Below are 652,053 nucleotides of genomic sequence, written 5' to 3' on the forward strand. Positions count from 1 at the left end.
TCACCGAAACCACGGCCATGAGTGATGCCGATGCCAGTCTGGCGGTGCTGCAGAAGCTCGCCGACATGGGTGTCGACCTGTCCATCGACGACTTTGGTACGGGCTACTCAAGCCTGATGTACCTCAAGCGCCTGCCCGCCAACGAAATCAAGATCGACCGCGGCTTCGTACGCGATCTGGAGCACGACAGCGACGATGCGGCGATCATCTCGGCTATCGTCGCGCTAGGGCAGGCGTTGGACCTGCGGATCGTCGCCGAAGGGGTGGAGACCAGCGTCCAGCGCAACTTTCTGACCGATCTGGGGTGCAGCGCGCTGCAGGGCTACCTGCTCGGACATCCGTTGCCGGCCCAGCAATTTCTGGCTCACGTCCGCTCTGCCGCTGCGCCGGGCACGCTGGCGACAATTCCGTCGGTTCGCAGGATGTGAACGGCCGGATGGCGTTAATGTTAAAACGCTGGCAGGATCGTGCGTGGCCCTCGCCGGTTCCTGGTCGGCGCGGGGCCAGCCGTTATCTTTGACCCGAAGAGCGTACGAGACTCAAACATGGAAAAGGTTCTCCTCATCACTGGCGGCTCACGAGGGATCGGAGCAGCCACCGCGCTACTCGCCGCTTCACAGGGTTATCGCATCTGTATCAACTACCTCTCCGATCATGGCTCGGCCGAAAAGATCTGCGGGCAGGTTCGCGCACTGGGCGCGCACGCCATTGCCGTGCAGGCCGACGTCAGCAACGAGGATGAAATCATCCGCCTGTTCTCCCGTATTGACGCTGAACTGGGGCGGATCACGCATCTGGTCAACAACGCCGGGACGCTGTCCACCGCCTCGCGCCTGGAGGATATGTCGGAATTTCGCCTGCTCAAGATGATGATGACCAACGTCGTCGGGCCGATGCTGTGCAGCAAGCACGCGCTGCTGCGCATGTTGCCGGGCCACGGCGGCAGCGGCGGCAGCATCGTCAATGTGTCATCCGCGGCGTCGCGGTTGGGTGCGTCCAACGAATACGTGGATTACGCCGCGTCCAAAGGGGCTATCGACACCTTCACCATCGGTCTTTCCAAGGAAGTCGCGGGAGAGGGTATTCGGGTCAACGCGGTGCGGCCGGGCTTCATCTTCACCGAATTCCATGCGCTGAGCGGCGACCCATCTCGCATCAGCAAGCTTGAAGGTGCGCTGCCCATGGGTCGGGGCGGCACTGCGGAAGAAGTGGCGGAAGCCATTTTGTGGCTGCTATCGGACAAGGCGTCCTATGCAACGGGCACCTTCATCGATCTGGCTGGCGGTCGCTGACGCCACCCTTCAAATGGCGCCGCCTCGGTCCACCGTGTGATGGCGCTGATCATCGGCGCCATGCACGGTCAATGCATCCGCCTCTGCCTCGGTAACCGGCACCGCCGTGCCATCGATCAGCGCTTCAGACATATGCGTCTGGTCGTTGGTGGTGATGATCACTTCGGCGACTGTGCTGATCAGCAAGCTGTCTTCGAACTTGGCTGAGCAGGTCCTTCTTGTGCTGTCTATTTCCACCGCCATGGCTTGTCTCCTGTGAGCGCTGTTGTCAATTCTGGTCGATTCCCGACGTTCCGCCACTGACTTCGATCCCCGCACGTCAGCACTCCGCCGCTTCGCTGCGGTCATACGGCGTATGCAGATCGAGGAGCATGAATGAACAGTTGGTGGCAGGAAGTCATAGACACGTTGCAAGCGGAATTTTCAGATATAACCGACCCCGCCCAGTTGACCCGCATCACGGTTCGCCTGCTGATCGCAGCTCTGCTGGGCGGCATACTCGGGTATGAGCGTGAGCACCGGGGCAAGGCGGCAGGGATTCGCACGCACATGCTGGTGTGCATGGGCGCGGCGCTTTTCGTACTCGTGCCGCGACTCGCCGGGGCCGACGACGCGGCCCTGAGCCGGGTGGTGCAAGGCCTTGTTGCCGGCATCGGTTTTCTGGGTGCGGGTACCATCCTCAAGGACGGCGTCAGAAGCGCGGCGCAGGTCAAGGGCCTGACCACCGCTGCCGGACTGTGGATGACGGCGGCAATTGGCGTGGCGGCGGGCATGGGCCGCGAAGCGACCGCAGTGCTCAGTACGCTGCTTGCCCTGGGCGTATTGAGCCTGGTCCCGCGCTGGATCGAACATGCTGTGCCCGAGTCGGAACCGACAAAAAAAGCGGGCAAGCAGGGCGCCCAGACCGATGATGAATGGCGGGCGCCCTAAGGGATGGTCAGAGAATGACAGGCTGTTCCTGAGCAGGCGGATCACCCACCGGCGGTTCGATGACCGGCGGCATCGTCGGTGGCGGCTCTTCGTCGGGCGGTGGCACGGGAAGGCTCGGATCATCAATGTTCGGATCGGGTGCTTCGGGCGGGATCGGGATGTTCATGAGCGATTCCTTCTGCAGGTTCTTGGGAGACGCGCAATACAGACTACCCGTCTTTGCACATAATCGCCCGGTCGCCTCCTGCACAACTGTGTGAATGCTGCCGAACGTGATTGGCGTCCGGGCGGGCGATGTACGTAGAAATTGCTTGATCGTGCACGAGCCGACCGCTTCCAGCCGCTGCCTTCCCGCACTCTGGTCTACGCTCGTCACGACCCGAAACTTTTTGAACTTTTGCCGATGCGGGCGGCTCGGAAAGTCAGGCGACCCGGTCAAGTGCAGTCGTACACCTTGGCTGTCGGCCACTGCATGACCAATCTTTTATTGCATGGATCCGCACAGGAGCGTCCCTGGGGCGTGAGGAGTGATGCTCGATGAATGATCAGCCATACGGCCCGGACAACCTGGCCTCCGATGTTCCGAATACCGCTTACCCCTTGACCCTGACTCAGGCCCTGCAATTACCGCGTATCGTGATCGAAGACACGACACCGGTAATTGAAGGCGGCACTTTTGCGGCCAAGGGAATCATCGGGCAACCCGTCAAGGTCACCAGCAAGGTATTCGCCGACGGGCATGACAAACTGGCCGTGCGCATTCGCTGGAGGGCCGCCGACGAAGAGCATTGGCATACCACGGCTATGCGTGACCTGGGTAACGACAGCTGGGTCGGTGAGTTCACCCCGGTATCGGTAAGTCGTTACCTCTTCCGTATCGAAGCGTGGATCGATCAGTACGCCAGCTACCGCTACGAACTGGAGAAGAAGTATGCCGCCGGTGTGCCTGTCGAGCTTGAGCTCGAAGAAGGGCGCATCCACCTGGTTCACGCGGCCGAGCGTAGCCAGAGCCCGTTGCGCGGGCAACTGGAAGACGTGGTCGCACATCTGGCCAAGGGCGACAAGGAAGCCCGGGTTGCGCTGTTGTTGCACAGCGAAACGGCGGCCCTGATGGAGCAGGCTGACAACCGCATGTTCCTCAGCCGCAGCGTGGAGTTCCCGCTGGATATCGAGCGTGAGCTGGCGCAGTTCGCCAGCTGGTACGAGCTGTTCCCGCGCTCCATCACCGACAGTCCCCAGCGGCACGGGACCTTCCAGGATGTACATTCGCGTCTGCCCATGATCCGTGACATGGGCTTTGATGTGTTGTACTTCCCGCCGATCCATCCAATCGGCCGCGCCCATCGCAAGGGGCCGAATAACTCGCTGACCGCCGGCCCGAACGATCCGGGCAGCCCATATGCAATCGGCAGCCCCGACGGTGGGCACGAAGCCATTCACCCTGAGCTGGGCAGCCGCGAGGACTTTCGCGAGCTGGTGGCAGCGGCCGCGGCGCACGGCCTGGAAATCGCCCTGGACTTCGCCATCCAGTGTTCCCAAGACCACCCGTGGCTGCAGCAGCATCCGGGCTGGTTCTCATGGCGTCCGGACGGCACGATTCGTTACGCGGAAAACCCGCCGAAAAAGTATCAGGACATCGTCAACGTCGACTTCTACGCACCGGACGCCATTCCAAGCCTGTGGCTTGAGCTGCGTGACGTGGTACTGGGCTGGGTCAACGAAGGCGTGAAGATTTTCCGTGTCGACAACCCGCACACCAAGCCGTTGCCGTTCTGGCAGTGGATGATCGCCGAGGTGCGCAGCCAGCATCCTGAGGTGATGTTCCTGGCCGAGGCCTTCACCAAACCGGCGATGATGGCGCGTCTGGGCAAGGTCGGTTATTCGCAGAGCTACACCTACTTCACCTGGCGCAACACCAAGGCCGAGCTGTCGGAGTACCTGACCCAGCTCAACGAGTCGCCGCTGCGCGAGTGCTACCGTCCCAACTTCTTCGTCAACACACCGGACATCAACCCGGTATTTCTGCACAACTCCGGGCGCGCCGGGTTCCTGATCCGCGCCGCATTGGCAACCATGGGCTCTGGCCTGTGGGGTATGTACTCGGGCTTCGAGCTGTGCGAATCGGCGCCGATTCCGGGCAAGGAAGAGTATCTGGATTCAGAGAAGTACCAGATCCGCATTCGTGATTTTTCGGCACCCGGCAATATCATCGCCGAGATCGCGCAGCTCAACCGCATTCGCCGCCAGAATCCTGCGCTGCATACCCATCTGGGCGTCAAGCTGTACACGGCCTGGAACGACAACATCCTGTATTTCGGCAAGCGCACGGCAGATGGCAGCAACTTCATTCTGGTGGCCGTCAGCATGGACCCGCACAACGTGCAGGAAGCGCACTTCGAGTTGCCGTTGTGGGACATGGGCCTGCCGGAAGACGCCGCAACCTCGGGTGAAGACCTGATGACCGGGCACCGCTGGACGTGGTACGGCAAGGTGCAGTGGATGCGTATCGACCCTGCGTATCAGCCATTCGGCATCTGGCGCATCAAGGCAGCCAACTGAATAATAAGGAGCCGTCATGGCGAAGAAGCCCGCTACTGATGCCACGTTTACGCAAGACCCGCTCTGGTACAAGGACGCGGTGATCTACCAGGTTCATGTAAAGTCTTTCTTCGACTCCAACAACGACGGAATCGGTGATTTCGCCGGCCTGATCGACAAGCTCGACTACATTGCCGGGCTTGGGGTCAATACGATCTGGCTGCTGCCGTTTTATCCGTCGCCGCGCCGCGATGATGGATACGACATTTCCGAATACCGTGCAGTCCACAGTGACTACGGGACGATGGCCGACGCCCGCCGGTTCATCGCCCAGGCTCACAAACGCGGATTGCGGGTCATCACCGAACTGGTCATCAACCACACCTCCGACCAGCACCCCTGGTTCCAGCGGGCCCGGCACGCCAAGCCAGGCTCGCGCGCACGGGACTTCTATGTGTGGTCGGACACAGACAGCAAGTACGACGGAACCCGGATCATCTTTCTGGACACCGAAAAGTCCAACTGGACCTGGGACCCGGTCGCCGGCCAGTATTTCTGGCACCGATTCTATTCCCACCAGCCGGACCTGAATTTCGATAATCCGCACGTGATGAATGCGGTACTCGGCGTGATGCGCTTCTGGCTGGACATGGGGATCGACGGGCTGCGCCTCGACGCGATTCCCTACCTGATCGAGCGCGATGGCACCAATAACGAAAACCTTCCTGAAACCCACGACGTGCTCAAGCGCATCCGAGCCGAGATCGACGCGAATTATCCGGACCGGATGCTGCTGGCCGAGGCCAACCAGTGGCCGGAGGACACCCAGTTGTATTTCGGCGACAGCCACGGCGGGCCCAATGGCGATGAATGCCACATGGCGTTCCACTTCCCGCTGATGCCGCGTATGTACATGGCCCTGGCTCAGGAAGACCGTTTTCCCATTACCGATATTCTGCGCCAGACTCCGGAAATTCCGGCCAACTGCCAGTGGGCGATATTCCTGCGCAACCACGATGAACTGACGCTGGAAATGGTCACCGACCGTGAACGCGACTACCTGTGGAACTACTACGCTGCCGACCGCCGCGCGCGCATCAATCTGGGTATCCGCCGCCGGCTGGCACCGCTGGTGGAGCGCGACCGGCGCAGGGTGGAACTGCTCAACAGCATGCTGCTGAGCATGCCGGGCACGCCGACCCTGTATTACGGCGACGAAATCGGCATGGGCGACAACATTTATCTGGGCGACCGCGACGGCGTTCGCACCCCGATGCAGTGGTCCATCGACCGTAATGGCGGGTTCTCGCGGGCCGACCCGGCCAGTCTGGTTTTGCCGCCGATCATGGACCCGCTTTATGGTTTCCAGTCGGTAAACGTCGAGAGCCAGGAAAAAGACCCGCACTCGCTGCTCAACTGGAACCGCCGCATGCTGGCGGTACGCAAACAGCAAAAGGCCTTTGGTCGCGGCACGCTGAAGATGCTTTCGCCTTCCAACCGGCGAATACTGGCCTACCTGCGCGAGTACACCGCGCCCGACGGGCACAGCGAAATCGTGCTTTGCGTGGCTAACGTGTCGAGCGCGGCCCAGGCGGCGGAGCTGGATCTGTCCGGCTATGCCGGTACCGTGCCGGTTGAAATGCTCGGTGGCAGCGCGTTTCCGCCAATCGGGCAATTGAACTATCTGCTCACCTTGCCCCCTTATGGCTTCTACTGGTTTCTTTTGGCTTCGGAGAATCAAATGCCCAGCTGGCACGTAGAACCCGCCCAAAGCATGCCCGACTTCCCGACGCTGGTACTCAAGAAGCGTCTGGAAGAGCTGCTCGACGAGCCGCTTCGCGGCACCATGGAAAACACCTCGCTCGCAGTTTATCTGCCCAAGCGCCGATGGTTCGGCGGCAAGGACAGGCCTATCGAGCGTGTCCATATCGCCTATGCCGTCCGGTTCGGCGATGCGGCACATCCCGTGCTGCTTAATGAGATTGAAGTGACGGCAGGCGGGCAGACGGAGCGCTACCAGTTGCCATTCGGTCTGCTCGCGGAAGACGAAATCGCCAGTGCATTGCCGCAGCAACTGGCACTGGCCCGCGTGCGCCGTGGCCGTCAGGTAGGGCTGATCACCGATGCGTTTACCTTGGAAACCTTTATCCGCGCGGTGATCCATGGCATGCAATCGCACACCGTGATTCATAGCAACGATGGCGATCTGCGTTTCGAGCAGACCGCGCAACTTGCTGCTCTGGGCCTGAATCAGGATTCGGAAGTTCGTTACCTGTCCGCCGAGCAATCCAACAGTTCGGTCGTGGTCGGCGGTTCGCTGGTCCTCAAACTGATTCGCAAGGTCAGCGGTGGCGTTCACCCCGAACTGGAAATGGGCGCGTATCTGACCAATGCCGGTTATCAGCATATTTCGCCGCTGCTCGGCTCGGTGGTTCGCGTCGACAGCGACGGCCAGCCACACCTGCTGATGATCGCCCAGGGCTACCTGAGCAATCAGGGCGATGCGTGGGAATGGACACAGAACAATCTTGAACGGGCCGTCCGCGACGAGCTGGCTCATGGCGTGTCCGGCCAGGAGCAGCATTACAACGCGCTGCTGGAGCTGGCCGATTTCGCGCGGCATCTGGGGCAGCGTCTTGGTGAGATGCATCAGATCCTTGCCGCGCCTACCGACAACCCGGACTTTGCTGCCGAGCAGACCGGCGAGGAAGAAGGTCGAGCATCAGGTCAGAGCGTCGCCGAGCAGCTGGAGCGCGCCTTGCAGCGCCTCGAACAGCGCAAGGCAGACCTGGAGCCGCAGGATCAGCAGCTGGTTGCCGACCTGCTTGCCAACCGCGAGCGTATCCGCAAACACGTAAAAACCCTCGCGATGCGTTCGGTAGGTGGACTGCGCATGCGCGTGCACGGTGACTTGCATCTGGGGCAGGTGCTGGTAGTCAAAGGCGACGCCTATCTGATCGACTTCGAAGGCGAGCCGGTTCGCCCGCTGCAAGAGCGACGCGCCAAGCACAGCCCGTTCAAGGACGTCAGTGGTGTTCTGCGCTCATTCGATTATGCGGCCGCCATGGCGATCCGCAGCGCGCAGAGTGTCGATACCTCGGACGAAGCGGCCGCCGCGCGCCGCCGCGTCGCTGACACTTATCTGGCTCAGGCCCGCCAGGCATTCATCGAAGGCTATGGCGCCGCAACCGTCGGCATGGCCCACCAATGGAAAGACAAAGACGGGGAGAGCGCCGCGCTGGAGCTGTTCACCCTGGAAAAAGCCGCTTATGAAGTGATCTACGAAGCTGAAAACCGTCCCAGCTGGCTGGCGGTTCCGTTGCAAGGGCTGCGTGGGTTGCTGCAACTGTCTGATGGAGAGTCACTATGAATGCACCTGACAAAACCGGCACGGGTCGCAACGCAATGCCTGCTTCGGTGGACATGGATGCGTTGATCCGTGCTGAACACCACGACCCCTTTTCGATCCTGGGCCCGCACGGCGACGGCGACAGTGGCCAGTTCGTCCGGGCTTATCTGCCCGGCGCGCTTAGCGTGCGGCTGCTGGCCCGCGACGACCAGCGAGAGTTGGGCGAGCTGGAGATGAGCGAGGTGCCGGGCTTCTTCGTCGGGCATCTGCAACAGCCACAGCCGTATCTGCTGAAAATCAACTGGGCGGGCGGGGAACAGATCACTGAAGACCCCTACAGTTTCGGCCCGCTGCTCGGGGAAATGGACCTTTACCTGTTCGCCGAGGGTAACCACCGGGATCTGAGCAGCGCTCTGGGTGCGCAGGTCGTGACAGTGGACGGCGTCGAAGGCGTGCGCTTTTCGGTCTGGGCGCCAAATGCCCGCCGCGCTTCGGTAGTCGGCAACTTCAACAATTGGGACGGGCGCCGGCACCCGATGCGCCTGCGCCATCCTTCCGGCGTGTGGGAAATCTTCGTGCCTCGCCTGCAGCCGGGGGAGGTGTACAAATACGAGTTGCTCGGCGCGCACGGCATTCTTCCGTTGAAGTCCGACCCGATGGCGCTCGCGACGACGCTGCCACCGGACACGGCCTCCAAAGTCGCACGAACTCTGCAGTTTGACTGGCAGGACCAGCAGTGGCTGGAAACCCGTGCCCAGCGCCATACGCCGGCTGCGCCGCTGTCCATCTACGAGCTGCATGCAGGCTCCTGGCAGATGGAGCAGAACGAAGAAGGCGAGTGGCGCCAGTACAACTGGCGCGAACTGGCCGACCGGCTGATTCCGTATATCAAGGAACTGGGCTTCACCCACATCGAACTGATGCCGATCATGGAGCACCCGTTCGGCGGGTCCTGGGGTTATCAACTACTTGCCCAGTTCGCGCCGTCTGCCCGCTACGGCACGCCGGAGGACTTTGCCGCGTTCGTCAATGCCTGCCACCAGGCAGAAATTGGCGTCATTCTGGACTGGGTTCCCGCCCACTTCCCGACTGATGCCCACGGACTGGCGCAGTTCGACGGCACGGCGCTTTATGAGTACGGCAACCCGCAGGAAGGTTTCCACCAGGACTGGGACACACTGATCTACAACCTGGGTCGCACCGAAGTTCATGGCTTCATGATTGCGTCGGCCTTGCACTGGCTCAAGCACTTCCATATCGACGGCCTGCGCGTGGATGCGGTGGCGTCAATGCTATATCGCGATTACTCGCGCAAAGCCGGCGAGTGGGTGCCCAACCGTTTCGGCGGCCGGGAAAACCTGGAAGCCATCGACTTTCTGCGTCACCTCAACGACGTGGTCGCCGTCGAAGCACCGGGCACTATGGTTATCGCTGAAGAATCCACGGCATGGCCGGGTGTCACCCAGACTCCCCAGCAGGGCGGCCTGGGTTTCAACTACAAATGGAACATGGGCTGGATGCACGACTCGCTGCACTACATGCAGCAGGACCCGATTCATCGGGCGCATCACCACGGCGAGCTGAGCTTCGGCCTGATGTATGCGTGGTCCGAACGCTTCATCCTGCCGATTTCCCACGACGAAGTGGTGCACGGCAAGCACTCGCTCATCGACAAGATGCCCGGTGACCGTTGGCAGAAGTTCGCCAACCTGCGTGCGTACCTGACGTTCATGTGGACTCATCCGGGCAAGAAGCTGCTTTTCATGGGCTGCGAATTCGGCCAGTGGCGCGAGTGGAATCATGACGAGCAACTGGACTGGTACCTCATGCAGTATGCCGAGCACATTGGGGTGAAGAAACTTGTCAGCGACCTGAACCGGTTGTATCGCGACGAGAAGGCCCTGCATGAGCGCGACGCGGAGCCCATGGGCTTCCAGTGGCTGATCGGCGACGACGCGACCAACAGCGTCTATGCATATATGCGCTGGAGCAAGGAGGGCGAGCCGTTGCTGGTGGTGGCCAACCTGACACCGGTGCCGCGCGAGGGTTACCGCGTGGGCGTGCCGTTCGAGGGCACTTGGGTGGAATTGCTCAACAGCGATGCCGAAAGCTACGCCGGTTCCAACATGGGCAACGGCGGCGGCGTGCACACCGAGCCGGAAAAGGCGCATGGCATGCCGGTTTCAGTGTCCCTGAGCTTGCCGCCATTGGCGGTGCTGATCCTCAAGCCCAAGGCTGCCGAACCGGAGCAATAAGCTGACATGACGGCAGACGCCGTGTTCGGGCCTGGAATAATCCGGGGCCGGACACGGCGTTTTTTGTTGCCGGTTACCAACTGACCCGCATGCCCAGGGTGCCGCGCAAGCCACGGTAGTCATCGTCATCGAGATTCTGGCTGTAGTCGCCGCTGGCATACAGACTGATCTCCGGAGACAGGCGTGCGGTAAGGCCCAGGCCCAGATCCGCGCGTGTCGCAGCCTGTCGGGTTTCGATGCGTTCGGCATGATTGAAGGTCACGCGGTCCTCGCCACCGAAGGTCCGCCACAGGTTGGCGCGCACCCAGGGCTCCAGCACAGCGCCGGGAACGGGGTAACGGCCTTTGAGCCGGGCACCCAGCCGCCCGGTCGTGCGTGGGTCGGCATCGAAGGACTGCAAGGAAATCCCGTCGTGTTGGCTGTCGAGCTCGATGCGTTGATGGATCGCCTGGGCCTGAGGTTCCAGCACCCAGTCGGCGCCGAGCGACAACGGATAACCCGCCTCGACAGAGGCACTGAAGCCATGGCCTTCGGTGCCGAGCCGCACCCCGCGTGCGGACCGCGAATCAACGTCCAGACGGGTGCCCATCAGCAGCGCATCCACATACCAGCCCGTGAGGCCGATCAAGGTCCAGTAAGCGCCAAGGCTGTCACCTTCGACTTCCAGCCTGCCGCTGCGCTGATCTTCCAGGCCTTGGGCAAATCCATCGACGTCGCCTTCCAGACGACTGTGCGCGACGAACAGCCCGCCGCGCTGCAGCTGCCCGCTGTCGTCGCGGCGTGCGTACAGATCGTGGCCGATCTGATAACCGTCCACCGTCGCGTCCAGCTTCGGTGAAACCGTGCCGGACCAACGCTGCCGAATCTCATCGCCTAGTAGCCGTGCCCAACCTGCGGGCGCCGCACCCGTTTCGGTCAGCAGGCTTTGATCGCCCTGACGCTCATGGAAAGTCCCGAGCGAAGCCAGGGTGAGTATCGCTGCCGCGGGCTGCATCACAGCGTAAGTCGGGACCTCCAGCCGATAAAGCGGCACAGGTTCCGCGCCAAACGCTGCGGCTGGCAGTGGCGGGGTGCCGATGGCCGGGACGGGCAGTGAGGCAGCTGGTTGCACTGGCTCGGGTTGTGGTTGTGGTTGTGGTTGAGGTCCGGGTTCCGGCGCTGGAGCGGGCAATGGAGCGGGCGGCGGCGCAGGCTGACCGGGTTGCTCCGGCATCGGGACAGCCGCACTCAACACAGGTGACACTACCGCTGAACGCAGAAACCAGCTGTTTTCCGAGCCTGCGGTCGCCCCGCCTTTGAAAAGGTAATACTGAAAGGGCCCGGCGGAAAGTGCGCTTTTCAGGGAAAACGCCGTGTTGTCGCTGGCCGCGCCTTCGGTAGCCTGCACGACCTCGATGCCGTTGAGCCGGGTTGAAGCACCTGCGCCGGCAAGATTGGTCACCGTTACCTGAGTGCTGCCGCTGATGCTTCCGCCTGCAACCGTAAGACGGTCGCTGGCGGACGCATCGTCGCCCAGTACCGTTTGCAACCACAGCTGTCCGTTGTTACCGAGATAATTTCCGTTGATGCGTAGGTTGTCTGTGGCCACGTCGCTTCCGGTGGTCATGTCCAGTGTGCCGGAGTTGATAACCGTGACACGCCGGCCCGGAAGAAACGGCGCGATGCTTGCGGCCGTGGACGTCAGTCGGCTGCGGGCATCGAGCTGCAGGGTACCGGTGCCGGTGCCGCTGTCGCCCAGGGTGAAAAGGCCGGCCAGTGCGATGTGGGAGTTGTCGGTCAGGCTGACCGCTTCCCACCGAAGATAACGCTCTGCGCCTGACTGAGCCGCGCCCGCGCTCGTTGTGTTGCTGAAGATCAGTGAGTCGTTGCCCGGCCCTGCATCCAGAAGGGGCGTGGCGCAGGTGTGCCTCGTCGAGGCTTTCCAGCGTTGCGCTGTCATCGCCGTCGGCCAACAACACGTTGTTACGCAAGTACCCGTCGCCTCGCCAGGCAAGACGGTCATTGCCGAAGCTGGTCCGGACCTCGCCGATGATTTCGCCACCGCTGACGGTGACCTGATCGTCGCCGCCGCTGACACTGACGGCTCCGCCGATGCTCCCGCCGCTAATGATGATGGTGTCGCGTCCGAATCCCGTCACCAGGTTGCCAAGGATCCGGCCACCGGACAGGTCGAACAGGTTGTCATCGAGCTTCATGTCGACACGGCCTATGGTGCCGCCGCTCATGGTCGCCGAGTCGCCGTCCTCGAACGCGTTGCTGATGGTGCCACCGATCATCGTGAAACGGTCCAGTCCGTCGCCCTGCAATAGTGAGCGCACACTACCGGCGCTCATGCTGAAGGTGTCTGTGCCAGGGCCCTGAGAGATGTCGCCAGTGATCGTACCGCCGCTCAGGGCGAAGGTATCCTCGCCAGCGGCCTGACTGACGTTTCCGCCAATAAGGCCTGAGCCCATGTCGATCCGGTCCTGACCGTCGCCAAATACCACGTTGCCGGAGATCGAGCCGGTTCCGCCGGCGGGGAAAGTGAGGCTGTTGTTTCCTGCGGTGTCGAGCAATGCCGCGGCACTGCCGCTGTCGCACACATTTATATCGTTGCCCGGCGTCGAGGCCAGGCTGCACGCACCGTGCAGGTCCTGAGAAACGAAAGCGAGCAGGGTGACCGGCGCTAACTTGAGTGCCGTGCCGAGAGAAAAACCGAACTTCATAACTGCTCTCCCTGATGATGTGGTCAGGAAGGCAAGTAAGGGGTCTACCCCGATGAGTGCCCGGCCGCCACAAAGAGTCGGCCGCAAAAGGGCTGCGGCGAAATCCTGCCAAATCAAAGGCTGGACGGGGAAAGTCAAGATTGGATCCAGACCAGCGTCAACAACTTGACCGACCAGCGGAAAAACAGTTGTTCATAAGGCCTGGAGCAACTTTGCCGACTTGGGTATATCCCGTCTGCTCAGCCTTGGGCGCGGCTGCGACGCGAGAGCCAGACGGTCAGCAGCAGCGCACAGACCGAGAGCAGCGAAGCGTAGAAAAAGATCCAGTCATAACCTTGACCCGAGGCGATCGCACCCATGACCGGGCCAGCGACAGCAAGCGCTAGGTCGAAGAACACCGCATAAGCACTCAGGCCCGCACCGCGACTGGAATTCGGCACGTTCTTGATCGCCTCGACGCCCAGTGCCGGGTAGACCAGCGATAGCCCAAGTCCGGTCAGCCCTGCGCCCGCCAGGGCGAAGCCGGTGCTGGGTGCCAGCCAGAGCATGACCAGACCGCAGGTTTCCACGCCCATGCAGCTGATCGCAGCGTTAAAACCGCCGAGGCGGTTGATGGCCCCGATAAACACCAGCCGCGCGAGAATGAAGCACACGCCGAATACGGACAGGCAGTAGGCCGCGCCTTCCCAGCCTTTACTGAAATAGAAGAGGGTGATGAAGGTAGTCAGCGTGCCGTAGCCGATGGATGACAGCGTAAGGCCCAGCCCGTAAGGCGCGATCCGGCCGAACACCGACCAGTAGGGCAGGCGTTCACCGGCGACTATCGGAACCGATGGCTTGTTGCGGATGAGCCATAGCGACAGCGCGGCCATGACCATCAGTGCGATGCCCAGACTGTTGAAGCCGACCTGATCGATGACCACCACACCAAGCGGCGCGCCGATGGCGATTGCCCCGTAGGAAGCAATGCCGTTCCAGGAAATCGAGCGGGCGGTATGCTCGGAGCCTACTTTGGCGATGCACCAGCTGATGGTGCCCACGCCGATCAGGCCCTGCGCCACGCCCAGAAACAGGCGAGCCACGATCAGAATCGACAGGCTGGCCACCGGAAAGCTTTCCAGCAATGTTGCCAGCAGCGTCAGTGCACCACTGATCACGATGCCGATCAGCCCGTAAACGATGGCGCGCTTGCTGCCCAGACTGTCTGTCGCCCTGCCTGCAAACGGGCGGCTGAGCAACGTGGCGAGATACTGCGAAGCGATGGCCAGACCGGCAATCAGAGCGCTGAAGCCCAGCTGGTCGTGGACATAACCCGGCAGCACGGCGATTGGCAGGCCGATGCACAGAAAGGCGACGAAGGTATAGAAAACGATGGACACGATCTGCAGGGTGATCGTCATGGAGCTGGGCTGCGCGGAGTTTTTATTGCTGGAGGCGGCAGACATCGGGCTCTTTCCCGGGCAGGCGGAGGAAGAACTCATGATGGCGGCAGCGCGGAGAAAAAGAAAGCAGCCTAATGATTTAGCTGGCAGAACGGTAATCGGTTTGGAGATGTCGCGGGCAAGCGCGCTCCTACAGGTCCGTGACCCTGGAGCGGGCTTGCCCGCGACCGGGCAGGCTACTTAGATAGCGACGCCCTGGCTGCGCAGGTAGTCGTCGTAGGTACCGCTGAAGTCGATCACGCCGCTCGGGCTGAGTTCGATGATGCGCGTGGCCAGCGAGGAGACGAACTCGCGGTCGTGGCTGACGAAGATCAGGGTGCCCGGATAGTTTTCCAGCGCCAGGTTCAGCGCCTCGATCGATTCCATGTCCAGGTGGTTGGTTGGTTCGTCCATCACCAGTACGTTGGGCTTTTGCAGGATCAGCTTGCCGAACAGCATGCGGCCCTGTTCGCCACCGGAAATCACCTTGACCGATTTGAGGATCTCGTCGTTGGAAAACAGCATGCGACCGAGGGTGCCGCGAACCAGTTGCTCACCGCCTTGCGTCCACTGACCCATCCAGTCGAAGAGGGTGCAGTCGTCTTCGAAGTCATGGGCGTGGTCCTGGGCGTAGTAGCCGATTTCCGCCGACTCGGTCCACTTGATCGAACCCGCGTCCGGTTGCAGCTCGTTGACCAGGGTACGCAGCAAGGTAGTCTTGCCGATGCCGTTCGGGCCAATGATCGCCACGCGCTCGCCGGCTTCGACAGTGAAGCTGAAGTCCTTGAACAACGTAGTGCCATCGAAACCTTTGGCCATGCGCTCCACAACGACCGCCTGACGGTGCAGTTTCTTGGTCTGCTCGAAGCGGATGAAAGGGCTGACACGGCTGGATGGCTTGACTTCGGCCAGCTGGATCTTGTCGATCTGCTTGGCGCGAGAAGTCGCCTGCTTGGCTTTCGAAGCGTTGGCCGAGAAGCGGCTGACGAAGGATTGCAGTTCGGAGATCTGCGCCTTCTTCTTGGCGTTGTCGGCCAGCAGTTGCTCGCGGGACTGGGTGGCCACGGTCATGTATTCGTCGTAGTTGCCCGGGAACAGGCGCAGCTCGCCGTAATCCAGGTCCGCCATGTGCGTGCACACACTGTTGAGGAAGTGACGGTCGTGGGAAATGATGATCATCAGGCTGTTGCGCTGAGTCAGCACGTTTTCCAGCCAGCGGATGGTGTTGATGTCCAGGTGGTTGGTCGGTTCGTCGAGCAACAGCACTTCAGGATCGGAGAACAGCGCCTGCGCCAGCAGAACCCGCAGCTTCCAGCCCGGAGACACTTCGCTCATCGGCCCGTTGTGCTGTTCGATGCCGATGCCCAGGCCCAGCAACAGTTCGCCGGCGCGGGATTCAGCGGTGTAGCCGTCCATTTCCGCGAACTCGGTTTCCAGTTCGGCCACGGCCATGCCGTCGTCTTCGCTCATTTCCGGCAGCGAGTAGATGCGGTCGCGTTCGGCCTTGACCTTCCACAGCTCTTCGTGACCCATGATCACGGTGTCGAGCACGGTGAACTCTTCATAGGCGAACTGATCCTGGCGCAGCTTGCCCAGACGCACGTTAGGCTCAAGCATCACCTGACCGCCGGATGGCTCCAGATCGCCACCGAGGATTTTCATGAAGGTGGACTTGCCGCAGCCGTTCGCGCCGATCAGGCCGTAACGGTTACCGGCACCGAACTTGACCGAGACATTCTCGAACAGGGGTTTGGGGCCAAACTGCATGGTGATGTTAGCTGTGGAGATCAAAGTGCTTGTCCTACCGGAATTTCAGGTGTGTATTGAGGCGCCAGATTCATATTTGGGCCGGTGTCGGGCCAATCAGACCTTCGCAAGCAACTTCTCCAGCACCGTCCACAAGGAGGAGCCGATCCGTTTCGCGCAGGGGAGAGCAGCATTGCGACGCTGTGGCCAGGCTGGCCGGCGATGAATGCGGGATCAGACATCGAGTACAGGGTGCGCGGGTGTGACGCTGTCGTACTGACGGCGCTCATGGATGCCCGAAGCCTTGAGCGCAGATTTGAAGCGGCGGATTGTACCACCAGCTTGCCGAATCCACATCCCGCGCGTAGCGGATCAGCGGACAAAAAGGCCCGACAAGGTACTGCGGGCCGGATAGCGGGTCAGTGCGCCAGGCGCAGTTCCAGTACTGTGTCAGGCGCACGCATCAAAGGTGGTGGCTGAATCTGCCGGGTTTCATCGATGGCCTGTAACAGCGACTCGCTCAGGCGCGGGTAACGCAGCTCGCTCAACTGCACCGGTGCTGCTTCAAGTTGCTGGGACTTTTTCGCATGGTTTTCCGCGATTTCACTGAGCGTCGACACGGTGCTTCTCCTGAATGTGGCGGGCGCTTTACCGCGTCCTGGCCTGTTGACCCCGTCAGAACTCCGACGTTCGGGGCAACCTGAAGATTTCATTGCAAAGCTCCGGCCAGAATCAGGGAGTAGCCCGGACCCTTCGTCCGGAATGAGTGCTGTAACGCGTCATGATCCCTCCGCTGTGGCGTGCGGGCCTGCTTGCCAATTGCGGCTGACCACCTAGGCTGTCTGGCAGGTTGCCCGGCGCTCTCTCCCGGCCCGTATTGAGGACTCAGCCAATGTCGAACGTAACTCCGCTGTTTGCCGATGAAATCCAGGCATGGGACCACTATGCCGCCGCTGCGCTGGGCAGCACCGCCAGCACCGCCGTGTCTGCCGAAGAGGCCGCGAGGGCAGCTGCGACGCTGGCCGATGAGTTACTGCGCGAGCGGCAAAAGCGGATCAAGGCGATGAAGGAGCAGCTCTTCCAGCACTGATCCAGCACCCATGCAGCCCTGCAACTGCGGCGTCGTGCATCCGCGTTGTGGCAGCGATATAGACAGCGAGCCAGCCACCCCGGCCTGGTATATCCTGCTCCGCCATTCGCAGATGAATATCGAACGTCCCATTTGAAGGAGTTTTCGTCGTGACCACCATCAAAATCACCGCAGGCGGGTATGAGTTTCTGGCAGAGCCCAACCCGGATGCGCCGCAGACCGTCGCGGCGTTTCTGAAGCTTTTGCCTTACCGGCAGAAATTCATCCACGTGCGCTGGAGCGGGGAAGGCTGCTGGGTACCGCTGGACGATTACCAGCTCAAGCTCGATGACCGCCTGATCGGCTTCGAGAACGCAACCAGTCATCCTTCGGTGGGCGACATTCTGTTCTACCCGGGCGGATACAGCGAAACCGAAATTATTCTGGCCTACGGCTCGTGCTGTTTTGCGAGCAAGATGGGGCAACTGGCGGGCAATCACTTTCTGACCATCGTCCAGGGCAAGGAAAACCTGCGCAATCTGGGGGTCAAGACCCTGTGGGAAGGCGCCCAGGACGTCGTCTTCGAACTGGCCTGACTCCGTCATCCTGCGCGGTGTTAAAGGGCCAGCAGCTTCGGAACTGCCAACCGGTCCGCAAGGTCTAGTCATCAACGGTTCCGCTTTCGGAAGCCATCTGGAGACTGCCCTTGAATATTTTTGAAGCTCTGCGTGAAAGTCATGAACGTCAGCGTCGCTTTGCCGAAGCACTGGTCCAGACCCATGGCGACAGTGAAGAGCGTGTACAGGCCTACAAACAGCTCAAGGATGAGCTGCACGCCCACGAAACCGCGGAAGAGCGTTTCTTCTATATCCCGCTTATGGCCCACGACAGCGGTGTGGATCTGAGTCGCCACGCCATTTCCGAACATCATGAAATGGACGAGATGATCGAAGAACTCGACGAGACCGAGATGTCCAGCCCGTCGTGGCTCGCCACCGCTAAAAAGCTCTCGGACAAGGTGCATCACCATCTTGAAGAGGAAGAGCACAAGTTCTTCCAGATGGCAGGCAAGATTCTCGATGACGGCCAGAAAGAATCCCTGGCCAGCCAGTACTTCAAAGAATACGAAGAGCAACTTGCCGAAGCTTGAGCGGCGCAGTGCTAGACTTCGCTTTTTTTTGAGCGGCGAAGGCAATCATGAAGTTTCCGGTACTCGTAGTTGCAGCAACGGTGTTGGCAGGATGTGCGGCACCGTCCGCTTCGGATCGCTCGGCAGGCCCCGCCAAGGTCATGTCCAGCGCCAAGCAACAGGTCGCGGTTGCCCAGTGCATTCAGGTGTCGTGGCAGAACGAGTCGATGTTCGGCTCGACCGCCGATGTCTTCATGCACAAACTGGCCGACGGCGGCTTCACAGTGTTCACCACTGAGGCCCGATATTTCGCCGATGTGCGCGGTAGCGGTTCAGGAACGACGGTGGAATTCTACGCACCCCGTGAAGACAGCCAGGCACCGCTGCGGGCTGCGGCTGTCGCGACCTGTCTGTGACCGGTTGCGGCGTGTTTCAGGTCAGGGAAACCGCCCGCGCTACGCGAAAGGCGCTTGAGAAAGCACTTTAAGAAAATCTCTAACGAACATGCAGTTCATCGACTAAGGTCATGACTACTAAGCATTTTGCTGGAGATTGCAGGCGAATAGGGCGACCATGGACGCCCTTTTTTCTGCAAGCCACTACCCGGAGTCTGCGTGCCTGACGACTTGCCTTGCGCCCCCGTATCCGATCTGGATCTGGAACTCGATCCACCCGAGCAATTGCCGTTCTTCAAGCGTTTGCTGTCACGTCTGGTTGCCAGGGCGCTGACCGGGCTGGGCGCGCAGCATCGGCCATCCTGGTTCCAGGGACATGCCGATGGCTATCTGAATGGACATATCGAAGGGGTGCGCGAGGGCTACGCGGAAGGCCATCTGGACGGCATCGAGCAGGGCAGACAGGTGCTGGTCATCCGCGACACGCGGCCCACCGAACATCGCGGCCCAAAGATCGATGATCATTTGTTCGACGACTGGCGGCTGGCCCTCACCCCCGAACTGAAAAAGCGCATCAAGCAGGACGTCGCTCAGAAATTGCCATCCCATGCCCAGCCCAGTGCGGCGCAATGGAAGATGATTCTCAGCGATACGCCTTCCACGAATGTCATCGCTGGCGCCGGTGCCGGCAAGTCCACCTCGCTGGTGCTGCGCATCCTGCTGCTGCATCACTATCTGGGCTACGAACTGAACGCCATGACCGTAGTCACGTTCACCCGCGAGTCGCGCAAGGACTTCATCGCAAAGCTGATCGATGTTCTGGCCCTTTGGGGGCACGGCATCAGCATGGCGCAGGCGCGTGACCTGGTTCGCACCTTTCATTCCCGAATCCTGCCGTTGGTACGCAGCCTTCCGGGGTTCGAGCAGGTTCGTGCGTTCGAGAATCTGGGCAACTCCGCTGTGGGCCGCGAAGCCGATGTCGACAGCAACCCCTTCGATCTGCGTATCAACGATGCCCAGCGCCAAGAGTTGAACCATTGTTACCGCGATCTCTACGCCGGCAACCAGCGCTTCCGTGAAGTCATCGCGCCGCTGTATCGCCACGCGATGCAGCTCAAGGAGCTTGATCGAGACCATCCCGATGTGCAGAAGCGCATCACCGTGACCGAGCTTTCATCCAGGCGCGATGAAGAGCTGTGCGACATCATCGAGGACCTGTGGATTCGTGCCAGAGCCTGGCCGATCAAAGGGATCGAGCCGATGCGCCAGACGGTCGAGATCAATGGCTTTGCGTTCCATGTCCACGGTTACAGCGCCGAACTGGATGCGTGGATCGTGCTGGGGCTGGACCCGGGCGAAGACCAGCAAATGAAGCGGGCAGATGCCAAGCTTCCGGTCTGGGCGGAATGGGTGATCAAGCGCACCCTGTTTCAGGCTTTCTGCCGCAAGCCACTGATCTGGCTGGATAATTACGAATCCGGAAGTCAGGTGCTTCAGTCGCTTGCGGGAACAGCCGTGGCTGGGCCGGGTTTCGACTATCGTGTCAAGGGCGAGCTCGGCGCGGCGCCATTGCTTGATGCTTTCGTCACCGCGGCGAACTTCATCGAAAACCTCGGCCTTGATGTACCCGCCGCGATCGCGCAGATGAGCTTTGCCAGCGACGATCCGGACCGGTTTTTCTTCGAGGGTCTGAGCCTGTTCTGGAAGGCCTTCGAGAGCCATCTGCTGACCCGGAACCCGCCCATTCTGACCTACAACCGCATGTTCGCCCTGTTTGGCGAGACGTCACCGGAGAACCTGCGTCAGGTCGGGGATGAAGTCTTGCGGCCATTGGCGCACCTGATGATCGACGAGTTCCAGGATGTCTCGCCGCAGATCGTTTCCTGGGTCCGCGCCAGCCTGCGAGAGATTCGCCGCCGTGGCCCGGCCATGCACACAGGAAGAATCGCGCAGCATTCGTCGCTGCTGAGCGTCGGCGATGACTGGCAGTCGATCTACGGTTGGCGAGGCAGTTCACCCAAATTTTTCATGGAATTCGCCAAACAGTTCCGGACACCGGCGACCACCCGGGTACTGCTCAGCGACAACTACCGCAGCCACCAGCACATCATTGACGCCGCCGAGCACATCGTGCGTGCCGCTCCGGCCATTCCCGGCAAGAAAGCCAAAGCCAGTGGCGCCGAGCAGCAATTGCTGCCGGTACGTGTCCTGGATCGGGATGAAACGGCGCTGGCTGAACGTGTGGCTGCGCATTACAGCAATGGCGACTCGATTCTGTTGCTGTACCGCAAGGCCAGCGAAAAAGAGCGCTTCTCGGCGCATTTGCAGTCGATCATAGAAACGGATCAGGCTCGACCACCGGAAGCGCGGCAGATCAAGCTGCTGACCTATCACAGCTCGAAAGGACTACAGGCGCAAGCGGTATTCCTGCTCGGGGATTGCCAGCACCTGACCGTATCGCCCTACAAGAATCAGGTCTATCGACTGGCCGGTCTGGGCGAAGCCAATGACCTGCAACCGTTCGATTCAGCCCAGAAGGACGAAACCCTGCGTTTGGCCTACGTCGCCATTACCCGCGCGGTGCGTCATTGCTACTGGTATGTCGAGAAAGCCAGTGGCAACGGCGAACATGCTCAGATGCCCAGGGCATCGGATCGAGTGGCTCAGGACAAGCCGTTCTTCGAAGATCTGCGCGGCCGCTCGTGAAGGCTGGCGGCAGCGCGGGGGGATCAGGAAAAGTGCGCCATGGGCTGGACACTGAACAATTCCAGCTCGGCCTCGATGGCTTCGATGATGCGCTCGACATCCGTCGCGTTCATGACCGTCGAACAGGGCAAGCCCGCAATAGCCACCACGGTTTCGCCGCTGGCCCTGTCGAACAGGCGGGCGATCATGCTGCTGGGCGCATCCATGCTGGCTTCGAAGCCAACCGGGTGAAAGTGCCAGCGCATCAGCTGGCAAGCGTTGGGAAACGTGACCTTGTTCATGACGGCAGCCCACCTGCTTCAATCGAGCACTTGCTTGACTCCAATGGGTAGGTAAGACCACTCCAGCCACAAGCGACTAAGCGTTATTGAAGGATCCGTCATCGGGTCAGTTCAAAATTCGTGCGCTTTGCCATGGGTAATGGAAACGGTCTTGACGAGAACTAAAAATAGCACCTGTCCGTTGACGCAACGAAGAAATTTTCTTGACGCCGGAAAAAAGTTTCCTTTTTCTGACATACGTCAACTTCTGTGGGGGGAACGGACGCCTCCGAATCGTGGCAAGCGGCGTACCTGAGTCGTAATAGTGGCATCTTGCAATTGCGAGCCGGAAACGGTTCCGTTCAGCGATAAGCTGGCGCAACAGGGGTGTAGCCCGATCAGAAGTGTGGCGCGTCAAAAGCTGTGCAGGGTGCAGCAGCTTGTTGAAGCGCTGTTGCCGGGCAAACAGCTACAAATTCCGCCCATCAGACACATCCGCATACAGGATGGCGCTCCCTCGGCAGCGTGTTTGCTGCACCGTGCATGAACCTCGTCGGGTTTCGGGGCTCCTATCGTCCGTATTCTTCATTCAGAAACATTGCCGGACTAGACTTTCCCGGTGATCAAGGAACCTGTAATCGACTGATCCGTAATGGAGTTCAAGGGCCGCGAACCCGCTCATGGCAGGCACCTTCGCCGCATCGATGCCGTTCCCCTTAACCGCATACCGGGTTCACAACACAATGATGAGTCACAAAACACCAGCAAGTCGGATACCGCGCCGCATGGCTTGGCTGTTCCTGTCCACATTGCTGATCGCGTCTGCAATATTCTGGTTAGCCATGGTTGGTCGCGTGCAGGCCGAAGCCAAGAACGGCACTCAGACACTGGTCTTCCTGCGCCATGCGGAAAAACCCGAAATGGGTCTGGGCCAACTGAACTGCAAGGGACTGAACCGGGCGCTGGAGCTTTCCGAATTGCTCCCCAAGGAGTTCGGCAAGGCTGACTTCATTTTCGCCGCCAATCCGACGCGCCATGTGGAAGAGGGTGAAGGCGACCTTTCCTATAGCTATGTGCGCCCGCTGATGACCGTGGGCCCAAGCGCGATCAAGCTCGGATTGCCCATCAACATCGACTTTGGCGCCAATGACACCAGCGACCTGGCCAACGAGTTGATGAACGACAAGTACCACAACTCGACGATCTATACCGCCTGGTCCCACGGGTATCTCCCCGAGCTGATCAATGCGGTTGCAAAGGAAGCCTCGGGCAAACGCATGAATCTGGTCGATGACTGGACGGGCGACGATTTTGACTCGGTGGTGGTGGTGACTCTCACATGGAAAAACGGCAAGGCCTCGCTGGATTACCAGAACCACAAGCAGGGCCTCAACGACGGTGCCCACACCTGTCCGGCCTCGCCTACGACAGCGGCAGCGCCTTCGACTCCTGCCTGACGCGCCGATTGTCGGGCTGCGAAAACCGGCACTAGCCAGAAAAATAACGATGGAGTACAAATGTACTCCATGAATACATTATCTCCTCGTCGCTCCGCCATATTGACCTTCATTCGCGACCGCATCGCGCAGCAGGGCCAATCGCCGAGCCTGGCTGAAATCTCCGAAGCGTTCGGCTTTGCCTCGCGCAGTGTCGCCCGCAAACACATCATTGCCCTGACCGAAGCCGGTCTGATCGAAGTGGTGCCCAACCAGGCACGCGGTATCCGGCTGGTGCAAACCACCCCGCGGCCTGAACTGCTGGAAATCCCCGTATTGGGCCGCGTGGCAGCGGGCGCGCCGATCGGGCCCGATGTGGACGTTCATGACACTCTGCTGATGGATCGCGGCACCTTCAGTCGCGTGCCCGATTACCTGCTGCGAGTGCGCGGCGACTCCATGATCGAAGACGGCATCCTCGATGGCGATCTGGTTGGCGTGCATCGCAATCCGAACGCTAACGACGGCCAGATCGTCGTCGCTCGCCTGGATGGAGAGGTGACCATCAAACGTCTGCAACGCGGCGCGGATGCGCTACGTCTGTTGCCCCGCAACCCGGCCTATGAGCCGATTACTGTCCAGCCTGATCAGGATTTCGCCATCGAAGGCGTGTTCTGCGGGCTGGTAAGGCGCGAGTGATGGGCGCGGTCATCAGCCTTGACGCTTTGCTCGACGAGCAAAGGGTCTGGAAAGGCCGGACCAGTGCGCCGCCGCGCAGCCCTTATCCCAGCGGGCATGCGGCGCTGGATCGGGCCTTGCCCAGTGGCGGATGGCCGGCTTCAGCGCTGACGGAAATCCTGATCCCCGCCGATGGCAGCGGTGAGTTGCGTTTGCTGTGGCCTTCACTGGCGCAGCTGTCCGCCGGCGGCGAGCGCATCGTGCTGGTCGCGCCACCTTACGTGCCTTATCCCCACGCCTGGCAGGCGGCAGGCGTGGATCTGCAGCAACTGGTGGTAATCGATGCAAGCCCGCGTGACGCCTTGTGGGCTGCCGAACAATGCCTGAGGTCAGGCAGTTGCGGTGCCGTCGTCTGCTGGCCCGGCATGGTGGACGACCGTGCATTGCGACGCTTGCAGGTTGCCGCTGAAACCGGTCAGACCCTGGCGTTCGCCTGTCGACCCAGCCAGGCCGCCATCAATCCGTCTCCAACAGCCTTGCGGATCGTCCTCGACAGCCGGCCGCAACAGTTGCGCGTACTCAAATGTCGAGGCGGGCTGGCGCCTGTCTCTCCGATTCCTTTCCCGACTGACGCTTGAGGTTCTTATGTTGTGGGCCTGTGTCTTGTTGCCACAACTGGCACTCGACGGTGTCATGCGCCGCCATCCCGATCCCGATCAACCGCTGGCCTTGCTGTGCGGCAGTGCCCAGCGCCGGGTACTGCAAACGGTCAATGCATCCGCGCGGGCGCTGGGCCTCAAACCCGGGCAGACCCTGACGGCTGCGCAAACACTGGTATCCAATTTCACAGCCATCGAACACGACCCCGCTGAAACCGAACGCTTGCAGCGGCTGCTGGCAGCCTGGGCGTACGGGTTCAGCTCCCACGTCAGCCTGAAGTACCCGCGCGTGCTGCTGATGGAAATCGAATCCAGCCTCAACCTGTTCGGCCCCTGGCCCGTGTTCGAAGCCCGGTTGCGCAAGGAATTGACCGATATGGGCTTCCGTCATCGCATCGTGGTAGCACCAAACCCGGTGGCGGCGCGCATGCTGACCAATGCTCACGATGGCCTTGCAGTGCTGAATACATCAAGCCTGCGACCGATCCTTGAGCGCATGCCGCTGGATCGCATCGGCCTTGCTCGTGAAGTTTCGACGGCTCTGGCGCGCATGGGGCTGCGCCAGGTGCACGAAGTGTTGGCACTGCCGCGCAGCACCCTGGCCCGGCGCTTTCCCGCAAGTGTGCTGCAGCATCTGGATACCTTGCTCGGCGACCGGCCGGTTGCGCTTGAGTACTACACACCTCCGGACAATTTCGATCTGCGCATCGAGCTTAATTTCGACGTTGAGTCCACTCAGGCCTTGCTGTTTCCGCTCAAGCGCCTGATTGCCGATCTGGCGGTGTTTCTGGCAGGAAGGGACAGCGGTGTGCAGCGGTTCGTCCTGCATCTGGAACACCATGAGCCTCCTGAAACCCTGGTGCCGGTCGGGCTGCTCAGTGCCGAGCGCGACGCCGCGATGCTGTTCGAACTCGCGCGGGGCCGGCTGGAGCCTGTGCAGGTCACCTCGCCGGTGCGCGCCATACGCTTGCTGGCCCAGGATCTGCCCAGCTTTGTGCCGGCGCATCGAGAGCTGTTCGAGGAGCGTCTGCAACAGACCTTGCCCTGGGATCAGTTGCGCGAACGATTGCGTGCGCGGCTAGGTGACGAATCGGTCAATGGCTTGTGCGCGCTGGCCGACCATCGCCCGGAGTTCGCCTGGAAGCCAGGTAATCAGGTGGCCGCCTCTACCTTGCCGGCTGGCATCCCGCGGCCCGGCTGGTTACTGCGTGAACCGGTACCGCTGCATGGCCAGAGCATGCAGGTGCTGGCCGGACCGGAGCGGATCGAGTCGGGGTGGTGGGATGGCGTCGATGTGCGCCGTGATTATTATCTGATCGAAACCCTGGGCGGGCAGCGCGGCTGGGCTTATCGACAGGTAGGTGACGACGGGTCACTGTTGTTGCACGGCTGGTTCTCGTGAACATTGAATACGCTGAGCTGCATTGCCTGTCCAACTTCAGCTTTCAACGCGGGGCATCCAGCGCGCTTGAACTGTTCGAACGCGCGAAGCTTCACGGTTACACGGCGTTGGCGATCACCGACGAGTGCACGCTGGCCGGGATCGTCCGGGCCTGGCAGGCCTCCATGCAGACCGGGCTGCCATTGATCATCGGCAGCGAAATGTGTATCGAACAAGGTCCGAAAGTGGTGCTGCTGGTCGAAACCCTGGCAGGGTATCAAGCGCTGTGCCGGTTGATCACGCTTGCCAGGCGGCGGGCAAAAAAAGGCCAGTACCGTTTGTTGCATGATGATTTTCTCAATCCGCTGGACGGACTGCTGGCCGTCTGGCTGCCAGGCCTTGATGAGCGTGATCAAGAGCAGGGCGCCTGGTTGCGCAGCCGGTTTCAGAGTTCGCTTTGGCTGGGCGTCGAACTGCATTGCGGGCCCGACGATCGACAGCGGCTGATTCAACTGCAGGCTCTGGCCCGCACGATGGGCGTCGAGGCCGTCGCGATGGGCGACGTGCACATGCATGCTCGTGGGCGTCGCGCGCTGCAGGACACCATGACCGCCATCCGGCACCACGTCACCGTCGCGCAAGCCGGCCACCGCCTGTTTTGCAACGGAGAACGCCATCTGCGTCCGTTGCAGGCGCTGGCAGAAGTCTATCCCCAGGCTTTGCTGGCCGAATCGGTGCGCATCGCGCGCCGCTGCACATTCGACCTCAGCCAGTTGCGTTACGAGTATCCCCACGAACTGGTGCCGGCCGGCCATACCCCGAGCTCGTGGCTGCGCGAGATGACCGAGCAGGGTGCGCGCCGTCGCTGGCCGGACGGCATGAAGCCGACCACTCGCACACAGATCGACAAGGAACTCGCGCTGATTGCGGAGATGAAATTCGACAGCTACTTCCTCACCGTCCATGACATTGTCGAGTTCGCCCGTCGCCGTCACATCCTCTGTCAGGGGCGCGGATCGGCCGCCAATTCTGTGGTGTGTTATGCGCTGGGTATCACTGAACTGGACCCGGAAAGATCAAACCTGCTGTTCGAACGTTTCATCTCCAGGGAACGCAACGAGCCGCCGGACATCGACGTGGATTTCGAACATGACCGGCGCGAGGAAGTCTTGCAGTACATCTTCAAGCGCTACGGCCGGGGCAGGGCGGCGCTGACCGCCGTGGCCAGCACCTACCATGGCGCCGGCGCGGTGCGCGATGTGGCCAAGGCACTCGGTCTGCCGCCCGACCAGATCACCGCGCTGGCCGATGCTTTCAGCCGCTGGAGCGACAACCTGCCTGAGCCCGCCCGGTTACGAGAGGCCGGGTTCGACCCCGATACGCCGATCCTGCGCAGGGTGCTGGCACTGACCGGAGCCCTGATCGGCTTCCCTCGACACCTGTCGCAGCATCCCGGCGGCTTCGTGATTTCCGAGCATCCACTGGACACCCTCGTGCCGGTCGAAAACGCCGCCATGGCTGACCGCACCATCATTCAGTGGGACAAGGACGACCTGGATCAGGTGGGTCTGCTCAAAGTCGATATTCTGGCCCTGGGCATGCTCAGCGCCTTGCGTCGCACCTTTGAGCTGGTCAAGCGCTACCGGGACAACCACTGGCAATTGTCATCGTTGCCCCATGACGATCCGCAGACCTTCGAGATGATCTGCCGCGCCGATACGGTGGGCGTGTTCCAGATCGAGTCCCGTGCGCAGATGGCGATGTTGCCGCGTCTTCAGCCGAAAAAATTCTACGATCTGGTGATCGAGGTCGCCATCGTGCGGCCGGGGCCGATTCAGGGCGACATGGTTCATCCCTACCTGCGCAGGCGCAAAGGCGACGAGCCCATTACCTACCCGCCGCAGCTGGAAAAAGTATTCGAGCGCACGCTCGGCATTCCACTGTTCCAGGAACAGGTAATGGAAGTCGCCATTCTGGCGGCGAACTACAGCCCGGGCGAGGCGGATCAGTTGCGCCGCTCGATGGCTGCCTGGAAGCGCCATGGCGGTCTTGAGCCGCACCGCGAACGGCTGGCCAAAGGCATGAAGGCTAACGGCTACACCGAAGAGTTCGCCAATCGTATCTTCGAGCAGATCAAGGGCTTTGGCAGTTACGGATTCCCGGAGTCCCATGCGGCGAGCTTTGCCTTGCTCACCTACGCAAGCTGCTGGCTCAAGTGCCATGAGCCGGCTGCCTTCACCTGCGCCCTGATCAACAGCTGGCCGATGGGCTTTTATACCCCGGACCAGCTGTTGCAGGATGCGAGGCGGCATCAGATCGAAATCCACCCGATCGACATTCGCTACAGCGATTGGGATTGCTCGCTGGAGCCGGTCGAGCACCCCGACTACCGCCGCAACCTGGCAATCCGCCTGGGACTGCGCATGGTGCGCGGCTTTCGCGAGGAGGATGCCCGTCGCATTGAAGCCGCCCGCGCCGTTCGCGCCTTCAGCGATGCCACCGACCTGACCCTGCGAGCCGGGCTGGATCGGCGGGCTGCCGAGCTGCTTGCCGATTCGGGTGCCTTGCGCGGGTTGGTCGGCCACCGCCACCGGGCGCGCTGGGAAGTGGCCGGCGTCGAGGCGCAACGGCCTTTGTTCGACGAACTGCCCACCGAAGAACAGCAGGTCGCCTTGCCGCTGCCTACGGTCGTCCAAGACATGCGCGCCGATTACGACACGCTGGGCACGACATTGGGCCCGCATCCGTTGTCCATGCTGCGCCGTCAGTTGGCGGCCAGGCGCTTTCGCAGCTCCAGAGACCTGCTGAGTCTGGAGCATGGTCGTACGCTGAGCGTGGCCGGAATCGTCATCGGCCGTCAGCGGCCCGGCACGGCCAGCGGGGTGACGTTCGTGACCCTGGAAGATGAGTTCGGGATGGTCAATGTGGTGGTCTGGCGCGACCTGGCAGAGCGGCAGCGCAAAGTGTTGGTGGGCTCGCAGCTGTTGCAGGTGTTCGGCAAGTTCGAATCCAAAGATGGCGTCCGCCACCTCATCGCCCATCGTCTGTACGACCTCACACCGCTGCTGGCCGGACTGGATGTGCGCAGCCGGGATTTCCAGTAGATCCCGTAGGGCAGATAGGGCGGCGATCCGCCGGGCGGCGATCCGCTTGTCCTCGAAGAGCCTGGTACATCCACAACAATTGCCTGGTCTCAAATGCCGCCTTCGCGGACAAGTCCGCTCCTACTTTGGGAGCGGACTCGTCCGCGAAGGGGGATACATCCACACCAATTGCGCAGCCTGGATGCGGCTTTCGCGGACCAGTGCGCTCTGAAGGGTCAGGCCAGGGTGTTCTTGCGCACGTTCCCCGCCTGAACAATCATCGCCAGCCGCTCGCCCTGGCCGACCAGGCAATTGATATCGGTCAGTGGATTGCCATCGACCACCAGCAGATCGGCGAGCGCACCGGGTGCGATGCAACCCAGTTCACCCTCGCGTTGCAGGATCTGCGCGGCCACGCTGGTCGCGCTGCGAAGGGCCGCCAGGTTGCCCAGTACCTCGGCGCGAATCTTCAGCTCGTGGCTCTGGTACTCGTGCATTTCGCCCAGCAGGTCCGAACCATAGCCCATCGGCACGCCCGCCTCGGCGAACAGCTTCAAGGCATTGCGTCCTGCCTGACGCACGTCTTCGATCTTGGCGACCGAGTCCGCTGGCAACCCGAAACGTTCGCCATACTCTGCCAGCATTTCGTAAGTAACCTGCGTCGGTACGGCAAAAGCGCCTTTTTCCGCCATCAGTTTCGCAGTATCGGCATCCACCAGATTGCCATGCTCGATAGTGCGCACCCCGCACTCGATGGCACGGCGAATGGCGCGCGCGGTGTAGGCATGGGCCATGACGTAAGTGTTGGCCGCCTCGGCCTCGTCGACGATGGCGCGAATTTCCGCCTCGCTGTACTGCGTGTTGGCAATCGGATCGGTGGGTGAAGACACCCCACCCGAAGCCATGATCTTGATCTGGCTGGCACCCTGTTGCAGCTCTTCACGCACCGCAAGGCGCACATTGTCCACGCCGTCCACCACCCGCGCGATTGCCCCGGCGCGGAAGCAGCAGGAGCATGGCTCATTGAGCAGTAGTTCACCGCGAGCACGCATGTCGCCATGCCCGCCGGTTTGCGACAAAGCCTTGCCGGAGGCAAAGATCCGCGGGCCGGGAATCAACCCCAACTGGATGGAGCGCGCCAGTGCCCAGTCGGCACCACCGGCGTCGCGCACCGTTGTGAAACCGCGCTGCAGCATGGCGGCCAGGATTGGCAGTGCGCGGTACATGGTGATTGCGTTGGGCTGCAACGCGTTCAGACCCAGGTTGGCGTTGGAGGCCAGCACATGCACGTGGCAATCGATCAGTCCGGGCATCAGAGTCATGCCGCCCAGATCAATGACCTGCGCATCGGTCTCGGTTTGCTGTGTGACGGGGCGCACGGCTACGATCCGCTCCCCTTCGATCAGCACTTCCTGGCCATCGAGCAGCTCACCGGCCTGAACGTCAAGCAGGCGGCCATTGCGCAGAATAAGTCGCGAAGCATTCGGGGTATTCATTGATAAGCTCCAGTCAAAGAACGGCTGACGACAGGCGCGCGGTCGCGATAGAGCATCGCGCCGGCACCGCTGATCAACGCGGCAAACATGATGTAGAACGCCGGCGCGACGTTGCTGCCGGTCGAGGCGATCAGCCAGGTGATGGTGAAGGTGGCGAAGCCGCCAAAGAGGGTGACCGCGAAGTTGTACGCCACCGACAGCCCGGTCGAGAGCACGTGGGTGGGCAACAGCTCGCCGAAAGCCGCCAGGATCGAGCCGATGTAGCCCGATATCAGCAGACCCAGCACCAGCTCGAAGATCAGCAGCGAGAACAGCCCGGGCATCTGGTTGATGAACAGGAACATCGGATAAGCGCTGAAGAAGATTGCCACCGCAGAGCCGAGCAGCCACGGCCTGCGACCGTAGCGGTCAGCGAGGGCTCCGACCAAGGGTGTCGCGACGATCAGCACCGCGCCGCCCATCATCCCGGCACTGAAGCCCATCCACGACGGCAGACCCAGCACCCGCTGCGCGTAGGACGGGATATAGAACAGGATCGCGTAAGTACAGACGGTCCACAGCACCACCAGCGAGAAACTGATCAGCGTCTCCCTCGGATAAGTGCGCAGCACTTCTCGCAGTGGCGATTCCACCGGTTTGCTGGCGCTGTACGCAGGTGTTTCGTCAACCCGGCTGCGGATATAGAAACCGACCGGTCCGATCAAGGTGCCGATCAGGAACGGCACGCGCCAGCCCCAGCTTTCCAGCTGCGCCTGGGTCAGGTAGCTGGACAATGCAGCACCCAGCGCCGAGCCGAGCAATACCGCCACGCCAATGCTGGCTTGAATCCAGCTGGAGTAGAACGCCTTCTTGCCCTCAGGCGCATGCTCGGTAAGAAACGCGGTCGCGCTGCCCATCTCGCCGCCCGCGGAAAAGCCCTGCAGCAGCCTGGCCAATACGATCAGCACCGGCGCCATCAGGCCGATCTGCGCATAGCTTGGGGTAACGGCGATGATCAGGGTGCCCAGCGCCATGAGCAGGATCGTCAGCGACAACGCAGCCTTGCGCCCGTGTTTGTCACCATAGATACCAAGGACGATGCCGCCTACCGGACGCATGAAGAAGCCGACACCGAAAGTGGCCAGGGCCAGCAGGTAGGAAGTCAGTTCGCTGTCGGTCGGGAAAAACACCTTGGCGATGATGACGGAGAAGAAGCTGTAGACCGTGAAGTCGAACCACTCCAGACCATTGCCGATCACCGTGGCGGTGACCGCACGCCGGGCCTGCCGGTTATGAGTGGAGGAATGATCAGTCGGCAGATCGTGTGACGGGTTTTGTTGTGTAGTGCTCACGTTCGTCTCCTGCATGCGACACACGCAGGGAACAACCCTGCAATGGACATGGGGCAGAGTTGAAGGGTGAAACAGCCCGCGGGTCTCATGCCCGCTAACGCCGACATTAGAGCGTGTGACGATTTAGTGAAAACGATCATTACGCAGATTTGCATGCGCCAAACGCATGCAAGAGCGGTCGATTACCCTGCGACTTGCCGAGTCAGCCACTGCTCGAACGCGCGCGCGGCACGACGCGGCAACTGCCCGCTGGGGGTCAGCAGGTAATAACCTCCCACCGCACCGACATTGGCCTTGCAAGCCGGCACCAGCGCACCGGACTCAACGTGACGGTCAATCATCGGCTGCCAGCCCAGCACCACACCATGGCCGGCGATGGCCAGGTCGACCAGCACGGGGTAGTAGTTGACCGTCATGCGCTTGCGTATCAGTGACGCATCGACCCCCTGACGGCCGAACCAGTCGCTCCAGGAAAGCCACTGGCGCTGGCCGTCTTCGAGCATCAGCAGGCAATGGTCCAGCAGTTGCTCAGGTTCCAGCACTTGCCCGTCGAGGTAACCCGGCGCGCAGTACGCATTGACCGCCTCGGGAAACAGCAGACGGCTGTCCAGCCCCGGCGGCGAAGCCTCTCGCAGAAAATACACAGCCAGATCGAATTCCGCGCGTACCAGCGAATCCAGCCCGTCGACAACGCGCAGACGAATGTCCACGCCTGGGAACTCGTCCCGATAACGCCCCAGCAGCGGCCCCAGCCATAACGCGGCCACACCGCTCGAACTGGCCAGTGTCAGCTGTTGCTCACCGCTATGGGTGATGACTTGCGCGGTGGCCTCGGCGCATAGCGTCAATACCCGGTGGATCTGCTCGGCATATATCTGCCCCGCGACTGTCAGGTGGATGCGTTTGTGCTCGCGGCGAAACAGGGCCCGACCCAGGAATTCTTCGAGCTGTGCGACTTGTCGGCTGATCGCGCTCTGGGTCAGGTGCAGCTCGCTGGCTGCGCGCGTGAAACTGCCGTGACGCACGGTCGCCTCAAAGGCAATGAGATTCTGCAGCGGAGGGAGGGGTTCGATTCGCACGAGAGCTCCTGTTTAAAGGCTGTCAGGGAAGGGCGTGGACATCAGCCAGTCCCGGAAGACACACAACGAAGGCAGATTCTGGAAACGGGTCGCGTAGGCAAGCCAGTAATGGCGGCCGCTGTCCATGGGTTCGAACAAGGTAACCAGCTCACCGCTGTCGATTTCGTCCTGGACCAGGATTCGCGGAACCAGCGCAATGCCTATCCCGGCCGCGACGGCCTGGATCAGATGCGAAGTCAGTTCGAAGCTGGGGCCGGGACGCATGACATGGTGGTCCAGCCGATGCCGCTCGAACCAGTCTGACCAGGCATTGGGCCGGGATACCACGCTGAGCAGCGAATGCTGCGCCACCTGGGCAGGGCTCATTGCGCCGTGCTGCGGCAAGGCCGACGGGCTGGCGATCAACACCAGTTTTTCAGTCACCAGCCGATGGGCGATGTAGCCCGGCCAATTGCCGGTGCCGGCGCAGATGATCGCGTTCATCTCACTGGCCGCGGGGGTCAGGTCGGCGTGCACGATACGCGAATGGATATGCACCACATAGCCGGGATGCCGAGTGTAGAAATCGTTCATGCGCGGCAACAACAACTTGGAGCCAAAGGTCGGCAGCACCGCGAGGTGCAAGGTACCGCCTTCGGACTTGTGGGCAATGGTCTGAAGCGTCGCGCTGCGTATCCGGCCCAGCGCCGCCGCCAGTTCGTGCTGGTAAAGCGCGCCGGCGGTGGTCAGCTCGATCCGGCGCCCATCGCGCTTGAACAGCTCGACCTCAAGTTGCGCTTCCAGCGCCTGGACCTGGCGACTGACTGCGCTCTGAGTGAGTGCCAGTTCATCGGCGGCTTTGGTGAAGCTGCCATGGCGCGCCGCTGCCTCGAAGGCGATGAGCAGCGACATGGACGGTGTCAGACGTCGTGGATTCATTCATAAAACTCATGGAAAACCGCCGGCTTTTACGTTTGCGCTCGGCGGCGGCAGGCTGGAGAATCCGGCCAACCGTTGATAAGCATGGTGATTCGGCACGATCCGAAGCATACGTGTTCTGCATACAAAAAGCCTGCGCACAGAGCGCCAGACTTGAGGAACCCCCATGATTGCGCTGCTCGAACCTTCCGCCACCCAGACCGATCACTACGACCGTTTTCTCGACGTTCTGGTGCAGGAAGGCTTTGCAGGCGAAGTAGCCCGCGATCGCGGTTCACGAACGGTGCTTGCCACTGACAACTCGATCTACCAGCGTCTGCCGCAGGCAGCGGTATTCCCGACCGGCAGCCATGATGTGGCAATCCTCGCGCGGCTGGCGGCAAAGCCTGAATTCAAGCAGGTCGTGCTGACTCCCCGTGGTGGTGGCACAGGCACCAACGGCCAGTCGCTGACCGATGGGCTGGTCGTGGATCTGTCCCGGCACATGAACCGGATACTCGAAATCAACGTGGAGGAGCGCTGGGTGCGCGTCCAGACCGGCGTGGTCAAGGATCAGCTGAACGCGGCGCTCAAACCCCACGGGCTGTTCTTCGCCCCGGAGCTGTCGACCTCCAACCGCGCCACCATTGGCGGGATGATCAACACCGACGCCAGCGGGCAGGGCAGTTGCACCTATGGCAAGACCCGCGACCATGTGCTGGAGCTGACGACTGTTCTGCTGGGCGGCGGCTATGTACACAGCCATGCGCTGGATGCCGGGAAACTCAGCGACGAAAAGCAGCGTACCGATCGCGCGGGCGAGGTGTACCGCTGTGCGCAGTCCATCGCCGACGATCAGGCGCAGCTGATCCGGGATATCTTCCCGCCGCTCAACCGCTGCCTGACCGGCTACGATCTGGCGCACCTGCGTGAGCAGGACGGACGTTTCAACCTCAACAGCGTACTGTGCGGTTCCGAAGGATCTCTGGGTTTCATCGTCGAAGCCAGACTCAACGTGTCGCCGATTCCCAAGTATTCGATTCTGGTCAACGTCCGCTACGCGGGCTTCATGGATGCGCTGCGCGACGCCAAGGCCCTGATGGCACACAAGCCGCTGTCCATCGAAACCGTGGACTCCAAGGTGTTGATGCTGGCGATGCAGGATATTGTCTGGCACGGCGTGGCTGAATACTTTCCCCAGGATCCGCAGACTCCGACGCTGGGCATCAACCTGATCGAGTTCAGCGGCGACGAGCAGGACGAGGTCGAGGCGCGCGTCCATGCGTTCGTCGCGCATCTGCAAAACGACACCTCAGTGGTGCGTCTCGGCCACACGCTGGCCGCAGGCAGCGCCGCGGTGAACCGCGTTTACGCCATGCGCAAGCGCTCGGTCGGTCTGCTGGGCAACGTCAAAGGCGAAGCCCGGCCACAGCCGTTCGTGGAAGACACCGCTGTGCCGCCCGAAAACCTCGCCGACTACATCCAGGAATTTCGCGCTCTGCTCGACAGCCACGGCCTGCAGTACGGCATGTTCGGTCATGTGGATGCGGGCGTACTGCACGTGCGCCCGATCCTGGACATGAAGGACCCGGCTCAGGCTGCGTTGATCCGCCCGATCTCCGATGCCGTGGCGGCGCTGACCCGCAAGTACGGCGGCCTGCTGTGGGGCGAGCATGGCAAGGGCCTGCGTTCGCAATACGTTCCCGAATACTTTGGTGAGCTGTATCCAGCGTTGCAGGCGCTTAAAGGCGCCTGCGATCCGTTCAACCAGCTCAACCCCGGCAAAATCGCCACGCCCTCGACATTGCCGGCAGCTGAGCTGACCCGCGTGGATGAGGTCACGCTACGCGGCGATCTGGATCGCACCGTCGACGAGCGGGTCTGGCGCAGCTACGACACCGCGCTGCACTGCAACGGCAACGGCGCCTGCTACAACTACGACCCCGACGATGCGATGTGCCCGTCCTGGAAGGCGACCCGCGACCGCGTTCATTCGCCCAAGGGGCGCGCATCGCTGGTGCGTGAGTGGCTGCGCCTGCAAGGCGAGCAGAACGTCGACGTGTTGACCGCGAGCGCCAGGGCCCGCTCGGCCAATGTGTTCACCAACCTCATGAACAAGACTGTCAACAGTGTGGCACGAGCCGCCGGACAAAAAGACTTTTCCCATGAGGTCTATGACGCCATGGCCGGTTGCCTGGCGTGTAAATCCTGCGCGGGGCAGTGTCCGGTAAAGGTCAACGTGCCGGAGTTTCGTTCGCGTTTTCTGGAGCTGTATCACAGCCGCTACCTGCGACCGGTCAGGGACTATCTGGTCGGCTCTCTGGAATCCACCATCCCGTTTCTCGCGCGCTTTCCAAGGGTCTACAACGCGGTGATGAAGGCTGCGCCGGTGCGCTACCTGCTGGAACGGGTGGCGGGCATGGTCGACAGTCCGTTGCTGAGCCTGGTGGATTTCCGCGCCGCCTGCGCACGCTGGAACGTCGGCCTCGCCACACCGCAACGGCTCGCCGCGTTGAGCGAGCAGGAACGTCAGCGTACGGTAGTTCTGGTTCAGGATGCGTTTACCCGCTATTTCGAAACGGACCTGACCGCGGACTGGCTGGAGCTGCTGACCCGTCTGGGCTATCAGGTTTACCTGGCGCCATTCGCACCGAATGGCAAGCCGCTGCAAGTCCAGGGTTTTCTCGCGGCATTCGAGAAAGCCGCACTGTTCAACAGCCAGGCTTTGCGCAAGCTGCAGGACAGCGGAATTGCGCTGGTTGGCCTCGACCCGGCCATGACGCTGGTTTATCGCCAGGAATACACCAAAGTGTTGGGCAGCGAGCAGGCACCCAAGGTGTTGCTGCCGCAGGAATGGCTGAGCGCCGAGTTGCTGGCCAATGAGTCGCTGGCCGCCGGCTTGCAAAAGCTTGATCAGTCCGCCGCGACCGACGAGACCTGGTACTTCCTGCCGCATTGCACCGAAAAAACCAACGAGCCGGGCAGCGTCGGCCTCTGGCAGAAAATCTATGCCGGGAGTGGGATGAAGCTCGAAGTGCTGGCGAGCGGGTGCTGCGGCATGTCCGGAACCTACGGCCATGAAACCCGTAACGCCGGCAATTCGCAGACCATTTACAGCCAGTCCTGGCAGCCCCTGGTAGCACGTTACGGCGCGGATGATCGACTGCTGGCCGACGGGTATTCGTGCCGCAGCCAGGTCAAGCGCCAGGACGGAAAACAGGTTCGCCATCCGCTGCAGATTCTGCTTCAGCGGGTCAGGGCCGCATGATTCAACCTGGCCGCCGACTTTTGCAGGATTGTGCAAGTCTCCCGGACTAAACGGATAACGCCGTGTGCGCCCGACTGCCTACTCTTGATTCACGTCCTCGCTCGCAGGGCTGCAAATCGAATCAAGACAGGAGCAGAGATCATGCAAGATTTTCAAACCGCAGGCGTGCAGAACAAAGTCATCGTCATTACCGGCGCGAGCAGCGGCATTGGCGAAGCCACCGCGCGACTGCTGGCCGAAAAAGGCGCTCGGGTAGTGTTGGGAGCCCGGCGCACCGAGCGCCTGGAAACACTCGCGCATGACATCCGCGAAGCAGGCGGCATCGCCGACTTCCGCGCACTGGATGTCACCGACGCCGCTGACGTGCAGGCGTTCATCGATTTCACCGTGTCGCTGCATGGTCGTGTCGATGTGCTGATCAACAACGCAGGCGTTATGCCGCTGTCCCGGCTGGACGCGCTGAAAGTCGAAGAGTGGAACAGGATGATCGATGTCAACATCCGTGGCGTGCTGCATGGCATCGCCGCCACACTGCCGCTGATGCAGAACCAGCGCAGCGGACAGATCATTAACATTGCCTCCATTGGCGCGTATGCGGTAAGCCCCACCGCAGCGGTGTACTGCGCCACCAAGTACGCAGTGCGCGCGATATCCGAAGGCCTGCGCCAGGAAGTAGGTGGCGATATCCGCGTCACGGTGATTGCGCCCGGCGTGACCGAGTCCGAACTGGCCGACAGCATTTCCGACGAAAGCGGCCGCAATGAAATGCGCGAATTCCGTCGCATCGCCATCCCGGCTACAGCCATTGCCCGCGCCATTGCTTATGCGGTTGAGCAACCGTCCGACGTCGACGTCAGCGAACTGATCGTGCGGCCGACCGCCAGCCCTTTTTAGGATCGGACAGGCGCCGGGCATGCCCTGACAACCGGGCGGTCAATCAGCGGGGCCGGGGCGCAAGTTCGCCTCGGCCCGCACTGCTCGGAAAACGTTTTTGCCAGGTGCATCGCAGGACGACTAACGCGGGCTCTGCAACTTGTAGCCCGTGCCATGGACGGTATGCAGCAATGGAACTTCAAAAGGCTTGTCGATGGTTTTGCGCAGCATGTACATCGTGGTTCGCAAGATGTCCGAGTCCGGAACATCCTCACCCCATATGGCCCGTTCAAGTTCCTTGCGTTTTACCACTGCGGGGCTTTTGCGCATAAGCAGCTCAAGCAGGGTCATCGTGGCCGGGTTGAGCTTGAGCAGTTTTCCTGCCCGCCTGGCTTCCAGCGTATTCAGGTCGAAAGACAGGTCATGTATCTGCAACACCTGTTTTTTCAGACCGGTGAAGCGGCGTGTAACCGCTTCGACGCGCGCAAGTAATTCAGAAAGGGCAAACGGTTTGACAATGTAATCATCCGCGCCAACGTTAAAGCCCTTGATGCGGTCATTCAACTCATCCCGCGCAGTGAGCATCAGAACCGGCACGCTGTTTCTGGTATTTGCCTTGAGGGCAGTACAAACAAGAATCCCGTCCATGCCTGGCAACATGAGGTCCAGGATAATCGCGTCATAGTGACCGGTTTCCGCCAGATGCAGGCCGGTGACTCCGTCCAGCGCGCCTGTCACTTCACAACCTTTGAGCGTGAAGTACTCTGAAACATTGGCGAGAATATCTTTGTTATCTTCGATAACCAATATGCGCATCAACCGGTCCTTCATATCCTGCTCAACTTCTTCAATGGCACCAGCCTGGCGAGTCGTATCCGGCTGACATTGCAAATATCCGCGATCTGCAAAGACCCGATGGCGCTCAGGCGGCGAAATTACCCGGCTATAAGTCAAGTTTTGGTGAAAGCCCTGTCAACACTTCCTTCGGCCGTCGAGTCCGCTTCAAGCGGTTCACCGAGCGCTGAGGGCTGTATCGACTGGCGCGCGTCTGCATCCTGCGAAAATATCCAGCGCCGGGTCATGGATCCGGGCGTCGACCTGCAAAAGACCCAGCATCGAGTGGAATAGGTTGTCCTGGCTCAGTGCGGTATTGCGCGAGCGTTGCAGGCATTGCGTATCGACTGCGAAAGATCGCTGATAGCCGTCGGAGAACCAGGCAAGCATTGGCACATGCTTTTGTTGGTCGGGAGCCAGCACGTAAGGCGTGCCATGCAGAAACAGGTTGTATTCGCCCAGCGACTCGCCGTGGTCGGAAATATAGAGCATGGCGGTATCTATCTTCTGCTGATTGTTGCGCAGGATCCTGACCAGACTGGCCAGGACCTGATCGGTGTACAGCAGCGTGTTGTCATAACCGTTGATGATGCTTTGTCTGGTGCACTGGTCCAGCGCATTACTTTCGCAGACCGGAGTGAACCGCTCGAATTGCCTGGGGTAGCGTTTGAAGTAGGCCGGACCGTGGCTGCCCATCTGGTGGAGCACCAGGACGGTGTCGTTGTCCAGATGATCGATAAACTGCTGGAGCCCCTTGAGCAGTATTTCGTCCCTGCATTCATCATCGGCGCACATCTCAGTGTCTGTGGAATGACTGACATCCTCAAACCTCACCCGGTCGCAGACCCCTTTACACCCGGACTGATTGTCCCGCCACACGACGTCCAGGCCGGCGCGCTTCAGCACGTCGAGCAGGCCTTCCTGATTTTTCGCGGTCGAGGCGTCGTAGTTCCTGCGGCCCATGCCCGAAAACATGGACGGCACCGAAACGGCTGTTTCAGTACCACACGACGTCACATTGCTGAACGAGATGAGTCCTTGTTCCTGTCGTAACTGCATGGTCGTGTCACGACTGTACCCCAGGATTCCAAAGTTTTCGGCGCGCGCACTTTCACCCACAACCAGCACAGTCAGGGATTTTCTTGTATGCCGCTTCCACTCGCCACTCAACGCCGCGTCTTCGCCTATCCGTTGAAAAGGTTTGCGCGCCGTCACGACCTGCTCACGCAAGTAGCCGACAGAGGCGCCGAGGTAATTGCTCGGGACGACCATAAGTCTTAATTCGTGGTGGTTGCGAAAGAGCGAAGCCAGTCCCTGGTAATTCAGGATCGCCAACGTGCAAATGACCACCAGGCAGCCGGCGCACACAGAAGCCTTGGTAACCAGTTCCCGGTGCCAGTGACGGTAATGAACAGGGGTTTTCCACAGCAGCAGAGACGGCAGAATTCCAAGCACGAGAAGGTAGCCGAGCAGTCTGGGAGAAAGCAGGTCCCGGACCTCGGTGGCATTGGTTTCGACAAAGCTGCGCAGCATCCCGGTATCTATGACTACCCCGTATTGGCTCATGAAATAAGTAACGCCCGCGCTGATCATGAACAGGGTAATTAGAACAGGCTTCAACAGACCTCTGAATGCAAACAGGCTGATCACTATATTGAACAGGCTCGCGACCATTACGCCAAAAGCAAGTATCAACAGCATGCCCGCGAAGCCGCTGTCTACGATTGCTAAAATATGGCGCCATAGAAGGGAGTTGAATCCGAGTAATAGAAAGCAACTGGCGAGCGCCGTCACCAGCTCCGCCCGAACGGGTTTTATGCTAAGCATATAAGTCTGCTGCTCCATCAGAGGAAGCCAGGCGGAGCGTAAGCCCCGCGCTATGGATGGGGCGGACTGTAGGTTTGCAATAATCAAAAAACGTCAAGGCTTCGCCAATAATAAGTAGCGCAGTTCGATGCCGGCGTATGTCCTGCGCAACCGGAATTCTTATTCGATCAATAACCACGTAACACTTCGCTCCAACTTATTTTTGACAATTCCTTCACTGATCAAGCACAGCGTCGACTGCATTGTCGGGTCTCGGGGCAGTAGTCCAGACAACATCCCTAACTACCAAAATCCGACGCTGGAGTTAATCGAGTGGCACACACCCATTTTCATCCTCTACAGACCATCAGGAGCCCGTTCTGGAAGCGAAAGATCAGCAAGCGCATGCTGAAGCGGATCGGAACCGCGCTTTCGTTTCTGTTGCTTTGGGCAGTGGGTGTCTGGCTACTGAAGTCGACGCCCGTTGTCGATCTGGCCGCAGGCGGCCACTGGGTCGAGTCCGGGGTTTCCTCCCGATGGGCTGATGGACAGGTCGTGGTAATGATTCGCCACGCCGAGCGTTGTGATCGATCGGATAACCCATGCCTTGCCAGCCCTGACGGCATCACGATGCCGGGCAGCCAGGCGGCAAGAGCAGTCGGAGATGGTTTACGCCGGACCCTGGGTCTGGCAAACGCCAACCTGATCGCCAGCCCGTTGACCCGCACGCAGCAAACCGCTGAATACATCTATGGAAGCGCAGTTCCGTCCCAAAGCTGGGTGGGTGAATGTGACAAAGGGTTTGAGGATGCAGTGTTGGCTCACAAGAAAGCGCACGAAAATCTGGTGTTGATCACCCACAGCGGCTGTATCGACCACTTCGAGCGCAAGTTGGGAGTGCGCGCGGGGCAGCGCGACAGCGCCTACGCCCAGGCTTTTTTCGTCGCGGTGGATGGCAAGCATGCCCCAAGGATTCTCGGCACGCTGGGCCCGGAGCAGTGGGCGGAACTGGCCGGTAACTGAAAGGGCTCATGGGGTCGAGAAAAACCGATGGCAATTGCAATTCCGTTTCTACCTACACAACGCTTTGATTTCCGGATTGCTCTGGGCATACCGATCCTGCTGATGGCAGTGATGCTGCTGGTCGACCCTACCGACCTGGATTACTCCCTTGCCAGCCTGTTCTACGTAGACGGCGCAGGGTTCATCGGCCGCCGAAGCTATTGGCTTGAAACCGTGCTTCATGACTACGCCAAGCAGGCCGTGATACTGCTCGCGCTCTCATTTGTTCTGGCCTACATCGCCAGTTTTCGATCCCGTACGCTATCCGCCTGGCGCCGCCCGCTGGGCTATGTGGTTTTGACAATGGCATTGACGACATCCGTCGTTCCGCCGCTCAAGGCTCTTACTGCTGTCCAGTGTCCCTGGAGCCTGATGGAGTTCGGCGGCGGCGAAACTTATTCACCTTTGCTCGGGACTCGCCCCGAGACGGCCAAGCCGGGTCGCTGTTGGCCGGGTGGCCATGCTTCGACAGGTTTCTCGTTGCTGGCTTTGTTCTTCGCGTTACGTGACCGCCACCCAAAAGCCGCCCGAGTCGCGCTTGCGGTGGCGCTCGCCCTCGGGTCCGTGTTCTCGGCAGCCAGAATGGCTCAAGGCGCGCATTTCCTTTCCCATAATGTCTGGACGCTGTTGATCGACTGGGTGATTTGCGTGCTCTGTTACCGCGCCGTGCTATATCGAAAAGAGCCTTACAGCAGGTAGCGTGGGAACCGGCCCAATAAGCTCTTCGCCAGCAAGCTGGCTCCCCAGGTATATGCAAAAGTACAGGCACAGCATGCCCATGTGGGAGCAGGTAGCGTGGGAACCCGCCCAGTAAGCTCTTCGCCAGCAAACCGGCTCCCCCAGGTATATGCAAAAGTCCAGGCACAGCATGTCCATGTGGGAGCCAGCTTGCTGGCGAAGAGGGCGGTAATCTCCCCGCAATCACAGGGAGTACTAAACCCCGACGCTAACCACCGGCGCCCAGATAGCGCCGAAACCAGTCAATCGTCCGATCCCACGCCAGCTTGGCATCAGCCTCGTCGTAGCGGGGCGTGGAGTCGTTGTGAAAGCCGTGGTTGGCACCGGGGTAGATGAATGCCTCGTAAGTCGTGCCTGCTGCCTTCAACGCCTGCTCGTACGCTGGCCAGCCTTCGTTGATGCGGGTGTCGAGTTCGCCATAGTGGATCATTACCGGTGCCTTGATGCGCGGTACGTCCTCGGCCTTGGGCTGGCGACCGTAGAACGATACGGCTGCGCCCAGTTCGGGATAGGCGACCGCTGCCGCGTTGGCGACGCCGCCGCCGTAGCAGAAACCGACGATACCTACCTTGCCGGTGCTCGCATCGTGTTTCATCAACCACTCGATGGCGGCGAAAAAATCATTCATGAGCTTTGTCGGGTCCACGCCTTGTTGCAGTTCCCGACCCTTGTCGTCGTTGCCGGGGTAGCCACCCACCGAGGACAGGCCATCCGGCGCCAAGGCAATGAAACCCGCCTTGGCGACCCTGCGGGCAACGTCTTCGATGTAAGGGTTGAGGCCTCGATTCTCATGGGCAACGACAATGGCCGGCAGCTTGCCGCTGGCCTTGGCCGGGCGCACGAAATAGGCCCTGACTTGGCCATGACCCTTGGGGGAGGGGTAGGTCACGTACTCGGCGACAATTTCGGGATCGGTAAAAGCCACCTGTTCGGCCATTGCATAATTTGGACTGAGCGCGGCGAGCAGCGCGGTAGCGGTCAGGCCGCCCAGTGAAAACAGCGCCGCGCGGTCCAGGAACTCGCGTCGATTGATCTTGCCGTGGGCATAGTAGTCGTAAAGTTCGAGCAATTGCGGGTCGAAGTCTTTGGCGCTGAGACGTTCCATCGATAGACATCCTTCGCTGAGTCAGGAGACGGGCAGTGGCGACAGTAAAGCAGAAACACTCGACTTTGCCTGCCACCCGTCCCGAGGTCATGCGATGTCTTAGGCCGATTCTTTTACCGGCCCGTCCGCCGCGATCACCACCCGCTCGAAGCGGCCCGCCAGCACCACGTAAGCGAAGATGCCGATCAGGCCGTGCGCTGCCACAAACCACAGCGCCGAGTTGAACGAGCCGGTGGATGCGACGAAATAACCGATCACCACCGGCGTCACGATCCCGGCTATGTTGCCGATGCCGTTGAACACGCCGCCACTGAGCCCGACCATGCCTTTGGGCGCGGTGTCCGACAGCACGGCCCAGCCCACTGCCGCGAGGCCCTTGCCGAAAAAGGCCAGCGCCATCAGCGCGATCACCATCCAGTTGGCATCCACATAGTTGGCTGAAACCAGACTGGCCGCGAGCCCCATGCCGATGACGAACGGTGTCTTGCGGGCACGCGAGGGGTGCATGCCGTTGCGGATCAGGTAGTCAGACACCATGCCGCCCAGCACGCCGCCGGAGAAACCACAGATGGCCGGCAGCGCCGCGACCCAGCCGGCTTCCATGATGGTCATGCCGCGGCCTTTGATGAGGTAGATCGGAAACCAGGTGATGAAGAAGTAGGTAAGGGCGGTGATGCAGTACTGGCCCAGATAGATCGCCCACAACGTTCGATTGGTGAACAGCTGCGCTACCTCGCGCATATTGGTCTTGGGCTTGGTGGTTTTGCGGTTGGCTTCCAGGTCCACCAGGGCGCCGCCTTCGCGCATCATGTCCAGCTCCGCCTTGCTCAGACGCGGATCGCTGAGCGGATCGCGGTAAAGCGCGAACCAGAACACCGTGGCGACGATACCCAGGCCGCCCATCCACAGAAACACGTGTTCCCAGCCCCATGCATGGGTGAGCCAGGCCATCAACGGTGCAAACACCACCACGGCCATGTATTGAGCTGAGTTGAACAGCGCCGAGGCTGTTCCGCGCTCGCGGGTCGGGAACCAGCAGGACACGATGCGGTTGTTGGCGGGGAAGGCCGGCGACTCCACCAGGCCAAGCATGAACCGCATGATGAACAGGGTAATTGCGGCACTGGCCCCGACCAGACCGATCCAGCCGACCGTGCCTTGCAGCATGGTGAACAGCGACCAGAGAAACAGACTGCAGCCATACACACGGCGCGCACCGAACTTGTCCAGCAGCCAGCCGCCGGGTATCTGGCCCAGCGCATAAGCCCAGGCGAAGGCCGAGAAAATCATGCCCAGCATGACCGGGTCGAGCCCCAGGTTCTTCACCACCTCGGTGCCGGCGATGGACATGGTGGCGCGATCCGCATAGTTGAGGACCGTGACGACAAAAATCAGCGAGAGAATGACGAAGCGGTGCCGACCCACACGGGTGTCGGCGAGGGGGACATCCATCGAAGCGGTCTTGACGTTCATGGCGATCTCCGGCCTTCCTCGGGGAAGGCTTCATTGTTGGAATGGTTACCGCTGATGCTGGAACTTCGGCCTAGCAGGCCACGGCGGTCGGCAAGGGCGTACCGGCGAAGCACGCCTGCAGGTTGGCCAGCACGATTTCGCCCATGGCCAGACGCGTCTGCTCGGTGGCGCTTGCCCGGTGCGGCTGCAACACCACGTTGTTCAACGCCCGCAGGGCCAGCGGAACATTGGGCTCGTCGGCAAACACGTCGAGTCCGGCGCCAGCGATGGTGCGCGTGCTCAAGGCGGTGATCAGTGCCTGTTCGTCCACCAGCTTGCCGCGCGCGACGTTGATCAGGTAACCCTGAGGGCCCAGCGCTTCGAGCACCGCTGCATCGATGATTGCGCTGCCCTGGTCGGCGGACGCCGCGAGCATCAGTACGTCACTGCGGCGTGCCAGCTCGATCAGCTCAGGCACGAACTCGTAGCCACTGGCCGGTTGCTCGCGCAGATCGGTATAGCGGATGGTCATGCCAAAAGCGCCGGCACGGCGGGCGATGGCATGGCCCACCCGGCCCAGTCCCACAATGCCCAGCTCGATGCCGCTGACTTTGCGGGCCAGCGGCTGAACCACCGAACCCCACTGCGCGGCGCGTACGATCCGGTCGCCACTGGCCAGGTCGCGCAGGGTCATGATCAGCAGGCCAATGCCCATATCCGCCACGTCATCGGTCAGCACGCCCGGCGTGGTGGTGACTTGCACGCCACGGCGCGCGGCATGCGCCAGGTCCACTGCATCGGTGCCGATGCCGCTGATGGCGATTACTTGCAGCGCGGGCAGACGATCCATGATCGAGTTGCTCAGGCCCTTGGCGCCGCCGGTGACGACACCGCGAATGCTTGCGCCATGGCGGCTGAGGAAAGCGTCCTGATCGGCTGACTCATACAAACGATGGACGACGTAAAGCGCTTGCAGTTGTGCGTCAACGGGAGCGGGCACGGGTTGCGTCAGGAGGATATCGATATTCAATTTGGCCTTCCTTCACTTGTGATTGTTATGTCGAGCAGCCGGGGTGATGGGGCCTAGAGTAGGAAATCAATCGATACCGGTCTAACATTGATACTGAATTGATCAATACAAGAATTGAATCGTGGAACTGCACCAACTTCGTTGTTTCGTGACCGTGGCCGAGGAGCTGCATTTCGGGCGTGCCGCCAAACGTCTGTTCATTACCCAGCCGCCGCTGAGCAGACAGATCCAGTTGCTGGAGCGTTCGCTGGGCGTCGAGCTGTTCGACCGCAGCAACCGTCAGGTCAGGCTGACCCTGGCAGGCCAGCACTTTCTGCGCGATGCCCGCCATGTGCTGACCTATACCGAACAGGCCGGGGCTTCGGCACGCCGCCTGGCTCGGGGCGAAACCGGGCAGCTGCTGCTGGGGTTCACGGCGGTCAGCGGTTACAGCCTGATTCCGGGCCTGCTGGAACATGCGGCGCAGGCGCTGCCCGATGTAGGTGTCGAACTCCGGGAAATGGTCTCCGGCGCACAAATGGAAGCCCTTGAAGCGAGCATGATCGACATCGGTTTTGTGCGAAAAGCCGTAACCCGCGCAGGCTTCGACTATCGACTGGTGTGCAGGGAGCCCTTGCTGGTCGCGATGTCGCAACGACACCCGCTGGCCAGGCAGGCGGATATCGCGATTGCCAATCTCGACCAGCAGCCTTTCATCATGTACTCGCCGGACGAGGGCCGTTATTTCTACGACTGCATTGTCGGCCTGTTCGCTATCGCCGGTGTCTCGCCGCGTTATCGGCACCATTTGGGGCAGACCCATTCGGTGCTGGGGCTGGTCCGCGCAGGGCTCGGGCTTGCTATCGTTCCGGCCGCATCGCAGGAGCTTTATCCGCAGGACCTGCAATTTCGTCCGCTCAGGGATGCAGCGCCGCGGGCCGAGATTTACATGGCGACCCGCCGGGACAATGACAATCCAGCGCTCACACCTTTCATCACAATGGCCCAGTCTTATTTCCAGACCCAGGGCGGCCGCCTGCGGACCGGCCATGGCACTGGTCTGCTAGAAAAGGCGGAATGAAGCGAGCACGCGGTGGTCACAACCGGTAAGTGACTACAGCCCGGAGACCACTCATGACCGACATTACCTTGCTCGAACGTTTGCTCTACGCCAGAGGACCCGGCGGGGAAGAGCATGAAGTGCGTGATATCTGCCGCGCCGAGCTGGAAAAACACTGCGACGAAACCTGGGTCGACGACGCCGGTAACCTGATCGGTGTCATTCGCGCTGCCGCCTCGCAAGCGGGTTCGCCCAGCGCGCCTGGGACCCTGGTCATGGCGCATCTCGACGAAATTGCTATGGCGGTCCAGCGCATCAACGACGACGGTACTCTGCAAGTCACTGCATTGGGCGGTATCAATCCGGTGAACTTCGGCATGTGCCCGGTGGATATTCTCGGCGACGTCCACGCCTGTCCCGGCGTGCTGTCTTTCGGCAGCATGCACTCCACCGCGCAATCCCGTCAGGGTGCCGATGTGCAAAGCGGTAACGTTCACTGGGAGGACGTGCATGTGGTCACGCGCCGCAATCGCCAGGAGTTGAGCGAAGCGGGCGTGCGTCCCGGCACTCGCGTGGTGATGAGCCAGCACTGGCGCAAGCCCTTCGCGCTGGTGGACGCCACGGCCGCGCATTTTCTGGACGACCGCGCGCCTATCGCAGCGGTGTTGCAAGCAGCCCCTGCGCTGGCGTCTCGCAGGTCCGAATTGAATGGCGATGTGTTTCTGGCCTTCACCACAATGGAAGAAGAGACAAACGCCGGCGCCTTGTTCGCCGCGCGGCATTTGCCGTGCCGGACGGCTATCGCGGTGGAAGTCGGGCCTATCGTCGAGGAGTACGGCACAGAATTGTCGGTCAACCCGATCATCCTCGTCGGCGACGAGAAGGGCCACTACAGCCGCAACGTCACGGATCGGTTGATCGCAGCGACCCGCCGCGCGGATCTTGAACCGCAGGTGGCGCTGCCCATCGATTTCGCCTCCGATGCCAGCGCCATCCTGAGTTCAGGTGTGCTGGGCCAGACCGGGTGCATCGCCATCCCGACGGAAAACACCCACGGCTACGAGATCGTGCTCAACGCCGCGATCGATGCATGCGCGGCCTCTCTGACCGAATTTCTGACGGATCAGCCCGACCAGGATTCGGAACAGAGTTCCGACAAATGATCCTTTGCGGTGTGGCGATGCGCACCGCGCCGCCCGTCGCGTCGGCGGATCGACGGCGCGGCCTGCAGAGTCGCTAGCTATATCTGACAACGGAGCGAAAGCCGTGCGCGTACATCATCTGGACTGTGGTTGCATGTGTCCCGTCGGCGGGGCGCTTTTCGATGGATTCAGCCGCGGGCTGACCGCCCACCTGGTTTGCCATTGCCTGCTGATCGAAACCGATACCGAAGGTCTGGTGCTGGTCGACACAGGCTTCGGCAAACGCGACGTGGACCACCCCGAACAACGCCTGAGCCGTTTCTTTCGCTACTTCAACAACATCCGTCTGGAGCATCGGTACACGGCGGTGGAACAGGTTCGCGCCTTGGGCTTTCGTCCCGAAGATGTGCGGCACATCGTGCTGACGCATCTGGACTTCGACCATGCCGGCGGGCTGGAGGATTTTCCGCTGGCAAGGGTTCATGTCATGCAGACCGAGATGGATGCCGCTGCCGCCGCTTCCGGCTGGCGCGACACGCGCAGGTTTCGCGCCCGGCAATGGAACGCGGTGTCTGACTGGGCATTTTATCGACCCGACGGGGAACGCTGGCATGGGTTCGAGTCGGTAAAGGCGCTGATCGGAACGCTGGATGACATTCTTCTGGTCCCGTTGCAAGGTCATACCGCTGGCCACGCGGGCGTTGCGGTGCGAACCCAGTCCGGCTGGATGCTGCACGCCGGTGATGCGTATTTCTATCGTGGCGAAGTAGGTCAGCCCGAGCGGCACTGCACCCCGGGCCTGAGGTTTTACCAGCGCATGATGGACCATGACCACAGCCAGCGCATGACCAATCAGAATCGGCTGCGCTCGCTGTCGCTCACCGCCGACAGCAGCCTGCAGATGTTTTGCAGCCATGACGCCAAAGAACTGCAACGTGCAGTGGAGCGCAACACCGCCCACGCATCGACGGCTGCAGGCAGCAAGTAATACAAAGAGGAAAGCGGGCATGCACCTGATCGAAATCTTCCTCCCGGTCAACGATAACGAAGGGCGCAAGCAGCCTGTTGAGCTGTTCAGCCAGGTCCGGCAGGAACTGGTCGATCAGTTCGGCGGATTGACGGCCTTCACCCGCAGCCCGGCAAAAGGGCTCTGGGATAACGACGGTGACGGTCGCCATGAGGACGATATCGTGATTTACGAAGTAATGACCGAAGAGGTCGACCCTGGCTGGTGGCGTAATTACAAAGCCGAGCTGGAACGCAGGTTCAAGCAGGAAGAGTTGATGATCCGCTCGCAGCAGGTAGAGCTGTTTTCCGGTAGCTAGGAAAAGGTCGCTCGTCGGGCTGCGGTGCATCGCTTGCATGGCCCGGCGAAGTGTCGGGCTAGGTTGCCCCACACTTCGCCGGTTCGATCCCGCCTGGTGCTGGACGCCGTTATATCGTCGAAGCTGTCTGTACTTTGGCGCGACCTTTGAACGTCAGCCAGAAGCAGACAAGCACGGCGAAAGCGAAGCCTGCCGGGAACATCCAGATGCTTTTCCAGTCATGACTGCCGGCGACGGAGTAGTGGTCGGTGACCTTGCCCGCTACCCAGAACCCGATCAGCATGCCCAAGCCATAGGTCGCCAACGTGATCAGCCCTTGAGCGGAGCTGCGGAACCGTTCAGGTGCCTTGGCGTCCGTATAGATCTGCCCGGATACGAAAAAGAAGTCGTAGCACACGCCGTGCAGGGCAATACCGGCCAGCAGCATGAATGCCTGGTCGCCATTGTTGCCGTAGGCGAACAGCACGTAACGCAGTGCCCACGCGGCCATACCCACCAGCAGCGCGATCTTGATTCCGAACCGGTGGATGAACAGCGGCAACAGCAGCATGAACAGCACTTCGGAAACCTGACCGATCGCCATCTTCGCTGTCGGGTTCGCCATACCGATCTCGGCAAGAAACGGATTGGCGTTCTGGTAATAGAACGCCAGGGGAATGCAGATCAGAATCGAGGCAATGAAGAACACCAGATAGCTTCGATCCTTGAGCAAGCCCAGGGCGTCAACCCCGAGCAATTGCTTGAGCCCTGCGGAGTCGGGGCCGGATTTCAGAGGAGCGGTAGCCGGCAGGGTAAAACTGTAGAGCCCCAAGCACAGTGACGCAGCGGCCGACATCAGGAACGTGTTGCGCAGCCCACCGGACGCAATGGCCTGTTGAGAGTCCCAGGCGAATACGAAGCTGATCACGACACCGGCTACGATCCAGCCAACCGTGCCCCACACGCGCACCCGGGAAAACTCCGCCGCCGGATCTTTCATCTGACGGAATGCAACGGCGTTGACCAGTGCCAGCGTCGGCATGTAGACCATCATGTACGCCAGCACAAAAGGGTAGAACGCCTCGAAGTCCGTGGCCCGATAGAGCTGATACAGCAGCACCGCGCCCACCAGATGCAATATCGCGAGGATGCGTTCGGCGTTGAAAAAGCGGTCCGCGATCAGGCCTATGACAAAGGGAGCCACAATCGCACCCCATGACTGTGTCGAGAATGCCATTCCGACCTGTCCGCCGCTCGCGGTCAGGGTTGTGGCCAGAAACGTCCCGAGGGTGACGAACCAGCCACCCCAGATAAAGAACTGCAGAAACATCATTGCGCTGAGCCGCGCGTTCATGTTGTTCATATCGATCACCTTTTTATTGTTATGTCGGTAGCGGCTGTGAAGTCAGTCGTCTTGCAGTCCCAGTAGTTGCCGATTGAAGTGCTCATCGGAAGACACGCTGGCGAAATCGTCGAAGGCTTTCCGGGCTCTGGTGATCATGTGCCGCTCGATGAACGCAGCGCCCTCCGCGGCGCCTTGGGCGGAGTCCTTCAGGCAGCATTCCCACTCCAGCACGGCCCAGCCGGCGAACCCGTGTTGCGTCAGCTTGCTGAAGATGGAGGTGAAATCGATCTGGCCGTCGCCCAGAGAGCGGAAGCGCCCCGGCCGTTCGACCCAGCCCTGATAACCGCCGTACACGCCGGAGCGCGCGTCGGGCCTGAATTCGGCGTCCTTCACATGGAACATGCGGATGCGCTCGTGGTAGCGATCGATGAAGCCCAGATAGTCCATTTGCTGCAACAACAGGTGGCTGGGGTCATACAGGATCGCGGCGCGGGGATGGTGATCGACGGCCTGCAGGAAACGCTCGAACGAGGCGCCATCGTGCAGATCTTCGCCGGGATGAATCTCGTAGCACAGGTCAACGCCTGCCTCTTCGAAACAGTCCAGAATCGGCAGCCAGCGCCGGGCCAGTTCGGCGAAGCCGTGCTCCACCAGTCCGGCGGGACGCTGTGGCCATGGGTAGACATAAGGCCAGAGCAGGGCGCCGGAAAAGGTCGCATGAGCCTTCAACCCCAGGCGCTGGCTGGCACGGGCCGCGAGCTTCAGCTGCTCGACGGCCCAGGCGGTGCGCGCCTGCGGCTGGCCACGCAGATGCTGCGGCGCGAACTCGTCGAACAGTGAATCGAAGGCCGGATGCACGGCCACCAACTGGCCCTGCAGGTGCGTCGACAGCTCGCTGATTTCGACGCCCGCCTGCGCGCAGGTCGCTCTGAGTTCGTCGCAGTAGGCTTGGCTTTCGGCAGCCTTGGCCAGATCGATGTAACGGGTCCCGCTGGTGGGCAACTGGATCGCTTTGTAGCCTTGGGACGCGGCCCAGCCGGCAATATTCGCGAGCGTATCGAACGGCGCTTCATCGGACATGAACTGGGCGAGAAAAATACCCGGACCACGCATGCCAACGTTTGGGTTTGGGGCAGGGGACATGTGCGGGCTCTCCTGATTCAGAGGGGGCATATCAGATCGCTCCACTTGGTTTGGCCGCGATGATTGGCGATCACTGTCTCGATGAACGCCATGCCGCGCAGCCCAACCTCGATTCCGGGAACACCCGGGGCGCTGCTGCCGGGCACGCCGTGCGCGATTGCGTCCGCCAGATCGCCGTAAAGGTTGGCCATGGCTTCGAGGTAGCCTTCCGGATGACCGGCGGGCAGGCGCATTCGTCGGGTTGCGTCGTCACACAGCCAGGGCTGGCCGACACCTGCCCGCAGGATGCTCAGCGGCGCATTCAGTGGGCGATGTATCAGGCTGGCAGGGTCTTCCTGACGCCACTCCAGCCCGCCCTTGTCGCCATACAGACGAATCTTCAAAGGGTTTTCTTCGCCGGCGCACACCTGACTGGCGATCAGAACGCCACTGGCACCGGCGTCCATTTTGAACAGCATCGACACATCGTCATCCAGCTGGCGGCCTTCGACATGCACGCCGAGCATCGCGCTGATCCGCTGAATCTGCTGATCGGCGACAAACTCGGCCAGTGAGAAGGCGTGGGTGCCAATATCGGCAACGCAGCCTCCGATTCCTGACTGATCCGGGTTATCCCGCCAATCCGCCTGTTTGTTTCCCAGGCTCGCGAGATTTTCGCTCAGCCATCCCTGAGGATATTCGACGAACACTTTGCGTAAGGTTCCCAGGGTGCCGCGGCGCACCATCTCGCGCGCCTGCCAGACCATTGGATAGCCGAGATAGGTGTGGGCCAGCCCATACAGGCGATGGCTGCTGTCGATGACTTGCCTGAGTTCATGCAGCTCGGCGAGGTTGAGCGCCGCCGGCTTCTCGCTGAACACATGAAAACCGGCTTCAAGAGCCGCTCGGGCGACCGGGGCATGCAGATGATTGGGCGTAACGATGATCAGCAGTTGCATACGCTGGTCGGCCGGAAGCGTACTTTCCGCCGTCAGCATGTTCTGCCAGGAGTCATAACAGCGCGCATCCGACAGGCCTAGCGAGGCACCGGTTCGTCGATTGTTTTCCGGGTCGCGGCTGAATGCTCCACAAACCAGTTCGAAGCGCCCGTCGAGCCCTGCGGCCTGGCGATGTGCTTTGGCGATGAAAGAGCCTTCACCACCACCGACGAACCCCATTCTTGTTTTTGTTGCTGTCACGGTCATGGCAACACATCTCGGTTGGATGGCAAATGGCAGGCGCGACCTGCGATGTAACCGGTTACATCCGAGCAAAATCTAGGCTTGAATGGTAAGCATGTCAAACGCGGCCGCGACATTCCGATAGCGTTCCCGGGCGGGGTGACGTGCGGTAAGCTGGCCGACCTTCCGAAGATGAAGAGGTGTCCTTGTCCAACATTCGCGAAGTGGCCCGACTGGCCGGCGTTTCTGTCGCCACGGTCTCCAGAACCTTGAAGTCTCCCGAGCGTGTGCTGGCTGAAACCCGGGACAAGGTGAACGCGGCCGTGGAAAAAGCCGGCTACCGCCCGAACCTGATGGCCGTGCAGTTTCGTTCGCGAAAGACCGGCAATCTGGTGATCCTTGTCCCGGCGATCGCCAACACGTTTTTTGCGCGCGTGATCAGCGGGGCCCAGCGAGCGGCGCAAGCGGCGGGGTACCGGCTGCTGCTCTGCGACACGCAGGGGCAGGAGAGCATCGAGCGTCAGTTCGCCGAACTGGTGTATGCCTATCAGGCCGATGGCGTGATTCAGCTGCGAGCCTTCGATCCGTTCGAACAATCGTCTGACGGCGCGGCGATGCCTCCGATCGTCAACGTCTGCGAAGTGATCAGACAAGGCCGCCATCCCACGATCAGCCTGGACAATCAGGCTGCGGCCAAGGCGATGACCGAGCACCTTTTGCAATTGGGGCATCGTCGTATCGGCTTGATCAAGGGGCCCAAAAGCAGCCCTTTGACCCGTGATCGTGTCGCGGGCTACGAAGAGGCGTTGCGCCAGGCGCAGATCCCACTGGATGACGCGCTGGTCAGTCACGGGGACTTCACCCTCAATGCAGGCTATCTGGGCGCGTCGGCGATGCTGAAACTCAACCCGCGGCCTACGGCGCTCTTTTGTGAGAACGACGAGATGGCCATCGGTGCGCTCAGGCGTATCAGAGAAGAAGGGCTGCGAGTGCCTCAGGACATCTCACTGGCGGGTTTCGACGACATCCCGATGGCCGCCTATTGCGACCCGGCGCTTACCACCATTTCCCAGCCCGCCGAAGCCTTCGGCGAAAAAGCTGTGGAAATGCTGATTGCTCTGATGGATGGCAAGCCAGTGACCGAGCGTCACCTGGTTTTACCTTTCGAACTGACTGTACGTGAAAGTACAGGAGCGCCTGGGGGCTGAAGAGCGGTGAACCAAGGACCGGCCCGCTTACTCAACGGGCCGGTGTCACGCTCAGGCCTGGTCTGTTTGTGCCTCCGGCTCCAGCTTGACCTTGATCCACCCCGGCTTGTGCTCATCGAATTTCTTGAAGGCGCTGATGGCATCGGTCAGGGGTTCGTGCTGCGTCAACACCCGGGAAGGGTCGACGCGTCCAGCCAGGGTCATATCGATCAGCTTGGGAATGTATTTGCGGTGGTGGCAGTTGCCCATGTTCATGCGGATGTTCTTGTTCATGGCCGTCCCGATCGGAAAACTGTCGAACCCGGCCGGATACACGCCGATTATCGACAAGGTGCCGGCCTTGGCCAGGCCCTGCACAGCCCATTCCAGGGCTTGGGAAGGTTCGTCGCCTGGTTGCCATTGAGCGTGGTCCGCGTGGCCATGGTGGGTATGGTTGGCGTCGATGCCCACGGCATCGATGGCGCTGTCCACGCCGATTCCGGCTGTCAGCCGCTGAAGGGTTTCGACCGGATCTTCCTGCTCAAAGTTGATGCACTCGGCCCCCAATTCTCTGGCCCTGTCCAGACGGTCCGTGAGCCCGTCGATGGCGAATACGCGTCCGGCGCCCATCAGTCTGGCGCTTACGATGGCGAACAGGCCCACCGGCCCGCAGCCGAATACCGCGACGGTGTCGCCGTCCTTGATCTCAGCCATCTCCGCGCCAAACCAGGCGGTCGGGAAAATATCCGACATCGCAATCGCCTGGTCGTCAGTAATTTCGTCAGGTAGCTTGATCAGGCCGATGTTCGCAAAGGGAATACGCGCCTTCTCGGCCTGCAGACCATTGAACGGGCCTGTAGTTTTCGGGCCGCCAAAGAACGAGGTGCCCGCCGATTTGCCATTGGGATTAGCCACATCGCACTGGGCGAAATAGCCGGCCCGACAGTAGGAACAGTTGCCGCAGGCAATGGTGGACGGGATCAGTACCCGGTCGCCTACATTAAGGTTGCGTACGTCCTCGCCCAGGGCCTCGACGATTCCGACCGCTTCGTGGCCCAGGATGGTGCCGGGAAGCATGTCCGGTGCGCTGCCGCGGATAAAGTGCAGATCGGTGCCGCAGATGGCCGATGCGGTTATGCGTACGATGGCGTCGGTGGGCGCCTGTAGAGTGGGGTCGGGGACTTCGTCCAGACGGATGTCGCCGACGCCGTGAAATACGACTGCTTTCATTGTTCACCTCAGATGCTGGCCCATGGATGAGGTGTAGAGAAACCGCGATCGCGAAAGGTTTAACCCTATGGGTAAAAACATCGACAGGCGGGCCGACGCCCCCTTTGTCCGCCAACCAGATCAGTCCGCCTCAGCTTTCGGTCGCACGCCCTGAACATTCGCCCGATTCACGATGTCCCGTGTCTATTCATAGCCGTTATGGAGGGTGCAGCATGAATTCGTCACGCAAAGGTCGTCTTGGATCTCGCGCCGTGCAGGGCGCCGATGACGCCACCGAGGATTTGCCGGGCCTGTTGCGCCAGTATGCCGAGCCATTGCCCGACATCGGCTCGCCTGAATTCGGCGAGCTGTTCGACCGCTACGGGGACGCCAGAGTCGTGCTCATTGGCGAGGCGAGCCACGGCACCAGCGATTTCTATCGGACCCGTGCCGCCATCACCAAACGCTTGATCGAGCGCCATGGCTTCAACATCGTCGCGGTGGAGGCGGATTGGCCGGACGCGGGGCACATCGACCGTTCTGTACGCGCGTTGACACCTGCCGGCGAGCGGGAGCAACCCTTCACTCGCTTTCCAACGTGGATGTGGCGCAACACTGATGTTGCGGAATTTACCGACTGGCTAACGGCCTATAACCAACGCCTCGAACCGGCCGAACGGGTCGAATTTCGTGGGCTCGACATCTACAGCTTGCGCAGCTCGATTGTCGAGGTACTGAGTTATCTGGACCGTACCGACCCGGACCTGGCTCGTGACGCGCGGCAGCGCTATGGATGCCTCATGCCCTGGCAGGACGATCCGGCGCAGTACGGGCATTTCGTCGAACGACAACGCCAGACGCCCTGCGAAAAGGCCGTGGTCGAGCAACTGAACACGCTGCTCAGTGACCGATTGAAGGATTTCGCCCTCGACAACGAAGGCTTCTTCAACGCTACTCAGAACGCCCGAGTGGTGCGTTCCGCCGAGCAGTATTACCGCGCCATGTATCGAGGTGGTTCGGCGTCCTGGAACCTGCGCGACCGGCATATGTTCGACACCTTGCAGGCCTTGCTGACTCACCGCGGCGCGGATGCCAAGGCGGTGGTGTGGGCGCACAACTCGCATATCGGTAATGCCGCAGCGACTGCCATGGGCTGGAACGGCGAGTTCAACATCGGCGAACTGTGCCGCACTGCCTACGGCCGGGACGCGGTATTGATCGGCATGGCGACGGACTCCGGGCAGGTAGCGGCGGCCGACGACTGGGGCGAAGAGATGCGGATCAAGGACGTTCGGCCTTGCCGAAGCGACAGCTGGGAATATCAGTTTTTGCAGGCCGGGGTGCCAGCATCGCTCACCGACTGGCGGGCCGCCGAGCGTCAGGCGCTGCGCGAAGCGCTGGCAGAGCCGTTGCTGGAACGAGCCATCGGCGTCATCTACCGCCCCGAAACCGAGCGCTGGAGCCATTACTTCGAAGCGGTCCTGGCTGAACAGTTTGACGCGATGGTCTGGATCGAACGCACCGAGGCCGTGACACCGCTGGCAAATGGCGCCCCTGAAACGCCCAGCCACGAAGAAGACGCGTTTCCGCACGGGTTGTGAGGGGGGACTGGTGAAGTAGCGGTCCCGCGATTTCTCGATGCCGCCGCGCCTGGCCTACGCCAGCGCGGCGGCTCGCCGACATACTGCGGCGATCATGCCTTTTTGGTTTTGCGTCGCGTTTTAGCGGCGGAGGGCGGTGGCGCTTCTGACTCTTGAGGCGAATGATTCACGCCTGGAGGTGTCACGCTACTGGATACAGAGCCAGGCAGACCATCGCTCTGCTCATCTTCGTAATCTTTTTTCGCCTGCAACCAATGCTCGAAATCCATGCCCTGAGGCCTTCCCTGTTCTTCCCAGATCCGGTAGGCCGCTTGCTTGATCGTTTCTTCATCCATTCCAGATGCTCCGGCAGATTGATAGCGTAAACGCGTGGTGAAAACGAATGCAGCGAGCCTGAGCGCCCGTCGCATCGGCATCCTCAACAACGCATATCGTTGAGGCAGTAGTAGTTCATATACGGGCATGCTTCAAGTTCACCGAAGGCTGGGCTCATGTGGTGATTCAGCAGGAGGAGGGGTGGGCATTACCGAACATCCGCACCTCGGAACTGGTGCGTTGGCCGCCGCTCTAGGAAATTGAACGCTTATCCGTCGTGCACTTCCTGCTGGCGGGCCGACTCAAGGTAGAGCCATGGCTGTAATCGGATACCACGCTTCACACGAGCAGTTCTCGCCGGGCGAGCTTTTGCAGCTGCTGCAACAGGCGCAACACGCCGGATTCACCGCTGGCATGTGCTCGGATCATTTCCATCCCTGGAGCGAAGAGCAGGGTCATAGCGGCTTCGCCTGGACCTGGCTTGGTGCCGCGATGCAGGCAACCGACCTGAGTCTGGGCGTGGTCAACGCGCCTGGCTGCCGCTACCACCCGGCCTTGATTGCCCAGGCCGGCGCGACCCTGGCGCAGATGTACCCCGGCCGGTTCTGGCTGGCTGTCGGCAGCGGTGAGCTACTTAACGAGGGTATTACCGGCGAGCCCTGGCCGCCCAAGCCGGAACGCAACGCTCGTCTGCTCGAAGCAGTGGCAATCATCCGGGCTTTGTGGGCCGGCGAGGAAGTGTCCCACAACGGTTTGATAAAGATCGACCGGGCGCGGCTGTACACGCTGCCGCCAGTTGCGCCTCCGATCTACGCCGCGGCGCTGTCCCCCGAGACAGCGCGCTGGGCGGGCGCCTGGGCCGATGGACTGATAACCGTCAGCGCACCGAGAGAAGCCCAGCAGCGCATCATCGATGCCTTTCAGGAAGGCGGCGGCGAGGGCAAGCCCATGGTGCTGCAGGTCAAGGTGTCTTACGCCGCGAACGATGAACAGGCACTTCGTGGCGCGCATCAGCAATGGCGCACCAACGTGCTTCCAGGCCAGCTTCCGCACACTTTGCAGACGCCCGACGACTTCGCGGCGGCCGCCAGTCTCGTACGTCCCGAAGACCTGTCCGACCAGGTTCGCATCGGCTCGGACCTGGGGTGGCATGCCGCGCAGCTCCAGGCAGACCTGGATCAGGGCTTCGACGGTCTTTACCTGCATAACGTCAACCGCGATCAGAAGCAGTTCATTGATGCCTTCGGAAAGGCCGTGCTACCGGGGTTGCGCCAGGTAGGCCAGTCAAATTGACCGGAGCGAGGAGGGCACGGCGCTGAATCGATCATGTACCGACTGTCGATCCTGACCTGCTTTTTGAAATCGTACTGAACGCATGGCTCCGGATGTCACTCAGGTTAATAGCAGCATGGAAAACTTGAGGAGTGACTGGAGCAATGAATGGCCCCGATGCAGGCAATGGCGACGATCCGATTCCAGTCCTTGAGGAAATCGCTACCGTTTCCAAGCGTACGGTCACTACCGGTATCACGACGGTGGAAAAGCAGGTGCAGTCCCGTGAGCACCAGGTATCTGAAGTGCTGCGGCGCGAGACAGCGTCTGTTGAAACAGTGCCCATGGGCATCGCCGTGGATCCTGATCATCCGCCTGTGGTCCGAACCGAAAACGGGGTCACCATCATTCCAGTGCTTGAAGAAATACTGGTCGTCGAAAAGCGACTGGTTCTCAAGGAGGAGCTGCATATCCGGCATAACGTGGATGAGGTGCTTGCCACGCAGGACGTAACACTGAGAAGTGAAACGGTGGCGGTCAAGCATACCGAAGGGCCCCGGACTGAAGCACCGAAGGAGCCACCCGCGACTCGTTCATGGCCGAAACCATTCGAATAAAAGAGGTTAACCATGACACATACTCTCGTAGCAGCATTCGATTCCCTGGACGAAGCTTTGGCGGCAAAAACCGACCTGCTTGCCGAACGCGTCCTGGAAAGCAATATTCAAATATCTTCCTCAAAAGCACAGTCGCCAACTGCTGGCGAAACCTCCGGCGCCCAGCACGAGGATGATGAATCGTTGGGCCACAAAATCAGTCATTTTTTCAGCAACCTGTTCGGAAGCGATGACGACCACAAGCCACATCGATACGCTGTGGCGTATCCAGAAGCCTATCGCCGGGGAGCAACGTTACTCACGGTTGTTGCCACTACTGAGGATGAGGCGGAAAGCATTGAGGACATCCTTGAGCGCAACGGAGCATTTGATATCGACGAACGATCAGCAACATGGGAAAACGATGAACTGAGCACTCAACCTGATGCAGGCGTAACTACTCATATTGCCGGCACCCATGTAGCGGCTGACCGCGCTGACGTCGTTGATCGTTCCGTCGAAAATGACGCTGCGCGTACGGCAATACCCGTGATCGAAGAGAACCTGCGGGTCGGCAAGCGTGAGGTAAACAAAGGCCGGGTTCGCGTTGTTTCAAGGGTGTCCGAACGACCTGTTGAAGAAACGGTGAGTCTGCATGAAGAGCATGCGCATATAGAACGTCGCCCGGTAGATCGTCCGGCGGCCGCTGACGAACTCAACAGCTTCAAGGCTGGCTCCATCGAGATCCAGGAGACGGCCGAGGAAGTCGTGGTAGAGAAGTCAGCTCGGGTTGTGGAAGAAGTCACAGTTGGTAAACAGTCGACCAGTCATGAGGAAACAGTGCGCGATACGGTCCGTCGTACGGATGTCGAGGTACAGAGCGAGCCAGCGTCATCAGTAAAGCCAGGCACACCGGGTACAGAGTCGGGTACCGGGCGGAAAATCTGAGGCAAGGATCTCAGTCCTGTCAGGTCGGCAGGACTGAGACAGCCGACAGCAATCAATTACAAAGGGAGCAGTTCATATCCGCGATTTAACATAATATACATTATGCGCACTTATGTATTCCGTAATTAGAGGCAATGCCAGCCAGATTTCAGCCAGCAGAACCTCTCGATTCGCACTTGCGCAAAACCACCACCTGCAAACATTTTGCTTACGGTCATCAAGCTGCTCTCATCCAGTGCCGGCAACATTGCCGCAGTCGCGACTTCTTTCGCTTGCCCGATTCGACCCAGTGGCAGCTGTCCGATCATTGCCTTCGTTACCAGCGATGAACCATGGCCTGACGTCGAGATCGGTCTGGTGGAAGTACGTTGCCGCGAATGCCTGTGCCTTCCAGAACCATGATCAGCTTCTTGCGAAACTACGTAATGCAACCTTGGTCGCGCTGTGCACGCTGTAATGTTGCGGTCGAGCTGTTCAGGATCACTGAACCGCCGGCGCTTATCAGTGACAGCGGCTACCGAAGCTTACTGGATCGCCAATGCATCGAAGCTAATCAGCCGGGGCTTTGATTATTGCCCTTGAACACTCCATACCGTGGAAAACACTATATTCAAAGGTACGCCGAAGCCGCGCTGACTCTACTTGCCAGTGAATGGAAGCCAATTAGTGCTATATAGTTTGGCCCGCAATTCACCGCTACGGCGAGTTTGAAAGGTGCGATCCCTCAGGAAACAGTGCCAAAAGTTGAAGATTTGCTGACGTCTTTCGGAAAGCTCCTTGCCTCGGCGCCATCAGCATGGCGCTTGGCGCTCGGACCATATGCAGACAGTGCAGCGATTCTGCTAATATCGCTTGTCTGTTCTCACCTGCTCTGAATTACCAGGGTTAATATCCAACTCGACTAAATGACTCTTTAGTTGAGTTATTATCCATCCTGCCACAACCTTTATATATGCCCTGTTCTTCTCGTTGATAATTCACTGCCCGGAGTTTGTTTGCCCGCCTATGAAACGCTACGAGAAACTCGCCGCCGACATTGCCGACATGATTCGCAGCGGTATATTGCCCGCCGGTGAAAAAGTACCCTCGGTCCGCGCGGCCAGTCGGTCTCATTCGGTCAGCCCTTCGACTGTTTTCAAGGCTTACTACCTGCTCGAAGACAAAGGGCTTATTCAGGCGCGGACTCGCTCGGGCTATTACGTGCGAGAGCTCGCGGCGGCTTCAATGAACGAGCCCGAACCCGCCCGGCACACCAGCGAAGGCACCGAGGTCGATGTCAGCGAGCTGATCTTCTCGGTGCTGGCCTCGCTCAAGGACCCGGATACTGTGCCGTTTGGCTCTGCCTTTCCGAGCCCGCAGCTGTTCCCCCTTCCCCGCCTAGCCAAGTCCATGGCCGCCGCCGTCCGCGGCATGGCACCCGCCGCAATCCTCAGTGACATGACCAGCGGCAATCCGGAGCTGCGCCGACAGATCGCGTTGCGCTATTCCATGCACGGCGTGCGCCTGGCTGCCCATGAGCTGGTCATCACCAACGGTGCCATGGAAGCGCTGAACCTGTGCCTGCAATGTGTCACCCAGCCTGGGGATCTTGTCGCTATCGAAGCCCCGGCGTTTTATGCGTGCCTGCAAGTGCTTGAACGCCTGAAACTCAAGGCTGTGGAAATTCCGGTGCACCCGCGCGAAGGTGTCGATCTCGATTTACTGCGTGACAGCATGGCCCGCCTGCCGATCAAGGCATGCTGGTTCATGAGCGGCCTGCAGAATCCGCTGGGCGCAAGCATGAACGAGGCAAAGAAAGCCGCCCTCTACGATCTTCTGGAGCAGCATCAGGTGCCGCTGATCGAAGACGACGTCTATGCAGAACTGCATTACGGCACCACGCAGCCTCATCCGGTCAAGAGTCTGGACCGTGCCGGTCTGGTCATGCACTGCGGCTCGTTCTCAAAGAATCTTGCGCCGGGGTACCGCATTGGCTGGGTGGCCGGCGGCCGTTATACCGAACAGATCAATCGCCTCAAACTGATGACGACGATTTCGCCATCGCTACCTGCCCAGGCCGCCCTGGCCGACTATTTGAACCATGGAGGTTATGATCGGCACCTGCGCAAGCTGCGCGACACACTTGAATTGCAGCAAGGCGCGATGCTTGCCGCCGCGGCTCGTTACTTTCCGGCGGGGACGCGGGTTACCCAGCCCTCTGGCGGGTATTTCCTGTGGTTCGAGTTTCCTGAACAGGTCGATTCGCTCCAATTGTTCCAGCTGGCGCTCGCTCAAGGCATCAGCTTGGCACCCGGGCCGATCTTTTCGCCGACCCAGGGTTTTCGCCATTGCGCACGACTGAACTACGGCAGCCCGTGGAACGAACGGTCCGAGCGGGCAATGGCCGTTCTGGGAGAAATTCTGGCGTCGTTCTGAACGGTACTGCGCCGAATCTGATCCGCTTTTTTAACTGCTTTCTGAATCTGTACCAGACTTCCTCCGGTCTCGATAATGGCGCGGTCACTCCCCATCACACATTGAACGGCCTGGAGGCTTTCATGGGCAAGCTTGCACTCTATCTGCTGGGTTTTCTGGCACTCGCCATCGGCGTCGGCCTGCTGGGCACCATCTCACCGCTCTGAAACTTCAATCCTGGTCGCGCAAGCGACTGCGCTTGCGCAGCAGGTCGATGAACTGCTGAAGTTCACGACTTACCGGCTCTCCGGTCCGGCGCAGCAGCCCGAACGGCGCCATCTGCGCGTCCAGGTTGAGCGGCAACGGTTTTACCAGGCCCATTTTCAGATAATCCCGCAACGCAGACTCTGAAAGCACCATCAGCGCACTGGTCAATTGCACCAGTTGCTGCATGGAGTACACCGAACCGCACTCGATGATGTCTGCGGGCACCGGCAGTTCAAGCTGCTCCAGGGCCTGGTCGAAAGCGATACGCGCGGGGCTGGTCTCGGGTTGCAGGATCCACGGCCAGTCGCTGACCAGTTCCCGCCAGTCCAGCGTTTCTCGCGCCAGCAGCGGGTGATCGCTGCGCACCACGGCGAGCAGGCGCTCGTTGCCCAACGGCTCGAACTCATAATGTTCCCGGTCACTGGCACGGCTGCGCCGGGTGATCGCGATGTCTGCCCTTCCCTGTTCAAGCAACTGCACCACCTGGTCACTGGTATCGCCCATGATGCGAATACGCAGTTGCGGGTTCAGCGCCTTGATTTCGGCGACCACGTTCATCACCAGATCCGGCGCGGCGCCCATGATGGTTGCAATCGACAGGTAGCCGTAGCCGCCTTGCCTGCGGGCGGTCAGATCGGTCGCGCAGCGATCAAGCCCGGACAGCGCGGACTCGGCAAAGCGCAGCAGCTCCCGACCCAGCGCAGTGGGCCGCATGCCTCTGGGCAGACGCTCGAACAGCTCGCAGCCGAACATGTCTTCGATTTCCTGAAGCATTCGGCTCGCCGCCGGCTGCGACATGTTCATGGTCATCGAAGCGCGGTGCAGATTGAGACTTGAACCCAGCACCATCAGCATCTGCAGATGCTTGTAGCGCAGACGGCTGGACAGATGCTGTGTTGATCGATCGACGCTCACTGAATTGCTCCTGTGCTATTCGGAAGCCGCGTGCCTGGAAACTCCGATACATAAAAGGTATCGATTGTAAGCTTAAATTGATTAGTCGTGCATCACAGTCAGCGCTACAGTTCGTCCAACAACAAAAATCACCCAATGAGGTGCGCGTCATGATTACTCCTGCCTGTGCCCCGTCTTATGCAGCGCGCCTGCCTGTTCACAAGGCTGACCGTTCGCCCTAGTTCTCTCCGGCTTTATCCCTGGCTCCGCTACTTCCGTTACGCAGTCCAACAATTCCAAAAAGGAAACTGTCGTGAACACACTCCCTGCGTCCTTGCTGACCAAGGTTTCCTGGCGGCTGCTGCCGTTTCTGTTGCTGATGTACATCATGGCCTTTCTGGATCGCGCCAACGTAGGCTTCGCCAAGCAGGCATTCCAGGCCGACACCGGCATCAGCGATGCGGCTTTCGCGTTCGGGGCAGGCGTTTTCTTCGCAGGCTATGCGCTGTTGGAAGTGCCGAGCAACCTGATCATGCACCGGATCGGCGCCAAGCTCTGGATGTGCCGGATCATGGTGACCTGGGGTCTGGTCTCGGCCGCCATGATGTTCGCCCATGACGAAACCAGCTTCTATGTCCTGCGCTTTCTGCTCGGCGTCGCCGAAGCCGGCTTCTTCCCCGGAGTGATCCTTTACCTCACGTACTGGTTTCCCGGTGCGGCGCGCGGCAAGGCAATGGGCTTCTTCTACTTTGGCGCTCCGCTGGCGTTCATCTTCGGCAGTCCGCTGTCAGGCCTGCTGCTGGAGCTGGACGGCCTGCTCGGCGCTCATGGCTGGCAATGGTTGTTCGCGGTCGAAGGCCTGATGGCAACGGCGGTCGGAATCTGGGCCTATTTCTATCTCGACAACCGCCCCAAAGATGCCAAATGGCTGAGCCCGCAGGAACGCACTCAATTACAGGCGGTGCTCGATGCCGAAGACAGCCAGAAACAGGCGCATGGCTCGCTGCTTAAAGTGCTCTGCCAACCCGCCGTTCTGTACCTGTGCCTGATTTATCTGTTGATCCAGGCCAGCGTCTACGGCGTGGTCTTCTATCTGCCCACTCAGGTTGCCGGTTTGCTGGGCACCAAGGTCGGGCTGCTGGTCGGCGTGGTCAGCGCCCTGCCCTGGCTTTGCGCGCTGTTTGCAGCCTGGAAGGTGCCTGCGCTGGCGGATCGCACCGGGCACCGCCGTACCGTTGCCGCGCTGACGCTGGTGGTGTCCGGACTTGGCATCGCCGCGTCAGTGACCTTCGCCAGCCCGCTGCTCGGCATCCTGGCCTTGTGCTTTGCGGCGTCCGGATTCATCGCCGTGCAACCGGTGTTCTGGACCTTCCCCGGGAGCTTCCTGGCAGGCTCGGCGGCCGCTGGAGCCATCGCCCTGATCAACTCGTTCGGCGCGCTGGGCGGTTTCATTGCGCCCATTCTCAAGAACTGGGCTGAAGGGGCATTCCATTCGCCCGCGGCAGGCCTTTATCTGCTGGCGATGACCACCTTGATCGCTGCGGCACTGGTGATGGGCATTCGCCCTCCCAGGCAGCGCGCTGCACATGAGCAATCCACCTTCCCTACTGCCAACTCAAGGAATCTGTAATGAGTACTCCGACCATCAAGCATGTACGCGCTTACGTTCTGCGTGGCGGCGGCGCGGACTATCATGACCAGGGCGACGGCCACTGGATCGACGACCACATCGCCACGCCCATGAGCAAATACCCCGAGTATCGGCAGAGTCGCCGCAGCTTTGGCATCAACGTGCTGGGGACGCTCGTGGTAGAGGTCGAGGATTCGGATGGCAACGTAGGATTTGCGGTGACCACTGGCGGCGAGCCGGCTGCCTACATTGTCGAGAAACACCTGGCGCGCTTCGTGGAAGGCGCGAAGGTCACCGACATCGAGCGCATCTGGGACCAGATGTACTTTTCGTCCCAGTATTACGGCCGTAAAGGGCTGGTGATCAACACCATCTCCGGCATCGACCTCGCGCTCTGGGACCTGCTCGGCAAGGTTCGCCAGGAGCCCGTGCACCAGCTGCTCGGTGGTGCGGTGCGCGATGAGCTGCAGTTCTACGCCACCGGAGCAAGGCCGGATCTGGCGCAGAAGATGGGGTTTATCGGCGGCAAGCTGCCGCTTCACCACGGTCCTGCCGAAGGTGAAGAAGGCCTGCGCAAGAATCTTCAGGAACTGGCTGAAATGCGCGAGCGCGTCGGCAAGGATTTCTGGCTGATGCTCGATTGCTGGATGAGCCTGGACCTCAACTACGCCACGCGTCTGGCCCACGGCGCTCACGAGTTCGGACTGAAATGGATCGAGGAAGCGCTGTCACCCGACGACTATTGGGGCTACGCGGCGCTGAAGAAAAACGTGCCCACCGGCATGCTGGTCACGACCGGCGAGCATGAAGCCACTCGCTGGGGTTTCCGCATGCTGCTGGAGATGGGTTGCTGCGACATCATTCAGCCCGACGTCGGCTGGTGTGGCGGCATCACCGAGCTGATCAAGATTTCCGCGCTCGCCGACGCGCATTCGGCGATGGTCGTGCCCCACGGTTCGTCGGTGTACAGCTATCACTTTGTCGCGACCCGCACCAACAGCCCGTTCGCCGAATTCCTGATGATGGCGCCCAAGGCGGATGAAGTGGTGCCGATGTTCCATCCGCAGCTGCTGGGCGAACCGGTGCCGGAAAACGGCCGGATGCGCCTGTCGCGTCTGGATCAGCCGGGCTTTGGCGTGACGCTCAATCCTGAGTGCCAGTTGCACCGGCCTTACCAGCACTGATCGTGATCGGCCTGCCGGGCGAGCGACACAGCTCGCTCGGCTCACACATGGAGTGACGCATGAACAATAACAACAGCAATGTGAATGCCTCCGTTCTTGAAACATCGTCTTCAGCCGCGAAGCCTGCCCCGATCAAAAGTCTGAGCAAAAGCCCCCGCTTGCGACGCATTCAGTGGATCGCACTGGCCTTGCTGGTACTGGCCGGATTCGTCAATTACCTGGATCGCAGCACTCTGGCGATTGCCAACCAGACCATCAGCCAGGAACTGCACTTCACCCCAACCGAAATGGGCCTGCTGTTATCGGTGTTTTCCTGGGCCTATGCCATCGTGCAGCTGCCCATCGGTGGCATTCTCGACCGATTCGGTGCGCGCCTGACGCTGGGCATCGGTATCTTCCTGTGGTCCATTGCCCAGGGAGTGCTCGGCCTGTTGAGCACCCTGCCGGCGATGATCATGGCCCGCATCGGCCTGGGCATCGGTGAAGCGCCACAGTTCCCAGCCGGAGCCAAGGTGGTCAGCGAGTGGTTCAACATCCGCGAACGCGGTCTGCCATCCGGCATTTTCAACATGTCGTCGTCGCTGGGGCCGGCGATTTCTCAGCCGATTCTGACCGCTCTGCTGCTGTGGATGGGCTGGCGTCAGATGTTCCTCGCCATGGGTCTGCTCGGCGTTGGCGTGGCGATTGTCTGGTATCTCAGTTACCGCAACCGCAGTGAAGTCTCGCTGACTCAGGAGGAGCAGGATTACCTCAACGAAGGCATTCGCCAGCAGGACCGTGAAGGCCAGCTGAGCTTTGCCGAGTGGCGCGGGCTGTTTCGTCTGCGGGTGACCTGGGGCGTGGTGTTCGGCTACATCGGCATTATCTACATGCTCTCGCTGTTTCTGACCTGGATGCCCGCTTACCTGGAGCGCACCCACCAGCTATCGCTGGCCCACGCTGGCTGGGTCGCCAGCCTGCCGTTCCTGGCCGGCGCTTTCGGCGTCATCAGCGGCGGTCTGCTGGTTGACCGGGTCATCCGCAGTGGCGCGAGCGTGAGTGCCAGCCGACGCTGGCCCATCTGCATAGGCATGATCGGCTCTGCGCTGTTTACCCTGGCAGCGGCTTACGCGACGGGCGTCGTGCGGCCGTGTCGCTGTTCTGCGCGGCGATGTTTTCCCTGAACGTGGCGGTGGCTGGCACCTGGTCGCTGATCAGTGTGGCGGTGCCGTCGCGCATGGTCGCTTCGCTGGCAAGCATCCAGAACTTCGGTGGCTATTTCGGTGGCGCGTTCGCGCCTGTCGTTACCGGCATTGTCGTCCAGCAGACCGGCTCGTTTACTAACGCGCTGGTTATCAGCGCGGTGATCGCAGTGATCGGTGCTGCCTGCTACTTCTTCCTGGCCAAACTGCCGGCGACTCCGCTGGAAGCGCCAACCGCTCCCAACGAGGCGGGTCTGGCTCCCGAAGCGCAATGAGACGACCAGGAAGCCAACCATGAGCCACACATCAACAGGTTTCACCAATCCTATTCAGCAAGCGCCGGCCCTATGCGCCGGCATCGAAGGGAGTTCCACATGAAGTTGCCAACCAACACGTTCAAGGCCGATCTGGCCAAAGGCAATCCGCAATACGGTATCTGGGCCGGCTTCGCCACCGGTTATGGCGCGGAGATCACCGCAGGCTTCGGCTACGACTGGATGCTGATTGACGGCGAGCACGCGCCCAACACAGTGCCGTCGATCCTCGCCCAGTTACAGGCGGTTGCGCCCTACTCGACCGCGCCGGTGGTGCGCGCGGTCAGCCACGATCCGGTGCTGATCAAGCAGCTGCTTGATGTGGGAACCCAGACCTTGATGATTCCCATGGTCGAATCCGCCGACCAGGCCCGCGCGCTGGTCAGTGCAATGCGCTACCCACCGCATGGCATGCGCGGCGTCGGCGGCGGCCTGACCCGCGCCACGCGCTGGGATTCGGTGCCCGATTATCTGCAGACGGCTCACCAGGAGTTGTGCCTGATCGTGCAGGTTGAGTCCCGCGCCGGCGTCGAGAATGCCGCGCAGATCGCCAGTGTGGAAGGCGTGGACGCGGTGTTCATCGGGCCGTTCGACCTCGCCAGCGGGCTGGGCCATCCCGGCAACCCGTCGCACCCAGAGGTGCAGGACAAGATTCGCCACGCCATTGAGGCCACTCTCGCCGCAGGCAAGGTGTGCGGAATCCTCGCACCGGTCGAGGACGATGCGCGTCGTTACCAGAGTTGGGGCTGCCAGTTCATCGCAGTGGGCATCGATATCAGCCTGATGCGCCAGGCCGCGCTGAGCAATCTGGCGCGCTATCGCGAAAACAACGATGACCGGCCGCTGTCACGCGGCTATTGATCAGTCGGGTGACCGGCCCGACCGGCACTCATCTCGCCCCGACAAGCCCGAGGAGCACTCCCATGGCGTCAGTACCCGTTTACGAAAATTACATCAATGGCCGGTTCATGCCTGCTACCGAGCATCTTGACGTGCTCAACCCGGCGACCGGCGCCCTGCTGGCAAAGGTTCCTGCATCGGCGCCCGAGCAGGTGGACGCCGCTTTGGCAGCCGCGCGTGCCGCGCAGAAGGATTGGGCGCGCAAGCCCGCCAATGAGCGTGCAGGTTACCTGCGCAGGATCGCCGCCAAACTGCGGGAAAACGTCGCGCACCTGGCGCGCACCATTACCCTGGAACAGGGCAAGATTTCCGCGCTGGCCGAGGTCGAAGTCAACTTCACCGCCGACTACCTCGACTACATGGCCGAATGGGCCCGGCGAATCGAAGGTGAAATCATTACCAGCGACCGACCTGGCGAAAACATCTTCATGTTCCGCAAACCGCTGGGCGTAGTCGCTGGCATTCTCCCCTGGAATTTTCCGTTCTTTCTCATCGCCCGCAAGATGGCCCCAGCCCTGGTGACCGGCAACACCATTGTCATCAAACCCAGTGAGGAAACGCCCAATAACTGTTATGAGTTCGCTCGTCTGGTGGCCGAAACCGACCTGCCGGCCGGCGTGTTCAACGTGGTGTGCGGCGACGGCAGCGTCGGCGCGGCGCTCTCCGCGCATACGCAGGTGGACATGATCAGCTTCACCGGCAGCGTCGAAACCGGCGCGCGGATCATGAGCGCCGCCGCCGGCAACCTGACCAAACTGAACCTGGAACTGGGCGGCAAAGCCCCGGCCATTGTGCTGGGCGACGCGGACCTCGACCTGGCGGTCAAAGCCATTCGCGATTCACGCATCATCAACACCGGGCAGGTGTGCAACTGCGCCGAGCGGGTCTACGTCGAACGTAGCGTCGCCGACCAATTCATCGACAAAATCGGCGCCGCAATGGCAGCGACGCGTTATGGCGATCCGCTGGCCGACACTTCGGTGGAGATGGGGCCGCTGATCAACCGCCAGGGCCTGGACAGTGTCCACGCCAAGGTCAGAACCGCGCTGGCCCAGGGCGCGCAGCTGGTGACCGGCGGTGATGTCGCCGACCGTGGTCAGGGCTTCCATTATCAACCCACGGTGCTGGCCGGCTGCTCCGCCGAGATGGCAATCATGCGCAAGGAGATCTTCGGCCCGGTATTGCCCATTCAGATCGTCGACGACCTGGACGAAGCCATCGCCCTGGCCAACGACTGCGAGTACGGGCTGACGTCGTCGCTGTATACCCGCGACCTCGGCAAGGCAATGCAGGCCATGCGCGAGATCGATTTCGGCGAGACCTACATCAATCGTGAGAACTTCGAGGCCATGCAAGGTTTTCACGCCGGGGTTCGCAAGTCCGGCGTCGGTGGCGCCGATGGCAAGCACGGCTTGTACGAGTACACCCACACCCACGTTGTCTATCTTCAGGCCTGACGCCCACGGGCACGTCAAAGCCAGGCGTGCCCTTCTCTCCTGTCAGATACGCGGTGCCCAAACGGTGCACTCGCGAACCAGAATGAATCATCACGCACGGTTTCAGCCCCCTGTCCGGGTCGTCAAGGTGCGCTGTGCACGCTCTCTGGTGCAGCCCCTGCCCGCTTTTCCGGCGTTTGCGCAGCGATGAACGTTGGGCCTGGATCTTGCTCCCGCACTGTTCAGACATTGAACCCAACCTGCGTGCGATCTGGAGAAACCTGACATGAGTTCACCTGGTGAATTTCCCTTGAGCGAAGCGCCCCGAGAAGGACGCAAAGGTCTGCTGTCGATTTCCATGGTGCTGATCAGCTTTACCTTCTTCACCGGCACCATGTTCGCCGGCGGCAAGCTGGGCATGGCATTCGGCTTTGTCGACATGTTGTGGATCGCCACCATCGGCAACATGTTGCTGGCCATATACGCGGCGGCGCTGGCGCTTATTGCCTCACGCAGCGGCCTAAATACCGTGCTGATGGGCCGCTTCTGCTTCGGCGAGTCGGGCAGCCGGCTTTCCGATTCCCTGCTCGGCTTTGCCGAACTTGGCTGGTACGCCTGGGGCACGGCGACCGTCGCTATCGTGCTGGTGAAAATGCTGGGTCTGGCGGACGGCTTCACCGTGCCGCTGATGATCTTCTTCGGTCTGGGTTTCAGCATCACCGCCATCGTCGGCTACAAGGGCCTGGACGTGCTCTCGCGCATTTCGGTGCCGTTGATGTTCATCCTGTTGCTGATCTCGATGTACATCGCCACCCGGCAGATCGGCGGCTTCGAGCAGCTGGCGGCTGTGGTGCCTCGCGAAACCATAAGCTGGTCGGCCGCCATCACCATGGTCTTCGGGACATTTGCCAGCGGCGCGACCCAGGCCACTAACTGGACGCGACTGTCACGGACCGGGCGGATCGCGGTTATCGCCAGCGTGGTGAGCTTTCTGCTGGGCAACGGCCTGATGGTCGTCGCGGGAGCCTGGTGCGCCATTGTTTACCAGCAGGCCGATATCGTCGAAGTGATGGTGCTGCAAGGCCTGTCGTTCGCGGCGGTGGTCATGCTGTGCCTGAATCTGTGGACCATCCAGGGCCCGACCATTTACAACGTTGCCGCCGCGGCCTGCCACATGGTACGCAGCGAGCGCCGCCGAACCATGACCCTGGCGGCGGCCGCGATCGGCATCGTGCTCGCCATTGGCGGCATGTACGAAATGCTGATCCCGTTCCTGGTGCTGCTAGGCTCGATCATCCCCCCGGTGGGCGGCGTGATCATGGCTGATTTCTGGTATCGCCATCGGGGCAAGTACCCGGCTCTGTCCAGCGTCAACCTGCCTCGTTACAACTGGCGCGGGCTGTCGGCCTACGCCGTCGGCGCTCTATTGGCCTGCCTCTCACCCTGGATCGCGCCGCTGGTAGGCATCGCCGCGTCGGCGCTGTGCTATGTAGCGTTGTTGCAGGTCGCGGCTCGGGGCGCACCGGCTAGTGGCCGCCGCGCGGACGTGCATTGACAGGCACTGATGATCGCGCCCGCTCAGTCATGCGCGAGGGTTTGCGCGACCCAGAGTGACTCATAGACGCCACCCTGGTTGCGCAACTGCTTGGGCGGGCCGTCTTCGATGATCTTTCCGTCGTGGAGCACGATCACCCGGTTGAACTGGGCGACTGTCGAAAGGCGATGGGCGACCACCAGCACGGTGCGGCCGATCATGAGCTTGGCCAGCGCCGCCTGAATCACCGCCTCGGAATGCGAGTCGAGCGCCGACGTCGCTTCGTCGAGAATGAGGATGGGCGCATTTTTCAGGAACGCCCGGGCCAACCCCAGTCGCTGGCGTTGCCCGCCGGAGAGTTTCACGCCGCGCTCGCCCACCAGCGTGTCATAGCCGTCGGGCAGTTCGCGGATGAACTCGTCGCAATAGGCGTTTCGTGACGCCCTGATCACGTCTTCATAGCGTGGGTCCGGATGGCCGTAGGCGATGTTGTCGAAGATGCTTCGATTGAACAGGGTCGGCTCCTGAGGCACCACGGCAATCTGGCGGCGCAGGCTGTCCTGGCTGACAGAGCGGATGTCGCGGTCGCCAATAAGGATCGCGCCGCCAGTAACATCATCAAGCCGCTGCAACAGGCTGAGCAAAGTCGACTTGCCGGCGCCCGACGAGCCGACAATGCCAACGCGCTGGCCGGCCGGGATGTCCAGATTCAGGCCGTCGAAGATGGTCCTGCCTTCGGGATAGCTGTACACCACGTCGACGAAACGTATCGCACCCTGATTGGGGGTCAGCTCCTGCTTGTTATCGCTGAGCGCATGGGGCTGCATGATGATGCGCAATGTTTCGGCAATCACCCCCATCTGCTGCGACGTATCCACCAGCGCCAGCGCCAGATCCCGCGAGCCATGCAGGATTCGGAACGTCAGCGCGCTGATCATCACTACGTCACCGGCCGTTACCGCGCTGTCGCGCCACAGCATGAGGGCCCAGCCGAGCATCCCGCCCGCCATCACGGACAGACACACGTCATGCAACAGCCTGGCTTTTTCCAGATAGATCCAGCTGCGCCGCTGCGCCTTGGCCTCTCTGCCAATCGACTGTTCGAGCCGCTGACGTTCGCGCTCACGAGCGGAAAAGGCCTTGATGGTCCAGATATTCGACACCTGGTCGACCATTTCGCCGCCGACACGCGCCGAGTGCGCAGCAAAAGCCACGTGCTTTTTGTTGCCCAGCACACCGAACACCATGATCAGCACGCCGACGAACAATACACAGCCCACCAGCGCAAGCGCCATGTTCACGCTGACGGTACACAGCACGACAATCGCGCCAAGGAAATCGACACAGGGCGGGATGATCTTCCACGCCAGGCCGCCATATATCGATCCGGCCGCGGCGCCCGCCGCCGAGATGCGATTGGCGAGCGCGCCGGAAAAATGCTGCGAGAAATAGCGCATCGGGTGGCCGGTCAGGTGATTGAACAGGTCCACCCGCAGGTCCGCACAGCTGGCCACAACGGTACGACAACCCAGCCAGCCACCCAGACGCCAGAACAGGTTCTCGACCACGATCAGCCCTATGAACAGAAAGAACGGAAACCAGATGTGCTCACTGTTGCGATCGCCGATGGTCATGACGTCGACCAGCATTTTCATGCCGTACTGCACGGCCACCGCGCAGCTGGCGGCGCCGACGATCAGCAGGAACATCACGCCGAAATGCCAGGGCCGCAACGCAACGTAGCGCAGCAGAAAGCGGACCGGTCGTGCGGGCAACGGTGTTGCGGCCGTGGTTTTCATGGGTCAAAAGCCTCTGCTGGTGCCGGCGGTAGCCAGGCGCAACGCATCAAATTCTTCAGCGCCCCTGCGCAGTTCGGCCTGCAGCGGGTGAAACGGCGCGCGCCGCCCCTCACCATCTGCGTAACCCAACAAGCCGGCCGGGCAATAACGCCCGTCGTCCCAGCCAGGGTAATCGAGTATCGGGTACCAGCAGATGCCTTCAATAGGTACGCCGCCGGACAGTGCGGCCATGACCTGCTCATTCACATAACGCAGCCATGGCACGCGCTGTTCATTTTCCGCGCCGGTTTCAGAGATCACGATCGGCCGCTTGTAGCGCGCGTACAGCTCGCGCAGCATGCCGCACAGAGGCCGGTAGTTTTTCTCGCCGCGGTTGATGCGCTGGCCGTTGAATACCCACTGGTTATGCGGGTAGTAATTGGCACCGAGGACGTCCAGGTATTCCGGCCCACCGCCAAGCCCCGGCCATTGCCGCCCGCTTAACAGGTCCCAGGCCTCGAACTGCGCCTGACGATAATTCTCTGCCGCTTCGATCTCATCACTGCGTCGCGAGCCGGGGATTACATGAATCAGCGGGTCGGCCTGAACAAAGCGTGCCCGCGGCTCTACGGCACGTACTGCGTCGATGGCAGCGATGCTCGCCCGCACCAGCTGATGCTTGAGCTCCATGCCGCGTCGCTCGCTGCCGGGATTGAAGTACGCGACATCGCCCCCGGCCCAGCTCCAGAACGAAATCTCGTTGACCGGCGAGTAGAACGGCACGCTTTCGCCTTCGTCCTGAACCACCTGCGCGGCCGCAGCGGCGAAACGCGCGAAGCGTTCGACGAACTGTGGTCGCCAGATATCAAGATCATCCGGGTAACCGTAATGACACAGATCCCAGATCACCTGCGTGCCCTGCCGACGCGCCTCGCGCAACATCGGCACAAAGCTGCTCCAGTCGTAAACGCCCGGTCGTTTTTCGATCAGGTGCCAGCGCAGTCCGTCGCGCACGGTCCGTATCCCCATGCCGGTCATGGCGGCGAAATCTTCCCCCGCCCAGCGCCCATGGCCTGTCGAATTCACCAGATCGAGCCGTACGCCGTCGCGTCGCCGATGCGTCGAGCACTCGAAACCGCCGATGAAAAAACTCTGGAATACACCCGACATGGTCATTCCTCCGCAGGCTGTGTGGTCGCCAGCGGTGCGTGGGCTTCAGCCAGCCGTTGGTAAAGCGCCAACGCCTGACCGACTACCTGATCCATGTTGTAGTACTTGTAGGTGCCCAGCCGGCCAAGAAACGTCACTTCGTCCGATTGATCGGCCAGGGCCTGGTAGCGTTTGTAGAGTTCGGCATTTTCCGGCCGCGGGATCGGGTAGTACGGGTCGCCATCGGCACACGGGTACTCGTAAGTGACGCTGGTTTTTGTGTGCTGCTGGCCGGTCAGGTGCTTGTATTCGGTGATGCGCGTGTAGGGAACTGCTTCGTCCGGGTAATTGACCACCGCCACAGGCTGGAACTCGGCCTGGTCCATGGATTTATGCTCGAAGCGCAAGGAACGATACGGCAGCCGGCCATAGCAATAGTCGAAATATTCGTCAATCGGCCCGCAATAGACCAGATGCCGGAACTGCAGCTGTTCGCGCAGCTCGGCGAAATCCACGCCCAGCAGGATGTCGATATTGGGATGACTCACCATCCGCTCGAACATCCGTGTGTAGCCGTGCAGCGGCATCACCTGGTAGCGGTCAGTGAAATACCGGTCGTCGGTGGTGGTGCGCGTCGGTACCCGCGAGGTGACCGATTTGTCCAGTTGCGAAGGATCCAGCCCCCACTGCTTGCGGGTATAGCCGCGAAAGAACTTCTCGTAGAGTTCGCGTCCGATCTGATTGACGACCACGTCCTCCGAAGTGCGGATGTTGTCCACCGGCTCGGCACGGCTGGCCAGGAACGCTTCGGCCTCTGCCTCATCCATGTTCAGACCATAGAGTCGATTAAGCGTGTCGAGGTTGATCGGGATCGGCACCAGTTGCCCATCCACCCGAGCCAGCACACGGTGCTCATACGAGCGCCACTCGGTAAATCGCGACAGGTAATCGAAAATGCGCTCGGCGTTGGTGTGGAAAATGTGCGGCCCGTAGCGGTGCACCAGCACGCCGGCGCTGTCGAGGTGATCATAGGCGTTGCCGCCGATGTGTTCGCGCCGATCAATCATCAGCACCTTTTTGCCCAGCCCTGCCGCAAGACGCTCTGCGAGCACGCTACCGGCAAAACCCGCGCCGACGATCAGGAAGTCATACACCGCACCCTGGCCATTGGTGGCCGACTCTCTGGTTATCTCAGGCATTCGATCTGCTCCTTCATGCTTGCGCAGGTTTTGTCCCAGGACATGCCGGCCAGTGCGGCGTCGACGCGTTCCAGAAATTGGGTGGAGCCTTTTTGCCCGAGCGCCTTTTCGATTGCCGAGACAAACTCGTCCGCGGTGGCGGCAATGGTCACCACGCCGCTGTCACCATAGCTTCTGATCACGTCGGTAATCGGCGTCGATACCACCGGGCAGCCGCCGGCAAGGTATTCCGGAGTCTTGGTGGGGCTGATAAAGCGGGTCGACTCATTGAGCGCAAAGGGCATCAATGCCACGTCCCAGCCCGACAGGTAGACGGGAAGCTCGTCGTAACGCTTGCCACCCAGATAATGAATGTTGTCCAGACGCGGAAGCGTGTCGGGGTCGATTTTGACCACCGGGCCGATTAACACTACCTGCCAGTCAGGCCGGGAAGTGGCCAGCTCGCGTACCAGCTCGATGTCGAAACGCTCGTCGATCACGCCAAAAAAGCCCAGGCGCGGGTGCGCGATATGCTGCTGATCAGGCGGATCTTCCTGTGCGTCGCGCGCGGCTGCAAAGTGCGCAATATCGACGCTGCTGGGCATTGCGTGGGCATTGGGGTGTTGCTGACTCTTGGCGTCCCATAGGCTATAGCCGCCGGTAAACACCACGTCGGCCCTTTCCATCAGGTCTTTTTCCATGTCGACCAGCTCTGGAGGCGCCCCTTTGAATGCCGAAAGTTCATCCATGCAGTCAAACACAGTGACACTGGCCCACAGATGGTCGGAGAACGACAGGCTCATGGGCGTGTAGTACCAGAGAATCAGCTCAGCCGCGGAGTGGTCATGCAGCCACGCGTCGAGGAGCATGCGCTGCTCGCGATTCACCTCCTGTGCACTGAGCCCGTGCGGCAGATGCGGCACGAGCACGATGACCCCTTCGGGCTGCGGCAGCTGTTCCAGCCATGATCGTGGCGACTCCGCCGAGCCGGTCTGCGCGGCGGCCAGCTCTTCGAAAACCGGCTCCTCGAAAAATGCCACGTCATATCCTTGCGCCAGCCGTGACATCACATGCTGCGGGCGCTGGTAGACAAAGCCCCAGCGCAGGTGCGACAGACAAAGCAATAAAGGGCGCTGCGCAGGCTCGGCGGTCTCGGTCGAGGCTGAGTCAGAGGGGCTGGCTTGTTTCGTCTCGTCTTGATGCATGCAGTTCTCCTCTCGTTGAAGCTTTCGTTGAAAAAAGTACCTGGACGAATCTGAAGGTCACGTCAGGGGGACGGAACTTCGACCGCATTCTCGGGAAATGGACGCGCACATGGCCTGTGCGCTGCGCGTTGTGCAGGTATTGAGAGCGTTTGCGTGCCAGCCGTTCAAACAACCCGATGAAGTGTATGCACCACTGGGAGGTATTCGCGGAACTCGTGGACGTGGACGCGCCCATAATCTTAGGCGAAAGCTTTTCCGGCACCTGACAGATGTAGGTCGGTAGGGTCGGTTGCTGCTGATTTTCGCTCGTAAAGGCTCCGCTTCGAGTCTGCCGGTCAGGCAGCGATGGGGTCGTCAGCCTCTTCCCGAGGCCGCGAAAACAATGGAAGGAAAAATAACCATGATCCTAGTGACCGGTGGTGCGGGGTACATTGGCGCTCATATAGTGCTGGCGCTGCTGCAAAGCGGTAAAGACGTAGTGATACTGGACAACCTGTGCAACAGCTCGCGCGAGACGCTTGAGCGAATCACGAGGATCAGCGGACGACATTTCCAGTTCGTCCTGGGGGACGTACGCAGCAAGGCGACGCTCGCAGCGCTGTTCGCCGATTATCCTGTCGAGGCCGTGGTGCACTGCGCAGGTCTGAAAGCGGTGGGTGAAAGCGTTCGCGAACCCTTGCGTTACTTCGAGACCAATGTCAGCGGCAGCGTCAATCTCTGCCAGGCCATGGCCGAGGCCGGCGTATTCAACCTGTTGTTCAGTTCATCGGCCACCGTCTACGGCCAGTGCGAAAAGATGCCAGTGGACGAGCACTGTGCGTTGGGTCAACCGACCAATCCGTACGGCCATTCCAAGCTGATGGCCGAGCACGTGATGAAAAGCGTTGCCAGCTCGGATTCGCGCTGGTCAATCGGCTTGTTGCGCTATTTCAACCCCATCGGAGCCCACCCCTCCGGGCTGCTGGGCGAGTCGCCGCGCAATGTTCCCAACAATCTGCTGCCGTACCTGCTGCAGGTTGCCACCCGGTTGCGCCCTGCTCTGCATGTCTATGGCAACGACTACCCCACACCCGACGGCACCGGCATTCGTGATTATCTGCACGTCGTCGACCTGGCTGACGGCCATCTCAAGGCCCTGGAGAAGAACCGGCGTCAGCGTGGTGTCTCAGTCTGGAACCTGGGGACCGGGCGCGGCTATTCAGTACTGGAGGTGGTGCGCACCTTCGAGAAGATCAGCGGCGTTTCCGTGCCATTGGTCTTCGAGCCGCGTCGCTCCGGGGACGTTGCGCAGTGCTGGTCCGACCCCGGCAAAGCCCTGCGCGAGCTTAACTGGCGAGCCCGGCATAACCTTGAATCGATGTTGCGTGATGCATGGCGCTGGCAGTGCCTGAACCCGCAAGGCTACGAACTGGATGTCATGGTCGGGTGAACACGCCATCTGACCGCTCGTCATGCACCGGTCAAAATATCTGAACCCGAAAGCCACTGATTTTTCTACCCCATACCACTCACTCGGACGAGGTATTCATCATGGCTACAAAACAGGACAATCTGCTGGATTGGCTTCGCGATGCGCACGCTATGGAGCAACAGGCCGAAAGCATGCTCAAGGCCCAGGCTGACCGCCTGGAACACTACCCGATGCTCAAGCAGCGCATCGAGCAGCACATTCAGGAGACACTGGGCCAACAGGAATTGCTCAAGGGCTGTATTGAACGCTTGCACGGCAGTACCTCAGCGTTCAAGGACATGGCGGCCAAGCTGATGGCGTTCGGCCAGGCAGTTGGTGGTATGGCCGTTTCAGATGAAGTAGTCAAAGGCGCAATGGCCGGCTATGTATTCGAGAATATCGAGATCGCCACCTACACCGTACTGATTCAGGCAGCCAAAGATGTCGGCGATGTCGAGACTCAACGGGCCTGCGAGCAGATCCTGCCTCAGGAAGTCGCCATGGCCGACTGGCTGCGCGACCACCTGCCGGAAATCACCACGGCGTTCCTGCAACGTTCGCAAGACCCTGACGCAGTCGCCAAGCGTTGATAGCGCGCGGCAATACTGTGCGGCAACGCCGCACGGCGCGCGGTAACGCTAAATGAGAGCTTGACCGTCGAGCGGACCGTCAGATGTCGCCGCTCGACATCCTTGAAACCTGTCAGTTCGAGGTCGCCATGAGCGAAGCCCACCAGAGCCAGGCCCCTTTGATTGCGGCGAAGTCCACGCCCTATCGCATTCATCATCCTGACATTGCACCCCCTGAAAGAACCCTTTCGGTATTGGCCGGAAGCCTGTTGTTGATCAATGCCTTGCGCAGTGGCGGCATCAGCGGCGTCCTGCAAGCCGCTTTGGGTGCCTACTGCGTGTATCGCGGCGCATCGGGCAATTGCGTGATTCAACGCAAGCTGACGCCCACCCCGTTCGAACAACAGTTTCAGCGCACGCATGGCTGGAAAGCCAGCGAGGCCGTGACCCGCAGCGTCACTATCGCCAAACCGCTGGAACAAGTACTGGAATTCATCAAGCAGCCGCAGAACATCGGCCCGCTGATTCCCTGGGTCGACACCCTTGAAGCCATCGACGATCACACCAGCAAGTGGACCGTCCGTGGCCCGTTGGGCCGCACGCTGACCTGGACCCTGAAAATGGACGAACCCAGCGACGGCACCACCCTGCGCTGGCGGACCGTACCGGCCGGCAGCTGGCAACACGAGATTTCCGTATACCTCAAAAACGCGCCCGGCCATCGGGGCACTGAGGTGAAAGTGATCGCGGTCTGTGAGCCGGCGGGCGGCAAGCTGGGCTACGCGCTGGCTTCGGCGGTCGGGGCATTCAGCGAAAAAGCCCTGCTCAACCTTTTGGCCAGCCTTAAACAGCAGATGGAAACCGGTGAGGTCACCACCAACCAGATGCGCTCCAGCGAGATCCGTGACTTCCTGTTCCTGCATGCGCCTGCCGGCAACGCGTCGCCTGGCAATTCCCGACCTGATTCGGTGCATGCAGGCGACCATCCGCCGGTTGCCGCCGTTAACCCGGCGTCCGCCGCGTCCGCCAACCTGCAGCGAGGGACTCTCTGATGCGTGCACTGACCTGGCAAGCTCCCAACCATCTGCAAGTCGACACTGTTCCCGATCCTGGCATTCTCAATCCCAAGGACGCCATCATTCGCGTCACCCTGTCATCGGTCTGTGGCTCGGATCTGCATTTGCTGGGCGGTTATGTCCCGGCGATGAAGCCTGGCGATATCATCGGCCACGAGTTCATGGGTGAAGTGGTGGAAACCGGCTCGGCGGTCAAGTCGGTCAAGAAAGGCGACAAGGTCATCACTATTTCCATTGTCGGTTGCGGCGACTGCGAACCGTGCAAGCGGACCGACTTCTCCTGCTGCGACAACTCCAACCCCAATCCTTCGGCAACCGACATCGCCTATGGCCAGCCATGCTGCGGCATTATCGGCTACAGTCATGCCTTCGGCGGCTACGCGGGCAGCCACGCCACCTATGTGCGGGTGCCGTTCGCCGACGTCAATCTGTTCACGGTGCCTGAAGGCGTTACCGATGAACAGGCGCTGTTTGTCTCCGACGCTGCGCCGACCGGCTACTTTGCCGCCGACAACGCCGATATCCAGCCAGGTGACATCGTTGCCGTGTGGGGTTGCGGCGGTGTCGGACAGATGGCTATTCGCAGCGCATTCCTCATGGGCGCCGAGCAGGTCATCGCCATAGACCGCTACCCGGACCGCTTGCGCCTGGCTCAGCAGAAAGGCGGCGCGGCCGTTATCAACTATGAAACGACTGACGTTCACGAGGCTTTGCTGGAGTTGACCGGTGGCCGCGGGCCGGACCGCTGCATCGACTGCGTCGGCATGGAAGCCCACGGCACGGAAATCGACTACGCCTACGACAAGGCCAAGCAGATGCTGCGCCTGCACACCGAGCGCGGCACTGTGCTGCGCCAGGCCATCCGCGCCTGTCGCAAGGGCGGTACGGTTTCGGTGGTCGGCGTCTACGGCGGCCTGCTGGACAAATTCCCGATGGGTGCCATCGTCAACAAGGCTCTGACGCTGCGCTCGGGCCAGCAGCCGGGCCAACGCTATGCGAACAAGCTGTTCGAGCACATCCAGAAAGGCGAACTGGACCCTTCCTACTTGCTCACTCATCCAATGAGCCTGGAGGAAGCGCCCAAAGGCTACGCCATGTTCAAGGAGAAAATGGATAACTGCATGCGTGCGGTGTTCAAACCCTGAGCATTGATGAAGCTGGCAACACACCGGAGCGGGGTTCAATGCCGCCCCGCTCCGGTTGCAGTCTGATTCAGACTCGCATCTTCCCGAAGCTCGCTGCGCTGATCCGCCTGGCTATTCCTTTATCCAGCTGTTGACCAGAAAGCCGCCCTCGCCGGTCACCGGATCCCGGCCCGGCACGCTGACAGCGGCTATGCGCTTGAGCGATTCGGCATGGTTGGCAGTTTCAGGGCGCTGGATATCGTAGTCTTCCTGACCTTTCGGGTACGCGCCGACCACCAGAAAATCCTCGCTCTGCCGCAAGCGGCAATGCCCGGTACCTGCCGGCAATATCAGTACATCGCCAGCCTCGACCTGCACATCTTTGCCCTGCTCACCGCCCAGACGCAGCAGCGCGTCGCCGCGTGCGACGCCCAGTGCTTCGTGGGCAGTCGAGTGGTAATGGTGATAGTCGAATACTCCGTCGCGCCATAGCGCAGGCCAGCCATTGCGGGCAAACAGTGATTCGAACGCCGTGGCGGCATCTTCGCTCGGTTGCAGGTGGCCGGTCGGTTGCAGGTGATACACAAGCACCGGAAAGCGACTATTGGGCGTAGCGCCATCGTCGTGGAAAAACATTGCCTCCGGCACTTGGAGCGTGAGGTCCTGGTCGTTGAAACCCGGATCAAGGACGGGCTGGGTCATGGGTTCTCCTCAGCGGTTCTCATCAATAAGGCTGATCGATGCACGATGGATGGCTGCACGAGCCGTCAGGGTGCCGGTGACCGGCTATTGGTGCCTTTTGCGTTCGCCTCCGGCGAGGGAGCCGGATGATGGTGCGCGGTGCCGGTCGGATCCTTCAATTGGATGACCTTGCCGGTGGTCCAGGCATTGGCGCCCGGTAACACCGGCTGCGGTTTGATGTCCTTTCGAGACTCGCGCTCGGCGACGCTGTCCAGCCCCATCCGTTCATCCCGCGCCTTGACCATCGCCGGATCGGCCTGGCCGTCGGCGGTGAAGCCCATCATCAGTTGCGGCACGCCAAGCGGCAGGCGTTTGTCCTTGTCGGTGTGCCACGTGTGCCAGGTCTTGCCATAGGTGTTGGCCAGTTTGCTCATCAGCGCGTGCTCGGCCGGTTCCGGTACTGCCGGGGCAATGAGCTGGCCTGAGGTCACCTCGTGAGCATGGCTGTGCCAATAGGCCTTTTCCGCCTCCGGCAATTGGGCGAACAGTCGCGCGCTGATGATGTACTCAACGCCCATGAGGTGCGATTCCTTGACGTTGCCGTCGAAGATCACGCACTGGGTGACTTCTTCGTTGAGCATCGAGCAGTAGTGATGCGCCTCCATCTGCGAGTCGGGCGCTCCGTTATAGAAATGGAAGCCGTCCAGATAAGTGTTCAGCTGTTCCAGCGGCGGCTTGTCCTGAAGCAGGTCCGCGCCGGCTTCGAGGACCTTGGTCGAGGTCTGTTTCTCGGAACCCGGCGAGGTGACATTTGGACGGGTATCGTCCGCACCGCAGCCCGCCAGACCGAGGATCAGCAGAGGAACGGTTTTGCGGGCAAAGGATGTAAAACGCAACGGAATCATGGGCAGGCTCGTGTGCATACGCTCTTGTTGAGATACTCGCGGCAAATGCTGCGTCTATGGGACGGGTTGACCACGCTGCATCACGGCGAGATCGGATCGCTGGCCGGGAATGTTTCTTCCAGCGCTTCGTCCAGCGTCGAGTTGGTCACCGGTCGCCCTTCCACTTCACCGGCGTTCTCGCAGTGGCAGTCATCGCCTGGGCAGGGTTCGCCATCGGGATGCTGGTCGGCGCAGGCCGGGCTGCAGAAGCGCTGATTGTCCCGCTCCACCATCAGGTCACCAGTGGTGCCGCATGTGCAATCCGGGCAAGCGCAGGTCTGGTCTGTCATGAGATGTCTCCTGATATTTCAGCCATCGATGCAATTTGGAAGCGACCCACGGCCTTTAGTTGAACGAAATGCGCAGTGCGGCGACCAGCGGTTGTGTTTGTCTGGAGGTCGTGAACGACGCGGACGTGACGCGCCGGGCAGTCCGGGCATCGAAGACCTGTCCTCGGGCACGCTCTCGCGTGTCCGCATCCCCATAACGCATGGCTTCAGGCTTTGCGAATGCTGTCGTTGGCACCTCTGCAGGACGACAGCCCAAGCCACGAGGCGAAAACACGTGCACCACACCGTCCCTTTCCCGTTGTCGCTGATTGCTTCGCTGTTGCCTCCGGGCGCCGCCCGACGTGGCTGCATGACAGGGCTGGGACTCGGGCTCATGCTGGTGTGCTCGCCCGGGGCGCAAGCTGACGAGACCGGCACGCTGAATCTTTCCAGTATCGAGGTACAAGGCGCGGCGGCCAGTCCGGTGGAACAGGCGCAGGAATCCCTTCGCCAGGTGCCGGGCGCCAGTAACGTTGTCGACATGAACAGCGTTGCGCAGGGGCGAGTCGCCAGCAATGAAGATGTGTTCCGCTATCAGCCGGGCATCTACGCCAAAGCGGCCAATAATGAAGGAGCGAAGATCTCCATCCGCGGTTCGGGCCTCAACCGCGCGCCGGGCGCCCATGCTTCCGGCCTGTTCGAAACCATCGACGGCCTGCCACTCACCGGCCCCGGCGGTACGCCTTACGAACTCAAGGAGCCGCTGTGGCTAAGCCGTGTAGAAGTGCTGCGCGGTGCCAACGGTCTTGAACGCGGTTCGCTGGCGCTGGGCGGCGCCGTGAATTACGTCACCCACACCGGCTACGACACTCCGCGTTTGCGACTGCGCTACGAGGCAGGCAGCCATGGTTACGCCAAGCGCGAGATCAGCTCCGGCCAGGTGCTGGGCGACCTGGATTATTACCTGAGCCTGACTGACTCCAACTACCACGGTTTTCAAGACCAGAGCGCAGGCGGCGGCAAAGGCATGGCGGCGAATGTCGGCTATCGCTTCAGCCCGAATCTGGAAACGCGCTTCTATTTCCGCTATCGGGAAACCGACAACGACACCCCCGGCCGCCTGACCCGCGACCAGATCCGCCACGATCCACGCAGTGCCAATGCGCTTAACGTGGCGCGAGATTCCAAACGTCTGCAACCGGGCAGCACCTGGCTGGGCAACACCACGACCCTGTACCTGGACGACTCCTCGCGGATCGAAACGGGGCTGGTGTACCACGACTACCCGATGGACCTGCGCGAAGGCACCAACCGCCTGAAAGTCGCTTACACCGATATCAGCGGGACACTCAAATACATCCGCAACGACACTCTGTTCGGGCGCCAGAGCACCACCACGCTGGGCCTGCGGACCACCAAAGGCCTGCCAAACAACGGCGCGTCCGAGTATGTCCGCATTCCCACCGGCAACACGGCGGGTTATGCCAGGGGCACCAAGACCCGGGACTACAGCTACCTGGGCTCCGACTCGGTCCTGCAACTGTCCAACGAGCTGGAGCTGGTGCCGGACCTGTGGCTAAGCACAGGCATTGCGGCGGTCTACACGCGGCGCGAAACCGAGGTGACCTACCCTGACACCGACGATCTGACCAGCACCCACGCATGGGACTACGCCTCACGCCTTGGTCTGCGCTACGACTTCACGCCTGATTTGCAGGTGTACGGCAACCTGAGCCGCTCGGTCGAGCCACCGCATGCCTGGTCAATGATCTGGGGTTCCAATCGCTACTTCCCGGCTGGCAGCGGTGCCGCGACGGGCTTGCAGAGCGGCGGCGTCAAACTCGACAACCAGACCGCCACGACGCTGGAGCTGGGCGGCCGTGGCACTGCCTGGTTCGGTGACTGGGATCTGGCCTGGTATTACTCACAAGTACGCCACGAGCTGTTGAACGTGGAAACGCAGGCCGCGACCGCGACCACCTCGGCGATCATCGCCGAGTCCAATGCCAGCCCCACGGTGCATCAGGGCGTGGAGCTGGGGCTGGACAGCCCGCTCTGGGAAGGCGGCGCGGCTGGCAAACTGGCGTTGCGCCAGGCCTACACCTACAGCGACTTCCATTACCGTGACGACGACCGATTTGGCAGCAATCGCCTGCCGGGCATCGCAAGACATTATTATCAGGCTGAACTGCGCTACAGCCATCCAACCGGGTTGTATGCGGGCCTTAACACCGAGCACTCCTCGGACATGGCCGTGGACTACGCCAACTCGTTCTACGCCGATGCTTACACCTTGCTCGGCGCGACGTTCGGCTACGCGTCGCCGGACAAGAAGTGGCAGACCTGGCTGGACCTGCGCAACCTGACCAACCGGCGCTATGCGAGCACGGTCACGCCGGGCTACGACGACGGCGGCCGGGACGTCGCCCGCTCAACGCCCGGCGATGGGCGCGGGATTTACGCTGGAGTGTCGTGGAGTCTGCTGTAATCCGCTCGTCCACGAATGCGCCATTGCAGACACAACCTATGCGTCGCCGGTCGGTCTTCGCGGACAAGCAGAGCGCCGCCCGATCCCACGAAATGAGCCCTTACATCGTCAGCCCAGACACCGCCAACCGCGACGTTGGTGCAGGCCGAGTGGAGGTGTCGCGGAGCCGGGGAGCGAGGCAGGACGCCGAGCCAGCGCCGCTGGGCCGTCCCTGGCCCTACGGCGCTAACTCGCCATCCATGGCTCGTTTCCCCCTGCGCAACGCCTCCGCTCGGCCTGCACAAGTCGCGTTCTGCGTCGCCTGCGAGATCCGGCTTTGGCCTGAGAGCGGACTCCGCTTGTCCGCTCATCAGAGGATGACAAAAGACAGTTGACTCGCACCGGGCAGCGATCCGTCAGGCGTCGCTCCGCTCGCCCGCGAAAGCATCGGCATGAGCACCGCATATGTCACGGGCGAGCGCGTTTTAAAGAGATGTCAGAAATTGGCCGGGGTATTGGCACTGATGATTTCGGCTTCATCCTGGCCGATATTGCGAAAGCGATGCGGCAAGGTGGTCGGGAAGTAATAGCCGTCGCCCGGCCCGAGAATGTTGACCTGCCCGTCGATGGTCAGCTCGATCGTGCCACGAGTCACCAGCCCGCACTCCTCGCCTTCGCCATGCACAATCGGCTCTTCGCCAGAGTCGGCACCCGGCGCGTACTGCTCGCGCAAAAAACGCATCTGGCGCTCCGGTAGCGTCGCGCCAACCAGCAACAGACGCACACCGTTGCGCCCCAGATCGGGTTGATCACCGGCGCGGAACACATATTGGTCGCGACCTGGCGGCTGGTCGAAGGTGAAGAAATCCGCCAGCGTCATGGGAATGCCTTCCAGCAGCTTCTTGAGCGAGCTGACGGATGGGCTGACGCGGTTTTGCTCGATCAGGGAAATGGTTGCGTTGGTCACACCACTGCGTCTGGCAAGCTCGCGTTGAGACAGCTTGTAGCTTTCGCGCACCAGCTTGAGTCGTGCTCCCGTGTCCATAATCGCCTTATGTGAGAAATGTCCGCAATGGGCCCGACAATGTCATTGCGGGCCGTGGAAGCGGGCTATTAAATCACGTTTGCGAGCACACCTCAGCACATCATCGCGACCGTACGCGGGCATGCTCCGCGCAGGCATCGCGGAACGCCTCGAACAGGCGCAACGACACAGGGTTGTCGCGCAGTGCCCATTCAGGGTGCCACTGTACGCCGAGTACAAAGCCCGGCGCGTCTCTTACAGAGACGGCTTCCACCAGACCGTCCGGTGCCAGGGCTTCGGCCCGCAACGCAGGCGCCAGCCGGTCGATGCCCTGACTGTGCAGGCTGTTGACTTCAAAGTTCCGGCCCAGCCCCAGCGCCTCCAGCACCCCGCCCGGCTGGACCTGCACGCCGTGGCGCGCGGCATATTTGACTTCCAGCGAATCGCTCTGCGGCTCGCGATGGTCCAGATAGCCCGGCAGATCCTGCACCCTTTGGTGCAAGGTGCCGCCGAGCGCCACGTTCAGCTCCTGAAAGCCACGGCAGATGCAGAACACTGGCACGCCTTGAGCGATGGCCTGCCTGAGCAGCGGCAAGGTGTAGCGATCCCGATGCGGATCATGCAACGTTCCTTCGATGCTCGGTGCGCCCTGGTAATGGCCGGGTTCCACGTTCGATGGCGAGCCGGTGAACAACAGGCCGTCCAGGTTTCCCAGCAGTTGCGCTGGCTCTATCGGAGTTTCGAGCGCTGGCAACAGAACCGGCAGTCCGGCGAAACGCGCCGCCTCGACATATTTGTCGCCTACGGTATGTGAAGCGTATTTCCCCAGTTGCTGACGGCAGGACGTGACACCGATCAACGGTAGAGCTGACATGTTCGGACCTCGATGCAAAGCGTTGGAGCCGGGTTCGAATGCGCTCCCCGGCTTGATGAAATCAGTCTAGGATAGTCAGCGACGCATTGAGTATGGGCATTCAGGCAAAGGATTAATGCAGCAGTGCAATATGAACTCACGCAAGCCGATCTGACCCTGGTTCTGGCGCTGGCTCGCGGGCGTACCCTTGCGCGGGCCGCGGAGTTGCTGCAGGTCGATGTCTCGACGGTGTTCCGTTCCATCCGCCGCCTGGAAGCGGCGCTAGGCGCGGCGCTGTTCGAGAAAAACCGAACCGGCTACGTCGCAACCGATACCGCCCAGGCGCTTGCCGAGCAGGCCGAACGCGCGGAAATGGCGCTTCAGGCAGCGCGGCTGGCGCTGCGACAGGGCGAGCAAGTAGTCAGCGGCACGGTTCGGGTGACCTGCACCGAGTCGGTGCTGCATAGCCTGCTGCTGCCCGCACTCGCTTCGTTCATGCCGGGCTACCCGGGGCTGGCGCTGGAACTGGCGACTTCCAACGCTTTTGCCAACCTCAGCCGCCGCGACGCCGATATTGCCGTGCGCCTGACCAACACCCCGCCCGAACACTTGGTCGGGCTGCGACTGGGCACCGCGCATTACGTGATTGCGGGTCGGCCGGATTATCGCGAGGCGTTTCGGGAGTCGCCCGCCGCGTTGCCGTGGATCAGCCTCGATGACTCGATGTCCGAACACCCCTCGGTGGTCTGGCGCAGGCAAACCCATCCGGCCGTGGTGCCGCGTTACCGATGCAGCAGCATGGCGGCGGCCAGTCAGTTGGTGGAAGCCGGCCTGGGCATCGCGCCGTTGACCCATTTCACCGCGCAGCGCCTGCAAGGCGTGGAGCAACTCAGCCAGCCGCTGTCAGGCTGCGACACGGACCTGTGGCTCCTCACCCGCCCCGACTGCCGCGCACTGCGCTCGGTGCAGACCCTGCTGGATCAACTAACGCCATTGCTCCGGGAAGCCTTGGAATTCACCGTTGGCCAGTAAAAAGCGGCGCTGTACGTGTGGGAGGCAGCTTGCTGGCGATAGCGTTTGATCAGGCAATGAAGATGTGTGGGTGAAGTGACGCTGTCGCCAGCAAGCTGCCTCCCACTTTTTGAATCTGGCTTGAGGCCAAGGACAGTAGCCTGCCGCCCGACGGGCTCGACAGGGTGCGAACGCTCAGGCTCAATGAACAGTCTTCGCAACCCGCAGTCCTATGCCGGGTCTGGCACTGAGGTTTAACGATGCTGCTCAACACACTCGTATTTCTGGCGACCCTGGCGGGCATGGAAGGTTTCGCCTGGTTTGCGCACAAGTACATCATGCACGGTTGGGGCTGGGGCTGGCATCGCTCCCACCATGAGCCGCGAAACGGCTGGTTCGAGAAGAACGATCTGTATGCGGTCGTGTTCGCCGGCGTCGCGATCGTGCTGATTGCCCTCGGCACGCAGGGCATGCACCCGCTGGAATGGATCGGCGCAGGCATGACTGCCTACGGCTTCCTCTATTTCCTGGCTCACGACGGGTTGGTGCACCGGCGCTGGCCTCTGCGCTATGTGCCGCGCAATGGCTACCTCAAACGCCTGTATCAGGCGCATCTGATGCACCACGCGGTGGAAGGCAAGGAACGCTGCGTGTCGTTCGGTTTCCTCTACGCGCCCTCGACTGCCCGGCTCAAGGCACAGCTACGGGCGATGCATCAGGGACCACTTCGCAAGGCCGATGAGGCCGCCGCCACAGGTTCGGGTCCCGCGGCGGCCAGTTCCGGCCACGAGAAGCCAGCGCCCGCCAGCCACCGCTGATCACCAGCCTGATCTTGTCGGCCTTGGTCGTCGACACGCGCTCGTCCCAGGCCGCCTGCCCCGCTGCCCGCAGCTTGACGCCGATTTCTCGATAGACAGCGCTGGCGGTGGCAACTGCCCAGGCCGAACGCAGTGGCAAAGCGGTGATTCCCGCCTCGGCGCTCTGGTAGAACGGCTCTGCCAGATCCACCAACCGCGCCGCCAGCACGGCCAACGCCGGGCGGAACTCGGCGTCGGTCAGGCGATGACGGTCAACGGCCATTTCCTCCAGCCACTGCATAGGCAGGTAACAGCGGCCAATGGCAGCGTCTTCCACAATGTCCCGCGCAATATTGGTCAGCTGGAACGCCATGCCCAGATCACAGGCGCGGTCCAGGGTCAGGTCGTCCTTGACGCCCATAACCTGCGCCATCATCAACCCGACCACGCCCGCCACGTGGTAGCAATATTCAAGCAGGTCATCGAGGCTTCGATACTGACGCTCTTCCACATCCATGGCAAAACCCGCCAGATGATCCAGTGCGTAGGCCTGGCGCAGCTTGTGACGACGCACCACCTCCTGAAACGCGGCGAACGCCGGCACGCTGGCCGGAACGCCCGCGTACACGGCGTGGGTCTGCTCGATCAACCCGGCCAGCCGCGCCCGTACTTCGTCAGCGCCGACCGGCGCAGCGTCGCGACCGCCCTCCTGGCCGTCGATCACGTCATCGCAGTGCCGACACCAGGCATACAGCATCACCGCACTGCGCCGGGTGACCGGATCGAACAACCGTGAAGCGGCAGCAAAACTCTTGGAGCCCACGGTAATGCTGTTGACGGCATGCTCCATCAACGCTTGGTCATGATCGACGGTCACGGCTGAAGGTCCTCCAGCATCAGCCCGGCAGTGGCCTTGGCCGAACCTATCACCCCGGGCACCCCAGCGCCGGGGTGCGTGCCGGCGCCGACCAGATAGACATTGGTCAGCTGCGCATCACGGTTGTGCGGCCGGAACCAGGCACTCTGCTGCAGCACTGGCTCCAGCGAGAACGCGGAACCCAGATGCGCATTCAGCTCGTCACGGAAATCGTGGGGCGTGAAGATGCGACTGGTGACCAGATCTTCGCGCAAGCCCGGCATGTAGTGCTGTTCCAGATACTCGAAGATCCGGTCGCGATAGCGCGGCCCTTCCACCGCCCAGTCGATGTCGGCGTTGCCCAGATGCGGCACCGGCGACAGCACGTAGTGGCTCGAACAACCTGGCGGCGCGAGGCTCGGATCGGTGATGCATGGCGCGTGCAGATACAGCGAAAAATCCTCGGCCAGCGTTTGCCCGTGGAATATCTCCTGAATCAGCTCCCGATAGCGATTGCCGAAACAGACGGTGTGATGCTGCAACTGCGGCTGCGGGCGTTTGAGGCCGAAATGGATCACGAACAGCGAGTTGCTGAAGCGCTTGCCCTTGAGCCGGGTGCTTTCGGCACGGCCCCGGGCATGACTGCCCAGCAGATCGCCATAGGTGTGCACCACATCGGCATTGGACGCGACGCTGTCGACCGCCCAGCGGCGGCCGTCGCGAAGCACGACCGCTCGGGCACGGTCGTGCAGGACTTCAATGTTGGCGACTTCAGCGTTCAGCTCCAGCTTCCCGCCCAGATCCTGAAACAATCTGACCATGCCCTGCACCAGCGCACCGGTACCGCCCTTGGGAAACCACACGCCCCACTGCCGCTCCAGCGCATGGATCAGCGTATAGATCGACGAGGTGGCGAAAGGGTTGCCACCCACCAGTAGCGAGTGAAAGGAAAACGCCTGCCGCAGCTTGTCATCCTCCACGAAGCTGGACACCATCGAGTACACGCTGCGCCAGGCCTGCAGCCGCGCCAGTTGAGGGCCGACGCGGACCATGTCGCGAAACGACAGGAACGGCACCGCGCCCAGTTTCAGATAGCCCTCGCGGAAAACTGCCTGCGAATACGCCAGAAAACGCTGATAGCCAAGAACGTCTTTGGGATTGAGAGCATGGATCTGGCGATCAAGCTCCGCCTGATCGTTGGCGTAATCGAACCGGGTGCCGTCCTCCCAGGCCAGTCGGTAGAACGGCGCTACCGGCAGCAGCTCGACGTAATCGGCCATCGGCCGGCCCGCAAGCGTGAAAAGTTCTTCGATGGCGCTGGGGTCTGTGATGACCGTCGGGCCCGCGTCGAACGTGAAGCCCTGATCCTCATACACATAGGCGCGCCCGCCCGGCTTGTCGCGCTTTTCAAGCAGCACGGTCTGGATACCGGCGGCTTGCAGGCGAATCGCCAGAGCCAGGCCGCCGAAGCCTGCGCCAATCACTGCTGCTGTTTTCGGTGACGTCATACTGGATTCTCGAAGTGCCGGGGAGAAAAACGCAACGCGGCCTGCATGGCCTCGCCAACCGGGACCGGTGGCTTGCCCACCAGTACCCGCAACCGATCCGGCCAGTGACTCTGGCCGGCATAGAAACGCTCGATCAACCTTTCCGGCAGGCGGTAAAAACGCTGCATGACCTGCCAGCGATCCTGAGGACGGCCGGCCAGGAACAGCATGCGGTTGAGCAAACGATAAAATCCTTGGCGCCGCCATTCTTGCCATGCGTATTCACGCAGGGCCGGTGCCAGGCGCACGGCATCGAGCTGCGCCGCGCTGCGTGTCGCCAGCCAGTCGGCCAGGCGCACCGCATGGGGCAAAGAGTAACCGGTGGTGCAGTGAAACAGTCCGGCGCGCAGTCCCGACTTCGGCTGCCCGGCGCTCTGGTCCCAGAAGGCGGCGAAATCGCCAGCCAGGGTAATCGGCAGGATGCCCTGCTCCTCGCGCAGACACCGCGCGATCTTCCAGCCCTGCGAGGCCGCGTACTCGGCGATATGGCCGCGCAGCTCCTCAAGGCTGGCTGACTGGTGCTCGACGTAGTGGGTGTCTTCGATCAGCACGGTGTCGGGGGTGAACGGCAGCACGTAGACGAAACGATAGCCGTCCTTTTGTTCAACCCGCGCATCCATGATGATCGGCGCTGCCAGCCCGTGCGGGCGTTCCATTTGCAGAAACTGCCCAACAAAGGCCTGCTGCCCGAGTACCAGATGCGCGCTGGGCTGCACGCCACGCCCGTCGATCACCGCAGCGGCCTCAAGCGTTGCGCCGTTTTCCATCAGGACCCGCGTGGGCTCGACCTGAGCGATACGCTGTACGAGCCGGAGGCTGTCACCCAACGCCGGGCCGATCACCTGCGCGAAGCGTTCTGACGTCACGCTGGCATAGCCGCTGGGCATTTTTCGTGACAGGTTAGGAAAGTGCACGTCATAGCTGGGCCATTGCTGGACGATCAGCGGCGCGAGCCACTGGCGCTGCGCCGGACTCAGGTCGCCGTCGTGGAATGACCAGGTATGGTTTCCGCCGAGCGTCGGCTGTTCATCGATGCACAGCACCTTGAGTTCCGGGCGTAGCTGTCGCAGCCGCCAGGCAATCAGCCCGTTGGCCAGACCGCCACCGGCCAGGATCAGATCGTAACGTGCGACCGAGGTCTGGTTCGATGCGCTCATCCGGGCAATCCCTGCGCGAGCACAGGACGCCTGCTCGCGATAGCCGCTTCGACGATATCCGCCGCTTTGGACGCGCCACCGGCGTTGGCGAGGCTCAGCGCCATGGTATCCAGCGCTGCAACGGGCTGCGCGAGCAGCCGCTGCAGATGCGCGGCGATTCGCGGTGCCCGGGCGCGGCGGCTCAGTTGCAGGCCTATGCCGCTATGGCTGACCCGCGCCGCCACGCCCGGCTGGTCGAACGCCACCGGCATGATCAGCATCGGCGTGCGCGCAGCAATCGCATCCATCACGGTATTAAGCCCGCCGTGACTCACCACGGCGTCGGCCTGTTGCAGCGCCCATTGCTGGGGCGCGAAGTCGGTGACCCAGGTAGCGCCGACCTGCAGCAGCCGCCGTTCTTCGATACTGCCAAGCCCGCCGCAATGGGCGATCAGCAACTGGGCGTCGAGCTGCCGACAGGCAACGGCAATCTGTTTGAACATTCCGAAACGCGATCCTTGCAGAGTCCCGAGGCTGGCAAAAACGAAAGGTCGCCGCGGGTCAACCGGCCAGAGGCCGTTGTCCGCCGCACCAGGCGAGCGTAACGGGCCTACGGCATGGAAATGGCCAGGCAGATCGCGGCGCGGAAAATCGAATTCGGCAAGCGTCTGGCTGATCTGCGCCAGAGGCGACAGGCACTCATGCAAACCGTCCCGCGCCGGCACGCCCAACCGGTGAGCGGCGTCGTGCAATGTCCGGCGCAGGGGTTTCATCAGCCAGTCATACACCTGCGTGCTGCCTTGATACATGCGCTGACTGTAATCGTCCGTGCCGTACGCGAACGGCATGACCGGCAACGGCACGCCCGCTTCGCGATTGACCGGCAGCGCGCAGGCCACCGACACGAACGGCAGTCCCAGCCCTTCGGCAACCAGCCCACCGGCGGCTTCCATCTGGTCGCAGAGCAAAGCGTCCACGTCGTGCTCGGCGAGCGCCGCTGGCAATTCGGCGCAGAGCATGGCGGTGGTGGCGCTCAACTGCCGAATGATCGACAACAGCCCGAGCGGCCCGGACGGGTTCGCCGCTTGTTGCAGGGCCTTTTGCAGGCTGCCGGGCGGGTGGCTTTTCAGCCCCAGAGCCTGAAATCCGACGCGCGGGTCGGTCAGCCAGCGTCGGGCATCGCTCTGGTGAAAGAACGTGACCTGATGCCCCCGCTCAATCAAGACCTGAGCGAGTGCCTGCAGGGCCTGGAAGTGACTGTAGAACGGCGGTGCGACGACCGCGAAGTGGCTCACGTCCAGGACTCGGTGTGCGTGCTTGCCAACCGGGCATGACGAAGCGCGGCGAGATTGGCCGAGCCTGTGCAGAAGCAGGCGATGCGCAACTGGCGGATAAGCACGTCGAAGTGCTCGATCACCGCTTCGGTAGACAAGGTGGCACCGACCAGCACGCTCGCCGCCTGCCCGACCAGATCCGCGCCCAGACGAATAGCCTTGGCGGCATCCACCCCGTCGCGAATGCCGCCGGAGGCAATCAGCTTCACGTCCGGCAACGCTGCACGCACCTCAACCAGGCTGGTGGCCGTGGGTATGCCCCAACCGGCGAACGCCATGGCCACCGCGCGATCAGCTGGATGTCGGGCGCGCTCAGCCTCGACTGCCGCCCAGCTGGTGCCGCCGGCGCCGGCGATGTCGAGTACCTGCACGCCCGCATCCACCAGCGCTCTGGCGACGGGCGCCGACAGCCCGGCACCGACTTCCTTGACGATGACCGGCACGCTGAGGCTCTGCGCCACCCGCCCAATGGCGTCAGTGATACCGCGCCAGTCGCGGTCACCTTCGCCTTGCACGGCTTCTTGCAGCGGATTGAGGTGGACGATCAGCGCATTCGCTTCCAGACTCTCGACAGCGCGGCGCGCGAGATCGATACCGTCGGCACCCAGCAACTGCGCGGCACCGATGTTGCCGAGCAGCGGAATATCCGGCGCGATCCGGCGCAGTTCCAGGGTCAGGCCCTGATGGCTGCCGCCTTGCAGGCTTACTCGCTGCGAGCCGACGCCCATCGCGATGCCCAATGCCTGAGCGGCTTCGGCCAGGTGCCGGTTGATCGCGGTGGCGCGCCTGGCGCCACCAGTCATCGAACTGATAAGCAAGGGCGCACGCAATGCTACACCCAGCAACGAGCTGCTCAGGTCGATCTGGTCCAGATGCAGCTCGGGCAGCGCGCAATGCTCGAAGCGCAGCGCGTCGAAGCCCGACGCAACACGTGTCCGAGCGCGCTGTGGGTCGAGTACGATGTCGAGATGGTCGTCCTTGCGCCGGCTCAGATCGCTTTCAGTCATGACCGCTCCATCGTCAGGAATCATTTTGGGGTCTTGGTGGTCTTTAAACAGCTTAGACTTGTACATCATGACCCAACTTGCATAAGTTATGTACATGTAAGCGCTTCATCAGGCACTAAACAACACCAGTCGTTCCGTTTTGTCCGCCGTATTGAATGATCCGCCGGAAAACCAGAGGACGCGTCAATCCAGCTTCCAAAAGAAGCCAGCGTCAGAACAAGGGTAGAGTGAACGATGACATCGAGATCGGCCGCAACACTGGAGATGGATTTCGCAGGCCGGCTGGCAGGCGTGCGTGAAATGATAGAACAGCGTCTGGCGGCGTTGCTGCCGGAAGCAGGCAACGAACGCGACCTGGTCGCGCTGGCCATGCGCGACAGCACCCTGGCGCCGGGAAAACGCGTGCGGCCGATTCTGCTGGTGCTGGCCGCGGAAGGCCTGGGCCATACCGGAGAACAGGCGGTGGAACTTGGTTGCGCGGTCGAAATGGTCCATGCCGCCTCGCTGGTGCTGGACGACATGCCGTGCATGGACAATGCAAAACTGCGGCGAGGCCGGGAAACCGTGCACGTGCGCTTTGGCGAGGACGTCGCGATTCTCACCGCCGTGGCACTGCTGAGTCGCGCGTTCGGCGTGGTCGCAACAATTCCCGGCCTGCGCCCGGAAGTTCGCACGCAACTGGTGGAGATCCTCGCCAATACAGTCGGTATGAAGGGATTAGTGCGCGGGCAGATGCAGGATCTGCGCGACGGCAGCCACGCGCGCTCGGCCGAGGAGATCGCGCTGACCAACGAGTTGAAGACCGGCGTTCTGTTCGGCGCGGTAATGGACATGGCCTGGCTGGTCAGCGACGCACCGGACAGCATCCGCCCGGCGCTGCAGAGTTTTGCCATCGAACTGGGCCAGGCTTTTCAGCTGTACGATGATCTACAGGATCACTGCACCGACACCGCCAAGGATCGCGGCAAGGACGATGGGAAATCCACACTGGTCGCCTTGTACGGCCGGGAAAAGGTCCGCGAAAGGCTCCACGTTCACCTCTCTCTGGCCGACCAGCATTTGCGTCAGGCTTTCAAGGGCGAACAGTGCATCAACGGCTTCGTAGCCTCGATATTCGCCAAAGCGGCGTTGCTGGGCTAGACGGCCTAGCGCGCCAGCGTTTGCAGAGCCTGCTGCAACGCTGGCGCATCGGTGTAGCGATGCTCACGGGTGATAGTCCCGTTCTCCAGCTCTAGCCACTGCACGCTGTCGCGGTCGTCGCCGTAACGCGGCGCGACGCTGCCGGTCTGATCCAGCATGATCCGGTATTTGGCCGACCGCATGGCCGGCACCATGACCATTTTGGCAATCGACGGCAACTGTTCGATATCGGCGACGTACACCACGCGTCGCGCTTCCAGGTATCCGGCGGGCTGGTCTTCCAGCGCCGCGTTGACCAGCTTGGCGGTGGACATGCTGCGCGCGATCAATAGCACTCGGGCCTTGTTATCGAAGGTGTACGCCTGTTCGAACTGATCGAGCAGCGTCCACGGCGCAACGGTGCGAGCGGCGTCGGCCGCCCAGGCAGTGGTCGAGAGCAGACAGGCAAGCAGCGTGACGGACAGCTTCATGAATGAGCGCCTTTTTTCGGGAGTCAAAGGTGTGTTCGGGGTCGCGCTCTTGGGCCGCTTCGCGGTGGGCAAGTTCCGTGACCGAGTCGGTGATCAACGATACTGTAGCTTCAAACCGACGTGCAGTCGGGTCTCCGTGGAAGTGCCGCACGGTCCGCTCCTGCAGCGATCAGCTTTCCTGCGTTCAGAGTCAGTCCATACACCGAAACCAAAGTGACGCGCCGTAAAGGCGCGAAGCGATCTCAAGCCGGGCGCGCGGTCCGCTGACGACGCGAATTTGTCGTGCAGATCCGAATACGGCTGGGCGGCCACCACCGGTTTCGCCTTTACGGCGACCCCCTTTTGTTTTCGCAAAAGGGGGGAAAACCATTTGCTCCTGGTTCCGGCCCCTTCGGGGTCCCCTCCCTCCGGCGCTGCTCCGGGGGCCGCACCGATGGGCCGTCCCTGGCCCTACGGCGCTAACTCGCCATCCATGGCTCGTTTCCCCCTGCGCAACGCCTCCACTCGGCCTGCACAAGTCGCGTTCTGCGTCGCCTGCGAGATTGTTGTGGGAGCGGACCCCATGCATACATCGTCAGCCCAGACACCGCCAACCGCGACGTTGGTGCAGGCCGAGTGGAGGTGTCGCGGAGCCGGGGAGCGAGGCAGGACGCCGAGCCAGCGCCGCAGGGCCAGGGACGGCCCATCGGCGCGGCCCGGTGGAGCGGCGCCGGAAGGAGGGAACCCCGCAGGGGCCCAGCCCGGAGCAGTGGCTTTGGTTACTTTGGCCGAAACCAAAGTGACGCGCCGTAAAGGCGCAAAGCGATCTTAAGCCGGGTGCGAAAGCCAGTAACTACGCGGTTGAGGCCCGTGGGCAGATCCGGATGCTGCATCACGGCCACCACCGGTTTCGCCTTTACGGCGACCCCCTTTTGTTTTGGCAAAAGGGGGGAAAACCATTTGCTCCTGGTTCCGGCCCCTTCGGGGTCCCCTCGCTCCGGCGCCGCTCCGGGGGCCGCACCGATGGGCCGTCCCTGGCCCTACGGCGCTAACTCGCCATCCATGGCTCGTTTCCCCCTGCGCAACGCCTCCACTCGGCCTGCACAAGTCGCGTTCTGCGTCGCCTGCGAGATCGGGCTGTAGTGTGGGAGCGGACCGGGCGGCGCTCCGCTTGTCCGCGAAGACGTTCTTATGAATGGTACATCTGCCGTGCCTGCACCGGTCCTTCGCGGACAAGTCCGCTCCCACAAAGTCAGCCGTCACATCGCCAGTCCAGACACCGCTAACCGCGACGTTGGTGCAGGCCGAGTGGAGGTGTCGCGGAGCCGGGGAGCGAGGCAGGACGCCGAGCCAGCGCCGCTGGGCCAGGGACGGCCCAGCGGCGCGGCCCGGTGGAGCGGCGCCGGAAGGAGGGAACCCCGCCTGCAGGCGGGGTCAACCCGGAGCAATGGCTTTGCTTACTTTGGCCGAAACCAAAGTGACGCGCCGTAAAGGCGCAAAGCGATCTCACGCCGGGCGCGCGGTCCGCTGACGACGCGAATTTGTCGTGCAGATCCAAATACGGCTGGGCGGCGCTCCGCTTGTCCGCGAAGACGTAATTATGAGCGATATGTCTGCTGCGTCTGCACCGCCCTTCGCGGACAAGTCCGCTCCCACAATTTAATTTAACTGCGTATACCGTCAGTGCAGACACCGCCAATAGCGATTCCGGCGCGGTCCGGTGGAGCGGCGCCGGAATGAGGGAACCCCGCCTCCAGGCGCGATCCTTCACCCCTTCCCCCGGCCCTCGACCATCTCGCTGACCCTGCTTGCCAGTTGCGCCATGACGAATGGCTTGGTCAGTACTTCCATGTCCGCTTCCAGATAACCGTTACCCACCGCGGCGTTTTCCGCGAAGCCGGTGATGAACAGCACTTTCAGGTCGGGCCGGCGCACGCGTGCCGCGTCGGCTACTTGCCGACCGTTCATGCCACCGGGCAGGCCCACGTCGGTTACCAGCAGGTCCACCCTCGGGCCGCATTCCAGAATCTTCAGCCCGCCTGGTCCGTCGGCCGCCTGAAGGACGTTGTAGCCCGCATCCTCCAGCACCTCGACGATCAGCATGCGCACTGTTTCTTCGTCGTCGATCACCAGCACGGTCTGGCCGGTGCCATGGGATGCTGTCGCCGGCTCCTCGACAATCCCTTCCGCGGTCAGCTCGCCGTCATAGCGCGGCAGATACAGCGAGACCGTGGTTCCCACGTCAACCTCGGAGTAGACCCGAACCTGCCCGCCCGATTGCCGGACGAAGCCGTGGATCATCGACAGGCCCAGCCCTGTGCCCTGCCCCAGTGGCTTGGTGGTGAAGAACGGATCGAAGATTCGGTTGATCAGGTGCTTGGGAATTCCGGTGCCGTTGTCGGTGACGGAAATCACCAGATACTGCCCCGGCGGAAGGTCGTGGGCTCTGGCCACGCGTCGGTCCAGCGTCCGGTTGTGGGTCTCGATGGTAATGCGTCCGCCATGAGGCATGGCGTCCCGCGCGTTGATGGCCAGGTTGAGCAAAGCGCTTTCCAGTTGCGCGGCATCGAGTTTCGCTGCCCACAGATCCGGACGCTCCACCACGTTCACCGAGATCGACGGGCCGACCGTGCGGCGGATCAGCTCTTCCATGCTCAACACCAGGCGATTCACGTCGGTGGGCTTGGGATCAAGGGTCTGCCTGCGCGCGAACGCCAGCAGGCGCTGGGTCAGGCCCGCGGCGCGTTGCGCGGAGGTCAGCGCACCCTTGATGAAACGCTCGATACCGACCGTGCGCTGCTGGCCGATGCGCTGCTCGATCAATTCAAGACTGCCCATGATTCCGGCGAGCAGGTTGTTGAAGTCATGAGCGATGCCGCCGGTAAGCTGGCCGACCGCTTCCATCTTCTGCGCCTGACGCAGCGCCTCGTGGACTTCCATCAGTTCGGTAGTGCGCTCGGCGACTCGCCGTTCGAGGGTTTCGTTGGCGCGCTGGACTTCCTGAAACAGCCGCACATTGTCCAGCGCGATGGCCACCTTGGCCGCCAGCGCCTTGATGACCTGGTCATGACGTTCGGTGAAATGGCCCTCGTTGCGGTGGGCGAACATCAGGCGCCCCAATGCTCGCCCGGAGCGGGATTTCACCACCGCCGAGAGACAACTGCGCAGCGGCTCACCAGGGCGTGCGCCCAACGTGTACAGGGCGGTTTCACCCTTCATTGGCCCGGAAACATGGCAGTCATGGCGCACATCCGGCTCATCGACGTGTTGCTCCCTGCGGAAATAGGCACCGGCGTGGGCATCAAACAGATCCATGCCTGCCTGAGTAACCGCCTGAGCCACCTGTTGCACATCCAGATTGCCGGCCAGTTCAGTGCTGACCCGGTTGAGGGTTTCCAGCGTACGGGTCTCCTCGCGCAAAGCGGTTTCTGCAACCACCCGGTCTGTGATGTCGATGACGAACTCGAAGATTGTGCCGTCCGGAAGTTGCTTGGCAGCAAACAGTGCCCACCAGCGTGAACCGTCCTTGCGCATGTACTCTTTTTCGTAAGGTGTGGTTTCGCCCCTGGCCTTGAGTTCGGTGATGGCCTGGACGGAGACCTTCATCCATTCAGGCGGTGTCAGGTTTTGCCAGGAGAGCCGATTATCCAAAAGGTCTTCACGGCTGTAGCCGCTCATGCGCAGGAACGCGTCATTGGCGTCGGTGAGCAGCCCGTCGGGCGTGCAGTAAATCGCGCCGACGGTCTGGATTTCCAGCGCCGCGCGGAAACGCCGCTCGCTGGCTTCCATGGCCGTGTGCAGCAAATGTGCCTCGGTCACGTCATGGCCTTCGCAGAAAATGCCGATTACCTTGCCCGATTCATCAGTCAGCGGCTCATAGATGAAATCCAGAAAGCGTTGGTCGGTAGGCGCGCCGGGAAATTCGAGCTGAATCGGGGTGTGGTGCGAGACGAAACGCTCGCCGGTGGTGTAGACGCGGTCGAGCCACTCGTAGAACCCTTGGCTCGCAAGTTCCGGAAACGCCTGGCGTATGGTTTTGCCGGTGAACTCGCGGTTGCCGAACAGTCGCCGGAAGGCAATGTTGACGAACTCGAACATGTGCTCCGGGCCGCGCAGGATGGTCATGAAGCCCGGCGCCTGTTCGAACATGCGTCGCTGCTGCGCCGCATCGGCCTGGCGCTGGCGGGCGGTCAGGACGACCTGGGTGGTTTCGTGGCCCTGGTTGAAGATCCCGGCCACTTCCTCGCTTTCTCCGCGTACCGCCGTAAAGCTGTAGTTCCACCAGGTCTCCGTCACCACCCCGTTGCGCCGCAGCGCCAGCGGCTGGTCATAGGTCGAGATGCCGACGCCTGTGAGGCGCACCTCATCGAACTGCGGCCCCACGACATCCCAGATATCGTCCCAGACTTCTTGCGCGTGGCGACCCAGCGCCCATGGATGACGCTCGGCGGGGATGTGCGACCAGGCATCGTTGTAAAGCAGGGTCAGTTCCGGCCCCCAGTAGATGGCGGTCGGGAAGCTCGAATTCAGGCAGATGCTCAAGGCTGACCTGAGCGACTGCGGCCAGCTGTCGAAGTCGCCCAGCGGAGTCGAAGACCAGTCATGAGCGCGAATTCGCGCACCCATTTCCCCGCCTCCGGATAGAAAGTCGTACATGCGTTCTTCCATAAATTTTGCGCGGGCGATGCGGCGGCAAACGCCACCGGCAGCGCGATACGTGCGATCTGCATATGGGACAGACGGCGCGCCCAATAAGTCCTTTTTATGCGACAGGAAGTGTTGGCTGCACGAACCTTCTAGAATCGCGCCAGCAGTGGCAGCATAAAGCGCTCTCGTACTGAGGATGAGTAACCGACATGACCCCGGAAAACTGGATTGATCTGGCCCAGGACCGGTGCACCGGCATCGAGACCCTGCGCGCGCATTTCAAGGGTCATGCCTACGATCCCCATTGGCACGACAGCTATCTGGTGGGCGTTACCGAACAGGGCGTGCAGCAGTTCAACTGCCGACATCAGCGCCACGCAAGCACGCCAGGCCAGGTGTTCCTGCTCGAACCCGGCGAGATTCATGACGGCGAAGCGCCGACCGAAGACGGTTTCACCTACCGGATGTTGTACCTCGACCCGGGCTGGATCGCCCGCGAACTGGGCTCGTTGTTCGAGGAAGCGCCAGCCGGCCATCAGCCGGGGTTCGCTTCGACACTCACTCAGGACCCCCGGTTGGCGAGCGCCACCTGGTTTGCCTTCTCCGCGCTGCACCATCAGGAACCGCTGATGGTTCGTCAGGGCGCGGTCGACGCACTGCTGGAGCGGCTGACCGCCCATTTGCACTGGCGCCTGCGAATCGACCCGGACCCGCGTTTGCCCGCGGTGGCGTTGCGGGCCCGTGACTATCTGCACGCGCATTTTCGCCGCGACGTCGGCATGGACGAACTGGCGCTGTGCTGCGCGACAGACCGTTTCCGCCTCAGTCGGGCGTTCAAGGCAGCGTTCGGTCTGGCGCCCCACGCTTACCTGGTGCAACTGCGCCTGGCCCATGCCAGACGCCTGCTGGCTCAGGGCGCATGGCCGGCGCAAGTCGCGACGGACACAGGGTTTGCTGATCAGAGTCATCTGGGCCGCTGGTTCATGCGCGTCTACGGCCTGACGCCGGCGGCGTATCGCAGACGCTGCACCGGCCTTCCAGACTGAGCCAGCCAAAAGCGCGAGCATGCAGGCCTCAGACTCTGGAGCCTCAATCATGCTGTCCTTTGTGTTATTCGCCTTTGTCGCGTCCATTACCCCCGGCCCCACCAACATTCTGGTGCTGAGCAACAGCGCCCGGTTCGGCCTGACCGCCAGCCTGCCGATTGTGCTGGGCGCTTGTCTTGGCGCATCAGCCCTGGTGCTGTTGGTGGGCACCGGCGCAGGTCGGTCGCTGATGCAGGTTCTCGGCGCGCAGTCGATCATGGCTCTGGCCGGAGTGATCTGGCTCAGCTGGCTGGCATGGAAGATTTATCGCAGCCCTGCTGAACCGGTCGAACGCAGCAATCCTGAGCGCCGGCTGGGGTTCTGGGGCGCGGCCGGGCTGCAAGTGGTCAATCCCAAGACGTGGATGATGGCGCTGGCGGTGGTGAGCGTGTTCAGCCAGGGCTCGGTGGCGCATCTGGCGCTGGCGTTTCTGCTCGTGTCCTTGCCATGCCTGGGCTGTTGGGCGTTGCTGGGCGCGGGGTCGGCGCGCTGGCTGACGTCACCGACCCGCATGCGCTGGTTCAATCGCGGGATGGCTGTACTGCTGTTGATGTCGGCCTGGACCGGGTATTTGTCCAGCCAGGCGCTGCCATTCAGCCTTGGAGCGCAGTTCTAATAATTGAAATCGTGGCCCAGCTCTTTCTGCATCCATTCCAGAAAGCGCCTCACTCGCGGAAAGTTGGAATGCGCCCGTGGGAACACCAGATGGTGCGCCGTGACCGGCGCGCTCAATTCTGGCGCCACCTCGACCAGATCGCCGCGAGCCAGGTAATCCCTCGCCAGCAGGTTGCTTTCCAGCGCAAAACCCAGACCGTGGCTGGCGGCCTCCAGCGTCATGTAGGAGCGGTCGAAGCTCAGTGAATAAGGCTTGTCCGGACGTGACAGGCCGTGCTGGGCGAACAGCTGCGGCCACTTGATCAGCGTGGCTTCCGACATGATCAGGTTCTGGGCCAGCAGGTCCGCCGCACAGCCGATCGGTCGCTTGGCCAGCAGACTCGGCGAAGCCATGACCATCACTCGCTCATCGCGAATGGTGCGCACCTCGAAGCTGGGCCAGTTGGGCATACCGTGACGGATGTCGACGTCGATCTTGTCCCGGCTGAAATGCAGCGACTCATAGGAGCACGACAGGTTGAGCTGGATGTCAGGGTGATTGAGGCGGAACTGTTCCAGGCGCGGCATAAGCCACAGCAGCCCGAAGCTGGGCGACGAATGCAGGCGCAGGCAGTCTAGGCTGACGTCGCTCGCCGCCCGCTCCGTCGCCACGGCCAGGCTGTGCAGAATGCCGGACACTTCGGTCAGGTACTGTTCACCCACCGGGGTCAAGGTCACCCCTCGGGCGGTACGCAGGAACAGCTGTCGGCCGATCATCGCTTCGAGCTTGGCCAGCTGATGACTGACCGCGGAAGGCGTCAGGTCGAGCACTTCGGCCGCGCGGGCCAGGTTGCCGAAGCGTGCAGTCTGCTCGAAGGCCTGAATGGCTTTCAGGGGTGGCAGCGCCATCGGCGCATCAGAGGGGTTAGCCATGATTATTGTTATTCCGCTGGTTTCTTGGAAGTCCGGGCGCTGCAGGCATTCAAGCAGCTGAAGCGGCTTATGGCGAGCAGTGAATTTTTTTCACCAACAAGTGACGCCTGCGTCATTGCTCATGATTGCGTCCGGGGACAAGCTCAGCCCATCGATTCGTCAGCGGGTCGTCATAACAACAATCAGCAACGAGGAATACTTCATGTCTCAAGCCTCCCCGCTCCTGCAGGACAAAGTCGCCATCATTACCGGCGCCGCCTCGGCCCGAGGCATCGGCCGCGCCACCGCGATCACCTTCGCCCAACACGGCGCGCGGGTAGTGGTTCTGGATCTGGACGAATCGGCCGCGCGTGACGCCGCCGCCTCGCTGGGTGAAGGCCACCTCGGTCTGGCCGCCAGCGTCGCCGACGAAGCCCAGGTCCAGGCGGCGGTCGCGCGGGTCATCGAACACTTCGGCAGGATCGATGTGCTGGTCAACAACGCAGGCATCACCCAGCCACTCAAGACCCTCGATATTCGCGGCTCGGACTACGACAAGGTGCTGGACGTGAGCCTGCGCGGCACCCTGCTGATGTCCCAGGCGGTAATCCCCATCATGCGCCAGCAGTCCGCGGGCAGCATCGTCTGCATGTCGTCGGTATCCGCCCAGCGCGGCGGCGGGATTTTTGGCGGCCCTCACTACAGCGCCGCCAAGGCCGGCGTACTCGGTCTGGCGAAAGCCATGGCGCGGGAACTGGGGCCGGATCAGGTCCGGGTCAATTCCATCGCCCCCGGCCTGATTCATACCGACATCACCGGTGGCCTGATGCAGGACGATCGCCGTCACGCGATCATCGATGGCATACCGCTGGGCCGTCTGGGCGCAGCCCAGGATGTAGCCAACGCTGCGCTGTTCCTGGCCAGCGACCTGTCGTCGTATCTGACCGGCATCACCCTTGATGTAAACGGCGGCATGCTGATCCACTGAGCCCGTCTGAACGGGCCATACGGCCCGTGCTGTTCTGTATCGACGATTCAGCCGGGCTTCGCAGGCCCGGCGGTGAATAAAAACAAGAGATCAGACCATCATGACAACCCTGTCGCTCGAAGCGGTTTCGACCGTGCGCTCCAACGCCTACCGCAAGACAGCCTGGCGGCTGATGCCCTTCCTGATGCTGTGCTACCTGTGCGCCTATCTGGATCGGGTCAACGTCGGATTCGCCAAACTGCAGATGATGAACGACCTGGCCCTCAGCGAAACCGTGTACGGGCTGGGCGCCGGCATGTTCTTCATCGGTTACTTCCTGTGCGAGGTCCCCAGCAACATCATCCTTCACCGCGTGGGCGCGCGGATATGGATCGCCCGCATCATGATCACCTGGGGCATCATCTCGGCGCTGTTCGCTTTCGTCGAGACCGCCTGGCAGTTCTATATCCTGCGCTTTCTGCTCGGTGTGGCCGAAGCGGGCCTTGCGCCGGGTCTGTTGCTGTATCTGACCTATTGGTTTCCGTCCTATCGCCGCGCAAAAATGACCGTGCTGTGGTTTATCGCCATTCCGCTGTCGGGAATGATCGGCGGCCCGCTGTCCGGCTGGATCATGAATCACTTCGCCGGCTTCCACGGCTGGACCGGCTGGCAGTGGATGTTCGTTATCGAGGCGATCCCCACTGTAGTCGTCGGGCTGATGGTGCTGGGTTATCTCAAGGACGGAGTGCATCAGGCCAGCTGGCTCGATGACGAAGAGAAAGCCCTCATCACTCGCGAGCTTGAAGAAGACAACCAGCAGAAAGTCACCCACGCGTCCCCTGCTGCCTTCATTCGCGACCGGCGTCTGTGGTTGCTGGCGGCCATCTACTTCTGCGTGGTCATGGGCCAGTACGCGATCACCTTCTGGCTGCCGACGCTGGTACGCAACGCCGGGGTCTCCGACCCGCTCAATATCGGCTTGCTGACCAGCCTGCCTTACATGTGCGCCATCGTCGCGATGCTGCTGGCGGGCCGCAGCGGCGACAAACACCGCGAACGCCGCTGGCACCTGATCGTGCCCATGCTGCTGGGCGCGCTCGGGCTGACGCTGGCCGCCGCGCTGGGCGGTAACGTGGTGCTGTCAATCCTCAGCCTGTGCCTGGCTGCTTCCGGGATTCTCTCCGCTTCATCGATGTTCTGGATGCTGCCCACCACCCTGCTCGGCGGTGTGTCGGCGGCGGCGGGAATCGCGGCGGTCAACAGTTTTGCCAACCTCGCAGGGTTCTGCTCGCCCTACCTGATCGGCTGGATCACCACAGTGACCGGTTCCAGCGCGATCGGCATGTACCTCATTACCGGCGTGCTGGCTGGCGGAGCCCTTCTGGTGCTGCGCGTCCCTGCCGCTCTGGTCAATCGCTGATTCACAGGAGTTCTCGACATGACTGCCACACCCTCCACCGCTCCGGCGCTGACCCTCGCGGACCGCGCCCATAACATCCGTCGACACGCATTACGCATGGGCCAGGTGCAAGGCCAGGGCTACGTTGGCCAGGCGCTGGGCGCCGCCGACCTGCTGGCCGTGTCCTACTTCCACGCGCTGCGCTATCAGCCACACGACCCTGAATGGGAAGAGCGCGACCGCTTCTATCTGTCCATCGGTCACTACGCCATTGCCCTGTATGCCGCGCTGATCGAGGCGCAAATCGTGCCGCTGGAAGAGCTTGAAACCTACGGTTCCGATGACAGCCGCCTGCCCATGTCGGGCATGGCGGCCTACACCCCCGGCATGGAAATCACCGGCGGCTCATTGGGCCACGGCCTGGGGATCGCCGTGGGCGCGTGTCTGGGTCTCAAGCGCAAAGGCTCCTCATCCTTTGTCTACAACCTGCTGTCCGACGGCGAGCTGAACGAGGGCTCTACCTGGGAAGCGGTGATGTCCGCTTCGCACTGGAAACTGGATAACCTGATCGCCATCGTCGACGTCAACAACCAGCAGGCCGACGGCTATTCGAGCGAAATCCTGTCCTTCGAACCGATTGTCGACCGCTGGCAGGCGTTCGGCTGGTTCACCCAGCGCGTTGACGGCAATGATCTGGAGGCGCTGGTCGGCGCGTTCGACGCGGCTCGCCAGCACCCCGGTGCCCAGCCTCGCGTCATCATTTGCGACACGCGCATGGGCAAGGGTGTGCCGTTTCTGGAAAACCGTGAAAAGACCCACTTCATCCGCGTCGAAGAGCATGAATGGGATCAGGCCCTGAACCACCTTGAAGAAGGCAAAAGCGCATGACTATCGCCAACAACACCGCCGCTGCCGTCAGCGCGCCAAAAAAGAAACTCACCACCTCAGCGATGATTGCCTCGATTGCCGCTGAAGGTCAGGCCACCCGTTCCGCGCCATTCGGGCATGCACTGGCCGCGCTGGCCGAGCAGCGCTCGGACATCGTCGGGCTGTCGGCCGACCTGTCCAAATACACCGACCTGCACATATTCGCCAAGGCCCATCCGGATCGTTTCTATCAGATGGGCATGGCCGAGCAGCTGCTGATGAGCGCTGCGGCCGGCATGGCCCGTGAAGGCTGCGTACCCTTCGCCACGACCTATGCGGTTTTCGCGTCACGCCGCGCCTATGACTTCATCTGCATGGCCATTGCCGAGGAAAACCTCAACGTCAAGATCGTCTGCGGGCTGCCCGGCCTGACCACCGGCTATGGCCCCAGCCACCAGGCGACGGACGATCTGGCGATCTTTCGCGCCATGCCCAACCTGATGATCATCGACCCTTGCGATGCCCATGAAATCGAACAGGCGGTGCCAGCCATCGCTGCACACAACGGGCCGGTCTATATGCGTCTGCTGCGAGGCAACGTGCCGCTGGTGCTTGACGAGTACGGTTACACCTTCGAAATCGGCAAAGCCAAGACCCTGCGCACCGGCAACGAAGTGCTGATCATCGCGACTGGCCTGATGACCATGCGCGCACTGGAGGCCGCCGCGCAGTTGCAGACTGACGGCGTGGACGTGGCTGTGTTGCACGTGCCCACGATCAAACCGCTGGACGAGGCCACGATCCTGGCCGAAGCCCGTCGTCCGGGCCGTCTGGTAGTCACGGCGGAAAACCACTCGATCATCGGTGGCCTGGGCGAAGCGGTGGCTGGCGTGCTGCTGCGCAACGGGGTGACGCCGACGTTCCGGCAGATCGCATTGCCCGATGCGTTTCTCGATGCCGGCGCCCTGCCAACGCTCCATGATCGCTATGGGATTTCGACTCAGGCGGTCGCCGCACAGATCAAAGCCTGGCTCTGAATCTGTCAGGCGGATCCGCCGATTAAAGCCCTCAGCCGAAGCTCGACTCGACCTCTGTCGAGTCGAGCCAGGCCAGAGAGTCCTCGAAACTCAGCGGCCGGCTATAGAAATACCCCTGGACCATCGTGCAACCCAGGGATCGCAGCGACTTGAGTTCCTGCTCAGTCTCCACCCCTTCGATGACGCAGCCCAGCGCCATGTCCTGACTCAGAGCGACCAGCGACTTGACGATCTTGTAGCTGGCCGGATTCGCGTGCACACCGGTCACAAAACTGCGGTCAATTTTCAGCTTGGTCAGCGCCAGGGCGTGCAGCTGACTGAGGCTGGAGTAGCCGGTGCCGAAGTCGTCCAGCGAGATTCCGCAACCCAGCGCCCGGAACCGGGCGATGGCGCGCTGTACCTGAGCGACATCCTGCATGATCGCCGTTTCGGTGATTTCCAGATCCAGTCGCGAAGCGTCAAAACCGCTGGACTCGATCACTTCAACGATCAGCCTTACCGTTTCCATGGTCGCGCAATCATGGGCCGACAGGTTGAACGCCAGGCGGACTGGATCCGGCCAGGCGCGAGCCTTGTCCAGCGCCTGGGCGAGCAGCGGCAGGGTCAGCTTGTTGATCATGCCAATTCGCTCGGCGATCGGAATGAAGCGTGCCGGTGAAACAGGGCCCAGCTCCGGGCTTTGCCAGCGCGCCAAGGCCTCGAACGCGACCGTGCGTAAGGAACAGCTGTCGATAATAGGTTGAAACAGCACATAGAATTCGCTGCTCAGGTCGGCTTTGCGCAAGGCCTGCTCGGTCAATCCGTCGTTGTACAGCTGCTCTCTGTGCGCCAGGGAGAACAGGCAGGTGGTGCCCGCGCCGTGGCTTTTGCCTTGGTACAGCGCGTAATCGGCGTACTCGAACAGCTGAGTGGCGTTCTCGGCCGTGGTCGGAAAGGTCGCGACACCCAGCGTCGCGCCGATCTGCACCGGCATGTCCGGCAGCGCGAAGCTGCCGCGCAGCTCATCGCACAGCCGGTTGCCAAAGGCTGTGAGTTGCTCGTCAGACAGCCCACCCTTGATAACCAATGCGAACTCATCGCCGCCCAGCCGGGAAACCATCACGCTATCACTAGCGATTGTCCTGAGCCGCTCGCCGACCTGCGTCAGCACACGGTCGCCCACACTGTGGCCGTACAGATCGTTGACCGGCTTGAACCCGTCCAGATCCAGAACACCGACGGCCAGCCCCGTGCCGTGCTCCACCGCTTCGCTCATGGCCGCTTCCAGACACTGGAAGAACTGCCGACGGTTCGGCAGCCCGGTCAGGCTGTCCTGATTGGCCAGGCGCAGGTTCTCATTGCTCAGCCGTTCGGTCTGCGCCTGAACGTTCACCAGCCGGGTGAAATCCTGATACTGATGCTGGAGGATCACCAGCATGCCCACTGACACCAGCAGGATATTGACCGCCGTCGCAATGAACGTCGGGTTACGGGTCGAGGCGAAGAAAATCACGAACGCCAGGTTGACCACCACCGTGGTCGTCAACGCAGCCGGACGCAGGTGCATCATGCAGAAAATGCAGACGATGACCGTGATCCCCATGAAAAAAGCGACGTGCGCCTGGGCGTAAGCGTCGCCATAGGGGTAAAGCGCCAGCGACCAGGCCGTGAAGCCCGTGGCGATCAAGCCTGACAGCGCATTGGTACGTCGCAATGTCGCCAGGACCACCGCCGCGGACGGCGGCGCCTTGATCGCGCGCAGCCACATCCGCGCGCGTGCGCCGCACACCACGGTCAGGAACGTGGGCACGACCAGCGTCAGCCAGAACGGGGCCGTCTGGTGATGGGTAAACGCCAACGCCCAGGTGTTGACCAGCAGCACGAAATACATAAGCGGTAGTTGCCGGGACAGCGCCTTGTACTGTGCCTGTAGCAACCTCGGGTTATCGCAAGGCACGGACATCAGAGTCCGTAGCGCATCCAGCAGGTTTTTCAGCATCGCAAAGCTTCTCTATCGCTGCGGTCGTGAATCCGCGGCTTATTGGGCCTGCCACAGACAAGTGGCTCGCTGGCAGTTTCTCGGCCCTCTGTGCGCTTTCTTGAACGTTTCATGACAGCGACGAGTGTCGAATCGACGGACGGAAATATCGAACCCCGCGATGGCCGGCTGGTCTGCTTGAATGTCTTTATTCAAGGAATCTGCCTGTATGTCCGCTCAACGTGGTCTCATTCTGCTCGCTCGTGGGGGCTATGCCGCTCGCGGTGTGGTGTACCTGATCATCGGCATCTTCGCCCTGCTCGCTGCCCGAGGCGCGAGTCAGCCAGCCGACAGCCGCAGCAGCCTCGAAGCCCTGCTCGCGCAGCCGTTCGGCAACGTCCTGGTCGGTCTGGTAGTTATCGGCCTGCTCGCTTTCGCCGCCTGGCGTGTGCTGCAAGCGACCCGTGACGTCGACCATCACGGCAAGGAACTCAAGGGTCTGGTGATTCGTGGAGGTTTGCTGGTGGGCGGCGTGACGTATGGCCTGCTGGCATTCTTTGCACTGGGTCTGCTGGTCAGCGGACTGCGCCGGTCGGGGGGTTCGGGCGGCGGGCAGGCCAACGATCTGCTGGCCCATATCCTGTCCTGGGATCACTCCAACCTGCTGGTCTATCTGGTAGCGCTGGTCCCGCTGGGCCTGGGGATCGTGCACATCATCAAGGGCTGGAAAGCTTCGTTTGAGAAGTACTTCGAGGCCGATGAAGAGGTCATGCGCTATGTGCGGCCTGTCTCTCGCTTCGGCCTGATCGCTCGCGGTGTGGCGTTTCTGGAAATCGCCGCGTTACTGGCGATCAGTGGGTCCAGCTACCAGGCCATGCACCCGCCGGGGATGAAGGATGCACTCAACGGTCTGGAGCAGCTGCCGGGCGGCAGCCTGATTCTCATGATCGTCGCGCTTGGGCTGATTGCCTTCGCGGCCTACAGCTTCGCCGAAGCCACCTGGCGCCGGATCAACATGGACGTACCGGACGCGCCCGAGGCCGTGACGCGTCATTTCCGTTGATCCAGCTGCACCCCCCCGCAAAAAGTCAGGCGGTCATACGACCGCGCTGACGACCCGCAAGGCCAGCCCCTCATAAGCATCAAGGGTAATTGTGAATTCGCCCTGCTCGGTCAGGTCGCCTTCAACCCTCTCATTGATGATGTCCACCACCGGGCCAGGCGCGATGTCCGGCAGGTGGAGCGTTTCAACGATGGTCTCACTGCTGAAGTTCAGCGCAGTGATTTGCGTCCCCTTGCCGGCTGGCAACTCGTGCACCATCACCAGCAGGCCCGGATGGGTCACGTCCGGAATCAGGATCTGGCGGCTCGCGGCGATGTCATAGGCGCGGCGTACCGAGAGGATCTTTTTGAGTTGCGACGCAAAGGAGTCCGGCCGCTGCAGCTGATCGACGAGGCTGCCGTAGAGCGCCCTGGAGCGCGGCATGTTGCCGGCTGAGAATTCGGCGTCCGGGTCCAGATCCACCAGATCGTAGGCGCCGCGGTGAATCCAGCGGGTATCGCCGTCCTTCATCAGGTGCTCGACCTGCTCGGGCCGCAGCGTCAATGCGCCGACCAGATCCCAGCCCGACAGCGCGAATACGCCCGGCTGCATGGCGTTGAACATCACCAGCAGCAGATGCACGTGCTGAATCTGCCTGATGTCCGCCTCGGTAATCGCATCGAGGTCACGAATGCCCAACGCAGCCGTGATGATGCTGGCGGTCGTGCAGGACACCCCGTTGGTCACGAACTTCAGGTTGTAGGGCGCGTGTTCCCCGGCCAGACGTTCGTACATTTCTTCGCGGATGTGCTCGCGCAGGATGTTGCCGGGGAACGTCTGCCCCTGATAGTGGTAGGTGTCGTGGGCATGCAGCGTCCAGAAATGCACCAGTTCCAGAGTCAGCTCATCGTGGTTCTGCATGGCGTGGATCAGCGACGCAGGATCGATGCCGAAGGCATGGACCTGACGCAGCATCAGGCGCAGGAATTCCGTGGTACCGGTCACCAGCGCGTGCTGATAGGCCGGTCGGGTAATGAAGTCGTAGGACAGATCCGCGCCGCCATGGCCCATGGCAGCGATGTCATCCAGCGTCAGGTTCAGTTCCTGGAAGCTGAAGCCGCCAGCCTTGCGGATCGCGCCGCCCAGCAGCTGGTTCCCGGTGATCGACAGCGGATGGCTTTCCGACCAGGCCGTACCTTCGGCGCGCCGTTCCACGCCCAGAAAGCCGTTGGCGTCCAGACGCAGTACCCGCGCACCCATCACGTCGATAGCATGCAGCGCGTCGCCGATGATCATTTGCTGCGCGGCAAAACTCGGGTCCAGCCAGTTCAGCGAAGGCTGGCCTTCCTTGAAGTAATGCAGATACACCCAGCGCCGAGCCTTGCCGTCGACGCCTTGCACGACGGTGGTCGCACTCCAGTCGGTCTCCTTGACGCCCGGTTCGAAAAAGATCACGCGCTGTAACTGGCCGACGATGTAATGCTTTTCCTTGAGCTGATCGACCACTTCCGGAGGAAGGTTGACCGCGTCCCGTCCGACCGGCACGTCAGGCAGCAAGGGCCAGTCCTCTTCGCGGATTTCTACCATGTGGTAGAGGCCCGGGTAATCCTCATAGGCCAGCTCGGCCAGCCTGAAATCGGCGCCCTTGCCGGTGTGCGAAGGAATCACGTCGTCGATGATCACGGCGTTGTGCGCCGCCGCGATACGCGACAGCTTCAACAACTGGGCTTCCGTGCCCAGATCGGGGTCGATACCAAAGCTGATGCGGTCGAAGTTGCCGTCGATGCTTGGCGTGCGGTTACGACCCTGCAGCCCGCCCGACAGCTTCAACGGGCCGTTGTGGATGCCCTGAATGCCGATTTCCGACAGCGCATGCCACAGCGTCTCGTCACCGAGGGCTTCCAGTACCGTGCCGCCCTCGCGGGTGATGATTGACGCCGGATAAGCCGTGAACCAGACCGAAGCGATGGCCGATGCATCCCGTGGTCGCGCCTGGGCGAAAGGCCGCTGCCAGAGCCGGCCCTGCCCCGAATAGGTTTTCGAACGCTGTCGTGCGGCATTGAGCATGGATTGTTCGACCAGCCAGTCTACGTACTGCTTGTCCGGTATCGTCATAGCGTTCAGTCATCCTGTGGTTCGGGGGGTGCCATCTGTTCGGGTGCGGACCGGGCGCTCAACGGCCCGGCGCGAATCAATTGCTTATGGGTATGAGCCTGACGAAGGGAAAACGTTGCATCCGTCTGCGGACTTCGCACAACGCTTCAGCAGCGCTGTACCGCCATCAGCGGCGGCTTGCGCAGCGCCTGAATTACCACACTCGCGGCGCTGGAGATCAGCGACATCGGGCGCGCAACCACACTCACATGACGCGGCACGCTGACCGGCAGCGGCAACTGTTCCAGTTCCTTGTGATGCCCGCTGAGCAGCGTGCTGGGCAGGATCGACATGCAGTGCCCCTTGGCGACCAGATCCAGCAGCGTATCGACACAACTGAGTTCGCCACGCTGGCTGAGCCGCGCCTGCGCCGCCGCCAGCTGACCATGCAGGCGGTCCAGCCCCGGGTGGCGCCAGGCCACGTAACGCGTCGTGCGCGCCAGGTCTGCAAAATTTCGCGGCGCGCCCTGCCGATCCCTGGCGACCGCCAGCGTGTAGTGATCCGACCAGCGATGGTGTTCCATGAAGTGCTCGCCCAGTAAGGCGCCGGGCAGGATCAGGATATCGGCGGCCTCGCGGCGCAGCGCATCAACGGAGGGAACAGGGTCGTTGCTGTGCAGGACGCTCAGCTGAATATCGGGGTACAGGCGGGCAATCACATCGAGCGAACCGCTCAGCGTGGTTTCGCGAATGTGTGTGAAGTACTGCAGGTTTACGCTGCCGCTGACCCCATTTTTTTTAGCTGTTCGAGGGTGGCGAGCATGTTTCCCAGCGTCTGCGCTATGAGGGCGCCATCCGGCGTCAGCGCGCATCCCGTTCGGCTGCGCACGAACAGGCGCTTGTCGAAGAAGTCTTCCACCTCCTTGACGGCGTAGCTGATGTTGGACTGGCTGCATCCCAGAACAGCCGCAGCCTCGGAGAACGAACCGTGCAGCGCAACGGTTTGAACGACTTTGAAGAAATGGGTTTTCATGTTTCCTGCACTCTGAACGGGGCAATGAGTCGCGCGACCTGCATCTGGCAAGTCAATTGGGGGATTGGAAGGAACACAGGAACCCCGGCGAGCACAGCGGGCGCCGGTCAGTCGGCGCCCGAGGTTTCAGGCAAGGGGAATGCAAGGCCGACAGCGACAACGGGCCGGCGCGACAACCAGGGCAGCGATGTCAGTCGTTTTCAGTCCAGTCAAAATCCAGCTGCAACGCGGTGCGCTCCGCCAGTTCCCGACTGTGCATGCGCTCGACCAGATGCAGGCACATGTCGATCCCCGCGGAAATCCCGGCCGAGGTCACAAACGCGCCTTCGTCGACCCAGCGCAGGGTGCTGAGCACGTCCACCGAGGGGAACATCTCCTTGAGGTCGTCGATGTCTTCCCAATGGGTGGTGACCTGCTTGCCCGACAACTTGCCCGTCTTGGCGAGCATGAACGCACCCGTGCAGACCGCGGCGACGACTCGCCCAGGTGTGGACTGCCGACTGATCCAGTTGATGACCTCGGGCTTTTCCAGCTCGGCGGTGACCACGCCGCCGGGCACGATCAGGCAATCCATCGGCGGATGGTCATGAATCGAATAGTCCGGGTCGACCTTGAGCCCGGCACGGGCCCGAACGGGCGCGGTGCTGGTACCGATGGTGAACACTTTGAACAAAGGCCGGTCATCGCGGTTGGTGCGGCCATGCATGCGGGTGGCAGTGGTGAACACCTCGTAGGGGCCGGCGAAGTCGAGCACTTCGACCTCGTCATAAACATAGATACCGATATTGAGTGACACGATTGGCTCCTGGGCCTGCTTGCCAGACCCTGCGGCGGATTAAGGTTTCACCTTGGTGACAGCAGGCAGATTACCCAGTAGGATCAGGCCGGACTACTGTCCGAAATGCCAATATCCGGTAACATCGCGCCATGAAAAATCACCTCGTTGTCGCCTTGATCTACAACCAGCTGTGCACCTTCGAATTTGGCTGCACAGTCGAGGTGTTCGCGCTCAAACGCCCGGAGCTCGGGGTCAGCTGGTACGAGTTCGCCACCTACCCGGTGGACGATGGGCCGATCACCGCGGCGGGTGGCATTACCATCGTGCCAACCCCAGGCGAAGTACTACTGGAACACGCCGATACGATCATCGTGCCGGGCTGGCGCGGCGTGGAATCGGCCGTGCCGCAGCGCCTGATCGAACAGCTCCAGGCTGCCCATGCTCGCGGCGCGCGAATCTGTTCGATCTGCACCGGTGCATTCGTGCTGGCGGCTGCCGGTCTGCTCGAAGGGCACAAGGTCACTACGCACTGGCGCTACACCGATTTGCTGGCCACGATGTACCCAGGCCTGACCATCCAGCCCAACGAGCTTTATGTGGATCAGGGCAATATCGTCACGGCGGCGGGTTCGGCGGCGGGCCTGGACATGATGCTGCATCTGGTGCGCAACGATCATGGCGCGCGCGTGGCGAACATGGTCGCGCAGCGCATGGTCATTCCGCCGCACCGTGAAGGCGGTCAGTCGCAATACGCATCCCGCCAGCTGGTGTCGGCGTCCAATGGTCCGATTTCCACTCTGATGGACTGGATTCGCAGCGACCTGCAGCGGCCCCATACGATCAAGGAGATGGCGGCGCGCGCGGCCGTCAGCACCCGCACCCTGCACCGCAGCTTCATGGACAGCACCGGGCTGACGCCTTACGAATGGCTGCTGGGCGAACGCGTCGCCTACGCCAAGGAGCTTCTTGAGTCGTCGAAGCTGCGCCTGAACGAGGTCGTGGACCGCGCCGGGTTTGGCTCGGAAGAATCCTTCCGCCGTCACTTCCGCAACACCGTCGGCATCAGCCCGAGCAGCTACCGCAAACAGTTCGCCAGGGCTTGATGACGTAATCCGGCCGGCCAGTTCTCCTTGCTCGCCTCTGCCCGCAGGGCGTGGGAGTCAGCTTGCTGACGATCTGGCGCGAAGCGGCAGTAAGGGCGGTGGATGCGGTGTTTCAGGCGTGGCAGGGATAGCAGTTTTGCTGCCGCTACGCGCCAGATCGCAGGCAAGCCAGCTCCTACGCCCTGCGGGCAGAAGCACCATATCCGCTTTTGATTCTGCCCGCAGGGCGTAGGAGCGGATTTATCCGCGATCTGGCGCGAAGCGGCAGTAAGAAGCCTGAAGCTCCCACAACCTGCGGGCAGTATCAAAAGCGCCAGGGCATTGCAGGATAAATCGCCTCAACCACCTCATCGGCCAACGCACCCCATGCACCGGCGACAGCCGTATTGGTCAGAGCGACCAAGGTTACTTCCGCGACCGGATCCACCCAATAATGGCACCCGTAAAGCCCGCACCACGTCCAGGTGCCCGGGCCCTGCCGATGTCCGGCAGCCGCCGGACTGGTCAGCAGCGCCGAGCCCAGGCCGAATTTCCAGCCAGCCCCCCTGCCCTCCATGACAGTGTTGCCTATTGCGTTACCCAGCAGCAGCGCCGTGCTGGCAGTACTCAGCAACGGGCTGCCGCCCAGCCGCAGGCATTCGAGCAAGCGCAGGTAATCATCCGCCGTGCCCAGCATCCCGGCACCCGCGGACGGATATTGGCTGGCGTCCAAAGCCCGGGCGCAGGAAACCTGCGCGTGTCCGCTTTCCAGCTCAAGCACATCACAGGCGCTGATCCGTAACGGTTCAGGCAGCCCGTCTTTGTAGGCGAGCGCCAGCCCATCCGGAAAGTCGCAGGCGAACCCTGTCGCGTTCATGGCCAGAGGCTCCGTCACCCAGCGCGCCACCACTTGCGGCAGCGGCACGCCCGCGGCCTGTTGCAGCACAGCGCCCAGCACGTCAGTGCCCAGCGAGTACGCCCAACCACTGCCCGGCTCGAAAAGCAATGGCGCTTGTGCCAGGCGACGCAGGTTCTCTGCAAGATCAAACGCTACCCGATCCAGCCCATCCGACACGCCGGCTCGCTGGTAAGCATTGCCGGGCGTCTGTTCGAAGCCATAACCCAGCCCGGAGGTATGCGACAGTAAATGGCGCAAAGTGATCACCGGCTGGCGTCCGTCCGCCAATGCCGGCCGAAAGTCAGGCAGCCAGGTGGTAACAGGAGCATCGAGCGCCAGCAGCCCGCTCTGACACAAACGCAGTACCGCAACCGAGGTCAGCAGCTTGGTCAGTGAGGCAAGCCGAAAACGGGTATCGCGTCGTATTGGCAGCCGGTTTTCCCGGTCAGCCCAGCCGCGGGCACTGGCATAGCGCACCGCGCCGCCCTGAGCCAGCAGCAGAACGCCGCCGACGATACGGCCCTGGTCGACAAAGCCTCGCCAGACCTCGTCGACGCGTTTCACAACACCGCTGTCGACACTGAGCATGGGTCAGTCCCCCTGCACCGCGCGGCAGAATATCTGCGCATAGGTCTGTGCCGAGTGCCGGATCGGGTTGGTGTGCGAACAGCCGTCCTCGAACGCCATGCGCCCGACCCGCTCGGCCTCGCCCTCGTCGATGCCAATGGCAGCAAGGCTGTGCGGAATGCCAAGCTGCTCGCGCAGGTCCAGCAGCCACGCCATCACGCCGTCGAAACCCGACTGCGGCAAGCGCAGATAGAGCGCCAGATCTTCCATCTGCCAGGTCAGTGCCGACCGGTTGGCGCGCAGCACATACGGCAGAAGGATCGCGTTGAGCAAACCATGATGCAGGTCATACAGCGCGCCGAGCGTCTGCGCGATGGCATGCACGCCGCCCAGCCCCCGTTGAAAGGCCGCAGCCCCAAGGCTCGACGCCACCAGCATCTGCTGGCGAGCCTCCATGTCGTTTCCATCGGCCACGGCGCGTGGCAAGTGTTCCTTGATCAACTGCATGCCTTTGACCGCAACCGCCTCGGCCATCGGGTGATACACCGGTGAGCACCAGGCTTCCATGCAATGCGTGAGCGCGTCGAGCCCGGTCGCGGCGGTGAGCGGCGCGGGAAGATCGCGGGTCAGTTCGGCATCCAGAATGGCAATGCGCGGCATCATCCGGCTGTGCAGGATGGTGCGCTTCACCTGCGCCTGTTCGTCGGTGATGACCGAAGCCCGCCCGGTTTCCGAGCCCGTTCCGGCGGTGGTGGGCAGCGCGACGACAGGAGCGATGCCTGCCGGATCGACGCGCAGGTGGTTGTGCCCGATGTCCTCGAAATCCCACAACGGCCGGGTCTGCCCGGACATCAGCGCTACCGCCTTGGCCGCATCCAGCGCCGAGCCGCCGCCAAAAGCGATGACACCGTCGTGGCCGCCGCTTTTGAAAGCCTCAAGACCCTGGGCCACGTTAGTGCCGGTGGGGTTGCCCTTGACGTCGTCGAACAGGCCACAGCTTCCCAGCGACTCGCGGCAGCCTTGCACCGCGCGGTCGACCATGGCCGTTGTGCCCAGAAACCTGTCAGTGATCAACAGCGGCCGCTGTATCCCTGCGGCGCGACAGGCGTCGGCCAGTTCGCCAGCGCGGCCAAGGCCCACGCGAATCGAAGTCGGGTAGTTCCAGTCATTGCTTTGCATGCGCAGCTCTCCTTTGAATGGCGCGGCTTGAGGTGAACGACATCGATTCAGCCGACCAGACCGGCCGGCAACAGACCGATCAGCAGGCGCAGGCCAAACACGATCATGAACAGCCCGGTGATCACATCGATGGCCTTTTTCATGCGCTGATAACGGTGCTGAACAGCCGGAATCGAAAACAGCGTGGCAAGCAGCACAAACCAGGAAACGGCCAGAATGGCAATGATCGATACCCCGGCGGTTCGTACCCACATCGGCATGCCGGGCGTAGTCACGGTGGTGAACACGCTGGTGTAGAACGCCAGCGCCTTGGGATTGGTCAGGTTGGTCAGCAGGCCGAAACGATAAGCCCGACGCAGGCTGCCGATGCCCAGCGCGCCGATGTCGCGCGGTTTGGGCTGGCTGCCGGCGCTGCGCAGGCTTTTTGTTCCCAGCCAGGTCAGGTAGGCGCCGCCCAGTAGCTGCAAAGCTGGCTGCAGCCAGGGCAACTGCTGAAACATCAGGCCCAACCCGGTCGCCGCCAACAGCGCCCAGATGATGCTGCCCGACGCAACGCCCAGGCCCGCGCAGATGCCCTGCTGGCGCGACTGGCTGTAGGAAAGCTGGGTAATAACCAGGAAATTTGGGCCGGGGCTGATGATCAAGACAATGAACGCGCCAGCCAGCGCGGTGAGCAAAGTGATCTCGTACATGAGACAGGTTGTCCTTTCAGTGAGTGGTGGATGCAGGTTCAGGAGCCGAGGCTCGGTGTTGCTGTGGCACTGGGCTGCGCAGGTCGGCGGTCAATGTGCGCAGGCAGGATTGGACGGCGGCGCGCGCCTGCAACGGCGCCAGACAGGCAGGGTCCGGCGTCGGCACGTAGTGGTTGTAGAAAGTGCAACCCTCAACCAACGGACCGAGCACCCAAAGCCGCTCGTTGACCGCGCCGTCCTTGCGTACCGCCCGTGCGCAGCGGTCCGTTTCGAGCCCGTCCGCAGGGTATGCATGCGCCGCGCGGATCAGCCCCTGATCGAGTAGATCGTCGAGCAGCGGCTGGCGGCCCGCGCTCAGGCCGTTGTGGATGGTCCGCGCGCTGATTACCGTGTCGTCACAGGCCGGATGACCGACACCGGGCGGCAGCAGCGTCACGACACCCGCCTGAATCAGGGCCAGCAGATCCTCGTAACGCTCATGCTGCGGACCGCCGACCAGACGGTTGGAAAGCCCGGCCCAGGTGGCGTGGAAGTCGAGCGTCGAGGTTTCGGTCAGCCCATTGTGGTCAGCGACCCGGCGCAGCAGGTCGCGATAATCGCGCCAGACTTCCAGTGCCTGCTTGACCGGGCTTCGCGCCGCGCCCAGGCGACTGAGCGCAAGATCGCGTTCGATCCATTGCCGAAACCAGCGGGCATAGTCCGCGGGATCTCCGGCCCACGGCTCGGTCGTCAGCCAGTCACGAGGTTCGAACGGTCCCCATTGCTCAGCAAGCCAGGCGAACAGCGTCCGGCGCTTTGCGCAATCCGTTGCCTGCAGCAATTGCTGTTGCACGGACCGCAGTTGATCGGGCGCGTCCAGCCGGACCCGGGCCTGATAGAACACGGCACGCATCTCGGCTTCGATCAACGGCAGCACGTCTTGACGAAAATCCAGGCGGCCACGGGCGCTGCCCGGCCGCAGGGCGTCGATGGCCTGCGCGGTGAAGTACAGACGAGGCAGCACGGCTTCAATGTCCGTACGCTCGTCGTTCAACCGAGGCCGGGCGTGAAATGGCAGCCCGCTGCGCGAGTACATGAACACGCGAGGTTCGCGGCCAGACGCCTGGTAGCGCCAGCCCGCGAGGCTGCCGTCGCGAATAAAGCGACCGCCGCGACCTTCGGTGAGCCCTGCAAGCGTATCCATCGCCGTGAGCCCCAGGCCTTCGATGGCCACGCATTGCCCGACGGTTTCCGACGTGGCAGCTGCGCCGTGGCCGGTGGTCAGGAACAGTGCGTCGCAAGCCAGCTGCCAGCCGCTGGCCGTGGCCAGTCGCCAACCCTGCTGGCCGCCCAGGCCCGCCAGTGAGCCGCACTGGGTGACAGCTTCAGCATGGTGCTGCACCTGAACATGTGCCGGGCATTGTTGAATCAGCAAGCGGTAACAGTCCTGCAGATATCGGCCCAACAGCTTGCGCGGCACGAAATCGCCGAACCGGACCCCTCGCCCGCCCTGCACCGCCACATGCCCACGCTCATCGAGCCGGACCTGCCGGGCGTTGCACCATTGCAAAAAGGTCATCCCGAGGTGGTCGGATGCCGGGAACGCCGAGCTGAAAGCCGACAGTTGCCCGGCCATGGTATTGAGCATCAGGTAATCCGGCTGCTCGCTGTGGTGCAGGCCGGAGCCCGCCATCCGCGGGTCAAACACGTCGATGCGCAGCCGCAAGCCGCTGGTATCGCGCATGAGCCCGATCACTTGCTCAAGAATGCTTAAGCCTCGGGAGCCCATACCAACAATCGCGATCCGCAGTTGCGGCGGCGCAGCGGCGGGTTTGTTCAATGTGAGGTCCGACGGTGGAAAGTTGTGCATGGCCTTCACCACCGGTTCGATTCAAAGAAAAAGTCGGGCACCGCCAGCGCGCTGCCGTCGGCCATCGCCTGCCGGTAAATCCGCTGGCCGACGGCGAGGTCGAGCACACCCAGACCGAACGGCGAGAAAATCGCGGGCTTTTGCGGGTCCAGCTCGATCTGGCCGCGCATCAGCCCGGCCAGCGTTCCTGTGATGAACGCGCGGCTCTGGTAATGCCGCACCGCCAGATCCGCGGAGGTCTGCGCCTTCAGGCAATGCTCGACGTCATCGAAAATGTTGTTGGCGGCGGCGATGACTGCCGGGCCAAGGTCGCGCAACGAGACGTTGAGCACGATCTGCCCTGCCCGGAATATCGGTTCCAGCACGTACGGACTGGGTGCCGTGGTCGCGAACACCACGACATCGGCGTGCAGGCTGTCGTGCAGATCGGCACGTACGGCAGGCAAGCCATGTACGTCGGCGGCATGCCTCAGCAATGCCTTCTGCGAGGCCGTATGGGTGTCGTAGACGCTTACGTCGCGCACCTCCCAGCCGTCGCTGATGAACATGTCGAGAATGGTGCGGGCGATGAAACCCGCGCCAACGAAGGCGATTCGTCCTGTTCTTCGCTGCCGGCGGTTCATCCAGCGCGCGCCCAGCACCGCCGACGCCGCAGTGCGCATGGCGCTGATGCGCGAGGCTTCCAGACAGGCGAAGGCATAACCGGTTGCGGGGTCGTTGAGCAGCAGAACCGCCGAAGCGCGTTGCAGGCCCGATTCGGCGTTGCCTGGAAAGCTCGAAATCCATTTGATACCGCTGACCGGCTGGCTACCCGTGAGGCTCGCCGGCAACGCAATGATGCGGTTGGCCGGCGCATCCGGGAAACGCAGAAAGTAGCTGTCGGGGTTGATGGTCAGGCCAGCGTCGTGGTCCAGGTAAGCCTGCCGGACATCGTCGATACAGGCCTGCGGGTCGGCAGCCAGCAGGCGCGCGACCACCTGACCATCGACCACATGGAACGGCGCACGTCGCTGGCGTTCGGCTGCCAGCCAGGTTGTCCAGCCAGGTTCGATGTGCATGTCGGCCAGGGTCATGTCCAGCACTTCCCTGCCGAAACGTTGCTCGACCCATTGGTCGTCATAGAGCGTATCGAGGTAGCGCTCGCCCCAGTCCGGCGATAGCGCCACCACCACCGAGCCCGGCTCGATGCGTTCCCGCCAGGCATGCACGGCAGCGATGACCGTCGCCGTCGAGCCGCCGACCAGCAGGCCCTTGGTCCGGGCCAGTATTCGGCACATGGCAACGGTGCGCGACTCCGGCACCATTTCCAGCGCATGAATCTCCTCCATGTTGAAGATCGGCGGACGCTGACTGGTGCCCAGGCCAGGAATGAAGCGTCGGCTGGCCGCCGTGTCGAAAGTCACCGAGCCGATACTGTCGACGGCAATGATCCGTGTGGCCGGATGATGCTTGCGGAAGTACTGCACGCAGCCCATCAGCGTCCCGGTGGTTCCCGCGCCGACGAACAGGTAGTCGACGTGGCCGATGTGCCGGGCAATGGAGCGCGCGGTGGTGCGAGCGTGGGCGCGCGGGTTGGCAGCGTTTTCATACTGGTTGAGCCACACGTAACGCGGGTCGCCGGCGACCTTGTCGCGGATCAGCGCGATGCGCGTGCCGAGAAAACCGCCGTTGGCGTCAGGCGTGTCGACCCGGATCACCTCGGCGCCGTAACTGCGCATCATGCGGATGTTGTGCGCGGAGGTGTTGGGGTCGACCACGCAGGTGAACGCGATGCCGCGTTCGGCGCAGATCATGGCCAGCGCCACGCCGAGGTTGCCGGACGACGACTCGATGAGAACGGTGTCCGGCATGATCAGGCCGCGGGCCTGCAGGTCGTCCACCAGCCCGACCGCAGTCTTGAGTTTGATGGAGCCCGCCGGGTTGAGCGATTCCATTTTCAGCAGGAAATCGTGGCCAAGCCCTGACACCTTGAGAAAGGTCTGGTCGTGGACGATATCGCTGGCTGCCCGGTAAACGTGCGCATCGTGCGCAGTGTCACCAAGAGAAGTGTCGAGGATGTGGGTGTCGTTCATGGGTTCACTTCACTGTGCCAGGATCGAATCGGAGGTGATCGCACGAACGGCCTGTTCGAGGCCGGCGGCGATACGTTCGGCGCGCAGCGCCATCAGCGAGAACGACTGGCTGTCGCTGATGCCATGGCTGCGCTCGGACAGCCCGTTGACCCAGAGCTTCACATCGCTGTCGCTCTGAGTGGCCACGCGGTAATCACGGTCGATCAGCAGGCCGCCGTCGATGTCGGCCTTGAGCCACGGCTGCAGGTTGGCCAGCAGCGGCGGGATCAGGTACTGCTGATAGCCGGTGCCGAGCACCACCGCGTCCACTTCCAGGGTTTCGCTGTGCCGACTGAAGGTGTCGGTCAGCACCACCCGGTAACCACTGGCACATGCCTGAATGTCCGAGACGATCCGGTAGGCGTGGGTGTGCAGCCGCTTGCGGCCGGTGATGCGGTCCTCGTAGGCCAGCGAAAACAGCTTCTGGCTTTCGTCCGGGTCGATGCCGGCGTAGTTGGTTGACCGGCTCCAGTCCAGGAATCGGTGCCGTGCGCCCTGCTCCAGGCTATGGAAGTAGTCCACGTGATCCGGGGCAAAAACCCGATTGGGGAACTGCCCAAGCTGAGTCAGCTTGAAACCGGCGGAACGGTGGACCGAATGCACTTCGAGACCATTGTCCCTGCCGATCAGCTCCAGCACCGACTCGCTGGCGCTCTGCCCGGAGCCCAGCACCAGCCAGCGTTTCGGCAGTTCGGACCCGAAGGCTTCAAGACGCGTCAGAAACTGCGACGTGTGGAACAGCCGCGGCCCGAGCAGCGGCAAGAAAGGCTCCGGAATACGCGGCGCGCTGCCCGTGGAAAGGACGATGTTGCGGGTGTTGAAAACGCCGGTCGGGGTGCGCACCTGGGCTTCGTGCAACCGCCCATTGCGCATGACCGGCAGGATCTCGCTGACCGGTGCATTGAAATGGGTATGCGCATCGACCTGGCGGGACACCCAGGCGACATAGTCGGACCATTCGTGACGACTGGCCGGGCGGCCCAGCAGGCCGAAGTCGAACATCCGGCCCTTGGCCTTGAGGTACATGGCAAAGGAAAAACGACTGCGCGGATTGCGCGGCGTCACCAGATCGCGGAACACATGGTGGTTAATGTCGGTGCCGGCGAGCAGCAACTCGGGGTGCCACTGCGTATGGGCCGCGGCTTCAAGGTAACGGACCGAGAGCCGGGACAGCGGCGCGTCGGCCTCACGCGCATCCTCGAATGCGCAGGACAAGGCAATGCCCGCAGGGCCGAAGCCGATGCAGACGGCGTCCGTGCAAACGGCGCCTGGTGTAAAGGAATGTGGCAAGTCAGTCATGATTCCCTTCCGTGGAGGCAGGTGTGTGGCTGGTTATGGTTTGCAAGTGGTGACCGCAGGCGTCTATCCGGTGAGCGGGATCAGCCCGGCCGGGCCGATTCGCCAGATCCGGTTGAAGGTCCCCCGGCACTCGCCCTGGTCGAAGCCGACCTTGCCCAGCGGCGTGTCGAAGGTCGTGTGGTTGAGCGCGTGCGCCAGCTCAGCCTTGCGCCAGGAACTTGTGGCCAGTTGTTCCAGGACGTGAAACATCAGCAGGCTTTCGCGGTAGTAGGTTGATGTCGCTGACCCGAACAGCAGCCGATGTCGGGCATGACTGGCGCATGACCCGGAATCCGGCTCAGCGAAGCCGATGACGTAGCTGTCCAGATCGCCGCCCTGAGCGACACCGATATGCGGCGAGAGCGCGTCGTCGGTGAAAACCAAGGGCCGCTTGCTGCCGGCGGCCCGGCGCGCGCGCCAATGGTCACGGCTGGCTCGCAGACGCCCGGCGAAGATTTCCACCTGCGCCTTTTCCGGATCAGTGACCTGACGAAGCCCGGCCCTTTCTGCCGCTTCGGACAGGCTGGCGGCCAGCGACCGGCCGTGGGCACTGTCGTCGGCCCCGATGTGCAACACCCGCCAGCCCTGCATCGGCAACCAGGCCAGCAGATCGGCGGCGAGCTGGCGGTCGGACGGGCAGAATCTGAGGGCGTTGGGGTTTTCCAGCGTCAGGGCATCAATGGTGGCGGCTGGCGTAAGCAATGGAATGGCCGCCTGGCGGTACAGCGCTGCCGCGCTGATTGCCGCGTCGGACGAGAAATGGCCGACGACCACGTCTGCCTTCCACTCGATCATCTGCCGCGCGACTTCCGCGCCGCGCGATGCCGAGGCGCCGTCGTCGAGAAAATGCCACTGCACCTGGCTCAGCGCTGGCATGAAGTTGCGTGCGACACAGAGCGCGCGCAAAAAGGTTCCTGCATGAGGCGTATCGGCCGGGTTGAACAAGGCACTGACGCCAACGCGCAGCGCGGGCACATCACGACAGGCGCTCATGGCTGCACGCTCGCGGCCTGCCTGGCAGGTGCGACGCTGTCGCGTATCAGGCGCGTGGGTGAGAACGCGGACCAGCGTGCAGACGGTGCCGCGCCAGTCAGGTGGCATTGCAGCTGCTCGCACGCGATCTGCGCAATGCCGGGCGCGAGCTTGAATCCCAGGCCCGACATGCCTGTTGCGAGGTACAGCGGACTCGCACCCGGTACAAACCCGAGGACCGGCCTGCCGTCCGGGCTGTAACAGTCGAACCCCGGCAGCACATCAAGCACGCGCTGATGCGGGATGTCGCTCGACGGATGCAGCAGGTGCCCTACGCGCGCGCAGGCATCTTCGGCATGCCGAGCGTCAGGCGGCGCAAGCGTTTCCGGCGAGGCGGCGGTGTTGCGATAGCCGCAGCCGGTCTGGACGATTTCGCGGGTCAGCGGAATGCCGTAGCTCTGCGTCACTTCGTCGATGATCGGCATCGACCAGTCACTTTCAGTCAGCACCCTTGCCAGAGGAATCAACCGGGTCTGCAGCCCGGCCTCCTCAAACCAGCGCGGGCTCCAGGCACCGGCCGCCACCACCACCGCCCGACAACGCAAAGTCGCCTGACCGAGCGACAGCAAGACCTCGTCGTGCGAGCGACAATCGATGGCCGTGACTTCGCAGTGTTCGAGCAGCAGGCCGTCGCGGCGCACCAGATCGCCAAGCGCCGTGACTGCCTGTCTCACGTTGCCGACGCAGGCGCCGGGCTCGTAAAGGCTGATACGCTCGCCAGCGGTACAGCGTGGGAAATGGCGACCGTCCAGCTCACGCTCGGCGACCAGGCGCATGGGGTAGCGCTCGCTTGCATAGCGGTCGATGGCGTTGCGCATTTGCGTCAGCTGATCCGGCGCGGCGCGATAAAGCACTCCGGTCCGACGCAGCGCGCTTGCGTAGGTGCCGGCAAACGCGCCCTGGTCCATCAGGCCGATCGACCAGGCGGCCAGCTCCATGAGCAACGGATCGGTGTCGTAAAGGCGCACCAGCCCGCCGGAATAACTGCTGGCGCCCAGGCTGCCCGCCGCGCCCTTGTCGATCAGGGCTACGGAAACGCCGCTGCTGGCGAGCCTGGCGGCAATGCTGGCGCCGATGATACCGGCGCCAATTACCGCGATCTGGTAATCGATGAACATGGTATGAGTCCGTTCAGATGGAATATTCGGCGGCCGAGCCCGACATCAGCGTGGCGTTGACCCGCGCTTCGGGCAGGTCGAAAGCACTGACGATGGCCGCCGCCGTATCCGGAATCAGCGCCTTGCCCAACACCGCGATGCACGCGGCCAGATGGCGAACCGGTCGTCCTTCGGCGAGGCGGGTGCGGGTAATGGCGATGACGTCCAGCAGCGCCTGGGCCATGCCCTTCATGGAGAAATGCTCGGGCTCGGCTGCGCGCGACCATTGCAATCGCAGCGCTTCGAGCAAACCGGCGTCCGGGCCGCACAACCCGCTCCACCAGTCGTCCTGGCTGCGCGGACCGGCTTCCAGCAAAGCCGGGATGAAATCGATGAATAGCGCCTGACGCCAGCTCAGGAAATGCTGCAGGCGGAAGTCGCCTTCGGTTTCCTCCGGCGCGATGCTCGCCAGGTACAGACGCGCACTGTCGGCGCAGGCATCGCGTGCCAGATCCCCGACCCAAATGGCGTGGTTGCGGCTGGTGGACAGATTGAGGCCGTCGAGCTTGAGAAACTGGTTGGGGACAAAGCGCTGTTGCACCTTGAAGTCGTCGAGCACGGAAAGCTGTGCCGGGTACACAATGGCGTGACTGAATACACAGTCAAAGCCCAGAAAGTGCACCAGACTCCCCTGCCCCGATTGCCAGTACTGGCGGAAAAGATCCGGCTGGCCGGTATTGGCGGCATGTTCCCGGAACGCGGCCATGTAGCCTGCCAGCCCCATGAACCAGGTATGAACCCGGCATGATCCGTCCGGCTGCAGATCCAGCCCGCCGTCGCCTGGGCGCGTGACGCCCCAGTCGTGCAGGTGCTCCAGGGTATCGGTCAGCCAGCCATTGAGGGGCGCGCGCCATTTGCGGTCGAGCAGTCGCGCGCGCAACACCGGTCTGAATGCCGCTAGCTTGAGGAACGCCCGATGCGCGGGTTTCCATTGCGAAGGCTGACTGCACAGCTTGCAACGCAGCTCGGTCATCAACTCTGCGTCCGGCGCCTGGGCGCAGTTCTCGCATTGACTGGCGTCGGATTCCGCGCCGCAATAGTTGCAATTGCCGCGGGCAAATGCCTCATAGCCCCAGACGTCACAGTGCGAACAGTAGGCTTCGAGTGAATCCCGGAACTCGATGAAGCCGGCATCACGCAACTTGCCGAACACTTCGGTGACCGCTTCGACGAACCATGGATTGCCGTGAGGGCGCATCCAGTTGTCCGGTCGTATGTTGATCGCAGCCAGCGAGGCTTCGATGCGATCGGTGTTGCGGCGGGCCAGCAGCACCGGATCGACGCCGGCCTCCAGGCCTTTGCGCAGCATGTAGGACTGGTAGTCGTCGGAGTACGAGACCAGCACGCAGTCATGACCGCGCTGACGCTGCACGCGAGTAAACACGTCGGCCGCCAGGAACGGCCCGGCGATGTGGCCGATGTGCAAGTCGCCATTGGGGGTCGGCGGCGTGATGGTGACAATGAACTTAGTCATCGAGGCACCCCGTGGTTTCGTTGTGCCCGGCTACGAACGCGTCCACGTAGTTCATGTCCCACCACACCACGTAGAAATGGAAGTCCTCGACGGAGTCGTTGATCATGTAATGGTTGGTGTGTTTGGGGATCGCGGCGATATCGCCGACGGCAAAGTCCATCTCGCGTTCGCCGACTACCAGCCTGGCGCGGCCCTTGATCGCGATGAAAATCTCCTGATCGACCTGGGTATGCGCTTCGCTGGTGGTGCCTGGGCGGACCACGCACCAGCCGCCAGCGAACGGCATCGGATAACCTTGCCACGGCAGCAGGCGGCTGCCTTCCAGTCCGTATTCCGGTACCAGGGCGTCGAAGTTGATCCTTCTGTGAATGTCGAACTTTTCCATGCTCAAACCCGTGCGTTGAAGTCAGGCTCAAGGATGAAATCTGGTGTTCCGATTGGCTATTCGATCCCTCGATACTTCACGGGCCACGAATTGAATTTTTAGTCAGCCGAATGTGTGTTGTCTCATCTATCAGTTTTGATGATGGCGGGCATCGATAGCCACTATTTCCGGTTCGCCAACCGACGCTCCAGAATGACCTCCATCGCAGAGCACACTTACCGCCTCTGCAAACAGTGAATAAATGGAGTTCATAATGAAGTATGCAATGTTTGCCGCCCTGTCCATGTTCAGCCTGTTCGCCTCCGCCGCCGAGATCAATGTGCCGGCCGAGACGGCCGCCGCCAGTCAGTCAGTGCCCGCGGTGCAATACGATTACTCGCAGAAGCTGGATATTGCGCATGTGATCAATATCTCCACCGCATCTTCTCTTGAGTGCGAGCCGGTGAAATCCAACATGATTTATGTGGACAGCCACGGCGTGCGGCATAACCTGGAATACATGCGTCTTTCCGACAGCTGCGCCGATAGTTGAGAACGTCTGAAAATTGCGAGGGCGCGTTTTATGAGGGCTGGAGCGACAAGTAGCGGATGATGATAATGACTATCAACAGAGCTGATAATCATTGTCCGGGCAGCGGTGTTAACGTTGCCGTCGATGGTTGAACACGTTCCAGCCTCTTGCGAATCCGCATCGCAAGTCGGATGAATACATGCTCTTCTTCATCATTCCTTTGGTTAGATCTTTTGGCCACCTCACTGACGTGCGGTGGCCTTTTTTTGTTCAGAGATCGAACCGGTCAACCACCCTGCGGCGCTCGTTCTCGCTGCGCATGTCATAGCTGGCGGTCGTGGCGATGTGCGTATGGTGGGCAAGTTTCTGGGCGATGGACAGGTCATATTCTTCGATCACGCGGGTGATGAAAGAGCGCCGGAAATCATGCGGCATGATGTCCACGCCGACCTGGCGACCGCGCTGTTTGGCGATGAAGTAGATGGCGTGCTTGGTAATTCGGTCCCGGGTGATGTGATTGCCACGGCGGATGCGATTGAACAGGAAGTGATCATCCTCCTGTCCGGCCGGCAGGCAGGACCGGCGCAATTCGAGCCAGGCATTCAGTGCATCGAAGGCCCAGGCCGGCGCGTACTTGACGAGTTGTCTGTTGCCTTTGCCCATGACCTTCAGGCTGCGCTCGGTGAAGTCGACCTGCGACAGGTCGATATTGACCGATTCGGACTTGCGCATGCCCGAGCCATACAGAATCGCGATGATCGCCGCATCGCGCCGCCCTTGCGGTCTGGGGTCCGCGGCGCAGACGTCCATCAGCTCGCGAATCAGCGTGCGTCGCATGTTTCGGCCCTTGCCCAGCCGTGTACCGCTCACCCCCGGGATCGAGCGGATCTTGAGCAACTGGTCGTGGGTAATCAGGTCCTGCCGCCACGCTTCATTCATCACGCCGCGAATCGCATTGACGTAGAGCGAAGTGGTGTTGGGCGCGTAGTCGTCGGCGCGCAGCGTCGCCACCAGCGCAGTGACATGCCCCGGTTGCAAGGTGTGCCAGGGCACATCGCGAATGTCGACGTCGGCAAGCCCCAGCCGGTCAGTAGCATCCTGCAGCACGTAAGTCATGGTCAGACGGCTTGAAGGCGCAAGACGGTCGAGGTAGAGCTTGAGTGGGTTGCTGACGTCTGGAAGTGCCAGCGGCGCGGTTCTTTCCGGCCGGGCTGTGGGCCGGGCTTCGGGCTCAGCCGCAAGGTGCGCGGAATCGGGATCATCGGGCATGTGACGCAACGCCTTTAGTGCACGGGCAGAGCAGCCGGACGGCCGCTGCGCGGTTGATTCAAAGGCCTGACTTTAGCACGCTCGGCTTCGCCCTGCGTTGCCCGGCGGGCGGTCGCGCTCATCGTCGGACGTCGACCACGACTCGGCCTCTTACCTGGCCGGCCAGGAGTAGCGGCGCAACGTTGATTACCTCGCTCAAACCGATCTCCCGGCTGATCAGCGGCAGCAGCGCGGGGTCGAGGTCGGTCGCGAGCCGGCTCCACGCTTCCAGCCTGTCTTCCCGGGGCCGCGTTACGCTGTCGATGCCGGCGAGCGTCACGCCCCGCAGAATGAAGGGCGCGACCGAGCCTGGGAACTCCATCCCCTGGGCCAGTCCGCAGGCAGCGACGATGCCCCGGTAGCGAATACCCGCGCAGACATTCGCCAGCGTATGGCTACCCACGGAATCGATGGCCGCCACCCACTGTTCTCTGGCCAACGGGCGGCCGGGCTCGGACAGGCTGTGCCTGTCGATAATCCTCGCTGCGCCCAGTCGCGTAAGGTATTCAGCCTCGTCCGGACGCCCGGTCGACGCCACCACCTGATAGCCAAGCCGACCCAGCAAGGCAATGGCAAAACTGCCAACGCCACCATTGGCGCCGGTGACCAGCACTTCCCCGTCGCCGGGCGCGACGCCGTGACGTTCCAGCGCGAGAACGCTCAACATGGCGGTGTATCCAGCGGTGCCGATCGCCATGGCCTGAACGGGTGTGAACGCTTCGGGTAACGGGATCAGCCAGTCAGCCTTCAGCCGGGCCGTTTCAGCCAGGCCGCCCCAATGGGACTCGCCGACTCCCCAGCCGTTGAGCAGGACCGCGTCCCCCGCCTTGAAGGCCGGCGAGTCGCTGGCCTCGACCGTTCCTGCCAGATCGATGCCGGGGACCATCGGGAAACTGCGCACGATGGGGCTTTGCCCCGTCAATGCCAGCGCGTCCTTATAGTTCAGCGTGCTGTGCGAGACGCGTACCGTCACGTCTCCGGCCGGCAGCAAAGCTTCGTCGATTTCCTGGAGCCGCGCGTGGTAGCCGTGCTCATCCTTGTCGATCAAGATGCCTCTGAACATGCCGCCTCCGATTTAGACCGATTGTTTATTAATGTTTGGTCGCTGCTCACTGCGGCAAACCACGCAGAAAGCCCGCGATGAACGTGTTGAGTGGTGCGTCGTTACGGACCAGCCGCGCGCGCAGCACGGCGCCTTCCCAACCGATCCAGAAATAGGCGGCAAGCTCTGCACAATCAGCCTTGTGGCTCAGCTCGCCAGCGCGCTGCGCCGCTCGCAGACAGTCGGCAAGTCGGGCCTGCCAAGCCAGCAGGATGTGTTCCAGCGCATCGCGAAAGCCTTCGGGCAACACGCTGACTTCCTGTCCGAGATTGCCAACCATGCAGCCACGTCGATAGCCGTGACGCGCCATGCCAGCCTTGGCGCTTTGCACAAAACCCACCAGACGTTCCAGTGGCGATAGCGTCTCGTCCAGCAGCCAGCGGTCCAGCTGGCGCGCAAAATACAGAGCGTATTCACCGAGCACGGCGCGGCCGAACACTTCCTTGCTTTCGAAATAGTGGTAGAACGAGCCTTTCGGCACGCCGATTTCCTTGAGCAGAAAATCCAGACCGGTCGCCATATAGCCCTGTTCCGTGAGGACTTCCAGCCCTCGACGCAGCAAGACTTCGCGGGTCTCGTGAGGTTCACGGTCAATCTTGGGTGGCCGGCCTGGACGGCGCGGCTTGGGTATTGATTCAGTCATGAGTGCAAAGATTAGACTGATCGTTTCTAATGTCAAACTCCCTGTCCCGAAACGGCTCGCTATACTCGCCCGACGATAAAGAAGACCGACCATCCGTTTGCCGATCACCTTCCCGCCTTCCGACAGGAGCCTGCCGCATGTCCACCTGGCCAGACCGCCGCTTGCTTGAACTATTCAATATTGAGCTCCCTATCCTGCACGCGCCGATGGCCGGAGCGACCGGCTCCGCCATGGCCATTGCGGTCGCCAAGGGCGGCGGGCTGGCGTCACTGCCCTGCGCGCTGCTGACCCACGAGCAGATTCGCGAAGAGGTGGCGGTTTTTCGTCAGAACAGCCGCTCGCCTTTGAACCTCAACTTTTTCTGCCACACGCCGCCGCCCTTCGACGCCGAACGCGCGGAGCGGTGGAAGCAGGCGCTCAAGCCCTACTACGCAGAGCTTGGCGCGGATTTCGATGCGCCAACGCCGGTCTCCAATCGCGCGCCATTCGATGAAGCCAGCTGCCAGTTGGTCGAAATGCTGCGCCCGGAAGTAGTGAGTTTTCATTTCGGTCTGCCTGACGCCGGCTTGCTGGAACGTGTTCGGGCCAGCGGCGCCAGAATCATCTCATCGGCAACCACGGTGGATGAAGCGATCTGGCTGGAGCGCCATGGTTGCGACGCGGTCATTGCCATGGGTTACGAAGCGGGCGGCCATCGCGGCATGTTCCTCAGCGACGAGCTACACACCCAGGTCGGCACCCTGGCGCTGGTTCCTCAGATCGTCGACGCAGTCCGGGTTCCAGTGATCGCAGCGGGCGGAATCGCCGACGGGCGCGGCGTCGCTGCGGCGTTCATGCTCGGTGCGGCCGCCGCACAAGTGGGCACGGCTTACCTGCTCTGCCCTGAGGCAAAAACAGGCAACGTTTATCGCGAAGCGCTACGCGGCGCGAAGGACAGTCAGACAGCGCTGACCAACCTGTTCACTGGCCGCCCGGCCCGCGGCATCGTCAACCGGGTAATGCGTGAGATCGGTCCGATGAGCCCGCTCGCGCCCGCCTTCCCGCTTGCCGGCGGAGCGCTGATGCCGCTACGCGCCAAAGCCGAACCAGCGGGCAACGGCGATTTCATGAACATGTGGTCAGGCCAGGCTGTGGGCATGAAACGCGAGTTGCCCGCCGAAGAATTGACCCGTCTGCTGGCCGAGGAAGCTCTGCAGCGCCTGCGCGGCGTCTGAATCCTCGCTTCCCTCCCGACACAGGATCGCTATATATTCCCGTATATAGCGAAGGGCCGCCTGCGGGCGGCTCGTTCAATTCCTGCTGTATCCGGAGCCTCCCATGCAAGCCAGCGCCCTGCGCCCGCCCCTCAAACTTATCGCTGTCGCTCTGGCAGCCCTGGGCGCCGGTTCGGCCCTCGCCGACGAAGTCCAGGTTGCGGTAGCGGCAAACTTCACCGCGCCGATTCTGGCGATCGCCAAGGAGTTCGAGAAGGACACCGGCCACAAACTGGTGGCGTCCTTCGGCGCCACCGGGCAGTTCTATGCGCAGATTAATAACGGCGCGCCGTTCGAAGTGTTCCTTTCGGCTGACGACTCCACCCCGGCAAAACTGGAGCAGGAAGGCGCAACGGTCAAAGGCTCGCGCTTTACCTACGCAACCGGCACCCTGGCGCTGTGGTCTCCCAGGCCGGGCTACGTGGATGACAAGGGCGATGTATTAAAGGGTCAGGATTATCGCCATCTGTCCATCGCCAACCCCGTAAGCGCTCCCTACGGCCTGGCCGCGACTCAAGTGCTGGGCAAGCTCGGCCTGAGTGAAGCAACACGCTCGCGTCTGGTAGAAGGCCAGAGCATCAGCCAGGCGTATCAGTTCGTTTCCAGCGGTAATGCCGAGCTGGGTTTTGTTGCGCTGTCGCAAGTCTACAAGGACGGGAAGCTCAGCAGCGGCTCTGCCTGGATAGTGCCGGCCGCCCTGCATGACCCGATCCGCCAGGACGCCGTCATCCTCAATAAAGGCAAGGACAGCGTCGCGGCGAAGGCGCTGATGGATTATCTCAAAGGGCCACATGCTGCCGAGATCATCAAATCGTATGGATACCAGCTGTAAATGCCGCTGGAAAGCGCCGACCTGGCGGCGATCTGGCTGACGCTCAAGCTTGCCTCGCTAACGACCCTGATCCTGCTGGTGATCGGAACGCCCATCGCCTGGTGGCTGTCGCGAAGCCGTTCGTGGCTCAAAGGGCCGGTCGGGGCGATCGTCGCGCTGCCGCTGGTGCTGCCGCCAACCGTGATCGGCTTCTACTTGCTGCTGTTGCTCGGCCCGCACGGTCCGGTCGGGCAAATGACTCAGGCGCTGGGGCTGGGCACCTTGACGTTCAGCTTCAGCGGGCTGGTGATCGGCTCGGTGTTGTACTCGATGCCTTTTGTCGTGCAGCCGCTGCATAACGCATTCGCGGCCATCGGTCCGCGACCGCTGGAGGTCGCCGCCACCCTGCGGGCCGGGCCTTGGGACACGTTTTTCAACGTCGCACTGCCCCTTGCTCAACCCGGCTTTGTGACTGGCGCGATTTTAGGGTTTGCGCATACCGTCGGCGAATTCGGGGTGGTATTAATGATCGGTGGCAACATACCTGACAAGACTCGGGTGGTTTCGGTGCAGATCTTCGATCACGTCGAGTCGATGGAATACCTGCAGGCGCACTGGCTTGCCGGCGCAATGGTGGTTTTTTCGTTCGTGGTTTTGCTGGCGCTGTATTCGAGCGACAAGACACGGGCCGGGTGGAGATAACCGATGCCGATGCCTCTGGAAATCCGGCTGCGCATGACCTTCCCCGCCTTCGAGGTCGATGTCGACCTTACGTTGCCCGGCTCGGGTGTGACCGCGTTGTACGGCCCGTCCGGCTCGGGCAAGACCACTTGCCTGCGCTGCATTGCCGGCCTGGAAAAGGCGCAGCACGCGCTGATAAAGGTAAACGGGGAAACCTGGCAGGATTCTGCGCGCAACCTGTTTGTTCCCCCCCACCGGCGCTCGATGGGTTATGTGTTTCAGGAGGCCAGCCTGTTCACCCACCTGTCTGTGGCCGGCAACCTGGCTTTCGGCCTGAACCGCATAGCCCGAAGTCAGCGTCGTCTCCAGTTGGCCCAGGCTGCGGAACTGCTGGGTATCGAGCACTTGCTTGAGCGGCGGGTGGACACTCTCTCGGGCGGAGAACGCCAGCGTGTGGGCATCGCCCGCGCACTGCTGACCAGCCCTCGCCTGCTGCTGCTCGATGAGCCGCTATCGGCGCTGGACGCGCGACGCAAGGCAGAGATTCTTCCCTATCTGGAGCGGCTGCACAGTGAACTCGATATCCCGATGCTGTACGTCAGTCACGCGCAGGATGAAGTCGCGCGGCTCGCCGATCATCTGGTGCTGCTGGAACAGGGCAAGGTTCTGGCCAGTGGGCCCATTGGAGAAACCCTGGCGCGTCTGGATCTTCCGCTGGCGCTGGGTGATGACGCAGGCGTGACCATCGAAGGCACCGCGACCGCCTATGACGCCCACTACCAACTGCTGAGCCTTGCCCTTCCCCGCAGCGAACTGATCGTTCGCGTCGCGCACGTGGCCATCGAGACCGGCAGGAATCTGCGCTTCAAGGTGCAGGCGCGGGACGTGAGCCTCACTCTGCTGCCCGACGGACACAGCAGCATTCTCAATCGGCTTCCAGTAACCGTGGTCAGCACCGCACCCGCCGACAACGGCGCCCACGTGATGGTGCGACTCGACGCACACGGCACGCCGCTGCTGGCACGTATCACCCGATTCTCGTCTGATCAGCTACAGATTCACCCGGGCCAACTGCTCTGGGCGCAGATCAAGTCCGTGGCGGTGCTGGCCTGAGCAAACGCGGGCCGGCATTAAATATTCGGCACCACCCGGCGCGGTCGAGGTCAATGACGTTACCTGCCTCTGGAGTTTCGCCATGCCCGAATCGACCGCTGTTGCCCCCATCCCATCGGATCTGCATTACGTGGACGACAGCCAGCCTGGATACAGCCGCAAGTTGCTGAGGGGCAAGTTCGCTTACTTCGATACCAACGGCGAGCGCATTCGCGATGAAGAGCAGATCAAGCGCATCAACGCTCTGGCGGTACCGCCCGCCTACACGGACGTCTGGATCTGTGCCGACCCCGCCGGCCACCTGCAGGCTACCGGTCGTGACGCGCGTGGCCGCAAGCAATACCGTTATCACCCACGCTGGCGGCAGATCCGCGACCAGAACAAATATGCTCGTCTTATCCAGTTCAGCGAAGCGCTGCCCAAGGTGCGCAAACAGATCGAAGCGCAACTGGCGCAGCCGGGCATGGGCCGCGAAAAAGTCATGGCGACTGTCGTCTCGCTGCTGGACGCAACGCTGATCCGCATCGGCAACACCCAATACGCCAAGGAAAATCGGTCCTACGGTCTCACGACACTACGTAACAGGCATGTGGAAGTACGCGGCGGCAAGATACTTTTCGAGTTTCGCGGCAAGAGCGGCGTCGAGCACCGCGTCAGTGTGAACGACCGACGCCTGGCCAACGTGATCAAACGCTGCATGGAGCTGCCCGGTCAGAATCTTTTTCAATATCTGGACGAAGACGGCGTGCGCCACAACGTGACGTCATCGGACATCAACGCTTATCTCCACGAACTGACCGGCGCCGACTTCACCGCCAAGGATTACCGTACCTGGGCCGCCAGTGCCATGGCCTTGGCAACCTTGCGCAAGCTGCAATGGGAGCCTGAGGCCGACGCCAAGAAACACATCGTCGAGATGGTCAAGCAGGTATCACGGCTGCTGGGCAACACACCGACCATCTGCCGCAAATGCTATATCCACCCCGCCGTGCTGGACGGCTTTCTGATGGGCAGCCTGGCAAAGCTGCCACGCATCCGGGAACGCAAGGGCCTGCGCCAGGAAGAAGTCGCTTTGGCAAGTTTTCTGCGGGCACTGAACGAACAGGTCGAAGAAGCCATCGAAGAAACTTCAGTCTGAAGAGCAGCGCGACTTACTCTGGACAGGTTAATCGAGGAATGAAGACCAGCTACTCTTGCACCGCCAACGGTAACGGCGGTGATGTCTGTCGAGCCTCGACCTTGTAGGTAGTAGATATCTGCTCAATCGTGCTGACAAGCTGACTGACCGCCTGCTGAACCTGAACAAACATGGCTGCGGGCTCACCACCTGTGGCAGTCATCCGCTCGACGAAGTCGCTCATCACCAAAGATGCCGCCCTCCGATCGGTCAGCACATAAAGTATGTCCACACCGATGTACGCAACCGCCGCCAGATAATCGGCTTTTGGCACTCGCTCGCCGCTCTCGTATCGACCCTGTGCGTTAGCTGCCACCCCACCAAGTTGTCCCAGTTCTCTTTGCGAGAGTCCTAAACGTTTACGCTCCTGTCTCAGACGTGAACCAATGTCGCTCATGGCTATCCCCCTCCCCGTTTCAAGCGGTCAGACCTTTCTGACCGATTGTCTTGTCCCCAGGGTTTTACGGCGCCACAGCCCAATGCTTCACTCTGCCGTTACCGTCGACCCTGATCAGGTTTCTCCTACATTACTCGGAAACATTCAACTAGCGTTTATCGGCTGTACCTTATGTTCGACGGGCCGGCCTGCCCCTGCGACAGAAGCATGTCGTCCATCTTGAGAGACAGTTATAGGCGAGGTGTAAGGGCCTGTCAGCAACAGCGGAAGATCGTTGCGTTTATCGCGGTTCGCTTTCCCGGCGCGGGCCATTGCCAGAACGGTGCCGTCCGGACTGCCACCTCGCTGGTGCGCGGCGCGCGGCGCGCGACAATGCTCGACGCGATGTCCGCCGTTTTGCGTAGATTCATGATTTCTCGACAGTTTTATCCAACTGGAAATGACGCCTCGCAGGCTATCCGGATCATCTGCGAGCTTGCTTCATGGGGTCGGGGTGTATATATTCCCTGCTCTTGGCGCTACCGCCCCGATGGCGAAATTGGTAGACGCAAGGGACTTAAAATCCCTCGCCCTCTGGGCGTGCCGGTTCGACCCCGGCTCGGGGCACCATCTACAAATCTAAGGGTTGCGCACGTAATGTGAGCAACCCTTTGTGCTTTCTGCCTTTCTCAGCGTTTCAGCCACAGCTGAACCCGCCCGCCGATCAAGTGGCCGCCACTGGCGCACAGAGCGTCGAACGCTTGCCCTGCACCAGTTCGAAGGCGTCTGTCCCGGACGCGAAGGTGATCAGGTAGCCAGGCAGCGTTGCTTCGATCTGATACAGCTCGATGCAGCTCACCTCATGGCCGTTAGTCTGCGCGGTCACCCTGAACGGGCCAATAATTTCGTCTGGCGCTATGGGGCGCGCCGCCTGCAGCTCCAGATTGGCTCCCGGAATCGGCTGGCCCTCGCCGTCGCGCGGCACCAGATGGATGTTCAGCCCTTGCAGGGCAACGGGATAATGATTGTGTACGGTGAGGTGCAGGTCGACTGTGCCGGAAGCATTGTCGATTTCTGCGCTGAAATCGCGAACAGTCAGCTGGATACCTTGCGGCGGAGCCGTGTTCGCGGGATTGGAACCGCAGGCGGCCAACATGCCAGCTGCCAGTAAAACCAGAACGTACTTCATAAACCTCCGGATTACATAAACCTCAGAATCAAGGCCAGCCAGCGCGGTCTGTTACAGCATTCGCGCGTTTAGGATCCAATTCCCGGTCCTTATCCTATCGGCTGTTGCCAGCCCTGGATGAACTAATAAACCCCCGTCCGTCGGTGCACACATATCGAATGAATCGAATGAATTGAAGTGCTGCCAAGCAAGTTGTCGATCGAATGGAATCTCTGCAATTGCGGTCGGACTAACGTTGACGAGGCCCATGCAGATTCAACGGCTCGGCAAGCAGTGCCGATAAGGACGCCAGAGTGCGGATCAGCGACAAATCATCGGTTACGACCTGGCTGCAACTCGCCTTCCTTGGCGTGTTCCTGCTGCTTGGCTGGGAGCCCGCCGACCGAAAGACGTGGCTGATGGAAAATGCTCTGGTAGCGATTGGCGCAGCGGCGGTCTGGCTCGCCAGGCGCCACTTTTACTGGACGACTCGTTCCTGGGCGCTGGTTGTGGCGTTTTTATGTCTGCACCAGATCGGCACCCACTTCACCTACCCCGACGTGCCTTACAACATGGCTGTCGCAAGGCTGACGGGCGTGAACATCGATCAGCTACTGGGCTGGGATCGAAACCACTATGACCGTCTGGTTCATCTGGGCTACGGTCTGCTTTTCGCCCTCCCCATCCGCGAAATCGTCGTGGACAGGTGTCGTCTGCAGGGCGCCTGGGCGTCGCTGATTGCCTGGTCATTCGTGCTGTCCACTTCCATGCTTTACGAGCTGATGGAGTGGATCGGCGGCCAGGGTAACTCCTCATTTCTCGGTGCCCAGGGCGACCCGTGGGACGCGCAGAAGGACATGGCTCTCGCCGCCGGCGGAGCTCTGCTGATCCTTGTATGCCGTGGCCATTCGATACGAAACGCGCTTCGAGCACCTTCGCCGATGCGCTGAATGCGCCTATGTCCGGCTGTGTTGCGCCCATAAAAAAGCCCTGGGGGACGGCGGCCCCCAGGGCTTCTTCTCTCAGCGGTATCCGAGCGCGTTACGCCAAGTCTTGCGCCGGGCCGAAAAACTCGTAGTGAGTCTGCGCCTCGGGTACGCCCAGCTCTTCAAGCGACCGCTTCATGAACGCCATGAACGGCTTCGGTCCAAGGAAATAAGCGTCGACATCTTTGTCCGCAGGCAGCCATTGCGCCAGATGCCCCAGCGCTGGACGCCCGATCGCACTTGGCCGCTGGAGAGAATCGGCACTCTGCTCCTCATGAACCACATGGGCCTGGAACAACGGATAACGCTGCTGCCAGTCGTTAAGCACAGCCTGAAACGCCTGAGCCTTGGCATTGCGTGCGTAATGGATAAAGACCACTTCCCGGTTGCCCTCACCGAGGGCCGCCTCGGCCATTGCGAGTGTTGGAGTGATGCCGACGCCGCCACTGATCAGTACCAACGGTTTAGAGCTGTCGCTCAGGGTAAACGCCCCTGAAGGTGGAAATAGTTCCAGCACCGCCCCCACTGAAACCTCATCATGCAGGAAGTTGGAAACGACACCGCCTGGTTCACGCTTGACGCTGATACGCAGCCCTGTTCCCGACGACGCTGCGGACAGGGAGTAATTCCTGCGGACTTCGGCACCGTTTACATTCAGGCGAACGCCGATGTACTGACCGGGCTTATAGGCAATGACAGGTCCGCCGTCCACAGGCTCAAGATAGAACGAAGTGATCTCGGCGCTTTCCGGAACCTTGGCCGACACCCTGAAAGCCCGTCCGCCGCGCCACCCACCGGGCGCGGCAGCGATGCTCTCGTAGACATCGTGTTCCGCATTGATGAGGATATCGGCCAACTGCTGATAGGCCGCGCCCCAGGCAGCAATCACCTCACCCGTCGCGACATCCTCGCCCAGCACCTCGCGGATCGCCCGCAACAGGCATGCCCCCACAATCGGGTAGTGCTCCGGCAGGATCTGCAGCGCGACGTGCTTGTTCACGATCTGGCCAGCCAGTGGCCCAAGGTTCTCCAGCCGGTCAATGTTCCTGGCGTACATTAATACGCCGTTGGCCAGCGCCCGCGGCTGAGCGCCGTTCGCCTGGTGGGCCTGATTGAACAGCGGTCGCACTTCAGGGTGCCCGTCGAGCATGATCCGATAGAAATGAGTGGTCAGAGCCTCGCCGCCGGTTTCCAGGAGAGGAACCGTGGCCTTGATGATGTCTCGCTGTGCCGAACTGAGCATGCTAACTCCAGGGTTAGAGGTTTATCTCCTGTAGAGCAAGGGCTGTGCCACTTGGAAACAATTGATTATTCAGGGTGTTAGGGTTAGGTGGAGTCAGATTGACTGAGTCATGATGACTCGCTCTGGAGGATTAGAGTCAGATTGACTCGTCTGGCATGCGCTGCTTTCTTCGCGCACAAGAAAAAACCCCGCAGACGTTAATCTGCGGGGCTTTTAGAGTGGAGGCCGAGGTCGGAATCGAACCGGCGTAGGCGGATTTGTGTCCTACCGGAGCGAGAAATGCTCCGATACGTAACCGTATCACAAGCTGATACCGGCCCATGGCGGTGTCGAGAAGAAGAACAAAAACGCCCGCGGCAGTGCAGGCGTTTGGCAAGATCTGCAGCAACTGCTGCCAGTTGATGGGCAAGATGATTTCTCCAACGATGGGCTTGGCATCACCTCAGGCCGGTTACAAATGTGAACTTGAGATCACACGACGTGAACGCTAACATCCCTCCCAAATTGGGAGGATGTGGTTTGAGAGTAATCGCACGAGGGACCTTGCGAGACTTTTGGGAGAGCAGTTCTTCTTATGCAGATGCCATGATCCCATTGGTGGAGTGGTACCGGCATATGGAGAAGGCAACGTATCGGACGCCCCAGGAAGTCAAAGCTGAATTACGCACCGCCAGCATCCTGAAGTGTGGTCGAGTGGTGTTCAACATTGCCGGTAACAAGTATCGGGTCATCCTGGCTATCGATTACGAAAGACAAATCGCTTTCATACGGTTTGTCGGCACGCATGCCCAGTACGACAAAATGGACGCGGAGACCATTTGATGGATATCAAACCTATTCACACAGACAGCGACCTCACCGCAGCGCTGAGCCGCGTCGAAGCCCTTTGGGGGGCGCAACGCGATACACCGGACGGAGACGAGCTGGAGATCCTGTCGATTTTGATTGAAAAATATGAGGCAGAACGGTACCCGTTCCCAAAGTCGGACCCCATTGAGGCGATCAAATTTCTCATGGAGCAACAGGGGCTGACGCCTACAGATCTGGAGCCTTATATAGGCAGTAGCGGGCGCGTGTCGGAGGTGCTCAATCGAAAGCGCAAACTCAGCCTGGCCATGATCAAGCGGTTACACGATGGCTTGCGCATCCCTTACGAAAGCTTGCTGGCCGGCAACACTTGACGTCCGCTCGACGGGATCGGAATAACCGGAAACACGAGCGAGCTTGCAGTGAGCATCATGCAATTTCAGTTTCGGGAAATACGGCCTAAAACCGCCTCGGAGGTTGTTGATCTATCCCATGCGAGCTTGCTCTTGGGGCACACTAAAGAGGAGATCACACAGCGGGTTTATCGGCGGGTCGGCGCTATCGCGAAGCCTTCGAAATGACTGCCGGCACCGTTCCGACAGGCAGCTCAGAAACCTCAAAAAACGCAAAGTCAGGGAGCACCTTCCCAAAAATCAGGGAACACCTGCCCTTTTCGCGCACAAGAAAAAACCCCGCAGACGTTAATCTGCGGGGCTTTTAGAGTGGAGGCCGAGGTCGGAATCGAACCGGCGTAGGCGGATTTGCAATCCGCAGCATAACCATTTTGCTACTCGGCCTCAAAACACACGATGCCCGACTAAACATCAACTTCGGACATCTAAAACTGGAGCGGGAAACGAGACTCGAACTCGCGACCCCGACCTTGGCAAGGTCGTGCTCTACCAACTGAGCTATTCCCGCTTCTTGGTAACGTGCGCCATTGTATACACTTGCAAACGTCCGTCAACCCTTTGATTCAAAAACTTATTTTTTTTCCGCAGTGGTTTTCAGGTGTGGCCAGGCTGCACGCAGGTACTGCAGCATCGACCATAGCGTGAGGCCGGCGGCCACCAGCAATAGCGCATAACCAAGTACCACCCAGAAGGTAACGGCGGGCGGATTGGCGAGCAGAATGACCAGTGCGAGCATCTGCGCTGCGGTCTTCCACTTGCCCATGTTCGACACGGCGACCTGAGCGCGCGCCCCGATTTCCGCCATCCATTCGCGCAGCGCGGAGATGACGATTTCGCGACCGATGATCACGGCTGCCGGCAGCGTCAGCCAGAGGCTGGCATGGACCTGAACCAGCAATACCAGGGCGACCGCCACCATCAGTTTGTCGGCCACCGGATCAAGGAACGCACCGAACGGGGTGCTCTGTTCAAGCCGGCGCGCCAGGTAACCATCAAGCCAGTCCGTTGCCGCAGCGAACGCGAATACCGTACTGGCCGCCATGTAGCTCCAGTGATAAGGCAAATAAAACAGCAGAATGAAGATCGGAATCAGTACAACACGTAGAACGGTAATCAGATTAGGGATATTCATCGGCACAACTGGCTACGAGGTGAGCGGGCATTCTACTCGCTGTGCAGGCTCGCATAAATCGACTCTGCCAGCTTTTTGCTAATTCCCGGTGCTTTTGCGATCTCATCAATGCTCGCGCGGGACAATTCCTGCAGGCCGCCAAAGTGTTTGAGCAGATCCCGGCGCCGTGTCGGCCCGACCCCCGCGACACCTTCGAGCGTCGATGTGCGCCGCGTCTTGCCTCTTCGCGCCCGGTGGCCGGTGATGGCAAAACGGTGGGCCTCGTCACGTATCTGCTGAATCAAGTGCAGCGCCGGCGAGTCGCCCGGCAGGGTGAACTCGTGCGCAGCGTCGTTGAGATAAAGCGTTTCGAAGCCGGCCTTGCGGGTCACGCCTTTCGCCACGCCCAACAAAATGAGGTCTGGAACGCCCAGCTCGTCGAGCACGTCGCGCGCCATGGACATCTGGCCCTTGCCACCATCTACCAGAAGCACGTCAGGCAGCTTGCCCTCGCCGTCCATGATTCTGCTGTAACGGCGCGTCAACGCCTGATGCATGGCCGCGTAGTCATCGCCGCCAGTAACGCCTTCGATGTTGAAGCGACGATAGTCTGACTTGATCGGGCCTTCGGGCCCGAACACCACACAGGACGCGACGGTCGCTTCGCCACTGGAGTGGCTGATGTCGTAACACTCCAGTCGCATCGGCGGTTCATCAAGATTAAGGACCTGGCCCAACGCTTCGAAACGTGACGCCACATGCTGTCGATTGGCCAGCCGCGCGGCCAGGGCCTGCTCGGCGTTGGTCACAGCCAGTTGCTGCCAGCGCGCACGCGTACCCCGCACGCGGTGGCTGATCAAGAGTTCGCGCCCGCGAAGCTCCTCGACCGCCTCCACCAGTGCCGGAAAATCTTCATTGATCACGTTGACGATCAGTTCGGTCGGCAACTCGCGATCCACACCCCCAAGGTAGTACTGGGCCAGGAACGCGGACATGACTTCCCCCACCTCTTCTTCTATACCCACCTGAGGAAAGAAGTTCTTGCTACCCAGCACTCGCCCACCACGGACGCTGATCAAATGCACGCAAGCGCCGCCCGGATTGACGAAAGCGGCGATGACATCGACGTCACCGGTGCCGCCTTCCATGCTCTGCTGGTCCTGTACCCGACGCAGCAACGCGACCTGATCGCGAAGCTCGGCAGCCCGTTCGAAGTCGAGCGCCATCGCGGCTTTCTCCATCGATGCGTTGAGCTCGTCACTCAGCGCATTGCTGCGCCCTTCAAGGAACATGACCGAGTGGCGCACGTCTTCGGCATACACCTGGGGCTCGACCAACCCGACGCAAGGCCCCTTGCAGCGCTTGATCTGATACTGCAAACAGGGGCGGTTGCGGTTCTTGTAGTAGCTGTCTTCGCATTGACGGACCTGAAAGGTCTTCTGCAGCAGACTCAGACTTTCGCGGATGGCTCCGGCGCTGGGGTAAGGGCCGAAATAGCGTCCCTTGGTCTTTTTCGCCCCACGATGAATGCTCAGGCGCGGGAAATCACCGTCGGACAGGTAGACATAAGGGTACGATTTGTCGTCCCGCAGCAGGATGTTGTAGGGCGGTCGCCACTCCTTGATCAGCGTCTGCTCCAGCAGCAGCGCTTCCGTTTCGTTGGCGGTAATGGTGGTTTCGATCTGCGCGATTCGCGCTACCAGCGCGCCGGTCTTGGGTGCATGACCGGTCTTGCGAAAGTAGCTGGCCAGACGTTTCTTGAGGTTCTTGGCCTTGCCTACATAGAGCAGGCGCCCCTCGGCGTCGAACATTCGATACACGCCGGGCCGACCGCTGCAGGTCGAAAGAAAGGCACTGGGGTCAAACGCAAGGGTCATATTCAAGCGCTGGCATCGACCATGCCGTGACGTACAGCCAGCAAAGCCAGCTCGACATCACTGCCGATCGAGAGCTTTTCGAAGATACGGTAACGGTAGGTATTCACAGTTTTGGGCGACAGGCACAGCTTGTCGGAGATCGTCTGGACTTTCTGGCAGCCCACGATCATGAGCGCAATCTGGATCTCACGCTCGGACAGTAAATCGAAGGGAGAATTGTTGACCTGTGGCTGGAAGGATTTGAGCGCAAGTTGCTGGGCAATCTGCGGACTGATGTAGCGTTGCCCGGCGAATACCAGGCGAATCGCCTGAACCATTTCCGCCAGCCCCGCCCCCTTGGTCATATAGCCAGCGGCGCCGGCCTGCAACAGACGCGTGGGAAACGGATCATCCTCACACGCCGTCACCGCGACAACCTTGATCTCGGGATGGCTGCGCAGCATTTTGCGGGTTGCCTCAAGGCCACCGATGCCAGGCATCTTGACGTCCATCAGCACGACGTCGGGTCTCAGTTCCCGAGCCTTCTTTAAAGATTCTTCGCCGGAATCGGCCTGCCCGACCACCTGCAGGCCGTCGATATCGGCCAACATGCGGGTGATGCCTGTCCGAACAAGATCATGGTCATCGACAACTAGCACCCTAATCAAGCAGACACCTCACGCAACAGTCATAACGAATCCGGTCACCATACCAAAAACCGCGATCCAGACCTAGCATCGTAGTGATCTGTCTGGCGGCTGATACGATTCGACGGAATCCGGACAACTGTCGTTCGTTCTACAACCACTCGTTGTTTGCGCGGCATCCGCGCCGCGCCCCTTATTCACTGTCGGCGGAGAGCCCCTTGCCACTGGCATAGGATGCAGACAGCTCGGCCATGGTCGTGGTCAACCGGCGGATCGCGTCCTGATCTTCGCGATTGAGCACGCGATAGCTACCCAGCACTTTTTCCTCGGCGACACTCAAGGCGTCGACTGGCGTAGGGGTATGCGTCCCGGTCAGTACATAAAGCACGTCGACGCCTTTGGCAGCGACCGCGGCGAGATAATCAGCCTTAGGGGCCCGGTCACCGCTTTCGTACTTTCCCTGGGCATTCGCCTCCACACCACCGATTTCACCAAAGGCACGCTGAGAAAGCCCAAGACGTTCCCTTTCTTTTCTTAGCCGGTAGCCTATTCCACTCATTTGAATGCATAACCCTGTTGACCCCATTCTTACGAATGGTAGAATCCAGATAAATTAAACTGATTTGAACGGTTTTGAACTATGCCCGGAATCCGTACTGCTGCACAAGCCAAGGCCTGGCTGGAACAACAGGGAAAATCCGTTCAGGAATTCGCGCGTGAAAACAGCATTGATCCGGCTACTACCTATCAGGTTCTGGCAGGTCGAAAGAAGGGACGGCGCGGTGAGGCGCACAAAGTGGCGGTTTTATTGGGCATGAAGATCGGCAGCATACCCGCATCGGGAATCGAGCATGACGTTGTCACGGAGTAACGTTCCCCGCTGATGCACAGCTGGGGGAAAAAGACGGCGCCGGCGATCAGCAGATGCAATTGCTGAAGTTGCCTTTTCGGACAACCTTTGTCAGTAGCTCGATCATCGATGATCGACTGCCTGCGAGTGTATAGGCCTGTCGAATGTTCCGCGTGGCTTTTGGCTCACTTGAGCTTACGTCCGTCCGATTTTTCATTTGAATCCGCAACAGTATCTGACGTAAGCTCGACCCCGACCTTGACGGAACCTTTCATGTCGCCCTTCTGTTCCACACCATCGCTATCGCACACGCTCGACGCTGATCGTCAGGCGCAGACTGCGGCTGCATGGATGGAACACACGGCGATCTGTCTGCCGGTCGAGTTTTATTATGGGTATTGGTTTAGCCACTGGCGCGCCTGATACCCACACGGCGCCCATTTGAACGGGACGCCAACCAGAGATTTCTCTAACCCCCGGTCGGCTCCCCGACCGGGGGTTTTGTTTTTTCAGGGCTCGAATATCGGGGCCCGGCATGTGCAACACCTACTACAACGCTCCAGCTATCCATTCGAGGACTACGCCATGACCTACGCCACTTATTACCGCAACGACATCGACTTCGCCTGGCGATTTACCAGCCTCCGTTCGGGACAGCCTGCCGCCTCCGTTCGGTCACTGCCTGGTGGCGCACTAACACCCACAGCCCATCCGGCTGATTGTCGAACATCCCAATAGGGCCTGCGCGGGAGACGCCCGCCAGCCCAGGAAGCCTGAATATGAATTCGTCCGTTGCCGTAAAACTGTCCAATTTGCCCGCTACTGCCGTCGCCTTGAACGACGATGCCCTCGCTCACCGACGCCTGCCCAGCGCGTTCGAGCTCAAGAACCGATTGCCGCTACCCAGCGCCAGGGCCGCGCAGGTCGACGACCACCGCCGTGCCGTGCGGGCCATCCTCAACGGTGATGATTCGCGTCTGTTGATCGTAGTCGGTCCTTGCTCAATTCACGATCCGCAGTCAGCACTCGAATACGCCGAACGCCTGGCCGCGCTCGCCGCACAGGTCAGCGACCAGATGCTGATCGTCATGCGTGCCTACGTCGAAAAACCTCGCACTACTGTCGGCTGGAAAGGTCTCGCTTACGACCCGCACCTGGACGGCAGCGACGATATGGAGGCCGGCCTCAGCCTGTCGCGCCACCTGATGCTGGAGATGATCGGCAAGGGCTTGCCGATCGCGACCGAGCTGTTGCAGCCAATGGCTGCCGGTTACTTCGATGACCTGCTGAGCTGGGTCGCTATCGGGGCACGCACCACGGAATCGCAGATTCATCGGGAAATGGCGAGCGGGCTGCCCATGGCCGTCGGCTTCAAGAACGGCACCGATGGCAGTGTTGATGTGGCCTGCGATGCAATACGCTCGGCCTCCCACCCGCACCGCCACTTCGGCATCGACGCACAAGGTCACCCGGCGATTATCGAAGCACGCGGCAATCCGGACACCCATATCGTGCTGCGGGGCGGGCACGGCGGTCCGAATTACGATGCGCAAAGCGTGGCTTGCGTCTCCAGCGCGCTTGAAAAGAACAAGGTCCGCGCCCGGATCATGGTCGATTGCAGCCACGCCAACAGCGGCAAGGACCCGTTGCGCCAGCCGCACGTCTTCAATGCGGTTTTAGACCAGCGCATGCAGGGTAACCGCGCGTTGATTGGCATGATGCTCGAAAGCCATCTGTTCGAAGGCTGCCAGAGTTTGAACCAGAGCCAGAATTTGAACCAGAGCCAGACGCCGGCCCAGAGCCTGCGCTACGGAGTGTCGATCACGGACGGCTGTCTGGGCTGGGACGCGACTGAGCAATTATTGCGCGCCGCGGTGGACCGGCTGCGTTACAGGTAGCCTCGACCGCACGAACTTTTAGCAGGAAATGGCGCGCTGAATCCGGTAGGCTCTTTCTTTTTTGATTGGAGACACTTTCCCATGGCTAAAGCCACTGCCCGCCACATCCTGGTTTCGAGCGAAGAGAAATGCAACGAGCTAAAGGCTCAGATCGAAGGCGGCGCTGATTTCGCCGAGATCGCCAAAGCCAATTCCAGCTGCCCTTCGAGCCGTCAGGGCGGCGACCTGGGCTCGTTCGGTCCAGGCCAGATGGTCAAGGAATTCGACACTGTCGTATTCAGCGCGCCAGTGAACGTGGTTCAGGGTCCGGTCAAGACCCAGTTCGGTTACCACTTGCTGGAAGTGACCAGCCGCCAGGACTGATCCTGAGCTGTCGGTTGCCCTGAAACGGCCCATCCCTGGATGGGCCGTTTTCGTTGGGGGCAGTTTTATCGGCGCGCCTTTTTCGACAGCACCGCGGGCGGCTGGCGGAGTCCCGCAAAGCCGGTTATAAAGCGGGACGCTGGCGATACCTTGCGATGCAGCACCTTCCCCCGTCAGGATTCGATTGATGCGCTTCATTTTTTCATCGTTGATCGCTGCAACTCTCGCCCTGCTCTCGGGCCTTCAACCACTGTCCGCCGCACCGCAACATGCCCTCACCGTTTACGGCGAGGCCCCTCGCTATCCCGCCGATTTCCAACACTTCGATTACGTGAATCCCGATGCGCCCAAAGGTGGCAGCATGCGGCGCTCGGCGCTGGAGATCGGCCAGTTCGATCACCTGATGCCATTCACTGACAAGGGCATGGGCGTCGCGCAGATCAATGGCATGCTTTATTCACCTCTGGCAGTGCGCTCACTGGATGAGCCATACACCGTCTACGGCCTGATTGCCGAGCGGATGGAACGCGGCGAAGACGGGCTGTCGCTGCGGTTCTATCTCAACCCCAAGGCGCGGTTCGCCGACGGCACGCCCATCACCGCCAACGATGTGAAGTACACTTTCGAGCTGCTCATGAGTCAGGGCAGCGTGCAATACCGCACGGAGTTCGAGGCGGTCAAGGATGTGCAGGTTGAGTCGCCGAGTCGGGTGCGCTTCGATTTCAAACATAATGAAAGCCGCACGCTGCCGCTGGACCTCGCTTCGCTGCCGGTTTTCCCGGAGCACTGGTGGAAAACCCGGGATTTTGCCGGCGGCGCGGGTTTCGAAGTGCCGCCCGGCAGCGGGCCGTACAGAATCGGCCATGTCGATCCGGGCCGTACCATCACCTTCGAACGTGACCCGGACTGGTGGGGCAAGGACCTGCCGGTCAGTCGCGGCCTGTACAATTTCGACCGTTTCAGCATCGAATATTTCGGCGACATCGATGTGGCGCGTCAGGTGCTCATAGGCGGTGCCTACGACTACAACCGCGAGTTTTCGGCGACCGGCTACTCGATTCGCTATGACGGTACGGCGTTGTCGCAGGGCAAGCTGCAGAAGGCCCACCTGGCCAAGGGCGCGGTCCAGAGCTCACAGGGTTATGTTTTCAATCTGAGCAAGCCGATATTCAAGGACCGGCGGGTGCGCCAGGCGTTGTCGCTGCTCTGGGACTTCGAGTGGACCAACCGGCAGATGATGCGCAACATGTATATCCGTCAGGACAGCTTCTTCACCAACTCTGACCTTGCCGCCACTCGACCGCCAAGCCCGGCCGAGCTGAAAATTCTCGAACCGCTTCGCGCCATGGTGCCGGAACAGGTGTTCAGTCAGGTGTTCACGTCCCCCAAAACGGACGGCACCGGCTTCATTCGCGACAAGCAGCTCCAGGCGCTGGCCTTGATGGAACAGGCCGGCTGGATACCCAAAGGCGATCATCTGGTTAACGCCCAGGGCGAGCCGTTCAGCTTCACGTTCCTCAACGCCCAGTCCGGCATCGAACGGATGCTGCTGCCTTACAAACGCAATCTGGCGCAGATCGGGATCCAGTTCGACATCCGCCGCATCGATCCCGCGCAATACCTCAATCGAGTCATGGCCCGCGACTACGACATGATCGTGACCGGCTATTCGGTGTCGACGTCGCCCGGAGCCGATCTGTACAACAACTTTGGCTCCAGAGGTGCCATGGACCCCGGATCGTCGAACTACATGGCTTTACAGGACCCCGCCGTCGACACGCTGATCGACGGGCTGGTCAAGGCCGACAACAAGCAGACCATGACGGATTACGCCCGTAGCCTGGATCGGGTGCTGCAATGGAATTACTACTGGATCCCCAATTACTACCCACCAGGCTCCTCGACCGTGTGGTGGAACCGTTTCGGTATCCCCAAGGTACAAGCGAGCAACAGCGAGGCCATCGAGACCTGGTGGGAAGTCAGCCCGGTGCCGTTGAGCAACGAGGAATTCGCGGCCAAACGGGGCGCATCCGCGCTCGTCTCGGAGATGAAATGATGCTGGGTTACATCGTCCGCCGCCTGCTGCTGATCATCCCTACCCTGTTATGCATCCTGCTGGTCAATTTCTTTATTGTTCAGGCCGCGCCCGGTGGCCCGGTCGAGCAGGCAATTGCGCGCCTGCAGGGCATCGGCGGCGCTGGCGTGGGCACATCTTCGGAGACTGCCGGAAGCGGACACTCCCGAGCATCGCGCGGGCTGGACCCCAAGCTGATCAAGGACATCGAACGCCAGTACGGTTTCGACAAACCGCTGCACGAACGGCTCTGGCTGATGCTGCGCAACTATGCGCAACTGGATTTCGGAACCAGCTTTTTCAGGGGCTCGACGGTCACCGACCTTATCCTGCAAAAGATGCCGGTGTCGCTGTCGCTGGGTCTATGGGCCACGCTGCTGACCTATGTTGTGTCCATCCCGTTGGGTATCCGGAAGGCCGTGCGACATGGCAGCCAGTTTGATATCTGGAGCAGCACCGCGATCATCATCGGTTACGCCATGCCGGCGTTTCTGTTCGCCATGCTGCTGGTGGTGGTGTTCTGCGGCGGCACTTCACTCAACTGGTTCCCGGTCCGCGGGCTGGTGTCGGACAACTTCGAACAATTGTCCACGCTGGGCAAAATCGCCGATTACTTCTGGCATCTGGTGCTGCCCGTTTCCGCTCTGGTGATCGGCGGTTTCGCCACGCTGACGCTGCTGACCAAGAACGCCTTCCTCAATGAAATCACCCGCCAGTACGTCACCACTGCCAGAGCCAAGGGCATGAGCGAACGCCGCGTGCTGTACGGGCACGTCTTTCGCAACGCGATGCTGCTGGTGGTGTCGGGAATTCCCCAGGCATTCATCAGCGTATTCTTTGCCGGTTCGCTGCTGATCGAAGTGATCTTCTCCCTCGATGGCCTGGGACGCATGAGTTATGAGGCGGCGGTTTCCCGGGATTATCCGGTGGTATTCGGTTCGCTGTTCATCTTCACGCTGTTCGGGCTGCTGATCAAACTGGTCGGCGACGTCTGCTACACACTGGTCGACCCGCGAATCGACTTCAGCGCGAGGAACGCCTGATGCGTAAATGGTCCCCGGTGGCGCAACGACGCCTGGAGCGTTTCCGCAGCAACCGCCGTGGCTGGTGGTCCTTGTGGCTGTTCTGCGCGCTGTTCGCCCTGACGCTGGGCGGCGAGCTGATCGCCAACGACAAGCCCCTGATCGTCAGCTATCAGGACTCGCTGTATTTCCCGGCATTCAAACGCTACACGGAGCGCGAATTCGGCGGCGAGCTGCCGTTCCAGCCTGACTACCGCAGCGAGTACGTGCGCCGCTTGATCGACGAGGGCGACGGCTGGATGCTGTTCGCTCCCATACCCTTCAGCGCCGACACCCCCAATTACGATCTGACCCTTCCGGCCCCAAGCCCGCCCTCGTCCAGCAACTGGCTGGGCACCGACGACCAGGCCCGGGACGTACTGGCGCGGGTGATATTCGGCGCGCGAGTGTCGATCCTGTTTGCCCTGGCCCTGACGGCCATCAGCGCGCTGATCGGTATCACTGCCGGTGCACTGCAAGGCTATTACGGAGGCTGGGTGGATCTGCTCGGTCAGCGCTTGCTGGAAGTCTGGTCCGGCCTGCCGGTGCTGTATCTGTTGATCATCCTCTCGGGCTTCATCGAGCCCGGTTTCTGGTGGCTGCTGGGCATCATGGCGCTGTTTTCCTGGCTGGCGCTGGTGGATGTGGTACGCGCGGAGTTTCTCCGTGGTCGCAATCTGGAATATGTGAAGGCCGCTCGCGCGCTTGGCCTGGGCGACCGCACGGTGATATTCAGGCACATCCTGCCCAATGCGATGAACGCCACGCTCAGCTACCTGCCGTTCATTCTGACCGGTGCCATCTCGACGCTCACCGCGCTGGATTTCCTCGGCTTCGGCATGCCGGCCGGCAGCGCCTCGCTGGGCGAACTCATTGGCCAGGGCAAGCAGAACCTGCAGGCACCCTGGCTTGGGCTGACGGCGTTCTTCGCCCTGGCGCTGATCCTGACCCTGCTGGTATTCATTGGCGAGGCGCTGCGCGATGCCTTCGACCCGAGGTCCTGACATGTCCGATAACCTGATCGAGATCCGCGACCTGAATGTCGCTTTCAGCGGCCAGCAGGTGGTCCGTAATCTGAGTCTGGATGTGCGGGCCGGAGAATGCCTGGCGCTGGTCGGGGAATCAGGCTCCGGCAAATCGGTGACCGCGCACTCGATCTTGCAACTGCTGCCAAAAGCCGGCACCCAGTGCTCAGGGAGCATCACCTACCGCGGCCACCAACTGCTCGGTGCCAGCGACCGCACCTTGCAGGAGCTGCGCGGCAACCGGATCGCCATGATCTTCCAGGAACCAATGACCTCACTCAATCCGCTGCACACGGTCGCGCGGCAGATCGGCGAAACCCTGCTGCTGCACCGGGGCATCGCCGGGCGGCAGGCCCAGGCGCGGATTCTGGAACTGCTGGAGCTGGTGGGTATCCAGCAGCCGCAGAAGCGCCTGAAGGCCTACCCGCATGAGCTTTCAGGCGGTCAGCGGCAACGGGTGATGATCGCAATGGCACTGGCCTGCGAGCCTGAGCTGCTGATTGCCGACGAGCCGACCACCGCTCTGGACGTGACCGTGCAGCGCAAGATCCTGTTGCTGCTCAAATCGCTCCAAGAGCGCTTGAACATGTCGCTGCTGCTGATCAGCCACGACTTGAATCTGGTGCACAGCGTGGCCCAGCGGGTGTGCGTGATGCGCGCCGGGGAAATCGTCGAGCAGGCCGACTGCCACCTGCTGTTCAAGTCGCCCCGACACCCCTACAGCCGCCTGCTGCTGGACGCCGAGCCTGTGGGCGAACCGCTGCCGCGCGACACGCGGGAAAAAGTGCTGGAGGTCGACAACCTGCGGGTCTGGTTTTCGCTGGCCGGCGGCCTGCTGCGCCGCCACAAGGAATACCTCAAGGCCGTGGACGACATCAGTCTGAGCATCGAGCGCGGCAAGACGCTGGGTATCGTCGGCGAGTCCGGCTCGGGCAAGTCGACACTTGGTCAGGCAATCCTGCGCCTGCTGGAATCTCGTGGCAGTATCCGTTTCCGGGGCCAGGCGCTGGACGGGCTGAACCAGAAGCAGATGCGGCCCTGGCGCAAGGAGATGCAGGTGGTTTTTCAGGACCCGTATGGAAGTCTGAGCCCCAGAATGTCGGTGGCCCAGATTATCGCCGAAGGGCTGGAAGTCCATGGCCGGCTGGATGCAGTGCAATGCGAAGTCGAGGTGATCCGCGCCCTGGAAGAAGTCGGCATCGATCCCCAGAGCCGCCATCGCTATCCTCATGAATTCTCCGGCGGGCAACGCCAGCGCATCGCTATCGCGCGGGCGCTGGTCCTCAAACCGGCGCTGATCCTGCTCGACGAGCCGACGTCGGCGCTCGACCGTACGGTCCAGAAACAGGTAGTCGCGCTGCTGCGCCAGCTTCAGGAAAAACATGGCCTGACCTACCTGTTCATCAGCCACGACCTGGCAGTGGTCAAGGCGCTGGCCCATGACGTGATCGTGGTCAAGGATGGCCAGGTCGTCGAGCGCGGCGCCAGCCACGAGGTGTTCGATGCTCCCCAGCATCCGTATACCCGGGAGCTGCTCGCGGCCGCGCATCCAGGCTTCAACTGAAAATCGAACGGGCATTCTGTGCGGCCAGACGCCGGCTCTCAACGACGGAACACCCTTATGAAAGACAGCGACACCCTCAACGACTACAAGCGCGTGCAGCGCCTGGCGATTCGTTCATTGTTCGAGATTATCGAGCAGTCAAGCGAGGGCACGGTCATTGTCGACAAAGATGCGCGCATCGTCTGGATCAATGAACGCTACGCGCGACGCTTTGGCCTGCAGGACCCTCGCCTGGCCATTGGTCAGCCCTGCGAGAGCGTCATCCCCGGCAGCCTGCTGCGCCAGGTGGCGAACGACGGCCAGCCGATCCTGCTGGACATGATGGACACCGCCAAGGACCCGCTGGTAGTCATGCGCCTGCCGATTCATGACGGCAGCGGCGAGCTGATCGGAGCCATCGGCTTTGCGCTGTTCGACGAGCTGCATACGCTGACCCCGCTGCTCAAGCGCTACCTGAGCATGCAACAGGAGCTGGCGACCACCCGCTCGCTGCTCAAGGAGCGCCAGGCCAAATACAGCTTTGCGCATTTTATCGGGATCAGTCAGGCGACCCTTGAGGTCAAGCGCCGCGCCAGACGCGGTGCCGCCGCCGAGTCACCGATCCTGCTGCTCGGCGAAACCGGCACCGGCAAGGAACTGCTTGCTCATGCCATTCACAGCGCATCGCCAAGGGCCAACGGGCCATTCGTCTGCATCAACAGCGCGGCGATCCCGGAAAGCCTGCTGGAGGCGGAGTTTTTCGGCACGGCACCGGGCGCTTTCACTGGCGCGGAGCGCAAGGGCCGACCGGGCAAGCTGAAAATCGCCCAGGGCGGCACGCTGTTTCTCGATGAAATCGGTGACATGCCGATGGCTTTGCAAAGCAAATTGCTCCGCGTCTTGCAGGAAAAGGAATACGAGCCCGTAGGCTCGAACGAAGTGCTGCACAGTGACGTGCGCCTGATCGCCGCGACCTCAACCGACCTTGAGGCGGCCATCAAGCGCGGCGAATTCCGCGCCGACCTGTATTACCGGCTTAATGTACTGCCCATCAACGTGCCGCCGTTGCGCATGCGCCTGGAAGATGTGCCCGCCCTCAGCGAAGCGATCCTCGAAGAGCTGCGCAGCCGACACGAGCTGGACCCCGGCGCCCAGGCCCTGCTCGTCCAGCACGCCTGGCCCGGCAACATCCGCGAGCTGCGCAATGTGCTGGAACGCGCCGCGCTGCTCAGCGACGATCTGCTGCTGAGCGCCAGCGACATACGCGCCGCGATCGGCACGGTGTTGCCGGTCAATACGGTGAACGTCACTCGCTGCCTTGAAGCCAGCGCTGACGAAACGTTTGCACAGGCCCGACAGCGTTTCGAACGCCAGCTGATCGAATCGACACTGCTGCGCTGTGGTGGCAGCGTGGTGCGTGCCGCCACCCAACTGGCCTTGGGCCGCTCCACGCTCTACAAAAAGATGGCCATGCTGGGCATCGTCGAGTCTCCCTGACGGGACGCTGCGTCCCGTTTCAGAGACAACGCTCCGCCCGCGGCCTGGCGGCGGTTTCGGCAGCCTTTTCGAGCTTGCGCGGGCACCCGGCTCGCGCTGCGTCTACGCTTCGAGACGTCGACCGGCGTTTTAGCTGCGGACTTCCCCGAAATTTCCTTGTATTTCAGTCAGATAGCGCGATGGCACGAATCCCGCTAGGCACAACTGCGGCTTGGCCGCGCAGTACAAAAACAATAACAACTGGAGATTCATGATGAGCGTACTCATCGCACTGGCAGCGCTTGCGCTGTTGATGCTCGCGGCCTACCGAGGCTACAGCGTTATTCTTTTCGCTCCCATCGCCGCTCTGGGTGCTGTTCTTCTGACCGACCCGGCCGCCGTGGCACCCGCCTTCACTGGCGTGTTCATGGACAAGATGGTCGGCTTCATCAAACTGTACTTTCCGGTATTCGTGCTGGGTGCCGTGTTCGGCAAGCTGATCGAGCTTTCAGGATTTTCCCGCTCGATCGTCGCAGCGGCCATCGGCATGCTGGGCACACGCCAGGCAATGCTGGTAATCGTGCTGGTCTGCGCGCTGCTGACCTACGGCGGCGTTTCGCTGTTTGTAGTGGTGTTCGCGGTCTACCCGTTTGCGGCGGAGATGTTCCGCCAGAGCAATATCCCCAAACGGCTGATTCCGGCGACCATCGCCCTGGGTGCGTTTTCGTTCACCATGGACGCACTGCCCGGCACTCCGCAGATCCAGAACATCATCCCTACCACGTTCTTCAACACCACCGCCTGGGCTGCGCCGTGGCTGGGCCTGATCGGCACCGTGTTCGTGTTCTGCGCCGGCATGCTGTACCTGCAGCGCCAGCGCAACAAGGCGCAACGCGCGGGCGAAGGCTACGGCCATGAACTGCGCAACGAACCGGAAACGGCAGAAGACATTCGCCTGCCCAACCCCTGGATCGCTTTGTCACCGCTGTTGCTGGTCGGCGTGATGAACCTGCTGTTCACCTGGTGGATCCCGCAGTGGTACGGCAAGACCCACACGCTGGCACTCCCTGGCATGGCCGCGCCGGTGCAGACCGAAGTGGCCAAGCTCACGGCGATCTGGGCGGTGGAAGCGGCGTTGCTGGTGGGCATTCTGATGGTCCTGGCGTTCGCCTTCGGCACCATCCGCAGCAAGCTTGCCGAGGGCAGCAAAAGCGCGGTGAGCGGCGCGCTGCTGGCGGCAATGAATACTGCGTCGGAGTACGGCTTCGGCGCGGTGATCGCTTCGCTGCCGGGCTTTCTGGTGTTGGCCAACGGCCTCAAGAGCATTCCCAATCCGCTGGTCAATGAGGCGATCACTGTCACCCTGCTGGCGGGGATCACCGGTTCCGCTTCCGGCGGGATGAGTATCGCCCTGGCCGCCATGTCGCAGAGTTTCATTGCCGCGGCCAATGCCGCCAACATCCCGCTGGAAGTGCTGCACCGGGTGGCCGCGATGGCGAGCGGCGGCATGGACACGCTGCCGCACAATGGCGCGGTGATCACTCTGCTGGCCGTTACCGGCCTGACGCACCGGGAGGCATACAAAGACATCTTCGGTATCACCCTGATCAAGACGCTGGCGGTGTTCGTCGTCATCGGCGTTTTCTACGCGACAGGCATCGTTTGAGGAATGAGCATGAATCTGCAAGGCAAGACCGCACTGGTCACCGGCTCCACCAGCGGCATCGGCCTGGGCATCGCCCTGGTGCTGGCAAAAGCTGGCGCGAACCTGATCCTCAACGGCTTCGGTGACGCTTCGGCGGTCATCGCACAAGTGGCTCGGTCCGGCACACGAGTCGGACATCACCCGGCCGATGTCAGCGATCCGGCCCAGATCGCCGACATGGTCGATTACGCACAGCGTGAGTTCGGTGGCGTGGACATTCTGGTCAATAACGCCGGCATCCAGCACGTCGACAATGTCGAAGACTTCCCGATCGAGCGCTGGAACTCGATCATCGCCATCAACCTGTCTTCGGTATTCCACAGCACTCGCTTGTGCCTGCCCGGCATGCGCGACAGGAACTGGGGGCGGATTATCAACATTGCCTCGGTGCATGGCCTGGTCGGCTCGACCGGCAAAGCGGCCTATGTGGCGGCCAAGCACGGAGTGATCGGCCTGACCAAAGTAGTCGGGCTGGAAACCGCGCGCACCCAGGTGACCTGCAACGCGATCTGCCCCGGCTGGGTGCTGACACCGCTGGTGCAGCAGCAGATCGACAACCGCGGCGGCGATCCGGCACAGGCCCGTCAGGACCTGCTGGCCGAGAAGCAGCCGTCCCTGGAGTTCGTCACCCCCGAGCAGTTGGGGGAACTGGTGCTGTTTCTGTGCAGCGACGCCGCGACGCAGGTGCGCGGCGCTGCCTGGAACGTCGACGGAGGCTGGCTGGCGCAGTAGCCCGGCGCTGGCGGTCGGTTCAGGCCTGACCGCCAGGCTCATCCTTTTCGTCCAACAGCCCCCAGCTGGCGGGGTTTTCGCTGGACGTCGCGACAGGCGCGGGCGGCGCGGTGGTCAGGCTGATCGCTCCGCCTTCGCCATGCAGCTTCAGACGCAGGCGCAGGTTGTTGACCGAATCGGCGTTCTTGAGCGCCTCTTCTTCGCTGATCGCGCCCTCCACCACCAGGTCGAACAATGCCGCGTCGAACGTGCGCATGCCCAGGTTGGCCGACTTTTCCATGATGCCCTTGAGCTCGGTCAGCTGATTGCGATGGATCAGATCGCGAATGGTGGGGGAACCCATCATCACTTCCACAGCGGCCCTGCGCTTGCCATCGACTGTCTTTACCAGTCGCTGGGAAACGAACGCCTTGAGGTTGTTGCCCAGGTCGTGCAGCAGTTGGTCACGCCGTTCTTCAGGAAAGAAGTTGATGATCCGGTCCAGCGCCTGGTTGGCGTTGTTGGCGTGCAGGGTCGATATTGCCAGATGGCCCGTGTCGGCGAACGCCAGCGCGTGCTCCATGGTCTCGCGATCACGAATCTCGCCGATCAGAATCACGTCCGGAGCCTGGCGCAGGGTATTTTTCAGCGCCGCATGAAAGCTGCGCGTGTCTACGCCCACTTCGCGCTGGTTGACGATGGATTTCTTGTGCCGATGGATGAACTCCACCGGGTCTTCGATGGTGATGATGTGCCCGCTGGCGTGGCGGTTGCGATAATCGATGAGCGACGCCAGCGAGGTCGACTTACCCGATCCGGTGGCACCGACGAACAGCACCAGCCCGTGCTTTTCCATGATCACGTCGAGCAGCACCGGCGGCAGGTACAGGTCCTCGAAGCGCGGAATGTCGAGCTTGATGTTGCGCGCGACAATGGACACCTCATTGCGCTGCATGAAGATATTGATGCGGAAACGGCCGATGCCAGCCAGCGACACCGCAAGATTCATCTCAAGCTCACGCTGGAACTCAAGCTTCTGCTCGTCGTCCATCAGGCCTTGGGCAATCACTGCCACTTCGCCCGGTTTGAACGTTTCGGTACCCAGCGGCTTGAGCACGCCGTTGAACTTGGCGCAGGGTGGTGCACCGGTAGAAAGATAAAGGTCCGATCCATCCTGGCTGGCCAGAATCCTCAACAACGCCGGAAAATCCATAATCGACACCGATTTCAGAATTAGTGTGAACGGCAGGCATAATGGCAGCCTTTTTCGACAGGTGATATCGCGACATGAAAGCCCAAGCCCGCCACATTCTGGTGAAGACCGCCGAAGAAGCCGAACAGCTCAAACAGCGTATCGCCAAGGGCGAGGCTTTCGACGTGCTGGCGAAAAAGTATTCCACCTGCCCTTCCGGCAAACGCGGCGGCGACCTGGGCGAAGTCCGGCCCGGCCAGATGGTCGGCGCTATCGATCAGGTGATTTTCAAGAAGCCGCTGCGCGTGGTGCATGGGCCGATCAAAAGCAAGTTCGGTTACCACCTGGTGCAGGTGTTTTACCGGGATTGACCAGCTCCCAGAATTAGCCCGTGGGAGCGGACTTGTCCGCGAAGAGACAGGTACAGTCGATACAGATGCTTTGACTGGACCGGCCTCTTCGCGGACAAGTCCGCTCCTACAGAGGCACCACGGGGTGTTACTTCGGTGCGATTGCCCCATCCACCAGCACCTGGGCTTCGGCTACCAGACGCTTGAGGTGGTCTTCGCCGATAAAGCTTTCGGCATAGATCTTGTAGATATCTTCGGTGCCCGAGGGACGCGCCGCGAACCAGCCGTTCTCGGTCATGACCTTCACGCCACCGAATGCCTGGCCGTTGCCCGGCGCGTCGCTCAGGACCTTCTGAATCGGCTCGCCTGCCAGCTCGGTCGAGGTCACTTGATCCGGCGACAGCTTGCTCAGCAGCGCTTTCTGCTGCGGATTGGCCTTGGCGTCGACGCGGGTCGAGAACGGCTCACCCAGCTCGTCAGTCAGGGCGCGGTAGATCTCGCTTGGGTCACGGCCCTTCCGCGCCGTGATTTCGGCCGCCAGCAGCGCGGGAATCAGGCCGTCCTTGTCGGTGGTCCAGACGGTCCCGTCGCGGCGCAGGAATGACGCGCCGGCGCTCTCCTCGCCACCAAAGCCCAACGAGCCATCGAACAGGCCGTCAGCGAAATACTTGAAGCCCACCGGCACTTCATACAGGCGGCGACCCAAACGGGCCGTGACCCGGTCGATCATGCCGCTGCTGACCACGGTCTTGCCGACGGCCGCATCGGCGCGCCATTCAGGACGGTTCTGGAACAGGTAGTCGATGGACACCGCCAGATAGCTGTTGGGAGTCATCAGGCCGCCAGTCGGCGTCACGATCCCGTGGCGGTCGTGGTCCGGATCGCAGGCGAAGGCGACCTGATAACGGTCCTTCAGGCCGATCAGGCTTTGCATCGCATGGCTGGAAGACGGGTCCATGCGGATCTGACCGTCCCAGTCCACGCTCATGAAGCGGAACGTGGCATCGACAAAAGGATTCACCACGTCCAGGTTCAAACCGTAGTGCTCGCCGATGGCCGCCCAGTAGCGCACGCCCGCGCCACCCAGCGGGTCGACGCCCAGACGCAGACCGGCGTCGCGAATTGCGTCCAGATCGATAACGCTTTTGAGGTCCGCGACGTAGGTGTTGACGTAATCATGGCGATGCGTGGTATCGGCACGCAGAGCTTTTTCGTGGCTGATGCGCGACACGCCTGCCAGCTTCGCGGCGAGCAGTTCGTTGGCCTTGTTCTCGATCCATTTGGTGACGTCGCTGTCAGCCGGGCCGCCATTGGGCGGGTTGTATTTGAAACCACCGCTCTGTGGCGGGTTGTGCGACGGGGTAATGACGACACCGTCGGCCAGCCCGGAAGTACGGCCACGGTTGTAGCAGATAATGGCGTGGGACACCGCCGGGGTCGGCGTGTACTCGTCGCCTTCGGAAATCATCACCTGTACGCCGTTGGCCGCCAGTACTTCCAGGGCGGTGGCCGCCGCTGGAGTGGACAGCGCATGGGTATCGGCGCCGAGGAACAGCGGGCCGTCGATCCCTTTGGTCTGGCGGTACAGGCAGATCGCCTGGCTGATCGCCAGAACGTGCCATTCGTTGAAGCTCAGCTCCAGCGACGTGCCTCGGTGGCCCGAGGTGCCGAAAGCCACACGCTGGGTCGCGACCGAAGCGTCCGGCTGGCCGGTGTAATAAGCCGTGACCAGCCGCGGGATATCGACCAGTAACTGCGCAGGTGCCAGCTTGCCGGCGAAAGGACTGAGACTCATACAACCTCCATGGAGAAACGGACAGCGGAAAAAGGGAGTGCGACGCCGGCAACGCGGGCAGCGGCCTGACGATTGAACCGACGTGGCAGTTTACTGGCAGTTCGACCGTAATGCTCGGCTATCGATCCCTAAGTCTCTGATGATCCAAGCCGCCACCATTTCGGCAGCAGTTGCTGCACCTGGCGCTCGGCGAAACGGTCGTCGATCAGCATGACCACGCCGCGGTCGGTCTGGCCGCGGATGACCCTGCCCGCCGCCTGCACGACTTTCTGCACGCCGGGGAAAAGGTAGGTGTAATCGTAGCCTGCGCCATACAGCCCGGCCATGCGCTGTTTGAACTGTTCATTGACCGGGTTGAGCTGCGGCAGGCCGAGGGTGGCGATAAATGCGCCGATCAGCCGTGCTCCCGGCAGATCGATGCCTTCACCGAATGCACCGCCCAGCACCGCGAAACCGATGCCGCGGCTGTCCTGGGTAAAGCGATCGAGAAAGCCCTGGCGTTCGCCTTCGCTCATGCCGCGCGCCTGCTGCCAGAGGCAGATGTCGGGATGCTCGCGCTGAAACAGCTCGGCAACCTGTTGCAGGTAATCGAAGCTGCTGAAAAACGCAAGATAGTTGCCCGGGCGCTGCCGAAAGGTTTCAGCCATCAGCGCCACGATAGGCGCCAGCGACGCCTGACGATGAGCAAAGCGCGTGGAGATCCGGCTGACAATACGCACGTCCAGCTGTGCATGGTGAAACGGCGATTCCACGTCGATCCACGCGGTGCTGGCTGGCAGCCCCAGCAGGTCGGCGTAGTACTGGCGAGGGCTGAGGGTCGCGGAAAACAGCACCGTGGTGCGCGCGGCGGTCAGGCGCGGCTGGATGAAGCGCGCCGGTACCACGTTGCGCAGGGTCAGTCGCGACAGGCTTTTCGAGCGACCGGCGTCACGTTTGGCGATATCGAAAATGAAGTGCTCGTCGAACAGCTCGGCGATGCGCACAAAGCCGATGGCATCGAAGTAGAAATTCTGCAACGCGCCGTCCACCGCCTGCGGGTGCTCGTTGAAATAATCCCCTAGGGCGGCCATGCACAGGTTCAGGTCCTCGACGAACTTGACCGGCACCTGACCATAAGCCTGGTAGGCAGCGGTCTGCTCCTTGTGTAACGCGTTCCACTGGCGACTCAGACGCTGCAAGGGCTTTTTCAGCACCTCGGGCGCGACCTGGCGCAGCTCGTTGAGCCGATGCTGATCGAGGCTGGCGCTGTACATGCTGCGGGCACGCTCGACCATGTTGTGCGCCTCGTCCACCAGCACCGCCACGCGCCACTGATTGAGCTGTGCCAGACCAAACAACATGGCGCTCAGGTCGAAATAATAGTTGTAGTCGCCGATGACCACGTCCGACCAGCGCGCCAGCTCCTGACTCAAGTAGTACGGACACACCTGATGAGCCAGGGCCACCGCCCGCACCTGTGCCTGGTCGAGGCGCGACAACTGAACGGCGGCCTGCCGCGCGCCCGGCAAGCGGTCATAAAACCCTTTGGCCAACGGACAGGAATCGCCGTGACAGGCTTTGTCGAGGTGCTCGCAGGCTTTGTCCCTCGCGACGAGTTCCAGTACCCGCAGGTGGAGGTCCGGTGCGCTGTCACCGATTACGCTCAGGGCGTCCAGCGCAAGCCGGCGACCGGGCGTTTTGGCAGTGAGGAAGAATATCTTGTCGAGCTTCTGTCCCGGCCGGGCCTTGAGCAACGGAAACAACGTGCCGATGGTTTTGCCGATTCCAGTCGGTGCCTGAGCCATCAGACAACGGCCGGTGCTGGCCGCTTTGTACACCGACTCGGCCAGCGTCCGCTGCCCGGTGCGGAACGTCGGATGCGGAAAAGTCAGCGCGGTCAGTCCGTCGTTCAGCGTTTGCGTGTGCGCAAGCTCCTGCTCTGCCCAGGCGAGGAAAATGCCGCATTGCTGTTCAAAGAAGTCTTTCAAGGCCGCGGCGTCGTATCGCTCACGCAAAACGGTTTCCCGCTCGGTGACGATGTTGAAATACACCAGCGCCAGAGTCACCTCGCTCAGTTCGAGCTGCCGGCACAGCAGCCAGCCGTAAACCTTGACCTGCGCCCAGTGCAACTGGCGATGGTTGTCCGGCATGCGATCCAGTTCGCCGCGATAGGTCTTGACCTCTTCCAGCTGGTTGCGCGCCGCGTCATAGCCGTCCGCCCTGCCCCGGACCCTGAGGTTTCGGTAGTCGCCGCTGAGCGACACTTCAGCCTGATAGTCGGCGCCGCGCCGCGAGGCGACCGTGCGGTGCCCGGCAATACCTTCCTGCGCCGTCGGCGAAGGTGTGAAACGCAGGTCCAGATCACCAGCCTTGGCCGTGAATTCGCAAAGCGCCCGGACGGCCACCACATAGCGCCCCGCTTCGCCATCGAGTGCCGGCTCGGCGGGGGGAGTGGTCAGCGGGATGAGTGCAAGCTCGGAGCTGGCGGGTTGGCTGGGAGTCACTGCGCGGGAGGGCCGTCATGATCGGTACTGGATGGGCGTACAGATACCAGCCAGGCCTGCTTCTGGCAAATATAAATGGATCGATGGCCGGCTGGGGGGTGTTCAATGTCGACGTGCCTGACACACCGCCTCGCCCAGAGCGGTCATCAAGCGAGGCAGATCCAGCTGCCGGTCGAGCGTGTAGCCGATCCGCAGGTGTTGAGAGTAGCGCTCGTCGAGACTGAACAACGCACCGGGGGTTATCACAATGCGCTGCTGCACCAGGCTGTCGAATACCGCGCGCATGTCGACACGCGCAGTACTCCTGGCCCAGATCGCGCTGCCGCCTGCCGGTCGCTCGACCTGCAGCAGTGGCCCGAGGTGCTCATCAAGCAGACGCGCCATCGCCAGCATTCGTCGGGCCAGTGCCTGTTGCAGTTCATGCAGGTGAGCATCCAGCCGACCGTTGCCGCAGAGTCGGGCGATGGCCTTCTGGCGGATCGGCGCCCGTTCGAAGGCGCGAGCGAGAAAATACCGCTGCCATTGCGGCGCGAGCTGACGACACAGCAGGTAGCCGTAAGGTGTTTCCAGACTCAGGGTCTTGTCGAACGCACCGAGAATGATCAGGCGTTGCGGGTCGATCAGGTCGCGCAGCCGGCCGCGCCCACCGGCAAAGGTCAGATCGCCGTGGGTGTCGTTTTCCATCACCCACACTCGGGAGCGATTGAGCAGTCGGGCAATGGCTTGTCGGTCGGGCCATGGCAGAGTGTTGCCGGAGACAGGATTGACTGACGAAGACAGCATCGCCATGCCGATGTTTTCGTCGAGCAACAGCTGGTCAAGCCCCGCCATGCTCACAGCTGCGTTGTCGTCCATTGGCAACTCGATGACCCGGACATTCAACGACTGCAACAGATGCAGCACGTTCCACGGACAGGGCGACTCCACCAGTACGGCGGCACCGCGCAATTGCAGGGTCTCGACTACTGCCTGCAGCATCGTCGGCAGATCGGGCCCGACATAAACATTTTCCGGGTACCAGCCGTGCTGGGCATCGCTGGTGTAGCGCGCTGCCAGCACGTTACGCAGTTCCAGGTCGCCGAATGGCTGGAAGCCGGGGTCGTGGGGCCGCGGGTACTGGCGCAGCAACTCACGTTCGGTGAGCAGCAGCTGCTCGTCCAGCGACTGCACCATCGTGGGTTCGTCATTGCCGAGCAGTGTCATGCCGGGGCGGCGGGCATGGCGCAGGTACAGGTCGAGCAGGCGGCCCTCGCCGGGACCGTCGAGCTGGCAATCATCGCCACCGATCAGAGGCACGGCGAAGTAACCGGACTTTGGCACCGAGCAGACCCGGCCTTCCTTTTCCAGCAGCGCGTACGCGCTCTGGATCGTCGATATCGAGACCCGCAGCCGGCGCGCCAGCTGGCGCAGCGACGGCAGCTTTTTGGTCGAATCGGCCTGCACCTCGTTTACCAGACGGGCGATATAGCGGTACACCGCCTGATAGGCGAAATCCGTTTTACTTTTCATGATTGCTCGACGGTAGAGCGGCTGCCGAAGCGGCAGCCGTTTGCACAAGGGAAAGGGATTCAGCGACCGGAAATGATTTCCAGCACCGGCTGACCATTTTCAGGATCGACCGTATGTACCCGGCACTTATCCGGATCCGAGGCGCGGATGCGGGCAATGATCGAATCGGGGTCTGTGAAATCGACGCGCCGCTTGCGATAAAGACTCTGCGCGCCCGCAAGGCTCATGCCGCTGATGTCCGTCAGCCATTGCAGTACCTGCTCCGGCGCGCCGCTGCCCTGCAACGCTTTGTGCAGATCAGGCAAAGCCACCAGCATGCCGGGATGGCAGCGCCGCAAAAAGGCTTCGAGTCCGCGGCCCTCGTCGACAAAAGGCGAGAACAACAGGCATACCAGTTGCGACTCATTCAGACCGAAACCTTCCTGCGCGTAGCTGGCGGCGAGCAGACGCCGCGACTCGATGCGTTCGGCACCTTGCCAGGCACCGAGCGCCTGATCGATCAGGCGCTGCGGCATCTGTTTGCGGCGCATGAGCACGGCGGCCAGTTGAAGGTACTCGGCGATGCCGTCGGCGTAGCCGCGCTGCTGCAGGTACTGAGCATGGAGGCCGCGCATGTGCGCCATCAGCAGCGGGTTGGCGCAGTCGGACTCGCTGAAACTGAACGCCAGATCGGTGAAACCGAAACCGAGGAACTCGGTCAGCAGGTTCCAATGCTCGTCAACCCGGCAACGCACCAGATCGGCGATGGATATCAGCGCGGGCACAGCCGACTTGCCAGGCTGAACGAGCGGCCGTGGCGCAGGTCCGTGGCTGTCCTCGGCCTCGTCGTAAAGCTCCCGATGCCAGGCCTGACCGATGTCGTCGACAACCCGCAGCGCCCCGCCCAGGCTTTGCAGCGTCCACGAACCACCCTGCCCGCTTGCCTGCGCGAGCCGCGAAAGCCAGGTGCCGTACTGTTTCTGCTCCTTGCGCGAATCGCCGCTGACCAGCGCGTCTACGCCTGTGCCCCACCCGGCCGCGCGCGTCAGGAACTCCGCGAGGTTGAGGTAACAGCGATTGCAGAACGTCGTTCGTCCGTCACCTGCCGAGAGGTGCCCGGCAATCAGCATGTCGGCCCGATTCTGCTCGCGACCGGCACTGGAGAACGGCAGATCGGGCTCGAAGGCCTGGATGTACTGGTTGTCGATCACCAGCGTCTCGACACGCGGGTCATCGTAAAGAAACAGTGCCGAGTAGCTGCGATGGATATTGTCCATCACCGCTGGCGTGATCCCCACATGCCGCATGGTGGCGACGCGCAGGTTGAACGTCCCTGGCGCCCGGCAGGCGATACTCAACTGGGCGGCGCGCATGAAGGCCAGGGTGTAGGCGCTGTCCTTGCCGCCGCCGAACGCGACCAGCGCCTTGAAGCTGGTAATACGCTCGATACCGCCTGCCGCAACGATCAAACGCTGAATCAACAGTTGCAACGCGGTGCGCTCGGCGCGAGTGAAGTAGCTCAACAAGCGTTGCAGTACTTGCTGGTAGACGTAATTCATCGCCTGTTCGTGGATAGTGCTCATTGGTTCACGCCCGCCCCTGATCGTACGCGCGAAACAGCGCAAGAGCAGTTTTCGACAGCAGACCGGTAACCGGCTTCATAATCAAGCATGACTCATTCCCTGAGTAATATTTACCAAACTATTATCAGTATCTGCCCGCCGATTACAATGCACAGATACGCCGCGAAAACGGTACAGTCTGGGCGGATCAAGTTGCTGGAACAAACATAATGTTTAACGGTAGCCTGTGCCGGAAGCGGCGTCCGCAGCCCTGTGGGCGCCAGCTTGCTGGCGAGAAGCCCGTTGATTTTCTCCCCTGACAGAACAGAACTTCAGACCAGAGACATTGCTAACGTAGGAATTATCAAGTTACCGACCAGTGTTTTAACTAACGACTATAAACGCTCTGGTCTAACGCCAGAAAACAACTAAACATAAAGCACTACCACCGCGATCATGCTTTGGTGTCGACAATAAAAAAGCCTTCCATGCAATGGAAGGCTTCAGAGATCAACAGACATTTTCAGACGTCAGGGTCGAGTACAAGCACCGCCCGCCCACCTATCGGGCAGTTGTCCATGTACCGGTGCGCCTGCACCACTTGCTCGAAGGTGAAGGTGCGTGTCAGCTGCGCCGTGAGCACCCGGTCGGCTGTCAGCTGGTTGATGTCGCGCAACGCACGCTGCAGTGCTTCGGCGTCCTGCTTGATCGACAGCTCCGGCTTGCCGGTGAAGTTGCTCAGGCAGTGCACGAAGAACTGGATGTTCTTCTGGAACGCCGCGCAGGCCGGAAACGGCGTCTGGTTGCCACCTTGCAAGCCATACAGCACCAGGCTGCCGCGCGGTGCGAGCACGTCGCCCATGATCGACATCTGCGGGCCGCCCAGACCATCGAACACCGCGTCCACGCCGCGGCCCTCGGTGAACTTGTTGACCGCCATCAGCAGGTCCTGCTCCTCGGTGACCACCACCTTGTCCGCGCCCAGCGACAACAGGTAGTCCCGCGCATCACTGGTCTTGGTCGCGGCAATCACCCGCACGCCCAGCGCCTTGCCAAGCTGAACGAAATTGGGCCCGGCGCAGTGGCTCGCATCGGTGACCAGCACGCTCTGACCGGCCTTGATACGCGCCAGATCCTTGTAAGCGAAGTACGCAATCAGGAACGGCGTGTAATGCACGCTCGCTTCAAGCGGCGTCAGCAAATCCGGATAGCGGGTCAGCGCGGTGCGAGGCAGCACGATGACTTCGCCATAGACCGGGTGCTGATTGGCATCGGCGGCGGGAAAACTGGCGACCCGGTCGCCGATCGACAGATCATCGACGCCGGTGCCAAGCGCGGTCACCACGCCTGCCATTTCATAACCCAGACCGGCCGGCAGACGTGCATGGGTCGAGGCCAGATTTTGCCGCCAGAGAACGTCATACCAGCTGACGCCGATGGCCTGCACACGCACCTGCACCTCGCCGGGAGCAGGCAGCGCGACAGGGTGCTCTTCGACCTTGAGCACCTCGGCCGGGCCGAACTGGTGAAAACGGATCATGCGGGACATTTAGAACCTCGCCTTGGAAACCTTGATGCCATGAACTCTATCCGGGCACTGCCGATAACTCTATCAGCAGCTATTAATAGTCGACATGCCTGTAATCGATTGTGTTCGCACAGACCCTGACAGCTCAGACAACGCTGTCACGCCATGGTGCGGCCGGCCGCCATTGTTCGCATGTCGACACAACATTGCAACCTGCGAGGCTGTAGAAGCGCCTTCCCACACAATTGGATGAATTTTCGGTGCGCGGCATCCGCATTTGCTCGTACTATCGCAACCTGCCACGTTCTCCCTCGACAAACGGCCCCGGACCTCCTGTATGAATCGCAATGATCTGCGTCGCGTCGACCTCAATTTGCTCATTGTTTTCGAAACCCTGATGCATGAGCGCAGTGTCACTCGCGCGGCGGAGAAGCTGTTCCTCGGGCAGCCGGCGATCAGCGCCGCATTGTCACGCTTGCGCGGGTTGTTCGATGATCCGCTGTTCGTGCGCACTGGCCGCAGCATGGAGCCGACCGCCCGCGCGACGGAGATTTTCGGCCTGCTGTCCCCGGCGCTGGATTCGATTTCCACGGCGGTCAGTCGGGCCTCGGAATTCGTGCCAGCGACCAGCACGACCGTGTTTCGCATCGGCTTGTCCGACGACGTGGAATTTGCCCTGCTGCCCACCCTGCTCAAGCGCCTGCGCTCCGAAGCGCCGGGCATTGTGCTGGTAATCCGTCGGGTCAATTACATCCTCATGCCGGCACTGCTGGCATCCGGTGAAATCTCGGTGGGTGTCAGCTATACGCAGGACCTGCCGGCCAATGCCAAGCGCAAGGTCCTGCGCCGCAGCAGGCCGCAGCTGCTGCGCGCCGATTCGATTCCGGGCAAGCTGTCGCTGGACGACTTCTGCGCCCGGCCCCATGCGCTGGTGTCGTTCGCCGGAGACCTGAGCGGCTTCATCGACGAGTATCTGGAAGAGTTCGACCGCAAGCGCCACGTGGTACTGGCCGTCCCGCAGTTCAACGGTCTGGCCACCCTTCTGGCCGGCACCGACATCATTGCCACTGTCCCGGATTACGCCGCCCAGGTGCTGACCGCCGCCGGCGGCGTGCGCGCCGAAGACCTGCCGCTGGAAACCCGCACCTTCGAACTGCACATGGCGTGGCGCGGCGCGCAGGACAACGATCCTGGCGAACGCTGGCTGCGCTCGCGGATTCAGATGTTCTTCGGCGATCCGGACAGCCTGGCTTGAGACGCTCTGGCCCGCGGCCCTCGCCTCGGACCGACATGACATTTCTTTTACGGAACTTTTATCAATCCGAGTGATATTGACCTTCGGTTTATTCGATTCGTTAATAACACCCGCGCAGCAACAGAATCCGCCCATTCTTACCATCGGCGGATTTTCCCATGTCTCAGTCATTCTCCCATTTGCGCTATCCCCTCACTGCCCTGGCCCTGATCGTGATAACCGCCTGCGGGCGTGCGCCTGAGGCCACGACGGCACCGGCGGCTGCGAAAGTCAGCGTCGCCAAGGTGCTGGAACAACCAGTCAATGAATGGGACGAGTTCACCGGCCGCCTTGAGGCGCCGGAGACTGTTGAAGTCCGACCTCGGGTTTCCGGCCAGATCGACCAGGTGGCTTTCACCGATGGCTCGCTGGTCAAGAAAGGCGACCTGTTGTTCCAGATCGATCCGCGCCCGTTCCAGTCTGAAGTACGCCGCCTCGAAGCACAGCTGCAACAGGCCCGCGCCGTGGCCACCCGCAGCCAGAATGAAGCCGAACGCGGCGAGCGCCTGCGCACCAACAACGCCATCTCGGCTGAACTCGCCGACTCGCGCGCCACCGCGGCGCAGGAAGCCAAAGCCGGCGTCGCTGCCATTCAGGCTCAGTTGGACCTCGCCCGCCTCAACCTCAGCTTCACCCGCGTGACTGCGCCTATCAGCGGCCGCGTCAGCCGCGCCGAGATCACCGCCGGCAATATCGTGACCGCCGATGTCACGCCGCTGACCAGCGTGGTGTCCACCGACAAGGTCTACGCCTACTTCGACGCCGACGAGCGCGTGTTCCTCAAGTACACCGAGCTGGCGCGCAAAGGCCAGCGCGGCCAGACCACACCGGTCTACCTGGGCCTTTCCAGCGAAACCGGCAACCCGCACCTGGGCCAGATGAATTTTGTCGACAACCAGGTCAACCCGCGCACCGGCACCATCCGCGGCCGTGCGGTGTTCGATAACACCGACGGCAGCTTCACCCCAGGCCTTTACGCGCGGCTCAAGCTGGTCGGCAGCGGCACTTACTCTGCGGTGCTGATCAATGACGAAGCGGTCGGGACCGATCTGGGCAAGAAATATGTGCTGGTGATGGACCAGGACAACAAGCCGGCTTACCGCCCGGTTGAACTGGGTCCGAAGATCGAAGGCCTGCGCATCGTGCGCAGCGGTCTGGGCAAGGAGGACACCATCGTGGTCAAGGGCCTGCAGCGCGTACGCCCGGGCCAACCGGTGGACCCGGAAGTGACGCCGATGGCCAGCGCCGAAACCCTCGCGCTGCTGCTCAAACAACGCCAGGCCCTTGAGGCCAGCACCCAGCCACACGTGACGCCCAAAGCGGCCGTCAAACTTGCCAGCGCCAGCACGCCTCGCGGCTAAGGGACTTGTCCGATGAACTTCTCCAAATTCTTTATTTCCCGGCCGATCTTCGCCGCGGTGCTCTCGCTGCTGATCCTGATCGCCGGCGCGATCTCGCTGTTCCAGCTGCCGATCAGCGAATACCCCGAAGTCGTGCCGCCGACCGTGGTGGTACGCGCCAACTTCCCGGGCGCCAACCCGAAAGTGATCGGTGAAACCGTGGCCTCGCCACTTGAGCAGGCGATCACCGGCGTGGAGAACATGCTGTACATGTCCTCCCAGGCGACCGCCGACGGCAAACTGACCCTGACCATCACCTTCGCGCTGGGCACCGACCTGGACAACGCGCAGGTGCAGGTGCAGAACCGCGTAACCCGGACCGAGCCGAAGTTGCCCGAGGAAGTGACGCGGATCGGCATTACCGTGGACAAGGCGTCGCCCGACCTGACGATGGTCGTGCACTTGACCTCCCCGGACAACCGCTACGACATGCTGTACCTGTCCAACTACGCCGTGCTCAACATCAAGGATGAGCTGGCGCGACTGGGCGGCGTGGGCGATGTGCAGCTGTTCGGCATGGGTGACTATTCGCTGCGGGTGTGGCTGGACCCGAACAAGACCGCGTCGCGTAACCTGACGGCGACCGATGTGGTCAATGCCATTCGCGAACAGAACCGTCAGGTCGCTGCCGGCCAGTTGGGCGCCCCGCCCTCGCCGAGTGCCACCAGTTTCCAGATGTCGATCAATACCCAGGGCCGCCTGGTCAGCGAGGAAGAGTTCGAGAACGTCGTGATCCGCTCGGGCGCGGACGGCGAAATCACTCGCCTCAAAGACGTCGCTCGCGTGGAACTTGGCTCCAATCAATACGCGCTGCGCTCTCTGCTCAACAACAAACCCGCGGTCGCCATTCCGATCTTCCAGCGTCCCGGCTCCAACGCCATCGACATCTCCAACGATGTGCGGGCGAAGATGGCCGAGCTGAAGAAGAACTTCCCGCAAGGCATGGATTACAGCATCGTCTATGACCCGACGATCTTCGTGCGCGGCTCCATCGAGGCGGTGATCCATACGCTGTTCGAAGCACTGATCCTGGTTGTGCTGGTAGTCATCCTGTTCCTGCAGACCTGGCGTGCGTCGATCATCCCGCTGGTCGCGGTGCCGGTATCGTTGATCGGTACCTTCGCCGTGATGCACATGTTCGGCTTCTCGCTCAACGCGCTGTCGCTGTTCGGGCTGGTGCTGGCCATCGGTATCGTGGTCGACGACGCCATCGTGGTGGTCGAAAACGTCGAGCGCAACATCGAGCTCGGCCTCACGCCGGTGGATGCCACTCACAAGGCCATGGGCGAAGTGACCGGGCCGATCATCGCAACCGCGCTGGTGCTGTGTGCCGTATTCGTGCCGGCGGCGTTCATCTCCGGCCTGACCGGGCAGTTTTACAAACAGTTCGCCCTGACCATCGCAATCTCGACGGTGATCTCGGCCTTCAACTCGCTGACCCTGTCTCCTGCGCTGGCCGCGGTGTTGCTCAAGGGCCACGACGCGCCGAAAGATCGCTTCTCGCGATTCCTCGACCGCCTGCTCGGCGGCTGGCTGTTCCGTCCATTCAACCGCTTCTTCGAAAAAGCCAGCCATGGTTACGTGGGCACGGTGGCACGGGTCATCCGCAGCAGCGGCATCGCCCTGCTGGTCTACGCAGGCCTGATGGTGCTGACCTGGATGGGCTTCGCCAGTACGCCGACCGGTTTCGTACCCAGCCAGGACAAGCAGTACCTGGTCGCGTTCGCCCAGTTGCCGGACGCCGCCAGCCTGGATCGCACTGAAGACGTGATCAAGCGCATGTCGGACCTGGCGCTGAAACAGCCGGGCGTGGAGAACGCGATTGCCTTCCCGGGCCTGTCGATCAACGGTTTCACCAACAGCCCGAACAACGGTGTGGTGTTCGTGGCGCTCAAGCCCTTTGACGAGCGCAAGGACCCAAGCCAGTCGGCCAACGCCATCGCCGGTGCGCTGAACGGCCAGTTCGCTTCGATTCAGGAAGCCTACATGGCGATCTTCCCGCCACCACCGGTTCAAGGTCTTGGCACCATCGGCGGCTTCCGCCTGCAGATCGAAGACCGCGGCAACCTGGGTTATGACGAGCTGTACAAGGAAACCCAGAACATCATCGCCAAGAGCCGCAGCGTGCCGGAACTCGCGGGCCTGTTCACCAGCTACACGGTCAACGTGCCGCAGGTAGACGCAGCCATTGACCGCGAAAAGGCCAAGACCCATGGCGTGGCGATCAACGACATCTTTGACACCTTGCAGGTGTACCTGGGCTCGCTGTATGCCAATGACTTCAACCGTTTTGGCCGTACCTATCAGGTCAATGTCCAGGCTGAACAGCAGTTCCGTCAGGACGCCGATCAGATCGGTCAGCTCAAGGTGCGCAACAATCTGGGCGAGATGATCCCGCTGGCAACCTTTGTGAAGGTCAGCGACACCGCAGGCCCGGACCGCGTGATGCACTACAACGGCTTCATCACCGCCGAGATCAATGGCGCGGCGGCACCCGGCTACAGCTCCGGCCAGGCTCAGGCAGCGGTCGAGAAGCTGCTCAATGCCGAGCTGCCCAACGGCATGACGTTCGAATGGACCGACCTGACCTATCAACAGATCCTGTCGGGCAACACCGCGCTGTTCGTCTTTCCGCTGTGCGTACTGCTGGCGTTCCTGGTGCTGGCCGCACAGTACGAAAGCTGGAGCCTGCCGCTGGCGGTCATCCTGATCGTACCGATGACCCTGCTCTCGGCCATTGCCGGGGTGATGATCGCGGGCAGCGACAACAACATCTTCACCCAGATCGGCCTGATCGTACTGGTCGGCCTGGCGTGCAAGAACGCGATTCTGATTGTCGAGTTCGCCAAGGATAAACAGCAGGAAGGCATGAGCCCGCTCGATGCGGTGCTGGAAGCCTGCCGCCTGCGTCTGCGACCGATCCTGATGACCTCGTTCGCGTTCATCATGGGTGTAGTGCCACTGGTGATCTCCAGCGGCGCCGGTGCGGAAATGCGTCATGCCATGGGTGTGGCGGTGTTCTCCGGCATGCTCGGGGTGACCTTCTTCGGCCTGCTGCTGACGCCGGTGTTCTATGTCCTGATTCGAAACTTCGTCGAGCGCCAGGAGGCCCGCAAGGCGGCCCGCGCGCAAAAACTGAACATGCTGTCCGCGGAGATGCATTAATGAGCGCGCTGAAACTCTTTGTCCCCAGCCTGCTGGTATTGGCGCTGGCCGCCTGTGCGGTCGGTCCGGACTACAAGGCGCCGCAAACCGCACCGGCGGCCGTGGCGTCGGCCAGCCACGGCAACTACGACCGCTCGAAACTGGACGCACTGTGGTGGCACCAGTTCGAGGATCCGACGCTCGACAAACTGGTCGCCCAGTCGCTCAGCGGCAACCGCGATCTGCGCGTCGCCTTCGCCCGACTGAAATCGGCGCGGGCGATACGCGACGACGTCAGCAACGACGCAATGCCGGTGGTCACCAGCCGCGCCAGCAGCGACATCGGCAAAGGCCAGCAACCGGGCGTGACCGACCGCCGCGTCAACAGCGAGCGTTACGACCTGGGGCTGGACATGGCCTGGGAACTGGATCTGTTCGGGCGCATCCAGCGCCAGCTCGAAGCCAGCGATGCGGATCAGGAAGCGGCCGAGGCTGATCTCTATCAGCTGCAGGTCACGCTGATCGCCGAGGTGGTCGATGCGTACGGCCAGCTTCGCGGCGCGCAGCTGCGCGAAGCCATTGCCCGGGATAACCTGAAGAACCAGCAGAACTCGCAAGGCGTTACCACTCAACTGCGCGATGCCGGCGTCGGCAACGAGCTGGACGTGGTGCGCGCCGACGCTCGCCTGGCGGCGGTCGAAGCAACGGTGCCGCAGTTGCAGGCTGAACAGGTGCGGCAACGCAACCGCATCGCGACGTTGCTGGGCGAGCGCCCGGAAACCCTGAGTGTCGATCTGAGCCCAAGCAAATTGCCCGCGGTGACCAAGGCGCTGCCGATCGGCGACCCTACCCAGGTGTTGCGCAATCGTCCGGACGTGCGCGCCGCCGAGCGTCAGCTGGCGGCGGCCACGGCTCGTATCGGCGTGGCAACGGCGGACCTGTTCCCACGGGTCAGCCTGAGCGGCTTCCTGGGCTTCACCGCCGGGCGCGGTTCGCAGATCGGCTCGTCGGCGGCCAAGGCCTGGTCGCTGGGCCCGAGCATTACCTGGGCGGCGTTCGACCTGGGCAGCGTGCGGGCGCAGATCCGCAGTGCCGATGCCGATGCCGAAGGCGCGCTGGCCAATTACGAACAGCAAGTGCTGCTCGCGCTGGAAGAATCGGAAAATGCGTTCAGCGACTACGACAAGCGCCAGCAGCGTCTGCTGTCGCTGATGCGCCAGAGCGAATCCAGCCGTGCGGCTGCCCGACTCGCTTCCGTGCAGTATCGTGAAGGTACGGCCGACTTTCTGGTGCTGCTGGATGCCGAGCGCGAGCGTCTGGCCGCCGAGGATTCGCAGGCGCAAGCGGAGATCGAGCTGTATCGCGGAATCGTGGCGATCTACAAGGCGCTCGGCGGTGGCTGGCAGCCCCAGGCCTGACAGGCCGCTACGCCGCAGAAATGAACCGCGCCCCGGGGCGCGGTTTTTTTATGCCTTGCAGGCCTGGTCCGATTGAAGTTTGACAGCCCTGCGCAGAGCCCCGAAGCTAGACGCCGTCAAGAAATGGATTCTGATATGCCCAAGCTGCCGACACAGGGCGCCTCGCCTTCCATCTTTACCGCGCGCCGCAAGTGGATTGTGCTGGCGGTCGTTGTTTTCCTTGCAGCGCTTTGCCTGCTGGTCTGGTCATGGCGAGATCGCTCGGCGAGTACCGCGCCGGTCCGGCTCAGTCACACCTATGCCCAAGCGCTCGATCTGGCCCATCACGGCAAACCCGGCGCGGCCCGGGTGCTGTATCAGCAGCTGGCCCGCACCGACATCAGCGATGACCGGCGCATCGCACTGCTGGCCGAGCTGCACAACTACCCGAGCCCGCAGGCGCTCAAGCTGCTCGACACGCAACTGACCTACCCTTCATCGACGGTACGACTGGCCGCAATAGACGCCAGCATAAAGCTGCTGAGCAATGACCAGTGGAGCCTGCTGCTCGGACCATTGCTCGAAGACCCAGAACAGGCCGTGCGCTTCGGTGCCACGCGTGCGCTGCTCGGTCTCACGCCCGACCAGCTGGGTCTGTACTTCGGCGTGCTGCAACAAAGTGCCGAGGCCTATCAGGAATTCCTCAAGGCACAGCCGGCCTCCGCCGGGAATCAGCTCCAGCTTGCCCGTCTGTATCTGCAAACCGGCGACACTGCACCCGCGCTCGCCGCGTTGCAACAAGCCATCACGCTGGATCCGGAAAATATCGAAGCCGCGCTGGCCCACATCGAGCTGCTGGACAGCCAGGGCCAGGCCGATGAAGCACGCGCGCTGTTTGCCCGCCTGCTGCAGCGTCACCCCGACTCCGCACAGCTGCAGCATGCGCTGGGCACCTGGCTGCTCGCACATGACCAGAGTGAATACGCGCTGCTCAGCCTGGCCAAGGCGTCGGAGCTGGCGCCGGGCAACAACGACTATCGCTACGATCTGGCGCTCGCACTGCATGACTTGCAGCAACTGGAAGCCGCGCAGAAGCAACTGACCCAGATCCTGCAGAATGAGCCCGCCAACCGCCGGGCGCGTGTCCTGCTGATCCAGTACTGGAAGGAAAACGGCCAGCTGCAGAACGTGCAGGTGCTGCTGGCCGAGCTGGAACAGCAGAACCCTGATGACCCGGCGCTGCAACAAGGGCTGTGAGGCACCGTTCGTCTACTGCGCCGCCCCGGTCATCACCCGCGGAATCGGCGCAAGGATCTCGCGCGTTACTGCTTTTCGGAAATAACTTACAACCTCCTTCATCAGATAAGACAAACCTTTGACGAAGTAACGCTCAAAATTGCGAATTCATATAATCAATTTCACGCAGACTATTTTCTATCGCGAAAAAAACGTGCATCATTTGTCCGCTACTGATTAATAACTACCCGCTATCTTCTGCGGTACTGGCTGGAACGTTTAGTTTCATCATCGACATCGCTGGGGACCGGGTAGCAACGAACGAGCGAACCGTGCGGCACTGACGTTTAATCGCTCTATTTGGGCCGGTAACGGCCACTACACTGTCGGAGTATGTTATTTGTCCAGACTTGCCGAGTTTCGAGCAGCAGAAAAGGCCCTTCAAGAACAGCTGGCACAGCTGGAAGCACTGAAGAATGACGCGGGGCTCAAGAAGGAGATCGAGTTCGAGCAGAAGCTCAAAGAGCTGATGGGCGCCTACGGCAAGAGCCTGCGCGACATCGTTGCGATTCTCGATCCGGTCAGCACGTCCACGCTGATCGCTCCGGCCGGCCCCAAGCGCCGTCGGGCGCGCGTCGTCAAGGTCTATCAGAACCCACACACCGGCGAACTGATCGAGACCAAGGGCGGCAATCATCGCGGCCTGAAGTCCTGGAAAGAGCAGTACGGTGTAGATACCGTGGACTCCTGGTTACGCGCCTGACCCAAGCTGCGATACCCCAAGCCCTGCACCCGCAGGGCTTTTCTTTTGCCTGGACAATAACCAAAAAGTCGGCCCATGTTGCCGCGCCAGCGAGCCCTTACAGCCTGTTCGCCTATATACGCTTTTCAAGCCTGAGGCTGCATATGTCGTGCGTATATAGAAAGTGCATCCCACAAACATCTCCGCCGTAAAAATACTGACGCCAATAAACTTTCCGCCGCTGTCGAAAAGTCGGCGCGCCTTTAAAAATGCATAAAAAATGGTCCGGGTGTTGGTGCCGACCTACAGTCGCCTCGCCGGATAGTTTTTGTTTAGTGAAGGAAATTTCCTAACAAGCGGACGGACAGATCCCAATTGAGGCCGACGGACGTCGCAAAGCTTCACGCTTTTTTCACATACTTTCTTACATGATGAAGACCGCTAAAGGAATAGCGCCCCAATGCCCGCTTCGGCGGGCTTCTTTTTGCCTGAAGAAAATCCCCTCACGGCGCGCTGTCCAGCCTGACACTTTCACGAATCCGCAAAACCTCCTCTTTGCTGTCCGCATAGGCCTTGGCTGAACCTGCGTAAGACAGCGACCAGGCCATTTTCTGGCTGGCTGCGGCAACCAGGGTCTGGGTCAACACATGCACGCCATTCTGGGTAACGGTGCAGGTGGTCTCCAGCGCCGGTACCTCGCTGAGCCGCGTTTCTCGCACCTGAGTGCAGGCGCTCTGCAACCCGCTGCGGGCGAAGTTGATCTGAACGGCTTTGCGCATCTCCAGCAGCACGCCCTGAACATTGACCTGATGCCCCGGTGCCAGAGGTGTCTGGGTCAACTCCATGACCATGCCGGGATTGCCCGCCTGATCGTTTTTCACCGCCCGCTGTCTGACCTGAACAGGAGACGTGGCGGGCGTATCAGGTGGGGCCGGCAACGCCTCGATCTCCCAACCGGCCGGCCAGGTAATCGCAGGGGCCTGCGCCTGGGCGAAGGTGGTGATGGCGGACACAGACAGCGCCAGGCACAGCCTGCGCCCCGGCAAGGTATATAGCGCAAAATTCATGGTTGAGGTTACCCGGAAAGCAGACCCTGAAGTCTGAGCCCCCTGCCCTGCACGATCAAGCTGCCTCGCGCGCCGATGCCCATATCGGTGTTTGGCACTGGCCCTCAGGTTCCGTATCATTTGGACGTATTTGAACACTCAGTTGGAGAGACTCATGAGCTTGCAAGCACTCAACACATTCCCGGGCGTCACTGCCGAGCCCGAGGCTGCGACCCAACAGTTCGTGTTCAACCACACGATGCTGCGCGTCAAGGACATCACTGCCTCGCTGGACTTCTACACCCGCGTGCTGGGCTTCAGCCTGGTCGAGAAGCGTGACTTCCCGGAAGCGCAATTCAGCCTGTATTTCCTGGCGCTGGTCGACAAGGCGCAGATCCCCGCCGACGACGCCGCGCGCAACGAGTGGATGAAGTCGATTCCCGGCATTCTGGAGCTGACCCACAACCACGGCACCGAAAGTGACCCGGATTTCGCTTATCACGACGGCAACAGCGACCCGCGCGGGTTCGGCCACATCTGCATTTCGGTGCCGGATGTCCACGCTGCCTGCGAGCGCTTCGAAAAACTGGGTGTGACCTTCCAGAAGCGCCTGGCCGACGGCCGCATGAACAGCCTGGCTTTCATCAAGGACCCGGACGGCTACTGGGTTGAAATCATTCAGCCGACGCCGCTGTAAAGCGCTGCGCCTGACCAGCGCCTGTGGCCCACAAAAAAAGCCCCATGATCACTCATGGGGCTTTTTCATTTGACGCGGTTTATATCTACAGCGGGTCAGGCCGGCGCGGAAGTGCGGATCAGGTGATCGAAGGCGCTCAGCGACGCCTTGGCACCTTCGCCCAGGGCGATGATGATCTGCTTGTACGGCGTGACAGTCACGTCACCGGCAGCAAAGATCCCCGGCACCGAAGTTTCGCCACGTGCATCGACAACGATCTCGCCACGCGGTGACAGCTCGATTGCGCCTTTGAGCCATTCGCTGTTCGGCAACAGACCGATCTGGACGAAGATACCCTCCAGCGCAACGGTGATTTCCTCGCCTGTTTCGCGATTCTTGTAGCGCAGGCCGTTCACTTTTTCGCCGTCGCCGGTTACTTCCGTGGTCTGCGCGTTGGTCAGCACGGTCACGTTCGGCAGGCTGTGCAGCTTGCGTTGCAGGACAGCGTCAGCGCGCAGTTTCACGTCGAATTCCAGCAGCGTGACGTGGGAAACAATGCCCGCCAGGTCGATGGCTGCTTCGACGCCCGAGTTACCACCACCGATGACCGCGACACGCTTGCCTTTGAACAGCGGACCGTCACAGTGCGGGCAGTACGCCACGCCCTTGTTGCGGTATTGCTGCTCGCCCGGAACGTTCATCTCCCTCCAGCGTGCGCCGGTGGCGAGGATCACGGTCTTGGCCTTGAGGCTCGCGCCGCTGGCGAATCTGACCTCATGCAGCTCACCGGCCTTGCCAGGGATCAGCTTATCGGCACGCTGCAGGTTCATGATGTCGACTTCGTACTGCTTGACGTGCTCTTCGAGCGCGACCGCCAGTTTCGGGCCTTCGGTGTGCTGCACGGAAATGAAGTTCTCGATCGCCATGGTGTCCAGCACCTGGCCACCGAAACGTTCAGCCGCGACGCCGGTGCGGATACCTTTACGCGCCGAGTAGACGGCGGCTGCGGAACCTGCAGGTCCACCGCCAACGACCAGGACTTCGAAAGCTTCCTTGGCGTTGAGTTTTTCGGCCTGACGAGTACCGGCACTGGTATCGATCTTGGCGAGGATTTCTTCCAGACCCATGCGGCCCTGGCCGAACAGCTCACCGTTGAGGTAAATGCTGGGCACCGACATGATCTTGCGATCGGTGACTTCGTCCTGGAACAGCGCGCCGTCGATAGCTACGTGCTCGATGTTCGGGTTCACCACTGCCATCAGGTTGAGCGCCTGGACAACGTCCGGGCAGTTCTGGCAAGACTGTGAGAAATAGGTTTCGAACTTGAAGTTGCCTTCAAGCGAGCGAACCTGTTCGAGGGTCTCGGCGCTGACTTTCGGCGGATAACCACCGACTTGCAGCAAGGCCAGGACCAGCGAAGTGAATTCGTGTCCCATCGGGATGCCGGCGAAACGCAGGCTGATGTCTTTCCCGGGGCTGTTGAGCGAGAACGACGGAGTACGCGCGTCGGTACCGCTGTCATTCAAGGTAACGTCTTTGGAAACGCTGATCACATCGTTCAGCAATGCAAGCATTTCCTGAGACTTCGCGCCGTCATCAAGGGACGCGACGATCTCGATGGGGCGAGTGACCCGCTCCAGGTACGACTTCAACTGGGCTTTAAGATTGGCGTCCAACATGTGTCGGCTTCCTTTTTTCAGAGGGTAGAAATAACAACGCCCAGGCGAGGACCGCCCGGGCGTTTTTTAGGGGCGATGCGGTTTACTTGCTCAAGAGCTCAACGCCCCCAGCCGTTTCATGCGACTCAGATCTTGCCGACCAGGTCCAGGGACGGAGCCAGAGTGGCCTCGCCTTCTTTCCACTTGGCTGGGCAGACTTCGCCCGGGTGAGCAGCAACGTACTGAGCTGCCTTGATCTTGCGCAGCAGCTCGGAAGCGTCACGGCCAACACCGCCGTCGTTCAGTTCAACGATCTTGATCTGACCTTCAGGGTTGATGACGAAGGTGCCACGGTCTGCCAGACCAGCTTCTTCGATCAGCACGTCGAAGTTGCGGGAGATAGTCAGAGTCGGGTCGCCGATCATGGTGTACTGGATCTTGCCAATGGCTGGCGAAGTGTTGTGCCAGGCAGCGTGTGCGAAGTGGGTGTCGGTCGAAACGCTGTAGATTTCAACGCCCAGCTTCTGGAACGCTTCGTAGTTGTCAGCCAGGTCTTCCAGTTCGGTAGGGCAGACAAAGGTGAAGTCGGCTGGGTAGAAGAATACGACAGACCACTTGCCTTTGAAGTCAGCTTCCGAAACGTCAACGAAAGCGCCGTTCTTGAATGCGGTTGCCTTGAACGGTTTTACTTGGCTGTTGATGATAGGCATCGGTATATCTCCTGATGGGTTGTGAAATTCGATGGAGTGAAGCTTACGCATGATCGATGACATTCGCTCATTGGCAAACCTCATGTCACTGATCGCTTTTGCCTATGGCACAAGCTTATCAATAGAAGGAATCTTCAGGCCGCCGGACCGGTTCTCCGGCCCGGCGACAGCGCCGTGGAACGGCGAGGCGTCAATGTAACGCATCGCGGACTTCATGTCCTTCCAGCCCACGTACGTCATCAGCGACTTTATGTCCCAGCCACTGCCGTGCGCCCAGCTGGCAAAACCACGCCGCAGCGAGTGGCTGGTGTAGCCCTCGGCGGCGATGCCCGCGCGCTCCAGCGCCTGACGCAGCAGCGGAATGACGCTGTTGGCGTGCAGCCCCTCCTCCTTGAGATTGCCCCAGCGGTCGATGGCACGGAACACCGGCCCTTGGACCAGCGCCGAGCAATCTGTCCACTCGATATAGGCCTGCACCGGGCATAGCCGCTGCAACGCCGGCGTCTGAAAGGTCCTGCCCAGATTGTCACGGTCACCCTTGCTGCGCGGCAGATACAGGCTGATCCCGGAATTGGCCACCGCCTTGACGTCCTGCACCTGCAAGCGACACAGCTCGTCGCTGCGGAACCCACGCCAGAACCCCAGCAGGATAAGTGCGCTGTCGCGACGGCAACGCAGCAGCCGCGCATGATCCTGGCGCGCCAGCGCCTCAGCTGCTTCAACATTCAGCGACGCAATCACCCGTTCAAGATCCAGCAACTGCAAGGGCTCGGCCTGTTTCTCTTGAGCGGGATGCAATGCCCGGATGCCCTTGAGCACCTTGCGCACCATGGGCGCCTTGGTCGGGTCGACAAAGCCCTGGCTGGCATGCCACTGCGCGAGTGCGGACAGCCGTAGCTTCAACGTATTGACCGAAAGGCTGCCGGCGTAATGCGCCAGATAACGGGCAACGCTCTCGCCCGTTGCGGGCAGAAAACCGCCCCACGTCACTTCGAAATGCTCGACGGCCGCGCGGTAGCTGCGTCGCGTGTTGTCACGCGTTGCTGCATCAATGTAGCGATCCACGTCGTTCATGGGGGTGTTGACCTGTTGCCGTACCGGTTTTACGGGCTCCGAGCATGGGCCCGCCCTCTGACACGGGATAATACGCCAATACCCCGCGTCAGATAATCCAAAATAAAGCTCGATACATGCACGCGAAATAGTATGTAATTACAGAGTACATACCACAGTATGAAATCGTAGGAGATGGCATGGCTCGGGGCGGCGTTAACAAGGCAGTGGTGCTCAAAGCACGCAATGCGCTATTAGCTCGGGGCGAGCACCCGAGCATCGACGCAGTACGTATTGAGATGGGCAATACCGGCTCTAAAACCACGATCCATCGCTATCTCAAAGAACTCGATCAAGGTGACCTCACGCCACCCTCGATCAACGACGAGCTGGCCGAGCTGGTCGCTCGCCTCGCTCAGCGCCTCAATGAGCAGGCTGATGAACGCGTCGACCAGGCGCAGGTTGCGCACAATGCCGCACTGGAAAAACTGCACCTGGAGCTGACCGCCACCCAGCGACACGCCGCAGAACAACAGGCTCGTCTTGAAACCTTGAATCAGACACTGGAGCAGCAAGCGGCCACGCTGCTGTATACCGAGCAGACGCTGGCCAGGGAGCAGACCGACAATGTGCGGCTGGCTCAGGCGAATCAGGATCTGGAGACGCGGCTTGCGGACAAGGCGGAGCAGATCCGCTCACTTGAAGATAAGCACCAGCATGCCCGGGAAGCGCTGGAGCACTACCGTAATTCCATCAAGGATCAGCGGGATCAGGAACAGCGCCGCCACGAGGGTCAGGTTCAGCAGTTGCAGATGGAGCTGCGTCAGGCACAGCAAAGTCTGATGATCAGTCGTGAAGACATCACCCAACTGAACCGCGACAACGAGCGACTGTTGGCGGAAAGCCGGGCCTTCCAGCGCGAACTGAAAGCGCAGAAAGAACTGCTGAACAAAGCGACGACAGATGCCAGCGAGGCGACTCGACAGCAGCAGCACTCCCAGACGCAATCCGCCCTGCTCGAAGAACGGCTGCGCGCGGCGCTGGATGAAAGCGCCACCCTCAAGAAGACTGTCATCGAAGAACAGCAGCAGAACCGGATGCTGGAACTGCTGCTGATCAAAAAGGAAGTCGCGCTGGAGGCATTGCAGAAGCCGGTGGAGGCGCCCGAGCCAAGCCAGTCTGGTCTAGCCAGCCAGCCGGCCGGAGCGACCAGGCCGGGAAAACGCAAATCCTGATCATGGCGTCGATACAGCAGCGCCGGTCAGGCGCGCCCGACCTCATTCGACTCAAGCGGGCAGCGCAGGTAAAGGCGAATGCAGGTGCCCTCGCCTTCCACGCTCTCGATCAGCACATGGCCGCCCGCCTGTTTGACGAAACCGTAGACCATCGATAGCCCAAGCCCCGTGCCCTGACCCACCGGTTTGGTCGTGAAAAATGGATCGAACACCTGGTCAATCACCTTGGCCGGTATGCCGCATCCGTTGTCAGTGACGCTCAACTGCACGTAGCTTCCCGGCGCGACATGTCCCTGCTGCTGAGCAAACTCCGAAAGGTGACTGCGGACCGTTATCCGCCCGCCCGCAGCCACCGCGTCGCGCGCGTTGATCACCAGATTCAACAAGGCATTTTCCAGCTGGTGCTCATCGGTCCGAATGATCGGCAGACGTTCCTCCAGCTGAAGGTCCAGCTCGGCACGCTCGGCACAGGTCTGACGCAGTAGTTCCTGCATAGACCTCACCATGCGATTGACGTCCACCGGACTCGAACTCAAGGGATGGCGCCGGGCAAAGGTCAGCAGCCGATGGGTCAACGCGGCGGCGCGATTCGCCGAAGTGACGGCCGCTTCGATGTAGCGACCGATTTCGTTGGCGCGACCGGATGCTATCCGCCGCTTTATCAGATCCAGAGCACCGAGCACGCCAGATAACATGTTATTGAAATCGTGGGCTATGCCGCCGGTGAGCTGGCCAATGGCGTCCATCTTCTGCGCATGGCGCAGCACCTCTTCGGCCTGCGCGCGCTCGGCGATCTCGATCTGCAGCAGCTGGTTGGCGGCCGCCAGCTCGCGAGTGCGTTCGGCAACCCGCAACTCCAGACTTTCATTGAGTTCACGCAGGGCTTCTTCGGCGTTCACTTGCGCGGTGATATCGGTGTGAGTGCCGAGCCAGTGGGTGATGTGACCCTGATGGTCGCGAATCGGCAAGGCGCGGGACAGGAACCAGTTGTAAGCGCCATCCTTGCGGCGCATCGGGAAGGTGTCTTCCCAGATCGAACCGGTGGCAAGACAGTGCTGCAGGCGCGCGACGACACGCTCGCGGTGTGCCGGATGTAGCACAGAGCGCCAGCCCAGCGCATGCATTGCCTCGGTCGAGGCCCCGGTGTAAGTGCTCCAGCGCTGGTTGTACCACTGCACGCTGCCGCGCGGATCCGCCGTCCAGGCCAGCTGGCTCATGTTGTCAGCCAATGTCCGAAAATGGCGCTCGCTTTCGCGCAGCTGATTGAACTGACGAAGGAAAGCGGCGGCGTCCTGCGCTGCGTCGAAGGTCACAGGTGCCGGATTGTTGCGATTGAACATGGGGTCCTTCCTTGTGCTACGTGTTGACCGGCACTCTTCCTGAGTGCCGGGTTTGCATCAGTCGCTCAACGCTCGACGGGGGTGCGCATGGTTACAAACTCTTCCGCAGCTGTTGGGTGAACCCCGATGGTGTCATCGAATATCTGCTTGGTCGCGCCAGCCTTGATGGCAATGGCGAGGCTCTGAACGATTTCCCCGGCATCCGGACCCACCATGTGGCAGCCCAGAACCTGATCGCTGTCGGCGTCAACCACCAGCTTCATGAGCGTGCGCTCCTGATCGTCAGTCAGCGTCAGTTTCATGGGCCGGAAACGGCTCTCGAAAATCGTGACCCGATGTCCGGCTTCGATAGCAGCTTGCTCGGACAGGCCGACCGTGCCGATATTGGGCAGGCTGAACACGGCAGTCGGAATATGGTTGTAGTCCACGGGGCGGTATTGCTCGGGCTTGAACAGACGACGCGCAACCGCCATCCCTTCGGCCAACGCTACCGGAGTCAGTTGCACGCCGCCAATGACATCGCCAATCGCCAGAATCGACGGCTCGCTGCTCTGGTACTGCTCGTCGACCTCGATGAAGCCGCGCTCGTCCAGCTTGACGTCAACCGTTTCCAGTCCCAGGTTGTCGAGCATCGGACGCCGCCCGGTTGCGTAGAACACGCAGTCGGCCTCCAGAATTCGACCGTCCAGCAGCGTGACCTGCAAGCTCCCGTCGGGCTGCTTGTCGATGCGCTCGATATCGCTGCCGAACTGGATGTTCATGTGTCGCTTGAGCAGCTCTTGATGCAGATGGGTCCGCACGCTGTCGTCGAACCCGCGCAGGAACAGCTCACCGCGATAAAGCAGCGAGGTGTCTGCACCCAGGCCGTTGAAGATCGAGGCGAACTCGACAGCAATGTAGCCTCCGCCCACTACGACGACGCGCTTGGGCAGATCCTTCAGGTAAAAGGCCTCGTTGGAGGTAATGGCGTGTTCGCGCCCCGGAATCTCGGGAACCTGCGGCCAGCCTCCTGTAGCGATCAGGATGCGCTCGGCGCTGTAAGTCTGACCGTTGATCTCGACCTGCTGGGGCCCTGACAGCCGAGCATGCCCTTCAAGCAGCGTGACGCCACTGTTGACCAGCAGATTGCGGTAGATGCCATTGAGGCGCTGGATTTCGCGGTCCTTGTTGGCGATCAGCGTGGACCAGTCGAAGTCAGCCTCGCCCATTGACCAGCCGAACCCCTTGGCATGCTCGAAATCCTCAGAGAAATGCGCGCCGTAAACCAGCAGCTTCTTGGGCACACAGCCAACGTTGACGCAGGTGCCGCCCAGATAGCGGCTCTCGGCCACGGCCACTCGCGCGCCGAAGCCCGCCGCGAAGCGCGCCGCCCGGACTCCGCCGGAACCAGCGCCAATTACAAACAGATCAAAATCGAAAGCCATCGTTGCCTCCTCAGCAGGCGCACAGCATAACCGCTCCGCGACCAGTCAGAAACGACAAAGCCACCCGAAGGTGGCTTTGTCAGACATTGCGCGGACGTAGAATCAGTACGCTTTGCCGGTCTTGTAGAAGTGCTCGAAGCAGAAGTTGGTTGCTTCGATGTAGCCTTCCGCGCCGCCGCAGTCGAAACGCTGGCCCTGGAATTTGTACGCCAATACGTTGCCTTCGGCAGCCTGCTTCATCAATGCGTCGGTGATCTGGATCTCGCCACCCTTGCCCGGCTCGGTCTGTTCGATCTTCTCGAAGATGTCCGGAGTCAAGATGTAGCGGCCGATGATTGCCATGTTCGATGGCGCGTCTTCCGGCTTTGGCTTCTCGACCATGTCGGTCACGCGGAACAGGCCAGGCTTGATCTCGTCACCGGCGATCACACCGTACTTGTTGGTTTCTTGCGGGTCGACTTCCTGAATCGCGATGATCGAGCAACCGTAATGGTTGTGCAGCTTGACCATCTGAGCCAGCACGCCGTCACCTTCCAGATTGACGCACAGGTCATCCGCGAGCACCACGGCGAACGCTTCTTTACCAATCAGCGGGCGGCCGCTGAGGATCGCGTGGCCAAGGCCCTTCATTTCGGTCTGGCGGGTATAGGAGAAGCTGCACTCGTCGATCAGCTTGCGAATGCCGACCAGGTATTTTTCCTTGTCCGTGCCCTTGATCTGGTGTTCCAGCTCGTAGCTGATGTCGAAGTGGTCTTCCAGAGCACGCTTACCGCGACCGGTAACAATGGAAATCTCACTCAAACCAGCCGCAAGCGCCTCTTCCACACCGTACTGGATCAACGGCTTGTTGACCACCGGCAGCATTTCCTTTGGCATGGCCTTGGTCGCTGGCAAAAAGCGAGTGCCGTAACCGGCTGCAGGGAACAAGCATTTCTTGATCATAAAGGTCCTTGTTAAGGGCTATGGGCATTAGCGGCGCAGTCTAATCAGGCGGCGGTCACCTTACAATGCCCCGCCGTTGGCCGGCCGATGCCATGATAGAGGAAGCCTTGCGCGGATAGTTCCGCACAATCATAGATATTGCGACCATCGAACAGCACGGGCATGCGCATCGAGCCACGAACCCGAACGAAATCCGGCTGGCGAAACTGCTTCCACTCAGTCAACAGGACCACTGCGTCGGCGCCTTCGGCACAGCTGTACAATGATTCGCACAAGCGTAGCTGACCACTGCGAACCGCGTCGGAATAAAGCGCGGCCACTGCGCCCATGGCCGCCGGATCGGTCGCCTGGATCCTGATGCCCGCAGCCAGCAGTGCGTCGATCAACACCAGGCTCGGCGCCTCACGGATATCGTCGGTGCCCGGCTTGAACGCCAACCCCCAGAGCGCCACGACCCGGCCCTGCAAATACCCGCCGAAGTGCTGCACCAGCGCTTCGAACAGCAGGGTTTTCTGAGTCGCGTTGCGCGCTTGCACCGCACGCAGAATCTGCGGTTCGAAGCCCTGCTGTTCAGCGGTGCGAATCAGGGCGCGGACATCCTTGGGGAAGCAGGAGCCGCCGTAGCCACAGCCGGCGTAGATAAAATGAGTGCCGATGCGCTTGTCGCTGCCGATGCCGCGCCGCACCTGCTCGATGTCCACGCCAAGATGCGCGCACAGACCAGCCAACTCATTAATGAAGGAAATCCTGGTCGCGAGAAACGCGTTGGCTGCGTATTTGCTGAACTCGGCCGCACGCACATCCATCACCATCGCGCGCTCCCGGTTGCGCAGGAACGGCGCATAAAGACGTTGCAGCAGCTCGGCCGATTCCGGTTCGGCGCAACCGAGGATGACCCGGTCAGGGCGCATGAAATCTTCAATCGCCGCGCCCTCCTTGAGAAACTCCGGATTGCTCGCCACAGTGACCTTGTGCTTGAGGCCGCGACGCAGCAGGTGACCGTTGATGCGCCTGGACACCTGTTCGGCGGTGCCGACCGGTACGGTGGATTTGTTGACCACCAGGCAAGGCCTGCCCAGGCACTGGCCGAGTTGATCGGCGACGGTCATGACGTGGGAAACATCGGCAGAGCCATCTTCATCGCTTGGCGTCCCCACCGCGATAAAGATGACATCCGCGCCACTCACTCCCAAGGCCAGACTGGACGTGAACGACAGCAGTCCGCTGGACTGATGCTCCCTGAGCATCGACTCAAGGCCTGGCTCGTAGATCGGACACTGGCCCCGACGCAAGGCCGCCATGCGCTGCGCGGCGGCCTCGACGCAGATTACCCGGTTGCCCATCTCGGCGAAGCACGCCGCCGCCACGAGCCCTACGTAGCCCGCCCCGATTATGCAAAGCCGCATGTGCCGACCCTCGCCCTGAATATGCATCGATTGCAACTCAGGGTGATTGCAGACACATGACGCGAGCACGACAAAGCCATGACGGGCGAATATGATGCAGACATGGCGGAACGATGGCACCTGCGACCAGTCCAAGCCGTTACACGTCAACCACACGGCCTTTTGAAGCGAACCCTATGATCAGACTTTTATCTCTCATTGCAGTACTGGGCCTGACCGGCTGCGCCACGGCCTCCAACACCTACCTGAAAAACGGCCAGCAGGCCCTGAACATCGACTGCTCGGGCGAAGCCATGTCATGGGCCGGCTGCTATGAAAAAGCCGATGCTTCGTGTGCGGGCACCGGCTACGAAATCGTCGGCACGGATGGCACGCCGCAGCCCGCCGAGAGCGAAAAGACGTTGGGCGTGGATGTCGGCAACTACAAGAGCCGTAACGTACTGGTGGTCTGCAAATCCTGAGACGATCACCCGCTTGCGTCACTGGCCTCAACCGTGATCAGCCAGAAATACAGGCTTCCGCTGCGTGCTGGACATCGCGAAAACGGATCGGCAGATTGGACAGCCGCTCATAGACCTTGATAGCGCTGCCGCCGGATCGGCTTTCGATGTCCACCACCGCCGCTGGCGCATCGCTGAATTTTTGCGCCACGATCAGACGCAGCCCGTCGTGGCGCGTCTCTGTCAGCGGCTGATCCCGACTGCTGCTGATCTTGCTGGCGAAGCAGTCGGCGTATTCCCGCGGATTCTTGCCTGAAATCACGCTCATGGTTTCCGGGGTACGTTCGATATCCGAGACGGTCGCACAGCCGGTCATCGCCAGGGCCAGGATTACAACAGGCAGTTTCATACAATCCTCCAGATAAAGGTGCTACGACAAGCAGTGGGGTGATTAAATCCCTCTGCGGCTGAATTTTGCGTGAAATCCCGCATTTAATGCCGCATCGGCGGCTATTGCAGCGCACCGCGTGCTATCGTTTTGATTTTTAAGAAAACTGCCGTTTCGGAGACACCCATGAAGTTTGTACACCAGCGTGAGCACCTGAACGAGGACGATCTGGTCGTCATCGAATGCTCACAGACCTGCAACATTCGCCTCATGAACGACGCGAATTTTCGCAGCTTCAAAAATGGTGGTCGCCACACTTACCACGGCGGCGCGTTTGACCGGTTCCCGGCCAAGATCGCCGTGCCCAGCACCGGATTCTGGAATATCACCATCGACACCAGCGGCCGTAAGCCCGACGCCAGCCCCAGCAGAAAACCGCCCTTCACTCATTCGATCAAGATCGTCCGCCGCTCTTCATCGCGACTGCGTTGATTAAAGGAGTTTTTGTGAACAACCCTGCCCCACGCACCACCAAATACGCCGTCAGCTATAAACTCAACGGCGAACGACGCTTTGAGTTCGCGAACCTGCAATCGGCCTCGATCGACGAAGCCCGCGCTGCACTGGAAAAGATGCACGATCAAAGCGGCGATCAGATCACCGACGTCAAAGTCAGCAAGGCGCTTTGAGCCCGACAGCCTAACCCTAGCAGCCGTCCGGTGTGAGCATGCAACCACAATCCCATTTGCGCTACCTTCGATCTGTTTGCCGATCACGAGCCCACGCTCCCGGCCAGCGAACGGCTCGGTCCGGGATCGATGCTGTTGCGAGGCTTTGCATTGCAACATGCGACCCGCTTGTGGACCGCACTGCAGACCGTGATCGCCCAGGCGCCGCTGCGACAGATGCAGACGCCTGGCGGTTTCGTCATGTCGGCGGCCATGAGCAGTTGCGGCACGCTGGGTTGGGTTACCGACCGCACCGGTTACCGGTACAGCGCAATCGACCCGCAAACCGAAGCGCCCTGGCCGGCGATGCCCGATGTATGCCGGGAACTGGCCCGCAGTGCGGCCGCTGCCGCCGGTTTCGAGCGATTCGAGCCCGATGCGTGCCTGATCAACCGATATGTGCCGGGTGCCCGGATGTCGCTGCATCGGGACAAGGACGAGCGCGATCACGGCGCGCCCGTGGTTTCGGTATCGCTGGGAATTCCAGCCATATTTCAGTTCGGAGGAATGCTGCGCAGTGACCGACCGCAACGCGTTCCGCTGTTCCACGGCGACGTCGTGATCTGGGGCGCGGAAGACCGGCTGCGCTTTCACGGGATTCTGCCGGTCAAGCCCGCCATTCATCCTTTGCTGGGCGCACAGCGTATCAACCTGACATTTCGCAAGGCCGGTTGATCTCGGTCCATCAGAGTTGCAGCTGTCAGCTGGCTGACAATATGAAGCGTTCGATGGCGCGGGCTACGCCGTCCTGCTCGTTGCTGTCCGTTACCCTGTCCGCCTGGCTGGCGACGCCGGTTTCTGCCTGACCCATCGCAATCGAAAGCCCGGCCTTACGGAACATCGCCACATCATTGCCGCCATCGCCGATGGCCGCTGTCTGCGCGAGCGGCACGCCAAGGTATTCGGCCAGTGCGACCAGCGCCGAGCCCTTGTTGGCCGCAAGCGCAGTAACGTCCAGGTAATAGGCCTGCGAACGCGCCGCCAGGGCAGCGCCAGCAATAAGCGGATTCAGGCGGACTTCCAGAGCCTTGAGCAGATCGAAATCCGCGCTGGAGGCCACGATCTTGTCGACCCGATCCAGCCATGGCTCGAAACTGTCGACCAGAACCGGCTCGTAGCCGAGCGCGTCCCTCTCATGACCGACATAGGCTCCGTCAGGATCCTGCAGTAGCCACTCGTCATCAGCGAACACCCAGATTGAAACGTCCTGCGCCGCAAACAGCTCAAGACAGGTACGCACCGTGGGTTCAGGAATACGGTGCGCGGCCAGCAGACGGCCATCGGCATGCGTGATGGTGCCACCATTGAACGCCACGGTTGGCAACTCGATACCCAGCGCCTCGCTCACCTGGCGCATGGCGCGCGGCGGGCGACTACTGGCCAGGGTGAACTGAACGCCGGCCTCGCGCAGACGCCGTACGGCCTCGATCGTCGCCTGTGACAGGCTGTGGTCAGGGCGCAGCAATGTGCCGTCGATGTCCGAAAGCAGAAACCTGATGGCGGGCAACGTCGAATCACACATCAATCTGGCGCCACTCACGATCATCGCGATCAAGCAGGTCGTCGACCGCCGCCGGACCGTTCTCGCCGGCGCGATACAGGTGCAGCTCGGGACTTTTTGCCCAGGCGTCCAGAAACGGCTGCACTACGCGCCAGCCGTTCTCGATGTTGTCCGCGCGCTGGAACAGCGTCTGGTCACCGGTCAGGCAGTCGTAGATCAACGTCTCGTACCCGGTGGACGGCTGCATTTCGAAGAAATCCCGGTAAGCAAAACCCAGCTCGATGTCTTCCATTTCCAGCGTCGGACCGGGCCTCTTGGCGAAAAGATCGAACCACATGCCTTCGTTGGGCTGGATCTGAATACGCAAGAAGTTCGGCTTGAGGCGGTCGACCGCGGTATCACGGAACTGCGCATAGGGCGCGGGCTTGAAGCAGATGGCGATTTCCGTGCTGCGAGCGGTCATCCGCTTGCCCGTACGCAGGTAAAACGGCACTCCGACCCAGCGCCAGTTATCGATCATCACCTTGAGGGCGACGAAGGTTTCGGTGCTGCTGTCGGCAGCGACACGTTCTTCCTGACGATAGCCAGGCACTGGCTTGCCATTCACCAGACCGGTTTCATATTGCCCGCGAACCGAATTGGCCAAAGCCTCCATTTCGCTCCAGGGGCGAATGGCACCTATGACCTTGGCTTTCTCGCTACGCACGGCGTCGGCACCGAACGCTGCGGGTGGCTCCATGGCAACCATCGCCAGAAGCTGAAAAAGATGGTTGGGCACCATGTCACGCAGTGCCCCGGTGTTCTCGTAAAAACTGCCGCGGGTTTCGACGCCCACGGTTTCGGCAGCAGTGATCTGCACATGATCGATGTAATGATTGTTCCAGAACGACTCGAACAGCCCGTTGGAGAACCGACTGACCAGAATGTTCTGCACGGTTTCCTTGCCCAGGTAATGATCGATCCGATAAATCTGGTTTTCACTCATGACCTTGAGCAGGCAGGCGTTGAGCGACATCGCGCTGGCCAGATCGGAACCGAAGGGTTTCTCGATCACCAGCCGGCGAAACTCGCCCTCGGCTTCCTGCATCAGCCCGGCAGCTCCCAGCCGCGTCGCGACTTCACTGAAGAAGCGCGGCGCCGTGGCCAGGTAGAACACTGCATTGCCCGTGCCGGTACTGTCGATCTTGCGGGCGATAGCCTCGTAGGTGGAGTCATCGAGAAAATCGCCCTGCACATAACTGATGCGACTGGCCAGCTTCCCCCAAAGCACAGGGTCCAGCGGCTCCTTGCCGCTGTCGGCGACCTTGCTGGCGGCTTCCTGACGGATGAAGTCCTCCAGTTTTTTTGCAAAGTCCGCATCGCTGATCGGGTTGTGGTCGACGCCGACGATGTGCAGACCGTCGTCGACCAGCCCGTCGCGGGCCAGGTTATAGAGCGCGGGCATTAACAGGCGCTTGACCAGATCGCCATGCGCCCCGAACAGGAACAGCGTCGCGGCGGGTGCCACCTCAGGCGTTTGCTCGGTTGCTCCGCGCCCCAGTTCCATTACTTGGGTTCCTTGTGACCACCGAAGCCGAAACGCATCGCCGACAGCATCTTGTCCGCGTAGGAGCTGGTCTGACGGGAACGGAAGCGTGCGAACAGTGCGCTCGACAGGACAGGAACCGGAACGGCCTGTTCGATGGCGGCCTCGATGGTCCAACGGCCTTCGCCGCTGTCGGCCACGGAGCCGGAAAATGCATCCAGTTGCGGATCGGTGGCCAGCGCTTCGGCAGTCAGGTCAAGCAGCCAGGACGACACGACGCTGCCACGACGCCAGACCTCAGCGATATCGGCCGTATTGAGGTCGAAACGCTGATCGGCGGGCAGGTGTTCGGAATTCTTCTGCTTGAGCAGATCGAAACCTTCGGCAAAGGCCTGCATCATCCCGTACTCGATGCCGTTATGGATCATCTTCACGTAGTGGCCCGAGCCGGCGGGACCCGCGTGGATGTAGCCGCGCTCGGCACGATCATCGGCCGAAGTGCGGCCACGGGTGCGCTCGATCGAGCCCATGCCCGGCGCCAGTGTGGCGAACAGCGGGTCCAGACGCTCGACGACCGAGGCTTCGCCACCGATCATCATGCAGTAACCGCGTTCCAGACCCCAGACGCCGCCCGACGTACCGACGTCGACGTAGTGCAGACCTTTGGCAGTCAGCTCCTGTGCGCGACGGATGTCGTCCTTATAGAACGTGTTGCCGCCATCGATGATCACGTCGTCCGGATCGAGCAGATCGCTCAGCACCTGGATGGTGTCCTCGGTAGGCGCGCCAGCGGGCAGCATCACCCAGACTGCGCGGGGCTTCTCCAGCCCCTGGACCAGCGCCGCCAGATCTTCGGCTGCCGTCGAACCTTCGTTGGCCAGGGCGCTGCGCGATGCTTCGTCGCGGTCATAGACCACGGTGGTATGCCCATCGAGCATCAATCGCCGTGCGATATTGCCGCCCATGCGGCCCAGTCCAACAATCCCAAGTTGCATGAAGGTGCTCCTAAACTCGTAAAAAGATGCCCTGCCTGAAAAACCGGCAGCGAAGCGGTAATGCTTGCAGGTTAGTCAAGAAAGGCCGAAATCGGTTCCCGCACACGGCGAGACGACCACGCGGGCGCGGTCGGGTGGTGCATTTTGTCGTGATCGCGAAGCGTTCGCGACAATTAAAAATAAAAAAGTTCCAATCCGGGGCAAAAGAAATCAGAATCTGTGCCGATAGAGAGGTAAGCAAGGACATTCTGGGACTGATCGTCGTTGCCACGGGCCTCTCTGAGGTTGAATCCGCCATTTGCGAGGTGAGCAATGGGCACTGTAATTCCAGCACTTGCACCACAAACCCTGTACGTAACCATCCGTCGTGACGAACTGCGCGCCTTGAAAGAAGAACGCGAGCAGCTGCAGCACAAAGTCGCACACCTGAGCATGATGTTGCAGCAAGCGCAACTCGTCGGCCAGAGCACTGCCCTGCAGGCCTGATCCGCCTGCGCAGAACTGACCACAAAGGATAGCGCGGCGAGCCTGAATCGCAGGCTTGCCCGGAGCAATTCCTTCCAGCAACTTTTCTTCAGACAGCCAGGCCGGGAACACTCCTGAAGACTGGCCGTTGCCAGTCCTCAAAATCAATCGTAGAAATCAGCTCCGGATTCAGCCCTGGATCAGAGCGCTTTCTGCCAGAACATCGCTCGTCCCATCTCTGGATCGAGCTGATAGTTGTCGAACCCCAGCTTGCGATAAGCCCCCTGCGCCACTTCGTTGCCTTCCAGCACCTCAAGCGTCAGCTTGCAGCAGCCGCGCTGACGAGCAATCTCCTCGACCTTGGCCAGCATCTTCTGGCTGATGCCCAGCCCGCGGAACTGCGCGATCACCACCACATCATGGATATTGACCAGTGGCCGGCAGGCAAACGTCGAAAATCCCTCAAAGCAGTTGACCAGCCCGACCGGCTCCCCGGCGATGAACGCCAGTACGCTGAACGCGTGCGGGCGCTTGCCCAGTTCGATGGCCAGTTGTTCACGAGTATCGGCAGAGATCGGTACACCACCTCCCATCGCGTCCATTGCGTATTCATTCAGAACGAATCCAATCGCTTCGGCATGCACCGGATTGGTGTAGCTCGCCTGCAGTACCAGTACCTCTGGGGATTCCATTGCCAACCTCTTTAACGCTTCGATACGGATTGATGCGATATCGCCCGCTTCGGTCTGAATGCGGGCCAGGGTGCCAATTCTATCGTGCCCAGCTGCAAAATGTGCCAGTACAGCTGTAGGATTTTTCCACGCACAGTGGGCGATCACTGGATATCGCACCACGGAAAGGCACAGCGCCCGCAAACGCGACGCAAAAAGGGCATCTTGAATACCGGGTTCACCCCCGAGTTCCGGGGGTGCACCCGGCAAACTCAAACAATCTGACGACCGGCTATCCGATTTTCTACCGGGCGAATAACGGCCCATTCCAGTGCACATTCGTGCAATTTGCTCAGCAAGGCGTTCGCAACGCTCTTGTTCTGAATCAAGTGCCAGACGTTTCAGCATAAAAAAGTCGAAACTTCTCCAGAACGGGTAGGTCATCTGCTTAGAGCGCCTATGCTGTTGGCTGACCGCCTGCATTTGGCTTCTTCTCGTCGCTCATCCGCTTCGCAAAATCCACTCCGGTATCGATCTTGCGTATTGCCCTGAGGAGCGACCCGGCCATAGGAAATGGCCAATAAGAAAATCAATTGACGTACCAACACAGTTTTGTATGGGAGAAATCGATGATTAGCGCCGCTGTCAAAACCCAGCAGGGAGAGAGTTTTAATCAGACGGCCAGCGAGCTGACTCATCTGCCGGTCTTTGCCACGAAGGTTCCGATGTTGCAGATTCCGCCTTCGGCGGTTCAGCCCACCATGTCTCAAGTCAATCGCCGCAAGGTTCTGTTCGTGACTTCCGAGCTGGCTGACCTGGTCAAGACCGGTGGCCTGGGGGACGTATCCGCCGCGTTACCCCGCGCCATGCGCCACCTGCATGATGTCCGGGTGCTGATTCCCGGTTACCCGCAAGTGCTCAATAGTGGCAACCCGATCCATATCATCAGCGAGCTGAGCGGTTATGCCGCACTGCCCTCGTGCAAGATCGGTCGGATGGATATGAAAGACGGTCTGGTCATCTACGTGCTGATCTGCCCTGAGTTGTATGAACGTGAAGGCACGCCGTATGCAGATCCGCAGGGTCGCGACTGGTCTGACAACCACATTCGCTTCGCCCGTCTGGGCCTGGCCGCTGCCGACTTCGCCGCGGGCGCGGTCAAGAGCCAGTGGTGCCCGGAACTGGTCCATGCCCATGACTGGCCTGCTGGTCTGGCACCTGCCTACATGCGCTGGCGCGGCCAGACTACGCCAAGCATCTTCACCATCCACAACTTGGCCTACCAGGGGACGGTGAGCACGGGGTCCAGCCGGGAACTGGGAATTCCGGACGAGGCAATCACCACCGAAGGCATGGAATTCTACGGCAAGCTGTCCTTCATCAAGGCCGGCATGGCATATGCCAGCCACATCACCACAGTGAGCGCCACCTATGCGCGGGAAATCACTACCCCGGATTTCGGATGCGGCCTGGAAGGCTTTCTGCAGAGCAAGGCCGAACAGGGCAAGCTCAGCGGCATTCCAAACGGCATTGATGCGAGCTGGGACGCCGCCACCGACGACCACCTGATCTGCCACTTCGGCCCCAACGAATGGCTGCGCAAGGAAATCAACACCGATTACGTGCGCGAGCTGTTCGAACTGGAGCCGTCGACCGGTCCGCTCTTTGCCGTGGTTTCGCGCCTGGTCTACCAGAAGGGTCTGGACCTGACCATCGGTGTAGCCGAGCACATCGTCAATAACGGCGGCCAGATTGCAATCATCGGCCGCGGCGAGCCGGAAGAGGAAGACGCCATGCGCGCCCTCGCCGCCCGCTTCCCGGGCAAGATCGGCGTACGCGTCGGCTTCAACGAAACGGACGCGCGCCGCATGTTCGCCGGCAGCGATTTCCTGCTGATGCCTTCTCGCTATGAGCCATGCGGTCTCAGCCAGATGTATGCGCAACGTTTCGGCTCTCTGCCGGTGGCGCGCAATACGGGCGGCCTGGCCGACACCATCGAAGACGGCGTCACTGGTTTTCTGTTCAACGAATCGACTGTCGAAAGCTATACCGAAGCCTTGAATCGCGCGTTTCAGGTTTACGCCCACCCTGAACTGCTCAACGCAATGCGCTGCCGGGCCATGGCGGCGCCCTTCAACTGGCATCAGGCGGTCGAGCCTTACGCAGAGCTCTACCAGGACCTCCTGAAAAAGAACACGGGCAATTCGCTCCACTATTGATAGAAAGGGGTTTATGGATGCCGCAGCGTATTGAAGAAATCTGGCGCCACGGCGCAGTCCTGCTGGACCCTGAACACACCCGGTTCGCCCTCTGGGCGCCGGACGCCTACTACGTAAGTGTCGAATTGGAGCATGGCCAGTCACTGGCCATGCTGCCGCAGCAGGACGGCTGGTTTGTACTTGAGGTCCGCTGTCCGGCGGGCACTTGCTACCGCTTCAACATCGATGGCGAGCTGGAGGTTCCGGATCCGGCCTCCCGCGCGCAAGTCGACGATGTGCATTCGCACAGCATCGTCGTCGACCCGCTCGCCTACCAATGGCAAAACCCCAACTGGCAGGGTCGTCCGTGGCATGAGGCGGTCATCTACGAGCTGCATGTCGGCGCGCTCGGCGGCTATGCCGGTGTCGAGAAGCATCTCAAGCGACTGGCGGACCTCGGCGTGACGGCCATTGAACTGATGCCGCTGGCGCAATTCCCAGGGGACCGGAACTGGGGCTACGACGGTGTCCTGCCCTACGCCCCGCAGTCTTCGTATGGTACGCCCGACGAGCTCAAGCACCTGATCGACACAGCCCACGGCTACGGTCTGGCGGTGATTGTCGATGTGGTCTACAACCACTTCGGCCCGGACGGCAACTACCTTGGGCGCTACGCCAAGGGTTTTTTCCGCAGCGACCTGCATACACCCTGGGGCGATGCCATTGATTTCCGGCGCAAGGAAGTGCGCAGCTTTTTCATCGACAATGCACTGATGTGGCTGCTCGAATACCGTTTCGACGGTCTGCGCATGGACGCGGTGCACGCCATCCGTGACGAAACTTTCCTGCCGGAATTCGCCGAGCGGGTACGCGAGCATATCGACCCTCAGCGCCACGTGTGGCTGAATCTGGAAAACGAGTTCAATCAGGCGCACCTGCTCGAACAGGGCTTCGATGCGCAATGGAACGACGACGGCCACAACACCCTGCACGTGCTGCTGACCGGCGAGACCGACGCCTACTACTCGGACTTCGCTACTGAGCCGACCCAGAAGCTTGCACGCCTGCTTAGCCAGGGTTTCGTCTACCAGGGCGAAGCCACTCGCCACGGTCATACTCGCGGCGAACCAAGCGGTCATTTGCCACCGAGCGCGTTCGTGCTGTTTCTGCAGAACCATGATCAGATCGGCAATCGGGCCTTTGGCGAGCGTCTGCCTGCGCTCTGCCCGGCTCCGGCACTCAGGGCCGCCACGGCTTTGCTGCTGCTGTCACCGATGATTCCGCTGATGTTCATGGGCGATGAATGGGCGGCCAGCGAACCGTTCCTGTTCTTCACCAGCCATCACGGTGAACTGGCTGACGCCGTCCGCGAGGGCCGCCGCAGCGAGTTTGCAGACTTTGCCGCGTTCGCCGACGAGAAACGTCGCGAGACGATCCCGGACCCGAACGACCCGAAGACCTTCGAAGCTTCCAGACCGGCGTTCGACGCCGTGGATCTGGAAACCGACATCGGTCTGGACCATCGCAGCTGGCTGGAGCTGTACCGCGAGCTGCTTGCGCTACGGCACCAGCACATCGTTCCGCGCCTGCCAGGCGCCCATGCGCTGGGCACCGATATTCTTGGCGAAGGCGCGGTCAGCGCCCGTTGGCGGATGGGCGATGGCAGCGTGCTGCGGATTGATCTCAACCTGACCGAACACCCGGCTGCGGCGCCTGCTCTGGAGGGCGCAACCCTGCTGTTCGCCAGCCACGCCAATTCCGTCGAACTTTCCCGGCAAGGCACCCTCAATCCCTACACGGCCGTTGTCAGCCTGACAGCAAGCGATGTTTCGGAGAACCGGGGATGAGCAATGAGCAATTGGAGCGGCTGGCGACCGAAGTCGGAGTGTCTGTGCATTGGGTGGATGCCAATGCACAGCCTCAGACCGTCAGCCCTGATGTCCTGCGCAAGGTACTGGAAGCACTTGGATACCCCGCCGATGGCAGCGAATCCATCGACGCCAGCCTGACCAGGCTGAACAACCAGCGCCACGGGGCGAGCGCCCCGCCACTGCTGACGGTGGATGAAGGCAAGAACCTCGACCTGTCGGACTGGTTCGCGCCGGAGACCCCGTTCACGCTACATCTGGACGGCGGGTCCTCGCTCGAAGCGCGCCTCACAGCCAATGCCGAACTGCCCGCCCTCGCGCCCGTCGGCTATCAACAGCTGGAGATTGACGGTCAACAGTTGACCATCGCGGTCGCCCCCAAGACCTGTTACAGCGTGGCGATGGCGACCGACTCCGAACGCGCGCATGCCTGGGGCCTCACGGCCCAGCTCTACAGCCTGCGTCGTGACGGCGACGGTGGCTTCGGCGACACCCAGGCACTGGAAAACCTGGCCCGTGCAGCGGGCGAGCGTGGCGCGGACGCACTGGGCATCAGCCCTATCCACGCAATGTTCGCCAACGATGCGCAGCGCTACAGCCCGTACTCGCCTTCCAGCCGGCTGTTCCTGAATGCGCTGTACGCATCGCCCGGCACCATTCTTGGCGAGCGGGCCTGGCGTCAGGCGATCGAAGACGCCGGTATGGTCGAGGAATTCAAGCGCCTGGAACAGATGCCGCTCGTGGACTGGCCCGCCGCGGCGGCAGCGAAGTGGAAAGTCCTGCATACGCTCTATGAAGCCTTCACAGCCGGCGCGCATCCGCTGTCCGAAGACTTCTGCAGCTTTCGCCACAGTGGCGGCGAAGCCCTGGAAAACCATTGCCGGTTCGAAGCGCTGCGCGCTGAAAGCCCCACGCTGGGCATCAGCGACAACTGGCACGAGTGGCCGGACGAGCTTAAGGACCCGCGCAGCGAAGCGATCAGGCGTTTTGCCGCCGAACACAGCGAGCAGATCGGCTTCCATGCGTTTGCTCAGTGGCTCATCGCCAGAGGACTGGAGCGCGTACAGGTGGCCGCCCGCAGCAGCGGCATGCGCATTGGCGTGATTGCCGACCTGGCAGTAGGCGCTGACGGCGCGGGCAGTCAAGCCTGGAGCCGTCAGGACGAATTGCTGTCCGCGCTGACCGTTGGCGCGCCGCCTGACATCCTCAATCGTGCCGGCCAGAGCTGGGGCATTTCGGCGTTCTCGCCGGACGGCCTGAAACGCAACGGTTTTCGCGCATTCATCGAAATGCTGCGCGCCAATTTCGCTTACGCCGGCGGGCTGCGCATCGACCATGTGATGGGCTTGCAGCGCCTGTGGGTGATACCGCTCGGCGCGCCGCCCAACGAGGGCGCGTATCTGAACTATCCGCTTGACGACATGCTGCGCTTGCTCAGCCTGGAGTCCTGGCGTCATAAGGCAATCGTGCTGGGGGAGGACCTCGGAACCGTTCCTGAAGGGCTGCACGAGAAGTTGTCGGAGCGGGAAATTCTGGGCATGCAGGTGCTGCTCTTCGAGCAGAACGATGGACAGTTCAAGCAGATTCTGGACTGGGCCGACGATGCGCTCGCAACCACCAGCACCCACGATCTGCCGACGCTGGCTGGCTGGCTCAGCGAGCTGGATATCGAGTGGAACGCCCGCCTGGGGCAGATCGACGACAAGGCCGAACGTGACTGGCGTGAGCAACGCGCCAGAGAATTCAAGGGCCTGCGCCGCGCTTTGAGCCAGAACACCGACGGGCTTGCGGCAGATACCCGGGATCCCCAGTTGATCATCGATGCGAGCATCCGTTATTTGGGCCACACCCCTGCCCCTCTGGTGCTGCTGCCACTGGAAGATGCGCTAGGCGTCCAGGAACAGGCAAACCTGCCGGGGACGATCGACAGCCATCCCAATTGGCGCCGACGCTTGCCCGGAGACAGTGCCACCTTACTTGATAATGATGATGCCGCGCGCCGCCTGGAACTGCTCTCCCAGGCCCGGCTGCAAGCGGCGGAGCGTGACCGATGAAGACACCTGTACAGCAGCTGCGCGCGACGCAGCGTCTGCAATTTCATAAAGATTTCACCCTCGATGACGCTGTCCCGCTGATCCCTTATTTCGCCAGACTCGGCATCAGCCATATCTATGCGTCGCCGCTGCTCAAGGCCCGCGCCGGTTCGATGCACGGCTACGACGTGGTCGACCCGACCATCATCAACCCCGAACTGGGCGGCGAGCCGGCGCTGCGGCGCCTGGTAGCCACGCTGCGCGAGCATGGCATGGGGCTGATCCTCGACATCGTGTCCAACCACATGGCGGTGGGCGGGAACGACAACCCCTGGTGGCTCGACCTGCTGGAATGGGGTCGCCGCAGCCCATACGCCGATTTTTTCGACATCCAGTGGAATTCGCCGGACCCGCTGCTCGAAGGCCAGCTGCTGCTGCCGTTCCTGAGCACTGACTACGGCACTGTGTTGCAGGCCGGGGACATTCCGTTGCGCTTCGACGCCGAGCGCGGTGCTTTCCACATCGAGCATTATCAGCATCATTTCCCGATCAACCCGACCACCTACGGGCCGTTGCTGCACCTGATCGACCATCCGAAGCTGACCGAACTGGGGCAGCGCTTCTCGGCGCTGGAGCAATACCCCCAGGCCTATGAACGTGCACGTCAGGCCAAGGCGGAACTGGCCGAGCTGGCCAAGGATCCGGACATCCTCGGCGCGATCGAGCGCGGCCTTGCGCAGTTCGATTCGAGCCAGCCGGACGGCTTCAAGCGTCTGCATCAGCTGCTTGAGCGTCAGCACTATCGCCTCGCCAGCTGGCGCACGGCAGGCGACGACATCAACTGGCGGCGCTTTTTCGACATCAACGAACTGGGTGGCCTGCGGGTCGAGCGGCCGATGGTGTTCGAAGCGACCCACGGCAAGATTTTCGAGCTGATCACCGAAGGGCTGGTCGACGGGCTGCGGATCGACCATATCGACGGCCTTGCCAACCCGCGCGGCTACGGTCGCAAGCTTCATCGCCGGGTGCAGACCCTGCTCGCCAAGCGGCCGCCCGAGGCGCAGCTGGATCATCTGCCGATTTTCGTCGAGAAGATCCTTGGCCCCGATGAGCCGTTGCGCGAAGACTGGAGCGTAGACGGCACCACCGGCTACGAATTCATGAACCAGGTGTCGCTGCTGCAACACGACCCCAAGGGCCAGGCGCCACTGGGCGAGTTGTGGAGCCGCCTGAGTGAACGCACCGCCGACTTCGATCAGGAAGTGCTGGTGGCTCGTGATCTGGTTCTGCATGGCACACTGGCCGGCGATTTTGAAAACGTGGCGCAGTCGCTGCTGCAAGTGGCGCGCAGCGACCTCATGAGTCGCGACCTGACGCTCGGTGCGATCCGCAGGGCACTGCTGGCGCTGGTGGTCAATTTCCCGATTTATCGGACTTATATCAGCGTGCGTGGCCGCTCAAGCGAAGACGAGCGTTTTTTCCAGCAGGCCATGCAAGGCGCGCGCTCCATGCTCAGCGAAAGTGACTGGCCGGTGCTCGATTACCTACAGCGCTGGCTGGGCGGCGAAGCCTGGCGGGATCTGCCGCGCGGAAAGCAACGCAAGCTGTACAAGAACGCCTGCGTGCGCTTCCAGCAACTGACCTCGCCGGTGGCTGCCAAGTCAGTCGAAGACACCGCGTTCTATCGTTCGGCCGTGCTGCTTTCGCGCAACGATGTGGGCTTCCACCCGCAACATTTCAGCGCGCCGGTTGAAGATTTCCATGCGGCCTGTCTGAAACGACACGCCTCGTTTCCGGACAACCTGCTGGCGACCGCAACCCACGACCACAAACGCGGCGAGGATACTCGCACCCGTTTGGCGGTACTGAGTGAGTGCGCCGGCTGGTACGCCGAGCAAGTCGAGCGCTGGCGTCAGCTGGCGATCCCGCTCAAGGGCGAAGAAACTGTCATCAGTGCGGGTGACGAGCTGATGCTCTATCAAGCGCTGCTGGGCAGCTGGCCGCTTGAGCTGGAAGGTGAAGAGGCTCACCAAGCCTACGCAAAACGCATGGTGCAATGGCAGGAAAAAGCGCTGCGTGAAGCCAAGCTGCAGAGCAGCTGGAGCGCGCCGAACCAGGCCTATGAAACAGCTTGCCGCGAGTTCCTGGAACGCCTGCTGCTGGCACCCGAAGCACTGGCTCTGCGTCAGTCGCTCGGTGCCACGGCGCACCGCATTGCCACGGCAGGCGCGCTCAACAGCCTGGCGCAAACCTTGCTACGCTTGACCGTGCCGGGTGTTCCAGACCTCTATCAGGGTACCGAATTCTGGGATTTCAGCCTGGTTGACCCTGATAACCGTCGCCCGGTGGACTACGCTGCTCGCGAGCGCGCGTTGAGCGAGTCGGCAGACGTGAACGAGTTGCTGAGTCACTGGCAGGACGGTCGGATCAAACAGGCAGTCATTGCCGCCGGACTCAACCTGCGGTCCCGCCATCCGATGCTGTTCAGCCGCGGCGAGTACACACCACTGGAAGTAACCGGCAGCCAGGCGGATCGCGTGGTGGCGTTCGCGCGCACATGGGAACAGACGCAGGCTATCGTTGTGGTTCCGCGCATTTGCAGTGAACTATTGGGCACCGCACAAACTCCATTCATCAACGCGACCCACTGGGGCGACACACGCATCATCGTGCCGTTCGCTGACTCGGGTTCCGAGTGGACCGGACTGTTCAATCGAGTCGTGGCGATCCGTGACGGGGAGCTTCCCGTCAGCGCAGCGCTCGAAGATTTTTCTGTAAACCTGCTAATTAAAACCAAGTAATACCTGGGAGTGTCGAGATGAGTGCCGACGAAAAACGAATTCGCGAGTTTGCGTATCAAATATGGGAATCGGAAGGCCAGCCTACCGGTCAGGAAGAACGTCATTGGGAAATGGCGCGCAAGCTGGCGGAAGCGGAGGCACTGGCTCCGGACAAATCGTCGGCTCGCAAGGCCAGCAAGCCCAAGCTGCCTGCCGTAGACAGTGGGAAAGACCCAAAAGCGGGTTCCAAGACCACGGTCAAGTCGGCGCCTGTGCCCAAGCCAGCCGATCCTGCGAAAGCCAAGCCTGCCACCAAGCCCGCTGACCCTGCCAAAGGCAAGTCCGCGGCAAAACCCGCAGCCGGCAAGGCCAAGGCCGCTGCGGCGCCTGCACCGGCACCGGCGCAGGCCGAGCAACCCGCCAAGCCTGCTGCAAAGAAATCGCGCAAGCCATCGGCTTCTTGAAACTCTGGCGGCTCAGCGCCTGTCCATTGCCGCAGGAGCCGCACTAGTTCACTAGGCGGCCTGCGGCTCCCAACCTTTTTCTACAGCAATATTGAAGCCGTCCAAGCTTCGATAGCGGTTCTGGCCGCTCAAAAACATTCGTCGTCAGGAAGGCCTCATGAATAGCAAGACAAAGAAAGTGGAAAAAGAAACCCCAGCGTCTCAGGACAAACCTGCAGCGTCGACCTCGCGAATCCGTGAAGGCCTGCCCTTCCCGCTCGGTGCCAGCTGGGATGGTCTGGGCGTCAACTTCGCCATCTTCTCGGCGCACGCCACCAAGGTTGAGCTGTGTCTGTTCGATGCCAGCGGGGAAGTGGAACTGGAACGCATCGAGCTGCCTGAATACACCGACGAGATCTACCATGGTTACCTGCCTGACGCCCATCCAGGACTTATCTATGGCTACCGTGTCCATGGTCCGTACGATCCGCAGAACGGCCACCGCTTCAACCCTAACAAGCTGCTGATCGACCCCTACGCCAAACAACTGGTCGGCGAACTGAAATGGTCCGAAGCCTTGTTCGGCTACACCATCGGCCATCCCGACGGCGACCTGAGTTTCGACGAGCGCGACAGCGCGCCGTTCGTGCCCAAGTCCAAGGTCATCGACCCGGCTTATACCTGGGGCCGCGATCAGCGCGTCGGCACGCCTTGGGACAAGACCATCCTTTACGAAACCCACGTACGCGGTTTCACCAAACAGCACCCGGACGTGCCGGAAGAACTGCGCGGCACCTTCGCCGGCCTGGGCGTCGAACAGGTGACCGATCACATCCGCAAGCTGGGCGTGACGTCGGTCGAGCTGCTTCCCATCCATGCCTTCGTGAACGATCAGCATCTGCTGCAGAAAGGCATGACCAACTACTGGGGCTACAACAGCATCGCGTTCTTCGCTCCTGACCCTCGTTACCTGGCGCACGGCAAGATCGCCGAGTTCAAGGAAATGGTCGCGCACATGCACCATGCCGGGCTGGAAGTCATTCTCGACGTGGTCTACAACCACACCGCCGAAGGCAACGAGCTCGGCCCGACCCTGTCCATGCGCGGCATCGACAATGCGTCCTACTACCGTCTTATGCCGGATGACAAGCGTTACTACATCAACGACTCGGGCACCGGCAACACACTGGATCTGAGCCACCCTTGCGTCCTGCAGATGGTCACCGACTCGCTGCGCTACTGGGCGTCGGAAATGCACGTCGACGGTTTCCGCTTCGACCTGGCAACCATTCTTGGCCGTTACCACGATGGTTTCGACGAGCGCCACAGCTTCCTGGTCGCCTGCCGTCAGGACCCGGTGCTGCGCCAGGTCAAACTCATTGCCGAGCCATGGGACTGCGGTCCGGGCGGCTATCAGGTCGGTGGTTTCCCGCCGGGCTGGATGGAGTGGAACGACAAGTTTCGCGACACCGTACGTGCGTTCTGGAAAGGCGACGACTCGCAGCTCGCCGATTTCGCGGCACGCATGACGGCGTCCGGCAACATGTTCAACCAGCGCGGTCGTCGTCCGCAGGCCTCGGTCAACTTCGTCACGGCTCACGACGGTTTCACGCTGCATGACCTTGTGTCTTACAACGACAAGCACAACGAAGCCAACGACGAGAACAACCAGGACGGCAGCAACAACAACCTGTCGTGGAACCATGGCGTCGAAGGCCCGACCGACGACCCGGAAATCAACGCGTTGCGCCTGCGCCAGATGCGTAATCTGCTGGCCACACTGTTGCTGGCCCAGGGCACGCCGATGCTGGTTGCCGGTGACGAATTCGCCCGCACTCAGCACGGCAACAACAACGCCTACTGCCAGGACAGCGAGATCGGCTGGGTCAACTGGAACCTGGACGCCGACGGCAAGGCACTGCTCAAGTTCGTCAAGCGCGTCATCAAGCTGCGTCAGACTTACCCGATCCTGCGCCGCAGTCGTTTCCTGGTTGGCGACTACAACGAGGATATCGGCGTCAAGGACGTTACCTGGCTATCGCCTGACGGTAACGAAATGACCATCGAGCAATGGGAAGACAGTAATGGTCGTTGCCTGGGCATGCTCATGGACGGACGCGCGCAGGAAACCGGTATCCGCCGCCCCGGCGCGGACGCAACCTTGCTGTTGATAGTCAACGCGCACCACGAAGGGGTCAATTTCACCCTGCCGGAAGTGCCGGAGGGCAGCCACTATGTCTGCCTGATCGACACCAACCAGGAACAGGTCAGCGGCAAGGAAAAATTCGAGTTCGGCACCGAGTACACCGTGACCCCGCGCTCGCTGCTGCTGTTCGAACTGGAGCGTCCCGATCAGCAGTGATCGACCGTAAGCCAACCGGCGCGCAGGCCTCTGTGCGCCCACCGGAGGCAGATGTGATGAGCGGACCTTTGTTGTGAACGAGGACACGTCAGGACAAGGAACTCCGCTCCTCGCATGGAACGCCTCAAGGAAACTCGCGGCTGTGCCCGTCACAACCGCGGATATTCTGGTACCTCCCAACTGCCGGGCAGTGGTTGTCGCAGCCCATCCGGACGACGAAGTCCTGGGTTGCGGTGGCCTGCTGAGCCAGCTCGCGCAGTTGGGACGCGGTCTGATGTTGATCTCTGTCACCGACGGAGGAGCCAGCCATCCGGGCTCGCCGCTCTGGCCAGTGCAGCGTCTGAAAACGATACGTCCTCAGGAAAGCGCGGACGCGCTGCATCGGCTGGGCGTGCCGATGGACCGGATCGAATGGCTGCGGGGTGATTTTCCCGACGGCCATCTCGCAGACCGGGAAGATCAACTGGTTACCTTTCTTGAACAGCAGCTGGGCCCGACCGACGTGGTGTTCACAACCTGGGCGCAGGATGGTCATCCCGATTATCTGGCCGTCAGCCAGGCTTGCGCCCGTGCCTGCTCAGCCATTTGCGCCCAGATGCACGAAGTTCCCGTGTGGGCGTGGCACTGGGCCGACCCTGAAGACGAGCGGCTACCCTGGGACCGGGCGCGCAAGATTCTGCTCGACCCTGCGGCACTGGCGCGCAAGCGCGATGCGATTCACGCGTTCGCCAGCCAGCTGCAGGGCGATCCAGTCATCGGTATGCCGCCTGCCCTGCCCGCCAACGTGCTGGAGCGCCTGCTCCAGCCGTTCGAGCTGGTATTCACCTGACGGTCTGCCCTGTCTTCCGCGCACTTGTCTGCATTGCCATTAATGGTGGGCAGTTTGCATGCCGGCATTGTCGTCATCCGCCGAACCCAGGGCACCGGCAAAAAAGCGCACGGCTTCGGCGCTGAGCGTGCGGTGAATTTCCTCCCGGTCGACCCCGTCACGATCGGTGCACAGCGCTGCCATCCGTTCCTTCTGCTCGTCAGTGCACGGCGCCATGAACACAAAATGCCCTGCGCCCGCCAGCCGACGATAATCCGGCGCCTTGGGCAGCTTGCGCGCAAGCGCCTCGGCATTTTTGTCCACTGCCAGCAGCTGATCATCGTCGCCCACGAACATGAGCACAGGGACGTGGACTTCGCCCAGCGTATGCCTGCCGAACATCAGGCTCAGCGGCGCCATCAGCATCAGCGCCCGTACTCTGGGATCGGCCTGCGCATGCAGATCGTCGCGGTCGGCGAGCAGCTCGCCCTGGGTCTTGCAGGCGTCGCGGTCATCGGGCCGCTCAAGGCAGTACTGACGCAGACGGTTCAGGTCCGGCTGGGCGCCCGCCAGAATCAGGGCCGTCTCGCCACCCGCCGAATAGCCAATGACTCCCACCTGCTGCGCGTCGAGATAAGGCGCAAGCACCGGGTCCAGCAAGGCAGCGGTGATCGCTTGGGAAATCTGCAGAGGCCTGCCGTAGAGATTACTCAGGCTGCCGAGGCGGCTGTGGTCACGGTCATTGTCGCCGGGATGCACCACGGCAACTACCACAAAGCCCTGACGCGCCAGCGCGGTCGCCAGATCGTGCAGCGCCAGCGGGTTCCCAGTGTTGCCGTGGGAGAGCATCAGCAGCGGGAAACGCCCCATTGCCACCGAAGCGTCCTTGCCCGCTTCGACGCGATAACCCTGCAGCGTGCTGACCTGCCGGGCGTCGGTGGACGGGTAAAAGGCAATGGCGTGCATCGGCCGAGAATCCAGCGGATCGGGAAATTTCAGCGGATGGAAGCCCGCGCTCCAGTGGTCCGCTGCCTGGGCCTGCACCGAAATCAGGCCGTTCAGCAGGCAAATCAGCATCGCTGCACAAAGACGTACCATGGCCAGGCTCTCCTTTTCGCGCCCTTTCGCGCCCCGGAACCGCTCACACTTTCATGAGAGCGCCGAAAAGCAAAATAGTGCATAAGCCGGGCCACGGTGCGTGGGCCTGGAGTTCCGGACCTCTCAGAGGCCGCTTTTCAGAAAGTCCAGAACCGGAGCGGTGAACGCCTCACCGGCCTCCACGTTGGATAGATGTGCCGCGTGCAGTTCGATCATTTGCGCATCCGGAATACGCTCGACGATGTAGCGGCCATCGTCAGGCGTGGTCACTGCGTCGTGGGCGCCGCACACCATCAAAACAGGCAGGCGAACCGAGCCGATCTGCTCGCGAAAATCAGCGTCGCGTACCGCCGCGCAGTTGGCGGCGTAGCCTTGAGGGGAGGTACTCGCCAGCATACCGACCACCGCATCTACCGCGGCTGGCTGTGCCTTGCCAAACGCCGGCGTGAACCAGCGCTCGATAGAGGCATCACGCAACGCGCGCATGGCGGCCTCGCCGTCCTTCAGCACGGTTTCGATGCGCGGGTTCCAGACCTGCGGCGTACCGATCTTGGCGGCCGTGTTGCACAACACCACGCGATGCAGACGCTGCGGGGCATTGATCGCCAGCCACTGACCGATCAAGCCGCCCATGGACAAGCCGCAGAAATACGCCTTGTCGACGTTCAGCGCGTCGAGCAACGCCAGAACGTCGCGGGCATTCTGCTCGATGCTGTAGACACCGGGCGTGACCAGTGACTGACCATGACCGCGGGTGTCGTAGCGCAGCACCTGGAAATGCCGGGTAAATGCAGGTACCTGGGCGTCCCACATGTGCAGGTCGGTGCCCAGCGAATTGGACAGGACCAGCACCGGCGCGCCTGCCGGACCTTCGAGCTGGTAGTTGAGTGAACCATCGGCAAGTTGCACGGCGGGCATTGGAGTCTCCTCAGGCAAAAGCTCAACATTAGCCAGCGCGGAAGGCCTCGACAATCTGCGGGAGACGCAACCGGGCGGCTATCGCACACTTCGTGCGCGCACCATCCCGTGGGAGATTCTATGTTTGGGGGGTAGCCCTAAACCGCCCTTGGGCAGAAACTCCTGGTGCCCGCGAATCCGCTTTTGATTCTGCCCGCAGGGCGTGGGAGTGACCGGGCGGCGATCCGCTTGCTCTGGGCGGCAATCCGACGATCTGGCGCGTAGCGGCAGTAATCCTGGCGACCCTGTTTGTACCGCATGAACCATCTTGCTGCCGGTTCCCGGCAGATCGCAGGCAAGCCAGCTCCTACAGTTCGTGCAGCGCTGCGGTTCTTGTGGGAGCCAACGGGCGGCGATCCGTCTTGTTGGCGAAGGCGCTAGAGCAGACGACAAAGATGTGTGGCCTGAACTGGCGCTGTCGCCAGCAAGCTGCCTCCCACCTTCCTGAGGCTGACTTGAAGCAAGGGAAAGCTGCCTGCTGCCGCTTCGCGGCAGCCATGCAGCGGCGTGAAATCTGTTCACCGGACAGATCAGTCAGCCCGCATCCCAACCACCCACGCCGCTTGATGCGCCAGCACTATCACCCAGAACACCACCTGGAAAGACGCCTTGCGCGTCTTGTGCCGGTACAGCTGCTGGGCCAGCAATGCACCGGGCCAGCCGCCGAGCAGTTCGGCGGCGTGCAGCCAGTTTTCCGGAATACGCCAGCCGCCATCACCTGCTCGCATCTTGTCATGGCGGTACAGGATGAAGGTCAGCAGACTGACACCCAAATACCACAGTGCAACGACTGGCAGACCGCCTTGCGGCACCAGCCGCAGGGCGCCGTACCCCGGAATCAGGCACAGCACGAGCAGCGCCAACATTTTCAGACCGGGCTGCTGCACCGCTCGCGCATCTCTCTTGCCGCGCCGCGAGACCTTGCGCGCCGATGATGGAGTCATGCTTTTGCCGACGCCCAGTCGATCCAGCCGAACTGCCACGTTGCGAGAATCAGCAGACCGAAAACAATGCGATACCAGGCAAACACCGCGTAGCTATGGGTCGCGATGAACTTGAGCAGGCCGCGAACAGCGATCATGGCGAAAATGAACGACGTCACGAAGCCCACCACGAACACCATCAGGTCATCGGGGCGGAACAGGTCGCGATACTTGTAGCCCGAGTAGACGGCTGCGCCAACCATGGTCGGCATCGCCAGAAAGAACGAAAACTCTGTGGCCGCCTTTCGCGACAGCCCGAACAGCAGGCCGCCGATAATGGTCGAGCCGGAACGCGAGGTGCCGGGGATCATAGCCAGGCACTGCACCACGCCGACCTTGAGCGCATCGCTCCATTTCATGTCATCGACGGTGTCGACACTCACCACGTGCTCGCGGCGTTCGGCCCAGAGCATGATCACGCCGCCAATCACCAGCGCCGTCGCCACCGTGATCGGGTTGAACAGGTAATGGTGAATGGTATCGGCGAACAGCACCCCCAGCACCACTGCGGGCAAAAAGGCGATCAGCAGATTGGCCGTGAAGCGCTGCGCTGTCTGTTGCTTTGGCAAGCCCAGCACCACGTCGAAGATCTTGCGGCGGAACTCCCAGACCACCGCCAGAATGGCGCCCAGCTGAATGATGATGTTGAACGCCATTGCCCGCTCGCCGCCAAAATCGATCAGATCGGCGACGATGATCTGGTGCCCCGTACTGGAAATCGGCAGAAACTCGGTCAGCCCTTCCACAACACCCAAAATCAACGCCTGAGCGGCTGTCCACAGATCCATCATTCCTCCATGCAGCGGCGCCTGCGCCCCGCCGGTTACGTTGTTATATAAAAAATGGCGATCACTATGAGCGCTCGAACCTGAACGGCACTTGACCGGCCGACAGATCGGCGCAAAAACCCGCCGATGCTAGCAGACCTGCACCGGCAAAGCCTGCCGGGCTTGCTGTCTGACACAAAGCCGCCGGTGAAGGCTCCCCGTGAACCCAGTAACCGCTTACAATCGCCGCCCCAGATCACTACCGCACCGATGGAGCCCCCATGTCCGAGGTTGAACTGTTCGCTGCCGCCCTCGGCGTGATCGCAGTCTGGCTCACCGTCAAACAGAACCCCTGGTGCTGGCCGATCGGGCTGGTCATGGTGGTGATCTACATCTGGATCTTCTTCGACGTGAAGCTTTATTCAGACATGCTGCTGCAGGTGATCTATGCCGGCCTGCAGGTGTATGGCTGGCTGCAGTGGACTCGCCACGGCAGCAACCTGCCGGCGCGCGCGGTGACTGTGTTGCAAGGCAGCTCAGTGATGGCCGGGCTTGCGGTTGGCGCGCTGATCAGCCTGACGCTGGGCGCCGCGATGGCGCACTTCACCGACGCCGCTCAGCCCTGGCTGGACGCAGCGCTGACCGGTTTCAGTCTGGTCGCGCAGGTCTGGATGGCGCAGAAGCGCGTCCAGTGCTGGCCACTGTGGATTGTCCTCGACGTCATCTTCGTAGGCCTGTTCATCTACAAAGCGCTGTACCTGACGGCCGCACTGTACGGATTGTTCACGCTGCTGGCCGTGCAAGGCTGGCGCGAATGGCGCAATGATCTGGCGCCAGCCCGATGAAAGTCCTGGTTCTCACAGGCCCTGAGTCGAGCGGCAAGAGCTGGCTGTCCGCACAGATCCAGCGGCGTTTCGGCGGCGTTCTGGTCGGCGAGTACGTGCGCCATTTCATCGAACAGCAAGGCCGCGATACCTGCTACGCGGACATCCCGGACATCGCCCGGGGCCAGCTGGCCTGGGAAGATGCCGCGCGCGCTACCGCGCCCGAGCTGCTGATTCTCGACACGCATCTGTTGAGCAATCTGTTGTGGAGCAAAACCCTGTTCGGGGATTGCCCACCGTGGATCGAGCAGCAGCTGCTGGCCAGGCACTACGACCTGCATCTGCTGCTATCGCCCGAAGGCGTGGACTGGACCGGCGACGGACAGCGCTGCCAGCCGCAATTGAGCGAGCGTCTGGCATTTTTCGACGCCAGCCGGCAATGGCTGGACCACTGGCACCAGAACTACCGGGTCATCGACGGCGACTGGACTGCTCGCCGCGAGCAGGCCATGACCCTGGTGACGCAGCTGTTATCCGGGTCACCGGATCTGGTGCTTGTGCAACAGGCGGTAGAACGTGGGTCGGGAAATACCTAGCACCCTGGCTGCCACGCTCAAATTGTCGCTGTGGCGGGTCAGCACGTCGCAGAGTGCCTGACGCTCGGCCCGGGACTTGTAATCGTCCAGTGTGCCCATGCTGCTGGCAATGTCTTCCTCGCCCAGCAGACCAAGGTCTGCCGCTTCGATCTGGCGTCCTTCGGCAAGCACCAGCCCACGCCGCACGCGGTTCGCCAGTTCGCGGACATTGCCGGGCCAGTCATGCTTGCCCATTGCGATCAGCGCATCCTGGCTGAAATTGCGTGCCCGGCGCCCAGTCTCCTGACTGTAGAAATGCGCAAAATGGTTAGCCAGCATCGCCAGATCACCGTGCCGCTCGCGCAGCGGCGCGGTGCCGACCTGCAACACGTTGAGCCGGTAATACAAGTCCTCGCGAAAGCGCTTCTTGCGGATGGCCGCTTCCAGATCCACATGGGTTGCGGCCAGCACCCGTACGTCGACCGGGATCGGCTCGCTGCCACCAAAGCGCTCGATCTGCTTGTCTTGCAGAAAACGCAAGAGGTGGGCCTGGGTTTCCAGCGGCAGGTCGCCGATTTCATGGAGAAAAAGCGTTCCGCCGTCCGCTGCTTCAATGCGTCCGATCCTGGCTTCCTGAGCACCGTTGAAGGCGCCCTTCTCATAGCCGAACAGCTCAGCGTGAATCAGGTGCTCGGCAATGGCGCCGCAGTTCACGGAGATGAACGGTTTGTTACGGCGTTGTGACTGCAGGTGTAGCGTGCGCGCCACAAGTTCCTTGCCCGTTCCGCGTTCCCCGCGGATCAGCACCGGTGATTCGGTCGGTGCGAGCTTGCCGAGCAGCCTGCGCAGCTCGCGGATCGGTCGGCTTTCGCCGAGCATTTCGTGATCGCCGCTGGACGTCTGCGCAGCGCCCTGGGCCCGCAGTCGCGCCATGCCATAGGCACGACCCAGCGTGACCTGCATGCGTGCCACATCGAACGGCAACGTGTGAAAATCGAAAAACCACTCGCAGACGAAGTCTCCGATCTTTTCCCGGCGCAGGTCTTCCGGGGCAAGAACCGCGATCCACTGCGTGCCGCTGCGGGTAATGAGCTCCTTGACCACTTCGGGATGCTCGAAATGGTTAGGCATCAGGCGGATGAGTCCGACATCACAACTGAGGTGGAGCGCTGACTCGATCGTACTGCTATCTACCGCCCATCCGGCGGCATGCAACACTGGGATCAGCTGATGGCAATCGTCACAAGGGTCCACAATCAAAAGGCGTCGCGTTGGGGCCGATTCATGCATAGAGGTTCCTTGGCGCCCGGCGTCTGGTAAAAGTTATAAAAAACGTTTTATAAACAGCATGTTGGCGAGCCCGACTGTTACATTAGCAAATATTTGACACAGCCTTGTACCGTTTACATCTAACGTTCATAACCAAACGTAATTAGGACTGTTAAGCCGGTTTTACACCTGCGCTGAAACGCCCGCCTGAGCCACTCGCCGATCAACGGCAAGAACAAACCTTCGTGCCTTGAGTCAATACGCACGGCTTGCAGTTGTAAAAAAATTGAAAATAACGCGCGGCCGTGTGACTCGACCCACCCTCTTCGGCATCAACACCAATAACCAGCCGGACGGTAAGCCCGCCGACGGCACTGGATTGATATGGGCACCCTGAGGAAATGACCATGAACGCCCCACTGCGCTTCAACGATGCACTTCTGATCGCTGGACACGCTTTTGAACCCTTCCGCTGTGTCGCCTGGGCACCTCAGGACGGGAATGGCGAACTGAGCCTGACCGTGATCGACCGCACCAGCGCTCGCATCGGCCGCAAGCAACTTCCAAGCAGCACATATTCCGACAAGGCCCAACTGGCCAGTGCGCTTGAGCAGGCCCGTGCGGAACTCAGCAGTGAGGGTTACACCCTTGAGCCATGGACCATGCCGGCCTGATACCGCGGCCGAGGGAGGGCGTTGCGCCCTCCAGCCTTGCAGCTGCGCTGCTCGATCCGGCGTCGGCTCAGCGCAAGGCCAGCGCCAGTTCGCCGATATGGCGATAATCGGCGCCCAGATGCTGGGCCAGTTGCCGGGCGCGCCCCAGTCGAATCGGTCCCGTTTCGATATCCACTAGAAGACTCTCGCAATCGAATGCCTGCAAATCGGGCATTGCCTTGACGCGCCCGTCTGTCAGTACCAGCACACGCTGATGCTCGGCTGGATAACGCTTTCGCCGCTGCGCCAGCCATTGTCCCGCCTGCTCCAGCGCCAACTGCAGCGGTGTGCCGCCACCGGCACCAAGCGCCTGCAGCCAGGGGGCCGCCGAAGCTTTGAGTCCCTGATGCTGCCAGCGGGGCGCGGCTCCGCTGGCGGTTAGCAGCGCCAGACGCGCGCGTCGGCGATAGGCATCATCGAACACCTGAGCCAACAGACCTTTGGCCTGACTCAGGGCGCTGTTACGGCGCGTCGAAGCCGATGCATCGACGATCACCAGCAGCAGCTCCGTGGGCCGGCTGCTACGGGGCTGGTGAACCAGGTCATGGCGCGTGCGCGGGCGACCGCGCAGCAGGGTCGGCACCCAGGCCACCGGCCCGCTGATGCCGGAGCGTGCCGCGCCTTGTTTCCCGGTATTGAGTCGGCCAGGTCGGGGGCTGGCATCCGCTCCCTCGACCGAACGGGGGCGGATGCCTAAGGCTTTTTTGGCCAGCTCGGCACTTCACGCCGGGCGCCGGTTGCGACGGGTCTGGCGGGCAGGCTACCCCATTGGCCCTGCCCGGCCTCAGGCTCGGCGGCATTCGGGCGATCAGGCTGCTCAGGCGCAGGGCTCTGGTCCTGGCGGGGCTCCTGCGGCGCCGTTGTCGATCGTCGACGGTGGCGCAGCGCGAATTCGGCGACTGTGTCGATATCAATTGTCTGGATGCGGCTCTCGCCACGCCACGCCGCGTGGGCCCGGGCCGCCCGCAGCCACACCAGATCGGCGCGCATGCCGTCGACGCCCGCCGCGAAGCAGCGCTGAGTGACCTCGGCAACTGTGTCGTCATCCAGCTCGATGGCCGCCAGCAAGCGGCGCGCGGTTTCACAGCGTTGCTCCAGCGCCCGTTGTTGTTCCTGCCATTGCCTGCAAAAACCCTGAGGATCGGCATCGAACGCCAGCCGACGACGGATGATATGGCCGCGCTCGGCGGGCGCTGTGTGCCCGTCGAGGGCGACGTTGAGGCCGAAGCGATCCAGCAGCTGCGGGCGCAGCTCGCCTTCTTCGGGGTTCATGGTGCCGATCAGCACAAAGCGCGCGGCGTGCCGGTGGGAAATCCCGTCGCGTTCAACCACGTTGATGCCGCTGGCCGCCACGTCAAGCAACAGGTCCACCAGATGATCGGCCAGCAGATTGACCTCATCAACGTACAGCACGCCACCATCGGCCTTGGCCAGCACACCCGGCGAAAATCGCGCCCGGCCTTCGGTCAGCGCAGCGTCCAGATCCAGCGTCCCGACCAGACGCTCCTCGGTGGCGCCCAAAGGAAGGGTCACGAACTGGCCGCCGCCGAGCAAATCCGCCAGACCACGGGCCAGCGTAGATTTGGCCATGCCGCGCGGTCCTTCGATAAGCACACCGCCGATGCGCGGATCGATGGCCGCCAGGCACAGCGCCAGCTTCAAGTCATCGGCGCCAACCACGGCGGCCAGCGGGAAATGCGGAGTCTCAGTCATGGGTAAGTCGGCCAGGGTCATTAGTTCTCTTCTATATCCAGCAGCAGCTCTTCGAGCGCTTCGCGGTACTCGCCCGGCTCCTGCCACAGCCCTCGCTGCTGGGCTTCGAGCATACGCTCGGTCATGTCACGCAAGGCATCGGGATTGTGTTCGCGAATGAAATCCCGGGTCGAGGCATCGAGCAGGTAGGCATCGGCCAACAGCGCATACTGATGGTCATCGATCAGCTCGGTGGTGGCGTCGAAGGCGAACAGGAAATCCACCGTCGCCGCCATCTCGAACGCGCCTTTATAGCCGTGACGCTTGACCCCGTCGATCCATTTGGGATTTGCCGCGCGCGAGCGGATCACCCGGTTCAGCTCTTCCTTGAGTGTGCGAATTCTGGGCAGGTCCGGCTGGCTGTGGTCGCCGTGATAGCTGGCGGTCTTGCGGTCGCCGAGGCTGTCCGCAGCGGCGAGCATGCCCCCCTGGAACTGGTAATAGTCGTTGGAATCGAGCAGGTCATGCTCGCGGTTGTCCTGATTCTGCAGCACCGCCTGCACCTGAGACAGACGCTGGGCGAAGTGCTGGCGCGCCGGCGTGCCTTCGTCGCTGCCGCCGTACGCATAACCGCCCCAGTTCAGGTACACCTCGGCGAGATCCTCGCGGCTCTGCCACAGGCGACCGTCGATGGCGCCCTGCACGCCCGCGCCGTAGGCGCCGGGCTTGGCGCCGAAGATCCGCCAGCCGGCCTGGCGCTGCGCCTGCTCTTCGTCCAGACCGGTCGCCAGCAGCTCGCGGCGCTCTTCGCGCACTCGGGCGGCCAGCGGGTTGAGGTCGTCCGGCTCATCCAGCTCGGCTACCGCCTGCACGGCGGCGTCGAACAGGCGGATCAGGTTGGCGAACGCGTCGCGGAAGAAGCCTGACACCCGGAGCGTGACGTCAACCCGAGGTCGGTCGAGCAGGCTAAGCGGCAGAATCTCGAAGTCATCGACCCGCTGGCTGCCGGTCGCCCATACCGGACGCACGCCCATCAGCGCCATGGCCTGGGCGATATCATCGCCGCCGGTGCGCATGGTCGCAGTACCCCAGACCGACAGCCCCAGCTGGCGCAGGTGATCGCCGTGGTCCTGAAGGTGACGTTCCAGCAACAGATTGGCGGACTGGAAACCGATGCGCCAGGCCGTGGTCGTTGGCAAATTGCGCACGTCGACAGTAAAGAAGTTGCGCCCGGTGGGCAGCACGTCCAGCCGTCCGCGGCTCGGCGCGCCGCTGGGGCCGGCGGGCACGAAGCGACCGTTCAGCGCATCCAGCAGGCCCTGCATTTCCGCCGGGCCGCAGGCATCGAGGCGCGGCGCGACCACGTCTTGCAGATGGCTGATGATCAGTTGCAGGTCTTCGCCAACCGGCAGCTCATCGACCGCCTCGCCACGCCCTACGCGTTCGATCAGCGCGGCGGCGAACACTTCCAGGCGTTCGCGGGTGTCGCCGGCCGTGCGCCACAGCGCTTCATTCACCGCAACCAGTGCGGCCGGCCGCGGGCCATGCCACGGTGCGCCAAGCTCACAGTCCAGCGGATCGAAATCCAGCGCGAAGGCTTTGCTCAAGGCGCGCAGCAGGCTCGAATGCGCGCCGCGCCCGTCGCCACGGGGAATGCGCAGCAACGCCAGCAGCGTGTCGGTGCGCAGTCGGCCCTTGGGCGACTCACCGAACACGTGCAGGCCGTCGCGGATCTGCGATTCCTTGAGGTCGCACAGGTATGTGTCAAGACGCGGCAGCCAGACCGCCGCGTCGGCTTCGCTGTCAACGCCGGCGTCGAGCGCCAGCTCGCGGTCAATACGCGTTTCACGGACCAGCCTGAGGATGTCGCGCTGCAGCTCCTGCGCGCGGCGCGGATCAAGCAACTGCGCTTCGTAATATTCGTCGGCCAGCAATTCGAGGTCACGCAACGGGCCGTACGTCTCGGCGCGGGTCAGCGGCGGCATGAGATGGTCGATGATCACTGCCTGCGTGCGGCGCTTGGCCTGTGCACCCTCGCCCGGATCGTTGACGATGAACGGATAAATGTTGGGCGTCGGGCCGAGCACCGCGTCCGGCCAGCAACTGTCCGACAGTCCCACGCCCTTGCCCGGCAGCCATTCGAGGTTGCCGTGCTTGCCGACGTGGATGAGTGCGTGGGCGCCGTAGACCCTGCGCAGCCAGAAGTAGAACGCCAGATACCCGTGCGGCGGAACTAGGTCCGGGTCGTGGTAGACCGCGCTCGGATCGACCTGATACCCGCGCGCCGGCTGGATACCGACAAAGGTCAGCCCGAAACGTACTCCGGCGATCATCATTCGCCCGCTGCGAAACATCGGGTCGTCCTCGGGCATCCCCCAGCGTGCGTTCACCGCGTCACGGTTGGCCTGGGGCAACCGCGCGAACGCCGCGTGATACTCATCCAGCGCCATGCTTTGCTGACAAGGCCGCAGATCCAGGCTGTCCAGATCGTTGGTCACCCCGCCGAGCAGCAGCTCGATGAGCTCAGTGCCGCTGCCGGGCAACGGCGCGAGCGGATAGCCTTGGCTGTCCAGCGCGCGCAGGATATTCAGCGCCGCCGCCGGGGTGTCGAGGCCCACGCCGTTGCCGATGCGACCGTCGCGGGTCGGGTAATTGGCAAGAATCAGCGCTACACGTTTTTCGGCGTTGGGCAGCCGCGCCAGTTCGATCCAGCGGCGCGCCAGTTCGGCGATAAAGTCCATGCGCTCAGGGTGCGCTCGATAGCAGACCACATCGGACTGACTGCGCTCGCTGCGCCACGCCAGATCCTTGAAGCTGATCGGGCGGCTGATGATCCGGCCGTCCAGTTCGGGCAAGGCGATATGCATTGCCAGATCCCGGGCGCCGAGCCCCTGCTCGCTGGCCTGCCACGCCGGCTGGTTGTCCTGGGCACAGATCGCCTGAATCACCGGCACGTTACGTCGGAAGGGCCGCAGATGCGGTGCTTCCGGGCTGGACTGGGCAAAGCCTGTGGTGTTCAGGATCAACTGGGCGCCAGTCTCGTCGAGCCAGTCCTGCAGCAATTCCAGACAACCCGTTTCCTTGAGACTGGCGACCGCCACCGGCAATGGATTGAGGCCCCGAGCCTGCAGCCGGGTACAGAACTCGTCGATGAAGGCGGTATTCGCCGCCTGCAGGTGCGAGCGGTAAAACAGCAGCGCCACCACCGGCTGATCCGCCAGCCATTCGGCCCGCCAGCGCGCCAGTGTTTCGCTGGCTGTGCGCGGGTGGTAAACGGCGGTGCGCGGCAGCGTTTGCGGCTCGCCCCAGCGGTAGTCGCGACCCAGCCACTGACTGGCGATGCAGCGATACAGATCCAGCGCGTTGTGCAGCCCGCCCTGACGCAAAAATTGCCAGAGTCGGTCGCGCGCCTCGGCGGGTACGGTGCTCAGATCGCTGAGTTCAGGGTCCGGACGGTCGTCGCCCGGCACCAGAATGACCTGCACGCCGCGCGCCGCCAGCTCCATCAGCCGCTCCACGCCGTAGCGCCAGTAACCGATGCCGCCATGCAGCGAAATCAGGATGACCCTGGCGTGGCGCAGCACCTCATCGACGTAGAGGTCCACCGACGCATGGTTCTGCACCTGCATCGGATTGGCCAGACGCAGGCTCGGGTAGTTGTCGGGCAACTGCTGCGCCGCTTCGGCCAGCAGCGCCAGGCTCGAATCGCCGCTGCAAAGAATCACCAGCTCGGCGGGCGTCTGCCCGAGATCGGCGATGCTGTCGTCCGGCACAAAGCCACCGGGCTGGGTTCTCAGCAAATGCATGGGTCGGTCAGCCGGCGAGCGCAGCGTTGAGTTGCGCTTCCAGTGCCACCGCGTCCAGCTCCTGGCCGATCAGCACCAGACGCGTGACGCGAGGTTCACCGGCGCTCCAGGCACGGTCGAAGTGCTTGTCGAAACGGGTGCCCACGCCTTGAATCAGCAGGCGCATCGGCTTGCCGGGAATGGCCGCGAAACCCTTGACCCGCAGGATGCCGTGCTGCACGACCAGCTGCGTCAGCGCGTCGAGCAACAGCCGCTCTTCGCCTTCGGGTAGCGTGATGGAAATCGAATCGAAGGCATCGTGATCATGGTCATCGTGGTCGCCGTCGTCGTGATGGTCATGGTGCGTCTTGCGACCATCAATGTGCACTTCGGACTCGGCGCCCAGGCCCAACAGCACGCTCAGCGGCAAGCGACCATTGCTGGCTTCGACGACCTTGACCGCCGGCGGCAGTTCCTCGCTGACCTCGGCACGAACGGCGGCTAGCCCTGCGGCGTCCAGCTGATCGGCCTTGTTGAGAATGACCAGATCGGCGCTGGCCAGCTGATCGGCGAACAATTCGTGCAGCGGTGATTCATGATCGAGGTTGGGGTCCAGCTTGCGCTGCGCGTCGACCTGCTCGGGAAAGGCCGCGAACGTACCGGCCAGCACCGCCGGGCTATCGACTACGGTGATCACCGCGTCAACCGTGCAGGCATTGCGGATCTCCGGCCACTGGAACGCTTGAACCAGCGGCTTGGGCAGCGCCAGCCCGGAGGTTTCGATCAGGATGTGATCGAGATCGCCACGCCGTGCAACCAGTTCGCGCATCACCGGGAAGAACTCTTCCTGAACGGTGCAGCACAGGCAGCCGTTGGCCAGCTCGTAGACCCGGCCACTGGCCTCTTCTTCGGTGCAACCGATGGTGCATTGCTTGAGGATTTCGCCGTCGATACCCAGTTCGCCGAATTCGTTGACGATCACTGCGATACGTCGTCCTTCGGCGTTGTCCAGCATGTGCCGCAGCAAGGTGGTCTTGCCCGAGCCCAGAAAGCCGGTGACGATGGTGACGGGGAGCTTGGCCAGTGTTTTCATCAGGTGCCCTTTGGCGAGACGGCGGGCAAACGGGACGAGAACCGTACGCGCGGCGCGCGGTTCGAATCGCCACCGGATCACCCCGCCCGGTTGTCGTGAGAATTCGCGGGCAATGGCCCGGTTCGAGGCAGGTCTCCTGGCTCACGGCGGCACGCCGCCGGGCTCGAACCCGGCTGGCGCACAGACGTCGCGCCTTCCCGCTTGAGCAGTGGCTGTGCGACGATCCTGACCGTTTACAGTTGCGGGGGCAGCTGCGGCATTGACCGCATTCCCGTCTTAGCTCTGCCCAAACCTGAACAGAGAACCTCAAGGCGCAAGGCTACGCAGTGGCCGAAGTCAGGTCAATCGTTCAGATTGACGCTTTGCGCCCGAGCGTGGTCTCCTGTCTCGCTGTAGCGTGGCGGCGCGACCAGTCGTCACGCATTCATTCGCGCCGCCGCGCCCGGTACAACCGACTTGGCACGGCTGGACGTTTCAACCGGCACCAGGCGGCTATCTATCAGTACTGATCTGCAACCTCCAGCGCCCGATCCTTTACTGGTCGTCGGCATCGGCTGCCGCAGCGGCTGCGCAGCCCTGCAGTTGCTGGAGCTTGTAGAGTCCGGTTTGCACGAGCTCGGCCTGGAGACGGGTGCGATCAGGGCCGTGGCTTCCATCGATCTGAAAGGCGAAGAGCCGGGGCTGCTGGCTCTGGCTAAGCAGTTGCAGGTTCCGTTGATTCTGCTGAGTGCGATCACCCTGCTCCCTTACGAGGCACAGCTGACGCATCGTTCCGCGCTCGCCTATGCCCGAACCGGCTGTCATGGAGTCGCGGAGAGCGCGGCATTGGCAGCCGCCAGCCAACTGGCCCGAGCTCCGGCGCGTCTGCTGATCACGAGACGCCAGTCGGCGCACGCCACGTTTGCTCTGGCAGGTGCCGTTGTCGAAGGCTGATAATGGCCGGCGACGAGTACCCCAACCTGAATGGAGAGTTAATTGACCGTCTTTTTCATTGGCGCAGGTCCCGGTGATCCGGAGCTGATCACCGTCAAGGGGCAGCGGCTGATTCGCAGCTGTCCAATCATCATCTACGCCGGTTCGCTGGTGCCGCTTGCGGTTCTTGACGGACACCAGGCTTTGCAGGTGGTGAACAGCGCGGAGCTGCATCTGGAACAGATCATCGCCCTGATGAAATCCGCTCATGAACAGGACCGTGATGTGGCGCGGGTACATTCCGGCGACCCCAGCCTCTACGGTGCCATCGGTGAACAGATTCGGTGTTTGCGTGAGCTGGATATTCCGTTCGAGATAATCCCTGGGGTGACTGCGACCGCAGCCTGCGCGGCGCTGCTGGGGACCGAGCTGACTCTGCCGGACATTTCCCAGAGCGTGATCCTGACCCGCTATGCCGACAAGACGACGATGCCTCCCGGTGAAGAGCTGGCAAGCCTCGCCAGCCACCGGGCAACCATGGCGATTCACCTTGGGGTCAATAACTTGGAGAAGATCGTCGCCGAGCTGCAGCCGCACTATGGGGCGGACTGTCCGATCGCCGTGGTGCATCGTGCCAGTTGGCCGGATCAGGACTGGGTGCAGGGCACGCTGGCGGATATCGCCGAGAAGGTGCGGGCCAAGGGATTCAGGCGCACCGCATTGATTCTGGTGGGACGGGTATTGGGCGACGACCCGTTTGGGGAATCATCGCTGTACCGGGCCGGGCATGCGCATCTGTACAGACCGTAGGACTACCCGTAGGAGCGCGCTTGCCCGCGACAACCGTAGCCGCAGAGATAATTCTGCGACCGGAACACCGCCGTCGCGGGCAAGCGCGCTCCTACAAGCCTGATGCGTCAGTAGTAAGCGTTTTCTTTCTGGGTGTGGTCGGTCACGTCGCGAACGCCAGCCAGTTCCGGAATGCGCTCCAGCAGCGTGCGTTCGATGCCTTCCTTGAGCGTGACGTCGGCCTGGCCGCAGCCCTGGCAGCCGCCGCCAAATTGCAGCACGGCGATGTTCTGCTCACCCTCTTCCACCACGTCGATCAGTGTGACCTGGCCGCCATGACTCGCCAGACCCGGGTTGATCTCGGTTTGCAGGTAATAGTTGATACGCTCGTTGATCGGGCTGTCGGCGTTGACCATCGGCACTTTGGCGTTCGGTGCCTTGATGGTCAGCTGTCCGCCCATGCGATCGGTGGCGTAATCGACTACCGCATCGTCCAGAAACGCTTCGCTGAAGCCGTCGATCCAGGCGGTGAAGCTCTTCAGGCCGATGGCCTTGTCTTCAGGCTTTTCTTCGCCCGGCTTGCAGTAAGCAATGCAGGTCTCTGCATACTGAGTGCCGGGCTGAGTGATAAACACGCGGATGCCGATACCGGGGGTGTTCTGCTTTTCCAGCAGATCGGCCAGATAATCGTGGGCGGCATCGGTAATAGTGATAGCGGTCATGAAAGTTCCTCGCAGACGTGCCGGCAGTTTACGCCAAACCGATGCCTCACACAAAGTCCCAGTAATTTTGTCAGGAAAGGCTTTGCGCTTCCCGAAGGCTCTGGCGCTCGTCAAGCCAGCCCTTCATCCGGCGATACAGGCCCTTTTCAATCCACTCGTAACTCAGCCACGCGCCGATGGCAATCACCGGCACGCAGAACGCAAACACGACATAGGGATTAAGGCCGAAGCGCTGCGCCATGAGCAAGCCGCCGTACAGCACCAGCACGTGCAGCAGATAGACCGAATACGAGCAATCGCCCAGCACCTTGAGCAGCTGGCTGCCGCGGAAATACGGTTCCAGCGAAACACAGGACACCACGATCAAGGCACTCGGCAACCCCCAGTTGAGCAGACGCTGCTCGTTGCTCAGCATATAAATGGTGACCAGCCCCAGCACGACACCCGCCAGCGGCACCCACAACCCCTGCTTGACCCAGCCACGGCGATAGACCAGACCGATGCCGATTCCAAGCAGAAATTCGTACACGATGTCGTTGCCGTAGAACCGACTGATCAGACCGGTGCGAGCCAGCACTTCGGTCACCGTGAACAGCGCGGCGGCAATGATCAGCGGCCTGTGCCTGCGCTCGAACAGAAACACCATCGAGAACAGCAGGTAAAACAGCATCTCGTAGTTGAGCGTCCAGCCCACATTCAGGGTTGGGTACAGACCATAGCCACCGGGGTTTTCCGATGGAATGAAAACCAGCGACAGCAGGAAGTTCTGCCAACCGATGACCTGATGCGGCAGGAATGGCGCCGCCACCAGCAGCAACAGGCCCATCGCTGCGGTGTAGAGCCAGTAGGCAGGGACGATGCGGATCAGCCGGTGCATCAAAAAACGCCCGGCCGGCATGTCGCTGTTCTGGGTGGAAAGGAAAATCACCAGACCGCTGATGACGAAAAAGATATCGACGCCGACCGCGCCCTTTGCAACGAAGAACTCACCGACTGGCCCACTGGCCTTGAAATCGAAAAAGATCTGCATGAAGTGGTGACACACAACGACCCACGCGGCGAACGCCCGCAGGGCTTGAACCGAAATCAACATCCAGAAACCTCTACCGCCTGTTTTCGCTCCTCGACCGACGCTATCGAGCCGATGGTTCGCATTGCACTCCACTCGGACCGCGTTCTGCCGGAAATAGTCGGCCCATCTGTCGAGTCGTTCAGGAAACAGCAATGGCTGCGGGCCATGTTCCGCAAGGGTTTACGCCTTAAGCGCCCGGTCCGACGGGGTTAGCTGGCGATGCAAATGCCAAGAGCGCCGTTCAGGTTCAGCAGTCTCATCTCCGCGCCCCAACATGAGCGATTTTCATGAGAAAGCCCGAGCACCAAAAAAAGCGCTCGGGTTTGCTATGATTCGGCCTTTCTGTAACCGCCTTCCCAAGGTAGCTCTCATGTCCGATCGTAGCGCCCGCCATCAAGCTCTCCTCAATGCTCTGAATCAGAGGATCCTGATCCTCGATGGCGGCATGGGCACCATGATCCAGAGTTATCGCCTCGAAGAAGCCGACTACCGTGGCACGCGCTTCGCCGACTGGCCCAGCGACGTCAAGGGCAATAACGATCTGTTGATCCTGACTCGTCCCGATGTCATTGGCGCCATCGAGAAGGCGTATCTGGATGCCGGCGCCGACATCCTCGAAACCAATACTTTCAACGCCACGCAGGTTTCCCAGGCCGACTACGGCATGGAATCGCTGGCGTACGAACTGAACGTCGAAGGCGCGCGTCTGGCGCGTAAAGTGGCGGACGCTAAGAGCCTGGAAACGCCGGACAAGCCGCGTTTCGTGGCAGGCGTGGTCGGCCCGACCAGCCGGACCTGTTCGATTTCGCCCGACGTCAATGACCCCGGCTACCGCAACGTGACGTTCGACGAACTCGTCGAGAACTACACCGAAGCCACGCGCGGCCTGGTGGAAGGCGGCGCCGACCTGATCCTCATCGAAACGATTTTCGACACGCTCAACGCCAAGGCGGCGATCTTTGCCGTGCAGGGCGTGTTCGAGGAAATAGGCTATGAACTGCCGATCATGATTTCCGGCACCATCACCGACGCTTCCGGCCGGACGCTTTCGGGGCAGACCACCGAAGCGTTCTGGAACTCGGTGCGTCACGCCAAGCCGATTTCCGTGGGCCTTAACTGCGCGCTGGGCGCGAAAGACTTGCGTCCGTATCTGGAAGAGCTGGCCGCCAAGGCTGACACACGGGTCTCGGCGCACCCCAACGCCGGCCTGCCGAACGCGTTTGGCGAGTATGACGAGACGCCGGCGGAAATGGCGGTCGTGGTCGAAGAGTTCGCCGCCAGCGGTTTTCTCAATATCATCGGCGGTTGCTGCGGCACCACGCCCGCGCATATCCAGGCCATCGCCGAAGCGGTAGCCAAATATTCGCCGCGGGCGATTCCGGACATCCCCAAGGCCTGCCGACTGTCCGGTCTTGAGCCGTTCACCATCGACCGTCAGTCGCTGTTCGTCAACGTCGGCGAGCGAACCAATATCACCGGTTCCGCCCGTTTCGCCCGTCTGATCCGCGAAGACAACTACACCGAAGCTCTGGAAGTCGCGCTGCAGCAGGTCGAAGCCGGTGCCCAGGTGATCGACATCAACATGGACGAGGGCATGCTCGACTCGAAGAAGGCCATGGTGACCTTCCTCAACCTGATCGCGGGCGAGCCGGATATCTCCCGCGTGCCGATCATGATCGACTCCTCGAAATGGGAAGTCATCGAAGCGGGCCTCAAGTGCATTCAAGGCAAGGGCATCGTCAACTCGATCAGCATGAAGGAAGGCGTCGAGCAGTTCATTCACCACGCCCGCCTGTGCAAGCGTTACGGCGCGGCCGTGGTGGTCATGGCGTTCGATGAACAGGGTCAGGCCGACACCGAAGCGCGCAAGAAGGAAATCTGCAAGCGCTCTTACGACATCCTGGTCAACGAAGTGGGCTTCCCGCCGGAAGACATCATCTTCGACCCGAACATCTTCGCCATTGCCACGGGTATTGAAGAACACAACAACTATGCCGTGGACTTCATCAATGCTTGCGCCTACATCCGGGACGAGCTGCCCTATGCATTGACGTCGGGCGGCGTGTCCAACGTATCGTTCTCGTTCCGTGGCAACAATCCGGTGCGCGAAGCGATCCACTCGGTGTTTCTGCTGCATGCGATCCGCAATGGTCTGACCATGGGCATCGTCAACGCCGGTCAGCTGGAGATCTACGACCAGATCCCCAGGCAGTTGCGCGACTGCGTCGAGGACGTGGTACTCAACCGCACCCCCGAGGGCACCGAAGCGCTGCTGGCCATCGCCGACCAGTACAAGGGCGACGGCAGCGTCAAAGAGGCCGAAACCGAGGAGTGGCGCAGCTGGCCGGTCAACCAGCGGCTGGAGCACGCGCTGGTCAAGGGCATTACCACACACATCGTTGAAGACACCGAAGAATCGCGCCAGTCGTTCGCCCGGCCTATCGAAGTGATCGAAGGGCCGCTGATGTCCGGCATGAACGTGGTCGGTGACCTGTTCGGCTCGGGCAAGATGTTCCTGCCGCAGGTGGTGAAATCCGCCCGGGTAATGAAGCAGGCCGTGGCGCATCTGATTCCGTTCATCGAACTGGAAAAAGGCGACAAGCCCGAAGCCAAGGGCAAGATCCTGATGGCGACCGTCAAGGGTGACGTGCATGACATCGGCAAGAACATTGTCGGCGTGGTGCTCGGCTGCAATGGCTATGACATCGTCGACCTGGGCGTGATGGTGCCGGCCGAGAAGATCCTGCAGGTGGCGCGCGAACAGAAGTGCGACATTATCGGCCTTTCCGGCCTGATCACCCCGTCTCTGGACGAAATGGTCCACGTCGCCCGCGAGATGCAGCGGCAGGACTTCCACCTGCCATTGATGATCGGTGGCGCGACCACCTCCAAGGCACACACCGCCGTCAAGATCGAACCCAAGTACAGCAATGACGCGGTCGTTTACGTCACCGATGCCTCGCGTGCGGTCGGCGTGGCGACGCAGCTGCTATCCAGGGAACTGAAACCGGCGTTCATCGAAAAGACCCGCCTGGAATACATTGAAGTCCGTGAGCGCACTTCGGCTCGCAGCGCGCGCACCGAACGCCTGAGTTACGGCGCGGCGGTCGCCAAGAAGCCCAAATTCGACTGGGCCACTTACACACCGGTCAAGCCGACATTCACCGGCACGCGCGTGCTGGAAGACATCGACCTGAACGTCCTGGCCGAATACATCGACTGGACGCCGTTCTTCATTTCCTGGGACCTGGCCGGCAAGTTCCCGCGCATCCTCACCGACGAGGTGGTGGGCGAAGCGGCTACCGCGCTGTACGAAGATGCTCGCCAGATGCTGCGCAAGCTCATCGACGAGAAACTGATCAGCGCCCGCGCCGTGTTCGGTTTCTGGCCGACCAATCAGGTCAATGACGACGACCTGGAGGTCTACGGCGACGACGGTCAGCCGCTGGCCAGGCTGCACCACCTGCGCCAGCAGACCATCAAGCCTGACGGCAAGCCGAACCTTTCGCTGGCTGACTTCGTCGCGCCCAAGGACAGCGGCGTGACCGATTACATCGGCGGATTCATCACGACCGCCGGCATCGGTGCCGAAGAAGTGGCCAAGGCTTACCAGGACAAAGGCGACGACTACAACTCGATCATGGTCAAGGCCCTCGCCGACCGTCTAGCCGAAGCTTGCGCCGAATGGCTGCACCAGCAAGTGCGCAAGCAATACTGGGGTTACGCCCGGGACGAGCAACTGGACAACGACGCGCTGATCAAGGAGCAGTACCTGGGCATCCGCCCTGCCCCGGGCTACCCGGCCTGCCCGGATCACACCGAAAAGAGCACGCTGTTCAGCCTGCTCGATCCGCTGCCGGAGGGCACGCCCGAGCACACGCCGGGCAGAAGCGGCGTGTTCCTGACCGAGCACTATGCGATGTTCCCGGCGGCGGCTGTCAGCGGTTGGTACTTCGCCCATCCGCAAGCGCAGTATTTCGCGGTGGGCAAAGTCGACAAGGATCAGGTGCAGAGTTACACCGCTCGCAAGGGACAGGACATCAGCGTCACCGAGCGCTGGCTGGCTCCAAACCTGGGATACGACGAGTAAGCCTGGCTGGTATGGCCTCGCTGACTATGCTTGAAACTTCGGCATGGTCAGCGAAGGCTTCTTTATGGAAGACCCATCCAAGGGCGAGCCCGACGGTAAACCGCCCACGTTCTGGCAGATGGTGCAGAGCGTTGCTCGCCGCCGCTCTGGGCGTGCAGAGCCACAAGAACCGTCAGCGCGACTTCACCCACGGCAAGCCTGTGCACTTTCTGCTGCTGGGGCTGCTGTTTACCCTGATGTTCGTGCTGATTCTGTTTGGCATCGTGCAGCTGGTGGTCTATTTCGCCGAAGGACGAAACCCGTAGGAGCCAGCTTGCTGTGGGCGGCAATCCGACGAGACGTGGCTTCAGCCAACGAAGATGCGCCGAATGTACCGACCTCTCGCCAGCAAGCTGGCTCCCACAATGTTCCGCGCGCAGTTTAATAATGCGGGGTTGCAGCTACTGCCCGCTGATCCAGAACACCGCGCCACCCACCACCAGCACGATAATGAAGAAGATTGCCCACGCATCGACGCTGCTGTCGGGCTTGGCCATTTTCGGGTGCTTGCTCATTGCATCGCCTCTTGTCGGTCTTGTAGGTGATTGCATACGAACAGGCCCAGGCTGCAAGCCCGGACCCGACCCGACTGAGTAAAGACCAGCCATGCCCACACGGCAAGCAGGGCCTTGCCCAGCCGACCTTCGGCTTATCGTTTTTAGCGATTTGCTTATATATAAACATCACTTTTACCGATATCACCAAGCTGGTATCTTCGCCACCGCTCCGCAGGGAGTGCGCGACCGTGCGCGCAGAATTGTTGGATGTCGCAGGGGCCAGAGAGCGAGATGCTCAGCATCCGATGCCGTTGCCCCCTGCTTCATGACGAAGCCTGAGAACAGGACCTATATGTACGTATACGACGAGTACGATCAGCGGATCATCGAGGACCGCGTCAAGCAGTTCCGGGATCAGACCCGACGCTATCTGGCAGGCGAGCTGAGCGAAGAAGAGTTTCGACCGTTGCGCTTGCAAAACGGTCTTTACGTCCAGCGTTTCGCGCCCATGCTGCGGGTCGCGGTGCCTTACGGCCAGCTGACTTCGCGCCAGACGCGCATGCTGGCGAAGATCGCGCGCGACTACGACAAGGGCTATGCCCACATCAGTACCCGCCAGAACGTGCAGTTCAACTGGCCAGCGCTGGAAGACGTGCCGGATATTCTGGCCGAACTGGCGACCGTGCAGATGCACGCCATCCAGACCAGCGGCAACTGCCTGCGCAACGTCACCACCGACCAGTTTGCCGGCGTTGCCGCGGACGAACTGGTCGACCCGCGCCCATGGTGCGAGATCGTCCGTCAGTGGACGACCTTCCACCCGGAATTCGCCTACCTGCCGCGCAAGTTCAAGATTGCGATCAACGGTGCAAGCAGCGACCGCGCAGCCATCGAAGTCCATGACATTGGCCTGGAGCCACTGCGCAACGCGGCCGGCGAGCTGGGTTTCCGCGTGCTGGTCGGCGGCGGTCTTGGGCGCACGCCCGTGGTCGGCTCGTTCATCAATGAATTTCTGCCTTGGCAAGACCTGTTGAGCTACCTGGATGCGATACTTCGCGTCTATAACCGCTACGGTCGCCGGGACAACAAGTACAAGGCGCGGATCAAGATTCTGGTCAAGGCGCTCACCCCTGAAGTCTTCGCCGAAAAGGTCGAGGCTGAAATGGTCCATCTGCGTGGCGGTCAGACCACGCTGACCGAAGCCGAAGTGCAGCGCGTTGCCACGCACTTCGTCGACCCGCAATACAAACAGCTGGCCGATCAGCACGCCGAACTGGCGGCGCTGGACGCGCAGCATCCGGGCTTTGCCCGCTGGCGCCAGCGCAATGTGCTGGCCCACAAGCAGCCGGGTTATATCGCAGTGACCCTGTCGCTCAAACCGACCGGCGTTGCGCCGGGCGATGTGACCGACAAGCAGCTGGACGCGGTTGCCGATCTGGCCGACCGCTACAGCTTCGGCCAGCTGCGCACGTCCCACGAGCAGAACATCATCCTCGCCGACGTCGAGCAGGGCCAGCTGTTCGCGCTGTGGAACGAGCTGCGCGATAACGGCTTCGCCACGCCGAACATCGGCCTGCTGACCGACATCATCTGCTGCCCCGGCGGGGATTTCTGCTCGCTGGCCAACGCCAAGTCGATCCCTATCGCGGAGTCGATCCAGCGCCGCTTCGACGATCTGGACTACCTGTTCGACATCGGCGAACTGGACCTCAACATTTCCGGTTGCATGAACGCCTGCGGTCACCACCACGTCGGCCATATCGGCATCCTTGGCGTGGACAAGAAAGGCGAAGAGTTCTATCAGGTGTCGCTGGGTGGCAGCGCCAGCCGTGACGCGAGCCTGGGCAAGATCCTCGGCCCGTCCTTCGCCCAGGAAGCCATGCCGGACGTGATCGAGAAGCTGATCAACGTGTACGTCGAACGACGTACCGAGGACGAGCGCTTTATCGACACCTACCAGCGCATTGGTATCGACCCTTTCAAGGAGCGCGTCTATGCAGCGAATCATTAAGAACAACCAGGTCATCGATGACACCTGGCACCTGCTGCCCAAGGACACGACCTTCGACAGCCTGTCCAACTGCGACGACCTGATCGTGCCGCTGGTGCTCTGGCGCGAACACGGTCACGCACTCAAGGCCCGCGACGGCGGCCTTGGCGTCTGGCTGGACAGCGACGAAGAAGCCGAGGAAATCGGTGACGACGTGGATCAGTTCCAGGTCATTGCCTTGAACTTCCCGGCGTTCACCGACGGGCGCAGCTTTTCCAACGCGCGCCTGCTGCGTGACCGTTACGGTTTCAAGGGTGAACTGCGGGCCATCGGTGACGTCCTGCGGGACCAGTTGTTCTACATGCATCGTTGCGGCTTCGATGCCTTTGCGATCCGCGCCGACAAGGACCCGTACGAAGCGCTGGAAGGTCTGAAGGATTTTTCGGTGACCTACCAGGCTGCAGCCGACGAACCGCTACCGCTGTTTCGCCGCCGCTGATCCGGTAACAGCAAAAAGCCCGGGCCTTCTGAGAAGGCCCGGGCTTTTTTGTGTCTCGCGGAATACGCTGTTCCGGAACCGGGACAGGTTCCTGTGGGAGATTCTATGTTCGGGGGTTACCCCTAAACCGCCCTTGGGGAAAAGCTCCTGGTGCCCGCGAATCCGCTTTTGATTCTGCCCGCAGGGCGTGGGAGTGACCGGGCGGCGATCCGCTTGCTCTGGGCGGCAATCCGACGATCTGGCGCGTAGCGGCAGTAATCCTGGCGACCTTGTTTATACTGCATGAACCATCCTGCTGCCGGCTCCCGGCAGATCGCAGGCAAGCCAGCTCCTACAGTCCGTGCAGCGCTGCGGTTCCTGTGGGAGCCAGCTTGCTGGCGAGACGGTATTCAGCCCGACATACATATTTCGCCTGTTTAGGTCCCTCGCCAGCAAGTTGGCTCCCACAAGTGCAGGAGCGCGTTTACCCGAGACGGGGTCTCACCAGAATCGCTGCTGAGTCAGGCGGCTCCACACTTTGCTGAGCAAGCCGTCCGCGGTGACTGCCGCGGCCATGCCCATGCGTTCCTGAAGGCTTTTGCGCTGCACGTAGTGCAAGTGGAACACATCAGCCTGTTTCGCCCGCTCGGCCAGGTATTCGTCGCTGGTCTTGAGCTCGTCGACCAGTTGTTTCTCCAGCGCGGCCATGCCCAGCCAGACTTCACCGGTGGCCACTTCGTCAATGGACAGCTGCGGGCGGTAACTGGCGACGAAGCGCTTGAACAGGTCGTGAGTAATGTTCAGGTCCTGCTGGAATTTCTCGCGGCCTTTCTCGGTGTTTTCGCCGAACACCGTCAGGGTGCGCTTGTATTCACCGGCGGTGAGGACTTCTACGTCAATGTCGTGCTTCTTCAGCAGGCGGTTGACGTTTGGCAACTGCGCCACGACGCCGATTGAACCGAGGATGGCAAACGGCGCGCTGATGATGCGGTTGCCGATGCACGCCATCATGTAACCGCCACTGGCCGCGACCTTGTCGATGCAGATGGTCAGCGGAATGCCCGCCTCCCGGATACGCGCCAGCTGCGAAGAGGCCAGACCGTAGCTGTGAACCATGCCGCCGCCGCTTTCCAGGCGCAGCACGACTTCATCCTTGTCCGTGGCCAGGGTCAGCAAGGCGGTGATCTCATGGCGCATGCTTTCAGTCGCCGAGGCCTTGATATCACCATCGAAGTCCAGCACGTACACACGGGACTTCACTTCGACCGGCGTCTTGCCCTTTTTCTCTGCCTTGTCGGCCTTGCCTTGCGCCTTGCGCAGCGCCTTGAGCCGGTCCTTGTCCAGCAGCGACTGTTCCAGCCGCTCGCGCAGCCCTTTATAGAAATCGTTGAGACGGGTCACCTGCAGCTGCCCCGTCGTGCGCCGGCGGCCTTTGCCACGCAGGGCCGCGATGGTCACCAGCACGGCGACGATGGCAATGACCAGCGTGACGGTCTTGGCCAGAAAACTCGCGTAGTCGGCAATGAAATCCACGGATACTCCTTACTTGCGTTGCGCCCTTACCAATCAAGGGCCGCGATGCCGCCAGCATACCGACGCGACCTGCGTATCACCAGCGGCGCACCTGTAACCGGGGGTTAAACGCTGATTTCAAACGGGCGTATGTTTTTTCATTGACAGCCCACCGGCATCGGCCATAACCTCGCCCAACCTTCAACGCGCCGGGACACGACGGACGTGGGCAGCATCTATCTGATACGACATGGCCAGGCTTCATTCGGTGCCGATGACTACGACGTGCTGTCGACCGTCGGCATTCGTCAGGCGCAGGTACTGGGCGCGCATCTGGCAGAGCTGGGCCTGGAGTTCGATCGCTGTCTGTGCGGAGACCTGCGACGTCAGAAAGACACCGCCCGCCACGCCCTCGCGCAGCTGGCTGAAACTGGCTTGAAGGTTCCCGAGGTCGTGATAGACAGCGCGTTCGACGAGTTCGACGCCGAAGGCGTGGTCCGCGCATTGATACCGGCGATGCTCGAAGACGAACCCGATGCACTCGATATCCTGCGCAACGCCGCGGACAATCGCGCCGAGTTCCAGCGGCTGTTCGCGCTGGTCATTGCCCGCTGGCTGGGCGGCGAACACGACACGCTGGGCCTGCAGAGCTGGCGCGGATTTGTGACCCGTGTCCAGGCCGGCCTGCAACGGATCATCGAGACCGCCGGCGAGCACGAACGCATCGCGGTCTTCACTTCCGGCGGAACCATCACGGCCCTGCTACACACTATTACCGGTATGCCGGCTCAGCAGGCATTTGAGCTCAACTGGCACATCGTCAACACTTCGCTGCACCAGCTCAAATTCAGGAACAGCGAAGTGTCACTGGCTTCCTTCAACAGTTACGCGCATTTGCAACTGCAGAAGGCGCCGGAGCTCATCACTTATCGCTGAGCCCGGCCACTTGCATCCTCACGGATGCGAACGACATCACCGAAGCGGCACACCTCCGAACATCACATACGAACATCACACCCAAACAGCACAAAAGGATCGATACATGAGTTCAGTAGGCGAAGCAGTCCAGACCATGCAGGCCAAGTTCAACCCAGCCGCCGCTACCGGCCTGGACCTGATCTACGGCTTCCACATCACCGACGTCGACAAGCATTACGCGCTGCACGTGAAAGACAGCACCTGCCAGCTTGAGGAAGGCGAAAACCCGGACGCCAACGTCACGCTGATCATGGACAGCACCACGCTCAAAGGCATCGTCAGCGGTGAGACCGATGGCATGCAGGCCTTCATGGGCGGCAAACTGCGCGCTGAAGGCGACATGATGCTGGCCATGAAACTGAGCGAACTGTTCCCGGTCTGATCCGCGCGCATTCCGCTCCATGTCCTGCTGCATAAAAAACCGAAGCTCTGGCTTCGGTTTTTTTTTGGTCCGGGGATTTTCCGACCGCGGGCGGCCATCAGAACCGTTGATCCACCGGCAACACGCTAGCCTATAACGCCGCGCCAGAGTTGTTCGCCAACCCTGGCGTCATTAGATTAGCCAATGATCCATGCACACCTTGATAAGCATCCACTAATAAGAACATCGGGCAAAAACATGGGGTCCAGCATGACGCTTACCGACCAGTCCACCGATATCCGTGCAGGCGAAGAACTGGACGCGCACCTGATCGACGCTTATCTGAAGGCCCATATCAGCGGCCTGAGCGGAACGCCTGTGGTCAGCCAGTTCCCGGGCGGTGCCTCGAACCTCACGTATCTGATTCAGTATCCGGAAAAGGAGCTGGTGCTGCGCCGCCCGCCGTTCGGACGCAAGGCCCGGTCGGCACATGACATGGGCCGTGAGTTTCGCATTCTCAACGGCCTGAAGACCGCGTTTCCGTATTGCCCGCAAGCATATGTGCATTGCACCGACGAGAGCGTGCTCGGCGCGGAGTTTTACGTCATGGAGCGACTCAAGGGCATCATCCTGCGCTCCGACCTGCCGCCCGCGCTCAACCTGGACAGCGCCCGCACCGAGGCGCTGTGCAAGAGCTTCATCGACAAGCTGGTGGACTTGCATCAGGTGGACTACCAGGCCTGCGGGCTGGGCGACCTGGGTCGGCCCGAAGGCTACGTCCAGCGCCAGATTCTGGGCTGGAGCGAACGCTACGAAAAAGCCAGGACGCCCGATGCGCCCGGCTGGGAAAAGGTCCGGGACTGGCTGGTCTCGAAAATGCCCGCCGATCATCCGACGTCCAGCATCGTGCACAACGACTACCGCTTCGACAACGTGATCCTCGACCCCAACGACCCGATGCGCATCATCGGCGTGCTGGACTGGGAGCTGACCACCCTTGGCGATCCGCTGATGGACCTTGGCAACACCCTCGCCTACTGGATCGAGGCCGATGACCCGGCCGCCGTCCGGCAGATGCGCCGCCAGCCCAGCCACGCGCCAGGCATGCTGACCCGCCGGCAATTCGTTGACTATTACGCTCAGCGCGCGGGAATCCGCATCGACAACTTCGACTTCTATTACACCTACGGCCTGTTCCGGCTGGCGGGCATCGTTCAGCAGATCTATTACCGCTTCTACCACGGCCAGACGCAGGACAAGCGCTTCGCGCCGTTCGTGCAGATGAATGCTCTGCTCGAACACATGAGCCTGCAGGTGATCGCGCGTTCCAGTCTCTGACACCTTCCCACCCTTTTTTCGTTAGGAGGCACTATGTCCCGGACCCAACTGTTCGACCTGGACGGTAAGATCGCGCTGGTTTCCGGCGCCAGCCGCGGCATCGGCGAAGCCATCGCACGGCTGCTGGCCCAACAAGGCGCCCATGTGATCGTTTCCAGCCGCAAGGTTGAAAGCTGCCAGCACGTCGCTGACGCGATCATCGCCGAGGGCGGACTGGCCACGGCCATCGGCTGTCATATCGGAGAGATGGAGCAGATCACCAGCGTGTTCCAGCAGATTCGCCAGCAGTTCGGCAGGCTCGACATTCTGGTCAACAACGCGGCGACCAACCCGCAGTTCTGCAACGTACTGGATACCGACCTGAGTGCGTTTCAGAAAACCGTCGACGTGAATATCCGCGGCTACTTCTTCATGTCGGTGGAAGCCGGCAAGCTGATGCGGGAAAACGGTGGAGGCAGCATTATCAACGTAGCTTCGATCAACGCCGTTTCGCCGGGTGCCTTTCAGGGCGTCTACTCCATGACCAAGGCGGCAGTGGTCAACATGACCAAGGTATTCGCCAAGGAATGCGCGGGGTTCGGCATCCGCTGCAACGCACTGCTGCCGGGCCTGACCGACACGAAGTTCGCCTCGGCACTGGTCAAGAATGACGCGATCCTCAATGTGGCGCTGGCGCAGATCCCTCTCAAGCGTGTGGCGGCGCCGAGCGAAATGGCCGGAGCGGTGCTGTACCTGGCCAGCGACGCGTCCAGCTACACCACCGGAGCTGCGCTCAACGTCGACGGTGGTTTCCTGTCCTGAGCGCTTTTCAATACGACCTCTGTCGGTAGCCTGCAACTTCCTGCAACAAACGCTTAAGGGGTAGAATGCGCGACCTTCGGGCAGCCATTCTGCCCCCTAGCGGATAAGCCCTGCCGACCATGCCTTTCGAACTGAGCGTCGACCTGACCACCCTTGCCGTTCTTGCTGTCGTAGCCTTTGTTGCCGGATTCATCGACGCCATCGCCGGCGGTGGCGGTCTGCTGACCACTCCCGCGCTGATGACCGCCGGCCTGCCGCCGCACCTGGTGCTGGGCACCAACAAGCTCAGCTCGACTTTCGGCTCCGCCACGGCCAGTTTCACCTTCTACCGCCGCAAACTGTTCGAGCCGCGTCAATGGCTGCATGCGCTGATCGGCACGGCCGTCGGCGCCCTGATTGGCGCGGTGATTGCCCATTATCTGCCGGCCGAGTGGCTGAACCAGATGCTGCCGGTGATTGTGTTCGCCTGTGGCCTGTACCTGCTGTTCGGCGGCACGCCCAAGGCGCCGCTGGACAGCAACGCGCCCATCAAGAAGAAGTGGCAGTTGCCCCAGGGCCTGGGTCTTGGGTTCTACGACGGCGTTGCCGGACCCGGCACCGGCGCGTTCTGGACCGTCAGCACCCTGCTGCTCTACCCGCTCGATCTTGTCAAGGCCAGCGGCGTGGCACGCAGCATGAACTTTGTCAGCAACGCCGTGGCATTGTCAGTGTTCATCTTTTCCGGTCAGGTGGATTTCGTGATCGGTCTGGTGATGGGCGTTGCGGTGATGCTCGGCGCCTACTTCGGCGCCGGCACGGCGATCAAGGGCGGCGCAAAATTCATCCGCCCGGTGTTCATCACGGTGGTACTGGGTCTAACCGTTCGCCTGGCCTGGCAGCACTGGTTCGGCGGCGCCTGAGCGCCGGGCCAGCCAGACGTCGATCAGATAGCGCGCGATTGAGCGATTGGCCGGCAGGGGCGGCAGCGCGTCGATATGGAACCAGCGCGCATCTTCAATTTCATCGACCTGCGGGACGATTTCGCCGCTGTCGTACTCGGCGTGAAACCCCAGCATCATTGAATGCGGAAACGGCCAGCACTGGCTGCCCATGTACTTGAGGTTCTTGATCCGCACCCGCACCTCCTCCATGACCTCGCGGTGTACGCAGTCTTCCACCGATTCGCCCGGCTCGACAAAACCGGCCAGGGTGCTGTACATGCCGGAGACAAACCGCGGCGACCTCGCCAGCAGCACCTCGTCGCCACGGGTGATCAGCACGATCATGCTGGGCGAGATGCGCGGGTAGAAACGCAGATTATCGACGTCGCAATGCATGGCCCGCTCGCCGGGTATCTGCACGGTCGGTTTGCCGCACGCGCCGCAGAAGCGGTGCTCCCGGGCCCAGGTGCTGATCTGCGCGGCGTAGCCGAGCATCTGGAATACCGCGAATTCGCCTTCGAGCATGAACTGACGCAGCCCTTGCCAGACGCAGCCGTCGACCACCACTGGCTGTTCCAGCACGAGCAGGTAAACCGGCTCCCCGTCGAAATGGCCGATGCCGTGTTCACTCTGAACCGGCAGCTCCAGGCGCTTGAGCCACTGCCTTGGAAACAGCGTACCGTTACCGTCCAGCAGGAAACCCTCCTGGCTATGGACCACGGCCAGGCCGCCGCTGGCCTCGATATCGAGCACGGCGGTGGTCCAACGTTCCGGGCGTGTCATGGAAAACTCCTTACCTGCACGCGCAAGACGTGTCGTCAGTTATCGAATACGGGTTTCTGCTTGCTCAAGTGTGCCGCCATGGCCAGCTTGAGATCGACCGATTGCAGCATGGCCGAGTTCCAGATGGCAACATGTTCCAGCCCGTCGTCGACCCGATGGTCACGCATATAGCTGATCATCTCCTTGGTGCCTTCGATGGCGATGGGCGACTTGGCGGCGATTTCCCGGGCAACCCCGAGCACGCCTTCAAGCAGGGTCTCATGGTCGGCGAAGGCGCGATTGATCAGCCCGATACGCTGCGCTTCTTCCACCTCGATCATGCGTCCGGTGTAAGCCAGCTCACGGAGCATGCCTTCGCCGATGATGCGCGGCAAGCGTTGCAAGGTGCCAACGTCGGCGGCCATCCCCATATCGATCTCAAGAATCGCGAAGCGCGCATCGGCAGCCGCGTAACGCATGTCGCAGGCCGCGATCAGATCGATGGCGCCGCCCAGGCAGTAGCCATGAATGGCCGCCAGCACCGGCTTGCGGCAACGGTCCACCGCGTTGAAGGATTCCTGCATGCGCAGGATGGTCTGGCGCAGGCGACGGGCATTACGGCCTACGTCATCACCCAGCTCCGCGGCCACCGACGCCAGCAGCGCCAGATCGATACCGGAAGAAAAATGCTTGCCCGCTCCGCTGAGCACGACGACACGAACGTTATCGCTGTTGTCTATCCACTTGAAAACCTCGACAATTTCCGCCCAAAACGCCGCATTCATCGCGTTGAGCTTATCGGGACGGTTGATTCGCACATGGGCGATATGATCGGTAACATCGATCAGGAACGCTTGATAGTCGGACACGGCATCTTCCTTATTTCGTGTGGGTTTGTGTGGGCGCGTGGACATGGCCGGCTTTGTGAGCCAAGGGCGTCAAAGGTCCAACTATAACAAGCTGTAAAACCGCGACGCCCGGCGCGATCAGGGCGATCCGGACAAGAGCCGGACCGCTATCGGAGGCACCGGCCGAGGCGCGGGCCGAAACAAAAAGTATGAACCGTCCAAAGCCGACGGGGTCTTGTACTCTGGGCGATGTGACCTTCCAAGCCATCTGAGGGCAATACTTGGATACATCAAAAGCTGCAACCGGCATCGCGGGTCTGGACGACATCCTTTCGGGCGGCCTTTCACGCGGGCATGTTTTCCTTCTTGAAGGACAGCCGGGCACCGGCAAGACGACCGTCGCGCTCCAGTTCATGCAGGCAGGCGCACGGGCCGGTGAAATCTCACTGTATATCACTCTGTCCGAGACCGATCGGGAACTGCGTGAGGGGGCGCGCTCCCATGGTTGGGAGCTGGACGACTCGATCAAAATCTACGAGCTGACGCCTCCGGAAAACCTGCTGGACTCGGAGCACAGCCAGTCGTTGCTCTACTCTTCCGATCTGGAGCTGGGTGAAGCGACCCGGCAGATTTTTGAAGTGGTCGAGCGGGTCAAGCCTGCGCGGGTGGTGATCGACAGCCTGTCGGAGATCCGCTTGCTGGCGCAAAGCTCGCTGCGCTATCGACGCCAGATCCTGGCGATCAAGCATTATTTCAGCCGCTACGACGCAACCGTCCTCCTGCTCGACGACCTCACCACTGAACTGCTCGACAAGACGGTTCACAGTGTCGCGCACGGGGTCATCCGCCTTGAAGAGCTGACACCCAACTATGGCGCGGAGCGACGTCGCCTCAAGGTGCTCAAATACCGTGGCCAGAAGTACCGCGGCGGTTTCCACGACTTCACCATCGTGCAAGGCGGCATCCAGGTATTTCCGCGCCTGGTCGCGGCGGAGCATCGCAACCGCTATGAGCGGCTGCAGCACAGCAGTGGCATAGCGGAACTTGACGCGCTGCTCGGTGGCGGTGTCGACGGCGGTTCGAGTACGTTGATTCTCGGCCCGTCGGGTACCGGCAAGTCGCTCATGGCGATGGTATTCGCCGCCAAGGCGGTGGCTCGTGGCGAGCGCGCCGGGCTGTTCATCTTCGACGAAGAACTGGGCCTGCTGTTTGACCGTATGAAGCTGATGGGTATCGACCTTGAAGCGTTGCAAGCCACCGGAAATCTGGTGATCGAGCAGATCGACGCAGCGGAGATGTCGCCTGGGGAATTTGCACACCGGGTGCGCCACGCGGTAGATGAGCTGCAGATCAAGACGCTGGTGATCGACAGCATCAACGGCTATCAGGCAGCAATGCCGGAAGAAAATGCGCTGATTCTGCACATGCACGAGCTGTTGCTGTATCTCAACCGCAGCGGCGCGGCAACCTTCATGACGGTGGCGCAGCACGGGCTGGTCGGCGACATGAGGATACCGGTCGACATCACCTACCTGGCGGATACCGTCATCCTGCTTCGATATTTCGAAGCACTGGGTGAAGTGCGCCGGGCGATTTCCGTGATCAAGAAGCGTACCGGCACCCACGAGTCGACCATCCGTGAATATCGCATCGGCTCCCAGGGACTGAAGATCGGCGAGCCGCTGGGCCAGTTCCAGGGCGTGCTGAGCGGGATACCCTCCTACCACGGCGACACCGGACCGCTGCTGACGGATGATGATTTGTGAACATGCGGGGATTGCTATCAGAGCGGGCGATAATCCTGACCCCTAAAGGTCGGGACAGCCAGATCGCGTTGCGAATCCTTAAGGAGGCCGGTTACCCAGGCCACGTTGTGACCAATCTCACGGAACTGCTGGCCGAGCTGAACGTGGGTGCCGGGCTGGCGATTATCGCCGATGAAGCCCTGCGCAATTGCGATCTGACGCCTTTGATTGACCTGCTGGCGCGCCAACCCACGTGGTCGGACTTGCCCATCGTCGTGTTGACCCACCACGGCGGACAGGACCAGACCCCTGCCGGCCGGCTGGGCAGCAAACTGGGGAACGTCACTTTCCTTGAGCGCCCTTTCCATCCGGTCACACTGGTCAGCCTCGTGACCACTGCGATTCGCGGCCGACGCCGGCAGTACGAAGCCCGGGCGCGGATGGAGGATCTGGTCGAAGGCGAGCGGCGCCTGCAGAACGCACTGACCGCTGGCCGGCTCGGTTCATGGCAGCTTGAAACCGGATCGCTGGAACTCAGTTGCTGTGAGATCACAAAGTCGCATTATGGCCGTGGCAAGCACGACCGCTTCGGTTACCACGACTGGCTGGACGCGGTGTACCCGCAGGATCAGCCACGCATGCAGTCGGCATTGCAGCGCAGTCTGGATATTGGCGTCGACTTCATCCTCGAGTATCGCAACCTGTGGCCGGACGGCTCGCTCAATTGGGTCGATGTTCGCGCGCGGGCGGTGCTGGACAAGAGCGGCAGAGTGTCATCGCTGGTCGGTGTAACCTCGGACATTACCGAGCGCAAGCTGGCCGAAGCCCAGTTGCGCAGCCTCAATGAAACCCTGGAACAGCAGGTCGAGGAACGCACTTCCCAGCTCCTGCATAAAGAAGAAGTGTTGCGCCAGTCGCAGAAAATGGAAGCGGTGGGCCAGCTCACAGGCGGCATCGCCCACGACTTCAACAACATGCTGACCGGCATCATCGGCAGCCTGGAATTGATTCGCCGTCGCCTGGCGCGCGGTCGCGTGGACGACCTCGACGGCCTGATCGATCTGGGTGTGACGTCCGCCAACCGGGCGGCCTCCCTTACCCACCGCCTGCTGGCGTTTTCCAGACGCCAGTCGCTGGACTCCAAGCCATTGGAGATGAACCACCTGATTACCGCGATGGGCGAGCTGATTCGTCGCAGCATCAACGAAAACATCAAGCTGGAAACACACCTGGACGAGCACCTCTGGACGGCGGTGGCTGACGCCAACCAGCTGGAAAATGCGTTGCTCAATCTGGTGCTCAACGCCCGCGATGCCATGCCGGGTGGCGGCCTGCTGCTGATCGAGACCTACAACCAGCGACTCGACAAGCAGTTCACCGACGCCCACGACAATCTGCTGCCGGGCGAATACGTGGTGTTGAGTGTCAGCGACACTGGCAGCGGCATGCCGGAAAACGTGATCAGTCGTGCGTTCGATCCGTTCTTCACGACCAAGCCGATCGGCCAGGGCACAGGCCTGGGTCTGTCGATGATTTACGGGTTCAGCAAACAGTCGCATGGCCACGTGGCGATCCAGAGCGAGGTCGGACGCGGCACCACCGTGCAGCTCTATCTGCCACGCTTCCAGGGCGTACAGGCCGACGACGAGGAAAACTGCCAGAGCAATACGCTTCAGGCCAAGCCAGGCGAAACCGTGCTGATCGTCGAAGACGATCCCGCGGTGCGTACCCTGGTGAGCGAAGTCCTCAGCGAATTAGGCTATTTGTACATCGAAGCGGCCGACGGGCCGAGCGCGGTACCGGTTCTCGAATCGGACCAGCGCATCGACCTGTTGATCAGTGATGTGGGCCTACCGGGCATGAATGGCCGGCAACTGGCTGAAATTGCCCGTCAATTGCGTCCGGCGCTGAAAGTGCTGTTCATCACCGGCTACGCCGAGCATGCGACGGTACGGGGCGGGTTCCTTGATACCGGCATGCAGATGATCACCAAGCCCTTTGCTTTCGATCACCTGACCTCCAAGGTCCGGGAGATGATCGAAGAGGCCTGAGCCGCGTCAGACGCCGAGGCGTCCGACGCGGGGAGTCAGGCCAGCAGGACCTGGATCTGCGACTGAAGGGTTTCCATGGTGAAGGGCTTGGCGAGGATTGGCGCCTTGGCGGCAATCGGACTCCCCGAATCGACGATTTCAGCCGGGTAGCCGCTGATGAAAATCACTTTGAGTTCCGGGCGCAGCTTTACCGCGGGCTCGGCGATCATGACTCCAGAGATGCCGCCGGGCAGGCGGTAATCGGTAATCATCAGATCCAGATGGGGCTTGGTCGCCAGAATCTCGAAAGCCTGCTCGCCGTTTTCGGCCTGCAATACCCGGTATCCCTCACCCGACAGATAATCTGACAACAGCATCAGAATCAGGGGCTCGTCTTCGACGATAAGTACGACGTTTTCTGCATCAGCGCTCATTGAACTGCCTTTGATCTTAAGTAGCTGCCATTACGACCGCGGCGCGTATCGTAGGTTGCGCCAATCTTCGGATAAATCGACAAGTTTCGTAGGTTTGTCTTACAAAGGCAGGCAGACCCTGAACGTCGAGCCCTTCCCCACTTCGCTCTCCACCTCGATCTGCCCGCCGTGGGCCAGCACGATCTGCTCGGAAATGAACAGCCCCAGCCCCAGACCGGCGACTGCGTGGTTGGCCGATACTCGCTCGAACTGCTGGAAAATACGCTTCTGGTTTTCCGGCGTGATGCCAATGCCTTGGTCGGTCACTTCGACGCAGGCGCGACCGTTGTCACTGAACACCTTGACGGTGATAGGCTTGCGGGCCCCGTAGCGCAAGGCGTTGGTCAACAGATTGGAAATCACCTGCTCGATACGGAACTCGTCCCAGACGCCTATTACCGGATCATCGGCAATCAGTGAGATCGATGATTCAGCGGCGGCGATCTGCGCGGCATAGTTTTCCAGCAGCTGGCGCACCAGCTCGCTGAGATCGAACGGCTGAGGGCGGATCGACAGCTTGCCGGTGCGGATGCGGGACACGTCGAGCATGTCTTCGATCAGGCGGATCAGGCTCTGGATCTGCCGCTCATCGCGCTCGACCATGGCATTGAGCTTTTCCATGGTGAACGCTGAAGCATTGCCTTTGGCCAGGTGCAACTTGCGCAGCTGGGTTTCCAGGATCAGGCCGTTGAGCGGCGTGCGCACTTCATGGGAGACGATGGACATGAAGTCGTCGCGCATGCGCACCGCATGCTCCAGATCGGCCTGGGTCGCCTGCAGGCGATTGAGCAGCACCTCCTGCTCGCGGCGGCTTTGTTCCAGCGCCTCGACCTGCAGTTTGACCGCCTTGCGCTGACGGTACAGGTCGACGAACACGTTGACCTTGCTCTTGACGGCATGGATGTCCAGCGGCTTGTGCAGAAAATCCACCGCGCCGCTTTCATAGCCCTTGAATGCGTAGTTGAGTTCACGGCCCGCCGCGCTGACGAACACGATGGGAATGTTCTTGGTCTTCTCGGTGCTGCGCATCAGTTCGGCCAGTTGAAAGCCGTCCATGCCCGGCATCTGCACATCAAGGATGGCCAGCGCGAACTCGTGCTGTAACAAAAGCGACAGGGCTTCGTCGGCTGACAGCGCCTTGAACACCGTACGGTCTTCGCGCTTGATCAGCGCTTCAAGCGCCAACAGGTTCTCCGGCAAATCATCGACGATCAGCAATTTTGCCTGGATGTCATTTAGCATGCGATTCGTTCCAGCTGGACCAGCAATTGGCCAATATCGTTCAAAGGTAGAAGGTAGTCCGGAGCCTGCAACGCGAGGGCAGCTTCGGGCATGGTACGCGCCTGAGACTGATCCGGGTCCTGAATTACCGTGAAACCACCATACTTCTTGATCTGCGCCAGTCCTTGCGCTCCGTCATTGTTGGCCCCGGTGAGCAACACCCCGGCGAGTCCGGGGCCGAATGCATCGGCGGCGGAGTCAAAGAGAATGTCGATGCTGGGCCGTGAGTAGTACACCCGGTCTTCCTGACTCAGGGAAAAGCTGTAGTCGTTCTCGACCGACAAGTGATAGCCCGCCGGAGCGAAATACAGCGTGCCGGGGGCGATGCTTTCCTTGTCGTCGGCTTCCTTGACCGGGATCGGCAGGCGACTGCCGAACACATGCGCCAACTGACTGCGGCGATCGTCCGGCAAATGCAGAACAGTAATGATCGGCAAGCGAAATCCGGGCGCGATACGGCTGAAGATGCGCAGCAACGCTTCGACACCGCCTGCCGAAGCCCCCACGACAATCGCCTCGACCCTGGGCAGCGGGTCGCTGGCCGAGCCCGCCATGAAGGATTTTTTCATGATTTGCGGTAGATCCGCTCGGGCTTGACCAGGGTCTCGAAGGCGCCGCTGTAGGCCGAGAAATCCAGCGTTTCCTTGCTGCCCAGCGCGAGAAAACCCCGATGACACAAAGAATCGTGGAACAGACCAAAGGCCCGGTCCTGAAGTTTCTTGTTGAAATAGATCAGTACGTTGCGGCAGGAGATCAACTGGGTTTCGGAAAACACGCTGTCGGTCGCCAGACTATGGTCGGCAAAGGTGACATTCTCGCGAAGCGTCTTGTCGAAAATCGCGTATTCGTAGGCTGAGGTGTAGTAGTCGGAGAAATCCCGCTGCCCGCCTGCCTTGATGTAGTTCTGGTTGTAGGCCCGCACGTTTTCCATGGAAAAGATCCCTTGCTTGGCTTTCTCCAGCGAGGTGGGATTGATATCCGTAGCGTAGATGATCGTGCGGTCAAGCAAACCCTCTTCGCGCAGCAGAATCGCCGTTGAGTAGACTTCCTCCCCCGTGCTGCATCCCGCAATCCAGACTTTGATCGACGGGTAGGTGCGCAGTAACGGCACCACTTCCTGGCGGATCGCGAGAAAATGCGACGGATCGCGGAACATCTCGCTGACCGGGATGGTGAGCAGTTGCAGCAGCTGCATGAATGCCGCCGGATCGTGCAGCACCCGCTCCTGCAACGCAGAAATGGTGCTGCAATCGAACTGACGAAGGGCATGCGCGACGCGCCGCTTGATCGACGCGCCGGAGTAGTCGCGAAAGTCGTAGCTGTATTTGAGGTAGATCGCCTCAATCAACAGCCGCAACTCGATGTCAGCGTTGCGATCGAGAAGCATGCTTGAACCTGAAGATACTCGTAAGGATGGTGGCTTTGGCTACCATGGCTCAAATACGTTCCATTTTTGGCAGCCAGACCCGGATCAGGGAAAACAGGCGATCCAGATCGATGGGCTTGGCCAGGTAGTCGTTGGAACCGGCCTGCAGGCAGCGCTCCTGATCGTCCTTCATGGCCTTGGCGGTCACGGCGATGATCGGCAGCTTGCGCCAGCGCGGGTCCTTGCGGATCTCGGTGGTGGCTTCATAGCCGTCCATCTCCGGCATCATCACGTCCATCAGCACAAGATCGATATCCGGAATCTCGTTGAGGCGGGCGATGGCCTCAAGACCGTTGCGGGCAATCTCGACCACGGCACCCTTGTGTTCCAGCGCGCTGGTCAGAGCAAAGATGTTGCGCACATCGTCATCTACCACCAGGATCTTGCGCGCCTCGAATACCTTGTCGCGGCTGCGCGCGGTGCGCAGCATCTTCTGCCGCTCGTTGGACAGCTGCGACTCGACCTTGTGCAGGAACAGCGTCACTTCGTCCAGCAACCGCTCTGGCGAGCGCGCGCCCTTGATGATGATCGAACGCGAATACTTCATCAGTTCGGCTTCTTCATCGCGGGTCATGTTGCGGCCGGTGTAGACAATCACTGGCGGGAACGCGCAGATATCCTCGGTGGACATGCGCCGCAGCAACTCGTCGCCGTGCATGTCGGGCAACTTGAGGTCAATGATCATGCAGTCGTAGACATGGTCACGCAGCAGGTCGAGCCCTTCCTGCGCCAGGCCCACCGCGGTGATCTCGATATCATCGTCGCCGATCAGCCGGGCAATGCTGTCTCGTTGCAGGGCATCGTCCTCGACCAGCAGGATGCGTTTGACCTTCTGGGTCAGCTTGGCTTCCAGCTTGGCGAAAACATCCTTGAGTTCTTCGCGGGTGGTCGGCTTGACCGCGTAGCCGATGGCGCCCATGTGCATGGCCGCTTCCTGGCGGTCTTCGACGGAAATCACGTGGACCGGAATGTGGCGGGTGGTTGCCAGCTCCTTGAGGCGCTGCAGTACCGTCAGCCCTGAATGATCCGGCAGACGCATGTCCAGCAGAATGGCGTCGGGCGTGAACTGCGCCGCGAGGTTAAAGCCTTCATCGGCCGCATGGGCGACCAGGCACTGGTACCCCAGCTCATGGGCCAGGTCGTAAAGAATGCCCGCAAAGGAAATGTCATCCTCGATGACCAGAATGCAGCGCTGGCCAGTGCGGGCCATGTCGCGGTCGTCATCGAAGGAGGCGACCGGCTCGCTGACCGGGGCCGCGAGCACAGGCGTTGGCACCGGTGCTGGCAGTGGAGCCGGGGCCGGCGTGGCGACCACCGCCGTTACAGGCGACTGCGCCGCTGTGGCCCCCGGTTCCTGCGGGGTCTGCTCGACGTAGCGCTCCGGCAACACCAGGGTGAAGATGCTGCCCTGCCCCGGCGCGCTGGTAACGCTGATCGAACCGCCCAAAAGCGCCGCCAGGTCGCGGGAAATCGACAGGCCCAGACCCGTGCCGCCGTAACGACGGTTGGTGGTGCCGTCGGCCTGACGGAACGCTTCGAAGATGCTTTGCTGATGTTCTTCGGCAATGCCGATGCCGGAGTCGCGCACCGTGAACGCGATGCCTTCGCCCGGCTGGCGCGACACGATCATGCTCACCGAACCTGCCTCGGTGAACTTGATGGCGTTGGACAGCAGGTTCTTGAGAATCTGCTCCAGGCGCTGACGGTCAGTGTGCAGCATGGTCGGCGCGCCCGGCTGCAGCTCGATACTGAACTCCAGACGTTTTTCGGCGGCCAGTGGCTGGAACATGCTGCGCAGTCCTTCCACCAGACGCGACACGCTGCTGTTCTCCGGGCGCACTTCCAGCTTGCCGGCCTCGACCTTGGAGATGTCGAGAATGTCATTGATCAGATTCAGCAGATCGTTGCCCGCCGAGTAGATCGACTCGGCAAACTTGACCTGCTCGGCGGTCAGGTTTTCGGTCGGGTTCTCGGCCAGCAGCTTGGCGAGGATCAGCGAGCTGTTGAGCGGCGTGCGCAGCTCGTGGGACATGTTGGCGAGGAACTCGGACTTGTACTTGCTGGAGCGTTGCAGCTCATCGGCGCGCGCCTGCAGCTCAATCTGCGCCATGCTCAGTTCTTCGTTGTTGCGGTCCAGCGCGTCACGCTGATCGGCCAGTGCCTGGCTCTGCTCGGCCAGTTGTTCGTTGGTCTGCTCCAGCTCGGCCTGTTGGGTCTCGAGGTTGACCTGGGATTCCTTGAGAATCCGTGACTGTTCTTCCAGCTCTTCGTTGGCGGTGCGCAACTCTTCCTGCTGGACCTGCAGTTCTTCGTTGAGCTGCTGGGTTTCGGTCAGCACCTCTTGCAGGCGCTGGCGATAGCGCGCGGCTTCAATGGAGGTGCCGACGTTGTCGGAAATCAGCTCCAGAAACTCGACATCGCGCTCGGTAAGCGCGCGCAGGAAGCCCAGCTCGATCACGCCGTTGACCTGATCATCGTTGCTGGTAGGCACGATCACCACGCTGCGCGGCGAACCGTCACCCAGGCCGGAAGCGACCTTGAAGTAGTCACCGGGGACTTCGTCCAGCGTGATGATGCGGTCCTGCTGCGCAGCCTGACCGACGATGCCTTCACCGGCGTAGATGGTCTGATCCTGCTGTTCCTGTTCGCGGGAGAACCCGTACGTCGCCACCCGCACCAGGCTGCCATGCTCCTGGCGCACATAGAGCGCGGCCACCACAGCGCCCAGATGCCGGGCGATAAATTGAAGCGTATTGCGGCCGAGCATGTGCAAGGTCAGTTGGCCCAGCACTTGCGCGGCCAGTTCGGTCTGGCCGTTGCGCAGCCATGCGATCTTCTGCAGGCGCTCGGCGTTGAGCTCCTGCTGCCTCATGTTTTCGCTGTAGGTGTCGGACAGCGTCAGTAGATCCTTGCGGCCAACGTAGGCCAGGATGCCGCTCACTACCAGGACGAAAATCAGGTACAGGGTCACCGACAGGATGGTGGTGCGGGTGACCTCGGCGTTCCGGGTCAGACGCAGCTGCTGCTCCATGGCGACGGCCTGGTCGTACTCCATGCGGATTTCATCGGTAATGCGCTTGCCGCGCCCCGACTGCACGGGGCTCAGAAAGTCACCGTTGCTGCGCCGCAGGTCTATCATGCCCTGAGCGAAGCGATTCCACTCTTCCTGCAAAGTCAGCAGGCGTCGGAAGCGATCCAGCTGCGTGGGATTGTCGACCACCAGTTCTTTGATACCCGCGAGTTCCGCGAGCAGCACCGGCTTGGCCACCTCGTAAGGGTCGAGGAAATGCTGCTCGCCAGTCAGCAGGTAACCGCGCATGCCGGTTTCCATGTCGATGGAAAGCTTCATCGCCCGGTTGGTGTTATTAATGACCCGGTCGGTGTGCTCCACCCACTGGATAACCGACAGCAGGTAGCTGATCAGCAGAATGAAGAACACCGCACTCAATACGCCGACACCCAGAGGTAAACCGACGTTACGCCCCAGTAATTTCCGGAAGCGTTGCTCATCGACTACAGACGTCCGATTCATGAAAAGTCCTTGGCGGGATAATCAAAACCATGGAGTTTGCCGTAAATCGATGAAAAAGACTCTGCTTTCTCGCATAGCATGTTGAAATTTCACACATAAATAGGCGATAAGCTGCCGCCGATTCCACAAGGCATGCTTGGTGGCGCTCAGCAGCGCAATGCGCGATGTGCGAGTGGCGAAATGGAACTTCCGGGCCGGTTGATTTACTGATGCACAACCCCCGCACGAAAACCGGGCAACGGAATCTGGAGTCCTGCGTCAGGACGGCGCGGCGAGCCCGACCCTGGAGCGGCTGGATCTCGTCCGGGCCGCAAAAGCGACCGCCACTATTTTTTATACCTTAGAGGAAGCCAACCATGTCTGAAGCAGCCAGTACCATCCTGGTGGTCGAGGATGACAACATCGTGCGCATGCTCATCGTCGATGTGCTCGAAGAACTGGAATACCGCGTACTGGAAGCCGCCGACGCTGCCGAAGCACTGGCTTTCGTCAAGGACGAAGCCAACGGCATCGACCTGCTGATGACCGACCAAGGCCTGCCGGATATGCGCGGCACCGACCTGGCGGCTCTGGTTCGCGAGCTGCGCCCGCAGTTGCCGGTGTTGTTTGCCAGCGGCTATTCGGACACCATCGATGTACCCGACGGCATGCACTCGATTGGCAAGCCGTTCTCCATCGACGACCTCCGCGACAAGGTAAAAAGCATTCTTGAGTAAGCACGATCCGCAACACTCCGGCGTCCGGCCCTCAGCCGCGACCCGCCTGCTGATTATCGGCTATGTATGGCCGGAACCACGCTCATCGGCCGCCAGCGGCCACGTCATGCAGTTGATCCGGTGTTTTCTGGAACAGGACTGGCAGATCACCTTCGCCAGCCCCGCCACCGAAGGCGAGCACAAGGCCGATCTGGCCAGCCTGGGCATCGACGAAGTGCGTATCGAGCTGAACAACAGCAGCTTCGATGCTTTCATCAGTGAGTTGAAGCCTGATGTGGTGCTGTTCGATCAGTTCATGATTGAGGAGCAGTTTGGCTGGCGCGTCGAGCAACATTGCCCGGACGCGCTGCGAATTCTCGAAACCTCCGATCTGCAAAGCCTGCGCCACAGCCGCCATCAGCTCCTCAAAGATCACTTGAATGAATCTCCGCAACAGGATGATTTTTCGGGTTTTTTCTCCACAGTCGAGGCAGCGCTTTTCGCTTCGATGGCGGGTACCGATCTGGCACAGCGCGAGATTGCCGCGCTTTACCGTTGCGACCTGAATCTGATGACATCAGACGTGGAGATCGACCTGCTGACGCGCCGGTTCGGCATGCCGGCGTCGATCCTGCACTGGTGCCCGCTGATGCTCGATGCGGTCGCGGACGAGGTGCCGGGCTTTGACCAGCGCGCGCATTTTTTGACCATCGGTAACTTCCGGCATGCGCCCAACTGGGACGCGGTGTTATGGATGAAGAATGCTGTCTGGCCGCTGATTCGTCAGCGAATGCCCGACGCGCAGTTCCATATCTATGGCGCCTACACCCCGCCCAAGGCCACCGCACTGCACAACGCCGCCCAGGGTTTTCATGTCATGAACTGGGCCGAGGATGCATTGCAGGTGATGTCGGCGGCGCGGGTCTGCCTGGCGCCGCTGCGGTTCGGCGCGGGCATCAAGGGCAAGCTGATCGATGCCATGCAATGCGGAACGCCGTCGGTGACCACGCCGGTCGGCGCGGAAGCCATGACCGGCGATAGGGCCTGGCCGGGTTTGGTGAGCAGCAGCGCCGGGCAGTTTGCCGACGCGGCGGTGCGGCTTTATCAGGACCGGGACCTGTGGAACCAGGCGCAGGCGGCCGGCCTTGCACTGTTGAATGCGCGCTATCTGCATCAACAGCATTGCGCCAGCCTGATCGAGCGCATCCACGCCCTGCGTGAGGACCTGCCTCGCCACCGGCTGGGTAATTTCACCGGCAGCATGCTGCGACACCACCACCTCAAAAGCACCAAATACATGGCGCAGTGGATCGAGGCGAAGAACCGCCCCGGGCAGCTGTAGTGCCGCTGTGTGTGTGTGTGTGTGCTTCTGCCCGAAGGGCGTAGGAGCGGACTTGTCCGCGAAGGGCCAGTGCAGGTGCAGCAGATGTATCGCTGGTGACCACGCCTTCGCGGGCACGCGAAGAGGCCGGGGCATACACAAGAATTGCTTAACCCAGGACCCTCACCCCAACGGTTTGCGCAGCAGGTAGGTGTCCATGATCCAGCCTTTGCGCAGCCGTGCTTCCTGGCGGCGTTGCCTGATCGGTTCGCACAGGTCGTCGAGCCTGCCCGCGAGCAGGATTTCGTCGTCGGTGCCCAGGTAGGCGCCCCAGTAGATGTCCAGACCCTGCCCTGCGAAACGCTCGAACGTGCAGTGCGCGTCGAGCATCACGACCGTGTTTTCGACCTCATCCGGACGGCAGGTCGCAAGCCGCCGCCCCGTGGTGATCCGCACCGGCTCGCCGATGCGATTGAGCGGGATGCGGTGCCGGGCGGCGAGCGCCTGAACGCTGCTGATACCGGGGATCACTCGATAGTCGAACACTTCCCTGCCCCGCGCCAGAATCCGGTCGATGATCCGCAAAGTGCCGTCGTACAGCGCAGGGTCGCCCCACACCAGCAGAGCCCCGGTTTCCTCAGGCCCCAGATGCTCGGCAATCAAACGCTCCAGCAGCAGTGAACGCTGGTCGTGCCAGTGCGCCACGCTGTGTTCATACGCCTGCTCCCCAGCCCCCACCCGATCGTCACGCTTCGGATCGCGGACCCGCACCCAGCGGTAACTTGAATGGGTGATAAGGCGCCGACAGATTTCTTCGCGCCAGCGCAACAGGTCGCCCGCTTCAGGCCCTTTGTCCAGCACGAAGAACACCTGCACGCGATTGAGCGCATTGACGGCCTCGACCGTAATTTGTTCGGGGTTTCCGGCACCCACGCCGATCAGCAGGATCTGTTTCATCGGACACACTCTGGGCACATGCAAGGCAAATAAGGCACATTAGCCGCCTGGCAATTTTTCAAACGGCCAAACGATGAATAAAACAACAAAAATCACCGACCCTTCCTACGAGCTGATGGATGACCATAACGGCCTGTCCATCATCTACCGCGAACACGGGTTTCCCTGCCCGCTGGTGCGCTGGCATTTCCACAAGGAGTACGAGCTGCACTTGATCGTCGCGAGCTCGGGCAAGGTCTTCGTCGGCGACTATATCGGTAATTTCAACCCTGCAAGCCTGTTTCTCACAGGCCCCAACCTGCCGCACAACTGGATCAGCCAGATCGAGCACAACGAGGTAATCGACAAGCGCGACATGCTGGTCAATTTCACTGACGAGCTGTTCGAAAGCGGCAATCAGGTGTTCGCGGAACTCAAAACCCTGGCCCCGCTGCTGGAGCGCGCGCAGTACGGCATCGAGTTTCGCTGCAAGCGGACGATTCGTCAGGCCACGAAGCTGATGCAGAAGATCGCCGATTCGCGCGGCATTACCCGTCTGGGGCATTTTCTTATCCTGCTGGAACTGCTGGCCGCCAGTGACGATTACCAGCTGCTGTCCGGGACCGCGGGAATCCAGATGGCCGACGAGCAGAGTGTCGATCGCACCAACCGTGCGGTGGATTACATCTTTGCTCACTACGGCCGTGAGCTGCCGCTCGAAGAAGTGGCCGAGTATCTGGGCATGAAGCCGACCTACTTTTCCAGGGTGTTCAAGCAGGCCACGGGGCGCTGCTTCGTGGAGTTCGTCAATCGGTTGCGAATAAGCAAATCCTGTGAGCTGCTGGCCGACGGTAACAAGCCGGTGACCGACGTCTGTTTCGAGTCCGGATTCGGCAACATCTCCAACTTCAACCGCCGCTTTCAGCAACTGAAGGGCATGACTCCTTCGCATTACCGGCGCCTCGCCGTGCAGCGCCTGACCGAACAGAACCTGTACTGATTCGTCCTGCGGCGCGGCACATCGACTACGCTGAATGGGCTCTGACCCTTGATGCTGGGCGTTCGCGGGATGCTGCCCAGCCTCCGGCCAGTGCAAAAAAGTATCGGTCGGAGTGCGGTGCAGGATTTGTCATTCCCCGTCAAGCCCGCTGTAATCGGTCCACATCTTCCTCCCCTCCGGAAGAGACAAAAACAATAACCAACCTTCTATCGCTCACTGGGCATGGAAGAGGAGTGATCAATGAAGACCTCAGCAAGACTTCTGCTCGCAAGTTCCGTCCTCAGCAGCTGTTTCCTGGCCAGTGGCACCGCCGCAGCCGGCACCGTGACCATCGCCACGGTAAATAACAGCGACATGATCCGCATGCAACGCCTCTCCAAAGCCTTCGAGCAAAAGCACCCCGACATCAAACTCAACTGGGTGGTGCTCGAAGAAAACGTCCTTCGTCAGCGCCTGACCACGGACATCGCCACCAAGGGCGGCCAGTTCGACGTGTTGACCATCGGCATGTACGAAGCCTCACTCTGGGGCTCAAAGGGCTGGCTGCAGGAAATGAAAGACCTGCCGGCCGATTACCAGCTCGATGATGTGTTCCCGTCGGTCCGCGACGGTCTGTCGGTCGACGGCAAGCTTTTCGCCCTGCCGTTCTACGCCGAGGCGTCGATTACCTATTACCGCACCGACCTGTTCAAAGCCGCCGGCCTGACCATGCCTGAGCGCCCGACCTGGACGCAGATCGCCGAATTCGCCGGCAAACTCACCGACAAATCGAAAGAGCAGTACGGTATCTGCCTGCGCGGCAAAGCCGGCTGGGGCGAGAACATGGCGCTGATCACCACGCTTGCCAACGCCTATGGCGCACGCTGGTTCGATGAGCAATGGAAGCCGCAATTCGACCAGCCGGAATGGAAGAACGCGCTCAACTTCTACGTCAACACCATGAAGCAGTCCGGCCCGCCCGGCGCGTCGAGCAACGGTTTCAACGAAAACCTGGCGCTGTTCAACAGCGGCAAATGCGCCATGTGGGTGGACGCCAGCGTCGCCGGTTCTTTCGTCACCGACAAGTCGCAGAGCAAAGTTGCCGACCACGTCGGCTTCACTTTCGCGCCGACCGAAGTCACCGACAAGGGCTCGGCGTGGCTGTATTCCTGGGCTCTGGCGATTCCGACCAGCGCCAAGAACAGCAAGGATGCGGCAGCGTTCACCCAGTGGGCGACTTCCCGGGAGTACGCCTCTCTAGTGGCCGAGAAGGACGGTGTAGCCAACGTTCCGCCAGGCACCCGCGCCTCGACCTACAGCGACGAGTACAAGAAGGCCGCGCCGTTCGCCAATATCACTCTCGAATCGCTCAAGGCCGTGACGCCCAAGTCGCCGACCCTCAAGCCGGTGCCATATGTCGGTATCCAGCTGGTGACCATCCCCGAGTTCCAGGCCATCGGCACCAGCGTCGGCCAGCAGTTCTCCGCCGCACTGATCGGCCAGACCAAGGTCGAGGATGCTTTGCGCGCCGCGCAGACCGCCACCGAGCGCGACATGAAGCGAGCGGGTTACGCGAAGAAGTAATCGCCCAGGACACAGGGCGGGACGCCTCGGCCTCCCGTCCTCCCGCGCAACGGCGTATCCAGGTTCGGAGCTGCTCATGAAAACGTCAACGCTTTCCCCTCGCTCGGACGAATCCGCCGAGCCCCAGGCGGCCGTGCGCCGTCGCTTCAAACCCGGCTGGTTTCTGGTCAGCCCTTCGGTTGCCCTGTTGCTGGTCTGGATGATCGTGCCGCTGGGCATGACCATCTACTTCTCGCTGATCCGCTACAACCTGCTCTCGCCCGGCGAGAACGAGTTCGTCGGCCTGGAGAATTTCGAGTATTTCGTCACCGACACCGGTTTTCTGCCCGGTGCCGGCAATACCCTGCTACTGGTCGGCAGCGTGCTGGCGATCAGCGTGATCCTCGGCGTACTGATTTCCGCGCTGCTGGAAGCCAGCGACTTTTTTGGCCGAGGCATCGTGCGGGTGCTGCTGATCTCGCCGTTCTTCATCATGCCGACGGTCAGCGCGTTGATCTGGAAGAACCTGATCTTCCATCCGGTGTCCGGCGTGCTGGCAGCAACGTGGAAATTCTTCGGCGCCGAACCCATCGACTGGTTCGCCCATTACCCGATGCTGTCGATCATTGTCATTGTGTCCTGGCAATGGCTGCCGTTCGCCATCCTGATTCTGATGACCGCCATGCAGTCGCTGGATCAGGAACAGAAAGAAGCCGCACGCCTGGATGGTGCCGGCCCCATCGCGATCTTCTGGCACCTGACCCTGCCGCACCTGGCCCGGCCCATCGCCGTGGTGGTGATGATCGAGACGATTTTCCTGTTGTCGGTGTTCGCGGAAATCTTCACCACCACCAACGGCGGGCCGGGCTTTGCCTCGACCAATCTGGCGTACCTGATCTACATCCAGGCGCTGCTGCAGTTCGACGTGGGCATGGCGTCGGCGGGTGGCCTGATCGCGGTGGTCATCGCCAACATCGCGGCGATCATCCTGATCCGGATGATCGGCAAAAACCTCACCGACAAGTCCTGAGGACCCGGCCATGATGACTCTCAAGCAATCCCGCCGCGTTCAGAGCCTGCTGCTGGGCACCCTGTCGTGGCTGGTGGCGGCACTGATCTTCTTCCCGATCTTCTGGATGGTGCTGACCAGTTTCAAGACCGAGATCGATGCCTTCGCCACGCCGCCGCAGCTGTTTTTCACGCCGACGCTGGAAAACTACCTGCACATTCAGGAGCGCAGTGATTACTTTCACTTTGCTTGGAATTCGGTGGTGATTTCCTTCAGCGCAACGATCCTGTGCATGCTGGTGGCAATCCCGGCCGCCTACTCGATGGCGTTCTTCGAGACCAAACGCACCAAGAGCACGCTGCTGTGGATGCTGTCGACCAAAATGTTGCCGCCGGTGGGCGTGCTCATGCCGATCTACCTGCTGGCCAAGACCTTTGGTCTGCTGGATACGCGCCTGGCGCTGATCATCATCTACACGCTGATCAACCTGCCGATCGTGGTGTGGATGATTTACACCTACTTCAAGGACATTCCCGGCGAGATCCTTGAAGCCTCGCGCCTGGACGGCGCCAGCACCGGGCAGGAAATCTTCCGGGTCCTGATGCCGATCTGCAAAGGTGGCCTGGCGTCGACCGCGCTGCTGTCGCTGATCCTGTGCTGGAACGAAGCGTTCTGGTCGCTGAACCTGACGTCCTCCGGTGCCGCGCCACTGACCGCGCTGATCGCCTCCTACTCCAGCCCCGAAGGGCTGTTCTGGGCCAAGCTTTCGGCGGTCTCCACCCTGGCCTGCGCGCCGATTCTGATCTTTGGCTGGATCAGCCAGAAACAATTGGTGCGCGGCCTGTCGTTCGGGGCGGTGAAATGAAAAACACTCGGTCTGCGAAAACCGTGGCTGCCATCTGCGCCCATGCGTCCGCTATCGCCAGCAAGCTGGCTCCCACAGATGATCTGCAAACCCTGTGGGAGCCAGCTTGCTGGCGATAGCAAAGGCTCAGACGCAACCGATAGTGTGGCGTGCGAGCAGGCCCAGATATCCAATAACAAAAACCGGAGCCCACTATGGCTAACCTGACAATCAGAAATCTGCAGAAAGGCTTCGACGGCCATCAGATCATCAAGGGCATCGACCTTGAGGTCAAAGACCGTGAATTCGTGGTGTTCGTCGGTCCGTCGGGCTGTGGCAAGTCGACCTTGCTGCGGCTTATCGCCGGGCTGGAAGAAGTGACCTCCGGCACCATCGAGCTCGATGGCCGCGACATCACTCAGGTCACCCCGGCCAAGCGCGACCTGGCCATGGTGTTCCAGACCTACGCCCTGTACCCGCACATGACCGTGGGCAAGAACCTGTCTTTCGCGCTGGACCTGGCGGGCGGCGACAAGGCCGAGATCAAGCGCAAGGTCGACGAGGCGGCACGCATTCTGGAGCTGGGTCCGTTGCTGGAACGCAAACCGAAGCAGCTGTCCGGTGGCCAGCGCCAGCGGGTGGCGATCGGTCGCGCCATCGTGCGCAACCCCAAGATCTTTCTGTTCGATGAACCGCTGTCCAACCTCGACGCCGCGCTGCGGGTGCAGACCCGTCTGGAGCTGTCGCGCCTGCACAAGGAGCTGCAGGCGACCATGATCTACGTCACCCACGATCAGGTCGAAGCCATGACGCTGGCCGACAAGGTGGTGGTGCTCAACGGCGGCAAGGTCGAGCAGGTCGGCTCGCCGCTGGAGCTGTATCACCACCCGGCCAACCTGTTCGTCGCGGGCTTTCTCGGCACGCCAAAAATGGGTTTTCTCAAAGGCCGGATCAGCCGCGTCGACGGCCATGGTTGCGAAGTCGAACTCGACGCCGGCACGCGCATCAGCCTGCCGGCCGGCAACGCGGCGCTCAGCGTCGGCGATCCGGTCACGCTGGGCATTCGCCCCGAACATCTCAACCTCGCCCAGCCCGGACAATGTCAGCTGCAGGTGGTGGCGGACGTCAGCGAGCGTCTGGGCAGCGATACCTACTGCCACGTGCGCACCCATTCGGGCGAAGCACTGACGATGCGCATCCGCGGAGACCTGGCCAGCCAGTATGGCGAAACCCTGAGCCTGCATCTGGATAGCACCCAGTGCCACCTGTTCGACGCCAAGGGCCTGGTCATCACCAAAGCCCTGCGGCTCGCGGCCTGAGCCCAGACGCTGGCACCTGAAACCGGAGAGCCGTACATGAAACTCAACACACCGAATCTTTCGCAACTTGGCCCGGATATCGCCCTGCCCGGTTACTCGACCGCCCGCCTCGGCCAAGGCATCGCCCATATCGGCGTCGGCGGCTTCCACCGGGCGCATCAGGCGTTTTACACCGATGCGCTGATGAACACCGGCGAGGGCCTCGACTGGGCCATTTGCGGCATCGGCCTGCGCCCCGAGGATCGCGGCGTGCGGGATGCGCTGGCCGGTCAGGATTACCTCTACACGCTTTACGAACTGGGCGACACGCCCGATACCGAAACGCGGGTCATCGGCTCGATCACCGGCATGCTGCTGGCCGAAGACGGCGCTCAGGCGCTGATCGAGAAGCTGGCCAGTCCGCAGATTCGCATCGTTTCGCTGACCATCACTGAAGGCGGCTACTGCATCGACGACAGCAACGGTCAGTTCATGGCCCATCTGCCGCAGATACGCCATGACCTGGATCACCCCGACGAACCGACCACGGTGTTCGGCTATCTGTGCGCCGCCCTGGCCCGGCGCCGCGCTGCAGGGATTCCGGCGTTTACGCTGATGTCGTGCGATAACCTGCCGCACAACGGAGCGGTGACACGCAAGGCGCTGCTGGCCTTCGCCGCGTTGCGCGATGCCGAACTGCACGACTGGATCGCGCGCAATGTGAGCTTCCCCAACGCGATGGTCGACAGGATCACGCCCATGACCAGTGTCGGCCACCGCCTGCAACTGGCCGACGACAAGCACATCGATGACGCCTGGCCGGTGGTCTGCGAGCCGTTCGTGCAATGGGTCGTCGAAGACAAATTCGTCAATGGCCGCCCGGCCTGGGAAAAGGTCGGCGTGCAGTTCACCAACGACGTCACGCCCTACGAAGAAATGAAGATCAAGCTGCTCAACGGCAGCCATCTGGCGCTGACCTATCTGGGCTTTCTCAAAGGCTACCGCTACGTTCACGAAACCATGAACGACCCGCTGTTCCGCCGTTACATCCGCGCCTACATGGATCTGGATGTCACGCCGCAACTGGCCTCGGTCCCCGGCATCGATCTGGAAGGCTACAAGGACACACTGATCGAGCGCTTCTCCAATCAGGCCATTGCCGACCAGCTAGAACGGGTCTGCTCGGACGGCTCGTCGAAATTCCCTAAATTTACCGTGCCGACCATCAACCGCCTGATCCTCGACGATGCCAGTCTGGAACGCGCTTCACTGGTCGTCGCGGCCTGGGCGCTGTACCTCAAGGGCCTCGACGAAACGGGCATGACCTATCGCATCCCGGACCCTCGTGCCGAGTTCTGCCAGGCGCTGGTGGCTGATGACGTGCTGATCACCCAGCGCTTGCTGGAAGTGGAGGAAATCTTCGGCCTGGCGATTCCGCATTCCGCCGAGTTCGTTGCCGCTTTCGAACAGAACCTCAACAACCTTCGTGAACTGGGCGTGAGCGGTACCCTGGAAAAGCTGCTGGCTAGAACCCTCTGAGGCCCACATGAACTCTGCGAACCTTTTTCTTGGAATCGACTGCGGCACCCAGGGCACCAAGGCCATCGTCCTGAACGCCGACAGTGGACAGGTGCTGGGCGAAGGCTCGGCGCCGCACCGGTTGATCAGCGACCACCAGGGGCGGCGCGAGCAGGAGGTCGACGACTGGCTGTCGGCGCTCGAATCGGCTACCCGTACAGCGTTGAACTCGGCTGGCGTGTCCGGCCAGCGCATTCAGGGCATCGGTGTTTCCGGCCAGCAGCACGGCCTGGTGCTGCTCGACGCGCAAGGTCAGGTACTGCGCCCGGCCAAGTTGTGGTGCGACACCGAAACCACCCCGGAAAACCAGCGCCTGCTGGATTATCTGGGCGGCGAACGCGGATCGCTGGAGCGTCTGGGCGTGGTGATTGCGCCCGGCTACACCGTCTCGAAACTGCTGTGGACCCTTGAGCAGCATCCGCAGCTGTTCGCGCGTATCGACAAAATCCTGCTGCCCCACGACTACCTTAACTATTGGCTCACCGGGCGCAGCTGCACGGAACCCGGCGATGCGTCCGGAACCGGCTATTACAAGGTGCGCAGCCGTGAGTGGGACTTGCCGCTGCTGGAGCATATCGACCCTGAAGGCCGACTGAGCCGTGCATTGCCGGAGCTGATCGAATCCCGTCAGCCGGTTGGCAGGATTCGTCCGCAGATCGCCGATCTGCTGGGGCTCAATCCGGATGCGCTGGTGTCCAGCGGTGGCGGCGACAACATGGTGGGCGCCATCGGCACCGGCAACATCCAGTCAGGCCTGATCACCATGAGCCTCGGCTCGTCCGGCACGGTGTACGCTTACGCGGACCAGCCGCAGGTCAGCGAGCACGGGGCGGTGGCGACGTTCTGCTCGTCATCCGGCGGCTGGTTGCCGCTGATCTGCACCATGAACCTGACCAACGCCACCGGTGCGGTGCGCGAGCTGTTGGGGCTGGATATCGCGGCGTTCAATCAGGCATTGCACGAAGCACCGGTCGGCGCTCAGGGCGTGCTGATGCTGCCGTTCCTCAACGGCGAGCGTGTCCCGGCGCTGCCGCAGGCCACCGGCAGCATTCTGGGTCTGGACAGTACCAACCTGACCCCCGCCAATCTGTGCCGCGCCGCTGTCGAGGGCACCACCTTCGGACTGCGCTACGGGCTGGACCTGCTGCGCGCCAGCGGCATTGAAAGCCAGACCATCCGCCTCATCGGCGGCGGATCGAAGAGCGCCATCTGGCGTCAGATCGTGGCTGACATCATGGACACCCCGGTGGTCTGTCCGCGTTATGCCGAGGCGGCTGCGCTGGGTGCCGCCATTCAGGCCGCGTGGTGCTGGTCGGCGGGCCGCGACCAGGCGTACGATCTGGCCGCGTTGTGCGAACGCTGCGTCGAACTGGACCTCGACAGCGAAACCCGCCCCATCGCCGAGAACGTTCTGGCCTACCAGGATGTTTATGATCGGTATCGCGCTCAGGTACAGACCCTTCAGCCTCTCTAGGCCTAATTATCCATGGAGCTTGTATGTTTCTTGTTTGCGGCGAAGCGCTGTTCGATATTTTCACCCGTTCCGACACCGGTGGTTCCCCCAACAAGCTGGGCCTGGACGCCATCGCCGGGGGCTCACCCTTCAATGTCGCCATCGGCCTGCGCCGGCTCGGCGTCGATGCAGCGTTCTTCGCCGGACTGTCCACCGACTACCTGGGCCGCCGCTTGCGCGCGGTGCTGGAGCAGGAATCGGTCAGGCCGGATTACCTGACCGACTTCGATGCGCCCACTACCCTGGCCATGGTCGCCGTCGGTGCCGACGGTTCGCCCAGCTACAGCTTTCGCGGCGACGGCTGCGCTGACCGGCAACTGCGTCACGAGCATCTGCCGGAGCTGGATGAGAAAGTGCGTGGTATCCATGTCGGCTCGTTTTCGCTGGTGGTACAGCCGATTGCCGACACCCTGCTGGCACTGGTCGCCAGGGAAAGCAGTCGGCGGCTGATCAGCCTGGACCCCAACGTGCGGCTCAACCCGGCACCGGATATCCGCCACTGGCGGACCCAGATCAGGGCTTTCGCCGAACACGCGCACCTGATCAAGGTCAGCGACGAAGACCTGCACCTGCTCTACCCCGGCACTGATCCGCAACTGATTGCCGAGGGCTGGCTGCGCAAGCACTGTCAGCTGGTGGTGGTCACCCGAGGCACGCAAGGCGCGAGCATTTTCTCCCGGCACCAGGGCAACTGGTCGATCCCGGCCCGTGAGGTGAAGACCGCCGATACTGTCGGCGCTGGCGATACCTTCCAGGCGGCGCTGCTCACGTTCCTCACCGAACGGCATCTGGACACCCCGGCCGGCCTCGCGGCAATACCACGCGACACCCTCGATGAGATGCTGCGCTTTGCCGCCCAGGCCGCAGCCGTGACCTGCACCCGAGTCGGGCCGGATCTGCCGTATCGGCATGAGTTGGGGTGAGTGATGGCGGGTTTAGCTGCGCCTGCAGACGCAGGAGCGCGCTTGCCCGCGACGGCGCAGGTGCAGACGACACATCGGTTTCGACTGTACCCGCGCCTCGCCAGCAAGACGGATCGCCGCCCGCTGGCTCCTACAGGTTCCGCGAAAAGAAGGTAGACCAGAAGCGGGTCAGGCTTTGCTGAAACCGCTGAAGTCCAGGCGTTCCTGAGGCTGTGGTCTGGCGAAGTAGTAACCCTGGGCCTGCATGGTGCCGATCTGACGCAGCAGCTCCAGCGTGGCCAGGTCTTCGACGCCTTCGGCGACTACCGTCAGATCCAGTGACTCGGCCATGCGCACAATAGCCCGGACGATGGCCCGGCTGCGCGCGCTGGTGCTCAGTTCGAGGATGAACGACTTGTCGATCTTGAGGCCGCTGAAATGGTACTGGTGCACGTAGCTGAGCGAGGAAAAGCCCGAGCCGAAGTCATCGAGCACCACCGACATGCCGTGGTCCGCCAGCTTGCGCATCGACTGTCGGGCCTGTTCGGCATCCGCCACCAGCGCGCCCTCGGTCAGTTCCAGGCATAACCGGGAAGGCGACACGCAATGCTCGGCGAGCATCGCCAGCACTTCGGAGGCAAAGTCGGGCCGTGTGATGCTGTAGCTGGAGCAATTGACGTGTACCGGCGGCCAATGCGCATTGGCAGGCTCGGCCAGAATCGAAATGACCCGCGCCAGCATGTAGACGTCCAGTCGACCGATCAGGCGCAGGCCTTCCAGCGCTGGCAGGAAACTGCCCGGCGCCACCACCCGGCCGTCCGGCTGATGCCAGCGAATCAACGCCTCAAGCGCGAGCAGCTTGCCCGTCTTGACGCACACGATCGGCTGGAAATACGGCACCAGCTCGTCGGTGCGCTTGAGTGCGTTGCGCAGCGCGGCTTCCTGCTCAACCAGATCCGAGACCTCCCGTCGCAACTCCTGGTTGAATACGGCATAGCTGTCGCGCCCGCCATTCTTGACCCGGTACATCGCCGCGTCGGCGTCGCGCAGCAGGTCGGCCGGTTCGCAATGGAACTGCTCTTCCGCGCCGACGATGCCGATGCTGCACGACGAAAAGATCGAATGCCCGTCGATCAGGAACGGCAGATCGAACGCAGCCAGGATACGCTCGGCGATATCGACGCCGGCCTCTTGCGACGCCCCGACCGCCAGCACCGCGAACTCGTCACCGCCAAGCCGCGCCAGCAGGTCGCACTCGCGCATGCATCCGCGCAGCCGGTCGGCGGCCTGGACCAGCAGGATGTCGCCACAGTGGTGACCCAGGCTGTCATTGACGATCTTGAAGCGATCCAGGTCGATGAACATGACCACCAGCTGGCTGCCCTGCGCGCAGAACTTCAACCATTCGCTCGCCAGACGCTGCTGCAGATGGGTGCGGTTGGGCAGCTCGGTCAGTGAGTCGTGGAAGTTTTCGTGCTGCAACTGGGCGTTGGCATGGTCCAGTTCGCGGGTGCGGTCCTGCACGCGCGCTTCGAGTTGCAGGTTGGCGGTATGGATCGCCTGCGCGGCGCTGCGCCGTGACAACGCGGTGTCGATGTGGCGAGACACGAACGTCAGCAGTTCCTGATCGCGCAAGGTATAGCGCACGTTCTGCGAATAGCTTTGCACCACCAGCACGCCACGCACCTTGTCTTCCTCAAACAGCGGGATGCCCAGCCAGGATGAGGAGCGAGCGTAGTCCTGCTGCACCTCGATCTCGCCCAGACGCTCCAGCTCGAACGCGTAGTCCCGGTCGATCAGGCACGGCCGGCGCTGGCGAATGACGTATTCGGTAAAGCCGCGCTGACCGCGCCGCGGCCTGGGTGTAATCGCCGTGCGCTCGTCGACGTAGTACGGGAAGGTCACTTCGCCGGTGCTGCTGTCATACAGCGCGATGTAGAAGTTGAGCGCGACCAGCAATTCGCCAACGATCATGTGCAGGCTGTGAAACAGCTCAGCCATGTCGCCCGGCTGGCTGGACAGCTCGGTGATCTGAAACAGCGCGCTCTGCAAGTGCTCGGCCCGCTCGCGGTCCGCGACCTCCTGGCGCAGCGCATCATTGGCGGCTGACAGTTGTTGGGTGCGCAGCAGCACTGTCTGCTCAAGATGCGCCCGGTGCAGCAGCCGGTCCAGCGCCATCGCTACGTGCCCGGACACCACCGAAAACAACACCCGGTCCTCGACGCTATAGATGCGCGACACGTCGTAGACCTGCATGGCGAGCATGCCGAACACTTCGTCGGAGGCGTTCTTGAGCGGCGCGCCCATCCAGAACTCGGGACGACGCCCGACGCAGAAGAAGCGTTCCTCGGCCTGGGCCCGCTCGATTGCCGCGGCGTCGACGAACAGCGACTCGCCGCTGACCAGCACCTGGCCAGTCATCGACATGCGCCCACGGTCCAGATACTCGAAGGTTTCCGGCTCCATGGCTTCGGCATCGGCCTGGTCGACATAGTATGGATAGGTGATTCTGTCGGATTGACTGTCGTACAGCGCCAGATAGAAGTTCTCGGCGTCAATCAGTGTGGCCAGCTGTGCGTGAATGCCTTTGAGAAACGTACTGCGATCGCGGGTCGAACTGGCCAGGTAACTGATTTCGTACAGCACTTTCTGAGTGTTCTGCGCACGGATCAGCGCCATGCTTTGCAGCATCGAGCCAAGCCGCAACGCGAAGTCGGCAAACGCCGGATTGCGCACCTGGGTCTGCGGCGCGAGGACCCAGCCCAGGGCGTCCTCGCCTCTTCCGGCGACCCAGCGGCACAGCCGTCGTTCACGGCAGAACGCGTCGAAGGCGTGCTCATCGATGTGCTCGGGCCAGTCCGCGGACATCTCGCCGCTGCCCAACAGGCAACGCACATGCCCGGCGCCATAGGCAGCCCATGCATGGCCCTTGAGCCGTGCTCGCTGTACGTCGAGCAAGGCCTCGACCGTCTCCGGGGGTGAACAGATATCAAGGCCGGCGTCCGCTGCCGTGTGAAGGTGCTCATCGCAAGACGAGTGCGGGTTCGAGATCGTGGGCGAAACCTTCATGTAAGCACCAACTCCATATACGACTGCGGCTATATTCCTGTGCCATCACTGTAGTGGCAAGCAGGAACTGCGCCGACGTCGCAATTGATATCCTGCCGTCGGTCATATCCACCACTATGACGCCTCCGTTTACGTTGTAACACGAATGTTGCAACCACATCGCGCATGAGGCGCGTGTCGATTTCGCACATGCCTGCAACCTCGGCACTGGTTGCATGATCATGTTGGTAACCTCTTTGAAATCTGCGCGAAACCGTTCGTCTCACAGCGTGCTCACGTAAGCGTTCTGCCATTGACATGCCCTGTTATGGGGCGCGCAATGGGGACTTCATTGAAAGGACGGAGAAACGCTCATGGCTAAGATCAAGGTTTTAGCGGGTGATTTTCTTCAAGGTGATGGGGAGTATCGTTCTGGCACCATTACTCTTGTAACTGCGCTTCACCCGTGGCCTGGCGTCAGCTTGAAACAGAGCGACATCAAGCACATGGAAATCGCCAGCGAAGCTTCAAGCACGAAGATGGAAAATGCGTTGAGCCTGGGACTGGCTGGCGCGCTCATGTTGGGACCGGTGGGCGCTGCCGCGGGAATGATGTTTGCCAGCGAACAGAAGGAAATCACGTTCATGCTGACCCTCAAGGACGGTCGCAAGTTACTGGCCGCAACCGACGACAAGACCTATCAGAGACTCGCCTTGCATACGACGCCTCCTGAATTTGTCAAAACCTTCTGAATACCGCGAACGCCCGGCTCTTGCCGGGCGCTTTCGTTGGCCTGTGCGCAACCCTGCGCAGTGATCGGAAAATTCCATGGAGCTTTCCCGATTCACCGCTGACTAAACCATGTGTCCGAGAACACTCAAGTTAACGAGTGCCATGCAGATACGAATGGCGAACGAGCATTACGGGTGGCCAGCAATATGAAAAAACGCGCGACGGTTATTTGCACCCGAGACGGTCAGGTGCTTTATGTACGCAAGCCAAAATCCAAGTGGAACCTGCCGGGCGGCCGTATAGAAGCGGGCGAGACACCCGAACAGGCGGCCATGCGCGAGCTGAGCGAGGAGACGGGCCTGGAAAACCTGGAATTGTGCTGGCGAGCCGAGTACGAGCGCAATCAGGTTACTCATCATGTATTCATGGCGTCGGTACCCGCCAACAGCGAGCCGTTTCCGCAGAACGAGATCGCCAAATGCAAATGGCTGGATTTCAACAGCATCAGTGATTTGAAGGCCAGCACGGCGGTCAAGAACATCGTCAAGTCATTCGCTGTCATCGGATGAAGCGAGTGCGCTGAAACTGAACGCGGAAATCCTGAAACGAAAAAGGGCGACCCTTTCGGATCGCCCTTTTCTTTACCGCCCAGCAGAGCGGATTTGTTTGGTAGGCGCGATTGGACTCGAACCAACGACCCCCACCATGTCAAGGTGGTGCTCTAACCAACTGAGCTACGTGCCTGCTGTGGGTCGGCATTCTACGGATATTCGAATGTGTGTCAACGGCTTTTTTCCAGTAACTGACTGAATACCTGTATTTTTTCGCTGGTCAGAGCAACCGGCTTTGCCGACCCACGCTGCCTCACGCCGCTACCTCATACAGCTTCGGTGCCGCCGCCTCGCCTTTCTCCAGGCTTTGACGCAACACTTGCGCCTGCAGGGCTGCCGCGTTCATGGCTTGCTCCTTGATATAGCCGTAACCACGAATGCGTTCGGGCAAGCGCGCAAGGCTCAAGGCGGTGTGCCGGTTGCGGACGTCCAGGCGCTGAAGGATCAGCTCGACATCGCTGACGTACCTTTCGATCAGTTCACGCTCCTGCTTGCGTTCAACGCTGCGCCCGAACGGATCGAGCGCAGTGCCACGCAGGAACTTGAATTTTTCCACCACGCTGAACGCTCTTAACATCCAGGGCCCGAAGGCACGTTTGCGAGGCTTGCCGGTGTGCGGATCACGCTGGGCGAGCCACGAAGGTGCCAGGTGGAATTCCAGACGGTAATCGCCTTCGAACTGCTCCTGCACCTGACGCGCGAAGTCTCCGTTGGTGTAGAGGCGCGCCACCTCGTACTCGTCCTTGTAGGCCAGCAGCTTGAAGTAGTTGAAGGCCACGGCCTCCGTCAGCGCCAGCGGCTGCCCCGGGAACAGCCGCGACTCGGCGTCTCGCACCCGCTGCACGAGTTGCGCGTAGCGCTCGCCATAGGCTTTGTTCTGGTATTGCTGCAAAGCCGCGACATTGGTGCGCAAGCGCTCCTCCAGATCCATCCGTGCCGGCGCTTCGCCCGTCTGCACCGACGGTTTGGCCACCGCTTGCACGGCGGGCAGATCATGAGCGGCACGGCGGCCCCAGAGAAACGCCTGCTGATTGAGACTGACCGCGACGCCGTTGAGCTCGATGGCTTTTTCGATGGCCGCCGAAGTCAGTGGAATCAGCCCCAGCTGGTAGGCATAACCGAGCATGAACAGGTTACTGGCGATGCTGTCGCCCATCAGCCGGGTCGCCAGACCGGTGGCTTCAATGAAATGGGTCTTGTCGGCGCCAATGGCATCGATGATGGTCTGCTTCATCGCATCGGCGGGAAACACCGCATCCGGGTTGCGGGTAAACTCCGCAGTGGGCGTCTGCTGGCTGTTGACGACGGCGTGGGAAATCGCGCTGTCGAGCTTGGCAACCGCGTCCGGACCGGACGCGACCAGCAAGTCGCAGCCCAGCAGCAAATGCGCTTCACCCGCCGCAATGCGCACGGCAAACAGGTCCTGCTGTCGCGCCGCGATGCGGATGTGGCTCACCACCGGCCCGAATTTCTGCGCCAGGCCTGCCTGGTCGAGCACGCTGCAGCCCTTGCCTTCGAGGTTCGCGGCAAAGCCCAACAGGGCGCCGACGGTGGTGACGCCCGTGCCGCCGACACCCGGCAGCAGGATGTTGTACGGCCTGTCGAGCGATGGCAGCACCGGTTCAGGGAGCTGCGCGAAAGCCTGGATCTGATCAGGAAGCCTGGGCTTGCGCAGCTTGCCGCCGTGTACCGTGACGAAGCTCGGGCAGAAGCCTTCGACGCAGCTGAAATCCTTGTTGCAGGCGCTCTGATCGATCTCGCGCTTGCGACCCTGGGCCGTCTCCTTAGGCAGCACCGACAGGCAGCCTGACTTGACCCCGCAGTCACCGCATCCTTCGCAGACCGCCGGATTGATCAGCACGCGCTTTTCCAGATCGGGCATCGTGCCGCGTTTGCGACGGCGGCGTTTTTCGGTAGCGCACGTCTGCTCATAAATGATCACCGACACGCCCTTGAATTCGCGAAGCTCGCGCTGCACGGCATCGAGGGCGCGGCGATGATGGAAAGTGGTGATCGGTGCGAACCCCTCGCGATTGGTGTGCTTGTCCGGATCATCGGACACCAGAGCGATGCGCTGCACGCCCTCGTTGAACACCTGGCGGCTGAGCTGATCGACGCGCAGAACACCGTCGATGGGCTGGCCGCCGGTCATGGCGACGGCATCGTTGTAGAGAATCTTGTAGGTGATATTGACTCCGGACGCGACTGCCGCACGCACCGCCAGATGACCGGAGTGGAAGTAAGTGCCGTCGCCCAGATTCTGGAACACGTGCGGCGTTTCGGTGAACGGTGCCTGACCGATCCAGGTCACGCCCTCGCCGCCCATCTGCGTGAAGGTGTCGGTCTGACGGTCCATCCAGATCGTCATGTAGTGGCAACCGATACCGGCCAGGGCGCGGCTGCCTTCCGGCACGCGCGTGGAGGTATTGTGCGGGCAGCCCGAACAGAAGTGCGGCGTACGTTGGGTGTTGAACAACGGCGCCTGCAAGGCTTTCTCCTTGTCGCTGAGAAAGCGCAGACGCGCTTCGATCTGTGGGCTGCTGTAAAACGGTGCGAGCCTTCTGGCGATCACGCGGGCGATCATCGCTGGTGTCAGCTCGCCCAGGTTGGGCAGCAACGACTGGCCTTGTTCGTCGAATTCACCGACCACCACCGGGCGCCGATCCACGGGCCAGTTATAAAGCTGGCCCGTCAGCTGGTCCTCGATGACGCTGCGCTTCTCCTCTACCACCAGGATTTCGTCCAGCCCCTTGGCAAAGTCATGGACCGAAACCGGCTCCAGCGGCCAGCTCATGCCGACCTTGAGCACGCGAATGCCGACCTGAGCGCACAATTCTTCATCAATGCCGAGCTCTTCGAGCGCTTGGCGGACATCCAGATAGGATTTGCCGGTGGTGATGATGCCAAGTCGCGGCTGCGGCGTGTCTATGACCACCTTATTAAGCTGATTGACCCGCGCGAACGCCCGTGCGGCGTAGATCTTGTAGGTATTGAGGCGTGCTTCCTGCGCCAGCGGCGGGTCCGGCCAGCGGATGTGCAGGCCGCCTTCCGGTAACTGAAAGTCTTCGGGAATCTGCGTCTGGATGCGCAGCGGATCGACCTCGACCACAGCCGAGGAGTCGACGTTCTCGGCAATGGTTTTCATGGCGACCCAGCAACCGCTATAGCGCGAAAGCTCCCAGCCGATGATGCCGTAGTCGAGAATTTCCTGAACGTTGCAAGGGTTGAGCACCGGAATCATCGAGGCGATGAACGCATGCTCGCTCTGGTGGGCGATGGTCGAGGATTTGCAGCCGTGGTCGTCGCCGGCCAGGATCAGTACGCCGCCCTTCTCGGCCACGCCAGCCGAGTTGCCGTGTTTGAACACGTCACCGCAACGGTCCACCCCCGGACCCTTGCCGTACCACAGGGCGAATACGCCATCGTACTTACCGTGGGGAAACAGATTTACTTGCTGGCTGCCCCATACCGCGGTGGCCGCGAGCTCCTCGTTGACACCCGGCTGGAAATGGATGGCGTTCTCTTGCAGGTACTGCTTGGCGTCCCACAGGCTCTTGTCCAGATTACCCAGCGGCGAGCCCCGGTAACCGGAAATGAAACCCGCAGTGTTGTAGCCGCGCGCTTCGTCGCGTTGCTTCTGCAGCATCGGCAGGCGCGTCAGCGCCTGGGTGCCGGTCAGGTACAGGCTGCCGGTGGCGAGCCGGTACTTGTCGTCCAGACGAATATCAGCCAAAGACATACGGATACCTCTGTTGTTTTTATTAGGGATGACCTTCGCCGGTACGGTCAGCCGGCAGTCTTGACATTAGACTGCCTGTACAAAAGAGGCTTTTTCTTTCTAAATTCGGGATTATCTGCTGATATTGAACATGCTTTTTTCGATAAAAATAAAAAACAGGGACAATTCATGCAGCCAAAGCTGAGCCCCATCGACCGCAGGATTCTGCGCCTGCTTCAGCACGACGCCGACCTGTCGGCCGCCCAGATCGCCGAGCGTGTCGAGTTATCGCAGTCTCCGTGCTGGAGGCGTATCCATCGATTGCAGGAAGAAGGCGTGATCGAGCGCACGGTGGCGCTGCTCAACGCCCAGAAACTCGGACTGGGCATGACCGTATTCGTCGACGTCAAGCTTTCGGGTCACGGCAGGATGTACCTGGCGGAATTCGAGAAGGCGATCATTGGCCATCCCGAGGTGCTGGAGTGCTACACGATGGCGGGCGGCATGGATTTCATGCTCAAGGTCGTGGCACAGGATATCGCCAGCTATGAACGCTTTCTTCGCGACCACCTATTACAGCTTCCGCACGTCCATGAAGCCCATTCGAAAATCGCCATGAGCACGGTCAAACGCACGACAGAATTGCCTTTGGATTGAAAGACTTGCGTTGAAAACGACACGAAATGAAGCGATCCGGTGCCCGCAGCGCTGGATTGTTTCTTTCTATGGAGGCGAGAAAAACGTTTGACTTGCAAATGATAATGATTACTATTGCAGCAGCTGGTCGCGAGATCAGCTGGATAAACCAGGAGTCTTAGGTCGACTCCCGGATTATCTCCTCATCAGGCTAATCACGGTTTTTGACCCGGCTCTATGGCCGGGTTTTTTTTGTGTTCGTTATGGCCGACCCCATTTTCGGGTAATCCACACATTTGCGAACACGACTAACGCTGACGGCGGCGATCATAGCAAAACGTTTCGCAATGTCCCTCCCGGCTGTCAGCGCCATCGCGTATTAATCCGCAATAGCTGTCTGTTTTCGCTTGAGAATGATTCTCATATTGACTACTCTGTGACGAGCATGGATGCAAACTATCGGCTTGAAGGAAAATATCTATGGAAGACCAGCGAGCGAACATCATGAGCAGGCCACTCACACCTTTGATGCATCTGCCCTCCTTCACATCCGGGGTGGATGCCACACACCCTCTGACCGATTCAATCGCCAGCGACCCGCAGGTTATCGAGCTGCGTCGCAGGCTGGAAAAGCTTTCGCGACGCACGCGCCAGGTATTCCTGCTCAGCCGCCTCGACGACTGTTCTTATTCTCAGATCGCCACCTTTCTGGAAATCGATCCGCAGAAAGTCGAACGCGCCATGGAGCGCGTCATGCGACACGCCGCGGGCCACGAATCGCGGGAACAGAACCCGGTGCAGGCGCAGGCCCATGCGTGGTATGTGCATCTGCAAAGTCCGGCGGCCACCGCGAGCCAGCGTATCGAGTTCCGCCACTGGCTGGATGCGGACCCCGCGCATTTACAGGCGTTCCAGGTCAGCGAACGCCTGTGGCGTCAGCTGCGGGCTCCGGCAGCGATGCTCGGCGCGTCTGGCTGGCACCGCCGCAAACGTCGCAACGGACTTGTCTGGTTCCTGACGGCGGCTTTCGTCTGCGGCCTGATGATGACTGCCGAGGCGTTCACCTGACAGGCACCTGCTGCCGTGCAAGACATCGCCCCGAGGGTCGTTCGGTGTAAAGTAGCCGTTTCAGGCGGCACTTAACGCACACAGGAACGTACCGTGACCCTCACCATCAGCGCCGACTTCGACAGCGGCAATATTCAGGTCCTCGACGCCAGCGACCGGACCCGCATCAGCTTGGCTATCCGTCCCGACCTGCAAAGCCCTCACTTCCAGTGGTTCCACTTCAAGGTGGAAGGACTGGCAACAGGCGAACCGCATCACTTCAGTCTCGGCAATGCCAGTGAATCGGCCTTCAGCAGCGCATGGACCGGCTACAACGCCGTCGCTTCCTACGACCATGAAACCTGGTTTCGAGTCCCTTCCAGCTTTGACGGCACGGCGCTCAACTTCAGCCTTGTGCCTGATCAACCGCAAATCTGGTTCGCCTATTTCGAACCCTACAGCCGCGCGCGGCACGAGCGACTGGTGGCGCGGGCAATCGAGGAGGCCGGCATGCAACTGCTCGCCACCGGCAAAAGCGTCGAGGGACGCGATCTGCCGCTGCTGCGCAAGGGCGACGGTGCGGCCGGCAAACGCAAGATCTGGATGATCGCTCAGCAGCACCCCGGCGAACATATGGCCGAGTGGTTCATGGAAGGCGTGATCGATCGTCTGGCGCAGGACGCCGACCCGGTCGTCGCGGCCTTGCTCGACGGCGCGGACCTGTATCTGGTGCCCAACATGAATCCGGATGGCGCATTCCATGGCAACCTGCGCACCAACGCCAAGGGCAAGGATCTCAATCGCGCATGGCAGGACAGCACCGAAGCGCTGAGCCCGGAAGTCTTCTTCGTCCGCCAGCAGATGGAGACCTATGGCGTCGACATGTTTCTTGATGCCCATGGCGACGAGGAAATCCCTTACGTGTTCACCGCCGCCTGTGAAGGCAATCCGGGATACACCCCGCAACAGGCGCAGCTCGAAGCCCATTTCCGCCAGCGCCTGGGCGAGATCACCGTCGACTTCCAGAGCATCCACGGCTATCCGCGCAGCGCTCCGGGCCAGGCCAACATGAATCTGGCCTGCAACAGCGTCGGCGAACGCTACAAGTGTCTGTCGCTGACCCTTGAGATGCCATTCAAGGACAACGACAACGCGCCGGACGCCCTGACCGGCTGGAACGGCAAGCGCTCAGCCCAATTGGGCAGGGATGTGCTGACAGTGCTGAGCGAAATGGTGCCGATGCTGCGCTGATCCGGCGGCACAGATCTGACGACACTGATCCGCGCTGGCGAGAACAAATGCCCACCTACGCGTGGGCATTTTTCCGGATGCTGGAACGGTGATTGATCAACCCCGTCAGAGCCAGCGCAGCGAGCACCATGATCGCCACTCCGTACACGTTGCTGGTGGCGACCAGGCCGAAAGTACGGGCGCTGAAACCTGCCGCCAGCGCAGGCACGCAGAACGCCAGGTAACTGAGCACCAGAAACGTCGACATCAGCCCCGCTCGCTCATGGGCATGGGCCAGCGGCATCAGCATGCGCAGCGCGCCGAGGAAACCTCCGCCGAAACCGACGCCCGCTATCACCGCCCCGGCGAAAAACAGCGCCAGCGTGCCGCTGTTGATCGCGATCAGAATCACCGCGACGCCGAGTGCAAGAAAGCCTGCACCCATCCACAAGCCCAACGCTGGAGGCCGCTGACGCAGGTTGAAGATGGTCAATGCTCCGCTGAGCGTCAGCGCGGCAACCGCCACCCCGCCATTGAGCGGCGAGTCCGAGCCGGTGGCCGCAGCCAGCAGAGACGGGCTGAGCGACAGAAAGAAACCACCCAGCGCCCAGGCCGCAATGTCGACGGGCAACACCAGCCACAACATGCCACGAGCCTGGACCGGAACCGCCAGTGAAGGTTTGAGGGACTGCCACACGCCCGGCTGGCGGCTTACGGTTTCCGGCGTGCGCCACAGATAAAGCGCTTGAAAGACGAACGCCGCCAGCAGCACCCAATAGGCCAGCAACAAAGGCAGCGGCGCGAAACGGACCAGCACTGCCGTGCCAAGCGCGCCCAGCGCCATGCCGAACATCGGCGAGATGCTGTTGATAAGCGGCCCTTGATCGCGGTCGGTATCCAGGAGCGCGGCGCCCAGTGCACTGGCGGCAAGACCGGTGGCAAATCCCTGCACCAGTCGCGCCGAAATCAGCCAGGTGGCGTCGGCGGCGAGAATGAACAGCAGCATTGCGCCGATCTGCAACAACAAGGCACCGAAAATTACCGGACGGCGCCCCAGGTAATCCGACAACGACCCGCCCGTGAGTAGCGCCACCAGCAGGCTCGCAGCGTAGACGGCAAATACCAGAGTCAGCGTGCCCGAGGAAAATCTCCAGGCTTGCTGATAGAGGTGATACAAGGGTGTCGGCGCGCTGGAAGCGGCAAAGAAACTCAACGTGGTAAAAGCCAGGAAACCGACGTTACCGGCCCGGTGGCCATCGGCAGGCAACTCGTTCAACGAAGCGGACATGGTTACACTCTCCTCCAGGTAACTCACTAAAAGCTAAGATGTAGCTTTTAGCGAGTGTGGAACCTCGTCATGCTTAAAGCAAATACTTTGTGTTAAGGTTTTTCGGATGTCCATCAAGGAACCGATCCGCACGGGCGGTCGCAGCGCCCGCGTCCAACAATCGATACATCGAGCCGTGCAGGACCTGCTGGCGGAACAGTCGCGCTCGGAACTCAGCGTTCCGCTGATTGCGGCTCGGGCCGGGGTCACCCCTTCGACCATCTACCGGCGCTGGGGCGACCTGACTGCCCTGCTCGCGGATGTGGCCATCGAGCGCTTGCGACCGGATGAACCCATCGACCACGGCAGCCTGGCTCAGGATCTGTTGAGCTGGAGCGAAATGTATCTGGACGAAATGTCGTCGGCAGCCGGTCGGGAAATGATGCGCGACGTCGCCGCCAGCCAGACCGGCTGTCAGGGCAAGTGCGCCGCCATGGTTCGTGAACAGTTGCAGACCATCATCGACCGTGCCGCGGCCCGTGGCGAGTCATCGCCTGCCGTGGAAGATCTGGTCGACGCGATCGTCGCGCCGATGATCTACCGGATTCTGTATTCCGAGCTGCCACCGACCCCGCAACAGGTTCAGACGTGGGTCAAACGCTGCCTGGGTTGAGCCTCGCTGCCATGGGATAAACCTCGCGCTTTGCACCTGTCGTCTCACGCAGCGGCTATCATGGCCGCTTTTTCCGTATCGACCGAATTGACCTATGCATACTCTCGCAGACCTGCGCGCCGGCAAACTGGCCGGTATCAAACGGCTTGACCTGTCCTGTGGCCTGACCGAGTTCCCGCGCGAGATCTTCGAGCTGGCCGACTCTCTCGAAGTGCTAAACCTGAGCGGCAACGCCCTGGACAGCCTGCCCGAGGACCTGCACCGCTTGCGCAAGCTTGAAGTGCTGTTTGCCTCCGACAACGATTTCAGCGAGCTGCCGGCCTGCCTGGGGCAATGCGAAAGGCTACGGATCATCGGCTTCAAGGCCAACCGTATCGAGCAGGTTCCAGCGCAATCACTGCCGCCGCGCCTGGGCTGGCTGATTCTCACCGATAACCGCATCGCAACGCTGCCCGAGGAGCTCGGTCGCCGGCCGGCATTGCAGAAGCTGATGCTGGCCGGCAATCGCTTGACTGACCTTCCAGCGAGCCTGGCCGATTGTCACCAGCTTGAACTGATTCGTATCGCCGCCAACCGGCTCGACGTCCTTCCCGACTGGCTGCTCGGTTTGCCAGCCCTGGCATGGCTGGCCTACGGTAACAATCCGCTGTGCACCCAGCGGATCGACAGGCCGATCCGGCAAATACCCTGGCAAGCGCTGCATCCCGGCCAGCGTCTCGGCGAAGGCGCCTCGGGCATCATTCAGCAGGCGCTGTGGCACGGCGACGGCGTCGCACAGCAGGTTGCCGTCAAACTCTACAAGGGCGAGGTGACCAGCGACGGCTCGCCGCTCAACGAAATGGCGGCATGCATCGCGGCGGGCGAACATCCGCAACTGATCGGCGTGCTGGGACGAATCGCTGCCCACCCGCAGGATGTGCAAGGGCTGGTCATGCAATTGATTGCTCCGACATTCCGCAACCTCGCCGGCCCGCCGAGCTTGATCTCCTGCACGCGGGACGTCTACGCCGCCGACCTGCGGCTGGAGTTGCCGGTGCTACTGCGCCTCGTGACCGGCATCGCATCGGTAACCGCTCACCTGCACGCGTGCGCAATCACGCACGGCGATCTGTATGGGCACAATATTCTGTGGCAGGACGATGGCAGCTGCCTGCTGGGAGATTTCGGCGCAGCGTCGTTCTTTCCTTCGGCCGAAACAGGGATTGCGCTACAGCGCATCGAGGCGCGGGCGTTCGGAATATTGCTGGGCGAGCTGCTGGAGCGCTGTGACGTCCGTGCTGCCGAACAGAGCATCATCGATCAGTTGCAGGATCTGCAACAACGCTGCACTCAGCCGGCCACTGCGCTGCGACCCTCGCTGAGCGAGATTCATGAGCAGCTGAGAATGTGGAGCGCCTGACGCGCTCCACATTGCAGTCAATCAGCCCGCCAGCCCGACGTACACGTTCTGGACGTCGTCATGGTTGTCGATGGCCGCAAGGAACGCTTCGACCTCGGCCATTTGCTCGTCGGTCAGGCCATCCACCGTGCTTTTCGGACGGTAGCCCAGCTGCGCGGACTGCACGGTGAAGCCGAATTCCGGAAGTTTCTTGCACACCGCGTCCATGTCGGTCGGCTCGGTGAGGAACAGGGTTGCGCCCTCTTCACCGGGTTCGCAATCCTGCGCGCCCGCTTCGATGGCGGCCTCGTCGGGGTCGGCGTCCGGCGAGGCCGGCACTGCCTCGATCATGCCCTGATAGAGGAAATCCCAGGAGACCGAACCGGCGGCGCCGAGCTGACCTTTGCGAAACAGCACGCGGATCTCGGAGACGGTGCGGTTGATGTTGTCCGTCAGGCATTCGACGATGACCGGCACCCGATGCGGGGCGAATCCTTCGTAGGTCAGGCGTTCGAACGTGACGCCATCGCCCAGCAGCCCGGCACCCTTCTTGATCGCGCGCTCCAGCGTTTCACGCGGCATGGATGCCTTCTTGGCCTGCTCGACGACCAGACGCAGGCGCGCGTTCATCTCGGGGTCGGCGCCGTTGCGCGCAGCAATCATGATTTCCTTGGACAGCTTGCCGAAAATACGCCCCTTGGCGTTGGCAGCCGCTTCTTTATGCTTGACCTTCCACTGTGCGCCCATGTTCTGCTCTCTTGATTCGTAGCGCCCCGCTTCTGGCCCGCAAGGCATGCAGGCCATTACCTGGCGGGGCGCTGAAAAATTGGTGACCGCTGACGACGCGTCGGCGCCGCGCGCATTTTATACGCGATGGCCACAGATGAAACCCCTCCCGTGCTCCGCAGCCGGCCAACACGCGCTTTGGCTTGTAGTCCTTTTCTGAAAAATCCGGCAAGCATGCCCAACGGGCCGCGCATTTCGTACCCTGCGCACCTTGAATTTCGAGGTGGGAGAGCCCGTGCATGCGCGATGACCAGCCAATGCCAATCACATTGGCGATTGCCGACTGCCAGGCGGAGCTGCATGTCATCAGCTTCAGCGGCCTGGATGCCCTGAACGAAGTATTTCGGTTCGACATCGACCTGATCAGCCCCGACCCTCTTCTGGATGCCGCCAGCTGGTCCGGGCGTGAGGCGTTTCTGTGCCTGGGGCCGCCCGACCACTGCATCCATGGTCGGGTCTTTCATGCCCGCCAGCATTATGCAGGGACCTGCCTGAGTCATTACCGTCTGAGCCTGATGCCATGCTTGCAAAACCTGGCGCAGCGCCGCCAGCGTCGCGTGCATCAGGACCTGGCGGCCCCGGAGCTAATCGGTGCTCTGCTCCGCGAGCATGGTATCGCGCCCGGCGCATACCGCTTCGACCGGACCGTCGGCACCTATCCACGGCAGGCGACGCGCATTCAATACGATGAGACCGATCTGCACTTCCTCCAGCGGGTCTGTGAAGAAGAAGGCATTCATTTTCGTTTCGAGCATAGTCGCAATCGGCACCTGCTGGTGTTCGCCGACGACCCTGCAAGCTTCGCAGAGCACTCGCCGCCGCTGCGCTTCAACGCGGCCGGCTGCTTTTCCGATAGTGCACCCGACAGCACGAGGCGGCAGACGCCTTCGCTCCAACATCTGGCGGAACGATGGCGCGCCCCGCCTGTTCGGCTCACCGCCCTGCTCCCGGTGCGGCATGCCACCACCGACCTGACCGCTGTCCCCCGCAGCGCCAATCAGGGACGAGCGGCCAATCAGCCGCTTGACGAGCCCGCCGCCGGCCATGCCGCACAAGGGGACGGCATGATCGAACGCCAACGCAGCGTTCGTGAGCTGGAGCGGCTGCGTTGCGAGCGGCGCGGCTTCCAGGGCCGCAGCGATGACACCGGCTTGCGCAGCGGCGTGGTGATGCCGGTGCTGGGCCACCCCGAGCCGCTGTTCAATGATCACTGGCTGCTGACCAGCGTCAGGCACTGGGCCCTGCAGCTGGACGTGCTGGAAGGCTATGACCCTCACGATATCGCGGCGGTCGTCAACAGCAGTCGGGGTGACGCGGATCTGCCCAGCGCGGTCATCCCAGGACACTGTCGGGAACAGGACCGGAAACGCAGATACGGCAACAGTTTTCATGCACTGCCGTGGGCAACGCCCTATCGCCCGCCGCTCAAACGCATCCGGCCGCGCATCACCGGCGAACAGACCGCTACTGTGGTACAGCTCGAACGGGATGAGCAGGGACGCCTGCCGATACGTTTCGACTGGCAACACACGTCATCTGCCAGCCACGGGCAGCTGCCGAGCCTGCCGATGGCGCACATATTTCGGGCAATTGACAAACCGCTGGACGGACTGCGACCGGGCGCGCGGGTGGTCGTGGCTCATCTGGATTGCGACCTCGACCACCCGGTGATCTGCGGCTTGCAGCCTGCGGTGGAGAACGACACCAAGGCACAGCTTTATCTGGACGGCCAGCGAATCGACAACCCGCAGAGCAATCTTGAACTCTCAGCCGGCCAGCACTTGCATGTGGAATCCGGCCGGGCGCTGGTTCTGCGCGGCGACCGGGCCACCCTGGTGCTGGCCGCTCAGCGCATTTCAATCAACGGCCCGCGCACCGTCCACGCCTCGCCGCTGAGCGACGCCATGCAGAACGACCTTGACCCATCCGGCGCCAGACCGGATTTGCGCCTGACTCGCGAGCCCGGCCTGCAAGGCGGGCCGCTGGCTCATTGCACGTGGTACATCGTGCGCATGCCGCAGCCGGGGTTGGAGCATCTGCCGCGCCTGAACCCGGAAGACATCTTGTTCGAGGGTACGACCGATGCGTTGGGCTATCTGGGGCTTTCGGCCCGCCAGCGCGAGCAACTCGCGGTGCTCTATAACCGAAGTGCTGATGGCCGCGCCGCTGATGGCCGCGCCACTGATAGCCAAGCGGGCGCAAACCGCGCCGACCACCAGCTGTGTCTGGTCTATCCAGGGCATTGCCTGACGCTCCACGCCTGGTTCCAGCAGAACTGGACCGAGCGCCAGCGTCAGGCGTTCATGCTCAGCGGCCTTTGAAACGCGGCTCGCGCTTTTCGACGAAGGCGCTCATGCCTTCCTTCTGATCTTCGCTGGCGAAGGCGGCGTGAAATACACGTCGCTCGAAGCGAATGCCTTCGGCAAGGCTGACTTCAAAGGCCCGGTTGACGCTTTCCTTGACCATCATGGCCACCGGCAGCGATTTGCCGGCGATGCTCGCCGCTGCCGCAAGCGCTTCGTCGAGTAACGTTTCAGTCGGCACCACGCGCGCCACCAATCCGGCGCGCTCTGCTTCGTCAGCGTCTATCAGGCGACCGGTCAGACACATCTCCATGGCCTTGGCCTTGCCGACCGCGCGCGCCAGACGCTGGGTGCCGCCCATGCCCGGCAGAACGCCGAGATTGATTTCCGGCTGACCGAAGCGCGCATTGTCGCCGGCCAGAATGAAATCACACATCAGCGCCAGCTCGCAGCCGCCTCCCAGCGCAAAACCGGCCACCGCCGCGATGATCGGTTTACGGCGCGCGGCCACACGGTCGCTCTCCACGAACAGATCGTCCATATAGATCTGCGGGTACGTCAGTTCCGCCATCTCCTTGATGTCCGCACCGGCAGCGAATGCCTTGCTGGAACCGGTAAGCACGATGCAGCCGATACCCGGATCGCGCTCGAAGCCGTCCAGAGCGTGATTCAGCTCGTCGATCAATTGCGCATTCAGCGCATTCAGGGCCTTGGGTCGGTTGAGCGTAATGAGCGCAACGCGATCTCGAACCTCTGTAAGGATTGTTTCGTAAGTCATTGATTATTAACCTTTTGAACAAACTGCCGAGCCAACGGCTTATTCGAAGAATTCACGTTACATATCTATCTCAAATAAATGATCCATAACGAATTAATCGATCAACTCAACCGCCATGGCTGTCGCTTCCCCGCCCCCGATGCAGATGGCCGCCACGCCCCGTTTGAGTTGCCGATGCCGCAGCGCCGACAGCAGCGTGACAATGATCCTGGCACCCGATGCGCCTATCGGGTGGCCCAACGCGCAGGCGCCGCCATGGACATTGACCTTGCTGTGCGGCAACTCCAGGCGAGCCATGGCCACCAACGGCACCACGGCAAATGCCTCGTTGATTTCGAACAGATCGACGTCATCAACGGTCCACCCGGTCTTGCCCAGCAGACGCTGGATGGCACCAATCGGAGCGGTGGTGAACAGGCCCGGCTCGTCGGCGAAGGCCGCGTGGGCCAGGATTTTCGCCAGCGGCTTGAGGCCACGACGCTGAGCTTCAGACTGACGCATCAGCAGTAGCGCCGCCGCGCCGTCGGAAATGGAGCTGGAGTTGGCGGCGGTCACCGTCCCGCCTTCGCGGAAGGCCGGTTTGAGCGTGGGGATCTTTTCCGGTCTGGCCTTGGGTGGCTGCTCGTCCCGGCTGACCTGGCGCTGCTCCTTGCCGACCGTGACCTGGACCGCGACGATCTCGTCATCGAAATAGCCGTTGGCGATGGCCTCCTGAGCCCGGCTCAACGAGGCCAGGGCGAAGGCGTCCTGATCTTCACGACTGAACCCGTTCTGTTGCGCACACTCCTCGGCAAACGTGCCCATCAGGCGACCGGGTTCGTAAGCATCTTCCAGTCCATCGAGAAACATGTGGTCCAGCACGCGGCCATGACCCATGCGATAGCCGCCGCGAGCGCGGTCCAGCAGGTACGGCGCGTTGGACATGCTCTCCATGCCGCCGGCGATCACCACCTTGACGCTGCCGGTCTTGAGCAGATCGTGGGCAAAAATTGCGCTCTGCATGCCCGAACCGCACATTTTGTTGACCGTGGTGCAGAGCGTGGCCGTACCCAGCCCGGCCCCGAGCGCGGCTTGCCGGGCAGGCGCCTGACCAAGGCCTGCGGGCAGCACGCATCCGAACAGGACCTCTTCGACGTCCTGCGGATCGATTCCGGCGCGTTCCACGCTGGCACGGATCGCGGCAGTGCCAAGGCCAATAGCGCTCAGACTCTGGAGTTCGCCCTGAAACCCGCCCATGGGCGTGCGCACGGCACTGACGATGACGACCGGATCGTCCTGATCAACTGGCTGAGGGTGATTGGAATCGGGGTTTTGGTTCAGAGACATGATTTATCTCCTGACTCTTGTTGTTATGGGACAGCAATGATCATCGGCCGACGCGCGGCGTCGGGCAATGGACAGAACAGGCAGATTAGCGGGTATTTGAGCAGCGGTGCGCGCAGAGAATCCTCCACGCCTGTCACAAAGGGCGAATATCCAGACCCGGCCGCGGTCTGAGCCGGTATCCCTCGCACAGACAGCGGAGTCACCGAAATGCCATTCCGTACGCTACGCACGCTGACCGCCGCCCTTGTGCTGATAACTCTGAGCGCCTGCGCGCTGCTGCCCAACCGTGACCCGCTGAATATCAACGTGGTCGGCATCGAGCCGCTCCCCGGCCAGGGTCTGGAGATGCGCATGGCGGTCAAGCTGAGGTTGCAGAACCCCAACGAAACGGCGGTCGACTACAACGGCGTGGCGCTGGAGCTGGACGTCAATAGCCGCCTGCTGGCGTCAGGGGTGAGTGACCAGCAAGGCAGCATCGGCCGTTTTTCCGAAGCGGTACTGGTAGTGCCGGTCAGTGTCTCGGCGTTCGCCGCGATACGCCAGGCGGTCGGGCTGACGCAGAGTCAGCGGCTGGACAACCTGCCCTATACCCTGCGCGGCAAGCTGGCCGGCGGCGTGTTCGGCACGATGCGCTTTGAAGACAGCGGCACGCTGAGTCTGCCGCAGAGCTACGGCAGCGGCTGGTAAGCCAGCGGGCTCAAGGCCGCTTGCGGCAAGCGCGATGCCGGGGCCGGATTATCGGGCGGCTGCCATCAGGCGGTTGACTTCACTGCGTACCATGTTTGCGTACTCGGGCGGGCTCATGCCGTCGAGTTCCGAACGAACCCACTCCGACCATTTGCCCTTGCGCTTGGCCCGTTCACCCATCAGTCGGGCCGCCTCGCCCTTGGCCTTGCCCAGATTGCTCTGCCACAGGTCAAACAGACGGGACTTTTCATCCTCGATAGCGGCACGTTCAGGAAGAGACCGATTGGCCAGATTGAAACTCATAGCGATCACCTACGACTAAAAACGGCTGCATCTTACACCCGTGCGTTTGGTCTTCCGATGCAAAAACGTTCGAAATCGCTCTGTCGCTTGTTGCAGAGCGCCGCACCGGTGCAACTTTTTTCAAAGTCGCGGACTCCATAGCTCACTACGGCCATCAACAGAAGGAAAGCACCATGTCCCGTAACCACACTGCCCAGAACGCCGACCAGATCAAGGATCAGGCCTTCAGCGACCTGCAGTCGTTGATTGAAGAATCGGACAAGTTGCTCAAGGACAGTTCGACGCTGGCAGGCGAAGAAGCAGAGACGCTGCGCGCGCAGGTAAGCCTGAAGCTCAAGCAGGCGATGGAATCGGTGGCCAGCGTGCGTGAGCGCACCAAGCCGGTGGTCGAGGCGACTGAAACCTATATCGGTGTGCACCCATGGCAGACGGTTGCCGCTTCCGCCGGTTTCGGGCTGATTGTCGGCCTGCTGCTGGGCCGTCGCTGACAGGCAACGGTGCGGGTGGCTGCTGTCACCCGCACCCGTCTCGCTATTGGGCCCTCTGAATCACCGACGGAGCCGCCAGACGGTGGGATTTTGCAACCTTGGCCTGCAACGCTACGCGCTGGGCCTCGGCTTCCGCTTCGCTGGCATAGGGCCCGATCAGCATCTGTTGCTTTTCGTCGATCACGACAATCACTGGCGCATAGCCACGTTCCAACAACCAGGCGCTGGTATCACTCACCGCTTCCTTGGTATTCATCTGAATGAACCACTTGGGGCTCGCCGCCTGTGACGCGGGCGCGTCGGCCTGAGCGTTCGTCCTGGTGTCCTGGGCCACGGCAGGCTGAGCGGCCTGCCGGGGAGAATTTTTGCCGCTGCCAGCATCACATCCGGCCAATGCCAGCACTGCCATGATCATTACGGTCTTGCGCACGAAAGTCTGCTCCTCGTCTGAAGTGCGCGAGTCTAGCACCGCCGCCCGGCGCTGTGCCCGGCCGCGTCGAGGTGACGCATGGGCCGGCAGGCGACCGATTTCATCACGAGGCCCGCGGAACACGGCGCAGGGTGCGACCCTCGATCCTGTAATCAAATATTTCCCGACGCCACAATCGTCAATTTAGCGGCCCCGACACATCAGCCGTCTATGCTGACCGCTGGCTTAATGCCGTCGTACTGAATTGCAGGAGTCTGACTATGTGCAATCGCAACCCGCTTCATTGCATCATCCCGCCATACATCCTGGAACACATGGCCCGCTCCCACGGCGCGGCCGCCATCGCCAACCTGACCAGCAGCTCGGCGTTCGTCGCCTCGCGCATGACCGCCCGCGCCATGCCGACCCTGCTCGCGGTGCAGTCGCCGGATGGTCGAAAGCACCGCATGGCCTATGACGCCAAGGGCACCAACCAGCTGCCGGGCACGCTGGCACGCTCCGAGGGTCAAGACGCGACGGGCGACCTGGCGCTGGATGAGGCGTTCGACGGGTCGGGCGATGTCTACGACTTTTATCAGGAGCTGTTCGAGCGCAACTCACTGGATGACGCCGGTATGACGCTGGTCTCCACGGTGCACGTGGCGGAAGTCGATTTCGACGGCGATTACGTTCCCCTGAGCAACGCCTACTGGAACGGCAGCCAGATGGCTTACGGCGACGGCGATGACGTGGTGTTCCGACGCTTTACGGCGAGCCTTGAAGTCATCGGCCATGAACTGACCCACGGTGTGCAGGCGTTCAGCTCCAATCTGGAGTATCAAGGGCAGTCTGGCGCACTCAATGAACACTTTGCTGACGTGTTCGGTATTCTGGTCCGCCAGTGGAAGGAAGGCACCAGCGCCGAGCAATCCAGCTGGCTGGTCGGTGCCGAACTGCTGGTGCCGGCCCCTACACGACGGGGAATCCGCGACATGGAGAATCCCGGCACGGCGTACAATAACGACCCGGATCTGGGCGACGATCCGCAACCGGCGAACATGTCCGACCTCTACACCGGTGCCAAGGACCGTGGCGGTGTGCATATCAATTCGGGGATTCCGAACCGTGCCTTCGTGCTCACGGCCAAGGCGCTGGGCGGGAATGCCTGGGACATTGCCGGCAGGATCTGGTACGAAACCATGTTGCAGCTGCGGCCCGATGCACAGTTTGTCGACTGTGCCAGAACGACTGTCAGGGTCGCCGGCGATCCGCGTTTCGGCTCCGCGGCGAAGAAGGCAGTGCAAGCGGCCTGGAAAAAGGTCGGCATCAGTGTTTGAACCACAGGAGGCTGAAGATGAAAGTGTGCCTGGTGCAATCCGGCGGATTCGTCGGCGCCATCAAGCGGTGTGAGGTCGACACCGATACGCTGGAGAAGCCTGAAGCCGAGCAGGTTCGGCGTCTGGTGCAGGAAAGCGGTTTGCGCCAGTCCGGGCAATCGTTTTCCGACCCGGCTCGGGATCTGAAGCAGTACGAACTGACCATCGAAGACGAAACCCGCGCCATCTGCCTGACGTTCGATGATCAGAACGTTCCTCAGGCAGCGCGCAGGTTGTTGGGTTACATGCAGAAGCGCGCCCTTCCCGGAAGACTGTGAAAACAGCAGGTGGCCTGCAGCCGCCAGGCTGAGGGCCACCAAGGCATCAGCACTGGCCCCTTCGCCGGCAAGCTGGCTCCGCAGGACCGTGGCAAATAATGGCGCAATGACATTGGAACGACGGTCGTCGCCCGCGGTCCATGACTCAACGCCCTGATGATCCCGGCGCGCACAAAAAAATGCCTTGCAGACGCGAAAAAGGTATCTTCCCGTGCCGTCCGGTATCACCACTCTCTGACAGCATCAAACGGCGCCCATGACCCGCGAGCATTCCATACTACATCGGCAAGGCCTGATTATCTGCGAGCACTGTGATTCGCTCTATGAAGCGCTGCCGCTCAAGGCTGGTGAGTCCGCGCATTGCCTGCGTTGCAAGGCGCTTCTGGGCCGCGGCCACCGCCTGAGTATCGAACAGCTACTGGCGTTGACGATTGCCGCTGCGTTGTTCTTTCTGTTCGCCAACCTGTTCCCGGTCATCAGCATCAATATGAAAGGGCTGACCAACGAAGTCACTCTGTGGGAATCGGTCGAGGCGCTCGCCCAGGGACGCATCACCCTGATCGCGCTGGTCGCCGGCCTGTCGATCATCTTTGCCCCGCTGCTGCAGATCGCCCTGCTCTTCTGGGTGCTGCTGCATGCTCAGAAAGGGGTGATCGCACCGGGCTTCAAGACCTGCATGCGGGCCCTGGAACACCTGCGGCCCTGGAGCATGCTGGAGGTATGCATGCTCGGCATTCTGGTGGCAATCATCAAACTGTCCGGCATGCTCGACGTGCACCCCGGCGTCGGTTTGTGGGCCATGGCGATGCTGATGGTGCTGATCCTGCTGATCGCCAATCGCGATATCCGCAGGCTGTGGGACGAGCTGGGAGTCCGTCCCGAATGAACGGTGTTCCCTTTGCCCGCGAACAGCACCTGTGTCTGTGCCATATCTGCGGTTACGCCTGCGATGAGGACGCGACACAGTGCCCACGCTGCGATTCACCGGTGCATCGCCGCAAACCCAACAGCATCGCGCGCACCTGGGCATTTCTGATCGCCGGGCTGATTTTCTATCTGCCGGCCAACCTGTTGCCGGTCATGTATACAACGCTGCTTGGCAACAGCAGCCAGAACACCATCATGAGCGGCGTGATCGAGTTCTTCCAGGGCGGTTCGTGGGACATCGCCATCCTGATTTTCATTGCCAGCGTGGTGGTGCCATGCGCAAAGTTTCTGGTGCTGGGCATGCTGCTGATCACCTGCCAGCGGCGCAGTCGCTGGGCCATGGTCGAACGCGCCCGGATGTACCGGTTCATCGAGCTGATCGGTTACTGGTCGATGCTCGATGTGCTGGTGGTCGCGCTGGTGGCGTCTCTTGTGCAGTTCCGTGAGCTCAGCACCATCGAGCCGCGTATCGGTATTCTGTTTTTTGGCTTGGTAGTGGTGATGACGATGTTCGCCGCCATGAGTTTCGATCCCCGGCTCATCTGGGATGCAGAGGTTGAAGATGTCTGACAGTACTCCCCCTCCGAACGCTTCGACGCCCGCGCGGCCTGAAGTCAAACGTCGTCGCATGCGCGTGTCGCTGATCTGGCTGGTGCCAATCGTGGCCGGGATCATCGGCCTGACCATGGCGTTCAACGACTGGATGAATCTGGGGCCGCGAATCACGGTCAGTTTTCTGACCGCCGAGGGTCTGGAAGCCAACAAGACCCAGGTCAAGTACAAGAACGTGGTGATCGGCGTCGTTACCGAAATCGAGCTGAGCGATGACCGTACCCACGTGCTGGCGACCATCGAGCTGAACAACACGGCAGGCCCGTTCACCCGTGTCGACAGTCAGTACTGGGTGGTACGGCCGCGCATCGGTGCCCATGGCGTATCCGGCGTCGATACCCTGCTGTCGGGCGCGTTCATCGGCGCCGACGCAGGCAGTTCGGAAGACACCAAGACTGACTTCACTGGCCTGGAAACCCCACCGCCGGTGACCTTCGGCGAAAAAGGCAAGCGCTTCACGCTGCACACCGATGATCTGGGATCGCTGGACATCGGCTCACCGGTGTACTTCCGCCGCATTCAGGTCGGCCAGGTGGTGTCCTTCAACCTGTCGCAGGACGGCAAGGGCGTTGACGTGCAGATCTTCATCAATTCGCCGAACGACCAGTTCATCACCACTGACACCCGTTTCTGGAACGCCAGCGGCGTCGATGTCACGGTCGGTGCCGCGGGCCTGAAGGTCAACACCCAGTCATTGACGTCGATCCTGTCGGGTGGCATCGCCTTCCGCGAACCGAACTGGAGCCCCAACGCCGTTCCCGCCGACGAAAATGCCGAGTTCAAGATCTTCGACGATCAGGCCGCCGCCATGGCGCCGCCCGACGGCGAACCGATCTACGTGCGCATGCGCTTCAATCAGTCGCTGCGCGGCATGGCCGTCAATTCGCCAGTCGAATTCGTGGGCGTGAACATTGGCCGGGTGGTCTCGGTAGACCTGGACTACGACGCGGCGACCCAGACATTCCCCGGGATTGTCGGCGCGGTGATTTACCCCGACCGCCTGGGCATCGCCCAGTCCAAGATCAAGGAATTGGCCGGCAAGGGCAATGAAGAGGAAAAATCGGCCCGGGTGCTGGGCATGTTCGTCAACAACGGCCTGCGGGCCCAGGCGCGGACCGGCAACTTGCTGACCGGCCAGTTGTACATTTCTCTGGATTTCGATCCCAAGGCGCGCAAGATCGCCTTTAACCCCAGAGCGCGGCCGATGGAAATTCCGACCGTGGCGGGTAGTTTCGACAAGCTGCAGGAACAATTGCAGGCGCTCGTTGACAAGATCAGCCGTCTGCCACTTGATGAACTGGCTGGCAATCTCAACGGCAGCCTGAGCGAACTGCAAAAAACCCTCAAGCAGGTCAACAGCAGCGTGCTTCCGCAAATGCGCGGCACCTTGCAGCAGGCCGAGAAAACGCTCGGCTCGGCCAACGACGCGCTGGGTGAAGACTCGCCGGGTCGTCAGCAACTGGGCCAGGCCATGGAAGAAGTTCAGCGCACCGCCCGTTCGGTCCGCGTGCTGACCGACTTCCTCAGCCGTCACCCTGAAGCGCTGATCCGCGGCCGCACCAGCGAAGCCGCGCCCCGCTCTTTCAACGCTCCGTCTTCGTCCCGTGCCATCGACCTGGAACCCAACCAATGACCTTGCGCCTGAAACTGATCGTACTGGCCACCGCACTGGGCATGGCCGCCTGCTCGTCCCCGCAGACCCGCTATTACACGCTGATCGCGCCGATGGGCAACGCTCAGGCGCCTGCCGTACAGGCAGCGCCGTTTCAGTTCGAGATGCAGCCTGTGCTGATGCCGGTCCAGGTCGATCAACCCCCTCTGGTAGTGCGTCAGGGCAACGGAACCCTGGGCATTCTCGATACCGAACGCTGGGGCTCGCCGCTGGGCGATGAGTTTCACGACGCCCTGACCGCCCAGCTGGAACGCCGCTTCGGCGCTCGCGACATGGCCGGGCTGCCCAAGGACACTGGTCGGCCCGTGCTGTCCGTGCGCACCGACGTCCGGCGTTTCGAGTCGGCACCGAACAACTACGCGCTGATCGATGTGGTGTGGACGCTCAGTCTGCGTGACGCCGGCGCCCAGTCAGGCAGCAAGCGTCGCAACCTGACCTGCAGCAGCGTCATCAGCGAACAGGCCGGTGAAGGCATGGACAACCTGATCGCCGCGCATCAGAAAGCCGTCGCGGAGCTGGCCGACGCCGTTGCCACGACTGCGCGCCAGTGGACGCAGAACGCCGAGGCGCGCTGCCTGTAACTCGTTTTTTTATTTTTTGCCCGCCAACGGGCTCCGCGACCGGGGCCCGACTCGCTTCGAGGCGTCTAGGGCCAGCCCTGCGACTACCTCGGGATTTCTGACGCCAGAGTTCTGCAATTTCGCAGCGACCCGCCCCTATTACCTAATTTTTGCAACTCGGTATAATGTGCCACCATCTGGCTGTCATTGGCCGGGCAACGGACATGCTGTAGGCATACCTCCTTACCAAAGTGCGCAGTCGGGCACTGGCGGGTGCGCCTGTTCCTTCCCTTAAAGTGCGGTAACCCAGGACTCAGGTCCGGCGAGCGATTTCTTGAGGACAAACGAATGACAGGAATAGGCCCACGACTAAAGCGCGAGCGACTGCGGCTCAAGCTGTCGCAGAGCGCGATGGGTGCCATTGGCGGCGTGGAAACCAATGCCCAGGGTAATTACGAAAACGGCATCCGCTCACCGCGCGCGGACTATCTTTCGCGGATCTCCGAAGCCGGGGTCGACGTCACTTATGTCGTGACCGGCTTCAGCCTGGAACGCTCCATCTCGGCCAACGAAACCCTGGAAAAAGACAGCCCTGAACTGCTCAACCGCGCGATCAACCGGCTGCACGGCAGCCTGCATGAAGTGACCCAGCACCTCTATCACATGACCCGCCTTGTGGAAGCACGCGCGCAGAATGTGGAGATCGACAAGGCGCAGCTGGAGCACATCAAGGGCGACGCCGAGGCCATCACCATCGCCACCGTCCGGCTGATCTACATGACCTCGCGATTGATCTGAAGCCATCAGGGTCGACAATCTCATGCACTTTCTGACGGCCGTGCCGCGTTGATGCGGGCGAGCGCCGGCCGTAAGACTATGCTCAATGATTGTCAGCGAGCTCCCGACGCCCGGGCCCCTTTGTATTACCCGTGAGCCAGACCGTCTCACCGCGCTGCCCGAGTTGCAGTGAAGGATCCTCGCATCCTCGAACTGCCACGACAGGTAATGACTCATGAATACCCCCGATCTACAGGCACTCAAGGAGCGTCAAAGGGAGGCATGGAGCAGCGGTGACTACGCGATGATCGGCACTACGCTGGCACTCACCGGTGAACTGCTGGCCGAAGCCTGCGACCTGCGCTACGACGAAAAGGTGCTGGACGTTGCGGCCGGCAATGGCAACGCCACCCTGGCCGCCGCACGCCGCGGTTGCGTGGTCACCTCGACCGACTACGTCGCCGGCCTGCTGGAGCGCGGCCGGGAGCGTGTTCGCGCAGAACGTTTCGACGTGACTTTCCTTGAGGCCGATGCCGAAGCACTGCCGTATGCGGACGCCAGTTTCGATGCAGTACTGTCGACCTTCGGCGTCATGTTCACCCCCGATCAGCCACGTGCCGCCGATCAACTGTCCCGAGTCTGTCGTCCTGGCGGGCGCATCGGTCTGACGTGCTGGACGCCCGACGGCTTCATAGGCCAGATGTTCAAGGTACTGGGCCGTTACGCGCCCCTGCCTGCCGGCGTAGCGTCGCCGTTGCTGTGGGGCGTGGAGTCGCACCTGCAGACCTTGTTCACTGGTAATGCCAGCCGGGTGGACGTGACCGCGCGCCTGTTCAACTTCCGTTATCGGTCGCCAGAGCATTTCGTGGAAATCTTCCGCCACTGGTATGGGCCGGTGCACAAGGCGTTCGCCAGGCTGGAAGCGGATCACGCCAATGCGCTGCAGGCCGAGCTGACCGAGCTGATTTCGAGCAGAAACCAGGCCGGGCCCGGCTCGCTGGTGGTGCCGTCGGAGTATCTGGAAGTGGTGGTTCATCGGGCCTGAACCTTCGCATTCCCGTGGAAGGGAGCTTGCTCGCGACAGCGTCATCCCAGACCACACATCTGTAGTGGCTGAACCGACCGCGTCGCCAGCAAGCTGCCGCAGCACATGTGCCTGCACCTGACTCCGTGGGAGCCAACTTGCTGGCGAGGACACAAGAACAGGCGACACAACAGCTGCGCCTGTACCGGCCTCTTCGCCAGCAAGCTGGCTCGACACACCCGTCAGCGGCGTTTCATCCGGTCGATGATCACCGCCAGCAGCAGGATGGTGCCGCGGATCACGTACTGATAGAACGTGTCGATGTTTTTCAGGTTCATGGCGTTCTCGATGATCGCCAGAATCAGCACCCCGGCAATCACGTGGCGGATCATGCCGATGCCGCCGCTGAGCGACACCCCGCCCAGCACGCAGGCGGAAATCACCGTCAGCTCGAAACCCTGGCCAATCATTGGCTGACCGGATGTCATGCGCGAGGCGAGAATCACCCCGGCCAGCGCGCCGATCAGGCCATGGACGGCAAAGATGATGATCTTGGTGCGGTCGACATGAACACCGGCCAGCAACGCCGCCTCCTGATTACCGCCAATGGCCATGGTATTGCGGCCGTAGGTGGTGTAGTTGAGCAGCCAGCCGAAAAAGATGAAGCAGGCGATGGTAATCAGGATCGGCACCGGCACGCCGTAGAACTGCCCGTTGCCGAAGATGAAGAAGTCTTCGTTGGAAACGCCGACCGCCTTGCCGTTGGAAAAGATGTAAGCCAGGCCGCGCACGATCTGCATCGTCGCCAGCGTGGTGATCAGCGCATTGATCCGCAGTTTGGCGATCACGATGCCGTTGATCAGCCCGACCACCACACCCATTGCCAACGCCGCGCTGACACCCAGCACCACGCTGTCCGTGTCGCGGATGACAATCCCGGCGATGACGCCGGCGCATGCCAGCACTGAACCGACCGACAGGTCGAAATGGCCCGACGCAAGGCAATAGAGCATGGTGCAGGCGGCAATGCCGACGGTGGAGATCGCCAGTCCCAGCCCGCGCATGTTCAACGGCGACATGAAGTTGTCGATGAACACCGCGCAGAGCACGAAGATGCCCAGCGCGGCCAACAGCATTACCCATTCATCGACGAACCGGCGCAGGTTCAAGCCCTGGCGGGGAGCCCGCAGGCTGGTTTCGGTAGACATACGCACCTCTTTTTTATTGTTCATGGTCACACTGACTGTTCAGGTTCGCAGGCCAGGGTCAGCTGCGCGTGCGTGGCAAAGCCAGTTGCAGGAGTCGCGACTCGTCAGCCTCGTCGCGGTTGAGTTCACCGGTGATTGCGCCTTCGCTCATCACCAGAATCCGGTCGGAAATGCCCATCACTTCCATCAGGTCGCTGGACACCACGATCACGGCAATGCCCTGTTCGGCCAGGTTATGGATGATCTGGTAAATCTCCGACTTGGCGCCGATATCGATGCCGCGGGTCGGTTCGTCGAGCAACAGCACTTTCATTGGCATCGACAGCCAGCGACCGAGGATTGCCTTCTGCTGATTGCCGCCGGACAGGTACATGATTTGCTGCTCGGGATTCGGCGTCTTGACGTTCATTGCCTGGATCTGGGAGCGCGCATTCTCGCGTTCCCAGCGCCCCCGGATCAGACATCCGAAATTCACATGCCGGGGCCGCGCGCCGATGTTGATGTTCTCGGCGACGCTGGACAGCGGCACGATCCCTTCTTTCTTGCGGTCTTCGGGGCACAGCAGGATCCCGGCAGCGATTGCGTCGCGGGGCGACTTCAATTGCAGCGCCTTACCATCGAGCTGCAAGGTGCCGGCCTTGCTGCGCGCAAGCCCGGACAGCAAGCGGAACAATTCGGTACGGCCCGCACCGACAAGACCGAAAAAGCCCAGTACTTCGCCTTTCTGCACGGCAAAGCTCACCGGCTCCTGCAAGCCAGGCCCCAGCAGACCGGTCACCCGCAGGCTCGGGCCCTGATGCTGGCGCGGGCGGTAATTGTAAATGTCCTGAATGTCACGACCGACCATGCAGGTCACCAACCGGTCATGATCCAGATCCGCCATCTGTTCGAAGGTGCGCACAAAGCGCCCGTCCTTGAATACGGTCACCGCATCGCAGACGCGAAAGATTTCTTCCATGCGGTGCGATACATACAGAATCACCCTGCCCTCGTCGCGCAGCCGGACGATGATCGCCATCAGCCGGTCGATTTCGCGCGCCGACAGGCTGCTGGTCGGTTCGTCAAAGGCGATGACGTGCGCGTTGCGCGACATGGCCTTGGCGATTTCCACCAGTTGACGCTGCCCCAGAGACAGGTCGCCCAACCGGGTGCCCGGATCGATTTCATCGGCCAGACCTTTGAGCAGCTGGCTTGCCCGGCGCTGCAACGCGCGGCGGTTGATCAGCCCGAAGCGATTGGGCATATGACCCAACAGCAGGTTCTCGGCCACTGTCATTTCCGGCACCAGATGCAGCTCCTGGTGAATCACGGCCACACCGGCAGCAATGCTGTCGGCCGTAGACTTGAAGTGATGCGTCTGCTCGCCAATCTGCAGAGTGCCGCTGTTGGGCTGGTAGGAACCGCCCAGAATTTTCAGCAGAGTGGATTTACCCGCCCCGTTCTCGCCCATCAGCGCGTGAACGCTGCCGGGCCGCGCCTCGAAGCTGATCTCCGACAGCGCCTTGACGCCGGGGAACACCTTGCCGATGCCGTTGAAGCGCAGGGCACCGCCCGCAGGTTGTAGCTCGATAGCTTGTTGCATGACTCCGCTCTCCTCGCATGACCTTGCTCGCAGGAAAAAGAGGCCTGGGATCAGGCCCCTCGATTACCTCACTTCCACAAGCCGATCTTGGTCAGCACTTCCTGGAAGTTGTCGCGAGTGATCAGCGTCACGTCGTCCATCGCGGTGTACTTGGGCGGTTCCTTGCCAGTGGTGACCCACTGAAACATCTGGTAGGCGGTGTCGTAGCCTTCCTTGTCCGGGCTTGGGAGCATCGAACCGTGGAAACCGCTCTGCTTTTTCTTCAGCTCGTCGATCGCGTCGGTGCCGTTGATGCCGATGCCGATGACATTGGCAGGCGCGAAGCCGTTGGACGCGGTGGCGCGTACGCCGCCCAGCACAGTGTTGTCGTTCATGCCGCCGATGATCAGGTTCTTGGCGTTGGCCGGCAGTTTCGGCAGCGCCGAGCTGGTGGCGTCCATGCTGCCAGGGACGTCGAGGGTTTTCTGCGCGGTGAACAGGATCTGGCTTTCCGGCAGGCCGGCTTTCTTCAGCGCATCGACCGAACCGTCAGTACGCTTCTTGCCGGTGTCCAGCTCGTTGTAGGTGTTGATGATGGCGTAGGTGTCTTTCCAGTCCCAGCCGCGATTTTTCGCTTCGGCGGCCATGGCCGCGCCCTGCTTCTGGCCGACTTCGAAGGCCGCCATGCCTAGATACGGCACGTCTTCCATGAAGTTGCCCTTGGCATCGACGAAACGGTCATCGACCGCCATCACCTTGAGCCCGTTGGCTTTGGCCTTGGCAACGATGGCCGGGCCGAGCGAGACATCCGGCGGGCAGATCACGAAACCCTTGGCGCCGTTGGCGGCCAGGTTGTCGATGGCTGCCAGGGTTTTTTCGCCATCGGGAACGGCGATCTTCAGCACCTCGAAACCGTGCTCCTTGCCGGCTTTCTCGGCAAAGGCCCATTCGGTCTGGAACCAGGGCTCCTCGGCTTGTTTGACCAGAAAGCCGATCTTCACTTTCTCGGCGGCGAATGTAACTCCACTGCCGCCCAGGATGGCGGTGGCAACGGCGGCACAGCACAGGGAACGAATCCCGTGACGTCTCAACATAGCTAACTCCTTATTGTTATTGAATAGCTACAGCGTCCAGCGATGGGAGGATTGGCGTCCTCCGACGACCGCCAAACCTGTTAAATAGTCATACCATATTGCGAATGATCGCAATGTAACCGAGTGTCACTCGTGGTAGAGCACCGACCGCCCGCCATCGATCATGATGCAGCTGGCGTTGATGAACGGTGCTTCGTCGGTGGCGAGGAACAGCGCAGTCATCGCCACTTCAGAGGGTTGGCCGATACGGCGCGGCGGGTGCAGATCCAGCGCGCGCTGGCGTTCGGCCTGGGGATCCGCGAAGCCGTTCCAATAATCGACGTTCAATTGAGTTTCAATGTAGCCGGGAGCGATGGCGTTGACCCGGATTCCCTTGGGCGCATACTCGATGCCCAGCGCTCGGGTCAGCCCCAACAGCCCGTGTTTGGCCACCGGGTAGGGAAAGCAGCCGGGAATGATGTGGCTGGAATGGGTCGAAGCAATGTTGATGATGTTGCCCGCGCCCTGCTCGATCATGCTCGGCAGCACGCTGCGACAGCCGTACCAGGCGCCGTCGAGGTCGATGGCAAAGCAGCGTTTCCACTCTTCGTCGGCCATTTCCAGCGGGTCATGAAACACGTTGACCCCGGCGCAGTTAATCAGCACATCGATGCGGCCGAAACGCGCCTGCGCCAGCTCGACCATGGCGTGCCATTGATCCTGCCGGCTGACGTCGACCGCCAGCGCATGCACTTCGGCGCCCTGTTCACGCCAACGGGCGGCGACGGCCTCGACCTTCTCGCCCTGTATGTCACTGATCACCAGCCGGGCCTGCTGCGCCTGGAAGCAGGCGACGATTGCCTCGCCAATACCCTGCGCGGCGCCGCTGACCAGCACGACTTTACCCTTGAGACGCTCGCCGCGAACCGGTTCGGGAACCGGGGGAAGCGAAAGCGGTAATGCCATGTCAGGTTCTCCTGCATGCACGCTGGCCATCAGCCGGCGAAACGGTGACTGGCCAGGCCGGTCACCCCCACATCGGCCTTGAGCAGCGCACCATCGAACTGCCCATGGGCGTCGGCTGGTGCTGCGCTAGTGACGTATAGCGTCGTGAGGTCCGGGCCGCCGAATACACAACTGGTCGGGTGGCTGACCGGCAGCTCGACGACCCGGTCGAGGCTGCCGTCCGGCGCGAAGCGAAGCAGGCAGCTGCCACCCCAGCGGGCGTTCCACACATAGCCCTCGGCGTCCATGGCCGAACCGTCCGGCGATCCGTGAGGCTGCTGCGCCGCCCAGACACGCCGCGGGCCCAGGCTGCCGTCGTCGCGCAGCGGATAACCGTAAATCACATCGTCCAGCGTGTCGGCGCAATAGAGCTCCGTCCCGGCGGCGTTCCATAGCAGCGTGTTGACGATGCCCTGACCTTCCAGCAGGCGGGTGACAGCGCCGTCGGTGTCGACCCGTGCGAGCGCACCGGAGCGGCGGGTAATCGGCAGGTCGCCGCCCTCAGCGTCGAGATTGTTCTGCATGCTGCCCACCCACAATCGACCCTGCGCATCGCAGCGCGCTTCGTTGGCGCGATTTCCCGGGGTTGGATCGGCGATGCACAGACGCTGCAGGCTGACAGTCGGGGCTTCGAGGTCAAGGCGATATACGCCGCTGGCCAGCGTTACCAGTGCGTCGCCTCGATCGGTCGGAATGAACGCGGAAACCGGCTCGGGCATGCGCCATTGGCGCAATTGTCCGTCGGCAAGTCGACAGGCCAGGCGTGCGGCGATATCGACCCAGTAGAGGGCTTGTTGCGGGCCGTCCCAGAACGGGCCTTCGGCCAGCATGAAACGGTGCTCGGAGACGGGCAACCATTGCATGACGATGTCCTTTTTATTGTTGTAAGGCTTTTATCGTTGTACGGGGCTCTACGAGCGGCCCTGACGCTCCACCCACTAAATAGTATTACGATTTATTTTTCAAGCGGCATTTTATCGTCTATAAATCCTTCCATCGGATGAAAACCGATCAAATAGTCTTACCAATGCGTGAAACGGGCAGCACTACGATGGCAGCCCGGCTGTCATTGACCTTTCACAACAACAATAAAAGCGGGTAGAACAGATGAAAATACAGGCTCTTGCAGGCTCTATAGGACTGTCTCTGATGATCGCCACCCTCACCGCCCAGGCCGCGTCGCTTTCCAGCGAGCGCAGCAGTTTCGGCACCCTGCCAGATGGCACCGCCGTCGAAAAATACACCTTGCGCAACAGCCATGGCGTGCAGGCCAGCATCATTACCTACGGCGCCACGCTGCAATCGCTACTGACCCCGGACAAACAAGGCAAGGTCGCGGACATTGTGCTGGGTTTCGATGACGTCAAGGGTTACCAGGACAATGGCACGGTGTATTTCGGCGCCACCATCGGGCGTTTCGGCAACCGTCTGGCCGGCGGCACGTTTGAACTGGATGGCAAAACCTATCGCGTGCCGCTCAACGACAAGACCAACGCGTTGCACGGCGGCAACCAGGGTTTCGACAAACGTATCTGGAAAGCCCAGGACACCCGGACCGACGACTCGGTCGGCGTCAAACTGAGCTACCTCTCACCTGACGGCGAGATGGGCTTCCCTGGCGCATTGCTTACCGAAGTGACCTACAGCCTTAATGAGCGCAACGAGCTGAAGATCGACTATCGCGCTACCACCGACAAGCCGACGGTACTCAACCTCACCAACCACAGCTATTTCAACCTGGCCGGTGCCGGCAGCGGCGACATCCTCAAGCAGGTCGCTACGCTGCACGCCTCGCATTACACGCCGGTCAACGACAAGCTGATCCCCACTGGCGAGCTGCCCGCCGTGGCCGGAACAGCGCTGGACTTCCTCAAGCCAACGGCGTTCGGCCAGCACATCAAGGACGACCATCCGCAGTTGAAATACGCCGAGCCCAAGCAAGGCGGATTCGACTTCAACTGGGTACTGGACACCAAGGGCGACGTGAAAAAACTCGCTGCGGAAGTTCGCGATCCGGATTCCGGTCGACGCCTGCAGCTGTACACGACCGAGCCCGGCGTGCAGCTCTACACCGGCAATTTCCTGGATGGCAGCATTCGCGGCAAGGCGGGCAAGATTTATCCGCACTGGGGCGCGTTCACGCTGGAAACCCAGCACTACCCGGATGCGCCCAATCAGCCGAAATTCCCGAGCACGCGCCTCGATCCGGGCAAGACTTACACCCAGACCACCATCTTCAAATTCCTCAACAATTAAGGCATTCCGTCGCACAGGACCCGATTACCGGGCCTGTGCGGTGAAAAACGTCTTAAGCTCAAGCGGTCGCTATCTGAGCAGTACGACATCCCACAACCTCCAGCCAGCGAGGATGACGATATGTCCACTCAGTACACCGACCACGACACGCTTGAACGTACCGCCCCGCAGCGCACTGCGCTTCGCAACACCCTCCACGGCACTTCCCGTTCCGCTCAGCCCGTAACCGAACCGTTGCTCGACCATCACCAGCTGGCCACGCGCTGGCTGATTCAAGAAGAGTGCATTCAGGCCCTGCGCGTCGCCGACCCCACGCGTGCACGCTTCACACCGTTTCGGCAGACACCTGATCCTGATTCGCCTCAGCAGCGGCTGCCCGATGCGCGCCGCAACCTCAACGTGAACGCGCCGCGCAGCACTTATCCAGCGCCGCTGAACATTCAGCTTCGCTGGGTAATCTGGCGCAACCCCTACGGCACCCACGAATGACAGGCGCCATTCATCGCCCGGCACCGTCCTTGAGCGGCTGCTGCTTGTGAGCCTGCTCGCGACCCGATACTGTACATGCAAACAGTGACGGGATTTTTCATGCAGCTTATCGACAAGCTCAGCATTCTGGCGGACGCCGCCAAGTACGACGCGTCGTGCGCCAGCAGTGGCGCACCCAAACGCAGCTCGCAAGGCAAATCGGGGCTGGGCTCGACCGATGGCATGGGCATCTGCCACAGCTATACGCCGGACGGTCGCTGCGTCTCGCTGCTGAAAATCCTGCTGACCAATTTCTGCCTGTACGACTGCCAATACTGCGTCAACCGCCGTTCCAGCGATGTGCCCCGGGCGCGCTTCACCCCTGAAGAAGTAGTCACCCTGACCCTCGATTTCTACCGGCGCAACTGCGTAAGCGGGTTGTTCCTGAGTTCGGGCATCATTCGCTCGGCGGACTACACCATGGAACAACTGGTGCAGGTCGCGCGGCTGTTGCGCGAAGAACACGAGTTTCGCGGTTATATCCATCTCAAGACGATTCCGGATGCCGACCCGGCGCTGATCGAGCAGGCCGGGCGCTATGCCGACCGCCTGAGCGTCAATATCGAACTGCCCACCGACCAGAGTCTGCAGACACTGGCGCCCGAAAAGGACGTGGCTTCGATCAAGCAAGCCATGCATACCATCTACACCGGCGAGGAAACGGTACGCAACGAACCGCGCTCGCCACGTTTCGCACCGGCCGGGCAAAGCACGCAGATGATTGTCGGCGCCGATGCCACCGACGACAGCACCATCCTGCACAGTGCCCAGACGCTGTACAGCAACTTCAAGTTGCGCCGGGTTTACTACTCGGCGTTCAGCCCGATCCCGAACAGCCCCGACAGCGTCCCTCTGGCGGCGCCACCGTTGATGCGCGAGCACCGTCTGTATCAGGCCGACTTTCTGCTGCGCGGCTACGGCTTTACCGCAGGCGAACTGCTCAAGGGGCCGGGTGACCTGGCGCTGGACATAGACCCGAAGCTGGCCTGGGCACTGGACAACCGGCAGGTGTTTCCGCTGGATCTGAATCAGGCCGACCCGTCGCTCATCGCGCGCATTCCGGGGATCGGCATCCGCACCACGCAGCGGCTGGTCGAACTGCGTCGTCAACGGCGCATCCGCTATGAAGACCTGACCCGCCTGCGCTGCGTGCTGGCCAAGGCCAAGCCGTTCATCATCACCAGTGACTACCATCCACCCCAATCCGAAACCAGCAGCGAATTCCTGCATCAGCAGCTTCGGGATCGTCCGCAGCCACAGCAGATGGGGCTCTGGGGATGATCTGCCTGGACTGCGACGACCTGTTCAGTACCTGGCGCCAGCAGGCGCGCTGGCTGTTGAGTCATGAAATCGACCCCAGCCGGGTGAGCTGGAAAGCGCCGGACGCCGCCGATCTGTTTGCCAGTGACGAAGACCTTCCCGAGCATGTCGGCCCGTTTCAGGCGCGAGTGCCACTGGAGCTGCTGACGATGCTGGAAAGCGCCTCTGCCTATCGCGGCGATCAGCGCTGGAGCCTGCTCTATGAGGTGCTATGGCGGGTCTGCCACGGTGACCGGACCGCGATGCTCGCGGGCGACAAGCTGGGCAGCGAGCTGCATCGACGCCTGAAGTCCATCAGCCGTGAGGCGCATCATCTGCATGCTTTCCTGCGCTTCGTGGCGTTGCCGGAATCGGGACGGGACGAAACGTTACTGCGCCCTGAATACGTTGCCTGGCATGAGCCGGCGCACGACATTCTCTATAGCGCCAGCCAGCACTTCATCGGACGCATGGGCAAACACCGCTGGTTGATCGCCACGCCCCAGGACGGCGTTTACTACGACGGCACGCAGCTGATTCATGAACGCAGCTGCCCCCAGGCCTGGCAGCAAATGGCCCGGCAGGTGGACGATCCCCATGGAGAACTGTGGCTGACTTACTACAGCCACATCTTCAATCCAGCGCGACTAAACCCCAAAGTCATGCAGGGCCACCTGCCCGCTCGCTTCTGGAAAAACCTGCCGGAAGGCCCGTTGATCCCGGCGCTGATCACTCAGGCGCGCACCGGCAAGCAACGCGACGGCCAGGCCAGCGACATCGGCGCCCGGCGCGGCAAGAAGATTGCGTTGAAGGAATGAGTCTTCGAGGACAAGCGAACGCCGCCGACGGATCGCCGCCCGGACGGTTCCATTCATGTGCGGGCGCGGGCGCAGGATATCCGTGTGGGAGCCAGCTTGCTGGCGAAGAGGCCGGTACAGTCGCAGCTGTTGTGTCGTCTGTTGTTATGTCCTCGCCAGCCGCCTGCTACATCGAAACACTGCCATCAATGCAGGTCACGGTTTCGCCGCCTATCCAGATATCGTCACCGACTCGCTGCACATGCACTCTGCCCCGACGTCCCATCGCCGTACCCTGGCTGGCGATGTAGCTGTCCGGGGCCAGGCCTTCGGCCAGAAGCCATCGCGCGATTCCGGCATTGAGGCTGCCGGTGACGGGGTCCTCCGGCATGCCGTCACCTGGCACGAATGCCCGCACCTCGAACTGCGCGTCATCGCCATCAACCTCAGCGTCCCACGGGGCAAACACGCCCACCACCTGCCCTTCGAGCCCGGCGTAGTCGGGTCTGATCGCCAGCACGCTGGCGCGATCGACAAGCCTTAGCGCCAGCCAGCCGGGGCCGTTGTCGATCCACTGCGCGTCAACAATCGCGTCGTGCTCCAGCCCCAATGCCCGACGCAGACGCTCGACATGCTCAGCGTCCACCGGGCCTGAACGCAGCAGTGGCGGCGCGGAAAACGCCAGTTGTTCACCGACCCGACGAATCCGCACCAGGCCTATCCCGCATTCCTGAATGACTTCCTCGCCCTTGGGCAGGCCGCCTTTTTCCAGCCAGGCGTGACAGCTGCCCAGCGTGGGATGGCCGGCGAACGGCAGCTCGGAAAGCGTGGTGAAAATCCGCACGCGATAATCTGCGCGCGGGTCGGCAGGTTCAAGCAGGAAAGTGGTTTCACTCAGGTTGGTCCAGCGAGCGAAGGCGGCCATGCGTTCGTCGCTCAGCCCATCGGCCTGCAGCACAACGGCCAGCGGGTTGCCCAACAGGGGTTCACGGCTGAACACATCCACCTGTTTGAAATTGAACTTGCGCATCCTGCTGCCCTCTGCCTGAAAAGGCCACGAGATTGCCACGCAGCGGCGCAAACGCAAAGGGGCGGACGCAGCCCGTGCGCATACGCGCTTCCATCGTTTACCGCCCTATGGAGACCGACATGCCTGTAGAAACGCCTCTCGAAACGCTCGGCCGGGCCATGAGCGGGCAGCCGCTGCTGGTACTTACCGGCGCGGGTATCAGCACCGCATCGGGCATTCCCGACTACCGCGACAAGGACGGCGTACGTCGCGGCAAGCAGCCGATGATGTATCAGGAGTTCGTGGGCAATCCGGATGCGCGACGCCGTTACTGGGCGCGCGCGATGCTCGGCTGGCCGCGCATCGACGCCGCCCGGCCGAACGCCGCGCATCAGGCGCTCGCCACGTTGCAGATGGCAGGCCGAATCAGCGGTTTGATTACCCAGAATGTCGATGGCCTGCACAGCAAGGCCGGTAGCCAGGCTGTCGTCGAGCTGCACGGCAGCCTGCAACGCGTGCTGTGTCTGGATTGTCGCCAGCGCAGCGAACGTGCCGATATCCAGCAGCAATTGCTCGCGCACAACCCCTGGCTGGCCGGCGTCGACGCGACACAAGCGCCGGATGGCGACACGTTGCTGGACCCCGCGTTCGAGGCTGGCTTTCAGGTGCCGCACTGCCCGCACTGCGAAGGCGCGCGCCTCAAACCGGACGTGGTGTTCTTCGGCGAAAACGTGGAGCCGCCCACGGCCGCCGACGCCATGGCACGCGTCGGGCAGGCCGCAGGCTTGCTGGTGGTGGGCAGCTCGCTGATGGCCTGGTCAGCGTTTCGTTTATGCCGGGCGATGTCCGAGCAAGGCAAACCGGTGATTGCCCTCAATCACGGCAAGACGCGCGCGGATGATCTGTTGACGCTGAAGATCCAGGAGCCCTGCGAACAGCTGTTGCCTGCGTTGGCCGAGCGGTTGCTCGCCCCAAGCTAGCCGGGTAGTCAGAACAGCCCCAGCTGACCGCCGATCAGTTTGCCGAAATCATCGCCAACGAAGGGCAGAATGGCGTCCGCCAACGGCTGAAGCTGGCGAGTGACGTAGTGATCGTAATCGATGGGCGCCCGCCGTACCTCCAACGGCTCGGGGCCTGCCAGAGTCATGACGTAGCTGATCCAGCCGCGACTCTGATACTGGCGCGGCCTGCCCTGCTGATCGTTGTATTCGTCCGCGATGCGCGCTGCCCGAACGTGCGGTGGCACCACCCGCTCATATTCATCCAGACGGCGTCGCAGCCTTTTGCGGTAAACCAACAGGTCGTCCATCTCGCCTGCCAGGGTGCGACGTACGTAATCGCGGACGTAGTCCTGATACGGCTGGCGCTTGAAAATGCGCAAGTACAGCTCCTGCTGGAACTGCCGGGCAAGCGGCGACCAGTCGGTGCGTACCGTCTCCAGCCCCTTGTAAATCATCTCCTCGGTTCCATCCGGGCGCACCACCAGCCCGGCATAACGCTTTTTGCTGCCTTCTTCGGCGCCGCGCACCGTGGGCATCAGAAAACGCCGGAAGTGAGTTTCGAATTGCAGCTCCAGGGCGCTGTGCAAGCCATATTCGTCACGCAGGTGCTCACGCCACCAGTCGTTGACCCGGCGGACCAGCGCCTGGCCGATGTCGCTCGCCTCCTGCTGGCCATGCGGACGCCCCAGCCAGACGAAGGTCGAGTCTGTATCGCCATAGATCACGGTATAACCCTGCGCTTCGATCAACTCGCGGGTCTTGAGCATGATTTCATGCCCGCGCAGGGTGATGGACGACGCCAGCCGCGGGTCGAAGAATCGGCAACCGCTGGAGCCGAGCACGCCGTAAAACGCGTTCATGATGATTTTCAGCGCCTGTGAGAGTGGCGCGTTGTGTTCGCGCTTGGCGGCTTCGCGCCCCTGCCAGACCCGCTCGACGATGGCTGGCAGGCTGTGCCGGGTGCGGGAAAAGCGTGCGCCACGAAAACCCGGCACCGACCGGTCCGGGTCAGGATCATGCAGGCCCTCGATCAGCCCGACCGGGTCGATCAGAAATGTGCGGATGATCGACGGATACAGGCTTTTGTAATCCAGCACCAATACCGACTCGTAAAGACCGGGCTGCGAGTCCATCACAAAGCCGCCCGGGCTGGCCTCCGGCAAACGTTCGCCCTGATTGGGCGCGACGAAGCCCTGGCGGTGCATCAAAGGAATGTACAAATGACAGAATGCCGCGACCGAGCCGCCGCTGCGGTCGGCGGGCAGGCCGGTGACGGTGGCGCGTTCGAGTAGAAACGTCAGCAGCTGGGTCTTGGCGAAAATGCGCGTGACCAGCTCGCAGTCCTTGATGTTGTACCGCGCCAGCGCGGGCTTGTCCTGCGCGAACATGCGGTTGATCTCGTCCATGCGCTGGTACGGCGTGTCGATGGCCTTGCCATCGCCGAGCAGCGTGCGTGAGACGTTCTCCAGACTGAACGAGGGAAAGCTCCAGGTCGCCGAGCGCAAGGCTTCTACGCCGTCAATCACCAGCCGGCCACTCACTTCGGCGAAGAAATGATTGTTGCGGCTGCCATGTTCCCGCCAGCCCATGGCCTCGCCGCCGCGCCCCAGTTTCAATGGCACTTGGAGGCGCTGCGCGTGTTCATGCAGGACCCGCAGGTCGAACTGCACCACGTTCCAGCCGATGATCGCGTCGGGGTCGTGGACCGCCAGCCACTCATTCAGGCACTCAAGCAGCTGCGCGTGGGTGTCGCAGTAGTCGAGCTGAAAGTCCAGAGTCGCGCCGCCGCTCTGGGTCGGCGCATCAGCTGGCCCGTTCGGTGGCCCGAGCATATAGACCTGACGCTGGCCGCAGCCCTCTACGGCAATCGAATACAGCTCCCCTCGCTCGGTCGTCTCGATATCCAGCGATGCCAGCTTCAACTGCGGCCGGTAATCGGGCGCCGGTTTGATCTGAGCGTTACATAGCACACCCTCGGCATCGGGCGTGCCGCTGAAATAGACCGGGGCGGTGATAAACCGCTCCATGAGATAGCGTTCCGGCGGCCTGATATCTGCTTCGTAAACGTCGATGTTGCCCTTGCGCAGCAGTCTTTCGACGTTCATCAGTTGCCGGTACTGGAGGCAATACACGCCCAGCACCGGTCGGTGCCTGAAGTCGCACAGCGCCAGTTCACGCAACTCGACACCCTGCTCGCCGCGCAGCAGCGATCTGGCGCGATCACCCTGATCGGCCGGTATGAAAGCGACGGATGGCTGGCATGGAAGGCGGATCCGGCGCGGCCCCTGATCGGTCGCCAGCCAGAATTCGATTTCCGTGCCCGCAGGGGTGTCTTGCCAGTGACGGCTCAGGATAAAGCCCTGCTGTAACTCCAACGCGGCGACCTCATTGACGGTGTGGTGGCCATTCTACGTGGCATTGACCGCCCGGGTCACAACCGATGCCCGGTTCAAGAACCCGCCGCTACAGCCGATAAGACAGGAGACCCCGACGCCTGGCCATCAGCCTGCCGCAGGTTCACGTAACCCATTGATTGGCCGCCGAAATTCACCCGCTACCTGTTGCCCGGTGCGTCAGTGTTGCCCCTGGCGCCCTTTTTATTAGCTATCGATTCTGGAAATGGCAGTCATGAAGTCGCCGACGATGCCCGAGCCGAGCCACGGGACAGGCTCCAGCCACATCTTTTTCGCCAGGCGCACGCTGGTTGCCGTGGTGGGCCTGCTGATCGTCATCTCGGTGACCATGATCGGCTCGCTGCTGTTTGTCGCCTCGCAGCTCAACCAACATGAACTCCGGCATAGCCAGCACATGGTTGAGCAGGTCTGGGATTCCCACCAGAAGGATCTGATCCGGACGGTCAGGGACAACGCGTTCTGGGGTGACGCCTATCAGCATCTGCATATCACGACAGACAGCGACTGGGCGTTCGTGCGCGGCAACCTTGGCGCGTCGCTGTTCAACGACTTCCATTTCGAAGGCATGTTCGTTGTCAATGGCGAAAACCGCACGACCTACGCGGTCATCGGCGGGGAACTGGCCGAGCGGCAGATCGAGACGTGGCTCGGCGCCTTTCCTCGCAAACTCATCGAAAATGCCCGCGACGGCGCCGAAGACGAACAAGCCTTTACCCAAGTGCAACCGATGGGCGAGTATCCGGTGTTTCTTGCCGCCGCCGCGTTGACACCCAGCGATAGCCCCGACGTGGAAACAACCGACGGCCCCCAGTCGGTGCTGGTGCTTGCCTACCGCCTGACGCCCAACAAACTCGCTCAGCTTGGCAACGATTACGACATCGCCGAGCTGCGTACTCCCATCGACGCCACGGACGCTGCCGCATCGCCGGCACTCAGGGCTCCGGAACTGGTCCTGCGCTGGAACCCGGAGCAACCGGGCGCCAAGCTTATTAATGGGTTGCTCCCGGTACTGCTGGTGTTCCTCGCAGCATTGGCGGTCGGCACCTTTTTTGTGTTCAGAAAAAGCCTGCGCAACGCGCACCTGCTGGACTCGCAGTTCGAGGCCATCAGCGCGGGTCAGGCCGCGCTGCTGCATCTCTCCAGGCACGATACGCTTACCGGCCTGCCGAACCGCATTCACATGCAGGCGTTCCTGCTCGCACAGCTTGAACGCTCGCCTACCCTCGACTCGCCGGTGGTGATGTTCAATCTCGACCTGGATAACTTCAAGTCGGTCAACGACGTATTCGGCCACAGCGGCGGCGACAATGTTCTGCGAGAGGTCGCGTCAAGGCTGTCCGCCTGCCTGGATAGACGCGATCTACTGGCACGCCAGGGTGGCGACGAGTTCATTCTGGTCGCCACCAGCCTGGCGGGCGTGCCCGACGCCGAACAGTTGAGCAGACGGCTGATCGAACGGATCAGCCAGCCTTTCAGCGTGAACGGCCAGGACATGTTCATCGGGCTGAGCATAGGTATCGCCATCTGCCCGGCGCATACCTGCGAGGCCGGTGACCTGTTGAAATATTCCGACCTGGCGCTGTACGAGGCCAAAAAGGACGGCCGCAATACCTGGCGTATCTATCAGCAGTCCATGACGACGCGGGTCATCGAGCGACGCGAACTGGAAAACGACCTGCGTGCCGCTATCGAAGGTGACCAGTTCAAGCTGCACTATCAGCCGCGCTACGACATCTCCAGTGGCCGCATCGCTGGCGCTGAAGCGCTGATACGGTGGGAGCATCCGACTCGCGGCCTGTGCATGCCCGACCGGTTCATCGGCCTGGCCGAAGAAAACGGCTCCATCGTCGCACTCAGCGACTGGGTCATGCACCGCGCCTGCAGCGACGCGGTGCTGTGGGACGACGAAATGGTCGTCTCGGTGAACATCTCGGCCACCGAGTTCCGCACGCCAGGCCTGGTGGATCGGGTGAGAGCGGTGTTGAACACCACAGGCCTGCCCAGCCACCGGCTGGAGCTGGAGGTCACCGAGCGGGTAATGATCGATGATGCCGAAGCCGGCCTGCGGGTCATGCGGGCGTTGAAATCATTGGGCGTGCGCCTGTCGATGGACGACTTTGGCACCGGCTATTCATCGCTGAGCTATCTGAAGACCTTCCCGTTCGACGCGTTGAAGATCGACCGCAGCTTCATCAGCGAGATTGACCATAATCCCCAGAGCCAGTCCATCGTGCAGGCGATCATCAACCTGGCCCGCTCGCTGTCGCTGACCATCACCGCCGAAGGCGTCGAGACGGCGCAGCAGCTCGATTGCCTGGGTCGCTTCAACTGCGATCAGGCGCAGGGCTATTTCCTCAACCGGCCGATGCCGCTGGCAGCGTTCGTCGAGGCCATGGCCGCCGAACCCGCGCCGGTTCTGGCGTGACGTTTTTCGCCAAATGGCCGCCGCATTGGCGCTTGCCCGGACGGCCCTGCTCCACGATGCTGTAGCAGCCCCGACCGGGGCCTACACTCACAAGGTCACTGACCCCGGAGAGCGCCATGAAAACCGTTGCCCAGCTGCTGAAACTCAAGGCCGAACAGCATCAGCAAGTCCACACCATTGGCTCGGGCCAGATGGTGCTCGATGCACTGCGACTGATGGCGGACAAGAACATCGGCGCCCTGCCCGTGGTCGACGACGGGCAACTGGTCGGTGTCGTCAGCGAGCGCGACTATGCGCGCAAGATGATTCTCAAAGGTCGCTCCTCGGTGGGCACACCGGTCAGCACCATCATGAGCAGCAAAGTGATCACCGTCGATTCACAGCAGAGCATCGACGCCTGCATGGGCATCATGACCAACAACCGCCTGCGCCACCTTCCGGTACTGGAAAACGGCCAGTTGCTGGGCTTGCTGTCGATCGGTGACCTGGTCAAGGAGGCCATCGCCGAGCAGGCCAGCCTGATCCAGCAGCTCGAACAATACATTCGCGGCGACGTCTGACCGCGACGTTACCCTTCAGTCATCCAGCGCCTTGCCCGGCGCCGCACCCTTGGCCGGCTTGACGGGTTTGTCCGTGGGCGCAGCAGGCTCGGGGGCCGGCGCGGGCGCGGTGGCTTCCTGCTCGCGCATCGGCATCTGGTCGATGGTCGCGAAGATCTCCTTGGGATCGACCTCGCCGGATTTTTCGATCTTCTTCTCGCCATCCTTGCCGACCAGGATGACCTTGGTCTGCACGCCCGCGCCAAGCTTGAGCTCGCGAATCAGGGCCATGGTGGCCTGCGCGTCCATGGTCTTGCCGTTACGCTCGCCGATGGTGTTGACCACCGTGTAGAGAACCATGTTGCGCTGCGCGAACGCCTCGCGATTGGCCGGTTCCTGGAGGGCTTTCTTGAGGTTCACCAGCGCGGGATCGACTGAACTGGGCGCAATGATGATCAGCGGGCGGGTCTTGCCGCGCTCCTGGGCCAGCGGTGCATCGCCGTCGGCCGCATATGTCGGGCCGGCAGCGACAAGCAAGGTGGCCAGCGCCAGTGACCGGGTGAGCAGTGACCGGATGTACATAGAAGGCTCCTGTTGAATCCGTGGGTGGACGTATGCATAGAGACTCTGGATGTCCAGTGCCGTTCTACCGCATCTGTGCCCTCACGGTATAGCCCAGGAACGCTCGCCCTCCCACTGGATTCAGCTTACGCGCAGCGCTCGGCTGGCTCGGCGGATACGCCATCCAGGGTATCGAGCACGCCGCGAGCAATCATCTCTACCTCGGCAGCGCTGAGGGTCAGCGGCGGAAGCAGGCGAATCGTCGTGCCGCGCGTCACGTTGATCAGCAGCCGATGGTCCAGCGCGGCACGCAGCGCAAGGTCCGGCACCGGCTGATGCAGTTCGACGCCGATCATCAGTCCGCGGCCGCGTATCGCCTTGACCCGCGGATGCTGGCCCAGCAGTTCGATCAGCAGATTCAGCAGTTGCTCGCCGCGGCGACGAGCGTTGTCGATCAGGCTTTCACGCTCGATGATCTCGATCACCGTGCACCCGGCGCGACAGGCCAGCGGATTGCCGCCGAACGTGCTGCCATGGCTGCCCGGCGTTAACAGACCCGCTGCCCTGCCCCGCGCCAGACAGGCACCAATCGGCACGCCATTGCCCAGCCCTTTGGCAAGGGTGACGACGTCCGGCACGATGCCTTCGTGCTGAAAAGCGAACCACTGGCCGGTACGGCCAATTCCGGTCTGAATCTCATCAAGCATCAGCAGCCAGTTGCGCCTGGTGCAGCGCTCGCGCAGGGCTTTGAGGTAACCGGCTGGCGCCGGATGCACGCCACTTTCACCTTGCACCGGCTCGACCAGAATCGCGGCGATTCGCGGGCCGTGCCCTGACAGACACGGTCCAGTTCAGCCAGATCGCCAAAAGCCGCTTTGACATAGTCACCGGGCAGCGCGCCGAATCCCAGGCGCACAGCCGGACCATTGCTGGCCGATAACGTGCCCAGAGTACGACCATGAAAGGCGTTGTCCATCACCACCACCAACGGCCGTTCGATGCCCTTGTGCCAGCCGTGCAGGCGAGCCAGTTTGAGCGCAGTTTCGTTGGCCTCCGCCCCGGAGTTGCTGAAAAACGCGCGATCCATTCCGGACAGCCTCGCCAGCTCGCGCGCCAACCGTTGCTGCCAGTCAATGCCGTACAGGTTTGAGGTGTGCAACAGCAGCCCCGCCTGCTCGCGCAGCGCCGCGACGAGCGCCGGATGGCTGTGCCCGACATTGGTCACCGCGACACCGGCCACGGCATCCAGATACTCGCGGAGTCAGAGCAACTGGCGGAGCAAGCTCAGGACGACCCGGCGGGAACACTGCGGATCACCGCGCCGCTGACGTTCGGTTCCGAGGTGCTGTCGGCAGTTCTGTGCGAATTTTCTCAGCGTTTCCCGAACGTGAAACTGGACGTGCTGTTGAGCAATCAACGACTCAACCTGATCGACAACGGTTTCGACGTGGCCATCCGGCTAGGCGTTGTGCCGGACTCCGGGCGCATCATCGCAAGGCCGCTGGTGGATTACACCCTGACGATCTGCGCTTCGCCCGACTACCTGGCACGCCGGGGGGCGCCGCAACGGCCCGAGGATCTGAGCAGCCACCATTGCCTGGCGTTCGCCTACCCGGCCGGCGATGACTGGAGCTCGCTGGAAAAGCATTGGACACTGACCGGCCCGGAAGGCGAACTGACGGTGGACGTCAGCGGTCCCATCGTCATGAACACCTCGTCCGGGCTGCGTCAGGCGGCGCTGGCCGGCGGCGGCATCGTGATGCTGCCCGATGCGCTGGTCCAGCGGGATCTGCGCGAAGGCCGACTGGTCGCGCTGCTGCCCGACTACCGTCTGCCGTGTCGCCCGATGCATCTGCTTTATGTGCAGGACCGTTTTCGCCTGCCCAAGCTACGCCGTTTCGTGGACTTTGCGATGGAACAGTGGGGTCGAGGACAGTGAGCCATGCTGCTCGACATCATCCGAGCGCGGCGCTCCTGAAGAAACACGATCATGCTTCTGCACAAAGGGCGCAGGAGCTGGCCCGGCGGCGCTCCGCTTGCCCGCGATCTGCCGGGAACCGGCAGCAAAATCACAGCACGCGGAGTGCCTGAAGGACCGCGATCGGCTATAGGGCTGCCGCTATGCGCCAGATCGCTAGCAAGCTAGCTCCCACGCCCTCCGGGCAGAATCAAAAGCCTAATGCGATCCAGTCTGCGCTCATGAACAAACACGATCATGCTTCTGCCCGAAGGGCGCAGGAGCTGGCCGGGCGGCGCTCCGCTTGCCCGCGATCTGCCGGGGACCGGCAGCAAAACCAAAGCACGCGGGGTGCCAGAAGAACCGCGGTCGGCTATATGGCTGCCGCTACGAGCCAAATCGCCAGCAGCGGAGCGCCGCCCGGCCATCTCCCAATCACAGCCAGCGCCGATCCGCACGGTACGGTGCGTCCTGAAATGCCTTGCACAGCTCCCGAACACTCACCAGCCGCTCGTGGGCGTCGAGCGACAGAGCACGACGCAATGCAGAGCGGCACGCCGCGGGTAGATGGCGAGGCACACGCAGGCTGCGGTCCAGTCGTTCCGCACGGGCACGCAAAGCGTCCAGGCGCATATACGGATGAGTGCCGCAGGCAAGTTCATGGATGACGCACGCCACAGCGAACACGTCAGCGGCCGGCGTCAGCACGCCGCCTTCCAGCAACTCCGGTGCCGCATAGGCCGCCGTCCAGGCCTTGCATCGGTTACGGTCCAGTTGCGGTAAGCCGTCCAGCGGCGCTTGCTCGGCTCTGCCCAGGCCGAAATCGAACAGTCTCAGTCCTCGTTCGGTCAGCATCACGTTGCAAGGCTTCAGGTCGCCATGCAGGACGCCGCTGCCATGGGAATGGGCCAGGGCATCCAGCAGCGCGATGGCGATATCCCGCAATTCCGGCCAGGGCAAACCCTCGGGCCGCTCACGCTGCAGTTGACTGAGTGTCAGGCCGCGCATCAGCTCCAGGGTGAAGAATGCGCGCCCGGCCGCGAGATCGACGTCGAACTGGTAAACATGCACCACGTTCGGATGGTGAACATGCCGGGTCAGTGCGAACTCGCCATAGAGCAACAGGCTGGCATCCGGCAGGCCCGCATACTCGTCGTTGAGCACCTTGATCGCGACGTAGGGATCCGGCTCACCGAGCTGCTCGCTCAGCAGGTCGCAAGCCTGGTAAACCCGGCTTACCCCGCCGACACCGAGCAGCCGCTCAAGACGGAAGCGTTCTTTCAACACCTGGCCGATGCTCATCACAGTTGCGCCGGCAGCCGGAAGCGGCGCAGCACCGCCATGTCGAACGGATTGGGCGAGCGCTGGCTCGTCAGCAGATAGTTGGCGCGAAGACCGCCGACTTCAGCCTTGAGCACCAGCACGTCTCGACCCTGAAGGTATTCGGTGTCCATCAAATCCAGAAGACGGAACAGCGACCACGGGCCGGTCTGTTTTTCGATGCCGACGGGACGCCCCTCGATCCTGTCCAGAACCAGCGCCGCCCGCCCGTCGTCGACCTCGCTCGGCCATTTGAACGGCGTCGCCAGCACCGGTCCGTGACGGTATTCGATCACCTGATCGCCGAGGCGAAACTCCGCGCGGCTGACCGCCGGGTCCAGGGTGTAGGGTTCAAGTTTGAACTGCACCTGTGGCTCGTCCGGGCCGTGGGCAAAAAAGCTTTTACGCACTACATGGACAGTCGACATCTGTTCGAGCCAGGCATGACTCATCGGCAGGCCGAACCCATCGACCGATCGCAGACGGTAGCGGCCCGGTTCGCCCGTCACGAACGGCTTGATGTAGGTGTCGAAAAAGCGATCGGCAATACCCTGGGCCTTGAAGAACTCGCGAAAATCATTGAGCGCCACGTCACTGCTGCTGTGCGCATGGAACGGATAACGCTTGTCCAGCGCCTGACCGTAGAATCCGTACACCTCGTCCTGATAGCGCTGGTTCAGGTGCCGGTAGGTTTCCTGCAGCACGAAAGCCCAGCTGTCCTCGGCCAGCGTGTTGAACCAGCCGCTGACCGGCTGCGGCAGACGCCCCGCGCTGCTGCGCAGCTGGCTGTAGGCATCACGCTGGCCGCTCATGCGCGATCGGGCCATTTCGAACGCGGCGAGTTCCGGCTGGCCGGAGCGGCCCAGGGCGGCTATCTGCTGCTGAACGTCATTGAGCGCCTGGAGGACCGGAATCAGGTCCGCGGCCGGCCCGTTGTCTTCGTCAAGTAACCGATGCAATGGCTCGAACCGGCGTTGCAGGGCCCTCCTCGCTGTATCCGGCACTGCGGCCGCCAGCGCCTGGGTGGCCTGCGCCGCCGCAGCCGAGGCGAGTTTGCCGACCCCGGCGTTCGCCGTTGCGGCCTGAGCCGGGGCGTCCGTGTTGGCCTCCGGGCTGGGTGCCGGCAGCGTGAACCGGGTGTGCTCACGCACTTCCACCAAGAGCTGCAGCAAGCCGGAATTCGCCGCCGTGAGCGCCGCCATCTGCGCCGCGCCCTGACGCGCGTTCTCGAACGGTTGCAGCGCGACCTGGCCAAGCGCTTCGCTCCAGTGATTGGCATAGTCGCGAAAGTACAACTGCTCCAGTTCGACCAGCAGACCGCGCAGCGCGAGCGGACTGAGACTGCCGCTTTCCCCCAGCACCCAGTTGTCGCGCAGAATATCGGTGACCGCGCCTGATCCTCGCGCTACGAGAAACTGTTGGTAGCCCTGGCGGGTGTAGAAGCCCGGAATGATGTAGTCGGTGCCGCTGAACAACGTGCCCTGACCGCTCGCCAAGTGCTGAGCGAGACGGTAGTCGGGGCTGCTGCGCGCCTGATCGCGCAACATCCGATACACCACATTTGCCAGCGACTCTCCACGCAGGACCTGTCTCGCTTGCGCCACCAATGCTTCATCGACCGGCTGCACGAACGGCTGGTCGAGCAAGCGCTGCAAATGACCATTCAACTCGCCCTGCACCTGTTCTTGCCCCGCAAAACGCAGCGCCCAGTCAGTGCCGATCCATTCCTGCAGCCAGGCGCGATCCCGGTGCCCGGTCAGGTTCAACATCAGATAGGCGCGCAGACTGGCCAGCAGCTGTTCGCGGTCAGCGAGGCTTGCCTTGATCTGTGCTTCGAGTTGCCGCGCCAGCCGTGGCAACAGCTGGCGCTGCAGCTCGGCTGCGTAGACCTGGTTCAAAACCGCATTGGTCGCTTCGCCCTGGTACAGACCATTGTGGGCGTCCAGCCAACGGTCGTCGGCATGGAACACCCGGGTCGCTTCGAACGCGGTGTTCAGAGGCGCAAGCATCGCCAGCAGATCCTCGCCGGGCTCCAGAGCTGATCGTTGCTGAATCAGCTGCGCCGCCAGGCCGCGGATACGTTCGAGGCGTTCGTGATTGCCGGAGAAACCGCTGGCCCATAACGTGCCGCACAACGCCAGAATGACAGCGGCCGCGGCGTAGCAGGCCCGTTGGCCCCAACGCAGACGCCGCTGCGCATCCTTGTCGAGCGTCGCCAGCTCGGACTCGGGAAAGATAACCCCGCCAAGCAGGTCATGAATGAAACGTGCCCGCCCCGGCTGCAGCAAGGGCAACCGGCTGCTGCCGCCGGCCGGCGCATCGCCGATGGCTGCGTCTGCTTCGGGCGCCGGGCTCAGGTGCGCGGCGCGGGTCAGGTAATAGCCGCGCAGCTGGGTAGCGCGTTGATAACGGTTGCCGGCGAAGGCCAGCTCCACGAACAGGCAGAGGTTGTGCCCGATGCCTCCCAACTGTTGAGGAAATTCGAGAATCAAACCGCGACGCCGGGTTCCGAGTTCGTGATGCAGCCTGCCCAGCACCTGGCTATTGAGCCGTGCCAACAGGGCATCGAACGCCTGCTTGAGCAGACCGACATCGCTGCCGTTCTGGCCCGCCGCGAAGGTGGTCCCCAACACCTGCTCGGTCTCCTCCCGGGACAACTGATCGAAAAATTCATCGAAGCCGGGCACCGCATCGGCTTTGCTCAACACCAGATAGACAGGCACGTCGATCTGCAAATGCCGGTGCACTTCCTGCAGCCGCCTGCGCACCGTCGCGGCGAGCGCTTCGACCTGCAGCTCATCAGTACCGAGCAGCACCTCGACCGGTAGGGTCACCAACACGCCATTGAGGGGCCGCGCCCTGCGCCGTTGGCGAAGCAGTTTGAGGAGCGCCATCCAGCCGCCGGCATCGACCTGCGGCTGCGTCTGGCTGAAATAGCGCCCGGCGGTGTCCAGCAGCACTGCCTGATTACTGAAGTACCAGTCGCAGTTGCGGCTGCCAGCGGTGTCGCGAGTCAGTTTGCGCTCGACCTTGTTCAACGGAAAATCCAGACCGGAAAAGTCCAGCAGGCTGGTCTTGCCGCTGCCCTGCGGTCCGATCAACAAGTACCACGGCAACTGCTCGCTCGCCCGGCCGCGGTGCCCGGCATACAGACTCGATTGCGTCAGCACACGTCTGGCATCCCGGAAGCGGCTGATCAGGTCCTTGCGCTCGTCGGCGAGCAACGCATTCAGGCGCAAGCGGTCCTCGTCGGCCTGACCATCCGGCACCACCCCCGGGCGCGGCCTGCTGAACACCAGCACGATGCCCCAGCCAAGAAACAGCAGGCTGATGGTCGTCAGCCGGGCCGTCGGGCTTTCCCAGATTCTGTACTCGGCGAACCCCAGCAGCGGGCCGATCAGCCAGATTGCCAACGTTAGCAACAGGACCAGCAATAGCGTCCAGACCCGGGCCTGGCGCAACAGGGCCATGCATTTATCAAAGAAGTTTTTCATTTCAGATCTCTGTCACGACCGACGATCCGGCTCGGCCGTCGCTAACTGCTGATAGGGCTGGAGAACGGCTTCGCGGCGCTCACCCAGCATCCAGGCAAACCCTCCATACATTGCCGCCATGCAGATGGCGGTGAACAACACCAGTTGCCAGAGGGGAATCAGGCGCATCACGCTCTGCTGCGGCTGCTCCAGCGCTCGCCATTGCGGCGAAAGCCCACGGGGCACCTCCCCGCGCAATTGCCGGATCTGCCTGTACAAGCCGTCGCGAATGTCATCGAGTTCGCCGCCGCCACGCGTGATGACGCGGTATTTGCCTTCGAACCCCAGCGCAAGGCACAGGTACATCAGTTCAAGCATGTGCAGGTGCCTGGCGGGGTTGACCGAAAGACGCTCCACCAGCTGGAAGAACTTCTCTCCGCCAAAGGTTTCCTTGTGATAACGGCTGAGCAGGCTGATTCGCGGCCAGTCGCTGGCACCGCCCCAGGGCGTATTGAGGACCGTCTCATCGAGCACGGTACACAGCACGTAGCGCGCCGCCGTCATCTGCTCGCTGGGTATGCCGTAATGCCGGGTGCTGGCTTCGAACCTCGTTATCTGATCGCAAAGACGTTTGTTCAGCACCTGAATATCACCGGGGTCGCCGAGTTCGGCCAGCCTGACAACCTGGGCAAGCAGCTCGGCGGCGGCCGCTACCAGCGGGTTGATATGGATATTGAAACGCTCCCCCGGCCCCAGTCGGGCGGCGTGATTCAAGCGTTGTTCAAGTTGTTCCAGGCTCGGCGGATTGGGATGGCCGGTCAAAGAGCCGTTAGGGTCGCCATCGCGGATTTCGAGCGCCGTGAGTTCGCCCGGCTGGTAAATCGTCATGGGATTCAGCTCCTGATTGCCCAGAATTTCAGTTCAAGGTCGGCGAACTCTCCGGAAACGTGGAAGGCGAAGCCGCCGGACTTCTCCACCTCGGCTTTTGCGCCGCTATCGAGATCGAGCACGAAGTAGGTTTTGTTGGCGTGGTACGGGATCTGGCGCGGCGCCACCGACAGTGCCTTGAGGCGAATGCCCGGCAAATGCAGGTTGACCAGCTCGCGGATGCCCTCGACCGAGCCGACCTTGAGATGGGCTGGCAGGCGACGGCGCAGCTCCTCGGGCTCGCAGCTGGCAGACGCGGCCAGTACGAAGGCCGCGCTGCCGAGCAGCTGCGGGTCGACGCGCGGAGACACCAGCATGCCGTACTGACGGGCCTGCAACTGGAGCTCCACGGCATGCTGCTCCAGCACCATCGACATCAACTGCCGGATGGCCTGCATGAGCGACGTGAAGCAGGCATGCTGATCACTGTGGCGGTATTGCGCGGTCTGCGCCGGGCGCTTGCCTTCGCAACCGAAAGTCGCCAATTCCCCGTACATCCCGAGCAGCGCCCGGTACAGCTCTTCAGGGTGGATGTCCTTGATATCGTGGTAATGCTGCAGCACCAGCTCCGTGCGGTTGATCAGCTGCAGCATGAGGAAATCGCCCACTTCGGCGCTGCCCACCTCGCCGTTGGCGCGAATCCGTCTGGCAATGGCATCACCCCGGTGGCCCAGCATGCCGATCACTTCTTTCAGGCACGACATGAGGTGGCTCGAACCGCGCGCGGTGATGAACGTCGGGCTGAACGCAGGTGATAGATTGACTGCCTGGTCTGAGGTGGTGGCCTGTACATGGCAGAGCTTGAGCTTCACGTAGGCCTGCTCATCGCTTTGCTCGCCCAGCAGCAGACGAAACTCGGGACGCGCACAGAGAATCTGCGTGCTGCCGGCTTCCCCTGCATTGCTGTCGGCAACGGTCTGCGCATAAGCGGTATAGCGCGCCAGCACCTCGGGCTGCTCCGCGCTGCGCGCTTCGATGCAGTTGCCGGCTACCAGCGGCAGTGCCAGGTACACCGCGGTGTCGCCGGTGTTTGCCGGCACATCCAGCACCAGCGGCTGGTTGCGATCGCGCAGATCGAAGACACTGCCGTCCGGCAGAATGCCCGCCGCCGTGTTCAGCACGATCTGCCCGGAGGCAAGAAACTGTGCGTCGATCTCCAGCTCGGTGAATCCCCACAGAAACGCGCCGCCAAGACGGGTGCGAATCTTCAACTGCTGATCGTAGTACCGATCGTTCTGCTGGAAGTGCTGAGGGCGCAGCAACATGCCCTCCTGCCAGATAACCTTGTGAGCGTTCATGATCACAAGGCCTCCGCGTCGAGACGGTGGATGCCATCGTCACTGAGGCTGAGCTCGGCCCGGGTGAGGCCTTCAGGCGCCAGTTCAATGACATACCGCCAGCGGGTATCAGGCAGGTTTCTGTACGCCGCCATGACGCCGACATACCGGCTTCCGGGTGCGACGCGCAGCTTTAGATCAATGGTATCGCCGGGCCGCAACTCCAGCTCCTCCCGGGCCACCAGATCCTGCGCCAGCGCCTCCCCGCCGCGCTCGTAAAGGCTGAAGAAATCCCGGGTTTCGAATGCCACGGGGTTCTTGAGCTCCAGAAGACGGACCACGACAGGCGATGGGCGACCGTTGATATCCGGGTTGAGCAGATCGTTTCCAGTCAGCTTCATTTCCAGACGGGTCTGGGTCGAATACGGCGACAGCGCCGCGCAACCCGGCAGCAGCAACAATGCGGCCAGCAAAATCGCCAGCAGCGCGGGCGGCAGGCCGATTCGTTTCAGGAAAAACATGCAGATCATCCTTGGGATTCCAGATGGAGGGTGTTCATCAGCCGGATCTGGTCTCGATACGCCTGGGTAAAATGGCGGGCCAGCAGATCGTCGGCCCAGTCAGGATCACGGCTCAGAGCGTGGTGAAAACGCAGATACGCGCGCCATCGGCCGCCTGCGGTGCTGATCACCGGTCTGCTGCTGTCGCGCTCGAATTCCCAGTTCAACTGCTTGGGCGAAAAATGCTCCAGGGCAGCTCGGGCCGTTGCGCGCGCGCCCGCGACCAACGCCACTTCATGCGCTTGAAACGTCCGAAAGGCTGGCCCGATGGCCGATCCGCAACGATCGTCGGCCGGCTCGCCCAGCAGCATCTGACGAATTGCGGCGCCCGCCTCGACGTTCCAGTCCAGCGCTGTGCGGCGGACATCGGGCGGCGATTGGATAGCGCGGCCGATATCCGCTTCCATATCCTCGCGGTTGCGCAGCGTGCGCTGCAGCCCAGCGATGCATTCGCGCAACAGGCTTGCAGCCTTGAGCACGACCGCCTCGCGACCCGCGTCATCCAGAGCGTGCAGGTCGACGCCGAGCGCCTCGCCCAGCTGTCGCCAGAAGTCGTCGGCAAGCCCGGTCGCGGCCTGCCAATGGTCGGGGCCGGGCTCGTCCTCAGTAGCGGGAACCAGGCGGGGCATCAGCAAGTGGTCGCAATCGGCCGGGGTGTGGTCCGCTATCTGGTGCAACGGGTCAGTGCCAGCCGGCAACATCGACCATTCATCGATTAGCAGGCCGGGGCTCGGCTCGCCTGTCACCGCCAACGGATCGAGCTTTGCCGCATCGGACCGCTGATCCTGCACAAAGGCCACCGACGTCAGCCGGGCGGTGACCACGATGCCGCCGAACCGGAATCCGTCGCCGTCGCGAATGGGAGTCGCCTCGCCTTTGCGCAGCAGCTCCCCTTCCCCGCGTCCGGTGCCGTTGCGGCTGATGTCGGTCAGCCAGTAGGCCCCGTCGCGCCAGCTGACTTCGGCATGCCGACCCGATATGTGCCGATGCCGGTCCTCAATGGACCAGGTGCAATCCGGATCACGGCCAATGACGCCGCCGCACTCGTCGAAGACCCCTTGCGTGGCATTGCCGCGTTGCAGCGCTTGTGGATCGAGGAGTTCAAAAACCAGTTTCATGTCAGCTCTCTCCGGCCTTACTTGCCACGGTTGACGGACGCCGGATCGCCGAGCGGGCGATAGTCGTCATCGCTGAATTTGAACGGGCCGCCGCAGCCGCCAAGCACCAGAGACAAAATGAGCAGCATGGCAAGCGACCAGCGAGTGAGGGTCATGGGTGAGTCTCCGGAATGGATGGGGAAACTGTGGGCCGGGCGTTCATCCTTTGGCCCTTGAAGCGCAAGCGTCGATTTGCAGATGGGCCATGCGATACAGAAGCGTGCGGCGCGCAACCCCCAGCTTGCGTGCGGTCAGGCTGCGGTTACCGCCCGAACTGCGCAGGCACTGCAAAAGAATGTCGCGCTCGTACGCATCAAGCTGCTCGCGCAGCTTCAATGGCTCGCCGGGTCCGGACGGGTGTTCTGAAATCAGGAAATCCTGCGGGCATAGTTCCTCGCTTTCGCACATCAGCACCGCCCGCTCGACCATGCCTTTGAGCTCGCGCACATTGCCGGGGAAATCATGGCCAGCGAGCAGTGCCAGCGCCGCGTTCGACCAACGCAAGGGCTCGCGCTCCAGAACCTGACAGGCTTGGGCCGCGAAGTGGCGGGCCAGGTCGACTGCATCGCCGTCACGCTGACGCAGCGCGGGCAACGCGACCGGGAACTGCGCCAATCGGTAATACAGGTCCGCCCGGAACCGACCGTCGGCAATCAGCCCCTTGAGGTCTCGGTGGGTGGCGGCAATGATTCGTACATTGACCTTGCGCGTCACGCTGGAGCCAAGCGGCCGGATCTCACCCTCCTGAAGCACGCGCAGCAGCTTGGCCTGCAAAGGCAATGGCATGTCGCCGATTTCGTCGAGCAGCAGCGTGCCGCCGTGCGCCGTTTCGAACAGCCCTGCACGATCACGATCCGCGCCGGTGAATGCGCCCTTGCGGTAGCCGAACAGCTCGCTCTCCAGCAGACTGTCCGGGAACGCCGCGCAGTTCTGCACCACAAAAGGCTTGTCCCGACGCGGGCCGTGGTCATGGATGGCGCGAGACACGACTTCCTTGCCGGTTCCGGTCTCGCCGGTAAGCAGCACGGTATGCTGGGTGTGCAGGGCTTTTTCGATCAGTCGGCGAAGCTGTTGCACAGCAGCGCTGGTGCCGATCAGCCCATAGCCTGTCGCACGGTTCTTTGCGCAATACGCGGCGCTTGCCGTGACCTTGTTGGCAGGAGCGGTGTCACCCGGCAAGCGGTGCAACAGATCAATTTGCGCAACTGCTGAACTGCCGAGCAGGCGTAATGACGCCACAAACATTTGCAGCGTCTGGGGCCGCTGGGTGGCGCACAGCAGCAAGCCCTGAACGCGATCTTCGCGGTCTGCCAGTGGCACGCAGATCAGCGAACTCCACGCCGGCTCGCTTGCCGGCAGAAAGCCGGTGTCGTAGATGCCCTGCGCGATCTCGGCGATGCTCACCACCTGATTTCGGCTCAGGCAAAACCGTAGCAGCTTCTCCTCGTTGCAGTCGGCCTGCACATCGGCCGACTGGCTTTGGCGCAGCACGCCATCGAGGCATTGGCTCGCCAGCACCAGCCGGCCATGCTGTGCTTCCACAAGATAGAGCTGCACGAGTTCGCAGCCACTCAGCAGTGAGGCGCCAGCGACCAGTTCGTCGGCAACGGTCCGGGTGTCGCACGCCTGTGCGAGCCTGGCGTACTGCGCGCAGAAACACTGCGCGTAGACGAGGGGTTCGGGAATCAACGCAAACATCGGCGGCACCTTATGCAAACTCACAGACCACGGTGCCAGCGCTGTCCAGCGTGGCGTGCACACGGGTCAGTGTGTCGCCACAGGCCATGGCGTCGAGCAGACGATTGGCGATCAATGGCAGGACCTGCTGATCCAGCAGGCGATCCACCAGTCGCGCACCGCTGTCGCCCTGAACACAACGTTCGCTGAGATATCCGACCAGCGCATCGCAATGGCTGAACACCAGCCGACGGGCAGCCAGGCGCTCCGCGAGGCGCTGAAGCTTGAGCGTGACCAGTTCGCCGAGCACCGCATTGCCGACCGGGAAGTATGGAATGACCTGCATGCGCGCCAGCAGCGCCGGCTTGAAATGCGCGCGCAAAAGCGGATGAATGCTTGCTTCCAGCGCCTCGGTTACAGGCCGTGTGTCACCGGGGCAAAGCCGCTCGATCTGCTCGCAGCCCAGGTTGGAGGTCATCAGGATCAGCGTATTGCGGAAATCGATCTCGCGCCCTTCGCCATCGTTGGCGATGCCCTTGTCGAAGATCTGGTAGAAAAGGTTCATCACGTCCGGGTCGGCTTTCTCGACCTCGTCCAGCAACACGACCGAATAGGGCTTCTGCCTGACGGCCTCGGTCAGCATCCCGCCCTCTCCGTAGCCGACATAGCCGGGCGGCGCGCCGATCAGGCGGGAGACGCTGTGCCGCTCCTGAAACTCCGCCATGTTAATGGTGGTCAGAAAGCGCTCGCCGCCGTACAGCAGATCCGCCAGCGCCAGAGCGGTTTCGGTTTTGCCCACGCCGCTTGGGCCCACCAGCAAAAACACGCCGACCGGCGCGTCAGGTTTGTTGAGCCCGGCTGCCACCGCGCGCATCGCGCGGTCCAGCGCATCGATCGCCTGGTCCTGACCGCGAATACGCTGGCGAAGACCAGCGGCGAAACCGGTGACCTGCGCACTGTGCTCCTGGGCCAGTTGTGACAGCGGCACACCGGTCCAGGCGCTCACCACTTGGGCCACCAGTCGAGGGCACACTTCAAAGCTCACCAGACGCTCGGTCTGCTGCGCCTCGCTCAGTTGCAGGTACGCGTGCGCCAGCTCTGCACGCAGCTCGGCGGCGCAGACCTTTGCCCCGTCGTCGTCCGGCGTCTGGCCGACCTCAGCCGCGGACAGCGCCGCCAGCTGCTGGCGCAAGTGGACGACACGCTGCGCCGCCGCGCGCTGTCGCTCCCAGCGCTGTTGCTGGTCGCAGAGTTTATGCTGCGCGACGTCCACGGCCGCCTCGGAGGTGCTCAGTGTTTCGGCTTCCACGGGTAAACCTGCCGCCGCGTCCCGTTTCAATGCTGTGAGTTTGCGGGTCTGTTCAGCCACTTCGCTGCGCAGCCGCTCCAGACTTTCCGGCGCGGCGGCCTGGCTGATGCGGACCCTGGCGCACGCGGTGTCGAGCAGGTCGACCGCCTTGTCGGGCAGCTGGCGGCCGGTGAGGTAACGTGCAGACAGCCGCGCGGCCGCCACCACCGCGTCGTCGCGCAGGTACACGCCGTGACTGCGCTCGTACAGCGGCGCGAGCCCGCGCAGAATGGTGATGGCTTCCTCGACCGTCGGTTCCAGGAGCTGAACGGGCTGGAAGCGCCGGGCCAGCGCCGGGTCTTTTTCGAAGTACTTCTTGTATTCGCTCCAGGTGGTCGCGGCGATGGTCCGCAGCTCCCCGCGCGCCAGCGCCGGCTTGAGCAGATTGGCGGCGTCCGAGCCTCCGGCTTGACCGCCCGCACCGATCAGTGTGTGCGCTTCGTCGATGAACAGAATCACTGGTGTCGTTGAGGCCCGGACTTCATCAATGACACCTTGCAGGCGTCGCTCGAACTCACCCTTGATGCTGGCCCCGGCCTGCAACTGGCCCATGTCCAGGCACAGGAGTTCGACGTTGCGCAGCGGCTCGGGCACTTCGCCCTGGGCAATCCTCAGCGCGAGACCTTCGACCAGCGCGCTTTTGCCGACACCGGCTTCACCTACCACTATCGGGTTGTTCTTGCGCCGCCGCGCCAGGATATCGATCATCTGCCGGATCGCATCGTCACGACACAACACCGGGTCCAGCTTGCCCTCGCGGGCCTGACGGGTCATGTTGTGGGTGAAACGGGCCAGCAATGACTCTGCCGCAGCGCCCGGTTGCCGGGACTGCGTTTCGGGCTGCTCGCCCAGCGCATAGTCGAGCAAGCGTTCGACGTTGATCCTGTTCAACAACGGCTGGTAGCGCGTTCCGGCGTAACGGACCGGGTTGCGCAAGATCCCGAGAATCAGCGCCGCCTGATCAATACGGCTCTGGCCCAGTTCGAGGTTGGCGACCAGCAATGCGTCCTGCAGCCACTGAACCAGTTCCGGCGCGAACACCGGATTTCGCGTGACGTCCCGGGATTCCACCGGCGGCTGCAATGCCGCGGTCAACCCGGCCGCCTCGACGCCTGCGTCGGCCAGCGCTGCCGCCAGCATCCCGGATGGCCGCTCCAGCAGCGCCAGCAGCATGTCCTCCACGACGATTTTGCTTGCGCCGCGGGCGACACATCGTTCGGCGGTGCCCTCAAGGTCCTTGCGGGTCGCGGCGTCCAGTGCATTGACGAGTTGTTGCAGGTCGACGTTGATCATGAGTTTGCGTCCTTGATTAAGTGGCTGCCGAGGGTGATCACACCGTCGGCCCGCTCACGTCCCAGCCAGGTGGTCCAGCCCAGATGGCAGGTGTTCTGCTCACCGATGTGCAGCGCCCGTATGTCGCCGTGCAGCATTTGCAGCCGAACGTCATGGTCCAGAGGGTCACGCTGGGTGAATCGAACCAATGCATTCAGTGGTTTGTGGCCCGAGCCGATCGGCAGGAACTTATGAAAGCTGTCCCAGTCGAGGGCGCGGATATGAATGCGAAACCTCCCGCTACGGTCTCGCACCCGCTCACCGAGCACCGCGTCCTCGCCCAGGCGGCTGTTGGCGCGGCCCAGGCGATTGAGTTGCCGGTCGCTGATAAGGACGGCACGCTCGATGCACTGCTCGATGCACAGGTCAGCGTGTTTGAAGTAGTAACGCAGTACCGCTTCGATCAGCGCAGCGGAATGCGCCCGCAGGCTCAACAATCCCAGGTACGGCAGCAGACGCTTCCAGTTGATTTCACTGCTCTGGCGTATGTGCTTTCCGCCCAGGCCAATCAACGCGAACAGCTGCGCCGAGAACGGGTCTCTGGCACCGCCACGAAACCGCGCGTGATAGCGATACTTGCGCCAGATCGGCAGCAGCAGGCGCAGCAGGCGGTGGTTGAACACGTCAAGAAAATCACGCGTCGCGCACGCAGCCTGGCCGTCCCCCAGCGCCTGCTCGCTGTAGAAGACCGGCAGCGGCGAGGCGGCGCCGAACAGCCCCAGAGGGTTGAGCCGCATACGGGCGCGCGACCGCCCCGCCGCTTCGAAGAACTCAAGCTCGTCGATATCGCTGGCCGCAAACCCCAAGCTGGAATTGGCCTGCAACAACAGAAGTTCTTCGAGCTGACTTTCGTCGAGTTCCGGGTGGCGCAGGCGCAAGCGTTCGATGACCAGCGGGATGGCCTGATACACCGAGAACTCGCGAACAGTAGCGTCCAGGCGATTCAAAGCAGGGGCTGCTGACCCATGCGGGGCGTCCATTCGTACACATCTCCATCGACGGTTTGCACATGCAACTGGTGGAAGGAATTGAGGCTGGCGTACAGCGCGAAGAACTCATCGAGCACTGACGCGAACAGAAAGAGCGCGCCCTGCCCCAGGCCCTCGGCATCGACCATCAGGTGGGTGCGCAGACCACGAACAGGCAGGCCACGAAACAGCCGATCCACGGGTCGATGACTGATCGATTTCAACCCGTTCAACAACTGTCGGCTGACCTTTTCGGCCTGCGGATCGTAATAGCGCGGCAGGTCGTAGGTTTCGAGAATGACTTTCAGCGCGTCGACATTGGCCAGCGACAGATAGTTGAGCGACATGTTGCTGATCAGCTTCCACAGAAAATCCCGATTGATCGGCGGCGCATAACTGCGAGTCACCGGCGTGATATTGCGAAAGTGCACGAAATCCGGGCCGCTCTCGGCGAAGCTTGAGATCCCGTTGGCCGGAATCTGCAAGGGCAGATTGTTGTTGGTGCAGGTCAACTCGATGGAGATCGTTTCGTGGCGCTCCACATCGCGGAGGTCGAAACTGAGGTAGGTGTCCAGCCCTTCATGCGCCAGCGCGGCACGCTGGCGGATGCTGTAGTACGGGCACGCCTGCTGAACGTCGAAGCTGGGGTCGTGTTCGAATGACTCGAACAGAACGTAATCCTGACAGCCCAGCGCGCCGGGTTGCCATCCCGTCACCTTGTCCACCGAATACACACTGCAGTGTTGCGTGCCGTACCCTCCGGGCATCACCAGATATTCGTCCTGCTTGCCTTCGAGTCGCACAGGCAGCGCGTCCTGCTTGAACAGGTTGACGACTGGCGTGCAGTACAGCCTGACGTTGTCGACGGTGGGCCGCAGACGCAGGATGTCGCCGTTCGCGATGTCGAAGCTGAGGGTAAGCCCGCGTGCCTGCTCCAGGATTTCCCTGGGCAGCGACTCCAGCGTGTCCAGCCCGAGGATATCGACGAACATGAATTTGTCCGCGAAGGCGAAATACTCCTGAAGGTAGCGGTAACCCCGGAAGGTATTCAGCGGATAAGGAATCAGCGCTTCATCTTCGGCAAAACCGACCGGACGAACACGGTCAACGGGAATGCTCAGTTCCGCCGGCGCACCGACGCGGGACAGCGGTTGCCCGGTCTCGTCGAGCAACGTCACTCTGATCCCCGTCAGCTGGCGCAGCAGACCCAGATAAAGCGTCTGGCTGATGTAACGGTCCCCGGCAAGATGCAGACGCAAACGATCCAGCTGCACGTCGCCCAGATGCCCGTCGCTCGTCATGTCCAGGCGCAATTCCAGAACCACGCCAGTGCCTTTGGCGGCGCAGTTGAGGGTCTGCAGCCTTAGCGGCAGAACCGGCGTCGTGTAACAGGTCCGAAACCGGCACATCATGCCGTCGACCGGCTCGCTTTCCATTGCCGTGTCACGGTTGACGATCACGCCCGGGCCCGGCTGGGTCATCGGGTCGAACTGGACGATGCTCATTGCTGGAAACGGCCGCATGTAGTTGGGCCAGAGCAGTTGCATGAGCGAATGCGTCAACTCGGGAAGCTCGTCATCGAGCTTCTGGCGCAGTCGGCCGGTGAGAAACGCAAAGCCTTCCAGCAGCCGCTCGACATCCGGATCACGACCCGCCTGCCCGAGAAAGGGCGCCAGCGCCGGATTACGGTCGGCGAATTCACGCCCGAGCTGGCGCAGGGCAGACAGCTCGCTCTGGTAATAATGATTGAAAGACAAAACGTAACTTCCTGTCAGGTAAACCTGTCCCTGTGACTGAGCGAATCTGCCGCTCAGGCCGATCCGCGTTCGCGGCAGTGGAACTCAATCGTGTCGGACACTTGCCTCGCCGCTGGCGCCAAGGCTCACCGAAAAAACCGCGTGACGCTTCCTGCCCTCGACTTCCAGTACGCCCTCGATGGCAAACAGCAGCCTGAGCGAGTCATGGCTGCAGTCCTGTCGCGTGACGCTCACGCCGGACAGACGCGGTTCGTACTTTTCGACGAAACGCTCGATGGCGACGCGCGAAGCTTCCAGTGTCGCGTGGAGGCTCTTGCTCATATCATTCAGGTCAGGAAGGCCGTAGTCAGGCAGCGTCTGGACACTGCCTGACCGGGTGCTCAACATCCTGGAAAGATGGGCGGCGACCGAAGCGATGACCTGCTGTTCATGGGGCAGACCCGCGCGCTTGGCAGATTCACCCGCCAGACGCTCGAAGAGGCTGCCGTAAGATCTGATCGCCACTGCCGTTTCCTCACTCCTTGTCCAGCTTGCCGACAAGCGACAGCGTGAAATCGGCGCCCATGTATTTGAAATGCGGGCGCACGTTCAGGCTGACCCGGTACCAGCCCGGTTCCCCCTCGACATCGCCGACCGTGATCTGCGCGGCGCGCAGCGGGCGCCGACCGCGCACGTCGGCGCTCGGGTTATCCTGGTCGGCCACGTACTGGCGGATCCATTTGTTGAGTTCGGTTTCGAGATCGGTGCGCTCTTTCCACGACCCCAGCTGTTCGCGCTGCAGCACTTTGAGGTAGTGAGCCAGCCGGTTGACGATCATCATGTAGGGCAGCTGAGTGCCGAGTTTGTAGTTCAGCTCTGCGGTCTTGCCCTCGGCGCCCTGGCCGAAGAACTTGGGCTTCTGAACCGAATTTGCCGAGAAGAACGCTGCGTTGTCGCTGCCCTTGCGCATCGTCAGGGCAATGAAACCCTCCTCCGCCAGCTCGTACTCACGACGGTCGGATACCAGCACTTCGGTTGGAATCTTGGTTTCGATGTCACCCATGCTCTGGAAATGATGCAGCGGCAGATCCTCGACCGCGCCCCCGCTTTGCGGGCCGATAATGTTGGGGCACCAGCGGAATTTCGCGAAACTGTCGGTCAGCCTGGTGGCGAACGCATAGGCGGTGTTGCCCCACAGATAATGCTCGTGGCTGTTGGCGACCGTCTCGCGATAAACGAACGTCTTGACCGGGTTTTCCAGCGGGTCGTAAGGGTTGCGCAAGAGGAAGCGCGGGACCGTCAGGCCGAGGTAACGCGCATCTTCCTGCTGGCGAAAGCTCTGCCACTTGGCAAAGTGCGGACCGTCGAAGTGATCTTTCAGGTCCTTGAGGTCCGGCAGGCCGGTGAACTGCTCAAGGCCGAAGAATTCAGGCCCGGCCGCGGCAATGAACGGCGCGTGAGCCATGCAGGCAACGCTGGATACATACTGCATGGTCTTCACGTCCGGCGAGCTGGGCGAGAAGAAGTAGTTGGCGATGATGGCCCCGACCGGGTTGCCACCGAACTGGCCGTACTCGGCGGTATATACGTGCTTGTAGAGCCCGGACTGCATGACTTCGGGCGAGTCTTCGAAGTCTTCGAGCAAGTCCTGTTTGGAGACGCTGAGGATTTCGATCTTGATGTTTTCGCGAAAGTCGGTGCGGTCTACCAGCAGCTCAAGACCGCGCCACGCGGATTCGAGCGACTGGAACTCGGCATGGTGGAGAATCTCGTCCATCTGCCGGCTCAGCCTGGCGTCGATCTCGGTGATCATGCGATCGACCAGCGCCTTCTTGACCGGCTCTCCCTGGTTGTGCGGTTTGAGCAATTCCTGGATGAAGGCCGCGACTCCGCGCCTGGCGATGTCGTAGGCTTCGTCGGCGGGTGTCAATCGGGTCTCGGCGATGATCTGGTCCAGCACACCGAATGCCGGGACTTCCTTGTTGATCTGCTGCGCAGCTGTCTTGCTCATCGTTATGGCTTCCTGATACGACTGGGGTTCAAGCGTTAGGGACTGGATCGGCGTTCAAACCCAGCTCATCGAGAACGCGCGCGCGGGACTCCTCGTCGTTCAGTACCTGCTCAATGGCCTTGCGAAACGCAGGCGCATTGCCCAGCGGCCCCTTTAGCGCCACAAGCGCGTCGCGCAACTCCATCAACTTCCTCAACTCCGGCACCTGCTCGACCACACTGGCCGGGTTGAAATCCTTCATGGAGCGGATTCCGAGAGTCACAGGCAACTCGTCGTCGGTATCTTCCTGCAAGCGACCTGGCACGCTCAGCGTCAGCGAGATCTCCTGTTTGGCCAGAACTTCATCGAAGTTATTCCGGTCAATGCTGACCGATCTGCGGGTTTCAAGTTTTCGCTCATCGGCACGCTGCGTGAAGTCACCGAGTACCAGTAACTTCAACGGCAGTTCAATCTCTTCCTGGGCACCGTTAGTGGCAGGTTTAAAAGTGACGTTGATACGTTCCTTGGGTGCTACCGAGCCTTCTTTGGCCATAGCCATTCTCCTTTGATGTTATGGCCATGCGGCCTATTGCAGTACGCTTTCAATATCGAGGTGACATAATCTGCCGTACAGCTCTTCCTTGTATTCACGAACTACTTTGTTCTGTGGAAGCAGCTCGCAACAACTGTAAAGCAGGCGCAGAACATCCAGATAAAGCTCTGGCTCCCAATCGGCCAGACCCGCTGATTTCATTTGCTCGTGCAGAACGTCAAGTTGATTTCTCGCCAATTCATACTTCTTCGCCTTGTAACAAAGCCGGGCCAGTGCCAATCGCCAATAAAACTTTTCGCGATTGCCGGGCGCCTTCTGAATATGTTCCCGGAGCTGCTGGGCGACAGGTCTGACACCCTCGGCCTCCAGCAATGGAATCATTTCATCCATGACAACTTCCCAGGTCGGTCGCAAACTTGGGCCCTCCATTGTTTCGGGCTCTCGGTCGACCTGCGGCTGCGCGACGACACGCTCGGCAATCCAGCTGTTGGTCGCGGCGTCAGCAAAGGCCCGGCCGTCTTCGAATCGCAACTCGGTAACACCTGGGAGCCGGGAGAGAAACGTTGAAAAGCAGGTTTCCAGCTCAGCCATGGCTGCTTCGGCGTTGAGAGCTTTTAAACACTTCCAGACCATGAACTGGCCATCGAACCAGAACGGCGCCGTGACAAGGCTGGCTTCCAGATCGACGATCAGATCAGCGTAATGGCCCTGCTGAAAACGTTCGTCGTAGCTCTTCAGTTTTTCGGCGGGTAGCCCGCGCAACATTGTTATCTGCTCGCTGTTGCACTCTGGCAGCCTGTCGATTTCCAGCCAGCTGATCGCTCGATTCAGCCGCAATGCACGCAAGTCGGAAGCCTTGTTGCGCAACCACCATGCGCACAGCGGCAAAGCGCTATCCTGCTGGGCTTTCCATGCGCTGCGCGCGTCCTTTTCATTGTCGATCTTCACTACGGGCGCAAACAGAGTGGCCGCCGCCTGCTTGATCTGGGCAACGACCGTAACCGGCCTGCTTTCGGCTTCCCGGGCCTTCTGCAGCATGCGTGTCAGGCGTCGCCGCAGCGGCAGGAGCAGCGGCGCTTCATCCTTCAGGTTAGTGGTGAAGGTTTCGTCAATGCCTTCGAGGTAAGCCTCCAGCTTCTGGAACAGTGGCAGCTGATCCTTTACCGAAACATCCTCGACGAGCACCTTCTCAAGTCGTGCAACAAACCAGCCCAGCGCGGCGCAGCGGGTACGTGGCTTGCGTGGCGAAAAACTGTCCCACTGCCGCTGACAGAGATGGTTGATCATCCCGCAACCGGCAAGCAGCCCGGCAAACGATTCCGTTTCATACAAGGCCCAGGACAACCAGCAGGCAACGCGCAGATCCTTGGCAAGATTCTGCAGAACCGCTTCGCAGCCCTGCCGCACCCGCGGCCAGTCAACCGGCCCTGATTCATGCATGGATCGGGTCTTGCCCACTTCGCGCTCAAGCGCTTCGAACTCAGCGGAAAATCTGACTTCCTCCCCCATGAAGCCCTGTTCCTGAACCGGTCGGGCCGCGAGGGAGAGATAGTGAGTCAGTAACTGATCCGAATAAGTCATTTAATCCGTCAACTCGCTTTGATTGCACTTCACGCCGCGAGTAAATCCGTATCCCGCAACTCGGTGGACGCAAACATTAGTCATACACATCGTGAGTAACAAGCGCCAAACCCAGGAAAAACGCTCTTTCAGAAATGTCCTACGATGTTTGTCTGGGTTTTGGTAGGAAACAAAGTTTTACAGCCAGCTCCCCCACAAGGCCCGGACATCTACGACCGGTTATATCTATGGGTCTGCGCAACTGTGCAGGTTCTTGCGCAGTTTCTGAAACGGCGAAGCTATAGTTTTGAGGCGCAGCCCTTGCGCACCAAAGCTATTGAGTCAAGAGCGCAAGAATCTGCACAGACTGCGCAGCTTCTTGCGCACTTTAATCTAATAAATATGGAAAACCGGACAAGCTTTCAATAGCAATTCAAGCCAACCCCCTATTTTTAAAGGGTAGAAAAAAAGCTGGCACGATTAATGTAACCACAAACATCGCTCCCCGAACGAAACCACTACGCGGAGAGCTTTATCTTTATCAGGAGATTTATAATGGCTTCACCTCTTTACATGACAATTGCCGGCGTAAAACAGAACAAAATAACGGACGGCGCTTCCAGCGAAGACTCACTTGGCGAAGCCTTCGAAGAGAAGCGCCAGGATGAAGTCATGGTTATCAGCTACGAGCACGTGATCGAGTCACCCCGCGATAGGGTAACTGGCTGCTCGAGCGGCACCTGCGCACACGGGCACGTAAAAATAACCAAGGTTATGGACAAATCCTCACCCCAACTGATGCAGGCACTGACGGAAGGCGAGCCCCTCACCGAGGTAACCATCCGTTGGTATCGCACCGTTCAGGGCCAACCGCAGCACTACTTCACAACGACCCTAGAGGACGCGCGCGTGGTCAAGAAGCATGACTACATGCACAACCGCCAAGATCCGAACCTCGCTCACTTCACCCACCTGGAGGATGTGTCTTTCAGCTACGGCAAGATTATCCAGACGCACTTAGCCGCTGGTAGTGAAGCCTCTGCTGTCTGGCGCGAAGCTGCGCCTGCGCCGGCCGGCTGACGAGCCAGCCGCCCATCGCCCTTCGGGGCGATGGGACCTATCCCAAACCCTCGACTGACACTCACCCATCCAGGAGGAAGCAGAGTGGTCGTACCTGACACGCAAGCCCTGTTCGAACTCAGCATCCCAGGCGTTACCCATGACCTGCAGGTGTTGGCATTCACCGGCCATGAAGCCGTCAACCAGCTTTTCTCTTTTGAGCTCAAGCTTGTAAGCCGGCGGCGCCTGGAAGACCTGGAAACCCTGCTGCATAAGCCGGCTTTTCTGCGCATGGCCGGCAGCGGTGTCGGCATCCATGGGTTAATAGATCTTGTCGCCGAGGCCGATACCGAACGCGACATCACGCATTATTCGCTGACCCTGCGCCCGAAACTCGCCTACCTGCGCCATCGATTCAACCAACGAATTTTCCAGTGCCTGACCGTGGAACAGATCATCCGGCAGGTGCTTAAAGAACACGGCATCGTTGCCGGATACAGCTTTGAACTGAGCGGCACCTACACCGAACGTGAGTACTGCGTGCAGTACAACGAGTCGGACCTGCACTTCGTGCAGCGCCTCTGCGAGGAGGAAGGTCTGCACTTCCACTTCACGCACAGTCCCAATGGCCATCATCTGGTATTCGGTGACGACCAGAGGTCCTTCCCGGAACTGCCGAAAATCCCCTACCGGCAGGACAGCGGCATGGTGGCCGAGGAACCCGTGGTCAGCCGCTTCAGCCTGCGTCTGGAAACCCGCACCAGCCGGACCACCCGCCGCGATTATGATTTCACCAAACCACGCTTTCGCCTGGACAGTGCTGCGACTTACGACGCCAGTCCGGATCTCGAAGATTACAGCTACCAAGGCCGTTACACCGCCCGCGAACGCGGTGAGCAGCTTGCCAGGCGCGCACTTGAAAGGCATCGCCATGATTATCGACTGGCCGAGGGCCGCAGTAACCAGCCCGCCCTGCTCAGCGGTCATCTTCTGCGACTGGCCGATCACCCCAACGACCAGTGCCACGGCGCGTGGCTGCTGACCGAAATTCACCACGAAGGTCGACAGCCGCAAGTTCTGGAAGTGGCACCGGTAGCGGCGGCACGTGAAGGCGCCTTCAACCAAGGCTACCGCAATCGTTTTTCCGCTACGCCGGGCGACGTTTCCTACCGTCCGCCGGTGCTGCATCCCAAGCCCCGGCTCCTGGGCAGCCAGACCGCACTGGTAACGGGCCCGGCGGGCGAGGAAATCCATTGCGACGATCGGGGCCGGGTCAAGGTGCAATTTCACTGGGACCGGGACGGCAAGCGTGACGCAGCCAGCAGTTGCTGGCTGCGGGTCGCTTCAAGCTGGGCGGGCAACCGTTACGGAAGCCTGGTCATCCCGCGGGTGGGCATGGAGGTGCTGGTAACGTTTCTTGAAGGCGACCCCGATCAACCGCTGATCAGCGGCTGCCTGTACCACGCCGAACACGTGCCGCCCTACGAGCTGCCGGCCAACAAGACGCGCAGTGTCTTCAAGTCCCTGAGCAGCCCGAATGGCCGAGGCTACAACGAGCTGCGCATCGAAGACCGCGCGGGCCAGGAACAGATCTTCATCCACGCCCAGCGCGACTGGGACGAGAACATTGAGCACGACCAGAAGATTCGCGTCGGCAACGAGCGGCACGACCGTGTCGAAGCCAACAGCTACAGCGAATTCAAGGCTGAAGAACACCGCGTTATCCACGCGGACCGTCTGAGCGAAGTTCGTGCCAACGATCACCTGACCGTGGGCCAGTCCGCGCACACCCAGGTGGGCGCTTCCTATTTGCTGCGTGCCGGGGAGCAAGTGCATCTACAGGGCAGCGATATCGTCATCGATGGAGGTATGGAAGTCACTCTCACGGCTGGCGGCAGCTTCATCAAGATCGACCCCAGCGGCGTCACCCTGTGCGGCCCGCAGATCAGGCTCAATTCGGGCGGTGCGCCAGGGATAGGGGTCCCGGCGGCGCCAGTCTTGCCGGAATCGACACAGCCGACGGATGCCGATACAGCGGGCGAACCGCTGATTCCGGCGCAGGCGACAACGTTCAAACGCACTGCGCGGTGTGAGCAATGTGAAAAGGCCGCGAGGGACGCCGCAAAATGAATTTCGCCAATTACCTGCTTATCGACGGGCTGCTTCGCCCGGATGCCATCAAACAGCTTTACCAGCGCAGCGAGCCTCTCTCGATAAAACCGTTGTACGTCGGCACTCGCTGGGCGCCGCTCAAGGAGCGCGGCCCGATTCTGGTCGGAGCCGATGCCCCTTCCCAGCTTATCCATGACTGGCGCACCTCACCGGATCAACATCTGGACGCCTGTGCGCTGTACAGCCAGGCGCCGACGCAAACTGTCGCGGACCATTTGCGTCAATTCCTTTCGCCACCTGATCACCTGGGTCAGTGCAGCCTGTTGAGATTCGCCGACCCGGTCGTGCTGCATTACTGGCTTTCCAGCTACAGCCCTGAGCACCTGGCCCAGGTGCTGGGGCCGGTGGAGCAGATCTGGGTCCGTCAACCGGTACACAGCTGGCACCCGCTGCCACAGACCCCGTTCACCAGTTTTGTGCGATACGGCCCGGTCCACGCCTGGGAGGCAAGGTTCTCGCTGTTGGGCGAGCCGCAAAACGAGGCCTTCGAACAGGCCTACTGGTGGGTATTCCAAGAGCGCCTTCATAAATGGCTCACCTCCCTCAAGGCAGAGGCATTCGCGGATAAAACCGGCACGCAGATAGACAACTGGATGGAGCATGCCATCGAGAGCGGCCGGCGTTGGGGCCTTGTCAGCGAATACGCATTTGCGACGTGGGCAGAGCTCTGCCTGCTCTGGGGACTGGATTTCACCGATCTGGAGGGCGGCCCTTATCGACGCTGGCAGTGCACGCATCCGGAACAGGCCCGCCTCGCGCCCGAGTTGCGCCTGGAAGCTCTGGACAATTTCCGCTTGAACGCAGCCAAGGAGGCTTCGCATGAATGACAAGCAAGGCACGGACCGGGACCGTCGCGGCACCGAGTTCGACAAAAAACCCGCGACGGCTACCAGCACCTGTCCGTTCAAGCAGCGGGAGGTGGCCATCGTTCCGGTTCGTTATGCCCTGGACCGCTCTCGTTATGACCCTGCGCCAGACAAGCTCAAACCCTTGGCAAAGAACGGCAACTGGACCCGGTTGCCGCCGCTGAGCACACGAAGCTACACACTGCGCCAGCTATACGATGGCTATGTGTATGTTTTCGATGAAACGGCCCGTACCTTTCACGAGTACGTCGTTAGCGGCGCAAACGCGTGCTTTACGCGCATCGTCTGGACCGAGGCCCACCTGGGGCAAGACACTCGCAGCAGTACCGGCCAGGCAAGCCGTTATCTGCTCTACCCCCGGACCAGCCGCCTGCATCTGGCCTTTTCCCCGGTGCAGTGGACGTGGCGGCTCTGCGAACACATGCGTTCTAACGCCGACAGCCGGGGCAAGTGGATGAAAACGCTCGACCTGGCGGGCTACTGCAACACCATGGCCGAACCTGGCACCCTGCCGTTGGGCAGGATCGCTGAAGCGGTTGCCGATGTCGACGCAGGCAACGCCAACCAGGACGGTCGTTTCGACGACTCGTCCGTGCCAACTTTCAGTGCGGGTATGACGGAGACGGATACCAACTGCAAACCGCAGCTATCGCCGGTTGGTGCCGAGGCCTACTGGCTGGGTAGCGTTCCGGACAAGGACAGCGCCCTTCTCATCGCCCTCGACGACCCAATCGCCATCCTCAATGACCTGGGCTTGCAACTGGCCGCGGACCAGGCGGCTCATGGCGTATGGCGGAACGAGCATGGGCACAAGCTGGAGATGGCGAAGACGGTTACCAATCTGTGTGCCAGCAGTGATAACCCTGAACGATTACCGGCGTCGGTGAAGGGAGATGTGGTGCGGACGCAGAGATACCTTCAGGATGTTGACGAGTATCTGGACCAGCTGCTGTTGGAGGACGTCGTCGCGACCGGGCCGAGCCACGACTCACATGTCGGCCCGGACTTCTTCAAAAGTTCGGAAATGAAAAGTGCCCTACTGCGCAAGTACGGCACGGCTCCCGAAGCCAAGGATTCGGAAAGCTGGGATAAACGCGCGAAATGGCGCCGCGAGATAGACCTCAAGGGCGCGCGAGCCTATATCGCCAGGCACCAACCGACTGGCGACACGCTGCTGCGGCAGATTAGGGAGACACAAGCTGACTTTCGGCAATGGGCTGAACACATAGGCCTGGACCCGGCAGTGCTGTTCGTGGACACCACGAATGTGAAAAGCCTGCTGTATCTGCAGACCGTCATGAGCGAGCTGCTGACCGTATACAGCCAGGATATCGAGGCCCACGACTGGTTGCTCGCGCAAGAAAAAAACGCCAACAGCCTGTTTGGCACTTTGCGTTACGGATTTTCTCCAGCGATCAAGGAAGCCCTGCATCAAGAGGCCGACGAGGTTCTTAAAGGGATAAACGACTACACCAACCTAGCGACGCGGGTTGGAGAGCTTAACGCAGCTTTGAACCATCCCGACGTGGCCGATAAGGCGTGGATGAAAAAGCTTTCGCAATCCGCCCGCGACACCTACGGCGCGCTTCGAGAACTGGCGAGCGGTAAAGGTAAAGCTGTTGCCGAAAGCATCATGGTTGCCTTGATCCCTGTCGACGCCAGGTACAGCAAAGGCAAACAAAAAGACGTCCTGTCGCTGTTCCGAAGTCTGATCATCGGCCGGGCACTGCTTGGCTCACCGCACAAGCTGGCGATCGACGCCGAGGTTGGCGCCAGGCTCAAGTCCTGGAAAAGCAGACACCTGCTGTTGAACAACGAACTCACTAACCTGAGACGCAATTGGCTATACCCGCACACCACGTATGACCGTAGAAGCCTGTCCCGTCAGATATCCCAGGTTGAAGATGACATTCAGAAACACCTGATCAAACTGCCTCTGGTGCTGGATTATCAGGAAAACCGATATGCGCTTGCACTTCAAAATGAAATGGAGGCACACGCGAAGTCTGGATTGAAAACCCTGAAAGATTGGGAGGCCCGGGCAAAAGACTGGATAAGCCGCCTGGGCGCTGCAACCGCGACCACGATCACGTGGGGCGTCATCATGATCAACTTCATCAACACCGCCCTGCTTTACGATGAATTGACGCGCGACGGCGAATTCAGCGAGCGGGACATGATCAAGATCGGTTATGGGCTGGGTTATAGCTTTAACTTGTTGATGGGTGTGTTTGTGGAAGCGCCCTGGGCCGTTATCAAGGCTGCGCAGCCAGTAATTATCGAAGGTAAGACCATCGGCATACTCCAGCGCTCATCAACTTACTGGATGGGACGGGGCAATATTGAATGGGGCAATGCAGTCAAAGGATTTCGGGTTGGGATGGTGGCGGTAGGGGCGTTTGGGATGATGGCTGCCGTATTAGAGCTCTTTGACCTTTATGAGGATCTCGACAACGCGAAAACTCCCGGGGAATTGCTTGGCACAAGAATCAAGTCGACTGCCGTTTTAACGATGGCAGCAGGGAGCCTCGCTCAAGTCTTCGCCGGACTTTCACCTTCGACTGGAGCTGCCACGATAGTTTTAAGTTCATGGTTTACATTTGCGCTGGCAATCGCCGGCGCCGTCTATCTGATCGCTTCAATGGTAGTGAATTACCTGCAACAAGATAGCGTAGGTTGGTGGCTACGCAAGTCGTCATGGTCCGTATCTAGTGAGCTTCGCATTTCAGATAATCCTGTTGGACACGCTGAAGAAATCAGAACACTGCTGGAAATCCAGAACAGTCCGTCCATCTTCGTAAAGAGCACCTACGAGGATCGTCTGGAGTTGGGCGAATCCGGGTATGCCGTCCAAAGTGTCCAAAGCGGAGCATGGATCCAGCTTTCTTTGCCAGCAACTGTACGAGGGGCGACACTAAACCTCAGCGTCATCAGCACTGAGCGACCCTATGCCGTACTAACTGTTGAACAAAACAAAAACGCTATTGCCAAGCACTTCCTAGACAATGGACGTTTTAGCAGCACAAGTACCTTCAGGACCGTCGATGAGCGGTATGGGAAAAGCTCAGGAGAAATGTACTTCCCGGTAATTCCGCCATCGGAGGAAGAAATTCTGTGGCAAGCATGGGTTCCGCTTTCCAAGACAGCCAGATTCATTGAATTCCAGATCTGGCCACCCGCGGAATCTCCAGCCAACTCAAAAGCCAGAACATATCTCTATCAGGTAGAGCTGAAACCCAAGGGGCAGCTGGCATCGGACGGGCTGATTAAAACCAGGCTGGCAGTACAGGCTGCGAACCCGACGGAGACCATAGCACTGGAAGTACCTCTTGACCCGAAAGGAGACCAACCATGAGTTCTGATAACAGCCAAACAGGCCGCAGCTTAGCTTGCGTAAACAAAACGAATCAAGGCCAGGCGATTTTTTCGTGGACAACCCACCAAATGCCCGGATCTCCACTCATGGTACTGCAGCGCCAGCTATTAATGACTTCTGCAGTCGTAATCTCTTGCGGAATTTACATTATGATTTTGAAGGATGCTTTACTGAACGAGCCGTCATTTTTCATAAGCTTTATATTTGTAGCCATCGCACTCCTAGCCTTCTATCTAAAAATGGCAAGACAGAAGACTGCCTACCACTATCAGATTTATGAACATCTCGCGACACTTGACCATCATGTCTATTACTCTGATCTCGAAATCAGCATAATAAAAACCCTTGCAGCAATCTGTATGCTCGTGTTCGTGGGAGCGGCTGTGATCACCGGCTCCATACTCTTTCTGGTCGGGCCAGCCGCCATCGGATTTCTGGCCGCGCTACGACTATTGAACTGGCAGAACCCGATAACCCATGAAAAAAGTCTTCCCTTCAAGGAGTACAACTTCGTCACCGTCGACCGCAAGCGAAGAATCATTGTCACCCATTTCACAGACCGCTCCCTGGGTTTTGAGGCGCGGCTTCCGGATGACGCGCTATTTGAACAGTACCTGAACTTGCTACAGAGTTCGCTTCCGCCGACGGCTGAGTTTACGGAGAAAAAATGGGATCAGGATTTGCTTTGAAATGTCAGATAAGCAAGCTTTGTTCGCGTTCGATACTCAGCGATCAAAACCTTGCAGCAATCTATATGCTGGTGCTCGTGGGAGCCGCTCTGATCACTGGCTCCATACTCTTCCTGGTCGGACCAGCCGCCATCGGATTTCTGGCCGCGCTACGACTATTGAACTGGCAGAACCCGATAACCCATGAAAACAGCCTTCCCTGGCACGAGTACAACTTCGTCACCGTCGACCGCAAGCGAAGAGTCATAGTCACCCATGTCAAGGACCTGAGCCTGGGCTTCGAAGCGCGGCCACCCGACGACAAGCTGTTTGAGCAGTACCTGGACTTGTTAAAACGGTCCCCGCCCCCTACCGCTGAATACATAGAAAGAAAGTGGGACTCTGACCTTCTTTGAACACGTCAACAGAAGTCACCCCGTCATGTTTGATACAAGCAGCGTCTGAGCATTGCAGATGAAACCTTCCGAAACAGTCCTTTATGCTTCAACTTGCTACCGCAGCGATGACATTACCCTCATGCCGTTAGCGCAATTTGCTAGTGACCGGGACCGCAACGGTATCTTTGACACGCATATCGCCTACGGCCACTACGCGTTTCTGGACCCTGTAACAGAGATCTCGCTGCAACTGGAAGTAATGAACATCTGATCTATGAGCATCAGATAGATTCAAACTCCGAGCCAGAATTATATTGCGATGCAAAGCGCTGGAGGCTTCGTAATTCCAGTAAAACCGTTCATCTTCTTCTCGTCGCTAAACTGCTATCTTTTCCGTGCACTTGGCTCTTCTGGGGCTCAGGCTTTCTCACGCAATCCAGCCTGGAATTTGAGTCGAGGTTTATGCGAGATCATATGCTACCCATCGGACTGGCCACGGGAGTTGCAATGATCGCTTCGCTGATACTAGGCTTGATGAATCACAAATCCACTCATTTCCTTCAGCTAACCGGCCTGGTCATCTGCACCGCCATGCTTCTATACCTCAGAGGCACGATATGGGGGACCAGTCCATTATTCCTCGCCTATTGGAGCAGCGTATTTATTTATGTCATGGGCGTAATCGGCTGCGATTTATTGCTACGACTATACGGCCTGTACGCCAGCCCCGACGGGAGTGAATTCAATAGAATCGACGGGATGGTTCGCTTCAAACGGCGGTTTAGTCGTCCGTTCGTAGCACCTTTTGGAGAGTTCGATCCCGTGCTGCGAGCTCTACCGACAGGATTCGGCTCGAGCGATTACACAATTGTGCTACGTCACCGATACACCAGTGACTCGCTGACCTTGGCGGCGAAAATGCATACGCTCGGACTGGACAAGGTCAACGCTTTGGCGTTCTGGGATTGCCTGCAGCGGTATATGGATGTCACTCAACCGCTTCCGGATCTCCCGGTGCTGGAACAGAGCCGGCATCTTGACCCAGTGACGGCAGAACATGATCTGCAGACCGGCCGGCCTGAGCGACGCTGGCGCGATCAGACGCTGCTCGGCTGGAAAACCGGTGGGGAAAGGCGACTGCGGGCCCAGCTGGAACGTCATTCTTGGCAACAACACGACTGCATTGTCAAAGCTCGGCTGTCCGGCACGCTGAGAATTCAGGACTACTACCGCGCACTGGAAGCCAAGGGTCTCAAGATCACTCCTGACTCTTGTGACTACGCATGCATGCGCATGCCTGAGCGTTAGATGTTTTGCATCGTGCTCGCCCGCCGGGATAGATATATCGCCGATCGGAGGCATTTCCCCTGACTTGCACAGCCGTCCCCGGAGCGAATAAGGTGGCCGCCGAAGCCCGCTTGCCTGGCGGCACCCGACTAAAATCCGAGGACCCCCATGATCCACATCCGCCCCATGACACCCGCCGACTTCGATCTCTTCTGGCCGACGTTCCAGGCCGTGGCAGCCGCTCGACAAACCTACGCCTACGACCCGGCCGTCACCAAAGAACAGGCTCGTGCGTTATGGATGGACTTGCCGCTGCATACGCTGGTCGCCGAGGAGGATGATGTGTTGCTGGGCAGTTACTACCTCAAGGCCAATGCGGCAGGGCCTGGGGATCATGTCTGCAATTGCGGTTACATGGTTACCGAAGCGGCTCGCGGTCGAGGTGTGGCGCGGTTGATGTGCGAGCACTCGCAACAGTTGGCGCGAGACAGTGGCTTTCTCGCCATGCAATTCAACTCGGTAGTCGCGAGCAACGAGGTGGCGGTCGCGTTATGGAACAGGCTGGGGTTCGAAACAGTCGGACGCCTGCCGAAGGCCTATCGCCATGCCGAGCAGGGGTTGGTGGATTGTCTGGTGATGTACAAATGGCTGGCCGAGCCGCAACGGCCGATGCTGATTGGCCGCAAGAACATCGAATCGGTGGTGTCGCGCCCGCGTCGCGGTTGACACGGTTTTTCGCGCCCTGCCTGTCGCCTGCTCCCGGCTCGCTTCATACGACTGTCGATGGCGTACTCAGCGAGCCTGTTGCGGTGGGTTGGACAGTAGCTGTACGTCCCGTCAGTCCTTGACCTCGCTCAGCGCGAACCTTTGCCCTTTGATATCCCTGACTTCAGCACCCACGATGTAGGCAATGGTCTGGCCGTCATGATCGACCAGACGTTGAGGCGTGCCGAGGCTCAGGGTGCCTATCTCGCCGCTCCAGTCGCGGCGCGGATCATGCTCCAGATAGGCATAGACCTTGCGCTCTCGAATCCGCCAGACCGGGTAGGCCTTGCGGGTCGAGATCACGTCGTAGGTCAGGTTGGGGTTGAAGGTGAAAGCGGCAGTCATGACAGTCTCCGTCTTATGGGTGTGGCTGACTGCGCGTTGAAGCCACGTGGCAATGACGCAGGATAGACCAAGCCTGCAAAGAGCTCGCCTGCTCGGTGACAATCGAGCGCAAGTTCAAGAAAAACGGGCCCGCAGGCCCGTTTTTTTCAGCTTAAAGGCACCTCATTTGCCGCTGCCGCTGTCTGCATGCTTGTGCAGCAGGACGCGCGTTACCCGTCGCTCTTCCACCTCGACGACCTTCAGATGCCAGCCCTGCCAGTCCAGGTAGTCGCCGATCATCGGCAACCGGTCCAGCAAGCTGATCACCAGGCCTGCGAGGGTCTGATAGTCGTCCGTGGCCTTGGCTTGAAAACCGGTGCGTTCGCGCAGCAGGCTAAGGTTCAGCGCACCGGACACCAGATACCCGTCGCCTTGCGCGACGATGTCCGGGCCTTCCACTTCGCTGGCGTCTGGTAGCTGGCCGGCAATGGATTCCAGAATGTCGGTCATGCTCAGCACGCCAATGAAGTCGCCAAACTCGTTGACCACGAACGCGATATGCGTCGAAGCCTTGCGCATCTGCTCCAGCGCATTGAGGATCGAAAAGCTTTCCAGCAGGTTGATGGCCTTGCGGGACAACAGCCGCAGGTCCGGCTCATTGCCTGCGAGCAGCTCCTTCAGCAGCTCCTTCTTGTGAACGAATCCGACCGGCTCATCGATCCCTTTTTCACCGACCAGAGGCAGCCGCGAATAGGACGAATGCATCAGCCGGTTGCGGATCGCCTCGGCGTCGTCGTTCAGGTCGATGTAATCCACCTCCGCGCGCGGCGTCATGACGGTGCGAATCGGTCGCTCGGCCAGCTGCAATACACCGCTGATCATGACGCGTTCACGTCGGTCGAAGACCGCATCGCTGGCGCCGCCTTCATGCAGGTCGCCATCGAGCATGTCGATGATTTCCTCGTCGACCTCGCCTTCTTCAAGCCGGCGACCGCCAAGCAGGCGCATGACCGCGTGCGCAGCGCGTTCACGGCGTGGGCGCTGGCCATGGGTCGAGGTCTTGCGACGTTTGCGGGCAATCTGGTTGAACATCTCGATCAGGATCGAGAAACCGATGGCCGCGTACAGATAGCCTTTGGGGATGTGGAAGCCCAGGCCTTCAGCGGTCAGGCTGAAGCCGATCATCATCAGGAAGCCCAGACACAGCATGATCACCGTCGGGTGGCTGTTGACGAACCGGGTCAGCGGTTTACTGGCGACCATCATCAGACCGATGGAGAAGATCACCGCGATCATCATCACCGACAAATGCTCGACCATGCCGACGGCGGTTATCACCGCGTCCAGCGAAAACACCGCATCAAGCACAACGATCTGCGCCACGATCGGCCAGAACATCGCGTACGCCGCGTTGCCGGTACGCTGGCTGACGTGGCCTTCCAGACGCTCGTGCAGTTCCATGGTGGCCTTGAACAGCAGAAACACACCGCCGAACAGCATGATCAGATCACGTCCGGAGACGGTGTGAGCGAACACTTCGAAAAGCGGTTCGGTGAGCGTCACCATCCACGAAATACTCGCCAGCAGGCCCAGCCGCATGATCAGCGCCAGGGACAGGCCGATGATGCGCGCCTTGTCGCGCTGCTCGGGAGGAAGCTTGTCCGCGAGGATGGCGATGAAGACCAGGTTGTCGATACCCAGCACCAGTTCCAGCACGATCAGGGTCAGCAGGCCAAGCCATGCCGTGGGGTCAGCGATCCATTCCATGGGGATTACTCGATCTCATGAACAAAACGGGAAGCCGCCATGCGCTTTTTCACACGCGCACAGTTCAACGTCGCCATACGGAGTACGACAGGCTTCAAGGGTGAGGATAGTGCTGAGCGACTGCGCCTGGGGGGCATGCGCAAACGGCAGACTGGCACAGAGACGTCGCTAGTGAGCAAGCGACCGGAACGCAGGGTTGCGAACAAGGGGACGGAGCAACACGGAGGCTCCTGAAGGGTATTCATAATGTCCTGAAAATCAATACGGGACGTGATCCTACAACAACCGGTGTCATTTCCTTCGTTCAAAAAGTATTACAAAGGTTGACTCGAATGAGTATCGCGCGGCGGGTTACTGCGTAAAGGCGGGACAAAGCACAGCGACCTTATGCCGCACCCCAAAGTGCAACCGGTTGTCTGACAACCGCGACTGCCATATGGAAGCCATAAGCCACTTGTTTTAAAATGTTTCCACACTGTCGAGCCCATGATCATACGCGGGGAAGTTCACGCCCACGTATTGATAAACGACGCATCGACCAGACCCATAAAAACAAAAGGCCCGTCATAGACGGGCTTTTTGCGTTTAAAGCATTTGTATCCGGACGCCGGCGCACGGCGTCGCGGCTGGATTCGAGCCTGGCGTCGACGTCTCGCGCTATTAAAGCGTGGGCACCGCCAGCTCCGTTATTTTGATATCGAGGCTATTCCACTATGTTGCGGCTTGTTGTGATTCACCTGTTTCAATGGTTCAAACGTCTGTCCACGTCCCTGCTGGCGCGAAGCTCCGCCGAGGCTCGCTATTCGCGCGATTTCAATGGCGAGAATGATCGTGGCCGCTGGACATTCGTCTCGATCTTCATCGTGTTCACCCTGAGCCTGTATTGCCTCGCAGGTCTTGGCTACTACGCCAAGGTCCATGTCTGGGATGGCTTCAGCGAAGAGCAGAAGCAGAATATCGCTCAGGCCATGATCGCCAGTTCGCAGAATTTGATGTAACGGCGGCACTTTACCGTCGCACCAAAAGGGGAAGCTCAGGCTTCCCCTTTTGCATTTCAGGCGCTTGTCATTGCGCCGGTTTTCTGCGAGAAAGCAGCCCGCGATCACTTGAGAGAACTATTCATGAGCGACGACACAGCGAACGGCGGCAAGCCTGACCTTGAGCCCACCACGCCCGAACTGCAGATTACCGATATTGAGGTCGGTGACGGCAAGGCCGTCGTCAAGGGCGCACTGATCACCACCCACTACACCGGCCGTCTTCAGGATGGCACTGTTTTCGACTCCTCCCATGAGCGCGGCAAGCCTTTCCAGTGTGTAATCGGCACAGGGCGGGTCATCAAGGGCTGGGACCTGGGCCTGATGGGCATGAAAGTCGGCGGCAGGCGCAAGCTGTTCGTGCCGGCGCATCTGGCCTACGGTGAGCGGAAAATGGGCGCGCATATTCAGCATGGCTCTGACCTGTCGTTCGAGATCGAACTGCTCGAAGTGCTGACCCGGGACGATTGAACGGCCTGCCTTGAGCGCCGTTTGCTTGTCAGCCTGGAAAAAGCCATGCTTGGCGCATGGACTACCGCACTCGACCACAGGACCCGCCATGCCGCTCAACAAATCCACCCAGGAGTTGAAAAGACATTTGAAGGGCACCGCCACGAATCTCGAAACCACCGCAGATGAAATTCTCAAGCTCGCCTCCCAAATGAAAGACGTCGACGTGACCGCCATCCTGCAGATGGTCAATCGGCTGTACAGCGATGCCGATCAGCTCAAGGCCTACGCCGACGAAGTCAAAGCGAAAAAGATCGTTCGCGCGAAGTCGCAGTTACCCTAGAGTGGCAGTGGCCATAGAGTGGCAGCGACCATGGCCTGACGCCAACGCGGGGATTTCCATTCGGGCGAATACGTTTAACATGTGCGCCCTTTTCAGCACCGACCCTTGTCATGAATCCCGAAGCACTCGCCCTACTGCAACAGCACCTGCGCAGCGCCCTCGCCGCCGCACCCGTTGAAACACGTCGCCTGTTCCACGGTCGCGGCCGGGTCTGGCCTGGGCTTGAGCACGTTACGGTCGACTGGATGCAGGGCGTGGTGCTGGTGTCGTTGTTCAAGCAACCGCAGGATCACGAACTGGCGGCACTGATTGCGCAACTTCAGGAGCTGACCGCCACTGTGCAGTGGCAACAGAGTCAGGCGCATACGCTGCTGTTGCAGCATCGCTATCTGCCCCAGAGCAGCACCGAATGGCTGCTGGGCGAGCCCATCGACGAATGGGTAATCACCGAGAGCGGCCTGCGCTACAAGGTCGACTTCGGCAAGAAGCAGAACAGCGGGCTGTTCCTCGACATGCGCTATGGCCGCGACTGGGTGCGTGCCCAGGCGCAGGGCAAGCGGATCCTCAATCTGTTTGCCTACACCTGCGGTTTTTCGGTCGCGGCCATCGCTGGCGGCGCCGACCACGTAGTGAACCTGGACATGGCGCGCGCGGCGCTGAATCGCGGGCGCGAGAATCATCACCTCAACGGCCACGATCTGAGTCGCGTCAGCTTTCTGGGGCATGACCTCTTCAAGTCCTGGGCCAAGGTAACCCGCATGGGCCCTTATGACCTGATCATCATTGACCCGCCCTCATTTCAGAAGGGCAGCTTCATGCTCGACAAGGATTATCAGCGGGTTCTGAGGCGGCTGCCGGAGTTGCTGGACGAGAACGGCTCGGTGCTGGCGTGCATGAATGATCCGGCTGTAGGGCCTGAGTTTTTGATCCGGCATACGGCAGTCGAGGCGCCGGGCCTGCGTTTTGAACAGCGCCTGGAAAATCCGCCGGAATTCCCCGACGCCCGTGAAGACGGCGGGTTGAAGGCTCTGGTGTTCAAGGCCGAAGGCGAGTCGCGTAGCGGCTGGGCGTAATGAGCGTAGGCGTTGCGCGCCGTCCGTCGCGGGCAAGCGCGCTCCTAGACACACTGCTTCCCTACGCGCTCAATCGGGAAATCACATCGTTCAGGCCTACAGACAGGCCATGCAGATCCTGGCTCGCGCCCTGGGTGCGCTTGACGTTGTCCTGGTTGGTCACCGCGATCGCCGTGATTTCGGTCAGGTTGCGCGAGATGTCCTCGGCGACCGAGGTCTGCTCCTCGGCAGCGGTGGCGATCTGACGGTTCATGTCACGGATGTTCTCGACTGCAAGCGTAATACGCTGCAAGGTTTCGCCGGCCTGGGTCACCTGCTCGACGCTCTCCTCGCTGCGCGCCTGGCCACCCTGAATGGCCTGTACCGCATCGGTCGCGCCGGTCTGCACCGAATTGATGATCTGATTGATTTCCGCAGTCGACTCAGCGGTGCGCTTCGCTAGCGTGCGGACTTCATCGGCAACCACCGCGAACCCGCGCCCGGCTTCTCCGGCACGCGCCGCTTCGATGGCGGCGTTCAATGCCAGCAGGTTGGTCTGGTCCGCGATACCGCGAATTACTTCCAGCACCTTGCCGATCCGGCCACTGTCGGTTTCCAGGCGTTGGACCACACCGGCGGTGGAGGCTATTTCATTGCGCATGCGGGTGATGGTGGCGATGGTCGACTGCATGACCTTTTCCCCGCTCTGCGCGCTGTGATCGGCGTCGTCGGCCGCGCGTGCGGCATCAGCGGCGTGACGTGCCACTTCCTGCGCGGTGGCGGACATTTCGGTCATGGCCGTCGCGACCTGATCGGTGCGCTCGAACTGTTCGTGGGTGCCCTGCGCCATCAACGCGGCGATGGCTTTCAGTTCGCCGCCAGCGGTATCCAGATCGGTGGTGCTGCGCTTGAGGCGCGCAAAAGTGTCAGCCAGAAAATCGCGCAGGGTGTTGGCAGCAGCCGCCAGCCGGCCCAGTTCATCGCGGCGACTGATGTCGACCCGCTCGCCGAACTTGCCCTCGGACAGCCTGGCAACGTACTCGATCAGCATGCTGATCGGCTTGACCACGTTGCGATTGACCATCCACAGCGTCAGCAAGCCTACCAACAGCGCCGACACCAGCATCACCAGCGTACCGATCAGAATGGTGCGATCCGCAGCCTGGCTGATCTGGGCCGACTGTGCGCTGCTGAATGCATGCAACTGCTCGACCAGTACAGCCATCTGCTCGCTGGTCTGGCGATCCACGCCTTTGACCGCCTGATCACCCGCTGCCGCATCGCCGCCGGCGGCGACGAACGCGTCACGACCGTTGCGGTAGGCCGCGCCCAGCTCGCGATGTTCCTGCCTGAGTTTTTCGACCTGGTTCTTGAGGTCTGCGTCGGTGCTCTTCAAGCCGCCAAGTTTACCCAGAGTGTCTTGGACCGCTCGCTCCTGAGCTTCAAACCGTGTCCAGTATTTGTCACGCTCGGCGGCGGTCTTGCCACGCAACAACACGTTCTTCCATTCCTGAACCTGGACTTTGAAGTGCAGGTTCGCTTCATCGACCAGCTGCGACGCCTGCACCGGACCTTGCAACAGCTCGCGATAAGCCTGGACGTTCTGAGACAGGAAGTTGAAGCAGGCCAGCGCAATCAAGAGGATCACGATCAGGCTGCCACTGAGCATGGCAAGAATTTGTAGCCGCAAGGATTTGGACATGACGAAATCTCGGGAAAGTAGTTTGCGCTTCAACGCGAATGAATGGTGCTACTTCCCTGTCGCTGCCGTGTTCAGGCAGCGTGCCTTGGGTCTATCGACCTATCCGCTGATTTCTTTAATCAGGTTACGAACGTCCACGATTATGGATCCAATCGGTAGCTAACTGGCGTAATAAAAATGTCAGGAACAGGCTGCCGCCGGTCACTCGGAAAGCCCGAAGACCTGGCTGGGGCGACGCAGTGAAGGGTCAAACGGATTGATCTTCGCGCTTATCGCCGAAGCCTCGCGCTTGAGCAATTCGACCACCGTTTGCAGGCGATCAGGCCCGAGGCGATCGCTGATGGTCGCCACGCTCAGGGCCGCGACGGCACGCCCCGTGCGATCAAGGATGGGAACCGCCAGCCCGGCCATTCCCGGCAAGGCTCCGGTGTTGCGCGAGGCATAGCCCAGACGGCGTACGTTGTCGATCTCGGACCTGAGCAGCACCTCATCGTACAGATGGAAATCCTTGAGGCGTGGCAGGTTGTAGCGGATTACCGTCTCGCGCTCTTCTTCAGGCAGGAACGCCAGAATCGCGAGGCTGCCCTGCCCCACGCCCAATGCGACTCGCCCGCCGATATCCCCGGTGAAGGTACGAATCGGGTATGGCCCTTCGCTGCGGTCCAGACAGATGGCGTCGAAACCGCTGCGGGCCAGCAGAAATAATGAATCTCCGAGTGATGCCGACAGACGCAACAGACTTGGCCGGACCAGATCGCGCAGGTTGCCGGGATTGCCTGCCTTCGCGGCCAGTGCGAAAAACTCGATACTCAACCGATAGCGCCTGGAGAGCGAATCCTGCTCGACCATGCCTTCCTCGACCAGGCTGCGCAGCAAGCGATGGGTCGTGGGCTGGGACAGGCCGACGCGTTGCGCCAGTTGGGTCACCCGTTCCCCGCCTTCAGCGCAATCGCCCAGGCAACGGAGCACGGCAAACAGTCGGCAAACCGCGCCGACACCGACAACATTCTCACCTTCATTCCGCTCAGTGGAATTCATGGGTGATTACCTCCGTTGTCGATTCAATGAGTGGAAGAATTTGAAAATAAATATTGTTCAGTGAAATTCCTCGTTGAGCGCATCCTAGCCTTCGACCTAATCTGAGTCCACAGGGGCGATTTGAACAATCATCGGTAGCCGACTCAGAGCGAGCACCAACGTCCACCCGAGCTGCATGACTTCACTTCGCATCTGCCCATGACAAACGCGTGCTCCGGCGCGCCTGACAACAAGGTGCAAGCAGCCATGGCATTTTTGCAGCTCGAAGGTCTCTCCAAGCGTTACGGCTCGATCGACGCCGTGGTCGCCACTCACCTGGCTGTCGAACAGGGTGAGTTCGTTTCTCTTCTTGGCCCGTCGGGCTGCGGCAAGACCACCACCCTGCAAATGATCGCCGGCTTCGTCGAAGTCAGCGAAGGCCGCATCGTGCTCGATGGGCGCGATATCACCCATGCCAAGCCCAGCAGCCGTGGCCTGGGTGTGGTCTTCCAGAGCTACGCGCTGTTTCCGCACATGACGGTGACCGATAACGTCGCCTTCGGTCTGCGCATGCGCAAGGTGTCCGCCGCCGAAATCCGCAGCCGGGTCGCGCGAGTGCTGGAGCTGGTGCGTCTGAACCAGCACGCCGAACGTTATCCGCGCGAGCTTTCCGGCGGCCAGCGACAGCGCGTCGCCCTCGCCCGCGCGCTGGTCATCGAGCCGCCGGTCCTGCTGCTTGATGAACCGCTGTCCAACCTCGACGCCAATCTGCGCGAAGAGATGCAGTTCGAGATTCGGCGTATCCAGAACGAGGTCGGGATTACCACGCTGATGGTCACCCACGATCAGGCCGAGGCGCTGTCCATCAGTGACCGTGTGGTGGTCATGCAGGCCGGGCGCATCACCCAGATCGACGAACCCTACAAACTTTACGAACACCCGCGCACCCGCTTCATCTCCGGTTTCGTCGGCAAGGCCAACATGCTGCCCGGCGATCTGGACAGCGCCGGGTGCCCGCAGGTCCGCCAGTTGCCGGGCGAAGGTGCATTGACCCTGAGCCTGCGTCCGGAAAAGATCGATCTGGTGGCTACCGGCTGCGGGCGATTGTCCGGGCGAATCGTGACCCGCTACTTCCTCGGCAGCCAGTGGCTTTACCGAATCCAGACCGGCGTCGGTGAGGTCACGGTGGTGCGTCGCAATGACGGCCTGGCGCCGCTGGAGGAAGGTACGCCGGTCGGTCTGGACTGGCCATCCGAGTTGCTGCGTGTATTGGATGCCGACGAGGTACATGCATGAGCGCGCTGACCGAAATACGCCGGGGCGGTCGCGGCTACTGGCTGTCGGCCCCCGCACTGGCGTTGTACATCGGCTTGCTGGTGCTGCCGCTGGGCCTGACGCTGGTGTTGTCGTTCAATGTGTTCGACTACGAAGTCGGGGTCAAAAGCGACAGCTACACCCTTGGCCACTACGTGGCGGTGCTCACCGACTCCTATTTCTATGAAATTTTCCTGCGTACCTTCTGGATCAGCGCGCTGGTGACGTTCCTCTGTGTGCTGATCGGCGTGCCCGAGGCTTACATCCTCAGCCGCATGCGCACGCCCTGGCGCTCGATCTTTCTGATCCTGATCCTCACGCCGCTGCTGATTTCGGTCGTGGTTCGGGCGTTCGGCTGGAGCCTGCTGCTCGGTGCCGACGGGCTGATCAACCAGGCATTGCAGGCCATGGGCGGGCGTCCGGTGAAGATGCTCTATACGCCTTTTGCGGTGATCATCGCCCTGGTTCACGTGATGCTGCCGTTCATGATCATTCCGGTCTGGACCTCGCTGCAGAAGCTCGATCCCACCGCCGAACAGGCCGCGCTGTCGCTTGGTGCGAGCCAGGCCAAGGTTATGCGCATGATTGTGCTGCCGCAGGTCATGCCGGGTGTGCTTTCCGGTTCGCTGATCGTCTTCGGCCTGGCCGCAAGCTCGTTCGCCATTCCCGGTCTGTTGGGCGGTCGCCGTCTGAAGATGGTCGCGACCGTGGTCTACGACCAATACCTTTCGGAACTCAACTGGCCCATGGGCGCAACGATTGCGGTGGCGTTGCTGCTGGTGAATCTGCTGATCATGCTGTCCTGGAATCGCATGATCGAAGGCCGCTACAAGAAATCCCTGGGGGTATGAGCATGTCCAGAAACGGTTCTTTGGCGTTGACCTTCCATGCTCTGGTAGTGGTTTTTATGATGGCTCCGCTGGTCGTGGTGTGTCTGGTCGCCTTCACACCGGAGAACACTTTGAGCCTGCCCACCACCGAGTTCTCGCTGCGCTGGTTCAGGGCGATTTTCGAGCGCGCGGACTTCGTCGACTCGTTCTACAACAGTCTGATTCTGGCGTTCGTTTCCGCCACGCTGGCGACGCTGATCGCGGTGCCCGCTGCGCTGGCGATCACTCGCCACGAGTTTCCCGGTCGCAATTTCTTCAATGCGCTGTTTCTGTCGCCAATCATCATTCCGCATCTGGTGCTTGGTGTGGCGATGCTGCGCCTGTTCGCGCTGATGGGCGTCAACGGCAGTTTTACCTGGCTGATTCTGGCCCACACGCTGGTGATCACTCCCTACGTGCTGCGCCTGGTGCTGGCGGCGGCCATCGGCATCGACCGCAGCGCCGAGCAGGCGGCCGAATCGCTGGGCGCCAGCCGTTTCACACTGTTTCGTCAGATCACCCTGCCCATGATCCTGCCCGGTGTCGCGGGAGGCTGGCTGCTGGCGTTCATCAACAGTTTCGACGAGGTGACGCTGTCGATCTTCGTCACCTCGCCGGCGACCCAGACCCTGCCGGTGCGCATGTACGTGTATGCCACCGAATCCATCGACCCGATGATGGCCGCGGTATCGGCGCTGGTCATCGCCCTGACTGCGGCGACCATGATCCTGCTCGACCGGGTGTACGGCCTGGATCGGGTGCTGGTCGGCAGACATTAACTCGAGGTGCGGAGCGTCGCTGTCATGGCATTGTTGAAACGATTGGTCGAAACCGACCGCCCGAGCCTGGCGTTCACCCTCGACGGCAAGCCCGCAAGCGGCCTGCTGGGCGACACGCTGTTGACCGCCGTGCTGACGGCTGGCGATCACCTGCGCGGCAGCGACTTCAGCGCCGAGCCGCGCGCCGGTTTTTGCCTGATGGGTGCCTGCCAGGACTGTTGGGTCCGGCTGGGTGACGGTCGGCGGGTGCGAGCCTGCTCGACGTTGCTGGAGGCCGGTCAGGAGGTCAGCCGCGAGCCTGGGCGTGTGCAGTGCGCGGGGACGAATCCATGAATGCCGCTGGGAAAGAGGCGCTGAGCGAATCCGGCTCCAACGGCGACCCGACCGGGAAGGCGGTGGTGATCATCGGTGCCGGGCCTGCGGGCATCCGCGCTGCCGAGACCCTGCTCGCCCACGGCGTGCGACCGTGCCTGATCGATGAAGGCTTGCGCGGCGGCGGGCAGATCTACCGTCGCCAGCCCGAGAACTTCGCGCGTTCCGCCAAGGCTCTTTATGGCTTTGAAGCGGGCAAGGCTTCGGCTGTCCACCAGACGCTCGACGCCTTGGCAACCACCATCGATTACCGTCCGCAAACGCTGGTGTGGAACGCCGAGAACGGCCGGCTCGATACGCTGCGAGAAGGTCGCGCCGGCCGCGTTGATTATCAACAGCTGATCGTCGCCACGGGCGCGACCGACCGGATCCTGCCGGTGCCCGGCTGGACGCTGCCGGGCGTTTACAGCCTGGGTGCGGCGCAGATTGCTCTGAAATATCAGGGCTGCGCCATCGGCGAGCGTGTTGTTCTGAGCGGCAGCGGGCCATTGCTGTATCTGGTGGCCTATCAGTACGCCAAGGCCGGCGCGAACGTCGTGGCGGTGCTGGACAGTTCGCCCTTCGCCGCGCAGTGCCGTGCATTGCCCGCCCTTCTTGCCCAACCTGCCACGCTCGCCAAGGGCTTGTATTACCGCGCCTGGCTTACAGCCCATGGTGTCCCTGTGCATCAGGGAGCAACGCTTGAACGCATTCACGGCAAACAGCGCGTCGACGGCGTCAGCTGGCAGCATCGCGGCAAGCTGCACGAATTGAAATGTGACGCGGTAGCCTTTGCCCATGCCTTGCGCAGCGAAACGCAGCTGACCGACCTCCTCGGCTGCGAGTTTGCCTGGAACCCGCTGAACCGTGCCTGGCTCCCGACCCGCGACGAGGCCGGACGCAGCAGCGTGCCGGGCGTCTATCTGGCAGGTGACGGCGCCGGCATCATGGGCGCTGATGCGGCGGAGATGGCCGGTGAGCTCGCGGCACTGACCTTGCTTGGCGATCTGTCGGGCCAGCCGGATCAATCGGTAAACGCTGCGCGCAGCACGCAACTCAGGCAGCGCTTGCAACGCATCCGGAAATTTCGGCAAGGCCTGGAACGCGCATTCCCGTTTCCTGAAGTCTGGGCAGCCAGCGTGCCGGACGAGACCCTGATCTGTCGCTGCGAAGAAGTGAGCGCCGGCGAGATTCGCGCCACGGTCGCCGACGGCCACTGGGAGATCAACCGGGTCAAGGCGATGTGTCGGGTCGGCATGGGCCGCTGCCAAGGGCGCATGTGCGCCATGGCCACGGCGGAAATCATCGCGACCCAGAGCGGGCGCGACGTACAGAGCGTTGGTCGTCTGCGTGGCCAGGCGCCGGTCAAGCCGCTGCCTTTCGGCCTGGAGATCGAGCCATGAGCGAAGTAATCGAAACTGACGCTCTGATCATCGGCGGCGGCATCGTCGGCTCGTCCGCGGCGCTGGCGCTGGCCAGCAAAGGCCGACGCGTGGCGCTGCTGGAGCGCGACTTCTGCGGCTCGCACTCAAGCGGAGTCAATTATGGCGGTGTGCGTCGCCAGGGAAGGCCGCTGTCGCAACTTCCCCTGTCGCAACGCGCGCACCAGATCTGGGGCAATCTGCGCGAGCTCCTCGGCACGGATGGCGAGTATGTCCGGTCCGGCCATCTCAAGCTGGCGCGCAGCGAGCAGGACATGGCCGCGCTGCGTGCCTACGCCGTGGCCAGCGGCCCGTATGACCTGCATCTGCAATTGCTCGATCGCGATGAGCTACGAGCGCGCTATCCGTGGGCCGGCGATGTCGCGGTTGGCGCGTCGCTGTGCGCCGATGACGGTCACGCCAATCCGCGCCTGGTTTCCCCGGCGTTCGCCCGTGCGGCCCGGCGCGCAGGGGCACAGATTTTCGAGCAGGCGCAGGTCACTGAAGTGGATCACGATGGTCGTGCGTTCGTCGTCCGCACCACCAGCGGCCTGACCTTGCGCGCACCCTGGCTGCTCAATTGCGCCGGCGCATGGGCCGGCGAGCTGGCGGCACAGTTCGGCGAACCGGTGCCGATGCACTCCGGCCATCCGGCGATGCTGGTGACCGAACCGCTGCCGATGTTCATGGATGTCAGCACCGGCGTTGAAGGTGGCGGCATCTACGCGCGCCAGGTCGCGCGCGGCAATTGCGTGCTCGGTGGCGGTCAAGGCTTCGCGCTGGACCCTGCGCGAGCGCGTCCCGGTCAGGCTGCGGTGCTGGAGATTCTGCGCAACGCGGTCGAACTGTATCCACCGCTGGCTGGGGCCATGGCGATACGCACCTGGAGCGGCACCGAAGGCTATCTGCCGGATCGCCAGCCGGTCTTGGGCCCAAGCCTGCGCCAGCCCGGCTTGCTGCACGGCTTCGGCTTTGCCGGGGCCGGTTTCCAGATTGGCCCGGCGGTCGGCGAAGCACTGGCCGAATGGGTTTGCGAAGGTCGCTCGGCCATCGCGCTGGACGCGTTTTCCATAGGCCGCTTTCAGGCCGAGACAGCAACACCCGTCGTCACTCTACCCAGCAACGTCATCCCAATGCACAGAGGAAGGTCGCCGCTATGATCAATGCCAGATTGAAGAACGCCAAACCCGACAGCGTCACACGCGGCGCCGCCATAGGCCTGTCGTGCCTGCCGCTCGCCGCCCTGCTGGTCTGCGCGCCTGCTCGGGCCGAAACAACGCTTTATCTGGGCATGAACGGTGGGACCATGGAACGTCTGTATGCCGATCAGGTACTGCCGGCGTTCGAGAAGGCCAATAACGTCAAGGTGGTCATCGTCCCCGGGACTTCGGCCGACATCCTGGCGAAAGTCCAGGCCAGCAAGGACAGCCCGCAGATGCACGTGATGTTCCTCGACGACGGGATCATGTATCGCGCCATTTCCATGGGCCTGTGCGACGCCCTGCAACCGAGCCCCGGGCTGGCGGACCTGCCCGCCAAGGCAAAGATCAAGGAACAGGCGGCCGCAGTCAGTCTCGGGGTCACGGGCCTTGCCTATAACACGCGTATGTTCAAGGAAAACGGCTGGAGCACACCGACCTCATGGATGGACCTGGCCGACAAGCGTTACAAGGAAAAAGTGGTGTTCCAGTCCCTGGCCTCCTCCACTTTCGGCCTGCATGGTTTTCTGATGTTCAACCGCATCCAGGGCGGCAGTGAGAAAGACGTGGAGCCTGGTTTCAAGGCATGGCCCAAGACGGTTGGCCCCAACGTGCTGGAGTACATCGCAAGCTCGGCAAAGATTTCCGAAATGGTCCAGACCGACGAAGCGGCGCTGTTCCCTTTGACGCCGACCCAGGTAACGGCGCTCAAGATCAAGGGCGTTGCGGTGGAATACGCGCCACCCAAGGAAGGTGCCGTGGTGCTGAACGTGGCCGAATGCGCCATCGCCAACAACAGCCAGCCTGAACTGGCGCAGAAACTGGCAGCCTATCTCTTGACCCCCGAGGCCCAGGCCCCGGCGCTGGAGTTTGGCGATCAGATCCCGTCCAACCCCAGGACGCCGACCACAGACAAGACCCGTGGACAAGTCGCGGCAATGAACAAATACCTGGAAACCGCCGTGACCATCGACTGGGACCAGGTCAACCAGATCCGCCCTGAATGGAACGCGCGCTGGAGCCGAAGCATCGAGCGGTAGACCACGTTTCTTCAGGCACATCGCGTATGCCGCTTTGCTGGCGCTGCGCGGCAGCAATTGAAGCGACCATGTTTCTTCAGGCACATCGCGTATCCCGCTTTGCTGCCGGTTCCCGGCAGATCGTCAGCAAGCTGGACTCCTACGCCCTTCGGGCAGAATCAAAAGCTGGTTCAGCGCTTCGGCCTGCAGGGCGTGGGAGGCTGGTTGCTCTGGGCGGTAATTCAACAGATATAAAGCGGGCACAGGGCTTCTGCCCGAAGGGCGTGGGAGTTAGCTTGCTGACGATCTGCCGCGCAGCGGCAGCAACTGATCCGACCATGTTTCTTCAGGCACACCGCGTGTGTCGCTTTGCTGCCGGTTCCCGGCAGATCGTCAGCAAGCTGGACTCCCACGCCCTGCGGGCAGAATCAAAAGCGGTCCGGCGCTTCTGTGGGAGTTAGCCGGACGGCGCTGCGCTTGCTGACGATCTGCCCGCCCCCTGCTGCTCCAACCATGAGCAGAAGACTTGCACCGCCTCATCCTCCAGCTTTTCGTGCGGCACATAGGCGCAGTAGCTGCGCGACTTCAGTCGTGGCCCGGTAAAGGGCGTAACCAGCCGCCCGGCCTGCAGGTCGCTGGCGACGAGTGCCGCAGGGCCCATTGCGATGCCCAGGCCGTCTATGGCGGCCTGCAAGGTCAGGTAAAAATGGTCGAACACCACACCGGCCGCTGGCTTCAAGGCAGGCACGTTGGCGCTCGCCAGCCAGTCCGGCCAGAGCCTGGGCAGACTCGATGTATGCAGAAGCGTGTGGTGCCGCAGATCCTCTGGCACGCGCAACGGCACTCTTTCCAGCAGCGTCGGACTGCAGACCGGTAGTCTGTCTTCGCCGAGGAAGGCCTTGGTCGAGTAGCCATAAAGCGTGTCCGGCCCGCCGCGGATGATGACGTCGTAGATCTCCTTGATACTTTCCACCGGCATATTGGAGGTGTGCACCTGCACATCGATGCCCGGATGACTGGCGCGAAAGGCCTCTAGTCTCGGCACCAGCCAGCGCAAGGTAAAGGTCGCCAGAGCGTTCACCAACAACGTGCGAGGCGCTGCATCCGGAAAGCCGAACTGCGCGGTCGCCACTGCAATCTGCTCCAGCAACGGTCCGATCCTGGCCAGATAAGCCCTGGCCGCAGGCGTCAGGATCACCTGCCGATTGCGCCGCTCGAACAGCGATGCGCCGAGCCAGTTCTCAAGCAGTCTGACGCTCTGGCTAATCGCCCCGGAGGTTACATGCAGCTCGGCTGCAGCTTCCTTGAAGCTGCACAGCCGGCCGGCAGCTTCGAAGGCGCGCAGCGCGTTGAGCGGCGGGAGTTGTTGCTTCATTCGGGTTAGCTTCTCTAACGTGAACCGCCAATTTATCTGGTTTGTCATTGCGCACCAAGATAGATATTTTGCAGGCCAAACCTTCCAGGCCTAATGCGACTACCGCATCGGCGCCCCCTTCTCGCGTCCTGAATCCGGAAAGAACCATGGTCAGTTATGCCGGCGGTCTCGTTCTTCTTGCAGCCATGCTTCATGCAGGGTGGAACGCCATGCTGCACGGCAATCGCGACCGTCATCTGTCGATGGCATGGATGAGCATCCTGATAGCTGCCGTGTCGACGGTCGCCGTGCTCGTCCTGCCGTTGCCGGCCGCCGCAGCCTGGCCCTACATCATCGCGTCCGGGCTGGTACACATCGTCTACAACGTCAGCCTCGTACGTTCATATCGCACCAATGATCTGGCGGTGGCTTACTCGATCGCCAGGGGATCGTCACCGTTGCTGGTCACACTCGGCGCGGCGTTGTTCGCGGACGAGGCGATCAGCCTGGTGCACGCGCTGGGGATTGTCATGATATCGGGCGGGATCCTTGCGCTTGGCCTTCTCGACCGACACGTATCCCGCGCAGGCATGCTGACGGCGCTCGCCACAGGCGTACTGATTGCCCTTTATACGGTCATCGACGGTGTCGGGGTACGTCAGTCGGGCGGCCAGGCGCTGGCCTACACCGCCTGGATGTTCCTGTCGTACTGGATAATGCCGGTGCTGTTCGTGGCGAGCCGTGGTCGTCGCGCCCTGACGACTTCACTGAAGACCCACCCCGCCGCCGTCGGCTCGTCGCTCACCGGTGGTCTGGTGTCGATCGCCGCTTACGGCATCGTAATCTGGGCCATGCAATCGGGAGCAATGGGCGGGGTGTCAGCGTTGCGCGAGACCAGCGTCGTGTTTGCAGCGCTGATCGGGAAAATCTTCCTGGGTCAGGAAATGAGCGCAAGACGCTGGGGCGTCTGTGGGCTGGTTGCGGCGGGAGCGGTTTGCCTGGGGCTCTAGTCCACGTCTGAAATAAAAAGCCCAGCCGTAGCTGGGCCTGCAACTGATGCCTGAATCACGCAGCCAGGTCAGAGCGTGACATCTTCTTGAACTCAGCTTTCATCGCTTCCATCTGCGCGCCCAGCTCATCGAGTCTGGCCTTGCCAAGCAGCTCGTTTGCCTGAGGAAACATCTCGGATTCTTCCTCTTCGATATGGTGCTCCAGAAGCTCCTTCACCACCTTGACGCGGCCGGAAAACTCCGGGGTGGCCGGGTCGGTGTTCTTCAGGTCCGGCAGTACCAGCGAATCAACAGTGCGATGCTCTTCTTTCGCCTCGTAGTACATGATGTCCTGCTCTTTTGAACCTGCCTCCTTAAAAGCCGGATAGAGGATTTCTTCTTCCAGTTTGGTGTGGAGGGTGATTTCCATTTCCAGCTTGTTAAGCAGGTCGGTGCGCTTTTTCACCGCGCGTTCGGTGGACTCGCTCAACTGGGTGAGGATGGCTTTGACACGTTCATGGTCTGCTTTGAGAAGGTCGATAGCGTTCATTTTGTTTCCTCCGGGCTCACGGTCAGCGGACGGGTCTGGATGCCTGTCCGGCTGTTTACACAGAGAGAGTTGCAGTCCCTGTGCCAAGCGGCAGACACGCAAGACCATAGTCATATCAACGACTTACCAATGGCAGCCGGTCAGTGTCTCGGGCTTTCTGCACGAATGCATGAAATCCACATTGCAGAAACCAAGTGAGTGACGACTGCGAAAACTCAGCCAGATCTTCCCAAGCGGAAAATCCGCTCAACGAAAATAAGCCTATGAATATTCCATGACGTGAAATGGACGACGGTTTTGAATCGCTTGACGATTATCGGCTGTGAACCACCCCGCCGCGGCCCATTGCAGGCCACAGCGGGTTTGGCGTTACTTCTTGTCAGGCAGCGCGTAGGCGATCACGTAATCGCCACGATCCGGTGACTGACGACCACCACCGGCGGTGATTACCACGTATTGCTTGCCGGTCCTGGGCGACACAAAGGTCATCGGGCCACCCTGGCTGCCCACCGGTAGGCGGGCTTTCCACGCTTCCTCGCCGTTGGCAGAGTTGAACGCGCGCAGGTAGTAATCCTGCGTGCCGGCGATGAACACAAGGCCGCCCTGGGTGGAAAGGGTTCCGCCCAGCGTCGGCATGCCGATCGGCATTGGCAGGCGCATCTTGATGCCCAGCGGACCTGTGTCCTGGACGGTGCCGACCGGCACTTGCCAGGCGACTTTCTGTGTCTTCATGTCAATCGCCGACAGCGTGCCAAACGGCGGCGCCTGGCACGGGATGCCCGCGAGGGACAGGAAGCGGTTCTTGTTGACCGCATAAGGCGTGCCTTTGAGCGGCACCGCGCCCATACCCGCGTTGATGGCCTCGCCTCCGGACGACGCCTTGGCCTCGCGCTCGGCTGGAACCATCTGGATCCACAGGCCCAGACGCATATCGTTGACGAAGATGAAGTCATGGACAGGATCAGTCGAAATACCGCCCCAGTTCATCCCGCCCAGCGAACCGGGAAAGCTCAATGAAACGTCAGTGCCAGGCGCCGTATAGAGCCCTTCGTAGCGCATCTTCTTGAACGAAACGCGGCACAGCATCTGGTCGAACGGCGTAGCACCCCACATGTCCGACTCGGTCAGGTGCTGTGCACCGATCTGCGGCATGCCGACGGACTTTGGCTGAGTTTTGGAGTAGGGTTCGTTCGGGATGTTGGAGGCTTTGACCGGTACTTCTTCCACTTTGGTCAGCGGTTGACCCGTCGCGCGATCCAGCACGAAGATCTGGCCGGCCTTGGTGCCAATCACAACGGCGGGAACCTTGCTGCCGTCTGCTTTGGTGAAGTCGATCAGGCTAGGCTGCATCGGCAGGTCGAAGTCCCACAGGTCGTTGTGGACGGTCTGGTACACCCACTTCTCATCACCGGTGGACGCATCCAGGGCCAGAACAGAAGCACCGTACTTGTGGTCCATCTCGGTCCGCTCCACACCATAGATGTCGGTGGAGGAACTGCCCATCGGCAGGAAGACGGTGTTGGTGGACGGGTCGTAGGACATCGGCGCCCAGCTGTTTGGCGTGCTGCGTACAAAAGTGCTGTCGCCAGCTGGCTCTTGCTTGTTCTGCGGATTGCCTGGGTCGAACGCCCAACGCATCTCACCGGTCATGACGTCGAAACCACGGATCACGCCGCCCGGCATGTCTGCCTGCACGTTGTCGGCCACTCGACCGCCGACGACTACGGTGGTGCCGGCCATCAACGGCGGCGACGACAGCTGGTAGTAGGAATCAGGAACACTGCCCAGACCGGCTTTCAGATCCACCTGGCCATTGTTGCCAAAGCCCTGGCAGAACTCGCCGGTGTCGGCGTCCACGGCAATCAGACGCGCATCAATGGTGTTGGTCAGCAGACGGCGCTGGCAGTTGGCACCGGCGGCAACCGTAACGGCGCTGCCAGACGTACCGGCAGGCTGAGCGACCGCGGCGATGGCATCAAAGTACGCAAGGCCCCGGCAGCGCTGCCAGACCGCGGATTTGGCATTGATCTGGTTTTTCCAGAGCTCTTTGCCGGTATCGGCATCCAGCGCGATGACATTGTTGTGCGGGGTACAGATGAAGACCTTGTCGCCAACCTGCAGCGGTGTCAGCTGGTCCTCCGCACCGTTGCCGTCGCTTACTGCAACGTCTCCGGTGTGGTAGGTCCAGGCCGGAACCAGTTTCGAGACGTTGTCGCGGTTGATCTGGTCCAGCGCCGCAAAACGGCTGCCGCCTGTGTCATTCCCGTAATGCTCCCAGTTCTTCTGGGCCTTGGCCGGGTCAACCTTGGTCAGGCCCGGACCTTCGCCGGTTGGCGAAACCGAAGCATGCGGGACAAACATGCCCCAGAAGCCGGCAGCCATGGCCACGACCAGCGCGCCGCTCAACGCATAACCGCCCCGACCGGCGGGCAGACCGTTGGTCTTGCGCAGGCTCGGGTAAACCAGTGCCACCAGCAGACTCAGCACGCCCAGCGCGAACAGACGCGACACCAGCGGCCAGAAGTTCAGCCCGGCGTCGACCAGCGCCCAGATCACGGTCAGCACCATCAGAGCCGCGAACAGCCAGGCGCCCCCCAGTCGCTGCCTGAACAGCAAAACGGAAGAGACAATCAGACCGATACCGGCGAGCAGGAAGTACCAGCTGCCGCCCAGCGTGACGAGGTAGGCACCGCCCAGTGTGAACGGCACTCCGAACACGAGCACGCCCAGGGCGACAATCCAGACCAGCCACCGACGGCCGGAAGTTGAAGGAGGAGAGTTAGTCATTGCTTGATCCTTCTAACGCATAACTTTGGGGAAAGTTAAAAGTAGGTGGGGCCATCATGAGCAAGCGCAGCGTTACTGCATGCTTTGACAGCCCATAGTTCAGAGCGTTGCCTTGATCTGGAAACCAAATATCAAAGCATTATCTGTATCGGTACCGTAAAACGCACCGGGTTCGATGATGTATTGCACCGAAGGGCGCATTACCAGCCAGGGTGCGATTTGCGCGCCGTAGGTCATTTCCACCAGACCTTCGCCGCTGTTCAGGTCAGGAAAGTCCTGTTTCATGGCGAGTGCTGCCTGCTCCTGAACGTCTCGACTGCGGGAGTTGAACACCGCGCGCCCATAGCCAATTGCGACAGTGTCATTCGGACGAGTGGCGAACCGCTTTTTCAGCGCAAAGCCTGCGGAGTAGCAGCGGCGAAACGGTGAAGCGAAGCGCTGACTTCCAGACGGTCTGGTCCATCAGCAAGTAAGCGCCATCCGGACCGAGATAATCTGAAGCTGAATGCATCAACTAAGGCGGTGGCCATATAAGCGGCCGCTGGTGCGTGTACTTCCGCCATAGAAAGGCGGCCGGAAAATATCACGCTGTCGACCGAACGACGAAATCCGTTTTATGGATTACCGGCATCATTAAATAAAATAGTCTTACTTATTAAGCAGGCATGTTTCAACTAGATGCCATGTTTTTGTTCGGAACGGTTATAGCGTTCGCAGCATTTCCCAGAATGAAGCACCCACGCCGGTGATGCTTTCGCCAGCGATCAGCCCCGCTGCCGCAGTGATTGCAAAGCGCTCGGTGATGCTTGGCCAACGGCGGCTGACCAGCCAGGTCAGTACCGAGCCAAGGCCCATCATCATGGAGACCGATGCTGGCAACACGAATGCCAACCCCAGCGCGGCAGTACTCGGCAGCCAGCGAGCCGAACGTCGCAAGAGGCTGTCCAGCGCGCCGAGCACCACGCCGAAACCGCTGCCGATCACAATCGCCAGGCGAATCTCCGGCGACAACGATTCCAACCCTTGAGTCAGCGTCTGGGCCACCGCCTTCCAGGTCGCAACGGCCGGTGCGGGCCATTGTTCGGTGAGCAGCATGGTCTGCGGATCGGGAATCAGCGTCAGGTACACCAACACGCCCACCACGCTGCCGATGAAGATACCGATGCACTGGGCAATGAGCTGTTTGTGCGGCGTCGCGCCGATTGCCAGACCGACCTTGAAATCGTTCATCAGGTCGGTGGACTGCCCGGCCGCGCCACCCGCCGTGTTGGCGCTCATCAGATTAATGGACACCTGGCCAGGAGCAACCACGCCGAAGCTCAGCTGCGAAAGGCTGGCGATGGCGCCAATCGGCGCGATGCCAGTGGCCCCCACCACCCGGGCTGCAACCACGGCAAGACAAATCGCCAACGGAATGCTCAACAAGGCCATCCACCAGTCGATGCCGAACAACAACGCCTGCAGGACCACCACCAGAGCGATGGACAGGAGCAAACCCAACGCGGGTACTGGCGTGAACCGCACCCTGGCGCGCAGTACCTGATCTGCGGGCTGTTCGCCAACCGACTTCCGTGGCATCTGGAACAGACGAATCGCCAATGAAGTCAGGGTTGCGCAGACCATCAGGCTCACGCCCGGCCACAATAGCCACTCCACCAGTCTGGCGAACTGTGGGCCGCTGGCGTTCGGCGCGAGCACCACCAACGCATGGTCGAGCAGCCACGGTGCCAGGCCGCCCCATGCCAGCGCGGCGCCGAGCAGCAGCGTCAGGCCCACTCGAATACCGATGATGCCGCCAAAGCCGATGAGCAACAGCGAAGGATCAAACGTGAACGTCAGCCGTTCAAGCGCGGGCGTGGGCGCCCAGCGCGGGATCGCCCAGACGAATCCGTCGATCCACTTCACCAGTCCCGACAGCAGCGCGGCGCTGCACAGGACCTTGATCCGCGCCATCGCTTCCTGCCCGTGGCGATAGATCTGTTGCAGCGTTTCCAGGGTCGCCATGCCTTCCGGAAACTTCAGCCCGTGGTCGTTGAGCAAGGCAGGACGCAGATACCAGGCAATCCAGATGCCCAGGAAACTCACAGAGAAGACCCAGGCCATCATCGGCAAAGGATCCAGCTGGTTGCCGGTGAGCAATGTATAGGCGGGGATCGGCGCCACCAGCCCGCCGGAGATGATGGAGGCCGCGGCCGAGGCCACGGTCTGGTTTATGTTGCTTTCGTGCAGCGACCACGCGGACCAGTTCCCTCTGCGCCCCGCCAGACCCTGCCACAGGCCGAAACCGACCAGCAAAGCGATGATCGACATGTTGAAGGACCAGCCGATCTTGAGCCCCGCGTACACGTTCGACGGCGTGAGCAGGATGCCCAGCACCACACCGGTGAGCATCGCACGCGGGCTTAGTTCACGTTCAACGCGAACCTTCGGAAGAGCGGTGGATACAGAACGTTCCATGCCAGATCCTTTTCAGAGATCGCAAGTGCGGTCTGCACAACTGAGCCCAGACAGCGCCCAAGGTTCACTGCCAATCCCGGTGCCGTCGGCTTTGGCCTGATGAAGTCAGAGGCCCGGCTTTATCCCAGACACCGCGTCACATGCTTCACCGCCTGATACGCCGCTAGCCCCCACGGGCCCAGTTCCCGCCCGATGCCGCTGCCCTTGCTCCCGCCCCAGGACGTTTCCACAAATACCGCCTGGATCGAGTTGATCCACACGTGTCCGACTTCCAGCGCATCGGCCACCCGCTCTGCGCGCGCGATATCGTTGCTGGCCACTGTAGCGACCAGACCAAAATGGCTGTCGTTGGCCAGCTCGATAGCTTCCCGTTCGGTAGTGAAGCGTCGAGTGCAGAGCACTGGCCCGAAGATCTCCTCATTCCACAAACGGCTGCCCGCCGGCACGTCGCGATACAGCGTTGGGCTGACGAACCAGCCATCTCGCGCCAACGGCGCGCCACCGGTCAGGCAGTGCAAGCCTTCTCCCTTCGCTATCTCGAAATACTCGCGCACCTTTTGCCATTGCGCCTCGCTGGTCAGCGGCCCCATGTCGACTTCTTCGGTAAGAGGATTACCCACCCGCAACGCTTCGAACGCCGCGTGCAGGCGCGGAATCAGCGCTTCGGCAATCCCCTCCTGAATCAGCAGCCGCGAGGTGGCGGAGCACATTTGCCCGGCGTTCCAGCAGATGCCAGCGACAATCCACTCCACCGCCTGATCGGGATCGCAGTCGTCAAACACAATGAACGCCGATTTGCCGCCCAGTTCCAGTGTCACCGGTCGGCAAAACGCGGCGGCGCTGCGCATCACCTGGCTGCCCACGCCATTGCTGCCGGTGAACGACAGCTTGTCCAGGCCCGGATGGTTGCTCAGTGCGGCACCGGTTTCGGCTTTGCCGCTGACGATGTTCAGCACGCCGGCGGGCAAGCCAAGGCTCTCGGCGATCTGCCCGTACGCCTGCTCGATCACTGGCGTGACCTCCGACGGCTTGAGTACCACGGTGCAGCCCGCCGCCAGCGCCGGGGCAAGTTTCCACGCGCTGGTCACCAGGGGAAAATTCCACGGCACGATCAGCCCGACCACGCCGACCGGTTCCAGGCGCGTGCGGGAGGTGAAGCCTGGTGCCGCCAGCTCGACGTCTCGGTGGGCCGATTGGGTTTCGACCAGTTGGGCGTAATAGCTGAAGGTTGCTATGGCGTCGTCCAGATCCACCTCGGCTTCATGCCGTGGCTTGCCGTTATTGCGCATCTGCAAGGCGATCAGTTGTTTACGGCGCTGGGTAAGCTGCTCGGCAAAACCGCGCAGCGTGGCGGCACGTTCGCCGACCGGCGTGGTTTTCCAGGCGGGCAGCGCGGCACGGGCGGCGCTGACGGCCTGATCGACCTGCGCGCTGCTGGCAGCGATCAGCTCGGCAAAGGGCTGGCCCTGCGCAGGGTCATAAACAGTCAGGACGTCTTCGCCCTCGCCTGCCAGCCAGAAGCCGTTGATGTAATGCGGGGTGTTCATTGTGTAGCTCCATGCATCAAGGTGCGAACGGGGGCGCCTGGTTGATTTCGATAATCAGCGGTCGGTCACTGGGCGCTTCGCGCAGCAGCGTTTGCAGATGCTGGTATTCCCGCGCTCGCTCTGCCACACAGCCAAAGCCGCGCGCTATCGTCAGGAAATCCGGGGTGTAGATATCCACGCCCAGCGGAGTGATGTTGCGGCGCTCCATGTAATGCTTGATCTCGCCGTAACCCTGGTTATTCCACAGCAGCACGACGATCGCGATTTGCGCTTCTACCGCGCTGGCCAGTTCCGGCAAGGTGAACTGCATACCGCCGTCGCCCATCAGGCTGATCACCGCCCGCGACGGCTCGGCCAGTTTCGCGCCCAGTGCTGCGGGCAGGCCGTAGCCCAGCGTGCCGTAACCAGTGGAGGCGTTGAACCAGCGGCGCGGGCTGTCCAGATCGACCAGGTGATTGCCGCTGTACACCGTTTGGGTCGAGTCGCCGACAAACCGCGCCTCGGGCAGCACCTCAAGCACGCAGTTGAACAACTTGCGGTAATGCGCCCAGCCGCTGAAAGCTTCGGCCAGTTGGTCGCGCGCTGCCGCTGCCCGCTGCACCCCAGGGCTATCAACCTGATCGGCGCGCGCCGGCAACTCGGCGAGCAAGGCGCGCATGGCCTGCGCCGCGTCGCTGAGGATCGCCAGGCCTGGCGCATGGTTGCGGGCCAGTTGCTCGGCATCGATGTCGATGCGAATCAGATCTCCGCCAATCTTGAAATTGCCGTCGAAGACCACGTCGTAGTCGGTTTCTCCCAGCTCGGTGCCGATGGCGAGTACCACGTCGGCGTCCAGCGCCATCTGCCGCACCGGGGGTAGCGACTGATTGCTGCCCAACAGCAAAGGATGATCAGCCGGCAGCAGGCCCTTGGCATTGATGGTCAAGGCGGTGGGTGCGTCCAGCCGACTCGCCAGTTCGCGCGCCTCTTCCATGGCTCCGACGCATCCGCCGCCAAGCAGCAATAATGGACGTCGCGCCGCGCGCAAGCGTGCGCCTGCTTCAGCAATTGCTGCACGGTCCGGCGCCGGGCGGGCAACGACCCGGCGCGGCTGCAGCGCCAGGTGCGCGGCGCTGGCGGTAATGATGTCCAGCGGCAGCTCGATATGTACCGGGCGCGGACGCTGGCTGTCGAACACGGCAAAGGCGCGCGCCAACACCGCGGGCAGTTCGTCGACGCTCATCAGCGTGTGACTGAAGGCACTGACCCCGGCGACCATTGCACGCTGGTTCGGCAGCTCATGCAAATAGCCGTTGCCCTGCCCCAGCCGGTTGCGTTCGTTGACGCTGGAAATCACCAGCATCGGAATCGAGTCGGCATACGCCTGGCCCATGGCCGTGAGGATGTTGGTCATGCCCGGGCCGGTGATGATGAAGCACACCCCCGGCCGGCCGCTGACCCGCGCATAGCCGTCGGCCATGAAACCAGCGCCCTGCTCGTGGCGCGGGGTAATGTGGCGGATGCCGCTGCCCGGCAGGCCGCGGTACAGCTCCACGGTATGCACGCCGGGAATGCCGAACACAGTATCGACGCCCCAGGCTTGTAGCTGCTTGACGAGAAATTCCCCGCAAGTCGTCATGCGGCGCGCTCCTCTTCCAGGCCGATGAAACGTTTGACCCGAGGGTCTCCGTCAAAGCGGATCGCGGCCGGCGACGCGTCGGTCACCACGTGGCCGTTTTCCATGAACACGATGCGGTCTGAGATCGACAGCGCAAAATCCATTTCGTGGGTGACGATCAGCATGGTCATGCCCTCGGCCGCCAGGTCGCGGATGACGTTGAGCACATCGCCCACCAACTCCGGGTCCAGCGCCGAAGTCGGTTCGTCGAACAGCATGATGTCCGGCTCCATCGCCAGGGCGCGGGCAATCGCCACCCGTTGTTGCTGGCCGCCCGACAATTGGTGCGGGTACTTGTCGGCATGCGTCAGCAGCCCCACCCGATCCAGCAGCGCATGGCCCTTGCGGCGCAGGTCACTGATGCTGGCCAGGCCGTGGTAGCGCGGCGCGAGGATGACGTTGTCGAGGATGGTGCGATGCGGGAACAGGTTGAAGTTCTGAAACACCATGCCGATGCGCCTGATGCCTTGGCGGACCAGCGCGGAATCAGTGCGCGTGCCGGCCTTGATGTAGTCGTTGCCGAACAGCACGATCTCGCCCCGGTCGATGGTTTCCAGGCTGTTGATGGTACGGATCAGCGAGGTCTTGCCCGAACCGGACGGGCCAATGATCGAAATTACTTCACCGGGCTTGACGGTCAGGTCAATGCCCTTGAGCACTTCGTGATTGCCGTAACGCTTGTGGATGTCGCGCAGCATCAGCGCATCGGGCTGCCCCGCTACCGGCTCGCAACGCGGTTTGCCAATGCCTGCCGGTTGGCGCAAGGCCTGGGCCTGCGAGGCATCGAGGGTCTGCGCCGTCTTGCGCGACAGGTCCAGATGACGCTCGGCCCACTGCAATAGCCAGCCGAACAAGGTCACGATCAGCACGTAATACACGGCCACCGCCGCCAGGGTTTCCAGCACCAGGAAGTTCTGCGCGTACATGCGCTGGCCGACCAGCAGCAACTCGCTGAGCGAGATTACCGACACCAGCGAAGTGAGTTTGACGATGGTCACGTACTCGTTGGTCAGCGTCGGCAACGAAATACGGATCGCCTGCGGAATGATCACCAGCCGCTGCGCGCCCAGCCCGCGAATGCCCAGCGCCTTGGCCGCTTCACGCTGGCCCTTGAGCACCGACAGCAGGCCGCCGCGATGAATCTCGGCCATGTACGCGGTTTCGGTCAGCACCAGCGCAATCAGGCCGGAGTAGAACGGCTGCGAAAGCACACTGCCAGCAGCGGGAAACAGCTGCGGCAGGTTGTAGACGAAGACCAGCAGCACCAGCAACGGAATGCTGCGAAACAGCCAGATGTACAGACTCGCCGGCATACGCAGCCAGGCATGCGTCGATAGCTTGGCACTGGCCAGCACAAACCCCAGCGCCAGACCAAGGGTCCAGGCCAGCGTGCTGAGTTGCACGACTGTCAGGCAGGCTTGCCAGAAAGCCTGAACGGAGAACAGCGAGAAAAAATAGGCCCAGTCGAATGCCATGATGACCTCGGTGCAGCGGATGGGATGGCGCTGCGTCCAGGACTCAGCGCCGTCATGCAGAAATACGTGGCCTGCAGCAACGATTCGGTCGGCGAACCGCCTTGCCCGCGCTCAGGTAAACACCATCGCGGGCAAGCGCGCTCCTGCAAAAGCGTTATATCTGCTCCGGGATTACGCCGGTTCCAGGTTGTACTTCTTCAGAATCTCGCCGTACTCGCCGCTCTGTTTGTAGGACTCGACCACTGCGCGCAGTTTTTCGAGCAGTTCGGCATTGCCCCTCTTCACATAGATGCCGAGGGTCTGCGGGTAGAGAGATTTTTCAGAACTGATCGTGATCCGGCCACGAGCCTTGTCGACGATCATTTTCGCGGCGGCGGAGATTTCCAGATGCGCCTGGATATTGCCGGACATCAGCGCCTGGGACGCTTCGGCCGTGGTCGGGAATTCGCTGATGGCGATCTCGCCCTTGTTGTGCTTGGCGCAGTAATCAGCCGACGCGGCCTTGAGCTGGTTGATCCAGTTGGTGCCCTGCTGCAGGCCGACTTTCAGGCCGCACAGGTCTTCCGGCTGCTGCGGTTTTGCGCTGCTGTCGCTGCGTACCATGATCGACGCACCAACCTGTGCGTAGGGAATCGCCTCGGCCTGTTTGGTGCGCTCCTCGGTGATGTACATGCCGGAAATAATCGTATCGAAGCGGTTGGCATTCAGGCCCAGAATCAGGTTCGGGAAACGCGTGTCGACGAACTCGACTTTGAGACCGCCCAGTTGCCTGGCCAGCGCGGTCGATACTTCCGGATCGAAGCCCACCACTTTGTCGCCGTCATAGGACTCGAACGGCGGATAGGAAATCTCCATGCCGACCTTGAGCGTACCGGGCGTGGCGGTGGGTGCCGCCTGGACGCTGCCGGCGAACAGGGCTGCGCCGATGATCAGGGGAGCGGCAAGACTCGAAAACGTGGTGCTTGGCATAGTCGTCATTCCAGATTGAGGGGAAAGGCAGGTCAAGAAGTCACGCTCTGATTTTTCAGGTGCCCGAAGCTTGAAGGCTTTCTGGCGTGCTGCGGCAAGGCGATCTGCCCGTCCGCCACACGCTGGCGAAGATATTGATAGGTTTGCAAAGCCTGGGCCCACATGTGCTCGCCAATGGCGATAGGCTCGTAGTGCTGCTCGCCGTCGGCGAACTGTGGCAACGGCTTGATCTGAGTGTGGTAGTCGCAGGCATAGAACAATGGGAACGAATAGCGCTCCTGCCTGACCTTGCGCACCCGGTGCGCGGTGGCGACAAAGGCACCGGCGGTCATGACCTCCAGCATGTCGCCGATGTTGACCACAAAAGCGTCGTCCAGAGGCGGCGCGTCGATCCACTCGCCCTGCTCGTTCATCACTTCCAGGCCCGGCTGGTCGGCCTTGAGGATGGTGAAACACTCGTAATCGGTATGCGCGCCGATGCCGGGCGCGTCATGGGCGTCGCCGTCGAACGGGTAATGGATCAGGCGCAGCTTGGACGGCGGGAAACGCGCCATGTCGTCAAATGCGTGTTCATCGAGCCCAAGCGCCAGGGCGAAGCCGCGAAACAGCTGATGCCCCAGGGCAAAGACTGCCTGGTAATAGGCCTGCACTGCCGTCTGGAAGCCCGGCAGAGTCGGCCAGTCATTGGGGCCCAGCAGCGGCGTACCGGCGAGCACCAACGGATTGTCCGCCGGCACTTCGAAACCGATATCGAACGCTTCTTTGTGATCCGGCTTGCCGGTGCCGTATACCTCCTCCTCACCTTCGGGCACGAAGCCCTTGTGGGTCTGCGAGGCGCCAATGTAGTGCTGCATCTTGGCGTCAAGCGGCTGGGCGAAATACTGCTCGGCAGCGCGGTGCAGATCGTCGATCAGCTGCGGCGCGATCCCGTGGCCGGTGATGTACAGAAAGCCCACATGCCGGGCCGCATCGCCCAGGGCCTGGCCCACCTGCTGGCGATCTTCCAGGCGGTCGCTGAACAGGCCATGGATATCGACGACGGGAATGCGGGTGAAAGCAGCTCGTTCGGTCATGGCAGCAGGCCCTCCGGGCGGGTGGAAAAGGCGGTGAAATGTTCGCGTTCGGTGCGACCCATCCAGGCATTGAGGCCCCAGAGGTCGGCCACCGGCACATCGGTGAATGGCAAATGATGCAGGTAACCGTCCGGCCCGAACTCAGGCGTCAGCGTGGTGCCGGAATAACCCCGGGCCTGTTGCGAGCGCCAGATCGCCTCCCAGTGCCGCTGATGGAACGCCAGCGCCGCGGCGTATTCCGGGGCGCCGGGGTGCGGCACCTGCGGGCCCTGGTCATAACCGACCCGGGCCTGAATGTGATGCACGCGCTCGACGAAGGCGCCGAGGTCATCGGCCGGGTCGTCGAGCAGCCGCTCGCAGGTCACCACCCAGTGGCTGATATCGCTGGTGAAGCGCAGGTCCGGCAGCTGTTCGATCAGTTGCAGGGTCAGCCACGGGTTGAACAGCGACCGCGCTCGATGGGTTTCAAAACTGCAGGTCACCCCGCTGCGGCGCGCAATTTCCAGCGCTTCACCGAAGAAGTCGACCTGCTGCGCCAGTGGCCAGCGGTCGTTGCCGGCCAGCACATTGACGAAGCGTGGCTCCAGTTCAGCGGCCAGACGCAGCTTGCCGGCAAAGTCCGCCAGGTGCTCGGCGGGCGTCGCCGACTGCACCGGCAGCACCGCGGCCGAGGTGAACAGAATGGCGATGTAGGGCACCTGATTGCCGCGCAGGAACGCCGCGAACGCTGCACGTTCGGCGGCCGCTTCCGGCACCCGGGCTTCAAAGCCGTCGAAGCCCGCTGCACGCGCCTCACGCAGCGCCTGCTGCCACGTGCCGCGATATCCCCACAGCGTGCGAAATATTTCCAGCTTCATGGGCAGACCTCGGCGGCGGTATCTGCCTGGGCACGGCGCGAGTTACACATGGGCGGCGGCCGGCTGAGTGACGTTGCTCATCGCCTTGCGGCCAAGCATCGGGTGCGCGCCTTTGGGGCCATATACCGAAGCAGGCTCGGGAAAGGTGCGCAGCAGAGCGAGATACAGCAGCGCCGCCAGGCCAAGCGTGATCGGCAGGCTGATGTCGATGCCGCCAGCCAGATCCCCAAGCGGCCCGACGAACTGTCCTGGCAGATTGACGAAGCACAGGCCCACCGCCGCGCTCGGAATCCACGCGCCCAGGCCGCGCCAGTTCCAGCCATGGTGGAACCAGTAACGCCCGCCTCGCTCGCCCCGGGTAAACACCTGCAAATCATGGGCGTGATAAAAGCCGCGACGGCTGACCAGGCCCAGAATCATCACCACCATCCACGGGCTGGTGCAGGTGATGATCAGCACGGCGAAGGTCGATACGCTCTGCACCAGGTTGAAGGTAAAGCGGCCGATGAAGATGAAGGCAATTGCCGCTACACCGATCAGCAGCGTGGCACCGGCGCGGCTGAGCAAGCGTGGGAACATGCTCGACATGTCCAGGCCGGTGCCATAGAGCGCGGTGGTGCCGGTCGACAGACCGCCGATCACCGCAATCAGGCACACCGGCAGAAAGAACCAGCTGGGCGAAATCGCCAGCAGGCCGCCGACGTAATTGTTGGCCTCGATGTACTGCGGCGCCTGGGTTGCCACCAGCGTCGCGGTGCACAGGCCGAACAGAAAGGGAATCAGCGTGCCGGCCTGGGCGGCCAGTACCGCGAGCATGATGCGGCTTTTGGAGGTGTCACGGGGGATATAGCGCGACCAGTCGCCGAGAAAGGCACCGAACGACACCGGATTGCTCATCGCCAGCAACGCTGCACCGATGAATGCGGCCCAGAAGCCCGGTTGCTGCAGATTGACGCTGCCGGCATAACTGGCATCGAACGGCCCGGCGAACGCCACGATACCCAGCAGGAACAGCAGGCTGGACGCCCAAACCGCAACCTTGTTGACCCACAGCATGAAGCGAAAGCCGAAGATACAGACGATCAGCACCAGCACGGCAAACAGCCCGTAAGCCAGCCCGAGGCTGAAGTCGGTTTCCGGCAGGCCCACCAGGCGACGTGCTCCGCCGACCAGCGCATCGCCCGAACTCCATACCGACAGAGAAAAGAACGCCACCGCCGTCAGCAGCGACAGAAACGAGCCGATGATGCGCCCGTGCACGCCGAAATGCGCACCGGACGACACCGCATTGTTAGTGCCGTTGATGGCACCGAACAGCCCCATCGGCGCCAGGATCAAGGCGCCCACGGCCACGCCAAGAATGATCGCCCAGACCCCGGCCTGGAACGACAACCCGAACAACACCGGAAAACTGCCGAGCACCGCCGTGGCAAAGGTGTTGGCGCCTCCGAAGATCAGGCGGAACAGATCTATGGGGCCGGCATGGCGGTGATTGTCGGGGATCTGCTCGACACCGAAGGTTTCGATGCGGGTTTCAGTACGGGTTCGGTTGCGGCTTTCGATACGTGTCGAATGGCTCATGTGTTGCTCCAGCGCCTGTCACAGTTGTTGTAAGGCCAGCGCAGGCACGCTGACCCTTTATGGCCGCCCGTTGACCCCGGGCGGAGGGCTGAATCTAATTGTTGTAATGCCGCTGCCAACCAGGCGCGCGACCAGGGCACATCAGCTCAACGCCTCCGACAAATGCTCATGCCAGGCCAGCCAGCGCGTGCCTTCAAGCCGGAACACGATCGTCTCGCGCTCCTTGAGTCGCAGCTCCTCGCTGCCGACCCGTACGTGCGTCGCCACGTCATGAACGAAAATCGCCGCATCGCCCTGCACGTTGACCAGCGGGTTACTCGACTCGCAACCCAGCACCGCAAACCCATCGGCCTGCCACTGCTGCCACAACGCCTCATACGCAGCCCGCGACGCCAACGGCTCGGCCAGGGTATGAAACACAAAACTGGCGTCCTCACTGAAACAGTCGAAATAACGTGCCGTGTCGTTGCTGGCGAAGGCACTCACCAGATCCGCCGCTGCTTCGAGCACCTGCGCCTCGCGGCTCTGCGTTGCCGTGCTCATCGGCGCGCCACACCGGGCAGCACACACAGCATTTCGTACAGCAGATTGGCGCCCAGCAGCGAGGTATTGCCGGTGGTGTCATACGGCGGCGACACCTCGACCAGATCGCAGCCGATAAGGTCCAGCCCCTGGCAACCACGAATGATTTCCAGCGCCTGAATCGTGGTCAGGCCACCCACCTCAGGCGTGCCGGTACCCGGTGCCCAAGCAGGATCGATGCCATCGATATCGAACGACAGGTACACCGGCCCCCCGCAGACTTTTTCGCGCACCTCGGCCATCAACGGTGCCAGAGACTTGTGCCAGCACTCTTCGGCCTGCACCACTCGGAAGCCTTGCTTGCGGCTCCAGTTGAAATCCTCGGCGGTATAGCCCTGGGCGCGCAGGCCGATCTGCACCACGCGGTCGCTGTCGAGCAGGCCTTCTTCCTGAGCCCGGCGGAACGTGGTGCCGTGGGCGATCTTCTCGCCGAACATGTGATCGTTGACGTCGGCGTGCGCATCGATATGCACCAGCCCGACCTTGCCATGCTTTTTGTGGATGGCGCGCAGGATCGGCAGGGTCAGCGTGTGATCGCCGCCCAGGGTCAACGGCACGATGCCGTGGCCCAGAATCCGGTCGTATTCCTGCTCGATGATGCGCACCGCGTCGAGCAGATTGAAGGTGTTGATCGGCACGTCACCAATGTCCGCCACGTTCAACGAATCGAACGGCGCCGCGCCGGTGGCCATGTTGTAGGGACGAATCATCACCGACTCGGCGCGGATCTGCCGTGGCCCGAAACGGGTGCCGGAGCGCAGCGAGGTGCCGATGTCCAGCGGGATACCGACAAACGCCGCGTCCAGTCGATCAAGTTCTTCAGGAGTTTGTATATGGGGCAGACGCAGCATGGTGGCGATACCGCCGAAACGAGGCATCTCGTTGCCGCCCAAAGGCTGGTGGAAAGTCGTGTCCACGGGGGTGGCCTCATCTTGATGTCATTGAAGTGCCCCGATTCTGGTGCCGCCCCGTAGCCGGAAGAATCGCTGCCGACAAATACTTAGTTCAGAGATTTCTAAACTAAGCCCGGATACACTGCCGCACGAACCGCCCTGCCCTTGCCCGGAGTTTCCCGATGTCCACCGTCCTGCCCGACATTAAATTGCTGCGCATCTTCGCCTGCGTAGTGCGCCATCAGGGCTTTGCCGCTGCGCAGCAGGAACTCAATCTCTCTACATCCGCCATCAGCACTTACATGAGCCAGCTCGAAACCCAACTCGGTCTGGTGCTGTGCCACCGTGGACGCGGCGGCTTCAGCCTGACCAGCAAAGGCGAGTTGTTCCATCAGGAAACCCTGCGCCTGCTCGCCGAACTCGAAGGTTTCGAGCGCTACAGCGCCGCCCTCAAGGGCGAACTGCGCGGCACCCTTAACCTCGGCGTGCTTGACTCCACTGTCAGCGACCCCGCTCTGCCGTTGGCCGATGTTATCGGCGCGTACAGCAAAGAACACCCCGCCGTGCACCTGCATCTCTCGGTCCTCAGCCCCGCGCAGCTGCAACTGGGCGTGCAGGAAAACCGCCTGGACCTGGCCATCGGCGCTTTTTCCGTACGCATGAACGGGCTGATGTATCAGGCCCTGTATCGCGAACAGCACTGGCTGTACTGCAGCGACCGCCACGAACTGTTCGATCAGCGGCGCATCCCTGCCGAGGTGATCACCCAGCAGCGCATGGTCGGGCGCGGCTACTGGAGCCAGGCAGAACTGGCGCGACACGGCTTCAAGCACAGCGCGGCGACGGTGGAATCGATGGAGGCGCAACTGATCCTGGTCCTGTCCGGGGCGTATATCGGTTACTTGCCGGAGCATTACGCCCAGTTCTGGGCGGATCAGAAACGGTTGAAGGTGCTGCTACCGGCGACGTTCGGGTATCAGGCACCGTTCTCGCTGGCGTTGCGACGCGGCCGGTCGAGGGAGCCGTTGATTCAGAGTTTTCGGGACCGGTTGAAGGGGTGGTTCGAAGCAGGCTGACCAGGGGTCAGTCAGCCTTGTTGTGCTCGCGCTGCGGTATCACCACAGCGCAATGTCGTAGGTGATGTAGATTCGATTGCTGTCGCGGCCCCGAGCATAATCCGAACGGTATACGTAATTGCGCAGCTTGATGCCCAGGCCTTTCAGTGCTCCGCCCTGCAGCACATACGCCAGCTCCATGTCACGTTCCCATTCCTGCAACTCTGCCGAGCCGGACTTCCCGTTCTGCCCCCTCAGATAGCGGGTCGAAGCGCTCAGCCCAGGCATGCCCAGGCGGGAGAAATCATAGGCGTAACTCAGCATCCAGGTCCGCTCATCTTCCTCGATGAATTTGCCGATCCCCGCATTGCTGAACGAATAAACAGTTGCGCCACTGATATAGGGCAAGCCCGCATCGCCGCTCAGGACCTGATATCCGCCGCCAAAGCTGTGACCGGCCAGCGCATAGGTCAACTGGCCGCTGAACATGTTGTTATCAATTTTCCCGGCCCGCCCCTCGCCCGAATCCTGGCTGTGAAACAGACGCAGATCGCTGGTCAGCACCCCGCCAGCCAACGCCAGATCATGCTGGATGGACGCAAAGTGCTGCTGGTAAAAATCGTCGAGTTCACCATGAAAGTAACTGAGACGAAGGTTCTTTCCCCATTTGTATTCGGCACCTGCATAAATGAAGTCAGACCCCTCGCCGGTAAAGCCGTCCGGAACGATCGAACGACTGTCCGTCGAGTCTCGCAGCTTGAACTGGCTCAGACGCCCGCCGGTAAGCGTGAGGTTTTCTATGTCGGTACTGGTGAGCTGAGACCCGCGATATGTCTGGGGAACAAGGCGCGCGTCGTTATAGACGAGCACTGGGGTCCTGGGCAGCAAAGTGCCGACTTTGAGTGTGGTTTTAGCCAGTCGCGCCTTGGCCGCAGCCCCCAGACTGGAAAACTCGTCCGCCCCACGTCCGTCATCATGTACCGGCAGCAGGCCGGTTCCGCTGCGACCTTTCCCGGAATCAAGCTTGAAGCCGGCCAGCCCCAGCACGTCCAGTCCGAACCCCACAGTCCCACTGGTAAAACCGGACTGGTAGTCGAGCAGAAACCCCTGCGCCCATTCGGTACGCTCACTTCTAGCCGTGCGCGCGGCCCGGGCGCTTAGCCCGTGTTCATCGCGGAAGTTTTCATTGAAATAGACATTACGCATTTGAAGTTTCAGCTTGCTGTCATCGATGAAGCGTGCAGCATCGGCGGCCATCCAAGGCAGCATGCTCACGAGCGGCGCTACAGCTCCAGACGTAAATAACTTAATCATGTTCATCGCTCATTATTGTTATTGAAGACGCAGTGATCCGCGCGCCCTGACCGGGCGCGTAAGCAGTCTTGTTACAGAGGGAAAATCAGACGAACAGCGTTATTGCGCCTGTCAGCAGGGCAAGGGCCGTCACGACCAGCGAGGTGAGAACCGCCCACTTCAAGGTGGCTTTCTGAAAGTCACCAATGTCCCGATCGATCATGCCGACGAGCAAGAGCGTCGATGCCACAAGGGGGCTCATCAGATGCACCGGCTGCCCCAGAATGGACGCTCTGGCAATCTCCAGGGGACTGATGCCATAAGCCGCCGCGGCATTGGCGAGGATCGGGACGACACCGAAGTAATAGGCATCATTGGACAGTACAAACGTGAGCGGCATGCTGGTCAGCGCGACCACCAGCGGAAACAGATGGCCCCACTCCTGGGGAATCCAGTCAACCAGGGTCTGCGCCAGCGCATCGACCATTTTGGTTCCGGAGAAAATCCCGGCGAAAACGCCAGCGGCGAACACCAGCAGCACGACGGTCATCGCATTGCCGGAATGAGCCAGGATGCGCTCCTTCTGAACGTCCAGTTGCGGATAGTTGATCATCAGTGCGAGCACGAATCCGATCAGAAACAGAATCGCCGAATGCATCAGCCCCATCACCAGCGCGATCATCACCGCGATGACCAGCAGCAGATTGACGTAAGCGAGTCTGGGACGTTTGTGCGGCGTATCGCCAAGGATCGCTTCGATGTAACAACTCCCTCCGCCGCTTTGCAGAAGGACGTTGCCAATCCGCTTACGCTCGGCCCGCCCCAGCAGAAAGGCGGTGAAAACCACCCAGGCAGCGCCGCCGATCATGGTCGGCAGCAGCGGGATGAAGTATTCCCCCGCGTCCAGACCCAGCGCCGCGATGGCGCGAGTCGCAGGGCCGCCCCATGGACTCATGCCGCTCATGATGCTCAGCGAAAGCATCGACACGATTCCCAGGATCATCGGGTTCATGCCGATTCGCTTGTACAACGGCAACATGGCGGCGCAAGTGATCATATAGGTGGTGGTGCCATCGCCATCCAGCGCAACAGTCAATGACAACAGTGCCGTGCCCACCGCGATCTTCATCGGGTCGCCATTGACGCGCTTGAGGATCTTGCGAATCAAGGGGTCGAACAGTCCGGAGTCGATCATCAGCCCGAAGAACAGGATCGCGAACAGCAGCAAAGCCGCAGACGGCGCAACCATCTTCAGCCCATCGAGCATCATCTTTCCGGTGGTTCCGCCGAAGCCGCCAATTACCGCGAACACGATGGGCACGACGGTCAGCGCGACAATCGGAGACAAACGCTTGGACATGATCAGGTAAGTAAATACCACCACCATGGCTAAACCGAGGAAGGCAAGCATACTGGTATTCTCTTGTTGTTATTAATGGACATGCGAGCGCGACCACGCCGGCCGAGCGTCGCGTGATGCGCGCCCGACCTGCTCAGGTTGCTGTTGATTCAGTAAATGGGTGTCAGCTGCGCTCTGGTGTCAGCGAGGCATTGTCCCACTTCGCTGTCTGGCCTGACACGGCGGCGGGCTTACCGTCGAGCCGTTGCAGGAGCACACGCCTATCGCAGGCATTCTCCGACAGCGATATCACAACCGTCGCTACGGCATTGCTGGCAAGGCTGGTCAACGCCCGTGCCTCGGACATGAACCGGTCGATCCCGATCAGCAGCGCCAGGCCGGCCAATGGAATATCGTGGATCACGGTCAAGGTCGAGGCCAGAGCCACGAAGCCGCTACCGGTGACGCCCGCGGCGCCCTTGGAGGACAGCAACATGATCGCGAGCATGGTCAGGGTCTGCGTCACACCCAGTTCGATGTTGCAGGCCTGGGCGATGAACACCGCCGCCAGGGACAGGTAGATCGCCGTACCGTCCAGGTTGAAGGAGTAACCGGTCGGCAGAACCAGCCCTACCACGCCCTTCTTGCACCCCAGTTCCTGCAGTTTTTCCAGCATACGCGGCATCACCGGCTCGGTAGAAGACGTGCCCAGTACGACCAGAAACTCCTCCCGCAAGTACTTCAGCAGTTTCCAGAGACTGAAACCGTGAGCGCGGCATATTCCACCAAGCACAATGAACACGAAGAAGCCGCAAGCGATGTAGAGGGTCATGATCAACTTCGCCAGCGAGCCCAGCGAAGTAACCCCGTACTGGCCGACGGTAAACGCCAGCGCACCGAATGCCCCGACAGGAGCGAAACGCATCAGGTAGGAGAAGATCTTGAAGACCATCTGCGAAGCCGACTCCAGGACGTTGAGCACTGGCTTGCCTTTCTCTCCCAGTGAAGAAAGCGCGAATCCGGACAGCACCGCGATGAACAGTACCGGCAGGACCTCGCCTTTACTGAAGGCTCCGATAAAGGTGTCCGGGATGATGTGCATGAAGAAGTCCACAACGGTCAGCTTCGCCGCAGACTCGGTGTACTGGCTAAGCCCTGCGGTGCTCAGTTGCGCCGGGTCGATATTCATGCCCGCACCGGGCTTGAGTACGTATACGGCAACCAGGCCGATCATCAGGCTGATGACGGTCAGCACGAAGAACAGCAACAGGGTCTTGCTCATCAGGCGCCCGAGCGAGCGCTTGTCGCTCATGCCTGCGATGCCGGTGACGATGGTGCAGAACACCACCGGAGCGATCATCATTTTTATCAGCTTGATGAACGCGTCACCCAGCGGCTTGAGGGCAGTCGCCTGCTCGGCCCAGAAATGCCCGACCAGCACGCCAAGGGCAACGGCGCAGATGATCTGAAAGTAGAGCGATTTTGCGATTCTCATGTTGCATCACCCATTATTGGAATTGTTCTGATGCGTAGACCCGTGTATCAGGCATAACACGCTAAAGCGGTAACTGGCTCAGCCGGCCAGCAGCTGCGGAGCGGGCGCGTACACCACTCCAGAGAACAGACGCCGGGCAGTGCGCACGACCGAGGCGCGAATCGTCTGCCCGTTCTCTCCGACGTAGCTCAAAGCCACCTGGATAGACCCGCTGGGATGCTCGATCCGGACTTGTGACAGGCGAGTACCGTCAGCGCTCCCCAGCATCTGCGCCACCACCGTACCTTCGCTGACACAGGCCGTGGCGATGCCGATTGAACCGGTAATCGCCAGCGCCCTGTGGCACGAGTGAGGCATGAAATAACGAACCTTGACCGTGCCACCTGCACCGGGGCGTGACACAAGCACCGGTTTGGGGATCACCTTTTCACTTACATCACCCAATCCCATGGCCAACCCCGCCCGCAAGCGCAGCAGTTCGAGCTGGCAAAGAAATTCCTTGTCGGCATCCAGCTCTGCCGGAGTCTCGTCTCCGCGCTTGCCCAGCAACGAGGCTTCAACGATCACCATGGGCATGGCCATGTCGATGCACGTTACCGGGATACCTGCAAAAAAGTCCGTCTGGTTGCCGGTAGGAAACAGCGCCCCGGTCTTGCTGCCGGCCGCATCGAGAAAAGTCAGCTGGACGGGTGCAGCAACCCCGGGAACACCATCGATGCGGGTCTGGCCTTCGTAGCTGACGCGCCCGCCCGGCGTGTGCACGTCCGAGCAGACAAACGTACCGGTGTTGAGGTTGCGAATTCTCACCTGGGTCAGATCACCGGTCGCCTGGACAAGCCCCTGCTCCACCGCGAACGGGCCGACGGCGCACAGCATGTTTCCACAGTTGGGGGCGGTATCCACTCGACGCTGCGACACCATGACTTGGACGAACAGGTAATCCACGTCGGCATCCGGATGGGAAGACGGGCTGACGATGGCGACCTTGCTCGTTTGAGGGCTCCCGCCGCCGATGCCATCGATTTCAAGCTCGTGCCCCGAACCCATGATCGCCAGCAACAGCTCGTCACGTTCAGCGGTTACGGAGGGCAGATCGCTGGCAAGAAAAACCGGCCCTTTGGAGGTGCCGCCGCGCATGAGTACGCAAGGAATGGGTTGCATAATGTTCGACTCTTGTTGATCAATTGGGCTTATTGATGCCTTGAACGCAAGAGTCACACGGTTTTTGGAGCTTATCCAATGCAAAGATCGTAGCTATTATTCCACTTGACGAAATAATAGCGCCGTTTTCAGTCGCTGTTCGCTGACCAAAAAACAAGGACAATCAAGTGGAATATGAGCTTCAAGACATACGATCATTCGTGAAAATCGCCGAACTTGGCAGCTTCCATGAAGCGGCTGAGATACTGCACATCTCCCAGCCGGCGCTTACGCGGCGCATCAAGAAGCTGGAGCAGGGTCTAGGCACACCGCTACTGGATCGCACCACCCGTCGAGTCAGCCTGACCAGCGTCGGGCGCGACTTCTTCCCCAAGGCGCGACGACTGCTGGACGACTTCGAGGACTCCATTCTCAACATTCGCGAGCTCGCGGAGCGGCAGATCGGGCAGGTCACCCTGGCCTGCATCCCGACGGCTGCGTTCTATTTTTTGCCGAGCGTGATACGGCTGTATAACGAGCGTTACCCCAAGATCCGGATTCGCTTGCTGGATCTCAGCGCCAATGAAGGTCTGGAAGCGGTACTGCGTGGCGAAGCCGATTTCGGCATCAACATGATGAGTGGGCAGCACCCGGATATCGAGTTCCTGCCACTGGTCAAAGAACCATTCGTACTTGCCTGCCGGCGCGACCACGAACTGGCGACACGTAAGTCAGTGGCCTGGGTGGAGCTGGCCGAATACCGCCTTATCGGGGTAGGACGGCTCAGCGGCAACCGGATGATTCTGGATCACGCCTTGAGCGGGTTGAGCTGGCGCCCCAAGTGGTTCTATGAAGTGCAACATCTTTCCACCTCATTGGGGATGGTCGAAGCAGGACTCGGCATCTCGGCGATGCCAAGCCTTGCGATGCCTGCACAAGGGCATCCCACGCTGGTGAGCGTGCCCCTGACTGACCCAGTGGTCGACAGGACCCTGGGCCTGATCTCCCGTCGCGGCGCGTCGCTGTCTCCGGCGGCCGAGAAATTCGTAGCGATGCTGCTTGAGCAGTGGCCGCAGTAACTCTGCGAAACGCCTGGCGCGCGCCGAACAGGCAGCGCGGATGACTCCGCCCTGCCCCCTCGGTGCCTGTGCGGCCCGTACGTCAGTGATAGCCTTCGCCGGACTTCACCTTGCCCCTGAACACGTAATAACCCCACGCGGTGTACATCAGGGTCATGGGAATAATGAACAAGGTACCGATCAGCAGGAAAAGCTGGCTGGACACCGGAGAAGCCGCGTCCCAGATGGTGACCGAAGGCGGGATGATGTAAGGCCAGATGCTGATTCCCAGGCCGCTGTAACCAAGAAAGATCAACACCAGCGTCAGCACAAATGGCTTGGCGTGGTTCTCGTCGCGTTTGACCGATTTGAACAGCAGGAACGACGCCAGCAGCACCAGGACCGGTACCGGCATAAACCAGAAAATATTGGGCACCGTAAACCAGCGGTCGGCGATATGAGGGTGTGTGTAAGGCGTCCACAGGCTGACGATGCCGGTAATGATCACCAGCGCCACAATCAATGCCGGCGTCAGCGCGCGCATCCGCGCCTGTAATTCGCCTTCGGTTTTCAAGATCAGCCAGGTGCTGCCCAGCAACGCATAGGCGACGATCAGCGCAAGGCCGCAAAACAGCGGAAATGGGCTGAGCCAACCCAGGGTATCCCCAGCGAACTGCTGGTTTACCACAGGAATGCCATTGATGAACGCGCCGAGCGCCACGCCCTGGCAGAAGGTTGCAAGGAATGATCCGACGATAAAGGATTTGTCCCAGATACCTTCCTTGCCTTCATGGACCTTGAAGCGGAACTCAAAGGCCACGCCGCGGAAAATCAGGCCTATCAGCATGAAGATCAGCGGCAGGTACAGCGCCGACAACACCACCGAATAGGCCAGCGGAAACGCGCCGAAAAGGCCCGCGCCACCCAGTACCAGCCAGGTTTCGTTGCCGTCCCAGATCGGCGCCACGGTGTTCATCATGATGCTGCGATGCTCCCTGCCCTGCACGAACGGGAAGAGGATGCCGATGCCCAAGTCGAACCCGTCCATGACGACGTACATCATGATCGAGAAGATGATGATGACTGCCCAGATAATGCTCAGATCTATGCCTGCCATGACTTAATTCCTGTCCAAGCGGTCGTGGGTCTGACCTTCATCGAAACTTTCGTCCGAGGCCGAAAGCGGCCGTTTGGTATGCCGGTCATGTCCGGGCCCACCGGTGGAAGCCAGGTCACCCTCGCCGGTATGCGGCCCTTTGCCGATCATGCGCAGCGCATACATCGTGCCGATGCCAAAGATGGCGAAATACACCACCACGAAACTGATCAGAGAAATGCTCAGCTGGGCGACACTGTGGTCGGCGACGGCGTCCCGGGTTCTCATCACCCCATATACCACCCAGGGCTGTCGCCCTACCTCGGTGGTAAACCAGCCGGCCAGAATCGCAAGCAACCCCGCCGGCCCCATGTAATTGACGAAGCGCAGAAACGGCCTTGAGCCATACAGCTTGCCGCGCCAGCGCAGGTACAGACTCCACAGCCCGGCGGTGATCATCAACAGCCCGAGCGCCACCATGATCCTGAAACTCCAGAACACGATGTACGCGGGCGGCCGGTCCTCCTTGGGAAAATCCTTCAGCGCCGGAATCTGCTCGGTAAAGCTGTGTGTCAGGATCAGGCTGCCCAGCACTGGAATCTCGATCTTGAAGCGGGTTTCTTCGCGCTCCATGTCCGGCCAGCCAAACAGAATCAGCGGAGTCGGCTCACCCGGCCGGTTTTCCCAGTGGCCTTCGATGGCCGCAATCTTGGCCGGCTGGTAGTGCAGCGTATTGAGGCCGTGGGCGTCGCCGATCATCGCTTGCAAAGGTGCTACCAGCAGCGCCATCCACATGGCCATGGAGAACATCTTGCGAATCGCGGGATTGTCGCGCCCGCGCAGCAAATGCCAGGCCGCCGAAGCACCGACCAGGAACGCCACCGAGAGATAGGCTGCCACCGTCATGTGCGCCCAGCGAAACGGAAAGGATGGGTTGAAGATGATTTGCAGCCAGTCCAAAGGCTCGATCCGGCCGTTAACGATTTCATACCCCTGGGGGGTGTGCATCCAGCTGTTGGAGGACAGGATCCAGAACGTCGACATCAGAGTACCGATGGCGACCATGACCGTGGAAAAGAAATGCAACCCTTTGCCCACCCGGTTCCAGCCAAACAGCATGACGCCCAGAAAGCCCGCTTCGATGAAAAAGGCGGTCAACACTTCATAAGTAAGTAAGGGTCCGGTGACCGCCCCGGCAAACGTCGAGAACCGGCTCCAGTTAGTGCCGAACTGATAAGCCATCACCAGCCCCGACACCACGCCCATGCCGAAGAACACGGCGAAGATTTTCATCCAGAAGTGGTAAAGGTCACGGTACGTCTGGTCATTGGTCCTCAACCAGAACCCTTCGAGCACCGCCAGGAAACTGGCCAGTCCGATCGAAAGCGCCGGAAAGATGATGTGGAACGAAACGGTGAAAGCGAACTGTATTCTTGCCAGATCCAGCGCCTCTAAACCAAACATAGTTGCTCCCTATGAGATTACTGGCCGAGCCTATCGTCTGAATGACGCATCGGGCTGAGTCTAGCCAACCTGTAGGAGGAACAACGGGTCAGTGACGAGCGGCCCCGACCACGGCAAGGGGATTTCTATCCATTTTTTTCCCCGCGGCAGGGGCTGGCTTGGGTTGTTGAGTACAGCTTGAAAGCCATCACCTGCGTGTTCGGGCTCTGGAGGTTGATGAGCCGGATCGTGGGTCTGTGTCAGCGGGCGTGCCAAGCTGTGGCGATCTGTGAGGGAAGAATGCTCGTCCGGCAGGTATCGTAGGGTAATTGGCATGACCCCACAGAATTGACGCGCGGATATACCTGCGTGGGTACTTCCCAGCGAGCAGTTAAGCCATTCTGCCTTAACACGTCAGACTACCTAAGCGTGTGGTCCGTCTTGCTCGTCGTTACAACCGAAATCTTGCGATCAACTACAACGTCCACCATCCACATTACTGAAATTAAACCTACCTTGTTGAACCATCCGGCATTGCTCTTTGTAGCGCAGGAGCTTGGCCAGACTGGGTTGCAGGATTGGAGCGAGCACCGGTTGCCGAATCATGGTAATCACGGGTATGCGAACTCATCCCTGAATTTTCATTAGCCCATTTGACCTTAGTTAACGCAAGATCATCTGCCGCATTTGCGCCTTTCGCACCAGCTAATCAAGCGAGAACGCTGAGAAATAAAACGACAACTTTTTATCCTCAAGATCACTCAGCTGATAACGCATCCTGTCAAAGCCAGAATCAAGCTTACTAACGTTCATATGCATCAGCTGAGTTAATCCGCCGCCAAAATCACGGGACGTAAACTGGCTAATATCAGTGAACCTGATACGCACGGCCTCAGCCCCTACCTCTTCAGAGGTAGAAATTGATAGGTACAAATCATAAGCCATCCTATCAAAACTCAGCTGAATACTAATTGCATGCAAGCAATTGTGAGTAACAAGGAATTCATTCAATTCTGAAAGACTAATCATTATTGGTCCTCGTCTCATTAGCAGCCTTACCCGATGGCCCTGAAAACAAGGACTCTCTGCCCTCAAATTTTCCATACTGATTGGAGAACGTGCTCATCACATTACCGTCAGTTTTGGCAGAAAGGGCCAACTGATCAGTAAGCATCTGACGACCAGTGGCATTGTCTGGAACACCAAGCCTCTTCATTCGAGCGCAAGCTGATTCGAACGAGCGGCATGTGGGAGCTACTAGCGACAAGGCCAAACAAGCAATCGAATTTACCCCGCGCAATTTCTAATCCTTTTGTACCTCTTAAATCGCAACGCTAACAATCAGCCCGCCGCACGCCGCTCAACTAAAGACTTAATATACTTCAGCTGCTCCAAGATAAAATCAGAAAAGCTTGAAGCCAACACATCAACCCCATCCAACTCAGAACTAATCTCTACTACCTGCCAATTATTTTTTGCGTCAAAAGCATATAGCACATCGCTAGAATTTCCACCGAATACGTAAACTCCCTCATAGCCCTCAATTTCCCGGCCGCATATAGTCGAATATTTATCCGGCCCATCATCAAGATGAAATGCCGCGTCTAACTCCCCGAAACCAAACTCGGTGAGAAATTCCAGATAGTCATCTGGAGCCTGCTGACGATGTGACTCATCAACATTGCTCAACGTCGCACTCGTGTCTGTTATGCGGTAGCCGTAATTACCCTCATAGTCCTCTGAGGACATCACAGCGTCAATCAACGACTTTAACTCTTCTTTATTTTTCATAATCATTTACCAAATATTTTTTCCGCTGGCCCTTGGGCCCTGTGAATACCACCTTGGTGCTCCACGCCTCTCATAGCAGGTGTAATATTCCACCATTCTGCCTTACCGCCAAATTTATTCTCGATAACATGATGGGCATCGTAATTTCTAGTAGCCTGATTTCCATATTTATCAATGTACGTTTCTTTCGGCCAGCTCGCGCCCGTGTTTTTTTTCCCACTCCACTCGCAGACCTGGCAACTTACTGTCAAACTCTGCCCTATTCAACTTAACCTCTTCTTTAGATAAGCGTGAATAATTGTTCTCTCGCAGGTCAGCTTTTAAAAGCTCCAATTGTTGAGGGGTGAACTGCCTGCCGGTCAAACTCTGGATATCCGTAAGATACGACTTTGCATCCTTGGCCAACTGAGTACTCAGAAGCCCTGTCGCGGCCTCGCCATTTTGAGCAGTGCTTCCTACAGTACTTGCAGTAGCTTTTCCACCATTAAGGCCACCTTGCTCAGGTAGCGCACAAGGCCCCGTATTGTGCACCCAGGTCTTCAGGTTGCCAACGCAGAACGTGTGTCCCACATCGACCGTCAGGTTATAGGTCGTGCCTTCGGACGCGTAGAGCTCAAGCGATTCCACCTCTGACGATGTGTTCTCGCTTGCGCCATCGGCCAGCGACTGCAGGCGGTCACCGGACTTGAGGTCAATGACTGGCACAAACCCGTTTTTTGCTGGGACATAGAACGGGTGGCCCGGCGTGACCAGCAGGATTTCGCTTTTGGTTGACTCACCGCCGCTCACACTTTTCAGCTTCAGGCGATAGATGGGCTGATCGTTCCTAACATGGGTCGCCAGAATCCGCGCAGCAAAAGGTTTTCCGCCCTTTTCCGGTTTACTCCAGACGATGTCGCCAACTTTCAGCTGATCGATTACACGGTCGCCTTGCGGAGTAGATACCTTGGTGCCCGCCGCAAAACAGCACGGACCATCCATGACGAACTTGCGACCTGCCCCCAGCTCTGCCAGGGCCTTGGCTCGGTTCGCTGGCAGAAAGTCCAGAGCGAATTCGAGATCACTTTTTGTCTGGATCGCAGCGGCAGCGGCCGTGTTGCCCTGCATGTTGTAAATGGTCACCATCGCCGCTTTGGTCTGGCTGGCTGTGACGCTGTCGATCAGCGAACCCCATGGGTTCTTGGACAAGCCCATAATGCAACGAGCTGATGGGCGACGAGTTCATCCCGATGATCAACAAGGGTGGCGGCGCGGGCATTCAGGTGAGCGCTTACACCCAGACCATCAGCGACATCGAGGCGCGTATAGGCGACCGTGCGAAGGCCGGCCAGGTGGTCGGTAACTTCAATAACCTGTTTGCTGCGTGTCCGTGAGACGGCAACCGCCGAGCTGCTCACCAAGCAGCTGCCCAAGGTCGACGTCTACTCGACCACCCTTGTGAGCGGCGCGACCGACGCATCAGATCCTTCCGGCAATACCGATTTCACCAGCAATACCCAGGACCGGGTCAGCTCCACCAGCGTGCCCCTGATCGAGCCAGCACACATCGTCAGCCTACCCAAGGGCCAGGCCTTCGCGTTGATCGAGGGCGGCAATCTATGGAAGGTGCGCATGCCACTGCCCGCACCCGATCCGGACGAAATCATGCCCAAGGATCTGCAAGCTCTGGCCGAACACATGCGAACAGGTTACTGCGACGGTGGCGGCCAGTGGTGGACCGCGCCTCCGTCCCGAACGCTCCCGGAGGACCTACCTGCAGACCTGATCGATAACGAAATCTTGTCCGCTCAAGCCCCCGAATAACTCACATGACCAACCCCACTCAAAGCGCCCAAACCCAGCAGCAGCGGGTCCGTGAAAAAGGCCCGATCATGCGCGTCCTCCCCATGCCGTTCGCCTTCATCGGCTTGCTGCTGGGTTCGCTGTTCGTCAGCGTGCTGATCGAATGGATCGGGCTGACTTTCTATTGGCAGGATCAGGGCTGGCATCACGCGCGAGACATGCTCAACGCAGAGCTAAATTGGATTGCGAATGGCTTCGCCCAAAGCCTTGTGGTCGTCAACCCGGGCAAGACCGCCAAAGCCCTGATCGATGCCGTTTATGGCTGGGTGTTCGAGAAAACCGGACTGATTGAATGGATCAATTATTCGGCCGAGCAGTCGCGGATCAACGGAAGTCAAGCGCAGGGTGTTCATCAGTACCTCGGGATTATGTACGTGTACGTGGAGGACTATGGGCTGGCTGCGCTCTATACGGTACTGACCTTTCTCACTCGACTGTTGATCCTGACGCTGAGCATCCCATTGTTTCTGATGGCTGCATTTACTGGTGCGGTGGATGGACTGGTCCGCCGTGACCTCCGCCGGTTCGGCGCGGGACGGGAGTCGGGGCTTTCTATCACAGGGCGAAAATGCTGGTAGTGCCGGTGGGGGTTGCGCCTTGGGTGGTGTATCTAGCGTTGCCGGTAAGTTTGAGTCCGGTGCTCATCTTGCTTCCGTGTGCGGTCGCTTTGGGGGTGGTCACGAGTGTGACGGTTGGGAGCTTCAAAAAGTACTTGTGATTATTTGGCCCTAGTTTTGACTCACGTAGCCGCGGAAAACTTCAGAGACTGTTCCAGCACCCGCCAGGTCAGCGTGTGCCCGCCCGAGATCATCTACCTTTCCGGCAGCACCACCAGTAGGTTTTCAGGCTTTTACGCCTATACCGACACGGTGTAAGAGACATCTCCCGGGTCGCGCCAAACTCCATTCGCAAAGCTTATCGGTCGCTGCGGATAACAAACCAACAGCCCTTCGATGAACTGACAAAACGACAAGTCAAGTCGCGTGATCCAGCGCATATTGTCGATCTCGAGCATACGCCAGTTGTCTCCGCTGTCGAACCCGAAAGCAGTCCCGGTGCTATCCCAGCCGAATAGCCAGACCTCGCCCTCGGCCCCCGATTCATAGGGTCCGTCTTTATAAAACCCATTATCACCAAAGTAGTCAACCGCAGGGCACAATGTAGGTTGAACCGTCAAAAGCGACATCGCGCAGTCGTCCTCCTTTATCTCACCTTGCCCCCGCTCCTGCATAAAAGCAAAGTACTCATCGGGAGCTGCTGGCCACTGTTGTCGCATCGAACCCACATCACCAGAAGAAACAGGGGTCAGCCGTTCCAATAGCGCGCATGCGAGTGCATTGAAAGCTTCTAAATTTTCGTACATGGTCATGGTCGCCTCGGAGGGTTCTGCGGAAACGCTGTTGTCGTTGGACTTGCAGGGGCATGAACGCCACCGTGGTGAGCACTTCCACCCGGTACTGGATGCAAATTCCACCATTGGTTAGGTCCACCGTACTGCTGTGGTATCACATGGTGCGCTTGGAAATCCACACTACTCTCCGTCTTGGCCATGTCAAACCAGTATTCAACTCCCACTCACGCTTGAGATTAATTTCGCTGGCTATTGTCTTGACGCTGTAAGGCTTGATAGTCGCTTCTGGGTGCGACATAAGTGTGATCCACCTGACGCAACTCCTCTGCTAGTTGCGTGCGCTGATTAGAGGGCATCGGCACACCTGAATGGTGCTCGACGTCCCGGACCACCGCGCGAGCGTCACTCGAGATGCTCGTCCATCCTGATGTGGATGTTGCTGTAAAACTCGCATCATTAGCCGCTGGTGTACCGTTACCGACTAACTTTGTTTCACCCGACGGCAGGCCGCTTGCAGGTCCTTTTGGACCGACTTACAGCCTGATAAAGGTAAAGACCTCTTTGAATAAATTTTCAATATGTGGTGACGCTTCAAGGTGAATGAGCGCTTCGGTCGTGGATACAGGCATGTCATAAGGCTTAAAACCTCTACGGAGGGCGATACCATACAATGCGAATTCGTCGCCCTCCGCATGCTCCCAATGGGGCACGTAACCAATTATCTTATACACCTTGAAAATCTCATCTTGAAAACCCATAAAATCATATAAAAAAGCTGGGGCGTTATTTAGTGACAAAGCTTGAGCGCACCACGTACTGAGCTCATCTTTGCTGATAGCACCACAAAATAAACACGTAATGACAAAAGCCATCAGTTCATCATTGAAACTATCAAGCTCAATAGCACTCACATTCCACCCCCCATAGCTTCGCCACCAATATGTCCTGTTTTTTTATGAATCAATTCAGGCACTAGTTGCATTCGCCCGCTGTCCTGATGGTGATGCCACGTGTACCCATCAATTTTTTTGCCCCCGCATTAATCTGCTCTAATTGCTTAGCAGTAAAGGTTGAAGAGTTAACCTGGCCTTGCTGTATGGCACTCGACAAATCCTTGCTTGCAAGCTTCATCTGCCCTTCGTGACTCGCTGGCTTAAACGTGCCAATCGATATACGCGTGTCAAACGCAGTCACATCATCAAATATAGGAAAGCCTTTGTTATCGAACACGACGCCCGTCACCGGATGCCGCTGCCCTGCAAGACGTACATTGCGACCATCAACTGGAGGAACCGTAGTGGAAACGACATTGTCACGGCCATAAGTGGACTCAAGCTCCGCTCTGCTGGTTTGCTAGTTGTAAGGAGCTCGGGAGCCTTGACCTTTTGGACCAGCTTCTTAACTGCCGTTCTGATTCAAAACCTTTATCTCGCGCCAGTAAATGCTTTCTGGCAAAGCCTGACTCTGATTAAATCGGGAGAAAACCTCGATCACATCTTCAATATTAAACCACTCATCTTTCTTTAATCGAACACGCCCCGCACCAAACGATAGCAAGCTTCCATCTTCGATAGTTTGTGCTGGAATTTGAATGATAACCTCTAAACAGAGCTTTGCTTTTTGCGTCATATCTTTCAATAAAGCAAGTGAATCTGCCTCCAGCTACTTGCACATAATTACCGTCGTCATCAGTTATCCATGCGAATGAGCTAGGGCCGTAGCTTTTTAATTTTTTTAACACTCTTTCCAGCCGCGCCTGATTAACGCCAATTATTATAGGACTATTTTCGGCTTCAAGCTTCATGTTCATTACCCTCACGGCACATAAACTGTTGTAGCGCTTTCGATGACTTCACCTTTTAGTCGTCCCTTTCCTTGCGCCCCAAACTCATTAACAAAATAATCGGTGAATTCGTGATAGCTGGCCTTATTAGCAGTTCCGCTTTTCACCTCAAGGCCGTGCAACTTACCGCTTGCGTCACGGACTACAATGTCATACCTACGATCACCGAGAGGCCCTTTAACAACCATCTCAGTGCCTACAACTTCCATTCCATTTGATTCTAAATGTTTAGCAAATTCATCTGCCTTGACTGTTCCCGGAGGCTAGACCAGTCGGGCTAGCAAATTTTCCGTCAGGGGTTCGATAGCTTCCATCTGAATGCTGGTTTATTTCTGGGGTTAGGTCGGTCCCTGGACCAACTTTCGTCCCGCCCGTCGCATTTGGACCTGCTACCTCTTTTGGACCAAATTACTTATCTTTATAGCGAATATCCTCTCGCATAAGCCGTAAGACTTCAGACCAATTCCACAGTATCCCTGGGACATGATTCTCAGGCACCATCTTTCCGCGGTCACTTTCAGGAAAAATCTCCATTGCCGTTTCGCAATGGCTATAGAACAAATTGAAGCAATCGCCTGTAATATTATCTAGAACAATGAAGCTCTGCGCTTGTTCATCTAGCGACTCGTATATCTTTCTCATACAGCTACATTGATCATGAGTGAAGAGCGCTCTTGTTCCTTCGACAACACAATCAAAAACCCCACCTGTAGTCCCCCAGCCTGAAGATTCATTTATCGATATATATTAATATTTTATTTTGTTGCTCTTGCGGCAACAACTTAATCCAGCCGTTGACCACGTCTTGATTACCAGGCGTAAGATTTCTATAGTCGACAGGAACTATGTCAGCCTTATTTAAGTGATCAATGAGCTGCCTTTGATTTTGCACTGCGTTATTTGAAAAAAACTTATTAATTTGCGAGGATCGACTTGAGTCAGTCCACATAAAATCAACCGTTTTCCCAGAATATGGCCCATCCCTAAATAAAAGTCAGGATTTTTCTGCCCTAAGATAGGCGCTACCCGTTCTCACGTACTTCCAAACGTATTTTCTAGCTGAACGGCTGCTTGGCCTTCATGCAACGCCAGCTTTCCTTTGTCAGGGTCCATACCTAACTCCTGAATTCTCCCTCGGTTATTTGAGGCAATAGGATCTACCGCGTTCAAACCTGTATTTGTATCTTTAAATACCGGCGTTAAGGACGTGCCTACCTCTTTTGCACCAAATCAATCTACGAGATTGAATTTTCGGATTATTTCTCTAGGTAAAGCACTTGCACTTTTCTCCATAGAAATAAAACACCCCTCAAAAGATCCACTAGCCAGAATTAAGGTATTGCCTTCATAACAAGCTGAAACCAATACTGAATACGGGCCACATTTACGGGTTTCTTCTTTGATATTCAAAGTTTTCAAGACGACACTCACAAACTCTTCGAACCTTTCCTCCTCATAATCATCAAAAAATATGAAATTATTAGTTTCAGAACTTGACTCAGAGAATCGAAACATAAGATTACATCCCCAACCCATTATTAACAGATGCTCGAGAAGACTGGGACTTTTCTATGATCTTCGACCATAATTCATCTCCTGATAGACCTTGCCCAGAATATTTATTCACAATTTCACTCCAAGTTCTATTTGGGTCAGTCTTATTCAGGGAATCAGCCAATGTCCTGTTAGACATTAACTCTCGCGCCGTTGACCTCAAATCATTTCTCATAACAAAAGCCTGCTTCGCCTGCTCTTCCAAGGAGGCGCTACTGTTAATTCGAGCTGGAATTTCTGATTCTTTAGATAAATACCAAGCTCTTGCTTCTCTATCAGTTAAGTTTTTTGGCTGTGCTAGATCATCCCACCATTTAGCGTAAGACGCAGAGTCGTCTATCCCTTTTGCACCCGCCAACTCAACCTTGACAACCTTAGCAGTGAACTTTTCCACGAGCAAGGCCCCGGCTTTTACCGCACCACCGACCCCCGTCCCCAGCGCCGCCACTTCGCTTATCAGCTTCCCGGTTTCACGCCCTGCGTTGAATGATCCACTCGCCCCAGCTCTTTCATACTCTGCTTCCAGATTGTCAATCCGTGCAATATAAGACTGCTTGATGGCTTCGGAGACATTACCCAATACATCTCCGCTATCAAGCACGGATCTCAATGCTCGATACGTCTCTTTCGGGCTGAGCGAAACTTCCAATATGCCCTTGACCGTATCAAGTAGGCCTTCCGGAACCCCGACTACTGCTCCCCCAGCAAAGCTGGCATCCTGCCCGGCGTCGATCAATTCCCACTTCGTATTGATCCTGAGTCTTTCCAGTGCATCTTCGCTTGCCGCAAGCTCTGCCGCTCTCTGAGCCTTTTGATGGTGGCCCAAGTAGTTGTACTGCGTCCCGTTAGCCGCCACTTCGGCTGCTGCCGAAGCATCTCCGCCCGTTGCCGCAGCCGTCAACGCTCCAATCAACTGGGAGGCGGCCAACAGCTTGCTCACACCCGCTTTATACGCCTCGCTGTTTTGGTCCATTTCGGCGGGGAGCAGTTTGTCGCCGAGGTACTTCACCACCGCCTCGTTGGCACCCGCCGCCAACGCACCGGTACGGAAATCCCCGCCCAGGGCTTCGGCCATAAGCCCACCCAGCGCCGCGTGCATCGCGACCTTGGTGATCTTGCCGCCTTCGAAGAGCGTGCTGTCGCCGATCTTGCCGGCGGCCTTCGCACCTGCAATGCTGATCCCGGCGCTCAGGGCGGCGGAGCCCAGATTGTCTTTCAGGCTGCCGCCCATGATGGCGGTCTTGAGCGCCGCCTCGGCAGTCACGCGCTGAGACACTGTGACAAAAGTATCGAGGTTCAACCCTGCTTTCGTCGGATCGATCGCGGGCACAAACCCAGCCATTACGCCCGACAAGACATAGCCCTTCATGGCATCGGAAGAGGTTACATCCTTGAAGACCGCGCCGAGATCACCTTTGTTGCTGATTGCACTATTGGTTGCTGTAGTCGCTACGGTGGTCAGGACCGCCAGATTTACACCGGTCAGCCCAAGGCCCGCCGGCCCCAGGACCGCCGCCATCAAAATAGCGACCACGATCTGTGCGGCCGGTCCCAGACCGGAGTTGGCGTATTTGAAGCTCTCGTGGATTTCCTTGACCTGACGCCAGTCCACATCGCCCCGCTGCTCGGCATCCTTGAGCCAAGTCAACTGCGGATCGGCCTTGACCATGGCGTCGATGCTCTGGCTGACGCTCTCCTGATTGACCTGTTTCACGTCAATCTGCAGCCCGTTGACCGCCTGAATGACGACTTTGCCGGTTGCCGTCAGCTCGCTTTGTCGCAAGGTTTCATCGGTCCTGCCCTTTCCCTTCGAGGAAAACCAGGCAGCGCTGTTCTTGCTCTTGATGTGACTTTCGTCGTGATAATCCTTCACGCCTTCGAACGTGACGGCTCCGCCACTGTTGATCAGCAGATCATCGCCACTGGACAGACTGGCAACCTGGTAATGCTGGTCGCCGCCGCTCGCGAGAGTAAGATTTCCGCCCGTTGTCATCTCGCTGCCGACATGTCGGATATCGGTCACTTCATCACGCTTGGTTTGCTTCTTGCCCCAAGACCTTTTTTTCTTCTTGTCGTAAAGCGAGCAATATTGGGCGAAGATGCCGGATGTTCCGGCGGGGGTTGCGCCTTGGGTGGTTTATCAGGAGGTGCCGGTGAGTGTGAGTCCAATGTTGGTGTTGCTGCCATGTACCGTGGTTTTGGGCCTTTTGATGAACGTAACGGTCGGAAGCTTCAAGAAGTACTTGTGATCCTCTGCGAACTCTTCGCTTTCAGCGGCCATATCAGCAAATCTCGTATTTTTAGCATTCGCACAATTCCTCCTGTCGCTGCAAGAGATTTTTGTGCTCCTATTCGCTCGGAAGTCATAGCTACAGCTGCCAAAATGTCAGACATACCCCATATTCATCGAGAAGATCATCAGAAATTTCAAACTGAAACACTTTCTCCGGAAAGCAATCTGACAACGCTATCCTCCAGTATCTGGCGATCTGTTCAGCAAATACATGACAAAGGCGATAATCTTCTTCCGACAGGCCAACCTTAAATATAGCCCGACCGGGTGCATCTTCCCACCTTGAAAAAAATTGATTGATTGAAAAAATATTTTTGTATCGCTCAACGTCTCTACGCGATGCACTTTGTTCCAATACACCAACTTCAGCTTCCACCAATCCCGTCATAGGAAAATTTTTCGGATCGTATTGCTGAGCATTAGGTAGCCAGAACACGTGGCCATCAAGCTCAATAAAATCAGGAGAAAGCAAACCCAGAACAGAAATCGATTGCTCTAACGAAACCAGATTCCCTGCGTATGAAAAAAACTCCCCAGATCCAATATCCGAAGCAAAGAGCTTCAACAAATCTTTGGAAACCCCACCTTGGCAACTTTTCATAATTTCAACCCCAAACTATCAAGAACCGACTGCGGGACTTTGCCCACAAACGCTTTGGTATCACTCCCTTTCTTGGGAAAATATTTTCCATCTGGTGCTTGATTCCACTCGACCACCTTAATCCTGGAGCTAGAAACGTCATACAGTGCACGCCCCTCAGGGCCATATACAACAACATGCCCATTTCCTAAATTGGCGTAAGAATTGGGCGCCTGGTCTTGCAGCGGATACTGAACACCACCACGCGCGCCCGTGATCGTCACATGCGTTTCACTGAGTGCCTTAGTATACTCTAGATCAATAGTGTTACCGGAAGAGTCCGCAATAAACCTCGGCGGCTGTGGGGCCTTGGTGTTCCCTGTTGCACCACTACTAGCGAGTAGATCCTCCGCCTCGTCCGCTGCCAATTTAGCAGCGCGTTTATCAGCGATGACTGCCAGCGCACCTTTAGCGCCAAGACCGCCAGCTATCGCCAACAGCACATCTTCTTCAGTAAAGATGGGAACAATACCGCCTCCAACCATTGCGGAAATCTGCTGATACCACTCCTGCGTCAACAGGTTCGTAGCTCCCAGCGATCCGATCTCGCTCTGATTCTGGTAGGCGACAGCAGGTCCAAACTGCTTGACCCATTCTGTCGGTATTGCGGGCGCACCGTCGCCGGAGGGCTGTGCGTGGTACTTGGGGTTGAACAGTGTTGCATCGGCTTTCTGTTCTGAAGTCGCCGAAAATGCGTAAACCTGTGCGCCATCAGCAATGATCGGCGTGCCGTCAGCCCACGATAGCTGAATCTTCTCGCTCTGTAGACGCGTTACTACCGCTTCGGCTCTAGCTAAATCAGCCTTCAAGTTGATTTTCTCGGGATTCCTATCATTTGCCATGCCGAGAATGGCATCCAACTTCGCCTCATCGGCGGCGTCAATTTCTGCGCCAGCCTTCAAACTCAGCAAGCCTTCCCAAGAAATGCCCGAATTGCTTTTACCCTCTTGCTCCAGTTTTTGCGCTTCTTTCCCAATAATCTCCTGCTCGAACGTATGCAGCTTACGGTTGTACGCCTGAGCGTTACCCGTGATCTCTGACGCAACGGAAATATTGCCGCCGGTTGCCGCTGCGGTAAACAATCCGACCAGCTTCGACGCCGCATTCACCATGCGGTCATGTTCATTCGGATCACTAGTTTTCAAGAGATCACTTTGGGAAAGGTAGTCAATCAGCGCTTCATTGGCACCCGCAGCTAATGCTCCGGTTTTGAAATCTCCTCCCATCACTTCAGATAAAAGCCCACCAACGACAGCATGAACGGCTATCTTTCCAGCCTCACCCTCAGGCAGTTTGAAGTAATCTGACAGGTCACCTGCACCGTTGAACGCCGTTGCCTGCAATACGTTGAATACGCTGCCAAGCATCGAGTCCTTGAAAGAGCCTTGCCCCGTTGCTTCGGAAAGCACGCCGTTGACCGCGCCTCCGGCGAACTGGATCGCGCTAAAGCGGGCAAGTGCAGCCGGGTCCAACAAACTAGGAACTATGCTCGGCCCAGTGATTTTTCCGGGGACACCATCAGCGGTAGCGCCGAACCAGCTGGAGCTTGCGTAATTTATGAAGCCGGCTGTAAGGCCAGATACCACAGCGCCTTGCAAACTCTCTTTACTGAACGTGTCTTTTGCAACGGCGCCCAGATTTCCTTTATTGCTGATTGCACTGTTGACGGCAGTGACTTCAAGGCTGATCAGAACGGCGTTAGCAAAGCCTGCCGCGAAGCTTCCGGCTGATGCCCCCACCGCTGCGGCCCCTGCACCACCGGTCACAGCTGCTAACGCGATAGCCAACACAAGTTGTGCGCCTGCGCCTAATCCCGAGTGAGAATATTTGAACGACTGGTGGATTTCCTGCACCATTCGCCAGTCGACGTCGCCCCGTTTTTCAGCCTCCTTCAGCCACGCTAGTTGCGGATCGGCCTTTACCATCGCGTCGATGGCCTGGCTTACCGTCTGCTGACTTACCTGCTTTACATCAATCTTTAGCCCGTCCAGTGCATGGATAGCCAAGTCACCCTTGGCTACGAGCTCACTCTGGCGAAGAGTCTCATTCGTGCTGCCCTTACCCTTCATCGAGTTCCAGGACAAGTCGCTCTTGCTCTTCTCATGGCTTTCCTGATGCAGGTCTTTCACACCTTCGAACGTCACCGCACCGCCACTATCAATGGTCAGGTCGTTTCCGCTCTGCAGTTTTGCGACCTGATAGTGTTGATCCCCACCACTCACCAGCAACAGATCGCCACCGGCTTTGATCTCGCTGCTCACGTTGCGCACGTCGGTCACTTCGTCGCGCTTTGTTACTTTCTTGCCCCAAGACCCTTTTTTCTTCTTGTCATACAGCGAATAATCACTGTCCTGCGCTGCCAGGATGTCGAGGTTATCGCCTGCAACCAGGTAAGCTTCGTTACCCGCGGTGATGCGACTGGAAATGACCGCGAGGTTCTGGCTGGCGACCAGTGAGATATTTCCACCTGCCTCCATCTCCGTTGAGACCTGATGGACATTATCCTTCTGTACCGTGAGCTTCTTACTCTTGGACAGGGAGTGATACTCGTCTGCTGCCGAGCTGATAGTCAGGTTTTCGTTGGCTGCCATAGCGATGTCTCGCTTGGCATCGATCTGACTTGCAATGATCGATATGTCGCGGCCCGACTCCAAGGTCATGTCGCGGCCAGCAGTGACGGTAGAACCTAGCAGAGTGATGTCACTGCTGTTGCTACGGGTGCTGGCGAACAGGCTATTGTTTACCTGCGTTGGCGCTATGGTCACATCCCGCCCAGCCACGATGCTTATATCTCGTCCGCTTTGCAGCACACTCCCCTGATTATTGAAATCGCGCCCTGCAGAAATGCTCACATCGTTAGCAGCTTCGATCCGGGCCGCGCTGTCTGCAAACTCGTTATGTCGCTTCCCGCGCGCATCATTGTCCATTGAGGTGATGCTACGTTCGTTGATCACATCCCCGTTGATCGCCGTCATTGTCACGTCGCGACCAGTAATGATGCCGCCGGCCTTATTGATGAGATCATTACCCGCCAACAGATCCAGGCGGTTGCCTGCCTGTATGAGGCCGGTATTAATCAGGTCTTTGCCCGCAGCAGCCGTGAGGCTGTTGGTCGCCCGAAGAGTGCCAACGTTATCGAGGTTCTGCCCGGCAATCAGCGAAACATCATTGCCAGCAATCAGCGCTCCGGTCGGCCCTAATCGATTGTCCGCCTGGGCCAGATAAAGCACCGGCACCAGTACGGTTTCGCCATTCACTTCATGCTCTTCGAGCCACACGATGTCATGGGTCAGCGCAGCCACTTGCTGAGAAGTCAGTGATACACCAACCGCCAGGTTCAACTCATCCTTGCTGGCAACAGCGTTGTTCATCAGGTAGCGGAATTGGTCTTCGTTGGATGCCTGCCCGCTTAGGAACGCTTGCCCCGTTCTGGCGACGACCGCCTGCTGCACGAGTCGTTGTTCATACAGGCCATCGCCCAATCGCTTGGCGCTCGCGTCCGGGTCGTAACCGAGCTTCGACAGTAAGTAATCCGAGCTCATGAACTGCTTGAGTTCGGTGAGCACCGGGTTGGTTTCGATCAAGTATTTCTGGGGTTTTGATACAACACCGCTGCTGGGCAGCCCCTGAACTCTTTCGACGGTTTGCGAACCGGGAATGAGGATCGGGGAATTCGGCGCGGCTCCGCCGTTCTGAGCTGTCGAGCCACTCGAGGGGCCGGGAACGAGCAGCGGTAGCGCGCCCGATGAGCCGCCATTCTGTACCGGGAGTAGAGTGCCGCTCGCCTGACGGGTTGTTGTGACGCTGGTAACCGCATCAGTACCCTCGAAGCTTGCGGCATCAGAACCGTGACCGGGCACTACAGCCCCGCCAAGCGGCGTGCCGGTAGGTAACGAGACATCAAATGGCGAGGCGCTAGCACTTACGCCTGCATTCTGCCTGGCGATTAACGCGAGCTGGCGACTAGCACCGGATATCTGCCCGATGGAGCCAAGTTCAATGGTGCCTGCCTGTGCAGCTGGAACGACGTGCTCACGCTGCGCAACGGAAACAGCGGCGCTGCCCAAGCTCCAGCCTTGCGGAGCCGTGTCGGCCATACTGGTATTCTTGGCGGTATCGCTACTCAGCCGGAACAGCCCGTTCTTGCCCGTTGGCAGACTAAAGCCGGGCAGTGCCAGCGGGTTGACCTGTTGCTGGGCGAGGTCAGGGGGGAGCTGCGCGTTGATTCTGACAACCGTGGTGCCAGTTGCTGAAGTACGCGTGTCCTGCACCTTACTGGTGCCAGCACTGCCTGTGTAGTCCTGGTAGATGACGCTGTTTTGCAGATCCTGCTTGGCAGTGATGGAAACGTTGCCACCTGCCTGGATCACTGCGCTTCGCCCGCCGTTTACGCTGCCGTCTGTCGCGACTTCTACATCGCTAACAACCGCATACCGTGTAACCTCAGTGGGAAGTTCCAGCAAGTTACTCGCGTCATAACTTGAAGCAGGCAACGGCCTCTCAGGATCGTACTGAATAAGTGTATTTTCAACATAAGCTTTCGTAATGGAGTCCCGAATAAAATACTCATTATATTGGTATGTAGTGTCGTACCCGCCTACAGAGATCTGGCTTACGATAATTCCCAGCCTCAGATCACCCGCGCTGCCAATATAATAAACATTCGGATAATCCGGATTATTACGTTGATTATACGCATCTATGCTTGGCAAAGAGCGGTATATAGTGCCGTCGGTCACACCGTCCGCGACGAAGGTGCGTGTACGTTCCATAGATCCGCCCACTGCACCAAGGTTTTTGAAATTTTCGGCTTTAATTTCAATATTGCCGGTCGCACTGACAATACTTTTGCTATTTAAAAATGTTCCACCGTCAAATGTGAGATTTTTGCCTGCTGTCAGCAAAGCAGAAGCCGTTGTGTCACTGTCTTGCCCACCCTCAAAAAACTCTTTAACTACAAAGTTTACGGCATAGTGGTCGCCTCTACAGTCCAGACACTGGAGCGCGATCAGTCCCTTCACCAAAGTCCTGCCCACACCAAACCCCTGCCCGGCTTCAGAACCATCAGTACGGTTTTGGAAGTCCGCTGCACTGATTGAAAAGCTGCCGCCGCTTTCCATAGAGCCAGAGATATTTGAGACTTGAGTTGCTCGGTCTGCACCAAACCCTTTGACTGTGATATTGCGCAGCCCGTACAAATCGCCATTACGGTTTACCAGATTGTCCGTATGAATATTTACGTCGCTACCGCCAAAGATCAGCCCCTCGCGATTCAAGACAGAAGCAGTTAGTAACGAGAGTTCTTGGGCTGCCCCTAAAGTCCCATAGTTATTGATGGCACCTGCGTTCAACGACAAACTGGCAGCCGATGTGATACGACCAAAATTGCTCAGGTTTCCCGTAAGGCTTAACTCCGTGCGCGCACCACCGGTAACGGCTCCTGAAGCATTCAGGGTGATCTGACCTGCATTGAGATTCAGCGAACCCATGCTACTGGCCCGACCATTCCCTGAGTAGGCACCTCTCAGACGCATATCAAAGCTGCCATCACTGGCAATCAACCCATCATTGATCCACTCCCCCCCCGTCCCGGTAAACGCACTCGAGGCCAGCAACTGTCCGCTCGCGGTCTGATGGAAAGTCCCCACATTGACGGTCAACCGCCCTGCCTGAATGACACTGTTGTTGGTCCAGCTATCAGCCGTCAGGGTCAGGCCGCCTTGGGTGACGAGGCTGCCGCCGGCGTTGGTGATGTTGCCGGTTGAAATGTCGAAGCTGCCGCTGCCGGTGTGCAGCAGGCTTCCGCCGCTGTTGAGGAAGCTTGGGGTGTTGAGGGTCAGGTCGCTGTTGGCGACGTCCAGTGCGCCATTGCGGTTGTCGAACAGGCTGCCGATCTGGAAGTCGGTCTTGCCGCCTGTGCCGAGGGCGCGCAGACGCCCGTTCTGGTTGTTCACCTGAGTGGCTGTGACCGCCAGGGTGCTGTCGCTTTCGACGATACCGGTCTGGTTGTTCAGCGCGCCGCTCAAGCGAAGGTCGATCTGGCCGGCAGCGATCTGGCCGTTTGAGCTGTTATCGAAATCGCGGGCGATGACGCGCAACAAGCCTTTGCCATACAGACCGCCGCCGCGGTTGTCGAAGTTGGCGGTGGTGATCAGGGCTTCGCCGGTGCGCGCCGAGATGCGGCCACCATTATTATCGAAGCCGCCCAGTGCCGAGAGGTTCAGGCGTTGCGCCTGGATCACGCCACCCTGGTTGGTCAGGTCGTAGCCGTTGCGAAGCACGCCGGTAACTGTGGCGGTGAACGCACCTTGCAGGCTGGACAGCACGCCGCCGCGACTGTCGAGGTTGGCGGCTTCCACATCCAACGCACCGGTCTGGGCGATGAGGCGGCCGCTCTGGTTGTCGATGTCGCCGGTAGTGTCGATGTTCAAGCCGGTCTGGCTTTGCACAGCACCACGAGCGTTGTCGAGGCCGGCTGCCGTCAGTTGCAGATCGGCGTTCTGGCTGTAGATCAGGCCGTCGGCGTTGTTGAACACTTTGCCGGTGGCGTTGAGCACCAGGCTGTCATTGGCGGCGACCGTGCCGCGATTGCTGTTATCCAGGCTGCCGGTGTTCAGGGTCATCAGGTTCTGGCTGACCAGCTGGCCGCCCTGGTTGCTGATCTGGGTGCTGCGGCGCAGCAGCATCGCGCCGCCGCTGGCCAGCTTGCCCTGGGTGTTGAGCAGTTGGCCCAGCAGGTCGAGGGTCATGCCGCCCTTGCTGCTCAGGTTGCCGCTGGTGTTGTTGAGCTCGCGGGCTTCGACGTTAACGTCCTGCTGCGCTGCGATGTTGCCGGCGACGTTTTGCAGAGTGTCGGCTTTCACCGCCAGCCCGGCACCGCTGTCGATCAGGCCGTTCTGGCTGTTGTTCAGCAGGCCGCTGACGGTCAAGGTCTGGCCGGCACCGCTGGAGAGGATGCCGCCCGTGTTGTCGAGACTGTTCGCCGTCACCGTCAAGGCTTGCTGGCTGACCAGCGCGCCAGCGTTACCGTTGAGCAATGCGCCGCTGAGGTTTACGCCGACGTTGCCGTTGCGGCTGGAGACGGTACCGGTGTTGCGATTGTCGAGGCTGCCGCCGGTGACGGTCACGCCTTGCCAGCCGGAAAGCAGGCCGGTCTGGTTGGTCAGGGTGGTGCCATTCAAGGTCAGCAGGTTGCTGCTGATGATCTTGCCGCTGCTGTTATTCAGGGTGCGGCCGCTCAGCAGGAAAGACTGCTCGCTGGAAATCTCGCCGCTCTGGTTGGACAGGTCGCGCAGGCGATTGAGGGTCAACGGTCCCTTGGCGGTGATCAGGCCCGCCTGATTGCTCAGGTCGCCGCTGTTCAGGTCGATGGACACCGCCGCGTCACCGATCAGGCGACCGGCATCCAGCGACAACGCATTCAGGGCCAGGGTCATGTCACCGAGGGCGGACACTTCACCGCCGTTGCCTGCGTCCAGGCTGGCGGCGGTGATGTCGAGGGTACCGGCGCTGTTGATCAGGCCCTGGTCGCGGTTGTTGACGAGGCCGGTGACGGTCAAGTCCAGATCGTTGCGACTGATCAAGGTGCCGCCGCTGTTGTTCAGCGTGCCCGCTTCGATATCGACGCCCGCTGCGGCAATGGTGCCTTTGACGCTGTTCAGTGCTTGGGCGATGCGCAGGGTCAGGTCCTGATTGCTGAGCAGTTTGCCGTTGCTGTTATCCAGCGTCTGGGCGGTGAGCGTGAACGCCTCGGCGCTGGAGATTTCGCCGTTCTGGTTGAGAACGGTACCGAGGTTTTTCAGCAGCAGGGTTCCAGGTGCGTTGATCAGGCCACCCTGGTTGTTCAGCTCGCCGTTGTTCAGATCAAGGCTCAGGGACGTGTTGCTGAACAGTCGTCCGCCCTGCTGATCGAGGGAGGTGACGCTGGCGAGCAGCGCTTTGCTGCTGCCGATGCTGCCTTGGTCCCGGTTGGTCAGTTTGGCGGCGGTCAGTTCCAGTCGGTCGCCACCGCTGACCCGGCCCTTCTGGCTGTTGTCGAAGTCGCCAGTGGTGAGGGTCAGCAACGCCTTGCCGCTGATATTGCCGCTTTGGCGGTTGGTCAGGCTGGCGCTGTCCAGATCGAGGGCGCCGTCGGTGACCAGTGCGCCGCCGTCGTTGCTGATCGCGCCGACGACGTCCAGCGTCAGGTCATCTGCACTGGAGACACTGCCTGCGGCGTTGGCCAGGCTGCCCGCCTCTATCTTCAGCAGCTCTTCACTGCTGATCACGCCTTTGCTGTTGTCCAGTGCGCCGGACAGGTCGACGGTCAAACCTTGCAGTGCAGACAAAGTGCCGCCGATGTTGTCCAGCGATGCGCCAGTCAGGGTCAGCCCGGCCTTGGACGACAGCAGCACGCCTGCACGGTTGGTGATGTCAGTCATGCCCAAGGTCAGGGCTTGTTGCGCCAGAACTCGGCCGCCGTCGCTGTTATTCAGTTGCTGACCGGTCAGGGTAATGGTGCCCTGACTGGAAATTTCGCCGCCGCGGTTATCGACCTTGGCGACGATGAGATTCAGCCCTTGGGTCGCGCCCACGAAGCCGTCCTCGCCATTGACCAGTTTGTCGCCGGTCAGGCTCAGCGAGCCTTGAGCCACCAGCTCACCGGCCAGCTGTTCAAAGCTGTCGACCCTGGCGATCAGGTTCTGCTTGCTGGCGATCTGGCCTTTGGCGTTGTTCGCCGTGGCGGCGTTCAGCTGCAGATCACCGTCAGCGATCACCGTGCCGTTGATGTTGGTCAGGGCAGTATCGACCGCCAGGTCCAGCGCGCCACGGCTGTTGATCAGGCCTTCGCCGTTGTCCAGGCTGTCGCTCGCAGCGCTCAGGGACGCTGCGGAAATCGTGCCCTTGAGGTTGCGCAGCGCCTTGTCCACCACCAGCGTCAGGGTCTGATTGCTGAGCAGTTTGCCGTCGCTGTTGTCGAGGCTTTCGGCGACCAGATCGAAGGACTGGTCGCTGGAGATTTCGCCGTTTTGGTTGTCCACGCCCTTGAGGTTTTTCAACAGCAATGCGCCGGGCGCATTGATCAGGCCACCCTGATTGTTCAACTGGCCATGGTTCAGATCGAGGCTCACGGAGGTGTTGCTGAACAACTCGCCGCCCTGCTGATCAAGACTGGTGACGCTGGCGGTCAGGGCCAGCGCGCTGGCAATGCGACCGGCGCCCTGGTTGATGACCTTGCCTGCAGTGAGCAGCAAGGTGTCGCTGCTGGTCAGCCGTCCGCCCTGGCTGTTGTCGAACAGGCCGGTTTCAACACGAGTCGCGCCTTTTCCGGACAGAGAGCCCTTGTTGCTGTTATCAAGACTGCCACTGACCAGCACCAGGCCTGCGTCGGTGGTGATCGAGCCTTGCTGGTTGTTCAGCGCGGCCGCAGTAGTCGCTTGCAGCGCGCCGGCGCTGGAAACGCTGCCTTTGACGTTGCTCAGCGTATCGGCCTTGACCGTCAGGGTACCTTCACTGCTCAACAGACCGGCGCCGTTTTCCAGCGCGCCGGACAGGTCGAGGTTCAAGTCTTTCTGCCCGGCGACGCTGCCGCCAGTGTTGTCCAGACTCGTGCCGGTGAGTTTTACGGTATCGCCAAACAACAGCCCCTTGTTGTGGTTGATGACCCTGGTGACGCCCAGGTCCAGCGCTGTACCGGCCAGAATCTTGCCGCCGTTGCTGTTGTCGAGTTCCTGCCCAGTGATCTTCAGCCCGGATTGGCTGGAGATCTCACCGCCGCGGTTGTTGATGTCATCCACGTCGAGCGTCACTGCCTGGGTCGATCCCACCAGACCGTTTGCGCGGTTATCCAGCGTTTTTCCGGTCAGGGTCAGATCGCCTTGAGCGACCAGTTCACCGCCCTGCTGGGTCAGGTTGTCGACCTTGGCGGTTAACCCGGCCTGACTGGCGATACGGCCCTGATCGTTGAGCACGGTTGCAGCTGTGACCTGCAACAGGTCCTTCGAGTTGATCAGACCGCTGCGGTTGTCCAGCTGCTTGCCTGTCACCTCAAGACCGGCGTTGCTGTAGATCAGACCTTTGGCGGCACCGGTGAGGCCGACCTGGCTGTTGTCGAGGGAATCGACCCGTAACAGCATGCCAGTCTGTGCGCGGATCGAGCCGCCCTGGTTGTTGAGGCTGAGGCTGGCGATGTCGACCCGGCCCTTGGCTTGCAGAGCACCGCCAGTGCGGTTGTCCAGCGCGCCACTCAGCACCAGTTTGGCGTCGCCATCAGTAACCAGCGTACCTGCGCGGTTATCGAGGCTCGTGGCCTTGACGTCCACACCCAGCCCCGCCCCCAACGTACCCGCCTGATTATCGACGGCATTGGTTACCACCAGATTGAGGAAGTGGTCGGCCATGATCTGACCTCCCGCGTTGCTCAGGCTCATGGCGGTCAAGGTCGTGGTGCCTGCACCGGTCAGCTCGCCGAGCCGGTTGTTCAGCGCATTCGTAGTGCTCACAAGCAAATCGGCATCGCTGCTGACATTGCCGCTGGTGTTGTTCAACTCATTCGCGGTCAGGTCGATTCCGTTGGCGGAAATCAGGCCCCGAAGGTTGGTCAGCATCTGATCGACCTTTACGACCAGCGCTTTGTCACTGATTACCGAACCGTCGGTGTTGTCCAGCAAGGTAGCGGCCAGGCTGAAGCCACTGGCGCTTGAGATTTCGCCGCCGCGGTTATTCACGGTCGCGAGATTTTTCAGCAGCAACTGGCCGGGCGCGGCGATCAGGCCGCCCTGGTTGTTCAAGACTCCGCGACTCAGGTCCAGACTGACATCGCCCTTGCCATACACCCGGCCACCGTCGGTCTGGTCCAGCCCGGTGACAACCGCCGTCAACGCACCTGCGCTGGCGATCTTGCCGGCACTGCCGTTGTTGACCTGACCCGCCTTGAGCGCAAGGGCTCCGGTGCTGCTGAGCTGGCCACTCTGCTGGTTGTTGAACGCGCCGGTAGTCACCGTCACGTTGTTGCCCACAATACGGCCTGTCTGACTGTTATCGAGGCTGCTGCTGGAGAGCGTCAGCGCCGCGTCGCTCGCCAGTGCTCCGCCCTGATTGTTGACTGCGCCGCTGGCCGTTATCGACAGGCTACTGACCGTGCTGACGTTCCCGCCTCCGGTATTGATCAACTGCCCTACGTCGAGCCGGGCATCGCGCTGCGCAGAGACTGCACCTTTATTGCGGTTGTCCAGAGTGCCCGCCTTGACAGTCAGATTGCCGGCGCTGGCGATGACGCCTTTTTCGTTCAGCACCTGGTCTGCGTTCAGATCGACCGTACCGCTCTGGCTCAAGATCCTGCCGCTCTGGCGATTGTCCAGCGTACCTGCAGTAATGCGTGTACTCGCCTGGCCGCTGAGGGTGGCGTTCTGATTAGTCAGGGTCTGAGTGACGGTGGCCTGCAGGTTGCGGCTGGCAGTCACGCTTCCGGTGTTGGAGAGCGAGTTGGCAGAGAGCACCACGTCGCCCGTGGCGTTGCGGCTGTTATCGGCATTGACGCCGGCTTCGATGATTGCCGCGTTGGTCAGTTGCCCGCTGGCGGAGAGGTTCACGGCATCCCGCGCCGCGATGTTTTGCCGAACGGCCAAATCGCCGGAAGATGAAATGGACGTAGATGTCCCGGCGTAGGCTGGCCCATTGACTTCCACGCCATTGGCCTTGACGGTAATCGCACCGCTGGCCGCCGCCTGGCCCACGGTCAGCTTGCCGTTGGCATCAATCTGGATATCACCGGCACTGGCGGCGAGGTTGCCGGCCAGCTTCACGCCGACACCCGCTTCGGTGCCCACCAGCCTGACCGTTCCGGCGTACATGCCGCCCAGCGCCGAGCTGTCGATCGCCAGTTCAGGCTTGGCGCTGCCGTCATCGGCCAGCGCGGTGGCGTTCAGGGTGTTGGCGTCGACGTCGTTGCGCCCGGTGATGATATTGAGCTTGTTGGCGTGCAGCTCGGCATTGATTTTGGCGCTGCGGGTGATGATGTCGAACTGATCGACGTTGCCGGCGTTCAGTCCTGCGCCATCAATCGAGACGCTGCCGCCCTGCACGTTGAAGCGGGTCAATTGGCCGTTGCTGTCCAGCACCGGCTTGCCGGTGGTCAGCGTGACCTGCGGCGTGTTGATGAAGCCGCAGCCGTTGCAGCTGATGCCGTACGGGTTGGCGACGATGACCCGCGCCGACTGCCCGGCCACTTCCGTGTAGCCGTTGAGCTGGCTGGCGTTGGCACCGTTCACTTCGTTGAGAATGGTGCTGGCGGCCCGCCCCTTGAGGTTCTGGTTGCCGATGATAATGCCACCCAACTGCGTGCTCTGGGTCTGGCCGGTGGCGTTGTTGAGGATCACGCCGCGGCTGTCGACGTTGTACTGCTGATACTGGTTGTGCGACAGACCGCTGGCGTTGGGGGCGGCGATATTCACCACCGGCACGCCGTTGCCGGCCTGGCTGAGGCTGGTGTTCGGGTTGCTGACGATGATGCCATCGGCCTGCACCAGCAAGGGTTGCCAGAACATGGCGTTGGCGAGAATCAACGCCAGCCCGCGTTTGGGCATGCCCCAGAATGTCGGGCGCTCGCTCAGAGCAGCGGAAGGCTGACGGGCCAGCAAAGCCAGTTGATGAACGTCCATGTAAACAACCTCAGCGTGTCGAAAGCGGCAGAGTTAAAGAAAGAAATCCAGGCGGAAGTAGACCGGCGATTCACGCTCGATCAGGTCCGGTCGTTCCAGCGAACGGGCAAAGGTCACCGACGCGGCGATGTGCGTGCCCCGGGCGAACAGCTCCAGCGATTGGCTGGAGAGCCGGCCGTGCTGATCGCCGTTGTAGCGGTCGTTGCGAATCACGCCCTGGTCGTTACCTGCCGCCCCGCCGTACTCGGCAAAGACCGGGCGCAGCCAGTCGAGGGTGACCGGCCGGGTCAGGCGCAGTTCATTGCGCCAGTAGCCGCCGCTGTCGCCGGACAGAAACTGGTCCTTGTAGCCGCGCACCGAGGACGAGCCGCCCAGGCTCATGCGCTGCGGGCTGAACAGCACGTCCTCGCTGCGCTGTCCGGTGGCCAGGCTGCTGAAGGTCAACTGCTCGCCCCACAGCTGAAACGGGTGCAGATAACTGACAGTCCCGGTGTACTTGCGGTAGCGGGCGTCCGCTTCGCCGGGGCCGGGGTGGCCGTTACCCTGCGCGTCCAGCGCGCCGACGCCCTGCTGCATCCCCAGGTCCAGGTTGACGAACGCCGATCCGATCCGCCGCCCGTGGTTGATGCCGAACTGCGCTTCGGTCAGCCGGTTGCTGCTCAGCGCCAGCTTGCTGTCTTCGATGTAGTTGTTGGTGCGCAGGTACGCCAGGCCTGCGCTGAGCGAGGTCTTGCTCAGCGCATCGCGGTGCACCACGCGCTCGGCGCGGAACTGGTGGTTCTGGCTGTCGCCGGTTTGCTTGAAGGAAATGCCCTCGGCCTTGGCAACCGAGCGGTATTCGCTTTCGCTGTACGAATAGCTGAAGGTCCACCAGCCCCACGGCAGGCTGTAATTGAGCAGGCCGTTGCGCGAGGTCTGCTGGTGGTCGCTGATCGCATCATGCCCGCCGCGCAAGCTTAGCTGGTCGGCCAGCCCCAATGGGCTGTCCCATTCCAGGCCGGCGTTCCACTGCTGCTCGCCGGTGCTGCGCTGGCCGTCGTTGTTGCGCGACAGCGTGGCGCGCCACGGCTTTTGCGGCGTGTTCTTGACCACCACGTCGCTGCCGCCGACCTGCTGGCCCGGCGTCAGCTCCATTTGCGCCTTGTTAGACGGCAAGCGATTGAGCTGATCGACCATTTGCTCGATTTCGCGCAGGTTGACCAGACGCCCTTCCCGGCCGGGAAAGGTCATGGCCAGTTCGCGGTCCGACAATTCGCTGGCCGCGTCTGCGCGCAGGTTTTCCAGCGTGCCTTCGACCACCAGCACCTGCAGGTCGCCCTGAGACAAATCCTGTTGCGGCAGGTAAGCGCGCGTGGTCACCAGACCTTTGTCGAGGTAGTGATTGGTAATGACCTTGAGCAATTCGTTGAGCTGCGCCACGCCCAGGCACTGACCCTGATACGGCGCGATCAACCGCTGGCGGTCGGCGGCGGACAATGATTCCGCGCCCTTGAGCTCGATGCGCTGGATGGTAAAGCAGCGTTCGTCGGCCGGCGCAGCTGGCGCGACGGGAAGGCTCTGTTTGCCCGGCAGGTCCTTCAGGTCTTCCAGCCGACGGCGCTGCTCTTCAAGCAGACGGTCCTGACGGTCACGGATCAGATCCTGCTCGCCCGGGGTAGCTGCAACGGAATAGAAAGGTACTAAAACGAGCAGCACCAGCACGGCGGCTCGGGAAACGAATGAATACACGACGCGTCCTTGCAGTATCACAATGATATCACTAACGGCCTGGATATTAATGTGACACTACATTGACGTCAAATCTTTGTGCGACAGCCTTAAAGGCCCGATCCCAGACGATTCCCAGCCGCGCACCCCGACCAACCAGCTTGGCTGGCGGGCCGATTAAGACTCCGCTCCTCACGTCACGCGTTGTCAGAAACTCGCTTTGACCGGTGTACTCGGACCGATTTGCAATAGATGAGCGCAGAACTTGAGTCGCTTCGGATCGCCGGATTGCGTCGGAGCCAGCTTGCTGGCGATAGCTGCTGCTCGTTCCATCAGGCTGCATGCCGAGACGAGTTGCATGTTGATTGATGAACCTCGACCCGGGGGCATCATTCACCGCCATTGGCGAGTCTGAACAGCAGACGCGGGGAACGACCCGCTGCGCCTGTGCGTCTGACCTGTATCGACTCACTCAACAGGTACAGCGCAATGGACAAGACGATCACCGTGGATCAACTGGCGACCACCGACCTTGGATCGATCAACGAGATATGGCTCGGCGGGACTCATACCCAGTTATGCCTGTGGCGGGGTGAACAAGTCTTTACCCACGAAATGCTCAGCGAGGGCACCCACGATCAGAATGCCCGGCGCCTGTGCTTGCAGCTGATCAATCCTGAAGATCAGGCCGCAGTGGCCCACGTGGAAATGATCGCGCGCGAAAGGCTGGAACAGATGGGGAGGAAAGGCGAGTTCTATCCGGCCGAGGGGGCGGACACTCACCAATGATCGGTCCGCAGCTTTGATGGAGGTAAGGCCTATCGGCTGAGCATGTTGCCGGCCCCGGCCTAATCATCCCTGCAACACTCAACCTGAATGACCGCGCTCGGCCAACAGCGGCTTTACAGGCGATCTTGTGCCAGTGACTGCAGGCGCAGGTCGATTGCAGTCGCGAGCAAGGTAACCGTCCGGCCAAGTCACCTACCGAACTCCAGCATTAAGGGCGATGGTGTCCGCGTATTTTTAAGCGGATGCGATCGCCCTTATCGCCAGGATTACCATGCGCCAACGAAGCTCTTATCCCAAACCATTCAAAGCCCAGGTCGTCCAGGAATGCCTGCAACCTGGAGCGACAATTTCCAGCGAGCCATCCATCACGGCATCAACGCCAACGTGATCCGCATATGGCTACCGACTTACCGGGATCAATCGCCTGCAACCTTGCCGGCTTTCGTTCCGGTAAAAACGGTACCAAGGCGAGCAACAGAAGAGATGGTGATCATCTCCCTGCCTCTGGGCGATAAATCCATCACCGTAAAGTGGCCAGCCTCGGATCCGGACGGCTGCGCGTTTTTCATCCGTGGCCTCGCCCAATGATTCGCATTGATGCCATCTGGCTCGCCACCGAGCCTATGGACATGCGTGCCGGCACTGAGACTGCATTGGCCTGAGTAGTCGCGGTGTTCGGTGCGGCGAAGCCGTACTGCGCTTACCTCTTTGCCAACCGCCGGGCCAACCGGATGAAAAGTGCTGGTGCACGACGGCGTCGGTATCTGGCTGGCGGCACGGCGTTTGAACCAAGGAAAATTTCATTGGCCGGGCATCCATCGTGGGTCGGAGATCGAACTCAACCCCGAACAACTCCAGGCGCTGGTACTGGGATTACCTTGGCAACGAGTCGGTGCCGGCGGCGCAATTACATTGCTTTAAATGTTGCCTTTTAGCTGAAGCAGTCAGGCTGCTTTGGTAAAATTCACCCCATGACTTCATTGCCCGATCTCGACCAAATGAGCCCCGAGCAACTGCGCACAATGGCTGCGCAGTTGATGTCCAAGATCGACATCCAGAGCCGAAAGATCCATCGTGATGAAACGATCATCGAGCAGCTCACTCACGAGATCGCCCTCCTTAAACGCCACAAGTTCGCCAAGCGCAGCGAGCAGATCAGCCCGGCGCAAGGCAGCTTGCTCGACGACCTGCTAACTACCGACCTCGAAGCCATCGATGCGGAGTTAAAAGCCCTCCATCCAGCCCCCGCACAGACAGAACCACGCCAGCAACCCAAGCGTGCGCCGCTGCCGCCACAGTTTCCACGCACTGTGATCCATCACGAACCGGACGACACTCAGTGTGCTTGCGGCTGTCAGCTTCAGCGCATTGGTGAAGACGTCAGCGAAAAGCTGGACTACACACCCGGCGTGTTTACCGTCAAACAGCACGTTCGCGGGAAATGGGCCTGCCGGCAGTGCGAAACGCTGATCCAGGCGCCGGTGCCGCCGCAAGTAATCGAAAAGGGCATCCCCACTGCCGGCCTGCTGGCCCACGTGATGGTGGCCAAGTTCGCCGACCACTTGCCGCTCTATCGACAGGAAAAGATCTTCGGCCGTGCCGGCCTGGCCATCCCGCGCTCGACACTGGCGCAGTGGGTGGGTCAAACCGGCATGCAACTCCAGCCCCTGGTCGATGCGCTGCGCGAAGTGGTGCTGGCCCAGCGCGTGGTTCACGCCGATGAAACGCCGATACAAATGCTGGCGCCCGGCGAGAAGAAAACCCACCGCGCTTATGTCTGGCCCTACAGCACTACGCCGTTCTCGGCCTTAAAGGCCGTGGTCTACGAATTCAGCCCCAGCCGTGCTGGCGAACATGCGCGTAACTTCTTGGGTACCTGGAACGGCAAGCTCGTCTGTGATGACTTTGCCGGCTACAAAGCCAGCTTTGAGCTGGGCATCACCAAGATCGGCTGCATGGCCCATGCACGCCGCAAGTTCTTTGACTTGCATGTAGCCAATAAAAGCCAATTGGCGGAGCAGGCGCTTCACTCGATTGGCGGGCTGTACGAAGTCGAGCGACACGCCAAGGAAATGAGCGACGAAGACCGTTGGCGATTACGCCAGGAAACAGCAGTGCCCATCGCTGAAAGCTGCATGAGTGGATGCTGGCCCAGCGTGAACTTGTGCCCGAGGGCTCGGCCACGGCCAGAGCTCTGGATTACAGCCTTAAACGCTGGGTAGCGCTGACGCGCTACCTGCAAGATGGTGCTGTGCCCATCGACAACAACCAGATCGAGAACTTGATCCGGCCGTGGGCGCTTGGGCGGTCGAACTGGTTGTTTGCAGGGTCGCTGCGCAGCGGCAAGCGGGCGGCCTCGATCATGAGCCTGATCCAATCAGCGCGCATCAACGGGCATGATCCGTATGCTTATCTCAAGGATGTGCTGACGCGGCTGCCGTCGCAGCGGGCGAGTGAAAGTCATGATCTACTACCCCACGTATGGAGGGGATTCGAGTAGCACCGTCCATACTGTGCAAATCTGACGCAGCACCAAACTGGTGAGGTAAACATGGAAGTACGGCCTATCACACTTAACGATCTCAACGCGTTTTACTCCCTCTTTTGTGAGGTGAGCGCGGAGGATCGTTACTCGGCACGGCCAAGCCCGCCACCTATTCAAGCAATAGAACGTGCGTTAGCACAGGTGGTGGAAAATCATTGGCCGGTATATGTGATCGAGCATGAAGGCCAGGTAGTCGGGTCAGCTGAAGCCTATCCAGATAGCTTTTGCCGCCCAGGCGGTAGCGAATTGATTGGAATTCTGGGAATGCAGGTAAAGCGAGAGTACCGCCGGAATGGTTATGGATTTGCTCTCCTTTCAGCAGTGATAAGACATTGTCGGGGAGCTGGTTTCAAATCTGTCGACCTCAGTGTTTTCAAGTCAAACACGGCAGCTAGATCACTTTATAAAAAGCTCGGTTTCACGTGGGTCGAAGATCTCCCGCCTTGCAAGCTTCCATGCGGTACAGCTCAACAGCCAATCAAAATGCGACTCGCACTCTGATTGCACGGTTATGGCGGATACCGAAAGCATTGACAACGTGTGATGCCGAGACGCTTACGCTGAGCACGCTGGAAGCTGCACTCGTGGCACTGACCTGGCTCTTTTTGGCGTTTTCGATCTCGACGTCGTTGGGCAAACGCCCAGTGAAACCGATAGACGCGTTGGCTATCGGCTAAAAAAGCCAACGCTGAGGAGTTGTGACACCCAATAGGCTTATAAGGATGGAGTGTTCTTGCTCCCCAGAATGAGCATCAAGAAAAACCATATCCTCACTAACACCATGAGAGCTAGAAACACCAAGGACGAACTCCCGTCCCGTAGATACAGCGAGCCTCTGCGCAAAAGGAATCAGGCGGTTGACCTGCTCAATGCCGAAGTTCTCAATGGGAAGGTTCAACCCAATAAACCAATCGGGCAAGTCATTCTCAGATACGCTCTCATCGCGTTCGTGTTTCTGGTTCACGAGGAACGCACCCAGCTCAGACCATTCGCAAACGAGACCATTGAACGCAGCCACAAGCTCTGCCTCGATAGCATCGTTGTCGCTGCCATCTGCATATAGATAAAGCATCTGTCCTAAGCGTCCTAGGGCTCCCATGCACCTATGATAGCGCTAGGGCACGCCAATTGTGAGCAGATGTACATCATCGTGCTTATAGCTGGGATCGCGTAGCTGACTTCGCCGGACGCTTACCGAGCAAGCTCCCTCCCACAGGGCCAAGGCGCGCCGCGAATTGTGTGGGAGGCAGCTTGCTGGCGATAGCGGGCGCACAGGCACGACGATTGGCGCTGATCTCCACCGACCTCTTCGCGGCTAAAGCCGCTCCCACTGCGATTGCGGCGTATCCAAAAGAGCCGAGCCTTTTCCCACAACTAAGGCCGAAGCGCGCCGCGAATTGTGGGAGGCAGCTTGCTGGCGATAGCGGGCTCACTAGCATGACGATTGGTGCTGATTCCACCGGCCTCTTCGCGGCTAAAGCCGCTCCCACTGTGATTGCGGCGTATCCAAAAGAGCCGAGCCTTTTCCCGCCCTTAAGGCCGAAGCGCGCCGCGAATTGTGGGAGGCAGCTTGCTGGCGATAGCGCGCTTAGAGGCACGATGGTGGGTGCTGATTCCCACAAAAGCCTCTTACAGCACGCCGCGTTGCGCCAGGTTCTTCATCAGCGCGCTGACGCCAAAGCTCCAGGGCGGGGCCTGATCGCTGGTGGCGACGCGATTGTGCAGGCACCCCAACAGCGGCGAGGAAATGCTCACCAGGTCCCCCACCTTGTGGGTGAAGCCCTGGCCCGGCTGGTCACGATCATCGGTCGGCGCGAACAAGGTGCCGAGAAACAGTACGAAGCCATCAGGGTACTGGTGGTTGAGGTTGAGGGTTTGTTGAGCCAGGTCGGCGGGGTCCCGGCTGATCTGGCTCATGGAGCTGCTGCCGTCGAGCACGTAGCCATCCCTGCCTTCGACACGCAGGGCGACTTCGCAGCAGCGCACGTCATCCAGGCCAAAGTGCTCGTCGAACAGGCGGATGAAAGGCCCGAGCGCACACGACGCGTTGTTGTCCTTGGCTTTGCTGAGCAGCAGCGCGCTGCGCCCCTCAAAGTCGCGCAGGTTGACGTCGTTGCCCAGGGTCGCTCCCTGGATGCCGCCTTTGCTGTCCACCGCCAGCACCACTTCGGGTTCCGGGTTGTTCCAGCTGGAATGCGGATGAATGCCGATGGAGCTGCCGCTGCCCACTGCGGCGAGGATCGGTGCCTTGGTGAAAATCTCGGCGTCGGGGCCTATGCCCACTTCCAGGTACTGGGACCACATCTGCTGCTCGATCAGCACCTGTTTGAGGCGCATCGCCTCGGCAGAGCCTGGGCGCAAGTCACGCAAGTTGTCGCCGATCACCCCATGCACCAGTTGGCGTATCTGGAGAGCCCGTTGGGCGTCGCCGCCGGCTTTTTCTTCGATTACCCGTTCGATCATGCTGGCGGCAAACGTCACCCCCGCCGCCTTGATCACTTGCAGATCGGCGGGCGGCAACAGGCTTGGTCGTGCAGGATCGCGCTGTTCGCCGCTGTTGGCCAGCAGCGCTTCCAGGCTGCACACCGGTGGGCCACTGGCTTCCCGCGCGGCTTGCAGCGGCGCGTCGCTGTCGAGCAGCAGGCTCAGGGTCGGGAACTGCGCGGTGACATCAATGAACTGACCGTCACGCAATATCACGACAGCCGGACCGCCCGGTTCGCCCGGCAGCCACACGCGCCCCACCAGGGTCGCGCGTTGCCAGTCATCGGGCATGGAATTCTCAATCGTCAATTGCAGCGCTTGCATAACGGGTCCTTGAACTCAGTGGGAATGGCGCGGGTGGCCGTTTTGGGTGATCACCCGCCAGTGCAGGGTTGCCGGTTCCAGGCAACCGCCCGTGGACAGCTGGCCGACCAGCTGCCGGTAAAGCTCCTGCCACGGCGTTTGCGCCGGCGGCAGCGGGGGCAACGGTTCCTGGCGACGGGCCTCCAGCTCGGCTTCGTCCACCAGCAGGTTCACGCTGCGGGCGTTGAGGTCGACGCGCAGGCGGTCACCGGTGCGCAGCAGCGAAAGGCCGCCGCCCACGGCCGATTCCGGCGACATGTTGAGGATCGACGGGCTGGCTGACGTGCCGCTCTGGCGACCGTCGCCCAGGCACGGCAGCGAGTCGATGCCCGCCTTGATTAGTGCCGCGGGCGGCGCCATGTTCACCACCTCGGCGCTGCCGGGGTAGCCAACCGTGCCGCAGCCGCGGATCACCAGAATGCAGCGCTCATCGATATCCAGGGTCGGATCGTTGATCCGCGCCTGATAATCCTCGGGGCCTTCAAAGACGATCGCCCGCGCCTCGAAGCTGTTGGGTTGCAGCGGGTCGCTCAGGTAAGTGCTGCGGAAGGCTTCGCCAACCACCGACATCTTCATGATGGCGCTGTCGAAGAAGTTGCCGCTCAGCACGATGAAGCCGGCGCGATGCTTGAGCGGCTCGGCGCAACTGCGGATTACGTCGCGGTCGCCGGTCACCGCGCTCTGGACAATCTCGCCCATGCTCTGACCATTGACCGAACGGCAATCGCGGTGCAACCGCCCTGCCTTGTCCAGTTCGTGCATCACCGCCGGGACGCCGCCGGCGCGATGGAAGCTTTCGCCCAGGTATTCCCCGGCCGGCATGCAATTGACCAGCAGAGGCACGTCCTCGCCCACCCGCTGCCAGTCTTCAAGGGAAAGGTCGATGCCGCTGTGGCGTGCGATAGCGATCAGGTGCGGCGGGCAGTTGGTCGACGCGCCCAGCGCCGAGGCCACGGCAATGGCGTTCTCGAAAGCGGCGTGGGTCATGATGTACGACGGTCGCACGTCCTCGCGCACCAGGTCGACGATGCGCATGCCCGTCGCGTAGGCCATTTGCCCGCGTTCGCGGTAAGGCGCCGGAATGCTCGCGCAACCGGGCAGCGACATGCCGAGCGCTTCGGCGATGGCGTTCATCGACAACGCCGTGCCCATCGTGTTGCAGTGGCCCACCGAGGGCGACGCCGCAGTGGTCAGCGTCATGAAACCTTCGTAGTCGATCTCGCCCGCGCTGAGCAGATTGCGCGCATGCCAGAGCACGGTTCCGGAACCGATCCGCTGGCCCTTGTGCCAACCGTCCAGCATGGGGCCACCAGACAGCACAATGGACGGCAGGTCAGTGGTGGCCGCCGCCATCAGGCAGGCGGGCGTCGTCTTGTCGCAACCGGTCGTCAGGACCACGCCGTCCAGCGGGTAGCCGTGCAGGATTTCGACCAGCCCCAGATAGGCGAGGTTGCGGTCCAGCGCGGCAGTGGGCCGACGCGATTGTTCGGCGATGGGGTGAACCGGGAACTCCATGGGAATGCCACCCGCATCGCGGATGCCGTCCTTGACGCGCTTGGCCAGTTCAATGTGGTGGCGATTGCACGGTGTGAGGTCGCTGCCCGTTTGAGCGATGCCAATGATCGGCCGCCCCGATTGCAATTCGGCGCGGGTCAGGCCCTGGTTCATGTAGCGCTCAACGTAAAGCGCGGTGAGATCCGCATGGCTGGGGTCATCGAACCACTGCTGGCTGCGCAGGCGGCGTGGGGTTGAATCGGTCATGTCGAACTCCGGCAGATTAATCGGGCAAGTGGTTGTGGCGGCGCAACTGGCGGATCAGCCCGGCGTGGTCGAGCTCGCCGTCACCGGCCTCGACCATTGCCTCGAACAGCCCGTTGACCAGGCTGCCCACGGGCAGCGACAGACCGAGTGAATCGGCATGGGCGAGCGCGGTGCGAGTGTCCTTGAGTTGCCATTTGGCTGGGCCGCCAGGGGTGAAGTCCTGTTGCAGCATGCGTTGGCCGTGCTGGCGCCATATCGGCGAGTCCACGAACCCGCCCAGCAGCGCTTCATGAACCCTCGCCGGGTCGGCGCCGCCGCGTTCAGCCAGCAGCAGCCCTTCGGCCACCGTCGCGATGCTGCTGGCGACGATAAGCTGGTTGACCAGCTTGGCCAGCTGGCCGGTGCCGACCGGACCGACATGCACCGGCCGACCCAGGGCGGACAGGACGGTGCGGCCCTGCAAGAAGGCGTCGGAATTGCCGCCGGCCATGATCGCCAGGCTGGCGTCGCGGGCGCCGCGTTCGCCGCCGGACACCGGCGCGTCGAGGTAGCGCAGCCCGAGCGCGGCGCATTGGCGCGCCTGCTCGGTCGCATGCTCCACGGCGATCGAGCTCATCACGATCACCAGCGCACCTGGCGCCAGAGCCAGGGCAGCGCCCTCCTCGCCGAACAGCACCCGATCACAGGTCGGGCCGTCGCTGAGCATGCAAATCAGCGTCTGGGCGCCCTCGGCGGCCTGGGCCGCGCTGGCACATACCCGCGCTTCTTGTTCGGCCAGCGCAGCGGTCTTGTTCGTCGAGCGGTTCCAGGCCTGGACCGGGTAACCGGCCTTGAGCAGGTTGAGCGCCATGGGCTGACCCATGATGCCGGTGCCTATGAAAGCCACCCTGTGACTGGAAGCCGCGCTGTGCTCGTTCATGCCTTGCCTCCCAGGCCGCGCACTGCCGGGGTCGGCTCACCGACGGTCGCCACCTTGTTGCGCGGCATCAACACCATGCCCAGCCCGCCGGCACCGACCAGCGCGGCGATAATCAGGAAACCCGGGGTGTAGCTGCCGGTTGCGCTATACAGGTAACCCGTGAGGTAGGGTCCGGTGAAACCGCTGAGGTTACCGATCGAGTTGATCAGCCCGATGCCCGCCGCAGCCCCGACTCCGGTCAACACCTGGCCGGGTACCGCCCAGAACACGTTGATCGCGCTGTACACGCCCATGGCCAGCAGGATGAAGCCGATCACGATGATCCATGGCTGGTTGATCAGCAGCGCGACGGCAATGGAGATGGCGGCCAGCATCGCTGCGCCGCCGGCATGCCAATGACGCTCCTGCAGACGGTCGGAGCGGCGGCTCCACCAGATCATCGCCACCGCCGCGACGGCGTAGGGAATCGCAGTGATCAGGCCGTTCTGCATCAGGCCGATCTCCAGCCCGAACGAGGCGCGGAACGACGCCAGTACCGTGGGCAGAAAGAAGTTCATCGCGTTGGAGCCAGAGGTAATGCCGAAATACACCAGCGCCAGCAACCACACCTGCCGACTGGCCAGCGCCTTGCGAATCATCTGGCCCTTGGTCGGTTGCACGCCAACCACCAGCGGCTTGGCGCGCTCTTCCTGCTCCAGCGTGTTGATCAACCATTTGCGCTGCTCGGCGGTCAGCCAGTGGGCATCCGCCGGGCGATCAGTGAGGTAGAAGTAGCACACCACCCCGAGAATGACGGCCGGCACGGCTTCGACTATGTACATCAGGCGCCAGCCCACCAGGCCATAGGCGTCACCCAGTTCTATCAGGCCCACTGACAACGGCGCACCGATGATCTGGGCGATGGGCACACCCAGGTAAAAGGTGGCGATCATGCGCGCCCGATAGCGGCTCGGAAACCACAGCGACAGCAGGTAGATTACCCCCGGAAAAAAGCCCGCCTCGGCGATTCCCAGCAAGACGCGCAAGGTGATGAAATGCCCGGCGGTCTGCAGAAAACCCATGGCGCCGGCGATAATGCCCCAGGTCACCATGATCCGCGCGATCCAGACCCGGGCGCCAAAGCGGTGCAGCAGAATGTTGCTCGGCACTTCAAAGATGAAATAACCGAGAAAGAAAATGCCTGCGCCCAGGCCATAGATGGTCTGGCTGATGCCGATGTCTTCGTTCATGCGCAGCGCCGCGAAGCCGACGTTATTGCGGTCCAGGAACGCGACTACAAACAGCAGGATAAGAAAAGGCACCAGGCGCTTGGTCACGCGCTTGATGGTTTGCCTTTCGATATCCGAAACATCCGGGTGTGAAGTGATCATGTCGCACGACCTCGCATTGTTGTTGTTATCGGGAATCGGTGCAGCAGCGGGCGCCCGAACGCGGGCGCGTTAAACAGGCCTTGTGTCCTCGATGTGGGCACGCACGATGGCATCGAAGTCGGCGTCGGCGCTGAAACCCAGGGCACGTGCGCGGGGTGCCTCCACCCTGCTCGGCCAACTCTCGACAATGCGCTGGATGGTGGCGTCCGGCTCCCAGCGGATCAGCCGGGTCACGTCGGGACCCGCGACCCGTTGCAGGGCGGCGACCATATCGGCGACGGTGGTGCTGATGCCCGGCAGAGGGATGATGCGTTGATTGCCCAGGGTTTCGGGCGACAGGGTCATGCCACGCAGCATGGCCTCGACAATCCTGCGCGGTGACGTGAGGTAGACCTGGGTGTCCGGTCGAACCGGGCACACGGCGGGCTCGCCGTTCAAGGGCTCGCGGATGATCGAACTGAAGAACGTCGAGGCGGCCTTGTTGGGTTTGCCGGGGCGCACGGCAACAGTAGGCAGGCGCAGCACGCGGCCGTCGATGAAGCCTTTGCGTGCGTAGTCGGCCACCAGCAGCTCGCCGACCGCCTTTTGCATCCCGTAGGACGATTGCGGCGTGAGCGCCGTGTCGTCGTTCACCACCTCGGGCAACGCGCCACCGAACACCGCGAAACCGCTGGCGTAGACAAAGCGTGGTTGGCTTCCCTGCCTGCGCACGGCTTCCAGCAGGTTCAGCAAGCCGTGCAGGTTGACCTGCATGCCGAGGTCAAAATCAGCCTCCGCCGCCGAGCTCACCACCGCCGCCAGGTGCCAGACCAGATCGACGCCATCAACGATGCTCGCGACGACCTGCGGGTCGGCGATATCTCCGGTCACCAGCTCGATACGCGCGTCGTCGGGGAGCTCGTCGCTCGCAAAGGCATCAAACAGTACGATGCGCTCGATGGCGCTGGGCGCTTGGCCGTCGAGGGCCAGGCTGTGCATGTCGAGCAGGCGCCGCGCCAGCTGTTTGCCGATAAAGCCGGTACCACCGGTGATCAGAACGCGCATCTGTTTCTCCTTTTCTTGTTATTGGATCGTGTGCCCGCCGCCCCTGGCTCAGTCGGCCTGCACCGTGCGCTGGCATTGCTCGCCCAGGCCTGCAATGCCCAGGCGCATTTGCTGGCCGGCGCGCAGGAACACCGGCTCGGGCTTGACCCCAAGGCCCACGCCCGGTGGCGTGCCGGTGGAAATGATGTCGCCCGGTTGCAGCGACATGCAGCGGCTCAGATAAGCGATCAGCGCGGGAATCTGGAACACCAGGGTGCGGGTGTTGCCGTTCTGGTAGCGATGCCCGTCCACCTCCAGCCACAGGTCCAGCTGATGGGGATCGGCGATTTCATCACGGGTCACAAGCCACGGGCCGATGGGGCCAAAGGTGTCGAAGCCCTTGCCCTTGTCCCACGTCCCGCCGCGCTCCAGCTGCCACTCACGCTCGGACACATCGTTGATCACGCAGTAACCGGCCACGTGGTCCATCGCGTTGCTTTCGGCGATATAACGGCCGGCCTTGCCGATGACCACGCCCAGTTCCACTTCCCAGTCGGTCTTGCTGGAGCCGCGCGGAATCTGCACGTCATCGTTGGGCCCGCAGATGGCGCTGGTCCACTTGTTGAACACCACAGGCTCGGTCGGCACGGCCATGTTGGATTCGGCGGCGTGGTCGGCGTAGTTCAGGCCGATGCAGATGAATTTGCCGACCTGGCCGACGCAGGGGCCGATGCGTGGCGAGCCGCTCACCAGTGGCAAGGTGGCCGGGTCCAGCGCGGCCAGTGCTTGCAGGCTGGCGGCTTCCAGCGCCTGGCTCGCGACGTCGGGAATGTGCGCCGACAGATCACGGATGTTTCCCTCGGGGTCCAGCAAACCGGGTTTTTCCTGGCCTTTGTCGCCATAGCGCAGCAGTTTCATAGGCAATTCCTGAGTGGTTGTAAAAAGGGGTCAGACGCTCATGCCGCCATCGATCACATGGACGGCACCGGTGGTGTAGGCACTGGCATCGCTGGCCAGATAGAGGGCCAGCGCCGCGATTTCTTCGGCTTGCCCGAGGCGGCCCATGGGCTGGCGGTCGACGAATGCCTGATACACGTCGGCCTCCGAGCGGCCTTGTTCCCGGGCCTGGGCAGCGATGCGCTGGCGCAGCGACGGCGAGTCGACGGTACCGGGGCAAATGGCGTTACAGCGGATGCCCTGGCTGACGTAATCGGCGGCCACGGATTTGCTCAGGCCAATAACGGCGGCCTTGCTGGCGCTATAGGCGAAACGATTGGGCACGCCTTTGACGCTTGAGGCCACCGACGCCATGTTGATGATGCTGCCGCCGCCCGCGGCGAGCATGCCTGGCAGGAAAGCGCGAATCATTCGGTACATCGCCGTGACGTTGAGATCGAAGGAAAACTGCCAGGCCTGCTCGTCGCATTCCAGCAAGGCGCCGCTGTGGACGTAGCCCGCGCAGTTGAACAGGACGTCGACGGTGCCGACCCGGTCTCGAATCGCTTCGATGGCGGCGGCGTCAGTTACATCGAGCCGGAGCGCCAGAATGCCCGGCATATCCTGCAGCGGCTCGATATTCACGTCGGTGGCGATGACTTCGGCACCGGCCTGCTGAAAGGCAAGAACCGAAGCGCGGCCGATGCCCTGGGCGGCTGCGGTGACCAGAACGCGTTTATTGGCAAGGCTGTATTGTTTGGCAAGGGTCATGGAGGCGTCCGTTTTTATTTTTGGGGGACAGCGTCAAACCAACTTAGAGTCAGTTGCCGATAAGCGCCAATGAGATATTCTCAAGGTTCAATAACCGAGGGTTATCGGATGACAGATCTGGGTTTTAGCCAGCTGTGCAACTGGCTGCGTTTTCGACACCTGGTGTTGATCGACACCCTGGCGCGTACGCAAAACATGCATGCCACGGCGCTGGAGATGAACATCAGTCAGCCCGCCGTCAGCAAGATGCTGCGCGAGGTTGAGAAGCAGTTGGGCTTTGCCTTGTTCCAGCGGCTGCCGCGCAGCATGTCGCCGACCGATCTGGGCAGTCACGTGGCCCGCTATGCGCGCATCGCGCTCAACGACTCACGGCATTTCGTCGGCCAGATCAATCACCTGCGCCAGGGCGGCCATGGCCTGCTGAAGATCGGCAGCATCTACGCCGCCACCTCCGTGGCGTTGCCGGCGGCCATCGTCGGCGTCAAGCAGCGCTGGCCGCTGTTGACCCTGGATGTGCTGGAGGGGACCAGCGCGGATCTGCTGAACATGCTCGAACACAAACAGCTGGATCTGGTCATCGCCCGGTTCACCTCCGACCGCCACCGCCAACTGTTCGAGTTCCAGCCCCTTGCGCCCGAACCCCTGTGTCTGGTGACGGGCAGCCAGCACCCCCTGGCCGGCACGCAAGAACTGCCGCTGGCAGAACTCGGCAGTTGGCCGTGGATCGTGCCTCCTGCCGGCACGCCGATGCGCATGCGGCTCGAACGCGCCTTTGCCGAAGCGGGCATGCAGACACCCGAGAATACGGTCGAGACCCTTTCCCTGCAGACCATCCTGCAGCTGCTGCAAACCGCGCCCATGGTCGCCATGCTCGCCGAGTCAATGGTCGGACCTGACGTACAGGCCGGACGCCTGGCACGTCTGGCACTGCCCTTTCCGCTGGTGCTGGCGGACTACGGCATCATCACCCGACGCGACGAGAGCCCTGGCTGGTCGGCCCAGGCCCTGATTCAGGAGCTTCTCAGCGGAGCGGATACGCAACGGGCGCAGCAGACGCCTCGATAACCCGCGGTTATCGATCAATGGAAAGCTGTCATTGGGCGCATTGCACCTGGCCGACTAGAGTGAACGACGCCCGCGACCGACGACGGGCGTCATCGCTCACCAGAGGCGCTCATGAGAACAATAAAAAGCTACAAGAACCTGACGATCCTGTTTCTGTTCCTGATCGGTGTCGTCAATTATCTGGACCGCAGTGCGCTGTCCATTGCCAATACTTCCATCCAGAAAGACCTGGGCATCAGCCCCATGCAGATGGGTGTCATGCTTTCGGCTTTTTCAGTCGCCTATGCCTTCTCGCAGTTGCCGCTCGGCGCACTGATCGACCGCCTGGGCAGCAAGCTGGCGCTGGGTGGTTCGCTGATCGTGTGGTCGCTGGCGCAGGCCGCTTTCGGCCTGTTCAGCAGCTTCCATCACCTGGTGGCCTTGCGGGTGCTGCTGGGCATCGGTGAGGCGCCGGTGTTCCCCTCCGCCGCCAAGGCGCTGTCGGAATGGTTCGACACGCAGGAGCGCGGCACGGCCACCGGCTGGGTCTGGTCCTCGACCTGTCTGGGTCCCTGCATAGCTCCGCCGCTGCTGACCTTGTTCATGGTTCACCTGGGCTGGCGCGGCATGTTCGTGCTCACGGGCGTTATCGGTCTGGTACTGGCCGCCTGCTGGTTCGCGTTCTACAAGAGCAAGGCGCAATACATGGCGCAGACCGGACGCGCCGAACCGTTGCCAGAACAAGCCAGACGTTCGACCGCGCCACGGGTGCGCTGGACCGCCCAGTTCAAGGAACGCAACACATGGGGTGCGTTCCTGGGCTTCATGGGGGTGATTTACATGATCTGGCTCAACCTAACCTGGCTGCCGGGTTATTTCGAGCGCGAGCACGGGCTGGACCTGTACCGTACCGCCTGGGTGGTGTCGCTGGCCTATCTGTTCGGAGCCATCGGAACCGTCGTCGCCGGCAAGGCCTGCGACCATCTGGTGGCGCGGGGCATGAAAGTGCTGGCCAGCCGCAAGCTGATGGTGATCATGGGGCTGCTTGGCGGCGCGCTGTTCACGCTGATCGTCGCGTTCACCACCAACGTGGTGGCTTGCGTGGTGCTCCTGTGCCTGACGATGTTTTTCATCAACATTTCCAGCGCCACGGCCTGGATGATCGTCAACACCATCGTGCCGTCGGAGCGCGTCGCCTCCTTCGGTTCGATTCAGAACTTCGGCGGCTACCTGGCGGGCTCCATTGCACCGATTCTGACCGGCTTCAGCGTGCAGCAGACCGGCTCGTTTTCGTCGGCTTTCGTGATCAGCGCAATGGTTGCGGCGTGCTCGGCGGTGGCCTATTTCGCACTGCTCAAGGAACCCGCAGCGAAGCCGACGACGCTGTCGAGCGTGGATGGCGCGCAGCCCATGGGTCAGGCGCGGCCCTGATGTGACTGGAGATCCGATGGAACATTCGTCCGTGGCCGTTTCCTAATCCATACCAACCACGACCCCGGAGCATCATCATGGGCACTGAAAAAACCTCGGCCGACGACGACAGCCGCACGCCGGCCGATTACGACGAATACGGAGAAGAGCCTTCACAGGATGAAGAGCCCGACAGCCCCGACCAGGCCCTGACGGACCCGGCTTAAGCGGCGCGGCACCTGGCGCCAGGCGTCAGGTGCCGGGCTCGGTTGGCGTCACGCCGGGGGCCGTACAACGGCTGTCTTCCAGCGGCCAGCCGAAAGACCTGAGGCAAAGGCCGATCCGTTCAAAAACGACGCCTTTCCACAAAGGTCCATGGCGAGCAAGGAGTTGTCCTGGTAATTGAGGGCGACGTCGCGCTTCTCAGTACAGCTAATCGTTGGCAGATATCTGCTCAATCAGTCGTTGCGCCAAGGCTACCCCGGCTGTGCATGGGTCGTCGCATGTGATCCAGAAAGCGGCGTCGTCATACTGCCAGTCTCCCTCATCAACCTGTACCCTTGCCGTTATTCCCTTGGGGTGATGTACGAGCCCGACGGTGATCTGGCAACCGCGATATAGCGTTGTGAAACCCTGGAGTTGCTTTTGCATGGAAATCCCTTTAAGCCTGCGTCATGCAAACCCTCCGCTTGATACTCCACTCACCATTAAATAGCCACCATCCGTTACGGAAGGCAACCTGGGCACCCACGAAAAGTTATAAAGACAGCCCGATTTTTTACACACCCGCAGCCGATGCCAACGGTGTGCGCTGTTCTGCCGGTCAGAGGAGGCTAATGCGACTGGTATACCTTTGCGTGGCGAGAGCGCCGGGGCTTGAGCAGCGAAGCTGACGGCCGCTGATTCGACCCGGCAAGCGCAGCATCCTGTGCGTTCCATCTGTCTATGTACCCACAGCATTCAGCAGTGAGTGCCTGAACAGCTTCGTCAGCGTCAGCAAAGCTGAATCTCTCGCACAGGATGAGTTCGGGCTCGCCTCCTCCTTTGTCGAACAGTTTCAGCTCGCTGAGAATGCCCTTTGGTACGTGGAGCAGACGCACCTCGATCCTGAAGTCCTGGTAAGAAGCAGACAACACTTGTGAATTACGGAACATAGGGACGACCCAAAGTCTGACTCAGACTTGAAGGTATAGCCCAACTACAGAGAAGACGGGAGACACCGCGTCCCATTCCGGCCTCGAAGGCACTGCAGGTCGACGCCGGCATACGCTCCACGTGCGTCAGTTTGGGCTTCGAACGCCTTCGACGGCGAGTATGAACTGCCCCAGATCTGTCACGCCGATGCCGCCAATAAGCTTCCCGAGATACTGGTCGTGAGCTGAGTAGACGGAATTGCGGACGAACTTGAACGCGACCGTGCCATGCCACCACACAAGGCCCTGATCATCAACACGCCCCAATTCAATGCCATTGCGACCGTATACTCGGCTGCCTGCTTCACTGACTTCCATGAACCGCTCCTCCTTCCGTGTCTGCGCGCCGCGCCGCCTGCGGCTGGCCTGCCAAGAAGTCGCTGAGCGTCACGCCCAATGACAAGTCATTAGTACGGAAATTTTACAGTGAGTTCACCACGGCAACAGATTCCCGCACTTTTTTAATCGACCTGGAGCGCTTGTTACCCAAGTCTCCGATAAACGGGCGCGCAGCCAGCCAGGAACTTCGGATCCGTCCCAACCACTCCAACTATTCCAGATCAGCGTCTTGCGGATAGACTGTGACGCTTACAGGCGATTGGCGCGTTCTGCCGTGATGAGTCGCCAGGACTCCAGGCTCAATACCCTGCGCCAGACAACACCAGGCTCGATCTACAGGAAAAAAATCATGCGACGACTAACTCTCGGGGTTTTGGGTGGACTGCTTCTCAGCGGAGCGGCACATGCCGCTGACCTGCTCAAGATCGACGTGCACCGTGATGCCAACTGCGGCTGTTGCAAGCAATGGGTCAAGCACCTTCAGGCCAGCGGCTTCGAAGTCAACGATCAGGTCGAAACAGACATGAGCCCGATCAAAGCGAAGCTTGGCGTACCTGCATCATTACGTTCGTGCCACACCGCCGTCATCGACGGAAAATTTGTCGAAGGCCACGTTCCAGCGGAGCAAATCAGACAGCTGCACGGCCGTCAGGATCTGATCGGCGTCGCAGTCCCAGGCATGCCGCTCGGCTCGCCGGGCATGGAGCATGGCGAAACACGGCAGCCATATCGGGTCCTGGGATTGACTCGGTCTGGAGCTGAGGAAGTCCTGGCTGAATATTGAGTGCCAACGAACCTGTGCTTTGGCGCATGGACGTCTTACCGGCCATATGACTGAGGCGTGACGGTGGTTGTACTGACAGGCTATCTGACGCTGTTCGCGGTGGCATTCGGTGCCGCCACGCTGCTGCCTTTGCAGTCGGAATCCGTGCTGGTCGGCATGTTGATCTCAGACGCTTTTTCGGTACCCGTCCTGTTGGTAGTGGCTGTGACGGGCAACGTGCTGGGCTCAGTAGTGAGCTGGTATCTGGGCCGGTCAATCGAACACTTCAGACACAAGCGCTGGTTCCCCGTGAGGGAGCGCGACCTGGATCGAGCACAGGCCACCTATAAGCGCTTCGGGCGCTGGGCTCTTCTCTTCACATGGATGCCCATCATTGGCGATCCGATCACCCTGATTGCCGGGGTAATGCGTGAACCTTTCTGGAGCTTCCTCGGACTGGTAACCATGGCAAAAGCACTGCGTTACTTGGCGCTTACGGGGCTGACGCTTGGGTGGATGTAGCCAAAGCAGTCATTGCCCCTGTGGGTTTGCTGGCTTTTGCAATCGGTTAGTCGTGGTCAGCGCTACATAGGGTTCCTCATCGGATCGGAAGACGGCATACAGCGTTGGGAACCGGCGCTCGTAAAGCGCGCGTGTTCCTGGAATAGGGAAGAATTGTTAGTAACCTGAAGCGGCATTACTGACCGCTATCGGCCAAAAGCAGACGTTCGTACCAGGTTCGCCTTGTAAGGAAAGCCTCAGGACGTCAGCATAGATCCCACAGACATCCTCCAATAGGGACATATGCGTAGTTTTCTATCAGTGCTTCTCATGGGCGTTAGCACCTTTGCGGTCGCCGGTTACGATCTACATATCAGTCGCAAGGTTTTTTGGGGTGACGACTTCGGTCCCAAAATAACCTTCGAGGAATGGCAAGAGCATTTGAAAACCGACCCACAGGTCGTCAGGGATGTTGCCAATGGCCCACAGAACTTTATGGTCTCCATACCTGGAGAGTCATTTCCGCTCTGGTATCGCTCAGATCTTGGTGAGCTGTTTACGAAAAATCCGACAGACAAGGCGATCTTAAAAATCGAAGAGATCGCTCGCAGTTTGAACGCGAGAGTTCAGGGTGATGATGGTGAGTTCTATCCACCAGCGCCTTGACTATGTATGCCTGTCCGGTGGTTGAGCACGGCGAACGGTGGCCATTAATATGTCCGCTTGGGTCGAAAGCGGCTATTCGCGAGCGACAGCTTCTGGCCGAAATCAGACGTTCAAACCCCAAACATTGAGGATTTCACTGTAATTTACCGGTACCGTGCCAGCTAAAGGTTTCTCGCACATACATCTACCGATTCCAAGGCACCCATTGGTAAATGAACGGTGCGCTGGACGGGGAGATGCAGATTGCCCACCCTGATGGTGAAGGCGCGTCAAGCGGTTTGGAGACGTAAATCATGACAGGGCTTACTCGAGACAACCCGACAATCATTGCCTTCGTACTGAATTGCTACCTGAGTAACGCGATCAGCACAGAGGAGCTACAGATGTGGGCAGCTGATGTTGCTGGCTCAGGGGTAGCGCATCCAGATTACATAATGGATCTGATTACCTTCGACGCGCCACGTTTCCACATTTATGAAACCTTGGGCTTCAGCCCTGGGAGAACATTTTCAGCCCATGAATGCGAAGCAATTCAAGGTCTTGCATACCTGCGCAACCGCTTGGTTTTTGAAGCCTCAAATAAAGCGCGAGCATTACAGGCACTGCATCAAAATCCATCTGTAGGTGCAGAATTCGCAGCTATTTACGTTCATCCAGCCTGATTTTTAGAGCAAAGCGGTTAATCACTGAACTCGGTGTAACCGTGCACGCCGTGATGGAGGGTTCACCCTCAAGCACGAGATCACAAGATACCCACGGTGCTCTACGGGTCGAAAGTAGCCGGTTGCGACTGACCGCTCTCGGCCAGAAGCAGCCGATAGGCTTAGACTACACCGAAGTCCTGTCAGATGTTATTTGTATGCTGATTGAGTGCCAAAGGTGCAGCCAAGGTTACGTTCGAGCAATGCGGGTGCGCTCCACAAATATTTCGCTGTGGGTGTGCGAGGAGTGTGAAGCAACGTGGACGAGCCAGGATGAGGTGAATACCAGTATTTTTGAAGACTACGGTACGTTAATGGTCGGCATTGGGCGAAGTTGTTTATGGTCAGAATTGGAGCCACAGTGAAAAATTCGTTACCGCGTACTTTCTGTCAAATGTCCGCTTTGGGTCGAAAGCGGACTCACAGGCGTGACGGTTGATGTTGACTACCACCGGCCTCTTCGCGGCTAAAGCCATCCCTACTTCGATTGTGCGGAATCCAAAAGAGGCAGCAGAACGCAGTCTGTGTGGGAGCCAGCTTGCTGGCGAAAGCAGCCACTCGCGACTGATAGCTCTACCCAAAGCGCACATCCTCGGCTTCCTGGATGAGGGCTATTGCGCTTCTACAAATCCATATGCTGCCCCTTCTCGCCCCACAGAGTTCATCGTGATGCCAGCCTGACAAACCCAATACCTGGCGCTAAAGGATTTTGAGACCATTCGGCGTCTCGATGTATGCCCGCAAACCATATCGCTCGCCACGCAGGACAGTGACCGGGCCGGAAAAACCAATAGTCTCCAAGTGGTGCTCCACCGTACCGGGATCCGGGTAAACAATTTCCAGGCGTTGCAATTCACAGCCTTTATCAACCATCCCCCGCACTGGATGCACCGACTCGCCCCAGTCGATCAGGCTAGGGATGACGCCGCCCAGAGGCAAATGCCCGTCAGGCTGAATGGAAATATTCCATGACAGCGCCCCCCTGCTCATAGGCTTGATCGCCCCGAAAACCTTCCTGAGTTTTTCGTCTGCGGCCGTCAGATGCTCTGTACGCGCTACCCAGTGCGCCAGATAAGGAGATGCATCTGCATCGAGCCCATCCAGGCCAAACCATCTTGGTCTAGCGGGTACGGGCGCCATCCAGTCCGGAGCAATTACCTCCAGATAGAAAGACTCCCCCAACCTCAGCAGCAGGTTGTGCGTACTCATACGCGTGTGCTTACCTCCCGGCTGCAACTGCACACCCAGTTTTTGCTCGATGAGTTGTGCTCCCGATGCAAGGGTGGGTGACACAATGACCAAATGATCCAGGGTGGATCGCCTCATAGGCTTTATCTCCATATTCGTTACGAGGAGCAAACCGCGCAGTCTGTCGAGGATATGCTCTGGCCGAAGGGGACCAAATGCAATCATTTGACGCCCTGGACTCTACAGCCCCACCATGGGCGTTGCGCAGCGCTGATTGGTGATCGGTGTGGTCGTGCAATACGCGCGTGTACCTGGACCGCCCACGCACCTCTAAACGGCATGCAACTGCGCTTTGAAATGCCCCGCTCAAGCTAATCCGCCCTAATGAATCAGACATCTTTGCAATGACGCTCTTCTATCTCAAGTTGCTTGTGACACCCGCACTTATGTTGGCCATATCACTCGCTGCCAGGCACTGGGGTACTCGAATAGGAGGACTTTTATCCGGGCTGCCCGTCACCTCAGCACTGGTCATGCTGTTTCTGGCTCTTGAGCAGGGAACAGCATTTGCGTCGCTGGCAATACCCGGCGCTTTAGCGGGCCTGACTGCTATCCAGGCCACGTATCTGTTCTACTTCTGGATAACGCGACGAGTCTGTGCGTTGACCGGGTGCATCGCAGCCCTGGCCTGCTACGGGGCGACTGCGTTCGCAATAAGCCGCCTGGATTGGCTCGCCTTATCCGTCATCGCGACGCTTTTCTTCGTCGCATTGATAATCGTGGCGACGTCCAGACGGCAGCAGACCGACGCTACGCCGTATGTCCCGGTACCTCGCTGGGTCATCCCGATGCGAATGCTGACGGCGACCCTTTTGCTAATAGCGGTGACGACAAGCGCAAACTGGCTTGGCCCCGTGGCCAGCGGCTTGCTGGCACCCATCCCGGTAATCGCCTGGCCTCTTGCGGTGTTCGCCCACGTGCAAAGCGGACGCCACGAGCTAAGTGCGATAATACGCGGCAACGCGATTGGCGCCGTTGGCGTAGTGGGCTTTTATCTGACTTTAAAAGGCTCGCTTGTGCTCTGGGGCGCGGCAATCTCTATAACGATTGCCGTTGCGCTGGCTGTAGTCGTAACGTTCGTGTTGGCGAAATTGTTAGATCCACGCTAGCCAAGCGCACACGTTAAGCCGAGTCAGGCGCTGACGACCATCTCCAGCAGCTCGATAAGATCAGCAGGCTTGGTGAGGTGTCGATTGAAACCGGAGCTCACGGCCTTGTCGACGTCCTCCGGTCTGCCCCAGCCGGAGAGCGCGATCAGAAACACAGCTTCGCCGCCAGGTAAAGCCCGGATCGCTTGAGCTGTCTGGTGCCCATCCATGTGGGGCATACCTATGTCCAGCACCACGACTTCAGGCATTTCTTCGTTGCAAAGAGCCAGCGCTTGCACGCCATCATAAGCGACGCGTATTCGGTGCCCTTCCATGTCAAAAAGAGCTTCGAGCGTATGAGCGATATCTCTGTTGTCGTCCGCTACAACGATGCGACGCGATGTCGAAGGAGATTCAATAACCGACGGCGTCACGATTTCAGGTTGAGACTGATCATCTGATAACGGAAGCGTGACCGTGAAACAGCTACCCTGGCCATGTCCAGAGCTTGTAACGCTTATAGTCCCCTTGTGCATCTCCACCAGGCTTTTCGCCAGAGCCAAACCTACTCCCAGCCCTCCGCTGTCCATTCCAGGACTCGCTACGCGCCCGAAGAGACGGAAGATGTCTTGCAGATGCTCGGGTGCGATGCCGATGCCGTTGTCACGGATGTCGACTTCGAGCCTGGAATCGCACACGCGGGCGGTTACATGAATGCCCCCTCCAGCTTGCGTGTACTTAACTGCGTTATCCAAAAGGTTCACAAACAATTGCTGCAACCTTAATGCATCACCGTCAACATACACGGGGCGATCCGGAAGCTTCATACCAAGGTCAAGCTGCTTTTCGCGGGCTCTGGCGGTTATGAAGTCCAGCGCTTCTCCCAGCACCGTATTGATGTCGAGGCGCTCACTCAGTAATGAGAATGTTCCGAAGTTGATGCGCGAGGCGTCCAGCAGATCGTCCAGAAGCCTCCTCATATTACTGGTTTGCCGATCAATAACAGCAAGGCTTTGAGCTTGTTGCGCCGCGCTCAGACCCGCCGCTCGTAACAGTGCTACCGCCTGAGAAATAGGCGCCAATGGGTTGCGCAGTTCATGAGCCAGGGTCGCGATGTATTCATCCTTCCGGCGGTCGGCCTCCTTCAATCTCTCGTGCGCCGTCGCCAGGCTAGTCAAGGTAGCGTTGCGCTCCCGTTCGCTCGCCGCCAGAGCTTTTGCGGATTGATCCATTGCCAAAACAGCGGCCTGTATCTCAGAGATATGTGTTTTCGGCAGTCGGGGGCGTTCTTGCCGGCCTATCGCCGTCGCGGCGTTGCGCAACTCCAGGATAGGCTGGCTGATACGGCGCGCTGCCAACAGAGCGCCCAGGCTCGCCAATAGCAAGGAAAGGAGCAGTCCCCCGCCGTAAAGTAAGGTAGCGTTTAAAACCTTGGCCTTCACTTCAACGGTGGGGATACCGGTTGCCACCGTCCAGTTCAAATCCGGCAGTCGAATATAGGCCGTGTAGACTTCTTCGCCGTGTCTGGTGTGGGTGATGCCGCTACCCTCGTCTCCATTGGATCGAACGAGGTTCATAAGCTCAGCTGAAACTTCATCACCCACTGGCAGTCCCGACGAAGGCAGACGTGCGATGCGTCTCCCATTCACATCAAAGACAGATACCGTCCACCCTTCCGGAAGGTGGGGAAGTTTAAGCACCTCGTCAATACTTTCGGGTAACAGTGGTGCGGTAATCACATAGCGAGGTTTTCCTTCGCGCATTACCGGGACACGCAGCGGTATCGCCCAGACACCTGAAGGCCCTTTCGCTAAAGGACCCACGACAGGTCTCCCGCTTTCAAGAACCTGCGCGAAACTTGAGGGCTCAGCGGGGCGGAGCAGCTTTGCACCGGGGCGCGGAGAAACTCGGTCGATGGTACGACCTTCGGGCGACGCCAGTAACAGAGAATGCCAGCCGGGCATCAGAGGGAGAATTCTTTCTAAAACCTCATCAAAAGGTCCCAGGTCATCCCCGTCGAGTAACGGCGACTGGGCGACTGCCTCAAGCACTGCGAAGGATCGATTAAGCGTTACGCGCACCGCTGTCGCCGTTTGCCGGTTTGCTTCCAGAGCCCGTGCGAGCGCTTGATTTTCTTCAGATCGGAGCAGCAGGAATAGTGCGACTGCTGCACATAGGGCAATGGGTAGCGTGCTTACGAGTACCACTGTCAAAAGACGGCGACGTAAAGAGGATGACGGACGGGGCACAGCGAAAGCTCCAACAAGTGGTTCAGCTCGGCCAGCAGACCAGCCGAGACCAAGCTGGATGGAGCACGTGCCTGGACATCGCGATTGAAATACCGGATTGCCAGCATACCAAACTACAATTGGGAGCCGCTACAGATGCAAGACGCCCGGGTTGGCGATGCATCCTGGATGCTGCGGCAGCTTACCCAGAGCGCACATAGGCTGTAGACAGCGATCGCCGCCTTTGCAGCTTTGCCCACCCTTGGAAGCTAAGCGAATAAAGAGCGCTCGGCGATCCATATGGTTTATTGATTGTCCAGGCAGCTGTTGCCAAGACTGGCCGCTGTGGGCCGAAAGCTGCTTAAGAAAGCCGAGATGCCTGCCGATAGCTTCTTGAGAATGCCAAGGATTGAAGGCGTTTGTTCCTGCCTGGCGATCTATCATGCAGCTGCTTCCCTTCCAAAGTCTTCAGGCGAAATTTGCGGTCGTTGTTGCGCTCGCCGTGCTGGTCATTACATGCATCTTCGGTAGTGTCATCGGTGCCTCCGCGATTTCCAGGCACAAAGAACAAACCGGGCATCAGCTCGCTGAATATGCCGCTTCGATGATCGACCGCCTTGACCGTGACATGTACAGCCGCGCCAAGGAGCTCAGCGTGCTGAGTGCGCTGGAGGCGCTACGCAATCCCGCGAACGTCTCTGAAGCGCGGAGCCTGCTCAACCACCTCAATGCTCAGTTCCCGAGCTATTCATGGATCGGCCTCACCGATGCCCAGGGTCTGGTAGTCGCATCCACCGGCCGTTTGCTTGAAGGTGTCAGCATCGCGCACCGGCCCGTGTTCGTGGAGGGGCAGGACAAAACGTTCATCGGTGACGTGCATGAAGCGGTAATGCTGGCAAAGCTCCTGCCCAACCCATCGGGTGAGGCCATGAAGTTCGTCGATATCAGCATGCCAGTACGGGACAAGGCCGGGAACTTCACCGGCGTCCTGGGCACTCATCTATCCTGGCAGTGGGCCGCGGAAATAGGCCGGACCATGTTCGAGCCTTTAAAGAAAAGTCTTCCGGGTGTGGAGTTTCTGGTCATCAGCAAAGACGGCATGGTCTTGCTCGGCCCCAAGCACCTGATCGGTAAACCGAGCGAGGCCGGGATTGACCATAACAGCGAGATGCGCTGGTCGATCAGCCAGTGGCAGGATGGCAAAACGTACGTCATAGGGGCGGCCGAAAGCACCGGAATCGATGGCTACCCTGGCTTGGGCTGGACTGTTGTGACACGTCAACCAGCCGAAGTCGCGTTTGCCGAGGCAAACGGACTGCGCGCCGAAATACTGCTCTGGGGCAGCCTGTTATCCATTGCCCTTGCGATGCTGGGATGGTTCGTGGCGGGTGTGATCACTCGTCCCCTCAACCAGATTGCCGAGGCGGCAACGCGCCTTTCCGAGGGCGCTGACGTTGATATCCCGCTGGTAAAAGGCAGTCTTGAAGTCGAAAAGCTGAGCATGGTCATTCGGCATCTGGTCGAAAGCCTGACGCAGAAGAAAGGCCAGCTTGCTCTGATCAAGGGCGTGGCTTATCGCGACACAGTGACAGGTTTGCCCAACCGTGCAGCGTTGGAAAACCACGTCAGGAGCTTACAAGAACCACCCGGTCAGCAGCCTGCATTCGCCGTGCTGTGCCTGGACCTCGATGGCTTCAAACCGGTGAACGACCGCTTTGGTCACGCTGTCGGGGACGCCCTGCTCCATTCAGTCGGCCAGCGTCTCTCGGCCACCGTGCGTGATGGGGATATTGCGGTCCGCCACGGCGGTGACGAGTTTGTTCTGCTGCTGCGGTTGAAGCCGGGCGAATCGTTGGGGAGTGTCGAGGGTGCTGCTCAGCGCATCATTAAAAAGATTGCAGAACCGGTGACGCTCGCGGGCGCGGTGATCAGAGTTGGCTGTAGCATCGGCGGCGCATTGTGGAGCGAAGGTGATTTTGCTGACGCGCTGGGTAAGGCCGATGAAGCACTGTATCGGGCCAAGCGGGCGGGCAAATCCCAGGCGCAGTTTCATCCAACTGGCGGACCTGCAAATACCTCAGCCAGCGAGCCACGCCCTCACCCACTCAGGAATAGAGGCTGACACAGAAGCGTCAGCCTGGGCTCGGGAAATGGCTATAAGCGTGCCCGCGAACTCTTCGTCGGGCGCCGTAGGTCCAGGTGCAATGTCCGTTTTCGGCCAAAAGCGGACATCCTGAGGCTACAATGGGCACACTATGCTGACAGTTCCCGGCGCATTCGCTCGAGACAGCCAAGCTAAGCTGTCGGCACTGTTCCGCCATCGATCACGAACTCGCCTCCGGTGATAGAGGCGGCACGCGGCGACGCCAGAAATCCGATCAGGTCGGCAACCTCTGACGGCGTCGACGGACGCCCAAGCGGAATACCGCCCAGTGCGTTCATGATGATCTGCTTGCCGCCTTGGTAGTCAGTGCCCGTCTCCCGCGCGAGTCGCTCGGCCAACGCGACTGAGGCTTCGGTTTCGACCCAGCCTGGCGAAACCCGCACGACTCGCACCCCTTTCGGCGATACCTCTTTCGACAAGCTCTTGCTGTACGTCGAGAGCGCAGCCTTGGCCGCGGCATAGGCTGTTGTAGCCTCAGGGAGAGGCAGCCGACTCTGGATGGAGGTCACGTGAATAATGACGCCCTGCCCCCGTGCCAGCATATCGGGGAGCAAGGCGCGATCCAGGCGCACGGCTGGAAACAGGTTCAGGTCGAGCTCGCGTTGCCACTGCTCATCATCCAGCGCCGCGAAGCCACCGCCGGGGGCCGAAGAGCCACCCAGTACATGGATAATCATGTCAACGCCGCCAAGTCGCGCTTTGGCTGCAGCGGCCAACGCGTCACAGCCTTCACGAGTCGATAGATCAGCCGGTACTTGCAGAGCATCCGGCACGTCTTTGCTCGGCTGCCTGGCGGAGGTGATCACCTTTGCACCCTCAGCCAAGAGGAGGTCCACAACCGCCCTTCCGATGCCTTTGGTGCCCCCGCTCACGAGGGCACGCTTGCCGCTCAATTCAAGGTTCAGCATGGCGTGATCTCCAAGGAGCGGATTCTGCCGCCCTCCAGCCTGAACACTTGATTCAGCTGGACCGGGCTGCCCGGAAAGTCGCCGGTAAGCTGGGTGATGACAGTCAACCTGCCCTGCTCCCGCAGCACCTGAAGCGGTTCGACTTCAAAGCAGAAGGCTCGCCGAACCTCGTGCTGCCAAGCTTCGATAGCTGCAAGGCCGGCATGCGTTATGTTTTCATCCAAGACCGTCGCGTCGGCGCAGAAGCAGTACGCAAGCTGCGATAGGTCACCACCGTTGCTGATGTCGAAATACGTTTGGACGACGTTGGGAAGTGGATGGCTCATTCGTTTTCTCCTGGATGGAATGTACGAGGCGATCTTGCGGCCGTTCGAATAATTTCATCAATAAGGACAAACCTGCATGACCAATCCTTGTAAACAGGACAATCGACGACTCTGGATGCCATGGTGCGGGCTTTCGTTCGCAGCGCCCACGCTTCCTGAGAGGTAGTTCGGGGGTGCAATGAAGCAGGGCCCAAAGCTGCACGAGACGGCTTTCAGGCATAAGGCGCAACCTGTCTTCAAACGCCAAAAGGGAAATTGAGGGAAACGCCCCCTATGAACGATATGGGCTGGCAGAAGGGGATTGAGCAAGTCGAGGGGCAGGCATGGCCGCCAAGATGCCGCTTGTACACAAAGACCTCAACCCCTGGCGCGCACAGGGTGTTTGTAGCTTTGCCTTTGCTGTTGCCCTCAGGCAGAAGATGTACCGGCTCTGATTAACAGCCTCACCCATCAGGGGCACTAAGATGCCGTTGCGAATGGCCTGCCCAGACGACTGATCACCACCAATATCAGGAGATCAAACCTAGTGCAGAGCCCTTAAATGTTGCTGCTGCCCGGGTCGAACAATTCAGTTTGCGAAAGATACTTTCCACATAGGTGCGAACGGTGCTGGGGCTGATATCAAGCAGCCTCGCCACCTGCTTGTTGCTGGCCCCTCGGCTGATCTCCAGGAGAACTCGGCATTCGCGGGCGCTTAGTAAAGACTCCCTTGACTGGTGCAACCCGCGTTTGCCGGCTACGGCCGGCATACCTGACGGTTCAGCCGAAACCCGGCCTTCGACGAGTCTGCTCTGAACGGGTATCTCATTGGGGTCGAGAAGCTGAAGATTCATCTATTTTCGTCCTGGGTAAGCTGTCACGTGCAATCTTGCAGCCCAGTCGATAATTTGCTCAACTGGGACAGACTTAAACGGCCCATCCCAAATTTCAGGACAATTCATGTCAGACCTTCGTCTTGGCCTCGGTGAGCTGGACGCCGTTATCGCAGTGGCACGCAGGGCTTCGTTTCGCCAGGCTGCGATCGATCTCGATGTCTCGACCACCGCATTGAGCAACACCATCGCCAAAGTGGAGGCAAGCCTCGAGACTCGGCTATTCAATCGAACGACACGCAGCGTGGCTGTCACCGAGGCGGGAAGGATATTTCTGGAACAGGTGGGACCGGCGTTGCAGGATATGCGTGCTGCGCTGGACGCGGTGCTATCGCACAACGCTGGCGCATCGGGCACGCTGCGCATCAACGCCTTCGCCACTGCCGCGCGAGCGACGCTCCTGCCTCTTGTGGTGGAGTTCCTGCGGCATCATCCAAAGGTGCACATAGACCTCGTTACCGAAGGCCGCCTTGTGGATATCGTTGCTGACGGCTTCGACTTCGGCGTACGTTCCGCAAGTCTCGTTCCGAGCGACATGATCGTTATTTCGCTCGGCCAGCCCAGGCGTTATGCGGTCGTTGGCACGCCAGCGTATTTCGACCGACATGAGCGACCACGCACCCCGCCCGACCTCCTCAACCACGCCTGTATTCGCATTCGGCTTCCGAACGGCGCCATCTTCCCTTGGCATTTCGAACGAGATGGCGAAGTCTTCAAGCTGGATGTGACCGGGCCGCTGACGCTCGACGAGGCCAGCGTCTCCAAGGCGGTCGTGCAGCAAGGCCTGGGACTGGGCTTTTTCATGGAGCAGGACGTTCACGCTGAAATCGACACCGGAGAGTTCGAGCGAGTCCTGGAGAACTGGACACCGCCTCGAGATAACCTCTGCCTGTACTACCCGAACCGCCGCAATCCCTCCGCCGCGTTCAAGGCATTCATCGCCCTGGTTCGCGCCAGTCAAGACAGCAAAGACAGCAAAGACAGCAAAGACAGGCTCGGGTAATGCCCCATCGCTTGCCCTGTCAAACCGTCGAGCGATTTATTGGCCGCGCCCCGTATCAGGCGATTAACCCCAGCGTGAGCGCCTTAAGAGTAGCGGCGGCTCGGGTCGAGCATTCCAGTTTGCGGAAGATGCTTTCAACGTGCGTGCGGACCGTGCTCGGGCTGATGTCCAGCAGCCGCGCCACCTGCTTGTTGCTGGCGCCACGGCTGATCTCCAACAGGATGCGGCACTCCCGCACGGTGAGTATCGAGGCTTTCGGCTGATGAACCCGGCGCTCGCCCCTTGCGGCTGCTATCACCGCTTCGCAGACGTCATTGTCGAACAGTCCGTTGCCGGTATCCTGCTTGAGCAGTCTCGCTGCATCCGATTCTCCATAGGCCGACCGCCACGGCCTGGCCTCCCTTAGCGCGACCCAGGCGACGGAGGTGGCGAACAGCCGATGCTCGGCACATAGTGCATCCCCCATCACGCCTCGAAAATAGCCGCTGCCGTTAAGCCTTTCATAGGCATGGGTTGCAATCTCACCGGGCGCCGCCAGTTCACTGATGGGCCGCAATGCCTGTTGCGTCCAATAGGGCACAAGATGCGTCCGCTCTGTGGCGCCGTAGGGCAGCGCCCCGGCAGTATTCCAGAGGCGGTTGGGAACCGCAGCCCGGCCGAGCCCATAGATGAGCGCTGCCTTTCCGATTAATGTCAGCGTTGGTTCACTCAAGCCCGCCAGGCGCGCCGCCTCCACGGCGACATGCGCCACCCGCCGCGAATGCCCCGCCAGCCATGGGAGCTTCAGGTCGATCACGTCCCCCACCAACGCCAGCGAAACGGAACGCTGCGCTTCGGCACGGGACGGAGGCATCGACCCGGACTCGAGATTGGCCAGCCACTCCCCGGCGTTTTCCAGCAGCAGGGACGCGAGCGAGGCAGGATAGCGCCGGTCCGACTGGTCGCGAATCCAGCGCAGCGCCGCGTCCAGGCCGTGTGCGCGACTAAGAATGTCCAGATCACCGGCAAGCACCACCTGATAAGCCGACTCCGGGATGTGCGCATGGGTCACGCCCAACGGCCGGCCAGTTCCGTCATAGGTTTCGAATACGCGGCACAAGCCCGCCTCAACGGCGGCACCGAGTTCAAGGGTTTTGGCGATTTCCCCAGAGACCTCGCAGTGCACGACGGCAAGCGGGGTTGCCTGGTGCACCGCGTTCATTTCTTCCTTGCCCAGTGTCTGGTCGAGCATCGCCCGGCGGCCGTCGACGTCATCACCGAGTAAATCTGCGAACCCTTCAGCGTTGGCGGTACAACCGGACCAGCGCAACAAGGCGATTTGTTCCGCGACCTTCAGGTGTTCACCGTCGCCGTGCGCGCCATGCGCCAGCATTCGTGCCAAGCCGGCAACCCGCCGGGAGTGCCCGAGCGGTTGCCCCATGCTGAGGTCACCGACTTGAGCGATCGCCGCCAGCGCTCCACTCAATGAAATCTCCAGCTGCAGTGCGCTATCCATAAAAAAGTGCTCCCGGGTCGGATAAATGACCGATGCCCGCGACGCAGGCCAGTCAGCAGAATCGAGCTTCCCCACAGGAGCTCATACAAATGAAAAAACTCAACTTGAAAGTCGCCACTGCTGCCTTTGCCCTTGCCAGCACATTCGCCACGACCGCCAGCCATGCTCAAGATACAACGCCTTCGGTGGTGATCGTACACGGCGCATTCGCCGATGGCTCTGACTGGGCCAAGGTCGTGCCAAGGCTCCAGGCCGAAGGCGTTACCGTTACGGTCGTGCAGAATCCGCTTACCTCGCTCGCCGACGACGTCGCCGCGACGCGCCGTGCGTTGAGCAACCAGCAGGGCAAGGTGGTTCTGGTCGGCCATTCCTGGGGCGGCACGGTGATTACCGAAGCCGGCAGCGACAAGAAGGTCAGCGCACTGGTGTATGTCGCTGCCTTCGCGCCGGAGGCTGGGCAAACCAGCGGCGAACAAGGTAAAGGCGCACCAACGCCTCCGGGCATCAGCCAGATCAAGGCAGACAGCAACGGCTTCTTTTACATGTCGCCAGAAGGCATGACCAAGGACTTCGCCCAGGACCTCTCAGCGGCCCAAACTGCCGTAATGACCGCGACCCAAGGTCCCATCAAGGCGTCCGCCTTCGAGGACAAGACCACCGTCGCGGCCTGGAAAACCAAACCGTCCTGGTATGTGCTCGCCACCGAAGACCGGATGATCCACCCCGACGTCCAGCGCTCGGCTGCCAAGCGCATCGGCGCGAACCTGGCCGAGTTGCGCACCAGTCATGTTCCTCAGCAGTCGCAGCCAGACGCGGTGGCCGCAGTGATTCTCAAGGCGGTGCGCAGCGTGGGCGAGCAGTGATCGCTTACGTCTGACCCCTGATATTCCTTGAGCTGGAGCGGACGCATGGATAATCTGCGTGATCGAAATTTTGACTACATCGTGTGTGGTGCGGGCACGGCGGGCTGCGTGGTCGCGGCCCGGCTCGCCGACCATGGCAATGCGCGCGTGTTGCTGATTGAAGCAGGCCACGGGTACGTCGGCCCGGAGGTGGTCGAGCCTGCGCAATGGCCGCTGAACCTCGGCTCGGAGCGCGACTGGGCATTCGAAGGGCAACCCAGCCCCCACATCAACGGCCGTCGCCTTTCGCTCAACATGGGCAAGGGGCTTGGTGGTGGGTCGAGCATCAACGTGATGGTATGAGCGCGCGGGCATCGGTCTGATTGGGACCATTTCGCAGCCGAGTCCGGCGACTCCGCGTGGGGTTACGAATCGGTCTTGAATTACTACCGCAGGATCGAGAATTGGCAAGGAACCCCGGATGCCGTGCGGCGCGGCTCCGGCGGCCCCGTGCATGTCGAGCAGCCGGTCTCGCCTGAGCCCCTCGCTTGGGCAACCCTGGAAGCTGCGAGCCGCCTGGGCATCCCCCGGTACGACAGCGTCAACGGCGAGATGATGGAAGGCCCGGGTGGGGTTGCGATCACCGATCTGCGCATCAATGATGGTAAGCGCGAATCCATGTACGACTCCTATATCCGGCCGCGGCTGCACTACCCCAATCTGACCGTCCTGACCGGTGCGGTGGTGGCTCGCGTTCTGCTGAGCGGCACACGGGCAATCGGCGTTGAGGTGCTGATCGACGGCAAACGGCACAGCTTCCATGCTGAAACCGAAGTCATACTGTCCATGGGCGCGATAAACACGCCAAAGGTGCTCATGCAATCAGGGATCGGCCCCGAAGATGAACTGCGCGCCCACGGCATCGCTCCGGTCCATCACCTTCTCGGCGTAGGCCAGAACCTTCAGGACCATATCGCCTTTGGCTGCACCTGGGAGTACCTGCAACCTCAGCCAGTCGGCAGCGGCGGGTGTGAAACCAAGCTGTATTGGAAAAGCGACAGCCGCCTGGACGCCCCGGACCTGCTGCAATGTCAGCTTGAGTTCGCAGTGCCCTCTCCGGCTGAAGTGGGTATTGAAACGCCGCAACATGGGTGGACGATGTTCGCCGGTCTCGCCAGGCCCGTCAGCCGAGGACGCGTGCGCCTCTCGGGTAGCGGCCCGCTGGATGCGCCGCTCATCGAGCCGAACTCTCTGAGTGCCCCCGAAGATATGGCTGCGGCGTTCGCATCGATTGATCTGTGCCGGGCGCTCGGCAATAGCGAAGCCTTCAGCGGACTGATCAAGCGCGAGGTCGTGCCCAGAGCGAAAGAACATGGTGCGATGCAGCAATTTATTCGCAATTCGGCTGTAACTTATTGGCACCAGTCCTGCACTGCCAAAATGGGCCGAGATGCGACGTCGGTGGTCGACCATAAACTGCGCGTGTATGGCATCGAGCAGCTTCGGATCGCCGATGCCTCTATCATGCCCCGCATCACAGTCGGCAACACCATGGCGCCTTGCGTCGTCATCGGCGAGCGTGCAGCCGACCTTATCCTCGCGGCGCAAGCGTAATCGCTGCGCCACTGCACTGAAGGCGTAACCTGATGAGAATATTGATTGTTGGCGGTGGTATCGCCGGCCTCGCAATGGCCAGGGCACTGGAGCTGCGGGGATTCAGCCCCGACTTGGTCGAGCGCAGGGCCGATGCGCCGCAAGGCGGGACCGGGCTCTACTTGCCAGGCAATGCCGCCCGAGCCCTGCATGCGTTGGGACTGCATGACTCGATTGCATCGGTCGCAATGCCTATCACTACGCAGCGCATCCTCGATAACCGAGGAAACCCTCTGAGCGTCACGCAGACCGCTGATGTCTGGTCGTCGTGCGGGCAGTGCCTGGCGCTGCCCCGCGCCACCCTGCACACCGCACTGCGCGACTCGCTGCGTGACACTGACCTTCGCTTCGGCACCTCGGTCACCGGTATCGAGCAGTCTGACGCGAAATGCCTGACGACCTTCGCCGATCACACCACCGGCGAGTACGACCTCGTAGTTGGCGCGGACGGCCTCAACTCCGAGGTGCGCCGGAGCCTTTTCCCGGACGTTAGGCCCTCGTATACCGGCAACGTATGCTGGCGCTTCATTACCATGGATACCGTAGGAGTCGAGGGTTGGACCGTAATGCTCGGAGATGCGATGAGTTTGCTGGCCATACCGATTGGCGCCGGCCAGGTTTACGTCTATGCAGACATGGCGGTGAGCGAGAAGCAGGCGCAGCGGAACCAGACCGACTTTCCCCACAGCACCTTTTTGGCCAACTTCTCGGCCCCCTTGTCACAGCTCATCACTCATAGGCCCGCTGACGCTCAGGTTCACTTCGGCCGGATTGAGCAAGTTGTCATGGAAAAGTGGGTAAAAGGGAACGTGGTGCTGATCGGCGATGCGGCGCACGCCTCTTCTCCGAGCATGGCAGAAGGCGCCGGGATGGCCATGGAGGATGCCTTGGTACTGGCTGAAACGCTGGCCGCGGCTTCGAACATCGGCAATGCGCTCGCCCAATACTCGCGTCAGCGCATGCCACGTGTCGATTGGGTCCAGAAGCAATGCGCCGCCCGTGACAAGATGCGCAGACTTCCCCGCTGGGGGCGTATCCCATTGCTGAAGCTCGCGGGCAACCGCTTGTACAAGCGAAGCTATACGCCATTAACGGAACCTATATGACCCGTAGCTCGACGCTACTTCGACGTGTTGCAGCTACCCTCCTGCTTTTACTAACGCTTTGTGCCGCACTGCTGCCAGGTGTCAAATCCTGGGCGACGCCCACGGTCGTCGCTCGGAACCAATCGGGCGCCACCGTGCAGGTTGTTGCGCAATGGAATACCCATCGAAAACAGTTTCCAGCCATCGCGCCGAGAGCAATACGTAGGTTCAAAGCTGCGGGGGAGTCCTCCATGGAGTTTGTGGTTACTTACCCGGACGGACGACAACTGACCAGTTTGCCGATGTACTTCACAACAGCCACGACGGTGACCGCTGTCGTTACCGAAAACACAGTGGATGTCACTGCGAAGCAGTGATAAAGCAGGATCGACCGGACCAGTGGTGTTTATAAGTGGGGGCGAGCGGGACCGGTCATGGCAGTTCATCACTGGTAGGTAGTTCAACGGGTTGCTGACGACAAGCGACGTCGACCAACAATCTAAAGTGACGGCTTCTGGCCTATCTCTGCCCGATCTGATCTGCTGCTTTGGGTCGATTGCGGCCCGTCACCACTGGCTGCAACCGACCCAGAGTTGAAGCTCGTGACGAAGCAAATCGCACGCATACTTCGCTCGGATACACCATCACGTTCATCAGTCCCAGACGATATCGGGCCACGGGATGATGAAGGATGGCCGCCTGCTCAAACAGAGTGATCTGCGCAGTGCGCCAGCTTCCTCGACCAGAGCCAGGGAGCGCTTTTTCTCCTCCGCGCCTGCCGTAGGGGTATCAGGCGATACTGCTTCGAGCTTGCTATTCGCCCGTTGTAAGCAAGGGACAGCCTGTTGGTAGAATCTCTCACCACGAAGATCGATATAAAACGTACTGGTCATGCACCACTGCGAAGCAGGCACCCTGCCAGGGCGTAGCTCCAGCCATTAAACATAATTTGCTTCCCTGCGGCGCATTATTTGAGTGCCAGCGCAGCGTACTGAGAATTCCTTAAAAACCACTTTCCTGGCTTTTGACTCCTTGCCTGTTGGTGAGGAGTAATGGGACTACGACCGGCTGTTCTCGGCCAAAAGCGGGTGGTCATTCTCAGCCGTTTATCTCAGCTATCTGCCAGACGGTATAGTGCTTGGGCATGTGATGCCGTTAACCCGGCACGTCCCAGATTTCGGCGGCTTTGAGAGCTGGGCAGCGCGGTCGCAGCGACCCAGTGGCATCCATGCTTCTTTGCTTGCTCTATTCGGTGAGAAATCAGTGCTCCGTGGTAGCCGTGGCCCCGAGCATCCCTTCGGGTTGCCGCCGTTCCAAGGTAGGCAATGCCATTGCTGGCCAGGTACATCGAAGCCCCTGCTACCACTGCCCCTTCTGCTTTCAAGACGTAGATTTTCAGACGTCCGTTATGCATCTGCCCTGCAAAGGAAGCCTGATTCAGCAGCCGATGCTCCGGCTTGGTATGGAAGCCGCCCGCATGCACTTCTGCGAATAGAGCCAGAGTCTTCGAGGTGACCTCTTCAATTTCGAATGAGTGACGACTCAAAACCACTTTTTCAATGGCACAAGCTAATTGCAAGTGAACCCACCCCCTCAGACGCTCAAGCCGTGCTTCTCCCACAAAAGCGCATTGCTCCAGCGTCGAAGTTTTTCCGATAAGAGGGGTTACAGTCGGTCGCTGCGCTGACTCATTGAGCAATTTCAGCACCGCCAGGGGATCGCTGGCAATGTCACCATAGATGCGGTTGAACATTGGGCTAGGCGATGCGTTCACTTGAAAGCACGGAAAGTCTGCGTTGAAAAAAACACGTGCACCATAAGGATTTCCGCTTACCTTCGCCAGGCTCTCAACGCGCGAACGTAAGTACTCGCTTTCTGCGCCCTCAATCTTATGAGCCAGTACAACATCCATGTTCGTCGTCCTCTGTCAAAATTTCCAAGAGAGGTAAAGCGCATCGAACAATACGCTTGCATCCAAGTACGTACCAGTGGATGGCTCAGCTTCACCGTCTACTTTGGGTCGATTACGGCCCTCGCGGCAGCCAGAGGGCGGCCAAAATTGGCGCTCGTTCCACTACCTCCCAGCCGAAAAGCAAAAACCTCCCGATCTGTGAAGGCTAGTCTCTAAGGCTACGCATTATTTCCGCGACCACCTCCTTCGTGTATTTCTCACTGGGGCCAGTTTCCGGTGGGTCGTTACTGCGGAACCATTCACCTTGATCGAATGCCTGGTAAAGCGAGAAAGCGGGCTGAGGCATGTCGTTAGTGATGCCTACTTCAATCACAGCATTTATGATCCCGTTCATAACCCCGTCGCAAAAATCGTAAGGCAGAGATCCTTGAAGATAGCCTTCTGCAACCGCAACGGACAGCTCGTTCAGCACATCATGCGGTGCAACGCCGAACCTTTCGCAAAGGGGGATTAGATCACTCAGCGTTAAACCGTCTGCTTCCGCTTTCACCGACAGTTCGTCGAGTTCGATCTCAGGTAGCACCATGATCATGAGCTTCTTCCGGTTAGGTGCGAAGGCAGCGCTTACAGGGTGGCCGCTCAGCGCTGCCACACGTCAATACCATGCTGCAATATGGATTCACGAACGGTCAACTTTGGCTACAGACAGCGTCCGCTTTTGGCCGAAAACTGCCGGTTATGGCAAGTCGGTGCCACTCGGGAATTTGCAAGGATAACCACTGATCCTTTCGAGGCGACGGGTGTGACCGTGGCAAGCCATAGGCTTTACACCCGTCGATAGCCGCTGTGAGAACACGCTGAATGCTGACCTCGACTCCATGCTGGTGATTGCTGCGCTCTCTAATCTGGGGCTAAGCCCCTTGTGGCCTGGTCATGAGCCTGGTACGTGGAGGGCTCCGTCTGCGTTGATCGCTGCAGGTCTATTCCAGGCAATCAACGCAGGCGAATTCCAATAGCTGTCGCGGCTAAGTATTCAGCAGACGCTCCGCCAGACACACGCCTACGTAACGGCCATACCATCCGCTCGTTCAATATTGCCCTGGCGCGTTTCCAGATGAGCCGGCTCCCCCGCTTGTATCATCGAACAGAGCCATCCAGTGGGTATATTGGCCCGCGGTCAAAATGATGACTTCCCACCATCCAATCATTCGTCGTCATGCTTGTCGGCGTCGGCGCACGGCAGCCGGCCGGATTCGCCACCCGCGATTCGCTCCGCCTGGTCTATTCCGCGCTTGAGCGCATCCTGCACCGTCCATTCGTTGCCCGGAAATATCTTAATGCGCTCAGTCACGAGCTGCCCATCGGTGCCGTAGACACAAACCAATACTTCAACGTCACCGTTAGTCATCTCCCTTGACCTCACTTCTATATGGCATCCATTCTCCACGACCTGGTTATAAGACTCGTCGGCCGCGGTATTTTGAGCCCATTTCTTGTACGTATCGCCACGAATAAACATAGCATTCTCCGAGATTGAACGGTACATGAGGGCTAACCTCAAAGATCCGCTTATGGGTTGATGAGTTCTATCCTTGGCACGCTGGCAAACCTATATCCCGATAACCGGTCATCACCGTTTCGCTTGATAGACCGTTTGTCAGCAGATGACGATGATCGGTAAACCAACTTTGATCGCCCCCTGTCCGAACAGTTAATAACTATAGTCCGTCTAATCCTATAGCTAGAGTAAGCGACAGCTCGACGAGGCGCTTAAGGATACGTTTGCGACGAGATAATTGATATCATTCTGACATCTTTAGTTAGTTCGCTTGCTAAATATCGGTAGCTTCAAGGCGGACAACTTTGCTGCATCGTTAGCGCAGTTTGAAGAGTCGATGATCTGAACCGTTCTACTATGTGCGTCCAGTATCAAACGCCGGGCGACCCAGCTGGAGATGCAGGTAATGAAACGATCGAGTGGTCAATGCCTGGCGTATATTGCTGCAGCGATTCTTCTGTCCGGATGCAATCTCATTGTGTTCAATCCCAAGGGTCAAGTCGCCATTGAGGAACGTAACCTCATAATTTTGGCGACCGGGCTTATGCTGCTGGTGGTTATTCCCGTCATCGTCATGACATTTGTGTTCGCCTATCGTTACAGGGCGACCAACAAGAAAGCCAGGTACTCGCCCAGGTGGGCCAGCTCGCATAAAATCGAGGCCGTTGTCTGGGGAGTCCCTTTTCTGATAATTGTCGTGTTGGGGTGGGTGACTTGGGAGAGCACCCACGCTCTGGACCCCTATCGACCGCTGGAGTCGGACACGCCGCCAATCAATGTTCAGGTGGTCGCTACGGACTGGAAATGGCTGTTCATTTATCCAGATCTCGGAATCGCAACTGTCAACGAACTGGCACTACCAGTCCACACGCCTGCCAGCTTTACAGTTACATCCGACGCGGCAATGACATCGTTCTTTATCCCGGCTTTGGGAGGCCAGATCTACGCCATGGCCGGGATGCAGACCAAGCTGCATCTCATTGCAAACGAAACCGGACAGTTCAGGGGCATTGCCGCTAACTATAATGGCCCGGGATTCTCGGACATGCACTTCAGCACCTTTTCGCTGACGCCGGCTGACTTCGAAGGCTGGGTGGAAAAGGTCAAAACGTCTCGCCAGCAGCTGGATCTCGCCAGTTATGCAGAGCTCGCCAAACCCACGATCGCTCACCGCGTTACCTATTACTCCAGCGTACAGGACCGTTTATTCCTGAATATCGTCGATAAATACGAAGGCATGAATAAACGTAACGGAGCGAAGCGCGAGCAGGTACGAAATCAGCGCCCTTCCGACCCTTCAAATAAACAACCCAGTTTGCTGGCTGAGGAGCGTTGACATGTTCGGGAAACTTACGTGGGATGCGATACCCACCCACGAACCTATCGTCATGTATACCCTGGCGTTCGTTGGCCTGATCGGTATAGCACTGGTGGGTTCAATCACTTATAAGCGCCAGTGGGGCTATATGTGGCGAGAGTGGTTCACCTCAGTGGACCACAAGAAAATCGGCTGCATGTACATCATCGTGGCGCTTGTCATGCTTCTGAGAGGTTTTTCCGACGCAATAATGATGCGTACGCAGCAAGCTATGGCTGCAGACGGCGGCCCGGGCTACCTCCCCCCTGAACATTACGACCAGATATTCACGGCGCACGGCGTCATCATGATTTTCTTCATGGCAATGCCATTTGTCGTAGGCCTGATGAATATCGTCGTCCCCTTACAGATCGGCGCGCGCGACGTCGCCTACCCGTTTCTCAACGCGTTGAGCTTTTGGTTATTCGTCGTAGGTGCTGCTTTAGTCAACATCTCGCTGGGGGTCGGCGAATTTGCCCGAACAGGCTGGGTGGCGTATCCGCCCCTCTCAGAGCTGGGATACAGCCCCGGTGTGGGTGTCGACTATTACATCTGGTCATTGCAGATATCAGGAATCGGTACGTTGCTGACCGGGGTGAACTTCTTCGTCACCATATTGAAGATGCGCACCGAAGGCATGACCTTATTCAAGATGCCGGTATTTACATGGAACGCACTATGCACATCGATACTGATCCTGGCTGCGTTCCCCATCCTTACTGCGACCCTGCTCATGCTCACGCTGGACCGTTATCTGGGGATGCATTTTTTCACCAGTGAGGCCGGCGGCAACCCGATGATGTATGTGAACCTGATCTGGGCCTGGGGCCATCCCGAGGTCTACATCCTGATTTTGCCGGCATTTGGCGTATTTTCCGAAATAGCCGCTACTTTCTGCAGCAAGCGGCTGTTCGGCTATGTGTCATTGGTTTGGGCGACCATCGCAATCACCATCCTGTCGTTCGTCGTATGGGTCCACCACTTTTTCACGATGGGAGCAGGCAGTAACGTCAATGCCTTCTTCGGCATCATGACGATGATCATCGCGGTGCCGACAGGGGTCAAAATCTTCACCTGGCTGTTCACCATGTATCGCGGACGCGTGCGCTTTGAAACCCCCATGCTATGGACGTTGGGCTTTATCGTGACATTCAGTATCGGCGGAATGACAGGCGTCTTGCTGGCTGTCCCTGGCGCTGACTTCATTCTGCATAACAGCCTGTTCCTTATCGCGCACTTCCACAACGTAATCATCGGCGGGGCTGTATTTGGGTACATGGCGGGGCTGACTTACTGGTTTCCTAAAGCGTTCGGCTTCACTCTGAACGACAAGCTGGGCCGCATCGCTTTCTGGTGCTGGCTGACCGGGTTCTACTTTGCGTTCATGCCATCCTATGTATTGGGCTTCATGGGCATGACCCGTCGCCTTAACCATTTCGACAATCCTGAATGGCGCCCTTGGCTTTTGCTGGAGTTGGTAGGTGTTGCGATCATCCTGGCTGGAGTGTCGTGCCAGGCTCTACAGCTTTTTGTCAGTATTCGCAATCGTCACAAGACGCGGGATCTGACCGGCGACCCTTGGGATGGACGCACTCTGGAATGGGCAACGGCGTCGCCGCCTCCCGTGTACAACTTCGCGGAGCAGCCTAAAGTCAGCGATCTGGACGCTTATTGGGGCATGAAAGAGCGTGGGTTTAGCACGCTGAGCCATACCGATTACCGAAGTATCCACATGCCCCGTAATACAGCCGCAGGTCTGGTGATCAGCTTATTTACGCTGATCTGTAGTTTTGCACTGGTATGGCATATCTGGTGGTTGGCCCTGTTCGGCCTGCTCGCATCAGTGGTTGCCCTGGTCGTTCGCAGCTACGACGAGGATATCGACTACTTCATCCCCGCGCATGAAGTAGCGAGAATCGAAAAAGCCCGTCTCAAAGACCTCGCGGAGGCTTGATCATGACCAACACTGTGATGGAAAAGGATATCGCCCATAACCAGGAACAGGGTCATGAGGACGCCGGCTCTTTGAGCGTATTCGGGTTCTGGATTTACTTGATGACGGACTGCATTCTGTTCGCCACCCTGTTCGCAGGTTATGCCGTATTACGCGACAGCGTGGCTGGCGGGCCCTCGACAGTCGATATTTTTGAGCTGCCCTACGTGCTGGCGGAAACCATGCTGCTGTTGTTAAGCAGCATCACATACGGCTACGCGATGCTGGCCATGAACCGCAACGACCCTGCCCTAGTGTTGCGGTGGCTGGGCGCCACTTTTCTGTTAGGTCTCGGATTCATTGCCATGGAAATTAATGAATTCCACCATCTTATTGAACAGGGATATGGGCCTGATCGCAGCGCGTTTCTTACCGCATTCTTTACTCTTGTTGGCACTCATGGCGCGCATGTCGCCACAGGCCTGGTATGGATGGCGGTGCTCATGGTTCAAGTTCGCAGCCGCGGCATCAGCAGTACCAACGCGACGCGCTTGAGCTGTCTGAGCCTGTTTTGGCATTTTCTGGATGTGGTCTGGATCTGTGTGTTTACCGTTATCTACTTGCTGGGGGTGGCCTGAAATGTATCATCAAAGTCCCGTACACAGCAGCGCTGGCACCAGCCATGGCAGCAGTCGCTCCTATCTGGTTGGTTTCATAATCTCGGTTGTTCTGACGCTCATCCCATTCGGCCTGGTAATGTATCCCTCGCTTCCGCGTAACGTCACGGCATGGTTGGTTGTGGCCACCGGCGCTATACAGATTTTTGCGCACCTCAAGTATTTCCTGCATTTGGATACTGCGGTGGAGCAGCGCTGGAATCTCATTGCACTGATATTTTCCGCCGTCATCATTCTCCTGCTGGTCGGGCTCTCGTTATGGATCATGAACGGCATTCATCACAATATGCTGGCGCACTGAAGCACTACCTGACGCCCCTGAATGTCGGGCTCCAACTGACGAAGCCCGGCATTATTCTGGGTAATCTCGCTTCGGTGCTTGGCGGTTACTTTCTCGCCTCTGATGGACATCTCGCCTCAGCCTCGCACTTGGCCGCGACCGTGATCGGAACCGCTTTGGTCATTGGTTGCGGCTGCGTGCTGAACAACTGCGTTGACCGCGACATAGACCGTCGAATGATTCGCACGTGTTATCGGGCACTGGCGATCAGGATCGTCCCGGTCTGGGCAGCCCTGTGTTATGCCATTGCGTTGGGGGTCGGTGGGTTCTTATTGTTGTGGATCGGCACCAACGCAATGGCATGCCTGTTGGCGCTCACTGGTCTGAGTATTTATGCGGGTGTTTACAGCTGCTGGCTGAAGCGAAGCTCGCTCTGGGGTACGTTAATTGGCAGTATTTCGGGAGCGATGCCGCCGGTGATTGGCTATTGCGCCGTAAGCGGTCAATTCGATACGACGGCCGCCTTACTCATTGCTGTCTTCTGTTTCTGGCAGATGCCGCATTCCCATGCCATTTCAGTCATGCGTCAGGATGATTTCCGTGCTGCAGGACTTCCGTTACTGGGGCCGGTACGCACCCAGAGGCAGATGAAAGGTTACATGCTCGCTTTTATCCTGAGCGCGGTCGGATTAGACATCATTGCGAATCTCAATGTGGCCTACGGCATTGTGGTTTTGGGTCTTGGCGGTTACTGGCTGTTATTAGCTTATTCCTCAACACGCCTTACTGATCCAAGACACTGGGCGCGCAAGATTTTCACTTTCTCCATCGTTCTGATCCTCTGCATCAATCTCACGTTGTCGCTAGGTTCCGCGGTGGTGTAGGTCGATGGTCGCTGGGTTGACGCTATCCGTACTCCATGTTGGCCGCAGTCCTACACAAGCGAACAGGGAATGTGGCGGGGCCTGAATTGAATCAGTCCCTCGATTCAAGACGGATCCGGTAGTTATTCAGGTAGACGCAGACAATCGCTGACTGTTCCGACCGGTGACCAGCTGTCTCAGTTTCATGTTCTATGAGCGCTGTCAGAAGCATGTTTTTGGGATAAGCGTCGCCGTTTTCAGCACGGCGGCTGTATGCAGGGATGACTGCGCCAGGCTCGCGCCTATAATGCGCGACCTAAACTGAATACTGTCTCTCATGAAAAAGCTGTTATCTGCTCTCGCTCTTTGTCTCTGTGTCGTTTCCGCTGTCTTCGCCTCTCCCCCCTCGACGTTTTCCGAAGCCAAGGTCGTTGCCAAACAGAAGGTCTATCTCGACCAGGCCGATAGTGCGCAAGGCGATCTCTACTGCGGCTGCAAATGGACATGGGTCGGTAAGTCCGGCGGGCGAGTAGACCCGGACTCCTGTGGCTACCAAGCCAGGGAGCAGCAGAATCGCGCCGACCGCACGGAATGGGAGCACATCGTTCCGGCCTGGACGTTTGGTCACCAGCGCCAGTGCTGGCAGAACGGCGGTCGGGAGCACTGCGTCGATGACGATCCTGTGTTCAGAGCAATGGAAGCCGACCTGTTCAACCTCTATCCCGCTGTGGGTGAGGTGAACGGTGACCGCAGTAATTTCAACTACGGCATGGCCCCAGGCGTAGCGCCCCAATATGGCCAGTGCCCGACGAAGGTCGATTTCGACCAGCGGGTTGCCGAACCGCGTGATGAGGTCAAAGGCCTCGTCGCGAGAACGACGTTCTATATGTTCGACAGGTACAACCTGAGCATGTCACGTCAGCAGCAACAGCTGCTAATGGCTTGGGACAAGCAGCATCCGGTGACGGCCTGGGAAAAAGAGCGGGACAGCCGCATCGCCGCGATCATGGGGCATCGAAACCCCTTCGTGACGGGCGAGCGGGTATGGACTCAGGGTTACAAGGCGGTTGGAGACGGCGTGGTGAGCGCAATCCCGAATCGCACCTCACAGCGAACAGAATCACCTGCCACCGGCCAAGCGGCTACAGGGTCGATCATCGGTAACAAAAACAGTCATGTGTACCATCTCCCCTCAGGATGCCCGAGCTACAGCTCAATATCGGCCAGGAACCAGGTGGCTTTCGATTCAGAAGCTGAAGCTCAGAGGGCTGGTTATCGGAAAGCAGGCAACTGTAAGTGAAGCCTGCCCCGCCGCTTTGTTATTGTCGGCTGCATGCCCGTCTGACACGTCTCATGAAAGTACCGGATACCGACAGCGGATCCAGATCCTGAGCTGGCACTACGGGATCTTGAAAAGTCTCAGCGCCGAGAATGCTCAATGCGCGTAGCGCAGCATGATATTCCCAAACACTGACGCGACAGCGGATGTCTCGAGACCGGGCCCTGGAAATATGCAGGGTTCGCTGAGCCGATTACCGCAAAGAAGGAAAGAGAATGCAGCAAGTTTCACCCAACCGTCTTTACACTGGACTGCTCGTCCTGCTTCTGCTGTGCGTGACTTTGCCAGCCTTAGCCCAGACCGCTGCCGCCTCCCAAACCGACAGCTCCAGCAGTGCAGCCCCGGTAGTGGACGCGCCGAGCCTGGATGACCTGAATGAGCAACTGGACCAGATCCGGCAAAAGGTAACGGTCAGCGCCAACGATGACTTGCTTTCAAGCTTGCGTCAGGCCGCTTTGCAGGTGCAAAAACAAGCCGACAATCTGGTTGCCCAGCAAACTGCAGAGATCGAGCACCTGAATGATCAGCTCAATATTCTCGGACCAATGCAACCCGACGAGGCGCAAAGTCTGACCAGCCAGCGCAAGACGCTGACCGCTCAGAAAAACGCGATGGCTAATGATCAGCGTCAGACCAATGCGCTAAGCCAGTCTGCCCGGGATCTAGCCACCCAGATCTTCAGCCTGCGCCGCAGCCTCTTCGATTCACAGATCAGCACCCGGACGGCAAGCCCACTCAGCTCAGCATTCTGGTCCACCCTGATTCGCCCTACCGATGACGACCTGGGACGCTTGAACGGACTTCTGGTGGATGTCCGCAAGGTGTTTGACAGCGCGCTGGCACCGGGCAAGCGTACGCAGTTCATCAGCGTTGTGTTTGGCGCGTTCTTGATATGGGTCGTGGTGCGACGCTTGCTGGAGCGCTTGCTGATCAGGTCGATGGTCCATTGGTTGCCGGAGGGCCGCCTGCGCCGCAGTGCCTTGGCACTGGCAGTCGGCCTCTCGACGATCCTCACCATTACCGCTGCCACTTCCTTGCTGCGATGGGGAATCGTGAGCAATGCAGTGCTCAGTAATGACGTGGTCAATCTGCTTGATCAGGTTCAGACGCTGATCACCTTCTGCGCCTTCATTGTCGGGCTGGGCCGCGCGCTGTTGATGCTGCCGCATCCCTCGTGGCGCCTGCCGCAAATTCCTGACGAGATCGCCTCGGCCATGGGCCGCTTCCCGGCCGTGTTGGCGCTGGCACTGATGATCATCGGCACGCAGGAGCGAATCAACAGTGTGATCGCCAGCAGCCTGGCACTGACGGTGGCGGTCAATGGCCTGACGGCACTGACGGTTTCGCTGATCTTCTTTTACGGCCTTTTGCGCTACCGCCGAACCCGCCGACGCTTTGAGCTGGAGCGCCCGGGCGGCGTTGCCGGGTTGATCCCTTTTGTCGTTGCAGTCTGGGTCGGGCTGAGTTTGCTGGCTTTGTTGAGCGGCTACCTGACGCTGGCTTACTTTCTGGCGGTGAAACTGCTTTGGGTGAGCGTGGTAGCGTCCACTGCGTATCTGTTGATCGCCTGCTTCGGTGATATCTGCGAAACCCTCCTGTCGCCCAAACAACCGGGCGGCAAGGCGCTGGGTTCGGCGTTGGGCTTGTCCGCCCGGCACCAGGCGCAGGCAAGCACGGTTCTGGCGGGTATTGGCCGTACCTTTCTATTGCTCACCGCGGTACTGCTCGCCTTCCTGCCGTCGGGTTCCAGTCCAGGCGAGCTGCTGGCAAGTTTTGCTCAGTTGGACGTCACGTCAAAATCCCTTGGCAACCTCAACATCGCCCCCAGCGATATTCTGATGGCATTGGTTTGCCTGGTCGCTGGCCTGCTGGGCGTGCGGGTGCTCAAGGAGTGGTTTGGAGAGCGCCTGCTTCCTGAAACCAATATGGACGCAGGGATGCAGGCCTCGCTTGTGACCCTGATCGGTTACATCGGCTTCGTTTTGGTTGTAGCTGTGGTGATGTCCACGCTCCACATCAGCCTCACCAACTTGACCTGGGTGGTCAGTGCGCTATCGGTGGGGATCGGTTTCGGCCTGCAAGCCATCGTGCAGAACTTTATCTCTGGCTTGATTCTGCTGACCGAACGTCCCGTTAAAGTCGGGGACTGGGTGAGCCTTGCAGGTGTCGAAGGCGATATTCGCCGGATCAACGTGCGTGCGACCGAAATCCAGATGGCCGACCGCTCGACGGTGATCGTGCCAAACTCGCAGTTCATCACGCAGAACGTCCGTAACGTGACCATGGGCAACGCGTTGGGGGTCGTCGGCGTCACACTGACCCTGCCATTGGATACCGATGTGCTGAAGATACGCGAATTGCTGATGCAGGCCTTCAGCGAGCACGAAGCCATCCTCGACACGCCACCCCCATCGGTGTCCTTCAAGGACCTGACCAACACAGGTTTGATCATCAGTATCAGCGGTTACGTCAACAGCCCACGCTCTGTGGGGGGCGCCAGAAGCGACCTGTTGTTTACGATTCTGGGGCGCCTGCGAGAATTAGGCATAGCACTGTCTACACCGCCAAGCATGGTGCTGGTCAAGGAAGCGACGGAAAAAGACCGTGCCGAAGAATAGGGCCACCTAACGGCTGGCTGAAAAATTAGAGCGGGTAATGCAGGCGCCTGCTCTAGTCCGGATCTGTGTCTTCAGGTAGCAGTGCGCAGCCATTGCATACCCGTAGGGCAAGCTGAGCGCACCGGCACATACCTTGCTTTACTTGCACACATCGCCTTGTCGGATGTCCCCATGCTGCACTCCCACCTCACCACCCTCAACGCTGTCTCGCTGGTCCTGAGCACTTTCAAGGCGCAAGGCTGGGCCGCCGAAGAGTTGCTGGCCGGCAGCGGTATCTGCGCAGCGGACTTGAGTCGCGCCGACACGCGTATCGCTACCCATCAGGAGATGCGGGTATGTGCCAATGCCGTGGCTCTGCAGCGCGACATAGGCTTGATCGTGGGGAGGCGCATGCATGTCTCGTCTTACGGCGTGCTTGGCTATGCCCTGCTTACCAGTGCCACTTTCGGTGACGCGTTACGCCTGGCGCTACGTTATCCAGCGCTCTTGGGAACACTGTTCGAGCTGAGCCTGGAGGAGCACGGCGAAAGCATCTGGTTCACCGCTGGCGATTACCGCGAGAATCCGGCACTGACCGTTTTCAATGTCGAGCTGTGCCTGGGTTCGCTGAAGGTCATCTGCGACGACTTGCTCGGCCACCCACTACCCTTGCTGAGTGCTCGCTTTGAGCACGATGCGCCAGATTACCAAGCGCGCTACGCCGAATGTTTCGACTGTCCGTTGCAGTTCAATGCCTCTGCCAATGCGTTTGGCTTTGATAAACGCTGGCTTGGCCAGCCTTTGCCACTGGCCGACGCGGTGACCCACCAGGCCATGGTCGAACGTTGTCGCAAACAGAATACCGAGTTCACCGGGCGCGACGCCTGGCTGGCGCGGATCCGCCAGTTGCTGGCTGCACAGCTGCATGCCGCACCGGGGCTGGACGGGCTGGCCCAACAGATGAACTGTTCGGCGCGCACCCTGCGTCGACACTTGCACGGCTTGGGCTGCAGCTATCAGGAGCTGCTCGACGAACTTCGTTTCGAACGCGCCAAGCAGTTGCTGGTCCAGGACCGGTGGCCCGTCTACCGGATCGCCGAGGCTCTGGGCTTCAGCGAGACTGCGAGTTTTCGGCATGCCTTTGTGCGCTGGAGCGGCGTGGCACCGAGCCAGTTTCGTGCATGATGCCCTGTTGAGGGGCGATTTACGGACAGATAATCTGGCCATATTTATCCCCTTTTGGCCGCACCTGCCGTTCTCATAAATCGCGTCCACCGCAAGACTGTATGCACCGATACAGCCCGCGGAGAACAACAATGTTGACGATCTACTCGGATGATCACCACCTGCACCATGGCCGGTGTGAACTGATGGACGGGCAGTTGATGCCCTGCTTTGAGATGCCGTCTCGCGCCGACCATGTGCTGCAACGGGTCAAGGACCGTCAGCTTGGCGCGGTACAGTCGCCACAGGACTTTGGCCTGGAACCGCTGCAACGCGTCCATAGCCGCGACTACCTGGAATTCTTCCAGGGTGCCTGGGCGCGCTGGGCCGAACTCGGGCAGGACGGCGACTTGTTGCCCTTCACTTGGCCGGCACGCACTCTGCGCCACGTATTGCCCGCCAGCCTGCATGGCCAGTTGGGTTACTACAGCTTCGATGGTGGCGCACCAATTACCGCCGGCACATGGCAGGCAGCGTACTCGGCGGCTCAGGTCGCGCTCACCGCTCAACAAGCGATCCAGCAAGGCGCCCGCAGTGCTTTCGCCTTGTGCCGTCCGCCGGGACACCACGCAGCCGGCGACTTGATGGGCGGTTATTGCTACCTCAACAATGCCGCCATTGCCGCCCAGGCCTTTCTTGATCAGGGCCACAAGAAAGTCGCGATTCTGGATGTGGACTACCACCACGGCAACGGTACCCAATCGATCTTCTATGCTCGCAACGACGTGCTGTTCACCTCGATCCACGGCCACCCGGAAGCGGAGTTTCCGTTTTTCCTGGGCTATGCCGACGAGCTGGGTGAAGGCGCAGGCGTTGGCTGTAACTTCAACTATCCTTTGCCGGCCGGTGCCGGCTGGGAAACCTGGAGCGCAGCGCTGGAGCAAGCCTGCATAGAAATCGATCGCTACGGCGCTGAGATCATCGTCGTATCCCTGGGCGTGGACACATTCAAGGACGACCCTATCTCGAAATTCAAACTCGACAGTCCGGATTACCTGGCGATGGGTGCGCGCATTGCCCGCCTGGGAAGATCCACGCTGTTCGTGATGGAAGGCGGCTACGCGGTGGAAGAAATCGGCATCAATGCCGTCAACGTTCTCGAAGGTTTTGAGGGGGTTTCTCGATGAAGATGCTCAAGTCGCTCGTGCTCTGCGCGGCCGTCGCCAGTGGCGTGGCCAACGCCGAAGAGAAAACCCTGCGGGTCTACAACTGGTTTGACTACATCACGCCCAAGGCGCTGAACGATTTCAAGGCGCAGAACACCAGCATCAAACTGGTGTACGACATCTTCGACACCAACGAAGCCCTGGAAGCCAAGCTTCTCACCGGCAACTCCGGGTATGACGTGGTGGTGCCATCCAATGTGTTCCTCGCCAAGCAGATTGAAGCTGGCGTGTTCCAGCCGCTGGACCGCAGCCAGTTGCCGAACTGGGAGCATCTGGACCCCAAGCTGATGAAGCTGATCGAAGCCAACGACCCCGGCAACAAATTCGCCGTGCCCTACATGTACGGCACCATCCTGATCGGCTTCAACCCCGACAAGGTCAAGGCCGCGCTCGGCGCCGATGCGCCGCTGGACAGTTGGGACCTGATTTTCAAGGAAGAGAACATCAGCAAGCTTAAGCAGTGCGGTGTCGCGCTGCTGGATTCGCCGTCCGAGATCCTGCCGCTGGCCTTGCAGCATCTGGGCCTGGACCCCAACAGTGGCAATCCCAAGGACTATGTCAAAGCCGAAGCGCTGCTGATGAAGATCCGCCCCTATGTCACCTATTTCCACTCCTCCAAATACATGGCCGATATCGCCAACGGCGACATTTGCGTGGCCGTCGGTTATTCGGGCAGTTTTTCCCAGGCTGCCAACCGCGCCAAAGAAGCGAAAAACGGCGTAACGGTGGACATGCGCCTGCCCAAGGAAGGGGCACCGATCTGGTTCGACATGCTCGCCATCCCTAAGGGCGCCAAAAACCCGCAGGACGCCTACACCTTTATCAACTACTTGTTGCAGCCCTCGGTGATCGCGCCGATCAGCGATTTTGTCGGCTACCCGAACCCGAACAAGGACGCGACCGACCAGGTCGACCCGTCGATCCGCAACAACCCCAACCTTTACCCGACCGAGGCGGCAATGACCACGCTATACACCCTCAAGCCCCTGGGGCGTGATGCAGAGCGTGCCAGGACACGGGCCTGGACCAAGATCAAGTCAGGCACCTGACCAAATGGCTGAGGGGCAGATCGAACATAGGCGCGCTATAGGCACCGCCGAGATAGGACGCGAGATATTAGGCCGCTCCCAATGCCATGGTCACTCTGTGTAGAATACGCAAATGGGTGTCACCGCATTGTGCGGCAGGGCAGGATAGATTTAGCGCAGGTCGGGCCGCCAGCGCGGAGCCGTCACGTCTATGAGTATGGATCCCTCACGCCTGGATAATGCCCGCGACACTGCTGCATCCCGTTCTGCCTTAGCTTTCCTGTCGAGATTTTTCGCTGCCGAGTCTGCAGGAGGCCTGATCTTAATGGCTGCTGCATTGGCAGCACTCGTTGTCGCAAACTCTGCTTGGTCTCCCGCCTACTTCTCGACACTGCAAATCAAGGTAGCCGGGCTATCAATCGAACATTGGATTAACGACGGCCTGATGGCTGTCTTCTTCATGTTGGTTGGCTTGGAAATCAAACGCGAAATGTTGGTCGGCCAGTTGGCCAGTTGGAGCCAACGCTCTCTTCCCGGTTTTGCCGCATTGGGCGGTATGCTGGTGCCTGCTTTCATATACCTTCTTATAAATTGGGGTGACTCACAAACAATGGGCGGGTGGGCTATTCCCGCCGCGACCGATATCGCATTTGCTTTAGGAGTGCTATCGCTGCTTGGCAAGCGTGTCCCAATATCCTTAAAAATATTTCTCTCCGCACTCGCTATCCTTGATGACCTGGGAGCAGTCCTCATCATCGCGTTGTTCTACACCAGCGGGTTGTCCATCAGCATGCTGATAGCGTCTCTAGGTGTGATTCTTCTTCTCGTAATACTCAACCGCTGCGGTGTAAGAAGATTGCTGCCCTATCTGATAGCCGGCGCAGCGCTGTGGTATCTCATGCTTCAGTCCGGCATCCACGCGACCCTGGCAGGGGTCATCGTCGCACTCTGCATTCCAATGGGAGACATGGAAGATGAGCGTTTGTCGCCACTTCTGTACCTGGAGGAAAAGATGCACCCATGGGTGGCGTTCGGGATCATCCCAATTTTCGGATTCGCTAATGCCGGCGTATCCCTTACAGGTATCACCCCAGAGAACCTCATCGATCCGGTACCGCTCGGCGTAGCTTTAGGCCTAATCCTGGGCAAACAAATTGGCGTGTTTGGCTTAGCGGCGCTGGCTATCAAATCCAGCATGGCAAGGCTGCCTGAAGGCTGCAGTTGGTCCCAGCTATATGGGGTCGCCCTCCTGTGCGGCATTGGGTTTACGATGAGCCTCTTTATAGGCGCACTCGCGTTTCCAAACGCTCCCCACTTGATAGATGAAGTTAAAGTTGGAGTGCTAATGGGCTCCATCCTCTCGGCCATTCTTGGGGTATTGGTTCTATTGAGATCTGGGCGCTCAACGATATCGAGCTGATCACAGCGCCACCAGGGATGATCCACTTAGGCCGAGGCAGCTGCTTGCAGCTGCCTCACACATCGGTAAAGGCCACGTAATAAGAGCTCCAAGACTCATGCAGGTCGGCGCATTCCGCCATTAGCCACGTAACATGAAAACCTCTAACCCTCTGATTTTTCTATTTAAAACATCTTCCTTGTAATCGCTTGTTAAGGGGTGCGATTGTCATGCGGATCAACCTCCACCACCAACTACTTGCCGAACGAAACCTTGACCGGCTTTGCTTAGCGCGAACGGCAACAATCGACCCTGAGCGGAATGACCAATCGGACCATCAGCTCATCAACAGTCGATGATCAATAGATTAGGCCACGCGCCGTCAACAGACTTTACTCCGCCCTGACCACCCACAACTGATCCAGTCGCGTCGTATAACTGCGACTCATCAAATCCCGCCGCATCGCCCACTCCGGATCAATCGGCACGCTCCCCGTCCGCAGCGTTCCCCTGCCCCAGCGCGCATTGATTTCGTCCAGTACACCCATCACTTTTTCCGCTGCCGCCGGCTGCGAAGCCGCAAACAGGTCATCGGTAAATTCCCCAGGCTGCCGCAGGTCCATCAGCAGCACCTCCGCCTTGCTGTATTTGAACCCTGGCCGAAACAGCCGGTTGACCGCTTCGGTCGCCGCCTTGGTCAGTAGTCGCACGTCATTGGTGGGGTACGGCAGTTCGACCAGCGCACCGTTGGCGTACTTGGCTTCTTCCGGGTTGAACATGCCAGTGCGGATGCTGACGCGAATCTTCTTGCACAGTGAACTCTGCGCGCGGAGCTTTTCAGCAGCGCGTTGGGTGTAAGTGGCCACGGCTTCCTTGATCGGCTCGATGCGGGTCTGGCGCGTGCCGAACATGCGGCTGCAACAGATCTCCTGCTTGGGCGGCTCAGCTTCGCTCAGCTCCAGGCATGGCGTACCGGCCAGCTCGCGGGCGGTCTTTTCGATCACGACGCTGAACCGCTCGCGCAAGGTGCGTGCGTCGGCCCTGGCCAGGTCCATGGCCGTGTGGATGTTCATCGCTTCCAGGTGCGCTTTCATCCGCTTGCCCACGCCCCAGACTTCAGACACCGCGGTGTTGCGCAGCACCCAGTCGCGCTTGAACGGGTCGGTTATGTCCACCACGCCGCCAGTCACGCCTTGCAGGCGCTTGGCGGTGTGGTTCGCAAGCTTGGCCAGCGTCTTGGTCTGCGCGATGCCGACCCCGACCGGAATGCCAGTGCAGCGGAACACCGTGGAGCGGATGCTTCGCCCAAGCACGGTCAGGTCGCCGGGCATGCCGGTCAGGTCGGCGAAGGCTTCGTCGATGCTGTAGACCTCCACCGCCGGCACCATCGATTCGATGATCGCCATGACCCGCTCGCTCATGTCGCCATACAGCGCGTAGTTGCTGCTGAACGCGACCACGCCGTTCTGGCGCAGCACGTCCTTGATCTGGAAATACGGCGCACCCATCTTCACGAACGGCTTGGCGTCGTAGCTGCGCGCGATGACGCAGCCGTCGTTGTTGCTCAGCACCACGATGGGGGTTTTGGCCAGGTCCGGTCGGAACACGCGTTCGCAACTGGCGTAGAAGCTGTTGCAGTCGATCAGTGCGAAAACCGGCTCAGGTATGGTCATGATCGCGCACGCTGTACTTCACCACGCCCCAGATGACCAGCTCGTCACCCTCCAGAACGTGTCGCGGCGGATATTTTGGGTTTTCGGACTTGAGGATCACTGTCTCACCGCGCCTGTACAGGCGCTTGCACACCGGTTCGCAATTGATGGAGGCCACGACGATGTCGTCATGCTCGGCTTGCACGCTGCGGTCGACGATCACGATGTCACCGCTGTAGATCCCTGCCCCCTGCATGCTGTCGCCCTCCACCTTTACCAGGTACACGTGCGGTGCCCGGATTTCGAATAGCTCATCGAGCGAGATGTGCTTTTCGATGTGGTCCGCCGCGGGCGACGGAAACCCCGCTGCGACCAGGGATGAGAGAAACGGGAGCGAAGCGCTCCCTGCCGACAAGGGGCCAAGGATGGTGACACTCATGATGCGAGCCTGTAGGTGGATGGATTATCTGTATGTATATACAGTAAACGCATTAGGCCGGATCAGGTCAATGTCGGATGTAGGAAATTTCGACGAGTGACATCACGCGTGACATCACGACTCGGACTCGCGAGGTCAACCCGTCAGGCAGAGAGCGGCTTGGAGTAAGACCTGTTTCACATCAATAACTTATATAGCGCTACCTCTCGTCGGACTCGGTTTGCCTGCCAGCGCATTCCGCCACTACTGTATATAAATACACATTCTGACGTACACACTATGGACCATAACAAGAAGACGGAGCTCCTTGCCGAGTGGCACCGACGCCTCAACGACAAACGTGAATGGTCCACCCCAGGGCTCAACCATCGTTTCCTGACGCGGATGGCGGACGACCTGCAGGCGGCGGCCATGATCGATCCGCTGGAGCGCTTCGACCTGGTCGAGCTGGCCCGCGCAGCCTTCTTTCACTACACCGAAGACGGCAACCGCGACTGGCGCCATCCCGCTTCCCACTACGCGGTGTATGACCCGAATGCGGTGCAAATCGGCAGCCTGATACATGGTCGTTACTACCTCCATGAACCGGATCAGGACCCCCATCATGCGGGCTATTTTGCGTTTCTGAAGGACGACAATTCGATCATCACCGGCACCTATGCAAAGTACGGGACGCTTGAAGAACGCTTCATCTACACCGAAGACGGCCAGCGTTTGACACTGGTTGAGACCCAGAGACAAATCGAAGGAGTTCTGCGCCAGCGGCTGGATGACCCGGATCGGTACCGCGCGTTGATCGATGCCGCGGCACTGGCCCTGGAGCACGGTGGCTTTGATCGCTACCTCAAACTGTGGGAAGCGCACGACTTCTCGATTTTTCGCAAGTGCTCGCAATGCCGTGATCTGTTCGCGCTGCGGGAGGATTGCCCCGCCTGTTCGGGCTGGGGGTTTGTCGAAGATGAGCAATGTCCGAGCAGGTTGCCGGCGTGGTTGCGTGCACGAGCTCAAGCCAGCCAAGTGGAGACGCTACCGGCACCGCAGCTGAACCATAGTGGGAAAATATCTCGCCAGGCTCAAGCAGGACGACAGCAATCTCGTAATTCGTCTGAAATCTGGTGAGCTTATGCGGGATGGATCACGCTGCTTTGATTGACGGTCTCTCAGATTTAAGCGTGAACGCTCAGGAAGTCAGCCCGGTGCTGACATTCTTTGCCAGTGATGACGAACTTGAATTTGCTGGGGGCAGTTCCTGGATGCATGATTACGTTGCCAAACAGATTTCCGAGTCCTTTCCGAGCGGCTGAACAGATCCCTTACAACCCTGCTCGTCTCGTCCACCTAGCGAATGCGCCAGGAAATGGCGGTACCGATCATTCAGGCACTGCACAACTGGATGTTGGCCCAGCGAAACTTGGCGGCCAAGGATCGGCCACGGCCAAAACCCTCGATCGTGACGGGCGAGCGGGCGTGGATGCAGAGCTACGAATCTGTCGGAGAAGGCGTGGTTAGTGCGCTCCCGAATCAGCAGTTCAAGGTAAGGCACGAGCGCATCAACCTGGATGCACAATATCGTTCGTTTAACCGAAAGTTTCGAGGCACCGCCATGATCATGCTGGATGAAATGCTCGACGCTTTCTTTAACGTGCTAGCCCACCGGATCGGCGTGCGCATATTGAAAGCGTTAAGCGGTGGCAGGTTTAAAGGCGAACGGGGTTTCGCTTGGGGCTGGGCGTTGGTGGTCGGAGGCGTGGCGTTGCTCGCACCGTTTGTAGCTGTCATCGCCTGGCTGATAATAAGTAGATCGAGCGGCTGAACGCCATGCGGGCCTATTCCCACTGCACATCAGCCAGCACCGCTATCTGACCCCTCATTGCTATAGCTAGTCAGGCAGCTGGGCTCAAGCACAGCGTTTACGTACGCACGCCGCAGCGTCCAAAAACAGCCCTGTATGCTCTTGGCTTCAAGCGGCCCCGTATCGACCGCACAATGATCGAGCTCAAAGATAGCCTCCCATGATATTCGCAGACGGTCTTCAAGCCGCAGTGCGGCGGCGGATCCATTTGGGGCCATCTGTAGAGCCTTGTCGAACTCTTGGTCGTCGAGCTCGGACGTGTAAACGTAGCTTCGGTTGAGCACAAAATGCCAAAGATCGAAGCAGGAAAGCACTACGAGGTGGAACGGGATAGAGAGCTGCAGTACGACAGGATCTGTCAGACCTCCCAAGTCTTCGATGTAGGGTTCGGGGTGATCTTCCTCTCGGCGAATCCAGCACCACCACGGCGTCAGGCCTGGCAACGTCGGGCTAATCCCAGCATCAGCCATGGAGGCTTTTAGCCAAGCGTATGCTGCTTTAAACATCGGATCGTCGTCAGCATGGCTGATCGGGCAAGTCAGCTCGCCGTGCTGCTCAAGGAGTTGCCACGTTGACCGCTCCATGATTGTCCAACATTTGATTCGTCCATCGGCGGAGAATGCGGACTGCCATTTTTGAATGCGGGCTTTTAAGGACAGCAATCTGAACGCCTTACTGATTAAAGTGAATTGACGATGATTACCGTCGGTTTGAAGGATGACAGCCTGGCGGCTTCCCGCCCCCCTCTCGCCCGAACGCGCTGGGGCAGTGGTACAGTTCCGCGATTCAACCGGTAAATGAATAGCTTCGTTCTCCAACACTCTGGAAGATGAGACCGTTCAGGAATTCAATCCAGGCTTTTGTCAGGGAAACAAGCAAATGGAGCTGAGCAATCTTCTAGGCTTCGCAGTCATCGCAATGGGCATCGTGTTGACGCCAGGCCCGAACATGGTTTACCTGGTATCGCGATCAATTTCTCAGGGCAGAGCGGCTGGGCTAATCTCGCTTGGCGGGGTCGCGCTAGGCTTTGTCTTTTACATGCTTTGCGCCGCGTTCGGTATCACCGCGCTCGTGCTTGCCATCCCGTTTGCCTATGACACTGTCCGTTTTGCTGGAGCCATCTATCTGCTGTGGCTGGCTTGGCAAGCAGTGCGTCCTGGCGGTCGTTCCTCTTTCCAAGTAAAGGATCTCGTCAAGGACAGTCCCTGCAAGCTTTTACTAATGGGTTTCCTGACGAACTTGCTGAACCCCAAGATCGCCGTGCTTTATCTGTCCCTGCTGCCCCAATTCATAGATCCGGCTAAGGGAAGCGTATTGAGTCAGGCGTTGGTACTTGGAACGATGCAGATCGGCATCAGCGTCGTGGTCAATGCCTTGATTGTCATGTCAGCTGCCTCCGTGGCAATCCTGTTCACCCGTCGCCCTGCGTTCGCACTGGTTCAGCGCTGGTTCATGGGAACGGTGCTCGCCGGCTTAGCAATGAGGATGGCAACAGAGGGACGACGCTGATCATCACTAAGCCGAACCGATGACGTAGCCAAGCGTCGCAGCAGTGAGCCGCTCGGAACTAACCGTCTGCGTGTGCCATTGCATGTCTCGGGTGAAGTCGACAATCAATCAGGACTGAATTGCTTTAATGAACAGGAGATCGCAAGGCCTCGTCGCCGAATCGGGCACTGCCTGGCTGTGATAGCTGTCACCGTGCTGTCAGGATGTGACGACAGCAGTGAAAGACAGGTTGGGATGCACTTGTGGCCGAGGATGACCTCCGGCTGGGTGTCGTTTTGTGCGATCAGCTGATAGGTGCCGCCGGATGCTTCATGGTCCACGTGATAGAAAGAGGACAGCGAAGGCTGGGTATCAAGGTCTACAAGCAAGGTTTTGAGGTTGCCATCGGCGCAGAACGCGCCAGGATCGGCAGTGGCCGTGGTCTTGCCCGGTCCGCCTTTGGTTGAAACGATGGATGCGATTTCATGTCGCCGGCCTCTGCATCGAGTGATTAGAGGCAGCGCTGCGTGACCTGTGGTCGGATGAAATAGTGTTTCGAAGGGCGATTCAAGCCATATTTCCGACTACCGCCAAGGTGTTGAACCTGGCTTCGGCAGCGGTGCGAATGTGAGGACATTTCCTACACATTCGCTGCAACGCCTTGAATCTAAAGTGGCTCCACGACCTGGACTCGAACCAGGGACCCAGTGATTAACAGTCACTTGCTCTACCAACTGAGCTATCGCGGAATGAGCGCTATGTTACTGATTACGAAGAGGAAGTCAAGCACGACCCTCAAAGTTTTTTCCTTTAAATATCCGATGCTTGCCGTCGGTGGGGTTCATGGCCGGTCGAGCGTGGCGTAGTGTGTCGGGATCCGCTCCAGGCGCTCAATATACGAGGTGAAAGAAATGCCCTTGCAGAACCGTCTCGCAACACTGTTCCCCTCCGCCGAAGACATTCCGCAGGCGTACCAGCTCGGGGAACCTGTTGAGCAACGCGAATATCTGGTCAACGGCGAGCTGCGCATGTGGGCCGGGCCGCTGGCGCCTGTCCGCAGCCCGGTTTATCTGCGCAATGCGCAAGGGCTGGAACCGGTCATTCTGGGCAGCACGCCGCTGATGGATGCGCCGACCGCAATGACCGCGCTCGATGCGGCCGTTCAGGCGTATGACCGGGGCCAGGGACGCTGGCCGACCATGCGGGTGGCCGAGCGGATCCAGCATGTTGAGGCGTTCCTCAAGCGTATGCGTGAGCAGCGCACCGCAGTGGTCAACCTGCTGATGTGGGAGATCGGCAAGAACCTCAAGGATTCGGAGAAAGAGTTCGACCGCACCTGTGACTACATCGTCGATACCATCAATGCGCTCAAGGAGCTGGACCGCAGGTCGAGCCGCTTCGAGCTGGAGCAGGACACGCTCGGGCAGATCCGCCGCGTGCCGCTGGGCGTCACCCTGTGCATGGGGCCCTACAATTATCCGCTGAACGAAACCTTCACCACGCTGATTCCGGCGCTGATCATGGGCAACACCGTAGTGTTCAAGCCCGCGAAGTTCGGAGTGCTGCTGATTCGCCCGTTGCTGGAAGCGTTCCGCGACAGCTTCCCCGCAGGGGTCATCAATGTGATCTACGGCAGTGGTCGCGACACGGTGAGCGCGCTGATGGCCAGCGGCATGATTGATATCTTCGCGTTCATCGGTACCAACAAGGCTGCCAGCGACCTGAAGAAACTCCACCCTCGCCCGCACCGCCTGCGCGCCGCGCTGGGCCTGGACGCCAAGAACCCCGGTATCGTGCTGCCCGATGCCGATCTGGACAATGCGGTCAGCGAGTCGGTGACCGGTTCGCTGTCGTTCAACGGCCAGCGCTGCACGGCGCTGAAAATCCTGTTCGTGCACGAAGACGTGGCTGGCAGTTTCCTGGAGAAGTTCCAGCACAAGCTCGCTCAACTCAAGCCGGGCATGCCGTGGGAACCGGGCGTATCGCTGACGCCGTTGCCGGAGCCGGGCAAGACCGACTACCTGCAAGGGCTGGTCGCCGACGCGCTCGGCAAAGGTGCCAAGGTGGTAAACACTGGCGGCGCGCAGTTCTGCGAGAGTTTCTTCTATCCCGCCCTGCTCTACCCGGTTACGGACCAAATGCGCGTCTATCACGAAGAGCAGTTCGGCCCGGTTGTCCCGGTCGTGCCGTATCGCGATATCAATGAGGTTATCGACTACGTGCTGAACTCCGATTTCGGACAGCAACTGAGTATTTTCGGCCGCGATTCAAAGCAGGTGGGTCGACTGGTCGACGTCTTCGCCAATCAGGTGGGGCGTATCAACATCAACACGCAATGCCAGCGCGGGCCTGACCAATATCCGTTCAATGGACGCAAGAATTCGGCTGAAGGTACGCTGTCGGTCCATGACGCCCTGCGGGTGTTTTCAATTCGCACGCTGGTGGCTACCAGATTCCAGGACAACAACAAAGCGCTGGTCAGCGACATCATTCGTAATCGGGAATCGAACTTCCTGACCACTGACTACATCTTCTAGATCGCCATTACGGCGAACGCTTCGGCGCTGTGAATGCCGCCCGGGAAACACTGTGGCGGCATCTGTCATTCAACTGTTGTCGAGGCCGGCGCCTCTTCGGATTTCTTTCCCGCCCCGCCGCCCGTCGCTTTGCCCGGGGATGGCAGTTTGTCGTGTCAAGAATCCGTCCCCAGTGCCGACACCTGAGCTATCAGCCTCTCTCCATTTGCCTCAGGGATCACAATGGCCACGTTCAAGACCGTGCAAGCACGCTACACCGCAACCTTCCTCAGCTTCATGGCAGTGGTCATCTTTCTGACAATCTATGGCATCGGCCAATTCGTTACGCCAAGGCTTACCGCCACCGACGAAAGCATCCTCACCTCCAAGGCCGGTGACATCAGCGACGAGATCCGCACCGAGCTGGCCCGCGTGCAGGCCCAGGCTCGTGTGATTACCGAGCTGGTACCGCAACTGTCCAGCGACGAAATCGACCGTCTTCTGCCGTTCATGGTCAACCAATACGGCGAGGCCAAGGTCTTCGGCGGCGGCATCTGGCCTCTCCCGAACGTGCGTACCGAAGGGCGTGCGAAACACAGCTCGTTCTTCCATCGTGATGCCTCGGGCAAGCTGATCGTCAACACACACTGGAACTCCGCTGAATCGCTCAACTATTTTGACCAGGGCTGGCACAAGGGCGGCCTGAATTCGCCGGCGGGCAAATGCGCCTGGGCGCCGGCGTATCAGGACGCCGCAAGCCCTGAACCACGCACTAACTGCGCCATGGCGATTACCAAGGACGGCAAGGCCTGGGGCGTGTCGACCATCGACGTGACCCTCGGCTTTTTCAACGAGCTGGTGGCAGCCAAGGAGCGCGAAGCCAACGCGCGGATCATGATCCTCGAAGCGGATGGCAAGATTCTGTCGAATGTTCCGGGCAGCAACGACAAGATCGTGCTGCGCAACATTTCCGAGCTGGCGAGCCAGTCGACTTTCATCAACGCCATCAAGACCGCGCTGGCCGCCCACAACACCGGCAGCTCGCGATTGACTTATGAAAGCAGCGACGGCGAAGAGTCGACGCTGTTCCTCCTGCCGGTCACCGGCACGCCATGGGTTCTGGCGGTTGCGCAGAACTCGCACCTGCTCATGGCCCAGAGCGCGACCGTGCTCAAGACACTGGCCTGGTTGCAGATCCCCATGGTTCTGGTGCTGCTGGTGCTGATGATGGTTGCGCTCCGGGCGCTGATGAAACGCCTTGGCGTACTCAAATCCAACATCGACTCGCTGTCGGCCGGCGATGCCGATCTGACTCGCCGCATCGCCGTCAAAGGCCAGGACGAAGTCGACCAGGTGGGCGAATCGGTGAACCGCTTCATCGCTTACCTGCAACGCATGATGGTCGAAGTCAGTACTTCCACCAGCGACATTGCCAGCGGTATCGATCAGCTTCGTCATCAGGCCAGCGCGACCAACACCATTCTGGTCCGCCATGCCAGCGAAACGGATCAGGCCGTAACCGCCATCACCCAGATGTCTTCCACGGCCGAAGAAGTGGCCCGCAGTGCGGCGCAGACTGCAGACTTCACCCAGTCCGCCAATCAGGACGCTCAGGTGTCGAAAACCGTGGTCATCGAGGCCTCGGACAGCGTCACGGCGCTGATCAGCGAAGTCGATTCGGCAACCAGCAAAGTGCAGTCGATGCAGGAAGACGCCAAACGTATCAACGCGGTACTGGCGGTAATCGGTGAAATTGCCGGGCAGACCAACCTGCTGGCGTTGAACGCGGCCATTGAAGCGGCACGCGCCGGCGAACAGGGCCGAGGCTTTGCGGTGGTCGCGGACGAGGTACGGGCCCTTGCCGCGCGCACCCAGACCAGCACCTCGGAAATCAACGAGATGCTATCCAGCCTGCAGCAAGGCGTCAGCGCCGCCGTCGCGGCCATGGAGAAAACGCGCCAGAGCTGTCAGGCCACGGCCGGCAAGACGAATGCGGTCAACTCGGGCCTCGACAACATGACCAACTCGGTACTGCGCATCAACGACCTGAGCACCCAGATCGCGACGGCCGCCGAAGAGCAGAGCGCCGTGTCCGAAGAGATCAGCCGCAATATCATCGCCGTCCGCCACATCGTTGAGGAGCTGGTCGAAGGTGGCTCCAGTAACGAGAAGAGCACCGCGGCGCTGTCGGAATCCAACGCACGGCTGATCACGCTGGTACGTCGCTTCAAGGTCAGCTGATGTCACGGCGGGCCCGCACCGCGCCAGGCCCGCCGCACTTTCCATCCCCCCGCTCTACCACGCCGAAGTTTTATCGGCTATTCGGTCGTGAGTTTGCAAGGCAGGCGGCAGCCACTGGGGTGTGCCGCGCTTTGCAATGGCGAGCGCTTTCCCACCGGCAAAAGCATTAGCATCTGATTTCGTTATCATATAACATGCCGCCCCGTCGGTTTCCGAAAGGAACTAACAGGGAATTCGCGCGGCTCCGTCCAACGGGCCGTAACCGGAACTGCCCCCGCAACTGTAGGCATCGAGTCTTGTTTCGAGCATCTGCTTGGCCACTGGGTTCTCCCCGGGAAGGCCGGAACATGGCCATGACATGCCAGTCAGGAGACCTGCCGACCTGCTGCAAACACTAACCGGCGGGGTGTCCGGGAAGGACATCCGCGCGCATTCGCTGCGCTCTTTTCTGCCCTGCCTTGTCGGCAGCGGCCCGGGATGTGTTTCCTGCAAGTACCTTGCGCCTTGCACACGTACGAAAGGAGATCGCATTTCATGTCATTGCCGCGCCTCGCCACATTGATCACCGCCCTCGGCCTTTCTACGCTCTGCGTTGCCGCCCCCACCCGGTATCCGCTGACGGTGGAAAACTGTGGCATGCAGCTGACGTTTGCTCAGGCACCTGCGCGGGCGGTGACTATCGGCCAGGCCGGTACCGAAATGCTCTACGAACTTGGCCTGGGCGACCGACTTGTCGGTACGTCGCTGTGGTTCAACGACGTACTGCCGCAGTTCAAGGCGCAGAACGACACCATCGAGCGCCTGGCGGACAACGAACCCAGCTTCGAGTCGGTGATCGGCAAGCGGCCGGGGCTGGTCGCCGTTCAACTGGAATGGATGGTGGGCAAGCAAGGCGTGGTCGGCACCCGTGAGCAGTTTCATGAACTGAAGATTCCGACCTACCTCATGCCGTCGGACTGCGAAGGCAAGGACAATCTGGTCGGCGCCGACGGCACGCGTCTTGAGCCGTTCCGCATCGAATCGATCTACAAGAGCATCGAGCAGCTGGCGCAGATCTTCGACGTGCAGGATCGCGGCCAGCAACTGATCGCGCAACTTCAAGAGCGCCTGAAGACCGCCCTCGCCAACGTGCAGCGCAACCACGACAAGAACGTGTCCGCTGTTTTCTGGTTCTCCAGCGCCGATCTGGACATCGACCCTTATGTCGCCGGCCGCAAGGGCATTCCGGATTTCATGCTGCAAAGCCTGGGCATGCGCAACATCGTGCAATCCGACGAAGAATGGCCGACCGTAGGCTGGGAAACCATCGCCAAAGCCAACCCGAACATTATCGTGATTGCCCGCATGGATCGCCGCCGCTTCCCGGCCGACGACTATCGCAAGAAACTTGAATTCCTCAAATCCGACCCTGTCACTCGCAACATGGACGCGGTGAAGAATGACCGCATCGTGATCATCGACGCTGACGGCATGCAGGCCAGCCTGCGGCTGTTCACCGGCATCGAGGAACTCGCCAGCGCCGCCGACCGGTTCAGCAAGGCGCCATGAAGATCTCCGTAGCGCTAGGCCATTCGCTCTGGGTCGCCGCACTCCTGCTGGCGGCCGTGCTCGCGGGTACCGCCATCGGCGAAACCAGCATCAGCGTGCATGTGATTCTTCAGACGCTCGCCAATAAGTTGTGGGACGCAGGTTATGTGCTGGACCCTATCGACGAAGGCATTATCTGGAACTACCGGCTGACCCGCGCCATCGTCGCCGCAGCGTGCGGCGCGGGGCTGGCGATTTCCGGCGTGGTGCTGCAGTCGTTGCTGCGCAATCCGTTGGCGGACCCCTACCTGCTGGGCATTTCCGCCGGTGCTTCGACCGGCGCGGTGCTGGTCGCGGTGGTCGGTTTCGGTGCCGGTGCGATATCTCTGTCGGCGGGCGCGTTCGTCGGTGCGGTGGCGGCCTTCTCGCTGGTTGCCCTGCTCGCCCGTTCGTCCCGGGGTTCAACCGCAGCGGGTCACATCATCCTGGCCGGGATTGCCGGCTCACAGCTATTCAACGCGCTGACCTCATTCCTGATCACCAAGTCGGCCAGCTCCGAGCAGGCGCGAGGGATCATGTTCTGGCTGCTGGGCAACCTCAGCGGCGTGCGATGGCACTCGGTGTGGCTAGCGGTGCCGGCGGTCTTGCTGGGGCTGCTGGTGTGCATGTTCTATAGGCGGGCGCTGGATGCCTTTATCTTCGGCAGCGATTCGGCCGCCTCATTGGGCATCGCCGTGCGCCGCGTGCAGATCGTACTGATCGCCTGCGCGGCGCTGGTCACCGCGGTGATGGTGTCGATCGTTGGTTCCATCGGCTTCGTCGGGTTGGTGATCCCGCATGCGGTGCGCATGCTGGTCGGCGTGCGGCATACTCGGCTGGTGCCGCTCAGCGCTCTATGCGGGGCGCTGTTTCTGATCGCCGCTGACGTGATTTCTCGCACGCTGATCAAGGGCCAGACGCTGCCTATCGGCGTGATCACTGCGCTGGTGGGCGCGCCGGTCTTCGCCCTGATTCTGGTACGCGGGAGAACCATGCGATGAATGCCTTCCTGCCGCGCGTCGATCACCCCGAGACGGGCACCGCGACTGCCGCCAGTCCCACGCTCGGTTGTACAGGTCTGTGCTACAGCGTGAAGGGTCAGACGCTGTTGCGCGACGTCAGCCTGAGCATCGCCGCCGGTGAAACCCTGGGCGTGGTCGGCCCGAACGGCTCGGGCAAATCCACCTTGCTTCGCCTCCTGTCCGGCATCCTGGCGCCGACCTGCGGCGAGGTTCACCTGGACGGCCGGACGATGGCCGACATGCAACGACGTGACGTCGCTCGCGTGCTCGCGGTGGTCGAACAGCAGGCCGAAACCAGCGACAGCATCCGCGTTCTGGATGCCGTCGAACTCGGTCGCACGCCGTGGCTGTCGGCGCTTGCACCGTGGAGCGCCGACGACGATGCGATCGTGCATCAGGCGCTCGATGATGTCGGTCTGCTGCATTTGCGTGACCGGGTATGGCAAACCCTGTCCGGCGGCGAACGGCAACGCGCGCACATCGCACGCGCGCTGGCGCAGCGGCCGCAGATCCTGCTGCTGGACGAGCCGACCAACCACCTCGATATCCATCATCAGCTGACCATTCTGGGCCTTATCCGGGCGCTGCCGATCACCACGGTCATTGCGCTGCACGACCTGAATCAGGCGCTCGAATGCGACCGGGTCGCGGTCATGGAAAACGGCAGGCTCGCGGCACTGGGAGCGCCGACCGAAGTGCTGACGCCCGAACGCTTGCGCACGACCTTCGCCGTGGAAGGCCGCTGGCTCAGCGACCCGTTCGACGGCGCGAAGATTCTTCGTTTGCGGCCGCTTTGAAGCCAGTGTCGGGCTTTTCTGGAGCGCGCGTTCGGCAAGACTGCTGAACGCGATCCGGGTTGTCCGTCTGCAAAGCGTGCGCCGCGCGGGCTCTGCCACTACAATGCGCGCTTTGCCTGTCGCCGGATTCCGTTTGCCATGTCGTTACCCAAGCACCACCTGGAACTGCTCAGCCCTGCCCGTGATGTGAGCATCGCGCGCGAGGCCATTCTGCATGGCGCCGATGCCATCTATATCGGCGGGCCCAGTTTCGGCGCGCGGCATAACGCGTGTAACGAAGTCAGCGACATCGCCGAGCTGGTGACATTTGCGCACCGCTACCACGCGCGGGTGTTCACCACCATCAACACCATCCTGCATGACGACGAACTGGAGCCGGCGCGCAAGCTGATCCATCAGCTTCACGACGCGGGCGTCGATGCACTGATCGTGCAGGACCTGGGCGTGATGGAGCTGGATATCCCACCTATCGAGCTGCACGCCAGCACCCAGACCGACATCCGCACCCTGGGCCGGGCGAAGTTTCTCGATCAGGCCGGTTTCTCTCAACTGGTACTGGCACGGGAACTGAATCTGCAGGAGATCCGCGAGATCTCCGAGGCGACCGACGCCGCCATCGAGTTCTTCATTCATGGCGCGCTGTGCGTGGCGTTTTCCGGGCAGTGCAATATTTCCCACGCGCAGAACGGTCGCAGCGCCAACCGTGGCGATTGCTCACAGGCGTGCCGTCTGCCCTACACGCTCAAGGACGATCAGGGCCGGGTCGTGGCCTTTGAAAAGCACCTGCTGTCGATGAAGGACAACAACCAGAGCGCCAACCTGCGTGCCCTGGTTGAAGCGGGCGTGCGCTCGTTCAAGATCGAAGGTCGCTACAAAGATGTGAGCTACGTGAAGAACATCACCGCTTACTACCGCCAGCGCCTCGACGAAATCCTCGAAGACCGCCCGGATCTGGCGCGGGCTTCCAGCGGCCGCACCGCGCACTTTTTCGTGCCGGACCCGGAAAAGACTTTCCACCGCGGCAGCACGGATTATTTCGTTACCGACCGCAAGGTCGACATCGGCGCGTTCGATACACCGACCTTTACCGGCCTGCCGGTGGGCAGTGTCGAAAAGCTCGGCAAGCGTGATTTCATTGCCGTGACCCACGAGCCGTTGTCCAACGGCGACGGGCTCAACGTGCTGATCAAGCGCGAGGTGGTTGGCTTCCGCGCCAACATCGCCGAGCTCAAGGGCGAGTTCGAGGAAGACGGCGAGAAGCGCTGGCGCTACCGTGTCGAGCCCAACGAAATGCCAGGCGCGCTGACCCGCATGCGCCCCAATCATCCGCTGAACCGCAATCTGGACCACAACTGGCAACAGGCACTGCTGCGTACCTCCGCCGAGCGCCGCATCGGCATTCAATGGCAGGCGGTGCTGCGCGAGGATCGCCTGACCCTCAATGCCACCAGCGAAGAAGGCGTCTGCGCCTCGGTGCATCTGGACGGACCGTTCGGCGCGGCGAACAAACCGGAACAGGCGCTGGATCAGTTGCGTGACCTGCTGACCCAGCTAGGCACCACCATCTATCACGCCCAGGACGTGAAGCTCGACGCGCCGCAGGCGTTCTTCGTGCCCAACTCCCAGCTCAAGGCCCTGCGCCGTGATGCGATCGAGGCACTGACCGAAGCGCGCGTCAAGGCGCACCCGCGCGGCGGACGCAAGGCCGAAACCACTCCGCCACCGGTTTATCCCGAGTCGCACCTGTCGTTCCTGGCCAATGTCTACAACCAGAAGGCACGCGACTTCTACCATCGCCACGGCGTTCAGCTGATCGATGCGGCGTATGAAGCCCACGAGGAAACCGGTGAAGTGCCAGTGATGATCACCAAGCACTGCCTGCGTTTCTCCTTCAACCTGTGCCCGAAACAGGCCAAAGGCGTTACCGGCGTGCGCACCAAGGTCGCGCCGATGCAGCTGATTCAGGGCGACGAAGTGCTGACCCTGAAATTCGATTGCAAACCCTGCGAGATGCACGTGGTAGGCAAGATGAAGGGACACATCCTCGACCTGCCGTTGCCCGGTAGCGCGGCGGCCCAGGTGGTTGGCCACATCACGCCCGAAGACTTGCTCAAGACCGCACGTCAGCGCTCACCGCGCTGATCAGCCGGCAGGCCGCAGCACATACTGCATGTGCGTGGTCTGCCATACCGGATCGGCTTCGATGTCGACGATCTCGAACCCCTGTTTCTGCCAGAAGCCTATCGCGCCGGGCAGAAACGGGTGGGTGTGCAGGTACAGCACCTCTATCTCGTCCCCCTCGGCATGTCGTTTCAAGGCTTCATGAATCCGCCCCGCCAGCCCTTCCCCTCTGAATCCGTGACTGACGAACAGCCTCACGATCTCGACCGCCCGCCGACCTTGATAATCCAGCTGGGCAAAGCGGTGGTCGTAAGGCAGGTAACCGATTGCAGCGACGATTCGGCCCGCATGCCGCGCGATCAGAAAACGCCCGCCCTGACCTGAGAGATAGACCTGCTCGAACCGGGCCAGATCGTCCGGCAGCTTGAGCGGATCGAGCATCGGAAAAATCTCGGCGCGGCCGCGCATGACGAAATCGAGAATTTCAGGAATGTCGGCGGCGGTAGCCTGGGTGATGTTGATCATGACGATGGGGCCTTGGTGCGGCATGGCAGGGTAATGCATTTGGGGCGTAGGAGCGCGCTTGCCCGCGATAAACGATGACGCGATGTCACTGATGTACCGCGTCGCCCAGGTCGCGGGCAAGCGCGCTCCTACACGGGGCTGAGCTGGGCGAACATGCACAGGTTTACAGCGTCGCCGCATTGATGCGCACCAATCCAAGGCAAAAACCCGGTTGCTCATTAACGGCCCTGGTCTGCTCCAGGACCTTTACTACAAGGGCTGCAGCCCTGATCCCGGTTTTCTGGCACACCCTCTGCATAGCTCAATGCAAAGGAGTGCATCCGGCAACGTCGCTCGATACGCACCCACGCACCACCCATAAGAGAACAGGCAAAGGCGCCTGGAACCGAAAGGTTCCGGGCGCTTTTTTTTGCTTCAAAAACCTGATTGGCCTCGGCCGGGACTTGCTATGAACACCACAGTCTTCCCCCACAGCGATGTAAAAACACTGATCGTCGTCGGCAATGGCATGGTCGGTCATCATTGCGTCGAGCAGTTGATCGCAGGCGGCGCGCTGGCGCGTTACCGCATTCATGTGTTCGGCGAAGAGGCCCAGCGTGCGTATGACCGCGTGCACCTGTCCGAATACTTCACCGGCCGCGACGCCGAATCGCTGGCCATGAGCGACATGGCGCTGTACGAGCAGGCCGGGCTGACTTTGCACCTCGGCGTGCCCGTGCTGGAGATCGACCGTGAGCGCCGCGAGATCATCACCGCCGAAGGCTGCTTTGGTTACGACAAGCTGATCCTGGCCACCGGTTCCTACCCTTTCGTGCCGCCGATCGAAGGCGCGCATGGCAATTCGCGGCTGGTCTATCGCACTCTGGAAGATCTGGACAACATCCGTTACGCGGCCAGCAATGCCAGACGCGGCGTGGTGGTCGGCGGCGGCCTGCTGGGTCTGGAAGCGGCCAACGCGCTCAAGTCACTGAGCCTTGAGGCTCACGTCGTCGAATTCGCGCCACGCCTGATGCCGGTTCAACTCGACGAACTGGGCGGCGCGGCGCTCAAGGCGCGGATCGAGGCCTTGGGCGTTGGCGTTCATCTGTCCCGCGCCACGCAGTCGATCAGCGATGGCAAGCAGTACCGTTACCGCATGAATTTCGCCAATGACGAATTTCTCGAAACCGACCTGATCGTGTTTTCCGCCGGGATTCGTCCGCAGGATGCACTGGCGCGCCAGTCAGCACTCGAATTGGGCCCGCGCGGCGGTATCGCCATTGATGAACACTGCCGCACCAGCGACGCCGACATCTACGCCATTGGTGAGTGCGCAGCGTGGAACGGCAGCGTGTTCGGTCTGGTTGCTCCGGGCTACCAGATGGCTCGAAGCGTCGCGGCGCAGCTCTGCGAACAGGACGCCCAACCGTTCTTCGGTGCCGACATGTCGACCAAGCTCAAACTGCTGGGCGTCGACGTCGGCTCCATTGGCGACGCGCATGGCGCACTGGCTGGCGCGGTCAGCTATCGCTACATCGATGAAGCGACTTCCAGCTACCGTCGTCTGGTGGTCTCCGCCGACGGCAAACAAGTGCTGGGCGCAGTGCTGGTCGGCGACAACAGCTATTACGACACGCTGCTGCAGTACGCCCAGAACGGCATTACCCTGCCTGCCGATCCGTCGAGTCTGATTCTGCCGCAAGGCGAAGGTGCGCCGGCGCTGGGTGTCGATGCCCTGCCCGCCACCGCGACCGTCTGCTCCTGCCACAACGTCAGCAAAGGTTCCATCTGCGCGGCCATCGATGAGGGTTGTACGGATCTGGCCGGCATCAAGGCCTGCACCAAGGCGGCGAGCGGTTGCGGCGGCTGCGCCGGCCTGCTCAAGCAGGTATTCGAACACGAACTGACTGCTCGCGGCGTCAGCGTCGACAAGAGCCTGTGCGAACACTTCGCTTTCACCCGTCAGGAGCTGTATTCGCTGGTGCGGGTCGAAGGCATCGAAACGTTCGAGGAGTTGCTGACCCGTCACGGCAAAGGCGCGCACGGCTGCGACATTTGCAAGCCGGCGGTCGGCTCGATCCTTGCGTCCTGCTGGAACCGTCCAATCACCGAGCCGTCACTGGTGCCATTGCAGGACACCAACGACACCTTCATGGCCAACATGCAGAAGAACGGCACTTATTCGGTGGTGCCACGGATTCCCGGCGGCGAGATCACTCCCGATGGCCTCATAGCCATCGGCGCGGTCGCCAAGAAATACGACCTGTACACCAAGATCACCGGCGGTCAGCGCATCGACCTGTTTGGCGCCCAATTGCACGAGCTGCCGGACATCTGGGCCGAGCTGATTGCCGCCGGTTTCGAAACCGGCCACGCCTACGGCAAATCGACCCGCACCGTGAAATCCTGCGTCGGCAGCACCTGGTGCCGCTACGGCGTGCAGGACAGCGTGGCCATGGCTTTGCGAATCGAGGATCGCTACAAGGGCCTGCGCTCACCGCACAAACTCAAGTTCGCGGTATCCGGCTGCACGCGTGAATGCGCCGAAGCGCAAAGCAAGGACGTCGGCGTGATCGCCACCGAGAACGGCTGGAATCTGTATGTATCAGGTAACGGCGGCATGCGCCCACGCCACGCCGAGCTGTTCGCCACCGATCTGGATGACGAAACGCTGATCCGCTACATCGACCGTTTCCTGATGCTGTACATCCGCACCGCCGACAAGCTGCAGCGCACCTCGGTATGGCGCGAATCGCTGGAAGGCGGTCTGGATTACCTCAAGGCCGTCATCATCGACGACAGTCTGGGCCTTGCCGCCGAGCTGGAAGCGCAGATGCAGCTGGTAGTGGATCGCTATGAATGCGAATGGGCCAATGCCCTCAAGGACCCGGAAAAACTCAAGCGCTTCCGCACCTTCGTCAACGACAGCCGCAGCGACCCGGACGTGCACTTCGTCAAGGAACGCGCGCAGCGTCGCCCGGCGCGCCCCGAAGAACTTTCCCTCATCCCGCTGTTCAAGGAGGTGGTCTGATGAACTCGTCCAATGCCGCTCTTGCTGAAACCTTCGCTCACGCAGCATCTCGCACCGAATGGCAGCCGCTGTGCGGTCGTCGCGATCTGGTCGCCAATTCGGGCGTCGTCGCGTGGCTCAGCGGGCGCCAGGTCGCGCTGTTCTGGCTGCCCGAAAATCCCGCAGACCAACAGCTGTTCGCGATCGACAACCGCGACCCGAAATCCGGGGTCAACGTGATCGGTCGCGGGCTGATCGGGCAGATCGGCGGCGAACTGGTGATCGCCTCGCCGCTGTACAAGCAGCACTTTCGCCTGCACGACGGCAGCTGCATCGAGTACCCCGAGCAGCGGCTGGATGTGTGGCCGGTGCGAATCAATGGCGAAACAGTGGAGATCTGCGCCGGCCCAGTGCGCCACTGATCGTTCCCACAAGGTTTATCTGTATATCCATACAGATAAACCTTGCTCAACCCTCCTTCTGTGTTCATCCTTGCAGCCTTCACCACCGGTAACTGAAGACGGTAGTCATGCGGCTGTTCCTCTGCGAAAAACCATCCCAGGCCAAAGATATCGCGGCAGCGCTCGGCGCCACCCGGCGTGGCGACGGCTGCTGGGTCGGCCCCAATGCCACGGTGACCTGGTGCATTGGTCATCTGTTGGAGACGGCACCGCCCGATGCCTACGACGCCCGCTACAAACGCTGGGTGCTGGAGGATCTGCCCATCGTCCCGGAAAAATGGAAGATGCTGGTCAAGCCGCGAACCGCCGGTCAGTTCAAGGCGGTCAAGCGTCTGTTGGGGGAAGCCGGGGAGCTGGTGATTGCGACCGACGCTGACCGTGAAGGGGAAATGATCGCCCGCGAACTGGTCGATCACTGCCGCTACCGCGGGCCGATCCAGCGACTGTGGCTGTCGGCGCTGGACGACGCCTCCATCCGCAAGGCGCTGGCCGCACTCAAGCCGGGGGCGGAGACCTTCAGCCTGTACCACTCGGCGCTGGGCCGGTCGCGCGCCGACTGGCTGATCGGCATGAACATGAGTCGCCTGTTCACCCTGCTCGGGCGCCAGTCCGGTTATCAGGGCGTTCTGCCGGTGGGCCGGGTGCAGACGCCGACCCTGCGTCTGGTGGTGGACCGCGACCGCAGCATCGCAGATTTCGTGCCGGTGCCTTACTGGGCCATTGACGTCACGCTGGTGCACGACCGGCAATCGTTCATCGCGCAATGGCGGGCGCCATCGGACGCCTGCGATGACCAGGACCGCTGCTTGAACCAGCCGCTGGCGCAACAGGCTGCGGCGGCTATCGGCAATGCGCGCAACGCGAAACTGGTCAAGCTGCGCACCGAGCGAATCCGCGAGGCCGCACCCCTGCCCTTCGACCTGGGCACGCTGCAGGAAATCTGCTCGAAAAAACTCGGCCTGGGTGCTCAGGAAACGCTCGACATCGCCCAGGCACTCTACGAAACCCACAAGGTGATCACTTATCCGCGCAGCGACTGCGGCTACCTGCCGGTCAGCCAGCACGGTGAAGCGGCGGCAATTATCGCGGCGCTGGGCAAGGCCGACCCGGCACTGGGCGAGCTGCTGCCGCATCTGGACCCACAGCGCCGTTCCCGCGCGTGGAACGATGCGAAGGTCAGCGCTCACCACGGCATCATCCCGACCGCCGCGGCCCGGGGCGTCGAACGTCTGGCCGGCAAGCAGCGCGCGGTTTACACGCTGATCCGGGCGCGCTATCTGGCGCAGTTTCTGCCCAACCACGAGTACGACCGTACCCAGGCCGATTTCGACTGCGCCGGCCACGCGCTGCGCGCCGTCGGCAAGCAGATCGTCGAACCGGGCTGGAAACGCGCCATGCCCGAAGCGCTGGCAGCGGCCAAGGGCCGTGAAGCGCCCGCGCCGCAGCCATTACCGGCCTTGTTTCAAGGCTGCGAGTGCGCTGTGGAGGATGTGCGCCTCAAGGACCTGTGGACCCAGCCGCCCAAGCCCTTTACCGAGGGCGATCTGATCAAGGCCATGAAGAACGTCGCAAAGCTGGTGGAAGATCCGCTGCTGAAACAGAAGCTCAAGGACACCACCGGAATCGGTACCGAAGCGACCCGCGCCGGCATCATTCAGGGGCTGATCGACCGGGGTTACCTCATCAAACAGGGCAAGGCGCTGGGCGCGACGCCCGCCGCGTTCAGTCTGATCGACGCCGTGCCGCGCGCCATCGCCGACCCTGGCACTACGGCTATCTGGGAGCAGGCACTGGACATGGTGCAGAGCGGCGAAATGAGCCTTGAAGAATTTGTCGCCAAACAAGCGGCATGGATGAGCAAACAGGTCAGCCGGTGCGCGGGGCTGCGCATGACCATTACCGGCCCGGCCAGCCCGTCCGGCACAGCGCCGCCATGGAAGAAAAAACGCAAGACGGCGGGCAAACGCAAGGCCGCCGGAGCAGGCGCTCCGGCGGCTGGCAAAACCAGGCGTGCCGCCCGGCCAGCCGCCAAAGGCTGAGTGCCTGTGGCTTAAGGGGCCGCGCGCACCTTGGCGATTTCGTCGTACATCTGTTTCACGAGACCAGCATCGAGCTGTTTGGAAAACTTGTCGATCACGGGCTGGACGCGTTCACGGAACCGGTCTTTCTCGGCCGGTGAAATGTCGTTGACGGCGATGTGTGCGTGCAGAGTGGCCCGTGCCTTGTCCATGCTGGCGGCGGTCACTTCACGCTGGAACACCTGGGCTTTGGCTGCGGCATCGCGAATCAGCGCCTTTTCGTCGTCGTTGAGACGGTTCCAGGTTTTCTGGCCGATGATCAATGATTGCGGATTGAAGATATGCCCGGTCACCGACAGGTATTTCTGCACCTCGAAGAACTTGCTGCCTTCGATCACGGTAAACGGGTTTTCCTGACCGTCGATGGTGCGCTGCTCCAGCCCGGTGTATACCTCCGGAAAGGCCATTGGCACGGGGTTCGCGCCAAGGGCGGAAAAGGTTTCGAGATAGATCGGCGACTGTATGACGCGTATTTTCAGCCCTTGCATGTCCTCCAGCCGGTTGATGGGCTGTTTGCTGTTGGTGACATTGCGAAAGCCCAGGTCCCAGTAGCCCAGGCCGACCAGCCCTTTGCTGTCCAGCTGCGCGGCCAGTTTCTGCCCCACCGGCCCGTCCATGACGGCGTGGGCCTCTTTCACGTCGTTGAACAGGAACGGGAAATCGAGCATCGCAAAATCCGGCGCCTGGGCCGCAAGAATGCCGGAGTTCAGCACGGTGATATCAAGCGTGCCGCCCTGCAGCGCCGAAACGGTCTGCACATCGCCGCCTAAGGTGCCGCCCGGAAACAGCCGCACCTTGATCTTGCCCCCACTGCTTTCGGCAAGCAGGTCGGCGAACTTCTGCGCGCCCTGCCCCTGCGGGTGTTCCTTGACGTTCTGAAAGGCGAAGCGCAGTGTGCGCTCGCGAATCTCTGCCGCTTGAGCGGCGACGCTGCCCAACAGCAAGCCCGTAACGCATGCGCCCGCCAGCAAGGTTTTCATCAGTCTTTGCATGTCACTCTCCGATCATTGTTGTTAGAGGTCGAGTCACCAGGTTGTCAGCCGGCATCAGCCGGTGAGGAACTTCAACGGCACCAGCACCAGCTGCGGAAACAGCACCAGCAAAAACAGCACCGCAAATTGCGCCAGCATGAACGGCCATACGCCGCGGATGATTTCGTCCATGCTGCTTTTCGAGACGCCACACACCACGTTGAGCACCGTCCCCACCGGCGGCGTGATGAGGCCGATGGCGGTATTGATCAGGAACAGCACACCGAAGTACACCGGATCGATGCCGGCCATGGTGACCGCCGGCATCAGCACTGGCGTCAGGATCAGAATCGTCGGCGTCATGTCCATCACGGTGCCGACCATGATCACCAGAATCATGATGACGATCAGCAGCATGGTCGGGCTGTCCATGAAGGGTTCAAGCAGCGCGGCCAGTTGCGCAGGCAGCTCGGCGATATTCACCAGCCACGACGAAACCATGGCGGCGGCCACCAGCAGCATCACTACCGAGGTGGTCTTGGCCGAAGACAGCACCAGTTCATAGAGCTGACTGACTTTCAGCTCGCGGTAGATCACCAGCGACACAAACAAGGCGTAGACCGCCGCGACCACGGCGGCTTCAGTGGGCGTGAAAATGCCGAACTTCAGACCCAGCACAATGATCAGCGGCAGGCCCAGTGCCCAGCTGCCTTCGACCAGAGCACGCCATATTTCTGCGCGGCTGCGTTTTGGCGGCGGTTCGACATGTTCCTGACGAGAGACGAACCACCAGGCCACCGCCAGCGCAGCACCCAGCATCAGTCCGGGAACGATGCCGGCCAGAAACAGCTTGGAAATCGAAACGCCGGACGCCACACCAAACACGATGAAACCGATGCTCGGCGGGATGATCGGCGCAATGATGCCACCGGCGGCAATCAGCCCCGCCGAGTTGGCCCGGTTGTGGCCGGCTTGAACCATCATCGGCACCAGCAACGCAGCCAGCGCGGCGGCGTCAGCTACGGCCGAGCCGGACAGCGAGGCGAGGAGACACGACGCGATGATCGCGACATAACCCAGGCCGCCACGCTTGTGCCCGACCAGGGCCATGGCAATGTTGACGATCCGCCGGGACAGCCCGCCAGCGTTCATCACTTCCCCAGCCAGCATGAAGAAAGGCACCGCCATCAGCGGGAAGCTGTCTGCGCCGTTGAGCAGGTTCTGAGCAATGATCTGTGCGTCGAACAAGTTCAGGTGCAGCATGAGGGCGACGCTGACCAGCAATAAAGCAAAGGCGATGGGGATGCCCAGTGCCATTGCGCCAAGCAGTGAACCGAGAAATATCATCAGGGTCATGGGCGGTGTCTCTGCGTGTCAGGCCGCTGTTCGATGACCTCGGGCATGTCGCTGCCCTTGACCATCACCAGTTCATCCGAGTCCAGTCGGCCGCGCGCCAACAGGTACAGCTCGTACACCAGCGTGGCAGCCGCCCCCACGCCGAATATCAGCCCTGCGCAGTAGAAGATAGCCATCGACAAGCCCGAAGCCGGTGCCACCACGTGCAGATTAATTACTGCCTGCTGCCAGCTGCCGACGACAATCAACCAGCAGATGTACAACATCAATCCATGCCCTATCACCAGGCAGATCCGCTTGCCGGCCGGCGGCAGGCGCTTGACCAGACTGTCCAGCCCCAGATGGCCCCGCTCGCGCAACGCCACCAGCGCGCCGAGAAAAATCATCCAGACGAAAAACCAGCGCGACAGCTCTTCCGACACGCTGATCCCCGAGTTGAACGCATAGCGCAGCACCACATTGCCGAACACCAGCACCACCATGGCGACCATGCACAGCACGATCAGCAATTTCAGCAACTTGAAATACAGGTCAACGAGTCTTTTCATGATCGAAACCTCGCAGGAATGGGAAGCCCGTATATCCGCGTCCCGCCGCGCGATCGGTCAGTGACCGACTGGCAAGGCGACGCACGGCGAGCCGTAATGGGCAGCGCCGGGATCAGGAAATATCTGCGAGCGACCGATGCGCCGCGGGCGGGATGCGCCACGGGCCTGTTCGAGAAAATGCGGGAGCGAGCAAAACATGCTGCATGAGGATGGCCTCCATTGTTCTTATTGTTTTCCCGGCCATCTGGAGCCGGGTGTGGCGTCAAAATGTACCAAACGGTTAATCAGGTCAATAAGCAGATGCGTCCAGAACGCCTTCTTCGCGAAAAAAGTTTTCAGACGCAAGCGCGGCCGCGTCAAAACGGCAACGCATCAAAGAATGCACAGGTCCGGATGAATGCGGTTGCGGCCGCTCTGCTTGGCTTGATACAGCGCCTCGTCGGCAGCCTTGAGCAGCGAATCGGGAGACTGCTCGGCCGCTTTGGGCAACAGCGTGTGCACGCCGATGCTGACCGTCACATAGCCGGGCTCGTTGCCGTCGTGCTTGATCCGCAAGGCGCGCACGGCCTCGGCAATGGTCTGCGCCACTCGGTACGTGCCCAGCTCGTCCGCGCCCGGCAGCATGACCGTGAATTCCTCGCCGCCATAGCGCGCCGCGACGTCGCCGGTCCTGCCGATGGCGCGCTTGACCTCCTGGGCCACCGCCCTGATGCAAGTGTCGCCTTCAAGGTGGCCATAAAGATCGTTGTAGCGCTTGAAGTGGTCGATATCGATCATCAGCAAACCCAGCGGCGCATTCAGGCGTCGGGCGCGTTTGATTTCCAGCGGCAATACGACATCGAGGTGGCGGCGATTGGCGAGGCCGGTCAGGCCGTCTTCCATTACCAGTTTTTCCAGCGCGACATGCGCGTCGCGCAGTTCCTTTTCGATAGCCGCGCTGAAGCGGATCTGGCGCAGCAGGGCGACGCCGAAACCGGCCATCGCCAGGATCAGTACGCCCAGCAAGGCGGCCGAGCGATAGACCTCCTGCAGCCAGGGCCGCAGTATGTCGCGGCGCGACATACCGGTCTGAACCACCAGCGGATAGCGATCCAGCGACTGATAACTGTTGATGCGCTGGATCTTGTCGACGATGGAGGTGATGTGGGCGGTTCCTGACGGTGCCTTGGGCAGGTACTGGCTGAAAATCATACCGTTGGCCAGGCTGGTACCCACCACGGCTTCGTCAAAAGGCCTGCGCGTGAGGATCGTGCCGTCACGCAGAGCGATCACGAAGATGCCCTGCTCGTCCATATGGAAGCCGGCGTAGAAACGGTTGAAATAATCCAGGTACAGCGTAACCAGAAACACCCCGGCGAAACTGCCGTCCGGGTTGTTGATACGCCGCGAAAGCGGAATGACCAGGTCGCCCGTGGAGCGGCTTTTCACCACCGGGCCGATGTGGGTCTGACGGTCTTCGGGGTGCTGGCGGTGGTAGGCAAAATATTCCCGGTCGGAATTGTTTGCATTCGCCGGCAGCTCATCCTTGTCGGTCACCAGCCAGTTGCCATCCCGGTCGTAGACGAACACGCCATGGACCTGCTGCATGATGTCGCGCTGGGTCCTGAACAGCCTGGTCAGCCGCGCCTTGTCCAGTTCGGTCAACGCGTACCATTCCAGGCGCTCGACCATGCCCGCCGCGAAAGCATCGAGTTCCTTGATCGCGTCCTCGGCGTGCTGCGCCGCAGAACGGGTCAGGTTGGCGGTGTTCACCTCGCCATAACGCATGTGCCGCGTGTAGCTGGCCCAGCCTTGCCAGACGCCCAGCGCGACAATCGTCACGACGACCAGCACCACAAAGGCCAGTGCCAGACGCTGAAGAAATGAATGCGAGATACCTTTGGGGCGATCGGTCGCTCGAGGCATAAAAAACGGCTTCCTTGTGCGACCTGTATCGTAACGGCGTGTTGAGGGAAAATGTGTTGTGCGGAATGTTAGACAGTTAACAGCAAAGAGGAAAGCGCACGCCGCTTTGTCATGCAGTTGTGCTGGACTGCAATGGTATTCATGTCTTTTGCCGGAGAAACGCTGTGGCTACCCCGATTCCTGCTGTCGACCTTACCTACCGCCCTCGCCTCGCCGACCTGAAGCCCTTGCAGGCCGGCGCCACGTTGCTGGCCCCGCCTGCCCAGCCGCTCGTTGCACCGCGCACGACGCCCGCCGCCGAACTGCAGCAACGCGAGGGCTACGCCGAGGACTTTCTGGGCGACTTCGCCGTGCCGTGGCCATTGCCCAGCGAAGAGCTGGCCCCGGACGTGTATCCACTGGGCAACCCAGGCGAGCGTCTGGACTATCAGCATTTCTCAATCACCATGTCGCGCAGTCGGCGGCTGGCGCTTTATGTGGGTGTGAACATTGATGGCGAGCGCAGCGTGGAGGTCAAGCGCGGCCGCGATGCCTGGGCATACGATGGCCGGCTCCCGGCCGAAGCGCAGATCGGCGAAAGTCTGTACGCCGACAATCTGCTGGACCGCGGCCACCTGGTGCGCCGTCAGGACCCCAACTGGGGACCGCAAGCGGAAGTCGCCAATGCCGACACCTTCCACTTCACCAATTGCTCGCCGCAGATGGGCGCGTTCAATCAGAAGACCTGGCTGGAACTGGAAGATTACATTCTGGACAACACCCGCCGCTGGAAACAGCGGGTGACGGTGTTCAGCGGCCCGGTGCTGCATGACGAGGACCGACGCTATCGAGGCGTGCAAATCCCGTCGGCGTTCTGGAAGGTGGTCGCGTTTCTGGGCGAAGACGGCAAACCGTCCGCCAGCGCCTACCTGATCACCCAGAGCCGCGAACTGGGCCAACTGGACTTCACCTTCGGGCGGCTGCGCACCTATCAATGCAGCGTTACACAGATCGAACAGCTGACTGGCGTGCGCTTCGGCGACCTGGCCCGGTACGACGGCTTCTCCAATGAAGAGCAGCTGACCGGGACCCGGATCGAAGCGCAGATCCGGGGTCCGCAGGATATTCGCCTGTAGGCGGCCAGCCCGGTCAGGCCGTGATCAATATCGCGGCTTGACGGCTTTCCAGTCAGGTTTGTATTTCTGCATCTGGCGCACATCGTCACGCTGGCGGATGCCGCAGCTGAGGAACTGGTCGTTGAGTTTGCCCAGTTGGTCGTAGTCCAGTTCCAGACCCAGGCCCGGTGCGCGCGTGATCCTGACGCAGCCGTCGACGATTGGCAGCTTGCCACCCTTGATCACCTCTTCGTCCGGCTCCTGCCACGGGTAATGTGTGTCGCAGGCGTAATCCAGATTGGGCACCGCGGCAGCCACGTGGGCCATGGCCATCAGGCTGATGCCCAGGTGCGAGTTGGAATGCATTGACACGCCGAGGCCGAAGGTGTCGCACATTTTCGCCAGCGCTTGGGTGTCACGCAGGCCACCCCAATAATGGTGGTCCGCCAGCACGATCTGCACACTGTCCAGCGCGACGCTGCGGCGGAATTCGTCGAAGTCGGTAACCACCATATTGGTCGCCAGCGGCAGGCCGGTGCGTTTGTGCAGTTCGGACATGCCGTCCAGGCCCGGCGTCGGATCTTCGTAATATTGCAGGTCGTCGCCCAGCAGCCCGGCCATGCGGATCGCCGTTTCCAGCGACCAGTTGCCGTTGGGGTCGATACGCAGCGGCAAGCCCGGAAAGGCCTTTTTCAAGGCCTTGATGCAAGACACTTCATGCTCTGGGTCCAGCGCGCCGGCCTTGAGCTTGATGCTTTTGAAGCCGTACGCCTCGATCATCCGCCGCGCCTGGGCGACGATCTGTTCCTCGCTCAGCGCTTCGCCCCAGCTGTCGGGCGCGTACGGTGAATCAACGTGCTGCGCGTATTTGAAAAACAGGTAGGCACTGAACGGCACCTGATCCCGCACCGCGCCACCCAGCAGATCCACCAGCGGCAGGTTCATGGAGCGGGCCTGCAAGTCGAGAAACGCGACTTCAAACGCCGAATAGGCGTTGCTCACCGCTTTGCTGGCGTGGGAGCCCGGTGCCAGCTCCGCTCCGGCGACACTGGCAGGCTTGTTGGCCGCCACCGTGGCCTGGACGATCTTGCGCAACAGGTTGAGATTGAACGGGTCGAGTCCGATCAGCTGGCTTTGCAGCTGCTGTTGAATGGCCAACGCCGGAGCGTCGCCGTAACTTTCGCCCAGGCCAATGTAGCCGTTGTCGCTTTCCACCTCGATGATCGAGCGCAGTGCATAGGGCTCGTGGATGCCGCTGGCGTTGAGCAGCGGCGGATCACGAAAGGCGATGGGGGTGACGGTCACTCTGGTGATTTTCAAGATGGTTCTCCCGGTCGATCAGGGTTTGAGGCTTGGAGATGCGAGGTTTGACGCTTCGAGGCTCGACGCGGCGCTCAGCGGGGCGGTGTTCCGCGTCTGGTGGTCGGTGCCAGACAGCGGCTGCCTCGGACGCGGCGTAGTGCGGGCGAAGAAGATCACCACGGCGGCCAGCAGCGAGGTCAGCGCCAGCCCGTACAACCCGCCCTGAATCGAACCGGTGGTCTGCTCCAGAAAGCCGAACGCGGTGGGCGCGACGAAGCCGCCAAGGTTGCCCACCGAATTGATCAGAGCGATCACCGCCGCGGCGATGCGCGCATCCAGATAGCCTTGCGGGATCGGCCAGAACAAGGCAGACGCTGCCTTGAAACCGATGGCCGCGAAACAGATGGCGACGAAGGCGAATACCGGCCCGCCGGTAGTGGACATGAACATGCCGACTGCCGCGATCACCAGTGTCGTGGCGACCCAGGCCTGCTGATGCTTGAAGCGCGCGGCCAGCGCGGCGAACCCGTACATGGCGATGATGGAGATGATCCACGGCACCGAGTTGAACAGGCCGACCTCGAAGTCGCTGAGGCTACCCATCTTGCGGATCATGCTCGGCAGCCAGAACGTCGCGCCATAGATGGTCAGCGCGATGGAGAAGTAGATGAAGCAGAACAGCAGGATCTGTCGGTCGGCCAGCAAGCGCAGGATCGAGGGGCGAACCGTCTGCGCCGCTTCCCTGGCACGCTGTTCCTCGGCGATGGCGCTGATCAGAGCGGTCTTTTCCTCCTCGCTCAGCCATTTCGCTTCACGCGGGTGGGATTGCAGCCAGAACCAGACGAAACCGCACAGCGCAATGGACGCAAAGCCTTCGATGAGGAACATCCATTGCCAGCCGTGCAGGTTCATGCCGCTGATACCCAGCAGCGCACCCGACAACGGCCCGGAAATGACCGAAGCGATGGCCGAGCCGCTGAGAAAGATCGCCATGGCCTTGCCGCGTTCGGTCGACGGCAGCCACTGGGTGAAGTAGTAAATGATGCCGGGAAAGAACCCCGCTTCAGCCGCGCCGAGAATGAAGCGCAGCACATAGAAGCTGGTCTCACCACGCACAAAGGCCATAGCCATCGCCGCCGCGCCCCAGGTGAACATGATGCGCGTCAGCCAGGCGCGAGCGCCGTAGCGCTGCAGCAGCATGTTTGACGGCACTTCGAACAGCGCGTAGCCGATGAAGAACAGTCCGGCGCCCAGACCGTAAGCCGCGGCGCCGATGCCCAGGTCCGTTTCCAGATGGCTGCGCACAAAGCCGATATTGACCCGGTCGATGTAGTTGACGATGAACATCACCACGAACAGCGGCAAGATGTGGCGTTTGACTTTGGCGGCGGCGCTGGCAAGCGCTGCGGCGTCGGTCGGTCCAGGGACGTGAGTCATGAGGCGATTCCCGTTGATTGTTTTTTTGGGGATGAGCCGATCATGGACGCGTGAATTGTTCCCGTCTAATCTAGTTTGGGATTTGATTGATACCTGGAATAGATCAATGTTCGAGTTGGCTCAGCTGCGCTGCTTCACCACGGTCGCCACGGAACTGAACTTCCGGCGCGCCGCCGAGCGATTGAACATGACCCAGCCACCGCTGAGCCGACAGATCCAGCTGCTGGAGCACAATCTGGGTGTAGAACTGTTCACCCGCAGTACCCGCAGCGTGGCGCTGACCGCAGCGGGCCGCGCGTTTTTCATCGAGGCCCAGACCTTGCTGGAACGCGCACAGCAGGCCGCCCTCGCCGCCCGGCGCTTCGCCGAGGGCGATATCGGTTCGGTCACCATCAGTTTCGTCGGCAGCGCGGTCTACGAATTCCTGCCCCGCGTCATTGCCGAAGCGCGCCTCAACCAGCCTCACGTCAAGATCTCCCTGACCGAGATGAACACCTATCAACAGCACGAAGCCCTGCGCGCGCGACGTATCGATCTGGGAATCGTGCGCGCGCCGCTGTTCCAGCCCGGTTACGAAACAGAATGTCTGGTGCGCAGCCCTTCGTGCTGGCGGTACCCAGCGCCCATCCGCTGGCCGCTGCCGCTTCGGTCGGCGTGCAGGATCTGGATGGCGCGCCGTTTCTGATGTACTCGCATTCGGCCTATCCGCCATTCAACGAGTTGCTGACCGGCATGTTCCGCTCCGCGCAGGTCGCGCCCGAATATGTCCAGTGGCTGGGCTCATCGCTGACCATTCTGGCACTGGTCAACGCCGGCATGGGGCTGGCGCTGGTGCCGCGTTGCGCAACCAATGTGGCGTTCAAGGACGTAACCTTTCGCGATATCGATCTGGGCGAAGGTGTGCAGAGTGAGCTGCATCTGGTCTGGCGCACCGACAACGACAACCCGGCCTGCATGATGCTGCTCGAAGCGATTCGCGCAGCGGTGAAAGCCGACGGCGAACAGGCGGGCCATTAGCCCTCGGTGCTCAACCGCGTTAACATCGCAACCCGTTGCCTGTCCGTCAGCCGGCTCTACCGGCTGCTTCAACTGCCTTCGAAGACCGTTTTTTGCCCATGCCGTCCGAACCTCGATCTCCCGTACCCCGACCCACCCGGCGCGCGCGCCTGCTCGCCGGAATAAATGCTTTCTGGCCTGCTCCGCTCAACATCGACGCGCTGGAAAAGCTTCGCGCCAGCAGCGGTGCCGCGCTGGGCGTTTTACTTGTGGCGCTGTGCGCTGCGTTCTGGCTCAACGGCCTGGTTGCCCATGATCACGGCGTGCTGGGCCTGGCGCTGGTCGCGCCACTGGGCGCCAGCGCGGTGCTGGTGTTCGCCGTGCCATCCAGTCCGCTCGCCCAGCCGTGGTCGGTGGTGGGTGGCAATACGCTCTCGGCGCTGGTCGGCATCGCCTGCTATCGCTGGGTGCCGGACGCAACCCTGGCGGCGGGCCTTGCGGTCGGCCTGGCGATTGCGGTGATGCTGGCGCTGCGCTGTCTGCATCCGCCTGGTGGCGCATCCGCGCTGTTGATGGTGCTCATGGGTTGCGACCGTTTCGAGTACGCGCTGAGCCCGGTGCTGATCGATTCGCTGTTACTGGTGGCCGCGGGCCTGGTCTATAACAACCTGACCGGGCGTCGCTGGCCGCACCTCAACCGCGCCCCCAAGGCAGAGCCCGCCGCCACGCGCCTGCAACGCAGTGATCTGGATGCCGTGCTGGCGCGTTACAACGAAATTCTGGACGTCAGCCGTGACGATCTGGAGTCACTGCTGGAGCAGACCGCGGCCCTGACGTTCGAGCGCAATGTCGGCCATCTGCGCTGCAGCGACGTGATGACGCGCGAGCCGCATACCGCCCGCCCCGAAACGCCGTTGCGCGACGCCTGGGCGTTGATGCGCAAGTACCGGATCAAGGCGCTGCCGATCATTGACCGGCAACAGCATCTGATGGGCATTCTGACCGTCGCCGATTTCATGAGTCAGATCGACCTGGACGTGCACGACGGTATCGCCTGGCGCCTGCGTTCGCTGGTTCGCCCGCGGCGCGCCGACGAAGCGCAACAGGTCGGCCAGATCATGACGAGGACAGTGCGAGTGTCGAGCGCCGACCGTTTGTTGATCGACCTGGTACCGGTGTTCTCCGAAAACGGCCACCGGCACATTCCGATCATCGATGAACGGCAGAAGCTGGTGGGCATCATCACTCAATCAGACTTGATCGCGGCGCTGTACCGGGCCGTGCGTGGGGAAGGCTTCGAGAAGGTCGCGCCTACCCGGCCGGTTGCCGGGTGAGCGGAGTTTCAGGGTTCAGGCGAATGTCGCGCCGCGCGTATTGACGAACAGCGAGTAGATCGAGTGGCTGCCGGCCATGAAAATCCGGTTGCCTTCACGACCACCGAAGCACAGGTTCGGACAGCGCTCAGGCAATGAGATGTGGCCGATGGCCTTGCCCTCGGGGTTGAAAACCCGCACGCCATCGAGCTTTTCCAGGTCTGCGCGCGGGTCACCGTTGCCGCCCCAGCCACACCAGAGATTGCCGCTTTCGTCGCATTTGATGCCGTCGATGGCGGCGAAATCCAGGCCTTCGATGTGCTTGCGGCGAGCGCCAAGCGTGCCGTCGTCATTGACCGTGATCGCCCAGACGATCCGGTTCGGCTTGGCCCGCCCTTCCACGACGTACAAGGTTTTTTCGTCCGGTGAAAAACACAGCCCGTTGGGTCCGTTCAGGTCGTCAATGACACGCGTCAGCGTGCCCTTTTCTCCGTCGATGCGGTAAACGCCATGGGGCTGCACCGGCGTGACCTTGTGGCCCTCGTAGTTGTTGCCGGTCTGGAACGGCGGATCGGTGAACCACACCGAGCCGTCACGTTTGCAGACGATGTCGTTGGGCGAATTGAGCGGCTTGCCTTCATAGCTGTCGGCCAGCACGGTGATGCTGCCATTGTGTTCGGTGCGCGTCACGCGGCGTCCTTCCCCGGAGGTGGTCGAGCCTTCGCAGACCAGCAGGCGGCCTTGACGATCACGGCACAGGCCATTGGAAAAGTTCGAGTGCTCGCGGTAGACCGTCAGGCTCTCGGACACTTCATCCCAGCGCATGATGCGGTTGTTCGGGATGTCGCTGACCAGCAGGTAACGGCCATCGCCGATCCACACCGGCCCTTCCGCCCAACGCAGGCCGGTGGCGAGTTTTTCCACACTGGCGTTGAACACGCGCAGTTCCGTGAAGCTCTCATCGAGGATCTTTACCAGCGGGTCCGGGTAACGCTGGCTCAATGGCTCCGCGTCGGCCAACCGGGGCAATGCCAGGTTGCCAAACGCTGCGACACCAGCGGAAACCGCCAGTGAAGTCTTGAGAAATCGTCGGCGGCTGTGCTCTGGCTGAGCAAGGGATTGCGAGGCATCCATGGGCTTCTCCGTGATTTTATTGTTGGACGGGAGCGTCAGTTTTACCGCGAGATAGGACAACCGACAAGCAGTCATGCTAACCGCCTGAATTCTCAAGGGCGTCTATTCCCCAGCAATAATGGGGTTTTCCAGGGTGCTGCCATTGTTACAAATTAGCTGGCACCGACACTGAAATTACGGCACTTCCGATGTTGTACGACGTCTGACTTTACGCTTAACTGTTTTACGCCAAATTACAATAACAACGGAGACACTCCTTATGGCTAGCAGCCCTCCGCTCGACCAGAAGATCGGTGCAAGCACCGAGCCTCGAATGAAAAAACTCGCCAAACTGCTCGGCCCCGGGATCATCGCGGTCCTGTCCTGGCTGGGCGCGGGTGACCTGATCACCTCTTCGGTGGCTGGCGCGAATTATGGCTATGCCATGATGTGGGTGCTGGCCATTTCCCTGCTGTTGAGATTCCTGATCGTCAACATCATTGCCCGCTTCCAGCTTTGCAATAACCAGGGCATGTCGATTCTGGAGGGCTACGCGCAACTGCACCCCTTCTTTGCCTGGTTCATGCTTTTCTACGCGCTGCTGATGGGCCATCTGATCAACGCCTATATGATCAAGGGCGCCGGCGAAGCATTCGCAATGCTGCTGAACATCAACCAGCCGCTGCTGTGCTCGGTGGCAGTGGTGATCGCGGTCTGGCTGCTGGTGGGGCGCAACATTTACGCCATGATCGAAGGCGTGATGAAGGTGCTGCTGGCGATCATGACCCTGGCGTTCCTCGCGCTGGCGATCATGTCCGGGCCGGACGTAACCGGCATCATCAAGGGCACCATCGGTTTCAGCATCCCGCCGGATGAAGGCGTGCACGGAGCGCTGCTGGTCGCGGTGTCGGTCATCGGTGCGGTGGCGGGTTCCATCGCCAACTTCGTTCACCCTTACGTCATGCGCCAGAAAGGCTGGGTCGGTCCGGAACACAAGCGCATCCAGCGCAACGACCTGCTGTTCGCCGTGATCGTCGGGATCGTCATCAACCTGGCCATCTGGGTGGTGGGCGTTGAAATCCTGCGTCCCAACGGCCTGGAAGTGAATACCCTCGCCGACCTGGGCAAGGCGCTGGAACTGTTCTTCGGCCCGATCGGCTGGTACGTGTTCTTCATCGGTGTGTTCGCCACGCTGTTCGCCAGTATCTCGGGCAAGACCACCGCGTTCCCGATGCTGATCACCGATGCGTTCCAGCACATCCGCCCGGAGCGCCGTCAGCGTTATGGCAAGGAATTCCACCACGATCCGATGCACAAGTGGTTCATGCTGTTCATCCTGGTCACGCCATTGGTGTGGTCGCTGCCCGGCATGCCTGATTTCGTAACCCTGACTCTGGGCGTCAACGCACTCAACATTGTCGGTCTGCCGATCATTTCGCTGGGCCTGCTGATCATGTCCAACCAGAAGTCGCTGCTCAGCAAGGAGTATCGCAACAACTGGTTCGAAAACATCGCCCTGACCTTCGCAACCGGTCTGGCGTTGTGGGTCGCCTTCCAGCTCGGTACCGAACTGCTGGCCTGATCTTCCCGCCCCCCACGCAGCGCCGTCCGGCGCTGCGTGATCTCCCCGCTACAGTGCTCCAGACACCACCGCCTTCCTGAATCGCTCCGTCTTCGCATCGACAGGCAAGATTTTGCTATGCGCGGCCCTCGTAATCGGAAATAATCCTGCGCTTATTGTTACGTTATAACGATTACAGTCAGGAAGTATTTCAGATGTCCTCTCGAAGAATCGCGTCGCTGACCGGCCTGGCCATCGGCGTACTGGGCAACGCCAGTTTCGCGGAACAGGTTCCGCACACCATCGAACTGGAGAGCGTGAACGTCACCTCCGATTTTCATTACGAAACTGCCACCGGCCCGGTCGAGGGTTATCGCGCGACGCGCTCGGCGACCGCGACCAAAACCGACAGCGCTATCCGCGATATCCCACAATCAATCAGCGTGGTGCCCGCCAAGGTGCTGCAGGATCTGGGCAGCAACAACGTCGAACGCGCGCTGGACTTCGCCGGTGGCGTTTCCAAACAGAACAACTTTGGCGGTCTGACCCTCTACGAGTACAGCATCCGGGGCTTCACCACATCAGAGTTCTACAAGGACGGCTTCAGCGCCAACCGCGGCTATCCGGCCACGCCGGACGCCGCCAGCATCGAGCGCATCGAAGTACTCAAAGGCCCGGCCGCCAGCCTGTATGGTCGCGGTGACCCAGGCGGTACGGTCAACATCGTGACCAAGAAGCCGCAACGCGAGGCCTTCGCCCGGTTGCAGGCCAGCGCAGGTAGCTGGGATCGATACCGGACCGCTCTGGACGTGAATACCCCGCTCGATGAGCAAGGCGATCTGCTGACCCGGGTCAATCTGGCGGTGGAAGACAACAACAGTTTCCGCGATCACGTTGAAGCGTCGCGGGTATTCGTCGCGCCCTCTTTCAGCTGGCAGCTGGATCCCGACACAAGCCTGCTGGTCGAAACCGAATTCGTCCGCCACACCTCGACCTTCGACCGCGGCATCGTTGCGCCCAACAACAAGTGGAGCGGCGTGTCGCGCTCGACCTTCCTTGGCGAGCCGGACGACGACATCGATAACGACAACAATATGATCCAGGTTGCGCTGGATCATCAGTTGAATGACTTCTGGTCGCTGCGCCTGGCCAGCCATTACAAGCAGGGCGAAATGCAGGGTTTTGCCAGCGAAGCATTTCCGCTGAACGCCGATGGCCGCACTGTCAACCGACGCTACCGCGAGCGTGACAACGCCTGGCACGACAGCATCACTCAACTGGAGCTGCGCGGCCGTTTCGACGCGGTCGGGCTCGAGCACCAAATTCTGATCGGAACTGAATACGAGGATTACCGCAAGCAGGAGCGAGTCACCACCATCGCCGGCGGCCCGTACGCGATCGACATTTACGACCCGGTCTACGGCCAGCCCAAACCCAACGGACTGCCGTCCGGCACCGACTTCCGTGAACACATCGAGAGCCGTGCCCTCAACCTGCAGGACCAGATCGTTTTCACCGACAAACTGCGCGGCATGATCGGCGCGCGCTACGAACACTTCGATCAACACACTGATGACTACGCTCGCAACGCAACTCCCGGCCAACGCCACGAGGCGTTCACCCAGCGCGCCGGCCTGCTGTACCAACTGACACCGCAGGTGGGGCTGTTCGCCAATACCTCGACGTCGTTCAAACCGAACAGCGGTCTGGACGCGACCGGCAAGTCATTCGACCCGGAAGAAGGCGTCGGCTACGAAGCAGGGATCAAGAGCGAACTGTTTGACGACCGCCTGAGCACCACCCTCGCCGCCTTCCGTATCGAAAAGGAAAACGTGCTTGCGCTCGACCCTGGCACAGACACTCGCCGCGCGGTGGGCAAGGCTCGCAGCCAGGGCATCGATATGCAATTCACCGGGCAATTGAGCGACGCCATTCGTGTAATCGGCGCCTACGCATATATCGACGCCGAAGTCACCAAAGGCGACCGGACCATCCCGACCGGCAGCCGCATCCTGGGCGTGGCCAGGCACAGCGGCAGCGTGCTGGGCGTCTACGAATTTCAGGAAGGCGCGCTGCGTGGCTCGGACGTGGGCATGGCGTGGACGTATGTCGGCGACCGCTCCGGCGAGTCAGGCAAGGACTTCGAACTCCCGGCCTACCAGACCGTCGACCTGCTCGCTCACTACAAGGCCACCGACACGCTGACGCTTGGGCTGAACCTGAACAATGTGTTCGACGAGAAGTATTACGAACGATCGTACAGCAATTACTGGGTCAACCCCGGTGAGCCGCGCAATTTTACCGTCAGCCTCACGCTCGACCTCTGATTCCTGAAACCGCACTCTCCATCCAACAACCAGCAACAAACAACAAACAAGGAAACATCATGCCTTTATCCAAACCCGTTCTGGCACTGACCCTGTTCAGCGCGCTATTTGTCGGCCAGGTCAGCGCACATGGTCTGTGGACCGAACAGCGGCGCGGCAATATCGAGGTGGTCTATGGACACGGCGCTGAAGACAGTCCGTTCAAGGCTCAGAAGATCAGCGGCGCGTGGGCCTTCGATCCGCAAGGGCGAATGATTCCGGTCACGGTGCAGCGCCTGGACGATCACGCCCGTCTGCAACCGCTCAAACCACCGGCACTCATCTCCGTTGCCCTGGACAACGGCATGTGGACCCGCAGTCCGGACGGCAAGTGGATCAACCAGGGCCGCAGCCAAGTGCCCGGCGGCACCGACTCCACCCACACGTTCAAATACAGCGTGGCGATCTATGAGCAAGGTGCGCGCCTGCCCGCCTTCGATAAAATCGATTTCGTCATCGTGCCGCAAGCCGACCCGTTGACGGTCGGCGTCGGCAAACCTCTACCGGTTCGCGTTCTGGTCGATGGCAAGCCGGCGGCCGGCATCAAACTGATCGGAGATTATCGCGGAGCGCCGCACGAGGTCAGCGCCGAAACCGACGCTGAAGGCCGTGCAAACGTACCGGTGCGAAACGAAGGCCTGAACATCATCGCCGCGCAGACAACCGTGCCGGTCAAAGGTGACGCCGATATCGCCGAACGCGGCCTGTTCACCTCGCTGACCTTCGTCGGAGAACCGCATCACGAGTGAAGCATGCTCCAACTGTGGGAGGGAGCTCGCTCGCGACGGTGGTATTTCAAGCTCAACATCCACCGTGGCTGTGCCGGCCCCGTCGCCAGCAAGCTGCCTCCCACAATAGATCGCGGCGCCTTCGGCCCGAACTCATGAAACCAAACCCGTGGGAGCCAGCTCGCTGGCGAGGGGGGGCCGAGACAGCCATAACCGCTGTGTCGTCTATATCCATGTCCTCGCCAGCAAGCTACCTCCCACAACAGATTGCGGCGCATGTGGCCCATTCTTACGAAACCGGACCTGGGCAGAAACTCCTGGTGCCCGCGAATCCGCTTTTGATTCTGCCCGCAGGGCGTGGGAGTGACCGGGCGGCGATCCGCTTGCTCTGGGCGGCAATCCGACGATCTGGCGCGTAGCGGCAGTAATCCTGGCGACCTTGTTTATACCGCATGAACCATCTTGCTGCCGGTTCCCGGCAGATCGCAGGCAAGCCAGCTCCTACAGTTCATGCAGCGGTGCTGTCCCTGTGGGAGCCAGCTCGCTGGCGAGGGGGGCCGAGACAGCCACAACCGCTGTGTCGTCTATATCCATGTCCTCGCCAGCAAGCTGGCTCACACAAAGATTGCGCGCCGCATGTGACCCATTCTTACGAAACTGGACCTCTCACAACTGGTCAGGGCGCCCCGGTTCACTATCAAGAACTCAGTCCCGTGGCGATCACGCCATCACAGATACTTCAACCATGTGATATCCCGCCGCCGTGCCTTGAGTGCGGCGAACCAGCTCACTGCCGGGAACAGCGCGACCGCCAGTAGTACGGAACAGAGCCACACCGCCCACATCGCATCGAACCCGAAATAGTTGCCCTGATTCGTCCCCCAGAGCGCCACCGCAATCAGGTACAGAATTTTAAGTACATACAAATGCAGCAGATAGAAAAACATCGGCGCTGCGCCTACGGTGACCAAGGGCCGCAACCACCGCTGTTGCTGATAGCGCTCGAACGCAATCAACAACAGCAGGCCGATGCCGAGCGTGAGGCTGATGAACAGCAGTGACGGCGGATACTTGGTGATGTTCAAAAAGCTCATGACAGATTGCAGCCCGGTTTCACCTACGCTCCAGGGCTTGTCCCCGTAGCCGTTGATCAAACGCAGCGTCATGAAGCCCACCAGCGTGACGATGCCCGCTGTCCACAATTTCTTGCGGCGAGCGTCGCCGTCAGCGGCCGCGCCAAACCACGGACCTGCGGCATAACCCAGGGCAATCACGCCAATCCAGGGCAGCAGCGGATAGGATGTGCGCAACCGCAGAGTCTCCGACACTTCGATCCAGCCCCGGTCATGCAGGATCGCCCACGGAATATGCATCGCCGAGCCTACCCCGAAATGCACGCCATCAAGCAGGTTATGTCCGGCAACGATAACCGCGCCAATCACCGCCAGCGCCGGGCGCGGCAAATACACCAGCAGCGACAGCGCCACCATGCTCAGGCCGATGGCCCAGATCACCTGGAGGTAAATCACCGTTGGCGGGAACTGAAAAGTCCAGGCAAAGCTCACGAGGGTGAACTCCAGCGCTATCAGAAACAGCCCACGCTTGAGCAAAAAGGCTGAGACGTCGGCCCGCCCGCTGTGCTTCTCGCCGTACAGGAACGCCGAAAGCCCGGTCAGAAAGACGAACAGCGGCGCACATAAATGCGCCAACAGGCGGCTGAAGAACAGCTCTGGCGCGGTGGCCGATACGTCCATGGGATCGCTGACCTGACGGTGCAGGAAAAAGGTTTCCCGAACATGGTCCAGCAACATGAAAAGGATGATCAGCCCACGCAAGGCGTCGATCGAGCGCAGCCGTGAAGACGGCGCGGCAATGGCATTGACAGCAGTACTCATGGAAATCGGAATTCCGAGGTGAATGGAAGGAACGTTAAGCGAGTTACACTATAACATCATGATCCAGCGTCATGAGCTTTCATCGCAAAATCAGGCGGCCGGAGCAGATGCCGTGCGCCTTCGAGGTGCAAGCGCACTGTCACTGGGCATGCCAGCAAGGCCATAGAATCGGGATATTTCAATTCTGTCCGTTTGGCGACACAGCTTGGCTCATTAGCGCTAGATGACCCTTGCGGGAAAGCGTAAGGTCTTGGTTGTTCAACCAGTTTTATATGCACTTTCAAATATGAACCAACTGTGAATCACACAGGAATAAACCGTGCCCGCCATCTAATACCTGATTCAACATCACTCAGATTTACAAACTTATTCCAACTTCATTAATAAATATGGCACACCCCTTGCTAATTACTGGCATGCCCACCCGATATCTTCGGGCAACCTGTTAATACAGCGAGGAATCTTCCATGATCAGCAAGACGCTCGATCTGAATGCCACCACCACTGCAAACACACAATCACGCTGGTACCAGCTGGTGGCCGGCATGGTGTGCATGATGGCGATTTCCAGTCCGCAATACGTCTGGACTTTGTTCACCGGCCCATTGACCATAAAACTCGGCGCCTCATTGGCCCAGGTTCAAATAACGTTTTCCCTGTTGATTGTTCTTCAGACTTTCTTTTCCCCTGTTCAGGGTTTTCTGGTTGACCGATTCGGTATTCGCAAGTTGATTGCCGTTGGCTGCGCGGTATCCGGTCTTAGTTGGGTATTGGCCAGTCATGCCAACTCGCTGACCTCGCTGTACCTTACTTATGGTCTGCTGGGCGGTCTGGGCACGGGCATTGTCTATGTCGGCATCATCGGGCTGATGGTTCGCTGGTTTCCCGACCGCCGCGGTCTTGCGGCCGGCGCGGTAGCGGCCGGCTACGGCATGGGCGCGATGATCACCACCTTCCCGATCAGCAACAGCCTGCGCGACGTCGGCATGGAGACCACCATGACCACGTTCGGCGTCATTCTGGGCATTGTCGGTCTGATCGCTTCACAGTTTCTGCGCCAGCCGCCTGCTGCCCGCGAGATAGCCCAGCCGCAAGTAGTGGCGACGGTTGCCGACTTCACGCCCAGACAAATGCTCAAGACCAAGGTGTTCTGGCTGATGTTCGCAATGTTCGCCATGATGTCCACCTCGGGTCTGATGGTGACCTCGCAGATGGCCAGCTTCGCCAAGGATTTCGGCATGACCGACGTAATGGTGTTCGGCATGGCCGCGTTGCCGCTGGCCTTGACCATCGACCGCATCTGCAACGGCCTGACCCGGCCTCTGTTCGGCTGGATCTCGGACCGCTGGGGCCGCGAGAACACCATGGCGTTCGCGTTCTTCTTCGAAGGCGTGGCCATGACTCTGTGGCTGACCACCAGCGACAACCCTGTGCTGTTCGTGCTGCTGTCGGGTGTGGTCTTCCTGGGTTGGGGCGAAATTTTCTCGCTGTTCCCGTCGACCCTGACCGACACCTTCGGCACGAAAAACGCCACTACCAATTACGGCTTCCTGTATATGGCGCAAGGCATCGGGTCGATCTTCGGCGGTCCGGTCGCGGCACTGTTGCACCAGTACACCGACAGCTGGACACCGGTCTTCGCGGTAGCCATCAGCTTCGATATCATCACCGCCTTCCTGGCCTTCTTCGTACTCAAGCGCATGCGCAGTAACTGGGTCGCCAAAAACGCCGTGGTTGCCTGAGTCCGTCGTCACGGGCAGGCGCGCTCCTGCCCGAACCATGCCCGCACGAACCGGGTTGCCTGAACAAGGAATCATCTGATGCTCAACACCACCCTCGCCGCTCGCGGTATCGCCGTTGCTCCGCACAGCCTCGCCGCCCAGTCGGCGCTGGCGGTCCTGCGCGAAGGCGGCAATGCCATTGAAGCGATGGTCGCTGCTGCCGCGTCCATCGCGGTGGTTTACCCGCACATGAACAGCCTGGGAGGTGACGGCTTCTGGCTGATCGTGCCACCGTCCGGTGCGCCCGTCGCAATCGATGCCAGCGGCCCCGCAGGAAGCCTGGCAACGCTGGAGCGCTACGCCGACCTGCCGCGCATTCCCTCGCGCGGCCCGTCCGCGGCTTTGACCGTTGCCGGTACCGTCGGCGGTTGGCAGGAAGCGCTGGCCGTGTCAGGGGAAATGGGCGGCAAGCTGCCGGTGTCCCGCCTGCTCGCCGACGCAATCCACTACGCCAGCGCCGGTATTCCGGTGACCGAGTCCCAGCACGCCGCGACCCGCGGCAAACTGGCTGAGCTGCAGGACATACCGGGTTTTGCCGACACTTTCCTTCAGGAAGGCGAAGTGCCCGCCGCCGGCGCGCTGTTTCGCCAGCCGCGACTGGCGCAGACTCTGAACACCCTGGCGAACGAAGGCCTGGACAGCTTCTATCGCGGCAAATTGGGCGACGACATCGCCGAGGATCTGCAAGCGCTGGGCTGCCCGGTCACGCGCGACGACCTTGCTGGCTATCGCGCCAGACGCGTTCGACCGCTGGAGCTGACGCACAGTGCCGGCACCGTCTACAACCTGCCGCCACCCAGCCAGGGCCTGGTTTCGCAACTGATTCTGGGCATCGCGGATCACGCCGGGTTAAGCGATTGTGAGGCGGACAGCGCGGCCCATATTCACACGCTGGTGGAAGCCACCAAGCTGGCGTTTGGCGTGCGCGACGAGCACATCACCGATCCACAGGACATGACCATCGACCCGCAAGCCTGTCTGACGCCCGAAGCGCTGCAGAGCATGGCGCAGCAGATCGACCCGGAGCGTGCCGCCGCCTGGGGTCAGGGCAAAGGTCCGGGCGACACGATCTGGATGGGCGTGATCGACAGCAACGGGCTTGCCGTTTCGTTCATCCAGAGCATCTATCACGAGTTCGGCAGCGGCGTTGTACTGCCGCGCAGCGGCCTTAACTGGCAGAACCGTGGTGCCTCCTTCAGCCTGGACCCGGCCCACGTGCTGGCATTGCGTCCGGGCAAAAAGCCGTTTCACACCTTGAACCCCGCCGCCGCGCGACTGGCCGATGGTCGCACGCTGGTCTACGGCACGATGGGTGGCGACGGTCAGCCGCAGACCCAGGCCGCAGTGTTCAGCCGTTATGCCGTGTTCGGTCAGTCACTACAGCAAGCGGTCACCGCGCCGCGCTGGCTGCTGGGCCGGACCTGGGGCGAAAGCAGTGACTCGTTGAAACTGGAGTCCCGTTTTGCTCCGCAGGTCATAGACCGCCTGAAAGCATTAGGTCATGAGGTGGAAGTGCTGGGCGCGTTTACCGAAACCATGGGCCATGCAGCAGCGGCCGTACGCACGCCCAACGGCCTGTTCGAGGGTGCATTCGACCCGCGCAGCAATGGTGCCGCCGCCGGTTACTGAGCCGGCATGACCCGCGCCGCCCGCCCGGCGTGGAGGAAAAAACGGTCGCGCTCAGTCATACTGCGCGGCCATTCCTCATGGAGCGAGACCCGTGGCCGTTACCCAAGCCATCCTGCCGATATTCCTGCTGATTGTTCTGGGTTACGTACTGGCAAGGCGCGGCGCCCTGTCGACAGAGGGCAATCGGGCGCTGAGCAATCTGGCGTTCAAGCTGTTTCTGCCGATGGTGCTGTTTACCGGCATGGTCCATGCCCATCTTCAGGACGGCCTGGACCTGAGCATCCTCGCGGCTTATTTCATACCGGCGCTGCTGGTGTTCTCGCTGGTCAATCTGGTTGTCCACCGCTTCGTTCATCGCCCGACACCCTTCGGCCTTACCGCCAGCTTTTCCAACAACATGCTGATCGGCCTGCCACTGGTTGCCGATCTGTTCGGCAACCCGGGGCTGGTGCTGTTATTCACTGTGATCGCGGTGCACAGCCTGTTGCTGTTCAGCTTTCAGAGCTTTTACGAAAGTCTTGCTGGAGACGCCCCGTTCAATGCGCGCACGCTGGTGTCCAGCCTCGCCAACCCGATCATCATCGGCCTGCTGCTGGGCATGGCGGTCAACCTGTCCGGCGTGCCGCTGCCCGGCTGGGCAGACCAGCTGAGCGGCTGGCTGGCCCACGCCGCCCTGCCCTGCGCGCTGATCGTGCTGGGCGCCAACCTGGCCGGCTACCGTCTGACGCCCAGCGCCGAGGCATTGGGCATCAGTTTCGCCAAGCTGGCGCTGATGCCGCTACTGGTGTTGCTGGCCTGTGTCCTGCTGAATATCGATGGCATGCCGCGCGCGGTGCTCATGCTGATGAGCGCCTGCCCCTGCGGCGTCAATGTGCTGGGCTTCGCCCGTGTGCTGGAAGATAGCCAGAAGACCAGCTCGGCAATCTGCCTGACCACCGCGCTGTCGGCTGTTACTCTGCCTGTCTGGATGTGGATCGCCACGCAGGTCTAGAACCGGTTCGGGACCCAAGGGTTGAGAAGCCTGGGTTCGAGAGGCCGGCCGGCCTCCCGAACAGGGTGGATCAGCAGGGATGGAAGCTAGGGTTGGCGGATGAACTCCAGCAGATAACGATTGATCTCGTCGGCCAGGGTCGTGCACATACCGTGCGGCGCGCCGGGGATGATCTTCAGTACCGCGCCCTGAACCAGTTCCACGGCCTTGAGCGCCGAAGCGCCGAGCGGCACGATCTGGTCGTCGTCGCCATGCAGGATCAGCGTCGGTACGTCGAAACGGCGCAAGTCTTCGGTGAAATCGGTTTCGGAGAACGCCTTGATGCAGTCCAGCTCGCCCTTGATCGAACCCAGCATGCCGATGGCCCAGAACGCATCGATGATGCCCTGTGAAGCTGGCGCACCCTCTCGATTGAAACCATAGAAAGGCACCGCCAGGTCTTTGAAGAACTGCGAGCGGTTGGTGGCAACGCCCTCGCGGATCTGGTCGAACACCTCGATGGGCAGGCCGTCAGGGTTGGCTACGGTCTGCAGCATCAGCGGTGGAACAGCGCCGATCAACACCGCCTTGGCAACCCGCGACGTCCCATGACGGCCGATGTAACGGGCCACTTCGCCGCCACCAGTGGAGTGGCCGATCATGATCGCTTCCTTGAGATCCAGCGCCTCGAACAGCTGCGCCAGATCGTCGGCGTAGGTGTCCATCTCGTTGCCGTCCCAGCTTTGTCCGGAACGACCATGGCCCCGCCGGTCATGGGCGATAACCCGCAGCCCGTGGCGCCCCAGGAAATTCATCTGGCTGTCCCAGGCATCGGCGTCCAGCGGCCAGCCGTGGGAGAACACCACCGGCTGACCGGTCCCCCAGTCCTTGTAGTAAATCTCGGTACCGTCTTTGACTTTCAACAGGCTCATAGCGAGTGATCCTCGTGTGATGTAGAGCTATCAGGAGAAAGCGACGTTCGAGCGACGTACACCGGACCCGGCGCGTCGAAGGTGCGGGTTGAGCCTAGACGTGACTGGGCAGGATGCACGATGCCGGCGGGCGGCTGCCTAATGTGTCTGCAGCGACCGACAACTTCGCTCGCCTGCGATCTGGCGCGCAGCGGGAGCAAGGCCTTGCTCAAGCGCGCATGCAGCTCTTGCGGGCAACGCCAGTCCATGTAGGAGCCAGCTTGCTGGCGAGATCTTCGATCAGGCGATGAAGATGTGTGATCAACACGGGCGTCCTCGCCAGCAAGCTGGCTCCCACAGGACTGCGGCACACTTCGGACCTGAAGACACAAGCGAGCCTGCTCCTTCAGGTACTGCGCCAAGCCTTTGGGATCAGATCACCATCCCTTCCCGCCCGACCAGCACGTTCGCAGGCAGTTGACGTGGCTCGGCGATCAGCCAGGCGTCCAGGGTGTGGCCGATGTGGGTCAGGATGGCGCTGGCCGGTTGCAGCTGTTCGATGGTCTTCAGCGCGAGCGTCAGGTCGTTGTGGTTGCGTGGGGTTTGCGGCTGCGGCGGCATGGAGCAGTCGAGAATCAATGCATCCAGCCGCTGGCCCCGCAGATAACGAGCGGTGTCATCAGGCAGGCCGACGGTGTCGGTCAGATACGCCAGCGTCCGGCCGCTACCTTGCAGCAAGTAGCCGAAGGTCGGCCTGGAATGCACCAACGGCAGCGCGGTGACTTGCAGACCGCCGAACGTACGGGTTTCCAACGCTGCGAAGGGCTGGCTGAAGTCCAGAATCCCGGGATGCTTGTACAGGTCCGCCAGTCCTTCCGGATCGGCCGGCCCGTGAACCGGTATCACCAGCCCCTGCCCCCAGCGCAAGTGCAGCAAGCCCTGTGCATGGTCGGCGTGGTAATGGGTCTGCAAAATGCCGCTCAGGCTGTGCGGCGCAAACCGCTCGGTGAGGTCCGGTAAACCGCTGTCGATCAACCAGCGCTGCCCGTCACACTCGATCAATGCGCTGCACGGCAGGCGTCGCAGACGCGCATCCGCCGACGCCGCAACACAGGCCGGGCATGCACAGCCATAGACCGGAACCTGCCGCGCGTCGCCGGTGCCCAGCAGCGTCAGGCGCATGCAGGTTGATGCTCTATATGGCTGATCAGCGCGGCGACGGTTTCCTGCAGGTCGCCGGAGTTATCCAGCAGCCGCACCGACGGGTTGCCAGACAGCAGCTCGCCGGCGAAGCGCGCATTGCGCTCCAGTCGCGCTTCGATTTCCACTATTGATTCGCGTCCCCGCGCCAGCAGACGGCGACGCAGCACGTTCTGCTCGACGGTCAGCAGCACCGCGAGCAGCCCCGGATAACGCTGTTGCGCCTGCGGCAAGTGCGCCCGAGAGCCATTGATCAACACGTCATGCCCCTGTTGCAGCCATTGATCGATCTCGATCGGGATGCCGTAGTGCAAGCCGTTGGCCTGCCAGCTCAAGGCGAACGCGCCTTGCTGGCGCATCGTCTCGAACTGCTCGACGCTCACCGCCTGCGCCGCTTCGCCAACCGCTTCGGCCGAACGAGTAATCACCCGCCGCACGATGCGGCAGCCGCGCGCCGCCAGCGTTTCGCGCGCGGCGTCCAGCAGGCTGTCCTTGCCTGAACCGGACGGCCCGATGAGATAGATCAATCTGCCAGCCATCAGAACACCCTCTTGCCTTGTCGCCACACGCTCTGGATCACCGGCAGGCTGCCGTGTGTCCGCGCCTGGACCAGGTCGGCGCGCAAACCGACCCGGATTTCCCCGCGATCCATCAGCCCTGCCGCCCTGGCGGGCGCGCCGCTGACCGTATTGATTGCCTGGGCAAGCGTCTGCTCGTCGTCCGGTTGAGCAAGCATGAACGCCGCCTGCAGCAGGCTGGCCGGATAATAATCGCTGGACAGAATATCCAGTAGCCCTTCTCGGGCCAGATCGGTCGCCGCCACATTACCGGAGTGCGATCCGCCGCGCACCACGTTCGGCGCCCCCATCAACACGCTCATGCCCAGCCGCCGGCAACTGTGCGCGGCCTCCAGCGTGGTCGGGAACTCGGCAATGTTCATCCCGTAACCCGCCGATTCCTCGACGTGGGCCGCAGTCGCGTCATCGTGGCTGGCAATGGCCAGATTGCGCGCATGGCACAGTTGGACAATGGCACTGCGGTAGGCATCGGCGTAACGCGCGGAGTTCGCCACCTGCTCGACGATGAAACGCTCCATGTCTTCAGGGCTGAGGTGGTACTTGCCCATGTAGTACTCGCGGTACTTTGATTCGAGGGCAAACTGGCGCTGGCCGGGAGCGTGATCCATCACCGAAACCAGCTGCACCAGTGGCTGCCCGACCAAATCGCGAAACACGCCCAGGGTGTCCGGATGGCTGACCTCGCAGCGCAGGTGCAGCAGGTGCTCGGCGCGAGTCAGGCCAGCGGCGTTGGCGGCGGCGATGGCTTCGAGCATGGCCGGCAGTTGCTGCATGCGTTTGCCTTTGGGGTTGACGTCGCCGATGGACAGCGCGTCAAACACCGTGGTGATGCCGGCGGCGACAATCTGGGCATCATGACTGATGACCGCCGAGGTCGAGGGCCAGTCCACGCCGGGGCGCGGCGAAAGGTGCTTTTCCAGATTATCGGTGTGCAGCTCAACCAGACCCGGCAACAGATAGTCGCCTTGCAGGTCCAGCGCCTGGCTGACCGAACTGCGGCCCGCCGTGACATCGACGATCACTCCGTCGCGACTGACCACGGTGCCGCTGAATACCTGCTCGCCGGTGACGATCCTGGCATTGGTAAAGATCTGTTCGCTCAGCATTGCAGCAACTCCTTGGCAGTGAGGTCCAGCGGGGTCATGTCCAGATGGCGGTCGGCAACTGCCTCACGGGCGATGCGGTCATGGAAAATGCCGATCACGGCAGTGCCCGCGGCCTTGGCTTCGTCGATCAGTTCCAGCACCACCTGGCCGTTGGTTTCGTCCAGCGATGCGGTGGGTTCGTCGAGCAACAGGACCGGCCAGGGCACCATGAAGCCGCGGGCGATGTTGATGCGCTGCTGCTCGCCGCCGGAAAAGGTGCTCGGCGCCAGCTGCCAGAGGCGTGGAGCGATGTTGAGCCGGGTCAGCAACGCTTCGGCGCGCTGTCGCGCCTGATCACGCGGCCAGCCTCGCGCCAGCGCCGGCTCCATCACCACGTCAAGGCTGCTGACGCGCGGGATGACGCGCAGGAACTGGCTGACATAACCCAGCGTGCGCCGCCTGACGTCCAGCACCTGGCGCGGCTCGGCACCCACCAGCTCGACCCATTGCCCATCATGTTGCAGGCGAATGCTCCCGCCTGCCGGCAGATAGTTGCCATACAGCGTGCGCAGCAAGGTGCTTTTGCCTGCTCCGGAATGGCCGTGCAGGACCAGACATTCGCCGCCCCGCACCGAGAAATTCAGGCCGCGCAGCACGTTGAGTACCACGCCGTTCTGTTGATGCAGCGTGAAGGTTTTCGAGAGGTCACGGACCTCGATCAAGGTATTCATCAGACGCTTCCCTTTGGCCGGTTCACGGTTGCAGTACCGAGGACACCAGCAGTTGCGAATACGGGTGCTGTGGATCGTCGAGGATCTGGTCGGTGAGGCCGGTTTCCACCACCTCGGAGCGGCGCATGACCATCAGCCGGTCGGCCAGCAGACGCGCCACGGCCAGGTCGTGGGTGACGATCACCACCGCCAGGTCCAGTTCGCGCACGAGGCCGCGCAGCAGGTCGAGCAGTCGTGCCTGCACCGACACATCGAGGCCGCCGGTAGGCTCGTCCATGAACACCAGTCGCGGGCTCGACACCAGATTGCGGGCGATCTGCAGGCGCTGCTGCATGCCCCCGGAAAAGGTACGCGGCAAGTCGTCGATGCGTTGCGGGTCGATTTCCACCTGGCTCAGCCAGTCCAGCCCCGCGCCGCGCAATGCGCCGTAGTTGCGAACGCCCTGTGCCATCAAACGCTCGCCGATGTTGGCTCCCGCGGAGACGCCCATGCGCAGGCCGTCCCTGGGGTTCTGCTCGACAAAGCCCCATTCAGTGCGCAGCAACGTGCGGCGTTCGGCTTCGCTGGCGCTGTACAGGTCAAGCCAGCGGTGCTGCGTGTCGCGATAACCGACGTTGCCGCGATCCGGCGGGCAGCGACCGCTGAGCAGCGACAGCAAGGTCGACTTGCCGGAGCCGGACTCGCCGACAATGCCCAGCACCTCACCCGGATACAGGTCGAAGCTGACGTCCTTGCAGCCTTTCTCCGGGCCGTAAAGGCGCGTCAGTCCACGCACCTTGAGCAGTGGCTGGTCGCGCCCGGCCTGACGACTTTCAACAACTGGCAAGCTTGGGGCGGCGGTCATTCGCGGCCCTCCTTCTGGCTGACGCGCTGCGCGCAGTAATCGGTATCGGAGCAGACGAAACTCTGGGTGCCCGCATCGTCGAGGATCAGTTCATCAAGATAGGAATCGCGACTGCCACAGATAGCGCAGCACTGCTCCCAGCGCTGCACTTCGAAAGGATGGTCCTCGAAATCCAGGCTCGTCACCCGCGTGTACGGCGGCACGGCGTAGAGCCGCTTTTCCCGTCCGGCACCGAACAGCATCAGGGCCGGGCTCATGTCCAGCTTGGGGTTGTCGAATTTGGGGATCGGCGACGGGTCCATTACGTAGCGCTCGTCGACCATCACCGGATAGGCGTAACTGGTGGCGATATGGCCGAAAGTGGCGATGTCTTCGTAGAGCTTGACGTGCATGACGCCGTAGTCGTCCAGCGCATGCATGGTGCGGGTCTCGGTCTCCGACGGCTCGATGAAGCGCAGCGGTTCGGGAATCGGCACCTGATAGACCAGAATCTGCCCGGCTTGCAGCGCGGTTTCCGGAATCCGGTGACGGGTCTGGATCACTGTCGCCTCAGGGGTTCGCTCAGTGGTGGCGATACCGGCGGTGCGCGAGAAGAACCTGCGGATGGACACCGCATTGGTGGTGTCGTCGGCGCCCTGGTCGATAACCTTGAGCACGTCCTGCGCACCGAGGATCGCGGCGGTCAGCTGCATGCCGCCGGTGCCCCAGCCGTAGGGCAGCGGCATTTCCCGACCGCCGAACGGCACCTGGTAGCCCGGAATGGCCACGGCCTTGAGCAACGCGCGGCGGATCATGCGTTTGGTCTGTTCGTCCAGATAGGCGAAGTTGTATTCGCTGTCCCGGGTTTGCGCTGCGTTCATTGTTGGTTCTCCCCAGGCTTGATCTCTGAAGCGGCGGCCGGCTTGCGCAGTTTGCGGATCAGCTCCAGCTCGGACTGGAAGTCCACGTAATGCGGCAGTTTGAGGTGCGAGACGAAACCGGCAGCCTCGACGTTGTCGCAGTGCGACAGCACGAATTCTTCCTGCTGTGCCGGAGACTGGATCTGCTCGTTGTACTCCTCGGCTCGCAGCGAACGATCCACCAGCGCCATGCCCATCGCCTTGCGTTCCGCCTGACCGAACGCCAGGCCATAGCCACGGGTGAACTGTGGTGGTTCGCTGGCCGAGCCGACGAACTGGTTGACCATCTCGCATTCGGTGATTTCGATGGCGCCGAGGGTGATGGGGAAACCCAGCTCCTCCGGCTCGATCCATACCTCTACCTCTCCGATGCGGATTTCACCGGCGAACGGATGGTTGCGGCCATAGCCGCGTTGGGTCGAATAACCCAGCGCCAGCAAGAAACCCTCGTCACCCCGCGCCAGCGCTTGCAGGCGTTCGGCGCGGCTGGACGGATACTCCAGAGGCTCACGAGTGATGTCAGCAACGCTCTGGCCGTCATCGGCTTCGGTCTTGATCAGCCCTTCCCTGGCCAGCACATCCAGCACCCGCGGGCACGGCTCAAGCGGCGCATCAGGCGTGATGCTCGGGCCCGGATATTCGCCTTCGGCCAGCAGGGTGAAATCCAGCAGGCGATGGGTATAGTCGAACGTCGGCCCCAACAGCTGCCCGCCCGGCACGTCCTTGAAAGTTGCCGACAGCCGTCGGCTCAGTTGCATGCTGGAAGTATCGATCGGCAGGCTGGCGCAAAAGCGCGGCAGGGTCGTGCGATAGGCGCGCAGCAGAAAGATTGCTTCTACCAGATCGCCGGCCGCCTGCTTGATGGCCAGCGCCGCGAGTTGCTCGTCGTACAGCGAACCTTCGGTCATGACCCGGGCGACCGCCAACGGCAATTGCTGGCGGATCTGCTCGACGCCCAGTTCCGCCACGGCGGTATCGCCACGACGGCGGCTGGCCAGCAAGCGGTGGGCATTATCGATGGCGTGCTCGCCACCTTTCACGGCGACATACATCAGGCACGCTCCTGTACACGAGTGCTGCGCGGCAGGCCGATGATCCGGCTGCCGGCCAGAAAGAACACATCCAGCCCGCGCGGGAATTCGTTGCGCGCGGCGCGCTGGCTCCAGAATCCGGCAGGCACCGGCAGATCAGTGCAAATCGCCTGTTCGATCCCCGGCCCGCTCCAGTGCAGGGACGCGCCGCCATTGAGGTCAGGCAGCTGGACCAGCAAGGTGCAGGACTGGTCCGGATAGCGGTCGTTGCCGGTATCGAAGTCGCTCAGATCGTCGGCGTAGGCGCCATCGAGCAATGCGAAACGTGCGGCGCGGCGCTCGCTGACCAGTGGACAGCCGCAGTGAAACGCCAGGTTGGCGCGAATGGCCGGCGTGTCGAACGCCGGCGCCAGCCACAGTGGCGTGTCCAGATCCAGCAGGGCCAGGCACAAGGCGTGGGTCGCGCTGTCGAGGCCGTGCAGCGCGGGCGGCAGTTGCGCCGGCATCAGCGTTTGCACGACGCCGGGACGAGCCAGGGCGTCGAGCGCGGCGCGAAAGCTGCGCTGGGCATCGAGCACCGGATCGTTGAAGGCCGGTTGCAGAAGGATGGCGTTCATCAGTCTTCTCCTCGAACCAGGGTAAAGAACTCGACTTTGGTTGCCGCGGTTTCGGCATCCTGTCGCGCCCGGCGCGCGGCTTGCGCCTGTGCCAGCGGCTCGATCAACTCGTCCAGCCACCATGCCTGGCGAGCGCCTTGCAAATGCGCGTCCGCCAGTGCGGCCAGTTCGGCGTGGCGCTTGTCACGCCCGGCCAGATAGCTGTAACCGGTACGCCCGTCGGCCAGTCGGACCACACAGCGGGTGACGCTCATTTCGCCGACGTTGAACGCCGCGCCGGTCCCGCCCATGCGGCCGCGCACCAGCGTCATGCCGATTTCCGGGGCGCGAATCATTTGATATTCGGTGTCGCATAGCGCGCTCTGGTGAGGGCTCAGTTCCTCGAACCGGGCACGCGCGAGGATGCCGATCCAGCGCTGGCGAGCAGCGAGGTCCGGCGACAGTTGCGCGGTAGATGTCTGCGTCATGTTGTCACCTGATATTGGAAGCGATCCGAGCGGCTGGTGGACTGGGCAAGCTCCACCGGGCGTCCGGAACGATCACTGGAAACGGTCAGCACGGTGAGTACCGGCAAGTGGCGTGGCATCAGCAGCAGCCCTGCTTCTTCACGCCCCGGCAGGCGCGCGCCGATCAGACTCAGATCGCGGCTCAACGGCAGCTCGCGGTCCGCCAGATACTGGCGAACCGACCCGCCCCGATAGTCCGCGAGCAACTCGGTCAGGCTGGCGCAGTAGCGATGACGGATCAGGCTGACTGGCTGGCCGTCGAGCTTGCGCAGGGTCTGCAGTTCGATCAGCGGTGCGTGTTCGGCAAGGCCCAGATGCCGGGCATCTTCGCGGCTGGCGACGCAGGGCCGACGCAGCAACAGCACCGCTTCGACGCCCACGCCTTGCGCTGAAAGCGACTGGCTGTAGGCGCTGTCGGCCTGGACCGGATAAATCAGCGGGCGATCCAGCACCTGCGTGCCCTTGCCCTGGCGGCGCAGCACGCTGCCTTCGCGCACCAGCTCGTCGATGGCACGACGTACCGTGTGGCGATTGACACTGAAGCGCTCGGCCAACTGGAACTCGGCCGGCAGATATTCACCCGGCTGGTAGTCGCCAAGCTCCTGGCGCAAGGTGTCCGCCAGTTCGCGGTACACCGGTTCTGCTTGTCTAGACAACTGCATGTTTAAAAAAAGCGCCGTGCGGCACCCCTCGTCAGATGAATTGCTTGCGCAAGCGCTGGGACACGATGTCGATCAGGCTGACCACAATGATGATCACCAGCAGCACGGCGCTGGTCTGCATGAACTCGAACGCGCGAATGTTCTCCCAGAGGATCACGCCGATCCCGCCCGCCCCGACCATGCCGACCACGGTGGCCGAACGCACGTTGGACTCGAAACGATACAGAGCATAGGAAATCCACAACGGCATGACCTGCGGAATGACGCCGTAGATGACTTCCTGCAGAGCACTGGCCCCGGTTGCCCGCACGCCTTCCACGGGTCCCGGATCGATGGCTTCGACGGCTTCGGCAAACAGTTTCGCGAGGACCCCGGTGGTGCTGATCCACAGCGCCAGCACACCAGCGAAAGGGCCCAGACCTACCGCCACCACGAACAGCATGGCGAACACCATTTCGTTGATCGAACGGAACGCGTCCATGCAGCGGCGCAATGGCAGATGCACCCACCACGGCGTGATGTTCTCGGCGCAGAGAATGCCCAGCGGCACCGAACAGACGATGGCCAGCACCGTGCCCCACAGCGCAATCTGGATCGTGACCAGCATTTCCTTGAGGTAGCTGCGCCACTCGCGGAAGTCAGGCGGGAAGAAATCCGACGCGAAGGTCGCCATGTTGGCCGAGTCGCGGACCAGCGCCAGCGGGTTCATTTCCGCGCCCTGCCAGGCCCAGGCGAGCGCCGCCAGAAGCAGCCCCCAACCCAGGTAAGCGGTCCAGCCGCGTTTGCCGACGGCCTGGGCGTTTGCAACGTAAGTGGTCATATGCAATTCCTGATAAGAAACCGAACGGGCGCGGCCTTGTGCGCCGCGCCCTGGCCGATCAACCGGCGCTGCTGGCACCGGCCTTCTTGTTCAGCTCGGTGATGCGCTCCTGCAACTTGCCAAGGCTGGCGTCGATATCCTTGAGACGCGTGGCTTTCTCGTCCGCGCTCAGGGTGTTGCTGGCGTTTACTTCAGTACGCTGCTTGAACAGTTCCAGCTGGCGGATCGGCAACAGCTGATCGTCACTGGAGGTAATGAAGCGGCCTTGCTGCATGTTGGCGAGCACTGCCTTCTCCTCGGCGCTGTCACCGTAGCCGGTAAAGAATTCGCGGATTTTGTTCTTGTTCTCGGCCGACAGCGTCTTGCTCCAGACCATCGGATCGGACGGGATGATCGGCGACTTCCAGATCACCTTCAGTTGCTTGAGGCTGTCTGGCTGGGTCACGGCCAGGCGGTCCCAGCCTTCGCTGTTGAACGTCGCGACATCCAGCTGGCCCTTGGCGACGCTCAGCGCGTTGACCTCGTGACTGGAGTTGAGCGCGCGTTTGAAAGCGGTCGAGGCGTCAACATGGTTCTGGGCGAACACGTAGTAGCCAGGCACCAGGTAGCCGGAGGTGGAGTTCGGATCGCCGTTGCCGAAGGTCAGGGTTTTGGCATTCTTGAGCATGTCCTCGACCGAGTTGATCGGGCTGTCCTTGCGCGCGATCAGCAGGCTGTAGTACCCCGCCGAGCCGTTGGCTGCGGTGGTCTGGGCAAAGATCTCACCATTGGAGCGGTCCACCGCCTCGATGGCCGCCTTGTTGCCGAGCCAGGCCACGTCGACCTTGTTGAAGCGCATGCCCTGAATCAGCCCGGCGTAATCCGAAGCGAACGTGGCGTTGATTTTCAGACCGGTCTGCTTGCCCATGTCGTCGAGGAACGGCTGCCAGATGGCCTTGAGGTTTTGCGAAGACTCGGTGGACATGATGCCGAAGTTGATAACCTTGTCATCCGCCTGAGCAGTGCCCAGCACACAGCTGGTCAGCAAGGCGGCAGACGCGAGGACGCGACCGATGCGGTTGAACATGTAAGCGCTCCTGAGTGGTTTCATGCGGTTGAATGCGCTCGCATGAGTGCATTCGTTGGATGGGACGGTGGGAATCAGATTTTGGCCAGCGCCAGCGGTGGCGCGCTGTCGGCACGCCGGCCCTGAGTCGAGATCATGAGACTGGTGTCCACATCGGCCCCGTAAAGGTCGTTGAGGAACTGGCTGTCGAGATCCTGGGCGGCGCCGTCGAAATGGATGCGTCCGCTCTTCAGGGCGACGGCACGCGGGCAATAACGCACGGCGTAGTCGACCTGATGCAGAGTGACGACCACGGTTTTGCCGTCGCGGCGGTTGATGTCCGCAAGAATCTCCATGACCCTGCGCGCCGACTCCGGGTCCAGCGAGGCAATGGGTTCGTCGGCCAGAATCACTTCAGCCTGCTGGGTCAGCGCACGGGCAATGGCCACGCGCTGTTGCTGGCCACCCGACAGGGTCGATGCGCGCTGACCGGCAAGATCGGCAAGGCCGACGCGCTCCAGCGAGGCCATCGCACGCTGCTTTTCCTCGGCGTTGAACATCGCAAGGTTGCCGCGCCAGCGCGACATGCGGCCCAGGCAGCCAATCAATACGTTGTCGAGCACGCTTAGTCGATTGACCAGGTTGAATTGCTGGAAGATATAGCCGATGTCGGAGCGCAACCGGCGCACCTCGCCGTTCAGGCGGCCGGCAGCCTGCACCTCGCGGCCCAGCACCCGGACCTGACCGCCATTGGCGCGGTCGCAGCACACCAGCCCTGCCATGTGGCGCAGCAGCGTGGACTTGCCGGAACCCGAAGCGCCGATCAGCGCTACCATTTCGCCCTGTTGTATAGACAACATGAGGTCTACCAAAGCGCTCTTGCGTGAAAAGGTCTTGTTCAGACCGTCGACATGGATCGCAGCGTTCATGAAAAGCTTCTCTGTCTCGTTGGCAACCGGTGAGGTCGCGTTCGGTTGTCAGCAAGACTGGACCCCGGTTATTGCAGGGGCATGAACTGTCTATTACGAGGCGATAACAGTTTTTCGGCGGTTATGTTTCAGGAAGGCGCGCAGCAAGCGCGAAGAAGACGGGGCAAGGCAGTGAAGACACCGCCGGCCATTGCGGCCGGCAGTGTCGGGTCAGGGTCAGATGCGGAAACTGCCCACCAGCTGTTGCAGGCGCGCAGCCTGCTCTTCGAGCGAATTACAGGCGGCCAGAGTCTGGCGCAGGTTGTCGACGCCCTGCTGGTTCAAGGTGTTGATCTGGGTAATGTCGACGTTGATCGACTCCACCACCGAGGTCTGTTCTTCGGTAGCTGCCGCGACCGACTGGTTCATGCCGTTGATTTCGTCAATCCGACGGGTGACGCTGCCCAGTCGCTCGCCCGCACGATTGGCCACGGACACGCTGTCCTCGCTCTGGCGCTGGCTTTCGGTCATGTTGCCGACCGCCTCGCGAGCGCCGACCTGCAGCTCCTCGATCATGGTCTTGACCTGTTGAGCGGAATCCTGGGTGCGGTGCGCCAGGTTACGGACCTCGTCGGCCACCACCGCAAACCCACGCCCGGCCTCGCCGGCGCGCGCCGCTTCGATCGCGGCGTTGAGCGCCAGCAGGTTGGTCTGCTGCGAAATACTGGTGATCACTTCGAGGATCTGCCCGATGTTGGCAGTCTTCTCATTCAGGCTTTCGATATTGACGCACGAATCGCTGATCTTGCCGGACAGCTGGTGCATGGCGGTGATGGTCTGCTGCACCACGCTTTGGCCTTCACCGGCCAGCTGACTGGCGTCGCTGGACTGCTGCGAAGTGCGTGCGGCGTTCTGAGCGATTTCCTGGGCGGCGGCGCCCAGCTGATTGATGGCGGCGGCAACGCTTTCGGTGCGGTAGGCCTGCTGATCCGAGTTGGTCATCGAGGCGTTCGAGACCTGCACCACACGGGTTGCAACCTCACCCAATTGACTGGCAGTGCTCGCCACTTCGCGAATCGAGGCATGAATACGCTCGACGAAATGGTTGAACGAATGCGCCAGCTCGCCGAATTCGTCCTGCGAGGTAATCGCCAGACGCTTGGTCAGATCGCCCTCGCCGTTCGCGATGTCGCGCATGGCCCGGCCCATCTGATGCAGCGGTTGCATCAGGACCCGGATCAACAGGCCGAGCAGCAGGATGATCCCGAGCACCACGACCACCATCGCAGTGATGGCCGAGGTACGGAATTCGCTGAGCATCGCATAGGCGGCGTCCTGTTCCAGCACCAACCCGACGTACCAGTTGGCCGACGACACGCCTTGCACCGGTGTGAAGGAAATGATCTCGGCCTTGGCCCCCGATTCGATCTCGGTCACGCCTGTCGTGATACGCGGGGTGTTGACCGGGTACGCTTCACTGATGTTCTTGAGCACCAGCTTGCTGTCCGGGTGAACCAGGATCTTGCCCTCCGCACTCACAATGAACGCATAGCCATGACCGCCGAAGTTCAGCGAGTTGATGGTCTTGCTGATGCTGTCCAGGGAAATATCCGCGCCCGCCACGCCTGCCAGTTGGCCCTGGATCTTGACCGGCGTCGCCAGAGTCACCACCAGTTTGCCCGAGGATGCGGCGATGTACGGTTCGGTGACAATGGTGCCCGGCGCGCCCTGCGCCGCCTTGTACCAACCGCGGGCGCGGGGATCGTAGTCAGCGGCACGGTTACCGGCCGGAATCGAAAACATGACGCCGCCGGTACTGCCGAAGTAACTGAGCTGGAAGTTGTCGGTGTACGCCGACAGGCCGATGGCCCGCTGCAACTGTGGCTTCTCGAAGCCATCCACGGCGATCTGCTGCGCCATGGATTGCAGAAGCTGGATGCGACTTTCCAGCCAGGTCTGGATGTTCTGAGTAGTCAGGCTGCCCAGCTGTTGCAGCTCGGTCATGACACTGGTTTTCAGCGACTGCCGTTGTCGGTAATCGTTGACGACAATGAAGCCACTGAAAGCGACGACCACGATCAACGCGGCCGCCAGAAGAATTTTTCTGCTGAAACCCAAATTTCTCATCATCTCTTGCACGTCCACGGCGGTAACTAATAACGGCGGTCCGGAGCGACCACCAGCAAACTTCAGGTTGAGCCGTGACATCGCATGGTCCTGGCTTGCTCTGTATCGGCAGCTTCGGCTGAGACTTGCGTCCCATTTTTGACGGACCCGAGTACACGCGAAAACGTGCAGGTCGGAAAAAAATGGCTATCGTTTGGAGCATCCCGCCGTAATGAGGACCGCCCTGATGAGCATTGAAAAACTGTTTGACGATCTGCACAGCCTGCCGAGCATTCCCAAAGTCGCTCAAGACCTGATGCAGCAGTTCGACAACCCCTCTTCCAACCTCGAAAGCATCGCCCGCAACATCGAGAAAGACCCGGTGATCGCCGCCAAGGTGCTGCGCCTGGCCAACTCTGCGCGGTTTCGCGGTTCGCGGGAGTCCTCCAGCATCGAAGACGCAGCGATGCGCCTGGGCTTCAACACCTTGCGCACGCTGGTGATGGCGTCGGCGGTGACCGGCGCGTTCAAGGCCGGACCGAGCTTCGATCTGAAGGGGTTCTGGCTCAAGAGTTTTCAGGTGGCGGGCATCTGCCGGATGCTGGCCAAGCAGAGAGGAGTCGACCCGGAAATCGCCTTTACCTGTGGGGTCATGCATAACATCGGAGAACTGCTGATCCAGACCGGCGCACCGGAAGTCGCGGAACGTCTGAACACAGCGGCCCGGCCAGGCGCACCGGGCCGGGCCGCCAACGAGACCCTGCAACTGGGTTTCGGTTATCCAGAGGTGGGCGCGGAACTGGCGCGCCGCTGGCATCTGCCCCAGATCATCCAGGAGGCGATCGCCTATCAGGCTCGTCCCGTCCAGGCACCGGACAACGCGCCCCTGCCGCGCATCGTGGCGCAGGCCATTGTGATTTCCGACGCACTGGAAGCCCACGGCGGCGCCACCCCGCAGGCCCGGCAGGCGGCTAGCGGCCCGTTGATGCAAGGCATTGATCTCGACGCGCTCTTCGCCGGCCTGCCAGCGGTGCTGGAAGCGGACAAGGCGTTTGCCGAGTTATTGGGGTAAGGATGTAACTGATGGAGGCAGGAGCGCGCTTGCCCGCGACGGGCCGGTACGCTCCTCACAGCCGGATGCAAAGCACAACCGGGAGCGCCGCCCGGTCGGCTCTGCAGGTGGCGTCAGGCCTTACAGCGCCAACCCTTTCACCAGCGCCTTGTTGAACCCGACAGGGTCTTCCATCTGCGGCGCGTGGCCCATGCCTTTGAATTCCACCAGCTGCGCACCGGGAATCATCTGCGTGACCTGTTTGCCCAGCACCGGGTAATTGCCGATGCGCGCCTTGACCTCCGGCGAGGCAATATCACTGCCAATGGCTGTGGTGTCCTTGTCGCCGATCATCAGCACGGTAGGCACCTGCAATTTCGGGAATTCATAAAACACCGGCTGAGTGAAGATCATGTCGTAGATCAGCGCCGAGTTCCACGCGACCACTTTCTTGCCAGGGCCGTTGCTCAAGCCGGCCAGCATATCGACCCACTTGTCGTACTCGGGCTTCCAGCGGCCGTCGTAGTAGGTTTTTTGCTCGTAAGCACGGATACCTTCAGCCGTGACCTTCAGCTCGCGCTCGTACCACTGATCAACCGTGCGATACGGCACGCCGAGCGCTTTCCAGTCTTCCAGGCCGATGGGGTTGACCATCACCAGCTTCTCGGTCTGCGCCGGGTACATCAGCGCGAAACGGGTGGCGAGCATGCCGCCGGTGGAATGGCCGATAACCGAGACCTTGTCCACGCCCAGTTTCTGCAACAAGGCGCGGGTATTGCTGGCCAGCTGGTGGAAGCTGTATTGATAGTGTTCAGGCTTGGTGGAGGTGCAGAAGCCGATCTGGTCGGGCACCACCACGCGGTAGCCCGCGGCGGCCAGGCCCTTGATGGTGTCTTCCCAGGTCGCCGCGCAGAAGTTCTTGCCATGCAGCAGCACTGCGGTGCGGCCGTTGGCCTTGCCGGTCGGCGCGACGTCCACGTAGCCCATTTCCAGGCTCTGGTCCTGGGACTGAAACGCGAACTTGTGCAGCGCGTGCGGATAGGCGAAACCTTCCAGCTGCTGACCGTAAGTCGGGGCTTGAGCCTGGGCCAGTGCAGCGCACGGCAGGGTTATCGACAGCAACAGACCGGCAATCTTTACAGCCCGCATGCGGGTACCTCCTCTAGATGTGGATCGCTGTAGGTGTGGGTTGCAAACGAGCGTGCCAGAGCGGCGCGCAGGCCTGCAAGTAAACCCTATTCCCACTTCGGATTCGCCTGTTTCCTACATCAGACGCAGCCCGAAACGTAAGAATACGTTTCACCATCTGCCTGGCGAAAAGCTGGACGCCCGCTCCCGCGCTTCCCTAGACTGACCCCTGCCCCGCGGGAACCCGTTGAACTCAAGGAGCAGGCGATGTATCCGGTACCAAGGAATAACGATGAACCGAAATGAACTGCGCAAGGCTGACATCAACTTGATGGTGGTCTTTGAGACCTTGATGCAGGAACGCAACGTGACCCGCGCCGCCGAAAAGCTGTTTCTGGGCCAGCCGACCATCAGCGCTGCCCTCAACCGCCTGCGCAACCTGCTCAACGACCCGCTGTTCATCCGGGTTGGGCACCGCATGGAGCCCACGGCGCGCGCCCATGAAATCCTCAAGCATCTGACGCCGGCGCTGGACGCCATGTCCACCGCCTTGAGCCTGAGCACCGACTTCGACCCGTCAGTCAGCAAGATGACATTTCGCATCGGGCTGTCCGATGACGTGGAGTTCGGCCTGCTGCCGGCCATGCTGCACGCCATCCGCAAGGAAGCGCCGGGCGTGGTGATCGTGGTCAAGCATGTCGACTACCTGAATATCTCCGAAGTGTTGATGTCGGGCGACATCACCGTCGGCGTATGCATGACCCGCGAGCTGCCGGCCAACGCCAAGCGCAAGCTGCTGCGTAACGTCAAACCCTGCATGGTACGAGCCGACAAGCCTGTGGCCCCGATGACACTGGACGAATACTGCGCACGGCCGCATGTAGTGGTGTCCCACGTGGCCAGTGTCAGCAGTTTCGCGGATGAGTGGCTGACGGCCCTGGGGCGCAAGCGTCAGGTGGTGCTGTCGGTGCCGCAGTTCACCACCTTGCCGGCGTTGATGGCGGGGACCGATCTGATTGCGGGGTTATCCGATTATGCGGCCAGCGCGATGGGTGCGTTGGGTCTGCTGTACGACGAGCCCCTGCCCTTTCCGACGCCGGGGCTGGACCTGTCGATGACATGGCTGAGCGTGATGGACAATGACCCTGCCGAGCGCTGGTTGCGCGGCAGGATCGAGGCGTTCATGGGCGAGCAGCAAGGGCTGCCCGCGCTGAGCGTGGCTGGCTGAGAATCAGCCGAAACGACCGGTGATGTAGTCTTCGGTCTGGGTCTTGGTGGGCTTGGTGAAGATGGTATCGGTGTCGCCGTGTTCGATCAGTTCACCCATGAACATGAACGCGGTGTAGTCCGAGCAGCGCGCCGCCTGCTGCATGTTGTGGGTAACGATGATCACGGTGAACTGCTCCTTGAGTTCGGTGATCAGTTGTTCGATACGACCGGTCGAAATCGGGTCCAGTGCCGAAGTCGGCTCGTCCAGGAGCAGGACCTGTGGACGCAAGGCGATGGTGCGGGCGATGCACAGACGCTGTTGCTGGCCGCCGGACAGGCCGGTCGCGCTCTGCTTGAGCTTGTCTTTCACTTCGTCCCACAGCGCGGCGCCGCGCAGCGCCTGCTCGACGCGGTCTTCCATTTCACGACGCGACAGCTTCTCATGGTGCTTGATAGCGTAAGCGATGTTGTCGTAGATCGACATCGGGAACGGCACCGGCTTCTGGAACACCATGCCGACGTGGCTGCGCAGTCGGTTCATCGAGTAGCCAGGCGCCAGGATGTTCTCGCCGTTGAGCAGCACTTCACCGCGCGCTTCCTGCTTTGGGTACATCGCGTAGATACGGTTGAACACACGCAACAGGGTCGACTTGCCGCAGCCCGATGGCCCAATGATCGCAGTGATGCGCTTCTCCGGGATGATCATGTCGATGGACTTGAGCGATTTTTGCTGGTTGTAGAAAAACTCCAGACCGCGAACCTGGATCTTGGTTTTTTCGTTGGCAAGGGAAAGGTTGTTCATCAGGACGCCCTATTGCGCAGAAGAATTAAGCGAGAAAGCAGACTCAGGATCAATACGAACAGCGTCATGACCAGGGCACCGGCCCATGCCAGAGAATGCCAGTCATCGAACGGGCTCATGGCGTACTGGAACACCACCACCGGAACGCTGGCGATCGGTTTGAGCAGGTCACTGCTCCAGAACTGGTTGCCGAAGGCCGTGAACAGCAGCGGCGCGGTCTCGCCGGTGATGCGCGCCAGCGCCAGCAGCACGCCGGTCACCACGCCCGCCTTGGCGGCGCGCAGAACGATCTGCAGGGTCAGCTTCCATTGTGGTACGCCCAGCGCCAGTGCGGCTTCGCGCATGGTCGAGGGTTGCAGTTGCATCATTTCGTCAGTGGTTCGTACCACGACTGGAATCACCAGAAGCGCCAGCGCCAGCGAACCGGCAATCGCCGAGAACCCGACCTGGTGGCCGCTGAGGGCGTTGAGCGGCAGGACCACGACCGTGTAGACGAACAGGCCAAGCACGATGGAAGGCGCCGACAGCAGGATGTCGTTGATAAAGCGCACCGCGTTGCCCAGTTTGGTGTAACGGGCGAACTCGGCCAGCCAGATACCGGCCATCAGGCCAATCGGCGTACCGATAAGCAGGCCGATGCCGGACATCAGGATGCTGCCGTAGAACGCGTTCGCCAGACCACCTTCGGTGCCCGGTGGCGGTGTCATGCCGGTGAACAGTTGCAGGTTCAGGGCATCGATGCCCTTGATGATGGTGGTCAGCAGAATCCACACCAGCCATAACAGGCCGAACGCGGTGGCGCCACAACTGAGCACCATCGCGATCTTGTTCTTGAAGTTCCGAGCGCGATAGAGACGCTCGTTACCTGTCAGGTCCTTACTCATAACCCCTCCTTGCGCGACAGGCGCGACAGCATCAGACGTGCAAGGGCCAGCACGATGAAGGTGACGACGAACAGCAAGAAGCCCAGCGCAATGAGTGCCGAACGGTGCAGGTCGGTATAGGCCTCGTTGAACTCGTTGGCGATGACCGAAGCAATGGAACTGCTCGGCATCATCAGCGATGCGGAGAACTGGTGCGCGTTACCCAGTACGAAAGTCACCGCCATGGTTTCGCCCAGAGCGCGACCCAGACCGAGGAACACACCGCCGACCACGGCCGAGCGGGTGTAAGGCAGCACGATGTCCCACACTACTTCCCAGGTCGTTCCGCCCAACGCATAGGCCGACTCTTTCAGAGTGGTCGGCACGGTGCGGAAAACTTCCTGCATCACCGAAGTAATGAACGGCGTGATCATGATCGCCAGCACGATGCCCGCCGTGAGCATACCGATACCCAGCGGCGGACCCTGAAACATGACACCGACGAAAGGCAGGCTGCCCAGGTTTTCGGTAATCCATGGAGACAGGTTTTCAGCCATGAACGGGCCGAACACGAACAGGCCCCACATGCCGTAAATGATCGAAGGAATCCCCGCCAACAGTTCGATGGCCGAGGCAATGGGCATCCGCAACCAGGGCGGCGCGACTTCGGTCAGAAAGATTGCAATGCCGAAACTCACCGGAACGGCGATCAGCAGAGCCAGGAATGAGGTCACCAGCGTGCCATAAATGGGCACCAGCGCACCGAATTTACCAGCGTTCACATCCCATTCGGTGCTGGTCAGAAACTCCAGGCCAAAGGTTTGAAACGCCAGACTGCCGCCCCAAAGGGTCGACAAGGCGATACAACCCAGCAATGCAAGCACCAGCATGGCGGCGGCTTGCAACGAACGCTTGAACCACAGGTCGTGGCGGTGATCTCGCTTGGCGCGCTTCTCACCATCGGAATCGACATCAGTGACGGCAGCGGACAGATATTGGGTGTTTTCAGTCATGTTGAGTCCACTCGCAAGGAAAAGCCCCCGTCACCGGACCGATATCGCGGCCGATGACAGGGGTTGGCTACAGGCTTGAATCACTTACTTGGTGAATTCGGTTTTCCAGTAGTTTTCTACACGATCAACCAGCGACTTCGGCAGAGCGACGTAGTCCAGGGATTCGGCTTGTTTCTGGCCGTTTTCCAGGGACCATTTGAAGAAGTCGAAGGCAGCCTTGCTCTTCTCTTCGTTCTTGGCCTGCTTGTACATGATGATCCAGGTAGTGGCGGTGATCGGCCACGCGGTGTCGCCCGGAGCGTTGGTCATGATCAGACCGAAGTCCTTGGCGTTGGCCCAGTCGGCGGTGTCGGCGGCAGCGGCAAAGGCCTTGGCGTTAGGCTCGATGAACTTGCCGGCGGCGTTCTTCAGCTGGGTGTACGCCAACTTGTTGGTAGTTGCGTAGGAGTGCTCTACGTAGCCGATCGAACCCTTGATCTGCTTGACGTAAGCCGACACTCCTTCGTTACCCTTGCCGCCCACGCCAGCCGGCCATTGAACGGTCGAACCGAACTTCAGCTTCTCGTTCCACTCCGGGCTGACTTTGCTCAGGTAGTTGGTGAAGTTGTAAGTGGTGCCCGAGCCATCGGAACGGTGCACAACGGTGATCGCTGTGTCAGGCAGGGTGACGCCTGGGTTGAGGGCGACGATCGCTGGATCGTTCCACTTTTTGACAGTACCCATGAAGATTTTCGCCAGGGTCTCGCCATCCAGCTTCAACTCGCCGCTTTCGATGCCTTCGATGTTGACGATAGGCACGATACCGCCGATCACGCTCGGGAACTGACCCAGGCCGGCGGCCTTCAGGTCTTCGGCCGACATCGGGGCGTCGGATGCGCCGAAGTCAACGGTCGCTGCCTTGATCTGAGCGATACCACCGCCCGAACCGATCGACTGGTAGTTGATGCGGTTTTGAGAGTCCTTGGTGTATTCCTGAGACCACTTGGAAATAACCGGGAAGACGAAACTCGAACCAGCGCCTGTTACATCAGTCGCGTGAGCCACACCGCTCAGGCACAGCGAAGCGATCAGAAGCGACAAGCGTTTTTTAGTCAGCAGTATCACGGTAATACCTCAGTCCAGGAGATTTGTTTGGTGGTCCACTTAAGGAGGCCCGAGGCGGATTTAAACCCTGAAATGTTGCTGTTTAATGACAGTTGATCGAGTCATGCCTGAAAGCGGGATTTTTCATAGCCGATTTCCTACAGACAATGACTCGCTCGGCCGAGCGAAAGGCAATGAATTCGGGGGTTTGAGGGGATCTGGGCACCAATATCAGTCTGATATCAGAGCTTGCTAGCGGATTGCCATCTTTTACTCGGCCATGTTCGTCGCGCCGCCAATCCGGCTTCCTCGCGGGCAAAGCCAGTCCATGTGGGTGCCAGCTTGCTGGCGAGACCTTCAGCAGGCGATGAAGATGTGTGATCCACATTGGCCCCCTCGCCAGCAAGCTGGCTTGTATGCTTAGACTTGATGGGGTGGGCAGGACGGAAAGCTGAATCTCCCAAAAGAACCGCAGCGCTGCACGAAATGTAGGAGCTGGCTTGCCTGCGATCTGCCGGGAACCGGCAGCAAGATGGTTCATGCAGTATAAACAAGGTCGCCAGGATTACTGCCGCTACGCGCCAGATCGCGAGCCAGCTCACTCCCACGCCCTGCGGGCAGAATCAAAAGCGGATTCGCGGGCACCAGGAGTTTCTCCCTGCATACATCGCCAGCCCCGACGCCGCCAACCGCGACGTTGGTGCTGGCCGAGTGGAGGTGTCGCCGAGCCAGCGCCGCAGGGCCAGGGTCGGCCCATCGGCGCGGCCCGGTGGAGCGGCGCCGGAAGGAGGGAACCCCGCAGGGGCCCAGCCCGGAGCAGTGGCTTTGGTTACTTTGGCCGAAACCAAAGTGACGCGCCGTAAAGGCGCAAAGCGATTTCAAGCCGGACGCGCAAGTCACTAACAAAGCGCCCCGAACCAGCGCACAGGCCCGCATACCGCGAAGCGGCGAACTCAGTGAGTCACAATCCTACAAGGGCGAGATTGTCGTGAGCCTGATCTCACGACGCTCCGACAGCCACCGCGAGTACTGCCGCATTGACATCAAAACCTTACCGTTCGTCGGGATCGCGGGCACGAATCGGGCCGTGTTCAGGACCAAAGGAATACCACAATCCCTTGGAGTAGAAACATGATCAAAACCAAACTGGCCGCCATGACACTCGCAGGTTTGATGGCTGCATCCACCGGAATGGCCTTCGCTGACACCACCGCGCCCGCCGCGCCAGTGAACAAGAACGCTACCAAATTGCCCGGCAACGATGCGGCACCGACGGACCGCAATTCGTCCAACACACCTGGCGCCCAGACTGGCACCAAGGAATCGGGGGTCACTCCGCAGACCAACACGACCCACGGCAGCACCACGCATGGCGACACCCACGACAAGACCAGCACCGACAACGGCTCTGGCAAAACCAGCAACTGAGTTTCACTTGAGGCGGGTCGGGCCTGTGGTCTGCCCGCCTGATGCAAGAACTGCGTCCGGCGCCCCATGCGCTCAGGACGAGAGCTGCACTGCAGGTTCCATTGCAGGCTGTACTGCGTTGTATCGATCAAACATTCACTGGAGGTTTGCATCATGATCCGCAATCGACTGGGCGCTCTGAGTCTGGCGGCCTTGCTGGCCTGCTCCGGCAGCGCGTTCGCAGGTTCCACCGGCCCGACCAACCCCGACGCCGACGGCCCGAAAGTGCCGGGCACGGGCATGGACAGGAACACCGACGGCACCACCCCTGGCCCAAAAGGCACCAGCCCCGGCACCAAAGGCATGGACCCTGAGCCCGGCAAAGACAGCGGCAGCCATGACCGTACTCATGATCCAAGGTCCGACGCAGATATGGACGACGATGAGGATGACGGCAACGCTCCGTGACCCTGTGTATGACCAGCGAGTCATGCTCATCTGCTGATAACGAGTAGCAAGCTCGCCCGTGGCGGTCCTGCCTGACGGCTGCAATGACCGCCCGGTTCTCTTCCTGGATTCTTACGATTCTCACCTCGCCCTGGCGACGAAGACTCCTCAGGCGCTCAGCGACTGATCGACCACCTCTGTCCATTGCACGTAACACACCTGCACCGGCATGCCGTGCTCGGCGCAGAAGTCCAGCCAGCGCAGCTGGTTATCCTGCAAGCGATCACCCGGCCCCTTGACTTCGATCATCAGGTAACGACGCTCCTGCGGGAAGAATTTGATCAGATCCGGCATGCCGGTACGGTTGGCCTTGATGTCTTGAAGCAGGCGCTTGAACCAGTGGCGCAGATGCTCGGCGGGCAGGCAGAGCAAAGCCTGCTCCAGCAATTCAGGCGTCACGCTGCCCCAGAACACGAACGGCGACTGCAGGCCGGCCTTGCTGACGAAATGCTCGCGTATCGTTGCCAGATACGCATCGCTGTCCAGCTGTTCAAGGCAGGCATCGAACAGTGCCGCGCGACGCTGGTAGAAGTCCGGGCTGTAGAGGTCGGCTGGGGCGCTGTGGAACGGATGGAAGAACGCGCCCGGTAGCGGCGCGAAGATCGCAGGCCAGCACAGCAGGCCGAACAACGAGTTGATCAGCGCGTTTTCCACGTAATGGACCTGAGCGCCCTCTTCTTCGAGGTGCCGACGGATCAGTTGCTCGACGCTGACACCGGGTATCGGCTCAACCACCAGATCCAGCCGCGACACACTGCGCGCGACCCGGCGCTTTTCTACCGCCAGCCCCAACTTGCGCTGCAAGCGTGGCAACACTCGTTGCAGATGCTGAACTTCGGCATCGCTGCGTGGCTCGTGGCGTACTTCTTCGAGCAGGCTCATCGCGGCTGCGTAGTCGGCGCAAAGCTCAAGGACCCGGATCTGGCGCGACCGCGAACCCGGGTAGTCGGTCTGGCCGTAGACTTCCAGCGCCAGCGGCCAGTCCTGTATGCGCTCGGCCTGCTGACCGATGCGATACAACAGCTTGGCGCGACGTACCCGCAACCATGGGTTGGCGGTCTGCACAGCAATGGCCTGGCGCGCCAGCGCGGCGAGCTCCAGGCTCGACTCAAGTGCCTCGCGACAGGCATGCAGTTGCAGGCAGACGTCGATGTCTACCCGAGCGGCGATGCCTCTCGAATCCAGCGAAAACTCCACCTTTTCGTAGCGATAGATGCCCAGATCGGCCAGCACGAATTCCGACCACTCCTGATAGAGGTTGCCGAAGTACAGCAGGCGAAGGCGGTCGCACAACGGCATGACCTTCAGGTTGAACACCTGCTCGTCCAGCTCGGGATGCCAGTCGGCCAGAGTCCGGGGCGTATCGTGAAGCGGTTGCAGACGCTCGAACCATTCCTCTTTACGTTCGGTGCCTTTGACCGCATGGGACTTGAAGCAGACCCGCAATTCATCCTTGCGCAACAACTGGAACAGCTCGCGCAGGTCCAGATTCGGTTCGGCGTCGACCCAGCCCTGGCCGAGCAGCGGCAACACAGCCTCGCGAGTGTCGCCGATCTCCTGGTAGCTCAGCTTGCTGGCGCGAAACAGGGTGCCCTTGCGCATCACCATACGCACCAGCAGCCCCTGGGCCGGCAACGGCAGATCGGCAAAGTCGCGGATGAACGCCCGCTCGGACTCGTCGAGCAGATCGTCATAGCGCTGAGCGATCCAGCCCAGCACCTGGCGAAAATTCTCCAGGTAGTAAAACGGGTTATCGAGGGGGGAACTGTTCAAGGCTGACCGTCACGCAATCGGAATAACAGCGGCCAAGCATACTGGGTATCCGTACAGATTCCAGCCGCGAGCGGCATCGCATTCCATGTGCCCGATCAGCGGCAACGTTTCCCCCGGCACCCGGCTGGCCGTAGAATCGCCGCAGGTCAGCTTCCACTGGAGGGATACAACATGCAGGCGCCCCTGATCTATCTCGCAGGCTTCGACGTGTTCCGGCCCGATGCCGTCGAACACGGAAACTACCTCAAAGCCCTGTGCACCGCGCACGGGCTCGAAGGCTTGTATCCGTTCGACAATGAAGTGCCGACCGGGCTTTCGAAGCAGCGCACCGCGCAACTCATCTGTTCGATGAACATTGACATGATTCGCCGCTGTACCGCTGTTCTCGCCAATTTGAATCTGTTTCGCGGTCTCGAACCGGACTCCGGGACCGCCTTCGAAGTGGGCATGGCGGCCGCGCTGGACAAGCCGGTATGGGGTTACTTCGAACCTGTCGCGTCGTTGCGCGAACTGGTGCCCCACGACGAGAACGGTCTGGACCGGGACGGTTTTCTGGTCGAAGACTTTGGCTTGCCGCGCAACCTCATGCTGGCCTGCAGTTGGGCAGGTTATAGCTCCACCGTCGAGCTGGGTGCCGAAGCGCTGGCCCTGCACTTGCGGCATGTAGCCAAGGCCAGGCGAATCGTCTGATCAGCCGACAGCGACCGTCCGCCTCAGCCCAGGCTCGCCGAGCCAATGTCGCCGGTGATCGTGGGGTCGATTTTGTCGGCGTCGACGAAATCGTCCAGGCCGAGAATTTCCAGATCGAGGTAACTTTCAGGATCACGGTCTTCATCGGCGTCCGAATCATTGAGCGGCGACTGATCACCGCCCAGCTGATAGCGGTGGATGGCAAAGACCGATGGCCGTGCGATTGGTGCCGAAATGAACGATGTCTGCATCTGACAGGTGCTCCTGCGGTAATGGTGTGGTGAGCCTGGAAATGACTGGAATCGAAGTGCGATTCGCTGCATGCGCATGCCCCAAGGCTACCGCAGTCGCGCAAAGAAAGGGGATGCTTTTGCGCAGCCCGGCGTCAGGACCAGCCGAGAAAATCTCCGCCATTGTCGCGCAGCATCTGCAGCATGCCGTGAGCTGCCGGAGACAGGTAACTGCCGCTGCGGATCGTCACGCCGATGGTGCGTTTCATGGTGGTCTGTTGCAGTGGTACTTCGCGCAGGTGCTGCATGGTCGTGCCGAATTCCAGGGATTCACGCGCCAGAAAGCTCAAGAGGTTGCCCTGCACGATCAGGCCGGGTAACAGGGAAATCGAATTGGCCTCGATCTGCACGGTTGGCGGAGGCAAACCCTGAGCCGTGAAAGTCGAATCCAGCCATTTGCGCGAGGACACACTGACCGGAGGCAGTACCCACCGATAGTTGCACAGGTCGCTCATCTGTATCGGCCCGTCGAAGATCGGGTGCCGCTTGCTGGCGATGACCACCGCCTCGTCCTCGAAAATCGGGAAGCTGGTGACATGCTCATCATCAGGGATCAGCCCGCAGATGATCAGATCCAGTTGCCCCGAGCCCAGAGACTCACGCAGCAGGTCGTCCTGGCCGACCACCAGTTTGAAGGTCACGTCCGGCGTTCGCTGGAGCATGGCCGACGTCAGTTTTGGCATCAGGTATTCAGCCATGCTGGCCGCGCAGCCGACCCGCACGGTACCCAGCATGCCGCTGGCGAAATCGCGCACTTCGCGCCGGGTCTCGGCGATGCTCTGCTGCAGCTCTTTGCCTCGCGCCTGAAGCAACTCGCCGACCGGGGTGAGCTTGATGCGTCTGCCATCGCGCTGAAACAGACGTGTGCCGAACGCTTCTTCAAGCCGCTGGATGCTCTTGGTCAGTGCTGGCTGGCTGCGGTTGAGCTTTTCAGCCGCCCGGCCCAGGTGGCCGAGCTCGGCGATGGTTTCAAAATAGGTGAGATCACGCAGGTCCATATCTATCAACCAAAGTTATCAATTCATGACTATTAGAAAATAGACTTGATTGATTGCCACGTCGATAATTCCCCTCGTTCAGTTCTTCTCCTTGCACCTTACCTGGCTCTAATGTTGGAGAACCCCTTGCCGCAAGCGTCACGTTTCAATCCGGGCACCCTGCCCCCGCTGGCTCAGTGGGCCGCGCTCATTGCCATCGCCGGTGCCGCCGGTTGGTTTTTCAAGACACTCAACATACCCGCCGCGCTGTTTCTCGGCCCGATGCTGGTTGCGATCGGCTTTGGCGTAGCTGGCGCGACGATCCGCATGCCCAAGCCCTTGTTCCAGCTCGGGCAGGGCACGGTCGGCGTACTGATCGCCCACGCGATGTCCATCAGCGTATTGCTTACGGCGCTCGAATCCTGGCACATCATGCTGCTCGCCACCGCGCTCACCGTGCTGCTCAGCGCCGGGGTCGGGCTGTTGCTGGTGCGCTTCGCCGGCATTCCCGGGCACACGGCGGCCTGGGGAACATCGCCGGGAGCTGCGTCGGCGATGGTCGCCATGTCGGAAGACTACGGCGCGGACTCGCGGGTCGTGGCAACCATGCAGTACGTGCGGGTGGTGTGCGTGGTGATGGTCGGCGCTCTGGTAAGCCGTTTTCTCGGCGCTCCTGGCACCGGCGCGGATATGCACAGCACCGAGGTCGCTCTGGAGGGTCTGGATCTGCTCGACCTTGGCCTGAGCATGGCGGTGATCGGCATCGGAGTCTGGCTGGGTTCGCGAATTCCGGCCGGTGCGTTGCTGGTGCCACTGTTGCTGGGCGGCGCATTGCAACTGAGCGGTGTTTTGCAAATCACCATTCCGCACTGGCTGCTGCCCCTGGGCTACGGCGCCATCGGCTGCTACGTCGGATTGCGGTTCGATCGGCCGACCGTGCTGTATGTCTGGCGACGCCTGCCGATGATGATGCTGGCCTCGATGCTGCTGATCGTGATGTGCGCCCTCTCCGCCTGGCTGATCGCGGCGCTGCTGGGCAAGGACTACCTGTCGGTGTACCTGGCCACCAGCCCCGGCGGCCTGGATACCATGGCGATCATCGCCATCGATACCCATGCCGACGTCGGTTTCGTGCTGGCGATGCAGACCCTGCGTCTGTTCGGCGTGATCCTCACCGGAAGCTTTCTGGCCAGGCAGATCATCCGCCTGACCAACCGGCAGGTTCCGTCACACCCGTTGTAGCGCCAGGGCGCTGGCCAGGCTCGGAGCCAGCGGCAACACCGGCAGCAACGTGGCCTGGTAAGCGTGGTAAAGATCCGGCTTGCCGGGCCAGATGTCTTCGCTGGGCACATTCCGCTCGTTGAGCTCGTGACGCCAGCTGCCGTGTTCCAGATCGATGAACAGGGTTTCGTTGAACTCCCAGAAGCGTCGGTACCAGTCCTCATACTGCTGCTCACCGGTGCGCTGCAGCAGCGCAGCCGCGGCGGCTGCAGCTTCGCAATGCGTCCAGTGCAGACGATGACGGACCACCGGGCGCTGCTCCCAGTCCAGCGTATAGACAATGCCCGGAGCGCCATCCACGTCCCAGCTGGATTCGCAGGCCGTGGAGAACAGCTGGCGAGCATCGGCGAGCAGCCAATCAGGCGCATCGCGCCCGGCGCAGCGCAGCGCCGACTCCAGATGCAGCATCAGCCGCGCCCACTCGAACGAGTGGCCGGGCGTGGTGCCGAACGGACGAAAACCGTCGGCCGGGTTGCTGCGGTTGTAGTCCGGTAAAGGCTGCCAGTCCTGGGTGAAATGTTCGACGACGTGAAAACCGCTGGCGGCGGCATGCTGATGGATGACTCGGTCGACGATCCGCAGCGCACGATCCAGCCACTGTGCATCGCCTGTCACATCCGCCAGCGCCAGAAAGGCTTCGGTGCTGTGCATGTTGCTGTTGGCGCCGCGATAGGCTTCCTGGCTGCTCCAGTCAGCGCTGAACGATTCGCGCATCGCGCCTTCTTCATCGCTCCAGAAGTGGGTGAGGATCACCTGAATGACGGCGGACAACAGGGCGTGAGCCTCGGGACGTCCGGCGACCACAGCGGAACTCGCCGCCAGCGCGACGAAAGCATGCAGGTAGGCCTGCTTTTCGGTGGTGCCACCCTCAGCCAGCGGCGCGTCGTACCAGCCATCGTATTCGGCATCGCGCAGCGCACCGTTGAGCGAGGCAATACCGTGGTCCACCAGTGCCGCACAGCCGGGAATGCCCTGCGCGTGGGCCATGGCGAAACAGTGGGTCATGCGCGCGGTGTTCATGGTCTGCGCGGTCGCACCGACCATCAATCGTCCGTAATGGTCAAGGCTGCCGAAACCGTGCTCCAGCTTCGAGGCCTTGGCGAATGCCAACAGGCGCCGGCCTTCTTGCGCCAGCCATTGATGATGTCCGGGCAGGCGCAGCCAACTGCTGAAGCCGTTAGTGTGAGTGTCCATGACGCGATGCCGCCTCCATCGATAAGGTTTTTACCGGTGGTCAGACTGAGGTCTCCGACTGACCGCCGCCATAATGCGCGCGGCGGTCGGTCAGCGGCAAGCGGGCCGCGCAGGATCAATCTGAACAGTATTCAGACCTTGAAGCGCGCTACTACCTGATTGAGATCGGCGGCCAGACGCGACAGTTCGTGGCTGGATGCACTGATCTGATTGGCGCCTTCGGTCGACTGAGTGGACAGGTCACGGATGTTGACGATGTTGCGGTCCACTTCGCGCGCCACCTGCGCCTGCTCCTCGGCGGCGCTGGCGATGACCAGGTTGCGCTCGGAGATCTGGTTGATCGACGAGGTGATTTCAGTCAGCGACTCGCCCGCGCCTTGGGCCAGCACCAGCGTCGAGCCGGCACGGTCGCGGCTGGTGCTCATCGACTCCAGTGCCTGCGCGGAACCGCTGCGCATGGCGCTGACCATCGAATCGATTTCCAGCGTCGACTGCTGAGTGCGATGGGCCAGTGCCCGCACTTCGTCAGCCACCACTGCAAAACCGCGACCCGATTCGCCGGCACGCGCGGCTTCGATAGCGGCGTTGAGCGCGAGCAGGTTGGTCTGCTCGGCAATGGAACGGATCACGTCCAGCACTTTGCCGATGTCCTGGGACTGATCGGCCAGATTCTGCACCAGCGCCGAGGTGGCCTGAACGTTTTCAGTCAGCGTCTGGATCGACTGCACGGTCTCAATCACTCGCGTCTGGCCGGCCTGAGCCGAGGCGCTCGAATGGTTGGATGCATCGGAAGTGGACACCGCATTGCGCGCCACTTCTTCCACCGCCGAGGTCATCTCGTTGATGGCGGTAGCCGCCTGATCGATCTCGGCGTTCTGCTGATGCAGACCGCGATAGCTGTCTTCCGTGACCGAGTTCAGTTCGGTCGCCGCCGATGCGAGCTGGCTGGCGGAGCTGCCGATATGGCGCATCGCCGTGCGCAGGTTGTCCTGCATCGTGCCCAGCGCGCGCAGCAGGCGCGTCACTTCGTCTTCGCCGTCGGCGACGATGTCGTGGGTCAGATCGCCTTGCGCCACGTATTCAGCGGCGAGCACGGCACGTTCCAGCGGGCGGACGATGCTGCGGGTCAGCCACAGAGCCAGGCCAATGGTCGCCAGCGCGGCCAGCACGACGAAGATCAGGACGATTTCACGCGAGGTGTTGTATTGCGACTCGGCTGCCTTGCCTTCCTCGTCGACCCGCGCGGCATAGAAGTCGGCCAGATCGTTGAGCTGCTTACCCGAGCCGTCGACGATCTGCTTCATATCGACCAGCAGCAGCTTGTTCAGCGCTGCGGTGTCGTTCTGCCCGGCGAGCACGAACGACTGGTCCATCGCCTTCTGGTACTCGGCGAGCGACACACGGAACTGGTCGCTGAGCGCCCGCTCTTCCGGGGTGTCGACGAACTTGTCGAGAATCGCCAGTTTCTTGGTCAGATCCTGGTTACGTACGTCCAGCTGGCTGCGGTAGGTCGGGACGTTCTTGGGGTCGTTGTCGAGTGCCAGACGCAGGGAAATAGTGCGCACGCGCAGCATGATCTCGCGGATATCGTTGACGACGCGCATGCTGGGCAGCCAGTTGGTTTCGACCTCGACCTCGCTCTGGCGGATCGCCGACATCTGCACCAGCGCGAACCAGCCCAGTACGGCCACGAGCAGGGAAATCAGGGTAAAGCCCAGGCCCGCGCGGCGAGCGATGGTAAGTTTGCGTAGATTCATGGCCGTAGCTCTTCTTCCAATTGAGAGGCAGCGGTCGACAAAAAGTTGTCGGACAACTTTAGAGCGTATCGACGTGTCATCAGCCTTCTTGAGCGGCGGCGTAACAATTATGTCTGGTTGTGTCCGACGAACGACCCCGCTCGATCTGTCGGCGCGCCTGTCTAGACTCTTACCGACTTCAATTCTGGCTCGTAAAGCCGTGGAGGGTTTGTCATGCATCTGGAAGGGTCTTGCCATTGCGGCGCGGTGGAGTTCAGCGTTACCAGCGCCCACCCCTACCCCTATCAACGCTGCTACTGCTCGATCTGTCGCAAGACTCAGGGCGGTGGCGGATACGCGATCAATCTGTCCGGCGACGCGGCGACTCTCAAGGTCAATGGCCGGGAAAACATCACCGTCTATCACGCCAGAATTCGCCAGGACCATCAGGTCGAAATCAGCAGCGCCGAGCGGCATTTCTGCAGGCATTGCGGCAGCGGCCTGTGGCTGTTCAGCCCGGAATGGCCCGAGCTGGTCCACCCGTTTGCTTCGGCTATCGACACGCCTTTGCCCAAAGCGCCGGAACGCACCCATATGCTGCTCGATTCAAAAGCGTCTTGGGTGGAAATCGACACGCGGGACAACGATCAGTGTTTTGAAGGCTATCCGCAGGAGTCCATTGCTCAGTGGCACGAGCGCCTCGGGCTGATGCGCTGATACAGCGCGCCAGCCCTGAGTGTGGCCCTGACTGTGTCAGCGCGCCGCGAGGCGCCAGACCCTGGCCAGGTCACGCGCCCTGTCATGCAGCAGACTGGCGGCGTTGGCGCATGCGTGTTCCAAGCTGCCCGGTCCGCTGACCACCGAGAACGCGGCGCTGATTCCGTGTTCATACAAGCGCTCGTAGCCTTCGCCCAGGGTTCCGGCCAGCACGATGACCGGCACGCCCTGACGACGGGCGACGCGCGCCACACCGAACGGGGTCTTGCCACGAAGCGTCTGAACATCGAAACGGCCTTCGCCTGTGATGGCCAGATCCGCGCCGGCCAGCGCCTGTTCCAGACCGGTCAGGTCCGCAACCACTTCGACACCGGCACGGAACGACGCGTTAAGGTAAGCCTTGGCCGCGAAGCCCATGCCACCGGCAGCGCCGCTGCCGGGGCTGTCGCGCACGTCCTTGTCCAGTACCCGCGCCGAGTGGTCGGCGAAGTGCCCGAGGGCGGCGTCGAGCGCCAGCACTTGTTGTGGAGATGCGCCTTTCTGCGGGCCGAAAATGTGCGACGCGCCATTGGGTCCGCACAGAGGGTTGTCGACGTCAGCGGCGATTTCGACGCTGACCTGGGCCAGGCGTGGGTCGAGGCCGCTCAGGTCGATACGCGCCAGCCCGGAAAGGGCCAGACCGCCCGCGGGCAGCGGCTGATCGTGGTCATCCAGAAACCGTGCGCCCAGCGCCGCCAGCATACCGCTGCCGCCGTCGTTGGTGGCGCTGCCGCCGATGGCGAGAATAATGCGCTGCGCCCCGGTATCCAGCGCCTGCGCGATAAGCTGCCCGGTCCCATAGGTGCTGGTGACGCAAGCGTCGCGCTGTTCAAGGGTCAGGAGTTGCAAGCCGCTGGCCGTGGCCATTTCGATGATGGCGGTGCGGCTTTGCGCCAGCCAGCCCCATTGTGCGTCGACGGCGGCGCCTGACGGGCCGCTGACGCGGGCGGTCTTCCATTCGCCGTTGCACGCGGCGAGCACCGCTTCGATGGTGCCTTCGCCGCCGTCGGCCATCGGGCACTGGATCAGTTCAGCCTCGGGCCAGACTTCGCGAAGCCCGCTGGCAATGGCGTCGGCGGCAGCCTGGGCGCTGAGGCTGTCTTTGAAAGAATCGGGAGCGATGACGACTTTCATTATTGTTCTCCATATCCGATGCCCGGATGTTCTCACTCCCGCAAGGATTTTCCGCCAGACCTACGCACAACAGACCGGTCCGCAGATCGGTCATTTGAACAAACGCCTGGCTCAGCTCGGGCGCTCGGCCATTTGAACGCCCAGATAAAGCCGCAGCAGGTCGTCGGTGTGGTACGGATTGCAACCGGTGACTTCGGCAATCCTGTCCAACCGGTAGCGCAGGCTGTTGCGGTGGATCCCCAGCGCTTCGGCGCAGGTCTGGCTCTCCCCGTTGTGCGCCAGCCATCCGGACAGGGTTTCGAGCAACTGCGGATAATTGTGCAAACGGCCAACCGGCTCAATGACATCCTGCGCGAGCCAGTCCTGTCGGTAGCGCCAGAACAGCAATGGCAGGCGATGGTCTTCCAGCCGCAAGACGCGCCGATTCGCAACAGGCCTCAAGTGGCTGGCGCTGGAGTGAGCGGCATAGTCCAGCAGATCACGCGCAGCCGCGCAGGCGAGACGCAGCGTGGCAAGGTCCGCCGACGGCTCTACCGTGGCTATCCGCGCCACCGACCAGCCGTGCTCGTCGAACTGCCTGAGCAACTGCTCGTCGTCGCGCTCCTTGCCGACGGTCCGGCACCAGTACAGCAAGGTGGGCTCGCGCACGACACACCAGCTGTCGGCATGGCGGGCGCCCAGCCACGCAGCGATCTGCCCGGCCGCCTCGCCCTGTTCCGCCAGCTGAATGAGCACCACCTGGCGCACAAGTTGCGGCTGCAGCCCCAGCTGCCGCGCCTCGTCCACCAGGCTGGCGGGACAGTCCTGCCACAGCAGCCGCGACAGCAGATCTTCGCTGCGCTGCTGACGCCACTGTCGATCCGCCTGCTGGCGTCGATGTTCCATGAGCATCTCGGCCGTCATCTTCACCAGTTCGCCATAAACCCGGACTTCTTCAGGTTCGCCGGTAATGCCCAGCACGCCGACCAGTTTATGGTCGAGCATCAAAGGCAGGTTCACGCCGGGCTTCACCCCGCCCATCTGCTGCGCGGCGCGGGAGTCGATTTCCACCACCTCGCCGTTGGCCAATACCGCCTGCGCGCCTTCATGACGGGTGCAAAGGCGTTGCGCATCGCCACTGCCGATGATAATGCCCAGGTAGTCCATGACGTTGACGTTGTACGGCAGAATCGCCATCGCCCGATCGACGATGTCCTGCGCCAGGGCTCGATCAAGTGCAAACATGGAAGGCTCCCGGCGCTGGGCGAGATGGAAAGTGCGAAGGCATGGGGACACGTTATTGTTGGAGATCCAGGTCCCGGAGTGTGCCTCAATCCGCCAGCCGGCGCGATATTGAGGTAGCGGCCGGAACCCGGGACAGACCGACGACTATTCCAGCGGCACCAGCCGCTCACGGCTGTTGCTCAGGTGGGTCCACATGGCGGCGCGCGCAGCGTCCGGGTCCTTGCGGCGGATCGCACTGAGCAATGCTTCGTGCTCAAGATTGGCCAGGTAACCGTGATGCGCCAGATTCGCGCCGGCCCGCTCGCTGGAGGCGATGCGGGAGCGCGGAATGATTGCGCTGCCCAGATGCTGCATGATCTCGATGTAGTACGGGTTGCCGGTGGCCTCGGCAATCAGCATATGGAAACGCTTGTCGGCTTCGACGCAGCTGTCTTCGTTGGCCAGCAGGTCCTGATAGTCATCGAGCGCCTGGCGCATCGCCGCCAGTTGCTCCTCGGTGCGGCGCACCGCGGCCAGCGCAACCGCCTGGGTTTCCAGACCAAGGCGCAGTTCCAGAATGTCGCGCACCCGCGAGACGGTTTCCACCTTCAGCCGCAGCCCGGTCTGGTCGGCGCGTTCCAGCACAAAGGTGCCGATGCCGTGATGGGTGACCACCAGCCCTGACGCCTGCAATTTGGAAATGGCTTCGCGCACCACCGTGCGACTGACCCCGTGTTCGCGAACGATCTCGTTCTCGGAGGGCAGCTTCTGGCCCGGCGCGATTTTGCCCAGCAGGATGCGCTGGCTGAGCTCGGTAACCAGATCGGTCGCCAGACTGTGCTGACGGCGTTTAGGAGCGGAACTGTCGGGTTCTTGCATGAAAGGGTCCTGACACTCGAAGTTGTCTGTTCTTGCCAACAAGCAGAGCCTGAAACGCGCAGATGATATCACCGTGGCGCGCGCCAAAGCGGGTTTCACTTGTCCAACTTATCATACAAGATAGAAAAAATCCCCTTTTCCGGACCTTGCCCGCGCTGTACCAGCGCAGCCCGCAGGTGATGAAAAATCAGTCAAAGGCCCGCGCCGCCAAGCCCTCCACCGCACGGCGCTCCCGGAATAACAAGGGATTCCCCTGTAAATACGGCCTCATTCCGCTTCAATGAGCAGATTAGCCTTTCGTCGCAAGCCCCATCGAAACAGCCAAAACATTCCGTTTCCACCACTTGCGCAACCGCTTTTTACTTGTATGATGACCGACATGCAAAGGACACACTTTGCCAACCCGCATAAAAACAACGAGTGGGAGATACAATCTTGAGCACATCCAATCCCGGGATGGCCGGCGGCGCAGATTCGGTTTTGACGTCAGCCGTTTCCAAAGTCAAACGTCACGTCCTGCCGCTGTTCGTCATCATGTTTATCGTCAACTACATCGACCGAGTGAACATCGGCTTCGTGCGCTCGCACATGGAGACCGATCTGGGCATCGGTGCCGCGGCCTATGGCTTTGGTGCCGGACTGTTCTTCATCGGCTATGCGTTGTTCGAAGTCCCTTCCAACATCCTGCTGCAAAAGGTCGGCGCGCGTATCTGGCTGACCCGGATCATGCTGACCTGGGGCCTGGTGGCCTCCTGCATGGCTTTCATCCAGAACGAAACCCACTTCTATATCCTGCGTTTCCTGCTGGGCGTTGCTGAAGCTGGCTTCTTCCCCGGCGTCATCTACTACTTCACCCGCTGGTTGCCAGGCGTGGAGCGTGGCAAGGCCATCGCGATTTTCCTCAGCGGTTCCGCCATCGCCTCGCTGATCTCCGGTCCGTTGTCCGGCCTGCTGCTGCAAATCACAGGTTTCGGCATGAAGGGCTGGCAGTGGATGTACTTCATCGAGGGTATGTTCTCGGTAGGTTTGTGCTTCTTCGTCTGGTTCTGGCTGGATTCCAAGCCGCACGACGCCAAATGGCTGACTCGTGAAGAACAGGACGCTCTGGTCAACGCCATCGATGCGGAACAGGCGGCGCGCGAAGCGGCCACGCCGGTCAAGGCCTCGATCGGCAAGCTGCTCAAGGACGGCCAGATCCTGCTGTTCTGCCTGATCTACTTCCTGATCCAGCTGACTATCTACGCCGCCACGTTCTGGCTGCCGAGCATCATCAAGAAGATGGGCAGCCTCACTGACTTCGAAGTCGGGATGTTCAACTCCATTCCCTGGTTGCTGTCGATTGTCGGCATGTATGCCTTCGCGGCGCTGTCCGCCAAATGGAAGCGTCAGCAGGCATGGGTCGCCGCCGCGTTGCTGATCGCCGCGGCCGGGATGTTCATGTCCACCACGGGTGGCCCGATCTTCGCGTTCATCGCCATCTGCTTCGCGGCGCTGGGTTTCAAGTCGGCATCGTCGTTGTTCTGGCCTATTCCGCAGGCTTATCTGGATGCACGAATCGCCGCAGCGGTCATCGCGCTGATCAACTCAGTCGGCAACCTTGGTGGTTTCGTCGCGCCCACCACGTTCGGCCTGCTCGAACAGCACACCGGCTCGATCCAGGGCGGCCTGTACGGTCTGACCGCCACTTCGATCCTCGCTGCCTGCATCGTGTTCGCCGCCCGCAACAGGCCCAAGCCTGGCGCGACGCCGGTCGCCGCGGTACAACAGGCATCGGCCACGCACTGATCACTGCCGTCGAAATCAATAAAAACAGTCACAGGACTCGCCAATGAACGCTCAGAACGCGCAAATCGCCAGTAAAACCCCTGTAATCACCGAGATGCAGGTTGTCCCGGTCGCCGGTCATGACGACATGCTGCTTAACCTCAGCGGCGCCCACGGCCCCTACTTCACCCGCAATATCGTGATTCTCAAGGACAACGCCGGTAACACCGGTGTCGGCGAAGTACCGGGCGGCGATCGCATTCGCCAGACCCTGGAAGACGCTCGCTCGCTGGTCGTCGGCAGCAGCATCGGCAATTATCAGAAGGTTCTCAACGACGTGCGCAAGGCGTTCGCCGAACGTGACGCGGGAGGCCGTGGCCTGCAGACGTTCGATCTGCGTATCACCATCCACGCCGTGACCGCATTGGAAGCCGGCCTGCTCGACCTGCTCGGCCAGCACCTGCAGGTTCCGGTCGCGGCTCTGCTCGGCGAAGGCCAGCAGCGCGACAGCGTTGAAATGCTGGGTTACCTGTTCTACGTCGGCGACCAAGGCAAGACCAATCTGGCCTACCGCAGCGAGCCGGATGCTGACAACGACTGGTTCCGCGTTCGTCACGAGGAAGCACTCACCCCTGAAGCCGTGGTCCGTCTGGCCGAGGCCGCGCAGCAGCGTTACGGTTTCCAGGACTTCAAGCTCAAGGGCGGCGTGTTGCGCGGCGACGAGGAAATCGAAGCGGTCACGGCCCTTGCCGAACGTTTCCCTGATGCGCGCATCACTCTGGACCCCAACGGAGCCTGGTCACTGAAAGAAGCGATCCGCTTGTGCCGCGACCAGCATCATGTACTGGCCTACGCCGAAGACCCGTGCGGCGCCGAAAATGGTTTCTCCGGCCGCGAAGTAATGGCCGAGTTCCGCCGCGCCACGGGCCTGCGCACCGCCACCAACATGATCGCCACCGACTGGCGTGAAATGGGCCATGCGATCCAGTTGCAGTCGGTGGACATTCCGCTGGCCGACCCACACTTCTGGACCATGCAGGGCTCGGTCCGGGTCGCGCAGATGTGCAACGAGTGGGGCCTGACCTGGGGCTCGCATTCCAACAACCACTTCGACATTTCCCTGGCCATGTTCACCCACGTCGCCGCCGCCGCGCCGGGCGATATCACCGCCATCGACACGCACTGGATCTGGCAGGACGGCCAGCGTCTGACCAAGCAGCCTTTGCAGATCATCGGCGGCCATGTGGAAGTGCCGAAGAAGCCCGGTCTGGGCGTGGAACTGGACATGGATCAGCTGCACAAAGCCCACGAACTGTACAAAGGCATGGGCCTGGGCGCTCGCGACGATGCGGTCGCCATGCAGTTCCTGATCAGCGACTGGAAGTTCAACAACAAGCAGCCTTGCCTGGTGCGTTGAACCTGATTTGATTCAAAGCTGTAGCCTCGCCATCTGACTGGCAATCGGCGCGCAACCCCCTTGCGCGCCGTTTTTTTTCACCTGCTTATCAGGTTTCTGGCACCATCCTGCGCGACGATTCTCTACCTTTCCGGACAAAGAAGAGGCGCTTGTGCAATGACTCATACAAAAATCGCGGTGCTCGATGACTGGCAGGACGTAGCCAGCGGCGTGGTGGACTGGTCGGTGCTCGACCCACTTGGCACGGTCAGTTTTCTGCACGATTACCCGGCCGACACCGCCACGCTCGCCGAACGCCTGCGCGGTTTCGAGGTGATTTGCGTGATGCGCGAACGCACGCTGTTCGACGCTACCCTGCTCAGTCAGTTGCCGAAGCTGAAGTTGCTGGTCACCGGTGGCATGCGCAACGCCGCCATCGACGTGCAGGCGGCCCGGCGCCAGGGCGTCGTGGTCTGCGGCACTGAAAGCTACAAGCATGCCGCGCCGGAACTGACCTGGGCGCTGATCATGGGCGCCACACGCAATCTGGTGGCCGAAGCCAATTCGCTGCGCGCCGGGCACTGGCAGATCGGGCTGGGCGGCGACCTGCACGGCAAGACGCTGGGCATTCTCGGCCTTGGCAGCATCGGCAAGTGGATTGCACGTTATGGGCAGGCATTCGGCATGAACGTCATTGCCTGGAGCCAGAACCTGACCGCCGAAGCTGCCGCCGAATGCGGGGTCACGCGCGTCAGCAAACAGGAGCTGTTCGAGCAGGCGGACGTACTGTCCGTGCATCTGGTGCTGAGCGACCGCAGTCGCGGGCTGGTGGATGCCGAGGCGCTTGGCTGGATGAACCCCGGCGCCTGGCTGATCAATACTTCACGCGGCCCCATCGTCGACGAAGCGGCGCTGCTCGACACATTGCGGCAACGCCGGATCGCCGGCGCGGCCCTCGACGTCTACGCTCGGGAGCCGTTACCGGCGGACCATCCGTTTCGCACGCTGGACAACGTGCTGGCGACCCCACACATCGGCTACGTGACTGAAAACAACTACCGCATGTTCTTCAGCCAGATGATCGAGGACATTCAGGCGTGGCATGCCGGAGCGCCGATCCGCGAGTTCGCCTGAGTCATCAGAGGCTGTAGGAAATCCCCATCTGCACAGTGCGAGGGGCGCCCGGATAGGCGTAAACATTGCCGAAAGCGCCCTCTTCGTAGTCCGAATCGAAGACATTCTTCACGTCCAGATTAAGCTTTACGTGCTCGTTGACCTTGTAGTACGCCAGCAAGTCGAACACGGTGTAGCTGTCCATCGAGAACGCGACGTTGGCGGTCTGGCCGGCGCGCTGGTCCATGTAGCGCCCGCCCGCGCCCAGCCCCAGACCGCGCAGCGCGCCTTCCTGGAACTCATAGACATTGAGCAGGCTGAAGGTCTGTTCCGGAATGTTCAACAGCCGCGTTCCCGAACGCAGCGTATTGTCTTTGGTCACCTCGGCATCTACATAGGCGTAGCTGCCCATCATGCGCCATTCAGGCGTCAGGTTGCCGACGACATTCAGGTCGAAGCCACGGCTGCGCACTTCCCCAGCTGCGACACTGTAGGTCGAGTCAACGGGATCGGTGGTGAGCACGTTTTTCTTTTCGATCTGATAGACCGCGGCCTCGACGCTCATCTGCCCTTCCAGCGCCTGCCACTTCATGCCCAGCTCAAACGACTTGCCCTCCTCTGGCTTGAAGCCGCCGCCCTGCTGACTCGCACCACTGTTGGGTTTGAACGAGCGAGCCGTGTTGGCGTACAGCGCCAGGTCGTCGGTCAGGTCATAGATCAGACCCAGGCGCGGGGTGACGGCGTTGTCGCTGGCGTTCCAGTCAAGCGAGCGCGGCGGATTGCCGGTTCGCGGGAGGTAGCTCTGGTAATCGTGTTCGAAGCGCTCGAAACGCGCGCCGGCGAGTAATTTGAGACGCTCGGTCAATGCCACCTGATCCTGCACGAAGGCAGCCCAGGTCTTGAGGTTTTCCTTGTCATGAGTGGTGATGCGGGTCAGCGCCGGACGCGGCTGGCCGTAGACCGGATCGAAAATGTCGATCGGGTACGCCGTCACCGCCCCGTTGGAACGCCGGATGATCGACTTGTAGTCGTAGTCCTCGTACTCGACACCGGCCAGCAGCGTGTGATCGAACCCGCCGGCATTGAAATGGCCGGTCACGTTCAGCTGCACGTCGCGGTCTGTCCATTCCAGCTTGCGGTAGTTGAAGTTGCGCCCCAGGGTCCGACCGTCCGGCGCCAGGCCGTTGGCTTCGATGGCATTGCCGGACAACGAGCCGTCGAGCACTTGCACGCCACCTCCCAGTGTCCAGTCGGCATTCAGGTCATGGGTGAAGCGCAACTGGGCCATGTCGTTGTCATTGTGCAGTTTGCCGATGTCCTTCTCGCCAAAGAAGGTATCCCGCGAGGCGGTGCGGGTCTGCGTCGCATAACGCGTCACACCGCGGTCGAGCGGGTGATTGTTGCGCATGAAATCGCCCTCGAACGTGATGCGCGTCGCATCGTCCACCTGCCAGCTGAGCACGGGCGAGACGCCATAGCGCTCCGTTTCGACATGGTCGCGGAACGTGTCGCCGCCCTCGCCGATCAGGTTCAGGCGGTACGCCAGGCGACCGTCGTCGTCCAGCGGGCCGGATGCGTCGAGCGTGCCGCGCTTCATGCCCTGATCGTTGATCTGGCTGCCCAGCGTGACACTGCGTTCAGTCAGCGGTTGCTTGGTCACCACATTGAACGTACCGCCGGGGTCGCCACGGCCGTACAAGGTACTGGCCGGGCCGCGCAACACTTCGAGCCGCTCGATTGTGTTGGTGTCGGGCATGTTGGGGTAGCCACGGTTAATGGGGAAACCGTTGCGGTAGAACTCGCCGGTGGTAAAGCCTCGCACGGTAAACGTGGTCAGGCCCTGGCCACCGAAGTTGTTCGCGCGGCCGACGCCGCCTGCGTAATCGAGCGCGTCCTGCAGGCGGGTGGCGCCAATGTCTTCCACGGCCTCGCGGGTCATGACACTGACGGACTGCGGGGTTTCATGGATCGACGTATCAGTCCGCGTCGCGCTCGCGGAGCGGGTAGCGCGATAACCCTGCACCGGCCCGAGCGCCTGCTCGGTATCGGTGGCTCCCTGGATGTCGATGTTCTGCAACTCGACGGACTGGGTGACGGCAGTGGAGGAATCGGCCCAGACAGCTTGAGACATGGCCTGGAGAACGAAAAGAGAAACAAAAGTACGACGCATCGACGTGCATAGCCCCTGACGAAAAATGCCGGCTTACATGAGCTGGCTGGATTTTTCGCGAATGGTACAGATTCGCATTATTTATTGATACAAATTCCCAAACACGCTTAACCGCTCAAACCCGCTTTCGATGGAATCGCTTCGTTGCATCGCCAAAACCACGTTGACGGGGCACACTGGCAACCTTTAACGCATTCGCTCAAGGAACCTGCCCATGCCGCTTGCCATCCAGCCCGCAGACCCGCGTTGCGCTCTGCTGGTCATCGACATGCAGTACGACTTCATGCCCGGTGGGCAGCTGGCTGTCGCCGAAGGTGATTCGATCCTGCCGCTGATCAACCGCCTGGGCGCCGCGTTCACCCGGGTCATCGTTACCCAGGACTGGCATCCGGCCGGGCATATCTCGTTTGCCTCCAGCCATGAAGGGCGCGCGCCGTTCGACAGTATCACCCTGCCCTACGGCCCGCAGACGCTCTGGCCGGATCACTGCGTGCAAGCCAGCCACGGCGCTCAATTGCACGCAGACCTTGATCTGCCGCATGCGCAACTCATTCTGCGCAAGGGTTGCAACGCCGACATCGACAGCTATTCAGCCTTCCTCGAAGCCGACCGCAGCACGACCACGGGCCTTGCCGGCTACCTGAAGGAGCGCGGAATCGACACGGTATTCGTGGTCGGACTGGCACTGGATTTCTGCGTCGCCTGGTCAGCGCAGGATGCGCGAAGCGCGGGTTTCACCACCTACGTGATTGAGGATGCTTGCCGGGCCATCGACATAAACGGCTCGCTGCAGGCGGCGTGGGAAGCTATGTTGGCGGTGGGTGTTCAGCGTGTGCAAAGCTCTCGGATCCTGGGTTGATCTGCAGACATGCCTTGCTGGTCCGAAGTGTGCCGCAACTTTGCGCGATCCAACTGTCTTAACCCACTGCTGCCAATCCGTCCGGTTCTGCTGCCGCTGCGCGCCAGATCGCAGGCAAGCCAGCTCCTACAGGTAAAAGGTGACCACGATCGTGTAGGAGCGGACTTGTCCGCGATCCGGCGCGTAGCGGCGGCTATCCGGTTCACCGGTTTTTCAGGCTATCGCGCTGGTGCCAATCCGTCCGGTTCTGCTGCCGCTGCGCGCCAGATCGCAGGCAAGCCAGCTCTTACAGGTAAAAGGTGACCACGATCGTGTAGGAGCTAGCTTGCTGGCGATCCGGCGCGTAGCGGCGGTGCTTGTCTTTCGCTGCCGCTGCGCGCCAGATCGTTGGATTGCCGCCCACAGCAAGCTGGCTCCTACAAAGTTGCGGCACACTATGGCCGGTCCCTACCGAACGTCCGCCCGCGGTTCTGGTCTGAATGCCACCCACCGGCAGCATGTAAGGAACTGGCATGGACACAGATGGCAAGACCCCCGGCCTGTCGGCCGAGGAAGAACGCGAGATTGATGAGAAGCAGCCGCCCAGGGCGGCGGTGTTGCACGAAACCATCCGCATTCAGGGCGATCACGAGCTGGAGCGCAGTGCAGCGGCGTTGTGGTGGTCGGCACTGGCGGCCGGATTGACCATGGGCCTGTCGCTGATGGCGATGGGTCTGTTCAAGTCCAGGCTGGCCGGCATCGAAGGCAGTCACGTAATCACCAGCCTGGGTTACTCGGCGGGTTTCCTTGCCGTCATCCTCGCGCGCCAGCAGCTGTTCACCGAAAACACCATCACCGCGGTGTTGCCGGTGATGACCAAGTTCACCACCAATAACGTCTACCGGCTCCTGCGTTTATGGAGCGTGGTGCTGTTCGGCAACCTGTGCGGCACCTTGCTGGTGGCTTACGTGATGCTCAACCTGCCGATCTTCGACGCGGACACCGACAAGGCGTTTCTGGAAATAGGCCACAAGGTCATGGAGAACGACGTCGGCCAGATGTTCTCCAAGGGCATCATTTCCGGCTGGATGATCGCGACGATGGTCTGGATGATCGCGTCCATGGAAAGCGCCAAGATCGCCGTGATTGTGATGATCACCTACCTCATGGCCTTGGGTGACTTCACCCATATCGTCGTCGGCTCGGCCGAGGTGTCCTATCTGGTGTTTGCCGGAGAGCTGGGCTGGAGCGATTTCTGGCTGGTGTTCGCGGGCCCGACACTAATCGGCAATATTATCGGCGGCAGTTTTATCTTCGCGCTGATCAGCCACGCTCAAATCCGCAGCGAGAACGACAACACTGCCCGGGAGGAGCGCAAGGCCAGACAGCGCGCCCAGGACCAGCGCAAGGCCGACGTCGAACAGGCCGTCAAGGACGCTCAAAGCCGCTGAAACGGGGCCTGAGCGCCGATTAAACTTTCTTTCAGGAAACACACAGGTGTTTGTTGGCAGAATGCGGCTTCGACCGACTCCCTCAGGCCCAGACCATGACCCGAATCCTGGCAATCGAAGATGATGCCGTTACCGCGAAGGAAATCGTCGCAGAGCTCAGCAGCCATGGGCTGGACGTGGATTGGGTCGACAACGGACGCGATGGTCTGGCGCGTGCGGTGAGCGGCGATTACGACCTTATTACCCTGGACCGTATGCTGCCGGAGATGGACGGGCTGACCATCGTCACCAGCCTGCGCGCTCAGGGTATCGCGACACCGATCCTGATGATCAGCGCCTTGTCCGACGTCGACGAGCGCGTGCGCGGCCTGCGCGCCGGTGGCGACGATTACCTGCCCAAGCCGTTTGCGTCTGACGAAATGGCCGCGCGGGTTGAAGTTCTGCTGCGTCGCAGCAACCTGGCTGCCGCGTCGAAAACCGTACTGCAGGTGGCGGACCTGACGCTTAACCTCATCAGCCGCGAAGCGCGTCGGGGCGAGCAGCCGCTCACGCTCTTGCCTACCGAATACAAACTGCTGGAATTTCTGATGCGCAACAGCGGCCAGGTCATCACCCGCATGATGATTTTCCAGGAAGTCTGGGGTTACCACTTCGATCCCGGCACCAATCTTATCGACGTCCACATCGGGCGCCTGCGCAAGAAGATCGACCAGCCCGGCAACGCACCGCTGATTCAGACCGTGCGAGGCTCGGGCTATGTCATTACCGAACCCGTCTGAAGGCTGGCGTTCGTCCACCAGCCGGCTGCTCGCGCTGTACAGCTCGCTGTTCGTCGCCTGGAGCGCCATCCTGCTGGGCGTGCTGTATTGGGAAGTCACTTCCTACCTGGACGATCTGGCTCGCCATTCACTGACCCAACGCCAGCAACTGTTTTCCCGCTTCGAAGGCCAGGCGCTGGACGAAGCGCTGGCCACCAGCATGACATTCGACATGCACGCGGTGGATGCGTACGGGCTTTTCGATGCTCGGCTCAAGCCGCTGTCCGGCCCGATCACTGCGGTGCCGGCCAATCTGCCGCTCGACGGGCAGATACATGAGTTGCGCGACTGTATCGACTCCGACAGCCCCGACCTGCCGCAGAACAGCTGCGACGCCGTAGCCACCCACACCGCTGACGGGCGCTGGCTGATTCTGGTCCGCGAGAACGGCTCGTTGTTCGCGGTCAGCGCACTGATCCTGCGCGCCTTGCTCTGGGGTATTTCCCTGACGATCATTCCTGGCGTCGCCGGCTGGCATCTCCTGCGCCGACGCCCCCTGCGGCGCATTCGGGCGATCCAGGCCAGCGCCGAATCCATCGTCGCCGGCGACATGGCGGCCCGCTTGCCGGTGTCGAACCGTCGCGACGAACTGGACATGTTGTCGGTGATCGTCAACGCCATGCTGGACCGCATCGAAAAGCTCATGAACGAGGTCAAGGGCGTCTGCGACAACATTGCTCATGACCTGCGCACGCCGCTGACCCGCCTGCGCGCCCAGCTCTATCGCATTCAGCAACAAGCTTCCGGCGACTCGACCCAGACCGTGCAGCTCGCCCAGGTCATCGCCGAGGCCGACACCCTGATGGCGCGGTTTCGCGGGCTGCTGCGGATTTCTGAACTGGAAGACCGGCAGCGACGTTCGGCCTTTGTGGAGCTGGACTTGCACCCACTGTTGCAGGAGCTGCACGACTTCTACCTGCCGCTGGCGGAAGAAGCGGGCATCACCCTGCTGCTGACACTAGACGATCGAGTTCCGAGACTCGTGGGCGACCGCGCCCTGTTGTTCGAGGCGCTGACCAACCTGCTGGGCAACGCGATCAAATTCACGCCGCCAGGCGGCACGGTCGAAGTCAGCGCCCGTCGCGCCGTTGACGGCGCTTATCCGTGCATCGACGTCCAGGATTCCGGGCCGGGCATCGCACCGACCGAGCGCGACGCCGTGTTCCAGCGCTTCTATCGCAGCGAAAGCAGCGACCCGCACAACGGCTTCGGCCTTGGGCTTTCGGTGGTCGCCGCCATCGTCAACCTGCACGGGTTCACGCTGCACATCGGCACCAGCCGCTATGGCGGAGCGAGTCTGCTGCTGGAGTGTCGGCCGGTGCGGGTGCTGGGTTGAGCGTCAGTCCGCGGTGGACGGAAAGCCGAACAGCGCCCGCGGCGCATCCACCAACAGGCTGCGCCTGATCGGGTCCGGGCAATCGAGCTGACGCAGCTGCTCGACCACCGAGGCATAGCTGACGTGCTGCTCGTGCTGGGTGTGCGGCCAGTCGCTGCCCCAGACCAGGCGCTGCGCGCCGAAGTTCTGAATCAACAGCGGCAGCGCGGCGCTGGCGAAGGCCGCATTCTGTTCACTGCTGCCACCAAGGCGGTAGATAGCCGACACCTTGATCCAAACCTGGCCGGTCTCGCCCAGTTCCAGCAATGCCTGGAAAGCAGGGTCATCAACGCCGAGGCGCGCGTCGGGGCGACCGAAATGGTCGACCACGATCCTGCAACCGAACGGCAGCAAGGCACGGATCAGAGACGGCAGGTCTTCGACGTGGCGATGCAGTTCGACATGCCAGCCCAGCGCGGCGACCTGGCTGAACAGCGGTGCCCAGCGCGCCTCAGTGAAGTCCGGCAGAGGCTTGCCCATCAGGTTCAGGCGGATGCCAACCACGCCCTGCCCGGCCATGGCCTGCAACCGGGCGGCCTCGATTTCCGGCTCGACTACCACCACGCCGCGCAGGCGTTCTGGCGCTTGCGCCAGCGCATCGAGCAGATAGTGATTGTCGGTGCCCAGAAAGCTCGGCTGCACCAAGACGCCGTGGCTCAGACCGTGAGCATCCAGATGCGCCAGGTAGTCTTGCAGGGTCGCGTCGTAATCGGGGGTATAACGTCGTCCTGACGTAAGGCTCAAATCGCGGGTAAACACATGAGCATGGGCATCAATGCCAGGCATGGGCGTGGGACAGGCGTCAGTCATGAAACTCATCTTTGAAGTAAGCGCGGTGCAGGCGCACCGCGCAGGGTGGGAACCATCAGGCTTGCTGGGGAGCGGATTTTTCGGTGGAGTCCGGCGCGCTGGCCGCTTGCAGGTTGCGACCGCGGGTTTCCGGCAGGCAGAAGGCGGCGACCATTGCCACGCCGTACGCGATGCCGGCATCGATGCCTATGGCGGCGCCCAGAGACATCGACTCACTCATGTGGCCGACCAGAAACGGGAACACCGCCGACAGTACCCGGCCGAAGTTGTAGCAAAAGCCCACTCCTGCGCCACGTACGTCCGCCGGGTACAGCTCGTTGAAGAACGAGCCCAGGCTGGCCGGAATACCTGCCGCGAAAAAGCCCAGCGGGAAACCGAGGAACAGCATCTGGGTGTTGGTCAGCGGCAGCATCAGGTAGCACTGCACGGTGATCACGCAGCACAGCGCGAACAGCATGATGTTCTTGCGACGACCGATGCGGTCGATGAGCATGCCGCTCGTCACGCAGCCGCACCAGAAGGCGAAGATGATCACCGCCAGGTAGCCACCGGAGCTGAGCACGGAAAGATTGCGCTCGGTTTTCAGAAAGGTCGGCAGCCAGGTCATCACGGCGTGGTAGCCACCGTGGGCACCCAGCCCCAGCAGGCCGCCGAGCAGCGTCACCCGCAGCAGTTCAGGACGGAAGATGCCGGCCATGGACTTGAAGAAACTGCCTTCCCGGCCCTTTTCCTTCTGCATGCGCTGGAAGCTTTCAGGCTCCTCGACGTTGCGGCGTACCCAGATGATCATCAACGCCGGCAGCAGGCCGACGAAGAACATGACCCGCCAGGCCATGTCCTGCGGCACGAAGGAATAGATCAGCGTGAACAGCACAACCGCCAGTCCCCAGCCCACGGCCCAGGCGCTTTGCACCGTGCCCATAACCTTGCCGCGATATTTCGCCTGGATGGTCTCGGCCATCAGCACCGCGCCCGCGGCCCACTCACCGCCGATGCCGAAGCCTTGCAGCGCCTTGACGATCAGCAACTGATTGAAGCCGGTGACGAAGGCCGACAGGAAGGTGAAGAAGGAGAACCACAGGATCATCAATTGCAGAGTGCGCACCCGGCCGTAGCGGTCGGACAGCGTGCCGCCGACCCAGCCACCGAGCGCGGAGGTCACCAGCGTCACGCCGCTGATCAGGCCCGCGTCGCCCTTGGTCAGGGCGAACGCGGCAATCAGGGCCGGGATCGCCAGGCCGAACATCTGTACTTCCAGGGCGTCGAGGGACCAGCCGCCGAAACAGGCCCAGAACGTCTTGCGTTCTTTGGAAGTGATTTCGCGATACCAACTGAACATGCTTCTTATCCTTATTGGAGAAAACGTTGGAGGGCCCGTCAGCGAATTTCGACGCTGTAGCGGAAATGGCTGGCATGGCCGCGCGAGCGTCGCCACTCCAGCGGCGCCCCGGCGTAATTGCGGGCCAGACGCTCGATCACCACCACCGGACTGCCGACGGGAACCTGCAGCAGTCGGGCGTGAACGTCGCTGACCGCTTCGGCGGTGAGGCTTTCCTCGGCATAGGCGACGACCTGGCCGCAGAGATCCTCATAGATCGGGTACAGCAGCGGCCCTCGCGCATTGATGTCGATGTCCAGCAAGCCCTGGAACTGAATGCGTGGCAGCCAGATTTCCTCGGCCAGCACCGGCTGCCCGTCCAGCAGGCGCAAACGCACCATGCGGATCACCGGCGCGTCCGCCACCAGCCCCAATGCCTGGCTCACGGCCGACGGCGCGGTCACCGGCTCGATGCTCAGTACCCGGCTCTCGGGTACCTGGCGCTCGCCGGCGACCGTCTGAAAGCGGAAGAAACGAAACAGCGAAGACTGGAATTGCGGGCGACGGATGAAGGTTCCGCGGCCCTGCTGGCGCTCCAGAATGTTGTCGTTGACCAGCATGTCGATGGCCTTGCGCACCGTGCCGGTGGACAGGCAGTACTCGGCGGACAGCGCGGCTTCGGTGGGAATGGCTTCGCCCGGTCGCCAGCGGTTGTTGGCAATCTGCTCGGCGAGCTGGTCACGCAGGCGTTGATAGAGGGGCAAACGTTCGTCGCTGGAGAGTCTGTTCATTGTTGTAGTCATCCAGTCATCTATATGAATGTGAGGCGGAGTATTGTCGCGTTACAAATCCTCGTCAAGCGTAGCCGGGCATGCACCACACCTTAAACGTGGTGCTCCGACGCGCGGCACGACGGGAGTCCATCCATCGATTTGAGAAATATCTTGTATCATCTCGACGGACGTACTGGGTCCTGCGCCAAACCGTTAGCCTGTTCCCTTCCCATCCTGATGTGCGGCCAGATACGCCGCGCACCGGTCCCACCTCCTTCCCGAGCGAGTAACCATGCCCACCTCGACAACCTCGACCGTCGCGCAGCCCAGCGCCCACGCCATGACCCGCGGGCTGGTGATGCTGTTCGCCTTCTGCTGCGGAGCCATCGTCGCCAACATCTATTACGCTCAGCCGATCATCGAGCTGATCGCTCCGGATATCGGTCTGTCCAATGGCGCGGCAAGCCTGATCGTTTCGCTGACCCAGATCGGCTACGCGCTGGGCCTGTTTTTCCTGGTGCCGCTGGGCGACTTACTGGAGAACCGGCGTCTGATGCTGCTGACCACGGGCGTTGCCGTGCTCAGCCTGTTGGGCGCGGCGTTCGCCCAGCAGCCGAACCTGTTTCTCGTGGTGTCATTGTTGGTCGGCTTCAGTTCGGTTTCGGTGCAGATGCTGATTCCGCTCGCCGCGCACCTGGCGCCCGAAGAAACCCGGGGCCGTGTGGTTGGCAGCATCATGGGCGGCCTGTTGCTGGGCATATTGCTGGCGCGGCCGATTTCCAGCCTGGTGGCCGACCACTTCGGCTGGCGTGCTGTGTTCGGCTCGGCGGCCGTGGTCATGCTGGGCATCAGTGTCGTGTTGGCCACGACCGTTCCCAGACGCGTCCCGGATCACCGTGCGACCTACGGCCAGTTGCTGTTTTCGCTGTGGACCCTGCTGCGCCGCCAGCCGGTACTGCGTCAGCGCGCGTTCTATCAGGCATGCATGTTCGCCACCTTCAGCCTGTTCTGGACCGCCGTGCCGCTGGAGCTGTCGCGCAACCATGGCCTGTCGCAAACCCAGATCGCGCTGTTTGCGCTGGTAGGTGCCATCGGTGCCTTCGCCGCGCCGCTCAGCGGCCGCCTCGCCGACGCCGGGCATACCCGGATCGCTACGCTCGGCGCGCTGGTGTTCGGCGCACTGAGTTTTCTTCCCGCGCTGATTCACCCGGCGTACAGCGTTATTGGTTTGATGGTGACCGGTGTGGTGCTGGATTTCTGCGTGCAGATGAACATGGTGCTGGGCCAGCGCACGGTCTACGCCCTCGACGCCGCCAGCCGCAGCCGCCTCAATGCGCTGTACATGACGAGCATCTTCATCGGTGGCGCAATCGGTTCATCGATCGCCAGTCTGCTGTTCGACCAGGGCGGCTGGATGTGGGTGGTGATCACTGGCACAGCGCTGCCGCTGATTGCGTTGCTGGCCTTTCTCAAGGATTCGGCGGGGCTGCGCGCTAGCGCGTGAAACGCTGATCCTCGGCGAGTGAAACAAATGGCCGCGTCTTTCCGACGCGGCCATTTTGTTTTACGGCTTGCTGGATTCACTGGCTGGCCAGCGAGCGCTCCAGCCATCGGGCCATGTCCGCCACTTCAGCGGCGCTGATCGAATGGGCCACGCCTTCATAGCCATGAAACTCGGGCTGCGCCCCCAGCGTTTTCAACGTGGCTTCGGCGTGGGGCGCTCCGCTGTAGGCCACCAGTGGGTCTTCGGCGCCATGGCCGATGAACACCTTCAGCGATGCCAGCCGCGAATCGCGCTTGAGGTGCGATTCGAGCACTGGCAGCAAGCGCCCGCTCAGCGCGGCAAAACCGCCGACCAGCGCCGGATCTCGCAGCGCCACTTCGTAGCTCATCATCGCGCCCTGACTAAACCCCACCAGATACACCTTGCCGGGCTGGGTCCGATATTTCTGCGTGGCCTGGCGAATGAAGGTTGTCAGCCGTTCGCCGCTGCTCTTGAGATCCTCGGTCACGCCGTCGTAATCCGGGACGCCCTGCTTCTGGGTAAACCATTTGTAGCCGCCTTCCGGCAACTGCACCGGCGCGCGCACCGACAAGTAGTTGTACGTCTGCGGCAGACGATCCTTGAGGCCGAACAGATCCTGTTCGTTACTGCCATAGCCGTGGATGAAGATCACCAGCGGCTGGTCCGGGGCGTCGGTCTGAACCTGCTCCAGATAGTTCAGGGTCAGGTCGGTCTGCAGGACATCTGCTGCATGGGCAAGACTGGAACAGGCCAGTAGCAAGGCGGGGAATAGCTTGAGCATGTGGCGATGATCTCCAGTTGAAAATGTGGTGGACTGTGGCAGGTATTCAGACTGCATGTGCGCCCCTCGCCAGCAAGCTGGCTCCCACGCTGACCGCGTTGCCTCAATCTTTGTGGGAGCCAGCTTGCTGGCGAGGGGCGCGCAGCGGCAGCAAACAAGCTGCTGCCTCCACAAGCTGGCTACAGACCCTAACATACCCCGTCAATCTTTCAGATTGACGCGCGAGACTTCCGGTCTGAGCAGTTGCATCTGCTGGCGGTAGTCGTCGGTTACCTGTCGGGCCTGGCTGCCGCTGGTGATGACGCGTGGAGTGATCAGCACAATCAGTTCGGTGCGATCCTTCGACCGGCTGGTGTTACCGAACAGCCACCGCAGACCCGGAACGCGCCCAAGGTAAGGCACGGCGCTGACCGATTCGGAGTTGTCCTGCTTGATCAACCCGCCGAGCAACACCGTCTGGCCGCTCTGTGCCGCAACCTGAGTGGAAACCGAACGGGTGGAAATGCGCGGGTTGCCGTTGGTATCGGTGGTCCCACTGCTGTCCGCGTCGCTGACCTGTTGCTGGATATCCATGTACACCAGACCGCCCGGATTGATGCGCGGCACCACGTCGAGAATCACACCCGTCTGCACATACTCGACACTGCTCAGCGTGGTATCCGAAAGACTGGTGTTGACCGTGGTCTGGCTGATCGGGATGTTGTCGCCGACCTGGATCTGCGCCTGCTGGTTGTTCATCACCACGAGCGACGGAGCCGACAGCACCTGGGTGCGGCCGTTGGTTTCCAGCGCGTGCAGCGCGACTTGCAGATTGCTGCTGACAAACGAGTAGAACAGCGAATCGGTTGCGCCGAGCCCCGCGCCGCCACCGCCCAACGCGCCCTGGCTGCCGGCCGCGTTGGCCACCGTGGTGCTCGACGAGTTACCGGCCAGACGACCGAGATACCACTGCACGCCGAGGTCCAGCTCGCCGGTAAGTTTGACTTCCAGAATCCGCGTCTCGATCTGCACTTGCAGCGGCGGATTGTCCAGACGCTTGATGGCCGATTCGATCTCCTTCCACTGGGCCGGACGCGTGCGCACCAGCAACTGGTTGCTGCTCTTCTGCGCCGTGATGCGTGTACTCGCGTCCAGCGACTTGCCGCCGCCCTGCCCGCTTTCGACGTCGGTTTCGCTGCTGACCGACTCTTCGCTTTCGGCTTCGCTGTCGTCGCTGCTCTGGTTGTTCATGCCTTGACTGTTGCCAAAGACGCTGTTGCCGCCCAGGCCCGTGCTGCCATTCATGCCGGAGCTGCCAGTCATACCGCCGGACGAATTGAGCGACGACAGCGTGGTGGTGCGCAGGCCCGGCGCGACCTTGGCCGCCGCCTCTTCCTTGATCTGGCCGGTGCCGTAGATCTGTCGCAGATACCGCGCCAGATCGGTTGCTTTCATGTTGCGCACGTCATAAACGTACATCTGCGGCTCGTTGCCGCCGCCTTCGTCGATGGTGTGAATCCATTCGCCCACTTCATGCAAGTACTCGGGCTGCGAGGAAATCGCCACCACTGAGTTGGTGCGTTCGATCGGCAGGAACCGCACCATGCCCGCCAATGGCATGCCGCTGTCCGGGCCGAACATCTTCTGCAGTTCAGGCATCAGTTCGCCCACCGATGCTCGCTGCAGACCAAACACACCGACCGACATGCCCTTGAGCCAGTCCACGTCGAAGGTGTCGATGGTGTCCTGATAGTTCGCCAGTTCATCCGGGGTCCCGGCCAGGCTCAGCACGTTGCGCGCAGGGTCGACCAGCAGAAAGGCGTTCTCGCGGGCAAACGGCTTGAGCAGCTTCTGCATTTCCGTGGCCGAAATGTAGCGCAGCGGGAACAACCGCGCCGACATGCCGGCAGCCGGCTGAGCCACGCGCATTTCCGGTACCAGCTTGCCAGCGACCGCCTGATTGGCCGGCAGGATCACGTAGCGGTTGCCCTGGCGGATCATCGCGTTGTCGGTCCAGGACAGCAGGGTTTCGAGAATCGACAACGCCTGTTGCTTGTTGACCGGTTTGGAGGTCGAGAAACTCACGTCACCCTTCACGCCCTGGGCGATGCTGTAGTTCTCCTTGAGCAGGTCGCCCATGATGCTGTTCACCACCGCCTGGATCGGCTGGTTGGTGAAGTTGAACACGATGTCGCCGCTCTCGGACTCACGCGCCGCAGGCGTTGCAGTCGGCGGGCGAATGAAACGCTGATTGCCCTTGATGATCTGGCGTTGCGGCGACACCGCGGCCGACTGCGGTTGAGGCTGGACCGGCAACTGTTCGCTGGCCGGATCCACCGGCAGGCGTTGTGAACCTGTTCCCTGGAGCGCTTCCTGCAGCATGCCGTTGTCGGGATCAAGCGTATCGGGCGAGGTCGCGCAGCCGCCGAGGGCGACGGCGGTGGCCAGGCAAAGCAAAGGTGTGCGCAAGGTAGCGATGGTCGTAACTCCAGAACTGATACCCATCACAGGGTCGAATCGTTGGTTAAGGTAATCGGGGGTGTGGTCGACGGCGGCGGCAGACGCGGTGCGGGCAGGCTTAACACCTGGCTGCGCCCGTCCAGGCTGAACGTGGCTTGCGTCGGATCCAGCCGCTCCAGCGTCCAGCCGTTGGCCAGGCGATCGCCCTGCTTCACTTTCACCGCCGTGCCGCCGGACTGTTTGAGCAAGGCCACGCGCATCGAGCCGTCGATGATCACGCCGGTGAGCGTCAGGCCGGCCAGGCTGGTGGCCTGAGCGCCTGCCTGGCGAACCGCGGCGTCCGGGCTTCGGTCAGTGCTGAACAGCGGAGTCTTCCAGGTGTTGGACAGGCTCTCGACGCTGGTCATTGGCGCTTCGTGAACCGGCGCGGCACGCAGCGCAGAGTCACGTGGCGCGGGTGTCGGCAGCCAGTCCGGCGAATGCACCGCACCGCCCAGCAGCAGTCCGATAACTGCCGCCAGCAGCGCGGCCAGCGTCAGCAATGTCCAGTCGAGCGGGCGCAGTGAGCGGATCATTGCTCGCCCTCCCCGACAGGCGCCGGTTGCAGATAGCCACGCACCAGCAGGTGCGCCACCAGCTTGCCAGCCCCGCCGCTTGCCGGTGCATTGGCGTCGCGGCGCACGCTTATGTCTTCGATAAACAGGAACGGCCGCTGATATTCCAGCGCATGCATGATGGTGGTCAAAGGCTCAATGGCGCAGTTGAGGGTCAGGCTGACCTTGACCTGCCGATACGGCTCGGCGCCTTGCTGCTCGGGCGTGATCGGCATGCGCTGGGTCAGCTCGCAACCGCCGCCCTGACTGGCGTGGCTGCTGACCAGATCGGCGATGCGCTGCATCAGGTCGGCGGCCACGGCGCTGGGGTCTTCGCCCGGCAACAGGCTGGTGCTGCTGGCCGGGTCGCGGCGCGCCTGCTCCAGCTGTTCGCGCAGTGCGTCGCCCTGCTGCAGCAGCGCGGCGTAACGCTGCTGCTGTTCGCGCAGTTGCCCGGTCTGTTCGTTGATCTCGCGCAACGGGCCGGCGAACCAGCTGTCGATCAACAGCCAGTACGCCAGATAAAGCACCAGCGCCAGAATGATCAGGGCTGCGCCCCGACGCTCGCGGTCAGTCAGCGGACGACGCATCGACGTTCTCCTGATGCAGGTGGGCGCGCAGGGAATACTGGTCCTTCCCGGTTTTGCTGTCGGGCTGGATCACGCCCTGGAACTGGGCGTTGTCGAGGCCATGACAATCCTTGGCGCGGGCGATCAAGGCACTGGCCTTGCCGCTCTGGCCGGAGAACGCCAGCTCGGCGCCGTTGTTGATTTCGAGGTGCTCGATCCAGGTGTCGGACGGCAGGCAGCGGGTCAGCTCGCTGAGCAATGCCGACAGCGGCAGCTGTTCGGCCTTGCGCCGCAGCAAGTAGCTGGCAGCGCCCCGGGTGTTGGTCAATTGCTGGCGCAGCTGCTGAACTTCGTTGACCTGAGCCCGTTGCGCCTGCACTTCGGCCTGCATTTCTTCCAGCAGACGTTGACGGTCGTTGAGCCACAACAGCATTGCGCTCAACAGCAGCGCGCCGCAGAGCCAGACCAGTGCGCGCCGCAGCCGGTGACCCGAGCGCGCCTGCTGCGGGCGCGATGGCATCGGCAGCAGATCGATGCCCATGCGCTGCCCGCCGGTCGCTGTGTCTACGGCCACGTCCACGGCATCGGGCCGCAGCCCGAGGGCGGCGCAGTCGGCGAGTATGCGATCCAGCCGCTCGCGCACGATGGCGACCAGCGTGACCTCGATGAAGCTGCCGCCACGACTTTCCTGACGAGCCACGAAATACAACTGGCTGGCCTCGAAAGGCGTGAAGCGATCCAGCTCATAGCCGACCACGGTGGACAGGTTACGCGCCGCCGCCGCGGGCAGTTGCAGCGTCTGAACCAGCACTTGGGACGACGGCAGCGACAGGATCTTGCGGGCGTCGATGTTCGGCATGGTGATCGGCTCGGCCAACGGCCAGGCGTAGACCTGCTCGACGGTTTCGTGAACCAGCCATTGGCGCATGCGTCGCGGCAGGCAAGCCTGCAACTCGGCCAGCCACCATTGCCAGGCGCGCTGCGCCGTGCTGCCGCGCCATTGCTGGACGACCCGGTCGCGTAGCGCGAACAGCGGCGTCAGCCGGGTTGCGCCGGATGAGGAAACGGTTGACTTCATTCTTGCCAGCGCAGCACCCGATACGGTTGCGCGCCTCCCTCCGATGGGCTCAATAAAACAGTGGTCTGTAACAGGGCGACCACGCCGCCCGGTCGTTCTGCGCGACTCTCAATGCTCAATACTTCGCCGGGGTCGGCACCGACCGCGCTCTGGTTGGGCAGATTCAACGCCCGACGCAACAGCGCCGAGACAAATGCCGGATCGGGCCGGTCCAGCCCGCTCCACACGGTAATTTCCGGCAGCAGGCGGGCGTACAACGCGCGCGTCATGCCGGGCAGCACGCGTGCTTCCTCGATCACCCGCAACGGCGATTCGCCGTCGTTGCGCTGCGCGGCCAGCGCCTGAGCCACAACATCGGCCTGGCGTTTGTCAGCGCCGCAGGCCTGAAGCACCCGCAACAGATCGGCAACCGGCGCGCTGTTGAGATCGAGCTTGCCGCGCTCACTGCGGATACTCAGCGTCAGCTGCGTGTCGTCCAGACGCAGTCCGCTGGCGCGACCGTCAGCGACCCAGCGCTTGCTTTGCGCCGGGTCCAGCAGGCCTTGCACTGCCATGTTCACACCCGCTTCCGCCGCCAGCAGCGCCTGGGTGTTCTGGCGCAGCCACAGCGCCTGGCGGCTTTCCAGCTGTACCCAACCGGCCAGCCCGCCGAGCAGCAGACTCAGCAGAGCCAGCACCCAGAGCACCACCAGCAGCGCAACGCCGCGCTGGTTGAGGGCAGAAACATTCATTGGCCGCCCGCCCCGCCAGACAGGTCCAGCCGCAAGGCCACCACCTGCGTCACCCAATCCACCGCGCCCTTGACGCGCAGATCGATCCGCACCGCGCCCGGCAACCGGTTCGGCCAGGGCCAGTGGTCCAGCCAGCCGGTCGGCTTGCCCTTGGGGGTGAACCCGCGATAGCTGAAGCTCAACGACTCGACGTTGTGCAGCAACACCTGCGGCTCGCCCCACGGCTTGAGCGACGTCCCGTTCGCCCCGGTCTGCACCTGGGCGAATGCCACTTGCAGAACACGTGCGTCTTGCGGCCCGTGCAACTCGACGGTGTGCACCTGGATGCCGCCGCCCAGTTCACCGGGCAGCGTGGCGACGAACTGCAAGCGCTGCGCCGAGCCCTCGAAAAAGCCGCGTGAAGCGTCGTCGTTCTGCGAGGTATCCAGTGGCAGCGCCTGGCTGATCGAGGCACGTAAAAACGCCTGCGCCGCGCGGCTCTCGTCCAGGCTCGTGGTGTAGCGCTCGGCCTTGAGCACCGCACGATTGGCGCCCAGCAATGCTCCGGCGACCAGCACCAGCAGGATGCCGAGCAGGCTGATCACCAGCAGTACTTCCAGCAGCGTGAAACCACGCTGGCCGCGCCTCACGATTCGGCACCGGTGACAGCGCCGCGCAACTTCAGCGTGGTGAAACGTGCTTCGCGTTGGTGTTCCTTGACCCGCAGATCCAGCCGGAACAGCCGGGCCTGCCCGTTGCGACCGGGGAGCTGGCGGACGTCCAGGCTCCAGTCGATGCCGGCCAGCACGCCCTGCCGGGTCCCGTTTTCCAGAGGGCCCGCGCCTTCCTGCTCGATGATCGTGCGGGCCGCATGGCTCAGCCGGTCGCTGCGCGAAACCTGCTGCAACGAACGCGCGCCCTGGGCGAACGCCACCAGCAGCACGCCGCTGCACACCGCCATGACGGTGAGCGCGGCGAGCATTTCCAGCAACGTGAAGCCGGACTGCGCGGTGCGCTTCAAAGATTGCGCACCTGAACGTTGCCGGTCAGCCAGCCGATATCGATCCGCCAGCGTTTGTCGGCGCCGACCACCAGCAGGTTGCCTCCGCTGGAACCGCCGTCGGGATAGAACTCCACCGATGCACCCAGATCCGCGGCCGTATTGAGCGTGACGCGCAGGTGCTCGGGCAGATGCTGTACGCGCTTGCCCGGCGCCTTTACGGTCAGCCGGCGCAGGTCAAATTCTGTCCTGGCTGTCTGGCCGGTGACGATGGCCTTCACCCGGGTCGCCCGCAGCGCTTCAACCATGTCGCCCACGGCACGGCGTTCCCCGGCCGAACTCAAGCCCTGTCGCAGCGCAAAGCCCGCCAGCCCGACGGCGATGCTCATCAACACCAGCACCACCAGCATTTCCATGAGGGTGAAGCCGCGGCTAGCAGCAGGTGCTTTCATTGCGCTGCTTATTCCCAGTTGCCGAGGTCGGCGCTGTAACCTTCGCCACCAGGCTGGCCGTCCTGGCCGTAGAAGATCAGGTCGAAACTGCCGTGCTGGCCGGGAAAGCGGTAACCAAACGCATGGCCGAACGGGTCTTTGAGGTCCGAAGGCTTGGCGTACGGGCCGTTCCAGCCGGACACGTTGCCCGGTTTTTCGGCCAGTTGCTGCAAGGTCTTGGGCGGCGAACCGACGTCCAGCGCGTAACTTTCGATCTTCATGCCCAGGCTCGCCAGTTGCGCCTTGCCCGCGCCGTATTTGCCCTTGTCGACGTTACCGCCGACCTGGCGCACGACGATGGTGGCAACGATGCCCAGCAGCACGATCACCGCCAGCATCTCCAGCAGAGTGAAACCGCCCTGACGGCGGGCGGGTTTGAAGCGTGTACGGCTAAAAGTCATTACTGCGATTCCTTGTTGGAAAATTCAAATGTTGCTGGTCAGGCTCATCAACGGCAGCATGATCGCCAGCATGATGACTGCCACCATGCCCGCCATGACCACGGTCAGCGCCGGCACCAGCGCGGCCAGCATGCGGTCGATGCCGCGCTTGGCCTCGACGTCGAATACGTCCGCGACCTTGAGCAGCATGCTGTCCAGCTCGCCGGCCTGTTCGCCGACTTCGATCATTTGCAAAGCCAGGTCGGGCAGCAGCGGTTGCGCGCCGAACGCACTCGCCAGCGTGCCGCCGCCCTTGACCGATTCGGCGGCCTGTTCGACCTGCGCCTGCAGCGCGCGGTTGGTGCAGACCTGTCGGGCGATCACCAGCGCCTGCAACAAAGCCACGCCGTTGCTGAGCAAAGTGCCCAGGGTGCGGGTCAGACGCGCCGCTTCAATGCGCTGCAACAGAGGGCCGATGATGCGGACACCCAACAGGCGCCGATCCCGACGCTCGCGGCGCTGCGGGTCGCGCATGCCCAGCGCGACGCCCCAGATCAGCAGGATCACGCTGGCCAGCACTGCCAGGCCGTATTTGCCGAGAAACTCGCCCAGGCCAAGAATCACTTCGGTGATCATCGGGATCGGCACCCCGAGGTCCTTGAAGATCGGCACGAACTGCGGCACCACATACGCCAGCAGCAAGGCCAGCGAGCCGAGCACGCCCACCACCAGAAACGCCGGATAGATCAGCGCGTTGATCACCTCGCCGCGCAACAGCTGGCTGCGCTCCAGATAATCGCTCAACTGACGCAGCGTGCTTTCCAGCGCGCCACCGGCTTCACCGGCGCGGACCATGCTGATGTACAGCGGCGAGAACTGACTGCCCTCTTCTTCCAGCGCCACCGACAACGGCTTGCCGGCCTTGACCTGCTCGCGAATGCGCTCGATCAGCGCGCGGGTCTGCGGCTGGCCGGGTTGTTTGAGCAGGATGCCGAGCGACCGCTCCAGCGGCTGGCCGGCACCGAGCAAGGTCGCCAGCTGCTGGGTGAAACTCACCAGCGCCGCGCCATTGAGCAAACCGCTGCCCAGCGCGCGGCGCAGCCCGCCGATGCCCGCACTGTCGATCTGCAAGACCATCAGGCCGCGCTTTTGCAGGGCCGCGACGGCGGCGTCCTGATCTCGGGCTTCCAAGGTGCCGTTCTGCGCGGCTCCCTGAGCATCCAGCGCGCGGTACTTGAACAGGCTCAATTGCCCTCGCTCCGGGTCACGCGCAGCACTTCTTCGAGCGACGTCACACCGGCGACCGCCTGGCGCAGGCCTTCTTCATGCAGGGTGCGCAAGCCGCCGCGTCGGGCCGCTTCTTCCAGAGTGGCGGCATCGGCATGGCGCATCAGCAGGCTGCGCAGTTCTTCATTCATGACCAGCAATTCGGTAATTGCGCTGCGCCCGCGATAGCCACCGCCCGGCGCGTCGGCGCGTGGACGGTACAACCGAATCGGGCGCTCATCCGTGAAGCGTTCAAGGCCATGCTCGGCGACCAGCTCGGGCGGCGCTTCGAATGCTTCGCGAGTCGCCGGATCGAGTCGCCGGACCAGACGCTGGGCGAGGATGCCGTTGACCGTCGAGGCGATCAGGTAACTCTCGACACCCATGTCCAGCAGGCGCGTGATACTGGCCGCCGCGCTGTTGGTGTGCAGCGTCGAAAGCACCAGGTGGCCGGTCAGCGAGGACTGAATCGCGATGCGGCAGGTTTCCAGGTCGCGCATCTCACCGATCATGATCACGTCCGGGTCTTGCCGGACGATGGAACGCAGCGCCCCGGCGAAGTCCAGGCCGATGGCCGGTTTGACCTGAATCTGATTGATGCCTTCGAGCTGATATTCCACCGGATCTTCGACGGTGATGATCTTGCGCTCGGCGGTGTTGAGTCGCGACAGCGCTGTATAAAGGGTGGTGGTCTTGCCTGAACCGGTGGGCCCGGTGACCAGCAGAATGCCGTGGGGCCGTTCCAGCACTTCGAGGAAATGCTCCAGGCGTTCGCCATCGAAACCCAGGCTTGGAAAATCGAAGTCGATGGTCTGCCGATCCAGCAGACGCATCACCACCGATTCGCCGAAACTGGTCGGCACGGTGGAAACCCGCAGATCCAGTTCCTTGCCCTGAATGCGCAGCATGATCCGGCCGTCCTGCGGCAGACGTCGTTCGGCGATGTCGAGCCGGGCCATGATCTTGACCCGGGAAATGACCGCCGCCGAGGAACTGGACGGCGGCGCTTCGGCTTCATGCAGCACGCCGTCGATGCGGTAGCGCACCTTCAGCTGGCTTTCGAAAGGCTCGATGTGAATGTCCGAGGCGCGCTGTTCGACGGCACGTTGCAGAATCAGGTTGACCAGCCGGATGACCGGCGCTTCGGACGCCAGGTCCTTGAGGTGCTCAATGTCTTCGGATGAGCCGCCATCCTCGTCGAGGTTCTCGATCAGCGTGCCCATGGCCGAACGGCCTTGACCGTAATAGCGCTCGATCAGGGTATCCACTTCGTTACGCGGTCCGACGGACACCCGGACCGGCACCTCACAGGCGTAAGTGATGGCCTGGAATGGGTAGAGCGTCACCGGGCGGGCGCTGAGCACATGCAGGCCCTCATCGCTCCAGCCGACCGGCACGACTTGATGTTCGCGCATAAAGCGTTCGGTCAGCGGCGGCAGCGGATCCAGCAGCGGCGGCGCGGCGTCGGCCATCAGCAAGGGTGCCGGGAGCAATGCCGCCCAGGCGCGTGCCAGTTCGAATTCCGACACCAGGCCCAGACGCGTCAGCAGGCCGAGCAGATCGCTGCCTTCGGATTCCTGCTGCAAGCGTTGCGCACGCTCCAGATCCTGGGTCTTGAGACCGGCGTTGTGCATCAGCCAGGCGCAGACCTGCCCTGCTTCAGGAACCAGTATTCGGGTGGCGTCGACGGGGGTTGACTGCATGGGCGAGGAAATCTGTATACAACGGAGGAACAAGTTCACAGCGCTCCCTCGGAGAAGGAGGCTGTGGTCAGCGCTTCAAACGGTCACTCTGACTGCTTTTCCGGCGTTCCGTTCTGCGGACGGCCACCTTTGGCGGTTTCGACCTGCTTGCGCGAGTCGGCTTTGGGGTCCTTGGTCTGGGTCATCAAGGTCGAATCAGTGGTGCCCGAAGTGGCATCGACGTCCGTCGACTCATCAGCGACTGCAACATTACCCAGCGCCAGACCCAGCACAACGCCCGCACCAACAAGAGACAACTTCATAGCAATTACTCCGTATTAAGAAACGCAAAGGCATGACACTTCCCAAGACAAAGCGCCTTGTTCAATGACCTGACATAAAAATTAGACCCAAACTATCCACGCGCCATGAAGAACACCGGAACAGCCCTGAAAAATACTTAAACCCACAGACCGGTAGGTTTACCGAGAGTTCCTGATCTGTAACGAAAAAATGCCGAATTTGGCAAAAAAAACCTTTCGTTTGACATTTACGCAGGAATTTAGACTTAATTGTAACGCTTTTGAAATTCCAGAAGCCGTTCCATAGTGGCTTTTTGGTGGCATCTGGCAATAATCAAAACGTAATTAATACAACACGGAAAGTTTATAAAAGACTTCTGTTCGCTCCGGTTTTTAAACACTGGAACTCGCGAAGACGGGTAACTGTTGCCCAAAGAAAAGTCATGCAACGGACAGCGTTTACCGCCCGATTCGACGCATGAACCCTTACTTGAAACCCTTGGTTGAAACCTAGTTGGAGAGACTATGAAAAAACGGAAAATGATCGGCGCGCAGTCGGCCCTGGCCTTGCTGGCCCTGGCCGTCTCGCAGGTGCACGCCGCCGATACCTCGACGCTTGAGGCTCGCGAAGCGCGCGCCGAGAAGGCCGCGCAGAAGATCCTGGACAAGATGACTCAGGACGAAAAACTGACGTACATCGGTGGCACTGGCGGCTGGGATGTAAAACCCCTCTCCAACTACGGGATCCCCCAGATCCACGGCGCCGACGGCGGCATCGGCGTGCGCTACACCAGCGAAGGCAACGCCCAAGGCGTGGTGTATCCGTCCGGCCCGAACCTGGCGGCCACCTGGAACCCGCGCCGGGCCATTGACCTGGGTCGCGCGCTGGGCTACGACACCGTCAGCGGCGGCTACCATTTCATCACCGGCCCCGGCGTCGCGCTGTACCGCATGCCGTACGGCGGTCGTGCGTTCGAATACCTTTCCGGTGAAGACCCGTTCCTGGGCGCCAGCCTGGCGCCGGGCGTCATCAACGGCATCCAGTCCCGTGGCGTCTGGGCCAACGCCAAGCATTTCGCGGCCAACGATCAGGAAAGCAGCCGCTTCAAGCTCAACCAGATCATGAGCGAACGCGTTCTGCGCGAGATGTCGCTGCCCGCCTTCGAGTCGGCGTCCAAGAACAGCAACGTCGCCATGGTGATGTGCGCCTTCCAGCAGATCAACGGCGAGTTCGCCTGCGAGAACAAGCACCTGCTGACCCAGATTCTGCGCAAGGAATGGGGTTACAAGGGCATGGTCCAGAGCGACTACAACGCTGTGGTCCACGGTCTGAACGCCGCGCAGGCCGGTACCGACTTGGACATGATGGGTTACCAGATGAACAGCTCGGTGCTCAAGCCGCACCTTGACAGCGGCGAGCTGAGCGCCGCGACGATCGACGACAAGGTCCGCCGCATCCTCAAGCTGATCTACCTGTACAACTTCGACACCCAGCGAGAGCTGACCGCGCACAACACCAAAAACATGAACAGTTCGACCAGCAACAAGGTCGCTCTGAACGCCGCGCGCGAAGGCATCGTGCTGCTCAAGAACCAGAACAATCTGCTGCCGCTGGACAAGCAGAAGGTCAAGAAAATCGCGGTGGTCGGCAACCTCGCCAAGTACGCGCCGCCTACCGGTTTCGGCAGCGCCAACGTTATGGCCAGCCACTACATCAGCGAGCTGAGCGGCCTGCAACAGATCGCGCCGAACGCCAAGGTCGAGTTCATCGACGGCCTGTCGCTCGACCCGACCACCACGCCGTGGACCAGCACCAACACCAAGGGCGATGAAGTTCAGGGCCTGAAAGCCGAGTACTTCAGCAACGCCAACTGGTCCGGCGATCCGGCTGTCACTCGCACCGAGAAGCACATCGACCTGGATTGGGCCAACGACACTGACCTGCCATTCGAAAGCAACATTTCGGCTTCCGATGCGTATGCCGACAAAGGCTCCAATGCCGGCTCCCTGAACGGCGACACCTCTTCCACCTCGATCCGCTACAGCGGCAAGATCACCCCGTCCCAGAGCGGCGAGCAGGTGTTCAAGGTGCGTGCCGACGGCGCGATTCGCCTGTGGGTCAACGGCAAGAAGATCATCGACAACGGCGACGGCAACCCGATTCCGGGCAACAGCATTCCGCCGACCATCCCCGAGTTCGCCAAGATCGAGCTGGAAGCCGGCAAATCCTACGACGTGAAGCTTGAGTACTCGCGCCGCGCCGGTTACCTGTCGACCATGGGCGGCCTGGTCGGTGTGCAGATGAGCTGGGCATCGCTGAGCGCCCCGCAGGATCTGTCCGCGTACGACGCAGTGGTGGTCGCGGTCGGTAACAGCAACGAATACGAAGGCGAAGGCTTTGACCACAGCTTCGATCTGCCCGAGTTCCAGAACGAGCTGATCCAGAGCATTTCGAAGGTCAACCCTAATACGGTCGTGACCATGTTCGGCGGTACCGGCCTGAAGATGAGCGACTGGATCGATCAGGTTCCGGCTGCGCTGCACGCGTTCTACCCTGGGCAGAACGGCGGCCAGGCGCTGGCCGAGATCCTGTTCGGCAAGGTCAACCCGTCGGGCAAGCTGCCGATCAGTATCGAACGCAACATCGAAGACAACCCGATCTACGAGACCTTCCCGAAATTCGCCAACGATAACTCGTTGACCGAAATGAGCTACAAGGATGACCTGTTCGTCGGTTATCGCGGTTACGAGAAGAAAGGCATCAAGCCGCTCTACCCGTTCGGTTATGGCCTGTCCTACACCACCTTCGGCTACAGCAACGTCACGGTCACGCCGGGTGTGGCCGTGGGCAACACGCCGATCAAGGTATCGTTCGATCTGACCAACACCGGCAAGGTCGGCGGTTCGGAAGTGGCGCAGCTGTACGTCGGTCAGCAGAACCCGAAAGTCGAACGTCCTGTCAAGGAACTCAAGGGGTACAAGAAGGTGTTCCTGGAGCCGGGTGAAACGCGCCGCGTGACCATCGAGCTGAATGACCGCTCGCTGGCCTACTACGACACCGCCAGCAAGAACTGGGTGGTCGATGCCGACACCTTCAACCTGTCGCTGGGCGCTTCGTCGCAGGATATTCGCCTGAACGCCAAGCTGGTCAATCCGTTCCGCCAGGAACTGTCGACCACCACCAGCAACCCGCTGCCACGTTCGGCGTTCAACCAGATCAAGGTCGAAAAACCACCGGTCAAGACCGGCGGCGTATTCGACCAGACCGTTGACCAATAAGGCAGTCGCAACCTGTAGCTGAGTGACCCAGGGACAGGCCCAGGCTCAAGGACGAGCCCTTATTGCCGCGTCGACCTGCGCAATGTAGGCATCGAACGATTCGACCAGATCGACCTCATCGGGAAACCGCAGCCATTGGATCTGCAACCCGTCCATCATCGCCAGGATCTGCTGGATCAGTTTCGGCAAATCCACGTCCGCTCGTACTTCCCCTCGCTCCACCAGCTCGGTGAACTGCGCCAGCATCCGCCCCCGAATCATTTCGTAGCGCGCCTGAAACCAGCTCCACGCCGGCTGATTTTCCAGCAGGCTTTCGGCATTGAGAATTGAAAAGGCACGGATCACGCCCGGTGCGGTGGCGTTCGAGCGATTGATCGCGCGCAGACTGTCGAGCATTCCGGTGAGCGTATTTTCCCGGCGCACCTCTTCGGCAAGCTTGCCGTTGACTTCATCGCGGCGCTCCAGCACGCCCATCAGCAGAGAAATCTTGCTGGGGAAGTGATGCAGCAACCCGGCAACCGAGATACCGACAATAGCGGCGACCTTGGCCACCGAGGCGCCGGTGTAGCCCTCCAGGGAGAACACCTGCAGTGCGGCATCGAGCAATTCTTCGCGGCGCTTTTCGCCTTTGGGCGCGCGCCGCTGTCGGGTTGGTGCGGGGCCCTTTTCCGTGGGGTCATGCCGAGTCATATCAGGCTCCTTCTTGAACAGCCGCGTACCGTACCCACTCAAGCGCATGGCCGCAATGCCCATCAAGTCCCGATATCATGCTGCGGCCTGTCAGCCGACGGGTCGTGGCAAAGTCAGCGCGCCGTCGCCCAGGGCCCGCTGCATGAGTACGGTATCGACCCAGCGGCCGTGCTTGAAGCCCACCGACTCGAACACGCCAACCCGGCGAAATCCCTGGCCCTCATGCAGGCGAAGCGAAGCGAGATTTTCGCTGTTGCCGATAACAGCGATCATCTGCCGCCAGCCGCCACGCTCGCAGTGCGCCACCAGCGCGGCGAGGATTTCCCGGCCGATGCCCATGCCGCCCATGCCTTCGCGCACATACACCGAATCTTCAACGGTGAAACGGTAACCGGGCCGTGGCCGATACGGTGTGACGTAACCGTAACCGACCACCTCGCCGCGCTGCTCGGCCACCAGATATGGCAGGCTTCTGGCAAGCACATCGGCCCTGCGGCGCAACAATTCGGTGAGGTCGGGCGGTTCGAGTTCAAAGCTGGACATGCCCTCCAGCACATGCCGGGCGTAGATCGCCTGCACTGTCGGCATATCGTCTTCGCGGGCATCTCGCACAATCAGCGCATCGTTCATTCAGAAGCTCGTGGTACCAGAGAAGTGCCGCAATCTTGCAGGCTGGCAATGTATAAAAAAAGCTATGATTACTCATCCAATGCATAAGTAAAACTTTGCCATGCGTCGCCTGAACCTCAACCAGCTGCATACCTTTTCGCAAGTCATCGCCTGCGGCAGTTTTTCCGCTGCCGCCGTGCATCTGAATCTGAGCCAGCCAGCGGTCAGCTTGCAGATCAGGCAACTCGAAAGTCAGCTTGAACTGCGCCTGATCGAACGGGTTGGCAAGCGTCTGAAGGCAACCCCGGCGGGTACCACCCTGCTTAAACATATCGCACGCATCGACGCGGTCATGGATGACGCCTTGCAGGACCTGGCCAGTCATACCCAGGGTGTGGTCGGGCCGATCAGTATCGGTACGGGCGCGACCGCCTGCATCCACTTGCTGCCACCTTTGCTCAAAGCCCTGCGTCGACGGTTTCCGGCCCTCGACGTGCGCGTCAGCACCGGCAACACGGATGGCATTCTCAAAGCCGTCGAGGAAAACCGTCTGGATCTGGCGCTGATCACCCTGCCCGCGTCCGGGCGCAGCCTGCACGTCTCGCCGCTGTTGCAGGATGAATTCGTGGCGATTTTCGCCAGCGGTCCGAACCCGCTGCCCGCGACTTTCACGCCGGCCAGCCTTGGCGAGTTGCCGCTGGTCGTTTTCGAGGCCGGCAGCAGCACGCGCCTGGTGATCAATGAGTGGTTCCAGCAAAGCGGGATACGTATCAGGCCGGTGATGGAACTGGGCAACATCGAGGCTATCAAGGAAATGGTCGCGGCCGGGCTGGGCTACAGCATCGTGCCGCGCATGTCGGTGGCAGCGGCGCATCATCGCCGCGGCCTGCAGGTCCATTCACTGACCCCGGCGCTGAGCCGGACGCTGGCCGTGGCGGTGCGTCAGGACAAGCCGGTGAGCAAGGCGCTGCGTCAGGTGCTGGATGCGCTGGAAACCTGTCGATCTTGAGCACCGCGCGCTGAACATATCGCGTTTCACACCGTCATGATCCACAGCTATAAATAGGCGAGCTTCACGTCAGCCTCCAAGCGCGCCTGCCGTGGACAAACGCCGTCCGGCAGTTGCAACGCAAGCGAGCGAGGTTGTACGATGACTGCTGACATTTATCTTCCGATTCCGGACTGCTGCCTAAAACCTGTACTCTTTTCACCCGTAAAGCGATTCGGCAACCCATAAGGAAAGCAGGCCAGACCTGCCTCCCACCTCAAAACAACAGGAGATACCGATGCCTAACATTCTCGGCCATAACTTCATCGCTGGCGGCCGCAGCGCTCAAGGCCAGACTCTGCAAAAGAGCCTCGACGCCACCACCGGCGAAGAACTGCCGTATGGCTTTCATCAGGCCACCGATGAAGAGATCAACGCCGCTGCGCTGGCCGCCAAGCAGGCCTTTTTGGAATACCGCCAGCTGAGCCCTGCCCGCCGCGCTGAATTCCTCGACGCCATCGCCGACGAACTCGATCAACTGGGCGACGACTTCGTTGCCATCGTTTGCCAGGAAACCGCTTTGCCACAAGCGCGCATCCAGGGCGAGCGCGGTCGCACCAGCGGCCAGATGCGCCTGTTTGCAAAAGTCCTGCGTCGCGGCGATTTCCTCGGCGCGCGTATCGACCTGGCCCTGCCGGATCGCAAGCCGCTGCCACGCGTCGACCTGCGCCATTACCGCATCGGCGTCGGCCCGGTCGCCGTGTTTGGCGCCAGCAACTTCCCGCTGGCCTTCTCCACCGCTGGCGGTGATACCGCAGCGGCGCTGGCCGCCGGTTGCCCGGTGGTGTTCAAGGCGCACAGCGGCCACATGGCGACCGCTGATCTGGTTGCCAGCGCGATCATCCGTGCCGCCGAACGCACCCAGATGCCAAAGGGCGTGTTCAACATGATCTTCGGCAACGGCGTGGGCGAAGGTCTGGTCAAGCACCCTGCTATCCAGGCGGTCGGCTTCACCGGCTCGCTGAACGGCGGCAATGCGCTGTGCAAGATGGCCGCCGAGCGTCCGCAACCGATCCCGGTGTTTGCCGAGATGTCCAGCATCAACCCGGTGGTCCTGCTGCCTGAAGCGCTGACCGTTCGTGGTGAAACCATCGCCAAGGAGCTGGCGGCTTCGGTGGTAATGGGTGCCGGCCAGTTCTGCACCAACCCAGGCGTAGTCATCGGCCTGCGTTCTCCGGCGTTTTCCGCTTTCCTGGAGCAACTGACCGAACAGATGGGCGGCCAGGCTCCACAGACCATGCTCAATGCCGGCGGTCTGCGCAGCTACAGCAAAGGCGTTGAACACCTGCTGTCGCATCCGGGTGTCACCCACTTGGCCGGCAAGCCGCAGGAAGGCAAACAGGCTCAGGCCCAGCTGTTCAAGGCTGATGTCAGCCTGCTGCTCAACGGCGATCCGTTGCTGCAGGAAGAAGTCTTCGGCCCGACCACTCTGGTGATTGAAGTCGCGGACGATGCCGAGCTGAAGAGCGCACTGCTGGCGCTGCGTGGCCAACTGACCGCGACACTGATCGGCGAGCCTGCCGAGCTGGCGGGCTACAGCTGGCTGCTGCCGCTGCTGGAAGACAAGGTTGGGCGCATTCTGGTCAACGGCTATCCGACCGGTGTCGAAGTTTGCGAAGCCATGGTTCATGGCGGCCCATACCCGGCTACGTCCGATGCGCGTGGCACTTCGGTAGGTACTCTGGCAATCGACCGCTTCCTGCGTCCGGTCTGCTATCAGAACCACGCCGACAGCCTGCTGCCGCCAGCGCTGCAGAACGCCAACCCGCTGGGTCTGCGTCGTCTGGTCAACGGTGAGTGGAGCGACCAGCCTATCGTTTGATAGCCGGTTGCACGTCAAACGGCGCGCCCCGAAAGGGTCGCGCCGTTTTTATTTGCCTTTGCACTGGCAGGACTGTTCGTCTGAGGCTATAAACTTTCTCACGGCTTTATGGTCCGCAGGCCCGCTGATGGTCTGAACAGTTGACTTCAGACGTGCTATCAGCGCCACTGCAGCGCATCTTCGCCTCTGGTCATAAAATAGCCATATGGCTGCAAGCCACGCCCCGCCTGCCTTACAAAAAGTTACCCACAGACATACCCACGATTTCAGTGGACAACTTTTGTGGAATTTCTGGTCCGGAAACCGGGACGATTACTGCCGTTGACCAACGTTATTCCCGAGAGACGAGCGACACGGCCGCGTGGTCGCCGTTCTGCTGCATGGCTATATCAACCGGCAAAAAGCGCTGGATGACCTGCGCATTGCTGTGGAGATGGCCACTGAGCCGGTCGGTGGTGAAACTGCCGCCTCCAGCAAGCGCCATGGGAACAAGCAGCTGGTCCGCCAGGCGATGTCCGACCGCAGCTGAAGAATCCGCCCACAGGGCATGATCTTCAACCAAGGCCTCCGCTACTTGCTCTGGCCTGGAGCCGGCACTGGCGGTACTGCTGAATACTTCAGTGCAGCCAGCATGCTCACATTCGACAAACAGCACGTTACCCGGCCCGCCGCTTTCGTTCGCCTCCTGGATCTGCATGAGCTGGCGATCCAGCTTCAGGCGCGACGCGACTCTATCCAGAGCCCGACTGGCAAGCGATACGGGCGTGGCAGACAGCAACGCATAAGCACGGGTCTCCAGATGCTCGCCGCGCTGTTCGACGTGCAGGGGCAGCAGCGCCGACGGCCATATCCTGACTTCGATCAGACCGCCGCCCGCCGGTGCGAAGCCATGCCGCACCAGCCTGATCTCCATACGCGCGCCCATCCGATGCAACAGCGGCAACCAAGCGCGCTCGATGAATTCGAACGGTGGCGCCGCCGGGTTGTGCGTCCCGCCGCTGATACTGAGCGTGCTCGGCGCGTCCGCGCACAGCAAAGCCGGTATCAGCGTCTGCATCACCAGCGTCGTGCTGCCGGCGGTGCCAATGGCGAAGCTGTAATCGCCTGCGACTGTTTTCCCTGGCCGGAATTCGAGCTCGACGCTGTTGAGCACCGCGCCGGACGTCTGGGCACCGCTGATCCGCGCGGCCGCCTGCACCGCCGTCAAGTGCTGGCGCAGCAGCCCCGGCCGGGTACGCTTGCCGCGTATGCCGGTGATGCGAAACGGCACGCCGGTAATCATCGACAGGCTAAGCGCGGTGCGTAACACCTGGCCGCCGCCCACCGATCCATCGATCTGCAAAAACTGCACTGAGCGCTCCATGCCTTACCCCTTCACGCACACGACCTGACGCAAGGTATGCACGATTTCCACCAGATCACGCTGCGCGGCCATGACCTTTTCGATGTCCTTGTACGCCATGGGGATCTCGTCGATGACCGCTGCGTCCTTGCGGCATTCCACATGCGCGGTCGCCCGCACCTGATCCTCGACGGTGAACATCGCTTTCGCCTGAGTGCGGCTCATCACCCGGCCCGCGCCGTGGGAGCAGCTGCAGAATGCTTCTTCATTGCCCAGGCCACGCACGATGAAGCTTCTGGCGCCCATGGAACCCGGGATGATCGCCATTTCTCCCTTTTGCGCAGACACCGCGCCCTTGCGGGTGACGATGATGTCTTCGCCAAAGTAAGTGCCGCGTTCGATGTAGTTGTGATGGCAGTCCACCGCAATCAAGCGTGCCTCGAACGGCTTGCTGATCACCGTGCGGGCCGCGTCGAGCACGGCCAGCATCATGACCGCGCGGTTTTGCCGCGCGAAATCCTGGGCCCACTCCACCGCTTCGACATAGTCGCTGAAACCACGGGTTCCTTCTTCCAGATAAGCCAGGTCGCGATCCGGCAGGTTGACCATGTGCGCACGCATGTCCTGCCGGGCCTTTTCGATGAAGTACGAGCCGATTGCGTTGCCGACGCCGCGCGAGCCGGTGTGCAGCATGAACCACACATGATCCGCTTCGTCCAGGCACACTTCGACGAAGTGGTTGCCGGTACCCAGGGTGCCGAGATGCTTGTGGTTGTTACTCTTCTTGAGCACCGAATGCTTGGCGACGATGTTGTCGAAGCGACCCTTCATCGCGCCCCATGCCTGATCCACCCGGGCCGGTGCGACGTCCCACGCCCCCTTATCCCGACCATTGCGCCCGGACGTACGCCCGTGCGGCACCGCCTTTTCGATCGCCAAGCGCAGGCTTGCCAGGCTGTCCGGCAGGTCAGTGGCGCGAAGCGACGTGCGCACCGCGGACATGCCGCAACCCAGATCCACGCCAACCGCAGCTGGAATGACCGCGCCCTTGGTGGGGATCACGCTGCCGATGGTCGACCCCTTGCCCAGGTGAACGTCGGGCATGACGGCCATGTGCTTGAAGATGAACGGCATCTGCGCGGTGTTCATCAGTTGCTGCCGGGCGCCGGCATCCACCGGCACGCCGCGCGTCCACATCTTGATGGGTTTACCGGCGTGGCCGTCGAGCAATTCGTAGTTTTGGGTGGTCATGTCTGCTTCCTTGGTCAATACCTGATGCAGGAGCTATAGCGATACTCGTGCCAGAATTCGGAACAGGACTCTTTAAACAGAAATATCCTTTATAAACAATTGGTTAGCTAAAAATAGAATGTCCAGCGCGTGATTTGGCTTGCAGATGATGTTTCACGACGTATCCTCCGGTCTCGAATCTAGATTTCAGGATAGACACCATGTCGGGCAAGCCAACGGTCGCGATCGGAATCCTCGGCTCCAAACTGGACAAAGGCGACAAGGGCGAGATGCGCTGGAACAGGTGGCGCCCGACTCTCTCCCTGTGTCAACAACCCGATCTGGTCATCAACCGACTGGAGCTGATCCATGCCGACGTGGAGCGCGACACGGCGCTTGCCGAACAGGTCAGAGCGGACATCGCACAGGCGTCTCCCGAGACCGAGGTACGGCTTCATCCCATGGCGATGCGCAACGCCTGGGATTTCGAAGAGGTATACGCCTCGCTGCACGATTTCGCCACGGCCTACGCCTTCGATACCGAGCGCGAGGATTACCTTGTGCACATCACCACCGGCACGCACGTTCAGCAGATCGTCTGGTTCCTGCTCGCCGAATCCCGCCACGTGCCCGCGAAACTTCTGCAGACCAAGCCTTTGGGTCACCAGGACAAAACGGCGACGCCGGTCGGCAAACACGTCGTGACCGATCTGGACCTGCAACGGTACGACCAGATCGCCAAACGCTTTCACGAGCAGCAACTGCATGGCACCGACCTGCTCAAATCGGGCATCGCCACCCGCAACGCCGCGTTCAACCGCACCATCGATCAGGTCGAGCGGGTTGCCGTTCGTTCCAGAGCACAGATTCTGCTGCACGGGCCAACCGGCGCGGGCAAGTCGTTTCTGGCGCGGCGCATTTATGAACTCAAACGCGGCCGCCATCAGGTCGATGGCCGCTTCGTGGAGGTGAATTGCGCCACCCTGCGCGGAGACTCGGCGATGTCCACTCTGTTTGGGCATACCAAAGGCGCATTCACCGGAGCCCAACAGGCTCGGGACGGATTGCTGCGCAGCGCGCACAAAGGCGTGCTGTTTCTCGACGAGATCGGCGAGTTGCCGCTGGACGAACAGGCCATGCTGCTCAAGGCTGTCGAAGAAAAACGCTTTTTCCCGATGGGTTCGGATAAGGAAATCGAATCGGACTTCGTCCTGCTGGCGGGCACCAACCGGGACTTGCGCAAGCGCGTGGCCGAAGGCCTGTTCCGTGAAGATCTGCTGGCGCGCATCGATATCTGGACGTTCCACCTGCCTGGCCTGGCCGAGCGCACCGAAGACATCGAACCCAATATCGATTTCGAACTGCAACGGCATGCTCGTGAACAAGGCCGCCTGGTGCGCTTCAACGCCGAGGCGCGGCGGCGATACTTGTCCTTTGCGACATCCGGCGAAGCGCTGTGGACAGGCAATTTCCGCGAGCTTTCGGCCTCAGTGACCCGAATGGCGACGCTGGCAGACAGTGGACGCATCGATACGGCACAGGTTGACGACGAGATCGCACGCCTGCAGAGCAGCTGGGGAAATGCCCGAACAGCACTTTCTTCGTCCACCCAGCTGGTTGGCGCTCATGAAGAAATCGACTTGTTCGACCGTATGCAGCTGGAGTGCGTGATCAATGTGTGTCGCACGGCCAGGAGTCAGGCTGATGCCGGGCGCAAGCTGTTCGAACACTCACGCAAGGCCAAGGACAACCCGAACGATTCCGACCGGATCCGCAAATATCTGGCGCGCTTCGGCCTGAGCTGGGAGCAGATCAGAACCTGACGAAAGCAAGGCGGGAACGACAGACCATCAAGGCGCACCGGCACGGTCCTGATCGTCGCCATTGCCGAGCAACGCGTTCACGCTGGATATCAGAGCATCGAGCGCAAAAGGCTTGGTCAGCACCGCCGTCGAGGGTTGCAACGGGTGATTGTCCACTATGGGGGACTGGGTGTAGCCAGTCATGAACAACACCGGCAATCCCGGCCTGCGCTTGCGACCCGCATCCGCCATCTGCCGGCCGTCCAGCCCGCCGGGCAGGCCTATGTCGGTGACTAGCAGATCCACAGGCATGTCGGACTCAAGCAGCTGGAGACCGGCCACACTGTCAGCGGCCTCGATGACGTGGTAGCCGAAACTCCCCAGCGTTTCGGTGACGAACATGCGAACCGAGGACTCGTCATCCACCACAAGTACTGTCCCGCCTGACAGAACCAGCTCGGTCTCGAACGCTGCCTCTTCCTCGACCGGAACATCGACCTCGGCCTCCTGATAAGGCAGCTGCAGATAAACGCGAGTGCCACTGCCCTGCTCCGACAGGATTTTGATCTGCCCGCCCGATTGCCGGGCAAAGCCGTAAACCATGGACAATCCGAGCCCGGTTCCAGCCCCCACGGGCTTGGTGGTGAAAAACGGCTCGAATACCCTGGAAAGCGTTTCGGGGCTCATCCCCTCACCGTCATCGGCCACGCAGATTGTCAGATAGGTCCCCGGCGAAAGCTCCGGGTCCAGATCGGGCCCCTGCTCAAGCGTCTGATTGAACGTCCGGATGGAAATGACGCCGCTCCCGGCAATAGCGTCCCGGGAGTTGATGCACAGATTGAGCAGCGAGTTCTCCACCTGCGCAGGATCGACTCGACAGTTGCTCAGCGCTGCGGTCAGTTCGACTTTCAGCTCGATGGCCGGCCCGACCGTTCGCCGGATCAGCTCCTCCATGCCGCCGATCAACGCATTCACGTCGGTGTGCACCGGAACCAGCGTCTGGCGACGCGAGAACGCCAGCAATCGATGGGTCAAGGCCGCTGCTCTCTGGGCCGCGCCGTAGGCGACCGACACGTAGCGTTCGACGTCGGCGGTACGCCCCTGACTCAGGCGCAGCTTGATCAGGTCCAGACTGCCCGTGATGCCGGCCAGCAGATTATTGAAATCGTGAGCGATTCCGCCGGTCAGCTGGCCGACCGCTTCCATTTTCTGCGACTGACGGAGCGCAGCCTGGGCCGCCTCGCGCTCGGCCAACGCCTCATCGATGCGAGCTTCCAGTGTGCGGTTCAGATCCAGCAGCGCCCGTTCGGCGTTTTTCCTTGCCGTCACATCAATGGAGGAGCCGATCAGGCCAACGACCTCGCCCGTGTCGCTCAGCAGCGGAGCCTTTGCCGACAGCCAGATCGTCGCAGACCCGTCCGGCATATCGACCCGCTCTTCGATCTGTTCCGCTTTGCCGGTGCGCATGATGCGCTGGTCGGTTTCCATGATCTGGCGGGCCTGGGCTTTGTCCTCCAGAAACTCCAGATCCGTCTTGCCCAGGTAGAACTCGGGCGGCTTGCCAATCAAATCGGTTGTGCCGCGGTTAGCCACCAGCATCCGTCCGTCGCGGTCTTTGGCGTACGCCACGCCGGGCACCGCTGCGGTGAAGGTACGCAGCAAAGCCGACATCCTGTCCCGCTCGGCCTCTGCGGCGCGGCGCGACTCGATGTCCGTAAGCACGCCTGGAAAGCGCACGGCCCGGCCCTCGGCGTCCAGCTCGGCACGCCCATTGGCCTCGACCCATCGGTAGCATCCGCTGTGCTGTCGTACCCGGTATTCACACCGAAACGCGCCGCCGCGCGCCATGGCCTGCTCGATGTCTGCTGCCAGACGATCGACGTCTTCCAGATGGATGGAAGAAAAGGCCTCGGCGATAGGGATTCCGGCCCTGCACCTTTCGGCTGACAGGCCGAACGAGCGCGAGAATCGCTCGTCTGCAGTGACGCAATCGTTGGGGATGTCCCACACCCAGGTGCCAATGATCGCCCCTGCATCCAGCGCCAACTGAAGACGCTCCGACGCGTCAGCTGCGGACTCAAGCGCCTGGGACCGGGACGACAACGCCACCTCCTGAACTGGGGACTCGGAGCTTTCCTGATTCATTCACACCTTCGGCAACCGCTGGGCTATTAAAGCGGAGCATACCTAGCTACATCGCCAAGGCGAAGAAAATGATCATGGCCGACGCCAGAAACGAAAATGCCGCACCGGCGCAAGCCCGGGCCCAGTCATTGATGCCGTACCCGTTACCTGAGCTTTGCAGCATGGGTTGTGCATGGGCGCTGATCAGCGCCGGCTTCATTGTTCTTGTTCTCGGCTACGGTTACGACAGGGGCCGTTCGCAGTTCATATGCAAGTACTGGAACGAGCGCTCTCTGCCCCGCATGACCCTCTGCCATCCACTGCTCCCCGGAACGGCGGCAGAGCTTCGAGCCAAAGCCTGAGCAATACCGCAGCTGCCGCTTTGCACCGGGGCTTCATGAAGACAGCCCAGGTTTGCTCCGGGCAGGCTGTTACAAAAACAACAAGAACGGGAGAACCCATGAACATTGCTACCGAAACACCTCTGCAAACGCCAACTGCTCAGCTCGCGGCCTGGGTCGAAAACCTCGACGAGCGTCTCGGCCAACGTGATGTGGATGGCGCGCTGCAATTGTTTGCCGAAGAGTGCCACTGGCGTGATCTGCTGCTGTTCAGCTGGAACCTGGTGACCCTGGAAGGCAAGCCCGCGATCCGGGACATGCTCGAAACACGCCTGGAACAGACCCGTCCTGAGCAATGGAAACTGGAAGGTGAGGCGACGCTGAACAACGGTGTGCTCGAAGGTTGGATCAGGCTCGAAACAGACGCGGCGCAAGGTAGAGGTTACGTGCGTTTAAAGGACGGCCTGTGCTGGACGCTGCTGACAACCATGCGCGAACTCAAAGGCTTTGAAGAACCCAGGGGCCGCCGACGACCGATGGGTGCCAGGCATGGTCAAGTCCATGCCGACAAACGCAGCTGGCTGGAACGCCGTCATGATGAAGAAGCTTCGCTAGGCATCACTACCCAGCCTTACTGCCTGATCGTTGGCGGCGGCCAGGGTGGGCTGGGTCTCGCCGCGCGGCTCAAGCGAATGGGCGTGCCTACTCTGATAGTCGACAAGGCCGAGCGTCCTGGCGATCAGTGGCGCGGTCGCTACAAGTCGCTGTGCCTGCACGACCCGGTCTGGTACGACCATATGCCTTACCTGCCTTTCCCCGATCACTGGCCAGTCTTCACCCCAAAAGATCAGATTGGCGACTGGCTGGAGATGTATGCAAAAGTCATGGAGCTCAACTACTGGCCGCGTACGGAATGTGTGAGCGCCAGCTTTGATGAGCAAAGTGGCAATTGGAAGGTTGAAGTACGGCGCGACGGTGAGCGGGTAACTTTACAGCCTGCTCAGCTGATCCTCGCCACCGGCATGTCTGGCGTACCCAATGTGCCTGCTTATCCAGGTGCCGAAGATTTCAATGGTCAGCAGCATCATTCCAGTCGCCATCCCGGCGGAGACGCCTGGAGGGGCAAACGCGCCGTGGTCATCGGTGCGAACAATTCAGCTCACGACATCTGCGCCGATCTGGTGGAGAACGGCGCGGAGGTGACCATGGTGCAACGCTCCAGCACTCACATCGTCCGTTCCGACAGCCTGATGGACCTCGTCTTCGGCGGGCTCTACTCTGAGGACGCCCTGGAGTCGGGTTTGACCACCGACAAGGCCGACATGCTGTTCGCCTCGATCCCCTACAAGGTTATGCCGAACTTTCATCGCCCCATCTTTGAGGAGATAAGGGAGCGTGACAAAGACTTCTACGACCGCCTGGAAAAGGCCGGATTCATGCTGGACTTCGGTGACGACGAGTCGGGCCTGTTCATGAAGTACGTACGCCGTGGTTCTGGTTATTACATCGACGTCGGTGCTTCAGAACTGATCGCTAATGGCACGATCAAGCTCAAGAGCGCGCCTGGCCTGGGTGTTGATCGCATCGAAGCAGATGCCGTCGTGCTCAACGATGGCAGCCGACTGCCGGCAGATTTAATCGTCTACGCCACGGGCTATGGTTCGATGAACGGTTGGGCGGCGAAGCTCATTTCCCAGGAAGTAGCTGACAAGGTCGGCCGATGCTGGGGTCTGGGTTCCGGAACTACGAATGATCCCGGCCCGTACGAAGGCGAACTGCGAAATATGTGGAAGCCAACACAGCAGGAAAATCTCTGGTTCCACGGCGGCAACCTGCACCAGTCACGTCATTATTCGCTGTACCTGGCGCTCCAGTTAAAAGCGCGTTTTGAAGGCATCGACACCTCCGTATACGGGCTCGCCGAGAGCCACCAAATCGGTTGAGTCAATGGCGCCCAGTCATTACTGGGCGCCATTCCACAATGTGCCGGACGTGATGCGCGCCCCCAATCGCTCAGGTTATTTCTTATCGCGCGTTCTCAGGCTTTCAGGCAAACCCCAAATCAGAATTGCTGCGGCGAGCAGACTGGTTATGCCGATGAGGTAAAGAGCCGGAGTTGTGCTGCCGGTAACATCTTTTATGAACCCAACCATCACGGACTGACAATGCCGCCCATTTGCCCAACCGTGTTAATTAACGCTATGCCTCCAGCAGCGCCGGCCCCTGCGCCCGTCCCCGTACACCACTCCCCAGCAGCAACAAGTAAGCTTGCACCTGAAGATTTAGCTGCTGAATGTTCGGTCGCATGAGTAACTGTTTCGCTCAAAGAGGGCATCTCGTAAGGTCGTGAACAATGGTAAATGCCCTTCTTTGAGCAAGACGGTTCCCAAGCTATGTTGTGTGGGCGCTTCCGTTACGTCAGCCAGGCTTCCCTGGAGCGTGTGATCGCTGCACATCTTGCATTGATTGCAGGTTCCTGTGTTACATGGCGAATCGCTTGACCAGTCGATTCAGTTCGACAGCGAGCTGAGTCAGCTCGGACGTTGCAATCGCCGTCTGGCTTGCGCCTTCAGAGGCTTGGTTTGACAGATCACGAATGCTCACGAGGCTGCGGTCGACTTCCCTGGCGACTTGGGCCTGCTCTTCCGAAGCTGTCGCAATCAGGACGTTACGCTCAGTGATATTGTCGATGGACTCCGTGATCTCCACCAACGCAGTACCTGCCCCTTGGGCGGTATCGAGCGTCGTCTGAGCTTGGGCATTGGTGTGAACCATTGCCGAGACCGCCGCGTCGGTGCCTTTTTGGATTGAACTGATCATCTGCTCAATCTCGCTTGTCGACTGCTGCGTACGATGAGCCAAAGCCCTGACCTCGTCCGCCACGACTGCGAAACCACGACCTGCTTCGCCAGCACGAGCAGCTTCGATGGCGGCGTTCAACGCGAGTAGGTTGGTCTGCTCGGCGATTGCACGGATTACGTCCAGGACTTTGCTGATGTCATTCGCCATCACAGCAAGTCCTTGAACCTCCTGTGACGCGCCTTCCACCTTCGTGACCATCAAGTTGATCGCCCGCACGGTCTCGTCTACTTTCGTGCGGCCCGCCACGGCGGCAGAGTTGGATCGGGTAGCAGCTTCCGATGCTGCAGCGGCGTTTCTCGCTACCTCTTCTACGGCAGCGCTCATCTCAGTAACCGCTGTGGCGGCCATTTCTACTTCGTTACTCTGCCGCTGCATCCCCTTGTTGGCATCTTCGGTAACAGCGTGCATTTCTTCAGAGGTGGATGCCAGCTGGGTGGATGAGTCGGATATCAAGGACAGCGTGCTTCGCAGGCCTTCTTGCATGACTTTCATGGCCTGCATGAGTCTCGCGAGCTCATCGTGCCCTTGCACCTCAATGACTTCAGTGAGGTCGTTTTTAGCAATGCGTTCAGCTATGGCCAGCGACTGACTGACGGGCCGTGTGATGCTGCGGGTGTACATCAGCGCACAAGCAATCGAAGCTAACGTGCTGAACACGATAAAACCACCGATGGTCAACTTGGCCTGCTCGTAGGAGAGGGAGGCGTCCTCGCCCGCCTTCTTAGCCTTGTTATTATTTACCTCAATCAGGTTCTTTATGCCGCTTTCCATCTCGTCAGCGGACTGTTTCATGGCCTCGTTAGAAAGCTTTACAGCTCGATCCACATCTCCGGATGCTATTAGCGCCAGATACTCATCCTGCACTCGCTGATAGCTAGCGTAGGTCTGCGACAGCTCACCAAACTGCTTGATACCAATCGGGGTAAACATCAGGGGCTCCAGTTTCGCCATTGATGCCTGGACATTCGCTCTGGCGTTTTGTGCGTCGCGCAGAGCTTGAGCCTTGCGTTCTGCTGGCTCAACAGGATTGCGCAGCCTCGCGTTGCTGCCACGAATGCTCACGAAGTCTCTGTCGATAACGCCCAACAGCGATATGCTCGGCACCACGTTAGTTTCGACAAATTTCTCAGAGTCTTTCAGACTTGAAGCCTGCTTGAGAGCGATCAGTCCGAGCGCAATGATCATCAGGCAGAAGAATCCAAAGCACAGCGCGGAGCGCGGGCCTAGGTTGAGTTTTCGCAGCAACATAAATGAAATACCTCTCAATAGATGTCCATGTGTCGCCGCTGCTTCTATGGGCTTAAGCTCCGTTCGTCGGTAAGGGCGGTCTGCGCTGTAAACAGGAGCCCTTGGATAAATCAAGAGTATTGCGAAATGTTTCTCAGGCTCCTGAACAGCTCTAACTGGAGTGTATGCCCTCCCGTGCGTTGCCTCTCGACTATCGCACCTTGACTCGCCTTACCGCCGCCTGTTTCTCCAGCCTTTGACAGCAAGCAAAGAGCGTACCTACCCATGGTGGGCGTTCGAGTCCTCGAAGTTGATCTTTGTTTCGTCTTGGCGACGTCTTCTAGCCGAGCCGCGTCTCAGGAAGAATTCTCGCTGCATCTCGGGCAGGAAGAAGGCCGAGTAAACGCGCATAGTCCCTGCTGAACTGAGTGGCGCTTCTCATACCCACCTGGAAGGCGGCAGCTGTGACACTTCTCGCGCTCGCTACAGCGTCCAGCCCTCCTCGGGATGATGGTCTGAATGCATAACGGTCTTTACTAAATGGACGCCTATTTCCCAGCGGGGGGGCGGTCATAAAGTTTGTCCTGCCAGCGCAGCAAACGACTTACAGGGCAGCGCCCTGCGCCGTACCGTGCGGTCAGCTTTGCAATACCAGACGATCAACAGAGTCCGACCAGATGGGGTTATGCTCCGTCCTGATTCTTAACGTGGCGATGACAATGGAAAAAGGATGGATAGTCGCTGTTGGCGCTTCCGGTGACGCCGGGCTGGAAAACATATGCTCTCTGATGTCGGCTTTGCCTGCAGATCTTGATGCGATTGTCATGATCGTGTTGCATCGGCCCTGGAGTGAACCTAGCCAGCTGCGAGAAGTGCTTTCCAGGCGTTCTGCCATGCCCGTTGTGATCGCATCCCAAGGTGACAGGTTAGCTCCGGGCACCGCTTATATCGGAGAGCCCAGCGTTCACCTGACTTTGCTGGAGCGTCGGTTTGCATTTCTCACTGGGGATCCTGATCGCCTTCACGGCAATCGCACAGTTGATCTGCTCTTTCAATCGGTCGCGGACTGCGGAGGGTCTCAAACGATCGGAGTCGTCCTTTCTGGCTCGCTGGATGACGGCTCACGTGGCCTGGCGGCGATACATAAGGCCGGTGGCACCACCATGGTGGTGAGGTCTCCCACAAAATCTACCAATAGCATGCCAACCAACGCTATCGCTTATGATGGCCCAGTGTCAGTGGTTGGCAGCGAGGCGGAGTTAGCGTTTGCGATCACGCGGCACGTTACCGGCAGTTTTGAGTGCCCTATCCAATAATCAATGTTACAGCTCCAGCACAGCCAAGCTACTGAATTCCCGGAAGCCTCCCGGCCTACGTAACCGGATTCCCTTATAGGCGAATCATGGCGGGCGATCATTCGCGCCCGCGGCTATTAATGTACCGCCTATATCAGCGCGGCTGTGTCGCCACCCTTTACCGTACAGCAGATGAAGTCGTTGCATGAGCTGAAGCAAGCCATCCCGACCTCTGTGGGTTGGCCGCCGCCGTCGCGCCTGGGCTCACTCAGTCGAAGATCAAGAAATCAGCACTAGCTAGCGCTGAAGTAAGCCCCAAGGCAGTGCGTGGTCTGGTTTGAAATAGCAGGGAACCCAAGGTCATCCGCTAGGCTCTACCACCTGGATTACACCGGCGCAGCGCTTTGTTTTCCAAATCGGTAGACGCCGCCCACTCGGTAGCAGCGATCCCCGCTCAGAGCGCTCGCCCTTTCGCATGGAGCTTGCTGCCAATGCTAGACATTATTGCGATATTCCTGTGTATCACCGCGGTGCTCGCCTTCCTCAATCGACGCTTCGTAGGCCTGCCCTCCGCCATAGGGGTGATGGGTATTGCGTTGGGCTTGTCGTTGCTGAATATGTTATCCGATGCTTTAGGCTTTCACGCCTTGCATACGCTTGAGCAATCGCTGGTTGAATCCATAGATTTTTCTGAGTTGTTAATGCAGGGCATGCTGTCGCTGCTGCTGTTTGCTGGCGCCTTGCATGTTGATCTGTCACAACTGCGCGCCTATCGATGGCAGGTTGCCTCCCTGGCGGTGATAGGGACTACCTTATCTACACTTTTCATAGGCTTTGGGCTCTGGCAGTTGTTGTCTTGGACGAATCTGGAACTCCCGCTTTCCTACTGCCTGGTTTTCGGCGCACTGATCTCGCCTACCGACCCAATCGCCGTAATGGGCATCCTGAAATCAGCTGGAGCACCCGGTAACGTTGAACTGGTCATATCAGGAGAGTCGTTGTTCAACGACGGCGTGGCCGTCGTGCTGTTCTCGCTCATCCTGGCCATGATCGCCAGCGGCGAAGCTCCCTCGGTTACCGGCGCTTCGCAACTCTTGCTGGAGGAAGCCGGCGGCGGCGCTTTTTTGGGTGCAATCGTTGGGTATATCACTTACCGGATGCTCAAGAGCATCGATAGCTACCAAGAGGAAGTCCTCATCACCCTCGCTGCTGTGCTGGGTGGATATGCCCTGGCAGCTCATTTACATGTGTCTGGGCCATTGGCGATGGTGGTGATGGGGCTGATTGTGGGTAACCAGGGGCGCTCCTACGCAATGTCCCCACAGACAGAGAAGAATTTAGATATGTTCTGGGAGCTGATTGACGAAATCCTGAACGCAGTGTTGTTCGTACTGATCGGGCTGGAGGTCGTTTTGATCAACTTCTCCAACCCGCTGATCATCACCGGCTTGATGGTGATAGTGCTGACATTGGTGTCGCGACTGCTTACGGTGGGGCTTCCCATCGCAATCCTGGGTAAGCGCTTCCGGCTGCCTGAAGGTGCTTGGAGTGTACTGACCTGGGGCGGACTGCGTGGCGGCATATCAGTGGCGCTGGCTCTTTCGCTGCCCCCAGGCGAGGCTCGCGACGTGGTGGTTTCCCTAACCTACCTGGTGGTGGTGTTTTCCATCCTGGTTCAAGGTATGTCGATAGGCCAACTGGTCAAGCGAGTCATCCCTTGCACCGTAAAATGAAAACTAAAAACCCTTGGGGCATATCATGATTGAACTCTACTACTGGACTACACCAAACGGGCACAAGATCACTATCTTCCTTGAAGAAGCGGAGATCGAGTACAGAATTATTCCGGTCAACATCAGTGCTGGCGAGCAGTTCAAACCAGATTTCCTGGCGATTTCGCCGAATAATCGTATTCCTGCAATCATCGACACTTCGCCGACTGGCGGCGAACAACCAATCAGCATTTTCGAGTCTGGCGCCATTCTTCAATATCTGGCGGAAAAAACCGGGAAATTTTTACCCGACGATCTTTACGGTCGATTCGAAGCTATTCAGTGGGCGCATTGGCAGATGGGAGGGCTTGGCCCTATGGCCGGGCAAAACCACCACTTCGTCCAATACGCTCCGGAGCGTATTCCCTACGCCATGGAGCGTTACATCAATGAAACACACCGGCTATATGGTGTTCTGAATCGGCGGCTGGGCGATCGTGAGTTCATAGCGGGAGCATATTCGATTGCCGACATTGCCTGCTATCCCTGGATCGTCCCGCATGAGAACCAGCAGCAGAACCTGGAGGACTTTCCCCATCTGCACCGCTGGTTCAAAACAGTGCAGGCTCGCCCAGCCGTACAACGTGCTTACGCGCGTGCCACAGAGATCAACCAGAAACCGGTCGTGTCTGACGCATCTCGCGGACTACTGTTTGGCCAGCGAGGGGAGACCTCTCAGTGATTACTCAACTGCGACTATATGATTTGGCTGGTGCTGACGACAGCTGGCGTTTCAGCCCATATTGCTGGCGCGTGCGTCTTGCCTTGGCGCACAAGGGACTTGCGTTTGAAACCATACCGTGGCGTTTCAGTGAGAAGGAGACGATCGCCTTTTCAGGCCAAGGGAAGGTGCCCGTTCTGGTTGATAATGGGCAGTGTGTTGCAGACAGTTGGACTATTGCGGAGTACCTGGATGAGCATTATCCGGAGCGCCCGTCGCTGATGGGGGACGCCTCGGTAGTGGCTCTGACGCGCTTCATTGATCGATGGGTGACGGAAGTGGTGCATCCAGCCCTGGCGCGCGTGATTCTGCCCGATGTTTTTGCGGTTCTGCATGAGAAGGATAAGCCTTACTTCAAGCGAACGCGGGAGGCGGCGTTTGGCCTTTCCCTGGAAGAATTGCGGGCTCAGCACGATGTATACGTGGAAAAATTCTTAAATGTGATCGGACCGCTGCGTAGCACGCTCGCAGCTCAAGAGTATTTAACCGGAGCCGCGCCCGCTTATGCAGACCATATCGCCTTCGCCGCATTTCAATGGGCGCGCGTTGTCAGCTCTAACCGCTTGCTGGAAGAGGCCGACCCAGTCATGGCATGGTGCAATCGGATGTTAGATGCATATGATGGCTTGGCAAGAAACGCTCCGTGCGCACATACCGATAGTGCCATCTAGCGCTAGAACCGTCGTGCCGGATTGGCGGAATCAGCCAGCCCTGCCGTCTGTGCACCTCCTGAAACAGTCCACAGTCGCCCGCCAACCACTTTCGATGCGCCCGCCCGTCGATCAAGGTAGCCCTTGGCAGTGGTTGACAACCGCCTATCGCCAAGGCGGTTGAAACCGTTCCCGTTCAGTGCAAAATCCCCCTCCGCCGAGATGTCGCTATGCGCGAGCTGTCGTCTTTAGACTGAAACTGATCCATTCATGGAAAACCATGATATCGGTGACCTCGGAAGGCACCAGGATCGCAAGACGGAGCTCACGATGCTGAACGACAAATTTCGACTTTTCGCTGGTGTGACGTGGGAAGAGGCTGCCACTCTAAGCAATCACCTATTTGTCGAAGCAGACAAGCTGGACGAACGAGCTGCACTCTTACTGAGGACAACCACGGCTGGCCCTGATGTCTGGGCAGAGTTTGCGTCTGTAAAACGCGCATCTCAGAGCATTCGAGCAGAAGCACAGCGATCATGGCTTCGGGCAACGCTGATACTCAATTCAATTGACCCGAAAGCTGGTAAGGCTGCGCATCAGAAGGTGCATTAATACCTGGGGAAGCCGCGTATTCAGAGCCAGGACTGACAGCCAGGATTGAGAACCAGGATCGTTTCGCGGTTACCCCCATTCCAGCAACCAGATCAGACAGGGCGAAGCTTCGTCAGCAACGCTCGAAGAATACCCTGCTGGCTCTCCAGCCCCTCGCTCGCGGCTTCATACTCCCGTAATGCGCTATTGCGTCCGGCATCTTTGCTACTTTGAATCAGCCGCCCCAGCAGCAACTGCTTTTCGTGCAGCGCTCGAATCGCTACCCATAGAGCTTCCTCAACCGTATCGTCCTGGGCATCGAACAATGCTGCAGCGGTATAGCTGTGCCCCGTATGGCAACGAAAGCGCGGCGGTTTGACCCCCAGCTCCCACAACGCGCCTCCACATTCCGGACAAGACATGCCTGAGACCTTGCCTATCGCGTCCAAGACATATGCTCCGCCTGAACCAGCATCATGAGTAAGATCGTTTTCAGTAGCGTACGGCTCGATACGTCTCTCCTCCAAGGGTGGGGGATTTCTGGCTGCCCGCTGTTGAATGGTTTGCGTCAGAGCATCGCTCAGTTCATTGATTGGCAGACAAACGTCTACCTCAACATGACGAAGAGCGCTTGCCGGCATCGAGGGCGCTTCGGCAGTCTCCGGATCCTGGACGAATGCCAGACCTCCGTAAGCCTTAATGGCTTGAAGGCCAACGACACCATCATCAAGCTCACCTGTCAGGACGACTCCAGTCGCTCTGTCCCCGTAGCTGATTGCGGCGGATCGAAACATGGGGTCAATCGCCGGACGCGCATGGTTTTCTTTAGCGCTCCGGATAAGTCGCATTGAGCCGCGCTGGATCAGCAGATGTCTGTCGGGTGGCGCAACATAAACGCGACCTTTCTCTATTTTTTCACCACATGAGGCAAAACTGACGTCCAGGGAGGTCGTTTTCGCCAGAAGGGTTGGTAGCAGGCTTGGCTGGTCACCTATATGCATCGTTATGAAGACCGCGGCGCACAAATCAGTCGGGAACTGAGCGAGCAGCTCCCGCAGCGCCGCCAGTCCGCCTCTGGAAGTGCCGATTACGATGACTTGGTCCACAAAGCTTTCTTGATGCATGGCTAGTTCCTGGCTGGCTATCTGGCCGCATCTGGCCTCCCGTAGCCTGGCCCCACTCTGAAGCCTCTTCGGGAGCGTCACGTATTTCACATGACACCATTTCACGACCGTTCTGCATGTTCTGATGCGTTTCAGTAAGCGAAGGTTCGAAAAAGTCGTCACGCCTTCGATTGGCGTTCACCAGAAGCCAGCCGTCGATACAATATAACGTTATGATGGTAAAATGTTACTTCATAACGTTTAAGGAAGACGGCTCCATGTACAGATCTGCACGTCCCGCCAGGGTCGGAGTTTTTACCAGCGCAGCGCTGGCCGGCATGTTCTCGTGCGCATCGGTTGCGGCAGAGCAAGCAGGGACAGAAAGCGCCACTGAGCTGGATGCAATTGAAGTTGTCGGTGAAGGAAACAACTCCGGGCCTGTCAAGCCACTCACACGGAGCAAGGTAAGCAGTGCACCGGAAAGCCTGCCAGCTGCGGTATCCACGATCACACAAGAAGACATCCGCACTCTCAACGTCGACCGTGACATTTCCAACATCTATCGCCGTGTGCCGGGCGTCGTGGCTAACAACATCGACCAGGGCGACACCGGTAATGGCTTCCGTATGCGCGGTTTCACCACCAATGGCACTCACGGCGCTGATGTCGCTGTCTACGTCGACGGCGTACCGCAGAACATCCCGTCCAGCCAGGGCGGTGCCGGCCACGGTCCGGTTTTCATGGAATGGCTGACGCCGCAGATGATCAAGCGTGTCGACGTCATCAAGGGCCCCATATCAGCGCTGTATGGCGACCAGAACCGCGCAGGCTCGGTAAACATCGAGACTCTTGACGGGGGGGATGTGGCTTCAAGCATCGGCATGGATATCGCCAGCTTCGATGGCCAACGTGCGAACCTGGTACTGGGTGGTGAACAGGATGGCCTTGAGTCCCTGTTCATAGCAGATACATACAAGACCAACGGCTATCGCAAAGCCGCCGAGACCAACCGCGACAACTACTTCTGGAAGCTCTCGAAGGTGATCGGTGATGCAAAATACTCGGCCCGGTTCAGCCATTACGAGTCGGATTTCAAGAACGACGGCTACCTGAACCTTCCCGCTCTCAAGGCCGGCACGATCAGCCGCCGCGATACAGATAATTTGTATGGCTTTGGCAATGCCAACCGGAACACCTACGTGTTCAATCGGACACCCGCAGAGGGCGAAGAAGGCCTGTACTACACCTCCTACTTCGAAGATTTCAGGCGCGTGCGCGCCATCTCGAACGGCACCAATACCCACAATTACGGCAAGGATGATCGTGACATCTATGGAGGCCGCCTTGCCTACAACTTCGTATACGAAGATTCGGCGGCATTGATGGTCGGCGCTGATGTACGGCGCGACAAGGGCGACGCTTTCCGTCAGCAGTACCGCAACTTCGAACCCACGCAGAACTACTACTTTGACTTTGATATGGATCTGGTGACCTACGGCGTCTTCGCTCAGGGCCAGTACAAGCCAGTCGATTCGTTGAAGCTGCTGGCGGGCATTCGGTACGACCGCTTTGATTACGACATTGAGAACCTGAAGTTCCGCAATGCTGACACGGGCTACCACAGTTCGGTGACCACACCGAAGCTGGGCCTGGTGTGGGCGCCGGCTGCGCAGTTCGAACTGTTCACCAATGCCGCTCAGGGCTTCCGTTCGCCAGCTGCGGAATACATCAGTTCCGGAAACAGCGGCGCGCTGCCACTGAGCGAGACTGGCGGCCGCATCAACAGTAGCGTCCGCCCGAGCAAGGTCACGTCGTATGACATCGGTTTCACTGTGCGCCCGACCGAGCGCCTGTCCAGCACCACCGAGTTCTACTACATCCAGAACGACAGCGAGACGCTGCAGACATCACCAGGCGTCTTTGAACAGGTCAGCGACACGACTCGCAAGGGTGTAGAAACCAGTTTTAATTACCAGGCCACAGCCACGATCAGCACATACGCCAGCTATGGCAGGATCATTGATGCGGTGATCGACAATCCCCCTTCCGGCACCGGCGACCGGTTGGCAGTGCCCGAGCACACCTACAAGGCGGGCGTTCAACATCGCGACTCGTTCATGGATGGCCAGCTGACGCTCAATGCCGACGCCTACCACCTCGCTGGCATTCCCTATTACGTCGGCAGCGGAAGAAAAGAAATGCCGGTCTACACCCGGTATGACCTTCGCGCGTCCTACGACTACGACGCGTACCAGTTCAGCGTCTACGGCACTTTTCAGCCCCACCGCTATGGCACTGAAGTAGCCTATGGCACAAGCAGCGGACTGGTCATTGTTCCGCAGCCATCCACGACCCTGGGCGCGTCAGTCAGGTACTTCTTCTAAGAAAGCCAAGATTGATCGAGGTCTCGCAGGAGCGCGTGCGGGTGGATGACAAATAGCTGTCACAAAAAAGGGCCTAGATCGCTCTAAGCCCTGATTTCATGTGTTTGGCGGGAAACCAGGGATTCGAACCCTGGGAACGCTATTAACGTTCGCCGGTTTTCAAGACCGGTGCATTCAACCACTCTGCCAATTTCCCGATGCATCTCGTGTGAGGCGCGCAGTTCGCGTCGAGGATGAGACCATACCTCCACTGCGTTGCGGGCGCCATAATACCGGAATGAAACACGCTGTCAAACTCTCCAGGTGGCCCGTCGCAGCGCCTCTGTTATGATCTTTGCAACTCAACATTTCAACAGTAAGGAGTTTCGCCATGCGCGAACAGGATTACGCCCTTAAAACAGGCATGCAGGCCGACCAGCTAGAGGTTAGTCGTGTCCTGCGCAACACCTACGGCCTTCTGGCCCTGACCCTCGCCTTCAGCGGTGTGATGGCGTTCGTTGCCCAGCAGATGCGCGTCGGGTACCCGAACATCTTCGTCGTGCTGATCGGCTTCTACGGTCTGTTCTTCCTCACCAACAAGCTGCGTGATTCGGTCTGGGGCCTGGTTTCGACCTTCGCACTGACCGGCTTCATGGGCTTCCTGCTCGGCCCGATCCTCAACCGTTACCTGGGCATGGCCGGCGGCGCTGAAGTTGTCAGCTCTGCGTTCGCCATGACCGCACTGGTTTTCGGTGGCCTGTCGGCCTATGTGCTGATCACCCGCAAGGACATGAGTTTCCTGGGTGGTTTCATCACCGCGGGCTTCTTCGTACTGCTGGGCGCCGTGCTGGCCAGCCTGTTCTTCCAGATCAGCGGCCTGCAACTGGCTATCAGCGCGGGCTTCGTGCTGTTCTCCTCGGTCTGCATCCTGTTTCAGACCAGTGCGATCATTCACGGCGGCGAGCGCAACTACATCGTGGCGACCGTCAGCCTGTATGTGTCGATCTACAACCTGTTCGTCAGCCTGTTGCAGATCTTTGGCATCATGAGCCGCGACGACTGATCATCGCTACGCTTCAACAAAAAGCCCGCTTATGCGGGCTTTTTGCTGTCCGTGAGGAATGAATTCTTTATCATTGGGCATGATTCGCCGACCGAGCCACCGATGAAATTCGCCATTTCCGTGTTTTCCCCGGCCCATGCGCCTTCCTCCAGACGCGCCCTGCTCTTCGCAAAGGCCACGCTGGCAGCGGGCCACGAGATCGTGCGCCTGTTCTTTTATCAGGACGGCGTGCACAGCGCTTCGGCCAACGTCGTGACGCCGCAAGATGAACCGGACCTGCCGCGCCAATGGCGGGACTTCGTTATCGAACATCAACTCGATGGCGTGGTATGCATCGCTGCCGCCCTGCGCCGGGGCGTGCTGGACACTCAGGAAGCGGAGCGCTACCAGCGCTCGGCGGCCAACCTGTCCGCCCCGTGGGAGCTGTCCGGCCTGGGACAACTGCATGATGCGGTCCAGAACGCTGACCGACTGATCTGCTTCGGAGGGCCTTGATATGCCCAAATCCTTACTGATCCTCAGCCGCCAATCGCCGTGGTCCGGGCCCGGCGCGCGCGAAGCGCTGGACATTGTGCTGGCAGGCGGGGCCTTCGATCTGCCCATCGGCATGCTGTTTCTCGATGATGGTGTCTTCCAGCTCGCACCCCGGCAGGCGGCCGCTGCGCTGGAACAGAAAGATCTGACCGCCAATCTCAAGGCGCTGGAGATGTTCGGCGTCGAAGACCTGTATGTCTGTTCGCAAAGCCTTGCCGAACGAGGGCTCGCCGGCATGGACCTTGGCAGCGAAGTCAATCGACTGGACGACGGGGCCGAGCTGTCGGCGCTTCTGGAACGCTATGACCAGGTGATCACGATCTGATGGCTACTCTACACGTACTTTCTCATTCCCCTTTCGCCGACACGCGCCTGACCAGCTGCCTGCGAATGCTTGGCCCGGCCGACGGCCTGCTGCTCAGCGGTGACGCGGTTTACGCCCTTTCGCCCAGCAGTTCGCCCTGGCAGACGCTGCAAGAGCGGCTCGGCAGCGACCGGTTGTTTGTGCTGGAAGAAGACATGAGCGCACGCAATATCCAGACTCCGACCGGCGTTACAGCCGTGGACTACCCCGGATTCGTGGCGCTGTCCGTTCGCTTTGACCGGGTCAACAGCTGGCTATGAAACAACTTATCGTTGCAGACCGCACCATCGCTCTCGACAAGGACGGCTTTCTTGCGGACCTTGGTGACTGGTCACTCGAAGTGGCGCATGCGCTCGCGGATCAGGAAGGTATCGCCCTGAGCGGCGAGCATGTCGAAATCCTGCACCTGTTGCGTGACTTCTATGCTGAATTTCAGCTTTCGCCGGCGACCCGGCCGCTGATCAAATACACCGCGTTGAAGCTGGGCGCGGACAAAGGCAACAGCATGCACCTCAACCGCCTGTTCAATGGCACTCCCGCCAAACTTGCCGCCAAGCTGGCGGGCCTGCCCAAGCCGACCAATTGCATATGAACGATTACGCTCCACTGGTTACCGAAACCCCTGCCGAGCACCCGTTTGCAGAGTTCGTCCGCATTCTGGGCAAAGGCAAACGTGGCGCCCGCAACCTCACGCGGGAAGAAGCGCGCAGCGCCATGGGTATGTTGCTGGATGGCAAGGTTGAAGACACTCAGCTCGGCGCTTTTCTCATGCTGTTGCGGCATAAGGAAGAAAGCGCAGAGGAACTGGCCGGCTTCACCGAAGCGTTGCGTGAGCGTTTGAGCGCCCCGCCGCTTCAGGTCGACATCGACTGGCCGACGTATGCTGGCAAAAAGCGTCATTTGCCGTGGTACCTGCTGGCAGCCAAGTGCCTTGGCCAGAACGGTGTGAAGGTGCTGATGCATGGCGGCGGTGCGCATACAGCCGGGCGTCTCTACAGCGAACAGTTGCTTGGCCTGTTGAACATTCCGTTGTGCCGCGACTGGCAGGCGGTCGACGTTGCGCTCCGGGAGCAGGGTCTGGCCTTCGCCCCGCTGGCTGACTGGGCACCACGTCTACAGCGCATGATCGATCTGCGCAACACGCTCGGGCTGCGCTCGCCTATCCATTCGCTGGCGAGAATCCTCAACCCGCTCTCGGCACGCTGCGGCCTGCAAAGCATCTTTCATCCCGGTTATCAGAGCGTGCACCGCGAGGCGAGCCGCCTGCTCGGCGACAACGTTATCGTCGTCAAAGGCGACGGCGGAGAAATCGAGATCAATCCGGACACCATCAGCCACTTGTACGGCACCACCGCAGGCCAGGCCTGGGATGAGGAGTGGCCCGCCCTGTCTCCAAGGCGGCACGTCAAGCCAGCGAGCCTGGATCCGCAGCAACTGGTGGCACTATGGCGCGGCGAACTGGAGGACAGCTATCCGCAGCTGGCGCTGATTTCGACGATTGCGCTGGCGTTGCGTGGGCTCGGCGTTGCCCGTGCAGAAGCGTTTGAACAGGCTGAACAATTCTGGAAAGCACGCAACATCAACCTCTGACTGATCAACATTATCGATGGAAGCAGGCGAATCTTTGCTCTTTTCGTTCGAACCAATCCATTTAGACTGGCCTCCAAGATTTACTACTTGATGATTGGAGTCAGAAAAAATGGGCCTCCTGGTCGAAGGACACTGGCGTGACCAGTGGTACGAAAGCAGCAAAGACGGCGCCTTCCAGCGAGAAAACGCCCAACGTCGCAACTGGATAACTGCCGACGGCGAGCCGGGTCCGACCGGCGAAGGCGGTTTCAAGGCGGAAGCCGGACGCTATCATCTTTACGTCTCTCTGGCCTGCCCGTGGGCGCACCGGACACTGATTGTGCGCAAGCTCAAAGGCCTGGAGCAGTTGATCGACGTTTCAGTTGTCAGCTGGTTGATGCTGGAGAACGGCTGGACTTTCGATGAGGACAAAGGCTCCAGCGGCGACGCGCTTGATGGGCACCAGTTTCTTCATCAGCGCTATACGACTGACGATCCTCAATACACCGGACGCGTCACCGTGCCGCTACTGTGGGACAAGAAGCTGCGGCGCATCGTGAGCAACGAATCTGCCGAGATCATCCGCATGTTCAACTCGGCGTTCGACGAACTCACCGGCAACCGTCTGGACCTCTATCCGACGGAGCTGCAAACGCAGATCAATGCGCTCAATGATGAAATCTATCCAAGCGTGAATAACGGCGTATACCGGGCAGGCTTTGCCACTTCTCAGGGTGCTTATGAAGAAGCCTATGACGGCCTTTTCGCTGAATTGGAGACGCTGGAGCAACGGCTCGCCGAGCATCGGTATCTTGCTGGCCAGCATCTGACCGAGGCCGATATACGCCTGTTCACCACCATCGTGCGCTTCGATGCGGTCTATTACAGCCACTTCAAATGCAACCAGCGGCGCATTGCCGACTATCCGAACCTGAGCAACTGGTTGCGCGAGCTGTATCAATGGCCGGGTATTGCCGAGACGGTCGATTTCCAGCACATCAAGGGGCATTACTACGGCAGCCATCGCACCATCAATCCGACAGGGATCGTACCCAAGGGACCGGCGCTGAACTTCAGCGCTGCCCATGATCGCGAGCGTCTGGCGGGTAAAGGAATCATGCAGCGGCAGGAATGAAGCGTCTTATAAGCAGATTGGCTGGATAGCCCGAACGGGCTATCCAGTGTCCGTGATCACAAGGTGCCTTGGGCGCCTTCGAACCAGGCCAGTTTTTCGCGCAACTGGACCACTTCGCCGATGATCACCAGCGTCGGCGCATGAACTTCATGCTCGGCAACCAACTGCGGAAGGTCCGCCAGCGTACCGGTGAAGACCCGCTGATTCGACGTCGTGCCCTGCTGCACCAGTGCGGCGGGCGTTTCCGCTGCCCGACCGTGCCTGATCAGTTCCTCACAGATCACCGGCAACCCGACCAACCCCATGTAGAACACCAGAGTCTGCGCGGGCGCCACCAGGTCGGACCATGGCAGATCCGTGGTCCCGTCCTTCAAGTGCCCCGTAATGAAACGCACCGACTGAGCATAATCGCGATGGGTCAGCGGTATCCCGGCGTAAGCAGCGCACCCGCTGGCAGCCGTGATGCCCGGCACCACCTGAAACGGGATGCCGTGGGCTGCCAGCTCTTCGATTTCCTCGCCTCCGCGCCCGAAGATGAACGGATCGCCACCTTTGAGCCGTACGACTCGCTTGCCCTGCTGCGCCAGTTCAACCAGTTGCTGGTTGATCTGATCCTGGGGCACCGCATGCTCGGCGCGACGCTTGCCGACATAAATTCGCTCGGCGTCGCGCCGGCACAGGTCGAGTATCGCCGGTGCCACCAGGCGGTCGTAGAGCACCACATCGGCCTGTTGCATCAAGCGCAGAGCGCGAAAGGTCAGCAGATCGGGATCGCCCGGCCCGGCACCGACGAGGTAAACCTCGCCCGGCGCCTTGGGCGCGTCGCCGGCGATCTTCGCTTCCAGCAGCCGCTGCGCCTCGGCCCCTTGCCCGGCCAGCTGGCGATCGGCAATCGGCCCTTGAAACACGTCCTCCCAGAACGCCCGACGCTGCTGAACGTCCGGAAACAGGCCTTTTACCTGATGACGGAAACGCGCTGCAAGGCCGGCAAGCTGGCCATACGTGGACGGAATCCAGGTTTCCAGCTTCGCGCGGATCAGACGTGCCAGCACCGGCGCATCGCCGCCGCTGGATACTGCGATCACCAAGGGTGAGCGGTCGACGATGGCCGGAAAGATCACAGAGCACAGCGCTGGCGCGTCGACCACGTTGACCGGCACGCCACGGGCCCGCGCGTCGCGGGAAACCTGGGCGTTGAGTGGCTCGTCATCCGTGGCAGCGATGATCAGCACGCAGTTGTCCAGGTCGCGTTCCTCGTAACCCCGCAGGATCAGCTCGCCGCCACTTTGCTCCACGAGGTCGCGCAGCTGCGATTCGATCTGCGGCGCCACGACCCGCAACAGCGCACCGGCATCGGCGATCAGGCGGGATTTACGCAGGGCAATTTCGCCGCCGCCGACCACCAGCACTTGGCTGCCACGCAGGTTATGGAACAGCGGCAGAAATTCCATTTAGCCGATGACCTCAAGGCCGCTCATGTAGGGCTTCAGCACCTCAGGCACGCGAATCGAACCGTCGGCCTGCTGATAGTTTTCCAGCACGGCCACCAGCGTACGCCCGACTGCCAGACCCGAACCGTTCAGAGTGTGCACCAGTTCCGGCTTGCCGGTTTCCGGATTGCGCCAGCGTGCCTGCATGCGGCGCGCCTGGAAATCACCGCAGTTGGAGCAGGACGAAATCTCGCGGTATTTGCCCTGACTCGGCACCCATACTTCCAGGTCATAAGTCTTGACCGCGCTGAAGCCCATGTCGCCGGTGCACAGCGCCAGCGTACGGTACGGCAGCTCCAGCAGCTGCAGGACGCGCTCGGCGTTGGCGGTGAGCGATTCCAGCTCGTCCATGGACTGATCCGGCGCCACGACCTTGACCATCTCGACCTTGTCGAACTGGTGCTGGCGGATCATGCCGCGGGTATCGCGCCCGGAAGCACCCGCTTCACTGCGGAAGCAAGGCGTATGTGCGACGAACTTGAGGGGCAGTTCCTTCGCGTCGAGAATCTGACCGGCGACGATATTGGTCAGCGATACCTCGGCAGTCGGGATCAGGTACAGATCGGCTTCGCCTTCGCGGGAGATCTTGAACAGGTCTTCCTCGAACTTCGGCAGCTGACCGGTGCCCTGCAGCGCAGGCGCCTGAACCAGATACGGTGTGTAGGCTTCTTCGTAACCGTGCTCGTTGATGTGCAGGTTGATCATGAACTGCGCGAGTGCGCGATGCAGCCGGGCGATAGGGCCGCGCAGCAGTGCGAAGCGCGCGCCGGACAGTTTCGCGGCGGTCTCGAAGTCGAGCCAGCCGAACTTCTCGCCCAGCGCGACGTGGTCCTTGACCTCGAAATCGAACTCGGTCGGAGTACCCCAGCTGCGCACCTCGACGTTGCCGTCTTCGTCAGCGCCAACCGGCACCGATTCGTGCGGCAGGTTGGGGATGGTCAGCAACATGGCGTCCAGCTCGGCCTGGATGCTGTCCAGTTCGGCCTTGCCGTCGGTAAGCTCGGAGCCCATGCGCTCGACGTCCGCCATCAACGGCGCGATATCTTCGCCGCGCTGCTTGGCCTGGCCGATGGATTTTGAGCGGGCGTTACGCTCGGCCTGCAATTGCTCGGTGCGGGTCTGCACGACCTTGCGCTGGGCCTCCAGCGATTCGATGCGGGCCACGTCCAGCGTGTAGCCTCGGGAAGCCAGGCGGTCCGCTACGTCCTGAATGTTCGTACGTAACAGTTTGGAATCGAGCATATCGTTCTCTCGTCTATCAAAGTCTGGTCAGGGACAGGCCAACCCAGGTGGCGAGCAGCCCGCCGAACACGCTGATGCCGGCATAACCGAGTGCCAGCGGCACCTGCCCGCTTTCCAGCAGGCGCAACGTGTCCAGTGAAAAGGATGAAAAGGTCGTCAGACCGCCTACAAAGCCGACGATCAGGCCGGCGCGAATTTCGACGGGCACTTCCGGGCGCATGAGGAACAGTCCATACAGCGCACCGATTATCAGGCAACCGACGATGTTGACCGCCAGTGTCGCGGTGTAGAAGTGCCGCGGCCAGTTGGCGCTGACCCAGTTGCCGGCTGCAAAGCGCAATAATGTACCAGCGATACCGGCAACCGACACCGCAAGAATGGTTTGAATCACTACTTTCTCCGCTTTCTGGGGCTGGCCTGGTCCAGCGCGGACAGGTGTTTGAGCTTTTCACCGATCTTCAGCTCCAGGCCTCGCGGCACAGGCTGATAATACTGGCGCGGTTCCAGTTCTTCGGGAAAGTAGTCTTCGCCCGCCGCATAGGCGTCCGGCTCGTCATGGGCATAACGATATTCTTCGCCGTAGCCCAGCTGTTTCATCAGTTTGGTCGGCGCATTGCGCAGATGCAGCGGCACCTCCAGCGAGCCGTGCTCGCCGGCCTCGCGCATGGCGGCCTTGAACGCGGTATAAACGGCGTTGCTCTTGGGCGCGCAGGCCAGATAGACGATGGCCTGGGCCACCGCCAGCTCACCTTCGGGACTGCCCAGCCGCTCCTGCACATCCCACGCCGACATGCACAGGGGCAAGGCGCGCGGGTCAGCGTTGCCGATGTCTTCGCTGGCCATGCGCACCACACGACGCGCCAGGTAAAGCGGGTCGCAGCCGCCATCGATCATGCGCGCGAACCAGTACAACGCGGCATCGGGGCTGGAGCCGCGAATCGATTTGTGCAGCGCGGATATCTGGTCGTAGAAGGCTTCGCCACCCTTGTCGAAGCGACGGCGTGTATCGCCCAGCAGGCTTTGCAGCAGCTGGACGTCGATCTCGCTGCCGTCCTCGGCAAGGTCGGAAGCGTTTTCGAGCAGATTGAGCATCCGTCGGCCATCACCGTCGGCGGCGGACATGAGAATCGCAAAGCCCTCGTCGCTCAGCGTCAGATGGCGCTGACCCAATCCGCGGTCCTCGGTCAACGCGCGCTGCACCAGCTTGCGCAGGGCCGCTTCGTCCAGGCTCTTGAGCACGTAGACGCGCGCCCTGGAGAGCAAGGCGTTGTTGAGTTCGAACGACGGATTCTCGGTGGTGGCGCCGATGAAAATCAGCGTGCCATCTTCGACATAGGGCAGGAACGCATCCTGCTGCGACTTGTTGAAACGATGCACTTCGTCGACGAACAGGATAGTGCGTCGGCCGTATTGCCCGGCCTGTTGCTTGGCGATTTCCACCGCCTGACGGATCTCTTTGACGCCGGCGAGGACCGCTGAAACCGTCTCGAAATGCGCGTCGGAAACCTTGGCCAGCAATCTGGCCAGAGTCGTCTTGCCGACGCCGGGCGGCCCCCAGAAGATCATGGAATGCAACGCGCCCTGCTCCAGTGCTTCACGCAAAGGTTTACCGTGAGCGAGCACGTGCTCCTGACCGACATACTCGTCCAGGTTGGTCGCACGCAAGCGTGCGGCCAGCGGCTGAGCTATCGGTTCACGGCTAAACAGGTCCATGGTTCAGGGTCGAGCCTTCTTCACTCTTGGATGACATCAGCGCCTTTCGGAATCTGGAACTGAAACTTGCTGGCGGCGATCGGTTCGTTGGCTTTGACACCGGTGAACAGAATATTGGTACGCTGGCCGACACTGTCGATCAGCTGCATATCGTTGATCACGCCGTTGCGGAACGACAGACGCAGGCTGTCGAACAGCGTGTCCTTGGTCTTGGGCTTGAGCACGAAGTCGATCACGCCGCCGGCTTCCTTGGCGCTGATATCGAAGCTCTCGCTGATTTTCGACACGTCGCCGGACAACAACAAGGCCGGCGTCTGAGTCAGGCGCTGATCGAGAGTCTTGATGGTGACCTGCTCCAGGTCAGGGTCCCACAGGGAAACCTTCTTGCCATCGGAAACCATCAGTTGCTCCTGCGGCGCGTCGGTGTGCCAGTTGAACAGGCCCGGACGCTGCAGCGCCATCTCGCCCGAAGTCTCCTGCAGCTGCGTGCCACCGCCATCCAGCGTCAGCTGGGAAAAACGCGCGGTCAGTGTCCGGGACGTTTCCAGCAACTGGGTCAGGCGAGCCACGTCCTTGCTGTCAGCATGGGCCGGGATCGCGGAGAAGGTCAGTGCGGTTGCCAGTAACATGCGGATAAGACGCATGGGAGTCCTCATTGAATTCGGTGATGTTGCGACAGCGCGGATTGCGCGCTGCCAACGCGGTGGAGCTTCATCAGTCGCGCATCGGGCCAGGTGCGAGCACCTCGCGCGAGCCATTGGTGTTCATCGCCGTGACAACGCCGGCCATTTCCATGGCTTCGATCATGCGCGCGGCGCGGTTGTAGCCGATCTTGAGCTTGCGCTGGACGGCCGAGATCGACGCCCGACGACTTTCCAGCACGAACTTGACGGCTTCATCGTAGAGCGCGTCGCTCTCACTGTCTTCGCCGCCTTCGCCGCTGCCGCCTTCGAAGCCGCTACCGGCCTCTTCCACTCCGGCCAGAATATCGTCGTTGTAGTTGGGCGTCCCGCGCATTTTCCAGGCTTCCACCACGCGATGGACTTCTTCGTCGGAAACGAATGCGCCGTGCACGCGAATCGGCAGGCTGGTGCCGGGCGGCATGTAGAGCATGTCACCATGACCCAGCAGCTGCTCGGCGCCGCCCTGGTCGATGATGGTCCGGGAGTCGATCTTGCTCGACACCTGGAACGCCATTCGCGTCGGGATGTTGGCCTTGATCAGACCCGTGATCACGTCAACCGAGGGGCGCTGGGTAGCCAGAATCAGGTGAATACCCGCCGCCCGCGCCTTCTGGGCGATACGGGCGATCAGTTCTTCGACCTTCTTGCCGACAATCATCATCATGTCCGCGAACTCATCCACCACCACGACAATGGTCGGCAGCGTACTCAGCAACGGCGCCTCGTCGTGGATGCTTTCACGGCGATACATCGGGTCGGAGATCGGATTGCCCTCTTCTTCGGCGTCCTTGATCTTGCGGTTGAAGCCGGCCAGGTTGCGCACACCCATCGCGGCCATCAGCTTGTAGCGCCGCTCCATCTCGGCAACGCTCCAGCGCAGGGCGTTGGCCGCGTCCTTCATGTCGGTAACCACCGGACACAGCAGATGCGGAATGCCCTCGTAGATGGACAGTTCGAGCATCTTGGGGTCGATCATGATCAGCTTGGCGTCCTCGGGACCCGACTTGAACAGGATCGACAGGATCATGGCGTTGACGCCCACCGACTTACCGGAACCGGTAGTACCCGCTACCAGCAGGTGCGGCATCTTCGCAAGATCGGTAATAACCGGACGACCGCCAATGTCATGCCCGAGCGCCAGGGTGACCGGCGATTTGAAGTTGTCGTATTCAGGCGAGGAAAGCACCTCGGAGAACCGCACGATCTGGCGGTCTTCGTTGGGAATCTCGATACCGACGGTGGTCTTGCCCGGGATGACCTCGACCACCCGCACGCTGGTCACGGCCAGCGAGCGCGCAAGGTCCTTGGCCAGGTTGGCGATACGACTGACCTTCACGCCCGCGGCCGGCTGGATCTCGTAACGGGTGATGACCGGGCCTGGGTGGATGGAGTCCACCGACACCTCGACGCCGAATTCCTTGAGCTTGATCTCCAGCAGATTGCCTACCGCCGCCAAGGATTCTGGTGAATAGTTGAGCTGTTTCTTTTCCGCCGGATCGAGAATCGAGATCGGCGGCAGTGTGCCTTCGACGGCGCTGTCGATGAACTGCGACGGCGGATTCTCCTTCGCAACGCGCCTGGCCGGCTCGGGGGCTTTGGCCAGCGCGGGAGCCGGGGCTGGCGGAATGACCGCGGGCATGGGCTTGCCCGGTGCTGCCGACGGAGCTGGAGCTGCCGGCGCGGCAGGCGCTGGCACTGCGGCTGGCGCCGACGAGAACGTGAACTCGGGCTCTTCACGATCGGCAAGACGCTGCCTGGCTTTGGCCGGTTCCCGACGCTCCGCGACCAACGGTTTCATGACCTCATCGTCGCGAAGGTCCGCCGCGCGCAACTGCGCGACCATCTGCTTGCGCTCGGAACGCGCCACCCACCAGCGATGGGCCGCGCCCTGGAACAGCTCGAACAGGTCCAGCGTGATCTTCCCGGTCACATCCATGACCTTGAACCACGACAGATCGGTGAACACCGTCAACCCGAACAGAAACAGCGCGATGAACAACAGCGTACTACCCTGAATGTTCAGGGCCCGCTTGGCGAGATCACCCAGCACTTCGCCCAGCACGCCGCCGGCCGAACCGGGGAAACCTGCAGTGAAGTGGAAATGGATATGGGCGAGGGCCGCGCCGGCCAGCACCAGAAATACCAGGCCGATCAGCCGCCAGGAGAACAGCCAGCCGCTCCATTGCCACGGCTCATGCCGCTGGCGGAAGACTTGCCAGGCCTTGATGCCCAGCAGCAACGGGAAGATATAGGCGAAATAGCCCAGGACCATGAACAGGATGTCCGCGCAGAACGCGCCTGCCCGGCCTGCGGCGTTCTGGACCTGCGGAGCGCTGCTGGTGTGGCTCCAGCCGGGATCGCTCTGGTCATAGGTCAACAACGCCATGATCAGGTACAGGCACAGGGCACCGAAGGCAATCAGTGCGCCTTCCTTGAGCCGGTAGTGCAATTGCTGCCGCCATAGCGGAACAGCGCTGGGTGCTGGAGTAGATTTCTTCAAAACGCTTTATTTCCTGCGCTGAGCGCGAACATCTCACTGATTAACTATGAACCACCGTCAAATGACATCGACTTCCCGGTTGAAAAATGGGAAGACTGACACGCTGGATGCCGGTTTGACGGATGAACTGAATAATACCGCGCAAAGTGGCCATTGTACGGTTTTGTAACCCTCCGGGTCTGTACGAAAAGTCGCCGCTGCCGTTGGATGCCTCGCGCGAACATGTTTCCTACCGAGCCTGCGTCGAACAGTTGTGTAGCATACGCTCAAGCATTACAGACGGCTTACAATTTGAGCACGCATTCTCTTTCGTGACAAAGGCTTATGACGTGAATCTACACACCCTGCGAAGTGCCGCCCTTGCGCTGCCCCTGACCTTGCCACCCGTAACGTGCCGCGGAACAGGCTTGCGCCTCGCGGCGACCGCTTGTGACCTCGTTTGCCCGGCAGAGTTGCACGCCGCGCCGCAGGCCGCCCTCCCCTGCCGCAGAGGAGCGACGCCATGCTGACGTGGTTGCAACGCGACAGTCTGAACTTCCCGCCCCTCGACAAGGCGCTGCGAGAACCGAACGGCCTGCTGGCCGCAGGCGGCGATCTGTCCGCCGACCGCCTGATCCAGGCGTACCGCCATGGCTGCTTTCCATGGTTTCAGGATGGCCAGCCCATTCTCTGGTGGTCGCCAGACCCGCGCACCGTGCTGCTGCCGGATCGGCTGCATGTTTCGCGGAGCCTGGCCAAAGTCATGCGCCAGGAACGCTATCGCGTCACCTTCGATCAAGACTTCGCCGCGGTGATCCGCGCCTGCGCTGCGCCGCGCAGCTACGCCAACGAAACCTGGATCACCGGCAGCATGCAGGACGCCTATCTGGAGCTGCACCGGCGCGGTCATGCGCACAGTGTGGAGGTCTGGGCGCAGGACGAACTGGTCGGCGGCCTTTACGGACTGGCAATGGGCAGGCTGTTTTTCGGCGAATCAATGTTCAGCCGCGCCGACAACGCGTCAAAGGTCGGCTTCGCAACACTGGTCCAGCATCTCCAGGCCTGGGGATTTGTCCTTATCGATTGCCAGATGCCCACCGACCATCTGCACAGCCTCGGCGCGCATTCGATTCCACGCTCGGAGTTCGCTCACTATCTGCAGACCTGTCTGGATCAGGTGAATTACGCCGACTGGTTGCCTAGGCGAGCCGGGCAGGCTGGCATACACTCTTAACCAGGATTCTGATAAAGGGGGCGATCATGACGGAGCTGGCGCGGCTTAAGTTTTATGCCACTCAACCCCATACGTGCAGCTACCTGCCTGAAGAGCAGGCGACCACTCTGTTCCTGGACCCCAGCCAACCGATGGATGTCCAGGTCTATGCCGATCTGTCGGACATGGGCTTTCGCCGCAGCGGAGACCATCTTTACCGACCCCACTGCCAGAACTGCAGCGCCTGCGTACCGGCGCGCATTCCGGTCAATCTGTTTGTGCCGGACCGTCAGCAGAAACGCATCTTCAAGCGCAACGCCGATGTGACGGTCCGCAGCATGAAGCCAGTATTCACCGAAGAATACTTCGATCTCTATCAGCGCTACATTCAGCATCGGCACGCCGACGGAGACATGTTCCCGCCCAGCCGCGACCAGTTCTCCACCTTCCTCGTCCGCGACCTGCCGTTTTCGCGTTTCTACGAGTTTCGCGTCGAAGGCCGGTTGCTGGCCGTGGCTGTGACCGACCTGCTGCCCAACGGGCTGTCAGCGGTTTATACCTTCTACGAGCCAGAAGAGGAGCGCCGCAGCCTGGGCCGCTACGCCATCCTCTGGCAGATCGCCGAAGCCGCTCGTCTGCACCTGCATGCGGTTTATCTGGGCTACTGGATAAAGAACTGCAAAAAGATGAATTACAAGACGCAATATCGGCCTATCGAGCTGTTAACCAACCAAAGATGGGTCACTCTGTACTGAAGCCCTTGGCTTGAATGGGTTTTTTCGGGCACAATGCACGCCGCTTTTGCCTGGCGCCACTTGCACCGGGCCACTCATTTGTATACCGAGGGCTTTACTGCATGTCGAAAGAAGACAGCTTCGAAATGGAAGGCACTGTCGTCGACACCCTGCCCAACACCATGTTTCGTGTGGAGTTGGAAAACGGGCACGTCGTAACCGCGCATATCTCCGGCAAGATGCGCAAGAACTACATCCGTATTCTGACCGGCGACAAGGTGCGTGTTGAGCTGACGCCCTATGACTTGAGCAAAGGGCGTATCACCTACCGCGCTCGTTAAGCAAGTATCAACAAAAACGCCCGGCAGCTGCCGGGCGTTTTTGTGTGCCTGTCTGTTTTAACGTGAGTGCGATACCGCACCTGTAGACCCGCCCCGCCCCGCGCCCTGACGAGCGCGGAGCCGGACCGGCCCGTCAGGCCATTTCTGCCGTCGTCTCGAAATCGAACGTGATTTCGCCATCCTTGACGTCGACATGAACGATGCCACCATGCTCGGACAGTTCGCCGAAGAGAATCTCTTCCGCCAGCGGACGCTTGATCTTGTCCTGAATCAGGCGCGCCATCGGGCGGGCACCCATTGCCGCGTCGTAACCAGCTTCCGCCAGCCAGCTTCTGGTCGCGTCCGACACTTCGAGCAGAACGCGCTTGTCTTCCAGCTGCGCCTGGAGCTCGGTGAGGAACTTGTCCACCACGCTCTTGATGACTTCGTGGCTGAGGCGACCGAACTGAATGATGGTATCCAGACGGTTGCGGAACTCCGGCGTAAAGCTCTTCTTGATGACTTCCATCGCATCGGAAGAGTGATCCTGATGCGTGAAGCCGATCGAAGCCCGCGCCGCGGTTTCCGCGCCAGCGTTGGTGGTCATGATCACGATCACGTTGCGGAAATCCGCCTTGCGGCCGTTGTTATCGGTGAGCGTACCGTGGTCCATGACCTGCAACAGCAGGTTGAAGACTTCCGGATGCGCCTTCTCGATCTCATCGAGCAGCAATACGCAATGCGGCTGACGCGTGATGGCCTCGGTCAGCAGGCCGCCCTGGTCGAAGCCGACATAGCCTGGAGGCGCACCGATCAGACGCGAAACGGTATGGCGCTCCATGTATTCGGACATGTCGAAGCGAATCAGCTCCACGCCCAGTGCCTTGGCCAGCTGACGCGCCGCCTCGGTTTTGCCGACACCGGTCGGACCTGCGAACAGGAACGAGCCAACAGGCTTGTCGGGCGACTTGAGGCCGGCACGGGACAGTTTGATCGCAGTCGACAGGGAATCGATTGCCGCATCCTGACCAAACACGGTCAGCTTCAGGTCGCGCTCCAGATTACGCAGCAGCTCCTTGTCGGAACTGTTGACGTGCTTTGGAGGAATACGCGCGATCTTGGCGACGATGTCCTCAACCTGAGGCACCTCGATACGCTTGACGCGCTGCTCTACTGGTTGCAGACGCTGGTAGGCGCCGGCCTCGTCTATCACGTCAATCGCCTTGTCAGGCATGTGACGATCGTTGATGTAGCGCGACGCAAGTTCTGCCGCGGCGCGCAACGCTTCATCGCTGTACTCGATGCTGTGATGTTGCTCGAAACGACCTTTCAGCCCGCGCAGGATACCAATAGTGTCCTCGACCGAAGGCTCGGAGACGTCCACTTTCTGGAAGCGACGCGCCAGAGCGCGGTCCTTCTCGAAAATGCCGCGAAACTCCTGGAACGTTGTCGAGCCGATGCAGCGGATATCACCCGAAGACAACAGCGGCTTGAGCAGGTTTGACGCATCCATGACTCCGCCGGATGCAGCACCGGCACCAATAATCGTATGGATCTCATCGATGAACAGAATGGCATGCGGACGTTTGCGCAGTTCGTTGAGCAGAGCCTTGAAGCGCTTCTCGAAATCGCCGCGGTATTTGGTTCCGGCCAGCAGCGCCCCGAGGTCGAGCGAGTAGACGACACTGTTGGCCAGCAGGTCCGGCACCTGATTATCGACGATCCGCTTGGCCAGGCCTTCGGCGATGGCAGTCTTGCCGACGCCGGCCTCACCGACCAGCAGCGGGTTGTTCTTGCGACGACGAGCGAGGATCTGAGCCACGCGCTCCACTTCGTTTTCGCGGCCGACCAGTGGATCGATGCGCCCCTGGCGCGCGAGTTCGTTCAGATTGCTGGCATAGGCATCCAGAGGATTGCCTGAGGAGGATGCCTCACCGCCCTCGTCGTCCTGCATATCTTGCTCACCTTCGGAAGAGTGATCGCCATGCCCCGGAACCTTGGAGATTCCATGGGCGATGTAGTTGACGACATCAATTCGGGCAACGCTCTGCTGCTTGAGCAGGAAGACAGCCTGACTCTCCTGTTCACTGAAAATCGCGACCAGCACATTGGCACCGGTGACTTCACGCTTGCCGGAGCTTTGTACGTGGAAGACCGCACGTTGCAGCACGCGCTGGAACCCGAGCGTCGGCTGGGTTTCGCGATCCTCATCATGCACGGGGATCAGCGGTGTGGTGGAGTCGATGAACTCCTGCAGATCATGCTTGAGCTTATCGAGGTTGGCGCCGCAGGCACGCAAGACAGTGGCTGCAGCCTCATTGTCCAATAGAGCCAGCAGAAGATGTTCGACCGTCATGAACTCATGACGCTTCGAGCGCGCTTCCTTGAAGGCTAGATTGAGGGTGACTTCGAGCTCACGGTTTAACATAGCTTCACCTCATACCCAAGTGGCCGGCGTTTAACCGTCCTTCTCGATCTCACAGAGTAGTGGATGCTGGCTCTCCCTGGCGTATTGGTTGACCTGCATTGCCTTGGTCTCGGCGATGTCGCGGGTAAACAATCCACACACTGCCCGTCCCTCTGTATGGACGGCCAGCATGACCTTGGTGGCCAGCTCACGATTCAGGTTAAAAAACACTTCGAGCACTTCGACAACGAAGTCCATCGGCGTGTAGTCATCGTTGAATAAAACCACCTTGTACATCGGTGGCGCCTGCAGGGTCGGCTTGGCGTCCTGCACTGCGATGCCAGCCGAGTCGTCCTCGTGTGACTCCGGACCATCCTGATTGAATGTTAGTCGAATCTTGCTAATTGGTTGCATGGAAAGAGATGTTCGTTCAAGGGGCGGATTGAGCAATCGATCACGGACGTCACATTTTGAAAAATGGTCTGCCACATGACCTTGACTATCAGCTAAACGGTGTTACAAACAATAGAGCCCACATTGGGTAAAAAGGGTCCGCGCAGTCAACCAAAATTTTTTTTCGGTCAGGCGGATTGAGGTGGATGATACTCCAGACGGAGTCCTTTGCAGAGGGATATGGCTATGCTCAGTGGTAAAGTCAAGTGGTTCAATAATGCAAAAGGCTATGGATTCATCCTGGCCGATGGCAGGGATGAAGATCTGTTCGCGCATTATTCGGCGATCAACATGGATGGTTACAAAACTCTCAAAGCAGGCCAGCCGGTCAACTTCGAGATCATCCAGGGGCCCAAAGGGTTGCACGCAGTCAATATCTCTCCCGCCACCGTCAGCGTTGGCGCCGCAGCAGATGCTTCAAATCCGACCTATAAAGCTTCGAATGTGCCAGCCTGAGGCGAGCCACCACAAACGCCAGCCATAGAGAAAAACGACCAACCCGGGGCTTCCCGGGTTGGTCGTTAGGGGGCCTCGCGTTTCTACATGTGCTTGATCAGCGCATCCCCGAAGGCCGATGAAGACAGCAATGTCGCTCCCTCCATCAAACGCTCGAAATCATAAGTCACAGTTTTGGCCGAAATCGCGCCGTTAGTGCCTTTGATGATCAGGTCGGCGGCCTCTGTCCACCCCATGTGCCGCAGCATCATTTCCGCAGACAAAATCAAAGACCCCGGATTGACCTGGTCCTTGCCCGCATACTTGGGTGCCGTGCCATGGGTCGCCTCGAACATTGCCACGGTGTCGGAGAGATTCGCGCCCGGCGCGATACCAATCCCGCCTACTTCCGCCGCCAGCGCATCGGACAGGTAATCGCCGTTCAGGTTGAGGGTAGCGATCACATCATATTCAGCCGGGCGCAGCAGAATCTGCTGCAGCATGGCATCGGCAATCGCGTCCTTGACCACCACGTCCCTGCCGGTTCTGGGGTTCTTGAACTGCATCCATGGACCACCGTCGAGCAAGGTCGCACCGAACTCCTCGGCGGCGATTTCATATGCCCACTCCTTGAAGGCGCCTTCGGTGAATTTCATGATGTTGCCTTTATGAACAATGGTCAGTGATTCCCGATCATTGTCGACCACATACTGCAACGCCTTGCGCGCCAGCCGCCGCGTGCCTTCCCTTGAAACCGGCTTGACGCCAATGCCGCAGTCCTGGTCGAAGCGGATTTTGGTCACACCCATTTCTTCCTGCAGAAAACGTATGACTTTCATGGCCTCCGCAGAACCCGCCTTCCATTCGATTCCGGCATAGATGTCTTCGGAGTTTTCGCGAAAGATCGTCATGTCCACGTCCCCCGGCTTCTTGACGGGGCTGGGCACGCCTTCGAACCAGCGGACCGGGCGCAGGCAGACGTACAGGTCCAGCTGTTGGCGAAGGGCAACGTTGAGAGAACGGATGCCGCCGCCCACTGGCGTGGTCAACGGCCCCTTGATCGAGACCACGTAATCCTTGACGGCTTCGAGCGTCTCTTCGGGTAGCCAGGTGTCCTGGTCATAGACCTGCGTGGCCTTCTCTCCGGCATAGACCTCCATCCAGGAAATCTGGCGCTTGCCGTCGTAAGCCTTACTGACGGCGGCATCCACCACCTTGATCATGACAGGCGTGATGTCGACCCCGATGCCGTCTCCTTCGATGAAGGGAATGATCGGGTTGTCGGGCACATTCAGGGAGTGATCGGCGTTGACAGTGATCTTCTCGCCGGCGGCGGGTATTGTTATTTTCTGGTATCCCATGCTGAACTCCGGTTTGCGTCGGTTGGACAACGTGACAGCTGTTGAGCGTAGTCAGGCTGCCATGCACCCGCAAACCCGCGTCCGCCCGAGTTGATCGGCGCCGGGTGACACCATCCGGGCCCCGCGCAAGGTTCGACCAACGGCCAATGGTTGCGAATCGTTAGCTCGCATAGCATTGATGCCTGGGGCCAAGGGTTTGATATACTCGCGACGTGACCGCAGAGTCATAAAGGCCGAACCGTCTGAAACAGGACTTTCAGCTTTATATATGCGTCGGGGGTCAACCACCCGACTGCGTGACGCTCGACTGATGCACCCAACATCACCGCGAATCAACCTCGACCTAGGCTCATGACGAACCGTGGGCAAGAGTGCATACCCTGCGCGTATCGAGATTTTGTGCATGCTCAGCAAAACAGAGAGTTAATACGAATGTCCAACCGCTCGAAGATCATCTATACCTTCACCGACGAAGCTCCGGCCCTCGCCACCTATTCCTTGCTGCCTATCATCGAAGCCTTCACCGCCTCCTCCGATATCGACGTTGAAACCCGCGATATCTCCCTGGCAGGTCGTGTGCTCTCCAGCTTTCCGGAATCGCTTGGCGCCGAGCAACAAGTGCCGGATCATCTCGCCGAGTTGGGCAAACTGGCCACCACGCCGGAAGCCAACATCATCAAGCTGCCGAACATCAGCGCCTCGGTGCCGCAGCTCAAAGCCACCATCAAAGAGCTCCAGGATCAGGGTTTCAACATCCCCGACTATCCTGAGAACCCTTCGAGCGACGCCGAGAAAGAAACCCGCGCCCGCTACGACAAGGTCAAGGGCAGCGCCGTGAACCCGGTCCTGCGCGAAGGCAACTCGGACCGTCGCGCACCGCTTTCGGTGAAGAACTACGCACGCAAGCATCCGCACAAGATGGGTGCCTGGTCAGCTGACTCCAAGGCCCACGTCGCGCACATGAGCAGCGGCGATTTCTACGGCAGCGAGAAAGCCGCTCTGGTCGAGGCTGACGACAGCGTCAAGATCGAGCTGATCGCACAAGACGGCACCACCACCGTCCTCAAAGAAAAAACCGCAGTCAAGGCCGGCGAAGTCATCGACTGCTCGGTCATGAGCAAGAAGGCGCTGCGCAGCTTCATCGCCGCCGAGATCGAAGACGCCAAAAAACAGGGCGTGCTGTTCTCCGTACACCTCAAAGCCACCATGATGAAGATCTCCGATCCGATCATGTTCGGCCAGATCGTCGAAGAGTTCTATCAGGACGCGCTGACCAAGCACGCCGATACCCTCAAGCAGATCGGCTTCAACCTCAACAACGGCATCGGCGACCTGTACGACCGCATCAGCAGTCTGCCTGCCGACAAGCAGGCGGAAATCAAGGCTGATATCGAAGCTGTTTACGCTACCCGTCCGCAGCTGGCGATGGTCAACTCCGACAAGGGCATCACCAACCTGCACGTGCCAAGCGACGTCATCGTCGACGCGTCGATGCCGGCAATGATCCGCGATTCGGGCAAGATGTGGGGCACTGACGGCCAGCTGCACGACGCCAAGGCCGTGATTCCGGATCGCTGCTACGCCACCATCTATCAGGCGGTCATCGAAGACTGCAAGAAGAATGGCGCCTTCGACCCGACCACCATGGGCAGCGTGCCGAACGTCGGCCTGATGGCCCAGAAAGCCGAAGAGTACGGCTCCCACGACAAGACGTTCCAGATCCAGACTGCAGGCGTTGTTCGGGTGACCGACAGCAAGGGCAATCTGGTCATGGAACAGAACGTCGAAGCCGGCGACATCTGGCGCATGTGCCAGGCCAAGGACGCGCCGATTCAGGACTGGGTGAAACTCGCGGTCAACCGCTCGCGCGCCAGCAACACTCCAGCCATTTTCTGGCTCGACCCCTCCCGCGCCCACGACGCGGTGATGATCGAGAAAGTGCGCAAGTACCTGCGTGACCACGACACTTCGGGTCTGGACATCCAGATTCTGTCGCCGGTGGAAGCCATGAAGCTGACTCTGGAGCGCACCCGCGCCGGCAAGGACACCATCTCGGTGACCGGCAACGTTCTGCGCGACTACCTGACCGACCTGTTCCCGATCATGGAACTGGGCACCAGCGCCAAGATGCTGTCGATCGTACCGCTGATGAACGGCGGCGGCCTGTTCGAAACCGGTGCCGGCGGTTCCGCGCCCAAGCACGTTCAGCAGTTCGTCGAAGAGAACTTCCTGCGCTGGGACTCCCTGGGTGAATTCCTCGCCCTGGCCGCTTCTCTGGAACACCTGGGCAACGCCTACAACAATCCCAAGGCACTGGTTCTGTCCAAAACCCTGGATCAGGCAACCGGCGAGTTCCTGGATCGCAACAAGTCTCCATCGCGCAAGGTCGGCAGCATCGACAACCGCGGCAGCCACTTCTACCTGACCCTGTTCTGGGCTCAGGCGCTGGCTGCGCAGAATGACGATGCCGCTCTCAAGGCGCAGTTCACTCCGCTGGCCAAGACCCTGACCGACAACGAAGAGAAGATCGTTGCCGAGCTCAATGCGGTCCAGGGCAAGCCTGTCGAGATCGGCGGTTACTACTTCGCCAATCCTGAACTGACCAGCAAAGCCATGCGCCCAAGCGCAACCTTGAACGCGGCCATCGCTGCGTTGTAAGAGGCAAACGCGGTCTCACGAACCCCGGCCCTGCGCCGGGGTTCGTGCTTTCAGGCCACGAGAAATTGTCCTCGCTGTTCTGGCACTCTTGCTGTTCTGGCACTATGGACATTCCGCCAACATTAGCCGGGAGACCCTTATGGAATGGCACGCACATGTCACGGTCGCAACCATCGTCGAAAACGAGGGCCGCTTCCTGTTCGTCGAAGAGATGAAAGGAGGTCGTGCGGTGCTCAACCAGCCCGCCGGCCATCTTGACCCCAACGAAAGCCTGCAGCACGCCGCCGTGCGTGAAACCCTTGAAGAAACCGGATGGGATGTCGAGCTGACCGGTGTCGTCGGCATCTACCTCTACACTGCGCCCTCCAACGGCGTGACCTATCAGCGCATCTGCTTTGCAGCCAGGGCGCTTGGCCATCGCCCGGATTATGCGCTTGACGAAGGGATCATCGGACCGGTCTGGCTGACCCGGGACGAGCTACTGGCCCAGCGGGAGCGCTGGCGCAGCGAACTGGTGCTGCGTTGCATCGATGACTATCTGGGCGCGGAACGCTTCAGTCTCGACGTGCTTCGCGACAAGGCGTGAGACTCCACGCCGCCAGCCTGTTAGAATCGCGTCCTTTTCAAGGCCACCCATCGAATCCCCATGCGTGATCCAGCCCTCTCCAGCTCAGACAAGAAGCGCGTCATAGTCGGCATGTCCGGCGGCGTGGATTCTTCCGTTTCCGCCGTTCTGCTCATGGAGCAGGGTTATCAGGTGGAAGGCTTGTTCATGAAGAACTGGGAAGAAGACGACGGAACGGAATACTGCACCGCCCGCGAGGACCTGGCCGATGCCCAGGCCGTGTGCGACAAGATCGGCATCAAGCTGCATACCGCCAACTTCGCGGCCGAATACTGGGACAATGTCTTCGAACATTTCCTGGAAGAGTACAAGGCCGGGCGCACGCCAAACCCGGACATCCTCTGCAACCGCGAGATCAAGTTCAAGGCGTTCCTCGACTACGCCCTGATGCTGGGCGCGGACCTGATCGCCACCGGCCATTACGTGCGCCGCCGTGACATCGACGGCCGCACCGAACTGCTCAAGGGCCTGGATCCCAACAAGGACCAGAGTTACTTCCTGCACGCGGTAGGCGGCGAGCAGATCGCCCGCACGCTGTTCCCGGTTGGCGAACTGGAAAAACCCGAGGTTCGCGCCATCGCCGAGAAGCACGGCCTGGCCACCGCCAAGAAAAAGGATTCCACCGGAATCTGCTTCATTGGCGAGCGACGGTTCACCGACTTCCTGCGCCAGTATCTGCCCGCCCAGCCGGGCGAGATCAAGACCACCGAGGGTGAAGTGATCGGCCGCCACAATGGCCTGATGTACCACACCATCGGCCAGCGCCAAGGCCTGGGTATCGGCGGGCTCAAGGATGCAAGCGAAGATCCGTGGTATGTATTGGTCAAGGACCTGGAGCATAACGAGCTGATCGTCGGCCAGGGCAACGCTCATCCATGGCTGTTTTCCGGCGCCCTGCTGGCTTCGCAGATCTTCTGGGTCAACCCGGTGGATCTGAGCACGCCGCGCCGCCTGACCGCCAAGGTCCGCTATCGCCAGGCCGACCAGCACTGCACGCTGGAAAAGACCGCCGACGGCTACCGCGCGGTATTCGATGAACCGCAGCGCGCCGTCACACCCGGTCAGTCCGTGGTGTTCTACGACGGCGAAGTCTGCCTGGGCGGCGGCGTGATCGAAGTCGCCGAACCCGTGAATTCGAAGGACACCCGTTGATGACCCCGATTCAGGAGCAATTGATCGCCTTGGGCGGCGTCTTCCAGGCCGCTGTGCTGGTGGACCGCATCGCCAAGACCGGACAGGTCAGCGAAGCGGCACTCGGTTGCATGATCGGCAGCCTGCTGGTACTTGACCCCAAGGACACGCTGGACGTCTACGGCGGCGACGATCTCAATCTGCGTGAGGGCTATCGCGCCATGGTCAGCGCCCTGGAACGCGACCCGGCCACCTTGCAGCGCGAGCCGCTACGTTACGCCCTGTCGATGCTTGGCCTTGAGCGGCAGCTGGCCAAGCGCGACGACCTGCTCGAAGTGATCGGCAAACGCGTGCCGGTCATCCAGGCGCAGGTCGAGCACTTCGGGGTTGCCCATGAGAACGTCGTCGCTGCAGCCGGCGCTCTGTATCAGGATACCCTGAGCACGCTGCGCCAGCGTATTCAGGTCCATGGCGACATGCGCAACCTGCAACAGCCCAATAACGCCTCGAAGATCCGCGCCATTCTCCTGGCCGGTATACGTTCGGCCCGGCTGTGGCGGCAAGTTGGCGGGCATCGCTGGCAACTGGTATTCAGCCGCCGCAAGTTATTGAAAGAACTCTATCCGTTGCTGCACGGCTGACCCGCCGCGCAACAGCGACTCCTACCACCAGGCACGGCGCCGTCAACGCTGGTCGGTCCGATCCAGTCGGACCGGGTTTTCATGTATGATACGCGCCCCTTTTCGTTGCCCGACTGTCCGAGAGCACCCCATGCAGCTTTCTTCGCTCACTGCGGTTTCCCCTGTTGATGGCCGCTACGCCGGCAAAACCCAGGCCCTGCGCCCTATTTTCAGCGAATACGGCCTGATCCGTTTCCGCGTCATGGTCGAGGTCCGCTGGCTCCAGCGCCTGGCGGCTCACCCACAGATCACCGAGGTGCCGGCCTTCTCGGCAGAAGCCAATGCCATTCTCGATGCACTGGCTGAAAACTTCGCGGAAGAGCACGCCGAGCGCGTCAAGGAAATCGAGCGCACCACCAACCATGACGTGAAAGCCGTGGAATACCTGCTCAAGGAACAGGCCGCCAAACTGCCGGAACTGGATAAGGTCAGCGAATTCATCCACTTCGCCTGCACCAGCGAAGACATCAACAACCTGTCCCACGCACTGATGCTGCGTGAAGGCCGGGACAATGTGATGCTGCCGCTGATGCGCCAGATCGCCAGCTCGATTCGCGAACTGGCCATCCGTTTCGCCGACGTGCCGATGCTGTCCCGCACCCACGGCCAGCCTGCTTCGCCGACCACGCTGGGCAAGGAACTGGCCAACGTCGTTTACCGTCTTGAGCGCCAGATCGCTCAGGTTGCGGCCGTTCCGCTGCTGGGCAAGATCAACGGCGCTGTCGGCAACTATAACGCGCACCTGTCCGCCTACGCGGACATCGACTGGGAAGCCAACGCCCGCGCATTCATCGAAGACGAGCTGGGCCTGGGCTTCAACCCCTACACCACCCAGATCGAACCCCACGACTACATCGCCGAGCTGTTCGACGCTATCGCGCGTTTCAACACCATCCTGATCGACTTCGATCGCGATATCTGGGGCTACATCTCGCTGGGCTATTTCAAACAGCGCACAATTGCCGGTGAAATCGGTTCCTCGACCATGCCGCACAAGGTCAACCCGATCGACTTCGAAAACTCCGAAGGCAATCTGGGCATCGCCAACGCCCTGTTCCAGCATCTGGCGAGCAAGCTGCCGATTTCCCGCTGGCAGCGCGACCTGACCGATTCGACCGTGCTGCGCAATCTCGGCGTCGGCTTCGCACACAGCGTCATTGCCTATGAAGCCAGCCTCAAGGGCATCGGCAAACTGGAACTGAACGAGCAGCGCATCGCCGCCGATCTGGACGCGTGCTGGGAAGTCCTGGCCGAGCCGATTCAGACTGTCATGCGTCGCTACAACATCGAAAATCCCTACGAGAAGTTGAAGGAGCTGACACGCGGCAAGGGCATCAGCCCGGAAGCCCTGTTGACGTTCATCGACGGTCTAGACATGCCGGCGCAAGCCAAGGCCGAGCTCAAGCAGCTCACTCCAACCAATTACATCGGTAACGCAGCGGCACAAGCCAAGCGCATCTGATACGCAAAAATATCTGCACACGCCCGGCTGTGCCGGGCGTTTTCATTTCAAGGGCTTACACATGAATCCTGATATTCCTCTTCAACTTCTGGGCGGTATGAGCGCACGCGTATTCCTGCGTGACTACTGGCAGAAAAAGCCCCTACTGATCCGTCAGGCCCTGCCGGATTTCCAGAGCCCGATCGATCCTGACGAGCTGGCGGGCCTGGCCCTGGAAGAAGAAGTCGAATCCCGACTTGTCATCGAAAACGGCGAACGTCCCTGGGAACTGCGCCGCGGCCCGTTTGCGGAAGACGAATTCAGCAAGCTGCCCGAGCGCGAGTGGACCCTTCTGGTTCAGGCGGTCGATCAGTTCGTGCCTGAAGTCAGCGAGTTGCTGGAGAATTTCCGCTTCCTGCCCAGCTGGCGCATCGACGATGTGATGATCAGCTACGCAGCGCCAGGCGGCAGCGTAGGACCGCATTTCGACAACTACGACGTGTTCCTGCTGCAAGGCCATGGCAAGCGGCACTGGCAGATCGGCCAGATGTGCGACTCGGAGAGCCCGCTCCTGCAGAATGCGGACCTGCGCATCCTGTCCGAATTCAAGGCCACGCAAGAGTGGACCCTGGAACCGGGCGACATGCTGTATCTGCCGCCCCGTCTGGCGCACTGCGGCGTGGCCGTCGATGAATGCCTGACGTACTCGGTGGGCTTCCGCGCGCCCAGCGCGGCCGAAGTGCTGACCCACTTCACCGACTTCCTGAGCCAGTTCATCCCGGACGAAGATCGCTACACTGACGCCGATGCGCAGCCGGCGAGCGATCCGCATCAGATCCAGCACGACGCACTCGACCGCCTGAAGGCGTTGCTTGCCGAACACATGGGCGACGAGCGCCTGTTGCTGACCTGGTTCGGCCAGTTCATGACCGAGCCGCGCTACCCGGAGCTGGTCGCTGGCGCGGAGCTGGACGAAACCGACCTGCTGGACAGCCTTGAACAGGGTGCGGTCTTGATCCGCAATCCGAGCGCACGCCTGGCCTGGTCGGAAGTCGATGACGATCTGTTACTGTTTGCCAGTGGACAGAGTCGCCTGTTGCCGGGCAATCTGCGCGCCCTTCTTAAACTGATATGCGCCGCTGACTCGTTGCACGCCGAAAACCTCGGTCAATGGCTGGCCGACGACGAAGGTCGCAATCTGCTTTGTGAGCTCGTAAAACAAGGAAGTCTGGGATTCGCCGATGAATAAAACCACTGTATCCGTCGCAGACTGGCAGAAGAACAACGCCGATATCCGGCGGATTCGCGACACCGTGTTCGTCGTCGAACAATCGGTGCCGCCGGAACTGGAATGGGACGCGGAAGACAGCAGCGCCATACACTTTCTGGCCTACGAAGGCGACTTTGCAATCGGCACAGCGCGCCTGCTGCCTGATGGGGAAATCGGTCGACTGTCGGTCCTCAAGGACTGGCGCGGTCTGGATGTTGGCGATGCGCTGCTCAACGCGGTCATCCAGGAGGCAGAGAAGCGCGGCCTCACCGAGCAGAAGCTCAGCGCTCAGGTTCAGGCCGCGGCGTTCTACCAGCGTTTTGGCTTCATCGTGGTCAGCGACGAGTTTCTCGAAGCCGGCCTGCCCCATGTGGACATGATCCGTCGAGCCTGAAACCGGCATTTTGTAGGCTCGCTCGCGGGCACTACATGACACGTCGCCCCGCCTTTTCCGCCTCACGCCTGCGCGTTGAGGCGGGCAAGCGCGGGGCGTTTTGCCATCCGCACGCTCAACTTGTCCCTCGCCAAGCCGACAAACTGGCAAACTCAGGCCTTACGCGCCCTTTGCGGAGAATGCTCATGTCCGGACGTACCCTGCTTGCTTCCCTGCTCCTGATCTTCAGTACCTGTGTGTCAGCGGCGACCGAAGTGGTGCCGCTCAATTACCGCACCAGCGCGGAGCTGCTGCCGGTTGCCCAGTCATTCATCGGCCAGGACGGCACCGTCAGCAGCTACGGCAACCAGTTGATCGTCAACGCCGAATCTCGCCGGATCGAAGAGCTCCGCGCATTGATCACCCAACTGGACATCGCGCCCCGACGCCTGCTGATCAGCGTTGACACCAGCGACAGCGCCTCCCGCGACAGCAGCGGCGCAAGCCCGTCGAGAATCAAGAGTTATGGCACGGCCAGCCGTGAAGGCGGCGTCCAGCAGGTCCAGACCAGCGAAGGCACGCCTGCGCTCATTCAAGTCGGTCAAAGCGTGCCGCTGACGACCTCCTCCGCCGACTCGTACGGGTATGCGCAGAGCGACACCGAATATCGCAATGTGACGCAGGGCTTCTACGTCACTGCAACGGTGACCGGCGACATCGTGCATCTGGACATAAGCACCAATCGCGACCGCCTGAGCCAGGAGCGCCCGGACACCATCAACGTCCAGAGCACCGACAGCAAGGTCAGCGGTCGTCTGGGCGAATGGATCACCCTGGCCGGACAAAGCAGCAACTCGGCGGCCGATCAGCGTGCTCTGGCGCAGCGCTATTCGACCCAGGGCCGGAGCGACATGGTGTTGCGGGTCAAGGTCGACAGCCTCGACTAGCTCATACCCACCCTAAAGCCAGCACCAGCGGGCCTTTCGGTGACCAGCGGGTCGTAAATCAGACGATATGTAGTGAATACAAATAAGCACTACAAAACGTTTGACGAGCCAAAACACGCGAGGCATGATTGCCTCGCTCCCGCTGATCAGAGGCCCTGCATCGAGCCTCCGAGTCGTCGCTCTGACCCACCCACCTGAGCCGATTCGTGTCCGTACCGCCCACAAGGCAGTTTGACGAGATTGCGACTGGAACGAAGTTGTCCCGAGGGACGGAAGCGTTTTACCGGCAGACGGGCAATCTCTGTGATGCAGCAAGGCCTCCACGAGTCGACCTGCACATTCGAGTCATGCCTGGACACCCACTGCTTTCCATGGGCTATTCGTTCATCCGTTGCCATCGCGCCAGACCGCGGCCTCAAGCAAACCTCCGATCAGTGAGCAGCCATTTTCCGTGCCTTCGATAAACGAGGCGTTTTGGCGGAGCAGGACTCTCCAGGCAAGGCCTACATCAAGAGGTTTATCTCCATGGCACTGACACGCGAACAACAAATAGCGGCGCTTGAGAAAGACTGGGCTGAAAACCCACGCTGGAAGAATGTCACCCGTACATACTCCGCTGCCGATGTCGTCCGCCTGCGTGGCTCGGTTCAACCCGAACACACCTTCGCAAAAATGGGCGCCGACAAGCTCTGGAACCTGGTGACCCAGGGCGCCAGGCCGTCGTTCCGTCCTGACAAGGACTTCGTCAACTGCATGGGCGCCCTGACCGGTGGCCAGGCGGTGCAGCAGGTCAAGGCGGGAATCCAGGCCATCTATCTGTCGGGCTGGCAGGTGGCTGCAGACAACAACTCGGCCGAATCCATGTACCCGGATCAGTCGCTCTACCCGGTGGATTCCGTGCCTACCGTGGTCAAGCGCATCAACAACGCTTTCCGCCGCGCCGACCAGATCCAGTGGAAGGCGGGCAAGAACCCAGGCGACGAAGGTTACATCGACTACTTCGCGCCTATCGTGGCCGACGCCGAAGCAGGCTTTGGCGGCGTGCTCAATGCTTACGAGCTGATGAAGAACATGATCGAGGCTGGCGCTGCGGGCGTGCATTTCGAGGACCAGCTGGCATCCGTCAAGAAGTGCGGCCACATGGGCGGCAAAGTACTTGTTCCAACCCAGGAAGCGGTGCAAAAGCTGGTCGCCGCGCGCCTTGCCGCAGACGTGGCGGGCGTGCCGACCATCATTCTGGCGCGCACCGACGCCAACGCCGCCGACCTGCTGACGTCGGACTGCGATCCGTACGACCAGCCATTCGTGACCGGCAGCCGTACCCCCGAAGGCTTCTATAAGGTTCGTCCAGGTCTGGATCAGGCGATTTCCCGCGGGCTGGCCTATGCGCCCTACGCCGACCTGATCTGGTGCGAGACCGCCAAGCCAGACCTGGACGAAGCACGCCGGTTCGCCGAAGCGATCAAGCGCGAATACCCCGATCAGCTCCTGTCGTACAACTGCTCGCCCTCCTTCAACTGGAAGAAGAACCTCGATGACGCGACCATCGCCAAGTTCCAGCGCGAGCTGTCGGCGATGGGCTACAAGCATCAGTTCATCACCCTGGCCGGCATTCACAACATGTGGCACAGCATGTTCAATCTGGCGCATGACTACGCGCGCAACGACATGACCGCCTACGTGAAGCTGCAAGAGCAGGAATTTGCCGACGCCGCCAAGGGCTATACCTTCGTTGCGCACCAGCAGGAAGTCGGTACCGGCTACTTTGACGACATGACCACCGTGATTCAGGGTGGCGTATCGTCGGTAACGGCGCTGACCGGCTCGACCGAGGAAGAACAGTTCCACTGACCGGGCCGCGTTTGAGCCCAGAACAGACCGCCTTCATCGGCGGTCTGTTTTTTTGTATAGGCGGCTTGTATTGACCCCGGACAAGCCATGGTCAGCGCGACGGTGTTACAACTGCCGCGGTCAATAAGCGGCCGCAAGTTCTCGGATACTGACTAGTAGATAAGAAAACAACGCGCTAGATGATATTAATTATCATTTAAATTGGCTTTCATTGCTTTTCCCAGAAAGAAAACTGTTGTGCGAAATCACCGCCGGGCCCCGTCCTGCGGGCCTCTGCGGCCGAAGATGGCATGCCAGGCGATTAATTCTTCGAATAATTTTGATGTAGAAAATTTACTTGCCCACTGTTTGCACATAAAATCACCCCGTTGCACGCGCTGCGACAATTCGTCACTGCGTCAACTCGTCATCAAGCACAGAGACCTTTGCTCTCTAATAAGGACTGCCAGCATGCCCGAATCGACAGGATTGATTGCCCACAACTGGGGCTTCGCCATTTTCCTTTTGGGTGTTGTCGGCCTTTGCGCCTTCATGCTCGGCGTCTCCAGCCTGCTCGGCAGCAAGGCCTGGGGCCGCAGCAAGAACGAACCTTTCGAGTCCGGCATGCTGCCGACCGGCAGTGCACGTCTGCGTTTCTCCGCAAAATTCTATCTGGTCGCGATGCTTTTCGTGATCTTTGACATTGAAGCCCTTTTTCTCTTTGCCTGGTCTGTGTCCGTCCGCGAAAGCGGCTGGACCGGATTCGTCGAAGCTCTCGTTTTCATAGCAATTCTGTTGGCAGGTCTTGTCTACCTATGGCGGGTAGGGGCGCTCGATTGGGCTCCCGAAGGTCGCCGTACTCGGCAGGCGAAGCTAAAACAATGAGGCTTTGGCGATGCAATACAATCTCACCAGGATCGACCCGGATGCTCCTAACGAGCAGTATCCAATCGGCAAGCGGGAAACCGTTTCCGACCCGCTAGAAGATCAAGTCCACAAAAATGTTTTCATGGGCAAGCTCGAAGACGTGCTGAACGGCGCGGTCAACTGGGGGCGCAAGAACTCCCTGTGGCCGTACAACTTCGGCCTTTCGTGCTGCTACGTGGAAATGACCACCGCTTTCACCGCACCCCATGACATCGCGCGCTTTGGCGCCGAGGTCATTCGTGCATCACCGCGTCAGGCGGATTTCATGGTGATCGCCGGCACGCCGTTCCTCAAGATGGCTCCCATCATTCAACGTCTGTACGAGCAGATGCTTGAACCAAAGTGGGTCATCTCCATGGGCGCGTGTGCCAACTCCGGTGGCATGTACGACATCTATTCGGTAGTCCAGGGAGTCGACAAGTTCCTCCCTGTGGATGTTTACGTGCCCGGCTGCCCGCCCCGCCCCGAGGCATTTCTGCAAGGCCTGATGCTTTTGCAGGAATCGATCGGCCAGGAGCGTCGCCCACTTTCCTGGGTCGTCGGCGAACAAGGCGTTTACCGCGCCGATATGCCGTCGCAAAAGGAACAGCGCCGCGAACAGCGTATCCAGGTCACAAACCTGCGCAGCCCCGACGAAGTCTGATCCAGCCCGTTCTTCTTATAAAAAAGACAGGAATCGGGCTGATTCTGTACGTTGACCGAAGTGATTGAGACCTATGACTGCAGACACCGCTCTGTACATCCCGCCTTACAAGGCTGACGACCAAGATGTCGTCGTTGAACTGTCCAACCGATTTGGCGCCGAGGCTTTCACAGCCCAGCCGACCCGCACCGGCATGCCGGTGCTGTGGGTCGAGCGCGCGCGACTGATCGAGGTCCTGACATTCCTGCGTCAGGTGGCCAAGCCCTACTCGATGCTCTATGACCTGCACGGCATGGACGAACGCCTGCGCACCCATCGCCGCGGCTTGCCGGGCTCCGACTTCACTGTGTTCTACCAGCTGCTTTCGGTCGAGCGTAACAGCGACGTGATGATCAAGGTGGCGCTGTCCGAATCGGACCTGAACCTGCCTTCGATCACCGGTATCTGGCCCAACGCAAACTGGTACGAGCGTGAAGTGTGGGACATGTTCGGGGTCACGTTCGAGGGCCACCCGCACCTCACCCGTATTCTGATGCCGCCGACCTGGGAAGGTCACCCGTTGCGCAAGGACTTCCCTGCCCGCGCCACCGAGTTCGACCCTTACAGCCTGACCCTTGCCAAGCAACAGCTTGAGGAAGAAGCCGCGCGTTTCCGTCCCGAAGACTGGGGCATGAAGCGCTCCGGCAAGAACGAGGACTACATGTTCCTCAACCTGGGCCCGAACCACCCTTCGGCTCACGGTGCGTTCCGCATCATTCTGCAGCTGGACGGCGAAGAGATCGTCGACTGCGTGCCGGACATCGGCTACCACCACCGCGGCGCGGAGAAGATGGGCGAACGCCAGTCCTGGCACAGCTACATCCCATACACCGATCGCGTCGACTATCTCGGTGGGGTGATGAACAACCTGCCCTACGTGCTTTCGGTGGAGAAACTGGCCGGCATCACCGTGCCGGACCGGGTCAACGTGATCCGCATCATGATGGCCGAATTCTTCCGCATCAACAGCCACCTGCTGTTCCTGGGGACCTACATCCAGGACGTCGGGGCGATGACCCCGGTGTTCTTCACGTTTACCGACCGCCAGCGCGCCTACACCGTGATCGAAGCGATCACCGGTTTCCGCCTGCATCCGGCCTGGTACCGTATCGGTGGCGTTGCCCACGACCTGCCGCGCGGCTGGGAAAAGCTGGTCAAGGACTTCGTGGAGTGGATGCCCAAGCGTCTGGACGAATACCAGAAGGCGGCGCTCGACAACAGCATTCTGCGCGGCCGGACCATTGGCGTTGCCGCTTACAACACACGCGAAGCGCTGGACTGGGGTGTCACCGGCCCGAGCCTGCGCGCCACCGGCCTGGACTTCGACCTGCGCAAGGCGCGTCCGTACTCGGGCTACGAGAACTTCGAATTCGAAGTCCCGCTGGCCGCCAACGGCGACGCCTATGACCGCTGTCTGGTCCGCGTCGAAGAAATGCGCCAGAGCCTCAAGATCATCGAGCAGTGCATGCGCAACATGCCGGCCGGCCCGTACAAGGCGGATCACCCGCTGACCACGCCGCCGCCCAAGGAACGCACGCTGCAGCACATCGAAACCCTGATCACACACTTCCTTCAGGTTTCGTGGGGTCCGGTCATGCCGGCCAACGAATCCTTCCAGATGATCGAAGCGACCAAGGGCATCAACAGTTATTACCTGACGAGCGATGGCGGCACCATGAGCTACCGCACCCGGATTCGCACTCCAAGCTACCCGCACCTGCAACAGATCCCTTCGGTGATCAAGGGCAGCATGGTCGCGGACTTGATCGCGTACCTGGGTAGTATCGATTTCGTTATGGCCGACGTGGACCGCTAAGCATGAACAGCACGTTAATCCAGACAGACCGTTTCGTTCTCAGCGAAACCGAGCGCTCGGCCATCGAGCATGAGATGCACCACTACGAGGACTCCCGCGCGGCGTCCATCGAAGCGTTGAAAATCGTACAGAAAGAGCGTGGCTGGGTGCCGGACGGCGCCATCTACGCGATCGGCGAAGTGCTGGGCATCCCCGCCAGCGACGTCGAGGGCGTTGCTACCTTCTACAGCCAGATCTTCCGTCAGCCGGTCGGACGCCACATCATCCGCGTCTGCAACAGCATGGTGTGCTTCATCGGCGGTCACGAGTCGGTCGTGGACGAAATCAAGAACTCGCTGGGCATCGGCCTGGGTCAGACCACGGCCGATGGCCGCTTCACACTGTTGCCGGTCTGCTGCCTCGGTAACTGCGACAAGGCCCCGGCCGTGATGGTCGACGACGACACTTTCGGCGATGTACAGCCTGCTGGCGTTGCCAAGATGCTGGAGGGTTACCTATGACCATCACTTCCTTCGGCCCGGCCAACCGCATTGCGCGCACCGCCGAAACCCACCCCCTGACCTGGCGCCTGCGCGATGACGGCGAACCGGTGTGGCTGGACGAGTACCAGACCAAGGACGGTTACGCTGCGGCCCGCAAGGCATTGCTGCAACAGTCCCCGGACGACATCGTGCAGGCCGTCAAGGACTCGGGTCTCAAGGGTCGCGGCGGTGCGGGCTTCCCCACTGGCGTGAAGTGGGGCCTGATGCCTAAAGACGAATCCATGAACATCCGCTACCTGCTGTGCAACGCGGACGAAATGGAGCCCAACACCTGGAAGGACCGGATGCTCATGGAGCAGCTTCCGCACCTGCTGGTCGAGGGCATGCTGATCAGCGCCAAGGCGCTCAAGGCTTATCGCGGCTACATCTTCCTGCGCGGCGAGTACGTCACTGCCGCCAGGCATCTGAATCGTGCTGTTGCCGAAGCCAAGGCCGCCGGCCTGCTGGGCAAGAACATTCTGGGCACCGGTTTCGATTTCGAGCTGTTCGTGCACACCGGCGCGGGGCGCTATATCTGCGGTGAAGAAACCGCACTGATCAACTCCCTCGAAGGTCGCCGCGCCAACCCGCGCTCCAAGCCGCCCTTCCCTGCCGCCGTGGGCGTGTGGGGCAAGCCGACGTGTGTCAACAACGTCGAGACCCTGTGCAACGTGCCGGCGATCGTCAACAACGGCAACGACTGGTACAAGTCGCTGGCCCGCGAAGGCAGCGAAGACCACGGCACCAAGTTGATGGGCTTCTCCGGCAAGGTGAAGAACCCCGGCCTCTGGGAACTGCCTTTCGGCGTCCAGGCGCGCGAGCTGTTCGAGGACTACGCAGGTGGCATGCGTGATGGCTTCAAGCTCAAGTGCTGGCAGCCCGGTGGCGCCGGGACCGGCTTCCTGCTGCCCGAACACCTGGACGCGCAAATGTACGCCGGCGGCATCGCCAAGGTCGGCACCCGTATGGGCACCGGTCTGGCCATGGCGGTCGACGATTCAGTCAATATGGTTTCGCTGCTGCGCAACATGGAAGAGTTCTTCGCCCAGGAATCCTGTGGCTTCTGCACACCTTGCCGCGACGGCCTGCCGTGGAGCGTGAAGATGCTCCGGGCCATCGAGCAAGGTCAGGGCCAACCGGGCGATATCGAGACGCTGCTGGGTCTGGTCAACTTCCTCGGTCCGGGCAAGACGTTCTGCGCCCACGCACCGGGCGCCGTGGAGCCATTGGGTAGCGCAATCAAATATTTCCGGTCGGAATTCGAAGCGGGCATCGCGCCCGTCAGCACCCCGACCGGCGCCATGCTGGCGACGGCCAGGAACCCGACGAACGCTGGCGCATAACAAGACACATCGGTCGGCGGCCCATCGGGCCGTCGACTTCGTAACTGCCAGCGCCCTCGCGGGCTGAACAAGGCAGACACAACCGAGATTCCATTAGCCACGCCCGCTGACAACGGGCCAACGAAGAACTTTGAACCATGGCTACTATCCACGTAGACGGCAAAGCGCTTGAGGTCGATGGCGCGGACAACCTGTTACAGGCATGTCTGTCGCTGGGCCTCGACATTCCCTATTTCTGCTGGCACCCCGCTCTTGGCAGCGTCGGCGCCTGTCGCCAGTGCGCGGTCAAGCAGTACACCGACGAGAATGACACCCGCGGTCGTATCGTCATGTCCTGCATGACTCCGGCCACTGACAACACCTGGATTTCCATCGATGACGATGAGTCCAAGGCGTTTCGCGCCAGTGTCGTCGAATGGCTGATGACCAACCACCCGCATGACTGCCCGGTCTGCGAGGAAGGCGGTCATTGCCACCTGCAAGACATGACCGTGATGACCGGCCATAACGAGCGCCGTTATCGCTTCACCAAGCGTACCCACCAGAACCAGGAACTGGGTCCGTTCATCGCGCACGAAATGAACCGCTGTATCGCCTGCTATCGCTGCGTCCGTTTCTATAAGGACTATGCGGGCGGCACGGATCTGGGTGTGTATGGCGCCCACGACAACGTGTACTTCGGCCGCGTCGAAGACGGCACGCTGGAAAGCGAGTTCTCCGGCAACCTCACCGAGGTCTGCCCGACCGGCGTGTTCACCGACAAGACCCACTCCGAGCGCTACAACCGCAAGTGGGACATGCAGTTCTCTCCGAGCATCTGTCACGGCTGCTCCAGCGGCTGCAACATCAGCCCCGGCGAGCGTTATGGCGAAATCCGTCGCATCGAAAACCGCTACAACGGTTCCGTCAACCAGTACTTCCTGTGTGACCGCGGCCGCTTCGGCTACGGCTACGTCAATCGCAAGGATCGCCCACGTCAGCCGCTGCTGGCCGACGGTCAGGTCAAGCTGAGCCTTGATGACGCACTCGACAAGGCCGCCGACCTGCTGCGCGGTCGTAACATCGTCGGCATCGGTTCGCCCCGCGCCAGCCTCGAAAGCAACTACGCGTTGCGCGAACTGGTCGGCGCCGAGCATTTCTACAGCGGTATCGAAGCCGGTGAGCTGGAGCGCCTGCGCCTGATTCTTCAGGTGCTGAACGACAGCCCGCTGCCGATTCCCACGCTGCGCGACATCGAAGACCACGACGCTGTTTTCGTGCTGGGTGAAGACCTCACTCAGACCGCCGCGCGCATGGCGCTTGGCCTGCGTCAGGCGGTCAAAGGCAAGGCTGAAGACATGGCTGCGGCGATGAAGGTCCAGCCGTGGCTCGACGCCGCCGTTAAAAACATCGGCCAGCACGAGCTGAACCCGCTGTTCATTGCCAGTCTGGCCGAGACCCGTCTGGATGACATCGCGCAGGAATGCGTCCATGCCGCGCCGGACGATCTGGCCCGTATCGGTTTCGCAGTAGCTCACGCCATTGACGCCAGCGCGCCCGCGGTCGAAGGCCTGGACAGCGAAGCGCTGGAACTGGCGCAGCGCATCGCCGAAGCGCTGCTCGCGGCCAAGCGTCCGCTGATCATTTCCGGCAGTTCGCTGGGTTCCAGCGCACTGATCGAGGCGGCGGCGAACATCGCCAAGGCTCTGAAGCTGCGTGACAAGCAAGGCTCGATCAGCCTGATCGTGCCGGAAGCCAACAGCATGGGTCTTGCCATGTTCGGTGGCGATTCGGTTGACGCGGCGTTGCAGGCGGTGATTTCCGGTCAGGCCGACGCCATTGTCGTGCTGGAAAACGATCTGTATCGCCGCGTCGATGCCGCCACCGTCGACGCTGCACTCAATGCGGCCAAGGTGGTCATCGTCGCCGACCATCAAAAGACTCGGACCACCGACCGCGCGCATCTGGTGCTGCCTGCGGCAAGCTTCGCCGAAGGCGACGGTACGCTGGTCAGCCAGGAAGGCCGCGCCCAGCGCTTCTTCCAGGTATTCGATCCGACCTACATGGACGCCGGCATTCTGGTCCATGAAGGATGGCGCTGGCTGCATGCCCTGCGTGCGACCCTGCTGAACAAGCCGGTGGACTGGACGCAACTGGACCATGTCACCGAAGCCTGTGCGGCCAGCTCCGCTCAACTGGCGGGCATCGTCAACGCAGCGCCTTCGGCGTCGTTCCGCATCAAGGGCCAGAAGCTGGCTCGCGAACCTCTGCGTTACAGCGGCCGGACCGCCATGCGCGCCAATATCAGTGTGCATGAGCCACGCACTCCGCAGGACAAGGACACCGCGTTCGCGTTCTCGATGGAAGGCTATTCGGGTTCCGCCGAACTGCGCCAGCAGGTGCCGTTCGCCTGGTCTCCGGGCTGGAACTCGCCGCAAGCCTGGAACAAGTTCCAGGACGAAGTCGGTGGTCACTTGCGTGCCGGTGATCCGGGCACGCGCCTGATCGAAAGCAAAGGTGATGGTCTGAGCTGGTTTGCCGGTGTACCTCGTGCCTTCTCGCCGCAGCGCGGCACCTGGCAAGTGGTGCCGTTCTTCCACCTGTTCGGCAGCGACGAAACCTCTGCCCTCGCCGCGCCTGTACAGGAGCGCATTCCTGAGGCCTACGTGGCGCTTGCCAAATCGGAAGCCGATCGACTGGGCGTCAACGATGGCGCGCTGCTCAGCGTGAGTGTCGCCGGCCAGACCTTGCGTCTGCCGCTGCGTATCAACGAAGAGCTCGGTGCCGGACTGGTTGCCCTGCCGGTCGGTCTGGCTGGCATCCCGGCGGCGGTATTCGGCAAAACCGTTGATGGTCTGCAGGAGGCAGCGCTATGACCTGGTTTACCCCTGAAGTGGTCGACGTGATCGTCTCGGTGCTCAAGGCCGTCGTGATCCTGCTGGCCGTGGTGGTCTGCGGCGCTTTGCTCAGCTGGGTAGAGCGTCGTCTGCTGGCGCTATGGCAGGACCGTTACGGTCCGAACCGCGTCGGCCCGTTTGGCGCCTTCCAGATCGCGGCCGACATGATCAAGATGTTCTTCAAGGAAGACTGGAACCCACCGTTCGCCGACAGGATGATCTTCACCCTGGCGCCGGTGGTGGCCATGAGCGCCTTGCTGATCGCCTTCGCCATCATCCCGATCACCCCGACCTGGGGCGTCGCCGATCTGAACATCGGCCTGCTGTTCTTCTTCGCCATGGCCGGCCTGTCGGTCTACGCGGTGCTGTTCGCCGGCTGGTCGAGCAACAACAAGTTCGCTCTGCTCGGCAGCCTGCGCGCCTCGGCCCAGACCGTGTCCTATGAAGTGTTCATGGGCCTGGCGCTGATGGGCGTCGTGGTCCAGGCCGGTTCGTTCAACATGCGTGACATCGTCGAATACCAGGCACAGAACCTGTGGTTCATCATTCCGCAGTTTCTGGGTTTCTGTACCTTCTTTATCGCCGGCGTCGCCGTGACCCACCGTCACCCGTTCGACCAGCCCGAAGCGGAACAGGAACTGGCCGACGGCTACCACATCGAATATGCCGGCATGAAATGGGGCATGTTCTTCGTGGGTGAATACATCGGCATCGTGCTGATCTCGGCCCTTCTGGTGACGTTGTTCTTCGGTGGCTGGCACGGTCCGTTCGGCATCCTGCCTTCGCTTTCATTCCTGTGGTTCGCACTCAAGACCGCGTTCTTCATCATGCTGTTCATTCTGCTGCGCGCTTCCATCCCGCGCCCGCGCTATGACCAGGTGATGGATTTCAGCTGGAAATTCTGCCTGCCGCTGACCCTGATCAATCTGCTGGTAACTGCCGCAATCGTGTTGTTGAACACGCCTGCCGCAGGTCAGTGAGGACCTAACCATGCTCAAGTATCTCTGGCACATCGTGCATGGCACCTACACCCAGCTTCGCAGCCTGGTGATGGTGTTCTCACATGCATTCCGCAAACGCGACACCCTGCAATACCCTGAAGAACAGGTCTACCTGCCGCCACGCTACCGCGGCCGGATCGTTCTGACCCGCGACCCGGACGGCGAGGAGCGCTGCGTAGCCTGCAACCTGTGCGCCGTGGCGTGCCCGGTCGGCTGCATCTCGCTGCAGAAAGCCGAAACCGAAGACGGTCGCTGGTACCCGGAGTTCTTCCGGATCAATTTCTCGCGCTGCATCTTCTGCGGCATGTGCGAGGAAGCTTGCCCGACCACCGCGATCCAGCTCACGCCGGATTTCGAAATGTCCGAGTTCAAGCGTCAGGATCTGGTCTATGAAAAAGAAGACTTGCTGATCTCAGGCCCTGGCAAGTACCCGGAATACAACTTCTATCGCGTCGCAGGCATGGCCGTTGCCGGCAAGCCAAAAGGCGCCGCGCAGAACGAAGCCGAGCCGATCAACGTGAAGAGCTTGCTGCCCTAAGGAAGTCACGATGGAATTCGCTTTCTATTTCGCCTCTGGCATTGCGGTCGTGTCTACCCTGCGGGTCATCACGAACACCAATCCAGTGCACGCCCTGCTCTACCTGATCATTTCCCTGATCGCCGTCGCCATGACGTTCTTCGCTCTCGGCGCGCCCTTCGCAGGCGTGCTGGAAGTCATCGCTTACGCCGGCGCAATCATGGTGCTGTTCGTGTTCGTGGTCATGATGCTCAACCTGGGTCCGACTTCGGTCGATCAGGAGCGCACATGGCTCAAACCCGGCATCTGGCTCGGCCCCGTGCTTCTGGGTGTGCTGCTGTTGGGTGAGTTGCTGTACGTACTGTTCGGCAACCCGACCGGCGCCGCCATCGGGCACACCACCGTCGACGCCAAGGCCGTCGGGATCAGCCTGTTCGGTCCGTACCTGCTGGTAGTGGAACTGGCTTCGATGCTGCTGCTCGCCGCAGCGGTGACCGCGTTCCATCTCGGTCGTGAAGAAGCCCGGCAAGAAGGAGTCAAGCCATGAATGCTATCCCCCTCGAACACGGACTGGCGGTTGCCGGTGTCCTGTTCTGTCTGGGTCTGGTCGGTCTGATGGTGCGTCGCAACATCCTCTTCGTGCTCATGAGCCTCGAAGTGATGATGAACGCATCAGCGCTGGCGTTCGTAGTAGCCGGTAGTCGCTGGGCGCAGCCGGATGGACAAGTCATGTTCATCCTGGTGATCACCCTTGCCGCTGCCGAGGCCAGTATCGGCCTGGCGATCCTGATGCAACTGTATCGCCGCTTCCACACTCTCGATATCGATGCTGCCAGCGAGATGCGCGGATGAATCTTCTCTTTCTGACTTTCGTATTCCCCCTGATCGGTTTCCTGCTGCTGTCCTTCTCCAGAGGACGCATCTCGGAAAACCTCGCGGCGCTGATCGGCGTCGGCTCCATCGGTCTCTCCGCCATCGTTACCGCATGGGTCATCTGGCAGTTCAATGTCGCGCCGCCGGAGGGTGGCCATTACACCCAGGTGCTGTGGCGCTGGATGGATGTCGATGGCTTCCAGCCCAACTTCGCTCTGTATCTGGACGGCCTGTCGGTCACCATGCTGGGTGTAGTGGTCGGGGTGGGCTTTCTGATTCACCTGTTCGCGTCCTGGTACATGCGCGGTGAAGCCGGTTATTCGCGCTTCTTCTCCTACACCAACCTGTTCATCGCCAGCATGCTGTTCCTGGTGCTGGGCGATAACCTACTGTTCATCTACTTCGGTTGGGAAGGCGTGGGCCTGTGCAGTTACCTGTTGATCGGTTTCTACTACAGCAACCGCAACAACGGTAATGCTGCACTGAAGGCGTTCATCGTGACCCGTGTCGGTGACGTGTTCATGGCCATCGGCCTGTTCATCCTGTTCCACCAGCTGGGCACGCTGAACGTTCAGGAACTGCTGGTTCGCGCGCCGGAGCACTTCAAGGTCGGCGACTTCTGGATCTGGCTGGCAACGCTGATGCTGCTTGGCGGTGCGGTCGGTAAATCCGCGCAGTTGCCATTGCAGACCTGGCTGGCGGATGCGATGGCCGGTCCTACTCCGGTATCGGCACTGATCCACGCGGCAACCATGGTGACGGCGGGCGTTTACCTGATCGCCCGCACCCACGGCCTGTTCGTGCTGGCTCCGGATATCCTGCAACTGGTGGGGATCGTCGGCGGCGTCACGCTGGTGCTGGCGGGCTTTGCCGCACTGGTACAGACCGACATCAAGCGAATCCTCGCCTACTCGACCATGAGCCAGATCGGCTACATGTTCCTGGCCTTGGGCGTTGGCGCCTGGGAAGGCGCGATCTTCCACCTGATGACCCACGCATTCTTCAAGGCGCTGTTGTTCCTTGCCTCCGGTGCGGTGATCGTCGCGTGCCACCACGAGCAGAACATCTTCAAGATGGGCGGCCTGTGGAAGAAACTGCCGCTGGCCTATGCCAGCTTCATCGTCGGCGGTGCTGCGCTGGCTGCCCTGCCGTTGCTGACCGCCGGTTTCTACTCCAAGGACGAGATTCTCTGGGAAGCGTTCGCCAGCGGGAACAATGGCTTGCTCTACGCGGGTCTGGTCGGCGCGTTCATGACGTCGCTGTACACCTTCCGCCTGATCTTCATTGCGTTCCACGGCGAGCCGAAAACCGAGGCTCATGCGGGCCACGGTGTTGCTCACTGGCTGCCGCTGTCGGTGCTGATCGTATTGTCGACTTTCATCGGCGCCATGATCACTCCGCCACTGGCCGGCGTACTGCCGCAGAGCGTCGGGCATGCCGGTGGCGAAGCCAAGCACAGTCTGGAAATCGCCTCGGGTGCCATCGCCCTGGCCGGTATCCTGCTGGCGGCCTTGCTGTTCCTGGGCAAGCGTCGTTTTGTCACGGCCATCGCCGACAGCGCTCCGGGTCGTTTCTTCAGCACCTGGTGGTTCGCCGCCTGGGGCTTCGACTGGATCTACGACAAGCTGTTCGTCAAACCCTATCTGGCAATCAGCCGACTGCTGCGTAGCGACCCGTTCGACCGCACCATCGGCCTGATCCCGCGTCTGGTCAAAGGCGGTCATGACACCATGAGCCGCACTGAAACCGGCCAGCTGCGTTGGTATGCTGCCTCGATCGCCGCCGGTGCCGTTCTGGTGCTGGGCGCCGTCGTCCTGGTTGCGGTCTGACATGAACCTTGCGAATTTGCGAAAGGAATTGAGCCCGTCATGATTCTGCCTTGGCTAATCCTGATCCCCTTTATCGGCGGCCTGCTGTGCTGGCTGGGTGAGCGCTTCGGCCCTACCCTGCCGCGCTGGATCGCGCTGCTGACCATGACCCTGGAACTGGCCCTCGGCCTCTGGCTCTGGGCTACCGGCAACTACAGTCTGGCGCCGGTGCCCGGCGCTGATCCGGTCTGGACCCTGGAATTCCACTACCCGTGGATTTCGCGCTTCGGCATCGACCTGCATTTGGCGCTCGATGGCCTGTCGCTGCTGATGATCCTGCTGACCGGCCTGCTCGGCGTGCTGTCGGTGCTGTGCTCCTGGAAAGAAATCCAGCGCAAGGTGGGTTTCTTCCACCTGAACCTGATGTGGATCCTGGGCGGTGTGGTTGGCGTGTTCCTGGCCATCGACCTGTTCCTGTTCTTCTTCTTCTGGGAAATGATGCTGGTGCCGATGTACTTCCTCATCGCGCTCTGGGGTCATAGTTCGTCGGATGGCAAGAAGACCCGTATCTACGCCGCGACCAAGTTCTTCATCTTCACTCAGGCCAGCGGTCTGATCATGCTGGTGGCGATCCTCGGACTGGTGCTGGTGCACTTCAATCAGACCGGGGTGATCACCTTCGCCTACGCCGATCTGTTGAAGACCCAACTGGCACCGGGCACTGAATACATCCTGATGCTGGGCTTCTTCATTGCCTTCGCGGTCAAGCTGCCGGTGGTGCCGCTGCACTCCTGGCTGCCGGATGCGCACGCACAGGCACCGACCGCAGGTTCCGTCGACCTTGCCGGTATCCTGCTGAAGACCGCCGCCTATGGTCTGCTGCGTTTTGCCTTGCCGCTGTTCCCGAATGCCTCGGCGGAATTTGCGCCGATTGCGATGGGACTTGGCCTGATCGGCATTTTCTACGGTGCATTCCTGGCTTTCGCACAGACCGATATCAAACGTCTGATTGCGTTCTCCAGCGTCTCGCACATGGGCTTCGTGCTGATCGGCATCTATTCGGGTAGCCAGCAAGCGCTGCAAGGCGCTGTGATCCAGATGCTGGCCCACGGCCTTTCGGCCGCTGCGCTGTTTATCCTCAGCGGTCAGCTGTACGAGCGCCTGCACACTCGCGACATGCGTGAGATGGGCGGCCTGTGGTCGCGCATCGCGTACCTGCCGGCCATCAGCCTGTTCTTCGCGGCCGCCTCGCTCGGGCTGCCAGGCACCGGCAACTTCGTTGGCGAATTCCTGATTCTGCTGGGCTCGTTCGTCAGCTCGCCGTGGGTCACCGCCGTCGCAACGTCCGGTCTGGTATTCGGTTCCGTGTATTCGCTGATCATGATTCACCGTGCCTACTTCGGCCCGTCCAAGTCCGACGAGATTCTCAGGGGCATGGACGGACGGGAACTGATCATGGTGTTGGGCCTGGCCGTGTTGCTGATTGTGCTGGGGGTTTTCCCGCAGCCGTTCCTCGACACCTCTGCTGCGACCATGCATGGCGTGCAGCAATGGCTAGGCACTGCCTTCACTCAACTCGCTTCGGCCCGGTAAGAGCGCTATGGACCTGACGATTCAACACTTTATTGCGCTTGCTCCTCTGCTCATCACCAGCATCACGATTGTCGTGGTCATGCTGGCGATCGCATGGCGCCGCAATCACTCCCAAACCTTCCTGCTGTCGGTGGGCGGCCTTAATCTGGCCTTGCTGTCGATTTACCCGGCGTTGAAGGTCGCGCCACTGGCGGTTACGCCGTTGCTGCAGATCGACAGCTTCGCCTGCCTGTACATGGCGATCATCCTCGCCTCTACCCTGGCGTGTGTGACCATGGCACACGCCTACCTGGGCGATAACAAGGTCGGTTACCCAGGCAACCGTGAAGAGCTTTATCTTCTGATTCTGCTGGCCGCCGCCGGCGGTCTGGTGCTGGTCAGCGCGCAGCACCTTGCAGGCCTGTTCATTGGTCTGGAGCTGCTTTCGGTGCCGGTCTATGGGCTGGTGGCTTACGCGTTCTTCAACAAGCGTTCACTGGAGGGCGGCATCAAGTACATGGTGCTGTCGGCAGCCGGTTCCGCTTTCCTGCTGTTCGGTATGGCATTGCTCTACGCGGACGCTGGCGCGCTGACCTTCACCGGTATCGGCAAGGCCATCGCTGCTACCGGTATGCCAAGCGCACTGGCAAGCCTGGGTCTGGCGATGATGGTGGTCGGGCTGGCGTTCAAACTGTCGCTGGTGCCGTTCCACCTGTGGACACCGGACGTCTATGAAGGTGCGCCAGCGCCGGTTGCGGCTTTCCTGGCTACCGCCAGCAAGGTGGCGGTGTTCGCCGTGCTGGTGCGGCTGTTCCAGATCTCTCCGGCAGCCAGCAGCGGCGTTCTGCATGATGTGCTGGCGGTGATCGCCGTCGCGTCGATTCTGGTCGGCAACCTGCTGGCTCTGACTCAGAACAACCTCAAGCGTCTGCTGGGCTATTCGTCCATCTCGCACTTCGGTTACCTGATGATTGCCCTGGTCGCCAGCAAGGGCATGGCGGTGGAAGCCATTGGCGTGTACTTGGCAACCTACGTGCTGACGTCGCTCGGCGCATTCGGCGTGATCACCATGATGTCCTCGCCATACAGCGGTCGCGATGCCGACGCAATGTTCGAGTACCGTGGTCTGTTCTGGCGTCGCCCTTACCTGACAGCCGTCATGACGCTGATGATGCTGTCGCTGGCCGGCATTCCGCTCACCGCAGGCTTCATCGGCAAGTTCTACATGATCGCGACTGGTGTCGAATCGCAGCTGTGGTGGCTGATCGGCGCACTGGTGCTGGGCAGCGCCATCGGCCTGTTCTTCTACCTGCGCGTCATGGTCACCATGTATCTGGTGGATAACCAGATGCCGCGTCACGATGCGGCGTTCAACTGGGCGCAACGCACTGGCGGCGTCATGCTGCTGGCAGTGGCCATCCTGACCTTCGTGCTCGGTGTCTACCCGCAGCCGCTGCTGGATCTGGTGGTAAACGCCGGCCTGCAAATGGCGAGCTGATCGGGCGTAAACAAAAAAACCCTGCTCATGAGCAGGGTTTTTTTTCGTCTCCGCTTTGGTCAGCCCGGCAGGCGCACCGTTTTCTTGGCACCTGAAAAGAGGCCCCAGGTCGACATGAACAAGGCGGCGACCAGCGGCCCGATCACGAAACCGTTCAGGCCGAAGACCGACATACCGCCCAGCGTTGAGATCAGAATCAGGTAGTCAGGCATACGCGTGTCCTTGCCTACCAGAATCGGGCGCAGGACGTTGTCGACAAGGCCGATCACGAATACGCCGAACAGGGCCAGAACCACGCCCTGCCAGATCATGCCACTGAGCAGGAAGTACACCGCCACCGGAGCCCAGACAATCCCCGCCCCGACCGCCGGCAACAGCGACAGGAACGCCATGACGACCGCCCAGAGCAGCGCGCTCGGGATATCCAGCGCCCAGAAGATGAAACCGCCCAGAGCGCCCTGAGTCACGGCTACCACGACGTTGCCTTTTACCGTAGCGCGTACCACACGGGTGAATTTCAGCTGCAGACGGCGCTTCTGCTGTTCAGCCAGCGGGAACGCCAAGCGCAACTTGCGTACCAGTTCCTGACCGTCGCGCAGGAAGAAAAACAGCAGGTACAGCATGATGAAGAAGCTCACCACGAAATCGAACGTTCCCTGGCCGAAGCTGAAGGCCTGCGTTGCGAGGTATTGACTGCCCTGCATCGCGCCCTTGGCAATCTTGTCACGCAGACCATTGAGGTCGCCCATGCCCATGCGGTCCAGCAGACGCTGGATGGAGGCCGGCAGCAGATCCTTGTATTCAGCCAGATAGCCGGCGATGTCCAGCTGCCCGGATTCGACATTCTTGTACAGAACGGTACCCTCCTGAACCAGCAGGGCGCTGATCACGATGACTGGCAGAATGGCAATGACCAGGCACAGCATCAGGGTACACAGTGAGGTCAGGTTGCGGGACCAGTTGAATCGCAGCTGCAGGCGGCGTTGTACAGGCGCGAAGATGATGCCGAGGATGACTGCCCAGAAAACCGCTCCGTAAAACGGCAGCATGATCCAGATGAATGCCAGGGTGACCAGCACCACCAGCACCAGAAGTGTCTTGTATTGAAGGGTGGATTCGTTCATGTCCTGTCCATGTCGTAGGCCGAGCGTCGCGCCCGGTCTAGAGCTTAGTCAGCCAGGACGGCCGCGAGTGCCGTGCGCGGCGCTGCAACCTGCAAACAGACAGGCTCGACAGGACCGGCGCCCTGTCGAGCTACCGGTCAGACCCGGAACTGGGCCACCAGGCCGCCCAGGCGTGAACCCAGTTCGGCCAGACTGCGTGAGGTTTGCGCGCCCTGACGGGTTTCGTCGGCAACGCTTTCGACCGCCACCGCGATCTGGTGAACACTGCGGTTGATCTCTTCCGCCACAGCGGTCTGCTCTTCGGCCGCGCTGGCGATCTGGGCGTTCATCGAGTTGATCGTTGCGATCAGCTCGCCAATGGTCACCAGGGACATGCCTGCATCGTTAGCCTGCATGGAAGTGCCGTCGCCGGCCTCGCTTGAGCGTTGCATCGCGTCCACCGCCTGGCGGGTGCCCTGCTGCAAGCGGTCGATCATGCCCTGGATTTCCTGGGTGCTCTGCTGAGTCCGGCTGGCCAGTGCGCGAACCTCGTCAGCCACGACCGCGAAGCCACGGCCCGCCTCCCCTGCCCTCGCCGCTTCGATGGCGGCATTGAGGGCCAGCAGGTTGGTCTGGTCGGCAATGGAGCGGATAACGCCCAACACACTGACGATTGACGAAACGTCTTGCTGAAGGCTGTCCAGCGACGTGCCGCTCTTGCGGATGTCGTCCACCAGCGAGTGGATCTGCCGGATGCTGCCATCAACCACGCGCTTGGCGGCACGGCCTTGCTCATCGGTCTGCTGAGCTGCGACCGACGCGCCCTGAGCGCTTTTGGCAACTTCCTGAGCTGCGGTCGACATTTGATTGATCGCGGTGGCCACCTGATCGGTCTCGTGGCGCTGCCGGTCCATGGCCTGCTCTGATCGTTGCGCCTGGGACGAGACCTCTGCTACCAGCCCGGTCAGCTGTGAGGTCATTTCGGTGATCTGCCGCACCAGCGTGTGGATCTTGTCGACGAAGCGGTTGAACGAGCCGGCCAGATCGGCCAGCTCATCGTTACCGGTGATCGCCAGCCGGCGCGTAAGATCCCCCTCGCCTGCCGCAATGTCATCCAGATTGGCTTTCATGAGGCGCAACGGTCGCAGCAAGGTGCCGGTCAGCAGCACGCCGACCACCGCGATGATCAGCAAGACCACCACCGTGATGCCCAGAATGCTGTACAGCATGTTCGTCAGCCGTGCATCGACATTCTCCCGGACCGCCGCCACCTGCGCTTCTACGCCATCCAGATTCGCGGCCGAACCCACGACCAGATCCCATTTGGGCAGGTACTCGGTGTAGCCGATCTTGGGGACGGGTTCAGTCTTGCCTGGCAGCGCGGAGGCGTACGTCACGTAGTGAGTACCGGCCTTGGCTACCGCCACCAGTTCGCGGTTGAGGTAGACGCCGTTGGGATCGCGAACATCATTGAAGCTTTTACCGACACCGTCGGAGCTGTTGCTGCGAAAGATACGGATCACTTGGGAGTCATAGCCGAACAGATAACCGTCTTTGCCGTAGCTGACGGAGGACAGCATCTTGATAGCGGTAGCCCGCGCCGTTTCATCACCGGGCGCAGCCGCGTCGTATAACGGTTTGATAGTGGTAAGGGCAACGGTCACGTAGTTTTGCAGCGTGACTCTGGCCTCGGCGAGCAGCCGCTCCCGCGTATCACTGACCTCCCGTTCGGCTTGTGTCTGCAACATGAACACGGTTGTTGCACTGATGACCAGCGCAAACATCAGCACCGGCACAACAGCCAGTGAAAGTACTTTGGCTTTCAGACTGAGACGCATAAGGTTCGCCTGTTTATTTTTATGGAGTCGGGACCACTAGACTCGATATCGGCTGAACGCCAGCGAAATTAAGACCGTTCGCTGTTTTCTGTAAGGCATCTCCTATCCAAGTGGCGAATCAGCAGGCGCTTCGATCCGGGAGCTGAATGCTGACACGCAGACCACCCAAGGGACTTTCAAGCAGGCTCAAGCGTCCCCCCCACGCCTCGACAATGTCACGCACGATACCCAGCCCCAGTCCGTGGCCATTGGTCTGTTCATCCAGGCGGATGCCACGGTTACAGACTTCGTCACGCCGCGACTCCGGTATGCCCGGGCCGTCATCGTCTATGCACAGGCACACGCCGTGCTCCTCGGGGAAGATCGACAGCCGCACCTGGCTGTCCGCCCATTTGCAGGCGTTGTCGAGCAAGTTGCCCAGCATTTCAAGAATGTCTTCGCGATCCCACGGTAACTGCACGCCCGGTTCAACATCGTTGATCAGCTCAAGATGACCACCGTGGATCATCCGCAGGGTGTCGAACAGACCGGCAAGCTCCGTATCACAATCGAAACGCGCGCCGGGCAGTGTGTCCCCCGACAGCCGAGCCCGATTGAGTTCGCGCTCCAAACGCAGCCGGATGTTCTCAAGTTGTTCATGCAGGGTCTTGCGCAAACCGGGATGAGCGTCGAGCTGCTCGCTCGACGCCAGACTGAGCAGCACCGCCAGAGGCGTCTTCAACGCGTGCCCGAGGTTACCCAGCGCATTGCGCGAGCGCTTGAGGCTGTCTTCGGTATGAGCGAGCAGATGGTTGATCTGGGCAACCAGCGGTTCGAGCTCCAGCGGCACCTGGTCATCCAGTTGCGAGCGCTGGCCTTGCTGGAGCTGCGATATCTGTTCGCGCACCCGCTCCAACGGGCGGAACGCACGTCGCACCGTTACCCGCTGCAGAACCAGCACAATCAGCAATGCAGCGATTCCCAGAGCGAATCCGATCTGCTGGAGACGCTGGAAACTGGCGCGTACCGGGGTGTAGTCCTGCGCGACGGTGATGGTGACTTGCTGGCCAAACTTGCGATATTCCTCGGTCAGGACAAGCAGCGACTGCCCTGTGTGGCCCAACTCGAAGTTCGCGTGCAGCCCGGTGCCGACAGGTTCCGGTAACTCGAAATCCCACAAGGAGCGGGAACGCCAATGGCCTTGCTCGAAATCGAAACGGAAGTAATAGCCTGACAGCGGGCGCTGGTAGGCGGCGGACAGGCGATGTTCGTCCAGCTGTATGCCCACCGGCCCGCGAATCAGAGCGACCAGCAGGTTCTCGCTCTCGTTGCGAAGGCCTGACTCCAGGTACCGTTGCAAACCCAGTTCGAACAGCCAGAGGCTGGTCTGCGCCATGACCAGCCCTGTTACAACAAGCACTGCAATGAGCCCGAGGCTCAGACGCCGCTGTATGGACTTCAAGCGCTGGCACCGCCAAGCAGATAACCCTGGCCGCGGCGCGTTTCTATCACACCACGACCCAGCTTGCGGCGCAGGTGATTGACGTGAACCTCAATGACGTTGGAGTCCCGTTCATTCTCGCCGTCGTACAGGTGCTCGGAGAGATGACTTTTGGAAAGAATCTGCTCCGGATGCAGCATGAAATAGCGCAGCAGTCGAAACTCGGCGGAAGTCAGCTGAATTTCCGCGCCGTCGCGAACCACGCACTGGCGGCCTTCATCAAGATTGAGCCCCCCTGACTCCAGAGTCGGCTGATTGGCCAGCCCGCGAGCGCGGCGCAACAGCCCCTGTATACGCAGCTGTAACTCCTCAGGGTGAAAGGGCTTGGTCAGGTAATCATCTGCGCCGGCCTTCAGGCCTTCGATGCGTTCGGACCATGAACCGCGAGCGGTGAGAATCAGCACCGGTGTCGAAAGCCCGCCAGAGCGCCACTTCTCCAACACGCTCAACCCCGGCAAACCTGGCAGGCCGAGGTCCAGGATGATCAGATCATACGGCTCGCTGGCACCCTGGTGGACCGCATCACGGCCATCCGACAGCCAGTCCACTGCATAGCCCTGCCGACCGAGTGCGGCAATCAGTTCATCGGCCAAGGGTACATTGTCTTCAACCAGCAGCAGCCGCATCAATCTTCCTCGTCTTTCAACAATTGTCCGTCTCTTGCGTCAAACTTCAGTTCGCGCACAATTCCGTTTGGGGAGAGCAGCTCAAACTCATATACATAACGTCCGTGCTTCTCTTCCAGCTCCGCCTCCAGCAGTCGCGCTCCTGGGTGATAGCTCAGCGCGCGCTCGATGAATTGTTCCAGAGGCTGGATAACCCCCCGCTGCCTCAGTTGCAGCGCTTCATCCTGATTCAGATCCCTGGCATGTGCCGCCACACAGGCAAGGCCACAGCCGATGAGCACGCACCGACGTACGTTGGCGTTCATTAATTGTCCTGATGATTCTTATAGACCTGGCCAGTCACTGCATCTATTTCCAGGTCCCAATCGAGGCCTTTTACATCCCGCAGTTCAACTTGATATATGTATTTGCCGTATTCGTTTTCAAGCTCGGTGTCCGTAATCGTCGCACCGGGATGAGTAGCGAGCGCGGCCTGCTGCAACGTTTCCGCCGTTTGAATGGTGCCGGCGTTCTGCAGTTTGAGAGCCTCGGCATCGTCGACGTCACGCCCATGAGCGGCGCTGGCTGCAACAGCCATGATTGCCACCAGCGTGGTGGTCAGGATCTTCATTATCAGCCTCCGTTGGCGATATGTTCTGTCGGTGCCAGTTTACGCAGGACAACTTAACTCAAGCTGAAAATTTCTGGCCACCTGCCATCACTCCGATGACTGCGACCGGCGCAGGCGTGGTGTTTCAATACTTTGCTGGTAAACTCGCGGTCTGCATCAGATGCTCGCATGAGCGCCATTATTTCAGAGCATAAACTTCGTGGAAATTTTTAAAGAGTTTACTTTTGAGTCTGCGCACCGGCTGCCTCATGTTCCAGAAGGCCACAAGTGCGGCCGGCTGCACGGCCATTCCTTTCGGATCGGTATTCATCTGAGCGGCGACGTCGACCCGCATACCGGTTGGATCCGTGATTTCTCGGAAATCAAGGCGATCTTCAAACCGCTGTATGAGCGCCTCGACCATAACTACCTGAACGACATCCCTGGCCTGGAAAACCCTACCAGCGAGGTCTTGGCCAAGTGGATCTGGAACGAGCTGAAGCCTCTTCTTCCGGAGCTATCCCGTATTCGGATTCACGAGACTTGCACCAGTGGATGCGAGTACTACGGCGACTGAAGTTATTCTGGTAATGCCCAGCCACCCACGCGGTGGCTTTTTTATGCCTGTGGGAGCGAATGGTGGGCGCTTTGGTTGTCCGCAAAGGGGCCGGCACATCTGCCACATCGGCATCGCCTGGTGGATGGTCTTCGCGGACAAGTCCGCTCCCACAGGAGTGCTGCTTATAGGTTTCGAATCCCGGAAAGACAAAACCCCATCTGCTTTCGCAAATGGGGTTTCGGAATGAATCTTGACGATGACCTACTCTCACATGGGGAAACCCCACACTACCATCGGCGATGCATCGTTTCACTGCTGAGTTCGGGATGGGATCAGGTGGTTCCAATGCTCTATGGTCGTCAAGAAATTCGGTGTGCCGGGGCGTCGTTGCCGACGTTCCAGCGAATCGGGTATGTGATGTTTGTGAGCTGCAGTTTTCGGTGTGTGTCGTCTTCACAGTCACCGCAATCTGGTCGTTTCTTTCGAAGCGTGCAGATTGCTTGGGTGTTATATGGTCAAGCCTCACGGGCAATTAGTATGGGTTAGCTCAACGCCTCACAGCGCTTACACACCCCACCTATCAACGTCGTAGTCTTCGACGGCCCTTCAGGGAACTCAAGGTTCCAGTGAGATCTCATCTTGAGGCAAGTTTCCCGCTTAGATGCTTTCAGCGGTTATCTTTTCCGAACATAGCTACCCGGCAATGCCACTGGCGTGACAACCGGAACACCAGAGGTTCGTCCACTCCGGTCCTCTCGTACTAGGAGCAGCCCCTCTCAAATCTCAAACGTCCACGGCAGATAGGGACCGAACTGTCTCACGACGTTCTAAACCCAGCTCGCGTACCACTTTAAATGGCGAACAGCCATACCCTTGGGACCGGCTTCAGCCCCAGGATGTGATGAGCCGACATCGAGGTGCCAAACACCGCCGTCGATATGAACTCTTGGGCGGTATCAGCCTGTTATCCCCGGAGTACCTTTTATCCGTTGAGCGATGGCCCTTCCATACAGAACCACCGGATCACTAAGACCTACTTTCGTACCTGCTCGACGTGTCTGTCTCGCAGTCAAGCGCGCTTTTGCCTTTATACTCTACGACCGATTTCCGACCGGTCTGAGCGCACCTTCGTACTCCTCCGTTACTCTTTAGGAGGAGACCGCCCCAGTCAAACTACCCACCATACACTGTCCTCGATCCGGATAACGGACCTGAGTTAGAACCTCAAAGTTGCCAGGGTGGTATTTCAAGGATGGCTCCACGCAGACTGGCGTCCACGCTTCACAGCCTCCCACCTATCCTACACAAGCAAATTCAAAGTCCAGTGCAAAGCTATAGTAAAGGTTCACGGGGTCTTTCCGTCTAGCCGCGGATACACTGCATCTTCACAGCGATTTCAATTTCACTGAGTCTCGGGTGGAGACAGCGCCGCCATCGTTACGCCATTCGTGCAGGTCGGAACTTACCCGACAAGGAATTTCGCTACCTTAGGACCGTTATAGTTACGGCCGCCGTTTACCGGGGCTTCGATCAAGAGCTTCGCTTGCGCTAACCCCATCAATTAACCTTCCGGCACCGGGCAGGCGTCACACCCTATACGTCCACTTTCGTGTTTGCAGAGTGCTGTGTTTTTAATAAACAGTCGCAGCGGCCTGGTATCTTCGACCGGCGAGGGCTTACGCAGTAAATGCTTCACCTTCACCGGCGCACCTTCTCCCGAAGTTACGGTGCCATTTTGCCTAGTTCCTTCACCCGAGTTCTCTCAAGCGCCTTGGTATTCTCTACCCAACCACCTGTGTCGGTTTGGGGTACGGTTCCTGGTTACCTGAAGCTTAGAAGCTTTTCTTGGAAGCATGGCATCAACCACTTCGCGTCCTAAAGGACACTCGTCATCAGCTCTCGGCCTTAAGATCCCGGATTTACCTAAGATCTCAGCCTACCACCTTAAACTTGGACAACCAACGCCAAGCTGGCCTAGCCTTCTCCGTCCCTCCATCGCAGTAACCAGAAGTACAGGAATATTAACCTGTTTGCCATCGACTACGCTTTTCAGCCTCGCCTTAGGAACCGACTAACCCTGCGTCGATTAACGTTGCGCAGGAAACCTTGGTCTTTCGGCGTGGGTGTTTTTCACACCCATTGTCGTTACTCATGTCAGCATTCGCACTTCTGATACCTCCAGCAAGCTTCTCAACTCACCTTCACAGGCTTACAGAACGCTCCTCTACCGCATCATCCTAAGATGATACCCGTAGCTTCGGTGCATGGTTTGAGCCCCGTTACATCTTCCGCGCAGGCCGACTCGACTAGTGAGCTATTACGCTTTCTTTAAAGGGTGGCTGCTTCTAAGCCAACCTCCTAGCTGTCTAAGCCTTCCCACATCGTTTCCCACTTAACCATGACTTTGGGACCTTAGCTGACGGTCTGGGTTGTTTCCCTTTTCACGACGGACGTTAGCACCCGCCGTGTGTCTCCCATGCTCGGCACTTGTAGGTATTCGGAGTTTGCATCGGTTTGGTAAGTCGGGATGACCCCCTAGCCGAAACAGTGCTCTACCCCCTACAGTGATACATGAGGCGCTACCTAAATAGCTTTCGAGGAGAACCAGCTATCTCCGAGCTTGATTAGCCTTTCACTCCGATCCACAGGTCATCCGCTAACTTTTCAACGGTAGTCGGTTCGGTCCTCCAGTCAGTGTTACCTAACCTTCAACCTGCCCATGGATAGATCGCCCGGTTTCGGGTCTATTCCCAGCGACTAGACGCCCTATTAAGACTCGCTTTCGCTACGCCTCCCCTATTCGGTTAAGCTCGCCACTGAAAATAAGTCGCTGACCCATTATACAAAAGGTACGCAGTCACCCAACAAAGTGGGCTCCCACTGCTTGTACGCATACGGTTTCAGGATCTATTTCACTCCCCTCTCCGGGGTTCTTTTCGCCTTTCCCTCACGGTACTGGTTCACTATCGGTCAGTCAGTAGTATTTAGCCTTGGAGGATGGTCCCCCCATATTCAGACAAGGTTTCTCGTGCCCCGTCCTACTCGATTTCATTGACAAGAGATTTTCGCGTACAGGGCTATCACCCACTATGGCCGCACTTTCCAGAGCGTTCCGCTAATCTCAAATCAACTTAAGGGCT

At 60.9% G+C, this 652,053-nt stretch carries 545 protein-coding genes, 6 tRNA genes, 2 rRNA genes, 20 pseudogenes and 2 riboswitches (2 of these 575 only partly in view); of the genes and pseudogenes, 287 read left to right on the plus strand and 286 right to left on the minus strand.

From position 1 onward, the window contains the following. Positions 1–428 carry the final stretch of a putative bifunctional diguanylate cyclase/phosphodiesterase gene (locus J3P77_RS11350; protein WP_434681804.1) on the plus strand. It extends 1,681 nt beyond the left edge of the window, so the window shows 428 of its 2,109 coding nt (coding positions 1,682–2,109); its start codon lies off the left edge, out of view; it ends in the stop codon at positions 426–428. Positions 429–545: 117 nt separating this feature from the next. After that, the gene (locus J3P77_RS11355) at positions 546–1,292 is read left to right on the plus strand and encodes an SDR family oxidoreductase (RefSeq protein WP_434681806.1); all 747 of its coding nucleotides are present in this window, start codon (positions 546–548) and stop codon (positions 1,290–1,292) included. A gap of 9 nt (positions 1,293–1,301) precedes the next feature. Here J3P77_RS11355 and J3P77_RS11360 read toward each other — a convergent pair whose 3' ends face one another. Further along, complete coding sequence (locus J3P77_RS11360) at positions 1,302–1,535, minus strand: DUF3203 family protein (protein ID WP_434681809.1); 234 nt, start codon at positions 1,533–1,535, stop codon at positions 1,302–1,304. A 132-nt stretch (positions 1,536–1,667) separates the two neighbouring features. Between J3P77_RS11360 and J3P77_RS11365 the strand changes: the two genes are divergently transcribed. Further along, positions 1,668–2,222: an MgtC/SapB family protein gene (locus J3P77_RS11365; RefSeq protein WP_434681811.1), complete on the plus strand. Its 555-nt coding sequence runs from the start codon at positions 1,668–1,670 to the stop codon at positions 2,220–2,222. Between the two features lie 7 nt (positions 2,223–2,229). On the opposite strand, the gene J3P77_RS11370 is transcribed toward J3P77_RS11365, so the two are convergent. After that, positions 2,230–2,388, minus strand: a complete 159-nt coding sequence (locus J3P77_RS11370) for a hypothetical protein (protein WP_434681813.1) — start codon at positions 2,386–2,388, stop codon at positions 2,230–2,232. 371 nt (positions 2,389–2,759) lie between these two features. On the opposite strand from J3P77_RS11370, the gene J3P77_RS11375 reads away from it, so the two are divergent. Genes J3P77_RS11375 through glgB form a run of 3 tightly spaced genes read left to right on the plus strand, consistent with a single transcriptional unit; the run spans position 2,760 to position 10,364 of the window. Next, positions 2,760–4,781: an alpha-1,4-glucan--maltose-1-phosphate maltosyltransferase gene (locus J3P77_RS11375; RefSeq protein ID WP_434681815.1), complete on the plus strand. Its 2,022-nt coding sequence runs from the start codon at positions 2,760–2,762 to the stop codon at positions 4,779–4,781. A gap of 16 nt (positions 4,782–4,797) precedes the next feature. Then, positions 4,798–8,130 carry a maltose alpha-D-glucosyltransferase gene (gene treS, locus J3P77_RS11380; RefSeq protein WP_434676747.1) on the plus strand — a complete coding sequence of 1,111 codons (3,333 nt, stop codon included), beginning with the start codon at positions 4,798–4,800 and terminating at the stop codon, positions 8,128–8,130. Then, positions 8,127–10,364 carry a 1,4-alpha-glucan branching protein GlgB gene (glgB, locus tag J3P77_RS11385; RefSeq protein ID WP_434676748.1) on the plus strand — a complete coding sequence of 746 codons (2,238 nt, stop codon included), beginning with the start codon at positions 8,127–8,129 and terminating at the stop codon, positions 10,362–10,364. The genes treS (J3P77_RS11380) and glgB overlap by 4 nt, the downstream gene beginning before the upstream one ends. 73 nt (positions 10,365–10,437) lie before the next feature. Here the strand turns inward: glgB and J3P77_RS11390 are convergent, their stop codons facing one another. The 5 genes from J3P77_RS11390 to J3P77_RS11410 all read right to left on the minus strand — a co-directional run bounded on the left by J3P77_RS11390 (position 10,438) and on the right by J3P77_RS11410 (position 16,856). Next, the gene (locus tag J3P77_RS11390) at positions 10,438–11,952 is read right to left on the minus strand and encodes an autotransporter outer membrane beta-barrel domain-containing protein (RefSeq protein ID WP_434676749.1); all 1,515 of its coding nucleotides are present in this window, start codon (positions 11,950–11,952) and stop codon (positions 10,438–10,440) included. Further along, complete coding sequence (locus J3P77_RS11395) at positions 11,909–13,207, minus strand: hypothetical protein (protein ID WP_434676750.1); 1,299 nt, start codon at positions 13,205–13,207, stop codon at positions 11,909–11,911. The genes J3P77_RS11390 and J3P77_RS11395 overlap by 44 nt, the downstream gene beginning before the upstream one ends. Positions 13,208–13,308: 101 nt before the next feature. Continuing rightward, positions 13,309–14,514, minus strand: a complete 1,206-nt coding sequence (locus J3P77_RS11400) for an MFS transporter (protein ID WP_434676751.1) — start codon at positions 14,512–14,514, stop codon at positions 13,309–13,311. A gap of 177 nt (positions 14,515–14,691) precedes the next feature. Next, positions 14,692–16,281: an ABC-F family ATPase gene (locus J3P77_RS11405; RefSeq protein WP_434676752.1), complete on the minus strand. Its 1,590-nt coding sequence runs from the start codon at positions 16,279–16,281 to the stop codon at positions 14,692–14,694. A 374-nt stretch (positions 16,282–16,655) separates the two neighbouring features. Beyond that, positions 16,656–16,856 carry a hypothetical protein gene (locus J3P77_RS11410; protein ID WP_434676753.1) on the minus strand — a complete coding sequence of 67 codons (201 nt, stop codon included), beginning with the start codon at positions 16,854–16,856 and terminating at the stop codon, positions 16,656–16,658. A 272-nt stretch (positions 16,857–17,128) separates the two neighbouring features. Here J3P77_RS11410 and J3P77_RS11415 point away from each other — a divergent pair, with 272 nt between their 5' ends. From J3P77_RS11415 to J3P77_RS11435, 5 genes are all read left to right on the plus strand, one after another. Beyond that, entirely contained in the window at positions 17,129–17,326 is a 198-nt protein-coding gene (locus J3P77_RS11415) for a hypothetical protein (RefSeq protein ID WP_434676754.1), read from the plus strand. Positions 17,327–17,475: 149 nt separating this feature from the next. Continuing rightward, complete coding sequence (locus tag J3P77_RS11420; RefSeq protein ID WP_434676755.1) at positions 17,476–17,901, plus strand: DUF3830 family protein; 426 nt, start codon at positions 17,476–17,478, stop codon at positions 17,899–17,901. A gap of 110 nt (positions 17,902–18,011) precedes the next feature. Further along, positions 18,012–18,455 carry a hemerythrin domain-containing protein gene (locus J3P77_RS11425; RefSeq protein ID WP_434676756.1) on the plus strand — a complete coding sequence of 148 codons (444 nt, stop codon included), beginning with the start codon at positions 18,012–18,014 and terminating at the stop codon, positions 18,453–18,455. 47 nt (positions 18,456–18,502) lie between these two features. After that, positions 18,503–18,850: a 2-oxoacid ferredoxin oxidoreductase gene (locus J3P77_RS11430; RefSeq protein ID WP_434676757.1), complete on the plus strand. Its 348-nt coding sequence runs from the start codon at positions 18,503–18,505 to the stop codon at positions 18,848–18,850. Between the two features lie 198 nt (positions 18,851–19,048). Beyond that, positions 19,049–21,535, plus strand: a complete 2,487-nt coding sequence (locus J3P77_RS11435) for a UvrD-helicase domain-containing protein (protein ID WP_434676758.1) — start codon at positions 19,049–19,051, stop codon at positions 21,533–21,535. A gap of 23 nt (positions 21,536–21,558) precedes the next feature. Here J3P77_RS11435 and J3P77_RS11440 read toward each other — a convergent pair whose 3' ends face one another. Next, positions 21,559–21,816 carry a DUF1652 domain-containing protein gene (locus J3P77_RS11440; protein WP_434676759.1) on the minus strand — a complete coding sequence of 86 codons (258 nt, stop codon included), beginning with the start codon at positions 21,814–21,816 and terminating at the stop codon, positions 21,559–21,561. A gap of 725 nt (positions 21,817–22,541) precedes the next feature. Here J3P77_RS11440 and J3P77_RS11445 point away from each other — a divergent pair. The 5 genes from J3P77_RS11445 to J3P77_RS11465 are packed head-to-tail and all read left to right on the plus strand — an operon-like array spanning position 22,542 to position 29,053. Then, positions 22,542–23,252 (plus strand): hypothetical protein, encoded by a 711-nt coding sequence (locus J3P77_RS11445; RefSeq protein WP_434681968.1) that lies wholly within the window; start codon positions 22,542–22,544, stop codon positions 23,250–23,252. Between the two features lie 60 nt (positions 23,253–23,312). Further along, on the plus strand, positions 23,313–23,930 hold the full coding sequence (gene lexA, locus J3P77_RS11450; protein ID WP_434676760.1) for a transcriptional repressor LexA: 618 nt from the start codon (positions 23,313–23,315) through the stop codon (positions 23,928–23,930). Next, a complete protein-coding gene (gene imuA, locus J3P77_RS11455; RefSeq protein WP_434676761.1) occupies positions 23,930–24,547 on the plus strand; it encodes a translesion DNA synthesis-associated protein ImuA in 618 nt (205 codons plus the stop codon). The genes lexA and imuA overlap by 1 nt, the downstream gene beginning before the upstream one ends. A gap of 7 nt (positions 24,548–24,554) precedes the next feature. Continuing rightward, positions 24,555–25,970 (plus strand): Y-family DNA polymerase, encoded by a 1,416-nt coding sequence (locus tag J3P77_RS11460; RefSeq protein ID WP_434676762.1) that lies wholly within the window; start codon positions 24,555–24,557, stop codon positions 25,968–25,970. After that, a complete protein-coding gene (locus J3P77_RS11465) occupies positions 25,967–29,053 on the plus strand; it encodes an error-prone DNA polymerase (RefSeq protein WP_434676763.1) in 3,087 nt (1,028 codons plus the stop codon). Before J3P77_RS11460 ends, J3P77_RS11465 begins: the two co-directional genes overlap by 4 nt. 215 nt (positions 29,054–29,268) lie before the next feature. Here J3P77_RS11465 and J3P77_RS11470 read toward each other — a convergent pair whose 3' ends face one another. The 4 genes from J3P77_RS11470 to J3P77_RS11485 all read right to left on the minus strand — a co-directional run bounded on the left by J3P77_RS11470 (position 29,269) and on the right by J3P77_RS11485 (position 33,856). After that, the gene (locus J3P77_RS11470; RefSeq protein ID WP_434676764.1) at positions 29,269–30,528 is read right to left on the minus strand and encodes an amidohydrolase family protein; all 1,260 of its coding nucleotides are present in this window, start codon (positions 30,526–30,528) and stop codon (positions 29,269–29,271) included. After that, on the minus strand, positions 30,525–31,859 hold the full coding sequence (locus J3P77_RS11475) for an MFS transporter (protein WP_434676765.1): 1,335 nt from the start codon (positions 31,857–31,859) through the stop codon (positions 30,525–30,527). The genes J3P77_RS11470 and J3P77_RS11475 overlap by 4 nt, the downstream gene beginning before the upstream one ends. Before the next feature lie 182 nt (positions 31,860–32,041). Next, positions 32,042–32,938: a LysR substrate-binding domain-containing protein gene (locus tag J3P77_RS11480; protein ID WP_434676766.1), complete on the minus strand. Its 897-nt coding sequence runs from the start codon at positions 32,936–32,938 to the stop codon at positions 32,042–32,044. Positions 32,939–32,950: 12 nt separating this feature from the next. Beyond that, positions 32,951–33,856 carry a LysR substrate-binding domain-containing protein gene (locus J3P77_RS11485; RefSeq protein ID WP_434676767.1) on the minus strand — a complete coding sequence of 302 codons (906 nt, stop codon included), beginning with the start codon at positions 33,854–33,856 and terminating at the stop codon, positions 32,951–32,953. Positions 33,857–34,022: 166 nt separating this feature from the next. Here J3P77_RS11485 and ydiJ point away from each other — a divergent pair, with 166 nt between their 5' ends. After that, positions 34,023–37,103: a D-2-hydroxyglutarate dehydrogenase YdiJ gene (ydiJ, locus tag J3P77_RS11490; protein ID WP_434676768.1), complete on the plus strand. Its 3,081-nt coding sequence runs from the start codon at positions 34,023–34,025 to the stop codon at positions 37,101–37,103. Positions 37,104–37,244: 141 nt separating this feature from the next. Continuing rightward, complete coding sequence (locus J3P77_RS11495) at positions 37,245–37,997, plus strand: SDR family oxidoreductase (protein WP_434676769.1); 753 nt, start codon at positions 37,245–37,247, stop codon at positions 37,995–37,997. A 120-nt stretch (positions 37,998–38,117) separates the two neighbouring features. On the opposite strand, the gene J3P77_RS11500 is transcribed toward J3P77_RS11495, so the two are convergent. After that, positions 38,118–38,792 carry a response regulator transcription factor gene (locus tag J3P77_RS11500; RefSeq protein WP_434681971.1) on the minus strand — a complete coding sequence of 225 codons (675 nt, stop codon included), beginning with the start codon at positions 38,790–38,792 and terminating at the stop codon, positions 38,118–38,120. Positions 38,793–38,987: 195 nt separating this feature from the next. Next, positions 38,988–40,637: a phosphoethanolamine transferase gene (locus J3P77_RS11505; protein ID WP_434681974.1), complete on the minus strand. Its 1,650-nt coding sequence runs from the start codon at positions 40,635–40,637 to the stop codon at positions 38,988–38,990. A gap of 384 nt (positions 40,638–41,021) precedes the next feature. Here J3P77_RS11505 and J3P77_RS11510 point away from each other — a divergent pair, with 384 nt between their 5' ends. Both J3P77_RS11510 and J3P77_RS11515 read left to right on the plus strand, forming a co-directional pair. Beyond that, positions 41,022–41,639 (plus strand): histidine phosphatase family protein, encoded by a 618-nt coding sequence (locus J3P77_RS11510; protein ID WP_434676770.1) that lies wholly within the window; start codon positions 41,022–41,024, stop codon positions 41,637–41,639. A 27-nt stretch (positions 41,640–41,666) separates the two neighbouring features. Next, a complete protein-coding gene (locus tag J3P77_RS11515) occupies positions 41,667–42,377 on the plus strand; it encodes a phosphatase PAP2 family protein (protein WP_434676771.1) in 711 nt (236 codons plus the stop codon). 247 nt (positions 42,378–42,624) lie between these two features. On the opposite strand, the gene yghX is transcribed toward J3P77_RS11515, so the two are convergent. The 3 genes from yghX to J3P77_RS11530 all read right to left on the minus strand — a co-directional run bounded on the left by yghX (position 42,625) and on the right by J3P77_RS11530 (position 46,003). Continuing rightward, on the minus strand, positions 42,625–43,521 hold the full coding sequence (gene yghX, locus J3P77_RS11520; protein ID WP_434676772.1) for a YghX family hydrolase: 897 nt from the start codon (positions 43,519–43,521) through the stop codon (positions 42,625–42,627). 99 nt (positions 43,522–43,620) lie between these two features. Next, positions 43,621–44,994, minus strand: coding sequence for an MFS transporter (locus J3P77_RS11525; protein WP_434676773.1), 1,374 nt, complete (start codon positions 44,992–44,994; stop codon positions 43,621–43,623). Positions 44,995–45,064: 70 nt separating this feature from the next. Next, positions 45,065–46,003, minus strand: a complete 939-nt coding sequence (locus J3P77_RS11530) for a 2-hydroxyacid dehydrogenase (RefSeq protein WP_434676774.1) — start codon at positions 46,001–46,003, stop codon at positions 45,065–45,067. A 121-nt stretch (positions 46,004–46,124) separates the two neighbouring features. Between J3P77_RS11530 and J3P77_RS11535 the strand changes: the two genes are divergently transcribed. The 4 genes from J3P77_RS11535 (at position 46,125) to J3P77_RS11550 (ending at position 49,509) form a co-directional block, all read left to right on the plus strand. Then, the gene (locus tag J3P77_RS11535; RefSeq protein ID WP_434676775.1) at positions 46,125–47,063 is read left to right on the plus strand and encodes a LysR family transcriptional regulator; all 939 of its coding nucleotides are present in this window, start codon (positions 46,125–46,127) and stop codon (positions 47,061–47,063) included. A gap of 53 nt (positions 47,064–47,116) precedes the next feature. After that, the gene (locus tag J3P77_RS11540; protein WP_434676776.1) at positions 47,117–48,205 is read left to right on the plus strand and encodes a M42 family peptidase; all 1,089 of its coding nucleotides are present in this window, start codon (positions 47,117–47,119) and stop codon (positions 48,203–48,205) included. A 103-nt stretch (positions 48,206–48,308) separates the two neighbouring features. Next, positions 48,309–49,172 carry an MBL fold metallo-hydrolase gene (locus J3P77_RS11545; protein ID WP_434676777.1) on the plus strand — a complete coding sequence of 288 codons (864 nt, stop codon included), beginning with the start codon at positions 48,309–48,311 and terminating at the stop codon, positions 49,170–49,172. Positions 49,173–49,191: 19 nt separating this feature from the next. Beyond that, the gene (locus J3P77_RS11550; RefSeq protein WP_434676778.1) at positions 49,192–49,509 is read left to right on the plus strand and encodes a hypothetical protein; all 318 of its coding nucleotides are present in this window, start codon (positions 49,192–49,194) and stop codon (positions 49,507–49,509) included. Positions 49,510–49,618: 109 nt separating this feature from the next. Here J3P77_RS11550 and J3P77_RS11555 read toward each other — a convergent pair whose 3' ends face one another. From J3P77_RS11555 to J3P77_RS11565, 3 genes are read right to left on the minus strand one after another with little or no spacing between them, the layout of a single operon-like run. Beyond that, on the minus strand, positions 49,619–50,851 hold the full coding sequence (locus J3P77_RS11555; protein ID WP_434676779.1) for a nucleoside permease: 1,233 nt from the start codon (positions 50,849–50,851) through the stop codon (positions 49,619–49,621). Between the two features lie 42 nt (positions 50,852–50,893). Next, positions 50,894–51,946: a sugar phosphate isomerase/epimerase family protein gene (locus tag J3P77_RS11560; protein ID WP_434681976.1), complete on the minus strand. Its 1,053-nt coding sequence runs from the start codon at positions 51,944–51,946 to the stop codon at positions 50,894–50,896. A 47-nt stretch (positions 51,947–51,993) separates the two neighbouring features. Continuing rightward, positions 51,994–53,133 carry a Gfo/Idh/MocA family protein gene (locus J3P77_RS11565; protein ID WP_434681978.1) on the minus strand — a complete coding sequence of 380 codons (1,140 nt, stop codon included), beginning with the start codon at positions 53,131–53,133 and terminating at the stop codon, positions 51,994–51,996. Between the two features lie 209 nt (positions 53,134–53,342). Between J3P77_RS11565 and J3P77_RS11570 the strand changes: the two genes are divergently transcribed. Continuing rightward, positions 53,343–54,344, plus strand: a complete 1,002-nt coding sequence (locus J3P77_RS11570) for a LacI family DNA-binding transcriptional regulator (protein WP_434676780.1) — start codon at positions 53,343–53,345, stop codon at positions 54,342–54,344. A gap of 51 nt (positions 54,345–54,395) precedes the next feature. Here J3P77_RS11570 and J3P77_RS11575 read toward each other — a convergent pair whose 3' ends face one another. After that, a complete protein-coding gene (locus J3P77_RS11575) occupies positions 54,396–55,553 on the minus strand; it encodes a zinc-dependent alcohol dehydrogenase (RefSeq protein ID WP_434676781.1) in 1,158 nt (385 codons plus the stop codon). Between the two features lie 212 nt (positions 55,554–55,765). On the opposite strand from J3P77_RS11575, the gene J3P77_RS11580 reads away from it, so the two are divergent. Continuing rightward, a complete protein-coding gene (locus J3P77_RS11580; protein WP_434676782.1) occupies positions 55,766–57,133 on the plus strand; it encodes an erythromycin esterase family protein in 1,368 nt (455 codons plus the stop codon). A gap of 92 nt (positions 57,134–57,225) precedes the next feature. Here the strand turns inward: J3P77_RS11580 and J3P77_RS11585 are convergent, their stop codons facing one another. After that, on the minus strand, positions 57,226–57,468 hold the full coding sequence (locus J3P77_RS11585; RefSeq protein WP_434676783.1) for a DUF2934 domain-containing protein: 243 nt from the start codon (positions 57,466–57,468) through the stop codon (positions 57,226–57,228). A 295-nt stretch (positions 57,469–57,763) separates the two neighbouring features. On the opposite strand from J3P77_RS11585, the gene J3P77_RS11590 reads away from it, so the two are divergent. The 4 genes from J3P77_RS11590 to mapR all read left to right on the plus strand — a co-directional run bounded on the left by J3P77_RS11590 (position 57,764) and on the right by mapR (position 62,679). Beyond that, entirely contained in the window at positions 57,764–58,741 is a 978-nt protein-coding gene (locus J3P77_RS11590; RefSeq protein WP_434676784.1) for a TIGR03885 family FMN-dependent LLM class oxidoreductase, read from the plus strand. A 143-nt stretch (positions 58,742–58,884) separates the two neighbouring features. Further along, positions 58,885–59,337, plus strand: coding sequence for a YsnF/AvaK domain-containing protein (locus J3P77_RS11595; RefSeq protein WP_434676785.1), 453 nt, complete (start codon positions 58,885–58,887; stop codon positions 59,335–59,337). A gap of 12 nt (positions 59,338–59,349) precedes the next feature. Beyond that, positions 59,350–60,264, plus strand: coding sequence for a YsnF/AvaK domain-containing protein (locus J3P77_RS11600; RefSeq protein WP_434676786.1), 915 nt, complete (start codon positions 59,350–59,352; stop codon positions 60,262–60,264). A 1,005-nt stretch (positions 60,265–61,269) separates the two neighbouring features. Then, the gene (mapR, locus tag J3P77_RS11605) at positions 61,270–62,679 is read left to right on the plus strand and encodes a GntR family transcriptional regulator MpaR (protein ID WP_434676787.1); all 1,410 of its coding nucleotides are present in this window, start codon (positions 61,270–61,272) and stop codon (positions 62,677–62,679) included. A 210-nt stretch (positions 62,680–62,889) separates the two neighbouring features. Here mapR and J3P77_RS11610 read toward each other — a convergent pair whose 3' ends face one another. Then, entirely contained in the window at positions 62,890–63,780 is an 891-nt protein-coding gene (locus tag J3P77_RS11610) for a LysR family transcriptional regulator (RefSeq protein WP_434681981.1), read from the minus strand. 352 nt (positions 63,781–64,132) lie between these two features. Between J3P77_RS11610 and J3P77_RS11615 the strand changes: the two genes are divergently transcribed. From J3P77_RS11615 to codB, 7 genes are all read left to right on the plus strand, one after another. After that, positions 64,133–65,449 (plus strand): MFS transporter, encoded by a 1,317-nt coding sequence (locus J3P77_RS11615; RefSeq protein WP_434676788.1) that lies wholly within the window; start codon positions 64,133–64,135, stop codon positions 65,447–65,449. Then, positions 65,449–66,633, plus strand: a complete 1,185-nt coding sequence (gene rhmD, locus J3P77_RS11620) for an L-rhamnonate dehydratase (protein WP_434676789.1) — start codon at positions 65,449–65,451, stop codon at positions 66,631–66,633. Before J3P77_RS11615 ends, rhmD begins: the two co-directional genes overlap by 1 nt. 59 nt (positions 66,634–66,692) lie before the next feature. After that, positions 66,693–67,796 carry an MFS transporter gene (locus J3P77_RS11625; protein ID WP_434676790.1) on the plus strand — a complete coding sequence of 368 codons (1,104 nt, stop codon included), beginning with the start codon at positions 66,693–66,695 and terminating at the stop codon, positions 67,794–67,796. Further along, on the plus strand, positions 67,763–68,089 hold the full coding sequence (locus J3P77_RS11630; RefSeq protein WP_434676791.1) for a hypothetical protein: 327 nt from the start codon (positions 67,763–67,765) through the stop codon (positions 68,087–68,089). The genes J3P77_RS11625 and J3P77_RS11630 overlap by 34 nt, the downstream gene beginning before the upstream one ends. A 99-nt stretch (positions 68,090–68,188) precedes the next feature. Beyond that, the gene (locus J3P77_RS11635; RefSeq protein WP_434676792.1) at positions 68,189–68,989 is read left to right on the plus strand and encodes an aldolase/citrate lyase family protein; all 801 of its coding nucleotides are present in this window, start codon (positions 68,189–68,191) and stop codon (positions 68,987–68,989) included. 62 nt (positions 68,990–69,051) lie between these two features. Beyond that, positions 69,052–70,485, plus strand: coding sequence for an aldehyde dehydrogenase (gene aldA / locus J3P77_RS11640; RefSeq protein WP_434676793.1), 1,434 nt, complete (start codon positions 69,052–69,054; stop codon positions 70,483–70,485). A gap of 265 nt (positions 70,486–70,750) precedes the next feature. Then, positions 70,751–72,019, plus strand: a complete 1,269-nt coding sequence (codB, locus tag J3P77_RS11645; protein WP_434676794.1) for a cytosine permease — start codon at positions 70,751–70,753, stop codon at positions 72,017–72,019. Positions 72,020–72,042: 23 nt separating this feature from the next. Here the strand turns inward: codB and J3P77_RS11650 are convergent, their stop codons facing one another. Genes J3P77_RS11650 through J3P77_RS11665 form a run of 4 tightly spaced genes read right to left on the minus strand, consistent with a single transcriptional unit; the run spans position 72,043 to position 77,308 of the window. After that, entirely contained in the window at positions 72,043–73,797 is a 1,755-nt protein-coding gene (locus J3P77_RS11650) for an ABC transporter ATP-binding protein (protein WP_434676795.1), read from the minus strand. A gap of 3 nt (positions 73,798–73,800) precedes the next feature. Next, positions 73,801–74,946 carry a family 1 glycosylhydrolase gene (locus tag J3P77_RS11655; RefSeq protein WP_434676796.1) on the minus strand — a complete coding sequence of 382 codons (1,146 nt, stop codon included), beginning with the start codon at positions 74,944–74,946 and terminating at the stop codon, positions 73,801–73,803. Between the two features lie 2 nt (positions 74,947–74,948). Beyond that, a complete protein-coding gene (gene glf, locus J3P77_RS11660; protein WP_434676797.1) occupies positions 74,949–76,124 on the minus strand; it encodes a UDP-galactopyranose mutase in 1,176 nt (391 codons plus the stop codon). Further along, the gene (locus J3P77_RS11665; protein ID WP_434676798.1) at positions 76,112–77,308 is read right to left on the minus strand and encodes a glycosyltransferase family 1 protein; all 1,197 of its coding nucleotides are present in this window, start codon (positions 77,306–77,308) and stop codon (positions 76,112–76,114) included. The genes glf and J3P77_RS11665 overlap by 13 nt, the downstream gene beginning before the upstream one ends. A gap of 400 nt (positions 77,309–77,708) precedes the next feature. On the opposite strand from J3P77_RS11665, the gene galE reads away from it, so the two are divergent. From galE to J3P77_RS11685, 4 genes are all read left to right on the plus strand, one after another. Then, positions 77,709–78,737 carry a UDP-glucose 4-epimerase GalE gene (gene galE, locus J3P77_RS11670; RefSeq protein ID WP_434676799.1) on the plus strand — a complete coding sequence of 343 codons (1,029 nt, stop codon included), beginning with the start codon at positions 77,709–77,711 and terminating at the stop codon, positions 78,735–78,737. A gap of 101 nt (positions 78,738–78,838) precedes the next feature. Then, positions 78,839–79,348, plus strand: coding sequence for a ferritin-like domain-containing protein (locus tag J3P77_RS11675; protein ID WP_434676800.1), 510 nt, complete (start codon positions 78,839–78,841; stop codon positions 79,346–79,348). Between the two features lie 83 nt (positions 79,349–79,431). Beyond that, positions 79,432–80,379, plus strand: a complete 948-nt coding sequence (locus tag J3P77_RS11680; RefSeq protein WP_434676801.1) for an SRPBCC family protein — start codon at positions 79,432–79,434, stop codon at positions 80,377–80,379. After that, complete coding sequence (locus tag J3P77_RS11685; RefSeq protein WP_434676802.1) at positions 80,379–81,548, plus strand: zinc-dependent alcohol dehydrogenase; 1,170 nt, start codon at positions 80,379–80,381, stop codon at positions 81,546–81,548. The genes J3P77_RS11680 and J3P77_RS11685 overlap by 1 nt, the downstream gene beginning before the upstream one ends. Positions 81,549–81,659: 111 nt before the next feature. On the opposite strand, the gene J3P77_RS11690 is transcribed toward J3P77_RS11685, so the two are convergent. The 3 genes from J3P77_RS11690 to J3P77_RS11700 form a co-directional block, all read right to left on the minus strand. Continuing rightward, positions 81,660–82,229 carry a cupin gene (locus J3P77_RS11690; protein WP_434676803.1) on the minus strand — a complete coding sequence of 190 codons (570 nt, stop codon included), beginning with the start codon at positions 82,227–82,229 and terminating at the stop codon, positions 81,660–81,662. Between the two features lie 65 nt (positions 82,230–82,294). Next, complete coding sequence (locus J3P77_RS11695) at positions 82,295–83,113, minus strand: OBAP family protein (RefSeq protein ID WP_434676804.1); 819 nt, start codon at positions 83,111–83,113, stop codon at positions 82,295–82,297. An 80-nt stretch (positions 83,114–83,193) separates the two neighbouring features. Next, the gene (locus J3P77_RS11700; protein ID WP_434676805.1) at positions 83,194–83,442 is read right to left on the minus strand and encodes a metallothionein; all 249 of its coding nucleotides are present in this window, start codon (positions 83,440–83,442) and stop codon (positions 83,194–83,196) included. A gap of 373 nt (positions 83,443–83,815) precedes the next feature. Between J3P77_RS11700 and J3P77_RS11705 the strand changes: the two genes are divergently transcribed. Then, positions 83,816–85,909: a TonB-dependent receptor family protein gene (locus tag J3P77_RS11705; RefSeq protein WP_434681982.1), complete on the plus strand. Its 2,094-nt coding sequence runs from the start codon at positions 83,816–83,818 to the stop codon at positions 85,907–85,909. A 475-nt stretch (positions 85,910–86,384) separates the two neighbouring features. Here the strand turns inward: J3P77_RS11705 and J3P77_RS11710 are convergent, their stop codons facing one another. Together J3P77_RS11710 and J3P77_RS11715 are read right to left on the minus strand one after the other, a co-directional pair. Then, a complete protein-coding gene (locus tag J3P77_RS11710) occupies positions 86,385–86,933 on the minus strand; it encodes a cupin domain-containing protein (protein ID WP_434676806.1) in 549 nt (182 codons plus the stop codon). A 100-nt stretch (positions 86,934–87,033) separates the two neighbouring features. Next, on the minus strand, positions 87,034–87,786 hold the full coding sequence (locus J3P77_RS11715) for a gamma-glutamyl-gamma-aminobutyrate hydrolase family protein (RefSeq protein ID WP_434676807.1): 753 nt from the start codon (positions 87,784–87,786) through the stop codon (positions 87,034–87,036). Between the two features lie 123 nt (positions 87,787–87,909). Here J3P77_RS11715 and J3P77_RS11720 point away from each other — a divergent pair, with 123 nt between their 5' ends. Both J3P77_RS11720 and J3P77_RS11725 read left to right on the plus strand, forming a co-directional pair. Beyond that, a complete protein-coding gene (locus J3P77_RS11720) occupies positions 87,910–88,797 on the plus strand; it encodes a LysR family transcriptional regulator (RefSeq protein ID WP_434676808.1) in 888 nt (295 codons plus the stop codon). Positions 88,798–89,036: 239 nt separating this feature from the next. Continuing rightward, on the plus strand, positions 89,037–89,594 hold the full coding sequence (locus tag J3P77_RS11725) for a sterol desaturase family protein (RefSeq protein WP_434676809.1): 558 nt from the start codon (positions 89,037–89,039) through the stop codon (positions 89,592–89,594). Here the strand turns inward: J3P77_RS11725 and J3P77_RS11730 are convergent. The 5 genes and pseudogenes from J3P77_RS11730 to fni all read right to left on the minus strand — a co-directional run. Beyond that, positions 89,518–90,423 (minus strand): annotated as a pseudogene (locus J3P77_RS11730) (phytoene/squalene synthase family protein); the annotation flags it as partial. The gene J3P77_RS11725 and the pseudogene J3P77_RS11730 overlap by 77 nt on opposite strands. A 23-nt stretch (positions 90,424–90,446) precedes the next feature. Then, positions 90,447–91,937, minus strand: a complete 1,491-nt coding sequence (locus J3P77_RS11735; RefSeq protein WP_434676810.1) for a phytoene desaturase — start codon at positions 91,935–91,937, stop codon at positions 90,447–90,449. After that, the gene (crtY, locus tag J3P77_RS11740) at positions 91,934–93,133 is read right to left on the minus strand and encodes a lycopene beta-cyclase CrtY (RefSeq protein ID WP_434676811.1); all 1,200 of its coding nucleotides are present in this window, start codon (positions 93,131–93,133) and stop codon (positions 91,934–91,936) included. The genes J3P77_RS11735 and crtY overlap by 4 nt, the downstream gene beginning before the upstream one ends. Then, a complete protein-coding gene (locus J3P77_RS11745; protein WP_434676812.1) occupies positions 93,130–94,407 on the minus strand; it encodes a glycosyltransferase in 1,278 nt (425 codons plus the stop codon). Before J3P77_RS11745 ends, crtY begins: the two co-directional genes overlap by 4 nt. After that, a complete protein-coding gene (fni, locus tag J3P77_RS11750; protein ID WP_434676813.1) occupies positions 94,404–95,453 on the minus strand; it encodes a type 2 isopentenyl-diphosphate Delta-isomerase in 1,050 nt (349 codons plus the stop codon). The genes J3P77_RS11745 and fni overlap by 4 nt, the downstream gene beginning before the upstream one ends. Before the next feature lie 234 nt (positions 95,454–95,687). On the opposite strand from fni, the gene J3P77_RS11755 reads away from it, so the two are divergent. Beyond that, positions 95,688–96,593 carry a polyprenyl synthetase family protein gene (locus tag J3P77_RS11755; protein WP_434676814.1) on the plus strand — a complete coding sequence of 302 codons (906 nt, stop codon included), beginning with the start codon at positions 95,688–95,690 and terminating at the stop codon, positions 96,591–96,593. A gap of 5 nt (positions 96,594–96,598) precedes the next feature. Here J3P77_RS11755 and J3P77_RS11760 read toward each other — a convergent pair whose 3' ends face one another. Together J3P77_RS11760 and J3P77_RS11765 are read right to left on the minus strand one after the other, a co-directional pair. Continuing rightward, complete coding sequence (locus J3P77_RS11760; protein ID WP_434676815.1) at positions 96,599–97,063, minus strand: hypothetical protein; 465 nt, start codon at positions 97,061–97,063, stop codon at positions 96,599–96,601. Between the two features lie 1,746 nt (positions 97,064–98,809). Continuing rightward, complete coding sequence (locus J3P77_RS11765) at positions 98,810–101,698, minus strand: ATP-binding protein (RefSeq protein ID WP_434676816.1); 2,889 nt, start codon at positions 101,696–101,698, stop codon at positions 98,810–98,812. Between the two features lie 200 nt (positions 101,699–101,898). Here J3P77_RS11765 and J3P77_RS11770 point away from each other — a divergent pair, with 200 nt between their 5' ends. Both J3P77_RS11770 and J3P77_RS11775 read left to right on the plus strand, forming a co-directional pair. After that, a complete protein-coding gene (locus tag J3P77_RS11770) occupies positions 101,899–102,735 on the plus strand; it encodes an AraC family ligand binding domain-containing protein (protein ID WP_434676817.1) in 837 nt (278 codons plus the stop codon). Positions 102,736–102,784: 49 nt separating this feature from the next. Then, positions 102,785–103,390 (plus strand): LysE family translocator, encoded by a 606-nt coding sequence (locus tag J3P77_RS11775; protein WP_434676818.1) that lies wholly within the window; start codon positions 102,785–102,787, stop codon positions 103,388–103,390. Here J3P77_RS11775 and J3P77_RS11780 read toward each other — a convergent pair. Beyond that, the gene (locus tag J3P77_RS11780) at positions 103,387–104,301 is read right to left on the minus strand and encodes a LysR substrate-binding domain-containing protein (protein WP_434676819.1); all 915 of its coding nucleotides are present in this window, start codon (positions 104,299–104,301) and stop codon (positions 103,387–103,389) included. The genes J3P77_RS11775 and J3P77_RS11780 overlap by 4 nt on opposite strands. Positions 104,302–104,503: 202 nt before the next feature. Here J3P77_RS11780 and J3P77_RS11785 point away from each other — a divergent pair, with 202 nt between their 5' ends. From J3P77_RS11785 to J3P77_RS11800, 4 genes are all read left to right on the plus strand, one after another. After that, a complete protein-coding gene (locus J3P77_RS11785) occupies positions 104,504–105,268 on the plus strand; it encodes an SDR family NAD(P)-dependent oxidoreductase (protein ID WP_434676820.1) in 765 nt (254 codons plus the stop codon). Between the two features lie 100 nt (positions 105,269–105,368). Next, the gene (locus J3P77_RS11790; RefSeq protein WP_434676821.1) at positions 105,369–106,667 is read left to right on the plus strand and encodes an MFS transporter; all 1,299 of its coding nucleotides are present in this window, start codon (positions 105,369–105,371) and stop codon (positions 106,665–106,667) included. An 18-nt stretch (positions 106,668–106,685) separates the two neighbouring features. Next, a complete protein-coding gene (locus tag J3P77_RS11795) occupies positions 106,686–107,534 on the plus strand; it encodes a transketolase (protein ID WP_434676822.1) in 849 nt (282 codons plus the stop codon). Next, positions 107,531–108,550: a transketolase family protein gene (locus J3P77_RS11800; RefSeq protein ID WP_434676823.1), complete on the plus strand. Its 1,020-nt coding sequence runs from the start codon at positions 107,531–107,533 to the stop codon at positions 108,548–108,550. The genes J3P77_RS11795 and J3P77_RS11800 overlap by 4 nt, the downstream gene beginning before the upstream one ends. 31 nt (positions 108,551–108,581) lie before the next feature. Here the strand turns inward: J3P77_RS11800 and J3P77_RS11805 are convergent, their stop codons facing one another. Further along, positions 108,582–110,528, minus strand: coding sequence for a putative bifunctional diguanylate cyclase/phosphodiesterase (locus tag J3P77_RS11805; RefSeq protein ID WP_434676824.1), 1,947 nt, complete (start codon positions 110,526–110,528; stop codon positions 108,582–108,584). A gap of 208 nt (positions 110,529–110,736) precedes the next feature. Here J3P77_RS11805 and J3P77_RS11810 point away from each other — a divergent pair, with 208 nt between their 5' ends. After that, positions 110,737–111,570 (plus strand): DUF1206 domain-containing protein, encoded by an 834-nt coding sequence (locus J3P77_RS11810; protein WP_434676825.1) that lies wholly within the window; start codon positions 110,737–110,739, stop codon positions 111,568–111,570. A 33-nt stretch (positions 111,571–111,603) separates the two neighbouring features. Here J3P77_RS11810 and treS (J3P77_RS11815) read toward each other — a convergent pair whose 3' ends face one another. The 4 genes from treS (J3P77_RS11815) to J3P77_RS11830 all read right to left on the minus strand — a co-directional run bounded on the left by treS (J3P77_RS11815) (position 111,604) and on the right by J3P77_RS11830 (position 115,472). Beyond that, entirely contained in the window at positions 111,604–113,664 is a 2,061-nt protein-coding gene (gene treS / locus J3P77_RS11815; protein ID WP_434676826.1) for a maltose alpha-D-glucosyltransferase, read from the minus strand. 146 nt (positions 113,665–113,810) lie between these two features. Continuing rightward, entirely contained in the window at positions 113,811–114,515 is a 705-nt protein-coding gene (locus tag J3P77_RS11820; RefSeq protein ID WP_434676827.1) for a substrate-binding domain-containing protein, read from the minus strand. Then, the gene (locus tag J3P77_RS11825) at positions 114,416–114,676 is read right to left on the minus strand and encodes a LysR family transcriptional regulator (protein WP_434676828.1); all 261 of its coding nucleotides are present in this window, start codon (positions 114,674–114,676) and stop codon (positions 114,416–114,418) included. Before J3P77_RS11825 ends, J3P77_RS11820 begins: the two co-directional genes overlap by 100 nt. Before the next feature lie 190 nt (positions 114,677–114,866). Next, on the minus strand, positions 114,867–115,472 hold the full coding sequence (locus J3P77_RS11830; protein WP_434676829.1) for a DJ-1/PfpI family protein: 606 nt from the start codon (positions 115,470–115,472) through the stop codon (positions 114,867–114,869). 131 nt (positions 115,473–115,603) lie between these two features. Between J3P77_RS11830 and ftrA the strand changes: the two genes are divergently transcribed. Beyond that, positions 115,604–116,557, plus strand: a complete 954-nt coding sequence (gene ftrA / locus J3P77_RS11835; RefSeq protein ID WP_434676830.1) for a transcriptional regulator FtrA — start codon at positions 115,604–115,606, stop codon at positions 116,555–116,557. Between the two features lie 304 nt (positions 116,558–116,861). Here ftrA and J3P77_RS11840 read toward each other — a convergent pair whose 3' ends face one another. The 10 genes from J3P77_RS11840 to J3P77_RS11885 all read right to left on the minus strand — a co-directional run bounded on the left by J3P77_RS11840 (position 116,862) and on the right by J3P77_RS11885 (position 129,218). Beyond that, positions 116,862–118,022 (minus strand): serine hydrolase domain-containing protein, encoded by a 1,161-nt coding sequence (locus J3P77_RS11840; protein ID WP_434676831.1) that lies wholly within the window; start codon positions 118,020–118,022, stop codon positions 116,862–116,864. A gap of 3 nt (positions 118,023–118,025) precedes the next feature. Then, positions 118,026–119,180, minus strand: a complete 1,155-nt coding sequence (locus J3P77_RS11845; protein ID WP_434676832.1) for an iron-containing alcohol dehydrogenase — start codon at positions 119,178–119,180, stop codon at positions 118,026–118,028. Between the two features lie 47 nt (positions 119,181–119,227). After that, a complete protein-coding gene (locus J3P77_RS11850; RefSeq protein ID WP_434676833.1) occupies positions 119,228–119,872 on the minus strand; it encodes a LysE family transporter in 645 nt (214 codons plus the stop codon). A 16-nt stretch (positions 119,873–119,888) separates the two neighbouring features. After that, on the minus strand, positions 119,889–121,640 hold the full coding sequence (locus J3P77_RS11855) for an FAD/NAD(P)-binding protein (RefSeq protein ID WP_434681984.1): 1,752 nt from the start codon (positions 121,638–121,640) through the stop codon (positions 119,889–119,891). Positions 121,641–121,726: 86 nt separating this feature from the next. Further along, positions 121,727–123,793: a 2,3-diaminopropionate biosynthesis protein SbnA gene (gene sbnA / locus J3P77_RS11860; RefSeq protein ID WP_434676834.1), complete on the minus strand. Its 2,067-nt coding sequence runs from the start codon at positions 123,791–123,793 to the stop codon at positions 121,727–121,729. A 9-nt stretch (positions 123,794–123,802) separates the two neighbouring features. Beyond that, positions 123,803–125,131 (minus strand): SidA/IucD/PvdA family monooxygenase, encoded by a 1,329-nt coding sequence (locus tag J3P77_RS11865; protein WP_434676835.1) that lies wholly within the window; start codon positions 125,129–125,131, stop codon positions 123,803–123,805. 63 nt (positions 125,132–125,194) lie between these two features. Then, positions 125,195–126,145, minus strand: a complete 951-nt coding sequence (locus J3P77_RS11870) for an ABC transporter substrate-binding protein (protein WP_434681986.1) — start codon at positions 126,143–126,145, stop codon at positions 125,195–125,197. Between the two features lie 14 nt (positions 126,146–126,159). After that, positions 126,160–127,320, minus strand: a complete 1,161-nt coding sequence (locus J3P77_RS11875; protein ID WP_434676836.1) for an NAD(P)/FAD-dependent oxidoreductase — start codon at positions 127,318–127,320, stop codon at positions 126,160–126,162. 13 nt (positions 127,321–127,333) lie between these two features. Continuing rightward, entirely contained in the window at positions 127,334–128,833 is a 1,500-nt protein-coding gene (locus tag J3P77_RS11880) for a methionine--tRNA ligase (protein WP_434676837.1), read from the minus strand. Continuing rightward, on the minus strand, positions 128,826–129,218 hold the full coding sequence (locus tag J3P77_RS11885; protein ID WP_434676838.1) for a cupin domain-containing protein: 393 nt from the start codon (positions 129,216–129,218) through the stop codon (positions 128,826–128,828). The genes J3P77_RS11880 and J3P77_RS11885 overlap by 8 nt, the downstream gene beginning before the upstream one ends. Positions 129,219–129,471: 253 nt before the next feature. On the opposite strand from J3P77_RS11885, the gene J3P77_RS11890 reads away from it, so the two are divergent. Further along, entirely contained in the window at positions 129,472–129,750 is a 279-nt protein-coding gene (locus J3P77_RS11890; protein ID WP_434676839.1) for a DUF2790 domain-containing protein, read from the plus strand. A 249-nt stretch (positions 129,751–129,999) separates the two neighbouring features. Here the strand turns inward: J3P77_RS11890 and J3P77_RS11895 are convergent, their stop codons facing one another. The 3 genes from J3P77_RS11895 to acuR form a co-directional block, all read right to left on the minus strand. Continuing rightward, the gene (locus tag J3P77_RS11895; RefSeq protein ID WP_434676840.1) at positions 130,000–130,998 is read right to left on the minus strand and encodes a site-specific integrase; all 999 of its coding nucleotides are present in this window, start codon (positions 130,996–130,998) and stop codon (positions 130,000–130,002) included. Between the two features lie 118 nt (positions 130,999–131,116). Next, positions 131,117–132,100 carry an acrylyl-CoA reductase (NADPH) gene (acuI, locus tag J3P77_RS11900; RefSeq protein ID WP_434676841.1) on the minus strand — a complete coding sequence of 328 codons (984 nt, stop codon included), beginning with the start codon at positions 132,098–132,100 and terminating at the stop codon, positions 131,117–131,119. A gap of 46 nt (positions 132,101–132,146) precedes the next feature. Beyond that, positions 132,147–132,782: an acrylate utilization transcriptional regulator AcuR gene (gene acuR, locus J3P77_RS11905; protein WP_434676842.1), complete on the minus strand. Its 636-nt coding sequence runs from the start codon at positions 132,780–132,782 to the stop codon at positions 132,147–132,149. Positions 132,783–132,919: 137 nt separating this feature from the next. Here acuR and J3P77_RS11910 point away from each other — a divergent pair, with 137 nt between their 5' ends. The 5 genes from J3P77_RS11910 to J3P77_RS11930 all read left to right on the plus strand — a co-directional run bounded on the left by J3P77_RS11910 (position 132,920) and on the right by J3P77_RS11930 (position 137,778). Next, a complete protein-coding gene (locus J3P77_RS11910) occupies positions 132,920–133,996 on the plus strand; it encodes an NAD(P)H-dependent flavin oxidoreductase (protein WP_434676843.1) in 1,077 nt (358 codons plus the stop codon). Between the two features lie 103 nt (positions 133,997–134,099). Then, complete coding sequence (gene modA, locus J3P77_RS11915) at positions 134,100–134,867, plus strand: molybdate ABC transporter substrate-binding protein (RefSeq protein WP_434676844.1); 768 nt, start codon at positions 134,100–134,102, stop codon at positions 134,865–134,867. Beyond that, the gene (modB, locus tag J3P77_RS11920) at positions 134,868–135,548 is read left to right on the plus strand and encodes a molybdate ABC transporter permease subunit (protein ID WP_434676845.1); all 681 of its coding nucleotides are present in this window, start codon (positions 134,868–134,870) and stop codon (positions 135,546–135,548) included. 3 nt (positions 135,549–135,551) lie between these two features. Then, on the plus strand, positions 135,552–136,640 hold the full coding sequence (gene modC, locus J3P77_RS11925; RefSeq protein WP_434676846.1) for a molybdenum ABC transporter ATP-binding protein: 1,089 nt from the start codon (positions 135,552–135,554) through the stop codon (positions 136,638–136,640). A gap of 82 nt (positions 136,641–136,722) precedes the next feature. Beyond that, a complete protein-coding gene (locus tag J3P77_RS11930) occupies positions 136,723–137,778 on the plus strand; it encodes a DNA topoisomerase IB (protein WP_434676847.1) in 1,056 nt (351 codons plus the stop codon). A 49-nt stretch (positions 137,779–137,827) separates the two neighbouring features. Here the strand turns inward: J3P77_RS11930 and J3P77_RS11935 are convergent, their stop codons facing one another. After that, on the minus strand, positions 137,828–138,214 hold the full coding sequence (locus tag J3P77_RS11935) for a helix-turn-helix domain-containing protein (protein ID WP_434676848.1): 387 nt from the start codon (positions 138,212–138,214) through the stop codon (positions 137,828–137,830). Between the two features lie 523 nt (positions 138,215–138,737). On the opposite strand from J3P77_RS11935, the gene J3P77_RS11940 reads away from it, so the two are divergent. Next, a tRNA-Leu gene (locus J3P77_RS11940) sits at positions 138,738–138,823 on the plus strand. A 94-nt stretch (positions 138,824–138,917) separates the two neighbouring features. Here the strand turns inward: J3P77_RS11940 and J3P77_RS11945 are convergent. Continuing rightward, complete coding sequence (locus J3P77_RS11945; protein WP_434676849.1) at positions 138,918–139,382, minus strand: hypothetical protein; 465 nt, start codon at positions 139,380–139,382, stop codon at positions 138,918–138,920. A 293-nt stretch (positions 139,383–139,675) separates the two neighbouring features. Here J3P77_RS11945 and J3P77_RS11950 point away from each other — a divergent pair, with 293 nt between their 5' ends. After that, entirely contained in the window at positions 139,676–140,311 is a 636-nt protein-coding gene (locus J3P77_RS11950; protein WP_434676850.1) for a DUF2238 domain-containing protein, read from the plus strand. 91 nt (positions 140,312–140,402) lie between these two features. Here J3P77_RS11950 and hmpA read toward each other — a convergent pair whose 3' ends face one another. Beyond that, entirely contained in the window at positions 140,403–141,590 is a 1,188-nt protein-coding gene (gene hmpA, locus J3P77_RS11955) for an NO-inducible flavohemoprotein (protein WP_434676851.1), read from the minus strand. Between the two features lie 253 nt (positions 141,591–141,843). Then, positions 141,844–141,999, minus strand: a pseudogene (locus J3P77_RS11960) (glycoside hydrolase family 19 protein); the annotation flags it as partial. Between the two features lie 110 nt (positions 142,000–142,109). Here J3P77_RS11960 and J3P77_RS11965 point away from each other — a divergent pair. The 3 genes and pseudogenes from J3P77_RS11965 to J3P77_RS11975 form a co-directional block, all read left to right on the plus strand. Beyond that, positions 142,110–142,412 carry a type II toxin-antitoxin system HigB family toxin gene (locus J3P77_RS11965; RefSeq protein WP_434681988.1) on the plus strand — a complete coding sequence of 101 codons (303 nt, stop codon included), beginning with the start codon at positions 142,110–142,112 and terminating at the stop codon, positions 142,410–142,412. Then, a complete protein-coding gene (locus J3P77_RS11970; protein ID WP_434676852.1) occupies positions 142,412–142,771 on the plus strand; it encodes a helix-turn-helix domain-containing protein in 360 nt (119 codons plus the stop codon). The genes J3P77_RS11965 and J3P77_RS11970 overlap by 1 nt, the downstream gene beginning before the upstream one ends. Positions 142,772–142,813: 42 nt before the next feature. Continuing rightward, positions 142,814–142,978 (plus strand): annotated as a pseudogene (locus J3P77_RS11975) (integrase); the annotation flags it as partial. 142 nt (positions 142,979–143,120) lie between these two features. Here J3P77_RS11975 and J3P77_RS11980 read toward each other — a convergent pair. The 6 genes from J3P77_RS11980 to J3P77_RS12005 form a co-directional block, all read right to left on the minus strand. Continuing rightward, positions 143,121–143,194 (minus strand) — tRNA-Cys (locus J3P77_RS11980). A gap of 48 nt (positions 143,195–143,242) precedes the next feature. After that, positions 143,243–143,318 (minus strand) — tRNA-Gly (locus J3P77_RS11985). A 63-nt stretch (positions 143,319–143,381) separates the two neighbouring features. Further along, a complete protein-coding gene (pgsA, locus tag J3P77_RS11990; RefSeq protein WP_434676853.1) occupies positions 143,382–143,942 on the minus strand; it encodes a CDP-diacylglycerol--glycerol-3-phosphate 3-phosphatidyltransferase in 561 nt (186 codons plus the stop codon). A 32-nt stretch (positions 143,943–143,974) separates the two neighbouring features. Then, on the minus strand, positions 143,975–145,798 hold the full coding sequence (gene uvrC, locus J3P77_RS11995; protein ID WP_434676854.1) for an excinuclease ABC subunit UvrC: 1,824 nt from the start codon (positions 145,796–145,798) through the stop codon (positions 143,975–143,977). A 2-nt stretch (positions 145,799–145,800) separates the two neighbouring features. After that, on the minus strand, positions 145,801–146,445 hold the full coding sequence (gene gacA, locus J3P77_RS12000; protein ID WP_434676855.1) for a response regulator transcription factor GacA: 645 nt from the start codon (positions 146,443–146,445) through the stop codon (positions 145,801–145,803). A 172-nt stretch (positions 146,446–146,617) separates the two neighbouring features. After that, entirely contained in the window at positions 146,618–146,983 is a 366-nt protein-coding gene (locus J3P77_RS12005; protein ID WP_434676856.1) for a helix-turn-helix domain-containing protein, read from the minus strand. Between the two features lie 81 nt (positions 146,984–147,064). On the opposite strand from J3P77_RS12005, the gene J3P77_RS12010 reads away from it, so the two are divergent. The 10 genes from J3P77_RS12010 (at position 147,065) to J3P77_RS12055 (ending at position 159,151) form a co-directional block, all read left to right on the plus strand. Next, on the plus strand, positions 147,065–147,295 hold the full coding sequence (locus J3P77_RS12010) for a DNA-binding protein (RefSeq protein ID WP_434676857.1): 231 nt from the start codon (positions 147,065–147,067) through the stop codon (positions 147,293–147,295). Between the two features lie 758 nt (positions 147,296–148,053). Then, entirely contained in the window at positions 148,054–149,172 is a 1,119-nt protein-coding gene (locus J3P77_RS12015) for a 3-deoxy-7-phosphoheptulonate synthase (RefSeq protein WP_434676858.1), read from the plus strand. Between the two features lie 81 nt (positions 149,173–149,253). Then, on the plus strand, positions 149,254–149,535 hold the full coding sequence (locus J3P77_RS12020; protein WP_117165564.1) for a peptidylprolyl isomerase: 282 nt from the start codon (positions 149,254–149,256) through the stop codon (positions 149,533–149,535). 187 nt (positions 149,536–149,722) lie between these two features. Continuing rightward, positions 149,723–151,591 carry an extracellular solute-binding protein gene (locus J3P77_RS12025; RefSeq protein ID WP_434676859.1) on the plus strand — a complete coding sequence of 623 codons (1,869 nt, stop codon included), beginning with the start codon at positions 149,723–149,725 and terminating at the stop codon, positions 151,589–151,591. Then, positions 151,591–152,652 (plus strand): microcin C ABC transporter permease YejB, encoded by a 1,062-nt coding sequence (locus J3P77_RS12030; protein WP_434681989.1) that lies wholly within the window; start codon positions 151,591–151,593, stop codon positions 152,650–152,652. Before J3P77_RS12025 ends, J3P77_RS12030 begins: the two co-directional genes overlap by 1 nt. Next, on the plus strand, positions 152,652–153,674 hold the full coding sequence (locus J3P77_RS12035) for an ABC transporter permease (RefSeq protein ID WP_434676860.1): 1,023 nt from the start codon (positions 152,652–152,654) through the stop codon (positions 153,672–153,674). The genes J3P77_RS12030 and J3P77_RS12035 overlap by 1 nt, the downstream gene beginning before the upstream one ends. Before the next feature lies 1 nt (position 153,675). After that, positions 153,676–155,259 carry an ABC transporter ATP-binding protein gene (locus J3P77_RS12040; protein ID WP_434676861.1) on the plus strand — a complete coding sequence of 528 codons (1,584 nt, stop codon included), beginning with the start codon at positions 153,676–153,678 and terminating at the stop codon, positions 155,257–155,259. Positions 155,260–155,316: 57 nt separating this feature from the next. Then, positions 155,317–156,735, plus strand: coding sequence for a sigma-54 interaction domain-containing protein (locus tag J3P77_RS12045; protein WP_434676862.1), 1,419 nt, complete (start codon positions 155,317–155,319; stop codon positions 156,733–156,735). Between the two features lie 253 nt (positions 156,736–156,988). Continuing rightward, complete coding sequence (locus tag J3P77_RS12050; protein WP_434676863.1) at positions 156,989–158,380, plus strand: GntP family permease; 1,392 nt, start codon at positions 156,989–156,991, stop codon at positions 158,378–158,380. 9 nt (positions 158,381–158,389) lie between these two features. Beyond that, the gene (locus J3P77_RS12055; RefSeq protein WP_434676864.1) at positions 158,390–159,151 is read left to right on the plus strand and encodes a 3-hydroxybutyrate dehydrogenase; all 762 of its coding nucleotides are present in this window, start codon (positions 158,390–158,392) and stop codon (positions 159,149–159,151) included. A gap of 19 nt (positions 159,152–159,170) precedes the next feature. Here the strand turns inward: J3P77_RS12055 and J3P77_RS12060 are convergent, their stop codons facing one another. Next, positions 159,171–160,343: a PilT/PilU family type 4a pilus ATPase gene (locus J3P77_RS12060; protein ID WP_434676865.1), complete on the minus strand. Its 1,173-nt coding sequence runs from the start codon at positions 160,341–160,343 to the stop codon at positions 159,171–159,173. A gap of 74 nt (positions 160,344–160,417) precedes the next feature. On the opposite strand from J3P77_RS12060, the gene J3P77_RS12065 reads away from it, so the two are divergent. Then, positions 160,418–160,693 carry a peptidylprolyl isomerase gene (locus J3P77_RS12065; protein ID WP_038611202.1) on the plus strand — a complete coding sequence of 92 codons (276 nt, stop codon included), beginning with the start codon at positions 160,418–160,420 and terminating at the stop codon, positions 160,691–160,693. 127 nt (positions 160,694–160,820) lie between these two features. Here the strand turns inward: J3P77_RS12065 and pgm are convergent, their stop codons facing one another. The 5 genes from pgm to J3P77_RS12090 all read right to left on the minus strand — a co-directional run bounded on the left by pgm (position 160,821) and on the right by J3P77_RS12090 (position 169,549). Continuing rightward, complete coding sequence (gene pgm / locus J3P77_RS12070; protein ID WP_434676866.1) at positions 160,821–162,467, minus strand: phosphoglucomutase (alpha-D-glucose-1,6-bisphosphate-dependent); 1,647 nt, start codon at positions 162,465–162,467, stop codon at positions 160,821–160,823. 128 nt (positions 162,468–162,595) lie between these two features. After that, positions 162,596–164,911, minus strand: coding sequence for a helicase C-terminal domain-containing protein (locus J3P77_RS12075; RefSeq protein WP_434681991.1), 2,316 nt, complete (start codon positions 164,909–164,911; stop codon positions 162,596–162,598). 141 nt (positions 164,912–165,052) lie between these two features. Then, entirely contained in the window at positions 165,053–166,459 is a 1,407-nt protein-coding gene (locus tag J3P77_RS12080) for a PLP-dependent aminotransferase family protein (RefSeq protein ID WP_434676867.1), read from the minus strand. A 59-nt stretch (positions 166,460–166,518) separates the two neighbouring features. Then, entirely contained in the window at positions 166,519–168,021 is a 1,503-nt protein-coding gene (locus J3P77_RS12085; RefSeq protein ID WP_434676868.1) for a hypothetical protein, read from the minus strand. Between the two features lie 502 nt (positions 168,022–168,523). Continuing rightward, positions 168,524–169,549: a zinc-dependent alcohol dehydrogenase family protein gene (locus J3P77_RS12090; protein ID WP_434676869.1), complete on the minus strand. Its 1,026-nt coding sequence runs from the start codon at positions 169,547–169,549 to the stop codon at positions 168,524–168,526. Positions 169,550–169,865: 316 nt separating this feature from the next. Between J3P77_RS12090 and J3P77_RS12095 the strand changes: the two genes are divergently transcribed. From J3P77_RS12095 to J3P77_RS12120, 6 genes are all read left to right on the plus strand, one after another. Beyond that, positions 169,866–170,783, plus strand: a complete 918-nt coding sequence (locus J3P77_RS12095; RefSeq protein WP_434676870.1) for a LysR family transcriptional regulator — start codon at positions 169,866–169,868, stop codon at positions 170,781–170,783. Between the two features lie 158 nt (positions 170,784–170,941). Next, positions 170,942–172,183, plus strand: a complete 1,242-nt coding sequence (mexE, locus tag J3P77_RS12100; RefSeq protein WP_434676871.1) for a multidrug efflux RND transporter periplasmic adaptor subunit MexE — start codon at positions 170,942–170,944, stop codon at positions 172,181–172,183. Positions 172,184–172,195: 12 nt separating this feature from the next. Then, entirely contained in the window at positions 172,196–175,387 is a 3,192-nt protein-coding gene (locus tag J3P77_RS12105; protein ID WP_434676872.1) for an efflux RND transporter permease subunit, read from the plus strand. Further along, on the plus strand, positions 175,387–176,784 hold the full coding sequence (locus tag J3P77_RS12110; RefSeq protein WP_434676873.1) for an efflux transporter outer membrane subunit: 1,398 nt from the start codon (positions 175,387–175,389) through the stop codon (positions 176,782–176,784). Before J3P77_RS12105 ends, J3P77_RS12110 begins: the two co-directional genes overlap by 1 nt. Before the next feature lie 135 nt (positions 176,785–176,919). Continuing rightward, positions 176,920–178,020, plus strand: a complete 1,101-nt coding sequence (locus J3P77_RS12115; protein ID WP_434676874.1) for a tetratricopeptide repeat protein — start codon at positions 176,920–176,922, stop codon at positions 178,018–178,020. 379 nt (positions 178,021–178,399) lie between these two features. Further along, the gene (locus J3P77_RS12120; RefSeq protein ID WP_434676875.1) at positions 178,400–178,762 is read left to right on the plus strand and encodes a histone-like nucleoid-structuring protein, MvaT/MvaU family; all 363 of its coding nucleotides are present in this window, start codon (positions 178,400–178,402) and stop codon (positions 178,760–178,762) included. Positions 178,763–179,244: 482 nt separating this feature from the next. Here J3P77_RS12120 and J3P77_RS12125 read toward each other — a convergent pair whose 3' ends face one another. Further along, positions 179,245–179,808: a DUF4946 domain-containing protein gene (locus tag J3P77_RS12125; protein ID WP_434676876.1), complete on the minus strand. Its 564-nt coding sequence runs from the start codon at positions 179,806–179,808 to the stop codon at positions 179,245–179,247. A 154-nt stretch (positions 179,809–179,962) separates the two neighbouring features. Here J3P77_RS12125 and gloA point away from each other — a divergent pair, with 154 nt between their 5' ends. Beyond that, on the plus strand, positions 179,963–180,484 hold the full coding sequence (gloA, locus tag J3P77_RS12130; protein WP_434676877.1) for a lactoylglutathione lyase: 522 nt from the start codon (positions 179,963–179,965) through the stop codon (positions 180,482–180,484). A 95-nt stretch (positions 180,485–180,579) separates the two neighbouring features. Here the strand turns inward: gloA and ahpF are convergent, their stop codons facing one another. The 3 genes from ahpF to J3P77_RS12145 form a co-directional block, all read right to left on the minus strand. Continuing rightward, positions 180,580–182,142 carry an alkyl hydroperoxide reductase subunit F gene (gene ahpF, locus J3P77_RS12135; protein WP_434676878.1) on the minus strand — a complete coding sequence of 521 codons (1,563 nt, stop codon included), beginning with the start codon at positions 182,140–182,142 and terminating at the stop codon, positions 180,580–180,582. A 125-nt stretch (positions 182,143–182,267) separates the two neighbouring features. Beyond that, positions 182,268–182,831 (minus strand): alkyl hydroperoxide reductase subunit C, encoded by a 564-nt coding sequence (gene ahpC, locus J3P77_RS12140; protein WP_434676879.1) that lies wholly within the window; start codon positions 182,829–182,831, stop codon positions 182,268–182,270. Positions 182,832–182,933: 102 nt separating this feature from the next. Beyond that, the gene (locus J3P77_RS12145; protein WP_434676880.1) at positions 182,934–183,905 is read right to left on the minus strand and encodes a site-specific integrase; all 972 of its coding nucleotides are present in this window, start codon (positions 183,903–183,905) and stop codon (positions 182,934–182,936) included. A gap of 179 nt (positions 183,906–184,084) precedes the next feature. Between J3P77_RS12145 and J3P77_RS12150 the strand changes: the two genes are divergently transcribed. Continuing rightward, entirely contained in the window at positions 184,085–185,119 is a 1,035-nt protein-coding gene (locus tag J3P77_RS12150) for a DNA-binding protein (protein ID WP_434676881.1), read from the plus strand. Between the two features lie 26 nt (positions 185,120–185,145). Here J3P77_RS12150 and J3P77_RS12155 read toward each other — a convergent pair whose 3' ends face one another. The 4 genes from J3P77_RS12155 to J3P77_RS12170 form a co-directional block, all read right to left on the minus strand. Continuing rightward, the gene (locus tag J3P77_RS12155; RefSeq protein WP_434676882.1) at positions 185,146–186,459 is read right to left on the minus strand and encodes an ATP-binding protein; all 1,314 of its coding nucleotides are present in this window, start codon (positions 186,457–186,459) and stop codon (positions 185,146–185,148) included. A gap of 65 nt (positions 186,460–186,524) precedes the next feature. Beyond that, a complete protein-coding gene (gene gorA / locus J3P77_RS12160; RefSeq protein WP_434676883.1) occupies positions 186,525–187,883 on the minus strand; it encodes a glutathione-disulfide reductase in 1,359 nt (452 codons plus the stop codon). 102 nt (positions 187,884–187,985) lie between these two features. Beyond that, positions 187,986–188,825 (minus strand): UTP--glucose-1-phosphate uridylyltransferase GalU, encoded by an 840-nt coding sequence (gene galU, locus J3P77_RS12165; RefSeq protein ID WP_125829389.1) that lies wholly within the window; start codon positions 188,823–188,825, stop codon positions 187,986–187,988. A 44-nt stretch (positions 188,826–188,869) separates the two neighbouring features. Beyond that, positions 188,870–190,231 carry a UDP-glucose dehydrogenase family protein gene (locus tag J3P77_RS12170; RefSeq protein WP_434676884.1) on the minus strand — a complete coding sequence of 454 codons (1,362 nt, stop codon included), beginning with the start codon at positions 190,229–190,231 and terminating at the stop codon, positions 188,870–188,872. Between the two features lie 176 nt (positions 190,232–190,407). Here J3P77_RS12170 and J3P77_RS12175 point away from each other — a divergent pair, with 176 nt between their 5' ends. Continuing rightward, the gene (locus tag J3P77_RS12175) at positions 190,408–190,692 is read left to right on the plus strand and encodes a hypothetical protein (protein WP_434676885.1); all 285 of its coding nucleotides are present in this window, start codon (positions 190,408–190,410) and stop codon (positions 190,690–190,692) included. Positions 190,693–190,729: 37 nt separating this feature from the next. Here the strand turns inward: J3P77_RS12175 and J3P77_RS12180 are convergent, their stop codons facing one another. Then, the gene (locus J3P77_RS12180; protein WP_434676886.1) at positions 190,730–191,080 is read right to left on the minus strand and encodes a hypothetical protein; all 351 of its coding nucleotides are present in this window, start codon (positions 191,078–191,080) and stop codon (positions 190,730–190,732) included. Between the two features lie 165 nt (positions 191,081–191,245). Between J3P77_RS12180 and J3P77_RS12185 the strand changes: the two genes are divergently transcribed. Genes J3P77_RS12185 through alkB form a run of 3 tightly spaced genes read left to right on the plus strand, consistent with a single transcriptional unit; the run spans position 191,246 to position 192,462 of the window. Further along, a complete protein-coding gene (locus tag J3P77_RS12185; RefSeq protein ID WP_434676887.1) occupies positions 191,246–191,551 on the plus strand; it encodes a DUF1883 domain-containing protein in 306 nt (101 codons plus the stop codon). A gap of 14 nt (positions 191,552–191,565) precedes the next feature. Then, on the plus strand, positions 191,566–191,748 hold the full coding sequence (locus tag J3P77_RS12190; RefSeq protein ID WP_434676888.1) for a hypothetical protein: 183 nt from the start codon (positions 191,566–191,568) through the stop codon (positions 191,746–191,748). A gap of 54 nt (positions 191,749–191,802) precedes the next feature. After that, positions 191,803–192,462: a DNA oxidative demethylase AlkB gene (gene alkB / locus J3P77_RS12195; protein WP_434681992.1), complete on the plus strand. Its 660-nt coding sequence runs from the start codon at positions 191,803–191,805 to the stop codon at positions 192,460–192,462. 25 nt (positions 192,463–192,487) lie between these two features. Here alkB and J3P77_RS12200 read toward each other — a convergent pair whose 3' ends face one another. From J3P77_RS12200 to gnd, 3 genes are read right to left on the minus strand one after another with little or no spacing between them, the layout of a single operon-like run. Continuing rightward, positions 192,488–193,309: an HAD family hydrolase gene (locus J3P77_RS12200; protein WP_434676889.1), complete on the minus strand. Its 822-nt coding sequence runs from the start codon at positions 193,307–193,309 to the stop codon at positions 192,488–192,490. After that, positions 193,302–194,834: a glucose-6-phosphate dehydrogenase gene (zwf, locus tag J3P77_RS12205; protein WP_434676890.1), complete on the minus strand. Its 1,533-nt coding sequence runs from the start codon at positions 194,832–194,834 to the stop codon at positions 193,302–193,304. The genes J3P77_RS12200 and zwf overlap by 8 nt, the downstream gene beginning before the upstream one ends. After that, the gene (gene gnd / locus J3P77_RS12210; RefSeq protein WP_434676891.1) at positions 194,834–195,808 is read right to left on the minus strand and encodes a phosphogluconate dehydrogenase (NAD(+)-dependent, decarboxylating); all 975 of its coding nucleotides are present in this window, start codon (positions 195,806–195,808) and stop codon (positions 194,834–194,836) included. Before gnd ends, zwf begins: the two co-directional genes overlap by 1 nt. 312 nt (positions 195,809–196,120) lie before the next feature. Here gnd and J3P77_RS12215 point away from each other — a divergent pair, with 312 nt between their 5' ends. Beyond that, positions 196,121–196,294, plus strand: a complete 174-nt coding sequence (locus J3P77_RS12215) for a DUF6026 family protein (protein WP_434676892.1) — start codon at positions 196,121–196,123, stop codon at positions 196,292–196,294. 179 nt (positions 196,295–196,473) lie between these two features. Here the strand turns inward: J3P77_RS12215 and J3P77_RS12220 are convergent, their stop codons facing one another. Further along, positions 196,474–196,965: a GNAT family N-acetyltransferase gene (locus J3P77_RS12220; protein ID WP_434681994.1), complete on the minus strand. Its 492-nt coding sequence runs from the start codon at positions 196,963–196,965 to the stop codon at positions 196,474–196,476. A 608-nt stretch (positions 196,966–197,573) separates the two neighbouring features. Between J3P77_RS12220 and glgA the strand changes: the two genes are divergently transcribed. The 7 genes from glgA to J3P77_RS12255 all read left to right on the plus strand — a co-directional run bounded on the left by glgA (position 197,574) and on the right by J3P77_RS12255 (position 209,457). After that, positions 197,574–199,163 carry a glycogen synthase GlgA gene (glgA, locus tag J3P77_RS12225; protein ID WP_434676893.1) on the plus strand — a complete coding sequence of 530 codons (1,590 nt, stop codon included), beginning with the start codon at positions 197,574–197,576 and terminating at the stop codon, positions 199,161–199,163. A gap of 17 nt (positions 199,164–199,180) precedes the next feature. Next, positions 199,181–200,989 carry a malto-oligosyltrehalose trehalohydrolase gene (gene treZ, locus J3P77_RS12230; protein ID WP_434676894.1) on the plus strand — a complete coding sequence of 603 codons (1,809 nt, stop codon included), beginning with the start codon at positions 199,181–199,183 and terminating at the stop codon, positions 200,987–200,989. Beyond that, positions 200,986–203,064, plus strand: coding sequence for a 4-alpha-glucanotransferase (gene malQ / locus J3P77_RS12235; protein ID WP_434676895.1), 2,079 nt, complete (start codon positions 200,986–200,988; stop codon positions 203,062–203,064). Before treZ ends, malQ begins: the two co-directional genes overlap by 4 nt. Further along, positions 203,061–205,844 carry a malto-oligosyltrehalose synthase gene (locus J3P77_RS12240; protein ID WP_434676896.1) on the plus strand — a complete coding sequence of 928 codons (2,784 nt, stop codon included), beginning with the start codon at positions 203,061–203,063 and terminating at the stop codon, positions 205,842–205,844. The genes malQ and J3P77_RS12240 overlap by 4 nt, the downstream gene beginning before the upstream one ends. Positions 205,845–205,861: 17 nt before the next feature. Continuing rightward, the gene (locus J3P77_RS12245; RefSeq protein ID WP_434676897.1) at positions 205,862–206,287 is read left to right on the plus strand and encodes a DUF2934 domain-containing protein; all 426 of its coding nucleotides are present in this window, start codon (positions 205,862–205,864) and stop codon (positions 206,285–206,287) included. A gap of 157 nt (positions 206,288–206,444) precedes the next feature. After that, positions 206,445–208,628: a glycogen debranching protein GlgX gene (glgX, locus tag J3P77_RS12250; RefSeq protein WP_434676898.1), complete on the plus strand. Its 2,184-nt coding sequence runs from the start codon at positions 206,445–206,447 to the stop codon at positions 208,626–208,628. Positions 208,629–208,701: 73 nt separating this feature from the next. Further along, positions 208,702–209,457 carry a PIG-L deacetylase family protein gene (locus tag J3P77_RS12255; protein WP_434676899.1) on the plus strand — a complete coding sequence of 252 codons (756 nt, stop codon included), beginning with the start codon at positions 208,702–208,704 and terminating at the stop codon, positions 209,455–209,457. Between the two features lie 39 nt (positions 209,458–209,496). Here J3P77_RS12255 and J3P77_RS12260 read toward each other — a convergent pair whose 3' ends face one another. From J3P77_RS12260 to J3P77_RS12275, 4 genes are all read right to left on the minus strand, one after another. Continuing rightward, positions 209,497–210,534, minus strand: coding sequence for an alpha/beta hydrolase family protein (locus J3P77_RS12260; RefSeq protein ID WP_434676900.1), 1,038 nt, complete (start codon positions 210,532–210,534; stop codon positions 209,497–209,499). Positions 210,535–210,657: 123 nt separating this feature from the next. Continuing rightward, positions 210,658–211,452, minus strand: a complete 795-nt coding sequence (gene pcaD, locus J3P77_RS12265) for a 3-oxoadipate enol-lactonase (RefSeq protein ID WP_434676901.1) — start codon at positions 211,450–211,452, stop codon at positions 210,658–210,660. Between the two features lie 569 nt (positions 211,453–212,021). Then, the gene (locus tag J3P77_RS12270; protein WP_434676902.1) at positions 212,022–212,435 is read right to left on the minus strand and encodes a DUF1294 domain-containing protein; all 414 of its coding nucleotides are present in this window, start codon (positions 212,433–212,435) and stop codon (positions 212,022–212,024) included. After that, complete coding sequence (locus J3P77_RS12275; protein WP_434676903.1) at positions 212,432–213,262, minus strand: undecaprenyl-diphosphate phosphatase; 831 nt, start codon at positions 213,260–213,262, stop codon at positions 212,432–212,434. The genes J3P77_RS12270 and J3P77_RS12275 overlap by 4 nt, the downstream gene beginning before the upstream one ends. Before the next feature lie 260 nt (positions 213,263–213,522). Between J3P77_RS12275 and pnuC the strand changes: the two genes are divergently transcribed. Both pnuC and J3P77_RS12285 read left to right on the plus strand, forming a co-directional pair. Further along, on the plus strand, positions 213,523–214,086 hold the full coding sequence (pnuC, locus tag J3P77_RS12280) for a nicotinamide riboside transporter PnuC (protein WP_434676904.1): 564 nt from the start codon (positions 213,523–213,525) through the stop codon (positions 214,084–214,086). After that, positions 214,083–214,661: an AAA family ATPase gene (locus J3P77_RS12285; protein WP_434676905.1), complete on the plus strand. Its 579-nt coding sequence runs from the start codon at positions 214,083–214,085 to the stop codon at positions 214,659–214,661. Before pnuC ends, J3P77_RS12285 begins: the two co-directional genes overlap by 4 nt. On the opposite strand, the gene J3P77_RS12290 is transcribed toward J3P77_RS12285, so the two are convergent. Next, positions 214,605–215,930: a sigma 54-interacting transcriptional regulator gene (locus tag J3P77_RS12290; RefSeq protein ID WP_434676906.1), complete on the minus strand. Its 1,326-nt coding sequence runs from the start codon at positions 215,928–215,930 to the stop codon at positions 214,605–214,607. The two genes, J3P77_RS12285 and J3P77_RS12290, sit on opposite strands and share 57 nt — an antisense overlap. 386 nt (positions 215,931–216,316) lie before the next feature. On the opposite strand from J3P77_RS12290, the gene J3P77_RS12295 reads away from it, so the two are divergent. Beyond that, a complete protein-coding gene (locus J3P77_RS12295) occupies positions 216,317–216,583 on the plus strand; it encodes a hypothetical protein (protein ID WP_434676907.1) in 267 nt (88 codons plus the stop codon). A gap of 67 nt (positions 216,584–216,650) precedes the next feature. Here the strand turns inward: J3P77_RS12295 and J3P77_RS12300 are convergent, their stop codons facing one another. From J3P77_RS12300 to cobW, 4 genes are all read right to left on the minus strand, one after another. Beyond that, positions 216,651–217,214, minus strand: coding sequence for a vWA domain-containing protein (locus tag J3P77_RS12300; RefSeq protein WP_434676908.1), 564 nt, complete (start codon positions 217,212–217,214; stop codon positions 216,651–216,653). A gap of 101 nt (positions 217,215–217,315) precedes the next feature. Further along, entirely contained in the window at positions 217,316–218,335 is a 1,020-nt protein-coding gene (locus J3P77_RS12305) for an ATP-binding protein (RefSeq protein WP_434676909.1), read from the minus strand. Between the two features lie 20 nt (positions 218,336–218,355). Beyond that, on the minus strand, positions 218,356–222,120 hold the full coding sequence (gene cobN, locus J3P77_RS12310) for a cobaltochelatase subunit CobN (RefSeq protein WP_434676910.1): 3,765 nt from the start codon (positions 222,118–222,120) through the stop codon (positions 218,356–218,358). Positions 222,121–222,127: 7 nt separating this feature from the next. Continuing rightward, positions 222,128–223,192 carry a cobalamin biosynthesis protein CobW gene (cobW, locus tag J3P77_RS12315; RefSeq protein ID WP_434676911.1) on the minus strand — a complete coding sequence of 355 codons (1,065 nt, stop codon included), beginning with the start codon at positions 223,190–223,192 and terminating at the stop codon, positions 222,128–222,130. A gap of 109 nt (positions 223,193–223,301) precedes the next feature. Continuing rightward, a riboswitch (cobalamin riboswitch) is annotated at positions 223,302–223,516 on the minus strand. Between the two features lie 186 nt (positions 223,517–223,702). On the opposite strand from cobW, the gene J3P77_RS12320 reads away from it, so the two are divergent. Continuing rightward, positions 223,703–224,125 (plus strand): cobalamin biosynthesis protein, encoded by a 423-nt coding sequence (locus J3P77_RS12320; protein ID WP_434681995.1) that lies wholly within the window; start codon positions 223,703–223,705, stop codon positions 224,123–224,125. 42 nt (positions 224,126–224,167) lie between these two features. Further along, a complete protein-coding gene (gene cobM / locus J3P77_RS12325) occupies positions 224,168–224,914 on the plus strand; it encodes a precorrin-4 C(11)-methyltransferase (protein ID WP_434676912.1) in 747 nt (248 codons plus the stop codon). 107 nt (positions 224,915–225,021) lie between these two features. Here the strand turns inward: cobM and nfuA are convergent, their stop codons facing one another. Together nfuA and J3P77_RS12335 are read right to left on the minus strand one after the other, a co-directional pair. Beyond that, positions 225,022–225,615 carry a Fe-S biogenesis protein NfuA gene (gene nfuA / locus J3P77_RS12330; RefSeq protein ID WP_434676913.1) on the minus strand — a complete coding sequence of 198 codons (594 nt, stop codon included), beginning with the start codon at positions 225,613–225,615 and terminating at the stop codon, positions 225,022–225,024. A 70-nt stretch (positions 225,616–225,685) separates the two neighbouring features. Continuing rightward, positions 225,686–226,708 carry an acyltransferase family protein gene (locus tag J3P77_RS12335; RefSeq protein WP_434676914.1) on the minus strand — a complete coding sequence of 341 codons (1,023 nt, stop codon included), beginning with the start codon at positions 226,706–226,708 and terminating at the stop codon, positions 225,686–225,688. A 349-nt stretch (positions 226,709–227,057) separates the two neighbouring features. On the opposite strand from J3P77_RS12335, the gene metH reads away from it, so the two are divergent. From metH to J3P77_RS12355, 4 genes and pseudogenes are all read left to right on the plus strand, one after another. Further along, positions 227,058–230,777: a methionine synthase gene (metH, locus tag J3P77_RS12340; RefSeq protein ID WP_434676915.1), complete on the plus strand. Its 3,720-nt coding sequence runs from the start codon at positions 227,058–227,060 to the stop codon at positions 230,775–230,777. Between the two features lie 64 nt (positions 230,778–230,841). Then, positions 230,842–231,082, plus strand: a pseudogene (locus tag J3P77_RS12345) (DUF2970 domain-containing protein). Between the two features lie 583 nt (positions 231,083–231,665). Then, on the plus strand, positions 231,666–233,324 hold the full coding sequence (locus J3P77_RS12350) for a nitrite/sulfite reductase (RefSeq protein WP_434676916.1): 1,659 nt from the start codon (positions 231,666–231,668) through the stop codon (positions 233,322–233,324). Next, complete coding sequence (locus tag J3P77_RS12355) at positions 233,308–233,802, plus strand: DUF934 domain-containing protein (RefSeq protein ID WP_434676917.1); 495 nt, start codon at positions 233,308–233,310, stop codon at positions 233,800–233,802. The genes J3P77_RS12350 and J3P77_RS12355 overlap by 17 nt, the downstream gene beginning before the upstream one ends. A 480-nt stretch (positions 233,803–234,282) precedes the next feature. Here J3P77_RS12355 and sohB read toward each other — a convergent pair whose 3' ends face one another. Further along, entirely contained in the window at positions 234,283–235,314 is a 1,032-nt protein-coding gene (gene sohB, locus J3P77_RS12360) for a protease SohB (protein WP_434676918.1), read from the minus strand. A gap of 204 nt (positions 235,315–235,518) precedes the next feature. On the opposite strand from sohB, the gene J3P77_RS12365 reads away from it, so the two are divergent. From J3P77_RS12365 to J3P77_RS12385, 5 genes are all read left to right on the plus strand, one after another. Further along, entirely contained in the window at positions 235,519–236,229 is a 711-nt protein-coding gene (locus J3P77_RS12365) for a histidine phosphatase family protein (protein ID WP_434676919.1), read from the plus strand. A 106-nt stretch (positions 236,230–236,335) separates the two neighbouring features. Continuing rightward, positions 236,336–236,653 (plus strand): SCP2 sterol-binding domain-containing protein, encoded by a 318-nt coding sequence (locus tag J3P77_RS12370; RefSeq protein WP_434676920.1) that lies wholly within the window; start codon positions 236,336–236,338, stop codon positions 236,651–236,653. Between the two features lie 249 nt (positions 236,654–236,902). Further along, positions 236,903–237,970, plus strand: coding sequence for a phosphotransferase family protein (locus J3P77_RS12375; protein ID WP_434676921.1), 1,068 nt, complete (start codon positions 236,903–236,905; stop codon positions 237,968–237,970). A 33-nt stretch (positions 237,971–238,003) separates the two neighbouring features. Further along, a complete protein-coding gene (locus tag J3P77_RS12380) occupies positions 238,004–238,771 on the plus strand; it encodes an SDR family oxidoreductase (RefSeq protein ID WP_434676922.1) in 768 nt (255 codons plus the stop codon). Between the two features lie 119 nt (positions 238,772–238,890). Beyond that, positions 238,891–239,670, plus strand: coding sequence for a TSUP family transporter (locus J3P77_RS12385; protein WP_434676923.1), 780 nt, complete (start codon positions 238,891–238,893; stop codon positions 239,668–239,670). Here the strand turns inward: J3P77_RS12385 and nudC are convergent. After that, entirely contained in the window at positions 239,626–240,474 is an 849-nt protein-coding gene (gene nudC, locus J3P77_RS12390; RefSeq protein WP_434676924.1) for an NAD(+) diphosphatase, read from the minus strand. The two genes, J3P77_RS12385 and nudC, sit on opposite strands and share 45 nt — an antisense overlap. A 35-nt stretch (positions 240,475–240,509) precedes the next feature. Beyond that, positions 240,510–241,322: a crotonase/enoyl-CoA hydratase family protein gene (locus J3P77_RS12395; RefSeq protein WP_434676925.1), complete on the minus strand. Its 813-nt coding sequence runs from the start codon at positions 241,320–241,322 to the stop codon at positions 240,510–240,512. A gap of 260 nt (positions 241,323–241,582) precedes the next feature. On the opposite strand from J3P77_RS12395, the gene J3P77_RS12400 reads away from it, so the two are divergent. Both J3P77_RS12400 and J3P77_RS12405 read left to right on the plus strand, forming a co-directional pair. Then, on the plus strand, positions 241,583–243,067 hold the full coding sequence (locus tag J3P77_RS12400) for an ATPase domain-containing protein (RefSeq protein WP_434676926.1): 1,485 nt from the start codon (positions 241,583–241,585) through the stop codon (positions 243,065–243,067). Next, complete coding sequence (locus J3P77_RS12405; protein WP_434676927.1) at positions 243,064–245,097, plus strand: response regulator; 2,034 nt, start codon at positions 243,064–243,066, stop codon at positions 245,095–245,097. The genes J3P77_RS12400 and J3P77_RS12405 overlap by 4 nt, the downstream gene beginning before the upstream one ends. A 35-nt stretch (positions 245,098–245,132) precedes the next feature. On the opposite strand, the gene J3P77_RS12410 is transcribed toward J3P77_RS12405, so the two are convergent. From J3P77_RS12410 to J3P77_RS12430, 5 genes are all read right to left on the minus strand, one after another. Then, complete coding sequence (locus J3P77_RS12410) at positions 245,133–245,510, minus strand: response regulator (RefSeq protein WP_434676928.1); 378 nt, start codon at positions 245,508–245,510, stop codon at positions 245,133–245,135. A gap of 99 nt (positions 245,511–245,609) precedes the next feature. After that, positions 245,610–246,791: a hybrid sensor histidine kinase/response regulator gene (locus J3P77_RS12415; RefSeq protein ID WP_434676929.1), complete on the minus strand. Its 1,182-nt coding sequence runs from the start codon at positions 246,789–246,791 to the stop codon at positions 245,610–245,612. Beyond that, on the minus strand, positions 246,785–247,399 hold the full coding sequence (locus J3P77_RS12420) for a chemotaxis protein CheB (protein ID WP_434676930.1): 615 nt from the start codon (positions 247,397–247,399) through the stop codon (positions 246,785–246,787). The genes J3P77_RS12415 and J3P77_RS12420 overlap by 7 nt, the downstream gene beginning before the upstream one ends. After that, positions 247,396–248,217 carry a CheR family methyltransferase gene (locus tag J3P77_RS12425; RefSeq protein ID WP_434676931.1) on the minus strand — a complete coding sequence of 274 codons (822 nt, stop codon included), beginning with the start codon at positions 248,215–248,217 and terminating at the stop codon, positions 247,396–247,398. Before J3P77_RS12425 ends, J3P77_RS12420 begins: the two co-directional genes overlap by 4 nt. A gap of 49 nt (positions 248,218–248,266) precedes the next feature. Next, positions 248,267–251,788 carry a response regulator gene (locus J3P77_RS12430; RefSeq protein ID WP_434676932.1) on the minus strand — a complete coding sequence of 1,174 codons (3,522 nt, stop codon included), beginning with the start codon at positions 251,786–251,788 and terminating at the stop codon, positions 248,267–248,269. Between the two features lie 356 nt (positions 251,789–252,144). On the opposite strand from J3P77_RS12430, the gene J3P77_RS12435 reads away from it, so the two are divergent. Together J3P77_RS12435 and J3P77_RS12440 are read left to right on the plus strand one after the other, a co-directional pair. Further along, entirely contained in the window at positions 252,145–252,504 is a 360-nt protein-coding gene (locus J3P77_RS12435) for a response regulator (RefSeq protein WP_434676933.1), read from the plus strand. Then, a complete protein-coding gene (locus tag J3P77_RS12440; protein WP_434676934.1) occupies positions 252,497–253,825 on the plus strand; it encodes a glycosyltransferase in 1,329 nt (442 codons plus the stop codon). The genes J3P77_RS12435 and J3P77_RS12440 overlap by 8 nt, the downstream gene beginning before the upstream one ends. A 162-nt stretch (positions 253,826–253,987) precedes the next feature. On the opposite strand, the gene cobF is transcribed toward J3P77_RS12440, so the two are convergent. Next, positions 253,988–254,761, minus strand: coding sequence for a precorrin-6A synthase (deacetylating) (gene cobF / locus J3P77_RS12445; RefSeq protein WP_434676935.1), 774 nt, complete (start codon positions 254,759–254,761; stop codon positions 253,988–253,990). 73 nt (positions 254,762–254,834) lie between these two features. Between cobF and J3P77_RS12450 the strand changes: the two genes are divergently transcribed. From J3P77_RS12450 to J3P77_RS12485, 8 genes are all read left to right on the plus strand, one after another. Then, on the plus strand, positions 254,835–255,740 hold the full coding sequence (locus tag J3P77_RS12450) for an AraC family transcriptional regulator (protein WP_434676936.1): 906 nt from the start codon (positions 254,835–254,837) through the stop codon (positions 255,738–255,740). 240 nt (positions 255,741–255,980) lie between these two features. Then, the gene (locus tag J3P77_RS12455; protein WP_434676937.1) at positions 255,981–257,303 is read left to right on the plus strand and encodes an ABC transporter substrate-binding protein; all 1,323 of its coding nucleotides are present in this window, start codon (positions 255,981–255,983) and stop codon (positions 257,301–257,303) included. Positions 257,304–257,379: 76 nt separating this feature from the next. Beyond that, positions 257,380–258,312, plus strand: a complete 933-nt coding sequence (locus J3P77_RS12460; RefSeq protein WP_434676938.1) for a carbohydrate ABC transporter permease — start codon at positions 257,380–257,382, stop codon at positions 258,310–258,312. A 10-nt stretch (positions 258,313–258,322) separates the two neighbouring features. Beyond that, positions 258,323–259,156 carry a carbohydrate ABC transporter permease gene (locus J3P77_RS12465; protein WP_434676939.1) on the plus strand — a complete coding sequence of 278 codons (834 nt, stop codon included), beginning with the start codon at positions 258,323–258,325 and terminating at the stop codon, positions 259,154–259,156. Positions 259,157–259,350: 194 nt separating this feature from the next. Further along, complete coding sequence (locus tag J3P77_RS12470; RefSeq protein WP_434676940.1) at positions 259,351–260,454, plus strand: ABC transporter ATP-binding protein; 1,104 nt, start codon at positions 259,351–259,353, stop codon at positions 260,452–260,454. A gap of 36 nt (positions 260,455–260,490) precedes the next feature. Continuing rightward, entirely contained in the window at positions 260,491–261,972 is a 1,482-nt protein-coding gene (locus J3P77_RS12475) for a mannitol dehydrogenase family protein (protein ID WP_434676941.1), read from the plus strand. A 7-nt stretch (positions 261,973–261,979) separates the two neighbouring features. Then, entirely contained in the window at positions 261,980–263,485 is a 1,506-nt protein-coding gene (xylB, locus tag J3P77_RS12480; protein WP_434676942.1) for a xylulokinase, read from the plus strand. Positions 263,486–263,508: 23 nt separating this feature from the next. Continuing rightward, positions 263,509–264,447: a carbohydrate kinase family protein gene (locus J3P77_RS12485; protein WP_434676943.1), complete on the plus strand. Its 939-nt coding sequence runs from the start codon at positions 263,509–263,511 to the stop codon at positions 264,445–264,447. 168 nt (positions 264,448–264,615) lie between these two features. Here the strand turns inward: J3P77_RS12485 and J3P77_RS12490 are convergent, their stop codons facing one another. Continuing rightward, positions 264,616–267,495 carry a sensor domain-containing phosphodiesterase gene (locus tag J3P77_RS12490; protein ID WP_434676944.1) on the minus strand — a complete coding sequence of 960 codons (2,880 nt, stop codon included), beginning with the start codon at positions 267,493–267,495 and terminating at the stop codon, positions 264,616–264,618. Between the two features lie 353 nt (positions 267,496–267,848). Between J3P77_RS12490 and J3P77_RS12495 the strand changes: the two genes are divergently transcribed. Next, positions 267,849–268,226, plus strand: a complete 378-nt coding sequence (locus J3P77_RS12495) for a hypothetical protein (protein WP_434676945.1) — start codon at positions 267,849–267,851, stop codon at positions 268,224–268,226. 186 nt (positions 268,227–268,412) lie between these two features. Further along, complete coding sequence (locus J3P77_RS12500; protein ID WP_434676946.1) at positions 268,413–268,775, plus strand: NUDIX hydrolase; 363 nt, start codon at positions 268,413–268,415, stop codon at positions 268,773–268,775. A 98-nt stretch (positions 268,776–268,873) separates the two neighbouring features. On the opposite strand, the gene J3P77_RS12505 is transcribed toward J3P77_RS12500, so the two are convergent. Both J3P77_RS12505 and J3P77_RS12510 read right to left on the minus strand, forming a co-directional pair. Continuing rightward, positions 268,874–268,950 (minus strand) — tRNA-Val (locus J3P77_RS12505). 120 nt (positions 268,951–269,070) lie between these two features. Continuing rightward, on the minus strand, positions 269,071–272,556 hold the full coding sequence (locus J3P77_RS12510) for an indolepyruvate ferredoxin oxidoreductase family protein (protein ID WP_434676947.1): 3,486 nt from the start codon (positions 272,554–272,556) through the stop codon (positions 269,071–269,073). Positions 272,557–272,724: 168 nt separating this feature from the next. Between J3P77_RS12510 and J3P77_RS12515 the strand changes: the two genes are divergently transcribed. From J3P77_RS12515 to J3P77_RS12525, 3 genes are all read left to right on the plus strand, one after another. Then, positions 272,725–273,192: an Lrp/AsnC family transcriptional regulator gene (locus J3P77_RS12515; RefSeq protein WP_434676948.1), complete on the plus strand. Its 468-nt coding sequence runs from the start codon at positions 272,725–272,727 to the stop codon at positions 273,190–273,192. A 483-nt stretch (positions 273,193–273,675) separates the two neighbouring features. Next, a complete protein-coding gene (locus J3P77_RS12520) occupies positions 273,676–274,239 on the plus strand; it encodes a sigma factor-like helix-turn-helix DNA-binding protein (RefSeq protein WP_434681996.1) in 564 nt (187 codons plus the stop codon). A gap of 93 nt (positions 274,240–274,332) precedes the next feature. After that, positions 274,333–275,469, plus strand: coding sequence for a M14 family metallopeptidase (locus J3P77_RS12525; RefSeq protein WP_434676949.1), 1,137 nt, complete (start codon positions 274,333–274,335; stop codon positions 275,467–275,469). A 55-nt stretch (positions 275,470–275,524) separates the two neighbouring features. On the opposite strand, the gene J3P77_RS12530 is transcribed toward J3P77_RS12525, so the two are convergent. Further along, complete coding sequence (locus J3P77_RS12530; RefSeq protein WP_434676950.1) at positions 275,525–276,736, minus strand: MFS transporter; 1,212 nt, start codon at positions 276,734–276,736, stop codon at positions 275,525–275,527. Between the two features lie 106 nt (positions 276,737–276,842). Between J3P77_RS12530 and J3P77_RS12535 the strand changes: the two genes are divergently transcribed. After that, on the plus strand, positions 276,843–277,388 hold the full coding sequence (locus tag J3P77_RS12535) for a TetR/AcrR family transcriptional regulator (RefSeq protein ID WP_434676951.1): 546 nt from the start codon (positions 276,843–276,845) through the stop codon (positions 277,386–277,388). Between the two features lie 94 nt (positions 277,389–277,482). Continuing rightward, positions 277,483–278,787 carry a leucine-rich repeat-containing protein kinase family protein gene (locus J3P77_RS12540; protein ID WP_434676952.1) on the plus strand — a complete coding sequence of 435 codons (1,305 nt, stop codon included), beginning with the start codon at positions 277,483–277,485 and terminating at the stop codon, positions 278,785–278,787. Between the two features lie 21 nt (positions 278,788–278,808). Here J3P77_RS12540 and J3P77_RS12545 read toward each other — a convergent pair whose 3' ends face one another. Further along, entirely contained in the window at positions 278,809–279,513 is a 705-nt protein-coding gene (locus tag J3P77_RS12545) for a YebC/PmpR family DNA-binding transcriptional regulator (protein ID WP_434676953.1), read from the minus strand. A gap of 296 nt (positions 279,514–279,809) precedes the next feature. Between J3P77_RS12545 and J3P77_RS12550 the strand changes: the two genes are divergently transcribed. Then, on the plus strand, positions 279,810–281,873 hold the full coding sequence (locus tag J3P77_RS12550) for a type VI secretion system Vgr family protein (protein ID WP_434676954.1): 2,064 nt from the start codon (positions 279,810–279,812) through the stop codon (positions 281,871–281,873). Here the strand turns inward: J3P77_RS12550 and J3P77_RS12555 are convergent. Both J3P77_RS12555 and J3P77_RS12560 read right to left on the minus strand, forming a co-directional pair. Next, the gene (locus J3P77_RS12555; protein ID WP_434676955.1) at positions 281,860–282,633 is read right to left on the minus strand and encodes an enoyl-CoA hydratase; all 774 of its coding nucleotides are present in this window, start codon (positions 282,631–282,633) and stop codon (positions 281,860–281,862) included. The genes J3P77_RS12550 and J3P77_RS12555 overlap by 14 nt on opposite strands. Positions 282,634–282,726: 93 nt before the next feature. Continuing rightward, positions 282,727–283,959, minus strand: coding sequence for an acetyl-CoA C-acyltransferase (locus J3P77_RS12560; protein WP_434676956.1), 1,233 nt, complete (start codon positions 283,957–283,959; stop codon positions 282,727–282,729). 207 nt (positions 283,960–284,166) lie between these two features. On the opposite strand from J3P77_RS12560, the gene J3P77_RS12565 reads away from it, so the two are divergent. Continuing rightward, entirely contained in the window at positions 284,167–284,646 is a 480-nt protein-coding gene (locus tag J3P77_RS12565; protein WP_434676957.1) for an LEA type 2 family protein, read from the plus strand. 48 nt (positions 284,647–284,694) lie between these two features. Here the strand turns inward: J3P77_RS12565 and J3P77_RS12570 are convergent, their stop codons facing one another. Further along, positions 284,695–284,949: a hypothetical protein gene (locus J3P77_RS12570; protein ID WP_434676958.1), complete on the minus strand. Its 255-nt coding sequence runs from the start codon at positions 284,947–284,949 to the stop codon at positions 284,695–284,697. 173 nt (positions 284,950–285,122) lie between these two features. On the opposite strand from J3P77_RS12570, the gene J3P77_RS12575 reads away from it, so the two are divergent. Further along, positions 285,123–285,437 carry a DUF883 family protein gene (locus tag J3P77_RS12575; RefSeq protein WP_434676959.1) on the plus strand — a complete coding sequence of 105 codons (315 nt, stop codon included), beginning with the start codon at positions 285,123–285,125 and terminating at the stop codon, positions 285,435–285,437. 43 nt (positions 285,438–285,480) lie between these two features. Here the strand turns inward: J3P77_RS12575 and J3P77_RS12580 are convergent, their stop codons facing one another. Further along, positions 285,481–285,867, minus strand: a complete 387-nt coding sequence (locus J3P77_RS12580; protein WP_434676960.1) for a hypothetical protein — start codon at positions 285,865–285,867, stop codon at positions 285,481–285,483. Positions 285,868–286,127: 260 nt separating this feature from the next. Here J3P77_RS12580 and J3P77_RS12585 point away from each other — a divergent pair, with 260 nt between their 5' ends. From J3P77_RS12585 to J3P77_RS12620, 8 genes are all read left to right on the plus strand, one after another. Next, positions 286,128–287,183, plus strand: coding sequence for a M4 family metallopeptidase (locus J3P77_RS12585; protein ID WP_434676961.1), 1,056 nt, complete (start codon positions 286,128–286,130; stop codon positions 287,181–287,183). A 17-nt stretch (positions 287,184–287,200) separates the two neighbouring features. Beyond that, complete coding sequence (locus tag J3P77_RS12590; protein ID WP_434676962.1) at positions 287,201–287,500, plus strand: protealysin inhibitor emfourin; 300 nt, start codon at positions 287,201–287,203, stop codon at positions 287,498–287,500. Positions 287,501–287,756: 256 nt separating this feature from the next. Then, positions 287,757–288,386: a paraquat-inducible protein A gene (locus J3P77_RS12595; RefSeq protein ID WP_434676963.1), complete on the plus strand. Its 630-nt coding sequence runs from the start codon at positions 287,757–287,759 to the stop codon at positions 288,384–288,386. Continuing rightward, on the plus strand, positions 288,383–288,997 hold the full coding sequence (locus tag J3P77_RS12600; RefSeq protein WP_434676964.1) for a paraquat-inducible protein A: 615 nt from the start codon (positions 288,383–288,385) through the stop codon (positions 288,995–288,997). Before J3P77_RS12595 ends, J3P77_RS12600 begins: the two co-directional genes overlap by 4 nt. Then, entirely contained in the window at positions 288,990–290,672 is a 1,683-nt protein-coding gene (locus J3P77_RS12605; RefSeq protein ID WP_434676965.1) for an intermembrane transport protein PqiB, read from the plus strand. The genes J3P77_RS12600 and J3P77_RS12605 overlap by 8 nt, the downstream gene beginning before the upstream one ends. Then, positions 290,669–291,292 (plus strand): PqiC family protein, encoded by a 624-nt coding sequence (locus tag J3P77_RS12610; RefSeq protein WP_434676966.1) that lies wholly within the window; start codon positions 290,669–290,671, stop codon positions 291,290–291,292. Before J3P77_RS12605 ends, J3P77_RS12610 begins: the two co-directional genes overlap by 4 nt. A 327-nt stretch (positions 291,293–291,619) precedes the next feature. Then, entirely contained in the window at positions 291,620–292,069 is a 450-nt protein-coding gene (locus J3P77_RS12615; protein WP_434676967.1) for a helix-turn-helix domain-containing protein, read from the plus strand. A gap of 214 nt (positions 292,070–292,283) precedes the next feature. Further along, positions 292,284–293,093, plus strand: coding sequence for a class I SAM-dependent methyltransferase (locus J3P77_RS12620; protein WP_434676968.1), 810 nt, complete (start codon positions 292,284–292,286; stop codon positions 293,091–293,093). A gap of 221 nt (positions 293,094–293,314) precedes the next feature. Here J3P77_RS12620 and araH read toward each other — a convergent pair whose 3' ends face one another. The 5 genes from araH to J3P77_RS12645 form a co-directional block, all read right to left on the minus strand. Then, positions 293,315–294,280, minus strand: coding sequence for an L-arabinose ABC transporter permease AraH (gene araH, locus J3P77_RS12625; protein WP_434676969.1), 966 nt, complete (start codon positions 294,278–294,280; stop codon positions 293,315–293,317). 58 nt (positions 294,281–294,338) lie between these two features. Next, entirely contained in the window at positions 294,339–295,862 is a 1,524-nt protein-coding gene (gene araG / locus J3P77_RS12630) for an L-arabinose ABC transporter ATP-binding protein AraG (protein WP_434676970.1), read from the minus strand. A 68-nt stretch (positions 295,863–295,930) separates the two neighbouring features. Further along, the gene (locus J3P77_RS12635; protein ID WP_434676971.1) at positions 295,931–296,935 is read right to left on the minus strand and encodes a substrate-binding domain-containing protein; all 1,005 of its coding nucleotides are present in this window, start codon (positions 296,933–296,935) and stop codon (positions 295,931–295,933) included. A gap of 126 nt (positions 296,936–297,061) precedes the next feature. Then, entirely contained in the window at positions 297,062–297,880 is an 819-nt protein-coding gene (locus tag J3P77_RS12640) for an SDR family oxidoreductase (protein ID WP_434676972.1), read from the minus strand. Between the two features lie 29 nt (positions 297,881–297,909). After that, a complete protein-coding gene (locus tag J3P77_RS12645; RefSeq protein WP_434676973.1) occupies positions 297,910–298,782 on the minus strand; it encodes an SMP-30/gluconolactonase/LRE family protein in 873 nt (290 codons plus the stop codon). A gap of 244 nt (positions 298,783–299,026) precedes the next feature. On the opposite strand from J3P77_RS12645, the gene J3P77_RS12650 reads away from it, so the two are divergent. The 4 genes from J3P77_RS12650 to J3P77_RS12665 all read left to right on the plus strand — a co-directional run bounded on the left by J3P77_RS12650 (position 299,027) and on the right by J3P77_RS12665 (position 302,820). Continuing rightward, entirely contained in the window at positions 299,027–300,175 is a 1,149-nt protein-coding gene (locus J3P77_RS12650; protein ID WP_434676974.1) for an aldose epimerase family protein, read from the plus strand. A 120-nt stretch (positions 300,176–300,295) separates the two neighbouring features. Then, positions 300,296–300,664: a hypothetical protein gene (locus J3P77_RS12655; protein WP_434676975.1), complete on the plus strand. Its 369-nt coding sequence runs from the start codon at positions 300,296–300,298 to the stop codon at positions 300,662–300,664. Between the two features lie 99 nt (positions 300,665–300,763). Continuing rightward, complete coding sequence (locus J3P77_RS12660; RefSeq protein WP_434676976.1) at positions 300,764–301,984, plus strand: putative DNA modification/repair radical SAM protein; 1,221 nt, start codon at positions 300,764–300,766, stop codon at positions 301,982–301,984. Continuing rightward, entirely contained in the window at positions 301,981–302,820 is an 840-nt protein-coding gene (locus J3P77_RS12665; RefSeq protein WP_434676977.1) for a TIGR03915 family putative DNA repair protein, read from the plus strand. The genes J3P77_RS12660 and J3P77_RS12665 overlap by 4 nt, the downstream gene beginning before the upstream one ends. 166 nt (positions 302,821–302,986) lie before the next feature. Here the strand turns inward: J3P77_RS12665 and J3P77_RS12670 are convergent, their stop codons facing one another. Next, positions 302,987–303,829 carry a PhzF family phenazine biosynthesis protein gene (locus tag J3P77_RS12670; protein ID WP_434676978.1) on the minus strand — a complete coding sequence of 281 codons (843 nt, stop codon included), beginning with the start codon at positions 303,827–303,829 and terminating at the stop codon, positions 302,987–302,989. Positions 303,830–303,948: 119 nt separating this feature from the next. Between J3P77_RS12670 and J3P77_RS12675 the strand changes: the two genes are divergently transcribed. Next, positions 303,949–304,788: an NAD-dependent protein deacetylase gene (locus tag J3P77_RS12675; protein WP_434676979.1), complete on the plus strand. Its 840-nt coding sequence runs from the start codon at positions 303,949–303,951 to the stop codon at positions 304,786–304,788. 8 nt (positions 304,789–304,796) lie between these two features. On the opposite strand, the gene J3P77_RS12680 is transcribed toward J3P77_RS12675, so the two are convergent. Beyond that, complete coding sequence (locus J3P77_RS12680; protein WP_434676980.1) at positions 304,797–307,184, minus strand: DNA polymerase II; 2,388 nt, start codon at positions 307,182–307,184, stop codon at positions 304,797–304,799. A 253-nt stretch (positions 307,185–307,437) separates the two neighbouring features. Here J3P77_RS12680 and J3P77_RS12685 point away from each other — a divergent pair, with 253 nt between their 5' ends. Both J3P77_RS12685 and J3P77_RS12690 read left to right on the plus strand, forming a co-directional pair. After that, on the plus strand, positions 307,438–309,648 hold the full coding sequence (locus tag J3P77_RS12685) for a putative bifunctional diguanylate cyclase/phosphodiesterase (RefSeq protein ID WP_434676981.1): 2,211 nt from the start codon (positions 307,438–307,440) through the stop codon (positions 309,646–309,648). Between the two features lie 116 nt (positions 309,649–309,764). Then, the gene (locus tag J3P77_RS12690) at positions 309,765–310,208 is read left to right on the plus strand and encodes a CBS domain-containing protein (RefSeq protein WP_434676982.1); all 444 of its coding nucleotides are present in this window, start codon (positions 309,765–309,767) and stop codon (positions 310,206–310,208) included. Between the two features lie 15 nt (positions 310,209–310,223). On the opposite strand, the gene J3P77_RS12695 is transcribed toward J3P77_RS12690, so the two are convergent. Both J3P77_RS12695 and J3P77_RS12700 read right to left on the minus strand, forming a co-directional pair. After that, positions 310,224–310,754, minus strand: coding sequence for a DUF4174 domain-containing protein (locus J3P77_RS12695; RefSeq protein ID WP_434681997.1), 531 nt, complete (start codon positions 310,752–310,754; stop codon positions 310,224–310,226). Positions 310,755–310,894: 140 nt separating this feature from the next. After that, positions 310,895–312,006: pseudogene (locus J3P77_RS12700) on the minus strand (aspartate aminotransferase family protein); the annotation flags it as partial. Here J3P77_RS12700 and J3P77_RS12705 point away from each other — a divergent pair. Further along, a pseudogene (locus J3P77_RS12705) lies at positions 312,001–312,687 on the plus strand (LysR substrate-binding domain-containing protein); the annotation flags it as partial. The pseudogenes J3P77_RS12700 and J3P77_RS12705 overlap by 6 nt on opposite strands. A gap of 453 nt (positions 312,688–313,140) precedes the next feature. On the opposite strand, the gene J3P77_RS12710 reads toward J3P77_RS12705, so the two are convergent. The 15 genes from J3P77_RS12710 to tssA form a co-directional block, all read right to left on the minus strand. Then, the gene (locus J3P77_RS12710; protein ID WP_434676983.1) at positions 313,141–314,007 is read right to left on the minus strand and encodes a serine/threonine-protein kinase; all 867 of its coding nucleotides are present in this window, start codon (positions 314,005–314,007) and stop codon (positions 313,141–313,143) included. Then, a complete protein-coding gene (gene tssM / locus J3P77_RS12715) occupies positions 314,007–317,519 on the minus strand; it encodes a type VI secretion system membrane subunit TssM (protein WP_434676984.1) in 3,513 nt (1,170 codons plus the stop codon). Before tssM ends, J3P77_RS12710 begins: the two co-directional genes overlap by 1 nt. Before the next feature lie 12 nt (positions 317,520–317,531). Next, a complete protein-coding gene (gene icmH, locus J3P77_RS12720; protein WP_434676985.1) occupies positions 317,532–318,386 on the minus strand; it encodes a type IVB secretion system protein IcmH/DotU in 855 nt (284 codons plus the stop codon). A gap of 5 nt (positions 318,387–318,391) precedes the next feature. Then, a complete protein-coding gene (gene tssK / locus J3P77_RS12725) occupies positions 318,392–319,723 on the minus strand; it encodes a type VI secretion system baseplate subunit TssK (RefSeq protein WP_434676986.1) in 1,332 nt (443 codons plus the stop codon). A gap of 2 nt (positions 319,724–319,725) precedes the next feature. Beyond that, positions 319,726–320,223: a type VI secretion system lipoprotein TssJ gene (tssJ, locus tag J3P77_RS12730; protein WP_434676987.1), complete on the minus strand. Its 498-nt coding sequence runs from the start codon at positions 320,221–320,223 to the stop codon at positions 319,726–319,728. A 5-nt stretch (positions 320,224–320,228) separates the two neighbouring features. Continuing rightward, positions 320,229–321,380: a type VI secretion system-associated FHA domain protein gene (locus tag J3P77_RS12735; RefSeq protein WP_434676988.1), complete on the minus strand. Its 1,152-nt coding sequence runs from the start codon at positions 321,378–321,380 to the stop codon at positions 320,229–320,231. Between the two features lie 17 nt (positions 321,381–321,397). Next, a complete protein-coding gene (locus tag J3P77_RS12740) occupies positions 321,398–321,508 on the minus strand; it encodes a type VI secretion protein (RefSeq protein WP_434681999.1) in 111 nt (36 codons plus the stop codon). Positions 321,509–321,578: 70 nt separating this feature from the next. After that, positions 321,579–323,117 carry a sigma-54 interaction domain-containing protein gene (locus J3P77_RS12745; protein ID WP_434676989.1) on the minus strand — a complete coding sequence of 513 codons (1,539 nt, stop codon included), beginning with the start codon at positions 323,115–323,117 and terminating at the stop codon, positions 321,579–321,581. A 10-nt stretch (positions 323,118–323,127) separates the two neighbouring features. Then, a complete protein-coding gene (tssH, locus tag J3P77_RS12750; protein ID WP_434676990.1) occupies positions 323,128–325,737 on the minus strand; it encodes a type VI secretion system ATPase TssH in 2,610 nt (869 codons plus the stop codon). Next, the gene (gene tssG, locus J3P77_RS12755) at positions 325,734–326,756 is read right to left on the minus strand and encodes a type VI secretion system baseplate subunit TssG (RefSeq protein WP_434676991.1); all 1,023 of its coding nucleotides are present in this window, start codon (positions 326,754–326,756) and stop codon (positions 325,734–325,736) included. The genes tssH and tssG overlap by 4 nt, the downstream gene beginning before the upstream one ends. Next, complete coding sequence (gene tssF / locus J3P77_RS12760; RefSeq protein WP_434676992.1) at positions 326,720–328,501, minus strand: type VI secretion system baseplate subunit TssF; 1,782 nt, start codon at positions 328,499–328,501, stop codon at positions 326,720–326,722. The genes tssG and tssF overlap by 37 nt, the downstream gene beginning before the upstream one ends. An 84-nt stretch (positions 328,502–328,585) precedes the next feature. Next, complete coding sequence (gene tssE / locus J3P77_RS12765) at positions 328,586–328,999, minus strand: type VI secretion system baseplate subunit TssE (RefSeq protein WP_434682000.1); 414 nt, start codon at positions 328,997–328,999, stop codon at positions 328,586–328,588. Between the two features lie 16 nt (positions 329,000–329,015). Then, complete coding sequence (gene tssC / locus J3P77_RS12770) at positions 329,016–330,491, minus strand: type VI secretion system contractile sheath large subunit (RefSeq protein WP_434676993.1); 1,476 nt, start codon at positions 330,489–330,491, stop codon at positions 329,016–329,018. 28 nt (positions 330,492–330,519) lie between these two features. Beyond that, positions 330,520–331,023 (minus strand): type VI secretion system contractile sheath small subunit, encoded by a 504-nt coding sequence (tssB, locus tag J3P77_RS12775; protein ID WP_434676994.1) that lies wholly within the window; start codon positions 331,021–331,023, stop codon positions 330,520–330,522. 33 nt (positions 331,024–331,056) lie between these two features. After that, on the minus strand, positions 331,057–332,604 hold the full coding sequence (gene tssA / locus J3P77_RS12780) for a type VI secretion system protein TssA (protein ID WP_434676995.1): 1,548 nt from the start codon (positions 332,602–332,604) through the stop codon (positions 331,057–331,059). A gap of 534 nt (positions 332,605–333,138) precedes the next feature. Here tssA and J3P77_RS12785 point away from each other — a divergent pair. From J3P77_RS12785 to J3P77_RS12825, 9 genes are all read left to right on the plus strand, one after another. Then, positions 333,139–333,663, plus strand: coding sequence for an Hcp family type VI secretion system effector (locus tag J3P77_RS12785; RefSeq protein WP_434676996.1), 525 nt, complete (start codon positions 333,139–333,141; stop codon positions 333,661–333,663). An 84-nt stretch (positions 333,664–333,747) separates the two neighbouring features. Further along, positions 333,748–335,772, plus strand: a complete 2,025-nt coding sequence (locus tag J3P77_RS12790) for a type VI secretion system tip protein VgrG (protein WP_434676997.1) — start codon at positions 333,748–333,750, stop codon at positions 335,770–335,772. After that, positions 335,769–336,641 (plus strand): DUF4123 domain-containing protein, encoded by an 873-nt coding sequence (locus J3P77_RS12795; RefSeq protein WP_434676998.1) that lies wholly within the window; start codon positions 335,769–335,771, stop codon positions 336,639–336,641. The genes J3P77_RS12790 and J3P77_RS12795 overlap by 4 nt, the downstream gene beginning before the upstream one ends. Next, complete coding sequence (locus tag J3P77_RS12800; protein WP_434676999.1) at positions 336,634–340,035, plus strand: T6SS effector BTH_I2691 family protein; 3,402 nt, start codon at positions 336,634–336,636, stop codon at positions 340,033–340,035. Before J3P77_RS12795 ends, J3P77_RS12800 begins: the two co-directional genes overlap by 8 nt. Next, positions 340,032–340,745 carry a permease gene (locus J3P77_RS12805; protein ID WP_434677000.1) on the plus strand — a complete coding sequence of 238 codons (714 nt, stop codon included), beginning with the start codon at positions 340,032–340,034 and terminating at the stop codon, positions 340,743–340,745. The genes J3P77_RS12800 and J3P77_RS12805 overlap by 4 nt, the downstream gene beginning before the upstream one ends. 65 nt (positions 340,746–340,810) lie before the next feature. Next, positions 340,811–341,140 (plus strand): hypothetical protein, encoded by a 330-nt coding sequence (locus J3P77_RS12810; protein ID WP_434677002.1) that lies wholly within the window; start codon positions 340,811–340,813, stop codon positions 341,138–341,140. Positions 341,141–341,198: 58 nt separating this feature from the next. Continuing rightward, the gene (locus J3P77_RS12815) at positions 341,199–341,393 is read left to right on the plus strand and encodes a hypothetical protein (RefSeq protein WP_434677003.1); all 195 of its coding nucleotides are present in this window, start codon (positions 341,199–341,201) and stop codon (positions 341,391–341,393) included. Positions 341,394–341,629: 236 nt separating this feature from the next. After that, positions 341,630–342,430, plus strand: coding sequence for a hypothetical protein (locus J3P77_RS12820; RefSeq protein WP_434677004.1), 801 nt, complete (start codon positions 341,630–341,632; stop codon positions 342,428–342,430). 147 nt (positions 342,431–342,577) lie between these two features. Then, entirely contained in the window at positions 342,578–343,135 is a 558-nt protein-coding gene (locus tag J3P77_RS12825; protein ID WP_434677005.1) for a GNAT family N-acetyltransferase, read from the plus strand. Between the two features lie 111 nt (positions 343,136–343,246). Here J3P77_RS12825 and J3P77_RS12830 read toward each other — a convergent pair whose 3' ends face one another. Beyond that, a complete protein-coding gene (locus J3P77_RS12830) occupies positions 343,247–343,519 on the minus strand; it encodes a hypothetical protein (RefSeq protein ID WP_434677006.1) in 273 nt (90 codons plus the stop codon). Positions 343,520–343,681: 162 nt separating this feature from the next. Next, positions 343,682–345,265, minus strand: a complete 1,584-nt coding sequence (locus J3P77_RS12835) for a TerC family protein (RefSeq protein ID WP_434677007.1) — start codon at positions 345,263–345,265, stop codon at positions 343,682–343,684. A gap of 713 nt (positions 345,266–345,978) precedes the next feature. On the opposite strand from J3P77_RS12835, the gene J3P77_RS12840 reads away from it, so the two are divergent. From J3P77_RS12840 to J3P77_RS12855, 4 genes are all read left to right on the plus strand, one after another. Continuing rightward, positions 345,979–346,263 (plus strand): hypothetical protein, encoded by a 285-nt coding sequence (locus tag J3P77_RS12840; RefSeq protein WP_434677008.1) that lies wholly within the window; start codon positions 345,979–345,981, stop codon positions 346,261–346,263. 123 nt (positions 346,264–346,386) lie between these two features. Next, a complete protein-coding gene (locus J3P77_RS12845) occupies positions 346,387–346,773 on the plus strand; it encodes an FKBP-type peptidyl-prolyl cis-trans isomerase (protein WP_434677009.1) in 387 nt (128 codons plus the stop codon). An 88-nt stretch (positions 346,774–346,861) separates the two neighbouring features. Then, the gene (locus J3P77_RS12850; RefSeq protein WP_434677010.1) at positions 346,862–347,095 is read left to right on the plus strand and encodes a hypothetical protein; all 234 of its coding nucleotides are present in this window, start codon (positions 346,862–346,864) and stop codon (positions 347,093–347,095) included. A 110-nt stretch (positions 347,096–347,205) separates the two neighbouring features. After that, positions 347,206–348,168: a class I SAM-dependent methyltransferase gene (locus J3P77_RS12855; protein WP_434677011.1), complete on the plus strand. Its 963-nt coding sequence runs from the start codon at positions 347,206–347,208 to the stop codon at positions 348,166–348,168. A 61-nt stretch (positions 348,169–348,229) separates the two neighbouring features. Here J3P77_RS12855 and J3P77_RS12860 read toward each other — a convergent pair whose 3' ends face one another. Beyond that, a complete protein-coding gene (locus tag J3P77_RS12860; protein ID WP_434677012.1) occupies positions 348,230–349,849 on the minus strand; it encodes a methyl-accepting chemotaxis protein in 1,620 nt (539 codons plus the stop codon). A 201-nt stretch (positions 349,850–350,050) separates the two neighbouring features. Then, positions 350,051–350,887 (minus strand): IclR family transcriptional regulator, encoded by an 837-nt coding sequence (locus tag J3P77_RS12865; RefSeq protein WP_434677013.1) that lies wholly within the window; start codon positions 350,885–350,887, stop codon positions 350,051–350,053. A gap of 246 nt (positions 350,888–351,133) precedes the next feature. Between J3P77_RS12865 and J3P77_RS12870 the strand changes: the two genes are divergently transcribed. The 7 genes from J3P77_RS12870 to J3P77_RS12900 are packed head-to-tail and all read left to right on the plus strand — an operon-like array spanning position 351,134 to position 357,839. After that, entirely contained in the window at positions 351,134–352,162 is a 1,029-nt protein-coding gene (locus J3P77_RS12870) for an ABC transporter ATP-binding protein (RefSeq protein WP_434677014.1), read from the plus strand. Continuing rightward, on the plus strand, positions 352,159–353,031 hold the full coding sequence (locus tag J3P77_RS12875) for an ABC transporter permease (RefSeq protein ID WP_434677015.1): 873 nt from the start codon (positions 352,159–352,161) through the stop codon (positions 353,029–353,031). Before J3P77_RS12870 ends, J3P77_RS12875 begins: the two co-directional genes overlap by 4 nt. A 2-nt stretch (positions 353,032–353,033) precedes the next feature. Next, on the plus strand, positions 353,034–353,828 hold the full coding sequence (locus tag J3P77_RS12880; RefSeq protein WP_434677016.1) for an ABC transporter permease: 795 nt from the start codon (positions 353,034–353,036) through the stop codon (positions 353,826–353,828). Positions 353,829–353,852: 24 nt separating this feature from the next. Next, the gene (locus J3P77_RS12885; protein ID WP_434677017.1) at positions 353,853–354,161 is read left to right on the plus strand and encodes a (2Fe-2S)-binding protein; all 309 of its coding nucleotides are present in this window, start codon (positions 353,853–353,855) and stop codon (positions 354,159–354,161) included. Beyond that, positions 354,158–355,582, plus strand: coding sequence for an FAD-dependent oxidoreductase (locus tag J3P77_RS12890; protein WP_434677018.1), 1,425 nt, complete (start codon positions 354,158–354,160; stop codon positions 355,580–355,582). The genes J3P77_RS12885 and J3P77_RS12890 overlap by 4 nt, the downstream gene beginning before the upstream one ends. Further along, the gene (locus tag J3P77_RS12895; protein ID WP_434677019.1) at positions 355,579–356,760 is read left to right on the plus strand and encodes an NAD(P)/FAD-dependent oxidoreductase; all 1,182 of its coding nucleotides are present in this window, start codon (positions 355,579–355,581) and stop codon (positions 356,758–356,760) included. Before J3P77_RS12890 ends, J3P77_RS12895 begins: the two co-directional genes overlap by 4 nt. Beyond that, positions 356,757–357,839, plus strand: a complete 1,083-nt coding sequence (locus tag J3P77_RS12900; protein WP_434677020.1) for an ABC transporter substrate-binding protein — start codon at positions 356,757–356,759, stop codon at positions 357,837–357,839. The genes J3P77_RS12895 and J3P77_RS12900 overlap by 4 nt, the downstream gene beginning before the upstream one ends. 436 nt (positions 357,840–358,275) lie before the next feature. On the opposite strand, the gene gcvA is transcribed toward J3P77_RS12900, so the two are convergent. Beyond that, positions 358,276–359,193, minus strand: coding sequence for a transcriptional regulator GcvA (gene gcvA / locus J3P77_RS12905; RefSeq protein ID WP_434677021.1), 918 nt, complete (start codon positions 359,191–359,193; stop codon positions 358,276–358,278). A 146-nt stretch (positions 359,194–359,339) separates the two neighbouring features. Here gcvA and J3P77_RS12910 point away from each other — a divergent pair, with 146 nt between their 5' ends. Then, a complete protein-coding gene (locus J3P77_RS12910) occupies positions 359,340–360,182 on the plus strand; it encodes an EamA family transporter (RefSeq protein WP_434677022.1) in 843 nt (280 codons plus the stop codon). Between the two features lie 55 nt (positions 360,183–360,237). Here the strand turns inward: J3P77_RS12910 and J3P77_RS12915 are convergent, their stop codons facing one another. From J3P77_RS12915 to speB, 13 genes are all read right to left on the minus strand, one after another. Further along, positions 360,238–360,711, minus strand: a complete 474-nt coding sequence (locus J3P77_RS12915) for a hemerythrin domain-containing protein (RefSeq protein ID WP_434677023.1) — start codon at positions 360,709–360,711, stop codon at positions 360,238–360,240. Positions 360,712–361,080: 369 nt separating this feature from the next. Next, positions 361,081–363,498 (minus strand): glucose/quinate/shikimate family membrane-bound PQQ-dependent dehydrogenase, encoded by a 2,418-nt coding sequence (locus tag J3P77_RS12920; RefSeq protein ID WP_434677024.1) that lies wholly within the window; start codon positions 363,496–363,498, stop codon positions 361,081–361,083. Between the two features lie 99 nt (positions 363,499–363,597). Further along, positions 363,598–363,891, minus strand: coding sequence for a carbohydrate porin (locus J3P77_RS12925; RefSeq protein ID WP_434682001.1), 294 nt, complete (start codon positions 363,889–363,891; stop codon positions 363,598–363,600). A 309-nt stretch (positions 363,892–364,200) separates the two neighbouring features. Beyond that, entirely contained in the window at positions 364,201–365,955 is a 1,755-nt protein-coding gene (locus tag J3P77_RS12930) for an OPT family oligopeptide transporter (RefSeq protein ID WP_434677025.1), read from the minus strand. A gap of 119 nt (positions 365,956–366,074) precedes the next feature. Then, positions 366,075–367,502 carry an aldehyde dehydrogenase family protein gene (locus tag J3P77_RS12935; RefSeq protein WP_434677026.1) on the minus strand — a complete coding sequence of 476 codons (1,428 nt, stop codon included), beginning with the start codon at positions 367,500–367,502 and terminating at the stop codon, positions 366,075–366,077. A 16-nt stretch (positions 367,503–367,518) separates the two neighbouring features. Further along, positions 367,519–369,120, minus strand: coding sequence for a 5-guanidino-2-oxopentanoate decarboxylase (locus J3P77_RS12940; RefSeq protein ID WP_434677027.1), 1,602 nt, complete (start codon positions 369,118–369,120; stop codon positions 367,519–367,521). Continuing rightward, positions 369,117–370,634: an amino acid ABC transporter permease/ATP-binding protein gene (locus J3P77_RS12945; RefSeq protein ID WP_434677028.1), complete on the minus strand. Its 1,518-nt coding sequence runs from the start codon at positions 370,632–370,634 to the stop codon at positions 369,117–369,119. Before J3P77_RS12945 ends, J3P77_RS12940 begins: the two co-directional genes overlap by 4 nt. A 171-nt stretch (positions 370,635–370,805) precedes the next feature. Beyond that, entirely contained in the window at positions 370,806–371,603 is a 798-nt protein-coding gene (locus J3P77_RS12950; protein ID WP_434677029.1) for an ABC transporter substrate-binding protein, read from the minus strand. 32 nt (positions 371,604–371,635) lie between these two features. Then, positions 371,636–372,676: an isopenicillin N synthase family dioxygenase gene (locus J3P77_RS12955; protein ID WP_434677030.1), complete on the minus strand. Its 1,041-nt coding sequence runs from the start codon at positions 372,674–372,676 to the stop codon at positions 371,636–371,638. Continuing rightward, positions 372,673–373,533 carry a sugar phosphate isomerase/epimerase family protein gene (locus J3P77_RS12960; RefSeq protein ID WP_434677031.1) on the minus strand — a complete coding sequence of 287 codons (861 nt, stop codon included), beginning with the start codon at positions 373,531–373,533 and terminating at the stop codon, positions 372,673–372,675. Before J3P77_RS12960 ends, J3P77_RS12955 begins: the two co-directional genes overlap by 4 nt. Before the next feature lie 42 nt (positions 373,534–373,575). After that, complete coding sequence (locus tag J3P77_RS12965) at positions 373,576–375,114, minus strand: purine-cytosine permease family protein (RefSeq protein WP_434677032.1); 1,539 nt, start codon at positions 375,112–375,114, stop codon at positions 373,576–373,578. A gap of 141 nt (positions 375,115–375,255) precedes the next feature. Continuing rightward, a complete protein-coding gene (locus tag J3P77_RS12970; protein ID WP_434677033.1) occupies positions 375,256–375,657 on the minus strand; it encodes a YybH family protein in 402 nt (133 codons plus the stop codon). Next, positions 375,654–376,613, minus strand: coding sequence for an agmatinase (gene speB / locus J3P77_RS12975; RefSeq protein ID WP_434677034.1), 960 nt, complete (start codon positions 376,611–376,613; stop codon positions 375,654–375,656). The genes J3P77_RS12970 and speB overlap by 4 nt, the downstream gene beginning before the upstream one ends. Before the next feature lie 158 nt (positions 376,614–376,771). Here speB and J3P77_RS12980 point away from each other — a divergent pair, with 158 nt between their 5' ends. Continuing rightward, positions 376,772–377,665, plus strand: coding sequence for a LysR family transcriptional regulator (locus tag J3P77_RS12980; RefSeq protein WP_434677035.1), 894 nt, complete (start codon positions 376,772–376,774; stop codon positions 377,663–377,665). 39 nt (positions 377,666–377,704) lie between these two features. Here the strand turns inward: J3P77_RS12980 and J3P77_RS12985 are convergent, their stop codons facing one another. The 4 genes from J3P77_RS12985 to J3P77_RS13000 all read right to left on the minus strand — a co-directional run bounded on the left by J3P77_RS12985 (position 377,705) and on the right by J3P77_RS13000 (position 382,932). After that, positions 377,705–378,958, minus strand: a complete 1,254-nt coding sequence (locus J3P77_RS12985; RefSeq protein WP_434677036.1) for an OprD family porin — start codon at positions 378,956–378,958, stop codon at positions 377,705–377,707. 85 nt (positions 378,959–379,043) lie between these two features. Then, entirely contained in the window at positions 379,044–380,348 is a 1,305-nt protein-coding gene (locus J3P77_RS12990) for a CitMHS family transporter (RefSeq protein ID WP_434677037.1), read from the minus strand. Positions 380,349–380,460: 112 nt separating this feature from the next. Next, positions 380,461–381,771, minus strand: coding sequence for a dicarboxylate/amino acid:cation symporter (locus J3P77_RS12995; protein ID WP_434677038.1), 1,311 nt, complete (start codon positions 381,769–381,771; stop codon positions 380,461–380,463). 78 nt (positions 381,772–381,849) lie between these two features. Beyond that, positions 381,850–382,932: a 4-oxalomesaconate tautomerase gene (locus J3P77_RS13000; RefSeq protein WP_434677039.1), complete on the minus strand. Its 1,083-nt coding sequence runs from the start codon at positions 382,930–382,932 to the stop codon at positions 381,850–381,852. 167 nt (positions 382,933–383,099) lie between these two features. Between J3P77_RS13000 and J3P77_RS13005 the strand changes: the two genes are divergently transcribed. Then, complete coding sequence (locus tag J3P77_RS13005; RefSeq protein WP_434677040.1) at positions 383,100–383,990, plus strand: LysR family transcriptional regulator; 891 nt, start codon at positions 383,100–383,102, stop codon at positions 383,988–383,990. An 82-nt stretch (positions 383,991–384,072) separates the two neighbouring features. On the opposite strand, the gene cydB is transcribed toward J3P77_RS13005, so the two are convergent. From cydB to J3P77_RS13030, 5 genes are all read right to left on the minus strand, one after another. Then, a complete protein-coding gene (gene cydB / locus J3P77_RS13010) occupies positions 384,073–385,086 on the minus strand; it encodes a cytochrome d ubiquinol oxidase subunit II (protein ID WP_434677041.1) in 1,014 nt (337 codons plus the stop codon). Between the two features lie 3 nt (positions 385,087–385,089). After that, positions 385,090–386,529 carry a cytochrome ubiquinol oxidase subunit I gene (locus tag J3P77_RS13015; protein WP_434677042.1) on the minus strand — a complete coding sequence of 480 codons (1,440 nt, stop codon included), beginning with the start codon at positions 386,527–386,529 and terminating at the stop codon, positions 385,090–385,092. A 684-nt stretch (positions 386,530–387,213) separates the two neighbouring features. Beyond that, positions 387,214–387,537, minus strand: coding sequence for a hypothetical protein (locus J3P77_RS13020; protein ID WP_434677043.1), 324 nt, complete (start codon positions 387,535–387,537; stop codon positions 387,214–387,216). 312 nt (positions 387,538–387,849) lie between these two features. Beyond that, positions 387,850–388,299, minus strand: coding sequence for an SMI1/KNR4 family protein (locus J3P77_RS13025; protein WP_434677044.1), 450 nt, complete (start codon positions 388,297–388,299; stop codon positions 387,850–387,852). Positions 388,300–388,470: 171 nt separating this feature from the next. After that, on the minus strand, positions 388,471–389,487 hold the full coding sequence (locus J3P77_RS13030) for a Hint domain-containing protein (RefSeq protein WP_434677045.1): 1,017 nt from the start codon (positions 389,485–389,487) through the stop codon (positions 388,471–388,473). A gap of 11 nt (positions 389,488–389,498) precedes the next feature. On the opposite strand from J3P77_RS13030, the pseudogene J3P77_RS13035 reads away from it, so the two are divergent. Both J3P77_RS13035 and J3P77_RS13040 read left to right on the plus strand, forming a co-directional pair. After that, positions 389,499–390,102, plus strand: a pseudogene (locus tag J3P77_RS13035) (TraM recognition domain-containing protein); the annotation flags it as partial. Between the two features lie 5 nt (positions 390,103–390,107). Beyond that, a pseudogene (locus J3P77_RS13040) lies at positions 390,108–390,859 on the plus strand (TIGR03747 family integrating conjugative element membrane protein). A gap of 138 nt (positions 390,860–390,997) precedes the next feature. Here the strand turns inward: J3P77_RS13040 and J3P77_RS13045 are convergent. The 9 genes and pseudogenes from J3P77_RS13045 to J3P77_RS13085 form a co-directional block, all read right to left on the minus strand. After that, on the minus strand, positions 390,998–391,510 hold the full coding sequence (locus J3P77_RS13045; protein ID WP_434677046.1) for a hypothetical protein: 513 nt from the start codon (positions 391,508–391,510) through the stop codon (positions 390,998–391,000). A 515-nt stretch (positions 391,511–392,025) separates the two neighbouring features. After that, positions 392,026–392,403 carry a hypothetical protein gene (locus J3P77_RS13050; RefSeq protein WP_434677047.1) on the minus strand — a complete coding sequence of 126 codons (378 nt, stop codon included), beginning with the start codon at positions 392,401–392,403 and terminating at the stop codon, positions 392,026–392,028. Further along, the gene (locus tag J3P77_RS13055; RefSeq protein ID WP_434682002.1) at positions 392,400–392,516 is read right to left on the minus strand and encodes an HNH endonuclease; all 117 of its coding nucleotides are present in this window, start codon (positions 392,514–392,516) and stop codon (positions 392,400–392,402) included. Before J3P77_RS13055 ends, J3P77_RS13050 begins: the two co-directional genes overlap by 4 nt. Next, complete coding sequence (locus tag J3P77_RS13060; RefSeq protein ID WP_434677048.1) at positions 392,465–392,722, minus strand: hypothetical protein; 258 nt, start codon at positions 392,720–392,722, stop codon at positions 392,465–392,467. Before J3P77_RS13060 ends, J3P77_RS13055 begins: the two co-directional genes overlap by 52 nt. A 168-nt stretch (positions 392,723–392,890) precedes the next feature. Further along, positions 392,891–393,121, minus strand: a complete 231-nt coding sequence (locus J3P77_RS13065; protein ID WP_434677049.1) for a hypothetical protein — start codon at positions 393,119–393,121, stop codon at positions 392,891–392,893. 186 nt (positions 393,122–393,307) lie between these two features. Beyond that, entirely contained in the window at positions 393,308–393,544 is a 237-nt protein-coding gene (locus J3P77_RS13070) for a hypothetical protein (RefSeq protein ID WP_434677050.1), read from the minus strand. Between the two features lie 521 nt (positions 393,545–394,065). Next, positions 394,066–394,284 carry a hypothetical protein gene (locus J3P77_RS13075; RefSeq protein WP_434677051.1) on the minus strand — a complete coding sequence of 73 codons (219 nt, stop codon included), beginning with the start codon at positions 394,282–394,284 and terminating at the stop codon, positions 394,066–394,068. 281 nt (positions 394,285–394,565) lie between these two features. Beyond that, positions 394,566–394,850, minus strand: a complete 285-nt coding sequence (locus J3P77_RS13080; RefSeq protein WP_434677052.1) for a hypothetical protein — start codon at positions 394,848–394,850, stop codon at positions 394,566–394,568. Between the two features lie 4 nt (positions 394,851–394,854). Further along, a pseudogene (locus J3P77_RS13085) lies at positions 394,855–396,972 on the minus strand (DUF637 domain-containing protein); the annotation flags it as partial. Between the two features lie 16 nt (positions 396,973–396,988). Here J3P77_RS13085 and J3P77_RS13090 point away from each other — a divergent pair. After that, on the plus strand, positions 396,989–397,138 hold the full coding sequence (locus J3P77_RS13090) for a DUF4400 domain-containing protein (RefSeq protein ID WP_434677053.1): 150 nt from the start codon (positions 396,989–396,991) through the stop codon (positions 397,136–397,138). A gap of 120 nt (positions 397,139–397,258) precedes the next feature. On the opposite strand, the gene J3P77_RS13095 is transcribed toward J3P77_RS13090, so the two are convergent. Together J3P77_RS13095 and J3P77_RS13100 are read right to left on the minus strand one after the other, a co-directional pair. Continuing rightward, entirely contained in the window at positions 397,259–397,783 is a 525-nt protein-coding gene (locus J3P77_RS13095; RefSeq protein ID WP_434677054.1) for a hypothetical protein, read from the minus strand. Then, entirely contained in the window at positions 397,780–410,310 is a 12,531-nt protein-coding gene (locus tag J3P77_RS13100; protein WP_434682004.1) for a filamentous hemagglutinin N-terminal domain-containing protein, read from the minus strand. Before J3P77_RS13100 ends, J3P77_RS13095 begins: the two co-directional genes overlap by 4 nt. On the opposite strand from J3P77_RS13100, the gene J3P77_RS13105 reads away from it, so the two are divergent. Further along, the gene (locus tag J3P77_RS13105) at positions 410,213–410,428 is read left to right on the plus strand and encodes a hypothetical protein (protein WP_434682108.1); all 216 of its coding nucleotides are present in this window, start codon (positions 410,213–410,215) and stop codon (positions 410,426–410,428) included. The genes J3P77_RS13100 and J3P77_RS13105 overlap by 98 nt on opposite strands. Before the next feature lie 65 nt (positions 410,429–410,493). On the opposite strand, the gene J3P77_RS13110 is transcribed toward J3P77_RS13105, so the two are convergent. Further along, positions 410,494–412,161 (minus strand): ShlB/FhaC/HecB family hemolysin secretion/activation protein, encoded by a 1,668-nt coding sequence (locus J3P77_RS13110; protein WP_434682005.1) that lies wholly within the window; start codon positions 412,159–412,161, stop codon positions 410,494–410,496. A gap of 495 nt (positions 412,162–412,656) precedes the next feature. Between J3P77_RS13110 and J3P77_RS13115 the strand changes: the two genes are divergently transcribed. From J3P77_RS13115 to J3P77_RS13135, 5 genes and pseudogenes are all read left to right on the plus strand, one after another. After that, positions 412,657–412,956, plus strand: coding sequence for a hypothetical protein (locus J3P77_RS13115; protein ID WP_434677055.1), 300 nt, complete (start codon positions 412,657–412,659; stop codon positions 412,954–412,956). Positions 412,957–413,280: 324 nt separating this feature from the next. After that, positions 413,281–413,544: a hypothetical protein gene (locus J3P77_RS13120; RefSeq protein ID WP_434677056.1), complete on the plus strand. Its 264-nt coding sequence runs from the start codon at positions 413,281–413,283 to the stop codon at positions 413,542–413,544. Between the two features lie 150 nt (positions 413,545–413,694). Continuing rightward, a complete protein-coding gene (tnpB, locus tag J3P77_RS13125; RefSeq protein WP_434677057.1) occupies positions 413,695–413,877 on the plus strand; it encodes an IS66 family insertion sequence element accessory protein TnpB in 183 nt (60 codons plus the stop codon). A gap of 50 nt (positions 413,878–413,927) precedes the next feature. After that, a pseudogene (gene tnpC, locus J3P77_RS13130) lies at positions 413,928–415,456 on the plus strand (IS66 family transposase). 51 nt (positions 415,457–415,507) lie between these two features. Further along, complete coding sequence (locus J3P77_RS13135) at positions 415,508–416,002, plus strand: GNAT family N-acetyltransferase (RefSeq protein WP_434677058.1); 495 nt, start codon at positions 415,508–415,510, stop codon at positions 416,000–416,002. Positions 416,003–416,174: 172 nt separating this feature from the next. On the opposite strand, the gene J3P77_RS13140 is transcribed toward J3P77_RS13135, so the two are convergent. From J3P77_RS13140 to J3P77_RS13175, 8 genes are all read right to left on the minus strand, one after another. Beyond that, on the minus strand, positions 416,175–416,573 hold the full coding sequence (locus J3P77_RS13140) for a hypothetical protein (protein ID WP_434677059.1): 399 nt from the start codon (positions 416,571–416,573) through the stop codon (positions 416,175–416,177). A gap of 557 nt (positions 416,574–417,130) precedes the next feature. Continuing rightward, a complete protein-coding gene (locus J3P77_RS13145) occupies positions 417,131–418,309 on the minus strand; it encodes a fumarylacetoacetate hydrolase family protein (RefSeq protein WP_434677060.1) in 1,179 nt (392 codons plus the stop codon). 15 nt (positions 418,310–418,324) lie between these two features. Then, the gene (locus J3P77_RS13150) at positions 418,325–420,109 is read right to left on the minus strand and encodes an IlvD/Edd family dehydratase (RefSeq protein WP_434677061.1); all 1,785 of its coding nucleotides are present in this window, start codon (positions 420,107–420,109) and stop codon (positions 418,325–418,327) included. Between the two features lie 16 nt (positions 420,110–420,125). Further along, the gene (locus tag J3P77_RS13155; RefSeq protein WP_434677062.1) at positions 420,126–421,028 is read right to left on the minus strand and encodes an NAD(P)-dependent oxidoreductase; all 903 of its coding nucleotides are present in this window, start codon (positions 421,026–421,028) and stop codon (positions 420,126–420,128) included. Next, a complete protein-coding gene (locus tag J3P77_RS13160; protein ID WP_434677063.1) occupies positions 421,025–422,398 on the minus strand; it encodes an MFS transporter in 1,374 nt (457 codons plus the stop codon). The genes J3P77_RS13155 and J3P77_RS13160 overlap by 4 nt, the downstream gene beginning before the upstream one ends. Positions 422,399–422,467: 69 nt before the next feature. Continuing rightward, a complete protein-coding gene (gene denD / locus J3P77_RS13165) occupies positions 422,468–423,442 on the minus strand; it encodes a D-erythronate dehydrogenase (RefSeq protein WP_434677064.1) in 975 nt (324 codons plus the stop codon). Positions 423,443–423,490: 48 nt separating this feature from the next. Further along, complete coding sequence (locus J3P77_RS13170; protein ID WP_434677065.1) at positions 423,491–424,339, minus strand: ureidoglycolate lyase; 849 nt, start codon at positions 424,337–424,339, stop codon at positions 423,491–423,493. 30 nt (positions 424,340–424,369) lie between these two features. Beyond that, positions 424,370–425,128, minus strand: a complete 759-nt coding sequence (locus J3P77_RS13175) for an SDR family oxidoreductase (RefSeq protein ID WP_434677066.1) — start codon at positions 425,126–425,128, stop codon at positions 424,370–424,372. Positions 425,129–425,236: 108 nt separating this feature from the next. Between J3P77_RS13175 and J3P77_RS13180 the strand changes: the two genes are divergently transcribed. The 3 genes from J3P77_RS13180 (at position 425,237) to J3P77_RS13190 (ending at position 427,809) form a co-directional block, all read left to right on the plus strand. After that, on the plus strand, positions 425,237–426,193 hold the full coding sequence (locus J3P77_RS13180; RefSeq protein WP_434677067.1) for a LysR family transcriptional regulator: 957 nt from the start codon (positions 425,237–425,239) through the stop codon (positions 426,191–426,193). A 111-nt stretch (positions 426,194–426,304) separates the two neighbouring features. Beyond that, the gene (locus J3P77_RS13185) at positions 426,305–427,603 is read left to right on the plus strand and encodes an MFS transporter (protein ID WP_434677068.1); all 1,299 of its coding nucleotides are present in this window, start codon (positions 426,305–426,307) and stop codon (positions 427,601–427,603) included. Positions 427,604–427,680: 77 nt separating this feature from the next. Then, the gene (locus J3P77_RS13190) at positions 427,681–427,809 is read left to right on the plus strand and encodes a hypothetical protein (RefSeq protein ID WP_434677069.1); all 129 of its coding nucleotides are present in this window, start codon (positions 427,681–427,683) and stop codon (positions 427,807–427,809) included. 1,053 nt (positions 427,810–428,862) lie between these two features. Here J3P77_RS13190 and J3P77_RS13195 read toward each other — a convergent pair. Continuing rightward, positions 428,863–429,093: a hypothetical protein gene (locus J3P77_RS13195; RefSeq protein ID WP_434677070.1), complete on the minus strand. Its 231-nt coding sequence runs from the start codon at positions 429,091–429,093 to the stop codon at positions 428,863–428,865. 370 nt (positions 429,094–429,463) lie between these two features. Here J3P77_RS13195 and J3P77_RS13200 point away from each other — a divergent pair, with 370 nt between their 5' ends. From J3P77_RS13200 to J3P77_RS13215, 4 genes are all read left to right on the plus strand, one after another. Continuing rightward, a complete protein-coding gene (locus J3P77_RS13200; RefSeq protein WP_434682006.1) occupies positions 429,464–429,898 on the plus strand; it encodes a DUF411 domain-containing protein in 435 nt (144 codons plus the stop codon). Positions 429,899–429,961: 63 nt separating this feature from the next. Then, positions 429,962–430,399, plus strand: coding sequence for a YqaA family protein (locus J3P77_RS13205; protein ID WP_434677071.1), 438 nt, complete (start codon positions 429,962–429,964; stop codon positions 430,397–430,399). A 309-nt stretch (positions 430,400–430,708) separates the two neighbouring features. Then, complete coding sequence (locus J3P77_RS13210) at positions 430,709–431,044, plus strand: hypothetical protein (RefSeq protein ID WP_434677072.1); 336 nt, start codon at positions 430,709–430,711, stop codon at positions 431,042–431,044. Between the two features lie 293 nt (positions 431,045–431,337). Next, positions 431,338–431,706, plus strand: coding sequence for a hypothetical protein (locus tag J3P77_RS13215; protein ID WP_434677073.1), 369 nt, complete (start codon positions 431,338–431,340; stop codon positions 431,704–431,706). 738 nt (positions 431,707–432,444) lie between these two features. On the opposite strand, the gene J3P77_RS13220 is transcribed toward J3P77_RS13215, so the two are convergent. After that, on the minus strand, positions 432,445–433,071 hold the full coding sequence (locus J3P77_RS13220) for a VOC family protein (protein WP_434677074.1): 627 nt from the start codon (positions 433,069–433,071) through the stop codon (positions 432,445–432,447). 266 nt (positions 433,072–433,337) lie between these two features. Between J3P77_RS13220 and J3P77_RS13225 the strand changes: the two genes are divergently transcribed. Beyond that, a complete protein-coding gene (locus J3P77_RS13225; RefSeq protein ID WP_434677075.1) occupies positions 433,338–434,102 on the plus strand; it encodes a hypothetical protein in 765 nt (254 codons plus the stop codon). A 23-nt stretch (positions 434,103–434,125) separates the two neighbouring features. Here the strand turns inward: J3P77_RS13225 and J3P77_RS13230 are convergent, their stop codons facing one another. Then, a complete protein-coding gene (locus J3P77_RS13230; RefSeq protein ID WP_434677076.1) occupies positions 434,126–435,904 on the minus strand; it encodes an ATP-binding protein in 1,779 nt (592 codons plus the stop codon). Between the two features lie 847 nt (positions 435,905–436,751). On the opposite strand from J3P77_RS13230, the gene J3P77_RS13235 reads away from it, so the two are divergent. After that, positions 436,752–438,431, plus strand: a complete 1,680-nt coding sequence (locus J3P77_RS13235; protein ID WP_434677077.1) for a sensor domain-containing diguanylate cyclase — start codon at positions 436,752–436,754, stop codon at positions 438,429–438,431. Between the two features lie 173 nt (positions 438,432–438,604). On the opposite strand, the gene J3P77_RS13240 is transcribed toward J3P77_RS13235, so the two are convergent. The 3 genes and pseudogenes from J3P77_RS13240 to J3P77_RS13250 all read right to left on the minus strand — a co-directional run. After that, positions 438,605–439,381 (minus strand): SDR family oxidoreductase, encoded by a 777-nt coding sequence (locus J3P77_RS13240; protein WP_434677078.1) that lies wholly within the window; start codon positions 439,379–439,381, stop codon positions 438,605–438,607. After that, positions 439,375–439,707 (minus strand): nuclear transport factor 2 family protein, encoded by a 333-nt coding sequence (locus J3P77_RS13245; RefSeq protein ID WP_434677079.1) that lies wholly within the window; start codon positions 439,705–439,707, stop codon positions 439,375–439,377. The genes J3P77_RS13240 and J3P77_RS13245 overlap by 7 nt, the downstream gene beginning before the upstream one ends. 509 nt (positions 439,708–440,216) lie before the next feature. After that, positions 440,217–440,411, minus strand: a pseudogene (locus tag J3P77_RS13250) (response regulator transcription factor); the annotation flags it as partial. Positions 440,412–440,646: 235 nt separating this feature from the next. Between J3P77_RS13250 and J3P77_RS13255 the strand changes: the two are divergent. Further along, entirely contained in the window at positions 440,647–441,582 is a 936-nt protein-coding gene (locus J3P77_RS13255) for a LysR substrate-binding domain-containing protein (protein ID WP_434677080.1), read from the plus strand. 55 nt (positions 441,583–441,637) lie between these two features. Here J3P77_RS13255 and J3P77_RS13260 read toward each other — a convergent pair whose 3' ends face one another. Beyond that, positions 441,638–443,077 (minus strand): HD domain-containing phosphohydrolase, encoded by a 1,440-nt coding sequence (locus tag J3P77_RS13260; protein WP_434677081.1) that lies wholly within the window; start codon positions 443,075–443,077, stop codon positions 441,638–441,640. An 89-nt stretch (positions 443,078–443,166) separates the two neighbouring features. On the opposite strand from J3P77_RS13260, the gene J3P77_RS13265 reads away from it, so the two are divergent. From J3P77_RS13265 to J3P77_RS13275, 3 genes and pseudogenes are all read left to right on the plus strand, one after another. Further along, positions 443,167–443,940 carry an alpha/beta fold hydrolase gene (locus J3P77_RS13265; protein WP_434677082.1) on the plus strand — a complete coding sequence of 258 codons (774 nt, stop codon included), beginning with the start codon at positions 443,167–443,169 and terminating at the stop codon, positions 443,938–443,940. 45 nt (positions 443,941–443,985) lie between these two features. Beyond that, positions 443,986–445,533: pseudogene (locus J3P77_RS13270) on the plus strand (GMC family oxidoreductase). 32 nt (positions 445,534–445,565) lie between these two features. Continuing rightward, a complete protein-coding gene (locus J3P77_RS13275; protein WP_434677083.1) occupies positions 445,566–446,678 on the plus strand; it encodes an FAD-dependent monooxygenase in 1,113 nt (370 codons plus the stop codon). A gap of 1,090 nt (positions 446,679–447,768) precedes the next feature. Here the strand turns inward: J3P77_RS13275 and J3P77_RS13280 are convergent. The 3 genes from J3P77_RS13280 to J3P77_RS13290 form a co-directional block, all read right to left on the minus strand. Then, positions 447,769–448,569: a GNAT family N-acetyltransferase gene (locus tag J3P77_RS13280; RefSeq protein WP_434677084.1), complete on the minus strand. Its 801-nt coding sequence runs from the start codon at positions 448,567–448,569 to the stop codon at positions 447,769–447,771. Between the two features lie 205 nt (positions 448,570–448,774). After that, a complete protein-coding gene (locus J3P77_RS13285) occupies positions 448,775–449,161 on the minus strand; it encodes a hypothetical protein (RefSeq protein WP_434677085.1) in 387 nt (128 codons plus the stop codon). Positions 449,162–449,773: 612 nt separating this feature from the next. Further along, on the minus strand, positions 449,774–450,115 hold the full coding sequence (locus J3P77_RS13290) for a hypothetical protein (protein ID WP_434677086.1): 342 nt from the start codon (positions 450,113–450,115) through the stop codon (positions 449,774–449,776). 418 nt (positions 450,116–450,533) lie between these two features. Between J3P77_RS13290 and cyoA the strand changes: the two genes are divergently transcribed. The 11 genes from cyoA (at position 450,534) to nhaA (ending at position 464,011) form a co-directional block, all read left to right on the plus strand. Beyond that, entirely contained in the window at positions 450,534–451,463 is a 930-nt protein-coding gene (gene cyoA, locus J3P77_RS13295; RefSeq protein ID WP_434677087.1) for a ubiquinol oxidase subunit II, read from the plus strand. 1 nt (position 451,464) lies between these two features. After that, a complete protein-coding gene (gene cyoB, locus J3P77_RS13300) occupies positions 451,465–453,438 on the plus strand; it encodes a cytochrome o ubiquinol oxidase subunit I (RefSeq protein WP_434677088.1) in 1,974 nt (657 codons plus the stop codon). A 2-nt stretch (positions 453,439–453,440) separates the two neighbouring features. Next, positions 453,441–454,055, plus strand: a complete 615-nt coding sequence (cyoC, locus tag J3P77_RS13305; protein WP_434677089.1) for a cytochrome o ubiquinol oxidase subunit III — start codon at positions 453,441–453,443, stop codon at positions 454,053–454,055. A 1-nt stretch (position 454,056) separates the two neighbouring features. After that, positions 454,057–454,395 (plus strand): cytochrome o ubiquinol oxidase subunit IV, encoded by a 339-nt coding sequence (cyoD, locus tag J3P77_RS13310; protein ID WP_434677090.1) that lies wholly within the window; start codon positions 454,057–454,059, stop codon positions 454,393–454,395. Continuing rightward, positions 454,353–455,258 (plus strand): heme o synthase, encoded by a 906-nt coding sequence (gene cyoE, locus J3P77_RS13315; RefSeq protein WP_434677091.1) that lies wholly within the window; start codon positions 454,353–454,355, stop codon positions 455,256–455,258. Before cyoD ends, cyoE begins: the two co-directional genes overlap by 43 nt. 316 nt (positions 455,259–455,574) lie before the next feature. Next, positions 455,575–456,537, plus strand: coding sequence for an endonuclease (locus J3P77_RS13320; protein WP_434677092.1), 963 nt, complete (start codon positions 455,575–455,577; stop codon positions 456,535–456,537). 254 nt (positions 456,538–456,791) lie between these two features. After that, positions 456,792–459,194: a DUF3772 domain-containing protein gene (locus tag J3P77_RS13325; protein WP_434677093.1), complete on the plus strand. Its 2,403-nt coding sequence runs from the start codon at positions 456,792–456,794 to the stop codon at positions 459,192–459,194. A gap of 171 nt (positions 459,195–459,365) precedes the next feature. After that, on the plus strand, positions 459,366–460,358 hold the full coding sequence (locus tag J3P77_RS13330) for an AraC family transcriptional regulator (RefSeq protein ID WP_434677094.1): 993 nt from the start codon (positions 459,366–459,368) through the stop codon (positions 460,356–460,358). A 131-nt stretch (positions 460,359–460,489) separates the two neighbouring features. Continuing rightward, entirely contained in the window at positions 460,490–461,524 is a 1,035-nt protein-coding gene (locus J3P77_RS13335) for a histone deacetylase family protein (RefSeq protein WP_434677095.1), read from the plus strand. Beyond that, on the plus strand, positions 461,521–462,612 hold the full coding sequence (locus J3P77_RS13340) for a polyamine ABC transporter substrate-binding protein (protein ID WP_434677096.1): 1,092 nt from the start codon (positions 461,521–461,523) through the stop codon (positions 462,610–462,612). Before J3P77_RS13335 ends, J3P77_RS13340 begins: the two co-directional genes overlap by 4 nt. Positions 462,613–462,802: 190 nt before the next feature. Next, positions 462,803–464,011, plus strand: coding sequence for a Na+/H+ antiporter NhaA (nhaA, locus tag J3P77_RS13345; RefSeq protein WP_434677097.1), 1,209 nt, complete (start codon positions 462,803–462,805; stop codon positions 464,009–464,011). Between the two features lie 371 nt (positions 464,012–464,382). On the opposite strand, the gene umuC is transcribed toward nhaA, so the two are convergent. Together umuC and J3P77_RS13355 are read right to left on the minus strand one after the other, a co-directional pair. Further along, on the minus strand, positions 464,383–465,663 hold the full coding sequence (umuC, locus tag J3P77_RS13350; protein ID WP_434677098.1) for a translesion error-prone DNA polymerase V subunit UmuC: 1,281 nt from the start codon (positions 465,661–465,663) through the stop codon (positions 464,383–464,385). After that, the gene (locus J3P77_RS13355) at positions 465,650–466,081 is read right to left on the minus strand and encodes a LexA family protein (protein WP_434677099.1); all 432 of its coding nucleotides are present in this window, start codon (positions 466,079–466,081) and stop codon (positions 465,650–465,652) included. Before J3P77_RS13355 ends, umuC begins: the two co-directional genes overlap by 14 nt. A gap of 279 nt (positions 466,082–466,360) precedes the next feature. Between J3P77_RS13355 and J3P77_RS13360 the strand changes: the two genes are divergently transcribed. From J3P77_RS13360 to J3P77_RS13370, 3 genes are read left to right on the plus strand one after another with little or no spacing between them, the layout of a single operon-like run. Continuing rightward, on the plus strand, positions 466,361–467,200 hold the full coding sequence (locus J3P77_RS13360; RefSeq protein ID WP_434677100.1) for a hypothetical protein: 840 nt from the start codon (positions 466,361–466,363) through the stop codon (positions 467,198–467,200). An 11-nt stretch (positions 467,201–467,211) separates the two neighbouring features. Next, positions 467,212–467,385, plus strand: coding sequence for a hypothetical protein (locus tag J3P77_RS13365; RefSeq protein WP_434677101.1), 174 nt, complete (start codon positions 467,212–467,214; stop codon positions 467,383–467,385). Between the two features lie 53 nt (positions 467,386–467,438). Continuing rightward, positions 467,439–467,894 (plus strand): hypothetical protein, encoded by a 456-nt coding sequence (locus J3P77_RS13370; RefSeq protein ID WP_434682109.1) that lies wholly within the window; start codon positions 467,439–467,441, stop codon positions 467,892–467,894. Between the two features lie 29 nt (positions 467,895–467,923). Here J3P77_RS13370 and J3P77_RS13375 read toward each other — a convergent pair whose 3' ends face one another. Then, a complete protein-coding gene (locus J3P77_RS13375) occupies positions 467,924–468,595 on the minus strand; it encodes a DUF3841 domain-containing protein (RefSeq protein WP_434677102.1) in 672 nt (223 codons plus the stop codon). 217 nt (positions 468,596–468,812) lie between these two features. On the opposite strand from J3P77_RS13375, the gene J3P77_RS13380 reads away from it, so the two are divergent. Further along, positions 468,813–469,442: a LysE family translocator gene (locus J3P77_RS13380; protein WP_434677103.1), complete on the plus strand. Its 630-nt coding sequence runs from the start codon at positions 468,813–468,815 to the stop codon at positions 469,440–469,442. A gap of 104 nt (positions 469,443–469,546) precedes the next feature. Here J3P77_RS13380 and J3P77_RS13385 read toward each other — a convergent pair whose 3' ends face one another. Further along, positions 469,547–469,999: a ParA family protein gene (locus J3P77_RS13385; protein WP_434682007.1), complete on the minus strand. Its 453-nt coding sequence runs from the start codon at positions 469,997–469,999 to the stop codon at positions 469,547–469,549. 95 nt (positions 470,000–470,094) lie between these two features. Beyond that, positions 470,095–470,170, minus strand: a tRNA-Asn gene (locus J3P77_RS13390). Positions 470,171–470,332: 162 nt separating this feature from the next. Between J3P77_RS13390 and J3P77_RS13395 the strand changes: the two genes are divergently transcribed. From J3P77_RS13395 to J3P77_RS13425, 7 genes and pseudogenes are all read left to right on the plus strand, one after another. Continuing rightward, positions 470,333–471,958: an NADP-dependent glyceraldehyde-3-phosphate dehydrogenase gene (locus J3P77_RS13395; protein WP_434677104.1), complete on the plus strand. Its 1,626-nt coding sequence runs from the start codon at positions 470,333–470,335 to the stop codon at positions 471,956–471,958. A gap of 489 nt (positions 471,959–472,447) precedes the next feature. Then, positions 472,448–473,269 (plus strand): annotated as a pseudogene (locus J3P77_RS13400) (cache domain-containing protein); the annotation flags it as partial. 384 nt (positions 473,270–473,653) lie between these two features. Then, positions 473,654–474,178, plus strand: a pseudogene (locus J3P77_RS13405) (methyl-accepting chemotaxis protein); the annotation flags it as partial. A 189-nt stretch (positions 474,179–474,367) separates the two neighbouring features. Then, a riboswitch (cobalamin riboswitch) is annotated at positions 474,368–474,574 on the plus strand. Positions 474,575–474,712: 138 nt separating this feature from the next. Further along, a complete protein-coding gene (locus J3P77_RS13410) occupies positions 474,713–475,726 on the plus strand; it encodes an ABC transporter substrate-binding protein (RefSeq protein ID WP_434677105.1) in 1,014 nt (337 codons plus the stop codon). After that, the gene (locus tag J3P77_RS13415; RefSeq protein WP_434677106.1) at positions 475,723–476,745 is read left to right on the plus strand and encodes a FecCD family ABC transporter permease; all 1,023 of its coding nucleotides are present in this window, start codon (positions 475,723–475,725) and stop codon (positions 476,743–476,745) included. Before J3P77_RS13410 ends, J3P77_RS13415 begins: the two co-directional genes overlap by 4 nt. Beyond that, the gene (locus J3P77_RS13420; protein WP_434677107.1) at positions 476,742–477,563 is read left to right on the plus strand and encodes an ABC transporter ATP-binding protein; all 822 of its coding nucleotides are present in this window, start codon (positions 476,742–476,744) and stop codon (positions 477,561–477,563) included. Before J3P77_RS13415 ends, J3P77_RS13420 begins: the two co-directional genes overlap by 4 nt. Before the next feature lie 138 nt (positions 477,564–477,701). After that, complete coding sequence (locus J3P77_RS13425; RefSeq protein WP_434677108.1) at positions 477,702–479,705, plus strand: peptidase U32 family protein; 2,004 nt, start codon at positions 477,702–477,704, stop codon at positions 479,703–479,705. Here J3P77_RS13425 and J3P77_RS13430 read toward each other — a convergent pair whose 3' ends face one another. After that, a complete protein-coding gene (locus J3P77_RS13430; RefSeq protein WP_434677109.1) occupies positions 479,706–480,209 on the minus strand; it encodes a GNAT family N-acetyltransferase in 504 nt (167 codons plus the stop codon). It abuts the gene before it with no gap. 448 nt (positions 480,210–480,657) lie between these two features. Here J3P77_RS13430 and nirB point away from each other — a divergent pair, with 448 nt between their 5' ends. The 3 genes from nirB (at position 480,658) to J3P77_RS13445 (ending at position 485,698) form a co-directional block, all read left to right on the plus strand. Further along, positions 480,658–483,219, plus strand: coding sequence for a nitrite reductase large subunit NirB (nirB, locus tag J3P77_RS13435; RefSeq protein ID WP_434677110.1), 2,562 nt, complete (start codon positions 480,658–480,660; stop codon positions 483,217–483,219). After that, the gene (nirD, locus tag J3P77_RS13440) at positions 483,219–483,620 is read left to right on the plus strand and encodes a nitrite reductase small subunit NirD (protein WP_434677111.1); all 402 of its coding nucleotides are present in this window, start codon (positions 483,219–483,221) and stop codon (positions 483,618–483,620) included. The genes nirB and nirD overlap by 1 nt, the downstream gene beginning before the upstream one ends. Before the next feature lie 107 nt (positions 483,621–483,727). Next, positions 483,728–485,698 (plus strand): DNA topoisomerase III, encoded by a 1,971-nt coding sequence (locus J3P77_RS13445; RefSeq protein ID WP_434677112.1) that lies wholly within the window; start codon positions 483,728–483,730, stop codon positions 485,696–485,698. Between the two features lie 11 nt (positions 485,699–485,709). Here the strand turns inward: J3P77_RS13445 and J3P77_RS13450 are convergent, their stop codons facing one another. The 4 genes from J3P77_RS13450 to J3P77_RS13465 all read right to left on the minus strand — a co-directional run bounded on the left by J3P77_RS13450 (position 485,710) and on the right by J3P77_RS13465 (position 490,517). Further along, positions 485,710–486,729, minus strand: coding sequence for a TRAP transporter substrate-binding protein (locus tag J3P77_RS13450; protein ID WP_434677113.1), 1,020 nt, complete (start codon positions 486,727–486,729; stop codon positions 485,710–485,712). 54 nt (positions 486,730–486,783) lie between these two features. Then, the gene (locus J3P77_RS13455; protein WP_434677114.1) at positions 486,784–488,064 is read right to left on the minus strand and encodes a TRAP transporter large permease subunit; all 1,281 of its coding nucleotides are present in this window, start codon (positions 488,062–488,064) and stop codon (positions 486,784–486,786) included. After that, positions 488,061–488,612, minus strand: coding sequence for a TRAP transporter small permease (locus J3P77_RS13460; protein WP_434677115.1), 552 nt, complete (start codon positions 488,610–488,612; stop codon positions 488,061–488,063). Before J3P77_RS13460 ends, J3P77_RS13455 begins: the two co-directional genes overlap by 4 nt. Positions 488,613–488,984: 372 nt before the next feature. Beyond that, positions 488,985–490,517, minus strand: coding sequence for a sensor domain-containing diguanylate cyclase (locus J3P77_RS13465; RefSeq protein WP_434677116.1), 1,533 nt, complete (start codon positions 490,515–490,517; stop codon positions 488,985–488,987). Positions 490,518–490,681: 164 nt separating this feature from the next. Between J3P77_RS13465 and J3P77_RS13470 the strand changes: the two genes are divergently transcribed. Continuing rightward, positions 490,682–491,632 carry a DNA/RNA non-specific endonuclease gene (locus tag J3P77_RS13470; RefSeq protein WP_434677117.1) on the plus strand — a complete coding sequence of 317 codons (951 nt, stop codon included), beginning with the start codon at positions 490,682–490,684 and terminating at the stop codon, positions 491,630–491,632. A 24-nt stretch (positions 491,633–491,656) separates the two neighbouring features. Here the strand turns inward: J3P77_RS13470 and J3P77_RS13475 are convergent, their stop codons facing one another. Then, on the minus strand, positions 491,657–492,931 hold the full coding sequence (locus tag J3P77_RS13475; RefSeq protein ID WP_434677118.1) for a glucarate dehydratase family protein: 1,275 nt from the start codon (positions 492,929–492,931) through the stop codon (positions 491,657–491,659). An 18-nt stretch (positions 492,932–492,949) separates the two neighbouring features. After that, positions 492,950–494,350: an MFS transporter gene (locus tag J3P77_RS13480; RefSeq protein ID WP_434677119.1), complete on the minus strand. Its 1,401-nt coding sequence runs from the start codon at positions 494,348–494,350 to the stop codon at positions 492,950–492,952. Positions 494,351–494,456: 106 nt separating this feature from the next. Here J3P77_RS13480 and J3P77_RS13485 point away from each other — a divergent pair. Continuing rightward, positions 494,457–495,367: pseudogene (locus J3P77_RS13485) on the plus strand (LysR family transcriptional regulator). Positions 495,368–495,465: 98 nt separating this feature from the next. Continuing rightward, on the plus strand, positions 495,466–496,680 hold the full coding sequence (locus J3P77_RS13490; protein ID WP_434677120.1) for an HPP family protein: 1,215 nt from the start codon (positions 495,466–495,468) through the stop codon (positions 496,678–496,680). Between the two features lie 15 nt (positions 496,681–496,695). On the opposite strand, the gene J3P77_RS13495 is transcribed toward J3P77_RS13490, so the two are convergent. Continuing rightward, positions 496,696–497,793 carry an SMP-30/gluconolactonase/LRE family protein gene (locus J3P77_RS13495; protein WP_434677121.1) on the minus strand — a complete coding sequence of 366 codons (1,098 nt, stop codon included), beginning with the start codon at positions 497,791–497,793 and terminating at the stop codon, positions 496,696–496,698. 259 nt (positions 497,794–498,052) lie between these two features. Here J3P77_RS13495 and J3P77_RS13500 point away from each other — a divergent pair, with 259 nt between their 5' ends. From J3P77_RS13500 to J3P77_RS13510, 3 genes are all read left to right on the plus strand, one after another. Then, on the plus strand, positions 498,053–499,354 hold the full coding sequence (locus J3P77_RS13500; protein ID WP_434677122.1) for an Nramp family divalent metal transporter: 1,302 nt from the start codon (positions 498,053–498,055) through the stop codon (positions 499,352–499,354). Between the two features lie 194 nt (positions 499,355–499,548). After that, complete coding sequence (locus J3P77_RS13505; RefSeq protein ID WP_434677123.1) at positions 499,549–501,660, plus strand: TonB-dependent siderophore receptor; 2,112 nt, start codon at positions 499,549–499,551, stop codon at positions 501,658–501,660. 59 nt (positions 501,661–501,719) lie between these two features. Continuing rightward, positions 501,720–502,448 carry a DUF4198 domain-containing protein gene (locus J3P77_RS13510; protein ID WP_434677124.1) on the plus strand — a complete coding sequence of 243 codons (729 nt, stop codon included), beginning with the start codon at positions 501,720–501,722 and terminating at the stop codon, positions 502,446–502,448. A gap of 707 nt (positions 502,449–503,155) precedes the next feature. Here J3P77_RS13510 and J3P77_RS13515 read toward each other — a convergent pair. Then, complete coding sequence (locus tag J3P77_RS13515) at positions 503,156–504,322, minus strand: DUF1624 domain-containing protein (protein WP_434677125.1); 1,167 nt, start codon at positions 504,320–504,322, stop codon at positions 503,156–503,158. A gap of 467 nt (positions 504,323–504,789) precedes the next feature. Here J3P77_RS13515 and oxlT point away from each other — a divergent pair, with 467 nt between their 5' ends. From oxlT to J3P77_RS13530, 3 genes are all read left to right on the plus strand, one after another. After that, positions 504,790–506,064 (plus strand): oxalate/formate MFS antiporter, encoded by a 1,275-nt coding sequence (gene oxlT / locus J3P77_RS13520; RefSeq protein WP_434677126.1) that lies wholly within the window; start codon positions 504,790–504,792, stop codon positions 506,062–506,064. A 78-nt stretch (positions 506,065–506,142) separates the two neighbouring features. Then, entirely contained in the window at positions 506,143–507,732 is a 1,590-nt protein-coding gene (locus J3P77_RS13525; protein WP_434677127.1) for a gamma-glutamyltransferase family protein, read from the plus strand. Between the two features lie 91 nt (positions 507,733–507,823). Then, positions 507,824–508,723, plus strand: coding sequence for an AEC family transporter (locus J3P77_RS13530; protein WP_434677128.1), 900 nt, complete (start codon positions 507,824–507,826; stop codon positions 508,721–508,723). An 86-nt stretch (positions 508,724–508,809) separates the two neighbouring features. On the opposite strand, the gene J3P77_RS13535 is transcribed toward J3P77_RS13530, so the two are convergent. From J3P77_RS13535 to J3P77_RS13610, 16 genes and pseudogenes are all read right to left on the minus strand, one after another. Further along, positions 508,810–509,634, minus strand: a complete 825-nt coding sequence (locus tag J3P77_RS13535; protein ID WP_434677129.1) for an alpha/beta fold hydrolase — start codon at positions 509,632–509,634, stop codon at positions 508,810–508,812. A 411-nt stretch (positions 509,635–510,045) separates the two neighbouring features. Next, the gene (gene phnP / locus J3P77_RS13540; protein ID WP_434677130.1) at positions 510,046–510,795 is read right to left on the minus strand and encodes a phosphonate metabolism protein PhnP; all 750 of its coding nucleotides are present in this window, start codon (positions 510,793–510,795) and stop codon (positions 510,046–510,048) included. After that, the gene (gene phnN / locus J3P77_RS13545) at positions 510,786–511,352 is read right to left on the minus strand and encodes a phosphonate metabolism protein/1,5-bisphosphokinase (PRPP-forming) PhnN (RefSeq protein WP_434677131.1); all 567 of its coding nucleotides are present in this window, start codon (positions 511,350–511,352) and stop codon (positions 510,786–510,788) included. The genes phnP and phnN overlap by 10 nt, the downstream gene beginning before the upstream one ends. Further along, on the minus strand, positions 511,352–512,497 hold the full coding sequence (locus J3P77_RS13550; RefSeq protein WP_434677132.1) for an alpha-D-ribose 1-methylphosphonate 5-triphosphate diphosphatase: 1,146 nt from the start codon (positions 512,495–512,497) through the stop codon (positions 511,352–511,354). Before J3P77_RS13550 ends, phnN begins: the two co-directional genes overlap by 1 nt. Further along, positions 512,491–513,207: a phosphonate C-P lyase system protein PhnL gene (gene phnL, locus J3P77_RS13555; RefSeq protein WP_434677133.1), complete on the minus strand. Its 717-nt coding sequence runs from the start codon at positions 513,205–513,207 to the stop codon at positions 512,491–512,493. The genes J3P77_RS13550 and phnL overlap by 7 nt, the downstream gene beginning before the upstream one ends. A 22-nt stretch (positions 513,208–513,229) precedes the next feature. Next, on the minus strand, positions 513,230–514,051 hold the full coding sequence (phnK, locus tag J3P77_RS13560; RefSeq protein ID WP_434677134.1) for a phosphonate C-P lyase system protein PhnK: 822 nt from the start codon (positions 514,049–514,051) through the stop codon (positions 513,230–513,232). Then, positions 514,048–514,911 (minus strand): alpha-D-ribose 1-methylphosphonate 5-phosphate C-P-lyase PhnJ, encoded by an 864-nt coding sequence (locus J3P77_RS13565; RefSeq protein WP_434677135.1) that lies wholly within the window; start codon positions 514,909–514,911, stop codon positions 514,048–514,050. The genes phnK and J3P77_RS13565 overlap by 4 nt, the downstream gene beginning before the upstream one ends. Then, positions 514,908–516,002, minus strand: a complete 1,095-nt coding sequence (locus J3P77_RS13570; protein ID WP_434677136.1) for a carbon-phosphorus lyase complex subunit PhnI — start codon at positions 516,000–516,002, stop codon at positions 514,908–514,910. The genes J3P77_RS13565 and J3P77_RS13570 overlap by 4 nt, the downstream gene beginning before the upstream one ends. Then, positions 516,002–516,598: a phosphonate C-P lyase system protein PhnH gene (gene phnH, locus J3P77_RS13575; RefSeq protein WP_434677137.1), complete on the minus strand. Its 597-nt coding sequence runs from the start codon at positions 516,596–516,598 to the stop codon at positions 516,002–516,004. Before phnH ends, J3P77_RS13570 begins: the two co-directional genes overlap by 1 nt. Further along, a complete protein-coding gene (gene phnG, locus J3P77_RS13580) occupies positions 516,598–517,065 on the minus strand; it encodes a phosphonate C-P lyase system protein PhnG (protein WP_434677138.1) in 468 nt (155 codons plus the stop codon). Before phnG ends, phnH begins: the two co-directional genes overlap by 1 nt. Continuing rightward, positions 517,062–517,766, minus strand: a complete 705-nt coding sequence (gene phnF / locus J3P77_RS13585) for a phosphonate metabolism transcriptional regulator PhnF (RefSeq protein ID WP_434677139.1) — start codon at positions 517,764–517,766, stop codon at positions 517,062–517,064. The genes phnG and phnF overlap by 4 nt, the downstream gene beginning before the upstream one ends. Before the next feature lie 31 nt (positions 517,767–517,797). Continuing rightward, positions 517,798–518,586, minus strand: a complete 789-nt coding sequence (gene phnE, locus J3P77_RS13590; RefSeq protein WP_434677140.1) for a phosphonate ABC transporter, permease protein PhnE — start codon at positions 518,584–518,586, stop codon at positions 517,798–517,800. Positions 518,587–518,644: 58 nt separating this feature from the next. Then, entirely contained in the window at positions 518,645–519,652 is a 1,008-nt protein-coding gene (gene phnD, locus J3P77_RS13595) for a phosphonate ABC transporter substrate-binding protein (RefSeq protein ID WP_434677141.1), read from the minus strand. A 74-nt stretch (positions 519,653–519,726) separates the two neighbouring features. Next, the gene (phnC, locus tag J3P77_RS13600) at positions 519,727–520,560 is read right to left on the minus strand and encodes a phosphonate ABC transporter ATP-binding protein (RefSeq protein ID WP_434677142.1); all 834 of its coding nucleotides are present in this window, start codon (positions 520,558–520,560) and stop codon (positions 519,727–519,729) included. Positions 520,561–520,776: 216 nt separating this feature from the next. Continuing rightward, positions 520,777–521,541, minus strand: coding sequence for a methyl-accepting chemotaxis protein (locus J3P77_RS13605; RefSeq protein WP_434682008.1), 765 nt, complete (start codon positions 521,539–521,541; stop codon positions 520,777–520,779). Positions 521,542–521,679: 138 nt separating this feature from the next. Then, a pseudogene (locus J3P77_RS13610) lies at positions 521,680–522,747 on the minus strand (HAMP domain-containing protein); the annotation flags it as partial. 142 nt (positions 522,748–522,889) lie between these two features. Between J3P77_RS13610 and J3P77_RS13615 the strand changes: the two are divergent. Beyond that, positions 522,890–523,717, plus strand: a complete 828-nt coding sequence (locus tag J3P77_RS13615) for an HDOD domain-containing protein (RefSeq protein ID WP_434682010.1) — start codon at positions 522,890–522,892, stop codon at positions 523,715–523,717. A gap of 120 nt (positions 523,718–523,837) precedes the next feature. On the opposite strand, the gene J3P77_RS13620 is transcribed toward J3P77_RS13615, so the two are convergent. Continuing rightward, positions 523,838–524,845: an alpha/beta fold hydrolase gene (locus J3P77_RS13620; protein WP_434677143.1), complete on the minus strand. Its 1,008-nt coding sequence runs from the start codon at positions 524,843–524,845 to the stop codon at positions 523,838–523,840. Positions 524,846–525,116: 271 nt separating this feature from the next. Between J3P77_RS13620 and J3P77_RS13625 the strand changes: the two genes are divergently transcribed. After that, entirely contained in the window at positions 525,117–526,052 is a 936-nt protein-coding gene (locus J3P77_RS13625; RefSeq protein ID WP_434677144.1) for a LysR substrate-binding domain-containing protein, read from the plus strand. A gap of 3 nt (positions 526,053–526,055) precedes the next feature. On the opposite strand, the gene pstB is transcribed toward J3P77_RS13625, so the two are convergent. The 4 genes from pstB to pstS form a co-directional block, all read right to left on the minus strand. Further along, positions 526,056–526,835, minus strand: a complete 780-nt coding sequence (gene pstB / locus J3P77_RS13630; RefSeq protein ID WP_434677145.1) for a phosphate ABC transporter ATP-binding protein PstB — start codon at positions 526,833–526,835, stop codon at positions 526,056–526,058. After that, positions 526,835–527,719, minus strand: a complete 885-nt coding sequence (gene pstA, locus J3P77_RS13635; protein WP_434677146.1) for a phosphate ABC transporter permease PstA — start codon at positions 527,717–527,719, stop codon at positions 526,835–526,837. The genes pstB and pstA overlap by 1 nt, the downstream gene beginning before the upstream one ends. Continuing rightward, a complete protein-coding gene (pstC, locus tag J3P77_RS13640) occupies positions 527,716–528,711 on the minus strand; it encodes a phosphate ABC transporter permease subunit PstC (RefSeq protein ID WP_434677147.1) in 996 nt (331 codons plus the stop codon). The genes pstA and pstC overlap by 4 nt, the downstream gene beginning before the upstream one ends. 84 nt (positions 528,712–528,795) lie before the next feature. Then, the gene (pstS, locus tag J3P77_RS13645) at positions 528,796–529,815 is read right to left on the minus strand and encodes a phosphate ABC transporter substrate-binding protein PstS (protein ID WP_434677148.1); all 1,020 of its coding nucleotides are present in this window, start codon (positions 529,813–529,815) and stop codon (positions 528,796–528,798) included. A 1,110-nt stretch (positions 529,816–530,925) separates the two neighbouring features. On the opposite strand from pstS, the gene J3P77_RS13650 reads away from it, so the two are divergent. Together J3P77_RS13650 and J3P77_RS13655 are read left to right on the plus strand one after the other, a co-directional pair. Next, positions 530,926–531,222, plus strand: a complete 297-nt coding sequence (locus tag J3P77_RS13650; RefSeq protein WP_434677149.1) for a hypothetical protein — start codon at positions 530,926–530,928, stop codon at positions 531,220–531,222. 153 nt (positions 531,223–531,375) lie between these two features. Next, positions 531,376–531,669 (plus strand): hypothetical protein, encoded by a 294-nt coding sequence (locus tag J3P77_RS13655; protein ID WP_434677150.1) that lies wholly within the window; start codon positions 531,376–531,378, stop codon positions 531,667–531,669. 147 nt (positions 531,670–531,816) lie between these two features. Here the strand turns inward: J3P77_RS13655 and J3P77_RS13660 are convergent, their stop codons facing one another. Continuing rightward, a complete protein-coding gene (locus J3P77_RS13660; RefSeq protein ID WP_434677151.1) occupies positions 531,817–533,481 on the minus strand; it encodes a VRR-NUC domain-containing protein in 1,665 nt (554 codons plus the stop codon). Positions 533,482–533,652: 171 nt separating this feature from the next. Here J3P77_RS13660 and J3P77_RS13665 point away from each other — a divergent pair, with 171 nt between their 5' ends. Next, positions 533,653–534,171 carry a nucleoside 2-deoxyribosyltransferase gene (locus tag J3P77_RS13665; RefSeq protein WP_434677152.1) on the plus strand — a complete coding sequence of 173 codons (519 nt, stop codon included), beginning with the start codon at positions 533,653–533,655 and terminating at the stop codon, positions 534,169–534,171. Between the two features lie 23 nt (positions 534,172–534,194). Here J3P77_RS13665 and J3P77_RS13670 read toward each other — a convergent pair whose 3' ends face one another. Together J3P77_RS13670 and J3P77_RS13675 are read right to left on the minus strand one after the other, a co-directional pair. After that, positions 534,195–534,422, minus strand: a complete 228-nt coding sequence (locus J3P77_RS13670; protein WP_434677153.1) for a hypothetical protein — start codon at positions 534,420–534,422, stop codon at positions 534,195–534,197. Positions 534,423–534,556: 134 nt separating this feature from the next. Further along, on the minus strand, positions 534,557–535,459 hold the full coding sequence (locus J3P77_RS13675; RefSeq protein WP_434677154.1) for a LysR family transcriptional regulator: 903 nt from the start codon (positions 535,457–535,459) through the stop codon (positions 534,557–534,559). A 126-nt stretch (positions 535,460–535,585) separates the two neighbouring features. Between J3P77_RS13675 and J3P77_RS13680 the strand changes: the two genes are divergently transcribed. Continuing rightward, complete coding sequence (locus J3P77_RS13680; RefSeq protein ID WP_434677155.1) at positions 535,586–536,680, plus strand: AbrB family transcriptional regulator; 1,095 nt, start codon at positions 535,586–535,588, stop codon at positions 536,678–536,680. Here the strand turns inward: J3P77_RS13680 and J3P77_RS13685 are convergent. Together J3P77_RS13685 and J3P77_RS13690 are read right to left on the minus strand one after the other, a co-directional pair. Continuing rightward, positions 536,666–537,913: an AGE family epimerase/isomerase gene (locus J3P77_RS13685; RefSeq protein WP_434677157.1), complete on the minus strand. Its 1,248-nt coding sequence runs from the start codon at positions 537,911–537,913 to the stop codon at positions 536,666–536,668. The two genes, J3P77_RS13680 and J3P77_RS13685, sit on opposite strands and share 15 nt — an antisense overlap. 131 nt (positions 537,914–538,044) lie before the next feature. Continuing rightward, on the minus strand, positions 538,045–539,670 hold the full coding sequence (locus J3P77_RS13690; RefSeq protein WP_434677158.1) for a methyl-accepting chemotaxis protein: 1,626 nt from the start codon (positions 539,668–539,670) through the stop codon (positions 538,045–538,047). A gap of 213 nt (positions 539,671–539,883) precedes the next feature. Here J3P77_RS13690 and J3P77_RS13695 point away from each other — a divergent pair, with 213 nt between their 5' ends. After that, positions 539,884–540,366, plus strand: coding sequence for a GFA family protein (locus J3P77_RS13695; RefSeq protein WP_434677159.1), 483 nt, complete (start codon positions 539,884–539,886; stop codon positions 540,364–540,366). 36 nt (positions 540,367–540,402) lie between these two features. Here J3P77_RS13695 and J3P77_RS13700 read toward each other — a convergent pair whose 3' ends face one another. From J3P77_RS13700 to J3P77_RS13710, 3 genes are all read right to left on the minus strand, one after another. Beyond that, positions 540,403–541,539, minus strand: coding sequence for a glycerate kinase (locus J3P77_RS13700; RefSeq protein WP_434677160.1), 1,137 nt, complete (start codon positions 541,537–541,539; stop codon positions 540,403–540,405). A 111-nt stretch (positions 541,540–541,650) separates the two neighbouring features. Further along, positions 541,651–542,763, minus strand: a complete 1,113-nt coding sequence (locus J3P77_RS13705) for a CdaR family transcriptional regulator (RefSeq protein ID WP_434677161.1) — start codon at positions 542,761–542,763, stop codon at positions 541,651–541,653. 144 nt (positions 542,764–542,907) lie between these two features. Continuing rightward, a complete protein-coding gene (locus J3P77_RS13710) occupies positions 542,908–543,621 on the minus strand; it encodes a FadR/GntR family transcriptional regulator (protein ID WP_434677162.1) in 714 nt (237 codons plus the stop codon). 456 nt (positions 543,622–544,077) lie between these two features. Here J3P77_RS13710 and J3P77_RS13715 point away from each other — a divergent pair, with 456 nt between their 5' ends. The 3 genes from J3P77_RS13715 (at position 544,078) to J3P77_RS13725 (ending at position 547,915) form a co-directional block, all read left to right on the plus strand. Continuing rightward, positions 544,078–545,406 (plus strand): MFS transporter, encoded by a 1,329-nt coding sequence (locus tag J3P77_RS13715; RefSeq protein ID WP_434682011.1) that lies wholly within the window; start codon positions 544,078–544,080, stop codon positions 545,404–545,406. A 43-nt stretch (positions 545,407–545,449) separates the two neighbouring features. Continuing rightward, a complete protein-coding gene (gene gudD / locus J3P77_RS13720; RefSeq protein WP_434677163.1) occupies positions 545,450–546,802 on the plus strand; it encodes a glucarate dehydratase in 1,353 nt (450 codons plus the stop codon). 156 nt (positions 546,803–546,958) lie between these two features. Then, entirely contained in the window at positions 546,959–547,915 is a 957-nt protein-coding gene (locus J3P77_RS13725) for a D-2-hydroxyacid dehydrogenase family protein (protein ID WP_434677164.1), read from the plus strand. A 4-nt stretch (positions 547,916–547,919) separates the two neighbouring features. Here the strand turns inward: J3P77_RS13725 and J3P77_RS13730 are convergent, their stop codons facing one another. Further along, positions 547,920–550,064, minus strand: a complete 2,145-nt coding sequence (locus J3P77_RS13730; RefSeq protein WP_434677165.1) for a TonB-dependent siderophore receptor — start codon at positions 550,062–550,064, stop codon at positions 547,920–547,922. Positions 550,065–550,278: 214 nt separating this feature from the next. On the opposite strand from J3P77_RS13730, the gene pncA reads away from it, so the two are divergent. From pncA to J3P77_RS13750, 4 genes are all read left to right on the plus strand, one after another. Further along, on the plus strand, positions 550,279–550,923 hold the full coding sequence (pncA, locus tag J3P77_RS13735) for a bifunctional nicotinamidase/pyrazinamidase (protein WP_434677166.1): 645 nt from the start codon (positions 550,279–550,281) through the stop codon (positions 550,921–550,923). A 512-nt stretch (positions 550,924–551,435) separates the two neighbouring features. Further along, the gene (locus tag J3P77_RS13740) at positions 551,436–552,353 is read left to right on the plus strand and encodes a formate/nitrite transporter family protein (protein ID WP_434677167.1); all 918 of its coding nucleotides are present in this window, start codon (positions 551,436–551,438) and stop codon (positions 552,351–552,353) included. A gap of 95 nt (positions 552,354–552,448) precedes the next feature. Then, positions 552,449–553,132 (plus strand): response regulator transcription factor, encoded by a 684-nt coding sequence (locus J3P77_RS13745; protein ID WP_434677168.1) that lies wholly within the window; start codon positions 552,449–552,451, stop codon positions 553,130–553,132. After that, positions 553,110–554,507: a sensor histidine kinase gene (locus J3P77_RS13750; RefSeq protein ID WP_434677169.1), complete on the plus strand. Its 1,398-nt coding sequence runs from the start codon at positions 553,110–553,112 to the stop codon at positions 554,505–554,507. Before J3P77_RS13745 ends, J3P77_RS13750 begins: the two co-directional genes overlap by 23 nt. Before the next feature lie 3 nt (positions 554,508–554,510). On the opposite strand, the gene J3P77_RS13755 is transcribed toward J3P77_RS13750, so the two are convergent. Genes J3P77_RS13755 through J3P77_RS13765 form a run of 3 tightly spaced genes read right to left on the minus strand, consistent with a single transcriptional unit; the run spans position 554,511 to position 557,465 of the window. Continuing rightward, the gene (locus J3P77_RS13755) at positions 554,511–555,356 is read right to left on the minus strand and encodes an amidohydrolase family protein (protein ID WP_434677170.1); all 846 of its coding nucleotides are present in this window, start codon (positions 555,354–555,356) and stop codon (positions 554,511–554,513) included. 55 nt (positions 555,357–555,411) lie between these two features. Next, positions 555,412–556,695, minus strand: a complete 1,284-nt coding sequence (locus tag J3P77_RS13760; protein WP_434677171.1) for an MFS transporter — start codon at positions 556,693–556,695, stop codon at positions 555,412–555,414. Between the two features lie 38 nt (positions 556,696–556,733). Next, positions 556,734–557,465: a GntR family transcriptional regulator gene (locus J3P77_RS13765; RefSeq protein WP_434677172.1), complete on the minus strand. Its 732-nt coding sequence runs from the start codon at positions 557,463–557,465 to the stop codon at positions 556,734–556,736. 322 nt (positions 557,466–557,787) lie between these two features. Between J3P77_RS13765 and J3P77_RS13770 the strand changes: the two genes are divergently transcribed. Then, positions 557,788–558,951, plus strand: a complete 1,164-nt coding sequence (locus J3P77_RS13770) for an MFS transporter (RefSeq protein WP_434682013.1) — start codon at positions 557,788–557,790, stop codon at positions 558,949–558,951. A 76-nt stretch (positions 558,952–559,027) separates the two neighbouring features. On the opposite strand, the gene J3P77_RS13775 is transcribed toward J3P77_RS13770, so the two are convergent. The 13 genes from J3P77_RS13775 to J3P77_RS13835 all read right to left on the minus strand — a co-directional run bounded on the left by J3P77_RS13775 (position 559,028) and on the right by J3P77_RS13835 (position 570,284). Further along, entirely contained in the window at positions 559,028–559,753 is a 726-nt protein-coding gene (locus J3P77_RS13775) for an alpha/beta hydrolase (RefSeq protein WP_434677173.1), read from the minus strand. A 201-nt stretch (positions 559,754–559,954) separates the two neighbouring features. After that, entirely contained in the window at positions 559,955–562,237 is a 2,283-nt protein-coding gene (gene gspD, locus J3P77_RS13780) for a type II secretion system secretin GspD (RefSeq protein ID WP_434677174.1), read from the minus strand. Next, the gene (locus J3P77_RS13785) at positions 562,237–562,767 is read right to left on the minus strand and encodes a hypothetical protein (protein WP_434677175.1); all 531 of its coding nucleotides are present in this window, start codon (positions 562,765–562,767) and stop codon (positions 562,237–562,239) included. Before J3P77_RS13785 ends, gspD begins: the two co-directional genes overlap by 1 nt. Beyond that, positions 562,764–563,375: a type II secretion system protein GspM gene (gene gspM / locus J3P77_RS13790; RefSeq protein ID WP_434677176.1), complete on the minus strand. Its 612-nt coding sequence runs from the start codon at positions 563,373–563,375 to the stop codon at positions 562,764–562,766. Before gspM ends, J3P77_RS13785 begins: the two co-directional genes overlap by 4 nt. Further along, positions 563,356–564,432 carry a type II secretion system protein GspL gene (locus tag J3P77_RS13795; protein ID WP_434677177.1) on the minus strand — a complete coding sequence of 359 codons (1,077 nt, stop codon included), beginning with the start codon at positions 564,430–564,432 and terminating at the stop codon, positions 563,356–563,358. The genes gspM and J3P77_RS13795 overlap by 20 nt, the downstream gene beginning before the upstream one ends. Then, the gene (locus J3P77_RS13800; protein ID WP_434677178.1) at positions 564,429–565,163 is read right to left on the minus strand and encodes a type II secretion system minor pseudopilin GspK; all 735 of its coding nucleotides are present in this window, start codon (positions 565,161–565,163) and stop codon (positions 564,429–564,431) included. The genes J3P77_RS13795 and J3P77_RS13800 overlap by 4 nt, the downstream gene beginning before the upstream one ends. After that, positions 565,160–565,792 (minus strand): prepilin-type N-terminal cleavage/methylation domain-containing protein, encoded by a 633-nt coding sequence (locus J3P77_RS13805; protein ID WP_434677179.1) that lies wholly within the window; start codon positions 565,790–565,792, stop codon positions 565,160–565,162. The genes J3P77_RS13800 and J3P77_RS13805 overlap by 4 nt, the downstream gene beginning before the upstream one ends. Continuing rightward, positions 565,789–566,124, minus strand: coding sequence for a hypothetical protein (locus J3P77_RS13810; RefSeq protein ID WP_434682015.1), 336 nt, complete (start codon positions 566,122–566,124; stop codon positions 565,789–565,791). The genes J3P77_RS13805 and J3P77_RS13810 overlap by 4 nt, the downstream gene beginning before the upstream one ends. Positions 566,125–566,159: 35 nt before the next feature. Next, on the minus strand, positions 566,160–566,558 hold the full coding sequence (locus J3P77_RS13815) for a pilus assembly FimT family protein (RefSeq protein ID WP_434682016.1): 399 nt from the start codon (positions 566,556–566,558) through the stop codon (positions 566,160–566,162). Between the two features lie 44 nt (positions 566,559–566,602). After that, positions 566,603–567,034 (minus strand): type II secretion system major pseudopilin GspG, encoded by a 432-nt coding sequence (gene gspG, locus J3P77_RS13820; RefSeq protein WP_434677180.1) that lies wholly within the window; start codon positions 567,032–567,034, stop codon positions 566,603–566,605. Positions 567,035–567,058: 24 nt separating this feature from the next. Then, positions 567,059–568,261 (minus strand): type II secretion system inner membrane protein GspF, encoded by a 1,203-nt coding sequence (gspF, locus tag J3P77_RS13825; protein WP_434677181.1) that lies wholly within the window; start codon positions 568,259–568,261, stop codon positions 567,059–567,061. After that, positions 568,258–569,982, minus strand: a complete 1,725-nt coding sequence (gene gspE, locus J3P77_RS13830) for a type II secretion system ATPase GspE (RefSeq protein WP_434677182.1) — start codon at positions 569,980–569,982, stop codon at positions 568,258–568,260. Before gspE ends, gspF begins: the two co-directional genes overlap by 4 nt. An 83-nt stretch (positions 569,983–570,065) precedes the next feature. Next, the gene (locus tag J3P77_RS13835) at positions 570,066–570,284 is read right to left on the minus strand and encodes a hypothetical protein (protein WP_434677183.1); all 219 of its coding nucleotides are present in this window, start codon (positions 570,282–570,284) and stop codon (positions 570,066–570,068) included. A gap of 504 nt (positions 570,285–570,788) precedes the next feature. Here J3P77_RS13835 and J3P77_RS13840 point away from each other — a divergent pair. Further along, positions 570,789–573,542: a glycoside hydrolase family 3 protein gene (locus J3P77_RS13840; protein ID WP_434677184.1), complete on the plus strand. Its 2,754-nt coding sequence runs from the start codon at positions 570,789–570,791 to the stop codon at positions 573,540–573,542. A 45-nt stretch (positions 573,543–573,587) separates the two neighbouring features. Here J3P77_RS13840 and J3P77_RS13845 read toward each other — a convergent pair whose 3' ends face one another. Both J3P77_RS13845 and J3P77_RS13850 read right to left on the minus strand, forming a co-directional pair. Continuing rightward, on the minus strand, positions 573,588–574,232 hold the full coding sequence (locus J3P77_RS13845; RefSeq protein WP_434677185.1) for a TetR/AcrR family transcriptional regulator: 645 nt from the start codon (positions 574,230–574,232) through the stop codon (positions 573,588–573,590). A gap of 90 nt (positions 574,233–574,322) precedes the next feature. Next, positions 574,323–574,862, minus strand: coding sequence for a GNAT family N-acetyltransferase (locus tag J3P77_RS13850; RefSeq protein WP_434677186.1), 540 nt, complete (start codon positions 574,860–574,862; stop codon positions 574,323–574,325). Between the two features lie 100 nt (positions 574,863–574,962). On the opposite strand from J3P77_RS13850, the gene J3P77_RS13855 reads away from it, so the two are divergent. Next, positions 574,963–575,850 carry a LysR family transcriptional regulator gene (locus tag J3P77_RS13855; protein ID WP_434677187.1) on the plus strand — a complete coding sequence of 296 codons (888 nt, stop codon included), beginning with the start codon at positions 574,963–574,965 and terminating at the stop codon, positions 575,848–575,850. 277 nt (positions 575,851–576,127) lie between these two features. Next, the gene (locus J3P77_RS13860; protein WP_434677188.1) at positions 576,128–577,711 is read left to right on the plus strand and encodes an aldehyde dehydrogenase (NADP(+)); all 1,584 of its coding nucleotides are present in this window, start codon (positions 576,128–576,130) and stop codon (positions 577,709–577,711) included. Positions 577,712–578,042: 331 nt separating this feature from the next. On the opposite strand, the gene rtcA is transcribed toward J3P77_RS13860, so the two are convergent. Together rtcA and J3P77_RS13870 are read right to left on the minus strand one after the other, a co-directional pair. Beyond that, positions 578,043–579,074, minus strand: a complete 1,032-nt coding sequence (rtcA, locus tag J3P77_RS13865) for an RNA 3'-terminal phosphate cyclase (RefSeq protein ID WP_434677189.1) — start codon at positions 579,072–579,074, stop codon at positions 578,043–578,045. A gap of 3 nt (positions 579,075–579,077) precedes the next feature. After that, complete coding sequence (locus J3P77_RS13870; RefSeq protein ID WP_434677190.1) at positions 579,078–580,304, minus strand: RtcB family protein; 1,227 nt, start codon at positions 580,302–580,304, stop codon at positions 579,078–579,080. 200 nt (positions 580,305–580,504) lie between these two features. Here J3P77_RS13870 and rtcR point away from each other — a divergent pair, with 200 nt between their 5' ends. After that, on the plus strand, positions 580,505–582,106 hold the full coding sequence (rtcR, locus tag J3P77_RS13875) for an RNA repair transcriptional activator RtcR (protein ID WP_434677191.1): 1,602 nt from the start codon (positions 580,505–580,507) through the stop codon (positions 582,104–582,106). A gap of 27 nt (positions 582,107–582,133) precedes the next feature. Here the strand turns inward: rtcR and J3P77_RS13880 are convergent, their stop codons facing one another. Then, positions 582,134–584,188, minus strand: a complete 2,055-nt coding sequence (locus J3P77_RS13880) for a PAS domain-containing protein (protein WP_434677192.1) — start codon at positions 584,186–584,188, stop codon at positions 582,134–582,136. A gap of 110 nt (positions 584,189–584,298) precedes the next feature. Here J3P77_RS13880 and J3P77_RS13885 point away from each other — a divergent pair, with 110 nt between their 5' ends. Both J3P77_RS13885 and J3P77_RS13890 read left to right on the plus strand, forming a co-directional pair. Then, positions 584,299–584,571, plus strand: coding sequence for a hypothetical protein (locus J3P77_RS13885; RefSeq protein ID WP_434677193.1), 273 nt, complete (start codon positions 584,299–584,301; stop codon positions 584,569–584,571). Between the two features lie 98 nt (positions 584,572–584,669). After that, positions 584,670–586,493, plus strand: coding sequence for an NAD(P)/FAD-dependent oxidoreductase (locus tag J3P77_RS13890; RefSeq protein WP_434677194.1), 1,824 nt, complete (start codon positions 584,670–584,672; stop codon positions 586,491–586,493). Between the two features lie 75 nt (positions 586,494–586,568). Here the strand turns inward: J3P77_RS13890 and J3P77_RS13895 are convergent. The 4 genes and pseudogenes from J3P77_RS13895 to J3P77_RS13910 all read right to left on the minus strand — a co-directional run. Beyond that, positions 586,569–586,780 (minus strand): annotated as a pseudogene (locus J3P77_RS13895) (MFS transporter); the annotation flags it as partial. Between the two features lie 251 nt (positions 586,781–587,031). Further along, positions 587,032–587,913 carry a methyl-accepting chemotaxis protein gene (locus J3P77_RS13900; protein ID WP_434682017.1) on the minus strand — a complete coding sequence of 294 codons (882 nt, stop codon included), beginning with the start codon at positions 587,911–587,913 and terminating at the stop codon, positions 587,032–587,034. Positions 587,914–587,937: 24 nt separating this feature from the next. Continuing rightward, positions 587,938–588,660 (minus strand): annotated as a pseudogene (locus tag J3P77_RS13905) (MCP four helix bundle domain-containing protein); the annotation flags it as partial. 319 nt (positions 588,661–588,979) lie between these two features. Beyond that, positions 588,980–589,126 (minus strand): annotated as a pseudogene (locus tag J3P77_RS13910) (AraC family transcriptional regulator); the annotation flags it as partial. Between the two features lie 232 nt (positions 589,127–589,358). Here J3P77_RS13910 and J3P77_RS13915 point away from each other — a divergent pair. The 5 genes from J3P77_RS13915 to J3P77_RS13935 all read left to right on the plus strand — a co-directional run bounded on the left by J3P77_RS13915 (position 589,359) and on the right by J3P77_RS13935 (position 593,689). Next, positions 589,359–589,955, plus strand: coding sequence for a chemotaxis protein CheB (locus J3P77_RS13915; protein ID WP_434677195.1), 597 nt, complete (start codon positions 589,359–589,361; stop codon positions 589,953–589,955). A 470-nt stretch (positions 589,956–590,425) separates the two neighbouring features. After that, on the plus strand, positions 590,426–591,667 hold the full coding sequence (locus J3P77_RS13920; protein WP_434677196.1) for a cation:proton antiporter: 1,242 nt from the start codon (positions 590,426–590,428) through the stop codon (positions 591,665–591,667). A 25-nt stretch (positions 591,668–591,692) separates the two neighbouring features. Continuing rightward, a complete protein-coding gene (locus J3P77_RS13925) occupies positions 591,693–592,388 on the plus strand; it encodes a glutathione S-transferase N-terminal domain-containing protein (protein ID WP_434677197.1) in 696 nt (231 codons plus the stop codon). Next, positions 592,385–593,098, plus strand: coding sequence for a glutathione S-transferase family protein (locus J3P77_RS13930; RefSeq protein ID WP_434677198.1), 714 nt, complete (start codon positions 592,385–592,387; stop codon positions 593,096–593,098). The genes J3P77_RS13925 and J3P77_RS13930 overlap by 4 nt, the downstream gene beginning before the upstream one ends. Positions 593,099–593,407: 309 nt before the next feature. Beyond that, positions 593,408–593,689, plus strand: coding sequence for a hypothetical protein (locus J3P77_RS13935; protein ID WP_434677199.1), 282 nt, complete (start codon positions 593,408–593,410; stop codon positions 593,687–593,689). A gap of 92 nt (positions 593,690–593,781) precedes the next feature. On the opposite strand, the gene J3P77_RS13940 is transcribed toward J3P77_RS13935, so the two are convergent. Continuing rightward, positions 593,782–594,792 (minus strand): chemotaxis protein CheB, encoded by a 1,011-nt coding sequence (locus tag J3P77_RS13940; RefSeq protein WP_434677200.1) that lies wholly within the window; start codon positions 594,790–594,792, stop codon positions 593,782–593,784. A gap of 257 nt (positions 594,793–595,049) precedes the next feature. Here J3P77_RS13940 and J3P77_RS13945 point away from each other — a divergent pair, with 257 nt between their 5' ends. Continuing rightward, positions 595,050–597,155: a TonB-dependent receptor gene (locus J3P77_RS13945; RefSeq protein WP_434677201.1), complete on the plus strand. Its 2,106-nt coding sequence runs from the start codon at positions 595,050–595,052 to the stop codon at positions 597,153–597,155. 105 nt (positions 597,156–597,260) lie between these two features. Here J3P77_RS13945 and J3P77_RS13950 read toward each other — a convergent pair. Then, positions 597,261–597,351 (minus strand) — tRNA-Ser (locus J3P77_RS13950). Between the two features lie 174 nt (positions 597,352–597,525). On the opposite strand from J3P77_RS13950, the gene J3P77_RS13955 reads away from it, so the two are divergent. From J3P77_RS13955 to J3P77_RS13985, 7 genes are all read left to right on the plus strand, one after another. Continuing rightward, positions 597,526–598,197 carry a Bax inhibitor-1/YccA family protein gene (locus J3P77_RS13955; protein ID WP_434677202.1) on the plus strand — a complete coding sequence of 224 codons (672 nt, stop codon included), beginning with the start codon at positions 597,526–597,528 and terminating at the stop codon, positions 598,195–598,197. Between the two features lie 102 nt (positions 598,198–598,299). Then, complete coding sequence (tusD, locus tag J3P77_RS13960; RefSeq protein ID WP_434677203.1) at positions 598,300–598,692, plus strand: sulfurtransferase complex subunit TusD; 393 nt, start codon at positions 598,300–598,302, stop codon at positions 598,690–598,692. Position 598,693: 1 nt separating this feature from the next. Next, positions 598,694–599,056: a sulfurtransferase complex subunit TusC gene (gene tusC, locus J3P77_RS13965; RefSeq protein WP_434677204.1), complete on the plus strand. Its 363-nt coding sequence runs from the start codon at positions 598,694–598,696 to the stop codon at positions 599,054–599,056. Next, complete coding sequence (tusB, locus tag J3P77_RS13970) at positions 599,056–599,355, plus strand: sulfurtransferase complex subunit TusB (RefSeq protein ID WP_434677205.1); 300 nt, start codon at positions 599,056–599,058, stop codon at positions 599,353–599,355. The genes tusC and tusB overlap by 1 nt, the downstream gene beginning before the upstream one ends. Further along, the gene (locus tag J3P77_RS13975) at positions 599,352–599,687 is read left to right on the plus strand and encodes a TusE/DsrC/DsvC family sulfur relay protein (protein WP_434677206.1); all 336 of its coding nucleotides are present in this window, start codon (positions 599,352–599,354) and stop codon (positions 599,685–599,687) included. Before tusB ends, J3P77_RS13975 begins: the two co-directional genes overlap by 4 nt. After that, positions 599,684–600,685 carry a glycosyl transferase family protein gene (locus tag J3P77_RS13980; protein ID WP_434677207.1) on the plus strand — a complete coding sequence of 334 codons (1,002 nt, stop codon included), beginning with the start codon at positions 599,684–599,686 and terminating at the stop codon, positions 600,683–600,685. Before J3P77_RS13975 ends, J3P77_RS13980 begins: the two co-directional genes overlap by 4 nt. A 109-nt stretch (positions 600,686–600,794) precedes the next feature. Next, a complete protein-coding gene (locus tag J3P77_RS13985) occupies positions 600,795–601,799 on the plus strand; it encodes a glutathione S-transferase family protein (protein WP_434677208.1) in 1,005 nt (334 codons plus the stop codon). Between the two features lie 56 nt (positions 601,800–601,855). On the opposite strand, the gene cysG is transcribed toward J3P77_RS13985, so the two are convergent. The 6 genes from cysG to J3P77_RS14015 form a co-directional block, all read right to left on the minus strand. Then, positions 601,856–603,250, minus strand: a complete 1,395-nt coding sequence (gene cysG, locus J3P77_RS13990) for a siroheme synthase CysG (protein WP_434677209.1) — start codon at positions 603,248–603,250, stop codon at positions 601,856–601,858. After that, positions 603,251–604,531 carry a serine--tRNA ligase gene (gene serS / locus J3P77_RS13995; RefSeq protein ID WP_434677210.1) on the minus strand — a complete coding sequence of 427 codons (1,281 nt, stop codon included), beginning with the start codon at positions 604,529–604,531 and terminating at the stop codon, positions 603,251–603,253. Between the two features lie 16 nt (positions 604,532–604,547). Beyond that, positions 604,548–604,922, minus strand: a complete 375-nt coding sequence (gene crcB / locus J3P77_RS14000; protein ID WP_434677211.1) for a fluoride efflux transporter CrcB — start codon at positions 604,920–604,922, stop codon at positions 604,548–604,550. Beyond that, entirely contained in the window at positions 604,922–606,244 is a 1,323-nt protein-coding gene (locus tag J3P77_RS14005; protein WP_434677212.1) for a replication-associated recombination protein A, read from the minus strand. The genes crcB and J3P77_RS14005 overlap by 1 nt, the downstream gene beginning before the upstream one ends. A 20-nt stretch (positions 606,245–606,264) precedes the next feature. Further along, complete coding sequence (gene lolA / locus J3P77_RS14010; protein WP_434677213.1) at positions 606,265–606,888, minus strand: outer membrane lipoprotein chaperone LolA; 624 nt, start codon at positions 606,886–606,888, stop codon at positions 606,265–606,267. A 70-nt stretch (positions 606,889–606,958) separates the two neighbouring features. Beyond that, a complete protein-coding gene (locus J3P77_RS14015; protein WP_434677214.1) occupies positions 606,959–609,427 on the minus strand; it encodes a DNA translocase FtsK in 2,469 nt (822 codons plus the stop codon). 502 nt (positions 609,428–609,929) lie between these two features. On the opposite strand from J3P77_RS14015, the gene aat reads away from it, so the two are divergent. The 3 genes from aat to infA all read left to right on the plus strand — a co-directional run bounded on the left by aat (position 609,930) and on the right by infA (position 611,694). Continuing rightward, on the plus strand, positions 609,930–610,640 hold the full coding sequence (gene aat / locus J3P77_RS14020) for a leucyl/phenylalanyl-tRNA--protein transferase (RefSeq protein WP_434677215.1): 711 nt from the start codon (positions 609,930–609,932) through the stop codon (positions 610,638–610,640). A 26-nt stretch (positions 610,641–610,666) separates the two neighbouring features. Next, a complete protein-coding gene (locus tag J3P77_RS14025; protein WP_434677216.1) occupies positions 610,667–611,374 on the plus strand; it encodes an arginyltransferase in 708 nt (235 codons plus the stop codon). A gap of 101 nt (positions 611,375–611,475) precedes the next feature. Then, complete coding sequence (infA, locus tag J3P77_RS14030; RefSeq protein WP_002553999.1) at positions 611,476–611,694, plus strand: translation initiation factor IF-1; 219 nt, start codon at positions 611,476–611,478, stop codon at positions 611,692–611,694. A 133-nt stretch (positions 611,695–611,827) separates the two neighbouring features. On the opposite strand, the gene clpA is transcribed toward infA, so the two are convergent. Both clpA and clpS read right to left on the minus strand, forming a co-directional pair. Then, positions 611,828–614,101, minus strand: a complete 2,274-nt coding sequence (clpA, locus tag J3P77_RS14035; RefSeq protein ID WP_434677217.1) for an ATP-dependent Clp protease ATP-binding subunit ClpA — start codon at positions 614,099–614,101, stop codon at positions 611,828–611,830. 30 nt (positions 614,102–614,131) lie between these two features. Next, entirely contained in the window at positions 614,132–614,494 is a 363-nt protein-coding gene (gene clpS / locus J3P77_RS14040; RefSeq protein ID WP_434677218.1) for an ATP-dependent Clp protease adapter ClpS, read from the minus strand. A gap of 225 nt (positions 614,495–614,719) precedes the next feature. Here clpS and cspD point away from each other — a divergent pair, with 225 nt between their 5' ends. Then, positions 614,720–614,989: a cold shock domain-containing protein CspD gene (gene cspD, locus J3P77_RS14045; RefSeq protein WP_434677219.1), complete on the plus strand. Its 270-nt coding sequence runs from the start codon at positions 614,720–614,722 to the stop codon at positions 614,987–614,989. A gap of 83 nt (positions 614,990–615,072) precedes the next feature. On the opposite strand, the gene icd is transcribed toward cspD, so the two are convergent. Continuing rightward, positions 615,073–616,329: an NADP-dependent isocitrate dehydrogenase gene (gene icd, locus J3P77_RS14050; protein ID WP_434677220.1), complete on the minus strand. Its 1,257-nt coding sequence runs from the start codon at positions 616,327–616,329 to the stop codon at positions 615,073–615,075. A 432-nt stretch (positions 616,330–616,761) separates the two neighbouring features. On the opposite strand from icd, the gene J3P77_RS14055 reads away from it, so the two are divergent. The 22 genes from J3P77_RS14055 to nuoN all read left to right on the plus strand — a co-directional run bounded on the left by J3P77_RS14055 (position 616,762) and on the right by nuoN (position 642,718). Beyond that, positions 616,762–618,987 carry an NADP-dependent isocitrate dehydrogenase gene (locus tag J3P77_RS14055; protein WP_434677221.1) on the plus strand — a complete coding sequence of 742 codons (2,226 nt, stop codon included), beginning with the start codon at positions 616,762–616,764 and terminating at the stop codon, positions 618,985–618,987. Between the two features lie 139 nt (positions 618,988–619,126). Beyond that, on the plus strand, positions 619,127–619,573 hold the full coding sequence (locus tag J3P77_RS14060; RefSeq protein ID WP_434677222.1) for an NUDIX hydrolase: 447 nt from the start codon (positions 619,127–619,129) through the stop codon (positions 619,571–619,573). A 60-nt stretch (positions 619,574–619,633) separates the two neighbouring features. Continuing rightward, positions 619,634–620,764: a tRNA 2-thiouridine(34) synthase MnmA gene (gene mnmA, locus J3P77_RS14065; protein ID WP_434677223.1), complete on the plus strand. Its 1,131-nt coding sequence runs from the start codon at positions 619,634–619,636 to the stop codon at positions 620,762–620,764. Next, positions 620,764–621,384 carry a high frequency lysogenization protein HflD gene (gene hflD, locus J3P77_RS14070; RefSeq protein WP_434677224.1) on the plus strand — a complete coding sequence of 207 codons (621 nt, stop codon included), beginning with the start codon at positions 620,764–620,766 and terminating at the stop codon, positions 621,382–621,384. Before mnmA ends, hflD begins: the two co-directional genes overlap by 1 nt. Before the next feature lie 130 nt (positions 621,385–621,514). Beyond that, positions 621,515–622,885 carry an adenylosuccinate lyase gene (gene purB / locus J3P77_RS14075; RefSeq protein WP_434677225.1) on the plus strand — a complete coding sequence of 457 codons (1,371 nt, stop codon included), beginning with the start codon at positions 621,515–621,517 and terminating at the stop codon, positions 622,883–622,885. Between the two features lie 61 nt (positions 622,886–622,946). Then, positions 622,947–624,113, plus strand: coding sequence for a JmjC domain-containing protein (locus J3P77_RS14080; protein WP_434677226.1), 1,167 nt, complete (start codon positions 622,947–622,949; stop codon positions 624,111–624,113). Further along, positions 624,106–624,528 carry a GNAT family N-acetyltransferase gene (locus tag J3P77_RS14085; RefSeq protein WP_434677227.1) on the plus strand — a complete coding sequence of 141 codons (423 nt, stop codon included), beginning with the start codon at positions 624,106–624,108 and terminating at the stop codon, positions 624,526–624,528. The genes J3P77_RS14080 and J3P77_RS14085 overlap by 8 nt, the downstream gene beginning before the upstream one ends. Before the next feature lie 179 nt (positions 624,529–624,707). Beyond that, on the plus strand, positions 624,708–625,454 hold the full coding sequence (locus J3P77_RS14090) for a secretin N-terminal domain-containing protein (protein ID WP_434677228.1): 747 nt from the start codon (positions 624,708–624,710) through the stop codon (positions 625,452–625,454). Between the two features lie 525 nt (positions 625,455–625,979). Then, positions 625,980–627,305, plus strand: coding sequence for an isocitrate lyase (gene aceA / locus J3P77_RS14095; RefSeq protein ID WP_434677229.1), 1,326 nt, complete (start codon positions 625,980–625,982; stop codon positions 627,303–627,305). 450 nt (positions 627,306–627,755) lie between these two features. Further along, the gene (locus J3P77_RS14100; RefSeq protein WP_434677230.1) at positions 627,756–628,169 is read left to right on the plus strand and encodes an NADH-quinone oxidoreductase subunit A; all 414 of its coding nucleotides are present in this window, start codon (positions 627,756–627,758) and stop codon (positions 628,167–628,169) included. A 10-nt stretch (positions 628,170–628,179) separates the two neighbouring features. Continuing rightward, positions 628,180–628,854 (plus strand): NuoB/complex I 20 kDa subunit family protein, encoded by a 675-nt coding sequence (locus J3P77_RS14105; protein WP_434677231.1) that lies wholly within the window; start codon positions 628,180–628,182, stop codon positions 628,852–628,854. Positions 628,855–628,927: 73 nt separating this feature from the next. Beyond that, entirely contained in the window at positions 628,928–630,709 is a 1,782-nt protein-coding gene (nuoC, locus tag J3P77_RS14110; RefSeq protein ID WP_434677232.1) for an NADH-quinone oxidoreductase subunit C/D, read from the plus strand. 2 nt (positions 630,710–630,711) lie between these two features. Further along, on the plus strand, positions 630,712–631,209 hold the full coding sequence (gene nuoE / locus J3P77_RS14115; protein WP_434677233.1) for an NADH-quinone oxidoreductase subunit NuoE: 498 nt from the start codon (positions 630,712–630,714) through the stop codon (positions 631,207–631,209). Further along, the gene (gene nuoF / locus J3P77_RS14120) at positions 631,206–632,573 is read left to right on the plus strand and encodes an NADH-quinone oxidoreductase subunit NuoF (RefSeq protein WP_434677234.1); all 1,368 of its coding nucleotides are present in this window, start codon (positions 631,206–631,208) and stop codon (positions 632,571–632,573) included. The genes nuoE and nuoF overlap by 4 nt, the downstream gene beginning before the upstream one ends. Positions 632,574–632,710: 137 nt before the next feature. Then, positions 632,711–635,428 (plus strand): NADH-quinone oxidoreductase subunit NuoG, encoded by a 2,718-nt coding sequence (nuoG, locus tag J3P77_RS14125; protein ID WP_434677235.1) that lies wholly within the window; start codon positions 632,711–632,713, stop codon positions 635,426–635,428. Beyond that, positions 635,425–636,429: an NADH-quinone oxidoreductase subunit NuoH gene (gene nuoH / locus J3P77_RS14130; RefSeq protein ID WP_434677236.1), complete on the plus strand. Its 1,005-nt coding sequence runs from the start codon at positions 635,425–635,427 to the stop codon at positions 636,427–636,429. The genes nuoG and nuoH overlap by 4 nt, the downstream gene beginning before the upstream one ends. 10 nt (positions 636,430–636,439) lie before the next feature. Then, positions 636,440–636,988, plus strand: coding sequence for an NADH-quinone oxidoreductase subunit NuoI (nuoI, locus tag J3P77_RS14135; protein ID WP_434677237.1), 549 nt, complete (start codon positions 636,440–636,442; stop codon positions 636,986–636,988). A 10-nt stretch (positions 636,989–636,998) separates the two neighbouring features. After that, positions 636,999–637,514 carry an NADH-quinone oxidoreductase subunit J gene (gene nuoJ / locus J3P77_RS14140; RefSeq protein ID WP_434677238.1) on the plus strand — a complete coding sequence of 172 codons (516 nt, stop codon included), beginning with the start codon at positions 636,999–637,001 and terminating at the stop codon, positions 637,512–637,514. After that, a complete protein-coding gene (gene nuoK, locus J3P77_RS14145) occupies positions 637,511–637,819 on the plus strand; it encodes an NADH-quinone oxidoreductase subunit NuoK (RefSeq protein WP_125832723.1) in 309 nt (102 codons plus the stop codon). The genes nuoJ and nuoK overlap by 4 nt, the downstream gene beginning before the upstream one ends. Further along, positions 637,816–639,669: an NADH-quinone oxidoreductase subunit L gene (gene nuoL / locus J3P77_RS14150; RefSeq protein ID WP_434677239.1), complete on the plus strand. Its 1,854-nt coding sequence runs from the start codon at positions 637,816–637,818 to the stop codon at positions 639,667–639,669. The genes nuoK and nuoL overlap by 4 nt, the downstream gene beginning before the upstream one ends. A gap of 39 nt (positions 639,670–639,708) precedes the next feature. Continuing rightward, positions 639,709–641,241 carry an NADH-quinone oxidoreductase subunit M gene (gene nuoM / locus J3P77_RS14155; RefSeq protein ID WP_434677240.1) on the plus strand — a complete coding sequence of 511 codons (1,533 nt, stop codon included), beginning with the start codon at positions 639,709–639,711 and terminating at the stop codon, positions 641,239–641,241. A gap of 7 nt (positions 641,242–641,248) precedes the next feature. Further along, positions 641,249–642,718: an NADH-quinone oxidoreductase subunit NuoN gene (gene nuoN, locus J3P77_RS14160; protein WP_434677241.1), complete on the plus strand. Its 1,470-nt coding sequence runs from the start codon at positions 641,249–641,251 to the stop codon at positions 642,716–642,718. Between the two features lie 59 nt (positions 642,719–642,777). Here the strand turns inward: nuoN and J3P77_RS14165 are convergent, their stop codons facing one another. From J3P77_RS14165 to J3P77_RS14195, 7 genes and pseudogenes are all read right to left on the minus strand, one after another. Continuing rightward, entirely contained in the window at positions 642,778–643,842 is a 1,065-nt protein-coding gene (locus J3P77_RS14165) for an AI-2E family transporter (protein ID WP_434677242.1), read from the minus strand. 137 nt (positions 643,843–643,979) lie between these two features. Continuing rightward, a complete protein-coding gene (locus J3P77_RS14170; protein ID WP_434682018.1) occupies positions 643,980–644,801 on the minus strand; it encodes a methyl-accepting chemotaxis protein in 822 nt (273 codons plus the stop codon). A gap of 84 nt (positions 644,802–644,885) precedes the next feature. Further along, a pseudogene (locus J3P77_RS14175) lies at positions 644,886–645,659 on the minus strand (cache domain-containing protein); the annotation flags it as partial. Between the two features lie 118 nt (positions 645,660–645,777). Beyond that, positions 645,778–647,100, minus strand: a complete 1,323-nt coding sequence (locus J3P77_RS14180) for an ATP-binding protein (RefSeq protein WP_434677243.1) — start codon at positions 647,098–647,100, stop codon at positions 645,778–645,780. Next, positions 647,097–647,765, minus strand: a complete 669-nt coding sequence (locus J3P77_RS14185; protein WP_434677244.1) for a response regulator transcription factor — start codon at positions 647,763–647,765, stop codon at positions 647,097–647,099. Before J3P77_RS14185 ends, J3P77_RS14180 begins: the two co-directional genes overlap by 4 nt. Then, positions 647,765–648,070 (minus strand): PepSY domain-containing protein, encoded by a 306-nt coding sequence (locus J3P77_RS14190; RefSeq protein WP_434677245.1) that lies wholly within the window; start codon positions 648,068–648,070, stop codon positions 647,765–647,767. The genes J3P77_RS14185 and J3P77_RS14190 overlap by 1 nt, the downstream gene beginning before the upstream one ends. Continuing rightward, positions 648,070–648,375: a PepSY domain-containing protein gene (locus J3P77_RS14195; RefSeq protein WP_434677246.1), complete on the minus strand. Its 306-nt coding sequence runs from the start codon at positions 648,373–648,375 to the stop codon at positions 648,070–648,072. Before J3P77_RS14195 ends, J3P77_RS14190 begins: the two co-directional genes overlap by 1 nt. A 199-nt stretch (positions 648,376–648,574) precedes the next feature. Between J3P77_RS14195 and queD the strand changes: the two genes are divergently transcribed. Beyond that, positions 648,575–648,931, plus strand: coding sequence for a 6-carboxytetrahydropterin synthase QueD (gene queD / locus J3P77_RS14200; protein WP_434677247.1), 357 nt, complete (start codon positions 648,575–648,577; stop codon positions 648,929–648,931). Positions 648,932–649,161: 230 nt separating this feature from the next. On the opposite strand, the gene rrf is transcribed toward queD, so the two are convergent. Together rrf and J3P77_RS14210 are read right to left on the minus strand one after the other, a co-directional pair. Then, positions 649,162–649,277: ribosomal RNA gene (gene rrf, locus J3P77_RS14205) — 5S ribosomal RNA — on the minus strand. Between the two features lie 147 nt (positions 649,278–649,424). Beyond that, positions 649,425–652,053 (minus strand): 23S ribosomal RNA (locus J3P77_RS14210) (it continues 264 nt past the right edge of the window).

Source organism: Pseudomonas sp. R1-18 (genome assembly GCF_051132095.1).
Classification (GTDB): Bacteria; Pseudomonadota; Gammaproteobacteria; order Pseudomonadales; family Pseudomonadaceae; genus Aquipseudomonas.

Excerpts from the sequence above, each read along its gene's own strand:
- J3P77_RS11355 (WP_434681806.1), top strand. The coding sequence starts at position 546 with ATGGAAAAGGTTCTCCTCATCACTGGCGGCTCACGAGGGATCGGAGCA.
- J3P77_RS11360 (WP_434681809.1), bottom strand. The coding sequence starts at position 1,535 with ATGGCGGTGGAAATAGACAGCACAAGAAGGACCTGCTCAGCCAAGTTC.
- J3P77_RS11365 (WP_434681811.1), top strand. The coding sequence starts at position 1,668 with ATGAACAGTTGGTGGCAGGAAGTCATAGACACGTTGCAAGCGGAATTT.
- J3P77_RS11370 (WP_434681813.1), bottom strand. The coding sequence starts at position 2,388 with ATGAACATCCCGATCCCGCCCGAAGCACCCGATCCGAACATTGATGAT.
- J3P77_RS11375 (WP_434681815.1), top strand. The coding sequence starts at position 2,760 with ATGAATGATCAGCCATACGGCCCGGACAACCTGGCCTCCGATGTTCCG.
- treS (WP_434676747.1), top strand. The coding sequence starts at position 4,798 with ATGGCGAAGAAGCCCGCTACTGATGCCACGTTTACGCAAGACCCGCTC.
- glgB (WP_434676748.1), top strand. The coding sequence starts at position 8,127 with ATGAATGCACCTGACAAAACCGGCACGGGTCGCAACGCAATGCCTGCT.
- J3P77_RS11400 (WP_434676751.1), bottom strand. The coding sequence starts at position 14,514 with ATGTCTGCCGCCTCCAGCAATAAAAACTCCGCGCAGCCCAGCTCCATG.
- J3P77_RS11415 (WP_434676754.1), top strand. The coding sequence starts at position 17,129 with ATGTCGAACGTAACTCCGCTGTTTGCCGATGAAATCCAGGCATGGGAC.
- J3P77_RS11430 (WP_434676757.1), top strand. The coding sequence starts at position 18,503 with ATGAAGTTTCCGGTACTCGTAGTTGCAGCAACGGTGTTGGCAGGATGT.
- J3P77_RS11440 (WP_434676759.1), bottom strand. The coding sequence starts at position 21,816 with ATGAACAAGGTCACGTTTCCCAACGCTTGCCAGCTGATGCGCTGGCAC.
- J3P77_RS11445 (WP_434681968.1), top strand. The coding sequence starts at position 22,542 with ATGAGTCACAAAACACCAGCAAGTCGGATACCGCGCCGCATGGCTTGG.
- lexA (WP_434676760.1), top strand. The coding sequence starts at position 23,313 with ATGTACTCCATGAATACATTATCTCCTCGTCGCTCCGCCATATTGACC.
- imuA (WP_434676761.1), top strand. The coding sequence starts at position 23,930 with ATGGGCGCGGTCATCAGCCTTGACGCTTTGCTCGACGAGCAAAGGGTC.
- J3P77_RS11460 (WP_434676762.1), top strand. The coding sequence starts at position 24,555 with ATGTTGTGGGCCTGTGTCTTGTTGCCACAACTGGCACTCGACGGTGTC.
- J3P77_RS11470 (WP_434676764.1), bottom strand. The coding sequence starts at position 30,528 with ATGAATACCCCGAATGCTTCGCGACTTATTCTGCGCAATGGCCGCCTG.
- J3P77_RS11485 (WP_434676767.1), bottom strand. The coding sequence starts at position 33,856 with ATGAATCCACGACGTCTGACACCGTCCATGTCGCTGCTCATCGCCTTC.
- ydiJ (WP_434676768.1), top strand. The coding sequence starts at position 34,023 with ATGATTGCGCTGCTCGAACCTTCCGCCACCCAGACCGATCACTACGAC.
- J3P77_RS11495 (WP_434676769.1), top strand. The coding sequence starts at position 37,245 with ATGCAAGATTTTCAAACCGCAGGCGTGCAGAACAAAGTCATCGTCATT.
- J3P77_RS11500 (WP_434681971.1), bottom strand. The coding sequence starts at position 38,792 with ATGCGCATATTGGTTATCGAAGATAACAAAGATATTCTCGCCAATGTT.
- J3P77_RS11505 (WP_434681974.1), bottom strand. The coding sequence starts at position 40,637 with ATGCTTAGCATAAAACCCGTTCGGGCGGAGCTGGTGACGGCGCTCGCC.
- J3P77_RS11510 (WP_434676770.1), top strand. The coding sequence starts at position 41,022 with ATGCTGAAGCGGATCGGAACCGCGCTTTCGTTTCTGTTGCTTTGGGCA.
- J3P77_RS11515 (WP_434676771.1), top strand. The coding sequence starts at position 41,667 with ATGGCAATTGCAATTCCGTTTCTACCTACACAACGCTTTGATTTCCGG.
- yghX (WP_434676772.1), bottom strand. The coding sequence starts at position 43,521 with ATGGAACGTCTCAGCGCCAAAGACTTCGACCCGCAATTGCTCGAACTT.
- J3P77_RS11525 (WP_434676773.1), bottom strand. The coding sequence starts at position 44,994 with ATGAACGTCAAGACCGCTTCGATGGATGTCCCCCTCGCCGACACCCGT.
- J3P77_RS11540 (WP_434676776.1), top strand. The coding sequence starts at position 47,117 with ATGACCGACATTACCTTGCTCGAACGTTTGCTCTACGCCAGAGGACCC.
- J3P77_RS11550 (WP_434676778.1), top strand. The coding sequence starts at position 49,192 with ATGCACCTGATCGAAATCTTCCTCCCGGTCAACGATAACGAAGGGCGC.
- J3P77_RS11555 (WP_434676779.1), bottom strand. The coding sequence starts at position 50,851 with ATGAACAACATGAACGCGCGGCTCAGCGCAATGATGTTTCTGCAGTTC.
- J3P77_RS11560 (WP_434681976.1), bottom strand. The coding sequence starts at position 51,946 with ATGCGTGGTCCGGGTATTTTTCTCGCCCAGTTCATGTCCGATGAAGCG.
- J3P77_RS11565 (WP_434681978.1), bottom strand. The coding sequence starts at position 53,133 with ATGGGGTTCGTCGGTGGTGGTGAAGGCTCTTTCATCGCCAAAGCACAT.
- J3P77_RS11575 (WP_434676781.1), bottom strand. The coding sequence starts at position 55,553 with ATGAAAGCAGTCGTATTTCACGGCGTCGGCGACATCCGTCTGGACGAA.
- J3P77_RS11580 (WP_434676782.1), top strand. The coding sequence starts at position 55,766 with ATGAATTCGTCACGCAAAGGTCGTCTTGGATCTCGCGCCGTGCAGGGC.
- J3P77_RS11585 (WP_434676783.1), bottom strand. The coding sequence starts at position 57,468 with ATGGATGAAGAAACGATCAAGCAAGCGGCCTACCGGATCTGGGAAGAA.
- J3P77_RS11590 (WP_434676784.1), top strand. The coding sequence starts at position 57,764 with ATGGCTGTAATCGGATACCACGCTTCACACGAGCAGTTCTCGCCGGGC.
- J3P77_RS11595 (WP_434676785.1), top strand. The coding sequence starts at position 58,885 with ATGAATGGCCCCGATGCAGGCAATGGCGACGATCCGATTCCAGTCCTT.
- J3P77_RS11600 (WP_434676786.1), top strand. The coding sequence starts at position 59,350 with ATGACACATACTCTCGTAGCAGCATTCGATTCCCTGGACGAAGCTTTG.
- mapR (WP_434676787.1), top strand. The coding sequence starts at position 61,270 with ATGAAACGCTACGAGAAACTCGCCGCCGACATTGCCGACATGATTCGC.
- J3P77_RS11610 (WP_434681981.1), bottom strand. The coding sequence starts at position 63,780 with ATGCTGATGGTGCTGGGTTCAAGTCTCAATCTGCACCGCGCTTCGATG.
- rhmD (WP_434676789.1), top strand. The coding sequence starts at position 65,449 with ATGAGTACTCCGACCATCAAGCATGTACGCGCTTACGTTCTGCGTGGC.
- J3P77_RS11625 (WP_434676790.1), top strand. The coding sequence starts at position 66,693 with ATGAACAATAACAACAGCAATGTGAATGCCTCCGTTCTTGAAACATCG.
- J3P77_RS11635 (WP_434676792.1), top strand. The coding sequence starts at position 68,189 with ATGAAGTTGCCAACCAACACGTTCAAGGCCGATCTGGCCAAAGGCAAT.
- aldA (WP_434676793.1), top strand. The coding sequence starts at position 69,052 with ATGGCGTCAGTACCCGTTTACGAAAATTACATCAATGGCCGGTTCATG.
- codB (WP_434676794.1), top strand. The coding sequence starts at position 70,751 with ATGAGTTCACCTGGTGAATTTCCCTTGAGCGAAGCGCCCCGAGAAGGA.
- J3P77_RS11650 (WP_434676795.1), bottom strand. The coding sequence starts at position 73,797 with ATGAAAACCACGGCCGCAACACCGTTGCCCGCACGACCGGTCCGCTTT.
- J3P77_RS11655 (WP_434676796.1), bottom strand. The coding sequence starts at position 74,946 with ATGTCGGGTGTATTCCAGAGTTTTTTCATCGGCGGTTTCGAGTGCTCG.
- glf (WP_434676797.1), bottom strand. The coding sequence starts at position 76,124 with ATGCCTGAGATAACCAGAGAGTCGGCCACCAATGGCCAGGGTGCGGTG.
- J3P77_RS11665 (WP_434676798.1), bottom strand. The coding sequence starts at position 77,308 with ATGCATCAAGACGAGACGAAACAAGCCAGCCCCTCTGACTCAGCCTCG.
- galE (WP_434676799.1), top strand. The coding sequence starts at position 77,709 with ATGATCCTAGTGACCGGTGGTGCGGGGTACATTGGCGCTCATATAGTG.
- J3P77_RS11675 (WP_434676800.1), top strand. The coding sequence starts at position 78,839 with ATGGCTACAAAACAGGACAATCTGCTGGATTGGCTTCGCGATGCGCAC.
- J3P77_RS11680 (WP_434676801.1), top strand. The coding sequence starts at position 79,432 with ATGTCGCCGCTCGACATCCTTGAAACCTGTCAGTTCGAGGTCGCCATG.
- J3P77_RS11685 (WP_434676802.1), top strand. The coding sequence starts at position 80,379 with ATGCGTGCACTGACCTGGCAAGCTCCCAACCATCTGCAAGTCGACACT.
- J3P77_RS11690 (WP_434676803.1), bottom strand. The coding sequence starts at position 82,229 with ATGACCCAGCCCGTCCTTGATCCGGGTTTCAACGACCAGGACCTCACG.
- J3P77_RS11695 (WP_434676804.1), bottom strand. The coding sequence starts at position 83,113 with ATGATTCCGTTGCGTTTTACATCCTTTGCCCGCAAAACCGTTCCTCTG.
- J3P77_RS11700 (WP_434676805.1), bottom strand. The coding sequence starts at position 83,442 with ATGACAGACCAGACCTGCGCTTGCCCGGATTGCACATGCGGCACCACT.
- J3P77_RS11705 (WP_434681982.1), top strand. The coding sequence starts at position 83,816 with ATGCTGGTGTGCTCGCCCGGGGCGCAAGCTGACGAGACCGGCACGCTG.
- J3P77_RS11710 (WP_434676806.1), bottom strand. The coding sequence starts at position 86,933 with ATGGACACGGGAGCACGACTCAAGCTGGTGCGCGAAAGCTACAAGCTG.
- J3P77_RS11715 (WP_434676807.1), bottom strand. The coding sequence starts at position 87,786 with ATGTCAGCTCTACCGTTGATCGGTGTCACGTCCTGCCGTCAGCAACTG.
- J3P77_RS11725 (WP_434676809.1), top strand. The coding sequence starts at position 89,037 with ATGCTGCTCAACACACTCGTATTTCTGGCGACCCTGGCGGGCATGGAA.
- J3P77_RS11735 (WP_434676810.1), bottom strand. The coding sequence starts at position 91,937 with ATGACGTCACCGAAAACAGCAGCAGTGATTGGCGCAGGCTTCGGCGGC.
- crtY (WP_434676811.1), bottom strand. The coding sequence starts at position 93,133 with ATGAGCGCATCGAACCAGACCTCGGTCGCACGTTACGATCTGATCCTG.
- fni (WP_434676813.1), bottom strand. The coding sequence starts at position 95,453 with ATGACTGAAAGCGATCTGAGCCGGCGCAAGGACGACCATCTCGACATC.
- J3P77_RS11755 (WP_434676814.1), top strand. The coding sequence starts at position 95,688 with ATGACATCGAGATCGGCCGCAACACTGGAGATGGATTTCGCAGGCCGG.
- J3P77_RS11760 (WP_434676815.1), bottom strand. The coding sequence starts at position 97,063 with ATGAAGCTGTCCGTCACGCTGCTTGCCTGTCTGCTCTCGACCACTGCC.
- J3P77_RS11765 (WP_434676816.1), bottom strand. The coding sequence starts at position 101,698 with ATGTACGACTTTCTATCCGGAGGCGGGGAAATGGGTGCGCGAATTCGC.
- J3P77_RS11770 (WP_434676817.1), top strand. The coding sequence starts at position 101,899 with ATGACCCCGGAAAACTGGATTGATCTGGCCCAGGACCGGTGCACCGGC.
- J3P77_RS11775 (WP_434676818.1), top strand. The coding sequence starts at position 102,785 with ATGCTGTCCTTTGTGTTATTCGCCTTTGTCGCGTCCATTACCCCCGGC.
- J3P77_RS11780 (WP_434676819.1), bottom strand. The coding sequence starts at position 104,301 with ATGGCTAACCCCTCTGATGCGCCGATGGCGCTGCCACCCCTGAAAGCC.
- J3P77_RS11785 (WP_434676820.1), top strand. The coding sequence starts at position 104,504 with ATGTCTCAAGCCTCCCCGCTCCTGCAGGACAAAGTCGCCATCATTACC.
- J3P77_RS11790 (WP_434676821.1), top strand. The coding sequence starts at position 105,369 with ATGACAACCCTGTCGCTCGAAGCGGTTTCGACCGTGCGCTCCAACGCC.
- J3P77_RS11795 (WP_434676822.1), top strand. The coding sequence starts at position 106,686 with ATGACTGCCACACCCTCCACCGCTCCGGCGCTGACCCTCGCGGACCGC.
- J3P77_RS11800 (WP_434676823.1), top strand. The coding sequence starts at position 107,531 with ATGACTATCGCCAACAACACCGCCGCTGCCGTCAGCGCGCCAAAAAAG.
- J3P77_RS11805 (WP_434676824.1), bottom strand. The coding sequence starts at position 110,528 with ATGCTGAAAAACCTGCTGGATGCGCTACGGACTCTGATGTCCGTGCCT.
- J3P77_RS11810 (WP_434676825.1), top strand. The coding sequence starts at position 110,737 with ATGTCCGCTCAACGTGGTCTCATTCTGCTCGCTCGTGGGGGCTATGCC.
- treS (WP_434676826.1), bottom strand. The coding sequence starts at position 113,664 with ATGACGATACCGGACAAGCAGTACGTAGACTGGCTGGTCGAACAATCC.
- J3P77_RS11820 (WP_434676827.1), bottom strand. The coding sequence starts at position 114,515 with ATGCGCGCTGACGCCGGATGGCGCCCTCATAGCGCAGACGCTGGGAAA.
- J3P77_RS11825 (WP_434676828.1), bottom strand. The coding sequence starts at position 114,676 with ATGAAAACCCATTTCTTCAAAGTCGTTCAAACCGTTGCGCTGCACGGT.
- ftrA (WP_434676830.1), top strand. The coding sequence starts at position 115,604 with ATGAAAAATCACCTCGTTGTCGCCTTGATCTACAACCAGCTGTGCACC.
- J3P77_RS11840 (WP_434676831.1), bottom strand. The coding sequence starts at position 118,022 with ATGCTCAGTGTCGACAGCGGTGTTGTGAAACGCGTCGACGAGGTCTGG.
- J3P77_RS11845 (WP_434676832.1), bottom strand. The coding sequence starts at position 119,180 with ATGCAAAGCAATGACTGGAACTACCCGACTTCGATTCGCGTGGGCCTT.
- J3P77_RS11850 (WP_434676833.1), bottom strand. The coding sequence starts at position 119,872 with ATGTACGAGATCACTTTGCTCACCGCGCTGGCTGGCGCGTTCATTGTC.
- J3P77_RS11855 (WP_434681984.1), bottom strand. The coding sequence starts at position 121,640 with ATGGGCTCCCGAGGCTTAAGCATTCTTGAGCAAGTGATCGGGCTCATG.
- sbnA (WP_434676834.1), bottom strand. The coding sequence starts at position 123,793 with ATGAACGACACCCACATCCTCGACACTTCTCTTGGTGACACTGCGCAC.
- J3P77_RS11865 (WP_434676835.1), bottom strand. The coding sequence starts at position 125,131 with ATGACTGACTTGCCACATTCCTTTACACCAGGCGCCGTTTGCACGGAC.
- J3P77_RS11875 (WP_434676836.1), bottom strand. The coding sequence starts at position 127,320 with ATGTTCATCGATTACCAGATCGCGGTAATTGGCGCCGGTATCATCGGC.
- J3P77_RS11880 (WP_434676837.1), bottom strand. The coding sequence starts at position 128,833 with ATGACTAAGTTCATTGTCACCATCACGCCGCCGACCCCCAATGGCGAC.
- J3P77_RS11885 (WP_434676838.1), bottom strand. The coding sequence starts at position 129,218 with ATGGAAAAGTTCGACATTCACAGAAGGATCAACTTCGACGCCCTGGTA.
- J3P77_RS11890 (WP_434676839.1), top strand. The coding sequence starts at position 129,472 with ATGAAGTATGCAATGTTTGCCGCCCTGTCCATGTTCAGCCTGTTCGCC.
- J3P77_RS11895 (WP_434676840.1), bottom strand. The coding sequence starts at position 130,998 with ATGCCCGATGATCCCGATTCCGCGCACCTTGCGGCTGAGCCCGAAGCC.
- acuI (WP_434676841.1), bottom strand. The coding sequence starts at position 132,100 with ATGTTCAGAGGCATCTTGATCGACAAGGATGAGCACGGCTACCACGCG.
- acuR (WP_434676842.1), bottom strand. The coding sequence starts at position 132,782 with ATGACTGAATCAATACCCAAGCCGCGCCGTCCAGGCCGGCCACCCAAG.
- J3P77_RS11910 (WP_434676843.1), top strand. The coding sequence starts at position 132,920 with ATGTCCACCTGGCCAGACCGCCGCTTGCTTGAACTATTCAATATTGAG.
- modA (WP_434676844.1), top strand. The coding sequence starts at position 134,100 with ATGCAAGCCAGCGCCCTGCGCCCGCCCCTCAAACTTATCGCTGTCGCT.
- modB (WP_434676845.1), top strand. The coding sequence starts at position 134,868 with ATGCCGCTGGAAAGCGCCGACCTGGCGGCGATCTGGCTGACGCTCAAG.
- modC (WP_434676846.1), top strand. The coding sequence starts at position 135,552 with ATGCCGATGCCTCTGGAAATCCGGCTGCGCATGACCTTCCCCGCCTTC.
- J3P77_RS11930 (WP_434676847.1), top strand. The coding sequence starts at position 136,723 with ATGCCCGAATCGACCGCTGTTGCCCCCATCCCATCGGATCTGCATTAC.
- J3P77_RS11935 (WP_434676848.1), bottom strand. The coding sequence starts at position 138,214 with ATGAGCGACATTGGTTCACGTCTGAGACAGGAGCGTAAACGTTTAGGA.
- J3P77_RS11945 (WP_434676849.1), bottom strand. The coding sequence starts at position 139,382 with ATGAAGTACGTTCTGGTTTTACTGGCAGCTGGCATGTTGGCCGCCTGC.
- hmpA (WP_434676851.1), bottom strand. The coding sequence starts at position 141,590 with ATGCTCAGTTCGGCACAGCGAGACATCATCAAGGCCACGGTTCCTCTC.
- J3P77_RS11970 (WP_434676852.1), top strand. The coding sequence starts at position 142,412 with ATGGATATCAAACCTATTCACACAGACAGCGACCTCACCGCAGCGCTG.
- pgsA (WP_434676853.1), bottom strand. The coding sequence starts at position 143,942 with ATGAATATCCCTAATCTGATTACCGTTCTACGTGTTGTACTGATTCCG.
- uvrC (WP_434676854.1), bottom strand. The coding sequence starts at position 145,798 with ATGACCCTTGCGTTTGACCCCAGTGCCTTTCTTTCGACCTGCAGCGGT.
- J3P77_RS12005 (WP_434676856.1), bottom strand. The coding sequence starts at position 146,983 with ATGAGTGGAATAGGCTACCGGCTAAGAAAAGAAAGGGAACGTCTTGGG.
- J3P77_RS12010 (WP_434676857.1), top strand. The coding sequence starts at position 147,065 with ATGCCCGGAATCCGTACTGCTGCACAAGCCAAGGCCTGGCTGGAACAA.
- J3P77_RS12015 (WP_434676858.1), top strand. The coding sequence starts at position 148,054 with ATGAATTCGTCCGTTGCCGTAAAACTGTCCAATTTGCCCGCTACTGCC.
- J3P77_RS12020 (WP_117165564.1), top strand. The coding sequence starts at position 149,254 with ATGGCTAAAGCCACTGCCCGCCACATCCTGGTTTCGAGCGAAGAGAAA.
- J3P77_RS12025 (WP_434676859.1), top strand. The coding sequence starts at position 149,723 with ATGCGCTTCATTTTTTCATCGTTGATCGCTGCAACTCTCGCCCTGCTC.
- J3P77_RS12030 (WP_434681989.1), top strand. The coding sequence starts at position 151,591 with ATGCTGGGTTACATCGTCCGCCGCCTGCTGCTGATCATCCCTACCCTG.
- J3P77_RS12035 (WP_434676860.1), top strand. The coding sequence starts at position 152,652 with ATGCGTAAATGGTCCCCGGTGGCGCAACGACGCCTGGAGCGTTTCCGC.
- J3P77_RS12040 (WP_434676861.1), top strand. The coding sequence starts at position 153,676 with ATGTCCGATAACCTGATCGAGATCCGCGACCTGAATGTCGCTTTCAGC.
- J3P77_RS12045 (WP_434676862.1), top strand. The coding sequence starts at position 155,317 with ATGAAAGACAGCGACACCCTCAACGACTACAAGCGCGTGCAGCGCCTG.
- J3P77_RS12050 (WP_434676863.1), top strand. The coding sequence starts at position 156,989 with ATGAGCGTACTCATCGCACTGGCAGCGCTTGCGCTGTTGATGCTCGCG.
- J3P77_RS12055 (WP_434676864.1), top strand. The coding sequence starts at position 158,390 with ATGAATCTGCAAGGCAAGACCGCACTGGTCACCGGCTCCACCAGCGGC.
- J3P77_RS12060 (WP_434676865.1), bottom strand. The coding sequence starts at position 160,343 with ATGGATTTTCCGGCGTTGTTGAGGATTCTGGCCAGCCAGGATGGATCG.
- J3P77_RS12065 (WP_038611202.1), top strand. The coding sequence starts at position 160,418 with ATGAAAGCCCAAGCCCGCCACATTCTGGTGAAGACCGCCGAAGAAGCC.
- pgm (WP_434676866.1), bottom strand. The coding sequence starts at position 162,467 with ATGAGTCTCAGTCCTTTCGCCGGCAAGCTGGCACCTGCGCAGTTACTG.
- J3P77_RS12080 (WP_434676867.1), bottom strand. The coding sequence starts at position 166,459 with ATGAAAAGTAAAACGGATTTCGCCTATCAGGCGGTGTACCGCTATATC.
- J3P77_RS12085 (WP_434676868.1), bottom strand. The coding sequence starts at position 168,021 with ATGAGCACTATCCACGAACAGGCGATGAATTACGTCTACCAGCAAGTA.
- J3P77_RS12090 (WP_434676869.1), bottom strand. The coding sequence starts at position 169,549 with ATGTCCCGCATGATCCGTTTTCACCAGTTCGGCCCGGCCGAGGTGCTC.
- J3P77_RS12095 (WP_434676870.1), top strand. The coding sequence starts at position 169,866 with ATGAATCGCAATGATCTGCGTCGCGTCGACCTCAATTTGCTCATTGTT.
- mexE (WP_434676871.1), top strand. The coding sequence starts at position 170,942 with ATGTCTCAGTCATTCTCCCATTTGCGCTATCCCCTCACTGCCCTGGCC.
- J3P77_RS12105 (WP_434676872.1), top strand. The coding sequence starts at position 172,196 with ATGAACTTCTCCAAATTCTTTATTTCCCGGCCGATCTTCGCCGCGGTG.
- J3P77_RS12110 (WP_434676873.1), top strand. The coding sequence starts at position 175,387 with ATGAGCGCGCTGAAACTCTTTGTCCCCAGCCTGCTGGTATTGGCGCTG.
- J3P77_RS12115 (WP_434676874.1), top strand. The coding sequence starts at position 176,920 with ATGCCCAAGCTGCCGACACAGGGCGCCTCGCCTTCCATCTTTACCGCG.
- J3P77_RS12125 (WP_434676876.1), bottom strand. The coding sequence starts at position 179,808 with ATGAATTTTGCGCTATATACCTTGCCGGGGCGCAGGCTGTGCCTGGCG.
- gloA (WP_434676877.1), top strand. The coding sequence starts at position 179,963 with ATGAGCTTGCAAGCACTCAACACATTCCCGGGCGTCACTGCCGAGCCC.
- ahpF (WP_434676878.1), bottom strand. The coding sequence starts at position 182,142 with ATGTTGGACGCCAATCTTAAAGCCCAGTTGAAGTCGTACCTGGAGCGG.
- ahpC (WP_434676879.1), bottom strand. The coding sequence starts at position 182,831 with ATGCCTATCATCAACAGCCAAGTAAAACCGTTCAAGGCAACCGCATTC.
- J3P77_RS12145 (WP_434676880.1), bottom strand. The coding sequence starts at position 183,905 with ATGAACGACGTGGATCGCTACATTGATGCAGCAACGCGTGACAACACG.
- J3P77_RS12150 (WP_434676881.1), top strand. The coding sequence starts at position 184,085 with ATGGCTCGGGGCGGCGTTAACAAGGCAGTGGTGCTCAAAGCACGCAAT.
- J3P77_RS12155 (WP_434676882.1), bottom strand. The coding sequence starts at position 186,459 with ATGTTCAATCGCAACAATCCGGCACCTGTGACCTTCGACGCAGCGCAG.
- gorA (WP_434676883.1), bottom strand. The coding sequence starts at position 187,883 with ATGGCTTTCGATTTTGATCTGTTTGTAATTGGCGCTGGTTCCGGCGGA.
- galU (WP_125829389.1), bottom strand. The coding sequence starts at position 188,825 with ATGATCAAGAAATGCTTGTTCCCTGCAGCCGGTTACGGCACTCGCTTT.
- J3P77_RS12170 (WP_434676884.1), bottom strand. The coding sequence starts at position 190,231 with ATGCGGCTTTGCATAATCGGGGCGGGCTACGTAGGGCTCGTGGCGGCG.
- J3P77_RS12175 (WP_434676885.1), top strand. The coding sequence starts at position 190,408 with ATGATCAGACTTTTATCTCTCATTGCAGTACTGGGCCTGACCGGCTGC.
- J3P77_RS12180 (WP_434676886.1), bottom strand. The coding sequence starts at position 191,080 with ATGAAACTGCCTGTTGTAATCCTGGCCCTGGCGATGACCGGCTGTGCG.
- J3P77_RS12185 (WP_434676887.1), top strand. The coding sequence starts at position 191,246 with ATGAAGTTTGTACACCAGCGTGAGCACCTGAACGAGGACGATCTGGTC.
- J3P77_RS12200 (WP_434676889.1), bottom strand. The coding sequence starts at position 193,309 with ATGTGTGATTCGACGTTGCCCGCCATCAGGTTTCTGCTTTCGGACATC.
- zwf (WP_434676890.1), bottom strand. The coding sequence starts at position 194,834 with ATGGAACTGGGGCGCGGAGCAACCGAGCAAACGCCTGAGGTGGCACCC.
- gnd (WP_434676891.1), bottom strand. The coding sequence starts at position 195,808 with ATGCAACTTGGGATTGTTGGACTGGGCCGCATGGGCGGCAATATCGCA.
- J3P77_RS12215 (WP_434676892.1), top strand. The coding sequence starts at position 196,121 with ATGGGCACTGTAATTCCAGCACTTGCACCACAAACCCTGTACGTAACC.
- J3P77_RS12220 (WP_434681994.1), bottom strand. The coding sequence starts at position 196,965 with ATGGAATCCCCAGAGGTACTGGTACTGCAGGCGAGCTACACCAATCCG.
- glgA (WP_434676893.1), top strand. The coding sequence starts at position 197,574 with ATGATTAGCGCCGCTGTCAAAACCCAGCAGGGAGAGAGTTTTAATCAG.
- treZ (WP_434676894.1), top strand. The coding sequence starts at position 199,181 with ATGCCGCAGCGTATTGAAGAAATCTGGCGCCACGGCGCAGTCCTGCTG.
- malQ (WP_434676895.1), top strand. The coding sequence starts at position 200,986 with ATGAGCAATGAGCAATTGGAGCGGCTGGCGACCGAAGTCGGAGTGTCT.
- J3P77_RS12240 (WP_434676896.1), top strand. The coding sequence starts at position 203,061 with ATGAAGACACCTGTACAGCAGCTGCGCGCGACGCAGCGTCTGCAATTT.
- J3P77_RS12245 (WP_434676897.1), top strand. The coding sequence starts at position 205,862 with ATGAGTGCCGACGAAAAACGAATTCGCGAGTTTGCGTATCAAATATGG.
- glgX (WP_434676898.1), top strand. The coding sequence starts at position 206,445 with ATGAATAGCAAGACAAAGAAAGTGGAAAAAGAAACCCCAGCGTCTCAG.
- J3P77_RS12260 (WP_434676900.1), bottom strand. The coding sequence starts at position 210,534 with ATGGTACGTCTTTGTGCAGCGATGCTGATTTGCCTGCTGAACGGCCTG.
- pcaD (WP_434676901.1), bottom strand. The coding sequence starts at position 211,452 with ATGCCCGCCGTGCAACTTGCCGATGGTTCACTCAACTACCAGCTCGAA.
- J3P77_RS12270 (WP_434676902.1), bottom strand. The coding sequence starts at position 212,435 with ATGACTCCATCATCGGCGCGCAAGGTCTCGCGGCGCGGCAAGAGAGAT.
- J3P77_RS12275 (WP_434676903.1), bottom strand. The coding sequence starts at position 213,262 with ATGGATCTGTGGACAGCCGCTCAGGCGTTGATTTTGGGTGTTGTGGAA.
- pnuC (WP_434676904.1), top strand. The coding sequence starts at position 213,523 with ATGTCCGAGGTTGAACTGTTCGCTGCCGCCCTCGGCGTGATCGCAGTC.
- J3P77_RS12285 (WP_434676905.1), top strand. The coding sequence starts at position 214,083 with ATGAAAGTCCTGGTTCTCACAGGCCCTGAGTCGAGCGGCAAGAGCTGG.
- J3P77_RS12290 (WP_434676906.1), bottom strand. The coding sequence starts at position 215,930 with ATGCATGAATCGGCCCCAACGCGACGCCTTTTGATTGTGGACCCTTGT.
- J3P77_RS12295 (WP_434676907.1), top strand. The coding sequence starts at position 216,317 with ATGAACGCCCCACTGCGCTTCAACGATGCACTTCTGATCGCTGGACAC.
- J3P77_RS12305 (WP_434676909.1), bottom strand. The coding sequence starts at position 218,335 with ATGACTGAGACTCCGCATTTCCCGCTGGCCGCCGTGGTTGGCGCCGAT.
- cobN (WP_434676910.1), bottom strand. The coding sequence starts at position 222,120 with ATGCATTTGCTGAGAACCCAGCCCGGTGGCTTTGTGCCGGACGACAGC.
- cobW (WP_434676911.1), bottom strand. The coding sequence starts at position 223,192 with ATGAAAACACTGGCCAAGCTCCCCGTCACCATCGTCACCGGCTTTCTG.
- nfuA (WP_434676913.1), bottom strand. The coding sequence starts at position 225,615 with ATGACCGCTATCACTATTACCGATGCCGCCCACGATTATCTGGCCGAT.
- J3P77_RS12335 (WP_434676914.1), bottom strand. The coding sequence starts at position 226,708 with ATGTTGATTTCGGTTCAAGCCCTGCGGGCGTTCGCCGCGTGGGTCGTT.
- metH (WP_434676915.1), top strand. The coding sequence starts at position 227,058 with ATGTCCGATCGTAGCGCCCGCCATCAAGCTCTCCTCAATGCTCTGAAT.
- J3P77_RS12350 (WP_434676916.1), top strand. The coding sequence starts at position 231,666 with ATGTACGTATACGACGAGTACGATCAGCGGATCATCGAGGACCGCGTC.
- J3P77_RS12355 (WP_434676917.1), top strand. The coding sequence starts at position 233,308 with ATGCAGCGAATCATTAAGAACAACCAGGTCATCGATGACACCTGGCAC.
- J3P77_RS12370 (WP_434676920.1), top strand. The coding sequence starts at position 236,336 with ATGAGTTCAGTAGGCGAAGCAGTCCAGACCATGCAGGCCAAGTTCAAC.
- J3P77_RS12375 (WP_434676921.1), top strand. The coding sequence starts at position 236,903 with ATGACGCTTACCGACCAGTCCACCGATATCCGTGCAGGCGAAGAACTG.
- J3P77_RS12380 (WP_434676922.1), top strand. The coding sequence starts at position 238,004 with ATGTCCCGGACCCAACTGTTCGACCTGGACGGTAAGATCGCGCTGGTT.
- J3P77_RS12385 (WP_434676923.1), top strand. The coding sequence starts at position 238,891 with ATGCCTTTCGAACTGAGCGTCGACCTGACCACCCTTGCCGTTCTTGCT.
- nudC (WP_434676924.1), bottom strand. The coding sequence starts at position 240,474 with ATGACACGCCCGGAACGTTGGACCACCGCCGTGCTCGATATCGAGGCC.
- J3P77_RS12410 (WP_434676928.1), bottom strand. The coding sequence starts at position 245,510 with ATGAGCGCTGATGCAGAAAACGTCGTACTTATCGTCGAAGACGAGCCC.
- J3P77_RS12415 (WP_434676929.1), bottom strand. The coding sequence starts at position 246,791 with ATGCTAAATGACATCCAGGCAAAATTGCTGATCGTCGATGATTTGCCG.
- J3P77_RS12420 (WP_434676930.1), bottom strand. The coding sequence starts at position 247,399 with ATGAAAAAATCCTTCATGGCGGGCTCGGCCAGCGACCCGCTGCCCAGG.
- J3P77_RS12425 (WP_434676931.1), bottom strand. The coding sequence starts at position 248,217 with ATGCTTCTCGATCGCAACGCTGACATCGAGTTGCGGCTGTTGATTGAG.
- J3P77_RS12430 (WP_434676932.1), bottom strand. The coding sequence starts at position 251,788 with ATGAATCGGACGTCTGTAGTCGATGAGCAACGCTTCCGGAAATTACTG.
- J3P77_RS12435 (WP_434676933.1), top strand. The coding sequence starts at position 252,145 with ATGTCTGAAGCAGCCAGTACCATCCTGGTGGTCGAGGATGACAACATC.
- cobF (WP_434676935.1), bottom strand. The coding sequence starts at position 254,761 with ATGAAACAGATCCTGCTGATCGGCGTGGGTGCCGGAAACCCCGAACAA.
- J3P77_RS12450 (WP_434676936.1), top strand. The coding sequence starts at position 254,835 with ATGAATAAAACAACAAAAATCACCGACCCTTCCTACGAGCTGATGGAT.
- J3P77_RS12455 (WP_434676937.1), top strand. The coding sequence starts at position 255,981 with ATGAAGACCTCAGCAAGACTTCTGCTCGCAAGTTCCGTCCTCAGCAGC.
- J3P77_RS12460 (WP_434676938.1), top strand. The coding sequence starts at position 257,380 with ATGAAAACGTCAACGCTTTCCCCTCGCTCGGACGAATCCGCCGAGCCC.
- J3P77_RS12465 (WP_434676939.1), top strand. The coding sequence starts at position 258,323 with ATGATGACTCTCAAGCAATCCCGCCGCGTTCAGAGCCTGCTGCTGGGC.
- J3P77_RS12470 (WP_434676940.1), top strand. The coding sequence starts at position 259,351 with ATGGCTAACCTGACAATCAGAAATCTGCAGAAAGGCTTCGACGGCCAT.
- J3P77_RS12475 (WP_434676941.1), top strand. The coding sequence starts at position 260,491 with ATGAAACTCAACACACCGAATCTTTCGCAACTTGGCCCGGATATCGCC.
- xylB (WP_434676942.1), top strand. The coding sequence starts at position 261,980 with ATGAACTCTGCGAACCTTTTTCTTGGAATCGACTGCGGCACCCAGGGC.
- J3P77_RS12485 (WP_434676943.1), top strand. The coding sequence starts at position 263,509 with ATGTTTCTTGTTTGCGGCGAAGCGCTGTTCGATATTTTCACCCGTTCC.
- J3P77_RS12490 (WP_434676944.1), bottom strand. The coding sequence starts at position 267,495 with ATGAAGGTTTCGCCCACGATCTCGAACCCGCACTCGTCTTGCGATGAG.
- J3P77_RS12495 (WP_434676945.1), top strand. The coding sequence starts at position 267,849 with ATGGCTAAGATCAAGGTTTTAGCGGGTGATTTTCTTCAAGGTGATGGG.
- J3P77_RS12500 (WP_434676946.1), top strand. The coding sequence starts at position 268,413 with ATGAAAAAACGCGCGACGGTTATTTGCACCCGAGACGGTCAGGTGCTT.
- J3P77_RS12510 (WP_434676947.1), bottom strand. The coding sequence starts at position 272,556 with ATGTCTTTGGCTGATATTCGTCTGGACGACAAGTACCGGCTCGCCACC.
- J3P77_RS12515 (WP_434676948.1), top strand. The coding sequence starts at position 272,725 with ATGCAGCCAAAGCTGAGCCCCATCGACCGCAGGATTCTGCGCCTGCTT.
- J3P77_RS12520 (WP_434681996.1), top strand. The coding sequence starts at position 273,676 with ATGAGCAGGCCACTCACACCTTTGATGCATCTGCCCTCCTTCACATCC.
- J3P77_RS12530 (WP_434676950.1), bottom strand. The coding sequence starts at position 276,736 with ATGTCCGCTTCGTTGAACGAGTTGCCTGCCGATGGCCACCGGGCCGGT.
- J3P77_RS12535 (WP_434676951.1), top strand. The coding sequence starts at position 276,843 with ATGTCCATCAAGGAACCGATCCGCACGGGCGGTCGCAGCGCCCGCGTC.
- J3P77_RS12540 (WP_434676952.1), top strand. The coding sequence starts at position 277,483 with ATGCATACTCTCGCAGACCTGCGCGCCGGCAAACTGGCCGGTATCAAA.
- J3P77_RS12545 (WP_434676953.1), bottom strand. The coding sequence starts at position 279,513 with ATGGGCGCACAGTGGAAGGTCAAGCATAAAGAAGCGGCTGCCAACGCC.
- J3P77_RS12550 (WP_434676954.1), top strand. The coding sequence starts at position 279,810 with ATGCCAATCACATTGGCGATTGCCGACTGCCAGGCGGAGCTGCATGTC.
- J3P77_RS12555 (WP_434676955.1), bottom strand. The coding sequence starts at position 282,633 with ATGACTTACGAAACAATCCTTACAGAGGTTCGAGATCGCGTTGCGCTC.
- J3P77_RS12560 (WP_434676956.1), bottom strand. The coding sequence starts at position 283,959 with ATGTCTCTGAACCAAAACCCCGATTCCAATCACCCTCAGCCAGTTGAT.
- J3P77_RS12565 (WP_434676957.1), top strand. The coding sequence starts at position 284,167 with ATGCCATTCCGTACGCTACGCACGCTGACCGCCGCCCTTGTGCTGATA.
- J3P77_RS12570 (WP_434676958.1), bottom strand. The coding sequence starts at position 284,949 with ATGAGTTTCAATCTGGCCAATCGGTCTCTTCCTGAACGTGCCGCTATC.
- J3P77_RS12575 (WP_434676959.1), top strand. The coding sequence starts at position 285,123 with ATGTCCCGTAACCACACTGCCCAGAACGCCGACCAGATCAAGGATCAG.
- J3P77_RS12585 (WP_434676961.1), top strand. The coding sequence starts at position 286,128 with ATGTGCAATCGCAACCCGCTTCATTGCATCATCCCGCCATACATCCTG.
- J3P77_RS12590 (WP_434676962.1), top strand. The coding sequence starts at position 287,201 with ATGAAAGTGTGCCTGGTGCAATCCGGCGGATTCGTCGGCGCCATCAAG.
- J3P77_RS12595 (WP_434676963.1), top strand. The coding sequence starts at position 287,757 with ATGACCCGCGAGCATTCCATACTACATCGGCAAGGCCTGATTATCTGC.
- J3P77_RS12600 (WP_434676964.1), top strand. The coding sequence starts at position 288,383 with ATGAACGGTGTTCCCTTTGCCCGCGAACAGCACCTGTGTCTGTGCCAT.
- J3P77_RS12605 (WP_434676965.1), top strand. The coding sequence starts at position 288,990 with ATGTCTGACAGTACTCCCCCTCCGAACGCTTCGACGCCCGCGCGGCCT.
- J3P77_RS12610 (WP_434676966.1), top strand. The coding sequence starts at position 290,669 with ATGACCTTGCGCCTGAAACTGATCGTACTGGCCACCGCACTGGGCATG.
- J3P77_RS12615 (WP_434676967.1), top strand. The coding sequence starts at position 291,620 with ATGACAGGAATAGGCCCACGACTAAAGCGCGAGCGACTGCGGCTCAAG.
- J3P77_RS12620 (WP_434676968.1), top strand. The coding sequence starts at position 292,284 with ATGAATACCCCCGATCTACAGGCACTCAAGGAGCGTCAAAGGGAGGCA.
- araH (WP_434676969.1), bottom strand. The coding sequence starts at position 294,280 with ATGTCTACCGAAACCAGCCTGCGGGCTCCCCGCCAGGGCTTGAACCTG.
- araG (WP_434676970.1), bottom strand. The coding sequence starts at position 295,862 with ATGCAACAAGCTATCGAGCTACAACCTGCGGGCGGTGCCCTGCGCTTC.
- J3P77_RS12635 (WP_434676971.1), bottom strand. The coding sequence starts at position 296,935 with ATGTTGAGACGTCACGGGATTCGTTCCCTGTGCTGTGCCGCCGTTGCC.
- J3P77_RS12640 (WP_434676972.1), bottom strand. The coding sequence starts at position 297,880 with ATGGCATTACCGCTTTCGCTTCCCCCGGTTCCCGAACCGGTTCGCGGC.
- J3P77_RS12645 (WP_434676973.1), bottom strand. The coding sequence starts at position 298,782 with ATGCAATGGTTGCCCGTCTCCGAGCACCGTTTCATGCTGGCCGAAGGC.
- J3P77_RS12650 (WP_434676974.1), top strand. The coding sequence starts at position 299,027 with ATGAAAATACAGGCTCTTGCAGGCTCTATAGGACTGTCTCTGATGATC.
- J3P77_RS12655 (WP_434676975.1), top strand. The coding sequence starts at position 300,296 with ATGTCCACTCAGTACACCGACCACGACACGCTTGAACGTACCGCCCCG.
- J3P77_RS12660 (WP_434676976.1), top strand. The coding sequence starts at position 300,764 with ATGCAGCTTATCGACAAGCTCAGCATTCTGGCGGACGCCGCCAAGTAC.
- J3P77_RS12665 (WP_434676977.1), top strand. The coding sequence starts at position 301,981 with ATGATCTGCCTGGACTGCGACGACCTGTTCAGTACCTGGCGCCAGCAG.
- J3P77_RS12670 (WP_434676978.1), bottom strand. The coding sequence starts at position 303,829 with ATGCGCAAGTTCAATTTCAAACAGGTGGATGTGTTCAGCCGTGAACCC.
- J3P77_RS12675 (WP_434676979.1), top strand. The coding sequence starts at position 303,949 with ATGCCTGTAGAAACGCCTCTCGAAACGCTCGGCCGGGCCATGAGCGGG.
- J3P77_RS12685 (WP_434676981.1), top strand. The coding sequence starts at position 307,438 with ATGAAGTCGCCGACGATGCCCGAGCCGAGCCACGGGACAGGCTCCAGC.
- J3P77_RS12690 (WP_434676982.1), top strand. The coding sequence starts at position 309,765 with ATGAAAACCGTTGCCCAGCTGCTGAAACTCAAGGCCGAACAGCATCAG.
- J3P77_RS12710 (WP_434676983.1), bottom strand. The coding sequence starts at position 314,007 with ATGAGCATCGGCCAGGTGTTGAAAGAACGCTTCCGTCTTGAGCGGCTG.
- tssM (WP_434676984.1), bottom strand. The coding sequence starts at position 317,519 with ATGAAAAACTTCTTTGATAAATGCATGGCCCTGTTGCGCCAGGCCCGG.
- icmH (WP_434676985.1), bottom strand. The coding sequence starts at position 318,386 with ATGACGATTTACCAGCCGGGCGAACTCACGGCGCTCGAAATCCGCGAT.
- tssK (WP_434676986.1), bottom strand. The coding sequence starts at position 319,723 with ATGAACGCTCACAAGGTTATCTGGCAGGAGGGCATGTTGCTGCGCCCT.
- tssJ (WP_434676987.1), bottom strand. The coding sequence starts at position 320,223 with ATGTTTTTCCTGAAACGAATCGGCCTGCCGCCCGCGCTGCTGGCGATT.
- J3P77_RS12735 (WP_434676988.1), bottom strand. The coding sequence starts at position 321,380 with ATGAAACTGGTTTTTGAACTCCTCGATCCACAAGCGCTGCAACGCGGC.
- J3P77_RS12740 (WP_434681999.1), bottom strand. The coding sequence starts at position 321,508 with ATGCTGCTCATTTTGTCTCTGGTGCTTGGCGGCTGCGGCGGCCCGTTC.
- J3P77_RS12745 (WP_434676989.1), bottom strand. The coding sequence starts at position 323,117 with ATGTTTGCGTTGATTCCCGAACCCCTCGTCTACGCGCAGTGTTTCTGC.
- tssH (WP_434676990.1), bottom strand. The coding sequence starts at position 325,737 with ATGATCAACGTCGACCTGCAACAACTCGTCAATGCACTGGACGCCGCG.
- tssG (WP_434676991.1), bottom strand. The coding sequence starts at position 326,756 with ATGGACGCCCCGCATGGGTCAGCAGCCCCTGCTTTGAATCGCCTGGAC.
- tssC (WP_434676993.1), bottom strand. The coding sequence starts at position 330,491 with ATGAGCAAGACAGCTGCGCAGCAGATCAACAAGGAAGTCCCGGCATTC.
- tssB (WP_434676994.1), bottom strand. The coding sequence starts at position 331,023 with ATGGCCAAAGAAGGCTCGGTAGCACCCAAGGAACGTATCAACGTCACT.
- tssA (WP_434676995.1), bottom strand. The coding sequence starts at position 332,604 with ATGACTTATTCGGATCAGTTACTGACTCACTATCTCTCCCTCGCGGCC.
- J3P77_RS12785 (WP_434676996.1), top strand. The coding sequence starts at position 333,139 with ATGGCTTCACCTCTTTACATGACAATTGCCGGCGTAAAACAGAACAAA.
- J3P77_RS12795 (WP_434676998.1), top strand. The coding sequence starts at position 335,769 with ATGAATTTCGCCAATTACCTGCTTATCGACGGGCTGCTTCGCCCGGAT.
- J3P77_RS12800 (WP_434676999.1), top strand. The coding sequence starts at position 336,634 with ATGAATGACAAGCAAGGCACGGACCGGGACCGTCGCGGCACCGAGTTC.
- J3P77_RS12805 (WP_434677000.1), top strand. The coding sequence starts at position 340,032 with ATGAGTTCTGATAACAGCCAAACAGGCCGCAGCTTAGCTTGCGTAAAC.
- J3P77_RS12810 (WP_434677002.1), top strand. The coding sequence starts at position 340,811 with ATGCTGGTGCTCGTGGGAGCCGCTCTGATCACTGGCTCCATACTCTTC.
- J3P77_RS12815 (WP_434677003.1), top strand. The coding sequence starts at position 341,199 with ATGAAACCTTCCGAAACAGTCCTTTATGCTTCAACTTGCTACCGCAGC.
- J3P77_RS12820 (WP_434677004.1), top strand. The coding sequence starts at position 341,630 with ATGATCGCTTCGCTGATACTAGGCTTGATGAATCACAAATCCACTCAT.
- J3P77_RS12825 (WP_434677005.1), top strand. The coding sequence starts at position 342,578 with ATGATCCACATCCGCCCCATGACACCCGCCGACTTCGATCTCTTCTGG.
- J3P77_RS12830 (WP_434677006.1), bottom strand. The coding sequence starts at position 343,519 with ATGACTGCCGCTTTCACCTTCAACCCCAACCTGACCTACGACGTGATC.
- J3P77_RS12835 (WP_434677007.1), bottom strand. The coding sequence starts at position 345,265 with ATGGAATGGATCGCTGACCCCACGGCATGGCTTGGCCTGCTGACCCTG.
- J3P77_RS12840 (WP_434677008.1), top strand. The coding sequence starts at position 345,979 with ATGTTGCGGCTTGTTGTGATTCACCTGTTTCAATGGTTCAAACGTCTG.
- J3P77_RS12845 (WP_434677009.1), top strand. The coding sequence starts at position 346,387 with ATGAGCGACGACACAGCGAACGGCGGCAAGCCTGACCTTGAGCCCACC.
- J3P77_RS12850 (WP_434677010.1), top strand. The coding sequence starts at position 346,862 with ATGCCGCTCAACAAATCCACCCAGGAGTTGAAAAGACATTTGAAGGGC.
- J3P77_RS12855 (WP_434677011.1), top strand. The coding sequence starts at position 347,206 with ATGAATCCCGAAGCACTCGCCCTACTGCAACAGCACCTGCGCAGCGCC.
- J3P77_RS12860 (WP_434677012.1), bottom strand. The coding sequence starts at position 349,849 with ATGTCCAAATCCTTGCGGCTACAAATTCTTGCCATGCTCAGTGGCAGC.
- J3P77_RS12865 (WP_434677013.1), bottom strand. The coding sequence starts at position 350,887 with ATGAATTCCACTGAGCGGAATGAAGGTGAGAATGTTGTCGGTGTCGGC.
- J3P77_RS12870 (WP_434677014.1), top strand. The coding sequence starts at position 351,134 with ATGGCATTTTTGCAGCTCGAAGGTCTCTCCAAGCGTTACGGCTCGATC.
- J3P77_RS12875 (WP_434677015.1), top strand. The coding sequence starts at position 352,159 with ATGAGCGCGCTGACCGAAATACGCCGGGGCGGTCGCGGCTACTGGCTG.
- J3P77_RS12880 (WP_434677016.1), top strand. The coding sequence starts at position 353,034 with ATGTCCAGAAACGGTTCTTTGGCGTTGACCTTCCATGCTCTGGTAGTG.
- J3P77_RS12885 (WP_434677017.1), top strand. The coding sequence starts at position 353,853 with ATGGCATTGTTGAAACGATTGGTCGAAACCGACCGCCCGAGCCTGGCG.
- J3P77_RS12890 (WP_434677018.1), top strand. The coding sequence starts at position 354,158 with ATGAATGCCGCTGGGAAAGAGGCGCTGAGCGAATCCGGCTCCAACGGC.
- J3P77_RS12895 (WP_434677019.1), top strand. The coding sequence starts at position 355,579 with ATGAGCGAAGTAATCGAAACTGACGCTCTGATCATCGGCGGCGGCATC.
- J3P77_RS12900 (WP_434677020.1), top strand. The coding sequence starts at position 356,757 with ATGATCAATGCCAGATTGAAGAACGCCAAACCCGACAGCGTCACACGC.
- gcvA (WP_434677021.1), bottom strand. The coding sequence starts at position 359,193 with ATGAAGCAACAACTCCCGCCGCTCAACGCGCTGCGCGCCTTCGAAGCT.
- J3P77_RS12910 (WP_434677022.1), top strand. The coding sequence starts at position 359,340 with ATGGTCAGTTATGCCGGCGGTCTCGTTCTTCTTGCAGCCATGCTTCAT.
- J3P77_RS12915 (WP_434677023.1), bottom strand. The coding sequence starts at position 360,711 with ATGAACGCTATCGACCTTCTCAAAGCAGACCATGAACGTGTCAAAGCC.
- J3P77_RS12920 (WP_434677024.1), bottom strand. The coding sequence starts at position 363,498 with ATGACTAACTCTCCTCCTTCAACTTCCGGCCGTCGGTGGCTGGTCTGG.
- J3P77_RS12930 (WP_434677025.1), bottom strand. The coding sequence starts at position 365,955 with ATGGAACGTTCTGTATCCACCGCTCTTCCGAAGGTTCGCGTTGAACGT.
- J3P77_RS12935 (WP_434677026.1), bottom strand. The coding sequence starts at position 367,502 with ATGAACACCCCGCATTACATCAACGGCTTCTGGCTGGCAGGCGAGGGC.
- J3P77_RS12940 (WP_434677027.1), bottom strand. The coding sequence starts at position 369,120 with ATGACGACTTGCGGGGAATTTCTCGTCAAGCAGCTACAAGCCTGGGGC.
- J3P77_RS12945 (WP_434677028.1), bottom strand. The coding sequence starts at position 370,634 with ATGGCATTCGACTGGGCCTATTTTTTCTCGCTGTTCTCCGTTCAGGCT.
- J3P77_RS12950 (WP_434677029.1), bottom strand. The coding sequence starts at position 371,603 with ATGCCAAGCACCACGTTTTCGAGTCTTGCCGCTCCCCTGATCATCGGC.
- J3P77_RS12955 (WP_434677030.1), bottom strand. The coding sequence starts at position 372,676 with ATGACCGAACGAGCTGCTTTCACCCGCATTCCCGTCGTCGATATCCAT.
- J3P77_RS12960 (WP_434677031.1), bottom strand. The coding sequence starts at position 373,533 with ATGAAGCTGGAAATATTTCGCACGCTGTGGGGATATCGCGGCACGTGG.
- J3P77_RS12965 (WP_434677032.1), bottom strand. The coding sequence starts at position 375,114 with ATGAGCCATTCGACACGTATCGAAAGCCGCAACCGAACCCGTACTGAA.
- J3P77_RS12970 (WP_434677033.1), bottom strand. The coding sequence starts at position 375,657 with ATGAGCACGGCAACGCAGAGCCGCGAGGCGCAGGTGCTCGAAGCAGCG.
- J3P77_RS12980 (WP_434677035.1), top strand. The coding sequence starts at position 376,772 with ATGTCCACCGTCCTGCCCGACATTAAATTGCTGCGCATCTTCGCCTGC.
- J3P77_RS12985 (WP_434677036.1), bottom strand. The coding sequence starts at position 378,958 with ATGATTAAGTTATTTACGTCTGGAGCTGTAGCGCCGCTCGTGAGCATG.
- J3P77_RS12990 (WP_434677037.1), bottom strand. The coding sequence starts at position 380,348 with ATGCTTGCCTTCCTCGGTTTAGCCATGGTGGTGGTATTTACTTACCTG.
- J3P77_RS12995 (WP_434677038.1), bottom strand. The coding sequence starts at position 381,771 with ATGAGAATCGCAAAATCGCTCTACTTTCAGATCATCTGCGCCGTTGCC.
- J3P77_RS13000 (WP_434677039.1), bottom strand. The coding sequence starts at position 382,932 with ATGCAACCCATTCCTTGCGTACTCATGCGCGGCGGCACCTCCAAAGGG.
- cydB (WP_434677041.1), bottom strand. The coding sequence starts at position 385,086 with ATGGCAGGCATAGATCTGAGCATTATCTGGGCAGTCATCATCATCTTC.
- J3P77_RS13015 (WP_434677042.1), bottom strand. The coding sequence starts at position 386,529 with ATGTTTGGTTTAGAGGCGCTGGATCTGGCAAGAATACAGTTCGCTTTC.
- J3P77_RS13020 (WP_434677043.1), bottom strand. The coding sequence starts at position 387,537 with ATGATTAGTCTTTCAGAATTGAATGAATTCCTTGTTACTCACAATTGC.
- J3P77_RS13025 (WP_434677044.1), bottom strand. The coding sequence starts at position 388,299 with ATGAAAAATAAAGAAGAGTTAAAGTCGTTGATTGACGCTGTGATGTCC.
- J3P77_RS13045 (WP_434677046.1), bottom strand. The coding sequence starts at position 391,510 with ATGACCATGTACGAAAATTTAGAAGCTTTCAATGCACTCGCATGCGCG.
- J3P77_RS13065 (WP_434677049.1), bottom strand. The coding sequence starts at position 393,121 with ATGACGCAAAAAGCAAAGCTCTGTTTAGAGGTTATCATTCAAATTCCA.
- J3P77_RS13070 (WP_434677050.1), bottom strand. The coding sequence starts at position 393,544 with ATGGAAGTTGTAGGCACTGAGATGGTTGTTAAAGGGCCTCTCGGTGAT.
- J3P77_RS13075 (WP_434677051.1), bottom strand. The coding sequence starts at position 394,284 with ATGTGGACTGACTCAAGTCGATCCTCGCAAATTAATAAGTTTTTTTCA.
- J3P77_RS13080 (WP_434677052.1), bottom strand. The coding sequence starts at position 394,850 with ATGTTTCGATTCTCTGAGTCAAGTTCTGAAACTAATAATTTCATATTT.
- J3P77_RS13090 (WP_434677053.1), top strand. The coding sequence starts at position 396,989 with ATGCCGGATGTTCCGGCGGGGGTTGCGCCTTGGGTGGTTTATCAGGAG.
- J3P77_RS13095 (WP_434677054.1), bottom strand. The coding sequence starts at position 397,783 with ATGAAAAGTTGCCAAGGTGGGGTTTCCAAAGATTTGTTGAAGCTCTTT.
- J3P77_RS13115 (WP_434677055.1), top strand. The coding sequence starts at position 412,657 with ATGGACAAGACGATCACCGTGGATCAACTGGCGACCACCGACCTTGGA.
- J3P77_RS13120 (WP_434677056.1), top strand. The coding sequence starts at position 413,281 with ATGCCTGCAACCTGGAGCGACAATTTCCAGCGAGCCATCCATCACGGC.
- J3P77_RS13135 (WP_434677058.1), top strand. The coding sequence starts at position 415,508 with ATGGAAGTACGGCCTATCACACTTAACGATCTCAACGCGTTTTACTCC.
- J3P77_RS13140 (WP_434677059.1), bottom strand. The coding sequence starts at position 416,573 with ATGCTTTATCTATATGCAGATGGCAGCGACAACGATGCTATCGAGGCA.
- J3P77_RS13145 (WP_434677060.1), bottom strand. The coding sequence starts at position 418,309 with ATGCAAGCGCTGCAATTGACGATTGAGAATTCCATGCCCGATGACTGG.
- J3P77_RS13150 (WP_434677061.1), bottom strand. The coding sequence starts at position 420,109 with ATGACCGATTCAACCCCACGCCGCCTGCGCAGCCAGCAGTGGTTCGAT.
- J3P77_RS13155 (WP_434677062.1), bottom strand. The coding sequence starts at position 421,028 with ATGAACGAGCACAGCGCGGCTTCCAGTCACAGGGTGGCTTTCATAGGC.
- J3P77_RS13160 (WP_434677063.1), bottom strand. The coding sequence starts at position 422,398 with ATGATCACTTCACACCCGGATGTTTCGGATATCGAAAGGCAAACCATC.
- denD (WP_434677064.1), bottom strand. The coding sequence starts at position 423,442 with ATGCGCGTTCTGATCACCGGTGGTACCGGCTTTATCGGCAAACAGCTG.
- J3P77_RS13170 (WP_434677065.1), bottom strand. The coding sequence starts at position 424,339 with ATGAAACTGCTGCGCTATGGCGACAAAGGCCAGGAAAAACCCGGTTTG.
- J3P77_RS13175 (WP_434677066.1), bottom strand. The coding sequence starts at position 425,128 with ATGACCCTTGCCAAACAATACAGCCTTGCCAATAAACGCGTTCTGGTC.
- J3P77_RS13180 (WP_434677067.1), top strand. The coding sequence starts at position 425,237 with ATGACAGATCTGGGTTTTAGCCAGCTGTGCAACTGGCTGCGTTTTCGA.
- J3P77_RS13185 (WP_434677068.1), top strand. The coding sequence starts at position 426,305 with ATGAGAACAATAAAAAGCTACAAGAACCTGACGATCCTGTTTCTGTTC.
- J3P77_RS13190 (WP_434677069.1), top strand. The coding sequence starts at position 427,681 with ATGGGCACTGAAAAAACCTCGGCCGACGACGACAGCCGCACGCCGGCC.
- J3P77_RS13195 (WP_434677070.1), bottom strand. The coding sequence starts at position 429,093 with ATGGAAGTCAGTGAAGCAGGCAGCCGAGTATACGGTCGCAATGGCATT.
- J3P77_RS13200 (WP_434682006.1), top strand. The coding sequence starts at position 429,464 with ATGCGACGACTAACTCTCGGGGTTTTGGGTGGACTGCTTCTCAGCGGA.
- J3P77_RS13210 (WP_434677072.1), top strand. The coding sequence starts at position 430,709 with ATGGGCGTTAGCACCTTTGCGGTCGCCGGTTACGATCTACATATCAGT.
- J3P77_RS13215 (WP_434677073.1), top strand. The coding sequence starts at position 431,338 with ATGACAGGGCTTACTCGAGACAACCCGACAATCATTGCCTTCGTACTG.
- J3P77_RS13220 (WP_434677074.1), bottom strand. The coding sequence starts at position 433,071 with ATGAGGCGATCCACCCTGGATCATTTGGTCATTGTGTCACCCACCCTT.
- J3P77_RS13225 (WP_434677075.1), top strand. The coding sequence starts at position 433,338 with ATGACGCTCTTCTATCTCAAGTTGCTTGTGACACCCGCACTTATGTTG.
- J3P77_RS13235 (WP_434677077.1), top strand. The coding sequence starts at position 436,752 with ATGCAGCTGCTTCCCTTCCAAAGTCTTCAGGCGAAATTTGCGGTCGTT.
- J3P77_RS13240 (WP_434677078.1), bottom strand. The coding sequence starts at position 439,381 with ATGCTGAACCTTGAATTGAGCGGCAAGCGTGCCCTCGTGAGCGGGGGC.
- J3P77_RS13245 (WP_434677079.1), bottom strand. The coding sequence starts at position 439,707 with ATGAGCCATCCACTTCCCAACGTCGTCCAAACGTATTTCGACATCAGC.
- J3P77_RS13255 (WP_434677080.1), top strand. The coding sequence starts at position 440,647 with ATGTCAGACCTTCGTCTTGGCCTCGGTGAGCTGGACGCCGTTATCGCA.
- J3P77_RS13260 (WP_434677081.1), bottom strand. The coding sequence starts at position 443,077 with ATGGATAGCGCACTGCAGCTGGAGATTTCATTGAGTGGAGCGCTGGCG.
- J3P77_RS13265 (WP_434677082.1), top strand. The coding sequence starts at position 443,167 with ATGAAAAAACTCAACTTGAAAGTCGCCACTGCTGCCTTTGCCCTTGCC.
- J3P77_RS13275 (WP_434677083.1), top strand. The coding sequence starts at position 445,566 with ATGAGAATATTGATTGTTGGCGGTGGTATCGCCGGCCTCGCAATGGCC.
- J3P77_RS13280 (WP_434677084.1), bottom strand. The coding sequence starts at position 448,569 with ATGGATGTTGTACTGGCTCATAAGATTGAGGGCGCAGAAAGCGAGTAC.
- J3P77_RS13285 (WP_434677085.1), bottom strand. The coding sequence starts at position 449,161 with ATGATCATGGTGCTACCTGAGATCGAACTCGACGAACTGTCGGTGAAA.
- J3P77_RS13290 (WP_434677086.1), bottom strand. The coding sequence starts at position 450,115 with ATGTACCGTTCAATCTCGGAGAATGCTATGTTTATTCGTGGCGATACG.
- cyoA (WP_434677087.1), top strand. The coding sequence starts at position 450,534 with ATGAAACGATCGAGTGGTCAATGCCTGGCGTATATTGCTGCAGCGATT.
- cyoB (WP_434677088.1), top strand. The coding sequence starts at position 451,465 with ATGTTCGGGAAACTTACGTGGGATGCGATACCCACCCACGAACCTATC.
- cyoC (WP_434677089.1), top strand. The coding sequence starts at position 453,441 with ATGACCAACACTGTGATGGAAAAGGATATCGCCCATAACCAGGAACAG.
- cyoD (WP_434677090.1), top strand. The coding sequence starts at position 454,057 with ATGTATCATCAAAGTCCCGTACACAGCAGCGCTGGCACCAGCCATGGC.
- cyoE (WP_434677091.1), top strand. The coding sequence starts at position 454,353 with ATGGATCATGAACGGCATTCATCACAATATGCTGGCGCACTGAAGCAC.
- J3P77_RS13320 (WP_434677092.1), top strand. The coding sequence starts at position 455,575 with ATGAAAAAGCTGTTATCTGCTCTCGCTCTTTGTCTCTGTGTCGTTTCC.
- J3P77_RS13325 (WP_434677093.1), top strand. The coding sequence starts at position 456,792 with ATGCAGCAAGTTTCACCCAACCGTCTTTACACTGGACTGCTCGTCCTG.
- J3P77_RS13330 (WP_434677094.1), top strand. The coding sequence starts at position 459,366 with ATGCTGCACTCCCACCTCACCACCCTCAACGCTGTCTCGCTGGTCCTG.
- J3P77_RS13335 (WP_434677095.1), top strand. The coding sequence starts at position 460,490 with ATGTTGACGATCTACTCGGATGATCACCACCTGCACCATGGCCGGTGT.
- J3P77_RS13340 (WP_434677096.1), top strand. The coding sequence starts at position 461,521 with ATGAAGATGCTCAAGTCGCTCGTGCTCTGCGCGGCCGTCGCCAGTGGC.
- nhaA (WP_434677097.1), top strand. The coding sequence starts at position 462,803 with ATGAGTATGGATCCCTCACGCCTGGATAATGCCCGCGACACTGCTGCA.
- umuC (WP_434677098.1), bottom strand. The coding sequence starts at position 465,663 with ATGACCATACCTGAGCCGGTTTTCGCACTGATCGACTGCAACAGCTTC.
- J3P77_RS13355 (WP_434677099.1), bottom strand. The coding sequence starts at position 466,081 with ATGAGTGTCACCATCCTTGGCCCCTTGTCGGCAGGGAGCGCTTCGCTC.
- J3P77_RS13360 (WP_434677100.1), top strand. The coding sequence starts at position 466,361 with ATGGACCATAACAAGAAGACGGAGCTCCTTGCCGAGTGGCACCGACGC.
- J3P77_RS13365 (WP_434677101.1), top strand. The coding sequence starts at position 467,212 with ATGGATCACGCTGCTTTGATTGACGGTCTCTCAGATTTAAGCGTGAAC.
- J3P77_RS13370 (WP_434682109.1), top strand. The coding sequence starts at position 467,439 with ATGGCGGTACCGATCATTCAGGCACTGCACAACTGGATGTTGGCCCAG.
- J3P77_RS13380 (WP_434677103.1), top strand. The coding sequence starts at position 468,813 with ATGGAGCTGAGCAATCTTCTAGGCTTCGCAGTCATCGCAATGGGCATC.
- J3P77_RS13395 (WP_434677104.1), top strand. The coding sequence starts at position 470,333 with ATGCCCTTGCAGAACCGTCTCGCAACACTGTTCCCCTCCGCCGAAGAC.
- J3P77_RS13410 (WP_434677105.1), top strand. The coding sequence starts at position 474,713 with ATGTCATTGCCGCGCCTCGCCACATTGATCACCGCCCTCGGCCTTTCT.
- J3P77_RS13415 (WP_434677106.1), top strand. The coding sequence starts at position 475,723 with ATGAAGATCTCCGTAGCGCTAGGCCATTCGCTCTGGGTCGCCGCACTC.
- J3P77_RS13420 (WP_434677107.1), top strand. The coding sequence starts at position 476,742 with ATGAATGCCTTCCTGCCGCGCGTCGATCACCCCGAGACGGGCACCGCG.
- J3P77_RS13425 (WP_434677108.1), top strand. The coding sequence starts at position 477,702 with ATGTCGTTACCCAAGCACCACCTGGAACTGCTCAGCCCTGCCCGTGAT.
- J3P77_RS13430 (WP_434677109.1), bottom strand. The coding sequence starts at position 480,209 with ATGATCAACATCACCCAGGCTACCGCCGCCGACATTCCTGAAATTCTC.
- nirB (WP_434677110.1), top strand. The coding sequence starts at position 480,658 with ATGAACACCACAGTCTTCCCCCACAGCGATGTAAAAACACTGATCGTC.
- nirD (WP_434677111.1), top strand. The coding sequence starts at position 483,219 with ATGAACTCGTCCAATGCCGCTCTTGCTGAAACCTTCGCTCACGCAGCA.
- J3P77_RS13445 (WP_434677112.1), top strand. The coding sequence starts at position 483,728 with ATGCGGCTGTTCCTCTGCGAAAAACCATCCCAGGCCAAAGATATCGCG.
- J3P77_RS13450 (WP_434677113.1), bottom strand. The coding sequence starts at position 486,729 with ATGCAAAGACTGATGAAAACCTTGCTGGCGGGCGCATGCGTTACGGGC.
- J3P77_RS13455 (WP_434677114.1), bottom strand. The coding sequence starts at position 488,064 with ATGACCCTGATGATATTTCTCGGTTCACTGCTTGGCGCAATGGCACTG.
- J3P77_RS13460 (WP_434677115.1), bottom strand. The coding sequence starts at position 488,612 with ATGAAAAGACTCGTTGACCTGTATTTCAAGTTGCTGAAATTGCTGATC.
- J3P77_RS13465 (WP_434677116.1), bottom strand. The coding sequence starts at position 490,517 with ATGCCTCGAGCGACCGATCGCCCCAAAGGTATCTCGCATTCATTTCTT.
- J3P77_RS13480 (WP_434677119.1), bottom strand. The coding sequence starts at position 494,350 with ATGACTCACGTCCCTGGACCGACCGACGCCGCAGCGCTTGCCAGCGCC.
- J3P77_RS13490 (WP_434677120.1), top strand. The coding sequence starts at position 495,466 with ATGCCGTCCGAACCTCGATCTCCCGTACCCCGACCCACCCGGCGCGCG.
- J3P77_RS13495 (WP_434677121.1), bottom strand. The coding sequence starts at position 497,793 with ATGGATGCCTCGCAATCCCTTGCTCAGCCAGAGCACAGCCGCCGACGA.
- J3P77_RS13500 (WP_434677122.1), top strand. The coding sequence starts at position 498,053 with ATGGCTAGCAGCCCTCCGCTCGACCAGAAGATCGGTGCAAGCACCGAG.
- J3P77_RS13505 (WP_434677123.1), top strand. The coding sequence starts at position 499,549 with ATGTCCTCTCGAAGAATCGCGTCGCTGACCGGCCTGGCCATCGGCGTA.
- J3P77_RS13510 (WP_434677124.1), top strand. The coding sequence starts at position 501,720 with ATGCCTTTATCCAAACCCGTTCTGGCACTGACCCTGTTCAGCGCGCTA.
- J3P77_RS13515 (WP_434677125.1), bottom strand. The coding sequence starts at position 504,322 with ATGAGTACTGCTGTCAATGCCATTGCCGCGCCGTCTTCACGGCTGCGC.
- oxlT (WP_434677126.1), top strand. The coding sequence starts at position 504,790 with ATGATCAGCAAGACGCTCGATCTGAATGCCACCACCACTGCAAACACA.
- J3P77_RS13525 (WP_434677127.1), top strand. The coding sequence starts at position 506,143 with ATGCTCAACACCACCCTCGCCGCTCGCGGTATCGCCGTTGCTCCGCAC.
- J3P77_RS13535 (WP_434677129.1), bottom strand. The coding sequence starts at position 509,634 with ATGAGCCTGTTGAAAGTCAAAGACGGTACCGAGATTTACTACAAGGAC.
- phnP (WP_434677130.1), bottom strand. The coding sequence starts at position 510,795 with ATGCGCCTGACGCTGCTGGGCACCGGCGACGCGCGGCAGGTTCCGGTC.
- phnN (WP_434677131.1), bottom strand. The coding sequence starts at position 511,352 with ATGGCTGGCAGATTGATCTATCTCATCGGGCCGTCCGGTTCAGGCAAG.
- J3P77_RS13550 (WP_434677132.1), bottom strand. The coding sequence starts at position 512,497 with ATGCTGAGCGAACAGATCTTTACCAATGCCAGGATCGTCACCGGCGAG.
- phnL (WP_434677133.1), bottom strand. The coding sequence starts at position 513,207 with ATGAATACCTTGATCGAGGTCCGTGACCTCTCGAAAACCTTCACGCTG.
- phnK (WP_434677134.1), bottom strand. The coding sequence starts at position 514,051 with ATGACCGCCGCCCCAAGCTTGCCAGTTGTTGAAAGTCGTCAGGCCGGG.
- J3P77_RS13565 (WP_434677135.1), bottom strand. The coding sequence starts at position 514,911 with ATGAACGCAGCGCAAACCCGGGACAGCGAATACAACTTCGCCTATCTG.
- J3P77_RS13570 (WP_434677136.1), bottom strand. The coding sequence starts at position 516,002 with ATGTATGTCGCCGTGAAAGGTGGCGAGCACGCCATCGATAATGCCCAC.
- phnH (WP_434677137.1), bottom strand. The coding sequence starts at position 516,598 with ATGAACGCCATCCTTCTGCAACCGGCCTTCAACGATCCGGTGCTCGAT.
- phnG (WP_434677138.1), bottom strand. The coding sequence starts at position 517,065 with ATGACGCAGACATCTACCGCGCAACTGTCGCCGGACCTCGCTGCTCGC.
- phnF (WP_434677139.1), bottom strand. The coding sequence starts at position 517,766 with ATGCAGTTGTCTAGACAAGCAGAACCGGTGTACCGCGAACTGGCGGAC.
- phnE (WP_434677140.1), bottom strand. The coding sequence starts at position 518,586 with ATGACCACTTACGTTGCAAACGCCCAGGCCGTCGGCAAACGCGGCTGG.
- phnD (WP_434677141.1), bottom strand. The coding sequence starts at position 519,652 with ATGTTCAACCGCATCGGTCGCGTCCTCGCGTCTGCCGCCTTGCTGACC.
- phnC (WP_434677142.1), bottom strand. The coding sequence starts at position 520,560 with ATGAACGCTGCGATCCATGTCGACGGTCTGAACAAGACCTTTTCACGC.
- J3P77_RS13605 (WP_434682008.1), bottom strand. The coding sequence starts at position 521,541 with ATGACCAACTCGGATCAGCAGGCCTACCGCACCGAAAGCGTTGCCGCC.
- J3P77_RS13620 (WP_434677143.1), bottom strand. The coding sequence starts at position 524,845 with ATGCGGGCTGTAAAGATTGCCGGTCTGTTGCTGTCGATAACCCTGCCG.
- J3P77_RS13625 (WP_434677144.1), top strand. The coding sequence starts at position 525,117 with ATGAACCGAAATGAACTGCGCAAGGCTGACATCAACTTGATGGTGGTC.
- pstB (WP_434677145.1), bottom strand. The coding sequence starts at position 526,835 with ATGAACAACCTTTCCCTTGCCAACGAAAAAACCAAGATCCAGGTTCGC.
- pstA (WP_434677146.1), bottom strand. The coding sequence starts at position 527,719 with ATGAGTAAGGACCTGACAGGTAACGAGCGTCTCTATCGCGCTCGGAAC.
- pstC (WP_434677147.1), bottom strand. The coding sequence starts at position 528,711 with ATGACTGAAAACACCCAATATCTGTCCGCTGCCGTCACTGATGTCGAT.
- J3P77_RS13650 (WP_434677149.1), top strand. The coding sequence starts at position 530,926 with ATGATCAAAACCAAACTGGCCGCCATGACACTCGCAGGTTTGATGGCT.
- J3P77_RS13655 (WP_434677150.1), top strand. The coding sequence starts at position 531,376 with ATGATCCGCAATCGACTGGGCGCTCTGAGTCTGGCGGCCTTGCTGGCC.
- J3P77_RS13665 (WP_434677152.1), top strand. The coding sequence starts at position 533,653 with ATGCAGGCGCCCCTGATCTATCTCGCAGGCTTCGACGTGTTCCGGCCC.
- J3P77_RS13670 (WP_434677153.1), bottom strand. The coding sequence starts at position 534,422 with ATGCAGACATCGTTCATTTCGGCACCAATCGCACGGCCATCGGTCTTT.
- J3P77_RS13675 (WP_434677154.1), bottom strand. The coding sequence starts at position 535,459 with ATGGACCTGCGTGATCTCACCTATTTTGAAACCATCGCCGAGCTCGGC.
- J3P77_RS13685 (WP_434677157.1), bottom strand. The coding sequence starts at position 537,913 with ATGGACACTCACACTAACGGCTTCAGCAGTTGGCTGCGCCTGCCCGGA.
- J3P77_RS13690 (WP_434677158.1), bottom strand. The coding sequence starts at position 539,670 with ATGAATCTACGCAAACTTACCATCGCTCGCCGCGCGGGCCTGGGCTTT.
- J3P77_RS13695 (WP_434677159.1), top strand. The coding sequence starts at position 539,884 with ATGCATCTGGAAGGGTCTTGCCATTGCGGCGCGGTGGAGTTCAGCGTT.
- J3P77_RS13700 (WP_434677160.1), bottom strand. The coding sequence starts at position 541,539 with ATGAAAGTCGTCATCGCTCCCGATTCTTTCAAAGACAGCCTCAGCGCC.
- J3P77_RS13705 (WP_434677161.1), bottom strand. The coding sequence starts at position 542,763 with ATGTTTGCACTTGATCGAGCCCTGGCGCAGGACATCGTCGATCGGGCG.
- J3P77_RS13710 (WP_434677162.1), bottom strand. The coding sequence starts at position 543,621 with ATGCAAGAACCCGACAGTTCCGCTCCTAAACGCCGTCAGCACAGTCTG.
- J3P77_RS13715 (WP_434682011.1), top strand. The coding sequence starts at position 544,078 with ATGGCCGGCGGCGCAGATTCGGTTTTGACGTCAGCCGTTTCCAAAGTC.
- gudD (WP_434677163.1), top strand. The coding sequence starts at position 545,450 with ATGAACGCTCAGAACGCGCAAATCGCCAGTAAAACCCCTGTAATCACC.
- J3P77_RS13725 (WP_434677164.1), top strand. The coding sequence starts at position 546,959 with ATGACTCATACAAAAATCGCGGTGCTCGATGACTGGCAGGACGTAGCC.
- J3P77_RS13730 (WP_434677165.1), bottom strand. The coding sequence starts at position 550,064 with ATGCGTCGTACTTTTGTTTCTCTTTTCGTTCTCCAGGCCATGTCTCAA.
- pncA (WP_434677166.1), top strand. The coding sequence starts at position 550,279 with ATGCCGCTTGCCATCCAGCCCGCAGACCCGCGTTGCGCTCTGCTGGTC.
- J3P77_RS13740 (WP_434677167.1), top strand. The coding sequence starts at position 551,436 with ATGGACACAGATGGCAAGACCCCCGGCCTGTCGGCCGAGGAAGAACGC.
- J3P77_RS13745 (WP_434677168.1), top strand. The coding sequence starts at position 552,449 with ATGACCCGAATCCTGGCAATCGAAGATGATGCCGTTACCGCGAAGGAA.
- J3P77_RS13750 (WP_434677169.1), top strand. The coding sequence starts at position 553,110 with ATGTCATTACCGAACCCGTCTGAAGGCTGGCGTTCGTCCACCAGCCGG.
- J3P77_RS13755 (WP_434677170.1), bottom strand. The coding sequence starts at position 555,356 with ATGACTGACGCCTGTCCCACGCCCATGCCTGGCATTGATGCCCATGCT.
- J3P77_RS13760 (WP_434677171.1), bottom strand. The coding sequence starts at position 556,695 with ATGTTCAGTTGGTATCGCGAAATCACTTCCAAAGAACGCAAGACGTTC.
- J3P77_RS13765 (WP_434677172.1), bottom strand. The coding sequence starts at position 557,465 with ATGAACAGACTCTCCAGCGACGAACGTTTGCCCCTCTATCAACGCCTG.
- J3P77_RS13770 (WP_434682013.1), top strand. The coding sequence starts at position 557,788 with ATGACCCGCGGGCTGGTGATGCTGTTCGCCTTCTGCTGCGGAGCCATC.
- J3P77_RS13775 (WP_434677173.1), bottom strand. The coding sequence starts at position 559,753 with ATGCTCAAGCTATTCCCCGCCTTGCTACTGGCCTGTTCCAGTCTTGCC.
- gspD (WP_434677174.1), bottom strand. The coding sequence starts at position 562,237 with ATGGGTATCAGTTCTGGAGTTACGACCATCGCTACCTTGCGCACACCT.
- J3P77_RS13785 (WP_434677175.1), bottom strand. The coding sequence starts at position 562,767 with ATGATCCGCTCACTGCGCCCGCTCGACTGGACATTGCTGACGCTGGCC.
- gspM (WP_434677176.1), bottom strand. The coding sequence starts at position 563,375 with ATGCGTCGTCCGCTGACTGACCGCGAGCGTCGGGGCGCAGCCCTGATC.
- J3P77_RS13795 (WP_434677177.1), bottom strand. The coding sequence starts at position 564,432 with ATGAAGTCAACCGTTTCCTCATCCGGCGCAACCCGGCTGACGCCGCTG.
- J3P77_RS13800 (WP_434677178.1), bottom strand. The coding sequence starts at position 565,163 with ATGAATGTTTCTGCCCTCAACCAGCGCGGCGTTGCGCTGCTGGTGGTG.
- J3P77_RS13810 (WP_434682015.1), bottom strand. The coding sequence starts at position 566,124 with ATGCTCGCCGCGCTCACCGTCATGGCGGTGTGCAGCGGCGTGCTGCTG.
- J3P77_RS13815 (WP_434682016.1), bottom strand. The coding sequence starts at position 566,558 with ATGGAAATGCTGGTGGTGCTGGTGTTGATGAGCATCGCCGTCGGGCTG.
- gspG (WP_434677180.1), bottom strand. The coding sequence starts at position 567,034 with ATGACTTTTAGCCGTACACGCTTCAAACCCGCCCGCCGTCAGGGCGGT.
- gspE (WP_434677182.1), bottom strand. The coding sequence starts at position 569,982 with ATGCAGTCAACCCCCGTCGACGCCACCCGAATACTGGTTCCTGAAGCA.
- J3P77_RS13835 (WP_434677183.1), bottom strand. The coding sequence starts at position 570,284 with ATGAAGTTGTCTCTTGTTGGTGCGGGCGTTGTGCTGGGTCTGGCGCTG.
- J3P77_RS13840 (WP_434677184.1), top strand. The coding sequence starts at position 570,789 with ATGAAAAAACGGAAAATGATCGGCGCGCAGTCGGCCCTGGCCTTGCTG.
- J3P77_RS13845 (WP_434677185.1), bottom strand. The coding sequence starts at position 574,232 with ATGACTCGGCATGACCCCACGGAAAAGGGCCCCGCACCAACCCGACAG.
- J3P77_RS13850 (WP_434677186.1), bottom strand. The coding sequence starts at position 574,862 with ATGAACGATGCGCTGATTGTGCGAGATGCCCGCGAAGACGATATGCCG.
- J3P77_RS13855 (WP_434677187.1), top strand. The coding sequence starts at position 574,963 with ATGCGTCGCCTGAACCTCAACCAGCTGCATACCTTTTCGCAAGTCATC.
- J3P77_RS13860 (WP_434677188.1), top strand. The coding sequence starts at position 576,128 with ATGCCTAACATTCTCGGCCATAACTTCATCGCTGGCGGCCGCAGCGCT.
- rtcA (WP_434677189.1), bottom strand. The coding sequence starts at position 579,074 with ATGGAGCGCTCAGTGCAGTTTTTGCAGATCGATGGATCGGTGGGCGGC.
- J3P77_RS13870 (WP_434677190.1), bottom strand. The coding sequence starts at position 580,304 with ATGACCACCCAAAACTACGAATTGCTCGACGGCCACGCCGGTAAACCC.
- rtcR (WP_434677191.1), top strand. The coding sequence starts at position 580,505 with ATGTCGGGCAAGCCAACGGTCGCGATCGGAATCCTCGGCTCCAAACTG.
- J3P77_RS13885 (WP_434677193.1), top strand. The coding sequence starts at position 584,299 with ATGATCATGGCCGACGCCAGAAACGAAAATGCCGCACCGGCGCAAGCC.
- J3P77_RS13890 (WP_434677194.1), top strand. The coding sequence starts at position 584,670 with ATGAACATTGCTACCGAAACACCTCTGCAAACGCCAACTGCTCAGCTC.
- J3P77_RS13900 (WP_434682017.1), bottom strand. The coding sequence starts at position 587,913 with ATGCAGGCCATGAAAGTCATGCAAGAAGGCCTGCGAAGCACGCTGTCC.
- J3P77_RS13915 (WP_434677195.1), top strand. The coding sequence starts at position 589,359 with ATGGAAAAAGGATGGATAGTCGCTGTTGGCGCTTCCGGTGACGCCGGG.
- J3P77_RS13920 (WP_434677196.1), top strand. The coding sequence starts at position 590,426 with ATGCTAGACATTATTGCGATATTCCTGTGTATCACCGCGGTGCTCGCC.
- J3P77_RS13925 (WP_434677197.1), top strand. The coding sequence starts at position 591,693 with ATGATTGAACTCTACTACTGGACTACACCAAACGGGCACAAGATCACT.
- J3P77_RS13935 (WP_434677199.1), top strand. The coding sequence starts at position 593,408 with ATGCTGAACGACAAATTTCGACTTTTCGCTGGTGTGACGTGGGAAGAG.
- J3P77_RS13940 (WP_434677200.1), bottom strand. The coding sequence starts at position 594,792 with ATGCATCAAGAAAGCTTTGTGGACCAAGTCATCGTAATCGGCACTTCC.
- J3P77_RS13945 (WP_434677201.1), top strand. The coding sequence starts at position 595,050 with ATGTACAGATCTGCACGTCCCGCCAGGGTCGGAGTTTTTACCAGCGCA.
- J3P77_RS13955 (WP_434677202.1), top strand. The coding sequence starts at position 597,526 with ATGCGCGAACAGGATTACGCCCTTAAAACAGGCATGCAGGCCGACCAG.
- tusD (WP_434677203.1), top strand. The coding sequence starts at position 598,300 with ATGAAATTCGCCATTTCCGTGTTTTCCCCGGCCCATGCGCCTTCCTCC.
- tusC (WP_434677204.1), top strand. The coding sequence starts at position 598,694 with ATGCCCAAATCCTTACTGATCCTCAGCCGCCAATCGCCGTGGTCCGGG.
- tusB (WP_434677205.1), top strand. The coding sequence starts at position 599,056 with ATGGCTACTCTACACGTACTTTCTCATTCCCCTTTCGCCGACACGCGC.
- J3P77_RS13975 (WP_434677206.1), top strand. The coding sequence starts at position 599,352 with ATGAAACAACTTATCGTTGCAGACCGCACCATCGCTCTCGACAAGGAC.
- J3P77_RS13980 (WP_434677207.1), top strand. The coding sequence starts at position 599,684 with ATGAACGATTACGCTCCACTGGTTACCGAAACCCCTGCCGAGCACCCG.
- J3P77_RS13985 (WP_434677208.1), top strand. The coding sequence starts at position 600,795 with ATGGGCCTCCTGGTCGAAGGACACTGGCGTGACCAGTGGTACGAAAGC.
- cysG (WP_434677209.1), bottom strand. The coding sequence starts at position 603,250 with ATGGAATTTCTGCCGCTGTTCCATAACCTGCGTGGCAGCCAAGTGCTG.
- serS (WP_434677210.1), bottom strand. The coding sequence starts at position 604,531 with ATGCTCGATTCCAAACTGTTACGTACGAACATTCAGGACGTAGCGGAC.
- J3P77_RS14005 (WP_434677212.1), bottom strand. The coding sequence starts at position 606,244 with ATGGACCTGTTTAGCCGTGAACCGATAGCTCAGCCGCTGGCCGCACGC.
- lolA (WP_434677213.1), bottom strand. The coding sequence starts at position 606,888 with ATGCGTCTTATCCGCATGTTACTGGCAACCGCACTGACCTTCTCCGCG.
- aat (WP_434677215.1), top strand. The coding sequence starts at position 609,930 with ATGCTGACGTGGTTGCAACGCGACAGTCTGAACTTCCCGCCCCTCGAC.
- J3P77_RS14025 (WP_434677216.1), top strand. The coding sequence starts at position 610,667 with ATGACGGAGCTGGCGCGGCTTAAGTTTTATGCCACTCAACCCCATACG.
- infA (WP_002553999.1), top strand. The coding sequence starts at position 611,476 with ATGTCGAAAGAAGACAGCTTCGAAATGGAAGGCACTGTCGTCGACACC.
- clpA (WP_434677217.1), bottom strand. The coding sequence starts at position 614,101 with ATGTTAAACCGTGAGCTCGAAGTCACCCTCAATCTAGCCTTCAAGGAA.
- clpS (WP_434677218.1), bottom strand. The coding sequence starts at position 614,494 with ATGCAACCAATTAGCAAGATTCGACTAACATTCAATCAGGATGGTCCG.
- cspD (WP_434677219.1), top strand. The coding sequence starts at position 614,720 with ATGCTCAGTGGTAAAGTCAAGTGGTTCAATAATGCAAAAGGCTATGGA.
- icd (WP_434677220.1), bottom strand. The coding sequence starts at position 616,329 with ATGGGATACCAGAAAATAACAATACCCGCCGCCGGCGAGAAGATCACT.
- J3P77_RS14055 (WP_434677221.1), top strand. The coding sequence starts at position 616,762 with ATGTCCAACCGCTCGAAGATCATCTATACCTTCACCGACGAAGCTCCG.
- J3P77_RS14060 (WP_434677222.1), top strand. The coding sequence starts at position 619,127 with ATGGAATGGCACGCACATGTCACGGTCGCAACCATCGTCGAAAACGAG.
- mnmA (WP_434677223.1), top strand. The coding sequence starts at position 619,634 with ATGCGTGATCCAGCCCTCTCCAGCTCAGACAAGAAGCGCGTCATAGTC.
- hflD (WP_434677224.1), top strand. The coding sequence starts at position 620,764 with ATGACCCCGATTCAGGAGCAATTGATCGCCTTGGGCGGCGTCTTCCAG.
- purB (WP_434677225.1), top strand. The coding sequence starts at position 621,515 with ATGCAGCTTTCTTCGCTCACTGCGGTTTCCCCTGTTGATGGCCGCTAC.
- J3P77_RS14080 (WP_434677226.1), top strand. The coding sequence starts at position 622,947 with ATGAATCCTGATATTCCTCTTCAACTTCTGGGCGGTATGAGCGCACGC.
- J3P77_RS14085 (WP_434677227.1), top strand. The coding sequence starts at position 624,106 with ATGAATAAAACCACTGTATCCGTCGCAGACTGGCAGAAGAACAACGCC.
- J3P77_RS14090 (WP_434677228.1), top strand. The coding sequence starts at position 624,708 with ATGCTCATGTCCGGACGTACCCTGCTTGCTTCCCTGCTCCTGATCTTC.
- aceA (WP_434677229.1), top strand. The coding sequence starts at position 625,980 with ATGGCACTGACACGCGAACAACAAATAGCGGCGCTTGAGAAAGACTGG.
- J3P77_RS14100 (WP_434677230.1), top strand. The coding sequence starts at position 627,756 with ATGCCCGAATCGACAGGATTGATTGCCCACAACTGGGGCTTCGCCATT.
- J3P77_RS14105 (WP_434677231.1), top strand. The coding sequence starts at position 628,180 with ATGCAATACAATCTCACCAGGATCGACCCGGATGCTCCTAACGAGCAG.
- nuoC (WP_434677232.1), top strand. The coding sequence starts at position 628,928 with ATGACTGCAGACACCGCTCTGTACATCCCGCCTTACAAGGCTGACGAC.
- nuoE (WP_434677233.1), top strand. The coding sequence starts at position 630,712 with ATGAACAGCACGTTAATCCAGACAGACCGTTTCGTTCTCAGCGAAACC.
- nuoF (WP_434677234.1), top strand. The coding sequence starts at position 631,206 with ATGACCATCACTTCCTTCGGCCCGGCCAACCGCATTGCGCGCACCGCC.
- nuoG (WP_434677235.1), top strand. The coding sequence starts at position 632,711 with ATGGCTACTATCCACGTAGACGGCAAAGCGCTTGAGGTCGATGGCGCG.
- nuoH (WP_434677236.1), top strand. The coding sequence starts at position 635,425 with ATGACCTGGTTTACCCCTGAAGTGGTCGACGTGATCGTCTCGGTGCTC.
- nuoI (WP_434677237.1), top strand. The coding sequence starts at position 636,440 with ATGCTCAAGTATCTCTGGCACATCGTGCATGGCACCTACACCCAGCTT.
- nuoJ (WP_434677238.1), top strand. The coding sequence starts at position 636,999 with ATGGAATTCGCTTTCTATTTCGCCTCTGGCATTGCGGTCGTGTCTACC.
- nuoK (WP_125832723.1), top strand. The coding sequence starts at position 637,511 with ATGAATGCTATCCCCCTCGAACACGGACTGGCGGTTGCCGGTGTCCTG.
- nuoL (WP_434677239.1), top strand. The coding sequence starts at position 637,816 with ATGAATCTTCTCTTTCTGACTTTCGTATTCCCCCTGATCGGTTTCCTG.
- nuoM (WP_434677240.1), top strand. The coding sequence starts at position 639,709 with ATGATTCTGCCTTGGCTAATCCTGATCCCCTTTATCGGCGGCCTGCTG.
- nuoN (WP_434677241.1), top strand. The coding sequence starts at position 641,249 with ATGGACCTGACGATTCAACACTTTATTGCGCTTGCTCCTCTGCTCATC.
- J3P77_RS14165 (WP_434677242.1), bottom strand. The coding sequence starts at position 643,842 with ATGAACGAATCCACCCTTCAATACAAGACACTTCTGGTGCTGGTGGTG.
- J3P77_RS14170 (WP_434682018.1), bottom strand. The coding sequence starts at position 644,801 with ATGACCTCACAGCTGACCGGGCTGGTAGCAGAGGTCTCGTCCCAGGCG.
- J3P77_RS14185 (WP_434677244.1), bottom strand. The coding sequence starts at position 647,765 with ATGCGGCTGCTGCTGGTTGAAGACAATGTACCCTTGGCCGATGAACTG.
- J3P77_RS14190 (WP_434677245.1), bottom strand. The coding sequence starts at position 648,070 with ATGAACGCCAACGTACGTCGGTGCGTGCTCATCGGCTGTGGCCTTGCC.
- J3P77_RS14195 (WP_434677246.1), bottom strand. The coding sequence starts at position 648,375 with ATGAAGATCCTGACCACCACGCTGGTGGCAATCATGGCTGTTGCAGCC.